This window comes from Pseudomonas sp. B21-009, from assembly GCF_024749345.1.
Classification (GTDB): Bacteria; Pseudomonadota; Gammaproteobacteria; order Pseudomonadales; family Pseudomonadaceae; genus Aquipseudomonas.
In genome coordinates this window covers 4,013,019-4,918,405 of the sequence record NZ_CP087199.1, presented here as the reverse complement: position 1 = coordinate 4,918,405, position 905,387 = coordinate 4,013,019, and the positions used below count along the sequence as shown (strand labels likewise).

Sequence of the window (905,387 nt, the reverse complement as noted above, 5' to 3'; positions counted from 1 at the left end):
TTTGCACAGCGTGGCTTCGACTTTCTGGCTGCCGCTTTCCGGCCCCTGGACTTCGACGGCGAGCAGGGTCTGGGCGGCCCAGTCCTCATCCTCGCGCAGCTCGAAGGCAAAGCGGCCATCGGTGTCGGCGGTTTCCGGCTTCTCGATCTTCAGGTCTTCGTGGCGGCCGTTCATGTACCAGAGGGTGGCTTGCAGGGTCTTGACCGACTTGTCTTCGAACTGGATATCCAGTTGGTGGCGGCCATTGGTCAGGTCCTTGATCACGCCGTTACGGCCGTTGACCATCAGCTCGTTCTTGCCTGGCTTGAGCGCGGTGCTGGCGCTCATCTGCGCAGGCTTGCCTTCGCAGCCGTTGTCGACCAGGGCGAGCATCTGTCGCCAGATGGTTTCCTGGTCGAGGCGGTACAGCGGCGAGAATTCCCAGATGAGGATCTTCGGCGGGTTGTTCTGGAAGTCTTCGCTACCCAGGTACTGGATCATCGAGCCTTCCAGGCCGCCGCCGGGGAAGGCGACGTTGAGCACGTCGGCGCCGATGTACTGCTCAAGGAAGCCCGAGAAGTTGTAGTTCTTGCCGCTGTGGCTGGTGCCGACCAGGGTGATCTGCGGGTTGCCGGAGTCGCCGAACAGGTCGTCGCTGCCGCTCTCGCCCTTGGGCTCGGTGACGAACTGGTCCATGTACTGCACCGCATAGCTGGTGCCGCACAGCTGCCCGGCGACGTTGTGCAGGGTGCCGGTCTTGCCCATGCGCCCGGACTTGTGGCTCTCGAACTCACGCTTGGGTACGTCGGCGAAGGCCGGCATCTTGTGCACGCTGTCGGCGACGATTTTTGCCGCGCGCTCGGCGCCGTACGGGGTCCAGTGCTGGTCGCCACGGAAGTAGAAGTCCTTGCCCTGGTCGGCCGCAGCCAGTTGTTCGTTGGTCAGCGGCGACAGGTCGGGCACGGTGTAGCCCATCTGGCTGAAGCGCCCGAGCATGGCCTGGTAGTTGTGCAGCGCCTTGGCGTAATTGAACGCGGCCTTTTCGGCCGGCTTGAGCATGTTGCGGTTCACCAGGCCGCGGGTCGGCTGGTAGACGATCACCAGTTCCACGCCCTTGGCCTTGAACGCATCGTGCAACTGCTGCAGGCGCCGGTAGCCGGCCGGGGTGGTGTCGAATTCGGTGCGCAGGTCTTCGCGGGTGCGGAACAGCCAGTCGCCCTGGGCTTGCACCAGGGTGGTGAAGTTCTGCTGGTAGCGGGTGGTGTAGCGGCTGGCGTCGTGGGCCTGCGGGCACAGTTGGCAGCACGGCTCGGCGGTGAAGTCCGGTGCCTGGACCTGTTCGGCCGAGGCGCCGGCGCTGATGGCCAGCAGGGCAGTGGCGAGGCCGCAAAGGCTCAGCAGCTTGGTCAGTTGTGGTTGCATAGGATTGGCTTCCTCAGTCCAGCATTTCGGTCTGGCGCTCGACCGGATCGATCAGCACGGCTTTGCCCTGGCGCACCATCAGGTCGAGAATCTCGTCCTGGCGATCGCCCAGTACTCCGGAGAAACTGATGCCGCTGGCCTTGCTCGGCGCCAGCATCGACACCCGGTACAACTCGACGCTCAGCGGCGAATCGATCGACAGCGGGCCGCTGCCGTTGGCCGCCAGCTCACCGCCGACGACGATCAGCGAGACCTTGGTGTCGAACGGGTCGAGGGCGATGTCGCGGTCGGTCTCGGACAAATCCTTGATGTGCCCGTAGACCCCGACCAGGCCGTTGGCCATGGCAACGTTCTCGTACAGGCGGATGTTGACGCTGTTGCGCACGCGAATGCCGTGGCGGCGGTTGCTGATCAGCTTGTTGCCCCAGATCAGGTTGTCACCGCTCTCGTACAGGGTGATGCCGTCGGTGTGGTTGCGGTAGATCTCGTTGTAGGCGATCAGGTTGTTGACGCTGTTACGGTCGATGACCACGCCCGAGAGCTTGTTGTCGTAGCTCTTGTTGTTGATGATCCAGCTGTCGTTGACCTCGCGTGAAACGATGATGCCGTGCTTCTTCTTGGTCCCGTACACGGTGTTGCCGGCGATGATCAATCGGTGCGAGCGGTCGTGGGGGTCGATGCCGTAGACGATGTTGTCGCGGTAGGTGCTGTCCTTGACCACGAAGTCGCTGGTTTCGTAGCAGTAGAAGCCGTACCACATGTCGCTGAACTCGGAGCCGATGATCCAGCCGGTGGGTTCCGGGCGGCCCATCTGCTTGGCCATGTTCGGTGTGTACTGAGAAATGCTCACGCCGTAGGACTTGCTCTTGGCATAGCCGAAGCTGGCCATCTTGCTGTTGACGATGTAGGTCTCGGTGCCGCCCCACGACAGCAGGAACGGGCGGAATTCCTTCGGCGAGCGGAAGGTCGCCGGGCCGTTGTCTTTCTCGCGCCAGCCAGTCACCCGGGTGTCGCTGACGAACAATTTGCCGTCGTTGACGATGAACGCGCCACCCTCCTGGGACAGGCGCAGTTCCTTGACCTTGGCGTCGATCTCGAGCACGCCTTTTTGCCCGACCACGATCGGCAGGCGCGCCAGGTACACGCCCGGCGCGGTTTCGCGCAGGTACTGGGCGGGCACCTGCTTGCTCAGCTCGGTGAAGTTCACATGGCCGTCGTCGATGAAGATCGCCTGGGGAATGCCATGCTGGCGCGCCACCCATTCGGCCATCTTGTTGTCGCCGCCGATGAACTCCTTGAGGCTGTTTTCCTGGAGCATGCGCCGCACCGAGACCTTGCCCTTGTGCGAGCGGTCGATCTTTTTCTGCACCGCTTGCGCGCTATAGCCGGACAGGTCGGGCAGGGTCGGCGCCGGGATCTGCAGCGGCTCGATCGGCGCGCTGCTGACGGTGTAGGTCTTGGCCTGCTGCAGCTCCTTGGCCACCGGCGTCGGCGCCTGGCCGTTGGCCAGGGCGATGCTGCTGGCCAGCAGCAGGGTGCCGGCCAATAAGGCGTGGAGCTTGTTCGGTTGAAGGCTCATTTGATTGCACCCCAGGCGTCAGAAGCGCCAGATCACGTCGACGAAAGCGCGGTGCATGTAGGAGTCCGCTTCCTTGCCATAGGCATCACCGGGCTTGAACACGCCGCCACGAAAGCGCACCAGTGCCGATGGCTCGTCGATCGACTGGCTCAGCGCGGCGGGCAACAGGCCCTGCTTGAAGTACTTGGTGACCACCAGGTCCATCTCCTGGCCGAGGTCTTTCTCGCCCTGGATCAGCGGCCGGTTGATGCCGTTGTCCTCGACCACGGCGTTGATGCCGCTGCTGCCGATGTTCTGGTCGCCATCGACGCGCCAGAACTTGTGGTAGATCAGGCTGGCGTCGTAGTCGTCGCGCAGTTGCCAGGAGGTGAACAGGGTCGCCGCCTGGACATTGCCCAGCTCGCCACGGAAGGCCTCGCCGAAGCGGTGTACGCGCGAGCGGGTGCCGGTGAAGTTGGAGCGGTTGCTCTCAAGGCCAGTTTGCTCGTAGTTGCCTGAACCGTCGCTACCACCGCCGCCGCTGCCGCGGGCATAAGCGGCGCCGACCTGCCAGTTGGGATCGAGGCGCAGACGGATACCGAGGTCGGTGGCCCAGGCATTGACGTCGCCGCTCTGCTTGCCGCTGGCCACTTGCTCGCCGTTGACCGTGGTGGTGTTGAGGCTGTCGCGATCGCCGCTCAGCCAGGTCAGGCTGCCCCAGTAGTTGACGCGGTTCTGGTTGCGCCAGTTATAGGCGTCGCTGTTGGCTTCCAGTCCCAGCCAGGTGAGGTCGCCGGTGCGGGTCTTGTCCAGGGCGTCGACGTTTTCGCCGGGATTTTTCAGCTTGCCGTCGTCGTGGGTGTGGTGGGCGCGCAGGCCGACCCAGTGCCCGGGCGTCCACTGCGTGGCAACGTCGCCGTAAATGTGCAGGCGGTCCTTGTCTTCCGGCGCCAGCTCGGTGAGGTCGGTACGGTACTCGCTGAAGCGCTCGGCCACGCCCAGGTTGGCGCGCAGCAGGGTGGTGTCGAAGGTCCAGTTCAGCGCTTCGATGTTGGTGTCGCGCCACATGCCGTCGTCGTTGCGCAGGCGTTGGCGGCCAAAGCGCAGTTGCTCGCCGGGGTAGGCGGTCAGGCCGCTGTAGCCGACCCAGAACTCGCGCATGGCCAGGTAGCTTTTATCGGCTTCGCGGCCATGGGCGCGGCCGCTGTCGGACTCGGCCTCATCGCCGGACTGGCGCAGGGTGTCGGTCTCGATGATGTCGCTGGCGGCCACCGCCTGGCCCATGGCAAAGGCGCTCCAGTTGCCGCGCTCGCCGTACACCCAGGGGCGCAGGTCCAGGCCCAGGCCGTTGACGTCGCCGCCGGAGCGGGTACCCAGGTCGCGGTCGTCTTCGGACTGGCCGGTGATCTTCACGTCCAGGCCGAAGTTCTTTTCAGCGGTCATTGCCGCCAGGGTCGGGCACGACCAGAGCAGGGCGAAGCCCAGGCCTACGCCTGCTTTCATCCACGGATTGAGTGTCATAGGGAGTCCTCGCCTTGTTCGGGTTGCGCTTGGGCCTGCAGGGCCAGGGCATCGGCACCCGGGCCCATGGCGCCACGGGCCTGGCGCTCTTGCTGCAGCAGGCGCTCGGCCTGGGCTTTTTGCGCGGGAGTGAGTTGCTGGTCGAGCTGGGCGGCCAGCTCGCGCGACTGATCGCTGGGGTTGGCTTGCGCCAGTTGGCTGAACACCCAGGCGTTGACCAGGTCCTGGCGAATGCCGTGGCCTTCGCTGAACAACTGGGCCAGGGCGTAGTCGGCGCTGAGCTGGCCGCCGCGGGCAGCGCTGAGCAGATGATCGACGGCCTTTTGCGGGTCAACGCTGCCCAGGTAACCGCGGCGATACAGCTGGCCCAGGTAGTAATGGGCGCTGACTTCGCCGGCGTTGGCGGCGCTGAGCAAATGAGTTTCGGCCTGCTGCGCATCGGCCGGCACGGTCTTGCCTTCGTAGTACAGGCGGCCTAGCAGCAGTTCGGCGCGCGGTTGTTCGGCGGCGCGGCCCTTGTCGATGTATTCCATCAGCTTGTCGGTGTCGCCAAGCTCCGGGAAGTCGTAGAGCAACTGCGCCAGGCTGACCCAGGAACCGGGGTTGACCGGCGCCACCTGCTCAAGCAGGGCCTGGGCGGTTTTCTCGTCAGTCTGGCCGAGGCTGCGGTCGGCCAGGACGCGGGCCACGCTGTCGACCCGGGTGGCCGGGATTGCACCGCGCTGGTAGGCGCTTTTGACTTGCTCGAGCAGCGCCGCTTGCTGCTCGGGCTGGGCGCGCTTCTGGTAGACGGTGGCCAGTTCCACGTAGCAGATGTCAGTGCTGCTCAGCGCCGCTTTGCAGATGCGCTCGACCTCGTCCAGGTGCTGGTCGTAGCTGTCCTGGGTGCGGTACAGCAGGATCTGGGCCAGGCCGGCTTCGGGGTAGCCGGCGCTGCGCCACGTGTCGATCTGCTGCTGGGCGTTGGTTCCGGGGAAGCTCTGCGGGTATTGCAGGTAGAGCATCGCCAGCGGGATCAGGGTGTTGCCCTCGCCATTGGCGAAGGCTTTTTTCAATAGGGTTTCGGCTTCCTGGCGCTCGGCTTCGCTGGCGTCCGGCTTGGCCGCCAGCAAACGGCCGAGGCGGGCCTGGGCGCGCGGCGAGATATCAGCGGCGGCGCGGTAGGTGGCTTCGGCCTCCTTGAGCTTGGCCGGGTCGCGGGTTTCCACCTGGATATCGGCGAGGCCCACCTGGGCTTCGCTGTAACCGAGGTCGGCGAGCTGGCGGTAGTTCTGTTCGGCCAGGGCGGTGTCGCCGCGCTTGAGCGCTTCATTGGCCAGGCGCTGGTCGGGCAGGCCGGCACAACCGGCCAGGCTGATGGCCAGGGCCAGGCCGAGAAGGGTGCCACTGTGGGAGCGGGCTTGCCCCGCGATCGAGCACAACGCTTTGGGGAATTGAGGGGCTTCATCGCGGGGCAAGCCCGCTCCCACAGTTGGGGTGTTGAGCATATTCATGGGCAGATCCTCTTAGAGCCCACGGGCCACGGCTTTATCGATCAGCCAGTCCAGCGACGGGCCTCGATTGCTGTCTACCGCCACCGGGCGGCCGGCCAGTTCGCTGGGCAGCGATTCGTCCGGCTTGATCTGCACGCGGATGTCCGAGGACAGGTCTTCGCTGTTCAGGCTGCTACTGCTGACGATCTGCCCGGTACGGGTCTGCTCTTCGCCAGCGACGGTGAAGTGCACGCGCGAGCCTGGTTTGACGTCGTCGAACTGGCGGTAGCTGAAGCGCGCTTCGACCGTGGGAATGGTGGTGCGCGGGACCAGCTGGAAGATCACCTGGCCCTTGCTTGCATACTGGCCGTCATCCACCAGCTGGCGGGCGACCACGCAATCGCAGGGGCTGGTCAGGGTGCCGCTCATCTGTTTGCCGAACAGCTCCTCGACCTTGGCCGGCTCCAGTTGCTGGTCATCCAGGTGGCCCTTGAGCATGTCCAGCATGCTGGTGCTGAACGAGGCCAATGGCGCGCCCTTGACTACCTGGCCGCCGCTCTCCACCAGGCCCTGCACGGTACCGTCGCGGGGCATGGTGACGTTGCTGGTCGGCACGCTGACCACCCCGGCCTGGGCATGGCTGACGAAGTACAGGCCGTATACCGACTTGGCGATAAAGCCGAAGGCGGCAACGCCAACCACGAACACGCCGAGGCTGAAGGTCACCGCCCGCAGGCGGCCGAAGGCGCTCATGCCGCCGCTGGCGTCTTTCTGTTTGCGCGCCTTGGTGAAGTTGTCGCGCTGCAGGGTACTGAGTACGTCGCCGATGGTGATCAGTTCGCCCGACAGGTGCGAGGTGATGATGTGGCGCAGGGTGGCGATGTCGCGGGGTTCGAGGTTCTGGAACTGCACGCCGGCGCGGCCGCTGGAGGGGTCGAAGGAGCGCACCTGGAACTCGATGTCCATGGCCAGGCCGAGCTTGTCGACGGTGAACTGCAAGCGCCCGCGCAGCACTTCGCCGACTTTCAACGGGTGCTTGGCATGGAAGCTCAGGCCGCCGGCGGAAAGGTCGTCGACCTTCACTTCGAGGGTTTCGCGGTTCTCCCCCAGGTAGCGCAGCTTGGCCGGGATGCGTACCCGGGCGTGCTGGCGCTGGGCTTCGGACTCATGCACGACATTGACGTTCACGGCGGTATTCATGGCGATTTGTTCCTGTTTAATCCAATCGGGTTCCGGCTCACACGACCATGAACAGCACAGCAATGAAGATGCTGGCCGCCGAGAAGGTCATGGTCCGGGAGGACCAGGTGTTGAACCATTGTTGAAAGCTGGCGAGGTCGCGCTTGAGGGCAGTGGGCTGGCGGGTCCAGGACTGCTTGTCGAGGCGGAAGAACACGTAGATCTTCATGATCGCGCCGACGATCTGGTTGTAATAAAGAATCAGCGGGTAGGCCGGGCCGATGTTGTGGCCCGAGCACAACAGCATCAGGGTCAGGATCAGCCGGGTGATGCCGATCCACAGCAGGTACACCAGCAGGAACGCCGGGCCGAACTTGAGGCTGGCGATCACCGCGACGGTCAGGCCCAGCAGGCTGGTCCACATCGACACGCGCTGGTCGAACAGCACCACGCTGGTGAACAGGCCCAGGCGGCGGATGCCCAGGCCCAGGGCGCGGGAGTTCTGCCGCAGGTTGTTGCCGTACCAGCGGTACATCAGTTTGCGGCTGGCCTTGATGAAGCTCTTTTCCGGCGGGTGCTCGACCGTGTTGATCGCCGCGTCCGGCACGTAGAAGGTGTCGTAGCCCAGGCGCATGAGGCTGAACCAGCTCGACTTGTCGTCGCCGGTGAGGAACTTGAAGCGGCCCAGGCGCCAGTGCTGCAGCGAGTCGTTCTCGACGTCGGCGATGAACTCGGGGTTGGTCACCACGGCGGCGCGGAACACCGACATGCGTCCGGTCATGGTCAGCACGCGCTTGGACAGGGCCATCGAGCACATGTTGATGTGGCGCTGGGCGAAGCGCAGCTTGTGCCACTCGCTCATGATGTAGCCGCCACGCACTTCACAGAATTCATTGGTGGTCAGGCCACCGACATTGCCGAACAGCTTGAACCAGGGCACGGTCTTGCGCACCACGCCTTCGCCGAGCACGGTGTCGCCATCGATCACCGCGACCACGGCGTTTTCATCCGGCAGGTGGCGGGAGATGGCCCGAAAGCCGTAGGCCAGGCCGTCGCGCTTGCCGGTACCGGCAATGCGCACGAAATCGAGGGTCACGCGCTGCGGCGGGTTGTATTTCTCCCACAGGCTTTTCACCAGCAGTTCGTCGGACATTTCCACCAGCGAACAGACCACAGTGGTCGGGTAGCCGCAGTCGATCGCTTCGCGGATCACCGAGCTGTAGACCTGGGCGGTGGTCAGGGCATCGATGCGAAAACTGGTGACCATCAGGTACACATGAGATGGGTCGGCGGCGCTACCGAGCTTGCGCACCTTGCGCCGCAGGTAGGGGTAGACCAGGTAGAGAAACAGCATGCCGCGGACAAAGTGCGTGGCACCCATGGAATAGCGCCAGATGCCGACGGCGCCGACCAGGAAAATGAAGTCCTTCGAGTCGGGGTCGAAAATGGAGTTGGGCAAGGCCAGGGCGATCAACATGAGCAGGCTCACGTAGAACAGCCAACCGGCGACCTGTAGCAGGCCGTGCTTGAGCCTGTGCATGTTCTGCATCCGTATCGAATGGAAGGGGCGTTGATGGCGCGCGGGGCCGGGCGGCCCCGCGCAACCTGCGGGTTACCAGCAGATACCTTCGGTACGGCTGCTCGGGCAGGAGGCCTTGCTCATGAAACCGACCAGGTCGATGACCTGCTTGCCGGCGGGCGCCTGCTGGGCCAGGGCGCGAAACTTCTCGTCGCGGTTGCCCAGGACGATGACGTCGGCGTGGTTGATCACCTGCTCGAAGTCAGCATTGAGCAGCGACGACACGTGAGGGATTTTCGACTCGATGTATTCCTTGTTGGCGCCGTTGACCCGCGCATACTCGACGTTGCTGTCGTAGATGTTCAGCTCGTAGCCCTTGCCGATCAGGCGTTCGGCAAGCTCCACCAGCGGGCTTTCGCGCAGGTCGTCGGTACCGGCCTTGAAGCTCAGGCCGAGCAGGGCGACCTTGCGCTTGTCGTGGCTTTCGATGATGTCGAAGGCGTTCTGTACCTGCGACTCGTTGCTGGTCATCAGCGAGTTGAGCAGTGGCGCCTTGACGTCCAGGCTGCCGGCGCGATAGGTCAGCGCGCGCACGTCCTTGGGCAGGCACGAACCGCCGAAGGCAAAGCCCGGGCGCATGTAGTACTGCGAAAGGTTCAGGGCCTTGTCCTGGCAGACCACATCCATCACGTCACGACCATCGACGCCGACCGCCTTGGCAATGTTGCCGATCTCGTTGGCGAAGGTAACTTTGGTGGCGTGCCAGACGTTGCAGGTGTACTTGATCATCTCGGCCACTTCGATGTCCTTGCGGATGATCGGCGCGTCGAGTTCTTCGTACAGCGATTGCAGAAGGTCGCCACTGGTCTTGTCCAGTTCGCCGATGACGGTCATGGGTGGCTGGTCGTAGTCCTTGATCGCGGTGCTTTCGCGCAGGAATTCCGGGTTGACCGCTACGCCGAAGTCGACACCGGCTTTTTTCCCCGAGCAGTCTTCGAGGATCGGGATCACCACGTTCTTCACCGTGCCCGGCAGCACGGTGCTGCGTACCACGATGGTGTGGCGGGTGGATTTTTCCCGCAGTACGAAGCCGATTTCGCGGCACACCGACTCGATGTATTCCAGGCCCAGGTCGCCGTTCTTCTTGCTTGGCGTGCCGACACAGATCATCGACAGGTCGCTGTCGCGAATTGCCGCGGCAAAATCGGTGGTGCCACGCAGGCGGCCATTGTCGATACCCTGTTGCAACAGGGCTTCGAGCCCCGGTTCGACAATCGGCGATTTGCCTTGGTTGATCAGGTCGATCTTGGTGGTGGATACATCGACGCCAATCACTTCATGGCCACGTGCCGACAGGCAGCCAGCACAGACTGCACCCACATAACCCAAACCAAAGATGCTGATACGCATCGCATTCACCTCATGTGTTTATCACGCCGGCTCAATAAATAGAGCCAGACCGGGTTGATTAACCAGCAGTTATCGGGCACACGGAGGCGTGGCAGAAAGATGTCACTTCACCGTGTGCAGGCATATAAATATCAAGTGCAAAAGTCGTTGCACTTAAAGTTGGCAGCCAAAGGCCAATAATTATGGGCGTGCCCTGTTATGCAGCCGTCTTTATTGCAGATCGGTTACCCGAAACTGCAGTGCTTGTTCTTTCAAGTGAATAAAATCCTTTGAAATCAACCACAAGGACGATTTGTAGGGGCGCGTTTCTCCTGGGTTCAACTGTGGGTCGGGTGACCGACACTCAAGTCAAAGTTGTCTGGATGCACAATGACTGTGCGCTCCAATCAATGCTGTAGGTCATCTCTCACATAACGCTCGAGAATCGTTACGGGTGGTATGAGCGATGGCTGAAGGGATAAGTTCCGGGGGCGGTTCAGGGGCCGTGAAAGATTTTTTAATATTTTATCTGATGGCCATACTTTCACTTTGATAGCACTTGTCAGTTTCGTCCCTGTATATAAAGGACCAACTCGAGGTGGGATGTTTTTATGCCAGTACCGGAAAATTTTTTTCAAAATTCGTCAAAAAATTACGAACGGTCTTATGGCGTTTTGCGATAAAGCTAGAAGGGTGGTTTTTTGGCGCCAGGATTGTGGCGTATTTATCGCGGGACAAGTCGGGCCGCATCGCCGCTCCCACACCGACGGGTAGGAGCGGCGATGCGGCGGCCCGACTTGCCCCGCGATAGCTTTTACTCGTCCGCGTGATCGCGCAGGAACACCAGGTTGTCGGCCTTCGACAGCTCGGCACTGTAGTAGTAGCCCTGCACATCGAACTGCTTGAGCTGCTCGGGATCGTTGATGCGTTCCTGGATCACGAAGCGGCTCATCATGCCGCGGGCCTTTTTGGCGTAGAAGCTGATGATCTTGTACTGGCCGTTCTTGAAGTCGCGGAACTCGGTGTTGATCACCCGCGCTTTGAGGGCATTGCGCTTGACCGCGCTGAAGTACTCGTTGCTGGCCAGGTTCAGCAGCAGGTCGTCGCCTTGCTCGGCCAGGGCCTGGTTCAGCCACTCGCTGATGCGCGTGCCCCAGAAGGCATACAGGTCCTTGCCGCGGGCGTTGGCAAGCTTGGTGCCCATCTCCAGGCGGTAAGGCTGCATCAGGTCCAGCGGGCGCAGCAGGCCGTACAGCCCGGAGAGCATGCGCAGGTGCTCCTGGGCGTAGCTGAAGTCGTCTTCGCTGAGGCTTTGCGCGTCGAGCCCGGTATACACGTCGCCCTTGAACGCCAGCAGCGCCTGCTTGGCGTTGTCCGGGGTGAAGGCCGGGGTCCAGCTGCCGAAGCGCGCGGCGTTGAGCCCGGCGAGCTTGTCGGAGAGGTGCATCAGCTCGCTGATCTGCGCCGGCGACAGCTCGCGCAACTGCACGATCAGTTCCTGGGAATCATCCAGGTACTGCGGCTGGGTGTAGCGCTGGGTTACCGGCGGGGTGTCGTAGTCGAGGGTCTTGGCGGGGGAAATCACCGTCAGCATCAGGTCGGCTCCTTTATTCGTGGCGCCGATTCTACGGGGCGGGGGCGGCGATCTCCAGCTATCAAGGCAATAGCAACAGACCATCCCGACACTTGGCGCTATAGTGCGCGGCGAGGAAAACGGAGAGCCCGATCGTGCGCATTGCCCTTGTTTTACTGGCTGGCCTGTTCAGCGTCACGGCCCAGGCCGCGCCAGCCCCGGTCGCCACTTTCGACCGCAGCCACTGGCCAGAGCAGCTCGACAGCCCGGCGCTGTTCGATGTCGCCTCGCGCGCCGAAATCCTCGGGTTTGCCCGGGTGCTGGCTGAAAGCGAAATGCTTGATCAGAACGCCCTGGCGGCGCGGCTGAACCTGCGCCAGGTCAATCTGCTGTCGATCAACACGCTGCGCCAGCGCCTGTGGCAGCGCTTATGGCGCAACTACGACCTGGCGCAGAAGAGCTGCGAGCAGGACGCCTCGTTCTGTTATGCCATCGACGACCTGGGCGATTTTCGCAAGCAGACGGCAACCTTCGAAGTCGCCGCCGACTCGTTCTACGCGAGCTGGGCCGAGCCCAGCCGGGCCTTTCACGAGCGCTACCTGGACGAGCTGCTGCGCAAGGCCGCGCTGTTCCCGCAGACCGCCAGCGAAATCGAGCGCTTCTCCGACCTTGAGCGCAATGGCGACGAGCTCAACGACCGGCTATTCATGCTGACCTTCGACGGCGGCCCATCGTTGGCGGGCGGCAGTACCGACGGCCTGGCCGAGTTCCTGCGCCGGCAACGGCTGTCGGCGACCTTTTTTGTGCTGGGCAACAGCCTGCAGAACCGGCGCGACAAGACCTCGCTTGGCGACCTGCGGGCGCTCTACCAGGGCCAGTGCGTGGGCTTGCAAGGCTGGCAGTACCGCTCCCACGGGCAGTGGCAGGGCTGGCAGGACTCGGTGCTGCGCAGCCAGGCGCGGGTGCAGGGCGACTTGCCGCAGCAGTATGTGCCGTTGTTCCGGCCGCCTTATGGCCAGCGCCGTGCCGACAGCCAGGCATTCTTCGCCGGCCAGCATTTGCAGGTGGTGTTGTGGGATATCGACGCCCAGGATCAGGGCGCGTTGAACAGCGAACAGTCGGCCCAGCGGGTGCTGACCTTGATGTTGCTGTGGCGAAAGGGGCTGATCCAGTTTCACGACGCCCAGCCCAAGGCGCAGGAGGCAGTGGCCTGGTTGCTCAAGCAAACGGCGCAGAGTGGAATTGGCTGGGAAGATTGCCGTAAATTCGGCGAAAAGCGTTGAAAATGTAAAGTTTCGCTGAGAGGCGGGAAAGAAAGATCGCAGGCATTTCACATGACTGGATTTATGACTGTAGCGGTGCTTTGCCCCTGCGCCAAGGGCTAATTGGTCGATCGAAAAATAAACTTCAAAAAAACGTAAAAACGCTTTTTCCGGTCATGGGTTTTGCGGTATTACGAAGACAGACCGCCGAACCCTGCAGCACAGGTGGCGTCCTACGGCCCATTCTTTGTTCGCAGCTCCCTACCCGTAACGACGCGGACCAGGGGAGAACCGGCGGCCACTTCGCGGCGCAGCACCGCTCAGGTATTGCGTCGTCTGGCTCCCACAAAGGTGACCGAGTATGGATGATCAAGGACGCAGCACTTCCTCCAACCAGCCAATCCTTTATGTGCTCGATACCAATGTACTGATTCACGATCCCAACGCTTTGCTCAACTTCGAGGAGCACCACGTCGCCATCCCGATGACGGTGCTGGAGGAGCTCGACAAACTCAAGACGGGCAAACATACGATTGCCGCCGAATGTCGCCAGGCCATCCGCCTGATCGACCAGACCCTGGGCGATGCCTCGCCGGCCGATGTCGAGCAGGGCGTGCCGATCCAGCGCGGCAAGAGCGGCCCCAAGGGCTTCCTGTCGATTCTCATGAGCCCGCGCAACGAGCCCAACCGCCTGCTGCCGGAGAACCTTAACGACAACATCATCATCAACCAGTTGCTCGAGCTGCGTAGCCGGCGCAAGGAACTGGACGTGGTGCTGGTGACCAAAGACATCAACATGCGCCTCAAGGCCCGCGCCTGCGGGATCGCGGCCGAGGACTACAGCACCGACCAGCTGGTGGACGACGTCTCCCTGCTGTCCAAGGGTTACCACAGCGTCACCGGCTCGTTCTGGGACCGCGTCAGCAAGGTCGAGACCCGCCAGGACCATGGCCGCACCTGGCACCGGGTGCAGATGATCGACAACCTGCCGGCCGTGCACATCAACGAGTTCATCATTGACGAGCAGGGCTTCGTCGGCTGGATCAAGGGCATCAAGGATGGCGAGCTGGTGCTGCTCGACCTGCACCAGGAGCCGCTGCTGCACCAGGAAGCCTGGGGCCTCAAGCCGCGTGACATCCACCAGAGCCTGGCGCTGTTCGCCTTGCTCGACCCGGACATTCACCTGGTCAACCTGACCGGCGCGGCCGGTTCCGGCAAGACCATCCTGGCCCTGGCCGCCGCCATCGAGCAGACCATGGTCAGCAAGCGCTACCGGCGCATCATCGCCACCCGCAGCGTGCAGGGGCTGGACCAGGAGATCGGCTTCCTGCCGGGCACTGAAGCAGAAAAAATGGAGCCCTGGCTCGGGGCAATCACCGACAACCTCGAAGCCCTGCACATGGATGACGAAAACACCCATGGCAGCGTCGAGTACATCCTTGAGCGGGTACCGCTGCAGTTCAAATCGCTGAACTACATTCGCGGTCGCAGCTTCCAGCAGAGCCTGATCCTGATCGATGAATGCCAGAACCTCACCCCGCACCAGATGAAAACCATCATCACCCGTGCCGGCGCCGGTTCCAAAGTGATCTGCCTGGGCAACCTGGCGCAGATCGACACCCCTTACCTGTCCGCCACCAGCTCCGGCCTGACCTACCTGACCGAGCGCTTCAAAGACTTCCCCAACGGCGTGCACATCACCCTGCAGGGCGTGCCGCGCTCGATTCTGGCCGAATACGCCGAATCGCACCTGTAACCCGGTACGGAGGTTGCAAAAAGCCCGCATCAGCCGATGCGGGCTTTTTTTATTGCTGGTAATTTCATTTCCAACCGCGGCCAAAAGCACCCCAGCCGGTGAAAATTACGCTCAGTATGCTGTCGTCCTTGTCGAGAATCAGAAGGTAAGGGCTCTGCCCGGTATAACCAATCACTCCCGGCCGAATCTCGGTGACTTCACCTCCACCCGCATTTTTGCGGATCTCGTCGGCTAACTCCTTGCTGAATGTTTTGCCAATGTAGGGAGCAAAGATGGGTTGCATTTTTTCGTAGTCTTTCGCGTTGATGACCATCGCGGTGCCTCCTGGCGTCAGGTAATAGTGTCTTCAAGTGTGCAGCGTTGTCAGTTTCTACCTGCCCGAGCGCCAGCGTGTAATAGATGAATAACGCACATTAAAAGACGCTGGCATTGCCCGCGCTTGTCGCTAAGGCCTGACTCGAGGGTTTACAATCGACTGTCCTGAAGCAGGAGTAACGCTGTGCTGACCCATCTCGATTCCCAAGGTCGCGCCAACATGGTCGACGTCACCGATAAAGCCGTGACGTCGCGTGAGGCGGTGGCCGAAGCGCGGGTGCGCATGCTCCCGCAAACCCTGCAGATGATCGTCGAAGGCGAACACCCCAAGGGTGACGTGTTTGCCGTGGCGCGTATTGCCGGTATCCAGGCGGCGAAGAAGACCAGCGACCTGATCCCCTTGTGCCACCCGTTGCTGCTGACCAGCGTCAAGGTCGAACTCAGCGCCGAAGGCAATGACACTGTCTATATCGTCGCCCGCTGCAAGCTGGCCGGGCAGACCGGGGTAGAAATGGAAGCGCTGACCGCTGCCAGCGTCGCGGCTCTGACCATCTATGACATGTGCAAGGCGGTCGACCGCGGCATGATCATCGACGGCGTGCGCGTGCTGGAAAAGCTCGGCGGCAAGAGCGGCCATTACCAGGCGGATGAAGTGAAATGAAAATCAAGGTGATGTATTTCGCCCGTTACCGGGAGTTTCTGGGGGTTGATGCCGAAAAGCTCGAGGGTTCGTTCGCTACCCTGGATGACGTACGCAAGGCGCTGGTTGCAAAGGGCGGCAAGCATGAGGTGCTGAGCGAGCAGAACCTGATGTGTGCGCGCAATGAAGAGCTGTGCAAGCTGGACGAGCCGCTTGAAGACGGTGACGAAGTGGCGTTCTTTCCGCCCGTGACCGGAGGCTGAGCATGAGCGTTCGAGTCCAGAGCGAGCCCTTTGATCCGGGGGCTGAAGTCAATGCGATGCACGCGGCCAACGTCGGTGTCGGCGCGGTGGTCGGTTTTGTCGGTTACGTGCGCGACTTCAATGATGGCCAGGACGTGGCGGGGATGTTCCTCGAGCATTATCCGGGTATGACCGAAAAGGCCCTCGCCAAGATCGTGGTTGAAGCCCAGCAGCGCTGGCCGTTGCTCAAGGTCGAGGTGCTGCACCGCATCGGCGGCCTGGAGCCCGGTGAGCCGATCGTTTTTGTCGGTGTTGCCAGTGCCCATCGTCAGGCCGCATTCGATGCCTGCAATTTCATCATGGACTACCTGAAAACCCGCGCGCCGTTCTGGAAGAAGGAACAGACCGGCGACGGCCCGCGCTGGGTCGAGGGCAAGCAGAGTGATGAAGAGGCTGCCGGGCGCTGGTAAATCTGATCGCGGGGCAAGCCCGCTCCTACAGGGATCAAGGTAGGAGTGGGCTTGCCCCGCGATGCTTTTGCTTGTTGAATTTTCATACCAAAAAGTCCAGTATGGAATTATAAGTACAAAATAATTCCAGGCCGACCCGCGCCTGCCCCTTTCCCTCTGTCTGGCACCACACCTCCAACAACGAGCGAGAGAGCCCCGTCATGAACAAGTTCACCCTGATCAGCGGCCTGGCCCTGAGCCTGATGGCCAGCAGCAGTCTGTTTGCCGCCGAGAAGACATTGCGCATTGGCATCGAAGCCGCGTACCCGCCGTTCGCATTCAAGACCCCTGACGGCAATATCAGCGGCTTCGACTACGACATCGGCAATGCCCTGTGCGCGCAGATGCAGGTCAAATGCCAGTGGACCGAGCAGGAGTATGACGGCCTGATCCCGTCGCTGAAGGTCAAGAAGATCGATGCGGCGCTGTCGTCGATCACCATCACCGAAGAGCGCAAGCGCTCGGTGGACTTCACCCACAAGTACTACTTCACCTCCGCGCGCCTGGCGATGAAGGAAGGCAGCCAGGTCGACGACCAGTTCGTCAGTCTCAAGGGCAAGCGCATCGGTGTGCAGCGGGCAACTACCACTGACCGTTACGTCACCGAGGTGCTGGCCCCCAAGGGTATCGAGGTGGTGCGCTACACCAGTAACGAAGAGATCTTCATGGACCTGGTTTCCGGGCGTCTGGACGGCGTTTTCGCCGACACCATTCCGCTGGAGCAGGGTTTTCTGAATACCGAGAAGGGCAAAGGCTACGCTTTCGTCGGCCCAGAGCTGAAAGACCCGAGCTATGTGGGTGAAGGCGCGGGTATCGCGGTGCGCAAGGGCAACACACAACTGGTGACCGAGCTGAACCAGGCCATCGACGCCATTCGCGCCAACGGCGAATACCAGAAGATCCAGGCCAAGTACTTCAAGTCTGATATCTACGGCGACTGATCGCCGCTTTACTCAAGGCCTGAGCGTGATCAGGCCTTGAGTTCCTTCAGGTGCTTGTACACCGTCGCCCGTCCCATCCCCAGCACATTGGCCACATAGTTGGCGGCACTCTTGCCCTTGAACGCACCCTCGGCGTGCAGGGCCAGTACCAGTTCGCGCTTATGGTCGCGGCTGAGCAGGTTGAGGCTCAGTTGACGTTGGCGCAGCCAGCTGTTGAGGAAGGTGTTGATGCGCTCCTGCCAGTCATCGCGAAACAGCGCATCGGGCTGCGGGATCAGCTTGCTCGGCGACAAGAACAGGTCGAGCGCCGCCTTGGCGTTTTCGAACAGGGAAATATTCAGGTTGATGCACAGCACCGCCAGCGGCTTGCCGGCCGGGTCGCGCAGTACGGTGCTCAGCGAGCGGATCTTCTGACCGTCCCAGTTGAGCTTTTCGTACGGTCCGATGTTGGTCTCGTCGGTACCTTCCTCGAACATGTCCTCCAGCGCCGCATCATCGCCAATCTCGCGCTTGGACAGGTTGTTGGCAATGTAGTCGATCTTCTGGCTGCGCAAATCGTGCAGCACCACTTCGGCGTGGGGGAAGAACAGGGTGGCGATGGCGTCGGCGATGGCCCGGTAGTTGTGCAGGACGGGATCGGCTTGGGGTGTGGGCATTCGGACGGGCTCCAGGCGGTGTCAGCGCCCTTGCGACAGGGCGCTGGGAGTGTGCCGCAATCGCGGCCGGGCGTCACCCTTGCAGGCGGCGCGGCGACAGCATCGCAGCGTTGAGGCCAAAGCCCTTGAGGGTGTCAGGCAAGTCTTCACCGCGCACCAGGGCGGCGCTGGCCTGGCCCATGGCCGGCGAGGTCTGGATACCATAGCCGCCTTGCGCGGCCACCCAGAACAGCCCGGGCACCTGCGGATCGAAGCCGGCCACCAGGTCGCCGTCAGCGACGAAGCTGCGCAAGCCGGCCCAGGTACGGGTCGGGCGACGAATGCTCAGGGTGGTGGCTTCTTCGATCTGGAAAATACCCATGGCGATGTCTAGCTCTTCGGCCTGCACGTCGTGGGGCTCGACCGGGTCGGCATTGGCCGGTGAGCCGAGCAGCATGCCGGCGTCAGGCTTCATGTAGAACGACTCATCGAGGCTGACCAGCATCGGCCAGGCATGGCTGTCGATGCCTTCGGGGCCGGCGAAGATGAACGCGGCGCGGCGCTTTGGCTGCAGGCCCAGGGGTTGGGCGCCGGCCAGTTCGCCGACTTTGTCGGCCCAGGCACCGGCAGCGTTGATCAGCACCGGGGCGGTGAAGGTGCCGCGGCTGGTCTGCACGTGCCAGAGGCCGTCGGCGTCGCGGCTCAGGTGTTGTACTTCGCAGTCGCTGTGCACTTCACCCTGCTGGCGACGAATGCCGCGCAGGTAACCCTGGTGCAGGGCGTCGGTGTCGATGTCGCTGGCACTCGGGTCGTACAGGGCGCCATGCACCTTGTCGCGGCGCAGCACCGGCAGGCGCGCGCAGGCTTGCTCGGCGCTGAGCAGCTCGACCTCTGGTACGCAGGCCTTGGCGCTCTGGTACTGACGCTGCAGCTCTTCAGGGTCGCCATTGAGATCGACGGTCATTTCCCCGCGCGGGCTGAGCAGCGGGTGCTCGGTAAAACCCGCTGGCGGCTGGTCGAAAAACGCCCGGCTGGCCAGGGTCAGTGCGCGCACTTGCGGGGTGCCATAGGCGGCGGTGTACAGCGCTGCCGAGCGGCCGGTGGAGTGGTAGCCCGGCTGCGACTCGCGCTCAAGCAGCAGTACCCGGCCGTGGCCGGCCAGCCAGAAGCCGGTGGAGGCACCGGCAATACCGGCGCCGATGATGATGAAATCAGCCTGTTGCATGAAAGTTTCCTCAGTCGGCGCGTTGCAGGCGGTACAGGGCATTGGCCAGGGCGATGTCTTCCAGGCCCAGGCCGATGGAGCGGAAAAAAGCGTGGCGCTGGTAGCCCGGCTTGTGCGCCGCACCACTGATCAATTGCGCCAGATCGCCGACGATCGCATCGGCTTGCCAGCCATGTTGATCGGCGGCGATGCGCATCTCGCCGGCGCTGCCCGGGGTGGTTACGCGGTAGTCGCAGTAAACGTCCATCTCGCTTAAGGTCGCTGGTGGCACTTCGTGGGCACGCACCGCATTGGTGCTGATGGAGGTGATCAGCGCGGGCTTGCTCAATTGGCGCGGGTCGAGCACCGGCGTGGCGCATGAGGTGCAGAGCATGATCACGTCGGCATCCAGCACCGCCTGCTCCAGGCTTTCGCTTAGCACCAGGCGCGGGTCGAGATTACTCAGGGCCTGACGCTGTTCGGTCGATTGCCGGCCCAGGCTTGGCGAGTACAGGCGGATGTCCTGCCATGGACGCAGGCTGCGGGCGTAATGCAGGTGGGCGCGGGCAATCGGGCCGCTGCCGATGATGGTCAGGCGCCGGGCCTCGCTGGCTGCCAGGGCATCGACGGCAACGGCGGTAGTGGCGGCGGTGCGCGCGGTAGTCAGTTCACCGGCATCGCACAGCAGCAGCGGCTGGCCGCTGTCCATGGACATCAGCAGGGTCCAGGCGGTGACCAGCGGTCCCTGCTCGCGGACGATATAGGGCGAGGTCTTGACCCCGTACACGCGCTGTTCGGCCAGCACGCCACCGTAGTTGATGAAGTCGCCTTTGCCGGCCGGGAATTCCACCAGTTGCTGGGGCGGTTGCACCGCTTGCCCGGCCGCCAGGTCACGGAACAGGTTGCGCAGGATCTGCGGAACATCCACCTGGGCGAGCAGTTGGCGAGCGTGCTGTTGATCGATGACGAGAGGCGCAGACATACGAAGCTCCAAATGAACTATTTTGTCTATTATGGACTTTTAGTTTATTTGGGCAATATGCCGAGGTGTAAAAAGCATCGCGGGGCAAGCCCGCTCCTACAGGGTGGTGTAGGAGCGGGCTTGCCCCGCGATTGGTGTTACTGCACTCAGTGATGCTTGCGCGGTACCGGCTTGAGCAACTCGGTCGGCGGCATCTCGCAGCTGATCTTGCGCCCCAGCAGTTCTTCGATGGCTGGCAGCTGGTAGGAGTCATCCTCACCGGCGAAGCTGATCGACACGCCGCTGGTGCCGGCACGACCGGTACGACCAATGCGGTGCACGTAGTCGTCCGGGTCTTCCGGCAGGGTGAAGTTGATCACGTGGCTGATGCCGTCGATGTGGATACCGCGGCCAGCCACGTCAGTGGCTACCAGCACGGTGATGCGCCCTTCGCGAAAACTCTCGAGGGTCTTGATCCGCTTGTGCTGCGGCACGTCGCCCGACAGCTGGGCGGCGTTGACGCCATCGCGCACCAGGCGCTCTTCGATGCGTCGTACTTCGTCCTTGCGGTTGGCAAAGACCATCACCCGTTCCCACTTGTTCTCGGTCACCAGGTTGTACAGCAGCTTGTACTTGTCGCTGCCGGCCACGGCATAGACGTGCTGCTCGACGGTCTCGCTGGCGACGTTCTCCGGCTCGATCTCGACGATGGCAGGGTCGGTGGTCCACTGCTTGGCCAGGTTCATCACGTCTTCGGTGAAGGTTGCCGAGAACAGCAGGGTCTGGCGCTCGCTCTTGGGCGGGGTCTGGCGGATGATCTGCCGCACCTGGGGGATGAAGCCCATGTCGAGCATGCGGTCGGCTTCGTCCAGCACCAGCACCTCGACCATGTCCAGGTGTGCTTCGCCGCGCTGGTTGAAGTCCAGCAGGCGGCCCGGGGTGGCGACCAGGATGTCGCAGTGGCGGGCTTCGAGGGCCTTGAGCTGCTTGTCGAAGTCCATGCCGCCGACGAAGGTCATGACGTTGAGGCCGGTGTATTTGGTCAGCGCCGCGGCATCCTTGGCGATCTGCACCACCAGCTCGCGGGTCGGGGCGATGATCAGCGCCCGTGGCTCGCCCATGTAGCGCTCTTTCGGCGGCGGGGTCTGCTGCAGCTGGGTGATGATCGAAATCAGGAAGGCTGCGGTCTTGCCGGTACCGGTCTGGGCCCGGCCAATGGCGTCTTTGCCACGCAGGGTGTAGCCCAGCACCTGGGCCTGGATTGGCGTGCAGTACGGGAACCCTAGGTCGTGGATCGCATGCATCAGCTCGGGCGAGAGCTTGAAGTCATGGAAACGGGTCTTGCCTTCCTGCGGTTCGACGGCGAAATCTTCGAGCTTCCAGGTGGAGGCGGCGGGCTTTGGCTTGCGCTCACGGCGCGGCTTGGCCTCGAGCGGTTTTTCGGCGCGTGCCGGGGCAGGGTCCACGGCTTCGGTCTTGAGCGGTGCCGACGGGGCAGGGGCCTGGGGTGCTGCGGGCGGCTGCTTCACGGGGGCAGCGGTTTCGGTGGCGAGTTGCTCAACCTCGCTCTTGCCGAACATCTTCTTGAGTGCTTTGAGCACGGTCATCTCATCAATTGGTTAAGGAATGTACGCCGGGCAGTGTAATGCAAGAATCGGGCGCGGCGTAGTGGATTGCACTGACAACTACAGGGAACGCTTCTTTTAGCGCAGGCGCTCGGCCAGCCAGTCGGCGATATCGCGAATTTCTTCCTGCAGCACTTCGTGCTCCATCGGGTACTCGGCCCACTTGGCGCTGACGCCCCAGTTCTTCAGGTGCTCGTAGGCGCTGCGCCCCATGGCCGGTAGCACAACCGGGTCGTACACACCGTGCAGGCACAGGGCCGGGGTGCGTTGCTGGCAGGCGCTCAGTTCGCGTGCCTCGGTGAAAGTCGGGGCATAGGTCGAAAGCGCCAGTACGCCGCCCAGGGCTTCTTGCCACTTTATATAGGCAGTGTGCAGCACCACGGCGCCGCCTTGGGAGAAGCCGGCGAGGATGATCCGCGACAGGGCCACGCCCTTGGCCTGCTCGGCCTTGATCAGTTCGATCACCTGTTCCGCCGATTCGTGCAACTGGTCTTCATCGATGGCCCGCGCCGGGCTCATGGCCTTGATGTCGTACCAGCTGGGCATTGCATAGCCGCCGTTGATGGTCACCGGACGGGTGGGTGCCTGGGGCATGACGAAGCGGGTGGTCAGCAGAACCTCCTGCAGGGCCTCGGCAACTGGCATGAAGTCGTAACGATCGGCCCCCAGGCCGTGCAACCAGATCACACAGGCGTCTGCGGTTTTTTGTGGTTCGAGAATCAGCGGGTGGGTCATGACTGCTCCGAAAGTGTGCGCGCGCTCTTGTTTGCGTGCATGAAATGAAGGCGCGTCGGGTAAATCCGGGAAAAACCTGTCGCAAGGTTGCAAGTTTTCCTATTGACGTTAACTGAAACGCTTTAGCCCTTCAGTGTGGTACGCGCTTTGCTATGAAACTCCAGATGCGAGGTTACACGTTTTGGACGGTAACACCCGTTAGCGGTCCCCAAGGCTGTCACAGAACAGCGCATTGCGCCAATTGACCCAAAAACAAGCCAACACGGGTCGGATGCGCCTCATAAGGGTGCGGTGCAATCCCGGCTCACACAACAAGAGCAAAACTGGAGGTTTGAATGAAGATGTTGAAATCCACACTGGCAGTGGTTACCGCTGCTACCGCGTTGGGTATCAGCGGTTTCGCACAGGCAGGTGCGACCCTGGACGCAGTACAGAAGAAGGGATTCGTTCAATGTGGCGTCAGTGACGGCTTGCCGGGCTTCTCGGTACCGGATGCCAAGGGCAACATCGTCGGTATCGACGCCGACGTCTGCCGCGCGGTCGCCGCTGCGGTGTTCGGCGACGCCAAGAAGGTCAAGTTCAGCCAGCTCAACGCCAAGGAGCGCTTCACCGCGCTGCAATCGGGCGAAGTCGACGTGCTGTCGCGCAATACCACCTGGACCAGCTCGCGCGACGCCGGCATGGGCCTGGTGTTCGCCGGTGTTACCTACTACGACGGCATCGGTTTTCTGGTCAACAAGAAGCTCGGCGTTTCCAGCGCCAAGGAACTGGACGGTGCAACCATCTGCATCCAGGCCGGTACCACCACCGAACTCAACGTCTCCGACTACTTCCGCGCCAACGGCCTGAAATACACCCCGATCACCTTCGACACCTCCGACGAGAGCGCCAAATCGCTGGAATCCGGCCGTTGCGACGTGCTGACCTCGGACAAATCGCAGCTCTACGCACAACGCTCCAAGCTGGCCGCCCCGGCCGATTACGTGGTGCTGCCAGAGACCATCTCCAAGGAGCCGCTGGGCCCGGTGGTGCGCAAAGGCGATGAAGAGTGGTTCAGCATCGTCAAGTGGACCCTGTTCGCCATGCTCAACGCCGAAGAGATGGGCATCAGCTCGAAAAACGTCGAAGCCGAAGCCAAGGCCACCAAGAACCCTGACGTGGCCCGCATGCTCGGCGCCGACGGCGAGTACGGCAAAGACCTGAAACTGCCGAAGGACTGGGTAGTGCAGATCGTCAAGCAGGTCGGCAACTACGGCGAAGTCTTCGAGAAAAACCTGGGCAAGGAAACCCCACTGCAAATCGACCGCGGTCTGAACGCCCTGTGGAACAACGGCGGCATCCAGTACGCGCCACCGGTGCGCTGACGGTTGCGGCCTGCGGCGGCATCCGGCCGCCGCAGGCTGTTCGGTTCCCTTCCTTGCGGGGCATTACATGCAAAATAATATCGGCGCACCCAAGGGACTATCCCTGAGCGATCCACGTGTGCGTGCGTGGCTGTTCCAGATTATCACCGTGGTCGCGGTGGTCGGTCTGGGCTGGTACCTGTTTCACAATACCCAGACCAACCTGCAACACCGCGGGATCACTTCGGGCTTCGACTTTCTCGAACGCAGTGCCGGTTTCGGCATCGCCCAGCACCTGATCCCCTATACCGAACAGGACAGTTATGCGCGGGTGTTCGTCATCGGCCTGCTCAACACCCTGCTGGTAACCTTCATCGGCATCATCCTCGCGACCCTGCTGGGCTTCATCATCGGTGTGGCACGACTGTCACCGAACTGGATGATCAGCAAGCTGGCCACTGTGTATGTCGAGACTTTCCGTAACATCCCACCGCTGCTGCAGATCCTGTTCTGGTACTTCGCGGTGTTCCTGACCCTGCCGGGACCGCGGGGTAGCATCAATCTCAACGACACCTTCTTTATCAGCAACCGGGGCCTGAACATGCCCGGTGCTGCCATGGCCGATGGATTCTGGCCATTCGTCGTCGCCGTCGCACTGGCAATCCTTGCCATTGTGGTAATGGTGCGCCTGGCCAACCGGCGCTTTGAGGCCACCGGCGAGCCGTTCCACAAATTCTGGGTCGGCCTGTTCCTGTTCTTCGGCATTCCGGCGTTGTGCGTGCTGCTGTTCGGCGCGCCGGTGCACTGGGAGATGCCGCAGCTCAAGGGCTTCAACTTCGTCGGCGGCTGGGTATTGATCCCGGAACTGCTGGCGCTGACCCTGGCACTGACCATCTATACCGCAGCGTTCATCGCCGAAATCGTGCGTTCCGGCATCCGTTCGGTGAGCTACGGCCAGACCGAGGCGGCTCGCTCCCTGGGCCTGCGCGAAGGGCCGACGCTGCGCAAGGTGATCATTCCCCAGGCGCTGCGGGTGATCATCCCGCCGCTGACCAGCCAGTACCTGAACCTGGCGAAGAACTCTTCGCTGGCGGCCGGTATCGGCTACCCGGAAATGGTCTCGCTGTTCGCCGGTACCGTGCTTAACCAGACCGGCCAGGCCATCGAGGTGATCGCCATCACCATGAGCGTCTATCTGGCCATCAGCATCAGCATTTCCCTGCTGATGAACTGGTACAACAAGCGCATTGCGCTGATCGAGCGGTGAGGACAAGCGCATGAGTACCCATGTTTTCAAACCTGATATGCCGCCACCGGTCAAAGCCGTCGGCGTAATGGCCTGGATGCGCGCCAACCTGTTCTCCAGCTGGCTCAACACCCTGCTGACGCTGTTTGCCGTGTATCTGGTGTGGCTGATCGTGCCGCCGCTGCTGCAGTGGTCGATCTTCGACGCCAACTGGGTGGGCACCACCCGCGCCGACTGCACCAAGGAGGGCGCCTGCTGGGTGTTCATCCAGCAGCGCTTCGGCCAGTTCATGTACGGTTACTACCCGAGCGAGCTGCGCTGGCGTGTCGATTTGACCGTCTGGCTGGCGGTCATCGGCGCCGCGCCGTTGTTCATCTCGCGCTTCCCGCGCAAGGCGGTTTACGGCCTGGGCTTTCTGGTGCTGTACCCGATCATCGCCTACACCCTGCTGCACGGCGGCTACCTGGGCCTGGCCACGGTACCGACCAACCAGTGGGGCGGGCTGATGCTGACCCTGGTGATCGCCACCGTGGGCATCGTCGGTGCCTTGCCGCTGGGCATCCTGCTGGCGCTGGGGCGGCGTTCGAACATGCCGGCGGTGAAGGTGGTCTGCGTGACCTTCATCGAGTTCTGGCGCGGCGTGCCGCTGATTACCGTGCTGTTCATGTCCTCGGTGATGCTACCGTTGTTCCTGCCTGAGGGCATGAGCTTCGACAAGCTGCTGCGGGCCATGATCGGGGTGATCCTGTTCCAGTCGGCGTACATCGCCGAAGTGGTACGTGGCGGCCTGCAGGCTATTCCCAAGGGCCAGTACGAAGCCGCTGCGGCGATGGGCCTGGGCTACTGGCGCTCGATGGGCCTGGTGATTCTGCCGCAAGCCCTGAAGCTGGTAATCCCCGGCATCGTCAACACCTTCATTGCCCTGTTCAAGGACACCAGCCTTGTGATCATCATCGGCCTCTTCGACCTGCTCAATAGCGTCAAGCAGGCAGCTGCCGACCCGACCTGGCTGGGCATGGCGACCGAGGGCTATGTATTTGCCGCCCTGGTTTTCTGGATTTTCTGTTTCGGTATGTCCCGCTACTCCATGCATCTGGAGCGCAAGCTGGACACAGGCCACAAGCGTTAGGAGTGTTCCCATGAGTGAAGCGATCAAACAGCCTGTGAGCCCTGAAGGCATTATTCAGATGCAGGGCGTGAACAAGTGGTACGGCCAGTTCCACGTGCTCAAGGACATCAACCTGAACGTGCGCCAGGGCGAGCGTATCGTGCTGTGCGGGCCGTCGGGCTCGGGCAAGTCGACCACCATCCGCTGCCTCAACCGTCTTGAGGAGCACCAGCAGGGGCGCATCGTCGTCGATGGCGTGGAGCTGACCAACGACCTCAAGCAGATCGAAGCGATCCGCCGCGAAGTCGGCATGGTGTTCCAGCACTTCAACCTGTTCCCGCACCTGACCATCCTGCAGAACTGCACCCTGGCGCCGATGTGGGTGCGCAAGATGCCCAAGCGCAAGGCCGAGGAAATTGCCATGCACTATCTGGAGCGGGTGCGAATTCCGGAGCAGGCCAACAAGTTTCCCGGGCAGCTATCGGGCGGCCAGCAACAACGGGTAGCGATTGCCCGGGCGCTGTGCATGAAGCCGAAGATCATGCTGTTCGACGAACCGACCTCGGCGCTCGACCCTGAGATGGTCAAGGAAGTACTCGATACCATGGTTGGCCTTGCCGAAGACGGCATGACCATGCTCTGCGTGACCCACGAAATGGGCTTTGCCCGCACCGTGGCGAACCGGGTGATCTTCATGGATAAAGGCGAGATTGTAGAGCAGGCGGCGCCGGACGACTTCTTCGACCGGCCGCAGAATGAGCGGACCAAGCTGTTCTTGAGCCAGATTCTGCACTGACCCCATCGCGGGGCAAGCCCGCTCCCACAGGTAAACCACAAAACCTGTGGGAGCGGGCTTGCCCCGCGATGCTGTTAACCCATCAGTTTTCTTCTTTGGCCGCCGGTGCCGGCGGTGGACGCAAGCCGATTTCAGCAGTCAGCTTCAATTCCTTGCCGTTACGCATCACCTGAATCGCCACTTTGTCATTGGGCTTGATCCGCGCCACCTGGTTCATCGAGCGGCGGCCATCGCCGGCCGGTTCGCCGTTGATGCTGAGGATCACGTCACCCAGCTCCAGGCCGGCCTTCTGTGCCGGGCCATCACGGAAAATCCCTGCCACGACAATGCCCGGGCGTCCCTGCATGCCGAACGACTCGGCCAGCTCCTGGCTCAGCGGCTGCACCTCGATCCCCAGCCAGCCCCGAATTACCTGGCCGTGCTCGATGATCGACTTCATCACCTCCAGAGCGAGCTTGGTCGGGATGGCAAAGCCGATGCCTTGCGAGCCGCCGGACTTGGAGAAGATCGCCGTGTTGATGCCGGTGAGGTTGCCGTTGGCGTCGACCAGCGCACCACCGGAGTTGCCCGGGTTGATTGCGGCGTCGGTCTGGATGAAGTCTTCGTAGTTGTTCAGGCCCAGCTGGTTGCGGCCGGTGGCGCTGATGATGCCCATGGTCACGGTCTGGCCGACACCGAAGGGGTTGCCGATGGCCAGGGCGACGTCGCCGATATGGATGTTGTCGGAGCGGCCGATGGTGATCGACGGCAGGTTCTTCAGGTCGATCTTCAGCACCGCGAGGTCGGTTTCCGGGTCGCTGCCGATCACCCGTGCCAGGGTTTCGCGGCCGTCCTTGAGCGCCACCACGATCTGGTCGGCACCGGAGGTCACGTGGTTGTTGGTCAGCAGGTAGCCTTCCGGGCTCATGATCACTGCCGACCCCAGGCTCGACTCCCAGCGGCGCTGCTTGGGAAGGTTGTCGCCAAAGAAGCGGCGGAACTGCGGGTCTTCGAACAGCGGGTGGGCGGTCTTGTTGACCACCTTGGTGGTGTACAGGTTGGCCACCGCGGGGGCGGCGATGCTCACGGCGTCGGCGTAGGACACCGGCCCCTGCATGATCCGCGTGGTTTGCGGGGCTTGTTGCAGGTTGACGTCCTGGCTGGGCAGGCCGACCCACTGCGGAAAGCGCTGGATGACCAACAGGGCGATCAGCACGCCGACCAGCAGCGGCCAGCCAAAGTAACGCAAAGCCTTGAACATTGAACGAATCCTGGGAGTTGGCAGAGGGCCGATGACAGCTGGGAGCGTAAACGCGCGCGATCATACTGCGCTGCGGCTTGTGCAGGAACTGTTAAATCGTCACGAAAACCAACAATGCGAGCCCCCAGGCAACTGCCGTCGGTTTCCCCAAACCCGGCGACGGCCCATAATGCCGCTCATTATACGGGGCCTTGGGCCGCGCTGAACTGCGAAATTGAGGAGTCTTTCCATGGCTGTTGCCTTGAGTACCCTGGTCGAGGAAGCTGAACGCTACCTCGGCAGCGCCAAAATCCAGGACTACTGCCCCAACGGCCTGCAGGTTGAAGGCCGCCCGCAAGTGACCCGCATCGTCAGCGGCGTGACCGCAAGCCAGGCGTTGCTCGACGCTGCAGTCGAAGCCGAAGCCGACCTGGTGCTGGTGCACCACGGCTATTTCTGGAAGGGCGAGAACCCGTGCATCACCGGCATGAAGCAGCGCCGGCTGAAAACCCTGCTGAAAAACGACCTGAGCCTGTTGTCCTACCACCTGCCGCTGGACCTGCACGCGGAAGTGGGCAACAACGTGCAGCTGGCGCGCCAGCTCGACATCACTGTCGAAGGCCCGCTGGACCCGCAGAACCCGCGCATTGTCGGATTGGTCGGCTCACTCGCCGAACCCATGTCGGCGCGCGATTTTGCCCGCAAGGTGCAGGAGGTGATGGGCCGTGAGCCGCTGTTGATCGAAGGCGAGCAGATCATCCGCCGGGTCGGCTGGTGTACCGGCGGCGGCCAGGGCTATATCGACCAGGCGATTGCTGCCGGTGTCGACCTGTACCTGAGCGGCGAAGCCTCCGAGCAGACCTTCCACAGCGCCCGCGAGAACGGCATCAGCTTCATCGCCGCCGGCCACCACGCCACCGAGCGTTACGGCGTGCAGGCGCTGGGCGATTACCTGGCCCGACGGTTTGCCCTGGAACACCTGTTCATCGACTGCCCGAACCCTATATAAAGCTAAAACGGCAGGGCATATTCTTATACTGTTTCGTTCTAGTTGGCTGCCTAAATAGAATCGGGCGCTGTGATAAAGTGGCCCGCTCGAACACGGCCCGCTGGCCGTCCATAAGATCGTATTTCCGTGAGTAGCCATGGTCGACAAACTGACGCATTTGAAACAGTTGGAGGCGGAAAGCATCCACATCATTCGTGAGGTGGCCGCCGAGTTCGATAACCCGGTGATGCTGTACTCGATTGGCAAGGACTCGGCCGTGATGCTGCACCTGGCGCGCAAGGCCTTCTTCCCGGGCAAGCTGCCGTTTCCGGTGATGCACGTCGACACCCAGTGGAAATTCCAGGAGATGTACAGCTTCCGCGACAAAATGGTCGAGGAAATGGGCCTGGAGCTGATCACCCACGTCAACCCGGACGGCGTCGCCCAGGGCATCAACCCGTTCACCCACGGCAGTGCCAAGCACACCGACATCATGAAGACCGAGGGCCTCAAGCAGGCGCTCGACAAGTACGGCTTCGATGCCGCCTTCGGTGGCGCACGCCGCGACGAAGAGAAGTCGCGGGCCAAGGAGCGGGTCTACTCGTTCCGTGACAGCAAGCACCGCTGGGACCCGAAGAACCAGCGTCCGGAGCTGTGGAACGTCTACAACGGCAAGGTCAACAAGGGCGAATCGATTCGCGTGTTCCCGCTGTCGAACTGGACCGAGCTGGACATCTGGCAGTACATCTACCTCGAAGGCATCCCGATCGTGCCGCTGTACTTCGCCGCCGAGCGTGAAGTGATCGAGAAGAACGGCACCCTGATCATGATCGACGACGCGCGCATCCTCGAGCACCTCTCGGAGGAAGAAAAGGCCCGTATCGTCAAGAAGAAGGTGCGTTTCCGTACCCTTGGCTGCTACCCGTTGACGGGCGCGGTGGAGTCGGAGGCCGAAAGCCTCACCGACATCATTCAGGAAATGCTCCTGACGCGCACTTCCGAGCGCCAGGGACGGGTCATCGACCACGATGGCGCCGGCTCCATGGAAGACAAGAAACGTCAAGGGTACTTCTAAGCTTCAAGTTACAAGCGGCAAGCTGCAAGTTAGAAGCAAGGTGCGTAGCTTCTGGGTTTTGTCGGCTGCCGCCCCATTGTGGGTGCGTGAGAGTGCTTAACAATGGACTTTGAGAAGCTTGCTGTTTGGCAGAGAAGCAAAGATTTGGCGGTAGCGATTTACACGCAGCAGAGGGTGTGCCGGGATCTTGGATTCAAGGATTAGATCACCCGGGCGGCACTTTCCGTTCCGTCGAAGGCATGGAGCGCAGAACGGCAAAAGAAAAGGTTCGCTGTCTGTGTATTGCCAAGGCGTCCTGCGGTGAGTTGCGAACGCAGATCATCATCGGGGGAGAGGTAGGCTATCTGCCAAAGCCTTTGTCGAATGAGTGGATTACAGAGACTCGTGAGCTTTCAAGAATGCTGAGCGGGTTGATCAACAAAATTTCTGACTAGTTGTATGCCGACAAGCTTGCCGCTTGAAGCTTACAGCTTGGAGCTTGAATGTAATGAGCCACCAATCTGATCTGATCAGCGAGGACATCCTCGCTTACCTGGCCCAGCACGAACGTAAAGAGCTGCTGCGCTTCCTTACCTGCGGTAACGTCGACGACGGCAAGAGCACGCTGATCGGGCGCCTGCTGCACGACTCGAAGATGATCTACGAAGACCATCTGGAAGCCATCACCCGCGACTCGAAGAAGGTCGGCACCACCGGTGACGACATCGACCTGGCGCTGCTGGTCGACGGCCTGCAGGCCGAGCGCGAGCAAGGCATCACCATCGATGTGGCCTACCGCTACTTCTCGACCGCCAAGCGTAAGTTCATCATCGCCGACACCCCGGGCCACGAGCAGTACACCCGCAACATGGCCACCGGTGCGTCGACTTGCGACCTGGCGATCATCCTGGTTGATGCCCGCTACGGTGTGCAGACCCAGACCCGCCGGCACAGCTACATTGCCTCGTTGCTGGGCATCAAGCACATCGTCGTCGCGGTCAACAAGATGGACCTCAAAGGCTTTGACGAGGGCGTGTTCGAGAGCATCAAGGCCGACTACCTGAAGTTCGCCGATGCCATCAACATGAGCCCGAGCAGCCTGCATTTCGTGCCGATGTCGGCGCTCAAGGGCGACAACGTGGTCAACCGCAGCGAGCGTTCGCCGTGGTACACGGGCCCGGCGTTGATGGAAATCCTCGAAACCGTCGAAGTCGCGGCCGACCGCAACTTCACCGACCTGCGCTTCCCGGTGCAGTACGTCAACCGGCCGAACCTGAACTTCCGCGGCTTCGCCGGTACCCTGGCCAGCGGCGTGGTGCACAAGGGCGATGAAATCGTCGTGCTGCCGTCGGGCAAGAGCAGCCGGGTCAAGTCCATCGTCACCTTCGAAGGCGAGCTGGAAAACGCCGGCCCCGGCCAGGCCGTGACCCTGACCATGGAAGACGAGATCGACATCTCCCGTGGCGACCTGCTGGTGCACGCCGACAACGTCCCGCCGGTGACCGACCAGTTCGACGCCATGCTGGTATGGATGGCTGAAGAGCCGATGCTGCCGGGCAAAAAATACGACATCAAGCGCGCCACCAGCTATGTGCCGGGCTCGATTGCCAGCATCGCCCACAAGGTCGATGTCAACACCCTGGAGCAGGGCGCCGCCAGTGCCTTGCAGCTCAACGAGATCGGCAAGGTCAAGGTCAGCCTCGATGCGCCGATCGCGCTGGACGGCTATGACAGCAACCGCACCACCGGTGCCTTTATTGTCATCGACCGCCTGACCAACGGCACCGTCGGCGCCGGCATGATCATCGCGCCACCGGTTGTGCCCCATGGCAGCGTTGGCCAGCACGGCAAACTGGCCCACGTGGACACCGCAGAACGTGCCCTGCGTTTCGGTCAGCAGCCAGCCACCGTGCTGTTCAGCGGCCTCTCGGGCGCGGGCAAGAGCACCCTGGCCTATGCCGTGGAGCGCAAGCTGTTCGACATGGGCCGTGCGGTGTATGTGCTCGATGGCCAGAACCTGCGCCACGACCTGAACAAAGGCTTGCCGCAGGACCGCGCCGGGCGCACCGAGAACTGGCGCCGTGCCGCGCACGTTGCGCGTCAGTTCAACGAAGCCGGCCTGCTGACCCTGGCCGCCTTCGTCGCCCCGGACGCCGAAGGCCGCGAACAGGCCAAGGCGCTGATCGGCAAGGAACGCCTGCTTACGGTCTACGTCCAGGCTTCGCCTCTGGCGTGCCGCGAGCGTGACCCGCAGGGCCTGTATGCCGCCGGCGGCGACAACATCCCGGGCGAGAGCTTCCCGTATGACGTACCGCTGGATGCGGACCTGGTGATCGACACCCAGAACGTCAGCCTGGAAGACGGCGTCAAGCAGGTGCTGGAGCTGCTGCGCAAGCGTGGCGCGATCTAAGCGCTGGCGCTGAACAAGAAGCCCCACTTCGGTGGGGCTTTTTGTTGGCCGAATTCACCGCATGGCAGGAGCGGGCTTGCCCCGCGAAGGGCCCTCATTCAGCCCACCTTCAGTCCAGGCCTGCCGTTGGCTACTCGCCACTCCAGGATCTGCTTCATAATTTTCTGCGGCGTTGGCTCCTGACCGCCAGCCGGGTAAAAAATCAGGTCCGAGCCCTCTGGATGTTGCGTCACTGCGATGAAGTGCTCAAGCAAGGTGTCCTGATAGAGCTCGGTGCCAGCGGCCTCGATAATGTTCTCGATCAGCAATTCGAACTCGGTTGCCGTGTAATCAGCAAAGCTGCTCTGGAGCAATATCATTGCTGATCACCATAGAGGCTGATGCATTGTTTGGGTGTCAGGATTCGCAGGTTGTCCAGGTCATATAGTGCACCGCCCTCGCTCGTTGGCACGATATGGCGCATTTCATAAGAACGGCGATTCTTGACCGTTTCTGAAAATGGCGCGCGGGGCGGATAGCCTTTCTGCATTCGGGCCAGGTTCGCTTTGGAGAATGGAGAGGTGAAAGGCGCATCGGTGCTTAAGGTCATTCAGAACAACCCCTGGTTGTTGACGGTGGGCGCCAGTGAAATGCTTCCTGGTGCGTCTTGCGCACAGGATGCAGATTTACAGGTGGGGATGTCTGTCGTGCGGGGTGGCAGTTGGAGTCAGGATTTTCTGAGCAGCGAGAAATTTGCTTCCTACAGGGCGATGCAGTGGGAAAATCGCGGGGCAAGCCCGCTCCCACATTGTAGGAGCGGGATTTGAATTCAGATGTGCTTTTCCGACACCGGAATCACCCGCTTCTCCTTCACTGCCTTGAACGAGAAGCTCGAGTAAATCTCTTTCACCCCGGGCAAGGTCTGCAGCACTTCGCGGGCAAACTCACCGAATGACTCAAGGTCGCGGGCAAGGATTTCCAGCAGGAAGTCATAACGCCCGGAGATGTTGTGGCAGGCGACGATTTCGGGGATTTCCATCAGCCGCTGCTCGAAGGCGCGGGCCATTTCCTTGCTGTGCGAGTCCATCATGATGCTGACGAAAGCGGTTACGCCAAAGCCCAGCGACTTGGGCGAGAGGATGGCCTGGTAGCCGATGATGTAGCCGGCTTCTTCCAGTAGCTTGATCCGTCGCCAGCACGGCGAGGTGGTCAGTGCGACCTGGTCGGCCAGCTCGGAAACCGTCAAGCGCGCGTTGTCTTGCAAGGCCGCGAGCAACGCTCGATCGGTGCGATCGATGGTTGTAGGCATGTTTTACCCTCCGTGGTCTGAAATCGTTGTTTTTATGTCAATAACCTTCCGCAAGGACGGCTACATTTGGAAAAAAATCAGCACCTCAGTGGCATAAGCTTATAACAAACCACTAGAGGCTGTTTGCCATGAGCGGCTCCAATAACAATTCAGGTTTTGCCACCCGCGCCATTCACCACGGTTACGATCCACTGGAACACAGTGGTGCCCTGGTGCCACCGATCTACCAGACCGCGACCTTTGCTTTTCCGACCGTGGAGTACGGCGCTGCCTGCTTCGCCGGGGAACAGGCCGGACATTTCTACAGCCGGATTTCCAACCCTACCCTGGCCTTGCTGGAACAACGCATGGCCTCGCTCGAATGCGGCGAAGCCGGCCTGGCGCTGGCCTCGGGAATGGGCGCGATTACCGCGACCCTGTGGACCCTGCTGCGCCCCGGCGACGAGGTGCTGGTGGGGCGTACCCTGTACGGTTGCACCTTTGCCTTTTTACACCATGGCATCGGCGAGTTCGGGGTCAAGGTCCGGCATGTCGACATGAGCGACCTGCAGGCTGTCGCTGCAGCGATCAACGGCAATACCCGGGTGATCTATTTCGAAACCCCGGCCAACCCCAATATGCAGATGACCGATATCGCTGCCGTGGCCGCGCTTGCGCACCAGCACGATATCAGCGTGGTGGTCGACAACACCTACTGCACGCCGTACCTGCAGCGGCCACTGGAGCTGGGCGCCGACCTGGTGGTGCATTCGGCGACCAAGTACCTCAGTGGCCATGGCGATATCACTGCCGGCCTGGTGGTGGGGCGCAAGGCGCTGGTGGACAGGATTCGCCTGGAAGGCTTGAAGGACATGACCGGTGCAGTGATGTCGCCCCATGACGCCGCCTTGCTGATGCGCGGGATGAAAACCCTGAACTTGCGCATGGAGCGCCACTGCAGCAACGCCCAGGCCATTGCCGAATACCTCGAGCAACAGCCGGAAGTTGAAATGCTCAATTACCCCGGCCTGCCCGGCTTTGCTCAATATGAGCTGGCCCAGCGGCAGATGCGTTTGCCGGGCGGCATGATCGCCTTTGAACTCAAGGGCGGCATCACTGCCGGCAGGCGTTTCATGAATGCCCTGCAGTTGTTCAGCCGTGCCGTCAGCCTTGGCGATGCCGAATCGCTGGCCCAACACCCGGCAAGCATGACCCACTCCAGCTACACCCCAGAGGAGCGTGCGCAGTACGGCATTTCCGAAGGGCTGGTACGCCTGTCGGTGGGCCTGGAGGACATCGACGACCTGCTGGCGGATATTCAACAGGCGCTCAAGGCCTGCGCCTAACCTTTCACGGACGAGGTCAATGCAATGGTGGCAATGATGAACCTTGTGCCTGGCGAAGGTGTGCCGCGGAGCCCGGGCGATCCACAGCAGGACAGCGACCCGGGGGAAACCGCCGAATGGCTGGACGCACTGGATTCGACCCTGCTGCACTGCGGCCCGGAGCGTGCGCGGTTTCTGCTGCAGCAACTGCAAACCCATGCCCGCGAGTTGGGCCTGGAGCGCGGGGCCCAGGCCTTTTCGGCCTATCGCAATAGCTTGTCGGTGGAGCAGCAGGGCGTCTATCCGGGTGATCTGGAGCTCGATGAGCGCATCACCAGCATCCTGCGCTGGAACGCCCTGGCCATGGTCATGCGGGCCAACCACGCTTATGGCGACCTCGGCGGGCACATCGCCAGTTATGCCTCGGCCGCAGAGATTTTCGAAGTCGGTTTCCAGCACTTTTTTCGCGGTGAGGCCGGTGGCGAGCAACGCAGCGCTGACCTGGTGTTCTTCCAGCCGCATTCGGCGCCGGGCATTTATGCCCGGGCCTTCCTTGAAGGACGTTTGAGCGAAGAGCAACTGGCCAGCTATCGCCAGGAAGTGGCTGGCAAGGGCCTGTGCTCCTACCCACATCCGTGGCTGATGCCGGACTTCTGGCAGTTTCCGACAGGCTCCATGGGCATCGGCCCACTCAACGCGATCTACCAGGCGCGGTTCATGCGCTACCTGCACAACCGCCAGTTGCTCGATACCAGTGCCCGGCACGTCTGGGGGGTGTTTGGCGATGGCGAGATGGACGAGCCGGAGTCGATTGCCGGCTTGACCCTGGCCGCCCGCGAGCAACTGGATAACCTGACCTTCGTGGTCAATTGCAACCTGCAGCGCCTGGACGGACCGGTGCGCGGTAATGGTCAGATCATCCAGGAACTTGAAGCGCTGTTCAGTGGCGCCGGCTGGAACGTGATCAAGGTGCTCTGGGGCTCGGAGTGGGACGCGTTGTTCGCCCGTGACACCGAGCACGTGCTGTTGCGCCAGTTGGCGGCGACCCCGGACGGGCAGTTCCAGAACCTTGGGGCCAAAGATGGCGCCTACAACCTCGAGCACTTTTTCAACCAGCAACCGGCCTTGCAAAAGCTGGTGGAGCACATGAGCTCGGCCGAGATCAATGCGTTGAAACGCGGTGGCCACGATTTTCGCAAACTGTACGCCGCCTTCGCCGCCGCCAAGGCCTGCAAGGGCCGGCCAACGGTGATTCTGGCCAAGACCAAGAAGGGCTACGGCATGAGCGCCGCCGGTGAGTCGCGAATGACCGCGCACCAGGCCAAGAAGCTCGACGTGCAGGCCTTGCTGGCCTTTCGTGATCGTTTTCATTTGCCGCTGTCGGACGCGCAGGTCGAACATTTGCAGTTCTATCGACCGGACCAAGACAGCGCAGAAATGCGCTACCTGCGCGAGCGGCGGGAAGCTCTGGGTGGGCCGCTGCCTGCTCGGCGCAGCGACGTACGCCCGGTGCCGGTGCCAGCGCTGGAAGCCATGGGCGGCTTCGCCCTGCAGGCCGACGGCAAGGAAATGTCCACCACCATGGCCGCCGTGCGCATGCTCAGCGCCTGGCTCAAGGCGCCGCAGCTGGGGCCGCGGGTGGTGCCGATAGTCGCCGACGAGGCGCGCACCTTCGGCATGGCCAGCCTGTTCCGGCAGATCGGCATCTACTCGCCCCAGGGGCAATGCTACGAGCCGGAAGACGCAGGGTCGTTGCTGTCCTACAAGGAAGCGCGCGATGGCCAGTTGCTGGAGGAAGGTATTACCGAAGCCGGGGCGATTTCTTCCTGGGTGGCGGCGGCAACGTCCTACGCGGTGCATGGCGAACCGATGCTGCCGGTGTACATCTATTACTCGATGTTCGGCTTTCAACGCGTCGGTGACCTGATCTGGGCCGCCGCCGACCAGCGCGCCCGTGGCCTGCTGCTGGGCGCCACTGCCGGGCGCACCACGTTGGGCGGAGAGGGGCTGCAGCACCAGGACGGTTCAAGCCTGGTGATGGCCTCGATGGTGCCCAACTGCCGGGCCTGGGAGCCGTGCTTTGCTGGCGAGCTGGCGGTGATCCTCGAGTACGCGGCGCGGCGCATGCTCACTGAACAGTGCGATGAATTTCATTATGTCGCGGTGATGAACGAAAACTATCCACAGCCGTCCCTGCCGGCGCAGGTGCATGAAGAGGTTTTGCGCGGCATGTACCGTTATGTCGAACAGCAGCTGCCGGCTGCCCAGGGGCGGGTGCGCCTGCTGGGCTCCGGGGCGATTCTGCGCGAGGTGATTGCTGCCAGTGAACTGCTGGCCAGCGACTGGCAGGTTGCCAGTGAAGTGTTCAGTGTCACCAGCTTCAGCGAGCTGGCGCGTGAGGCGCGGGATGTAGATCGCGCCGGCCGGTTGGGGCAGGGCAGTGCTGATCTGAGCCATGTGCAGCGCTGCCTGGACGGTGACGCGCCAGTGATTGCGGCAACCGATTACGTGCGGGCCTGGCCACAATTGATTGCTGAATATGTACAGGCACCTTATGTGACGCTTGGCACTGATGGCTTTGGCCGAAGCGATACCCGCCAGCAGTTGCGGCGTTTCTTCGAGGTCGATCGCTTCAGCATTGTTCTGGCAAGCCTGCACAGCCTGGTGCGCCAGGGTGGAGTTGAGCGGCGGGTGCTGGATGAGGCGCGGGAGAAGTATGGCCACCGGGAGGGGGAGGCGCCTTGGTATTGGTGAGGCTCATCACGGGGCAAGCCCGCTCCTGCAGGCTGCAACAGCAGCCATAATAAAAAACCCCGCCAGTTGGCGGGGTTTGCATTTTTAACGCTTGAGCCCGTAATGCTCATCGAGCATGCCCGGTGCGTTGGGCGCTTTCGGTGCGTAGTCGCGCGGCACCTCGGTGTCCTTCGGCGGGGTCAGGCGATCACGCGCAGGCTGCACGGCTTCGGAGTGCAGGGCGGCCAGCAGGCGCTGGCGGGTGAGTTCGTCCAGGGCCAGGCGGTTGGCGCCCTCGGCCAGGTGATCCTGGACGTCCTGGTAACTTTGGGTCAGCTTTTTGACCAGCGCAGCCGTACTGTTGAAGTGAGTAACCACCTCATTCTGGTAGCTGTCGAAACGTTCCTGGATATCATCCAGCTGACGCTGGGTGCTGCTCGGTGCGGCATTGGGCAGCAGGCGGGCGACCAGGAAACCAACGACGACACCCACGACGAGGGCCAGGGTCGGCAACAACCAAACTAAGAGCGAGAGTTCCACGAGTCCTTCCTCTATAAACGGCTTTGCTTTACGTTAACGGCTCGGACCTGCGCTGTATACCGCGAACGATCGCAAATATCTCAGACAGAATCATTCAGCTAGACGAGTCGACCCTTTCCGAGGTCACGGAGTTTATCCTTGCTTATCCGCGAAACCCCCGTATTCATCGATGGCCCGGTCGGCCAACTGGAAGCCTTGTACCTTGATGTTGCCGACGCCCGTGGCGTGGTGTTGCTGTGTCACCCTAACCCGGTGCAGGGCGGGACCATGACCAACAAGGTGGTGTCGATGCTGCAGCGCACCGCCCGCGATGCCGGTTACATCACCTTGCGATTCAACTACCGCGGCGTCGGTGCCAGCGCTGGCAACCATGACATGGGCAGCGGCGAAGTGGACGATGCTCAGGCGGCAGCGACCTGGCTGCGGGAGCAACATCCAAAGCTGCCCCTGACCCTGATGGGTTTTTCATTCGGCGGCTTTGTTGCGGCCAGCCTCGGCGGGCGTCTGGAAGCAAACGGTATCGAATTGAAGCACCTGTTCATGGTTGCGCCAGCGGTGATGCGCCTGCAGGATCACGACACCTTGCCACAAGGCTGCGCGCTGAGCGTGATCCAGCCGCAAACCGACGAAGTGATCGATCCGCAGATCGTCTACGCTTGGTCCGGCGCACTGCCACGCCCCCATGAGCTGCTGAAAGTGGCAGAATGCGGACACTTTTTCCATGGCAAGCTCACCGACCTCAAGGAACTGGTGCTGCCACGCCTTTCGAACTGATACAAGCCTGATAAGCGATTACCCATGACTACGCGCATCCTTACCGGTATCACCACCACGGGCACGCCTCACCTGGGCAACTACGCCGGTGCCATCCGCCCGGCGATCCTCGCCAGCCGTGAGCCGGGTGTCGACTCGTTCTATTTTCTGGCCGACTACCACGCCCTGATCAAATGCGACGACCCGCAGCGCATCCAGCGCTCGCGCCTGGAAATCGCCGCGACCTGGCTGGCCGGTGGCCTGGACCCGGAGCGAGTGACTTTCTATCGTCAGTCCGACATCCCCGAGATTCCCGAGCTGACCTGGCTGCTGACCTGCGTTGCGGCCAAGGGCCTGCTCAACCGCGCGCACGCCTACAAGGCGTCGGTGGACAAGAACGTCGAGAACGGCGAAGACCCGGATGCCGGCATCAGCATGGGCCTGTACAGCTACCCGGTACTGATGGCCGCCGACATCCTGATGTTCAACGCCAACAAGGTGCCAGTCGGCCGTGACCAGATCCAGCACGTGGAAATGGCCCGCGACATCGGCCAGCGCTTCAACCACCTGTTCGGCCAGGGCAAGGAATTCTTCGCCATGCCCGAAGCGCTGATCGAGGAGAGTGTCGCCACCCTGCCGGGCCTGGACGGGCGCAAGATGTCCAAGAGCTACGACAACACCATCCCGTTGTTCACCAGCGCCAAGGACATGAAGGATGCCATCTCGCGCATCGTCACCGACTCCCGCGCCCCGGGCGAAGCCAAGGATCCGGACAACGCGCACCTGTTCACCCTGTTCCAGGCCTTCGCCACTGCCTCCCAGGCCGATGAGTTTCGCAGCGAACTGCTCCAGGGCCTGGGCTGGGGCGAAGCCAAGCAGCGCCTGTTCCAGTTGCTCGATGGCCAGCTGAGCGAGCCGCGCGAGCGTTATCACCAGTTGATCAGCCGCCCGGCCGACCTTGAGGACATTCTCCTGGCCGGCGCGCAAAAAGCCCGCAAGGTGGCCACGCCGTTCCTTGAGGAGCTGCGCGAAGCGGTCGGCCTGCGCTCGTTCCGTAACGTCGAGCAGGCCACTGCCCAGGTCAAGAAGAAGGCGGCCAAGACCGCGCGCTTTGTCAGCTTCCGCGAAGACGACGGCAGCTTCCGCTTCCGCCTGCTGGCGGCCGATGGCGAGCAACTGCTGTTGTCGCGCAACTTCGCCGACGGCAAGACCGCAGGTGCTGTGAGCAAGCAATTGCAACAGGGCGGCGAGCTTGACGTGCGCCACGAAGGCCTGGGCTTCAGCCTGTGGCTGGAAGGTGAGTGCGTTGGCGACGGCCCGCAGTTTGCCGACGGCGCCGCCCGCGACAGCGCCATCGAAACCCTGCGCGCGGCCCTGGTGCCCCAGCAGGACTGAACGGCTTATCGGAAGTCTGATTGCCATTATCCCGGGCCGTCGCTACAGTGACGGCCCGTTTTTGTTACCTTGCTAACGAATTATGACGCCCCTAGAACGATATCAAGCAGATCTGAAACGTCCCGAATTCTTCCATGACGCGGCGCAGGAAACTGCAGTGCGTCATCTGCAGCGCCTGTACGACGATCTGATCGCGGCGCAGAACAACAAGCCGGGTGTGTTCGGCAAGTTGTTCGGCAAGAAGGACCAGGCACCGGTCAAGGGCTTGTACTTCTGGGGTGGGGTAGGCCGCGGCAAGACCTACCTGGTCGATACCTTCTTTGAAGCGCTGCCGTTCAAGCAGAAGGTGCGCACGCACTTCCACCGCTTCATGAAGCGCGTCCACGAGGAAATGAAAACCCTCAAGGGCGAGAAGAACCCGCTGACCATCATCGCCAAGCGCTTCTCCGACGAGGCCCGGGTGATCTGCTTCGACGAGTTCTTCGTCTCCGACATTACCGATGCGATGATCCTCGGCACCCTGATGGAGGAGCTGTTCAAGAACGGCGTGACCCTGGTGGCCACCTCCAACATCGTCCCTGACGGCCTGTACAAGGACGGCCTGCAGCGCGCACGCTTCCTGCCGGCGATTGCCCTGATCAAGCAGAACACCGAGATCGTCAACGTCGACAGCGGCGTCGACTATCGCCTGCGGCACCTGGAACAAGCCGAGCTGTTCCACTTCCCGCTCGACGAAGCGGCCCACGAAAGCCTGCGCAAAAGCTTCAAGGCACTGACCCCGGAATGCACCCAGGCGGTCGAGAACGATGTGCTGGTGATCGAGAACCGCGAAATCCGCGCCCTGCGTACCTGTGACGACGTGGCCTGGTTCGAATTCCGCGAACTGTGCGACGGCCCGCGCAGCCAGAACGACTACATCGAACTGGGCAAGATCTTCCATGCCGTGCTGCTCAGCGGCGTCGAGCAGATGAGCGTCGCCACCGACGACATCGCCCGACGCTTCATCAACATGGTCGACGAGTTCTATGACCGCAACGTCAAGCTGATCATCTCGGCCGAGGTTGAACTCAAGGATTTGTACACCGGTGGTCGCCTGACCTTCGAGTTCCAGCGCACCCTGAGCCGCCTGCTGGAAATGCAGTCCCACGAATTCCTGTCGCGGGCGCATAGGCCTTAAAAGCAGCGGCAAGTTTCAAGCTTCAAGCTGCAAGCAGGATCAAGAGCCAACCGCGCGCTGCTCTTGATCTCGCTCTTACTTGCCGCTTGTAGCTTATAGCTTGCCGCTGAGGAGGCCTTTCAGGCCTCCTGCATAAACTGCTGCCGATACTGATTCGGCGACAACTCTGTGTGCTGCCTGAACAACCGGGCAAAGAAACTCGCATCGTCATAACCAACTTCATAGCTGATGGTCTTGATGCTTTTGCGTGTGCCCGACAGCAAGCCCTTGGCCGTTTCGATCCGCAGCCGTTGCAGGTAGTGCAGCGGCTTGTCGCCGGTGGCGCTCTGGAAGCGGCGCATGAAGTTGCGGATGCTCATGCCGTGGTTGCGGGCCACGTCCTCGAAGCGGAACTTGTCGGCGAAATGCTCTTCGAGCCAGTGCTGGATCTGCAGGATGATCAGGTCCTGGTGCAGTTTCTGCCCGCCAAAGCCCATGCGCCCCGGGGTGTAGTTGCGCTGCACTTCGTAGAGGATGTCGCGGGCCACCGCTTGCGCGACGTTGGCCCCGCAGAAACGCTCGATCAGGTAGATGTACAGGTCGCAGGCCGAGGTGGTGCCGCCGGCGCAATAGAGGTTGTCGGCGTCGGTCAGGTGCTTGTCCTGGTTGAGGCTGACCTTGGGGAAGCGCTCTTCGAACTGGCTGAAGAAGCGCCAGTAGGTGGTCGCCTCCTTGCCGTCGAGCAACCCGGCTTCGGCCAGCCAGAACACGCCGCTGGCCTCGCCGCAGAGCACGGCGCCGCGGGCGTGTTGCTCGCGTAGCCAGGGCAATACTTGCGGGTAGCGCTGGCAGAGGGCATCGAAATCGTCCCAGAACGCCGGCAGGATGATGATGTCGGCCTGCTCCAGGCCACTGTCGACCGGCAGCATCACTTCGCTGAAGCTGCGCACAGGCTGGCCGTCAGGGCTCACCAGGCGGGTTTCGAACATCGGTTGCAGGCCCAGGCCCAACTGCTTGCTGTAGCGCAGGCTGGCGAGATGGAAGAAATCCTTGGCCTGCATCAGGGTCGATGCGAAGACATTGTCGATGGCCAGGATACTGACGCGCCGCAAGGACGCCGTGGGTTGGGTAAACATCATTTTCTTTATTCTTATAGGGTAGAGTGGTCAATCACCGGCTGGATCGTCTTATTTTTTGGCGATTGTGTCTACCCTCGGTTCCCACCTTGTTGATGGGAACCGGGATTGCGTCTCAGGGCGCGGGGTTGGGCTGGTCCTGATGGATGGCCTCGATGGCCGCCAGCAGCTCGTCGCTGAGCTTGAGGTCGGCGCTTGCCAGGTTGCTGTCCAGTTGCTCGAGGGTGGTGGCACCGATGATGTTGCTGGTCACGAACGGCTGGCGGGTGACGAAGGCCAGGGCCATTTGCGCCGGGTCCAGGCCATGGTCGCGGGCCAGCTTCACGTAGCGGCTGCAGGCAGCCACGGTTTGCGGGTTGGAGTAGCGCGAGAAGCGGCTGAACAGGGTCAGGCGGCCCGCGGCCGGGCGTGCGCCGTTTTCGTACTTGCCCGAGAGCATGCCGAAAGCCAGGGGCGAGTAGGCCAGCAGGCCGCACTGTTCGCGGATGGCGATTTCCGCCAGGCCCACTTCGAAGCTGCGGTTGAGCAGGTTGTAGGGGTTCTGGATCGACACCGCGCGGCTCCAGCCGCGGCTTTCGGCCAGCTGCAGGAACTTCATGGTGCCCCACGGGGTTTCGTTGGACAGGCCGATGTGGCGGATCTTGCCGGCCTTGACCTGCTCGTCGAGCACTTCGAGGGTTTCTTCCAGCGGGGTGAACAGGTCTTGCGGCGCATGCTGGTAACCCAGCTTGCCGAAGAAGTTGGTGCTGCGCTCTGGCCAGTGCAACTGGTAGAGGTCGATCCAGTCGGTCTGCAGGCGCTTGAGGCTGTCGTCCAGGGCGGCGACGATGTGCTGGCGGTTGTGCTTGAGCAGGCCGTCGCGGATATGGTTGATGCCGTTGCCGGGGCCGGCCACCTTGCTGGCCAGGATCCACTGGGCGCGATCGCCGCGCTGCTTGAACCAGTTACCGATCATGCGCTCGGTGGCGGCGTAGGTTTCCGGGCGGGGAGGGACGGGGTACATCTCGGCGGTATCGATGAAATTGATCCCGGCGGCCTTGGCCCGTTCGATCTGGGCGAAGGCCTGGGTCTGGTCGTTCTGCTCGCCCCAGGTCATGCTGCCAAGGCACAGGGCGCTGACGTTGAGGTCGGTTCGGCCCAGCTGGCGATAGTCCATTCGACTGCTTCCTGTCTAAAAGAAGCATAAAAGCAGGTTGAATTTTTTTTCGCAATCTGGATAATTCAGCCCCTCTCCGTGCAGCGGGAGTGATGCCCCGCTCCATAGAAGAACCCTGCCGAATATTGGACGCGCTGACCCGAGCCCCCGATAGCGTCCGTGTGCGGCTGTGTCCTTGACTTGTCAAGGTGCGCACTATCCAGTAAGATCTGCCGTCTTATTTTCGCTGGGCGGCCCCTGAGGCTATAAAGAATGAAAACTTTTACTGCTAAACCGGAAACAGTAAAGCGCGACTGGTTCGTCGTTGACGCTGCTGGCAAGACCCTGGGTCGTCTGGCCACTGAGATCGCGAGCCGTCTGCGTGGCAAGCACAAGCCAGAGTACACTCCTCACGTTGACACCGGCGACTACATCGTCGTCATCAACGCCGAGCAGGTTCGTGTCACTGGTGCCAAGACTTCGGACAAAATGTACTACTCCCACTCCGGCTTCCCGGGCGGTATCAAGGAAATCAACTTCGAGAAGTTGATCGCCAAGGCCCCAGAGCGCGTGATCGAGACCGCGGTTAAAGGCATGCTGCCTAAGAACCCACTGGGTCGCGACATGTACCGTAAGCTGAAAGTCTATGCGGGCGCTACTCACCCTCATACTGCTCAGCAGCCCCAAGAACTGAAGATTTAACGGAATAGTTCATTATGTCGGCGACTCAAAATTACGGCACTGGCCGTCGCAAGACCGCAACCGCTCGCGTTTTCCTGCGTCCAGGTACCGGTAACATCTCCATCAACAACCGTTCTCTGGACGTGTTCTTCGGTCGTGAAACCGCGCGCATGGTAGTACGCCAGCCGCTGGAACTGACCGAGACCACCGAAAAGTTCGACATCTACGTCACCGTTATCGGTGGTGGTGTCAGCGGCCAGGCCGGTGCAATCCGTCACGGTATCACCCGTGCACTGATGGACTACGACGAAACCCTGCGTGGCGCTCTGCGCAAAGCTGGCTACGTCACCCGCGACGCCCGTGAAGTCGAGCGTAAGAAAGTGGGTCTGCGTAAAGCACGTAAGCGTCCTCAGTACTCCAAGCGTTAATTTCGCTTCGGCGTTCAAAAAAAGCCCGGTTCCTGGTGGAACCGGGCTTTTTTTATGTCTTGAATAACTATGCTGTTGTTTACTGTGACAACTTGCCGCATAGACGCAAGTCAAGAGTTACAAGGGATAGCGGGGTGGCACAAGGCTAATCACCTTGTCAGAGAAGGGTCTTTTCATTACCATGCGGCAAATTTTTAGCAGTTCAGAAATTACTTAGTAGATGCCTGTTGCAACAGGCCATAAAGCTGATGGGAGAGGACTGAATGAGCAATGACGGCGTCAATGCAGGCCGGCGTCGCTTCCTCGTAGCAGCCACGTCCGTGGTGGGTGCTGCAGGAGCGGTGGGGGCTGCGGTCCCGTTCGTAGGGTCATGGTTCCCCAGTGCCAAGGCGAAAGCCGCGGGTGCACCGGTGAAGGTCAATATCGCCAAGGTAGAGCCTGGTCAGCAGATGATTGCTGAGTGGCGCGGCCAACCGGTGTTCATCGTCCGTCGTACCGAGGAGATCCTCGGTAACCTCAAGAAGATCACCGGCGACCTCTCCGACCCAGAGTCCAAGGCTTCGGTTCAACCCACTTACGTCGATCCGTCGAACCGCTCGATCAAGCCGGAAATCCTCGTGCTGGTCGGCCTGTGCACCCACCTGGGCTGCTCGCCGACCTTCCGTCCGGAAGTGGCACCTGTCGACCTGGGTCCGAAGTGGGTCGGCGGCTACTTCTGCCCGTGCCACGGCTCCCACTACGACCTGGCTGGCCGCGTCTACAAATCCCAGCCGGCGCCGCTCAATCTGCCAGTGCCGCCGCACTCTTATGAGTCGGACGACATCATTGTCGTCGGCGTCGATCAGGAGAACGCGTGATGAGTAAGTTCATGGATTGGGTTGACGCCCGCTTCCCCGCGACCAAGATGTGGGAAGACCATCTCAGCAAGTATTACGCACCGAAGAACTTCAACTTCTTCTATTTCTTCGGCTCCCTGGCCCTGCTGGTCCTGGTTAACCAGATCGTCACCGGCGTGTGGCTGACCATGAGCTTCACCCCTTCGGCCGAAGAGGCGTTCGCCTCGGTCGAATACATCATGCGTGACGTCGAATACGGCTGGATCCTGCGCTACCTGCACTCCACCGGCGCCTCGGCGTTCTTCATCGTCGTCTACCTGCACATGTTCCGCGGCCTGCTGTACGGCTCGTACCAGAAGCCTCGCGAACTGGTCTGGGTGTTCGGCATGCTGATCTACCTGGCGCTGATGGCCGAAGCGTTCATGGGCTACCTGCTGCCATGGGGCCAGATGTCCTACTGGGGTGCCCAGGTGATCATCTCGCTGTTCGGCGCCATTCCGGTGATCGGCGACGACCTGACCCAGTGGATCCGCGGTGACTACCTGATCTCCGGCATCACCCTGAACCGCTTCTTCGCCCTGCACGTGGTGGCCCTGCCGATCGTCATTCTCGGCCTGGTGGTGCTGCATATCCTGGCGCTGCACGAAGTCGGTTCGAACAACCCTGACGGTGTCGACATCAAGAAGCACAAGGACGAGAACGGCGTGCCGCTGGACGGTATCGCGTTCCACCCTTACTACACCGTGAAGGATATCGTCGGCGTCGTCGTGTTCCTCTTCGTGTTCTGCGCTATCGTGTTTTTCTTCCCGGAAATGGGCGGTTACTTCCTGGAAAAACCGAACTTCGAACAGGCCAACGCCTTCAAGACCCCTGAGCACATTGCCCCGGTCTGGTACTTCACACCGTTCTACGCGATCTTGCGCGCCGTTCCGGACAAGCTGCTCGGTGTAATTGCCATGGGCGCCGCGATCGCCGTGCTGTTCGTCCTGCCGTGGCTGGATCGCAGCCCGGTCAAGTCCATGCGCTACAAGGGCTGGATGAGCAAGGTCTGGCTGCTGGTGTTCTGCATCTCGTTCGTGATCCTCGGTGTGCTCGGCGTTCTGGCGCCCACCCCGGGCCGTACGCTGCTGTCGCAGGTATGCACCTTCCTGTATTTCGCCTACTTCCTTCTGATGCCGTTCTACACCCGGCTCGAGAAGACCAAACCGGTTCCGGAAAGGGTGACTGGCTGATGAAAAAGCTATTTGCAGTATTGATTCTGGCAGTGATGCCCGCGTTCACCTTCGCCGCCGAACACGGCCTGGAGCTGGACAAGGTCGATATCGACCTGACCGACAAGGCCGCCATGCAGGACGGCGCACGCACCTTCGCCAACTATTGCATGGGTTGCCATAGCGCCAAGTTCCAGCGTTACGAGCGCGTTGCTGACGACCTGGGCATTCCTCACGAGCTGATGCTCGAGAAGCTGGTGTTCACCGGCGCCAAGATTGGCGACCACATGAAGATCGGCATGAAGCCTGAAGATGCCAAGACCTGGTTCGGTGCCGCGCCGCCTGACCTGACCCTGGTTGCCCGGGTCCGTGGTACCGACTGGCTGTACAGCTACCTGCGTAGTTTCTATGAGGACAAGTCGCGTCCGTACGGGGTGAACAACAAGGTTTTCCCCAACGTCGGCATGCCTAACGTGCTGGTTGGCCTGCAGGGCAACCAGGTGATTGGCTGCAAGCAAGTGCAGACCGTGGTCGATGGCAAGAAGCAATACGACCCGCTGACCGGCTCGCCTTTGACTCATGAAGCATGCGACCAGCTGACCGTGGAGCCGAAATCCGGTACCCTGACGCCAGAGCAGTTCGACGAGAAGGTCAAGAACCTGGTGACCTTCCTGGCCTACTCGGCTAACCCGGTCAAACTGGAAAGCCAGCGCATCGGTACCTATGTGCTGCTGTATCTGGCCTTCTTCTTCGTATTCGCTTACCTGCTCAAGCGCGAATACTGGAAGGACGTGCACTGATCACGCAGTAGTTTCTGGTAGTTGAACGCGCCCTGGGGCGCCTCTGGAATCACAGGGGCGCTCGCAGGGCGCGTTTGCATTTGCAGCATTTATAAATTCATACGCGAGGAGGACCACTATGGGCGTGACCAACCGGTTAGCCTGCTACTCCGACCCCGCTGACCATTATTCTCATCGGGTGCGCATCGTTCTCGCCGAGAAGGGTGTCAGTGTCGAGATCATCAACGTCGATCCTGGTCGCCTTCCGCCCAAGCTGGTTGAAGTGAACCCCTATGGCAGCGTGCCAACCCTGGTCGATCGCGACCTGGCGTTGTACGAGTCGACCGTGGTGATGGAATACCTCGATGAACGTTACCCGCACCCGCCATTGTTGCCGGTGTATCCGGTGGCGCGGGCCAACAGTCGCCTGCTGATCCACCGTATCCAGCGCGACTGGTGTGCGCTGGTCGACCTGATACTCGACCCGCGCAGCAAGGAGCCGGCACGGGTACAGGCGCGCAAGGAGCTGCGCGAGAGCCTGACCGGAGTGTCGCCGTTGTTTGCCGACAAGCCTTGTTTCTTGAGTGAGGAGCAAAGTCTGGTCGATTGTTGTCTATTGCCCATACTCTGGCGTTTGCCGGTGTTGGGTATCGAACTGCCGCGGCCGGCCAAGCCGTTGCTCGACTACATGGAGCGACAGTTTGCCCGCGAAGCCTTCCAGGCAAGCCTGTCCGCTGCTGAACGTGAAATGCGCTAGGTTTTAAGGAGCTGTCGATGAACTCCAGTCGCCCCTATTTGGTACGTGCACTCTATGAGTGGATCGTGGACAACGACTGCACACCGCATATGCTGGTCAACGCCGAATACCCGGCCGTCCAGGTACCCCAGAGCTTCGCCAGTGACGGCCAGATCGTCCTCAACATCTCACCCAGTGCCGTACGTCACCTGCACATGGATAACGAGGCTGTGAGCTTCGAGGGCCGCTTTGGCGGCGTTGCTCACACCCTGTTCGTGCCTGCCGGTGCCATCCTCGGTATTTATGCCCGGGAAAACGGCCAGGGTATGGTCTTCGAACTCGAGCCGCCGCTGCTCGATGATGAAGATGAAGAAGACGACAGCGTCGAGCCGGATGACGACGGTCCGCCTGCCGGCGGCCAGCCGCCGCGGCCAAGCGGGCGTCCGAGCTTGAAGGTGGTCAAGTAACAAAAAAGGCGATCCGCATGGATCGCCTTTTTTGTGTCTGCCGGCCTGGATTACAGGTCGGTGATGGTGCGGACCTGGTCCTTGTTGACCTTGATCACCTTGCCATCGAGCTGCTTGAACTCGTAGAAGCCGGCGGCGCGGTCGTAGTGCGGCGCGTCGACTGCCTGGAATTCGCGGCCGTCGTTGAGGGTGATCTGGGTTGGGGTGGAGCAGCCGGCCAGGGTGGCGAAGGCGCCAATCAGCAAGGTTGGCAGCAGGCCGTTTTTCATGGGGACTTCCTAAGGATGGTTGGATCGCGGGGCGCTTGCCCCGCGATGGGTTTATCAGTCGATGTATTCGAACAGCTTGACGATCTTCTGCACGCCCGACACGCCCTGCACCAGGTTGGTGGCGCGCGAGGCTTCCTGCTGGGTCAGCAGGCCGAGCATGTAGACGATGCCGTTTTCGGTGATGACCTTGATGCGCGAACCGGGAATGTTGCTGTCGGTGAGCATCTGGGTCTTGATCTTGGTGGTCAGCCAGGCGTCGTTGTTGCGCGCCAGGATCGAGGAGGGCGGCAGCACCTGCAGCTCGTTATGCACCTTTTTCACCCGCTGGACCTGGCCGGCAGCCTGTTCGGCCAGGCCCTTGAGGTCGGCGCGCGGGGTTTGCCCGGCGAGCAGGACGATGCCGTTGAAGCTGCTGACGACAATGTGCGAGTTCTTGTCCAGGTCAGGGCTGGCCTTGGCGACGTTCACCGCGACTTTGGTTTCGATCAGCGAGTCATCGATCTTGCTGCCGAAGGTGCGGGTACCGCGGTCGTCCTCGATCGGCTTGTCGCGGGTGGCGGTGAGCACCGAGCTGCAACCGGTGAGGCTCAGGCACAGGGTCAGGGCCATCAGGCCGAGGCGGTTAGGGGTCATTCTTCACTCCCGAACAGTTGGCTGTCGATCAGGTCGCAGAGGCAGTGGATCGCCAGCAGGTGGACTTCCTGGATACGTGCGGTGACGTTGGCCGGTACGCGAATCTCGACGTCTTCAGGCAGCAGCAGCGAGGCCATGCCGCCGCCATCGCGCCCGGTCAGAGCTACGACAATCATTTCGCGATCATGTGCGGCCTGGATCGCCTGAATAATGTTCGCCGAGTTACCGCTGGTCGAAATCGCCAGCAGCACATCGCCGGGCTGGCCCAGGGCGCGGATCTGCTTGGAGAATATTTCGTTGTAGCTGTAGTCGTTGGCGATCGAGGTGATGGTCGAGCTGTCGGTGGTCAGGGCGATGGCCGGCAGGCTCGGGCGCTCACGCTCGAAACGGTTGAGCAGTTCGGAAGAAAAGTGCTGGGCATCGCCGGCCGAGCCGCCGTTGCCGCAGGCAAGCATCTTGCCCTCGTTGAGCAGCGCATTGACCATGACCTGACTGGCTTGCTCGATGTGTGGTGCAAGGACTTCCATCGCCTGTTGCTTGGTGTTGATGCTGGCCTGAAAAAGCTGGCGAATTCGGGATTGCATGTCCATCAGTGTGACCTTAAGTAGGGCGGCTGGCCGGGCGCGTCGGGAGTATACAAAAAAGGTCCCGGCACATGACTGTGCAGCCCGTGAAGCAAAGAGCAAAAAAGTTGTAGGGGTAATGGCGCAGGGCAGTGGCGGGTTCAGCACTCGAAGGCATTTTTCAGCCAGTCCAGCGGTGGGCCCGAATGGCCTCTGCCTTGCAAGGCGATGACATCGAAACGGCAGGGGTGGTTGGCCCAGCGTGTTTCCTTTTGCAGAAAAGACTCGGCGGCTAGCACCAGTTTGTCCTGCTTGCGCCCGTCGATACTGGCGAGCGCACCGCCAAAATCCGCGTGCAGCCGGTAGCGGACTTCGACGAATACTACTGTATCGCTGTCGAGCATGACCAGATCAAGCTCGCCGCGTTTGCATCGCCAGTTCTGCGCCAGCAGCCGCAGGCCTTGCCCTTGAAGGTATTCAAGGGCTTGCCGTTCGGCGGCCTGGCCGGCCTGTTGGCGCGAACTGTCGGGCATCAGCGTGGGGTGTCGGGCAGGCGTTTGATTTGGCCGCCGGTGAACTCGGCCCACGGCAGTTGCCGCTCGATGCGCTGGTTCTCGTTCATGCTCAGGCTGCCGGACAGGCCGTCAATGCGGTTTTCCGGCAGCGCGCGCAGCTGGCCCAGGCGTGGTGCCAGGCTGAAGGCGTCGATGCCCATGGCGTACAGGCGGCCGAGGCTGCCGGCCGCTTGTGGCCACTGACGTTCTACCTGCTGGCGCAGCGGGTTGCCGCTGTCGAGCAGCCATGGAGTATCGCAAAAGCGCACGCCGGTGAGGTCGCGGTACTGGTTGACGTCGCCGCTGGCGCTGTAAACGTGCGAGGTGGCATACACCGGTACGTCGCCAGCGTACTGGAAGTTCAGGGTCGGCTTGATCTGCTGGCCTTGCTGCGGGGTGGCGGCAAGGAAGATGAAGTCGATGTCCTGGCGGCGCGACGGCTGGGCCGATACGGCGCCGCCGACGGTGCTTTGCAGGCTCTTGGCGCGGCCTTCGCTCTGGCGCAGCTGGAACAGCTCGGCGATCTGCTGGGCCAGGGCTACCGGCTGGTCGATGTGCTGGGCGGCCAGCAGGCTGCCACCGTTGGCTTCCCAGTCCTGGCGGAAGGCCTTGAGCACGCGGTCGCCCCATTCGCCTTTCGGCACCAGGGCGACGGCGCGCACCATGCCGTCGGCGCGGGCGCGGCGCGACACTTCACGGGCTTCGTCTTCGGCGGCGAGGCCGAACTGATACAGCTGCTCCGGGCCTTTCTGGCCGGCGTCGCTGTAGTTCAGGGCGAGGGTGGTGATCGGCAATTGCGGGTAGGCGGCGAGCTTTTTCACCAGCGGTTTTTCCAGCGGGCCAACCACCAGTTGCACGCCAGAGGCCTGGGCCTGGCGGTAGAAGTCGTCCAGCGAGGTCAGTCGCGAGCTGTCGAAGACTTCGATGGTCGGCGGCTTCTCGCCGGCTTGCTGGGCCTGGAAGTGCGCGGCCATGAAACCGTCACGCAGGGCGCGGGCAACGCCGGCCAGTTGGCCTTCCTGTGGCAGCAGCAGGGCGATTTTGGTCAGCGGCTGGCTGGTCAGCTCCATCAGCTTGATCAGCGACGGTGGCAGCTGGGCGGCGGCCGGGTGATCGCCGTGCTGGGCGCGCCAGGCGTCGATGGCGGCTTGTTGCTGCTCGACGGTGCCGGCGCCTTTTACCGCCAGGGCCAGGCTGGCCCAGCCGGCCATGGTGTCGGTGCCGCTGCTGAGGTTATTGAGCTGATCGCGCGGGGTGGCGGCTACCAGGTTCCAGATCGCGTCGTTGTTGGCGTTGGCAGCATCGCCCTTGAGCAGCGGCGTCAATTGCGCGCGCTCCTGGGCGGCGGCCAGTGGCTGGCCGTTGGCTTCCAGCACTGCGGCATGCACGCTGCGGGTACGGATCTGTTGATCTTCCGGCAGCTCGTTGAGGCGCGCCAGGCTTGGGTGGCTCAAGGCGGTCAGGGCCATTTTCGGCTGGTTGCGGCTCATGGCCAGTTCTGCCGCCAGGGTGCTGGCGAAGATCTGCTGGGCCGGTTTGAGCTGCTCCAGCGGCACCTGCTCGAGGATGCGCGCGGCGCGGGCATTGTCCTTTTGCTTGTAGGCCAGGTCGGCGGCGCTCAGGCGCAACAGTGCAGCTTGCTCCGGCGTCTTGCTGGTGGTGGCCTGTTCAAGCAGTTGCTCGATGCTGGCATCCGGTGTGCGCGGCAGTTCGCCGAGGCTCGACGAGGGCGAGCTGGCGCAGGCTGCCAGCAGGGCGGCGAGGCAAAGGGCTGTGAACAGCCGCAGGCAAGCGATCATGTAAGGGTCCTGTTACTCGATCAAATTAACTGGCAATTGTACCCAAGCGCTGGCCGGGGCGCGATCTTGCTGGCGTTAATCCTTCAATATAGGTGCTGGAACGCCGCTTTGCGGCAATCCTGATTGCCCAATGTTGCCGACTCTCGGGCTACAATGGCGCTTTGATCATGACGACAGGTGTGTGCAGTGACTGATGTTCCAGGGGCTTCCCAATCCACTTCGGGCACGCTTTATGTGGTGGCCACACCGATCGGCAACCTGGATGACATGAGTGCCCGGGCACTGAAAATACTCGCTGATGTGGCGCTGATCGCCGCCGAAGACACACGCCACTCCATTCGTCTGATGCAACACTTTGGTATCAACACGCCGCTGGCTGCCTGCCACGAGCACAACGAGCGTGATGAGGGCAGTCGTTTTATCACCCGTTTGCTGGCGGGCGACAATGTCGCGCTGATTTCCGACGCCGGTACGCCGCTGATTTCCGATCCTGGCTATCACCTGGTACGCCAGGCCCGCGCCGCCGGCATCGCCGTGGTGCCGGTGCCCGGTGCCTGCGCGCTGATCGCGGCGCTGTCGGCCGCTGGCCTGCCGTCGGACCGGTTCATCTTCGAAGGCTTCCTGCCAGCCAAGGCTGTAGGACGTCGCGCGCGCCTGAGTCAGGTAAAGGAAGAGCCGCGCACGTTGATCTTCTACGAAGCACCACACCGGATTCTCGAGTGCCTGCAGGACATGGAAGAGGTATTCGGTGGCGAGCGCCCGGCGTTGCTGGCCCGCGAGCTGACCAAAACCTTCGAGACCCTCAAGGGTTTGCCGCTGGCCGAGCTGCGCGCCTTCGTCGAGGCTGACAGCAATCAGCAGCGTGGCGAGTGTGTGGTGCTGGTGGCGGGCTATACCGCGCCGGAAGATGAGCAGGCGGTCAGCAGCGAGGCAATGCGTATTCTCGACCTGCTGCTGGCGGAAATGCCGCTCAAGCGCGCCGCTGCGCTGGCGGCGGAAATCACCGGGGTGCGCAAGAACCTGCTGTACCAGGTGGCGCTGGAAAAACAGAAAGCCCACTGATGTTATAGTGCTATTATCGGTTTTATCGCTTGTTCTTGGCGCCCGCTACCGTTAACCTTTGCGGCGGAGAGTCGATTGGACAGTCGCTGCCTTCTATTGTTCCGCAATAGAGGGGGGAGGAAAGTCCGGGCTCCATAGGGCAGAGTGCCAGGTAATGCCTGGGGGGCGCGAGCCTACGGAAAGTGCCACAGAAAATAACCGCCTAAGCACTTCGGTGCCGGTAAGGGTGAAAAGGTGCGGTAAGAGCGCACCGCATGACTGGCAACAGTTCATGGCTAGGTAAACCCCACTCGGAGCAAGACCAAATAGGGTTCCATATGGCGCGGCCCGCGTTGGAACCGGGTAGGTTGCTAAAGGCGTCCAGTGATGGCCGTCGTAGAGGAATGACTGTCCTCGACAGAACCCGGCTTACAGATCGACTCTCCACCTCTTCCCCTCCTGCTTGAATCGATAGCAGATGCGTGCTGGTAATACCGAAAAAATCTTACTCTTAATAAATTACTTTAACTTCGCTCTCTATCCGTCTGAGTGGGTTTGAGTTTTTTCGTCAAAATCCCTTCCGAATTGTCCTTCTATCTTCTCTGTGCGCGCTAAATCTCCGATCTGTAAGGGATTTCCTTATAAGCGTGCCTTGACGGTGTGGTAGGCGGATTCCTATAGTGTGCGCAAGTGGCAGAAAGTGGCATGAAGTGGGTTTTCTGACACAAAAACGCTAACATTGTGGGGAATCGCAGCCGTGTTCCGCGGAGCCAACGCCATCAACCTCGACGCAAAGGGCCGTCTCGCAATGCCGAGCCGGTACCGTGACGAGCTCGATTCGCGTAGTTCCGGGCAGTTGATCGTGACCATCGATGCGGTTGATCCCTGTTTATGTGTGTACCCGCTCGATGAGTGGGAGCTGATTGAAGCCAAGTTGCGCGCCTTGCCGTCATTGCGTGAAGAGAACCGCCGCCTGCAGCGTTTGCTGATCGGCAATGCGGTGGATCTTGAGCTTGATGGCAGTGGGCGTTTCCTGGTGCCGCCGCGTTTGCGCGAGTACGCCAAGCTCGACAAGAAGGCAATGCTGGTGGGGCAACTGAACAAATTTCAGCTGTGGGACGAGGATGCCTGGAACGCGGTTTCGGCAGCCGACCTCGCAGCTATCCAACAACCGGGCGCCATGCCTGATGAACTGCGTGATTTGATCCTGTGACTATAGATAGCGGCTTTAACCACATCACCGTACTGCTTGACGAAGCCGTCGAGGCTCTCGCCGTACGCGCCGATGGCTGCTATCTGGATGGCACCTTCGGGCGCGGCGGGCATAGCCGGTTAGTCCTCAGCAAGCTCGGGCCGCAGGGCCGGCTGCTGGGTTTTGACAAGGACCCACAAGCGATTGCCACCGGGCAAGCGCTGGCGGCCGAAGACGGCCGCTTTGTCATTGTGCAGCGCAGTTTTGCCGAGCTGGGCGCCGAAGTTGCCGAGCGCGGCCTGGCCGGCAAGGTCAGCGGCATCCTGCTCGACCTGGGCGTCTCGTCGCCACAGCTGGACGACCCTGAGCGCGGCTTCAGCTTCCTCAACGACGGCCCGCTGGACATGCGCATGGACCCGACTCGCGGCGTCAGCGCTGCCGAGTTCATCGCCACTGCGCCGGAAGAAGAAATCGCCCGGGTGTTCAAGGAATACGGCGAAGAGCGCTTTGCCAAGCGCATGGCCCGTGCCGTGGTGCTGCGCCGTGAAGAAACTCCGTTTACCCGCACCGCTGACCTTGCCGAAGTGCTCAAGGTTGCCAACCCGGCCTGGGAAAAGGGCAAGAACCCGGCAACCCGTGCCTTCCAGGGCCTGCGCATTCACGTCAACAACGAACTCGGTGACCTTGAGGCCGGCCTTGAGGCTGCGCTCGAAGCGCTGGAAGTCGGCGGGCGCCTGGTGGTGATCAGCTTCCACTCGCTGGAAGACCGCATCGTCAAACTGTTCATGCGCAAGCTGGTCAAGGGTGAGGCCGACAACCTGCCGCGCAACCTGCCGGTCCAGCACAAGCACTTCGAGCCGAAGATCAAGGTCCACGGCAAGGCCCAGTTCGCTTCCGAAGCCGAGCTCAAGGCCAACCCACGTTCGCGTAGCGCGGTCATGCGCGTCGCCGAGAAACTGCGGTGAGCCGTTTGTTCGCCAAGCCTTTGCCAGGCGGAAGCTTCCTGATGCTTCTGCTGTTCATTGGCGTGCTCGTTTCTTCGGTGGCGGTGTCCTACAGCGCGCACTGGAACCGTCAGTTGCTCAACACCCTGTACGGCGAACTCAGCGAGCGCGACAAGGCCCAGGCCGAGTGGGGCCGACTGATTCTCGAGCAGAGCACCTGGACGGCCCACAGCCGTATCGAGAACCTTGCCAGCGAACAGCTGAAAATGCGTATTCCGGCCGCTGACGAAGTACGGATGGTGGCGCCATGATGAAACTTGAAGGCGCACTCTACCCATGGCGGTTCCGCGTGGTCATCGCCCTGCTGGCACTGATGGTCGGCGCGATTGCCTGGCGCATCATCGACCTGCAGGTGGTCGACCGTGACTTCCTCAAGGGCCAGGGCGATGCCCGCAGCCTGCGGCATATTCCTATCCCTGCGCACCGCGGGCTGATCACCGACCGTAATGGCGAGCCGCTGGCCGTCAGTACCCCGGTGACCACCCTGTGGGCCAACCCGAAAGAAATGCAGGCTGCCAAGGACCGCTGGCCGGCCCTGGCTGCCGCGCTCAAGCAGAATCCGCAGCAACTGGCAGCGCGCCTGGAACAGCAGGCCAGCAAGGAGTTCATCTACCTGGTCCGCGGCCTGACCCCGGAGCAGGGCCAGGTGGTGCTCGATCTTAAAGTCCCCGGTGTCTATGGCATCGAGGAATTCCGTCGTTTCTACCCGGCCGGCGATGTCGCCGCGCACATGGTCGGCTTTACCGACCTCGACGACCATGGCCGCGAAGGCGTGGAGCTGGCCTACGATGAATGGCTGGCCGGCGTGCCCGGCAAGCGACAGGTGATCAAGGACCGGCGCGGCCGGCTGATCAAGGACATCCAGGTAACCAAAAACGCCAAGGCCGGAAAGACCTTGGCGTTGTCGATCGACCTGCGCCTGCAATACCTGGCCACCCGCGAGTTGCGCAACGCCATTGCCGAACAGGAAGCCAAGGCCGGCAGCCTGGTGATCCTCGACGTCAAGACCGGCGAAGTGCTGGCCATGGTCAACCAGCCGACCTACAACCCCAACAACCGTCGCAGCATGTTCCCGGCGGCCATGCGTAACCGGGCGATCATCGACGTGTTCGAGCCAGGTTCGACGGTCAAGCCGCTGTCCATGAGCGCGGCCCTGCAGAGCGGGCGCTGGAAGCCGACCGACAAGGTCGAGGTCTACCCGGGCACCCTGCAACTGGGCCGCTACACCATTCGCGACGTATCGCGCAGCGAAGGGCCGATCCTTGACCTGACCGGCATCCTGATCAACTCCAGTAACGTCGGCATGAGCAAGATTGCCTTCGATATCGGTGGCGAATCGATCTACCGGGTCATGTCCCAGCTGGGGCTTGGCCAGTACACCGGCCTGGGCTTCCCGGGCGAACGTGTCGGCAACCTGCCCAACCACCGCGAGTGGCGCAAGGCTGAGACCGCGACCCTGTCCTACGGCTACGGCCTGTCGGTGACCGCGCTGCAACTGGTGCATGCCTACGCCGCGCTGGCCAACGACGGCAAGATGGTGCCGCTGAGCATCCTCAAGGTCGACAAGGCGCCGGAGTCTACCCAGGTCGTGCCCAAGGAAGTCGCCGAGACCATCCAGGGCATGGTCCAGCAGGTTATCGAGGCGCCGCGCGGGGTGTTCCGCGCCCAGGTGCCGTTCTACCACGTGGGTGGCAAGTCGGGCACCGCGCGTAAAGCCACTATCGGTTCCAAGGGTTACACCGAGAATTCGTACCGTTCGCTGTTCGCCGGCTTCGGGCCGATGAGCGACCCGCGCTATGCCGTGGTCGTGGTCATCGATGAGCCGAGCAAGGGCGGCTACTTCGGTGGCCTGGTATCGGCGCCGGTGTTCAGCAAAGTCATGTCCGGCACCCTGCGCCTGATGAACATTCCGCCGGACAACCTGCCGCCGGCAACACCTACGCAGCAAGTCAACGCTGCACCGGTCAAGGGAGGACGCGGTTGATGACAATGCCATTGAGCAAGCTTTTTACCCAGGCCAGCCGCGATCCGTCGATCCGCGAACTGACCCTGGACAGCCGCAACGTGCGCCCGGGCGACCTGTTCCTGGCGGTGCCGGGTACGCGCATGGATGGCCGTGAACACATTGCCGACGCGCTCAAGCGCGGTGCCGCGGCGGTCGCCTATGAAGCCGAAGGCGCCACCGTGCTGCCGATCGCCGAGGTGCCGTTGATCCCGGTCAAGGGCCTGGCCGCGCAACTGTCGGACATCGCCGGGCGTTTCTACGGCGAGCCGAGCCGCCTGCTCGACCTGGTCGGCGTCACCGGCACCAACGGCAAGACCAGCGTCACCCAGCTGGTAGCCCAGGCGCTGGACCAGCTCGGCCAGCACTGTGGCCTGATCGGCACCCTCGGGACCGGTTTCTATGGCGCCCTGCAAAGCGGTCGCCTGACCACGCCGGACCCGATCGCCGTGCAGGCAACCCTGAGTGACCTGAAAAAGGCCGGGGCCAAGGCCGTGGCCATGGAAGTCTCTTCCCATGCCCTGGACCAGGGCCGGGTCGCGGCTCTGGCATTCGATATTGCGGTGATGACCAACCTGTCCCGTGATCACCTCGACTACCACGGCAGCATGCAGGCTTACGAAGACGCCAAGGCGCGCCTGTTCGCCTGGCCGAACCTGCGTTGCCGGGTGGTCAACCTCGATGACGATTTTGGCCGGCGCCTGGCAGCCGGGCAGGGCGAGTCGCGCCTGATCAGCTACAGCCTCAAGGATCCGGCCGCGTCGCTGTACTGCCGCGAAGCGCATTTCGATGATGATGGCGTGCGCGCCGTGATCGTCACCGCCCAGGGTGAGCACGCGCTGCGCAGCCGCCTGCTCGGGCGCTTCAATCTGAGCAACATGCTCGCGGCGGTCGGCACCTTGCTGGCGCTGGATTACCCGCTGGACGAAATTCTCAAGGTCACCCCGGCGCTGGAAGGCCCGGTCGGGCGCATGCAGCGCCTGGGCGGCGGCAGCAAGCCGCTGGTGGTGGTCGATTACGCGCATACCCCCGATGCCCTGGAGCAGGTGCTGCAAGCGTTGCGCCCGCACGCCAAGGGCCAGCTGCTGTGCCTGTTCGGTTGCGGCGGCGATCGTGATCGCGGCAAGCGGCCGCTGATGGCCGAAGTTGCCGAGCGCCTGGCTGACCGCGTGCTGGTTACCGACGACAACCCGCGCACTGAAGACCCGCAGCAGATCTTCGCCGACATCCGCCCGGGTTTTGCCCAGGCCGATGCGGTCGAATTCGTTGCCGGCCGCGGTGCCGCCATCGCTCAGCTGATTGCCAGCGCCGGCGTTGACGATGTCATCGTCCTGGCCGGCAAGGGGCATGAGGACTATCAGGAAATCAACGGCGAGCGCCACGACTTCTCCGACCTGGTTGAAGCTGAGAAGGCCCTGGCCGTGTGGGAGGCTGCCCATGCTTAAGCCATTGTCCCTCAGCCAACTGACGGCGCCGCTCAACGGCCGCCTGCACGGTCAGGATGCAACCTTCAATGGCGTCAGCATCGACAGCCGTGCCATCACCGCCGGGCAGCTTTTCGTTGCCCTGGCCGGGCCGCGTTTTGACGGCCACGATTACTTGAATGACGTTGCTGGCAAAGGCGCGGTCGCCGCCCTGGTGCAGCGCGAAGTGCCGGGCAGCAGCCTGGCGCAGTTGGTGGTTGCCGATACCCGCCTGGCCCTGGGCCAGCTCGGCGCGTTGAACCGCGCCGCTTTCGACAAGCCGGTCGCCGCCATTACCGGCTCCAGCGGCAAGACCACGGTCAAGGAGATGCTTGCCAGCATCCTGCGCACCCGTGGCCCGGTGCTGGCCACCCGTGGCAACCTCAACAACGATTTTGGCGCACCGCTGACCCTGCTCGAACTGGCTCCGGAACACACCGCGGCGGTGATCGAGCTGGGCGCCTCGCGCATCGGCGAAATTGCTTACACCGTCGGCCTGACCAAGCCACAGGTCGCGTTGATCAACAATGCCGGAACTGCTCATGTCGGCGAGTTCGGCGGGCCAGAGAAGATTGTCGAAGCCAAGGGCGAGATCCTCGAAGGTCTGGGTCAGGATGGCGTGGCCGTATTGAACCTTGATGACAAGGCCTTCGCCATCTGGAAAAAGCGCGCCGGCAATCGCCCACTGCTGACCTTCGCCCTGAACAACGCCGACGCCGATTTCCACGCTGCCAACATCGCCCACGACCCGCGCGGTTGCCCGTCGTTCGACCTGCACAGCCCGCTGGGCGTGGCGCGGGTCCAGCTCAACCTGCTGGGCACCCACAACGTGGCCAACGCACTGGCGGCCGCCGCTGCCGCGCATGCCTTTGGTCTGACCCTGGACGGTATCGTCCAGGGCCTCAATGCCGTGCAACCGGTCAAGGGCCGCACTGTGGTGCAGATGACGGCCAACGGAGTGCGGGTGATTGATGACACTTACAACGCAAACCCCACCTCGATGTGCGCTGCCGTTGATATACTCGCCGGCTTTTCCGGCCGCACCGTCCTGGTGCTCGGGGATATCGGCGAATTGGGCCAGTGGGCTGAGGAAGGGCATCGGCAGGTAGGCGAGTACGCCAAAGACAAGGTTTCGGCACTCTATGCGGTGGGCACCAACATGGCCCACGCGGTAGCTGCGTTCGGCACCAATGCCCGACATTTCGCTAATCAAGCTGACCTGATCGACGCCGTTCGCGCCGCCGAACAGGCCACCAACACCACTATTTTGATCAAGGGTTCGCGCAGCGCTGCGATGGAGAACGTCGTGGCGGCTTTGTGCGGTTCCAGCGGGGAGAAACATTAATGCTGCTGCTGCTGGCTGAGTATCTGCAACAGTTCTACAAAGGCTTCGCGGTCTTTCAGTACCTGTCCCTGCGCGGGATTCTGGGTGTACTGACCGCGTTGTCGCTGGCCCTGTGGCTGGGCCCATGGATGATTCGTACCCTGCAGATTCGCCAGATCGGTCAAGCCGTTCGTAACGACGGCCCGCAATCGCACCTGTCCAAATCCGGCACCCCGACCATGGGTGGCGCACTGATCCTGTCGGCCATCGGCATCAGCACCCTGCTGTGGGCCGACCTGACCAACCGTTATGTCTGGGTGGTGCTGATCGTCACCCTGCTGTTCGGCGCTATCGGCTGGGTCGATGACTACCGCAAGGTGATCGAGAAGAACTCGCGCGGCCTGCCGAGTCGCTGGAAGTATTTCTGGCAGTCGGTGTTCGGCCTGGGCGCGGCGATCTTCCTTTACATGACCGCGCCGACCAGCGTCGAAACCACCCTGATCGTGCCGATGCTCAAGGATGTCACCATCCCGTTGGGCATTGGTTTCGTGGTGCTGACCTACTTCGTCATCGTTGGCTCGAGCAACGCGGTCAACCTCACCGACGGCCTCGATGGCCTGGCGATCATGCCGACAGTGATGGTCGGCGGCGCCCTGGGCATCTTCTGCTACCTGTCGGGTAACGTGAAATTCGCTGAATACCTGCTGATCCCTTATGTACCGGGCGCAGGCGAACTGATCGTGTTCTGTGGCGCGCTGATCGGTGCCGGCCTGGGCTTTTTGTGGTTCAACACCTATCCGGCCCAGGTGTTCATGGGCGACGTCGGTGCCCTGGCACTGGGCGCCGCACTGGGCACGATCGCGGTGATCGTGCGCCAGGAAATCGTCCTGTTCATCATGGGTGGTGTGTTCGTCATGGAGACCCTGTCGGTGGTGATCCAGGTGGCCTCCTTCAAGTTGACCGGCAAGCGCGTATTTCGCATGGCGCCGATCCACCACCACTTTGAACTCAAGGGTTGGCCCGAGCCTCGGGTGATCGTCCGCTTCTGGATTATCACCGTGATTCTGGTGCTGATCGGCCTTGCCACCCTGAAACTGAGGTAGAAACGCGTGTCCTTGATCGCTTCTGACCACTTCCGCATCGTTGTCGGCCTCGGCAAGAGCGGCATGTCCCTGGTTCGCTTCCTGGCGAACCGGGGCATTGCCTTTGCGGTTGCCGACACCCGTGACAACCCGCCGGAACTGGACACCCTGCGCCGTGATTTCCCGCAGGTGGAAGTGCGCTGTGGCGAGCTGGACGTCGAGTTTCTCTGCCGTGCCGACGAACTGTACGTCAGCCCCGGCCTGGCCCTGGCCACCCCGGCACTGCAGCAGGCCGCTGCCCGCGGCGTGAAGCTGTCGGGCGACATCGAACTGTTCGCCCGCAACGCCAAGGCGCCGATCATTGCCATCAGCGGCTCCAACGCGAAAAGCACCGTCACCACCCTGGTTGGCGAAATGGCCGCTGCGGCAGGCAAGCGTGTGGCGGTTGGCGGCAACCTCGGTACCCCGGCGCTGGATTTGCTCAGCGACGACGTCGAGCTGTACGTGATGGAGCTTTCGAGCTTTCAGCTGGAAACCACCGACCAGCTCAACGCCGAAGTGGCCACCGTACTCAACGTCAGCGAAGACCACATGGACCGCTACAGCGGCCTGCCGGCCTATCACCTGGCCAAGCACCGGATCTTCCGTGGTGCGCGCCAGGTGGTGGTCAACCGCCAGGATGCCCTGAGCCGGCCGCTGTTGTCTGAAGGCCAACCGGTATGGACCTTTGGTCTGAATGCCCCCGACTTCAAGGCCTTCGGTCTGCGCGAAGAGAGCGGCGAGAAGTACCTGGCGTTCGAATTCCAGAATCTGATGCCGGTGCGCGAGCTGAAGATTCGCGGCGCCCACAACCAGTCCAACGCCCTGGCGGCCCTGGCCCTGGGCCATGCGGTCGGTTTGCCGATGGACGCCATGCTCTCCAGCCTGCGCACCTTCGCAGGCCTTGCCCACCGTTGCCAGTGGATCCGCGAGCGTAACGGCGTGAACTGGTATGACGACTCCAAGGCGACCAACGTCGGTGCCGCCCTGGCGGCGATCGAAGGCCTGGGCGCCGATATCGACGGCAAGCTGGTGCTGGTCGCCGGCGGCGATGGCAAAGGTGCCGACTTCAGCGCCCTGCGCGCACCGGTTGCAGCCAACTGCCGCGCCGTTGTGCTGCTTGGCCGCGATGCCGAGCGCCTGGCGCAAGCCCTGGGCGACGACGTGCCGCAGATCCGGGTGAACACCCTCGATGAAGCCGTGCAGCAATGCGCCGAACTGGCCCAGCCTGGCGATGCCGTGCTGTTGTCGCCGGCCTGCGCGAGCCTGGACATGTTCAAAAACTTCGAAGAGCGTGGGCGCCTGTTCGCCCAGGCCGCAGGAGGGCTGGCATGATCTTCGGCATCATCAAGCCTTATCCATCGCCGCTGATCAGCGGTCGCGGCATCGACCTCGATTTCGCCATGCTCGCCGGTTGCCTGGCGCTGCTCGGCCTCGGCCTGGTGATGATCACCTCGGCGTCCTCGGAAGTCGCCGCGGCGCAGTCGGGCAACCCGCTGTATCACATGTTTCGCCACCTGGTGTACGTGGCCATCGGCGTCTTTGCCTGCATCGTCACCATGATGGTGCCGATCGCCACCTGGCAGAAGATGGGCTTCACCATGCTGGTCGGCGCCTTCGGCCTGCTGGTGCTGGTATTGGTGCCGGGCATCGGCCGCGAAGTGAACGGTTCGATGCGCTGGATCGGCTTCAGCTTCTTCAACGTCCAGCCCTCGGAAATCGCCAAGGTCTTCGTGGTCATTTACCTGGCCGGTTACCTGGTGCGTCGCCAGCAGGAAGTGCGCGAAAGCTGGATGGGCTTCTTCAAACCGTTCATCGTGCTGCTGCCAATGGCCGGCCTGCTGCTGATGGAGCCGGACTTCGGTGCCACGGTGGTCATGATGGGCGCGGCGGCAGCGATGCTGTTCCTTGGTGGCGTCGGTCTGTTCCGTTTCAGCTTGATGGTGGTGCTGGCGGTGGCGGCGGTGTTCATCCTGGTCCAGGCCCAGCCCTACCGGATGGCACGTTTGATCACTTTTACCGACCCCTGGTCGGATCAGTTCGGCTCCGGCTACCAGCTGACCCAGGCGCTGATCGCCTTCGGTCGTGGCGAGTGGCTGGGTGTCGGCCTGGGCAACAGCGTGCAGAAGCAGTTCTACCTGCCCGAAGCGCACACCGACTTCGTCTTCTCGGTGCTTGCCGAAGAACTGGGCGTGGTCGGCTCGCTGGTCACCGTGGCGCTGTTTGTGTTTGTCACTGTGCGCGCGCTGTACATCGGCCTGTGGGCTGAAAAAGCCAAGCAGTTCTTTGCCGCCTACATGGCTTTCGGCCTGGCCTTCCTGTGGATTGGTCAGTTCCTGATCAACATCGGCGTGAACGTCGGCCTGCTGCCGACCAAGGGCCTGACCCTGCCGTTCCTCAGTTACGGCGGTAGCTCGCTGGTGATCTGCTGCGCCTGCGTCGGCTTGCTGCTGCGGATCGAGTGGGAGAGCCGCACGCACCTGGGCAGTGAAGAACACGAATTCGATGAAAGCGATTTTGCCGAGGAGCCGAATCATGGCCGCTAACGGCAAGAACGTATTGATCATGGCCGGCGGCACCGGGGGCCACGTGTTCCCGGCGCTGGCCTGCGCCCGTGAGTTCCAGGCGCGCGGCTTCAGCGTGCACTGGCTGGGCACCCCTCGTGGTATCGAGAATGAACTGGTGCCCCAGGCAGGCCTGCAATTGCACCTGATCCAGGTCACCGGCCTGCGCGGCAAGAGCAAGCTGTCGTTGCTCAAGGCGCCGTTCACCCTGGTCAAGGCGGTGCTGCAGGCGCGGCGGATCATTCGTCAGCTCAAGCCGGTGTGCGTGGTCGGCTTCGGTGGCTACGTGACCGGCCCCGGTGGCGTAGCCGCCAAGCTCTGCGGCGTGCCGGTGGTGATTCACGAGCAGAACGCCCGCGCCGGTACCGCCAATCGGCTGCTGGTGCCCTTGGCTGGCCGAGTCTGCGAAGCTTTCCCCGACACCTTCGCGGCGTCGGACAAACTGCGCACCACCGGAAACCCGGTGCGCAGCGAACTGTTCATGGAAACCCTGCGCGAGCCCCTGGGCGCGCGCAGGCCTCGCTTGCTGGTACTCGGCGGAAGCCTGGGTGCCGAACCGCTGAACAAGCTGCTGCCCCAGGCCCTGGCCCAGGTGCCTCAGGAGATTCGTCCCGAGGTGTTCCACCAGGCTGGCAAGCAGCACGACCAGATTACCGCCGAGCGTTATCGCCAGGCGGGTGTCGAGGCTCAGGTAGAGCCGTTCATCAAGGACATGGCCCATGCCTATGGCTGGGCTGATCTGGTGGTCTGCCGCGCGGGTGCGCTGACTGTCAGCGAGCTGGCTGCGGCCGGCTTGCCCTCGATGCTGGTGCCCTTGCCCCATGCCATCGACGACCACCAGACCCACAACGCCCATTATCTGGCCCGTGAAGGCGCTGCCTTCCTGATGCCACAAGCGACAACTGGCGCAGCGCAACTCGCTGAACGCCTGAACGAGGTGCTGATGCAACCGGAAAAACTCACCACCATGGCCGCCACTGCCCGGCGCCTGGCCAAGCCCGCTGCCACCCGCACCGTGGTCGATATCTGTCTGGAGGTGGCCCATGGTTGAGAATCAAAAAGCCATGCCACAACCGGAAATGCGCCGTATCCGTCGCATCCACTTCGTCGGTATCGGCGGCGTGGGCATGTGCGGTATTGCCGAAGTGCTGCTGAACCTGGGTTACCAGGTGTCGGGCTCCGACCTCAAGACCTCGCCGGTCACCGAGCGTCTGGAATCCTTCGGTGCGCAGATCTTCATCGGTCACCGTGCCGAGAACGCCGCCAGCGCCGATGTGCTGGTGGTCTCGAGCGCCATCAACACCGCCAACCCGGAAGTCGCCACCGCCCTTGAGCGGCGCATTCCGGTGGTGCCGCGGGCCGAGATGCTCGCCGAGCTGATGCGCTACCGCCACGGCATCGCCGTTGCCGGTACCCATGGCAAGACCACCACCACCAGCCTGCTGGCCTCGGTGTTCGCCGCCGGTGGCCTGGACCCGACCTTCGTCATCGGTGGCCGCCTCAATGCAGCCGGCACCAATGCCCAGCTCGGCACCAGCCGCTACCTGATCGCCGAAGCCGATGAAAGCGACGCCAGCTTCCTGCACCTGCAGCCGCTGGTGGCGGTGGTCACCAACATCGACGCCGACCATATGGCGACCTACGAAGGCGACTTCAACAAACTGAAGAAAACCTTCGTCGAGTTCCTCCACAACCTGCCGTTCTACGGGCTGGCGGTGATGTGCCTGGACGATCCGGTGGTGCGCGAGATCCTCCCGCAGGTCAAGCGGCCGGCGGTCACCTATGGCTTCAGCGAAGAAGCCGACGTGCGCGCGATCAATGTCCGCCAGTCGGGCATGCAGACCCACTTCACCGTGCTGCGCCGCGATCGCGAGCCGCTGGACGTGTCGGTCAACATGCCGGGCAATCACAACGTGCTCAACGCCCTGGCGACCATCGCCATTGCCACCGACGAGGGCATCAGCGATGAAGCCATTGTCCAGGGCCTTTCGGGGTTCCAGGGGGTAGGGCGGCGCTTCCAGGTCTACGGCGAACTGCCGGTAGAGGGCGGCAGCGTGATGCTGGTCGACGACTACGGCCACCACCCGACCGAAGTCGCGGCGGTGATCAAGGCCGTGCGCGGTGGCTGGCCTGAGCGGCGCCTGGTGATGGTTTACCAGCCGCACCGTTACAGTCGCACCCGCGACCTCTACGACGATTTCGTCCAGGTCCTGGCCGACGCCAACGTACTGCTGCTGATGGAAGTCTACCCGGCCGGCGAAGAGCCGATCCCCGGTGCCGACAGCCGTCAGCTGTGCCACAGCATCCGCCAGCGCGGCCAGCTCGACCCGATCTACATCGAGCGCGGCATCGAGCTGGCGCCGCTGGTCAAGCCGCTGCTGCGCGCTGGCGACATCCTGCTGTGCCAAGGTGCCGGTGACATCGGTGGCCTGGCCCCGCAATTACTCAAGAGTCCGTTGTTCGCTGGTGCTGTTGCCAGTCAGGGGAAGTCGAAATGACTGATAACGCATACGCCACTTTGCACTCGACCATCGACCCGAAAGCCTTCGGCCGCGTTGCCGTGCTGTACGGCGGCAAGAGCGCCGAGCGCGAGGTTTCGCTGAAGTCCGGCGCCGCAGTCATCCAGGCGCTGACCAGCGCCGGTGTCGATGTGGTCGCCATTGACGTCGGTGACGATCTGCTGCAGCGCCTGCTGAGCGAGAAGATCGACCGCGCCTTCATCATCCTCCACGGCCGTGGCGGTGAAGACGGCAGCATGCAGGGCTTGCTGGAGTGCCTGGGCATCCCTTATACCGGCAGCGGCATCCTCGCTTCGGCACTGGCCATGGACAAGCTGCGGACCAAGCAGGTCTGGCACAGCCTGGGGATTCCGACCCCTCGTCACGCCGTGCTGAGCAGCGAAGCCGACTGTATTTCTGCAGGTGCGGAACTGGGCTTCCCTTTGATCGTCAAACCGGCCCATGAAGGTTCCAGTATCGGTATGGCGAAAGTGCAGGGTGTCGACGAATTGATCGCCGCCTGGAAGGACGCCGCTACCTACGATTCGCAAGTGTTGGTCGAACAATGGATTCATGGTCCGGAGTTCACCGTCGCGACCCTGCGTGGCCAGGTGTTGCCGCCGATTGCCCTGGGCACGCCGCACACCTTCTATGACTACGACGCCAAGTACATTGCCAACGATACCCAGTACCGCATCCCGTGCGGCCTGGACGCGGCCAAGGAACAAGAGCTGATCGACCTGACTGCCCGTGCCTGCGACGCCATCGGCATCGCCGGCTGGGGCCGCCTGGACGTGATGCAGGACGAGCAGGGGCGTTTCTGGCTGCTCGAGGTCAACACCGCACCAGGCATGACTGATCACAGCCTGGTCCCGATGGCGGCACGCGCGGCCGGCCTGGACTTCCAGCAGTTGGTGCTGGCGATCCTGGCGGCAAGCGTCCCGGCGCGAGGTTAAGCCCATGCAAGGCGCGATGTTACGTCATCAGCAACCCGCCCCCGGCCGTAACAAGCCGGTGCCGCGTGGTGCCAGCCGGATGGTGGCCAAGGAGCCACTGTCGGCGCGCCTGCCCAAGGCCAACTTCAGCGTGTTCAAGCGCCTGCTGTGGCCGGTGCTGCTGGTCGTCGCAGGTTTTGGCGCCTACGAAGGTGCCCAGCGCCTGATGCCGTACGCCGATCGGCCGATTACCAAGATCGCCGTACAGGGCGACCTCAGCTACATCAGCCAGCAGGCGGTGCAGCAGCGGATCGCCCCCTACGTAGCGGCGAGCTTCTTCACCGTCGACCTGGCGAGCATGCGCGCGGAACTGGAGCAGATGCCCTGGATCGCCCACGCCGAAGTGCGCCGGGTGTGGCCGGATGAAGTGGTGATCCGCCTGGAAGAACAGTTGCCGGTCGCGCGCTGGGGTGACGAAGCCTTGCTCAATAACCAGGGCCAGGCCTTTACCCCGCGTGAACTGGCCAACTACGAGCACCTGCCGCAGCTGTTCGGGCCGCAGCGGGCGCAGCAAAAAGTAATGCAGCAATATCAGGTCCTGAGCCAGATGTTGCGGCCGATGGGCTTTTCGATTGCCCGGCTGGAGTTGCGCGAGCGCGGCAGCTGGTTCCTGACCACCGGTGCCGGTAGCGCCGGGCCTGGTATCGAACTGCTGCTGGGACGCGATCATCTGGTGGAAAAGATGCGCCGCTTCATTGCCATTTACGACAAGACACTCAAAGAACAGATCACGAACATCGCCCGCATCGATCTGCGTTATGCCAATGGCCTGGCTGTTGGCTGGCGGGAACCGAATGCACCGACGACGGCCCAACCCGCCGTTGCGAAGAATTAGAGAGAGGCAGGACCCATGGCAAATGCGCATAGCGGCAAAATGATCGTCGGGCTGGATATCGGCACCTCCAAGGTCGTGGCACTGGTGGGCGAAGTCGCCGCCGACGGCACCCTGGAAATCGTCGGTATCGGCACCCACCCATCGCGCGGGCTGAAGAAGGGCGTGGTGGTCAATATCGAGTCCACCGTGCAGTCGATCCAGCGTGCGGTCGAAGAGGCCCAGCTGATGGCTGGCTGCCGGATCCACTCGGCGTTCGTCGGTGTGGCCGGCAATCACATCCGCAGCCTGAACTCCCACGGCATCGTCGCCATCCGCGACCGTGAAGTCAGCGCCGCCGACCTTGAGCGCGTGCTCGACGCCGCCCAGGCCGTGGCCATTCCGGCCGACCAGCGGGTCCTGCACACCCTGCCGCAGGACTACGTGATCGACAACCAGGAAGGCGTGCGCGAGCCACTGGGCATGTCCGGCGTGCGTCTGGAAGCCAAGGTCCACGTGGTCACCTGCGCCGTCAATGCCGCGCAGAACATCGAAAAGTGCGTGCGTCGCTGCGGCCTGGAAATCGACGACATCATCCTTGAGCAACTGGCCTCGGCTTACTCGGTGCTGACCGATGACGAGAAAGAGCTCGGCGTGTGCCTGGTCGACATCGGTGGCGGCACCACCGACATCGCCATCTTCACTGAAGGCGCAATCCGTCACACCGCGGTGATCCCGATTGCCGGCGACCAGGTGACCAACGACATCGCCATGGCCCTGCGTACCCCGACCCAATACGCCGAAGAGATCAAGATCCGTTACGCCTGCGCCCTGGCCAAGCTGGCCGGCGCCGGTGAAACCATCAAGGTGCCGAGCGTCGGCGACCGTCCGCCGCGCGAACTGTCGCGCCAGGCCCTGGCCGAAGTGGTCGAGCCGCGTTACGACGAGCTCTTCACCCTGATCCAGGCCGAACTGCGTCGCAGCGGCTACGAAGACCTGGTACCGGCGGGCATCGTCCTGACCGGCGGTACCTCGAAAATGGAAGGCGCGGTAGAACTTGCCGAGGAAATCTTCCACATGCCGGTACGCCTGGGCGTGCCGCACAGTGTTCGCGGCCTTAGCGATGTGGTGCGCAACCCGATTTATTCCACCGGTGTGGGCCTTTTGACCTACGGCCTGCAGAAGCAGTCCGACGGCTTGACCCTGACCGGTATCAGCAGCAGCAACAACGGCTATGGCGATGAACCGAAGGCTCCAGCGTTCGAACGCTTCAAACGCTGGGTCCAGGGCAACTTTTAAAGTTTCAAAGCAGTAGTAGTAGGCGCAAAAACTAGAGAACTGTAAGGAGAGGGAAAATGTTCGAGCTCGTAGACAACGTCCCGCAAAGTCCGGTCATCAAAGTGATCGGCGTCGGTGGCGGCGGTGGCAACGCCGTCAATCACATGGTCAAGAGCAACATCGAAGGCGTCGAATTCATCTGCGCCAACACCGATGCTCAAGCGCTGAAAAACATCGGCGCGCGCACCATCCTGCAACTGGGTACCGGCGTGACCAAGGGCCTGGGTGCCGGGGCCAATCCGGAAGTCGGCCGCCAGGCCGCGCTGGAAGACCGTGAGCGCATCGCTGAAGTGCTGCAAGGCACCAACATGGTGTTCATCACCACCGGCATGGGCGGCGGTACCGGTACCGGTGCGGCGCCAATCATCGCCGAAGTGGCCAAGGAACTAGGCATCCTCACCGTTGCCGTGGTGACCCGGCCGTTCCCGTTCGAAGGCCGCAAGCGCATGCAGATTGCCGACGAGGGCATCCGTGCACTGGCTGACAGCGTCGACTCGCTGATCACCATCCCCAACGAGAAGCTGCTGACCATCCTCGGCAAGGACGCCAGCCTGCTGTCGGCGTTCGCCAAGGCTGACGACGTACTGGCCGGTGCCGTTCGCGGTATCTCCGACATCATCAAGCGTCCGGGCATGATCAACGTCGACTTCGCCGACGTGCGTACCGTGATGAGCGAGATGGGCATGGCCATGATGGGTACCGGCTGTGCCAGCGGTCCTAACCGTGCACGTGAAGCGACCGAGGCAGCCATCCGCAACCCGCTGCTCGAAGACGTCAACCTGCAGGGCGCTCGCGGCATCCTGGTGAACATCACCGCAGGTCCTGACCTGTCGCTGGGTGAGTACTCGGACGTCGGTAGCATCATCGAGGCCTTCGCATCCGATCACGCCATGGTCAAGGTCGGTACCGTTATCGATCCGGACATGCGCGACGAGCTGCACGTTACCGTGGTTGCCACTGGCCTGGGTGCGAAAATCGAGAAGCCGGTCAAGGTTATCGACAACACCATGCAGACCGCTGCGGCGCAGACCCCGGCTCCGGCCCCTGTACGCAACGAGTCGTCGGTTAACTACCGTGACCTGGAGCGTCCGACCGTGATGCGCAACCAGGCCCACGCCGGTGCTGCGGCGGCTGCAAAACTTAATCCGCAAGACGATCTGGACTACCTGGACATCCCGGCATTCCTGCGTCGTCAGGCCGATTAATGAAATTTATCAGGGGTATAAGGGTGATTGGTGTTCAGCAAAGGCCGGGTCTGGTATTATCCTCAGCCTTTGTTGATACCAGTTCGCAATTTGCGCTGAAGCGGCCAATGCCATGATTAAACAACGCACCCTGAAGAATATTATCCGTGCCACAGGTGTCGGCCTGCACTCCGGGGAAAAGGTTTACCTGACCCTCAAACCTGCACCTGTGGATACCGGCATCGTATTTCGCCGTGCCGACCTCGACCCCGTGGTGGAAATTCCCGCCCGCGCGGCCAACGTCGGCGAGACCACCATGTCGACGACACTGGTCAACGGCGATACCAAGGTAGACACGGTTGAGCACTTGCTCTCGGCCATGGCTGGCCTGGGCATCGATAACGCCTACGTCGAGCTCTCCGCGTCCGAAGTGCCGATCATGGACGGTAGCGCTGGGCCCTTTGTATTCCTGATTCAATCTGCCGGCCTGGAAGAACAGGACGCAGCCAAGAAGTTCATCCGCATCCTGCGCGAAGTGACGGTGGAAGACGGCGACAAGCGCGCCACTTTCCTGCCATTCGACGGGTTCAAGGTGAGTTTCGAGATCGATTTCGATCACCCGGTGTTCCGCAACCGGACCCAAAGCGCCAGCGTGGACTTTTCCAGCACCTCGTTTGTGAAGGAAGTCAGCCGCGCCCGTACCTTCGGGTTCATGAGTGACATCGAGTACCTGCGCAAGCACAACCTCGCACTCGGTGGCAGTGTGGAAAACGCCATCGTGGTCGACAAGGACGGCGTGCTCAACGAAGACGGTCTTCGCTACGAAGACGAATTCGTCAAGCACAAGATCCTCGACGCCATCGGCGACCTCTACCTGCTGGGCAACAGCCTGATCGGCGAGTTCAAGGGCTACAAGTCCGGACACGCGCTGAACAACCAGCTGCTGCGCAAGCTGATCGAGGAAACAGACGCCTGGGAAGTGGTGACTTTCGAAGATGCCAGCACGGCACCGATCTCTTACATGCGTCCGGTTGCGGCAGTGTAAGTACGAACACTCTCTTCTTTAGTTTTTTTCGGCCACCTTCGGGTGGCCTTTTTTATGCCTGGTTTTTGTGTGGGAGCCGGTCTTGCCGGCGATGGGCTGCGCAGCAGCCCCATGCACGGAATATCAGCCGTCCGCCGCATCCTTGTCGCGCGCATGACTGGCCAACCGCTCCAGCGCCGCCCGCAGCTTCGGATCGCTGATGCCTTCAGCCGTCGCCTGAATACTTTCGGCCGCCCGGCTCGACAGGTCGGCGGTGTGCCCGGCCGCGCGGCTCTGGGTGGTCGGTGGCTGTACCTTGAACACAATCCGCGTCAGGCTGGCAAAGGCCTCCAGAGTCTGCAGCTGGCGTTGCAGGCGTTTTTGCTGGTAACGCAGGCGGGTGGCCCAGTGGCCGTCGGTGACGATCAACAACAGCGTGCCCTCGCGCCAGGAAGCGAGGTGGCAATGTTCGCGGGCCGCCGGCTGCAGCTGGCTGTCGAGCAGCTTCTGCAGTTGCGCCAGGCGCTGGGCCTGGCTGAACAGGGCTTTGAGCGGCCGGGCTTCGCGCAGAAGGACAGCGGGAGCGCGGGCTGGCGAGGGGCGAAAAGCCATGAAGGGACACCTGAAGTTACAGAGCTGCCATCTTAGCAGATCGCCACAGGCAGGCCCTGTTTGCGCTGCGAGGGTAAAACTTCATGTTGCAATGGCTTGAAGTTGGCGAAAAAGGCCTTATTTTAACCATGCCCCGTCAAAGCGCTGTGCCAGCATCGTGGAAATCCGCCACTTTCCTCACCATCGTTTCCGGGTAGAATGCTCGTTCGCATGCGGCCATTAGGGCTGCACGGGCGACTTACGGGGCCGCCCTCCATCCCCACGTGTGGAAGATCCTGCCGATATGTTTGCGCCTTTGTTAAAAAAACTTTTTGGAAGCAAGAACGAGCGTGAAGTCAAACGCATGCTCAAGACGGTACAGATCGTCAATGCCTTCGAAGAGCAGATGGTGGCCCTCTCGGACGAGCAGCTGCGCGCCAAGACCGCAGCGTTCAAAGAGCGCCTGGCCAAAGGCGAGACCCTCGACCAGCTGTTGCCTGAAGCCTTCGCGGTCGCCCGTGAAGCGGGCAAGCGGGTCATGGGCATGCGTCACTTCGATGTGCAGCTGATCGGCGGCATGACCTTGCACGAAGGCATGATCGCAGAAATGCGTACCGGTGAAGGCAAGACCTTGGTCGCAACCCTGGGCGTGTACCTCAATGCCTTGTCGGGCAAAGGTGTGCACGTGGTCACGGTGAACGACTACCTGGCCCGCCGCGACGCCAACTGGATGCGTCCGCTGTACGAATTCCTCGGCCTGACCGTCGGTGTCGTCACACCGTTCCAGCCGCCGGAAGAGAAGCGCATTGCCTACGCCGCCGACATCACCTACGGCACCAACAACGAATTCGGTTTCGACTACCTGCGCGACAACATGGCCTTCAGCATGGAAGAGAAATTCCAGCGCGAGCTGAATTTCGCCGTGATCGACGAAGTCGACTCCATCCTCATCGATGAAGCCCGTACCCCGCTGATCATCTCCGGCCAGGCCGAAGACAGCTCCAAGCTGTACATCGAGATCAACAAGCTGATCCCGCGCCTCAAGCAGCACATCGAGGAAGTCGAGGGCCAGGTTACCCAGGAAGGCCACTACAGCATCGACGAGAAGAGCCGTCAGGTTGAACTCAACGAAGCCGGCCACCAGTTCATCGAAGAGATGCTCACCCAGGTCGGCCTGCTGGCCGAGGGCGAGAGCCTCTACTCGGCGCACAACCTGGGCCTGCTGACCCACGTCTACGCCGGCCTGCGCGCGCACAAGCTGTTCCATCGCAACATCGAGTACATCGTCCAGGACGGCCAGATCCTGCTGATCGACGAACACACCGGGCGTACCATGCCGGGCCGTCGTCTGTCCGAAGGCCTGCACCAGGCGATCGAAGCGAAAGAGAACCTGAACATTCAGGCCGAGAGCCAGACCCTGGCCTCGACCACCTTCCAGAACTACTTCCGCCTGTACAACAAACTGTCGGGCATGACCGGTACCGCCGACACCGAAGCGTTCGAGTTCCAGTCGATCTACGGCCTCAACGTGATGGTGATCCCGCCGAACAAGCCGTTGGCCCGTAAGGACTTCAACGACCTGGTGTACCTGACCGCCGACGAGAAGTACCAGGCGATCATCGCCGACATCAAGGAAAGCATGACCCAGGGCCGTCCGGTCCTGGTGGGCACCGCGACCATCGAAACCTCCGAGCACATGTCCAACCTGCTGCAGAAGGAAGGCATCGATCACAAGGTCCTGAACGCCAAGTACCACGAAAAAGAAGCCGAGATCATTGCCCAGGCCGGTCGCCCGGGTGCGCTGACCATCGCCACCAACATGGCCGGTCGCGGTACCGACATCCTCCTGGGCGGTAACTGGGAAGTCGAAGTCGCCGCCATGGACAGCCCGACCGCCGAGCAGGTCGCGCAGATCAAGGCCGACTGGCAGAAGCGTCACCAGCAGGTGATCGAGTCCGGTGGCCTGCACGTGATTGCTTCCGAGCGTCACGAATCGCGCCGTATCGACAACCAGCTGCGTGGCCGTTCCGGTCGTCAGGGCGACCCGGGTTCGAGCCGTTTCTACCTGTCGCTGGAAGACAGCCTGATGCGTATCTTCGCCTCTGACCGGGTGAAGAACTTCATGAAGGCCCTGGGCATGCAGTCCGGTGAAGCCATCGAACACCGCATGGTCACCAACGCCATCGAAAAAGCCCAGCGCAAGGTCGAAGGCCGCAACTTCGACATTCGCAAGCAGTTGCTCGAGTTCGACGACGTCGCCAACGAACAGCGTAAAGTCATCTACCACATGCGTAACAGCCTGCTGGCAGCCGACAACATTGGCGACACCATCGCCGACTTCCGCCAGGAAGTGCTCGACGCCACTGTCGCCCAGCACATTCCGCCGCAATCGCTGCCCGAGCAGTGGGACGTGGCCGGCCTGGAAGCGGCCCTGGCCAGCGATTTCGGGGTCAAGCTGCCGATTCAGCAATGGCTCGACGAAGACGACCACCTGTACGAAGAAACCCTGCGTGCCAAGCTCATGACCGAGCTGCTGGCGGCCTACAACGAGAAGGAAGAGCAGGCCAGCGCCGAAGCCCTGCGTACCTTCGAGAAGCAGATCCTGCTGCGTGTGCTCGACGACCTGTGGAAAGACCACCTGTCGACCATGGACCATCTGCGCCACGGTATCCACCTGCGCGGCTATGCGCAGAAGAACCCGAAGCAGGAGTACAAGCGCGAGTCGTTCAACCTGTTCCAGGAGCTGCTCGATTCGATCAAGCGCGACACCATCCGCGTGCTCTCGCACGTTCAGGTGCGCCGCGAAGATCCGGTCGAGGAAGAGGCCCGTCTGCGCCGCGAAGCCGAAGAGCTGGCTGCGCGCATGCAGTTCCAGCACGCCGAGGCCCCGGGCCTTGAAGCTGAACCGCAGGAAGACGGTGCTGACGTTGCCGTGGCCGCCGCGCCTGTGCGCAACGAGCAGAAGCTGGGCCGCAACGAGCCATGCTGGTGCGGTTCGGGCAAGAAGTTCAAGCAGTGCCACGGCAAGATCGACTGATCATCACGCCGTAGTACCTCGCTGACATCTGAACACCGCGCCGCGACTGGTCCTGACCGTCGCGGCGTTGTTCCATCTCAAGCGCCGGTAATCTTGTCCCGGTGCCTTTTTTCTAGGAGCGCTTTCATGGCTGTTGGTCTTGGTCCTTTGCCAACGTTGCACCCGGTTCCAGGTTTCGAACTCGGCATCGCCTCTGCGGGCATCAAGCGCCCCGGGCGCAAGGACGTGGTGGTAATGCGCTGCGCCGAAGGCTCCAGCGTCGCCGGCGTGTTTACCCTGAACGCCTTTTGCGCCGCCCCGGTGATCCTCGCCAAACAGCGCGTACAGGGTACCGTGCGCTACCTGCTGACCAACACCGGCAACGCCAACGCCGGCACCGGCGCGCCAGGCCTGGCTGCGGCCGAGCGCACCTGCGCCAAGCTGGCCGAGCTGACTGGCGTCGACGCCAGTGCCGTGCTGCCATTTTCCACCGGCGTGATCGGCGAGCCGCTGCCGGTCGAGAAGATCGAAGGCGCCCTGCAGGCAGCCATCGATGACTTGTCGGAAAACAACTGGGCCGCTGCCGCCACCGGCATCATGACCACCGACACCCTGCCTAAAGGCGCCAGCCGCCAGTTCCAGCATGACGGCGTGACTATCACCGTCACCGGCATCAGCAAAGGCGCGGGCATGATCCGCCCGAACATGGCGACCATGCTCGGTTACATCGCCACCGACGCCAAGGTGGCCCCGGCGGTGCTCAAGGACCTGATCCTCGACGGCGCCAACAAGTCGTTCAACCGCATCACCATCGACGGCGATACCTCCACCAACGACTGCTGCATGCTGATTGCCACCGGCAAGGCCGATGTCGCCGAAGTCAGCGAAGCCAGTGGCCCGCTGTTCGAAGCGCTGAAAAAAGCCGTGTTCGAAGTGTGCATGGAAGTCGCCCAGGCCATCGTCCGCGACGGCGAAGGTGCGACCAAATTCGTCACTGTTGAAGTCAACGGCGGCGGCAACCATCAGGAGTGCCTGGACGTCGGCTATGCCGTGGCCCACTCGCCGCTGATCAAGACCGCACTGTTCGCCTCCGACCCGAACTGGGGCCGGATCCTCGCCGCGGTCGGCCGGGCCGGTGTACCGGACCTGGACGTCAGCCTGATCGACGTCTACCTGGGTGATGTGTGCATCGCCAGCCAGGGCGGGCGCAGCGCCAGCTACACCGAAGCCCAGGGCTCGGCAGTCATGGCCCGTGAAGAAATCACCATCCGTATCGAGCTGGGCCGGGGCCAGTGCAGCGAAACCATCTGGACCACCGACCTGTCCCACGAGTACGTGAAAATCAACGCTGAATACCGTACTTAACCTCATCGCCGGGCGAGCCCGCTCCTACCAAACCTGTAGGAGCGGGCTTGACCCGCGAAAAGCCCCTGATGGAGCCGAACCATGAGCTACCACCTGATCATCGGCGACAAGCTGTACTCCTCCTGGTCGCTGCGCGCCGCCCTGGCCCTTGAGCTGGCCGGTGCTACTTACGATGAAACCCTGATCAAGCTCAACCAGCCTGACACCCGCCAGCGCCTGCTCGAGCATTCGCCCACCGCCAAGGTGCCGCTGCTCAAGAGCGAGCACGGGGTGATCGCCGACTCCCTGGCGATTGCCGAATACCTGGCCGAGCGTCACCCGCAAGCCAACCTCTGGCCTACCGACGTCGCTGCCCGTGCCCAGGCCCGTTCGGCTTGCGCGCAGATGCACAGCGGCTTCTTCGCCCTGCGTGGCAACATGCCGTTCGACCTGTCTCGCGATCAAGCGCTGGAAAGCATGCCGCTGGACGTGCAGGTCGATATCGACCGCATCGTCGCGCTGTGGTCCGAATGCCGCCTGGCAGCCAAAGAGGCTGGCCCATACCTGTTCGGCAGCCTGAGCCTGGCCGATGCCTTCTTTGCCCCGATTGCCGTGCGCCTGCGCACCTACCGGGTCGAAGTGCCGGCAGAAGCGGCGGCCTATATCGAGACCATCTACCAGTGGCCAGCCTTCCAGGCCTGGCAACACGCTGGCCTGGCGGAGCGTGAAGGGTGAAACGTGTGCATGTAGCCGCCGCGGTCATCCGCGGCACCGACGGACGCATCCTGATTGCCCGCCGCGCTGACAGCCAGCACCAGGGCGGCCTGTGGGAATTTCCCGGTGGCAAGGTCGAAGACGGCGAAGCGGTCGAAGTGGCCCTGGCTCGTGAGCTTCATGAAGAGCTGGGCATCGTTGTCACTGCGGCGCGGCCGCTGATCAAGGTCAAGCACGATTACCCGGACAAACAGGTACTGCTGGATGTCTGGGACGTTAACGGCTTTAGCGGCGAACCCCATGGCGCCGAAGGCCAGCCGCTGGCCTGGGTGACTGCGCGGGAGTTGCCGGACTACGACTTCCCTGAAGCCAACCAGCCAATCGTTGCCGCCGCGCGTTTGCCGGGGCAATACCTGATTACTCCCGAGGGGCTGGAAGTCCCGCAGATGTTGCGAGGCATCCAGAAGGCCATTGCCGACGGAATCAAGCTGGTACAACTGCGTGCGCCGAACATGTACGACCCCAAATACCGCGATGTCGCGGTGGATGCGGTCGGTCTGTGCGCGGGCAAGGCGCAGTTGATGCTCAAGGGCCCGCTGGAATGGCTGGGCGACTTCCCGGCGGCCGGTTGGCACCTGACCTCTGAGCAGCTGCGCAAGTACGCCAGCAAAGGCCGGCCGTTCCCCAGGCAGCGCTGGCTGGCGGCGTCGTGTCATAACGCTGAAGAACTGGCACTGGCCGAGCAGATGGGCGTGGATTTCGTCACCCTGTCACCGGTGCAGGCGACCCAGACCCATCCGGATGCCGTGCCATTGGGCTGGGAGCAGGCGCAGCAACTGATCGAAGGCTTCAGCAAGCCTGTGTATCTGCTTGGTGGCGTGGGCGCTGCCGAGCAGGAAAAGGCCTGGCAGCATGGCGCTCAGGGTGTGGCGGGGATCCGCGCGTTCTGGCCTGAGCTCTGAATTGATCGCGGGGCAAGTCCGCTCCTACAGGATCGCCACCTATAGGAGCGGGCTTGACCCGCGATGAGGCCCTCAGGGTTTGGCCGCAGCCTGCCACAACACCTCGGCCACTCCCTGACGCCGTGCTATCAAGCGTGCCGCGACAAACAGCAAATCCGACAACCGATTGATATACGCCAGGCCCACCCCGGCCAGCGGCTCGATGCTGTTCAACTGCTGGCAGCGCCGCTCGGCACTGCGGGCCAGGCTGCGGCACACGTGGGCCTGGGCGATCAGCGCCGAACCACTGGGCAGAATGAAGTTCTCCAGCGGCCCCAGCTCTTCGTTCCAGCGGTCGATCGCCGCCTCCAGGCGCTCCACTTCAGCGCTGTTCAACGCTTGATACGCCGGCATCGCCAGTTCCCCGCCCAGATCGAACAGCCGGTGCTGACAAGGTGCGAGTACCTCAGTGAGCTCATCCAGCCGCTGTTCGGCCAACCCGGCCAGTAACAGGCCCAACTGGCTGTTGAGGCTGTCGACCTCGCCAATCGCTTCGATTCGCGGATGGTCCTTTGGCACGCGGCGGCCATCGCCCAGCCCGGTTTCACCTTTGTCGCCGGTGCGGGTGTAAATCTTCGACAAACGAAAACCCATGCTCAAGACTCCGTTTTGCTTGGGGCAAGCGGCAGGCGCAAGGTGAAGCAAGTACCCTGGCCCGGTGCCGATTGCACTTCCATCTGCCCCTTGTGATTGTTGGTGATGATGAAATACGACACCGACAGGCCCAGGCCCGTGCCCTGGCCGATTTCCTTGGTGGTGAAGAACGGCTCGAAGGTGCGTTTGCGCACCGCTTCGGGCATGCCGATGCCGTTGTCCTCGACCTGGATCTCCGCCCACGGCGGGTTGAGCCGGGTGCGCAGGGTGATGCGCCCGGGCTCACTGTCGTCGTGGCGCAGGTGAATGGCCTGGGCGGCGTTTTTCAACAGGTTGAGCAACACCTGTTCCAGTTCGTTGGCGGTGCACGGCACCGGGCCCAGGTTGGGGTCGAACTGGCGGACGATGGCCTGGCCCTTGAAGTCGAAGCCGATGGTCAGGTCAAAGTCGTTGCCGGCAATTTCCACCGCCTGGTCGATCAGTGCCGGCAAATCACAAGGCGCCAACTGGCGGTTGCTGCGCCGGCTGAAGCTGAGCATGTGGGTCACTATTTTTGCCGCGCGGGCGCCGGCCTGCTGGATGCCGTCGAGCAACTGCGGCACTTCGCGGCTTTGCAGGTAGCGGTTGACGGTCGGCAGGTCGATGCCGATCTCGTCGGCCTGTTCGAGGTTCTTGGCAAGGTCCGGCGATAGCCGCCGGCGAATGTTCTGCACGTTGTGCAGGATGGCGCCCAGCGGGTTGTTGATCTCGTGGGCCATGCCCGCTGCCAGGCCGCCGACCGAGAGCATCTTCTCCGACTGTACCATCATCTCTTCCAGCGACAGGCGCTGGGTGATGTCGTCGATGCGGATCACCACGCCGCGGCCGCCACCGCCCATCAGTGGGTAAAAGGTCAGGGCATAGTGGCGGGCGTCGTCGTCCTTGGTCCAGGTTACCCGCTCGATCTTCGCCACCCGGTGCTTCTCGACGCTCTCCTTGAGCTGCGGCAAAAACGGCTTGAGGGGTTCGAAGGCAAGGAAGATCGGCTGGTTCAGCGCCTCGTCCAGGGGCGTTCCAGAGAGCGCGCTGGCTTCCTGGTTCCACTGGGTGACATAGAGCTGCTCATCGAGGGCGATCAGCGCCGAGGGCATGGAGTCGATGATGCTGTTGAGATAGTTCTGAAAACCGGTGAGTTTTTTCTCGATCTTGCTGCGCACCTGGACTTCCAGCTCCAGTTTGCGGTTGGTGTGGCGGGTTTCTTCGGCCAGGCCCTGGGCCTGGTCGTAGGCGTCCTGGAATTCGTCGCGGGTGCGCTTGAGCTGCTGCTCGCGGGCTTCGATGCGCGAGAGCATGGTGTTGAAGGCGTCGGCCAGGCTGCCGATCTCGTCATCGTTGCCGCGCTTGGCGCGCAGGGCGTAGTTTTCTTCGCGGGTGACCTGGCGCGAGAGTTCTTCGAGCTGGTAGATCGGCTGGGTGATCAGGCGTTTGATTTGCCGGGCGATGATCATCCACAGCAGGATGCTGAACACCAGGATGCCCAGGCTCGCGGTCAGGGTGCCGGTGTAGAAGGCCATCGGCAGCTCGCTGCTGGCCACCAGCAGCAGATGGCCGGGCGGGCCGCCCGCGCGCGGCAGGCTCACCAGTTGCGTGCTGCGAAATTCGGTCAGGCGCCAGTTGTCGATGTTGCGGTAGCGCTTGGGCAACGGCAGGGCTTCGCCGTGCTGCAATTGCGCAAGCATCTTGCCGTCGCTGCCGTACAGGGCGGCGGCGCGCAGCGGGGTGTAGCTGTCGAGTTCCTTGAGCAGGGCCTTGGCGGCATCCGGCGAATCGCTGGCCTGTTGCGCCAGTTGCGGGTTGGACACCAGCCGGCCAATGGTCTGCAGGGCCTGCGGGGCCATGCTCTCCTGGGAAATCCAGTAGGCGGCGCTGATAAAAGTCAGGTTGGCCACCAGCAGGATAGTGATCAGCAGCACCAGCAGGGCGGCCAGCAACTTCTGGCCGACCGGCAGGTTCTCCAGGCGTTCGCGCAAAGTCATGTGAAAGGCGTAGTCCCGGTCTGTAGGTGAAGGGGCAGGGTAGCGCCGTGCTCAGTCGCTGGGCAATCCGCGCGTGTTCAGGTGTTCGACCAGGCGCCGGTACAGCCGTTCCAGGTGCGGCAGCTGCCGGCCGTGGCGGCTGGCGGTGCGGTAGGCATGGCCGAGCAGGTAGTGGATTTCGGTGCGCCGGCCGTGGCGAACATCCTGGTACATGGAAGAGTAGTTGGCCGCCGTGGCATGGATCACCCGTTCCACTTCATCGACCAGGCCCTCGGCCGCTTGCGGCTGGCCGCAGTATTGCAGCAGCTCGGCAAGTTCGGCGCACAGGGTCGCGACTTCGCACTGATGCGCCTGCAGGCCGCCATTGCGACAGTCATGCAAAACGGTCAGCGGGTTGATCGCACAATTGAGCGCCAGCTTGCGCCACAGGCGGGTGAGGATGTCCGGGGTCCACTGGTGGGGAATGCCGGCTTCGCTCAGGTCATCGAGCCAGTCCGGGGCGCCGGGGTTGGCCGGATCGCCCAGCCAGTTGAAGCCGTGCCCGGCGAAATTCACCTGCCAGTCCTGCTCGCGGAACGCGCCTTCGGTGCTCGAGGCGGACACGCAGCGGGCGTGGGGTACGCGGTTGGCCACCGCTTCCTGGCTGCCCAGGCCGTTCTGCAGCAGGATCAGCTCGGCATCTTTAGCCAGGCGCGGCGCCAGTTGCGCCACCGCCTGTTCGGCGTCGTAGGCCTTGCAGGCCACCAGCAAGCGGTGGATCGGCGTGTGGTCGTCGGCCAGTTGTGCGGGGATCGCCTGTAACTGCGCCTTGCCCTGTTCAACCAGGGTCAGGCCGCCTGCGGCTTCATAGGCCTGCAGCCGCGCCTTGTCGCGCAGGATCAGCCGGACCGGTTTGCCGGCGCGGGCCAGCCGGCAGGCCCAGAGGCTGCCCAGACTGCCGGCGCCGAGAATATGCCAGGTGCTGCTCATCAGCGTTTCGCAACCGTTATAATGATCCGGTATTTTAACCGTCAAACCCTGCGCGCTCCATCGCGCTCTTTCAGCAGAGCCGCGAGGGTGCCTTTATTTTTTGGAGAAAAGGTATGCCGTCGTTCGACGTGGTATCGGAACTGGACAAGCACGAAGTCACCAACGCCGTGGAAAACGCGGTCAAGGACCTGGACCGTCGCTATGACCTCAAGGGCAAGGGCAGCTTCGAGTTCAAGGAAAAGGAACTGACCGTCAACCTGACCGCCGAGGCCGAGTTCCAGCTCGAAGCGATGATCGAGATCCTCAAGCTGGCCCTGGTCAAGCGCAAGATCGACGTGCAGTGCCTGGAAGTGAAGGACGCCTTCGCTTCGGGCAAGGTCATGAAGCAGGAAGCGGTGCTCAAAGAGGGTATCGATAAAGAACTGGCGAAGAAGATCGTCGCCCACATCAAGGACGCCAAGCTCAAGGTCCAGGCCGCCATCCAGGGCGAGCAGGTGCGCGTCACCGGCAAGAAGCGCGACGACCTGCAAGAAGCGATCGCCGCCCTGCGCGCCAAAGAGTTCGGCATGCCCCTGCAGTTCAACAATTTCCGCGACTGAAGTCGCGGAGCCCGGAACCTTGGCGCCTTTTTGGCGTCCGAGGGCCGAGGTGCCGCTGAAACGTTTGCGGCAGGTCTTTTTCAGCTCTTTGCCGCTCGGCATCAGGAGAACATACGATGGATTTCAACGCTGAGGTCGACCAGCTGGTCAAGGCTTCGCAAACCTGGCTTCCGCTGATCATGGAATACGGCAGCCGCCTGTTGCTGGCGCTGCTGACCCTGGCCATCGGCTGGTGGCTGATCAACAAAGTCACTTTCCGCCTGGGCAAACTGCTGGCCCTGCGCAATGCCGACCAGGCCCTGCAAGGCTTTATCAGCAGCCTGGCCAACATCATCCTGAAGATCCTGCTGATTGTCAGCGTGGCCTCGATGATCGGCATCGAAACCACCTCCTTCGTCGCCGCCATCGGTGCCGCAGGCCTGGCTATCGGCCTGGCGCTGCAGGGCAGCCTGGCCAACTTCGCCGGTGGCGTATTGATTTTGCTGTTCCGCCCGTTCCGCATCGGTGACTGGATCGAAGCCCAGGGGGTTGCGGGTACCGTCGACAGCATCCAGATCTTCCACACCGTGCTGCGCACCGGCGACAACAAGACCGTGATCCTGCCTAATGGCAGCCTGTCCAACGGCATCATCACCAACACCAACCGCCAGCCGACGCGCAAGGTGGTGTTCGATGTGGGCGTGGACTACGACGCCGACCTGCAAAAGGCCCGCAACGTGCTGCTGGAACTGGCCCAGGACCCGCGGGTGCACCAGGACCCGGCGCCACAGGCAGTGATTTCGACCCTGGGCGACAGCTCGATCACGGTATCGCTGCGCATTTGGGTCAACACCGCCGACTACTGGGACGTGCTGTTCATGCTCAACGAGCATGCCCGTGACCGCCTCAAGGCCGAAGGCATCGACATTCCCTTTCCGCAGCGGGTGATCCGCGTGGTGCAGGAAGCGGCGGTGCAGTAACGACCGAGGCCATCGCGGGGCTTGCCCCGCGATGCTTTCAGCAGTCATTACACTTGTTCACGTCTTCGCGCTACCTGCGCCCGGTGCTTTCTGGCATATAGGCTCGCTTACTTCTGTTTGCCCGGTCTTATCATGCTTACCCCCCTGATCAACATCACGCCGTTGCGGGCGTTTTGTTTCGCCATGACCCTGGCGCTGTTCGAACTGCTCACTTACCTCGCCAGTGACGTGGTAATGCCGGCGATGCCGGTGGTGGTCGGTGACCTGAACGCCAGCCCCGAATTCATTCCCCACGCGCTGAACCTCTACCTGCTTGGCGGCGTTGTCCTGCAATGGCTGATCGGCCCGCTGGCCGACCGTTACGGGCGGCGACCGCTGCTGCTGGGTGGCTGTGCGTTCTTCTGCCTGGCCTGCATCGCTACCTTCTGGGTGCAGAGCATCGAGCTGTTCAACCTGCTGCGCCTGCTGCAGGGCATCGGCCTGGGCTTTGTCGTAACCGTCAGCTACCCGGCGCTCAACGAAGCGTTCAGCGAGGCCGACGCGGTGCGGATGATGGCCCTGCTGGCCAATATTGCCTTGCTCTCGCCGCTGCTCGGGCCATTGGTCGGCACCCTGCTGCTGGAGTGGGTGTCCTGGCGCTGGCTGTTCGTGCTGTTCGGCGCGGCGGCGGTGCTGGCCTGGTTTGCCCTGTACCGGTTCATGCCGGAAACCCTTGGCGTCGAGCGCCGCGACGGCTCACGCCTGGCGTTCCAGCCAATCCACCTGCTGCCGTTGCTGGCCGGCTACGGGCAACTGTTGGCCAACCGCCGCTTTGTCGCCGGCAGCGCTGCCCTGGGTCTGGTCGGCCTGCCGCTGATCGGCTGGATCGGCCTGTCGCCGGTGCTGTTGATCCATGACGAGGGCCTGAGCACCCTGGATTACGCCCTGTGGCAGTTGCCGGTTTTCGGTGGGCTGATCCTCGGCAACCTGATCATCAACCGCATCGCCGACCGCTACGCGCTGACTACCCTGGTACGGCGGGCGCTGTGGCCGTTCCTGATCGGTTTGCTGGGCATGATGCTCGGCACCTGGCTGCTGCCTTCGGTGCTGAGCCTGGTGGCCGGCCTGTCGGTGTACGCCCTGGGCCTGGGCATCGCCAACGCGGTGCTGTACCGCATGACGCTGTTCTCCAGCGAGCAGAGCAAGGGCCTGGTGTCGGCGATGCTGGGGATGATCACCATTGCCCTGCTGGGCCTTGGCGGGGCGTTGCTGGCGATGCTCGGCGCGGGTGCCAGCCTGGTGCACTTCGCCCTGGCGGCGGGCGCTGCGGGGATTCTTGCGCTATGGCCGCTGAGGGTCGTTCTGAGCGCTTCCAGCAACCTGCCAGAGGCTATCCCGGAGTAATCCCGGCGATAGCCTCAGCGCGGTTCAGGGGCGTTCTGCAACCTGGTGCTCGACCGGCTCTGGCTTCCCGCGCTCCTGACGCCATTGCAGGGCGATCAGGATCAGGGTCGGCACGCCGAGCAGGGCGGTGATCAGGAAGAAGTCGTGGTAGCCGAACTTCTCGACCATGACCCCTGAATAGCCGCCGATCAGCCGCGGTAACAGCAGCATGATCGAGCTGAGCAGGGCGTACTGGGTCGCCGAGAACTTCAGGTTGGTCAGGCTCGACAGGTAGGCGACAAACGCCGAGGTGGCCAGGCCCGAGCTGAAGTTGTCCAGCGAGATGGTGACGATCAGCATCTGCAGGTTGGCGCCCATGTCGGCGAGCATCAGGAACAGGATGTTGGTCGCCGCCGACGCCACGCCGCCGATGAACAGGATCGGCAAGATGCCGAAGCGCACAATCAGCAAGCCGCCGAAACCGGCACCCACCAGGGTCATGATCAGGCCGAAGATCTTGCTGACGCTGGCGATCTGGTCCTTGGTGAAGCCCTGGTCGATATAGAACACGTTGGCCATCACGCCCATCACCGTGTCGGACATCCGGTAGGTGGCGATCAACCCGAGCAGCAGCAGGGCCTGCCAGCGATAGCGGGTGATGAAGTCGTTGACCGGCGTCAGCACCGGTGCCAGGCCGCGGCGGCCCATGGACGACAGGCACAGGGCGGTGAGGGTGATATAGAGGATTGCGCGCAGGAAGGCGCGGTCTTCGAGCAGCAAGTCGAGCAGGCTCACGCCTTCGAACAGCACGCTGGCGAAATCGGTGTTGTACAGCTGGGTGAAGGTAGCCGGTACCGACACCAGCAGGATGATCAGCACGAACACCGACACCAGCTGGTGGGCCAGGCCGTAGCGCGCCGCCGACAGCTGGGTGCGCAGTGGCACCGGCGGTTCGCGCATCAGCAGGGTGGTGATCAGCGCCGGCAGCATCATCACGCCGAACAGCACGTAGGTGCCGGTCCAGGCCTTGTGCAGGTAGCTGAAGCCGGTTGAGCCGAAGCCTTCGGCGAAGAACAAGGCACCGGCGGTAGCCAGCAGCGCGGCAACCCGGTAGCCGGCCATGTAGCTGGCGGCCAGCGCGGCCTGGCGCTGGTCATCGGCGATTTCCAGGCGGTAGGCGTCGACAGCAATGTCCTGGGTGGCCGAGGCAAAGGCCACCAGCACCGCCAGGGCAATCAGCCAGGACAGGTGCTTTTGCGGGTCGCAAAAGCCCATTCCGATCAGGCCGATAACCACCAGGATTTGCGACAGCACCAGCCAGGAGCGGCGGCGCCCGAGTTTGCCGAGCAACGGCAGGCGCCATTGGTCGAGCAGCGGCGACCACACCCATTTGAAGGCATAGGCCAGGCCGATCAGGCTGGCATAGCCGATGGTTTCACGGGCCACGCCGGCCTCGCGCAGCCATACCGACAGGGTCGAAAACACCAGCATGTAAGGCAGGCCGGCGGCAAAGCCGAGCAACAACAGCACCAGTGTCGACGGGCTGGCATAGGCAGCGAGCGCAGCGCGCCAGGTTTTACGGGGCATGGGCCAACATCTGCCTCAAGTTTACGAAAACAAAGCGCGCACTCTAACCGCTGTGCTCCATCGGGCGCCAGCCATGGCGCAACATATCCACACGATTATTGTGCAAGGTGATGCCTTCTGCGCGCAGCCGGGCCCGCTGTTCATCGCCTGAAGGGGTGCCCAGGGCCAGGCTCAGGCGTCCGCCGGCGGCCAGCACCCGGTGCCAGGGCAACTGGGTATCGCTGGGCAACTGGCTGAGGGTACGCCCGACCCAGCGCGCCGCACGGCCTAAACCTGCCAGTTGCGCCAGTTCGCCGTAGCTGATCACCTTGCCCGCAGGCACCTGGCCAAGCACCAGGTAGAGTGCCATTCGTCGGGCTTCGGCGCTTTCGGTCGGATCGCCGGGAATCCCGTTCATCGCGGGATTCGCTTATTGCGCGCTGCACGCGCAGGTTTGTTCGAGCAAATAAGAATTGAACTCATCGACATGGGGCAGGTCAGTCCTTGCTCTGATGGCGGGTATCTGGATAATGCCCGACTTTTTTCGCGAACCCGAGTCCGTTGCCGCTTATGTTTCCTAGAGCCTTGTTGTGCGTTGCCCTCGCTGCTGCCTGTTCCCCCGCCCTTGCCGACACCGTGTGGATGAAAAACGGTGACAAGCTGAGCGGCAAGATCAAGGTTTTCGATGGCGGCAAACTGTTGCTCGAAACGCCTTATGGCGGCTCCATCGCCCTGGACTGGAAGCAGGTGCAGACCCTGGAAAGCGATCAGGAGTTGCTGGTCAAGCAAGACGCCTACAGCGGCGAAAAAGCCAAGTCGCTGCAGGCTGCCGAAGACGGCAAGGTCGTTCTGGCCAACGGCGAGGCCCCCAAGACTGTCGAACTGGCCAGCATCCAGCAGATCATGAAGCCAAAGCCTGTGGTCGAGGACCTGTCGTGGAAGGGCAATGTCGACCTGGCCATGGACTATAAGCGCGCCGAAACCGACAGCGACGACTACGACATCGACTTCAAGACCACCGCCCGTCACGGCCGCTGGCGCCATCAGGCCGAAGGCGAATACAACCGCGAAAGCAAGGACGAGGTCACCACCACCAACAACTGGAGCGCCGAATACGCGCTGGACCGCTTCATCACCGAGAAGTGGTTCTGGCAGGGCCGTCTGGAATACAAGCGTGACCACATCGAAGACCTCGCCCGCCAGCGCACCGTGGGTACCGGCCCGGGCTACCAGTTCTGGGATGACGAACTGGGCGCGTTCTCGCTCGGTTCGCTGGTCAACCGTACCGACTATGAATACGCCGACGGCGGCAAAGACAACTTCTACTCGCTGGCCATGAAGTGGGACTACAACCGCTACCTGATTGGCAAGCGCGTCGAGTTCTTCACCAACGGCGAAGTCGGCAAACCGCTGGGCGGCGTCGCCGAGTACGCCCTGGATGCCGAGGTCGGCCTGCGCTACAAGGTTACCGAGTGGGCCTCGCTCAACCTCAAGGCCGAGAAAGACATCATCAGCGGCACCCGCGACAGCGACCTGGACAAGACCCGCTATACCGCAGGTTTCGGTGTGGCCTGGTAAGCACGCTGGCAACACCGAGCGATAATGATTATTTTGTCGGTTAACTAGCCTGGGCGTGCGCGCATGCACGCTCGGCATTACGACGATTATCGAGCGGGGAGTCATACAGTGAGCGCTAAAGCCGCAACACAGGCACGGGAGCTGCTGCTCAAGGAATACCGCGGGGTGCTGTCGACCCATTCCAAATCGATGCCGGGCTTTCCGTTCGGATCGGTGGTGCCCTATTGCCTGGATGCCGACGGCAATCCGCTGATCCTGATCAGCCGCATTGCCCAGCACACCCACAACCTGCAAAAAGACCCCAAGTGCTCGTTGCTGGTGGGCGAGCGCGACGCCGAGGATGTCCAGGCGGTGGGCCGCCTGACCGTGCTGGCCGAGGCGCAACAGCTGGTCGAGACCGAGGCAGTCGAAGCCGCTGCCGAGCGCTATTACCGTTACTTCCCCGAATCGGCCAACTACCATAAAGCCCACGATTTCGACTTCTGGGTGCTCAAGCCGGTGCGCCATCGCTACATCGGCGGCTTCGGCGCAATCCACTGGATCGATCACCTGAACCTGGCCAACCCCTTTGCCGGCAAGGCCGAACAGAGCATGATCGAGCACATGAACAGCGATCACGCTAACGCCATCGAGCACTACGTCCAGCTCAGCGGCCTGCCCCAGGGCGCGGCGGCGCAGATGGTCGGCATCGACAGCGAGGGCATGCACCTGCGCATTGGCCAGGCCCTGCACTGGTTGCCGTTCGCAGCGTCTTGCAATACGCCGATACAAGTGCGCGAAGCCCTGGTTTTTCTGGCCCGCGCCGATCAATGGCCTCAACGGCAAGCCGCCGAGGCTTGAAATGGCGAGGGATCGCATCCATTAAAGGTCTACTGCAAGGACATCTTGCGCAGAGGAACCGTTGATGCGTGCTTTTCTATTGCTGTTTCTGATTTTTCCGGTGCTGGAGCTGTATGTGTTTTTCAAGGTCAGCACCGCGATCGGCTTCTTTCCCGCGCTGCTGCTGATCATCGCCGGCTCCGCCCTGGGCGTGCTGGTGGTGCGGGTGGCGGGCCTGGCCACCGCCCTGCGTGCCCGCGAGAGCCTGCAGCGCGGCGAGCTGCCGGCCGAGGACATGTTCCACGGCCTGATGCTGGCGCTCGGTGGCGGCCTGCTGCTGTTGCCCGGCTTCATCAGTGACGTGATCGGCCTGGTCTGCCTGCTGCCGTTCACCCGTCGCTTGCTCGGGCGCAAGATGCGCGAGCGCGCCGAGGCCCAGGCCATGCGCCAGCGCGCCTTTGGCGATGATCCGTTCATGGCGCGGCCGGGCCAGCCCGGTGGCCACCAGCCAACGGTGATCGAAGGTGAAGTGGTCGGCCGTGAAGATCCTGCTCAGCCTAACCTGCGCAATCCACGGGACTTGTAAAGGTTACCTGTGCTTTGCCAACGGCCCCTATCGGGGCCGTTTTGCTTTGTGCAGCGCCGATCGCCAAAAAATTTTCACAGCCAAGCCTTGTAATTGCTCTTGGCGACCTCATGTATGGGTCACCGCAAGGTTTCTGGTGATTTGCACCAGACATTACATGTGTGGTCCGCCCCGCGGGCTACGAGCGGCTACGCCGCAAGCATCAACCCGCCGGTGTCTACACCGGCCGATGAAAACCACAATTAGGAGAGATCGACAATGAAGCTTCGTCCTCTGCATGACCGCGTCGTTATCCGTCGCAGCGAAGAAGAATCGAAAACCGCTGGCGGTATCGTTCTGCCAGGTTCGGCCGCTGAAAAACCTAACCGTGGCGAAGTCGTCGCTGTAGGTACCGGTCGCATCCTGGACAACGGTGAAGTGCGTGCGCTGGCCGTGAAAGTGGGTGACAAGGTGGTTTTCGGCCCTTACTCGGGCAGCAACACTGTGAAAGTTGACGGCGAAGACCTGCTGGTGATGGCTGAGAACGAAATTCTCGCTGTCATCGAAGGCTGATTCCGCTGGTTTCCCGTTACTCCAAAGTATTCAAGGATTAAACGATCATGGCTGCTAAAGACGTAAAATTCGGCGACTCCGCCCGTAAGAAAATGCTCGTTGGTGTCAACGTTCTGGCTGACGCTGTAAAAGCCACCTTGGGCCCGAAAGGCCGTAACGTTGTTCTGGCCAAGAGCTTCGGCGCTCCAACCATCACCAAAGACGGTGTTTCGGTTGCCAAAGAAATCGAGCTCAAAGACGCCTTTGAAAACATGGGCGCCCAGCTGCTGAAAGACGTTGCCTCCAAGGCCAACGACGAAGCTGGTGACGGCACCACCACCGCTACCGTTCTGGCTCAGGCCATTGTTAGTGAAGGCCTGAAAGCCGTTGCTGCCGGCATGAACCCGATGGACCTCAAGCGTGGTATCGACAAAGCCACCATCGCCATCGTCAAAGAGCTGAAGTCCCTGTCCAAGCCATGCGCCGACTCCAAGGCCATCGCTCAGGTCGGCACCATCTCGGCCAACTCCGACAACTCCATCGGTGACATCATCGCCGAAGCCATGGAAAAAGTCGGTAAAGAAGGCGTGATTACCGTCGAAGAAGGCTCGGGCCTGGAAAACGAACTGTCGGTCGTAGAAGGCATGCAGTTCGACCGCGGCTACCTGTCCCCTTACTTCGTCAACAAGCCAGACACCATGGTCGCCGAGCTGGATGGCCCGCTGCTGCTGCTGGTTGACAAGAAAATCTCCAACATCCGCGAACTGCTGCCAGTTCTGGAAGCCGTTGCCAAGGCCGGCCGTCCGCTGCTGATCGTGGCTGAAGACGTCGAAGGCGAAGCGCTGGCCACCCTGGTGGTCAACAACATGCGCGGCATCGTCAAGGTTGCTGCAGTCAAGGCCCCTGGTTTCGGCGATCGCCGCAAGGCCATGCTGCAGGACATCGCCGTCCTGACCGGCGGTACCGTGATCTCCGAAGAAATCGGCCTGAGCCTGGAATCCGCTACCCTGGAGCACCTGGGTAACGCCAAGCGTGTGACCCTGTCCAAGGAAAACACCATCATCGTCGACGGCGCTGGTGTTCAAGGCGATATCGAAGCGCGCATCACCCAGATCCGCGCTCAGGTTGCCGAGACTTCCTCGGACTACGACCGTGAAAAACTGCAAGAGCGTCTGGCCAAGCTGGCTGGCGGTGTTGCCGTGATCAAGGTCGGTGCTGGCACCGAAGTCGAAATGAAAGAGAAGAAAGCCCGCGTTGAAGACGCCCTGCACGCTACCCGTGCAGCCGTCGAAGAAGGCGTGGTGCCTGGCGGTGGTGTTGCCCTGGTTCGCTCGCTGCAAGCTATCTCCGAGCTCAAAGGCGACAACGAAGACCAGAACGTCGGTATTCAGCTGCTGCGTCGCGCTGTTGAAGCGCCACTGCGTCAGATCGTTGCCAACGCCGGCGACGAGCCAAGCGTGGTTGTCGACAAGGTCAAGCAAGGTTCCGGCAACTTCGGTTACAACGCTGCTACCGGCGAGTACGGCGACATGATCGAGATGGGTATCCTCGACCCTGCCAAGGTAACCCGTTCGGCCCTGCAAGCTGCAGCTTCGATTGGCGGTCTGATGATCACCACCGAAGCCATGGTTGCTGACGCTCCAGTGGAAGCTGGTGCTGGCGGCGGCATGCCAGACATGGGCGGCATGGGTGGTATGGGTGGCATGGGCGGCATGATGTAAGCCAGCCTTACCCGCTCGATAAAAAGCCCCGCCTTGTGCGGGGCTTTTTTATGCCTGCGTTTTTACTTTGCAGGCACCAGCGCGTCCTGCTTGACCTCAACCGGCCGGCGGTACAGCACCCAGTAGTAACAGCCAAGGCTGATCAGCCAGCAAAACACCGCCGTCCATACGTTGTGCGAAAAGAAGTGCGCGCCCTGCAGCATGCGCCCCACCGAAAACAGCGTACCCAGGCCAAAGGCGAATACCAGCGCGGCCCTGGCCAGGCGCGGGCGCCGATCACGCAAAACAAAAAACAGTGCAAACAGGGTAAAACCGGTTGCCGCATGGCCGCCTGGCCAGCAGCGTCCGGGCTTGTCGGTAGCCGGGCGCGGGCTGAGCAGCTCGCTGTAGGTTTCCTTGCCACCAAACTCGCTCAGGCTCCACGGGCACTGCACCGCAGTTACTGCCTTGACCGGGGTGACAAAGCTGGTCGACAAACCCATGGCCAGCACCAGGCAACCCAGTTCCCGCCGCCAGCTGAACAGCCGCGACCAGAAGAAACTCACGGCGAAGGCGACAATCGCCAGCAAACCGAGGGCGATTACCGCCTGTTTGGCCCGGTCGTGCAGGATATCTTCGAGAAAATAGCTGTGCCGGCCGATGAACTGCCCGGCTACCGGATCGAACGCCATCTTGGCCAGGTCCATGTCCAGCGAGGTCAGTTCCAGCAGGATCAATATGATTGCGGTAATGGCGGGAATGCCAAGGGCGATCCAGAAATTCAGCGGACGGGAGTAGGCGGGTAGTGACATGGCAAGTCCAGGCAGGTCAAAGGGGAGTCCGACCGGCAATTCTCGGGCAGCCGCCATCACCTGTCCGTGAAGGCTCGGTGAAAAAAACGTTAACCTGCAATAAAGTCGCGCCGACCTAGCCTGGCGGCGCTGATGGCCTTAAGCTGCGCCTGCCAAGCAGGCAAAAGCGTCGGACCGGAGACACCCCAATGCGAATTCTACTGGTTGAAGACAACCGCGATATCCTGGCCAACCTGGCCGACTACCTGGGCCTGAAGGGCTACACGGTGGATTGTGCCCAGGATGGCCTGTCCGGCCTGCACCTGGCCGCTACCGAGCACTACGACCTGATCGTGCTCGACATCATGCTGCCCGGCATCGACGGCTACACCCTGTGCAAGCGTCTGCGCGAAGATGCCCGGCGTGATACCCCGGTGATCATGCTCACCGCCCGAGACCAGCTCGATGACCGCTTGCAGGGTTTTCGTTCTGGCGCTGACGATTACCTGCTCAAGCCGTTTGCGCTGTCGGAGCTGGCCGCGCGCATCGAGGCAGTACTGCGCCGGGCCCAGGGCGGCGGTCGCCGGACCTTGCAGATCAGCGACCTGATCTACGACCTGGACACCCTGGAAGTGACCCGCGAAGGCAAGCTGCTCAAACTCAACCCGGTGGGCCTCAAGCTGCTGGCTGTGCTGATGCAGAAGAGCCCGCACGTACTGCGCCGCGAAGTGCTCGAAGAGGCGCTGTGGGGCGATGACTGCCCGGACAGCGACAGCCTGCGCAGCCATGTTCACCAGTTGCGCCAGGTGATCGACAAACCCTTCGAAAAACCCCTGCTGCATACCGTCCACGGCGTCGGCTATCGTCTGGCCGAGGGCCGTGATGGAGTTTAGACAGAGCCTTGCCCAGCGCATCATCATTGCTTTTGCCCTGATGAGCGCACTGGTGGCCGGGGCGTTTGCCTTTGGCATCGTCGCCACCGTGCACCTGGTCGAAGAGCGGCTGATTTCCGCGGTACTGGGCGGCGATCTGCAGCGCTTGCTGCGCATGGACAGCGTCGGCGACTGGAGCCACCGGCCACGGCCGGACCAACTGTTCTATTTCAGCGGCGGGCGCGACGAATTCGAACTGCCCAAGGATTTGCGCCATCTCGAACGAGGCTTTCACGAAGTGTTTCGCGAAGACTTGTCCTACCACGCGATGGTCGAAATCGTTGATGGCCGGCGCTATGTCCTGCTCCAGGACCAGAGCGATTTCGAAGAACGCGAGCGGGTGCTGTTCGCCGTCGTGGTGGTCGGCTTCGTGTTGAGCCTGGCGCTGGCAGTGTTCCTCGGCTGGGTTCTGGCCCGCCGGGTTATGGCGCCGGTGATCCGCCTGGCGCGCCAGGTTCGTCACCGCGACCAGTTGCTCGGCCTGGCACCACCTTTGGCACCAGATTACGCCGCGGATGAAGTCGGCCAGCTGGCGGTGGCCTTCGACGACACCCTTGGGCGTCTGCGCGATGCCCTGACCCGTGAACGCCTGTTTACCAGCGACGTCAGCCACGAGCTGCGTACGCCGCTGATGGTGCTGGCCAGCTCCTGCGAGCTGTTGCTGGTCAACCCCAACATGGAGCCCCGGGCGCGCTCCCAGGTCGAACGTATCGCCCGCGCCACTGAAGAGATGCAGGAACTGGTGAAAACCTTCCTGATGCTTGCCCGTGCCCAGCGCGACGAAGGCGCAGTGGCCTCGCAGGCAACCATGAAGGAAGTCGCCGATGACCTGATTGGCGTCTGGCGCGACACCATCGAGCAGAAAGGCCTGACCTTGCTGTACGACCCCAAGGCCGCAACCTCGACCTTGTACAACGCCACCTTTCTGCAGGCAGTGATGGGCAACCTGCTGCGCAACGCCGCGCACTACACCGACCAAGGCTTTATCCGCCTGACCCTGGAGCCTGCCGGGTTTCTGGTCGAGGACAGTGGCGTGGGGATTCCCGAAGAGCAGCGCGAAGCCATGTTCCGGCCGTTCGTGCGCGGCGACGAACGGCGTGGCGAAGGCCTGGGCCTGGGTTTGTCGCTGGTGCAGCGGATCTGTGACGATCAGGGCTGGTCGGTCAGCCTTAGCGCTATGGTGCCCCATGGCTGCCGCTTCCATGTCGACCTGAGCCTGGCACCCGAGCGGCCGCTCGAGGGGTAACAGGGCATTGGCCGGTGTGAAAGTTTGTAATTTGTTGAAACCTTTCCCGTGAAAACTAACAAATTTTTCACACCAGCATGACCTGACGCCAACGCTTGCCTGCCTAAGGTGAGCGCATTGGAGTCAGGAGATGCACAATGCGTAGCCCTATCAAACTCGAGTTTTCGGAAAAGTACGACCAGCAGCACGCCCAGGAATACTTCCTCAAGCACCAGGATGGCCTGGCGCGGCGGATGTCCCACCAGCGTGACGAGCAACTGGCCCGTCGCGCCCTGGCGCTGGCTGGCGAGCCCGGGCTGGTCCTCGACCTGCCGTGCGGCGCCGGGCGTTTCTGGCCGTTGCTGGCAGAAAAACCCAACCGGGTGATCATCGGCGCCGACAACTCCGAAGCCATGCTCGAAACTGCACGCGCCTCGCAGCCGGCCCATGTGGTGGAACGGGTACGTACCTTGCAGACTTCTGCCTTCGCCATCGATTTACCGGATAACTCGGTCGACAGTATTTTTTGCATGCGGCTGATGCATCACATCGGTGAAGCCGCCCATCGCAAGACATTACTCTCGGAATTTCAACGAGTTACCCGCGACAGCGTGATCGTTTCGCTGTGGGTGGATGGCAACTTCAAAGCCTGGCGGCGCAAAAAGCTCGAGCAACGGCGTTACGCCGAAAGCGGGCAGGGCAGTTACCAGAATCGTTTTGTGTTACCAGCTGCTACGGTTGAAGAAGAATTCGAAGCCGCAGGGTTCCGCATTCAGGAACGATTGGACTTCTTGCCGTTCTATGCCATGTGGCGAGTCTATCTATTGCGTAAGGGGTGAGCGGGGCATGGGGTTTGAGCGCACAGCAGCAACGACGAACAAGGATCAGTTCGATCATTTCTGGCAGCAGCAGGGTGAATGGGTCGAGGAGCCCAATCAGCGTCGCGGCGGCGAGAGTGGTGTACAACGCCTGAGCGACGACACGGGCCATACGTTCTATGCCAAGCGTCAGATCGGCCATATCTACCGCAGCCTTTTGCACCCCTTCGGCCGGCCCACCGTGCTCCGTGAGTACGAGGCCCTGAACAGTTTCGAGCAGCTTGGCGTGCGGGTGCCGCATATCGTCTATTGCGGCGTCGAGCGCGATGCCGAGCACCAGTGGCGCGCGTTGCTGGTCAGCGAGGCGCTGGAAGGTTTCGAGGACATCGACAGCTGGTTCGCTGCCGGCGCCCGAGAGCGCTATCACCCGGCATTGCACGAGCGGGTCCTGCTGGACCTGGCGCAGAACCTGGTGCGTATGCATCGTGGTCACTGGCAGCATGGTTGCCTGTATGGCAAGCACGTGTTCGTCAAGGTCGTCGGCGAGGGCGCCGAAGCCAGGGCCGAGGTGGCATTGCTGGACCTGGAAAAATGCCGCCGGCGCATCAGTTGCCAGCGCGCTGCCGCCAATGACCTTAAACAATTGCGCCGCCATTCGTCTTTCACTGACGCAGAGTGGCAAAAACTGCTCTATTTTTACCAGATGGCGTTTGGCAGCGCTGTCAAAGGTTTAGAGTAATGAAACTAGAAATAGCTCGAGGTGTGTTCCTGCTGATGGCGCTGGGCGTGGCAACTGTCGCCGTGGCCGCGTGGGAAGAGCCACGCCCGCAAATAGTCAGCAAGGTCGACGCCGGTGCGCAATGTCCGTTGCCCCGGGTGGTCAAGCCCCAGGTCGATGCCAAACCCGATCACGATCTGCTGTTGTTGCTGTTCGGGTTGAGCCAGGGCGTACGCGCCAGCGGCTGAAACCTTGCAAGGCGTTCGGGCAAAGGCCTCGTCATCGACGAGGCCTTTTGCATTTCATACCGTTTGCGTGGCGGCTTGCGGCGCATCGGCCTTGGCCAGCAAGGTATAGATGCACGGCAGCACGAACAGGGTGAACAAGGTGCCCACCGACATGCCGGTGGCGATCACCGTGCCGATGTCGAAGCGGCTGACCGCGCCGGCGCCGGTGGCAAGGATCAGCGGCACCATGCCAAATACCATCGCCGCAGTGGTCATCAGCACCGGGCGCAGGCGGATGGCGGCGGCTTCTTCCACCGCTTCGCGGGCGCTCAGGCCTTTTTGCTGGCGCAACTGGTTGGCGAACTCGACGATCAGGATGCCGTGCTTGCTGATCAGCCCGATCAAGGTCACCAGGCCCACCTGGGTATAGATGTTCATGCTCGAGATCCCCAGGAACAGGGGAATCAACGCCCCGCAGATCGACAGCGGCACAGTCACCAGGATCACCAGCGGGTCGCGCAAGCTTTCGAATTGCGCCGCCAGTACCAGGAAGATGATCGCCAGCGCCAGGCCGAAGGTTACCCACAGGGCGCTGCCTTCCTGAACGAACTGACGCGCCGCGCCGCCATAGTCAAAGCCGTAGCCCTCCGGCGCTTCCTCACGGGCAATCGTGCGCACGGTATCCAGCGCCTCGCCCATGCTGACCATCGGGAAGCCCTGGATGATCGCCGAGTTCAGTTGCTGGAACTGGTTGAGCTGACGCGGGCGGGCGCGGTCGCTGATGCTGATCAGGGTCGACAACGCCAGCATCTGCCCCTGCTGGTTCTTCACGTAGTAGTTGTTCAGCCAGTCGGGATTGTCGCGGTAGGGCCGCTCGACCTGGGCAATGACCTTGTAGCTGCGCCCGTCGATAGTGAAGCGGTTGATCTCCGCCTCGCCCAGCAGGGTCGCCAGGGTGCCGCCCAGGGCGTCCATGGACACGCCCATCTGCGCCGCCTTGGCGCGGTCGATATCGACCACCACCTCGGGCTTGTCGAAGGCCAGGTCGATGTCGAGGAAGGCGAACTTGCCCGACGCCTGGGCACGCGCCTTGACCCGTTCGGCCACCTCCAGCAACGAGGCGTAGTCGTTGGCGGTGTTGATCACGAAGGCGAACGGCAAGCCTTCACCGGTGCCCGGTAGCGAGGGCAGGTTGAAGCCGAAGATCTGCAGGCCGCTGATGCCTTCGAGCTTGGCCTGTACCAATGGCAGCAGCTGCATCTGGGTGCGCTCGCGTTCGTTCCACGGCTTGAGCAAAAAGCCGCCGATGCCCGATTGCACGCCGTTGAAGCCGTTGATCTGGAACGACGAATAGTACTCGGGGAAGTCCTTGAAGATCTTGATGAACTCGTCGGTGTAGCTGTTCAGGTAATCGAGGTTGGTTGGCTGCGGGGCGGTGGCCATCATGAAGATGATGCCCTGGTCTTCATCGGGCGCCAGCTCGTTCTTGGTGAACATCAGAAACACCGGAATCAGGCACAGCACGATCAGCGCGAACACCAGCACCACCGGCCGGGTGTTGAGGGTGCCATGGAGGGTTTTCTGGTAGCGCAGTTTGAGCCGTTCGAAGAGTACATCCAGACGGTGGGCCAGGCCGCTGGGGTTCTGCTCGTGCCGCAACAGCAGGGCGCACATCATCGGTGACAGGGTCAGGGCGACGATCCCGGAAATCACCACGGCGCCGGCCAGGGTCAGGGCGAACTCCTTGAACAGCGCGCCGGTGAGCCCCTGCAGAAAGCCGATAGGGGCGTACACCGCCGCCAGAGTGATGGTCATCGACACCACTGGCATGGCAATTTCGCGAGCGCCTTCCAGGGCCGCGTCGTAGGGCGATTTACCTTCTTCGATATGACGGTGGATGTTTTCCACCACGACGATAGCGTCATCGACCACCAGGCCGATGGCCAGGACCATGGCCAACAAGGTGAGCAAGTTCAGCGAATAGCCCATCAACTGCATGAAAAACAGCACGCCGATCATCGACAGCGGGATGGTAATGACCGGGATCAGCACCGAGCGCAAGGCGCCGAGGAACAGGAAGACCACGACGATGACGATCAGCACCGCTTCGACCAGGGTCTTGACCACTTCGTCGATCGAGGCCTGGATGAACAGCGTGGCGTCGTAGGCGATCGAGGATTTCAGGTTCGGCGGTAGCTGGCTTTCAAGCTCGGGCATGAGCTTGCGCACCTCCTTGATCACTTCCAGCGGGTTGGCCCCGGGGGTGGCCTTGATGCCGATGTACACCGACGGCGTGCCGTCGAAGGAGCTCACGGTGTCGTAGTTCTCGGCGCCCATTTCAACCCGCGCCACGTCGCCGAGCAGCACCCGGCTGTCGCCACTGGTCTTGAGCGGGATATTGGCGAAGGCTTCGGCGCTCTTGAGCTCGGTGGTGGCGTTGATACTGGTGACGATGTACTCGCCCTTGAGCTCGCCGGCCGCCGAAAGGAAGTTGTAGCCGCGCACCGCCTGGGTCACGTCGTTGGCGCTCAGGCCGTAGCCGGCAAGCTTTACCGGGTCGATCCACAGGCGCATGGCGAACAGCTGGTTGCCGAGGATCTCGGCTTCGGCCATGCCCGGCAGGGTCGCAAGCTTGGGCTGGATGACCCGCGACAGGTAATCGGTGATCTGCGGGTTGCTCAACTCGCTGCTGTAGAAGCTTACGTACATCAGCGCCGAGGCGTCGGCGGCCTCCTTGCTCAGCACCGGATCTTCGGCGTCCTGGGGCAGCTTGTTCTTGACCTCGTTGGCCTTGGCCAGCAACTCGGTGAACAGCCGGTCGCTGTCCGAGCCGATGCGCGCATAGATCGAAATCACCGAGAAGTTCTGCCGGCTCACCGAGGTCATGTAGTCGATGCCTTCGGCGCTGGCCAGGCTTTGCTGCAGCGGCTGGGTGATGTAGCCCTGGATGGTTTCGGCGTTGGCCCCGGGGTAGGCGGTGGTCACCGTGATCAGGGCGTTTTCCATTTGCGGGTATTGGCGGATCGGCAACTTGCTCCAGGCCTGGAAGCCCAGCAGCACGATCAGCAGGCTGACCACGCTGGCCAGCACCGGGCGGCGGATGAACGGATCGGTAAAGGCCATGACGGTTCCTTGATCAGTTGCTGCGCGGCGGGCTGTCGGGGGCTTGCAGGGCTTTGTCCGGGCTGATGCTGATCGGCGCGCCCTGGGTGAGTTTCAACTGGCCGGCGGTGACTACCGTTTCGCCGGCCTTGAGCCCCTTGCTGATGATCACCAGGCCATCGCGGCGCTCGCCGGTCTCGACGAAGCGGCGTTCGGCAATCAGGGTTGGCTGGGCGTCGGCGTTGTCTGGCACTTTGCCGTCTTCAGGCTTTTTCGCCGTGGCGACATACACCGAGTTGCCATACAGGGTGTAGGTCACCGCGCTTTCCGGCACCACCACCTGTGGCTGCGGGTCGGGCAGCAAAACCTGCAGGCTGGTGAACATGCCGGGCAGCAGCTTGCCGTCGGGGTTGGCCAGGGTGGCGCGGACCTGCACGTTGCGGGTGCTGTCCTCGACCTTGGGGTTGATCGCGCTGATGCTGCCGGGGAAATGCTCTTGCGGGTAGGCGGCGACGCTGACCAGCACTTGCTGGCCAATGCTCAGCTTGGGAATCGACTGCTCGGGGACGAAGAAATCGACGTAGAGGCTGCTCAGGTCTTGCAAGGTGGCGATCACCGTGCCGCTGGCCAGGTAGTCGCCAACGTCCACCTGGCGGATGCCGATGGTGCCGCTGAAGGGCGCATTGATGCTCTTTTTTGCCAGCGCCGCCTTGAGTTGATCGACCACTGCCTTGTTGCGCTTGAACTGGGCGCTCAAGCGATCGAACTCACCCTTGGAAATCGCCTGGCTGCCGACCAGCTGGCTGCCGCGGTTGTAGTCGACCTGGGCCAGACCCAGGTCGGCGAGGGCGGTACCCAGCAATGCAGTTTCGACATCGCTGTCCAGTTGCAACAACAACTGGCCCTTGCTGACTTTCTGCCCGGACTCGAATTGCAGGGCCTTGACCGTGCCGGCGATCTCCAGGCTCAGGTCGACCCCTTGCAGCGCCTTGAGGCTGCCCACGGCCGGCAGGCGGTTCTGCCAGGCACGTTCGCTGGCCTCGGTCGCCGCCACGCTGATCGGCGGCTTGGGGGCCGAGAACATCTGGATCTGCTGATAGATGGCAAAGGCCTTGTAGCCCCCCAGGATCAGCACGAGCAGCAAGACAACACCCAACATGATCAGCATGCGGCGGCGCAGCATAGTCCAGTTCCTTGGAGACGAATTGTTGTTCGCTTGGCACGACGACGGGCGATCCTGCCCACGTGCGATGTAGCCGAATATTACTCTGTTGACCGGGCCTGGGAAGCCTGTGTTCCCGGCTATTTTCAGGCCAGGTGCAGGTGGTTGTCCCAGAGCCCGGACGGCAATTGCAGGGGCTGGCCGATCAGTTCGGGCTTGCGGCAATCGTACAGGCGGCAACGGCCTTGGCCTGAGGTCACGACAAAACCGTCGGCCACCGCGCCGACACCGGCGCAATCGGGCATCGGTGCATCAAGGCGTACCTGGGCGCTGTCCAGGTCCCAGATAAACAGCCGGTTGGCCCGTGGCGCGGTCAGGGCCACCAGGCGCAGCTCGTTGTGAATGGCGACGCTGGCGGTGTAGTGGGCCATGGACTGCAATTGCTGCTCGGGCACCGGGAAGGCTTCAAAGGCCTGGCCCGGGCGCTTGATCGCCAGCAGCTCGGCAGTCTCGTGGCTGGCGCCCATGAACTGCTGGCCGGCGACGATGGTGCCGTCGGCGGCAATCGCCAAATGGCGGACGCTGTTCATCTGCTGGCTGAGCACTTCTTTGCTCAGCAGTGTGCCGTCGCGCTGCATCAGCACCAGGCTCGGCTGCATGGCATCGAGGTTCATCTCCACCCGGCTTTCGGCTTCGGTGCGAATGCCGCCGTTGGCCACCACCAGGGTTTCGCCGTCGGGCATCCACGACACCTGGTGCGGGCCGATGCCGTGGGTCGAGATTTCGCCAGCATGGCTCAGGCGCTCGCCGTCGAAACGGTAGACACCGAGTACGCCACGGCCAGGGTCAGTGGTGTCGTTCTCGGTGGCGTAGAGCCATTCGCCGCTCTTGTGGATCACCGCATGGCCGTAGAAATGCCGGTTCGGCTGCGAGGTGATGGTCTGCAGCAAGCGGCCATCGCGCAGGTCGATCAGGTAGCTCTCGGTGCCGGGGCGGCGGGCGACGAACAGGGCAATTGGCTGTTCGGGATGGTTGATGATGTCATGGCAACGCTGGCCCACCTCGGTGGCGAACACCTGGGTGCCGTCCAGGCGGTAGCCGACGGCGTAGTGCTTGCCGTCGCCATCGTCACGCGCCGAGAGCAGCAGCGGCGTGCCGGCCTTGTTGCGAAACAGGGTCCAGCCGCCGAGGGTGAGGGCGCTGAGCACAACGCTACCGAGTTTGAGAGCCTGGCGTCGCAACATGATCAGTCACCGTCGTTGGCGTTGAAGCCCAGCTGGATGCCCAGCGCCTTGGCCAGCTCGCCTTCGTGCAGGCGGTGAACGGCGTTGAGGCTGTCGTAAATAGTGTTCAGCTGCTGGCGGCCGGCTTCGTCGTCGAGCAACTCGCCGAGGGTTTTCTGGTTGCCGGCCAGCAGCTTGGAGGCGTTGGCGTAGGCGGCGTCGATCTTGTCCGCCAAGGCTTGCTGGTCTTTGCCCAGCAGGCCGCGCAGGCCTTTGTTGTCGACCCCGACCCAGACGGTCTGGGCAGCATTGAGGCTGGCTTCCAGGCTTTTCAGCGAGGAGTGGCTGCGCCAGGCCTCGGCCTGCAGCGGCTGCGGGATACCCTTGCTCAGGCGGCCCATGGGCGCGCCGAGTTTCTTCTTCAGGGTATCCAGGGCGGTAACCTGGGCCCGCAGCAGGTCGGCGATGGCCTCGTGGGAATCGGCGTAGCGCTGGTTGGGGAACTTGGTCATCTGCGCGAGCATGCCGTCGGTGCTGTTCCAGCCTTTGAGGATTTCCTCGGCCAGGGCCTTCTGGTGCTCGCCGATGGCCACCAGCAGTGGGCAGTAGCGGGCTTTCTGTTCGGCGTTGGCGGCATCCGGCTTGCTGTCGAAGAGGATGTACTCGTAGGCCGACAGGCCGCGCACGACGACACTGGATTTGCCCAGGGTTTCGGCGTCGAGTGGCTTGTCACCGTTGACCAGTTGCTCGACCTGACGGCCGACCAGGTTCTTCTTGTCGGGCCAGAACTGCACCTGCCAGGCACGGTTGCCTTCGGCCAGCGGGCCGATCAACAAGGGCTGCAACTCGGCCCAGGCTTTTTGCGCATGGAGAAAATCGGCGCGGGCAGTGGCCAGGTCCGCCTTGCCTTCACAGAAGGCCAGGGCGCTGACGGCCAGCTGGCGGTCGGCTTCGACCCAGCGGCTGTAGGTCGGCAGGATTACCTGTTTGGCGATCGCCGCCGAGGTCACCGCTTGCGGGTCTTGCGGCGAGCAGGCGCCGAGGGCGAGGGCGGCAAGGCTGGTGAACAACAGTTTGGGACGGAACATGCCCGGCTCCTTTGCTTAAAGTGAATTCAGGAAAGCCAGCAACGCGGTGCGTTGCCCGGCGTTGAAGCTCAAGACGTACTGTTTGGCCGCTTCGGCTTCGCCACCGTGCCAGAGCACAGCTTCGAGCAGGTTGCGGGCGCGGCCATCGTGAAGAAACTGGGTGTGACCGCTGACGGTCTCGTTCAGGCCGATACCCCACAGCGGCGCGGTGCGCCAGTCCTGGCCGCTGGCGGCGAACTCGCTGCGGTTGTCGGCCAGGCCCGGGCCCATGTCATGCAGCAGCAGGTCGCTGTAGGGGCGGATCAGCTGGTTGGCCAGCTCCGGCTCGGCGGCGTCGCTGGCGGTGGTGAACTGTGGCGTGTGGCAGCCTTGGCAGCCGGCTTGGTGGAACAGGTTCTTGCCGGCCAGCACCTGGGGCGAATCGACGTCCTTGCGCACCGGCACCGCCAGGTTGCGGGTATAGAACAGCACCAGGCGCAGGATGTTGTCGCTGACTTCCTGCTCGCCGTTGGCGCCGTTGCCGTTGGCGGCGTTGAGGCAGTCGGTCTGCGCCGGGGTGCAGTCGTCCATTGGCCGCAGGCTGGTGGTCAGGCCCATGTCACCGGAAAACGCATGGACGTTCTGCTGATTGAGGTTCGGCTGCCCGGCCTTCCAGCCGAAGCGGCCGACCACGGTCTTGCCCTGGGCATCGTCCCAGACCCGGTTGGCGCGGCCGCGGATGCCATCGCCGTTGCGGTCGTCGGGGTCGGCATTAGCCAGCAGCGCCGCCTCGGGGATGGCCTCGAGCAGACCCAGGCCGATCATCGGCGGGGCGACCCGGGCCGAGAAGCGCGTATCGGGGTGCATCGGCCCGTAGCCCAGCTGGGTTATCTGCAGGCGCGGCTTGCGCAGTTCGACCTGGGTGCCGTCCTTGAAGGTGACCTGTTGCGTATCGTACTCGACCCGCACCTTGCCTTCGGGGGCGACACCCGGCACCGCCATGTCCTGCAACTGACCGCCATACACCGGCTCCGGGACGATGCCCAGTTGCTCGATAACCTTGGCGTACTGCGGCTGATCGGGGATCGACAGGCGCACCAGCATCGACACCGCGTTGGCGGCGTTGGGCCCGGGCGGGTGGCCGCGGCCGTCCTTGATGTGGCAGTTCTGGCAGGCATTGGTATTGAACAGCGGGCCCAGGCCGTCGCGGGCGGTGGTGGTCGACGGGGCGATCACCCAGGGGCTGCGGAAAAAGCTGTTGCCGACGCTGAAATCCAGGCGCCGGCTTGGCGGCAGGTTGGCCGAAGGCATTGAGTAGGCGTTCTGGTCGCGCTTGTTCACCGTCGCCTTGCCACCGGCCAGCGCTTCACCGGGCTCGGCCTGGGTGAATCGCGGGGCGTCGTCGCAACCGGCCAGAACGGCGACCAGAAGCAGGGGGCTGAGACGGGGAAGCAACGAGGACATCAATAATCCTGGGGCTTGGGCAAAAAACCGGCGTGCAAGCTTAGCAGGCTCGGGGTAATTGAATAAGAGGGATTTGCGTTTGCTCGATGAAATCTATCGCGGGGCAAGCCGGCGCCTCCAGTGGACCTGCCTGCACCAATCCTGTGGGAGCGGGCTCGACCCGCGATGATGCGCATAAAGAAGGCGACCCGAAGGTCGCCTCTATCAAGCCGCCGCTGAATCAGAACTCGTGATCAGCGGTGTCCGGTGCCAGGTTGGCGATGCCCAGTTTGCTTGCGGCCTGTTCGATCGCACCGGTCTGCTTGACCAGGGCGGCGATGGCGTCACGCACGATCTGGTTGCCGGCAGCGTTGTCGGCCGCGATCAGCTGGTCGTAGTGCTCGCCTTTGGCGGCATGGTCGACCATCACCTGAATCTTGGCTTCGGTTGCTTGCAGGTCGGCCTTGAGGGTGGTGTCGGTGGCGGCGTCGATTTTGGCCACCAGCGACGACAGGCTCGGGCCGCTCAGCTTGGTGCCGTCGGTGCGGGTGTACTCGCCCAGGTAGACGTTGCGGATGCCCTTGGCGTCATAGAAGTGCGAGTTGTGGGTGTTGTCGCTGAAGCAGTCCTGCTCGTCTTCAGGCGAATTGGCTTCCAGGGAAACCTTCATGCGCTCGCCAGCCAGTTCGCCCAGCGACAGGCTGCCCATGCCGAACAGCATCTTGCGCAGGCCGTCGGCCACTGGCTCGGCTTCGAGGGTGGCACGGTAGTTGGTGGCAACGTTCGGTGCCCAGTTGCCGACCATTTCCTCGAGGTCGTTGACCAGCAGTTGGGTCACGGCTTTGAGGTAGGCACGGCGGCGCTCGTTGTGGCCGCCGGTAGCGCCCTGACCTTCCAGGTAGTCGGAGGCAGGACGAGCGCCGGCGCCCGGGCCGGTGCCGTTGAGGTCCTGGCCCCAGAGCAGGAATTCGATGGCGTGGTAACCGGTGGCAACGTTGGCTTCGGAGCCGCCCAGCTCGTTCAGGCTGGCGAGCTTCTCCGGGGTGATGTCCTTGACGTCAACCTTGTCTTCGCCGACCTGAACCTGGGTATTGGCGATGATGTTGGCGGTCGCGCCAGGGTTGCCCAGAGCATGCTCGTAGCTCTTGTCGACGTAGTCGATCAGGCCTTCGTCCAGCGGCCAGGCGTTCACCTGGCCTTCCCAGTCGTCGATGATGGTGTTGCCGAAGCGGAACACTTCGCTCTGCAGGTATGGCACACGGGCAGCGACCCAGGCGGCCTTGGCAGCGTTCAGGGTTTCGTCGCTGGGCTTGGCAAGGAAGGCGTCGATCGCGGTTTGCAGGGTCTTGGCGGTGCTCAGCGAGTCGCTGTAGACGGCGTGGACCATGTCGGCGTAATGCTTGACCACGGCCTTGGCCGCTGCCTCGTCGACGGCGCCAGCGGCAGCAGGGGCGGTAGCCGAGGTGGTGGCCGGGGCTTGCGGTGCGGCGGCTTTGTCCTTGTCCTTGCTGTCGCCGCAACCGGCGAGAGAGATGGCAATGGCCAACAGACTGGCGGTGGCCAGAGGCATACGAATCATGGCGAATTCCTGCGTCGAGAGGTTGGACAGGCGTACCGGGGGCACGCAAAACTGCAACATAATGCGAAAGATTTGCATTTTGTGTAAAGGGGCAGTCACGTAAATATTCAAATGCGTGGGTTGACCGCTTCGAGCAATGCGTACAGGGGTTAGAGAATCGAAACCTGGTTGCGCTGGGCCTGTTTGAGGAACGCAGTCAGCTCCCGGGCCGGCAAGGGTTTGCTGTAGTGGTAGCCCTGACCTTCATGGCAACCCTGGGCGATGATGTAGGCTTCCTGTTCCGCCGTCTCGACCCCTTCGGCAATGACTTGCATGCCCAGGCTCTTGCCCAGCTGGATGATGGCGCGGACGATGGTGGCATCGTCGTCGTCATCGAGCAGGTCCTGGACGAAGCTCTTGTCGATCTTGATCTTGTCCAGCGGCAGCGACTTCAGGTAGCTGAGCGACGAGTAGCCGGTGCCGAAGTCGTCAATGGCAATCAGCGCCCCGGAGCGGCGCAGGCTCAGCAGGTGCTGGGCAGCGGTGCTGATGTCTTCCATCAGGCCGGTCTCGGTGACTTCCAGCTCCAGGCTGCGCGGCGGCAGGCGGTAGATCTGCAGCAGGTTGTTGACCACTCGCGGCAACTCGTTGTGGTGCAGTTGCACGGTCGACAGGTTGACCGCCATGCGCAGTTCGCTGAAGCCCTGATCGTGCCAGTCGCGTAGTTGCCGGCAAGCCTGGTCGAGCACCCATTCGCCGATGCTGATGATGTTGCCGTTCTGCTCGGCCAGGGGGATGAACTGGTCCGGCGGTACCATGCCCAGTTCCGGATGCTGCCAGCGCAGCAGCGCCTCGACACCGACCACGCGATGGTCGCGGTAGCTGATCTGTGGCTGGTAGACCAGGAACAGCTGGTTGCGCGGCAGCGCTTCGCGCAGGTCTTTTTCCAGCTCGCGGCGCCGGCGCATCTCGCTGTCGACACTGGCGATGTAGAACTGGTAGCGGTTGCGCGAGCGGGCCTTGGCCAGGGTCATGGTCTGCTCGGCCTTTTGCAGCAGCTTCTCGGTGCTGTCGCCGTCTTCGGGGAACAGGGTGATGCCGATGGTCGCGCGCAGGCGGATTTCCTGGTGGTCGAGGGCGAACGGCGCCTCGAGGTCATCGAGAATGCTCTGGGCCAGCTCCGCCGCTTCGTAGGGCTGCTCGATATCGGCCTGGACCAGGGCGAACTGGTCGCCGCCCAGGCGGGCCAGGGCACCGAGGCGGCCACTGTGGGCGCGCAGGCGGTCGGCCAGGGCCAGCAGCAACTGGTCGCCGGCCTGGTAGCTGAACTGCTCGTTGATGCCCTTGAAGTCGTCAAGGCCCACGCACAGTACCGCCACCCGGCGTTGCAGGCGCCCGGCGTCGACGAGGATTTTGTCCAGTTGCTGCTGCAGTTGCTGGCGGTTCGGCAGGCCGGTGAGAAAGTCGTACTGGGCCATGCGCAACAGGCTGTTCTCGGCTTCATGGCGCAGGTGGGTATTGCGCTCGATCGAGGCCAGCAACTGGTTGGCGGTATTGACCCACAGGCCCAGCTCGTTCTTTTCGTGGCCCTTGATCAGCGGCAACTGGTGCTGGCTGGGACGGTCGGGGTTGATCTGGGTGAGGTGCTCGATGATCTTCGACAGCGGCTTGGTCAGCATCCAGTGATAGACCAGGTACAGCACCAGGCCCATGGCCAGGGCGCGCAGCACGCCGGAAATGAAGATGATCACTGAACTGACCAGGAAGCCCTCGCCGTAGGAGGCGGTGTCGAGGGTGATGCTCAGGTCGCCGTAATATTCACTATAGGGGCCACGGCCGACCAGCTGGGTGGTGAAGTTGCGCTCCTGGCCGAGAATCAGGTCGGTCAGCCAGCGGCTGGAAACCTCCTGCAGCGGGCGGGATTTTTCCGCCAGCATGGTCTCGTTGGGATGGCCGATGGAGGCCATGCGCACGGACTCGTCCTGGAACAAGCCCTCCATGACCTGCATGCCCATTTCCTTGTCCAGGCTGTACACCGCCTGGGTCGAAGGGTCGCGGAACATGTCGAGGATCCGTTGGGCGTCATTGGCGACGGCCTGGCGGGTCTTGTAGGCATCAAAGACGATCTGCGCACAACTGAGAACTACACCGACGACCAACGCCGAGAGCAGTACTACCCTGAGCAACTTGACCGATAAGCTGTTCTTGAGTTCCAGCTTCAATGGGGTTTCCTTAATCCATGCGCATGGCATCATTTTGCCATCAAACTTGGCAATCCACTATCGGCCGTCAACAGGACTTCTCCAGCTCCTTGACGGTGCATTTTGCACCAGGAGCAGGTTGGCTGCCTGCCGTCACTGTATCGGTTGCCCGGCCTCGCGACTTTAATCCGTGGCAACGAGTTTCCCAACGTTTGATGTTAGCGTGCTCTGCGTGCGCGGCAAGATGCACGGCGCCTGAATAGGATGAAAAATGTTGCAGCGCAGACGCGCATAAAAAAGCCCACCGCTAGGGTGGGCTTTTCGCGCGCTCAATACCTTGTGCAAGGTATTGCTCAGCAGCTGGCTCAGGCAGTGAAGGTTTTGCCTTCGAACTGCTCGGCGACGAACTTCCAGTTGACCAGGTTCCAGAACGCCTCGACGTACTTCGGACGCACGTTACGGTAGTCGATGTAGTAGGCGTGTTCCCAGACGTCGCAGGTCAGCAGCGGGGTGTCGCCGTTGGTCAGCGGATTGCCGGCGCCGATGGTGCTGGCCAGGGCCAGGGAACCGTCGGATTTTTTCACCAGCCAGCCCCAACCGGAACCGAAGGTGCCGACCGAAGTCTTGGTGAACTCTTCCTTGAACTTGTCGAACGAACCGAACGCGGCGTTGATGGCTTCAGCCAGGGCGCCGGTTGGTTGGCCGCCGGCGTTTGGCGCCAGGCAGTTCCAGTAGAAGGTGTGGTTCCAGACCTGAGCGGCGTTGTTGAAGATACCGCCCGAGGAAGTCTTGACGATCTCTTCCAGGGTCTTGCCTTCGAACTCGGTGCCTGGCACCAGGTTGTTCAGGTTCACGACATAGGTGTTGTGGTGCTTGTCGTGGTGGTATTCCAGGGTTTCCTTGGAAATGTGCGGCTGCAGGGCGTCGTGGGCGTAAGGCAGCGGCGGCAATTCAAAAGCCATGGTGATTCTCCTAATCAGGTCTGTTGCGGTGAGCGCAAGGCCGATCACGGGCGGCCGGTGTGCGTCGGCGAGTTTGTACTCTTTGCGACGCAAGGGCTGGATCATAGCACCGGGCCCGGTGCATAACCACGCAACAAGTGTACGGGAAAGAGGTTCCAGAGCCTTTGCCGGTGCCGGACGAGCGGCGCCTCAGGTAAAGATCAGCTGCGCCGCCACGGCAAACATCATCACCGCCACCATCAGGTCGAGCAGCCGCCAGGTGCCTGGGCGCGCCAGCCACGGGGCCAGCCAGGCGGCGCCCAGGGCGAGGGTGAAAAACCACAGCAGCGAGGCGCTGGCGGCGCCGGCCACGTAAGCGCCGGGCACGGTCTGCTGGGCGCCCAGCGAGCCGATCAGCAATACCGTGTCGAGGTATACGTGGGGGTTGAGCAGGGTCACCGCCAGGGCGCTGAGCAGCACCGCCCGACGCGAACGCAAGCCCTGGCCTTCGCCCTGTTGCAGGCTTTGTTGCGAGCAGGCGCGCAGCAGCGCCTTGGCGCCGTACCAGATCAGAAACACCGCGCCACCCCAGCGCGCCACCGCCAGCAGGGTCGGGTTTTGCGCCAGCACCGTGGCCAGGCCAAACACGCCCGCGGCCACCAGGATGGCATCGCAGACCACGCACAGCGCCGCCACCGGCAGGTGATGTTCGCGGCGCAGGCTCTGTGCCAGGACAAAGGCGTTTTGCGTGCCGATCGCCATGATCAGGCCGAAGGCGACCAACAGGCCGTTCAGGTAGCTTTGCCACATAAGGGGAACTCCACAAGACACCCGCAGGGCGCGGGCGCAAATACAAAGAAGATGCTGGCCATTGTGGGGATTTCCTCTGTATAAGAAAAACAAATAAAGCTGATCTGGCATTAGGAAAAATAATGTTCGATTACAAACTGCTGTCTGCCCTCGCCGCCGTGATCGAGCAGGCCGGTTTTGAGCGCGCCGCCCAGGTGCTGGGCTTGTCGCAGTCGGCGATTTCCCAGCGCATCAAGTTGCTCGAGGCGCGCGTTGGCCAGCCCGTGCTGGTGCGCGCCAATCCGCCGAGCCCCACCGATGTCGGCCGGCGCCTGCTCAACCATGTGCAACAGGTGCGCCTGCTTGAGCGCGATCTGCAGAGCCAGGTGCCGGCGCTGGATGCAGAGGGCATGCCCGAGCGCCTGCGCATCGCCCTCAATGCCGACAGCCTGGCAACCTGGTGGGCAGGCGCTGTGGGCGAGTTCTGTGCCGATCAGCAGGTGTTGCTCGACCTGGTGGTCGAAGACCAGGAAGTCGGCCTCAAGCGCATGCGCGCCGGCGAAGTGGCAGCCTGCCTGTGCGGCAGCGAGCGGCCGGTGGCCGGCGCACGCAGCCTGTTGCTCGGCGCCATGCGTTACCGGGCACTGGCCAGCCCGGCGTTCATGGCGCGCTACTTTCCAGCCGGTTTCGCTGCCGCGCGGCTGTCGCGCACGCCGGCGCTGGTGTTCGGGCCAGATGACTTTCTTCAGCACCGTTACCTGGCTTCGTTAGGTATTCAGGACGGTTTCCTCCATCACCTGTGCCCGTCGTCCGAAGGCTTCTTGCGCATGACCGAAGCGGGCCTGGGCTGGGGCCTGGTGCCGGAACTGCAGGTGCGCGATCAGCTGGCCAGCGGGCGCCTGGTAGAAATATCCGCGGATAAACCCATCGACGTGCCCTTGTACTGGCATCATTGGCGCAATGGCGGGCAGTTGCTCGGCCAACTGACGGATCACCTGCGCCTGACGGCCGGGCAGTGGCTGGTGCCCTTGTAGGCATTGGCGGCGTCAGCAGTATCTGAAAAACCTGTTTTAGGCGGAGTGCTACATGCAAATTCTGGTCACCGGCGCGAGCGGCTTCATAGGCGGGCGCTTTGCGCGCTTTGCCCTGGAGCAGGGCTTTGACGTTCGGGTCAACGGCCGCCGCGCCGAAGGCGTCGAGCACCTGGTGCGACGCGGCGCGCAGTTCATCCCGGGTGACCTTGGCGATCCGGACCTGGCCCGACGCCTGTGCCAGGGCGTCGAGGCGGTGGTGCATTGCGCCGGTGCGGTGGGCAACTGGGGGCGGTACCAGGACTTTTACCAAGGCAACGTGGTGGTCACTGAAAACGTTGTCGAGGCTTGCCTGAAGGAGCATGTACGGCGCTTGGTGCACCTGTCTTCGCCGTCGATCTATTTCAATGGCCGCTCGCAGCTGGGCATTACTGAAGACCAGGTGCCACGGCGCTTTCATGACCATTACGGGGCCACCAAGCACCTGGCCGAACAGAAGGTCTTCGGCGCCCAGGAGTTTGGCCTCGAAGTGCTCGCCCTGCGTCCGCGCTTTGTCACCGGCGCGGGTGATGTGAGCATCTTCCCGCGCTTGCTGCAGATGCAACGCAAGCGGCGCCTGGCGATCATCGGCAATGGCCTGAACAAGGTCGACTTCACCAGCGTGCAGAACCTCAACGAAGCGCTGATCAGTGCCTTGCTCGCCGATAACGCGGCGCTTGGCCAGGCCTACAACATCAGCAACGGTCATCCCTTGCCGCTGTGGGATGTGGTCAATTATGTGATGCGGCAAATGCACCTGCCGCAAGTCACCCGCTACCGTTCCTACGGCCTGGCCTACAGCCTTGCAGCCTTGAACGAAGGCGCCTGCCTGCTCTGGCCGGGCCGCCCGCAGCCGACCCTGTCACGCTTGGGGATGCAGGTGATGAGCAAGGACTTCACCCTCGACATCAGCCGCGCCCGGCAGTTTCTTGATTACCGCCCCAGCGTCAGCCTGTGGTCGGCACTGGATGAGTTCTGCGGCTGGTGGAAAGCCCAGGACCTTGCGTCCGGCCAGCACTGAACCCGATCACGGCTTTGCGGTCGATCAGTGCGCAGATCAGGCTTTATACTAATGACCATTTGCTATCACCGTGGTTGAAGGGATCCCATGCGTAACAATGCCCCAGATGATTTCGATAATGTACCGACCTTGAGTGCCGGTAGCCGTGACGACGATGATGTTGTCCCGGTTGCCGGCGTGCGTCGTGGCGGTGCGGCGGCCGCGCATGCCCAGCCCAAGGTGGCCAGCAGCGGCCCGTTGTGGGCGTTGCTCGGCGCCTCGTTCATTGCCCTGGCGGGCCTTGGCTGGTGGAGCTTTCAGCAGATTTCGCTGATGGAACAGCAACTGGTTGCCACCCAGGAAAGCTTTGCCCGCATCAGTGAAGAAGCGGCGGGGCGCCTGCAGGCAATCAGCGGCAAGGTGGCGGCCAGCGAGAGCAGTGTCAGCACCGACAGCGAAGCCCTGAAGCTGCAGATCAGGCAGTTGCAGGCGAGCCTGACCGAGCAGGGCAAGCAACAACAGGGTGTAGCCGGGCAGACCGGTGACCTGGGTAAACGCCTGGAGCAAGTGCTGGCGCAGGCCAGCGAACAGCAAGCGGCCAATGCCAAATTGCAGGAGCAGTTGCAGGCCCAGCTCAAGCGTGTGAACGAGGAGCTGGCCGCATTGAAGACGGCCCAGGTGGATGGCGGCAAGCTTGAAGGTGAGCTCAAGAGCCTGAACGCTGATGTGGCAGCCTTGAAGAAGCAGGGCAACCCTTCAGCGGCGATTCAGCGCCTGGAGCAGGACCTGATCGTGCTCAAGAGCGAGCAGGAGAACCGCCCGGCGCCGGCGGCCAGCAGCGGTGCCTCGACGGCGGAGTTTGATGCGTTTCGTGGCCAGGTGACGCGCAATATCAATACCCTGCAAAGCCAGGTGCAGAACCTGCAACAGCAGATCAACGCCCGGCCTTGATCGGCGTTAAACAGGGCCGCTGTTGCAGCCCATCGCCGGCAAGGCCGGCTCCCACACTGGATCTGCTTGCAGCGGACTTTGTGGGAGCTGGCCTTGCCGGCGATGGGCTGCACGGCAGCCCCAAGGTTTACAGTCGCGGATAATCGATGTAACCCACTGGCCCCTTGCCATAGAAGGTCTCCGGATGCGGTTCGTTCAGTGGCGCATCCGCCGCCAGCCGCGCTGGCAGGTCCGGGTTGGCAATGAACGGAATGCCGAAGGCCACCGCATCGGCTTTACCGCTGGCCAGCGCTGTGTTGGCGCTGGCCTTGGTGAAGCGCTCGTTGACGATATACGGGCCGCCAAAGGCTTGTTTGATCAGTGCGCCGATGCTGTCGTCGGCTTCCTTCTCCCGCGAGCAGATGAAGGCGATGCCGCGCTTGCCCAGTTCGCGCGCCACATAAGTGAAAGTCTCGGCGCGGTTGGCGTCGCCCATGTCATGGGAGTCGGCGCGCGGTGCCAGGTGCACACCCACCCGTTGCGCGCCCCAGACTTCGCTCACCGCGTCAGTCACTTCCAGCAACAGCCGAGCACGGTTCTTCAGCGAACCGCCGTACTGGTCATCGCGCTGGTTGGTGCTGCTCTGCAGGAACTGGTCGATCAGGTAGCCGTTGGCCGCGTGCACTTCAACGCCATCGAAACCGGCCGCCTTGGCATTCTCGGCGCCGGTACGGTAAGCCTCGACAATGTCGGCGATTTCTGCGGTTTCCAGTGCGCGCGGGGTCGGGTAATCGGCCAGTGGACGCACCAGGCTGACATGGCCTTTGGGCTGGATGGCGCTCGGCGCGACCGGGGTTTCACCATTGAGGTAGCTGGGGTGAGAGATCCGCCCTACGTGCCACAGCTGCAGGAAAATCCGCCCGCCGGCGCCATGCACGGCCTTGGTCACGTTGGTCCAGCCGCGCACCTGGTCGTTGGACCAGATGCCCGGGGTGTCCGGGTAGCCGACGCCCATGGGCGTCACCGAGGTCGCTTCGCTGAGGATCAGGCCGGCGCTGGCGCGCTGCACGTAGTACTCGGCCATCAGTGCGTTGGGCACCCGGCCTTCATCGGCGCGGCAGCGGGTCAGTGGGGCCATGATGATGCGGTTCGGCAGCACGAGGTCGCCGAGGGTGATCGGATCAAAAAGCGTCGTCATAAATACCTCAAGGCTTATCAGTGAGTGGCAGGTGCCAGTTCGGCTTTTTTGCCGCTCTGGCTGAAGGTGATCAGGGTGACGATCAGCGCCAGTACCGCCAGCGCTGCGGCGGCCAGGGGCACGCGGGTCAGGCCCAGGCCCTGGGCGATGACGGTGCCGCCGACCCAGGCGCCAAGGGCGTTGCCCAGGTTGAAGGCGCCGATGTTCAGGGTCGAGACCAGGTTCGGCGCGGCCTTGCCGAAGGTCACCACGTTGACTTGCAGGGCAGGCACGGCGGCAAAGGCGGCGGTGGCCCAGAGGAACAGGGTGATTTCGGCCGGAATCAGCGCGACGCTGGTCCAGCTCAGCACGGTGGAGACCACCGCCATGCTGGCGAACACGCCGACCAGAGTGGCGCCCAGGCGCTTGTCGGCCAGCTTGCCGCCGACGATATTGCCCAGGGTCAGGCCGACGCCGATCAGCAGCAGGGTCCAGGTCACGCCCCGTGGCGAAACGCCGGTGACGTCGCCAAGCAGCGGCGCGACATAGGTGAACAAGGCGAACATCGAGGCTGAGAACAGTACGGTCATCGATAGCGACAGCCAGATGCCGGCGCCTTTGAGCGCAGCCAGTTCGGCGCGCATGTCGAGTTTTTCTTCGTCATGGCGAAACGGCAGGAAGCGGATCAGGCCGATCAAGGCAATCACGCCGATCACGGTTACCGCCCAGAAAGTCGAGCGCCAGCCGTATTCCTGACCCAGCGCGGTGCCCAGCGGCACGCCAAGGACGTTGGCCAGGGTCAGGCCGGTGAACATCAGGGCCACGGCCGAGGCGCGGCGGTTGGCCGGCACCAGGCTGGCCGCGACCACCGAGCCGATTCCGAAGAAGGCACCGTGGCACAGGGCGGTCACCACCCGGGCGAACATCAGCAGGTTGTAGTCGCTGGCCACCGCACACAGCAGGTTGCCGACGATGAACACGCCCATCAGCGCAATCAGCGCCGCTTTACGCGGCAGGCGCGAGGTGGCCAGGGCCATGAACGGCGCACCGATGGCCACGCCCAGGGCGTAACCGGTGACCAGCCAGCCGGCACCGGGAATCGACACACCCAGGTCTGCCGCCACGTCGGGCAGCAGACCCATGATGACGAACTCGGTGGTACCGATGGCGAAGGCGCTGAGCGCCAGGATTATCAGCGAAAGGGGCATTGCAAGGTCCTTGTCAGAGCTCTTGGCTCATCTGCTGGAGGAAGGCCTGGATGGTTTCCTCGTTGCGTTTGAAAAAATGCCACTGGCCAATCTTCTGGCTGCTGATCAGGCCCGCGCGCTGCAGGGTCGCCAGGTGGGCAGAAACGGTCGACTGCGACAGGCCGCAGCGTTGATCGATCTGCCCGGCACACACACCGTGTTCGGTGCTGTGGTGCTGGTCGGGGAACTGCGCGTCGGGGTCCTTCAGCCAGTTGAGGATTTCTCGCCGTACTGGGTGGGCCAGGGCTTTTATTATTTCGTCGAGATCGAGAGGCATGGTTGGGCTCGTGGTTGTGTAGCGGTATATCGCGATGTGGCGAAATATAAATCGGTATTTCGCGATATACAAATATGATGTGGTTCTGAGCTCAGCGTAAATCGCTATATCGGGTTATAACGATATAGATGCCGGGGTGCTAGAATCCCAGTCCATGAACTACCTCGCACACCTTCACCTCGGCGGTCAGCAGCCCGAGCAATTGCTCGGCAGCCTCTATGGCGATTTCGTCAAAGGACCGTTGCAGGGGCGCTTTGCCCCGTCGCTGGAAGCGGCGATTCGTTTGCACCGGCAGATCGACGTCTACACCGACAGCCATCCACTGGTGCTGGCGGCGCTGGCGCGTTTTCCGCGGCAGCGGCGGCGTTATGCCGGGATCATCCTCGATGTGTTTTTCGACCACTGCCTGGCCTTGCACTGGCAGGATTACGCTGAGCAGCCATTGGGTCAGTTCACCGACCGCGTGTACCAGGTCCTCGCCGCCGAGCCGGCCTTGCCTGGGCGCCTGGCGCAAATCGCGCCGTACATGGCCGCCGATGACTGGCTGGGGTCTTACCGCGAATTCGCGGTGCTCGAACAAGTGTTTCGCGGCATTGCCCGGCGCCTGTCACGGCCCGAAGGCATGGACGGTGCGATAGAGGAGGTGACGGCGCTGTACCAGCCATTGCTGAATGACTTTCGCAATTTCTACCCAGAGCTTCAGCGCTTTGCCAGGGCCAATACCTAGGCGGCCCTGGCCCGGCGTTGTGGCTGGGCAACCGGTTCGCTGCCGAACAGTGCCTGCTGGATTACCTGCTGCGCCTTGAACGCCAGGGCGGCGCGTTCTTCGCCGGCGCTGGCAATTGGCGCGAGCAGATGGATCTCGACCTCGGCGCAATCATTGGCAAACAGCCGGAACAGGTGCGAGAGCAAATCGTCATTACCGATAAACGGTGCGATCGCATCGCTCTGGCCGTTGCGCAGGTAGCGCAGGGCGACCGGCTGCAACGGGGTTTGTGTATCGATGGCACTCGCCAGCAGGCGCCCATGAAAGGTGCGCAGGCTGCGCCCGTCGGTGGTGGTGCCTTCGGGGAAAATCAACAATGCGCTGCCTTGTTGCAGGTGCTGGCTGATCTGCTGGCGCAGCAGCTGGCTGTCGTTACCACCGCGGCGGATAAATAGAGTGCCGGCCTTGAGCGCCAGCCAGCCGGCAATCGGCCAGGTGCGCACTTCGGCCTTGGACAGGAACGACAGCGGCGCAAGCATGCCCAGCAACGGGATGTCGGTCCAGGACACATGGTTGCTGACCCACAGCATCGGTTGCTGCGGCACCTGGCCCACCACCCGCACCTTGAACGGCAGGGCGTTGCTCAGCCTGCCCATGAACAGCTGCGACCAGCGCTGCCGGCGCTCGGTCGAGGCCGGTACGCGCAGGCGCTCGTAGAGGGTGAACAGCGCGGCCATGGCCAGGCCGAACAGCACCACCAGCAGCACCCGAATTACGCGCCCATAGACGCGCAGGCGCTGCATCAGACCGCCGCCTTGAAGTGCCGGGCATAGCGCGGACACAGCTCGTCGCGCTTGAGCAGAATGAACACGTCGGCGACCTGGAAGTCTTCGTCCCAGCACGGCTCGCCGCAGATCTTCGCCCCCAGGCGCATGTAGGCCTTGAGCAGCGGCGGCATCTCGGCGATGACGTTACCCGGCAGGGCCAGGCTTGGCAGCGGGTTTTTCGGTTCGGCGCGCAGGTGCTCGGTGCACAGGTAACGTTCGCGCAGGCGTTGCATGATCGCATGGGCCTGCACGCCGCCATCCTGCATGGGGATGCTGGCGCAACCCATCAGGTAGCTGTAGCGGCCCTCGTTGAGCACTTCGGCCAGTTCTGCCCAGAGCACGGCGATGGTGCCGCCGTTGCGGTAGGCCGGGTCGACGCAGGTGCGCCCCAGTTCGAGGATCGGCCCTTGCAGGTGGCCGAGGCCGTGCAGGCTGAACTCCTCTTCGCTGTAGAAGCGCCCCAGGCTGCTGGCAGCCTGATGGTCGAGCAGGCGGGTGGTGGCGACCAGGCGCCCGCTGGTCAAGTCGCGCACGCCGATGTGGCGGCAATGAATGTCGTAGTCATCCATGTCCAGGCCCAGTTCGGCGCCTTTGAGCTTGGCCTTGAATTCACCGCTGAATACGCTGAACCTCAGGGCCTGGGCTTCCTGCAGGGCTGCCGGGCCGACCAGGCGTTCGGCTTGCAGACGGCGTTCAGTGCTGTTGTCGCCAGAGCGAGCGATCCGAGTCATTGCGTGTCTCCATAAGCCAGCCATGGGGTTGCGGCCGGTCGACTTTGTTGTGCAAAGTCAGCCTAGGTAGATGCGGTGTCACCCCCGTGAACAATTGGTGATGCTTGTATGACAGCCCTCAAGGAGCGCTTCGATGGCCTGGCTGCAACGACTCAACGACCGACAGCGACACCCCCAGGCGGCCACGCTGGCCGATACCTATTCCACCTTGCTGGCACGCCTGGGCACGGTCAGCCCGTTCGAGCTGGCGGTGCTCGGCGCACGCGCCATGGCCACCCCGGGCCTGGCCTTTCTGGTGGGTTACCAGGCAGCCCTGCGGGTGCTGTGGCCGAGCGCGCCGCAGAGCCTCGGCGCCCTGTGCGCCAGCGAGCGGCGCAGCGTGCGTCCGGCCGACATGCAGGTGCGCCTGGATGACCTGCGCCTGAGCGGCAGCAAGGACTTCGTCACCGCCGGGCTGGATGCCGAATGGCTGCTGGTGGCGGCGCGCTGCGAGCCACAAGGGCAGGCGCCTGAGCTGAGCCTGGCGGTGGTTTATGCCGGCGAGCCCGGGGTGCGCCTCGAACCGCTGCCGGCCTTGCCATTGATGCCGGAGGTCGGCCATGCCCGCCTGCACCTGCAAGGGGCGTTGTGCGAACGGCTGGCGGGCGATGGTTGGGATGCCTACGTCAAACCCTTCCGCTCCTTGGAAGACCTCTACGTGCTCAGTGCCCTGTGCGCCTGGCTGTATGGCGTCGGCCAGGAATCGGGCTGGGCGCAAAACCTGCAACTGCGCCTGATCGGCTTGCTCGGCGCCTGTGCCGAAAGCACCCGCCAATGCGCGGAGGCTTCAGCCAGCCATTTATTGCTGGGCGGCCTGTTCGCGCAGTTCAACGCCATGAAGGAGGAGATCAACCAGGCGCTGCTGGCCAGCCCTGGTGAATGGGCAAGCCTGTGGCAGCGCGACCAGGGCCTGCTGGAAATCGCCAGCGCCGCCCGGGCCAAGCGTTTGGCCAAGGCCTGGGCTGCCGCCGGACTGTCATGAAACGCTGGCAGGCTGGGCAAACCCTGGCCTTGAGTACGCGGCATGAGCAACGTGGCGTGGTGGATGCTGGCGCTGTTGGCCTTGAGCAAGGCCGTGCCAGCGCAGGAGTTGTGGCCTGTACCTGACTGGACCGTTGCGCCCGCGGCCAACCGTAGCGCCTGGCAGGCGGTGGAGCGTTATGCCTTCGCCCCTCGCGATGATCAGCAGCGCCAGGGCGTACGTACCGACGCGCTGCTGGTGATCGCCAACGGGCGCATTGTCTATGAACGTTATGCCGCGCCCAGCAGCGCTGCAACCGCGCACCTGACCTGGTCGATCAGCAAGAGCGTGCTGGCGACCCTGCTCGGCGTCGCCCACGGCGAAGGCCGCTTTGACCTGCACGATCCGCTGGCGCGTTTCTACCCGCCGATGCGCGCCCATCCCCAGGTGCGCATCGAAGACCTGCTGCACTGGGCCAGCGGCCTGGACTGGCAGGAAGACTACGAGTACGCGCCGCTCAAGTCCTCGGTGGTGGCCATGCTTTACACCCGCGGGCGCGGCGACATGGCCGGCTACACCGCAGCCAGACCCGAAGCGGCCAGCGCCGGGCAGCGTTTTCTTTACTCCAGTGGCGACAGCAATGTGCTGGCGGCGGCCTTGCGCGGCATGCTCGGCGAAGCTGACTATGCGAATTATCCCTGGCACGCGTTGTTCGAGCCCCTGGGCATCAGCAGTGCGGTCTGGGAGCGTGACGCTAATAACACCCTGGTGGGTTCCTCCTACCTGTACATGAGCGCCCGCGACCTGGCCCGTATCGGCCTGTTGATGCTGCGCGAAGGCCGCTGGCAGTCGCGCCAGCTACTGTCCAGCGACTGGGTGGCGTTCAATCGCCAGCCGTTCCTGCCGGCCACCGCCCAGCCGGGTGAAGCCAACCCGGGTGGGCACTGGTGGCTCAACCAGCCGCTGCCCGGCAGCCCGCGACCCTGGCCGGATGCGCCGGCCGATACCTACGCAGCCCTCGGGCACTGGGGGCAGGCGCTGTATGTGCTGCCGGCGCAGAAGCTGGTGATCGTGCGCTACGCCGATGATCGCGATGCCAGTTACGCCCACAACGAACTGCTCAAGCGGGTACTGGCTGCGGTCGATGAGGTGCGGCCATGAAGCGCGTGTTGCTGGTGCTGGTGCTGCTGGCAGGCGCCTGGGCCTGGTATGAGCGCCAGGCACTGATGGATTTCCCTGGCATTCTCAGTGCCTACTCGGCCAAGGAGTACTGCTCGTGCCGTTATGTCATGGGTTTCGATCCGCAGTACTGTCGCAGCTACGTGCAGCAGTACCTGCCGCTCAGCCGCCTGGACGAAGACGCGCAGCAGCGGCTGATCAGCGCTGCCGGCCTGGGGGTGGAGAATCATGCGCAGTGGCTGGGCCCGCGCGAAGGCTGTCGCTTGCTGCCGTGAAGACGGCCGGGTAAGGTTGACGACCATTGTGTTACAGGATTTCACATGTTCAGTCTGCCGCGTCTTCTGCTTGCCCTGCTGGTCGTCTTGAGTCTCCCTGCCCAGGCCAACTGGCACCTGGACGGCGAATCGTCGCGCCTGTCGTTCGTCTCCAGCAAGAATGGCGACACCGCCGAGGTGCATCGCTTCCTCGTCCTGCATGGCAAGGTCGATCGCAAGGGCGCCGCCGAGCTGCTGATCGAGATGGACTCCAACAGCAGCAGCGTGCCGTTGCGTGACGAGCGCATGCGCAAGGAGCTGTTCGAGTTCAGCAAATTCCCCGAGGCCAAGGTCAACGCACAGATCGACCTGCGTCCGATCAACGACCTGGCCAATGGCGCCCAGGTCGAATTGCGCCTGCCGGTGACGGTCAGCCTGCATGGCAAGCAGCACAGCTACAGCGCCCTGTTGCTGGCGACCCGCCTGGATGAGCGGCGCTTTCAGGTGGTCACCCTGGAGCCGTTGATGCTGCGCGCCGATGATTTCGATCTGCTCCCAGGCCTTGCCACCCTGCGCAAGCTGGCCGGGCTCAAGTCCATCAGCCCGTCGGTGCCGGTGGCTGCGGTGCTGATTTTTACGGCGCGCTGATATGGCCGGACCGGTCTTTCCCTGGCGCGATGGCAATCAGTTCGAGCTATTGATCGACGGTCCCGAGTTTTTCCCGCGCATGCTTACCGCAATCGTGCGCGCCGAGCACCAGGTGGACCTAGAGCTGTACCTGGTGGAGGCGGGCGCCTGCGCCGAAACCATGGTCCAGGCCCTGGTGCAGGCCGCCGAGCGCGGTGTGCAAGTGCGTTGCCTGTTCGATGACTACGGCTCGCTGGCTTTTACCCTGAGCCTGCGCCAGCGCTTGCTGGCCGCTGGCGTCGAGCTGCGCTGGTACAACCGCCTGCGCTGGCGCCGGGGCTTGCGCAACCTGTATCGCGATCACCGCAAGCTGCTGCTGGTCGACCAGCATTGGGCGGTGGTGGGTGGCACCGGCGTTACCGACCAGTTCTGGATCCCCAACGAAGACGTCAGCGAGTGGCACGAAGTGATGGTGCAGATGCAAGGCCCGCTGGTGGCCGACTGGCAGATGCTCTTCGACCGCCAGTGGCGGGCCAACCTGCGCCGCACCGCATGGCGGCCGCCAACCCACTTCGGCCTGCCGCGTTTGCCGCCGATCCCGCTCAGTGGCGCCGGCCTGGGCCGCGTGGCCTATGCCGACGCCCGCCAGCACCGGGACATTCTGCAGTCGCTGGTGCGCGCGCTGAACAGCGGCCAGCGGCGCATCTGGCTGGCCACGCCGTACTTCTTGCCGACCTGGAAAGTGCGCCGTTCCCTGCGCTGTGCTGCTTCCCGCGGCGTCGATGTGCGTTTGCTGCTGACCGGGCCGCGTACCGATCACCCGTCGGTGCGCTATGCCGGCCATCGCTATTACCCGCGGCTGTTGCGCGCCGGGGTGAAGATCTTCGAATACCAGCCGTGCTTCCTGCACCTGAAGATGGTGCTGGTGGATGACTGGGTGAGCATCGGCTCGTGCAACTTCGACCACTGGAACCTGCGCTTCAACCTCGAAGCCAACGTCGAAGCCATCGACCCACCCCTGACCGCCGACGTGACGGCGAGCTTTGAGCGCGACTTTGCCCAGAGCCTGGCCGTGGACCTTGCCCACTGGCATGCGCGACCGTTGTGGAAGCGGGTGCAGCAACGCTTGTGGGGCTGGCTCGACCGGCTGGTGGTCAACCTGCTCGATCGGCGTAATTGATTAACAATGTGAAGGTTGCTTGACCCGCGACGTCAGGCGTACCTGCTATTTTTGCCAGTTGTTGAAGTTAACCCTCAATGCGACGCTGCTTGCTCTCATTAAATACCGGGAGACGGCAATGAGCATTGATCTGTCTGCAAAGAATATAGATCCTGCTTTTGGGCAGGGGGGGTATTACGTCAACGAAGAAAGGCCAGCCATACGATGTGTTTGTACGCTGGGCGGGAACAACGCTATCCGCGCTTGCACCTTTGAACAAATCGAGCCCTATTTCTATGTACTTGGCATCACTCCCCAAGGTGCGGTGGACCCAACCTTTGGTGTGAACGGCGAAGTGCGGGTGAACGTCCCCGGCGCTACGCTCGTGGCCGCGACTTCGATGCTCAGCGCTGTGGTCGATGGCGCAGAGGTTTTTTATGTACTGGGCGAAATCGTTGTGCCCGGAGAGATTCAGCTATTTATCTGTCGTTTCCACGCCGATGGCAGGCTTGATAGCAATTACGGTGTTGACGGGTTTGCCATGCTGAGATACCCCGAAGCATCACCCTACTCAAGGAAGTTCAAGGCTCAGCGCGTAGAGGCTCCTGTACCGGGTGCAAAAGATCTGCAGATCAATCCTATTTATCCCGGTGCATCAAGTGCGCAGGTCATTGATACTGAAGGTAGCCTGTACGCGGGGTTCCGTTCCTACTGGGGAGATATTTCCTGGATCATGAAGGTTACCGGGCAAGGTAAGCTCGACCTCAGCTTCAACGCTACCGGCATGATACGCTTCAATCTGCATGGAAGCCCGGCTTCGTTGGGCAGCCTGGTTTATTCCCCTGAGCAAAAGCGTGTTATTGCCAGCGGTTATGATGCGCGGTACGCATTTGTCGTTGCCCTTGATGACAACGGAAGCCCTGACACAAGTTTCGGTGATAGCGGTTATGCGCTGTTCGAAGGCCCCGCAGGGAGTAAATTAACCCTCAAGCATGTGGCTGAAAGTAACGACAGGCTGGTCGTTGTCGGTGACCTCAGACTAAATACCGGACCACAATTTGGCGTTGTGCTGGGGTTGGATAACAATGGACGGTTGGACAACAGTTTCAATAATGGCCAGGTTTTGGTGATCGATAGAACCGGGTTCAGTGCTGATTTTTATTATGTGTCGGTGCAAGCGAATGGTTCAATCTTTGCTGCTGGGCGTTCGCAGTTTTATGACGACGATGCAGGTTTTTATTGGGCTGGCACGGTGGTTGCGTTGCAACCTGGCGGCGCGTTCGTGCCGGGCTTTGGCGAAGAGGGATGGGAACTGTTGTACAAGATGGTTTGGACTGATGGTTTCTACCCTTCGGGTAACGATATTGTGTTAGCTGGAAGCACCAGGGGTTTTATAGCTGGATTGATCAGTCGTGTGCTGGGCCCGGTTAGGTAAGTGTTTAAGACGCGCAACAAAAAAGCGGCAGGGGAATAATCCACCTGCCGCTTTTTTGTACCAGCAAACCCTGAGGCTTACTTCACTTCCACCGCCAGGCTTTCAGCGATCTTGTGCTGCCAGATCGCAGGGCCGGTGATGTGTACCGACTCGCCGTTGCTGTCGACCGCGACGGTGACCGGCATGTCCTTGACCTCGAACTCGTAGATCGCTTCCATGCCCAGTTCGGCAAAGGCCAGGACCTTGGACTTCTTGATCGCCTGGGCCACCAGGTAGGCAGCGCCGCCGACGGCCATCAGGTACACGGCCTTGTTGTCCTTGATCGCTTCGATGGCGGTCGGGCCGCGCTCGGATTTGCCGATCATGCCCAACAGGCCGGTCTGCTCGAGGATCTGCCGGGTGAACTTGTCCATCCGCGTTGCGGTGGTCGGGCCGGCCGGGCCAACCACTTCGTCACCGACCGGATCAACCGGGCCGACGTAGTAGATGAAGCGACCCTTGAGGTCGACCGGCAGTTCTTCGCCCTTGTTGAGCATCTCGACCATGCGCTTGTGCGCAGCGTCGCGACCGGTGAGCATCTTGCCGTTGAGCAGGATGGTCTCGCCCGGCTTCCAGCTCTGCACGTCTTCCGGGGTCAGGGTGTCGAGGTTGACGCGGCGGGCCGATGGGCCGGCTTCCCAGACGATCTCCGGGTAGGCGTCCAGCGATGGCGCTTCCAGGTCGGCCGGGCCGGAACCGTCGAGCACGAAATGGGCGTGACGGGTGGCGGCGCAGTTGGGGATCATGCACACCGGCAACGAGGCGGCGTGGGTCGGGTAATCCATGATCTTGACGTCGAGCACGGTGGTCAGGCCGCCCAGGCCCTGGGCGCCGATGCCCAGCTGGTTGACCTTGTCGAACAGCTCCAGGCGGATCTCTTCGATGCGGTTCTGCGGGCCACGGGCCTTGAGCTCGTGGATGTCGATGGATTCCATCAACACTTCCTTGGCCATCACCGCGGCTTTCTCGGCGGTACCGCCGATGCCGATGCCGAGCATGCCCGGTGGGCACCAGCCGGCACCCATGGTCGGAACGGTCTTGAGTACCCAGTCGACAATCGAGTCGGACGGGTTGAGCATGGCCATCTTCGACTTGTTCTCGGAGCCGCCGCCCTTGGCCGCTACGTCCACTTCCACGGTGTTGCCCGGGACGATGGAGTAGTGGATGACCGCCGGGGTGTTGTCCTTGGTGTTCTTACGCGCGCCGGCCGGGTCGGCCAGGATGGATGCACGCAGGACGTTTTCCGGCAGGTTGTAGGCGCGGCGCACGCCTTCGTTGATCATGTCGTCCAGGCTCATGGTCGCGCCGTCCCAGCGCACATCCATACCGACGCGCACGAACACGGTAACGATACCGGTGTCCTGGCAGATCGGCCGGTGGCCGGTGGCGCACATGCGCGAGTTGATCAGGATCTGGGCGATGGAATCGCGCGCAGCCGGCGACTCTTCACGCAGATAGGCCTCATGCATGGCCTGGATGAAATCAACGGGGTGGTAGTACGAAATGAACTGCAGGGCGTCGGCAACGCTCTGAATCAGGTCGTCTTGCTTGATCACGGTCATGCAGCGCGCTCCTCTTAAAGACGGGAACATTCATTAAGGTATTCCGACGCGGACTGGCCGAGGTGTCGAAACGACCTTCAACAGGCGCCAACGCAAGGCTGTCGGCGCAAAAAAGGCGCGGCAGTATAGCGCGCATCCGCGGTTGGCACACGTACCAAAGGTCCCCACCAAGGTCGGCAGTGGCCGGGCACTGTTCTTGCCTGAATGCCTGTCAGGGCCGATATGTGCAAACATGGCAATTATTCTTCACACACCCTAAAGTGGCGGTTGGCCATGCCTTATTCCTCTGCCCTGGCCAGAGCACGGTGAGCCACCTGTGACCGAAACAGCGCTGCAGAAGCTTCTCCTCAAACGTTTTCTCATGGCGGCCGGCACCTATCTGTTGGTATTGGCGCTGGTCTGGGTTGCGCTGTTGAATGGCCATCTGCAAGCCTCCCTGGATGTCTTGTTGCTGGGCAGCGGCTTGTTGCTGATGAGCCAGTTGCTGCTCGGCTGGGTGTTTGCCAGTGGCCGCAACCTGCGCTTTGGCGATCCGAGCCTGACCGAATTCCAGGTGTTGCTGGCGATTGCCTGGCAAACCTGGCTGCTGGCCCAGCTTGACCAGGGCCGCGGTACTTTTCTGATGTTTTATCCGTTGATTCTGATGTTCGGCCTGTTTCACCTGAGGGGGCGGGTGTTCGTGCGCTGCGCGCTGCTGGTGCTGTGCAGCTTCTTCGGCCTGATTGCCTGGGAGGCCTGGCAGGTGCCGCATTTCGCCGGTTCGCTGCTGGCGTTGCAGGCCAGTGCCTTGCTGGTGGTGCTGTGCTGGTTGTGCCTGTATGCCCGCTATGTGCAGGCCGCTCGCCAGCGTATGCGCCAACGCCGCTATGCCTTGCAAGCCCATCAGGACACCTTGCGCGGCATGATGCGCCAGCTTGAAGACCTGGTGGCCACCGACGAACTGACCGGGCTGTTCAACCGTCGGCATTTTCTCAGTCTGGCCAGCCGCGAGCTTGCGCACATGCGCGCAGACAGCAGCCACGGCCTGGCGTTGATCGACCTCGATCATTTCAAGCGCATCAACGATGTCTATGGGCATGCCGCCGGCGACCAGGTGCTGCAAGCCTTCGCCTCGATCGCCAGCGATTGCCTGGGCGACACTGCGGTGCTGGCCCGTTACGGTGGCGAAGAGTTCGTGCTGTTGCTGCCCGATTGCAGCCAAGCGCAGCTGTTCAGCTGTTGTGAACGCTTGCGCAAGGCCTTTGCCCTGGCCCAGCCGCCAGCGGTCGGCTTGCGCGTCGAACCGTTAAGCCTGTCGGCCGGGCTGACCCTGTTGGCGCCTGGCGATGATCTCGACGACGCCTTGCAACGTGCCGATCAGGCCTTGTACCGGGCCAAACACTGTGGGCGCAACCGCTGCCTGGCCGCCTGGGAGGCCGTCGATGCCTGAGTTGCGGGTCGCTGAGCGACAATGGCAGGTGGCCGCGGGCAGCAACCTGCTCGATGCCCTTAATGATGCCGGGCTGGCGGTGCCCTACAGTTGCCGTGCCGGCAGTTGCCACGCCTGCCTGGTGCGCTGCCTGCAAGGCCAGCCCGCAGATGCCCGGCCCGATGCCCTGGCGGCGGACAAACGCCAGCAAGGTTGGCGCCTGGCGTGCCAATGCAGTGTCGAAGAAGATTTGCAGGTGGCCTTGTTCGACCCGCTCGCAGATGGCCTGCCGGCCGAGGTCAGCGGCCTGGACTGGCTGAGCCCCACGGTGCTGCGCCTGCGGCTTGAGCCGCAAAGGGCACTACGCTACCAGGCCGGCCAGCACCTGGTGTTGTGGAGCCCGAACGGGGTCGCCCGGCCTTATTCGCTGGCGAGCCTGCCGGGGGAGGAGGGCTTTCTCGAGTTTCACCTCGATTGCCGGCAACCCGGTGCCTTCTGCGATGCCGCCCGGCAACTGACTATCGGTGCGACGTTGCGCCTGGGCGAGTTGCGCGGCGGCGCCTTGCATTACGATCCTGACTGGCAGGAGCGCCCGTTGTGGCTGCTGGCCGCCGGCACTGGCCTGGCGCCGTTATGGGGGATTGTGCGCGAAGCCTTGCGCCAGGAACACCACGGCCCGATTCGCCTGCTGCACCTGGCCCATGACCCGCAGGAACATTACCTGGCGCCCGCACTGACGGCGCTTGCCAGCCAGCATCCGCAATTGCAGGTCGAGCTGCTGACCCCACCGCAGTTGCCCCAGGCTCTGGCGGCGTTACGCCTGCCGTCACGCCAGACCGTGACCCTGGCCTGTGGCTCGGCGGCCAGTGTCGAGCAGTTTGCCCGGCGCATGTTTCTCGCCGGCCTGCCGCGCAATCAGTTGCTTGCCGATGTGTTCACCGGTCATGCCTGATTCCAGCAGGCAAAAAAAGCCCCGCAGCACAGGCTACGGGGCTTTGTTCAGCAGGGCCTGAGCATCAGACCAGCGAATCACCGACGTGCAGGATCTTCATGCCGTTGGTACCACCGATGGTGTGGTAGCTGTCGCCTTTGGTCAGGATCGCCCAGTCACCTGGCTCGACCGCGCCGCGCTGCAGCAACTCGTCGACTGCCGCCTGGCTGACTTTCTCCGCCGGCAGGGCTGCCGGATCGAAAGCCACCGGGTACACGCCACGGAACATCGCAGCGCGAGCCAGGGTGGCGCGGTGCGGCGAGAACGCGTAGATCGGCACCGAGGAACGCAGGCGCGACATGATCAGCGGGGTGTAGCCACTTTCGGTGAGGGCGATGATCGCCTTGACGCCGGGGAAGTGGTTGGCGGTGTACATGGCCGCCAGGGCGATGCTTTCGTCGCAGCGCTCGAAGCGGGTGTGCAGACGGTGGCTGGACTTCTGGCTGGTCGGGTGCTTTTCCGCGCCCAGGCAGATGCGCGCCATGGCCTGTACTGCTTCGATCGGGTAGGCGCCGGCGGCGCTTTCGGCCGAGAGCATCACCGCATCGGTGTTGTCCAGCACGGCGTTGGCCACGTCGGACACTTCGGCGCGGGTCGGCATCGGGTTCTGGATCATCGACTCCATCATCTGGGTCGCCACGATCACCGCCTTGTTGTTGCGGCGGGCGTGCTGGATGATCTTCTTCTGGATCGCGATCAGCTCGGCATCGCCGATTTCCACGCCCAGATCGCCACGGGCCACCATGACCGCGTCACTGGCGGCGATCAGGCCGTCGAGGGTCTCGTCATCGGCGACCGCTTCGGCGCGCTCGATCTTGGCCACCAGCCAGGCGCTACCGCCGGCTTCGTCGCGCAGGCGACGGGCGTATTCCATGTCGCAGGCGTCGCGCGGGAAGGAAACGGCCAGGTAGTCCAGGTCCATTTCGGCTGCCAGCTTGATGTCGGCCTTGTCTTTTTCGGTCAGCGCCGGAGCTGTCAGGCCGCCGCCGCGACGGTTGATGCCTTTATGGTCGGACAGCGGGCCGCCGATCAGCACTTCGCAGTGCAGGGCGTCGGCGGTGGCGCTGGTTACGCGCATAACCACGCGGCCGTCGTCGAGCAGCAGTTCGTCGCCGACGCCGCAGTCCTTGACCAGGTCCGGATAGTCGATGCCGACGATATCCTGGGTGCCTTCGGTCAGCGGATGGGCGGTGGAGAAGGTGAAGCGGTCACCGACCTTGAGTTCGATACGCTTGTTGCTGAACTTGGCGATACGGATCTTCGGCCCTTGCAGGTCACCGAGCAGCGCCACGTGGCGGCCCAGGCGGGCAGCGATATCGCGGATCAGGCGCGCGCGAGCCTTGTGCTCGTCAGGCGTGCCGTGGGAGAAGTTCAGGCGAGCGACATCCAGGCCGGCGAGGATCAGTTGCTCGATCACTTCCGGCGAGTTGCTGGCGGGGCCAAGGGTGGCGACGATTTTGGTACGGCGGATGGTCATGCACAGACTCCTATAGTGAAGCGCAGCGAAAGGCTACTCCGGAAAATCGCTGTAGTCATTGTTCCTTTGCACTACCTGGCGGTTAGCGCGGGTGGCATTTGAACGGCTACAGGGCCCGAGCGCCGCTGGTGTGGGAGCGGGCTTGACCCGCGATGAGGCCAGTGCAGCCAGCCATGTCTACAGATTTTCCGCACAAAGCCGATACACTGCTCAATACAGGAGATCCCCCATGCGAGCCTTGATCGTTTTAGCCCTGGCCACCAGCGTCGTCGGTTGCACCCGCTGGTCGATGGACCATCATTTGAACAACGCCTACCGCGCCTATGACCGGGGCAACTGCGAGAAGGTCATGCTCGAGCTGTCCCAGGTCGAGCGCACCAGCCGTGCCCGACCGTTCATCCAGCCGGAAGTGTCGCTGCTGCGTGGCCAGTGCCTGGAACGGCAGAAATTGTTCGTCGATGCGGCGCAGACCTACCAGTTCATTCTTCAGCGCTACCCGCAGAGCGAGTACGCCTTCCGTGCCCGTGCCCGGCTGCAGACCCTCGAACAACTGGGCCACTACCGCAGCGGCGAAGCGGCGATTGCCCGCCCGGCAACCACCACGCCTTGGCGTTAATACTAAAGTCAGCAGGTCTGATTGTGACGCGCGGGTCAGGGTGCGCTAATCTTGTTGCTGAAATGAATGAAAAACAGCAGCCCTAGCGCGGCCCTGCTAAAAGGGTCTTCGACAGCGATCCCGACCATGTTTGACGAGCGCCGCATCGAGCGTCACCAGCTCCCTTATTTTCTCAAAGTCTTCAACCGCTTCACCGACCAGCCCATCGGCTACCTGGGAAATGTGTCCGAAGACGGCCTGATGCTGATCAGCCAGCTGCCGATGCTGGTCGGCCCGGATTTCGAGTTGCAGCTCAAAGTCCCGGGCCGCGATGGCGCAGTGCACCTGATCAACCTCACCGCCAGTTGCCTGTGGAGCCATGAAGACCAGACGCCCGGGCATTACGACTCGGGTTTCATGCTGCTGCAGGCGCCACGTGACTACGAGCAACTGGTGCGTGCCCTGCGCAACTATTTCAGCTTCCATCCGTTGAACGCTTCGGCCTGACGCTGGCCGTGACGGGCTGCTGGCCCTAGACTCTGGGCGACCTTCTGTTCAGGACGACCCCGTGAGCTCCAGCATTTTCTGGCACGACTACGAAACCACCGGTATCAACCCGCGCAACGACCGGCCCTTGCAGGTCGCCGGGGTGCGCACCGACCTTGACCTCAACGAGATCGAGGCGCCGATCAACTTCTATTGCCAGCCCAGCGCCGATATCCTGCCGCATCCCAAAGCGTGCCTGGTCACCGGCATCACTCCGCAGCAACTGGCCGCCAACGGCTTGAGCGAAGCCGAGTTCATGACTCGGGTGCATGCCGAACTGGCCCGTCCCGGCACCTGTGGCGCCGGCTACAACAGCTTGCGGTTCGACGACGAGGTCACCCGCTACAGCCTGTATCGCAACTTTTTTGATCCCTATGCCCGTGAGTGGCAGGGCGGCAACAGCCGCTGGGACTTGATCGATATCGTACGCACTGCTTATGCCCTGCGCCCGGACGGTATCGAGTGGCCGCAACAGGACGGGCGCACCAGTTTGCGCCTGGAGTTGCTCACTGCCGCCAATGGCATCGACCATGGACAGGCCCATGAAGCGTTGTCTGACGTGCGCGCCACCATTGCACTTGCGCGATTGATCCGACAGAAACAACCCAAGCTTTATGACTGGTTGTTTCAACTGCGCAGCAAGCAGAAAGTCCTCGACCAGATTCGATTATTACAACCGTTGGTGCATATTTCTGGCCGTTTCTCTGCGGCACGCAATTATCTGGGGGTGGTATTACCTCTGGCCTGGCACCCGCGCAATCGCAACGCCTTGATTGTCTGTGACCTGCACCTGGATGTTCAGCCCTTGATAGATGAGGATGCTGATTCACTGCGTCAGCGTTTATACACTCGTCGTGAGGAAATGCCTGACGGACAATTGCCGGTGCCGTTGAAATTAATCCATATCAATCGCTGCCCGGTGGTCGCCCCGTTGAGTGTATTGCGTGGCGAAGATCAGCAGCGTTTGCAACTGGATATGGCTGTTTATCAGGCGCGCGCGTCGAGTCTGATTGCCGCCGCCGGGCAATGGCAGGAGAAATTGCCGCTGGTTTATAGCGCCGAGGAGTTTGCTCCCAGCGAAGACCCGGAACAGCAGTTGTATGATGGCTTTCTTGGCGATCGTGATCGGCGTTTGTGCGAGCAAGTGCGCAGTGTCGATCCGCAGCAACTAGGGCAGGGGCAGTGGATGTTCGATGATGAACGGTTGCCGGAATTGTTGTTTCGTTATCGCGCACGCAATTTCAGCGAAACCTTGAATGCCGAGGAACGCCAGCGTTGGCAAACCTTCTGCCAGCAACGCCTGAGCGACCCGTTGATGGGCGCGCCCAATACCCTTGGGGATTTCGAGCGGGCCCTGCAGGAATGCTGGCTGGACGCCGACGCCCAGCAACAGCTGTTGCTCGGCCAGTGGCGTAACCATGTGCAGGCGCTTAAGTTGCAATTGGGAATGTAAGCAAACGTTGAAAATAAAAAACGCCAGCAAGGCTGGCGTTTTTAGCGAGTAACACAAGGTTACCAGCGGGCTTATTAACCCAGCAGGGTTGCCCAGCCTTCAACCACGTCACCACCCCATTTGGCTTTCCATTCTTTCAGGGTTTTGTGGTTGCCGCCTTTGGTTTCGATGACTTCACCGTTGTGCGGGTTTTTGTATTGCTTGACCTTGCGCGCACGTTTGGTGCCGGTGGTTTTAACCGCGCCGCGCGGGGCTTTGTTCAGTTTGGCTTCTGGATCCAGCAGCGCAATGATGTCACGCAGGGACTTCGAATATTCGCCCATCAGTGCACGCAGTTTGCCTTCGAATTCCAGCTCGGTTTGCAGCTTGTCGTCTTGCGACAGGTTCTGCAGACGCGCTTGCAGTTCTTTGATGGCTTCTTCGGTAGCGCGATATTCGTTGATCAGGGACATGAGGCGTTCCTTGGAAATGAAGGATTTTGGACAGACAGTGCGGCAATAATAATCAGACAGTACCCCCAAGTAAACATTTAAGCAGGCAATTAGCTCAATGAATGCTTAAACACCTTGAGGGATTAGGTTAAGAAAAATTTACAAACTAAGTGGTTTTTCCAATAGTTAACTTGATCGCCAGCCCGCAGCGCTACACGGCAGTGCCCTCTACCGCGCCGCCCAGGCAGGCGACAGGGCGCGTGCAATGAGTACTGCAGTTTTGCCGGGCACTCGCTAGAATGTGCGCCTTTGCGAAAGTTTCTGGAGTCCATTTCATGCGCACCTACCGGCTGGTGATTGCCTGCCCCGACCGCGTTGGCATCGTCGCCAAAGTCAGTAATTTCCTGGCGTCCTATAACGGCTGGATCAACGAAGCCAACCACCACTCCGACGAGCAGAGCGGCTGGTTCTTCATGCGCCACGAAATCCGCGCCGAAACCCTGCCGTTCGGTATCGAGGAATTTCGTGAAGCCTTCGCACCGATCGCCGAAGAGTTCTCGATGGTCTGGCGCATCACCGATACCGACCAGAAGAAGCGCGTGGTATTGATGGCCAGCCGCGAGTCCCACTGCCTGGCCGACCTGCTGCACCGCTGGCATGCCAAGGAACTGGACTGCGACATTCCCTGTGTGATTTCCAACCACAACGACCTGCGCAGCATGGTCGAGTGGCACGGCATCCCGTTCTTCCATGTGCCGGTCGATCCTCAGAACAAGCAGCCGGCCTTTGCCGAAGTCTCGCGCCTGGTCAAGGAGCACGGTGCCGACGTGGTGGTACTGGCGCGCTACATGCAGATCCTGCCGCCGCAACTGTGCCAGGAATACGCCCAGCAGGTGATCAACATCCACCACAGCTTCCTGCCTTCGTTCGTCGGCGCCAAACCGTACCACCAGGCGTCGCTGCGCGGCGTCAAGCTGATCGGCGCGACCTGCCACTACGTCACCGAAGAACTCGATGCCGGCCCGATCATCGAGCAGGACGTGGTTCGCGTCAGCCATAGCGACAGCATCGAAGACATGGTGCGTTTCGGCCGTGACGTCGAGAAAATGGTCCTGGCCCGCGGCCTGCGTTATCACCTGGAAGACCGCGTGCTGGTCCACGGCAACAAGACCGTGGTGTTCAACTAAGCCTCAGTGCCGGAGGTTGGCCAATGGCCGATCCACTCGACAAGGCTACCTCCAAGGCCCCGCCGACCCTCGGCGAGGGCTGCCTGAGCCGCTACGACCCGGATGCGCTGGACAGCGACGACGGCACCGATTTCCCCGGTGCCGCCGCACTTTGGGAGCAGCTCAAGCCGGCTAGCGACGAAGCCGCGCCTGACTGAGCCGCCAGCGCTCCAGCAGCGGCCGGCCCAACAGGCAGAGGAACACCGGGCCACCGGCGACCAGGTAGAAGTAATAGGTCACCAGCCGCCAGATCAGGATGGCCGCCGCCGCGGTCGATGTGCCCACCAAAGGCGAAAGCAATGCGGCCGAGGTCATTTCAGCCGCGCCTGCACCGCCCGGCAGCAGGCTGAATTGCCCGGCGCTGAGCGACAGCATCTGCACCAGAAAGCTCGGTATCCACTGCAGATCGACCCCAAGCCCGCGCAACGCCAGGTACAGCACGCTGTAGCGCAGCCCCCAGTGCACGCAGGTCAGGGCAAACACCAGCGCCAGGGTGCGTTTGGGTAGCCGCCAGGTTTCGCCCAGGGCGCGAAAGAAGTGCAGCAGCTTGCGCGTCCAGCGTCGGCGCCTGCGGGCGGACACCTTGAGCCTGTGCAGCAACCGGCCATTGAGGCGCAGTAGCGCGCGACGGTATCGCAGCAAGCCGAGCAGGGTGGCGAAGGCGGTGAACATCAACAGCGCGCTGCTGAGCAGCAGGCCCTCCAGGCTGCGGTTGAGACTGTGGAACAGCGCGTAGCCGGCGATCCCCAGCATGGCGCAGAAAAAGAACAGCAGATCATTGAGCTGGTCGGCAGCAAATACCGCGCTGCTGCGCGCCGGCCCGATGCGATCGCGGGCCAGCAAGGCCATCAGTGCCAGCGGCCCGCCGCTGCCGCCCGGCGTTGTACAGATGGCAAACTCGGTGGCCATGATCACCCCCAGGCTGCGCAAGCGCCCCAGCGCCGCGCCCTGGCTGCCGAGCAGCAAGCGCAGGCGCATGGCGTTGATGATCCAGCACACTACAATCATGGCGAACAGGCCCAGCAGCAGGTGCGGGGCAAAACCACGCAGGCGCGGCAACAGCTCGCTGCCTCCGAGCAGGGCTGGCACCAGCAGCGCCACGATCAGCGCCATCAGCAGCCAGAGCAGGCGGTTCACCGAGGGTGCCTGCTGGCCAGCCAGGCGGATTTGGTCATCGGCTCGCGGCCCTGGCGCAGCAAGCGCTGGACCGTTTGCAGCCAGTAGCGTCGCGAAAAGCCATGGCGCATGTCCACCGGGTGCAGGCCCAGGCGGATCACCGGCGCTTGGCGCAGGCGCGCCTCACGTACGTCGCACAACACTTTCGACAGCCCGCGGCGCCAACGGCTGCGGGCGCTCCAGACCAGGCCGGGGGCCGCGATCGGGCTGAAGTCGGGCAATTGAAAGATGTGCTGCGGGTCGCTGGTGTAACGCAGCGGGAGTTGGCGCAAGGCCTGGCGGGTGCCGTCGCTCATCAGCCAGGCCGGGGCGACAAAGCCCGCCAGGGGCCAGTCATAGCGGCGGAACAGGTCGATACCGGCTTCAAGGCGTTGCCGCGCCTGGGGCTGGTCGAGGCTGTAGAACTCGCCTTCCCAGGTATAGATGCGGCGCATGAAGTAGTCCCGCGGCGAGCACGGCGGCGGGCTGTCATCGGCATGAAAGTAGCCATGCAGGGCCATTTCGTCGCCACGCTGCAAGCGCCGGTCGAGCATCAGGCGAAATCCGGGGGCCTGCTCCAGGGCATTGCGCTTGTGAAAGTCCGGCACCACCAGCCAGGTCATGGGAATCTTGCCCAGAGCGTCGATGGCTTCGACGAAGGGTTGGTAGTCCGGCCAGGTTTCCGGCGCGACATCATGCAGCACCAGCAGCAGGCTCGGGCGATCGGCAGGCTCAGGCATGAGCGCGTACCGGCATCGGGTGGCCGAGCACCGCCCGGTAATGCTCGAGCAGGCCATTGACTACGCTGTCCCAGGCGTAGTGCTGCTCGACATGGGCGCGGGCCTGCTGGCCCATTTGCCGGGCACCGGCCTCGAACACCTCGCGCACCGTGCGGGCCATGGCCTGGCCATCGTTGGGCGTACACAGGCGCCCGCACTGGTCGTTGACGATTTCGCTGAAGGCCCCGGCGGCCACGGCAATGACCGGGATGGCGCTGGCCATGGCTTCGAGAATCACCAGGCCGAAGGTCTCCTGGTCGCCTGCGTGCAGCAGGGCATCGGCGCTGGCCAGCAGGCGGGCGACTTCAGCGGCCGGGCAGAAGTGATCGATGACGCTGACGTTGGCCGGCACCGTGGCCGGCATGTGCGAGCCCACCAGCAGCAGGTGATAGTGCTTGCCCAGACGTTTCATGCAGTCGAGCAGCACCGGCAGGTTCTTCTCCCGCGAGCCGCGTCCGGCGAACACCAGCAGGCGCGTGGTATCGGCGAGACCCAGTTGCCGGCGCAGCGACAGGTCACGGTGCTGCGGGTGGAAGGTTGCCAGGTCGACGCCCAGGCGCTGCACATGGACATTGTCGATACCCAGGCCGCGCAACTTGTCGGCCATTACCTGACTCGGCGCCAGCACCCGGTCGAAATTGCCATAGAGTTTGCTGACATAGGCTTCGACGTTGGGCGTGAACCAGTTGCCCATGCGGTTGCTCACCAGCAACGGTAGGTCGGAGTGATAGAAGCCGATCACCGGCACATCCAGCTGGCGCCGGGCATCCAGCGCCGCCCAGGCGGTCAGGTAGGGGTCGCCGACCTCGATCAGATCCGGCTGAAGATCGTGCAGGACATTGCGCCAAGGTGCCAGGCGCAGGGGGAAGCGATAGCCGTTGCCGAATGGCAGGGCCGGGGCCGGCACCTTGTAGATGCCGTTTTCGTGGCTGGCGCTGGCGCCGGGAATCAACAGGCTGTGGCGAACACCGGGGGTAAGGCCCAGGCGGCGGTGTTTGGCATCAAGATAGGTACGCACGCCGCCGCTGGCGGGCGCGTAGAACATGGTGATGTCAGCGATGTGCACGATCAGCATCCCTCCGAGATCGTCTCCAGAGTGTGTCACCAGGCGGCTTTTCGCCGCTGGAGACGCGCCCTAAGGTTGACCTCTATGAAGGATAGTTTGTTCGATTGGGTTCGGTAGCGGCTAGCGGCAAGCTACAAGCTGCAAGAAAAAGCAGAGCGCACTAGGCTCTGTTTCTTCTTGCACCTTACAACGTGTAGCTTGCCGCTCAAGCTCAAATACGGAAGCTGCCCACCAGTTGTTTCAGGCGGCTGGCTTGTTGCTCCAGGTCGGCGCAGGCGCGCAGGGTCGACTGCAGGTTCTCGACCCCTTCCTGGTTGAGCATGTTGATTTCGTTGATGTCCATGTTGATCGAATCGACCACGGCGGTTTGTTCTTCGGTGGCGGTGGCCACCGACTGGTTCATGCCGTCGATCTCGCCGATGCGCAGGGTTACGCTGCCCAGGCGCTCACCGGCCTGGTTGGCGATCTCAACGCTGTCCTGGCTGTGGCGCTGGCTTTGGCCCATGGTGTCGACCGATTCACGGGCGCCGACCTGCAGCTCTTCGATCATGTTCTGCACTTGCTGCGCCGACTCCTGGGTGCGGTGCGCCAGGTTGCGTACTTCATCGGCGACCACGGCAAAACCGCGACCGGCTTCCCCTGCGCGTGCCGCCTCGATGGCGGCGTTGAGCGCCAGCAGGTTGGTCTGCTGCGAGATGCTGGTGATCACTTCGAGGATCTGGCCGATGTTCACCGTTTTGCTGTTGAGCGTCTCGATGTGTGCGCTGGAAGTGCAGATCAGGTCCGACAGACGGTTCATCGCCTGGATGCTGCGATCGACCACCTGCTGGCCTTCTTCAGCCAGATGCCGTGCCGAGCTTGCCTGTTGCGAGGCTTGCGCGGCGTTGTGGGCGATTTCCTGGGCGGCGGCGCCCAACTGGTTGATCGCCGCGGCAACGCTGTTGGTGCGGTTGGACTGCTCGTCGGAGTTGACCATCGACGAGTTGGAGGCGCTGACTACCCGCAGGGCCACTTCGTTGACCTGCTCGGTGGCCGAAGACACTTCGCGGATCGAACCGTGGATGCGCTCGACGAAGCGGTTGAAGGCGGTGCCGAGGATGCCGAATTCGTCGTGGTTATGGATCGCCAGACGCTTGGTCAGGTCGCCCTCACCTTCGGCGATGTCCTCCATGGCCCGGGTCATGGTGTGCAGCGGTTGCATCAGTACGCGGATCAGCAGGCCGAGCAGGGCAATGATGATGACCACGGCGACCAGGGTGGCAATCACCGCCGAGGTGCGGAACTTGCTCAGCATCGAGTAGGCCTCGTCCTTGTCTACCGACAGGCCGATGTACCAGTTGGCTGAAGGCAGGCCCTTGACCGGGGCGAAGCTGAGGATCCGGGTCTTGCCGTCAAGTTCGACCTCGCTCGGCTCCTTGCTGATGCGCGGGGTGTTCTGTGGGAACAGGTCCGACAGCGACTTCATCACCAGGTTTTTATCCGGGTGCACGAGGATCTTGCCTTGATCGTTGATCAGGAAGGCGTAGCCCATGCCGCCGAAGTTCAGCGAGTTGATGATTTCGGTCAGGCCGTCCAGGGCCAGGTCGCCACCGACCACGCCGACATTGCGTGCAGCGGTCGCTACCACCGAAATGACCATCTTGCCGGTGCTGACATCAATATAAGGTTCGGTCAGGATCGGCCCGTTGGCGGCCATGCCGTCTTTATACCAGGGGCGTACGCGCGGGTCGTAGCCGTCGGGCATCTTGGTCTGTGGGCGGATGGTGAAACCGCCGTTGACGTCACCCAGGTAAATGGTCAGGAAACTTGAGACCAGCGCTTGTTGGCCGAGCAGCGTGCCGACTTTGTCAGCCTCGGGAAACGCGGCAATGTTTTGTGCAACGTTTTGTACCAGCAGAATACGACCGTCAAACAGGTTCTTGATATTGGTCGAAGTGGTTTCGCCCATTTCTTCAAGATAGTTTTCCAGATCCTCGCGAATGGCATTACGCTGCAAGAAATCGTTGTACAAGGTAAACAGGGTAAAGGCGATCATGACGATCAGCGAGGCGGCCAATAGGATCTTGTGGCTGAATCGGAGGCTTTTGTTCATAACGTGTCGGTCCGCTAAGGTCTTGTTATCCGGGTCGTTCGCACAAAGAACAGCGTGAAAGCAGTGCAGGTCCCAATTCCTTGTCGGGCTATTCCTGTCTTCCTGGTGGTCTATCGCTATTTAATATCGGCCGTTTCAAGCCAAAGCTTTAAACAGAGGGTGAAAAAACATGCCTGACTCTTCGCAATTCGTGCTCGGCGCCGACCTCGCCGGGCAGCCGGTGGCCCAGGCCATGCGCCTGGCCAACCGTCACGGCCTGGTGGCCGGGGCGACCGGTACCGGCAAGACCGTGACCCTGCAACACATGGCCGAAGCCTTCAGCGACGCTGGCGTGGCGGTGTTTGCCGCTGACGTCAAAGGCGACCTGTGCGGCCTTGGCGCGGCGGGCAACCCCCAGGGTAAGGTGGCCGAGCGCATTGCCGGCATGCCCTGGCTGAACCATCGGCCTCAGGCTTATCCGGTCAGCTTGTGGGATATTCACGGCCAGTCTGGTCATCCGCTGCGCACCACCCTCAGCGAAATGGGCCCGTTGTTGTTGGGCAATTTGCTGGAGCTGACCGACAGCCAGCAGGCGGCGTTGTATGCCGCGTTCAAGGTCGCCGACCGCGAAGGCCTGTTGCTACTCGACATCAAGGACCTCAAGGCGCTGCTGGCGCACCTGAAGGACAACCCGCAACTGCTCGGTGAAGACAGTGCGCTGATGACCACCGGCTCCAGCCAGGCCCTGTTGCGGCGCCTGGCAACCCTCGAGCAGCAGGGTGCCGAGGCGCTGTTTGGCGAGCCGGCCTTGCAACTGGAAGATATCCTGCAGCCGGATGCCGATGGTCGCGGGCGCATTCACCTGCTCGATGCCAGCCGCCTGGTGCATGAGGCGCCGAAAGTCTATGCGACCTTCCTGTTGTGGCTGTTGGCCGAACTGTTCGAGCAATTGCCCGAGCGTGGCGATGCCGACAAACCGTTGCTGGCGCTGTTCTTTGATGAGGCCCACTTGCTGTTCAATGGCACCCCCAAGGCCCTGCAGGACCGGCTGGAGCAGGTGGTGCGGCTGATCCGTTCCAAGGGCGTCGGCGTGTACTTCGTCACCCAGTCGCCGGGCGATCTGCCGGATGATGTCCTCGCGCAGTTGGGCCTGCGCGTCCAGCACGGCCTGCGGGCATTCACCGCCAAGGAGCAGAAATCCCTCAAGGCCGTGGCCGATGGTTTCCGCCCCAACCCGCAATTCGACACCTTGAGCGTGCTCACCGAGCTGGGCATCGGTGAGGCGCTGGTCGGTACCCTGCAGGAAAAGGGCACGCCGGGTATGGTCCAGCGTGTACTGATTGCCCCGCCGCAGTCGCGCATCGGGCCGCTGAGCGCCGCCGAGCGGGCGGCGCTGATTGCCGCTTCGCCCTTGGTCGGGCGTTATGACAAACCGATCGACCGTGAATCGGCCTATGAAATGCTCAATGCCCGTAAAGGCGGCGCCGCTGAGCCTGAGCAGGCGCCGGCTGCGGCTGAAGAGAGCTTGGCCGACAAAGCCGGCGAGTTCCTGCAAAGCGCAGCAGGGCAGGCGATCAAGTCGGCGGTACGCCAGGCGGCCAACCAGTTCGGGCGCCAGTTGGTACGGGGCCTGATGGGTTCGTTGCTCGGCGGCAGCAAGCGCCGCTGATTGCATCAGGCATAAAAAAGGCGCCCCTCGGGGCGCCTTTTTACTGCGGGGTGTATTAGCCGATGGCTTTGGTCGCCAGCCAGAACAAAGCTGCCGACAAGCCCACGGTAGCCGGAAGGGTCAGTACCCAGGCCAGCAGGATGGTGCGCACGGTGCCACCTTGCAGGCCGCTCTTGTTCGCCACCATGGTACCGGCCACACCCGAGGACAGTACGTGGGTGGTCGAGACCGGCAGGCTGAAGATGTTGGCCATGCCGATGGCGCAGGCTGCGGTGATCTGCGCCGACATGCCCTGGGCATAGGTCATGCCCTGCTTGCCGATCTTCTCGCCGATGGTCAGCACTACGCGTTTCCAGCCGACCATGGTACCCAGGCCCAGGGCCAGGGCGACCGCGAGAATCACCCAGAACGGTGCGTACTCGGTGGTGGCGGTGAGGTCCTTGCGCAGTTTGTCCAGGTCCGCCTTCTCGCGTGCCTGCAGGCCTGGCAGCTTGCCGACCTTCTTGGCGGTGTCGTCCAGGCAGAGCAGGTAACGACGTACTTCAATGCGTTTTTCCGGCGTCAGCGAACGGTAGTCGGCCACACCTTTGAGCGAATCGAGCAAGGCATTGATGGTCGGCTCGGTCTGCTGCGGGTTGCAACTGAACTGTTCTGGCAGGTCGCCTTCTTTGGCTTTGCCCAGGGCCAGGAATTCGCCCAGGGTCGCTTCGTTGCGCTGGTAGAACTGGTTCAGGTGCAGCGTGGCGTCGCGGGTCCGCTCGATCTGGTAGGTGGTGCTGTTGAGGTCGAGAACGAACGCCGATGGAACGATACCGATCAATACCAGCATGATCAGGCCGATACCTTTCTGACCGTCGTTGGAACCGTGCACGAAGCTCACACCCATCGCCGAAATTACCAGCACCAGGCGGTTCCAGAATGGCGGGTGCTTCTTGTCGTCGAGCTTGCGGCGCTGTTCCGGCGTCTTGTGCATCTTCGACAGTGGTCGCCACCATTTCAGGCCCAGCAGCACCAGCGCGGCGACAGCGAAACCGGCCATCGGCGACAGTACCAGCGACATGCCGATATCGATTGCCTTCTGCCAGTTGACCCCGTCACCCAGCGGAATGTCGCTGATCAGGGCGTTGGCCAGGCCCACGCCGAGGATCGAGCCGATCAGCGTGTGCGAGCTGGACGCCGGGATCCCGAAGTACCAGGTACCCAGGTTCCAGGTGATGGCGGCAGCCAATAGAGAGAAGACCATCGCCAGGCCGTGGCCGGTGTTCACGTTGATCAGCAGTTCGACCGGCAGCAGGTGAACGATGGCATACGCCACGCCGACACCGCCGAGCAGAACTCCGAGGAAGTTGAACACGCCGGAGAAGAACACGGCCAGGTGCGGCGGCATGGCTTTGGTATAGATGACTGTAGCTACCGCGTTAGCGGTGTCATGAAAGCCATTGATGAACTCGAAGGCGAGTACGAAGGTCAGAGCGAGCAGCAAGCTCACCAGTACCCAGGCATCAAGTCCGCTGAATAAATCGATCATGAAGGAATTCTGACCCGGTCATAAGGGGGCGCGATTATGCCAGAAATCCCCGGTAATCGATGCCCCTGCAACGGACCGCTCGACGACTTTTCTACCCCATTGCCCAAGCCGCTGAGTCGGCGATGCTTCGGTGATCGTCGGCTAAAATCGAAAAAAATCGAGAAAAATTAAACATTTGCATGATTTCATGCGTGTCAGAAAAAAATCAAACGGCCGTATGAAATTTGTGAAATTCCGTTACCGCATGCGTATGACGGCGCAAAAATCAGCTGCATCGTGCTCAGCTAAAAGCATCCCCGCACGCCGTGGCGCGGCGTGTTGCGATCGCCATCAGGCGTGGCTCAGGGCGCCTGGTCCTTGAGTTCTTTCTCGATTTTTTCCAGTTCCTGGGCGAAGGCCTGGTCTAGCACGCTTGCGCGTTTGCGCCATGGCTTGCGTTCCGGGTCGGGTTGCGCGGCATAAGTGGTCACTTCACCGCCATAGACGTCCTTGTAACGTTGTTCCTGGCGCTCTAGTTCGGCGCGCAGTTCATCTTTGGTCACAGTATTACCTGTATGGATATAAACCCTGGCGTTTACGCGGGCAATTGAGTGCGCGGGGCACAACATGCACACGGCTACGCGGCCAGAGCGGCATAACTGTCGCAGCAACAGTAGGTTGTGGTGGTGCAAGCGAAAGTGAACATCGAGGTGTTCACGTTAATGGCACTTGCAGCGATCCGGTTGTGTCTGCCTGGGGGCAGCAGCGGATTGGATCCGCACTATCCCCGCCCAAGGGCGTGGATACGAAGTTTTATTATAGCAAGCAGATTGTCTGACACTAGTACTCTCTATTGTTGATAAGAACAATAGAGCGGCGGTTTTGTTACCAAGTTATGAATGCGCTCAGTCCGCCGAGTATGAAATTTGAACCGGGCGCCGAGAAAAAGTTCTCTGGCCACCGACCCCGTCTTTTACGGAGGAAGGAAAAACGGCCTCGCTTCGTGGGCAAGGCCGTGCCTGGGACTTCTACGGTGGGTACCTGACCAGTCTCTCCAAGAAGCCACATGGTGGCGGGAGAAAGGTATAAGCAATTGAGGGTAGCGGTCAATTGCGATTATCGGTCGATGGTTCGATAATCGCCCCAGTGACCGTGTTGCCGAGGCTAGCCATGACAGAAGAAACCACGCCCAAAGGGCCAGGATTGAACGACAACGTGCGTAGCTCGTTTGCGTCCCTGGCGCCGCCTATCGTTGCCTCGCCGGCCAAGCGTATCCAGGCCTTTACCGGTGACCCCGATTTCATGACCTCGCTGGCCCGGGGCCTGGCGGTAGTTCAGGCGTTCCAGGAGCGCAAGCGCCACCTGACCATCGCCCAGATCAGCCACCGCACGGAAATCCCCCGCGCCGCGGTACGCCGCTGCCTGCATACGCTGATCAAGCTCGGCTACGCCACCACCGACGGGCGCACCTATTCGCTGCTGCCCAAGGTGCTGACCCTGGGCCACGCCTACTTGTCGTCGACGCCACTGGCGGTATCGGCGCAGCCTTATCTGGACCGCATGAGCGATCAACTGCACGAGGCTTGCAACATGGCCACCCTGGAGGGCGACGACATTCTCTACATCGCCCGCTCGGCTACGGTGCAGCGCCTGATTTCGGTTGACCTGTCGGTTGGCGGGCGCCTGCCGGCTTATTGCACCTCCATGGGCCGTATCCTGTTGGCGGCGCTGGATGACGCAACCCTGCACGAATACCTCGAGCACGCTGACCTGCAGGCCAAGACCAGCCGCACCATTCACGACCCGGCGGCCTTGCTCGAATGCCTGCAACTGGTTCGCCAGCAGGGCTGGTGCGTGGTCGACCAGGAGCTCGAGCAGGGCTTGCGCTCGATTGCCGTTCCGGTTTACGACGCCTCCGGCCAGGTGCTGGCGGCACTCAACGTCAGTACCCATGCCGGACGGGTCAGCCGCACCGAGCTTGAACAGCGCTTCCTGCCGATCATGCTTGCCGCCAGTCGTGACCTCAGCGCGCAATTGTTCGCCTGAACGTTCCTGTTCGATAAACGCACAGAGATGCGTTTATCGAATTGCGCCGCGCCCGCCTGCTTATTAATGTCCCTCGCAGCGGTCAGCCTGCCCTGACCGCCCATAATAATGAGCGAGAGGCAAACGCCCCATGACCGACTTCCTGTCCCTGCACGGTTTGCACCTGTCCTACGCGGGACTGCGCGGCAGCTGATCCAGTTTTTCGATCCCGTCCCTGTTCGTCCGTGCCGTTCACGCGCGCACCCGCACACGCGCGCGCTTCTTCTGGATAAAAATAATGAATAGTCCTCAAGCTGCTGTCGGAAACTGCCTTGATGTGCAGTCCTTTATCAATAGCCAACCGCTGTCGCGCTACCAATGGCGGGTGGTGATCCTGTGCTTTCTGATCGTCTTTCTCGACGGCCTCGATACGGCGGCCATGGGCTTTATCGCCCCGGCCCTGTCCCAGGACTGGGGCATTGACCGGGCCAGCCTCGGCCCGGTGATGAGCGCCGCGTTGATCGGTATGGTCTTCGGTGCGCTGGGGTCCGGGCCGCTGGCTGACCGTTTCGGGCGCAAGGTGGTGCTGGTAGGGGCAGTGCTGCTGTTCGGCGCGTTCAGCCTGGCGTCGGCCTACAGCACCAATGTTGACCAGTTGCTGGTGCTGCGTTTTCTCACCGGGCTGGGCCTGGGCGCGGGCATGCCCAATGCCACGACGCTGCTGTCCGAATACACCCCGGAGCGGCACAAGTCGCTGCTGGTGACCAGCATGTTCTGCGGCTTCAACCTGGGCATGGCCGGGGGTGGCTTCATTTCTGCCAAGCTGATCCCGGCGTTCGGCTGGCACAGCCTGCTGCTGATCGGCGGGGTTCTGCCACTGGTGCTGGCGGTGGTGCTGGTGTTCTGGCTGCCGGAGTCGGCGCGTTACCTGGTAGTGCGCAACCGCGGCACCGACAAGGTACGCAAGACCCTGGCGCCGATCGAGCCGGCCATCGTCGGCCAGGCATCGAGCTTCAGCGTGCCGGAGCAAAAGACCGTCAAAGCCCGCAACGTGTTTGCGGTGATCTTCTCCGGGACTTACAGCGTCGGCACTCTGCTCTTGTGGCTGACCTATTTCATGGGCCTGGTGATCGTCTACCTGCTGACCAGCTGGCTGCCAACCCTGATGCGCGACAGTGGCGCGAGCATGGAGCAGGCCGCCTTCATCGGTGCGCTGTTCCAGTTTGGCGGGGTGCTCAGCGCCGTGGCGGTGGGCTGGGCCATGGACCGTTACAACCCGCACAAGGTCATCGGCACCTTCTACCTGCTGGCCGGGGTGTTTGCCTACGCGGTAGGGCAGAGCCTGGGCAACATCACCCTTCTCGCGACCCTGGTGCTGATTGCCGGTATGTGCGTCAACGGTGCGCAGTCGGCGATGCCGTCGCTGGCGGCCCGCTTCTACCCGACCCAGGGGCGCGCCACCGGGGTGTCGTGGATGCTCGGTATCGGCCGTTTCGGGGCGATTCTCGGGGCGTGGATGGGCGCAACCCTGTTGGGCCTGGGCTGGAATTTCGAACAGGTGCTGACCGCGCTGGTGATCCCGGCGGCACTGGCCACCACGGCGGTGATTATCAAGGGCATGGTCAGTCACGCAGATGCGACCTGACAGCCCTCGCACGTGTTGTTAGCAAGATAACAATCGGTTCGATAATCGAACAGTTAGTCGATTATCGGATTGAACAGCCCCCCAGCCCATCTTAATCTGAACCCATGACCGGCGCCGCCCGAGGCGCCTTGAAACCGACCCCGACTCAGCATATCCAGGAGTCTGCAATGGCTGAAATCCTCTCGCTCCACGACGCCGTGAAGCAGTTCGTCAACGACGGAGACAGCGTCGCCCTCGAAGGCTTCACGCACTTGATTCCGACTGCCGCCGGGCATGAAATCATTCGTCAGGGCAAGAAAGATCTGACCCTGGTACGCATGACGCCTGACCTGATCTACGACCAGCTGATCGGCGCCGGTTGCGCCCGCAAGCTGATTTTCTCCTGGGGCGGCAACCCGGGTGTCGGTTCCCTCCATCGCCTGCGCGACGCGGTTGAAAAACACTGGCCGCACGCTATCGAGATCGAAGAACACAGCCACGCCGACCTGGCCAACGCCTACGTCGCCGGCGCCTCGGGCCTGCCCTTCGCGGTGCTGCGTGCCTACGCAGGTTCCGACCTGCCGAAGGTCAACCCACTGATCAAGAGCGTCACTTGCCCTTTCACCGGTGAAGTCCTCGCCGCCGTGCCTTCGGTACGCCCGGACGTCACCGTGATTCACGCGCAAAAGGCCGACCGCAAGGGCAACGTGCTGCTCTGGGGCATTCTCGGTGTGCAGAAGGAAGCAGCCCTGGCGGCCAAGCGCTGCATCGTCACCGTCGAGGAAATTGTCGACGACCTCCAGGCGCCGATGAACGCCTGCGTGCTGCCGACCTGGGCGCTGTCTGCGGTGTGCCTGGTACCGGGCGGCGCGCATCCGTCCTACGCCCATGGTTACTACGAGCGGGACAATCGCTTCTACCAGGCCTGGGACCCGATTGCCCGCAGCCGCGAAAGCTTCACGGCGTGGGTCGACCAGTACATTCGCGGCACCGCCGACTTCACTGAATTCAAGGCAAAACTGGCCAGCGCGGAGGCTGCACAATGAGCTACTCCACCAATGAAATGATGACCGTTGCCGCGGCCCGTCGCCTGCGCAATGGCGCCGTCTGCTTCGTCGGCATCGGCCTGCCGTCCAAGGCCGCCAACCTGGCGCGCCTGACCTCGTCGCCCGATGTCGTGCTGATTTACGAGTCCGGCCCGATCGGCGCCAAGCCAAGCGTGCTGCCGCTGTCGATCGGTGACGGCGAGCTGGCGGAAACCGCCGACACCGTGGTGCCGACCGGCGAGATCTTTCGTTACTGGCTGCAGGGCGGGCGCATCGATGTGGGCTTTCTCGGCGCGGCCCAGGTCGACCGATTCGGCAACATCAACACCACCGTGGTCGGTGACTATCACCAGCCCAAAGTTCGCCTGCCAGGTGCCGGTGGCGCGCCGGAGATCGCCGGTTCCGCCAAGCAGGTGCTGATCATCCTCAAGCAGTCGAACCGCGCCTTTGTCGACAAGCTCGACTTCATTACCTCGGTCGGCCACGGCGAAGGCGGTGATTCACGCAAGCGCCTGGGCCTGCCAGGCGAGGGGCCGGTAGGCATTATTACCGACCTGTGCATCATGGAGCCGGAAGCCGGTACTCATGAGTTCGTGGTGACCTCGATCCACCCGGGTGTGACCCGCGAGCAGATCATCGCTGCCACCGGCTGGGCCATCCGTTTTGCCGACAACGTGCAAACCACCGTCGCACCGAGCGATGTCGAGCTCAACGCCCTGCGCGACCTTGAAGCGCGCACCGCCGCCGCCCACGGCCAAGCGCCAGGAGAAGCCTGATGCGTGAGGTATTTATCTGCGATGCCATTCGCACCCCCATTGGCCGCTTTGGCGGCGCCCTGGCCAGCGTGCGCGCCGACGACCTGGCGGCAGTGCCGCTCAAGGCGTTGATCGAGCGTAACCCGCAGGTACAGTGGGATCAGCTCGACGAGGTGTTCCTCGGTTGCGCCAACCAGGCCGGTGAAGACAACCGTAACGTCGCGCGCATGGCGCTGCTGCTGGCCGGCCTGCCAGACAGCGTGCCGGGGGTAACCCTCAACCGCCTCTGCGCCTCGGGCATGGACGCGGTGGGCACGGCCTTTCGCGCCATCGCCAGCGGCGAGATGGAGCTGGCGATTGCTGGCGGCGTCGAGTCGATGTCCCGGGCGCCGTTCGTCATGGGCAAGGCCGACAACGCCTACTCGCGCAACATGAAGCTGGAAGACACCACCATCGGCTGGCGCTTCATCAACCCGCTGATGAAGGCCCAGTACGGCGTCGATGCCATGCCGCAGACCGCCGACAACGTTGCCGACGATTATCAGGTCTCGCGTGCCGACCAGGACGCCTTTGCCCTGCGCAGCCAGCAACGCACGGCTGCCGCCCAGGCTGCGGGCTTCTTTGCCGAAGAGATCGTGCCGGTGCGCATCGCCCATAAAAAGGGCGAGACGGTCGTTGAGCACGACGAGCACCCGCGCGCCGACACCACCCTCGAAGCCCTGGCCCGCCTCAAGCCAGTCAACGGCGCGGACAAGACCGTCACCGCCGGCAATGCCTCGGGGGTCAACGACGGTGCTGCGGCGCTGATCCTGGCCTCGGCTGACGCAGTGAAAAAGCATGGCCTGACCCCGCGGGCGCGGGTGCTTGGCATGGCCAGTGCCGGTGTGGCGCCGCGGGTAATGGGCATCGGCCCGGTGCCGGCGGTGCGCAAACTGACCGAGCGCCTGGGCGTGGCGGTGGCTGATTTTGATGTCATCGAACTCAACGAAGCCTTTGCCAGCCAGGGCCTGGCCGTGCTGCGCGAACTCGGCCTGGCCGACGATGCGCCGCAGGTCAATCCCAATGGCGGCGCCATTGCCCTTGGCCATCCGCTGGGTATGAGCGGCGCGCGCCTGGTCCTTACCGCTTTGCACCACCTGGAGAAATCCGGCGGACGCAAAGGCCTGGCGACCATGTGTGTCGGCGTCGGCCAGGGCCTGGCCCTGGCCATCGAGCGGGTGTAAACCAATGACCCGGCCGCGCCGCCTCCACGCAAGGCGGCGCGGCCGGCGTGATTGTTCTGTGGAACGTGAGTGTTACTGAGTGTGTCTAGACTCTCAGAACCCACCAAGAGTAAGCAGCCATGACTTCAGCCTATTACACCGGTGAGGAGCGTAGTAAACGCATCTTTGCCATTGTCGGTGCGTCCTCGGGCAACCTGGTCGAATGGTTCGACTTTTACGTCTATGCCTTCTGCGCCATCTATTTCGCCCCGGCCTTTTTCCCCTCCGACGATCCGACGGTACAGTTGCTCAACACCGCCGGGGTGTTCGCCGCCGGCTTTCTGATGCGACCGATTGGTGGCTGGCTGTTCGGCCGCGTCGCCGACCGTCATGGCCGCAAGAATTCGATGATGATCTCGGTGCTGATGATGTGCGCCGGATCGCTGGTCATCGCCTGCCTGCCCACCTATGCCTCGATCGGCGCCTGGGCGCCGGCGCTGCTGTTGCTGGCGCGGCTGTTCCAGGGCCTGTCGGTGGGCGGCGAATATGGCACTACCGCCACCTACATGAGTGAAGTGGCGCTGCGCGGCCAGCGCGGTTTTTTTGCCTCGTTCCAGTACGTGACCCTGATCGGCGGGCAGTTGCTGGCGGTGCTGGTGGTGGTGATCCTTCAGCAGTTGCTCAGTGAAGACGAACTGCGCGCCTGGGGCTGGCGCATCCCGTTTGTGGTCGGTGCGATTGCTGCGCTGATCTCGTTGTTTCTGCGCCGCTCGCTGGAAGAAACCAGCAGCGCCGAAACCCGCAACGACAAGGACGCCGGCAGCATCGCCGGGCTGTTTCGCAACCACAAGGCGGCGTTCATCACCGTGCTTGGCTACACCGCCGGCGGCTCGCTGATCTTCTACACCTTCACCACTTACATGCAGAAGTACCTGGTCAACACCGCCGGCATGAGCGCCAAGACCGCAAGCTTCATCATGACCGGCGCATTGTTTTTGTACATGTGCATGCAGCCGTTGTTCGGCATGCTCTCGGACCGTATCGGCCGGCGTAATTCGATGCTGCTGTTCGGCGCGTTGGGCACGCTGTTCACCGTGCCGATCCTGCTGGCGCTGAAAACCGTCACCAGCCCGTTCCTGGCCTTCGTGCTGATTACCCTGGCGCTGTGCATCGTCAGCTTCTACACCTCGATCAGCGGTCTGGTCAAAGCCGAAATGTTCCCGCCGCAGGTACGCGCCCTGGGCGTCGGCCTGGCGTATGCGGTGGCCAACGCGCTGTTTGGCGGCTCGGCCGAGTACGTCGCCTTGGGGCTGAAATCCATGGGCATGGAAAACACCTTTTACTGGTACGTTACGGCGATGATGGCGATTGCCTTCCTGTTCAGCCTGCGCTTGCCGAAGCAGGCTGCGTACCTGCACCACGACCATTGACCTGTTCAAGGACCTGCCAATGAACCCGCGTCCGGGCAATCAGCTGTTCGATGCCTATTTCACCGCGCAGGGGATGCGCGAGATTTTCTCTGACCGTGGCCGGGTACAGGGCATGCTTGATTTCGAAGCGGCCCTGGCCCGTGCCGAAGCAGCCACCGGGGTAATCCCCCAGGTGGCGGTGGCGGCGATCGAAACCGCCTGTCATGCCGAACGCTATGACTTTGCCGCGCTGGCCGAGGCGATTGCCGTGGCCGGCAACTCGGCGATCCCGCTGGTCAAGGCGCTGGGCAAGGTGATCGCCAGTGGCGTACCGGAGGCCGAGCGTTATGTACACCTGGGCGCCACCAGCCAGGATGCCATGGACACCGGCCTGGTGTTGCAACTGCGGGCGGCGCTGGCCTTGATCGAGGCCGACCTGGCGCAACTGACCAACGCCCTGGCGCGCCAGGCCGAGATTCACGCCGAGACGCCCCTGGCCGGGCGCACCTGGCTGCAACATGCTACGCCGGTCACCTTGGGCATGAAGATTGCCAGCTGGCTGGGCGCCTTGAATCGCCATCGCCAGCGCCTGCAGGAACTCAAGCCGCGCCTGCTGACCCTGCAGTTTGGCGGCGCCTCCGGGACCCTGGCGGCGTTGGGCGACAAGGCCTTGCCGGTGGCCGAAGCCTTGGCCGCAGATTTGCAGCTGACGCTGCCTGAACAACCCTGGCACACCCAGCGCGACCGTCTGGTGGAGTTCGCGGCGGTGCTCGGCATGATCGCCGGCAGCCTTGGCAAGCTCGGCCGTGACGTCAGCCTGCTGATGCAGACTGAAGCGGCTGAAGTGTTCGAGCCTTCGGCGCCGGGCAAGGGCGGTTCCTCGACCATGCCGCACAAGCGCAACCCGGTCGGCGCTGCGGTGCTGATCGGCGCCGCCACCCGGGTCCCGGGCCTGCTGGCCACGCTGTATGCCGCCATGCCCCAGGAGCACGAGCGCAGCCTCGGCCTGTGGCATGCCGAATGGGAAACCCTGCCGGAGATCTGCTGCCTGGTCTCCGGGGCGCTGCGCCAGGCACAGATCATCGCCGATGGCCTGGAAGTGGACGCCGAGCGCATGCGCCGCAACCTCGACCTGACCCAGGGCCTGGTGCTGGCGGAAGCGGTGAGTATCGTCCTGGCCCAGCGCCTGGGCCGTGACCATGCCCACCATCTGCTGGAAACCTGCTGCAAGCGGGCCGTGGCCGAGCAGCGCCATCTGCGCGCCGTGCTGGGCGACGAGCCGCAGGTCAGTGCCGAACTTTCGCCAGACGAGCTCGATCGTCTGCTCGACCCAGCCCACTACCTCGGCCAGGCTCGTGCCTGGGTCGAGCGGGCGCTGGCTGAACATCACCGCGTCAATGCCTGAAGGAGGCTGCAGTGGCACAGGTACAACTCGCCGATGGCGTACTCAACTATCAACTCGAAGGCCCGGAACACCTGCCGGTGCTGGTGCTGTCCAATTCTCTGGGTACCGACCTGCACATGTGGGACACCCAGGTGCCGGCTTTGACTGCGCATTTTCGCGTGCTGCGCTATGACACCCGCGGCCATGGCGGTTCGCTGGTGACCCCGGGGCCGTACAGCATCGAACAACTGGGCCAGGATGTAGTGGCGCTGCTCGATGCCTTGAAGATCGAACGCGCGCATTTTTGTGGCCTGTCGATGGGCGGGCTGATCGGCCAGTGGCTGGGGATCAACGCCGGCGAGCGGCTGAACCGCCTGATCGTGTGCAACACCGCGGCCAAGATCGGCGCGCCGGACACCTGGAACCCCCGCATCGAGCTGGTATTGCGTGATCGTCAAGACGCGATGGTCGGCCTGCGTGATGCCTCGATCGAGCGCTGGTTCACCAAAACCTATGCCGAGGGCAATCCCGACCAGGCCAAGCGGATTACCGATATGCTCGCCGCCACCTCGCCTGAAGGCTATGCGGCCAACTGCGGGGCGGTGCGCGATGCTGATTTTCGTGAGCAACTGGGCCAGATCAAGGTGCCGCTGCTGGTGATCTCCGGCAGCCACGACGCGGTGACGCCGCCGGCCGGTGGGCGTTTCATCCAGGAGAACGTGGCGGGCGCGCAGTACGCCGAATTCCACGCTGCGCACCTTTCCAACGTCGAAGTCGGTGCGCCGTTCAGCCGCCGGGTAATTGATTTTCTGCTGGGCCGAGAGGGCTGACCATGGACGAGAAACAACGTTATGACGCCGGCATGCAAGTGCGCCGCGCGGTGCTCGGCGATGCCCATGTCGACCGTAGCCTGAGCAACCTGAGCGAGTTCAACAGCGAGTTCCAGGAAATGATCACCCGCCACGCCTGGGGTGACATCTGGACCCGCCCGGGCCTGCCGCGGCATACCCGCAGCCTGATCACCATCGCCATGCTGATTGGCATGAACCGCAACGAGGAGCTGAAGTTGCACCTGCGTGCGGCGGCCAACAATGGCGTGACCCGTGAGGAGATCAAGGAAGTGCTGATGCAGAGCGCGATCTACTGCGGCATTCCGGCGGCCAATGCCACCTTCCACCTGGCCGAGTCGGTGTGGGATGAGTTGGGGGTTGAGTCCAGGGGCTGACCCTCAGGGCCTCATCGCGGGGCAAGCCCGCTCCCACAGGTTTGGTGTAAGCGCAGGGCTGCAAAGCAGCCCCGCTCAGACCGCTGCCTTCTTCTGCCGAACCGCCACCGGCCCGACATTCTCCTCGATGACCTTCTTCAGCTCCGGGCGCAACCCCAGCAAGAACCCCAGCTCCACCACCACGAACAACGGCCCGATGATCAAGCCCATCAGATCATCGACAAACGCCGGTTTGCGGCCTTCATAGTGGTGGCCGACAAACTGGATCACCCAGCCGATCACGAACAACGCCAGCCCGGCACTCAGCCAGACCAGGGTGCTTTGCACCGCCAGCGCCTGCCCGGCCCACAGGCACAAGCCCAGCAACAACGCCATCAGCAGGCCCAGGCGTTGGTCCAGGCGCAGGTAGAACCAGCCGGTAACCAGCGCCACCAGCAGTGCTGGCGAGAGCCAGACGCCCGCTAATTCGGTGCCCGGGCGTGACAGCAAAACCGTTACCGCCAGCACGATCAGCGGTATGCCGATGAAGTGGGTGGCGATGTTGCGCGGGTCGCGGTGGTAGGCGGCGTATTGACTCAGGTGTTCGACCAGGTTTTTCATTGTTGTTCCTCCTGTAGGTGACGTGAGCATGTCCTACAGATATCCACCTGTCTGTCGGCTAGCCGACAGAGTTCAGCTTCGAGGCGCTATGCGCGAAACCCTGCTGCAAGGTCACTGGTTCCAGGCATTGCCTCCCAGCTTTCAGGATAGCCTGCTGGCACTGGCCCGGCCGCGTCAGCTGGCGGCCGGGCAATACCTGTTCCAGCGCGGCGATGCGCCGTGCGGGCTGTATGCGGTGCTCGACGGGGCGATGCGCGTGGGCGCGGTGGCCACCGATGGCAAGGAGGCGCTGCTGACCCTGATCGAAGCGCCGCACTGGTTCGGCGAGATCAGCCTGTTCGACGGCCAGCCGCGCACCCACGACGCCCAGGCCGAAGGACTGACCCAGTTGCTGTGGATCCCCCAGGCGCCGCTGTTGAAGTTGCTCGATCAACAGCCCCGGCACTGGCGCGACGTGGCCTTGTTGATGAGCCATAAACTGCGCGTGGTGTTTGTTGCGCTGGAGCAGCAGAGCCTGCTGGCCGCCGCACCGAGGGTGGCCCACAGGCTGTTGCAGATCGCCGCCGGCTATGGCGAGTTGCTTGGCAGCCGGCGCGTGCTGCAACTGTCCCAGGAGCAACTGGCGCTGATGCTCTCGCTGTCGCGCCAGACCACCAACCAGATCCTCAAGTCGCTGCAGCAGGAAGGCGCCTTGCGCCTGGGCTATGGCGAGATCGAGATCCTCGACCCGGCACGCCTGCAGGCCCTGGCTAGTCCGGCTGGAACGGCGACTGACTGAGGATCACTCCGGTCTCCTCGACATACTTCTGCCATTCGCCCAGCAGCGCCTGCAGCTTCGCCGGTTGTACTGCGGCCAGGTCGTTTATTTCGCCCGGGTCGCTGGCCAGGTCGTACAACTGCCAGGTGGCCGGGCCGACCGGGCCGGGAATGTACAGCGCTTTCCAATGGCCCTGGCGAATGGCCCGGCGCCCGAACAGCTCCCAGCCGGTGACGGTGTTTTCGTCGTGCACTTGCTCGGTCTCGCCCGACAGGTAACCCAGCCAGGATTTACCGCGCAGCGGCGCCACCTCACGGCCGCGCCAGCGCTTGCCGGGGTGGCGCACACCGGCAAGATCGAGCAGGGTCGGGGTGATGTCCATCACCGTGCTGAACTGCTGGCTGATCTGACCCTGGCGTGCCAATGCCGGGTAATGCACCAGCGCCGGAACGCGAATTCCGCCTTCGCTGGTAAAAGCCTTGTACAGCCGCGACGGTGCGGTGGCCGCCTGGGCCCAGTGCGGGCCATACCAGACATAGGAATTGGCCCGGCCGATGTTGTCCAGGCTGTTGTCATAGTGCTGGTCGAGGTAGCTTGCCAGTTGCGGGCCGAACTTGGGGAAGGCTTCGAGCAGCGCACCTTCGGCGCCGTTGTCGGACATGAATAACACCAGGGTGTTGTCGAGCAGGCCCTGCTTGCGCAGGTAGTCGAGCACCCGGCCGATGTTCCAGTCCATGCGCTCGACCATCGCCGCGTACACCTCCATGGCCCGCGCCGAGCGCTGGCGTTGCTCGTCGCTGAGGCTGTGCCAGTGGTTGTCGACCGGGTGGGCCTGGGTGTCGGCGGCGATCAGGCCGAGCGTGCGCAGTTTTTCCAGGCGCTCCTGGCGCAGCACTTCGGGGCCGGCGTCGTAGCGGCCCTGGTAGCGCGCCACCACGTCGGCCGGCGCCTGCAACGGCCAGTGCGGCGCCGAGAACGGCAGGTAGGCGAAGAACGGCCGGCTCTGGTCGCGCTCCTTCAGGTACTGCAGCAGCTTGTCGCCGAAGGCGTCGGAGGAATAGAAGTCCTTGGGCAGCTCGTCGATGAAGGTCTGGTCTTCGATGTACAGCGCCGGCGTCGACTTGAGCAGGCCCGGAGTGTGTTCGTCGTAAGTCGGTTCAAAACCATAGTGGTTGGCTGCGCCCGGCAGCAGGGCGAAGGAGCGCTCGAAGCCACGGGCCTGGGGCGCCAGCTCGGCGGTCAGGCCCAGGTGCCATTTGCCGCTCATCAGGGTCTGGTATCCGGCATCGCGCAGCAGCTCCGGCAAGGCCACCACGCGGTCGTTGAGGTAGCCTTCGTAGCCCGGCTTGCCGATCAGCTCCGGGGTCAGCGCCTCGGCCATGGTGCCGATGCCGGCGATATGGTGATCGGTGCCGGTGAGCAGCATCGAGCGGGTGGGCGAGCAGGTCGGCGCGGTATGAAAGTCGGTCAGGCGCAGGCCGGCAGTGGCCAGCGCGTCGAGGTTCGGCGTGGCGATTTCGCCGCCGAAGGCGCCGATATCGGAGAAACCCAGGTCGTCGGCAACGATGACCAGAAAGTTGGGGCGTTGGCTCATGGTCGGTTCTCAGTAGGCAAGGTAGGTCAAGGGCAGGTCGCGGATCTGTTCCTGCGCCGGTGGCAGGTAGCGCGCGTCGGCGGTCAGTTCGTGCAGCAGGTCTTCGCGCAGGCGGTGGAAGGCCAGGCTTGCGCGTTGGCGCGGGTGCGCCAGGTCGATCTCGACGATGCGCTTGATCCGCCCCGGGCGCGGCTCCAGCACCACCACGCGGTCGGCGAGAAACAGCGCTTCCTCGACATCGTGGGTCACCAGCAGGGTGGTGATGCGCGCGCGCTCGCGAATCGCCAGTAGCTCGTCCTGCATCTGCTGGCGGGTCAGCGCGTCGAGGGCGCCGAAGGGTTCATCGAGCAGCAGGATGCGCGGGCTGGCCACCAGGCCGCGGGCAATCGCCACGCGTTGGGCCATGCCACCGGAAAGCTGGTGCGGGTAGGCCTGGTTGAAGTCCTCAAGGCCCACCAGGGCGATGTACTGGTTGATGCGTTGCTGGCGCTGCTCGTTGTTCAAGGGGTCGTTGACCAGGCCCAGGGCGATGTTTTGCGAAACGGTTAGCCAGGGGAACAGCCGGTGCTCCTGAAAGACGATGCCGCGTTCGCTGCCGATGCCATCGAGCGGCTTGCCATCGATCAGGATCTGCCCCTGGTAGTCGTTGTCCAGGCCGATCAGCAGGCGCAGCAGGGTGGATTTGCCGCAGCCGCTGGCGCCGACGATGGCGACGAATTCACCGTCGGCGATCTGCAGGTTGAAGTCGCGGATGGCTTCCAGCTCGCCGCCAGCAACGGCGAAGTGTTTGCCGACCTGATTGAAACTGACCAGGGCAGGGGCGATGGCGTTCATGCTCGTCTCCAGCGCGTGGCGCGCAATTCGAGGTGTTGTCCGAGGGCGCCCAGCAGGGCGCCGGTGAGGCCGACCAGGAGCATCCCGGCCATGATGATGTCCATGCGCAGCAGTTGCTGGGCGCCGATCATCAAGCTGCCGATACCGCCGCCCGAAGGCATGAAATACTCGGCGCCGATGGTGCCCAGCCAGGCGTAGATCAGGCTGATGCGCAGGCCGGCGAAAATCCCCGGCGCCGCGCCCGGCAGCACCAGCCGGCGCAAGCGCTGGGGCAGATCGAGGTGCAGTACGCGGGCGGCTTCCTCCAGCTGTGGCGAACGGCTGGCCACCGCCCGCTGGGTGGCAATGAACAGCGGGAAGAACGCCGCCAGGCCAACGAACACCCACTTGGCCAGTTCACCAAGGCCGAACCAGGCGGTCAGCAGCGGCACCCAGGCGAAGATTGCGATCTGCCGCAAGCCGGCCAGGCTGGGCCCGAGCAGGCGTTCGGCAGGCGTCGACAGCCCCAGCCACAGGCCCAGGGCGAAGCCCAGGCCACCGCCGAGCAGCAAACCGCCCAGTGCCCGGCCGACACTGATGGCCAGGGCGCCGCTGAGCGAGCCGTCAAGCAGGCCGTCCCAGGTGGTCTGCAAGACCTGCAGCGGGGCGACCAGGATCTGCGTGTCGACCCAGTCCAGCTGATTGGCCAGTTGCCACAGCACCAGCAGCGCCAACGGTAGCAGCAACGCCTGCAGGCGCTGGCCACCTTGCAAGCGCGACACCCGCAGCTCGGCGCTGGGCGGGTGCGGCCAGTGCACCAGGCGCCGGTCGAGCCAAGCCAAGCCACGGTCCATGACAAAACCCAGCAGGCCGATGACCAGGATGCAGACGAAGACGATATCGAGCATGAACAACTGCCGGGCCCAGACCATCAGGTAGCCGATGCCTTCACTGGAGGCCAGCAGCTCTACCGCCAGCAATGAAGTCCAGCCTGTGGCCAGGGCCAGGCGCACGCCGGCGAGAAAGGCCGGCAGGGCCGCCGGAAAAATCAGCCGGCTGATCAACAGGCGCGGCGGCAGGCGCAGTACCGTCGCCGCTTCGCGCAGGCGTGGCTGGGCATCGCGCACGCCGACCAGGGTGTGCAGGGTCACCGGGACGATGATCGCCTTGACCAGCACCACCAGCTTGAGCACCTCGCCGATACCGAACAGCACCATGAACAGCGGCACCCAGGCCAGGGTCGGGATCTGCGCCAGGGCATTGAAGGTCGGCAGCACCAGGCGTTCAGCGCGACGGCTGAACCCCAGCCAGGCGCCGAGCAAGGCGCCGCTGGCAACCCCCACCAGCAGGCCCAGGGCCAGGCGTTGCAGGCTGATCGCCAGGTGTGTCCACAGCTCGCCCTGGGCCAGTTCCAGGCCGCTCTGCCAGACCAGGCTCGGCGCTGGCAGTATCTGTTCGCTCATCCACTGGTTGCGACTGGCCAGCCACCACAGGGCGGCCAATGACAGCGGCAGATACCAGGCTTGCAGGCGGCGCAGGGGCAGGCCGCCGAACCGTCGCGTCCGGCCTGAGGGGCTTGCCAGTGGCAGGCTGGAAAGTGAATCTCGGGCCATGGAAAACCTCCGCACATTGGCTATTTGCTTATTCTTAAATTGAATTATTCGGTGAGTTTCAATGCGTTTAGGTGATAAGAACCTGCATTTAAAGCCGCTGCCATAACCCGTAGCCAATGCATTCGAAGCATATTTTTCTTGTGTCTGATGCATGGCACGCTGCAAGGCACGTGCTGCGGTATTTATGCTTACAGGTTATTAAAATGTAATTTATTAGTATTTATTTAATGGTTCGGGTTGTCGGTAGCGTGGGCGCACCATTACCAGGAGTCGCGTGCCATGAACCTGTCGATCAACCGTGTGTTCAACCTGTTTGCCGTTCCCGCCCTGGCCGCGGTGGTCGGCTGGCTGCCGCCGCTGGCCCTGGCTGGCGAGGTCAAGGAAATCCGCATCGCCGTGCCTGACCTGAGCGCCGGCACCCAGCATTCCGGTGGCGGTGTGACCGACGTGCTGCGCGACCAGCAACTGCTGGAAAAAGCCTTCGCCGCCGAGGGCATTCACATTCAATGGAACTACTTCAAGGGCGCCGGCCCGGTGATCAACGAGGCCTTCGCCAACGGCCAGGTCGACTTCGCCTACCTTGGCGACCTGGCGGCGATCATCGGCAAGGCCAATGGCCTCGACACCCGCCTGCTGGCCGCCACCGGGCGCGGCATCAAGCACTACCTGGGGGTGGCGCCGGGCAGCAACATCAAGACCCTGCAAGACCTCAAGGGCAAGCGCGTGGCGGTGTTCCGCGGCACCGCCACCCAGCTGTCGTTCGACGCCGCCCTGGCCAGCCAGGGCCTGAGCGAGAAGGACCTGAAGGTCATCAACCTGGATTTCAACGCGGCGATTGCCGCCCTGGCCGCCAGGCAGATCGACGCCACTTGGGGCTCGACCGGCATCAGCGCCCTCAAGCAACGCGGCCTGGCCGAGCTGCCGTTGAATACCCGCGACCTGGGCGGCGCCGGCAATGTCCAGGCGGTGCTGGTGGGCTCCGGGCGCTTTGTCGACGAGCATCCCGAACTGGTGGAAAAACTGCTGGCCGCCCAGCAGCAGGCCGTGCACTGGCTGACCCAGGACGACAACAAGGACGCTTATATCCAGCTGGTTTCGGGGCTGGCCAGCTACCCGCCGGCGATCCTCCAGCAAGACTTGCAGGATGAGCAACTGAGCAAGATCTTTCCCTCGACCCTGGATGCCGACTTCCTGAGCAAATTGCAGGCGTCAGTGGACCTGGCCGCCGAGCAGCGGCTGATCCGCAAAGGGTTCAAGGTCGATCAGTGGCTGGCACCGCAGGCTATCCGGCCAGCACCTGCACCTCTGGCTGCCGATCGAGGCTGACCAGGGTTTCGATCATTGCCCGGGCGGCGGGCGAGAGGCGGTATCCGCTGCGGCTGACGATGCCGCAGCGGGCGTTGAGGCTATCAAGGTTGGCCGGCAGGTTGCGCCAGTGCAGGCGCACCAGGCGGCCGTGGTCGATGTCCTCGGCAAAGGCTTCTTCGGTACCGATGCCAATGGCATCGGTACCCAGCACGATTTTCACCAGGGTCGGCAGGTGCTCGGTTTGCACCTGTGGGGCGAAGTCGGTCTTGCCGCTGAGGTTGGCCAGCAGCTTGCGCACCCCCGGCGGGATCAGGGTGGTGGCCAGCGGGTAGTCGAACATGTCGTTGGTCGACAGGCTGTCCTTGGCCAGCAGTGGGTGCCCCGGGCGGCAGAAGAACAGGCCGCGGCGCGGGCTCAGCGCTTGGGTCTGGAAGTTCGGGTCGGCCTCGAAGTGGCGGATATCGGCGACGAAGAATTCGATCTCTTCACGGTTTAGCGCGCGGCTGAGTTTTTCCCAGTTATCCACGTCGAAGCAGGTGCGCACCTTAGGGTGGACGGCGAGAAAGCGCGCCACCGCCTGCGGCACCAGGTGCACTGCCGGCGCCGGGCCGCAGCCAAAGCGCAGCTCGCCGGCATCGAGCTTGGTCATCTGCTGCACCTCGCTGTTGAGCTGCGCTGCGCCTTGCACCAGGCGCAGGGCGTGTTGCAGCACCACCTGGCCTTCGGGGGTGGGGCGCAAATCCTTGTTGCCGCGATCGATCAGCACGCAGCCAAACTCTTGTTCCAGGCCCTGGATGCTGCGGCTGAAAGCCGGTTGGGTGATGCCCATGGCATCGGCGGCGCGGACAAAACTGCGGTGTTCGGTGAGGGCGATGAAGTAACGCAGTTGGCGAAGATCCATATGCTTTCCCGGCATTCCAAAAATACGGCGAAGGTATTTGCCGCCGCGCAGGCTCAGGTTTTAAATGCAAGCTCTTATTCCGTCAATGAAGCATCTGCTTATTTGTTAGAGCTTATTTGCATATCAATAGAGCAGAGCTTTCATCGGCACTTAGCGCAACCTAGCCAGATGAGGGTCAAACCATGAGCAATGCCGCACGCGCCGTAGTACCTGTCACCCATACCCTGGACATCCACCCGGTGGCCGGGCGCATCGGTGCCGAGATTCGTGGCGTCCAGTTGAGCGCCGACCTTGAACCGGCCGTGATCGAGGCCATCCAGGCTGCGCTGGTGCAGCACAAGGTGGTGTTCTTCCGCGCCCAGACCCACCTTGATGACCAGGGGCAGGAAGCCTTCGCGCACCTGCTTGGCGAGCCGATCGCCCACCCGACCGTGCCGGTGCGCGAAGGCACCCGCTACCTGCTTGAGCTTGATGGTGGCGAAGGGCGCCGGGCCAATTCCTGGCACACCGACGTGACTTTCGTCGATGCCTACCCCAAGGCGTCGATCCTGCGCTCGGTGGTGGCGCCTGAATCCGGCGGCGACACCGTCTGGGCTAACACCGCCACGGCTTACCAGGACCTTTCCGCTGAGCTGCAGGCCTTGACGGACCAGCTCTGGGCGGTGCACAGCAACGAGTACGACTACGCCGCCGCCAAACCCAACGTGAGCCTTGAGCAGCTGGAAAACTACCGCAAGGTCTTCACCTCGACGGTGTACGAAACCGAGCACCCGGTGGTGCGCGTGCACCCGGTCAGCGGCGAGAAAAACCTGCTGCTGGGGCACTTCGTCAAACGCATCAAGGGCTACTCGCAGAGCGACTCGGCGCACTTGTTCAACCTGCTGCAAAGCCATGTCACCCGGTTGGAAAACACCGTACGCTGGCGCTGGCAGGCCGGTGACGTAGCGATCTGGGACAACCGCGCGACCCAGCATTACGCAGTGGACGACTATGGCACCCAGGGCCGGGTGGTGCGTCGGGTGACCTTGCAGGGCGATGTGCCGGTGGGGGTTGCCGGGCAGCGCAGCCGCACGACTCGCGGGGCTTGAAGCCATCGCGGGTCAAGTCGAGTCGTCGCACCGCCGCTCCCACAGGTGTCCCAAATACCTGTGGGAACTGGCGTAGCAGCAGATTCAGAGAATACCGATCGGATAACTGATGATCAGCCGGTTCTCGTCAAAGGCGTTGGTGCTGTAGTCCCGGCGCATGGTCGAGTTGCGCCATTTCAGCGACAGGCTCTTCAAGGTCCCGGACTGGATTACATAAGCCAGCTCCGATTCCCGCGCCCATTCCTTGCCATCGGTGATGGCGCCGGTATGCACGTTGTCGCCGCTGATGTAGCGGTTCATCAGGGTCAGCCCGGGCACGCCGAGGCCGGCGAAGTTGTAGTCGTGACGCAACTGCCAGGAGCGTTCCTGGGCGTTGTCGAAGCTTGAGTTGTAGCTGTCGTTGGCCAGGGTGCCACCACTGGTGCCATTGACCCGCATCCAGGCATCGTCGCCGCTGACTTTCTGCAGGCCGACATAGAAGGTACTGGCGCCGTACTTGGCCGAGAGCATTGCCGAGGCAGTGCGGTTGTCCAGTTTGCCTGCGCGTTCGGCGCCGTCTTCCTTGCCGATGAAGTAGCCGAGGTTGGCGCCCAGGGTCCAGTCGCCCAGCGGCTGGCTGTGCACCAGGTTGAGGTACTGCTGGTTGTAAATGTCCTTGAGCTCGGCGTTCCACAAACCGATCATCGTGCGCTTGTCGTTGAAGCTGTATTCGCCACCGGCAAAGTTGAAACGGTCGGAGGTGAAGGCCGCGCGGCCGTTCATCGACATGTCTTCCATGCTCGCATCGTTACGCGGGCTGTTGCCGCGAAACTGCCCGGCATACAGGGTCAGGCCGGCGATTTCCTGCGAGGTGAGCTGGCCGCCACGGAAGGTCTGCGGCAGCGAGCGGCCGTCGTCGGAACGCAGGATCGGCAGCACCGGCATCCATTCGCCAACCTTAAGCTCAGTGTTGGAGATCTTCGCCTTCAGCGCCACCCCCAGGCGGCCGAAGTCGTCGGCCGGGCGGCCATCATCGTGCACCGGCAGCAGGTGGGTACCCGCCGTGCCCTTGCCGCCATCGAGCTTGACCGAGTACAGGCCCAATACATCCACGCCAAAACCGACCAGGCCCTGAGTAAAGCCGGAGCGGGCGTCGAGGATGAAACTCTGGGTCCATTCCTCGCCCTTGCCCTGGGGGTTGGCCGGGTCGACGAAGTTGCGGTTGATGTAAAAGTTGCGCAGGTTGAGGCTGGCCTTGGCGTCCTCGACAAAGCCGCCTTCGGCCGCGAGGGCGGGCAGGGCGCAAGTCATGGCCAGCAAGCCGGGAAGCAGGTGTCGTGCGGGTGTGGTCATCGTCAGTTGTCTCTTGTTTTTATGTAAGCCGAAGCCATCCGCTGCGACGCTTGAGGGTCACAGGCCGGGCTACGATCTTTGGGGATACGCTTTGGAAAAGCTGCGAAGCGATGGTGCGGCGGCGGGCGGGGATGAATCAATTCGTTACGGGCGGAATTGGGCGATAATCGAACGGTAACTGTTTGGTTAATTCCTTGGCCCGGGGTTACAAAAGGCTCTTCATGCAATCCTGAGATCTATGATTTTTGTGGTTGGGTTTGCAAGCTAATCCATTTGATGTGGCGCGGCTGCCGGCCCCTTCCGCCCTTACGGCGGGTCCCTTTTGTTCTTGGCAAAAGGAACCAAAACCGCTCGCTCCAGCATACGGCCCTACGCTGCGCTCCGGGTTCCTTCGCTACGGTGCCTTCCAGGGGCATCGCGGCCTACGACTTGCTGCGCCAAGTCTACGTCTCGCGACTTCGGCTCAGGCCGAAGGGTGCTGCGCACCAGCCCCCTCCAGACACCTACGCTCAGCCTCCTGAAGTCGCGAAGTTACGAGCGGCGCCTGCACTGACGTATCTGCGAAATCAGATTCTGGCGCGGTCATACTGAAGCCAAAGCTAGGAATGACTTGCTTGGTTTTGGTTTTGGTTTTGGTTTTGGTCTTGATCTTGATCTTCATGCACGTACTTCCAGGCGCCGCGAAAAGCGACTTCAGGAGGCCGAGCGTAGGTGCCTGTAGGGGCGGTGCGCAGCACCTTCGGCGGCAGCCGAAGACGCGAGATGTAGACTTGCGAAGCAAGTCGTAGGCCGCGATGCCCCGGAAGGTGCCGTAGCGAGGGGACCCGAAGCGCAGCGTAGGGCCGTATGCAGGAGCAAGCGGTTTTGCCTACTTCTTCCCAAGAGAAAAGTAGGCCGCCGTAAAGGCGGAAGGGGCCAGCAGCAGCCCCACACTGAATGGATAAACTCGCAGCCTCAACATCCCAACCCGGGATTCTGTGAAGAGCCAAAAAAAAGCCCACCGCCAAGGGTGGGCTCTTCTACAGCACAGGGACTCAGCCTTTCGGCGTCTGGACCGCTGCCTGCTGCTGCGCCTGACCGGTCTGCTCGTACCAGCCGCCACCGAGGGCCTTGTACAGGTTGACCTCGCTGACCAGCTGCGACAGGCGATCGCTGATCAACGACTGCTGGGTGTTGAACAGCTGACGCTGGGCGTCGAGGAAGGTCAGGTTGCTGTCGATACCGATGCGGTAGCGACGCTCGGCCAGGCGGTAGTAGTCCTGGTTGGCGGCAACCAGATCACGCTGGGCCTGCAACTGCTGGTTGAAGGTCTGGCGCGCGGCGAGGCCATCGGAGACTTCCTGGAAGGCGGTCTGGATGGTTTTCTCGTATTTCGCGACGTTGATGTCCTTCTGGATCTTCGAGTAATCGAGGCTGGCGCGCAGGGCACCGGCGTTGAAGATCGGCAGGTTGATCTGCGGCTGGAACAGCCAGGTGCCCGAACCACCCTTGAACAGGCCGCCCATGTCCGGGCTCAGGGTGCCGGCATTGGCGGTCAGGCTGATGCTCGGGAAGAACGCTGCGCGGGCGGCGCCAATGTTGGCATTGGCGGCCTTGAGCAGGTGTTCGGCTTCCTGGATGTCCGGCCGGCGTTGCAGCAGGTCGGACGGCAGGCCCGCCGGCACTTCGGCCAGCAGGTCGCTGTCGAGCTTCTGCGCGGTCGGCAGGTTGGCCGGCACGCCGGTGCCGAGCAGCACGGTCAGGCTGTTGAGGTCCTGGGCAACCTGGCGCTGGAACTGCGCCAGCTTGACCCGCGCGCCCTCAACCGAGGTGCGTGCCTGGCTCAGGTCCAGAGCCGAGGCCACCCCCACTTCATTGCTACGCGCGGTCAGCTGATAGCTTTCCTCGTAGGTCTTGAGGGTGTCTTCGGTCAGCTTGAGCAGTGCCTGGTCGGCCTGCCAGGTGAAGTAGGCGTTGGCCACACTGGCCACCAGGCTGATCTGTGTCGAGCGCCGGGCTTCTTCGCTGGACAGGTAGTTCTCCAGCTGTTGCTCGGTCAGGCTGCGCACCCGGCCGAACAGGTCCAGCTCGTAGGCGCTGACCCCGAGGGTCGCCGAGTACTGGCTGGTGATGCCCGATTCGCCGGTTTGCGACATGTTTGCCGGCATCCGCTGGCGGCTGCCGCTGCCATTGGCCGAAACCGCCGGGAACAGGTCGGCACGCTGGATGCGGTATTGCGCACGGTAGGCATCGATGTTCAGCGCCGCGACCTTGAGGTCGCGGTTGTTGACCAGCGCGGTCTGGATCAACTGCTGCAGCGCCGGGTCATGGAAGAACTGACGCCAGCCCTGTTCGGCGGCGGCCACCTCGGCCGACTCGGTCGGCGAGTAGGCAGGGCCTTGCGGCCACTGCGCGGCCACCGGCGATTCCGGGGTCTGGTAGTCAGGGATCAGCGAGCAGCCGCCAAGAATGAAAGCGGTTACTGCCAGGGACAACAGGGACTTACTCATTGCCCGGCCTCATAGCGTGGAGTTTCAGGGGTGGCGTCTTCTTCGGGCTTCTTGCTACCGAACAGCGACGACACACTTACGAAGAACAATGGCACCCAGAAGATCGCCAGTACCGTGGCGGTGATCATGCCGCCGATCACCCCGGTACCGATCGCATGCTGGCTACCCGAGCCTGCACCGCTGGAAATGGCCAGCGGTACCACGCCGAGAATGAACGCCAGCGAGGTCATGATGATCGGCCGCAGACGCATCCGGCAGGCTTCGATGGCTGCGTCGATCAGGCTGCGGCCCTGCTCGTGCAGCTCTTTGGCGAATTCGACGATCAGGATCGCGTTCTTCGCCGCCAGGCCGATGGTGGTCAACAGCCCCACCTGGAAATACACGTCGTTGGACAGCCCGCGCAGGCTGGTGGCCAGCAGCGCACCGATGATCCCCAGCGGTACCACGAGCATGACCGCGATCGGGATCGACCAGCTTTCATACAGCGCTGCCAGACAGAGGAACACCATCAGCAGCGACAGGGCGTACAGTGCTGGCGCCTGGGAGCCGGACAGCCGCTCCTCGTACGACAGGCCCGTCCATGAGTAACCGATACCCGCCGGCAGTTGCGCGGCCAGGCGCTCGACCTCAAGCATGGCTTCACCGGTACTGTAGCCAGGGGCTGGTGCACCGAGGATTTCCATGGCTTCGACACCGTTGTAACGCGACAGCTTCGGTGCACCGTAGATCCACTCGCCCTTGGCGAAGGAGGAGAACGGCACCATCTCGCCGGCGGCGTTGCGCACGAACCACTTCTGCAGGTCTTCCGGGCTCATCCGTGCACCGGCTTCACCCTGGATGTAGACCTTCTTGACCCGGCCGCGGTCGATGAAGTCGTTGACGTAGCTGGCACCCAGGGCAATCGACAGGGTGTTGTTGATGTCGGCGATGGTCACGCCCAGGGCACTGGCGCGCTCGTCGTCGACGGTCAGCTGGTACTGCGGTTCATCGTTCAGGCCGTTCGGGCGCACTGCCGAGAGGATCTTGCTTTGCGCAGCCATGCCGAGGAACTGGTTACGCGCCTGCATCAGTTTTTCGTGGCCGACACCGGCACGGTCTTGCAGGAACACGTCGAAACCGGTGGCGTTACCCAGCTCCAGTACTGCAGGCGGGGCAAAGGCGAACACCATCGCGTCGCGGAAGCTGAAGAAATGCTGCTGGGCACGGTTGGCCAGGTTGAACACGTTGTTCTCGGCCGAACGTTCGCCCCATGGCTTGAGCATGATGAAGGCCATGCCCGAGCTCTGGCCGCGACCGGCGAAGTTGAAGCCGTTGACGGTGAACACCGAGGCAACGGTATCGGCTTCCTTGTCGAGCAGGTAGCTGCGCATCTCGTCGATCACCACCTGGGTGCGCTCGGCGCTGGAACCGGCCGGGGTCTGCACCTGGGCAAACAGTACGCCCTGGTCTTCTTCAGGCAGGAACGCCGTCGGAATGCGGGTGAACAGCCAGATCATGCCGACCACGATCAGCAGGTAGGCCAGCAGGTACGGGGCCTTGTGCCGCAGCATGTTGCCGACGCCGCGCTCGTAGCTGCGCACGCTGCGGTCGAAGTTGCGGTTGAACCAGCCGAAGAAGCCGCGCTTGGCAACGTGGTGCTCGCCCTTGGCAATCGGCTTGAGCATGGTCGCGCACAGTGCCGGGGTGAAGATCAGTGCCACCAGTACCGACAGGGCCATGGCCGAGACGATAGTGATCGAGAACTGTTTATAAATCACACCGGTGGAGCCGCCGAAGAAGGCCATGGGCAGCAGTACCGCCGACAGCACCAGGGCGATACCGACCAGGGCGCCCTGGATCTGGCCCATGGACTTCTTGGTCGCTTCCTTGGGTGACAGCCCTTCTTCGGACATTACCCGCTCGACGTTCTCCACCACGACGATGGCATCGTCCACCAGCAAGCCGATGGCCAGTACCATGCCGAACATGGTCAGGGTGTTGATGCTGAAATCGAACGCCGCAAGAATCCCGAACGTACCCAGCAATACCACCGGTACGGTCATGGTGGTGATGATGGTGGCGCGGAAGTTCTGCAGGAACAGGTACATCACCAGGAACACCAGCACGATCGCTTCGATCAGGGTGTGGATTACCCCGCTGATCGACTCGGTCACCACTGGCGTGGTGTCATACGGGAACACCGCCTTCATGCCTTCCGGGAAGAACGGTTCCAGGTCGGTGATGGTCTGGCGCAGGGCCTTGGCGGTATCCAGGGCGTTGGCGCCGGTGGCCAGTTTCACCGCAAGGCCAGAGGCCGGCTTGCCGTTGAACTGGGCGCTGATTGCGTAGTTTTCACCGCCCAGGCCGACCTTGGCGACATCGCTCAGGCGCACCTGGGAGCCGTCACGGTTGACCTTGAGCAGGATCTTCTCGAACTGCTCGGCGGTCTGCAGGCGGGTCTTGCCGATGATCGTGGCGTTCAGCTGGGTACCCGGCAGGGCAGGCAGGCCGCCGAGCTGGCCGGAGGACACCTGGACGTTCTGCGCGGCCACGGCGGTACGCACGTCGACCGGAGTCAGCTGATACTTGTTCAGCTTCGCCGGATCGAGCCAGATACGCATGGCGTACTGCGCACCGAATACCTGGAAGTCACCGACACCGGCGGTACGCGAGATCGGGTCCTGCATGTTGGAGACGATGTAGTTGGCCAGGTCGTCCTTGGACATGCTGCCGTCTTCGGATACCAGGCCGATCACCAGCAGGAAGTTCTTCACCGCCTTGGTCACGCGGATACCCTGTTGCTGCACTTCTTGCGGCAGCAGCGGGGTGGCCAGGTTGAGCTTGTTCTGCACCTGGACCTGGGCGGTATCGGGGTTGGTACCCTGCTCGAAGGTCGCGGTAATGGTCATGCTGCCGTCGGAGTTACTTTCCGACGACACATAACGCAGGTTGTCGATACCGTTGAGCTGCTGCTCGATCACCTGCACCACGGTGTCCTGCACGGTCTGCGCCGAAGCGCCCGGGTAGGTCACGGCGATGGCGATGGCCGGCGGCGCGATGCTCGGGTACTGGTTGATCGGCAACTTGAGGATCGACAAGGCGCCGACCAGCATGATCACCAAGGCGATCACCCAGGCAAAGATCGGGCGATCGATAAAGAATCTCGACATGGTTTACTCCCCTTTGGCCCCTGCAGTCGTTGCATTGGCCTGGGTTGGCTGGGCAGGCTTGACGTTGGTGGCTTCGCTGACCTTGACCTCGACGCCCGGCTTGACGAACTGCAGGCCTTCGGTGATCAGGCGGTCGCCCGGGTTCAGGCCTTCCTCGATCAGCCAGTCGCTACCGACGGTACGGCTGGCCTTGAGCTGACGCAGCTCGACCTTGTTGTCCTTGTTGACGATCAACGCGGTCGGCTGGCCCTTGAGGTCGCGGGTCACACCCTGTTGCGGCGCGAGGATGGCGGCGCTGTTGACCCCGGCAGCCAGGCGCGCATGTACGAACATGCCCGGCAGCAGGTTGTGCTCGGGGTTGGGGAACACGGCGCGCAGGGTCACGGAGCCGGTGGTCTGGTCGACCGAGACTTCGGAGAACTCCAGGCGACCTTCCTGGGCGTAGGTGCTGCCGTCTTCCAGGGTCAGGGTGACCTTGGCGGCGTTGTCGCCGACCTTCTGCAACTGGCCGCTTTCCAGCTCGCGGCGCAGTTTGAGCAGCTCGGCCGAGGACTGGGTGACGTCGACATAGATCGGGTCGAGCTGCTGGATAACGGCCATGGCGTCGGCCTGGCCGTTGTTGACCAGCGCGCCTTCGGTTACCGAAGAGCGGCCGATACGGCCGCTGATGGGCGCCAGGACCTTGGTGTAGCGCAGGTCGATCTGGGCACTGCGCAGCGAGGCTTCAGCCTGCAAACGTTTGGCTTGGGCGTCGTCGTATTCCTGGCGGCTGACAGCCTGTTCGTTGACCAGCTGCTTGTAACGCTCTGACAGCGAACGGGTCGATTGCAGGTTGGCCTGGGCGCTGTTCAGGGTCGCCTCGTACACCGACGGGTCGATCTGGTACAGCTGCTGGCCGTCTTTGACCTCGCTGCCTTCCTTGAACAGACGCTTGAGAATGATGCCGTTGACCTGTGGGCGAACCTCGGCGATGCGGTACGCGGTGGTACGGCCGGGGAGGTCGGATGTCAGGGTATAGGCTTGGGTTTGCAGGGTCACGACGCCGACCTGAGGAGCTTGCGCCGCAGGCGCCGCCTCTTCCTTTTTACAGCCGCTGAGCAGTGTTGCCAGGGCGACGGCGGAAACCAGAGCGGTAACAGCTGGCTTGAATTGCATGAAGATCCTCGGGTCGCAAGAGCTGAAGACGCTCAAGAATAATGGAAAGGGTGCGCTATAAAAAATGCTGTCGAGTGGATAAATAGCTTGCTAAGGAATATACTTACATTCATGGTTGTTTGTAAATACCTCGCAGGCGACGTGTTCAGCCAATGCGAGCCCCCAAATTAATACAGCCGGTAACAGCCTGCAGAGGCTGACCCGGCCCGACTCCCAGGCACCCTGCGTGCGTGCCCGGGCCTGATGAGGTTGTACTGCCATGGTCCGTCGAACCAAAGAAGAAGCCCAGGAAACCCGCGCCCAGATTCTCGAAGCTGCGGAAAAGGCCTTCTACAAGCGCGGGGTAGCGCGTACCACCCTGGCCGATATCGCCAAGGAGGCGGGTGTGACCCGCGGTGCTATCTACTGGCACTTCAACGACAAGGCCGAACTGGTGCAGGCCATGCTCGACAGCCTGCACGAGCCGCTGGACGCCCTGGCCCGGGCCAGCGAAAGCGAGGATGAACTCGACCCGCTCGGCTGCATGCGCAAGCTGCTGGTACGCTTGATGCACCAGATGGTGCTCGATCCGAAGACCCGGCGAATCAATGAAATTCTGCATCACAAATGCGAGTTCACCGATGATATGTGCGAGATCCGCCAGCAACGGCAGGCCTCGACGATCGAATGTCATGCCCATATTGCGTTGTCGCTGGGCAATGCAGTCAAGCGCGGGCAACTGCCCGCCGACGTGGACCCAGAGCGCGCAGCGCTGGCCATCTATGCCTATATAGACGGACTGATTCGCCGCTGGCTACTGCTGCCCGACAGCTTCGACCTGCTCAACCAGGCCGAGCAGTGGATCGATACCGGGCTGGATATGCTGCGCTTGAGCCCCGCCTTGCGCAAATGAGACTTTGTGAAGCTTTGTGATCATTTGTTTCCACGTCAGTTATAAGGTCTTACGGGCGGCCGCGCAATTGTCTGTCAGGCAAGGCCAGCGCCGCCGTCAGCCCCAGCAGTGAAACTGCCGCGCTGCCGAGCAGCAGGTTGCGAAAGGTCAGCAGCAATTCAGCCTGCATTGCCGCGGTCGGTTCGCCGGCCTGCAGGCTGCCAAGCAGGGCATCGCCGGCCAGGCTCAAGCCGCCCTGGGCCAGCATCGCCAGCAACAGGGTGGACATGATAGCCACGCCCATAGCCCCACCCAGTGAGCGGAACAGGTTGGTGGTACTGGTGGCCACGCCGATATCCCGCGGTTCTACCGCACTCTGGGTTGCCACCAGCGAGGTGGGGAACTGCAGGCCCGAGGCAATGCCGGTCAACAACATGAACACGCCACTGAACCAGGCTGCCTGCGGCGGGCTGAAGGCCATGCCGACGATGGCAAACGGCATCAGCAGTGCGCCGCCGAGAATCTGCGGTTTGTAGCGCCCTGTGTGCGAAGTCATGCGGCCGCCGCAATAAGCGCCGATGGGCAAGCCGATGGCCAGCGGCAGCAGGTGCAACGCGGCGCTGTCGGCGCCGGCACCGGTGATGCTCTGGTAGCGCAGCGGCATCAGCATGGTCAGCGAGATGGCCTGGAAGCTGGTAAAGAAAATCGTGCACCAGCACAGGGTGGCGATGCGATTGGCGAACAGCTTGAGCGGCAGCAGCGGTTCGGCGGTTCGCTGTTCATGCAGTACGAACAGCAGCAGGCCGATCAGCGCACAGCCGAGCAGGCTGGCCACTTGCGCAGAATCCCAGGGCTGGCCCTGGCCTATCAGGGTGATGCCCAGCAGCAGGCTGCCCAGGCCAAGAATCAGCAGCGCGGCGCCGAGGTAATCGACCTGCGCCTTGCGTGTAGGCACTTGCAGGCTGCGCAGGGCTCGGCGGGTCACCCACCAGGCGGTCAGGCCCAGCGGCAGGTTGAGCCAGAACACCCAGCGCCACGACAGGTATTCGGTGAGTATTCCGCCCAGCACCGGCCCGGCGACACTGGCCAGGGCGTACATGCTGCTGAAATAGCCCTGGTAGCGGCCGCGTTCGCGCGGCGGCACGAAGTCGCCGATGATCGCCTGGCTGACCGAGACCATGCCGCCGGCGCCGATACCCTGCAGCACCCGCGCCAGCACCAGTTGCTCCATGTTCTGCGCCAGTGCGCAGAAGATCGACGCCAGGGTAAACAGCGCAGTGCCGGTAAGAATCATCCGCCGCCGGCCATACAAGTCGCCGAGCTTGCCGTAGATCGGCACCGCTACGGTCATGGCCACCATGTAGCCGGAAATCACCCAGGCGAGCAGGCCGACGTCGTTGAATTGCGCCGAAATCGCCGGCATCGACACGGCGACGATGGTCTGGTCGAGGGCGCCGAGGAAGATCGCCAGCATCAGCGCGACGAGCACGCTGCGCAGCACCGGTTGCGGAGTGTTCAGTTGAGTCACGGGCCAGCTCGGGGGCAGGTGAAGCCCGCAGCCGTTACGCTGCGGGAACAGGTGCTGACCAGTCTACTCGATAGCTTGCTAAGCGTCTTCTTCGATTGGCTCGTAGGGCAGGCCGACGTAGTTTTCTGCCAGTGTTGTGCGACCGGCTGCGGAGCTCACGTAATACTCAAGCTCGGTTTGTTGGATACGCTGGCTGAAGGCGTCGCTGTCCGGGAATCGATGCAGCATGGAGGTCATCCACCAGGAAAACCGTTCGGCTTTCCAGATCCGCCGCAGGCAGATCTGCGAGTAGCGCTCGAGCAGATCGGTGCGCCCTTCGCCGTAGACCTTGCGCAGGATGTTGTACAAGGTGCTGACATCGCTGGCCGCCAGGTTCAGGCCCTTGGCGCCGGTTGGCGGGACGATGTGCGCGGCGTCGCCGAGCAGGAACAGCTTGCCGTACTGCATGGGTTCGACGACGAAGCTGCGCAGCGGCGCGATGCTTTTCTCGATTGACGGGCCGGTCACCAGGCGCTCGGCAAGATCCGTGGGCAGGCGCGATTTCAGTTCAGTCCAGAAGCGCTCATCGGACCAGTCCTCGACCTTTTCTTCAGCCGCCACCTGCACGTAATAGCGAGTGCGGGTCGGCGAGCGCATGCTGCACAGGGCGAAGCCGCGCTCGTGGCGGGCGTACACCAGTTCGTCGCTGACCGGCGGGGTATCGGCCAGCACGCCGAGCCAGCCGAACGGGTAGACCCGCTCGAAAATCTTCAGCGCCTCGGCGGGAATCGATTGCCGGGCGATGCCGTGGTAGCCGTCGCAGCCAGCAATGTAGTCGCAGTCCAGGCGAAGCACTTCGCCGTTTTTTTCGAAGGTCAGGTAAGGGTGCTCGGACTTCAGATCATGGGGCCGGACGTTGTCGGCTTGATAGACCGTCACGGCGCCGCAGGCCTGGCGCGCTTGCATCAGGTCACGGGTGACTTCGGTCTGGCCGTAGATCATCACCCCTTTGCCGCCGGTCAGGCCCTTGAGGTCGATGTGTTCGCGGCGCCCGTCGAAGGCCAGTTCAAAACCGCTGTGGGGCAGGCCCTCGGCGTCCATGCGCGCACCGACGCCAGCTTCGCGCAGCAATTGGACCATGCCTTGTTCCAGCACCCCGGCACGGATGCGCCCGAGCACGTAGTCGGCGCTCTGGCGCTCGACGATGACGTTGGCAATCCCGGCCTTGTGCAGCAACTGGCCGAGCAGCAGTCCGGCAGGGCCGGCACCGATAATGGCGACTTGAGTCTTCATGGTTGTTATCCCAGGCAAGCTTCAGCGCAGGGCCGAAAGCAGCTTATGATTGTTGTGCTTGCATTTTTCGCTTGGAAAGACGGGCGAAGAAGGGATAAAAACCGCAGGAAGCAGGACTTTTCACTAATCAGTGCGATTATCGGGCATTGCCCTGGAGCCAGTTGATCAATGAGCAAGGCGTCGATACCGGTATTCAAACTGTATGGCGAACAGTTGCAGTGGCCGACCCCGGACCTGCTGCACTGCGAGTCGATCCCGGCGCGCAGCCGCTTGCACGACTGGGAAATCGAGCCCCATCGGCACGCCGATCTGTGCCAACTGCTGTTCCTTTATGCCGGCCAGGCCGAGATCGAAGTCGAAGGCCAGGTGCGGCGTCTGGAGCAGGCCGCGATCCAGGTGGTACCGGCGCTGTGCGTGCACGGCTTTCGTTTTTCCAGCGATGTCGACGGCTACGTGGTGACGCTGGCGGCGCCGCTGGTCAACCTGCTGCACACGCAACTGGCCGGCGCACCAGCGGCCCTGGCCCAGGCCGGCACCTACCTGGCAGGCGACGATCGCAACTATCTCTACAGCCTGTTCAGCGCCTTGCAGCAGGAGTACCAGCGGGACCTGCCCGGGCGCGATTTGCAGTTGCGCTCATTGATCAACCTGATGGTGGTGTGGATCAGTCGTCAATGCTTGCAGCGTCATGGCCAGGGCCTGGCGGTGGCGCGCGGGCGTGAGTATCTGGAGCGCTTCAACGCGCTGGTCGAGCAGCAGTTTCGTCAGCAGCCGAGCGTCGAGGCGCTGGCCCATGAGGTGGGGATTTCGGTGGCGCACCTGAACAGCATCTGCCGCGAACTGGCCGGACAGTCGGCCTTGCAGATCATCCATCAACGCCTGTTGCTCGAAGCCAAGCGCGAGCTGATCTATACCAGCCTGAGCATCAAGCAACTGGCCGACAGCCTGGGCTTTGCCGACCCTGCGTATTTCTCGCGGTTCTTCCGCCGCCTGACCGGCAAGGCGCCCAGTGACTTTCGTCACCAGCCCGGGCAATCACCTACTTGAGTGCGCTCAGCGTCGCGGTGTGCGGCACGCAGTGCGCCAGGCTGCAACTGGCGGCGGAGTAGGGTTGATTGCGGATCTGTTCAACCCGCCAGGCGGCGGTGGCATACAAGCCGACCGCAGCGGCCATGGCACAGATAACGGCGCATTTTCTGGATTTGACGCCCATGATGCTCACCTCCTGCCAACCACCTACAGGTGCTATTCAAAGCATAGGTCAGCTTGGCCGGGTGTGCCCGTCTAGAGCAGGTCCTGGTCCCAGACAGGCTCGGCGGTAAAGCGCTCGGCGAGAAAGTCGAGCATGCTGCGCAGGGTCGCCGGCATGTGCTTGCGCGAGGTGTACACAGCGTTGAGGTTCAGCTCGCGCGGCTTGGCCCGGGGCAGCAGGCGAACCAGCTCGCCACTGCGCAGGGCGCCGGCAGCCTGGTAGGTCGGCAGCATGGCCACACCGGCGCCAGCCAGCGCCGCCCGTTGCAGGGTCATGGCTTCGTTGGCGCTGATGTTGCCTTGCACCGGTACCGACACCACCTCGCCAGCCACGTCGAAATGCCACAGGCTGCGACCGAAGTAGGAATGGGTCAGGCAGTTGTGCTGGCTGAGCTCCTGCACCTGCTGCGGCGCCGGGTGCTGGCGCAGGTAGGCGGGCGAGGCGCAGATCACCGAGCGGCATACGCTCAGGCGCCGGGCGATCAGGTTCGGGTCCAGGTCGTTGCTGGTGCGGATCGCCAGGTCGATGCGCTCATCCACCAGGTTCACCGTGCGGTCGAGCATCTGCAGGTCGATCTTTACCCCGGGATAGCGTTTGACGTAGTCGGCTACGGCGTCCATCAACTGTGCCTGGCCGAACGAGGTGCTGACGCTGATGCGCAACTCGCCGCGCGGCGCATCGTTGGGGGTACTGACCGCGGCCTGCAGGTCGCCGGCAAGCTCGAGCATCTGCCGGCAGCGCGGCAGGGTTTCCTGGCCGGCGGCGGTCAGGCTCAGGCGCCTGGTGGTGCGCTGCATCAGGCGCGCGCCGACCCAGTCCTCAAGCTCGGCCAGGTAGCGGGAAACCACCGGCCGGGAGAGTTCCAGGTGGTCGGCGGCAGCCGATTGGCTGCCCAGGTCGACCACGCTGACGAAGACCCGCATTGCTGTCAGACGATCCATGATTTGCCCGCTTTCAGAAACAAACTAATCCTAAGCATCGCATTTTTTGTGACGGATCGTGCAACTAAGCTGTTGCTCATTGCCCACTTCACAGGAATCGCCTTGATGCCTCGTTCGTTCTCCCTGCGCCGCTTGTTGCTCGCCTTTGCCACCCTTGGGGTCATGGCCCAGGCTTCGGCCGCCGAGCCGCTTAACCTGGATGTCTACAACCCGGGTAGCAATGCCCTGTTTCCGGTCAGTTCGGTGATCGTCAGCGGCAAGCATGACGCCATCCTCGTTGACGCCCAGTTCGGCAAGGCCCAGGCCGAACAGGTACTGGCCAAGCTGCAAGCGAGCGGCAAGCAACTGACCACTATCTATATCAGCCACGGTGACCCGGACTACTACTTCGGCCTGCAGACCCTGACCGACGCCTACCCCAAGGCCAAAGTCGTGGCCTCGGCGGCGACCGTCGCCCATATCAAGCAGACCATGGACGGCAAGCTGGCCTACTGGGGCCCGCAGATGGGCGCCGACAAGCCGGCGAAGCTGATCGTGCCGCAAGTGCTGCAAGGCACCGAGCTCAAGCTTGAAGGCCAGCGCCTGCAAGTGGTTGGCCTCGACGGCCCGCAACCGGACCGCAGTTTCGTGTGGATTCCATCGATCAAGGCGGTGGTCGGTGGTGTGGTGGTCGCCGAGAACCTGCACGTGTGGATGGCCGACACGCAGTCGGCGCAATCGCACAAGGACTGGCTGGCGACCCTCAAGCGTATCGAGCAGCTCAAGCCCGACACCGTGATCCCTGGCCACTACCTGGGCCAGAGCAGCCGTTCGCTCAAGGCGGTGCAGTTCACCGCGGACTATATCCGGGCCTTCGACGAAGAAACCGCCAAGGCTGGCAACGCCGCCGAACTGATCGCGGCGATGAAAAAACGTTACCCGGACCTGGGCGAAGAGAGCTCGCTGGAGCTCGGCGCCAAGGTCGCCAAGGGCGAGATGAAGTGGTAAGCGTTGTTCAATCCTGACTGGAGAATGTCCATGAGCAAGATCGCAATCATTGGGGCTACCGGCCGTGCTGGCAGCCAGTTGCTGGAAGAGGCCCTGCGCCGCGGCCACAGCGTTACCGCCATTGCCCGAGACCCGTCGAAACTGCAGGGGCGTGAGAGGGTGAAAAGCGTGGCGCTGGACGTCAGCGATGCCGCCGCCCTTGAACAGGCAGTCGCTGGCCACGACGTGGTACTGAGCGCCGCACACTTTTCCAGCATCAAGCCGCAGGCCATCATCGAGCCGGTCAAGCGCGCCGGAATCAAGCGCCTGCTGGTGGTGGGCGGGGCCGGCAGCCTGTTGCTGCCGTCGGGGCACAAGGTCATCGACAGCCCGGACTTTCCCGAGGCCTACAAGGCTGAAGCCACCGCCGGCGGCCACTACCTTGACACTCTGCGTCAGGAACAGGAACAGGAACAGGAACAGGAACTGGACTGGAGCTTCCTCTCGCCTTCGGCCGAGTTCGTCGAAGGTGCCCGCAGCGGCGCTTACAAACTGGGCAAGGATCACCTGCTGATCGGCGCCGACGGCAAGAGCTGGATCAGCTTTGCTGACTACGCCATCGCCATGCTCGATGAAGTAGAGAAACCGGCACACTCGCGCCAGCGCTTCACCGTCGGTTACTGAGGCACCTGGGCCTGCTCGCACAACCAGGCGAGCAGCTCCAGCAAAGCCGCTGAAGCCGACCCTTGCGGTCGCACCAGGTAATAGGCCTGGCCAGTGCTGACCTTGAGCGGGAACGGCATCACCAGCCGTCCGCACTTGAGGTCATCACCGATCAGCGACCAGTCGCCGATGGCCACCCCGGTGCCCTGAGAGGCCATGGACATGGCCATGTCCAGGGTTTCGAAATGCTGGCCCTTGCCCTGCCGGGGCAGGTTCGCCCCGGCGGCATCGAGCCAGGCATTCCAGTCGCGCTGGTCGCGGGTCGGGTGCAGGAGCATGTGCTGATCAAGGTCGGCGACCTGTTGCAAGGGCAGGGCGCCGCTCAGCAGTTGCGGCGCGCACACCGGCGTCAGTTGTTCATCAAAGAGCTTCTGGGTCTGCAGGCCATGGTTGGGCCGGGCGCCATAGACCACCGCCGCATCGAACACTTCCCGACGAAAATCCACCCCGTGCTGCACCGTGGTGGTCAGCTCCACCGGCACCTCCGGGCGCAGCGCCTGCCATTCCATCAGCCGTGGCAGCAGCCAGCGCATCACGCAGGTCGGGGCTTTGAGCTGCAAGGTGGTACTGCGCGCCCCGACCTGCTGCACGCCTTCCTCGATCAGGGCGAACACCTGCTGCACCCGTGGCAGCCAGTCCTGGCCTTCGCGGGTCAGGCTCAGGCCGCGGGCCTGACGCAGGAACAGCGGATAACCCAGGTGCTCTTCAAGGCCGGCAATCTGCCGGCTCACCGCACCCTGGGTGATGTGCAGCAATTGCGCGGCGCGGGTGAAGTTGCAGCACTGGGCGGTGACCAGAAAGGTGTGCAGCGCAGGCAATGGAGGCAGGCGTTTCATCAGCTTGAGCCATGACTTGGGAACATGGCTAGTATGAGCTTTTTTGCATTGTGCAGGTAGCCGTCGGGCGGTCCAATACAGGCTGTTTCCCGAACAATTACAGGCACACGATCATGGCGACTTGCGGCGAAGTACTGGTCAAACTCCTTGAAGGCTATGGCGTAGACCATGTCTTTGGAATTCCCGGCGTGCATACCGTGGAACTCTATCGCGGGCTGGCAGGCTCGAGTATCCGCCACATCACTCCGCGCCACGAGCAGGGCGCCGGTTTCATGGCTGACGGCTACGCGCGTACCCGTGGCAAGCCGGGCGTGTGCTTCATCATCACCGGCCCGGGCATGACCAACATCACCACCGCCATGGGCCAGGCCTACGCCGATTCGATCCCGATGCTGGTGATCTCCAGCGTGCAGTCGCGCGACCAGCTGGGTGGCGGGCGCGGCAAGCTGCACGAGCTGCCGGCGCAGGGCAACCTGGTGGCCGGTGTGGCGGCGTTTTCCCACACGCTGATGAGCGCCGATGACCTGCCGTCGGTATTGGCCCGGGCCTTTGCTGTGTTCGATGGCGCCCGGCCGCGCCCGGTACATATCGAGATTCCGCTGGATGTGCTGGTCGAAGACGCCGATCACCTGCTGGCCTGTACCCCGGTGCGCATCGCCCGTGCGGGCGCCGCGCCTGCGCCGGTTGCGCAAATGGCCGCCATGCTCGCTGCCGCCCGGCGGCCGCTGATTCTCGCCGGAGGTGGCGCCATTGACGCCAGCGCCGCGCTGACTCGCCTGGCTGAATACCTGCAGGCACCGGTAGCGCTGACCATCAATGCCAAGGGCGTACTGCCGGCCAGCCACCCGCTGCAGATCGGCTCGACCCAGTCGCTGGTGGCCACCCGCGCCCTGGTCGCCGAGGCCGATGTGGTGCTGGCGATCGGTACCGAGCTTGCCGAGACCGACTACGACGTGACCTTCAAGGGCGGTTTCGAGATCCCCGGTGAGCTGCTGCGCATCGACATCGACCCCGACCAGACCGTGCGCAACTACCCGCCGAAGGTCGCTTTGGTCGCCGATTCGACCATCGCCACCCAGGCCCTGCTGGTCGCCCTGGCCGAGCAACCGGCCCCGGTGCGCGGCGCCGAATGGGGCGCGGCCCGTGCCGCGCGCCTGCGTGAGGTGCTGCAAGCCGAGCGCGACCTGCCGATGCGCAGCCAGACGCGCATGCTCACAACCCTCCTCGAAACCCTGCCCGGCGCAGTGCTGGTTGGCGATTCGACACAGCCGGTGTACACCGGCAACCTGACCCTGGACATGGACCAACCGCGGCGTTGGTTCAACGCCTCGACCGGCTACGGTACCCTCGGTTACGCCCTGCCGGCAGCCATGGGCGCCTGGCTGGGTAGCGCTGAAGTGGCGGCCGAGCGCGCGCCGGTGGTGTGCCTGATCGGTGACGGTGGCTTGCAGTTCACCCTGCCGGAGCTGGCCAGTGCCCGTGAGGCGCAGGTGCCGCTGATCGTGCTGTTGTGGAACAACCAGGGCTACGAAGAGATCAAGCGCTACATGGTCAACCGCGCCATCGAACCGGTCGGTGTCGACATCTACACCCCTGACTTTATTGGCGTGGCCAAGAGCCTGGGCTGCAGCGCCGAATCGGTGGGTGACCTTGCCCAGTTGCGTGAAGCCTTGCGCCAGGCTTGCGATCGCAAAGGCCCGAGCCTGATCGAAATCGACCAGGCCACCTGGATGCAGGCGGTGCCCGCATGATCAAGCTGCCTGGCATTTATATCGAAGGCGTCTGGCAGCATGGCCCGCAAGCGCTGGCGGTAATCAACCCGAGCAACGAGCAGGTGCTGGCGGAAGTTGCCGGGGGTGACGCTGAAGCCGTCGAACGGGCAACGCTGGCTGCCCAGGCTGCGTTTGTTGAGTGGTCCACCTCCAGCGGGCCGACCCGTGCGGCGATCTTGCGGGCCATTGCCGAGGGCGTCGAAGTGCGGCGCGAGCGCCTGGTGCAGTTGCAAGCCAGCAACAACGGCAAGCCGCTGGCTGAAGCCCATATCGATGTCGATGATGTCGTCGCCACTTTCCGCTATTACGCGGAACTCGCCGATAACCTCGGGCGTGACCGCTCGGTGGCGCTGCCCAGCGAAGATTTTGTCGCCCGGGTGCGCCGTGAACCGTGCGGCGTGGTCGGCTTGATCGTGCCGTGGAACTTCCCCATGGTCACTACCGCCTGGAAGCTCGCGCCAGCCCTGGCGGCCGGCTGCTGCGTGGTGCTCAAACCGTCGGAAGTCACGCCGCTGGCCGAGCTGGAACTGGCGGCAATCATCGCCGAAGCGGGGCTACCGCACGGGGTGTTCAACCTGGTCTGTGGTACTGGCCTTGCAGTGGGCGCGCCGCTGGCGGCCGATCCGCGTGTTGCCAAGATTTCCTTCACCGGTAGCAATGCGGTGGGTGTGCAGGTCATGCAGCGCGCGGCGGAAACGGTCAAGGGCGTGAGCCTGGAGCTGGGCGGCAAGTCGCCGTTGCTGGTGCTCGAGGACGCCGACCTCGAACTGGCAGTGGAGCTGGCTTGCCTGGGTGGCTTCTTCAATGCCGGGCAGATGTGTTCGGCGACCAGCCGGGTGTTGGTGGCCGAAGCCCTGTACCCGGCGTTTATCGATGCCCTGAAGGCCCGTGCCGAATCGATTCGCGTCGGCGAGCCGTTCAGCGGCGACAGCGAAATGGGGCCGCTGGTCAACCAGGCCCAGTACCAAAGGGTGCAGGCGCATATCGCCGCAGGCCTGCAAGCAGGGGCGCAGTTGCTGTGTGGCGGCTCACGGCCGGCGCAGCTGCCTTGCGGCTATTTTGTCAGCCCGACGGTGTTCACCGAGGTGCCAGTGGACAGCTCCTTGTGGCGAGAGGAAATCTTCGGTCCGGTGCTGTGTGTGCGCTCGTTTGCCACCGAAGCCGAGGCGCTGGCGCTGGCCAACGACACCGAGTTCGGTCTGGTGGCCAGTGTACTCAGCCGTGACTTGCAGGCAGCCGAACGGGTCGCCAATGCCTTGCAGGCCGGGCTGGTGTGGATCAACGCGCCGCAGGTGATCTTTCCGCAGACGGCCTGGGGTGGCTACAAGCAGAGCAGCCTGGGACGGGAGCTGGGGCCTTGGGGCTTAAGTGCGTTTCAGGAGATCAAGCACGTAGTCAGGGCGGTGTAGACTTGACCCGCGATAGCTATCTAGAGCGCGCTGCGCAACCGAGCCAAATCCCGCACCGGCGGCGCCCCATACAAGCGGCTGTACTCGCGGCTGAACTGCGATGGGCTTTCATAGCCCACCCGATAACCCGCCACTGCCGCCTCCAGCCCGTCATTGAGCATCAGCCGCCGCGCTTCCTGCAGGCGCAACTGCTTCTGGTACTGCAACGGGCTCATGGACGTCACTGCCTTGAACCGGTGATGCAGGGTCGAAGTACTGAGGTTGACCTCGCGCGCCAGCTCGTCGATGCGCAATGGCCTATGAAAGTGCAGGTTGAGCCATTCGATGGCCTGGCACACCCGGTGGGTCTGGCTGTTGGCCATGGCAATTTCATACAGCCGGTAACCCTGCGGCCCTCGGAGCAGCCGATAGAGAATCTCGCGCTGGATCAGCGGTGCGAGGATCGGGATGTCCTTGGGTGAATCGAGCAAACGAATCAGCCGCAGCAACGCATCGAGCAACAGCGGATCGGTCCGCTCCACATACAGCCCGCGCCCCGACGGCAAGCTCGGTACGCCCAGCGGGCCGGCATCGGCCAGCAGGTTGTTGATCTGCGCCGGGTCGATGTTCAGGCGCACGCCCAGGCTGGGGTTTTCCGGGCTGGCCTCGAGCAGTACGCCGCTGATCGGTAGTGCCACCGACACCACCATGTAATGCAACGGGTCGTACATATAGCGCTCGTCGCCCAGGCACACCTCCTTGCTGCCATGGGCCAGGATGCACAGCGCAGGCTCCGCCAGGGCCGGCATGGAGCGCACGCTTTCTTCGTAGCGCACCAGAAACAGGTCTTCAACCGCCGACTCGACGCCAGCCTGGCGTGGTGCATGGCGCTGGATGAGATCGGCCAGCTCCTGGCGCTGGCGCTCCAGGGCAGGGTCGAGGATCAAGCGGTTGGGGTCGGTAGCGGACATGGGAGCGATTCCTCGGAGAACGACTGCAGGATAGGTTTGTGCAAGCCACGGCGCTAGTCGAAAGCTGCCGCCTGCTTGCCTGATCCTGCAAGGCGCGCAGGATCAGGCAAGCGCTCGACAGGAATCGCCTAACCGCCGCGCAGGCGCGTGGCCTAACCTGTGCAGCCTGGCAATTTCATCTGGCTGCACATGGAGAAACGCTCATGACCTCGGCACAATCGGTCACCCACCTTGCTTTTATCCGCGCCAGCAGCGGTCGTTCAGACGAACTGGGCGAGCGCCTGCGTGATCTGCTGGAACCCTCGCGCCAGGCCCCCGGCTGCCTGAAATTCAGCCTGCAACGCTCCCAGGCCGACGCCGACCTGTGGCTGCTCAGCGGCTTCTGGCGCGATCAGCAATCGATGAGTGGTTACTTCGCTTCACCGACCCTCGAGCTGTTCGGCGAGTTGGTACAGGCGCGGGTGGTCGACAGCCTCGACCTGCATACCTTCGGCGAACCATCTGCAGGTTAGAATGGCGGCTTTCGGCAATTGATGTGGATTCAAGGCACATGGCACGTAAAGAGTTTTCCCAGTTCGAAGCAGTATCGGCAGCCGTGCGCGGCGACGACGGCTACCACGCCGCCATCGCCGTCAAAGCCCTGGGCGCCTCCGGGGCGCCGCGCTTTCACAAGGTCTTGCTCGAGCAGACCTTCAAGACCGCATTGGCCGCTGATGAAGCAGCCTGCGCCGAACTTGAACGCCTGCAGGGCGTCGATGACGACGCCGAGCTGGTCTGGTAACTCAGCTGTTGACCTGCGGGCGGGCCATTTTGAACAGGTTGCCCAGCTCGAAGTAATCCGCCGGGCCGCCGCCACGCAGGATCGGTTGGCCCGCAGCGGTATCGTAGATACCGTCCTTGAGCAGGTGCTCGGCGATATGCACCGCCACCACTTCACCCAGCACCAGCCAGCTAGGCACCAATGCCTGGTCGGCACTTTGCAGCTGGATGATCTGGGTCACCTTGCACTCGAACGACACCGGGCTTTCTTGCACCCGCGGCACCGCAATCACCTTTGACGCGACGGGCGTCAGCCCGCTCAGGGCGAACTCGTCGACCTGCGGCGCAACCGCAGCGCAGCTCTGGTTCATGGCCTCGGCCAGCGGCAGGGTGGCCAGGTTCCAGGCGAACTCGCCGGTCTGCTCGATGTTGTTCAGGCTGTCTTTACGCCCGACGCTGGAAAAACCAATGATCGGCGGAATGTAGTTGAAGGCGTTGAAGAAGCTGTAGGGCGCAAGGTTCAGGCGACCTTCGGCGTCCTGGGAGGAAATCCAGCCAATCGGGCGGGGGCCGACGATGGCATTGAACGGATCGTGGGGCAGGCCGTGGCCTTTTGCCGGTTCGTAGTAATACATCTGCGCTGGCCCGAAGGCCTTCCCTGTGAGTAAGCCTCTAGTGTGCCAAGGCTTGGCCTTGCTGAAAATGACTAAGCCCGGCCGAAGCCGGGCTGACTGCGTCGCAGCAGGGGTTAGCTGATGCGGTGGGCCTGGGTGCGATCGAAACCGTCTTCAGCGAATTTGGCGCCGCCAGTGCGATCGAAGCCGTCCTCGGCAAATTTGGCCGCGCCGGTGCGATCGAAACCATCTTCTGCATAAGTGGCCGACTGGCTTTGCACGGCGCTGAAGTTGTGGCCGTTGGTGCGGTCGAAGCCGTCTTCGGCGAATGCGTTGGCAGCCAGTACCGAGAAGGCCAGGGTCAGGATCAGTTTGCTTTTCATGGTCGTTGCTCCGAGGTGGTGAGGGGTTGTTTGTTTCTATGGGTTTAATGCTACGCCAATTAAATTGATTAAAAAGCGCAAAAAATAGCGTATAAAAATCGAATAACTAGATGTGTTTGGCGACAGTCCCGCCTTTATCGCGCACCTGTGGGAGCGGGCTTGACCCGCGATGCAGGCAACCCGATCTCCCATGGGTGAACAATGCCCCCCCAGGATTAATCAGTCGTTAAACCGGCCAAAACACTTTTTTCATCAGCCCACTACCGATTTTTCATCGGCGCTTGCGCAGTCTCTGCCGCACCTGACACTGGAGCGCTACCCGATGAATAAACTCCCCCAGATCACCTTGGCCTTCTGGGTCATGAAGATCTGCGCCACCACCCTCGGCGAGACCGCCGGCGACCTGCTTTCAATGACATTGAACGTGGGCTACGCCATGAGCTCGCTGATCCTGATCAGCGTGTTTCTCGCCACCCTGGTCACCCAACTGTTTTCCAGGGCCTACCACCCAGTGCTGTACTGGCTGGTAATCCTTTCCACCAGCACCGCCGGCACGACCATGTCCGACTTCATGGACCGCACGCTGGGTCTGGGCTACGCCACCGGCTCGGCGATCCTGATCGGCATTCTGTTGCTGACCTTTGCCCTCTGGCGCCTTAGCGGCAATCCGCTTAACGTCAATCACATCAAGACGCGCAAGGGCGAGCTGTTTTACTGGGTGGCGATCCTGTTCTCCAACACCCTGGGCACGGCGCTGGGCGACTACCTGGCAGACGATTCGGGCCTGGGCTTTGCCGGTGGCGCCTTGCTGATCGGCAGTGCCATTGCCCTGGTGGTAGTGGCCCGGTACTGGACCCGGCTGTCCGGCGTGGTGTTGTTCTGGATCGCCTTCGTGCTGACCCGGCCCTTTGGTGCGACCCTGGGCGACTTCCTCACCAAACCCCATGAAAAGGGCGGCCTGGACTTCGGCACGGTAGGCTCATCGGCGGTATTGGGCGGTATCTTGCTGGCGATGATCGGCCTGGCCTATTACTACAACAATCGCAATCAGCGCCAGGCACTGGCCGAGTTGTCCTGAACCGGGTCATGCAAAAAAGGGGCGTCCATTGCTGGACGCCCCTTTTCATTTACAGCGCAAAGTTGGCTGTCAGTCAGTGGTGATCCGCGAATGCTTGCGGGTGTCCTTCATGAACACATACACCAGCAACGAGCAGGCGATACAGGCAGTCACATACCAGTAGTAGCCGGTCTCCATGCCGATGCTCTTGAACCACAGCGCGACGTATTCAGCGGTACCGCCGAAGATCGACACGGTCAGGGCGTACGGCAGGCCAACGCCCAGGGCGCGGATTTCGGTCGGGAACAGCTCGGCTTTGACCACGGCGTTGATCGAGGTGTAGCCGCTGACGATGATCAGCGCCGCCATGATCAGGAAGAACGCGCCCCACCAGGTTTCGATAGTGTGCAGGGTGGTCAGGATCGGGACCGTGCACAGGGTGCCGAGCACGCCGAAGGCGATCAGGATCGGGCGTCGGCCGATCTTGTCGGAGAGGCTGCCGATGACCGGCTGCAGGCACATGAACAGGAACAGGGTGGCCGCCGAAATGGTGGTCGAGTCGGAGATGCTCATGCCCACCGTGTTCACCAGGTACTTCTGCATGTAGGTGGTGTAGGTGTAGAAGGCCAGGGTGCCGCCCATGGTTAGGCCGACCACGGTAGCCAGCTCTTTCGGATGGCGCATCAGGGTGCGCATCAGGCTTTCCTTGGACTTTTCCTTCTTGGTGAAGGAGGCGGTTTCTTCCATGCCGCGACGCAGGTACAGGGCAACCACCGCGCACAGTGCGCCGATCACGAAGGGTACGCGCCAGCCCCAGGCATACAGCTGCTCGGTGGTCAGGGTCTGCTGCAGGATGATCAGCACCGCCAGGGCGATGAGCTGGCCGGAAATCAGCGTCACGTACTGGAAGCTGGAGAAGAAGCCACGGCGTTCCTTGGTGGCCATCTCGCTGAGGTAGGTGGCGGAGGTGCCGTACTCACCGCCTACCGACAGGCCTTGCATCAGGCGGGCGATGACCAGCAATACCGGTGCGGCGACGCCGATGGTTTCATAACCCGGGGTCAGGGCAATGACCAGCGAGCCTGCGCACATCAGCAGTACCGAGGCCATCAGTGCGGCCTTGCGGCCCTTGCGGTCGGCGTAGATACCCATCAGCCAGCCGCCGATCGGGCGCATCAAAAAGCCCACGGCGAAGATCGCAGCGGTGTTGAGCAACTGGGCAGTGGTGTCGCCAGCAGGGAAGAAGGCTTTGGCGAAGTACAGGGAAAACGCGGCGTAAACGTACCAGTCGTACCATTCGACCATGTTGCCGATCGAACCGCTGAAAATCGACTTGAGTCGGCTTCGGGTGGTTTTTTCCGCGGCGGGCGCAACGGCCGCCCCGGCGGGCAGGGTGGTGGAGTTATCCATCGAAGGGACCTTCATAGTTGTTTTTGTGGAGCGCGCCGAAACGCAGCCTGCCAGGGCTATAGCAGAAGCTGTGCCAGGTGCTGGAAGCCCGGTCTAGAAGGGTTGTATGGATGTGGTGAGCGGAAATCCGCCTATTCAAACGGGTGGGTCGGCGAAAATCCGCTTATGTTGATCGGCGTTTCGATCAAGCAGGGCCGAGAAAATCTTCACGCAACAGGCCGTGGCGTTGCATCTTCTCGTTGAGGGTGCGCCGCGGCAGTTGCAGCTCTTCCATGACCGCCTTGATCTCGCCCTTGTGCCGGCTCAAGGCGGCGCGCAGGCACTGGGCCTCGAAGGCCTCCTGCTGGGCGGCCAGCGACTGCCCGGCTTCGATGGGCGCCGCTGCCGGCTCGCCCAGGCCCAGGGCATGGCGTTCGGCGGCGTTGGCCAGTTCACGGACGTTGCCCGGCCAGTCGTGCCCCAGCAGCTTGCCCAGGTGCGCGCCACTGAGTAGCGGCGCACTGCGGCCAACGCGCTCGGCGGCCAGGCGGGCGAAGTGGTTGAACAGCAGCGGAATGTCTTCACGGCGCTCGCGCAACGGCGCCAGGCGCAATTCGGCGACGTTCAGGCGGTAAGCGAGGTCTTCGCGAAAGCGTCCGGCGCGGGCCTCTTCGAGCAGGTCGGGCTTGGTTGCGGCGATGATCCGCAGGTCGACGCTGATGCTCTGGTTGGCGCCCAGGCGTTCGAGCTTCTGCTCCTGCAGCACGCGCAGCAGCTTGGCCTGCTGGGCCAGCGGCATGCTTTCGATTTCGTCGAGGAACACCGTGCCGCCGTTGGCGTATTCAAGCTTGCCGATGCGCTTGCCCTGGGCGCCGGTGAAGGCGCCGCTTTCATGGCCGAACAGCTCGGCCTCGAACAGTTGCTCGGGGATTGCCGCGCAGTTGAGGGCAACGAAAGGCTTGCCGGCGCGCGGGCCGAAGTCGTGCAGGCAGCGTGCGACCTGCTCCTTGCCGCTGCCGGTTTCGCCGCGAATCAGCACATTGACCGGCAGGCTGGCGAGGTCCAGCACCTGCTTGCGCAACTGCTGCATGCCCTGGGACACACCCAGCAGGTTCGCCTCCAGGCGCACCTTGAAATCGGCCTGCTCATGCAGGCGGCGGTTCTCCAGCACCAGCTGGCGTTTTTCCAGGGCGCGGCGCAGGCTGCCGAGCAGGGCTTCGGGGCTGAAGGGTTTTTCCAGAAAGTCGTAGGCGCCGTTGCGCATGGCCTCGACCGCCATCGGCACATCGCCGTGCCCGGTGAGCAGGATCACCGGCAGGTCGGCATCGCTGGCCTGCAGCTTTCCAAGCAACTGCAGGCCGTCCATGCCGGGCATGCGCACGTCACTGAGGACCACCCCGGGGAAGTGCCCGGGCAACTGCTTGAGGCAGTCTTCGGCGCGGCTGAACAGTTGCACGTTGAAGCCCGACAGGCTCAGCCACTGCTCTACGGCGGTGCGGATGCTGGCTTCATCATCGACGACCATTACTGAGTTCAACATGCAGGTTCCGGGTCCATAGGCAGGGTCAGGCTGAAACGGGCGCCGCCGGGCTGGTTTTCAACCTGCAGGCGGCCACCGGCTTCGTGAATGATGCCATAGGAAATCGCCAGGCCCAGGCCCAATCCTTCGCCCACCGGCTTGGTGGTGAAGAACGGGTCGAAGACACTGCCCAGGTGTTCGGCGGGGATACCGCCGCCGCTGTCGAGTACGCTCAGGCGCCAGTGCTCCTGCTCGGCATCGATGCGCACCTCAAGGCGTTTGTAGCTCTTTTCGGCCATGGCATCCAGGGCGTTGCGCAGCAGGTTGATCAGCACCTGCTCAAGGCGGATCGCATCGCCGCGCACCCAGGCCGGGCGGGCCAGGTACAGGGCGACGCTGACGTCTTCGGCGCGGATCCGCGCATCGAGCAACTGCAGTGCCTGGTCGACCACGGTGGCCAGGTCCAGGCGTTCGCGCAGGCCGCTGGGGCTGTTGCGGGCGAAGGTCTTCAGGTGCCCGGTGAGCGCCGCCATGCGCGTCAGCATCTGCTCCAGCGGCTCCAGGGCCTGGCGCGCTTCGTCCAGGCGCTGGTTGTCGAGCAGCAGGCGCAGGGTTGCCAGTTGCATGCGCTGGGTGGTCAAGGGTTGGTTGATTTCGTGGGCCAGGGCCGCCGACATCTGCCCCAGCGCCGCCAGTTTGGCCGATTGCACCAGGCCTTCCTGGGCGGTGCGCAGGTCGCGGGTGCGGGCCTCGACCAGGCGTTCGAGCTCTTCGCGGCTGCGTTGGCGCAAGCGCGCCAGGCGCAGGCGCTGGCTGATGAACAACAGGGCGAACACCAGGCTTAGCCACACGGCAGCGGCGGCCAGCGCGGCGTTGCGCCCGTCATCGCTGACCTGCGGCTTGCGCAGCAGGTGCAGGGTCCAGCCTTCGGCCTCCAGCGGCAGGCTTTCCCACAGGTAATCGGTGCTGCCCTCGGGGCCCTGCACGCGCATCAGGTGGCTGTTGGCGTCGAAGCTGCTGAGGATATGGTGCTGCAATGGCACCAGCGGTTGCTTGTCGTACTGGCGGGTAGCGGCCAGTTCCGCGCGGTCGGCGCTGCTCAACGGTTGCAGTTCGCGGTAGCGCCAGCCGTCCTGGTTGGCGATGAAGATGATCCCGCGGGCGTCGCTGACCAAGAGGATATCGCTGCCCTGGCGCCATTCGCGCTCAAGCTCGGGGAACTCCAGCTTGACCACCATGGCGCCGAGAAAGCGGCTGTTTTCATCATGCACGGCACTGGACAAGAAATACCCCGGCACGCCGCTGGTCACGCCCACCGCATAGAAGCGGCCGCTACCCTGGCTGCGGGTCTGCTTGAAGTACGGGCGAAAGCCATAGTTGGAGCCGACATAGGTGCTGGGCAGGCGCCAGTTGCTGGCGGCCACGGCCAGGCCGGTGCGGTCGAGCAGCTCCAGGGTCGAGGAATTGGCCGCGCCGTTGATGCGTTCCAGTTTGCGGTTCAGGGCGTCCTGCACCGGGCCTGCGACTGGCCCGCGCAAGGCGCTGATCAGTTCCGGGTCGAGTGCCAGCACGGCGGGCAAGGCGCGGTAGCGCTCGATCAGGGTGTGCAGCGACGTGGCATACAGCCCCAGTTGCTCATTGGCCCGGCGGGCATCCTCGACCATCGACTGGCGCTTGGCATGGTGCATGGCCCAGCCTGCGGTCAGCAGGGTACCGGCAAGGATGAAGAACAGAATCAGGCCCAGACGCAGGGCGCGAAAGGAAGAAGGCATGGTGCAAGTCCCGGCAGTGGGGAAGGCCTCCTGGCCTTCCCTTGGAGCATGGCAACGTTGTTACAGCAGCTCGAAGCTCTGTTGTTGCACGGCCTGCGAATCGAGGCCGACCTGGACCCGGAACTCGCCCGGTTCCGCCGCCCATTGCAGCTGGCCGTTGTAGAACTTCAGGTCGTCGGCGTTGATGGTGAAGCGCAGGGTGCGTTCTTCGCCAGCCTTGAGCATGACTTTCTGGAAGTTCTTCAGCTCCTTGACCGGGCGGCTCATGGACGCGGTGACGTCCTGCAGGTACAGCTGCACCACGGTTTCGCCATCACGCTTGCCGGTGTTCTTGACCACGATGCTGGCTTCCAGGTCCTGGCCCTGTTTGACCGTCTTGCTCGAAAGCTTCAGGTTCGCCAGGCTGAAGTCGCTGTAGCTCAGGCCGTAGCCGAAGGGGTACAGCGGGCCGTTTGGCTCTTCGAAGTACTGCGAGGTGTAGTTGCCTGGCTTGCCTGGGGTGAACGGGCGGCCGATGCTCAGGTGGTTGTAGTACATCGGGATCTGCCCGACCGAGCGCGGGAAGGTGATCGCCAGCTTGCCCGACGGGTTGTAGTCGCCGAACAGCACGTCGGCAATGGCGTTGCCGCCTTCGGTGCCGCTGAACCAGGTTTCCAGAATCGCATCGGCCTGCTCGCGTTCCCAGGCCAGCGACAGCGGCCGACCGTTCATCAGCACCAGCACCAGCGGTTTGCCGGTGGCTTTCAGGGCCTTGATCAGCTCGCGCTGGGCGGCGGGGATTTCCAGGGTGGTGCGGCTGGACGATTCGTGGGACATGCCACGGGACTCGCCCACCACCGCCACCACCACGTCGGACTGCCTGGCAGCCTTGACCGCTTCATCGATCAGCACCGCGGCAGGGCGCGGATCGTCGATGATTTCCGGGGCATCGAAGTTGAGGAAGTTCAGGTAGTCGAGGATGGCCTTGTCGTGGGTGACGTTGGAGCCTTTGGCGTAGATCACCTTGGCCTTGTCACCGAGCGCCTGGCGCATGCCTTCGCGCACAGTGATCGATTGCTGCGGGCGGCCGGCGGCGGCCCAGCTGCCCATCATGTCGATCGGGGCATCGGCCAGCGGGCCGACCAGGGCGATGGTGCCGGCTTTTGCCAGCGGCAGGGTCTGCTGGCGGTTTTCCAGCAAGACCAGGCTGCGGCGCGCAACGTCACGGGCCTCGGCGCGGTGCAGGCGGCTGTCGGCATAGGTGTCGGCCGGGTCGTCGCTGGCCTTGCCGATGCGCCGGTAGGGGTCTTCGAACAGGCCCATGTCGTACTTGGCGCCGAGCACTTCGCGCACGGCGTTGTCGATATCGGCCTGCTGGATTTCACCGGCCTTGAGCAGGCTGGCCAGCTCTTCGCCGTACAGCGAGTCGTTCATGCTCAGGTCGATGCCGGCCTTGATCGCCAGCTTGGCGGCTTCGCGGCCATCGCGGGCTACACCGTGACGCACCAGCTCGGTGATCGCCCCGTGGTCGCTGACGGTCACGCCCTTGAAGCCCCAGTCCTTGCGCAGCAGGTCGTTCATCAACCAGGTGTTGGAGGTCGCCGGCACGCCGTTGATCGAGTTCAGCGCCACCATGACCCCGCCGGCGCCGGCATCGATGGCGGCGCGGTAGGGTGGCAGGTAGTCGTTGAACATCTTGCTCGGGCTCATGTCGACCGTGTTGTAGTCGCGCCCGCCTTCCACCGCGCCGTACAGGGCGAAGTGCTTGACCGCGGCCATCAGGCTGGTTGCCGCCGCCGGGCTCGGGCCCTGGAAGGATTCGACCATCACCTTGGAGATGCGCGAGACCAGGTAGGTGTCTTCGCCAAAGCCTTCGCTGGTGCGACCCCAGCGCGGGTCGCGGGCGATATCGACCATCGGTGCGAAGGTCATGTCGATGCCGTCGGAGGCGGCCTCGGCGGCGGACACCCGGCCAACCTTGGCGATCGCTTCCATGTCCCAGCTGGCGGCCAGGCCCAGGCTGATCGGGAAGATCGTGCGGTGGCCGTGGATCACGTCGTAGGCGAAGAACATCGGGATTTTCAGCCGGCTCTTGGCGGCGGCGTCCTGCATCGGCCGGTTTTCTGCGCGGGTGATCGAGTTGAAGGTGCCGCCGATGCGGCCGGCGGCGATTTCCTTGCGGATCATCTCGCGGGGCATTTCCGGGCCGATGCTGATCAGGCGCAACTGGCCGATCTTTTCATCCAGGGTCATCTGCTTGATCAGGTTGGCGATGAACGCCTGCTTGTCCTGCAGCGGGGCGGCAGAGGTGTCGGCAAAGGCCGATTGACTGGCCAGGCTGACAACCAGACCCAGCAAACACAGCTTGTTCATGAATTCTGTTCTCAAGGCTTGCGGCAGTATTCACGGTGATACTGCCCAGCCGAAGTTGGGGAAGCGGCTATTGTTGTAGTTTGCTGGGGCATCTTTTAGCCGATTGGGCGATCCCGATCCAGCGGCGACGACGGATTATGCCTCAAGTCCGGTGAATCACGGCGATCAAGGAGCGTAGCGACATGCAGGTAATTCAATTCAAGGGCGTACGCCTGTGGCTGCTGCTGATGCTTGGCAGCCTGCTGGCCGGTTGCGGGATCAACAACATCCCCAACTACGACGAGCAGGTAAAGGCCGCCTGGGCTCAGGTGCAGAACCAGTACCAGCGCCGCGCCGACCTGATTCCCAACCTGGTCGAAACGGTCAAAGGCTACGCCAGGCAGGAGCAGGAAACCCTGACCGCGGTCATAGAAGCCCGGGCCAAGGCGACCTCGATCCAGGTCGATGCCAGTACGCTGGACGATCCACAAAAGTTGCAACAATTTCAGCAGGCGCAGTCGCAGCTGACCGGGGCTTTGAGCCGCTTGATGGTGGTGTCCGAGCGTTACCCGGACCTCAAGTCGAACCAGAACTTCCTGGCCTTGCAGTCGCAACTGGAAGGCACCGAGAACCGCATCGCCGTGGCGCGCAAGGATTTCATCGCCGCCGTGCAGCGCTACAACACCGAGATTCGCACCTTTCCCGGGCGCCTCTGGCACAGCGTAATGTACAGCGACCTGCCGATCCGCGAGAACTTCGAGGCCACCAGCGCCGATGCCGAAAAAGCGCCTGAAGTGAAATTCTGATGCGCCTGTTCAAGCTCGCGCTGCTGCTGGCGCTGCTGATCGCCACGCCGCTGCGCGCCGAGCTCAGCTTCCCGGCGCTGAGCGGGCGGGTGGTGGACAACGCCGGCCTGCTCGACGGTGCCAGCCGCAGCCAGCTCGACAACATGCTCAAGGCCCATGAGCAGGGCACCGGCGAACAGGTCGTGGTGGTGACCCTGGCCGACCTGCAGGGGCAGAGCATCGAAGACTACGGCTACCAGCTCGGCCGTCACTGGGGCATTGGCCAGAAAGGCAAGGACAACGGCGCGCTGTTGATCGTCGCCCCCCAGGAGCGCAAGCTGCGCATCGAAGTCGGCTATGGCCTGGAAGAGCGCCTGACCGATGCGCAGTCGTCGGTGATCATCAACCGCATCATCACCCCGGCGTTTCGTCGTGGCGAGTACAGTCAGGGCATCGTCCAGGGCACGGCGGCGATACTCCAGGTGCTGGGCGGCAACCCCTTGGCCGAGCCTTCGCGGGCGCTGGGCAACGATGGCCAGGACGGTGCGCCGGCCTGGGGCATCGGTTTGTTCATCCTGCTGATCCTGGTGGTGTTCGCCCTGCAGTCGCTGGGCCTTGGCGGCAGCGGGCGCGGCGGCATGGGTGGCGGTTTCGGCGGTGGCTACGGCGGCGGTGGTTTTGGCGGCGGCGGTGGCGGCGGGGGCTTCAGCGGTGGCGGGGGCAGCTTCGGCGGCGGTGGGTCGTCGGGGGGCTGGTAAATGAACAACAACGGGTAGCGCAGCGCATGACTTTGCTCACTGAACAACAACAGCGCCAGGTCGCTGAAGCCATTGCCCGGGTCGAGCGGCATACTGATGCCGAACTGGTCACGGTGCTGGCCAGCCGCGCCGACGACTATGCCTATATCCCCTTGCTGTGGGCCAGCCTGCTGGCTCTGGTGGTGCCGGGCGTCGTCCATTACCTCAGCGGCTGGATGAGCGTGCACAGTTTGCTGATCGTGCAGTGGCTGACCTTTATTGCCTTGTGCCTGCTGTTTCGCATCCCGTCGCTGACCACCCGCCTGATTCCGCGCTCGGTGCGCCACTGGCGCGCGGCGAACCTGGCCCGCCGGCAGTTTCTCGAGCAGAACTTGCACCACACCGTGGGTGGCACCGGCATGCTGATCTTTGTCAGCGAGGCCGAGCGCTATGTCGAGATACTCGTCGATGAAGGCATCTCCCGGCACCTGGACAACAAGGTCTGGGACGCGATCGTCAAGCGCTTTACCGTACAGGTGCGCCAGGGCCAGACACTGCAGGGGTTCGTCAGTTGCATCGAGGCCTGCGGCGAGCTGCTGCGCACCCATGTGCCGCAGACTCACGAGCGCAACGAGCTGCCGAACCGCCTGGTGGTGCTCGGTTAGCCGCGGCGACATCGGTCGACAAAAGCTGTGCAGGGAAAGCGCATCCACGTAAAATTCCCGGCACTGCGCATCCCTGCGCCCCCTCCGCAACCCGAGGCAGCCTTTCCCGATGTCCGATTCCCCCACCGCCCAGGCCGCGCCGGATGCGCGTGCGCAGTTTCTGAGCCTGCTCGCCACCAGCCTGGAACAGAATGCCCTGATCAAGCTGGTGCTGGCGCGCCATGTCGGCAACGAAGAAACCCTGCAGCGCATCATCGCCAAGCCGCTGACGGTCAAGGGCCAGGCTTGCGTGTCGTTCGTCTACCGCTACAAGACCCGCGACATCACCCGCAACCTGGGCAACGATGAAGCCCTGGCGCTGGTCGATGAGCTGCTGCCGGCGTCGTTTCGCAACGCCCATCTGCTCAGCCTCAGCGACGAAGCGCAGCTGGAATTCAGCAAGAAGGGCAAGCCGATGCTCCATCGCAGCGCCGTGCAGCAGGCGCGCCAGGCGACGGCCGGGGAGCATGACCGCGAGAAAAAGCGCTACCTGGAGCTGAGCCGGCCGTTCTTGCACGACCTGGGCGTGACCGACAAGCAGCAGGCGCTGATCCCGGCGATGTCGCGCAAGTGGAAGCAGATCAACAAGTTCATCGAAGTGTTTTCCCATGCCCTGAATTCGGCGCCGCTGGCCGCCGACCAGACGCTGCGGGTGGCCGACTTCGGCTCGGGCAAGGGCTACCTGACTTTCGCCATCCACGATTACCTGCGCAATACCCTGCAGCGCGAGGCGCAGGTTACCGGCGTCGAACTGCGCGCGGACATGGTCGAGCTGTGCAACGCCGCGGCCTCGCGCCTGGAGCACCCGGGCCTGGTGTTCGAATGCGGTGACGTGCGCAGCGTGGTACCCAGCGCCATCGAGGTGATGATCGCCTTGCATGCCTGCGATATCGCCACCGATTACGCGATTCATACCGGCATTCGTTGCGGCGCGGCGATCATCATGTGCTCGCCGTGCTGCCACAAGCAGATCCGCCCGCAACTGCACAGCCCAGGCTTGCTCAAGCCGATGCTGCAGTACGGATTGCACCTGGGCCAGCAGGCCGAGATGCTCACCGACAGCTTGCGCGCCTTGTACCTGGAAGCCTGCGGTTACGAAACCAAGGTTTTCGAGTTCATTTCCCTGGAGCACACCAACAAGAACAAGATGATCCTGGCGGTCAAGCGCCAGGCACCGGTTGAGGCTTCAGCATTGTTGGAGAAGATCCAGCAGCTCAAGGAGTTTTACGGGGTCAAGGAGCATTGCCTGGAGACCTTGTTGCGCGCCGATGGCTTGATTCCTGCTTGAATCATCGCGGGGCAAGTCGAGGCGTCAGCCCAGGCCCCGCACAGGCGCAGGCTGCACCCGGGTCTTGCGCCCCAGCACCACCGTGGCAATCACCCCGGCGGCAAACAGCCAGGTAATCGGCTCGACCTGCTCGCCAAAGAACAGCGCCGAAAAGGCGATGGTGAAGAAGATCTGCAGCAGCTGGATCTGGCTTACCCGGGCAATGCCGCCCAAGGCCAGCCCGGCGTACCAGGCAAAGAAGCCGATGAACTGCGAAAACAGCGACACATAGCCGAACGCCCACCAGGCCTTGGCACTTACCGGCCCCTGGTGCTGCAGGGCCAGGTAGATCACCGGTCCGAGCAACAGCGGCGCCGACAGCACCAGCGCCCAGCAGATCACCTGCCAACCGCCCATTTCCCGCGCCAGCCGGCCGCCTTCGGCATACCCCAGGCCGCCCACGGCAATCGCCGCGAGCATCAGCAGGTCGCCGGCCTGGATCTGCCCGGCGCCCATGATCATCGCGTAGGCCAGCACCAGCGCACTGCCCAGCGCGGCGCAGGCCCAGAAGGCTTTCGATGGCCGCTCATGGGACAACCAGGCGGCGTACACCGCCACGCATAAAGGCTGCAGGCCGTTGACCAGTGCTCCGTGGGACGCCGGCACGCTTTGCATGGCCCAGGCCGAGAACACCGGAAAGCCGAGGATCACCCCCAGAGCCACCAGGCTCAGGCCCTTGATCTGCGCCCAGGTTGGCCATTTTTCCCGGCGCCAGAGCAGCAGCGCCGCAGCCGGGATCGCCGCCAGCAAGGCCCGCCCCAGGCCGTTGAGCAAGGGGTGTAGCTCCTGCACGACGATGCGCGTCATGGGCAGGGTCAGGCTGAAAATAATCACACCGAGAAGGCCAAGGGCCATCCCGGTGTTTTCGCGGCTGGACATACGGAGCGCCTGTGGCAGATAAGTGCTTTCATTGAGCCACAGGGCGGACGGATGATCTTGTTACAGTTGCTGACAAGTTCATCCGTACAGTTGCCTCAGAAGAAGCGGGTGATGCTGACCTTGGCGTTCCGGCCCTGGCTGTAGGCGTACTCGCCACTGAGCTCGGAGCGGTAGTCCTTGTTGAACAGGTTGTCCACCGTCAGGTTCACCTCGGTGCCTTTCAGGTAAGGCTGCTGCGGCTTCCAGTTGGCGAACAGGCCATGGATCTGATAGTCGTCGTTGGCATAGTGGTCGTAATAGCGATCACCCAGGGCGCTGGCCGGGCCTTCGCGGTAGTTGTCGCTCGGCAGGCGGTCGGTCTTGCGCACGAACTGCGCCTGCCAGCCGACCTTGGCGTCCCAGCTGGGGATCTTCACACCCAGGGTGGTGATCCATTTCGGTGCCGGAATGTCCTTGGCCCAGACGTCCGGCCCCCAAGGGTTGGTGTAGGCGCCTTCATGGCGGCCGGTCATCCACGAGTAGGACACCGAACCGAACAGGTAGGTCGAGTCGTAGAAGCTTTCGACCTCGAAGCCCTTGATGGTCACACCCTTGAGGTTGCGGTAGTTGGACATCAGGCCTTTACCGCAGGCGTCGGAGATGCTTTCGCCCTTGGCCAGCTGTGCTTCGCAGCCGATGCCGGTGGCCTTGAAGATCTCGTCCTTGATCTCGTTACGAAACAGCGTGGTGCGGATCTGCATGCTGTCGTCAGCGGTGAAGACGTTGGCAAAGTCGGTGACGTTACCGGCACGCAGGGCGGTGATGCGTTCCGGGTCGAGGTTGCGGCTGCTGGCGGTGCGGCTGCCGATGCCCTGGACTTCGTATTGCTCATCAAGCACCGGAGCGCGCCAGGTCTTGCTGTAGTCGGCAAAGAAGGCGGTGTTGGCGGTGGCTTTCCAGAACACTGACAGGCGTGGCGACCAACCGGTGTAGGTTTTTTCGCTGTAGTCGTGGCCATTCTCGGCAACGTTGTAGTACGGCGCCTGGTTCGGCTTGCCCTTGTTGGCAACATGGTCGTAGCGCAGCGACGGGGTGATGGTCACGTCACCGAGGGTGATGGCGTCCTGGATGAAATAGCCCTGGCTGTCGACGGTGCCGCTGGGCATGAAGTACGGCTGGTAGTGGCCGTTGTTGTACTTGGGAATCTCGTAGCTTTTGCCGGGCATCCACATCTGTGTGTCACGGTCGTGGTGGCGGATCTGAAAGCCGCTGGTGAAGGCGTGCTCCAGCGGGCCGGTGGTAAACAGGCTGGTGTTGCGCACATCGAGCATCTGGTCCTGGTATTCGGTGTCCATCTTGCGCCCGCCGGTGGACGGCTGGAAGAACGCCGTGGCATCGCGCTCGTCGGTCTGCTTGGTGTCGGACTCGGAGTATTTGACCTGCAGGTCGATCAGCGGGTTGTTCACCGGCTGGTACTTGTAGGTGGTTGACCAGGTGGTGTCGGTGGTCGTGCGATTGGCCAGGAAGCGCTTGAGGGCATCCTTGTAGCCGAACCTTTTGATGTCCGACTGGGTCGGCGGCGTCGGGTAGGCGGTGGAAGAGAACGGCGCCCAGCGCTCACTTTCCGAGCGTGACCAGGAGAAGCCCAGGCTGTGCTCGTCGGTAAAGTGCATGTTGGCCTTGAGCAGCGCGCCGTCCAGGTCCAGGGCACTGTTGGGCAGGCGCTGGGGGTTGATCGGGTAGCGGCCCTCGGGGTCGGGCAGGGTACCGGCCAGTTTCATGTCATCGCCGTCACGCTTGGTCAGGTACACCAGGGCGTCCATGCGGCCATCGTCGGTGCGACCGAACAATGCCGAGCTGTAGACCTGCTGATGGTCGTTGCTGGCATAACCATACTTGAGCATGGCGCCGCTGTTGCGACCTTCCTGGAGCAGGTCGGGGGCGTCCTTGGTGGTCATGTTGACGCTGCCGCCGAAGCCGCCGTTGCCGGTGTAGATCGAGTGCGGGCCCTTTTCTACTTCGATGTTCTTGATCAGCTCCGGCTCGATGAAGATGGTGCCTTGCTGATAGCGCTCAAAGCCGCTCTTGGTCGCGCCGTCGACGGTCATCGGCACGTCTTCGGCATCGCCCAGGCCCCAGATGTTGATGGTCTGGCCGCCGGGCTTGGCCGAACCGCCCATGTTCACCCCGGGCAGGGTCGCGAGCACGCTGGGGATGTTGCTCGGCTGATAGCGGTCGATGTCTTCCTGGGTCAGGGTCGAGCGGCCGACGGTGCTCGGGTCGACCTGCTGGCCGTTACCCACCACGCTCACCGCGCCAAGCTGGATGCTGTTGTCGGCGGTAGCATCGTTGTCTTCACGCAGGCGCACCACATAGGTGTTGCCGACCTTGACCAGGGCAAAGCGGCTGTTGTGCAGCAACTGGCTGATTGCTTCGAGCGGTTCGTAAGCACCTTGCAAGGCCGGGGCCTGGACGCTGTTGAGCAAGGATTCGTCAAACAGCAGTTGCAGCTTGGCCTGCTGCGCCAGCTGGCTCAGCGACGTCGCCAGCGGCTGCGCCGGCAGGTTCAGTTGCACCGGTGCGGCCTGGGCCTGCAGGCTCAGGGCCAGGCACGCGGCCAGCAGCGAAGGACGAACAGACAACGGCTTGAAAGGAGCAAACGCACGCAAGATAAAACCCCCCAATACGGCAACAAAGGCCAGAAAAGGCCTGCAGTGATTACGCAGACGGGAGGAAGACGCAGGGCTGCGGAAAACCCTCACATGCGAATGAAAAATATTCTCAAATTACTGTTTGCGTTCGATCCGCACCCGACCGTCGGCAAGGTTCACCGCCTTGATCGGCAGCAGCACTGGCAGCGCAGTGAGCAGGGCGTCAGGGTCGTTGACGTCGAGATTGCCCGAGACCTTGTAGCGGCCCAACGAGGGATCGGCGAGCAGCACCGGTGCCGTACGGTAAAGCGACAGTTCGTCGATCAGGCTGGCCAGTTCGCGGTTGCGAAAACTCACGTGGCCGCTGCGCCAGTCGGCGATTTCTGCAGCGCTCAGGTTGTGCACGTTGAGGCTGCCGCGGGCCAGGTCATAAACCGCTCGCTGGCCGGCGCTCAATAGCAGCGGCGGGCGATTCTCGCCGGGGGTTTCCAGCGCTACCTGGCCGTGGGCGACGCTGAGCACCAGCTCCTGCTGGCCACGGCGCAGGTCGAAACCGGTACCCACCACGCGTACCCGGGCGTTGCCGGCATCGACGAACAGCGGCCGCTCCTTGTCGGGTGCCACTTCGATGTACAGCTGGCCCTGGTCGAGGCGAATCAGCCGGCGTTCGTTGTCAAAACTCAGGCTCAGCCGGGTGCGGGCGTTGACGTCCAGCTGGCTGCCATCGGGCAGGGCCAGGTGTTGTGGGCGTTCGCTCTGCGCGGCCAGTTGTTGCTGGTGATGGCGGTTCGGCAGGCCCAGGTTGGCCGCCAGCAGCGCACACACCAGCCCGGCGGCGATGGCCAGGGCCGGGCGCCAGCGCAACGGTTGGCGGCTGGGCAGGGCGACCGGTTTGTTCAGGCTCTTGAGCGCAGCCAGGTCGTCCCAGAGCTGTTCGAACTGGGCATAGGCGCGGGCATGCTCGGGGTTTTGCAGCCACTGGGCGAAGGCCTTGCGGGCTGCGCGCGAGTTGTCGTTGCGGTTACGGGTAAACCAGCTGGCCGCCTGGGCATCGATGCTGCGCTTATCGATTTCAGGAGTGGGGGTCATTCTGGCTGCTCCATGCCGTTGTCACTGTCCAGGCGATGCTTGCAATGCAGCAGGGCCGCGGCGATGTGCTTTTCCACCATGCTTACGGAAATGCCCATGCGCGTGCTGATCTGCGCCTGCGTCAAACCTTCAAAGCGGTGCAGCATAAGGGCTTCGCGGCGGCGCGGCGAGAGTTCCGCGAGGACAAGTTTCAATTGTTCCAGGCGTTGTTGCTGCTGGGCATGCTTGAGCGGGTCGCTGGCGGTGCCGGCCGGTGTCTGTTCGCTGGCCTGGGCATCCTCGTCGAGCACGCTGTGGCGCACCTTCTGCCGACGCCAGTGATCGCTGAGCAGGTTGCGCGCCATCTGGAACAGGAACGCCCGTGGTTGCTCGACCCGCGCCCGGTCGCGATAGCCCAGCCACTGGGTGAACACGTCCTGGGTCATGTCTGCCGCATCGTTGGCATTGTCCATGCGCTTGCGCAAAAAATGCAGGATGTCGGCATAGAACCCGCGGCAGGTGTCGTGGGCAAAAGGGTCGGGTTTGGGGCGCGGCATGCAAGCTTTCCAGGACGGACCGGAGAGAAAGGTTGCGAATGGTATCGAGAATAATTGTTATTTACCATGCCTGTTTTTGTCGCCGCTCAATGCCGCTTGCGGATCGGCACCGGCACCGGCACTTGCAGCCCGGGCGCTCCCAGCGGGTGGCTGCTGGCATCGAAGAAGTGCAATTGCAGCGCGGGCATATCGGCAAAGCGCTGCACGTAGTGCTGCTTCTGGCTGATGATCGAGGCTGCGCTTAACGGCCGGATGGCGATGGCCAGGTGCGCCGGGCGCGCCTGCTTGATCGCCTCCAGCAGGTGGCGGTCGGTGCTGTCCAGGTGCTGGCCGAAAATGCACAGGCCGCCTTGATGGCCGGCCAGTTCACCGAGCGCCCAGCTTAAATAATCGGAACTGCGGATGGCCTTGAGCTTGTCGTCGCTGCTGCTTTCGTTGACGAACAGCGGCACATCACCGGGGGTGTTGACGGCAAAGCCGTCGAGTAACTGGCCGTCGCTGGCGCTGCGCTGGCGGGTGCTGCCGTCCTGCTGCTTGAGCAGGTGCAGGCCGCCGTGCAGGTACAGCAGGCGCGTGCCCGGGCCGCGAGTGCGGCGGATATCGAAGTTGCCGTCTTCGTCGAACAACTGCTGGAAACCTTCCGGCTTCTGGCTGGCGGCCCAATGGCAGATCAGGTCGTAGTTGCTGGAGTAGACGCTCTGGTAGTTGCCCAGCTCGCGGTTGATCTGTTGCAAGGTCTGGCTTGGCAGCATGCGCCAGGGGATGTGCACGCTGCGGATGGCGTGGATCAGCGCTTCCTTGATCGCGTAGTAGCGGTTCAGCGGCGCCGAGGAACTGATCGCCAGCGCGGCGTTGATCCGCACCGTGGTGTTCAGGGCACTGAGCACCGGTTCGAACAGCTCGCTGCCCAGCGACTTGAACAGCGCCTGATCGCTCAGGTTCAGGGGCTTGTGCCGCACCCGCTGGGCCTCCTCGAACAGCGAGAAGTAGCTGAACGGCCGCCACAGTGCACGGCTGGCGCCATTGCCCAGCAGCAGGCCGCTGCAGGGGTGACTGGCGTTCAGGTCTGGCCAGTGGTTGAGGCTGGCGTCGAGGTCGGCGTGGGGCATCGGGCATCTCTGTGGCAGGGCAGGCAATCGCCGGCGACTTTAGCATGCAACCGGTCTGTCATCAGCGTTGGCGACTATGCTGGATTCGCTGCGCAGCAAAGGAAGCCTGAAGATGTTCAAAACCGTTAAACATGCATGTTGCCTGGCGCTATTGCCGCTTGCGGGGTTCGCCGAGGCCGGGCCGGGCAGTGAATTGGCCAGGGCGCAGGGCATTGCCTACCCGGCGGTGATCGCCCATCGCGGCGCCTCGTATGATGCACCGGAGTCCACGGCGCCGGCCTACCGGCTGGCACGGGAGCTGGGCGCTGATTACCTGGAGCTGGACCTGCAACGCTCCAGCGACGGCGTGCTGGTTGCTGTGCATGACGATAACCTGCTGCGCACCAGCGACGTGGCCGAGCGCTTTCCCGAACGCCAGGACCAGCCGGTGAGTGCCTTCACCCTGGCCGAGCTGAAATCCCTGGACGTCGGCAGCTGGTTCAACAAGGCCTACCCCGATCGCGCCCGGGCAAGCTTCAAGGGTTTGAAAATCCAGACCCTCGATGAAGTCATGGACATCGCCGCGGCCAACCCGCAACGCCAGCCCGGCTTGTACATCGAAACCAAGGTGCCGAACCTGTTTCCCGGTATCGAAGCCGACCTGAACAAAGCCCTGCAGGCCCGTGGCTGGCTCGAGCGGCCGGGCAGGGTGGTGCTGCAGAGCTTTGACCGCAACAGCCTGGCGCTGCTGCACCAGCAAATGCCCCAGGTGCCCAAGGTGCTGTTGCTGTGGATCGGCAAGGGCAGCATCGAGCCCGCCTCGCAGCAGACCTTCGCCGAATCCGGTGAAGCCGACAAGGCCGCCTTCTATGCCCGTCAGCAACCCCGGGACAAGGCCGAGTTCGTGCGCTGGCTGGATTACGCCAAGGCCGCCGGCGCCATCGGCACCGGACCGTCGGCGGCGCTGGCCGGGGGCGGCGCGCAGAGTTACGCCGACCTGGTGCAGCCGTGGATGAACCAGCTCAGCCACGACAAGGGCCTGCTGGTGCACGTGTACACCGTCGATGAACCGGTGGATTTTCGCCAGGTGCTGGAGGCGGGTGTGGACGGCATCTTCAGCAACCGCAGCGGCCAGCTGCTGCGCTATCTGGGCCGCCCCAGTGCCCGCAGCGAGGCGCAGATCCTGCGTGCCGAGGGCTACTGAGAGGCTGGCTGGCGCCGCGCGGCTGCCGTAGACTTCGCGCCTTGCACGGACTTTCAGGACACTGCCCCGATGACTTTTTCGCTGCTGCTCGCGGTAATCGCTTCCGGTTTTATCTACGGTATTACCCCGGGCCCCGGCGTGCTGGCGGTGCTCGGCATTGGCGCCACCCGCGGGCGCCGCGCCGGCGCGGGGTTTCTTTGCGGGCACTTGCTCGGCGATGTGCTGTGGTGCAGTACCGCGTTGGTGGCGATCGTCGGTGCCCGGCAAATCGGCAGTTCGGTGTTCGACATCCTCGGTGTGATCAGCGGCCTGTACCTGTTCTGGCTGGGCATGCGCGCCTTGCGCAGCCGCCCGGGCAGTGGCGACGGCGAGCAGGGGCCGGTGCGCAAGCCGTTCTGGCATGGCGTGGTATTTGGCCTGACCAACCCCAAGGCCTACCCGGTGGCGGTGGCGACGTTCACCGCCTTGCTCTCGAGCCGCGCCGAAGCGCTGGACTGGTCGATGCTGCCAGCCTTGATCGCCCTGAGCTTTGTTGGCGGCTTGCTGGCCTACCTGATTCTGATCGGCGTGGTCGGTGCCCGTCATGTGCGCACCCTGTACACCCGCTACGAGCTGTGGATCACCCGCGCCTGCGGGGTGATGTTCATTGGCTTTGCCGTCAATGCCCTGGCCCACGCCTTGCCAGGGCTGCTGCCGCGCAACAGCTGAGGGCTGGCAGAAGGCCGCACAGGTATGTGAGAATGATATGAATTCCTATTCATGTCTGTCTTCCACGCCGGACCTTCATGACTTCGCTCTCCATGCCCTGGACCGCCGCTGCTCCGGCCCTGCAGGCGGTCGTCGACGATCTGCTGGCCAATTACAGCGACCTGCGCCGTTACCTGTGTGGCCGCCTGCGCAACCCGGATGATGCCGCCGACATTGCCCAGTCAAGCTTTGCCCAGGCTTACGCCCATGCTCTGAACGCGCCGGTGGTCAACGCCCGGGCGTTACTGTTCCAGGCCGCGCGCAATCTGTGCATCGATCAGTACCGGCGGCGCAGCAACGAGCTGGCGGCGCTGGAAGACTGGCTGGCCCGCGTCGATGTGCTGAGCCCTAGCGTCGAAGACATCATCATCGCCCGCGAGCAGTTGCAGCAATTGATCGAGCGTATCGAGCGCATGCCGCGCCTGCGCCGCGAGGTGTTCGTCCGTGTGCGTCTGCACGGCCAGCCCCATCGCCAGGTATGTGCTGAACTTGAGCTGTCGGCCAAGGCCGTAGAGCTGCACATCGCCCGGGCGGTGTTCGATTTGTCCGAGCTGAGCCTGGCGGCACGGCATGTCTGAGTCGTCGCCGGTTTCTCCACGCAAGGTGCAGCAAGCCCTGACCTACCTGGCCGCGCTGAACAGCGACGACCCGCAGCGGGTGCAGCAGACACGTGGCCAGCTGGAGCGTTGGCGCGGCAAAAGCAGTGAGCACGAACGGGCCTGGCAGGAGGCCGAACAACGCTGGCAACTGGTGCATCGGCTGACCCCGCAACTGCGCACGGCGGTAACGCCGGAGCCGGTTAATCTCAGTCGTCGGCGTCTGCTGCGCCAGGGCGGCGGCTTGCTGGTGGCGGTGGCCGGGGCCAGTTGGCTGGGCTGGTTGTGGCGGCGTGCGCCGCAGTTCGATCGCTTGCTGCAAACCGTGCATGCCGAGCCGCCGCGGCAGGAGATTCTGCCCGATGGCAGCCAATTGTTGCTGGCGGCCGAAACCAGCTTGCGCATCGAGTACAGCAACGGCTTGCGCCAGGTGCGCCTGCTGCAGGGCAATGTCTATTTCGATGTGGCGCGCGAGCGCATGCGACCGTTTCTGATCAGCACCCGCCTGGGCGAGGTAGAAGTGCTGGGCACGGCCTTCAGCGTCAGCGATCGCGGTGGCGAGATTCAGGTCGCGGTGGCTCGCGGGCGGGTCGAGGTGCGTGGCCTGCGTGAGGGCTCGCAGGTGTTGCAGGCGGGTGAGCGCATCAACCTCGACGCATACGGGCGCCTGCTCGCACGCAGGGCTGATGTGCATGCTGCAGCGAGTCTTGAGCATTGGCAGCGGGGCTGGTGGTCGTTTACCGATACGCCGCTGGCCGAGGTAATCGCCGAGGTCAACGCCTATGCCCTGCAACCGGTGACCCTCGCGGCTAGCGCCGCCCAGTTGCACCTGACCGGTAGCTTCCCCAGCAACCAGCCGGAAATGCTCCTGCAGGCGCTGCCGAAAATCCTCCCGGTGAGCCTGGTCAACCAGGGGCAGCAGCGCACCCTGCAACGGCGCTGAAAATAATTTTGAGGGGTAACGCCGAGGTGGCCCGTCTTCATCGCTGAACCCACCTCTGCAAGGACAGATCATGTCGCTTCCCCATGCCCGCCCGGCACACCCTGTGGCTTTTCCCGGCACCCTGCGTCGATTGGCGCTGGCCTGTGCCCTGGGCAGCGCCAGCCTGTTGCCGTTGAGCGCGGCCCATGCCGGCGCCCTGGCTGCCGATGCGCAGGCCTTGAGCCTGAACCTGCCGGGCCAGTCCCTGGAAGCCGCGGTGCATGCCCTGGCCCGCGAAGCCGGGGTGGCCATCGCCGCCGACAGCCAGCTGCTGGCTGGCCGTAGTGCCCCGGCCTTGCAGGGTCGGTTCACCTTGCAGCAGGCCTTGCAGCGCTTGCTGGCCAACAGTGGCCTGGTGGCCAGCGAAGAGAACGGCGTGATCATTCTGCGCAGCCTCGACAGCGATGGCGCCCTGACCCTTGGCGAGCTGAACATCAACGCCAACAGCAACGCCAACGGCATCCCCGAGGCCTACAGCGGTGGCCAGGTCGCCCGTGGCGCGCGGCTGGGCATGCTGGGCAATCGCGAGGTGATGGAGACGCCGTTCAACGTCACCGCCTACACCGCCCAGCACATGGAAAACCAGCAAAGCGGCACGGTTGGCGCGGTGCTGCGCAACGACCCGTCGATCCGCTTCAGTACCGGCGAAGGCCACGCCTACGAGAACTTCATGATTCGTGGCTACTCCCTCGATTCCACCGAGCTTGCGCTGAACGGCCTGTACGGCCTGGCCCCGGACGGCCACGTGGCGACCGAGTTTCTGGAACGTGTCGAGGTGCTCAAGGGCCCCGGCGCCTTGCTCAACGGCATGGCGCCCAACGGCGGTGTCGGCGGGGTGATCAACCTGGTGCCCAAGCGCGCCGGCGAAGCACCGTTGACGCGCCTGACCAGCAGCTACGTGTCCGACGGTTATGTCGCCAACCATATCGACCTGGGCCGACGCCTGGGCGATGAACAGCGTTTCGGCATCCGCTTCAACGGCGTCTACGGCAGCGGCGAAACCGGTGTCGACCAGCAGTCCAAGGACCGCACCCTGGCGTCGCTGGGCATGGACTATCGCGGCGATGGCTGGAAGCTCGAGCTGGACGCTTACGAAAGCCATGAAAAGCTCGAAGACGGCAGCCCGATGATGGCCGGCTTCAGCAAGCTGGGGCATGTCACCAAGGCGCCGAAACCGGACACCAACATCCTCGACGGCATCTCCGCCAAGCAAGTCAGCAAGGCCGTGGTGCTGCGCGGCGAATACGACCTCAACGACGACTGGACCGCCTACGCCAGCGTCGGCAGCGCCCGCACCCGCTACAAGGGCTTTCTCAACGGCACCCGGGTGATCGTCACCGGCGCCAACGGCGATGCCAGCGGCGAGACCTACAACCAGGCCGGCTACACTCACAGCCTGTCCACCGAAGCCGGGGTACGTGGCAACTTCGTCACCGGCCCGGTGAACCACCAGGTGGTGTTGAGCACCACTTTGCTGCACCAGGACATCGGCCGCGCCGCCACCGTCACCAGCAAGAAATACGTGACCAACATCTACCACCCGGGCAAGCCGATCATTGCCGGCGATATCGGCTCCAGCGACAAGACCGGCGACAACACCCTGTCCAGCTTCGCCGTCGCCGACACCCTGGGCTTTATCGACGACAAGGTGCTGCTGACCCTGGGCGTGCGCTCGCAACGGGTGCGGCAGAAGATGAGCAACCCGGCCTACGACGAACGCGCCCTGACCCCGGCCCTGGGCCTGGTGCTCAAGCCCTGGGACGCGCCGGTGTCGCTGTACGCCAACTACATCGAAGGCCTGACCCAGGGCGGCATGGTCACCGATCTTGCCGCTGCCAACTACGGCGAGCAGTTCGCCCCGTACAAGGCCAAGCAGATGGAGGCCGGGGTCAAGTGGGACCTGGGCGACTTCACCCACACCCTCAGCGTGTTCCAGATCGAGAAGCCGAGCATGCTTCTGGACCGCGCCAGCAACCGTTACACCGACGATGGCGAGCAGCGTAACCGTGGCGTGGAATGGAACCTGTTCGGCTCGCTGACCCCGAGTGTGCGTCTGCTCGGTGGCGTCACCTACACCCGCGCCGAACTGACCCGCACCGCTGGCGGCAGCTTTGATGGCAACACCGCCCGTGGCGTGCCGGCCTGGTCGGCCAACCTCGGCGCCGAGTGGGACACCCCCTGGATCGAGGGCCTGACCCTGACCGCGCTGGGCATCCACAGCAGCTCGCAATACCTCGATAGCGCCAACGACCTGAAGATCCCGCAATGGACCCGCTATGACCTCGGCAGTCGCTACAGCACGCGTATCCTCAGCAAGGACGTGGTACTGCGCGCAAGCCTGGAGAACGTCGAGAACCGCGCCTACTGGGCCGGAGTGTTCAACGACGGTTACGCCACGGTCAGCGAGCCGCGCACGCTGAAACTCTCCGCCAGCATCGATTTCTGAGGTGACCATGCAAATATTCAATCAATGGCGCTGCGCCCTGGCGCTGGCCCTGTGCATGAGTGGCAGCGCGATGGCCAGTAGCGGCAACCTCCTGCAACCTGGGCAAACCGTCAGCGCCAGCTTTGCCCAGGGCCAGCAACCGGTCTGGACCTTACAGCTAAAAGCCGGCGACCTGGTTCAGGGGCGGCTGCAGGGCGATGCCAGCCTGCGCCTGCTCGATGCCCAGGGCCAACCTGTACGGCTGCTCATCGATGGTCAGGACCAGCCGCGCGAGTTCATTTTCATCGCCGAGCGCGATGGCGCCTATGGCCTGCGCGCCGAGGCGCTGGCCAGCCGCGCGCAAGCCACTTATGCACTGACCCTGAAGCAAGTCATCGCGGCCAGCGAGCAGAAGCGCACGGCCGCCCCGTTGCCAAGCCCGACCCTGCGCGAGTTGCAGCAACAGCTGGCTCAGGGCGCGAGTACCGAAGCCTTCTGGCAGGCCCGTCAGCAGCAGGGCACGCCGATGGTCGAAAGCGTGGCAGACCAGCCCGGCATGGCCCTGGTGACCTTCCTCTGGCGCGGTGCGCGGGACAACGTGCGGGTGTTCGGCGCGCCCTCGGGCAATCATGATGAACTGCAACGCCTGGGCGACAGCGACGTGTGGTTTCGCAGCTATCGGCTGCCGGCGTCTGCGCGCCTGAGCTACCAGATGGCCCCGGACGTGCCGGCCTCCGATGATCGGCGGATGATCCTCGCCAGCACCCGCCGCGATCCACTCAACCCCAACGGCTTTGCCGATGGCAGCGGTGACCCGTTCCTCTCGCGCTCGCGCCTGGAGCTGCCGGCAGCACCGGAGCAACCCTGGGTTGCCGAGCGTCCCGGCATTGCTCGGGGCAGCCTGGAACGCAAGGTGTTGAGCAGTAAATTGCTCGGCAACGAGCGTGACGTTTACCTGTACCGCCCGGCGCAGTGGCAGCCGGGCGCCAAGGGCCAGGGTTTGCTGGTGCTGTTCGATGCCCACGCCTATACCCGCCAGGTGCCGACCCCGACGATTCTCGACAACCTGATCGCCGATGGCCTGATCGCGCCGACCGCGGCGCTGATCATCGCCAACCCCAGTGACCTCAGCCGCCAGCAGGAACTGCCGCCCAACCCGCAGTTCGCCCGCTTCATGGCTGAAGAACTGATGCCCTGGGCGCGCCGGCAAGGTCTTGCGGCAGCGTCAGAACGCACGGTGGTGGCCGGTTCCAGCTACGGCGGCCTGGCGTCGGCCTACCTGGGCCTCAAGCACCCGCAGCTGTTCGGCAATGTCTTGAGCATGTCCGGTTCCTACTGGTGGGGGCGCGAAGGCGAGGAGCCCGGCTGGCTCACCCGCGAATACGTCAAGGCGCCTAAGCAGCCGTTGCGCTTCTACCTACAGTCGGGCCTGTTCGAAGGACCGAAGATCCTCGACACCAACCGCCATCTGCGTGACGTGCTGCTGGCCAAGGGGTATGCGGTGGAGCAGGTCGAGTACCCGGCCGGGCATGATTACCTGCAGTGGCGGGGCAGCTTGCCGTGTGGCTTGATCAGTTTGATCGGCAACGTTGCGCAAGTGCCCGAGGCCTGTCAGCTCCGGTAATGGCTCGATCGCGGGGCAAGCCCGCTCCTACCCATCTGTAGGAGCGGGCTTGCCCCGCGATGCCGTTTCCATCCCCGGCACCGTTGCCCTGCGACTGCGATTGCGCCACAACCGATACGCCCGGATCCCCGAACGCACCGAGCCAAACAGCAAGCCGTTCTCCATCTCCCGGGCGATCCCCGAGCGCACCAGCATGCGCAAGAAGCGCCCGCGTGCCCGGGCGATACCGAAGTAGATGCCGCGGGCTGTCAGGGTATCGCGCACCTCGCGCAGGGCCGCAATACCGCTGACATCGATGGAACTGACCGCTTCGGCATCGAACAGCACCGCGCGCGGCTGCTCCTCGCGCTGCACCGCCTCGAGCAAACGCATCTTGAAGTAGTCGGCATTGAAGAACAGGATCGCATCGTCAAAGCGATACACCACCAGCCCCTGCACCGTGCGCGCATCCTGGTGGCGGCGGATGTCGACCTGGCCTTCGATGCCCGGCACCCAGCCGAGCACCGCATCGGTAGGCTGGTAGATGCTGTAGAGCAAACGCAGGATCGCCAGGGTCACAGCGATGATGATGCCTGGCAGCACACCGACGCCGAGCACGCCGACGGTAGTCAGCACGCACAGCCAGAACTCGAAGCGGCTGAGGCGGTAGATTTTTTTCAGCGACTGCACATCGATCAGCCCCCAGCCGGCCATCAGCAAAACCGCACCGAGGGCAGCCTGGGGAATCCAGGCCATGGGCGTGGTGAAGGCCAGCAGGATCAGGGCGATGACCAGGGCGGCGATAATCCCCACCAACTGGCTTTTACCGCCGACCATGTCGTTGACCGCGGTGCGCGAGTCGGCGCCGCTGATGGCAAAGCCCTGGGAAACCCCAGCGGCGATATTGGTGACCCCGAGAGCAAGGAACTCATGGTTGGCGTTGATCGCATAGCCATGGCGGGCAGCAAAGCTGCGGGCAGTCAGCATGGCGCTGCAAAAGCTCACGGTGGCGATACCCAGGGCGTCGCGCAACAGGCTTTTCATTTCTTCCAGATTGGTTTGCGGCCAGGCCAGTTCCGGCATGCCGGCCGGCACCGGGCCGAGGATCGCCACGCCAAAGCGGTCGAGGCCAAACAGCCCGACTACCAGGGTGGCCACTGCCACGGTGACCAACGCCGCCGGCAGGCGCGGGTAGCGGCGCGGCAACCAGATCAGCAAACCCAGCCCGGCAACGCCGATCACCAGGGTCAGCCAGTGGATTTCGCCCAGGCGCTGCAGCAGGTTGATCAGGCTGAGGACAAAGCCGTTACCCTCGATCTGAAAGCCCAGCACCTTGCCCAGTTGCCCGGCCAGCAGGCTCAGGCCGATACCGTTGAGGTAACCGATAAGGATCGGTCGCGAGAAGAAACTGGCAATGAACCCGGCTCGCGCCAGCCCGGCACCGATCAGCATCAGGCCAACGAGGATGGTGACAATCACCGACAACTGCGCCAGCCGCGCCGGGTCGCCCATGGCCAGTGGCGCAATGGCCCCGGCGACCATGGCGCAGGTGGCGGCATCCGGGCCGACCATCAACTGCCGCGAACTGCCGATCAGCGCATAGACCATCATCGGCAGGATGCACGCGTACAGCCCGTACTGCGGTGGCAGGCCGACGATCTGCGCATAGGCGATGGCGATGGGAATCTGGATCGCCGCCACCGACAGGCCGGCCTGCAGGTCATGACGAAACCATTCGCGGCGGTACTGCAACAGATTGGCCAGGCCAGGCAGCCAGCGGGAGAGAAACATGCACGGATCCTTTCGAGTGTTTCGCGGTGGGCTATTAAAGCGCAGCGCGCGGCGCCTGGGCAGGGCGCCAAGTCAAAAACACTGCTGTTAAGTCTGGCTCAAGCCGTGGAGAATGCCGGCCGATTACAGGGACAGTGAATGGATACCGATGGAACGCAGGATCAATTGCTGGAAAAAGCGCGCAATGTTGCTGAGCCTGGCCTGGTGCTGTAGCGCCCAGGGCCAGGGCGACATCTTTGGTAGCGGCGGCGACGTCGATGGCATGTTGACCCTTGGAGCCACGTTTTATCTGCCCTTCATGCTCACTGGCGCAACCACTTATGGACCCACCATGGCCTCTGAGGCCAGTTCCGGCAAAGATGGCAAACGCGTGATGGCGCAGGCTCGCGACGATACTGCGGCGTTCATTGCCAGCGACGGGGCTTACCGGGGTGTCTATCTGGAATCGGCGTTGAACTGGTTGCGTAGCGAAGGGCGTGCGCCAGGCGCAACGGATCGCGAGCTGGCCAAGGGAATACTGGTGCTGGCAGCAGCCGAAGCGAAGGGGATCTAGCGAAACAGCCACCAGGGCGGTGGCCAAGGCCTCAGCGGCGCTGAAACCTGAAGGAAGCTGGAGCGGGTGAAGGGAATCGAACCCTCGTTATCAGCTTGGGAAGCTGGAGTAATGCCATTATACGACACCCGCTTTCAGGGCTGACTTTGTACCAGAACTTCGTCGCGATTTGAAGCCCTATGTTGCTTAAGCGTCATCTGCCGGTGGCCAGTAGCGCGAGGTCGTGCATCTTCTGTTCGGCCTTTGGGGCCGTTGATGCAGGAGGCTGCGCTACCGGCGACCGTGTCGCTCAGATAGCCAGTGCATGATGCTCCTGGGTGTAGCTGTAACGCGGGCGCGATTCCTTCAGGGCCGGTTTGAGAAAACCCAGCAGGGCTTCGCGGGTATCGCGGCAGGCGGCCTTGTGTTCCATGTCGAGGAAGTGGCCGGTGGCGCGGATCTCGCGAAAGTGGCTGTTGCGCACGTGTTGGCCGAACTGGCGGGCATCTTCGGTGGTGGTGTATTCGTCCCACTCGCCATTCATGAACAGCACTGGAATGTCGATCACCCGCGCCGCCCGCAGGGCATTGCCCAGGTCGTGGTCGAGCACCTGGTTGATGTGAAAGTGCATCTGCGCGTATTCGTGGTTGTCCAGGCTGCTGACGTGGCGGTAGTTGAAGCGCTTGAACAGCGACGGCAGGTGCTTGCCGATGGTGTCGTTGACCAGGTTGCCGACCCGGTAACGATCGCAAGCGCTCAGGTACTGGCAGCCGCGTTCGAGGTAGTCGCGCATCGGTTCGTTGATTACCGGCGAGAACGAGCTGACCACCGCCTTTTCGATGCGCCGCGGCTTGTGCGCCAGGGCCAGCAGGGTGCAGGCGCCGCCCCAGGAGAAGGACATGACATGATCGGCGCCAAAGTGGTCGATCAGCTCCAGGAGGATCTGCCCTTCGGTTTCCTTGGTCAGCAAATGTTCGTTGCGGTTGTGCGCTTTGGACTTGCCGGCGTAGGGCTGGTCATAGAGCACCACGTTGAATTGCGGGTGCAGGTTGCGCACCGTCTGGGCAAACGAGGCCGTCGTGGCCAGCGAGCCATTGATCAGGATGATCGTCTTCTCAGCGGCATCTGCGCGATAGAACTCCGTGTAAACCCGATACTGACCTTGTATATCAAGCACAGCGATTTCTGGCCTCATGTCGTCGACTCCTGGCGCAAAAAGGGTGTTCGCACATGCAAGGATGCGCGTTCTTTATGACAGGTAGGCATACGCCTTGAAGAGAAGCTGAGGGCCCTGGTCGATCCATGTGGCACGTTGGTCGACCGGTATTGTTCTAGGAGGGCAATTCGCCGGACGCCGGGGCTTCGAGGCACTGGTCGCTGGCAAAAAGGTGTCTTGGACTACAGTCGTGACTGGCTGGTCACATGCAGACCGACGATTGGATTCAAGCAGGCACCCGGGCAACCCGCAAGTGCCGTTGGGACAATTGACGAAAATTTTCCGCCAGGCGGTCGCAGGCTCAGATTGCCCGGATTTCTTCAGGGTAGAGCGCGCGGTACTGACCGGGCTGCAGGTTGGGGTCCAGCTGCAACGGGCCCATGCGTTCGCGGTGCAGGCGCACGACCTTGTTGTCGAAGTGGCCGAACATGCGCTTGACCTGGTGGTAGCGGCCTTCGACGATGCTCAGGCGCGCGCTGCGTGGGCCGAGCAAGGTCAATTCGGCGGGCAGGGTGGTGAGGTCTTCAAAGGCGAAGTAGAAACCCTGGCGGAATTTCTCGATGTAGTGCTCGCCGATCTCCTGCTCGGTCTCGACGTAGTAAACCTTGGGCAGCTTGGTCTGCGGCTGGGTCAGGCGACGCGACCACAGGCCATCGTTGGTCAGCAGCATCAGCCCGGTGGTGTTGAAGTCCAGGCGCCCGGCGATGTGCAAATCTTCGGTGTCGGCTTGGTCGATCAACTCGATCACCGTGGGGTGCTGCGGGTCCTGGGTGGCGCTGACGCAGCCCTGGGGCTTGTGCAGCATCAGGTAGCGCAATGGGCGCCCGGCCTGCAGCAGTTGCTCGTCGACCTCGATGCGGCTGAATTCGCGCACCTCGAAGCGTGGATCGCTGACCTGCTGGCCATCCACGCGCACGCGCCGTTCGACCAGCAGCAAACGCACGTGCTGACGGCTGAAGCAGGGCAGGTTGCTGAGGAAGCGATCGAGACGCATACAAAACCAGGTGCAGGGCGCGACAGTTTAACCGGCTGGCGTCGCCTTGGCTGCCTGCAATTGCGCCTCGACCTCGGCGCAGCGCGGGCACAGGCAGGCCTGGTTGCGCAGTTCGGCGGGCAGGGCTTCGAGTACCTTGGGGTCGATGCTCACGCCGTAGCACCAGCAGGCCTGGGCGGCCGTGCGCGGGTCGGCCAGGCTGCAATCGTTGCTGGCGCCGCAGGCGGGGCAGCGGCGGCTGTCATTCATGATCGGGGCTGTTCATGGTCGGTTCGGGGTATCTCGCTGCAGACACGGTTGCGCCCACTTTGTTTGGCCCGGTACAGGGCACGGTCGGCGCGGGCGATCAGGCTGTGCAGGGTATCGTCGGCCTGCAGGTTGCTCAAGCCGATGCTGGCGGTCAGGTGGATCGGCTGCTCGGCATAGGTAAAGGCCAGGGCCTCGGTCTTGCTTCGAATCTTCTCGGCCACCGCCGCGGCGTTCTGGCTGTCGGTGTCCTTGAGCAGCACGATGAATTCCTCACCACCCCAGCGGCAGATGATATCAGCATGGCGCAGGCATTCCTCCAGCACCTGGGCGAACTGGCGCAGCACTTCGTCGCCGGCCAGGTGGCCATGGGTGTCGTTGAGCGCCTTGAAGTGGTCGAGGTCGATCAGCAGGGCGATCAGCGGCTTGGGTTCGCGCTGGGCTTCCTGTAGCGCTTGCGCGGCCAGCAGGTCGAAGCCACGGCGGTTGGGCAGGCCGGTGAGGCTGTCGAGGGTGGCCAGGGCTTCGATGTTGTCCTGATGGCGCTTGACCATGGCATTGAGCAGCGACAACACCACCAGGGTGATCATCGCGCAGATCGCCAGGTTCAGGTACAGCGACTGGCGAATGGCATCCATGGCGCCGTCTTCGCGCTTGTCGACGAACAGGTACCAGTTCAGCTCCGGCACCAGGCGCACGTTGAGGAAATGACTATGGCCATCGCTGCTGTTGTATTCATGGCTGCCGCTGACCGGTTGCGGCATTTGCCCGAACCCGTCCAGCTCGGCCAGTGGCTGGCCGGTCCTGGCACCATGGGGACCGCCATTGGAGCCGGTAAGTACGATACGCCCCTGCGGATCGACGAAGAACACCTGGCGCTGATAGCGCTGCTGGTAATCGTCGATCAGGCGGATCACCGCCTCGACCGTCAGGCCGATGCCGGCAACGCCGATGAACTTGCCGTCGTAATCGAACACCCGGTAGTTGATGAACACCGTGAGGCGGTCCTGGTTGGCCATGTCGAGGTCGACGTTGATCTCGTAGGGCGTGTTCATTTTCAGTACCCGCTGGTACCAGGCATCACGGGGTTCTTGCGGGTCGATTTTCTTCAGAACGCCCTTGGTCTGGTAATAGATACCGCTGTTGCTGGAGACGAAGAACGCCGTATAGGCGTGGTGCTGGCGCATGATTTCGTCCAGGTAACGGGTGACCTGGGCGGTGTCGCGCTCGCCGCCCAGGGCCCAGTCGCGCAAGAAGGTGTCGTGAGCCATCATCGACGAGATCAGGATCGGGCGTACCAGGTCTTTCTGGATTTCCGAATAGACCGTATCGGAGGTCAGCGGCAGCTCGGTGTTGACGATGTTGTCGCGAATCGAGCTGCGTGAGGCGAAGTAGCTGAGCAGGGAGGTCGCCAAGAAGCCGCAGGCGAGCAACAGCAGTAATGTCAGGATCAGCGAGCGCTGCGAAAACAGGGCGGAACGAGGCGGCATGACATTCCCGGTCTGTAGGCCAATGGCCTTCATTCTAGTGGTGTGGCAGAAAAATAACTTTACGATTTTTAAGGGTATCGGCCTTGTATCAATTTATTGCAGCAATGGCACCGGACCTGGTTTTGACAGTCTTATTCAATGTCGATGAACACTTGCCGATCGACGCCGACCAGCGCCGCTGGGATGGGCAGTTTCGCGGTCCGGGAGGCCGCCATGTATCGCCGACTTTTGCTGCTTGCAGTGTTGGGTTTGCTGACCACCGCCTGTGTCCCCTATGGAGGTAACGGTTACTACCGCACCGAGGTCTACACCGCCGATCGCTATGGCTATCCGGGTTACTACCGGCCGTCGTATCCCTACAGCCGCGGCTATTACCTAGCGCCGCAGCCGCGCTACTACGTGGCACCACCGCCGCGTTACTACGCGCCGCCACCGCATTACTACCGTCCGGCGCCCCACGGCTATTACCGGGAAACGCCGCATAACTACTACAAGCCTTACCCGGGGCGCGGCCATGACCGCTACCGCCAGGGATCGTCACGTCACGAGCGCAGCCGTGACGGCTGGCCGGATCGCAACTGGCGCCGCTGAGGCGCCATTCAGGCCAGGTCCGCCAAGGGGTGACGACCTTCCCACGCCTTGCTGAAATGCGCTTCAACCACCGCCGTTGGCACCTGGGCGATATCTGCCCAGTGCCAGCGCGGTTTCTGGTCCTTGTCGATCAGCCGCGCGCGCACCCCTTCGCTGAACTCAGGATGCTGGCAGCAATTGAGGCTCAGGGTGTATTCCATCTGGAACACCTGGGCCAGCGACAGGTACTTGGCACGCTGGATTTGCTCCCAGACCAGGTGCGCGGTCAGCGGGCAGCCTTCGAGCATGGTCTGCGCGGCCTTGGCCAGCAACGGGTCGGCGTGGTTGCGCAGCTGGGCGATGGCACGCCAGGCGCACACCGGGTCGGCGACATCGAGCAAGGCGTCGATCTGCTGGCGCCTGGGCAGCCACTGGGCTTCGGGCCTTTGCGCCTGGGCGCCGTGCTGCTGGGCCTTGAGCAGGCTATTGAGCTGCAGGGCGGTCTGCTCCTGCCAGTTCAATTGCAGCAGGTCGTCGAGCAACTCTTCCTGCTGGCTTTCGCCCAGCAGACGGTCGGCCAGGCCCAGGTCGAGGGCATCGCTGGCGTTGATCGGCGCGCCGGTAAGGCCGAGGAACAAGCCCAGTTTGCCGGGCAGGCGCGACAGAAACCAACTGCCGCCGACATCCGGATACAGGCCGATGCTGATCTCCGGCATGGCCAGGCGGCTGCTGGGAGTGACCACGCGTACACTGGCCCCCTGCAACAAACCCATGCCGCCACCCAGCACATGGCCGTGGCCCCAGCAGATCAGCGGCTTGGGGTAGGTATGCAGGCGGTAGTCGAAGCGGTATTCGGCGGCAAAGAACTGCGCCGCCAGGGGCGGTACCCGGCCGGGATGGTCAAGACAAGCCTGGGCCAGGCTGCGCACCTCGCCACCGGCGCAGAAGGCCTTGGCGCCTTCGCCGCGCAGCAGCACGCAGACCACATCCGGGTCATCGGCCCAGGCCTTGAGCTGTTCGTCGAGTACCTCGATCATCGGCAGCGACAAGGCATTGAGGGTTTGCGGCGTATTGAGGGTGGCGACGCCGATGCGCGCGCCGTCGACGCCGGTGAGTTCTTCGCACTGTACTGCAGCCATGGGCGACCTCTTGGTTGATCCGCACAAGTATGGCCGCTGCTAGCGATTTCGGCGGTCGCCGGTCGGATCGATTGACAAGCGCAGGCGGCTTTCCTAGTGTCGCGCCATTGTTTTACGGACCCGACCATGACTGACGACGATCGCATCAAACTTGAACCGAGCTGGAAAGAGGCCCTGCGCGCCGAATTCGACCAGCCCTACATGCACCAGTTGCGCGAGTTCCTGCGCGAAGAGCACGCTGCCGGCAAAGAGATCTACCCGCCGGGCCCGCTGATTTTCAACGCCCTCAACTCCACACCGCTGGACCAGGTCAAGGTGGTGATCCTCGGTCAGGACCCATACCACGGCCCCGGCCAGGCCCATGGCCTGTGCTTTTCGGTGCAACCGGGGGTAGCGACGCCGCCGTCGCTGGTGAACATCTACAAAGAGTTGCAGCGTGATCTGAACATCGAGATCCCCAAGCACGGCTGCCTGCAATCCTGGGCCGAGCAGGGCGTGTTGCTGCTCAACACCACCATGACCGTCGAGCGCGCCAATGCCGCGTCTCATGCCAACAAGGGCTGGCAGTTCTTCACTGATCGCATCATCGAAGTGGTCAGTGAACACCAGCCCAACAGCGTGTTCCTGCTCTGGGGCGCCCATGCCCAGAGCAAGCAGAAACTGATCGATGCCACCAAGCACCTGGTGCTCAAGTCGGTGCATCCATCGCCGTTGTCGGCCTACCGGGGCTTTCTCGGTTGCGGCCATTTCAGCCAGACCAACCGTTTCCTCGAGCAGCGCGGGTTGTCCCCGATCGACTGGCGTTTGCCGCCGGTTTAACGCCGGGTACCTAGCATTTTTGTCAGTTTCGGCCGATTTGAAATAGGCATCTAATACTTCCAGGTTTTCCACGGCAGTCAGCTACAGGCTCGCTGCCACGGTCTTCTTCGCTGGAAGGAACTGTCGCCATGGGTTCGGACGATTCTGATGCTACTGATGAACCGGTAAATCCCCGGGAGCGCTACGCCGCGCCGTTCGTTCCGGCCGCTATGGAGTTGACAGAAGATGACGTGCTGGGGCATTTGGTCCGCAGGGAAGACCAGTTACGTCCATTGGAAATCAGCATCAGGGAGATCTGGGCGGATTACAATGCCGCTCCTCCGGGCCTCGATACGACAGTCGAATTTCTCTGGCGAGGCGATGTAGTTGAAACATTTACCTTTTCTCAGCCAGTGATCCCGGATGATGTGATCCCGGTTGTCTGCAAGATGCCCTCGGAGTACATGGCGGCGCCTGGCCCCGCCCGGGTCGAGTACCGCGTTACGGTATCGGTGAACCCGTCCACTTCGCACGCAACGCACCTGTTCATCGATAAACAGGCGCCCAATGGCGACGAAGAAGGTACACCCCTGCAGTTTGACCAGGAAGTCCTGATCAGCGGCGTTACAGAGGATTATCTCAGCCGGCACGACACGGTCGATGCCCGGGTCGAGCCTTGGCCAGATATCAGGGTGGGCGACCTGCTGACCTACTACTGGGAAAAGTTGCCCGTTATCGATACGGATGAGCAACCACGCGAACTGCCCTATGCCGGTGAGTTGCACATCACCGATGTCAATGCGCCGATCATTGTGCAATACGATGCGATGCTGGTCCGAGAGAGCGGTTCAGGCCCGCATAACGCCTACTATCGCCTGGAAGATCGAACCGGTAATCGCGGGCCAACGTCCGAGGTCCAGCCAATTGAGGTAGTGCTGGATGAATTGCCGGGCGACCTGCCTGACCCTCGGGTGCCCAGGTTCGATGTCGATGGGCTGATTGACCTGGAAGATGCCCGTGCAGGTGTCGAGGTTCACATCGACGTCATCAGCGACGCACTGCAAGGCGATCAGGTTCAGGTCTACTGGCGCGGGCTGGCGCTTCGCCTCATCACCATTGCCGAGAACCAGCAATGGCCTTTGAGGGCCCCGGTCAGTTGGGCAATTCTAGCGGCGGGAGGCTTTGCTGCACCTTTTGTTGATCGGGTGCACTACACCTGGCGACGCGGTGGGGCTTCGCTCACCTCTTCGACCTTATGGGTAGACATCGACCTGACGGTGGCCGGTCCGCCTCCCGGTCCGGATCCGGTCAACCCCTTGTTGCTACCGGCTGTAGTCAAGGGCACGACAGCCGATAATGTGCTCACAGGCGCCGATGCCGGGCAGGACGCGCGCGTCGAGATCCTTCTGTATGACAACCCGCAATTCGGTCAGGTGCTGGAGTTGTTCTGGGGCAGTCATCCGCAGGCGGTGGATCGCTACGAGGTGAAGGCTGAGGATGTTGGTGGGCAATTGATCGTGCTGAGGGTTCCTTGGGCGATTATCTATAGTGTCGGCAATTCACCTGCCCTGCCGATGCAGTACACCACGTTCAATGGGGTTAACCGGCAACGGTCGCCCATAACACCCGTGCGTGTCGAGGTGCGAGTCATCGAAGGCCTGGCGCCCGCCACCTTTCCAGATGCCAAGACCAATCAATGGATACGTTGCGAAGAACAGCCATGGTTGGGCGTTCGGGTAGAGATCCCCAAAGACCCGCAACTGCAGGTGGATGACAAGCTCATCCTGCTTTGGGAGGGCGACTACAACCAATCGGGCAATAACCCGATCCCTGGAACCCAGGCACGTTTTGAGCATGTTCTGACCCGCGAAGACCTCGAGGCCGAGCATGGCTACAGGTTTACCGTATTGCCCTACGACCCGCTGATCAAGTTGGCGGCTCGAAGTGAGCCGGGTGGGGGGGGCGGTAATGTCCGTTATCGGCTGGAGAAAGGCGACGGTAGTGGTGTGGGGGAGTCGGAGTTGGCACGTGCGAGGTTGTCAGTCATCGATCTGAGTACGGGCCTGTATTGTGATCAAGAGGCGTGAGCACTGTGTTCAAGGATGTTGACTCAATACGCTGAAGTGATTGCTCAGTTGCAATAAACAAGACGACGTTTTGCTCTGAAAAAAGGTTTGGCTTTGCCCCCGCAATGCCGTTGCTTGGCAGGACGGCGGCTGGGTCGACTGAGGTGCTGATGGTGTTCCAAGCCTATTTCTATTTGCAGGAGATACCAAGATGACCAAGTTTGAAGCGACAACCAAGGCGTCAGCCGAAAAAGCCAAAACACGGGCCCCACAGTCTAGAAGTTTTAGAAACTTGTTTAATCCACCGGTGCCTATTAATACTGAGCAAAATATTCCCGGGGGACAGATTAATCTGCTGCGTACACCGAAAATCCCGGAAGGACTCGAGGTGGAAATTCCGGCTTTCACTACAGTGGGGCCGCCCGGCACAATCGATACGGTAACCGTTTATATTAACGAAAGGCCGGTTCACAGCGTTGAGTTGCCGGTCCCTCATGTGATCACATTTCCCATTCCGGTGACGCTGCAAGACCCAGTGCTTGAGTCGCACGGTGAGAAAGTTGTCTATTTTGACGTCGTCAACTCGATAAATCCCAATGATGGAGTTTCGCAGAATCTTACGGTAACAGTCGACAGGCTTGATCCCAATCTTGGTGTTTTCCCAACGGCCATCATTCTTCCGGAGGACCTGCCGGATGCCACGGTGACGCCGGAGTATCTGGAAGCGCACGACGATGAGCTGGTGTTACAGATTCCAGATTACCTTGACCCGCAAGCGGGTGACTACTGGGCGATTCTCTTTGGTGATGAGCAGTCCCAGCCGAATAAAGGCGGGCTGGTCAGCGAAAGGCCTATCAACGTAGTGCTGACAAAGGAGGAGCTGCTCCTTGCCGGGCCTGGCACCAAGCAGGTGACCTATATACTGGAAGACCGGGCCGGCAATCCGACCAAGCTGGCATACCGCCAGCAAGTGTTCGTTATCCTTGAGCCAACACCTATCGACTTGTTGGCGCCCAGGGTGGATGCTGCGCCCATTGACATTGTCGAAGCACGTGAGGGCGTGCTGATCGAGGTGGATGAGTATACCAATGCGGCGTCGGGTGACGAAGTGCGCGTTTACTGGAATGATATCTATGTGGATCGGGTCTTCCTGCCGCCCACGCCTAACTGGCCTTTACCGTTTACGGCACCGTGGGCAGTCATCTCCAGTGGCGTCGAAGGGACTGCGCATATGGCCCAGGTGCGCTATGAAGTCATCCGTAGCAAGGCCTATCCCTCCCCAGTACTGGATGTGGAAGTAGACCTGGAGCTGATTGGGCCGCCTAACCCGGGCGAACCCGATCCGGTCAACCCGACGCTGGATGTTCCGCTCCTGACCTCGTCGACGGGGGAGCTGAATCTTTTGCGCCCAGAGGATGCAGGCCAGCCTGCCGACGTCAGTTTTGCCCTTTATGATCCTGCGCAAACGGGGGAGGTTATTCGGCTTTACTACGGCCCGGAAAACCTGTTGGTGGCCACCTACACAGTGCTGAGCACAGACAATCCCGGTGACCCGATCGAGTTGCAAATCAGCTGGGACGATATTGTCACGGTCGGCAATGGAACGGACATTCCGCTGTTCTATAAAATTTTTGCCAATGCGACCACCACCAACTTCCAGTCGTCGGGCAGTCAATTGGTGGATGTCAGGGCCATTCCATTGGCAGAGGTCAACGCGCCTGAGTTGAATTTGCTCGGTACCCAAGCGGGTATCAGTTGTTCCGATTTTCCATGGCGAGGCGTTAATGCAAGGATTCTTGATGCTCAAAATCTTCAAGTGGGCGACATCGTTACTTTGTACTGGCTGGGCCTTGAAGGTTTTACAAATTCGCAGCCTGTCGAAGAAACGCGTTCATCTTTCCCACGGGAAGTGCTCAATCAAAACGAAGTTGACACCGGGGTAAATCTTACGATTCCATGGATTCCCTGCATGGAGCCGCTGCGCAGCGGTTTTGTCGAGCTGTATTGGATTCAGGAACGTGGTGGCGAGGATATTGGCCGTTCCCCAGTGAAGTCTTACTACTACTTTGGCCTACAGGGGACCGCACTTTGCCCAGGAAGGCCATAAGCTGAGTGTTTGATGATGAATGAGGCCGAGCAATGCTCGGCTTCATTTTTTTCTATATAAACGCAACACCACCTGTTGATTGCGCCTACTTTTTATGAGGAATATTCCTACATAAGATTCTGTCAGAAGTTTCTATTCTGCGCTCCGAACAAACGGGGCTTGAACTAGTTGGCTCTGTTTAATCCGGAACTGAATAGTCTCAATGCTGCGGAGTAGAATCTCATGACCAAGCCAAGCATCTTCAAACCCTCGGCGCTTTCGTGCGCCTTGCAGGCAGCCCTTGTCGCACCTTTGGTGATGGCATCGGCTCAGGCCCTGGCTATCACCAAGGTTGTCGAAAGCAACCAGACCTTTACCGCTACCTCGGGGACGCCGTCCTACAACTATCGCGTATTGGAAAATGCCACTCTGAATGTCCAGGGTGCGCGTACCGAGCACATCCAAGTGCGCAAGGGCCAACTGAACATCGAGGGTGGCACCGTCACTGCCGTCGGCTCGAACAACGCTATTGCCCTGGTGAGCAGTACCGCCCGTATCGCCAACGCACGTATCGATAGCGCCCAGGGCAACGGCCTGACGGTTGGCCGATTGCTCGATGGTTCGGCGACCGGGTCCGCGGTCCAGGTCCAGAGCAGCGAAATCAACGGTGGCCGATTCGGTGCAACCCTCAGCGCCTATAGCAATCTGTCGCTCAAAGACTCGAGCCTGACCGGTGCTACGGCTGATGGTCTGTTGATGATCGGCGGCCAGGCCCAGGCGCACAACAGCGTGATCAAGGGCGCCGAGAGCGGTGTGCGTTTGTCTCATGAATACTATGGCTCTGAAGCCAACGAGCAGGCCCCGACGTTGCTCCTGGACAACAGCAAAGTAATCGGGGGGACTGGAGCGGCCCTGGTGGTGGATTCTGCAACCACCGCCCGTATCGACGTACTCAATGGTTCGAGCCTGGAAGGCGCCAATGGCACCCTGCTTGAGCTCAAGAACGGTGGTTAGGCAGAGATGCAGATTGGCCGCAGCGACCTGGTCGGCAATATTCAGGTAGGCGATGGCAGCACTGCGCAACTGACCCTGAGCAATGCCAGCCTGGAAGGTGATGTGATTGCCGCCACTGGCGGCGCGGCGCAACTGAGCCTGAACGATCAATCGCTGTTCAAGGGGCGCCTGGAAAACGTCGACGCATTGGCGCTCAACGGCGACAGTACCTGGGCGCTGGTGGGTGACAGCCAGGTTGAACAATTGAGCCTGCAGGGCGGCCATGTGCAGTTTGGCGAGCCTGGCCAGTTCTATCGCCTGGACCTGGGAGAGTTGTCTGGCAACGGCACCTTTCATATGTCGGCTGACTTCGCCACTGGCGAAGGCGACCTGCTCAATGTCAGCGGTCAGGCCAACGGTCAGCACACCCTCGCTATCAGTGCCAGTGGTCACGACCCGGCCGCTGTCGAGCGGATCACCGTGGTCACTACCGGCGGCGGCGACGCCGAATTCAGCCTGTTGAACGGTCCTGTCGACCTGGGTGCGTTTTCCTATGACCTGACCAAGGAAGGCAACGACTGGCACCTGGACACCGAGAAGAAAGTCATCAGCCCCGGTACCCGTTCGGTCCTGGCGCTGTTCAACACTGCTCCGACCGTATGGTACGGCGAGCTGTCGTCGCTGCGCACCCGCATGGGCGAGTTGCGCTACAACGAAGGTAAAAGCGGCGCCTGGGGCCGTGCCTATGGCAGCAAGTACAACGTTGCCGAGTCGTCTGGCACCGCCTACAAGCAAACCCAGCAGGGCTTCACCCTGGGTGCCGATGCCCAGGTGGGCGACAGCCAGTGGCTGGTCGGTGTGCTGGCCGGTCATAGCAAGTCCGACCTGGACCTGAGCCGCGGTACCACCGGTACGGTCGACAGCTACTACGCCGGTGCCTACACCACCTGGCTGGACCAGGACAGCGGTTACTACTTTGACGCGGTGGCCAAGGTCAACCGCTTCGACAACAAGTCCAAGGTGGCGATGAGCGACGGCAGCCAGGCCAAGGGCAACTACAAGACCAACGGTGTGGGTGCGTCGGCCGAGTTCGGTCGTCACATCAAGCTCGATGACGGCTACTTCGTTGAACCTTTCGCCCAAGTGTCGGCAGTGAGCATCCAGGGTGCGTCCTACGACCTGGACAGCGGCCTGAAGGCTGAAGGTGACCGCACCATGTCGGTACTCGGCAAGGCCGGTGCCACGGTAGGTCGCAACTTTGATCTTGGCGAGGGGCGCTTTGCCCAGCCGTACCTGCGCGCTGCCGCGGTGCACGAGTTCGTCAAGAACAACCAGGTCAAGGTCAACGACAACGTGTTCAACAACGACTTGTCCGGCTCGCGTGCCGAGGTCGGTGCCGGTATTGCCGTGTCGCTGTCCGAGCGCCTGCAGTTGCATGCCGATATCGATTACAGCAACGGCGACAAGATCGAAAAGCCGTTCGGTGCCAACGTCGGCGTGCGTTTCACCTGGTAAGCGCGTAACTGAAAAGAGGAAGCCTTGGCTTCCTCTTTTTTTGTTTCAGTCGCAGCGTTTGTCCCAGTGCCTGAACAACGGCTCGGCCAGAAACAGCACGAACAGCAAACGCATCACCTGTAGCGCCGTGACCAGTGGCACCGACAGTTGCAGGGTTTCGGCGGTCAGGCTCATTTCGGCGATGCCGCCGGGCATCATGCCCAGGGTCAGCGAGCGCAGGTCGAGGTTGGTCATGACACTGAGCACACCCGCCGCAAGGCCGGCGATCAACATGGTCAAGGCTGTGGCAATCAAGGTGCGCCCGAGAAACGACGGTGCCCGGCGAAAGAACGCGCGGTTGAAGTGACAACCCAGACCGCTGCCGATCAGCCATTGGCCGATCTGGCTGGCGCCATCGGGCAGGGCCACCTGCAGGTTGGCACTGACACTGGCCACCGCCGCCACCAGCAACGGCCCGAACAGCCACGGGTTGGGTTGTTTCAAACGCTGCCAGCCCAGGGCCAGCAACACCCCCAGCGGGCAGATCACTACCAGCCAGCCCCAGTGCACGCTCCCGGCGTGGGTCAGCGGCACGCCATTGCCGAGCAAAAACTTGAACAGCGCCGGCACACACAGCACCACCGCCAGCACCCGCAAACTCTGCGCTGCCGCCACCTGGCTGAGCACCGCACCGTTGCGGGCGCCGAGGTTGACCATCTCCCCGGAGCCACCGGGCATGCTGGAAAAGAACGCTGTGGCGCGGTCTTCGCCAGTACGGCGCAGCAACCACACCCCGACCACACTGGAAACACTGGTGATCAGCGCCCCGCAGAAAATCAGGCCGAAGTTGCTCGCCACCTGCTCGACCACAGCCGGGGTGAAGTGCAGGCCGATCCCGATACCAATGATCCACTGCCCGCACTTGCGCCCGCCGGGGATCTCGCTCAATTGCCAGGGCGTCAGGCAACGCACGAGGATGATCGCCAGCAACGAGCCGACCATCCACGGCAGCGGCCAGCCGACCCTGCTTGCGAGGTAACCGCCGGCCAGGCCGACCAGGCCGGTGGCCCAGTACAGTTTCAAGCGGCCATCAGACATCGGCCAGGGCACGACGCTGAAGGCTGCGCTTGCGCCAGATGCGCAGCAGCGGCAAAAGCATCATGGCGATGGTCAGGCCCCACACGCTCATGCTGATCGGGCTCGACCAGAGGATGTCCAGGGCACCATTGGAAATCGACAGCGCGCGGCGCAGGTTCTGCTCCATCAGCCCGCCGAGGATGAAGCCCAACAAGATTGGCGACAGCGGGAAGTCCAGCTTGCGCAGGATGTAACCGAAGATACCGATGCCGATCATCAGGAACAGGTCGAAGGTGGTGGCATGCACCGCGTACACACCGATCGCGGTGATGATCGCGATCACCGGCACCAGCGCCCAGTTCGGCACGGCGAGGATGCGGGTGAAGATGCGGATCATCGGGATGTTGAGGATCACCAGCATGATGTTGGCGATGAACAACGACGCGATCAGGCCCCAGACGATGTCCGGTTGCTGGGCGAACAGCATCGGCCCCGGGGTGATGTTGTACAGGGTCAGGGCGCCGATCATCACGGCGGTGGTGCCCGAGCCGGGTACGCCGAGGGTCAGCATTGGCACCAGGGCGCCGCAGCAGGAGGCGCCGATGGCGGTTTCCGGTGCGGCCAGGCCGCGCTTGTCGCCCTTGCCGAAGGTGCCGCTGGCACCGGCGATGCGCTTTTCGGTCATGTAGGCCACGGCGCTGGCCAGGGTTGCGCCGGCACCGGGCAGCACGCCCATGATGAAACCGAGCAGGCCGCAGCGAATGTTGACGACGAGTACCGAGGCCGCTTCCTTGAAATTGAACAGCATGCGCCCGGTGGCTTTCACCGCTTCGTGGCCATGGTGGGTTTTTTCCAGCAGCAGGAGAATCTCGCTGATGGAGAACAGCCCCAGCACCAGCACCACGAACTGAATGCCATCGGCCAGGTGCACGCTGTCACCGGTGAAGCGGTACACGCCGCTGTTGGCGTCGATGCCGACACTGGAAAGAAACAGCCCGATCAGCGCGGCGATGAAGGTCTTCAACGGCCGGTCGCCGGCCATGCCACCCAGGCAGACAATGGCGAACACCATCAGCACGAAATACTCCGCCGGGCCGAAGGCAATCGCCCATTTCGCCAATAGCGGCGCGAACAGCACCATGCCGCAGGTAGCGATAAAGGCGCCGATGAACGAACTCCAGGCCGACAGCGACAGCGCCACCCCGGCCAGGCCCTGGCGGGCCATGGGGTAGCCGTCGAGGGTAGTCATGACCGTCGACGCTTCACCGGGGATATTGAGCAGGATCGAGCTGATCCGCCCGCCGTATTCGCACCCCAGATACACCGCTGCCAGCAAAATCAGCGCCGACTCCGGCGGCAGGCCGAGAGCGAAGGCAATCGGAATCAGCAGCGCCACGCCGTTGATCGGGCCCAGGCCCGGCAGCAGGCCGACCACGGTGCCGATCAGGGTGCCGGCGAGGGCGGTAACCAGGTTGTAGGGGCTCAGGGCGACGCCGAAGCCCTGGCCGAGATAACCAAGCGTATCCATGTCAGTTCTCCAGAACGTCGAGCAGGCCGAGGGGCAGGGGCACATCCATCACACGGTCGAACAGCCAGTACAAGGCGATGCTCATCAGGCCGATGATCACCACGCTGGGTAACCAGCGCCCGCCATACAGGCGCGCCATCGGCACGCCGATGAGGATGCTGCTGACAATGAAGCCCAGTGGCTCGAAGGTGGCGGCGAAGACCAGCAGCAAGGCGACGCAGAGGCCGATCTTGTTCAGGGTTTCGCGGTCCAGTTCGGGTTCGTCGTCCTTGTGCACGATCGGCGTGGGACGAAAGGCCAGGTACAGCAGGCCCGCGGCCATCAGGCCGAGCATCAGCAAGGGATAGGCACGTGGCCCGACCGGTTCGTAGGAAAAGGCTGCCTGGTAGGGCCAGGCCATGACGGCCAGGGCGGCGCACAGCGCCAGCAAAAACAGGGCGAAGAGACGTTGCAGGATCATTGCGGAATCCTCTTTTCGCGGGGCAAGTGGGAGCGGGCTTGCCCCGCGATGCGTTCGAAAGGGGAGAGGCTTATTGAATCAAGCCAAATTCCTTGGCCAGGGCCTTGTAGTCAGCCACCTGCTTCTTGACGTAGGTGTCCAGCTCGACACCGGTCATGGCGAAGGGGAACAGCTCGCGCTGATCGCGCAGCTTGGCGAACTCTTCGGAGGCCAGCAGCTTGTCGAACGAGGCTTTCCACCAGTCGTACTCTTCATCGGTGACTTTCGGCCCGAGGTAGAAACCGCGCACCACCGGCCAGACGATGTCGTAGCCCTGTTCCTTGGCGGTGGGGATGTCCTTCATTTCCGGCTCGTCCAGGCGGGTTTCGGCGAACACCGCAAGCAGGCGCATGTCGCCGCTCTGGATGTGCGGCATGGAGTCGGAGATGTCGGTACTGCCGACCTGAATGTGCCCGCCGAGCAGCGCCGTGGCGATTTCGCCGCCGCCTTCCAGGGCCACGTAGCGCAGGTCGCGCGGGTTGATCCCGGCGGCCTTGGCGATCAGCGCGGTCTGCATCCAGTCCTGGCTGCCGACGGTGCCGCCGGAGCCGATCACCACCTTGCTCGGGTCTTTTTTCAGCGCCGCGACCAGGTCGTCGAGGGTCTTGTAGGGCGAATCGCTTTTCACGGCAATGGCACCATAGCTGGTGCCTACCGCCGCCAGCCAGCGCACGGCGTTTTCATCGAAACGGCCGAACTTGCCCTGGGCCAGGTTCAGCAACGAACCACTGGACCAGGCCACCAGGGTGCCGGCATCGGCCGGACGCTGGGCGACCACCGCGTTATAGGCCACCGCGCCGACACCGCCGGGCATGTAGGTGACGCGCATCGGTTTGCTGAGGATCTTTTCGTTGACCAGGGCGCTTTGCACCAGTTTGCAGGTCAGGTCGAAACCGCCGCCGGGCGAAGCCGGGGCGATGCATTCAGGGCGTTTCGGTTCGCCCGCCAGAACGTTGCCGGCCAGCAGCAGGCAACCGGTGGCGAGGGCAATGCGGCGCAGTGAAAAAGTCATCGTGTCTCTCCGTGAACGTTATTGTTATCAGGGATTACCACAGCGCAAGGCTGTAACTCACCAGCAGTCGCACTTCGTCGGCATCGCGGGCGAAGTTGGAGCGGAAGGTGGCGTTGCGCAGGCGCACGGCGACGTTTTTCAGGGCGCCACTTTGCACCACGTACTTGAACTCGGTGTTGCGTTCCCACTCCTTGCCCTCGCCAACATTGGCCAGGCTGACATTATCGCCGCTGATGTAGCGGCTCATGAAGGTCAGGCCGGGGATGCCGAGCTTGCTGAAGTCGTAGTCGTAACGGGCTTGCCAGGAGCGCTCGTCGGCGCCGGCGAAGTCGTTGATCTGTACGAAGTTGACCAGGTACGGGTCGGCGCCATCGACATAGGGGAAGGCGGTGTCGCCGGACAGGTGCTGGTAGCCGGCGCTGAGCTTGTGGCCGTTCAGGCCGTAGCTGAGCATGCCGTTGAGCGCGGTGTTGTCGATGTTGCCGCCGCGGGCCTGGCCCTGGTCGTCACTGAAGGCCATGCGCAGGTCGGCGCCCAAGGTGCCCGGGCCCCACGGCTGGGAGGCGATCAGGCCGACGAAGTGCTGGCGGTAGACGTCATCGAGCTGGGCCCAGTGGTAGCTGCCGGTGATCTTGTCGGTGAACCTGTAGTCCAGGCCGGCCATGTCGAAATGGTTGCCGGCGACGGTGCCAAGAAATCGGCTGTTCTTGTTGTTGAGGGCGATGTCCTCGTTGTTGGTGCTGTCGCGGTCGCGGGCTTTTTCCAGGCGCCCGCCGGTAAAAGTCAGGTTGCTGATTTCGCCCGAGGTCAGCAGGCCGCCCTCGAAGGTCTGCGGCAGGATGCGCCCGTCGTTTGGCTGCAGGGTTGGCAGCTCCGGGATCAGCGTGCCGATCTTGAGTTCGGTCGCGGAGATCTTCACCTTGCCGGTCAGGCCGAGCTTGGAATACTCGTCGGCGGCGCGGCCATCGTCGTGGGTTGGCAGCAGGCCGGTGCCGGTGCGGTCGGGGCTTGAGTCGAGCTTGATACCGAGCATCCCCAGGGCATCCAGGCCGAAGCCTACAGTACCGTCGGTATAACCTGACTCGAAATTGAGCATGAAGCCCTGGGCCCATTCGTCACGCTTGGATTGCTGGGCGCTGGTGCCATCGCGAAAGTCGCGGTTGAAGTACATGTTGCGGGTTTCGAAGCTCGCCTTGCTGTCATCGAAGAAGGCGGCCTGGCTCAACGGGGCGACGCCGGCAAGGGCGAGGGCGCTGGCAACTGCGGTCTGGCGGGAAGGTAGACGTCGGGTAGGCGCGTACGCCTGCGGCTGCATGGACAGCATCGTGGAGTGACTCCGTTATTGTTCTTATTAGTTCGGACCTTGGGTCCGGTTTTACGGCAAGCAGAGTGAGCCGTGAGAGGATGCTAGGGCGTGAACCTTTCGCTAACCTTTCAGCAGCTTTTGATTGCGCCGAAGGCTTCACAGTTGGGCTGTCGGCTGTACACTCCGCGCCATTGAACGCGACGCAAAGGGGAGAAATCGATGCGTGTGCTGCTCGTCGAAGACCATCTGCAACTGGCCGAAAGCGTGGCCCAGGCCCTGAAAAGCACCGGCCTGACCGTGGATGTGCTGCATGATGGCGTGGCCGCCGACCTGGCCCTGGCCAGCGAGGAATACGCCGTGGCGGTACTCGATGTCGGCCTGCCGCGGATGGACGGCTTCGAGGTGCTGGCGCGCCTGCGGGCCCGCGGCAAGACCGTGCCGGTGCTGATGCTGACCGCGCGCAGCGACGTCAAGGACCGGGTTCATGGCCTGAACCTGGGCGCCGACGATTACCTGGCCAAGCCGTTCGAGCTGACCGAGCTTGAGGCGCGGGTCAAGGCCCTGCTGCGCCGTAGCGTGCTCGGCGGCGAACGCCAGCAGCGCTGCGGGCCGCTGGTTTACGACCTCGATACCCGGCGCTTCACCCTCGGCGAAGAGCTGCTGACCCTGACCTCCCGCGAGCAGGCGGTGCTCGAAGCACTGATTGCGCGGCCCGGGCGGGTGATGAGCAAGGAGCAACTGGCCGCCCAGGTGTTCGGCCTGGACGAAGAAGCCAGCGCCGATGCTATCGAAATCTACGTGCACCGCCTGCGCAAGAAGCTCGATGGCCATGCCGTGGCGATCGTCACCTTCAGGGGGCTCGGCTACCTGCTCGAGCACAAAGATGCGTAACAGCGACAGCCTGCGCGGGCGACTGCTATGGAACCTGGCAATCCTGCTGGTGGTGCTGATGCTGGCCAGCGGCCTGAGCGCTTACTGGAACGGCCGTGAAGCCGCCGACACCGCCTACGACCGTACCTTGCTGGCCTCGGCACGGACCATCGCCGCGGGCCTGTCACAACGCGACGGCACCCTCAGCGCCGATGTGCCCTACGTGGCCCTGGACACTTTCGCCTACGACAGCGCCGGGCGAATCTACTACCAGGTCAACGATATTCACCAGCGCTTGATCTCCGGCTACGAAAACCTCCCGGCGCCGCCGCCCAATACTCCGCGCACCGACGATTACCCGGCCCTGGCGCGCTTTTACAACGCCCGTTACCTGGGCCAGGACGTGCGCGTGGTCAGCCTGCTCAAGGCGGTCAGCGAGCCGAACATGAACGGCATGGCCGAAATCCGCGTGGCCGAAACCGAAGAGGCGCGGGTGCGCATGGCCCGCAGCCTGATGGCCGATACCCTGCTGCGCCTGGGCATGCTCGCCCTCGGCGCGCTGATGCTGGTGTGGTTTGCCGTCAGCGCCGCCCTGCGCCCGCTAGAGCGCTTGCGCAGCGCTGTGGAAGAACGCCAGCCCGATGACCTGCGGGCCTTGCCGGTGGTCCAGGTGCAGCGCGAGCTGAGTCCGCTGGTGCGCGCCCTGAACCACTTTACCGAGCGCTTGCGCGGCCAGTTCGAACGCCAGGCGCAGTTTATCGCCGAGGCCGCCCATGAACTGCGCACGCCGCTGGCGGCGCTAAAGGCGCGGGTCGAACTGGGCTTGCGCTCCAACGAGCCGCAAGTCTGGCGCGAAACCCTTGAGGCCGCCGCGCAAGGCACCGATCGCCTGACCCACCTGGCCAACCAGTTGCTGTCGCTGGCGCGGGTCGAGAACGGCGCCCGGGCGATTGCCGAAGGCGGCGCGCAATTGCTCGACCTCAGCCAATTGGCCCGTGAGCTGGGCATGGCCATGGCGCCGCTGGCCCATGCGCGTGGCGTCGCCCTGGCGCTGGAGACCGAGGGGCCGGTGTGGGTGCGCGGCGAGCCGACGCTGCTCAATGAGCTGCTGAGCAACCTGGTCGATAACGCCATGGCGTATACGCCCAAGGGCGGCGATGTGATTCTGCGCGTGGTTGAGCCGGGCATTCTCGAAGTCGAAGACGACGGCCCGGGGATTCCTGAAAGCGAGCGTGAAAAGGTCTTCGAGCGCTTCTACCGGCGCGGCGCCCAGGGCACTGGCCTGGGTCTGGCGATTGTCGGCGAGATCTGCCGCGCGCACCTGGCGCAGATCAGCCTGCACGACGGTGAGCGTGGCGGCTTGAAGGTGCGGGTCAGCTTCAGCGCTGACTAGCGGAACATCGCCTTGGCATTGAGCAGGTCGCTGGCCTGCAGCTCAGTGCCGGTGGGCAGGCCAAGGTGGCGGTAGGCGGGCAGGGCGGCCAGCGGTCGCTCCTTGCTGTTGCTGCTGAGTACCTGGGCGATCTGCACAATATCGACGTAGTCGACCTTGTCGGTGCCGCGATCCAGGTCCTGGATCAGCCCGGGCAGGTGCACCAGTTGCTCGGGGAACTCCCAGACGCTGAGAATCTTGTCGCCCAGTGCCGGGTGAATCTGTTCGATTACATAGTTCAGGCTGACCGGGTCGGAGAGCAGCTCGTTGTGCTCTTCGGCATACAGCAGGATCGGCAGCGCGCCAATCTGATGAACCAGGCCAGCGAGGGCTGCCTGGTCCGGCTTGAGCTGGGTGAATCGCAGGCACAGCTCATAGCTGATGCCAGCCACTTCGAGGCTTTTTGACCAAATCTCGCGCATTTTTTGCTCAACCACATCCGAGCGGGCATGGAAGATCTGCTCGATCACCAGGCCGATCGCCAGGTTGCAGCTGTAGTTGATGCCCAGGCGGGTGATGGCCGTTTGCAGGTCGGTGACCTCGGTGGCGGCGCGCAGCAAGGGGCTGTTGACCACCTTGATCAGGCGCGCCGACAACGCTGCATCGCGACCGATCACCTTGCTCAGGGTACTGACGCTGATCTCGCTGTCTTCGGCGGCTTCGCGAATGCTCAAGGCCACTTCCGGCAGGGTCGGCAGCACCAGGTCATCGTTGTCGATGGCGCTCAGCAGGTGGGCCTGGATCATCTCGGCCATCTTGTTCATGGTGATTCTCTACCGCAATTGACGAGTGCCCCGCCCGTGCAGGGCGGGCGCAGGCTCAGCGCTGGATTTCGCGATCGCGGTCCAGTTCGTAAGGAAGCGTCAGCAGCTCCAGGCGCGGACCTTCGGCGCTGCCCAGGTGCAGGTTGTCGTCGGCAACCGCGTCGGCGGTCAGCACGGCCAGCAGTTCGCAGCCCTGTTCACTGCGGGCCGCCAGTACCACTTCACCAACGGAGGAGTTGTGGGTGGGCGAGAACACTTCGGTACCGGGCTGCGGCAGGTCACCCTCGGCCAGGGCCAGGCGGTACTGGCGACGCTTGAGCTTGCCCAGGTACTGCATGCGCGCGACGATTTCCTGGCCGGTGTAGCAGCCTTTCTTGAAGCTCACGCCACCCACGGCCTGCAGGTTGATCATCTGCGGAATGAACAGCTCGCGGGTTTGCAGCATGACCTGGCCGATACCGGCGCGGATCTGTCCGAGCAGCCAGTCGTTGAGCCCGGCCTCGGCCAACTGCGCCGCCAGTTGCGCTTGCACCGCCGGGGCCTGCTCGGCAGGTACCCACAACTCGATGCGCCCAGCCGATACGGCAATGGCGACCAAGCCGTTGTGACGGGTGACCGCGTCAGTCTGCACCGGCACTTCCAGGCCCAGGGCCGGCAGCGCGGCTGCACCGTCGTGCAGGCCGAAACGCACCCAGGCAGCGCTGTCGTCGGTCAGCTTGGCCTTGGAGAACACTGCGTACTTTTTAAGGTCGGCCAGTTGCGGTTCGAGCAGTTCGCGGGTCATCGCCAGCAAGTAGCCATCGCCCTCGGAGAGGATGCGAAAGCTCGACTGCATGCGGCCCTTGACCATGCAGCGGGCGCCGAGGCTGGCGGTATGCTCGTTGAGGTAACTGATGTTGCAGGTCAGCTGGCCTTGCAGGAACTTGCCGGCGTCCGAGCCGCGGACGGCGAGAACGCCTTCGTGGGAAAGGGTGCAGAAAAAAGCGGAATCGGCCATGGTTTATCGCAAGGTGATAGGACTGGGGCCCATGATAGAGCGCTGTCGGCAAAATAGGTAGTTGAGTACAGGCCTCTGTCATTATTTGCTCACATGTCCGGACCAACGTCGCGTGTCCCTAGGGCGCTGGCTCTGTATACTGGCGGCCTATTTTTGGAGGGCTTCATGGTCGAACAAATTGAACTCAACAAGCTCTTTTGGCACAGCCGCCGTGGCATGCTCGAGCTGGACGTGTTGCTGGTTCCTTTCAGCCAGGACGTTTTTCCAACCCTGAGCCCGGAAGACCGGGAACTGTACTGGCGCTTGCTCGGCTGCGAAGACCAGGACATGTTCGGCTGGTTCATGGAGCGCAGCGAGTCCGAAGACCCGGAGCTGCAACGCATGGTTCGCATCATCCTGGACCGTGTCCAGCCCAAGTGAGCGTTTCGAATGTCGCTGGCAGGGCTCAAGGGCACTGTTGGCGGCATACCTGGCCAGCCTGCTGCTGGCCTTGCTGGCCCTGAGCCTGCTGCAGGTGCCCCTGTGGTTGCGCCTGGCGGCCATTGCCTTGTGCCTGCTGCACGGCGCCTGGATCATCCCCCGGCGCATCCTGCTGACCCACCCCAACGCCATTACCGCCCTGCGCCGCGATGCCCACGGCTGGCAGTTGTTCAGCCGCGCCCAGGGCTGGCAGGCGGTGCAACTCAAGCCCGATAGCCTGGCCTTGCCCGGATGCGTGGTATTGCGCTTTCGCCGGGCCGGGCGGCGTTTCAACGAGGGCCAGTGCATCGCCTTCGACGCGCTGGAGCCGGTGCAGCACCGGCGCCTGCGTTTGCGCCTGAAATTCAGTCGGCGTAGGTGGGCGGCTGCAGGATAGTGTCGCGGGCCTCTGTGAGCATGCCCGGGTAATCCAGGGTGTAGTGCAGGCCGCGGCTTTCCTTGCGTTGCATGGCCGAGCGGATCATCAGTTCGGCGACCTGGGCCAGGTTGCGCAATTCGATCAGGTCGCGGCTGACTTTGTAGTTGCTGTAGAACTCGACCCTATGAGGCTAAACCCAATGGATACAGGGGTTTCAGCCGATGACCGTCAACCACCGCTCCCCAAGTGGGACAAACCTGTTACAAACTGCGCTCGCCAAGCCGTACCACTATCGCCGGTCTGGTCGCTATTACCTTCGCCTTCGCCCTCAAGGAACCCTTAAGGGCTTCTTCACGCTGTCACTCAGGACTACCGACAAGGCCACCGCAATGACCATCTCCGACGACATCCTTTCGACTCTCAAGGCTTACCACTTGGACAACCCTGAGGCGTCATGGGACGAACTCCGTGAGCGCTTGATTGAGTTCGCTGAGTACAACCTGACGATGGCACACGGTGACAGCTCACTGGTCGCTTACGAGATGATCAACGATGAGCATCACTTGGCGTTGCGTAAGGCATCCGCAAAGCTGCCCCTGAGCATCAATCAGCAACGGGCAGTGAGTAAGGCACTTGAGATCCTTGAGGCCTCTCAGGAGCGTATGCGCGGACGGTCGGGAAAACTGGTCGAGATCGTGAAGGACCTCAGCGAAGAAACTTGTGGCACGTCTTTGGCCCTCTCCTTGCCTTCATCTGTAAACGCTTCTTCGGGTCTTACCTTCAAGTCTCTTTCTGCGCTCTACATGGAGGAACGCAAAGACAGCATTCAGGCCAGCACCATGCGGGACGTGAAGTCATCGTGTGAGGCTATCGGCGCGGTCCTTGGCGACTTGGACATGAAGAGCCACACACGGGAGGACATGAAGAGCCTCAGGGAAAAGCTCCTTGAGGACCGTAAGCCTTCGACAGTTAAGAAGCTGCTGACCCGGCTATCAACGGTCATGGATTGGGCTGTGAACAATGGCTATCTCGACAAGAGTTTCGATAAGGGCCTGAAGCCAACTAAAGGAGCTGACAGCTCCCGTGAGGCGCTCTCTCAGGATCAGGTAAAGGCGCTGATGGCTCACGCTAAGTCGCTTCCAGTGGACGCTTGGCAGCGCTGGGCGTTGTCCCTTGGAGTGATCACTGGGACCCGTATTGAGGAACTCAGGCAGTTGACCAAGGCTGACGTTAAGCAGGTCGGGACTGTGTGGGTCATCGACATCAATAGGAACGATGGCAAGACAGCCAAGACCAAGAATGCTCTACGTGTCGTACCGCTGACTGACGGGGCCTATGGCTTCGACCTTAAGGCGTTCCTTGAGTTTGTCAGGAAGGCCGACTCTCGGCTGTTCACCTTGGGTGCTGGTCAGTTCTCGAACCTGCTTAATGGTGCGTTACGGGATGTCTTGAGCTTGAACGCTGATCGGACCCAGACTTTCCACTCATTGCGTCACTCACTGGCCGGTGCCTTGAAGGCCGCTGAGGTGCCTGTGGGAACCGCTGAGTCCATCTTGGGTCACGCTTCAGGGTCTATCAGTTATGACCTGTACGGGGCTGGGAGTGCCGTTGAGGTGGGCCGTATGGCGGACGCTCTGGTGAAAGCTTTGAAGTTGGTAAGCTAAGGCTGCATCTATGCTGGTCGCCAACGAGCGCTTAGTATGCGGACATCATGGAACATTAACTAAGTAATGGAGCTATCAATTGAACAATGGACGTTTCTTCAGTGGCCTCGCTCTTTGTGCAGTGCTTCAAGTCTTTGCGGCTCATGCGCTGGGGCAGGAAAAACTATGGGTCACCACAGATCGTACTGATCGACACACTTGCCCATCTACAGAGTGTGGGGTCGCAGGCCGTCTTATGTTCAGGGAAGGCGTTGACATCTTAGAGCGTAAAGGTCAGTGGGTCCGTATTACTAAAACCTATTCTGCATCCTGTACTGGCGGCGTCAGCGAGTACATTAAGTCTGGAAATAAAGCCTGTACGGCCGTTAATGGCATCAAGGACGGGAAGTTTGCTGAATGGGTTCAGAGCAAAGATTTTAGCCGAGATCGCCCTAAGGACCCTTCAGAGGATGCAAGTGGAGATTACTCTCTCGTAAAAGGTTCAGACGATTATAGGATTTATAAGGACCCATTTGCTAAAGCAGCGCGGGCATTGATAGATGACGGCACTTGTACTGAAGATGACTTCAAGGAAATTGGTGGCTGGATGGCCTCAACGAATCGTGGCGAAGGTGTGTACTTCACTTATTGCGGCGGTATGAAAGTCAACAATAAGGTCTACCTTGATGTCACTTCAGGGAAGACCAGCCGTTAGGTTCGATAAGGACATGCGAGCGGTTGTGAGTCCTGACGTGTTAGCTACACGTTCGTCGAAGATTTAAAAACCCTCACCCAAAGAGGGACAGGCTAAATCATCGTTGCTTTCCTTTCAAGATGCCGCAAGGTCACCTCAAAGGTGGCCCTCTGCGGGCAAGGCGTGTACGTCCAGTGATCAACGTTACCTCTTTCAGGTAGACCAATATCCAAGACGCCACGACCACCAAGCGCAGCCCTAACGGGATCCGCGGGGCCAGCATCAGGTCCACTGTAGCGATTCTGTCTGCGCACTTCGTGTGAATAGACCGTTGATAGGTTTGGGCCTCCTATCTCTGATCGCACAGTATAAAGGGGCCTTTTAACTTAAAGATCTCTACAAGATGACTCTAAGATTAAGTTTCATTAGTTTAATTCTATAAATAATAAAACTTAAAGAGAATGCTCTTAGAGTTACCTTAAGGTCGATTCATTAAGATCTTGGGTCTACCTTCGATGTCGTGGTTGTAGAAGTGTGGCCGTAGCGGCTCGTTGGTGCTCCAGTATGACCAGATTAAAAACCCTCACAAGAACAGGGACAGACCGCTAAGCTAATCGGTCGCTCTGAATTCCTCTACGCCCGTCGCTGGGCTTTTATCAACGTCAAGTCTTTCTGAATGCTTCTTGAGCCATAGTCGATGCCCGTAGTGGGGCCTTGACGGTCGGCCTGTGGGAGCGAACTCAGGGAGCATTCAAAAGGAGTCCACTACTATGCCGGCCAACACCAATAACCAAACTGACCTGCTGCCTATCGTGATTGAGGGGCAGACCTTCAAGCCGAACGAAGATGGAATGTGGAATCTCAACGAGATCGCCAAGACTCTGAATGTTCGGGAACCGGGTCAGTGGCGTAATGCTGTTCAAGCTGCCCTGATCAAAGATGCAAATTTGCATGTCTCCCACGGTAACGGGACCCTTGCAACAGAAGAGGGCGCAATTGCATACGCCATGTGGGTTTCAACCGACTTTTACCTGATGGTCATTCGTGCGTTCATCGCCATGCGTAACAGTGCCGTCCGTGAGCTGCGCCATAAAGATGCCCTTCTGGACGCAAACATGCCCAAGGCTACGACTCTCGACATGAAGGCTCGCGGCGCGGGTCTGACATGGACCGAGGCTTGCCGTGTGGCTGGTATTCAACAGCCTCGACTTGCTCTTGAATTTCTCGCAAAGGGGCCGATGTTCGTTCACGTCTGTGACGATTTTGGTAGCCGTACTGGTCAGATCCGACCGAAGCAGCAAGGTTTCTCATCAGGCGCCTTTGTGGCGATCTCATCGGACTTCGGCAACCGTGAAGGCTGGAGGGTCAAACCCCGTGGCCTTGACTGGTTGCGTGCAAATACTGAGACCATCAACGTCGGCGTAGCTGAAGCCAAGGCCGCTCAGGCCAAAGCTAAGAAGGCCACTCAGGCATCCCGTGTGGATCGCTGGGGCCGTGCATGCAAGGAGGCACAGCTATGAGCAGTTCCTTCCTCGACCAGCTCAATGCCCTGTGCGTCACCCCCGCGTCCCGCGTGAAGTTGCTGACCCTCCGAGGCATCTGGCGTGATCGACGTGCCCGTAACAGCTTCTATTGCGAGTCATCATGCGGGGTCCATTTGGATTCCCTACTGGCCCACCTCGAAGCCAATCACCCCGGTCTGAGCGCCTTCGTTAAGTCGATCATCGGGTCACCATCGCTCCACATCGACGCGGTACTCCGTGCACGCTTAAAGGTCCCTTTAGGGAAAGCTCAACGCATCATCCATCTACTGTAACGCCGTCCGCCATCGGCACCAAGATCACACCCCGCCAAGTTACAGACCCGTGATCGCACCAACCCAAACCCAGAAGATATTGATCATGTCCTTGAGAGGTCCGTGCGGCTACTCCTTGCCATCTGGTCACGTTGCCTCTATGCGGCAGGGCCATGAATCAATGTCTCGAATTTAGGAGACACCTACCATGCAATTGAATATTCAAAACGTAACCCCCGAAACTGTTGAAGTCCAAGGCCAGAGCGTGACCCGTGCCTTCGCTGAAGGCGTGATGCTGTCTGGGCTGATCGCTGGTGCAGGTAAGAATGATGCGGCCCGTGAGGCCATCGTTAAGCAATACCTTGACGCTGGTCTGATCGCTGATGCGTTCCCCGCTGTGGTCCGAGCAGTTCGTGCTCGTGAGGCCCATGCAGCAACCGAGCGTGAGCGCCAGTTAGCTGAGTCTCGTGCCCATGCTGAGCGCGTTGCTTCCTATGTGACCCCTACGGCCCTTGAGGTCGCCCGTCGCCGTGCCAAGCGTGAGGCCCGCGAAGCTGAATACCGTGCACGTGGTGCTGCTATCCGTGCCGCTAATGGCCGGTCCTCATGGTCCTCGTGGGAATGACTCACGGGCAGCCTACCGACTCACACCTTCTTGCCTCCGGTGGCGCTGGCTCTTGTTGGCGTCCCGTTGAACCCCTTCAAGTAAACTTTCAGGAGATACTCAATCATGCCTACTCGTAAACAGAACGCTTTCAAATCCGCCGACCACCGCGAGAACACTGACCGTTACAGCGCACCGACTGCCTATGAGCAGGCCGTGTGGGGCAATGGTGGTAACCTTCAGTTCAACACCCAGGCATCCGCAAGCGCCCCATGCAGTGACGGCAGCGTCGCCGCTGAAGGTATCGTTGCGGTCCTTGACGACTTCTTTAATGGTGGCGAATGGCACCAGAACGCCGTTGATGCTATCCCGTGTGAGTTTCGACCTAAGGGCACTGAGCCGACCCCTGTGCAACTGGTCAACATGGTCGACCGCAACGTCGAGTTCGACCCACGTAAGTCGATCTACGACACCTCGACCATTACAAAGGGTGAAGCTGTTGCCGGTGACGTGATCTTTACGGAGCCCACTGATACCGCCGCGTTCTTCTCGCACCGTATGACTCTGTTAGATGCTCATGTGGTGGCAGGTTTCACCAGCAACTCCATCGGCCAAATGCTGGATAAGGCCATGCAGGACTTTGAGAAAGCGTGCGGCTCTACCATCGTGGACATTCTCCTGAAGTCCCCAAGTGTCGAGGTCAAGGAAGTCACCATTGCTGGCACTGGACCACGTGATCGTGCTGAGGATTGGATTGACCAACTAACACTGAGCATCAACCACTCAGTGGGCAACTCCCTGAGTGACTTCGTGCTGCTGATGCACATGACCGAACAGGCAATCCTTGAGCGTGCTGCCCAGCGTGCAGGCGTAGGCGATATTGAGGACCTGTTGGGCTGCCGTACCCAGTTCTATTCGGATGGCAACCGTGGCGTCTTCATGCTCCCTAAAGGCTTCGCCTCCCTGTCGTTCCGTGAAGGTAACGACGGTGATGTGTGGTCAATCCTCGCCAGCCGTAACGCCTCGGTACAGGGCTGGGACATCGAAATCACCGGTATCGCTGACGTAATGGCTCAGGCCAAGGTCAAGCTGAAGCTGGCGAACCCAGCGGACCCTACTGAGAAACTTCAGGTTGAGACCGTAGCGTTCCCGTTGATCACTTGCGTGGTCGCCAAGTCGTAACACTCGCAGCATCCATAGGGCCCTTCACGGGCCTTGTGGGCTGACCTGAGCGTCTACCCCAGCCGGTGGACTTTCAGTTGAGCCCATGTGTAATGCGTTGCTATGCCAAATGTGCAGGGCAATGATCCACATTCAATCTCACATTCCACGTAGGAGACCGCTATGGCCGCCAAGAAACCATGGTTGGCCGTCCTCAAGGCTATCGCTATGTCGAAAGCCACGTGGAAGCTGATGGGCACCGTTGCGGTTCTTTACGGTGCAACGCACGGCGAGCTGATAGCTGAAATGGTCGGGGAGGTCGTAGCGAATACGTTAGGTGCCCTTTGATAATCCGACACAAAATTCCGTGAGACCACCTGTCATAGCTAACCTGCGCGCGTACCCCCCGTAGGCCCTCGCACGCTCGTATGGGCGCACGTTAAGGACCCTTGCGGGCAGGCGATAAGGACCCCTGCGTTGGGACAAATGTGTGCCAAAGCTGTTACAAATCGAGGGCTTATGGTGCTACGCTAAGCGTTCCTAACGTGCCTCATCTGGTCGGTGTAAGGATCGTATCCTTCGCCTCTGGCAGCATCTCTGGATAGTCCAGCGTGTAGTGCAGACCCCGAGATTCCTTGCGTTCCATCGCTGACTGGATCATCAGTTCAGCTACCTGAGCAAGGTTCCTCAATTCAATCAGGTCTCTGCTTACTCGGTAGTTGCTGTAGAACTCGTCGATCTCATCGAGCAGCAGGCGCACCCGGTGTTCGGCGCGCTGCAGGCGCTTGTTGGTGCGCACGATACCGACGTAATCCCACATGAAGCGCCGCAGTTCGTCCCAGTTGTGCGCGATGATCACGTCTTCGTCCGAATCGGTCACCTGGCTGGCATCCCAGCACGGCAGCGCCCGGGGCATTGCGGTCTGGTCCAGGCGGGCGACGATGTCGTTGGCCGCTGAACGCCCGTAGACGAAACATTCGAGTAGCGAGTTGCTGGCCATGCGGTTGGCACCGTGCAAGCCGGTAAAACTGGTTTCGCCGATGGCGTACAGGCCCGGCACGTCGGTCAGGCCTTGTTCGTCGACCATCACCCCGCCGCAGGTGTAATGGGCGGCCGGTACTACCGGGATCGGCTGGCGGGTGATATCGATGCCAAAGCCCAGGCAGCGCTCGTAAACGGTGGGGAAGTGGCTTTTGACGAATTCGGCCGGCTTGTGGCTGATGTCCAGGTAGACGCAGTCCACCCCCAGGCGCTTCATTTCATGGTCGATGGCGCGGGCGACGATGTCGCGCGGGGCCAGTTCTTCGCGCGGGTCGAAGCGCGGCATGAAACGCTCGCCATTGGGCAGCTTGAGCAGGCCGCCTTCGCCGCGCAGGGCTTCGGTGATCAAAAAGCTCTTGGCCTGCGGGTGGTACAGGCAGGTCGGGTGGAACTGGTTGAACTCAAGGTTGGCCACCCGGCAACCGGCGCGCCAGGCCATGGCGATGCCATCGCCGCAGGCGCCGTCGGGGTTGCTGGTGTAGAGGTAGACCTTGGCTGCGCCGCCGGTGGCGAGCACGGTAAAGCGCGCGCCGAAGGTGTCGACTTCGCCGCTGGTGCGGTCCAGCACATACGCTCCCAGGCAGCGATCGCCGTCCAGGCCCAGGCGCCGCTCGGTGATCAGGTCGACCGCTACTCGCTGTTCCAGCAGCTCGATATTCGGCCGCAGCCGCGCTTGCGCCAGCAGGGTGGTGAAAATCGCCGCACCGGTGGCATCAGCGGCGTGGATGATGCGCCGATGGCTGTGGCCGCCTTCGCGGGTCAGGTGGAACTCGAAGCCGCTTTCTTCATCACCGGCGTGTTCGTCGCGGGTAAAGGGCACACCCTGGTCGATCAGCCACTGGATCGCTTCGCGGCTATGCTCAACGGTGAAGCGCACGGCGTCTTCGTGACACAGGCCGCCACCGGCATTGAGGGTGTCTTCGACGTGGGACTGCACCGTGTCGGTGTCGTCCAGCACCGCGGCCACGCCGCCCTGGGCCCAGAAGGTCGAGCCATTGGCGAGGTCGCCCTTGCTGAGCACGGCGACGCGCAGGTGACCGGGGAGGGTCAGGGCCAGGCTGAGGCCGGCGGCGCCGCTGCCGATCACGAGAACATCATGTTGGAATTGTTGGCTCATGTCAGGACACTAGTATCTGAAGGGGGGGATCGGCACAATAGTCAGGCGCTTATGGCATTGTGAAACTATCGTGAATCTGGACCGGCTGCCTTTATAGCAGCCCCAAGGCCCTGATTTCCAATGGCGCTTGTGCAGTCCAGGGAACCTTTTGTGGGAACTTTCCGTGATGTACGGATATCCATAGAAGGATGCCCGCACGCCACAATGCCGCGGCGACGCATGGCAGGCGCCCCTTGAAGGCACTGTTTGCGTATTCGAGACCCGATTATCGACGCAGCCGGCCGTGACCGCGCTGCGTTTTTCGTGCGAGCCGACCAAGGGCCGCAGGAAACTTGCTTGGAGGGGAGAACTTTTGCGCAAAGCCCGAGTCTATGGTTGCAAGCCTGAACGATGGCAGGTGCAACGCTCCTTCGAGTTCACTGAGGAGTGTTCATGCTAACCCAGGAAGAGGATCAGCAGCTTGTCGAGCGCGTGCAGCGTGGCGACAGGCGAGCGTTCGATCTGTTGGTGCTGAAGTATCAGCACAAGATTCTCGGGTTGATCGTGCGTTTTGTCCACGACACCCATGAAGCCCAGGATGTGGCGCAGGAAGCTTTCATCAAGGCTTACCGGGCGCTTGGTAATTTTCGCGGGGACAGCGCCTTTTATACCTGGCTGTACCGCATTGCCATCAACACGGCAAAAAACTATCTGGTGTCCCGCGGTCGGCGGCCACCAGACAGCGATGTAAGTTCCGAGGATGCGGAATTTTACGACGGCGATCATGGCCTCAAGGATCTGGAGTCCCCCGAGCGCGCGTTGTTGCGAGATGAGATCGAAGGCACCGTCCATCGGACCATCCAGCAACTGCCAGAAGATTTGCGTACGGCGTTAACTTTACGTGAATTCGATGGTCTGAGTTACGAGGACATTGCGAGCGTCATGCAGTGTCCGGTGGGTACCGTGCGCTCTCGAATCTTCCGCGCTCGGGAGGCCATAGACAAAGCCCTGCAGCCGTTGTTGCAGGAAACCTGAGACAGCGGCGACAGCCAAGAGAGGAACCGCCATGAGTCGTGAAGCTTTGCAGGAATCGCTGTCCGCGGTGATGGATAACGAAGCGGACGAACTGGAATTACGACGGGTGTTGAATGCCGTCGATGATCCCGAAACCCGTGCCACCTGGTCGCGTTACCAGGTAGCCCGTGCAGCCATGCACAAAGAGCTGGTACTGCCACAGCTGGATATCGCCTCGGCCGTATCCGCAGCCCTGGCCGATGAAGCCGCTCCGGCCAAGGTCTCCCGTGGACCCTGGCGCAGCCTGGGCCGCCTGGCCGTTGCCGCTTCGGTGACTGTCGCGGTACTGGCCGGTGTACGCCTGTACAACCAGGACGAAATCAGCGGTGCCCAGCTGGCTGCCCAACAACCGGCGCAGCAAGGCCTGAGCTTGCCACAAGCACAGGGCCCGGCCGTATTGGCAGGCTATAGTGAAAGTGCAGAACAGCCAGGCCCGATGGCCAATGGCGTGCTGCAGGGGCAAACCGGCTGGCACGACCAGCGTCTGCCTGGCTACCTGCGTCAGCATGCTCAGGAAGCAGCCCTCAAGGGTACCGAGAGCGCTCTGCCGTATGCACGTGCAGCCAGCCTGGAAAATCGCTAAGTAAGGAGGATCATGCGCGCGCTACCTCTCATACCGCTGCTGCTGGGTGGCTGGTTGACGCTACCGGCCCTTGCCGCCAACTCCTCTGCGCAGGCAGGTGACTGGCTCAAGCGTCTGGCCCAGGCCGAGCAACAGCAGAGTTATCAGGGTACTTTCGTTTACGAGCGTAACGGTAGCTTCTCCACCCACGACATCTGGCATCGCGTCCAGAGCGGCAAAGTCAGCGAGCGGCTGTTGCAGCTCGATGGCTCGGCCCAGGAAGTCGTGCGTGTCGACGGGCAGACCCAGTGCGTAAGCGGGGCCCTGGTACCGGGAGTGGCCAACACGCCGGAGTCTGCGGCGCGAGTGCTTGATCCTCTGAAACTGATGAGCTGGTACGACCTCGGGGTCGCCGGCAAATCGCGGGTGGCCGACCGTGAAGCGGTAATCGTCACCCTTACCCCGCGTGATCAACACCGCTATGCCTTCGAGCTGCACCTGGATAAAGAGACCGGGCTGCCGCTCAAGTCGTTGATGCTCGACGACGGTGGGCGATTGCTCGAGCGTTTCCAGTTCACTCGCCTGAATACCGCCGTTGCACCAAGCGATGAACAGCTCAAGGCCAGTGGCATCTGCAAGCCGGTTGCCCAACTGACCGCGCAGGCTGCACAACCTGTCACCGGCTGGCGATCGGACTGGTTGCCACCTGGATTCGAGCTGATCACCAGCTCCGTACGCAAGGATCCGCAAAGCAAGAATGCCGTCAGCAGCCTGATGTACGACGACGGCCTGGCGCGCTTTTCGGTGTTCGTCGAAGCCCTCGACAAAGGCTCGGCCGCCGATATCCGCACGCAGCTGGGCCCGACGGTTGCCGTCTCGCGGCGCCTGACCACGCCCCAGGGCGAAATGATGGTGACTGTGGTGGGCGAGATCCCTATCGGCACCGCCGAACGCATTGCGCTGTCCATGCGCGCCCAGGATGCCCAGGCTAAAAAATGAGGCGCAGGCAATGAGGCTGACAGGTCGAGGATTGCTTGGCTGACATGATTGGCAAGCTTTGCAGTTTGCAAAAACTCCAGAATTTTTCTATAGGTCAGTCCTTTCGGGGGCTGGCCTTTCCTGCTTCTGCAGGTCCCTACTGCTAACCACGCTCGTTGTGACGGGAGCCGTATGTCAATACCACGCTTGAAAACCTACCTATCGATGGTCGCCGCCGTGTTCATGCTCGGTCAGGTGCTCACCGCCCAGGCCGAAGCCCTGCCGGACTTCACCACCCTGGTCGAGCAGGCCTCGCCTGCGGTGGTGAACATCAGTACCAAGCAGAAACTGCCGGACCGCAAGTACGCCGCCGGGCAGATGCCTGATCTTGAAGGCCTGCCGCCGATGTTCCGCGAATTCTTCGAGCGCAACATGCCGCAGACGCCGCGTTCGCCGCGCGGTGACCGCCAGCGTGAAGCGCAATCGCTGGGTTCGGGCTTCATCATCTCCAGCGACGGTTACGTGCTGACCAACAACCATGTGGTCGCCGACGCCGATGAGATCATCGTCCGCCTGTCGGACCGCAGCGAGCTGCAGGCCAAGCTGGTCGGCACCGACCCGCGCACCGACGTGGCCCTGCTCAAGGTCGAAGGCAAGGACCTGCCGACCGTCAAGCTGGGTGACTCCGAGAAGCTCAAGGTCGGTGAGTGGGTGCTGGCCATCGGTTCGCCGTTCGGCTTCGACCATTCGGTGACCAAAGGTATCGTCAGTGCCAAGGGCCGCACCCTGCCCAACGACACCTACGTGCCATTCATCCAGACCGACGTGGCGATCAACCCGGGTAACTCCGGTGGCCCGCTGTTCAACATGAACGGCGAAGTGGTGGGTATCAACTCGCAGATCTTCACCCGCTCCGGTGGCTTCATGGGCCTGTCGTTCGCCATCCCGATCGATGTCGCGCTGGATGTTTCCAATCAGCTGAAGAAAGACGGCAAGGTCAGCCGCGGCTGGCTGGGCGTGGTGATTCAGGAGGTCAACAAGGACCTGGCTGAGTCCTTCGGTCTCGACAAGCCGGCCGGTGCCCTGGTCGCCCAGGTGCTGGAAGATGGCCCGGCCGCCAAGGGTGGCCTGCAGGTCGGTGACGTGATCCTGAGCATGAACGGTCAGCCGATCGTCATGTCTGCCGACCTGCCGCACCTGGTCGGTGGCCTCAAGGATGGCGCCAAGGCCAAGCTCGACATCATCCGCAATGGCAAACGCCAGTCGCTGGACATCACCATCGGCGCACTGCCGGATGAAGATGCCGACATCACCACCAACGCCAATGGCGGCGTCGAGCGCAGCAGCAACCGCCTGGGTGTGTCGGTGGCCGACCTGACCGCCGAGCAGAAGAAGTCCCTCGAACTCAAGGGCGGCGTGGTCATCAAGGAAGTCCAGGACGGTCCGGCAGCGCTGATCGGCCTGCGTCCGGGCGACGTCATCAGTCATCTGAACAACCAGGCGATCCTTTCGGCCAAGCAGTTCACCGAAATCGCCAAAGAGCTGCCGAAGAACCGGTCGGTGTCGATGCGCGTCCTGCGTCAGGGCCGCGCCAGCTTCATCACCTTCAAACTGGCTGAATAAGCCGGCTTGAGCAGAAAAGGGCAGCCTCGGCTGCCCTTTTTTCTGGGCGCCGCGCAGGTTTCCCGGGGCATGCACCGATTTCCCACAATCGCGGTACCCACAGTTCACGTGACGCCAACGTCAAGCTTCAGGTACAATTCCCGGCTATTTTTCGGTGGGCGTCCGGCCCGCAGCCTTTTTGAGTGTTGACCCGTGAGTGATTTGAGTCATATCCGCAATTTCTCCATCATCGCCCACATTGACCATGGCAAGTCGACCCTGGCCGACCGCTTCATTCAGATGTGCGGTGGCCTGACTGCGCGTGAAATGGAGGCCCAGGTACTCGATTCCATGGACCTGGAGCGTGAACGCGGTATCACCATCAAAGCCCACAGCGTCACCCTGCACTACAAGGCGCAGGACGGCAAAACCTATCAGCTGAACTTCATCGACACCCCCGGCCACGTTGACTTCACCTACGAAGTCAGCCGCTCGCTGGCGGCCTGTGAAGGTGCCTTGCTGGTGGTCGACGCCGGCCAGGGTGTAGAAGCCCAGTCGGTCGCCAACTGCTACACCGCCATCGAGCAGGGCCTTGAGGTCATGCCGGTACTGAACAAGATGGACCTGCCCCAGGCCGACCCGGACAAGGTCAAGGACGAGATCGAGAAGATCATCGGTATCGACGCCACCGACGCCGTGGCCTGCAGCGCCAAGAGCGGCATGGGCGTCGACGAGGTGCTCGAGCGCCTGGTGCACACCATCCCGGCGCCTACCGGTGACATCGAGGCGCCGCTGCAGGCGCTGATCATCGACTCCTGGTTCGACAACTACCTGGGCGTTGTCTCCCTGGTGCGTGTCCGTCACGGCCGGGTGAAGAAGGGCGACAAGATCCTGGTCAAGTCCACCGGCAAGGTCCACCTGGTCGACAGCGTCGGTGTGTTCACCCCCAAGCACACCCAGACCGCCGATCTCAAGGCCGGCGAAGTAGGCTTCATCATCGCCAGCATCAAGGACATTCACGGCGCGCCGGTGGGTGACACCCTGACCCTGAGCACGACCCCCGAGGTCGAGGTGCTGCCAGGCTTCAAACGTATTCAACCGCAGGTGTATGCCGGTCTGTTCCCGGTCAGTTCCGATGATTTCGAAGATTTTCGTGATGCATTGCAGAAACTGACCCTGAACGACTCGTCGCTGCAGTACCTGCCGGAAAGCTCCGACGCCCTGGGCTTCGGCTTCCGTTGCGGCTTCCTCGGCATGCTGCACATGGAGATCATCCAGGAGCGCCTGGAGCGCGAGTACGACCTGGACCTGATCACCACCGCGCCGAGCGTAATCTTCGAGGTCAAGCTCAAGACCGGCGAAACCATCTACGTCGACAACCCGTCGAAGCTGCCGGATGTGTCCTCGGTCGAAGACTTCCGTGAGCCGATCGTTTCGGCCACCATCCTGGTGCCGCAGGAGCACCTGGGCAACGTCATTACCCTGTGCATCGAGAAGCGTGGCGTACAGCGCGACATGCAGTTCCTCGGCTCGCAGGTGCAAGTACGCTACGACCTGCCGATGAACGAAGTGGTACTGGACTTCTTCGACCGCCTGAAGTCCACCAGCCGCGGCTACGCCTCGCTGGACTATCATTTCGACCGCTACCAGTCGGCTAACCTGGTCAAGCTCGATGTACTGATCAACGGTGACAAGGTCGACGCCCTGGCGCTGATCGTGCACCGCGACAATGCGCACTACAAGGGCCGCGCATTGACCGAGAAGATGAAGGAACTGATTCCTCGGCAGATGTTCGATGTGGCAATCCAGGCCGCCATTGGCGGACAGATTGTTGCGCGTACGACTGTCAAGGCGCTCAGAAAGAACGTACTGGCCAAATGCTACGGTGGTGACGTTAGCCGTAAGCGCAAGCTGTTGGAGAAGCAGAAGGCCGGTAAGAAACGCATGAAACAGGTCGGTAACGTGGAAATCCCACAAGAAGCCTTCCTCGCCGTGCTCAGGTTGGATAGTTAGGTCCTATGTCGCTAAATTTCCCGCTGTTGCTTGTCATCGCCGTCGCCGTCTGCGGTCTGTTGGCCCTGGTCGACCTGCTGTTCCTGGCCCCGCGCCGGCGTTCGGCGATCGCCAACTATCAGGGCAGCGTCAGCCAGCCAGAAATGGCAGTGGTCGAGCGCCTGAACAAGGAACCGTTGCTGGTCGAGTACGGTAAATCGTTCTTCCCGGTGCTGTTCATTGTCCTGGTGCTGCGCTCGTTCCTGATCGAGCCGTTCCAGATCCCTTCGGGGTCGATGAAGCCGACCCTGGAAGTGGGCGACTTCATCCTGGTGAACAAGTTCTCTTACGGGATCCGCCTGCCGGTGATCGACAAGAAGGTCATCGAGGTGGGTGATCCGCAGCGCGGTGATGTCATGGTGTTCCGCTACCCGAGCGACCCGAACGTCAACTACATCAAGCGTGTGGTTGGCCTGCCGGGCGATCAGATTCGCTACACCAGCGACAAGAAGCTGTTCGTCAACGGTCAGGCGATCGCCGAGCAGCTGGTCGGCACCGAGCCGGGTACCCTGGGCAGCGCCGAGCTGTACAAGGAAAAGCTCGGTGAAGCCGAGCACCTGATCCGCAAGGAAATGAGCCGCTACCGCATGCCGCCTGACCAGCAATGGACAGTCCCGGCCGGCCATTACTTCATGATGGGCGACAACCGCGACAACTCCAACGACAGCCGTTACTGGGATGACCCCAACATTCCCAAGGAACTGCACGGCATGGTCCCGGACCAGAACATCGTCGGCAAGGCCTTCGCGGTCTGGATGAGCTGGCCAGAGCCTAAACTGAGCCACTTCCCGAACCTGTCGCGGGTCGGCCTGATCAAGTAACACTACAACGGCGCTGTCCTGGGACAGCGCCGAATGCGTTTCTGGCATAGGCTGTGTTCAGGTAAGCCTGGATGCAACCGATCACCCCGGCCAGCGAGCATGAGCCAAACAGTCTTTCAGGATGTTGATTTGAACAATGCGTTAAATCCGACGGTAGCCCCGATGGCGGCGTACCGAGTTGCAAAGTGTGAGCCTCACGCCCAGGCGTGCGGGCTGAATTTCGGCCACGAACTGCGCGTGGGTACACTGTGAGCGTTTCCTTGAGCCGCCTCGAGCGCCAGCTCGGCTACACCTTCAAGAACCAGGAGCTGATGCTGCTGGCCCTGACGCACCGCAGTTTTGCCGGGCGCAACAACGAACGCCTCGAGTTCCTCGGCGATGCGATCCTCAACTTCGTCGCCGGTGAAGCGCTGTTCGAGCGCTTCCCCCAGGCCCGCGAAGGCCAGCTGTCGCGCCTGCGTGCGCGGCTGGTCAAGGGCGAGACCCTGGCGGTACTGGCCCGGGGCTTTGACCTGGGCGAATACCTGCGCCTGGGTTCGGGCGAGCTGAAAAGCGGCGGTTTTCGCCGCGAGTCGATCCTGGCCGATGCCCTGGAGGCGCTGATTGGCGCCATCTATCTGGATTCGGACATGCAGACCGCTCGCGAGCGGGTACTGGCATGGCTGGCGGGTGAATTCGAAAGCCTGACCCTGGTCGATACCAACAAGGACCCGAAAACCCGTCTGCAGGAATTCCTGCAGTCGCGGGCCTGCGAACTGCCGCGCTACGAAGTGGTGGATATTCAAGGTGAACCCCATTGCCGGACGTTTTTCGTCGAATGCGAAGTGACCCTTTTGACTGAAAAAAGCCGAGGGCAAGGCGTCAGCCGGCGTATCGCCGAGCAAGTCGCGGCCGCCGCAGCACTGATCGCCCTGGGCGTGGAGAATGGCAATGACTGATACCAACACTACCCGCTGCGGCTATGTCGCCATTGTCGGCCGCCCGAACGTCGGCAAGTCGACCCTGCTCAACCACATCCTCGGGCAAAAGCTCGCAATCACCTCGCGCAAGCCGCAGACCACCCGCCACAACATGCTCGGGATCAAGACCGAAGGTGATGTGCAGGCGATCTACGTCGATACCCCGGGCATGCACAAGAGCAACGAAAAGGCGCTCAACCGTTACATGAACAAGACCGCTTCGGCCGCCCTCAAGGACGTCGACGTGGTGATCTTCGTGGTTGACCGCACCAAGTGGACCGACGAAGACCAATTGGTGCTCGAGCGCGTGCAGTACGTGCAGGGCCCGGTGATCCTGGCGATCAACAAGACCGACCGGATCGAAGAGAAAGCCGACCTGATCCCGCACCTGCAATGGCTGCAGGAGCAACTGCCGAACGCCGAAATCGTGCCGATCTCGGCCCAGCAGGGGCACAACCTCGAAGCACTGGAAGGGCTGATCGCCAAACACCTGCCGGAAAACGAGCACTTCTTCCCGGAAGACCAGATCACCGACCGCAGCAGCCGCTTCCTGGCCGCGGAACTGGTGCGCGAGAAGATCATGCGCCAGCTCGGCGCCGAGCTGCCGTACCAGATCACCGTCGAGATCGAAGAGTTCAAGCAGCAGGGCAAGATCCTGCACATCCATGCGCTGATCCTGGTCGAGCGTGACGGCCAGAAGAAGATCATCATTGGTGACAAGGGCGAGCGGATCAAACGCATCGGCTCCGAGGCGCGCAAGGACATGGAAGTGCTGTTCGACGCCAAGGTCATGCTCAACCTCTGGGTCAAGGTCAAGGGTGGCTGGTCCGACGACGAGCGTGCCCTGCGCTCGCTGGGCTACGGCGACCTCTGATCGCTCCAGGCCCGGTAGCGTCCGCCGCCGGGTCGAACCTTTTCTGAAGCGCCGCTCATGGAACTGCCAGTTGGCCAACCGGCCTACGTGCTGCACAGCCGGGCCTACCGTGAAACCAGCGCGCTGGTGGATTTCCTCACCCCGCAAGGACGCCTGCGCGCGGTCATGCGCCGTGCCCGTGGCAAAGGCGGCAGCCAGGTGCGGCCGTTCGTCCCGCTTGAAGTCGAGTTTCGCGGCCGCGGCGAGCTGAAGAACGTCGGCCGTCTGGACAGCGTCGGTGTCGCTGCCTGGCTGCACGGCGATGCGCTGTTCAGCGGGCTGTACCTCAACGAGCTGCTGATTCGCCTGCTGCCGGCTGAAGACCCGCATCCGGTGGTATTCGAGCACTATGCGGCGACCTTGCAGGCGCTGGCCGCCGGTCGCCCGCTGGAGCCGCTGCTGAGGGCGTTCGAGTGGCGCCTGCTGGACGAACTGGGTTATGCCTTCGCTCTCGATCACGACGTCAACGGCGATCCGCTGGTGGTCGATGGCCTGTACCGCTTGCAGGTCGATGCCGGGCTCGAGCGCGTCTACCTGTTGCAGCCGGGGCTGTTCAACGGTGCCGAGCTATTGGCCATGGCTGAAGCCGCCTGGGAAATCCCCGGTGCTCTGGGCGCCGCCAAGCGCCTGATGCGCCAGGCCCTGGCCGTACACCTGGGCGGTCGGCCGCTGGTCAGTCGCGAACTGTTTCGCAAGCGCTGAACAACGTCGTATGCTGTGGGGCTCAATCTTCAGGAGAGCCTCTTCGTGACTCAAAGCAACCGCATGCTGCTCGGCGTGAACATCGACCACGTGGCGACCCTGCGCCAGGCGCGTGGTACCCGCTACCCGGACCCGGTCAAAGCCGCGCTGGACGCTGAAGAGGCCGGTGCCGATGGCATTACCGTGCACTTGCGCGAAGACCGCCGGCACATCCAGGAGCGTGACGTGCTGCTGCTCAAGGATGTGTTGCAGACGCGCATGAACTTTGAAATGGGCGTCACCGAAGAAATGATGGTGTTTGCCGAGCGCATTCGCCCGGCGCACATCTGCCTGGTTCCGGAAACCCGTCAGGAGCTGACCACCGAAGGCGGCCTGGACGTCGCCGGCCAGGAAGCACGGATCAAGGCTGCGGTCGAGCGCCTGTCGCGTCTGGGCGCGGAAGTGTCCTTGTTCATCGATGCTGACGAGCGCCAGATCGAAGCCTCGCGCCGTGTCGGTGCGCCGGCCATCGAGCTGCACACCGGCCGTTATGCCGATGCGCAAACCCCGAGCGAAGTGGCTGAAGAGCTCAAGCGCGTGGCCGACGGCGTAGCCTTTGGGCTCGGCCAGGGCCTGATCGTCAATGCCGGTCACGGCCTGCATTACCACAACGTTGAAGCGGTGGCGGCGATCAAGGGCATCAACGAACTGAACATCGGCCATGCGCTGGTGGCCCATGCGCTGTTCGTTGGCTTCAAGTCGGCGGTGGCGCAGATGAAGGCGCTGATTCTGGCGGCCAGCCGGCACTGAGATTGTCCGGGGCTGCTTTGCAGCCCATCGCCGGCAAGGCCAGCTCCCACAAAGTAAGCAACCCTGTGGGAGCCGGCCCGATCAGCCAACCTGATCGGCAAACACCAGGCTAAACCGCGTCACCCCCTGCAGCTCGCTCTGCACCTCAACCCGCCCGCCATGCACCTGCATGATCGAGCGCACGATTGCCAGCCCCAGCCCGGTACCGCCTTCCAGGCGCGAGCGCCCCGAGCCCACGCGGTAAAAGCGCTCGAACAGGTGCGGCAAATGCATCGCGGCAATACCGGGACCGCGATTTTCCACTGATACCCACACCGAGCCGTCGCGGCGTTCAATCGCGATGTTGATCGGCTGGCCCTCATCGCCATGGCGAATCGCATTGCTGAGCAGATTCGACAGCGCCCGCTGCACCATCAAGCGATCCCCCATCACCGTGCCCCAGCCCTGTACGCGCAGGGCAATACCTTTTTGCTCGGCGTTGCATTCGAACAGCTCGCAAACCCGCTGCACCTCGTCGGCCAGCACCACCGGCTTGAGCGGCACCTGCGCCTGCGGCTGGCTGACCTGGGCGAGGAACAGCATGTCGTTGATGATGCGATTCAACCGGGTCAGCTCTTCGATGCTGTTTTCCAGCGCTTCACGGTATTGCTCGTTGGAGCGCTCGCGGGTCAGGGTGACCTGGGCCTTGCCCATCAGGTTGCCGATGGGCGTGCGCAGTTCATGGGCAAGGTCGTCGGAAAACTGCGACAACCGCTGCACGCCGTCGTCCAGGCGGTCGAGCATGATGTTGATACCACCCGCCAGGTCGCCCAGTTCTTGCGGCAGGCCGGTTTCCGGCAGGCGGTGGCTGAGGGTTTGCGCCGAGACCTGTTCGGCCACCCGGCGAAAACGGCGCAATGGCAGCAGCCCGCGCTGGACCAGCTTCCAGGCGCCCAGGCCGATCAGCACCAGCAGCAGCGGCAAGGCCCATAGGGTCGAGCCCAGGTAGGCCTGGAGCAGGGCATGGTCGTCGGCACGATTGACCGTCAGCAGCACCCGCACCAGGGTGCCGTCCTGCAGGCGCATAAGCCGCGAGGCGGTGAGCAGGTGTTCGCCGTCCTGGTCGCGCCAGGGGCTGAAAGCCAGGTGCGGGCCGCTTTCGATCTGCAGCAAGGCGTTGGCTTCCAGGGCCGGGCCCAGAGTGAGCAGGGCTGAGTGACGGCCGGTCAGGGCAATGACGCTCAGGCTCAGGTTGTCGTGGCCCATGACCACATCCAGCAACGGGTGCACCGGCGTGCCCAGGTCGGCGGCCTTGAGGTCAATCGTCAGGCTGTGTTCGATCTGCGCCATCTTGTTGGCCAGGTGCTTGCGTGCACGGCTGTCCAGCTCATGGTCGAGGGCAAATACCGCAAGGCATGCGAGCAGCAGCACCAGCGCCGCGCCCATCAGGCTGACGCTCAGGCCCAGGCGCAGCGACAGGCGCGCAGGTTTCATTCGCGGGCCTCAAGTACGTAGCCGACGCCGCGCAGGGTGTGGATCAGCTTGTTGTCGAAAGGATCGTCGATTTTCGCCCGCAGGCGGCGGATCGACACTTCCACCACGTTGGTGTCGCAATCGAAATTCATATCCCAGACCAGCGAAATGATCTGTGTGCGCGACAGTACCTCGCCGCTCTGGCGCATCAGCAGGTGCAGCAGGGCGAACTCCTTGGCGGTCAGGTCGATGCGCTGGCCGCTGCGGTAGGCGCGGTGGCGGCTGGGGTCCAGCTCCAGGTCGGCGACCTTGAGGGTATTCGGTTGCAGGGCCTGGTCGTTGCGCCGCAACAGGCTGCGGATGCGCGCTAGCAGTTCGGGGAACTCGAAGGGCTTGAGCAGGTAATCGTCGGCGCCCAGGTCCAGGCCCTTGACCCGATCGGCCAGGCGGCCGTGGGCGGTGAGCATCATGATCCGCGTGCTGGACTCGGCGCGCAGGCGCTGCAGCACGGTCCAGCCATCGAGCTCGGGCAGGTTGACGTCGAGAATCACCAGGTCATAGGCCTGCTGGCGCGCCAGGTGCAGGCCGTCGGCGCCAGTGTGGGCGCAATCGACGATGTAGCCGTTTTCGCGCAGGCCCTGTTGCAGGTATTCGGCGGTGCGCAGTTCGTCCTCGACAATCAGTAGACGCATGGGATGACTCGTTGGCAGTGAAAGGCGCTGATTCTCAACCCTGTAGTAACTGTAAGGTCAAGCGCTGGAGTGCATTGAGCGGCGGATACTAAGCCATCCGCGCCTGCGGTTTGCCTGGATTACAGATTTGTAATACTTGAGTCATCCTGGCGATAAACCCCGATTACTAGAGTGCGGGCTCCGATCACGGCGCAGGAGTCCGCCATGTTTTGCACCCTGGAGCGGCCAGGCACAGGCCCTGGCCGACTATTGCTGGCCCTGTTGTTGCTGGCCTTGCCGTCGCTGGCCCTGGCGCAGGAGCCCGTATTAACGCTGGAATCGGCGCTGCAGACGGCCCGTGACAACAACCCCGAGCTGGCTGCGGCGCGTTGGGGCATCGACATTGCCGAAGGCGAGCGGCGCCAGGCCGGTGTACTGCCCAACCCGCAACTGAGCTGGGAAGTGGAAGACACCCGCAAAGGCTCGCAGACCACCACCGTTGGCGTCAGCCAGCTGTTCGAGCTGGGCGGCAAACGGGGGGCGCGCCTGAACGTTGCCGGCCGCGATGCCGAGCTGGCGGCGCTGGAACTGGAGCGCCAGCGCAACGTGCTGCGGGCCGAGGTTATTGCTGCCTTCCAGGCCGCTGCCCAAGCCCAGGAAGGCTTGCAACTGGCCGAGCAGTCGTTGCGCCTGAGCGAGCGTGCGCTGCAAGTGGTGCAAGGCCGGGTCAGGGCCGGCAGCGCCTCGCCGGTCGAGGCTACCCGCGCCCAGGTGCAACTGTCAGAAGTGCGCCTGGAGCAGGGCCGCGCCGAGCAGGCGCTGACCGTTGCCTACCAGCAACTGGCCGCCGTCACTGGCGCTGCCAGGGTGCAGTTCAGCCGCGTTGACGGCGGCCTGCAGGCGAACAACGACATCCCCAGCCGCACACTGCTGCTCGATCGTCTGGAGCAGACGGCCGACTTGCGCCTTGCCCGCCTGCAGATCGACCAGCGCGAAGCCGCCCTGGGCCTGGCCCGCAGCCAGCGTATTCCCGACCTGACGGTCAGCGTCGGCAGCCAGTACAGCGAAACCGACCGCGAGCGCATCAATGTGGTCGGGCTTTCGGTGCCGATTCCTTTGTTCGATCGCAATCAGGGCAATGTGCTGGCCGCTGCCCGGCGCGCCGACCAGGCCCGTGACCAGCGTAATGGCGCCGAACTGCGCCTGCGCAGCGAAGTGGTCCGGGCCCTGGCGCAGTGGAGCACGGCGGCCAGCGAGGTGCAGACCTTCGACCGCTCGATCCTGCCTTCGGCGCAGCAGGCGCTGGATGCCGCCACCCGCGGCTTCGAACGCGGCAAGTTTGCCTTCCTCGATGTACTCGACGCCCAACGCACCCTGGTGGCTGCGCGCCTGCAATACCTGCAGGCCCAGGCCCAGAGCAGCGAGGCACGGGTGCGCCTGGAACGGATCTTTGGCGACCTGAGCCTCGCCAGTCGCTGATCGCGACCATCACCCGACACTTTGCTGAGGAACCTGCATGAACAACAAGTCCATCACGCTGCTGGTCGCGGCCCTGCTGCTCGGCCTGGGCCTGGGCGTGCTGCTGGCGCGCCAGGGCGGCCCGGTTGCCGCCGCCCCTGCCGCCGCCCACGCCCATGCCGAAGGCGATCATGAAGAAGAGGAACATGGCCAAGCGGAACAAGCCGAAGAAGGTCATGAAGAGGAGGGCGCGCTGACCCTAAGCCAGGAGCAGATAGATCTCGCCGGTATCGAGCTGGCCGCCGTTGCCCCGCGCCAACTGCAGCGCAGCCTGGCACTGCCCGGCGAGATCCGTTTCGACGAAGACCGCACCGCGCACCTGGTGCCGCGCGCAGCCGGGGTGGTCGAGTCGGTCGCCGTGGTGCTCGGCCAGCAGGTCAAGGCCGGCGATCTGTTGGCGGTGATCGCCAGCCCGCAGATCTCCGAGCAGCGCAGTGAACTGGCCGCCAGCCAGCGCCGCCTGGAACTGGCGCGCAGCAGCTACCAACGCGAGAAGGACCTGTGGCAAGAGGGCATTTCCGCCGAGCAGGATTACCAGCAGGCCCGCCAGGCCCTGCAAGAGGCAGAAATCGCCCAGGCCAATGCCCGGCAGAAGATCAGCGCCCTGAGCGGCAGTGTGGTGCTGGCCGGCGGCAACCGCTACGAGTTGCGCGCACCCTTTGCCGGGCAAATCGTCGAGAAGCACTTGGTGCCGGGCGAGGTGGTCAACGAAACCAGCGCCGCCTTCACCCTTTCGGACCTGTCGCGGGTCTGGGCGACTTTCGGCGTGGCGCCCCGTGACCTGCCCAAGGTGCGCGCCGGCATGCCGGTGACCATCGTTGCCAGCGAGCTGGGCCAGCAGGTGAGTGGCACGGTTACTCATGTCGGCAGCCTGCTCGGTGAACAGACCCGTACCGCCGCCGTGCGCGTCACCCTCGACAACCCGCAAGGGGCCTGGCGCCCCGGCTTGTTTGTCGCCGTGCAGGTGCCCACCGAGCAGTATGCCGCCGCCCTCAGCGTACCGGACCAAGCCCTGCAGACCCTGGAAGAAAAGCCCACGGTGTTTGTGCGCACTGCCGAAGGCTTTATCGCCCAGGCGGTTGAGCCGGGCGCCAGTGCCAACGGTTTCGTCGAGATCCGCAAGGGCCTGCAAGCCGGCCAGCAGGTGGCGGCGCAGGGCAGCTTCATCCTCAAGTCGGAGCTGGGCAAGGCCAGCGCCGAACACGCCCACTGACCGGGAAGCTCACATGTTCGAACGCCTCATACAATTTGCCATCGAACAGCGCCTGATGGTGCTGCTGGCGGTGCTGCTGATGGCTGGGCTTGGGGTTGCCAGCTACCAGAAGCTGCCGATCGACGCCGTGCCGGACATCACCAACGTCCAGGTGCAGATCAACACCCAGGCGGCGGGCTTTTCGCCGCTGGAAACCGAGCAACGCATTACCTTCGCCATCGAAACCGCTATGGCCGGCTTGCCGGGGCTGGAACAGACCCGTTCGCTGTCGCGTTCGGGCCTGTCGCAGGTGACGGTGATTTTCGAAGAAGGCACCGACCTGTTCTTTGCCCGGCAACTGGTCAACGAGCGCCTGCAGCAGGCACGTGAACAATTGCCCGAAGGCGTTGAAGCGGCCATGGGGCCGATCTCCACCGGCCTTGGCGAGATTTTCCTGTGGACCGTCGAAGCCGCTGACGATGCGCGCAAGGCCGATGGCAGCCCGTACACGCCGACCGACCTGCGCGAGATCCAGGACTGGATCATCAAGCCGCAACTGCGCAACGTGCGCGGGGTGGCGGAGATCAACACCATCGGCGGTTTCGCCAAGGAATACCAGATTGCCCCGGACCCAAAACGGCTGGCGTCCTACAAGCTGACCCTGAGCGATTTGCTCACCGCCCTTGAACGCAACAACGCCAACGTCGGCGCCGGCTATATCGAACGCCGCGGCGAGCAGTTGTTGATTCGCGCACCGGGGCAGCTGTCCGGCATCGATGACATTGCCAATATCGTCCTGGCCAACGTCGACGGCACGCCGATCCGCGTGCGCAACGTCGCCGAAGTCGGTATCGGCCGTGAGCTGCGCAGCGGCGCGGCAACCGAGAACGGCCGCGAAGTGGTGCTCGGCACGGTGTTCATGCTGATCGGCGAGAACAGCCGCACGGTGTCCCAGGCGGTGGCGCAAAAGCTGGTGGAGATCAACCGCTCGCTGCCGCAAGGGGTGAGTGCGGTCACCGTCTACGACCGCACCAACCTGGTCGACAAGGCCATCGCCACGGTGAAGAAGAACCTCATCGAAGGCGCGATTCTGGTCATCGTTATCCTCTTTCTGTTCCTCGGCAATATCCGCGCGGCGCTGATCACCGCCATGGTCATCCCGCTGTCGATGCTGTTCACCTTCACCGGCATGTTCAGCAACAAGGTCAGTGCCAACCTGATGAGCCTGGGCGCGCTGGACTTCGGCATCATCGTCGATGGCGCCGTGGTGATCGTTGAAAACGCGATCAGGCGACTGGCTCATGCCCAGCAGCATCACGGCCGCCTGCTGACCCGTTCCGAACGCCTGCACGAAGTCTTCAATGCCGCCCGCGAAGCGCGCCGGCCGCTGATTTTCGGCCAGCTGATCATCATGGTGGTGTACCTGCCGATCTTTGCCCTGAGCGGGGTCGAGGGCAAGATGTTCCACCCGATGGCCTTTACCGTGGTCATCGCCTTGCTCGGCGCCATGCTGCTGTCGGTGACCTTCGTGCCGGCGGCCATCGCCCTGTTCGTCACCGGCAAGGTCAAGGAAGACGAGAACCTGCTGATGCGCAGCGCCAAGCGTGGTTATGCGCCGCTGCTCAAATGGGTCATGAGCCATCGCCCGCTGGCGTTCTCCCTCGCCGCGATTACCGTGCTGCTTTCGGGTGTGCTGGCCAGCCGCATGGGCAGCGAGTTCGTGCCGAGCCTGAGCGAGGGCGACTTTGCCCTGCAGGCCCTGCGTGTGCCCGGCACCAGCCTGAGCCAGTCGGTGCAGTTGCAGCAGCGCCTGGAGCAAAGCGTGCTCAGCCAGGTGCCGGAGGTAGAGCGGGTGTTCGCCCGCACCGGTACCGCTGAAATCGCCTCGGACCCGATGCCGCCGAACATTTCCGACAGTTACGTGATGCTCAAGCCACAAGAGCAATGGCCCGATCCGGGCAAGAGCCGCGAGCAACTGATCGCCGATATCCAGCGTGCCAGCGCGCGGGTGCCGGGCAGCAACTATGAACTGTCGCAGCCGATCCAGTTGCGCTTCAACGAGCTGATTTCCGGGGTGCGCAGTGATGTCGCGGTGAAGGTGTTTGGCGACGACATGGCGGTGCTCAACAGCACTGCGGCGAAGATCGCCAGTACCTTGCAGGCAGTGCCGGGCGCCTCGGAAGTGAAGGTCGAGCAGACCTCGGGGCTGCCGGTGCTGACTATCGACGTCGACCGCGACAAAGCCGCGCGCTATGGGCTCAACGTCGGCGATGTGCAGGACACCATCGCCGTGGCCGTTGGCGGTCGCCAGGCCGGGACCTTGTATGAAGGCGATCGGCGTTTCGACATGGTGGTGCGTTTGTCCGACACCCTGCGTACCGATATCGACGGCCTTTCGCAGTTGCTGATACCGGTGCCGGCCAGCAGTGGCAGTGGCGGCCAGATCGGCTTTATCACCCTTGGCGATGTCGCCAGCCTTGAGCTGGTGCAGGGCCCCAACCAGGTCAGCCGTGAAGATGGCAAGCGCCTGGTGGTGGTCAGCGCCAACGTGCGCGGTCGCGATATCGGCTCGTTCGTCGACGAGGCGGCGGCGCGCATCGACAGCCAGGTGAGCATTCCGGCCGGTTACTGGACTCGCTGGGGCGGTCAGTTCGAGCAGTTGCAGTCTGCGGCGCAGCGCCTGCAGGTAGTGGTGCCAGTGGCGTTGCTGCTGGTGTTCGGTCTGTTGTTCATGATGTTCAACAACCTCAAGGACGGGCTGCTGGTGTTCACCGGCATTCCGTTTGCCCTGACCGGCGGGGTGGTTGCCCTGTGGCTGCGGGATATCCCCCTGTCGATCTCGGCGGGCGTGGGCTTTATTGCCCTGTCTGGGGTCGCGGTGCTCAACGGCCTGGTGATGATTGCCTTTATCCGCGGCCTGCGCGAGCAAGGTCGTTCGCTGCACCAGGCGATCGACGAAGGCGCACTGACGCGTTTGCGCCCGGTGCTGATGACTGCCCTGGTGGCATCCCTGGGCTTTATCCCCATGGCCCTGGCCACCGGCACCGGTGCCGAAGTGCAGCGACCGCTGGCCACTGTGGTGATCGGCGGCATTCTCTCGTCGACGGCGCTGACCCTGCTGGTACTGCCGGCGTTGTATTACTGGGCGCACCGCAAGGATGAAGAGCAGGAGGTCGCATCCGAGGTGACGAAACTGTAATTCGCCGCTCATCTTCGGGTTATTCAGCTCTTGTCAGGATACCCATGGCGCCCGCATTGCGGGCGCCTTGCGTATCTCTGCCAATAATCAGGAGTTGAAGATGGGGAACAAATCCACAGCCTGTTTTACCGGCGCCCTGGCCCTGGCCAGTTGTGCGACCGCCAATGCCGTCAGCCAGCCCGCAGGCGGAGGCTTTGTCGAAGACAGCAGCCTGACGGTGCTCAGCCGTAACTTCTATTTCAACCGCGACTACCGTAACGGTGAGCAATCGCCTACCGGCAAGGCCGGTTACGCCGAAGCCTGGGCCCAGGCCTTTATCGCCCGCTTCGAGTCAGGTTACACCGAGGGCACGGTCGGCTTTGGCCTGGATGCCCATGCCATGCTCGCCCTCAAGCTCGACAGCGGCGATGGCCGCAGCGGCGGGCGCAGTTCGTTCGACATGCTGCCGGTGGACCGCAATGGCGATACCGCCAGCAACTTCAGCAAGCTCGGTGGCGCGATCAAGGCGCGCTTGTTCGACACCGAGCTCAAGTTCGGCGACGTGTTCCCGACCACCCCGGTGGTGCATTTCGGCGACTCGCGGCTGTTGCCGGAAAGCTTCACCGGCTGGACCCTGGAGAACACCAGCCTGGCCGGCCTGAAAGTGCAGGGCGGGCGCCTGCATGCCATGAGCCAGCCGCTGTCGAGCAACAACCGCGACGGTTTCGTGACTTTCTACGCCGGCCCCGTGGATTCGCCCTGGCTGGGCTATTTCGGCGGCGATTACCAGGCCACCGACAACCTCAGCCTGAGCCTCTACAGCAGCCGTCTGAAGGACGCCTGGGACCAGTACTACGCCGGAGTCAGCTACAAGTACCCGATCACCCGCGACCTCACCGGCTTCACCAGCTTCAACTACTACAAGGCCAAGGATGAGGGCCAGCAACTGCTCGGCACGTTCGACAACGACATCTGGAGCGCCCGCGTCGGCGTCAGCTACGGCGCCCACACCTTGGCCTTGTCGCACCAGCGCAACCAGGGTGACAACGATTTTGACTACCTGCGCCAGTCCGACTCGATCTACCTCGACAACTCGATCCAGTACAGCGACTTCAACTCGCCGAAAGAGCGCTCGTGGATGCTCCGTTACGACCTCGACATGGCCGCCTATGGCGTGCCGGGCCTGTCGTTCATGAGCCGCTACGGGCGCGGCAGCGGCATTGATTACTCCGATGCCAACGGCGTGTACATGCGCCGCGATGCCGAGGGCAACCCGCTGACCGGGCAGAAGCGCTGGGAGCGCGATATCGAGGCGAAGTATGTGGTGCAGTCCGGCAGCCTCAAGGACCTGTCGCTGCGCGTGCGCCAGGCCACGACCCGGGCCACGGCATTCGAATCGGACCTCGATGAGGTGCGTCTGATTGTCGAGTATCCGCTGAGCGTGCTGTAAGGCGAATCTTGCAGCACTGTAATGTCCGCCTCACCTTGGCGTTAGCTTGCCCCCCGTAAGATTGAACTGTCCTGAAATTCAATCACGAGGTGAGCAACATGAGCCTGAACAAGTATGTGCTGATGGCCGTATTGGCCCTGGGCAGTAGCGCGGCACTGGCCGAAGGCGGGGCGGAGCGTTCCAGGCAGTTCTGGGAAAACTTCCGCCTCAGCCAGGAGCAGATTCACGGCAAGAAGGACCAGGCCGTGGCCGAGTCCGAGCGTGAGAGCAAACAGAAGCAGGTCGCCAAAGAGTAGCTCCGTTCACCTTGGAAGCTCCCCAGCTCCTTTGGAAAAGGTGAATCTTCGGCGCCCGTTACGGGCGCCTGTTTTATTTGCGTGCCACCAGTACGGCGCGGCGCGGCGCTGGCAGGCCTTCGATGGTGCGGCTGTGGTCGTCGGGGTCGAGGAAGTCGCTGAGCGACTGGTAGCGCATCCACTCGGTGCTGCGTTGTTCTTCGATGCTGGTGGTGCTGACATCGACGCAGCGCACATCGCTGAAACCGGCGCGGCGCAACCAGCGCTCCAGGGCCGGTACCGACGGCAGGAACCAGACGTTGCGCATTTGCGCGTAGCGGTCTTCCGGCACCAGCACCTGGTTTTCGTCACCTTCGATCACCAGGGTTTCCAGCACCAGTTCACCGCCCTTGACCAGGCAGTCCTTGAGCGCCAGCAGGTGCTCGATGGGCGAGCGGCGATGGTAGAACACGCCCATGGAGAACACTGTGTCGAAGCCTTCGAGGTTGGCCGGCAGGTCCTCCAGGGCGAAGGGCAGGTGCCAGGCCGGCAGCTGCGGCAGGTAGCGCTGCACCGCCTGGAACTGGCAGAAGAACAGCCAGTTGGGGTCGACGCCGATGACGCTTTCGGCTCCGGCGCCGAGCATGCGCCACTGGTAGTAACCATTACCGCAACCGACATCCAGCACACGCTTGCCCTTGAGGTCCAGGTGCGGGGCGACGCGCGACCACTTCCAGTCCGAGCGCCATTCGGTGTCGACGTGCACGCCGAACAGGTCGAACGGCCCCTTGCGCCACGGCGACAGGCCCATCAGCGCCTGCTGCATGCGCGCGCGGGTGTCGTCGTCGCAGTCGCAATCGAGGTTGAGGCCGTTCTGCAGATCGATGCGCGTGGGTTCCAGCACTGGCAAGGCATCCAGCGCCGCTTGCCAGCGTTCCAGGTCGCCATGACCTTTTTCCATCTTGGCGTCGAGTTGCGCTTGCAGGCCTTGCGCCCATTGCGCCAGGGGGGTGCCCGCCAAGCGGCGGACCAGGGGGGACAGATCAATCATGGCAGGGCAATCAACGAGGCAAAGTTAAGGCATTGGAACCAGGGCACAACCTTGGAGAAACCAGCCGCCAGCAGGCGCTGGCGGTGTTCTTCGAGGCTGTCGGGCTTCATCACGTTCTCGATGGCGCTGCGCTTCTGGGCAATTTCCAGTTCGCTGTAGCCATTGGCGCGCTTGAAGGCCACGTGCAGGTCAGTGAGCAGCGCGTGTTCATCAGCGTCTTCGAAGCGCAGCTTCTCCGAAAGGATCAGCGCACCGCCCGGCAGCAGCGCCTGGCGAATACGTGTGAGCAGCTCCAGGCGTTGTTCGGGGGCAATGAACTGCAGGGTGAAGTTCATCGCCACCACCGAGGCCGGCTGGAACTCGAGGGCAAGGATGTCGCCTTCGATCACCTCGACCGGCAACAGCTCCTGGAACATCGAGTCCTGGGCATTGAGGTACTGCCGGCAGCGCTCGACCATGGCCGCCGAATTGTCGATGGCAATCACCCTGCAACCATCGCTGCGCACATGCCGGCGCAGCGCCTGGGTCACCGCGCCGAGCGAGCTGCCCAGGTCATACAGGGCCGTGCTGGGCTGGGCAAACTGGGCGGCGAGCACGCCGAGGTTCTCGACAATGGTCGGGTAACCGGGCACCGAACGCTTGATCATGTCCGGGAACACCCGCACCACGTCTTCGTTGAAGGCGAAGTCGGGCACCTGGCCAAGGGGCTGGGCGAAAAGGTGGTCGGGTTCTTTGCTCACGGGGGCAATCCAGGCGTTGGGCGGTAAAAGGCCGGCATTTTAGCCAAACTGGCGCCAGGATGCATGGCCCGCTGACCAGCGCAGCCTACTTGACCGTGATTGCGCAGTCGAAGGTCTGCACCGGGCGCACTTCCGGGGCCCAGGGTTGCTGGTAGACCAACAGCAGATGGCCTTCACCGGCGGCCTGGGCCTGGAAACGCCACACCGATTGCCCGGCGCTACCGACGATGCCGGCATCTTCCGGGTGGCTGTAGACCTCGGGGCCGAGGCTACGCAGGATGCCTGCGGCCGGGTTCTGCACCAGCCAGCGATAGCCGGTGCTGGGGTTGCTCGGTAGGGTCAGGGTGAGGTTCTGGCCGTTTTGCAGTTGCAGCGGGCAGTCGGCCTGGTTGTCCAGTTCGACGTTGTGCACAGGTTTTTGTGCGCAGGCAGCTAGCAGGGCAAGGCCCAGGGGAACGAGCAGGCGGGCGGCAGTCATGATGGCTCCGGATAGGCGACGATAGCGCAGCATAACCGAAGATGATCGCGGGGCAAGCCTACTCCACAGCAGGAGCGGGCCGGCCCCGCGAAGGGCTTAGAACAACACCTTCGCTACATCACTGAAGCGCTTGGCGAAGTGCACGCTCAAACCCTCCTTGAGGTAATCCGGCAATTCTTCGAAATCACCGCGGTTGGCTTCCGGCAGGATCAGCTCGAAGATTTTCTGCCGCCGCGCCGCAATCACCTTCTCGCGCACCCCGCCAATCGGCAGGACCTTGCCGGTCAGGGTCAGCTCGCCGGTCATGGCCACGCCTTTCTTCGGCGCCTGGTCGCGCGCCAGCGACAGCAGCGCGCTGGCCATGGTCACCCCGGCGCTGGGGCCGTCCTTGGGCGTGGCGCCTTCGGGTACGTGCAGATGAATGAAGGCCTCGTTGAAGAAGCTCGGATCACCGCCATATTGCTTGAGGTTGGCGCTGACGTAGCTGTAGGCAATTTCAGCGGACTCTTTCATCACCTCACCCAACTGGCCGGTGAGCTTGAAACCACGATTGAGGGTGTGGATGCGCGTCGCCTCGATCGGCAGGGTGGCGCCGCCCATGCTGGTCCAGGCAAGGCCGGTGATCACGCCTTTGCCGGTCAGCACCTGTTCGCTGCGAAACACCGGCATGCCCAGTGACGTTTCGAGGTCCTTGGGGCCGATCTTGATCTTTTTCTCAGGATCTTCGAGCAGTTGCACCACGGCCTTGCGCACCAGCTTGCCCAGCTGTTTTTCCAGCTGGCGTACCCCGGCTTCGCGGGCATAACCCTCGATCACCGTGCGCAAGGCGCTGTCGCTGATGCTCAGGCTGGTCTTGGCCACCCCGGCCTTTTGCAACTGCTTGGGCCACAGGTGGCGCTTGGCGATGGCCAGTTTTTCTTCAGTGATATAGCCGGACAGGCGGATCACTTCCATGCGGTCGAGCAACGGCCCGGGGATCGAGTCGAGGGTGTTGGCGGTGCACACGAACAGCACCTTGGACAGGTCCAGGCGCAGGTCCAGGTAATGGTCGAGGAAGTCGACGTTCTGCTCCGGGTCGAGGGTTTCCAGCAGCGCCGAGGCCGGGTCGCCCTGGTAGCTCTGGCCCATCTTGTCGATCTCGTCGAGCATGATCACCGGGTTCATCACCTCGACGTCTTTTAGCGCCTGCACCAGTTTGCCCGGCTGGGCGCCGATGTAGGTGCGGCGATGGCCCTTGATCTCGGCCTCGTCGCGCATACCGCCGACGCTGAAACGGTAGAACGGTCGGCCCAGGGATTCGGCAATCGACTTGCCGATGCTGGTCTTGCCAACCCCCGGCGGGCCGACCAAGAGCACGATTGAGCCGCTGATCTCGCCCTTGTAGGCACCCACGGCGAGGAACTCGAGGATGCGTTCCTTGATGTCATCGAGGCCGGCGTGATGCTGGTCGAGCACCTTGCGCGCGTGCTTGAGGTCGAGCTTGTCCTTGCCGTAGACACCCCAGGGCAGGGCGGTGGCCCAGTCCAGGTAGTTGCGGGTGACAGCGTACTCGGGCGAGCCGGTCTCGAGGATCGACAGCTTGCCCAGCTCCTCGTCGATGCGCTTTTGTGCGGCGGCGGGCAGGGTCTTGCCTTGCAGGCGCTGCTCGAATTGTTCGAGGTCGGCGCTGCGGTCGTCTTTGGTCAGGCCCAGCTCCTGCTGAATGACCTTGAGCTGCTCCTTGAGGAAAAACTCGCGCTGGTGCTCGCCGATCTGCCGGTTGACCTCGGCGGAGATCTCGTTCTGCAGGTGCGCGACTTCGACCTCTTTACGCAGCATCGGCAGGACTTTTTCCATGCGCTTGAGCATCGGTACGCAGTCGAGCACTTCCTGCAGCTGATTGCCGGTGGCCGAGGTCAGCGCCGCGGCAAAGTCGGTCAGCGGCGACGGATCGTTGGGACTGAAGCGGTTGAGGTAGTTCTTCAGCTCTTCGCTGTACAGCGGGTTGAGCGGCAGCAGCTCCTTGATCGCGTTGATCAGGGCCATGCCGTAGGCCTTGACCTCGTCGGTCGGCTCGCTGGGTTGATGCGGGTACTCGACCTCGACCAGGTAAGGCGGGCGATGGTGCTTGAGCCAGGTACGGATGCGCACCCGGGTCAGGCCCTGGGCGACGAACTGCAGCTTGCCGTTCTCGCGGCTGGCGTGGTGAACCTTGACCAGGGTGCCGTACAGCGGCAGGGCCGAGGTGTCGAAATGACGGTGGTCTTCCGGCGGCGTGTCCATGAAGAACAGAGCCAGGGAGTGGTGCGGGGTCTTGGCGACCAGGTCCAGGGTTTCGGCCCAGGGTTCTTCGTTGACGATCACCGGCAATACTTGCGCGGGGAAGAACGGGCGGTTGTGGATCGGGATGATATAGACCTTGTCCGGCAGCTGTTGGCCCGGCAAAGCAAGGTTATGGCCGCTGTTTTCGGCGGCTTCGAGATGCTCGACTTCGGCGTTTTCCTCGGGACGTTCCGGTAGATCCTGCTGATCGCTCATGGCGCACCTGCTCAATGACTATGGTGCTTAGATGGGGCGGGTGGAGCAAAGATTCAAGCTTCAAGCTACAAGCCGCACGTGAGGAGCGCGGTGCTTGCAGCTTGAAGCTTGTAGCTGGCAGCTAAGGCCTACTCAGCCAGTTTGTAAGCGATTACGTAATCGCCCATCTTGGTACCCAGCGAGCCGTGACCACCGGCGGTCACCAGCACGTACTGCTTGCCGTCCTTACCGGTGTAGGTCATCGGCGTGGCCTGGCCACCGGCCGGCAGGCGCGATTTCCACAGCTCTTTGCCGGTGTTGCTGTCATAGGCACGCAGGTACTGGTCCAGGGTGCCGCTGAGGAAGCCCAGGCCGCCGGCGGTGACGATCGAGCCGCCCATGCTTGGCACGCCAATCGGCAGGCCGATCGGGATCGGCGAGCTGTCGCGGCTGGTGCCGTTCTTATGCTTCCACACCACCTGGTTGGTGGTCAGGTCGATACCGGCCACGTAACCCCAGGCTGGCGCCTGGCACGGTACGCCCAGTGGCGACATGAACGGGTGCATGATCACCGCATAGGGTGCGCCGGTGTTCGGCTGCACACCGCTGGTTTCGCTCTCGCGCTTGCTGCCGGCGGCGACTTCGGCGCGCGGTACCATCTTCGAAACGAAGGCCATGTAGTTGGGGCTGGTGAACAGCAACTGGCGAACCGGGTCGACCGAGACGCTGCCCCAGTTGAACACGCCGACGTTGCCCGGGTAGACCAGGCTGCCCTGTACCGACGGCGGGGTGTACTGGCCTTCGTAGCGCAGTTCGCGGAACTGGATGCGGCAAAGCATCTGGTCGAACGGGCTGGCGCCCCACATGGCCTGTTCGGTCAGGTCCGGGCCGAGCAGGTTGAGGTCCGAACGGGCCTGGGTCGGCGCGGTATGATCGCCTTCGACCGCACCTTGCGGTACAGGGATTTCGCGGATCGGCACGATCGGCGTACCGTCGCGACGGTCGAGCACGTACAGGCTGCCTTGCTTGGTCGGGGCGATCAGCGCAGGTTTGATGCCGTCTGCGGTCTTCAGGTCGAGCAGGGTTGGCTGGCTGCCGACGTCCATGTCCCACAGGTCGTGGTGGGTGAACTGGTAGTTCCAGCGGACTTTGCCGTTGGCAAGGTCCAGCGCAACGATACCGGCGCTGTACTTCTCGGCGCCCGGGGTGCGATCAGCGCCCCACTGGTCGGGGGTCTGGTTGCCCAGCGGGAGGAAGACCATGCCCAGTTTCTCGTCGACACTGGCCAGCGACCACATGTTCGCCGAGTTGCGGCTGTAGGTCTTGCCCGGCGCCAATGGTGCGGTGTCGTCCGGGTTGTTGCTGTCCCAGTTCCATACCAGGCGGCCATCGTGCACGTCGTAGGCGCGGATCACCCCGGACGGCTCGTTGGTCGACTCGTTGTCGGTGACATGGCCGCCGATGATCACCAGTTCGCGGGTGATCGCCGCAGGCGAGGTGGAGTAGTAACCGCCGGCGGTGAACGGGCCGATGCCGGTGGTCAGGTCGATCACGCCCTGGTTGCCGAAACCTTCACAGACCTTGCCGGTGTCGGCGTTGAGGGCGATCAGACGGGCGTCGGCGGTCGGCAGGTAGAGGCGACGCGGGCAGGCGACGGCAACGGCCTGGCCGGCATCGCTGATTTTCGGCGCCGGGCTGCCGTCAACGTTGACGTAGTTGTTTTCGTCGTAATACGACACACCACGGCAGGTCATGTGGGCGAAGCCCTTGAAGCCCACCGGGCTCTTGATCTGCGGGTCGAAACGCCAGATTTCGGCACCGGTGTCCGGGTCCAGGGCCAGCACCTTGCTGTGGGCGGTGCAGGCGTACAGCTTGCCGTTGACCTTCAGCGGGGTGTTCTGGTTGGTCAGCTCGACCGGGTCGTTGTCGGTCGGCAGGTCGCCAGTGCGGATGCGCCAGGCTTCCTGCAGCTTGTGCACGTTCTGCGGGGTGATCTGGCGCAGCGGCGAGTAGCGGTCGCCGAATTCGGTACGGCCGTAGGCCTGCCACTCGCCATCCGGCATCTGTGGCGCAGTGCTGCTCATCTCGGCGCTTTCACGGCCCAGCTCGCCCTTGATTTCACCCGGGTGGGTGAACTGGCTGGCCACTGCAGTAGCGCCCGACAGCACTACGGCCAGGCTCAGCAGGCCGCTGTTGACCTTGGACGGGTTGCCCAGCAGCGGGCGGCGTGCCCACGGCAGCAGCAACACCACACCCAGGGCGAACCAGAGGGCCAGGCGCGGCACCAGCTGCCACCAGTCCAGGCCGACTTCCCACAAGGCCCACAGCGTGCTACCGAGCAGCACCAGGCCATACAGGCCCAGGGCGTTGCGGCGCAGGGCCAGCAAGAGGATGCCGGACAGGGCAAAGCCGATGCCGGCGATCAGGTAATACAGCGAACCGCCCAGCTGGCTCAGTTTGATACCGCCAGCCAGCAGGGCCAGGCCCATCAGCAACAACAGCACACCGATCAGTCGCGGCAGCCAGCGGGTTCTACTCAAGGCACCATCAGTGCTCATCGTGTGTTCTCCGTTAGGTGAAAAGGGTGGTTAGAAACTGCTCTGGATCTTGATCCCGCCGATCAGCGCGTCATCGACCTGGCTCACGCCACCGGGGTGGCGGATGTACTGCAGGTTCGGGCGCACGGTCAGCCAGTCGGCCAGGTGGATGCCGTAGTACAGCTCGGCGCTGTATTCGGTGTCCTGGATCGGACGGAACAGGGAGTCGTTGAAGTCGCTGACGTCGCGGGCCTGGTTGATGGCCTGGGCGTTCTTGCGGTAGGCAGGGTTGACGTGCACGCGTGCCAGGGCGAAACCGATGTCGTCCTTGGCGCGGGCATCGAAGGGCCCCTTGTACACCACACCTGCCTGAACATAGTTGTCGATGGCATTGGTCTTCTTGTCGTGCAGCGTGGCGTTGGCGAATACGCTCAAACCACGCGAATGGTCAGATGCCAGCGACGTCACCTGTTGCTGGGCACCGAGCCAGAAGCCGTGCTTGCTCGAACTGCTGCGGTAAGCCTGGCCGCTCAGTGCTGCCGGTTGATCGTTGCTGTCCTTGTAGACATCGCTTGCCTTGGCATTACTGTAGTAGTAACCGGCGCGATATTCCCCTTTCAGGCCATTGACCGCCGGGCTCCACACCAGTTCGACCGGAATCACCGCGCCCTGGGTGCCGCTGCCGCTGAGCTTGAAGCCGTTGCCGCGATCGAGGTTGGAAGGGTTCTGCTCGTAGGCGCCGATTTGTGCGTACAGCTCGGGAGTCAGGTTGTACTTGACCCGCAGGGCCCACTGGCTGACCGGCCAGTTGTACCAGATGTCGCCGACCCAGTTGCCCACCTGCGAGCCGCAGAACGCCAGGTTCTGGAAGTCGCACGGGAAGCTGTTGAAGTCCTCGCCCTGGCCGAAGCGGCCGAATTTCACATCCAGCGCGCCGTCGAAGTATTTCTGCTTGATCCACATCTGCGTCAGCCGCCAGGTCTGGCCGCGGCCCCAGACTTCCTGGGCCGAGGTAAAGCCACCGACGCGTGGGTCGTTGATGCGGTCATTGCTGATGTTGTTGCCGTGACGCTCGGTGACCGTCAGCTGGAACTCGGCATCATGCCAGCCAAGGATCTTCTGCAGGTCCAGGTGGGTGCCGAGGGCGAACTGGTCGCTGTAGCGCGCGGTCTTGTCGTTGTCATGGCCGCCGTGCAGGTTGGCGCCCATCTCGCCGGTATAACCGAGGGTGAAGTCGTAGCCGCGTTCAGCCAGCTCCGTGCGGGTGCCGCCCCAATCGCCAAGCATCCATGGCGAGTCACTGGCGAACATCGCCGCGGCCTGGGCGCAAGGCGCGAGGCTGGCGATGGCCAGACCCGAAAGCAGTGTCCGGGTGGCGGGGGAAAAGCGGAAACGATCGTTCTGAGGCATGAGATAGCGCTATCTTTTGATTATTGAAAAAACGGCAAGGCCACCGAGTTCCGAGGATCATCGGCGATAAAGCTGCAGGGAAATAGACTGAAGCGGTTCAGCTTGCGGCGGGGAGGATATAGCTGAACTTGTAAGAAAAAAAGTCAATTCAGCAAGAGGCACCGTTGCCGGATTGGTAACAGTGCGGTTGAGGCAGGCGACTCTTATCCGCTGTGGGAGCCAGCAAGGCCGGCGCCCACAGGGGGCTATTGCTTTAGAAGGTGGTACGCAAGCCGACTTCGACACTGCGCCCTGGTGCCGGGGCGATGTCACGCAGGATCGAACTTGAGTAGCGCACGGTCTGGTCGGTCAGGTTCTCGCCCCGGACGAAGGCCAGCCACTGGCTCTGGCCGATATCGAAGCGGTAGCCGACGCTGGCGCCGAGGGTGGTGTAGCCGTCGGTGCTGGTCTCGTTGGCCGGTTTCTTGTGCTGGGCGCTGGCGTGCTGCACGTCCACCCGCGCCTGCCAGCGATCCAGTTCCCACAACAGGCCGCTGTTCAGGCGCAGCGGGGCGATGCGTGGCAGGTCTTCGCCAGTGTCGAGGTTCTTGGCCCGGGTATAGTCGCCGGACAGCTCCAGGGCAAAGCTGCCATAACGGTTCTGCGCCAGTTGCCAGCGGTCCTGGGCCTCGATGCCGTAGAAGCGCGCGCGAACCCCGTGGTAGAGGTATTCGGGTACATCGCCGCCGTGGTCATGATCATGGTCGTGATCGTGGTCTTCATCGCCGTGATCATGGTCGTGGTCGTGGCCTTCGCGCAGGTTGCCGCTGGCCAGCAGGCCGATGTAATTGCGAAAGTGGCTGTAGAACACACCGACGCTGCCCTTGTGCGTGCCGTTGTCGAAGCGCAGGGCCAGGTCGCTGGAGATGGCTTTTTCCTTGCTCAGGTTCGGGTCACCGACCTCGTAGGTGCCGGTGGCGACGTGGGCGCCGTTGGCGTACAGCTCGTAGAAGGTCGGAGCACGCTCGGTGTAGCCCAGGGTCGCGGCCAGGGACCACACCGGGGTCAGCTCGTAGACCGCGCCGGAGGACAGGCTGGCGGCGGTGAAACTGCTTGAACGATCAGCCTCGGCAAAACGTTCGCTGCCCTTGCTGTCGGGTTCGACCCGGGTGTGCTCCAGGCGCCCGCCGAGGCTCAGGTTCAGGCGTTCGGTGGCTTGCCACTGCTCGAGCATGAACAGCGCCAGGCTGTTGGTGTCGGTGTGCGGCACGAAGGCTTCTTCGCCGAGGGCGGAGAACTCGTTGCGGCTGACCTGGGCGCCAATCACCCCTTCGACCGGCCCCAGTGGCTGATGCCGCGCCTCGACCCGCGCCTCGTAGCCTTTGTTCTTGAAGGTGGTGTGCACCTCGCCGCTTTCCAGCTCGCGGTGCTGGTAGTCGGTATAGCCAAGGTCGACCTTCACCGAGCTGAACGGGCCGTCGAGGTCGCGCAACTCCGAGGCGAAGCCGTAATGATCCTGCTGCATGTCCAGGCGCACGCCCGGTTCGGCCACCGAGCCGTAGTTGGAGTCATAACGGCTGTAGGAAAGGCCGGCATAGCCGTGGTCCCAATGGTAGGAACCGCCAACGGCACCGCCGTCCTGGCGACCGTCGCTGTTTTCCAGGCGATGCTTGCTGCCCGGTTCGTCGGCGTCGCGCACTTTCGAGCTGCGGGCGTAGCCTGGGATGCGCAGGTCATTGAACTGGCGGCTGTTGGCGTCCAGGTGCAGGGCGAAGCGGCCATCACCAGCCTCCAGTTTGCCGGCGCTGCTGCGGGTGGTGTCGGCGCCGCCATAGCGCAACTCGCCGGCGCCGTGAATGCCGTCGATGGGCGAAGTCGGAATGCGGTTGTCGAAGCTGTTGACCACCCCGCCGATGGCGTTGCCGCCGTAGAGCAGGGCAGCCGGGCCGCGGACGATTTCGATACGCTCGACGGTGGCCGGGTCCAGCGGCACGGCGTGGTCATAGGACAGCGACGAGGCATCCAGGGCGCCAACGCCGTTGCGCAGGATGCGGATCCGGTCGCCGTCCAGGCCGCGGATCACCGGGCGGCTGGCACCGGGGCCGAACCAGGTCGAGGCGACGCCGGGCTGGTTGTTGAGGGTCTGGCCGAGGCTGCCTTTTTGTTGCAGGGCCAGGTCGTCGCCATCGAGCACAGTGTTGGGCGCAGCCAGCTCGCTGTTGCCCAGCGGGTTGGCGGTGATCACCTGGGGTTGCAGTTCGACAGCCTGGCTCACGGGGGACGCGAGCCAGAGCGCAGCGGCAAGGGGAGAGAGGCGCAGGGGTAAGTGACGCATGGAGGGAAGGGGTCCTTGGCAGTGTTATAGTGTTGATACAATATAACATTACCATTAAAGATAAAACGCTCAAGCGCTGGCTAGAGCCTTTGCCCACACTAGAATGTCTGTTAGCAGCACCTGGGATGCGAAAAGTCTGAAGACTTGCAGCCGTGCCTCGGCTAAGGTGCGCACCTTTCGTTGGCTGGAGCACAGGCATGACCGCCGCTAATCAAAACCCGCTGCATGGCGTGACCCTGGAGCAGATCCTTACCGCGCTGGTCGCGAAGTACCAATGGGACGGCCTGGCTGAGCGCATTGATATCCGCTGCTTCAAGAGCGACCCGAGCATCAAGTCGAGCCTGACCTTCTTGCGCAAGACCCCCTGGGCCCGCGAGAAAGTCGAGCGCCTGTACCTGAAAATGCAGCGCGGCCGCTGAGCCGGTGAGCCGGCGCAGGCAGTTGATTGCCCTGGCTGCGTGCCTGGGCTGGAGCGCGCTGGCAATCCAGATGTACCTGCTGTTGCTGGCACGCTGGCAGGAGCAGGCGAGCCTGCTGGGCGGCCTGGTGACCTTGTTCAGTTTTTTCACCGTGCTCAGCAACACCCTGGTCGCGGTGGTGCTGAGCCACGCGGCATTCGGCCGCGAGTCGGCGCTGCGACGGTTCTTCCTCGCGCCCTGGGTCAGTTCCGGGATTGCCGCGAGCATTATCCTCGTGGGCCTGGCCTATAGCCTGTTGCTGCGGCACCTGTGGCACCCGCAAGGTTGGCAATGGCTGGCGGACGAGCTGCTGCACGATGTCATGCCGCTGCTGTTCGTGGTCTATTGGTGGTGCTGTGTGGAGAAGGGCAGCCTGCGTTTCAGGCATTTGCTGGCCTGGCTGCTGTATCCGCTGGGGTATTTTGCCTACGCACTGCTGCGCGGGCATGTGATAGGTGTCTATCCCTATCCGTTCATCGATGTGGCCGAACTGGGCTATGGCCAGGTGCTGCTCAATGCGCTGGCGATTCTCGCCGGGTTTGTCGCCATCAGTCTGCTGTTGCTCGGCCTCGATCATTGGCAGGGCGGGCGCCTGGCCAAGGCCAGGACGCAACCCTGAGGCAGCCGTTCAGTCGTCGTGCGGGTCGAGCTGCCAGTACGAGGCGGCTTTGATCAGGTCTTCCTTGACGCCCTTGTCATCGATCAGCAGGCGCTTGGCCTTACGCATCAGCGATTTTTCCAAGGCTACCCAGGTATACAACTGACCGCTTGGCAAGGACAGATCCTTCACCACTTCAAGCAGATCCTGCTGCTGGCGCAGAACCCAGATCACTTCGACCTGCGCGGCGCTGGCCAGTGCTTGTTGTTCCTGGGCATTCTCGATCTCGATCACTGCCAGCACCTTGCGGCCGGCCGGCAGTTCTTCCAGGCGCCGGGCGATGGCCGGGATCGCGGTTTCGTCACCGACCAGCAGGTAGCTGTCGAAGATATCCGGGACCACCAGCGAGGCCCGTGGCCCGGCCATGTTGAGCACTTGGCCGACTTGCGCCTGGGCCGCCCAGGTCGAAGCAGGGCCGTCGCCGTGCAGGACAAAGTCGATGTCCATCTCGCCGCTGGCCAGGTCGATGCGCCGCGGCGTGTACTCGCGCATGGTCGGGCGCAGGCCGTCGCGGCTGAAGTCGAGGTTGTCGAGCACGGCCTGTTCTTCTGCCGAGCAGGCGAACATCAGTTTGACGTGATCGTCGCTGCCAACGCTGGTAAAGCCCTGCAGTTCTGGCCCGCCGAGGGTGATGCGGCGCATGCGCGGGGTCAGCTCGGTGACCCGCAGCACGTTCAGGCGGCGGTGCTTGATCTCGTGGTTGACGCGGTGAATGGTGGCGTTTTCGCTAACAGTCATTCGGTTTGCTCCGTTGAGGTCGCAATGGGCCCTGCGACGATGGCTTTGGCGGTGTCGTTGAGCAGGGTGCGGACCCGCTCGATTTCTGCCGGGTTCCAGCGCCCGCTGTGCATCTGCAGGGCATGGCGCAGGTTGTGGACCGCTTCGTGGATCTCGGCCGGGCGGTCGTGGCCGCGCAGCGAACGCTTGCTGACTTCAATGCGCATGCGCACCCCGTCCAGGGCGATGGCCTGGTCGGCCAGGGATTTCTCCCCGGCTGCGGTAATGCCGTAGAGGCGCTTGCTGCCCTGGGTCTGGCCGCTGATCAGCTCGGCTTCTTCGAGAAAATTCAAGGTCGGGTAGATCACCCCGGGGCTGGGGCTGTAGCTGCCATCGAAGAGGCTTTCGATCTGGCGGATCAGGTCGTAGCCGTGGCAGGGCTGCTCGGCCAGCATCGACAACAACAGCAGTTTCAGGTCGCCTGGGGCAAACACGCGGGGGCCGCGATCGCCGCGTTCACGGCCGTGACGGCGTTCGAAGCCGTCATGTCGGTCGCCATGCTCGCGGTGGGGATGATGGTCACGCATGGGAATCTCCGTTTGCGTTAGATGTATCTTCAGATATTACTCAAGATATATCTTAAAGCAAGCGCGAGAATAAGAATATTTCTCATAATCGACGTAGGACGTGCTGAATTCGTGTAGGAATGCTTAAGGTTTTTCCTACAAGTGCCTCAGATTGGCTTGATCTACACCCACGGAAATCACCCCTAAGATTCGCCACGTTTTCTTCACCTGTGAGTATTTCACCGTGGCGCGTTCATTTTTTTTCATCAGCCTGCTCTGGGGGCTGTCGTTTTTTGCCCAGGCCAATTTCTCCGTTACCCAAATCGCTCGCGAGCACACGGTACGGCACGAGCTGGAAGCCAACCTCGATCGTCTGGTCGAGCGTGCACACGAGTTGATCGGCGTGCCGTACCGCTGGGGCGGCATGTCGGTCAAGGGCGGGTTTGATTGCAGCGGCCTGCTGGTCTACCTGTTCCGTCACGAGGCCGATATCAGGATTCCGCGTACCACCGCGGCGATGCTCAAGTCCGGTGCCCGGACCATCAAGCAGAGCCAGTTAAAACGTGGCGACGCGGTGTTCTTCAACCGTAATGGCCAGGGCCGGATCGGCCACGTCGGCCTGTACATCGGCGAAGGGCGTTTCATCCACGCCCCACGGACCGGCAAGAACATTCGTATTGACTCGCTGAGCAACAGTTACTGGGCCAAAAGCTACACGACCGCCAAGCGCTTCCACTAACGCTGGACCATCCGTGGCGGCTTGCACAGGGTGTGGCTGCCTGGTTCCAGGTAGGGCATCAGGATTGGCGCCATGCCCTTGAGCACCTGCACCGGCAAGGCCGAGGTAAAGCGGAAGGATTCCGCCGCACGGCCAGGTACGAAGGCGGTGAGGGTGCCGAAGTGGTTTTCGCCGAGGTAGAACACGAAAGTCGCGGTGCGGTTCAGCGAGCGTGAGCCGATCAGCCGCCCGCCGGCACCGAAGCTTTCGATGCGGTTATCGCCGGTACCGGTCTTGCCGCCCATCACCAGCGGGGTGCCGTCGGCCAGTTTGAAGCTGCCCGACACCCGCCGCGCAGTACCGGCGTCGACCACTTGCGAGAGGGCGCCGCGCAGGGCCCGGGCAACTTCCACCGAGAGCACCCGCTGGCCGAGGTCGGGGTCGCTGGTCAGGCGGGTTTCATACGGGGTGTCGGCGGCGAAGTGCAGGGTGTCGATGCGCAGCACCGGCAGGCGTACGCCATCGTTCTGGATGATCCCGATCAGCTCGGCCAGGGCTGCCGGACGGTCGCCGGAGCTGCCGATGGCGGTGGCCAGCGACGGCACCAGGTGGTCGAACGGGTAGCCGACACGTTTCCAGCGTTGATGAATATCGAGGAAGGCTTCGATTTCCACCAGGGTGCGGATACGGCTGTCGCGTGCGCCCTTGTGCCGGCTCTTGAACAGCCAGCCATAGACTTCCTGACGCTCGAAGTGACCGGCCTCAGCCGCCTCCTGGAAGGTGGCGCTGGGGTGCTGGAGCAGGTAGCCAAGCAGCCACAGGTCCAGTGGATGGACCTTGGCGATAAAGCCCTGGTCGGGCAGGTCGTAGGCGCCCGGGCGGTAGGCTTCGTACAGCTCTTGCAGGCGTTTCTCGGTGACGGTGTTCTGCTTGGTCGCCGGGGTCTTGTTCTCGACCCGGTCCTTTTTCAGGTGCGCCTGGACGAACGCGTTGAAAGTCGCCTGGTCAGCCTCGGGAAACAGGTAGCGGTGCACTGCGGCCAGGCGGATCGGGGTGACCCGCAGGCTGTCGAGGAAGGTATCCAGGCGCTGCTGCGACGTCTTGCGCTGGTACTTCTTCCAGAACCTGCGCATGTAATCGGTGCCTTCCTTGTCGGCAAAGCGTGCCAGGTACTCCTGGCGGCGCGGCTCGGCATCGTCCTTGAGCAGGCTGGCGCTGTTGCCCGGCTGCTGGTAGGTGCTGTAGCGCACCAGGTCGCGCATCAGGCGAATGAACGGCAGGTTGATCGACTCGCGCAAGGCGTCTTTGAGGGTAGGGATACGGCCGTTGTCTTCCTTGCGAAAGTTGTTGAACACATGCAGGCCGCCGCCAGTGAAGAAGGCTTCGCCGGGGCTGGCGGAGTACTTGCGCTCAAGGGCGGCGTTGAGCATGGCGCTGAGGTCGCGGTCCTTGTTCTGGATCAGGTAGTCGATGGCCCAGCGGGTAATGAAGTCCAGTTCCGCCACCGGGACTTTTTTCAGCTCCGCAGCCGGGGTGTTGGCGTACTTGTCGTGCAGTTCGCCGATGATTTCCAGGTAGCTGGTCAGCACCCGCAGCTTGGCGGTCGAGCCCAGCTCGAGCTTGCTGCCTTCGTTGATGTCGAACGGCTGGTCGGTGCTGTCGGTCTGCACCCGCACCCTTGAGCCGTCGGCGGTGCGTTCGAGCAGGGTGAAGCTATAGCGCACCTGGGTGGTACTGGTCGGGGTCAGCAGGCGTTCGCCGAACAGGCCCATTTTTTCCGCAAAGGCCGGGTCGGCGAGGTCCTTGAGGTACTGGCTGACCTGGCCCTGCAAATCCGACTGCAGGGTGCTGGTGGCCGACAGGTCGAGACGGTCGAGGTCGTACAGTGGCCGGCCGAGGGCCGAAGACAGCCGGCTGCGGGCAACGCTGATGCCTTTGTTGGTGACGATTGGCTGAATGGTCGGCTGGGCCACCCAGTCGCGGTAGATGGCCTTGCTGGCCAGGGCGGCGTCCGCCAGCGGCTTGTCGATGATGTTGCTGGCCGCGAGGATGCGGATGTGGCTGTCGGTCAGCAACGCCAGTTCCGCCCGGCCCTTGGACAAAAAGTGCGAGGGCCGGCGTTGAGCGATCATCAGCGACAGCACCTGGCGCAGGGCCAGGCCACGGGCGGCGAGGCTGGCCGGGTCGGTGTCGGTGGACGACAGGGCCTGGTTGACCTGGGCGAAGTCGGCGCCGTACCAGACCCGCAAGCCTTCGGCCATGCCATGTACTTCACCATGCCCGGGAACCGCCGACAGCGGCACGCTATTGAGGTAATCACGGACGATGCGCTGGCGGGCTTCCAGGGTCTGCGGGCCATCCTGATAAGCGCGCACGCTGGCGGAAATCATCTGGCGAATCTTCTCGCTGCCCGAGGCGGTCAGGCCGTCGGGCGAATGCCGGTATTTTTCCAGCTGGGTCGCCAGGGTACTGCCGCCTGCCGACTGGCCGGGCAGGGCCAGGTACTTGGCCACCTGGGTGTAGGCCGCTTTGGCGAAGCGCGGCCAGTCCACGGCGGGGTTGTTCAGTGGGTCGTCGGGGTCGAGCAGGTCGCGGTTCTCGATGAACAGCAGGCTGTGGACGATGACCGGCGGGATCGAGGCGAAGTCGGGGTACAGGTGCTGCGGGTAATGAAACTGGTACAGGGCGTCGCCCTTGCAGTCGGTAATCGACAGGCCTGCCTGAATCTTCTCGGCATAAGGCACGAAAAAGCCATGATCGACGTAGTCCATCAATGCGGGCGAAAAACGCGTCTGTTCATTGATGACGTAGTCCCGCTTGAGCAGGCGCGGCAGGAACTCCCCCAGCGAGCTGTAGCCCAGGCGCTTGTCGAACGGGCCGTCGCCAGGGTAGCGAATGGCATCGCTGGGGCCGGGTTGCATGGAATAACTGAGGGTCGCGGCGAACTGGCTGAATTCTCGCGCCTGCAGGCGCGAAGTGCGCATTTCTTCGGAGGCGGCATAGCCCAGGGCGATCAGGGCAAGCAGCAGTACCAACCAGAACAGCCGCCACCAGAGGCGGCGCTGGCGTGGGCTTTTCGGCGATGGCGAAGGTTCGAGGTGTTCAGAGGGAGCTTCCGTACTGTTCGGTTCCGATTGCCACAATGCGCCCATAGTCTTCAGCCCGGCTACGTATTTTCGTCTTGCTTGCCTGAAGCTTAGACGGTGGCCGGGTTTGGTGAAAAATTTGTAGTCAGTTGCCGGGCATTTCCTAAAAACGTGTCAGAAATGCGCCTTTGGTGGAGCTTGAATTGCCCCGTTTTGGTGCTATGTTAGCCGCCCTGTTTCCTGCAGAGGCTCTAGCACGGGGAATGCCCCTCCGTAGAAGCGGTTTTTGCCGAGAGTTCTCGCCAAATATCGCGCTTTATACAGTGAAATGCCCTGCAGGGGCCTTTCTATACTGCTCGCCCCTTTCGCTCTGCCGGTTTTGCACACCCGGCAGACGGGTCCGCTCACAAGGTGGTGCCCGGCGAGGCAGCGCATCCAGCCTATCGGCGGTGCCAGGCCTGCACGAATGGTCATATCCAATAACAAAATGAGGTTGTATTTCTATGCCAGTCGGCAACCACCCTTCTCATGGTGAGACCGCCCAGGGCGGCCCACTCAAGCGAGAACTCGGCGAACGCCACATTCGCCTGATGGCGCTGGGCGCCTGTATCGGTGTCGGCCTGTTCCTCGGTTCGGCCAAGGCCATCGAAATGGCCGGTCCGGCCATCATGCTGTCGTACATCATTGGCGGTCTGGCGATCCTGGTGATCATGCGCGCCCTTGGCGAGATGGCCGTGCACAACCCGGTAGCCGGCTCGTTCAGCCGCTACGCCCAAGACTACCTCGGCCCGCTGGCGGGTTTTCTCACCGGCTGGAACTACTGGTTCCTGTGGCTGGTGACCTGCGTGGCGGAAATCACCGCGGTGGCCATCTATATGGGCATCTGGTTCCCGGAAGTGCCGCGCTGGATCTGGGCCCTGGCGGCTCTGGGCAGCATGGGCGCGATCAACCTGATCGCGGTCAAGGCCTTCGGTGAGTTCGAGTTCTGGTTCGCCCTGATCAAGATCGTCACCATCATCGCCATGGTCCTGGGCGGCGTCGGCATCATCGCCTTCGGTTTCGGCAACGATGGCGTGGCCATGGGCATCTCCAACCTCTGGAGCAACGGCGGCTTCATGCCCAATGGCGTGACCGGCGTGCTGATGTCGCTGCAGATGGTGATGTTCGCCTACCTGGGCGTCGAGATGATCGGCCTGACCGCCGGTGAAGCGCGCAACCCGCAAAAGACCATTCCCCAGGCCATCGGCTCGGTGTTCTGGCGCATCCTGCTGTTCTACGTCGGCGCCCTGTTCGTGATCCTGTCGATCTACCCGTGGAACGAAATCGGCAGCCAGGGCAGCCCGTTCGTGATGACCTTCGAGCGGCTGGGCATCAAGACTGCTGCCGGTATCATCAACTTCGTGGTGATCACTGCCGCGCTGTCGTCGTGCAACGGCGGCATCTTCAGCACCGGGCGCATGCTCTACAGCCTGGCGCAGAACGGCCAGGCGCCGGCCACCTTTGCCCGCACCTCGAGCAACGGCGTACCGCGCAATGCCTTGCTGCTGTCGATCGCAGCCTTGCTGCTGGGCGTGCTGGCCAACTATCTGGTGCCGGAGAAAGTCTTCGTCTGGGTAACCGCCATTGCCACCTTCGGCGCGATCTGGACCTGGGTGATGATCCTCCTGGCCCAGCTGAAGTTCCGCGCCGGCCTGAGCAACGCCGAGCGCGCTGCCTTGAAGTACCGCATGTGGCTGTGGCCGCTGAGCTCCTACCTGGCGCTGGCGTTCCTGATCCTGGTGGTCGGCCTGATGGCCTACTTCGAGGAAACCCGCGTAGCCCTGTACATCGGCCCGGCGTTCCTGGTGATGCTGACCGTGCTGTACTACGTGTTCAAGCTGTCGCCAAACAGCGTGGAACAGCGCGCGGCAAGTTCGGCGTCCTGATCCTCGCGTAAATAAAAAAGCCCGTATCCTTGGATACGGGCTTTTTTTTGGCTCACTGTCCCGGGTTGGGATGTTGAGGCTGCGAGTTTATCCATTCAGTGTGGGGCTGCTGCTGGCCCCTTCCGCCTTTACGGCGGCCTACTTTTCTCTTGGGAAAAGGTAGGCAAAACCGCTTGCTCCTGCATACGGCCCTACGCTGCGCTTCGGGTTCCCTCGCTACGGCACCTTCCGGGGCATCGCGGCCTACGACTTGCTTCGCAAGTCTACATCTCGCGTCTTCGGCTGCCGCCGAAGGTGCTGCGCACCGCCCCTCCAGGCACCTACGCTCGGCCTCCTGAAGTCGCTTTTCGCGGCGCCTGGAAGTACGTGCATGAACATCAAGATCAAGATCAAGACCAAACAAGTTGGTGCTCGTTTTATCAGCGGGCTCGTCCCGCTCCTGCGTCAGCATGGCTTCGCCAACATCTGCTTTCGCAGATACGTCAGTGCAGGCGCCGCCCGTAACTTCGCGACTTCAGTAGGCTGAGCGTAGGTGTCTGGAGGGGGCTGGTGCGTAGCACCCTTCGGCCTAAGCCGAAGTCGCGAGATGTAGACTTGCGTAGCAAGTCGTAGGCCGCGATGCCCCTGGAAGGCACCGTAGCGAAGGAACCCGGAGCGCAGCGTAGGGCCGTATGCTGGAGCGAGCGGTTTTGGTTCCTTTTGCCAAGAACAAAAGGGACCCGCCGTAAGGGCGGAAGGGGCCGACAGCGGCGCCACACCGAATGGATAAGCCCGCAACCCAACCCAAGAATCATAGCCCCCCGGGATTCCGTGAAGAACCTTTTTTTTACCTGCGCGAATCAGGTAGCAACCGCCCGCATCGGCTGGGTCAGGCGCTTGTTGAAGTCCAGCCAGGCGCCGAGCAGGGCCATGATCGCGACGCCCACCAGGGCGGTGAATACCTGCATGGCAAAGGCATCGCCGGCCATGGCATTGATCATGTCCGCCAGCGGCGCCAGCAGCACCCCCAGGCAGAATACTTCAAGCGAATAGCGGCCCATGCGCCCGGTTTGCTGCGCCGGCCAGTTCTGCGTCCAGCCGCTGCCGGGCAGCAGCTTGGCGGTGACGTAGGCCAGGGCCAGGAAGTGCAGCAAGCGCACCGGCGACAGGTCGGTCTTGCTGATCGGGTACAGCAGGTTGTTGAGGCTGGCCGGCATCCACGCATCGTGAATCTCTGGCCAGCGCCAGGACAGGGTAATGAGGCCGGCTGTCAGCGAATAGGCGGCAGCTGCCAGGAACAGTGGCTGGCGGCGCAACGGTCGGGTTTGTGCTGGCCGCGCCTGCTGCCCGTACAACGCCGCGGCGCCGCCCAGCACGAACAGGAACTGCCAGGTGACCGGGTTGAAGTACCACACGCCATCGGAAAAATTCGCCAGGTTCCAGCCCATGCCGGGGGCCGCCAGGTACACCGCCATCGATACACCGACCACCGTCAGGGTGTTGCGCATCAGCAGCCCCAGCCCCAGCGCCAGGCCGGCCAGTAGCACGATGTACAGCGGCAGCGGGTCCATCAGGTTGGGTTTGAAGCGCAACAGCAGCTCGTCGGTCAGGGCTTGCTGAGGGTTGGTGACGAAGTGGGTAAGACCCATTTCCTGGACCAGGTCGCGAGTTTCTACATGGCTGTTGGCAAAGAACACGATGCCCATCAGCATCGCCAGCAGGAAGATATGCACCACATACAGCACCCAGGTGCGGCGCAGGATTTTCACGCAGGCGATCAGATAACCGTCGCGCTGCAGCACCTTGCCGTAGGCCAGCACTGCAGCGTAGCCGGCAAGGAAGACGAAAACCTCGGCGGCATCGCTGAAGCCGATGTTACGCAGGGTGATCTGGCCTAAAGGGTTGTGGGGGACGTGATCCCAGAAAATGAAGATCAACGCCAGGCCTCGAAAGAAATCGATGCGCGGGTCGCGTCCGTTAAGCATGGCAGCGGGCTCTTGAACAGTGGGTTTAATAGTGACAGGCAGACGCCGGCAAAAACACGCGCCGCACGTCGGGCGGGGGGCAGGGTGGCGGTATTGGCAGCGAATTGCAAAAGTTGCGTATTACCGGATGTCTCGATTGTCCCTTGAGCAACAGACCGTTGGTCGTAAATCGTCCGTTCCTGTCATTAGTATCAGTAGACGAACCGCCAATGGCGTGGCCTGCTGAGCCCAGGCGCAACGGTCAGCGAGGCGTGACAGGCAATGGCCAGCATATGGAAAGGATTTTCCACCTACAGCGTGATTGGCATCGCCAATACTCTGGTTCATTGGCAGCTGTTTTTCGTCCTGCGGGTCGAGTTCGACCTGAGCCAGGCCCTGAGCAACCTGCTGGCGTTTTGTGTTGCAGCGAGCCTTTCCTACTACGTCAATGCACTCTACACCTTTGCCGTGCCGCCCTCGATCGGCCGCTACCTGCTGTTCATGTTGTGTCTGGGCACGGTCAGCCTGGCGGTGGGCTGGCTGGGCGACCACTGGCGGCTGCACGGGATGATCACGGTGGTGATCTTTTCCCTGATCAGCCTGACCTGCGGCTTCCTGCTGGCCAAGTGGCTGGTGTTTCATGGGGCCGAGTCATGAACGTCTCGCTGATTGTGCCGGTGTTCAACGAAGAACAGGCACTCAGACTGTTTTACCAGGCTGTGCGTCAGGAACCCTCGTTGCAGGCACACTGCGTTGAAATCGTCTTCATCAACGACGGCAGCAGTGACCGCAGCGCTGAGGTCGCCCGTTCACTGGCGCTGGCGGACAGGGACGTGGTGCTGATCAACTTCTCGCGCAACTTCGGCAAGGAACCGGCATTGTTTGCCGGCCTGGAGTACGCCAGCGGTGACGCCGTGGTGCCCATGGACGTTGACCTGCAAGACCCGGTAGCGGTGGTTGCGCAGTTGATCGACGCGTGGCGCGACGGTGCCGACGTGGTCCTGGCCAAGCGCCGGGATCGCTCCAGCGATGGTTACCTGAAGCGTCGCAGCGCCTCGCTGTTCTATCGCCTGCTCAACCGCATCGCCTACACCCACATTGAAGAAAACGTCGGCGATTTCCGCTTGATGGACCGCAAGGTGGTGGACGTGATCAAGACCCTCCCCGAGCAGCAGTTGTTCATGAAAGGGGTGCTGTCGTGGGCGGGGTTCAACGTCGCCATCGTCGAATACGACCGCGCGCCGCGGGCGGTGGGGCGCAGCAAGTTCAACGCCTGGCGGCTGTGGAACCTGGCGCTGGACGGTATAACCTCGTTCAGCACCTGGCCTTTGCGCCTGTGGAGTTACGTCGGCGCCTGCATCTCGTTGTTGGCCTTGCTGTACGCCGGCTATCTGGTAGTGGACAAGCTCCTGTTCGGCAATGAGGTCCCCGGATATCCGTCATTGATGACAGCGATACTGTTTCTGGGCGGGGTGCAACTGATCGGTATCGGCATATTGGGGGAGTACATCGGCCGTATCTACATGGAGGCCAAGCATCGACCCCGGTATGTGGTCAAAGAGATCGTCAGGGCCAATGGCACGAGCTATCGAAAGGGGGCCAAGCGTGTTGGCGAGTGAACGGGTGTTAAGCCCCCAACAGGTGCTGTTGTTTTTTATTGTTCTGTCCCTGGCTTACGTGTTTCCCATTGTTCATGCCGACTACGCCTATGTGGATGACAACTGGCGGGCGTTGCTGCAGGCCCAGGACGCCTGGCGCAATCAAGGCAGAATTCTGCTCGAGTGGCTGTACAAGGTACTGACCTTCAGCCAGGCAACGATCAATATCTTCCCGATGCCCTTGGTGATCAGCATTGTTGCCCTGGCCATGGCCATGGCGCGCCTGACGTTGTGGCTGTTTCCTCGCCCCGGGATTACCAGCTGCCTGGTGATCCTGCCAGTGCTATGCAATCCGTTTTTCCTCGGCAATCTGACCTATCAATACGACGGTCCGGGGATGGTGCTGGCGCTGGTCGCGGTGATCTATGCAATAACCTGCCGGGTTGAACATCGCACTATTCGCACGCTGCTGGCGGCCCTGTTGATTGCCGTAACGCTGAGCCTATATCAACTGAGCATCAGCCTGTTTATTGGCTTGTGCATTGTCGAGTTCATCCGCGGGGTAAGAGACAAGGTTGCGCTCCAGGCAGTGCTGGTGATGCTTGTGGAGCGGCTTGTGCAACTGGTAGTCGGTGGCCTCATGTATTTTCTTACCGCCTACCCACTGGCTGTCGATACCCGCGGCAGCCACCTGCCCGTTGATCAGCAGTGGCTCGGTGTGGTGTGGCAGAAGTTGTGCGTTTCAATGCAGATGCTGGGCTTGCTGATGGCCTCTGCGGGCAATGTGCTGACGCTTGCCCTGCTATTGGGGGCAGGTGCCGGTTTTGTATTGCTCATGGGAAACATTCGCCAGATGCACGGGCGGGCGTCCGCCAGGTTTGGCGTTGCGCTGCTGTACCTGCTCAGCCCGGTGGCCCTGGTCTGGAGTGTGCCGGGCATGATGCTGTTTCTTGCCGAGCCCAACCTTGAGGCTCGAAACTTCATCGGCTTTTCGCCAGTGCTGGTTTTACTGTTGTTGTTCAGTCACGAGTTGCTGGGGCGGGTCTGGCCGGGATTGCGCTGGCTGTTGATCTTGCCAACGCTGTTCATGTTTGCCTTCAGCTATGCCTATGGCCAGGTGATCATCGCCAAGAAAGAACTTGAATCAGCCATGGCGCACTACATTGCCAATGACCTGGTATCACGCAGTGAGCTGCGCGACGTAAACAGGTACACCTACCTGAGGGCACCCGGTGACGGTAACTGGTTGCCCAGAGGACATGGCGCCATCACCCACATGCCGCTACTGAGATACATCCTCAGCGGCTCCAATTCGGTGTTGCATGCGCAGTTTTTTCCCCGGCTGGGGATCAATAATGTCATTGGCGGTGAACGCTCGGACTTTGAGCGGTTGGTGGCGGCAGGGGGCGTGGGCGCGCCGCTGGTGGACAACCGGTTCTATTCGATCTACGTCACCGGTGAGCAGGGCTTCATTGTCATGAAGCCCATCCTGGAAGATGAAAACTACAATCACAACTGGCCCCGCGTCCCCTAGCGTTACCGATTTTCAGGCCGCCACCACCTCTTGCGGCTCGAAGCTGTCCGCCCGCGCCATCTGCCACATCCGCGAATAGAACTCGCCGTTGACCTCGCCGTTGAGCAATTCACCCGGCTTGAGGAACACATGCATCTGCGAGAACAGCTTGATCTCGGTGGCCGAGATGCGCCGCACCAGGTGCTTGGCTTGCAGTTGCGAGGGGTGATCGAGGCCGGCGGCGGCGAGCATTTCAGCCAGGGCCTTGAGGGTGTTGTGGTGAAAATTGTGCACCCGCTGGGCCTTGTCGGGCACCACCAGGGCGCGCTGGCGCAGCGGGTCCTGGGTGGCAACGCCGGTCGGGCACTTGTTGGTGTGGCAGCTTTGCGACTGGATGCAGCCGATGGCGAACATGAAGCCGCGCGCCGAGTTGGCCCAGTCGGCGCCGATGGCCAGGACGCTGGCGATGTCGAAGGCGCTGACGATCTTGCCGCTGGCGCCGAGCTTGATCTTGTCGCGCAGGTTCAGGCCCACCAGGGTGTTGTGCACGAACAGCAGGCCTTCGCGCAGTGGCACGCCGATATGGTCGGTAAACTCCACTGGCGCCGCGCCGGTGCCGCCTTCCTTGCCGTCGACGACGATGAAGTCAGGCAGGATGCCGGTTTCCAGCATGGCCTTGGCGATGCCCATGAACTCCCAGGGGTGGCCGAGGCAGAACTTGAAGCCCACCGGTTTGCCACCTGACAGTTCACGCAATTGGGCGATGAACTGCATCATCTCGATCGGGGTAGAGAACGCGCTGTGGCGTGACGGCGAGATGCAGTCTTCACCCATCATCACCCCGCGGGTTTCGGCGATTTCGCGGGTGACCTTGTGCTTGGGCAGGATGCCGCCGTGGCCGGGTTTGGCGCCCTGGCTCATCTTGATTTCGATCATCCGCACTTGCGGGTTGCGCGCCTGCTCGGCAAAGCGCTCGGGGTCAAAGCGCCCGTTCGAGGTGCGGCAGCCAAAGTAGCCGCTGCCCAGTTCCCAGGTCAGGTCGCCACCGTGCTCGCGGTGGTAGGGGCTGATGCTGCCTTCACCGGTGTCGTGGGCGAAGTTGCCCAGCTTGGCGCCCTGGTTCAGGGCACGGATGGCGTTGGCGCTGAGTGAGCCGAAGCTCATCGCCGAGATATTGAACACCGACGCCGAGTAGGGCTGCGTGCACTGCGGGCCGCCGACGATTACCCGAAAGCTCGACGGGTCGCTGAGCGGCGCCGGGCGCATGGAGTGGCCGATGAACTCGAAACCGGACTGGTACACGTCGATCAGGGTGCCGAAAGGCTTGTCCGAAGCTTCGTTCTTGGCCCGCGCATACACCAGCGAGCGCTGCGCCCGGGAAAACGGCAGGGCATCGCTGTCGGCTTCAAGTAAGTACTGGCGGATTTCCGGGCGAATGCCTTCGACCAGGTAGCGGATATTGCCCAGGATCGGGTAGTTGCGGCGCACCGCGTGACGGCTTTGCAGCAGGTCGCCAAGGCCGATCAGGCTGAGCACGGCGGTGACCAGGGTGAACGGCCACAGCCATTCGTGGTGGAGGAAGGGCAGGCTGACCAGGGTGAACAACACACAGGCAGCGAAGAAGGCGTAGCGGCTGAGAAGTGACAGGCTCATACGGTTTCCTTGCGATGGCACGGTCAGGCTCAGGGCCTGGACAAACCCCGACCTTAGCCCGGTTGGGGTTTCCAGCGCCAGCCCGCAGCGCGCAAGGGCTGCAAGCTTCATCTTGGAATCGAAAATCATTTGTATTTGCGAGCAATTGATATGTTATATAGTATCAGATCTTGTTCGTTAATTTTCCCAAGAGGCTTGGCCATGAAACCCGGCATTCACCCCGACTATCGCCCCGTGCTGTTCCACGACACTGCCGCCGATGTGTACTTCCTGATCGGCTCGACCGTCGACACTGACCGCAGCCACACCCATAGCGACGGCAAAACCTACCCCTACGTGGCCCTGGATGTTTCCAGCGCTTCGCATCCGATCTATACCGGGCAGCAGCGCAAGACCACGGTCGAAGGCCGGGTGGCCGGTTTCAACAAGCGCTTTGCCGGGTTCGCCGCGCCGCAGGTCAAGTGACCAGAGCAGCATCGCGGATCAGGCGCTCGCGCCATTCGCCATGCGCCGCCAATTCATCTTCTGCATTGAACTGGAGCTTGCCGGCAATCAGCATCGCCACCGGCACACCATCGCGATAAAGCAGGCGATTGCCGCTGACTGCAGGCACCTTGCTGCCCGGCAGCAGGGTGCCAACCAGGTTCAGCGGGTCGCTGGCGCTGATCGCCACCAGGCTGCCATCGAGCGGGCGCCGGCGCACTTCGCGCAGCAGTGCCACGGCCTCAGGCAGGGCGAACTGCTCGCCGGCCAGGCCGCTGATAAAGCGCCCGCCACGGATTTCGCCGCGGGCTTCCAGGCGGTGGTAGCAGCGCAGCAGCTCGCGCCAGCTGGGCAGCCAGTCGGCCTCGCGATCCAGCAAGCGCCAGCACATCACGCCATAGCGGCGCAGCAAGGTGCGGGCGATGTGTTCAAGGTCCTCGTCACGCTTGGCAGTGGGTTTGCGCAACAGCGCCCAGCGCCCGGCGTCTTCCATACCGCCGAACAATGGCCCGCGACCGCGGCGATGGCTACGGCCCTGGCGTTTGCTCGCCGGGGTAATCAGTGCACGCAGGCCGGCAAAGCTGTCGGCGCTGATCAAACCGGCGGCCACCATCTCTTGCAAGGCGTTTTCCAGTTCGCTGGGCAGCAGGTGGGCGTCGTGCACCAGCTCATCGAAGAACAATGCGCCGTGTTCGCTCAACACCGTGTGTACGCGTTGGGCACGCAGGCCCAGTTCGCTGCTGTCCAGCGCCGGGCTCAGGGCCCGCCACAAGCCCAGGCGGGGGCGTGGCAACAGCACCAGCGGCGTGCTGCGCAGGGTGCTCGCCGCGGCGCTCGGGGCCAGGCGCGCCCAGGCATATTTGCCGGCGCGGCAGGCTTCGTCGAGCCAGCGCGGGCTGTAGTCCTTGAGCCGGGTGGGCAGCAGGTCGCTTTCCCAGGCCGCTGCCGCTGCCGGGTAACCTTCGAACTGATCGAGCACGGCGCTCAGCGCGGCCTGGCCTTGCAGGCGCGAGCCGGGTGCCAGGTGCTGCCAGTCGAACAGAAAGCGGGTGAAGTCCTGCAGGCTGACCGGTTCGATTTCCCGGCGCAGGCGCTTGATGGTGTAGCGATGAATCCGCGCCAGCAGGTGCCGTTCGCACCATTGCAGCGCCTGCTGGCCCGGTTGCTGGTTCGGTTGCTGATTTGCTTGAAAGTAGTAGCCGCGCATCACGTAGCCTTCGCCTTCCAGGCGGGCCAGGGCCTGCTCGATGGCGCTGACCGGCAGTTGCAGCGGCGCGGCAATCTGCTCGGTCGTCAGCGGGCCGAAGCCGCTCAGGCGTGCGCGCAGCAGCTCGACCAATGCGGCTTCGGCGTCCATGGCCTGATCAAAGCCGGGCAGGGCTCTGACGTCGGGTGTCAGGGGCGCGTTTGGGTACAGGGCGCGCAGCAGCATCAGGCGTTCGCGGGCCAGCCACAATGCTTGGCCACCGCTCAGTTGCAGGCGGCAGGCGCGGCCTTCATTGCCCAGCGCCGCCAGCCACTCTTGCCAGCCGTCATTGGCCTCGGCTTCGGCCTGGCTGATGCAGGCCAGGCTCATCAGAGCCTCATGCATTTCATCGCTGCGGGTGGGCGTCGGCCAAGCCTCGCTTTGTACGGCGGCGATGGCCTGCGGGTCGAGCGCGCCGAGGTCATCGCTGCTTTGCGCCTCGTTCCAGCGGCGATTGAGTACGGCCTGGGTGCGTCGTTCTTCTAGCGGCGCATCATCCAGGAAGGTATAGGGCCGGGCGTTGAGAATGGCCGAGGCCAGCGGCGAAGGCGCGGGCAGGTCACGGGCAATCAGCGTGATCTGGCCGTGTTCGATACGCCGCAGCAGCGCCAGCCAGCCTTCGCTGTCCATGGCTTCGTGCAGGCAGTCGTCGAGGGTCTGCTCGACCAGTGGGTGATCGGGAATCTGCCGCTCGCCGGCGAGGTTTTCCAGGCAGGCGATCTGGTCGGGGAACACTGCGGCTATCAGGTCTTCGCTTTTCATCCGCTGGATTTGCGGCGCCACCTTGCGCCCGCCGACAAAGCGCGGCAGGGCCAGCGCGGTGCCGGCATTCCAGCGCCAGCGTACGCCGAACAGCGGCGCATCGAGCAGGGCCTGGATCAGCACCGCCTCGGCGCTGTTGCTGTGCAGGTAACGCCAGACTTCTTCGAGGGCAAAGCTGTGGCTGGCCGACAGCGACAGGACAATCGCATCTTCGCTGGCCGCCGCCTGCAGCTCGAAGTTGAAGGTACGGCAGAAGCGCTTGCGCAGGGCCAGGCCCCAGGCGCGGTTGATGCGGCTGCCGAACGGTGAGTGGATGATCAGCTGGGTGCCGCCGGACTCGTCGAAAAAACGCTCCATCACCAGGGTTTGCTGCGAGGGCAGGGCGCCGAGCACCTGGCGAGTATGGGCCAGGTATTCAAGCAACTGCTCGGCGCTGTCCAGGCCCAGGCTCAGCTCGGTCGTCAGCCAGTCGAGCAGCGGTTGCAACTGGCCGTCGGCAGCGCCCAGGCGCTGGTCGATCTCGCCTTGCAAGCGTGCCACGCCTGCCGACAACTCGTCACTGCGCCCCGGCGCTTCACCGAGCCAGAACGGGATGCTCGGCGGCAGGCCCTTGGCGTCCTCGACCCGCACCCGGCCGCTTTCCACGCGCAGGATGCGGTAAGAGGCGTTGCCCAGCTGGAAGATATCGCCAGCGATGCTTTCCACCGCGAAGTCTTCGTTGACCGTGCCGATGTTCAGGCTCTGCGGTTCGAGCACCACGCTGTAGTCGGCGTTATCGGGGATGGTGCCGCCGCTGGTCAGCGCCGTCAGTTGCGCGCCACGGCGCCCGCGCAGGGTACCGTTGACCGCATCTCGGTGCAGATAGGCGCTGCGGATACCCTGGCGACCATTGAAGCCTTCGCCGAGCATGCGCAGCAGCGCCTGGTAGTGGCCTTGATCCAGCTCGGCGTAGGGCATGGCCCGGCGCAGGCAGTCGAACAGCGCCTGTTCATGCCATTCCTGGCTGCTGACTTCGGCGACGATCTGTTGCGCCAAAACGTCCAGCGGTGCCTGCGGCACCTGCAGGCGATCGAGCTCGCCGCGCCGTACGCAATCGAGCAACGCTGCGCATTCGATCAGGTCATCGCGCGACAGCGGGAACAGCCGGCCCTTGGGCGTGCCTTCGACCTGGTGCCCGGAGCGCCCGACTCTTTGCAAAAACGCGGCAATCGAGCCGGGCGAGCCGATCTGGCAGACCAGCTCGACCTCACCGATATCAATGCCCAGCTCCAGCGAGGCGGTGGCCACCAGGACCTGCAGCTCACCACGCTTGAGCCGTTGCTCGGCGTCCAGGCGGTACTCCTTGGCCATGCTGCCGTGGTGCGCGGCCACGGCGTCGCGGCCCAGGCGTTCACTCAAATGGCGGGTCAGGCGCTCAGCCAGGCGCCGGGTGTTGACGAACACCAGGGTGGTGCGGTGCTCGCGGGCCAAGGCCGCCAGGCGATCGTAGACCAGGCCCCAGACATCCGTGGCCATCACCGCGCCAAGCGGCACCGGCGGCACTTCCAGGCCCAGGTCGCGGGGGCGGGCATGGCCGATATCGACAATCGCGCACTCGCGCCCCTGGCCCACCAGAAACTGCGCCACGCGCTCGACCGGGCGTTGCGTGGCCGACAGGCCGATGCGCCGCAGTGACCGCCCGCACAGCGCTTCAAGGCGTTCCAGGCTCAGGGCCAGATGGCTGCCGCGCTTGTTGCCGGCCAGGGCGTGGATTTCGTCGACGATTACCGTGTGCACGCTGGCCAGGCCCTGGCGCCCGGAGGCCGAGCCGAGCAACACATACAGCGATTCGGGGGTGGTCACCAGAATATGCGGCGCCTGGCGGCGCATGGCTGTGCGTTCTTTTTGCGGGGTATCGCCGCTGCGCACCGCCGTGCGGATTTCCAGCGGCGCCAGGCCTTGCTCGGCCAGTACCGCGTTGATCCCGGCCAGCGGCGCCTGCAGGTTGATCTGGATATCGTTGGACAGCGCCTTGAGTGGCGAGACGTAGACCACCTGGGTCTGGTCCGGCAACTGGCCGGCGGCCAGGCCCTGCACGAACAGCTCGTCGAGGATGGCCAGGAAGGCAGTGAGGGTTTTGCCCGAGCCGGTAGGCGCTGCCACCAACAACGATTGCCCGCTGCCGATCAACGGCCAGGCTCGGGCCTGGGCGGCGGTGACCGTCGGGAACTGGCGCTCGAACCAGGTGCGGACCGCGGGGTGGAAGGCGTCCAGTTCCGGGTGCTTGCAGGCGGGTAGGTTCATGGCCTGTTTATGCGGCCAATGGCGCGGGCTTGCAAGGGGCGTTCGTCAAACCGGCCCAGGATTGAAAGGCACCTGCCAACATGTGATCCTTGCGCGCTTTCCTGTTCACGAGCGTCCCATGAGCAAAACCATCCGCATCGCCGCCGCCCTCCTGCTTGACCCGCAAGGCCGTACCCTGCTGGTGCGCAAGCGCGGTACCCAGGCGTTCATGCAGCCTGGCGGCAAGATCGAGACCGACGAGCAGCCGGTCAGCGCCCTGGCCCGAGAGCTGTTCGAGGAGCTGGGCCTGGCGATCGAGGCGCAGGACGCCGAGTACCTGGGGCAGTTCAGTGCCCCGGCCGCCAACGAGCCGGGTTTTGTCGTCCAGGCCGAGATTTTCAAGGTGCACACCGCCATGCCGGTCGAGCCCGCTGCGGAAATCGAAGAAGTGGTGTGGGTCTCGGCACGCAAGCAACTGACCCTCGAGCTGGCTCCGCTCACACGGGACTTGATTCTGCCGCTGTACCGGCAGTTAACTACAGCACCTGCCTGATCTCACTTGCAAAGGAATGCCGATGATCCCCACCCATGAATGGCTGCTGTTTATCGGCGCCGCGCTGCTGATGGTGCTCACCCCCGGGCCGAACATGATCTACCTGATTTCCCGTTCGATCTGCCAGGGCCGCATGGCCGGGGTGACGTCGCTGCTGGGGGTGGTCGGCGGTTTTCTGGTGCACATGACGGCCGCTGCCATTGGCCTGACCGCCTTGTTCATGGCCGTGCCGCTGGCCTACGACCTGCTCAAATGGGCCGGTGCCGGTTACCTGCTGTGGCTGGCCTGGCAGGCGGTCAAGCCGGGTGCCCGTTCGCCGTTCGAGCCTCGCGAGCTGGCGCCGGACTCACCGCGCAAACTGGTGTTGATGGGTTTTCTGACCAGCGTGCTCAACCCCAAGGTGGCGGTGTTCTACCTCTCGGTGCTGCCGCAGTTCGTCTCGCCGGAAAACGGCTCGGTGCTGCTCCAGAGCCTGGCCCTGGGCCTGACCCAGATCGCCGTAAGCTTTTCGGTCAACCTGCTGATCGCATTGTTCGCCGCCGGCATCGCCGGTTGGTTTGTGCGCTACCCGCTGTGGCTGATGCTGCAGCGCTACGTGATGGGTTTCGTCCTGGCCGGCCTGGCGTTGCGCCTGGTGCAGGAGCAACGCCGGGCGGTGTAAGGCTCAGCGTACCGCGCTGACGCCATCGAGGGTCGAGAACGAGGTGTCCTTGGCGGTCAGCAGAAAATCGCGCATGTACGGCGCATCGAGCATGTCGCTGCGCACCGCCGCGTAGAGTGTGGCGAACAGGCCTTTCTCGCCCAGGCGCTTGGCCTTCACGTAGCCGCGCGAACTGTACTCGTGCAAGGCCCAGTGTGGCATGCCGCAGACCCCGCGGCCGCTGGCCACCAGTTGCATCATCATCACCGTCAATTCGGCCGTGCGCACCTGCGCGGGCTCGACGTCGGCCGGCTCCAGGAAGCGGGTGAAGATATCCAGGCGGTCACGCTCTACCGGGTAGGTGATCAGGGTTTCCGTGGCCAGGTCTTCCGGCACCATGTACGGCTTGTGCGCCAACGGGTGCTGGTTGGCCACGGCGAGCATGGCTTCGTAGGTAAACAGCGGCACGTAGGTGATGCCGCTGAGCTCCAGCGGGTCGGAGGTCACCACCAGGTCGAGGTCGCCGCGGGCCAGCGCCGGCAGCGGGGCGAAGGCAAAGCCCGAGGCCAGGTCCAGTTCGACCTCCGGCCAGGCATCGCGGAACTGGTCGATGGTCGGCATCAGCCACTGGAAGCAACTATGGCACTCGATGGCCATGTGCAGGCGCCCGGCAGTGCCGCCGGCCAGGCGGGCGATGTCACGCTCGGCGCCGCGCAACAATGGCAGGGTGGCATCGGCCAGCTGCAGCAGGCGCAGGCCGGCGCTGGTAAAACGCAGCGGCTTGGTCTTGCGCATGAACAGCGGCATGCCCAGGCGCTCCTCGAGCTCCTTGAACTGATGGGACAGTGCCGACTGGGTCAGGTGCAGGCGTTCAGCGGCCTCGACCAGGCTGTCGGCTTCGCGCAAGGCGTGCAGGGTTTTCAGGTGGCGAATTTCCAGCACCGAGGGGCTCCATGAGTAAACTTTGAGATGAACACGAATTTATTGAGTTTGTCTCATGTTGGTCTGACTGTCGACAATAGCGTCATCTTTTACAGGGAGGACGTTTTCTCATGGCACTGGCCCACAACCTTGGTTTCCCGCGCATCGGCGCTGACCGCGAACTGAAAAAAGCACAAGAAGCCTACTGGAAAGGCGATCTCGATCAGGCCGGCCTTGAAGCCGTTGGCCGCGAACTGCGTGCCCGTCACTGGCAGGTGCAGAAAGACGCCGGGATCGAGCTGCTGCCGGTTGGCGACTTTGCCTGGTACGACCAGGTGCTGACTCACTCGCTGACCTTCGGTGCAATTCCCGAGCGCTTCGCCCAGGTTACCGGTGATAACGGCCTGCCGACCCTCGATACCCTGTTCGCCATGGCCCGTGGCGCCAGCAACTGCTGCGGTGCCAGCCACGGCCAGACGCAATATGCGCAAGAGCTGACCAAGTGGTTCGACACCAACTACCACTACCTGGTCCCGGAATTCAGTGCTGACCAGCGCTTTTTGCTCAGTTGGGAGCAACTGTTCGAAGAAGTCGCCGAAGCCCAGGCCCTCGGCCACGCGGTGAAACCGGTGCTGATCGGCCCGCTGACCTACCTGTGGCTGGGCAAGGCCAAGGGCGGCGAGTTCGACAAGCTCGACCTGCTTGAGCGCCTGCTGCCAGTGTACGGTGAAATCCTCAGCCGCCTGTCGCGCCAGGGTGTGGAGTGGGTGCAGATCGACGAGCCGATCCTTGGCCTGGACCTGCCGCAGGAATGGAAGAACGCCTTCGAACGTGCCTACCACATCCTCCAGTACTCGCCCCTGAAGAAACTGGTCGCCACCTACTTCAGTGGCCTGGAAGACAACCTCGGCCTGGCCGTCGGCCTGCCGGTGGATGGCCTGCACATCGACCTGGTGCGCGCCCCGGAACAACTGCCGGCCGTGCTCGATCGCCTGCCAACCTACAAGGTACTGTCGCTGGGCGTGGTCAACGGCCGCAACGTCTGGCGCTGCGACCTGGACAAGGCCCTGGAGCAGCTGCAACAAGCCCAGCAGCGCTTCGGTGCCAACCTCTGGGTCGCCGGTTCCTGCTCGTTGCTGCACAGTCCCGTGGACCTCTCCCGTGAAGACAAGCTCGATGCCGAGCTGAAAAGCTGGCTGGCCTTCGCCGTGCAAAAGTGTGAAGAGATCGCCGTGCTGGCCAAGGCCCTGGATACCCCGCACCTGCCAGCAGTACAAAACGCCCTGAGCCACAGCCGCGCGGTACAGAAAAGCCGTGCCGAGTCGCCACGCATTCACAAGCCGCAGGTCCAGGCGCGCCTGGCCGCCGTCACCGCTGCCGACAGCCGGCGTCAGTCGGCCTTCGCCCAGCGTATCGAAGCCCAGCGTCAGCGCCTGCAACTGCCGGCATTCCCGACCACCACCATCGGTTCTTTCCCGCAGACCTCGGCGATCCGCCTGGCGCGTCAGGCCTTTAAGCAGGGCAAGCTCTCGGCCAACGATTACACCGATGCCATGCACAGCGAGATTCGCCATGCCGTGCAGGTCCAGGAGCGCCTGGGCCTGGACGTGCTGGTGCACGGTGAAGCCGAGCGCAATGACATGGTCGAGTACTTTGCCGAGCAACTGGACGGCTATGCCTTCACCCGCTTTGGCTGGGTGCAGAGCTACGGCTCGCGTTGCGTAAAGCCTGCGATCATCTACGGCGACCTCAGCCGTCCGCAGGCCATGACCGTGGCCTGGATCGAATACGCCCAGCGCCTGACCAGCAAGGTCATGAAGGGCATGCTGACGGGCCCGGTGACCATGCTGATGTGGTCGTTCCCGCGCGAAGACGTGTCGCGCAAGGTCCAGGCCGAGCAACTGGCGCTGGCCATTCGTGACGAAGTGCAGGACCTGGAAGCCGCCGGCATCAAGATCGTGCAGATCGACGAAGCCGCGTTCCGTGAAGGCTTGCCGCTGCGCCGGGCGCAATGGCAGCAATACCTGGGTTGGGCGGTGGAAGCCTTCCGCCTGTGCTCAAGCGGCGTGCGCGATGAAACCCAGATCCACACCCACATGTGCTACAGCGAGTTCAACGATGTGATCGAAGCGATCGCGGCCATGGACGCCGACGTCATCACCATCGAGACTTCACGTTCGGACATGGAGTTGCTGGAGGCCTTCGAAGCTTTCGACTACCCCAACGACATCGGCCCGGGCGTCTACGACATCCACTCACCGCGGGTGCCGGACACGGCCGAGATGGTCAAATTGATGAGAAAGGCGGTCAAGCGCATCCCGGCTGAACGCCTGTGGGTCAACCCGGACTGCGGCCTGAAGACCCGTGCCTGGCCGGAGACTGAAGCTGCGTTAATCAATATGGTCGCGGCAGCGCGACAACTGCGCAGCGAACTGGCATGAAACCAGCAACGGCGAGCCTCTTGGCTCGCCGTCGCGACTAGCCACTACAGATTTGCGAAATAGCGGGTTGCTGTGTCTGGGCGAATCACGCCACGCCAGATCTCTTCTGGCGTGCTCCCGGCGCTTGCCTGGGCCTGCTGCCACTCAGGCCCCTTTTTGCGGTCCACGGCCCGTTTGAGATGGGCGGCATTGAAGTTCTCGAACGGTGTATCCAGGCCACGGTAGTGGAAGTGGGCGTACCACAGCACAGGCTCGCCGGCTGACTGCAGGTCGCGAATCTCGTACTCCTGCAGGTAGTCGCGGGCTTTGAGCATCTGGCGTTCCCCCAGTTTGCGAATGCCGATCTGTTGCAGACCATCCAGGTAGGCAAGATGGCCTTCATTGGGACGAGGGCTGACCTTGATCTGTTCGATGCGCAGTTGGACGCCTTCCTGGCGCAATCCTGCCGCCTGGGTGCGCAGCGCTGTCGTATCCGCCGCGTTGCCGCCTATCGCTTCGATTCGGGTCGCGCAGTTTTGCAGCTCGTTGGCCTTGGCGATCATCATGTCTTCAAGGTCTGCCGGCAGGGTGTCGGGTTTGATGTAGCCGCGTACCCGTCGACGGAAGCTGTCCAGATCCTCAATCAACTGGGTTGCCGTCTGCTTGAGGTCGCGCAGTTCATGCGGTCGTGCCGGCGTTGCCGGCGCCTGTGGCCGCCACCGTTCACCCACAGATTCAAAGCGCCTGACGACACTACCTTCAGCACTATGCACGGTAATCAGTTCGGGAGCATTGCCGCTGGCCGGAGTGTAATCGCCAATGTAGTAGTGGTTGTCCTCTGCCTGGAACAGGCGCGGACTGCTGTTTTGTCCACGGTTAGGGCGTAGGCCGGGCAAACGCTGGACCGCCTTGTCGCTCTGCAGGATCAACTTGTCGAGATTGTCGTACAGCTTCCCCAGGTAGTGCTCGTCAAACAGTTCCGGAAAGCTGGCGTTGGTGCTTTGCAGTTCAAGTTTGTATTGGCGGTAGATACGCTGGGCTTCGGTCTGTATCGCACGGCGTTGAACCGCACTGTTGGGGACTGCTTGCAACTCCGACAAGGTCGCCTGGATCAGGTGCACTTCGTCTTCGATGGTTCGTAATCGCCCTGTATAGAAATCTGCGATGACAGAAGTATTGGCGTACTTTTGTGCCAGGACTATCAGGTGCGGGGTGTTATGGAAGGTGAAGAATGAGTCATTGAAGTTTCTATCCAGCCGACTGTACGAAGTTTTCAGGAGCTCATGGCCTGCTACATCTTGCAGGTACCGTGCGGTACCTTCAAAGCGTGCCGCCAAGTGTGAGAGTTTTTCTTTGAACTGGCTATTGGCCTCATCCAGTCGTGTGAAGAAAAGGGCGGGGTTGTCATCAAGGCTTTCAACGGTCCTGATGCGTTCGACAAACTCGGACTTGATGTCTGCCAGCTGTTTTTTGAAGTCGGCCGCGCGGCTTCTTACTTGAGGTTGAGCTGGAGCAGTTACCCGTTGGAACCAGGTGTCGAGTTCCTTCTTTTGCTCAAGCATCTGTTGCTTGTACTCCACGACCTTCAGCGATTTGCTTCGCAGTTGCCGCAACAGGGGAGCCTGATCGACAAGATCATTCAGCCCCCTTAGCCTTGCGCGAATGAGCAGTGATTCATGTAGGTTTCGCAACGCCGCCTTTCTGGCCAGGTCGATCACGTTCAGGGTTCGATCACACGCAACTCTGGCAAGACGCACCTTTTGTGTCAGGGCCTTTTGCCTCTCTGCCCTGAGACTGATTTTTTGCAACTCGTCCCACGCGTTATAGGCTTTTTCTGCCCCAGTTACGTCTGCCCGGCAGTTTGCTTTCATTGTTTCAAGCAAAGCCTGTTGGGCTTCTGGGGCGGCTCTCTCGTACGCATCGAACGCAGTGTTGGTACGTTGCAATGCGGTTTGAAGCTGAACTTCATTCTCCAGGCATTCAGTAGTCAGCCTCAGCTGGAGCCGATAGTGACGGTCTACCCAGATTCGTGGCAGCCGCTCACGAACAGCCGCTGGCCAATACGGGTCCAACTGATCGGCCAGATGTCCAAGTACCTGCCCGCCGCCTGCACCGCCGCCGCGCAGGTGCACGCCATACAGCGCGAAATGGGTGTCCCACTGGCCGTTTTCATTCAGCGCGATATTTTTCCGCCAGGTCTTGAACTGTGTGCCACGCAGACGCCAGGTGTGTTCCGTCTCCAGCCATTGCACCTGGCAGGGGCGGTCGCCCACCAGGATGAAGTCGCCTTTGGCGTGCTGGTAGATGCCTTTGTACCTGCCGTGGCGCCCCGGCTCGATCCCGGCCAGCGACAACGGCGTCTGGTATTCGTAACCTTCAAAGCGCGACAGGCGTTGGGCGCTGCCGGGCGCAAAGCCCGCCGCCGGGCCTGCTTGCAACAGTTGCAACTGACGCTGGCGGGTCAGCTGACGGGCGCTCAGGGCCTTGAGGGGCAGGCCGGGCGCGAGGTCGATGGCAGCATCGACGAAAGCCAGCAGCACTTGTTGCAGCGCCTCCAGCGCCTTGTACACCTCATCCTGGCGCAATGCGCTGACCAGTCGGGCACTGGCTTCAAAGAAGTCGTAGACGGCGACGACGGTCCCGATTACCGGAATGAAGCCCAGCGCCATCTTGATGTAGTTAAAGATCATGCCGCTTTGGTAGGCGAAGTTTTCCAGCCACAGGTCGCGGTTCGAGCGCGAGGTGGCGCGATGGGCTTCGAGAATGCGGCCACCCTGGGCGTCGAGTAGGTGCTGGGCCAGTGAGGTGGTCGAGGGCCATGTCGTGCCCAGGCCAATAATGCCGTCGAAGCGATGTTCGATGGCCTGGCGCATCCGCGATCGGTGTGCGTCCGGGTTGCCCAGCAAGGCGCGCCCGGCCAGGTAGTCGATTTCGCCGCTCTGCTTGCTCAGGTCATACAAGCCGGAACGGGCCGCTTCCAGGCTGCTGTACTGGCGTACCAGGCGGGTGGGATGCTCGGGTCGGTAGAGTACGGTGATGCCGCTGTTCTGATCGCTGATGAAGGTGACCCCGGACAGCGTAGTGCCGTAGCTGTCGGTGTCTTCGCCGCCTGCGGTCAGCCGGGCAGAAATCAGTTCAATATCATGGCCGTCGGCTTGGTAGGCCGCTTTGCTGTCGGCGTCGATGGCGATATTGAAGATCGTCTGGCCCCTGTCGTCCAGCTCGCCCTTGGCCCTGGCGTGGGCGCTATGCATGATGAGCATCTGGCGGAAAGGTTCACCCAGGCATTGACGCCGATAGGCCCGGGAAAAAGCGCCTTCGTGAGTGCCCCGATACGCCTCGGTGATCTTGTTTTCGTATTGCTGGGCCAGGTCAAGGTCGGTGGCCAGGCCGCTCAGGTAGGTTTTGTCGATGCTGTCCTTGAGCTGTTGAACAAGCGCCTGATTCGATGTGTTGAGCTTCAGCTTGAGAAAGCTCAGACGCTCTTCCATGGCCTCGTCGATGTTGTCCAGCAACAAGGCATCCAGCGTCAGGTCGACCCATTTGTTGCTGGCCTTGAGCGTCGGCTTGGTGGCAATGCCCTGGGGGCTGGTGCTGTCAACCACAATGGGCACCCACGAGGTGCTCTCTGGCAGGTAGAGGGTGATGGGGCTGTCGTCGTAGCCAGGGAAGTCCTGCTTCAGGCGTTGGCTGATGAGCTGGCGGCAGAACAGTTCGCGGTGGGGCAGGTCGCGGGCGACCAGGGCCTGGGCCCGGTGCATCGCCGCGATGAAGCCGAGGGTGCCGGCCTTGAGCATCGCGCGATCGCTGGCCGACAACTTGTCCAGCCAGTTCAGGGGAGCGCCCGTCAACGTGGCACTGGTTTCCTGTTCCTGGATCAGGTTGAACGCGTACTCGCGCGCGGCGTGGCGGGGGACCTGCAGGCGCCGGGCCAGTGCTTCTTTCACCGCCGCGGGCGCCTCCTCGGTGGTCAGCGCAGTCTTGGCCTGGCTTAAATGGTGGGCCAGAACCACGGCCAGGACATCGCCGGTCACCGGGCTCAGGCTCAGTGACTGCTCGCTCTGATCGTTGATGGCGAAGCAGCGGGTCAGTTCCGCTTGGTTGGCGCAGCGTAGCAGCCCGCCGGCTTCACCCGGCCAGTACAGCAGCAGGCTCTGCGGGTTGTCACCGTCCTGCAGGGTCACGACCAGGCAATCATTGAGGGTGGTGCTGGTAGAGATTTGGACGCCATTGTCCATCGACGTTGTGTTGAGCACTGGATGCGCCGCGACAATACTGGAGCCCAGGCGCGGGAAGGTGTCGGGTTGATCGAGAAGGCTTTCGAGCCACCTCAACTCTTCGTTATCGATTTGCCCCAGCAGGTTCTGAAAGCGCGCGTGGGCGCGCAAGCCGTGGTAATGCGCCTGGAGCAGCGCAGCATTGGCGGCGGGGGATTGCTCCTGGTGCCAGGTGTCGGCCTTCAGTTGCTGCTCAATGGCCTGTTCCGCTTGTTGGCAGGCATCGCCAAGAGTTTGCTGATGATCCTTGAGCGCTTGCAGATCGGTTTCGGCAATGCTGGCCATCAGTGCCCGCTGGGTGTTGATCTGTTGCAGGCGGATGGAATAAGGGATGTCGAGGTTCAAGCTGCCAAAGTCGTAGAGCGAACGCTGCGAGGCGTCTTCGCTGTCGGTGGATTCAAGGGCAGGCGGCAGGCTGAAGATGCTTGAACTGCGCTGCTGAGTATCGACCCAGTGGACCATCGACAGCGCAAGTTCGCCAAACTGGCGGATATCTTCGCCGGGCTTGAAGTCCAGCGCGCTCAAACGCTCATTGAGCAGGCTGTTGAACAGCGGGCTGAAACCGCCCGAAAGGCTGTCGTGGCTTTCATAGCTGACGCTGGAGGCCGTGGCGCCAATGGCCGCCTCCAGGTCCGCCTGGGACGCGTGGGTACTGAAGCCGCTGCCGGGGCGATACAGCATCAGCTGTGGTTCGTCTTCGGTTTTGAACAGCAGCGCTCCTGGCATTGCCTGTCCGTCTATCGCGACGGTCTGGATCTCGATACCTTGCTGGCTTTGCCATTCAGGGTTGTCGAGCACCTCTTGGACCGCGCGCTGCTGTTGCCTATCGAATTTGCCGGTTGCCAGCGCCACATCCCAGCAGGCCTTGAAAATATCCAGGTACTGGTTCTGGGCATGGGTACGGCGGCTGACGGCGGTATCTGCGGCCCGCGCTTGCCAGTAGCGATCCCACTGGCGTCGGACCGCTGCGGGAAGGTCCAGTTGCGCAAGCCTGGCGAGCAGTTGTGTAGGTGTCAGGCGCAAGGTCGGATGATCGGGGCCCTGAGCGGTCACCTGGGCGTGCTGGTCAAGATCAGCGGGCGGCTGGGGATACTGGCGCGTGTGTAGCGCCAGGGCGACCAGGCTGACATCGCTGTCGTGTGCATCGGAGATACGGAATCGCAGGGCAGTGCTCAGTGGATCGATACCCAGCTGTTCGCGTACTACGTCCTGTAGTGTCTGGTAAACGCCGGGTGCTTGTGCAAGCAAGGTGGTGAAAGTATCGCGATGGTCTTTCCAGCGTTTGCTGGCATCTGCCAGCAACGCAGTGTCGTGGTTTATGACTGAAATGAAATCCACAGAAGAGTGAGGGGCGGGGACTTCTGGCAAATCGCTCATGGCGGTATCCCAAACGTGAAGTTATGGCCGGAAATGGCGTTCACATTGGGCGCGAGGCGTTGCCGCTAGATGCGGTACATAGGTACTGCGGATAACCGTCGGGCGACATTCATCAAACTGTCACGCAACTGTGGCAGCGCGCTTGAACGAATTTCATCAGACTCGCGCTCTACTGGGGATTTGCATTCTGGTGTTTCGCTCATGCGGGCTTTGGTTTTTTTTCTGGCGCTGATGTGCGCTATTCCTTCTTTTGCAGCGTCGCGTTGCGACGTCAACGTGCCCACTGAACGGGTCGAGCTGGCGCAGGTCAGCCTGGCTTACCAGAGCATCGGGCGTGATTCGGACCCGGTCTTGCTGCTGGTCATGGGCCTGGGCGGGCAACTGATCCACTGGCCCGATGAAGTGGTGGTGGCCCTGTGTCAGCAGGGCTTTCGGGTGATCCGCTACGATAACCGCGATGTCGGCCTGTCCAGCTGGAACCAGGCGCCAGACGACGCCAACCTGACCTTCGAAGTACTGCGCTACAAGCTGGGTTTGCCGGTGGCCGCGCCTTACACCCTGAGCGACATGGCCGAAGACGGCCTGGGGTTGATGGATGCCCTGCAGGTCGAGCGCTTTCATGTCCTGGGCGTGAGCATGGGCGGCATGATCGCCCAGCATCTGGCGGCGCTGGCACCGCAGCGGGTCGAGAGCCTGACCCTGATCATGTCCAGTTCCGGTGCCCAGGGCCTGCCGGCACCAAGCCCGGCGCTGGTGCAGTTGCTGGCCAGGCGCGGTGCGCCGAATCGCGAGGTGGCGCTTGAACAGCAGGCCGACTTGCTGGCCGCCTTAGGCAGCCCCGAGGTCAAGGATGATCGTCAGGCGCTGCTTGAGCAGGCAGCGATAGCCTACGACCGCGCCTTCAACCCCGAAGGGGTCAAGCGCCAGATCATGGCGATCCTCGCCGAACAGAGCCGGGTTGAGCTGCTCAACAACCTGCGCCTGCCGACCCTGGTGGTGCATGGCACCGCCGACCCGCTGCTGCCGGTGATGCATGGCGTACACCTGGCCGCGCACATCAAGGGCAGCCAGCTACGCCTGATTCCAGGCCTGGCGCATCGCTTTCAGGAGCAGTTCAAAGGGCCGTTGCTGGGTGCGGTGTTGCCGTATCTGAACACGCAGCGCCTGGCCGATACCCATGTGGCGGTGTATTGAGACTGCTGCTGCCCTTAACAGGTCAATGCAACCTGACCCAGACACTCACCAGCACCGTCGCCACCACCAGCCAGGCCAGGGTCGCCAGGGCCAGCGAAGTTTCCAGGCGCAGGCGCTCGACCAGCAGGTACAGCGTCGCCAGGTAAACGAAGTAGGGGATGATCGACCACGCACTGAACAGGATGGTGGTCTTCAGGTCCTCCAGTGAACGCCCCTTGCCGACGATGTAGTGGGCGATCAGGGCGAAGGTCGGGAACAACGGCACCAGGCCGGCTATGTAGTAGTTGCGGGTCTTGGCCAGGGCGGCAAGGATCACCACCACGGCCGCACCCAGGCAGGCTTTGAGGATCAGGTCCACGTTTTGTTCCGTTTCTGCGGCCGGTCAGCCCAGGCCATACTTTTTCACTTTGTCGAACAGCGTGGTCTTGGCCATGCCCAGCTCCTGGCTGGCCTGGCTGAGGTTGCCGCCGGTACGTTGCAGGGCATCGCCGAGCAGGTTGCGCTCGAAGGCCTCGACCGCTTCGGCAAAGCCCAGGCCCTGGTTGGCGCTGGCACCGGCCTTTTTGAATGCCGGCAAACCCAGGGCATAGCGCTCGGCGACGTTGCGCAGTTCGCGCACGTTGCCTGGCCAGTCGTGGGCCATGAGCCGCGACAGGGTCTGGCTGTCCAGTTGCGGGACTTCCCGGTCGAAGCGCAATGACGACTGCTGCAGGAAGTGTTCGAACAACTGCAGGATGTCTTCGCGGCGTTCGCGCAGCGGCGGCAGTTCCAGGGTCACCACGTTCAGGCGGTAATACAGGTCGCTGCGAAACTGCCCGCTCTGGCCCAGGGCGTCGAGGTCGGACTTGGTCGCGGCGATCACCCGGCAATCGACGGCGATGCTCTGGTTCGAGCCCAGGCGTTCCAGGGTGCGCTCCTGCAGCACGCGCAGCAGCTTGATCTGCAGGTTCAGCGGCATGCTTTCGACTTCGTCGAGGAACAGCGTGCCACCGTTGGCGTGCTCGATCTTGCCGATCCGGCGCTTGCCGGCGCCGGTAAAGGCGTTGGCTTCGTGGCCGAAAATCTCGCTTTCGAACAGGTTCTCCGGCAGGCCGCCGCAGTTCAGGGCCACGAACGGCGCGCCCTGGCGGCGGCTGAAATCATGCAGGCAACGGGCGACCAGTTCCTTGCCGGTGCCGGTCTCGCCCTCGATCAACACGTTGGCCGAGGTATCGGCGACGTTGGCGATCAGTTCACGCAGGTTCTGCATGGCCGGCGAGCGGCCGATGATTCGCCCTTCAAGGGTACTCTGCCCGGCCAGTTGCCGGCGCAGGGCAAACACTTCGCGGGACAGCCCGCGCTGCTCCAGGGCACGGCGCACCACTTCGACCAGGCGCTCCGGGGCGAAGGGTTTTTCCATGAAGTCGTAGGCGCCGTTGCGCATGGCGCCGACCGCCATGTCGATATCGCCGTGGCCGGTGATCAGCACCACCGGCAGGCTGCGGTCGCGGGCCTTGAGGCGGCTGAGCAGTTCCAGGCCATCGATGCCGGGCAGGCGGATGTCGCTGACAACGATGCCGGCAAAGTCATCGCCGATGCGCTGCAGGGCCTCTTCGGCGCTGCCAACGCCTTCGCAGGCAATGTCTTCCAGGGCCAGCGCCTGCTGGCAGCCGAGCAGCACATGCGGGTCGTCTTCGACGATCAGGACAGTTAGGGGCGCTTGGTTCATAGGGACTCGGCTGATTCTGTGGGGGCATTGACCAGCGGCAGGCCGAGCACGAACGCAGTACCGCCGCTGGCGGGGTGTTCGACGCTGAGGCTGCCCTTGGCGGCGGCGGCGAGGCTGGCAGACAGGGTCAGGCCCAGGCCCAGGCCGTGCTCTCCCGGTTTGGTGGTGAAAAACGGTTCGAACAGGTGCTTGCGTGCTTCGTCATCGATACCGTGACCGTTGTCGCGTACGCGCAGGCGGTACTTGTCGCCCTGCAGCTCGCCTTCCAGCCACAGCTGCGGCATCGGTTGCGCGGCCATGGCATCGAGGGCGTTGCCGATCAGGTTGACCAGAATCTGCTCCAGGCGGGTCTGGTCAATGGCCAGCTTCTGGTCTTCGTAGTTGCTGTGCAACTGCAGGTGACAGCCGGCGATGCGGTTGCCCAGCACTTGCAGGCTGGCCTCGACGGCCTTGCCTAGCGAGGCCTTGCCGCTGTCTTCGCCACGGCGGGCGAAGGAGCGCAGGCTGGCGGTGATGCGGCCCATGCGGTCAATCAGGTCGTTCATGGTGCGCAGGTTGGTGCTGACGGTTTCCAGCGCGCCGCGTTCGAGGAAGCGCACGCTGTTGCCCGACAAAGTGCGCAGGGCCGCCAGCGGCTGGTTCAGTTCGTGGGCGATGCTGGTCGACATCTGGCCGATGGCGGCCAGCTTGCCGGCCTGGACCAACTCGTCCTGGGCGTGGCGCAGGGTCTGCTCGGCATGCCGGCGTTCGCGGATCTGGCCCTTGAGGCGTTCATTGCTGGCGCGCAGGTCGGCGGTGCGTTCGGCGATCTTGCGCTCCAGCTGGCTGTTGGCTTCTTCCAGCGCTTCACGGGCGGCCAGGCGCGTGGCGATCACCTTGCGCCGTTCGTTCCAGGCAATCAGCAGGATCGCCAGCAGGGCAAAGGCGACGCCGACCAGGATGCCCTGGACCATGGATTCGCGGCGCAGATCCTGCAGCGGCGTGAGCAGGGTGAAGTGCCAGGGGGTGTCGCTCAGGCGCCGGGTTTGCGCCAGGTACGCCACTTCGCGGCGGCCATCGCCGAGTTCGGCATTGGCCGGGAAGCTCAGCTTCTCGACGCCGTCGGCGATTTTCTCCCGCGACAGCGGCTCCAGTTCATTCAGCGGCCACCAGTAGTACTGCAGGCTGCGCGCCAGGCGTTCCTTGATTTCCGGGGTCAGCGGGCGCACCGACTTGAGCCGCCGTGCCGGGTCGCTGGAAAGGATGATGATGCCGTTCTCGTCGCTGACGAACGCCTCCAGGCGAGCCCGTTGCCAGCGCTCTTCCATGGCCTCAAGGCGCACCTTGATCACCGCCACGCCGATGATCTTGCCGTGTTCTTCCAGGCCGTGGGCGAGGAAATAACCCGGCTCCCCGGTGGTGCTGCCGATGCCATAAAAGCGCCCCGGCTGGCCGCGCACGGCGTCCTGGAAATAGGCGCGGAACGACAGGTCTTCGCCGAGGAAGCTATCGACATCGCGCCAGTTGCTGGTGGCCTGGACCCGGCCGCTGGTGTCGAGGACGAAGATCGCCCGGCTGCGACTGCGGCGGTTCAGGCCTTCAAGGTATTCGTTGACCGCCTGGCGGTGTTCGCCATCGGCTTCGGTGAGCAGGCTGGAAACGCTGTTTTCAAGCTCCAGCAGGCTTGGCAGGTAGGTGTACTTGCTGATCTCGCTCTCGACCGCGCGCGCGTGCAGCTCGAGCTGGCGCTCGCCGTTTTCGCTCAAGGTGCGGATGCCGTTGTGTTCGCTGATCATGAAGCCGGCCACGCCCAGGCCGATCATCAGCAGGATGATCAGTGGCGGTAACAGCAGCTGGCGAATCAGACGGGGTTTCACGGCAAGGGCAGGCTTGGCAGGGCGAAAGAGCGTAGGGTCGCATTTCATCACAGTAGCCTTGGTACGGCCAGCACGCTCTGCCGGCGTACACCGGACAGAGCGTGATGATCACCTCAGTGTTGCAGGATCTTGCTGAGGAAGTGCTGGGTACGCTCATCGCGCACGCTCTGGTCACCAAAGAACTCTTCCTTGGTGCAGTCTTCGATGATGTTGCCCTTGTCCATGAAGATCACCCGGTTGGCGACCTTGCGGGCAAAGCCCATTTCATGGGTCACGCACATCATGGTCATGCCTTCGTTGGCCAGCTGGACCATGACGTCGAGTACTTCGCTGACCATTTCCGGGTCCAGTGCCGAGGTCGGTTCGTCGAACAGCATGACGATCGGGTCCATGGCCAGGGCGCGGGCAATCGCCACGCGCTGTTGCTGACCACCGGAGAGCTGGCCCGGGTGCTTGTGGGCATGCGCCGAGAGGCCGACCCGCTCAAGCAGTTGCAGGCCCTTCTTGGTGGCTTCTTCCTTGCTGCGGCCGAGCACCTTGATCTGCGCGATGGTCAGGTTTTCGGTGATGGTCAGGTGCGGGAACAGCTCGAAGTGCTGGAACACCATGCCGACCCGCGAACGCAGCTTGGGCAGGTTGGTCTTGGGGTCGGCGATCGAGGTGCCGTCGACCACGATGTCACCCTTCTGGAAGGGTTCCAGGGCGTTGACGCACTTGATCAGGGTCGATTTGCCCGAGCCCGACGGACCGCAGACGACAACCACCTCGCCTTTCTTGACCTCGGTGTTGCAGTCGGTCAGAACCTGGAAGTCCCCGTACCACTTGTTGACGTTCTTGATGGAGATCATACGGTTATCCTTTTCTGCAGACGCTTGACCAGGAAGGAAGCGGAGAAGCTGATGACGAAGTACACGGCGCCGGCAAACACCAGGAACTCGTTGGAGCGTCCGATGATGTCGCCACTGGCCCGTGCCGAGTTGAGGAAGTCGACCAGGCCGACGGTGTAGACCAGCGAGGTGTCCTGGAACAGGATGATGCTCTGCTGCAGCAGCAGCGGGGTCATCTTGCGAAACGCCTGGGGCAGGATGATCAAGCGCATGGTCTGGCCGTAGGTCATGCCCAGGGCCTGGGCGGCGCCCATCTGGCCCTTGGCGATCGACTGCACGCCGGCGCGGACGATTTCACAGAAATACGCCGCCTCGAACATCATGAACGCCACGACGCAGGAGGTGAACGCCCCGATCGGGGTGTCTTCGCCAGTGATCCAGCGCAGCACGAACGGTACCGCCAGGTAGAACCAGGTGATCACCAGCAGCAGCGGGATGGAGCGAAAGTAGTTGACGTAGGCGCCGGCCACGTTCGACAGCAGCTTGTTCGACGACAGGCGCATCAGGGCCAGGATGGTGCCCAGTACGATACCACCGACAACGCCCATGACCATCAGCTGCAGGGTCATGAGCATGCCGTTCCACAGGCCCGGCAGGGCAGGAATGATTCCACTGAAGTCCATTATTTACCCCCCACGGAGATCAGGCCGGGCACGGCGACTTTCTTCTCGACCAGGCGCATCAGCAACATCAGGCCCATGTTCAGGGTGAAGTAGATCAGGGTCGCCAGGGTGAAGGCTTCAAACAGGTTGGCCGAGAACTCGGCGGTCTGTTTGGTTTGCGCCAGCAGCTCCATCAGGCCGATCAGCGAGGCCACCGAGGAGTTCTTGAACACGTTCAGAAATTCCGAGGTCAGCGGCGGAATGATGATCCGGTAGGCTTGCGGCAGCAGCACGTTCCAGTACACCTGCGGCAGGCTGAAGCCCATGGCGCGGGCGGCGGCTTCCTGGCCGCGGGGCAGCGCCTGAATGCCGGTACGCACCTGCTCGCAAACACGCGCGGCAGTGAACAGGCCCAGGCAGACGATCACGCTGATCAACGCCGAGGTGGTCGGGTTGAGGTCCTGCTTGTACCACTCCTGCAGGTTCTCTGGCAGCAGGTCGGGCACCAGGAAGTACCAGATGAACAGCTGCACCAGCAGCGGTACGTTACGAAAGAGTTCCACGTAGGCGGTGGCAATGCCCGACACCAGACGGTTTGGCACGGTACGCATGACGCCGAGTATCGAACCCAGCAGCAAGGCAATGATCCAGGCGGCGATGGCAATGGCGATGGTCCAGCCCAGGCCGGTGATGTACCAGTCCAGATAGGTTTCGCTGCCCACGCCAGTGGACTTGAAGAATACGCCCCAGTCCCAGTTGTAATTCATCGGGATCTCCCCTCAGATCAGTTTTTCACGGGCACCTTCGAGCATCCGGGGGTGCGCGAGGCACCCTCGGATGAAAGGTTAGACACTAACTAGCTGGGGATCAGGACTTCTTTTCGTCTGCAGCTTTGTCGGTTGGTTCGGCGATCAGCTTCTTGAGTTCGTCGCTCATCGGGAACTGCAGGTTCAGGCCTTTAGGTGGCACTGGCTGGTTGAACCACTTGTCGTAGATCTTGTTGATCTCGCCCGACTTGTAGAGGGCGACGATGGCATCGTCGACGGCTTTCTTGAACGCAGGATCGTCCTTGCGGACCATGCAGCCGTAGATTTCATAGGACTGCGGGGTGCCGACAATTGCCCAGCCCTTCGGGTTCTTGGCCTTGGCCATTTCACCGGCGAGCAGTGCGTCGTCCATCATGAAAGCCACGGCACGGCCGGATTCAAGCATCTGGAACGACTCGCCATGATCTTTGGCCGAGATGACGTTCATCTTCATCTGCTTGTCGGCGTTCATGGCCTTGAGGATGCGCTCGGAAGTGGTACCGGCGGTGGTAACCACGTTCTTGCCGGCCAGGTCCGCGAAGTCTTTGTACTTGGCGTTTTCCGGCTTGCCGTCTTCTGCTTTGGTCAGCAGGCGGGTGCCCACCTCGAAGATACCGACCGAGAAGTCGACCTGCTGCTGGCGCTCGACGTTGTTGGTGGTCGAGCCGCACTCGACGTCAACGGTGCCGTTCTGGACCAGCGGGATACGGGTCTGGGAGGTGACGAGGTTGTATTTGACCTTCAGGTCCGGCTTGTTCAGGTCCTTTTTCAGGGCCTCGACGATTGCCAGCTGGATGTCATGGGAATAACCGACGGGTTTGCCCGAAGCGTCGGCGATGTAGGAGAACGGAATGGAAGCGTCGCGGTGCCCCAGGGTAATGGTGCCCGACTCGTTGATCTTTTTCAGGGTGCCGGTCAGTTCGGCAGCGAAGGCTGGCGCGCTGATCAAAGCGGCCGCAACAGCGGCGCCCAACAGATGGGGAACGATACGCATCAAAATTTCCTCGACGTTGTTTTTTTTATGGAGCCGTTGGCCGGCTCTTTCGTTCAGCGAACACTGCAGTGAAGCGTTTTGCGCATTCGGGTACTGAGTGTAGAGCATGACTCGTGCCAAGCCCTGATTTCGATCATAACGCCATGAAAAATCGGGGGATTAATCTTTTTTGACGGTTTGCGGAAGGTAGGATTCGTCCGGATGGCCGAATGAGGTGGTGTTTAGTGTTCGGAAATCCGAATGGATGAGTTCATCGCGAGGCTTTGCCCCGCGATGATGTTCAGCGATCAGGCCGCCTGAACCCGCGCGCGGTTCAGTTCCAGGCGCTGCAGGTAATCCTGCAACGCCTGCTGTTCGGCGGCGGTAGTGAACAGCCCCAGCTTGCTCCGGCGCCAGAGGATGTCGTCGGCATTCACCGCCCATTCCTCGCTGCACAGGTAATCCACCTCGCGGGTGAACAAGCCGCCGCCAATCGCTTCACCCAGGTCTTGCGGGCCCTGTACGCCTTCGAGCAGGCGCCAGACGCGGCTACCGTAGGTGCGTGCCCAGCGCTTGGCAATCTCCACCGGCAACCAGCCACAGCGGGCCAGGATGGCATCCACCAGCGCCTGCGGGGTGCTCATGTCTTCACCGCCCGGCAGGGGAGCGGTGGCGGTCCAGCTGCCGCGCATCTGGGTGAAGAACGGCGCCAGTTCGCTCATGGCCGACTCGGCCAGTTTGCGGTAGGTGGTCAGCTTGCCGCCGAACACCGACAGCAGCGGTGCTTCGCCGGTGCTGGCCGACAGCGCCAGGGTGTAGTCGCGGGTGACGGCCGACGGGTTGTCGGATTCGTCGTTGCACAGTGGGCGAACACCGGCATAAGTGTGGAGGATATCGGCGCGGCTGAGCTGGTGGTTGAAGTGCTCGTTGACCACTTTCAGCAGGTAATCGGTCTCGCCCTCGGTGATAGCTACCTTGGCCGGGTCGCCGGTGTACTCGCGGTCGGTGGTGCCGATCAGGGTGAAGCGTTCCAGGTACGGAATGGCGAAGACGATGCGCTGGTCTTCGTTCTGCAGAATGTAGGCATGTTCGCCGTCGTACAGTTTTGGCACGATCAGGTGGCTGCCCTGGATCAGGCGGATGCCGTACGGCGCATCGAGCTTGAGGTCGTCCTGGATGAACCTGGCCACCCACGGGCCCGCGGCATTGACCAGGGCGCGGGCCTTGATCGACTGCTGGCTGCCGTCGGCGTTTTCCAGTTGCACGTTCCACACCCCATCGACCCGGCGGGCGCTGATGCAGCGCGTGCGGGTCCGGATGTCGGCGCCTTTTTCGCGGGCGGCCATGGCGTTGAGCACCACCAGGCGGGCGTCATCGACGGCGCAGTCGGCATATTCGAAGCCACGGGTAATCGCCGGTTTGAGCGGGTTGCCCGGGCCAAAACGCAGGCTGCGCGACGCACCGAGCTGCTTGCGCTTGCCCAGGTTGTCGTAGAGGAACAGGCCGGCGCGGATCATCCAGGCCGGGCGCAGGTGTGGGCGGTGCGGCAGCACGAAGCGCATCGGCTTGACGATGTGCGGCGCCTTGGCCAACAGCACTTCGCGCTCGGCCAGAGCCTCACGCACCAGGCGGAATTCGTAATGCTCGAGGTAGCGCAGGCCGCCGTGGATCAGCTTGCTGCTGGCCGAGGAGGTATGGCTGGCCAGGTCGTCCTTTTCGCAAAGGAACACCGAAAGACCGCGTCCGGCTGCATCGGCGGCAATCCCCACACCGTTGATGCCACCGCCGATTACAGCGAGGTCATAGATTTCGGCAAGGGCGGGCGATGGCAAGCTGGATTGGGACACGGGTGGCCTCCTGAAGGTCTTTCCGACATCGAATCTGAACATTAATGTTCACTTTCGAAAATACTAGCGCAACAGAATGCGGCTCGCCAGTCACTTCCCATAGAAAATACTGATCAGATGACAAATAAATGAAAAATAACGAACATTCGAGCTGCCACCGTTGCGGTGGCAGCGTGCGCCGGCTCAGACCACTTCGAGGCGGATCTTGTACTGGTTGAGCAATTGGCTGAGGGCGGGGACCGGCGCCTGGTCGGTCACCAGGCAGTCGATCAGGCTGATCGAGCCCAGGCGCACCATGGCATTACGGCCGAACTTGCTCGAGTCGGCGGCCAGGATCACCTGGCGGGCATTGGCGATGATCGCCTGGGAGACACGCACTTCCTGGTAGTCGAAATCCAGCAGGCTGCCGTCCTCGTCGATGCCGCTGATACCGACCAGGGCGAAATCGACCTTGAACTGGTTGATGAAGTCGACACTGGCCTGACCGACCACGCCGCCGTCACGGCGCACGTTGCCGCCGGCCAGCAACACTTCGAAATCGTCCTTGGCACTGAGGATCGACGCCACGTGCAGGTTGTTGGTGATGATTTTCAGGTGGTTGTGGTTGAGCAGGGCGCGGGCGATGGATTCGGTAGTGGTACCGATATTGATGAACAGCGAAGCGTGGTCGGGAATCTGCGCGGCAATCGCTTCGGCGATGCGCTGCTTTTCATCGCGCATCTGGTCGGCGCGCATGGCATAGGCGGTGTTTTCGATACTGGAATCGTAGGCCGCGCCCCCGTGGTAGCGGCGCAGCAGGTTGACCTCCGCCAGCTGGTTGATATCACGGCGGATGGTTTGCGGGGTGACGACGAACAGCTGCGCCATTTCTTCGATACTGACATAACCGCGTTCGCGGACCAGTTCGAGGATTTGTTGTTGGCGAGGGGGCAGATTCATGGGCGGTCCTTTGGGGCAGCCGGGCAAATTGCGCCATGAAAACAGCTCAAGCTACAAGCTGCAAGCCACAAGATGATTCGCGTCTTACGCACTTGCAGCTTGTAGCTTACAGCTTGCGTCTACTGCTTACTCTTCGTGCGGTTCCCAGTCGCGGGTGCGATCCACGGCCTTCAGCCAGCCGGCATACAGTTTCTCTTTGGCCGCTTCGTCCAGTTGCGGAGTGAACTCGCGCTCGATGATGGCCTTGCCGCGCAGTTCATCCAGGCCGCTCCAGAAACCGCAGGCCAGGCCCGCCAGGTAGGCGGCGCCGAGGGCGGTGGTTTCGCGCATTTGCGGGCGCTCGACACAAGTGCCGAGGATGTCGGCCTGGAACTGCATGAGGAAATTGTTGGCGACAGCGCCGCCGTCAACCCGCAGTTCGCTCAGGCGCTGGCCGCAATCCTGCTGCATGGCGTCGAGCACGTCGCGGGTCTGGTAGGCGATCGACTCCAGCGCCGCGCGGATGATGTGATCGACCTTGACCCCGCGGGTCAGGCCGAACAGCGCGCCGCGGGCGTACGGGTCCCAGTACGGAGCGCCGAGACCGGTGAAGGCCGGCACCAGGTATACGCCGTTGCTGTCCTTGACCTTGCTGGCGAAGTACTCGGTGTCGTGGGCATCGTTGACGATCTTCAGTTCGTCACGCAGCCACTGCACGGTGGAGCCGCCGTTGAACACCGCGCCTTCCAGGGCGTAGGCCACTTCGCCGCGCGGGCCGCAGGCGATGGTGGTGAGCAGGCCGTGGGAGGAGGTCACTGCCTTGTCGCCGGTGTTCATCAGCAGGAAACAGCCGGTGCCGTAGGTGTTCTTGGCCTGGCCGGGCTCCACGCACATCTGGCCGAACAGCGCGGCCTGCTGGTCGCCAGCGATACCGGCAATGGCGATACCGCTCTTGGTGCGGCCGTAGACTTCCGAGGAACTGCGCACCTCGGGCAGCATCTGCCGAGGGATGTTCAGCACCTCGAGCATCTTCTCGTCCCACTCCAGGGTGTGGATGTTGAAGAGCATGGTGCGCGAGGCGTTGGTGTAGTCAGTGACATGCACTTTGCCGCCGGAGAATTTCCAGATCAGCCAGCTGTCGACGGTGCCGAACAGCAGGTCGCCACGCTCGGCGCGCTCGCGGGCGCCTTCAACGTTGTCGAGAATCCACTTGAGCTTGGTGCCGGAGAAGTAGGGGTCGGTGACCAGGCCGGTGGTTTCGCGGATGTAGTCCTGCAGGCCGTCGCGCTTGAGCTGCTCGCAGATCTCGGTGCTGCGCCGGCATTGCCAGACGATGGCGTTGTACACCGGGCGGCCGGTCTCCTTGTCCCAGACCACGGTGGTTTCACGCTGGTTGGTGATACCGATGGCGGCGACCTGGTCATGGCTCAGGCCAGCCTGGGCCAGGGCTTCGACCATGGTCGCGCTCTGGGTGGCGAAGATTTCCATCGGGTCGTGCTCGACCCAGCCGGCTTGAGGGTAATGTTGTGCGAATTCGCGCTGCGAGGTGCCAACCACGTTGGCGTCACGGTCGAAAATGATGGCCCGCGAACTGGTCGTGCCCTGGTCCAGGGCAATGATGTAGTTCTTGTTCTGGGTGTCTGTCATGTCGTTGGCCTTGCACTAAATGGGGTAGAGATCAGGGCGCGGCGAGCCTGGCTCGCCACCGCAGGCATCAGGATGCCTGGGTCTTGCCCTGAGGGTTGGCGTCGGTCTGGGCGTTTTCGCTCTCGGCAACCGGCAGGTTGCGGGCGATCACGCCGCGGTACAGGGCGGCCCCAAGGCTCGCTCCTATGATCGGCGCAAAAATCGGAATCAGGAAATAGGGAATATCACGACCGCCAGTAAAGGCGACTTCGCCCCAGCCGGCGAGGAAAGTCATCAGCTTGGGCCCGAAGTCCCGCGCCGGGTTCATCGCAAAGCCGGTCAGCGGGCCCATGGCGCTGCCGATCACGGCAATCAGCAGGCCAATCAGCAGGGGTGCCATGGCGCCACGCGGCAAGCCGTTGTTGTCGTCGGTCAGGGCTATGATCACCGCCATCAGTACGGCGGTGATGATCACTTCGACCAGGAAGGCCTGGCTGGTGGACAGCGCCGGGTGCGGGTAGGTGGAAAACACCGAGGCCAGCTCAAGGCTGGCCTGGCTGCCGCGGATCATTGCGTGGGCCTGTTCGAAATCGAAGAACAGGTTGCTGTACAGCGTGTAAACCAACGCCGCTCCACAGAAGGCGCCGGCGATCTGGGCAACGATGTAGAACGGTAGTTTGTGCTTCTCGAAACCGGCGAACAGGCACAGGGCGATGCTCACGGCCGGGTTCAGGTGCGCGCCGGACACCCCGGCGGTGAGGTAAATCGCCATGCTCACGCCGACGCCCCAGATGATGCTGATTTCCCACAGGCCGAAGCTGGCACCCGCAACCTTGAGCGCAGCAACGCAGCCGGTGCCGAAAAAGATCAGCAGCGCGGTGCCGAGAAATTCGGCCATGCACTGGCTTGAAAGTGTTGGTTGTCGCAGAGCAGTCGTCATTCGTTACCTCGGTTCTTGTTGTTGTGAGGCGCAGTGAGCGCTCGACAAAAACCCGACAGAAATCCCCATTTCGGTCGGGCGGCGGCAGGAAATGCACCTTATCGGGGCATAGCTATATTCAGAATCGAAAAAATATAGACAAGAAACGCTTATGTCAAAGGTCGAAAGTGAACCACCGTTCACAATCTGACTATTGGTGGCGCTGATGGGCGTTGGTTGCGCCTGGGCTTTTGCCCTAAAGTAACCGGCGAAATGGCATTCACCCTTCTGCTTGGAGTCCTGCATGACCCCCGCCCTGGATCTGCTGAAAAAGGTTCGCGCCGAACACCACATCCACAGTTACGAACATGACCCCAAGGCTGCGTCCTACGGCCTGGAGGCGGCGGAAAAGCTCAACCTAGAGCCTGCGCGGGTGTTCAAGACCTTGCTCGCCTGCAGCGAAAAGGGTGAGTTGCTGGTAGCGGTAGTGCCGGTAGTCGGTAGTCTGGATCTGAAAGGCCTGGCCCATGCGGCCGGGGTGAAGAAGTGCGAGATGGCCGATCCGGCGGCGGCGCAACGTTCGACCGGTTACCTGTTGGGCGGGATCAGCCCCTTGGGGCAGAAAAAGCGCCTGCGCACTTTTATTGATGAAACCGCTCAAACCTTTGAAACAATTTTCGTCAGCGCTGGCCGCCGTGGCCTGGAAGTCGAGCTAGCTGCGGCAGTGCTGGCCGAGCATACCCAGGGTAAATTCGCCGCCATTGGCCGCGACTGACATCTGTATGCTCAAAATCGCTTGATTCTGTCTCTGTCGGCCGAGGCTGTCTGGCGGGCATGCTCTGCGGCCCGCCACTCTGAGATTCACCTCATGCCGCTTGAATTCCATCAGGTCGATGCCTTCAGCGACCGTCCTTTCGCTGGCAACCCGGCCATGGTCTATCGCCTCGACAGCTGGCTCGCCGATGAGCTGATGCAGCAGATTGCCGCCGAACACAACCTGGCCGAGACCGCGTTCGTCGTCCCCCATGCCGAAGGCTGGCAGATCCGCTGGTTTACCCCGAGCACCGAAGTGCCGCTGTGTGGCCATGCAACCCTGGCCAGCGCTCATGTGCTGTGGGAGGTCTATAAAGAGCCGGGTGAGCGCTTGTTGTTCCAGAGCAAGTCCGGTCCGCTGAGCGTCAGCCGTGACGGTCCGCGCCTGCAACTGGATTTCCCCCGGGTCGAGCCACAGCCGTTGAATGAAGCGGTAGCGGTGGCCGAAGCACTGGGCTGCCCGGTGCTGGAAGTGTGGAAAACCAGTGAGCTGCTGGTTCGGGTCGAATCCGAGCAGGTGTTGCGTGCCTGTACCCCGGACATGACGGCACTGGCGCAATTGCCGGGGCTGGGGGTGATCGTTACCGCGCCGGGTATCGAACACGATTTTGTTTCGCGCTACTTTGCGCCGGGTATCGGCATTCCTGAAGATCCGGTGACCGGCTCTACCCATTGCAGCCTGATCCCATACTGGGCGCAGCGCCTGGGCAAGAATCAACTGCGGGCGTTTCAGTGTTCGAGTCGCGGCGGCGAATTGTTCTGCCGGCTGGAGGGGGAGCGGGTGAAGATTGGTGGGTATGCCAGGCGTGTGGCCAGCGGGGTTTTGACGCTGGACTGACAAGGCCTACACCCGCAGGGTAGAACGCAGACCTTGTGGGGGCCGGCTTTGCCGGCGATGGGCTGCAAAGCAGCCCCGCTGTCAGACCGCCGAGCTATACCGACGAACGCCGTTCTCCGGCACCGGCAACTGCGCTGCGACACTGCCAGGCACGGCAAACACCACCAGGTGATCCGCCGCCACTTCGATCCCCACTTCGCTGCCGACCTGATGGTCATTGTGGCTCGGGAAAATCGCTTCCAGCTGGCTGCCGGTCGGCAGTTGCAGGCGGTAGAGGGTCGAGGCGCCGAGGAAACTCTTGCCGACGATCAGCGCTTTGAGCTCGCTGTCCGGTGCATGAATGATGTCGTCCGGACGCAGCAGCACATCCACGGCGCTGCCGGGCGTCAGGGTATAGGCGCGGTTGCCGCGTAGCTCGCCGAGCTCGGTGCGTACCGACTCCGGGCTGGTCAGCTGGCCACGAATGAAATAGCCCTGGCCGATGAAGCTGGCTACGAACGGTGTCAGTGGTTCGTGGTAGAGGTTGTAGGGGGTATCCCACTGCTCCAGACGACCTTCCTTGAACACCCCGACGTGATCGCTGACGGCAAAGGCTTCTTCCTGGTCGTGGGTGACCAGGATTGCGCTGGTGCCGCGGCTTTTGAGGATGTCGCGCACCTCGTGGCTCAGGCGTCGGCGCAGCTCGACATCGAGGTTGGAGAACGGCTCGTCGAGCAGCAGCAGTTGTGGCTCGGGCGCCAGTGCGCGGGCCAGGGCCACGCGTTGCTGCTGGCCACCGGAAAGCTCGTGCGGGTAGCGTTTGCCCAGGCCGCCGAGCTTGACCAGCTCGAGCATCTCGTCGACCACCTGGCGCTGCTGCGGGTGCTTGCCGATGCCGAAGGCGATGTTCTCGGCCACAGTCAGGTGCGGGAACAGCGCGTAGTCCTGGAACACCATGCCAATCCGGCGTTTCTCCGGTGCCAGGGTGACCCCGGCTTTGGAGATGACTTCGCCACCCAGCTGGATTTCGCCCTCGTGCACCGGCTCGAAACCGGCGATGGCGCGCAGGGTGGTGGTCTTGCCGCAGCCGGAGGAGCCCAGCAGACAACCGATGTCGCCGGCGTTCAGGTGCAGGTTGAGGTTCTGGACGATGCGCTGCTCGCCATAGCCACAGGCGAGCTCGCGCAGGTTAAGCAGTAAAGGTTGACTCATGCGTGGTGATAGGCCGGTTCAACAAGAAATTCGAGAAGCGCCTTCTGTGCATGCAAGCGGTTTTCGGCCTGGTCCCAGGCGACCGAACGGGGGTCGTCGAGCAGGTCCAGGCTGATTTCCTCGCCGCGATGGGCGGGCAGGCAGTGCATGAACAGGGCATCGGGTGCTGCCAGGTCGAGCAGTTCGCGGGTTACCTGGTAAGGCGCGAACAAGGCCAGGCGCCGTGCAGTTTCCTCTTCCTGACCCATGGAAGTCCAGACATCGGTGCTCACCAGGTGGGCGCCCTGCAGGGCTTCTTTGGGTTCACGGAAGATTTGCACGCGGTCACCGGCCTGGGCCAGGAACTGCGGATTGGGCTCGAATTCGGCCGGGCAGGCGATGCGCAGCTGGAAGTCGAACTGGATGGCCGCTTCTATATAGCTGTTGCACATGTTGTTGCCGTCGCCGATCCAGGCCACGGTCTTGCCCTGGATGGCGCCGCGGTGCTCGAGGAAGGTCTGCATGTCGGCCAGCAGCTGGCACGGGTGCAGATCGTCGGACAGGCCGTTGATCACCGGTACGCGCGAATTGGCGGCGAATTCGGTCAGGGTGCTGTGGGCAAAGGTGCGGATCATCACCGCATCGAGCATGCGCGACATGACGATGGCGCAATCGCCGATCGGCTCGCCGCGGCCCAGCTGGGTGTCCCGTGGCGAGAGGAAGATGGCCTGGCCGCCGAGCTGGATCATGCCGGCTTCGAACGACAGGCGGGTGCGGGTTGAGGACTTCTCGAAGATCATCCCCAGCACGCGATTTTTCAGCGGTTCGAACAGTACGCCGCGGTTACGCAGGTCCTTCAGCTCGATACCTCGACGGATCACACTGAGCAGTTCTTCGGGTGTGAAATCCATCAGGGAGAGAAAGTGCCTAGCGCTCATGTTTGACTACCTTTTTGCAACAGACCGCAGATCAGCCATACCGGTTTTTTTTAACAACGGAAGTGACCTGCGGCGAAAGCCGCACGGGGCGACGAATTAGGGGAAGACGCAATACTATAATTAAATGTCGCGTCATACCAAGAGGGGGTTTCGTCGCCGATGTTTCAGGCAGTGTCGTAACCCATTGGGCTGAAGCTTTTTTTATACGCTGCACAAGGGTTTTACACTGCCTGCCAGCGCCTTGGCAAACCCGGTAGCGGGCCTGCGCTGAATCGCCTTGCCTGATGGACGAAGATTCACGCGACGAACCTCACTGGCCGCAAGCTCGGGTCAGGCTCATAGTCGGTTGATCCCAGACACCCGAGCAAGAGGTGGCCATGAACAAGACCCAGCATCACCGTGCCTGTCATCTGTGCGAAGCCATCTGCGGCTTGACCCTGGAAATCACCCACGAGCCCGGCGCCCCGCTGCGTATCAGCTCGATCAAGGGCGACCCCGAAGACAGTTTCAGTCGCGGCCACATCTGCCCCAAGGCGGTGGCCCTGCAGGATATCCAGAACGATCCTGACCGACTGCGCGCGCCGCACAAGCGTGTCGGTGACAGCTGGCAAGCCATTAGCTGGGAGGAGGCCTTTGCACTGGCTGCGCAAAAGCTCTGGGCCATCCAGCAGGCCCATGGGCAGAACGCCGTGGCGGTCTACCAGGGCAACCCCAGCGTGCACAACTACGGGTTGATGACCCACAGCAACTACTTCCTCGGCCTGCTCAAGACCCGCAATCGTTTCTCCGCCACCTCGGTGGACCAGCTGCCGCACCACCTGACCAGCTACCTGATGTACGGCCACGGCTTGTTGTTGCCGATCCCTGACATCGACCACACCGAGTTCATGCTGATCCTGGGCGGCAACCCGCTGGCCTCCAACGGCAGCATCATGACCGTGCCGGACGTCGAGAAACGCCTTAAGGCGATCCAGGCCCGTGGCGGCAAGTTGGTGGTGGTCGACCCGCGCCGCAGCGAGACTGCGGCGATGGCCGACCAGCATGTGTTCATTCGCCCCGGCACTGACGCGCCGCTGCTCTGTGGCCTGCTCAACACCCTGTTTGGCGAAGGCCTGACTCGCCCCTCGGCCTTGCCGGTGGATGGCCTGGACAGGGTACAAGCGGCCATTGCGCCGTTCACCGCCGAGGCCATGAGCGCCCTATGCGGTGTCGACGCCACGGTGATACGCCAGTTGGCGCGGGATTTCGCCAGCGCCGACAAGGCCGTCTGCTACGGGCGCATGGGCGTCTCGACCCAGGCCTTCGGCACCTTGTGCCACTGGCTGGTGCAGTTGCTCAACCTGGTCAGCGGCAACCTCGACCGTGTCGGTGGCGCGCTGTGTACCGAGCCTGCGGTGGATCTGGTGGCGAGTACTTCAGGCGGGCATTTCAATGCCTGGCAGAGCCGGGTCTCGGGGCTGCCCGAGTATGGCGGCGAATTGCCGGTGGCGGCCCTGGCCGAAGAGATGCTGGTTGAAGGCCAGGGGCAGGTTCGCGCGCTGGTGACGGTGGCGGGCAACCCGGTGTTGTCCACGCCCAATGGCCGCCAGCTTGAACGCGCCCTGGACGGTCTTGAGTTCATGCTCAGCATCGACCTGTACATCAACGAGACCACCCGTTACGCCGACCTGATCCTGCCGTCCACCTCGGCATTGGAGAACGATCACTACGACACCACCTTCAACCTGTTTGCGGTGCGCAATGTCAGCCGCTTCAATCGGGCCATCCTGCCCAAGCCCGAAGGTGCCTTGCATGACTGGGAAATCTTCGTCGGCCTGGCCAAGGCCTTTGCCGCCCTTAGCGACAAGCCTTTGAAACCGACCCTGCCGCCGGCACAAATGATCGATATCGGCCTGCGCCAGGGCCGCTATGGCGAGGCCTCGGCGTTCAAGCTGTCGCTTGAGACCCTCGACCAGCACCCCCATGGCATCGACCTGGGCCCGCTGCAGCCCAACCTTGCTGCACGCCTGAAGACGGCTAACCAACGGATTCAGGCCGCACCCCAGGAGATCCTCGGCGACCTGCAGCGCTTTGCCGGGCAGCCGCCGCTGGCGGCGGGTCAACTGCTGCTGATCGGGCGCCGCCATGTGCGCAGCAATAATTCATGGATGCACAACTATCATCGCCTGGTGAAAGGCAAACCCCGTCATCAGTTGTTGATGCACCCGGACGACCTGGCGGGTCGCCAGTTGCAGGATGGCCAGCGTGTGCGCGTCAGCTCGCGGGTCGGCGAAATCGAGGTCGAAGTGCAGGCCAGCAGCGACATGATGCCGGGGGTGGTCAGCCTGCCGCATGGCTTTGGCCATGCCCGTGCGGGGGTGCGCATGGAAATCGCCCAGGGCCAGCCCGGCGCCAGCGCCAACGACCTCACCGATGAGCGCCAGCTCGATGCGGTGTCGGGTAATGCGGCGCTTAATGGCGTGCCAGTGCAGGTGGTTGCGGCCTGATATCGGCAAGGCCGAGCGTCCTGCTCGGCTTTCCGATACAATGCGTCACCGTGCCGACAACCAGGTCGGAAAGTTCAGCCGCGAGGTGCTTCATGGATATCATCGAAACAATCAAAGAGCAGATTGCCAACAACACCATTCTGCTTTACATGAAAGGCTCGCCGAATGCCCCGCAGTGCGGTTTTTCGGCCAAGGCGGCGCAAGCCGTGATGGGTTGCGGCGAGAAATTCGCTTACGTGGATATCCTGCAGAATCCGGAAATCCGCGCCAACCTGCCAAAATACGCCAACTGGCCGACCTTCCCACAGCTGTGGGTTGCCGGCGAGCTGGTCGGCGGTTCCGACATCATGGCTGAGATGTTTGCCAACGGCGAACTGCAGACCCTGATCAAAGACGCTGCAGCCAAGGCTGAGGCGGCCAAGGCCTGACCCCAGGTTTGGTCAAAAAAAGCCCCGCAGTGCGGGGCTTTTTTGTGCCTGTAGGGCAGGGCAGCGAACTTACTCGCCCATCTGCGACTGCAGGTAGTTCTCCAGGGAGACCTTGTCGATCAGGCTCAGCTGGGTTTCCAGCCAATCGATGTGCTCTTCCTCGGCTTCGAGGATGTCTTCGAGCAGCTCACGGCTGCCGAAGTCGCCGACGGTCTCACAGTGGGCGATGGCGGCCTTGAGGTCGACCAGGCCTTTTTGCTCGATCTTCAGGTCGCACTCGAGCATTTCCTTGGTGTGTTCACCAATCAGCAACTTGCCCAGGTCCTGGACGTTGGGGATGCCTTCGAGGAACAGAATACGCTTGATCAGTTTGTCAGCGTGTTTCATCTCTTCGATGGATTCTTTGTACTCGTGCTTGCCGAGTTTCTCCAGACCCCAGTCTTCGTACATGCGCGCATGCAGGAAGTATTGGTTGATTGCGACCAGCTCGTTTCCGAGGATCTTGTTGAGATGCTGGATGACGCTAACGTCGCCTTTCATGATGGGGTCCTGCCCTGTAAGTGTGTCTATAAAGGCAAGTCTGAGCCCCGCAACTTCTACTGTCAAACCTAAGTTATTGAATAATAAATGAAAATTAATCGGAATAAGAATGTTTGTGTTCCGCGTTAAACCCCTAACTACTTGAATTACAGGCATAAAAAAACCGGACACTGGGTCCGGTTCTTGGAATTCGTTGAATTATGCTGCAGTAAATTCTACAGGATAGGGCAGGGCAGCCTGGCTGACCTGAAGCTCGGTGAGGGTTTCGCGCACCACCTGCTTGGCCAGGCAGGCACATTTGCCACACTGGCTGGCCACGTTGGTGGCGCTTCTGACTTCCTTGTAGCTGCAGCATCCTTCATAGATCGCATCGCGGATCTGTCCGTCGGTCACACCAACACAAAGACACACATACATAGGGCTGACCATCGCTGGTTAAGGCTCAATGCGAAGAAGCTTAATGTTAATGAGAATGCTTGTCAAAACTCTTTCTGTAATGGGCGGACTAGAGCGACCGACGGCAGATTGTCGAGCGTTCGGACTGAAATTCGGCGAGCGGCGCCGGGCGGTGTATGATGGTCGGCCATTTCGCTGCCGGGCCAGTGCATGCTGGCCTGTGCAAGATGATTCCACCCCATCAGGAGATATCGCATGAGCGTACTCGTTGGCAAAAATGCCCCGGACTTCACCGTTCCAGCTGTTCTGGGCAACGGCGAAATCGTCGACAGCTTCAACCTGGCTTCGGCCATCAAGGGCAAGTACGGCCTGGTGTTCTTCTACCCGCTGGACTTCACCTTCGTCTGCCCGTCCGAGCTGATCGCCCTGGACCACCGCATGGCCGAATTCAAGGCGCGTAACGTTGAAGTGATCGCCGTGTCGATCGACTCGCACTTCACCCACAACGCCTGGCGCAACACCCCGATCAATGCCGGCGGCATCGGTCAGGTCCAGTACATCATGGCTGCCGACATGAAGCACGACATCGCCAAGGCCTACGACGTAGAGTCCGAAGGCGGCGTAGCTTTCCGTGGCGCGTTCCTGATCGACGACAAGGGCGTTGTCCGCTCGCAGATCGTCAACGACCTGCCACTGGGCCGTAACATGGACGAACTGCTGCGTCTGGTCGACGCCCTGCAATTCCACGAAGAGCACGGCGAAGTCTGCCCTGCCAACTGGAAAAAAGGCGACAAGGGCATGACCGCTTCGCCAGAAGGCGTTGCTGCTTACCTGAGCGAGAACGCTGGCAAGCTGTAATTTGCCAGGCAAAAAAAACCGGCCTTGATGGCCGGTTTTTTTATGCGCGGTGCACAGGCTTCAGTCGTTGAAGTCCTGCCAGCCGCCCATTTCTTTCCAGCGGTTGACGATGCCGCAGAACAGCTCGGCAGTCTTCTCGGTGTCGTAACGCGCCGAGTGCGCCTCACGGCCATCGAAGTCGATGTCGGCGCTCTGGCAGGCCCGCGCCAGCACGGTCTGGCCATAGGCAAGGCCGGCCAGGGTGGCGGTGTCGAAGCTTGAGAACGGATGAAACGGGTTGCGCTTCATGTCGTGGCGGGCCACGGCGGCATTGAGGAAGCCCAGGTCGAAGCTGCTGTTGTGGCCGACCAGGATCGCCCGTTTGCAGCCATTGGCCTTGAGCGCCTTGCGCACGCCACGGAAGATGTCCGTCAGTGCCGACTCTTCGCTGACGGCCATGCGCAGCGGGTGATCGAGCTTGATCCCGGTGAACTCCAGAGCCGCTTGCTCGATGTTGGCGCCTTCGAACGGCTCGACGCGGAAGAAATAGGTGTGTTCCGGGAACAGGAAGCCCTTTTCGTCCATGCCGATGGTGACTGCGGCGATTTCCAGCAGGGCGTCGGTGGCGCTGTTGAAACCGCCGGTCTCGACGTCGACCACTACCGGCAGGTAACCGCGAAAGCGTTCAGCCATCGGGTGGCGCGGACCGCCGCCATGACCTTCCTGGTCGTCTTCGTACTGATCTTCGCTCACGCAGTTTCCTCCAGCAGGCGCCAGCGCAGTTGCTCACCGGCGCGCAGCGGGATAACGGTCTGCTCGCCGAACGGCAAGCTGCTTGGGGCGGTCCAGCTGTCGCGGACCAGGGTAATCGTATCGGTGTTGGCCGGTAGGCCATAGAAGCTTGGGCCGTGCAGGCTGGCGAAGCCTTCGAGCTTGTCCAGCGCGTTACGCTGCTCGAATGCCTCGGCGTACAGCTCGATCGCGGCATAGGCGGTGTAGCAGCCGGCACAGCCACAGGCGGCTTCCTTGGCGTGCTGGGCATGTGGCGCCGAGTCGGTACCGAGGAAGAACTTGCTGCTGCCGCTGGTGGCGGCGTCCAGCAAAGCCACCTGGTGGGTGTTGCGCTTGAGGATCGGCAGGCAATAGAAGTGCGGACGAATGCCGCCCACCAGCATGTGGTTGCGGTTGTACAGCAGGTGCTGGGCAGTGATGGTCGCGCCGACGTTGGCCGGGGCCTCGTTGACGAACTGCACGGCTTCGCTGGTGGTGATGTGTTCGAACACCACCTTGAGGGTCGGGAAGCGCTCGACCACACGGCGCAGGTGCTCGTCGATGAACAGCTTCTCGCGGTCGAACACGTCGATCTCGGGGCGCGTTACTTCACCGTGCACCAGCAGTGGCATGCCGACCTCGGCCATGGCTTCGAGCACCGGGAAGATCTTGTCGACACTGGTGACGCCGGAATCGGAGTTGGTCGTCGCGCCGGCTGGATACATCTTGGCGGCATGGACAAAACCGGTGGCCTTGGCCGCGCGGATTTCCTCGGGCTGGGTGCGGTCGGTGAGGTACAGCACCATCAGCGGCTCGAAACGGCTGCCGGCAGGGCGTGCGGCAAGGATGCGCTCACGGTAGGCACCGGCTTGGGCGGCGTTGCGCACCGGTGGTACCAGGTTGGGCATGATGATTGCGCGGGCAAAGGTGCGCGCAACGTCACCGACGGTATGCGGCAATACAGCGCCATCACGAAGATGGATGTGCCAGTCGTCGGGACGCAGGAGGGTCAGGCGGTCGGACATTGGGGATTCCAGGCGGGTCGAACTCAAGGTGAATGCTACCGGAAAAGCCGGTTACGAGCACTCGCTATCAAGTTTTGCCGCGACCGACCGATAGCGTGCAGGTATACCGTGAAAATCTGTGGAGCCGCCCGTGCGCCAGCGTTATCTAGCCCTGCTCAGTGTGTTTGCCAGCATGCCCGCCATGGCACTCACTTTCCAGACCCGTCTGGAGAACGTCGAGTGGAAGGTCGAAGGCGATCAGTTCGAATGTCGGCTGGTTCAACCCATTGCCGATTTCGGCAGCGGCGAGTTCGTTCGCCGGGCTGGCGAGCAGCCAACTTTCCAGCTGCGCTCAAGCAGTAACGTCCTCGGTGCCGGTTCCGCCACCCTGCTGGCGGCGGCCGCGCCGTGGCAGCCCGGACGTGGCGATATCAACCTGGGCGCGGTGCGCATGGCCCGCAGCGGCGTGCTTTTTACCAGTTCCCAGGGCCAGGCCAGCCGCTTGATCAACGGCCTGCTCGATGGCCGCAGCACCGTGGTGCGCAACTACGCCGGTGAAGCCGGGCGGACCATGGAAGTGCGGGTGTTGCCGGTCAAGTTCAGCAAGGCCTACGGCGACTATCAGGCCTGCGCGGCAAAACTTTTGCCGATGAATTATGACCAGGTGCGTCAGGCGCGGGTCGGCTTCCCGGGCGGCGGCATTGACCTGGATGCCGATGCCCGGGCACGCCTGGACGTGATCCTCGACTTCCTCAAGGCCGACCCCACTGTTAACCATATCGAACTCGACGGCCACTCCGACAACAGCGGCAACCGCCTGACCAACCGCGACCTGTCGCGGCGCCGGGCACTGGCGGTGATGGAGTACCTCAAGGCCCACGGTATTCCCGAAGAGCAGATCACCGTGCGCTTCCATGGCGAGCGTTATCCGTTGGCGCGCAACAACAGCGCAGCCAACCGCGCGCGCAACCGACGGGTGAATATTCAGCTTGATCGGGTTACGCCTGTCGAAAAACCGCTGGAAAAGCCCGTTGAACCTGCAGCCAAACCACCGGCCGCACCTGCTACCGCAGCCAGTACCGCGAAGCCCGTCGCCACGTCCTGAGGTGCGACCGTCCGTCGCGCTCTCGACAGTTCCTGTCGCTTTGTCGTCACAAGCTGTCGCCCCACTGTAAATTTTGTCGCAAGGCCGGTAGAATCGACGGCTTTCCGTACAACCCCGTGGAGTGATGGCATGGCGGACGTAAAAAAGGTCGTACTGGCGTATTCCGGCGGCCTTGATACTTCGGTGATTCTCAAGTGGCTGCAGGATACCTACAACTGTGAAGTGGTGACCTTCACCGCTGACCTTGGACAAGGCGAAGAGGTCGAACCGGCCCGCGCCAAGGCCCAGGCCATGGGCGTCAAGGAAATCTACATCGATGACCTGCGCGAAGAGTTCGTACGCGACTTCGTGTTCCCGATGTTCCGCGCCAACACCGTCTACGAGGGCGAGTACCTGCTGGGTACTTCCATCGCTCGTCCGCTGATCGCCAAGCGCCTGATCGAAATCGCCAACGAAACCGGCGCCGATGCCATTTCCCATGGTGCCACCGGCAAAGGCAACGACCAGGTCCGTTTCGAGCTGGGCGCCTACGCCCTCAAGCCAGGCGTCAAGGTCATCGCGCCATGGCGTGAATGGGACCTGCTGTCCCGTGAAAAACTGATGGACTACGCCGAGAAGCACGGCATCCCGATCGAACGTCACGGCAAGAAGAAGTCGCCGTACTCGATGGACGCCAACCTGCTGCACATCTCGTATGAAGGCGGCGTGCTGGAAGATACCTGGACCGAGCACGAAGAAGACATGTGGCGCTGGACCAAGTCGCCAGAAACCGCTCCGGACGTTCCGACCTACCTGGAACTGACCTACCGCAACGGCGACATCGTTGCTCTGGACGGCGTTGAAATGTCGCCGGCCACGGTGCTGGCCACCCTCAACCGCATCGGCGGCGAGAACGGTATCGGTCGTCTGGACATCGTCGAAAACCGTTACGTCGGCATGAAGTCCCGCGGCTGCTACGAAACCCCGGGCGGCACCATCATGCTGCGCGCCCACCGGGCGATCGAGTCGATCACCCTGGACCGCGAAGTCGCTCACCTCAAAGATGAGCTGATGGTCAAGTACGCCAGCCTGATCTATACCGGCTACTGGTGGAGCCCTGAGCGTCTGATGCTGCAACAGATGATCGACGCTTCGCAGGTCAACGTGAACGGTGTCGTGCGCCTGAAGCTGTACAAAGGCAACGTCATCGTCACCGGCCGCAAGTCCGACGATTCGCTGTTCGACGCCAACATCGCCACCTTCGAAGAAGATGGTGGCGCCTACAACCAGGCCGACGCAGCGGGCTTCATCAAGCTCAATGCCCTGCGCATGCGTATTGCTGCGAACAAGGGCCGCAAGCTGGTCTGAGGCTTGTTGTGCAGAAGAACCCCGGCCTGTGCCGGGGTTTTTTTTGCCTGAACATTAGTGTGCCGGACCATTCAACGGCCGCGTCAGCAACACGGTTTGCCTGCCGCTATCGAGGTTGCACAAAATCCATTTGCTGTCCGGTGCGGGCGGGGATTTGAGTGCGTGCAAGGCGAAGTAGCTTATCAAGTCGGCCGCTGCCGGGCCGCGCAGCGCAATCGTGACGGTAGTGCATCCGCTATTAATGGCGGGTGCATTCGCTGTTTCGATTGCTTTCGGAGTTTCTATGGGGCGGTCGGCTGGAGTATCAACCGGACTGGAAGTAACAAGGGCGGGGGCTGGAGACTCAAGAGTAGTTTTTGCATCGGCAGTGTCAGGTGCTGGAATAACGCCTGGTGTCGGTTCGTTCAACTCAGGTGAGTAAAGCGATTTGTAGTTGAAGTTAAGGGTCAGGAAAAACAATACCGTGAGGAAGAACGGAAAGCCCACCAGGAACCAGGTATAAATACCCTGGCTGTCTTCACCCAGAAATGGCAGCGAGGCTAGCGCCGAGGCTTCGATGATGCCGGCGAAAATCGCAATGATCGTCAAAGGGCTTTTCGGCTCGATTTTGCTCATCCAGGATTCCCATGTGCCCACCGGGGCAAGTTCGCAGTGACTGCGAGGTTTACATGGGCTGCGCCATGCCAGGCAGCATGCTGTGTTTCTCGGTTGGGTAATGTGTCCAATACGGACATGTAACGATTATACACAAATTGCAATATGGTTTTATCAAACAAGTCTATAGGGCATTTCCTTCAGGTAATAAGGCTGGGTTTTATAGGTTATTTTATTCTCTGGTGCTACCGTGATAGAGAAAGTTTTGTACGGCCTTTACACGGTCTGCAATTACCAGCGAGGTGTTGATTCCTTAAAGAATTATTGGTATTTCCCGCTTGTAGGATAATTCTTTAATGGTTGTAGGTTGTGTCCTTGTGTGCATTTGCTTGTTAATGGCGCAATACAATATGTCGTGTAACTAGGCTATTGTGCTGGCTCAAAAAATAGAACAGCGAACAATTGGATTTTGCCCATGAATAAAGTCCTGATCGTGGATGATCATCCGGTCATTCGCCTGGCTGTACGCATGTTGATGGAGCGGCATGGTTATGAAGTCATTGCCGAGACGGATAACGGCGTGGACGCATTGCAGCTGGCACGCGAGCATGGTCCGGATATCGTTATCCTGGACATCGGCATCCCCAAACTTGACGGCCTTGAGGTGATCGCCCGGCTGACCGCCAACAATGCCAGCATCAAAGTGCTGGTATTGACCTCGCAGGCGCCCGGGCATTTTTCCATGCGCTGCATGCAGGCAGGGGCTGCGGGCTATGTCTGCAAGCAGCAGGACCTGACCGAGTTGCTTAGCGCTATCAAGGCAGTGCTTTCCGGGTATAGCTACTTCCCCAACCAGGCGCTGCATTCGGTTCGCTCTAACCTGGGCGGCGCCAGCGAGGCGGACATGGTCGAGCGTTTGTCAGGCCGGGAGATGATGGTGCTGCAGCAACTGGCCCGCGGAAAAACCAACAAGGAGATTGCCGATGGCATGTTCCTCAGCAACAAGACGGTGAGTACCTACAAAACGCGATTATTGCTCAAACTCAATGCTCGCTCGTTGGTTGACCTGATCGAACTGGCCCAGCGCAACGGGCTTGTTTGAAATGCCCAGAAACAACAAAGCCTCCATCAAGGAGGCTTTTGTGATCTGTCGGTATCGATCCTTCAGAGGTCGAAGTCGTAATCGGCCAGCTGTTTTTGCAAGCGACGTTCTTCCAGCAGGTTGTCGATGGTGCGGCGTTTGCTCAGGTTGGTTTTTGCCACTTCAACCGGGACCTCGTCGTCTGCGTCTTCAGTGACGATGTCATCATCTACAACCAGGTCTTCTTTATCGGTGCTCATAAGTCACTCCAAGCCAAGAGGGCCATTGGCGCACCTTATAGCGAGAAATTTTGACCGGGTAAAAAAGATTTTTTCAATCGACCAAGCTGTCTTTTCACTATCGGCTCAATCGTCCGAAGTTTTCTGCTTGTACTCGCACAAATCTTCGATCCGGCAACTACCGCAACGGGGTTTGCGCGCCTGGCACACATAGCGCCCGTGCAGGATCAACCAATGGTGGGCGTCAAGCAGGTACGGCTTGGGCACGAACTTCATCAAGGCCTTTTCAACTTCCAGAACGGTCTTGCCCGGGGCAATGCCGGTGCGGTTGCTGACCCGGAAAATATGCGTATCAACGGCCATGGCCAGTTGCCGAAAGGCGGTGTTGAGCACCACGTTGGCGGTCTTGCGGCCAACCCCGGGTAGTGCTTCAAGCGCTTCGCGGGTTTCTGGTACCTGGCTGCCATGTTGCTCCATCAGCAGGCGACAGGTTTCGATGACGTTTTTCGCCTTGCTGTTGTACAGGCCGATGGTCTTGATGTACTCCGACAGGCCGTCAACACCCAGGGCATGGATGGCTTGCGGGGTATTGGCGACCGGGTACAGTTTGGCCGTGGCCTTGTTCACGCTGACGTCGGTAGCCTGTGCCGAGAGGATGACCGCAATCAGCAGTTCGAAAGGATTGGTGTAGGCCAGCTCGGTTTTCGGCTCGGGGTTGTCTTCATGCAACCTGCGAAAAATTTCCAGGCGTTTGGCGGCATTCATGGGGTCAAAGCGTTCCTTGACGACGGGAAAGGGCTCGCCGTTGGCAAACCCGGTTATACAGGGCGAGTATCAGGCCCAGAAGGATCAAGGCGCCGGGCAACATGCCGGCCAGGCGCAGGTTGGCAAACTCACTGAGCAGCTGGCGCGTGAACCCCGCGGCCATGCACAGCGCAGCAAATGCTGCCAGTGTGGTAGCTGCGGTACGCCAGCGGGCATCGTTACCCAGGGCCAGCTCGAACAGCAGGCATTGTACGGCGATCAACGCCGGATAGCGGCCCAGCTCCAGTGCCAGCGGCAGGGCCCAGGCGCGCAAGCCTAGCTCAAGGCAGGTGACCAGCAGGGCGGCCATCAGCACGCTTGCGAACAGGCGGGCGTCAGCGTCCAGCTGTTTGCGCAGGGGGGGCATGCACAGACGGTGCAGGCCAACGGCCAGCAGGCTTAGCAGCGCCATGGTGCTGGCCTGCAGCAATGTCTGGGTGGCGCCCAGCACGGGCGCCAGGCTTATTGCGGCGAGCCATTGTCTATTCATCCGCACCTGCGCTTAGCAACTGTTGGCGATGCTCGTCGAAATAGCGCAGGGCATCGTGGGTGGCTTGAATGACGGCGCGGGAGGTGACGGTGGCACCGGCCAACTGATCAAACTGGCCGTTGTCACGCTTGAGCGCCCAGGCTGAATCAGGCGTTTTTTGCCGGCTGTTGCCGACAAAGCCTTGCAGCCAGGTGTTGCCGGGTTCCACCAGCTTGCCGCCCAGGCCTGGCGTCTCCTGTTGTTGCAGCACCTTGACGCCGATCAGGCGCCCCCCCTCATCAATGGCAATCAGCAGGTCCAGCGGGCCGCCGTAACCCTGGCTCTGGCTGTGCAGCACAACGGCGCTCGGCTGGCCTTTCAAGGTTGCCAGATAGCCTGCGAGCAGCCGGCTGTGGTCCAGGTTGGTGGCGCCCAGAGTCAGGGGCTGTTGCAGCGGTTGGTTGTCGTAGGCCTGCTGCGCCAGAACGCTCAGCCAGCGTTGGGCCTTGAGCTGCTGCTCGGCGGCAGTGATGCGCGCGGTGGTGAACTGTTGCCAAAGCACCGTGCCACCCACGGCCAGCACGGCAAGGCTCAGTAGCAGCGCGGTGGTGCGAATCGACGAGGTGCTCATGATGTTTGCCCGCGTTCTGCCCAGCGCTCCAGGGACGGAACACAAAGATTCATCAGCAGGACCGCGAAGGCGGCGCCGTCGGGGTAACTGCCCCAGGTTCTGATCAGGTAGATGAGCAAGCCCGCGCCGACGCCAAACAGCAGCTTGGCCTTCGGGCTTTTCGCTCCTGAAACCGGCTCGGTGACAATGAAGAACGCCACCAGCATGGTTGAACCGGACAGCAGGTGCAGCAACGGCGAGCCGTTTGAGTCCGAGCCCGAGCCGTTCCAGCACAGCAGGCTGGCCACGAACAGGCTGGCCAGCAGGCCGAGCGGCGCATGCCAACTGATGACCTTGCGTTGCACCAGAAGCAAGCCGCCGAGCAAAAAGGCCAGGTTGACGAATTCGCTGCCGCGACCGCCAAGGTGGCCGAAGCCCGGATGACTGGCGAACAATTCATCGATGGTCAGGCTGCGGTTGTTGCGCAGGCCGTCAAGTACCGTGGCTTGCGCCCAGGCGTCGGGCTGGTTGCCCAAATCAAGGCCGAACACTTGCTGCAGCGTGTCGGTCAGGCCCAGCACCTGGGTGACCGGCCACTGGGTCATGTGCTGCGGGAACGACAGCAACACCAGCGCATAGCCGAGCATCGCCGGGTTGAACAGGTTCTTGCCGACGCCGCCGTACAGTTGCTTGCCCAGGGCAATGGCACTGCTGGCGGCAATTGCTGGCAGCCACCAGGGCGCGTAGGCGGGCAGTGCCGCTGTCAGCAGCACCGCAGTCACCAGGGCGCTGCCGTCGTTCAGCGCCGGCAGGCCTGGCCGTTGTTGCAGTCGCAGCAGCGCCGCTTCAGTCGCCAGCGCCGCAACGGCGCACAGCAGCAGGTTCAGCAGCAGCCCCCAGCCATGCAGCCACAGCAGGGTCAGCAACCCGGGTGCGCTGGCCAGCAGCACCATGGCCATGGTGCTGCGCAGGCGCTCGCTGCTATCAGCCGTGGCCATTGGCGGCCGCCGGTTGCAGTGCTTGCAGGCGAGCCTGGGCCTGTTGCGCTTCGTGCTCAAGTTCAGCCAATTGTGCTTGCTGGGCCTGGTTCGGCGCCTCGCCAAAGGCGCTTCGGGCCTTGCTCAGTTGCGCCCGGCTCATGGCGGCGGCGATTTTTGCCTGCTTCAGCGCTGCATCGGCGGCCGCGGCTTTCTGCGCCTTGACCCGTTCGATGGCGGCCTTGATCGGGTCGTCGACAGTGGCGCCCGGCGTGGTGATTGTGGCAGTGGCCGCACGCTGGCTGCGGGCCAGGCGTTCGGCCTGCTTGCGGGCTTCTTCGCGCTGCAGGCGGTTGTTGCGCTGCTCGAAGCGCCGCCGCGCCTGGTTACGCTTGTGGCTGCGGGCCTCGAGGGTCTGGGTGTCTTCGGCCAGGCCGCCGACAATCGGCACGATGTTGCTGTGGGCGGTCAATGGCAGCAGGTCGATGCAGTCCACCGGGCACGGTGCCACGCACAGGTCGCAGCCGGTGCATTCGGCGCTGATCACGGTGTGCATCAGCTTGGCCGCACCGATGATGGCGTCCACCGGGCAGGCCTGGATGCATTTGGTGCAGCCGATACATTCGGCTTCACGGATATAGGCGACTTGCGCCGGTGCACGGCCGCGCTCGTGGTCGAGCTCAATCACCGGCACGTGCAACAGCTTGGCCAAGGCTGCGATGGTTTCGCCGCCTCCGGGTGGGCATTTGTTGATCGCTTCGCCCGCCGCCAGGCCTTCGGCGTAAGGCCGGCAACCAGGATGGTCACATTTGCCGCATTGGGTCTGCGGCAACAGGGCGTCGATGCGTTGAATCAAGCTCATGGGTTGAATAGTCCGTTGAATCCGAGAAACGCCATGGCCATGATCCCGGCGCCGATCAGCTCGATCGGCAGGCCGCGAAAGGCCAGGGGGATGTCATCGTGGTCGCTGCGCTGGCGCAGGTCGCTGAACAGGCCCAGGGCCAGCCAGAACCCCAGGCCACCGCCCAGGCTCCAGCTCAGGGTTTGCAAAATCCCATAGCTGCCTTCACTGGCTTGCAGGCTCAAGCCTAGCAGCGCCAGGTTACCCACCATCAGGGGCAACAAACCGTCGAAGGGCAGGGTTGGCAGCAGGCGTGTCAGCACTGCGAGCAGCGGCTTGATCGGTAACACGCACAGCGCCAGGAACACGAACAGGCGCAGGTATTCAAGCTGCAGGGGCAGCAACGCCAGGTGATAAATCAGTTGCCCAAGCCCGACCGCCACTACCAGCGACACCAGGGTCGCCAGGCCCAACGCATGCACCTGGCGCCGATCCGGATCGGTGTCGCTGCGCAGCAAGGGGTCGATGGCCAGCCCCTGGTGCAGGACCAGGTTATTGATCAGCGCGGCGCTGACCAGGGCCAGGAAGAATTCGCTCATGAGGGGGCCGAATGCTGAGGCTGTCCGCCATTATCCGGCAATGACGCGAAGATGAGAACGCCCCGGCCGCAATCGGCCGGGGCGTGAGCCTTACTTGATGCGCTGGCCCGGCTTGGCGCCGCTGTCAGGGCTGAGCAGGTAAATTTCTTCACCGCCGGGGCCTGCGGCCATGACCATGCCTTCGGAGATGCCGAAACGCATTTTGCGCGGCTTGAGGTTGGCGATCATCATGGTCAGGCGACCTTCGAGCTTGGCCGGGTCCGGGTACGCCGACTTGATGCCGGAGAACACGTTGCGTTGCTCGTCACCGATGTCCAGGGTCAGGCGCAGCAGCTTGTCGGCGCCCTCGACGGCTTCGGCCTTGAGGATCAGGGCCACCCGAAGGTCGACCGCGGCGAAGGTGTCGAAGTCGATCTCGGCCGACAGCGGATCCTTGGCCAGTTCGCCATTGCCGGTGACAACGCTGGTCTGGCTGGCGGCCAGGTCTTCCTTGGAAGCGGCGGTCATGGCTTCGACCTTGGCCGGGTCGATGCGGCTCATCAGCGCCTTGAACGGGTTGAGCTGATGGTTGCTCAGGCGGGTCTGGTGATCGGCCCAGGTCAGTGGCGCGACATTGAGGAACGCCTCGGCGTCGGCGGCCAGCACCGGCAGCACCGGCTTGAGGAAGATTACCAGCTGGCGGAACAGGTTAATGCCCTGGGCGCAGATCGCCTGGACTTCGTCCTGCTTGCCTTCCTGCTTGGCCAGCGACCACGGCGCCTTGTCGGCGATCCAGGCGTTGGCGCGGTCGGCCAGGGCCATGATTTCGCGCATGGCACGGGCAAAGTCGCGGCCTTCGTAGGCTTCGGCAATACCCGGGGCGGCAGCGAGGAAGGCCTCGGTCAGTTCCGGTGCGGCGTCGCCGGCCACCATGACGCCGTCGTTACCCTTGTGGATGAAGCCTGCACAGCGGCTGGCGATGTTGACTACTTTGCCAACCAGGTCGGAGTTGACCTTCTGGATGAAGTCTTCAAGGTTCAGGTCGAGGTCGTCGACGCCGCGGCCCAGTTTGGAGGCGTAGTAGTAACGCAGGTATTCCGGCGCCAGGTGATCAAGGTAGGTGCGGGCCTTGATGAAGGTGCCGCGCGACTTGGACATCTTCGAACCGTTGACGGTCAGGTAGCCGTGCACGTTGATGCCGGTCGGCTTGCGGTAGCCGGCGCCTTCGAGCATGGCTGGCCAGAACAGGGCGTGGAAGTTGACGATGTCCTTGCCGATGAAGTGGTACAGCTCGGCTTTCGAATCCTTGTTCCAGAACGCGTCGAAGTCCAGCTCCGGGCGGCGGGCGCACAGGTTCTTGAAGCTGGCCATGTAGCCGATCGGGGCGTCCAGCCAGACGTAGAAGTACTTGCCCGGCTCGTCGGGAATCTCGAAGCCGAAGTACGGCGCATCACGGGAGATGTCCCATTCCTGCAGGCCGGCATCCAGCCATTCGGCGATCTTGTTGGCCACCGCGTCCTGCAGGGTACCGCTGCGGGTCCACTGCTGGAGCATGGCCTGGAAGTCTGGCAGCTTGAAGAAGAAGTGTTGCGAATCCTTGAGCACCGGGGTGGCGCCGGAAATCGCCGACTTGGGGTTCTTCAGCTCGGTTGGTGCGTAGGTGGCGCCGCATTTTTCGCAGTTGTCGCCGTACTGGTCTTCAGCCGCGCACTTGGGGCAGGTGCCCTTGATGAAGCGGTCGGCCAGGAACATTTTTTTGTCCGGGTCGAAATACTGGGTGATCGAGCGGGTAGCGATGTGCCCGGCGTCACGCAGCTTGAGGTAGATCTGGCTCGACAGTTCGCGGTTTTCTTCGGCGTGGGTCGAGTGGAAGTTGTCGAAGTCGACCAGAAAGTCGGCGAAATCCCCGCTGTGCTCGGCCTGGACGGCGGCAATCAGTTGCTCGGGGGTGATGCCTTCTTTCTCGGCGCGCAGCATGATGGCCGAGCCGTGGGCGTCGTCAGCGCAGACATAAATGCACTGGTTGCCGCGAAGCTTCTGGAAGCGCACCCACATGTCTGTCTGGATGTACTCGAGCATATGGCCAAGGTGAATGGAACCATTGGCATAGGGCAGGGCGCTGGTGACGAGAATCTGACGTGGCTCGGACATGGGGGCTCGGCTACTTTTTTCGGCTACTTGAGATGAAACGGTGATCGGCCACTATAAAACGCCGGGAAATATATTTCACCCCATGGACGTATCTGAAGAGGGATGACGGGTTAGCATAGTGGTCTGTTTTGCTCAGTCTTTATCACGGGAGTCTCCATGAGTGCCGTCACTCGCGCAGCCGTCGAAGCCGTTCTTCGCCAGTACACCGACCCATACCTGAACCAGGACCCGGTCAGCGCCGGCTGTGTCCAGGCCATTGATATCCAGGGCGATCGCGTCAGCGTGCAGCTGCAACTGGGCTATGCCGCCGGCCTGTTCAAAAATGGCTGGGCGCAGGTGCTGCAAACGGCTGTCGAAGGTCTCGACGGGGTTACCTCGGCGCGGGTCGAAATCAACTGCGTGATCGCCGCACACAAGGCCCAGGCGCAGATCCCGGGCCTGGCCAACGTCAAGAACATCATCGCCGTGGCCTCCGGCAAGGGCGGTGTCGGCAAATCGACCACCGCCGCCAACCTGGCCCTGGCCCTGGCTCGCGAAGGCGCGCGGGTAGGCATTCTCGATGCCGACATCTATGGCCCGAGCCAGGGCGTGATGTTCGGTATCGCCGAAGGCACCCGCCCGCAGATTCGCGAGCAAAAGTGGTTCGTGCCGCTCAAGGCCCACGGTGTCGAGGTCATGTCCATGGCTTTCCTGACCGACGACAACACGCCGATGGTCTGGCGCGGTCCGATGGTCTCCGGGGCCTTGCTGCAACTGGTGACCCAGACCGCCTGGGACGATCTCGACTATCTGGTGATCGACATGCCGCCTGGCACCGGCGACATCCAGCTGACCCTGGCGCAGAAAGTCCCGGTGGCCGGCTCGGTGATCGTTACCACCCCGCAAGACCTGGCGCTGCTTGACGCCAAGAAGGGCGTGGAGATGTTCCGCAAGGTCAATATCCCGGTGCTGGGCGTGGTCGAGAACATGGCCGTGCACATCTGTTCGAACTGCGGCCATGCCGAGCATCTGTTCGGTGAGGGCGGTGGCGAGAAGCTGGCGGCGCAGTACGGTGTCGAACTGCTGGCCTCGTTGCCGCTGTCGATGCTGATCCGCGAACAGGCCGACAGCGGCAAGCCGACGGCGATTGCCGAGCCGGAAAGCCAGATCGCCATGGTCTACCAGGAGCTGGCCCGTCAGGTCGGTGCACGGATCGTGTTGCAGGAAGCGGCGGCGCCGGCGATGCCGAATATCACTATCAGCGAGGACTGAGGTGATTTTCGCGGGGCAAGCCCGCTCCTACCGTAGGAGCGGGCTTGCCCCGCGATGAGGTCAAAATCCAGGGCATAAAAAAAGCCCCGCCTGTTAAGGGCGGGGCTTTCTTCAAGCTGTAAAGCGGAAGTTAGATAACTTCTACTTCTTCAGCCTGCATGCCTTTCTGACCGCGGGTAGCGATGAAAGAGACCGCTTGGCCTTCTTTCAGGCTTTTGAAGCCGTCAGCTTTGATGGCTTTGAAGTGTACGAACAGGTCGTCACCGGATTGTGGGGTGATGAAGCCGAAGCCTTTTTCATCGTTGAACCACTTAACGGTACCGGTTTGGCGATTGGACATGGTCTGTCTCCTTGGACAAAGTTAACTACGACTCAGGAAACGCCCTGGCCGAGACTGAGTGCAAAGAGGCAGAAAATTCATGAAGATGGGTTGATCGAAATCTTGCATCAGGTAGATATTCTCAGTGACACGTGCAGCACAGTGGCGTCACCTTAACCCTTTTTCCAGAACGTGCCAATGGTCTTGTGACGCTTTCTCATAATTCATGACTGACGGTGCCTCGCGCTCCCGTGCAGGCCCCGTGGTACGGGGATCCGACGGTTGATGCTGCATGGAACTTTGAACCCGGCGCCGGGCCCGGTAAGATGCGCCACAGAATTTTTTCACCACGCAATTTCAGGACACCCCGCCATGAGCATCAAATCGGACAAGTGGATTCGCCGCATGGCGCAGGAACACGGCATGATCGAGCCGTTCGTCGAGCGCCAGGTGCGCGGTGAGAGCGACAACCGGCTGATCTCCTTCGGCGTCTCCAGCTACGGCTACGACGTGCGCTGCGCCGACGAATTCAAGGTGTTCACCAACATCAACTCGGCGACCGTCGATCCGAAAAACTTCGACGCCGGCAGCTTTGTCGACGTCAAGAGCGACGTCTGCATCATCCCGCCGAACTCCTTCGCCCTGGCCCGCACCGTCGAATACTTCCGTATCCCGCGCAACGTGCTGACCATCTGCCTGGGCAAGAGCACCTACGCCCGCTGCGGCATCATCGTCAACGTCACCCCGCTTGAACCCGAGTGGGAAGGTCACGTGACCCTGGAGTTCTCCAACACCACCACGCTGCCGGCGAAAATCTACGCCAACGAAGGCGTGGCGCAGATGCTCTTCCTCGAATCCGACGAAGAATGCGAAGTGTCCTATAAGGATCGGGGCGGTAAATACCAGGGCCAGCGCGGCGTTACCCTGCCACGCACCTGAGGCGACAAGGCGAGGGAATTCCTTGCCTGCGGCGTACTCCAATGAGTTGAACTGTTCCGCCCGGCAACACGCCAGGCGGACGTCAACCAGGAGCCGCCCATGAAACTCGACCCGACCATCAGTGCCAAGCTGGCCGTGCTGCAGCCCAACAGCGTTGGGATGTTGGCCTGGTCGCTGCTGGCCCATCCGCACCCGCACATCCTCCACGCAGGCGGCGTGCCCGGTCAGCCTGATCCAGACACGCCTAACCCTGCACAGCCGGGTGATACCCCACCGATGGAGCCGGGTGAGCCCACTCTGCCTGACGAGCCGCCACCGGCCCCCGTCGCCTGACCGCTACTTGAGGTTGCCGCTGAGAAACTGACGCAGGCGTTCGCTTTTTGGATTGCCCAGTACCTCGTCCGGCGGCCCTTGCTCCTCCACCAACCCCTGGTGGAGGAACATCACCTGGCTCGCCACCTTGCGTGCGAAGGCCATTTCGTGGGTCACCATGATCATGGTCCGGCCCTCTTCGGCCAGGCCCTGAATCACCCGCAACACTTCGCCGACCAGCTCCGGGTCCAGTGCCGAAGTCGGCTCGTCGAACAGCATGACTTCCGGCTCCATGGCCAGTGCCCGGGCGATAGCCACCCGTTGCTGCTGGCCGCCGGAGAGAAATGCCGGGTATTGATCGGCCACCCGCGGTGCCAGGCCGACTTTGTCCAGGTAGCGCCGGGCGCGCTCCTCGGCCTCGTGCTTGCTCACGCCCAGCACCCGTCGCGGCGCCATGGCGATGTTGTCCAGCACGCTCAGGTGGCTCCACAGGTTGAAGTGCTGGAACACCATGGCCAGGCGCGTGCGCAGGCGCTGCAGCTCGTCCGGATCGGTGACGTGCAGGCCATGATGGTCCTGGGTCATGTGCACCGGCTTGCCATCGAGGGTCATGCTGCCTTCGTTGGGTTGCTCGAGGAAGTTGATGCAGCGCAGGAAGGTACTCTTGCCCGAGCCGCTGGCGCCGATCAGGCAGATCACGTCGCCGGTCCTGGCCTTGAGCGATACGCCCTTGAGCACATGGTGCTCGCCGTAGCGTTTGTGCAGGTCTTCGATGGTCAGTTTGTACATGCGCAGGCTCTAAAGGTAAGGGGTCAAGGCGACAGCAGGTAGCCGCTGCGGTAGGCCTGGTTGCCGGCCACATGGGCGATGACCATGCCGGCGGTGGCCATGCGCCGCAGCGAGCGGGCATAGAGCAGGCCGGGCTGGGTATTGCGCACCGGGGTGACCCGGTCGCTGAGCGGGTCGATAACTTCGGCGATCAGTTGGTCGGCCTGCAGGTACTGGCCCGGCTTGGCGTGGAACACCAACAGGCCGCCCAGCGGCGTTGCCACCGGTTCCACCCCGGCCAGCGGCGTTGCCGGGTAACTCAGGGCGGGCAGGGCGGCAGGCTCGCCTTCGATGGCGCCAAAACGCGTCAGGTACTCGAGAATCGCCGTGCAGTCCTGTTCCGCCAACGGATGGCTGACATCGCCCTGACCACGCAATTCGACGGTCACCGAAAAGCTGCCCTGGGGGATCGGGAACTGCTTGGCAAAGCGCTGCTGCAATTGCCACCAGACCAGGGTGAAACATTCATCGAAGGACTGCCCGCCCGAGTCGGTGGCCAGCAGGCTGGCCTGGGCGCCCAGGTAGCGCGACAGCGGTTCGACTTGCGGCCAGGCTTCGGGCGTGGTGTACAAGTGCGCCACGGCTTCGAAGTCGCAGTGCAGGTCGAGCACCATCTCGGCGTCACAGGCCAGGCGTTGCAGGGTCAGGCGCTGGGATTGCAGCGGGGTGTGGGCGGCATGGGCATCCAGGGCGCGGCGCAGGCTTTCGCGGATCAGGGCAATGTTGTGCTGCGGGTCCTGGGTCAGGTGATCGGCAATCTGGTCGCCGATCTGGTCGCTCAAGTCAACGAAGTGGCGGTTGAAGTTCTCGCCGCTTTGCAGCTCGTAACGGCCCAGCGGCACATCCATCAGTACCTGTTCCAGGCCTACCGGGTTGGCGATCGGCACCAGCACGATTTCGCGGCGCAGCAGGCCCTGGGCCTCAAGTTCGGTCAGGCGTTGCTTGAGGTGCCAGGCCACCAGCATGCCGGGCAGTTCATCGGCATGCAGCGAGGCCTGGATGTAGATTTTGCCGGCGCCGCGGGGGCCGAAGTGAAAGCTGTGGATCTGGCGGGCAATGCCTGGAACCGGCGCCAGAATGTCATGAGTCGAGTGATGCATATCAGTCCTAGTGTGTCGGTCCTAGAAAAGCCAGCCAGCGACGTTCGGCGATGCGAAACAGCCCTACCAGGGCGAAGGTCACGCACAGGTAGATCAGCGCGGCGATGCCGAACGACTGAAAGGTCAGAAATGTGGCCGAGTTGGCGTCGCGGGCGACCTTGAGGATGTCCGGCACGGTGGCGGTGAAGGCCACCGTGGTGGAGTGCAGCATCAGGATCACTTCGTTGCTGTAGTAGGGCAGCGAGCGGCGCAGCGCCGACGGCATGATGATATAAGCATAAAGTTTCCAGCCGCGCAGGCCATAGGCCTTGGCGGCCTCGACTTCACCATGGTTCATGCTGCGGATCGCCCCGGCGAAAATCTCCGTGGTGTAGGCGCAGGTGTTGAGGGCAAAGGCGAGGATGGTGCAGTTCATCGCATCGCGAAAAAAGCTGTCGAGCAGCGGCTGCGCGCGCACCGCTTCCAGGCTGTAGATCCCGGTGTAGCAGATCAGCAACTGGATATACAGCGGCGTGCCGCGGAACAGGTAGGTATAGAACTGCACGGGCCAGCGAACCCAGAAGCGCGGCGAAACCCGCGCAATCGACAACGGGATCGAAACCACGAAGCCAATCGCCAGGGCTGCGGTGAGCAACCACAGGGTCATGGCCAGGCCGGTGATGTGGGTGCCGTCGGTGTAGAGGAAGGCACGCCAGTATTCCTGCAAGAGCTCGATCATCGGATGGCCTCCCGGGTGCCGACGTTGTAGCGCCGTTCCAGCCAGCGCAGGGCGACGTTGGAGGCGCTGGTGATCAACAGGTAGATGAACGCCGCGACCACCAGGAAGTAGAACAGCTGGTAGCTGCTCTTGCCGGCGTCCTGGGCGGCCTTGACCAGGTCGGCCAGGCCGATGATCGACACCAGAGCAGTGGCCTTGAGCATCACCATCCAGTTGTTGCCGATGCCGGGCAGGGCGAAGCGCATCATTTGCGGAAAGACCACGAAGCGAAAGCGTTGCAGGCGCTTGAGGCCGTAAGCAGTGGCCGCTTCGACCTGGCCGCGCGGCACGGCGAGAATTGCGCCGCGAAAGGTTTCGGTGAAATAGGCGCCGTAGATGAAGCCCAGGGTGATGACCCCGGCGGCGAATGGGTCGATCTCGATGTATTCCCACTCCATGGCGTCGGTGAGGCTGGTCAGCCAGGTTTGCAGGCTGTAGAAAATCAGCAGCATCAGCACCAGGTCAGGCACGCCGCGAATCAGCGTGGTGTAGGCCTGGGCGATCAGGCGTAGCGGGCGCAGCGGCGAGAGCTTGGCACTGGCGCCGAGCAGGCCCAGGCCAACGCTGACCAGCAGCGACATGAAGGACAGTTTGAGGGTCATCCAGGTGCCCTGCAGCAGCAAGGGGCCGAAGCCCTTCAAGCTGAATGCCGAGAGCCCCAGGAACTGCAGCAGGTCTTCGAACATGAAGCGAACCTATGCCAGTGGACGCGATCATGCGGGAACCGGCGTTTGCCGGTTCCCGCAGTGGTTATTTGCCGCTGTAGAGGTTCAGGTCACCGAAGTGCTTTTTCTGGATCGTGGCGTAGGTGCCGTCGTCGTGTAACGTTTTGATACCTTTGTCCAGGAGTGCCTTGAGCTCAGTGTTACCTTTTTTGATACCGACTGCGGTCTTGGACGGCAGCAATTCGCTGTCGACCGGCTCACTGACTTCATAGTCGGCGCCTTGTGGCGACTTGAGAAAGCCCAGTTCGGCCTGGAGCATGTCCTGGATCGAGGCATCCAGGCGTCCGGAGGTCAGGTCGGAATAGACCTGGTCCTGGTTCTGGTAGGCCTGGGTCTTGACCCCGGCCTTGTCCAGCACGGCCTTGGCGTAGGCTTCCTGGATGGTGCCTTGCTCGTAGCCGACAGTCTTGCCCTTGAGCGAGGCCGGGTCGGCGGTCAGGCCTGCACCTTTCTTGAACACCAGGCCGGTAGGGCCGGAGAACAGCTCGCTGGAGAAGTCGATGACTTTTTCCCGTGCCGGGGTAACGGTCATCGACGAGATCACTCCGTCGAACTTGTTGGCCTTGAGCCCCGGAATCATGCCGTCAAAGTCACTTTCCACCCACTTGCACTTGACCTTGAGCTCAGCACAGATGGCATTGCCCAGGTCGATGTCGAAGCCCACCAGGGAACCGTCGGCGGCTTTCGATTCGAACGGTGCATAAGACGGATCGACGCCGAAGCGCAGCTCCTTGTATTCCTTGGCCAGGGTGTTCCCCGCAGCCAGACACAACGCGAGTGCGGAAAGCGTCAGCCATGCTTTTTTCATTGTGTGTCCTTGGATTCGCAAAGTGTTGGGGTGGCAAAGGGCCGTTACCGGTCGATGCCAGACAACACAGTGATAGCAAGTTTCACACCATATTCCAGGCCAGCCCCACATTCAGTGGGAACTGGCCTTGCCTGCGAGGGGCCGCAGCGCGGCCCTGAACAGCCTCAGTATCGCGCATCCACCGGCTTGCCGCCGTTGGGCCAGTCCTTGACCTTGTCCGGGAAGTCCGGCCGTGGCTGTTGCGAGAACCAGGCCGCGACGTCCACTGCCTCCTGGTCACTCAAGCCGCCCTGGCCCAGGGGGAATTTCTCGTGAAAGCCGATCGGCATGTTGCGTTTGACGAACGCTGCGGCGGTATAGGTGCGGGCCATGCCGGCGCCGATGTTGAACGACTGATCGCCCCACAGCGGCGGGTACACCAGGCTGCCGTCTTCTCGGGCCAGGCCCTCGCCATTGCTGCCATGGCACACCGCGCACTGCTCGGCATACACCTGCTTGCCGTTGTCCAGGTCTGGCTTGATCGCCGTGTCGATCTTGCCGACCCCGCGCCCGGCCACCTTGTCGCCCGGCTGGGTGTTCATCTTCATCCAGTCGAAATAGGCCACCATCGCCTGCATGTCCGCCGATTGCGGCGGTATCGGCTTGCCGTTCATCGAACGCCGGAAGCAGCCGTTGATGCGCTCTTCAAGGGTGACTTCCTTGCCCGCCCGCGGAGCGTAGCTGGGGAAGAACGCCGAGACGCCGACAAACGGCGAGCCGTCGGCCACGGTGCCGGCGTTGAGGTGACAGCTGGTGCAGTTCAGCGCGTTGCCGACGTTGTCCGGCAACAGCTCGCGGGTTTGCAGGTGCAAGCGCATGCCGCGGATCACCTGGTCGGCGTTGGCTGCGGCGAGCAGGTTGGCCAGGCGCGGGGTTTCAAAGGCGCTGGAGTCGGTGGTCTGCGGATTGAGCTGGTCACGCAGGGTTTTCACCTGCTTGGCAGTGATCGGCGAGCTGTTGTTGCCCCAGCGACCGCGCACGAAGGTGAGGATCTCGGCGATCTCTTGATCGGCCAGGCGGGCGAAGCCGGGCATGGTGTAAACCCGTGAATGGGTGGCGGTTTGCGCGGTTTCCCAGCCGGTGAGGGTGATGTGCAGCAGCGAGGTCGGGTTGGTCGAGGCGATGCTCGGGTTGCCGGCCAGTGGCGGGAACAGGCCCGGGACCCCACGCCCGTCCGGGCGGTGGCAATCACTGCAGAACTGGGTGTAGCCCAGGCCGCCGCGGCTGCTGAACAGGTCATCCGGGGCGACGGCTGCGGCCAGCGGGATATCCGGCATCGGCAGGTCATCCTTGCCCGGCGGCAGCGATTTCAGGTAGCTGGCGATGGCCACCAGGTCGCCGTCGCTGAAGTGCTGGGTACTGTGATGAATGACGTCGGCCATGTTGCCCGACACCGTGGCGAAGCGGTTCTGCCCGGTCTTGAGCAATTGCACGGTGTCTTGCACGGTCCACAGGTTGCGCAGGCTCAGGGCCTGCCAGTGCTCTACGGTTTCACCGGCAAGGAAGTGCTTGCCGCTGCGGCCGGCGTCGCTCATGGCCTTTTCCTGGAAGGCGATGCCGCGTGGGGTATGGCAGGCACCACAATGGCCCAGGCCCTGCACCAGGTAGGCGCCCCGATTGAGCACTTCGTCCTTGGCGGGATCGGGCTCGAAGGGCTCGCTGTCGACGAAGGCGAAGTTCCACAGCGACAGGCCCCAGCGCATGTTGAACGGCCAGCTCATGTCCGCTTCCTGGTTGGACTGGCTGATTGGCGTCACGCCCTGCATCAGGTAGGCGTACAGGGCGCGCATGTCCGCTTCGCTCATTTTCGCGTAGGACGGGTAGGGCATTGCCGGGTACAGGTTGGTGCCGTCCGGGGTCACGCCTTCGCGCATGGCCTTGTCGAACTGCTCGAAGCTGTAGCGGCCGATGCCAGTGTCCGGGTCGGGGGTGATGTTGCTTGAGTAGATGGTGCCCATCGGTGTTTTCAGTTGCAGGCCACCGGCCATTTCCGGTGCTTGCGGTGCGGTGTGGCAAGCAATGCAGTCGCCGAGCTGGGCGATGTATTTGCCTCGGGCAAGCAGTTCGCTGTCGGCCGCCGCTGCCGGGGGCGGCTCGCTGGCGAATACGGAGAACGAGAACACGGTCGTGGCCACCAGGGCCAGACGGGAGAAGGCAGATGCCATTGCATTATTCCTTTAGTCACCTGGCCTGGGGTGGTCCCCTGGGCGCAGGGCTGCAATCGTTTTTATGGTTCATCAGGCAGAGGCGGGTAACGAAACCTGCCTCAGTTTCGTTGTAAGGGATTTGTCGGCGGGGGCTGTTGATATGGATCAGCGCAGCCGGCATTGCACCGGCTGCGCGTGCGGATTGCGCGGTTTTACCTGCCCGGTACCAGGGTCAGGCGCTTGTTGCCGTAGGCGCGGTCGAAGTTTTGTGGTTGCAGCGGCAGGCTCATGTAGCGGCCCTTGAACCAGGCATCCAGGCCATCGGCAAAGTGCGGGCTGGCCGGGTTGCCGGACTGGCCGCTACTGCTTTGCAGTTGCAGCGGTTCAATCTGGCCGAAGTCCACCACCATGCGCAGCGACGGTGCCAGTTGTGCGTTGAAGTCCTTGCCCCAGGCGTAGGGCGCAAGGTTCAGGGTGCTGTGGTCGCCGCCCGTGGCCAGCGCGCCGCGACTGACCGCGTCACCCAGGCCATGAAAAGTCGGCGCCGGCCAGCGGTACTGGTGCAGTTTGCCCCATTGCCAGGCGCGCTGATTATTGCCCAGTTGCGCTTCGCCGGCAGTGATTGCTGCTGCCAGGCTGCGGGCGAGAATGGCCGGTTTGTCTTCTTTTTGCGCGGTGTTCTGATCGTCCCAGAACGGGCTGTCTTCGCGGCCGAGCAAGTGGTCGGCCTGGGCCGAGTACGACAGCCGGGCGTTACCGACAAAAGCCTGCCAGCTCGGGCTGGACTCAGGGCCGAGCTCGTCGAGGAAGGTCAGCTTGGCGCTTTCCTGCAGGAACAGTTGGTACAGGGCGGCATCTGCCGAGGTGGTGCTCAGTCGGCCGTCGAAGGCCATCAAGCGGGTGTAGGCTTCGCGTGCCTTGGTCCGTTGCTCGGCAGGCAGGGCGTCGATTGCCTGCTTCAGCGGTTGGGCCATGCCGGGGGCTTGGAACATTTTCTTCAGCTTGTCGGCAAACAGCGTGGTCTGGTCGCTTTGCATCAGCATCAGGCTGCGGCTGTCGTGCTTGCCGTTGCCGGCCAGTTGCGCCAGGCGCTCGGCACGCTCGGGGTAGTACCAGCTGTTGGACAGCTGCATGCCATAGCCTTTGGGCACGCTGCGCTGGTTGGCATTGCCGATCCAGCCTTGGGGCGGGTCCTGGTCGTAGGGGTGGAGCATCGGGTCGGCGTAGCCGTCCCAGTCGTAGCGACCGTCCCAGCCCGGCGACGGCAGCAGGCCCTGGCCCTCGCGGCGGTTGGGGAAGCGCCCGCTGACCTGCCAGCCGATATTGCTGGCGTCGGCAAACACGAAGTTCAGCGCCGCAGCGCCAATCTCGCGGGTGTTGTCGAAGGCGCGCTCGACATTCTGCGCCCGCGACAGGTTGAAGAACGCATCCAGGCTCTGGTCGCCCTTGAGCTCGGGCATGCGCAGGGCCAGGCCCAGGCTGGCGTTCTGCGGCTGGCCGAGCAGGGTGCCGTGGCGGGTGTCGTACAGGGTTTCACGCAGCGGGCGCTGGCCCTTGATGAAGAAGGTTTCGTTGCGGGCCTGGGCTGGCAGCCATTTACCGTCGGCCTGGTACATCAGGCGGCTGCCTTCCTTGCGCAGTTTTTCCAGGAACAGGTCCTGGTTGTCGGCCATCACCGCGCTGGCGCTCCAGGCCAGCTTGCCGTTGTAGCCTGAAAGCACCAGCGGCAGGCCGGCGATGGATACGCCAGCGGCCTGGTACTTGGGCGAACGGATCTGCACCGGGCTCATCGCCCAGGCACCAAGGGTATCGCTGGCCATCAGGCTCTTGCCGCTGCGGCTGCGCTGCGGGGCAATCGCCCAGTTGCTCGAGCCGGCGCTGCCGAGCAGGTTGAGTGCGGCCAGTTGCTCGCTGACTGCGGTCAACGGTGCCAGGCCCGCGAGCTGGGTGTTCAGGTTCAGGCCTTTGAGCTTGTCGGTTTCGCTCAGCGCCAGCGGTTCGTCAGGGTAGCTTGGCAGCAGCCAGGCCAGTTTGTCGGTACCGACTTTTTGCGCCAGGCCCAGGGCTGCGAGTTCTTCCTGCAGGTTGACCGACTGGCTGAAGTTGTACAGGCAGAAGATCAGCGCCGAGTCCTCGGGCTTCCAGTATTCCGGACGGTAGCCGCTTTGCGCCAATGGTGCCGGCAGCTTGTCGCGGTAGCGGAACATATAAGCGTTGACGCCACGGGCATACACCTCGAAGAAACGCTTGAGGCGTGGCGAGGCATCGGCATACAGCTGGTTGGCGCTGGCCTTGAGGTTGGCCGCGCGCATCAGGCGGTCGACTTCCAGCACGTCGGCACCGGCCATTTCCGCCAGCCGGCCTTGAGCCAGCAGGCGCATGCCGACCATCTGCCCGATGCGGTCACCGGCGTGGATATAGCCCAGGGCGAACAGCGCGTCGTGGAAGTTGCTCGATTCAATCAGCGGCATGCCCAGGGCGTTGCGGCGCACCGACACATTCTGTGCCAGGCCTTTGAGCGGTTGCACGCCCGTGGCAGGCAGCACGCTGTCGCGCTGGCCGGCCATCTGGCAGCCACCCAGGCTGAGCAGCCCGAGCATCGCAGCGGCTACGCCGAACCGGGGGGTAAAAGGGGGAAGGGCTGGCGCGGCCATGATCAGGCTCCTGCAGGGCGTGGCGGTAAAAGGCGCTACGTTAGTGAGCGCGATCACACCATGCAAGCGGGGCGCAGCCTTTATTTTCACCAGCTGACCAGGCGTCGGGCCGGCAGGGGAGCTAGCGGTCGCGCCGGCGTACTGCGCAAGCGCCGACCACTAGCAAAAGGCCGCGATCAGGCGCCGTGGCACTTCTTGAACTTCTTGCTGCTGCCGCATGGGCACGGATCGTTGCGGCCGACGTCCTTCAGGGCGTTGCGCACCGGCTCCTGGTGGCCGTGGTTGCAGTGCGGGCCGTGTACATGGCCATGGTCATGGTCGTGATGATCATGATCGTGGTTGCAGTCAGGGCCATGGACATGGGGTTGCTGGGTCATCTTGGGTTACTCCGGAATAAGATCGCCGGGAATTATCTCACCACTGCGCGACAAGTGCAGGTCGCGGGCGAAGAATAATCCGCTGCTCATCTCACCTTCCAGGCGATAGCGCAGTGGGCCTTCGCTACCTTTGAGCAGTTTGGCCAGGGGTTTGACCTGCTGCCAGAGGTTGGTGCGCACCGGGATCTTGAAGATGCGCCGCGCGTGCGGGCCGACACTGCGCCACAGGCTGGCCTCGCCTTCGGTCAACGGCAGGTCGTTGATCAGCACCTTGTAGCCCAGGTAACGGATGAACAGGCGGCTGTCGTTGGGGTTGTCGACCTGGACATGCAGTACGAATTCCTGCTGCAGCAGGCGCATCTTCAGCGGTTCAACCTTGAGCAGATGCACCTGTGGGTCCTGGTAGTCGCTGTCCAGCCAGCTGGCGCAGCCCGCCAGTTGCAGGAGCAGAACGCTGATCAGCAGCAGGCGGGCCATCAGCTCAGCTACCCAGGTAACTGGAGCAGCACTTCTTGAACTTCTGCCCGCTTTCGCATGGGCAGGGATCGTTGCGCGTGACCTTGAGGCCGACGGTCGGGTCAATGAAGTACCAGCGGCCGTGGTTCTGCACAAAGGCCGAGCGTTCGCGATGGCAATGCTCGCCATCGCTGTCGTGCCAGCGAGCGGTAAAGGTGACAAAGGCATGTTCGGGCTTGCCGCCGAACACCTCGGCGCCTTCGACTTCAAGGCCCAGCCAGGTGCTCTGCTGGCTCCAGTTGCGGATCGCCTCGCGGTCGAGCCCGGCTTGCTGCGCTGGCAGGGTGGTGGTCACCAGATAGTCGACCAGCCCCAGCACGTAGGCGCTGTAGCGCGAACGCATCAGGGTCTGCGCGTCGGGGGCGGGGAGCCCAGCGTGATAATGCCCGCAGCAGGTATCGAGCAGATCGCCGCTACCGCAAGGACAAACCGAGACACTCATTGCTTCACCACCAGTACTTGCCAAAATTTTCCGGGTTGGCCCAGAACTTGGCGTTGAGCCAGTCCGGGACCTGTTTGTATTCACGTAGATCATAGGTGAACAGGTTCAAAACCTGCGCATCGCGCTGGAATTTTTCACTGGCTTGCAGGGCCAGGGCGAAGAAGTCGGTTTCTTGCCAATCGCAGGCGCTCAGGTCGGCCAGCACCGCCACGCGGCTGGCATTGAGGTTGCGGATGCCGCCGAGCAATTGCAGGCCATCGCGTTTGCTCAGGTGCTCGAGGCAATCGACCAGCAGCGCCAGGTCGAAGCGTTGCGCCGCAAGCTCGGCCGGCAGAGCGCCGGGGTTGGCCACGGCGATTTGCGCCTGCGGGTGCGCCTGGGCGAAAGCCTCCAGAGCCGGAAAGCGCTCACCTATCAATAGCAGGCGTTGTGGCGCATAGCGATCAAGCAGGGCGGCCAGGGCCTGTTGCGGGGTGCGCTGGGAAAAACCGTCCATCATCGGGAATCCTCGGTCAGATGGGGCAAGACTAACGGTCTGGCGCCACTTGGCATAGTGCCGCGGCGCCGCATCATGGCCTATTGCTGGCGGATATCAATGAGGCGGTCTTTACTCCCAGAGCATCGGTTTTGCACCGATTCCCCCTAGGAGATGCAACAAAATGAGCATAGTACGCACAGCATTACCTCTGGTTCTGCTAACCAGCGTGTTGACTGGTTGTGCAGGTTTGCAAAAAACCGACTGGCCGAAGTGTGCTGCCGTCGGGGGCGTAGGCGGCGCAGCCCTGGGCGCTATCGAGAGCTCCAGCTGGGCAGGCTGGGGCGCGCTGCTTGGCGCGGGCATGGCCGCCGGTTACTGCTGGGCCCACGGCGATGGCGACGAAGACGGCGATGGCGTGCCGGACAGCCGCGACAAGTGCCCGGGCACGCCACGTGGCGTGCAGGTCGATGCCAACGGATGCCCGCCGGAGCCTGTCGCCGTGGTCGAAGAAGTCGCCGTGGTCAAGGAAGAGGTCATTGTCATTCGCGATGTTCACTTCGAGTTCGATTCGGCCAAGCTGACCGCAACCGACAAGGAGCGCCTCAATACCATTGCCACGCGCCTGAAAAACGAAGCGGCGAGCGCGCGCTTGAGTGTCACTGGCCACACCGACAGCAAAGGCTCCGATGCCTATAACCAGCAACTCTCGGAGCGCCGCGCGCATTCGGTCACCGAATACCTGATCGAGAGCGGCGTGCCACGTGCCAGCTTCGTCTCGGTGCGCGGTGCCGGTGAGACCCAGCCGGTTGCCGACAACGCCACTGCCGATGGCCGGGCGCAGAACCGTCGTACGGAAATTCGCATCGAGCGCTGAAGCGCCAGCGGCCTGCGGCTTGAGAAGTACCGCAGGCCGGTCTTTACTCCTGTGTGACCGGTAGAGGCCGGTGACACAGGAGCAATTCTCATGAGTGTTCTCTTCAAGGCCACACTGCCGGTCCTTCTGGCCGCAAGCCTGCTCTCCGGTTGTGCGACCCACAGCGATGGCAGCGCCCCACTCAATCAAAGGACCTGGCCTATCTGCAGCCTGCTTGGCGGTCTGGTCGGTGGCGGTCTGGGTGCCATCGAAAGTTCCGCCTGGGCAGCCGGTGCCGGTGCTGCCGGCGCGATTGCCGGCGGCCTGATCTGTTATGCCCAGGACGGTGACGAGGATGAAGACGGCGTGTTCGACCGTCGCGACCTATGCCCCGACACGCCGGCCAACACCCCGGTCAGCCATACCGGTTGCCCGCTGCCGCAATACCCGGCGAGCCAGAAAGCGCCGGAGCCTGCACCGACCTCGGAAGTGATTACCCTCAGCGACCAGGGCGCGGTGATGTTCGCCTTTGACTCGGCGCAGTTGACCAGCGCGGCCCAACAGCAGTTGCAGGCGCTGACCAGCAAGCTCAATGGCGCCAATGTAACCAGCGTCAAAGTCGTCGGCCATACCGACAGCCAGGGCTCGGACGCCTATAACCAGGCGCTGTCCGAACGGCGAGCCAGCAGTGTTGCCGAGTACCTGATCAGCCAGGGCCTGTCGCCCGCCAAGGTCACCAGCCAGGGCCAGGGTGAAAGCCAGCCGGTTGCCGATAACGACACTGATGCCGGGCGGGCGCAGAACCGCAGGGTGGAACTGCACCTTAATTGATCGGGCCACTGACACAAGGACTGGCACAAGGAGCGTGTCAGCCGTTACTGTTGCAGGCGATGCCAGCACCCCTGGCATCGCCACCGAAAAATAACAACGGGGGGCGCCTATGCAAGGGTTACTGGGGCTGGCCAAGGCCCTGACCGTGGTGTTCTGGTGGGTGGTACTGGTCAATCTGCTGATACCGCTGGAGCACCCCTTCCACCTGCTGATCAATGCCGCCGGTGCCGCCCTGCTTGGCCTGCACTTGCTGGAAGTATTGATGTTCAATGGTTGCCTGCGTGAGCGCAGCCATCGTTGGTTCGATCGCTTGCAGATCCTGCTGGTCGGTATTTTTCATGTTCTTTCAATTCCGGCACCCCGCAAGGAAGCTGCTAATGCGTAAATTGATCATTCTGGCTGCATTGTTCAGCCCTCTGGCCCTGGCCGACGCCATCAGCGTGGCGGCCCATTCGGTGCTGCGCCTGCCAAACAAGGCCAGCGTCGTGCATTTGCAGCGCCTGGAGGTTGCTGATTCCGCCACCCTGGTGCTGCCCGCCAGCCTGGTCGATCTCAGGGTCGATGAGTTGCACCTGGGCCAGGAGGCGCGAATTGCCATCGTGCCGGCCGAAACCACCCTGCAGCTTGAAGTGCAACGGGCCAGCTTCGGCGAGGGCAGCCAGATCGTTGCCCATGGTGCCCCGGGCACTTACGAAAAAGCGGCAAAGGCCGGGCGCAACCTGGAACTGCAACTGCATGAACTCAAAGCCTCGACCCTGGCCATTGATGCCCGTGGCGGCGCCGGTGCGCCGGGTTATGTCGGCCTTGATGGCGCCAATGGCAAGCCGGGGGGCTGCACCTGGGGCCAGGCCAGCCGCGGCGCCAATGGCGACAACGGTGGCAATGGCCATGACGGCGCGCCGGGTGGCCGGGTGCGGCTGGTGTTACCGGCAGGTTTTCCTGCTGAGCGCATCGTGGTCCAGCTTGATGGCGGTGCGCCAGGCGTGGCGGGTGCAGCCGGCAAGCCGGGGGCCGGTGGCGCAAGCAAGGGCTGCCTGGTGTACAGTACTGCGGGTGGTGCGGCAGGCAAACCTGGGGCTGCGGGTCAGCCGGGAGCGGCGGGTGCAGTTGGAGAGTTGATCTTGCAGCGCCTGTAAAAGTACGCGCCGGCCCCTGTTGGAGCCGGCTTTGCCGGCGACGGGCTGCAAAGCAGCCCCTTGACCTGGTTCACCACAGCACCCCACCCGACAACACCACCGCAATCCCCAGCACCAGGTTGAGCCCGACCATCCGCCGAATCCTCGCCATCACCGCCGCGCCCGCCGGCCAGTCCTCAGCCTGCACCGCCTGGCGCAGTTCCGGGTACAGCAACGACTGGACACGAAAGAACACGGCAAACATCGCAATCGCACCGCCGATCATCACCTGGACATGCCGTGGCGTGGTCTCGAAGCTGGCAAAACGGGTGTTGACCATGAACATGCCGCTGATCGCCAGCACCGCGATTGCGATCCATACCCAGCCAAAAAAACGCTGAAACACTTCTACCCACAGGCGTAGGCGAGCGGGGCCTTCCAGGGCTGCAACCGCCGCCGGGCGCAGGATCAGCCAGGCAAAGAACATCCCCCCGACCCACACCAGGGCGGCCAGAACATGCAGGCTGTAAGATAGGGCAAAGACGGGCATGGGGATCTCCATTCGGCGCAAAGGGCAATAGCGGGGTATGATAGCGACCCAATCGAAACACTGAAAATTTATCCAGCCCTTCGGGCGCCCGACACCATGATCAGCAACGAACTCAAAACCACGATTCAGGGCGCCTATTCGCGTTTTCTCGAAGCCAAGAGCCTTAAGCCGCGCTACGGCCAGCGTCTGATGATTGCCGAAGTGGCCAAGGTGCTTGGCGATATCGACTGTGACGACGAAGGCCGGCGCGTCGGTGAACCAGCGGTGGTCGCGGTCGAGGCCGGCACCGGTACTGGCAAGACAGTGGCCTATAGCCTGGCCTCGATTCCGGCGGCCAAGGCGGCCGGCAAGCGCCTGGTGATCGCCACCGCCACGGTTGCCCTGCAGGAGCAGATCGTCTTCAAGGACCTGCCCGACCTGATGCGCAACAGCGGCCTCAATTTCAGCTTCGCCCTGGCCAAGGGCCGTGGCCGCTACTTGTGCCTGTCGAAACTCGACGTGCTGCTGCAGGAAGGCCAGGCGCAATCGGCCACCGCCCAGCTGTTCGAGGAAGAAGGCTTCCGGATCGAGGTCGACGAGGCCAGCCAGAAGCTGTTTACCAGCATGATCGAGAAGCTCGCCGGCAACCGCTGGGATGGCGATCGTGACAGCTGGCCCCAGGCTCTGGAAGACCAGGACTGGGCGCGCCTGACCACCGACCACAGCCAGTGCACCGGGCGCCATTGCCCGAACTTCGGCCAGTGCACCTTCTACAAGGCCCGCGAAGGCATGGGCAAGGTCGATGTAATCGTCACCAACCACGACATGGTTCTCGCCGACCTGGCCCTGGGCGGCGGCGCCGTGCTGCCGGACCCGCGCGACACCATTTATGTATTCGACGAAGGCCACCACCTGCCCGACAAGGCCATCGGCCATTTCGCCCATTACACCCGCTTGCGCTCGACTGCCGACTGGCTCGAGCAAACCGCCAAGAACCTGACCAAGCTGCTGGCCCAGCATCCGCTGCCGGGCGACCTGGGCAAATTTATCGAGCAGGTGCCGGAGCTGGCCCGCGAGATCAAGGCCCAGCAGCAGTTCATGTTCAGCGCCTGCGAGCAGGTTGCCGATTTCCGCCCGGGCGAAGACATGGAAGGCCGTGAGCGGCCCCGTCATCGTTTCGAAGGCGGCGTGGTGCCTGAGCACATGCGCGAGATGGGCATCGAGCTGAAAAAGGGCTTTTCGCGCCTCAGCGACCTGTTCACCCGCCTGACCGAGCTGCTCAAGGAAGGCATGGATGGCGAGGTCAATATCGGCATCGCCAGCCATCAGGCCGAGGAGTGGTACCCGCTGTTCGGCAGCCTGCTGATGCGCGCCCAGGGCAACTGGGAGTTGTGGACCGCCTTCACCGCCGAAGACCCGGAAGACAGCCCGCCCATGGCCCGCTGGCTGACCCTGGCCGAAAGCGGCGCGTTGTTCGATATCGAGGTCAATGCCAGCCCGATCCTTGCCGCCGAAATGCTTCGGCGCAACCTGTGGAACGTCGCCCACGGCGCCCTGGTGACCTCGGCGACCCTGACGGCACTGGGCAAGTTCGATCGTTTTCGCATGCGTGCCGGGCTGCCCAAGACCGCCGTTACCAGTGTTGTGCCGAGCCCCTTCCACCACGTTGACGCCGGCGTGCTGCGGGTGCCAGACCTGCGTGCCGACCCGCGCGATGCCGCCGCCCACACCGCGGCGATCATCCGCGACCTGCCGGAGCTGGTGGAAGGTTCGCGCGGTTCGCTGGTGCTGTTTTCCTCGCGCAAGCAGATGCAGGACGTGTTCGATGGCCTGGACCGCGACTGGCGCAAGCAGGTGTTCATCCAGGGCAACCTGTCCAAGCAGGAAACCCTCAACAAGCACAAGGCGCGGGTCGATGGCGGTGATTCCAGCGTGCTGTTCGGCCTCGCCAGCTTCGCCGAAGGCGTCGACCTGCCGGGCGCTTATTGCGAGCACGTGGTGATCGCCAAGATTCCTTTCGCCGTGCCGGATGACCCGGTCGAAGCCGCCCTGGCCGAATGGATCGAGGCCCGTGGCGGCAACCCGTTCATGGAGATCGCCGTGCCGGACGCCTCGTTGCGGCTGATCCAGGCCTGCGGGCGGCTGCTGCGCACCGAAGAGGACCGCGGCACCATCACCCTGCTTGACCGGCGGGTGGTCACCCAGCGCTACGGCAAGGCTATTCTCAATGCGTTGCCACCGTTTCGCCGGGAAATTTCCTGAAAACCCGGAGCGCAATGCTCCGGGCGTTGTCTATCACTCAGTTCAAGGCCCCATGGGCCCTCAAGGAGAGCTCCAGCCCTATGATTCGCCGTACCTTGCCTGCCGTATTCGCACTGTTGTTCAGCACGCCGTTGCTGGCTGGGCAACAGACGCTGTTCAGCTTCGTTCGCCCGGCCGCCGTGGTCAATGTGCTGACCGAAGATGCCAGCCTGCCGCAGTACAACGCAGAGCAGACGGCCGAGGGCGAGGTGCTGCGCCGCGTGGTGTTCAACCCGGTGGCGCAGCCCAAGCTGCGCCTGACTCCGCAGGCCGGGGCCTGGGACTGGTCCAGCGCCACGGCCCTGACCTTGCGTCTGCAAAGTGCCATGGACTGGGCACTGACCGTCGATGTCACGGTGCTAAGCAGCGACGGCAAGACCCTCACCAGCCGCATCGACCTGCCGGCGGGCCCGGCGCAAACCGTCTATGTGCCGCTCAAGGCCAGTTCGCCGCTGAGCCAGGGCATGCGCGCCGGGCCGCCGATGCCCTGGGTGCACGAGGGCCAGCGGGTACTGCTGACCAGCAGCGCTGGCGAGGTCGATCTCAAGCAGGTGGTGTCGGTGACCTTGTCGATGAACAAGCCCAACGTCGCCCAGAGCATCCTCATCGAGCGCGTCGGCACCCAGGATGACGAGCAACTGCAAAAGGCCGTGTACACCGGCCTGATCGACGGCTATGGCCAGTCGACCCGCGGTCGCTGGCCGGAAAAGATCGTCAGCGATGACCAGCTCAAGGCCGCCGCCGGCCGCGAACAGCAGCAGCTCAAAGGCTGGCTGGGCGAACGCAGCAAGCTCAAGCTCGACAAGTTCGGTGGCATCAGCGAAGGCCCGGCGTTCGAGGCCAAGGGCTTCTTTCGCACCGAGAAACGCGAAGGTCGCTGGTACCTGGTGACCCCCGAAGGCCATCCGTTCTATTCCCTGGGCGTCAACACCGTGGCAGCCGACGGTGGCCGTACCTATGTAGCAGGGCGCGAGAGCATGTTCAGCGCACTGCCGCAAGCAGGTGAGGCGCTGGCGCAGTTCTACGGTGAAGGCAACAACAACGACGGCAATGGCTCGGCCCGTGGTCGCAACTTCAACCAGGGGCGCTGGTTCGACTTCTATGCCGCCAACATCGAGCGCAGCCATGGCACGCCGTGCACGCCTGTGGCAGCCAGCGACAAGGCGCCGGCGCTGGAATGCCCGCCTGCGGGCCTGGACAAGCAGCGCTGGCAGGGCCACACCCTCGACCGCCTGCAAGCCTGGGGCTTCAATACCCTGGGCAACTGGAGCGAGCCGACGCTTGGCCAGGCCAACCGCATGCCGTACACCTTGCCGCTGTCGATCGTTGGTGACTACACCAGCATCAGCACCGGCATGGACTGGTGGGGCGGCATGCCTGACCCGTTCGACCCGCGCTTTGCCATGGCCACCGAGCGTGCGGTGGCGATTGCCGCCCGCGATCACCGCGACGACCCCTGGCTGATCGGCTACTTTGCCGACAACGAGCTGGCCTGGGCCGCCCCCGGTGACGATCCCAAGGCCCGCTACGCCCTGGCCTACGGCACCTTGCGCCTGACCACCGATGTACCGGCCAAGCGTGCCTTCCTCAAGCAGTTGCGCGACAAGTACCGCAACCAGGCCGGCCTGTCCAAGGCCTGGGGCATCGATCTGCCCGCTTGGGAGCTGATGGAAGACCCAGGGTTCGAACCGCCGCTGCCAAGCCCTGAGCACCCGGAAATCGAGGCCGACTTCAAATACTTCCAGAAGGTCTTCGCCGAAACCTATTTCAAGACCATTTCCGACTCGCTGAAGTGGCATGCGCCCAATCATCTGTTGCTTGGCGGCCGTTATGCCGTGAGCACCCCGGAAGCAGTCGGCGCCTGTGCCGAGTACTGCGACGTCATCAGCTTCAATTTCTACACGCCCAAACCGCAGGACGGCTACGACTTCAACCAGCTCAAGGCGCTGGACAAGCCGGTGCTGGTCTCCGAGTTCCAGTTCGGCTCCCGCGACCGCGGCCCGTTCTGGTCGGGGCCGATGGAGGTGGCCAAGGAAGAGGGCAGGGCGCCGGCCTATGCCAGCTTCGTCAAGGCTGCCCTGGATGAGCCGTCAATCGTCGGTGTGCACTGGTTCCAGTACCTCGACCAACCTGCCAGCGGGCGCCTGCTCGATGGCGAGAACGGCCATTTCGGCCTGGTCGGCATTACCGATGTACCGTTCCAGGGCTTTGTCGACGGCGTGCGCAAGAGCAATCTGCAAACCCAGGAACAGTTCGGTAAAACCCTGGTGACCCCGGAAAAAGCACCGAAGACTCCCTGACACCTGCTGCCGGGCATGCACCGCCCGGCTTCTGTCTGTTCCCAAATCGTGCGCAGGCTGAAACAATGCACAGCCATTTGATAAGCCGGTTTCGCGGGAGTTGCTGGGTGCAGATTCAGGGTCATTACGAGCTTAAGTTTGAAGCGGTACGTGAAGCCTTTGCGGCGCTGTTCGACGATCCTCAGGAGCGTGGCGCGGCGCTGTGCATCCAGGTTGGCGGCGAAACCGTCATCGACCTCTGGGCCGGCAGCGCCGATAAAGACGGCGCCGAGGCCTGGCACAGCGATACCATTGCCAACCTGTTCTCCTGCACCAAGATGTTCACCGCCGTGACCGCCCTGCAGCTGGTCGGCGAAGGCAAGCTGGCCCTGGATGCGCCGGTGGCGCGGTACTGGCCGGAGTTCGCCCAGACCGACAAGCAATCGATCACCTTGCGGCAACTGCTCAGCCATCGCGCCGGTGTGCCGGCCCTGCGTGAGCTGATGCCGGCCGAAGCCCTCTACGACTGGCACGCCATGGTCCAGGCACTGGCTGGCGAATCACCGTGGTGGACCCCGGGTACGGCCCACGGCTATGCGGCCATTACCTTTGGCTGGTTGATCGGCGAACTGATTCGCCGTGCCGATGGCCGCCAGCCAGGCGAATCGATCGTTGCCCGCACGGCCAGGCCGCTGGGCCTGGACTTTCATATCGGCCTTGGCGAAGAAGACTTCCCCCGCGTTGCGCATATCGCCCGCAGCAAAGGCAACATGGGCGACGAGGCGGCCCAGCGCCTGCTCCAGGTCACCCTGCGCGAGCCGCAAGCCCTGTCGACCCGGGCCTTTACCAACCCGCCGGGGATGCTTACCAGCGTCAACAAACCCGAGTGGCGGCGCATGCAGCAACCGGCGGCCAACGGCCACGGCAACGCCCGCAGCCTCGCCGGTTTCTACGCAGGCCTGCTCGATGGCAGTTTGCTGGAGTCGGAGCTGCTCGATGAGCTGACCCGCGAGCACAGCCTTGGCCAGGATCGGACCTTGTTGACCTCGACCCGTTTCGGTCTTGGCTGCATGCTTGACCAGCCGAGCGTCGCCAACGCGACCTTTGGTCTGGGCGCGCGCGCCTTCGGTCACCCGGGGGCGGGCGGTTCGGTGGGCTTTGCCGATCCGGAACACGATGTTTCCTTTGGTTTTGTTACCAATACCCTGGGCCCTTACGTGCTCATGGACCCTCGGGCGCAGAAGCTGGTGCGGGTATTGGCCAGCTGCCTTTGATCGGTTAACCCCCATGGGGCCTGAACCCTTTGGCTATTCTGAATTCCAAAGCCCTGCATTGCTGGGCCAAATTTCTTTCATTTTCATGGTGTATCGCTGATGTCTTCGCATAAATCCTTAGCTCTCGCCCTGTGCCTGGCCGTGACCGGCTGCGCGCAGCATCCTCAAAAAGACGGGGCCGCAGATGCCGGCTTCAACTGGTGGCCGTTTGGCTCGGACCAGGTCGTCGACAAGGAAGTTAAGGAAGTGGTCACCGAAAAAGTCGCCAAGGCCGACGCCAAGTCGGAAAGCGCCAGCCGCTGGTGGTGGCCGTTTGGTGACGACGCCAAGGGCAAGACCGCTGCCGTACCGAAAATCGACCACAAGGCCACCCAGGCCTGGCTCGACAGCTACGAGCCAAAGCTGCGCGAAGCGATCAAGGACAGCAAGTTCGAAGTCGAGCGCCGTGAAGACGTATTGGTCGTGACCGTGCCGGTCGACAGCTCCTACAACCCGGATCGCCCAGCGATGCTGCTGCCGGTCACCCTCGGCCCGATCACTCGCGTAGCCAAAGCCGTCGAGGCCGACAAGCAGACTGCCGTGCTGGTCCTGGGGCATGCCGACACCAGCGGTGTTGCCGCCGCCAACACCAAACTCAGCCAGGAGCGCGCCGGTTCCGTGGCGGCGATCTTCCGCCTCAGCGGCCTGGAGCGTGATCGCCTGATGCTGCGCGGCATGGGCTCGCAAATGCCGCGTGCCGCCAACGACAGCGTTGAAGGCCGCGCCTTGAACCGTCGCGTTGAACTGGTACTGACCCCGCAGAACACCATGGTTGCCTTGCTGGCCAAGTACAAGCAGCCAACCCCGAGCCCGGCTGAACTGGTTGCCGTACAGGATGCCAAGGCTCCGGCCAAGGCTGCAGCGAAACCGGCTGCCAAGCCTGCAGCCAAGGCGCCAGCGAAAAAGGCCACTGTGGCCAAGAAAGCCGCGCCGGCCAAGGCCGCTGCCAAGAAGCCTGCCGCCAAGCCTGCGGCGAAGAAGGCGGCGGCACCGGCGGCGAAAAAAGTCGCCGCCAACACCAGCCCTGCGAAGACTAACTGATCGTCAAGGAACGCAGTAATGACCCAGTCCCTGGCCGATATGCGCCGCGATTACACCCGCGATGGCCTGACCGAAGCCCAGGCTCCGGCGCAGCCGTTCGCGTTGTTTCGTCAATGGTTCGATGATGCCCTGAACACCGAGCAGCCACCGGTGGAAGCCAACGCCATGACCCTGGCGACGGTGGATAGCGAAGGCCGCCCGCATTGCCGGATTGTCCTGCTCAAGGGCCTGGACGAGGAGGGTTTTACCTTCTTCACCAACTACGACAGCGCCAAGGGCCAGCAACTGCTGGCCAACCCGTTCGCGGCCATGACCTTCTTCTGGCCGGCGCTGGAGCGTCAGGTGCGTATTGAGGGCCGGGTGGTCAAGGTCAGCCCGCAAGAATCGGACGAGTATTACCAGGTGCGCCCGCTGGGCAGCCGCCTGGGCGCCTGGGCCTCACCGCAGAGCCGGGTGATCGCCAACCGCGCCGAGCTCGAGGGCCTGGTCAAGGCCACCGAACAGCGCTTTAGCGACAACCAGCCACACTGCCCGGAGCACTGGGGTGGCTACCGCCTGCTACCCGAGCGCATCGAGTTCTGGCAGGGCCGCGCCAGCCGCCTGCACGACCGCCTCAACTATCGCTTGCAGCAAGGTAACTGGCTGCGTGAGCGCCTCGCGCCTTAATCGGCCTGGTAACCGGCGGCCTCGCGTTCCAGCCAGGCCGCCAGTTCACTGCGTTTGACCTTTTGCGCCTTGGCGCTGTCCAGACGTTGTAGCATGAAGGCTTTCTTGCCTTCGTCCTGGCCTGCCAGCGACAAGGCCAGGTCACGGTCCATCCAGCGCTTGATGCGAACGTAGATCCACCAGTGGAAGTACAAGCCTGCCACGGTGGTTATGACGACGATGAAGTAATCCATGTCTATCCTTGCGCTAGAAGTTTCTACAGGCTGCCCCGATAGCAACAGGCTGTACGGAAGCTGAATGGAAGCAATTTTACCCCGCATGTGTCGTGACAGTCGTCAATGCGCGGAGTCTAATGAGCATCTGTCTTACGGAGATCATCCAATGCGTAAATCTGTTCTGCTGGTGGCAAGCTTCACCACAATGTCGCTGCTGCTTGGTGGTTGTGCCTCGAGCCTGACCGGCGATTCGTACTCCCGTGATGAAGCGCGCCGTGTGCAGACCGTGCGCATGGGCACCATCGAGTCCCTGCGGCCGGTAAAAATCGAAGGGACCAAGACCCCGATCGGCGGCGGCGCCGGTGCCATCGTCGGCGGCGTCGCCGGCAGTGCGGTAGGTGGTGGCCGCGGCAGTATCGTTGCCGCCGTGATCGGCGCCGTGGCCGGTGGCCTGGCAGGCTCCGCCGCCGAAGAAGGCCTGACCCGCACCCAGGGCGTGGAAATCACCGTGCGTGAAGATGACGGCAGCATGCGCGCCTACGTGCAGGCCGTGCAGCAGAACGAGATCTTCCGCGTCGGCGAGCGTGTGCGGATCATGACCGTCGACGGCACCAGCCGCGTCACTCACTGAGTTTTGCACCACCCATTAAAAACCCCGACTCGGCAAAGCCGGTCGGGGTTTTTTATTGCCTTGAGACTCAGGCCGTGACGGGCTTGCGACTCGACAGCGCGGTGATGCCATAGCCGATCAGCGCGGCCAGAATGGAGCCGGTGAGAATGCCCATGCGGTCCATGCCGGCGTATTCGCTGCTACCCGGCACGAAGGCCAGGGAGCCGACAAACAGGCTCATGGTAAAGCCGATGCCGCAGAGAATCGCCACACCCAGCACCTGGCCCCAGTTGGCACCCGCCGGCAAGGCGGCCATGCCTGCCTTGATCATCACCCAGGCGAAGCCGAACACGCCGAGGGTCTTGCCCACCAGCAAACCTACGGCAATGCCCATCGGCACGTGATGGGTGAAGCTTTCGAGGCTGACCCCGGCCAGTGACACACCGGCGTTGGCGAAGGCGAACAGCGGCAGGATGCCATAGGCAACCCAGGGGTGCAGGGCATGCTCCAGGCTCAGCAGCGGCGAAGGCTCGGCGTTCTTGGTGCGCAGCGGAATGCACAGCGCCAGGGTGACACCGGCCAGGGTGGCGTGCACACCGCTCTTGAGCACGCAGACCCAGAGGATCAGGCCGACCACCATGTACGGGCCAAGCTTGACCACGCCCATGCGGTTCATCGCGATCAGTACCAGCAGGCAAGCTGCCGCCAGGCCCAGCGACAGGCTCGACAGGGTACCCGAGTAGAACAGGGCGATAACGATGATCGCCCCCAGGTCGTCGATGATCGCCAGGGTCATCAGGAACAGCTTGAGCGAAACCGGTACGCGCTTGCCGAGCAAGGCCAGCACGCCGAGGGCGAAGGCGATGTCGGTGGCCATGGGGATTGCCCAGCCAGCCACGGCAGCCGGGTTGTCCTTGTTGAGGAACCAGTAGATCAGCGCCGGTACCACCATGCCGCCGATAGCGGCTGCGCCGGGCAAGACGATCTGCGAAGGCTTGGACAGATGCCCGTCGACCACCTCGCGCTTGACCTCCAGGCCAATCAGCAGAAAGAACAGGGCCATCAGCCCGTCGTTGATCCACAACAACAGGGGCTTGGCGATTTTCAGCGCGCCAATCTGGGCGACTACGGGAACATCCAGCAAGCCGTTGTACAGGTACGACAAGGGCGAGTTGTTGATGATCAAGGCCAGGGCAGCTGCAGCAATCAGTAATAGACCGCTGGCAGCTTCCAACTGAAAGAAACGAGTGAAAGTGCTACGCAGGGGCAAGGGCGCTCTCCATCCTGAAGGTTCTGATAGGGGCACACCCTACCCTGTGGTGATATTCTTTAAAACAAAAACTATATTCTTTTTTGTTATAAGCTGTAACCAACTCACGCCATGCAGCCTAGCAGTTGCAGTCGATAATTCACCGTGGCTGTATCTGTAGCAATTATCAGAATTTTCCTAACATGTTCTGCTGAACTTCGAACTTTTTGCCCGAGAATCGACCATGACCGATCACCGCCAGTGGGCCCGTGAAGCCATCCGCATCATCGAAGCGGACTTCCAGCGCAGCGCCGATACCCACCTGATCCCGCTGCCGCTGCCTGGCTTTCCTCAGGTCGAGCTGTATTTCAAGGATGAGTCGAGCCACCCCACCGGCAGCCTCAAGCACCGGCTCGCGCGTTCGTTGTTTCTTTATGCCCTGTGTAACGGCTGGTTGCGTCCGGGCGCGCCGGTGATCGAGGCGTCGAGCGGCTCGACGGCGATTTCCGAAGCCTACTTTGCGCGCTTGCTTGGGTTGCCCTTCATTGCCGTGGTACCGGCCAGTACCTCGCAGGAAAAGATCGCCCAGATCGCCTTCTATGGTGGCCAGAGCCACCTGGTGCAGGATCCGACGCAGATCTACGCCGAGTCCGAGCGTCTGGCCCGGGAAAGCGGCGGACACTTCATGGACCAGTTCACCTATGCCGAGCGCGCTACCGACTGGCGGGCGAACAACAACATCGCCGAGTCGATCTTTGCCCAGATGCGCTTCGAGCAATTCCCCGAACCGAGCTGGCTGATTTCCAGCCCCGGTACCGGTGGCACTACCGCGACCCTGGGTCGTTACGTGCGTTATCGCCAGCACGCCACCCGGGTGTTGTGCGCCGATGCCGAGCGCTCGGTATTTTTCGACTGCTACAAGACCGGTGACCGCTCGCTGCGCCTGGACTGTGGTTCGCGCATCGAAGGCATCGGCCGACCGCGGGTCGAGGCGTCGTTCCTGGCGCAGGTGATCGACGCCATGGTCAAGGTGCCGGACGCCCTGTCACTGGCGGCCATGCATTACCTGGCCCAGCGCCTGGGGCGGCGGGTCGGCGGCTCCAGCGGCACCAACCTGATCGGCGCCCTGGCGGCGGCGCAACACATGCGCGCGGCGGGGGAGGCCGGCTCGATCGTGGCGATCCTCTGCGACGGCGGCGATCGCTACGCCACTACCTACTATGACCAGGACTGGTTGAGCGGGCAGGGGTATCAGCTGGAGGGGATGATCGCGGCGGTGACGGCGTGTGTCGAGCGCGGTGAAGCGCTGCCGGAGTCGGTGTTGCGCGAGGGTGTTTGAAGGCGGGGCTGATTTACAGCCCATCGCCGGCAACGCCGGCGATGGCTTTATTGCGATATGAATCAGGCCTGCTGGCCCAGCATGCTGCGCGCCACCGCTTCAGCAATGCGAATCCCGTCGACACCTGCCGAAAGGATCCCGCCGGCATAACCAGCACCTTCACCCGCCGGGAACAGGCCCTTGAGGTTCAGGCTCTGCATGCTGGCATCACGGGTGATGCGCAGCGGCGATGAGGTGCGGGTTTCGATCCCGGTCAACACCGCGTCTGGCAGGTTGTAGCCCTTGATCTGCCGATCGAAGGCTGGCAATGCTTCGCGAATGGCTTCGATGGCAAAATCCGGCAGGCTTGGCGCCAGGTCGCCGAGGTTCACCCCCGGTTTGTAGGACGGCTCGACACTGCCGATGGCGGTGGACGGCCGCCCGGCAACGAAGTCACCGACCAGCTGCGCAGGTGCCTGGTAGTTGCTGCCGCCCAGCACGTAAGCGTGGGCTTCGAGTTTTTCCTGCAGCTCGATACCGGCCAGCGGGCCACCCGGGTAGTCCTGCTCGGGGGTAATGCCGACAACAATACCGGAGTTGGCATTGCGCTCGTTACGCGAGTACTGGCTCATGCCGTTGGTGACTACCCGGCCCGGCTCGCTGGTAGCGGCAACCACGGTGCCGCCCGGGCACATGCAGAAGCTGTAGACCGAACGGCCGTTCTTGGCGTGGTACACCAGCTTGTAATCGGCTGCACCGAGTTTCGGGTGGCCGGCATACTTGCCCAGGCGCGCCTGGTCAATCAGCGATTGCGGGTGCTCGATCCGAAAACCGATGGAGAACGGCTTGGCTTCCATGAACACGCCACGGGCGTGCAGCATGCGGAAGGTGTCACGGGCACTGTGGCCCAGGGCCAGGACGACGTGGCGCGAGTGCAGCTGTTCGCCACTTTCCAGGACTACGCCATTGAGCTGGCCGTCGTCCATCAACAGGTCGGTGACCTTCTGTTCGAAGCGTACTTCGCCGCCCAGCGCCTGAATTTCCTGACGCATGTTTTCGACCATGCCGGTCAGGCGGAAGGTACCGATGTGCGGCTTGCTGACGTAGAGGATCTCGTCCGGTGCACCGGCTCTGACGAACTCGTGCAATACCTTGCGGCCGTGGTGCTGCGGGTCCTTGATCTGGCTGTACAGCTTGCCGTCGGAGAAGGTCCCGGCGCCGCCTTCGCCGAACTGCACGTTCGACTCGGGATTGAGCACGCTTTTGCGCCACAGGCCCCAGGTGTCCTTGGTGCGCTGGCGAACTTCCTTGCCGCGCTCGAGGATGATCGGCTTGAAGCCCATCTGCGCCAGCAGCAGGCCGGCGAAAATCCCGCACGGGCCGAAGCCGACCACAATGGGCCGCTCCTGCAGGTCGGCAGGTGCCTGGCCAACCACTTTGTAGCTGACATCGGGGGCGACGTTGACGTTGTGATCGTCGGCGAACTTTTGCAGCAGTTCGGCTTCGTTGCTCGCCTGCAGGTCGATGGTATAGATGAACAGCAGCTCGCTGTTCTTCTTGCGCGCATCGTAGCTGCGCTTGAACAGGGTGAAGTCCAGCAGTTGCTCGTCGCTGATCCCAAGGCGTTGCACGATGGCCTCGCGCAGGGCTTCATCAGGATGATCCAGCGGCAGCTTCAGTTCGGTGATTCGTAACATGGCAGGGTCCAGTATCCCGGCCATGAACGGCCGGCGGCTTTACACAAACCGCCAAGTATAAGCTGTTCGCCGCCTTTGCAGGCAGGTTAAACGCAGGCGCCGATGATCAGTCGTTGCGTGAGCCACCGTAGTAGGCGCAGCCGCGCAGGGTCTGGCCGTCCACCCGTAGCTCGGCGATCAGATGCTGGACACTGCCGGTGGCGCTGTCGACGCAGCGTTGCGGAGCGACCCAGAGCTCGACTTTCTGGCCGTTGGCCTCGGTGTTGAGGCTGAAGCGCCCGTCGGGCAGCTGTTCTTCCAGGAAAGGGACCGCCAGTGTTGGCTGGCCGAGGCGTTCGAGGACCATGCCCTTGCCGCCGGCCTTGAGGTTCCAGTCCGGCTCGTGGCCACTGGCGCGCAGGGTCAGGCGCTTGAAGTTGGGGTCGCTGCAGGCGCTGCTGGAGTGTTCGATGCGGTACAGGCGTTGTACGTTCAACTGGCCGTCGTTGCCGGCCTTTGCGCTGGCCGACAAGGTACCGCGCACGTCGGCGAACAGGGTGCCGGGGGTGGCCGCCAGCGCGCTGGCTTCCTGCAGCAGGCCGGTGTTGCCGCTGTCGGTCACGGCAAAGCGGCGGGTCTCTTCACAGGGCTTGAACAGCAGTTGTCCGCCCTGGGCCGTCAGTTCGCCCTGCATGCGGGTCTGGCCGGCGGTAGAGGCGGCTTGCGGCTTTTCAGCCAGCATCTGGCAGCCGGCGAACAGCGGCAACAAGGCGACAAGCAACAGCGAAGGGGCGGCACGCATCAAGCAAACTCCAGCATCTCGAGCAAAAGGTGCCGCCACGTTACGCAGGCTGGTCGCCGATCACAAGGCCTTAGCCCACCTGGTAGGTCTGGCCGGTTTGCAAACCTTCGACGCTCTTGGCATAGGCCAGTGCCACGTCGGCGGCCGGAACGGGTTTGAAACCGCGAAAATATGGCGCATAGGCCGGCATGGCTTCGACCAGTACAGTGGGGCTGATGGTGTTGACCCGCAGGCCACGGGGCAATTCGATGGCGGCAGCTTTGACGAACGCATCGAGGGCGCCGTTAACCAGCGCGGCCGAGGCCCCGGTGCGAATCGGGTCGCGGTTGAGGATGCCGCTGGTAAAGGTGAACGAGCCGCCATCATTGATGAACTCGCGGCCGATCAGCAGCAGGTTGACCTGGCCCATGAGCTTGTCGTTCAGGCCCAGGGCGAAGTGCTCTGCGTTCATTTCATCGAGGGCGGCGAAGGTGACATTGCCGGCGGCGCAGACCAGGGCATCGAAGCGGCCGGTTTGCTCGAACAGGCGCCGGATCGAGGCGCTGTCGCTGATGTCCACCTGATAGTCGCCGCTGCTGCGGCCGATGCGCAGCACTTCATGACGTTGCTCCAGCTCTTTGGCAACCGCCGAACCGATGGTACCGCTGGCGCCGATCAACAAGATTTTCATTGAGCCATTCCTCGTAGGGTGTGTAGACAAGGCTCAAGTCTAGGGTGGATTTTTCTGTAGATAAGCGTGCTAATAGGCAACCTTTGGTTTTCATCTGGAAACAATCCATGAGCGACCTCGATGACCTGGCGGCCTTTGCCGTGCTGATGGATGCCGGCAGCTTTACCTTGGCCGCGCAACAACTGGGCTGGAGCAAGGGGCAGTTGTCCAAGCGCATCAGTGCTCTTGAGGCCAGCCATTCGGTGAAGTTGCTGCACCGCACTACCCGGCGGCTGAGCCTGACTGCGGCTGGCGCCATGTTGCTGCCCCAGGCGCAGGCACTGGTGCGGCAAATGGAAGGGGCGCGGCAAACCCTGGCCATGCTCAAGGACGAACTGGCGGGACCGGTGCGTATCACCGTGCCGGTGTCGTTGGGCGAGACGTTTTTTGAAGGATTACTGCTTGAGTTCGCCGCTCGCTACCCGGACCTGCAAGTGGAGCTTGAGCTCAATAACGGCTATCGCGACTTGTTGGGCGACGGCTTTGACCTGGCGATTCGCACCGATGTCCAGGATGACGCGCGACTGGTTGCCCGCCCGGTGCTGGCCATGCAGGAGCTGACCTGCGCCAGCCCGGCCTACTTGCAGCGCTATGGCGAACCGATGGTGCCGGGCGAACTGAGCAGCCATCGCTGCCTGCTCAACAGCCATTACAGCGGCCGTGAAGAGTGGTTGTATCACCAGCAGCACGAACTGTTGCGGGTGCAGGTGGCGGGCAGCTTTGCCAGCAATCATTACAGTTTGCTGAAGAAGGCGGCGCTGCTGGGCGCCGGGGTCGCCCGTCTGCCGTCGTACATGCTCCATGCAGAACTGGCTGACGGCCGCTTGCAGTGGTTGCTGCGCGACTATCAGACGCGCAGCGTGCCGTTGTTCCTGGTGCACCCCTATCAAGGCGGGATGCCGCAGCGGGTCCAGGTGCTGGCCGATTACCTGCTGGCCTGGTTCAGGCGCAGCAGCCAGGCCTTGCGGACCCTGTAGGGGTTACATCTTGTCGTCGTGCATTTCGTTTTTCATCATCTTGTCGTTCTTTTCCATCTTCTTTTCCATCTTCATGTCGTTGCTCATGTCCATCTTCTTGTCGTCGGCCATTTTCTTGTCCATTTTCATGTCTTTCTCCATGCTTGCTTCCTTGCTCATTTTCATGTCGTCGGCGGCGTGGACAACAGGCAGGAAGGCCAGGCTCGAGCCCAGGGAGAGGATAAGTGCGGCGGCGCTGAGGGACTTGTTCATGATGAGGCTCCAGTAGTAAGGGGAGGTTAGAGCCAGCGCTTCTGGCCCACCTGCAGCACTAGAGTCCGGTGCCCTGGAGGCGTTACAGCAGGCAAGAAAAAAGGCCCGAAGGCCTTTTTTCATTTGTGGCATATAGCGTCTGGCATCAACCGCCCAGGTAGGCGTCGCGGACTTTCGGGTCGGTCAGCAGCGCTTCACCGGTGCCTTCCATCACCACCCGGCCGTTTTCCAGCACATAGGCACGGTCGGCGACTTTCAGCGCCTGGTTGGCGTTCTGTTCGACCAGGAACACCGTCACGCCATCACGACGCAGTTGCTCGATGATGTCGAAGATCTGCTGGATGATGATCGGTGCCAGGCCCAGCGATGGCTCGTCGAGTAGCAGCAGCTTGGGTTTGCTCATCAGCGCCCGGCCGATGGCGAGCATCTGCTGCTCGCCGCCGGACATGGTGCCGCCACGCTGGCTGAAGCGCTCCTTCAGGCGCGGGAACAGTTGCAGGACCTTGTCCATCTGCTCCTGGTAATCGCCCTTGTCGGTGAAGAAACCGCCCATGGCCAGGTTTTCTTCCACGGTCAGGCGGGCGAACACGCGGCGGCCTTCAGGGACCACAGCGATGCTCTTGCGCATGATGTGCGAGGACGGCTGGCCGACCAGCTCTTCACCCAGGTAGCGGATGCTGCCGCTGCTCGCTTGCGGCGAGCCGCAGAGGGTCATCAGCAGGGTCGATTTGCCGGCACCGTTGGCACCGATCAGGGTGACGATCTCGCCCTGGCGGATCTCGACGTTGACGCTGTGCAGTGCCTGGATCTTGCCGTAGAAGGTGGAAACGTTTTCGAACTGCAGCATTTACGCTTCCCCCAGGTAGGCTTTGATCACTTCAGGGTTGTCGCGGATCTGTTCCGGCGTACCGTCGGCCAGGGGCGTGCCCTGGTTGATCACCACGATGTGGTCGGAGATGCTCATGACCAGTTTCATGTCGTGCTCGATCAGCAGCACGGTGACGTTGTGCTCTTCACGCAGCACGCTGATCAGCGCCTTGAGGTCTTCGGTCTCTTTCGGGTTGAGGCCGGCCGCCGGTTCGTCGAGCATGATGATCCGTGGACGGGTCATCATGCAGCGGGCGATTTCCAGGCGCCGTTGCTGGCCGTAGGCAAGTGTACCGGCAGGGCGGTTGGCGAACTCGAGCAGGTCGACCTTCTCCAGCCAGTACCGTGCGTACTCTTTTGCTTCGAGCTCGCTGCGGCGAAAGGACGGGGTCTTGAGCAGGCCGGCGAAGAAGTTGGTGTTCAGGTGCCGGTGCTGGGCGATCAGCAGGTTTTCCAGGGCGGTCATCTCTTTGAACAGACGCACGTTCTGGAAAGTCCGCACCACACCCTTGCGGGCGATCTGATGGCCGGCCAGGCCCTGGATTGGCTGGCCGTCGAGCAGGATGCTGCCGGCGCTCGGCTTGTAGAAACCGGTCAGGCAATTGAACACCGTGGTCTTGCCGGCGCCGTTCGGGCCGATCAACGCCACTACCTGTTTTTCCTTGACGGTCAGGGCCACGCCGTTGACCGCCAACAAGCCGCCGAAGCGCATGCTCAGGCCGCTGACTTGCAGAATTTCGCGGCTCATCGACGCAGCTCCATATGTGGACGTTGCATAGGCAGCAGGCCTTGCGGACGCCAGATCATCATCAACACCATCAGCGCACCGAACATCAACATGCGGTATTCGCTGAATTCACGCATCAGCTCAGGCAGCAGGATCATCACGATGGCCGCAAGGATCACGCCCAGTTGCGAGCCCATGCCGCCGAGCACGACGATGGCGAGGATGATGGCCGATTCGATGAAGGTGAACGACTCCGGTGTCACCAGACCCTGGCGTGCGGCGAAGAAGCTGCCGGCGAAACCGGCGAAGCAGGCACCCAGGGTGAACGCCGAGAGCTTGATGATGGTCGGGTTCAGGCCCAGTGCGCGGCAGGCGATTTCGTCTTCACGCAGGGCTTCCCAGGCGCGACCGATCGGCATGCGCAGCAGGCGGTTGATCACGAACAGCGCCAGCAACGCCAGCAGCAGCGCCACCAGGTAGAGGAAGATCACCTTGTTGATCGAGTTGTACTGCAGGCCGAAGAACTCGTGGAAGGTCTGCATGCCCTCGGCGGCCTTGCGTTCGAAGGTCAGGCCGAAGAAGGTTGGTTTCTCGATGTTGCTGATCCCGTTGGGGCCGCCGGTAAGACCGGTGAGGTTTCGCAGGAACAGGCGGATGATTTCACCGAAACCCAGGGTCACGATGGCCAGGTAGTCGCCGCGCAGACGCAATACCGGGAAGCCGAGCAGGAAGCCGAAGGTCGCCGCCATCAGGCCGGCAATCGGCAGGCAGATCCAGAAGCTCAGGCCGTAGTAGTGCGACAGCAGGGCGTAGCTGTAGGCGCCGACGGCATAGAAGCCGACGTAACCCAGGTCGAGCAGGCCAGCCAGGCCGACCACGATGTTCAGGCCAAGGCCCAGCAACACGTAGATCAGGATCAGGGTGGCGATGTCGACCGCGCCGCGTGAGCCGAAGAACGGCCACACCAGTGCAACCATGATCAGGCCGATGATGATCCAGCGCTGGGTCTTGGGCAGGGTCAGGAAGTTGCTCATGGCCGGCGAGATCAACTTACGGCCCGAACGGCGGCTGGTTGCCGCGCTCCATTGCTTGTCGAACAGCACGCGCAAGAACATCAGCACCGAACACACGGCGATGACCGTGAGGGTGAAAGGCCCTTGGCTGTGAACGATCAGGTTGATGCCGTCGATGCTGAGTTTCAGGCCCAGCACCGGAAAGGCGACAGCCCAGACCAGCAAGGCGCTGAAGAACGCCTGTTTAAGATTTTTGTTCATACTTTTTCAACCTCCGGACGGCCGAGGATGCCGGTCGGACGGAACAACAGCACCAGAACCAACAGGCCGAATGCCACGACGTCCTTGTACTGGTCACCGAAGATATCGGCGCCAAAGGCTTCAGCCACCCCCAGCACCAGCCCGCCGAGCATGGCGCCCGGAATGCTGCCGATGCCGCCCAGCACAGCCGCGGTAAAGGCCTTCAGGCCCACCAGGAAACCGGCGTTGGGGTTGATCACCCCGTACTGCATGCTCAGCAGCACGGCCGCCACGGCCGCCAGGGCGGCACCGATGACGAAGGTCAGGGCGATGATGTTGTTGGTGTTGATGCCAAGCAGGTTGGCCATCTTGATGTCTTCGGCACAGGCCCGGCAGGCCCGGCCCAGACGCGAGCGGGAGATGAACAGGGTCAAACCGGTCATGGCCACCAGGGTGACTACGAAAACCAGGATCTGCATGTAGGAGATCAGCACTTCCTCTGCGCCGCCCGGGCCGAAGGAGATACTCCCAGGGATCAGGTTGGGGATGGACTTGTCCTTGGAGTCCTGGGATAGCAATACGGTGTTTTGCAGGAAAATCGACATACCGATGGCAGAAATCAGCGGGATCAACCGGTTGCTGTTACGCAACGGACGGTAGGCGACCCGTTCGATACTGTAGCCATAGGCACTGGTAACGAAGATCGTGGCGACGAAGGCGACGGTCATCAATATCGGCAGTGAATCGATCCCCATCATGGCCAGGCCCGCAAGGGCGATGAAGGCCACGTAGGAACCGATCATGTACACCTCGCCATGGGCGAAGTTGATCATTCCAATGATGCCGTAAACCATTGTGTAGCCAATGGCTATCAAGGCATAGGTGCTGCCAATGGTCAGACCATTAACCAGCTGTTGGAAGAAGTGATAGATCTCAGGCATTACAGCGCTCCTAAAAACCTGATACGCATTTCACTGGTGGGGATGCCCCCGGCCTGGTCTTGTGGTCTTGGCCACTTCGGCACAGGCAACTGCCAGCGAACCGCTGGTGACGGTTTTAAGATTTTCAGGTGAACCTGCTCCCGGATCGCGGGAATCAGGCCCATGAACCTCGTAAAACAAAGCCCACTGCTCGCACAGTGGGCTTGTAGTCATATAGTCAGACGGGATTACTGAGGGGAAACTTCGGTTTTAGGTTTGCCGAAATGCCATTCGTAGACCACGAATTTGAAGTCTTTCAGGTCGCCTTTGGCGTCGTACGACAGGTCGCCGGTCGGGGTCTTGAAGGTGCCGGCATGGATGGCTGCAGCCACTTTGTCGGTGTCTTCGGACTTGGCCGCCTTGATGCCTTCGGCGATCAGCTCGACAGCCGAGTAGGCCGGGAACACGAACGGGCCGCTTGGGTCTTTGCCGTCAGCCTTGATGGCATCGGCGATGGCCTTGTTCGCAGGGTCGGCGTCGAAGGATTTCGGCAGGGTCACCAGCAGGCCTTCGGAAGCGCCTTGGGCGATCTGCGAGATGGAGTCGTTACCGACACCTTCAGGGCCCATGAACTTGGCGTTCAGGCCTTTCTCTTTGGCTTGACGCAGGATCAGGCCCAGCTCCGGGTGGTAGCCGCCGTAGTAGACGAAGTCGACATTGGCTTGCTTGAGCTTCTGGATGATCGAGGAGAAGTCCTTGTCGCCGGCGTTCAGGCCTTCGAACACGGCAACCTTGACACCTTTGCCTTCGAGGGTGGTTTTGACCGCGCTGGCGATGCCTTCACCGTACTGCTGCTTGTCGTGCAGTACCGCAACCACTTTCGGTTTCACATGGTCGGCGATGTAGTTGCCAGCCGCAGGGCCCTGGGCGCTGTCCAGGCCGATGGTGCGGAAGATCAGCTTGTAGCCGCGGGAGGTGATTTCCGGGCTGGTGGCAGCCGGGGTGATCATGATCACGCCTTCGTCTTCGTAGATGTCGGACGCAGGCTGGGTGGAGCTGGAGCACAGGTGGCCGACCACGTATTTGACGCCGTCGTTGACCACTTTGTTGGCGACTGCCACGGCCTGTTTAGGGTCGCAAGCGTCATCGTATTCTTTGGCTTCAAGCATCTTGCCGTCGACGCCGCCCTTGGCGTTGATGTCCTTGATGGCCTGTTTTGCACCGATGAACTGCATGTCGCCGTACTGAGTGACCGGGCCGGTTTTCGGGCCGGCGATGCCGATCTTGATGGTATCGGCTGCAAACGAATGGCTGGCAACCCCGGCCAGAACCATTGCGGCAAACAGTTTGGAAATCTGCTTAGTAGCCTTACTCATAGTGCTCCACTCATTCTGTTGTAATTTTTATAGTCCTGGCGGCCAGAGCTTGAGGACCGGATCAGGTTCCATGAGAGGCCACGCCTCGTCACGGACCCGGATAACCCCCGGAACGGCCCTGGCAACTGTACCGGTACAGTGTAGAGCGCTGCTTTGTCGCTTGAAAAGCAGGCCCGCCGGGGCAAAAACCAGGGGTGTCGCCTAATCGACAGAAAGTTATAGAAAAACGCCGTTGTTTTGCCAGTTTCTCTGGTCAAACCCGGGCATTTACCACCTTGTCGATCAATTACTTATTTTGAAACTGGGTTTTTCTGCAAAAATACCGACCTTTATCGCGGTCGAATTATTTCTGGTAGGAACCCATGACAGATCAACCAAGCACCCTCTATGCCAAATTGCTCGGCGAGACAGCAATAATCGAGTGGAAAGCGCTGGAGCGTTTTTGGGCCAAGGGTGACCTGATTTGGGTCGAGCCGACCCTGGACCTGATCGATGTTGCACAGGCAATGGCCGAAAACCGTAGCGAAAGCGTCGCTGCATGGCGTAATGCTGGCACTGTCGGAGCGGTCACTGCAGAGCAGGCACTAGACCTTCAGAGCCGCGATCCAGAGATCTGGGCTGTGGTGGTCTCGCCGTTTATTGTGATTCAGGAAAAGACCAACGGCTGATCACGCGCCAAAATGGTGCGTGAAAATGCACAGCGGGATGGTTTTGGTGCGCGGGACTGTTCAGCCGGGGTGGCTGTTGGTAACAGTTGGGTGTGCCAAGGCAGTGCGGTAACAGTCTGATCGCGGGGCAAGCCTGCTCCTACCGATGTAGGAGCGGGCTTGCCCCGCGTTGCTTTCAATCAGTAATCCACTTTGCCGGTATGGCTGTTCAACGAGATCACCCGGGTCTTGCCGATGCGGTGACGGTAGATCTCACGCAGGTATTTCACCGCTTTCTTCACGCATTCGCGTGACAGCCGGATGTCATTGATCGAGACGAACTTGCTCTTGTCGTTGATCAGCTCGCGGTATTTCTTCTCATACATCGGTTTGATCGCGTACCAGTTGGTATCGAGGATCTTCGCCGGGTTCTCGAACTCGTTGAGCAGGTCATCGATGCGGTCTTCATCGAAGGCATCGCTGGTGATGAACTCAAGGATGGCATTGTCCAGGGTATCGTCGAAGCGGTACGGGTTACGCGCAAAACAGCGCTTGATAAAGGCCACGATCAGGGTCAGGAAGTCGTCCGACAGGCACGGGCTCTTGGCGATCAGGGTGGTCAGCGACAGGTTCGCCGAGGCACCGATCACCAGCGCATAGCGCTTGAGCGTGGTGTTGGGGAACAGGCTGTTGAGGTGAGTCTTGAGCCGGTTCAGGTCCATGTACGACAGCTTGTAGTCCTTGGGCAGCGACACGATCGACACCACCGACGAGCAGTTCTTGAAAAAATGCAGGTCGTGCAGCGCCGCCGCGTCGTAGCCGGAGGCCTGGTATTGCTCAAGGGCGGCGCGGTAGCGGCGGGATTCAATCGGCAGCAGGCTGATGCCTTCGATCGCCTGGGTCACCTTGTTGAAGTGCGGCAGGTCGATGGAGCGGAAGAACAGGTCGTCGATGTTCAGCCGCGGCTGCTCTTTCTCGAACACCTTGAATTTGTCCGAGCTGGGCGAGGGCTGTTCCGGCACTACCGATTCGGCGTAGGCGATGGCCACGGGGCCTGCCAGGCTCATGAACAGGTCGTTGGCATCCAGGCGGATGGTTTCGCCGATGTCGATGCCGGCACGACGGAAGTAGTTCTGGTCGTAGTCGGTGGTCACTGCCTGGGCGGTGAGGATGTTGAAGATCTGCTGGGAGATGTACTGGTTGGCGTGCTTCTCCATGGCGTTGACGTCGATGTTCTGGATGTTGCCGTCATCGTTCTCTTCGGCGTAGCGCATGATGTCGTTGGAAATCAGCATCATCGCGTTCCAGGGGCGGATGCGGCCCATGACGCTGGCCTCGCTGCTGTCTTCATTGTCGAAGTTGTACGAGAAATCCCATTCCTCGGACAGGTACTTGCACAACAACCGGCCGGCGTTGATGTGCAGGGCTTCGGACATTTCGCTGCGATGATCGGAGATGTTCGGCAGCACGCAGATACCGCTGGTGAAGATCGGCTCGAAGACGAACGAATGACCGCTCTTGCCGTCGTTTTCGTCGGCCGGCTTGGTGTCGAACGTCTTGTTCATGTACGAATATTGCTGGGCCAGGCCGAACTCCGAAGCCATGCCCGAGCCGGTACCGCCACCGGCGCTGAAGATGTAGAAATACAGGCGTGACTGGTTGGCCTTGATCCCGCAGGAGTCAATCAGGTACGAGTGGATCAGCTTCCAGTCGGCGCTGGAGAAGCGGTGGGTTTCCTTGTTGAGGATGATCTTGGCCAGGTACTGGCCGAGGATCGGCGCGTTACCGGCGCCACCGGCATGGACTTCCGACAGGTCCATGATTTTCATCTTGCTGTAGTCGCGGATAAAACCGCTCTTCTCACCCTTGCGCGAAAAACGGATGCGCCCGGCGATGTCCTTGTCGAGGTCGCCGAGCATCACCAGCGGCTCTACCAGGAACACCGGCTTGGTGCCCTTGTTCTGCACCAGGCGCAGGTTGTTGCGAATCCAGCGCGCCGGGCTGTAGTTCGGTTCGCTGCCGGCGCGGTCTTCGTTGTTGAATTCGTTGAGGTAGAAGGTCCTGGCGTTGTATACAAGTTCTGCGACATCCAGGGCGATGTTCGAGCCACAACGGCCCAGGCCAATCAGGCACACCGAGGGGAACTGCTGGTCCAGGCGCAGTTGGGTGTCGTCTTCGACATGCACGCTGGGCGGGAACACCAGGTCACGCAGGCCATCGAGGTTGTCGAGGATGCGCTGGATATCGGTTTCGGTGAAGTACAGGTACTGCTGCGGGTTGAGCGCCCGCGGGCTGTAGTAGCTCGAGCCGGGAGTGCTGTACGCGGGAGTGGGTGATGTCAGCTCGGAAACCGCGTTGGCAGAAGTAGTCTTGGAGGTCATTTTGCGCCATTTGCCTGGGGGTGGGTGGCTGTTCTAGTAGGTAGCATAGAGCCATCACTGGGTGAGGTTCGCGACTGTATCAGTGCGCATTTGGCGTGGGCGATAGGGGTTAACCCGATGCCTGTGTAGGAGTTTTCCTTTCCACGCCTGCAAACTGAATCGTCCGATCAGTCAACTTCTTTAATCTGTCTGGAGCTGTACATGAGCACTGCACGTCCTTCGTTGGGGTTTGCCGGTATCGGGCTGATGGGCTTGCCCATGTGTCGGCGGTTGCTGGCCGCGGGTTATCCGCTGACGGTGTGGAACCGCTCGGCGGACAAATGCGCCGAACTGGTCAAGGCCGGTGCCCGCCAGGTGGCGACTCCGGCCGAGCTGTGCCAGCACGCCGAGGTGCTGATGCTGTGCCTGGCCGACACGGCGGTGGTGCGCGAGGTGGTGTTTGGTGAGCAGGGCATTGCTGGCGCAGGCAAGGCCGGCCAGTTGCTGGTGGATTTCTCCAGCCTCGAGCCGACCGCTACCCGTGAGATGGCCAGCGAACTGGCGGCGAAAACCGGCATGCACTGGCTCGACACCCCGGTCTCCGGCGGCACTCCAGGCGCCGAAGCCGGCACTTTGGCGATCATGGTCGGTGGTGAGGCGGCCGACCTTGAGCGCGTGCGCCCGCTGTTGTTGGCCCTTGGTCAACGCGTGACCCACATGGGGCCGGTCGGGGCAGGGCAGGTAACCAAGGCCTGCAACCAGATGATCGTTGCCTGCAATGCGCTGGTGATTGCCGAGGTGGTGGCGCTGGCCGAGCAATCAGGCGTCGACGCCAGCCTGATCGCCGAGGCCCTGGCGGGTGGTTTCGCCGATTCAAGGCCGCTGCAGATCCTGGCCCCGCAAATGGCCGCCAGTCGCTTCGAGCCGGTGAGGTGGCACGTGCGCACCTTGCTCAAGGATCTGGATAGCGCGGTGAAATTTTCCCGCGAACAGGGTTCGTCGACCCCGGTCAGCGGCCTGGCCGCCCAATTGATGCGCTTGCATGGTAGTCAGGGCTATCTGCAAAAAGATCCGGCGACACTGATTGATCTGTACCGGCGTAAGGATTGATGCTGCTCAGCGCCTGTTCATGGCGCTGGTTGAGTTCGCCCAGGATCGGCCGCAGTTCATCCAGCGGCACGGGCCGGCTGAGCAGGTAGCCCTGGAGGTAATCGCAGCCTTGCTGGGCGAGGAACTGGTACTGCTCGGTGGTTTCAACGCCTTCGGTGATCACCTGCAGGTGCAGGGTGTGGGCCATGACGATGATGGCCTGGACGATTTCCATGTCCTGGCGGCAACGCGGTACATCCTGAATGAAAGAGCGATCGATCTTCAGGGTGTCCAGCGGCAAGCGCTTGAGGTAGGCCAGTGACGAGTAGCCGGTGCCAAAGTCATCGATCGACAGCGACACGCCCTGGGCGCGGATGCGCTTGAGCAGGGCGATGGTGTTGTGGATGTTGCCCATCAGCGCGTTTTCGGTGACTTCCAGCTCCAGCTGGCGCGCCGGAATGCCGGCCTGACGCAGGGCATCTTCGACTTCCTGGGCCAGTTCTTCGCGGGCCAGGGTCAACGCCGAGCAGTTGACGGTTACCTTGAGCCCGTCGTAACCGTGGCGGTTGAGCTGGGCCAGGTCTTCGCAGGCATGGCGCAACACCCATAGGTCGAGTTCGGCGATCAGGCCGTTGGCTTCGGCAATGCCGATGAAGCGGTCCGGGCTGAGCAGCCCGTGCTGTGGATGTTGCCAGCGCACCAGGGCCTCGAGCTTGGCCACCTGGCCGCTGTGAAGGTCGAAAATCGGTTGGTAGTGGATGCGCAGGCCACGTTCTTCGAGCAGGGCTATGCGCAGTTCTTCTTCCAGTTGCAGCTCGAGGGTGGCGCGGGTTTTCAGGTTGCTGTTGAAGAAGTTCAGGTTGTTGCGCCCGCAACCCTTGGATTGATACAGGGCCAGGTCGGCGTTTTTCAACAGCTCGTCACAACTGCGGCCATCATCGGGGAACACGCTGATACCGATGCTGGTGGTCATGACCATGCGCCGACCGGCCAGGTCGATCGGCTCCTTCATCTTCTGCATGATGCGCTGGGCCAGGTGCCGGGCCTCATCGCGGCTGTGCAGGGCGGTGAGGATGCAGAACTCGTCGCCACCGAAACGGGCGACCACATCCTGGCTACGGGTGGCGGTCTTGATGTGCGCGGCAATCACCTTGAGCAACTCGTCGCCAGCATCATGGCCGAGGCTGTCGTTGATGCGCTTGAAGTGATCGATGTCGAGGAACATCACCGCCAGCATGCCGTCATTGGCGGTTTGCTCGGCCAGGCGCTCGGCGAACACCTGGTTGAAGCCGCGGCGGTTGACCAGGTTGGTCAGGGCGTCGTAGTGGGCGGCCTGCTGCAAGGACACCCGGGCCTGGTCGAGCTGGCTGAGCAGCACGTTGACCCGGCGCAGGTCGTGCTCCTTGCTTTGCAGCTTCTTGTCCGAGAGCGCGGCGCTGATGCTGCTGGCGCTGATCAACAGGGTAATGAAGGCGATGGTCAGGCTCAGTTGCAGGCTGTTGTCGCTGACCGGCAGCGACAGCGCGGTGTCCGCGGGTAGTACCAGGGTCAAGGCGGCCATGCCCAGCAGATGGGTCGCGACAATGCCGCCGGCCATCAGCAGGCTGGCGCCGTACTTCATCAGTTGAAAGAGGGTGCCGCTGCCATTGCGCAAATAACGGGCGAACAGCAGCGCCGCGAGGCTGGTGGCGATGGCGGCAGCGACCGAGGCGGCGAACAGGTCGGGGCGATAGAACTGCTGGGCGCTGGAGCGCATGGCGGCCATGCCGGTGTAGTGCATGGCAATGATCCCCAGGCCGAAGCACACCGCCGCTTGCAGGTAGTGGCGCGGCAGCAGTTGCTGGCGGCTCAGGGTATTCATGGCCATCCAGCCGGCCAGCAGCATGATCAGCAGCGAGACCCCGGTCAGGGCCACGTCGTAGTGAACCTCCAGCGGCGTTTGCAGAGCCAGCATGCTGATGAAGTGCATGGCCCAGATGCCGCCAGCCAGACAGCAGGCGCCGAGCAAGCGCCATTGCCGCTGGGCCGCGGGTTGCTCGACGTGGCTCAGGCGCTCGGCCATGTCGAGGGTGGCGAAGCTACCGGCACAGGCGATCAGAAAGGCAAGCAGCACCAGGTAGGGGTTGTGCCTGCAATCGAGAAGGATCTGTCCGGTTGCCGGAAGTTCGGCGAGCATTTGCAGCCCCAGCCACTCCATAGCATGCCTCTTTTTCGAGTTTGCACTCGTCCCCCTATAGCCCGCTTGGAGACCGTTGTGCAGGAGTATAGGAACTCAGCATTAGTCCATCCTGAATAATGGCATATTGATTCCTACGATTTGGTCATTGAACCAATAGCGCCAGGTTCTAAAACTGCAAATGGTTACAATTACCCGGTATCAGTCCGGTCAATGGTGGCAGACAGATCGGCAAGTGCCCTCTAGATTCAGTTCGGCGTGCTGGAAAGCCCCGAACAATAATAACGAGGGACTGATCGATGCAGAGCTCCACTCAAGCGGCCAACGCCTGGCGAATCCTGTTCCTGCTGTTTCTGGCCAACCTGTTCAACTTCTTCGACCGCACCATTCCCGCCATCATCATCGAGCCGATCCGCCTGGAATGGCACCTGAGCGACTTTCAGATCGGCTTGATCGGTACCGCCTTCACCCTGGTCTATGCCATTGCCGGCCTGCCGCTGGGGCGCCTGGCCGATAACGGTTCACGCAGCAAACTGATGGGGTGGGGGCTGATGGCCTGGAGCGGGTTGACCGCGGTCAATGGCATGGTCGGCAGCTTCTGGAGCTTTTTGCTGGTGCGCATGGGCGTAGGCATCGGTGAGGCCAGCTATGCGCCAGCCGCCAACTCACTGATCGGCGACCTGTTCCCCGCCGAAAAACGCGCGCGGGCCATGGGCATTTTTATGCTCGGCCTGCCGTTGGGCCTGTTGCTGGCGTTCTTCACCATCGGTGCGATGGTGCAGGCCTTTGACAGCTGGCGGGCGCCGTTCTTTATCGCCGCAGTGCCCGGGTTGTTGCTGGCGCTGTTCATGTTCATGATCCGCGAGCCGGCGCGCGGCGCGGCGGAGTCGGTGGCGATCTCCCAGGCGCCCGTGGACCGGCCGTTGCGCCGGGTTCTGAGTGTGCCGACCTTCTGCTGGCTGGTGCTTGCGGGCCTTACCTTCAACTTCGCCACCTACGCCTGCAACTCGTTCATGGTGCCGATGCTGCAGCGTTACTTTTTGCTCTCGCTGCAGCAGGCCGCGGTGGCCACCGGGGTCATTGTCGGCCTGACCGGGCTGGTTGGCCTGACCCTTGGCGGCTGGATTGCCGACAAGGTACACCAGCGCTTTGCCAACGGGCGCTTGTTGTTCGGTGCCCTGAGCATGCTGATCGCCACCCTGGCCACCGCCTGGGCACTGCATGCCGGGCGGATCGAGATCGGCGTGTTCGTGGCGGTGTTCGGTGTCGGCTGGTTGTTTGCCTACAACTTCTATACCTGTGTCTACACCGCGATTCAGGATGTGGTGCAGCCGCGTCTGCGGGCCACGGCCATGGCGCTGTTCTTTGCCGGGCTTTACCTGCTCGGTGGCGGCCTGGGGCCTGTGGTGGTGGGGGCGCTTTCGGACCATTTTGCCGTGGCGGCCATGCAGGCAGCGGGGGCGGTGCAGATGAGCGAGGCATTCAAGGCTGAAGGCCTGCACGGGGCGATGTACCTGATACCGGTGGCGTTGATGTTGACGCTGGTGTTTCTGCTGCTGGCCTCGCGGTGCTTCAGCCGGGATGCGCAGAGGATGCGCGAGGGGATGGTGGCTGACAGCGAGGAGGCAGCGGGCAAGCTTGCACAAGCGTGAGGGGCCTCATCGCCAGCAAGGCTGGCTCCCACAGGGTTCGATCTCTGCCAAAAGATCCTGTGGGAGCTGGCTTTGCCAGCGATGAATACGACGCGGTTTATCCGGCGACCAGCACCCGAATCGCTTCCAGGCGCAGCGCCGCTTTATCAAGCATCGCCAGGCCTTGTTCACGCTGCTTGCGCAGGGCGTCGATTTCGCTGTCGCGAACGGTCGGGTTGACCGCTTGCAGGGCGATCAGGCGCGCCAGCTCTTCATCGGTTTGCGCCGCCAGCCGGCGTTGGGCTTCGGCGACACGTTCGGCATGGCGCGGCATGATCTTGGCTTCGCCGTCGTTGATCCGCGGCGCCAGCACGTCGCGCTGGGCCTGGATGAACTTGTTGGCGCTGGCCTTGGGCACGCTTTCGAGCTGGTCGTTGAGGGTCTCGAAGGACACCCGCGAAGCCAGGTCGTTGCCGTTGGCGTCGAGCAGGCAGCGCAGCGCGGCCGGCGGCAAGTACCGGCCCAACTGCAGGGCTCGCGGAGCCACCACTTCACTGACGTACAGCAGCTCCAGCAGCACGGTGCCGGGCTTGAGCGCCTTGTTCTTGATCAGCGCCACCGAAGTGTTGCCCATCGAACCGGACAGCACCAGGTCCATGCCGCCCTGGACCATCGGGTGCTCCCAGGTGATGAACTGCATGTCTTCACGCGACAGCGCCTGGTTGCGGTCGTAGGTGATGGTCACGCCTTCGTCGTCGCCCAGCGGGAAGCTGGCGTCGAGCATTTTTTCGCTCGGCTTGAGGATCAGGGCGTTTTCCGAGTGGTCTTCACTGTCGATGCCAAACGCGTCGAACAGGGTTTCCATGTAGATCGGCAGGGCGAACTGGTCATCCTGCTCAAGGATCGCCTCGACCAGCTCCTGGCCTTCACCGGCGCCACCGGAGTTGAGCTCCAGCAAACGGTCGCGACCGCTATGCAGCTCGGCTTCGAGGCGCTCGCGTTCGGCACGGGCCTCGTCGACCAGCGCTTGCCACTCATCGTCATCGCCGCTTTCGAGCAGCGGCAGCAGGCGCGGGCCAAACTGGTGCTGCAGGGCGTTGCCGGTCGGGCAGGTGTTGAGGAAGGCGTTCAGGGCCTGGTTGTACCACTGGAACAGGCGCTCTTGCGGGCTGTTCTGCAGGTGCGGCACGTGCAGCTCGATGGTGTGCTTCTGGCCGATGCGGTCCAGGCGGCCGATACGCTGCTCGAGCAGGTCCGGGTGGGCTGGCAGGTCGAACAGCACCAGGTGGTGGGCGAACTGGAAGTTGCGGCCTTCACTGCCGATTTCCGAGCAGATCAGCACCTGGGCGCCGAATTCTTCGTCGGCGAAGTAGGCCGCAGCGCGGTCGCGCTCAAGAATGCTCATGCCTTCATGGAACACCGTCGCGGGGATACCGGAACGCACGCGCAGGGCGTCTTCCAGGTCCATGGCGGTTTCGGCGTGGGCGCAGATCACCAGGACCTTGACCCGCTTGAGCATCTTCAGGGTGTCGATCAGCCAGTCGACCCGAGGGTCGAAGCGCCACCAGCGCTCTTCTTCGCTGCCTTCGCTCTGGGACTGGAAAGCAACCTCAGGGTACAGCTCGGCGTGCTCGCCCAGCGGCAGCTCCATGTACTGGTCGGGGTTGGGCAGCGGGTAGGGGTGCAGGTTGCGCTCAGGGAAACCCTGGACCGCCGCGCGGGTGTTACGGAACAGCACGCGGCCGGTGCCGTGGCGGTCGAGCAACTCGCGAATCAGGCGGGCGCTGGCCTGGGTATCGCCATCGTTGACCGCAGCCAGCAGGGCTTCGCCTTCGGCACCGAGGAAACCCTCGATGGTGGCGTGGGCCTTGGGCGGCAGGCGGCCTTCGTCGAGCAGCTCCTGGACCGCTTCGGCTACCGGGCGATAGTGCTCGCTTTCGGCGCGGAACGCGGCCAGGTCGTGGAATCGGTTCGGGTCGAGCAGGCGCAGGCGCGCGAAGTGGCTGTCCTGGCCCAGTTGCTCCGGGGTCGCGGTGAGCAGCAGCACGCCGGGGATGACCTCGGCCAGTTGCTCGACCAGGGCGTACTCGGGGCTGACCTGGTCTTCATGCCAGACCAGGTGGTGCGCCTCGTCGACCACCAGCAGGTCCCAGCCGGCGGCAAACAGCGCGTCCTGGGCCTTTTCGTCTTCAGTCAGCCATTCCAGGGCAACCAGCGCCAGTTGGGCATCCTCGAAGGGGTTGCTGGCGTCGCTTTCGATAAAGCGCTCGGCATCGAACAGCGCAACCTGCAGGTTGAAGCGCCGGCGCATTTCCACCAGCCACTGGTGCTGCAGGTTCTCCGGGACCAGGATCAGCACACGGCTGGCGCGGCCCGAGAGCAACTGGCGATGGATCACCAGGCCGGCTTCGATGGTCTTGCCCAGGCCTACTTCGTCGGCCAGCAGAACCCGCGGGGCGATACGGTCGGCCACTTCACGGGCGATATGCAACTGGTGGGCAATCGGTTGCGCGCGGGTGCCGCCCAGGCCCCAGAGCGACGACTGCAACTGACGGCTGGTGTGCTCGAGGGTGTTGTAGCGCAACGAGAACCACGGCAGCGGGTCGATCTGCCCGGCGAACAGGCGGTCACTGGCCAGGCGGAACTGGATGAAGTTCGACAGCTGGGTTTCCGGCAGGGTGCGCGCCTGGTTCTGCGCGTCCAGGCCGTGATAGACCAGCAGGCCGTCGACATCCTCGACCTCGCGCACGGTCAGCTTCCACCCTTCGAAATGGGTGATCTGGTCGCCAGGCGAGAAGCGCACCCGGGTCAGGGGCGCATTGCGCAGGGAGTACTGGCGGGTGTCGCCAGTGGCCGGGTAGAGCACGGTCAACAAGCGGCCGTCCTGTGCCAGAACGGTCCCCAGACCTAGCTCGGCTTCGCTGTCGCTGATCCAGCGTTGCCCCGGTTGATACTGCTGCGCCATACTGCCTGACTCCCGCCATGAAAAAGCCGACTATCTTAACGGATAGCTCTGTGCAGACCAAAGAGTCTAGCAACTTCATCGACGAAAACCGCTGTCGCCATTGAGGGCCCGATACAGCCATGCCGATCTCCAACCCGTGGTTCATCCGAACGCTGGCCGTGGCGGGCGTGCTTCTGCTGGCTGCCTGTGACAACAAAGGTTTCGAAATTCTGGCGCCGATTCCCGCTGCGCAACTCGAGGCCCTGGGCGTGCAATCGCCGCTGCAGAGCGTGCATTACCACGACCGCGAGGGCGAAGGTTTGCTGGTGCTCAGCCGCAATGACGACCAGGTCAGCGATGAAGAGACCGATCAGGACGTCGATCGCGTGGTGCTCACGGCAACGCTGTATGAGCGCCAGGGCGATGACAGCTTCAAGCCGCGCTGGAAGATCGAGAACGAGACCACCTGCTCCGGGCTCGACCTGGATGTCGGCTTTTATACCGACGTCAGCGGCGTCAGTGACCTCGACAACAACGGCCTGGCCGAGCTGACGGTCGCCAGCCACGCCTTTTGTGGCGGCGGCGTCGACCCCCATGAACTGCGTGTCGAGTTGCGTGAGGGCCAGGCCAGCTATGCTATCAATGGCCAGTCGCTGATCGCTATCGAGGGCGAGCAGCCATATGGCGGTGAGCGCGAAGACAGCCCGTCGCTCAAGGATGCACCACAAGTGTTGCGCGATCACGTGAACGACGTCTGGAACAAAGTGCTCAAACGGCCGTGGAGCGAAGCCCAGCCCGCCCCGACGGACGAGGACGAAGAACAGTAGGCGGCAACTGTGAAGCGCCCCGCACATTTTGCCGGCACTGGCTCAAGGCCCGTGGCCATCAGCCGACACACTGGCGACAGGAGATCATCCCATGCTGCCGCCCCTCATCCCGCTCAGTGCTGCACCCGTGACACAACAACTGGACCCGGTAAAGCCGACGCCAGACATCAAACCCGTGGTCCCGGCGCAACCGAGCTCCAGCGACAGTACCATTGACCTCAAGCAGCGTGACCCGGAGCAGGCCGCGATCCTCTTGCGCGAAGAGCAGCGCCGCCAGCAGCGCCGACGCCCGTCGAGCCAGGACGAAGAGCTGTACCAGGCGTTGCCCGGCGATGAAGTCAACGCCGACAACACCGTGCCGGTGGCACCCTTGATGGGTGAGCAGCCGCGCCAGGGGCTGCTGGTGGACATCGAAGTCTGAAGATACAAGCGCCACTGGTCAGCGCCGGCTGCAGCCTTCATGATTGCAGCACTGCAGTCAGCTTTCCGAGCCCGCCATGAGCCAAGAAAACAACCTGATCGACCTCGGTGCCGAACGTGCACGCCGGGTCCACGACCTCAATGAAAAGCGTCTGAACGAAGTTCGTCAGGCGTTCGAGCAGGCCATGCCGCTGGGCAAGGCCAAGAAGAAAAAGCCCAAGGGCAAACCCAAGAAGCGTTGAAAACTTGATGCAGGTCAAGCCTGCACCCGCCTTGCGCGCCCGGTTCCGGGCGCTATTGACCTCGGTCAATTTCCTCCCCTGAGCCATTCGCTACCTTAAGCCCATCGGACAGGTTCAGGCGAATGGAGGCCGACATGTTCTTCGATAATGTGGTTATCGCTGGAGTGATTACGGTCGGTCTGATGCTGATGTTCTTCGTCGGATTCGGAATATTCATCTGGAAAGACTCGAACAAGCGCAAAGAGCGCTGATCCTTTCCAGTCACGAGCACGCAAGGCATTTAGGGCGACTTCGGTCGCCCATTTTTTTGTCTGGTAAAAAAACCTTTCAGCACCTCTGGACCATTAATAGTTAGCTAGCTAATAATTAAGCCCTGAACTTCTCGCTTCATCCTGACTATCTTTACTACACCGTCGTTCAAGGTGCGTCCCGTGCCCATCACGTTGCAGGCCCTGCTGGCGCCAAACAAAACCGCTGTGCAATTTGCCCTCAAAACCCTGCTTGGTGGCGGCCTGGCCTTGTGGCTGGCGCTGCGCTGGGGGCTTGAGCAGCCGGCCTGGGCACTGATGACCGCGTTCATCGTTGCCCAGCCGCTGTCTGGGATGGTGGTGCAGAAGGGCCTGGCGCGCCTGCTCGGCACCCTGGTCGGCACGGTCATGTCGGTGCTGTTCATTGGCGCCTTCGCCCAGACCCCGTGGCTGTTCCTGTTCGCCCTGGCCTTGTGGCTGGCGCTGTGCACCGCCTGCTCGACCTTGCTGCGCAGTGCCTGGGCTTATTCGTTCGTGCTGGCCGGTTACACCGTGGCAATCATCGCTTTGCCGGCCATCAACCATCCGCTGCTGGTGTTCGACCAGGCGGTGGCGCGCTGTACCGAAATCTGCCTGGGGATTGTCTGCGCCACGGCCACCAGCGCCTTGCTCTGGCCGATGCGCGTCGAGCAACAGCTGAGCGGGCAGGCGCGCCAGGCCTGGCAAAGCGGGCTGCAGGCCGCCAGCGCCGCCTTGAGTGGTGAAGAACAGGGGCGCAAGGGCCTGCTGGAGATTCTCGGGCGCATCGTGGCGGTGGATTCCCAGCGTGAACATGCCTGGTTCGAAGGCAGCCTCGGCCGTCAGCGCGCCCGGGCGATTCGCGGGCTGAGCCAGAAACTGCTGGTGCTGCTGCGCATTTCCCGTTCGGTGCGCCGGCAATGGCGGCAACTGGATGAACAGCAGGCGCAGCACCTGGCGCCGTGGCTGGAAGAGGTTCAGGCGCTGCTGGCCAGCCCCGACCAGGCCAGCCTGTTGCTGTTGCGCCAGCGCGTCTGGGATGCAGCCCACGATGAGCAAATCAGCTCCGCCGAGCATTACTGCCTGGCGCGCCTGACCTTGCTGCTGGACAACGCCATGGCTGCGACCCTGGCCCTGCGTGGGGTAGAGGAGGGCAAGCCGGCCGTCGATGTACCCGACAGCCTGGCGGTTCACCGCGATGTATCGCTGGCGCTGCTGTTCGGCTCGCGCAGCGCCCTGGCGTTCCTGGCCATGGCCAGCTTCTGGTTGGCCACTGCCTGGCAGGCTGCCCCCGGTGGCCTGGTGCTGACCTGCGTGGTCTGCAGCTTGTTCGCCAGCCGCGAGAATGGCGCGCAGATCGGCATGAGTTTTTTGCGCGGGATACTGTTGGCGATACCGGTGGCGTTCGTGGTCGGGCAGATCCTCCTGCCGGAGCTCAGCGGTTTTGCCATGCTCTGCCTGGCCATGGGCGTGCCGCTGTTCTTTGGCGCCCTGGGCATGGCCAATCCGCGTATTGGCGCCACCGCTACTTCTTATTGCCTGCACTTTATCGTGCTGGTGGCGCCGCTCAATGTCATGAGTTTCGATGTCGCCAACTTCTTCAACAGCGCCCAGGCCATGCTCATGGGTGTCGGCGCCGCAGTGCTGGCGTTCAAGTTGCTGGTGCTGCGCAACCCGGCCTGGCATGGCAAACGCCTGCGCGCTGCCACCCAAAGCGACCTGGTGCGCCTGACCCGCCGCGACCTGCGCGGCGCCGACAGCTGGTTTGGTGGACGCATGGCCGATCGCCTGTTGCAACTGGCCCGGCACTACGGCGCCTTGCCCGAACAGGAGCGCGGGCGTTGGGACGATGGCCTGCACGGCCTGGATATCGGCGACGAGCTACTGCACCTGCGCATGTGCCTGGCAGTCGCCCAGGCGCCGGTGGCCGCCGCCGAGCGCCAGTACCTGCAACAACTTGAATCAGTATTGGCCAGCGGCCCGGCCCCGGGGCGTGGCCAGCGCCTGGATGCGGCCAGCGAGCAGTTCATCGACGCACTGCAGAGCGTGCCTTCGAGTGACCCGCTGCGCCTGGCCATCGGTGCTGTGCTGCAATTGCAGAAGAGCTGGGGCAAGTGGTGCCGTCGACAGGAGGAAATCCATGTGCTTGCGTGAATGGGCGCTGGGCGGTGTGTTGCTCAGTCCGTTTCTGCTGTATGTGTTGTTGGCCTTGCTGCTGACCGGGGTGTTGCGCCTGTTGTTGCGCTACACGCCGTTGGGGCGCTGGGTCTGGCATGAGGCGTTGTTCGACTGCGCGCTGTTCGTTTGTATTCTGACCCTGGTGACCCACGTGCTGGGGCCGTTATAAGGAGTGTGACCATGCGTGCTGCTGTACGTATCGCAGTAACCCTGTGCCTGGTGGCGGTGGCGATTTTTGCCGGCTGGAAGCTCTGGCAGTACTACATGCTCACGCCCTGGACCCGTGATGCGAAGATTCGCGCTGACGTGGTGATCGTTGCCCCGGACGTATCTGGCTGGGTACGTGAGCTGAAGGTGCGTGACAACCAGCAGGTCAAGGCCGGCGAGTTGCTCATGTCGATCGACCGTGACCGCTTCGAGGCCGCCCTGGACAAAGCCAACGCTGTGGCCGAAACCCGCCAGCAACAACTGCGCCTGCGCGAACACGAAGCCTCGCGCCGTGCCGCCCTCGGCCCTCAGGCGATCAGCGCGGAACTGCGCGAAAATGCCCAGATCAACGCCGCCGTTGCCCGTGGCGAATTGCGCGAAGCGTTGGCCGAGGTCAAGGTCGCGGCCATCAACCTGGCGCGCAGCCAGGTCAAGGCGCCGCGCAGCGGGCATATCACCAACCTGCGCCTGGCCGAAGGCAACTACGTCAATGCCGGGCAGGCGGTGATGGCCCTGGTGGACGACTCGACCTTCTACGTCCAGGCCTACTTCGAAGAGACCAAGCTGCCACGCATCCGCGTCGGAGACCCGGTCAAGGTCTGGCTGATGAGCGCTGGCGAGCCGATGCAGGGGCATGTCGAGAGCATCAGCCGCGGCATCACCGACCGCAACGCCAACCCCGACAGCCAGTTGCTCGCCGAAGTTGAACCGACCTTCAACTGGGTGCGCCTGGCCCAGCGCATTCCGGTGCGGATCAAGCTTGATCAGGTGCCTGAAGGGGTCAACCTCAGCGCCGGCATGACCGCCAGTGTGCAGGTGCGCGAGGACCAAGTGCAGCGCTGAGCGCTTAAAGAAACATGCCGCCGGAGACTTCCAGACGCTGGCCAGCGATAAAGTCATTGACCTCGGTGGTGTCGCGTACCACGCCGCCGAAATCGGTTTCGATCGCCCCCGATGCCGGTGTCATTGCTCTACGCCGGGCAACTACACCTACCGCAACGGGTGCGGGCTTTCATGGACTGGCTGGCGCAGTTGCTTCAGGCACCACTCGATCAAGCGGCAAGCGAAAGGTAAACAGCGTACCGGCTTCGGCGCTCGACACCACCTCCATGCGCCCGCCGTGGGCCAGGGCAATCTGGTTGGCGATATACAGGCCCAGGCCCAGGCCGGGTTGCGGCGCATCATCGCGTGGCCGTGAAAAGGGCTGGAACAACTGCGCCATCACCTGGGGTGCAATCGGTTCACCGAGGTTGTGCACACCGAGGACGAACACCCGCTCGCGGATATCGGCCATGACATTTACCGGGCTGTCGGCGGCGCCGTGGGTGAGGGCGTTGGCAATCAGGTTGGACAGCAATTGGGTGACCCGTTCACGGTCGCATTGGATGTCGCCGAGATCGCCGATGTTCAGCCGAATCAAGCGCTGCGGATGCACCCGTTGCAGCTCCGAAGCCACGTGGCTGAGGGCGTCGGCCAGATCCGGGCAGGGTTGGACGTTGATCATGATGCCGTTGCCCAGGCGGCCACGGGCAAAATCCAGGACATCGCGGACCAGCTGGTTGGCGCGCCGGCCACAGGTCAGGATGTGCTGGGCGATGGCGCGGCTTTTTTCGTCCTGCAGGCGCTGGCTGAGCAGTTCGGCACCGGCGGTGATGGCGAACAGCGGATTGCGCAGGTCGTGGCCGAGCACGGCGATGAACTGTTCACGCAAGTCGGCGATGGCGCGTTCTTCTTCCAGGGCCTGTTCGGTTTGCTGGGCGTTCTCTTCGCTTTCGATCTGGATCGACAGCAGGCGGGCGAAGGACTCCATCATCGGCTGGATGGCGCTGCCTTTGAGATTGGCCGGCAATGGGTCGAGGGCGCAGATGGTGCCGAAGAAGCTGCCGTCGGTGCGAAACACCGGCACCGAAATATAGCTTTCGAACTTGTAGATACGCGGGGTGTGGTGGTTGCAGTACAGCTCGTCTTCGCTGGCCTTGTCGATCACGATGGTCTGGTGGCTGGCGCGGATCTCGTGACACAGTGTGGTGATCAGGTCGAGTTCGCCGCCGACCTCCAGGCCAAAGCCCAGCGAGTCGAGCACCGCGCAGGCCGTCCAGCTGCTGTCGGTGACCCGGGCGACAGCGGCGAAACGCAAGCCGGTGGTCTCGCAGATCACTTGCAGGATGGCCGGTACTGCGTTGATTCGGCTGATCGTGGCGATATCGGAAGTGACGGCGGTGCTCATGAATCATCCACGTTCGCTGACTACTGGAAGGCGTTGAGAAAGATAAGTCTAGCGAGCAACTGCCGCTTGGGTAAAAAAATCCTTTACCGAATGCGATGAATTTCCATTAACCTTGGTCCCCGAGTTGCCCGCCAGAGCGCAACCCCTATCGCCCAGCGTGCCAATCCCCTTTTTCAAGTGAGGTTTGACATGCACATCACATCCCAGGACATCTGCGCCGCTGCTGACCAGCTCAAGGGCTTTGTCGGCTTTCATCGCAAGCTTGGCAAGCACATCGTGCGTTTCAGCGAAGACTCGTTCGGCATGGACGTGGCTGACGACAGCATCACCCCGAGCAACGAATTCGTCTGGCAGGCCGCCGAGGCCGAGGTCATGACCTTGAGCCGAGCCTTGATCGAGATTCTTCTGGCGCAGAACGTCGATGAACGGTTGAATGTGACCGAGCCGCTGCGGGTTTACCTGCGCCGCAAGGATTTGCCGGAGATCGCCGCGCAGCGACGGCTGCGGGCCTGAGCGGCCACATCGCCGGCGTTGCCGGCGGTGCTTTTCAACTATGCGCCGCCCAGACCGGCGGGGTGCGCCCGCGCCAGGGCAACGCCTGCTCCAGTTGCCCGGCCAGGCTCAGCAGCAGGCGCTCCCCCGCAGCCCCGGCGGTAAACTGCATACCCACCGGCAAGCCGCTGGCTGCATCCTGATACAGCGGCAGCGACATCGACGGCGTACCGCAGATGTTGGCCAGGGCGGTGAAAGGCGAGTGGTTGAACACCCGATGCATCCAGCCCAACCCGTCGAGCTGTTCCTGGCCGGCGTTGTAGGCGCCGATCACCGGCGGCAACTGGCTCATGGTCGGGCTCAGCAGCAGGTCAAAACGCTTGAAGAACCCGCCCAGTTGCCGGCTGACCTGATTGCGCTGGTCCATCGCCGCCAGCAGGTCGGTAGCCGGCAGCGCCTGGCCGTAACGGTTAAGCGCCAAGGTTGCCGGTTCCAGCCAGTCAGCATCGAGCGGGCGACCCGTCTGGGCACTCAATGCGTCCAGCCAGGCTGCGGTATTGCTGGCCCAGAAGCGCGCGTTCATCTCGACAAAAGCATCCCACGACAGGCCGATGTCCAGGTCTACCTGCTCGCACCGGTGGCCAAGACCTTCAAGGGTGCGGACCAGGCCCTGTAGCGCCTCGAGCATCAGCGGATCGCTGCGCTGGCCATTGAGCGGATGCAACTGCACGGCAATTTTCAACGGCCCAGGCGCTTGCTTGAGCGCACTCAGGTAACTGCCCTGTGCTGGCGCCACCTGGAACGGGTCACCGGGTTCTGCCCCGGCCATGCAATCGAGCAGCAGGGCGCTGTCACGCACCGAACGGCTGAGCACCCCCTGTACCGCCAGGCCGTTCCAGGCCTCGTCCAGGAACGGCCCCATGGAAATCAACCCGCGGCTGGGCTTCAAGCCAAACAAGCCGCAGGCTGCAGCCGGCACCCGGATCGAACCGCCGCCATCGGTGGCATGGGCCACCGGCACCATGGCGCTGGCTACCGCTGCTGCCGAACCGCCACTGGAGCCACCGGCGCTGCGGTTCAGGTCCCAGGGGTTGCGGGTCGGGCCGCACAGGCGCGATTCGGTGGTGGTGCTGATCGCCAGTTCCGGGACGGTAGTGCGCCCCAGGGTGAGCAATCCTGCGCGGCGAAACCGCTGCATCAGGAACGAGTCGGCACTGCTGCCGGTGCCCTGGGCCAGGCGGCTGCCGAACTCATGAGCACGGCCCTGCATGCTGATCGCCAGGTCCTTGATCAGAAACGGCACGCCATACAACGGACCTTCAGCAGCGCTTGGCAGAGGTTCGTCGTGCCAATGTTCAGCCAGCGCATTGAGCCGGGGTTCGACGTTGGCGATGGCCTGTTGCGCCGCCGCCTGCACTTCAACGGCACTGACTTGCCTTCGAGCAATCAGCTCGGCCAGGCCGATGGCATCGAATTGCACATATTCACTCACCTTCATTGCGCACTCCCGGGGCAATTGACGATAAAATACCGATGGGTATCGAGCGATACTCGAGAGTATAGAGTGATACTGATTAGTATCGTCGTCAACCGGAGTCTGCCCATGCGTTCGCAACGAATCGCCCGTTTGCCCCCGCGCGAGCGGGTCCTGGATGCCGCCCACGAGCTGTTTTTCAACGAGGGCATCAGCCGTGTCACCGTCGATGCCATTGCTGCCAAGGCAGAAACCACCAAGATGACCGTTTACCGGCATTTTGAATCCAAGGACGTGCTGGTAGTGGAGTGGTTGCGTCTGTTGATGGCCGAATACGATGAGCTATGGGCGCGCCTGGCCGAACAGTTCAACGGCCAGCCGACGCGACAGATCCTCGGATTTGCCGAATTTCTGGTCCAGGAACCGCTGCTGTCTTCGCACCGTGGTTGCGCCTATACCAACACCCTGGCGGAGTTGCCGGTGTGTGACAGCCCGGCGCGCGAGTTGATCGAGGCGCACAAGCGTCGTCAGGCGGCGCGCCTGGTGCGCTTGTGCGAAGAGGCAGGGATGGTCGAACCGCAGCAGGCAGCGTTCGAGCTGACGCTGCTGCTTGAGGGGGTACAGATCGTTGCGCAGAACAAGGGCTTCGACCAGGTCGGGCCGAACCTGCTCAAGCTGGTGCGGGCGCGATTGGGGTTACCTGCGGCCTAGGAGACGCTGGCGCGGTTGTTGTCGGCAGATTGCAGCAGCGCCTCGAAAGCCAGTTTGTCGATCGGTTTGCTCAGGTAGTAGCCCTGCACCTCGTGGCATTGCTCCTTGCCCAGGGCCTTGAGTTGCTGCTCGGTCTCCACCCCTTCGGCGGTCACGGTCAGGCCCATGGCCTTGCCCAGGTTGATGATCGCCTGCACCACGGCGCGGTCGTTGCCATCGCTGCTGAGCCCGGCGATGAAGCGCTTGTCGATCTTGATGCTGTCGAACGGGTAGGTACGCAGGTAGCCCAGCGACGAGTAACCGGTGCCGAAGTCATCCATGTTCAGGCGCACGCCCAGTTCCTTGAGTGCATTCATGGTGCCCAGCGCACCTTCGATATCGTTGAGCATCACGTTCTCGGTGATCTCCAGTTCCAGGCGCTGGGCCGGGAAGCCGGTCTCGACCAGAATCTGGTGAACATCCCTGACCACGTCGCTGCGCGAGAACTGCGCAGGCGAAAGGTTGACCGAAACCAGCAGGCCGGCCGGCCAGTTGCGCGCGGTTTCGCAGGCTTCGCGTAGCACCCAGCGGCCCAGGGGCACGATCAGGTCGGTCTGCTCGGCCAGGGGGATGAAGGTGTCCGGGCCTAATAGACCCTCGACTGGATGCTGCCAGCGCACCAAGGCCTCGACCGAGACGATCTCGAGGGTCTCGAGGCGGTAGCGGGGCTGGTAGTGAAGGATGAACTCGTTGTTTTTCAGCGCCTTGCGCAAGTCGTTTTCCAATTGGCGGCGGTACTGGATCTGCTCGTTCATCTCTGGCGAGAAGTAACGCCAGGTGTTCTTGCCCTCGGCCTTGGCCTGGTACAGGGCGATGTCGGCGCAGCGGATCAGCTCGCCGGCATCGAAGCCCTGCAGGCGCGTTTGCGCCACACCGAGGCTGGCGCCGATGTGCAGGGCCTGTTCTTCGAAGTAGATCGGCTGGTGCAGGCTGTCGATCAAGCGCGCGCAAAAGCGGTCGATTTCGTTGCGGCTGTCCATGCCGTTCATCACCAGCACGAACTCGTCGCCACCCAGCCGCGCCACCAGGTCGCCGTCACGGGTCGATTCGCGCAGGCGCGCGGCTACCTCAAGCAGCACGGCGTCGCCGGCAGCGTGGCCGAGGGAATCGTTGATCGGCTTGAAGCTGTCCAGGTCAAGCAACAGCAAGGTCAATGGAGTGGCGTCCTGGCCCTTGAGCAATGCCTGATCAAGAAAGCGTGAGAGCTTGTTGCGGTTGGCCAGGCCCGTCAGCGCGTCGTGCATCGACAGGTGCTGGATGCGCGCATGGGCCGCCACCTCATCGGTAATGTCGCTGGCGGTGCCGCGATAGCCGACCAGCTTGCCATCGAACACGATCGAGCGCGCCGAGACCCGGCAGAAGCGCACCTGGCCGGTATGGTCGCGGTAGGCGCAGCGCAGGTTGGCGACCTGCTGCGAGTCGGAATCGGCCTGGTTGTCGAGCCACTGGATCAGCGGCGTGGTCTCGCAACTGAGCAATTGATTGAGCGGCTGGCCCAGCCAGTCTTCACTCTGAAAACCGGTCACGGCGACGAAGCGCTGGGACAGGTAGCTGAGGCGGTGATGGCGGTCGGTTTCCCAGATCCAGTCCGAGGCCGCCTCGGCCACGGCGCGAAAGCGTTGCTCGCTGGCTTCCAACGCCAGGTTGCTGGCTTGCAGGCGGCGCAGGTTGGCATCGATTTGCCGTGAAGTGCGCAGGGCATAGCGGAAGAAGTACACCATCAGCAGGCCCAGCACCAGCATGGCGCCAAGCAGCGGCGGCAACACGGCCCAGAGCAGTTGGTCGCCAGGGCGCGGGGTGATCCAGTCGAGCCGGTAGCCGGTGTCGCCGAGCATCAGGCTGGGCTGGTCCGCCAGCGGCGCGTCGGCTTTTTCGATGTGCATGCCGGCAAGGCCGACACCGGTGCCCAGGCGGGTGAGTTTTTCCGGGGTCAGCTGATCGACGAAGAGCATGACCGAGGTGGTTTGCGGGTCGATGCTCAGCACCTCGTCGTCCGGGCGAATGGCGGCGGCAACCAGCACGGCGGGCCAGCCGTTGAACAACACATGCTCGGTGATCTGCTGGCGCTCGGCTGCAACTTTGCGCGCCTTGGCGATAATCGGGCCCAACGGGTTCTCTATATAGGTGCTCGCTGGCGCCTTGCTCAACTGGCCTTTGAACAGGGCGTATTTGGTGGTTTGGTCATCGACGACGAACACCCCTTCGTAGCCGCTGGCGGTGTACAGCGAATCGCCGACGTTCTTCTCGTCATAGGCCCAATGCAGGTCGGGGCTGGCATTGAGGTGCTCGTAAGCGGCGTTCCATACCGCGTAGCTGGAGAGAAACTGGCGCGACGACTCCAGGCGCTGGTCCAGGGCTTTATGGGCGTAGAAACTGCTTTTTTCCCGCTCGTTGGCATTGAGCGTGGTGGCGATGTTGAACAATGCCCCCAGGGCGATCAGGCAGGCCAGGGCGAACAACGCGGCAATCGCGGCAATAAGCTTGCGCGTCTGCAGGCTGGGGCGTTGGCTGGCTGGCGGAACATCGGCAATCCTGTCCATACGCGAGCTGTTCCTTAATGAAGCAGCATCCCTGCGGCCGTACCGCAAGGACGAACATTCAGTCAGGATAGGCCAGCTTCAGCGCGCTGAGGTCCGAATGGGCGAAATTGACCTGGTTACGCCCGGCTTTCTTCGCGCAGTACAGGGCTTTGTCGGCCTCGTTGAGCCAGGCTTCAGGGTCGGGCAGGGCCGCGCTGCAACTGGCCAGGCCGATACTGAGGCTGATGCGCAGCTCCGGCAGTTGCGGGTTGCGGTAGCTGCCAACCCGCTCGCGCAGGCGTTCCATGGCCTGACTGGCGTGTTCCATGCGGGTATCCGGCAGAATCACGCAGAACTCGTCACCGCCGTAGCGTCCGGCCAGGTCATCTTCGCGCAGGGTGCGTTTGAGCTCGTTGCTCAACTGGTGCAGGACGCAATCGCCGACCACATGGCCGTAGGTGTCGTTGATGGCCTTGAAATGGTCAATATCGATGATCGCGATCACCGCCTCGCGGCCTTGCTGCTGGCAGATCTGGAACTTGAGCTGCAGCAGGTCCTTCCACGAGCCGTGATTGAGCAGGCCGGTGAGGCTGTCGGTACGGCTCAGGGCGCTTAGCCGGCGCTTGTGCTCAGACAGCTTCATCGCCAGGCGGTAGCAGACCCAGCCAACGGCCATGGGATACAGGGTCAGCATCGGCAGGCAGGCATAGACCTGCAGGGTGCTGGCATGCAATTGCAGCCCGGGGCCGAACAGGGCCATCGACAGCAGCATGCCCAGGCCCTGGATCAGCAGGCCCTTGATGAACAGGCGCTGGCCACCGGCAGCGAAGTTGTTCATGGCCATCATCGCCAGGATGGTCACGCTGGGCAGGGGATTGAACTGCAGGGTGGCGGTCCAGAACCCGCCCATCAGCGAGTCCAGTTGCAGGTTGCGGTACTCGGCGTGATACGGAACCTTGGCGCGCAAGGCAATCTGATAAGCCAGGTGCGGCCACACCAGGCCGTTGAACAGCAGCAGGCCCCATACCCAGGCGGGCACCGGCAGGCTGGAAATCCCGGCCATAACGCTGAGCATGCCGATCCCCAGGCCGATGATGCGCGGCAGGTAGATCCGCTGTACAAATGAAAGTCCCTTGCCGTTTTTCTTTTCCATCATGGATGCTGGTCTGTTCCGGGGCGCCGTTTATCGCATAAATGCTGTCAATATTGTTGAACAATCGCAGGCTGTTGAAAAATGGCCTTACAAGCCATTTCACGGTTGATGCAATCACTGTGGGGTACCATGAAACTTACCTTCATCCTTGGAGTGTTTCTGCTCATGGCCCCGCTGACTCCCCAGGCCGGTGAACCGGCGCAACGCCAGGATGGGCGTTATCGCAACCAGGCGCAATTGCCCCAGGACGGGGTGATGAAAAAACTGCGTATCGGCCTCAAGTACCTGTTCCTGAAAAAGCCCGCCGATACCCGCCCCAGTGTCAGCATCGCCGTGCAGCCACTGAGCCGCCAGCAGTTGCTCGAGGCCCCGGACCACAGCGTCTGGCGCCTGGGGCATTCCACGGTATTGCTGAAACTGCGCGAGCGCTTCTTCATTACCGACCCGGTGTTCGCCGAGCGCGCCTCGCCGGTGCAATGGGCCGGGCCCCTGCGCTTTCACCCGCCACCGCTGAAACTCGAGGAGTTGCCGCCGTTGACCGCGGTGATCCTCTCCCATGACCACTTTGACCACCTCGACGAGCAGGCCATACGCCAACTGGCCGTTAGCGCCGAGCACTTTATTGCGCCTTTGGGGGTGGGCGATATTCTGATCGGCTGGGGCGTACCGGCGGCCAAGGTCAGGCAGCTGGATTGGTGGCAGGAAACCAGCGTCGAAGGTGTGCGATTTGTCGCCACCCCGGCGCAGCATTTTTCTGGCCGCGGCCTGTTCGACAGCAACAGCACCCTGTGGGCCTCCTGGGTGATGATCGATGACCCGCTGAAAGTGTTCTTCAGTGGCGATACCGGCTATTTCGACGGCTTCAAGGAAATCGGCAGGCAGTACGGTCCCTTCGACCTGACCCTGATCGAAACCGGCGCCTACAACGTCAATTGGCCTGATGTACACATGCAGCCCGAGCAAAGCCTGCAGGCGCACCTCGACCTGCGCGGGCGCTGGCTGTTGCCGATTCATAACAGCACCTTCGACCTCTCCACCCACAGCTGGCATGAACCCTTCGACCGTATCCTGGCCCTGGCCAACGCGGCGCAGGTACCTTTGAGCACGCCGCAGATCGGCGAGCGGGTCAGTATCGAGCAGCCACACAGCGGGCCGGCCTGGTGGCAGCCCAAGCCACAACGGGAGTTACGCAAGGGCGGTGAGCGGGCGCTGGCGGCGCGCGAGCCCTAGGGCTCCTTGTCTGCCGACGGTTGTTTGTGCTGCTCACGGCGGGGCAGGGCGGAGGGTGGCTTGCCGCTATCGCTGCGCACTTGGGCGTGGCTGATCAGGGCGAATATAAAGCTGCCGCCTATGATGTTGCCGATCAGCGTCGGTGCTGCGAAGTCCAGCCAGAAGGCCGCCCAGCTTACCTCTCCGGCCCAGACCAGGTAGGAAACTTCCACCGAGCCTACAACAATATGGGTGAAATCACCCAGGGCCATCAGGTAGGTGATCATCAGGATGATCCATACCTTGGCAGTCTCCATCGACGGGATCATCCACACCATGGTGGCGATCATCCAGCCCGAGATGATGCCCTTGGCGAACATCTGGTTCAGGTCGTTCTCCATCACCTTGCGGCCAACGTCGAGAAAGGCGAAGTCGGTCTTGCTGTCGAAGATCGGCAGGTTGAGCATCACGTAAGACACCAGGATGGTGCCGGCCAGGTTACCGACCAGCACCACCGACCATAAACGCAGCAAGCGGCCGAAGTTGCGCACGGTCGGTTCGGTCATTACCGGCAACACCGCCGTCAGGGTGTTTTCGGTAAACAGTTGCTGGCGGGCGAGGATCACCGCGAGAAACCCGGCCGAGTAGCCGAGGCTGGCAATCACCTGGCTGCTGTCGCCTTGCGGCAGGCGCGAATAGAACAGCCCCATGGCCATCAGCGACAGGCCCATGGTCAGGCCGGCAGCCAGCGCCGACCAGAACAGTGCGGCAATGGTGCGCTCCAGTTCCTGGTCACCCTGATAACGAATGATCTCGTGTAGCACCGCCGCGCGGGGCGGCTGGTTGTGGCTGACTTCCTGCTCTTCGTCTGCAGACAGGCCCGGGGTCTTGCCGCTTTGCGCTTCACTCATGGCGGTGGCTCATCTTGTAGGGTGCCTTATCTACAGATCAACGCGGCTTTGAATAGTTGCTTTAAAGGATGGTAGCTGCAAGCTGCAAGCTACAAGCTTCAAGTTGAGCGCGGTGCCTCTGCTTTTACTTGCAGCTTGAAGCTTGCTGCTTATAGCCAAAACGCCCCCGCTGAAACAAAGTTGAAATAAGTCCTTGACGCCCCCCGCAGATCTCTCTATAATTCGCCCCACTTCCGGCGCAGTTGGAACTGAAAACTCCTTGAGTTTCAAAGAGTTAGCGGTTCCAGGGTGATCCGGAAGAGCTTCGGTCGAAAGATCGGCAGCGGTGAAAAAGGCAGTTGACAGCGGTTTGAAACGCTGTAGAATTCGCCTCCCGCTACGAGAGATCGCAGCGAGTCAAGTGTTTGAAGTGAAACGAAAAACTTCAAAATAAACGCTTGACAGGATCTGAGGAAGGCGTAGAATGCGCGCCTCGGTTGAGACGAAAAGCTCTTAACCAACCGCTCTTTAACAACTGAATCAAGCAATTCGTGTGGGTGCTTGTGAGCTCAGACTGATAGTCAAAAAGATTATCAGCATCACAAGTGGCTACACGAAAATCGAAAGATTTGAAAGTAAGTCATTTGAGATTGCTGAGCCAAGTTTAGGGTTTTCTCAAAACCCAAGCAGTATTGAACTGAAGAGTTTGATCATGGCTCAGATTGAACGCTGGCGGCAGGCCTAACACATGCAAGTCGAGCGGATGAGAAGAGCTTGCTCTTCGATTCAGCGGCGGACGGGTGAGTAATACCTAGGAATCTGCCTGGTAGTGGGGGACAACGTTTCGAAAGGAACGCTAATACCGCATACGTCCTACGGGAGAAAGCAGGGGACCTTCGGGCCTTGCGCTATCAGATGAGCCTAGGTCGGATTAGCTAGTTGGTGAGGTAATGGCTCACCAAGGCGACGATCCGTAACTGGTCTGAGAGGATGATCAGTCACACTGGAACTGAGACACGGTCCAGACTCCTACGGGAGGCAGCAGTGGGGAATATTGGACAATGGGCGAAAGCCTGATCCAGCCATGCCGCGTGTGTGAAGAAGGTCTTCGGATTGTAAAGCACTTTAAGTTGGGAGGAAGGGTACTTACCTAATACGTGAGTATTTTGACGTTACCGACAGAATAAGCACCGGCTAACTCTGTGCCAGCAGCCGCGGTAATACAGAGGGTGCAAGCGTTAATCGGAATTACTGGGCGTAAAGCGCGCGTAGGTGGTTTGTTAAGTTGGATGTGAAATCCCCGGGCTCAACCTGGGAACTGCATCCAAAACTGGCAAGCTAGAGTAGGGCAGAGGGTGGTGGAATTTCCTGTGTAGCGGTGAAATGCGTAGATATAGGAAGGAACACCAGTGGCGAAGGCGACCACCTGGGCTCATACTGACACTGAGGTGCGAAAGCGTGGGGAGCAAACAGGATTAGATACCCTGGTAGTCCACGCCGTAAACGATGTCAACTAGCCGTTGGAATCCTTGAGATTTTAGTGGCGCAGCTAACGCATTAAGTTGACCGCCTGGGGAGTACGGCCGCAAGGTTAAAACTCAAATGAATTGACGGGGGCCCGCACAAGCGGTGGAGCATGTGGTTTAATTCGAAGCAACGCGAAGAACCTTACCAGGCCTTGACATGCAGAGAACTTTCCAGAGATGGATTGGTGCCTTCGGGAACTCTGACACAGGTGCTGCATGGCTGTCGTCAGCTCGTGTCGTGAGATGTTGGGTTAAGTCCCGTAACGAGCGCAACCCTTGTCCTTAGTTACCAGCACGTTATGGTGGGCACTCTAAGGAGACTGCCGGTGACAAACCGGAGGAAGGTGGGGATGACGTCAAGTCATCATGGCCCTTACGGCCTGGGCTACACACGTGCTACAATGGTCGGTACAGAGGGTTGCCAAGCCGCGAGGTGGAGCTAATCTCACAAAACCGATCGTAGTCCGGATCGCAGTCTGCAACTCGACTGCGTGAAGTCGGAATCGCTAGTAATCGCGAATCAGAATGTCGCGGTGAATACGTTCCCGGGCCTTGTACACACCGCCCGTCACACCATGGGAGTGGGTTGCACCAGAAGTAGCTAGTCTAACCTTCGGGAGGACGGTTACCACGGTGTGATTCATGACTGGGGTGAAGTCGTAACAAGGTAGCCGTAGGGGAACCTGCGGCTGGATCACCTCCTTAATCGACAGACATCAGCTGTCTTATGAGCTCCCACACGAATTGCTTGATTCATTGAAGAAGACGATAGAAGCAGCTTTAAGCTCCAAGCTGATAGCTCCAAGCTAACAGTTACGCGCTCGAAATTGGGTCTGTAGCTCAGTTGGTTAGAGCGCACCCCTGATAAGGGTGAGGTCGGCAGTTCGAATCTGCCCAGACCCACCAATTTTGTTATGGGGCCATAGCTCAGCTGGGAGAGCGCCTGCCTTGCACGCAGGAGGTCAGCGGTTCGATCCCGCTTGGCTCCACCATTAATACTGCTTCGTAAAGCTTAGAAATGAGCATTCGCATCGAATGTTGATTTCTGAACTTTTTCAGAATCGTTCTTTAAAAATTTGGGTATGTGATAGAAAGATAGACTGGACAGCACTTTCACTGGTGTGTGTTCAGGCTAAGGTAAAATTTGTGAGTAATTACAAGTTTTCGGCGAATGTTGTCTTCACAGTATAACCAGATTGCTTGGGGTTATATGGTCAAGTGAAGAAGCGCATACGGTGGATGCCTTGGCAGTCAGAGGCGATGAAAGACGTGGTAGCCTGCGATAAGCTTCGGGGAGTCGGCAAACAGACTTTGATCCGGAGATCTCTGAATGGGGGAACCCACTCAGCATAAGCTGAGTATCTTGTACTGAATACATAGGTGCAAGAGGCGAACCAGGGGAACTGAAACATCTAAGTACCCTGAGGAAAAGAAATCAACCGAGATTCCCTTAGTAGTGGCGAGCGAACGGGGACTAGCCCTTAAGTGGCTTTGAGATTAGCGGAACGCTCTGGAAAGTGCGGCCATAGTGGGTGATAGCCCTGTACGCGAAAATCTCTTAGTCATGAAATCGAGTAGGACGGAGCACGAGAAACTTTGTCTGAATATGGGGGGACCATCCTCCAAGGCTAAATACTACTGACTGACCGATAGTGAACCAGTACCGTGAGGGAAAGGCGAAAAGAACCCCGGAGAGGGGAGTGAAATAGATCCTGAAACCGTATGCGTACAAGCAGTGGGAGCCTACTTGTTAGGTGACTGCGTACCTTTTGTATAATGGGTCAGCGACTTATATTCAGTGGCGAGCTTAACCGAATAGGGGAGGCGTAGCGAAAGCGAGTCTTAATAGGGCGTTTAGTCGCTGGGTATAGACCCGAAACCGGGCGATCTATCCATGGGCAGGTTGAAGGTTAGGTAACACTGACTGGAGGACCGAACCGACTACCGTTGAAAAGTTAGCGGATGACCTGTGGATCGGAGTGAAAGGCTAATCAAGCTCGGAGATAGCTGGTTCTCCTCGAAAGCTATTTAGGTAGCGCCTCATGTATCACTGTAGGGGGTAGAGCACTGTTTCGGCTAGGGGGTCATCCCGACTTACCAAACCGATGCAAACTCCGAATACCTACAAGTGCCGAGCATGGGAGACACACGGCGGGTGCTAACGTCCGTCGTGAAAAGGGAAACAACCCAGACCGTCAGCTAAGGTCCCAAAGTTATGGTTAAGTGGGAAACGATGTGGGAAGGCTTAGACAGCTAGGAGGTTGGCTTAGAAGCAGCCACCCTTTAAAGAAAGCGTAATAGCTCACTAGTCGAGTCGGCCTGCGCGGAAGATGTAACGGGGCTCAAACCATACACCGAAGCTACGGGTATCACTTAGGTGATGCGGTAGAGGAGCGTTCTGTAAGCCTGTGAAGGTGAGTTGAGAAGCTTGCTGGAGGTATCAGAAGTGCGAATGCTGACATGAGTAACGACAATGGGAGTGAAAAACTCCCACGCCGAAAGACCAAGGTTTCCTGCGCAACGTTAATCGACGCAGGGTTAGTCGGTCCCTAAGGCGAGGCTGAAAAGCGTAGTCGATGGAAAACAGGTTAATATTCCTGTACTTCTGGTTATTGCGATGGAGGGACGGAGAAGGCTAGGCCAGCTTGGCGTTGGTTGTCCAAGTTTAAGGTGGTAGGCTGAGATCTTAGGTAAATCCGGGATCTTAAGGCCGAGAGCTGATGACGAGTTGCCATTAGGCGACGAAGTGGTTGATGCCATGCTTCCAAGAAAAGCTTCTAAGCTTCAGATAACCAGGAACCGTACCCCAAACCGACACAGGTGGTTGGGTAGAGAATACCAAGGCGCTTGAGAGAACTCGGGTGAAGGAACTAGGCAAAATGGCACCGTAACTTCGGGAGAAGGTGCGCCGGTGAGGGTGAAGGACTTGCTCCGTAAGCCCATGCCGGTCGAAGATACCAGGCCGCTGCGACTGTTTATTAAAAACACAGCACTCTGCAAACACGAAAGTGGACGTATAGGGTGTGACGCCTGCCCGGTGCCGGAAGGTTAATTGATGGGGTTAGCTAACGCGAAGCTCTTGATCGAAGCCCCGGTAAACGGCGGCCGTAACTATAACGGTCCTAAGGTAGCGAAATTCCTTGTCGGGTAAGTTCCGACCTGCACGAATGGCGTAACGATGGCGGCGCTGTCTCCACCCGAGACTCAGTGAAATTGAAATCGCTGTGAAGATGCAGTGTATCCGCGGCTAGACGGAAAGACCCCGTGAACCTTTACTATAGCTTTGCACTGGACTTTGAATTTGCTTGTGTAGGATAGGTGGGAGGCTTTGAAGCGTGGACGCCAGTTCGCGTGGAGCCATCCTTGAAATACCACCCTGGCAACTTTGAGGTTCTAACTCAGGTCCGTTATCCGGATCGAGGACAGTGTATGGTGGGTAGTTTGACTGGGGCGGTCTCCTCCTAAAGAGTAACGGAGGAGTACGAAGGTGCGCTCAGACCGGTCGGAAATCGGTCGTAGAGTATAAAGGCAAAAGCGCGCTTGACTGCGAGACAGACACGTCGAGCAGGTACGAAAGTAGGTCTTAGTGATCCGGTGGTTCTGTATGGAAGGGCCATCGCTCAACGGATAAAAGGTACTCCGGGGATAACAGGCTGATACCGCCCAAGAGTTCATATCGACGGCGGTGTTTGGCACCTCGATGTCGGCTCATCACATCCTGGGGCTGAAGCCGGTCCCAAGGGTATGGCTGTTCGCCATTTAAAGTGGTACGCGAGCTGGGTTTAGAACGTCGTGAGACAGTTCGGTCCCTATCTGCCGTGGACGTTTGAGATTTGAGAGGGGCTGCTCCTAGTACGAGAGGACCGGAGTGGACGAACCTCTGGTGTTCCGGTTGTCACGCCAGTGGCATTGCCGGGTAGCTATGTTCGGAAGAGATAACCGCTGAAAGCATCTAAGCGGGAAACTTGCCTCAAGATGAGATCTCACTGGAGCCTTGAGCTCCCTGAAGGGCCGTCGAAGACTACGACGTTGATAGGTTGGGTGTGTAAGCGCTGTGAGGCGTTGAGCTAACCAATACTAATTGCCCGTGAGGCTTGACCATATAACACCCAAGCAATTTGCGTCGAAGACCAGATTGCGGTGTTGTGAAGACTGCACAGCCGAAGATTTGTAACTCACAAACATCACATACCCGATTCGCTGGAGTGTCTAACAAGACCTTCTGGCAACAGAATTTCTTGACGACCATAGAGCATTGGAACCACCTGATCCCATCCCGAACTCAGCAGTGAAACGATGCATCGCCGATGGTAGTGTGGGGTTTCCCCATGTGAGAGTAGGTCATCGTCAAGATTAAATTCCGAAACCCCTATCTGCGCATGCAGGTAGGGGTTTTGTCTTTCTGGCGATTCAACTGCTAGTCGCGATCCCTGTGGGCGCCGGCCTTGCCGGCGATGCAGGCAACGCCTGATTAGCTGGAAACACCTGCTAGCATGATTGCCCTTTCCCCAACCCAAGACCATTCCCGCCCCAGCTTCAGACCCGCCTGACTGTCTTATCTAACCGAGTGTCCGCTTAACTGGCGTCCCTCCATAACGATAAGAAGGCCAACGCCCATGTCTGCAAATGCTGCCCCGATCAGTCTCTCTCGCGCCTGCCATCTGGTTACAGGAGCTGGCGTATGACCCTGCCCAAGCTCGCCATAGGAACCCTGGGCGGTACCCTGAGCATGCTCCAGTCAGCGGCAGGCGAAGGTGTCACGCCGGGCCTCGACAGCTTGCAGATGCTCGCCGACGCGCCCGGGCTTGCAGATCTTGCGCACATCTCGGCGAAAACCCTGCAGCTGTTACCCAGTGCCTCGTTGTCGTTCATTCAACTGATCGATGTCCTGTACTGGGCTAAATCCCAGGTGGAAGAGGGCGCCCACGCCGTGGTGCTGAGCCAGGGCACTGACACCCTGGAGGAGGTAGCGTACTTTCTCGAACTGCTCTGGCCCTTCGATGCGCCCCTGATCCTCACCGGTGCCATGCGTGCCGCCAGCGAGCCCGGCGCTGACGGCCCTGCCAATCTGCTGGCAGCGGTGCGGGTGGCGCTGGATGCGCAGAGCCGCGGTCGTGGTGCGTTGGTAGTGATCAATGATCAGATCCATGCCGCGGCCCATGTGCGTAAAACCGAGAGCATGGCCATGGCCGCTTTCAGCTCACCGCACTTCGGCTGCGAAGGCCTGCTGATAGAGGGGCGTGTCTGTTACCTGAAACCCGCCCGGCCGCGTCAGCCGTTACCCGAACCCTGGCGCCTGGATCAACGTGTGGTGCTGCTGGAGGCTTATTTTGCCGCCGATACCCTGCTGCTCGAGCAAGTCGCCGGGCTTGGGTATGAAGGGCTGGTGATCGCCGGGTTCGGCGCCGGGCATGTGTCGGCAGCCTGGGCCAAGTGCTTGGGTTACATCACCACCCGGATGCCGGTGATTATTGCCTCGCGAACCGGTTCGGGGCCTACGGCAAATCACACCTACGGCTTCGACGGCGGCGAAATGGACCTGCAACGCAAAGGCGCACTGATGGCGGGTTTCTTGTGTCCGCGTAAATGCCGGGTACTGCTGTGGGTGCTGATCGGCTGCGGGATGGATGACGAGCTGGAGCACTGGCTGGCCGGGTATCGTCAGCCGCGATGAGGGGAAGGTCACGTGGGGCCGCGTGTCGGCCCCACGTGTCCTCGCAGGGGCGCTTAGACGAAGCGCTGAGGTGCTACGCCGCGCGGCAGGCGGCTGCTGCCAGGCAGGGCGCTCAGGCGTGCACGCCAGTTGGCCTTGAAGCAGAACGTGCTCGGGGCAGGGCTGGCCTTGGCCATGCGTTGTTTACGCAGCTCTGCCAGGGACGGGGTGGATTTCTTGGCCGACGCAGGCGACTCCGTCTTGACCAGGGACCGCTGACACGATTTGCAGGAAACCTGGTCAGGGGTGGAGGTGCTGGTGAGGTTAATACCGGCGCGACCGCAAGCGACTGCATCGCCGCTGGTTGAGTAGTGCATTACCAAGCTGTACATCTCCAAACATATGAACAAAAGCCCCCTATTTTCGCACAGGTTGGCGGCGGATGCGGCGCCATCGTCAACGCGATGCTGGAGGCTTGAGTCAGAAGGTTGAAGAACGGCGTTGTTTACAGGGGAGAAATGGTACCGAGTGCGCCAATCGCAATGGCCAGCGCCAGAAAACCCACGACGAAGATTGCAAGCTTACCCATGGAGCGCTCCAGAAGAAGGTTTTGCGGTGCAGCGCCAGGCTGCAGTCGCGAAATGCGCCCGGTAGAGCGGGGCGCAGGACTATTTTCGCTCTGGCGCTGTTACCGAAACAGATTCAGATGGCGCGGCAAAATGCGGATCAGATGGGTTGCAACGCGACGAACTGATAAAGGTGTTGGCGGATAGCTGCTCGCCGAACCGGCAGATGCTTAGGGGTAAACCGGCAGCGTACGGCCAAGCTGCGTTGCTTAGTCGAGGTCGTACTGGCGCGTTTCGCAAAGGCGTGAGCAGGCGAATAAAAAAGGCCGCCTCGCGGCAGCCTTTGTTGTCGAACATGAACGTGGAAATCAATCCCAGCTCAACGCCCCACCCGTCTGGTACTCGATAACCCGAGTCTCGAAGAAGTTCTTCTCTTTCTTCAAGTCCATGATCTCGCTCATCCATGGGAACGGGTTGGTGGTACCTGGGTACTCTTCCTTCAGGCCGATCTGCGACAGGCGACGGTTGGCGATGAACTTGAGGTAGTCCTCCATCATCGCTGCGTTCATGCCCAGCACGCCGCGCGGCATGGTGTCGCGGGCGTATTCGATTTCCAGCTGGGTGCCCTGCAGGATCATCTGCGAGGCTTCTTCCTTCATTTCGGCATCCCACAGGTGCGGGTTTTCGATCTTGATCTGGTTGATCACGTCGATACCGAAGTTCAGGTGCATGGACTCGTCACGCAGGATGTACTGGAACTGTTCGGCAACGCCAGTCATCTTGTTGCGACGACCCATGGACAGGATCTGGGTGAAGCCGCAGTAGAAGAAGATGCCTTCCAATACGCAGTAGTAGGCGATCAGGTTGCGCAGCAGCTCTTTGTCGGTCTCGACGGTGCCGGTGTTGAACTCAGGGTCGGAGATCGCGCGGGTGTAGCTCAGGCCCCAGGCGGCTTTTTTTGCGACCGACGGGATCTCGTGGTACATGTTGAAGATCTCGCCTTCATCCATGCCCAGCGACTCGATGCAGTACTGGTAGGCGTGGGTATGGATCGCCTCTTCGAAGGCCTGGCGCAGGATGTACTGGCGGCACTCGGGGTTGGTGATCAGGCGGTACACGGCCAGGGCCAGGTTGTTGGCAACCAGGGAGTCGGCGGTGGAGAAGAAGCCCAGGTTGCGCATGACGATGCGACGCTCGTCGTCGGTCAGGCCTTCCGGGTTTTTCCACAGGGCGATGTCCGCGGTCATGTTGACCTCTTGCGGCATCCAGTGGTTGGCGCAGCCGTCCAGGTACTTCTGCCAGGCCCAGTCGTATTTGAACGGTACCAGCTGGTTGAGGTCGGCGCGGCAGTTGATCATGCGCTTTTCGTCAACCGCGACGCGGGCAGCAGAACCTTCCAGCTCAGCCAGGCCTTCGGCGATGTCGAGTTTGTCCAGGGCCGCCTTGGCGCGTTTGACCGCTTCGGAGTCGTCGGCAGTCACGGCGCGCGCTTCCAGGGCAGCCACACCGCCAGCGTTATCGAGCTTGTCGATGCCTGCGGCAGCAGCTTGAGTGGCGGTAGTGCCTTTGGCGGCTTCTTCGCCTTCGTCTTTATCGAATTCGTCCCAGCTCAGCATGGTGGGTCTCCTGCTTGAGGGCCATATCAGTATGGCCGGTGGATCTTGGTTGCGGTGCTTGCGGTTGGGTACTGCGGTGCACGCAAAAACTTGGAATGCTTCCCCGGGCTGAGGCCCTCGGGGGAGGTCGGGGTGGCCCCGACCTTGTTGTTCGGCGCTTTGGAAAGGGGGCGGCAGGGCCGGCCCTTTCGCGGGTCAAGCCCGCTCCTACAGGGAGCGGGCCTTCAGGCGCTTATTGGCAGGCTTCGCAATCCGGCTCGTCGATCGCGCAGGCCTTTGGTACCGGAGCAGGGCCGGCTGGCGCTGCTTGTACCGGGGCGCTGTCGCCACCGCTGGAGACGGCGTTGAGCTTGCCGGTGTTGATGGTCGACTTCTCGGTGCTGGTCGCGGCCAGGGCACGGAGGTAGTAGGTGGTTTTCAGACCACGGTACCAGGCCATGCGGTAGGTCACGTCGAGCTTCTTGCCCGAAGCGCCGGCGATGTACAGGTTCAGCGACTGGGCCTGGTCGATCCACTTCTGGCGACGGGAGGCGGCATCGACGATCCACTTGGTTTCCACTTCGAAGGCGGTCGCGTAGAGGTCTTTGAGCTCTTGCGGAATGCGCTCGATCTGCTGCACCGAACCGTCGTAGTACTTCAGGTCGTTGATCATGACCGAGTCCCACAGGCCGCGGGCCTTGAGGTCGCGAACCAGGTACGGGTTGATCACGGTGAATTCGCCCGAGAGGTTCGATTTCACGTACAGGTTCTGGTAGGTCGGCTCGATGGACTGCGATACGCCGGTGATGTTGGCGATGGTCGCGGTCGGCGCGATGGCCATGATGTTCGAGTTACGAATACCTTTTTGTACGCGGGCACGCACCGGCGCCCAGTCCAGGGTTTCGTTCAGGTCGACGTCGATGTACTTCTGGCCACGGGCTTCGATCAGGATCTGTTGCGAATCCAGCGGCAGGATGCCTTTGGACCACAGCGAACCCTGGAAGGTCTCGTAGGCGCCACGCTCGTCGGCCAGGTCACAGGACGCCTGGATGGCGAAGTAGCTGACCGCTTCCATCGACTTGTCGGCGAACTCGACGGCAGCGTCGGAGCCGTAAGGGATGTGCTGCAGGTACAGCGCGTCCTGGAAGCCCATGATGCCCAGGCCGACCGGACGGTGCTTGAAGTTCGAGTTACGCGCTTGCGGCACCGAGTAGTAGTTGATGTCGATCACGTTGTCGAGCATGCGCACGGCGGTGTTGACGGTGCGTTGCAGCTTGGTGGTGTCCAGCTTGCCATCGACAATGTGGTTCGGCAGGTTGATCGAGCCCAGGTTGCAGACCGCGATCTCGTCCTTGTTGGTGTTCAGGGTGATCTCGGTGCACAGGTTCGAGCTGTGGACCACGCCCACGTGCTGCTGCGGGCTGCGCAGGTTGCACGGGTCCTTGAAGGTCAGCCATGGGTGGCCGGTCTCGAACAGCATCGAGAGCATCTTGCGCCACAGGTCTTTGGCCTGGATGGTCTTGAACACCTTGATCTTGTTGTACTCGGTCAGGGCTTCGTAGTACTCGTAGCGCTCTTCGAAGGCCTTGCCGGTCAGGTCGTGCAGATCTGGCACTTCCGATGGCGAGAACAGGGTCCACTTGCCGTCATCGAAGACGCGCTTCATGAACAGGTCAGGGATCCAGTTGGCGGTGTTCATGTCGTGGGTACGACGACGGTCATCACCGGTGTTCTTGCGCAGCTCGATGAATTCTTCGATGTCCAGGTGCCAGGTTTCCAGGTAGGCACAGACAGCGCCCTTGCGCTTGCCACCCTGGTTAACGGCGACGGCGGTGTCGTTGACCACTTTCAGGAACGGCACGACGCCCTGGGATTTACCGTTGGTGCCCTTGATGTAGGAGCCCAGTGCACGCACAGGGGTCCAGTCGTTGCCCAGGCCACCGGCGAATTTCGACAGCATGGCGTTGTCGTGGATCGCGTGGTAGATGCCCGACAGGTCGTCCGGCACGGTGGTCAGGTAGCAGCTCGACAGCTGCGGGCGCAGGGTACCGGCGTTGAACAGGGTCGGGGTCGAGGCCATGTAGTCGAAGGACGACAACAGGTTGTAGAACTCGATGGCACGGGCTTCTTTGTCTTTCTCTTCCAGCGCCAGGCCCATGGCCACGCGCATGAAGAACACCTGAGGCAGCTCGAAGCGCACGCCATCCTTGTGGATGAAGTAGCGGTCGTACAGGGTCTGCAGGCCCAGGTAGGTGAACTGCTGGTCGCGCTCGTGGTTGATCGCCTTGCCCAGTTTTTCCAGGTCGAAGTCGGCCAGGGCAGGGTTGAGCAGTTCGAACTCGACACCCTTGGCGATGTAGGCAGGCAGGGCCTTGGCGTACAGTTCGGCCATTTCGTGGTGGGTGGCGCTCTCGGCGACTTCGAGGAAGCCCAGGCCTTCGGCGCGCAGGGTGTCCATCAGCAGGCGGGCGGTCACGAACGAGTAGTTCGGCTCGCGCTCGACCAGGGTACGGGCGGTCATCACCAGGGCGGTGTTGACGTCGGTGAGGGCCACGCCGTCGTAGAGGTTCTTCAAGGTTTCGCGCTGGATCAGGTCGCCATCGACTTCGGCCAGGCCTTCGCAGGCTTCGCTGATGATGGTGTTCAGGCGGTTCATGTCCAGTGGCGCCAGGCTGCCGTCGGCGCGGGTGATGCGGATGCTTGGGTGCGGCTGCACGCCGGCGTCTTCGGCGTGGCCACGGGTGGCACGCTCCTTGGCACGCTGGTCGCGGTAGATCACGTAGTCACGGGCGACTTTCTGTTCGCCGGCACGCATCAGGGCCAGTTCGACCTGGTCCTGGATTTCTTCGATGTGGATGGTGCCGCCCGAAGGCATGCGACGCTTGAAGGTCGCGGTGACTTGTTCGGTCAGGCGGGCAACGGTGTCGTGGATGCGCGACGAGGCGGCGGCGGTGCCGCCTTCAACTGCGAGGAACGCTTTGGTGATGGCCACGGTGATCTTGTCATCGGTGTAGGCGACGACAGTGCCGTTACGCTTGATCACGCGCAGTTGGCCCGGAGCGGTGGCAGCCAGATCCTGGTTCGAATCAGCGGCCTGCGGCGCCAAAGCCTGCGGGTTCTCGCGAGTTGTGTCGGTTTGCATGGGTGTCTCCACGTTCTCTAAGTATGTTTAGGCGCTTTGTGAGCGCCAACCGTTCCGTCCGAAAGCCCAACAACCGACCTTGAGGGCGCGCAGGAACGAGCGTTCCGGCATGCCGCACAGGTCGGGCATACTCACTTCGGGACAGTTCAGGAATTAGGGCAAATGCTTGCCGCTCCCTGGCCGAAGTCAAAGGTCTTGAATCTACGACTCAAAACTGTTGCTGTCGGGTGTGCCGATGGCTTGCAACACCCGTACCCGAAACAACACCCTCCAAGGGTTTGCAACGGAAGCCTGCGCAGGAGCGGTTTGGCTGCTGATCTCTTCTAAAGTTCCAGCAAAAAATCTAGCCGTTGAGGGCTTGAGTTCTCTGCTTGACTTGTGCTTGGGATTTTCAGGAAACCCCAAGATGTAGTGTTTTGTTTCGCTTGGGATACAAGATAATGCGGTCTTGGGGGTAATGCAAGGTCGCGGTCTGTGGATAACTTGTGCGTATTTTGTGAGTGATTTCACTCAACCCCTTGTAGGCCGCGTCTTAGCGCGCAATGACCGCCCGTCACCGATTTTTTCGCGGGGCAAAGGGTCGCAGGCGGATTTTGCGGGCGCGAACCCTATCACAAAAAATCGGCTTGTCCGAGCGCCTTGCCCACTGGTTTTTTACTGCGGGTAACGGCGGTTGGCAGGCGCCGGTACCCGACGTAGTATCCGGGGCCAATGTTGCCTTTTGGTGATCTGGGCACTCTTTATAACAACAAGCTGTTGAGGTGAGCCGTGGAGCAGAGCAGTCGGGTATTGATCGTCGAGGATGACCAGCGGCTGGCTGACCTGACCCGTGAATACCTGCAGGCCAATGGCTTTGTCGTGGACGTGGAGGGCGATGGCGCCCGGGCGGCGGCGCGGATCATCGCCGAGCAGCCCGACCTGGTGATCCTCGACCTGATGCTGCCTGGCGAGGACGGCCTGAGTATCTGCCGCAAGGTGCGCAAGCAGTACCCCGGGCCGATCCTGATGCTCACCGCGCGCAGCGACGACCTCGACCAGGTCCAGGGCCTGGACCTGGGCGCCGACGACTACGTGTGCAAGCCGGTGCGCCCGCGCTTGCTGCTGGCGCGTATCAACGCCCTGCTGCGGCGCAGCGAGGCTGCGGCCGAGCCGCAAGTACCGCAAGCTTTGCAGTTTGGCCCGTTGCGGGTCGATAACACCTTGCGCGAGGCCTGGCTGTACGACAGCGGCATCGAACTGACCAGCGCCGAGTTTGACCTTTTATGGCTGCTGGTAAGCAACGCCGGGCGCATCTTGTCGCGCGAGGAGATCTTCACCTCCCTGCGCGGCGTCGGCTATGACGGCCAGGACCGCTCCATTGATGTGCGTATTTCGCGCATCCGCCCGAAAATAGGCGACGACCCGGAGCATCCACGGATGATCAAGACCATCCGCAGCAAAGGCTACCTGTTCGTTCGTGAAGCGGCCCAAGCTATGGGCCAGGTGCCATGAACTCGATCTTTTTGCGCATCTATGGCGGCATGCTTGCCGCCCTGGTGCTGGTGGCGGTGCTTGGCGTGCTCAGCTTGCACCTGCTCAACGAGGTGCGCGCCGGCCAGTACCGCGAACGCCTGGCCCACGGCACCTTTACCCTGATGGCTGACAACCTGGCGCCGCTGGATGCTGTCGAGCGCAAGCGCGCGCTGTTGATCTGGGAGCGCCTGCTGGGGATTCCCCTGGAGTTGCAGGCGCTGAGCAGTACTGCGCTGGACGGTAGCCAGCGCAGCGGCTTGCAGCGTGGGCAGGTACTGGTCGAGAAGACCGGCCCGCACGCGGCCAAGGTGCTGCGCCAGGTCGGTGATCAGGATTTGCTGCTGGTCGGTGAGGTGCAGCAGATCAGCGAGCAACTGGCCCGCGCCACTATTTATCTGCTCGCCGATGAACTGGTGCGCTACCCGGTGGCCGAGCAGCCCCAGCGCCTGGCCGCCCTCAAGCAGAGCAAGGGTTTTGGCTTCGACCTGCGCCTGCAGCGGGTCAATCAGACCGACATGGACGAAGACCAGCGCCGGCGCATCGATGAAGGCGACACGGTGATGGCCCTGGGCAAGGACGGTGACTCGATCCGCGTGTTCGCCGGCCTGGTCGGCACGCCCTGGGTACTGGAAATCGGCCCGCTGTACCAGATGAACCCCTATCCGCCGCAGTTGCTGGTACTGATTGCGGTGCTGGGCCTGTGCCTGATCGGCCTGATCGTCTACCTGTTGGTGCGCCAGCTGGAGCGGCGCCTGTCGGGGCTTGAGGCCGCGGCAACGCTGATCGCCCAGGGCAGCCTGGAAACCCGCGTGGCGGCCGACGACGCCGACTCGGTCGGGCGCCTGGCCGCAGCGTTCAATGGCATGGCCGAACACCTGCAGCGCTCGCTGACCATCCAGCGCGAGCTGGTGCGGGCGGTGTCTCACGAGCTGCGCACGCCGGTTGCGCGCTTGCGCTTTGGCCTGGAGATGATCGCCAGCGCCAGTAATGACCAGGCCCGGGACAAGTACCTGACCGGCATGGACGGCGATATCCAGGACCTCGACAAGCTGGTCGATGAGATGCTCACCTACGCGCGCCTGGAGCAGGGCGCGCCGGCCCTGCATTTCCAGCGCGTCGACCTGGATGCCTTGCTCGACCAGGTGATCGCCGAGCTGGCGCCGCTGCGCCGCGAGGTGCGGGTGCTGCGCGGTCCCTGCCAGGGCGGCGAAAAGGGTCCGGACGGGCAGGGGCCGTGGGTCGAGGCCGAGCCGCGCTACCTGCACCGGGCGCTGCAGAACCTGGTCAGCAATGCCATGCGCCACGCCGAATCACAGGTCAGCCTCAGCTATCAGCTGGGCCTGCAACGGTGCCGGATCGATGTCGAGGACGATGGCCCCGGCGTGCCGGAAAGCGTCTGGGAGCGCATCTTCACCCCCTTTACCCGCCTCGACGACAGCCGCACGCGTGCCTCTGGCGGGCATGGCCTGGGCTTGTCTATCGTGCGGCGGATCATTTACTGGCATGGCGGGCGGGCGTCTGTGGGGCGCAGCGAGCGCCTGGGCGGCGCCTGCTTCAGCCTCAACTGGCCGCGCAACCAGGACGGCGCATGAGTTCGCCGATCGCCCTGCAGGCGTTGCTCGACGAAACCCGCTTCGATGCCTTGCTGCTGGCATTGTATGGCCGCGAACTGATGCCAGCGCAGCGGCCGGTGCTGGTCTCGCAGTGGTCCAAGTACTATTTCGCGCTGCTCTGGCGGACGTTGCGCGAGGGTGCAAGCCTGGCGGCTTTCAGCCAGACATCGCTGTTGCTGGATGAGCGCGGCTTGCCGCTTGCGCTGATCGCCGACGGCGCCCCCTGCCAGGACTTGCTGGCTGAGCATCTGCAACCGCTGGTTGCGCGCCTGGCCGAGCGGGGCGCGCTGGCAACGGCGGTGTTGTGGGGCAATGCCGGTGATTGCCTGGATCAACTGCTGCAAGGCAGTGGCGACAGCTCAGGCTTGCAGGTGCTGCTGTCAACGCCCGGCAGCCCTTTGTATGCCGCCGTCAGCCAGGATGCTCGAGGACGGCGTCGGCGCCGCACCTGCTGCCTGAGTTACAAGGTCGACTGGGTCGGGCATTGCGAGCATTGCCCGTTGCTGCCCTGAAACTCAGACGCTGATCAGGCTCAACAGCTGGTCATCCTGCAGGCAGAACTGCCCCTCGAGCTCCCGGCCGTGGTGCCAGTGCGCCGACAGGTCGGTCAGCAGGCGCAGGCGCGCATAGCCGTCTGCGGACCACTCCAGCACTTGGGCATGCTCGAAATAGAAGCGCTGCTTGACGATCGGGTAGAGCGCCTTGAACAGGCTTTCTTTCAGCGAGAAGGTCAGGGTCACGGTCAGGCCTACCTGGCCGGGGTCCATACGCTGCAGTTCGGCGTCGGTAAGAATCTCCCGGGCCAGGCGTTCGGCGCGCTCGTCGCTGAGCAGGCATTCCTGGTCCAGGCCCAGGCCCTGGCAATCGCTGCTGCGCGCCACCACGGCGGCGGCCCAGCCTTTGCCGTGGGTGATCGAGCCGCAGATGCCGGCCGGCCAGATCGGCGCGCGGTCTTCATCGGTGCCGGGGACATAGTCGCGGCCATCGAGCTGCATCAAGGCGGCGCGGGCACACACCCGGCCGGCCAGGTACTCGGCCTGGCGCTTGGCCACCGAGCGTTGCAGGCTGGCGGTTTGCTCGATACCGGCGCGAGCGAAGTCGTCGCTGGCAAGCAGGGCGGGGTCGAACGGGCAACTGACCAGTATCGCGCCGGGGACCGGACGCGGCAGGGGCCAGTGGTGCAGGAGCGGGGCGCAGCAGGAGGGCAGTCGGTTCATGGCCGGTATTGTGCCGTGGCTGCTGCCAACGTGTCACGGTGTAGGAGCGGGCTTGCCCCGCGCTAGCGGCGTGTCTGTCACACCGCTAGCGCGGGGCAAGCCCGCTCCTACCGGGGGTCAACCTTTAGTGAAGATCTTCTTGAAGAACGCCTGCAAGTCCGCCCACGAGCTTTCATCCGCCGCCTTGTTGTAGCCAATATCCGGCCCGCCATGCTCGCCATGGCTGAGGCGGTCGGCATCGGGGTTGGTAAAGCCGTGCTTGGCCCCGGGAATGCTGACGAACTCATAGGTCGCCCCGGCTGCGTGCATTTCTTCCTTGAATTTCTCCACCTGCTCCGCGGTCACCATGCTGTCGCTGGCGCCATGCTCTACCAGCACTTTGGCCTTGACGCTGCCCGCTGTCGCCGGCGTGTTGGTGACCAGCGCACCATGGAAGCTGGCCACCCCGGCCAGCGCTTCACCACGGCGCGCGGCGTCGAGCACCACCTTGCCGCCGAAACAGTAGCCGATGGCGGCGATCTGCTCTTTATCGGTCTGTGGCTGAAGCTTGAGCAGTTCAACCCCGGCATCGAAGCGCTCGGCTGCCGCGCTCGGGTCTTTCAGCGCGGCAGCCATGAACGCCTGGGCATCGGCCGGGTGCTCGGTGTGCTTGCCGTCGCCATACATGTCGATGGCCAAGGCGCTGTAGCCAAGCCCGGCAAGGTCGCGGGCGCGGCGCTTGGCATAGTCGTTGAGCCCCCACCATTCATGCACCACCACCACGCCCGGGCGTTTGCCCTCGGCGGCGTCGTCGTAGGCGTAATAGCCGACCAGGCGCTTGCCATCGGCATCCTGGTAGGGAATCTCACGGGTTTGCACCGCCGCCTGGGCCAGGCTGGCGGCACCGATCAGGGCCAGAGCGAGCAGACAACGCATGGTCGTACTCCTTGATTGCAGTCGGTTTTGCTCTCAGTGCAGCTGTTCAGCCGAGGTTCAGCCAGGGTTCAGCGGCGGTTCAGGAGGGCTTGCTTACTCTAGCTTCCACACCAACACAGTGCATCACCTGGAGTACCACACGATGAAAAAGCTCAACACCCTGCTGCTCACCGTTGCTTTCCTTGGCGCCAGCGCCGCCGCCCAGGCCGCTGACACCACCTTCGCCGGCGTCACTTATGGTCAGACCAGCGACAAGATGAAAAAGTCCGGCCTGTTGACCCGCAACACCGATCACCTGAACACCGACGGCATCATCAGCAAGGACAGCACCTACGGCATCCGCGTCGGCCAGATGAACGACCAGGGCCGCTACTACCTGACTTATGACAACGTCTCCAACGACCACAGCGGCCTGAAAGTACGCCAGGAAAACCTCCTGGGCAGCTACGACATGTTCTACCCGCTGGGCAACACCACCAAGCTGTTCGGTGGCGCCAGCGCCGGCCTGACCAAGATGAGCATGGAATCCTCCGGCTACAGCCGCGACACCGACACCGGTTACGCCATCGGCCTGCAAGCCGGCGTGCTGCAGCAAGTCAGCGACAATGCCTCGGTGGAACTGGGCTACCGTTACCTGCGCAGCAACGCCAGCACCGAGTTGTCCGAGCATGACGGTCCGAAAGTCGGCAGCCTGCGCCTGAACAGCAGCGCCCAGACCTACCTGTCGGCCAACTACGCGTTCTAAGTCGCCTGGCGATGTCCGAACCGGCCTGCATGCGCACGGCCGGTTCGCTGTTATTCTGCATTCGTCTACAAAATTGACTGGCCAATGAAGGCCGGCACGGGTCTGGAGGAGCGTATGAAACTGCTGGTGGTCGAGGATGAGGCACTCTTGCGTCATCACTTGTACAGCCGCTTGACGGAAAGCGGGCATGTGGTCGAAGCGGTGGCCGATGCCGAGGAGGCCCTGTACCAGGCCGAGCAGTTCAACCATGACCTGGCGGTGATCGACCTGGGCCTGCCGGGCATGAGCGGGCTCGACCTGATCCGCCAATTGCGTTCCCAGGGCAAGAGTTTCCCGATCCTGATCCTCACCGCCCGTGGCAACTGGCAGGACAAGGTCGAAGGCCTGGCCGCCGGCGCCGACGACTATGTGGTCAAACCCTTTCAGTTCGAAGAACTCGAAGCCCGTCTCAACGCTTTGCTGCGCCGCTCCAGCGGCTTTACCCAGTCGACCATCGCTGCCGGTCCCCTGGTGCTCGACCTTAATCGCAAACAGGCAACCCTCGACGAACAACCCCTGGCGCTGACCGCCTATGAATACCGCATCCTCGAGTACCTGATGCGGCATCACCAGCAGGTGGTGGCCAAGGACCGCCTGATGGAGCAGCTGTACCCGGACGATGACGAGCGCGACCCGAATGTCATAGAGGTGCTGGTCGGCCGCCTGCGGCGCAAGCTTGAGGGCAGCAACGGCTTCAAGCCGATCGATACCGTGCGCGGCCTGGGTTATCTGTTCACCGAGCGTTGCCGATGATCCGTTCGTTACGACTGCGCTTGATGCTGGCGGCTGCGGTGCTGGCGCTGCTGTTCATGCTCGGCTTGCTGCCGGCCTTGCAGAAGGCCTTCAGCCTGGCCTTGCAGGAATCGATCGAGCAGCGCCTGGCTTCGGACGTCACTACCTTGATTTCCGCCGCGCGCATCGAGAAAGGCAACCTGCAGATGCCGGTGCTGTTGCCCGACGAGAAATTCAACCTGCCCGACAGCCGCCTGCTCGGCTACATCTACGACCGCCAGGGCAACCTGGTGTGGCGCTCACGGGCCACGGCGGATGAGAACATCAACTACACCCCGCGCTACGACGGGCGCGGCAACGAATTTGCGCGGATTCGCCAGGACAACGGCGAGGAGTTCTTCGTCTACGACGTCGAGGTCAAGCTGCTTGGCGGCAAGACCGCCGCCTTCAGCATCGTCGCCCTGCAACCGGTGCGTGAATACCAGCACACCCTCGACGGGCTGCGCGAAAAACTCTACCTGGGCTTTGGCGCGGCGTTGCTGGCGTTGCTGGTGCTGCTCTGGGCCGGCCTGACCTGGGGCCTGCGTTCGCTGCGGCAGATGAGCCGCGAGCTTGATGATGTCGAATCCGGTGCCCGCGAAGGCCTGAGCGGTGAGCACCCGCGGGAGTTGCTGCGCCTGACCGACTCGCTCAACCGCCTGCTGCGCAGCGAACGCGAGCAGCGCCGGCGCTATCGGGATTCGCTCGGCGACCTGGCCCACAGCCTGAAAACCCCGTTGACCGTGCTCCAGGGCGTCAGTGAGAGCATGGCCCAGCGCCGCGAAGACCGTGAGCAGGCGCGGGTGCTGCAAAGCCAGATCGAGCGCATGAGCCAGCAGATCGACTACCAGTTGCAGCGCGCCAGCCTGCGCAAGAGCGGCCTGGTGCGCCACCAGGTGCAGTTGCGACCATTGCTCGACAGCCTGTGCAGCACCCTGGCCAAGGTCTACCGCGACAAACATGTGCACATCAGCGTGGACGTGCCGGCCAACGCCATGGTGCCCATGGAGCAGGGCGCCTTGCTCGAGCTGCTCGGCAACCTGCTGGAGAACGCCTACCGCCTGTGCCTGGGCCAGGTTCGCATCAGCCTGCAGGCCAATGAGGCACAGGTGGTGCTGTGCATCGAGGACGATGGCCCAGGCGTGCCGCCCGACCAGCGCGAACGCATCCTCCAGCGTGGCGAGCGCCTCGACCGGCAGAACCCGGGGCAGGGCATTGGCCTGGCGGTGGTCAAGGACATCATCGAAAGCTACGACGCCACCCTGACCCTCGATGACTCGCCGCTGGGCGGTGCGGCCTTTCGCATCCGTTTTGAGCTGGAGCGAAATACCTAGGCGGATTACCGCCATCATTGTCACAAACCTTTGCATGGCGTGCGGAAATCCGCCAACCCCAGCCCCTCGACCTGCAACCTCTTTGTGCATCGCAGCCCCGTAAAACCGGGGCTTGCACCGTTAAAGCGCATTTTGGCATCGGGCTTGCTATGGACTCATCAGAGTTCTGCCAGGCAGCTCGACACAACAAATCCCTCCAGTGCAGGAGGGTTCGCGCTTTAGGTACCCCGCATCCTGGGACGGATGAGCCGGTACCCTTGAGGAATTAGCCATGACGACGCGTCAGCCACTGTACAAATCGCTGTATATCCAGGTGTTAGTAGCGATCACCATCGGTATCCTGCTGGGCCATTACTACCCTGAAACCGGCGTGGCCCTGAAGCCACTGGGTGACGGGTTCGTCAAACTGATCAAAATGGTCATCGCCCCGATCATCTTCTGTACCGTGGTCAGCGGCATCGCCGGCATGCAGAACATGAAATCGGTCGGCAAGACCGGTGGCTACGCGCTGCTCTACTTCGAAATTGTCTCGACCATCGCCCTGATCATCGGCCTGGTGGTGGTCAACGTGGTCAAGCCTGGCGCCGGCATGCACATCGATGTCAGCACCCTCAACGCCAGCAGCGTGGCCGCTTACGCCGCCGCCGGCGCGCAGCAGACCACCGTCGGCTTCCTGCTCAACATCATCCCCAACACCGTGGTCGGCGCCTTCGCCAACGGCGACATCCTGCAAGTGCTGATGTTCTCGGTGATCTTCGGCTTCGCCCTGCATCGCCTGGGTGCCTATGGCAAGCCGCTGTTGGACCTGATCGACCGCTTCGCCCATGTCATGTTCAACATCATCAACATGATCATGAAGCTGGCGCCGGTCGGTGCCTTCGGTGCCATGGCCTTCACCATCGGCCAGTACGGCGTCGGTTCGCTGGTGCAACTGGGCCAGCTGATGATCTGCTTCTACGTCACCTGCGTGCTGTTCATCCTGGTGGTGCTCGGCGGTATCGCCCGCGCCCACGGTTTCAGCATCCTCAAGCTGATCCGCTACATCCGTGAAGAGCTGATGATCGTCCTCGGTACCTCCTCCTCGGAGTCGGCGCTGCCACGCATGCTGACCAAGATGGAGCGCTTGGGCGCGAAGAAATCCGTGGTTGGCCTGGTGATCCCGACCGGCTACTCGTTCAACCTCGACGGTACCTCGATCTACCTGACCATGGCCGCGGTGTTCATCGCCCAGGCCACCGATACCACCATGGACATCACCCACCAGATCACCCTGCTGCTGGTGCTGCTGGTTGCTTCCAAAGGTGCTGCCGGCGTTACCGGTAGTGGCTTCATCGTCCTCGCCGCAACCCTGTCGGCCGTTGGCCACCTGCCGGTTGCAGGCCTGGCGCTGATCCTTGGCATCGACCGCTTTATGTCCGAAGCCCGCGCCCTGACCAACCTGATCGGCAACGCTGTGGCCACCGTGGTCGTGGCCAAATGGGTCAAGGAACTGGACGAAGACAAGCTGCACGCCGAGCTGGCGTCCGGCGGCTCGCCGCTGACCGACACCCGCCCGATGGATGACCTCGGTGTGGCTGAAGGCCCTGCTCGCTAACCGGCAGGCTGCGTAGCGCAAAAAGCCCATCTTCGGATGGGCTTTTTTGTGTCTGCGGGGGCTTGCCCCGCGATGCTTTTACTCCACCCGGGTCTCGCCGCTATACACCAGGGTATGGCGACAGCGCCGGCACAGGTAGCGCCGCCCCTGGCGCACCAGGCTGTGGCGTTGCGCCGAGAACGGGAAGTCGCTGCCGGCGCACGGGCAACGGTAGATGTAGCGGGTGACCGTGCGGCGCTTGACCGCGTAGTTGTGGCAGCGGTGTGGCGGCAGCTCGTACACGCCGCGCATGATCAGCTGCCATTCCTCGCCATGGGGCTGGATACGCTCGCCAAACAGTTGGTGGGCCACCAGGTGGGCGACCTCGTGGGGTACGGTCTGCTTGAGGAAGTCTTCGCTGTTTTCGCGGTACAGCTGCAGGTTGAAGCGCAGCAGGTTCTCGTGCAGGTGCGCGACGCCGGCCTTCTGGCCGCGCAGCTTGAAGCTGACTTCGGGGCGCGGGAAGGGCCGTTTGAAAAAGGTTTCGGCTTGCTGGTAACAGGTTTCGACGCGGGATTTGAGCAGTTCGGGCATATCGGGGAACACTCCTGGCCGACAATTATGCCGCAACCGCGGCGGCGCTGCCGAGCCACCTGTCAGCGCACAGTATCAGGCCGCCTTGCGGCGGCCTGATGGTGAGTGCACCTATGTTGCTGTTTCTAATAATGCAGGTCAGTTGGTGTAGACGGGCCCCACGCCCAGTCCCCAGACAATCACGGTGAAGGCCATGATGGCGACCAGCACCACCAGCCCTACCGCCAGTACCGAACTCGAGAACAGAAAGCCCTCATCGGAAGGAATGTTCATGAAGGTCGGCAAGCCGACATACAGCAGGTACACCGTGTAGCACACCGCTGCGGTGCCGACGATCATGCCCAGCCACAGGTGCGGGTACAGCGCCGCCAGGCCGCCGACGAACAGGGGCGTCGCGGTGTAGGTGGCAAAGGCGATGCAGCGCGCCAGGCTTGGGTTGGCATCGTAGGTGCGGGCCATCCAGTGGATGAACGCGCCCATCACCGCCACGCCGCCGAGCATGGCCAGGTAGGACATGATGGTCATCCACAGCGCGCTTTCCTGGGTCAGCATGACCGGTGCGCGATCGCCGATGACCCAGCCGACCTGGGTGGTGCCGATAAACGCCGAAACCGCCGGGATCGCGGCGAGGATCAGCGTGTGGGTCAGGTACATGTGGCTTATGCTTTCTTCTTCACCGCGTATTTCTTTCCATTCCTGATCGGGATGGGTAAATAGCCCAACAACGTGATGGATCATGCCGGTCACTCCTTTCGTTGTTGCCATCGCCCCCCAGCGGAGCGCTTGCGGCCCCAAGTCTGGGCCAGAGGTTGGAGGTCACCTTTGTGTGGCCTTATGTCGCAGTATAGGAAGGCGTTCGCCGCATAAAGCCAGCTTTTTAGAGCAAATCGCGCTGTCAGGGCCGTGCTTAAGCACGATGCAGTCTTTATCGGATTGGCCTACGCCCACTGGCGGTTTAAGGGTAAAATGCTCGGCTTTTGTCACACCTCGCGGATTCCAAGCGCTATGGGCACCCTTTCGGTCAACCAGAACAAACTGCAAAAACGCCTGCGTCGTCTCGCCGGCGAAGCCATCACCGACTTCAACATGATCGAAGACGGTGACAAGGTCATGGTCTGCCTGTCCGGCGGCAAAGACAGCTACACCATGCTCGATGTTCTGCTGCACCTGCAGAAAGTGGCGCCGATCAAGTTCGACATCGTCGCGGTGAACATGGACCAGAAGCAGCCGGGCTTTCCCGAGCACGTGCTGCCGGCCTACCTCGAGGCGCTCGGTGTCGAGTACCACATCGTCGAGAAAGACACCTACTCGGTGGTCAAGGAACTGATCCCGGAGGGCAAGACCACCTGCTCGCTGTGCTCGCGCCTGCGCCGTGGCACCCTGTACACCTTCGCCGACGAAATCGGCGCGACCAAGATGGCCCTGGGGCATCACCGCGACGACATCGTCGAGACCTTCTTCCTCAACATGTTCTTCAACGGCACCCTCAAGGCCATGCCGCCCAAGCTGCGTGCCGACGACGGGCGCAACGTGGTAATCCGCCCGCTGGCCTACTGCAGCGAGAAGGACATCCAGGCCTACTCGGACATGAAGGAATTCCCGATCATCCCGTGCAACCTCTGCGGCTCGCAGGAAAACCTGCAGCGCCAGGTGGTCAAGGACATGCTGGTGGAGTGGGAGCGCAAGACCCCGGGGCGTACCGAGAACATCTTCCGTGGCCTGCAGAACGTGGTGCCGTCGCAGTTGGCTGACCGCAACCTGTTCGACTTCACCAGCCTGAAGATCGACGAGACCGCCACCCCGCGCTTTGTCGACGTGCTGAACATCTGACGGCCATGCGCGATTACCAATGGCTGCATGAGTACTGCCTGAACCGCTTCGGCTCGGCCGCCGCCCTCGAAGCGCACCTGCCCCAGGCGAAAAGCCCCGCGCAGTTGCGTGAGATCGGCGCCGACCGCTACCTGTCGACCCTGGCCCTGCGGGTGTTTCGCGCCGGCTTGAAGCACAGCCTGGTGGACGCCAAGTGGCCGGCCTTCGAGCAGGTGTTTTTCGGCTTCGACCCGCAAAAGGTCGTGCTGATGGGTGCCGAGCACCTGGAGCGGCTGATGCAGGACACGCGCATCATCCGCCACCTGGGCAAGCTCAAGAGCGTGCCGCGCAATGCGCAGATGATCCTCGACATCGAGAAGCAGCACGGCAGCTTTGGCGCGTTCATTGCCGACTGGCCGGTGACCGACATCGTCGGTCTGTGGAAGTACCTGGCCAAGCATGGCAACCAGCTGGGCGGGCTGTCGGCGCCGCGTTTCTTGCGCATGTGCGGCAAGGACACCTTCATCCCCACCAATGACATGGCCGCGGCGCTGATCGCCCAGGACATCATCGACAAGCCGCCGACCAGCCAGCGCGACCTGGCCCTGGTGCAGGAAGCCTTCAACCAGTGGCATGCGCAGAGCGGGCGGCCGCTGTGCCAGCTGTCGGTGATGCTGGCGCACACCGTCAATCACTGAGATCGGTGGTGCCATCATCGCTGGCAAGCCAGCTCCCACAAAACCCTGTGGGAGCTGGCTTGCCAGCGATGGATTCAACTCTTAGTTCGAACCTTCTCCGGCCAACCGCCGCTCATACTGAAAGCGCCAGCGCACATACAGCAAGGCACTGACGAACAGCGCCAGGCTGATCGCCACTTCCAGCCAGCCGAACAGCGCCCGCGCCGGGTCGAACGCGGCGAGCACGCCCTTGATGAAGTACAGGTTGACCACAAAGCAGGTCCAGGCATGGGCGCGGGCGTTGCCCAGCAGCATGCCCGGCAGCAGCAGGGCCAGCGGCACCAGCTCGATCGCCAGGATCACCCCGACCCGCGCACCATGAAGGTCGGCGAACAGCAGGTTGTTCAGGGTCAGCAGGGCGACCAGGCCGAAAAAGCTTGCCAGGCTCAGCGCCCGGGTCAGGCGCAGGCGCGGCGCCAGCCATTCGAGCGACGGCAATACCTTGGGCTTTTTAGCCACGGCCGTTCTCCAGCAGTTTGGCGGTAGACGCCAGACGCTGGCCCAGGGCGCGGCACAGGGCGATTTCGTCGGCATCCAGGTCGCGCTTGCCGTCGGCGCCGGCATGGTGGCTGGCGCCGTAAGGGGTGCCGCCGCCACGGGTTTCCAGCAGCGCCGACTCGCTGTAGGGCAGGCCCATGATCAGCATGCCGTGGTGCATCAGTGGTAGCAGCATCGACAGCAAGGTCGATTCCTGGCCGCCGTGCAGGCTGGCGGTGGAGGTAAACGCCGCCGCTGGTTTGCCGACCAGGCCGCCGCTCAGCCACAGGCTGCTGGTGCCGTCGATGAAGTACTTGAGCGGTGCGGCCATGTTGCCAAAGCGCGTCGGGCTGCCCAGGGCCAGGCCCGAGCAGTGGCGCAGGTCGTCGAGGCTGGCATACAGGGCGCCGGTGTCGGGGATGTCCGGGGCGACGGCTTCGCACTCGGTGGAAATCGCCGGTACCGTGCGGATACGTGCCTCAAGGCCGGCCATCTCGACGCCGCGGGCAATCTGCCGGGCCATCTCGCTGGTCGAGCCGTGGCGGCTGTAGAACAGGATCAGGATATATGGCGCGCTCACGGCAGGATCTCCAGCACCTTCTCCGGTGGCCGGCCGATTGCGGCTTTATTGCCGGCAATCAGGATCGGCCGCTCGATCAGCTTCGGGTGCTGGACCATGGCCTCGATCAACTGCGCCTCGCTGAGGCTGGCATCGGCCAGGTTGAGCGTCTTGTATTCGTCTTCACCGCTGCGCAGCAGCTGGCGGGCACTGATGCCAAGCTTGCCGAGCAGGGCCTTGAGCTCGCCGGCGGTCGGCGGGGTTTCCAGGTAGCGCACCACGGTCGGGGCCAGGCCGCGGGCTTCGAGCAGCTCCAGGGCGCCACGGGATTTGGAGCAGCGCGGATTGTGATAGAGGGTCAGGTCAGTCATGTTCGGGTCGCATCCAGCAGGGTGTGGCGGCTATTCTAACCGCAGCGACTTCGCATTTTGCTTGAATCTTCGAGAAGGATTGACCCATGACAAGGCGTTTGGCAGCAGCACTGGCCATCACCGCGAGCCTGTTGCTTGGCGGTTGCGGTGCAGATTACGGCCTGGACCAGCACGGCCAGGCAGTGAAAGCCGAGCAGATTGAAGGGCACTGGCTGGTGCTCAACTACTGGGCGGAATGGTGCGGCCCGTGCCGTATCGAAATTCCCGAACTCAACGCCGCGGCCAAGCAATGGCAGGGGCAGGGCGTGCAGGTAGTGGGGGTGAACTTCGACGGCCTGCAGGGTGAAGACCTGAAAAAGGCCAGCGAAGCCCTGGGAATCGGCTTCACCGTACTGGCCAGCGACCCGGCCGAGCGTTACCAATTGCCGCGCAGCGAAGCCTTGCCGGTGACCTACATCATCGATGACAAGGGCAAGGTGCGTGAGCAGTTGCTGGGCGAGCAGACGCTGGAGGGCCTGAACCAGAAGATCAAGGCGCTGAAAGGCGCCTGACGGCTCAAGCTACAAGCTACAAGCTGCAAGATAGAGCCAGAGCGCGTACAGTCTGCTCTTACTTGCGGCTTGAAGCTTGTGGCTTGCCGCTTAAGTCACCCCTCCTCAGGCCAGAAACGCAGCGGCTTGCCCTCGGCGGGCCAGAAGCGCACCTGCTCAATCGGCGAGATATCCCAGCGCTGCACGGTTTCCAGCGCTTGCAGGAAGCGTCTTTCCTGCTCCATCAGCGCCGGCGCACACAGCTTGCGGGTGCTGCCGACCTTGCCGAAGCTCAGCTTGTCGCCGTCCAGCTGGTACGGCGCGAACCAGTGGTTGCAGCCGCCGTTGCCATAGGCGCGGCCGTCGGCGGCGAGGGTCAGGGTCAGGTGGCTGTAGTCCATCAGCGGACGCTCGCCAATCCATTCCAGCAGGTAGCTGCGTTCCTGTTCCAGCTTCATCGGCTCGGCGGCGCAACCCAGCAGGGCAGTGCCGATCAGGGCTGAGAGCAACAGCGTTTTCACTGGGCCGTCTCCTTGCATTTCGGGCACAGGTGTTTGTCGCCGCGGCTGATCCAGCCAAGCTCGGCGATGCGTGCGCTGGCGGCCGGTTGCTGGGCTTTTTTACCCAGTTTGGCGTCGACCGCAAATTCGAAGCTCAGGTTGGCCTGGCAGCTGTCGCAGTTGACCTCCCAGGTGTGGATCGCCAGTTCGCCGAACACCGGGCCGCTGGCTACCGCGACCCATTGGCCGGTCGGGTTGATCAAGTGGCGCACCGACTCCACGGTCAGGCGCATGGACAAGTCCTTGCTGCCTTTGAGGGTCACCAGCAGAACGTCGTTCTTCTGGATCGAGCCGCCGTTGCCGGTCACTTGATAGCGGCCTGGCACCAGGGCGCGGCACTCGATCAGGGTGTGTTGCGGGTTAAACAGGGTGTAGCGGAAATCGTGTTCGACCATGGGTCCTCCAAATCTGCCGCGTATCCTAGCATCAACCCTCGACCAAGTTCTGCGGATTGCCTGCCGCCCAGCGGCTTATGTTGTCCAAGGTGGTGGCGGCAATGGCCGCCAGCGCTTCACGGGTGAGGAAGGCCTGGTGGGCGGTGACGATCACATTGGGAAAGGTCAGCAGCCGCGCCAGCACGTCGTCCTGCAAGGGCAGGTCGGAGCGGTCTTCGAAGAACAGCTGGGCTTCCTCTTCATAGACATCCAGGCCCAGGTAGCCGAGCTGGCCGCTTTTCAGCGCCTCGATCAGCGCCGGCGTGTCGACCAGGGCGCCGCGGCCGGTATTGATCAGCATGGCCCCGGGTTGCAGGTCGGCCAGGCTCTGGGCGTTGATCAAGTGGCGGGTGTCGTCGGTCAGCGGGCAGTGCAGGCTGATGACCTGGGCCTGGCGCAGCAACTCCGGCAGGCTCAGGTAGCGTGCACCGAGCGCCAGCAGGTCGGGGTTGGGGTAGGGGTCGTAGGCCAGCAACTGGCAACCGAAACCGGCCATGATCCGCGCAAAGGCCGCGCCGATCTGCCCGGTACCGACCACGCCGACGGTCTTGCCGTGCAGGTCGAAGCCGGTCAGGCCGTGCAAGGTGAAGTCGCCTTCGCGGGTGCGGTTGTAGGCCCGGTGCAGGCGCCGGTTGAGCGCCAGGATCAGCGCCACCGCATGCTCGGCCACGGCATGTGGCGAGTAGGCCGGCACCCGTACCACGGCCAGGCCCAGGCGTTTGGCGGCGGCCAGGTCGACGTGGTTGTAGCCGGCCGAGCGCAGGGCGATCAGGCGCGTGCCAGCGGCCGCCAGGCGTTCCAGTACCGCAGCGCCAAGGTCGTCATTGATGAAGGCGCAGACCACTTCGTGGCCGGCCGCCAGCGGCGCGGTGTCTTCGGTAAGGCGCGCCGGTTGAAAGTGCAGCTCAATCTCTGGCGCCGGTGCCGCGCTGGTGAAGCTGTCCTGGTCGTAGGTCTGGCTGCTGAAAAACAATACGCGCATGGGATGTTCCTGAAGGCTTTGCCGGAAAGTTTAACCAAGGGGCAAGGATCGGGCCTTGCCCCAGGTCAGCCAGGGTTCAGGCGCTCATGCGCGCCTGGGCAGTCAGCCGGGTGATGGCCCGGTCCAGTTCGTCCAGCGCTTGCGGCGCCTGTGGGTCATCCTGCTTGAGCAAGGTTTCACTGCGTTGGCAGGCGGCGCGCAGTTGCGGCACCCCGCAGTAGCGCGAGGCGCCATTGAGCCGGTGCACGCGCTCGATCATGCCATTGCGGTCGGCTGCCTCGCGGGCGACACGAATCGCTTCGCGGTCGGACTCCAGCGACGCCAGCAGCATCGCCAGCATGTCGGCGGCCAGGTCCGGCTTGCCGGCAGCCAGGCGCAGGCCCTCCTCGGGGTCGAGCACCTTCAGTTCGCTGCTGTCCGGCGTGCGCTCCAGCGGGCGTTCCGGGCGCGGCGCACCGAGGGCCATGCCGGTCCATTTGAGCACCACCTGGGCCAGTTGGCGCTCGCTGATCGGTTTGGTCAGGTAGTCGTCCATGCCGCTGTGCAGCAGGGCGCGTTTTTCGTTGGCCATGGCGTGGGCGGTCAGCGCCACGATTGGCAGCGCCGGGCCGCTCTGGCTGGTTTCCCACTGGCGGATCTGCTCGGTGCATTCGCGCCCGTCCATGCCGGGCATCTGCACGTCCATCAGCACCAGGTCGAAGCGCTCGTCCTGCACCGCCTGAACCGCCGCATAGCCGCTGTCGACCGCCAGCACTTCGGCACCCAGGTCTTCGAGCAGGGTTTGCACCAGCAGCAGGTTGGCCGGGTTGTCGTCGACGCACAGCACCTTCGGCAACGGCTGGTCGGACACCGGCTTGCTCTCGCTGCCCGGGCGCCGCGGCTGGACCATCTCGACCAGGGCCCGGCGCAATTTGCGCGTGCAGGCAGGCTTGGCCTGCAACTGGCCGTGAGCATTGGGCAGGTAAGGGTGGTACAGCGCCTGTTCGGTGGTCGGGCACAGCACCAGGGCCTGGCAGGCGAGGTTTTCCAGTTGCTGGATGTATTGGCCGAGGCGCTCCGGCGAGAGGCTGTCGAGGTTGACCCCAAGCACCGCCAGCTCGAAGGGTTGCCCGGCCAGGCTGGCGGCTTCGACCGCGTGCAGCAGTTGTTCGACCGTGGTGTACAGGCTGACGCTCAGGCCACAGTCTTCCAGTTGATGCTCCAGGGCCTGGCGCGCCAGCTCGTGGCTGTCGACAATTGCTACGCGGCGGCCCACCAGCGGTTGCGTTGGCAGGTCTTCGGCGTCGTCGCGGGCCTTGGGCAGGCTCAGGCTGATCCAGAACTGCGAGCCTTCGCCGGGCGTACTGTCGACGCCGATCTCACCGCCCATCTGTTCGATCAGGCGCTTGGAAATCACCAGGCCCAGGCCTGTGCCACCGGGTTGGCGCGACAGCGAGTTGTCGGCCTGGCTGAAGGCCTGGAACAGTGCCCGCACATCCTGGCTGGACAAGCCGATGCCGGTGTCCTGAACGCTGATGCGCAACTGCACGCTGTCTTCGCGCTCGTCCTCGAGCATGGCCCGGGCGACGATGGTGCCCTCGCGGGTGAACTTGATGGCGTTGCTGACCAGGTTGGTAAGGATCTGCTTGAGCCGCAGCGGGTCGCCAACCAGCGACAGCGGTGTATCGCGGTACACCAGGCTGACCAGCTCCAGCTGTTTGGCGTGGGCCGCCGGGGCGAGGATGGTCAGGGTGTCCTGGATCAGGTCGCGCAGGTTGAACGGAATGCTGTCGAGCACCAGCTTGCCGGCCTCGATCTTGGAGAAATCGAGGATCTCGTTGATGATGCCCAAGAGGCTGCCGGCGGACTTTTCGATGGTGCCCAGGTAGTCGAGCTGGCGCGGGGTCAGTTCGCTTTTTTGCAGTAAATGGGTGAAACCAAGAATGCCGTTCAGCGGCGTACGGATTTCATGGCTCATGTTGGCGAGGAACTCGGACTTGATCCGGCTGGCCTCCAGGGCCTCCTTGCGCGCCATGTCCAGCTCGATGTTCTGGATCTCGATGGTTTCCAGGTTCTGGCGCACATCTTCGGTGGCCTGGTCGATGCTGTGCTGCAGCTCTTCGTGGGCGTTGTGCAGGGTTTCGGCCATACGGTTGATCCCCGCAGCCAGTTCATCAAGCTCGTAACTGCCCATTGCCGGCAAGCGTTCTTCGAGGTTGCCGTCTTTCAACTGGGTGACTGCGTATTTGATCTGGCCGATCGGGCCGTTGATCGTGCGGCTCATGCGCAGGGCCAGCAGGGCGGTGGCGGCCAGGCCGAGGAAAATCAGCAGCAGGCTGGTAAACAGGCTGCGGTAGCCGCGCAGCAGGGTGCCGTCGTGGGACAGCTCGATTTCCACCCAGCCGAGCAGGCGATCGGCTTCGCCGGGAATCAGCTCGCCGGCCAGGTCGCGGTGGCGGCCGAACACCGGCAGCAAGTAACGGGTGGCGTCATTGCCGGTGCGCTGCAGCAACTGCGTGCCGCCACCGGTGGGTGCCTGGTTGAGCATGCTCGGGCCGGCGTGGGCCAGGGCGTTGCGGTCGGGGCCGAGAAAAGCCACGGCACGCACATCGGACTGCTCCAGGGCCTGGGCGGCAATGCGCTCCAGCTGCGCCGGGTCGTGCCGCGCCAGGGCCGGTGCCACCAGCGGGGCCAGTTGCTCGGCAATCATCTTGCCGCGTTGCAGCAGTTGGGTCTGCAGCTCACTCTGCTGCAACCAGGTGAAGTAGCCGCCCAGCACCAGCGCCATCAGGCCGGCTGGCAACAAGGCGAGCAACAGCACGCGGCTTCTGATCCCCAATCTATTCAGCACGCCACTCTCCTGTGCCCGGTAAGCGCTGTAAGCCTCCGCCAGCTCCTGCTGACGGACCAAGTCGGAAAAGTACCGCGCCTACTCGCGTAATGCACTCATTTGTATCTGCTTTTGTCGATTGCCAAGGATAACCGGGGCTTTGGTCGAGCTGCGGTTGCCTGTGCACGGGGAATGCCGAATAATCGCGTGATTGAGAATTGCTAGCATCGGCCAATGACTCCTGTATCTATTAGCACCTCCAACATCCTTGCCATCGAGGACGATCCGGTCCTGGGTGCCTACCTGCGCGAAGAGTTGCAGCGCGGCGGCTTCAAGGTCACCTGGTGCCAGAATGGCAAGGAGGGCCTGCAGGTCGCGCAGAGCAGCCGCTTTGATGTGGTGCTGATGGATATCCTGCTGCCCGGCCTCAACGGCCTGGATGTACTGGCGCAGTTGCGCAAAAGCAGCTCGACGCCGGTGATCCTGATGTCGGCGCTGGGCGCCGAGGCCGACCGCATCAGCGGTTTCAAGCGTGGCGCCGATGACTACCTGCCCAAGCCCTTCAGTATGGTCGAGCTGCAGGTTCGCATCGAAGCGATCCTGCGCCGGGTAGCGCTGGAGCGGCGCCACCAGCAACCGGCTGCGATGCTGGCCGGTGAACTGCGCTTCGACGAAGAGGCCAGCGATGTCTGTTATGGCGAGCAGTGGGCGGGGCTGACCCTCAGCGAGTACCGCCTGCTCGACACCCTGCAGCGCAGCGATGAAGAGGTGCTGAGCAAGGCCTTCCTTTATCAGCAGGTGTTGCAGCGCGGCTATGCACGCCACGATCGCAGCCTGGACATGCACGTCAGCCAGATCCGCCGCAAGCTCAAGGCCATCGGCTACCTGGAGCGCGAGGTGCGCACGGTGTGGGGCAAGGGCTACGTGCTCAGTAGCGTCGAGGTGCATTGAGGTGCCCAATCGTCATTCCGTGTTCTGGAAACTGGCGATCCTGCTGGTGGGCTTCTGCCTGCTGATGATCGGCTTGAGCTGGACCTGGGGCCGGCACATGGACACCCAGAACGCCTTCCTTTCCGAACAGGCCAAAAGCATCCTGCAGGGTTATGCCAGCGATGCCGAGCAGGCCTGGCTGCAAGGCGGGCAGGCCGGTATCGACGCCTGGCTGGCGGCGGTGGGTGAAAAGGAAAGCGGCTGGGTCGGGGTGATCGGCCCGAACCTGCAGTCGTTGAGCAGCACGCCGCTCAACGAGGCTGAAAGCCGGCGCCTGACCTTTCTGCGCGGCATCGACTGGCCAGTAAGCCCGCGCGCGATCGGCATGCCGTGGATGCGCCTGCCGTTCCCGCAACAGCCACATTTGGGCACCTTGGTCATGGAGCTGCCGCAGCGCCTGGCGCCGGGGCAGTACCGGGTGCTGTGGCGGGTGGTGACCAACGGCATCATCCCCGGGCTGTTTACCTTGCTGCTATGCGTCGGCCTCTACCGCATGCTGGTTGTGCCGCTGATCCAGTTGCGCGAGCAGGCCAATGCCTGGCGTGCCGACCAGCTCTCGGCCCGGGTCGCCAGCAGCACCACCAGCCGCCAGGACGAGTTGGGCGAACTGGGCCGTGCCTTCGATGACATGGCCGAACGCCTGCAGGGCACGGTGGCCTTGCAACAGCAGCTGTTGCGCGACCTTTCCCACGAGCTGCGCACGCCCTTGAGCCGCTTGCGCGTGGCCTGCGACAGCGAGGCGGATGCCAATCAGCTACGCGTACGCCTGGGGCGCGAAATCGACTGCATGCAGCATCTGGTCGAAGATGCCTTGCAACTGGCCTGGCTCGACACTGAGCGGGCGCCCTTGAGCAAAGAGCCGATCCAGGTCCAGGCCCTGTGGGAAATGCTCGCTGAAGACGCCTGCTACGAAAGCGCCTGGCCGGCCGCGCAACTGCGCTGCGGGCTGGATGCCTCGTGCTGGGTGCAAGGCAACCTCAACAGCCTGGCCCAGGCCCTGGAGAACATCCTGCGCAATGCCATTCGGCATTCCTCGGCCACGGGGGTGATCCGTCTGGACGGGCGACGCCAGGGCGATACCTGGCTGATCTGGCTGGAAGACCAGGGTGGTGGCGTCGCCGAAAGCGAGCTGGAGCGCATTTTCGCACCCTTTACCCGCCTGGACGGATCGCGCCCCGGCGATGGCGGCTTCGGGCTGGGCCTGAGCATTGCCCGCAATGCCGTGGTCCGCCAGGGCGGGCGCTTGTGGGCGCAGAACACCGGGCAGGGCTTGCGCCTGAACATGCAGCTGCCAGCAGTGTGATCTCCTTTGGGAGCGGCGGTGCGGCGACCCGACTTGACCCCCGATAGGGCCGCAACAGGCTCCGCAATCCCAGCTTATAGCTCGCAGCTATAACCCCAACACATTGCGTGATATGGGCAAATCCCGTTTGCCGGTATGATAGGCGCCCCCGCAGTCTGGATTGCGAATACGCCATGACCTTGCAGTACCCAACCATCGCCGATTGCGTCGGCAACACGCCTCTGGTCCGCCTGCAGCGCATTGCCGGCGAAACCAGCAATACCCTCCTGCTCAAGCTTGAAGGCAACAACCCGGCAGGCTCGGTCAAGGACCGGCCGGCGCTGTCGATGATCACCCGCGCCGAGCTGCGTGGGCAGATCAAGCCGGGCGATACCCTGATCGAAGCGACCTCGGGCAACACCGGCATCGCTCTGGCCATGGCGGCGGCGATCAAGGGTTACAAGATGATCCTGATCATGCCCGACAATTCCAGCGCCGAGCGCAAGGCGGCGATGACCGCCTATGGCGCCGAGCTGATCCTGGTCAGCAAGGAAGAGGGCATGGAAGGCGCCCGCGACCTGGCCGACCGCCTGCAGGCTGAAGGCCGTGGCCTGGTGCTCGACCAGTTCGGCAATGGCGACAACCCTGAAGCCCACTACGTGAGCACCGGCCCGGAAATCTGGCGCCAGACCCAGGGCAGCATTACCCACTTCGTCAGCTCCATGGGCACCACCGGCACCATCATGGGCTGCTCGCGCTACCTCAAGGAGCAGAACCCGGCGGTGCAGATCGTCGGCCTGCAGCCGATGGAAGGCTCGGCCATCCCCGGCATCCGTCGCTGGCCGCAGGAATACCTGCCGAAGATCTACCAGTCCGAGCGCGTTGATCGCGTGGTCGACATGGCCCAGAGCGAAGCCGAAGAAACCACCCGCCGCCTGGCCCGTGAAGAGGGCATTTTTTGTGGCGTGTCCTCCGGTGGTGCAGTGGCAGCCATGCTGCGCCTGTCCCGCGAGCTGGAAAACGCCGTGATGGTGGCGATCATTTGCGACCGTGGCGACCGTTACCTGTCGACCGGCATTTTCGATTCAGTGAACTGATGTCCAAGAACAAACGTAACAGCGGCCTGCGCTTTCAGCCGGCCGGTGGCACCCGCGCGCCACAGATCCCCACCGGCAAAAAGCAGCGCCTGAGCATCGAGCGCCTGGCCGGTGACGGCCGGGGCATCGCCTTTCTCGACGGTCGTACCTGGTTCGTCAGTGGCGCGCTGGCCGAGGAAGAGGTCGAAGCGCGGGTGCTCAACACCCACGGCAAGGTGGTCGAGGCGCGCCTTGAGCGGGTGTTCAGTGCCAGCCCGGCGCGCCGCGAGGCCCCGTGCAAGCACTTCGACCGCTGTGGCGGCTGCAACCTGCAGCACTTGCCCCATGCCGAGCAACTGGCGCTCAAGCAACGCCTGCTGGCCGAGCAGTTGCAGCGGGTTGCCGGCGTGCAGCCCGAGCATTGGGCCGCGCCGCTGAGCGGTCCGGAATTCGGCTACCGGCGCCGGGCGCGGGTTGCGGTGCGTTGGGACAACAAGGCAAAACAGCTTGAAGTCGGTTTTCGCGCCGAAGCCAGCCAGGACATCGTCGCCATCGACGACTGCCCGGTGCTGGTACAACCCTTGCAGTCGATCATGCGTCACCTGCCTACGCTGTTGCGCAGCCTGAGCAAGCCGCAAGTGGTGGGTCACGTCGAACTGTTCAGCGGTACCGCGCTGGCGCTGCTGTTGCGCCACACCGGGCCATTGGCTGAGGGCGACCTGGCGCGCCTGCAGGCGTTCTGCGCCGAGGCCGGTGCGCAGCTGTGGCTGCAAGGCGAGGGTGAACCTTTGCCGCTGGACGCCGGTCAGAGCCTCGGTTTCCGCCTTGAACCGTGGAACCTGGAGCTTGCGTACCGGCCGGGCGATTTCGTCCAGGTCAACGCCCAGGTCAACACCGCGATGATCGAGCAGGCCCTGGCCTGGTTGGCGCCGCAGGCCGATGAGCGCGTGCTCGACCTGTTCTGCGGCCTGGGCAACTTTGCCTTGCCGCTGGCCCGGCAGGCCAAGGAAGTGGTGGCGGTGGAGGGGGTGCAGGCGATGGTCGAGCGGGCCGCCGCCAATGCCCGTAGCAACAATTTGCATAACACGCAGTTTTTTCAGGCCGATTTATCGCAGCCTTTGGCGGCGTCGGGCTGGGCCGCAGGAGGCTTTTCTGCGGTACTCTTGGACCCACCGCGTGATGGTGCATTTGAGGTTGTGCGAAAAATCGCAGACCTCGGCGCGAAACGTCTTGTTTATGTATCGTGCAATCCGGCGACCCTGGCCCGCGACACCGTTGAACTGGTCAGGCAGGGTTACCGGTTAAAAAGTGCCGGGATTCTCGACATGTTTCCTCAGACGGCGCATGTCGAAGCCATGGCGTTATTCGAAGCGGGTTAGCCAGGCTGACGCGTTCGGCGCTGCACCTTGGGTCCGGCAGGGGCAGCACCAGTGATTTCAAGCGCATCGCGAATGCGCTGTAGGGAAAGGTAAACAAAGATGGTACAGGTGAGAGTGCACCAGCCGGTCAACACCGACGGCAGTATCAATCTCGAAGCATGGCTGGATCATGTGGTGAGCGTCGACCTGGCGCTGGACCGGGAGGCCCTCAAGGCCGCTTGCGAGTTCGCCCAGGACATCGAAAAAAAGGGCAACCCGGCCAAGCATTCCTGGGCCGATGGTACGTCGAGTTTCCAGGCCGGCCTGGAAATCGCTGAAATCCTGGCCGACCTCAAGCTCGACCAGGACTCGCTGGTCGCCGCGGTCATCTACCGCGCCGTGCGCGAAGGCAAGGTGACCCTGGCTGAAGTCGGCCAGCGTTTTGGTCCGGTGGTCTCCAAACTGATCGACGGCGTGCTGCGCATGGCTGCCATCAGTGCCAGTCTCAGCCCGCGCCAGTCGCTGGTGCTGGGCTCGCAGGCGCAGGTCGAGAACCTGCGCAAGATGCTCGTGGCAATGGTCGACGACGTGCGCGTGGCGTTGATCAAGCTGGCCGAGCGGACCTGCGCGATTCGCGCGGTCAAAGGCGCCGACGACGAGAAACGCAATCGCGTCGCCCGCGAAGTCTTCGATATCTACGCACCGCTGGCCCACCGACTGGGCATCGGTCATATCAAGTGGGAGCTGGAAGACCTGTCCTTCCGCTACCTCGAACCCGATCAGTACAAGCAGATCGCCAAGCTTTTGCACGAGCGCCGGCTGGACCGCGAGCGCTTCATCAGCGACGTGATGAACCAGCTGCAGAACGAACTGCTGGCCACCGGCGTCAACGCCGACATCAGCGGCCGGGCCAAGCACATCTATTCGATCTGGCGCAAAATGCAGCGCAAGGGCCTGGAATTCAGCCAGATCTACGACGTGCGCGCAGTGCGCGTGCTGGTCCCGGAAATGCGCGACTGTTACACCGCGCTGGGTATCGTCCACACCCTCTGGCGGCACATTCCTAAAGAGTTCGACGACTACATCGCCAACCCCAAGGAAAACGGCTACCGCTCGTTGCACACCGCGGTGATCGGCCCTGAGGGCAAGGTCCTCGAGGTGCAGATCCGCACCCATGCCATGCACGAAGAGGCCGAGCTCGGCGTCTGCGCGCACTGGCGCTACAAGGGCACCGACGTCAAACCCAGCTCCAACCACTACGAGGAGAAAATCTCCTGGTTGCGCCAGGTGCTGGAGTGGCATGAGGAGCTGGGCGACATCGGAGGCCTGGCCGAACAGCTGCGCGTTGATATCGAACCGGACCGGGTCTACGTATTCACCCCCGATGGCCACGCCATCGACCTGCCCAAGGGCGCCACGCCGCTGGATTTTGCCTACCGGGTGCACACCGAGATCGGCCACAACTGCCGCGGGGCGAAGATCAACGGCCGCATCGTGCCGCTCAACTACAGCCTGCAGACCGGCGAGCAGGTCGAGATCATCACCAGCAAGCACGGCAACCCCAGCCGCGACTGGCTGAACTCGAACCTGGGCTACGTCACCACCTCGCGGGCGCGGGCGAAGATCGTCCACTGGTTCAAGCTGCAGGCCCGCGACCAGAACGTCGCCGCCGGCAAGACCCTGCTCGAGCGCGAACTCAACCGCCTGGGCCTGCCGCAGGTCGACTTCGAACGCCTGGCGGAAAAAGCCAACCTGCGTACCGCCGAGGACATGTTCGCTTCGCTGGGCGCCGGGGACCTGCGCCTGGCGCACCTGGTCAACGCCGCGCAGCAACTGGTCGAGCCCGAGCGCAGCGATCATGTCGAGCTGGTGCCGCGCAAGGCCACCGGCTACAAGCCGGGCAAGCGTGGCGACATCCAGATCCAGGGCGTCGGCAACCTGCTCACGCAAATGGCCGGTTGCTGCCAGCCGCTGCCGGGCGATGCGATTGTTGGCTACATCACCCAGGGCCGTGGCGTGACCATCCACCGTCAGGACTGCGCCTCGGTGCTGCAACTGGCCGGGCGCGAGCCGGAGCGGATCATCCAGGTCAGCTGGGGGCCGGTGCCGGTACAGACCTACCCGGTGGATATCATCATCCGTGCCTACGACCGTCCGGGCTTGCTGCGTGACGTTTCCCAGGTCCTGCTCAACGAGCGGATCAACGTGCTGGCGGTCAACACCCGCTCGAACAAGGAAGACAACACCGCACTGATGTCGCTGACCATCGAGATTCCTGGCCTGGATGCCCTCGGGCGCCTGCTGGGGCGGATTTCGCAACTGCCGAACATCATCGAGACGCGGCGTAACCGTACGCCGTAAGACTGCTATCGCGGGCCAGGCCCGCTCCTGCAGGCATCCTCTGTGGGAGCGGGCTTGACCCGCGATAAGGAACCCAAGATGTATACCCTAGACGACCTGCTCCACCTCATGGCCCGCCTGCGCGACCCGCAGCATGGCTGCCCGTGGGACCTCAAGCAGACCTACGCGACCATCGTCCCCTACACCCTCGAAGAAGCCTACGAAGTGGCCGACGCCATCGAGCGCAGCGACTTCGAGCACTTGCAGGGCGAACTCGGTGACCTGCTGTTCCAGGTGGTCTACTACAGCCAGCTGGCACGCGAAGAAGGCCGTTTCGAGTTCGATGGCGTGGTCGACAGCATCACCCGCAAGCTGATCCGCCGCCATCCGCACGTATTCCCAAGCGGTGAACTCTACGCTGCCCTCGACACACCCAAGCTCGACGAAGCCCAGGTCAAGCAGCGTTGGGAACAGATCAAGGCCCAGGAGCGCGCCGAGAAGGGCGAGCCCGAGCAGTTGTCGTTGCTCGACGACGTGCCGGCCGCGTTGCCGGCCTTGTCGCGGGCGGCCAAACTGCAAAAGCGTGCCGCCCAGGTCGGTTTCGACTGGCCACACGCCTTGCCGGTGCTCGACAAGGTTCGCGAAGAACTCGACGAAGTGCTGCAGGCCATGGCCGACGACGACAGCGTGGCCCTGGCCGACGAGCTTGGCGATTTGCTGTTCGCGGCGGTCAACCTGGCCCGGCACCTGAAGGTCGACCCGGAAAACGCCCTGCGCGGGGCGAACAAAAAGTTTGAGCGACGTTTCCGTTTTATCGAACAGGCATTGCGCGACATAGGCCGTCCGATTGAAGATTGCACCCTCGAAGACATGGATGCGCTCTGGGGCGAAGCCAAACGTCAGGAAAAGAACCTGCCCAGCTGCGGCTGAGCTGTTGCATAAGTGAGTGAACGATGAGCCTTTCCCTTCGCGACCAATTGCTCAAGGCCGGTCTGGTCAACCAGAAACAGGTCAAGCAGGTCAGTAAAGATCAGAAGAAACAAAAGCGCCTGGAGCACAAAGGCCAGGTCGAGGTCGACGATACCCAGCAGCGGCTGGCCAAGGAAGCCATGGCGGAAAAAGCCAAGCGCGACCAGGAGCTCAACCGCCAGCAGCAGGAGAAGGCCGAGCAGAAGGCCCGCGCCGCCCAGGTCAAGCAATTGATCGAAGTCTCGCGCCTGCCCAAGCTGACCACCGAGGACTACTACAACTTCGTCGACGACAAGAAGGTCAAGCGTCTGTCGGTCAACGCCCTGATGCGCAGCAAGCTGAGCAGCGGTTCGCTGGCCATCGTGGCCCATGGCGGTGGTTACGAAGTGATCCCCCGTGAAGCGGCGCTGAAGATCCAGGAGCGCGACCCGCAGCGCATTGTCCTGCTCAACACCCAGGTTGAAGAGCCGGATGCCGACGATCCGTACGCGGCCTACGTGATCCCTGACGATCTGATGTGGTAAAGACGACAAACCCCGCTTCGGTGGGGTTTGTTTTTTCTGGAGGGGGTTATTGCTGTTGCCGTCTGTTCTCGAGGTATTCCAGCTCGATGCGGTAGCTGTGGGCCTCATGCTCGTTGTGGAACATGCCGACCAGCTCACCCTGCTGATGCACATCCCAGATGCGCACGCCTGCAGCCAGGCCTTCGTGAGACATTTTGCTTTCGTCGCGCTCAGTTACTTTGACAGTCATCTGCAAACTCCACTTTCAGTTAACTGCGGCACCGTGTCGCAGGTCTCTTTTATAGAATTTGTTAGCAGGCTAAGTAAATAAACGGCGCATGAAACATCTTTCATGTCCCTGTGGGGGCTGGCTTGCCCCGCGATGCGATGTGACGGGTAGCCTGCGATCGCGGGGTAAGCCCGCTCCTACCAAGGGTGTAAAAAGAAACCCCGCACGTGGCGGGGTTTCGGGTATTACCAGCAGTCAGGCAATCAGTTGCCCTTGACTGTCTTGCCGTCGACCGTGCCGTCCTGCAGGACGATCACGTACTCCTTGCCGTCGGTCTCGACCTGGCGCAGTTGCACCAGCAGGTAATCCCAGTCCTTGGCGAACCACAGCTCGGTGATGCGCTTGCTCTGGCTCGGGTCGCGCACGCGCTCGACCTTGATGGCATCGACCTGGCCGGTCTTGGTGGTGACTTTCTCGCTGCCCAGGACGCGGAAGTCGTAGGTGTCGATCTCGTCGCCATCGACCACCTGGTAGCTCACGCTCTTCTTGCCGGCTGCCACGTCATGCTGCAGGGCCAGTTGATAGGTGGACTTGTCGAGCACACCGCGGTTGAGCGGCAGGTTGATCGCGTCGCCGCGGTCGGTGCCGGTGATCTTCTTGCTGCTCCAGTCGAAATCCAGATCGACCTTCTTGGCCTTGCCCAGGCCGCCACGTTCGAAGTGGTAGGTCTGGGGCAGCAGGGTGTCCTTGTCCAGCTTCAGGGTACTTTGCTCAGTCAGGCTGGCGATCATCATCGACGCCTTGAAGTTGAGGTCCCAGGTACCGTTGGCGTTCATTTTCAGGCTGCGCTCGGCAGTGCCGCTCATGGGCAGTTGCTTCCAGTCGGCGGTGTAGCTGGCCGAGAATGGCTTCAGATCGGCTGCCTGCAACGGCAGCGCGAGCACGGCGAGAGCGAAGAGCAGGGCACGACGCATAATTTCTCCTAGGGTCGAATCAAGTGGCCGCTGGCCGCCAGAGGCTGGCCATCCAGTAGAGCACCGTGCTCGCCCAGGCGCAAACGGCCCTCGGCAAACCAGCGCACCGCCAGCGGATAGATCAGGTGTTCCTGGCTGTGAACCCGCTGTGCCAGACGTTCTGGCGTGTCATCCAACTCTACCGGTATCACTGCCTGTACGACCAGCGGTCCGCCATCGAGTTCCTCGGTGACGAAGTGCACGCTGCAGCCATGCTCGGCATCGCCGGCTTCCAGCGCTCGTTGATGAGTGTGCAGGCCCTTGTACTTGGGCAGCAGGGACGGGTGGATGTTCAGCAGGCGGCCCTGGTAGTGACGGACAAAGCCGGCACTGAGGATGCGCATGAAACCGGCCAGCACCACCAGTTGCGGGCGGTAGCCATCGATCAGTTCGACCAGTGCCGCGTCGAATGCCTCGCGGCCGTCGAAGGCCTTGTGGTCGAGCACGGCGGTGGCGATACCGGCGTCTTTGGCGCGCTGCAGGCCATAGGCGTCGGCGCGGTTGGAGATGACCGCGCAGATCCGCACCGGGCTGTCGCCGGTGCGGGTGCTGTCGATCAATGCTTGCAGGTTGCTGCCGGTGCCGGACAACAGCACCACGACATCACAGGTCTTGCTCGGCATCAGTGTGCCTTGACGTTCTTCAGCTCAACCTGGGCAGCGCCTTCGGCGGCGATGCCGATCTGGCCGATGACCCATGGCTGCTCGCCGGCTTCACGCAGGACCTTCAGGGCGATCTCGACCTGGTCCTGGGCGACGCAGATGACCATGCCGACGCCGCAGTTCAATACGCGGTGCATTTCGTGCTCGTCGACGTTGCCTTGCTGTTGCAGCCAGTCGAACACCGCCGGGCGATTCCAGCTGGCCACGTCAACCACAGCCTGGGCGCCTTTTGGCAGGACGCGCGGGATGTTGTCGAGCAGGCCGCCACCGGTGATGTGGGCCATGGCCTTGACCGCGCCGGTGTCCTTGATCAGCTTGAGCAGCGGCTTTACGTAGATGCGCGTCGGGGCCATCAGCAGTTCGGTCAGCGGCTTGCCGTCGAGCTGGACGGTTTCGATGTCGGCACCGGAAACTTCGATGATCTTGCGGATCAGCGAGTAGCCGTTGGAGTGCGGGCCGGACGATGGCAGGGCGATCAGCGCGTCGCCAGTGGCAACCTTGGAGCCGTCGATGATTTCGGCTTTTTCTACCACGCCAACGCAGAAGCCGGCCAGGTCGTAGTCTTCGCCTTCGTACATGCCTGGCATTTCAGCGGTTTCACCGCCGACCAGGGAGCAACCAGCCAGTTCGCAGCCAGCGCCGATACCGGTGACCACGGTAGCGGCAACGTCGACATTGAGTTTGCCGGTGGCGTAGTAGTCGAGGAAGAACAGCGGCTCGGCACCGCAGACCACCAGGTCGTTGACGCACATGGCGACCAGGTCCTGGCCGATGCTGTCGTGCTTGTTCAGGTTCAGTGCCAGGCGCAGCTTGGTGCCGACGCCGTCGGTGCCGGAGACCAGAACCGGCTGCTTGTAGCCGGCCGGGATCTCGCAGAGGGCGCCAAAACCGCCCAGGCCGCCCATGACTTCCGGGCGCGCCGTGCGCTTGGCAACGCCTTTGATGCGTTCGACCAATGCTTCACCGGCGTCGATGTCTACACCGGCGTCCTTGTAGCTCAGGGAGGGTTGCTTGCTCATGATCCAGGCCTTTAGGGGGGAGGGATTCAGGGGAATCGACCGTGACCTGCCAGGCAAGGCGGAGGGAATCCGGCTGCCTGACCGTCGCCGGTCTGCGAAGGCGCGCGATTTTATCAGGGTTGCCCGGTAGCGGCCATCCTCAGGCCGACGGGCAGGGCCTTAAATGTTGCGAAAAATACGCTTTAACAGTGCGCGACTGGTTGCCACGGCGCAGGCTGTATAAGGTATAGCAAAGGCGATGGGCGCAATTTGCCGCCAGCGGTTGAATGTTTTACCGGGTGCTGCGGTCTGAGCTGCGTCCGTTTTTGTCGCCCACGCTTCTTTATTACCTGGACAGGAATCCTCCATGCGTTTGCGTAATTACCTGGCCGCCGGCTGTCTGGCCCTGTTCGGCCTCTCGGCTCAGGCCGAAACCCTCTCCGGCCTTTATCAGGTCCGCGAACCGGTCACCGGCCAGGGCGCCGAAGCCCGTACCCAGGCCACCGAAAAAGCCCTCGAAACCCTGGTGTTGCGCCTGACCGGCGACGCCAAGGCTGTGCAAAGCCCGGGCCTGGCTGCGCTGCGCAAAGACCCGCAACAAATCATCAGCCAGTTCGGCTTCGAGGCCGGCCCGCCGGAAACCGTGCTGGTCGACTTCGACCCGGGCAGCACCGAGCGCGCCTTGCGTCAGGCGGGCCTGGCCCTGTGGGGCAATAACCGGCCAGCGATCCTCGGCTGGTGGTTGAACGACAGCGTCGAAGGTTCGAACCTGGTCGGCGACGGCCAGGGCAGCGCCGAACCGCTGCGTCGCGCCGCCCAGCACCGCGGCCTGCCGCTGCGCTTGCCGCTGGCCGATCTGCAGGAGCAACTGGTGGCAACCGGCAAGAATCTTGAAGGCACCGACCCGGCGCCGCTGCGCGAGGCTTCCGAGCGCTACGGCGCCGATGCCTTGCTGGCGGTGCACGCCAGCGAAGCCGATGGCAAATGGCAGGGCAAGTGGCGCCTGTGGCTGGGCGAGCAGCGCGAGCAGGGCACTGCCGAGGGCGCTGATCAGGCGGCCCTGGCCGATGCCGTGATGCTCGCCGTCAGCAACCGCCTGGCGCCGCGTTTCGTCGCCCGTCCAGGGGCCAGCAGCGAAATGCAGGTGCAGGTCCAGGGCATGACCCTGGAACGTTATGCCGAACTGGGCCGGGTGCTCGAGCCTTACGGCGCGCGGCTCAAGGTGGTGCAGGGCGATACCCTGACCTACCAGGTCACCGGCAACAGCGATCAGTTGCGCGCGCAACTGGGCCTGGCCAAGTTGCAGGAGCTGCCGGCCGATGCGCCCGCGGCACCTGCAGCCGTCGATCCGGCCAACCCCGGGGCAACCCAGGCCGCCGCCCCGCAACCCTTCAACGGGCTGCGTTTTCGTTGGTAAACCCTGACCTGGCCGGGAGCCGTTCATGACTGATACACGTCGCTGGGTATGGGTAGGTGGGGCGCTGCTGTGCGCGGCCTTGCTGTATTGGCTGCACCCGATTCTTTCGCCGTTTCTGGTCGGCATCTTGCTGGCCTACCTGGCCGATCCGCTGGTCGACCGTCTGGAGCGCGCCGGCCTGTCGCGCACCTGGGGCGTGGTGGTGGTGTTTGCCCTGTTCACCCTGCTGCTGACCTTGTTGCTGCTGGTGTTGGTGCCGATGCTGGCCAAACAGCTGGTGCGCCTGTATGAGCTGGCACCGCAGATGCTCGACTGGCTGCAGCACCAGGCCCTGCCCTGGGTGCAGACGCGCCTGGGCCTGGCCGACGGCTTCTGGAAGTTCGACAAGATCAAGGCCGCCATCAGCGAGCACATGGGCCAGACCACTGACATCGTCGGGGTCATCCTGTCCCAGGCCACGGCTTCGGGCCTGGCCCTGATCGGCTGGCTGGCCAACCTGGTGCTGATCCCGGTGGTGAGCTTCTACCTGCTGCGCGACTGGGACCTGATGATGGCCAAGATCCGCAGCCTGCTGCCGCGCCAGCGCGAGGAACGGGTGGTGGCCCTGGCTGGTGAGTGTCACGAAGTGCTGGGCGCCTTCGTCCGTGGCCAACTGCTGGTGATGCTGGCCCTGGGTATCATCTATGCCTCGGGGCTGATGCTGGTGGGCCTGGAGCTGGGCTTGCTGATCGGCCTGCTGGCGGGCCTGGCGGCGATCGTGCCGTACATGGGCTTCATTATTGGTATCGGCGCGGCGATGATTGCCGGGCTGTTCCAGTTCGGCGGCGACCCTTATCCTTTGCTCGGCATCGCAGCCGTATTCATGGTCGGCCAGGCGCTCGAAGGCATGGTGCTGACACCGCTGCTGGTGGGCGATCGCATTGGCCTGCACCCGGTGGCGGTGATCTTCGCGATCCTGGCCGGTGGCGAGATGTTCGGTTTTACCGGGGTGTTGCTGGCCTTGCCGGTGGCGGCGGTGATCATGGTGCTGCTGCGCCATGTGCATGACCTGTATAAAGAGTCGGATATCTACGCGGGCGAAATCGACCCGGATCTCTAGCTTGATAGCACCTGGCTTGCATTGGCCTTTGCCCGCTAATGCAAGCCTTTGATTTTACTTGTGGTCTGCGCAGATTGTGCGAGGGGCTCCACGGGTATAAACTTTGCAGACTTTTCACAAAAGGCCCCTTGCGGTTCCCCGGAACTGCCCAGCCAGCATGAAACCGATCCAGTTGCCCCTGGGTGTGCGTCTGCGTGATGACGCCACCTTCATCAACTACTATCCGGGTGCCAACGCCGCCGCTTTGGGCTACGTCGAGCGACTCTGCGAAGCCGACGCCGGCTGGACCGAAAGCCTGATCTACCTGTGGGGCAAACAGGGCGTGGGCCGCACCCACCTGCTGCAGGCCGCCTGCCTGCGCTTCGAGCAACTGGGTGAACCGGCGGTGTACCTGCCCCTGGCGCAATTGCTCGATCGCGGCGTCGAATTGCTCGACAACCTCGAACAGTATGAACTGGTCTGCCTCGACGACCTGCATGTCATTGCCGGCAAGCCGGAGTGGGAAGAGGCCATGTTCCACCTCTTCAATCGCCTGCGCGACAGTGGTCGGCGCCTGTTGCTGGCTGCCTCCAGCTCGCCCCGCGAACTGCCGATCAAGCTCGCCGACCTCAAGTCGCGCCTGACCCTGGCGCTGATCTTCCAGATGCGTGCGCTGTCGGACGAAGACAAGCTGCGCGCCCTGCAATTGCGTGCTTCGCGCCGCGGCCTGCACCTGACCGACGAGGTCGGGCACTTCATCCTCACCCGTGGCACCCGTAGCATGAGCGCACTGTTCGACCTGCTCGAGCGCCTCGACCAGGCCTCTTTGCAGGCTCAACGCAAGCTCACCATCCCGTTCTTGAAAGAAACTTTGGGCTGGTAAGGCAGGGGCTAGAGCCTCGGCACATAAAAGTCACATTTTTTTCGATTGAATTTGCAAATCGATGCGATAGAAGGCATAGTCTCGACTTCTTTAAATTCCAGACACGGTCGTGCCCATGCTAAATCGCTTCGCACCCCTCGTGCCCCTCGCACTCGTGACCCTGCTTTTTGGCTGCGCGACCACCGGTCCCGTATCGCAGCAGCAGGTTCAGCAGCAACCGGTTTCCGCTCAGGTTTCGACCAAGTCCTCCGTCCAGGCGACGTTCGAGGAAGAGCTGGCCACCGAAGAAGAGCTGCAAGATTTCTCCAGCAGCAAGCCTTACCAGCTGCCAGCCCTGGCCGACAACATTCTCGAGCGCGGCATGTCGCTGATCGGTACCCGCTACCGTTTCGGTGGTACCTCCGAGAACACCGGCTTTGATTGCAGCGGCTTCATCGGTTACCTGTTCCGCGAAGAAGCCGGCCTCAACCTGCCGCGCTCTACCCGCGAAATGATCAACGTCAAGGCCCCACTGGTTGCTCGCAACAACCTCAAGCCAGGCGACCTGCTGTTCTTCAGCACCAATGGTCGCGGCCGCGTCAGCCACGCCGGTATCTACCTCGGCGACGATCAGTTCATCCACTCCAGCAGCCGCCGCAGCGGTGGCGTGCGCATCGACAAGCTCGGTGATCGCTACTGGAGCAAGACCTTCATCGAAGCCAAGCGTGCACTGGCCATGGCTCCGGCCGCGACCACGCTCTCGCGCAACTGATCCTTCGACAGGTTTGACCACGGCGACGTAGCTGAAAAGCTCGTCGCCGTGCGTGTTTACAGAAAGCGTCTAATCTAAATTCTCAACTCTTTTCGGCTCTTGGCCGAAGCGGCTTCAGACAGGATGTTCTGACCATGGCGATGATGGCGCGCTTCGCTCTACTTTCCCTCGCAGCACTGCTCGGTGCCTGCTCAAGTCATGCCCCGGCCCCGCGTAAAGTGGTCGAGCCGGCAGTCATGGCCCCGCAAGTGTATTTCTCCCCGGTTGCCGAAGACGTGCTGTTCCGCGCCCTCGGCCTGGTCGGCACGCCGTACCGTTGGGGCGGCAACACCCCGGATTCGGGTTTCGACTGCAGCGGCCTGATTGGCTACGTCTATCGTGATGCTGCGGGCATCTCATTGCCGCGTTCGACCCGGGAGATGATCGGCATCCGCGCACCGAGCATCGAGCGCAACGACCTGCAGTCCGGCGACCTGGTGTTCTTTGCCACCAATGGTGGCTCGCAGGTCAGCCATGCCGGTATCTATGTCGGCGAAGGGCGCTTCGTCCATGCCCCGGCCACCGGCGGAACGGTGCGCCTGGACTACCTGTCCAACAGCTATTGGCAAAAGACCTACCTGAACGCCAAGCGGGTGCTGCAGCCAGCGCACCTGGCGCGCAACCCCTGACCTGTGCGAGGTAGACGATGACCGCCCAGACGCTCTACCTCGACGACCCCCTCTACCACTACCTGCAAAGCGTGTCGCTGCGCGAGACGCCGTTGCTCGCCCGTTTGCGTGAAGAAACCCAGGCCCTGGCCGAAGCACGCTGGCAGGTGGCACCGGAGCAAGGCCAGTTGCTGGCGCTGCTGGTGCGCCTGATCGGTGCCGAGCGGGTGATCGAGGTGGGTACTTTCACCGGCTACAGCGCTTTGTGCATGGCTCAGGCCATGGCGCACGGGCAGTTGCTCTGTTGCGACCTTGAAGGCAGCTACAACGCCGTGGCCTGGCGCTACTGGCAGGAGGCTGGAGTCGCCGAGCGCATCGAGCTACGCCTGGCACCGGCGTTGCAGACCCTGGCGACACTACCATCAGCGCGCTACGACCTGATCTTCATCGATGCCGACAAGGCCAACTACCCGCACTATCTGGAAGAGGCCCTGCGACTGCTGCGAGTGGGCGGGCTGGTACTGTTCGACAACACCTTGTGGAGCGGGCGGGTGCTTGAGCAAAACCCGCACAGCGAAGACACCCGCGCCATTCAGGCCTTGAACCGCACGCTCAAGGACGACCCACGGGTGGACCTGTCGATGCTGCCGATTGGCGATGGCTTGACCCTCTGCCGCAAACGCTAAGCTCCCCCGGCTTACCGGGCCTTGCTCACCCGCCAGATCGTGTTCCCGACATCATCGGCTACCAGCAAGCCGCCGCGCTGATCGTTGATCACCCCGACCGGCCGGCCCATGGCCTTGCCTTCATCATTGAGAAACCCGCTGAGCACGTCGATCGGCTTGCCCGCAGGTTTGCCGGCAGTGCTGAAGGGTACGAAGATCACCTTGTAGCCGCTGTGCGGCTTGCGGTTCCACGAGCCATGCTGGCCAATGAACGCGCCTTGCTCGAACGGTGCCGGCAGCACCCCTGCTTCGGCGAAGGTCAGGCCCAGCGACGCCGTGTGCGGCCCCACCGCATAGTCCGGGGCAATGGCGCTGGCCACCAGGTTCGGATCAGACGGGTTGACCCGCTGATCGATGTGCTGGCCGTAATAGCTGTAGGGCCAGCCATAGAAGCCGCCATCCTTGACCGAGGTAATGTAGTCGGGCACCAGGTCGCTGCCGATCTCGTCACGCTCGTTGACTGCGGTCCACAGCTGTCCGGTGTGCGGCTCCCAGGCCAGGCCGTTGGGGTTGCGCAGGCCCGAGGCGAAGATCCGCGTCTGGCCGCTGGCCGGGTCGACTTCCCAGATCGCCGCGCGGCCTTTTTCCTGGTCCATGCCGTTCTCGCCGACATTGCTATTGGAGCCGACGGTGACGTAGAGCTTCTTGCCGTCACGGCTGGCGATCACGTTCTTGGTCCAGTGATGGTTCAGCGTGCCGCCCGGTAGTTCGGCCACGGCTGTACCCGGGCCCTTGATCGAAGTCGCGCCGGGTTCATAGTGAAAGCGCAGCAGGCGATCGGTGTCGGCAACGTAGAAGTCATTGCCGACCAGGGCCATGCCGAACGGTGAATTGAGGTTCTCGATAAACGTCGTGCGGGTTTCCGCCACGCCGTCGTGGTCGCTGTCGCGCAGCAGGCTGATGCGGTTGGCGCTGGGCACGCCGGCGCCGGCGCGGTCCATGACCTTGCCCATCACCCAGCCGCGAATACCCTTGCCGTCATCGGGCTTGGGCGGGGCATTGGTTTCGGCTACCAGGATGTCGCCGTTGGGCAGGGCATAGAGCCAGCGCGGGTGGTCCAGGCCTGCGGCGAAGGCCGCCACCTGGGTGCCGGGCGCGGCCTTGGGCGTCATGCCCTGGGGCCAGCCAATGGCGGGGGCGATGTTGACGGTGGGGATCAGGGTCTTGTTCGGTTCGGGCAATTGCGGCGACGGGCCGACCCCGTCGCTGACCTCAAGGCGGGCGTTCTCGCCGCAGCCGCTTAACCCCGCAGTCACTGCCAGCAGCAGTGCAATCGGCTTGATACCCATGTCGTTTCCCTCGCAATGATGGCCGCTATTGCCAGTAGAGGCACGCCAGGCGTGGGAGGTTCCCCGGGTCAGGCCTGCTTGAGCAACAGGGCGATGCCGGGGTGATACTGGCCGGCTTCGTTGTGCAGCTTGCGGTAGGCGTAGGGAAAGTACCAGGCGATGGCGCAGGCGTTATGCTTTTGCAGGTCGTCGACCAGGTCCTGCAGCTCTTCGGGGCTGGCGTGCTGGCCGGCTTTCCAGGGGCTGGCGAACAGCGCAGCGACTTTAAGCTGGCTGGGCGCGGCAATTTGCCGAGCAGCCTGGACGGTTTCGCCCAGGGCGTTATTCAGGTCGAGCTTGGCGATGCGTGGCCAGCGCTGGCTGGCCTGCAGGTAGGCGGCCTCTTCGCGGTTGGCGATGTACAGGTCGCAGCGGCCTTCGCGATCGCCGTCATCGCGCTGCTTCTTGCTCTGGTGCTGCTGCAGGGTCACCAGCTCGGCCTGCCAGGCGGCGGCCGAGAGCAGCCCGAGGTTGGCCTGGGCGCCGTGCCAATAGGGCGCCTCACCGTCACCGAGGGTCTGGTTGAAGCGGTCGATGCAATCGACCCAGCGTTCCAGGGCCGGGCGCAGGAACTCCAGGCGCGCATTATTGATGATCAGGCCTTGCATGCTGCTCTCCCTTATAGTTGTGATCGAGTACAGCCGAGGTATGGCTATTTGATATCACTGAAGTCAGTGTTGCACAAGATGACAAAGGCGCCATTGATCCAGGCCAGTGCAGCGCCTTTCATTGACGCTCCGGGTGCAACCCTCTAACCTTCGCGACTTGTTTCAGGTGCTCTGCAGGCGATGGCCTGGCAGGGTGAAACAGGGAAGCCGGTGGGCGCGTAAAACGCGCGAATCCGGCGCTGCCCCCGCAACGGTAGGTGAGTCAAGGCTGTGCAGGGCCACTGGGCATTCATGCCCGGGAAGGCGCGTAGCCCCGGGTGTCGATGGCCCCGCTCACAAGCCCGGAGACCGGCCTGTAACAGCCAACGGCATCACGGAGGGTGATGCGCGGTTCCTCCGGCCTGTGCCGCAGCCCTGCGCGTTTTCCGTCTGCCATATCCATTCATCTGTCACGCCCGTTCCTTCGATACGCTGAGCAGCCGTCGGCTGCTGCGTTCGTTGCAGATCGGCCGACAGTGGTTTGCGGAGAACCTCATGACTGAATCCACCGAGCGCGACGAACGCCACCTGGCGCGCATGCAGCGCAAAAAGGCCGTGATCGACGAGCGCATCGCCAACTCGCCCAACGAATGCGGCTTGCTGCTGGTACTTACCGGCAACGGCAAGGGCAAGAGCAGTTCGGCCTTCGGCATGCTCGCCCGGGCCATGGGCCACGGCATGCAGTGCGGCGTGGTGCAGTTCATCAAGGGCCGCAACAGCACTGGCGAAGAGCTGTTCTTCCGGCGCTTTCCCGAGCAGGTGCGCTACCACGTGATGGGCGAGGGCTTTACCTGGGAAACCCAGGACCGCCAGCGCGACATCGCCGCCGCCGAAGCTGCCTGGGCAGTGTCGCGGCAGATGCTCCAGGACCCGTCGATCGCCTTCGTGGTGCTTGATGAACTGAACATCGCCCTCAAGCACGGCTACCTCGACCTCGACCAGGTGCTCAGCGACCTGCAGGCGCGCCCGCCGATGCAGCACGTGATCGTCACCGGTCGCGCGGCCAAAGACGAAATGATCGAACTGGCCGACACCGTCACCGAAATGGGCATGATCAAGCACGCCTTCCAGGCCGGCATCCGCGCCCAGAAGGGCGTCGAACTATGAGTGATGCGCGCCATTGCCCGGCGGTATTGATCGCCGCACCGGCCTCCGGCCAGGGCAAGACCACGGTGACCGCCGCACTGGCGCGCCTGCATCGCAACCAGGGGCGCAAGGTTCGCGTATTCAAGTGCGGCCCGGACTTTCTTGACCCGATGATCCTCGAGCGCGCCAGTGGTGCGCCGGTGTATCAGCTCGACCTGTGGATGGTCGGCGAGCAGGAAAGCCGCCGGCTATTGTGGGAGGCGGCGGGCGAGGCCGACCTGATCCTCATCGAAGGGGTCATGGGCCTGTTCGACGGCACGCCATCGAGCGCCGACCTGGCCCGGCATTTTGGCGTGCCGGTGCTGGCGGTGATCGATGGCACCGCCATGGCCCAGACCTTCGGCGCCCTGGCCCTGGGCCTGGCGCGCTATCAGCCGGACCTGCCGTTTGCCGGGGTGTTGGCCAACCGTGTCGGTACCCTGCGCCATGCCCAGTTGCTTGAAGGCAGCCTGACCGAGGGGTTGCGCTGGTACGGTGGGCTGTCGCGAGAAACCGGCATCGAATTGCCGAGCCGTCACCTGGGGCTGGTGCAAGCCAGTGAACTGAACGACCTTGATGCGCGGCTGGATGCTGCCGCAGCGGCCCTGGGCGCCAGTTGCGATGCGGCGTTGCCGCCAGCGGTGCGCTTTGCCGCGCCGACCGAGTTTGCCATCGAGCCGTTGCTGCAAGGTGTGCGTATTGCCGTTGCCCGCGACGAAGCCTTTGCCTTTACCTATGGCGCCAACCTCGATCTGCTGCGGGCCATGGGCGCGCAGCTGGCGTTTTTCTCGCCGCTGCATGACACAAGCTTGCCGCCAGCCGACAGCTTGTATCTGCCTGGCGGTTACCCCGAATTGCATCACCAGGCGCTGGCGGCCAACACACCGATGCTCGAGGCTATCCGCGCCCATCACCACGCCGGCAAGCCGTTGCTCGCCGAATGCGGCGGCATGCTCTACCTGCTTGATGCGCTCACCGATGTTGCCGGCGAGCGTGCCGAACTGCTCGGCCTGCTGGCAGGCGAGGCAGTGATGCAAAAGCGCCTGGCCGCCTTGGCCCTGCAGGCCGTAGAACTGCCTGAAGGCACCTTGCGCGGGCACACCTATCATCATTCGCTGACCCATACCGAGCTTGAGCCGGTTGCCCGCGGCCAGAGCCCCAACGGTGGTCGTGGTGCCGAGGCGGTGTACCGCCAGGGGCGCTTGACCGCCTCCTACGTGCATTTCTATTTTGCTTCCAACCCCCAGGCGTCGGCGGCGCTGCTGTGTCCATGACTGAACATGCTTTTACCGAGGCCGAACGTGCGGCGGTCTACCGCGCCATCGGCGAGCGTCGCGACATGCGTCACTTCAGTGGCGGCGAAGTCGCCCCCGAGTTGCTCGCGCGCCTGCTTGAGGCCGCGCACCAGGCGCCCAGCGTCGGGCTGATGCAGCCCTGGCGTTTCATCCGTATCACCCAGCGCGAACTGCGCCAGCGGATCCAGGCCCTGGTGGAAGAGGAGCGTCTGCGTACAGCGCAGGCGCTCGGCGAGCGCTCCGATGACTTCATGAAACTCAAGGTCGAAGGCATCAACGACTGCGCCGAGCTGCTGGTGGCGGCGCTGATGGATGGGCGCGAAGCGCACATTTTCGGCCGCCGGACCTTGCCGGAGATGGACCTGGCGTCGTTGTCCTGTGCGATCCAGAACTTGTGGCTGGCGGCCCGCGCCGAAGGTCTGGGCATGGGCTGGGTGTCGCTGTTCGAGCCCCGGGCCCTGGCCGAGTTGCTCGGCATGCCGGCCGGTGCCAAGCCGTTGGCAATCCTCTGCCTGGGCCCGGTTCACGAATTTTACCCGGCGCCGATGCTGGTGCTTGAAGGCTGGACCACAGCGCGGCCGCTGCACGACATGCTGTTTGAAAACCAGTGGGGGGAGTCTTGATGAGCGTGGCGTTGCTGACAGTGGCCGGGGTGGCGCTGGATGCGCTGCTGGGCGAGCCCAAGCGCCGGCATCCGCTGGTAGCCTTCGGGCGCCTGGCCGGGCGCCTGGAACAGCGCTTGAATGCCGGCGGCCGTGGCTGGCGCAGCCACGGCGTCAGCGCCTGGTTCCTGGCGGTGGTGCCGCTGACCTTCATCGCCATGCTGTTGTCCTGGCTGCCGTACATTGGCTGGCTGATTGAAGTTTTGGCGCTGTACTGCGCCCTCGGCCTGCGCAGCCTTGGCGAGCACGTAACGCCGGTGGCCGAAGCCCTGCGCCAGGGCGACCTGGAAAAAGCCCGCCAGCGCGTCGGTTATCTGGTCAGCCGCGAAACCCGCGAGCTGGACGAAACCGCCGTGGCCCGCGCCGCCACCGAGTCGGTGCTGGAGAACGGCAGCGATGCGGTGTTCGCCGCGCTGTTCTGGTTTGTCGTTGCCGGCGTACCGGGGGTGGTGCTCTATCGCCTGAGCAACACCCTCGACGCCATGTGGGGCTATCGTAATGAACGCTTCGAGCGTTTTGGCTGGGCTGCGGCGAAGATCGACGATGTGCTCAACTATATTCCGGCACGCTTGGTGGCGCTGACTTACGCGCTGCTGGGCAAGACCCGCCTGGCCCTGAGCTGCTGGCGGCGCCAGGCGCCGTTGTGGGACAGCCCCAATGCCGGGCCGGTGATGGCGGCCGGGGCCGGAGCCCTGGGCGTCGAGCTGGGCGGGCCGGCGGTGTATCACGGCGAGTTGCACGAGCGCCCGCAACTGGGCGAAGGCCCGCAGGCCGATGCCGACGCCATCGAACGCGGTTGGCGCCTGGTTTGCCAGGGCGTGTGGTTGTGGTTGCTGCTGTTGTGCCTGGGGGCTGAATTCTATGCTTGAACACGGTGGTCGCCTGCAACGCGCAGTGCAGCAATACGGCATCGCCCGCGAAGACTGGCTGGACCTGTCCAGCGGCATCGCCCCGTGGTCTTATTCCATCCCTGAGATTCCGCTGCGGGCCTGGGCGCGCTTGCCCGAAACCGAAGACGGCCTCGAGCAGGCGGCCCGTGATTACTATCAGGTCGAGCAACTGTTGCCAGTGGCCGGCTCCCAGGCGGCGATCCAGGCTTTGCCACGCCTGCGTCGCCCCGGCACGGTCGGGGTGCTGTCGCCGTGCTACGCCGAACACGCCGAAGGCTGGCGCCGCGCTGGGCACCGGGTGCGCGAGTTGCCGCTGGACCAGGTCGATTATTACCTCGACAGCCTCGACGTGCTGGTGGTGGTCAACCCCAACAACCCCACCGGGCAGCTGATTGCTGCCGAGCAACTGCTGGAATGGCATGGTCGCCTGGCCCGCCGTGGCGGCTGGCTGCTGGTTGATGAAGCGTTCATGGACAACACCCCGCAACACAGCATTGGCGCCCATGCCGAGCGCAGCGGGTTGATCGTGCTGCGCTCGTTCGGCAAGTTCTTCGGCTTGGCCGGCGTACGCCTGGGCTTTGTTCTGGCCGAGCGCCAGTTGTTGCAACTGCTCGCCGAACAGCTCGGGCCCTGGACCATCAGCGGCCCGACGCGGATCCTCGGCCAGGCCTGCCTGCTCGACGGCGCCGCCCATCAGCAGCAGATCATCCGCTGCGCCGCTGCCAGCCAGCGCCTGGCCGAGGTGCTCAGTGCGGCAGGTTTCGCCCCCAGCGGCAGCTGCGACCTGTTCCAGTACCTGGTCACCGAGCAGGCGCCGCGCCTGCATGAATTCATGGCCCGGCGCGGCATCCTCCTGCGCCTGTTCAGCCAGCCGCCGAGCCTGCGTTTCGGCCTGCCGGCCAGTGAACCGGACTTTCAGCGCCTGGCCCAGGCCTTCAGCGATTACCGCAAGGAACAAGCATGACCACCCTGATGGTGCAGGGCACCACCTCCGATGCCGGCAAAAGCACCCTGGTGACTGCGCTGTGCCGCTGGCTGTTGCGCCAGGGCATTGCCGTGGTGCCGTTCAAACCGCAGAACATGGCGCTCAACAGTGCCGTGACCGCCGAGGGCGGCGAGATCGGCCGCGCCCAGGCGGTGCAGGCGCAGGCCGCGGGCCTGGCGCCCCACACCGACATGAACCCGGTGCTGCTCAAGCCCAACAGCGACACCGGCGCCCAGGTGATCGTCCATGGCCGCGCGGTCACCAGCATGAACGCCGTGGCTTATCACGACTACAAGGCCATCGCCATGCAGGCCGTGCTGGCTTCGCACCAGCGCCTGAGCGCGGCCTATCCGGTGGTGATGGTCGAAGGCGCTGGCTCACCGGCTGAAATCAACCTGCGTGCCGGCGACATTGCCAACATGGGCTTTGCCGAGGCAGTCGACTGCCCGGTGATCCTGATTGCCGACATCAATCGGGGCGGGGTGTTTGCACACCTGGTCGGCACTTTGGAGCTGCTCTCGCCGAGTGAGCAGGCACGGGTCAAGGGCTTTGTCATCAACCGTTTTCGTGGCGATATCGCCTTGCTCCAGCCGGGCCTGGACTGGCTTGAAGAACGTACCGGCAAGCCAGTGCTGGGCGTGCTGCCCTATGTGCTGGACCTGCACCTGGAAGCCGAAGACGGTATCGACCAGCGCCAGGGCCTCAAGGCCGGGCGCCAGCTCAAGGTGATCGTGCCGGTGCTGCCGCGCATCAGCAACCACACCGATTTCGACCCGCTGCGCCTGCACCCGCAGGTCGATCTGCAGTTTATCGGCCCCGGTCAGCCGATTCCGCCCGCTGACCTGATCATTTTGCCTGGCTCCAAGAGCGTGCGCGGCGACCTGGCGCAATTGCGTGAGCGTGGTTGGGACCAGGCGATCAGTCGCCACCTGCGTTACGGCGGCAAGGTCCTGGGCATTTGCGGCGGGCTGCAGATGCTCGGCCAGCGGGTGGAAGACCCCTTGGGCCTGGAAGGCCCAGCGGGGGCCAGCGATGGCCTCGGTCTGCTGGATTTTGTCACCGTGCTCGAAGCCGAAAAGCAGCTGCGCAATGTCGCCGGCACCCTGCAGCTGGAGCAGGCGGTCATCAGCGGCTACGAGATTCATGCCGGGGTAACCCAGGGGCCGGCGCTGGAACGCCCGGCGGTGTTGCTCGACGGCGGCCAGGCCGATGGCGCCATCAGCGCCGACGGGCAGATCCTCGCCACCTACCTGCATGGCCTGTTCGAGGCGCCGCATTGCTGCGCCGCGCTGTTGCGCTGGGCCGGGCTGCAGGAGGTCGAGCAGATCGACTACCACGCCCTGCGCGAACGCGACATCGAGCGCCTGGCCGACCTGGTCGAGCAGCACCTGGACACCGCGCGCCTGCGCCAACTCTGCGGACAGAACTGAAATGCTCAACCTGATCCTTGGCGGCGCCCGTTCGGGCAAGAGCCGCCTGGCCGAACAACTGGCGGTGCAGAGCGGCCTGGCGGTCACCTACATCGCCACCAGCGAACCGCTCGACGGCGAGATGAATGCACGGGTGCAGTTGCACCGCGAGCGGCGTCCGGCCGAGTGGGCATTGATCGAAGAGCCGCTGGAGTTGGCGCGGGTGCTGCGTGCCACTGCCAGTGCCGAGCGCTGCCTGCTGGTCGATTGCCTGACTTTGTGGCTGACCAACCTGCTGATGCTCGACAACCCTGAGCGCCTGGCGGCCGAACGCACGGCGCTGCTCGAGTGCCTGGCAGCGTTGCCGGGCGAAATCATACTGGTCAGCAACGAAACCGGCCTGGGCGTAGTGCCCATGGGCGAGCTGACCCGCCGTTATGTCGATGAAGCAGGCGCGCTGCACCAGGCCATTGCCGAGCGCTGCCAGCGCGTGGTGCTGACTGTCGCCGGCTTGCCGCTTACCCTGAAAGGACCTGCACTATGAGTCAAACCTGGTGGCGTGAAGCCTGTCGAGCTGTCGACCCGATTGTTCGCGAACAGGCCCTGGCGCGGCAACAGCAACTGACCAAGCCGGCAGGCTCGCTGGGTCGCCTGGAGCAGCTGGCAGTGCAACTGGCCGGCTTGCAAGGCCAGCTCAAGCCGAGCGTCGAGCAGGTGTGGATCGCGATTTTTGCCGGCGATCACGGTGTGGTCGCCGAAGGCATCTCGGCTTACCCGCAGGCGGTGACCGGGCAGATGCTGCTCAATTTCGTCAGCGGCGGCGCTGCGATCAGCGTGCTGGCGCGGCAGCTGAATGCTCAACTGGAAGTGATCGACCTGGGTACCATCGACCTGGCCCTGGAGCTGCCGGGCGTGCGCCACCTGCGCGTCGGCCCGGGCACGGCCAACTTCGCCCAGGTACCGGCGATGACCTACGAACAAGGCCTGCAGGCTCTGCAAGGCGGGCGCGAGAGTGCCCTGCGCGCAGCCGCCAGCGGCGCCCGGTTGTTTATCGGCGGCGAGATGGGTATCGGCAACACCACCGCCGCCAGCGCCCTGGCCTGCGCCGTGCTCGGCTGCCCGGCCAGCGAGCTCAGTGGTCCGGGTACCGGCCTGGACGCCGCCGGTGTGCGGCACAAGGCCGAGGTCATCGAGCGCGCCTTGCTGCAGCATGCCAATCTTGGCGACGACCCGCTGCAGCGGCTGTTGTGTTTTGGTGGTTTCGAGATCGCCGCGCTGGTCGGCGCCTACCTGGGTTGCGCCCAGGCTGGTGTTGCGGTGCTGGTGGATGGGTTTATCTGCACCGTTGCCGCGCTGGTGGCGACGCGTATCAATCCGGGTTGCCGCGACTGGCTGCTGTTCGGTCATCGCGGCGCCGAGCCCGGTCATCGCCGGGTGCTCGCCGAACTCGACGCCGAGCCGCTGCTGGAGCTGGGCCTGCGCCTGGGCGAGGGCAGTGGTGCGGCACTGGCGGTGCCGCTGTTGCGCCTGGCCTGTGACCTGCACCGGCAGATGGCGACCTTCGCCGAAGCTGCGGTAGCGGACCGCCCGGCATGATCATCGACCTGCTGCGCCACGGAGAAACCGAACTGGGCGGCGGCCTGCGCGGTAGCCTCGACGATGCCCTGACTGACAAGGGCTGGGCGCAGATGCGCGCGGCGGTGAGTGATGCCGGCCCTTGGGATGCATTGGTCAGCTCGCCATTGCAGCGCTGCGCACGCTTTGCCCAGGAGCTGGGCGCGCAGTTGAACCTGCCGCTGCAGCTGGCGCCGGGGCTGCAAGAGCTGCATTTCGGTGAGTGGGAAGGGCGCAGCGCGGCAGCGCTGATGCTCACCCATGAAGCCGAGCTCGGCCGGTTCTGGGCTGACCCATATGCCTACACACCGCCAGGTGGCGAGCCGGTGGCGGATTTCTCCGTACGGGTGTTGCAGGCCATCAGCACCTTGCACCAGGCCCATGCCGGCCAGCAGTTGCTGCTGGTCACCCACGGCGGCGTCATGCGCCTGTTGCTAGCCCGCGCCCGTGGCCTGCCGCGTGAACAGCTGCTGCAGGTCGAAGTGGCCCATGGCGCCTTGTGCCGCCTGGAACTGCTGGCCGACGGCAGCCTGCGCGAGGTGTGCTGAGATGCTGGGGTTCTGGATCGCCCTGCAGTTTCTCAGCAGCTTGCCGGTGCGCCTGCCGGGCATGCCGGCGCCGGAACAAATGGGCCGCTCATTGCTGTTTTACCCGCTGGTAGGGCTGTTGTTCGGGGTGGTGCTCTGGGGGTTGAACGCGCTGCTGGCCGGTAGCCCGGTGCTGTTGCACGCCGCCTTGCTGCTCAGCGCCTGGGTGCTGCTCAGCGGCGCCTTGCACCTGGACGGCCTGGCCGACAGCGCCGATGCCTGGCTCGGCGGTTTCGGCGACCGCGAACGTACCTTGCTGATCATGAAAGACCCGCGCAGCGGGCCGATTGCCGTGGTCACCCTGGTACTGGTGCTGTTGCTCAAGTTCTGCGCCTTACTGGCGTTGATCGAGCGCGGTGACGGGCTGCTGCTGGTGCTCGCACCGCTGATCGGCCGCGCGGCGTTACTGGGCTTGTTCCTGTGCACGCCCTATGTGCGCAGCGGCGGGCTCGGCCAGGCGCTTGCCGATCATTTGCCGCGTCGGGCGGGCCAGCTGGTGATGCTCGTCAGTGCGTTGGCCTGTGTGCTGCTGGCAGGGTTCAAGGGCCTGTGGGTGCTGCTGGTTGCCGCCATCGTCTTCGCCTGGCTGCGCCACGTGATGGTGCGCCGTCTGGGTGGCACCACCGGTGATACCGCCGGGGCCCTGCTCGAGCTGCTGGAGCTGGCGGTATTGATCGCTTTGGTGCTGTGAGCGGCGAATAAAAGCTTGCAGTTGCCAAAATGCGGGTATATACACGCATTATGTTGACCAGCGAATGCATCTGCACCCACCTGCGTCGCGCCGCCCGTGGGGTGAGCCGACACTACGACGAGGCCCTCGAAGGCTTCGGGATCAATGTCGCGCAGTTTTCCCTGTTGCGTCATTTACGCCGCCTGGATCAACCGAGTATTTCCACCCTGGCCGAGGCCATGGGCCTGGACCGCAGCACCTTGGGGCGCAACCTGCGGGTACTGGAAGCCGAGGGCCTGGTGGCCCTGGCCGAAGGGCAGGACCTGCGCAACCGTATCGTGTTGCTGACCGAGCAGGGCCGGGCACGCCTGCAAGCGGCGGAGCCGGCCTGGGAGCAAGCGCAAAGCGGCTTGATCGAGACCCTCGGCGAAGGTCAGCGTGACGAACTGGTGCGCCTGCTGGAGCTGTTGGCCTGAGCTTTTTACGAGTATAAGCGGGTATATACCCGCATAACCTTGCGGCACTGGAGACAACAAAAATGACATCAGTATGGCGAACCAGTGGGTGGATTCTGCTTGGCGCGGCGCTGATCCTGGCCTTGTCGCTGGGCGTGCGGCACGGCTTTGGCCTGTTCCTGGCGCCGATGAGCGCCGACTTTGGCTGGGGCCGCGGCGTGTTTGCCTTTGCCATTGCCTTGCAGAACCTGATCTGGGGCCTGGCCCAGCCGTTTGCCGGAGCCCTGGCCGATCGCCTCGGTGCCGCCAAGGTGGTGATGGTCGGCGGTATTCTTTATGCCGCCGGCCTTGTGCTGATGGGCATGTCCGACTCGGCCCTGACCCTGTCGCTGAGTGCCGGTTTGTTGATCGGTATCGGCCTGTCGGGCACCTCGTTTTCGGTGATCCTCGGCGTGGTTGGCCGTGCCGTGCCGCCAGAAAAACGCAGCATGGCCATGGGCATTGCCAGCGCCGCCGGCTCCTTCGGCCAGTTCGCCATGCTGCCGGGTACGCTCGGCCTGATCGGCTGGCTGGGCTGGTCGGCGGCCTTGCTGGTGCTGGGTTTGCTGGTGGCCTTTATCGTGCCGCTGGTAGGGCTGCTGCGTGATCGTCCGCTGCCCAGCCAGGGCAATGACCAGACCCTCGGCCAGGCCCTGCGCGAAGCCTGCTCGCACTCCGGTTTCTGGCTGCTGGCCCTGGGCTTTTTCGTCTGTGGCTTCCAGGTGGTGTTCATCGGCGTGCACCTGCCGGCCTACCTGGTCGACCAGCACCTGCCGGCGACCATCGGCACCACAGTGCTGGCGCTGGTCGGGCTGTTCAATATCGTCGGCACCTACACCGCCGGCTGGCTGGGTGGGCGCATGTCCAAGCCGCGGCTGCTGACCGCGCTGTACCTGCTGCGCGCGGTGGTCATCGTGTTGTTCCTGTGGGCGCCAATCAGCCAGTTCAGCGCCTACCTGTTCGGCATTGCCATGGGCCTGCTGTGGCTGTCGACCGTACCCTTGACCAACGGCACCGTGGCCACCCTGTTTGGTGTGCGCAATTTGTCGATGCTCGGCGGTATCGTCTTCCTGTTCCACCAGTTAGGGGCATTTCTGGGCGGCTGGCTGGGCGGGGTGGTGTATGACCGCACCGGCAACTACGATTTGGTCTGGCAGATTTCCATCCTCCTCAGCCTGCTCGCCGCAGCGCTGAACTGGCCAGTGCGCGAACGCCCGGTAGCGCGCTTGCAGGCGCAGGCAGCATGAAGCGGGTCGCCATTGGCAGCGTGCTCGGCCTCGCCGCGCTATTGCTGCTGGCGCTGGCCTGGTGGGGCTGGCATGAGGGCGGCCTGGCGTTGATGCAGTTGGGCATGGGCGTGTGCTAGGAGTACTCTGAATACTTCGGGAACGTTCGAGGGAGAGAGACGATGCGCGCACGCTGGATGTTGGTTCCGTTGTTGACCTTGGCCGCTGCGGCCAATGCCCTGGCCGCCGATTGCCCGGCGCTGCTCAAGGGCTCGTTGCCGGAGCTGCGCGGCAAGGAGCAGATCGACCTGTGCCAGCGTTTTGCAGGCAAGCCACTGGTGGTGGTCAATACCGCCAGCTATTGCGGCTTTGCCCCGCAGTTCGAAGGGCTTGAAAGCGTCTACAAGGAGTACCACGAACAGGGCCTGGAAATGCTCGGGGTGCCGTCCAACGACTTCAAGCAGGAAGACGCCGATGCCGAGAAGACCGCCAAGGTCTGCTACGCCAACTATGGCGTGACCTTCACTATGACCCAGGCCCGGCCCGTGCGTGGCGACGATGCCACGCCGCTGTTCAAGGAACTGGCCGCGCAGAGCAGTGCGCCGAAGTGGAATTTCTACAAGTACGTGGTTGATCGCCAGGGCAAGGTTGTGGCCAATTTCACCAGCCTGACCAAGCCGGATGACCCGGCGTTCAAGGCGGCGATTGAAAAGGCCATTGCTTCCCGGCCCTGAGCTGCGTCAGTGGCTCGGATGCACGGTCCAGGCCACCAGCTTGAGCACGATCGGGCGCACCACCAGCACACAGGCAAAGGCTACTGGCATGGCCAGTTGATAGGCTTTGAGCACGTTGCCCAGGTACTGCTCGTTGATGCCTGCGTTGGCGGCGGTAATCACGAAGCACATTAACAGGGCCATGATTGCCGACATGTAGAAGGCAAACACGTAGGGGGTGGCGCGAACGCCGAGTTTGCGCCGGCTGCGGGCGCTGGTCTGGGAGGTCATGCTGACTCCTTCTGGTGGGTGAGGGGGCAGCCTAGCAAGGCGGTGTCGGGCTGCGGTAGACGAGCTGGACTTAGGTCTTTATAAAGAAGATCTTACGAATGCCTGGATGCCGTCATGAACCTGCTCGGTTCGATCAAGAGTTTCATCAAGGTGGTCGAGGCCGGCAGCATCGCCGGTGGCGCTCGCAGCCTGGGCTTGAGCGCCGCCGCGGTGAGCCAGAATATCGCCCGCCTGGAAGCCCACCTGCAGGTGCGCCTGCTGGCGCGTACCACGCGCAGTATGGTGCTGACGCCCAGTGGCAGCCTGTATTACGACAAGGTCAAGCACATCGAGCGCGACCTCGAGCAGGCCCAGCAGGCGGTCACCGCCCCGGATTGCGAGCCCAAGGGGCGCTTGTGCATCGCTTCGTCGTCGGCCTTTGGCCGCCATGTACTGGCGCCGCTGATTCCGGCCTTCAGTGCACGCTACCCGCAGCTTTCAATTGAATTGGTTACGAATGATCGGCGGGTCAACCACGCCCAGGAAGGCGTTGATGTCAGTATCCGCATCCAGCCACAACTCGAAGACGGCCTGCTGGCCCGGCACATTGCCCGGGTGCCGTTCATTTGCTGCGCTTCCCCGGGCTATCTGGCGGCGGCCGGTTGGCCACAATCGCCCGAGCAGCTCAAGGAGCACCGCTGCCTGGTGTTCCGCTACCCGGTGGACGGGCGCTTTTTGCGCTGGGGCTTTATCCGCGAGGGGCTGCGTTTTGATGCCGAGTTCGACAAGGTGCTGATCAGCGATGACATCGACGTACTGACGCAGATGGCGGTGCGCGATGGCGGTATCGCTCGCCTGGCCGAGTTCGTCGCCCGCCCTTTGCTCGAGCGCGGCCAACTGGTGGCGTTGTTCGAGTATTCGCAGCCGGCACGGGCCTACGCCCAGACCGAACCGATGGATATCTACCTGTGCGTGGCCGACCGTTTCGCCTTGAGCCCCAAGGTGCGGGCGTTCATGGAGTACCTCCAGCTGGAAGTCGGGCACGCCTGGCCGATTGCTCAGGCATAAAAAAACCGCCGATGACGGCGGTTTTTCGTTGCGGCGCTGTTATCAGAAGCGATAGGTCAGCGACGCGCCAATACCGTGAGCGCTGTTTTCGTACTTGGCGTTGTACGAACCCTTGGTCGGGCTGGCCAGGTTGACCTTGGTGTCTTCTTCCCACAGGTAGGAGTACGCCACGTCGATGGTCATGTCGTCGGTTGGGCTGTAGCCGGCGCCCAGGCTGAAGATCTTGCGATCGCCAGTCGGGATGCGTGGCGAACGGTCGTGGTTGTTGGTCGGCGACTGGTCGACGGTGAAGCCGGTACGCAGTACCCACTCCTTGTTCAGCTTGTAGGACGCGCCGATGGCGTGGGCCCAGGTGTCGTGCCAGTTCTGCTCTTCGCTGATGGTGCCGAACTGGCCGGCCAGCGGGGCAGGAACCTTGTTGGTGACGGTGATGGCTTCCAGGCGGCTCCAGCGGGTCCAGGTGCTACCAGCATAGATAGTCCACTGGTCATCCAGCTCGTGGGTAACCGAGAAGTCGACCGATTCAGGGGTCTTGATCTTCAGTTCAGCGTCGAACTTGCTGCCGCTGAACGGGCCGATCAGGGCGTTGTTGATCTTGGTGTTGCCTTCGAGCTTGTAGTCGACCATCGAGTGGTAGGTCAGGCCCAGGCGGGTCTTGTCGGTGGCCTGGACCAGCACGCCGATGTTGTAGCCGACGGCAGTGTCGTCACCCTTGATTTTCACTTCGCCATCGTTGAAACCCGGGGTGCGCGGGTTGAGGGTGTTGGCGCTGAGCTCACCCTTGATCTTGTTGATGGTCGGGCCGAAACCGATCGACACCTTGTCGTTGAAGGCGTAGCTGATGGTTGGCTGGAAGGTGACCACTTCAACGTGGCTTTTCTTGCCCCAGTAACGGCTGGCGGCAGTGCTCTCGTAATCGGTGACCAGGCCGAACGGCGCGTAGACACCGAAACCGACGGTCCAGTGATCATCCAGAGGCTTGACGTAGTAGCCCATGGGCACGCCGACGAACGGCACCATGTCGCCGTCGGTGGTGCCACCTGGGCGCCCGCCGCCGGAAATATCGGACTTGGCGATGACGGCTGCGCCGCCAACGGTGATCTGCTCGCGTTTCAGGCGCGACATACCGGCAGGGTTGCCGAATACGGTGCTGGCATCATCGGCAGAAGAAGAACGACCCGCGAAACCTGTGCCCATGCCACTGACGCTTTGTTCGTTGAGGGCAAAGCCACTGGCGAACAGTTGAGTCGAGGCGAGAGTGACGGCGAGGCTGAGAGAGGTTTTGAGCATTACTTTTTTCATTATTAGAACTCCTTGGGATCTCCGGGGCGAAAATTACCATCAGTTCGCCCGCAGCGCTATAGGCTGTATCGCAGGAGATAGGGCGGTTTTGTAGGACAATCCGACCAAAATGGCGGGAATTTTCCGATTATGGAAAGCAGTGACTCTCAGCAGGCCTGAAGAGTCACAGGGGCGATGCAGGTTTGCCAGGCGCAGGTGAAATCGCGCAGGCGCCCCTGAGGCTGGAAGGTTTGTCGCCAGATACGTGCAAGCCCGAGCAGATCGTCGGCGGCGGGCAGTTCGGGGGCTTGTTCTTCGATCAGCATCCAGGCGATGGCGGTGGCATAGCGCAGGTTTACGGTCAGTTCCAGGTGCGGGCCGCTGAGGAAGGCATGCTGGCTGGCAAGGCCACGGACCAGGCTGGCGAGATCCGGGTCGCGGGCCAGGAACTGGTCCCAGAGGCTTTGGTGGCGCAGTTCGCCAATGCGGTACAGGCCGTGGCCGCGGCGGTCGTGCAATGCTGAGCCGAGTGCTGACTGGCTGGCGGCGACGCCGAGCAGCAGGGCTTCGGCGCTGGCGCAGTGGCGACCCAGGTAGATCAGGGTCGGACGAATGACAAACTGGCTCAACTCGCTCGCGGCGATACCCATGATGCCCTCGAACTTGAAATTGGCCGGCGGACGCTGGAGCTTGGCAGCTGGAGAGTCGGTCAGGCCCGCCGGAAGCGGCCTTTGCCGCTTGAGTTGAAGTGTAGTGTCATATTCGCGCTGTAAAGGCCTGTTTTTAAAACATTTGCGGCTTTTAGTTATAAATCATATGCCGTGCGGCAATTAGTGATTGCTGGGCGCCAGGCATAAAAAAGCCCCGCCAGAGGGCGGGGCTTGAGCGTTTGCAGCGTCGTGCGGATCAGGCCACCAGGGCCTGACGGGTGCGCTCGATAACGGCCTGCAGCGGCTCGGCTTCGGAGTATTGCTCCGGGTACAGGCGCTCGCTGTGCCGGGCAATGCCGTGCTCGTTGACCAGGGTGAAGCTGAAGCCGCCTTTGCGCGACGCCAGGATCAAGCAGTTCAGAGGGGCAAATGCCTGGGAAAGGGTGCGAATGGCAGCCTGAGTATGAGAAGAGTGATTCATAGTTATTAGATGTTCCTGCAATAGACACGGTTTCGATCCGTGCACATATAAAACGTTCCAGTAACGCGAGCATTTAAGCCGGTGCGAAGAACCTGACTGGAACAGGGCAGCCAGTTTTGGGCGCATTTATCATGTGGCGCTGGGGCTGACTGGTAGGTACGTCAGAGGACAGGCAACAGCCAGGGTCGGGTTCAATGCCGCTGGGTGAAGATCCTGATCAATCTGCAGGTTGGTTCGGTCAGAGTAAGAAGTGATTTACCTGGGGAACCATCGAGTGGGCCGGTCCTGGTTTCAACAGGCCTGTCCGATGTGAGGGGGCAGGGCACTGTAAGGACTGCTTTGGCCAGAATTGACTTTCAGCTTGGTACTAACGGCGGCAAGACTACCGCAGTTTTTCGTTGCTGGCAAGCTTTTTGGCTTTTCGTCTGGCGAGCCGATCAGTATGTCGCGTTCCAGGCTGTCTGTGAAGGGCTAATTCGCCGGCTTTGCAGTGCAACAAGGCAGGGAACGTGCCAATTTCGTGCAGGGAAATGCCTTGCTAAAGGGCGGTTGTGCACACTTGGGGCAGCCTTTGTTACAGCGCTGCAACAAGGCGGCAAGTGGCCGCCAATGACTTGGCCGTTGCCTTAAGTCAATGAAAAAAAACACTTATTTTAGCTGGTGAAAAAATCGACAGTTTGACTGAAAGCCCCATTCCATAGGGGTTTGCGGGGAGGTTTAGGGGGTTGTCCACCGAGTTATCCACAGCTTCTGTGGATTGTCCCGAGCGCTTGCTCTAGGACGGGCGTGCCAGCTTTTTGGCCGGTGTCCGACAATCCTTCGACAGTCTTCCGTCAGGGACAAAATACCCGTCCTGACGTCAAGAAAAAAACACTGAAATATTTTGAAAAAAGTGCAGAAAAGCACCGGGCCATTGTCAGAAAAATGGAGTAGAGTGGCGCGCCTCTCGAGTTGCCTCCGCTGTTTTTTATGAAGTTTCGCTGCAAAAACCTCGTTGCCCCCACTGCCCAGTCGCCTCTGCCCGAGCCCAAGCGCTTCTCCTTGAAAGTGGCCTTGTGGTTGCTCGACAGCCCGCGCCTGGGTGACAACCCCAACGTCAAGCACTTTGCCGGGCGCTTGCTCAAGCAGCCAGCGCGCCAGGGCGTGGTGGTGGCCCAGAGCCGCCTGGGGCAGATGCTCTGCCGTGATTGCGGCAATGCCCGCGACCGCCGGATCGGCCACGAACTGCTGCGCCAGGCGGCGCGCGCCGGTGATCGCCGGGCCCAGCTCGAGTACGGCCGGCTGTGCGCCTTGGGGCAACTGAACGAACCCGCCCAGGGCCGCTACTGGCTCGAACAGGCCGCTGCCCAGGGTTCGCAGGAGGCCTTGCGCCTGCTCAGGCAATTGCCTGAAGCCTGAATGCGGCGCGTGCGCCCAAGGCTGATAAGCTGAGCCGTTGATCGTTGGCCGAGGGAGATCGGGGTGGCTATGGCAGTGGATCTGACCAGCATTGTGCTGGGTATTGTGGTGGCAGCTGTGCCGTCGCTGGCGCTGGTGCTGCAGGTGCAACGGCGCCTGAGTGCGCGCCAGGCCGACGCGGCCTTGCTTGAGGAGCGCCTGAGCAGTGTGCAGCTGGCTCAGGAAGGCTTGCTCGCCCAGCTCGATGCCAGCCGCGACGAAATCAGCGACCTGAGCCAGGCCAATGCGGCCAAGCAGGCGACGCTGGCCGCTCAGGCCCGTGAGCTTGAATTGCTCCAGATCGATCGCGACGAAGCGCGCGATGCCGCCCATGCCTGGCAGCTCGAACGCGCCAGCCGCGAAGCCGAATTGCGTCGCCTGGACGCCCAGAGCGCAGCCCTGAGCGCCGAGCTGCGCGAACAGCAGGAAAGCCATCAGCAACGCCTCGACGACCTGCAAGGCTCGCGTGACGAGCTGCGGGCGCAGTTCGCCGAAATGGCCACGAAGATTTTCGATGAGCGCGAACAGCGCTTCGCCCAGACCAGCCAGCAGCACCTGGGGCAGTTGCTCGACCCGCTCAAGGAGCGCATCCAGGCCTTTGAAAAGCGCGTCGAAGACAGCTATCAGCAAGAGGCCCGCGAGCGCTTCTCGCTGGCCAAGGAGCTTGAGCGCCTGCAGCAGCTCAACCTGCGCCTGAGCGATGAGGCCACCAACCTGACCCAGGCGCTCAAGGGCCAGAAGACCCAGGGCAACTGGGGCGAGCTGATTCTGGAGCGGGTGCTGGAGCACGCCGGGCTTGAGAAGGGCCGCGAGTACCAGACCCAGGTCAGCCTCAAGAGCGCCGACGGCGAGCGCTTTCAGCCCGACGTGCTGATCATGCTGCCGGGCGACAAACAGGTGGTGGTCGACTCCAAGGTCAGCCTCACCGCCTACCAGCAGTACGTTGGCGCCGACGACAGCGAGATTGCCCAGGCCGCGCTCAAGCAACACGTGCTGTCGCTGCGCAACCATGTCAAAGGCTTGTCCGGCAAGGACTACAACCGCCTCGAAGGCCTGCACAGCCTGGATTTCGTCCTGCTCTTCGTGCCTATCGAGGCGGCGTTTTCGGCCGCCTTGCAGGCAGAGCCGAACCTGTTCCAGGAAGCCTTCGACCGCCAGATCGTGATCGTCAGCCCGACCACCTTGCTGGCCACCTTGCGGGTTATCGACAGCCTCTGGAAGCAGGAGCGCCAGAGCCAGAACGCCCGGGAGATCGCCGAGCGTGCCGGTTGGCTGTACGACAAGTTCGTGCTGTTCATCCAGGACCTGGACGAGCTTGGCAGCCGCCTGCAGCAGGTCGACAAAGCCTATAGCGCGGCGCGCAACAAGCTCTGCGAAGGGCGCGGCAACCTGATCAGCCGCAGCGAACAGCTCAAGCTGCTCGGTGCCCGGGCCAGCAAGAGCCTGCCGGCCGACCTGCTCGAGCGCGCCATGAGCGAAGGCGACCCGCTGGCTGCCAGCGCCCTTACTGGACCAGGCTCAGATGCCGATTGAGCAGGGCGCGCAAGGCCGCCGGCTTGACCGGCTTGGCCAGGTAGTCGAGCCCTGCGGCATGCACCTGGGCGACCATCTCGCTGCGCCCGTCGGCGCTGATCACCACGCCGGGGACCGGCTCGCCCAGGCGTGTGCGTAACCAGGCCATCAGCTCGGTGCCGACCTCGCCGTCGTCCAGGTGGTAGTCCACCAGCGCCAGGTGCGGGCGCAGGCCGCTTGCCAGCAAGGCTTCACACTCGGCGCGGTTGCGCGCGATGGATACCTGGCAGCCCCAGCGGCTGAGCAGGCTGTTCATGCCGATGAGGATGCTGTCTTCGTTGTCGATGCACAGCACCTGCAGGCCTGCCAATGGCTGCCCGGCCTGTTCGGCAGGGCTGGCCACCGGGGCCGCCGGCGCCGTGGCCAGCGGCACGCTGACGCGGAACACGCTGCCCTTGCCCGGCCACGACTGCACCTCAAGCGGATGGCCAAGCACCTTGCACAGGCCATCGGCGATCGCCAGGCCCAGGCCCAGGCCTTTTTCCGCGCGGGTCTGGTGGCTGTCCAGGCGTTTGAATTCCTCGAAGATCACCTGCAGCTTGTCGTCGGCGATACCGCTGCCACGGTCCCAGACCTCCAGCCACAAGCGTCCCTGTTGGCGGCGCACGCCGAGCAGAATCGGGCTCTTGCCATAGCGGAAGGCGTTGGTGAGGAAGTTCTGCAGAATCCGGCGCAGCAGTTTCATGTCGCTCTGCACCCGCAGGCGGCTGCCGCGCAGGCGGAAATCCAGGCCTTGCTGCTGGGCCAGAACCTTGAATTCAGCGCCGAGGGTGTCGAACAGTTCGTTGAGGGCGAAGGGTTTGACGTCCGGGGTGATCTTGCCGTTTTCCAGGCGCGAGATGTCCAGCAGGTCGCTGATCAGCTCTTCGGCCGAACGCAGCGAGCTGTCCATGTGCTGGACCAGTTGCTGGGCATCGGCCGACAAGCCATCGCCCTGATGCGACAGCGCCGCCGAGAACAGCCGCGCGGCGTTCAGCGGCTGCATCAGGTCGTGGCTGACCGCTGCGAGGAAGCGGGTCTTGGACTGGTTGGCGGCCTCGGCGTGGCTCTTGGCTTCGCTCAGTGCCTGGTTCAGTTGCGACAGCTCGTGGGTGCGTTCGGCGACCCGTTGCTCAAGGCTTTCGTTGGCGCCCTTGAGCGCCTGTTCGGCTTCGCGGAACGGGGTGATGTCGGTAAAGCTCATGACAAAGCCGCCGCCGGGCATCGGGTTGCCGATCAGCTCGATCACCCGGCCGTTGGGGAACAAGCGCTCGGAGGTATGCGCACGGCCCTGGCGCATCCAGTGCAGGCGCCTGGCCACGTGCACCTGGGCCTCGCCCGGGCCGCACAGGCCGCGCTCGGCGTTGTAGCGGATAATGTCGGCAATCGGCCGGCCGACGCTGATCAGCCCGTCGGGGTAGTTGAACAGCTCCAGGTAGCGGCGGTTCCAGGCCACCAGGCGCAGCGACTGGTCGACCACGCTGATGCCCTGGCTGATGTTCTCGATTGCCCCTTGCAGCAGGGCGCGGTTGAACTGCAGCACTTCCGAGGCTTCGTCGGCGATGCGCACCACGTCCTCAAGCTGCATGTCGCGGCCTTCGATCGCGGCCTTGACCACTGCGCGGGTCGAGGAGGTGCCGAGCACGCCAGCGAGCAGGCGCTCGGTGTGTTCGATCCATTCGCCGTCGGCATTCTGGTTGGGGTTGAAACCCTTGCCCTGGCGATAGGCAAAACGGATGAAACTCTGCCGCGCGCGCTCTTCACCCACAAAGCGCGCAGCCAGGTGCAACAGGTCGTCGATCTGCACCGCCAGCAGCGAACGGCTGCTAGGGCGGGCGCTGGTCTGCTGGCCGATGAATCGTCCGGCCTGCCAGTGCTCGGACACCCGCGTACGCGAGAGGATCGACACCCAGGCGAACAGGGTGAAGTTACCCGCCAGCGACAGCACCACGCCTTGGGTCAGCGGCGTGATCGGCAGGTTCAGCGGGTTGCCATGCAGCCAGGCCAGGCCCGGGAACAGCTCCAGCGACCAGCCCAGGCTATGGGCGGCAATCGGCAGCACCAGGGTGTAGAACCACAGAAACACCCCGGCGGCCAGGCCGGCGAACACCCCGCGGCGGTTGGCCTGCTTCCAGTACAGGGCGCCAAGCATGGCCGGGGTCAGCTGGGTCACGGCGGCAAACGCCACCTGGCCGATGGTCGCAAGGCTTGCGGTAGAGCCGAGCAGGCGGTAGCTGACATAGGCCAGCAAAAGGATGACGACGATGGTCACCCGGCGTACCGAGAGCATCCAGTGGCGGAAGGCTTCGAACGGGCGCTCGGCGTTGTTGCGCCGCAGCAGCCAGGGCAGCAGCATGTCGTTGGAAACCATGGTCGACAGCGCCACGGCCTCGACAATGACCATGCCGGTGGCCGCCGACGCGCCGCCGATAAAGGCCAGCAGCGCCAGCGCCGGATGCGCCTCGGCCAGCGGCAGGCTGATCACGAAGGAGTCGGGCAGCACCGAGTCGGGCAGCAGCATCTGTCCGGCCAGAGCGATTGGTACCACGAACAGCGCGGCGAGGATCAGGTACATCGGGAACACCCAGCGCGCCAGGCGCAGGTCCTGGGGTTCGATGTTCTCCACCACGGTGACGTGGAACTGGCGCGGCAGGCAGATGATCGCCATCATCGCCACGCCGGTCTGCACGATCATCGACGGCCAGTTGATGGTCTCGTTCCAGAAGCCTTCCAGGCGTGGCGCCAGTTGCGCCTTGCTGAACAGGTCTTCGAAACCGTTGAACAGGCCGAAGGTGACGAAGGCGCCGACGGCGAGGAACGCCAGCAGCTTGACCAGCGATTCGAAGGCAATCGCCAGGACCATGCCGCGGTGGTGTTCGGTGACGTCCAGGCTACGGGTACCGAAGACAATCGAAAACAGTGCCAGCACCAGCGACACCACCAGCGCGGTGTCCTGCACACGGCTGCCAGTTGCATCGGCGCCTGCGCCGATCAGCAGGTTGACGCCAAGCACGATGCCCTTGAGCTGCAAGGCGATGTACGGCAGCACGCCGATCAGGCAGATCAGCGCCACCACCACCGCCAGGCTCTGGGATTTACCGTAGCGGGCGGCGATGAAGTCGGCGATCGAGGTGATGTTTTCCTGTTTGCTGATCAGCACCATCTTTTGCAGCACCCAGGGCGCGAACAGCAGCAGTAGCACAGGGCCCAGGTAGATCGGCAGGAACGCCCAGAGTTGTTCGGCGGCCTGGCCGACGGCGCCGAAGAAGGTCCAGCTGGTGCAGTACACCGCCAGCGACAGGCTGTACACCCAGGCACGCAGGCGCGGCGGCAGCGGTGTGCTGCGGCGGTCGCCGTAAAAGGCGATGGCGAACATGATGGCCATATAGGCCAGGGCGACCACGGCGATCAGCCCACTGGACAGCGACATGACAACTCCGAAACAAAAGGGTGATTCAGCCTGACAGCGAACCTCGATCAATCAGTCTGGCACGCCGCAAAGGCTTCGTCAGCGCCGACGATGGTCGCAGTGGCAGAGCGTCGCAGGGCCTTAGCCGGGCAAGGCCAGGTCAAGCAGGCTGTAGAGCTGTTCCAGGGTCGGCGGGGCTTCGGCGAACAAGGTGCGGTAGACGGTCGGTGCGACCAGCAGATCCAGCAGGCGTTCGATGTCTGGCAGGGCCTCGCCGCGCGCCTGGGCGCGGTCGAGGATGACCTTCAGTTGCCCGCGCAGGATGTTGGTGCAGTAACCCGGGCAGGCGCTGCTGAGCACGTCGCGCATCAGGTTGCGGCCTGGTTCGGAGGTGATTTCGTCGAGGTACTGTTCGGTCCAGGCGCGCAGGTCGGTACGCAGCTCGCCGGTGTCCAGCGGCGCCACGTCAGGCAGCACGCGTTCGACGGCGACATCGGCGAGCAGGGCGGCCAATTCGCCCCAGCGCCTATAGATAGTTGAAGGGGTGACGCCGGCGCGAGCGGCAATTTGCGGCACGGTCAGGCTCGCGCGGTCCTGCTCCTTGAGCAGTTCGCGTACCGCCGCATGTACCGATGCCTGCACACGGGCGCTGCGCCCACCCGTGCGGATACCTTCTTTAATCGCCATCGGTCGACCTTAACACAAAGGGTTTGCGTTAAGGAATGAAGGCGAGCAGACTGCGCAAAAGCTAAATAATTGCTTTAGCGGAGTGCTGATCATGTTCATGTTGTTCAAAGCCCCGGCCTCACGGCGTTTTCGTCTGATGTTCCTGGCACTTGCCTTGCTCGGCTTTCTCGCCGCCTCGAGCACCCCGACGCCTTTGTATCACCTGTACCAGCAAGCCTGGCAGTTCTCGGCGGTAACCCTGACGCTGATTTTTGCGGTGTATGCCGTCAGCTTGCTGGCGGCGCTGCTGACAGTCGGTTCGCTGTCGGACTACCTGGGGCGGCGGCCACTGATCTTCACTGCATTGGTGCTGGAAAGCGTCTCCATGCTGTTGTTCCTGCAGGCCGACAGTGTCGGCTGGTTGATTGCTGCGCGCATTCTGCAAGGCTTCGCCACCGGCATGGCTACCAGCGTGCTGGGCGCTGCGTTGCTGGATATCGATCGCGAGCAGGGGCCGTTGGTCAACAGCCTGACGCCCTTGCTCGGCATGGCCAGCGGCGCCCTGGGTACCAGCCTGCTGGTGGAATTTGCGCCGTGGCCGCTGCGTTTGGCCTATTGGCTGTTGCTCGGCTTGTTCGTCACGCTGGCGTTGCTGGTGTGGCATCTGCCCGAGAGCGTCAGCCGCCAGCCCGGCGCCCTGGCCTCCTTGCGTCCGGCCCTGCATGTACCGCCCCAGGCGCGGGCTGCAGTGCTGCGTATGCTGCCGGTGAACGTCGCCAGTTGGGCGCTGGGTGGGTTCTTCCTGTCGCTGGCGCCATCACTGGCGCGCGAGGCCACCGGGGCAACCTCGAATTTGGTGGGCGGCGGCCTGGTGGCGGCGTTGACGGTGACCGGCGCCGTGGCCATCTACCACCTGCGGCTGCGTCCGGCCGGGCAGATCCTGCGCCTGGGCACAGGGGTGTTGCCGGTCGGGATGCTGTTGATCCTGCTGGCGTTGCATCGCGGTGAGCTGGGGCTGTTTTTCCTCGCCACTGTAGTCACCGGCATCGGCTTTGGCGCCAGCTTCCTTGGAGCGTTGCGTAGCATCATGCCGCTGGCCGAGGCCCACGAACGCGCCGGGCTGATGGCGACGTTCTATGTGCTGAGCTACCTGGCGTTCTGCGTGCCGGCCATGCTGGCCGGGTGGATGGTGCGCAGCTTCGGCCTGGTGCCGACCGGCGAGGTGTATGCCTTGGCAGTGATCATTTTGTGCGCCGTGGCGGCGGTTCTGAGTTTGCCGCTGCGGGCTTTGTCCCGCGGCTGACGGTATTGGCCTCATCGCCGGCAACGCCGGCTCCCACAATAGATCTGCTTGTACCGGACCCTGTGGGAGCTGGCCTTGCCAGCGATCGAGCGCGTAGCGGTCGCAATCCCCTCAGCGCCGAGCTCCCAGGTAATAGAACAGCGCCGCCAGCAACACCGAAAGAACCAGAAGGTAAAAGGTCGCCACCGGCACCAGGTGCGCCAGGGCAAAGCCGCAGATCACCGGGCCCAGCGCCGCGCCGAGGTTGGACAGGTTTTGCGCGCCGTAATACACGCCGCGCAGATGTTCCGGGGCGATGCTGTCGATGAACATGTACTCGGCGGGGATGACGATGATCTCGCCAAGGGTGAACACCAGCATCGCCAGGCACCAGGCCAGCAGCGTTTGCGCCAGCGAGAAGCCCAGCAGGCCAACCAGAAACAGCGCCATGCCGGCCATCAGCCAGGGCATCAACTGGCGGCTGCTGATGCGCCGGCCAATCACGTACTGCAGGGCAATTACCGTGACCGCGTTGGTGGCCACCAGGTAGCTGATGTAGCGCGCCGCCTCGCTGGCGCTGCTGGTCACCACCAGGTACTGCGACAGGTAGGCGGTGAACTGGCCGAACACCACCGCGCTCAAGGCGCCACCGAGGGTGAAGCAGATCAGCCGGCGATCTTTGACCAGTTGCCCGCCAACGCTAAAGAAACCGGCCTGTTCGCCGCCTTCGACCCGCGCCCGCGCCGCTCGCTCGCCCCAGCGCTGGTAGCTCAGGCACATGGCCAGGCCCAGCAGCGCCGAGAGCAGGAACGGCAGGTGATCGTCCAGCAGCACCAGCGCCACGCCGACAAAGGGCCCGACCGCGTAGGCGACGTTGCTCAGGGTGTACTTGATCGAGAACACCTCGCTGCGTTCTTCCAGCGGCAGCAGTGCACAGAAGCCGGCTTTGGCGGCGATGTCCACCACCGCCAGGGCCAGGTTGATCAGCACCAGGCAGGTGAAGAACAGGCTCAGTTCGCGGCTGACCACCGCACCGACAAAGGCCAAAGTAAAGGTCAGGGTCGCGGCGATGATCACCGTGTAGCTGCGCAGGGTGTCGATCAGGTAGCCGCCATACAGGCTCAGCAACGAGGCGACTATCAGCGCACCGCCGATCATCAGGCCGATGCCGCTGATATCCAGGGCGAAGTTCTGCGCCAGGTAGACCACCAGGTAGGGCAGGGTGATTGCACGGGCGAGGGTGAGGATGAAGGTAGTTGCCAGCAGCAGGCGTACCTGCGCCGAGTAACCTTTGATAGCGGTGAGCATTGAGTGACCACGTCCTTGTTGTTATCGCTGCCGAGCATACGCCGCGGGCAGTGAAATCTGTATATCTGTAAAACCGATAACAGATAGAGAAAATACCCGTTATATAGATATATTTTTCCGGCCTAAGATGGATACAACCTCACCGGAGGACAGGAGAATTCATCATGTCTTGCAGCCAAACCCGCACCTCGCCGTTACGCCCGCTGAGCCAGCTTGCGCACCCGCGTGAAGTGATCCGTCAGTTCACCCCCAACTGGTTCGCCGCGACCATGGGCACCGGCGTGCTCGCCCTGGCCCTGGCACAGGTCGATGTACCCGGCCTGCGTGGCCTGGCCGAATCGCTGTGGTTGTTGACCATCGGCCTGTTCGTGCTGTTTACCCTGCTGTACACCGCGCGTTGGGTCATGTTCTTCGACGAAGCGCGGCGGATTTTCGCTCATTCCACCGTATCGATGTTCTTCGGCACCATCCCCATGGGCCTGGCGACCATCCTCAACGGCTGCCTGGTGTTCGGCATCAATCGCTGGGGCGAAGGGATCCTGCCGTGGGTCGAAGCGCTGTGGTGGTTCGACGTCGGCCTGGCGCTGCTGTGCGGGGTGGCCATTCCCTACCTGATGTTCACCCGCCAGGAACACAGCATCGACCAGATGACCGCGGTGTGGTTGCTGCCGGTGGTGGCCGCGGAAGTCGCCGCTGCCAGCGGCGGCCTGCTGGCGCCGCACCTGGTGGATGCCCATGCGCAGTTCCAGGTGCTGATCACCAGCTACGTGCTGTGGGCGGTGTCGTTGCCGGTGGCGTTCAGCATCCTCACCATCCTCATGCTGCGCATGGCCCTGCACAAATTGCCGCATGCCAACATGGCCGCATCGAGCTGGCTGGCCTTGGGGCCGATCGGTACCGGTGCGCTGGGCATGCTGCTGCTGGGCGCCGATGCCCCGACGATTTTCGCTGCCAACGGCCTCGGCAGCCTGGGTGAAATCGCCCGTGGCCTGGGCCTGATCGCCGGTATCGTGCTGTGGGGCGCCGGGCTCTGGTGGTTGCTGACCGCCGTGCTGATCACCCTGCGCTACATCCGCCATGGCATGCCGTTCAACCTCGGCTGGTGGGGCTTTACCTTCCCGCTCGGGGTGTACACCCTGGCCACCCTGAAGCTGGCGGCCTGGCTGGGCCTCGGTTTCTTCCAGCACATGGGCATGCTACTGGTGCTGGCGCTGGCGGCAATGTGGTTGCTGGTCACGGCCCTGACCCTGCGTGGCGCCTGGCGCGGTGAGCTGTTTGTATCGCCGTGCATTGCCGGGCTGAACAAGTAGATTGCATTTACCTGAGTGTTTGTGGCTTTGTGCGGCCTGCGCGTATCCAATAACAAAGCCCCACTCAGGTACACGGACGATGAGTCAATCTTCACAATTCAGCCTGCTTGGCAAACGGCGCTTCTTGCCGTTCTTCGTCACCCAGTCGCTGGGTGCGTTCAATGACAACCTGTTCAAGCAGTCGGTCATCCTGCTGTTTCTCTACAAGATCGCCAGCCCCCATGGCCAGGACACTGCCATCTGGGTCAATGCCTGTGCCTTGATGTTCATCCTGCCGTTCTTCCTGTTCTCGGCGCTGGCCGGGCAGTTTGGCGAGAAGTACGCCAAGGACGCTTTGATCCGCGTGATCAAGCTGGCCGAGATCGCCATCATGGCGGTCGGCGCCATCGGCATCTTGAACCAGATTCCGGGGCTGATGCTCCTGGCGTTGTTCGGCATGGGCACCCACTCGGCGCTGTTTGGCCCGGTGAAGTACTCGATCATGCCCCAGGCCTTGCGCGAAGAAGAGCTGGTCGGCGGCAATGGCCTGGTGGAAATGGGCACCTTCCTGGCCATCCTGGCCGGCACCATTTGTGCCGGGGTGCTGATGTCCAGCGCCCATTACGGCGTCTGGGCGTCGTCGGCAGTGCTGCTGGTGGCGGTGCTCGGCTACCTGTCCAGCCGCGCCATCCCGCGCGCCGCTGCGTCCACGCCGGCGCTGAAAATCAACTGGAACATCGCCAGCCAGACGATCGCCACCTTGCGCATGGGCCTCAAGCAGACGCCAGCGGTGTCGCGCTCGATTGTCGGCAACTCGTGGTTCTGGTTCGTCGGTGCGGTGTACCTGACGCAAATTCCCGGTTACGCCCAGCAATGGCTGCATGGCGACGAGACCGTGGTGACCCTGATCCTGACCCTGTTCTCGGTGGGCATCGCCGTCGGCTCGCTGCTGTGCGAGCGCATGAGCGGGCACAAGGTGGAAATCGGCCTGGTGCCGTTCGGCTCCTTTGGCCTGAGCCTGTTCGGCCTGCTCTGGTGGTGGCACTCCGGCGAGATCCAGCCGGCGGCCGCGCCGTATGACTGGCTGGCGGTGCTGGGTATTGGCCAGGCCTGGTGGGTGCTGGGGTCGATTCTCGGCCTGGGCGTGTTCGGCGGCTTCTATATCGTGCCGCTGTATGCGCTGATCCAGTCGCGCACCCCCGAGGATCAACGCTCGCGGGTGATTGCCGCCAACAACATCCTCAACGCGCTGTTCATGGTGGTCTCGGCGGTCTTCAGCGTGGTGCTGCTGAGTGTCCTCAAGCTGAGCATCCCGCAGTTGTTCCTGGTGGTGTCGCTGCTCAATATTGCGGTGAACTTCTACATCTTCCGCATCGTGCCTGAATTCACCATGCGCTTCATGATCTGGCTGCTCAGCCATTCCATGTACCGCGTCGAGCACCGCGACCTGCAGCAGATTCCGGACCAGGGCGCAGCGCTGCTGGTGTGCAACCATGTGTCGTTCGTCGATGCGTTGCTGATCGGTGGCGCGGTGCGCCGGCCGATCCGCTTCGTCATGTACTACAAGATCTACCGCTTGCCGGTGCTCAACTTCATTTTCCGCACCGCCGGGGCGATCCCGATTGCCGGGCGCAATGAAGATGCCGAGACCTACGAGCGGGCCTTCAAGCAGATTGCCGCGTACCTGGCCGATGGCGAGCTGGTGTGTATCTTCCCTGAAGGCAAGCTGACCAGTGACGGTGAAATCGACGAGTTCAAGGGCGGCCTGCGGCGGATCATCGAGCAGACGCCGGTGCCGGTGATCCCGATGGCATTGCAGGGCTTGTGGGGGAGTTTCTTCAGCCGCGATCCGGCCAAGGGCTTCTTTCGCCGCTTGTGGTCGCGGGTGACCCTGGTGGCCGGTTCTGCCGTCCCGGTGGAAGCGGCAGAGCCGGCGCTGCTGCGTGAGCGGGTCAGCGCCTTGCGCGGCGACTCACGCTGACAGGGCAGGGCGGGGTCAGCTGGCGCTGACCTTGAGCCCGACCAGGCCACAGATGATCAGCGCCACGCTGACCAGGCGCACCAGGGCCATGGATTCGCCGAACAGGATGATCCCGGCGATCACCGTGCCGACGGCGCCGACCCCGGTCCAGATGGCATAGGCGGTGCCCAGCGGCAATTCCTTCATGGCCAGGCCCAGCAGGCCGAGGCTGATGACCATGGCGCCGACGGTGAGTACGGTGGGTAGCGGGCGGGAAAAGCCGTCGGTGTATTTCAGGCCGACGGCCCAGCCGACTTCGAACAGGCCGGCGAAAAACAGGATGATCCAGGACATGCAGAGTCTCCATCAAGTGATGGGGCCGTCCCCGGAATGGTCACGCGGTGCGTCGTGAGGCCGTCCTCACAGGGGGCATAAGCTATCAGCTGCAAGCGACAAGCTGCAAGCAAAGGCAGCGCGGGTGGCTGTTGCTCTTTCTTGCAGCTTGAAGCTTGAAGCGTGCAGCTTAAAGTCAGATCCCCTGTGGGATCTCTTCCCCGCCCAACGCCTCGAACAGCGCCGGCAGGAACTCGCCAAAGGTCAGCATCATCAGGGTGAAGCTGGCATCGAGCTGGCCCAGGGCCTCGTCGCCGCCGTCTTCTTCGGCCTGGTCCTGCAGCAGCTCTTCAAAGCGCAGGCGCTTGATGACCATCTTGTCGTCGAGCACGAACGACAGTTTGTCCTGCCAGGCCAGCGACAGTTGTGTGACCACCTTGCCGGTGCCCAGGTGCAGCTGGATCTCGTCGCTGGTCAAATCCTGGCGCTTGCAGCGGACGATGCCGCCGTCTTCGTGGGTGTCGCGCAGTTCGCACTCGTCCAGTACATAGAAGTCCGGCGCCGCTTGCTGGGTCTTGACCCAGTCGGTCATGGTCGCGCTCGGGGCGATCTTGACGGTCACCGGGCGCACCGGCAGCGAGCCGATCACTTCACGCAGGGTCGACAGCAGGTCTTCGGCACGCTTGGCGCTGGCCGAGTTGACCAGGATCAGGCCTTGCTTGGGGGCGATGGCGGCGAAGATCATCGAGCGGCGGATAAAGGCACGCGGCAGGAAGGCCTGGATGATCTCGTCCTTGATCTGGTCACGCTCCTTCTTATAGACCTTGCGCATCTGCTCGGCTTCGATCTCGTCGATCTTCTCTTTAACCGCATCGCGCACGACGCTGCCGGGCAAAATGCGTTCTTCTTTACGCGCGGCGATCAGCAGGAAGTCACCGCTGACATGCACCAGGGGCGCGTCTTCACCTTTGCCGAACGGGGCGACGAAGCCGTACGTGGTCAACTCCTGGCTGGCGCAGGGGCGAGCCGGCTTGCTGGCCAGAGCGGTTTCCAGTGCCTCGGGGTCGAACGGGATGTCCTGGGTCAGGCGGTAGGTCAGCAGGTTTTTGAACCACATGGGGTGAATCTCTCCTCAACACATAAGGAGGGCATTAAACTCCGAGCGGGCGCTTCAGGCCAAGCACCGCTAAGTCTTTGGAACGCCTGAAAAATTTTTTTAAAAAAGTGCTTGCCAGAGTGTTCGGTGCTCCGTAGAATGCGCGCCACACCGAGACGAAGGGTGATTAGCTCAGCTGGGAGAGCATCTGCCTTACAAGCAGAGGGTCGGCGGTTCGATCCCGTCATCACCCACCACTTCTCAGTGTATCGCGCAGCGGTAGTTCAGTCGGTTAGAATACCGGCCTGTCACGCCGGGGGTCGCGGGTTCGAGTCCCGTCCGCTGCGCCATATTTAGCTTCAGGGCCCACTGAACACCCTGAAGCCACAAAGAAAGCGACCTTAGGGTCGCTTTTTTTGTTTCTGGAATTCGTCCAGAATCCACCAGTACGCTGGGACGCTACTGTTTTTCTCCGTGCCAGCCCCACTTCTGAGCAAGAGATCACACATGCAGGATGCAAGCACCTCCCCGGCGCCAATGCTGGGTATCGACCTGGGTACCACCAACAGCCTGGTGGCGGTCTGGCAGGACGGCCGGGCACAACTGATCCCCAACGCCCTGGGCGACGTGCTCACGCCTTCAGTGGTCAGCCTCGACGAAGACGGCAGCATCCTGGTTGGCAAGGCCGCGCGTTCACGCCTGACCACCCATCCGCAACGCACGGCTGCTGCCTTCAAGCGTTTCATGGGCAGCGAAAAAAAGATCAGCCTCGGTGAGCAGGCCTTCAGCCCGGAAGAGCTCTCGGCGCTGGTGCTCGGTGCGCTCAAGGCCGATGCCGAAGCCTTCCTCGGCTGCCCGATCAGCGAAGCGGTGATTTCCGTACCGGCCTATTTCAGCGACGAGCAGCGCAAGCGCACCAGCTTTGCCGCCGAGCTTGCCGGGCTGAAAGTCCAGCGCCTGATCAACGAACCGACCGCCGCGGCCATGGCCTACGGCCTGCACGAGCAGAAGTTCGAACGCACGCTGATTTTCGACCTCGGTGGCGGTACCTTCGACGTCACGGTGCTGGAATACGCGCTGCCGTTGATCGAGGTGCATGCCTCGACCGGCGACAACTTCCTCGGTGGCGAAGACTTTACCGGCGCTTTGCTTCAGGCCTGCCTGCAAGACTGGCAGCTCAAGCCGACGATGCTCGCGCCCCAGGCCCTGGCCAGCCTTGCCGACGCCATCGAGCAGCTCAAGTGCAAGCTGGGCGAAGGCGAGCAGCACCTGAGCTGGAACGGTGATGGCGTCAGCCGCCAGTGGCTGCTGGATGAAGCCCGCGCGCAGAAGATCTGGGCGCCGTTGCTGGCGCGGATTCGCGCGCCGATCGAGCAGGCCCTGCGCGATGCGCGGCTGCGTGCCAGTGACCTCGACAGCCTGGTGCTGGTCGGCGGCGCCACGCGCATGCCGGTGGTCCAGCAGATGGTCTCGACCCTGTTTGGCCGCCTGCCTTACCGCCACCTCGACCCGGACACCATCGTTGCCCTCGGCGCTGCCACCCAGGCGGCATGCAAGGCGCGCGATTCGGCGATCGAAGAGCTGATCCTCACCGATGTCTGCCCCTACACCCTGGGAATTGCGGCAATGGATGGCGACTACCAGACCGAGATCTTTGCGCCGATCATCGACCGCAATACGGTGATCCCGACCTCACGGATCAAGCCGTTCTACAGCACCCATGTTGAGCAAAAAGCCATCAGCATCCGTGTCTACCAAGGTGAACGGCCGTGGGTCGAAGACAACATCTTTGTCGACGCCTTCACGATCCCGCTGACCCCCAACGGCAAGATCCAGCGCCTGGACGTGCGCTTCAGCTATGACATCAACGGCCTGCTGGAAGTCGATGTGACCTTGCCGCAGACGCGCGAGCAATTCAGCCACGTGATCGATCGCAGCCCCACCGGGCTTGACGACGAGGCGCGCCAGGCCAGCCATGAGCGCCTGGCCGGGCTGAAGATCCACCCGCGCGACGCCTTGCCCAACCGCACCTTGCTGGCCCGCCTGGAGCGGGCTTGGGCGCAGAGCCTGGGGCCTGAGCGCGATGCGATCGGCGACTGGCTCAAAGAGTTCAGCGCGATCCTGGCCGGCCAGGAGTCGAGCGAGATCACCGGGGCCCGCCAGCGCCTGATCGAGGCGCTGGACGACATGCGTTACTGACCGTTGAGCCGCCGCAAGGCGGCCTGCAGGCCACCCTCCAAGGTGTCCTGCGGCTGATTGCCGGGCGGCACGCCGTAGCGGTTGGGCAGCGGTTCGCCCGGCAGCAGCAACAGCACCAGCGGCAAGAACTGCAGGAACGGGATCAGCATCACGAAGATGATCATCATCGGGATGCCCCGGCCAATGTCGTGCAGGCGGCGCAGGGTGGCGCTGCCAAGCACACCGACGAACAGCAGGCCGAAGAATATCTGCTCGATCGCGCTGCCGGCCATCAAGGTCAGGATCGGCCCGAGAAGGACACTCACGGCCACCTGCACACCATAACCCTTGCGGCCCAGGCGGCTGCCCAGTTTCCACAGGTGCGAGGCCGGTACCGGCTGGCTGCCGGAATTTTCCAGCAGCAGGCGTTCGGACCACGACAGCAAGGCGGTGAGCGCTGCGCGAATGCCGGCGTCCATGCCCGGGTAATCCTTGCCGCGCTGCAGCTCTTTGAGCACTTTGGCCCGCGGCACCCCGGCGCGGCCGTAGCGGGCCAGGTCCTTGAGGCTGTCGAGCATGCTGTAGAACAGCGTGCTGTTGATCAGTTCGTCTTCTTCCAGCACCTTGCGTGGCGGGCGCACCGGCTCGCCCTTGATCAGGCCGTTGCGAAACGGCTCGAACCAGTCATCCGGGCAGGTCAAGGTAGAGATGCGTCGCAGCAGGCTGCCATGCTGTTCGGCGTTCAGGGTCGGGTCGTGATAGAGGACGGCGCATAGCACCATCATGCCCAGCACGTCTTCATCAAAGGCGCGCGGGTCGTTCTCAAGGCAGGCGTAGAGTTTCAGGTTGCTGGGCAGCTTGGCGCTGTCCAGGGCTTGTTGCACCGTCGACAGGCGCTGGCCGATAAAGCACTGCAGCGGATCGTTGTCATCCAGCCAGCCGAGCAGGCCATCGACATTGCCTTGCTGGCTTTGCAGGCGCAGCAACAGTTGCTGCAGGCGGGCGAACGGATGCTCCGCCGGGTAGGGCAGGCTGGCCAGCAACTGCGCTGGCACCATCGCCAGCCAACGTTCGGGCTGTTCGACCAGGGCGAGCATGAACAGGTTCTGCCGGTGCCAGGTCCACAGGCCGTCGTCGGCAGGCGGGCGCGGCAGTTCGATGCCGGCTTCGGTGAGGTCGGACAACAGCTGCAGGGCAAAAGGCGTCGGCATCAGGTTGGCCGGCTTGATCAGCGCGGTCAGCTTTGGCAGGGTCGCGGCCGGGTAGCTGCGCATGCGCCGCAGCCAGTCGCGGGCGACCGTCTGGCATGGGCCTTCCAGCAGCACCTCGGGCAGTTGCGGCTGCGCCGCCGGGCTGTTGATGAAGGCGGTCAGGGCCAGGGCCAGCGGTGACTGCTCGAGCCAGCGCAACTGCTGTTCGGCCTGGTACTTGAAGCCTTCGATAATCAGCTGGTCGAGCGGATCGTCGCCCAGCGGCTCGGCCATGATCTGTCGCAGCAGGCCGCTGTCACCGCGGTGCAGGGCCCAGGCGTGGCGGTACAGGCGCTGCAGCTGGCGATCCAGTTGGTCGTCGAGCAGCCAGGCCAGCAGCGGTAGTTCGTCCTTGCCGTCCAGGCGCCACTTGATGAACTCGCCGGCGATACCTTCCTGCTCGTCACGGGCGGCGTCGAACCAGCGCGTCAGGGTTTCCGGGCGCTGCGACGGGCTGCCCCAGATCTGTGCCGGATCGTTGAGGTCTTGCGGCCATTCATACACCGGCTCCAGGCGGTCGAGGGCCTGGATCAACAGCGCCAAGCGCTGCGGTTGATGCTTGGCGCACAGGTTGAGCAGCCAGCGTGCGGCTTCCGGATGCTGGTGCTCGCGCCACAGGCGGGTCCAGCACTGGCGGGCGAGTTCTTCCTGGCCGGTGTCGCTGGCCTGGCAGGCGAGCAGGTACAGCAGGTCGATATCGTCCGGTGCCTGGCGTTGCTGTTCGGCGATCAGGGCAAAAAAGCTGCTGCTGCCGATGCCGGCCTGGCACAGCTTGACCAGCAGGCGCTGGATATAGGCCGGGTCATCCGGGAACGGCTGGCAGGTGTGCAGGCTGACGAAGCTTTCGAACTCGAACAGCGGCCGGGTGTGGTAGAGGAAATCCAGGTTCCGGGCATACCACAGGGTTTCGACTTGCACTGGCATCGACCAGTGCTTCATCAAGCTGGTGTCGAACGGGTCCGGTTCGCTGATGCGCTCGAGGAATTCGTCAGCCTGGCGCGGATCTTCCAGGCGCAGCACTTCGTTTTCCCAGCCCAGGTGCCGGGCCATCAGTTGCACGCAGGCGTGCGACAACGGCCCGGTTTCCATCAGCCGGTACAGCAAGTGCCAGCTGACCTGCTCCTGGTCACCCAGGGTCAGGCCGCTGAAACCATCGATGAAGGCCTGCCAGGCCGGGGGATCGAAGCGGCGGGCAGGGTCGCCGAGCAACTTGGAAAAGTCGTTCATGGTCTGTTCGATCAGGGCATTGCGCACCGGCGCCGAATCGTCGTGCTGTGCATCCTCAGCGGCCTCATCCGGCTCGTCGCGGGCCAGGCGCAGGGCGTGCTCGTAAGCCTCGCGCAAGGCCTGGAAACCCTGCGGGTCGGTTTCCGGGTGGTGCTGGGGCAGCAGTGCGCGGTAGGCGCCGCGGATGACATCGGGATCGTTGGTCGGCTCGATGCCCAGGTGAATCCAGCAACTCATGACCAGCCTCCTTGCAGGGTGTCAGGGCGTTCCGGCAGGTTCAGCGGCAGGTCCCAGGGGATGCTGGCGAAAAAGCCCAGGGCGTCGTGGCTCAGGTTCATCATGATGCAGCGGTTCCAGTGTTCGCTGCCCTGGCGTTCCAGGCATTGCGCCAGTTCTTCGTCGCTGGCGCTGGAGCAGTTCCACAGCGCCTTGCCGAACAGGTAGCCGGCCAGGTAGCGGTCCCAGCCGTTGTAGTAGTGGCGGGCGCGCACGGCCAGGCGGCCTTGCAGATAGTGGCTTTCATGAATGCTCAGGTAGCCTTTGCGCAACCCGGCACGCAGCAGGTAGCCCATGCGTCCCAGGTCCCAGGCGCGCACGCCACCCTGGCCGCAGTCGCCGAGGGTGCGCCGGGCGAATTCGTACTGGATGCGCTGGCGCGGGGTCAGCGCTTCGAGCACCTGCGGCCATTCGCTGGGCAGGCAGCGGGCGGCTTGCCAATAGGCGTCCTTGAGCTCCAGGGCATGGCCGGTGTCGGCCATGCTGAGCATGTTCAGCAGCTCCTGGCGATTGTGGATGCCCCACCACTTCTTGAGGTCGGTCTCGTCTTCGTCGTAAGTCTCGAAGTAGGTCGCGGCGGTGTAGCTGGCGCCGTTGAGGGCGGCCATGGGGGCGGAAAGGGCGTACAGCCAGTGCTGCTCGATTTCTTCCATGAAAAAGCTCCGGGGCCGGTAGGAAAATGTGCGGGTGCCGGCCGTAATGGCGCGGATTGTAGAGAGCCGCGCGGTGCGCGGCAAACTGACTTAAGCGTGGACCAGCATGGCGCGCTCTTCTTCGCGCAGGGTCAGCACTTCGAAACCTTCGGCGGTGACGGCGATGGTGTGCTCCCATTGCGCGGACAGGCTGCGGTCGCGGGTGATCACCGTCCAGCCGTCCTTGAGCGTGCGCACCCCGCGCCCGCCCTGGTTGATCATCGGTTCGATGGTAAACACCATCCCCGGCTTGAGCTGCAGGCCGCTGCCCTTGTGCCCGTAATGCAGAACCTCGGGCGCCTCGTGCATCTGCCGGCCGATGCCGTGGCCGCAGTATTCGCGCACCACGTTGTAGCCCGCTGCCTCGGCATGGCGCTGGATGGCGTGGCCGATATCGCCCAGGGTCGCGCCCGGACGCACCTGGCGAATGCCTTGCCAGAGCGCGGCATAGGTGGTGTCGACCAGTCGCTGGGCGGCTGCATCGATCTGCCCCAGGCAGTACATCTTCGACGAGTCGGCAATGTAGCCGCCTTGTTCCAGGGTAATGTCGACGTTGACGATCGAGCCGGCCTTGAGCACCTCATCGGCATGCGGCACGCCGTGGCACACCACATGGTCGACCGAGGTATTGAGCGAATAGGCAAAACCGTACTGGCCCTTGCTCGCCGGGCGCGCCTTGAGCACATCGACGATAAAGGCCTCGGCCCGGTCGTTGATCTGCAGAGTGCTGACCCCGGGAGCAATGAAGCTGTCGAGGTGGGCGAACACCTGGCTGAGCAATTGCCCGGCATTGCGCATCAGGGCCAGTTGTTCGGCGTTTTTCAAAACCACTTGGTTCATGGGAGGAGGTTTTTCATCTCTCGGAATGTCTGCCCATGATAAGGCCTGGCCCGCTGGCTGTGCCATCCGATGGTGCAGGCCGGCCCAATGCGGTGCGGCCGGGCAGGCGCCCTGAACGCCTGAACCGCGCCGCACAAGGCGCTGCCAATTGTGGCGCGACCCTTGCTACAGCCTGAGCATCCGGCAATCAACGCAGATTGCCCCGTTCACGACAAAGGCGCCGTGTTGCCCCCGCTTGTTCATTCAGGCCGGGGCAGCAGGGCGCCTTTTTGTTTGCGCAATCAGGAGGTAGGCCGATGAGCAGCACCAGCGTGCGCAGCGTGTGCCCGTATTGTGGCGTCGGTTGTGGCATCGTCATGAACGTCGAAGGCGGGCGGGTGACCAAGATCAGTGGCGACAAACAGCACCCCAGCAACTTTGGCCGCCTGTGCACCAAGGGCCTCACCGCCCATCAACCGTTGAGTGCGTCCGGGCGCATGACGCATGCCTATGTGCGCGAGCAGCGCCAGCGCGACCCGGTGCAGAGCGGCATCGACACTGCTATTGAACAGGCGGCCCGGCGCCTGCGGGCCATTATTGACGAGTATGGCCCGGACGCCCTGGGCTTTTATGTCTCCGGGCAGATGTCGCTGGAGGCCCAGTACCTGATCAACAAACTGGCCAAGGGCTTTGTCCGCAGCCGCCATGTCGAGTCCAACTCGCGCCTGTGCATGGCCAGCGCCAGCAGCGGCTACAAGCTGTCGCTGGGCGCCGACGGGCCGCCCGGCAGCTACCAGGATTTCGACCGCGCCGAGGTGTTCCTGGTGATCGGCGCGAACATGGCCGATTGTCACCCGATCCTGTTTTTGCGCCTGCTCGACCGGCTCAAGGCCGGGGCCCGGTTGATCGTCGTTGACCCGCGGCGCAGCGCCACCGCCGACAAGGCCGATTTGTTCCTGCAGATCAAACCGGGCAGCGACCTGGCGCTGCTCAACGGCCTGCTCTACCTGCTGCTGGAAAACGGCCAGTGCGACGCCGAGTTCATCCAGCGCTACACCGAAGGCTGGGAGGACATGCCGGCCTTTTTGCAGGACTACACACCTGAGCGAGTTGCCGCCCTCACCGGGCTGAGCGAGGCCGATATCCGCCAGGCCGCCAAGTGGATCGGCCAGGCCCCGGAGTGGATGAGTTGCTGGACCATGGGCCTGAACCAGAGCATCCATGGCACCTGGCACAGCAACGCCCTGTGCAACCTGCACCTGGCCACTGGTGCTATCTGTCGGCCGGGCAGCGGGCCGTTCTCGCTGACCGGCCAGCCCAACGCCATGGGCGGGCGAGAAATGGGCTATATGGGCCCGGGCTTGCCGGGGCAACGTTCGGCATTGGTCGATAGCGATCGCGCCTTTGTCGAGCAACTGTGGCAGATTCCCGCTGGCAGCCTGCGCAGCGAAGCCGGTGACGGCACGGTGGCGCTGTTCGAAAACCTCGCCGCCGGGCAGGTCAAGGCCTGCTGGATCATCTGCAGCAACCCGGTGGCCAGCGTCGCCAATCGCCAGCAGGTGATCGAGGCGTTGCAGGCGGCTGAGCTGGTGATCACCCAGGACGCCTTTCTCGACACCGAGACCAACCGTTACGCCGATATCCTCTTGCCCGCCGCGCTGTGGGCCGAAGGCGAGGGGGTGATGGTCAATTCCGAGCGCAACCTGACCCTGATGAACCAGGCCGTCGAGGCGCCGGGCGAGAGCCTGCCCGACTGGCAGATCATCGCCCGAATCGCTTGCGCCATGGGTTATGCCGAGGCCTTCAGTTACGCCAATGCCGAAGCGGTGTTCGACGAGCTGCGCCAGGCCTGGAACCCGGCCACCGGTTACGATGTGCGCGGCGTCAGCTACGCCGGTTTGCGTGAGGCGCCGCGGCAGTGGCCGTGTGAGCCTGGGCGCAACAATGACCGCAGCCCGTTGCGCTATCGCAACGACGGCGTCAGCCAGGCCCTGCGCCACGACGGCCAAGGCGAAGTACCGGCCATTGCCTTCCCCACTCGCAGCGGCAAGGCACGCTTTTTCGCCCGGCCCTGGCTGCCCGCCGCCGAGCTGCCGGACGCCGAATTTCCGCTGGTGCTCAACACTGGCCGGGTCCAGCACCAGTGGCACACCCTGACCAAGACCGGCAAGGTGGCGGCGCTGAACAAGCTCGACCCCGGGCCGTTCGTAGAGATTCACCCGGACGATGCCGAGCGCCTGGGCATCGCTGACAAGGATCAGGTGCAGATCCGCTCCCGACGCGGGCAGGCGCTGCTGCCGGCACGGATTACCGCTCGGGTGCTGCCGGGCAACTGCTTTGCGCCGTTTCACTGGAACGATGTTTATGGCGAGAACCTGGCGATCAATGCCGTCACCAGCGACGCGGTCGATCCGCTGTCGCTGCAACCGGCCTTCAAGTACTGCGCGGTGGCCCTGAGCCGGGTTGCCGGCGAGCGCATCAACGCCACCCAGATCGATCATCAAGCCATTACCGTGCAGGACCAGCACCTGCTGCTCTGGGCTTCGCAGACCGGCAACAGTCAGGCCCTGGCCGAGCAGTGCGCCGCACGCCTGCGCCAGGTCGGCTTGCCGGTGCAGTTGAGCTGCATGCAAGACCTGGCCCTGGAGCAACTGGACCGCCCCGCCAGCCTGCTGCTGATCGCCAGTACCTTCGGCGACGGCGATGCGCCGGACAGCGGCGCGGCGTTCTGGCGCGGCCTGCATGGCGAGCATGCCCAACGCTGCGTCGGCGTGCCTTATGCGGTACTGGCCCTGGGGGATTCCAGCTACGAGCAGTTCTGCGGCTTTGGTCGCAAGCTCGATCAGCGCCTGGCCGAACTGGGCGCCAAGCGCTTGCTGGAACGGGTCGATTGCGAGGGCGATTTGCATGAATCGACGGGGCAATGGCTGCAGGCACTGCTGGGCAAACTGGGCCACGGCGAACTGCTGCTCGAAGCGCCAACGCCAACGGCCAGCGGTTTCAGCAAGACCCGGCCGTTGCCAGCCACCCTGGTCGGCAACCGCCTGCTTAACGGCCCTGGCGCGGTCAAGGAAACCCGGCAACTGGTGTTCGATCTGGGCGACAGCGGGTTCACCTATCACGCCGGCGACGCCTTGAGTGTATGGCCGCGCAACTGTCCGGCGCTGGTCGATGAGCTACTGACCGCCACCCGCTTCGATGGCGGGCACTGCGTCAGCCTCAAGGGCCAGGCCGACATGCCCTTGGCCGAAGCATTGCTTGAGCACCTGGAGATCGCCCGCATTACCCCGCAGTTGCTTGAGGCTTTCGCCCCGGGTGATGCGCAACTGCGCGCATTGCTTGAGCCGCACAACAAGGCTGCGCTCAAGGACTGGCTGTGGGGCAAGCAACTGATCGACCTGGTGCATGCGTGCAAGCCCCAACTGAGCCTGCAGGCTTGGCTCGACCTGCTCAAACCCATGCAGCCGCGGCTGTACTCGATCAGCTCAAGCCAGAAGCTGCATCCGGATCAAGTGCACCTGACGGTTTCCACTGTCCGTTACGGCCAGCGCAAGGGCGTGTGCTCGACCTACCTGGCCGACCGCAGCGAGCCTGGCCGGGTCGAGATATTCGCGCAGCCGACCACACACTTTCGCCTGCCCGGCGACAGCACGGCGCCGGTGATCATGGTCGGCCCCGGCACCGGTGTGGCGCCGTTTCGCGCGTTCCTGCAGGAACGTCAGGCCGAAGGGGCCCGCGGTCGCAACTGGCTGCTGTTCGGCGAGCAGCAGGCGGCCACCGATTTCTACTACCGCGACGAGTTGCTGGCCTGGCAGCGCGACGGTCACCTGACCCGCCTGGACACCGCCTTCTCCCGCGACCAGGCGCAGAAGATCTACGTGCAGCAGCGCATGCTTGAGCAGGGTGCCGAGCTGTGGCGCTGGCTGGAGGAGGGCGCGCACTTCTATATCTGTGGCGATGCCGGGCGCATGGCCCGCGATGTTGATACGGCGCTCAAGCAACTGGTGCAGCAGCACGGTGGCATGAGTGTGGAACGGGCCGAGGCTTATGTCGGCGAACTGAATCGCGCCAAGCGTTACCTGCGTGACGTGTACTGAAGTGCCCCATAAGGGGGAGCGCTGCACCAGCCTGGGTCGATAACGGCGCCAGTGGATCGCGCACAAGCCCCGGCTTCAAAGGCTTTGGCAGTTGGCACGCTCCCTGCTTTTACAGATTTACAACGTCCTCGCGGGTCAATGGCGATTCGCAACCGGGACTACAAAAACGACCAGGCAAAGGCGCCTGGAGCTTCGGCTCCAGGCGCCTTTTTTGTTTTTCGGGGTTGGCCCCAGCAGCAAAGCCAGCGTGAATGGCCTTGAGTGAGGATCGGGTATGAATGGGTTTACCAGCATCGAAGCGCGGCAACAGCTGATCATCGTCGGCAACGGCATGGTCGGTCATCACTGCGTCGAGCAACTGATCGAACGCGGTGCCCTGGGCCGTTTCCAGGTGCGGGTGTTCGGTGAAGAGCACCAGCGCGCCTACGACCGCGTGCACCTGTCGGAGTACTTCAGTGGCAGCGATGCCGAAACCCTGGCCCTGGGCGAGGCAGGCTTGTACGCCGGGCACGGCATTGACTTGCACCTGGGCGAGCCGGTGCTGGAGATCGACCGCGAACGCTGCGAGGTGGTCACCTGCGCCGGGCGCTACCCTTACGATCAACTGGTGCTGGCCACCGGCTCCTATCCGTTCGTGCCGCCCATTGAAGGCTCGCAAGGGGCGGCGCGGCTGGTCTATCGCACCCTTGATGATCTCGATGCGATCCGCACCGCGGCCGCCAGCGCTCGCCGTGGGGTGGTGGTCGGTGGCGGCCTGCTCGGCCTGGAAGCGGCCAATGCCTTGAAGTCGCTGGGCCTGGAAGCCCATGTGGTGGAGTTCGCCCCGCGCCTGATGCCGGTGCAACTGGATGGCGAGGGCGGCGCGGCCTTGCGGGCGCAGATCGAAGCCCTGGGGGTTGGCGTGCACCTGTCGCGGGCGACCCAGGCCATCGTTGCCGGTGAAGACTATCGCTACCGGATGAACTTCGAGGGCGGCGAGTTCCTTGAAACCGACCTTGTCGTGTTCTCCGCCGGTATCCGCCCGCAGGATGCCCTGGGCCGCAGCAGTGGCCTGGAAATCGCCCAACGCGGCGGTGTGGTGATCGACAGCGCCTGCCGCAGCAGCGACCCCCGGATCTTCGCCATCGGCGAATGCGCGTCGTGGAACGGCAGCGTGTTCGGCCTGGTGGCGCCGGGCTACAGCATGGCGCGTACAGTGGCGGCGACGCTGGCCGGTGAAGACGCGGGCAGTTTTACCGGGGCCGACATGTCGACCAAGCTCAAACTGCTCGGTGTCGATGTCGGCTCCATTGGTGATGCCCACGGCGTGACCCCGGGTGCGCGCAGCTATCGCTTTATCGACGAAGCGGCATCGGCCTACCGCCGGCTGGTGGTCGATGGCAGTGGCAAACGGGTGATCGGCGCGGTGCTGGTTGGCGACAACAGCTATTACGACACCCTGCTGCAATACGTGCAGAACGGCATTGCCCTGCCCGCCGATCCGGCCGCGCTGATCCTGCCGCAGTCGGTCGGCGCGCCGGCACTGGGCGCTGATGCCTTGCCCGCCAGCGCGACTATCTGCTCCTGCCATAACGTCAGCAAGGGCGCGATCTGCGCCGCCATAGACAGCGGTTGCGGCGAGCTTGGCCAGCTCAAGCAGCAGACCAAGGCCTGCACCGGTTGTGGTGGTTGTGCGGCGCTGCTCAAGCAGGTCTTCGAGCATGAACTGATCGCCCGCGGCGTCAGCGTCGACAAGAGCCTGTGCGAACACTTCGCCTACACCCGCCAGGAGCTCTACGCGCTGGTGCGGGTCGAAGGCATTGTCAGTTTCGACGAGATGCTCGCCAAGCATGGACGCGGGCACGTCGGCTGCGATATCTGCAAACCCACGGTCGGCTCGATCCTCGCCTCGTGCTGGAACCAGCCGATCATGGAGCCGTCGCTGGTGCCACTGCAGGACACCAACGACACCTTCATGGCCAATATGCAGAAGAACGGCACCTACTCGGTGGTGCCGCGGATTCCCGGCGGCGAGATCACCCCCGAGAAGCTGATCGTCATCGGCGAAGTGGCGAAAAAGTACGACCTCTACACCAAGATCACCGGCGGCCAGCGCATCGACCTGTTCGGCGCCCAACTGCACGAATTGCCCGAGATCTGGGCCGAGCTGATTGGCGCAGGCTTCGAGACCGGCCATGCCTACGGCAAGTCGACGCGTACGGTGAAATCCTGCGTCGGCAGCACCTGGTGCCGTTATGGCGTGCAGGACAGCGTGCAGATGGCCCTGACCCTGGAAGACCGCTACAAGGGCCTGCGCTCGCCGCACAAGCTCAAGTTCGCGGTGTCCGGCTGCACCCGTGAATGCGCCGAGGCGCAGAGCAAGGACATCGGCGTGATCGCCACCGAGAAGGGCTGGAACCTGTACATCTGCGGCAACGGCGGCATGCGCCCGCGCCATGCCGAACTGTTCGCCACCGACCTGGACGACGCCAGCCTGATCCGCACCATCGACCGCGTGCTGATGTTCTACATCCGCACCGCCGACAAGCTGCAGCGCACCTCGGTGTGGCGCGAGAGCCTGGAGGGCGGGCTGGACTACCTCAAGCAGGTGATCCTCGACGACAGCCTGGGCCTTGGCGCAGAGCTCGAAGCGCAGATGCAGCTGGTGGTCGAGCGCTACGAGTGCGAGTGGGCCAACGCCCTGAAAGACCCTGAAAAGCTCAAGCGCTTTCGCACCTTCGTCAATGACCAGCGCCCCGACCCGGGTGTGCACTTTGTCCGCGAACGCGGCCAGCGCCGGCCCATCGGCGTCGGCGAACTTCATTTGATCCCGACCACCGAGGAGGTGCTTTGATGAGCCCGTCCAATGCAGCAGTAAGTGTTCAAGCGCAACCCTGGCAGAGGGTTTGCAGCCGTGCCGACCTGGTCGCCCAGTCGGGGGTGGTGGTGTGGTTCGAGGGGCGCCAGGTGGCGCTGTTCTACCTGCCCGGGCAGGCCACGCCGGTGTTCGCCGTCGACAACCATGACCCCAAGTCCGGTGCCAATGTGATTGGTCGTGGATTGGTGGGCGAGCTCAAGGGCGAGCTGGTGGTGGCGGCGCCGTTGTACAAGCAGCATTTTTGTTTGCGCGATGGGCGCTGCCTGGAGGATCCGCAGCAGGCGTTGCAGGTGTGGCCGGTGCGCATCACTGGCGAGCAGGTGGAATTGGGCCGCTGTTGATGGCCTCATCGCGGGTCAAGTCGGGTCGCCGCACCGCCGCTCCCACAGGTAGCGTAGGCCTTTAGAGGCGCGAGCTGATCCATTGGCGATGCTGCTCACACTTCACCTTTGCGCCTTGTCGGCGAATGGACCGGCGATGCACGAGAAGCGAAAGCAAAAAAGCGCTTTGCTTCTAGATGTACGTAATCGCAGGCGCCACCTATCGTCCCTTGCAGAAGGCCGAGTGGAACCCTTGCGTAGTGGGGCGACGGCCATGGATGGCCGGCGAGCGCCGCAGGGCCAGGGACGGCCCTTCGGCGCGCCCCCACGGGAGCAAGGGTGGAAGGAGGGAACCCGGAGCGCAGCGCAGGGCCGATGAAGGGACAGGGCGTTTTTGGTTACTTTTGCCGCCAAGCAAAAGTGACCCGCCGTAAGGGCGGAAGGCGCCGGCAGCGCCTCATCATCAAATGGATCAGCTCAAACACAGCCTGGCTGCCCCAATACTTGCAAGCTGCTTAAGACAGTTGCTCCCACAATAGGCCTGCATGCACCGGACCTGTAGGAGCGGGCCTTGCCCCGCGATCGAGCGCGAAGCGGTCGCAGTCCGGGCCGAGCCCCGATAAACTCCCCGGATGAACCTCGACACCCGGATCAAATTCCGCCACCTGCTGTGCTTTCTCGAAATCGCCCGCCAGGGCAGTTTCGCCAAGGCCGCCGATGCCATGGCGATCAGTCAGCCAGCGATCTCCAAGACCCTCAAGGAGCTTGAAGCGCTGCTTGAAACGCGGCTGTTCGAGCGCAGCAAGCAGGGCGTCGAGCTGACCCCGGCCGGGGTGCGTTTCATGCGCTACGCCGGCCCCAGCGTGCAGGCCTTGCGCGAAGGCGTCAGCACCTTGCGCGGTGAAGAGCATGCGCCGCCGCAGGTGCGGGTCGGCGTGCTGTCGACCGTCGAAAGCCTGCTGATGCCCGAAGTGCTGTGCCGTCTGCACCAGCGCCATGAGGCGCTGGTGGTCAGCGTCGCCACCGGCCCCAGCGCGCACCTGCTGGGGCAGTTGCACGTCGGTGAGCTGGACCTGGTGATCGGGCGCATGACCGACAGCCCGCAGATCCAGGGGCTGATGTTCGAGCACCTGTACAGCGAGTCGATGTCGCTGGTGGTGCGTCCTGGCCATCCTTTGCTTGGCCGCCAGCCGCTCGAGCGCAGCCAGGTCGGGCGCTACCCGCTGGTGTTGCCGCTGGCCGGCACGACCATCCGCAAGCACGCCGACAGCCTGTTCGTGCAGTGCGCCATCGAGCAACCCGCGCAGCGCCTGGAAACCCTGTCGCCGGCCCTCAGCCGTCGTTATGTACAGGGCAGCGATGCGGTCTGGGTGGCGCCACGCGATGCGGTGCGCGTCGACCTCAGCCGGGGTGAATTGTGCGAGCTGGACCTGGGCGTCAGCGAGCCGGGCGGCTCGGTCGGCATCTGCAGCAATGCCGCCTTGCCGCTGGCCTTGCCGGCACAGTGGCTGTGCGAGGTTTTGCGCGAAGTGGCGGCGCAGTACCGCGACGGCGGATATCCCTGAGCATCGATACAAACTGCTACAAAACCTCATCGGCGGATTTGCCCAACCGCCCGGTCCCGTCAATACTGGCCACTGGCTGCAGCCGAGGATGAAGAAGGTTTAATCTGGCTGAACTTATCCGGGTTTTCTTGCTCTCATGCCGGTAGCCATTGGTCGTGGCCGCCTGATAAGCTCGCGGCTTTACTCGATTGCCCTATTGGCGCATGAACAAGGAAATAGCATGAAACAGCATCGGTTGGCGGCTGCGGTTGCCCTGGTTAGCTTGGTACTGGCGGGTTGCGATTCGCAGACCAGCGTCGAGCTGAAGACTCCGGCACAGAAAGCCTCCTACGGTATTGGCCTGAACATGGGCAAAAGCCTGGCTCAGGAAGGCATGGACGACCTTGATTCGAAAGCTGTTGCTCAAGGTATCGAAGACGCCGTTGGCAAGAAAGAACAGAAGATCAAGGACGAAGAGCTGGTTGAAGCCTTCTCGGCCTTGCAGAAGCGCGCTGAAGAGCGCCTGGTGAAAATGAGCGAAGAGTCGGCTGCCGCCGGCAAGAAATTCCTCGAAGAAAACGGCAAGAAGGCTGGCGTGGTCACCACCGCTTCGGGCCTGCAGTACGAAGTCATCAAGAAGGCCGACGGCGCCCAGCCAAAGCCGACTGACGTGGTTACCGTCCACTACGAAGGCAAGCTGATCGACGGCAAGGTCTTCGACAGCTCCGTCGAGCGTGGCAGCCCGATCGACCTGCCGGTCAGCGGCGTGATCCCGGGTTGGGTCGAAGGCCTGCAACTGATGCACGTCGGCGAGAAGTACAAGCTGTACATTCCGTCCGACCTTGCTTACGGCGCGCAGAGCCCGAGCCCGACCATTCCGGCCAACTCGGTGCTGGTGTTCGATCTGGAACTGATCGCCATCAAGGACCCGGCCAAGGCTGAAGAGCCTGCCGATCCAGCTGCCGAGTAAGGCCAGCTGATACCTGCAACGCCCCGTCTCGACGGGGCGTTGTCGTTTCTGGGTTTTACCGAACCCATAGGGCCATGCACGGTCTTAGTCACTGCAACTGTTGATGAATCAGGGCGCAGCGGGCAAAACGTTTGCGCAATTGAAACAGGTGTGTAAAAAACGCCCGATTTAACCCGGACCCTTGCCGGGCGGGCGCCTTGAGCCTGAAACTGAGCTCTGTTCACAAGGTTATCCACAATTATTGTGGATAACCTTCCTTGGCACTGGCCCTGGAGGCCGTATGAAAGCACCGTGGAATTTCGCCCGATTTCTGCCCCTGGCCGAGCGCCTGCTCAGCCGCGGGCGTTTGCCGGCGTTGATTTTTGCCGTGGCGCGCAAAGGTCCGCGGCTGGGCAAACTGCGCGAGGACGTGCGCCTGATGCAGGCGCTGTGCCTGGCCTGGTGGCGCGGCGAGTATCGGGCAATCAGCCCCAAGGCACTGATCACCGTGGTGGCGGGGCTGCTGTATTTTGTCAGCCCGCTGGATGCAATCCCCGACTGGCTGCTGGGCGTCGGCATGCTTGACGACATCGCCGTGCTGGCCTGGGTGATGAAGGCGGTGTCTGATGAACTGGCCGCGTTCAGCGCTTGGCGCAACCGCCAGGCACCGGAAAAACTGCGGGTGGTCGAACGCCTGCCCGACACCCCCGAAGCCCTGCGCCTGGAACAGGAAAAAAGCTGATCACATCACGACCCTGCACACCCTTGTTGGCTGGTAATATAATTGGCATAAGGATTATGCCTACCGATTACATATCGTAATCCTACAAGGGGGTTGTAATGGGTATTCAGGTCATCAGCCGGGACGGTCAACCCGAGTACGCGGTTGTTCCCTGGGAGCAGTACCAGGCACTGCTTAAAGCTGCCGGGCAAGGCGAATCACTTGCCGGCGCAAACACAGCTTCAAGCGCCACCGACAGCGCCAGCTTGCCGAATTTCAGCGAGCTGGCGCGTTTGCGTGAGGGCAAGGGCCTGGCGCCGGAGCAACTGGCGCGCAGCGTCGGTATCAGCCCGGTGTACCTGGCGCTGATCGAAAGCGGTGAACGCCAGCCGGATGCCGCGATTCGCCGCAGCCTGGCCTGGGAGCTGGGTGTGGCTGGCTGGAGCGAGCCGTCGTGAGCGTGCGCATCAGCCGCCAGCACTGGGAAGGCCTGCTCGGCGAGCTGGATGTCGCCCGCCGCCAGCGCCACCTGCTGACCTACCGGGCCTTGCTCGAGCGTCTGCAATTGCCCAGCCCGGCCATGCAAACGCTGACCGCGGCGCTGGAGCACCTGGCTGCGCTCGACGCCCGCGCCGAGCAGCCGCTGCGCAGCTCGCTGGTGATCAGCCAGGGCGCCAGCCGCTTGCCGCGCACCGGGTTCTTCGAATGCGTCGAGCGCCTGGGGCGCTTTTCCGGCCCGTCCGATGGCATGGCCGCAGCCTCCTGGCACGCCTCGGAAGTGGTGCGGGTGTTCGAGTACAGCTACCCTGAACACGAAGAAGCCTGAGCGCCAGGGGCGGTATCGATCAGGTACAGGCTGTGCCCAGGCACATCCTTGGCCTGGTGCTTGGCCTGTGAGGCCAACTCCGCCAGTTGCCCGGCATCGAGCCCGGCACAGGCTTGCGGGTGCAACTGCACCACGCCGATCGACAACGACAGCAGGGCAAATTCCTGGCGCCGGCCCTGGCGGTCGGTGGCGATGAAGCACCCGGCCTGCAGGTGCTCGGCCCGGTAGAAGCGCCGGCACTGTTTGTGAAAGTCCTCCAGCAACAACTGCAAGCGTTGTTGCCAATCATCTGAGCCGAGCACCAGCATGAAATCGTCGCCGCCGATATGGCCGACGAAATCGCGGCTGGGGTCGACCCGTTCGCCCAGGCACTGGGCCAGGCACAGCAATACCTCATCGCCACGGGCATACCCGTAGATATCGTTGAACGGCTTGAAGCTGTCGATATCGACGTAGCAGATCGCCGCTGCGCGTTGCTGTTGCAGCAGGCGAGTCAGGCACTGCTGGATCGGTACGTTGCCCGGCAGCAGGGTCAGCGGGTTGGCATAGCGGGCCTGTTGGATCTTCTGCTCGGTGATCAGCTTGAGCACGTCGATCACCCGCCCCAGGCCCAGGTAGCGGCCGTTGTGGGTGATGATGAAATCTTCCTCGATGCGCTGGCGGGCGCGGCTGGTGAGGAGGCGGCTGACCTGTTGCAGCGATTGGCCCAGATCCACGGCGAGAAAGTCATCGCTCATCAAGCGGCTGATCGGCTTGCGCGCGAACAGGTCGGTGGCAAACGGCTTGAGCAGCGCGTCGGAGAGCGAATGGCGATGAACGATGCCGCACGGCTGCCCATGCGCGTCGAGCACCGCCAGGGAATTGAGGTTGGCCTGGCTGCGAAACAGTTCCAGCACCTGCGGGGTGGGCGCCTCGCGGTTCACCGCCGGTTGTTCGATCAGTAGCGCGGCGAGGTTGCCGCTGTCTTCATTGAGGCTCTGCAGCGCCTGTACCGGCTGCCCGAGCATGCTTTGCACATCGCGCGCCGCCTGTTCCTGCGGGCGGCCCAGCAGGTAGCCCTGGACCAGGTCGACGCCCATCTCGGTGAGCACCTTGAGCTCTTCGGCCAGCTCGATGCCTTCGGCGATCACCTGGGCCCGCGAGGCCCGGGCGATCTGCAGGATCGAGCCGACGAACTCGCGCTTGACCGCATCCAGGTGAATCCCGTCGATGAAGTGGCGGTCGATCTTGACGTAGTCCGGGCGCAGCTCCGACCACAGGCGCAGGCTCGAATAACCGGCCCCCAGATCATCCAGGGCGATGGAAAAGCCCATGTCGCGGTAGTGGTGCAGGGCGTTGAACAGCAGCTGGAAGTCGTCGGTGGGGGTCTGTTCGGTGAGTTCGATCACCACCCGGCTGGGCGGCACGCCCAGCTCGTGGAGCATCTTCAGGGTGCGCCCGGACTGGTACTGCGGTTCGAGCAGGGACTCGGGCGAGACGTTGAGGAACAGCTTGCCTTCAAGGTTCTGCTGGCTGAAGCGCCGGCAGGCGCTCTCGCGGCAGGCCACTTCCAGCTCGGTCAGGCGCCCAGCCTGGCGGGCCACGGCAAACAGGTTGATCGGCGAATGCAGCGGGCTGTTGGACGGGCCGCGGCTCAGTGCTTCGTAGCCGAGGATGCGCCGCTCGGAAAGGCAGACAATGGGTTGGAACAGGCTGTGCAAGCCGCTTTGAGCCAGGATGGTGCTCAACGCGCTGAGCTGTTCGTTGATGGTCATGGCAGGCCTACCTAGAAAAAAGGGACTGAGCACCCGCGGCGCTCAGTCCCTTATTTCACGACAGTCTGATGACTATTTGATGACGCAATGAAGCGCGGTCACATTATTTTGCCATCACCGTTTTACGGGTTGTTGCGCGCCACCTGCGAATTCAGCCCCAGGTAGTCCAGCAGGATCAACCCGGACTCCTTCAGGTAGGCGTCGTCTTCGGGCTTGGTATCGTCCGGCTCGACCGGCAGGGCGTCTTCGTCTTCCTTCTTCAGTTCCTTGAGCGGTTCTTCGCCCTTGGCCTTGCGTCGGGTGTTTTCCAGCGCCAGTTGCTTGCTTTCGATATCGGCGTGCTGGGCACGGCGTTCGGCCTCGTTGAGGCTGACGGTCTTCTCGTTCATCAGCTTCTGGGTCAGGGCCAGGCGGTCGCGGATGTAGACGAACTCCGGGTCCTTGGCCGTACGGCTGTCGTGACGGGCCTTGAGCTGGGCCAGGAACGGCTTGAACGGGTCGACCGCAGGCTTGATCGCCGGGCGGATAGTGTCCCATGGCATGGCTTCGGGCAGGGCGCTTTCGCCGATTTCCTTGGTGTCGATGATCGACGGGTAGTCGATGTCCGGCAGCACGCCCTGGTGCTGGGTACTCTGCCCGGATACCCGGTAGAACTTGGCCAGGGTCAGCTTCAGCTCGCCATGGTTGAGCGGCTGGATGGTTTGCACCGTGCCTTTGCCGAAGGTCTGCCCGCCGAGGATCAGCGCGCGGTGATAGTCCTGCATGGCGCCGGCGAAAATCTCCGAAGCCGAGGCCGACAGGCGGTTGACCACCAGTGCCAGCGGGCCTTTGTAGAAGGCGCCGCTGTTTTCGTCTTCAAGCACGTCGACGCGGCCGTCGCTGTTGCGCACCAGCACCGTCGGGCCCTTGTCGATGAACAGGCTGGTCAGCTCGGTGGCTTCCTGCAGCGAGCCGCCGCCGTTGTTGCGCAGGTCGATGACCACGCCGTCGACTTTTTCCTTCTGCAGTTCGGTCAGCAGTTTTTTAACGTCGCGGGTGGTGCTCTTGTACTCCGGATCGCCGGCGCGGAAGGCCTTGAAGTCGAGGTAGAAGGCCGGAATCTCGATGATTCCGAGCTTGTAGTCACGGCCGTCCTGCTTGAGCTTGAGCACCGACTTTTTCGCCGCCTGCTCTTCGAGTTTCACCGCTTCACGGGTGATCGGCACGATCTTGGTGGTCTGGTCGTTAGGGGCGTTGCTGGCCGGGATGATTTCCAGGCGCACCACCGAACCTTTCGGCCCGCGGATCAGCTTGACCACTTCGTCCAGGCGCCAGCCGATCACGTCGACCATTTCCTTGTTGCCCTGGGCCACGCCGATGATCTTGTCGGCCGGAGCTACCAATTTGGTTTTGGCCGCAGGGCCGGCCGGCACCAGGCGCACGATCTTGACCTGGTCGTTGTCGCTTTGCAGTACGGCGCCGATACCTTCGAGCGACAGGCTCATGTTGATATCGAAGTTTTCTGCATTGTCGGGCGACAGGTAGTTGGTGTGCGGGTCGTAGGACTGGGCGAAGGTGTTGATATAGGCCTGGAAGATGTCTTCGGCGCGGGTCTGGTCCAGGCGCGTGAGCTGGTTCTTGTAGCGCTTGGTCAGCAGTTCCTGGATTGCCTTGGGTTCTTTGCCGGCAATCTTCAGGCGCAGCACTTCATCCTTGACGCGTTTGCGCCAGAGGTCGTCGAGCTCGGCCTGGTTCTTCATCCACGGGGCGTCCTTGCGATCGATCAGCAAGGTCTCATGGGTGGTGAAGTCGAAGTTGTCGACGCCCTTGCTCAGCTCGGCGAGGGCGAAGTCCAGGCGCGATTTGACCCGGTCCAGGTAGCGCTTGTAGATGGTGAAGCCGGGGTCGAGATTGCCGCTTTTGAGGAAATCGTCGAACTGGGTCTTCCACTTGTCGAACTCGGCGATGTCGCTGGCAGTGAAGTAGCTGCGCGCAGGATCAAGGAGTTTGAGGTAGCTGTCGTAGATGATCACCGAGCGCGCATCGTTGAGCGGCGGCTTGCTGTAGTGGTGGCGCTTGAGCAGCTCGACCACGTTCAGGCTGGCGACCACTTCATCGCGGTCGGGCTGGAGCTTATCCCAGCTGTTGGCGGCCCATGCACTGCCCGCCAATGGCAGACTGCCCAGACCGATCAACAGGGCGAGGGTGGTGCTTGGCAGAAAATGCTTCATGCTGATTCGACGTAGGGACAATTGATCACGCATATTAGGCCGTCTTTGAATTCGCCGGTTCCATGAAAACCGGACGCATAATGCAAAAAGCCCGGGGCTACAGCTCCCGGGCTCAGTCATGACTCAACTATGGAGGCACTGTGAAGGCATTGCAAGGCGTTGACGGACATGTGGAGTGGGTTGCGACGACAAGTCCAACTTGCGATATCGGTCAAGTACGAATTCGCGTGGCCGCCGCCGGCCTCAATCGCGCCGACCTGCTCCAGCGTGCCGGGCTCTACCCGCCACCACCGGGGGCCAGCGAATTTCTCGGCCTGGAGTGCTCGGGGGTGATCAGCGAAGTGGGCGCCGGTTCTTCCTGGCAGGTCGGCGATCGGGTCTGTGCCTTGCTCGCCGGTGGCGGCATGGCCGAGGAAGTGGTGGTCGATGGCCGCCACGTACTGCCGGTGCCCGAGGGCTTGAGCCTGCAGGAAGCGGCGGCAATCCCCGAGGTGTATGCCACGGCCTGGCTCAATGTGTTCCAGCTGGCCGCGCTCAAGCCCGGTGAGAAAGTCTTGCTGCATGCCGGGGCGAGCGGCGTCGGCTCGGCGGCGATCCAGCTGTGCAAGGCCTTTGGCAGCCCGTGCTGGGTCAGCGTCGGCTCGGCCGAGCGCCTGGCCTACTGCGAAAGCCTGGGGGCCAGCGGCGGTGTGGTGCGCGGTGAGGATCTCGAGGCGCTGAATGACTTTGCCCCGTTCAATGTGATCCTCGACCCGGTCGGCGCCAACTATGCCGAGCTCAACCTCAAGCTGCTGGCCCGTGACGGGCGCTGGGTGATCATCGGCTTGATGGGCGGGCGCAAAGCCGAGCTGGACCTGGCGCAACTGCTGGGCAAGCGCATACAGGTCCTGGGTTCGACCTTGCGCACCCGCGATGACCAGTTCAAGGCGGACTTGCTCAGCGACCTCGGTCAGCAGGTGTGGCCGCTGTTCAGCGAAGGCCGGCTCAAGCCGCAACTGGCCAGGGCCTTCCCGATCAAGGATGCCGAGGCGGCGTTTGCCGAGCTTGCCAGCAATCAGGTGTCGGGCAAGCTGGTGTTGGTGATCGACGAGAGTCTGGTGTAGTCCGCCAATCGCTGGCAAGCCAGCTCCCACAGGTCAGGTGTATGCAGTACCTGTGGGAGCTGGCTTGCCAGCGATGCTTTTCATTTCCAGGTATGAATCGGCCACCTGTTCTTCTCGGCCTGCTCGCGCAACACCGGATCCGGATTGACCACATGCGGGAAATCCACCTTCAGCAGCAACGGCAAATCGTTGCGTGAATCCGAGTAGAAACTCGCGCCCTCAAGGTTCTCTCCCTGTTCATCCAGCCATTCCAGCAAGCGGGTGATCTTGCCTTCGCGGTAGGTCAGCACGCCCTTGGTCTTGCCGTTGTAAACACCGCGCTCAACCTCCAGCTCAATGCCGAGAATCTCATCGATGCCCAGACGTTCGGCAATCGGCTTGACCAGGTGAGTGCCGGAGGCCGAAATCACCAGGATCCGGTCGCCGGCCTTGCGGTGGGCGGCGATGGTCTTGGTGGCGTCGCTGAAGATGATCGGTTCGATGAAATCTTCCACCCAGGGCGCTACAAGGTGCTCGACTTCTGCCGGGGTGCGGCCGATCAAAGGTTCCAGGCTGAAGGCCATGTAGTCTTCCATGCGCAGCTTGCCATGGCTGTAGGCGTCCATCAGTTCGTTGTTGGTGCGCATGAAAGACGCTGGATCGACCCAGCCCAGACGGCCCATCTGCTCGCTCCAGAGCGTGGCGCAGTCACCGTGGATCAGGGTTTCATCCAGATCGAAAATCGCGAGTGCCATATTCAGAAAAACTCCTGTGCAACCCTCAGGCGACTTCGCAGAGGGCGGTGGGATCGATCGACAAGGATACCCGCTGGCCGTCCGGGTGCAGGTCGGCGGACGAGCGGTTGAGCACATCGACCAGCAATTCTACCCCGCGCGCTTCAACCCGGTAGCGGATCACGTTGCCCAGCAGGCTGTGGCTGCGTACCAGCCCCTCCCGCTCGCCGTCCAGGCTCAGGGCGATGGCTTCCGGGCGAATTGCCAGGCGGCTGTTCACCGGGCGCTGCAGCAGGCGGCTGGCGCTGTCGGCGTCGAGCAGGTTGTAGTTGCCGATAAAGCCTGCGGCGAACACGTCCACCGGCGCGGTATAGAGGGTTTCGGCATCGCCGCTCTGGACGATGCGGCCCTGGTTCATGAGGAAGATGCGATCGGACATGGTCAGCGCTTCTTCCTGGTCGTGGGTGACGAAGATGGTGGTCAGGCCCAGCTCGCGCTGGATCGCGCGGATCTGCTCGCGCAGGTGCTTGCGAATCCGCGCATCCAGCGCCGACAGCGGCTCGTCGAGCAGCAGCAGGCGCGGGCGGGTGACCAGCGAGCGGGCCAGGGCTACGCGCTGGCACTGGCCGCCGGACAACTGGTGCGGGTAGCGCCGGGCAAAGTCCTGAAGCTCGACCAGTTGCAGTACCTCGCGGACCCGCGCCTGGCTATCGTCGCTGTTGACCTTCTGCATGCGCAGGCCGAAGGCGACGTTCTGTTCGACGGTCATGTTGGGGAACAGCGCATAGCTCTGGAACACCATGCCGATCCCGCGTTTTTGCGGGCTGAGCGGCACCAGGTCGGTGCCATCGAGCAAGATGCGCCCGCTGTCCACCGCGGTCAGCCCGGCGATGCAGCGTAGCAGGGTGGACTTGCCGCAGCCGGACGGGCCGAGCAGGGTAACGAATTCGCCGCGTTCGATCTGGCAGTTGATGTCGTTGAACACCGGGCTGCCGGCATAGCTTTTTTGCAGGTTCTGTACGCTGACAAAGCTCATATCAGGACTTGTCCTTGTTCAGGCGGTTGGCTGCCCAGGTCAGCGCCAGCACGAAGAGGAAATAGGAAACCACCAGGGCACTGTTGAAGTGGCCGCTGCTGTTGCGCATGTTGTTGAGGTACACCTGCAGGGTCTCGTAGCGGGTGCCGACCAGCAGGTTGGCGAACACGAACTCGCCGAACAGGAACGAGAACGACAGCAGCAAGGCCACCATCAGGCCCTTGCGCAGGTTTGGCAGCACCACCAGGAACGCCGCCTGGAAGGTGCTGGCGCCCAGCAACTGGGCGGCGTCCATCAGGTCGCGCAGGTTGATCGCCTGCAGGTTGTTGGTGATTGCCCGGTACATGAACGGCAGGGCCACGGTGAAGTAGCAACCGATGAGGATCCACGGCGTGCCGACCATGGCCATCGGCCCCGAGCCGTAGAGCTGCAGCAGGCCCACCGACGACACCACCGGCGGCACCGCGAAGGGCAGCAGGATGAGGATGTTCATCAGCGCATCGAGGCGCGGGAAGTGGTAATGCACCACGAACAGCAGCGGCAATATCAACAGCACCGACAACAGCAGGGCGCCGACACACACCAGCAGCGACTGGCCGAAGGCGGCGAGAAAGCGCGGGTCGCTCCACAGCGCCAGGTACCACTTGAAGGTCAGGCCGCTGGGCAGCAGGCTCGCCGACCAGCTGGTGGCCAGCGAGTAGAGCAGGGTGCCGGCCAGCGGCAGCAAGAGGATGATGAACAGCAAGTAGACCACCAGGCGGTGGTACAGCGACGAGGTGCCCGGTTCAGCGCGCGACATGGTAGCTCCGCTTCAATAGCCATTGATGGACGAAGGTCACCAGGGTCATCAGCCCGACCAGGATGACCGCCAGGGCGCTGGCCAGGTTCGGGTCCAGCGAGATGTCGCCGGCCACCAGCGTGGCGATGCGGATCGGCAGCACGTTGAAGTTGCCGGTGGTCAGCGCATAGACCGTGGCATAGGCGCCCAGGGCGTTGGCCAGGAGGATCACGAAGGTGCCCAGCAGCGCCGGCGTCAGCACCGGCAGGCCGATGTGCCGCCAGTATTGCCAGGCGCCGGCGCCGAGCAGCTCGGCGGACTCGCGCCAGTCTTCGCGCAGGGCGTCGAAGGCCGGGTAGAGCAGCAGCACGCCGAGGGGGATCTGGAAATAGGTGTAGAGGATGATCAGCCCGGTCTTGGAGTAGAGGTTGAAGTCTTCGATGATCCCGGCCTGCTTCAGCAGCATGGTCAGCGCGCCGTTGAAGCCGAGCAGGATGATGAAGGCGAAGGCCAGCGGCACCCCGGAGAAGTTGCTGGTCATGTTGGCGAAGGCGTTGACGAAATCGCGCAGGCGCGAGTCGACCCGGCGCAACGAGTAGCTGCCGAGGATGGCGATGAGGATGCCGAACAGGCTCGACCAGAAGCTGATCTCCAGGCTGTGCTGGATCGCCTGGCGGTAGAACCTGGAAGTGAATATCTTGCTGAAATTGTCCAGGCCCCAGCTTGATTCCACCTGCACGCTGTGGAGCATGACCCAGGCCAGCGGGGCGATCTGGAAGATGATGAAAAACACCGCGAAAGGCACCAGGCAGAGCAGGGCCAGCCATTTGCCGCGCTTGATCGAATTCACTTGAGCAGCTCCCGGCACACCGGCTTGTCGTGGGGCACGCCGAGCAACTCGCAAATGGTGCCACACAGTTCGGTCTGCAGCGGCTTGGCCGCCGGGTCGAGGCTGAACGCCTGGCCAAAGACGAACAGCGGCACTTCGCGCTCTTCGGCCAGCAGGCCGTTGTGCGAGCGGTCGTTGTTCATGCCGTGGTCGGCAGTCACCACTACCTGATAGCCCTCTTCGAGCCAGGTGCGCAGGTAATCGGCCAGAAGGATATCGGCGCTGCGCGCGCTGTTGCGGTACTGGCTGCTGTCCAGGCCGTGGCGGTGGCCGGCGTCGTCGATGTTCATCGGGTGCACCAGGAGAAAATTCGGTGCATGACGGCGGCGCAGGTACTCGGCGTCGGCGAACAGGTGCGAATCGGGGTAGTGGTCGGCGTAATAGAACAGCCCGTGCTGGATCGGCAGCTTGGGGGCGTGGGTGTGGCGGTCGCGCAGCGGGTCGAAGGGCGAGCGGTTGTACAGCTCGCTCATCCAGTGATAGGCCGCCGCGGCCGTGCCCAGGCCGGCCTCGCGGGCGTAGTGGAACACGCTGCGCTGGTTGGACAGGCGGTTGACGTTGTTGTGGACGATGCCGCTGTCGATCGGCGCGACCCCGGTGAGGATGCATTCGTACAGCGGCCGTGACAACGACGGCAGCTCGCATTCGACCCGGTAAAGCGCTGCACGGTCGGCCTCGACATAGGCATGCAGATGGCCCATAGCGTGGTGCGCGACCTGATGGTTGAGGCCATCGAGCAGGACCAGGATGACGTTGTGGCTCATAGGAACTCCGCAATTGTGCTGACCTCATCGCTGGCAAGCCAGCTCCCACAGACGTTGTGGGAGCTGGCTTGCCAGCGATTGGGGGTAACAGGTATTGCCTGACACCCCCTGAAGGTTCACTCCATCTCGATGATCACTTGCTCCTGCCACTTCTGCGGCAGGGCCTTGGAGGTCGCTTCCCAGGCTTCGGCATTCTTGATCGGCTGCGCGGCGCTGTACTGCTCGTTGGGCAGCAGTTTGGCCTGTACCTCAGCCGGCAGTTTCAGGTGCTCGGCACGGATCGGCCGGGCATGCCCCTTGGCCAGGTTGATCTGCCCGGCATCGCTGAAGATGTACTCGCGGGTCAGCTTGGCGGCGTTGGGGTTTTTTGCGTATTTGTTGATGATGGTGGTGTAACCGGACATCACCGAACCGTCAGACGGGATCAGCACCTCGAAGCGTTTCGGGTCGATCTGCTGGCGGTAGCTCAGGCCGTTGAAGTCCCAGACCACACCGACTTCGATCTCGCCCTTCTCCAGGGTCTGGATGGTCGGGTTGGCCAGCGACAGGCGTTTTTGCTGGGCCAGCTTGGTGAACAGCTGCAGGCCTGGTTCGATGTTGCTCTCGTCGCCTTTATAGGCGATGGCAGCGGCCAGAACACCGTTGGCAGCCTGGGCGGCGGTGCCGACGTCACCGATGGCGACCTTGTACTTGCCCTTTTCCAGGTCATGCCAGGTTTTCGGAATGTCTGCCTCCTTCACCAGTTGCTTGTTGATGATGAAGGCAATGGTGCCGGTATAGGCCAGGGCCCAGTGGCCGTCTTTGTCCTTGGCCCAGTCCGGGACCTGCTCCCAGGTGCTTGGCTTGTACGGCTGGGTCACGCCCTTGGCCACCGCGATCGGGCCGAAGGCGGCGCCGACGTCACCGATGTCGGCGCTGGCGTTGTCTTTTTCGGCGTCGAACTTGGCCACTTCCTGGGCCGAGCTCATGTCGGTGTCCATGTGCTTGAGGCCGTATTTTGTCGCCAGGTCGTCCCAGGTGCCTTTCCAGTTGGCCCAGGCATCGGGCATGCCCACGCTGTTGACTACGCCTTCCTTGCGGGCGGCGTCCTCGAGGGCCTTGAGGTCAGTGTCGGCGGCCATGGCCGCTGTGCACATCGCGATACTCGAGCCTAACAGTGACGCCAGAAAAAGCTTTTTCATCCGAAGCTCCTTGATGGGTGCCGTACAAAACGCAAAAGGTGTTGTTGGACGTTGTTGCGGTTCGGTTGGTCTAGGTCAGCAATACCTGAGCCAAGGTAGGCCTGCTGCATGACAATTTGATGTCCAGGCATTGCCTCGGCCGGGCTTTTGCCCCTGGAAATCAAGCGTAGACCACCCTCACTGTCATCTGGCATTCATCTGCAGTGCCTAGGCTTGCACTATTCTCATAGCCCTACGGCGCCAGATTGGGGCGCTACCGGGGCTGGACTAGTCCAGATAGGTAACCTTTGATGCAGCCACTGCCACCGCGAGCAGTAACAGCCATCTGTCATGCCCTGCAGGAGCAGATTGAGCATGGCCTCCTGTCGCCCGGCTGCAAGCTACCGGCCGAGCGCAAGCTCAGCGAGGTGTTCGACACCACGCGCATCACCTTGCGTGAGGCGCTGGTGCAACTGGAGGCGCGGGGTTTGATTTACCGCGAGGAACGCCGCGGCTGGTTCGTCGCGCCCGAGCGCCTGACCTACGACCTGATCGAGCGCAGCCACTTTCATGCCATGGTCCGCGAGCAGGGCCGCGAGGCGCGTACCGAGTTGTTGTCGGCGCGCCTGCAGCCAGCAGCGGCAGCGGTGTGTGCGCGGCTGCAACTGGCGCCGCTGTCGAGCGTGATCCAGATCTGCCGGTTACGCCGGATCGATGGCCGGGCGGTGCTGTATGCCGAGCACTACCTGAACCCCGAATACTTTCCGGGCATTCTTGATCATGACCTGAGCCGCTCGCTGACCGAGCTGTATGCCGGCCACTACGGCATCGAGTACGGACGGGTGCGCTTCGAGATCCTGCCGACCGCCTTGCCGGTAGCGGCAGCGCTGGCGCTTAAAGTGTCGGCCGGTAGCCCCGGCCTGCACATTACCCGGGTCAACAGCGACCAGCACGGGCGGCTGATCGACTGTGACCTTGAGTACTGGCGCCATGACGCGATCCGCATCAAGGCCCAAGCCGGTTAGGACTTGGGCGGGCTTTCGCTGAACGGTGTGCTGGCGTCGGCGGTGATCACCTGCACGCTCAGGCGCGGGGTGGCCAGGTCCAGGCCGGATTCGTCGAGCTGGCGTTTGAGCGCCAGGTTGAAGGCCCGTGACACTTCCCACTGCTTGATCGGCGCGGTCTTGAAGCGCGCACGCAGGATCGCCGAGCCCGACTCGAAGCTCTCCACCCCTTGCAGCTCCAGCGGCGACCAGATGTTGCGGCGCATCAGCGGGTCGTTGCGCATCTTCTGCCCGACATCGCGGATCAGGGTGATTGCCTGGTCGATGTTCATGCTGTGCGGGATGGCCACGCGAAAGATCGCGTAGCCGAACTCGCGGGAGTAGTTCTTGATGCTCTTGATCTCGCTGAACGGGATGGTGTGGACGATGCCGTCGATATCGCGCAGGCGCACGGTACGGATGGTCAGGCCCTCGACCGTGCCCAGGTGGCCGCCGACATCGACGTAATCATCGATGGCCAGGGAGTCTTCGATGATGATGAACAGCCCGGTGATCAGGTCGGCGACCAGCGATTGCGCGCCAAAACCGATGGCCAGGCCGATGACACCGGCACCGGCCAGCAGCGGGGTGACGTTCATGCCCATGTTGGCCAGGGCGACGATCACCGCAATGATGAAGATCGTCACGAACAGCACGTTGCGGATCAGCGGCATCATGGTTTGCGCACGGGCGTTGGCCAGGCCTTTGCGCGAGCGGGTGAGGGCGTGGTGCACGGCGGTGTCGGCGAGAATCCACACCAGCCAGGCGGCGATCAGGGTGCCGGCCAGGCCGAACAGGCGCACCGCCACCTCATGGCCTTCGCCCTCGGTGAAGGTGATCAGCGAAAAGCCCCAGACGCGCAAGCCAAGTTCGATGAACACCAGCCAGATGCCCAGGTGCACCAGGGTGTAGCCAAAGCTGCGCAAGCGCTCCGAGTACACCGCCTGGCGGCGGTTGGCCCGTTGCGGCTTGAGCCCGTGGCGACGGACCAGGCCGTTGATGACCATGCACAAGATCAGCAGCACCGTGCACATCAGTGACTGGCGCAGGGCAGTGCTGGTGTCACCGGCGGAAATGAACGTGGCAAACAGCGAAATCGCCACCAGCACCAGCGCCGGCAGGTACCAGAAGGTGCCAAGGATTTCGATGGTGTCGCTCAAGGCCCGGCGGGTCAGCCGTCGTGACAGCGGCTGGTTGCGGATCAGGTGGGCGATGGGCCGGCGAAAGCGCAGGATGAACAATCCGGTCGACAGCCCGGCGAGGATGTTGGCCAGGGTCGCCAGGGTGTGCGAGAGGTGATCGCCCAGGGCGCTGGCCATGCGCGGGTCGTTCATGGCCTCGCCGAAGGCGGCGAAGCTGCCGATCAGCCACAGCGGACGGAACGCCTGGTGGCGCAGGATGTGCAGGGCGCGGTGGCGGTGCGGGCCGTCAAGCAGGGAGAAGGCGATGACGCAGATTGCCGAGAAGCAGGTACCGACCACCAGCGCGTAGGCCAGGACCATGGCCATCGACTTGCCCAGTGACGAGGGCAGGGCAAAGCTCAGGTACACGGTGATCACCAGCGCCACCAGCCAGGGCCCGAGCTTGCGCAAGGCGAAGCGCACCAGGTCCCAGGTGCGCGGGTGTTGCGGCAGTTCTTCGGTCAGGCCGAAGCGCAGCCGGACCTGGTGGCCGACCCAGTTCAGGGCGTAGGCCAGCAGGCTCCACAGGGCGATGATCGCGGCAAAGCCAAAGAGGATCGGTGGCCATTCGTGCCAGGGCACCAGGCGGGCGTCGAGCTCGATCTGCGCCAGCTCCAGCTCGCGGGTCCAGCGGTTGAACGGGCTGGCCTCACCGCTGAACTGTTTTTCCAGCTCGCCGAAGGTCGTGCCGATAAGGCCCAGTACGCCTTGTTCGGCGCTGGGTTGCGCCTGTTTGGTGCTGTCGCGCAGCTTTTTCAGGTCGGCCAGCAGCTTGGCCCGCTGCTGGTCGTTTTCCAGGCTCTTGATGACTTCGTCCAGTGACTGGCCCAGGGGTTCGCTAGCTTCGGGCTGGGCCTTGCTGCCGCCACCGAGCAGGCCCGGCAGGCCGGCGGCGTGCGCGGGCGCAACGAAGAGCAAGGGCAGGAGCAGGAGAAAAAACGCGGAAAAAGACAGGCACCGGACAATCAACCTCAAAACGATCAATCGCCCGAGTGTAGTGTATTTGTCAGTTGAGTTTCTCGAGGATCTTCCAGCACATGATGCCGATCATGCCCAGGGTGCCGACCCACATCATCAACACGCCGATATTGCGATCGCGCAGGTTGAAGCCTACGGTCAGCAGGATCAGGCCGGCGATGACCGGAAGGAACAGAGAGGCAAAGGCTGACATGCGGCAAGGTCCTTACTTGAGAGTTATGGCTCAAGCATAGCGGGATTCGCCGGCGAGGGGTTGATCGGGGTCAGGCTGGCGGGCCTCATCGCGGGTCGACTTGACCCGCGATGCTTTCATCAAGGCAAATCGCGACTGCGATAGAACGCCGTCAGCACTTTCACCAGGTGCGCCAGGTCCTGGCTGCCGCACAGCTCGCGGATCGAGTGCATGGCGAAGGTCGGCAGGCCGATGTCGACAGTGCGCACGCCCAGGTGGCTGGCGGTGATCGGGCCGATGGTCGAGCCGCAACCCATGTCGCTGCGCACCACGAAGCTTTGCACCGGTACTTCCTCGGCCATGCACAGGTGGCGGAAGAAGCCGGCGGTTTCGCTGTTGGTGGCGTAGCGCTGGTTGTTGTTGACCTTGATCACCGGGCCGGCATTGAGCTTGGGCCCGTGATTGCCGTCGTGCTTCTCGGCATAGTTGGGGTGCACGCCGTGGGCGTTGTCGGCCGAGACCAGCAGCGAGCGCTGGATCGCGCGGACGAAGTCGTCGCCGTCGGGCAGCAGGCGGCGCAGGGTCTGTTCGAGCATCGGCCCGTCGGCGCCACAGGCCGAGCAGGAGCCGACTTCTTCGTGGTCGTTGCACACCAGCACGCAGGTTTCATCGCTGTCGGCGTTGAGCAGCGCCTGCAGGCCGGCATAGCACGACAGCAGGTTGTCCAGGCGTGCGCCGGCGATGAACTCGCCATGCAGGCCAATCAGGGCGGCGCTCTGGGTGTCGTAGAAGCTCAGTTCGTAGTCCAGCACCACATCGGCGTTCAGGCCGTGCTCGCGGGCCAGCTGGTCGGTAAGCAGGGCACGAAAATCGACGCGCTCGTCACCAGCCACCTGGGCCAGGATCGGCGGCAGCTCGGTCTGCGGGTTGATCGCCCAGCCTTCGTTGGCGGTGCGATTGAGGTGGATAGCCAGGTTCGGGATCACTGCGATCGGCAGCTTGAAATCGACCAGCTGGCTTTCGACCTTGCCGTCACGGCGGAAGGTTACCCGCCCGGCCAGCGACAGGTCACGGTCGAACCACGGCGCCAGCAGGGCGCCACCGTAGACTTCCACGCCCAGTTGCCAGAAGCCCTGGCGCTGCAGTTCGGGCTGCGGCTTGACCCGCAGGCACGGGCTGTCGGTGTGGGCGCCGACCAGGCGGATGCCGTCGAGCAGCGGCGAGTGACGGCCGAGCTTGAAGGCGATGATCGAGGAATCGTTGCGGGTCAGGTAGTAGCGACCGCCGGCCACGGTGGCCCAGCTGTCGCGCTCGTCCAGGCGCTGGTAACCGGCGGCATCGAGGCGCTGGGCCAGGGCGGCGGTGGCATGGAACGGCGTAGGGGAGGCCTTGAGGAAGTCGATCAGGCCTTGATTCAGTGCATCGCGCATAGGTCACTCCAGACAGCAGTGGCGGCATTTTAGCGGGTGAGCTGCAAGCTGCAAGCTGCAAGAGGCGGCGTAACTCAATGCAGGGTGACTGCTTGAAGCTTGAAGCTTGAAGCTTGCCGCTGGCGCCGTCAAAACGGCGCCGGACACTCGAAGCGCAACCGCTCCCCGGACACCGGGTGGGTAAAGCTCAGCATGCTTGCATGCAGGCACAGCCGCTCATGGGCTGCCAGCGCCTCGGGGCAGGCATACAGGCGATCACCCAGCAACGGATGACCGATCGACAGCATGTGCACGCGCAACTGGTGCGAGCGCCCGGTGATCGGCGTCAGCTCGACCCGGCAATGATCGCCACAGCGCTCGACGATGCGCCAGAAGGTCAGGGCATGCTTGCCCTGCTCATGGTCGACCACGTGCCGTGGCTTGGTCGGTGGGTCGTAGCGCAGCGGCAGGTCGATGCTGCCGCTGTCGAGCTGCGGCTGGCCCCAGCACAGTGCGGTGTAGGCCTTCTCGGTTTCGCGGTCGTGGAACTGCCGGGACAGTTCGCGATGACTGTCGGCGTCGCGGGCCAGGAGGATGATCCCCGAAGTTTCCCAGTCCAGGCGGTGGACGATCAGGGCATCAGGGTAGCCGTTTTCCTGCAGGCGGGTGATCAGGCAATCCTTGTTGTCTTCGGCCCGGCCCGGCACGGACAGCAGCAGGGTCGGTTTGTTGACCACCAGGATGGCGTCATCTTCATGCAGGATGTGTACGTTGGACAGCGGCATTGCGTGTTCCAAAATAGCTGTGGGAGCGGGCTTGACCCGCGACGCGATATGACTGGCAGATCGCAATCGCGGGTCAAGCCCGCTCCCACAGGGTGCCCGAAAACGCTATCAGCGATCGGGCAGGGTGATGTTGAGTTCGAGGATCGAGCAGCTGCCCTGGTTCTCCAGAGCGACCTGCACATCATCGGAGCCGATGTTGACGTACTTGCGGATCACTTCCACCAGTTCCTTCTGCAGGGCTGGCAGGTAGTCCGGAGTACTGCGCTGACCGCGCTCGTGCGCCACGATGATCTGTAGACGCTCTTTCGCGACCGAGGCGGTGCTTACTTTTTTGCTGGCACGAAAGAAGTCAAAAAGGTTCATTGGTTAGTTGCCTCCAAACAGGCGCTCGAAGAATCCCTTCTTCTTCACATCAAGGAACCGATGTTCCACGTTTTTGCCCAGCAGGCGGTCAACGGTATCGCTATAGGCCTGGCCAGCATCGCTCTGGTCGTCAAGGATGACCGGTACGCCCTGGTTGGATGCCTTGAGCACCGCCTGGGATTCAGGGATCACGCCCAGCAGGGCCACCGAGAGGATTTCCTTGACGTCTTCGACGCCGAGCATTTCGCCCTGGCTGACGCGCTCCGGGTGGTAGCGGGTGATCAGCAGGTGTTCCTTGATCGGGTCTTCGTTGCGTTCGGCGCGGCGCGATTTGCTCGCCAGCAGGCCCAGCATACGGTCCGAGTCACGTACCGAGGAGACTTCCGGGTTGGTCACGACGATCGCTTCGTCAGCGAAGTACATGGCCAGGTGGGCGCCTTTCTCGATACCGGCCGGCGAGTCGCAGACCACGTATTCGAAGTCCTCTTTGAGCTGCATCAGGACTTTTTCCACGCCTTCCTGGGTCAGCGCGTCCTTGTCGCGGGTCTGGCTGGCGGCCAGCACGTAGAGGTTCTCAAGGCGCTTGTCCTTGATCAGCGCTTGCTGCAGGTTGGCTTCGCCGTTGACGACGTTGACGAAGTCGTACACCACGCGGCGTTCGCAGCCCATGATCAGGTCGAGGTTACGCAGGCCGACGTCGAAGTCGACGATGACAGTCTTGTGGCCGCGCAGTGCGAGGCCGGTACCAATAGCGGCGCTGGTGGTGGTCTTACCCACACCACCCTTGCCGGATGTAACCACGAGAATCTTGGCCAAGGTGTTTCACCCCTAAAGAAAAGGACGTCGAGTCCCAAAAAATACAAAAAACGGCAACATCGAAAAAAGTTGCGCAGAAAATGGCGGCAAGTATCCGTTAAAGACGGGTGATGTTCAACACGTCACCGGACAGGCTGACCTGTACCCCGGCCCCCCACAGCGGATCGCGGCGCAGGTCTTCGGAGACCTTGTATTGCCCGGCGATCGAGACCATCTCGGCGGTCAGCTGCTGGCAGAAGATCCGCGCCCGGGTATTGCCCTTGATCCCGGCCAGTGCCCGCCCACGCATTGCACCGTACACATGGATGTTGCCATCGGCGAGAAGTTCCGCGCCCGGGCTGACCGACGACACTACTACCAGATCGCCACCCTGAGCGTAGATCTGCTGGCCGCCGCGTACCGGGGTGGTGATGATCTTGGTCGGGCGGATGGCCGGCTCCGGCGGCGCCACGGGGGCGGGCGCAGGCTCGGGCTTCTTCACTTCCGGCTCCGGCTCCAGCGGCCGCTCACGGGCACCGGAGGGCGGCAGCACCGGCAGGTCGATGGCGATCGCCGCGGCAATGTCTTCGATACGGCTGGCGCGGATGGCCAGGGTGCGCAGGCCGTGATGGCGGCAGACGCGCATCAGCCCGGGCAAGTCGACCGCGCCTTCGCCGGCCGGGAGCTTGTCCAGGGCCAGTACCAGCGGGGTATTGCTGAAGAAATTCGGCGCCTGGGCGACCTTGGCCGCCAACTGCCGGTCGAGGCCTTCGAGGTTGTTCCTGGCGAGCTCGAGCACGGTAATGGCGAGCATGCTGCCCTTGAGCTGGAACACGGGGTCTTGGTCTGGCGTTTGGGTTTGGCTCATGGTCTGCATTAGGGCGGCTTGTTACGAAAAAGTGCCCAGACTTATAACGAGAACACCGGTTGGCCGCAACCCGTGCCGAACCGTTGTAGAATGCCCGGCCCTTGTCTTTCCGGAATCTTTAATGGATCGCCCGCGTTTTCGTCGTTACTTTCTGCACCCGCGCTTCTGGCCGCTGTGGCTGGGCCTGGGCCTGCTGTGGCTGATCGTGCAGCTGCCGTACCGGGCCTTGCTGGTGATCGGCCGTGCCCTGGGGGCGCTGATGTACCTGGTGGCCGGCGAACGCCGCTACATCGCGGCGCGCAACCTGGAACTGTGTTTCCCCGAGCTACCGTCCGTCGAACGGCAGCGCCTGCTCAAGGAAAATTTCGCTTCCACCGGCATCGCCTTCTTCGAAATGGCCATGAGCTGGTGGTGGCCAAAGGCCCGGTTGGCGCGCCTGGCGCACATCGAAGGGCTCGAGCACCTGCAGGCCGCCCAGCGTGATGGCCAGGGTGCCATCCTCATGGCCCTGCACTTCACCACCCTGGAGATCGGCGCCGCGCTGCTGGGGCAGGAACACACCATCGACGGCATGTACCGCGAGCACGGCAACCCGGTGTTCGACTTCATCCAGCGCCGTGGCCGCGAGCGGCACAACCTCGATTCGCTGGCGGTAGAGCGCGAGGACGTGCGCGGCATGCTCAAGCTGCTGCGCGCCGGCCGTGCCATCTGGTACGCACCCGACCAGGACTACGGCGCCAAGCAGAGCCTGTTCGTGCCGCTGTTCGGCATCGAAGCGGCGACCGTCACCGCCACCACCAAGTTCGCCCGCCTGGGCAAGGCACGGGTGATCCCCTTCACCCAGCAGCGCCTGGCCGATGGCAGCGGTTACCGGCTGGTGATTCATCCGCCGCTTGCGGACTTCCCTGGTGAGACCGAAGAGGCCGACTGCCTGCGCATCAACCAGTGGATCGAAACGGCGCTGCGCGAATGCCCGGAGCAGTACCTGTGGGCGCATCGGCGCTTCAAGTCGCGTCCGCCGGGGGCGCCGAAGCTCTACGAAAAACGGCGTTGAGGCAATCGCGGGTCAAGCCCGCTCCCACAACTATCTGTGGGAGCGGGCTTGACCCGCGATGAATTCACCAAAAATCCAGGAAGGTAAAATGGCTGAACCGATCACCGGCTTGATCCTCTCTGGCGGCGGCGCCCGCGCCGCCTACCAGGTCGGTGTGCTGGCCGGCATTGCCGATCTGCTGCCGCCCGGTGCCGCCAACCCCTTCCCGGTGATCGTCGGCACCTCGGCCGGCGCCATCAATGCCGTGACCCTGGCCAGCGGCGCCACTCATTTTGCTGACGCGATCCGCCGCCTGACCAGTTTCTGGCAGGGCTTTCGCAGCCATCAGGTGCTGCGCAGCGACTGGCCCGGGGTGATCCGCCAGGCCAGCCGCTTCGTCGGCCACAGCCTGCTTGGTCTCGGCGCGCCGGTTCCGGTGGCGTTGCTCGACAGCTCGCCGTTGCGCACACTGCTCAGCCAGCACCTGGACCTCAACGGCATCGGCCACGCCATCGAGCAGCAGCACCTGCGCGCGGTGGCGGTGACGGCCTTTGGCTACGAGTCCGGCCAGGCGGTGACCTTCTACCAGGGCAAGGGCGCCATCGACCCCTGGCTGCGCCACCGGCGTATCGGCCTGCCGACCCGCCTGAGCGTCGAGCACCTGCTGGCCAGCTCGGCGATCCCCTTGCTGTTCGCTCCGGTCAAGCTCGGTGAGGAATTCTTCGGTGATGGCGCGGTGCGCCAGTCGGCGCCGATCAGCCCGGCCCTGCACCTGGGCGCCAGCCGGGTACTGGTGGTCGGGGTCAGCGGCAACCCGCAGCGGCCCCATGAAGGCGAAATGCGCCAGCGCATCTTCAGCGGCCAGCAGCCGAGCCTGGCACAGATCGGCGGGCACATGCTCAACAGCACCTTCATTGACAGCCTGGAAGACGATATCGAGCTGCTGCAGCGGCTCAACCACCTTAGCCACCTGATGCCCGAGCACCTGGAACGCCGGCGCCTGGGCCTGGCGCCGGTCGAGGTACTGGTGGTTGCGCCCAGCCAGCCGCTGGACGAGATCGCCGCCCGCCACCGACGTGAGTTGCCGGCGGCGCTGCGGCTGTTTTTGCGTGGCCCGGGGGCGACCAAAACCAGCGGCGCCGGGGTGCTCAGCTACCTGCTGTTCGAAGCCGGCTATTGCAGCGAGCTGATCGAACTCGGGCGCCGCGACGCCCTGGCCAAGCGCCGCGAGCTGTGCTGCTTTCTTGGCCTGCCGGCGCCCAGCTGAGGGCGCTTACTCGGCGATCTGCAGCTTGCGCGCCTCGGTGTAGACGTAGCGCACCTTTTCGTACTCGAACGGCGAGTTGAGCTGGCCATAGCGGAAGCTGGTGGTGTAGCGCTTGTCGACGGCGCGCAGTACCCAGACTTCCGGATGGTTGCTGCTGACTTCGGCGACGTTGAGGAAGTTGATCCAGTTCTCGGCGCCATAGTCCACCGCCAGGCCACCGGTATCGCGCAGGTTCGACGGGCCGATGATCGGCAGCATCAGGTATGGGCCTTCCGGCACGCCGTAGAAGCCCAGGGTCTGGCCGAAATCCTCGCTCTGGTGCGGCAGGCCCATTTTGCTTGCCGGGTCCCACAGGCCGGCGACGCCGATGGTGGTGTTGAGCAGCAGGCGCGCGGTGATTTCCATCGAGCGCTTGCCCTTGAGCTGCAGCAGGCTGTTGAGCAGGTTCGGCACATCGCCGACATTACTGAAGAAGTTGCTCACGCCGCTGCGCACAAAGTGCGGGGTGATGTAGCGGTAGCCGTTGACCACCGGCAGGAACACCCATTGGTCGAAGCGGTAGTTGAAGTGGTAGATGCGCCGGTTCATCGATTCCAGCGGGTCGTAGACGTTCAGCGCCGCCAGGGTCGAGCGTTCGAATTCGCGCTGGTCCAGGCCGGGGTTGAACTTGAGTGCCTTGAGCGGTTCGGTGAAGCCATCGGCATCGACCGGATCGGCTTCGATGACGCTGGCGCGCGGTGCGGTTTCTTCAGCCGCCTGGGCCAGGCCGCAGGCCAGCAGCGCGCTAATGATCAGTAGGCGTTTAACCACGGAAGAACTCCAGCATGGCGTCGCTGTTGACGCGATAATTGAGGTTGCCGCAATGGCCGCCGTGGGGGTACAGGGTCAGGCGATCGCCGAAGGCGCTGCGCAGGAAGCCCAGGTCGCCAGGGCCGAGGATGACGTCGTCGGCGTTGTGCATCACGGCGATTTTCGGGCTCTGTTGCAGGTAGTCCTTGAGCGCGTAGAGGCTGACCTGGTCGACCAGTTGCAACAGGCTGCCGCCGTCGGTGCGGGCACGCCACATGGGGATCACCTGCTCGGTCAGGTAGCAGTCGAAGTCGCATTGCAACGCGCGCTTGAAGAACGGCGTGAGGCTGCTGCCTTCGGTGATCGGGTACTTGGGCGGGATGATCAGGCCGCGGCGGTTGATCAGGTCGGAGGTAAAGGCGATATCGGCCGCCGAGAAGCGGAACGAGGTGCCGATGACCATTGCCATCTGCTCGTTGGACAGGTGCTGGCGTGACTGCTGGAAGTCGTACAGCAGCGCATCGTTGAGGTCGATGTAGCCCTTCTGCTGGAAGTAGCGGGTTAGCTTGTTGAGCACCAGCTCATAGAAGGTGGTGCTGTTGTTGACGCCCTTGACCTCAGTCTGCACCAGCTTGTCGAGGTTGCTGATCGAGGTGTAGAGGTTGACCGGCGGGTTGAGCAGCAGCACGCGCTTGAAGTTGAAGCTGCGCCGGGTTTCATCCAGGTGGCTGACAAACGCCGCATCCAGGGCGCCGAGGCTGTAGCCGCTGAGGTAGTACTCGCTGACCGGCAGGCGCGGGTGCTGAGCGCGCACGCCCTGCATCACCCGGTAAAGGTCTTCGGCGTCTTCCTTGGTCACCCCGGGGGTGGCGTAGCGCGAGGCGGCGGTGATGAAGTCGAAGCTGGTCGGTGATGACAACTGCACCACGTGGTAGCCAGCCTTGTAGTAGAGCTTTTTCAGGTACTCGTTGATGCTGCTGGAGTAGGGCGCGCCGGTGCCGGCAATCAGGAAAATCAGCGGCGCCTCGTGGTCCTGGCGGGCCAGGCGATACTTGAGCTTTTTCACCGGCCAGAAATTGTCGGGCAGGGTGAAGGCCCGCTCCGGGCGCATGTTCAGGCTGTAGTCGGACTGGGTGATGTCGTCGTCGCTAGGCAGCTCCGGGCGTAGCTCCGGCGGCGTCGTGGCGATGGTCGCCTCGAACGGGTTGGTCAACGGATAGCCGTAACTGGCCGCGTCGATGGTTTGTGCCCAAGCGCACGCACTCGAGATAAAGCCACCCAACAGGGCAGCGAGGCGCAGAGAACGAAGCATGACGGATCCCCAAAAATGCAGCAGCAAAGTGCGTTACGCAGGCTAGGACCATGGTGGCCCCGGCAAAGTTGCCTGGCGCTCCGGCATTTATCGTCCCAGATGTTGCCGCCGTCCAATGAGGATTCGCAACAATTGGTTCCATTTATCTACAGGACAAAGTAGCTGAGGCTGGCGCTTTTGCCTTGCATAGACGCCCCGGACGATTATGCTGGGCGCCGATTTTCATGTTTCTGGAGTGTCGCATGTCCCGCCGTTTACCGCTGATCGCATTGCTGGTGTTTCTGCCCTTGTGGCTGGCGGCAAGCTATGGGCTGCGTTATGTGCTGATGGAAGATGCCCACTGGGTGGCGACCTGCGCCGACCAGGCACAACTGTGGGGCTGCCAGGCGCGTTCGCTGATGGGGTTGATGATTCACTTCAGGATCGTGGCCTGGTCGGCCCTGGGCCTGGCACTGCTGGCCATGCTGGTGCCAGGGCGCGCGGGTTGGCGCCTGGCGGTTGCGGCACTGGTGTGCGGCATTCCGGCGTTGGTGTTGTACACCGCGAGCATTGCCGTGTTTGCAGTGGTGCTGGCGGGGTTGCGCTTGGTGCGGCGCTCCAGCTGACATTGCGGCGCTGCCATCGCTGGCAAGCCAGCTCCCACAGGGATCTTGTGGGAGCTGGCTTGCCAGCGATGGGGTGCGAAGCAGCCCCGGTTACTGCTGAACCCGAACCCGCAAGCTACGCCACAACGCCGCCACCATCAGCACGCTCACCCCGGCCCAGACCAGCGCCTGCTGGTTGCTCAGCCCTTCACGGTACAACTGCGGGGCGATGCCGGCGCCGATGATCAACGCCAGCAAGGCCGCTTCGCCCCGGCGTGCCGCCACCGGCCGCAGCAGGTACACCACTGCCGGCAACAGCAAGGCGGGGCTGGGGAAGCTGCGATAACGCGGGTCGAACACCAGCGCCAGCATGCTCACCGCCGCGGCAAAACCCGCCGCCAGCAACCACCAGCCGCCACGCGCTTGGAGCCAGGCGAAGGCCCGCTGGCGCCAGCCCTGGCGTTGCGACAAGGCCAGCGCAGCATGGGCGAGCACCAGCAGGTTCAGGCCCACCAGCACAATCGCCCAGACCCACTCGCCGACAAAGCGGCTGTTGATGCGCAACTGTTCGCCCCACAGGCCCAGGCTGGCCGCAGCCAGGGCCGCCAGCAGTGGCAACAGCAAAGCGCTGCGAGTGCCGCGTAGGCGCCCGGCCAGCAGCAGGGTGGCGATGAACAGTACGACACCTGCGCCCAGCCACTGCGGCCAGAACGCCAGGTTGCTCACCGGCCCTTCAAGGATGCCCTTGTCCTGGCGGTCGGCGTCATACAGGCCCCAGTAGCCGCCCACGGCGCCTTCGCTGGCACGCTTCCACGGCTGGTCGAAAGCTTCGATCAGGTTGTACTGCCAGCCGTGCTGTTCGGCCATGGCGACGAAGCCGCGAATGAAGCGTGCCTCGTTGACCCGGCTGGGCAGGGCGGTTTCGCGCTGGCGGCCTTCGCTCGGCCAGCCGGTTTCGCCAATGACGATCTCCTTGGGCGCGAAGCGGTTGCCGAACACCTGGCGAATCTCGCCGACGTGCACCAGGGCATCGTCGATGCTCTTCGGGTCATCTTCCCAGTAGGGCAGCAGGTGGATGGTCAGGAAGTCCACCGCCGGAGCGATCTCGGGGTGTTGCAGCCAGAACTCCCAGACATCGGCGTAGGTCACCGGCACGCTGACCTGGCTTTTCACCTGGTTGATCAGCGCCGCCAGTTGCGGGCCGGTGACTTCCTTGCGCAGCAGGGTTTCGTTGCCGACGATCACCGCCTTGACCACATCCGGGTTGGCATTGGCCGAGGCGATAAGGGCCTTGACCTCTTTTTGCGAATCCACCGGGTTGGCGTTGATCCAGGCGCCGAGCATCACCTTCAGGCCATGCTTGCGGGCGAGGTCGGGAATGGCCTCAAGGCCGGTCATCGAGTAGGTGCGGATGCATTCGAAACGCTCGGCAAGCAAGGCCAGGTCAGCGTCCATGCGCGCCGGGCGCAGCTGGAATGGCTGGTCGAACGGCGACTGGTCCTTGTCGAACGGGGTGTAGGAGGCGCACTGCAGCTTGTGCGACGCGCTGGCCGCATCCGGCAGCACCACCGGCTTGCCCAGGCCGTACCACAGCCCTCCGAGGGCGAACAGGCCCAGCAGGCAGGCGAACAGGTAGGGTAATAGCGGGAAGCGCGCAGTCGAGGACATGGAACAGACCGTGTGGAAACAAAGCCGTCAATAGTACCCGCAAATGGCGCCGGCCAAAGCCTTGGGCTACAAAGATCGTCAGGGTGGGTGTTGCTTGATGTAACGATTTCAATGGCTGGCGATGTGATGTCGTTTCTCGTTGTCCCGAGGTCGCTACCAGAGCAGGTCAGCGACCATGCGCGGTTGATGATGCAGCTTCCGTGACGTGACGAGGGGATGCTTGGATGAAAATGCGACGACTCCTGGGGGTGGGCACCGCCCTGGTACTGGCCATTGGCGCGGGGCAAGCGCTGGCCAAGGAAGTGAGCATCGGCTATGTCGATGGCTGGTCCGACAGTGTGGCGACCACCAACGTCGCCGCCGAAGTCATCAGGCAGAAGCTCGGCTATGACGTCAAACTGCAGGCCGTGGCCACCGGCATCATGTGGCAGGGGGTGGCCACCGGCAAGCTCGACGCCATGCTCTCGGCCTGGTTGCCGGTAACCCATGGCGAATACTGGACCAAGAACAAGGACAACGTGGTCGACTACGGCCCCAACTTCAAGGATGCCAAGATCGGCCTGATCGTCCCCGAATACGTCAAGGCCAGCTCGGTGGCCGACCTCAAGACCGATGACAGCTTCAAAAAGAAAATCGTCGGCATCGACGCAGGCTCCGGGGTCATGCTCAAGACCGACCAGGCCATCAAGGACTACGACCTCACCGGCTACAAACTGCAGGCAAGCTCTGGCGCGGCGATGACCGCAGAGCTTGGCCGCGCCTATGCCAAGCAGCAATCGATCGCGGTGACCGGCTGGGTGCCGCACTGGATGTTCGCCAAGTGGAAGCTCAAGTTCCTCGAAGACCCCAAAGGCGTGTATGGCGCCGCCGAAACCGTCAACAGCATCGGCAGCAAGGAACTGGACAGCAAGGCGCCGGAAGTGGCGGCGTTCCTGAAGAAATTCCAATGGCAGTCCAAGGATGAAATCGGCGAGGTCATGTTGGCCATTCAAGAGGGCGCAAAACCTGAAGCCGCAGCCAAGGACTGGGTGGCCAAGCACCCGGAACGCGTAGCCGAGTGGACCGGCAAATAATGGCTTAAAGCCTCTATCTGGCACCTTCCAGGGCCGCACCCGCGAAACGCCGGTGCGGCCCTTGTCGTTTCAGGCTGTTACCGAATCGGTAAAAGAGTTTTGCATCTAAGACTAAGGTCGTCTGGAGTGCGTTCGAAGGCAGCATAAAGTGGAGTGGGTACTACCTAATCTGTGCTGCGAGGACAAAAACAATGAACGACAGCATTTACCTCTCGATACAAAACAGCCCGCGGTTCAAGGAGCTGGTTTCAAAACGCGAACGTTTCGCCTGGATTCTCTCGGCGATCATGCTCGGTCTCTACGCCGCCTTCATCCTGTTGATTGCCTATGGCCCGCATATTCTCGGTGCCAAGCTCAGCCCTGACTCGTCGATCACCTGGGGTATTCCCCTTGGTGTCGGTCTGATCATCTCGGCTTTCATCCTCACGGCCATCTACGTGCGTCGCGCCAATGGCGAGTTCGACGAGATGAACAAGGCGATCCTCAAGGAGGCTCAGCAATGATCCGGCGTCTACTGGCAACCCTGGCCTTCGGCGTTTTTGCACCCGCCGTCTGGGCCGCTGACGCCCTCACCGGCGCGGTGCAGAAACAACCCTTGAACGTCTCGGCGATCGTCATGTTCGTCGCCTTCGTCGGTGCCACCCTGTGCATCACCTACTGGGCGTCCAAGCGCAACAAGTCCGCCTCCGACTACTATGCCGCCGGCGGGCGCATCACCGGTTTCCAGAACGGCCTGGCGATTGCCGGCGACTATATGTCGGCCGCATCCTTCCTGGGTATTTCCGCCCTGGTGTTCACCTCCGGTTACGACGGCCTGATCTACTCGATCGGCTTCCTGGTCGGCTGGCCGATCATCCTCTTCCTGATCGCCGAGCGCCTGCGCAACCTGGGTAAATACACCTTTGCCGACGTCGCCTCGTATCGCCTGGGGCAGAAGGAAATCCGCACCCTGTCGGCCTCCGGCTCGTTGGTGGTAGTGGCCTTCTACCTGATCGCGCAGATGGTCGGTGCCGGCACGCTGATCCAGCTGCTGTTCGGCCTGGACTACCATGTTGCGGTGATCCTGGTCGGCATTCTGATGTGCATGTACGTGCTGTTCGGCGGCATGCTCGCGACCACTTGGGTACAGATCATCAAGGCCGTGCTGTTGCTCTCCGGTGCCAGCTTCATGGCGCTGATGGTGATGAAGCACGTCAACTTCGACTTCAACGCGCTGTTCTCCGAAGCGATCAAGGTTCACCCCAAAGGTGAAGCGATCATGAGCCCGGGCGGGCTGGTCAAAGATCCGATCTCGGCGTTCTCGCTGGGCCTGGCGCTGATGTTCGGTACCGCTGGCCTGCCGCACATCCTGATGCGCTTCTTCACTGTCAGCGACGCCAAGGAAGCGCGTAAGAGCGTGCTGTATGCCACCGGTTTCATCGGCTACTTCTACATCCTGACCTTCATCATCGGCTTTGGCGCGATCCTGCTGGTCAGCACCAACCCTGAGTTCAAGGACGCTGCCGGCGCCCTGATCGGCGGCAACAACATGGCGGCGGTGCACCTGGCCGATGCCGTGGGTGGCAGCGTGTTCCTCGGCTTCATCTCGGCAGTGGCCTTCGCCACCATCCTGGCGGTGGTTGCCGGCCTGACCCTGGCCGGTGCCTCGGCGGTGTCCCACGACCTGTATGCCAGCGTGATCAAGAAGGGCAAAGCCAACGAGAAGGATGAGATCCGCGTCTCGAAGATCACCACCGTCGCCCTTGGCGTGTTGGCGATCGGCCTGGGCATCCTGTTTGAAAGCCAGAACATCGCCTTCATGGTCGGCCTGGCGTTCTCCATCGCTGCCAGCTGTAACTTCCCGGTACTGCTGCTGTCGATGTACTGGAAGAAACTGACCACCCGTGGCGCCATGATCGGTGGCTGGATGGGCCTGATCAGTGCCGTGGCGCTGATGATCCTCGGCCCGACCATCTGGGTGCAGATCCTCGGCCACGAGAAGGCGATCTACCCGTACGAGTACCCGGCGCTGTTCTCGATGATCATTGCCTTTGCCGGTATCTGGTTCTTCTCGATCACCGACAAGTCCAAGGCCGCCGATGACGAACGCGCGCTGTTCTTCCCGCAGTTCGTACGCTCGCAGACTGGCCTGGGTGCCAGCGGTGCGGTGTCTCACTAAGTAAGCAAAAAGGCAGCCTTTGACTGCCTTTTTTTAGCTGCAAGCTCCAAGCCACAAGCCGCAAGTTGAAGCCGTACGCGTACTGCTTTGACTTGCGGCTTGCTGCTTATGGCTTGCAGCTTTTCTATATCTTGCCGAGCAACAACAGGATCAGCAGGATGATCAGCACCGTACCGATGATGCCGGATGGCCCATAGCCCCAACTTCTGGAGTGCGGAAAGACGGGTAAGCCACCGATCAACAGCAGAATCAGGATGATGATAAGTATGGTGCCCATGGCAGTTTCCTTGTTTGGCTTGAGAAGTAGGCGTTACGCTGCAATCCATCTCTTCGGTCATGTGTTTCATGCCCGCCTGTTAATTCCGACTGCCGCCAGTGGCTAAAAGTTTTATCCCATCTTTATTAGTCACGTTCACCGCTGTTTGCCCCGGCTATTCAGCATCCTGATACTGAGTGGGTGGCGGCCTTGGCTTCGCTACACTGGCCTGAACTTTCCAGAACAGTACAAGGCAGCTGCTATGCAAAAGCGCATGATGATTACCGGTGCCGGCTCGGGGCTTGGGCGCGAAATTGCCTTGCGCTGGGCGCGCGAGGGCTGGCAACTGGCCCTGGCCGATGTCAACGAGGCCGGCCTCAAGCAAACCCTGGCGCTGGTACGCGAGGCCGGCGCCGACGGTTTCGTGCAGCGCTGCGATGTGCGCGACTACAGTCAGCTCACCGCCCTGGCCCAGGCCTGCGAAGAAAAGTTCGGCGGCATCGATGTGATCGTCAACAACGCCGGGGTGGCCTCGGGCGGGTTTTTCGCCGAGCTGTCGCTGGAGGACTGGGACTGGCAGATCGCAATCAACCTGATGGGCGTGGTCAAGGGCTGCAAGGCTTTCCTGCCACTGCTCGAGCGCAGCAAGGGCAGGATCATCAACATCGCCTCGATGGCCGCCCTGATGCAAGGCCCGGCGATGAGCAACTACAACGTCGCCAAGGCCGGGGTGCTGGCCTTGTCGGAAAGCTTGCTGATCGAGCTGCGCCAGCAGGAGGTCGCGGTGCACGTGGTGTGCCCGTCGTTCTTCCAGACCAACCTGCTCGACTCGTTCCGTGGCCCGACCCCGGCGATGAAAGCCCAGGTCGGCAAGCTGCTGGAAAGCTCGCCGATCAGCGCCGCCGATATCGCCGACTACATCCACCAGCAAGTGGCCGCCGGCGAATTCCTGATCCTGCCTCATGAGCAGGGCCGCGAAGCCTGGAAGCTCAAGCAGCGCAACCCGCAGATGCTCTACGACGAGATGGCCAGCATGGCCGAGAAAATGCGCGCCAAGGCGCGGCCGTCCCAGGCTTGAGCGTCGCCATCAGGTATTCTTGGCCATCCTTTGAACAGCCTTGAGTACCTGGTGTGATCAATTACCTGTGGTTTTTCCTCGCGGCGATCTTCGAGATCGGCGGTTGCTATGCCTTCTACATGTGGCTGCGCCTGGGCAAGAGCGCCTGGTGGATTGCCCCGGCCTTGCTCAGCCTGACCCTGTTCGCGCTGATCCTCACCCGGGTCGAAGCGGCGTATGCCGGGCGCGCCTATGCCGCCTATGGCGGTATCTACATCGTCACTTCGCTGTTGTGGCTGGCGCTGGTCGAGCGGGCGCGGCCGCTGGGCACTGACTGGATCGGCGCGTTGTTGTGCGTGCTGGGGGCCAGCATCATCGTCCTCGGGCCACGTTTGCAGAGTGCCTGAAGGGTCGAAAACTCAAGAAATCTGTAGGCAAAATCGCCCAGCTAAGTGGGATGGGTCTAATTCGCCGTCGGAGCATTGAAGGCGTCCGGCACCCCGTGCAGTCTCCGAATTCCCTGATTTGTGGAGGATCGGAGCATGTTGGTAATAGGCCGCGAAATAGGCGAAATCATCGCCATCGACGATGACATCAAGATCAAGGTGTTGTCGGTGGACGGCAACACCGTGCGCTTCGGCATCAGCGCGCCGCGGCACATCGAGGTGCACCGGGCGGAGATCTACAAGCGTATCGTCGAGCAACTGGCCAAGCAGGCCGGTTGAATCAGTCGAGCAGTTCCTTGGGCACGTCGTGCTTGGCCAGCAGCTGGCATTGCTGGCTTTCAAGGTCGAACAGAATGAACGCCTGTTTTTTTGCCAGCGCCTGGCGCACCCGCAGCACGCGGGTTTCCAGCGGGGTGTCGTCACCGTTGTCGGTGCCGTCGCGGGTGACGAAATCCTCGATCAAGCGGGTGAGGGTTTCGGCTTCCAGTTGGTCGTAGGGAATCAGCATGAACAGGACAGGTCTGGCGAAAAGGTAGCGCCATGCTACGCCAAACCTGTCCTGGCTGTGTAGGCGCTAGTTTTTGTTGCTGACCAGGCTGTCGACGGCCGGCACCCGGGTATCGCTTTCCATCTGTGCATCGTGCTCAAGCTGGTGGCTGAAACTTTCCAGCGAACTGCCAGTGGCTTGCGAGTCGCTGGCAAACACCGGCGGGCTGAGCAGGTAGGCGGTCAGCAGGCGGCTCAGCGCCGCCAGGCTGTCGATGTGCGTGCGTTCGTAGCCATGGGTGGCGTCGCAACCGAAGGCCAGCAGGGCGGTGCGAATATCGTGACCGGCGGTGATCGCCGAATGCGCGTCGCTGAAGTAGTAGCGAAACACATCGCGGCGAGCCGGCAGTTCGTGTTCGCGGGCAAGTTTGAGCAAGTGGCGCGTCAGGTGATAGTCATAGGGGCCGGCCGAATCCTGCATGGCGACGCTGACCGCGTGTTCGCTTGAGTGTTGCCCGGGCGCGACCGGGGCAATATCGATGCCGACGAACTCGCTGACGTCCCAGGGCAGGGCGGCAGCGGCGCCGGAGCCGGTCTCTTCGGTGATGGTGAACAGCGGGTGACAGTCGATCAACGGCTGTGCGCCGCTTTCAACAATGGCCTTGAGCGACGCCAGCAGCGCCGCGACACCGGCTTTGTCATCCAGGTGGCGGGCGCTGATATGGCCGCTTTCGGTGAACTCGGGCAGTGGGTCGAAGGCGACGAAGTCACCGATGCCGATGCCCAGCGACTCGCAATCGGCGCGGGTGGTGCAGTAGGCATCCAGGCGCAACTCAATGTGCTCCCAACTGACCGGCATCTGATCGATGGCGGTGTTGAACGCGTGGCCGCTGGCCATCAGCGGCAACACGCTGCCGCGCAGCACGCCGCTGTCGGTGAACACGCTGACGCGGCTGCCTTCGGCAAAGCGGCTGGACCAGCAGCCCACCGCCGCCAGCGACAGCCGGCCGTTGTCCTGGATCGCCCGCACGCTGGCGCCGATGGTGTCCAGATGGGCGGACACCGCCCGGTCGGGCGAGCTCTTGCGGCCCTTGAGGGTAGCGCGGATGGTGCCGCGACGGGTCAGTTCGAAGGGGATGCCGAGCTCCTCGAGGCGCTCGGCGACATAGCGCACAATGGTGTCGGTAAAGCCGGTGGGGCTGGGAATGGCGAGCATTTCCAGCAGGACTTTCTGCAAGTACGTGAGGTCCGGTTCGGGAAGCTGTTGGGGCATGCGAACTCCTGTGCTCATGGCGCGGGTCGACTGTGGGGGAACAACAGGTCGACGAAGCGCTCGGCAGTCGGTTGCGGTTCATGGTTGGCCAGGCCGACGCGTTCATTGGCTTCGATGAACACGTAGTCGGGCTGGTCGGCGGCCTTGACCATCAGGTCCAGGCCCACCACCGGGATGTCCAGGGCGCGGGCGGCGCGGATGGCAGCGTCGACCAGCACCGGGTGCAGGCGCTCGGTGACGTCCTCCAGGCAGCCGCCGGTGTGCAGGTTGGCGGTGCCGCGCACAGCCAGGCGCTGGCCGGCAGGCAGTACGCTGTCGTAATCGACCCCGGCAGCGTGCAGGGTGCGCTGGGTTTCGTGGTCCAGGGGGATGCGGCTTTCACCGCCCGTTGCCGCCTGACGCCGACGGCTCTGGGCTTCGATCAGGGCGCCGACGGCGTGCTGGCCGTCGCCGACAATCTGCGCCGGGTGGCGGATGGCGGCGGCGACCACGTCGAAACCGATGACCACGATGCGCAGGTCAAGGCCGGCATGAAAGCTTTCCAGCAGCACGCGGCTGTCGAAGCGCCGGGCGCTTTCTACCGCTGCACTGATTTCATCGAGGGTGCTCAGGTTTACCGCCACGCCGTTGCCTTGCTCACCGTCCAGCGGCTTGACCACCACCGCGCCATGGTCTTCGAGGAAGGCCAGGTTGTCATCGGCATTGCCGGCCAGTTGCTGCGCCGGCACCTGCAAGCCTGCGGCGCTCAGTACCTTGTGGGTCAGACTTTTGTCCTGGCACAGGGTCATGCTCACCGCCGTGGTCAGGTCGCTCAGCGACTCGCGGCAACGTACCCGCCGACCACCATGGATAAGGGTGAACAGGCCGCCATCGGCATCGTCGACCTGCACCTCGATACCGCGCCGGTACGCCTCCTCGACGATGATCCGCGCATAGGGGTTGAGCCCGGTTTCAGGGCCTGGGCCGAGGAACAGCGGCTGGTTGATGCCGTTCTTGCGCTTGACCGCGAAGGTCGGCAGGTTGCGAAATCCCAGCTTGGCGTACAGGCGCTTGGCCTGGCGGTTGTCGTGCAGCACCGAGAGGTCGAGGCAGGTCAGGCCGCGGCTCATGAAGTGCTCGATCAAATGCCGCACCAGCACTTCGCCGACACCCGGGCGGGTGCACTGTGGGTCCACCGCCAGGCACCAGAGGCTGCTGCCGTGTTCCGGGTCGGCAAAGGCCTTGTGATGATTCAGGCCCATGACGCTGCCGATGATCGCGCCGCTGTCTTCGTCTTCGGCCAGCCAGTACACCGGCCCGCCCTGATGGCGCGGGGTCAGCAACTCGGGGTCGATCGGCAGCATGCCGCGGGCCTGGTACAGGGCGTTGATCGCCTGCCAGTCGCTGTCGCTCTGCGCCCGGCGGATACGAAAACCGCGAAACACCCGTTGCGCCGGGCGGTAGTCGCTGAACCACAGGCGCAGGGTGTCGGACGGGTCGAGGAACAATTGCTGCGGGGCCTGGGCCAGCACCTGCTGCGGCGCCGCCACGTACAGGGCAATGTCGCGCTCGCCGGGGCGTTCGTCGAGCAGGGCGCTGGCCAGGCTGGCCGGGTCGGGGTAGGTGTGGCCGATCAGCAGCCGCCCCCAGCCGCAGTGCAGCGAACGCGGCTGGTCGTGGGGCTGGCTGCCATCGCCGGCCAGTTGCGCCTGCAGTCGCTCATAGGACGGCACCTGGCCGCGCAGCAGGCGCTGGCCGTAAGGTGAGGCATGGGCTTTCATCGATCAGATTCCTTGTTCGCTGAGCCACAGGTTCAAGGCAGCCAGTTGCCAGAGCTTGGAGCCGCGCAGCGGCGTCAGCTGGCCGTGGGGATCGCTGAGCAGGCGGTCGAGGGCGGCGGGGTTGAACAGGCCGCGGTCCTGGCTGGGGTCAAGCAGCAACTCACGCACCCAGTCCAGGGTTGCGCCCTGCAGGTGCTTGAGTCCCGGTACCGGGAAGTAGCCCTTCTTGCGGTCGATGACTTCACTGGGGATGACCAGCCGCGCCGCTTCCTTGAGCACCTGCTTGCCGCCATCGGGCAGCTTGAAGCGCGCCGGGATGCGCGCCGAGAGCTCGACCAGGCGATAGTCGAGGAACGGCGTGCGCGCTTCCAGGCCCCAGGCCATGGTCATGTTGTCGACCCGTTTGACCGGGTCGTCGACCAGCATCACCGTGCTGTCCAGGCGCAGGGCTTTATCCACCGCATCGCTGGCGCCGGGCTGGGCGAAGTGCTGGCGGACAAAGTCGCCGGCGACGTCGTGATCGAGCAGCCAAGGCGCTTGCACGGTGGCGGCATAGTCGTCGTAGCTGCGGTCGAAGAACGCCTCGCGGTAGGCCGCGAACGGATCGCGCGCGCCGTCCACCTGCGGGTACCAGTGGTAACCGGCGAACAACTCGTCGGCGCCCTGGCCGCTTTGCACCACCTTGCAGTGCCTGGCCACTTCCCGCGACAGCAGGTAGAAGGCAATGCAGTCATGGCTGACCATCGGCTCGCTCATGGCGCGAAAGGCCGCGGGCAACTGCTCGATGATCTCCCGCTCATCGATGCGCAATTGATGATGGCGGGTACCGTAGTGGCGGGCGATCAGGTCGGAGTACTGGAACTCGTCGCCGCGCTCGCCGCCGGCATCCTCGAAGCCGATGGAGAAGGTCGACAGGTCATCGACACCGACCTCGCGCAGCAGGCCGACGAGCAGGCTCGAGTCGACACCGCCGGACAGCAACACACCGACATCCACCGCAGCGCGTTGACGAATCGCCACCGCCTCGCGGGTACTGTCGAGGACGCGGTCGCGCCAGTCTTCCAGGCTCAGGTCCTGTTCATCGGTGCGCGGACCGTAGTGCAGGTGCCACCAGACTTGCTGCTCGCAGCGGCCCTGGGCATCGATGCGCATCCAGCTGGCCGGTGGCAGTTTCTCGATATTGGCCAGCAGGGTGCGTGGCGCTGGCACCACGGCGTGGAAGTTCAGGTAGTGGTTGAGCGCCACTGGGTCGAGCACCGGGTTGATGTCGCCGCCCTTGAGCAGCGCCGGCAGGCTTGAAGCGAAGCGCAGGCGTTCGCCGGTGCGCGACAGGTACAGCGGCTTGACCCCGAGGCGGTCGCGGGCGAGGAACAGCTGCTGGCTGTCACGTTCCCAGATCGCCAGGGCGAACATGCCGTTCAGGCGCGGCAGCAAGTCGGCGCCCCAGGCGTGATAGCCCTTGAGCAGCACCTCGGTGTCGCCATCCGAGTAGAAGGCATAGCCGAGGCTTTCCAGCTCGCTGCGCAGCTCGGGGAAGTTGTAGATGGCGCCGTTGAAGGCCAGCGACAGGCCCAACGGGTTATCGACCATGGGCTGCGCCGAGCCGTCGGACAGGTCCATGATTTTCAGCCGGCGATGGCCCAGGGCAATCGGCCCCTGGCTATGGAAACCCCAGGCGTCAGGGCCGCGAGGTGCCAGGTGATGGGTGATCCGCTCGACCGCGGCGAGGTCCGCCGGGCGTGGTGGGTGGGCAACAGGGGTGAAACGAAACTCTCCAGCTAATCCGCACATAAGTCCTTACCGGTTTTGCCGTTGGGGAAGGTGCCCGAAACCCGGGCACATGGAAACTGACCGGTGCGGATAGCGAGAGTTTTAGATCAATCGGTTATAAGCGGTAGCTGCAAGCGACAAGCTTCAAGCTGCAAGAGCACGCCGGGTCAATCAGCTTTTAGTGTGTGGCTTGGCGCTTGTCGCTGCTTTTTTACTCCTGATCAATTCACGCAACATGAAGCGATTCGGGTGGCAGGCTTCGGCTACGGCGCGGGGCACCGGCAGCGGTGCGTTGTCGGCCCAGGCGGCGATCATTTCGCCCGCCAGTGGCGCGGTGATCAGCCCCCGCGAGCCATGGCCGCTGTTAATGAACAGGCCTTCGAGCCAGGGGCAGGGGGTGGCGGGAATTTGCCGGGCATCGCGGGCCAGCACGGCGTAGTCGTGGTTGAACTGCGCCTGTTCGGCCAGCGGGCCGACAATCGGCAGGTAGTCGGGGCTGGTGCAGCGAAACGCGGCGCGGCCCTGCAGCGTATGCGGGTCGAGACTGTGGGCGCCCAGGCGCTGGGCCAGGTCGCTGGAGATCGCCTCAAGCAGGCCAAGGTTGCCGACGTGCTCGCCGGGGGTGGGCGTGAGGTCGGTGCTGTGAAAGTCGAAGCTGGCGCCGAGGGTGTGCTCGCCATTGCGCGGCGGCGCGACATAGCCGTCGGCGCACACCACCGTGGTCAATGCCTGGCTTTGCGCTGTCACGGGCAAGCGGGTGACCTGCCCGCGAATGCGCTTGAGCGGCAGCCCGGCGCAAGGCTCGAAGTTGTGGATTTCGGCGGCGGTCGCCAACACCACCAGCGGCGCGCTGGCCAGCAGTTTGTCGCTTTCCCAGGCTTGCCAGAGGCCGTCGACCTTACGCAGTTGCAGTACCTGATGATGGGTCAGCAGGGTGATGTTCGGGTGCTGCAGTTGCGCCTGGCACAGCGCCGGCGGATGCACCCAGCCGCCTTCAGGGTAGAACAGCCCGCCGCTGTCCAGGGCAACCCCGGCCAGTTGTTCAGCCTGCTCACGGTCCAGGCGTTGCAGCAATTGCGGGTTGAAAGCTGCGGCCAGTTGCTGCTGGCGCTGGTCTTCCTTGGCGTCGAAGGCCAGCTGCAGCACCCCGCAGCCATCCCAGTCCTGGCCGCGCTGCAGGCGTTCGAGCAGCCGCCGGGTGTAGCCGAAACCGCTGAGGATCAGGCGCGACAACGCCGTGCCGTGTGCAGACAGCTTCAGGTACAGCACCCCTTGCGGGTTGCCCGAAGCTTCTGCTGCTGGCGTCGCATGGCGCTCCAGCACCTTTACCTGCCAGCCGCGGGCGGCCAGGCTGGCGGCGCTGGCGCACCCGGCAAGGCCAGCGCCGATCACCAGCGCCTGGCGTGGGCCGCGCAGGGCAGGCGGCCGGGCAAACCACGGCGCGCTGGCGGCCGGTTGCGGCTGCTCGGCCGGCCAGCCATTGAAGGCGCCGCGCAGCACTTCCCATTTCTTGCCGATGCCGGGAATGCGCTTCATGCTAAAGCCCACGGCGATCAGGCCGCGGCGCACCCAGCCGGTGCTGGTGAAGGTGCCGAGGGTGGTGCCGGGCGCTGACAGCCGGCCGATCTCGGCGAACAGCTCCGGGGTCCACATTTCCGGGTTTTTGGCCGGGGCAAAGCCGTCGAGGAACCAGGCATCCACCTGGGCATCGAGCTGCGGCAGTTGCTCCAGCACGTCGCCGATCATCAGGGTCAGGCGCACCCGGCCCTGCTCGAACTCAAACGGCTGGAAGCCTTCGTGCACTGCCACGTACTGGCTCAGCAACTGGCTGCTCAACGGCGCCAGCTGCGGCCACAGGGCCAGGGCGCGGCTGAGGTCGGCGCGGGTCAGGGGGTATTTTTCGACGCTGATGAAGTGCAGCCGCGCATCAGCCGGGGCGCACTCGGCAAACAGCTGCCAGGCGCAGAAGAAGTTCAGGCCGGTGCCGAAGCCGGTTTCGCCGATCACCAGGCACTGGCCCGGCTGCATTGCGCTGAAACGCTGGCGCAGGTCGTTCTGGTCGATGAACACGTGACGGGTTTCCTCCAGGCTCTGCTCCTTGGAGAAATAGATGTCGTCGTATTGGCGCGAGTGCGGTCGGCCCTGGTCGTCCCAGTCGATCTGGGCGTATTGGGTTACTTCGGTCATGTTCGGCTCAGCATTGGCAAGAGGGCCATTTTAGCTGATCGGCGCCAGGCTGTTTGACCTGTGGCAGGCTTTGTTTTGTGCCGACAAAGGTTTCGACAATCCGCTAGTCTTGCTTATCCAAGTAGGGAGCCTGGTATGTTCGAATCCGCTGAAATTGGTCACGCCATCGACAAAGACACCTATGACGCCGAGGTCCCGGCGCTGCGTGAAGCGTTGCTGGAGGCGCAGTTCGAGCTCAAGCAGCAGGCGCGTTTCCCGGTGATCGTACTGATCAACGGCATCGAAGGTGCCGGCAAGGGCGAGACGGTCAAGCTGCTCAACGAATGGATGGACCCGCGCCTGATCGAGGTGCGCACCTTCGACCAGCAAACCGACGAAGAACTCGCCCGTCCACCGGCCTGGCGCTACTGGCGGGCACTGCCGGCCAAGGGGCGGATGGGCGTATTTTTTGGCAACTGGTACAGCCAGATGCTCCAGGGCCGCGTGCATGGCCAGTTCAAGGATGCCGTGCTCGACCAGGCCATCCGCGGCGCCGAGCGCCTCGAAGAAATGCTCTGCGATGAAGGCGCGCTGATCTTCAAGTTCTGGTTTCACCTGTCCAAGAAGCAGATGAAAGCCCGCCTCAAGGCGCTCAAGGACGACCCGCTGCACAGCTGGCGGATCAGCCCGCTGGACTGGCAGCAGTCCGAAACCTACGACCGTTTCGTGCGCTTTGGCGAGCGGGTGCTGCGCCAGACCAGCCGCGACTACGCGCCCTGGCATGTGATCGAGGGCGTCGATCCGCATTACCGCAGCCTGGCTGTGGGCAAGATTCTGCTCGAAGGGCTGCAGGCCGCGCTCAAGTCCGATCACGGGCCGATCCACCAGGCCAACATCGCGCCGCTGGGTGAAAGCATCGATCAGCGCAGCCTGCTCGGCAGCCTCGACCTGAGCCTGCGCCTGGACAAGGACGACTACCAGGAACAACTGATTACCGAACAGGCGCGCCTGGCCGGCCTGCTGCGTGACAAGCGCATGCGCCGCCACGCCCTGATTGCCGTGTTCGAAGGCAACGATGCGGCGGGCAAGGGCGGTGCCATTCGCCGGGTGGCGGCAGCCCTCGACCCGCGCCAGTACCGCATCGTGCCGATCGCCGCGCCCACCGAAGAAGAGCGCGCGCAGCCGTACCTGTGGCGCTTTTGGCGGCACATTCCGGCGCGTGGCAAGTTCACCGTGTTCGACCGTTCCTGGTATGGCCGGGTACTGGTCGAGCGGATCGAAGGCTTTTGCAGCCAGGCCGACTGGATGCGCGCCTATGGCGAGATCAACGACTTCGAAGAACAACTGAGCAATGCTGGCGTGGTGGTGGTGAAGTTCTGGCTGTCGATTGACGAACAGACCCAGCTCGAACGCTTCCAGGAGCGCGAGCAGATCCCGTTCAAGCGCTTCAAGATCACCGAGGAAGACTGGCGCAACCGCGAGAAGTGGGGGCAGTACGCGGAGGCTGTGGGCGACATGGTCGACCGCACCAGCAGCGAGATCGCGCCCTGGACCCTGGTCGAGGCCAATGACAAGCGCTGGGCGCGGGTCAAGGTGTTGCGCACCATCAACCAGGCGCTGGAGGCGGCGTTCAAGAAGCATAAAAAATGATAGCGGGGCTGCGAATAGCGGCCCCAGCAGGAACTCAGGGAATGAAGTACTGAATTCTTTTCCGCATTCTTGCCTGTCTCGCCACCAACCCAGCCCGTAGAATCCAGTTTCCCCCCACCAAAGGGCTTTCGAGGCTGGTTATGCATATTTCTTCCGGACGCTGGGTCTACGGTCTGTCCTTGTCGCTGCTGACCGCCGTGCTCTGGGGCATCCTGCCGATCAAGCTCAAACAGGTGCTGCAGGTGATGGACCCGATCACCGTGACCTGGTTTCGCCTGCTGGTGTCCGGCGGCCTGTTGCTGGCCTGGCTGGCGGCAAGCAAGCGCCTGCCCTCGTTCAATGGCCTCGGGCGCAAGGGCTGGGGCCTGGTGTTGCTGGCTACCTGCGGGCTGGTGGGCAACTATGTGCTGTACCTGGTCGGGCTCAAGCTGCTCAGCCCCGGCACCGCCCAGCTGGTGGTGCAGATGGGCCCGGTGCTGTTGCTGGTGGCCAGCGTGTTCCTGTTCAAGGAACGCTTCAGCCTGGGGCAGGGCATGGGCCTGGTGATCCTGCTGCTGGGCTTTGGCCTGTTCTTCAATCAACGCCTGGATGAGCTGCTCACCTCCCTGAGCGTCTACACCACCGGCGTGCTGACCATCCTCCTGGCGACCTCTATCTGGGTGTTCTATGCCCTGAGCCAGAAGCAGCTGCTGACGGTATGGAACTCGATGCAGGTGATGATGGTGATCTACCTGTTTTGCGCAGCCTTGCTGACCCCTTGGGTGCATCCGTTGGAGGCGCTGCAATTGAGCCCGCTGCAAGGCTGGCTGCTGCTTGCCTGCTGTTTGAACACCCTGGTGGCCTACGGCGCGTTTGCCGAAGCCCTGGCGCACTGGGAAGCCTCCAAGGTCAGTGCGACCCTGGCGGTGACGCCGCTGATCACCTTTGTGGCGGTGGCCCTGGCAGCCTGGTTCTGGCCCGACTTTGTCCACGCCGAGCAGATCAACACCCTGGGCTACATCGGTGCGCTGGTGGTGGTGCTGGGCTCGGCGCTGACCGCCCTGGGCCCGTCGATCATGGCCGGCTGGCGGGCCAGGCGCGTTCGCCTGGCCCGGTGATTCAGCCCTTGGCGCCCGGTTCGAGCATTTTTTCCGGGCGCACCCACTGGTCGAACTGCTCGTTGCTCAGGTAACCCAGGCTCAGCGCCGCCTCGCGCAGGGTGGTGCCTTCGCTGTAGGCCTTCTTGGCGATTTCTGCCGCCTTGTCGTAGCCAATGTGCGGGTTGAGCGCGGTCACCAGCATCAGCCCGCGCTCCAGGTGCGCGGCCATCTGTTCGGGATCCGGTTCGATCCCGGCAATGCAGTGCTGCTGGAAGTTGCTGCAACCGTCGGCCAGCAGTTCGATGGACTGCAGCAGGTTGTGGATGATCACTGGCTTGAACACGTTCAACTGCAAGTGCCCCTGGCTTGCCGCAAAGCCGATCGCGGTGTCGTTGCCCAGCACCTGGCAGGCCAGCATCGACAGGGCCTCGCACTGGGTCGGGTTGACCTTGCCGGGCATGATCGAGCTGCCCGGTTCGTTGGCCGGCAGGCGTACTTCGGCAATCCCGCCGCGCGGCCCGGAGCCGAGCAGGCGCAGGTCGTTGGCCAGTTTCATCAGGGCCACGGCGAGGGTTTTCAGGCCGCCGGCGAGGGTGGTCAGCGGTTCATGCCCGGCCAGGGCGGCGAACTTGTTCGGTGCGGTAACAAACGGCAGGCCGGAAAGCGCGGCGAGCTCGGCGGCGATGGCTTCGGCAAAGCCGTGCGGGGCGTTCAGCCCGGTGCCGACGGCGGTGCCGCCCTGGGCCAGCTCGCACACCGCCGGCAAGGCCGAACGGATCGCCCGCTGGGCGTAGTCGAGCTGGGCGACATAGGCCGAGAGTTCCTGGCCGAAGGTGATCGGTGTGGCGTCCATCATATGGGTGCGACCGGTTTTCACCAGGTGCTGGTGGCGCGCCGAGAGTTCCGCCAGCCCCGACGACAGTTCGGTGATCGCCGGCAGCAGCTTGTGTTGGACTGCCTGGGCGGCGGCAATGTGCATGGCGGTGGGGAAGCAGTCGTTGGAACTTTGCGAGCGGTTGACGTGATCGTTGGGGTGTACTGGCGTTTTACCGCCACGGCCATTGCCGGCCAGTTCGTTGGCACGACCGGCGATCACTTCGTTGACGTTCATGTTGCTCTGGGTGCCACTGCCGGTCTGCCAGACGACGAGCGGAAACTGGTCGTCCAGTTGCCCGTCGAGCACTTCGTCGGCGGCTTGTTCGATCAGCCGGGCAATGTCCGCCGCAAGGTCTCCGTTGCGGTTGTTGACCCGTGCCGCGGCTTTCTTGATCAGTGCCAGGGCATGCAACACCGCCAGCGGCATGCGTTCCTTGCCGATGGCAAAGTTGATCAGCGAGCGTTGCGTCTGGGCACCCCAGTAGGCCTGGTCAGGAACTTCGACCTGCCCCAGGCTGTCAGTTTCGATACGGCTCATGCTGCGCTCACTCCCTTGTGGTCTGAATTCGCAGTTTAGGTCCTTATTTGGCGTAGCGGTTCCATCGCGCGTCGACCCACTTGAGCACTGTGCCACTGTCGGCGCAGAATGCTCTACTCTGGGGTACTACCTCCTCTGTCTATTGAAGGAATTCCGATGACCCGTCTTCGCGCCCTCTGCACTGCTGTAGCGCTGGTCTGCGCCAGCGGCCAGGTGCTTGCAGATACCGCCAGCCACAACGCCAGTGCTGAAAAATTCCTCATGATGGCGCATGCCGACAAGCTCGGTACTCCGGTCTACATGCAGGTGCAGCAGATGTTTGCCCAGCGTTTCGAACAGACCAAGGCCCCAGCCTCGAAGAAATCCGTGCTCGACAGCTACCAGGCCAAGGCCAACGCCGCCCTGGACCAGGCCATCGGCTGGAACAAGCTCAAGCCGGACATGGTCAAGCTCTACACCACCACCTTCACTGAAAGCGAACTGAAAGACCTAGTCGCCTTCTACCAGTCGCCTCTGGGCAAGAAAGTCCTCGAGAAGATGCCGCAGGTGACCCAGCAATCGGCGCAGCTGACCCAGCAGAAACTGGAAAGCGCGGTACCGGTGGTCAACAAGCTGCTGGCTGACATGACCAAGGAACTCGACCCGAACTCCGGCAAGGCCGCCGCGCCAGCCAAGAAGTAAGCAGCGGAGCCCGACATGACCATGCAGCAAAAGATCGAGCACCGCCTGCAAGCGCTGGCACCCACGCACTTGCAGGTGCTCGATGAAAGCCACATGCACAGCCGTGGGCAGCAGACCCATTACAAGGCGGTGCTGGTGAGCGAGCAGTTCGAGGGGCTGAACAGCGTCAAGCGCCACCAGAAGGTGTATGCCACCCTCGGTGAGCTGATGAGCGAGTTTCACGCCCTGGCGCTGCACACCTACACGCCGCAGGAATGGCAGAAAATCGGTGTCGCCCCGGCGTCACCGACCTGCGCCGGTGGCAGCAAGCACTGATTTCCTCGTCAGGTTTTTGCTAGAATGATCAACGCGCCGCTTGTCGGCGCGTTTTTATTTGGCATCCGGTCCGCCCTTTGCGAGGGTGACCACCTGGAGAAGTTACTGCATGTCCCAAGCTATCGTCGTTGCGGCGCTGTACAAATTCGTCACCCTGAAAGATTACCTCGAGCTGCGCGAGCCGCTGCTCGAGAGCATGATGGCCAATGGCATCAAGGGCACCTTGTTGCTGGCCGAGGAAGGTGTCAACGGCACCGTCTCCGGTACCCGTGAAGGCATCGACGGCCTGCTGGCCTGGCTGCGCAGCGATGCGCGCCTGGTGGATATCGACCACAAAGAGTCCTACTGCGACGAACAGCCGTTCTACCGCACCAAGGTCAAGCTCAAGAAAGAGATCGTCACCCTTGGCGTGGCGGGCGTTGACCCGAACTACAAGGTCGGTACCTACGTCGAGCCCCAGGACTGGAACGCGCTGATCAGCGACCCTGAAGTGCTGCTGATCGACACCCGCAACGACTACGAAGTGGCGATCGGCACCTTCGAAGGCGCGATCGACCCCAAGACCACCACCTTCCGCGAGTTCCCCGAGTACATCAAGGCCAACTTCGACCCGGCCAAGCACAAGAAAGTGGCGATGTTCTGCACCGGCGGCATTCGTTGCGAAAAAGCCTCCAGCTATATGCTCGGTGAGGGTTTCGAAGAGGTCTATCATCTTAAGGGCGGGATCCTCAAATACCTCGAAGAGGTGCCACAGGATCAAAGCCGCTGGCAGGGCGACTGCTTCGTGTTCGACAACCGGGTCACCGTGCGTCACGACCTGACCGAGGGCGATTACGACCAGTGCCATGCCTGCCGCACCCCGATCAGCGTGGAAGACCGTGCGTCCGAGCACTACTCGCCAGGCATCAGCTGCCCGCATTGCTGGGACAGCCTGAGCGAAAAGACCCGGCGCAGCGCCATTGACCGGCAGAAGCAGATCGAACTGGCCAAGGCGCGCAATCAGCCTCACCCGATCGGTCACAACTACCGCAAAGCTGCCGAGGCCTGATTGATGTCCGCACGCCTGCTGTATGTGATGGACCCGATGTGCTCATGGTGCTGGGGCTTTGCCCCGGTCGCCGAGGCCCTGATCGCCCAGGCACAGGCGGCGGGCGTGCCGACCCGGGTGGTGCTCGGCGGCCTGCGTTCCGGCAGCCGTGCGCTGGATGCCTCGACCCGCGGCTACATCCTTGATCACTGGCAGGCGGTACACGACGCCACCGGGCAGGATTTTCAATTCGAAGGCGCACTGCCTGACGGTTTTGTCTACGACACCGAGCCTGCCTGTCGGGCCCTGGTCACCGCCCGTAGCCTTGACCCGCAATACGTGGGTGCCTTGCTCAAGCTGATCCAGCAGGCCTTCTACCAGCGCGGCGAAGACGTCACTCGTGCGCCCTTGCTGGTAGAACTGGCCGAGCAGGCCGGTTACCAGCGCGCCGCCTTTGCCGAAGCCTTTACCAGCGCCGAACAGCGCGCGGCCACGGCGGCGGACTTCACCTGGGTCCAGGACCTGGGCATTGCCGGTTTCCCGACCCTGCTGGCCGAACGCAATGGCCAGCTGGCCTTGCTGACCAATGGCTATCAAGCCCTCGAATCGCTTGAGCCGCTGCTCGGCCGCTGGCTGCAGCAGGCCGCCTGTGCTTGACCTGCCGGGTTCACCCGACCCGGTACCAGGGCCAGGCCCTGTGCATGCTGATCGCTTGAGCTGGGCAGAAATCCGCCGCCTGGCCCTGCGCCATAAAAAAGCCCTGTGGATCGCCAACGGCGTGGCCGTGCTGGCGGCGTTGTGCAGTGTGCCGATCCCCTTGCTGCTGCCGTTGCTGGTCGACGAAGTGCTGCTCGGCCATGGCGATGCCGCGCTCAAATGGATGAACCAGTTCCTGCCCGGCAACTGGCAGGTTGCTGGTGGCTACATCGGCCTGATGCTGGTATTCACCCTGACCCTGCGCTGCGCCGCCCTGGCCTTCAACGTGGTGCAGGCCAAGCTGTTCGCCGGCCTTGCCAAAGACATCGTCTACCGCTTGCGCATTCGCCTGATCGAGCGCCTCAAGCGCATTTCCCTGAGTGAATACGAAAGCCTGGGCAGCGGTACCGTGACCACCCACCTGGTCACCGACCTGGACACCCTCGACAAGTTCGTCGGCGAAACCCTCAGCCGCTTCCTGGTGGCCATGCTGACCCTCACCGGCACCGCCGCCATCCTCATGTGGATGCACTGGAAGCTGGCGCTGCTGATCCTGCTGTTCAACCCCTTGGTGATCTTCGCCACGGTGCAGTTGGGCAAGCGGGTCAAGCACCTGAAGAAGCTCGAGAACGACAGCACCTCGCGCTTCACCCAGGCGCTGACCGAGACCCTCGACGCGATCCAGGAAATCCGTGCCAGCAACCGCCAGGGCTATTTCCTCGGCCGCCTTGGCCTGCGCGCCCAGGAGGTACGCAACTACGCCGTCGCCTCGCAGTGGAAAAGCGACGCGAGCGGGCGTGCCAGCGGCTTGCTGTTCCAGTTCGGCATCGATATTTTCCGCGCTGCGGCGATGCTCACGGTGCTGTTCTCCGACCTCTCGATCGGGCAGATGCTGGCGGTGTTCAGCTACCTGTGGTTCATGATCGGCCCGGTCGAGCAACTGCTCAACCTGCAATACGCCTACTACGCCGCTGGCGGCGCCCTGAGCCGGCTCAACGAGCTGCTGGCGCGGGCCGACGAGCCGCAATACCCCGGTGGCATCGACCCGTTCAAGGGCCGCGACACTGTCGGCATCGAGGTGCAGGGCCTGCGCTTTGCCTACAACGACGAGCCGGTGCTCGACCAGCTCAACCTGTCGATTGCCCCCGGCGAAAAGGTCGCCATCGTCGGCGCCAGTGGCGGTGGCAAGAGCACCCTGGTGCAACTGCTGCTGGGCCTGTACAGCGCCCAGGCCGGGACCATCCGCTTTGGTGGCTCGACCCTGCAGGAAATCGGCCTGGAAACCCTGCGCGAGCATGTTGCGGTGGTACTCCAGCACCCGTCACTGTTCAACGACACGGTGCGCGCCAACCTGACCATGGGCCGCGACTGCAGCGATGATGCCTGCTGGCAGGCGCTGAACATCGCCCAGCTCGACGCTACCATCGCCGCCTTGCCGCAAGGCCTGGACAGCGTGGTTGGTCGCTCCGGGGTGCGTTTGTCCGGTGGCCAGCGTCAGCGCCTGGCCATTGCGCGGATGGTGCTGGCCGAGCCCAAGGTGGTGATTCTCGACGAGGCCACCTCGGCCCTGGATGCGGCCACCGAATACAACCTGCACCAGGCCCTGACCCGTTTTCTCAGCGCCCGCACCACGCTGATCATTGCCCACCGCCTGTCGGCGGTGAAGCAGGCCGACCGGGTGCTGGTGTTTGACGGCGGCCATGTCGCCGAGGACGGCGATCACCAGCAATTGATCGCCGAAGGTGGCTTGTACGCCAAGCTGTACGGCCATTTGCAACAGAGTTAGGGCAAATTGGTTAGCAAGTGAGAAAAGCTCTGCAGGATTAATGGCAAATAGCCTAGGCTGTGCTTTGGTAGGTGGGATTCATCCGGCTCTGTTGCAAGGGACCTCATGAAGCGAAAACGGACTCTCGAAGCGCCAAAGTTGTTGGGCATTATCTGGCCATTTGTTGCTGTGGTGCTGTTTCAGGCCTTGCTCGGGAGCATCAGCCTGTACGCGCTGTCGGCAGTGCGTGGTTATGTGGCGGGCGAGAGCCTGTGGTCCAAGGGCCAGAAAGACGCCATCTATTACCTCAATCAATACGCTGACAGCCGCGACGAGGCGGTCTTCAAGAAGTATCGCAAGGCCATCGCCGTGCCCCAGGGCGGCCATGACCTGCGCGTAGCCCTCGATTTGCCGAACCCGGATATCGACGCCGCGCGCCGTGGCATCCTCCAGGGCGGCAACCATCCCGACGACGTTTCCAGCGTGATCTGGCTGTACCTGAACTTTCATCAGGTCAGCTATATGCAAAAGGCCATCGAGCTGTGGGCGGTCGGTGACGGATTTCTGCGCCAGCTGGATGAAGTGGCCGAGCAGATGCACAGCGGCTTTCGCACAGGCCAGGCCGACGCCCGCAGCGTTGCCGGCTGGAAGGCACAGATTGCCGCGATCAACGATGCCGTGACCCCGGCCGCGCGGGCGTTCAGCGATGCCCTGGGCGAAGGCTCGCGGATGTTGCTGCGGGTGCTGCTGGTCACTAACCTCGCTACTGCATTGTTTCTGATTGCCCTGGCCTGGATGCGCTCGAGCAAGCTGCTGGCCCAGCGCCAGGCTTTTGCCAATGCCCTTGAGGTGGAGAAGGAGCGGGCGCAGATCACTCTCGAATCGATCGGCGATGGCGTGATCACCACCGATGTCGAAGGCTGCATCGCCTACATGAACCCAGCCGCCGAGCAGTTGACCCACTGGCATGCCGCCCAGGCCCAGGGCCTGCCGCTGGCGGCGCTGTTCAGCCTGCTCGACGAGAACGCCGAAAAAGACAGCCTGACCCTGGTCGAGCGCGTGCTTGAAGGTGGCCTCAAGGGTGGCAGCGAACACACCAAGCTGATCCAGCGCCTGGACGGCAGCACCGTGTCAGTGACGCTGGTGGGCGCGCCGATCATGGCCGAAGGCAAGGTCAGCGGTATTGTCCTGGTTCTGCACGACATGACCCAGGAACGCCAGTACATCGCCAACCTGTCCTGGCAGGCGACTCACGACGCCCTGACTGGCCTGGCCAACCGTCGCGAGTTCGAATATCGCCTGGAGCTGGCGCTCAACGCCATGGCGCGCAAGCCGGCACGGCATTCGCTGATGTTCCTCGACCTGGACCAGTTCAAGCTGGTCAACGATACCTGCGGCCATGCCGCGGGCGATGAACTGCTGCGCCATATCTGCGCGGTGCTCCAGGCCGGCCTGCGCGAAGGCGACACCCTGGCGCGGCTGGGCGGCGACGAGTTCGGCATCCTCCTCGAAAACTGCCCACAGGAGCAGGCCGAGCGCATTGCTGAGAGCCTGCGACAGGCCGTGCAGAGCCTGCATTTCGTCTGGAAAGGGCGACCGTTCATGACCACCGTGAGCCTGGGCCTGGTGCATATCGCCCAGGGCCCGACCACCCTCGAAGCTTCGCTGCGGGCCGCCGACATGGCCTGCTACATGGCCAAGGAGAAGGGCCGCAACCGCGTACAGGTGTACCACGCCGACGACAGCGAGCTGTCCATGCGCTTTGGCGAGATGGCCTGGATCCAGCGCCTGCACGTGGCCCTGGAAGAAAACCGCTTCTGCCTCTATGCCCAGGAAATTGCCGCCCTCGGCCCCCATGAAGGCGCCGGGCATATCGAGATTCTGCTGCGCCTGCATGACGAGAGCGGGCGCATTATTCTGCCCGACAGCTTCATCCCCGCCGCCGAGCGCTATGGCCTGATGACTGCGCTGGACCGCTGGGTGGTGCGCAGTGTGTTCAAGGTCATCCGCCAGTGCCTGGACGAGCAGCGCGAAGGCCCGTTGGCCATGTGCGCGATCAACCTGTCGGGCAGCAGTATTGGTGACGACAAATTCCTTGAATACCTGCAAAGGTTGTTCAGCGAGTTCGCCATTCCGCCGCACATGATTTGTTTCGAAATAACCGAAACCAGCGCCATCGCCAACCTTGGCAGCGCCATACGCTTTATCAACGAGCTCAAGGGCCTAGGTTGCCGGTTCTCGCTGGATGACTTTTGCGCCGGTATGTCGTCGTTCGCTTATTTGAAGCATTTGCCTGTAGACTTTCTGAAAATCGACGGAAGTTTTGTCAAGGACATGCTCGATGACCCGATCAACCGGGCCATGGTCGAGGTGATCAATCACATCGGTCACGTGATGGGCAAACGCACCATTGCCGAGTTTGTCGAAACCCCGTTGATCGAGCAGGCCCTGCAGGAAATTGGCGTCGACTACGCCCAGGGATACCTGATCGAGCGGCCACAGGTGTTCACCTGTGACAGCTTGCAGCGCAAACGGATTGCTGCAAGGCCCCTGTTGTTCAAGGCGCCGGGGACCTTTCGCTGAGATCCACCGATAATCACAAGGAACAAGGAGCTGACAGTGATTGACGCGTTCATACGTACTGGTCCATTGATGGACCCCAGCAGTTACCCGCTTTGGGCCCAGCAGTTGATCAAGGACTGCAGCGAGAGCAAGCGTCGGGTGGTGGAGCACGAGCTTTATCAACGCATGCGCGATGGCCGCCTCAGTGGCCGGACCATGCGCCAGTACCTGATTGGTGGCTGGCCGGTGGTCGAGCAGTTCTCCCTTTACATGGCCAAGAACCTCACCAAGACCCAGTACGCCCGCCACCCTGGTGAAGACATGGCGCGGCGCTGGCTGATGCGCAACATCCGTGTCGAACTCAACCACGCCGATTACTGGCGGTTCTGGGCCCAGGCCCATGGCGTCAGTCTCGAAGAGCTGCAGGCGCAGGAAGTTCCCAGCGAACTCAATGCCCTCAGCGACTGGTGCTGGCACACCTGTGCGACCGATGCGCTGGTAGTGGCGATTGCCGCCACCAACTACGCCATCGAAGGCGCAACCGGCGAGTGGTCGGCGGTGGTGTGCTCAACCGGTGTCTATGCCCAGGGCTTCCCGGAGGAAGGCCGTAAACGCGCCATGAAATGGCTGAAGATGCACGCCCAGTACGATGACGCGCACCCGTGGGAGGCTTTGGAGATCGTCTGCACCCTGGCCGGCAACAACCCGTCGGTGGCGCTGCAAACCGAACTGCGCCGGGCCGTCTGCAAGAGCTACGACTATATGTTCCTGTTCCTTGAACGCTGCATGCAACAAGAACAGGAACAGCGCCAGCAGCCCGCCCGGGCCCGGGCGGAGCTGGCCGAGGGCTGAGCTTACTGGGCGTTGAACGCCTGGCCGTTGATGCCGGTGCTGTCCGGGCCCATCAGGTACAGGTAAACCGGCATGATCTGCTCTGGCAGCGGATTGTTTTCCGGTGTTTCTGCAGGGTAGGCCTGGGCGCGCATGCTGGTGCGGGTGGCGCCCGGGTTGACACTGTTGGCCCGCACCGGCGCCACCCCTTCAAGCTCGTCGGCGAGGGTCTGCATCAGACCCTCGGTGGCGAACTTCGACACTCCATAGGCACCCCAGTAGGCCCGGCCTTTGCGCCCGACGCTGCTGGAGGTGAAGATCACCGAGGCATCGGCCGACAGCTTGAGCAGCGGCAGCAGGGTGCTGGTGAGCATGAACATGGCATTGACGTTGATCTGCATCACGCGCATGAAGTTGTCGCCCGAGAGCTGCTCCAGCGGCGTGCGCGGGCCGATGATCGAGGCGTTGTGCAACAGGCCGTCGATATGCCCGAACTCGGCTTCGATCATCGCCGCCAGTTCGTCGTACTGGTGCGGCAGGGCGGTTTCCAGGTTGAACGGGATGACCGCAGGTTTGGGGTGGCCGGCCGCTTCGATCTCGTCGTAGACCTGGCTCAGGTTGGCTTCGGTCTTGCCCAGCAGCAAGACGGTGGCGCCATGGGCGGCATAGCTCTTGGCCGCGGCCGCACCGATGCCGCGACCGGCACCGGTGACCAGGATGGTCCGGCCCTTGAGCAGGTCGGGGCGGGCAGAGTAATCGAACATGGGGTTACCTCCTGGAAATGGGTGTGACTTCATCGCGGGGCTGTGGGAGCGGGCTTGCCCCGCGATGCGTGTCTGAAATCAGCAGCCGCAAAGCGCGTTGTCGAGCACCTTGCGCAGCTCCAGCGGATGGTCGACCACCACATCCGCACCCCAGTTGTTGGGGTTGTCATCTGGATGAATATAGCCGTAGCGCACCGCAGCAGTACGGGTGCCGGCATCGCGGCCCGACTCGATGTCGCGCAGGTCGTCGCCGACGAACAGCACGCTGGCCGGGTCCAGGTTGAGGGTCTTGCAGGCGAGGATCAGCGGCTCGGGGTCTGGCTTGCTGTTCTTCACGTGGTCCGGGCAGATCAACAGCGCCGAACGCTCGCTCAGACCCAGTCGCTGCATGATTGGCTCGGCGAAGCGCACCGGCTTGTTGGTGACCACGCCCCAGATCAGCTTGCCTTTCTCGATGTCGGCCAGCAGTTCGGCCATGCCGTCGTAGAGCTTGCTGTGCACCGCGCAACCTTGCTGGTAACGCTCGAGGAATTCCAGGCGCAAGGCCTCGAAGCCTTCGTCCTCAGGGTCGAGGTTGAAGGTCACCGAGACCATGGCCTTGGCACCGCCCGAGACCACGTCGCGAATTTTCTGGTCTTCGATTGCCGGCAGGCCGCGCTCGGCGAGCATGGCCTGGCAGATGGCGATGAAGTCCGGCGCCGTGTCGAGCAGGGTGCCGTCCATGTCGAAAAGTACCGCTCGCAAACGCATGCTTATTCCTCGCGCAGGGTCTGGATCATGTAGTTGACGTCAACGTCGTTGGCCAGCTTGTAATGCTTGGTCAGCGGGTTGTAGGTCAGGCCGGTGATGTCCTTGACGGTCAGGCCGGCGTCGCGGCTCCAGGCGCCGAGCTCGGACGGGCGGATGAATTTCTTGAAGTCATGGGTGCCGCGCGGCAGCAGCTTCATGATGTATTCGGCGCCGATGATGGCGAACAGGTAGGCCTTGGGGTTGCGGTTGATGGTCGAGAGGAACACCTGGCCACCGGGCTTGACCATACGGAAGCACGCGCGAATCACTGAGGAAGGGTCTGGCACGTGCTCGAGCATTTCAAGGCAGGTGACCACGTCGAACTGCTCGGGCATCTCTTCGGCCAGGGCCTCGGCGGTGATCTGCCGGTACTCGACGTTGACCCCGGACTCGAGCTGATGCAGCTGGGCCACGGCCAGCGGCGCCTCACCCATGTCGATACCGGTCACAGTGGCGCCGCGCAGGGCCATCGCTTCGCTGAGGATGCCGCCGCCACAGCCGATGTCGAGGACCTTCTTGCCGGCCAGCTTGACCCGCTCGTCGATCCAGTTGACCCGCAGCGGGTTGATGTCGTGCAGTGGCTTGAACTCGCTTTCGCGGTCCCACCAGCGGTGGGCCAGGGCTTCGAACTTGGCGATTTCGGCGTGGTCGACGTTGCTCATGGAACAGTCCTCTGAAACTTGGATAATTTGCTTTTGCCCGCCAGCACTGGCTGCCGGACGTTTATTCGTTGCGCGCGCCGATCCGCTGGCCCCAGGCACAGGCGGTGGCGTGCAGGGCCTGTTCGTCCAGGCGGGTCAGGCGCCGGTCGTCAAGCAGTGGCTTGCCGGCGACCCAGACATGCTTCACGCAGTCCCGGCCGCTGGTGTAGATCAATTGCGACACCGGGTCATACAGCGGTTGCTGGGCCAGGCCGGAAAGGTCGAACGCGACCAGGTCGGCGGCCTTGCCCACTTCCAGCGAACCGGTGATCGCCTCCAGGCCCAGTGCCCGGGCGCCGTTGAGGGTGGCCATGCGCAACGCCCGGTGGGCATCCAGGGCGCTGGCCGAGCCGGCCACGGCCTTGGCCAGCAGCGCCGCGGTACGGGTTTCGCCGAGCAGGTCGAGGTCATTGTTGCTGGCCGCCCCGTCGGTACCGACGGCGACGTTGACGCCGGCCTGCCACAAGCGCTCGACCGGGCAGAAACCGCTGGCCAGCTTGAGGTTGGACTCCGGGCAGTGCACCACACTGGTGTTGCTTTCTACCAGCAGGGCCAGATCCTCGTCGCTGACCTGGGTCATGTGAACCGCCTGCAGGCGCGGCCCGAGCAGGCCCAGGCGAGCCAGCCGGGCCAGCGGGCGCTCGCCGCGGGTGTGCAGCGATTGCTCGACCTCCAGGGCGGTTTCATGGATATGCATGTGGATCGGCGCGTCGAGCTCTTCGGCGATGACGCGGATCTTTTCCAGGTTGGCGTCGCTGACCGTGTACGGCGCGTGCGGGCCCAGGGCCACGGTGATGCGCGGGTGGTGGCGCAGGTCGCCGAACAGCTCGATGCCCAGCTGCAGGGCTTCTTCGGTGCTGCGCGCACCAGGGATCGGAAAATCCATCAGGGGCACGGCGATTTGCGCGCGGATGCCGCTGTGGTGCACGCGCTCGCTGGCTACCTTGGGGTAGAAGTACATGTCGCTGAAGCAGGTGATGCCGCCTTTTACCTGCTCGGCGATGGCAAGGTCGGTGCCGTCGCGGACGAAATCTTCGTCGACCCAGCGCTCTTCGGCCGGCCAGATCTGCTCCTGCAGCCAGGTCATCAACGGCAGGTCGTCGGCCAGGCCGCGAAACAGGGTCATCGCCGCATGACCGTGGGCGTTGACCAGCCCCGGGCTGAGCAGGCAGCCCGGCAGCTCGCGGGTTTGCGCCGCGATGAACGCCTGGGCCTGGCTGCGCGGGCCGATGAACACGATCTGCCCGTCGCGCACGCCCAGGGCATGGTCCTGCAAAACCACCCCGGCAGGCTCGACCGGCACCAGCCAGGCAGGCAGGAGCAGCAGGTCGAGCGGCAAAGCGGGTTTGGGCATGTCAGGTTTCCCTGGGCGATAGAAGGTGAGGGCGAAGTATACCCGAGCGTCCGCGCCAGGGGCTCGCTATAATCGTCCGCTTTTGATGTCCGAATGATGGGGTGAGGCATGCGCGATCGACTAATGGCAGCAGAGAAGGTGAAAGCCATCGATTGGCGGGATGGCACCCTCTATCTGCTCGACCAGCGCGCGTTGCCGTCGGCGCAGGTCTGGCTGGCCTGCAAGGACGCCGCCGCAGTGGCCGAGGCTATCCGCACAATGGTGGTGCGCGGCGCCCCGGCCATTGGCATCAGCGCCGCCTACGGCCTAGCCATGGCGATTGCCCAGCGCCTGGCCGCCGGCGGTGACTGGGAAATGGCCCTGGAAGAGGATTTCGAGCTGCTGGTGCACGCGCGGCCGACCGCCGCCAACCTGTTCTGGGCCCTGAACCGCATGCGTGAGCGCCTGCTGCGGCTCAAGGATGGCGATGACGTGCAGGCCATCATGGCGGCTGAGGCCGTGGCCATTCATGAAAGCGACCGTGAAGCCAACCTGACCATGGCCCAGCTGGGCGTCGACCTGATCCGCAAGCACCAGGGCAACGAACAGGCCATTCTCACCCATGGCAACACCGGGGCCCTGGCCACCGGCGGCTTCGGTACCGCCCTCGGGGTGGTGCGCGGCGCTTACCTGGAAGGCATGATCGAGCGCGTCTATGTCGATGAAACCCGCCCGTGGCTGCAGGGCTCGCGCCTGAGCGCCTGGGAGCTGGCCGGCGAGGGTATCCCGGCTACCATCACTGCCGACTCGGCGGCTGCCCACCTGATGAAAACCAAGGGCATCACCTGGGTGATCGTCGGCGCCGAGCGCATTACTGCCAATGGCGATGTGGCGAGCAAGATCGGCACCTACCAGTTGGCGGTCAATGCCATGCACCACGGCGTGCGTTTCATGGTCGTGGCGCCGAGTTCGAGCATCGACATGAACCTTGAAAGCGGCGACGACATCCTCCTTGAAGAGCGCAGCCCCAGTGAGTTGCTCGAGCTTGGGGGGCAGTCGCTGGGCGCCGATTTCGAGGCTTTCAACCCGGTGTTCGACGTGACTCCGGCCGACCTGGTCGACGTAATCATCACCGAGAAGGGCATCGTCGAGCGCCCGGACACGGTGAAGATGGCGCAACTGATGTGTCGCAAGCGTTTGCATTGAGTCTTTGCCGTCGTCTGCGGCCTGTTGGAGCGGCTAACGGGCGTTATCGACGAGCAGTAGGGTAGTAGTGCCGCAGGCTACTCCCACCCTCTGGGCGATTGTGGTAACATCCGACGGTTTCCAAGGCCGCCCTGCGGGGCTGTCTTTACTGCGCAGATCCATGGCATAACTCGTTGATTTGTCGTAAGTCGTTGCAAGGAGTCACTTTGCAGCGGCGAGCTTCGTTCGTCCCATATGGATGTGACGAGGTTTCACCAGAAAAAGGAATCAGGCTTCTCATGGGCGAACTGGCCAAAGAAATCCTCCCGGTCAATATCGAAGACGAGCTGAGACAGTCCTACCTCGACTACGCGATGAGCGTCATTGTCGGGCGTGCACTGCCCGATGCGCGTGATGGCTTGAAGCCCGTGCATCGCCGCGTTCTGTATGCGATGAGCGAACTGGGTAACGACTGGAACAAACCGTACAAGAAATCCGCCCGTGTGGTCGGTGACGTGATCGGTAAGTACCACCCGCATGGTGATACCGCCGTTTACGACACCATCGTACGTATGGCCCAGCCGTTCTCGCTGCGTTACCTGCTGGTCGACGGCCAGGGTAACTTCGGTTCGGTCGACGGCGACAATGCCGCCGCCATGCGATACACCGAAGTGCGCATGACCAAGCTGGCCCACGAGCTGCTGGCCGACCTGCATAAAGAGACGGTCGACTGGGTACCCAACTACGACGGTACCGAGCAGATCCCGGCGGTCATGCCGACCAAGATCCCCAACCTGCTGGTCAACGGTTCCAGCGGTATCGCCGTGGGCATGGCGACCAACATTCCGCCACACAACCTCGGTGAAGTCATCGACGGTTGCCTGGCGCTGATCGACAACGCCGACATCACTGTCGACGAACTGATGCAGTTCATCCCCGGCCCGGACTTCCCGACCGCGGCGATCATCAACGGTCGCCAGGGCATCATCGAGGCCTATCGCACCGGCCGTGGCCGTATCTACATGCGCGCCCGCTCGATGGTCGAAGACATCGACAAGGTCGGTGGCCGCCAGCAGATCGTCGTCACCGAGCTGCCGTACCAGCTGAACAAGGCGCGTCTGATCGAGAAGATCGCCGAGCTGGTCAAGGAGAAGAAGCTCGAAGGTATTACCGAGCTGCGCGACGAGTCCGACAAGGACGGTATGCGTATCGTCATCGAGCTGCGTCGTGGCGAAGTGCCTGAGGTGATCCTCAACAATCTCTACGCCCAGACCCAGCTGCAGAGCGTCTTCGGCATCAACGTGGTAGCGCTGATCGACGGCCGTCCACGGGTGCTGAACCTCAAGGAGCTGCTCGAGGCCTTCGTTCGCCACCGCCGCGAAGTGGTTACCCGCCGTACCGTGTTCGAACTGCGCAAGGCGCGTGAGCGCGGGCACATCCTTGAAGGCCAGGCGGTTGCCCTGTCCAACATCGATCCGGTGATCGCCCTGATCAAGGCTTCGCCAACGCCTTCCGAGGCCAAGGAAGCGCTGATCAGCACGCCGTGGGAATCCAGTGCCGTGCAGGTCATGGTCGAGCGCGCCGGCGCCGACTCCTGCCGTCCGGAGAACCTTGATCCGCAGTTCGGTCTGCGCGATGGCAAGTACTTCCTGTCGCCGGAACAGGCCCAGGCCATTCTCGACCTGCGCCTGCACCGTCTGACCGGCCTTGAGCACGAGAAGCTGCTGGCCGAGTACCAGGAGATCCTCAACCAGATCGGCGAGCTGATCCGCATCCTCAACAGCGCCGAGCGCCTGATGGAAGTGATCCGTGAAGAGCTGGAGCTGATCCGCGCCGAGTACGGCGACGTGCGCCGTACCGAGATCCTCGATGCGCGTCTGGACCTGACCCTGGGTGACATGATTCCGGAAGAAGACCGGGTCGTGACCATCTCCCATGGCGGCTACGCCAAGACCCAGCCACTGGCCGCCTACCAGGCCCAGCGTCGCGGTGGTAAAGGCAAGTCGGCTACCGGCGTCAAGGACGAGGACTACATCTCGCACCTGCTGGTCGCCAACAGCCACACCACTCTGCTGCTGTTCTCCAGCAAGGGCAAGGTGTACTGGCTCAAGACCTATGAAATCCCCGAAGCCTCCCGTGCCGCGCGCGGTCGGCCGCTGGTCAACCTGCTGCCGCTGGACGAGGGCGAGTACATTTCGACCATGCTGCCGGTCGAGGAATACACCGAAGGTCACTTCATCTTCATGGCCACCGCCAACGGCACCGTGAAGAAGACCCCGCTGGAATCCTTCAGCCGCCAGCGCAGTGTCGGCCTGATCGCCCTGGAGCTGGACGAAGGCGACGTACTGATTTCCGCGGCCATCACCGATGGCGAGCGTGAGGTCATGCTGTTCTCCGACGCCGGCAAGGTGACCCGCTTCAAGGAATCCGACGTTCGCGCCATGGGCCGTACTGCCCGCGGTGTACGCGGCATGCGTCTGGCAGAAGGGCAGAAGCTGATCTCGATGATCATCCCGGAAGAAGGCAGCCAGATCCTTACCGCCTCCGAGCGCGGCTACGGCAAACGTACTGCCATTAGCGAGTTCCCGGAGTACAAGCGTGGCGGTCAGGGCGTAATCGCCATGGTCAGCAACGAGCGTAACGGCCGTCTGGTCGGGGCTGTGCAGGTGCTCGACGGCGAAGAAATCATGCTGATTTCCGACCAGGGCACCCTGGTCCGTACCCGTGTCGGTGAAGTCTCCAGCCTGGGCCGTAATACCCAGGGTGTGACCCTCATCAAACTGGCCAGCGACGAGACCCTGGTGGGTCTGGAACGGGTCCAGGAGCCATCCGAAGAGGAAGGTGACGAGGACTTCGACGCCGACGTGGATGGCACCGAAGTGGACGCCGATGCGGCTCCACAGGCCGCTGCCGACGAAGAGGCACAGCCGGAATAACCTATTAGTAGCGCAATCCTGGTGGGGGAGGTCGCGGCAGTCGGGCACGGCTCGCTGCCCGACCGGCTCCTGCGGACATCAAGAGCAGAGCGAGAGTGGATGTGAGCAAACGAGCCTTTAACTTCTGCGCAGGCCCTGCTGCGCTCCCTGACGCTGTACTGCAGCGCGCCCAGGCTGAAATGCTGAACTGGCGTGGCAAAGGCCTGTCGGTGATGGAGATGAGTCACCGTAGCGACGACTACGTGGCCATTGCCGAGAAGGCCGAGCAGGATCTGCGCGACCTGATGTCCATTCCTTCCAATTACAAGGTGCTGTTCCTGCAGGGCGGTGCGAGCCAGCAGTTCGCCGAGATTCCGCTCAACCTGCTGCCTGAAGACGGCACCGCCGACTATATCGAAACCGGTATCTGGTCGAAAAAAGCCATCGAAGAAGCCCGCCGCTACGGCAACATCAACGTTGCTGCCAGTGCCAAGGCCTACGACTACCTGGCCATCCCGGGCCAGAACGAATGGAACCTGAGCAGCAACGCCGCCTACGTGCACTACGCCTCGAACGAGACCATCGGTGGTCTGGAGTTCGACTGGGTGCCGCAGACCGGTGACGTGCCGCTGGTGGTCGACATGTCCTCGGACATTCTCTCGCGTCCGATCGACGTCTCCAACTTCGGCCTGATCTACGCTGGCGCCCAGAAGAACATCGGCCCGAGCGGCCTGGTGGTGGTGATTGTCCGTGAAGACCTGCTCGGCCGCGCCCGCAGCAGTTGCCCGACCATGCTCGACTATAAGGTCGCGGCCGACAACGGCTCGATGTACAACACCCCGGCAACCTATTCCTGGTACCTGTCGGGGCTGGTCTTCGAGTGGCTGAAAGAGCAGGGCGGCGTCGAGGCCATGGAGCAGCGCAACCGGGCCAAGAAAGACCGCCTGTACGGCTTCATCGACAACAGCGACTTCTACACCAACCCGATCAGCGTCAACGCCCGTTCGTGGATGAACGTGCCGTTCCGCCTGGCCGACGAGCGCCTGGACAAGGCTTTCCTCGCCGGTGCCGACGCCCGTGGCCTGCTCAACCTCAAGGGGCACCGTTCGGTCGGCGGCATGCGTGCCTCGATCTACAACGCCCTGGGCCTGGACGCCGTCGAAGCGCTGGTTGGCTACATGGCTGAATTCGAGAAGGAGCACGGCTGATGTCGGAGCAGGAACTCAAGGCGCTGCGGGTGCGCATTGACAGCCTCGACGAGAAGATCCTCGAGCTGATCAGTGACCGTGCTCGCTGCGCGCAGGAAGTGGCGCGGGTCAAAACCGCGACCCTGGCCGAAGGCGAGACGCCGGTGTTCTACCGTCCCGAGCGCGAGGCGCAGGTGCTCAAGCGCGTCATGCAGCGCAACCAGGGGCCACTGGGCAACGAAGAGATGGCGCGGTTGTTCCGCGAAATCATGTCTTCGTGCCTGGCCCTGGAGCAACCGCTGAAGGTCGCCTACCTCGGCCCTGAGGGGACCTTCACCCAGGCCGCGGCGATGAAGCATTTCGGCCATGCGGTGATCAGCAAGCCGATGGCAGCCATCGACGAAGTGTTCCGCGAAGTGGCGGCCGGCGCCGTCAACTTCGGCGTGGTGCCGGTGGAGAACTCCACCGAGGGTGCGGTCAATCACACCCTCGACAGCTTCCTCGAGCACGACATGGTGATCTGCGGTGAAGTCGAGCTGCGTATTCACCACCATCTGCTGGTGGGTGAGAACACCAAGACCGACAGCATCAGCCGCATCTACTCCCACGCCCAGTCGCTGGCCCAGTGCCGCAAGTGGCTGGATGCCCATTACCCGAATGTCGAGCGCGTGGCGGTGTCGAGCAACGCCGAAGCGGCCAAGCGGGTCAAGGGTGAGTGGAACTCGGCGGCCATTGCCGGCGACATGGCGGCTGGCCTGTACGGCCTTACGCGCCTGGCCGAGAAGATCGAAGACCGGCCGGACAACTCCACGCGCTTTCTGATGATCGGTAACCAGGAAGTGCCGCCGACCGGCGACGACAAGACCTCGATCATCGTCTCCATGAGCAACAAGCCGGGTGCCTTGCATGAGCTGTTGGTGCCGTTCCACGAGAATGGTATTGACCTCACTCGTATCGAGACCCGTCCGTCGCGCAGCGGCAAATGGACCTACGTGTTCTTCATCGATTTCGTCGGCCACCACCGCGATCCGCTGATCAAGGCCGTGCTCGAGCAGATCAGTCAGGAAGCCGTGGCCCTGAAGGTGCTGGGTTCCTACCCGAAAGCGGTACTCTGAGGTATGAATGGCGTGCATGCAGTTTTGAACAGGGTCCAGCTCCGTGGTTGAAGTCGTGGTAAACAAGCCTGGGCCGATCATCGGCCGGCTGGTGGTGGTCGGGTTGGGCCTGATTGGCGGGTCTTTCGCCAAGGGCTTGCGTGAAAGCGGTCTGTGCCGCGAAGTGGTCGGTGTCGACCTCGATCCGCAGTCGCGCAAGCTGGCGGTGGAGCTGGGCGTGGTCGACCGCTGCGAAGAAGACCTCGCTGCCGCGTGCGTCGGCGCAGATGTCATTCAGCTGGCCGTGCCGATCCTGGCCATGGAAAAGCTCCTCGCGCGCCTGGCTCAACTGGATCTCGGCCAGGCGGTGCTGACCGACGTCGGCAGTGCCAAGGGTAATGTCGTGCGCGCCGCCTGCGAGGCCCTCGGTGCGCGATTGCCGCGTTTTGTACCCGGGCATCCGATTGCCGGCTCCGAGCAGAGCGGGGTGGAGGCTTCCAATGCTTCGCTGTTCCGCCGTCACAAAGTCATTCTCACGCCGCTGGCTGAAACCGAGCCGGCTGCGCTGGCGCTGGTCGATCAGCTCTGGCGTGCGCTTGAGGCCGATGTCGAGCACATGCAGGTCGAGCGTCACGACGAAGTCCTGGCCGCGACCAGCCACTTGCCACACCTGCTGGCCTTCGGCCTGGTCGATTCCCTGGCCAAGCGCAATGAAAACCTCGATATCTTCCGTTACGCTGCCGGAGGTTTCCGCGATTTCACGAGAATCGCCGGAAGCGACCCGGTCATGTGGCACGACATCTTTCTCGCCAATCGCGAGGCTGTCCTGCGCACGCTGGATACATTTCGCAGCGACCTCGACGCCTTGCGCGACGCGGTCGATGCAGGGGATGGGCATCAACTGCTGGGCGTCTTCACGCGCGCCCGTGTTGCCCGCGAGCATTTCAGTAAAATCCTGGCCCGCCGGGCCTATGTGGACGCTATGAACTCCAACGACCTGATTTTCCTGGCAAATCCTGGTGGCCGCGTGTCTGGCCGTATTCGTGTACCAGGTGACAAATCGATTTCCCATCGCTCGATCATGCTCGGCTCCCTGGCCGAAGGCACCACCGAAGTGGAAGGTTTCCTCGAGGGCGAAGACGCCCTGGCAACCTTGCAGGCCTTCCGCGACATGGGTGTGGTCATCGAAGGCCCGCACCATGGCCGTGTGACTATCCATGGTGTCGGCCTCAATGGCCTGAAACCGCCACCGGGCCCGATCTACCTGGGTAACTCCGGTACCTCCATGCGTCTGCTCTCCGGCCTGCTGGCGGCGCAGCCGTTCGACACCGTGCTGACCGGTGATGCCTCGCTGTCCAAGCGGCCGATGAATCGCGTGGCCAACCCGCTGCGGGAAATGGGCGCGGTGATCGAAACTGCCGCCGAAGGTCGTCCGCCGATGACCATCCGTGGTGGCCACACCCTCAAGGCCCTGACCTACACGCTGCCGATGGCCAGTGCCCAGGTCAAATCCTGCCTGCTGCTAGCCGGCCTGTACGCCCAAGGCAAGACCACGGTTACCGAGCCTGCGCCAACCCGCGACCACACCGAGCGCATGCTCCGTGGCTTTGGCTACAGCGTTGACGTTGAGGGTCCTACGGCTTCGCTGGAATCTGGCGGCAAGCTGACGGCAACTCATATCGAGGTCCCGGCGGATATTTCCTCGGCGGCGTTCTTCCTGGTGGCTGCATCGATTGCCGAAGGCTCCGAACTGCTGCTCGAGCACGTCGGCATCAACCCGACCCGTACCGGCGTCATCGATATCCTGCGCCTGATGGGCGGCGACATCACCCTGGAAAACCAGCGTGAAGTCGGCGGTGAGCCAGTGGCTGACCTGCGCGTGCGCGGGGCTAAACTCAAAGGTATCGAGATCCCCGAGCACCTGGTGCCGCTGGCCATCGACGAGTTCCCGGTGCTGTTCGTCGCTGCGGCCTGCGCCGAAGGCCGTACCGTGCTGCGCGGTGCCGAAGAGCTGCGGGTCAAGGAATCCGATCGCATCCAGGTCATGGCCGACGGCCTGCTGGCCCTGGGCGTAAAGTGCGAGCCAACCCCGGACGGCATTATCATCGACGGCGGCGTGATCGGCGGCGGCGAAGTGCACGGTCATGGCGACCATCGCATCTCCATGGCCTTCAGTGTGGCCTCGTTGCGCGCCACCGCGCCGATCCGCATCCATGATTGTGCCAACGTCGCGACCTCGTTCCCGAACTTCCTCGCCCTGTGCGCCGAAGTCGGCATCCGTGTGGCAGAAGAGGGCAAGTCGTGAATTCCAACGCACCGGTCATCACCATTGACGGGCCAAGCGGCTCGGGCAAGGGCACCGTCGCCGGCCTGCTGGCCCGCGAGCTGGGCTGGAAGCTGCTGGATTCCGGCGCGCTGTACCGCTTGCTGGCCTTCAATGCCAACAACCACGGTGTCGACCTGACCAACGAAGAATTGCTCAAGGCCCTGGCCGCACATCTGGATGTGCAGTTCATCGCCGCCGAGCCGGGCAAGCTGCAGCAGATCATTCTTGAAGGTGAGGATGTCAGCAATGTCATCCGTACCGAAACCGTGGGTGCCGGTGCTTCCATGGTCGCCTCGCTGCCGGCGGTGCGTGAAGCCTTGCTGCAGCGCCAGCGGGCGTTCCAGGAAGCGCCGGGGCTGATTGCCGACGGCCGCGACATGGGCACCGTGGTGTTCCCGAATGCGCCGCTCAAGGTTTTTCTGACCGCCAGCGCCGAGGAACGTGCCCGCCGTCGTTACTTGCAGTTGAAGGGCAAGGGTGAAGATGTTAGTCTGTCGAGTCTGCTAGATGAGATTCGTGCGCGTGATGAGCGCGACACCCAGCGCGCAGTGGCCCCGCTCAAGCCGGCGGCCGATGCGATCCAGCTGGATTCCACGGAGTTGTCCATCGAGCAGGTGTTGCAACGCATCAGGAGTGAGATCGCCCTGCGCGATATCGCCTGATGACCAGGAGAGCAGGCAGGGGCACCAGTCAACGTCCTGTCGGCTTTCCTTTATATGAACGAAACCCACATTGTCTGGAATGTGGCTGATGGGCGTATGTCCCGCCCTAATCTACAGGAATTAAAATGAGCGAAAGCTTTGCAGAACTCTTTGAAGAAAGCCTGAAAACCCTCAATCTTCAGCCGGGTGCGATCATCACCGGTATCGTTGTCGACATCGACGGCGACTGGGTTACCGTACACGCTGGCCTGAAGTCCGAGGGCGTCATCCCGCTCGAGCAGTTCTACAACGAAGCTGGCGAGCTGACCATCAAGGTCGGTGACGAAGTTCACGTTGCGCTGGACGCGGTCGAAGACGGCTTTGGCGAAACCAAACTGTCCCGTGAAAAAGCCAAGCGCGCCGAGTGCTGGATTGTTCTGGAAGCAGCTTTCGCCGCCGAAGAAGTGGTCAAGGGCGTTATCAACGGTAAGGTTAAAGGCGGCTTCACTGTCGACGTTAACGGTATCCGTGCGTTCCTGCCTGGTTCCCTGGTTGATGTCCGCCCAGTGCGCGACACCACCCACCTGGAAGGCAAAGAGCTGGAATTCAAGGTCATCAAACTGGACCAGAAGCGCAACAACGTTGTCGTTTCCCGTCGCAGCGTCCTGGAAGCCGAGAACAGCGCCGAGCGCGAAGCTCTGCTGGAATCCCTGCAGGAAGGCCAGCAAGTCAAAGGTATCGTCAAGAACCTCACCGACTACGGCGCATTCGTTGACCTGGGCGGCGTTGATGGCCTGCTGCACATCACCGACATGGCTTGGAAACGTATCAAGCACCCATCGGAAATCGTCAACGTTGGCGACGAGATCGATGTCAAGGTTCTGAAGTACGATCGCGAGCGCAATCGTGTATCCCTGGGTCTGAAGCAACTGGGTGAAGACCCATGGGTTGCTATCAAGGCTCGTTACCCAGAAAGCACCCGCGTCATGGCGCGTGTTACCAACCTGACCGACTACGGCTGCTTCGCAGAGCTGGAAGAAGGCGTGGAAGGCCTGGTACACGTTTCCGAAATGGACTGGACCAACAAGAACATCCATCCTTCGAAAGTCGTACAAGTCGGCGACGAAGTGGAAGTCATGGTTCTGGACATCGACGAAGAGCGTCGTCGTATCTCCCTGGGCATCAAACAGTGCAAGTCCAACCCATGGGAAGACTTCTCTGGCCAGTTCAACAAGGGCGACAAGATCTCCGGCACCATCAAGTCGATCACCGATTTCGGTATCTTCATTGGTCTGGACGGCGGCATCGACGGCCTGGTTCACCTGTCGGACATCTCCTGGAACGAAGTCGGCGAAGAAGCCGTACGTCGCTTCAAGAAGGGCGACGAGCTGGACACCGTCATCCTGTCGGTTGACCCAGAGCGCGAGCGCATCTCCCTGGGTATCAAGCAACTGGAAAGCGATCCGTTCTCCGAGTACGTTGCTAGCAACGACAAGGGTGCAATCGTCAAGGGTGTTGTAAAAGAAGTTGACGCCAAAGGCGCCATCATCACCCTGGCCGACGACATCGAAGCCACTCTGAAAGCTTCCGAAATCAGCCGTGACCGTGTTGAAGACGCGCGTAACGTCCTGAAGGAAGGCGAAGAGATCGAAGCGAAGATCATCAGCGTTGACCGCAAATCGCGCGTCATCCAGCTGTCGATCAAGTCGAAAGACGACGCTGAAGAGAAAGAAGCTATCCAGAGCCTGAAAGAATCCGCTCCGGAAGCTGCTGCTGACACCACCATGGCTGCGCTGCTGCGTCAGGCAATGGCCAAACAGAACTAAGTTCTGCTGGTGTTAAAAAAGGGCGACTTCGGTCGCCCTTTTTTATGCCTGCGATTCTTGCTTGCGGCTGAAACCCTTACGCCAGTGAGCTTCGGCGTAATCAGTGGCAAACAGCTATCATCCATTACGCCAAGGCGTACTTCTTCAAAATCCGATTAAGTCAAGAACCGCCCTGTTCAAATCCCTCAGGTCATGCTAAAAACAACGGAGCAATGATCTAGCTGCTTGATAAAGAAGGGAAAAATATGACGAAGTCGGAGCTGATCGAACGTATTGTCACCCATCAAGGGCTGCTCTCATCCAAGGATGTCGAGCTGGCCATCAAGACCATGCTTGAGCAAATGTCCCAGTGCCTGGCCACTGGCGATCGCATCGAAATCCGCGGCTTTGGCAGCTTCTCCCTGCACTATCGTGCCCCCCGCGTAGGTCGCAACCCAAAAACCGGTCAGTCCGTCAGCCTGGATGGCAAGTTTGTGCCACACTTCAAGCCAGGCAAGGAGCTGCGGGATCGGGTGAATGAGGAAGAGTCCCAAGAACACTAATCGGATAAAAGGAAGCCTCCGTGCGGAACTTCAAGCGGTTGATTTTGGTCGTATTTCTTTTGCTGCTAGCAGCGATGGTGCTGATTTTTGTGCTGGATAATCAGCAGCCGGCGTCATTGCATTTCATGGCCTGGACACTGCCTTCCCTGCCGTTGGCTGTATTTGTACTCATCGCATTGCTGGTTGGTCTGGCTGTGGGCCCCTTGTTGGTGCTGGCCGGCCGATTGCTTGGCAAAGAAGGGCGGGGGCGAGCTAAAGTTTGATTTTCGTAGCCTGCTTGGCGATTGCCAATGGCAAGGGCGTGGCTGTTATAGATGTAAAAACGCTCAACGATAAGAGCGCAGCGAAACCTGATAAGGACTGAATTATAAATGCGCAACACCCCCGAGAGTAACCGGTTAGATCCAGAGTTGGACGTGCTTGAGTTACTTGGAAGCCTTTGGGCGAAAAAACTGATTATCTTGTCAGTCATGTTCCTCGCCGTCCTGGCCGCTGTGATTTATCTGTTCATCGCCAAGCCTGTTTATGAAGCCCGGGTTTTTGTCATTCCGCCGACCCAGAATGGTATCGCCGATTTCAACTACGGTCGTACTGCCGAGGCTGAGCTGAAACCGTACACGGTCAAGGATGTGTACGAAGTTTTTTTACGTGACCTTCAAGCGGAATCGTTACGTCGCAGTTTTTTCGAAGAGTTTTATCTGCCATCGCTCAGTGAGTCGGAGCGTGCGGGTTCGCAAACTCGACTTTACGAAAAATTTTCTCGTGAGTTGGTGATTTCACCCAGTGGAAAAGACTCCCCTGATCGCTATTCCTTGACAGTGCAAGGCGAGGATCCACAGCGTGTGGTCGCCTGGGCCAAGACTTACGTTATGCGCGCCGGTGATTCGGCTCGTGAAGAGATGATAAAGAACGTCACCCGCGAAGCAGAAGTTCGCGCGAGGAATCTGGCTCAACAGATTGATCGTTTGCGCGAAGGTGGGCAGAAGGTGCGCGAGGACCTTATTGTTCAGTTGCGCGAGGCGCTGAATGTTGCGCGTGCAATTGGTTTGAAAGAGCCGCCGATTATCAGTGGGAATTTGTCTACCGAAGTGTCTGCGGGTATGGATGGACACTTGAGCTACATGCGTGGTACCAAGGCGCTGGAGGCGGAGATTCAGAACCTCGAGCAGCGCAGGTCTGACGATCCGTTCATTACACGTTTGCGTGACCTGCAGGCCCGGTATGCATTCTATATGAGTGTTGAAGTCAACCCTGAGAGTGTAGCGGTTTTTCGCATCGACGGTCCTATAGAACAGCCTGACGCCCCGATCAAGCCAAGAAAATCTGTGGTGCTGGCCATGGCTGCGCTGGCTGGATTGCTCCTGGGTGTAGGCTATGTCCTGTTGGCAGCAGCGATGCGCCGGCGGCCGGTTCGACCGCAATAATTAAAGTGCTCGGTCATGACTCCAAAAGCGGCGGCGCCGCTTTTGGTGTTTCCGGGGCAGGCTCTGTTTTATCGTGAGGCCCGCTTTGCTATCGTGCAGCAAGGCGGCCTGAAAGCGAATTTTCGAGGGTGTAGCATGATTCCGTTCAACAAACCACCTTACACCGGTGCGGAAGATCAGTACGTTATTGCGGCGATGCGCAGCGATAAAATGTCCGGAGATGGCGAGTTTAGTCAACGCTGCCAACAGTGGTTTGAGACAAGCTTTGCTTGCTTGCGCACGTTGTTAACGCCGTCCTGTACCCAGGCGCTCGAAATGGCAGCACTGCTTCTGGATATTGGCCCTGGCGATGAAGTCATCATGCCAAGCTATACCTTTGTCAGTACCGCCAACGCCTTTGTTTTGCGCGGTGCCAAAATTGTCTTTGTTGATGTTCGGGCTGACACCATGAATATCGACGAAACCTTGGTTGAACAGGCGATTACCGAACGAACAAAAGCGATCGTTCCTGTGCACTATGCCGGTGTTGCCTGCGAAATGGACACGTTGATGGCCATTGCCGAGAAGTACGGCCTGTTCGTTGTCGAAGATGCGGCTCAAGGCATGATGTCGACCTACAAAGGACGGCCGCTGGGCACCATTGGGCATTTGGCGGCTTACAGCTTTCACGAGACCAAGAACTATACCAGCGGTGGTGAGGGGGGCTTGCTGCTGATTAATGACGAGCGCTTTGTTTTGCGTGCAGAAGTCATTCGTGAGAAAGGTACGAACCGCTCGCAGTTCTTTCGTGGGCAGGTCGACAAGTACACGTGGCGTGACATTGGCTCAAGTTTCTTGCCGGGTGAGTTGCAGGCTGCTTACCTCTATGCACAGTTGGAAAAATCGAAAGAGATCAATGCCCGTCGACTGCAAATCTGGGATATGTATCACCAGGCCTTTGCGGCTTCGGAATTGCATGGGCTGGTTCAGCGTCCCCAGGTTCCGGAGGGCTGCGAGCACAATGGCCATATGTACTACCTGAAACTCCAGTCGCTCGAACAGCGTGCGAAGTTCATCAGCCATATGCGTCAGCGCGAAATCTTGACGCCATTCCACTATATCCCTCTGCATGCCAGCCCTGCAGGCCAGCAGTTCGGCAGGTTTGTCGGTGACGACGTAGTAACGACTCGTGACAGTGAACGACTGGTTCGCCTTCCGGTCTGGTTCAACATGACGGATGCCATGGTGGCTACCGTCATTGATGCAGCGCTCGAGGGGCTGAGTTCAATTCAATGAGTGCTGTCCGTTCAGCCCTGTTCACGGGTGGCGCCCATGCATCGAAAGTGCTCATGGGCTTCATCCTTCTTAAGGTCATGGCTGTTTATCTTGGTCCGGAGGGCGTGGGTAAGCTCGGGCACCTGATGAGTGTTGTCAGTGTGCTGACGATTCTTTCCGGAGGCGGCATCATCAATGCGTTGGTCAAGTACTGTTCTGAGTACCACCAGACGCCCAGGAAACTGCTGCGTTTCATTTCGGCTGCGGTCACCTATGCCCTGTTATTCTCCCTGTTGGTTTGTATTGCGGGGATAGTGCTTTCACGGCCGCTTTCACTGTTTGTATTTGGTGTCGATGACTATCAGTCGATCATCATTCTGCTGGCCATTGCCCAGTTGGCACTGGCGTTTGCAAATGTTGTTTTCGGTGTCACCAATGGCTTGCGTGTAACCCACGTTTTCGCCTACAGCCAGATTCTTGGCAACGTCCTGGCGGTCCCTTTGTTATGGTTCTGTATCTCCCGTTATCTGGAGTATGGGGCCGGGGTTTCCATCGTTCTGGCTTCATCCTTGTGCGCGCTACCAGCACTGTACTTTTACCGTCGCTCACCTTTTTGGGGGCGGATTCGCCTATTCAAGATTGATGGGCTGTCGTTCCGGCAATTGTTTGCCTATACCACAATGCTGGTGGTCAGCACGCTGGCATTCCCGCTGGTAGAAATCACTGTGCGCAGCATGTTGATTTCCCAGGTGGGCTATCACGATGCGGGGATCTGGCAGGCGGCGATTCGCTTTTCTGCGGCGTACCTGGGTTTCTTTACCATGTTCCTGGCCTTCTATTTTGTGCCACGGATTTCCCCTGAACAGAACAGTACTGTCGTGGTGAAGATGACACTCCGGCACCTGTATCTGGTTCAGGCTATTTTTGTTCTTGGTGCGGGGACGCTGTACCTGGGGCGAACGTTCTTCATAAAGCTTATTTTTTCCGAAGAGTTTAGCCCGCTGGCCGACCTGATTGTTTATCAGTTGCTGGGGGACTTTTTCAAAATATCGGCCTATGTCATCGGTTTTATCGCCGTGGCGAAGGCGGCAACGAAGTTATATATTATTGCCGAGGTGCTCCAGGGCGGTTTGTTTTTGTTGGGTGCCTGGCTGATGAGTCGCGCTCAGGTGGGCGTTGAAAGTGTTATGCAAGCATACGTTGTTACTTATATCCTGTACTTCGTTATTTGCTTGATCGGTTTGCGGGTTTATATGAGGAAGCAGCGTTGAGTCTCAAGGAAACCGGTGCGTCCGAGCGGGCGCAGCAAGCGCTCAGTGCCAGGGTCATTCACTTGTCTACCAATGATTTTGGTGGTGCCGGCAGTGCGGCTTTGCGCTTTCACGCGTCCTTGCTGGCAGCCGGGCACGACTCGCAATTGTTTGTGGCTGAATCCCGATCGTCCCATACCGTGCCGGCGGTAACGCGGGTGGTGAGCGAACTGTTCAAGGTCCGTATCAAGGCGTTTGCCAGGAAGCACTTGCCATCAAAAGTGTTCTCCAGGGTGCGGGCCCACTTTGCCGCTCGCGAGCGATTTTCGGCAAAAAGAAAGTACCTGTTCTTTTCTGTCGGCGAGTCCGCGGTTCAAGGCATCAATCCCGAGCTGGTTCAGCGTATTACCTCGGCAGATGTGCTCTTTGTGCACTGGGTTGCGGGCTTTGCCAACAGCTTCGATGTCCTGCAGATCCAGAGAAAAACTGGTTGCAAGGTGTATTACACCTCAATGGACATGGCGCACCTGACCGGTGGCTGCCACTACTACTGGCAGTGCACGGGTTTCCAGGTCGATTGCTCTGATTGTCCGGCGCTCGATCAGCGCCAGAAAAATTATGCGGCTTATCAGTTGCGCGCCAAGTCGGTGAATATTCTGCAGATGAAGGCGACATTATTGTCGGGTAGCCAGCGCATTCATGAGGCCGGAAAGCGCTCTGCCATTCAATATGCTGACCATCAGCTGTTGTCGCTGCCGCTGGACGCCGACCTGTTCAAGCCAGAACTGGCGCAGCGTGCTCCGGAGCGTTCGGTGCAGTTCCGGATGCTTACCAATGCCAATGATGCTGACGACCCGCGCAAGGGTTTTGAATACCTCTCCCAAGTGCTCGTCTGTCTGGAGCAGCAGTTGCTCGCGGGGGAGGAGATTGGTCTCCTGTGCCTGGCGCCGGATCGCTTCTCTCATCTGGGTCTTGAGCGTGTTAAAGTGATCCAATTCGACTACTGTCAAGGCGATGCCGCGTTGGCGGCGCTTTATCGTAAGGCTGATCTGTTTGTCAGTACGTCAATCGAAGATGCTGGCCCTATGATGGTAGGGGAAGCGCTAATGTGTGGCGTACCCGTAGTGGCATTTGATGTCGGCATCGCCACGGAGCTCGTGGAAGAAGGTCGCAATGGTTTTATCGTCGACCGGCTTGATGTCCGGCAAATGGCAGCACGTATCCTCAGTGTTTACCGGGCGCAAGCGCCTGATCTCGAGCAACCCGGCGTCATTCACGAGCGCGCAGCGCGTGTGTTCAGCCATCTGCACTGGGCTGACAGGGTTTCTGATTTGATTTCGGCTGAAATATAGAACTGGATAATTGAAATGAAAAAGAAAGCTTTAATTACTGGCGTTACCGGGCAAGACGGTTCTTATCTCGCCGAATTGCTGCTGGAAAAAGGTTACGAAGTTCACGGAATCAAGCGCCGGGCTTCTTCATTCAATACCCAGCGTGTGGACCATATCTATCAGGATCCACATGTTGCCAATCAAAATTTCGTTTTGCACTACGGTGATCTTTCCGACGCTTCCAACTTGACCCGCATCATCAAGGAAGTTCAGCCTGATGAGGTCTACAACCTGGGCGCCCAGTCTCATGTTGCGGTAAGTTTTGAGTCGCCTGAGTACACCGCGGATGTCGATGCCTTGGGTACCCTGCGGATTCTCGAAGCCATTCGCTTGCTCGGCCTGGAAAAGAAAACCCGCTTCTATCAGGCGTCGACCTCTGAGCTGTATGGCCTCGTCCAAGAGACGCCGCAGCGTGAAACCACGCCGTTCTATCCGCGCTCGCCCTATGCGGTGGCGAAGATGTATGCCTACTGGATCACGGTCAACTACCGTGAAGCCTACGGTATGTATGCCTGTAACGGTATTCTCTTCAACCACGAGTCGCCGCGTCGCGGCGAGACTTTCGTGACCCGCAAGATTACCCGTGCCTTGGCCAATATCAGTCAGGGGCTGGAAGATTGCCTGTACCTGGGCAACATGGACGCGCTGCGTGACTGGGGGCATGCCAAGGACTACGTTCGCATGCAGTGGATGATGCTGCAGCAGGAAGTTGCTGATGACTTCGTCATTGCTACGGGTGTGCAGTACTCGGTTCGCCAGTTCGTCGAGTGGTCAGCAGCGGAGTTGGGTGTCTCGTTGCGCTTCGAAGGCACGGGTGTTGATGAGGTTGCGATCGTTTCCGCCATCGAAGGTGACAAGGCGCCAGCGCTGAAGGTTGGCGATGTCATTGTGCGTGTCGACCCGCGCTACTTCCGTCCTGCGGAAGTAGAAACTTTGCTGGGCGATCCAGCCAAGGCAAAAGAGAAGCTGGGCTGGGTGCCGGAAATTACCGTTCAGGAAATGTGTGCGGAAATGGTCAGCGAAGATCTCAAGGTGGCCCAGCGCCACGCGCTGCTCAAGTCCCATGGTCATGACGTGCATGTAGCGGTGGAGCGTTAATCGTGAGCAAAGAAACGGTTTTCGTTGCCGGTGACCGCGGTATGGTCGGCTCGGCATTGATGCGTGCATTGAAGCAGCAGGGCTACACCAACATCGTTACGCGAACCCGGGAAGAGCTCGACCTGCTGGATCAGCGCCAGGTCAGTGCGTTCTTTGCCGAGCAGCAGATCGATCAGGTTTACCTGGCAGCGGCCAAGGTCGGGGGTATTCATGCCAACAATGAATACCCAGCTCAGTTCATTTATGAAAACCTGATGATTGAGGCCAACATCATTCAGGGCGCGTACGCCAGCGGCGTAAAAAAGCTGCTGTTTCTCGGGTCTTCGTGTATCTATCCAAAGTTCGCTGAGCAACCAATTGAAGAGCGAGCGTTGTTGACTGGCGTGCTGGAGCCTACCAACGAGCCTTACGCCATCGCCAAGATTGCCGGTATCAAGCTGTGTGAAAGTTACAACCGCCAGTATGGGGTGGATTACCGCAGTGTCATGCCGACCAACCTGTACGGTCCTCATGACAACTATCATCCGCAAAACAGCCATGTGATTCCGGCGCTGATTCGTCGTTTTCATGAAGCCAAGGTGCGGGGTGACCAGGAGGTGGTCATCTGGGGCAGCGGCACACCGATGCGCGAGTTTCTGCACGTAGATGATATGGCGGCGGCCTGCCTGCATGTCATGAACATGGAGTCGCAGGTGTATCAGCAGCATACCCAGCCGACCTTGTCACACATTAACGTGGGGACAGGCGTCGACTGCACTATTCGTGAGCTGGCTGAAACCATTTGTCGAGTGACCGGTTATCAGGGGCGTCTTGGCTTTGATGCCAGCAAGCCTGATGGCACGCCAAGAAAGCTGCTGGACGTCTCTCGTTTGAAGAACCTCGGCTGGCAGGCCTCTATCAGTCTCGAAGATGGCCTGGTCGATGCCTATCAGTGGTTTGTCGATCACGAAAGTTCGGCCAGACGCTAATGGCCGGCTATCTGCAGGCGGATGCATTCCGCACAGTCGTCATGCATACGCCTCTGATAGCGATTGACCTGCTCGTGTTGAATGAGCACGGGCAAGTGCTTCTGGGAGAGCGTTTGAATCGTCCCGCCCAGGGATACTGGTTTACCCCCGGGGGGCGGGTGCGCAAGAACGAGTCACTGGAACAGGCGTTTCGCCGCATCAGTCACTCCGAGCTCGGGGTGCAACTGTTAATGGCGAGCGCGACGTTTCGCGGTGTGTACGAACACTTCTACCGCGATAGTTACTTTTCGGCAGATGAGCACGATTCGGGCACTCACTATGTGGTACTCGCCTATACCCTGTTACTGGCAGATTCGGCACTTGAAAGCCTGCCACGTGAACAGCATGCTGAATATCGCTGGGTCGACGTGCGCACAACTTCGTTGCGCGTGCATCAGCATGTCTTGGACTATTTCGATCAGGGCTGAGGGTTAAGCGAAGCGGGCAGTTGCTCTGTTTCACATGGTCGCTCGGGGTTCTGTCTAGGGTTGCGTCGTATGCTTTTCTACTATCTGCCTTTCATGGTTTCGGCGCTACTCTCGTTGCTGGGTGGCAAGCGCAAGCTTTGCTACTGGGGCTTGGCCGCCTTGCTGATTGCCATGTGTGCCTTCCAGGCGCCCGGGGTATCGGACGATCACGGGAACTACCTTGATTATTATGCAGGTATTGTTTCTGGTGAATTTGGGCCGTTTTTTGTCGAGCCAACTTTTTTCGTTCTGGCTAAGCTGTCTTCGCTACTGACGGGTTCAGCGATACTGCTGTTTGTTTTTTACGCGGTTTTGGGCGTCGGTAGCAAATTTTATGTGATGGAGCGGGCAACACCGTATCGTTGGTTGAGTGTTGCAATTTACCTGTCTTACTTCTTCTTGCTGCAGGACTTCACGCAGATTCGTATCGGTGTGGCCACCGGCTTGGTAATGTGTTCAGCTTACCTGGTGTTTAACGGGCAGTGGTCGAAAAGTCTGGCGGTCTTGTGTGGGGCCGTGTTGTTTCATTATTCGGCCATTCTGTTTCTGCCCTTTATGTTGCTCCGCGCAGCCGGGGTGCGTACGGTATTTTATATCTATTTGTGTTGCTGCGCGCTGTTTGCACTCTACTTGCTGGACATCAGTGTGCTTAAAGGGTTTTTACAGCTCTTGTCGCTGCTGGAGAACCCTAGGCTCGACTTTTATATTAATAATATTCTTAGTGGTCAGGGTGGTTCGATAAACTTTTTTCGGGCGATATTTCATTTTGCGCTGTTATCGCCGTTGGTCTTTATGTTTGCTCGTATACAGCGCCAACAGCCCTTTATTGCTTACTCGGTGATCCTCCATCTAAGTGGCTTGCTGATCTTGCTGGCGTTGCACGATGCCCAGGTTGTGGCCTACCGGATATCGGATATTTTCAATCATTTCATGGTATTCTCGCTGCTTGCGTACGCCATTCTGTTTGGTCGCGTTGTCGGCGCTGCAGGGATGCTCGCAGTATCAACATTCCAAATCATCTATGTGTTGCAAGTCCTAGGCTTTGTGCAACCGTATACTTCGGTCCTGGGTGGCTTATGATTTTACCTATTGTGATGGCTGGCGGCTCCGGGTCGCGTTTGTGGCCAATGTCCCGTGAGCTCAACCCGAAGCAATTCCTGTCATTGGCAGATGAGCACACCATGCTCCAGGTGACGGTCGAGCGCTTGTCCGGTCTTACCGATCTGAAGCCGCAAATCATCTGCAACGAAGCCCATCGTTTCGTTGCCGCGGAACAGATGCGCCAGTTGGGTTTCGATGATTGCGAGCTACTTCTCGAGCCTGTGGCGCGCAACACCGCCGCCGCTATTACGCTTGCTGCCCTGAAGGCCGTACAGGACGGTCAGGATCCGCTCCTGTTGGTACTGGCGGCAGATCATTTGATCAGTGATGCCGAAGTTTTCCAGCAGTGCGTTCGCAGCGCATTGCCGCTGGCTCAGGCAGGCAAGCTAGTCACCTTCGGCATCCAGCCGCTGTCTCCGGAAACCGGCTACGGCTATATCGAACAGGGGCCGGCCGTGGGTTCTGGGTATGCGATTGCACGGTTTGTCGAAAAGCCTGACCTGGCCACCGCCCAACGCTATCTGGCCAGCAAGAAGTTCCTGTGGAACAGCGGTATGTTTCTGTTCAAGGCAAGCCGTCTGCTTGACGAGGTCAAGGCTTTTGCTCCGCAGATCCATGCTTGTTGCGCCGAAGCCCTGGAGCAAAGTTCCCGTGATCTGCATTTCACCCGCGTCGGTGCCGAGGCCTTTGCACGCTGCCCGAGCGACTCCATCGACTACGCCGTCATGGAAAAGACTGCCGATGCGGTAGTAGTGCCAATGAATGCCGGCTGGAACGATATCGGTTCCTGGTCCGCCTTGTGGGATGTTGGCCAGAAGGATGAAAGTGGCAACGTCGTCAGCGGCGATGTCATGGCTGATGAAGTGGAGCACAGCTACATCAAGTCGACCAGCCGCCTGGTGGCTGCCGTAGGGGTCCGCGACCTGATCATCGTTGAGACCAAGGATGCTCTGCTGGTAGCGCACAAGGACAAGGTCCAGGGGGTCAAGAAAATCGTTGAGAACCTCAAGGCCCAGCAGCGCCAGGAGTTTCATTGCAACAGCGAAGTGTATCGCCCGTGGGGTAGCTACGAGGCCATAGACCAGGGGCATCGCTACCAGGTCAAGCGCATCACTGTAAAGCCGGGCGCCAAGCTGTCGGTGCAGATGCATCATCACCGTGCCGAGCACTGGATCGTGGTCAGCGGTACGGCGAAGGTCACCAATGGCAAGGAAACCTATCTGGTGACCGAAAACCAGTCGACCTATATTCCTATCGGTCAGGTGCATGCCCTGGAGAACCCAGGAAAAGTGCCCCTCGAGCTGATCGAGGTGCAATCGGGTTCTTATCTGGGTGAAGACGACATTGTTCGTTTCGAAGATATCTACGGGCGGGCGTAAGCGAGGGGTTGCGGTTGAAAGTCTTAGTTGCGAGTTGTGTTTTTCCGCCCGAGCCGGTGGTGAGTGCCAGAACCAGTGCTGATGTCGCCCAGTACCTGCATGCCCAAGGACATGAGGTGCTGGTGGCATGTCCGACACCAACCCGCAACGTCGCCGCCGAAGGGCTGGATGAGAAGATCGCCGGTTTGAACATGCCGTTTCCGGTGTCACGCCTGTTTGCCTTTTCTTCGAAAAAATCCAGCTTCGTCTCACGATTTCTGGAGAACATCTCTTTCGGGTTGTCAGTATTTTTCTTCATCTTGCGTCAGCGCAAGGTTGATGTGATCTACGCCAACGTGTGGCCGTTGTTTTCCCTCGGCCTGCTGCTGATGGCGGCCAGGCTCAAGGGCATCAAGGTGGTCGCCAGTGTCCAGGACCTGTATCCGGAGTCCTTGGCCGTGCAAAAGCGTATCGAGGAAACCGGTGGCATTTATCGCGGCCTTCTCAAGCTTGATACGCTCATCGCGCGTAACTGCGATCACTTGGTGGTGATTTCCGATGGATTCCATCGTGCTTATACCGAGACGCGAAAAATCGATCCGTCGAAGGTGACGCTTGTCCGAAACTGGGTTCAAGGCAGTCAGATTCAGGCCTTACCCAAGGAGCAGGCGCGAGAGGAGCTTGAGAAGGTGATGGGCTTGCGCCTGGCGCCTGAGCAGTTTCTTTTCGTGTATGGCGGCAATATGGGCGTCGCTTCCGGCCTGGATGAGTTCATGGGTTATCTGGATGGCGTCGATCCACGGGCAGTGTTCCTGTTTGCAGGTGACGGATCGCTGGTGCCGGAGCTCAAGCGGTTGCTACAGGCCCGCGGTCTGGAGTCCCGTTGCCACTTCCTTTCGCCTTGGCCGTTCGAACTGACTCCGGCAGTGTTCGGTGCCGCAGATGCTTTGTTGCTGCCAACCGCCGCAGGTCAGGAGTTCGCCTCAGTGCCTTCCAAGCTGATCACCTATATGCTGGCTGGCCGGCCCATTCTGTTGCTGGCCGATGAGCGCAGCGAGTCGGCAATCGAGCTGGGCAAATCGGATGCGGGCCATACCATTGGCGTGCGTACCAATGCGGCAGTGCTGGAGGGGATGAACTATTTGCTCAATGCCTCATCTGAGCGTCTGGCCGCAATGGGAAGCAACGGTCGTGAATACGCCCAGGAGTTTTACTCGGCTGAGCGAGCAGTGCCCAAACTGAAGGCAATTGTTGAGGATGTCTATGAAGCTTGAACGGGTTAGCTTGGTTGACAGTGCTCAGGTCCAGGCATTTGCCGACTTGCATGTTCAGGCGTTTCCAGGCTTTTTTCTCAGTCAGTTGGGGCCGAAGTTCCTGGCCTTGCTCTACACCCATTACCTGCAGTCCGAACAGTGCGCCTGCATCCTTGCCTCTGATGATTCGGCAGGCCGGGCGCCCAAGGGGTTGGCGGTTGCCATTCGCCAGCCATCGCTGTTCTACAAGGACCTGTTTGCCAAGCATTGGCTGGCATTTGCCTTGCGCGCCTTGCCGAGCCTGCTGAAGAACCCGTTGTTCGTCGCCAAAAAATTATGGGCGGCGGTGTTTTATCGAGGCGATCAGGTCGAGAGTCTCGATGCCGAGAATGCGGTGCTGCTGAGCACCATTTCGGTGTCGCCGCAGGCGCAGGGGCAGGGTGTGGGCAGGCAACTGCTGCAAGAAGTAGAGGCGTGGGCTGCCGAATCCGGCGCCGCTTTTGTGTACCTGACAACTGATCGCGATGCCAATGTCGAGGTCAACGGTTTTTATCAACGCAATGGTTATGTGCTGGAGTCCACGCTGAAGAAAAGTGGCAATCGCATCATGAACCGTTACATCAAACGCTTGCGGTGAACCTATGCAGAATACTCCGTTCCTGCCCTTCGCTCTTCCTGAACTGGGTGAAGAGGAAATCAATGAAGTTGTCGACACCCTGCGTTCCGGCTGGGTGACCACCGGGCCAAAAGCCAAGCAATTCGAAGCGGACTTTTCCAGTTTTCTTGGTGGTGATGTTGAAAGCATTGCCGTGAACTCGGCAACCGCCGGGCTGCACCTGGCGCTGGAAGCCATTGGTATCGGCCCAGGCGATGAAGTCATTCTGCCGTCCTATACCTTCACGGCAACTGCCGAGGTTGTCCGGTATCTGGGCGGCACGCCGGTTATCGTGGATGTGCTGGAAGAGACCTTCAATATCGATCCGGCGGCGATCGAGGCGGCGATTACCGACAAGACCCGTGCGATCATGCCTGTGCACTTCGCCGGACTGAGCTGTGACATGGATGCGATTTTGCAGATTGCCCGTCGCCATGGCCTGAAGGTGGTGGAAGATGCTGCGCATGCACTGCCAACCACCTGGAAAGGCAGCAAAATCGGTACCCTCGAGTCCGATATCACAGTGTTCAGTTTCTACGCCAACAAAACCATGACCACCGGTGAAGGCGGCATGCTGGTGACCCGCAATGCGGAACTGGCCAAGCGCTGCCGGATCATGCGCCTGCACGGTATCAGTCGCGATGCCTTCGATCGTTATGTGTCGAAGACGCCGGCCTGGTTCTACGAAATTGTCGCTCCCGGTTTCAAATACAACATGAGCGACGTCGCCGCCGCCATGGGCATTCACCAGTTGCGTCGTCTTGAAGGCTTCCAACTCAAGCGTCAGGCCATGGCCGAGCGTTATCTTGAGGCGCTGAGCGATTTGCCATTGGTGTTGCCGCCAGTGGCCGCTGCTGGCGACATGCATGCATGGCATCTGTTCCCGCTGCGTCTGCGCGCAGAGGCAAATATCAAGCGCGACGACTTCATCATCAAGATGGCCGAACTGGGCATTGGTTGCTCGGTGCATTTCATTCCGCTGCACCTGCAACCCTACTGGCGTGAAAGCTGTGCCCTGAGTCCCGAGCAGTTCCCGGTAGCCCAGAGCCTGTTCGAGCAGGAGGTTTCGATCCCGCTCTACACCAAGATGACCGAAGCCGACCAGGAACGTGTGATTGCGGCGGTGCGATCGGTGTTGGCCAATGCTTAAGCGGCTCTTTGACATTGTCTGTGCTGCGCTGGGTCTCCTGGTACTGTCGCCGTTGCTGTTGGCGATTTTTCTGTGGGTCAAGCTGGATTCGCCCGGGCCGGTATTCTTTCGACAGGAGCGTGTCGGACGTTTCGGTAATCTGTTCAGGATTCATAAGTTCCGGACCATGAAGCTACACGCGGAAAGTGCCGGGCGCCTGACCATCGGCGAAGATTCGCGCATCACCCGTTCGGGCCGTTTTTTGCGCCGCACCAAGATCGATGAGCTGCCGCAGCTCATCGACGTGTTGCTGGGGGACATGAGCCTGGTCGGACCGCGCCCGGAAGTACCAGAATTCATGAACTGCTATGAAGAATCGGTGCGCCGCAAAGTGCTCTCGGTGCGCCCAGGGATCACTGATCGGGCATCCATCGAGATGGTTGATGAAAGTTTGATCCTGGGCCAGTACCCGGATCCTCGGCAGGCCTATATTGATGTAATTCTGCCAATCAAGCAGAAGTACTATCTGGAATATGTCGAGCAACATGGTGTGGTGACCGATATCAAGATCATTTTTGCCACACTTGCAAAGATCGTTTCTCGATGAGGTAGCCGTTACCCTGGTAAATCACAGGGTGGTGATGAATTGTTGCCACCGCTGGAGCGCCGGGAACGGGGTGTATGAACATGGAATGCTGCAGCAATGGCAGTGTCGGCTCAGGCGTAGTGGAGTTTGAAGATGGTGAAATACGATAGGCTACGGCTCTGGCTGGTTTCATTGCCGCGCCGTTACAAACGGTTGATTCAAGTCGCGGCAGACGTGGTACTGGTCTGGATTGCGCTGTGGATGGCGTTTGTCGTTCGCCTGGGTATTGAAGAAGCCATCAACCCTTTCACCACGCACCTGTGGATATTTGTTACCGCGCCGTTGATTGCCATTCCGCTGTTTATCCGTTTCGGCATGTACCGTGCGGTGATGCGCTACTTCGGCAACGATGCGCTGGTGACCATTATCAAGGCGGTGAGCCTGTCCTCGCTGATACTGGGCGTAGCGGTTTACTGGTACAGCAACCATCAAGTCGTGATCCCCCGTTCGATCGTGTTCAACTATTGGTGGCTGAGTCTGATCATGGTTGGAGGCTTGCGCCTGGCCATGCGTCAGTATTTTCTCGGTGACTGGTTCGCGGGCATTCAGAATGTACCTTTTACCAACCGTGACGATGGTTTGCCCAAGGTAGCCATCTACGGTGCCGGGGCTGCGGGCAACCAGCTTGTGGCCGCGTTGCGCATGGGCAAGGTGATGCGTCCGGTTGCATTCATCGATGATGACGCCAGCATCACTGACCGGACGATTTCCGGTCTGCAGGTTTTCAAGTCCAAGCATATCCAGCGCATGGTCGATATGACTGGCGCCCAGGAGATTCTCCTGGCCATTCCGTCTGCCACGCGCGCGCGCCGGCGGGAGATACTCAGTTACCTGGAAGGCTTCCCGCTGCATGTGCGTAGTGTGCCCGGCTTCATGGATCTGGCCAGTGGCCGGGTCAAGGTCGATGATATCCAGGAAGTGGATATCGCCGACCTGCTGGGCCGCGACGCGGTTCCGGCACAGGATGACCTGATCGAACGTTGCATCAAGGGGCAGTCGGTAATGGTGACCGGGGCCGGTGGTTCGATCGGTTCGGAGCTGTGCCGGCAGATCCTCAAGTCGCAACCTACTACCTTGCTGTTGTTCGAGCACAGTGAGTTCAACCTCTACACCATTCTCAGCGAGCTGGAGCAGACCATCAGCAGGTCTTCGTTGCCGGTAAGGGTCTTGCCTATTCTTGGCTCCATCCGTAATCAGGCGCAGTTGCTGGATGTCATGAAGACCTGGAGTGTCGATACGGTGTATCACGCTGCAGCCTACAAGCATGTTCCCATGGTTGAGCACAATATCGCCGAAGGCGTGTTGAACAACGTCATCGGCACGCTCAATACGGCGCAAAGCGCATTGCAGGCCGGAGTTGCCAACTTTGTCCTTATCTCCACGGACAAGGCGGTTCGTCCCACCAATATCATGGGCAGTACCAAGCGTCTGGCGGAAATGACCCTGCAGGCGCTCAGCCAGGAGCTCGCGCCGGTTCTGTTTGGTGACTCGGACAAAGTCTCCCAGGTCAACAAGACGCGTTTTACCATGGTGCGGTTCGGCAACGTGCTGGGCTCGTCAGGCTCGGTGATTCCGTTGTTCCACAAGCAGATCAAGGCGGGCGGGCCACTGACGGTCACCCACCCGAAGATCACTCGCTACTTCATGACCATCCCCGAGGCGGCCCAGTTGGTTATCCAGGCCGGCTCCATGGGGCAGGGTGGGGATGTGTTCGTGTTGGACATGGGCGAGCCGGTCCGCATTGCCGAACTTGCGGAAAAAATGATCCACCTTTCCGGGCTAAGCGTGCGTTCTGAAAAGAATCCGCACGGCGATATTGCTATTGAGTTCACCGGGCTGCGTCCAGGCGAGAAACTCTATGAAGAATTGCTGATCGGTGACAACGTCGTTGCTACCCGACATCCGATGATCATGAGCGCTGCCGAAGATCATCTGCCTTGGGAGACGCTCAAGGAGCGTCTGCACCGGCTACTGGCGGCGGTTGCCGGTGATGACTACGGGCGGGTTCGCCAGTTGCTGCGTGAAACCGTTAGTGGCTATACGCCGGACGGTGAAATTGTCGACTGGATCTATCAGCAGCGCCGCCTGGATCCGTGATCTGTACCATTAAATTGTGAGCCGCGCGCTGCCTTGTCTTCATCTGGGAGTGTTGATAGGGTGGTTCTTCGTGAAGCGTATAAAACGGTGAGGCGTTAATGGCATTCCTTACACCTGCTGAACTGGCGTCAAAAGGGTTCAAGAAACTGGGTTCCAACGTACTGATCAGTGACAAGGCCTCTATTTACAACTGCGACCAGATCGAGATCGGCGATAACTCCCGAATTGACGATTTCTGTGTCGTCTCCGGTAAGGTGTCGATCGGTCGCAATGTGCATATCGCCGTTTTCTGCAATGTTGCCGGGGGCGAGCCAGGTATCACCCTGGAAGATTTTTCCGGCCTGGCCTATGGCTGTCATGTATTTGCCCAGTCCGATGACTATTCCGGCAAGACCATGACCAATCCCACGGTCCCCGCGCAGTTCAAGGGCGAAACCAAGGCCGCGGTCCGACTTGGTCGTCACGTGATCATCGGCACCTCCTCGATCGTAGTGCCCGGAGTCAACGTCGAGGATGGCTGTTCTGTCGGGGCGATGACCCTGGTGACCAAATCCACTGAAGCCTGGGGTATCTATTTCGGAATCCCGGCCAAGCGAATCAAGAATCGCAACAAGGGCCTGCTCGAGTTGGAAACGCAGTACCTGTCGACACCCTGAGTCAAAACACGCCGCCCTGGCGCGCCAGGATATTGTCGATCAATTGTGCTGGAATACCTTGCCTGCCGTTCGTCTGTTTCTGACGGGCAAACCCGAAAAAGTGCCTATTTTGCTGGGCTTTGCGACCTTTTGGTCGGGAACTTTTCCTACAAAGATTGGCCAGAGAGTGGTTTGCCTTTGCATAAACTGTCACAATGCGCGCCTTTCTCGTCTGATGACAGGGAAGTTTCTCCGGGATCGAGTCAATGGGGCAGGGAGCGCTGCTTACCAGGATTTTGGTGACACCTCGCTTGTCGTTGGAGCCATTGTTACTCGACCAGGCAGGCATGTGCGTGACCAGCATTTCCCGTATACCCCCCGTAAGCCAAAGTAGCGATATCGATTTTTTTGCCGTGGTTCAAAGCCTCTGGAAGCAGAAATTTCTGATCGTTGCTGTCACTCTGGCAGTTGGGGCGGCGGCGGGAGCCTATGCCTTCCTCACCACTCCCGAGTATCAGGTCAGCACCACGCTGCGCCCTGCTGCGCTCAACGATCTGGACGCCTTGAACCGCTCTGGTGTTTACTCGCTGCCGCGTGAGCAGGCGCTCACCCGCGTCGGCGCCGCGCTTGATTCCTACGATGTGCGCCTGGGTTACTTCCGCGCCAATCCTCAGCTTTTCGCTCCTTTGCGCATGCCTGGCCAGACCGACGAACAAGCTTTCGAAGAGTTCAACCGCAATTCCATCAAGCTGGTGCAGCCGGACCCCAAAAAGAAGGTTGACCTGCTCAGCGCCTACATTGGCATGGAGTTGCGCTATCCAAAGAATGTCGACGGTGACGAGATCCTCAACGGCTTCGTTAAATACGCCATTGAAAGCGAGCGCCAGCAAGTGGCCTCGGACTTGTCGGTCATTATCAAGAACCGCTTGAATGAACTGGATGGCAAGCTCGACGCAGCCCGTGCTGGATATGAAGCAGGCAAGGAGTCACAAATTGCCACGCTGCTGGAGAAGGACAATCTCACGCGCGCGCAACTGCAAGATGAACTTCGGGCACTGCGCGTTCAGCTCAAGGCGCGCCGTGCCGACCGAATCGCCCAGCTGGATGAAGCCATCAGCATCGCCCGTTCGCTGGGCTTGAAGAAGCCGTCTACCCCTTCGGCCATGGCCAGCGAAAGCGAGTCTGGTGGCAATGTGATCCGTACTGAGGTCAATAACCAGCAGATCCCGCTGTACTTCATGGGTACCGATGCCCTGGAGGCCGAGCGCAAGGCCCTCCGTCAGCGAACGTCCGATGACTTCACCGACCCGCGGGTGGCGCAGATCGGCAAAGAACTCATGCTGCTGAAGAACAATCGCCGGATCGAATCATTGAAACAGCGTGAGAACGAAGATGTGTTCTTGCAGAACATCGAACCGTTGCGTTCTGAAATGGCCCGCTTGAAAAAGCTCGATATCGATGTGATGCGCTTGAATCTGGTCACCATTGACCAGTACGCGCTGGAGCCACTCAAACCTGTCTGGCCGAAAAAGTCGCTGATGATTCTAGCGGGCCTGGCCGTGGGGGGGATGTTGGGGGTGTTGCTGGCGATCATTCGTTACTTTGTCGTCTTGCGGATGACGAAGGTGGCAAAGGGCGGCGAGCCATTGGGCAATCCCCAGTAAGTCAACACAGGTTCGCAGCCCTCGTACGGGCTGCGGGCAGATCCGCTACCTGGCTCCGTGAAAGGGGCATGGTTACTTCTCAAGTTAATGTTCACGGCAGACGGCTTTCTTGAAGGGCCGCGGCCAGCATTATTCAGCTCATCAAGACCAACTGGTCAGATTTTACATAGGGACGCGTTACATGTTCACTAACAAGACCATTCTCATCACCGGTGGTACCGGCTCCTTCGGCAACACGTTCGTGCCGATGACACTGGCCAAGTACAACCCCAAGAAGATCATCATCTTCTCGCGTGATGAAATGAAGCAGTGGGACATGGCGAAGAAATTCGAAGGTGATTCCCGCGTGCGCTTCTTCATTGGTGACGTGCGTGACAAGGATCGTCTGTACCGGGCGCTGGATGGCGTCGATTACGTGGTGCACGCGGCGGCAACGAAGATTGTTCCGACTGCGGAGTACAACCCGTTCGAATGCATCAAGACCAACATCAATGGTGCAATGAACCTGATCGACGCCTGCATCGACAAGGGCGTGAAGCGGGTCGTGGCGTTGTCCACCGACAAGGCCAGCAGCCCGGTTAACCTGTACGGCGCCACTAAACTGGCTTCCGACAAGCTGTTTGTTGCCGGTAACTCCTACGCTGGCGGCCATGACACGCGCATGTCGGTGGTCCGTTACGGCAACGTGATGGGCTCGCGTGGTTCGGTCATCCCGTTCTTCATGTCGATCAAGGACAAGGGGGAGTTGCCGATCACCGATGAGCGTATGACGCGCTTCATGATCTCCCTGGAAGAGGGCGTGGAACTGGTCTGGCATGCTTTCGAAGATATGGAAGGCGGCGAAATCTATGTGAAGAAGATCCCGTCCATGAAGGTGACCGACCTGGCACGGGTTGTCGCTCCCGAGGCTCGGCAGAAAGTCGTCGGTATCCGCCCGGGCGAGAAACTGCATGAACAGATGATCAGTGCTGAAGACGCTTATTACACCTACGAGTATGCCGAGCACTTCAAGATCCTGCCGGTCATCAATGACTGGGCCAACTGCGAGAAGCGCATCAAGGACGGCAAGAAAGTGCCGGAAGGTTTCGTCTACGCCAGTGACAACAACACGGAGTGGATGAGTGATGCCGATCTGCAAGAGTGGATCACCATCAACAAAGAAAAAATCGGGAGCATCTGAGCCATGATCCCTTATGGTCGCCAGGACATCAGCCAGGCTGATATCGACGCTGTCGTCAGCGTCCTGCAGTCCGACTTTCTCACTCAGGGCCCAATGGTGCCGGAGTTCGAGCAGCGGGTTGCACAGCATGTAGGCGCGCGTCACGCACTTGCGCTCAATAGTGCAACGTCGGCATTGCATGTTGCCTGCCTGGCCCTGGGGCTGGGGCCTGGTGATCGTTTGTGGACTACCCCGGTTACTTTTGTCGCATCGGCAAACTGCGCCTTGTACTGTGGGGCGCAGGTCGATTTCGTGGACATCGACCCACGCACCTATAACCTCTGCCCACAAGCCCTGGCGCGCAAGTTGGAGCTGGCGGAGCAAGCGGGGACGCTGCCCAAGGTTGTGGTCCCGGTGCATCTTTGTGGTCAGCCCTGCGACATGCAGGCGATCCATGCGTTGGCCGTGCGATACGGATTCAAAGTCATCGAAGATGCCTCGCATGCCATTGGTGGCCAATACCAGGGCGAGTTCATCGGTAACGGCAAGTACAGTGACATTACTGTGTTCAGCTTCCATCCGGTGAAGATCATCACCACCGCCGAAGGCGGTATGGCGGTCACCAACGACGACGCATTGGCACAAAAGATGGCCTTGCTGCGCAGCCATGGCATCACCCGCGACCCGCAACAGATGACCCATGAAGCTGATGGGCCCTGGTACTACCAGCAGATCGATCTGGGTTTCAACTACCGCATGACCGAACTGCAGGCGGCCTTGGGTGTGAGCCAGATGCAGCGCCTCGATCAGTTCATCGCTCGCCGGCATGAACTGGCGGCGCGCTACAATGAACAGCTGGCAGCATTACCGCTGACCCTGCCGTGGCAGCATCCAGACAGTTATTCCGGATTGCACCTGTATGTGATTCGCCTGCAACTGGACAAGATCGACAAGACCCATCGCCAGGTTTTCGAGTCGTTGCGTGAGCAGGGTATCGGAGTCAATCTTCACTACATTCCGGTACATACCCAGCCTTACTACACCGCCATGGGGTTTGCCCGCGGCGATTTCCCTGAAGCTGAAGCCTATTACCGGGACGCCATCAGCATCCCGATGTTCCAGACCATGAGCGAGTCTCAGCAGGACGTGGTCGTCGCTGCACTGACCAAGGCCTTGCAGGCATGAAACTGGCGGTCATTCCCGCCCGTGGCGGCAGCAAGCGTATTGCGCGCAAGAACATCAAGATGTTCTGCGGCAAGCCGATGATCGCCTGGTCGATCGAGGCCGCCCTCAATAGCGGTGTTTTTGACCGGGTGATCGTCTCGACCGACGATCTGGAGATCGCCGAGGTGGCCCGCCAGTCCGGGGCACAGGTGCCATTTATCCGTCCCGCGCAACTGGCTGACGATCACAGCGGCACAGTGCCGGTGATTCAGCATGCCATTGAGTGGTTCGAACAGGACGGGCAGCAGATCGATTACCTGTGCTGCCTTTACGCAACGGCACCCTTTGTAAGGCCCGAGGATTTGCAGGCAGGGCTCGACGCCTTGATCCGTGAACAATGCGATTTTGCCTTTGCCGTTACCCGCTATGCATTTCCTGTCCAGCGGGCAGTACGGATCAACACCCAGGGCCGGATTGAAATGATCTATCCGGAGCAATTCAATACCCGCTCGCAAGATCTACAGGAAACCTTTCATGACGCTGGCCAGTTCTATTGGGGGCGTACGCAGGCCTGGCGGTTGGGCAAGCCCGTGTTTGGGCCCGGCTCGGTACCGGTAGTGCTGCCAGGCCACAGGGTCCAGGATATCGACACGCTTGAAGATTGGGTTCGGGCTGAATGGATGTTCCGGGAAATGAACCGGTAAACCTTGATCCGGCTCAGGAGTCGCGAAAGGGCTTTCAGGGTAAGTTGCCAGGGGTGTTGTGATGCTGCGTAAGATCATTGAGGTAGGCGGGTGGATCGATTGAAAGTTGTGTTCCGTGCAGACGCCTCCGTCGAGATTGGCATCGGGCATGTCATGCGCTGCCTGACCCTGGCCGATGAGCTGACCGCACAGGGCGCGCACTGTCACTTCATTTGCCGGGCGCATACCGGGAATCTGATCGAGCAGATCAGGTCCCGCGGCTATCAGGTTCATCCGCTGCAAGTGGTGACCGGCATTGCCGGCAATCCGGGGGCGGACCGCGGAATCTACGGTTATTGGCTGGGGGCCAGCCAGGCAGAGGATGCGGCTGCGTGTGCTGCGCTGCTTGAAAGCATCAGGCCGGACTGGCTGGTTGTTGATCATTACGCTCTGGACCAGCAATGGGAGGGCAGTATTGCGGGGTTGTCCCGCAAGTTGATGGTCATAGACGACCTAGCCGATCGAGCCCATCAGTGCGACCTGTTGCTTGATCAGTCGTTGGGACGTTCGCCTCAGGATTATTGCCGATGGGTGCCTGCGCACTGCAGGTTACTGTGCGGTGTACAGCATGCATTGCTGCGACCGGATTTTTCCGCGTTGCGGGGCGATAGCCTGCAGCGCCGGGCGGCATTTGCCCTCAGGAACGTGTTGATCACCATGGGTGGCGTCGATAAGGACAACGTCACGGGACGCATTTTATCGGTCCTGGAAACGCTTTCCCTGGCCACTATCTCCCGGGTAACCGTAGTGATGGGGGCTACCGCGCCCTGGCTCGAACAGGTTCGTGCCCAAGCCCGGACCCTGCCATTCAGCACCGAGGTCAAGACCAATGTCAGCAACATGGCAGAGCTGATGGCTGCCTCTGACCTTGCTATCGGTGCGGCCGGTGCAACCTCATGGGAGCGTTGCTGCCTGGGTTTGCCGACGCTGATGGTTGTGCTGGCGGAAAACCAGGTATTTGCCGCCCGACAACTGGCAGCTACCGGCGCCGTGCTGACGCTGGCGCTGGATGAGACTTTGGGCCGCGACCTTGCCCGGTATCTGGAACAGGCGAGTGGGGATCCGTCCATGTTGGAACAAATGAGCCAGCAGGCACGAAAGATTGTCGACGGCTCCGGCTGCCGGGTCGTCGCGCAGGTTATGGCTGAATCGGAAAAGGATTGAACACGTGCAGGCATTTGGAAAACTGCGAAATATCGAGGCTGACGAAGTCGGCCTGATGCTTGAGTGGCGAAACGCACCCGCCGTGCGGGCCAACATGTACACCCGGCATGTAATCAGCGAGCAGGAACACCTGGCATGGTGGCAACGCTTGCAGCAGCGCCAGGACCAGCAGTACTTCATGTACGAGTGGCAGGGGGGGGCTGCAGGGATTGTCGGCTTCACCGACATCGACACCCACAGCGCCAATGCCAGCTGGGCGTTCTATGCCGCCCCGGATGCCGCCAAGGGCACTGGCAGCCGTATGGAGTTTCTCGCGCTGGAGCATGCGTTCAACGTGCTGCAGCTGAACAAGCTCAATTGCGAGGTGCTGGCATTCAACAGTGCCGTCATCAAGCTTCACCAGAAGTTCGCCTTCCAGGTGGAAGGTATTTTTCGCGAGCAGCACCGTGTGGACGACGCGTACGTCGATGTATACAGGCTGGCGCTGCTGTCCCGTGAGTGGGATATGCACCGTGATGTCATGCAAGAAAAACTGAATAAATTAATTCGAGGCCAATGATGAATCCGATGATATCCATTGCAGGGCGGGCAATTGGTGCCGCGCATGCGCCTTACATCATTGCCGAGCTGTCTGCCAACCATAATGGCAAGCTCGAAACAGCAATGAGGATCATCGAGGAAGCGAAGAAAGCCGGCGCCGATGCGGTCAAGCTGCAAACCTACACCGCAGATACCATCACGCTGAACAGCGATGCTGAAGAGTTCCGCATTCACGGGGGGCTGTGGGATGGCCGTACCCTGTACGACCTCTATCTGGAGGCGCAGATGCCCTGGGAGTGGCACCAGCCGTTGTTCGAGCATGCCCGCAAACTGGGTATCACCATTTTCAGTTCGCCCTTTGACTTTACTGCCGTCGACTTGCTGGAAAGCCTGAATGCCCCGGCTTACAAGATTGCCTCCTTCGAGGCAATCGACCTGCCATTGATCAAATATGTGGCTGGCACTGGCAAACCCATGATCATTTCTACCGGCATGGCCGATGCCGAAGAGATCAGCGAAGCGATCGAGGCCGCGCGTGAGGGCGGCTGCAAGGAGCTGGCAATTCTTCATTGTGTCAGCGGCTATCCGGCGCCGGCTGCGGAATACAACTTGCGCACCATTCCCGACATGGTTCGCCGTTTTGGTTTGGTCACCGGGCTTTCCGATCACACCCTGGACAACACCACTGCGATTGCCGCCGTTACCTTGGGCGCTTCGATCGTCGAGAAGCATTTCACCCTGGATCGCAAGGGTGGAGGACCGGACGACAGTTTCTCGCTGGAGCCACTGGAGCTCAAGGCGCTGTGTCAGGACAGCAAAACCGCGTGGGCGGCACTGGGTGACGTCAACTACGCGCGCAAATCCAGCGAGCAGGGCAATGTGCAGTTCCGTCGCTCGCTCTACTTCGTCAAGTCACTGGCCGCAGGTGATGTGGTTACCGCCGATGCGATCCGCAGCGTCCGTCCAGGGCGTGGTGTTGCGCCGAAATACTTCGATGACGTTGTTGGTAAATACGTGAAGGCGGCAGTAGAGGCCAATACCCCCGTGGACTTCGCAAATATAGAAGGCCTGTGATTGACGCAGTCAACGCTGGGTTCAAACCCGTGGACCAAGGAGATAGAAATGGTTGGGAACAAGTTGAAAAAAATCGTGGGACGGGTTTTCCCACTGCGCAGTCTATCGCGCTTAAAGGCTTCTGCTGACCTATGAACATTCTAATGGTAGAGAATAGGTACAAAACCTATTTCTGGGATGCGCTGGCGCAGCAGTTTATTGCTGATGGACACACTGTCCGCTGGGTTGTGCAGAATCCGCTATTCACCCCGATCCATGGCCAAGCCACGGTGATCGCGTTCCCGCGGGGCAGCAACCTCACCCCATTAGCAAACGATGAAGTCTGTACCCGTACATGCAAGTCGGATCGTTTGCTCAACTATTTTGGCGGCCAACCAACCCATTACAACTATTACAAGTCCGCCATCTGGCAGGCGCTGGATCAGGCCAAGCCCGACTTGGTCATTGGGGAGGCTACGCTTTTTCATGAGTTGTTGGCGGTAGAATGGTGCAAGCAGCATCAGGTACCATTTTTCCACCCGTCCATGCCAGGCTATCCGGGCGGGCGTTACAGCATCTATGCAGGGGATAGCAAAGAGGCGATCGGTGTGTCGACGGATTGCCCGACCGATGAAGACTGTTTTGCACTTGCTGAAGCCATACGCAAGCGGGAGAAAGTCCCGGATTACATGCGTCCCTCGTTGCCTTCGGACCCAGGGCGAGTGTTTCCGATCCATGGATCCTGGCCCAATCGGCTGACACTGATAAAAAGTTACCTGAGTGGGGAGCGCTTCAATACGCCGTCGCCGCTGAAAAAGTGGCGATTGGACAAGGCGGTCAAAACCCGCCTGGCTCGTTGGGCCCAGATAAGTAGCGGGCGATTCCATCTGCAAGCTGAACAACACTACCTGCTTTACCCCATGCAGATGCAACCGGAGTCCAATCTGGACTTGTGGGGGCAGGCGTTCCGCAATCAGGCTGATTTAATCGGCGCCTTGGCCCAGGCGATACCGGATAACTGGAAGCTGCTGGTCAAGTTGAACCCCAAGACCAAGTACGAACTGGATGACGCGTTGCTTGAGCAAGTCATGCGCAGGGACAACATTGTTCCAGTACCTTACGAAGTGGCGATGGGGGAATTGCTTGAGCACGTAACGATGATCTGCACCGTTACCGGCACCATTGCCGTGGAAGCGGTTCTTTCGCGCAAGCCACTGGTTCAATTCGGTCCCGGCATTCTCTCTGGTGAGCCTGGATATGTTCAACTGCAAAACGTTGAATGCATTTCGCAGGTGATCAGAGACGTCGAGTCTGGAGCATTCCCTCTTGCAGATGACGCCGCCCGAACGCACTTGGTCAAAAAATTGTTCACCTCGACGTTCACCGGTTTGGTTTCTGACCCTGCATCATTGCCAAGCGTTCTTGATCCGAGCAACGTCCAGACCATTGCGCGTAACTTGCTGCAAGTGGCGGAGCGATGCGAATGAAACAGGTATGTGCATCGCTATTGGGCCTGTGTTTACCTGCCAGTGGGCTGAAAAACCTGATATTGCGCGCATTGGGTTGGCAAATTGGATCAGGCTGCCGGATCGGATTTTCCTGGATTCGCGCTGATTCGATTGTGCTTGGTGAACGCGTTTCTATTGGCCATGGTAATTACATCGTTTGTAAAAGCCTGGTGATGCGCCCGGCTTCATACATCCAATACTTTAATCAGGTCAAAGGCGACATCTGGGTGTTTCTGCTGGCCAATGCCGCTCTTGGAAACTTCAACAAAGTGTACCGGGGACGCCGTGGTGTGACCTGGGGGCGAGCTGTTTTCAGGCTGGGGATCTACTCGAAAATCACCTCGCGGCATACGGTCGACTGCACGCGAAGTGTTCGCTTTGGCGATTACTCGATTTTGGCGGGGTCTGCCAGTCAGATCTGGACTCATGGCTACATGCATGCGCCTGAAGGGCTTGATCGATTCCGCGTGGATGGCAGTGTACGGGTCGGTAACAACGTGTATATCGGTTCGATGTCGGTGATTAATGCTGCGGTCAGCATCAGCAACGGAGTGACTGTAGGTGCTGCATCTTGTGTTTCCAAGTCCTTGCCAAAACCCGGTCTGTATGTGGCACAGCCTTTGCGCTGGATTGCCCTGGACTATGAGCAAGCTCAGACTCGCCATTCCAAAGTGCAGGTCAAAGGACTGGTAGAGCGGGTCTATCACAAGAAACCGGGGATTTAGTCTTGCTCAGACATGCCAAGCACCTGTTTGCCCAGGCAAGCATTTTTGCGCTGTCGAAATCAGCGGTCTTGCTCGCGCCGTTTTTTGCCGCCTGGAGCTTGAGTACAGGCGAGTACGGCGCTGTCGAATGGTGGCTTTCGGTCTCGATGGTAGTCGGGCCTGTGCTCGCGCTGGGTATGCACGGGGTGATCGCGTATGGGACCTTGGGCGGATCCTTGACGCAACACCTCAGTAGCGCTACCGCTTATGTCCTTGTGGCTAGCACGGTGGTCATTGTAGTGAGTTGTTCAGTGTTTTATCTGGCTTCGCAGCAATGGCTAATTTTTGCCACCGTTATTGGTCTGCAAAGTGCCATTGTAGTGTTGCAGTTGGCTATTTCGGCCCGAATGAAAGCATTGGGCAAAGGTGCTGTGGCGTCGTTGTTCGAAAGCACAGTGTACCTTACCCTGTTAGTGGGCCTGGCAGCCCACTGGCTGGGGATGGACTTCCTGAATGTTTACGTCAAGATCATGACCCTGTGCGGTGGGGTGATGGGGGGAGTTCTGCTCTGGATTTCACCACGGCCTCAGCGCGATGCGTTGAATGTGCGGGCGATGAAAGGTGCACTCCTGCAGAGTTACAAGTTTCTGATTGGTGGCGTCCTAATGGCCGCGTTTATGGGGGGGCCAAGAATTTTGCTTGGACTGCTCGACGACGAAACCGCTGTGGCTACGTTCTCGATCGTGTTCCGTTGGCTATCCATCGCGATTGTCGTTCACCAGTTCATCAATACTGTATTTTTCAAGCGCGTTTACGGCGGTGCGGTGAAGTACAGAAGCGCGGCGATCATGGCCAGTGTGACACTGGTTGGGCTCGCTGCGTTGATAATTGCAATGGCGCTTGTGTTTATCCCCGGGGAGCAATTGGGATTGCCTTGGCCATTGTTCGAGGACCGCTGGCTGATCGCAACTATGGCATTGGTGATGGTGTTCTGGGCCGCTAGCGCAAGTCTGGAGGGTGTCCTCGGAAGCGCAGCCCGCCCAGGCCTGCAAACGCTTAGTGTGGCCATGGGAGGCACTACCTTTTTGGCATTCACAGGTATTGGTGTCTGTCTCGGAGTCACTGACTTCAAGTGGCTGGTTTCGCTCGCTTGGATTATCGGATTTTTATCGATCGTGTTAATGCAGTTACGCTGGGTAATGAAATTGGGGCTGTTCGCCTTCACCCGAGGAAATGCATTAAAAGTGGGGTCGCGATGACACCATTGTTCATAAGGCTCGCGGTGTTTCCGCCTTATCGGATTTTCCTGTGGGGCGGTTTGTGCTGTGTGTTGATCTGGTTGTGTGCCCCTATTGATTACTCGTACGAGGCAGGACCATCGTCGCTTTTTATCCTGCTCTCATATGTGTATCTGTTTCTCCTGACGTTGTTTTTTGCGTGCGGGCAGATGCGGGCGCGGGTACTGACTTTTGAATGCGAGGCAGGTTCGATTAGCCGCCTGGTCTGGCTTATCTATGGCCTCGGAAGTATCGGCTTGCTGTTGCGTGTTATTGAGCGGATCTTTATGCGGGCCGGTGGAAACCTAAGTTCAGATTTCATGGAGAACCGTGAGCTGATTGCCTCTGGAGGTTCAGGCAGTCTTGCCTTGTTAGGTGGGGTGTTATCGTCATTCTTTCTGTTCTTGCCCATCTTTATCTGCATGATGCGCGTGGCTGGTGCTCGCCGTTGGTATCATTTTCCGATGTTGTTTTGCTGCCTATTATTCGCCGTGTTCGACATGGTGATTCAGGGCTCGCGAAGCATTTTGGTGGTATTTATGGCGACTTCGTTAATGTCAGCATTGATGACGGGATATGTCCGCTTGTCTCTCAGGAATCTGGTTCTCGGGGTAGTGGTGGCGATCGCCTTTATTTGGTTGGGTGGCATGGTTTTCTGGATCCGGACCCAGCAAATGGGCATGGATCCGGTGGCATCAATGGAGCTTTCCGGGTATGCGCGATTCGCTCCGGCCAGCGCGCAAGTGGTGGACTACCTCGGACAAAACGATAGTTCGGGGCTCGCTGGTCTGGTCTATGCGCTGACCCATTTTTCCCAGTACATCACCCATGGGTTATATGAGTTTTTCTATCTCACCTCATTGGTTGATGGCGCAAGTACTTATGGGCTGCACAGTTTTTATATTCCCGCCAAGATTGTCATGGCCGCTCTCGGCAAAGGTGATATTGAGGATGTGTTAAGCGCTGGAGTTATCCGCCCCGGTGTTTACACGACACTCTTCGGGCCTGTGGTATATGATTTTGGCATCTGGGGCGGTGCGTTGGCCTGTGTGGTTTTTGCGTCCGTGCTCGGCCTGGTCGCCAGGGCCCTGCGGTATCGGCGTCTGGCCTGGTTGCCGATGTACCTGATTTTTTGTTCGTTCTTGCCGTTCTTTCTGGTCGTCAATCTGTTTGTCAGTGGTATCGGGCAGTACGCAATGATTGCCGCGGTGCTCCTGGGATTGATACTCCGCGTGTTCTATTCAACGTTGTTCAAAGCGTCTGACACGGTGTAACAGGCAGTCGCGGCAATACATTGATTTTTTGAAAATTTGCGATGGTGATGTAGTGAATATCAGGGTAGCGGTTGTTCATGATTGGCTGGTGACATTCGCGGGTGCAGAGAAGGTGTTGGCTGAAATTATCAGTCTCTGGCCTCAGGCAGATCTGTTCTCTGTGGTGGATTTCTTTTCTGACGCCGAGCGTAAGAAGATCGGTGGCAAAGTTGCCACGACGACCTTCATCCAGCGTCTTCCACAGGCCCGCAAGCGCTATCAACTGTACTTGCCGTTGATGCCACTGGCGATTGAACAACTGGACCTGTCGGGTTATGACCTGATCATCAGCAGCAGCCACGCGGTGGCCAAAGGGGTGATGACCGGCCCTGACCAGTTGCACATCTGTTATTGCCACTCACCGATCCGCTACGCCTGGGACCTGCAGAACCAGTACCTGATCGAGTCCAACAAGAGTGAAGGGCTCAAGGGCTGGCTGGCCCGTTACCTGCTGTTCAAAATTCGCAACTGGGACGCGCGCACGGCCAACAACGTCGAGCATTTCGTCTCCAACAGCAATTACATCGGCCGTCGCATCGGCAAGGTCTACAAACGTGAGGCGACCACCATCTACCCGGGGGTGGATGTTCAGGACTTTGCTTTCACGCCTGACAAGGAAGACTTCTACCTGACCGCTTCGCGCATGGTCCCCTATAAAAAAATGGACCTGATTGTCAGGGCCTTCAGTGCCATGCCCGACAAGAAACTGGTGGTGATCGGCGACGGGCCGCAGTTCGATAAAGTCACGCAGGCTGCCGGACCGAATGTGCAGGTGCTGGGGTATCAGCCTTTCGAGGTCCTGCGTGACCATATGCAGCGGTGTCGGGCATTTGTGTTCGCTGCCGAGGAGGACTTTGGCATCACCCCGGTCGAAGCCCAGGCTTGCGGCACGCCGGTCATTGCCTTCGGTAAGGGCGGTGCCCTCGAAACCGTCGTCGAGGGGAAAACCGGGATGTTTTTCTATGAGCAGACCGAGGCTGCGATTCGTGCCGCCATCAGCCAGTTTGAAAGCGCTGGGGATTTTGATCCGGCAAGCATTCGTGCGCATGCCGAACAATTTGCTCCCGAGATTTTTCGAGAGAGGTTCAAGCGTTTTGTCGATGACAAGTGCCAGACGTTTTTCGCTGGCTGGCGACACCATCAATAACGTGTGATGAAAGCTGGTGCTGTCGGGAGCAGACCAGCAGCCAGTCAACTTCGGGTTGGCTGCATCGATGGCGATCATGGGCAAAGAACCCAGGCGCCATAGGGCAATAACAAGCAACATTTTTATAGGACTTCCGGGGCGCGGCCAAGAGGCCGTCAGGCTCCGGAATGGGGGAGGATGTGTAGGGTATGGAACTGATCAATCGTTATCAGCCCACGTTTTCAGAGCGCTATCCGGTACCGTTCGTTGTAGCGTTGCTGGATATGTTGATTGTTATTGTGGCCTCCTTGCTTGCCCACGATTATCGATTTGCAACGTTTGACATGGCAGGCCGCTACAACACCACGACACTGCTGATCGCGGCGGTTGTTGTCCTGTGTATCACCTTTGGCGGCGGCTATGGATCGCAACGTGGCGTATCCATCTGGCGACAACTGGGCATTCTTCTGGCGTGCTGGTGTCTTGCTGCGGGAATCTTGTTGTCGCTGTCATTCTTCTTGAAAGTGTCGGGTAATTACTCGCGGATATGGTTTTCTTCGACCTTGATTCTGGGCGCAGTATTCAGCCTGTCGTTTCGCGTGATCGTTTATCTGGTCTTGCGCCAGCTGCGATCTTCGGGGATGAACCTGAAGTCTGTTTTGCTGGTAGACACCGGTGGCGAAACGGCACGGCGCTTGAACCGTACACGCAAGTTGAACGAGTTTGGCTTCAAGGTGGCGACGTCCTTCAACTATCGGGCAGACGAAAGCTGGTTGGCCGAGCTGGTCGAACAAGTTGAAAGGCATGGGGCTCATGAAGTCTGGCTGTGCTTGCCGCTTAGCGAGGGCGGCGGTATTCAGGCGGTAATGTACGCCTTGAGGCATCACACGGTGGCAGTACGCTTCATTCCGGAGTGGGGCGATATCCGCTTGCTCAATCATCGGGTCAGCTACATTGCCGGGCTGTATTCGCTGGACTTGAGCTGCAGTCCGATCGACGGGCCGGCGCAGATCGTCAAGCGCCTGGAAGATCTGGTGGTCGGCGGCCTGATCAGTCTGATGATCCTGCCGGTATGTGCCGTCATCGGCATTGTGGTCAAGCTCAGCTCGCCTGGCCCGATGTTGTTCAAGCAGTACCGCACTGGGATCAATGGGGTGCGCTTCAAGGTGTACAAGTTCCGTTCGATGGTCGTCCACGATGACAAGGACGTAACCCAGGCGACGCGCAACGATATGCGTGTGACCAAAGTGGGCGCGTTCTTGCGGCGCACCAGCCTTGACGAACTGCCACAGTTCTTCAATGTCCTTCAGGGGCGCATGTCTCTGGTCGGGCCACGTCCTCATGCACTGGTACATAACGAGTATTACAAGGACCTGGTCGAGTCTTATATGCAGCGGCACAAAGTCAAGCCGGGTATCACCGGTTGGGCTCAGGTCAGCGGTTTTCGTGGTGAAACCGACACCCTCGAGAAGATGCAGAAGCGGGTGGAGCATGATCTCTGGTACATCGATAACTGGTCGCTGTGGCTGGACCTGAAGATCATTGCCAGCACCGTGTTCAAGGGGTTCATCAACAAAAATGCGTTCTAGAAGGCGGTTTGATGTGAGTGTTGACCATGGGTAGCTACTGGAATGATGACAGTCGTTGGCGGTACCTGACAGGCTGGGTGTTGGCACTGGGCTTGTTCGTGCTGATCAGTGGCAAGGTATGGTTGACCTCAGGGAGCGCGCGTAACAGTCAGGTGTATTTCTTCTTGCTGTTGCCAGCCCTGATCTACCTGGTGGCCGTTGTCGCGACCAGAAGGGCCCGGCTGCCAGGTGTGTGTTATTGGGTGTGGGCGAGTTACCTGGTCTGGGTGGCGCTTTCCGGACTGTGGTCATCGGGCAGTGAAGTGGATGCCCTCGCGTTAGCCAAGCGCGGCCTATTTATAGCGTTGTTCATGGTCGCGGTACATATGCTTGTCGATAGTTCGCCTCAGGTGTTTCGCAGGGTGTTATCTGGTGCAGTGATCGTGGTTGCACTCGGTGCCTTGGCGACCCTGTACTTTCAGTTTTACTGGCTTGATCGCTCCTTTCACTACCGTGCTTTTCGGCTGGATCGACTGGGGATCGGTGAATTTGCCAATTACCGTTATCCTGTGGCCGCCGGGATGTTCCATGGTGCCATCGCCAGTTGGGCGTTTGCCCTCGCTGTTGATAGAACGGCATCGCTACGCAAGGCCGTTGTCTGGATGCTGGTGTTTATGGTGCTTGCGGCCTATGTGCTATTAACCTACGCACGAGGTGCGTGGATTGCGCTGGCGGCAAGTTGCTTGTTGGCAATCCTCCTCCAGCGCTCAAGGCTAGGGTGGTGGCTGTTTAGCGTGGGCCTGGCTGTCGGGCTGGTGGCTGCTCTTATCTGGAAAGATCACTTGCTAAACGAGCTTCTGACGCGCCGGCTTTCTGGTCGTAGCCCCATCTGGGAGTATTTTTTCTCGAGCATGTCAGGCTCATGGATCGCAGGCCATGGGCTCGGTACGCCCTTTGCTTACCATTGGCCGGACGGCAAGACAGTCTCACCCCATGCCCACAGCCTTTATCTACAGCAGGTGTATGACAGCGGGTTGGTTGCAGTGGGGCTTTTATTGGCGGGACTCGGCTGCGTTATGAAAAAAGCCTGGAAAATGCGCCATGATCCATTGGTATGTCTGGCGTTGCCAGCGTTGTGCTATGCGCTGATTGTCATGCTTACAGACGTAGAAAGGATCTACACGCGGCCAGGGGATTACTGGACTATTGTCTGGCTGCCATTGGCGGTACTGCTTGCCGTTACCCAGCGGGGCAGAGGGCTTGAACGTTGCGCCAAGAACGACTGAAGTCAACGTGACTGTCGATATTGTTGGTATAAAAAAGTCGCCCGCTGGCGACTTTTTTATACGCATGTACCGAACTACTTAAACTTCGCTGAAATGCAGTACTTGACCGCCTTTATCGCTTACAAACTTGCCGACTGTATTATTGGCGTGATGGAGTACCGTGCCTTCACCGGCAACCCGCACTGACGTCCCCTTGGTGTTGCCTTCACTGCAATGTTCCATCCAGACGGTGCGTACACCTTGAGCTCCGAAGTTCATCGGATGCGTCCCCAGACTTTCCTCGCAGTGCACGCCATACCACCAGGAGATGCCTTGGCTACCGGCACCGGCACCGCTGTCGACGATATTAGGGCCAAACGATTTGCGAATGTCACAGCCCATGATGACGGCCAGCCCGCTATCATTCATCGATAAACCGCTTTGGCTGTTACGCGTGGAGCCGTATGTATCTACATCGCCGGCGTACCTAACCTTGGTATTGATAACGATGTGCTTGGGTTGGGTATCACCGCTTTTACGTGAGACCAAACCATGGTCGCGGCTACGATAGATTTCGCAGCCATCGAGAACAACATAGCCGCCTTCGTTGGCGATACCTGAACCCGGGGAATACCAGAATGCGCAGTTCTTGAAGACTGCCTTGGACACCAGGCCAGAGGCATTCAGTACCCATGGCAGGACACCGAGGAACAGTATGTTTTCGAAATAGGCTTCACCGCCTTGTACGCGCATTGTGGTAGTGCCGGGCTGGCGATACACAATGCTGAGGATATCCTTGAGTGCGTCGACGTTAGTTGCAAGTTTTTTGCTGACATAGAGCGTGCGTTCTTTCTGATCAAAGAACCAGCCTTCCTCGCCAGCCTGTTCCAGGTCGGCGAACTCGCGCAGCGGCTTTGGCCGGGAGTATTCGTCCAGCACATTCGATACAGTAACGGCCCGTGGATCGGAGCCGGCCGGAATCAACGCGCGGTAAAACTTGCCGCCCTGGGCCCAGTCGAGCGCTTTGGGCTCAGGCCCCGGCGCGCGGATGACGGTCAGCTTGCTCAGGTCAAACGGGCCTTGGTTTGGATTGCTGGCGCCAATGAAACTGCGAGCACTGGCACCCGAGCCGTTGTCGATGCGGATCTGGAAAGGATCATGCGCGCCGGCTGCCAGCGACTCGGCATCGGCCGACGGCAGCATGGAAATCTTGTCCATGATCTTGGCCGCGTCTTTACTTACTGTAACGGTTCCATCGGCATTCAGGGCCAGCAAGTCAAACGGCAGCCAGTCCATGCCGGTTGGTGTTTTAAGTGCATTCGACGAACCCGAAACAATAACTTTCGTGGCGATCCCTGCCAGGGCAACCACGCCCAGGCCAACAATAAATTCCCTTCTACGCATTTGACTCCCCCTCACAAAGTGCGCGGGAGTTTACTACATCTGTTGTAGTGGGGCGCGTTTGCACAAGCGTTTGTGCTACAGCTACGCTCGAATACTGTTGAGACTTGTTTGGTAAAACAATCCGCTGTGGACACATTTGCGCCGACTCTCATGCCGGTCTAGGTTTCGGTAGCAGCCAAGGAAATGCTGCTCTGCAAATTCATAGCCAAGGAGTTTCCCCATGCGCAACACCGTCCTGTCGTACCTCTTTCTGCCACTGTTTACTGCCGTCTCGCTTTCGGCAATGGCGGCGCAACCACAAGTCGAGCCGACGGCCGCCATGGTCACTTTGCCGGTTGCCAAGCTCGACTTGAACCAGGCCGATGCCACAACCCTGCAAACCACCCTGACCGGCATTGGCAAAACCAAAGCCGAAGCCATCGTCGCCTACCGTGATGAGCACGGCGCCTTCACCTCGGTGGATGAACTGCTCGAAATCAAGGGTATTGGCAAGGCACTGCTGGATCGCAATCGGGACAAGCTCACGGTCAATTGATCACCCACAGGGAAGGAGCCGGTCATTGACCGGCTTTTTCTTGGCTGTGCGATGCCTTTGGTCGGCTCGGGTTGATAAAATATTATGATCATAATATTTTTATCTGGCGCACTTGTTCCTCTCTTTCGTCGAGCCTTTGGAGATCACTGTCATGTCGAATTCTTCATTAACCACTACGGCACTGGTCACCGGTGCATCGTCAGGAATCGGTGCTGTCTACGCCGAGCGCCTGGCTGCACGCGGGCACGACCTGCTTCTGGTCGCACGGGACGGCCAACGCCTGCAGGCGCTCGCGAATGAGTTGCAGGCTCGTCATGGCGTAAGTGTCGAAGTGCTGACTGCGGACCTTGTCGAAGCCGCCGACCTTGCCCGGGTCGAGAAGCGTCTGCGTGACGACCACCGCATTGCGGTAGTGGTCAACAATGCTGGCATCGCCCTGCATGGCACCCTGGCGGAGGTTACCGCGCAACAGATCGATGCAGTGGTCGCACTCAACATCGTCGCTGTCACCCGCCTGGCCTCTGCTGCTGCGACACAGTTCGCCAACGCCGGCCGGGGGACCCTCATCAACATCGCTTCAGTCGTGGCCCTGGCGCCGGAAATGTTCAACGCCGTCTATAGCGCGAGCAAGGCCTATGTCCTGAGCCTGACCCAGACGCTGAGCGGTGAGTTGAAAGACAAGGGGATACAGGTTCAGGCTGTACTGCCCGGGGTGACCCGTACGGAAATCTTCGAGCGTTCAGGCCTTGACGTGAACCAGATCGACCCGCAGATGGTGATGGAAGTAGGGGAGATGGTTGACGCGGCACTGAGCGGGCTGGACCAGAACGAGCTGGTAACCATTCCTTCATTGCCGCAAGCGGCGGATTGGCAGGCGTACATCAAGGCGCGGGATGCGCTGGGGCCGAATCTTTCGCGCAGTTCGGCGGCGGCGCGCTACAAGTAACGCCGTGCGTTGCCGGGCCGTGCAGAAGGCTCAGCGATCCTGCGCATCCTTGGCATCCATCTCGGCATTGCGCTCATGCACACGTTTGAGCTGCTCCTCGGTCAAGGGCAGCTTTTTCGCGGTATCGCGCAGCAACATCAGGCCACCGACGATGGAGCCGATTGCGAGCACCAGAATCAACCAGGCATACCAGGGCATGTAATTCTCCTTTTAAACAGCAAATCACACTGCTTCACTAAATTGGAGCCAAAGCATCATTCATTGGTTCAATTATAGGGGCAGGGGTGGGCCGCGGCCATTTCGCGATCATCGGCCCCCCACGGGCCGCCGCTTCGTTTACAATGCGCGCCGTTCAAGACTTGCCAAGAGACCCGCCCATGTCCGCCTGCCAGACGCCCATCATCGTCGCCCTGGATTTCCCTACCCGTGACGCCGCCCTGAAGCTGGCCGATCAGCTCGATCCCGCCCTGTGCCGGGTCAAGGTCGGCAAGGAGCTGTTCACCAGCAGCGCATCGGGCATTGTCGAAACCCTGGTCGAGAAGGGCTTCGAAGTGTTCCTCGACCTGAAGTTCCACGATATCCCCAACACCACCGCCATGGCCGTCAAGGCCGCCGCGGAGATGGGCGTGTGGATGGTCAACGTGCACTGCTCCGGTGGTCTGCGCATGATGTCGGCCTGCCGTGAGGTGCTGGCCCAGCGCAGCGGCCCGCAGCCGCTGCTGATCGGCGTGACGGTGCTGACCAGCATGGAGCGCGAAGACCTGGCCGGTATTGGCCTGGACATCGAGCCGCAGGAGCAGGTGCTACGTCTGGCGGCCCTGGCCGAGAAGGCCGGCATGGACGGCCTGGTGTGCTCTGCGCTGGAAGCGCCGGCGCTGAAGGCTGCGCACCCGTCACTGCAACTGGTGACCCCGGGCATTCGTCCGGCCGGCAGCGCCCAGGACGACCAGCGCCGCATCCTGACCCCGCGCCAGGCCCTGGATGCCGGCTCCGACTACCTGGTGATCGGTCGCCCGATCAGCCAGGCCGCCGACCCTGCCCAGGCGCTGGCAGCAGTGGTCGCCGAGATCAGGGCTTAAGCACCAGCTTGCCGAAATTTTCCCCGCTGAACAGCTTCAACAGTGTCTCGGGGAAGGTTTCCAGGCCTTCGACCACATCCTCCTTGCTCTTCACCTTGCCGGTTGCCAGCCAGCCGGCGATCTCCTGTGCCGCCTTACCGTAGTTGGCGGCATGGTCCATGACCACGAAACCTTCCATGCGTGCACGGTTGACCAACAGTGACAGGTAGTTGGCCGGGCCCTTGACCGCCTGCTTGTTGTTGTACTGGCTGATGGCGCCACAGATGATCACTCGCGCCTTGAAGTTCAGACGGCTGAGCACGGCATCGAGAATCTCGCCGCCGACGTTGTCGAAAAACACATCGACGCCTTTCGGGCATTCGCGCTTGAGGCCTTCCAGGACGTCCTCTGCTTTGTAGTCGATGACCCCGTCAAAACCCAGTTCATCTTTAAGGTACTGGCACTTTTCGCTGCCGCCGGCGATACCCACTACACGACAGCCCTTGAGCCTGGCGATCTGCCCGGCAATGCTGCCGACCGCGCCCGCAGCACCGGAAATTACCACGGTATCGCCTTCTTTCGGGGTGCCGACGTCGAGCAGGGCGAAGTAGGCGGTCATGCCGGTCATGCCCAGCGCGGACAGGTAGCGCGGCAGCGGCGCCAGTTTCGGATCGATCTTGTAGAAGCCCTGGGGCTCGCCGACAAAATAGTCCTGGATACCCAGGGCGCCGTTGACGTGATCGCCGACGGCGTAGCCCGGGTGTTTCGAGGCAATCACCTCGCCGACGCCCAGGGCGCGCATCACCTGGCCCAGGGCCACTGGCGGGATATACGACTTGCCTTCGTTCATCCAGCCGCGCATGGCCGGGTCCAGGGATAGATACAGGTTTTTTACCAGGATCTGGCCTTCGCCAGGTTCGGCCACCGGCACCTGTTCGTAGCTGAAGTCGTCGCGGGTCACGGCGCCGGTCGGGCGTTTGGCGAGCAGGAAGCGGCGGTTGGTCTGGGCAGTCATGGCAAGGCTCTCGATTGAAGGGCAATGCTTGTTGATAGACCTTGTTTGGCCAGGCGGCAAGGTTTACCCGCCTGGCGAATGCACGGTAATCCACTGCGCTGATTGATACTGGGGAAGACAATCACCCAGGCCGATAGTGCACCAACCGGCGCCCTGATGATGCTGCCCAATGGCGCGGATCGCTGCCTAGACTCCTGATCACTGACCTCACTTTGTTGCAGGAGCTAGCGATGAGCATGCGTTTTTCTGGCCAGGTTGCCCTGGTCACCGGTGGTGCTGCGGGGATTGGCCGGGCGACGGCGCTGGCGTTTGCCGCCGAGGGCTTGAAAGTGGTGGTGGCCGACCTTGATGCCGTAGGTGGCGAAGGCACGGTCGAGCTGATCCGCAACAGCGGCGGCGAGGCGCTGTTCGTCAGTTGCAACGTCACCCGCGAGGCCGATGTGCGGCAGTTGATGGGGCGCACGGTCGAGGCTTACGGGCGCCTGGACTACGCCTTTAACAACGCCGGCATCGAGATCGAGCAGGGCCGCCTGGCCGAAGGCAGCGAGGCCGAGTTCGACGCGATCATGGGCGTCAACGTCAAGGGTGTGTGGTTGTGCATGAAGTACCAGTTGCCGTTGATGCTCGCCCAGGGCGGCGGCGCCATCGTCAATACGGCATCGGTGGCCGGCCTTGGCGCCGCGCCGAAGATGAGCATCTACAGCGCTTCCAAGCATGCGGTGATCGGCCTGAGCAAATCGGCGGCCATCGAGTACGCCAAGAAGAAGATTCGCGTCAACGCCGTGTGCCCGGCGGTGATCGACACCGACATGTTCCGCCGCGCCTATGAGGCCGACCCGCGCAAGGCCGAGTTCGCCGCTGCCATGCACCCGGTCGGGCGCATCGGCAAGGTCGAGGAGATCGCCAGTGCGGTGCTTTACCTGTGCAGCGATGGTGCGGCGTTTACAACGGGCCAGGCCCTGGCAGTCGATGGCGGCGCCACGGCTATTTGACGCCTGCCAGCGCAGGCAGAGCGAGCGCCTTGTGGCTGCGTGCCAGGGCCAGGCCCACCAGCAGGCAGCCAACCACTAACACCAGGCCGAACACCAGCAGGGCATTACCCGGGCCGAGGCGATCGACCAGCAGCCCGGTAAGGATGACTGGCAGGCTGAAGCCCATGTAGGCCAACAGGAAGAAGCCTGCGCTGGCGCGGGTTTTTTCCTCGCCCGCCAGGGTGTTCACCGCTGACAGCCCGCCCAGGTAAATAAAGCCATAACAGGCACTGCTGGCGGCGATGGTGCCCGGCAGCACTGCCGCCAGCGCGCCGCTGTCGGCGCCCCAGGCCAGCAGCGCGTAGCTGCAGGGCAAGATCACCAGGCCAATGGCCGTGGCCCGCACCGGCGCCAGGCGCTTGGCCAGGGGCTGGAACAACAACCCGCAACTGATCACGCAAAAGGTCGAGAACCCCGACCAGTTGGCCAGGCCATGCTGTTTGAGGATCGACGGCAGCAAGGCAATCACCAGGCCGACACAGGCCCAGGCCAGCAGAATTGCCAAACCGTAGGGCAGGCTGCCGGCCGGGTAGCAGGGCAGGCGCATCAGCGCGGCAGGTGGGGCCAGGCGCCGGTCGGGCAATTGCCATACCGCCAGCATCGCCAGGCAGGCCAGCGCCAGGTGCAGATAGAAGCTGCCCGGGGTCAGGCTTGGGCCATTGAGCAGGAACAGGCTGGTCAGCGCCGCGCCGAGGCCAAAGCCCAGCGAAGTGCTGGCGGTGACCCAGGTGGCGGCATGGCGGTTGTCGCCGCCGTGCATCAGTTCGCCCATGTAGGCAGTGCCGGTGGCCGACGCCAGCGCAGTGCCGATGCCCAGCAGCAGGCGCGCCAGGCCCAGGGTCTTTAGCCCCGGCGCCAAGAGCATGAGCAAGGTGGCAAGCATCGACAGGGCCAGGGCGATGAGGATCAGCGGCCGCCGCCCGACCCGGTCGGCCAGGCCACCGAGCAACAGCAGTACCGGGATTACCCCCAGCACATACCCGCAGAAGGCCATGGCCGTGGCCCCGGCGCCCTCACCGGAAAGCTCGGCGTAAGCGGTGTACAGCGGTGCCTGCAGGTTGACCGCAAAGGTGATCAGGCACAGGGCGAAGGCCAGGAGGGCGGGGTGGCGCGGGGTGGGCATGGTTCGGCTCCTTGTCGATGGGCCGACTATCCGGTGATCGCCTGGGCGTCACAAGGCACACTGGCGAGGGTTTTGTGGTTAACTGTTCGGACAAAATCAGCGAACACTTTGCCATGCACCTGAGCCTCGATCGCCACTCCTCCCGCCCGCTCGTGCAGCAACTGAGCGAGCAATTGCAGGCCTGGATCGAACACCAGCGCCTGCGCCCGGGTAGCCGCTTGCCGTCGATTCGCCAACTGGCCCGCGAGCAGGGTGTCAGCCAGTCCTGCGTGATCGAAGCCTACGACCGGTTGGTGGCGGCGGGCTGGCTGCAGGCGCGCCATGGCGCCGGATTCTTCGTCGCCGAACAGCGCCTGCAGGCGCCGCTGGTTGATCAGCCGATCCATGACGAGGCCTTCGACAGCCGCTGGCAGCAGTTCACCGATGACCCCGGCGAGTTGCTCAAGCTCTGCTGTGGCTGGGTACCTTCCAGCTGGCGCGCTACCGAAGCCATTGCCCAGGCGCTGCGCCAGGTCAGCCGCGGCGCGGTCGAGGACTTGATCGACTATTGCCCGCCACTGGGGCTGGCCAGCCTGCGTACCCAGCTGCACAAGGGCCTGGGGCAGATCGGCATCGACGCCGCGCCCGAGCAGATCCTCACCACCCAGGGCGCCAGCCATGCCCTCGATTTGCTGGTGCGCACGTTGCTCAAGCCCGGCGACAAGGTGCTGGTGGAAAGCCCGGGCTACTACAACCTCTACAGCCTGTTGCGCCAGCATCACGTCGACATGCTCGAAGTGCCGCGTACCCCGCAGGGGCCTGATCTGCAGGTGCTCGAGGCGCTGCTCAAGCAGCACCGGCCACGTTGCCTGTACATCAACAGCCTGTACCAGAACCCCACCGGCAGCAGCCTGTCGCCCAAGGTCGCCTATCGCTTGCTGGAGCTGGCACGCGAACATGACCTGCTGATCATCGAGGACGACATCTACGCGGACTTTCAGGACGGTGCGGTGACGCGTCTGGCAACCCTGGACGCTGAACAGCGGGTGATTTACCTGGCGAGCTTTTCCAAGACCCTGAGCAGTTCGCTGCGGGTTGGCTACCTGGTGGCCAGGGCGGAACTGGTTGCGCGCCTGGCGGAATTGAAAATGGTCAGTGGCCTGGGGACTTCGCGGTTTACCGAGCAGGTGGTGGCGCAAATGCTCGGCAACGGCAGCTACCGCAAAAGCACGGCGCGTCTGCGCCTGCGCCTGGCCCAGCACATGGCCAAGGCGCTGGGCCAACTGGAGGCCTATGGCTGGGAGGTATTTACCGAGCCCTATGGCGGCATGTTTGTCTGGGCGCGCTGCCCGGGACGCAGTTTTGCCGAGCTCAGCCGCGAGGCCCAGGCCTGTTCGGTGCTGTTGGCGCCGGGCAGTGCCTTTGCCCCCCAGGGCGCTGCCTGTGACTGGCTGCGGATTAATGTCGCCTATGCCCAGGACCAGCGCGCGCAGGCGTTCTTTCAGCGCGCCGGACGACCTCGGCAGTCCTGAAAACGACGCAACTGTAGCTTTTTGCCATTATTCCGACGCCGGGATCTTGTGCCGCTGGCCGTGCCATTGCCACTCTTGAGGCTTGATGCATTTGCGGGCAGCAGGGGGGGAGTGCGATGAGTTCGGCCAAGCGTGGTTTTTTCGCCAACCTGGGCATGGCCCGCAAACTCGGGCTGGGCTTTGCCCTGGTGCTACTGCTGACGGCGGTGGTGGCGGCAGCGGGGGTTGCCGCCCTGCACGGCGTCGGACAGCGCTTCGATGGCTTGAAGCAGATGGCGGCGCTCAATACCGCGCTGCTTGATACCCGCTTGCAGGAACAGGCATTCGCCCTGCGCTCCGATCCCAAGTCGGTAGACGCGGTGCACCAGCGCCTCGACGCCCTGCAAGAGCAAGCCCGGACGCTGGTGCAACTGAGCGGCGTCGAACAGGCGCTGAACGACTACCGCCAGGCCTTTGACCAGTTCGTCGAACTGACCCAGGCCAAGGAGCTGGCGCTGGACATGGCCAGCTGGTCGGTCTCAAGCGTGGCCAACAACCTGGATGTGCTGCAGTCCGGGCTCGCCGACGACGGCACCTATACCCTGAAGGACACCCAGGGCCAGCAGGGCGCCGAGTTCGTCGAGCAAGCCGGGCAGGTGGCACAAGTCGCACGGCTGATGCTGCAGGCCATGGACGAAGCGCACGTGCGTCTTGAGCAGAATCGCAAGGGCGCCGACGATGCCCGCCAGGGCCGCATCGAACAGACCGAGCAGGCAGCAGCACTGGTCGAGCAATTGAAAACCGCGGTGACCGACGCTGGCTATCAGACCGTGCTCGGCGAGGTCAGCACGCACATCGCCAGTTTCACTGAAAAACTTGCTGAATACACCGACCTGCTTGGCCGTGAGCAGCAGCTCAAGCAGCAATTGCAAGCGCGTGCCGAACAGGTCACCCGCCAGGTCGACCAGGCCCGGATCGCTGAAGACCAGGCCATGCAAGGCGAGCTGCAGCGCAATGCCGTGCTGATCCTTGGCGCTGCGCTGATGGCGCTGCTGGTCGGGGTGCTGGCGGCCTGGTTGATCACCCGTGCGGTGGTCGGGCCGCTGCGCCAGGTGATGGGCCGCGCCCAGCAGATAGCCGCCGGTGACCTGCGTGGTGAAATCAGTATCGATCGGCGTGATGAGGTCGGTCAGCTGATGCTGGCCATGCAGCAGATGGGCTCGGGCTTGAGCGCCATCGTCAGTGGCCTGCAAAACGGTATCGAGCAATTGGCGAGCAATGCTCAGTCGCTGTCGGCGGTTACCGAGCAAACCAATCGCGAGGTCAACAGCCAAAAGGATGAGACCGAGCAGGTAGCTACCGCCATGCAGCAGATGACCGCTACCGTGCATGATGTTGCGCGCAACGCCGAAGAGGCTGCCCTGGCGGCGCAAACGGCGGACGACAAGGTCGAGAGCGGTCAGCAGGTGGTGCGCCAGAGCATGCAGCGCATCGAGCAACTGGCGAGCTCTGCTGAATCAGCCAGCCAGAGCATCGACAACCTCAGCAGCGAAGTGCAGAACATCGGCCAGGTGCTGGAAGTGATCAAGAGCGTCGCCGAGCAGACCAACCTGCTGGCGCTCAACGCCGCCATCGAGGCCGCGCGGGCCGGCGAGCAGGGCCGCGGTTTTGCCGTGGTCGCCGACGAGGTGCGGGCACTGGCCCGGCGTACCCAGCAATCGACCGAGGAGATCGAGCGCCTGGTCAGCAGCTTGCGCAGCGGTGCCCAGGCCTCGGTGGCGCAGATCCAGGGCAGTGCCGAGCTGGTCAAGCTGGCCGTCAGCGATGCCCTGCACACCGAAAGCGCCCTGGGCAGCATTGCCGCGGCAGTGTCATTGATCCAGCAGATGAACCAGCAGATTGCCGCAGCGGCGCAGCAGCAAAGCTCGGTAGCCGAGGAGATCAACCGCAGCGTCACCCAGATCCGCAGCAGCGCCGATCAGTCGGCGCTGGCCATGCAGGGCAATGCCAGCTCAAGTATCGAGCTGGCGCAGTTGGGCAATGACTTGAAGGGGATGGTCGGGCATTTTCGCCTGTAGGAGCGGCGTCCCTACGACTATTTACGCCAGTTGAGAATCATCAAGGTCAGCACCCCGGCGACGATCCCCCAGAATGCCGAACCGATCGAGAACAGGGTAAAGCCAGAGGCGGTGACCATGAAGGTGATCAGCGCCGCCTCGCGCTCCCTGGCCTCGTTCATCGCCACGGTCAGGCCATTCATGATCGAGCCGAACAATGCCAGGGCGGCAATCGACAGCACCAGCTCCTTGGGCAGGGCGGCGAACAGCGCCGCCAGGGTGGCGCCGAAGACCCCGGCGATGCCGTAGAAAATCCCGCACCAGACGGCCGCGGTGTAGCGTTTGCTGGGGTCTTCATGGGCATGCGGGCCAGTGCAGATCGCTGCACTGATGGCGGCCAGGTTGACGCCGTGGGAGCCGAACGGTGCCAGCAGCAATGAAGCCAGGCCGGTCACCGTGATCAACGGCGAGGCCGGCACCTGGTAGCCGTCGGCGCGCAGCACGGCGACACCGGGCATGTTCTGCGAGGTCATGGCCACCACGAACAGCGGAATGCCGATGCTGATGGTCGCCGCCAGAGAGAAACTCGGCGTGGTCCACACCGGGGTGGCCACTTCCAGGCTGAAACCGCTGAAATCCAGCAGGCCCATGGCCCCGGACAGCACCGTGCCGACCACCAACGCTGCCAATACCGAGTAGCGCGGCGAAACGCGCTTGATCAACAGGTAGCTGAAGAACATGCCCAGCACCAGCGCGGTCCGATGCTGGGCGGCAATGAAAATCTCGCTGCCGATCTTGAACAGGATCCCGGCCAGCAATGCCGAGGCCAGCGAGGCCGGAATGCGTTTGACCAGGCGCTCGAAACTGCCGGTCATGCCGCAGATCACCACCAGCACCGCGCAGGTGACATAGGCACCGATCGCTTCGCCGTAGCTGACCCCGCCCAGGCTGGTGATCAGCAGTGCCGCGCCGGGGGTCGACCAGGCGACAGTGATCGGGGTGCGATAGCGCAGCGACAGGCCGATACTGCACACCGCCATGCCGATCGACAGCGCCCAGATCCACGACGAGATCTGCCCCGTGGTCAAGCCGGCAGCCTGGCCGGCCTGGAACATCAGCACCAGGGAGCTGGTATAACCGGTGAGCATGGCGATGAAGCCGGCCACCACCGCAGACGGCGAGGAGTCGGCCAAAGGGCGCAATTGCGCAGACGTGGCGTCGGGCATGGGGGCATTCCTTGTTCTGGATGTAAGCAGTTTTTTCAGACTACCGTGCGTACTGTTGATCTTTGCCATACAGCAGGCATTGCAATTAGCCGTACAGTCGCCAACTATGGGCGCGGGTTCGATTCAGCATTACGAAGAGGGGGAGCGATGTACAAGGTTTACGGCGACTACCAGTCGGGCAACTGCTACAAGATCAAGCTCATGTTGCACCTGCTCGACCTGCCTTATGAATGGCATTCGGTGGATATCCTCAAGGGCGAGACGGAAACCCCTGAGTTCCTGACCATGAACCCCAATGGCAAGGTGCCGGTGCTGGAACTCGAGGATGGCACCTACCTGTGGGAGTCCAACGCGATTCTCAACTTCCTCGCCGATGGTAGCGAGTTCCTGCCCACCGAACCGCGCTTGCGCACCCAGGTGCTGCAATGGCAGTTCTTCGAGCAGTACAGCCATGAGCCGTACATCGCCGTGGCACGCTTCATCCAGTTTTACCTGGGGCTGCCGCAAGAGCGGCTGGAGGAGTACAAGACCCTGCACAAAGGCGGCTACAAGGCCCTGCGGGTGATGGAGAAGCAACTGCAGCTAACGCCTTACCTGGTGGGTGATCGCTATTCGATCGCCGACGTCGCGCTGTACGCCTACACCCATGTCGCCCACCAGGGCGGCTTTGACCTCGACGGCTACCCTGGCATCCAGGCATGGCTGGAGCGTGTGGCCAGCCATCCCCGTCATGTGACCATGCTCGGTTAAGCGATCAGGCGGCAAAACGCTTGTTGAGGTAGTCGATGATCACCTTGGATTCATACATCCAGGTGGTCTTGCCGTCTTCCTCGATACGCAGGCACGGCACCTTGATCTTGCCGCCTTCGGCAAGCAGGGCCTGGCGATCCTGTTGGTTGTTCTTGGCATCGCGCAGTGCCACCGGCACGTTCAGGCGGTGCAGGGTGCGGCGGGTTTTCACGCAGAACGGGCAGGCATGAAACTGGTACAGGCTCAGGCCCTTGGCCTGTTGCTCGACCAGGGCCTGGGCGGCCGGGTCGCGTTTGAGCTTGGCCGGGCGGCTGATCCAGTCACCGAACACAATCAACTGGCCGAGGCCCACACGCAGTGCTTTGACGATCATGGCAACTCCAAAGGATAAAAAAAGCCGACCACGAAAGGTCGGCTTGCAGTCTGGCCCGATTACTTGATCAGGCTGAGAAACTCGCTGCGGGTCGCGGCGTTTTCGCGGAATTCGCCGAGCATCACCGAAGTGATCATGGTCGAGTTCTGTTTTTCCACCCCGCGCATCATCATGCACATGTGCTTGGCCTCGATGACCACGGCAACGCCCAGGGCGCCGGTGACCTGCTGGATCGCTTCGGCGACCTGGCGGCTGAGGTTTTCCTGGATCTGCAGGCGGCGTGCGTACATGTCGACGATCCGCGCCACCTTCGACAGGCCCAGGACCTTGCCGTCAGGGATGTAGGCCACGTGGGCCTTGCCGATGAACGGCAGCATGTGGTGTTCGCACAGCGAGTACAGCTCGATGTCCTTGACCAGGACCATTTCGCTGTTATCGGAGCTGAACAGGGCGCCGTTAGTCACTTCTTCCAGGGTTTGCTCATAACCGCGGCAAAGGTACTGCATGGCCTTCGCAGCCCGCTTGGGCGTGTCGAGCAGGCCCTCGCGGGAGACATCCTCGCCAAGCTGGCCAAGGATCGCGGTGTAGTTCTGTTCCAGGGACATGGATCTACCTGTGGGATTTATCGCAAACGCGAAGGGTACGGCGGCGACGGCGGCGCTGCAAGTACGGCGTTACTCGTCACGGCCTTCGAGCATGGTTCGCTTGAGCATGACATACACCGCGCCAGTACCGCCATGGCGGGCCTGACATGAGGTAAAACCGAGCACTTGCGGGTGCTGGCGCAGCCAGGTGTTGACGTGGCTCTTGATCATCGGTCGTTTGCCATCCAGGCGCACTGCCTTGCCGTGGGTGACGCGCACGCAGCGCACTTCGAAGCGGGTGGCTTCGGCAAGGAAGGCCCACAGGGTTTCCCGGGCCTTTTCGACGGTCATGCCGTGCAGGTCGAGGCTGCCTTCGAAGCCGATCTGGCCGAGCTTGAGCTTGCGCATCTGGCTTTCCTGGACGCCGTCACGGCTCCAGTGCAGATCGTCTTCGGGGCCGACATCAATCACAAACTGGTCCGACAGGCCATCGACCACGGTCTGGTCGCTACGGACCGTCGCGGCCTGGCGCAGGCTTGCCAGTTTCTTGCGGTCGGCCTTGGGTTTGCCGACTTCGGCGCGATCATGGGTGATCGGCTTGACGCCGCGCATCTCGCTTTTGAACAGGGAAAAATCGTCGTCTTGCATGTAAGCCTCCGCCAGGGCGGCGTAGTTTACGCGACTCCCCCAAAGCGTGCAGTCAATCGTGTTTTTTCATCAGGTGCGGTGACAGGTTGAGCTCGCGGCTGCGGCGCAGGCGCAAGCGGCTGCGGCGCCAGAACCACACACCCAGGTACAGCAGCAACAGGCCAAGGCCCAGCAGGACGCTGGCGCCGGCCGGGTTGGCGTTGAGCTCGCCCAGAGCAGCGGGGTGGCCCAGCAGGCTGGCGGCGCCGGCCATGGCCAGGAGCACGCCGGCGGTTGCCAGCAACGCCGAAAACGCCGCCGCCAGGCGCATGCCCCAGTTACGGGGCGTGCGTGGGCGCAAGCGTTTGGCATCAAAACCATCGGATATTTTCATTCCGATTTCCTCTATGGATATCCGGCGTTGGACCGAAAAGCCTTGAGGTGGTTCCGCCCGGCTGCCGGGCGGTCGCTCAGATCAGGCTGGTGGTTGGTGCCACGCAGGCAAAGTTGTCGGCCATGATCGCCATCTCGCTCTGCTGGATCTGCGCGGCTGCAATCACGCCGTCCTTGAACGGCAGGTCGCGGGTGGCGCAGGCATCCTCGATCAGGGTGCAGCGGTAGCCGTAGTCTTTGGCCCGGCGCACGGTGGTACTGACGCTGGAGTGGCTCATGAAGCCGCAGACGATCAGGTCCAGGTGCCCGTACTTTTGCAGGGTCTCGTGCAGGGTGGTGTTCTTGAAGGCATTGGGCATGCGCTTTTCGATGATCACTTCATCGCCCACAGGCTCCAGGCCCGGGATGAATTCGCCGCGTGGGCCCTGCGGGTCGAACATGCCGCCGACGGTACCCAGGTGACGCACGTGGATGATCGGGCGCCCGGCCTTGCGGGCCGCCTCGAGCATTTTAGCGATGTTGGCCACGGCCGCGTCCATGCCCGACAGCGCCAGGGGACCGCTGAGGTACTCCTTTTGCGCATCGATAATCACCAGGCTGGCGTTGTTCAGCTTGGCCGGCGGATAGCCGCGGCCGCTGAGGTGGAACATCGTCGTTGGAACAGACATCAAGGGCTCCTTTGGATAGGGCTTTTACCCTATTGTCCCCTGCCTGAGCAGTTATGTGAATCGCTTCGCGTACAAGCAGCGTCGTTAGTGGCCTGCAGCCACCCTGGCGATATCCTTACAGGGTGTTTTTGCCGATCATTTCTTTTGCCGGGCTGTTAGAATCGCAGGTCGTCTTTCAAGGAGTCTGTTGTGATCACTTCTCGCTTGCGCACCCTGCGCGATCATATCCGTTGGGCCGTCAGCCGTTTCCACGAGCATGGCCTGTTTTTCGGTCATGGTGCCGACAACGCCTGGGATGAAGCGCGGCTGCTGGTGCTGGGCTCGGTGCACCTGCCTTGGGAAGTCGCCGATGCCTACCTGGACTGCCAGCTGGAAGACGACGAGCTGGTCAACCTGCAGCGCATGCTCAAGCGCCGCATCGAAGACCGCGTGCCGACCGCCTACCTGCTGGGCGAGGCGTGGTTCTGCGGCTTGTCGTTCATCGTCGACGAGCGCGTGCTGATCCCGCGCTCACCGATCGGCGAACTGATCGAAAAACGCTTCGAGCCGTGGCTGGCCAGCGAACCTGCGCGCATCCTTGACCTGTGCACCGGCTCCGGCTGCATCGGCATCGTCAGCGCCGAAGTGTTCCCCGAGGCTGAAGTGGTGCTGGCCGACCTGTCGTTCGAGGCACTGGAAGTCGCCAACCAGAACATCGAGCGCCATGGCCTGGAAGAGCGCGTCTATACCGTGCAGGGCGACGGTTTTGCCGGCCTGCCGGGTCAGCGTTTCGACCTGATTCTGTCCAACCCGCCGTACGTCGATGCCGAAGACTTTGCCGACATGCCCGAGGAATATCACCACGAGCCGGAGCTGGGCCTGGCCTGCGGTAACGACGGCCTGGACCTGGTGCGACGGATGCTGGCTGAAGCGGCCGATCACCTGACCGACAAAGGGTTGCTGATTGTCGAGGTGGGCAACAGCCAGGTGCATGTCGAGGCGTTGTACCCGGAGGTAGATTTCGCCTGGCTGGAATTCGAGCGCGGCGGCCACGGGGTGTTCATGCTCACGGCTGAGCAGTGCCGCCAGCACCAGGGGCTGTTTGCCTCGAAGGTGTAAGCACCAAGCCCGCTCCTGTAGGAGCGGGCTTGGCCCGCGATAGATTCAGCGGTGAGTCGCGATCCAGATCAACAGCCCCGCCTGAAACACCGCAAAGGCCACCAGGCAAGTGATGGTAAAGCGCAGCCCGCTGTCTTCGCGGCGGTACTTGCTGACCCGCTCGTCACGCTCGCGCAGTTGCGCCTCTTTTTCCTGCAAGGTCTGCTCGGCCTGTTGCAGCATCTGCGCGGCATCGAGGATCTCGACCCGCTGCACCTTGTCAGTGTTCCAGCCGCCCTTGAGCTCGCCAACCTGGACATCGACGAAGCGCCCCTTCAGGTGCTGGGCATCGGCGTACTCGACCTCCAAGCCATGGCTGCGCAGCACATGGTCGCGGCGCAGGCGAGTGTCTTCGTTGAGCGCATCCTTGCTTGGCAGGGCCGCACCTTCGACCCGGTAGTGCGGCCACTTGCGCTGCGCCCACTGCACCGCCTGGTTGAGCAGAAAGCGCCCCAGGCCGCGGTTCAGCGGCTCGATCTGCAAGCCGGTGTCGGGCGTGAAGGTCACATGCTTTTCTTCATGGTCGACCCACACATCGAGGTGGTTCTGTTCCTTGCGCACTTTTTGCGCCGGCAGCTGGATGGCCATGCGCAGCAGGCTGGTCTGCTTGCTGTGGCGTTCGGCATAACCGTACTGGACAAAGCGCAGCGGCCGCGCACCGCTGTTGCGGTCGGTCGGCAACGGCGCCAGGCGCAGCATCTGGAAATGTTCGGGGGTAACATCGGCCCAGGGCAGGGGGGCAACTTCCGCTGCTGCCTGCTCGGCAGTCGTCTCGGCGGTGTCCTGGGGGGCGGCTTCGGTCATCACGGCAATCCTCATGTGCGCAGCGGGCTGGTCGCATTGACGATGCCAGCACCGCTTTATCGGCAGGATTGGCCTGGACTGGAGGCGTAATTTCTGCGAATTGGCCTCAGCTGGCGGGCAACCGCTGAATGAAGTCGACAACGCGCTGGCCAAGTTCGGCCGCTTGCGGCAGTTGCGGGTCAAGGTAGCTGTCGCGTTGCTGGCTCATTTCTTCGGGGGCGATGCGCAGCATGTGGTTCATGCCCTTGATCAACGCCAGTTCGGCATCCGGCTTGGCCGCCTTGAGGATCTCGGCGTTATCGACACCGACCTGGAAGTCATGGGTGCCCTGGATGATCAATGCCGGTACCTTGACCTTGGCGAAGGCCTCGGCCGGGTCCTGGCGGAACAGCGAAATCAGGTAGGGCTGCACGCTCGGGCGCAGGACGTCCTGCAGTGGCAGCGGCACGCGGGAAGAAGTCTTGCCGTTTTTCAAGCGGTCAAGGATGTCATGGGCACTGGCCATGTAGCGCCCGGGGATGCGGTCAAACATCTGCGCGCGCAGCGCCTTGTCGATCGGCCAGCCGCTGCCGGCAATGCTGATCACCGCGCTGGCGCCGCTGTGCTCGGCGGCAAGGCTGGCGATCAGCGCACCTTCGCTGTGGCCGAGCAGGACCAGGCGGCCGAAGCGTGGGTCGGCCTTGATTTTCTGGCTCCAGGCCACCGCGTCGGCAACATAGCGTTCCACCGTCAGGTCACGCTCATCCGGCGTAGCAGCCAGGCTGGCGGCGACGCCTCGCTTGTCGTAGCGCACGCTGGCGATATTGTTTTTCGCCAGGGTCAGGGCCAGTTGCTTGAGGTTGTCGGTATTGCCGCCGTAGGGGTTGTTGCCGTCGCGATCGGTCGGCCCGGAGCCAGCAATGATCAGCACCACCGGTGGCGGCTGCTCGGTGCGCGGCAACAGCAGGCTGCCGTGCAGCACGCCGCTGCCGGTATCGAGGCTGAGCGGGCGCTGGAACACGACGGGGGCAGCAGCCTGGACCAGACCACTGAACAGCAGGGCGATTACTGCAACAATACGCAACATCATCAGGCCACTATCGAGAGAGTGCGGTTTGGACCGGGGCCAGCGCAGAAGGTTCGCCGTCAGGGATGAACTGAATGGTTAGCCTGCGTATACTGGCGGCCTTGTTCAAATCTGGCTGATTCGCGGAGCGTCCTGCATGTCCGGCAATACCTACGGCAAGCTGTTCACTGTCACCACCGCTGGCGAAAGCCATGGTCCGGCGTTGGTCGCCATTGTCGATGGCTGCCCGCCGGGCCTGGAAATTTCCCTGGCCGACCTGCAGCACGACCTCGATCGGCGCAAGCCCGGCACCAGCCGCCACACCACCCAGCGCCAGGAAGCCGACGAAGTCGAAATCCTCTCGGGTGTGTTCGAAGGCCGCACCACCGGTTGCTCGATCGGCTTGCTGATTCGCAACACCGACCAGAAGTCCAAGGACTACTCGGCGATCAAGGACCTGTTCCGCCCGGCCCACGCCGACTACACCTACCACCACAAGTACGGTGAGCGCGACTACCGCGGCGGTGGCCGCAGCTCGGCGCGCGAGACCGCCATGCGCGTGGCCGCCGGCGCCATCGCCAAGAAGTACCTGGCCAGCCAGGGTATTCGCATACGCGGCTACATGAGCCAGCTCGGTCCGATCGAAATCCCTTTCAAGACCTGGGATTCGGTGGAGCAGAACGCCTTCTTCAGCCCCGACCCGGACAAGGTCCCGGAGCTTGAGGCCTACATGGACCAGCTGCGCCGTGACCAGGATTCGGTCGGGGCAAAGATCACCGTGGTCGCCGAAGGGGTCATGCCGGGCCTGGGCGAGCCGATCTTCGATCGCCTGGACGCCGAGCTTGCCCATGCGCTGATGAGCATCAACGCAGTCAAAGGCGTGGAGATCGGCGCAGGTTTTGCCAGCGTCGCCCAGCGCGGCACCGAACACCGTGACGAGCTGACCCCAGAGGGTTTTCTCAGCAACAACGCCGGCGGCATTCTTGGCGGTATTTCCTCCGGCCAGCCGATCGTTGCCCACCTGGCCCTCAAGCCGACGTCGAGCATCACCACCCCGGGCCGCTCCATCGACGTCGATGGCAACCCGGTCGAGGTCATCACCAAGGGCCGTCACGACCCGTGCGTGGGTATCCGCGCCACGCCGATCGCCGAAGCGATGATGGCCATCGTGCTGATGGACCACCTGCTGCGCCATCGCGGGCAGAACGCCGAGGTACGCGTGAACACCCCGGTACTGGGCCAGCTGTAATGCCGGCCTCGGCCAATCGCGCTGCGGCTCGCTGAGCCGTGGCGGCGATTCCCTACTGGCGGCTGTCCAGCTTCTACCTGTTCTACTTCGCCTTGCTTGGTTCGACCGCGCCGTTTCTGGCGTTGTATTTCGATCATCTGGGTTTTTCCAGCGCGCGCATCGGCGAGCTGGTCGCCATTCCCATGCTGATGCGTTGCGTGGCCCCCAACCTGTGGGGCTGGCTGGGTGACCGCAGTGGCCAGCGCCTGCTGATCGTGCGCCTGGGGGCGTTGTCGACCCTGGCGACCTTTTCGCTGATCTTCTTCGCCAAGAGCTACGCCTGGCTGGCGCTGGTAATGGCCCTGCATGCGTTCTTCTGGCATGCGGTATTGCCGCAGTTTGAAGTCATCACCCTGGCCCATCTGCAGGGGCAGACCGCGCGTTACAGCCAGATCCGCCTGTGGGGGTCGATCGGCTTCATCCTCACCGTAGTCGGGCTTGGCCGCTTGTTCGACTGGCTGAGCCTGGACATCTACCCGCTGGCGCTGGTGATTATCATGGCCGGTATCGTCCTGGCCAGCCTCTGGGTGCCCAATGCCCAGCCGCCGGGGCAGAATGAGCGGGCCAGCGGCGGCGGCTTTCTCAAGCAACTGTCCAGCCCCGGGGTTGCCGCGTTTTACCTGTGCGTGGCGCTGATGCAACTGAGCCACGGCCCGTACTACACCTTTCTGACTCTGCACCTTGAGCACCTGGGCTACAGCCGCGGCACCATCGGCATGCTCTGGGCGCTGGGGGTGGTGGCCGAGGTGCTGATGTTCCTGGCCATGAGCTGGATTCTGGCGCGGGTATCGCTGCGCCGGGTGCTGCTGGCCAGCTTTGCCCTGGCGGCAGTGCGTTGGGCGTTGCTCGGCAATTTTGCCGAACATTTGGGTGTACTGTTGCTCGCCCAGCTCTTGCATGCGGCCACCTTTGGCAGTTTTCACGCGGCCGCCATCGCCTTCGTGCAACGCAGCTTCGCGGCCCGCCAGCAAGGTCAGGGGCAGGCGTTATATGCCGCACTGGCCGGCACTGGCGGCGCCTTGGGCGCCCTGTATTCGGGTTACAGCTGGAACCTGCTGGGGCCGGCTACCACCTTTAGTATTGCCAGCATCGCAGCCCTGGCTGCAGCCGTTATCATTGCGCTTCGAATGAAAGAGGATAGTTGCCCCGATGAGCAGCCTTAGCGTGTATCACCAGTCCACCCCGGACACCCCAAACAAGGTACTGACTCACCTGGAGGACATCGCCGCGACCCTGCAAGAGCAGGGCGTGCGTTTTGCCCGTTGGCAGGCTGGCGCGCCGATTCAGGCGGGCGCCAGCGACCAGCAACTGATCGGCGCTTATCAAGCCAGTATCGATGCGCTAAAAGCCGAGACCGGTTACGCCCGTGTCGAGGTAAGCCGCGAAGCGGATACCAGCCTGCGCGATGAGCACACCTGTGGCGAAGAGCGACTGCACTTTTTTGCCGCCGGGCGCGGGCTGGTCAGCCTGCGGATCGAGGACTACATCTATGCGGTGTTGTGCGAGAAGGGCGATTTGATCGGCGTGCCGGCAGGGGTTCGGCACTGGTTCGACATGGGCGAGGAGCCGCGGTTCGTGGCGATCCGGGTGTTCAACCGGCCGGAAGGTGGGCTTGTACGGTTTACTGGCGATTCGATTGCCAAGATGTTCCCGCGGCTTGACGACTGATAAACGCCATCACGGGGCAAGCCCGCTCCTACAGGTAGGAGCGGGCTTGCCCCCGCGAAGTTACCGATAAGTCGGCAAGGCAAACCGCTGCTGGCTTTGCAGCATCGAAATCACCGGCAACTCACTGGCCTGCTCGGCCAGGTCGCGGCGAATCGCACTGATCGCCCACGACAGTTGTTCGGCGCTATGCAGCTGGGCATAAGAAATCGAGCGCTTGGTCTGGGTACCGTCGGCTGCCCGCAGGGTCAGCAGAATTCCGCCATCGGGGCGCGCCTGGGTGGTGACATCGTAGGCGGAGAATACCGAGGCGAATTTTTCCTGGATGAGGTCCATATCAGCTCCTGACTGTTAGTGGCAGACATGGAGTGACAGGTGCAGCGACTGTGCCAGCTTTTTGATTTTAGAAAATCTTTATAAATCAATAGCTTAGAATTTAGCTGGGCAAGGTGTGCCGTGCATTCTGCATGGTCGTGCATTTTGCACAGTGCATTTTGCAGTATCGTCTTGGCCAATAGATTTCTTCTGTCATGGCCATGACTTATCCAGCGTTGACCCGCCGCGCTCCCTGCTCAAGACTTGGGCCTTTCCGATAGCCAGGAGGTTCCCCATGTCTGACCAACGCAGGCCAACGCCGATGAACGACGACGAGGCGGCAGCGTTTGCCGAAGAGGTCTTCGACCGGGCGCGCAAGGGCGACGCGGTGATACTCGGGCGCTTGCTGGAAAACGGCTTGCCAGTGAACCTGCGCAATGGCAATGGCGACACCTTGCTGATGCTTGCCAGCTACCACGGGCACCTGGATGCCGTGGCGGTACTGCTCGAGCACGGCGCCGACCCGCAGATCGCCAATGACAAGGGCCAGTTGCCGATTGCCGGCGCGGCCTTCAAGGGTAACCTGGAGATGGTCCAGTTGCTGGTGGACAAGGGCGCCGAGGTCGATGGCGCGTCCGCCGATGGACGCACCGCGCTGATGATGGCGGCGATGTTCAACCGCACGGTGATTGTCGACTACCTGCTGGCCCAGGGCGCCAACCCGCGCCATCGCGACGCCCGTGGCACCGATGCCCTGGGCGCGGCGCAAACCATGGGCGCGCCCGAGACCACCGAGCAGTTGCTCAAGCTGCTCGGCTAACCCCACGGGGCCTTTTGCGGCTATCCTTGGCGACTTTTTTCAGCGTCGCAGGGCCCCTTCATGAAACTCCAACTGGCCGAACTCATCGGCAAAATCAGCGCTGGCTGCATGGGCGAGGACGAAGTCGCGCGTATCGCCGACGAAGCCGCCCAGGCCTATGCCGACCCGCAGGCGTTTCTCGCCGCCAACCCGGACATCAACTACGACGACAGTTTCCCGATCCCGCTGGGTGAGTGGATTGTCGTCGGCAGCCTGCCCGACACCGTGTTGTTCCAGGCCGATAACTATCAGGATCTGTTCCAGCAGATCACCGACTCTTTCGACAAGAGCGTGCCGTTCAACCTCAAGCCCAAGCAACTGGCCAAAGTCGAGGCGCTGACCGCGCTTAACCGCATCCAGGTGCAGATGGGGGCGATGAACAAGGAAGCCGGCGGCTATGTGCTGATGAACTTCAGCCAGTTGCTCGATGACGAGCTGCAGATGGTGCTGGTCGGCAACGACGACCTGCCAAGGGTGCTGGAGCTGTGTGCCGAAGTCGGCATCGCCGCAGCGCCGGCCCTGGAAGCACTGCGGGTGGCCGTGCACGTTTAACCGAGGGCGGTATCGAGGAACATCATCACCGCAAAACCGCCCATCAGGCCCAGAGTTGCCGAGGTCTGGTGGCCGTTGCGGTGGGTTTCCGGAATTACTTCGTGGGACACCACGAAAATCATCGCCCCGGCTGCCAGGCCCATGCTCACCGGGTAGGCAATGGCAAAGCCGGTGGAAATACCCAGGCCGATCACTGCGCCAATGGGCTCCATCAAACCAGAACCGATGGCCACCAGCGCCGCCTTGAAGGTCGAGAGACCGGTGGCGCGCAGTGCCAGCGCCACGGCCAAACCTTCGGGAATGTCCTGGATGGCGATGGCGCTGGTCAGCGGCAGGCCGACATTCAGGTCACCGTTGGCAAAGCTGACGCCGATGGCCATGCCCTCGGGCAGGTTGTGCAGGGTGATGGCCAAGACGAACAGCCACACCCGGTTGATCCGCTCCGCCTGTGGGCCGCAGGGGCCGGTACTTTCGTGCTCGTGCGGGGTGAAGCGGTCAAGGCCGAGCATCAGCAAGACCCCCAGACCCATGCCGACCACTACCGTCAGTGCCGCGTACGGGCCGTTGCCGGTGATCTCCCGCGCGGCGTCGAGGCCCTGCAGAATCAGTGAGAAGGAGCTGGCGGCGAGCATCATTCCGGCGGCAAAGCCGAGCATCACGTCCTGGGTGCGCGCGCTGACCTCGCGCAGCACCACTGCCATGACTGCGCCAAGGGCGGTGGCGGCAAATCCGGCGAGGCCGCCGAGCATGGCCATGTGCAGGTTTTGCTGGTGGTCGCCATGCACAGCATTCCACGCGCTGGCGATCAGCAGGCCGAGCACCGCCAGCAAGCTCAGGCCCAAGCCTGCGCTGAGCCACGGGCTGCTTTGTGCCTGTTGCATCCAGGCGTTCCATAAGGGGACGGGAGCGGGGCTGCTGTGACTGTGGGCGGGTGGCATAGGAACCTCTCTGGCGCAATTCAATCAATCGAGTGTAACCAGCGCTGCCTGGGCGCGGCGAACGATTCGCCTCTATGGGCCTGATAGCCAGCTATCCTGAGGGCAGACGCGACCAAGGGAGCAATACCATGGGTTCTACCTTCAATAGCCTGGTTGGGCTGATCATCCTCGCCCTGGACATCTGGGCGATCATCAATGTGATCAAAAGCGGTGCCAGCGGGGGCGCCAAGATTCTCTGGATCCTGCTGATTCTGCTGCTGCCGGTGCTGGGCCTGATTATCTGGGCGATAGCCGGGCCGCGGGGCAATGTGCGGCTGTAGCCCGAGATAATCTTCAGATCAGCCAGGTCCCCTCCAGTTCCAACAGGATCTGCTTGCGCTCGATCCCGCCGGCAAAGCCGGTGAGGGTGCCATTGCTGCCGATCACCCGGTGACAGGGGATGATGATGGCAATCGGGTTGGCGCCATTGGCGGTGCCCACTGCCCGTACCGACCTGGGGTTGCCGATGGCCTGGGCAAGTTCGCCGTAGCTGCAGGTGGTGCCGTAGGGAATGCGCTGCAGGGCCTGCCAAACCTCGCACTGGAACGGTGTGCCGCGGGGCGCCACACGCACCTCGAAGGTCTCGCGCTTGCGCGCGAAATACTCGTCCAGTTGGCGCGCCACGTCGTCCAGCTGGTTGCTGGCCGGCAGCCAGTCCGCGGCCAGCTCCCAGGGCTGGGCGGCGTCCATGTGCAGCAGGCGCAGGCCCTGTTCATCGCCTGCCAGCAGCAGCGGGCCTAGCGGGCTTGGTAGGTAGCGAAAAAACATGGGGTAATGATCTCCCTGCGGATAACCCTGATTCTATTACGAAATTTTCACAAACGATTGCCGACAATTTGCGCGCGCAATTATCCGTTCGCCGAATGACCGTGCAACGCGCTCGCGTTTAGGGCACATTTGCCGATTCGTTTTACCGCCTTCCTCGAACCTGAACCCTAGGATCTTCCAATTCATGGCTAACACGGACGCCTTGAGTCAACAGCGGGCTGCGTCGCGCCCGTTGCAACCGACGCTGAAATCGCATCTGGCCTACACCCTGCTGTGCGGGCTGGTGATCATGCTGATGCTCAGCCTGGTCCGCCTCGCGTTGCTGGTCTACAACAGCGACATGATCGGCGACACGCCGACCTCGACCGTAGCCGAGGGTTTCCTCAATGGCCTGCGGTTCGACCTGCGGGTTGTGGTGTACCTGAGCATCCCGCTGCTGCTGGCGATCCTCAGTGCCCGCGCCATGGCTGCCCGCGGCCTGTTCCGGGCCTGGCTGACCATCGCCTCGAGCATCGTCATGTTCCTCGGTCTGATGGAGATGGACTTCTATCGCGAGTTCCATCAGCGCCTCAACGGCCTGGTGTTCCAGTACGTCAAGGAAGACCCGAAAACCGTGCTGAGCATGCTCTGGTACGGTTTCCCGGTGGTGCGCTACCTGCTGGCCTGGGCTTTTGGCACCTGGCTGCTGAGCCTGTTGTTCAAGGGCATCGACCGCCTGACCCGGCCTGCTGGCGGGTATGAAAGCCAGGTAGCCGGCACGCGCAGCGTTGCGCCCTGGTACGTGCGCGGCGTGGTGTTCTTCATGGTCTTGCTGGTAGCGGTCATCGCCGCTCGCGGTACCCTGCGCCAGGGCCCGCCGATGCGTTGGGGTGATGCCTTCACCACCGACTCGAACTTCGTCAACCAGCTGGGCCTGAACGGCACCCTGACCCTGATCGACGCGGCCAAGAGCCGTTTCGGCGAAGACCGCGCCAACATCTGGAAGTCGACCATCGAGCAAGGTCTGGCGACCCAGACCGTGCGCGACATGCTGCTGACCGCCAACGACAAGCTGGTCGATGCCGACAGCGCCGCCGTGCGCCGTGACTTCACCCCGCCGGCGGACAACACCCTGCCAATCAAGAACGTCGTGGTGATCCTCATGGAGAGCTTCGCCGGTCATTCGGTTGGCGCCCTGGGCAGCCCGAACAACATCACCCCGTACTTCGACAAACTGGCGAAAGAGGGCCTGCTGTTCGACCGCTTCTTCTCCAACGGCACCCATACCCACCAGGGCATGTTCGCCACCATGGCCTGCTACCCGAACCTGCCGGGCTTCGAATACCTGATGCAAACCCCGGAAGGTGGCCACAAGCTGTCCGGCCTGCCGGCGCTGCTCAGTGCTCGTGACTACGATGACGTCTACGTCTACAACGGTGACTTTGCCTGGGACAACCAGTCCGGTTTCTTCGGCAACCAGGGCATGACCACCTTCATCGGCCGTAACGACTTCGTCAATCCGGTGTTCTCCGACCCGACCTGGGGTGTGTCCGACCAGGACATGTTCGACCGTGGTAACGAAGAGCTGGCCAAGCACGATGGCAAGAAGCCGATCTACGCGCTGCTGCAGACCCTGTCCAACCACACGCCGTATGCGCTGCCCAAGGATCTGCCGGTCGAGAAGGTTACCGGCCAGGGCCGCCTGGACGAGCACCTGACTGCCATGCGCTACTCCGACTGGGCCCTGGGCCAGTTCTTCGAGAAAGCGCGCAAGGAGCCTTACTTCAAGGAAACCCTGTTCGTCATTGTCGGCGACCATGGCTTCGGCAACCACCAGCAGGTCACCGAGCTCGACCTCGGGCGCTTCAACGTGCCGCTGCTGCTGATCGCCCCGGGTATCCAGGAGAAGTTCGGTGCGGTCAACCACACCGTGGGTACCCAGATCGACATCGTGCCGACCATCATGGGCCGCCTGGGCGGCGAAACCCGTCACCAGTGCTGGGGCCGTGACCTGCTCAACCTGCCAGCCGGTGACCAGGGCTTCGGCATGATCAAGCCATCGGGCAGCGAGCAGATCGTCGGGCTGGTCAAGGGCGACCGGATCCTGATCGAGTCCAAGGACATGTCGCCACGCATGTACCGCTACGAGCTGGGCGCCAACTTCAAGGCCGAGCTGATCGAAGCCCCGGACCAGACCGAGCTGACCCACAAGCTTGAATCGTTCATCCAGACCGCGACCAAGAGCCTGCTGGATAACACCGCGGGTGTAGTGCACGGCACCCCGGAATAACGACGTTGCGGGTGCTGTAAACAGGACCCCGGCTCGCCGGGGTCTTGGCTTTCTGGGCCATGGATGCTCAAATCGCGCGCTTGAGGAAGCGGGGGCTGCAACGGCGCCCATCAAAAAAGGATTTTTGCGTGCGCGTGTTCGTATTGTTTGCCGGCCTGTGCCATTCACTGTTGGCGCTGGCCGATGTTGCACCGGCGGATTACCAGACGCCCCCCGGCTGGCGTACCGAATGCATGGGCCGGGTGCAGTTCGATGTGCCCAAGGACATTGCCTGGCACACTTCCAGTGGCTACTGGCAGTACTACAATTTCGAGCTCCCCGACCCCACGATCACCCCAGGTGAGCAGCAGATTGCCTACGGCGACGGCTTGACTCCCAAACAACGCTATCTGGTTGACATCGAGGTCAGCCCGTTGACCACTCGCGAACTCTTCGAGCAGATCCGCTATTCCCAAACCCTCAACGTTGAGCCTGCGCAACAGCGGGTTGTCAAGGCAGAGATAAAGGCGCTGGATGCCGTCATCAGCGCAACCCGTAGTGACGACTCGGGCTATAGGGCACTGCTGGACCAAAGTATCGAGCTGGATGAAAAGCTCGAGCGTATCGGCTATGTACATTCTCAACTGATCTTGCTTGACGATCTGATTCGGCAATTTACTGCCGAAGGTCGGTCGGTGGCGAAGGCGCAGGCCGAGCGCGATGCCTTCTTCAAAGAACAGGCACAGTGGCCGACCGATGTAGAGTTCGAGCATGAGCGTTCTATCGAGCTGGGGCTGCCGGATGCGTTTGCCAATTGGTATGAAGGCAAACTGGTAGCCTATCTGTGGCGCAACCAACGCATCTATCGTTTCAACTTCCATAGCGGCGCCACCACGGCAACCGCATCCGCTGCGCTGGCATTACTGGAGCCCAGGGCACGCGCTGTGCTGGCTGCGTTCCGTACCCGCAAGCAATACGAAACTCCCCAGGAAAACGGCTTCTGTGTGCCATATGGCTTCATTGCCGACGATGGCGCACCGCGGCATGCCATCACCCTGGGCTTCACGCCGGCAGACAACCCCAAGCTGCTGCACCGCCTGAGCATGAGCAACGATGATGAAAAAGCCGTCGACATGGTCCCGATGCTGCTGGATCGACTGATTGCCAACCCGTTTCCGCTGCAGATCAGCGTCGATAAGTTCGGGCCCTCAAGCGTGCGGATCGGCGCCGCCAAGGGCAGGTTCGGCGGTGCACGCTTTCGCGTCTATGAGCCTGACAGTTTGAAGCCGGCGGCCACAGAAACGTTCAGGCTGGTCGCCGGCGCCTTGGGCTCCGGCTACCAGCCCACTGTGGTGCTGGGAGTGACCGATGAACACTCCGAGCCGCCGCTGCAGTTCGAGCCCTCCAGGGACGATTTTCTACGCACACTGCAAAGCGTACGTGCGTTGCCAGGCGGCCATCGCTTCGCGGTGCAAGACGACTGAACGACCACCACTGTGCTGAGGTCAACGGAAGGTAAGCCCGATTCACCCTGAACATCTGTACAGAGGAGAGTCCAATGAAAGCATGGGTCATTACCTTTGTTGACCAGAAGGGCGAGCGTACCTCGCTGCCGCTCAGCGCAGAGCTGGAACCGAGTATCGAAGAGGCGGCGCGGCTGATTCGCTCCCATCTGTTTCCGGTCCTGGGCGAGCTGGACCTCAATGATTTCCAGGACCGCGAAACCTCGCCAACGGCCAAATGGCTGAAGGAGCAGAACGGGGTGGAGATCACTGCCATCACTGAAGGGCCTTGAACCCGCATGCCGGCTGGCACGCTGGGCAATCAGGCGCTACGCTGCAGACAAGGTCGGGCGATTTTTTCTGATTGTCCGGGCTTGCCGATCCACGTCACGCAACAGCTCGAATTGCCCCCGCACGGCTTGTGTGGCGGGCAGGTGCGTTTTGCACTGAAAGTCTATCCATCGGTAATGAGGAGGACGATTCATGAGCAGCCAATACGAGGACATCAGCAGCACGGTCTTGCGTCGGATGAAAGAAGGGGGGTTCAACTTCGCGCAGATTCATCCCATCGAGTTTTATGCGGTCTTTCCGGACGAGGCACGGGCGCGGCGAGCGGCAGGTAAGTTTCGCGGCGAATCACTCAGTGCCCAGGTCCACGAGCGCGATGATGGCGCCTGGCACCTGGAGCTGAGCAAGGTGATGTTTGCAACCTATGGCGGAATCGGCGAATTCGAACAGGATTTCGAGGCGGTGATCGCCCCGCTGGGTGGAGAAATAGAAGGCTGGGGCGTCAAGCAGGAGCGGCAATTGGCCTGACTGACGAACAAGCGCGGCGCTTCGCAATGAAGCGCTGCCGTCAAAGCAACCGGGGCGGTTGCACAGATCTGGTGCGACCGTTCTTCGCTTAAATCACAACGTATTGAATAACAAGGAATTATGCCGCTGGCACGAGGCTTGCGATGGCTCGGGTGCACGGGTGACAAGGAGTTCGGCATGATCCGCACCTTTTATGACGAAATGTACGCCGCTGACGGCCAGGTCCGTCCGCACTACCGGGAATTCGCCCGCTGGCTGGCCGAAACCCCGCCAGAGCTGCTGGCCCAGCGTCGACGTGAAGCCGACCTGCTGTTCCACCGCGCCGGCATCACCTTCACCCTCTATGGCGACGAGCAGGGCACCGAGCGCCTGATTCCCTTCGATACCATCCCGCGCAGCATCCCGGCCAGTGAATGGCGGGTGGTCGAACGGGGCTGCATTCAGCGGGTCAAGGCGCTGAACCTGTTTCTAGCCGACCTGTACCACGACCAGCGCATCATTCGCGCCGGGATCATTCCGGCCGAGCAGGTGCTGGCCAACGAGCAGTACCAACTGGCGATGCAGGGCCTGGACCTGCACCGCGACATCTATTCGCACATTTCCGGGGTCGACCTGGTGCGCGACAGTGATGGCAGTTACTACGTGCTCGAAGACAACCTGCGCACCCCCAGCGGCGTCAGCTACATGCTTGAAGACCGCAAGATGATGATGCGCCTGTTCCCCGAGCTGTTCGCAGCCCAGCGCATCGCGCCGATCGATCATTACCCCAACCTGTTGCTCGATACCCTCAAGAGCTCAAGCCCGCTGGACAACCCCAGCGTGGTGGTGTTGACGCCCGGGCGTTTCAACAGCGCCTTCTTCGAGCATGCCTTCCTCGCCCGCGAGATGGGCGTCGAGCTGGTCGAGGGCGCCGACCTGTTCGTGCGTGACGAGCGGGTATTCATGCGCACCACCGACGGCCCCAAGGCGGTCGATGTAATCTACCGGCGCCTGGACGATGCCTTCCTCGACCCGCTGGCCTTCAACCCCGATTCGATGCTCGGTGTGCCCGGGCTGCTGGCGGCTTATCGCTGCGGCAACGTGGTGCTGGCCAATGCCATTGGCACCGGTGTGGCCGACGACAAGTCGATTTACCCCTATGTCACCGACATGATCCGCTTCTACCTCGACGAGGAGCCGATCCTCAAGAACGTGCCGACCTGGCAGTGCCGCAAGCCTGAAGAACTGTCCCACGTGCTGGCGCACCTGCCGGAGCTAGTGGTCAAGGAAACCCAGGGTTCCGGCGGCTACGGCATGCTGGTGGGGCCGGCGGCCAGCCGTGCCGAGATTGAGGCGTTCGCCGCCCGGATCAAGGCCCGGCCAGCGGCCTATATCGCCCAGCCGACCCTGTCGCTGTCGACCTGCCCGACCTTTGTCGAAAACGGCATCGCCCCGCGGCATATCGACCTGCGCCCGTTCGTGCTGTCCGGGCGCGAGACCCGGGTGGTGCCAGGCGGCCTGACCCGGGTCGCGCTGCGCGAGGGCTCGCTGGTGGTCAACTCGTCCCAGGGCGGCGGCACCAAGGACACCTGGGTGGTCGAGGATTAAGTCATGCTGAGTAGAACTGCCTCTGATTTGTACTGGATGTCGCGTTACCTGGAGCGGGCGGAAAACCTCGCGCGGATGCTCGATGTCAGTTATTCGCTGTCGCTGATGCCGCAAGACGGGCGCGGCGACGGCCTGGATGAAATGGCCATGCCGCTGCTGATCACCGGTACCCTCGACGACTACCTCGAGCGCCATGGCCAGTTGCATGCCGAACGCCTGCTGCACTTCTTCGCCCTCGACCCGGAAAACCCGGCGAGCATTTACAGTTGCCTGGGTGCCGCGCGGGCCAGTGCCCATGCGGTACGTGGGCGGATCACCGCCGACATGTGGGAAAACATCAACGCCACCTGGCTGGAAATTCGTGGCATCGCCGAGCAAGGCCTGGGCCGCTATGGCATGAGCCGTTTCTGTGAGTGGATCAAGGAACGCTCGCACCTGTTTCGTGGTGCCACTTACGGCACCATCATGCGCAACGACGCCTTTCGCTTCATTCGCCTGGGCACCTTCATCGAGCGCGCCGACAACACCCTGCGCTTGCTCGATGCCCGCTACGAGATGCTTGGCGACGAGGCCGAGGCGGTCAGCGACAGCTCGGCGCGCGGTTACTACCAATGGAGCGCCTTGCTGCGCGCGCTGTCGTCATTCGAGGCTTACACCGAAATCTACCGTGATGCACCGGCCGCTCGCCATGTTGCCGAGTTGCTGCTGTTGCGCGCCGACGTGCCGCGCTCGCTGCGTGCCTGCACCGAGGAAATCGACCTGATCCTCGCCAGCCTGCCCGGCGGCAACGGCCGCCCGGCCCAGCGCCTGGCCGCCGAGGTGGACGCGCGCCTGCGCTACACCTCGATCGATGAAATCCTTGCCGAAGGGCTGCACCCCTGGCTGACCCATTACATCCCGCTGGTGCGTGAACTGGGCAACGCCATTCACAGCGCCTACCTGGAGGCCGTATGAGACTGACCATTAGCCACGAAACCGCCTACCACTACGAAGACCAGGTGCGTGCCAGCATCCAGTACCTGCGTCTGACTCCGCACGACAGCGAGCGTCAACAGGTGCTCAGTTGGCAACTGGACCTGCCGCGGCCGGTGCGCGCGCAACTGGACCCGTTCGGCAACATCCTGCATGTGCTGAGCCTGGAAGAGCCACATTCGGACCTGGTCATCGGCGCCCGTGGCCTGGTCGATATTGATGAAAGCCGCGAGGCCGAGCACGAGTTGCAATCGCCGCTGCCGTTCCTGCGCTTCACCCGCCTGACCGAAGCTGACGAAGCCTTGCGTGCCTTCGCCAGCCAGCAATGCCGCAAGCGCCGTGACCGCTCGACGTTGATCGAACTGATGAATGCCCTGAACCAGCGCATGGCCTACAGGCCCGGCAGCACCGCCGTGGATACCAGCGCCGCCCAGGCGTTTGCCGGCGGCGCCGGGGTATGTCAGGACCACACCCATGCCTTCCTGGCCTGCGCGCGCAGCCTGGGCATCCCGGCGCGCTATGTGTCCGGTTACCTGTTCGACAGCGACAGCCAGCAGATGGCCAGCCACGCCTGGGCCGAAGCCTGGCTGGAGGATGCCTGGTACAGCTTCGATGTCACCAACCAACTGGCCCGGCCTGAACGCCACCTGAAACTGGCGGTGGGCCTGGACTACCTGGATGCCTGCCCGGTGCGCGGCATGCGCCGCGGTGGTGGTTTCGAGCAGATGCACGCCAAGGTGCTGGTGACCCCGACCCTCAACGCCCAGCAGCAGTGAGCCTCAGGGTTTGCGCGTGGCCATGTGGGCCAGATACGCCAGCAGCGCATCCAGCTCGCTATCGCTGATGACCGCTGCGGCAAACCCGGGCATTTTTGCCTGGGGCCACTGGCGCAGGCTTTGCGGGTCGCGGATATAGCGCCGGAGGAAAACGGCCTGGAAGTACTCGGTCGGGTTGTGCGGCAGGTTCAGGTCCGGGCCGAACTGGGCGTCCCCGGCGCCGTTGAGGCGATGGCAGGCCAGGCAGTTCTTCTGGAACACGGCAAAGCCCTGGTTGACCGGGTTGTCGGCGCTAATGCCTGGCGCCGGGCGCATGGCCGGGAAGCGTTCGGCCACTGCCGCCAGGCGGCGAATGCTGGCGACCTGGAAAGGCCATTGCTCAGGGCTGATGCGCCCGGCTTGCGGGTCGGTCCAGACCAGGTAAAACGGCCCGGCACCGGGCTTGCCCTTGGCCAGTGCCGGCCATGGTCTGGCCGGGTCTTCAATGGCCAGCCAGGCCCGCGCAGGGCCGTCCTTGAGCAAAGGCGCGGCGGGCATCTCGGCGGCGAAACCGTCCAGAGCAATGGCTTGCAGGTGATCATCGGCCTGCACTCCCTGTAGGAGCACAGCCAGTGGTAACGCGCGGTAATGCATGGTTCGCTTGTAGGAAACGTCGTTGTCAATCTGGATATCCTGCGCCAGCGGATGCGCCAACAACTCGGCGCTCTGCCAGTGGCGGCTGCCGTTGCCCAGGTCGAGGGTCAACTGCGCCGCCTGCAGGGGCAGGCACAGCAGGGCGAGCAACAAGCTGAAACAGTGGCGCATGGGCAGTCTCCAACCATCAGGGTCGGCAGATTACCTGCACACAACCGGCTTGTGCCAGGCACAAACCGCGGGAAGAGGGCATGCCGCTCAGCCGAACAGGCGTGAAAGGTTCGGCAGGATCAACAGCAGCGTAGTGGCGAAGAGAATGAGCCCGGCTTGACGTACTTTGTGTTGTTTGAACATGGCTGACCGCCTTTTTGTTGTTATTCCTGAGTGCCCAGAGGCTTCCTTGTCGTCGATCTGGCGAACATCATTTAACGTGGTGAAACATTAAGTCGCGAACCGTTGCTAATGGGTATACAGCTAACCTTAGGGTCAACGTCACCCGTGTTTTAGAACGCTTTAATCTGTACTTATTGCGCTTCAGATGTTTTTCGCTATGAGGCCTTTGGCCATCCACCAGCATTCCCCTTGCTAGACGCCTGCGCCACATCGGCAAGTGGATCCCAACCTCATGACCGTTCGTCCGAGCATCATACTTGCCTGCGCGCCTTATTCGGGGCAGGCTTTACGGGGCAATCCCGCCTTTGTCGTTCAGGACTATCTCTATGTCGCTACGCATCTGCATCCTGGAAACCGACGTCCTGCGACCGGAGCTGGTCGAGCAGTATCAGGGCTACGGACGGATGTTCGAGCAGCTGTTTACCCGCCAGCCAATCGCCGCCGAGTTTCGCGTCTACAACGTGTTGAACGACGAATACCCCGATGATGACCAAGTGTTCGATGCCTACCTGGTTACAGGCAGCAAGGCCGACTCGTTCGGTGATGATCCGTGGATTCACAAGCTCAAGGCGTTCCTGCTGGAGCGCTATCAGCGTGGCGACAAACTGCTTGGCGTGTGTTTTGGTCATCAACTGCTGGCGCTGCTGCTGGGCGGCAAGAGCGAGCGCGCGCACCAAGGCTGGGGGGTGGGTACCCACCGCTATGTGATGAACGCCAAGGCGCCGTGGATGAGCCCACAGGTCGAAGAGCTGACCTTGCTGATCAGCCATCAGGACCAGGTCACCCGCCTGCCGGAGAACGCCACGGTGATTGCCTCCAGCGACTTCTGCCCGAACGCCGCTTATCACATCGGCGACCAGGTGCTGTGCTTTCAGGGCCACCCGGAGTTCATCCACGACTATTCGCGGGCGCTGCTCGAGCTGCGCCAGGACAGCCTCGGCCAGGAGGTCTACCGCAAGGGCATCGACAGCCTGGCGCAGCAGCACCAGGGCAGCACGGTGGCTGAATGGATGATGCGCTTCGTCGCGCACAAGCCCCAGGGCAGTTCGGCCTGAGGCCTGCCGTTACAGCCAGCCGGAGCGCTTGAAGCTGGCGTACAGCGCCGTGCAGCCCACGGCGATCCCGCCCAGCACGGCAAAGTAGCCGTAGTGCCAGCTCAGCTCCGGCATGTTCTGAAAGTTCATCCCGTAGATCCCCGCCACGGCGGTGGGGAAGGCCAGGATCGCCGCCCAGGCGGCGAACTTGCGCTGCACGATGCTCTGGCGTGACGACTCCAGCAGCATGCCGATTTCGATGGTCTGGCTGGCGATGTCGCGAATCCCCGCCAGGTCCTCCATCTGCCGGGTGACGTGGATCTGCACGTCACGAAAGTACGGGCGCATGTTCTTGTCGATGAACGGGAAGGTCAGGCGCTGCAGTTCTTCGCTGACCTCGACCATCGGCGCCACATAGCGGCGCAGGCGCAGGATGTCGCGGCGCAGGCTGTGGATGCGCTGGATGTCTTCTTCCTTGAGCGAGCCGCTGAGCACGCTGCGCTCAAGCTCCTCGATCTCGCCATGAATGGCTTCGCTGACCGGCTGGTAGTTCTCGGTGACGAAGTCGAGCAGGGCGTAGAGCACGAAGTCTTCGCCGTGCTCGAGCAGCAGCGGCCGGGCCTCGCAGCGCTGGCGCACCAGGGCGTAGGATTTCGAGTGGCCGTTGCGGGCGGTGATGATGTAGCCGTTGCCAGCAAAGATATGGGTTTCGATGAACTCCAGCTTGCCTTCATGGCGCACTGGCGAATAAGTGACGATGAACAGCGCATCGCCGAAGGTCTCGAGCTTGGGCCGGCTGTGCTTTTCCAGCGCGTCCTCGATGGCCAGCTCATGTAGGTTGAACTGGCGTTGCAGGTTGGCCAGTTCCTGGGCGTTGGGCTCTTCCAGGCCGATCCAGACAAAATGCCCGGGTTTGCTTGCCCACTGGCTGCCTTCATCGAGGCTGATATTGGTGACTTTTCTGCCGGCGCTGTACACCGCCGCCGCAACGACTCGACCCATGGTTGTCCGCTTCTTCTGTTAACCGTGCCAGTAGCTTGGTATGACCGGCACGATTCGGCAACCGTTCACGCCTGGGGCAGTTCACTTTCCATGCGATCGATGCAGTGTTGCATCTGCAGGCGGCACTGTTCGGCCAGGGCCGGCACATCCTGCTGGGTCAGGCCACTGGTGGCGATCGGCGCCAGCGAACGGATGATGACCTTGCTGCGCCGCCAGCCGTTGAGCTTCAGGCGGCTGGCATAGCGGCTGACGCACACCGGCACGATCGGCACACCGGCTTCCACGGCCATGTGGAAGGCACCCTTTTTGAAGGTGATCAGATGCTCGCCGGCATTGCGCGTGCCTTCGGGGAACACCCAGATCGAGGTGTCGTCTTCGCTCAGGGTGCGAGTGGTGGTCTGCATGGCCCGGCGCGCCTGGTAGGCATTGCCGCGATCGACCAGGACGTTGCCGCCCAGCCAGAACAACTGGCCGAACAGCGGGATCCATTTCAGGCTCTTCTTGCCGATGCACACGGTGCGCGGCGGCACCACATGGCCGAGCACGAACAAGTCGTAGTTGGACTGGTGGTTGGCGATGATCACGCAGCCCGGCGGCTGGTCGAACAGCGGGCCGACCTCGGCCTTGATCTCAAGGCGCATCAGCCAGGTGGCGGGCAGACCGTAAAGGCGTGCACAAATTCGGCTGTTGTCCGGGTTGAACGGTCGGCACAGGCCGACCAGCACACCAAGAACACCGGCCAGGAGAAAATGCAGCCCCAACAGGAACATGCGGATAATAAAAAGCATTCGTACGACTCACACCAGGCAAACGCGGCGCAGTGTACGGGTGTGCACTTCTATCGGCAAACGCTCATTGGGCGGGACAGGCCTGATTACACAATTAGTTGCAATCAGGCCTTGGTAGGGGGTCAGCCGAGGTGTTCCTGGTCGCGGATGATCGCGTCGTCGAGCAGCTCCAGCAGAGCTTTGCGCACCTTGAGCTTGGTGTGCTTGTGGGCGTTCATGTTGATCTTCTTCAACTGCCGGGCGGCAGTCAGCGCAGCTTCCTGAAGTTGCTCGACCGGCACGACCTTGTCGAGGAAACCGGCGTCGACGGCGCTGACCGGGTCGAACATCTCGGCATTGATCACCGAGCGGTGGAATGCTGCACGGCGCAGTCGATCGCGGGCCAGTTCAATACCGGCGTGGTGCATGGTCATGCCGATCTGCACTTCATTAAGGCCAATGCTGAACGGGCCTTCGACACCGATGCGGTAGTCGGCCGAGAGCAGCAGGAAAGCGCCCTTGGCCACCGCGTGGCCCGGGCAGGCGACGATGATCGGGAACGGGTGCGAAAGCATGCGCCGGGCCAGGGTCGAGCCTGCGGTGACCAGGCTGACGGCTTCTTTAGGGCCTGCGGTCATGACTTTGAGGTCATAGCCGCCGGACAGAATGCCGGGCTGGCCGGTGATGATTACCACCGCGCGGTCCTGCACGGCCTGGTCGAGGGCGGCATTGAAGGCCTTGATGACGTCAGGCGAGATGGCGTTGACCTTGCCGTTGTTCAGGGTCAGGGTGGCAATGCCGTCTTCGAGGTGGTAGGTAATCAGCTCACTCATGACAGAGTTCCTTAAAGGGGAGTGGGGCAGACGTTACTCAGGCAAGTGCCCGAGGTAAAGCGCTGTGACTGACTGACCGGTCAGCTTGACGGCCCGTTCGCTCGTGCTGACGGGAGTAGGTGAATCGGCGCTGTCAAAGCACGCCAGAGAATGGCGGCTTTGCCCTGTGTACCGTGGTTTTTTGCTTGAATGGCTTAAGCGCATGAATATTCTGAAAAAAACCTTTGCCATCAGAACCTCTTTCGACTACATTAGCGCGCCTCGACAGGCTGAACTGCTTGAAGAGAAACGGTGAAGTGTCCGAGTGGCTGAAGGAGCACGCCTGGAAAGTGTGTATACAGGAAACTGTATCAAGGGTTCGAATCCCTTCTTCACCGCCATATCTAGAAAAGCCCCCGACCTGAACAAGGTCGGGGGCTTTTTGTTTTGCCCATGAAAAAGGATGTTTCAGATGCTCAAAGAATGTTTTACCAAGGCGCAGATCCTCGCCGCCGAACAATTGCTGACCTTGGTCAGCCCGTCGGCGGCAATGGCCAGCCAGCATGTCCAGGCCCTGCGCGAGGTCGAGCTGGATGAAGACGACATCGAGGAATTCGAGGACGATCCGCAGCAACTGATGTACATCGTCAAGGACGTGGCAGACTGGGAGTCGGTGTTCTTTGTCGACTGGAAAGACACCGAGTCTTTTGTGCAGAGCGTGCAGCAGTTGGCCGAGGCACGGGATGCCGACGTTACGTTCGGCGTCGAGGACGCGGAAGATGAAGACTTCCTCGAAGGCACCACGGTGCCCGAACTGATGGTCACCGCCCACGACGAACTGCACAAGCAGGGCCTGGTGCTGTGGAACTGGTCTACCGACGGTGACTGCTACAGCGGTTTCATTACCACCAGGGACGTGGCGACGCAGCTGGTGGCGTTGGGTGAGGTGTTGGAAGTGGAAATTCGCGAGGGTAGCGAGCCGTTCTGACGGCGGTGTCTTCATCGCGGGTCAAGTCGACCCGCGATGAGCCCCTCAGAAGCTCACAGACGCCGAAACCCGTGCGGTGCGCGGCGCCCCCTGAAACAGATAACCATCCCCCAGGTACTCCCCGGCATCGCGCCAGTAGCGTTTGTCGAAGACGTTATCCACCATCAGCCGCAGCACCGTGTCGTAACCACCAATCCTGGTGCTGTAACGGCTGCCCAGGTCAAACACCGCATAGCTGCCGACCTCAACCGTTCCAGCCTGATTGGCGTACTTGCTGGCGCTGTAGCGCGCACCGCCGAGCAGGGCCAGGCCCGGGATCGGCAGGCTGTAGTCGGCCTGCACCGCAGCGCGCAAGTTCGGTACGTTGAGCGCCTGATGGTCTTCGTAGTCAGCTGTGCCGCTGTTTTTGACCCGCGCGCGAATTGCCGCAGCACTGGCGTTGATCTGCAGGTTGGAGGTCAGCCAGCCGCTGGCGCCCAGTTCCAGGCCGATGTTTTTTTGCTGGCCTTGCTGCACATAGGTGAAACCACCGGCACCGTCAGGTTGTGAATACTGATAGGCCTGGCGCAGCTGGAACAGCGCGGCGCTCAGGCTCAGGCGTTGCCAGTCGCGCTTGATGCCGACTTCCAGTTGATGGGACAGGGTCGGCGCAAGAATCTCGGCACCGTTACTAGCGAACCACGGCGCAGTACCGCCGGAAGACAGGCCCTTGCTATAGCTGGTGTACAGGGCGATGTCCGGGCGCGGCTTGTAGATCAGCGCGGCATTGGGCAACAGTTGATAGTCGCGGGTGTGGCGGCCTGAGTTGCCATCTTCGCCGAAGGTTTTTTCATCCAGGCGCACCAGGCGTGCGCCCAGCACGGTCTGCCAGTGCTCATTGAAACTGATGCGGTCGCTGGCGAATATTCCGTATTGGCGGCTGTCGAGTCTGCGGGTGCTGTGGCCAGGGTTTTTTTCAGACGGCTCCAGCGCCGGCGTTTGTTGATAGATGTTGCCGCTGCCGATCCACTCGTTGAAATAGGGGCGCTGATCGAGGGTTCGACGCTGAGCGCTGCTACCGATGGTCAGCTCGTGGCCAACGCCCAGGCTGTCGAAGCGGCCATTGAGCGCCACTTGAGCCTCATCGGTGCGTCGGGTGTCGTCGGGGCTGCGGTAGTCATAAATGTCATAGTCGCCTGCCTCGCTGAAGTAGGCGCCTTCACTCGACCCCCAGGCAAACGAACTGTAGTCATCGATCACCACCTTGCTGCGCGAGGCGCTGACGCTGCCCGTCCAGTTGTCACTGAAGCGATATTCGAAGCGCCCGCCAAGGTTCAGCGAGTCGATGCTCACCGGGTTGGCCCAGTGCTGATAGGCCAGGCGGTCATGCGGGTCGATGCCGTGGGGCAGGCTGTTGCCGCCGAGCAACTGGTAGCCCGGCACCGAACGCTGCTCGCGCTGCTGGTATTCGGCATCCAGCTGCAGCACGGCGTCGGGGTTGATCTGCCAGTCGAAGGCCAGCGAGGCGAAGTCGCGCTTGCCGTCGGCGTGGTCGACGTAGCTGCGGATGTCCTCATGCGCCAGGTTGGCGCGCAGGCCGAACTGACGCTCGCTGCCGAACCAGCCGCCGAGGTCGGTGGCCAGGTAGCGCTCGCCTTGTTCGTTGCTTGAAACCGTCACCGAGCGCACATCCTCCGGGCGCTTGGTCACGTAGTTGATCAGGCCACCGGGTTCCGACACGCCGCTTTGCAACCCCGACAGGCCCTTGAGCAACTCGACCTGTTGCTTGTTCTCCAGCGCCACGTTCTGCTCGCCGGCGATGGTCTGGCCGTTGATCTTGTAGCTGCTGGCGGCGTTGAGCTCGAAGCCGCGCACGTTGAAGTTTTCGTAGTATCCGATCGGCGCATAGCTTTCACCCACCGAGGCATCGCTTTGCAGCACTTCACTGAGCTTGCGCACCTGGCGGTCGGCCAGCAGTTGCTCGTTGAACACTGCAATCGAGGCCGGGGTATCGAGCAGTGGCGCCGGCTGGAAACCGCCGACCGCGGCTTCGCGGGCCTGGTACCCCTCGCTATAGACCTGCGACACCTGCAGCGGGGCCAGGGTGATGCTGTCCTCGGCCAGGCTGTGTGTAGCCGGCAGGGCCAGGCTCAGGCCGAGCAGGCGCAAGGGCAGGCGAGGGCGAGGCAGGGTCATGCAGGAGCTCCTTGAAAACGAACGCGAACGCGCCGTTATCGATCGGCTGCTGTCCGGCAGGGCGTATTTGCCCGATAGGCGATGAGGGGCGCGAGCCCGGGTGGCGAAAGCCTGCCGGGTATTGCGCCGGGCAGGCGGGGGCGCAATCTTAGCAGGGGCGACCGGTTGGCGGCGCCCCTGTTTTCAATCGATTGTCATGACCATGAACGTACGAGGGCTGTGCGGATTCAGCCGTTCGCTGCCGCCTGGCTGTGGCGTCGCCAATTGCCGTCGATTTTCGACCAGGTCTTCTTGTCGGTGATGGCCATCAGCTTGCGACCATCCTTGAAGGTCGCCAGGAAGGTCACTTCTTCTTCCTTGCCGCCTAGCCAAAGGCCGGCGATCAGGCCGACCGGGCCGGCCACCAGGGCGCCGGCAACGCCCCAGCCCAGCGCACTGCTCAGGCTGCGGCTGGATTCCTGATTGGCGACGATCAGATCGGTAATGCGGGTCAGGGCGATTTTCTCGCCAGGTGAGGGGCTGCGGGCGGTCTTGAGTGTGAGCGATCCATTGCGGTACTCGCCTTCACCTTGCAAGAAATCGCCGGATTGAACCGTGAGTCTTGTCATAGTGGCATCCAGGTTGAAAGGGCTGTTGACCAATCCCTACTCAGCGCCCGGGCCCGTCACAAGTCAATGGCCAGCCGACGGAGGGTCACCCGCTAGTTGTCACAAAAAAGTAAAGGCTCAGAATCACCGGGCTATAACGGCATGTCGCATTCTTATAATTAAACTTCGATTATGCAACTAAAACTGTCGGGTCAGTTTTCGTCTAGGGCCGGGGTTTTTGTCAGTCTCGATATATCGTCGTTTGCGCAAATGTATACGCATTGGCTAAATCAAGGGTTTGCGCGTGTAGGACAATAAACAATTAGTCTTATTGAAAATTGACGTCAAAAAAAGCTGGACAGTTCAATTCCACCTGTGTCAGTTTTTCCCCGCCTCATTCAGGCGAGTGATAGGACGATCTCGCCGCAGGAGCGTCCTATCGGACAACAACTGCTTTTTTGTAAACAAGGAAGTGTCTGTATGTCGAAAGTCAAAGAAAGCGCTATTGTTTCAGCTGGCTCTGTATTGCAACCGCACGGTGCAAGTTCCGCTTACAGCCTGATCAATAGTTTCGGCCATCAATATGATCGCGGCGGCAGTGCGACAGTCAATGGCAAACCTTCGTTCTCGGTCGACCAGGCCGCTACCCAGTTGCTGCGCGACGGCGCTGCCTGGAAAGACCTGAACAAGGACGGCACCATCAGCCTGACCTATACCTTCCTGACCAAGGCACCTTCTGACTTCTACGGTCAGGGGCTGGGCTCGTTCAGCGCCTTTTCCGCGCAGCAGAAAGCCCAGGCCAAACTGTCCATGCAGTCGTGGGCGGACGTGGCCAAGGTCACCTTCAAGGAAGGCGCCTCGGGCGGCGACGGTCACATGACCTTCGGCAACTACAGCGATGGCAGCACCGGCGGCGCGGCATTCGCCTACCTGCCGTTCGACGGTCCGGGCTCGCACAAGGGCGAATCCTGGTACCTGATCAACAATCAGTACCAGGCCAACGTCAACCCGGAAAACGGCAACTACGGCCGTCAGACCCTGACCCACGAAATCGGCCACGTCCTGGGCCTGTCCCACCCCGGCGACTACAACGCCGGCGAAGGCTACCCGACCTATGCCGATGCTACCTACGGCCAGGACACCCGTGGCTACAGCGTCATGAGTTACTGGGGCGAGAGCAACACCAGCCAGAACTTCACCAAGGGCGGTGTGCAGGTGTACTCCTCGGCACCGCTGATGGATGACATCGCCGCCATCCAGAAGCTCTATGGCGCCAACTACGCGACCCGCTCCGGCGACACCGTGTATGGCTTCAACTCCACCGCTGATCGCGACTTCTACTCGGCCACCTCGGCCTCGTCGAAAATCGTCTTCTCGGTGTGGGACGGTGGCGGCAACGACACCCTGGACTTCTCCGGTTTTACCCAGAACCAGAAGATCAACCTCAATGACGCGTCGTTCTCCGACGTCGGCGGCATGATCGGCAATATTTCCATTGCCAAGGGTGCCATTGTCGAGAACGCCATCGGCGGCTCGGGCAACGACCTGCTGATCGGCAACGCCGTGGCCAACGAGCTCAAGGGTGGTGCCGGCAACGACATCATCTACGGCGGCGGCGGTGCCGACAAACTCTGGGGTGGTGCCGGTTCCGACACCTTCATCTTCGCTGCCAGCAGCGATTCGACCCCGAGCAATCCCGACCGCATCATGGATTTCGTCAGCGGTCAGGACAAAATCGATCTGTCGGCAATGTCGGCCTTTGCTGTCAACAAGCTGCCGCTGCAGTTCGTTGATGCCTTCACCGGCCATGCCGGCGAAGCGGTGCTGAGCTTCGATCAGGCAAGCAACCTCGGTAGCCTGTCGATCGACTTCACCGGCAACAGCCTGTCTGATTTCCTGGTGACCACTGTAGGTCAGGCGGTCGCCACGGATATCGTGGTCTGATAGCAAACTGAAAGGGCGGCGCCGATGCGCCGCCTTTTCCGAGGCGGACAGATAATGGCTTTGAAGCGAATGATCGCGCTCGGCGCGATTCCCCTGATGTTGATGACCGAGGTCGGTATGGCAAGCAGCCTGCTACTCCCCACGCCCGCGCAACTGGCCGGTGACTGGATGCTTTACCCCGAAAACGATCGAGCCGCGGGTTGTGAAATGCACCTGGATGCAGCGCAAACCTTGCGCGGCGATCTCGAATGCGTAGCAGGGCTGATTGGGCAGCGCCCCAGCGGCTGGCTGCCGACCACTGATACGCTGGCTTTGCTTGATGGCAGCGGTAGCGCGATGGTGCACTTTAACCGTTATAAGCCAGGTATCTTCAAATGGACTTCCATATCCGGAAAGATACTCTTGCTGGAACGTAAGAATAAAGAATAAAGCCTTGTAGGCGATTGCCGATTTTTCAGGGATAGAAAGGCGGACAATGAACAAGCCGACTCATAAAGCCGGGGCACCCCTGTGGGCAGCACTGGCCGATCACAAGTCCACGCTATTGAGTGTGGGTTGTTTTACCGCGTTGATTAACCTGCTTATGTTGGTGCCCTCGATTTATATGCTGCAAGTGTATGATCGGGTACTGTCTTCGCAAAACGAAACAACCCTGTGGATGTTGACGTTGATGGTAGTCGGCTTCTTCGTATTTATCGGCGCGCTGGAAGCGATCCGCAGTTTTATTGTTATCCGGGTTGGCAACCAGCTGGAGCAGGGCTTTAACCTCCACGTCTACCGTGCAGCCTTTGAGCGCAACTTGCGCCAGGGTGACGGGCAGGCCGGGCAAGCACTTAACGACCTCACGCAAGTGAGGCAATTTGTCACCGGTCCTGCACTGTTTGCCTTCTTTGATGCACCCTGGTTTCCGATTTATCTGGCAGTGATTTTCCTCTTCAACGTCTGGCTGGGTGTCATGGCCTGTGCCGGGGCGCTGCTGCTGATTGCCCTGGCGGTGCTCAACGAACGCCTGACTCACAAGCCGCTGGTTGAGGCCAGCGGTTTCCAGCAGCAGTCCACGCACCTGGCCAGCAGCCAGTTGCACAATGCCGAGAGCATCCAGGCCATGGGCATGCTTGGCGCCTTGCGCCAGCGCTGGTTTGCCTTGCATTCGCGCTTTTTGAACCTGCAAAACCAGGCCAGCGATACCTCGGCGGTGATCACCGCGGTGAGCAAGTCGCTGCGCCTGTGCCTGCAGTCCCTGGTGCTAGGGCTGGGCGCCCTGCTGGTGATCGAGGGGCAGATGACCCCGGGGATGATGATCGCCGGTTCCATCCTCATGGGCCGGGTGCTCAGCCCGATCGATCAGCTGATTGCCGTGTGGAAGCAGTGGAGTGGCGCGCACATGGCCTATCAGCGCCTGGATGGCCTGCTGCGCGCGTTTCCCGAGCCGCCGGCGCCGATGGCCTTGCCAGCGCCAAGCGGGCGCCTGGGCTTCGAACAGGTCAGCGCCGGGCCGCCTGGCAAGCGCGTGGCCACCTTGCAGCAGATCAGTTTCAACCTGGGTGCCGGCGAAGTACTTGGCGTGCTCGGCACCTCCGGCTCGGGCAAGTCGACCCTGGCCAAGGTGCTGGTCGGCGTCTGGCCGACCCTGGCCGGTACCGTGCGCCTGGACGGCGCCGACCTGCACCGCTGGGACCGCGAGGCCCTCGGCCCGCATATCGGCTACCTGCCGCAGAACATCGAACTGCTGCGCGGCAGCATTGCCGAGAACATTGCCCGCTTTGCCGAGCTCGACGGCCTCAAGGTGGTCGAAGCCGCGCGCCAGGCCGGCGTGCACGAACTGATTCTGCGCCTGCCGCAAGGCTATGACACACGCCTGGGCGAAGACGGCGGCGACCTGTCAGGCGGGCAGAAGCAACGCATCGCCCTGGCCCGGGCCCTGTACGGCGGGCCGAGCCTGATCGTGCTCGATGAACCCAATTCCAACCTCGACACCAGCGGCGAAGCGGCGCTGGCCACTGCCATCGCCCAGATGAAAGCCCAGGGCCGCACCGTAGTGCTGGTTACGCACCGCTCGGCCGCCCTGGCCCAGGCGGATAAACTGCTGGTGCTCAGCGAGGGCCGGATGCAGGCCTTTGGCCCGACCCATGAAGTCATGCAGGCCCTGAGCCGCGCCCAGGAACAGGCCCAGCGCCAACCTGCGAATGCCGCATTGGCAACCGGAGGTGGCGCATGAGCCAGGTCGATAAAAGCCGCAGTGCCCGATTTTACGTGCGCCTGGGCTGGCTGCTGACCCTGGTCGGCTTTGGTGGTTTTATCACGTGGGCAACTCTGGCGCCGCTCGATCAAGGCATTGCCGTGCAGGGCACCGTGGTGGTCTCGGGCAAGCGCAAGGCGGTGCAATCCCTGGCCGGTGGCGTGGTCAGCCGCATCCTGGTCAGCGAAGGCCAGTTGGTAAAACAGGGTCAGCCGTTGTTTCGCCTCGACCAGACCCAGGTCCAGGCCGATGTGCAATCGCTGCAGGCCCAGTACCGTTTGGCCTGGGCCAGCCTGGCGCGCTGGCAGAGCGAGCGCGACAACCTCGGCGCAATCATCTTTCCACCGCAGCTTGCCAGCAACCCCGACCCGCAGCTGAGCCTGGTGCTCGAGAGCCAGCGCCAGCTGTTCAGCAGCCGCCGTGATGCCCAGGCCCGCGAGCAGGCCGGGCTGACCGCCAGTATCGACGGCGCCGTGGCTCAGTTGGCCGGCATGCGCCGCGCCCGTGGCGACCTGCAGGCCCAGGCCGATTCGCTGCGTGAGCAGTTGGAGAACCTCAAGCCGCTGGCAATTCAGGGCTACATTCCGCGCAACCGCTTGCTCGAGTATCAGCGCCAGTTGTCCCAGGTCCAGCGCGACCTGGCGCAAAACAGCGGCGACAGCGCGCGGCTGGAGCAGGGCATTGTCGAGTCGCGGCTGAACCTGCAGCAGCGGCGCGAGGAATATCAGAAAGAGGTGCGCAGCCAGTTGGCCGAAGCGCAACTGAAAAGCCTGACCCTTGAGCAGCAACTGACCTCGGCCGGTTTCGACCTGCAGCACAGCGAGATCCTCGCCCCGGCCGACGGCATTGCGGTCAACCTTGGCGTGCATACCGAGGGCGCGGTGGTGCGCGCCGGCGAAACCTTGCTGGAGGTGGTGCCCCAGGGCACCGCCCTGGAAGTGGAAGGGCGCCTGCCGGTCAACCTTGTGGATAAAGTCGCGATGCAGCTGCCTGTGGATATCCTCTTCACCGCCTTCAACCAGAGCAGCACACCGCGGGTGTCGGGCGAGGTGGCGCTGATTTCCGCCGACCAGTTGCTCGATGACAAGACCGGCCAGCCGTATTACGTGCTGCGCAGCACCGTCAGCGAGCAGGCCCTGGCGCGCCTTGACGGGCTGGTGATCAAGCCGGGCATGCCGGCCGAATTGTTCGTGCGTACCGGCGAGCGCTCGATGCTCAATTACCTGTTCAAACCCCTGCTCGACCGGGCAGGCACCGCGTTGACCGAACAATAAGGAAGCCCGTGGATGAAAAGCTTGATGACCGGGCTGCTGGCGGCGTTCGCCCTGACAACAGGGGCGGGCGCGCAGGCCATGGGGCCGTTTCAGGTGTATGAACAGGCGCTGCGCAAGGACCCGGTGTTCCTCGGCGCGCTCAAGGCCCGCGACGCCGGGCAGGAAAACCGCACCATTGGCCGCGCCGGTTTGCTGCCAAACCTGTCGTACAACTACAACAAGGGTCGCAACGATTCCAAGGCCCGTTACCTGGGCGATTCGCGGCGCGAAGATGAAGACCGCCACTACAACAGCTACGGCTCGACCTTCATCCTTCAGCAGCCGTTGCTCGACTACGAGGCCTACGCCAGTTACCGCAAGGGCGTGGCCCAGGCGCTGTTTGCCGACGAGGAGTTTCGCGGCAAGAGCCAGGAACTGCTGGTGCGGGTGATGACCAGCTATACCCAGGCGCTGTTCGCCGACGACCAGATCAGCATCAGTGTCGCCAGCAAGCAGGCCTATCAACAGCAGTTCCAGCAGAACCAGCAACTGTTCCAGCAGGGCGAGGGCACCCGTACCGACATCCTCGAAGCCCAGGCCCGCTATGAGCTGGCCGACGCCGAGGAGATCCAGGCCCGTAACGACCAGGACGCCGCCCTGCGCGAGCTGGGGGCGCTGATTGGCGAGCCTTCGGCGCGCATCGACGAGCTGGCGCCGCTCAACGACGGCTTTGCCCTGCTGGCGCTGCAGCCTGCGACCTACGAGGCCTGGCATGAGCTGGCCCTGGCCAACAACCCGCAACTGGCGTCCCAGCGCCAGGCCCTGGAAGTGGCCGGATTCGAGGTGGAGCGCAACCGGGCCGGGCACCTGCCCAAGGTCACGGCTTACGCGACTTCTCGGCAAATGCAGTCCGACAGTGGCAACACCTATAACCAGCGCTATGACACCAACACCATCGGCATCGAAGTCAGCCTGCCGTTGTTTGCCGGGGGCGGGGTGTCGGCGGCCACCCGTCAGGCCAGCCGCAACCTGGAGCAGGCCGAATATGAACTGGACGGCAACACCCGTACCACCCTGATCGAGCTGCGCCGCCAGTACAACGCCTGCCAGTCCGGCGTCAGCCGCCTGCGTGCCTATCAGCGCGCGCTGACTTCGGCCGAGGCGCTGGTGCAATCGACCCGCCAGAGTGTGCTGGGTGGCGAGCGGGTCAACCTCGATGTGCTCAATGCCGAGCAGCAACTGGCGACCACCCGCCGCGACCTGGCCCAGGCCCGCTACGACTATTTGCTGGCCTGGATCAAGCTGCACTACTACGCCGGGACCCTGCGCGAGGAGCACCTGGCGAGGGTCGATGAAGCCTTTGTGCGCCGTTAGGCGATACCCGGGCGCACGGCGCGCTGGCGCTCAGCCAGGCCCCAGACCAGCAGGGCCAGGGCGCCGATGCTCAGGCCGGCGATGACGATGCCGTCCCAGCCATAGCGCTGGAACAGCTGCGTGCCGAGCAGCGAGCCGAGGGCGCCGCCGATGAAGTAGCAGGTGATGTAGCCGGCATTCAGGCGGTTGCGCGCTTCCGGACGCAGGACAATCACCGCGTTCTGGTTGCTCACGTGCACCAGTTGCACCGCCAGGTCGAGCAACAGCACGCCAACCAGCAATGCCGTCAGCGACGACTGCGCAAAGGCCAGCGGTACCCACGAAAGCAGCAGTACCAGCAAGCCCACCGTGGTGCCCAGCGGGCCTTTGCCGCGGTCGGCCAGGCGCCCGGCCCAGTTGGCCGACAGGGCCCCGGCGGCACCGGCCAGGCCAAACAGGCCGATCACTGCGTCGGAATAGTGGTAAGGCTCGGCCGACAGCAGAAAGGCCAGCGGCGTCCAGAACAAGGCGAACAGGCTGAACGACAACAGCCCCAGCAGCGAGCGCAAGCGCAGGATCGGCTCGTCGACGAACAGGCGGAACACCGAGCCGAGCAGCGCCGGATAACTGAGCCCAGCGTGCTGGTGACGCTCGGGCAGGGCGCGGAACAGGGCGATCGCCGACAGCCCCATCAACCCTGCCGCCAGCAGGTAGATGCTGCGCCAGCTACCCAGTTCAGCCATGAAGCCGGCAGCCGTGCGCGCCAGCAGGATGCCCAGCAGCAGCCCGCTCATCAGCGTGCCGACCACCCGCCCGCGTTGCGCCGGATCACTCAGGCCCGCCGCCATCGGCACCAGCACTTGGGCGACCACCGAAAACAGGCCGGTGAGGGTGGTGCCGATCAGCAGCCATATCAGGCTTGGCGAAAAGGCGCTGATCAGCAGGCCCAGGGTGCTGATGGCAATCATGCTGACGATCAGTTTGCGTTGTTCGAACAGGTCGCCCAGCGGTGCCAGCAGCAACAGGCCGGCGCCGTAGCTCAGTTGCGCGGCCATGACGATGGCCCCGGCGCTGGCGGTGGTCAGGCCGAAATGCTCGGCGATGCTGTGCAGCAAGGGTTGTGCGTAGTAGTTGCTGGCGACCGCGAGGCCTGTGGCAGTGGCCATCAGCAAAATCAGGCCGCGGCTCAGGGGGTGGGTGGCAGAGGTCATGGACCGTCTCTAATCAGTGGCAGTTGGAGGTGACAGTATGGGAAATGCGCTAGCATGACGCCAATGTATCGTTTTCATTCTATCCATCTTGAAAATAGATCGATCCATGAATCTCAAGCAGATTGAATATGCCTTGGCGGTAGTCGACACCGGCAGCTTCACCCGCGCCGCCGAGCGCTGCCATGTGGTGCAGTCGGCCTTGAGCCATCAGATTGCCAGGTTGGAAGATACCCTCGGCGTCAGCCTGTTCGAGCGTAGCTCGCGGCGCGTGCGCCTGACGCCTGCGGGGGAAGCTTTTGTGCAAAGCGCGCGGCCAGCACTGGAGGCGACCCGAAGGATTGCCGAGGATGTTGCCGCCGCCTGCGGTGAAGTGCGCGGGCAATTGTCGATCGGCGAGATCACCTCGCTGACCGAGCTGGACCTGGTCGATCTGCTGGCTGATTTTCATGCCCAACATCCACGGGTGGACATCCGCTGGCTGATGGCCAAGAGCGAGTTGCTGATCGCCGACGTGCGCGAGCGACGCCTGGACGTGGGTTTTATCGGAATCTGGCCGGGCGAGCGGCTGGAAGGCGTCGAGTACCGCCTGCTGGCCGAAGAAGAATTGGTGGCGGTGATGGCTGTCGAGCACCCTTTGGCAGGCAAGACTCGCTTGTCCCTGGCCGATCTTGAAGCCCAGCCGCTGGTGGATTTTCCCGCCGGTAGCGGCGCGCGCCGGCAAACTGACGAAGCCTTTGCTGCCGCCGGAGTGCGCCATCGGGTGCAGTTCGAAATGACCAACATCCGCCTGGTGGAGAAATTCGCCAAGCGCGGCCTGGCGATCGGCCTGGTGCCGGCGCGAATTGCCAACGGCTTCAATGGCGTGGCGTCGGTAGCGGTTGAGGATGCGCCGGTGCGTCACGTTTATGCGATCTGGTCGACGCACCCGACCCCGGCCGCCAGGGCCTTTGTCCAGTTGATTGAACAGCGCCTGGCCGACAGGGACGGTCATTGACTGGCCTCAGGCCGCGAAGCCGCCATCGATGCTCAGGCTTGCGCCAGTGATGTACGCCGCCTCCGGGCCGGCCAGGTAGGCGACGAAGCTGGCGATCTCATCGACGTGGCCGTAGCGACCCACCGCCATCAAGCCCATCAGGCTTTCAGCGAACTCGCCCTGGGCCGGGTTCATGTCGGTGTCCACCGGCCCCGGCTGGACGTTGTTGATGGTGATGCCCAGGGGGCCGAGGTCACGGGCCAGACCGCGGGTCAGGCCGACCAGCGCCGACTTGCTCATGGCATAGGGGCCGCCACCGGCGAAGGGCATGCGCTCGGCATTGGTGCTGCCGATGTTGATGATCCGCCCGCCCTGGCCCATGTGCCGGGCAGCGGCCTGGGTGGCGACGAAAACGCTGCGCACATTCACCGCCAGGGTACGGTCGAAGTCTTCCAGGCTGAAATCCGCCAGTGGCCCGACGGCCAGTACCCCGGCGTTGTTGACCAGGATATCCAGGCCACCGAAGGCCTCGACGGTGCTTGCCACAGCTTGCTGCACGGCGCTGGCATCGGCGCTGTCGGCCTTGATTGCCAGGGCCTTGCCGCCGGCGGCGATGATGCTCTGCTGCAAGGCATCGGCCTGGGCCGTGGCATTGGCGTAGGTGAAGGCGACACTGGCGCCTTCGGCGGCCAGGCGTTTGACGATGGCAGCGCCGATACCGCGCGAGCCACCCTGGATCAGGGCTACTTTACCGTTGAGGCTGAATTGGGTCGACATGCTGTGCTCCCGAAAGAACAAGGCCGGATGCCTTGGATGGTGCTCAGTATCGGCCGCTGATTACCCTGCCGGTAGCCAGTAATCGCTATAGTCTGTGTAAACCAGAAGTATGGAATCGCCGCGATGGAGTCGTTCAGCAGTATCGAGTGTTTTGTCCGCAGCGCCGAGGTCGGCAGCTTTGCCGAAGCCGCGCGGCGCCTGAGCCTGACCCCGGCGGCAGTGGGCAAGAACGTCGCCCGCCTGGAGGCACGCCTGGGTGTGCGCTTGTTCCAGCGCAGTACTCGGCGCCTGACCCTGACCGAGGCCGGCCAGCGTTTTCTCGGTGAGGTAGCGGCGAGTTTCCAGACCATCCAGTACGCCGTGGCTAACCTTGCCAGTGCCGAAGGGCAGCCGGCCGGCACCCTGAAAGTGAGCATGGGCACGGTGTTCGGCCGTCTGTACATTGTGCCGCTGCTGGCTGAGTTCCTGCGGCGCTACCCGGCCATCAGCCCTGATTGGCATTTTGATAACCGCCAGGTCGACCTGATTGGCCAGGGTTTCGATGCGGCCATTGGCGGCGGCTTCGATCTGCCGCAAGGCGTGGTGGCGCGCAAGCTGACTCCGGCGCACCGGATTCTGGTAGCGGCGCCGGCCTACCTGCAGCAGCATCCGCCGATCACCCAGCCTGGCGACTTGCACGCACTCGATGGCATCCTCATCCGTTCGCCGCAAACCGGGCGTGTGCGCTCCTGGCCGCTGACCAGCCGCGAGCGGGAACAAAGTCCGTTGAGCCTGCGCCTGCGCATGACCATGAGCGATTCGGAAGCCGCCTGCGCGGCAGCGGAGCAGGGCCTGGGCGTAGCGCTGGTGAGCATGCCATTTGCCGTGCCATACCTGCAGGCCGGGCGGCTGCTGCGAGTGTTGCCGGACTGGTATGTGGACGACGGCAACATCTCGCTGTACTACGCCGAACACAAACTGTTGCCGGGCAAGACCCGGGCCTTTGTCGATTTTATCATCGAGCAGTTTGCCAGCCAGGGGTTGGCGCAGCGCTTTGATGCTTTGGGATCTTTGTGAAGGCGCAGCCTTCCTGATCACAGAACCTTGAGGATGAAGTAACGCTGGGGCACGCCGCCGAGCACCAGGCTGACCTCATCCTCTTCGACCTTGCCGAGCAGGCCCTGACCCAGTGGCGAGCGCGGGGTGATCACCGTGACCAGGTGCTCGCCCTGGCCAATCTTCAGGCCCGCGCCTTCGGGGCCGAGGAATAACTGCTGGCAACTGCCGTTCTCGGCCTCGAGGGTCACCAGGTTGCTGACCTGGATGCCGCGTTGCGGGTCATAGTCGCGCAGCAGCAACTGCTGGTACGCCGCCCGCGCCTGGCGGATCTCTTCCATGCGCCGGGCTTGCCCGGTGGCCAGGTACGAAGCCTCAAGGCCCAGGGTGTCGTACTTGTTCTCGGCGATGTTCTCTTCGGCGGTGGCCGCTTCATAGGCGGTTTGCGCCGCGCGCTGGGCGACGTCCAGGTCGAAGGTCAGGGTATCGATGATGCGTTGCAACAGGTCGGCTTTGTTCATGGTGTCAGTTGCAAAATTCCAGGACATGGGCGCGACTTTTTTCCGTGGGCAGGTTGCGGTTTTGCTGCAGCCAGAACTGGCACTTGGGGTTGGACAGGTTGCGCATGCTGCCTTGTGCCTGTTCTTCGGCCTGCTGTACCTGCTGGTTGCGCAGGATCTGCTGGTACTGCTCGAACATCTGCTGTTGCGGGTCTGCCGCCGGCGGGGGCGCCGGGGCGATGGCAGGCGGCGCAAGCACCTGGCCGATCGGCGGCACCGTCGCAGGAAGCAGGCGCCCGGCCAGCCACAGGCTCAGGGCGATGGCCACGGCGCCAAGCCACAGGCCCAGGGCAACGCACAGGATCAGTTGCAGCGGCTTGAGGGTGATCTTCAGTTCGCGAGGGCGGGGCATGATGGCCTCCTGGCCAGGACACGGGTGGCCATTGTCGCATGGTGCAGCAGGTTTTTTACCTGCCACGCTTTTGTCTGCGATGATTTACCCGGACAATCGGCGCTTTTTCCAAGGGGCCCGCGATGAAAGCGCACTGGGACATCTTTTGTTGTGTCGTCGACAACTACGGTGACATCGGCGTGACCTGGCGCCTGGCCCGGCAATTGGTGGCCGAGCAGGGCCAGGCGGTGCGCCTGTGGGTGGATGACCTGAAGGCGTTCGTGCGTATTTGTCCCGCGGCCCGGGCCGATGCCGCCCAGCAATGGCAACAGGGCGTTGATGTGCGCCAATGGCCTGGCGAGTGGCAGGACACGGCGGTAGCGCAGGTGGTGATTGGCGCGTTCGCTTGTCAGTTGCCGCCCGCTTATGTGCAGGCGATGCACGATCAGCCACGTGCGCCATTGTGGCTGAACCTGGATTATCTCAGCGCCGAAGACTGGGTCGAAGGCTGCCATGGTTTGCCGTCGCCCCAGGCCAATGGCTTGCGCAAGGTGTTTTTCTTTCCGGGCTTCACCCGCAAAACCGGCGGCTTGCTGCGTGAGGCGAACCTGTTGGCACAACGCGACGTGCTGCAGCAGGACCCTGCCGCACGCACCGCGTTTCTGCAGCGCCTGGGCGTGACGCCAGCGGCAAACGCCCGCCTGATTTCGCTGTTCGCCTACGAAAACCCCGGCGTGGCCAGCTGGCTCGAGGCCCTGGCTGGCGACAGCCGCGCCAATCATCTACTGGTGCCTGAAGGCCGGGTGCTGGGCGATGTTCAGGCCTGGCTCGGCGAGCCGCTGTGCGTCGGCAGTGTTGCCCGGCGCGGCGCACTGACCGTGCAGATCCTGCCGTTCGTCAGCCAGGACGATTACGACCGGCTGCTGTGGAGCTGCGATTTCAATGCAGTGCGCGGTGAAGACTCTTTCGTTCGTGCGCAATGGGCGGCACGGCCGCTGCTTTGGCATATTTATGTGCAGGAAGAGTATGCCCACTGGGAAAAACTCGAAGCGTTTCTGGATCTGTACATCCAGGGCCTGAGCGCTGCGGCAGGCGACGCGCTGGTGCAATTGTGGCGCGCCTGGAACATGGACTGCGACATGGGCCAAGCCTGGCAGCAGGTGCTGCTGCACTGGGACGAACTCGACCAGCACGCCCGCCGCTGGAGCGCCGCGCAGGCCGCTCAGCCGGACCTTGCCACGGCGCTGGTACAGTTTTACCGAAATTGGCTATGATATGCGGCCTCGATTTTTGTAAATCCATCCAAATTCGGATATATCGCAATGAAAACTGGTAAAGAACTGAAACCCGGTACCGTGATCCGTATCGACAACGATCCATGGCTGGTTCAGAAGGCTGAGTTCACCAAGTCGGGCCGTAACAGCGCGATCATGAAAACCAAGCTGAAGAACCTGCTGACCGGCTACAAGACTGAAACCGTCTACTCGGCCGACGACAAGCTGGACGACGTAATCCTGGATCGCAAAGAAGCGACCCTGTCGTTCATCAACGGCGACACTTACACCTTCATGGACACCACTGACTACACCATGTACGAGCTGAACGCCGAAGACATCGAGGCCGTTCTGCCGTTCATCGAAGAAGGCATGGAAGACGTCTGCGAAGCCGTGTTCTTCGAAGAGCGCCTGGTTTCGGTTGACCTGCCAACCACCATCGTGCGTCAGGTTGACTACACCGAAGGTTCCGCTCGCGGCGACACTTCGGGCAAGGTCATGAAGCCTGCCAAGCTGAAGAACGGCACCGAGCTGAGCGTTGCTGACTTCATCGAAATCGGCGACTGGATCGAGATCGACACTCGCGAAGGCGGCTCCTACAAGGGCCGTGCCAAGGTCTAAGCCTGGCATTCCTGCGCAATCGAAAAACCCGGCCTTGGCCGGGTTTTTTTATGCCTGGGGTTTTATCACTCAGACAGTCACATGCAGGCGTACATCGACATTGCCACGGGTGGCATTGGAGTACGGACAAACCTTGTGGGCGGCTTCGACCATCGCTTGTGCCTCAGCCTGGTCCAGGCCCGGCAGGTTGATGTTCAGGTCGATATCCAGACCGAAGCCACCCGGGATCTGGCCGATGCCGACCTTGGCAGTGATCGAGCTGTCAGCAGGCAGGGCCTTTTTCTGCTGGCCGGCGACAAACTTCAGGGCGCCGATAAAGCAGGCCGAATAGCCGGCGGCAAACAGCTGTTCGGGGTTGGTGCCGTCACCACCGGCGCCGCCCAGTTCCTTGGGGGTGCTCAGCTGGACTTCCAGCTTGCCGTCGCTGGAGCTCGATTTACCGTCGCGGCCACCGGTGGATGTGGCTTGGGCAATGTACAGCGGAGTGACTTTTTGCATGATGAGCCTCGCTTGTGAGTGGCGCCGCGGCGCTGAGTGGGTACGGAAATTAAATTAGCGCGCAATTATTTAGTGCGCAAGATAATTTTTTGGCTGACCTACGAACGGTCATCTACCAGCATAGCCCTCAGAGGCTTTTTTGCAGGTTGGCGCGCAGTTCCAGCAAGTCGGCCTGCAGCTTTTGCAGGCGTTGGAGGTTCTCGCCACTGGCGGCGAGGATGCAGTGCGGCACATCCTTGGCCCGGGCTTGCAAGGCGCGGCCCTGGTCGCTCAACTGCACCAGCACGACCCGTTCATCTTCACGGCTGCGGGTACGCTTGAGCAGGCCTTCGGCTTCCAGGCGCTTGAGCAAGGGAGTGAGCGAGCCTGGATCGGTGAGCAGGCGCTGGCTTATCTCGCCGACGGTCAGGCCGTCCTGTTCCCACAGCACCAACATCGCCAGGTATTGTGGGTACGTGAGCCCAAGCTTGTGCAGCAGCGGCTTGTAGACCTTGGTCATCAGCAGCGAAGTCGAATGCAGAGCAAAGCACACCTGGTTATCCAGGCGCAGTTCGTCGCAGGGAGCGGGCGCTTTCGGGTCGGCGTTCATGCACATCCTTTCATGGGTTGAGTCCTTTAAATTTAGCACGCAAGTCATTAGCGCACTTACTGCCAGCGCAGCTCGCTTTGCAGCGCCAGGTCCCATGGCGGGATCGGGCTGAAGCGGCTCTTGAGGAATTCGAGCAGCAAACGGCTGCGAGAGTTCGTTTCATGTTCAAGGCGCAGGGCATAGATGCCACTGCTTTCGGCGCCGGGCAATCCGTTGTCACAGAATAGCGGCAGCAATTCGCCGCGCAGCAGGTACTCGCTGATCAGCCAGGTGGGCAGGTGGGCGATGCCCAGGCCGGCGAGGGCGCCGAACAGCAGGGTTTCGGCATTGTTGGCACTCATGCGCATGCGCGTCGGGCGGTACAGGCGCATCTGCCCCTCGACCGCGAAGCGCCAGGCGAAGGGCGGGGCCAGGCCGTCCCAGTCCAGGCCATCGTGTTCAGGCAGTTCAACCGGGCTGGCGGGAATGCCGCGCTGGGCCAGATAGCCGGGGCTGGCGCAGGCAATGCGCACCATATAGGCCAGCGGCGTGGCCACCAGGCGAGTGTCGGCTAGCGGGCCGGCGCGCAGTACCAGGTCGACTTCGCCCAGGTGCGCGCCGTGCAGGTCGACGAAGCTGTCGATCAGGCGCAGTTGTACGTCCAGGCCGGGATAGGCGACGAGGAAATCGGCGATGGCCGGGGCCAGGTGGCGGCGGCCGAAGGCGGCCGGGGCGTCGATGCGAATCAGGCCTTCCGGGGCATTGCTCAGCGACACCGCTTCAGCCCGGGCCAGGCGCAGTTCTTCGACAATTCGCCGGGCGCGCTCGGCAAAGGCATTGCCCGCCGGCGTAGGCCTTACCGCATGGGTACTGCGCACGAACAGGCGGCTGCCGACTGCGCTTTCCAGGCTGTCGATACGCCGTGCCACCGCCGAAGGCGTCAACGGATGACGCCTGGCAGTAGCGGAGAAGCTGCCGGTTTCCAGCACATCGAGAAACAGGCTGAGTTGTTCGGTCAGGGCGTCGGGGTTCATGGCGGCAGATCTGCTTTTGCGTAAATGGCACAGCCATTGTGCGTTGCTGTGCGTTTCCCCGCTAGCGCCAGCTCGGTAGCATGCAGCGCTTGGCACTTAAGAGAGACAGCAATGATCGAGTGGGCGATATACATAGCGCTAGGCGCGGCACTGGGCACCGTAGGCGGGTTGTTCGGCATTGGTGGCGGGCTGATCGCGATTCCGGCGTTGGGGGTGCTGTTCGGCCTCGACCAGCAACTGGCCCAGGGCACGGCGTTGGTGATGGTGGTACCCAACGTGCTGTTGGCACTGTGGCGGTATCACCAGCGCAATCGCATTGAGCTCAGGCATGCGCTGCCGCTGGCGGCGAGCAGCTTTGTGTTTGCCTGGCTGGGCTCGATCTGGGCGGTGGGCGTCGATGCCCAGGCGATGCGCTTTGGCTTCGTGCTGTTTCTGGTGGCGCTGGCGGCCTGGAACCTGGCGCGGATGTTCATGCGCACGGCGCAACCGTTTAGCGAGCTGCGCCAACCCTGGCCGTGGCTGGGCGTGCTGGGCAGCGGCGCCGGGGTGCTGGGCGGCTTGTTCGGGGTCGGCGGGGCGGTGGTGGCAACGCCGGTGCTGACCAGCGTGTTCGGCACCACCCAGGTGGTTGCCCAGGGTTTGTCGCTGGCGTTGGCGGCCCCGAGTACGGCCGTTACTTTGCTGACTTATGGTCTGCATCAACACGTGCAGTGGAGCATGGGCATCCCGCTGGCGATCGGTGGCCTGCTGAGCATCAGTTGGGGTGTGAAACTGGCTCACGCCTTGCCGGAAAAAGTCCTGCGTTCGCTGTTCTGCGGCTTTCTGGTGCTGTGCGCGGTAATGCTCGCGTTCAAGATCTGAAGCCCTCGATGATGTAGTCGGCCAGGCAGTCTGTCATTTCCGACTGCGTGGTGCGATTGCGCAGCAGCATGATGCTGGCGGTGGGCAGTGGGGGCAGGCCTTCGGCCTCGCCGATGATCTGCAAGTCGCTGGTGATCAGGCTCTGCAATTGCGCGGTGACCGCCAGGCCGGCGCTGACCACGGCCATGATCGCCGCGGTGCTGGCGCTGGTGTAGGCGATCCGGTACTCCTTCTCGATGGCATCCAGGGCGTTGCAGGCCCAGGTCCGGCAGTAACAATCGCAGTTGAACATCGCCAGCGGCAGCGGGTTGTGCTCATGCGGGCAGAAGCCCTGGGCCTGCACCCAGACTGCGCGCTCGCGGCGCAGCAACTGGCCGATTTCGTTGCCAGGCTCGCGAGTGACGATGGTCAGGTCCAGATCCTGGCGTTGCATCAGCTGCCGCGAACTTTCGCAGTGCACCTCGACTTGCACCAACGGATAGGCCTGGGCAAAACTTGAGAGGATGCCTGGCAAAAAGCGCATGGCGTAGTCGTCCGGGGTGCCGATGCGCACCACCCCGACCATGTGCGGCATGCGCAGGGTATTGAACACCTCGCCGTGCAACTTGAGGATCCGCCGGGCATAGCCCAGCAGCACCTGGCCCTCGGCGGTCAGGCGCACCTGGCGGCCATCGCGCTCGAACAACTGGCGCTGGATGATGTCCTCCTCCAGGCGTTTCATCTGCATGCTCACCGCCGACTGGGTACGGTTGACCACTTCGCCGGCACGGGTGAAGCCGCCGTGTTCGGCGATGGCGACAAAGGTGCGCAGTACGTCGGAATCGATACTCTGGTACTGGGACAAGGCATCAATCTCCTAGATGTATTACATAAGAAACATTCGTTGGATTGATCTTATGCCCGAGCTGACACTGTCGTCATCCCAACAGGAGGGTAAGACGATGAAAGGTCAGAAGTCGCTTGTTCTGCAGTACTCAACGTCCCGGCACAGCTGGTTTTACTACCTCGGCCAAGGCTTCAGTCAGCAACTGATGCGCTGGCGCCAACTGCATCGCGAACGTCGTGAACTGGCGCGCCTGAGTGACGCGGCGCTGGACGATATCGGCTTGAGCCGCGCCGATATCCTGCGCGAGGTGGAGCGCCCGTTCTGGGATGATCCGCTGAAAAAATGAGTCGCATCATGGCGGTGCCACGACTAGTGTAAGTGGGCTTGTTCACAAGGAGCCGGGCATGCCCACCACACAGTCGCTTTCCCTGGCCCAGGCGCGCCGACTGGCGTTGTCGGCTCAAGGCTTCAACAATCGGCAGGCGAGCCCGTCGCTCGGTGCCGCGCAACTGAACCGGATGATCGAACGCCTGGGTGTGGTGCAGATCGATTCGGTCAATGCCCTGGTGCGTTCGCACTACCTTCCGCTGTTTTCCCGCCTCGGCAGTTATCCACAGGCGCTGCTCGATCAGCTGGCCTGGGGGCGCAACCGTCAACGCAAACTCTTCGAATACTGGGGGCATGAGGCCTCGCTGTTGCCGCTGCAGCTGTATCCACTGCTGCGCTGGCGCATGGAGCGTGCGCGCCAGGGGCAGGGGATCTATCAACAGCTGGCGCGTTTTGGCCGCGAGCAGCAAGCGACCATTGCCCGGGTGCTGGCGGCGGTGACCGAGCACGGCGCCCTCGGCGCTGGCAGCCTGTCGACCCGCCAGGAGCGCGCCGGGCCCTGGTGGGACTGGAGCGCGGAGAAGCACGCGCTGGAATGGCTGTTTGCCGCAGGGTTGGTCAATGTCGCCGGCAGGCGCGGGTTCGAGCGCTTGTATGATTTGCCCGAGCGGGTACTGCCGGCTGCATTGCTTGAGCAACCACCACTGCCGGAGGCCGACGCTCAGCGTGGGCTTTTATTGCATGCCGCACAGGCGCTGGGCGTGGCCACCGAGAAGGACCTGCGCGACTACTTTCGCCTGGCCCCCGGCGACAGCCGCGCACGCCTGGCCGAACTGGTCGAGGAGGGGCAATTGCAAGCCTGTGCGGTACAGGGCTGGACGCAAGCGGCGTATTGCCTGGAGGCGCCAAAGGTGCCGCGCAAAGTGAGCAGCAGCGCCTTGCTTTCACCCTTTGACTCGCTGGTCTGGGCGCGTGAGCGCACCGAGCGGCTGTTTGACTTTCGTTACCGCCTGGAGATCTACACGCCGGCGCCCAAGCGCGTGTACGGCTATTACGTGTTGCCGTTTTTGCACAACGAACGCATTGCCGCGCGGGTCGACCTGCGCGCCGAGCGTGCCAATGACTGCCTGGCAATCCACGCGGTGCACGAAGAGCAGCCGGGGCTGGATGACGCGGGCATGCAGGCTCTGGCCGACAACCTGCAGCGCATGGCCCGCTGGCTGGGCCTGGCCGAGGTGCAGTTGCACTGCCCGCGCGCCAGCGCCGCACGCTTGCGCGTGGCGCTGGCCGCTGGCCGCGTTAGCGACGCACCTGCTTGAGGGTTTCGGCGATCAGGAACGCCAGCTCCAGCGACTGATCGGCATTCATTCGCGGGTCGCAATGGGTGTGGTAGCGGTCGCAGAGGGCGTCTTCGGTGATGGGGCGTGCGCCGCCAATGCATTCGGTGACGTTCTGCCCGGTCATCTCGATATGGATACCACCGGCATGGCTGCCTTCGGCCTGGTGCACCTGGAAGAACTGCTTGACCTCGCTGAGGATCTGGGCGAAATCGCGGGTCTTGTAGCCGCTGCTGGCCTTGATGGTGTTGCCGTGCATCGGGTCGGAACTCCACAGCACCTGGCGGCCTTCGCGCTCGACGCTGCGAATCAGCGCCGGCAGGTGTTCGCCGACCTTGTCGGCGCCCATGCGCACGATCAGGTTGAGGCGGCCGGGGTCGTTGCTGGGGTTGAGCACGTCGATCAGGCGGATCAGCTCTTCGGTGTTCATGCTTGGCCCGACCTTGACCCCGATCGGGTTGTTCACCCCGCGCAGGAACTCGACGTGGGCGCCATCGAGCTGACGGGTGCGATCGCCGATCCAGAGCATGTGCGCCGAGCAGTCATAGTAGTCGTTGGTCAGGCTGTCGCGGCGTACAAAGGCCTCTTCGTAGTTCAGCAGCAGCGCTTCGTGGGCGGTGAAGAAGCTGGTTTCCCGCAGCTGTGGCGAGCTGTCCAGGCCGCAGGCGCGCATGAATGCCAGGGTTTCGTCGATGCGGTCGGCCAGCTGGCTGTATTTTTCTGCCAGCGCCGAGTTGGCGATGAAGTCCAGGTTCCACTTGTGCACCTGATGCAGGTCGGCGAAGCCGCCCTGGGCAAAGGCGCGCAACAGGTTGAGGCTGGCGGTGGACTGGTGGTAGGCCTGCAGCAGGCGCTCCGGATCGGGGATCCGGCTTTCTTCGTCGAAACCGATGCCGTTGACGATGTCGCCACGGTAGGCCGGCAGGGTGACGCCGCCAATGGTCTCGTCGCCCGCCGAGCGCGGCTTGGCGAATTGCCCGGCCATGCGCCCGATCTTGACCACCGGGCAGCCGGCGGCGAAGGTCATGACAATGGCCATTTGCAACAGGACCTTGAAGGTGTCGCGAATCTTGGCTGCGGAAAACTCGGCGAAGCTTTCGGCGCAATCACCGCCCTGGAGCAGGAAGGCCCGGCCCTGGGTGACTTCGGCAAACTGGCGGCGCAGCTCCCGCGCTTCACCGGCGAACACCAGCGGCGGATAGCTGGCCAGGGTCTGCTCGACCTTGAGCAGATGGGCAGCATCGGGGTAGCTTGGTTGCTGCTGGATCGGCAGGGCGCGCCAGCTGTCAGGACTCCAGGGGTGGTTCATTGCGGGCTCGATCTGTTCGGAAAGGGGCTGTCTGCCATGTTAACAGGTGGCGCATGCCTTGTTGCACTGGCGCTATTGACAGACAATGGCGGTTTTTGCGCGATACGGCGGCGTCTGCCGGGAGACAGCATGACAGTGGAACGGGTAGAGCGACTGCTGGCCCAGGTGCAGGACCAGTACGGCACCATCAGCGTGCTGGAAGTCGACGACTATCGCTTTCTCGAATTTGGCGAGGCGATCGAGCAGAGTTGCGTGTTCACCGCCGACCCGAGCTGGCTGGAGTACGACTACACCCGTGCCATGCTGATCGGCGCGCTGGCTCACGCCGAGCCCGAGAGCGCGTTGTTCCTGGGGCTCGGTGCCGGCACCCTGACCCAGGCCTGCCTGAAGTTCCTGCCGCTGGAAGACGTCGAAGCCATCGAGTTGCGCCCGGATGTACCGCGCCTGGCCATCGAGTACATGGGCCTGGATGACGACCCGCGCCTGTACATTCGTATCGGCGATGCCATGGAGCTGCTGGAGACGGCCGAATCCGCCGACCTGATATTCGTCGACCTCTACACCGACCACGGCCCGGGGGTCGCGCACCTGGCCTGGAGTTTTCTGGAAAACTGCCAGAAACGCCTGAACCCTGGTGGCTGGCTGGTGATCAACCAGTGGGCCAGCGACGACGGCAAGCCGTTGGGTGCGGCGCTGCTGCGCGGCCTTTATCATCGGCATTACTGGGAATTGCCGGTCAAGGAGGGCAATGTGATCCTCATGGTCCCGGCTGACCTCGACCAGCAGCTCGATCTGCCGGGCCTGACCGCGCGGGCCGAGGCGCTGGCACCGCAACTGGGCTACTCGTTGCAACCGCTGATCGGTGCGATTCGCCCGGCGTCCTGAGGCGCGTCACTGTGTCACTGGCGGAAAATCGATTCAGCCGCCAGTGTCGTCCACTTTCCGGGCCCGCCGTTACGTGGCCTGGCGCTGGCGTGTTTCATGAAAAAAATCTCCCGTGAATGGCGAATTCAGGTATAGTACGCGCCGGTCTTTCACCGGACCTCGTTTAAGGTGTGCAATTCCCCGAAGCCAGCTTCGGCTGCGCGTCCGCACTGCGGACTCTCCTTGACGTTCCTTTTTTTCTTCAATCGTTTTCGCAAATCCCCGCCGACAAAGCTGCCAGGGTGACCTTCGGGTCTTACAAGGCATGTGCAGCTTTGGAGCATGGGTCTTTGCGGATGCACTTAGAGGCAGACCCATGACCCAGGAAACCGGCGGCTTCGCCGCTCTCGAACTTCATCCGAGCATTGTTGCTGCAGTGCTGGCTACCGGCTACGAAGAGCCGTCCGCCATTCAGCAGCAATCGATCCCGATTATTCTCGCTGGTCACGACATGATCGGTCAGGCGCAGACCGGCACCGGTAAAACCGCTGCCTTCGCTCTGCCAATCCTGCACCGCATCGACCCGAGCAAGCGCGAGCCGCAAGCCCTGATCCTGGCGCCAACCCGTGAGTTGGCGCTGCAAGTAGCCACCGCTTTTGAAACCTACGCCAAGCAAATGCCGGGCGTAACCGTGGTGGCCGTATACGGTGGTGCCCCGATGGGCCCACAACTGAAAGCTATCCGTAACGGCGCGCAAATCGTCGTTGCTACCCCGGGCCGTCTCTGCGACCACCTGCGTCGCGACGAGAAAGTCCTGGCAACCGTCAACCACCTGGTGCTCGACGAAGCCGACGAAATGCTCAAGCTGGGCTTCATGGATGACCTCGAAGTGATCTTCAAGGCCATGCCGGAAAGCCGTCAGACCGTACTGTTCTCGGCCACCCTGCCTGCATCCATCCGTGCCATCGCCGAGCGCCACCTGCGCGAGCCGAAGCACGTCAAGATCCAGAGCAAGACCCAGACCGTAACCGCTATCGAACAAGCCCACCTGATGGTCCACGCCGACCAGAAGGTTTCTGCTGTCCTGCGTTTGCTGGAAGTGGAAGAGTTCGACGCGCTGATCGCCTTCGTGCGTACCAAGCAAGCCACCCTGGACCTGGCCAGCGCCCTCGAAGCCAAAGGCTACAAAGCCGCTGCGCTGAACGGTGACATTGCCCAGAACCAGCGTGAGCGCGTCATCGACTCGCTCAAAGATGGCCGCCTGGACATCGTCGTCGCTACCGACGTCGCTGCCCGTGGTCTGGACGTACCGCGCATCACTCACGTGTTCAACGTCGACATGCCGTACGACCCGGAGTCCTACGTTCACCGTATCGGCCGTACCGGCCGTGCCGGTCGCGAAGGCCGTGCGCTGCTGCTGGTTACCCCGCGCGAGCGTCGCATGCTGCAGGTGATCGAGCGTGTTACCGGTCAGAAGGTTGCTGAAGTTCGCCTGCCGAACGCCCAGGCCGTTCTCGATGCGCGCATCAAGAAGCTGACCAACAGCCTGGCGCCGCTGGTTGCTGACGCTGAGTCGACCCACGGTGATCTGCTTGATCGCCTGACCGCCGACATCGGTTGCAGCCCGCGTGCCCTGGCCGCTGCCCTGCTGCGCAAGGCTACCAACGGTCAGGCCCTGACCCTGGAAGCGGTCGAGAAAGAGCAGCCGCTGGTTCCGACCTACACCCCGCGTGAGCGCACTGGCGATCGTCCAGAGCGTGGCGAGCGTGAGCGTCGTGCACCCATGCCGCTGGGCGAAGGTCGTGCGCGTTGCCGTACCGCGCTGGGCGCGCGTGACGGTATCGCCGCCAAGAACCTGCTGGGCGCGATCCTCAACGAAGGCGGCCTGGCCCGCGAAGCGATCGGCCGCATCCAGGTGCGCGACAGCTTCAGCCTGGTCGAGCTGCCGGAGGAAGGTCTGGAGCGTCTGCTGACCAAGCTCAAGGACACTCGTGTTGCCGGCAAGCAGCTGAAGCTGCGCCGCTACCGCGAAGACTGATCCGCGAGCGATAAAAAAATCCCCGACTGGTTCGGGGATTTTTTTTGCCTGTACGAGGTGATGTGTTGGCTTGACCCGCGATCGGCCGCAATCCAGCGACAGGATCAATCGAACCGGTAAATATCCATCCCCAGCGCCCCCAGCGTAAACCCCTGATGGGCAATCCCGAATCGCCCGCCCGCACCCCGGGCGAAATACAGCGGCAACAGGTGCTCATCACTGGGATGATTGCGCACGGCAAACGGCGCCTGCTGGCGGTAGTCGTGCAAGGCGGGGGTGTCATCGGCTACCAGCTTGTCGATTATCCAGTCGCGAAACGCCAGGGCCCAGGGCTCGACGCTTTCGGGTCCAGCCTGCCAGTCGAGCTCGCGCAGGTTGTGGGTAATGCTCCCCGAGCCAATCAGCAGGATGTTGTCCGCGCGCAATTGCGCCAGCGCCTTGCCCACCTGCTCCTGCAACTGCGGGCCCATCTGACTTGGTAGAGACACCTGTACTACGGGGATGTCGGCTGCCGGGTACATCAACGACAGCGGCACCCACACGCCATGATCAAACGGGCGCTTGGGGTCGAGGCGCGCGGCTAGCCCGGCATCGCCCAACAGGCCTATCAAGCGCTCGGCCAGTGCCGGCTCGCCAGGAGCGGGGTACTGAACGGCATACAGGGCGGCAGGAAAGCCACCGAAGTCATGCCAGGTTTCTGGTTGCGGGTGGCTGCTGACCCACAGCTCGCGGCTCTCCCAGTGCGCCGAGACCACCACGATGGCTTTGGGTCGCGGTAGCTCTGCGGCCAGGCGCGTCAGGGCCGGGCCGCTGGCACCGGGCTCGAGGGCGAGCATGGGCGAGCCGTGAGAAATAAACAGGCTGGGCAGCATGGAAAGGGTCCTGGCGGTTAAGATGGGCCCATCTTCCAGCAGATCATTGATCTGATTCCAATATAAGTTTTCGCATAATCTGATCGAATAATTCGAGGTATGCCATGCAGGCAGAGTTCTGGCACAAGCGTTGGGCAGATAACCAGATCGGCTTTCACCAGCGCCAGGTCAACGGCGACCTGCAACAGTACTGGCCCAGCCTGGGCCTGGCGCCCGGCAGCCAGGTGCTGGTGCCGTTGTGTGGCAAAAGCCTCGACCTGGCCTGGCTGGCCGGGCAGGGCCATCAGGTGCTCGGCATCGAGCTGTCCCAGCGGGCGGTGGAGGATTTCTTCAACGAACAGCGGTTGACGCCCGAAGTCGGCCAGCGGGGCGCGTTCAAGACCTATCGCAGTGGCAACCTGCAGCTGTGGTGTGGTGATTTCTTCGCCCTGAGCGCCGAGGATATCGCCGACTGCACCGCGCTGTATGACCGGGCCGCAGTGATTGCCTTGCCGCCTGCGTTGCGCCAGCGCTATGCCGCGCTGCTCAGTGGCTATCTGGGGTCCGGGTGTCGGGGGCTGTTGATCACCATGGATTACGACCAGGCCCTGCTGCCGGGCCCGCCCTTTGCCGTGGTTGATGCCCAGGTGCGGCAACTGTTCGCTGACTGGCAGCCGCATGAGCTTGAGGCGCGGGATATTCTCGCCGAGAGCCCGAAGTTCGTTCAGGCCGGGGTGCCGATGCTATTTGAGCGGGTGTACCGCCTGCAGCGCTGAAATGCAAAAGGGCGACCGAAGTCGCCCTTTTTTATTGCTGCTACCGATCAGCCGCGACGGCGCAGGGCTTCGATGCGCTCTTCCAGCGGCGGGTGGCTCATCAGCAGGCCGGCCAGGCCCTGCTTGAGGCCGCCGTTGATGCCGAAGGCGTTGAGGGTGTCGGGCATGTGCACCGGCACACCTTGTTCCGAGCGCAGGCGCTGCAGGGCGCCGATCATCGCGTTGGTGCCGGCCAGGCGGGCGCCGGCTTCGTCGGCGCGGAACTCGCGTTTGCGCGAGAACCACATGACGATGATGCTGGCCAGGATGCCCAGTACCAGTTCGGCGACGATGGTCGCGATGTAGTAGGCGATACCCTGGCCTTCTTCGTTCTTGAAGATCACCTTGTCGACGAAGTTGCCGATGATGCGGGCAAAGAACATCACGAAGGTGTTGACCACGCCTTGCACCAGGGCAAGGGTGACCATGTCGCCGTTGGCCACGTGGCCGATCTCGTGAGCCAGTACGGCGCGCACTTCATCGGGCGAGAAGCGCTCGAGCAGGCCCTGGCTGACCGCTACCAAGGCGTCGTTGCGGTTCCAGCCGGTGGCGAAGGCGTTGGCCTCGTAGGCCGGAAAGATACCCACTTCGGGCATCTTGATGCCGGCTTCGCGGGACAGTTCCTCGACGGTCTGCAGCAGCCATTGTTCGTGGCGGGTGCGCGGTTGGCTGATGATCTGGGTGCCAGTGCTCATCTTCGCCATCCATTTGGAGATGAACAGCGAGATCAGCGAGCCGGCAAAACCGAACACCGCGCAGAAAATCAGCAGCTGGTCGAGTTTGAGGTCAACCCCGTTGGCCGCCATGAACCCGTTGAAGCCAAACAGGCTCAGGGTAATGCTGGCAATCAGCACAACCGCGAGGTTGGTGGCCACAAACAGTAAGATGCGCATCATGGTTGTTACGTTCTCCTGACGGATAAAAGTGTCACGTATGCGGGGTATATAAGGTGCGCGCTGCAGTGATTCAACCGGGCGACTATTTCAAACTGTGTACTTGCCTTTATTACAGACGAATTCCAGCAACCCGCACGCCAGAGCGGCGGGTGATGTAAGGGCTGAATGCTGGGTCTGAAAGGTCTGCGCCGAGGGCGGCGCAGACGTTTCCATATGCGCAGTAGGTTACTGCTGATATGTCTTCAGGAAGTTTCCGATCCGGCCAATGGCCTGCTCGAGGTCGTCTACCCGTGGCAGGGTCACGACGCGGAAGTGATCCGGCCACGGCCAGTTGAAGGCAGTGCCCTGGACGATCAGCAGCTTTTCCGACAGCAGCAGGTCGAGGACGAACTTCTCGTCGTTGTGGATCGGGCAGACTTTCGGGTCGATGCGCGGGAACGCATACAGCGCGCCCATCGGCTTGACGCAGCTGACCCCGGGGATGCTGTTGAGCAGCTCCCAGGTACGGTTGCGCTGCTCGAGCAGGCGGCCTTGTGGCAGTACCAGGTCGTTGATGCTCTGGTAGCCGCCCAGGGCGGTCTGGATCGCGTGCTGGCTCGGCACGTTGGCACACAGGCGCATGTTGGCCAGCATGTCGATGCCTTCGATGTAGCTCATGGCGTGATGCTTGGGTCCGGAGATGGCCAGCCAGCCGGAGCGGAAGCCCGCCACCCGGTAGGACTTGGACAGGCCGTTGAAGGTCAGGCAAAGCAGGTCCGGGGCCAGCGAGGCAGTGCTGATGTGCACGGCTTCGTCATAGAGGATCTTGTCGTAGATCTCGTCGGAGAACACCACCAGGTTGTGCTGGCGGGCCAGCTCGAGCATGCCCAGCAGCAACTCGCGCGAGTACACCGCGCCGGTCGGGTTGTTCGGGTTGATGATCACCAGCGCCTTGGTGTTGGAGGTGATCTTGGCCTTGATGTCGTCCAGGTCTGGGAACCAGTCGGCCTGCTCGTCGCACAGGTAGTGCACCGGGTTACCGCCAGCCAGGCTCACTGCGGCGGTCCACAGCGGGTAGTCCGGGGCCGGAATCAGCACTTCGTCGCCATTGTTGAGCAGCGCCTGCATCGACATCACGATCAGCTCGGAGACGCCGTTGCCCAGGTAGATGTCTTCGATACCGACACCTTCTACCTGTTTTTGCTGGTAGTACTGCATCACCGCCTTGCGTGCGCTGAACAGGCCCTTGGAGTCGCTGTAGCCCTGGGCGGTCGGCAGGTTGCGGATCACATCCTGGAGGATCTCGTCCGGCGCCTCGAAACCAAAGGGCGCCGGGTTGCCGATGTTCAGCTTGAGGATGCGATGGCCTTCCTCTTCCAGGCGTTTGGCGTGCTTGAGCACCGGGCCGCGAATGTCATAGCAGACATTGGCGAGCTTGTTCGATTTGCTGACCTGCATGATGTGATCCCGATTAGAAAAGATCGCCGCGCATTGCGCTGTGAAAACGTTTGAAATGCGTATGACGCGGGTGCCAGACTGATGTCTGATGAGGCGCAATAATATACGTGCCGCCCGCCCTGTGGAAAAGCCATGGCGCGGGGTTTTTGGACAGATGAGGCCTGATGATGGAAAAACTCGCGAAAACCCTTGAAGAATGGCGCGCCATGCTCGACCCCGAGCAGTACAACGTGTGCCGCCTGAAGGGCACCGAGCGGCCGTTCAGCGGCAAATACAACGCCACCAAGACCGACGGCGTCTACCATTGCATCTGCTGCAACGAGCCGCTGTTCGATTCGAGCAGCAAATTTGATTCCGGGTGCGGCTGGCCTAGCTTCTATGAGCCGATTGCCGACAGCGCGATGATCGAGATTCGCGATACCTCCCACGGCATGATTCGTACCGAAGTCACCTGCGCCAAGTGCGACGCCCACCTGGGCCACGTATTTCCCGACGGTCCGCCGCCGACCGGGCTACGCTACTGCATCAACTCGGTCTGCCTGGACCTGGTGCCACGCTGACAAAGGAGCAAGGTCATGGCCGACGCAATGCTGAAGATTCCCTGCATTACCCTGACCGGTGAGCAAAAAGCCCTGGCCGATTACCCGGCCAAGGCAGTGCTGGTGGTCAACACCGCCAGCCAGTGCGGATTTACCCCGCAATACAAGGGCCTGGAGCAGCTCTGGCAACGTTACCGCGAGCAGGGGCTGGTGGTGCTGGGCTTTCCCTGCAACCAGTTCGGCAAGCAGGAGCCGGGCGATGCGAGCGAGATTGCGCAGTTCTGCGAGCTCAAGTTTGGGGTCAGCTTCCCGTTGTTTCGCAAAATCGAAGTCAACGGCGCCGGAGCCCATCCGCTGTTTATCGAGCTGAAAAAGCGCGCCCCGGGGCTGTTCGGCTCCGAAGGCATCAAGTGGAACTTCACCAAGTTCCTGCTCGATCCGGCCACCGGCAAGGTCACCCGCTATGCTCCGAGCACCAAGCCGGACGCCTTGGCCGGTTCGATCGAGAAACTGCTCAGGTAGCCGTCAACGGCACCCAGTGATCGATCAGCGCCAGCAATTCCTCGCGGCGAAACGGCTTGGCCAGGTAGTCGCTCATCCCCGCGGCCCGGCAGCGCTCGCGCTCTTCGGGCATGGCGTTGGCGGTCAGGGCGACGATCGGCAGGTCTGGCCAGCGCCCGCTCTGGCGGATCCGCCGACTGGCTTCATAGCCGTCCATCACCGGCATGTTGCAGTCCATCAGCACCAGGTCGAAGGGTGACTGCTCCAGCTGTTCGAGGGCGTCGGCGCCATGGGCGGCGACGCTGACCTCACAGCCGAGCTTGGCCAGCATACCCTTGGCCACCAACTGGTTCACCGGGTTGTCCTCGACCAGCAGGATGCGTGCACGGCGTTCGCTGTGCGAGGCGCCGCCAAGTGGTGACTGGTTGATGTGGTCGGCGCCGTGCAGGGTGCGCCGCAGTGTCTGATACAGGGCGTTGCGGGCCAGCGGTCGGGCCTGCTGCTGCAAGGGCGCCAGGTGCGCGGCCTGTTCGCCGGGCAGGAAATTGCCATAGGCGGTAACCAGCAGGATTGGCGCACTGATCTGCGGACGCAAACTGAACAGGCAATCCAGGTCGTCGGTGATCAGCAGGTCCGGGGTCGCGTCCTTGAGTTGCTCTGGCGTGTCGTAGCGCTGGTAGTCCAGGCCCCAGCCGGGCAGCAGTGTCTGCAGCAGTTCGGCCAGGCCGCTGCTGGCATTGCTGATGGCCGCAACGCTGCCATGCAAAGGTTGCGCGGGCACCGCCGCGGTATGGCTGGGCAATGGCAGCTCGGCGCTGAACTGGCTGCCAAAGCCGGCTTCAGAACTGATGCTCAGGCGCCCTTGCATGGCTTCGCAGAGGTTATTGGTCAGCGCCAGGCCCAGGCCGGTACCGCCGTATTGGCGGGTGATACCGGCGCCGGCCTGGGTGAAGGGCTGAAAGATCCGTACCTGGGCTTCGCTGGGGATGCCGATGCCGGTGTCGCAGACATCCAGGCGAACGCCGCCGGCGTAGCTGCAAAGGCGTACATCGACACGACCAAAGCGAGTGAACTTCAAGGCGTTGGACAGCAGGTTGCTGACAATCTGCCGTACCCGTGTCGGGTCGCCAAGCACCATCGAGGGAAACTGCGGGTCGATCAGGCAGGTCAGCTCGACACTGGGCGCGGCGTTCTGCGACAGCAGGTTGGCGGTGTCTTCGACCAGCGCGCCGAGGTCGAAGGGAATGCGTTCAAGCTCCAGTTGCCCGGCATCGAACTTGGACAGGTCGAGAATATCGTTGAGCAGCTCGACCAGAACCTTGCCCGAGTCGTGGGCAATCGACAGCTGCTGGCGCTGCTCGGCATTGAGCGGGCTGTCCAGTGACAGCGCGATCATCCCCAGCAGGCCATTGAGCGGGGTGCGAATCTCGTGGCTCATGTTGGCCAGAAAGGCCGCGCGTGCCTGGGCCATGTCCAGGGCGCGGCGCCGGGCGTCTTCGAGTTCTTCGTTGGACTGGCTGAGGCGAGTGTTGCTGGCCTTGAGCTCGTTGGTGCGCGCCGAGACGATGTTCTCCAGCTCGTTGAGGTAGTCGGTCAGGCGGTTTTCGGCGTTGCGCCGCTGCTGGATCTCGGTGGCCATGCTGACGAACTGCTGGTTGGCGACCTTGACCAGCACGCCGATTTCGTCCTGCTCGTGGCCGGGTGGAAACGCCAGTTTGGACTGCGCCGGGTTGCGCGAATCACTGTTGCTCAGGGCGCTGATCACCCGCACCAGCGGCTGGGTCAGCATGATGTAGAACAGGCCGAGAAGAATCCCGGTCAGGACCAGGCTGCGCACAAAGCCATTGAGCAGGGTGACTTCGGCGCGCTTGAGAAAGCGGCTGCCAAAGGCAAAGGTATCGACGTCCAGGTACAGGGTGCCGAGGTATTCGTCGGGCATATGGCTGAGAAACAGCTGGTCGCGAAACTGGCGCGATTCGCCGAAGAGGAAATCGCTGATCAGCCGGTAGCTGCTTTCCTGGCGTGGGCGCTGAACATCGGCGAGGACGGTGTCGTTGTTGTCGATCAGCCAGGCGCGGGTGATCGCCGGCGATTGCAGCAGGCCGCGGGTCAGTTCCTGGGCCAGTTCGGCATCGATGTTATAGGCGATGCGCGAAGCCGGGTTATGGCTGATTTGCAGCAGCGCCTGCATCTCGCGGTTGATGGAGGCGTCTTCACTGGCATAATCGATACCGATCTGGATGAGACTGAGCAATGTACCCAGGATGAAGCCGACCAGGACCGTCAGCCGGGCTTGCTTGTAGGACAGGCGATTGGTGAACTTGATATCCATGAGTCCCGAGCCAGTTTCACGTTCCGTGCGCTGCGCAAGCATAGCCGATCAGTCCCGGCTGCTGGCACGCCCTGTCACACATTCAGCTGTGCTTTTGTCCTTGCATCTGTCTTGAGGAATTCTTGTGGACTCACGTTTGAATGCTTTTCTGGAGCGCGCCGAAACCGTACTTGCGCGCCTTGAGCCCCTGTTGCCGGCGCCACGCCCGAGCATCGACTGGTCGCAATGCCTGGCTGCGCGCTGGCAGCGCGATGGCCGTAGCGGCTACCTGCTGCCGCTGCAGGTCAGCCTCGACATGCGCCTGTCCGACCTGATCGGCGTCGATCAGCAGCGCGAGCAACTGGGGCGCAACACCCGCCAGTTTCTCGATGGCATGCCGGCCAACCACGCATTGCTGTGGGGCTCGCGCGGTACCGGCAAGTCGTCGCTGGTGCGCGCACTGCTGGCCGAGCATGCCGAAGCCGGCCTGCGCCTGATCGAAATCGAGCGCGATCACCTGGCCGACCTGCCGCGGGTGGTCGAGCAACTGCAGAAACTGCCGCAACGCTTCGTGTTGTTTTGCGATGACCTCTCGTTCGAAGCCGGGGAGGGCGACTACCGGGTGCTCAAGAGCGTACTCGATGGCTCGCTCGAACAGGCGCCGGATAACGTGCTGCTGTATGCCACCTCCAATCGCCGCCACCTGGTGCCGGAAAAACAGAGCGACAACGAAAACTGGAAGATGGTCGACGGCGAGCTGCATCCCAACGAAGCGGTGGAGGACAAAATTGCCCTGTCTGACCGCTTCGGCCTGTGGCTGTCGTTCTACCCCTTCAACCAGGAGCATTTCCTCAACGTGGTCGAGCACTGGATCACCCAGCTGGCGCAGAGCGCTGGCCTGGCCTGGCGCCGCGACGAGGAACTGGACATTCTCGCCGTGCGCTGGGCAACCGGTCGCGGCAACCGTAACGGCCGTTGTGCCTACCAGTTCGCCCGTTACTGGGTGGGACTGAAACTGTTGGAGCAACAATCATGATCGACCTCAACGCTACCGGCGCCGGCCTCGAAGGCTACGGTCTGCTGGCGGCACAACTGGAAGCCCTGCTGGCCGATGAGCGTGACTTCATCGCCAACGCCGCGCAGTTTTCGGCGTTTCTCTACAGTCAGGTCGAAGACCTGAACTGGGCCGGCTTCTACCTCAACCGCAATGAGCAACTGGTGCTGGGGCCGTTCCAGGGGCAGGTGGCCTGCGTGCGTATCCCGTTCGGGCGTGGTGTGTGCGGCGCGGCTGCGGCCAGCCGGGAAACCCAGCGGGTGGAAGATGTGCACGCGTTTGCCGGGCACATTGCCTGCGACAGTGCATCGAACAGCGAGCTGGTGATTCCGCTGGTAAAGGATGGCCGGTTGATTGGCGTGCTGGACCTCGACAGCCCCAAGCTTGCACGTTTCAGTGAAGTGGATCAGGCGGGGCTGGAGCGTTTGGCGGGGATTTTCCTGCGACTGACCGATTGCTGACGAGCGCTTTGCACTCGATCGCTGGCAAGGCCAGCTCTCACAGGTCTTGTATGTAGCGAACCTTGTGGGAGCCGGCCTTGCCGGCGATTGGGTCAATTAGAACTCAGTCGTAGATGACCTTTTTCTTCCAGTCTTCGGTGGTATCGGTCTTCAGGCCTTCGGTCAGGGCGTTGGTTTCGTCCTCGGCCGGTTCCAGCTGGCTCAACACCTGGGCATTGGCGCGGGCCAGCAGCTTCTCCATGTATTCCAGTTGTTCGCGGTAAATCACCGGGTCAGGCTGCTTGCGCAGGTATTGCACGCCACGCTCGAAGGCCAGGCGCGCGTGCCCCGGCTGGTTCTGTTGCAGCGCCTGCTGGCCGAGGTTGTTGAAGAACTCGATGTGCAGCAGCACCAGGATGTGGCGAATTTCCTTGACCCAGTACTTGGCCTCGTTGGTCGGCAGGAAGCCTTCCTGGGCGGCGCGGGTGATCTGGTTGTGCATGCCTTCCAGCAAAAAACGCACATCCTTGGCCCGGGCTTCGGTCTGGATCGGCATCGGCGGGTTGTTCACCGGCAGTGCTTCACCTTTGGCAATCAGCCCTTCGAGTTCGGCGATCCGTGCGCGGATATCGCGGCTGTGCTTGTCCAGGGCCAACTGGCGCTGGTTGAGGTTGAGTTCCAGGCGGGTCAACAGCAACTTGAGGGCCGGGGTCATCAACTGGCCAGGAAAGGTTTCGGTGATTTCGCCACAACGGCGCAAACGTTCGGCCAGCTCGATCTTCAGCCGGGCACGCTCGAGCTTGTTGTTCTCGACCACGTTGTTCAGGTAGCCGATCACGATCAATAACGCGATCCCCGCTACTATAAGCAGGGTGATCAGAAGTGGTGTCACCGTTAACGCCTCATACAGGATGATTTACTGTTTGAGTGTAGTGGCTAAGCTTTTAGCCGGATAGAGCTGTTTGGCGGTTGCCCGGGGGTGATTGATGGCCTTTTGCTGGTAGATCGCCGTGGCTGCTGGGCCGAAGGCAGGTAGGGCGTCAGAAAATAATCGTCAAGCCTCAGGCGCGCGTTGCCCTGGCGCAAGGCTGCAAAGCGCCGGGAAGTCATTGATTTAAATAAATTTATACAGAGGGGTTGACGGCTTATCAAAGCATCCCTAGAATGCGCGCCACTTGCAGCGTAAAGCACACAGCGGAACGCGGCAGGGAGTGAATGTTGTAGCGTGTCCCCTTCGTCTAGTGGCCTAGGACACCGCCCTTTCACGGCGGTAACAGGGGTTCGAGTCCCCTAGGGGACGCCAATGCGGGAATAGCTCAGTTGGTAGAGCACGACCTTGCCAAGGTCGGGGTCGCGAGTTCGAGTCTCGTTTCCCGCTCCAGTTTACAAAGGCTTTGCTTAACGGCAGGGCTTGTAAAAACCCAGCGTCAGATCTTTATGGTTTGAGTTGGTAACTGAAGCATGCATTGCATGTTTCGGGCGTCGTCCCCTTCGTCTAGTGGCCTAGGACACCGCCCTTTCACGGCGGTAACAGGGGTTCGAGTCCCCTAGGGGACGCCATTTTTGCGGGAATAGCTCAGTTGGTAGAGCACGACCTTGCCAAGGTCGGGGTCGCGAGTTCGAGTCTCGTTTCCCGCTCCAAATATGGTGCTCCAGCGTTTGATAACGCTGTAGTGATGGAACAAGGGCGTCAGTGCTTGTTCTTGCCGGTCCAGCCGGTCGCTACAAATTTGCGGGAATAGCTCAGTTGGTAGAGCACGACCTTGCCAAGGTCGGGGTCGCGAGTTCGAGTCTCGTTTCCCGCTCCAAATAAAGAAACGCCGTTCGTTTGAACGGCGTTTTTTTTCGTCTCGATTTTATCCGCTGTCTGCGTGCGGCAGGGCTGTTGTCAGCCCTGCGCAGCTTCATCGCTTAATGCTTGCTGTCGTCGTCCGACATGCTCAGCAGCTGTTTTTCCTGGTTCCAGTCGAAGGGTTCATCATTCTGCTCGGCCTCGAAGCGGCGCTCTTCCAGTTCCTGGTACATGTCCAGTTCGTTCTCCGGCATGAAGTGCAGGCAGTCGCCGCCAAAGAACCACAGCAGGTCGCGCGGTACCAGGTGCGCGACCTGTGGATAACGCTGGATGACCTGGCACATCAGGTCCTGGCCAAGATAGGTGCTTTCCGGGTCGACGGGCAGTTGCAGCATCAGATCGTCGAAGCGCTCCAGAAACAACGCGTGGCTTTCTTCCGGCACCTGCTCGGCTTCGCCCAGGGCAACCAGGATGGTGCGCAGGTGGGTGAGCAGGGCGAGATGGTATTCCAGGCGATCGGTAGCCATGCAGGCAGTCCTCTTGAGCAAAAACGGGCGCGGGAGTATACGGCTCCCGGCGCCCGATGTCCCGGCCCTTAGCGAATCTTGCCGTCGGCCGGTAGAAGTTGCTCTTTGTCGAAGGCATCGACATCGATCACCCGCCGGCGTGCCGACTCAGCGGCATGCAGGCTTTGCGCCTCACTGGCTTGCAGCACGCCAGCGTGCAGCGCCGCGTCGATAATCGACTCGCCTGGCGCAGGGTCAACCTGGCCACTCTTGACGGCCTGGTGCAGTTTTTTACGCAGCGGCGCGCCGGCGCTGAGTAAATCGCAGGCCTGTTGCAGGGCGGCAACCGGGTCGCCGTCCGCTTGCGGCCGATAACAACCGGCAAGCAGTTCCTCCAGCGCCGGGTCACCCTTGGCGCGGCCGATCAGTTCGGCAATCTCCGCGTCCAGTTCGTCGCTTGGCCCGGTATGCCGGCGGCCGAAGGGGAACACCACCAGGCGCAGGGCGCAACCGAGCAAGCGGTTGGGGAAGTTGTCGAGCAAGCGGTCCAGGGCTTTTTCGGCTTGGCCAAGGCTCTCCTCCAGGGCCCAACGCAGCAGCGGTTGCAGGTACTCGGGCGAATTCAGGTCGTGGTAACGCTTGAGCGCCGCCGAGCTGAGGTACAAATGACTGAGCACATCGCCCAGGCGCGCCGACAAACGCTCGCGACGCTTGAGGTCGCCGCCCAGGAGCATCATGCACAGGTCGGCGAGCAAGGCGAACGCCGCCGCCTGGCGATTGAGGGCGCGGAAGTAACCTTGGCTTAACGCGTCGCCCGGGACTTTCTCGAAATGGCCCAGGCCCAGGCCGAGCACCAGGGTACTGGCAGCGTTACCGACGGCAAAACCAATATGCTGCATCAGCAGGTGATCGAACTCCTTGAGCGCCTGGTCGTGGTCTTCGCGACCGGCCAGGGCCATTTCCTTGAGTACGAACGGATGGCAGCGAATCGCCCCCTGGCCGAAGATCATCAGGTTGCGCGAGAGGATGTTGGCGCCCTCGACGGTGATGAAGATCGGCGCGCCTTGCCAGTTGCGTCCCAGGTAGTTGTTCGGGCCCATGATGATGCCCTTGCCGCCGTGCACGTCCATGGCGTGCTGGATGCATTCGCGCCCGCGCTCGGTGAGGTGGTACTTGAGAATCGCCGACAGCACCGAGGGTTTTTCGCCCAGGTCCACGGCCTTGGCGGTGAGCAGTCGCGCACTGTCCATCAGGAAGGCGTTGCCGCCAATGCGCGCGAGGGATTCCTGGATACCTTCGAAGGCCGCCAGCGGCACGTTGAACTGCTCACGGATCTGCGCGTACTGGCCGGTCACCAGGCTGGTGTACTTGGCTGCACCAGTGCCCACGGCTGGCAAGGAAATCGAGCGGCCCACCGACAGGCAGTTCATCAGCATCATCCAGCCCTTGCCGAGCATGTCCTGGCCGCCGATGAGAAAGGCCAGCGGCACGAACACATCCTTGCCGCTGTTGGGGCCGTTCATGAACGCCGCGCCCAGGGGCAGGTGACGCTTGCCGATTTCGACGCCGGGGGTGTCGGTGGGAATCAGCGCGAGACTAATGCCCAGTTCTTCTTTATCACCCAGCAGGTGTTCGGGGTCGTAGGCCTTGAAGGCAAGGCCAAGCAGGGTCGCGACCGGTCCGAGGGTGATGTAGCGCTTTTCCCAATTCAGGCGCAGGCCGATGACTTCCTCGCCTTGCCACTGGCCTTTGCAGATGATCCCGGTGTCGGGCATGGCGCCAGCATCGGAGCCGGCCAGCGGGCCGGTGAGGGCGAAGCAGGGGATTTCGTCGCCGCGGGCCAGGCGCGGCAGGTAGTGATTGCGCTGCTCGTCGGTGCCGTAGTGCAGCAGCAGTTCGGCCGGGCCGAGGGAGTTGGGCACCATCACGGTGGAAGCAAGGTCGCCGCTGCGGGTCGCCAGCTTCATTGCCACCTGCGAGTGGGCGTAGGCCGAAAAGCCCTTGCCGCCGTACTCCTTGGGAATGATCAGGGCGAAGAAGCCGTGGCTCTTGATGTGCTCCCAGGCCGCGGGAGGCAAATCCAGGTCCTGGCCAATTTGCCAGTCGCTGACCATGGCGCAGAGTTCTTCGGTGGGGCCGTCGATAAAGGCTTGTTCTTCTTCAGTGAGTTCGGCCTTGGAGTAGCCGAGCAGGGTGTTCCAGTCCGGTCGGCCGCTGAACAGCTCGCCGTCCCACCACACGGTGCCGGCGTCGATGGCTTCGCGTTCGGTCTGCGACATTGGCGGCAAGGTGCGCTGGAACCAGCCGAACAGGGGCGCGGTGAGCACTTTGCGGCGCAGGTCGGGGAGCAGCAGGGGCGCGGCGACGGCGGCCAGTAGCAGCCAGAAAATCGTCAGCAGCCAGCCTGGGGCGTGGCTGAAAATGCCCATCGCCAGCAGGTACAGGGCAACGATGCCCAACGCCGGCAAGGCGGCGATGCGACGGTGGGCCAGGTAAGCCACGCCGATCACCAGGACCACTAACCACAACAGCAACATAGGAATTCCTCCGTGAAACATCGGGGCATTTCGCCATCCATCGAAGCTTAGACCGCATCGGCTAAACGGCTTGTCTGAACAGTGACAGGACATGACCTCAGGAGTTCGCCTGCACGCCAAACGATTGCCAGCGCGAGCGCCTGGAGTAGACTGGGCGACCAGCCAAATCATCAGGGAAACGACATGCTCAAGATCTGGGGCAGGAAGAATTCGTCGAATGTCAGGAAAGCACTGTGGTGCGCCGCAGAGCTTGGTCTGGAGTATGAGTCGATCGATGCCGGTGGCGCCTTCGGCCTGGTCAACGAGCCGCAGTACCGGGCGCTGAACCCCAACGGCCTGGTGCCGATGATCGAGGACGACGGCCTGGTGCTGTGGGAGTCCAATGCCATTGTGCGCTACCTGTCGGCGCAGTACGGCTGCGAGTCGGGCTGGTATGAGCAGGACGCACGCAAGCGTGCCGAGGCCGACAAGTGGATGGACTGGGTTACTTCCTCCCTGGCCACGCCGTTCCGGCCGTTGTTCTGGGGCATCCTGCGCACGCCTGCCGATCAGCAGGACTGGGTGGCAATCAATGCCGCACACAAGACCTGCGCGCAGTTGCTGTCGATTGCCGACCAGGCCCTGGCGCACCAGCCGTATTTGTCTGGCGACAAGCTGGGCATGGGCGATATCCCCCTGGGCTGCTTTGCCTACGCCTGGTTCGAGATGCCCATCGAGCGCCCCGAGATGCGCCACCTGCGCGCCTGGTATGAGCGCCTGCAAGAGCGTCCGGCCTATCAGGCGGCGGTGATGACGGCGCTGACCTGATTGACGGTTACCGGGAAAGTGCGGTCAAGCTGATAGTTAATATCGATACACATGACTGTACTTGTCTGGTCTGCACAAGCACCATGCTCCTATTCACTGCGGCTGGCCTCGCCCGGCCGCGTCTAGAACCTTCCACACTGGTACGCGACCCGCTATGAGTTCTGCTCTGTCCATAAGGCAGCTAACCAAAACCTACGGCAACGGTTTCCAGGCCCTCAAGGGCATTGACCTGGATGTCGCCGAAGGTGACTTCTTTGCCTTGCTCGGCCCCAACGGCGCCGGCAAATCCACCACCATCGGCATCCTCTCGACCCTGGTCAACAAGACCAGCGGCAGCGTCAACATCTTTGGCCACGACCTCGATCGCCAGCCCGCCGCGCTCAAGCGCTGCATCGGCGTGGTGCCGCAGGAGTTCAACTTCAACCAGTTTGAAAAGACCTTCGACATTGTCGTCACCCAGGCCGGTTACTACGGTATCCCGGCCAAGGTCGCCAAGGAGCGGGCCGAGCAGTACCTGACCCAGTTGGGCCTGTGGGACAAGCGCGATGTGCCGTCGCGCTCGCTGTCGGGCGGCATGAAACGCCGCCTGATGATCGCCCGCGCGCTGATCCACGAGCCGCGCCTGCTGATCCTCGACGAGCCGACCGCGGGTGTGGATATCGAGCTGCGCCGGTCGATGTGGAGCTTTTTGACCGAGCTCAACCAGAAAGGCATCACCATCATCCTCACCACCCATTACCTGGAAGAGGCTGAGCAGTTGTGCCGTCACATCGGCATCATCGACCACGGCACCATCGTCGAGAACACCAGCATGCGCGCCTTGCTGAGCAAGCTGCATGTCGAGACCTTCCTGCTCGACCTCAAGCAGGACCTGCCCCAGGCGCCAAACCTGGTCGGCTATCCGTGCCGCTTGATCACCCCGCACACCCTGGAAGTGCAAGTTGACAAGGAAGTGGGCATTACTGCGCTGTTCGGCCAGCTGGCGCTGCAGAACATCGAGGTGCAGAGCCTGCGCAACAAGACCAATCGTCTCGAGGAGCTGTTCGTGTCCCTGGTTGAGAAAAACCTGGCAAAGGTGGCGGTATGAGTTCGGAACTGAGCGCCAACCTGGTCGCCCTCAATACCATCGTTTACCGCGAAGTACGCCGTTTTACCCGGATCTGGCCGCAGACCCTGCTGCCCCCGGCGATCACCATGGTTTTGTACTTCGTGATTTTCGGTAACCTGATCGGCCGGCAGATCGGCGACATGGGCGGCTTCACCTACATGGAGTACATCGTCCCGGGGCTGATCATGATGTCGGTGATCACCAACTCCTACGGCAACGTGGTCTCGAGCTTCTTCGGCAGCAAGTTCCAGCGTTCGATCGAGGAACTGATGGTGTCGCCGGTGTCGCCGCATACCATCCTCGTCGGCTACACCCTGGGCGGCGTGTTGCGCGGCTTGGCGGTAGGGGTGATCGTCACCTTGCTGTCGCTGTTCTTCACCGACCTGCAGGTTCATCACCTGGGCGTGACCATTGTCGTGGTGCTGCTGACGGCGACAATCTTCTCGTTGCTGGGCTTCATCAACGCCGTGTTCGCCCGCAACTTCGATGACATCTCGATCATCCCGACCTTCGTGTTGACGCCGCTGACCTACCTGGGCGGGGTGTTCTACTCGATTACCCTGTTGCCGCCGTTCTGGCAGACCGTGTCGATGGCCAACCCGGTATTGCACATGGTCAACTCGTTCCGCTACGGCATTCTCGGCGTGTCGGACATCCGCATCGGCGTCGCCATCAGCTTCATGCTGGTCGCCACGGCAGTGCTGTATATCGGCTGCGCGCGGTTACTGGTCAGTGGGCGAGGAATGCGCACCTGATTGTTTGACCTTGCGCCGGCGCCACTGCCTGCCGACCCACCAGCGCCAGTAGAGCATGGTCAGGCAGTAGGCGAGGGCGCCGAGCAGCACGCCACACACCACTGAGCCGAGCAGGAACGGCTGCCACAGGGTCGACAGCTGGTCGGTGATCCACTCGAAGGTCAGTTCTTCAGGCAGGGTGCGTGGTGGGATCTGCATCAGCCAGGCGCCCATCTGGTAGGTGCAGAAGAACACCGGCGGCATGGTGATCGGGTTGGTCAGCCACACCAGGCTGACCGCGATCGGCATGTTGCCGCGGACCATGATCGCCAGGCTTGCGGCCAGCAGCATTTGCATCGGAATCGGAATGAAAGCGGCGAACAGGCCGACAGCCATGGCGCGCGCAACCGAATGCCGGTTGAGGTGCCAGAGGTTGGGGTCGTGCAACAGCCGGCCGAGAAAGCGTAAGGATTTGTGTTCCCTGATGCTGGTCGGATCGGGCATGTAGCGTTTGAAGAGACGACGCGGCATGTGGGGTCTCGGCAATCTGAAGGGTGCCAGTATGCACGGATTCTAAAAGTGCCTTATTCAGACTTTGTGACAATTATTTAGCGAGCGGTTGCCGTCACTGATCTAAGCCTCAGGGGGTGGTTTACTTCTGGAGCTTCACGCTTATGCGCACAGGGATGTTGGCGCTTGCACTCGGGCTGCTCAGCCTCGGGTTCCTGCCGGCTTTGCCGCCCGTCTGGATACTTGTCCTGCTGGCAATTGCCGGGCTTTGCTGCCTGCCTACGCGGCTGTGGCCCGCCGGGCTGTTTCTGCTGGGCTTGAGCTGGGCCTGCGTCTCGGCGCAATGGGCGTTGGATGAGCGCCTGGCGGCGCAGTTCGATGGCCGTACCCTGTGGATAGAGGGCCGGGTTACTGGTTTGCCGGAGCAGGGTGCGCGCTCGGTGAGGTTCGAGTTGAGCGATGCCGAGTCGCGCCGGGGGCAATTGCCAAGGCGCATGCAGCTCAGCTGGTTCGGCGGCCCGGCGGTCAATAGCGGTGAATACTGGCGTTTGGCAGTCAGCCTCAAGCGCCCCGCAGGCTTGCTCAATCCTCACGGCCCGGACCAGGAGGCCAACCTGTTGGCCCGGCGCATCGGCGCCACCGGCAGCGTCAAGGCCGGCGAGCGGCTGCTGCCGGCAACGGCGGCCTGGCGGGATGATCTGCGCCAGCGCTTGCTCAGCGTTGATGCCCAGGGCCGGGAGGCGGCGCTGGTGGCCTTGATACTCGGCGATGGCGGCGCTTTGGCGCGCCAGGACTGGCAAGCGCTGCAGGCCACCGGCACGGTGCACTTGCTGGTGATTTCCGGCCAGCATATTGGCCTGTTGGCCGGGCTGGTATACGCCTTGATTGCCGGGCTGGCGCGCCTGGGCTGGTGGCCGCAACGGCTACCCTGGCTGCCTTGGGCCTGCGCGCTGGCCTTTGCCGCAGCACTGGCCTATGGCTTGCTGGCCGGGTTTCAGGTGCCGGTGCAGCGCGCCTGCATGATGTTGGCCATGGTGCTGCTCTGGCGCCTGCGCTTTCGTCACCTGGGTGTCGGGCTGCCGTTGTTGCTGGCGCTCGATGCAGTGCTGCTGTGGGAACCATTGGCCAGCTTGCAGCCGGGCTTCTGGCTGTCGTTCATGGCCGTGGCCATTCTGATCTTCACCTTCAGCGGCCGCCTTGGCGCCTGGAACTCCTGGCTGGCCTGGAGTCGCGCCCAGTGGTTGATCGCCATCGGCTTGCTGCCGGTGCTGCTGGCGCAAGGTTTGCCGGTGAGCCTGACGGCGCCGCTGATCAATCTGCTGGCAGTGCCGTGGATCAGCCTTGCGGTGTTGCCAATGGCGTTGCTCGGCACCGTGTTGCTGCCGGTGCCGCTTCTGGGGGAAGGCTTGCTGTGGCTTGCCGGTGGCCTGCTCGACGGCTTGTTTCGCTTGCTGGCGCATGTGGCGGTTTGGCAACCGGCCTGGATCCCAGAACCATTGCCGTTCTGGGCCTGGTTGCTGGTGTGCCTGGGGGCATTGCTGCTGTTGTTGCCGCGCGGCATACCGATGCGGGTGCTGGGCTGGCCATTGTTGCTGTTGGCGGTGTTTGCGCCCCGAGAGCGCGTGCCGCAGGGGCAGGTAGAGGTCTGGCAGCTGGATGTCGGCCAGGGGCTGGCCTTTGTGCTGCGCACCCGGCACCACGCCATGTTGTATGACGCCGGCCCGGCCATGGGCGATTTCGATCTGGGCGAGCGGGTAGTGCTTCCCAGCTTGCGCAAGCTGGGGGTAAGCAAGCTCGACCTGATGTTGCTCAGCCACGCCGACGCCGATCACGCCGGGGGCGCCCGCGCCGTGCAGCGCGGTTTGCCGGTGCTGCGGGTGCAGGCTGGTGAGGCTGCGGCCTTGCCTGAAGTGCTGCAAGCGCAGCCGTGCAGCAGCGGCGAACGCTGGCAGTGGGACGGGGTGAGTTTTTCACTGTGGCAGTGGCAGGATGCTGGCGACAGCAACCAGGATTCCTGTGTGCTGCTGGTCGAGGCAAATGGCGAAAAACTGCTGCTCACCGGCGATCTCGATGCCCGCGGCGAACGGGCCTGGGCGCGGGACTGGCAGGCGACCACAGTCGACTGGTTGCAATCGCCCCATCACGGCAGTCGCAGCTCCTCCAGCGAGGCCTTGTTAAAGGCTACTACCCCGCGCGGCGTGCTGATTTCGCGCGGGCGCTACAACGCCTTCGGGCATCCGCACCCGGAGGTCATGGCGCGCTATCGGACGCATGGTATTCAGTCCTATGACAATGTCGACCACGGTGCCTTGCGCCTGCGCCTGGGTGTGTTCGGCGAGCCTGAGGGGTTGCGTGCCCAGCGGCGTTTCTGGCGTGAACCGAGATGACGACCTTCGGCAGATGAGCCCCCTGGGGTCCTATGGTAAAGTGGCGGACTTTTTCGAGGGGATGCTTACTGTGTGGGAATTGGTCAAGTCCGGTGGCTGGATGATGCTGCCGATCATTCTGAGTTCCATCGCTGCCATGGCGATCGTCGCCGAGCGTCTCTGGACCTTGCGCGCCAGCCGGGTCACGCCACCGCACCTGCTGGGCCAGGTGTGGATGTGGATCAAGGACAAACAGCTCACCAGTGACAAGCTCAAGGCCCTGCGCGCCGATTCGCCGCTGGGCGAGATCCTTGCCGCAGGCCTGGCCAACTCGCGCCATGGCCGCGAAATCATGAAGGAATGCATCGAAGAGGCCGCAGCGCGTGTCATTCACGAGCTGGAGCGCTACATCAACGCCCTGGGCACCATCGCCGCCATGGCGCCGCTGCTGGGCTTGCTCGGCACCGTGCTGGGCATGATCGACATCTTCAGCGCCTTCATGGGTACCGGCATGACCACCAATGCCGCAGTGCTCGCCGGCGGTATCTCCAAGGCACTGATCACCACCGCGGCCGGCCTGATGGTCGGTATTCCGTCGGTGTTCTTCCACCGTTTCCTGCAGCGTCGTATCGACGAGCTGGTGGTCGGTATGGAGCAGGAAGCGATCAAGCTGGTCGAAGTGGTGCAGGGCGACCGTGATGTCGACCTGGCCGAGGGCAAGGCGTGAAATTCCGGCGCAAGCCACGGGAGACCGTGGACATCAACCTGGCCTCGCTGATCGACGTGGTGTTCATCCTGCTGCTGTTTTTCGTGGTCACCACCACCTTCACTCGCGAAACCCAGTTGCGTGTCGAGCTGCCGGAGTCGGTCAGCGGCGCGCCGGCACCGGATTCGGAGCTCAAGCAACTGGACATCACCATCAGCGCCGACGGCGTCTATTCGGTGAACAACCACCTGTTGCCCAAGAGCGACCTGGCGACCCTCATTGAAGCCCTGCAGCAGGAATCCGCAGGGGACACCAAACTGCCGTTGTCGATCAGCGCCGACGGCAAGACCCCGCACCAGGCGGTGGTGACTGCCATGGATGCGGCCGGCAAGCTCGGTTTCAGCCAGTTGCGCATGACCACGGTCGAGGCGGCTCAGGGGACGCCCTGATGGCCTTTGCCGATCGTCTGCTCGATGCCTGGTACGCCGGGCATCCGGCCCTGGCGCTGCTGCGTCCGCTCGAAGCCCTCTATCGTCGCGTGGTGCTGGGCAAGCGCGCGCGCTTTCTCAGTGGCGAGAGCCCCAGCTACCGCGCGCCGGTGCCGGTCATCGTGGTGGGCAACATCACCGTCGGCGGCACCGGCAAGACACCGATGATCCTCTGGTTGATCGAGCATTGCCGCCAGCAGGGCCTGCGTGTCGGCGTGGTCAGCCGTGGCTATGGCGCCAGGCCGCCACAGTTGCCGTGGCGCGTGCGTGCCGAGCAAAGCGCGGCTGAGGCGGGTGATGAACCTTTGCTGATCGTCCAGCGCAGCGGCGTGCCGCTGATGATCGACCCGGACCGTTCGCGTGCGGTTCAGGCATTGCTGGCCAGCGAGCCGTTGGACCTGATCCTGTGTGACGACGGCATGCAACATTACCGCCTGGCCCGCGACCTGGAGCTGGTGTTGATCGATGCCGCCCGTGGCCTGGGTAACCGCCGCTGCCTGCCGGCCGGCCCCCTGCGCGAGCCGGTGGAACGCCTGCAGGACGTCGACGCGGTGCTTTACAACGGCGCCACGACCGACCGCGAAAACGGTTTTGCCTTTGCCCTGCAACCTACTGCACTGGTCAACCTGCGCAGTGGCGAGCGCCGTGGCCTCGACTTCTTTGAGCCAGGTCAGGCCGTGCACGCGGTGGCCGGCATTGGCAACCCGCAACGTTTCTTCAATACCTTGCAGGGGCTAAACTGGCGACCTGTGCCACACCCTTTTGCCGATCATGCCCAATACAGCGCCCAGGCCCTGAGCTTCAGCCCTGCGCTGCCCCTGGTCATGACCGAGAAGGACGCGGTCAAATGCCGCGCCTTCGCTGCCGACGACTGGTGGTACCTTGCGGTCGATGCTGTGCCTTCGCCGGCCTTCAAGGCCTGGTTCGACACACAGCTTGCACGCTTGCTGCCCGGGTCGCGGCCCTCCTGATTCGTTTCTTTTTCCGGCCACTGGCCTGAGGAATTTCCATGGACACCAAACTGCTCGATATCCTTGCCTGCCCGATCTGCAAGGGCCCGCTCAAGCTCAGCGCCGACAAGACCGAGCTGATCAGCAAGGGCGCGGGTCTGGCCTATCCGATCCGCGACGGTATCCCGGTGATGCTCGAAAGCGAAGCCCGTACCCTGACCGATGACGAGCGTCTGGACAAATGAGCCTGGCCTTTACCGTTGTGATTCCGGCGCGGCTGCGTTCCACGCGCTTGCCCGGCAAGCCGTTGCTGCCGATTGCCGGCAAGCCGATGATCCAGCACGTCTGGGAACAGGCTCGCAAAAGCAGCGCCAACCGTGTGGTAATCGCCACCGACGACGCGGGTATCTTCAAGGCCTGCGAGGCCTTTGGCGCTGAAGTGCTGATGACCCGCGAAGACCATGACTCCGGTACCGACCGCCTGGCTGAAGTCGCCGCCAAGCTGGGCCTGGCTGCCGATGCCATCGTGGTCAACGTGCAGGGTGACGAGCCGCTGATTCCGCCGGTGATCATCGATCAGGTGGCGGCCAACCTGGCGGCCCATCCCGAGGCCGGCATCGCCACCCTGGCCGAGCCGATCAGTGACGTCGAAGCGCTGTTCAATCCCAATGCGGTCAAGGTGGTCAGCGATTGCAATGGCCTGGCCCTGACGTTCAGCCGCGCACCGTTGCCCTGGGCGCGGGATGCCTTTGCCCAGAACCGTGAGCAGATGCCGCAAGGCGTGCCGTACCGTCGCCACATCGGCATGTACGCCTATCGCGCCGGCTTCTTGCAGGACTTCGTCGCCTGGGGCCCGTGCTGGCTGGAGAAGGCCGAATCGCTGGAGCAACTGCGGGCGCTCTGGCATGGCGTGCGTATTCACGTCGCCGATGCCATCGATGCGCCGCCCGTGGGCGTCGATACCCCTGAAGACCTGGAGCGCGTACGGCGCTTGCTGGAGGCCTGATGCGGGTTCTGTTCGTGTGCCTGGGCAATATCTGCCGCTCGCCTACCGCCGAAGGCGTGCTGCGTCAGCAATTGCGCGCCGAAGGCCTGGCCGAACTGGTCGAAGTGGCGTCGGCTGGCACTGGCGACTGGCATGTCGGCAAGCAGCCTGATGCGCGCACCTGCCGCACCGCGCGCATTCGTGGCTATGACTTATCGCAGCAGCGTGCGCAGCAAATCAAGGCCGCGCACTTCAATGACTACGACCTGATCCTGGCTATGGACAAGAGCAATCTTGGCCATCTGCAGGCCATGCGCCCGGCCACGGCCAAAGCCGAGCTGGACCTGTTCCTGCGCCGCTATGACGGCGCGCTGGATGAGGTGCCGGATCCTTACTACGGCGCCGAGGAGGATTTCGAACAGGTCCTCGACCTGATCGAAATCGCCTGCAGCCGTTTGGTCACCGAACTCAAGGGTCGTCTATGAGCGGGCAGTGGCAGCAACAAGTTTCGCTCAAGCCATTTAACACCTTCGGTATCGACGTTAAGGCCCAGTTTTTCACTGAAGCCCACAACGACGAAGAGGCTCGTCAGGCCTTGGCCCAGGCGGCTGATCAGGGAGTACCGGTGCTGGTGGTGGGAGGCGGTAGCAACTTGTTGCTGACTGCCGATATCCAGGCGCTGGTGCTGCGCATGGCCAGCCGTGGCCTGCGCATCTTGTCTGACGATGGTGAGCGGGTGGTGGTCGAGGCCGAAGCTGGCGAACCCTGGCACCCGTTTGTGCAATGGAGTCTGGCCCAAGGCCTGGCCGGGCTTGAGAACCTCAGCCTGATCCCGGGCACTGTCGGCGCCGCGCCGATGCAGAACATTGGCGCCTATGGCGTCGAGATCAAGGACGTTTTCGCCGGGCTCACCGCGCTGGATCGCCAGACGGGTGAGCTGCGCGACTTCAGCCTGGAAGAGTGCGCCTTCGCCTACCGCGACAGCCTGTTCAAGCGCAATCCTGGACGCTGGTTGATCCTGCGGGTGCGCTTTGCCTTGAGCCGACTCATGCATGCCCACCTGGACTACGGTCCGGTGCGCCAGCGCCTGAACGAGCAAGGCATCAGCCAGCCGACTGCGCAAAATGTCAGTGATGCGATTTGCAGCATCCGCCGGGAAAAACTGCCTGACCCGGTCGAGCTGGGCAATGCCGGAAGTTTCTTCAAGAACCCGGTGGTGGCAGCTGTGCTGGCCGACAAGATCCGTGTGCAGTATCCGGGGCTGGTGGCTTATCCACAGGCTGATGGCCAGTTCAAGCTGGCTGCCGGCTGGCTGATCGAACAGGCGGGCTGGAAGGGCCATCGCGAAGGCGATGCCGGGGTGCACCGATTGCAGTCGCTGGTGCTGGTCAACTATGGCCAGGCCACCGGTGTGCAGTTGCATCAGCTGGCGCAGAAGATCCAGGCCGATATCCTCGAGCGTTTCGGGGTTGAGCTGGAGATGGAGCCAAACCTTTATTAACCGCTCCCAACGGCAATAAAAAAGCCCCGCCAGTTACCTGGCGGGGCTTTTTTTCAGCCTGGAAGATCAGACGAGCGGTTTGTGCTCTTCTTTCTCTTCAACCACTTCTTCAGCCGGTGCAGCAGGCGCCTCTTCAGCGACTACAGCAGCGCTGGCTTCGGCGGCGGCCACTGCAGCAGCGGCTGCGGCAGCTTCGGCTTCACGCTTGCGACGGCGTACTTCACGTGGGTCGTTCGGTGCGCGACCGTTGCTGGTCAGAGCACTGGCAGGAGCTTCAACCGCTGGCTCTTCAACCGCTGCAGGCTCGGCAACTACTGGCGCAGGCGCTTCGACCACTTCAGCAACGACTACCGGCTCGGCCACTACAGGTGCCTGGACTTCAGGCGCTGGCTCGACCGCGGCAACCGGCTCCACCACTTCAGCCGGAGCAGCAACAGGGGCTTCGATAACCGGCGCGATGCTGGTTTCTACGGCTTCTGCTGCTTCGACCGGGGCAGTGAAGGGCTGTTCGACAACCGGCGCGGCAGCGACTTCAGCGACCTGGGCAATTTCTACCACTTCGGTTGCTTCAGTTGCTTGAACCACTTCGGCGACTTCAGCCGCTTCAACTACTGGCTGAGTTGCTTCGACGACGGTTTCGCTGGCAGCGACTTCAACAACCGCCTGCTCTTCGACAGTAGCAGTGGCGCGTTCAGCCTGCTGGTTGGCTTCGGCTTCGGCAGCGGCGCTGATGTTGCTGGTGGCAACAGCGGCGGTCACGGCCAGGCCTGCGGCCAGTTCAGCACCCAGTTCGCTGGCTTGAGGCTGCTCGTCGCTGCCGTCTTCCGAACCTTCTACCAGGTTACCGTTGGCATCGCGTTGACGCTCACGACGGTTGCTGCGACGACGCTGGCCACGGGAGCGGCGGCGAGGGCGTTCGCCTTCGGTACCTTCCTGGTTGTCATCCTGCAGCAGCTCTTCGTTCGGCAGTTGCTCTTCAGCAGCGTCGGCAGCCTGTTCGGCCGGGCGCGGCTGGCGTTCTTCACGCGGTGGGCGCGGGGCGCGCTCTTCGCGTGGGGCACGCTCTTCACGCGGTGCACGTTCTTCGCGCGGTGCGCGCTCTTCACGTGGGGCGCGTTCTTCGCGTGGAGCACGTTCTTCACGAGGCTGGCGCTCTTCACGCGGGGCGCGCTCAGGGCGTTCTTCACGGACCGCCGGGGTAGCGGCGTCCAGCGGCTCGCGCAGTTCGCGGACCGGACGCTCTTCACGGGATCGGCGCTCTTCACGTGGGGCGCGAGCTTGACGCTCTTCGCGCGGCTGACGTGGTGCACGTTCTTCGCGGGCCGGTGCTTCTTCGCGGGCTTCGCGAGGCTGGCGCTCTTCACGCGGGGCGCGCTCGGCACGCTCTTCACGCGGCTTGCGGTCTTCGTCGCGACGGCCGTTGCGGTTGCGGCTCTGCTGGCGACCGTTGCGGCGCTCTTCGTTGCGCTGCGGGCGTTCGGTGGCGGGCTTCTCGGCAACCACAGGGGCGGCGGCAGGCTCGTCCTTGCCGGCGAACAGGCTGACCAGCGACTTCACCAGGCCTTTGAACAGGCTTGGCTCAGGAGCGTGGACTGGAGCAGCCACTGGCGCGGCAGCTTCGGCAGGTACTGGGGCGTTGGCGCGGGCCGGAGCGGTCTTGACCGCAGCTTCCTGGCGCACCAGGGTGCGGGTAGCGGCAGTCGGCTGGACTTCTTCGGTCTCGGCGGCGGCGATTTCGTAGCTGGACTGGCTGCTCAGGGCTTCCGGGCTGTCGTCGCGCAGGCGCTGAACTTCGAAATGCGGGGTTTCCAGGTGGTCGTTCGGCAGGATGACGATACGCGCCCGGGTGCGCAGCTCGATCTTGGTGATCGAATTGCGTTTCTCGTTGAGCAGGAAGGCGGCAACCGGAATCGGCACTTGCGCGCGGACTTCGGCGGTGCGGTCTTTCAGGGCTTCTTCTTCGATCAGGCGCAGGATGGCCAGCGACAGCGATTCGACGTCACGGATGATGCCGGTGCCGCTGCAGCGTGGGCAGACGATGCCGCTGCTTTCGCCCAGCGAAGGACGCAGGCGCTGACGGGACATTTCCAGCAGGCCGAAGCGCGAGATGCGCCCAACCTGTACGCGGGCACGGTCGGCTTCCAGGCATTCGCGGACTTTTTCTTCCACGGCGCGCTGGTTCTTGGCCGGGGTCATGTCGATGAAGTCGATCACGATCAGGCCGCCGATATCACGCAGGCGCAGCTGGCGGGCGATTTCTTCAGCCGCTTCCAGGTTGGTCTGCAGGGCGGTTTCCTCGATGTCGCTGCCTTTGGTGGCGCGCGCCGAGTTGATGTCGATGGAGACCAGGGCTTCGGTCGGGTCGATAACGATCGAGCCGCCGGACGGCAGGTCGACGACGCGCTGGAAGGCGGTCTCGATCTGGCTTTCGATCTGGAAGCGGTTGAACAGCGGCACGCTGTCTTCATACAGCTTGATCTTGCTGGCGTACTGCGGCATGACCTGGCGGATGAAGGTCAGGGCTTCTTCCTGGGCGTCGATGCTGTCGATCAGTACTTCGCCGATGTCCTGACGCAGGTAGTCACGGATGGCGCGGATGATGACGTTGCTTTCCTGGTAGATCAGGAATGGCGCGGCGCGGTCCTGGGAAGCTTCCTTGATCGCGGTCCACAGCTGCAGCAGGTAGTCGAGGTCCCACTGCATTTCTTCGCTGCTGCGGCCAAGGCCGGCAGTGCGCACGATCAGGCCCATGTCGGCAGGGGCGACCAGGCCGTTGAGGGCTTCGCGCAGTTCGTTGCGCTCTTCGCCTTCGATACGACGGGAGATGCCGCCGGCACGCGGGTTGTTCGGCATCAGCACCAGGTAGCGACCGGCCAGGCTGATGAAGGTGGTCAGGGCGGCGCCCTTGTTGCCGCGCTCTTCTTTCTCGACCTGGACGATGACTTCCTGGCCTTCGCTGAGCACTTCCTTGATATTCACCCGGCCTTCGGGCGACTTCTTGAAGTATTCGCGGGAGATTTCCTTCAGCGGCAGGAAGCCGTGACGCTCGGAGCCGAAGTCGACGAAAGCGGCTTCCAGGCTAGGTTCGATCCGGGTGATCCGGCCTTTGTAGATGTTGGCCTTCTTCTGCTCACGCGCGCCGGACTCGATGTCCAGGTCGTAGAGACGTTGGCCGTCCACCAGAGCTACACGCAACTCTTCGGGTTGAGTCGCGTTAATCAGCATTCTTTTCATGTAATACCGTCGGTTTCCGGGCTGCCGGAAACGGCGTTCGGCACACACGACTTCTCACGGTCGGTGTCAGGTGCGCAAGGGGTGGCGGGCCACCCCCGTGTCCAGCAACTTTCGAGTCCGACTGGTCACCCAGTACTGCCGAAGTCGCGACGACGCGTCCTGCTTGCTGTGGTGTCAAATGCACTCAGTCAGGAGGAGGAATCAGCCTTCGGCCGTGGACGCCCGTGGGGCATCTTGATCAAGACCGGGTCCGGTCGCCTGGCCAATAGGCCGGTGGACTGGACGCAGTACTACACGGTCCGACGGTTGTGCATCTCCACCCTACACGTATCCCTGATAATTCGGGTGCTGCCGCGCGCTGAATCCGCAACGGGTTGCATTTTCGCCAGCTCCATACGGGAGCCCGCGCCTTTTATGTCCAAGGCTGGTATTTCCGAAGCCGTCGCCATGACTGCGTGAAATTGACGGCACTGACAGAGTGGCAGCGAAAAAAACGTGGGGGAGGGTGAAATACCGCTCTTGTAGTTTTTTATCGGTCTTCTCTGCACGGCGCTGGTGGCGATTCCAGGCATTTCTGTAAACTGGCGAAAGCCCCGTCGGACGGCCTCGCGTCCTCGAGAATTGCGTCGGTCAGGGCCGGCTGAAAGCCGTGAGTCCGCTGGCCAGCCGCTTTTGGCGGCGTTCGCGACTATAGCAGCAATCATTAAGTGCTTCAAATCCATAAAAAATTGTTATGATTGGCAAATGACGACTACTGCCCCTCCGACCTCCGGCGTCCAGCTGATCGAGGTCGCGCCGGAACTTGCCGGCCAACGAATCGATAATTTCCTCGTAACGAAGCTCAAGGGTGTTCCCAAGACCTTGATTTACCGCATTTTGCGTAAAGGCGAAGTGCGCGTGAACAAGGGCCGGATCAAGCCCGAGTACAAGCTGCAGGCGGGCGACATCGTGCGCGTGCCGCCCGTTCGTCTGCCCGAGCGCGACGAGCCGGTACCGGTGGCCCAGGGCTTGCTTCAGCGTCTTGAGGCGGCGATTGTCTATGAAGACAAGGCGCTGATTGTGCTCAACAAACCGGCCGGCATTGCCGTGCACGGTGGCAGCGGCCTGAATTTCGGCGTGATCGAAGCCTTTCGTCAGATGCGCCCGGACGCCAAGGAGCTGGAGCTGGTCCATCGCCTGGACCGCGACACCTCGGGCCTGTTGATGATCGCCAAGAAACGCAGCATGTTGCGCCATTTGCACGCTGCCCTGCGCGGCGACGGTGTCGACAAGCGCTACATGGCCCTGGTCCGCGGTCATTGGGCCACCGCCAAGAAGCAGGTCAATGCGCCGTTGCTCAAGAGCAACCTGCGCTCCGGCGAGCGCATGGTCGAGGTCAACGACGAAGGCAAGGAAGCGCTGACGATCTTCCGCGTGCTGCGCCGTTTTGGCGAATTTGCCACCATTGTCGAGGCGCGGCCGATCACCGGTCGTACCCACCAGATCCGCGTGCATGCCCTGCATGCCGGGCATTGCATTGCTGGCGACAGCAAGTATGGCGATGAAAATTTCACCCGTGAGATCCGCGACCTGGGCGGCAAGCGCCTGTTTCTGCATGCTTATGCCCTGACCGTGCCGCTTCCCGATGGTGGCGAGCTCAAGCTCGAAGCGCCGGTAGACGAAATGTGGGCCAAGACCGTGGAGCGCCTGGGTGCAGCGTAATTACGACCTGCTGGTCTTCGACTGGGACGGCACCCTCGCCGACTCCATTGGCCGTATCGTCGAGGCCATGCACCTGGCCGCCGGTCGCGCCGGCTATGCCATCTGCGCGGATGACGCGGTCAAAGGTATCATTGGCCTGGCGTTGCCCGAGGCCATCAGCGTGTTGTATCCGCAGCTGGATGCCGAGCAGATCGCGCAGTTTCGCCAGCACTATGCCGACGTCTACATGGCCCTGGATGACCAGCCTTCGCCGCTGTTCGAGGGGGTGGTTGAGTCGCTGGAGGCCTTTCGGGCCGAGGGCTATCGCCTGGCGGTAGCCACCGGCAAGGCCCGGCGCGGGCTCGACCGGGTCTTGCGCGCCAACGGTTGGGAAGATTACTTCGATATCACCCGTGCAGCCGACGAAAGCCGCGGCAAGCCGCACCCGCAGATGCTTGAGGAGATTCTTGCCCATTGCCAGGTCGAACCGCAGCGTGCATTGATGGTCGGAGATTCTTCCTTCGACTTGTTGATGGCCAGCAATGCCGGCATGCATTCGGTGGCGGTGGGTTACGGCGCCATGTCGCTCGAGGCCTTGAGTGCCTTTGGGCCACAGGTGTGTATCGATCATTTTTCACAGTTGCAGGCCTGGCTTCGCTGCACGCCTGCAGCAGTACATTCCAGGGTAGGTGAGCATGGCTGACGAGTGGAAGGCGCCCAGCGCCGAAAGTAACGACAGCAACGAAGAACAGAAAAGCTGGAAGCTGCTGGAGAAAACCCTTCTGGCCGGTGTTCAGGAGCAGCGTCGGGCGCGGCGCTGGGGGATCTTTTTCAAGCTGCTGACCTTTGTTTACCTGTTCGGCATTTTTGCCCTGTTCACGCCTTTGATGAACATGGACAAGGCGGCCTCGCGCAGCGTCAGCCATACCGCGCTGGTCGAGGTGCGCGGCATGATCGCCGACCAGGAGCCGGCCAGTGCCGACAATATCGTCAGCGGCCTGCGCGAAGCGTTCAAGGACCCGAAAACCAAGGCGGTGATCCTGCGTATCAACAGCCCGGGCGGCAGTCCGGTGCAGTCAGGTTACATCTACGATGAAATCCGCCGCCTGCGTGCCGAATACCCGACGATCAAGCTGTATGCGGTGATCAGCGATCTCGGCGCTTCCGGCGCTTACTATATCGCCAGTGCCGCTGATCAGATCTACGCCGACAAGGCCAGCCTGGTGGGCTCCATCGGTGTAACGGCGGCCGGTTACGGTTTTGTCGGCACCATGGAAAAGCTCGGCGTCGAGCGTCGTACCTATACCGCGGGTGAGCACAAGGCCTTCCTTGATCCGTTCCAGCCGCAAAAGCCTGAAGAGACGGCGTTCTGGCAGGGCGTGCTGGAAACCACCCACAAGCAGTTCATTGCCAGTGTCAAGCAGGGTCGTGGCGAGCGCCTCAAGGACAAGGAGCACCCTGAGCTGTTCAGTGGTCTGATCTGGTCGGGCGAGCAAGCCCTCTCCCTGGGCCTGGTGGATGGCCTGGGCAGCGCCGGTTACGTGGCGCGCGAGGTGGTGGGGGAGAAGGAGCTGGTTGACTTTACCGTCGAGGAGTCGCCGTTCGATCGCTTCTCCAAGCGCCTGGGGGCCAGTGTGGCCGAGCACTTGGCGATGTGGATGGGCTTTCAGGGGCCATCGCTGCGTTGATTGCCTGATGCATTGAAAAAGCCGACCATCGAGGTCGGCTTTTTTGTGCGCGTCAGGGCAGGCTGACGCCTTCGGCCTGCAGCATGTCTACCAGGCGGATCAGTGGCAGGCCGATCAGGCTGGTGGCATCCACGCCGTGGGTGCTCTGGAACAGGCTGACGCCCAGGCCTTCGGCCTTGAAGCTGCCGGCGCAGTCGTAGGGCTGTTCGGCGCGCAGGTAGCGCTCAATGCGTGGCAGGTCCAGTTCGCGCATGTTTACCGTGAACGGCACGCAGTCGACCTGGCAGTGGCCGGTGGCGCTGTTGAGCAGCGCCAGGCCGGTGAGAAAGGTCACATGGTTGCCGCTGGCTGCCAGCAGTTGCTCGCAGGCGCGCTCGAAGGTGTGCGGCTTGCCGAGGATCTGCTCGCCGAGCACCGCGACCTGGTCGGAGCCGATGATCAGGTGCCCGGGATGGCTGCCGGCCAGGGCCTGGGCTTTCTCCCGGGCCAGGCGCTTGACCAGCTCAAGGGCGGGCTCTTCGTCCAGCCGATGTTCGTCGATATCCGGCGATGCCCAACTGAAGGGCAGGCGCAGACGCTCGAGCAGTTCGCGTCGGTAGGGTGAGCTGGAAGCCAGTAATAAAGGCAGCATGATAGACTCCTGAACAGGTGAAACGATTCTAACATGCTGAACGGAGCCGAATTTCCTTTGACAGGGGCGGGGGTCATCCCTAGAATGCTGCGCCTATGTTGAATGACCCGATTCCACCTCACGTTGACCCGCGCAAATTGGCCGATCGTGGCGTTTCCCTCGAAGGAACACTGCAGCTCGCCGATTTGGAGAGACTCTGCGACCCGCTTTCCGACACTGTCGGTACGGTGCAGGCTAAATTCGATTTTGAGCGCGACGAGCAGAAGGCTGTGGTTATCCACACCGACCTGCGCGTCGAGGTCAAGATGGTTTGCCAGCGTTGTCTTGAGCTGGTCACCCTGCCGATCCACAGCGAATGTACTTACGCCGTGGTGAAGGAGGGTGCGAATACCCAGTCGTTGCCGAAAGGTTATGACGTGCTGGAACTGGGCGAAGATCCTTTGGATCTGCAGGCCTTGGTCGAGGAAGAGCTTCTGCTCGCCTTGCCTATCGTGCCTGCTCATCATCCGGAAGAATGCCAGCAGCCGGCGGGCGCCGATGAGCCCGAACCGAGCAAGGACGAGGTAACACGGTCCAACCCGTTCAGTGTATTGGCGCAGTTAAAGCGTGACCCAAACGTTTAGGAGTTAATCAATTATGGCTGTTCAGCAGAACAAAAAATCCCGCTCTGCCCGTGACATGCGCCGTTCGCACGACGCCCTCTCGGAAAACGCTCTGTCCGTAGAGAAAACCACTGGTGAAGTGCACCTGCGTCACCACGTATCGCCAGAAGGCGTATACCGTGGTCGTAAAGTGATCGACAAGGGCGCTGACGAGTAATCCTTGTCCGCTCAGATCATCGCGATTGACGCAATGGGCGGGGACTTCGGTCCCCGCAGCATTGTTCAGGCGAGTATTGCTTGCCTGTCGGCTACCCCCTCGCTGCACCTGACCCTTGTCGGTCAACCCTCCCTCCTTGAAGATCTGATCGCTGGCCAGTCGGCAGCGGATCGCGCGCGCCTGCAGATCGTGGCCGCCAGCGAAGTGATCGGCATGGACGAGCGGCCGTCACAGGCGCTGCGCAGCAAGCCCGATTCGTCCATGCGCGTGGCCCTCGAATTATTGCGTGATGGCAAGGTTCAAGCCTGCGTCAGTGCCGGCAACACCGGTGCGCTGATGGCCCTTTCGCGCTATGTGCTGAAAACCCTGCCCGGTATCGATCGCCCGGCCATGGTTGCCGCCATTCCCACCCAGACCGGCTATTGCCAGCTGCTCGACCTGGGCGCCAATGTCGACTGCAGTGCAGAAAACCTCTATCAGTTTGCCGTGATGGGCTCGGTGGCCGCCCAGGCCTTGGGTATCTCGCGCCCGCGCGTAGCCTTGCTCAATGTTGGCACTGAAGACATCAAGGGCAACCAGCAGGTCAAGCTTGCGGCCAGTCTGCTGCAGAACGCCCGCGGCCTGAACTACATCGGTTTCGTCGAAGGTGACGGCTTGTACCGTGGCGAGGCGGATGTGGTGGTGTGCGACGGTTTTGTCGGCAATATCCTGCTCAAGTCCAGCGAGGGCCTGGCGACCATGATCGGCTCGCGCATCGAGGCGTTGTTCAAGGGCGGGCTCGGCGCGCGCCTGGCCGGCGCCGTGGCCATGCCCCTGCTGCGCCGCCTGCAGGCTGACCTGGCGCCGGCGCGACATAATGGCGCAAGCTTTCTCGGCCTGCAGGGCATTGTCATCAAGAGCCATGGCTCTGCCGGGGTGCAGGGCTTGCAGAGCGCCATCCAGCGCGCTTTGATCGAGATCCAGGAGAACCTGCCGCAACGTTTGCACGGGCGCCTGGAAGACCTGTTGCTTTAGGCATATGCCTCAGGAAGTGGTTAAATGTGACCGCTTGGTCCTCGCTACCATCCAACTCTTCAGTTTCTTGTGCTCAGCCTGGTGCTGGGCGCTTAATTTCCGACGACAAGATCACTAGGGGCTTGTTCAATGTCTGCATCCCTCGCATTCGTCTTTCCCGGTCAAGGTTCGCAGTCCCTCGGCATGCTCGCCGAGCTGGGCGACCAGTATCCGCTGGTCATTGATACCTTCCGTGAGGCCTCCGAGGCTCTGGGCTATGACCTCTGGGCGCTGACCCAGAACGGTCCGGAAGAGCAACTCAACCAAACCGACAAAACCCAGCCGGCCATCCTTACCGCCTCGATCGCCTTGTGGCGCCTGTGGCTGGCTGAGGGCGGCGCGCGTCCGGCGTTCGTTTCCGGTCACAGCCTGGGTGAGTACAGCGCCCTGGTCGCCGCCGGCAGCCTGAGCCTGGGTGACGCCGTTAAACTGGTCAAGCGCCGCGGCGAGCTCATGCAAGAGGCCGTACCGGCCGGGCAGGGCGCCATGGCGGCAATCCTGGGTCTGGACGACGCCGTTGTCGTGGGTATCTGCGCAGAAGCAGCCCAGGGCGAAGTGGTCAGTGCGGTGAACTTCAACTCGCCAGGTCAGGTAGTCATCGCCGGTGCCAAGGCCGCCGTTGAGCGTGCCATGGAAGCCTGTAAGGCTGCTGGCGCCAAGCGTGCACTGCCACTGCCGGTCAGCGTGCCGTCGCACTGTGAGCTGATGCGCCCGGCAGCCGAGCGCTTTGCCGAGTCGGTCAATGCCATCGACTGGCAGGCCCCGCAAATCCCGCTGGTGCAAAACGTCAGCGCTGCCGTTGCTGCGGACCTCGACACCCTCAAGCGCGATCTGCTGGAGCAGCTGTACAAGCCAGTGCGTTGGGTCGAGTGCGTGCAGACCCTGGCCGCCAATGGTGCGGTCAACCTGGTCGAATGCGGTCCGGGCAAGGTTCTGGCCGGTCTGAACAAGCGTTGCGCCGATGGCGTGACCACCTACAACCTCAATACCCCAGATGCTGTCGCCGCCACTCGTGCGGCGCTGGCCTGATTTAGGAGAAACTTGCATGAGCCTGCAAGGTAAAGTTGCCCTGGTTACCGGCGCCAGCCGTGGTATCGGCCAGGCTATCGCCCTGGAGCTGGGCCGTCTGGGCGCTACCGTGATCGGTACCGCCACCTCCGCTTCGGGCGCCGAGCGTATCGCCGCGACCCTCAAGGAGCACGGCATCACCGGCACTGGCCTTGAGCTGAACGTGACCAGCGATGAGTCGGTCACCGCTACCCTGGCCAAGATCCAGGAGCAGTTCGGTGCGCCGACCATTCTGGTCAACAACGCCGGCATCACCCGCGACAACCTCATGCTGCGCATGAAGGACGACGAGTGGTTCGACGTCATCGACACCAACCTGAACAGCCTCTACCGTCTGTCCAAGGGCGTGCTGCGCGGCATGACCAAGGCGCGCTGGGGTCGTATCATCAGCATCGGCTCGGTGGTCGGTGCCATGGGTAACGTCGGCCAGGTCAACTACGCTGCCGCCAAGGCCGGCCTGGAAGGCTTCAGCCGCGCCCTGGCGCGTGAAGTCGGCTCCCGCGCGATCACCGTCAACTCGGTGACCCCGGGCTTCATCGACACCGACATGACTCGCGAGCTGCCTGAAGCTCAGCGTGAAGCGCTGCAGACCCAGATCCCCCTGGGGCGTCTGGGCCAGGCTCAGGAGATTGCCAATGTGGTGGCTTTCCTGGCCTCCGAAGGTGCAGGTTATGTCACCGGCGCGACCATTCCGGTCAACGGCGGCATGTACATGTAAAATTGAATGTGACGGATTGCATCAAAAAAATGTCATACGAGCTGTCTAAAATCCGTTATAAAGCTGCAACCAGATTCTAGTCGGTTGGCAGGTGTGGTCTTGCAAGGCGTGTTGCGCTTGAAAAGCAGACGTCTTTCTATACACTTACACACCGGCCAGCTGCCTGACATATGTCCATTAGGAGTGAAAACAAGGTATGAGCACCATCGAAGAACGCGTCAAGAAAATCGTCGCCGAGCAACTGGGCGTTAAAGAAGAAGAAGTAGTGAACACTGCTTCCTTCGTCGAAGATCTGGGTGCCGATTCCCTTGACACCGTTGAGCTGGTGATGGCTCTGGAAGAGGAATTCGAGACCGAAATCCCTGACGAAGAAGCCGAGAAGATCACTACTGTTCAAGCTGCTATCGACTACGTCACCAGCCACCAGGCCTAAGACGTTGTAGTCGTCGCTTCTTGTCATGGAAAAACCGCACTGCCTTCGCCGGCGTGCGGTTTTTTCTTTACAAGAGATGTAGTCAATTGAATAAGGAGAGTGCTGTGTCGCGTAGACGCGTCGTGGTCACCGGTATGGGTATGCTGTCGCCACTGGGTACGGATGTGCCGAGCAGTTGGCAGGGCATTCTGGCTGGCCGCAGTGGCATAGGTCTGATCGAGCATACTGACCTGTCTGCCTACTCCACCCGTTTTGGCGGCTCGGTAAAGGGCTTTGAAGTCGAGCAGTACCTGTCGGTCAAGGAAGCCCGCAAGCTCGATCTGTTCATTCAGTACGGCCTGGCAGCCGGTTTTCAGGCAGTGCGTAACGCCGGCCTGGAAGTGACCGATGCCAACCGCGAGCGCATTGGCGTGGCCATGGGCTCGGGTATCGGTGGCCTGACCAACATCGAAGAAACCAGCCGGACCTTGCATGACCAGGGCCCGCGGCGTATTTCGCCGTTCTTCGTGCCGGGTTCGATCATCAACATGATTTCCGGTTTCCTGTCGATCCACCTGGGTGTACAGGGGCCTAACTACGCTATTTCCACCGCCTGCACCACCGGTACCCACTGTATCGGCATGGCTGCGCGCAACATCGCCTTCGGTGAAGCCGACGTGATGATCGCCGGCGGTGCGGAAATGGCCGCCTGTGGCCTGGGCATGGGTGGTTTCGGTGCGTCGCGGGCGCTGTCGACCCGCAACGACGACCCGACCCGCGCCAGCCGTCCGTGGGACAAGGGCCGTGATGGCTTCGTCCTCGCCGACGGTGCCGGTGCGCTGGTACTCGAAGAACTCGAGCACGCCAAGGCCCGCGGCGCGACCATCTATGCCGAGCTGGTAGGCTTTGGCATGAGTGGCGATGCCTACCACATGACCTCGCCGCCAGAAGATGGCAGCGGTGCCGCGCGCTGCATGGCCAACGCCCTGCGCGATGCCGGCCTGAACCCCGGCGAAGTCGATTACATCAACGCCCACGGCACCTCGACGCCGGCCGGCGACCTGGCAGAAAGCTCGGCGATCAAGTCGGTGTTTGGCGATCACGCCTACAAGCTGGCCGTCAGCTCGACCAAGTCGATGACCGGGCACCTGCTTGGCGCTGCCGGTGCCGTCGAGGCGATCTTCAGCGTGCTGTCGATCAACAGCCAGGTGGCGCCACCGACCATCAACCTGGACGAGCCGAGCGAAGGTTGCGACCTCGACTTCGTGCCGCACCAGGCGCGCAACATGCCGATCGAGGTGGTGCTGTCCAACTCCTTCGGTTTTGGTGGCACCAACGGCTCGCTGGTGTTCCGCCGGTTCGCCGGCTGATGCACAGCTGGGTCGATGGCCTGCCGGCAGATGCACTAACCCTGCAAAGCCGGGGGCTGGCCTATGGCGATGGTCTGTTCGAGACCATCGCCGTGCGCGCAGGTCGGCCATCGTTGCTCGAGTACCACCTCGAGCGCCTGGCGCTGGGTTGCCAGCGCCTGGCGATCAGCGCCGATCACGGCCTGATTCGCGACGAGCTATGCCGTTATGCCAGCTTGCTGGGTGACGGCGTGCTCAAGCTCATTGTTACCCGCGGCGACAGCCAGCGCGGCTACGCGCCGGCCGCTGGCGTGGCGCCACGACGAATTCTCCAGGGCAATCCCTTGCCCACCTATCCCGCAGGGCATGCCGAACAGGGCGTTCGCTTGTTCGATTGCCAGACCCGTCTGGCCGAGCAACCCTTGCTGGCAGGCTTGAAACACCTCAATCGCCTCGAGCAGGTGCTGGCCCGTGCCGAGTGGCAGGATGCCGCGCACGCCGAAGGTTTGATGCGCGATGTTTCCGGGCGCATCATCGAGGGGGTGTACAGCAACCTGTTCCTGGTGCGCGACGGCCAACTGCAGACTGCCGACCTGAGCCGCTGCGGCGTGGCCGGGGTCATGCGCGCAGCCTTGCTCGATCACGCCAGGGACGCCGCAATCGCTGTGCAGATTACCGACCTGAGCCTGCAGGACCTGCAGCAAGCTGACGAAGTGTTTGTCTGCAACAGCGTCTACGGCATCTGGCCGGTACAGGCTTTTACATCGCTGAACTGGCCGCCGGGGCCGCTCACCCGTAAACTGCAGGCCATTGCCCGTACGCTACTGGATGCCTGATTTGTGAGACGTAAATTCTTGGTGCTGCTGGAGATCGGCTTGATCCTGGCCGGCCTGACGCTGGGCTATTCGGCCTGGAAGGTAAAATCGGCGCTGGAGCAGACCCTGCACGTGACCCAGGAGCAGTTGCTCGACGTGCCCACCGGTACCACCCCCAACCGCATGTTCTACCGCATGCAGAACGACGGGGTGCTGGAAGACGCCTTCTGGCTACGCCTGTACTGGCGCTTCAACATGGCTGGTGTGCCGCTGCATACCGGCGAGTACCGCATGACCCCGGGCATGACCGTGCGCGAGCTGTTCGAGGTCTGGCGTCGCGGTGATGTGGTGCAGTACACCCTGACGCTGGTCGAGGGCTGGAACTTCCGCCAGGTGCGTGCGGCGCTGGCCAGGCACGAGAAGATCAAGAAAACCATCGACGGCCTGAGTGATGCCGAGGTCATGGACAAGCTCGGCCATCCGGGGGTGTTCCCTGAAGGTCGGTTCTTCCCCGATACCTATCGCTTCGTGCGTGGCATGAGCGATGTCGAGTTCCTCCAGCAGGCCTACGCGCGCCTGGAAGAAGTGCTGGCCAAGGAATGGGCTGAGCGCTCCAGCGATGTGCCGTATCGCGATCCGTACCAGGCGCTGATCATGGCGTCGCTGGTCGAGAAGGAAACCGGCGTACCGCAAGAGCGCGGGCAAATTGCCGGGGTGTTCGTGCGGCGCATGCGCATCGGCATGCTGCTGCAGACCGACCCGACGGTGATCTACGGCATGGGCGAACGCTACAACGGCAAGATCACCCGCGCCGACCTGCGCGAGCCGACGCCGTATAACACCTACACCAACGCCGGCCTGCCGCCGACGCCGATTGCCATGGTTGGCCGCGAAGCCATTCATGCCGCGTTGAACCCGACGCCGGGCAGCAGCCTGTATTTCGTGGCGCGTGGCGATGGCAGCCATGTGTTCTCCGATGACCTCGATGCGCACAATTCGGCCGTGCGCGAGTACCAGATCAAGCGCCGTGCCGACTACCGTTCGAGCCCGGCCCCGGTTACCGAACCTGAACCCGAGGCCCAGCCGCCGGCGCCGCAATCGCCGGATGTCAGCCCTGAGCCGGCGACCGAGCAAGCGGCGCCGGCCAGCGACGCGGCCTCCCCGCAATGACCCACTGTAAGGACTGCCTGTGAGCGGCTTGTTTATCACCCTGGAAGGCCCTGAAGGAAGCGGCAAAAGCACCAATCGCGAGTACCTCGCCGAGCACCTGCGCGGCGCCGGCCTGGATGTCGTGCTGACCCGCGAGCCGGGCGGCACGCCGCTGGCCGAGCGAATCCGCGAACTGCTGCTGGCCCCCAGTGACGAGAAGATGGATGCCGACACCGAGCTGCTGCTGGTGTTTGCCGCCCGTGCCCAGCACCTGGCCGAAGTCATTCGCCCGGCCCTGGCCCGTGGCGCGGTGGTGTTGTGCGACCGTTTTACCGATGCCACCTACGCCTATCAGGGCGGCGGGCGCGGCCTGTCGCTGGAGCGCATCGCCACCCTGGAGAATTTCGTCCAGGGCGATCTGCGCCCGGACCTGACCCTGGTGTTCGATCTGCCGGTGGCGATCGGTCTGTCGCGCGCTGCCGCCCGCGGCCGCCTGGACCGTTTCGAACAGGAAGGCCAGGCCTTCTTCGAAGCCGTGCGCCAGGCCTACCTGGCTCGCGCCCAGGCTTCGCCGCAGCAATACCGGCTGATCGATGCCGCTTTGCCGCTGGCTCAGGTACAGCAGGCGCTGGACGCCTTGCTGCCGCAGATTCTGGAGCGTTGCCGTGGCTGAGGCCTTTCCCTGGCAGCAGGCGCTGTGGCAGCAACTGGCCGGGCGCACCCAGCATGCCCATGCCTATCTGCTGCACGGTCCGCAAGGCATTGGCAAGCGGGCCCTGGCCGAGCGCCTGATGGCCTTGCTGCTGTGCCAGCGTGCGCAAGGGCTGCAGGCGTGTGGGCAGTGCAAGTCATGCCAGTTGCTCGCAGCCGGCAGCCACCCGGACAACTACGTGCTGGAGCCGGAAGAGGCCGACAAGCCGATCAAGGTCGACCAGGTCCGCGAGCTGGTGTCTTTCGTGGTGCAGACTGCGCAGTTGGGTGGGCGCAAAGTAATCTTGATCGAGCCGGTCGAGGCGATGAACGTCAACGCCGCCAACGCCTTGCTCAAAAGCCTTGAAGAGCCCTCGGGCAATACTGTTCTGCTGCTGGTCAGTCATCAGCCCAGCCGCCTGTTGCCAACCATCAAGAGCCGCTGCCAGCAGCAGGCCTGCCCGCTGCCGAGCCGCGAGCAAAGCCTGGCCTGGCTCGAACAGGCCTTGCCCGACTGCGACGAGCAGGAGCGCCTGGAGTTGCTCAGCCTGGCCGCCGGCTCGCCGTTGGCGGCCGTCAGTCTGCAGGCCCAGGGTGTGCGCGAGCAGCGCGCGCTGGTGGTCGATGGGGTGAAGAAGCTGCTCAAGCAGCAGCAATCGCCTAGCCAGCTGGCCGACGCCTGGAATGCCATTCCCTTGCTGCAACTGTTCGACTGGTTCTGCGACTGGTCCAGCCTGGTCCTGCGTTATCAGTTGACCCAGGACGAGGAGGGTTTAGGCTTGAGCGATATGCGCAAGGTGGTCCAGTACCTGGCGCAGAAGAGCAGCCAGGCCAGGGTCCTGGAGATCCAGGACTGGATTCTGGCCCAGCGCCAGAAGGTCCTGGGCAAGGCCAACCTCAATCGGGTGCTGTTGCTCGAGGCGCTGCTGGCGTCCTGGGCGATGTTGCCGGGCCAGCGTTGAGCTGCGCCGTTCCTTCATTTCTTTTCAGCGTTGTCATGCACCCATGCTTGTAGATTCCCATTGCCACCTCGACCGTCTTGACCTCACCGCCCACCAGGGCTCCCTGGATGCGGCCCTGGACGCTGCCCGCGCGCGCGGCGTCGGCCACTTCCTGTGCATCGGCATCAGCGCCGACAACGCCCAGGCGGTCAAGGACCTCAGCGAGCGTTACAGTGATGTCGACTGCTCGGTGGGCATCCACCCGCTCGACCTCACCCCCGATGGCGCACCGCCGCTGGACTGGCTGCTCAAGGAGCTGGAGCACCCGCATGTGGTGGCGATTGGCGAGACCGGCCTGGACTATCACTATGAGCCGCAAGCGGCTCAGGTGCAGCAGGACTCGTTCCGCCTGCACCTGGAGGCGGCCAGGGTAACCGGCAAGCCGGTGATCATCCATACCCGCGCGGCGCGCGCCGACACCCTGGCCTTGCTGCGTGAAGCGGACCTCAAGCAGGCCGGCGTTCTGCATTGCTTCACTGAAGACTGGGAGATGGCCAGGGCGGCGCTGGACCTGGGCTACTACATTTCGCTGTCGGGCATCGTCACCTTCCGCAATGCCGATGCGTTGCGCGATGTGGCCCGCCAGGTGCCTGCCGATCGGCTGCTGGTCGAGACCGACTCGCCGTACCTGGCGCCGATCCCCTACCGCGGCAAGGCCAACTTGCCAGAGTACGTGCGTGAAGTGGCGGAGTTCGTGGCGATGGTGCGCGGTGAAAGTTATGAGCAACTGGCTGAACAGACCACGGCCAACTTCAAGCGCCTGTTTCCGTTGGCGCGGGTGGCCTGAGCCTGCGGGCGGTAAAAACCGCAGGCAAAAAAAACCCGGGTTCTGGGGGGTGAATCCGGGTTAAGACCATTAGGAGTAAAACAAAGGCACGCGGTCCCTGAGCACCTTTATCGGCGCGCCACATGGGGGGATGCGCTGCGCCAACACCTGAAGTATTGGCCAGGATTGACGCGCCGCCAGCCACAGCTGATCGTTTTTTAAACAGATTTGGAATACGCCTGCCGCTGCTGAGCACTCATCGCTCTGCGATCTCGCGCACAATGGCCAGAGTTTCGTCGATTATCTGCCTGGGTGTGTAGAAGTGCGGGGAAAATCGCACCCCGGGGCCGCGCGGAATGCAGATCACCTGTTCTTGCTTGAGGCGCTGAAAAACCTGGGCGTTCTCGACGCCCTCAATGCTGAAGGACACGATCCCTGAGCGACGCGCAGGCTCCTGCGGGCTGTGTACGCGAACCCCAGGGATCGCTGCCAGGCCTTCGTTGAGCCAGTGCACCCGCTCCAGCAGCGCTGTGGCCACCTGATCCATGCCCACTTCTTCGAGCAGCGCCAGGCTTGCCTCCAGCGCCGCTGCACCGAGCATGTTCGGGCTGCCGCATTCAAAGCGCCGGGCGCTGTGGGCCGGCTGCCATTCGCTGCGGCTGTAGTCGCCCATGTGTTCGAGCATGTGCCAGCCGTACTCGCTGAGCTTGAGCAGCGGGCGTACCTCGGCGCGGCAATAGAACACCCCGAGGCCTTCCGGGCCGAGCATCCATTTGTGCCCATCGGCCATGGCAAAGTCGCACTGATAGGCCTGGACGTCGAAGGGCAGGGCGCCCAATTGCTGGATGGCGTCGATGCAGAACAACACCTCACGCTCACGACAGCCTTGGCCCAGACGCACCAGGTCAAGGCGCAGGCCGCTGGCAAACTGCACGGCGCTGATTGCCAGCAGGCGCACCTTGGGGCCGCAGGCCGCGAGCAAGGCCGCCTCCGGGTCACTGCCCTTGAGGCTTACCTGGATGACGCTGACGCCTTTGTCGGCCAGGGCTTCCCAGACAATCCGGTTGGAGGGGAATTCTTCGTCGCTGATGACAATCTGGTCGCCGGCCTGCCAGTCGATACCGAAGGCGACGAAAGACAGCGCTTCGGAGGTGTTCTTGACCAATGCGATATCATCCGTCGACGGTGCATTCGTCAGGCGCATCAGGCGTTCACGTAAACGCTGCTCCATGGCCATCCAGTCCGGATAGTCCCTTGCACCGAGCAAAACGTTCTCGCTGGCGAAGCGCGAAACCGCCTGGCTGGCGCGTTTGGGCCAGGGTGCGACCGCGGCATGGTTCAGATAACGAAGCCCCGGGGCCTGTTCAAACTCATCAAGAAACATAGACATGGTTGGATGATCCGTGCATTTTGGCGCAAGTTAGGCATAATAACCGGCTTCGATTTTGATCCAGTCCTTCTTATGCAGAAAGAACCTCGTAAGGTCCGTGAGTTTCGTCGCCGAGAGCAAGAAATTCTCGATACCGCGCTCAAGCTGTTTCTCGAACAGGGTGAAGACAGTGTCACCGTCGAGATGATCGCTGATGCCGTCGGTATCGGCAAAGGCACGATCTACAAGCATTTCAAATCCAAGGCGGAGATCTACCTGCGCCTGATGCTCGACTACGAGCGCGATTTGAACGAACTGCTGCACTCTGCCGACGTCGACCGCGACAAGGAAGCCCTGTCGCGCGCCTACTTCGAATTCCGCATGCGTGATCCGCAGCGCTACCGCCTGTTCGACCGTCTCGAAGAGAAGGTGGTCAAGGGTAACCAGGTGCCGGAGATGGTCGAGGAGCTGCACAAGATCCGCGCCTCCAACTTCGACCGCCTGACCCTGCTGATCAAGGGCCGCATCAGCGAAGGCAAGCTTGAGGACGTACCGCCGTACTTCCACTACTGCGCCGCCTGGGCCCTGGTGCATGGGGCCGTGGCGCTCTATCACTCGCCGTTCTGGAGCAATGTCCTGGAAGACCAGGAAGGCTTTTTCCAGTTCCTCATGGACATCGGCGTGCGCATGGGTAACAAGCGCAAGCGCGACCCGGATACCGCCGGTAGCTGAGACATTCAGCCAAACCATGGCGCTACTGGGATTGGGTGGCGAGGAATATACTCAGGTATGAGGCTTGCAAAAACCTGATTTTTGAGTCAGGTTTTGCAGGCCCGATTCACCCATGCCGGAGTCACCCATGATCGTCGACCGCCAAGGCAGGCGTTTTCGCAATTTGCGTGTCAGCCTCACGGCTGCCTGCAACTACGCCTGTACCTATTGTGTGCCCGACGGCAAGCGTCTGGTCGCGGCCCAGGACGAGCTCTCGGCCGAGGCCATGGCCCGCGGCGTGGCTTATCTGGTCGAGGCCGCCGGTATCGAGCGGGTGCGCGTCACTGGCGGCGAGCCGCTGGTCAGCCCCAAGCTGGAAACCTTCCTCAGCTCCATTGCCAATTTGGGCCTGGATGAAATCAGCCTGACCACCAACGGCCAGTTGCTGGCGCGCAAGCTGCCGTTGCTGCGCGCAGCGGGTATCCGTCGCCTCAACGTTTCCCTCGACACCCTTGATCCGGATGCTTTCCGGCGCATTGCCCGTGGCGGCGACCTGGCCACTGTGCTCGACGGCATGAGCCAGGCCAGCGCCGCCGGCATGCAGATCAAGGTCAACATGGTGCCGTTGCGCGGGCAGAACTTCGACCAGGTGCTGCCACTGCTGGAGTACTGCCTGGCCCACGGCTACGAGCTGCGCTTCATCGAGTTGATGCGCATGGGGCACCTGGCGCGCGACAGCAATGCCTTTTTGCAGCAGTTCGTCAGCCTTGAGCACCTGCTGCAATTGATCGGCGAGCAGTACGAGTACCTGCAGGCCAACGCGCCGGTGGATGCCACCGCCTTGCGCTACCAGATCCCGGGCCAGGGTTATTTTGGCGTGATCGCCAATGAGAGCGTGCCGTTCTGCCGTACCTGTTCGCGTTTGCGCCTGTCCTCCACCGGCTGGCTGCACGGTTGCCTGTCGTCGAGCAACCGTCACTATATCGGCGACCTGCTCGACAAACCGCGCCACCAGGCCTTGCCGGCGTTACAGGGCTTACTGGTCAAAGCCCTTGGCGACAAGCAACCGGTGGCGTTTTCGGGCGGCGCGACGGTGATGAAAATCATCGGCGGCTAAGACTGGCGCAAAAGCTGCATCTGCCAGCTGTTCGCCGGTTTTCCGTCACCGGCCACTGGAGGATAGATGCGTAGCCTGGTTTTGCTGCTGGCGCTGACGGCGCTGGGCGGCTGCATGAATGTCAGCGATATGGGCGAGGGTGCCCGTTATCACATGAGCGATGCCGGTCTGCTCGATCACAGCGACACCCGTCGTTCGCTGTCGGTGCGCCTGCAGCCTGATTCATTCATTTACATTGGCCAGGGTGCTTTCGTGCCATCAGGCAAAGGCCCGTACCCGCGGCCCAACGTCGTGGCTGAAGAAGCCTTCAAGGGCTTTGTCGAGTACTTCCCGTTGGTTCGCCGTGCCCCGGCGCCGCTGGGCCTTGAGCAAGCACTGATCGAAGCGCGCGAAGTCGGCGCCCATTACTTGCTGTACACCCGTTTTGCCCGCACCGACGATCGCATCGGCAACGGCGATGAGTGGTATGACGAGCAGGCGGTGGACCGCCTGGGTATCGATACTGGCGTGGTGCAGCTGATGCTGATCGAAACCAGTACCCGTTACCTGATCGACACCGCGCGGATCAAAAGCCGCGGCGGTTTGCTGACGTTCCACGACAACAAGCCGGAAGATTTGCTCCGCCCGCCACTCGAGGATTACGCTCGCAGTCTGTTGGGCATGAGTCGTTAAGGAGAGGGTGATGCAAGACACCGGCAAGGCCAATGATCTGCTGGCGCAGATTCCCAAGGCAGAAAAGGGCCTGCCGCCCGTGCACCTGTGGAACCCGGATTTTTGCGGCGACATCGACATGCGCATCGCCCGTGACGGCACCTGGTACTACCTGGGTACGCCGATCGGGCGCAAGCCGATGGTGCGGCTGTTCTCGACCATCATCCGCCGCGACGGTGACGACTACTTCCTGGTGACGCCAGTGGAGAAGGTCGGCATCAAGGTCGATGACGCGCCCTTTGTTGCGGTCGCCCTGGAGGTGCAGGGCGAGGGTGAGCAGCAATTGTTACGCTTTACCAGCAATGTCGACGACCAGGTCGAGGCCGGCCCCGAGCATCCGCTGCGCTTTGAAATTGACGCGCAGACCCAGGAACCTTCGCCGTACGTGCACATGCGTAGCAACCTCGAAGCGTTGATCCATCGCAATGTCTTCTACCAGTTGGTCGAACTGGCGGTGCCCAGGCAGATCGATGGCCAGCAGTGGCTGGGCGTCTGGAGTGGTGGCTGTTTCTACCCCATCGGCCGGACCTGATCGTCCGCCCGGTTTTCCCTGAGGGGTGACCGGGCTTCGCTGGCCGGGTGTGCGATTTAATCTGCCAGAAACGAAAAAACCTCCAGTGCTCAGGGCAACTGGAGGTTTTTCAGGTGTTTGGCTCCGCGACCAGGACTCGAACCTGGGACCCAATGATTAACAGTCATTTGCTCTACCGACTGAGCTATCGCGGAATCTGTGGCGTATCTTACTGATTGCTAAGGGGAAGTCAAGCCTCCCCTATGCAATTGAGTAAATTACAGGACCTCGACGATCGCCTTGGTCACCACATGGATGTTGCTTTGGTTCAGCGAGGCGACGCAGATGCGACCGGTATCCAGAGCATAGATACCGAACTCGTTCTTCAGGCGCGCGACCTGCTCAACGGTCAGGCCCGAGTAGGAGAACATGCCGCACTGGCGACCGACGAAGCTGAAGTCCTGCTTGGCACCGTACTCGGCCAGCAGCTCGACCATCTGCTTGCGCATGCCGTGGATGCGCTGGCGCATCTCGGCCAGCTCGTCTTCCCACATCTTGCGCAGCTCTGGGCTGTTGAGCACGGTGGCGACGATGGTCGCGCCGTGGGTCGGCGGGTTGGAGTAGTTGGTGCGGATCACGCGCTTGACTTGCGACAGCACGCGGGTGGCCTCTTCCTTGGACTCGGTGACGATCGACAGGGCGCCAACGCGCTCGCCGTACAGCGAGAAGGATTTGGAGAACGAGCTGGAGACGAAGAAGTCCAGGCCCGACTCGGCGAACAGGCGTACCGCGGCGGCGTCTTCAGTGATGCCGGCGCCAAAGCCCTGGTAGGCCATGTCAAGGAACGGCACGTGGCCTTTGGTCTTGACCACTTCGAGGACGTTTTTCCAGTCTTCTGGCGTCAGGTCGACACCGGTCGGGTTGTGGCAGCAGGCGTGCAGCACAATGATCGAGCCGGACGGCAGGGCGTTGAGGTCTTCGAGCATGCCGCTGCGGTTGACGTCGTGGGTGGCGGCGTCGTAGTAGCGGTAGTTCTGGACCGGGAAGCCAGCGGTTTCGAACAGTGCGCGGTGGTTTTCCCAGCTCGGGTCGCTGATGGCGACGACGGCGTTCGGCGACAGCTGCTTGAGGAAGTCGGCACCGATCTTCAGGGCGCCGGTACCGCCGACGGCCTGGGTGGTGATTACGCGACCGGCGCTCAGCAGTGGCGACTCGGCACCGAACAGCAGCTTCTGTACGGCCTGGTCGTAAGCGACGATACCGTCGATCGGCAGGTAACCGCGGGAAGCGTGCTGGGCAGCGCGCTGGGTTTCGGCTTCGATCACTGCACGCAGCAGTGGGATACGCCCTTCTTCGTTGCAGTAAACACCTACACCCAGGTTGACCTTGTTGCTACGGGTATCGGCGTTGAAAGCTTCGTTGAGGCCCAGAATGGGATCGCGTGGTGCCAGCTCGACAGCGGAAAACAGGCTCATTATTACCTTGGCTCTGAATGGAGAGTGGAAGAGGTCGCACGCTCCAGTCGCTTGCACTAGAGCGGTGCACAAACGGGGAGTCAGTATAGTGATACCGCTCGGTCACGGCGACAGTCTGTCGCAGCTTTTCCTGCTGTTTGACCGAATATTTTTCGACCGTTAGTCGATTTCACCGGTCCATACTCAGAAATGCCCGGGTTACTCAGTTGAAACTGGCGCAAGGGGCCCTTAATTCGGTATAACTACTGTCTATAAATACAGTTGCCCGCGCCAGCGATGAAACCATCGCGATCACACAGAGGTTTGTCATGTCCGAGTTCCAGCTCGTCACCCGTTTCCAGCCGGCCGGCGACCAGCCCGAGGCCATTCGCCTGATGGTCGAAGGAATCGAGGCGGGCCTTGCGCACCAGACCCTGCTCGGGGTGACCGGCTCAGGCAAGACCTTCAGCATTGCCAACGTGATCGCCCAGGTGCAGCGCCCGACATTGGTGCTGGCGCCGAACAAGACCCTGGCGGCGCAGCTGTATGGCGAGTTCAAGTCATTCTTCCCGAACAACGCCGTCGAGTACTTCGTTTCCTACTACGACTACTACCAGCCCGAAGCCTACGTGCCGTCCTCGGACACCTTTATCGAGAAGGACGCCTCGATCAACGACCATATCGAGCAGATGCGCCTGTCGGCGACCAAGGCGCTGCTGGAGCGCCGTGATGCGATCATCGTCACCACGGTGTCCTGCATCTATGGCCTGGGCAGCCCGGAAACCTATCTGAAGATGGTCCTGCACGTGGACCGTGGCGACAAGCTCGACCAGCGTGCGCTGCTGCGCCGCCTGGCCGACCTGCAGTACACCCGCAACGAAATGGACTTTGCCCGCGCCACCTTCCGCGTGCGCGGTGATGTGATCGATATCTTCCCGGCCGAATCGGACCTGGAAGCCATCCGCATCGAGCTGTTCGACGACGAGGTCGAGAACATCGCCGCCTTCGATCCGCTGACCGGCGAGGTGATCCGCAAGCTGCCGCGTTTCACCTTCTATCCCAAGAGCCATTACGTGACCCCGCGCGAGACCCTGCTCGAGGCCGTGGACGGCATCAAGGAGGAACTGGCCCAGCGCCTTGAGTACCTGCACAAGGCCAACAAGCTGGTCGAGGCCCAGCGCCTGGAGCAGCGCACCCGCTTTGACCTGGAGATGATCCTCGAACTGGGTTACTGCAACGGCATCGAAAACTACTCGCGCTACCTCTCCGGGCGCCCGGCCGGGGCAGCGCCACCGACTCTTTACGACTATCTGCCGGACGATGCCCTGCTGGTAATTGACGAATCCCACGTCAGCGTTCCGCAAGTCGGCGCCATGTACAAGGGCGACCGCTCGCGCAAGGAAACCCTGGTCGAGTACGGCTTTCGCCTGCCCTCGGCGCTGGACAACCGGCCGATGCGCTTTGACGAGTGGGAAAACGTCAGCCCGCAGACCATCTTCGTTTCTGCGACCCCCGGCAACTACGAGGCCGAACATGCTGGCCGGGTGGTCGAGCAGGTAGTACGCCCAACCGGCCTGGTCGATCCGCAGGTCGAAGTGCGCCCGGCCACCACCCAGGTCGACGACCTGCTCTCGGAGATCCGCAAGCGCGTGGCCGTGGAGGAGCGCGTGCTGGTCACCACCCTGACCAAACGCATGGCCGAGGACCTCACCGACTACCTGGCCGACCACGATGTGCGCGTGCGCTACCTGCACTCGGACATCGATACAGTGGAGCGGGTCGAGATCATCCGCGACCTGCGCCTGGGTACCTTCGATGTGCTGGTGGGCATCAACCTGCTGCGTGAAGGCCTGGATATGCCGGAGGTATCGCTGGTGGCGATTCTCGATGCCGACAAGGAAGGTTTCCTGCGTTCCGAGCGCTCGCTGATCCAGACCATCGGCCGCGCGGCGCGTAACCTCAATGGCCGGGCGATCCTCTATGCCGACAACATGACCGGCTCCATGCAGCGGGCGATTGGCGAGACCGAGCGGCGCCGCGACAAGCAGATCGCCTTCAACGCCGCCAACGGCATCGTGCCCAAGGGCGTGGTCAAGGACATCACCGACATCATGGAAGGCGCCAACGTGCCCGGCTCGCGCAGCAAGAAGCGCAAGGGCATGGCCAAGGCGGCAGAGGAGAGCGCCCGTTACGAAGCCGAACTGCGCTCACCGGGCGAGATCGCCAAGCGCATCAAGCAGCTGGAAGAAAAAATGTACCAGCTGGCGCGGGACCTGGAGTTCGAAGCGGCGGCGCAGTTGCGCGACGAGATTACCGCGCTGCGCGAGCGGATGATCACCACCTGAGGGCCCTATCGCTGGCTTGCCAGCGATGGCCTGCAAAGCAGGCCCTAAACGGGTCAGTGCGCTTCCCCAGCCTTCAACCCCTGCGGCAATTTGCGCGTCATCACCACCGCCAGCATGCTGATCGCCAAGCCGATGCCGACAAAGTGAAAGGCATCGTTATAGGCCATGATCATCGCCTGCTGGTGGGTGATTTCACTCAGCTTGCCCAGCGCCGCCGCATCGCTGCCCAGTCGCTCTGCCAGTTGCGCCAGACGCTCCGCGACTTGCGGGTTGCTCGGCACGATCGACTCGCGCAGGTAATCGAAATACACCTTGGTACGTGCATCCAGCAAGGTCGCCAGCAAGGCGATGCCGATGGCGCCACCCAGGTTGCGCAAGATGTTGAACAGGCTCGAGGCCGAGCCGGCGTCCTGTGGCTGGATGTACGCGGTGGCAATCAGCGAGATGGTCACCATGATCATCGGTTGGCCGAGGGCGCGGATGATCTGGATATGGTTGAACTGCTCGCCGGCAAAGTCCGGGTTGAGCACCCCGGAGCCGAAACTGGCCAGGCCGAACAGGCCGAAACCCAGGGTGCAGAGGATCTTCGGTGAAATCACCTTCATCAGCTGCGGCACCAGCGGAATCAGGAACAGCTGCGGAATGCCCATCCACATGATCACTTCACCGATCTGCAGGGCGTTGTAGTTCTGGATCTGCGCCAGGTACAGCGGCAGCAGGTAGATCGAACCGTACAAACCCACGCCCATGCCCAGGCTGGCAATGCTCGACAGGCCGAAGTTGCGGTTGCCAAGGATGCGCAGGTTGATCAGCGGGTTGGGTTTGGAAAACTGCAGGATCACGAAGGTGATCAGGCTGAGCAGGGCGATGCTGCCCAGGGTGACGATCAGGCTCGACTCCAGCCAGTCCTTGCGGTGGCCTTCCTCAAGAAACACCTGCAGGCAGCCAAGGCCGACGCCGAGCGTGACGATACCGGCATAGTCAGTGCTTTTCAGCAGTTCCCAATGGGCTTCTTTCTTCTCCAGGCCGTACAGCAAGCCGCCGATCATGATCAGCCCCGGCGGGATGTTGATGTAGAAGATGTACTCCCAGCCCCAGTTCTCGGTCAGCCAGCCACCCAGGGTCGGGCCGATCGAGGGGGCGAAGGTGGCGGTCATGGCGAACATGGCCATGCCCTTGGCCCGGTGGTGTTCGGGCAGCTTGATCAGGGTCAGGGTGAAGGCCAGGGGGATCAGTGCGCCGCCGGTAAAGCCCTGCATGGCGCGGAAGACGATCATGCTCTCCAGGTTCCAGGCCATGGAGCACAGCAGCGATGAGGCCAGAAAGCCCAGCGACACCCACACCGCCAGGCGCCGCGCCGACAGCAGCTGCACCAGCCAGGCGGTGAGCGGGATCATGATGATCTCGGCCACCAGGTAGGAGGTGGAAATCCACGAGCCTTCCTCCAGGGTTGCCGACAGCGCGCCCTGGATGTCCTTGAGCGAGGAATTGGTGATCTGGATGTCCAGCACCGCCATGAAGGCGCCGAGCATCACGCTCATTACCGCGATCCAGTCGCGCCGGCTGGGTTCGCCGGCGGGACGGATCAACTGGTCACCGGCCATGGTCGGCGTTGTCGCGGATATCAACGGTGGCGGTTACCGACATGCCCGGGCGGATCTTGCCGTGCAGCGGGTTGTTGGCGGCGAAGGTCAGTTTTACCGGAATGCGCTGCACCACCTTGGTGAAGTTGCCGGTGGCGTTGTCGGGCGGCAGCAGGCTGAACTGCGCGCCGGAGGCGGCGAACAGGCTGTCGACCCGCGCTTCGATCGGGGTGTCCGGGTAGCTGTCGAACAGCAGTTCAGCCTTTTGCCCGGGCTGCATGTGGCCGATCTGGGTTTCTTTGAAGTTGGCCTGAATCCAGATGTCTTCATCGGGGACGATCGACAGCAGGTAGGCGCCGGCCTGGACCACCTGGCCATTGCGCGCGGCGCGCTGGCCGATGATGCCGCTGATCGGCGCGTGGATTTCGCTGCGGGTCAGGTTCAGCTCGGCCTGGGCCAGGTCGGCGCGGGCGTTGACGATCTGCGCATCGAGGCGCTTGATCTCGGCGGCCAGGGCGTTGACCTGCTGGCGCTGGCCTTGCAGGTCGGCCTGGGCCTTGCTCACCTGGGAGCGGGCGACGTGGTTTTCGGCTGACAGTGTGGTGACCCGTTCTTCCGAGACAAAGCCCGGTTTGCGCAGGGCCTCGGCGCGGTTCAGGTCCAGTTGCGCACGGCCGAGGGTGGCCTGGTTGGCGGCAACCTGCGCTTTTCCTGCGGCAATCAGGCTGGCTTGCTGGGTGAGCCGGCTTTCGGCCTGCAGGCGTTCGGCTTCGCGGGTATCGAGGGCGGCGCGGGCGCGTTCAACGGCCAGGCGAAAATCTTCGGGCTCAAGGCGCACCAGCAGGTCGCCCTTGGCCACGTGCTGGTTGTCCTGTACCAGCACTTGATCGATGCGCGCGCTCAGCTGGCTGGAAACCCGGGTTATTTCGCCCTGCACGTAGGCGTTGTCGGTGCTTTCATAGAAGCGTCCCTTGAAGTACCAGTGGGCCAGGAAGGCGAGGGCAATCAGCAGGACAAGGGCAAGAAAAATCAGCAGGCGACGCTTGAGTTGGGCAGGCATGGGTACGATCGTTGTAAAAATGTAAGCAAATTTAACAGCGTTTGCAGCCGTGCTTACAAGTGCCGATCGCGCCCATTGCTGGAGCCCGGTGCCCGCTCCCTGTTAACATCCAGCCTTTGTTTCATCTCTAGTTCGAGACTGTCCATGACCACCGTTCGCACGCGTATCGCGCCTTCGCCTACTGGCGATCCCCACGTCGGCACCGCTTACATCGCCCTGTTCAACTACTGCTTTGCCAAGCAGCACGGCGGCGAGTTCATCCTGCGTATCGAAGATACCGACCAGCTGCGCTCGACCCGCGAGTCGGAACAGCAAATCTTCGACGCCCTGCGCTGGCTCGGCATCGAGTGGAGCGAAGGTCCGGATGTCGGCGGCCCGCATGGCCCTTACCGGCAGAGCGAGCGGGGCGATATCTACAAGCAGTACGCCCAGCAACTGGTCGACCTTGGCCACGCCTTCCCGTGCTTCTGCACCGCCGAAGAGCTCGACCAGATGCGTGCCGAGCAGATGGCCCGCGGCGAAACCCCGCGCTACGACGGTCGCGCCTTGCTGCTGTCGGCTGAAGAAGTGCAGCGCCGCCTGGCCGCTGGCGAGCCGCACGTGATCCGCATGAAGGTGCCGAGCGAAGGCGTCTGCGTGGTCCCGGACATGCTCCGTGGCGACGTCGAAATCCCGTGGGACCGCATGGACATGCAGGTGCTGATGAAGACCGACGGCCTGCCGACCTACTTCCTGGCCAACGTCGTCGATGACCACCTGATGGGCATCACCCACGTGCTGCGCGGTGAAGAATGGCTGCCGTCGGCGCCCAAGCTGATCAAGCTGTACGAGTACTTCGGCTGGGAACAACCGACCCTGTGCTACATGCCGCTGCTGCGTAACCCGGACAAGAGCAAGCTGTCCAAGCGCAAGAACCCGACCTCGGTGACCTTCTACGAGCGCATGGGCTTCATGCCCGAAGCCATGCTCAACTACCTGGGCCGCATGGGCTGGTCGATGCCGGACGAGCGCGAGAAATTCTCCCTGGCCGAGATGGTCGAGCACTTCGACCTGTCGCGGGTGTCCCTCGGCGGGCCGATCTTCGACATCGAGAAGCTGTCGTGGCTCAATGGCCAGTGGCTGCGCGAACTGCCGGTAGAGGAATTCGCTGCGCGCCTGCAGAAATGGGCGTTCAACAGCGACTACATGATGCAGATCGCGCCGCACGTGCAGGGCAGGGTAGAGACCTTCAGCCAGGTCGTGCCGCTGGGCGGCTTCTTCTTTGAAGGTGCGCTCAAGCTCGACGCCAAGCTGTTCGAAAGCAAAAAGCTCTCGGCCGACCAGGTACGCCAGGTGATCCAGCTGATCCTGTGGAAGCTCGAAAGCCTGCGCCAGTGGGAAAAAGAGCGGATCACCGCTTGCATCCAGGCGGTGGTCGAAGCCCTGGAGCTGAAGCTGCGTGATGCCATGCCGCTGATGTTTGCCGCCATCACCGGCCAGGCCAGCTCGGTTTCGGTGCTCGATGCCATGGAAATCCTCGGCCCGGACCTGACCCGCTACCGCCTGCGCCAGGCTCTGGACCTGCTCGGTGGTGTGTCGAAGAAAGAAAACAAAGAGTGGGAAAAGCTCCTGGGCACCATCGCCTGATTGCCTGACCTTGGTAAAACTTCGCGGGGCAAGCCCGCTCCTACCTGTTCAGTAGGCGCGGGCTTGCCCCGCGAAGAAGCCCGCAAACCCCTGTAAAACCGGGGTGTTTCATCCGCTCGGGCGGTAAGTGTTTGTTATCTCGGAAATTTTTTTTGAATTTTGTTGAAAATATATTTGACAGGTTCGCCATCCGATCTTAATATGCGCCCCGTCCACAGCGATGAACGAAAACGAAACGCGAAGCACCCAGCCAAGCGATTCAAGTTCAAAGCGACATTGTGGGGCTATAGCTCAGCTGGGAGAGCGCCTGCATGGCATGCAGGAGGTCAGCGGTTCGATCCCGCTTAGCTCCACCAAATTCCGATTCGCAGTCAGCTAGACTGACTGCGGAATCAACCGGGTTCCAGCGACCGGGTTGGTAAGGTAAGAAGGTTCGTCCCCTTCGTCTAGTGGCCTAGGACACCGCCCTTTCACGGCGGTAACAGGGGTTCGAGTCCCCTAGGGGACGCCAGTTTTACACAAGCGACATCGAAAGAAGTCGCTGGGCCGCGAGGCTAGAAATCTGGGGCTATAGCTCAGCTGGGAGAGCGCCTGCATGGCATGCAGGAGGTCAGCGGTTCGATCCCGCTTAGCTCCACCAATTTTGCCAGGATTCGTGAAAACGGATCTGCACGAAGGTTACAAGTCCCCTTCGTCTAGTGGCCTAGGACACCGCCCTTTCACGGCGGTAACAGGGGTTCGAGTCCCCTAGGGGACGCCATTTTACCCACTTTGTGGGATTTCAAGGCTCATTCGATTATTGAATGAGCCTTTTGTTTTTGTCTTGAAAAAACTTCTCCTCACGCCTTTCTTGCCTGACGCGACCAGCGGCAGCAATTTCTGCTTGCGAAAAAATATGATAAGAATAATATTCTAATCATAATATTTTGGAGGCGAGCATGAACGACAAAAAGGCCAAGACCCGCGAACGGATTCTCGATGCTGCCTGCAGTGCGCTGATCCAGCATGGCCCCGCCGAGCCGAGCGTCAACCAGGTGATGGGCGCCGCCGGCCTGACCGTCGGTGGCTTCTACGCCCATTTCGACAGCAAGGACGCGTTGATGCTCGAAGCCTTTCGCCAGTTGCTGGGCGAGCGTCGGGCGCTGCTCGCCGAAGTCGACCCGAACATGAGCGGCGAGGAGCGCCGGGCTCTGGTTGCCGCCTTCTACCTGTCGCGCAAGCACCGCGACGCCACCGAGCGTGCCTGCCCGCTGCCCACCTCGCTGGGCGAAATGGCGCGCCTTCCGGAAGCCTTCCGCGAAGTGCTGGCCGAACACATTGAACTGATGATGGCCAACCTCGCCGACAGCCCGGAAGAGGCCGACAAGGTGCTCGCCGACATGGCCCTGATGATTGGTGGCCTGGCCCTGGCCCGGGCCCTGGGCACTGACGAGCTGTCTGACCGCATCCTGCGCGCCGCCAAGTCGGCGGTTGTCTGAACTACGCGATATCCACCGGAGTGAAGCGATGAATACCTTGAGCTGGATTCGTAGCGTTAACGGCACCCTCGGGCATCTGGCGCCGGAACATATCGCGCGCAAGATGCGCCGTGCCTTCATGACCCCGCGCAACCGGCCGCCGCGAGACTGGGAGTTGCCGCTGCTGGCCCGCGCCGAGCGCATCACCTTGCGTTTCGGCCTCTCGGCACTGCGCTGGGGCCAGGGCCCGACCGTGCTGCTGATGCACGGCTGGGAAGGGCGCCCGACCCAGTTCGCCCACCTGATCGACAGCCTGGTCGACGCCGGTTACACCGCCGTGGCCCTGGAAGGCCCGGCCCATGGCCGCTCGCCGGGCAACGAAGCTAACGTGGTGCTGTTCGCCCGTGCCTTGCTGGAAGCCGCCGCCGAACTGCCGCCGCTCAAGGCCGTGGTTGGCCATTCCATGGGCGGCGCCAGCATGCTCCTGGCGTTGCAGTGGGGGCTGCGCGCCGAAGTGGCGGTGAGCATCGCCGCGCCGGCGCAGTTGCTTGGCGTGATCCGCGGTTTCGCTCGTCACCTGGGCATGCCGGCGCGGGCGCGGGCGGCGTTCATTCGCCAGATTGAGCGCGATGTCGGCGTGCAGATTTCCCGCCTGGATGTCAGCGGCTACCAACTGGAGCTGCCCGGCTTGATCGTGCATGCCGAGGACGACCAGTTGGTACCGGTAGACGAGTCCGACGCCATCCACCGCGCCTGGTTCGACAGCCGCCTGCTGCGCCTGCCCGACGGTGGTCACCTGCGGGTGCTGGCTGACCCACAAGTGCGCGAAGGGGTGCTGGCGCTGCTGCAGCGCAGCAGTTCACCGGCCCGGCAATCGGCCTGAGCATCCGGTACACTCTGCCCGTTAACCACGGATCTGGAGCGGGCATGAGTTGGGACCTGGCAACACCGTTCATCATCGACCTGCGGGTCGCTGCCGACGACATCGACGGCCTCGGCCACGCCAACAACGCGGTCTACGTCACCTGGCTCGAGCGCTGCGCCTGGCGCCACTCCCAGCGCCTGGGGCTGGACCTGGCCGAATACCGGCGCCTGGACCGGGCCATGGCGGTGGTCCGCCACGAAATCGACTACCTGGCCGCTGCCTACGAAGACGACGAGCTGCAACTGGCAACCTGGATCGTCGACTGGGACCAGCGGCTGAAAATGACCCGGCGCTTCCAGCTGGTCCGCCCCAGCGACGGCACCACTTTGCTGCGTGCGCAAACCACCTTCGTCTGCATCGAGTTATCCACAGGGCGACCCAAGCGCATGCCGGCCGAGTTTATCGACGGCTATGGCCCGGCGCTGATGGCCGGAGCGCTGTAAGCCGCGGATTTTGCTAGACTGCCGGCCTTTTCCAGCCGAGATGCAACCCATGCAAATTGCCCTGGCCCCGATGGAGGGGCTGGTCGACGACATCCTTCGCGACGTACTGACCCAGGTGGGCGGCATCGACTGGTGTGTCACCGAGTTCATTCGGGTCTGCGACCGCCTGCTGCCGGCGGCGACCTTCGAAAAGCTCGCGCCGGAGCTGAGCCAGGGTGCCCGCACTGCTGCCGGGGTGCCGTTGCGGGTGCAATTGCTCGGTTCCGACCCGGTGTGCCTGGCCGAAAACGCGGTGCTGGCCTGTGAACTGGGCGCGCCGGTGATCGACCTCAACTTTGGCTGTCCGGCCAAGACCGTCAACAAGTCGCGGGGCGGGGCGGTGCTGCTCAAGGAGCCGGAACTGCTGCACGCGATCTTGTGTGAAGTGCGTCGCGCGGTGCCTGCGCATATCCCGGTCACGGCCAAGATGCGCCTGGGTTTCGACAGCCCCGACGGCGCCCTGGACTGCGCCCGGGCCCTGGCCGAAGGCGGCGCCGAGCAGTTGGTGGTGCACGCGCGGACCAAAGTTGACGGCTACAAGCCGCCGGCCCATTGGGAGTGGGTGGCGCGGGTGCAAGAGGTGGTCAAGGTGCCGGTGTATGCCAACGGCGAGGTCTGGACCCTGGAAGACTGGCGGCGCTGCCGCGAAGTCAGTGGCGTTGAAGACATCATGCTGGGGCGTGGCCTGGTTTCGCGCCCGGACCTGGCCCGGCAGATTGCCGCCGAACGTGATGGCGTCGAGTTCGTGCCCATGGACTGGCAGAGCTTGCTGCCGCTGATCCAGGACTTCTGGGGCCAGGCCCGCGCGCAGATGACCCCGCGCCAGGCGCCGGGACGTCTCAAGCAATGGGTGGCGATGCTGACCCGCACCTACCCCGAAGCGGTGGCGCTGTTCACCGAATTGCGCCGGGAAACTGACTGCGATCGGGTCGGGCAGTTGATCGGTGTACCGGTCAGCGAGGCGGCCTGAAAAAATTTTTGCAGGGTTGCTTGAAAAGCAGGCGAGGGTCCTTATCTAGGGAGTACGCGATGCCGAAGTCGGGTCGCGCTACTACACAACCTCGCTGATTTTCAGGAGATGCATCATGACTACTGCTTTTTCTCTGGCTCCACTGTTCCGTCATTCCGTGGGTTTCGACCGTTTCAATGACCTGTTCGAATCTGCGGCGCGTAACGAGGCGGGTAGCAGCTACCCTCCCTACAACGTTGAAAAACATGGCGATGACCATTATCGAATCGTCGTTGCTGCGGCCGGTTTCCAGGAGCAGGATCTGGACCTGCAGGTGGAAAAAGGCGTCTTGACCGTGACTGGCGGCAAGCGTGACAGCAACGCTGAAAGCGTTACCTATCTGCATCAGGGCATCGCCCAACGGGCGTTCAAGTTGTCGTTCCGGCTGGCTGACCATATCGAGGTCAAGGCGGCTGGTCTGGCTAACGGGCTGCTGAGCATTGATCTGCTGAGGATTGTGCCGGAAGAGGCCAAGGCCAAGCGGATTCCTATCAATGGTGAGAGCAAGCCTGCTCTGAATTGATTGTTTGATGTGAATGAGGGCACCTTCGGGTGCCCTTTTTGTCTTTGGTGATTATCCATTGGCGAGGGTGCTGCCGAGGCACCTTTCCGCCCTTACGGCGGCTTACTTTTTTCAGTCGAAAAAAAGTAAGCAAAAATTCTCGCCCCACCAGTGGGCCCTGCGCTGCGCTTCGGGTTCCCTCGCTCCGGTGTCGCTACGGGGCATTGCGAACTACGAGTTGCAAGCAACTCTACGTTTCGCAACTTCGGCTACGCCGAAGGTGCTGCGCACTTGCCCCTTCGCAACACCTGCACTCGGCCCTTCTGGTTGACGGGGCCAGGTGGATCAAGATCAAAAGCAGATCAAGAGCACGATTTGAGTTGCTTTTGTGGGAGCGGGCTTGACCCGCGATGCGATGTGGCAGGCAGGACGCGATTGCAGGGCAAGTCGAGTCGTCGACCCGCGTACCCTACGATTTGATAACCAACCCTGCTCGAGTGCCAGCGGCAATTACTGTATCCGCAGCAACTGAAATCCATTCTTCGCCATTTACGGCAGGTGACTGCGCAAGCCAATGATCAGCCAGTTGGTACCCAAGGCTGTACCCCAGCCAACGCGGGAAATCGCTGTTAGTGCCAAAGAACCATGCAGCGTGATCATAATCACGCCTTGCCAGCTGGCTGTTGTCTGGAGGCGCTGCAAGGAGGTCCGGCAAGCCAATGGCGCGCTCCCAGGGCTCTGGCTCGCTGCCAAGCAGGTAGCTTACAAAACGCCCCGCCAGGCCTTCGCTTACCAGCGCTTCACCTAAGGTGTGACCATATCCCGGTCCGGCCATGCGCAGGCAGTGATGCGCTTCGTGGATGATCTGGCGCAGCAAAGTGCCGTTGTTCAGGCTGGCAGCAAAATTGCGATTCTGCGGGTCGACCGTCAGAGAAAACAGGTTGTGGCGAAAGGCATATCCCACAAGACCGACTTCGGGAATGACCTGGCCCGGCAGAGCTTGAACCAGAATGTCCAGAGCGGGGGCGGGTAATAGACGCTCGATGGCGTTTTTGGCCTCGACAGCTTGTTCGGTTATCGCTGATTGCCAGTTGCTCAGGTCACCACTTGCCTGGAGCCAATGCAGCGTCCAGTTGGCTGAGCCTGCTGGATTCATTTCTCCCCCTCGGATGTACCGGTCAATCAATGGTCCGCCGGCGCTTCAAGCAACATCGCCCGAAACTCCCCCAGCGGCAACGGCCGGCTATGCAGGTAGCCCTGGTACAAGTGGCAGCCCAGCCGCTCAAGAAACTCCAGTTGCTCCGACAGCTCGACCCCTTCGGCAATCACCGCCAGGTCCAGGCTGCGGGCCATGGCGACGATGGCGCGGACGATTTCGGCGTCGTTAGGGTCGATCGGGGCGTCGCGGACGAAGGACTGGTCGATCTTCAGGGCATCCACCGGCAGGCGCTTGAGGTAGGTCAGCGAGGAGTAGCCGGTGCCGAAATCATCCATGGCAAAACTCACGCCAAAGGCCTTGAGCTCGCGCATTTTGCTGATGGTGTCTTCGAGGTTCTGGATGACGATGCCTTCGGTGATTTCCAGCTTGAGGATCTTGTGCGGCAGGCGGTAGTCGTCAAGGCTGCGCATTACCCGTTCGACGAAGTCGTTCTGGCGGAACTGGCGCGGGCTGATGTTCACGCACAGGCTGAAGTCGTCGGGGTCGATCAGGCCGTCGCGCAGCATACCGGCGCAGGCGTCGCAGGCTTCGTCGAGGATCCAGCTGCCAACTTCGAGGATCAGCCCGCTTTCTTCCAGTACCTGAATGAACTGCGCCGGCGGCTGCTGGCCCAGTTGCGGGTGGTGCCAGCGCAACAGCACTTCGGCGCCGACGATGCGGTTGTCGCGGGCGTCGACCTGGGGCTGGAAGTGCAGGGCCAGTTCGCCGCGGGCCAGGGCCAGGCGCAGGTCGTTTTCCATGCGCAGGCGTTCGCTGGCAGCCTTTTGCATGGTGGTGTGGAACATTTGCGTGGTGTTGCGCCCGGAGTCCTTGGCCCGGTACAGGGCGATGTCCGCACGCTTGAGCAGGTCGGCCGGGGTCGAGCCGTGGTCGGGGATCAGCGCCACGCCGATGCTCGGCGTCACCTGCAGGCGCTGGCCGTCCAGCGACATTGGCTCGGCCAGCAGTTCGCGCAGGGTGTCGGCCAGTTCGCGGACTTTTTCCGTGACTTCCTCGCGGCTGCCTTCAAGGCCGCTGAGCAGCACCACGAACTCGTCACCGCCCAGGCGCGCGACGGTGTCTTCCAGGCGCACGCTGGCTTCCAGGCGCGCGGTGATGATCTTCAGCACCGTGTCGCCGACCGGATGGCCGAGCGAATCGTTGATGTGCTTGAAGTGGTCGAGGTCGAGAAACAGCAGGGCGCCACGCAGGTTGTGGCGCTTGAGCAGGGCGATCTGCTGGCTCAGGCGGTCCATCAACAGGGCGCGGTTGGGCAGGTTGGTCAGCGGGTCGTGGTAGGCCAGGTGGCGGATCTGCGCCTGGGCATTCTTCAACTGGCTGACGTCGCGGGCGGTGAGCAGCAGGCACTCGGTTTCGTTGAGGTTGATCGGCTCGATCGAAACCTCGACGGTGAGGATGTCGCCACGCTTGTTGCGCCCGAGCATTTCCCGGTGATGCACGCGGCCTTTGTCGTGGAATTCGTTGAGCAGCGCGGCGCGCTGTTTGTCGTCAGCCCAGATGCCGATGTCGTGCACAGTCTGGCCGATCACTTCAGCGGCGCTGTAGCCAGTCAGGCGGCAGAAACCGTCGTTGACCTCCAGGTAGCGGCCGCTGTCGCGTTCGGTGATGGTGATGGCGTCGGGGCTTGAATGGAAGGCCTTGGCGAATTTCTCTTCGCTGGCCTTGAGCGCCGCTTCGGCGCGCTGCTGCTGGGTGATGTCGCGCAGGGTGGTGACGCTGCAGGGCTGGTTGTCGACCTTGATCAGGCGGCTGGAAATCACGCAGGTCAGCGGCTGCCCGTCCTTGTGGTTGACCACCACGGCGACGTTGTTCAAGGCCTGGTCGCGGATCACCCGTTCGATGCGCCGGGCGCGTTCGGCCGACTCGGCCCACAGGCCGATCTGTTCGGCGGTGTTGCCCAGTACCTGTTCGGCGTTCCAGCCAAACACCTGGGTAAAGGCCGGGTTGATCTCGATGAACTGGCCGCTGTCCTGGCGGGTCACGCAGATCGGGTCGGGGCTGGCCTGGAACAGGCTGGCGAACTTTTCTTCGGAACTGGTCAGGCGCTGCTCGCGCTCCACTTGTTCGGTGATGTCCAGCAAGGTGCCGGCCATGCGCAGCGGGTTGCCCTGTTCATCGCGGTACAGGCGCGCGCGGCTTTCAATGAAGCGCGAGCTGCCGTCTTCCATCTGGATGCGGTAGGTGATCTGGTAATTGCCGGCCGGACCTTCGCGCAGGCTGCGGTAGGCCTGGCGCATGCTGCTGCGTTCCATTTCCGGCACGCCTTCGAAAAACGACTCGAAGGATTCGTGAAACGGCACCGGCTCAAGGCCGTGCAGTTCGGCGGCGCGGGCCGAGCCATAGAGCATGCCGCTGGGGATGTGCCAGTCCCAGGTGCCCAGTTGTGCCGAGTCCAGGGCCAGGTCCAGGCGCTCCTGGCTGTCCTTGAGCGCTTGTTCGGCGCGTTTGCGCTCGCTGGTGTCGACGAAGGTGCTGAGCAGGTAGGCGGTGCCTTCCAGGTCGATGTTCTGAGTACAGAGCAGGCCGTCGTGGACTTCGCCGCTGCTGCCGCGAAACTGCACCTCGAGGGTCACCGGGCCGCTGGTGCCGCTGGTCGCCGCCAGCACCTGCAGGCGCTGCTGTGGATGCACCCACAGGCCAAGTTCGAGGGTGCTTTTGTTGATGATCTGGTGGCCCGGCCAGCCGAGGATGTTTTCAAAGTGCTGGTTGACCTCGTAGATCATGCCGTCAGCGCGGCGGGTCAGGAGGATGACATTGGGGCTCAGGTGGAAGAGCGTGGCAAAGCGCTTTTCCGAGTTGATCAGCGCCGCTTCCCGTTCACGCTGGCGGGTAATTTCGCGAATCACCCCGACCATCTGTCGCCGGCCGTTGCGGTCCTTGGTCATGCTGCCGTTGATTTCCAGCCAGTGCAGGCTGCCGTCGGGCCAGCGGATGCGATGGCGCAGGGCTTGCTCGACCGGCTCGCCGTTGACCACCGCATGAAAGGCCTGCAGGGCGCGGGCGCGGTCTTCCATGGGCACCAGTTCCAGGTAGTCCAGGTCATTGGGCAGCGGCTGGTGCGGGTCAAAGCCGAACAGCGCCTGGGTGCCGCGCGACCAGCTGATCTGCCCGGTCTCGACATCCCAGAACCAGGCACCCAGGCGCGCACCGTTAAGCGCCGCCAACAGTTGCGGGGCGTTTTCCCAGGTTTGCTCCGATTCCTGGGGGTCCGCTGCATGAATTCGGGGCATGCGCGGAAAACGGTTTGCTGATTTGGGCATCGATACCAGACCTTTGGCAGATAACGCGTCCTTGAGCGGGCAGGTGTGCCCGGGTACTACCTCAGTGGTTCAAGGGGCTTGCATGGCTGTCGAGCAATGCCATAAAGGCCCTGGCGGCATTCGATAACGTTCGTTCGGTGTGCAGAATGTAGCCTAGCTGGCGCGACAGCTGTATGCCCGGCAAGGCGATGGGCGCAACCTGCTCGTCGAGCATAGTACGCGGCAGCACGCTCCATGCCAGGCCGATGGAGACCATCATCTTGATGGTTTCCAGGTAGTTGGTGCTCATGGCGATGTTCGGCGTCAGGCCCTGGGCTTCGAACAGGCGCTGGACGATATGATGTGTGAAAGTGTTACCACCGGGGAACACCGCCGGATGGTGGGCAATGTCGGCCAGGCTGACCGCGCCTTTGCGTGCCAGCGGGTGCTCTGGGGCGGCGACGAAGTCCAGCGGATCGTCCCATACCGGCACGGCACGCACCAGGTGGTGCGGCTCCGGGGCCAGGGTGATGACGGCGATCTCTGCGCGGCCATGGAGGATTTCTTCGTAGGCAACTTCCGAATCGAGAAACTGGATATCCAGCGCCACCGCCGGGTACTGGCGGGTAAAGGCTCGCAGCAGCGGCGGCAGGCGGTGCAGGCCGATGTGATGGCTGGTGGCCAGGGTCAGGCGCCCGCTGACCTCCCCGGTGAGGTTGGTCAGGGCCCGGCGGGTGTCGTCCAGCACATTGAGGATCTGGTAGGCGCGCGGCAGCAGGGCACGCCCGGCCTCGGTCAGGTTGACCTCGCGGCCGAGGCGGTCGAACAGGCGCACATCCAGTTGCTGCTCAAGGCCGGCGATGCGTTTGCTGATTGCCGGCTGGGTCAGGTGCAGGCGCTCGCCGGCCCCGGAGAAGCTGCCGGTCTCGGCAATCGCGATAAAGGCATTGAGGTTGGCCAGGTCCACTACTCAGATTCCTTTTGGTTATCCAAAGCATAAAAATTATGAATTTGAGTTATTCAATCTACCGGCATAGCATCGTCCGTACAAGCCAAGGGGTTATTGGCATAGAAAGACGCTGATGAGGAACAGTCTGATGGCCGGCAAAACGCTTTACGACAAGCTCTGGGATTCGCATTTGGTCAAGCAGCGCGACGATGGTTCGGCGCTGATCTACATCGACCGTCACATCATCCACGAAGTGACGTCGCCGCAAGCCTTCGAAGGCCTGCGCCTGGCCAATCGCAAACCCTGGCGCATCGATGCCAACATCGCCACGCCTGATCACAACGTGCCGACCACCCCGGAGCGCAAGGGCGGTATCGATGCCATTGTCGACCAGGTCTCGCGTTTGCAGGTTCAGACCCTCGATGAAAACTGCGACGAGTATGGCATCGTCGAATTCAAGATGAATGACGTGCGTCAGGGCATCGTCCACGTCATCGGCCCGGAGCAGGGTGCGACCTTGCCGGGCATGACCGTGGTCTGCGGCGACTCGCACACCTCGACCCACGGTGCCTTCGGCGCCCTGGCCCATGGTATCGGTACGTCCGAGGTCGAGCACGTACTCGCCACCCAGTGCCTGGTGGCCAAAAAGATGAAGAACATGCTGGTGCGCGTCGAAGGCACATTGCCGTTCGGCGTCACCGCCAAGGACATCGTCCTCGCCGTGATCGGCAAGATTGGCACCGCCGGCGGCAACGGCCATGCCATGGAATTCGCCGGCAGTGCGATTCGCGAGTTGTCGGTCGAAGGGCGCATGACCATCTGCAACATGTCCATCGAAGCCGGCGCCCGGGTAGGTCTGGTGGCCACCGATGAAAAAACCGTCGAGTACGTCAAGGGCCGCCCCTATGCACCCAAGGGCGAGCAGTGGGCGCAAGCGGTCGAAGCCTGGAAAGACCTGGTCTCCGACGCCGATGCGGTGTTTGACACGGTGATCGAGCTGGACGCTGCGCAGATCAAGCCGCAGGTCAGCTGGGGCACCTCGCCGGAGATGGTCCTGGCCGTCGACCAGCGCGTACCGGACCCGGCTGCCGAGGCCGATCTGGTCAAGCGTGGCTCGATCGAGCGGGCGTTGAAGTACATGGGCTTGAATGCCAACCAGGCGATCACCGACATCCAGCTCGACCGGGTGTTTATCGGCTCTTGCACCAACTCGCGCATCGAAGACCTGCGCGCCGCCGCCGAGATCGCCAAGGGCCGCAAGGTGGCCGCGACCATCAAGCAGGCGATCGTGGTGCCGGGCTCGGGCCTGGTCAAGGCCCAGGCCGAGAAAGAAGGCCTGGACAAGATTTTCCTCGAAGCGGGCTTTGAGTGGCGTGAACCGGGTTGCTCGATGTGCCTGGCGATGAACCCCGACCGCCTGGAGAGTGGCGAGCATTGCGCCTCGACCTCCAACCGCAACTTTGAAGGGCGTCAGGGCGCCGGTGGCCGTACCCACCTGGTGAGCCCGGCCATGGCCGCCGCCGCCGCCGTTACCGGCCGTTTTGTCGATGTACGCGAGTTGATCCAAGGGAGCGCAGCATGAAAGCCTTTACCCAGCACACCGGCCTTGTCGCGCCATTGGACCGTGCCAACGTCGACACCGACCAGATCATTCCCAAGCAGTTCCTGAAGTCGATCAAGCGCACCGGCTTTGGCCCCAACCTGTTCGATGAATGGCGTTACCTGGATGTCGGCCAGCCGTACCAGGACAACAGCAAGCGCCCGCAGAACCCGGATTTCGTGCTCAACCACGCGCGTTATCAAGGTGCCAGCGTGTTGCTCGCCCGCGAGAACTTCGGTTGTGGCTCAAGCCGTGAACATGCGCCGTGGGCGCTGGAAGAGTACGGCTTTCGCAGCATCATCGCGCCGAGCTATGCCGACATCTTCTTCAACAACAGCTTCAAGAACGGCTTGCTGCCGATCATCCTCAGCGATGAGGAAGTCGACGAGCTGTTCAAGCAGGTTGAAGCCGATCCGGGTTACCAGTTGAGCATCGACTTGCAGGCTCAGACCGTGACCCGCCCGGACGGCAAGGTGCTGACCTTCGAGATCGATGCATTTCGCAAGCACTGCCTGCTCAACGGCCTGGATGACATCGGCCTGACCTTGCAGGATGGCGATGCGATTGCCGCCTTTGAAGCCAAGCACCGGGCCAGCCAGCCCTGGTTGTTTCGTGACGTCTGACTAATACGGTGAACCGGCTGACGCCATCGCCGGCAAGGCCGGCTCCCACAGATGCTGTGAGCACCACAGCCTGTGTGGGAGCTGGCGTTGCCAGCGATGAGGTCAAGGAGATCGCAATGACCAGCACCACCCATAAGGACGTCGTCCAGCGCCAGTTCGGCGAACAGGCCAGTGCCTACCTGAGCAGCGCCGTGCATGCCCAGGGCAGCGAGTTCGCCCTGCTACAGGCCGAGCTTGCCGGCCAGGGCCGGGCACGCCTGCTGGACCTTGGCTGTGGCGCCGGCCATGTGAGTTTCCACGTTGCCCCGCTGGTGCGTGAAGTAGTGGCCTACGACCTGTCGCAGCAGATGCTGGATGTGGTCGCCGCCGCTGCCAGCGAACGTGGCTTCGAGAACATCGTCACCGAACGCGGCGCCGCCGAGCGCCTGCCGTTCGCTGACGCATCGTTCGATTTCGTCTTCAGCCGCTATTCGGCGCACCACTGGAGCGACCTGGGCCTGGCGCTGCGGGAAGTGAAACGGGTGCTCAAGCCCGGCGGCGTGGCAGCCTTCATCGACGTCATGTCGCCGGGCAGCCCGTTGCTCGACACTTACCTGCAGAGCGTCGAGGTGCTGCGCGACACCAGCCATGTACGCGATTATTCGGCCAGCGAATGGCTGCAGCAGGTCAGCGAAGCCGGCCTGTTCACCCGCAGCCACAGCCGCCAGCGCCTGCGCCTGGAGTACAGCTCGTGGGTCGAGCGCATGCGCACCCCTGAAGTGATGCGTGGCGCCATCCGCCAATTGCAGCAGGCGATGGGCGAAGAAGTACGGCAGTATTACCAGATTGAAGCCGACGGCTCGTTCAGCACCGATGTCGTGGTGCTCTGGGCCGAACGCTAGGTTTTTTCCGGCAGGCCAACAGGGCGTGCCGCTTGAATTGAATAGAGGAAAGCATGAGCAAGCAGATTCTGATTCTTCCAGGTGATGGCATCGGTCCGGAAATCATGGCCGAGGCGGTCAAGGTGCTGGAACTGGCCAACGACAAGTTCCAGCTCGGTTTCAGCCTGGAGCACGACGTCATCGGCGGCGCCGCCATCGACAAGCACGGCGTGCCGCTGGCCGACCAGACCCTGGAGCGCGCACGCAAGGCCGATGCCGTGCTGCTCGGCGCCGTTGGCGGGCCGAAGTGGGACAAGATCGAGCGCGACATTCGCCCTGAACGCGGCCTGCTGAAAATCCGCTCGCAACTGGGCCTGTTCGCCAACCTGCGTCCGGCGATTCTCTACCCGCAACTGGCCGACGCTTCGTCGCTCAAGCCAGAAATCGTCGCCGGCCTGGACATCCTCATCGTTCGCGAGCTGACCGGCGGCATCTATTTCGGCGCACCCCGCGGCACCCGCGAGCTGGAAGGCGGCGAGCGCCAGTCCTACGACACCCTGCCATACAGCGAGAGCGAAATCCGCCGTATCGCCCGGGTCGGTTTCGACATGGCCCGCGTGCGCGGTAAAAAACTCTGCTCGGTCGACAAGGCTAACGTCCTGGCCTCCAGCCAGCTGTGGCGCGAGATCGTCGAGGAAGTCGCCAAGGACTACCCGGACGTCGAACTCAGCCACATGTACGTCGACAACGCCGCCATGCAACTGGTGCGTGCGCCCAAGCAGTTCGACGTGATGGTCACCGACAACATGTTCGGCGACATCCTGTCGGATGAGGCTTCCATGCTCACCGGCTCCATTGGCATGCTGCCATCAGCGTCGCTGGATGCCGACAACAAGGGCATGTACGAGCCTTGCCACGGCTCGGCACCGGACATCGCCGGCCAGGGCATCGCCAACCCGCTGGCGACCATCTTGTCGGTGTCGATGATGCTGCGTTACAGCTTCAACCAGCAGGCGGCAGCCGAGGCCATTGAAAAGGCCGTCAGCCTGGTATTGGATCAGGGGCTGCGTACCGGCGACATCTGGTCGGACGGTTGCAGCAAGGTAGGTACGCAGGAAATGGGCGACGCAGTAGTCGCAGCGCTGCGGAATCTGTAATCTCTCGGGCCCGCTGCTGTTTTTCCTAGTGAAGCAGCGGCCCACTTTTTAGCAAAGGTGTAGTTGCGATGAAACGTGTAGGTCTGATCGGTTGGCGCGGTATGGTCGGTTCCGTGCTCATGCAGCGGATGCTGGAAGAGCAGGATTTTGATCTTATCGAGCCGGTGTTCTTCACCACCTCCAACGTCGGTGGCCAGGGTCCGGCAGTGGGCAAGGATATTGCTCCGCTCAAGGACGCTTACAGCATTGAAGAGCTCAAGACCCTCGATGTGATCCTGACCTGTCAGGGCGGCGACTACACCAACGAAGTCTTCCCCAAGCTGCGCGAAGCCGGCTGGCAGGGCTACTGGATCGACGCCGCCTCAAGCCTGCGCATGCAGGATGATGCGGTCATCGTTCTCGACCCGGTCAACCGCAAGGTCATCGACCAGCAGCTCGACGCCGGTACCAAGAACTACATCGGCGGCAACTGCACTGTCAGCCTGATGCTGATGGGCCTGGGCGGCCTGTTCGAAGCCGGCCTGGTCGAGTGGATGAGCGCCATGACCTACCAGGCAGCCTCCGGCGCCGGTGCGCAGAACATGCGCGAGCTGATTCGCCAGATGGGCGCGACCCACGCCGCGGTCGCCGATGACCTGGCCAACCCGGCCAGCGCCATCCTCGACATCGACCGCAAGGTTGCCGAGGCCATGCGCAGCGACGCCTACCCGACCGAGAACTTCGGCGTGCCGCTGGCCGGCAGCCTGATCCCGTGGATCGACAAAGAGCTGCCTAACGGCCAGAGCCGTGAAGAGTGGAAGGCCCAGGCCGAGACCAACAAGATCCTCGGCCGCTTCAAGAGCCCGATCCCGGTCGACGGCATCTGCGTGCGCATCGGCGCCATGCGTTGCCACAGCCAGGCACTGACCATCAAGCTGAACAAGGACGTGCCGATTGCCGACATCGAAGGCATGATCAGCCAGCACAACCCTTGGGTGAAGCTGGTGCCGAACCAGCGTGAAATCAGCATGCAGGAGCTCAGCCCGACCAACGTCACCGGTACCCTGAACATCCCGGTGGGGCGCCTGCGCAAGCTGAACATGGGTTCTCAGTACCTGGGCGCCTTCACCGTTGGTGACCAGCTGCTGTGGGGCGCGGCCGAGCCGCTGCGGCGCATGCTGCGCATCCTCCTGGAGCGTTGATCGCCAGGCGGTGTTGAACCCAAGCCCGTGCTGGAAACAGCACGGGCTTTTTTGTGGGTGGTCCACGCTGGGGGAGCGGGGTTGACCCGCGATTCAGGTGTTCCGCGCATGAGAATCCAAGTAAAGTGCCGCTCCCGCCGTTTCAGCAGAGGATTTTTCCATGAGCCAGCCTATTGATATCGCCGTTATCGGTGCCACCGGTACTGTCGGTGAAACCCTCGTGCAGATCCTCGACGAGTGCGATTTCCCGGTCGGCACCCTGCACCTGCTGGCCAGCAACGAATCGGCGGGCAGCGGGGTGATGTTTCGCAGCAAGAGCCTGCGCGTGCGCGAGGTCGACAGCTTCGACTTCAGCAAGGTCAAGCTGGCCCTCTTCGCCGCCGGCCCGGCAGTGACCCGCAGCTTCGCGCCACGGGCCCAGGCGGCCGGTTGCGCAGTCATCGACCTGTCCGGCGGCTTGCCGGCCGAGCAGGCGCCAGCGGTGGTGCCGGAAGCCAACCCGGCAGTGCTCGACAGCCTCAAGGCGCCGCAGCAACTGAGCAGCCCAAGCGCCGCAGCGATTGCCCTGGCGGTAACCCTGGCGCCCCTTAAGGGCTTGCTGGAACTTGAGCGCATTAATGTCACCGCGTGCCTGGCGGTCTCGGCCCAGGGGCGCGAGGCGGTCAACGAGCTGGCCCGGCAGACCGCCGAGCTGCTCAACGCCCGCCCGCTGGAGCCGCGCTTCTTCGACCGGCAGATGGCCTTCAACCTGTTGGCCCAGGTCGGTGCCAGCGATGCTGACGGCCATGGCGCCCTTGAACGCCGCCTGGTCAGTGAGTTGCGCGAAGTGCTCGGCTTGCCTTCACTGAAGATTTCGGTGACCTGCGTTCAAGTCCCGGTGTTTTTCGGCGATAGCTACAGTGTGTCCGTGCAAAGCCGCACGCCGGTCGACCTGGCGGCGGTCAACGCCGCACTGGAAGCCGCTGACAGCATCGAACTGGTGGAGGAGGGTGATTATCCGACGCCGGTGGGTGACGCAGTGGGCCAGGACGTGGTCTATGTTGGACGGGTACGGGGTGGAATCGACGAGGTTGAGCAGCTCAACCTCTGGCTGACCACCGACAATGTGCGCAAAGGTGCGGCCCTGAACGCGGTCCAGCTGGCGCAATTGTTGATAAAAGGCCTTGTGTAAAAGATACTTGCCGACAATTTGCTCCACTTGTTCTCGCTTGCCGGGGAAGGTTCATTCAAAGGAAGAGGTCATGCTTCGAATTCGCAAACTGGTCTTAGCAATAGCCGCGGCGTCGGCGCTGTCGTCCGGTATGGCGCATGCCCTCGGGTTGGGCGAGCTGACCTTGAAGTCAGCGCAGAACCAGCCCCTGGATGCCGAGATCGAACTGCTCGATGTCCGCGACCTGACCGCGGCCGAAGTAGCGCCGAGCCTGGCGCCGGCCGAAGAGTTCGCCAAGGCCGGTGTCGAGCGCCAGGCGTTTCTCAATGACCTGACCTTCACCACGGTGATCAACCCCAACGGCAAGAGCGTGTTGCGGGTGACCTCGAGCCAGCCGCTGCCGGCGCCGATGGTCAAGTTCCTGGTCCAGGTCATGTGGCCGAGCGGTCGCCTGCTGCGCGACTACAGCGTGCTGGTCGACCCGGCCAAGTTCAACGCTCCGGCCGGGCAACCGGCGCCGGCCGGCGTTGCGCCTGCGGTAACCGCGGCCAACTACACCACCGTGCGTCGCGACACCCTGTGGGAAATCGCCTCGAAAGCCCGTCAGGGCGGGTCGGTGCAGCAGACCATGCTGGCCATTCAGGCGCTGAACCCGGATGCCTTCATCAACGGCAACATCAACCTGCTGAAAACCGGCCAGGTCTTGCGCCTGCCCGATCAACAGCAGATCACCAGTATTCCCCAGGCCCAGGCCGTTACCGAAGTGGCCGAGCAGTACGCTGCCTGGCGCGAAGGCCGGCGCCTGGGCCCGCGCGCACGCCAGCTGGACGCCACCCGGCGCAGCGGCACCGAGGCGGCGCCGGCACGCATCGCCAACCAGGACAACCTCAAGCTGGTTGCCCCCGGCAGCAAGGGCGCTGCGGACGGCAAAGGTCTCAACGACAAGCTGGCTGTGGCCCAGGAAAGCCTGGACACCAGCCGTCGTGACAACGAAGAACTGAAAAGTCGCATGGCCGACCTGCAGAGCCAGCTGGACAAACTGCAGCGCCTGATCGCGCTGAAGAACGACCAACTGGCCAAGCTTGAAGCCCAGGGCGCCGCTGGCGCGCCGGCGCCTGAAGCTGCCGCGGCCCAGCCGCCGGCCATTGCCGCCGAGTTGCAGCCGGCTCCTGCCGAACCGGTGGTCACCCCGGCACCGGCTGCGGTCGATACCGCACCGGTTGATCCGGCGCAGCCTGCTGCCGACCAGGCACCGGCCGACTCGAACAAGATGCTCGACGATCTGCTCGGCAACCCGTTGTTGCTGGCGCTGATCGCCGGTTCCGCGTTGTTGGTGCTGTTGCTTCTGCTGCTGTTGCTGGCACGCAAGCGCAAGGCCGACCAGGAAGCGGAAAAACACCTGCGCATGGCCCGCGCCCTGGCCGAAGAGGGCGAGCGCGCCCCAGACCTGGACCTGCCGCCAAGCAGCTTTGAAGGCCTGGATATCGCGCCGCCGAGCGTGACCCTGGCACCGGCAGTGGTCGCGGCATCTGCCGCCGCCGCCACAGCCGCCGCCTTGCCTGCCGAAGAGCCGGCGCCTGTGGTGGCGGAGCCAGCGCCGAGCAAGCCGGTGCAAGGCCCGATTGCCGCGCCATTGGTTGCTCCGGCGGCCAGCCCGGCAGCCCCGACCGGCGACGCTGTGCTCGACGAAGCAGAGTTGAGCATTGCCCGTGGTCGCCTCAATCACGCCGCCGAACTGCTCGAGCCTGCGGTTACCGCAGCCCCTGAGCGCAGCGACCTGCGCCTGAAGCTGATGGAAGTCTATGCCCGCCAGGGCGATCGCGATGCCTTTGTCGGCCACGAGCGGCAGTTGATTGCCACCGGCCAGAACCATGCCGATGTCGAAGCCCTGAAAAACCGCTTCCCGGCCATGCTCGCCGTCGCGGCGGCGGGCGTCAGCGCGGCGGCGCTGGCGGCCGAACTGGATGCCCAGTATGTCCAGGAGCTGCTGCAGGACGAGGCGCCAGCCGAACCGCTGGCAGAAGCCGAACCAGCCGTCGAGCCAGCCGTTGAGCCAGAAGCAGGGGCCGAGCCTGAACCTGAACCTGAACCTGTGGTTGAAGAATCGCTGGCCGAGCCTGAGCCTGTTCCTGAAGACGACCTGGACAGTGCCTTCGACCTGAGCCTGGATGACGACCTGCAAGGCCTGGAGCTGGACGCGCCGCCACTGCTCGACGAGCCCTCGCTGGCTGTTGAAGCGCCACAAGCCGAAGCAGTCGCGAGCGAAGCCAGCCCGGCGCAACCGGACTTCGACGCCTTGCTCGCAGAGCATCTTGCCGAGCCTGAGCAGGCCCTGGACGACCTCGCCGATTTCGACCTCGACGTCGCTGGCGACGAGCCGGCGCTGGCGCCGAGCAGCGAGACCGTCGATATCGCCGCAGAGCTGGCGGCGTTCGATGAAACCATGCCCGAGTTCGATCCGCTGAGCGAGCTGGACCTGCCGGAAGACTTCGACCTGTCGCTGTCGCTGGAGGACTCGCAGGCGGATAAAAACTTTGCCTCGGAGCTCGATGACGTCAACGCCGAACTCGACAAGCTGTCGCAAAGCCTGGAGCAGCCGTCGATCGAGCCGCACCTCGGCGACGACCTCGACGATGATTTCGACTACCTCGGCGGCGCCGACGAAGTGGCCACCAAGCTCGACCTGGCCCGGGCCTATATCGACATGGGCGACCATGACGGCGCCCGCGACATTCTCGACGAAGTGCGCAAGGACGGCAGCGATGCCCAGCGCCAGGAAGCCGACGAGCTGCTCTCGCGCCTGGTCTGAGTTCACCCTGTGTAAAACCAACGGCAGCCCAAGTGGCTGCCGTTGTCGTTATAATTGCCGCCATCTGCTAAACCGACAGGCTGTATCCCCTTGGAAATCATTGATAACGCGGCTGCCGAAGTGGCCGCCGAAGGCTTCTTTCGTATCGCCCTGGGCGTTGAGTACAAAGGTTCGCGCTACCGCGGCTGGCAGCGCCAGGCCAATGGCGTGGCAAGCGTGCAGCAAACCCTCGAAGAAGCCTTGTCGCGGGTGGCCGATTCGCCGGTCACCCTGCACTGTGCCGGGCGCACCGATGCCGGCGTGCATGCCTGCGGCCAAGTGGTGCATTTCGACACCCAGGCGGTGCGCAGCATGAAGGGCTGGACCATGGGCGCCAACATCAACCTGCCGCACGACATCAGCGTGTCCTGGGCCAAGCAGATGCCGGCGCACTTCCATGCGCGCTTCAAGGCCATTGCCCGGCGTTACCGCTACGTGATCTACAACGACCAGATCCGCCCGGCGCACCTGGGCGAAGAGGTGACCTGGAACCACCGGCCGCTGGACGCCGAGCGCATGGCCCTGGCCGCCGAGTACCTGGTCGGCACCCACGATTTCAGTGCCTTTCGCGCCGGCCAGTGCCAGGCCAAGTCGCCGGTCAAGAACCTCCATCACCTGCGTGTTAGCCGCCACGGCCAGATGATCGTCCTCGACATCCGCGCCAGCGCCTTCCTGCACCACATGGTGCGCAACATTGCCGGCGTGCTGATGACCATCGGCGCTGGCGAGCGCCCGCCGGAGTGGGCCCTGGAAGTGCTGCAAAGCCGCGAGCGGCGCGCCGGCGGGGTGACCGCGCATCCATATGGGCTGTACCTGGTGCAGGTCGAGTACCACGACGAGTTCGAACTGCCCGAGCGTTACATCGGCCCACACTTCATTACCGGCTACGAGGCATTGACGGGCTGACGGCCCGCAAGCCATTTGCTAACATCCGGGACTTTCCGCTTTCTGCTGAGGTTCACAGGTCATGAGCGCCGTTCGCAGCAAAATCTGCGGCATTACCCGCATCGAGGATGCGCTGGCCGCAGCCGAGGCGGGCGCCGATGCCATCGGCCTGGTGTTCTATGCCAAGAGCCCGCGGGCGGTCGATGTGCAGCAGGCGCGGGCGATCATCGCCGTCTTGCCGCCGTTTGTCACCACCGTCGGCCTGTTCGTCAACGCCAGCCGTTGCGAGCTGACAGACATCCTCGAAGCGGTGCCGCTCGACCTGCTGCAGTTCCATGGCGATGAAACCCCGGCCGATTGCGCAGGTCACAACCGTCCATGGATCAAGGCCTTGCGGGTGCGCCCGGGCGACGACCTGGAGGCCAGCTGCAAGCGCTACAGCGGTGCCAGCGGCATTCTTCTCGATACCTACGTGGCCGGCGTGCCCGGCGGTACCGGCGAGGCGTTCGACTGGTCGCTGGTGCCTGCGCAACTGAGCAAGCCAATCATCCTCGCCGGCGGCCTGTCGCCGGATAACGTCGCCCAGGCCATTGCGCAGGTGCGGCCTTATGCGGTGGATGTCAGCGGCGGCGTGGAGCAGGCCAAGGGCATCAAGGACCCGGCGCGGATCGAGGCGTTTATCCGCGCGGTCAAGCAGGCGTGAAAGCGCTGCGTGCTGCGGATGTGACGGCTGGCCGCGCGCCATCGTCCATAGCTTTCGCAGCCCGGTGCTGCCGGATCGCGCCCATGGGCCGGTCGAAATTAGCGGGTGACGCCACGGGCGTCGCCCTTACAGGTTGACGAGGGTGCGGTATCGGGGTGGCTCGCTGCAGGCGGGCGCCGGAGCCGCATCCTCATCGCGTCATACACGAATTGAGCTCAAGGGCATACGCGCGAGCCGGCAGCCATAGCCTGCCGGTCGCCGCTACTGGAGAAAGAAAGCATGAGCAACTGGTTAGTAGACAAACTGATCCCTTCGATCATGCGTTCCGAGGTGAAGAAGAGTTCGGTCCCTGAAGGCCTGTGGCACAAGTGCCCGTCCTGCGAGGCCGTGCTGTATCGTCCGGAGCTGGAAAAGACCCTGGATGTCTGCCCTAAGTGCAACCATCACATGCGTATCGGCGCCCGCGCCCGTATCGACATCTTCCTCGATGCCGAAGGCCGCGCCGAGCTGGGCGCTGACCTGGAACCGGTCGACCGCCTGAAGTTTCGCGATGGCAAGAAGTACAAGGACCGCCTGACTGCTGCCCAGAAGCAGACCGGCGAGAAAGACGCACTGATCTCCATGAGCGGTACCCTGCTGGGCATGCCGATCGTGGTCAGCGCCTTCGAATTCTCCTTCATGGGTGGTTCGATGGGCGCCATCGTCGGCGAGCGTTTCGTCCGTGCCGCCAACTACGCCCTGGAAAACCGCTGCCCGATGGTCTGCTTCTCGGCCTCCGGTGGTGCGCGCATGCAGGAGGCGCTGATCTCGCTGATGCAGATGGCCAAGACCTCCGCAGTACTGGCACGCCTGCGCGAAGAAGGCATCCCGTTCATCTCGGTGCTGACCGATCCGGTCTACGGCGGCGTTTCTGCCAGCCTGGCGATGCTTGGTGATGTCATCGTCGGTGAGCCCAAGGCGCTGATCGGCTTTGCCGGCCCGCGGGTGATCGAGCAGACCGTACGCGAGAAGCTGCCAGAAGGCTTCCAGCGCAGCGAGTTCCTCCTGGAGCACGGCGCCATCGACATGATCATCCCGCGTCAGGAGCTGCGTCAGCGCCTGGGCAACCTGCTGGCCCAGATGATGGGCCTGCCGACGCCCACGTTCGTCGCCCCGGTGATCGAGCCGATCGTCGTGCCGCCGGCGCCTGCCACCGTATGACCCAACGTACCCTTGGCGACTGGCTCGCCTACCTCGAGCAGTTGCATCCGTCGGCCATCGACATGGGCCTGGAGCGTTCGCAACAGGTCGCTGCGCGGCTCGGGCTGGGCCAGCCGGCGCCACGGGTAATCACCGTGACCGGCACCAACGGCAAGGGTTCGACCTGCGCCTTCGTTGCCGCGTTGCTGCGCGCCCAGGGCCTCAAGGTCGGCGTCTACAGCTCGCCGCACCTGCTGCGCTACAACGAGCGGGTGCAGATCAACGGCGCTGAAGCCGGCGATGAGCAGCTGTGCGAAGCCTTCGCCGCGGTTGAAGCGGCCCGCGGCGACATCTCCCTGACCTACTTCGAAGCCGGTACCCTGGCGGCGTTCTGGCTGTTCAAGCAGGCGGCGCTCGACGCCGTGGTGCTCGAAGTCGGCCTGGGCGGACGCCTGGATACCGTCAACATCGTCGATGCCGACCTGGCGCTGGTCACCAGCATCGGCGTTGACCATGTCGACTACCTGGGCGACACCCGTGAGTTGGTGGCCTTCGAGAAGGCCGGGATCTTCCGCCAGGGCAAGCCGGCCCTGTGTGGTGACCTCAATCCGCCGCAGCCGTTGCTGGACAAGGCCCGTGCCCTGAACAGCCCGCTGTTTTTGCGCGGTCGCGATTTCGACCTGGCCAGCACTGACCAGTACTGGCAGTGGCGTGGGGTCAATGCCCGTGGCGAGGTGGTCGAGCTGCAGGATTTGCCGCTGCTCGACCTGCCGATGGAAAACGCCGCGTTGGCATTGCAGGCCTACCTGTTGCTCGACCTGCCGTGGGATGCCGGGCAGATTGCCGAGGCCCTGCGCAGCACGCGCATGGTCGGTCGCCTTGATCGCCGGGCCTTTACCTGGCAAGGCAAACCTTTGACTATCCTTATGGATGTCGGGCACAACCCGCATGCTGCCGAGTACCTGGCTCAGCGCCTGGCCACCCGACCGCCGCAGGGCAAGCGCCTGGCGGTGTTCGGTTTGCTCGCCGACAAGGACCTCGACGGCGTGCTCAAGCCGCTGCAGCACCAGGTTCAGGCCTGGGCCGTGGCGCCGCTGGACACCGCCCGTAGCCGGCCGGCTGGCGAGTTGCAGGCGGCGCTGACGAACCTTGGCGCTGCGGTGCAGTCTTACCCCAGCGTCGCCGCCGCCCTGGACGGGCAGTGCGCGCAGGCAACGGCGGATGACGAAATCCTGCTGTTCGGATCATTTTTCTGTGTCGGCGAAGCCCTGCAGTGGCTCGACCGGCAGGCCACGGAGGACGGGGCAAATGGCATTGCTGGATAAAGTGGTCAAGCAACGCATGGTCGGGGCGCTGGTGCTGGTGGCGCTGGCGGTGATCTTCCTGCCGATGCTGTTCTCGCGCGAAGACGAAATGCGCCAGGTGCGCGTCGAAGCCCCCGAGGCACCGGCCACGCCGACCCTGCCGCAAGTGAAGGTAGAGCCGGTGCAGGTCCCCGAGCCGCAGGTATTACCCGAAGAGCCGCTGGTCGTCGAGCAGGCCACAGCACCGGTGCAGGCGCCAAGCACGCCGATTGCCCCGGCGCCCGCCGCCACGCCGTTGCCGACACCGGCCCCGGCCGCACCGGCTGTCGCGGCAAAACCGGCGACGCCGGCGCCCGCCAAGGTAGAAGCCAAGCCGGCAGCCACCGTCGCCGCTGCGACCAAGCCTGCTGCGGGCAAGATCGACGCCAATGGCCTGCCGGTCAGCTGGTCGATTCAGATGGCCAGCCTGGCCAACCGCGCCAGCGCCGACAACCTGCAGAAAACCCTGCGCAGCCAGGGCTACAACGCTTATATCCGTTCGGCCGAAGGCATGAACCGGGTGTATGTCGGACCGTTGATCGAGCGCGCCGAGGCCGAGCGCCTGCGCGATGTGATCAACCGCCAGCAGAAGCTCAAGGGCTTTGTCGTGCGCTTCCAGCCCGAGCGCAGTTGAACCCTTGCCGCCCGGCCCGTACCGGGCGGTAAATCACTGCTTACCGACAGCTCGTTGCTCTGGTAAAATGCGCCGCCTTATCCGTTTGCAGGCAACACTGTGGCATTTACCTGGGTCGACTGGGCGATTCTCGCGATCATCGCCATTTCTTCGCTGATCAGTCTCAAGCGCGGCTTTGTCAAAGAGGCCTTGTCGCTGCTTACCTGGATCATCGCCGGTGCCGTGGCCTGGATGTTCGGTGGCTCGCTGTCGCAGTACCTGGAAGCTTATATCCAGACGCCTTCGGCCCGGGTCATCGCCGGATGCGCCATTCTTTTCGTCGCCACCCTGCTGGTGGGGGCCATGATCAACTTTCTCATCGGCGAGCTGATTCGCGTCACCGGGCTGTCCGGGACCGATCGCTTCCTGGGCATGGCCTTCGGCGCCGCCCGCGGGGCCTTGCTGGTGGTCGTGGCGGTCGGGCTGTTGAGCCTGGGGCCGGTACAACAGGATCAGTGGTGGCAGGAGTCTCGCCTCCTGCCACAATTTCTATTGGTGGCTGACTGGTCGAAAAACCTCATTCTGGGGTTCACCAGTCAGTGGCTAGCCAGCGGGATCAGCGCACCGGCTGATCTCCCGTTCCAGGAACAGCTGCTGGGGCCCAAAACGCCTTGAGCGCTTTTCAATCCAGTTTCATTAAGTAGGGGTTGCGTCGCATGTGTGGCATCGTCGGTATCGTCGGTAAGTCGAACGTCAATCAGGCGCTGTATGACGCGCTAACCGTCCTCCAGCACCGCGGCCAGGACGCTGCCGGTATTGTGACCAGCCATGATGGCCGGTTATTCCTGCGCAAGGACAACGGCCTGGTCCGTGACGTATTCCAGCAGCGCCATATGCAGCGCCTGGTCGGTCACATGGGTATCGGCCACGTGCGCTACCCGACCGCGGGCAGCTCGACCTCGGCCGAGGCCCAGCCGTTCTATGTCAACTCGCCCTACGGCATCACCCTGGCGCACAACGGCAACCTGACCAACGTCGAACAGCTGGCCAAGGAGATCTACGAGTCCGACCTGCGCCACGTCAACACCAGCTCTGACTCGGAAGTGCTGCTCAACGTCTTCGCCCATGAGTTGGCGGTGCGTGGCAAGCTGCAACCGACCGAAGAAGACGTGTTCGCCGCAGTCACCGACGTGCACAACCGTTGCGTTGGCGGTTACGCGGTGGTGGCGATGATCACCGGCTACGGCATCGTCGGTTTCCGCGATCCCAACGGCATCCGCCCGATCGTCTTCGGCCAGCGTCACACCGACGAAGGCGTCGAGTACATGATCGCTTCCGAAAGCGTTTCTCTGGACGTGCTGGGCTTCACCCTGATCCGTGACCTGGCGCCGGGCGAAGCGGTGTACATCACTGAAGAGGGCAAGCTGCACACCCGTCAGTGCGCGACCAACCCGCAACTGTCGCCGTGCATCTTCGAACACGTCTACCTGGCCCGCCCTGACTCGATCATCGACGGCGTCTCGGTGTACAAGGCGCGCCTGCGCATGGGCGAGAAGCTGGCCGAGAAGATCCAGCGCGAGCGCCCTGACCACGACATCGACGTGGTCATCCCGATTCCCGACACCAGCCGCACCGCAGCGCTGGAGCTGGCCAACCACCTGGGCGTCAAGTTCCGCGAAGGCTTCGTCAAGAACCGCTACATCGGCCGTACCTTCATCATGCCCGGCCAGGCCGCGCGCAAGAAATCGGTACGCCAGAAACTCAACGCCATCGAGCTGGAGTTCCGCGGCAAGAACGTGATGCTGGTCGACGACTCGATCGTGCGCGGCACCACCTGCAAGCAGATCATCCAGATGGCCCGCGAAGCCGGCGCGAAAAACGTCTACTTCTGCTCGGCCGCCCCGGCGGTGCGCTTCCCTAACGTCTACGGCATCGACATGCCGAGTGCCCACGAGCTGATCGCGCACAACCGCAGCACCCAGGATGTCGCCGAGCTGATCGGCGCCGACTGGCTGGTCTACCAGGACCTGCCGGACCTGATCGAAGCGGTCGGCGGTGGCAAGATCAAGATCGAGCATTTCGATTGCGCGGTGTTCGACGGCAAGTACGTCACCGGCGACATCGACGAAGCCTACCTGGACAAGATCGAGCAGGCGCGCAACGACGCCTCCAAGGTCAAGAACCAGGCGGTCAGCGCGATCATCGACCTCTACAACAACTAAGTTAGGAGCAGCGGCATGACACAGGAATGGGATGCCGGGCGCCTGGACAGCGACCTCGAAGGGGTCGCTTTCGACACGCTGGCGGTACGCGCCGGCCAGCATCGCACGCCGGAAGGTGAGCACAGCGATCCGCTGTTCTTCACCTCCAGCTACGTGTTCCGTACGGCGGCCGATGCCGCCGCGCGGTTCGCCGGCGAGGTTCCAGGCAACGTCTATTCACGCTACACCAACCCCACCGTACGCGCGTTCGAAGAGCGCATCGCCGCCCTCGAAGGCGCCGAGCAGGCGGTTGCCACCTCCACCGGCATGTCGGCGATTCTCTCGACCGTCATGGCCCTGTGCAGCGCTGGCGACCATGTGCTGGTGTCGCAGAGCGTCTTCGGTTCGACCATCAGCCTGTTCGAGAAGTACTTCAAGCGCTTCGGCGTGCAGGTCGACTACGTGCCGCTGACCGACCTGGCCGGCTGGGACCAGGCGATCAAGGCCAACACCAAGCTGCTGTTCGTCGAGTCACCGTCCAACCCGTTGGCGGAGCTTGTGGATATTGCTGCCCTGGCTGAAATCGCCCATGCCAAGGGCGCGCAGCTGGTGGTCGACAACTGCTTCAGCACCCCGGCCTTGCAGCAGCCGCTGAAGCTGGGCGCCGACATCGTCGTGCATTCGGCGACCAAGTTCATCGACGGCCAGGGCCGTTGTATGGGCGGCGTGGTTGCCGGGCGCAGCGAGCAGATGAAAGAAGTGGTGGGCTTTCTGCGCACCGCCGGGCCGTCCCTGAGCCCGTTCAACGCCTGGATCTTCCTCAAGGGCCTTGAGACCCTCAACCTGCGCATGCGCGCCCACTGCGCCAATGCCCAGGCGCTGGCCGAATGGCTGGAGCAGCAGGACGGCATCGACAAGGTCCACTACGCGGGCCTGCACAGCCATCCGCAGCACGAGCTGGCCAAGCAGCAGATGAGCGGCTTCGGTGCAGTGGTGAGCTTTGAGGTCAAGGGCGGCAAAGAGGGCGCCTGGCGCTTCATCGATGCCACCCGGCTGATTTCGATCACCGCCAACCTGGGTGACAGCAAGACCACCATCACCCACCCGGGCACCACCTCCCACGGCCGCCTGTCGCCGCAGGAGCGTGAGGCCGCCGGCATTCGCGACAGCCTGATCCGGGTTGCCGTGGGGCTGGAAGACGTCGCTGACCTCAAGGCCGACCTGGCCCGCGGGCTGGCGGCACTGTGATCGACTGGTCGGTGGGCGACAGCAGCCATAACGGCCGCGTCGCCCTGGTCACCGGCGCGGCGCGGGGCATCGGCCTGGGCATTGCCGCCTGGCTGATCAGCGAAGGCTGGCAGGTGGTGCTCACCGACCTCGACCGGGCCCGTGGCGCGAAAGTGGCCAAGGTGCTGGGTGATAACGCCTGGTTCGTCGGCATGGATGTCGCCGACGAAGCCCAGGTAATGACCGGCGTGGCCGAAGTGCTGGGCCAGTTTGGCCGGCTCGACGCCCTGGTATGCAACGCGGCGATTGCCGACCCGCACAACACCACCCTCGAAAGCCTGAGCCTGGCCCACTGGAACCGGGTGCTGGCGGTCAACCTGGGCGGCCCGATGCTGCTGGCCAAGCACTGTGCGCCGTATCTGCGCGCCCATTGCGGGGCGATCGTCAACCTGGCGTCAACGCGCGCCGGGCAATCGGAGCCCGACACCGAGGCCTATGCCGCGAGCAAGGGCGGGCTGCTGGCCCTGACCCATGCCCTGGCCATGAGCCTGGGCCCGGAGATTCGCGTCAACGCCGTCAGCCCCGGCTGGATCGACGCCCGTGATCCAGCCCAGCGCCGTGCCGAACCCCTGACCGAAGCCGACCATGCTCAGCATCCGGCGGGCAGGGTAGGGACGGTAGAAGACGTGGCGGCGATGGTGGCCTGGTTGCTGTCGCGCAACGCCGGCTTCGTCACCGGCCAGGAATTCGTGGTCGACGGCGGCATGACCAAGAAGATGATTTATCGGTAGCCGCAAGCGGCAAGCTTCAAGCCGCAAGATGTCCGCGTTGTGCTTTTGATTTTGCTTTTTCTTGTAGCTTGCAGCTTGAAGCTTGAAGCTGTTTTTTTCACCTCCGTGAAAAAAACTTCAATCAGGCTATTGACTTAGGTTCGATACCTGCGTAAATTTCGCCACCTCAGCGAAGCACACGGGTGATTAGCTCAGCCGGGAGAGCATCTGCCTTACAAGCAGAGGGTCGGCGGTTCGATCCCGTCATCACCCACCACTTCCTGAGATGTTCCTGACCCGACACTTTCGCAAGAAGGTGTTACCAGAGAGGAACCGGACGCAAGTCCATATGCGCAGCGGTAGTTCAGTCGGTTAGAATACCGGCCTGTCACGCCGGGGGTCGCGGGTTCGAGTCCCGTCCGCTGCGCCACTTTTCTCCAGATCGGTTTAACGACCGGTTTGAGGTTCCAGGGCCAAACAGCCTTGTAGCCAGATCCCAGTTTCAAGCGGGCGCAAGCCTGTACGATACGCAGCGGTAGTTCAGTCGGTTAGAATACCGGCCTGTCACGCCGGGGGTCGCGGGTTCGAGTCCCGTCCGCTGCGCCATCTTCGCTTCGAGGCCCTTGAACTCCTCGAAGCAACAAAGAGAGCGACCTGAGGTTGCTTTTTTTGTGCCCGGGATTTGCAGCCTTTGCGCAGCCCGGGTGAGCACGACACGCAGCGGTAGTTCAGTCGGTTAGAATACCGGCCTGTCACGCCGGGGGTCGCGGGTTCGAGTCCCGTCCGCTGCGCCATATTGCAGTACCAGAGAAAGCGACCTTCGGGTCGCTTTTTTTGTGCCGAAATTTTGGCACCGTGGTGCGGCCATCGCCGGCAAGGCCGGCTCCCATTCTGTGGGAGCGGGCTTGCCCCGCGATGCTTTTCAGGCCTGCTTGGTCTGCATCCAGTCCGCACAAGCGGTATGCTAGCGCCTCAAGTCTTCCACTGAGGTTCAGGATGAACAATCTTCAAGACTCGATCGCGGTCATCACCGGTGCCGGACGCGGCCTGGGTGCCGCGTTGGCCATCTCCCTGGCCGACGCTGGTTGTAAGGTGGTGCTCTGTGGCCGCAACGAAGCAGCCCTGGCCCAAGTCGCTGCCACGATCGAAACCCGCACCGCTCAACTGCCATTGACTGTCCAGGTCGATCTCGCCGACAGCACCAGCGTTACCCAGGCAACGCAGGCCATCAGCCAGCGCTTCCCCACTATCGATCTGCTGATCAACAACGGCGCCATGTGGCTGGAGCACAACGAGGAAGGTTATTCCCCTGAAGACATCCACGGCGTGATCAACGCTGCGGTCACCGGTACCTTTCTCTTCACCCAGGGCTTGCTGGCCTCTCTGCGCCGCTCTCAGCGCCCGGACATCGTCACCATAGGCTCGATCAGCGCGCTGCCCAATGCCGCCTTGCACAGCGTCTCAGTGCCGTTCTACGCCGCCAAGCAGGCCCAGCGTGCGCTGGCAGAGGGGTTGCGTCAGCAACTGGCCGGTACGCCGATCCGTTCGCTGTGCGTGCACCCGCCGTACCTGGACGACATCTGCCCGACGCAACCGGCCTGGGAGGCCGCCGCCCAACGCCAGAAAGGTGAGCGCGGCACCAACCGTGACGTGGTCGAGGCCGTGCTGTTTGCCGTGACCCGGCCGCGGCATGTGAGCCTGTCGTCGATCGTTATCGACAGCGACGACGGCGGCCTGTTCGGCTGACTTACCGGTTACACCCGAAAGCGCGCCACCAGCTGTTGCAGTTCACTGCCCAGGCGCGCCAGTTCCACCGACGAAGCCGCCGTCTGCTGAGACGCGGTGGACGACTGTTCGGCAACGTCGCGCACGCTGAGCACACTGCGGTTGATCGATTCGGCGACGCTGCTCTGCTGTTCGGCGGCGGTGGCGATCTGCAGGTTCATGGTCTGGATGCCGGTCACGGTCTGGGTGATGGCCTGCAGCTCGATACCGACCTGGTTGGCCAATTCCACAGTACCGCCGACCTGTTGCTGGTTGGCTTGCATCATTTCGGCGGCTTTCTGCGCGCCTTGTTGCAACGACAGAATCAGCGTCTCGATCTGCGCTGTTGATTGCTGTGTGCGCTGGGCCAGCCCGCGCACTTCATCGGCGACCACGGCAAAGCCGCGCCCGGCCTCACCCGCGCGCGCCGCCTCGATGGCGGCGTTGAGAGCCAGCAGGTTGGTCTGTTCGGCAATGGCGTTGATCACCGTCATCACGGTGCCGATGCGCTCGCTTTCTTCCGACAATTGGCTGACCGCACTGGCGCAATTGCCGATGTCGTCGGCCAGCTGGCCGATCTGGCTCAGGGCCTGCTGCACTACGCGGTTGCCCTGTTTGGCCTGGCTGTCGGCCTGGTGCGTGGCTTCGCTGGCTTCTTCGGCGTTACGCGCGACTTCCTGGACGGTGGCAACCATCTCGCTCATTGCCGTGGCCACCTGGTCGGTTTCGACCTTCTGGCTGGTGATGCCGGCGCTGGTCTGTTCAGTGATGGTCGACAGCTCCTCGGCGGCGGTCGACAGCTGGCGGGTGACATGCCCGGCCTGGCCAAGCATCTCGCGCAGGTTCTCGCCGCTTTGCGCCAGCGCCTGCAACAGCTGGCCGAATTCGTCGCGGCGTGGTTCGCTGGCAGTGTTGGTCAGGTCGCCTTGGCCAATGCGCCGGGCAGTTTCCACCGCCTGGCGCAGCGGCTGGGTGACCTGGCGGATGATCAGCGCACTGATCAGCACGCCCAGCACCAGGGCTGCGAACAGCAAGCCCAGCATCAGGCTGCGGCTGTCGCTGGATTCCTCGGTGCTCTTCTGGTTCTGCAGGGTGATCAACTGGTTGATTGCCTCCAGGCCCTGATGCACGGTCTGCAGCAACTGGTCATGCAGCTTGCTCTGCAGCAGGGTGCCGCCGCTGGCCGCCTTGAGTTGTTCGAACTGTTGCAGGTACTGCTTGAGATCATCGCCAGTGGCCTGGAGCAGGCGCTGCGAGTCGGCATCGGGCAGGGCGCCGAGGTTTTCCTCGACCAGGCGGCTGGCCTCCTGGTGGGCCTGTACCAGCTGGCTGGCGAAGCTGCCTTCGCGGCGTTGCTCGAAACTCAGCTGGGCGGCGCGCATTTCATTGAGGTTGTCGAGGATGTAGTTGACCGACACCAGGCGATCGGCGCGCTGGGTCAGGGTGTTCAAGCTGTTGATGGCGGTAATGGCGAGTAGCACCATCAGTACCAGAATGGGCGCAAAGCCAAGCAGCAACTTGATTTTCACAGATAGGTTTTTCACCGAGATAACTCCTGTCGACCGGTAGGCGGTGATGGCTAGTTGCCAGCGTAGTCGTAGAATGGGCAGGGCAAAAGTCGGATGGGTCCGATCTGTTCGTAGGGCTTGAGCGAAGGATTTGTGGGTTTATCGACCAATGGTCAAACCCCGGCATCAGGGGCGATCACTGGCCCCTTGTATGAATTTTCTGCGGTGATTGCCCGCCTGTGGTTTCAGCATTCCGTCGATGTGTTGCACAATAGGCGCCGACCGTTTCCTCAGGATTTGCAATGTCAAAGTCAACCGTCTGCGGTGCGCTCGGGCTGGCCCTTGTGCTGGCGGGTGTTTCCGGCTGTTCTTCGAAGAAAGCTGCCATTTACGAACACGAGAATTTCGACGACTCGGGTACCTTCTCGCGCAGCTTTGCGGTGAGTGAAGCCGGTACCTGCGAAGCGGCGCGCCGTGCCTTGCTCAGCCAGGGCTATATCATCACCAGCAGCGACGCTGGCCAGGTCAATGGCAACAAGAGCTTCCAGCAGACTGGCGATTCGCACCTGCAGATCAGCTTCAACGTGGTCTGTGCCCGCGACAGCGGCGACGAGCAGCGCTCGACCATGTTCGCCAACGCCCTGCAGGACCGCTATGCGCTGAAAAAATCCAACACCTCGGCCAGCCTCGGCGTTGGCGTGCTGGGTTCGGTGTCGATGCCGATCGGCTCCAGTGACGATTCGATGGTCAAGGTTGCCAGCGAGACCGTGACCTCGGCCAAGTTCTACGAGCGTTACTTCGCCCTGGTGGAAAGTTTCCTGCCCAAGGAAACCAAGAAGAAGGCTGAGGCAAAGCCTGCAGCCAAGCCAGCGGTGGAGCTGGGTGTGCCCGAGACCGCGCCGGCAGCACCAGCGGCCGCCCTGGCTCCGGCTCCGGTTGAAGCACCAGCGGCTGGCGTACCGGTCAGCGAACCGTCGCCGGCGCCGGCGGCCGAAGTGCCGGCCGCGCCGGTGGTGGATGACCGCAGTGGCTCGCAGCCGGTGCCGCCGCCCGCCGAAGCTGCGCCGATCAGCGTCCAGGACAGCAGCACACCGGCAGCCGTAGAGCCGACCCCGACCATCGCCCCGGTAGCACCGGCCAGCAGCGAGCAGGCGCCGCTGTAAATTCGCCCGTCTCTGCTACGTTGTTTTGATAAGCGTCATTGTCATTTTTCTTTCATCGCGGCACTTTAGGCTCGTTGATGAATCAATGACATGAATGAGAAACAACGGAGCAGACGATGGACGACTATCAAGAAGAACTACTCGAATACCGCGCCATTGAGCTCGACCCGGTCGAGCCGGCCGAAGACGCTACCGAGCTGTAATCAGCCGGTACGCCGCTGGCTGCGGCGAAACTCGCCCGGGGTGATGCCGTTCCAGCGCTTGAACGCGCGCTGAAAAGCCTCCGCCGAGGCAAACCCGAGCAAGTAGGCAATCTCGCCAAAGGCCAGTTCCGTGTCACGGATATAGGTCATGGCCAGATCGCGCCGGGTATCGTTGAGGATGGCGCGAAACTGCGTGCCTTCCTCGGCCAGCTTGCGCCGCAGGGTCCAGGTCGGCAATTGCAGATGCCTGGCCACTTCCTCCAGATCCGGTTCCCGTCCGCCATTCAATAGCGGCCCCAGCAGGTGGGCGATGCGCTCGCCCAGGCTGCGAATCCGCGTGCGCTGTTCAAGCTCTGCCTCACACAGCTGCAGCAGGTGCTGCCAGGTGCTCGGACAGTGCGCCGGGTTGCGCAGGGCCAGGTTGGCGCGGCTCAGGCGCAGTTGATTGGTGGCGGCGCCAAACTGCACCGGGTTGCAGCTCAAGGCCTGGTAGTGGGCGGCGTAGGCGGGCGCCTCGAACTCGATCTCGACCCGTTCGGCCAGCAGCATCGTACCCGCCAGGCTCGACAGCTGCGCCAGCCAGCCGGCCAGCAGCGAATCGACCACAAAGCGGTTATAGGCGTTGTACGGGCTGATCGAATAGAACCGTAGCCAGGCGCCGCTGCTGTCTTCATGAAAGCTTGAGTGCCCGCGGTAGTTGGCCGCGTACAGTGGCTCGAAGCGCAACAAGGTGCGCGCCGCTTCGCCCACGGTGGGTGCTTGTGCCGCAGTGACGCCGGCCAGGCCGGCCTGGCCCAGGCGGCTGATGTGGCCCATGTGCAGGCCCAGGGCCGGGTCGCCGGTCAGTTCGATGGCGGCATGGCCCAGGTGCATATAGCGCGGGATCGACAGGCGCGCGCCGGCTTCGGCCAGGCGCGCTGGCTCCAGGCCGTAGCGGGCGAGCAGGGCCGTAGGATCGATGCCGCGTTGCTGCAGGGTTTCGCTCAGCGGCTGGATAAAACCGACCGACAGGTCGCCCAGGCGCACGCGGGGACGGTTCATGCCCTACAACCAGAGGTTCAGCAGGCGCGCACCGGGGCTGGACGTGCCGCCCAGGTTCACCCCGTTGAGCTGGGCAAAGCCCTGGCCATCGGCGGCCAGGTCCCAGAAGCGCCCGCGCAGGAACACACTCATGCTGTTGACCCTGGCGGCGTTGGCGTTCAGGGTCAGGCGTTGCCAGGCTTCGTGTTCGCTCACCTCACCGGGCTTTAGCGCCAGCGACGAGGCCAGGGGTTGATGCCGGTTGCCGCGCCACGGCGCGTTCCAGCTGTCATGGCCGCTGAGAAACACCGGGTTGGCGACGATCTGGGCAAACTGGTTGGCCAGTTGCTGCTGGTTGCTCGGGTACCAGCTGTCGCTGCCGATCAACACGCCCAGGCGCCCGGCCGGGGTTTGCAGCACCTGTGGCGGTTGATCGGTGCCGCTGCTGATAAAGCGCCGCACTTCACTGTCCGGGTGCTGCTGGCGTTGCGGCTGGCCGAGCACCGAGCCGTCGCTGGCGAACACCAGGCTTGCGTTGTACAGGGCGCCGGAGCCGATGCGCAGGGTGCCGCGCTCGACGTAAGGTTCAGGCAGGACGATGGAGCCGGCCACCAGGGTCACGCCGAACTCCTTGGCCAGGCCGCCGAACAGCTGCTGATAATCCTCGGCCATTTGCCCGGCTTTCATCCGCAGGTGGGCGTCGGCACGGCGGTCGTCACCCTCGGCGCCGAGCAGGGCCAGGCCGTAGCGCAGCGGGTTGCTCAGTTCCAGCCATTGCAGGGCTTCGCGGCGTTGGGTGACCTGGTACAGCTCGCTCTTCTCGCCTCGGGCCCACAGCCAGGTGCCGATGTGTTCGGGCAGGATGACGATGGTTTTGGCGTTGACCAGGCCCTGGGCGCGGGCGTGTTCAAGGTAGGCGGCCAGCTTGCGGTGCAGGCGCTGCAGGCTCTGGTAGTCACCGGGGAACAGTTGCGGCTCGACGCCCAGCAGGTTGCCGTGATCGGCCGGCACGCCTTCGCTCAGGGCCAGCTCGATGCGCAGGTCCGACAGGTAGTGCCCGGCCGGGCGCTGCTCGGTCCAAAAGCCGTAGCCACTGAGGACGGCAATGACAACCAGCGCCAGGGCGCTCAACAGAAGTTTTCGCATGAAACGGGACAGCGCCGAAAAGGGATTCGGCCCCTAGGGTAGACCCCGAGTGCAGCAGGATCAATAACTTGTCACTTTCGGTCATTGAGCCGCGCCCGCTGGCTCTTTAATGTCGGCCTCAGATAACTGACGGGCCCCGCCAGCCTTGGCGAGGCGCCCGCATTCCGTGATTACGCCTGTTGTGGAGTTCACTATGGCCGCCGCTCAATACCCGCATTTGCTCGCCCCGCTGGACCTGGGTTTCACCACCTTGCGCAACCGCACCCTGATGGGCTCGATGCACACCGGCCTTGAAGAAAAGCCCGGCGGTTTCGAGCGCATGGCGGCCTATTTTGCCGAGCGTGCCCGTGGCGGCGTCGGCCTGATGGTGACCGGCGGCATCGGCCCGAACGTGGAGGGCGGGGTGTACTCCGGCGCCGCCAAGCTGAGCACGCCGGAAGAAGCCGATAAACACCGCATCGTCACCAAAGCGGTGCATGAAGCCGGTGGCAAGATCTGCATGCAGATCCTTCACGCCGGGCGCTATGCCTATAGCCCCAAATCGGTAGCGCCGAGCGCGATCCAGGCGCCGATCAACCCGTTCAAGCCGCGTGAGCTGGACGAAGAGGGCATCGAGAAGCAGATCCAGGACTTCGTCACCTGCTCGCTGCTGGCGCAAAGCGCCGAGTACGACGGCGTCGAGATCATGGGGTCGGAAGGCTACTTCATCAACCAGTTCCTCGCCGCCCACACCAACCAGCGTACCGATCGCTGGGGTGGCAGCTACGAGAACCGCATGCGCCTGGCGGTGGAGATCGTGCGCCGGGTGCGCGAAGCGGTAGGGCCGAACTTCATCATCATCTTCCGCCTGTCGATGCTCGACCTGGTTGAGGGCGGCAGCAGCTGGGAAGAGATCGTGCAGCTGGCCAAGGCCGTGGAGCAGGCCGGCGCGACCCTCATCAACACCGGTATCGGCTGGCACGAAGCGCGGATCCCGACCATCGCCACCAAGGTGCCGCGTGCGGCATTCACCAAGGTCACCGCCAAGCTGCGCGGCGCGGTGCAGATCCCGCTGATTACTACCAACCGCATCAACACCCCGGAAGTCGCCGAGCAGATCCTTGCCGAGGGCGATGCCGACATGGTCTCGATGGCGCGGCCGTTCCTGGCTGACCCGGAGTTCGTCAACAAGGCCGCCGCCGGGCGTGGCGACGAGATCAACACCTGCATCGGCTGCAACCAGGCCTGCCTGGACCACACCTTCGGCGGCAAGCTGACCAGCTGCCTGGTCAACCCGCGCGCCTGCCACGAAACCGAGCTCAATTACCTGCCGGTAACCCAGGTCAAGCGTATCGCCGTTGTCGGCGCCGGCCCAGCCGGCCTGGCGGCTGCCACCGTGGCGGCCGAGCGCGGCCATGAAGTGACCCTGTTCGATTCGGCCAGCGAGATCGGCGGCCAGTTCAACGTGGCCAAGCGCGTGCCGGGCAAAGAGGAGTTCTATGAAACCCTGCGCTACTTCAAGCGCAAGCTGCAGACCACCGGTGTCGAGCTGTGCCTGAACACCCGCGTCGATGCCGAGCAACTGGCGGCGGGCGGCTTTGACGAGATCATCCTCGCCACCGGTATCGCCCCGCGCCTGCCGGCCATCCCTGGCATCGAGCACGCCAAGGTGTTGAGCTACCTGGACGTGCTGCTGCAGCGCAAGCCGGTAGGGCAGAAGGTCGCGGTGATCGGCGCCGGCGGTATCGGCTTTGACGTCTGCGAGTACCTGGTGCACCAGGGCGTGGCCACCAGCCAGGATCGTGAAGCGTTCTGGAAGGAGTGGGGCATCGATACCCGGCTTGAAGCCCGCGGCGGCGTGGCCGGGATCAAGGCCGAGCCGCATGCGCCGGCGCGCCAGGTGTTCCTCCTGCAACGGAAAAAAACCAAAGTCGGCGACGGCCTGGGCAAGACCACCGGCTGGATTCACCGTACGGGCTTGAAGAACAAGCAGGTGCAGATGCTTAACAGCGTCGAATACCTGAACATCGACGATGCCGGCCTGCACATCCGTATCGCCGAGGGCGAGCCGCAGGTGCTGCCTGTGGATAACATCGTCATCTGCGCCGGCCAGGATCCGCTGCGCGAACTGCAGGACGGCTTGCTCGCCGCCGGGCAGTCGGTGCACCTGATCGGTGGCGCCGATGTCGCTGCCGAACTGGACGCCAAGCGCGCCATCAACCAGGGCTCGCGCCTGGCCGCCGAGCTCTGACCGGCGCAGCGCGGCGGGCCGCCCGGCCCGTCGCGCTGTTACACTGCGCTGCCCTGGCAGCCCTGTTGTGCCCCGCCCATGATTGGCAATTTCGACGACCTTCCGCTCGCCCCCCTGCAACCCTTGCCGCTGAACTGGCTACGCCCTCATGGTGTGGAGCTCGCGGTGTTGCGCCTGGACCTGATCGACCCGCTGATCAGTGGCAACAAGTGGTTCAAGCTGCTCGAACACCTGCGAAACGCCCAGGCCCAAGGGGCGCCCGGGGTGATCAGCCTTGGCGGCGCCCATTCCAATCACCTGCATGCCCTGGCGGCGGCGGGCAAGCGCTTCGGCTTTGCTACCGCCGGGCTGTTGCGTGGCCATGCCCAGGACACCCCGACCGTGCGCGACCTGCAAGCTTTTGGCATGCAGCTGCACTGGTTGGGGTATGGCGGTTATCGCGAGCGTCATCAACCGGGGTTCTGGCAGCCGTGGCAGGCGCTTTATCTGGGGTGGCAGTGTGTCGCTGAAGGCGGTGGCGGGGCGTTGGGTGCCAAGGGCTGTGCGTTGATCGTCGAGCAGGCGCAAGCGCAGTTGGCGGCGCTGGGGTGGGCGGATTACCACGGCTGGTGGCTGGCGGCCGGCACCGGCACCACCCTGGCCGGGTTGGTGTTGGCCGAGGCGGGCCGGCGTGAGGTGCATGGCGCCCTGGCCGTACCGCTGGACCACGGCGTGCCCGAGTCTGTCGAAACACTGGTTGGCAAGGCAGGTTACAGGCTGCATGAGGCCTGCCGTGGCGGCTTTGCCAAGGTCGATGACGAGTTGGTGGCGTTTATGGCCGACTGCGAATCTGAAACGGGCATGCCGCTGGAGCCGCTGTACACCGCCAAGGCCTTGCTGGCGCTGCGCCGGGAAGTCGAAGCGGGGGCTTTTGCCGCCGACACCCGGCTGATCTTTTTGCACAGCGGCGGCCTGCAGGGCCGCCGCGGGTTCGCCTAGTTATTGCGTGGCAACATGCGCAGCAAGGTGTTGTCGCGCTGCACATAGTGATGGAACAGGCCGGCAACAGCATGCAGGCCGATCAACCAGTAGCCCCAGGTGCCGATGCGCTCGTGCCAGCCCTTGATGAACTTGGCCAGGTCCGGGTCCGGGGCTATAAGCGCCGGCAGCTCGAAGCCATAGAACGGGATCGGCTTGTTGGCAGCGCTGAGCAGCAGCCAGCCGGCCAGCGGCAGGCCGATCATCATCAGGTACAGGGCCAGGTGCATCAGGTGCGCCAGGCCGGTCTGCCAGGCCGGCGGCGCCGGAATGATCGGCGGGGTCGGGCGGCCCAGGCGCAGGGCCAGGCGCAGCCAGACCAGCACGAATACTGTCAGGCCGAGCATGAAGTGCAGGTCTTTCATCAGCGCGCGCTCGGCGCTGTCCTTGGGGAACATGCCGCGCAGTTCGATAAAGGCGTAGACCGCCGCCAGCAGCACCAGCATCAGCCAGTGCAGGGCAATCGACAGACCGCCATAGCGGGCCTGGTTTTGGCTCAACGTCATGGGTATTCCTCATCATCAGGTCGAAGTCCGCGCTCTTGTGGCGCAGTCAGCTAACTGTAACCGCTTGCCAGCCGATTACCCGGCCATTGCAGCAGAAATTGGTCACGCAGGCCTTGATCTGTCGCTAGAATCCGGCGCTTGTGCCCCATTTCTACAAGGCTTGTACTTCATGCTGATGGCATCGCTGATATTCCTCCTGACCATTACCCTGGTGATCTGGCAGCCCCGCGGCCTGGGCGTTGGCTGGAGTGCCACGGGCGGGGCGCTGCTGGCGTTGCTCTGCGGGGTGGTGCAGTGGAGCGATATTCCGGTGGTCTGGCAGATCATCTGGAACGCCACCGGCACCTTCATTGCCCTGATTATCATCAGCCTGTTGCTCGATGCTGCTGGCTTTTTTGCCTGGGCGGCACTGCACGTGGCGCGTTGGGGGCGCGGCAGTGGCCAGCGGCTGTTCTGCTTCATCGTACTGCTGGGGGCACTGGTGTCGGCGTTGTTTGCCAACGACGGCGCGGCGCTGATCCTCACCCCGATCGTGGTGGCCATGCTCCTGGCCCTGCGCTTCAGCCCGGCGGCGACCCTGGCTTTTGTCATGGCCGCAGGTTTTATTGCCGATACCGCGAGCTTGCCGCTGGTGGTGTCGAACCTGGTCAACATCGTCTCTGCGGACTTCTTCGGTATTGGTTTCAACCGTTATGCGTCGGTGATGGTGCCGGTCAACCTGGTTGCCGTGGCGGCAACCCTGGCGGTGCTGTTGTGGTACTTCCGCCGTGATATCCCGGCAGACTACGACCCGCTGCAACTGGATGCGCCGCGCAGCGTGGTGCAAGACCCGGCGACGTTTGTTGCCGGCTGGCTGGTGCTGGCGATCCTGCTGCTCGGCTGTTTTGCCCTTGAGCCGCTGGGCATCCCCATCAGCGCGATTTCGGCGGTGTGTGCACTGGTGTTGCTGCTGGTGGCGGCACGCGGGCACAGGATTTCCACGCGCAAGGTGCTCAAAGAAGCGCCCTGGCACATCGTGGTGTTCTCCTTAGGGATGTACCTGGTGGTCTATGGCCTGCGCAACGCCGGGCTGACCGATTACCTGGCCGGTTGGCTCAACGCATTCGCCAGCGGCGGGGTGTGGGGTGCGGCGCTGGGTACCGGGCTGCTGACCGCGGTGCTGTCGTCGATCATGAACAACCTGCCGACGGTGCTGATCGGCGCCTTGTCGATCGATGCCAGTGCCGCCACCGGGGTGGTCAAGGAAGCGATGATCTACGCCAACGTGATCGGCAGTGACCTGGGGCCGAAAATTACCCCGATCGGCAGCCTGGCGACCCTGTTGTGGTTGCATGTGCTGGAGCGCAAGGGGGTGAAGATTGGCTGGGGGTATTACTTCAAGGTCGGGATTGTGCTGACGCTGCCGGTGTTGCTGCTGACGCTGGTGGCGCTGGCGTTGCGCTTGACGGTGGTTTAGGGCTGGCCTGATCGCGGGGCAAGTCGAGGCGTCGCACCGCCGCTCCCACAAAACCATTTACCCGGGAAGATTGGGCCAAAGGTCAGAGACCAGGAACAAGCGCTCGGCTTCCTCCCACTCGCCACGCTCGCCCTCGACCAGCCTTACCAGCAATTGCGCCGGAGCCAGCGGGTCCAGGGCCTGCAGCCAGGTTTCGAAGCGCTGCACCGACCAGCAGTCTTGCGCCGGATAACAGGCCGGCGCCAGCCAGGCATGGCGCGGTAGCGGCTGCCAGCGACCCGCCGCGCTTTGCCCCCGCAATGACGCCCAGTCGCGCTGATGCAACCAGAGCCCGCGCAAATGCTGCGGGTTGGCCCCACGCGGCGCTTGCGCCTGCCCCGGCCAGGGGTAGAGCAGGTAACCGCCCAGCCACAATTGCGCACTGAACTGCTCGATCTCCAGCGCCGCCAGCGCTTCGCGGCTTTCCGCGCGCGCCGAAATCGGCAGTTGATGCTCGGCCAGGTGCGCAAGCTTGCGGTCCAGGCGGTCATGGCAACCCGGCCCCAGCCACTGCGCCGGGTTCTCTCCCGTGCCGTTCTGCGGCCCCAGGTACAGCTTGATCGCCAGCTCCAGGTGGTGCACACCGTCGCTGTCGCGCAGCAACAGGTCCAGCTCGCCGAGGGTGTGCCCGCCATTGCGGATCGGCAGGTTGGCAGCCAACAGGGTCACGCCGGGGGCATGCTGGAGGACGAACTGCCATAGACGTTCGTAGTACAAACCCAGGCGCCGGGTGCTGGCCTGGGCCAGCCAGTGCAGCAGGGCCTGGCTGTCGCGGTCTTGTGCCAGCAGCCACTGGCGCAGTTGTTCAGGCTCGGCTACCCAGCGGCTGGCCGCCAGCGGGTGGCGCTGCGGCCACGGCGTGTCGCACAGCATCGGCGGCGCCAGGATCACCCAGGCCAGGTCGCGCACCTGGGGCTGGCGCAACTGGCGGGGCAGGTCGGTCAGGCTGGGAAACGGGTTCATTCTGCGAGCATAGTCGCTCAGCCTGCGCGCTTGCTGAATTTCTCCGGCGTTTGCCGCTGCCCGGCGCTTTCGCCCATAATCGAACTCTTTGGCGAGCATCGCCTCTTTACCCGCCGCAGAGCCCTGGAGCCCCATGGAGCAATTTCGCAATATCGGTATCATCGGACGTCTGGGCAGCTCCCAGGTGCTCGATACCATTCGCCGACTGAAAAAATTCCTGCTGGCGCGGCATCTGCACGTGATCCTCGAGGACACCATCGCCGAAGTCCTGCCCGGCCACGGCCTGCAAACCTCGACCCGCAAGCTGCTGGGCGAGGTCTGCGACCTGGTGATCGTCGTCGGTGGCGACGGCAGCCTGCTCGGCGCCGCCCGCGCCCTGGCCCGGCACAACATTCCGGTACTGGGCATCAACCGAGGCAGCCTGGGCTTTCTGACCGACATCCGCCCCGATGAGCTGGAGGTCAAAGTCGCCGAGGTGCTCGACGGCCACTACCTGGTGGAAAACCGCTTCCTGCTGCAGGCCGAAGTGCGCCGGCACGCCGAAGCCATCGGCCAGGGCGACGCCCTCAACGATGTGGTGCTGCACCCGGGCAAGTCGACGCGAATGATCGAGTTCGAGATCTACATCGATGGCCAGTTCGTCTGCAGCCAGAAGGCCGACGGCCTGATCGTCGCCACGCCGACCGGCTCGACCGCCTACGCGCTGTCGGCGGGCGGGCCGATCATGCACCCCAAGCTCGACGCCATCGTCATCGTGCCGATGTACCCGCACACGCTGTCGGGGCGGCCGATCGTGGTTGACGGCAACAGTGAGCTGAAGATCGTCGTGTCCAAGGACCTGCAGATCTACCCGCAGATTTCCTGCGACGGCCAGAACCATTTCACCTGCGCGCCTGGCGATACCATCACGGTCAACAAGAAGCCGCAGAAGCTGCGCCTGATCCATCCGCTGGATCACAATTACTACGAGGTATGCCGGACCAAGCTCGGCTGGGGCAGCCGCCTGGGTGGTGGAGGCGAGTGATGCTCGATCCCGCTCGCAGTTTCGACCTGATCGGTGACGTGCACGGCTGTGCACATACCCTCGAACGCCTGCTCGACGCCCTCGGCTACAAGCGCCAGGGTGGCGTCTGGCGGCATCCGTCGCGCCAGGCCGTGTTCCTTGGCGACATCATCGACCGTGGCCCGCGGATTCGCGAAGCGCTGCACATCGTCCATGACATGGTCGAGGCCGGCCAGGCCCACTGCATCATGGGCAACCACGAGTACAACGCCCTGGGCTGGAACACCCCGGCGTTGCCCGAGAGCGGCAAGCACTACGTGCGCGAGCACACCCCGCGCCACGGCCGGCTGATCTACGAAACCTTGACCCAGTTCGAACAGCATCCAGGCGACTGGCATGACTTTCTCGAGTGGTTCTACGAACTGCCGTTGTTCATCGACGCCGGGCGTTTTCGCGTTGTCCATGCCTGCTGGGATGCGCGGCTGATCGACCCGTTGCGCCAGCAGTACCCGGACGGGCGCATCGACGAGCATTTCATCCAGGCTTCGGCAGTGCCTGAGAGCTTTGCCGCCACAGTCTGCAACCGCCTGTTGCGCGGCACCGACATGCGCCTACCGGACGGTTTGACCCTGACTGGCGGCGACGGCCTGACCCGGGCGTTTTTCCGCACCAAGTTCTGGGAAGAAGACCCGCAGACCTACGGCGATATCGTCTTCCAGCCCGATGCGTTGCCCGAGCAGGTGGCCAGTGCGCCGCTCAGCCACAGCCAGAAAAACGCCTTGCTGCGCTACAGCGAGGACGAGCCGATGCTGTTCGTCGGCCATTACTGGCGCAGCGGCAAACCGGCGCCGATCCGCGCCAACCTGGCCTGCCTGGACTACAGTGCGGTGCTGTACGGCAAACTGGTCGCTTACCGCCTGGATGCTGAAACCCGTATCGACCCGCGCAAGTTCGTCTGGGTTGATGTCGACCGGCCGGAGGCCAGCCAATGACTGCAGTGGTGGTATTACGCATGCCGTTGAGTACCGATCTCAGCGGCTTTGTCGGCCTGTTGCGGCGCCTGCAGGTGCCGCACCGGGTCAGCGAGGAGGGCGGTGACCAGGTGTTGTGGGTGGCCGAGAACCTCGCCGAAGACGTACGCCAGCTTTACCAGCGTTTCCCCGAGGGCAATGCCGAGTTCGAACTGCCGGCCGATGCCGCCCTGGCGCCGCCGGCGCGTCCGAGCATCGGCGAGCAGTTGCGCGCCAGCAAGGCCACGGCGGCGATCCTCTTGCTGTGCCTGATCGTCGCCGGCCTCACCGGCCTTGGCGACAACTTCGCGACCTTGAGCTGGCTGACCTTCCTCGATTTTCGCGTGCAGGGTGACTACCTGTACTTCACCCCCTTGGCCGCCAGCCTCGCCGATGGCCAGTGGTGGCGCCTGTTCACGCCGATGCTGGTGCATTTCGGCATCCTCCACCTGGCCATGAACGGCCTCTGGTACTGGGAACTGGGCCGGCGCATCGAACTGCGCCAGGGGCCATGGAACCTGCTCGGCCTGACCTTGCTGTTCAGCCTGGTGTCCAACGCGGCGCAGTACCTGTTTGGCGGCCCGAGCCTGTTCGGCGGCTTGTCGGGGGTGCTCTACGGTTTGCTCGGGCACGTCTGGCTGTACCAGTGGCTGGCGCCCAACCCGGTGTATCGCATGCCGCGCGGCGTGCTGGTGATGATGCTGGTGTGGCTGCTGCTGTGCCTGTCCGGTTTGATCAGCCTGCTCGGCTTCGGCCAGATCGCCAACGCCGCCCATGTCGGCGGGCTGTTGGTCGGTTGCCTCAGCGGGCTCTTGGGCGGGGCGCTGGCCCGGCGTAAACTGACCGCTTGATTTTGGGAGACCTTATGTCCACTTTTGCGCAAATGATTGAAAACATCACCCCGGAAATCTACCAGAGCCTGAAACTGGCGGTAGAGCTGGGCAAATGGGCAGACGGGCGCAAGCTCACCACCGAGCAGAAAGAGCTGTCGCTGCAGGCGGTGATCGCCTGGGAGCTGCAGAACCTGCCGGAAGAACAGCGTACCGGCTACATGGGCCCGCAGGAATGCGCCTCGAAGTCGGCACCGGTGCCGAACATCCTGTTCAAGTCGGATGCGATCCATTGATCGAACTCGGCCGCGGCTCCATCAGTAAAATGTCGGCGCGTCTCGATGCGCCGGTGGTGCAGTACGCTTTTCGTCTGGGCGAGCAGGAAGTGCCGTTCAACCCCTTGATCGGCAAGACCCTGCGCCTGGAATACCTCGGTGCCATCCATTGCAGCCACTGCGGGCGCAAGACCAAGACCAGCTTCAGCCAGGGTTATTGCTACCCGTGCATGACCAAGCTTGCGCAGTGCGACGTGTGCATCATGGCTCCGGAAAAATGCCACTACGATCAGGGCACCTGCCGCGAACCTTCGTGGGGCGAGCAGTTCTGCATGACCGATCATGTGGTGTACCTGGCCAACTCCTCAGGCATCAAGGTCGGCATTACCCGGGCGACCCAGTTGCCCACCCGCTGGCTAGACCAGGGCGCCAGCCAGGCGCTGCCGATCGTGCGCGTTGCCACCCGCCAGCAGTCGGGGCTGGTCGAAGACCTGTTCCGCAGCCAGGTGGCCGACCGCACCAACTGGCGCGCCTTGCTCAAGGGCGATGCCGAGGCGGTCGACCTGCTTGCCGTGCGCCAGCAACTGTTCGACAGCTGCACCGAGGGCCTGACTGCCCTGCAGGCACGATTCGGCCTACAGGCCGTGCAGCCGTTGAATGATGGTGAAGTGCTGGAAATCCGCTACCCGGTCGAGGCCTACCCAAGCAAGATCGTCAGCTTTAACCTGGACAAGAACCCCGTGGCTGAAGGCACGCTGCTGGGCATCAAGGGCCAGTACCTGATCTTCGACACCGGCGTGATCAATATTCGCAAATACACGGCGTACCAGCTCGCCGTGCATCAGTAAAAAAGGACCGCCACATGCGTACCGAACAGCCGCAAGTGATCTACCTCAAGGACTATCAGGCCCCCGAATACCTGATCGACGAGACCCACCTGACCTTCGAACTGTTCGAGGACCACAGCCTGGTCCACGCGCAGCTGGTCATGCGCCGCAATCCGGCCCGTGGTGCCGGCCTGCCGCCGCTGGTGCTCGACGGCCAGCAGTTGGAGCTGCTCAGCGTCGCCCTGGACGACCAGGCCCTGGCCGCCGGCGACTACCAGCTCGATGACAGCCACCTGACCGTACAGCCCAAGGCTGCGACCTTCACCCTCGACACCAGCGTGAAGATCCACCCCGAGCGCAACACCGCCCTCGAAGGCCTGTACAAGTCCGGCAGCATGTTCTGCACCCAGTGCGAGGCCGAGGGTTTTCGCAAGATCACCTACTACCTCGACCGCCCGGACGTGATGAGCAAGTTCACCACCACGGTGATCGCCGAGCAGCATCGCTATCCGGTGCTGCTGTCCAACGGCAACCCGGTCGGTACTGGCCCGCAGGAAGATGGCCGGCACTGGGCGACCTGGGAAGACCCGTTCATGAAACCGGCCTACCTGTTCGCCCTGGTCGCCGGTGACCTGTGGTGCGTCGAAGACAAATTCACCCGCCAGTCGGGCCGTGACGTGACCCTGCGCATTTATGTCGAGCCGGAAAACATCGACAAGTGCCAGCACGCCATGACCAGCCTGAAGAAGTCCATGCGCTGGGACGAGGAAGTCTATGGCCGCGAGTACGACCTGGACATCTTCATGATCGTCGCGGTCAACGACTTCAACATGGGCGCCATGGAAAACAAGGGCCTGAACATCTTCAACTCCAGCTGCGTGCTGGCCCGCGCCGAAACCGCCACCGACGCTGCGCACCAGCGGGTCGAGGCGGTGGTCGCCCACGAATACTTCCACAACTGGTCGGGCAACCGCGTGACCTGCCGCGACTGGTTCCAGCTGTCGCTCAAGGAAGGCTTCACGGTGTTCCGTGACTCGGAGTTCAGCGCCGACATGAACTCGCGCACGGTCAAGCGCATCGAGGACGTCGCCTACCTGCGCACCCACCAGTTCGCCGAAGACGCCGGGCCCATGGCCCACGCCGTGCGTCCCGACAGCTTCATCGAGATCTCCAACTTCTACACCCTGACCGTGTACGAGAAGGGCTCGGAAGTGGTGCGCATGGTCCGCACCCTGCTGGGCGCCGAGGGTTTCCGTAAAGGCAGCGACCTGTACTTCGAGCGTCATGACGGCCAGGCCGTGACCTGCGATGACTTCATCAAGGCCATGGAAGACGCCAACGGCGTCGACCTGACCCAGTTCAAGCGTTGGTACAGCCAGGCCGGCACGCCGCGCCTGGCAGTCAGCGAGGCTTACGACAGCGCCACGCAGACTTACAGCCTGACGTTCCGCCAGAGCTGCCCGGCCACCCCGGACAAGGTCGAGAAAAAACCATTCGTGATCCCGGTGGAACTGGGCCTGCTCGATGCCCAGGGCAACGACATTGCCCTGCGCCTGCAAGGTGAAGCGGCAGCAGACGGCACCTCGCGGGTGTTGTCGGTCACCGAAGCCGAGCAGACCTTCACCTTCGAGGGCATCGCTGCCAAGCCGCTACCCTCCTTGCTGCGTGGCTTCAGTGCCCCGGTCAAGCTGAGCTTTCCGTATGACCGTGACCAGCTGATGTTCCTCATGCAGCACGACAGCGATGGTTTCAATCGCTGGGAAGCCGGCCAGCAACTGTCGGTACAGGTGCTGCAGGAACTGATCGCCCAGCACCAGCAGGGCGCCAAGCTAATGCTGGATCAGCGCCTGGTGACCGCGTTGGGTACGGTGCTGGCCAACGAGCAACTGGACCAGGCCATGGTCGCCGAGATGCTCTCGCTGCCCAGCGAAGCCTACCTCACCGAAATCAGCGAAGTGGCTGACGTCGATGCCATCCACGCCGCCCGCGAGTTCGCCCGCAAGCAGATCGCCGAGCAGCTGTTCGATGCCCTCAACGCACGCTACCAGGCCAATCGCGCGCTATCGCGTGGCACCGAGTACGTTGCCGAAGCCGAGCACTTTGCCCGTCGCAGCCTGCAGAACATCGTGCTCTCGTACCTGATGCTCAGCGCCCGGCCCGAAGTGCTGGCTGCAACCCTGGAGCAGTTTGACGCCTGTGACAACATGACCGAGCGCCTCACCGCCCTGGCCGTGCTGGTCAACTCGCCGTTCGAGACGCAGCGGGCCAAGGCCCTGGAAAGCTTTGCCGAGCACTTCAAGGACAACCCGCTGGTCATGGACCAATGGTTCAGCGTACAGGCGGCCAGCACCCTGCCGGGCGGCCTGGCGCGGGTCAAGGCGCTGATGCAGCACCCGGCCTTCACCATGAAGAACCCGAACAAGGTCCGCGCCCTGATCGGTGCCTTCGCCGGGCAGAACCTGGTCAACTTCCATGCCGGCGATGGTTCGGGCTATCGCTTCCTGGCGGACCTGGTGATCGAACTCAACGCCCTCAACCCGCAGATCGCTTCGCGGCAACTGGCGCCGCTGACCCGCTGGCGCAAATACGACAGCGCCCGTCAGGCGTTGATGAAAGGCGAGCTGGAGCGGATTCTGGCTAGTGGTTCGCTGTCCAGCGATGTGTATGAAGTCGTGAGCAAAAGTCTGGCCTGATGGCCTCATCGCGGGTCAAGCCCGCTCCCACATTTAGTGTGGGAGCGGGCTTGACCCGCGATTGCTTCCCCGCAAATCCTGCGCTTAACAAAAGATAACGTCCCGTTCGTTGTCAGCCCTTTGCAAACCCCGATAGGATGGCTCTCAGCTATTGCGGGGCTCTGGAACACGGTTTTTGCAGTACCTGCATATAGATTGACCCAAATAACAATAAACGGGGGATAGATCTATGACTGAGCCTGTCATGGCGGGTCTCGGCGCTGCTGCGCGTAAAGCCGGCAATCGCCCTTGGGCATTGGCCGCCAGCGGCTTGCTGGTCTTGGCAATCGGGCTGTGGGCCAATACGGCCGAAGCCGCAGCCGCGCAAACCGATGACTACTCCACCCAATCGTCCAAGGCGGTAAAAAGCTTGCTGCTGGACGTCACCAAGGCCGGCGCACGCCTGGTCGCCGTGGGTGATCGCGGCCATATCCTGTTTTCCGATGACCAGGGCAAGTCCTGGACCCAGGCCAAGGTGCCGACCCGGCAACTGCTCACCGCCGTCTATTTTGTCGACGACCAGCACGGCTGGGCGGTCGGCCACGATGCGCAGATCCTCGCCAGCACCGACGGCGGCGCTACCTGGAGCAAACAATTCGAAGACCTGGCGCGTGAAGCGCCGCTGCTCGATGTCTGGTTCAAGGACACCCAGCACGGCATCGCCGTGGGCGCCTATGGCGCATTGCTGGAAACCACCGACGGTGGCAAGCACTGGAACGATGTCGGCGATCGGCTGCATAACGATGACCAGTTCCACCTCAACGGCATCGCCGCGGTAAAAGACGCCGGCCTGTTCATCGTTGGCGAGCAGGGCAGCATGTTCCGCTCCAGCGACGACGGCCAGACCTGGGAAAAGCTCGAAGGCCCTTATGAAGGCTCGCTGTTCGGCGTCACCGGCACCGCCCAGCCACGCACCTTGCTGGCCTACGGCTTGCGCGGCAACCTCTACCGTTCCAGCGATTTTGGCGACACCTGGCAACAGATCAAATTGAAAGCCGCGCGCGGCAACCTCGAATTTGGTCTGGCAAGCGCTACGCTTCTCGATGATGGCAGCCTGGTACTCGTGGGCAATGGCGGCAGCGTGCTGCGCAGCAGCGACGACGGTCAGAGCTTCAGCGTGTTCAACCGGGCCGATCGCATTGCCCTGGCCGGCGTCAGCGGGCTGAATGAAGGGCGCCTGGTGCTGGTGGGCCAGGGTGGCGTGCACCTGGCTTCGGCCCAGGGCGCCGAAGGAGTGCAGCCATGACCCGTCAGGAGCAGTTCAACATGAACCAGCAGCAACACCATCAGGACAAGGCGACCTTGCTTGAGCGCCTGATCTTCAATAACCGCCCGGTGGTGATCCTCATCTGCCTGCTGGTCAGCGTGTTCCTGTTCTGGCAGGCCACGCAGATTCGTCCGTCCACCAGCTTCGAAAAAATGATCCCGCTCGAGCATCCGTTCATCGAGAAGATGCTCGAACACCGCAACGACCTGGCCAACCTCGGCAACACCGTGCGCATCTCGGTGGAGGCCACCGACGGCGACATCTTCAGCAAGGACTACATGGAAACCCTGCGTCAGGTACATGACGAGGTGTTCTACATTCCCGGCGTCGACCGCTCGGGGCTGAAGTCGCTGTGGAGCCCCAGCGTGCGCTGGACCGAAGTGACCGAAGAGGGCTTCGCCGGCGGCGAGGTGATCCCGCAGACCTACGACGGTTCGGCCGACAGCCTCGACCAGTTGCGCAACAACGTGCTCAAGTCCGGGCAGGTCGGGCGCCTGGTGGCCAACAACTTCAAGTCGAGCATCATCGACATCCCGCTGCTGGAGTCCTACCCCGACCCGCAGGACCAGGGCAGGCTGATCAAGCTCGACTACCAGCAATTCTCCCATCAGCTCGAAGAGAAGATCCGCGACAAGTTCCAGGCCCAGAACCCCAACGTGAAGGTGCACATCGTCGGCTTCGCCAAGAAGGTCGGTGACCTGATCGACGGCCTGATGATGGTGGCGATGTTCTTCGGCATCGCCCTGGTGATCACCTGGGTGCTGCTGTACTGGTTCACCTGGTGTATCCGCAGCACCATCGCCGTGCTGATCACCACCCTGGTGGCGGTGGTCTGGCAATTGGGCCTGATGCATGCGGTGGGCTTCGGTCTTGACCCGTACTCGATGCTGGTGCCGTTCCTGATCTTCGCCATCGGCATCTCCCACGGGGTGCAAAAGATCAACGGCATCGCCTTGCAGTCCAGTGATGCCGACAACGCCCTGACCGCGGCCCGGCGCACCTTCCGCCAGCTGTTCCTGCCGGGGATGATCGCCATCCTGGCCGACGCCGTGGGCTTCATCACCCTGTTGATCATCGACATCGGCGTGATCCGCGAGCTGGCCATCGGTGCCTCGATCGGTGTGGCGGTAATCGTCTTTACCAACCTGATCCTGCTGCCGGTCGCCATCTCTTATGTCGGCATCAGCAAGAAGGCCATCGAGCGCAGCAAGAAGGACGCCACCCGCGAGCATCCGTTCTGGCGCCTGCTGTCGAATTTTGCCAGCGCCAAGGTCGCGCCGGTGTCCATCGTCCTGGCCTTGCTGGCCTTCGGTGGCGGCCTCTGGTACAGCCAGAACCTGAAGATCGGCGACCTCGACCAGGGCGCGCCGGAGCTGCGTCCGGACTCGCGCTACAACCAGGACAACGCCTTCATCATCAACAACTACTCGACCAGCTCCGACGTGCTGGTGGTCATGGTCAAGACCCCGACCGAAGGCTGCTCGGTGCACTCGACCATGGCGCCGATCGACGAGCTGATGTGGAAGATGGAGAACACCCCGGGGGTGCAATCGGCGATCTCCCTGGTGACCGTGTCCAAGCAGATGATCAAGGGCATGAACGAGGGCAACCTGAAATGGGAAAGCCTGTCGCGCAACCCGGACGTGCTCAACAGCTCCATCTCCCGAGCCGACGGCCTGTACAACGCCGACTGCTCGCTGGCGCCGGTGCTGATCTTCCTCAACGACCACAAGGCCGAGACCCTCGACCGCGCGGTCAAGGCGGTGCAGGAATTTGCCGACACCCACAACAAGGAAGGCCTGGAGTTCCTCCTGGCGGCGGGTAACGCCGGTATCGAGGCGGCCACCAACGAGGTGATCAAGTCGGCCGAGCTGACCATCCTGATCCTGGTGTACATCTGCGTGGCGGTGATGTGCATGATCACCTTCCGCTCGTTTGCCGCAACCTTGTGCATTGTCCTGCCGCTGGTGCTGACCTCGGTGCTGGGCAACGCCCTGATGGCCTTCATGGGCATCGGCGTCAAGGTCGCGACCCTGCCGGTGGTGGCGCTCGGTGTGGGTATCGGCGTGGACTACGGCATCTACATCTACAGCCGCCTGGAAAGCTTCCTGCGTGCCGGGCTGCCGCTGCAGGAAGCCTACTACCAGACCCTCAAGTCCACCGGCAAGGCGGTGCTGTTCACCGGCCTGTGCCTGGCCATCGGCGTGTGCACCTGGATCTTCTCGGCGATCAAGTTCCAGGCCGACATGGGCCTGATGCTGACCTTCATGCTGCTGTGGAACATGTTCGGCGCGTTGTGGCTGCTGCCGGCACTGGCGCGGTTCCTGATCAAGCCGGAAAAAATGGCGGGCAAGCAGGGCGGTTCGATTTTCGCCCATTGATTGCTGGTGATAATCGCGGGTCAAGTCGAGTCGTCGCACCGCCGCACCCACAGTGGGAGCGGCGGTGCGACGACTCGACTTGACCCGCGATGCTTTCAGGTATCATGGGCTTTTCCCGCCAGTGATACCCCTGCAATGACAACCCTCTCCCAAGCCCTCGAATCCTGCGACATGCTCCTGATCGACGGCCTGCACGCTTTTGACTTCACCTTCGACGAAACCGGCCTGCATATCGCGCTGATGGACGGCCGCGTTCGTAAACAATGGTCGTTCACCCCGGAGCAGATCGGCGCCGCCCGGCTCGAAGGTACCGACTGGCTGATCACGGCCGACACCGGCGAGCATCGGCTAGTCTGTATGAGTGCCTTTAGTGCCCGCGAAGAGGATGACGATGACGCGCCTGCTGAAGAACCTGCTGATCGCCAGTAGCATGAGCCTGATGTTCACCGCCCAGGCCCATGAGCTGCTGGTCGGCAGCTACACCGCAGGCAGCAGCGAGGGCATCTACCGTTATCGCTTCAACAGCGACAGCGGCCAGATCGACCCCACGCCGCTGCAGGTGCTCAACAGTGAAAACCCGTCCTGGCTGACCCTCTCGGTCGACAAGCGCCTGCTGTTCGCGGTCAACGAGAATGGCGCCGGCAACGGTCAGGTCAGCAGTTTTGCCATCGGCAAGGACGGCAGCCTCAAGGCCCTGAACCAGGTGCCCAGCCTGGGCGACGAGCCGACCCATTCCAGCCTCAGCCATGACCAGCGCTACCTGTTCGTCGCCAACTACGGCGTGTTGCCCGCCCCGGGCGGCAGCCTCAGTGTGTTGCCGGTAGACCGCAACGGCCACTTGCAGGCCTCGGTGCAGCAAGACCGGCACAAGCCCAGCGGCGTCAATCCGGAGCGCCAGACCGGGCCGCACGTGCATTCGGTGGTGTCCTCGGACGACGGCAAGTACGTGTTCGCCAGTGATCTGGGCGCCGACAAGGTGTTTGTCTACCGCTACGACGGTGCCAGCCCCACCCAGCCCCTGAGTGCGCTCGAGCCGGTCAGCCTGCCGCCGGGCAGCGGGCCGCGGCACCTGCTGTTCGACCGCGACGGCAAGCATGCCTACCTGACCCTGGAAATGAGCGCGCAAGTGGTGGCGTTCGAGTACCAGGACGGCAAGCTGCTGGAACTGCAGCGCCTGCCCTTGACCGACCAGGGTGATGCCTCGGCCCGCGCGGCGGGGGCCTTGCACCTGTCGGCTGACGGGCGCTTTCTGTATGTCAGCAACCGCGGTACGGCCAACGAGCTGCTGGTGTTTGCCGTCGATGACAAGACCGGCAAGCTGATGCAGGTGCAGCGGCGCAGTGTCGAAGGTGATCATCCACGGGAATTCACCCTCGACCCGAGCGGCAAGTTCCTGCTGGTGGCCAATCAGAAGAGTAACCAGATCGTGGTGATCCGCCGTGATCCGCGCAGTGGCTTGCTCGGTGAAACCGTGCAGAAACTGGCCCAGGATGCGCCTTCGGACCTGAAGTTCGTCAACTGACTATCAATTGCGCTGATGTTTGCTACTGCTGCAATGAATTTCTGTGCGCCGCGCTCGCGGCGTAAGTTTGAACCACGGCCCCAGACGGCCACTTCAAACCACAGACTTCGAGGGTCAGCGCCATGAACTTCAACCTTTTCCCGGTCATCGCCGCTTCCGCCATTTCTGCTTCGGTGGTCCTGCCGGCCAACGCCCACGTCGAGCTCAGCGAGCGCAAATCGTCGACCCAGAGCTACACCCAGAAGTACCTGCAACAAAGCGCCAACTTCTACGCTGCGCTGGACCACAAGCCTAGCGCGCCATGATCGCCTTGAACAGCGCCGACTCCAGCCAACCCTGCAGCCACGCCCGCAAGTGCGGGTAGGGCGTCTGGGCAAACCATTCAGGCTCGACCCCGGCGAACTGGCGCATCAATGGCAGTAACGCCGCATCCGCCAGGCTTGGATGGTCAGCGAACAGGTAGCCCTGGTGCGCCAGTCGCTCATTCAGCTCGGCCAGCCAGGGTTCAGCCTGTGCCCGGTACTCCTCACGCGAGTGCTGTGGGTAGCGTTCAGCGTACTTGTACAGATTGACCTGCACCTTGAACTGGCGATCATTGCGCTCGATCAGCGCCTCGGCGGCCTGCGCCGCCTGCGGGTCGGCCGCCAGTTGCCAGTCTTGCGGATCATGCCGGGCGAGGGCCCAGCGCATGATCTCCAGGCTTTCCTCCAGCACCAGGCTACCTGCACTCAACACCGGTACCGTGCCCTTGGGCGACAGTGCCAGAAGCTCGGAAGGTTTGGCCTTGAGGCTGACTTCGCGAATTTCTACCGGACACTCGGCATAGCGCAGCGCCAGGCGCGCACGCATGGCCCACGGGCAGCGGCGGAACGAGTAGAGGATCATCCGCTGACCTCCACCGTGCTCAGGCCATTGCCCTGGCGACGCACCTGGATCTGCACCGGGATACGCTCGTGCATTTCCTGTACGTGGGAGATCACCGCGACCTTGCGGCCCTGGGCCTGCAGGCCGTCGAGGGCGTCCATGGCCAGTTGCAGCGACTCCGGATCAAGGCTGCCGAAGCCTTCGTCGATGAACAGCGACTCGATGCGCAACGTGCTTGAGGCCATCGATGCCAGGCCCAGGGCCAGGGCCAGCGAGACCAGGAAGGTTTCACCGCCCGACAGCGAATGCACCGAGCGCAGCTCGTCGCCCATTTCCGTGTCCAGCACCAGCAAACCGAGCAGGCTGCCACCGCGCTTGAGCTGGTAGCGCCGGGCCAGCTGACGCAATTGGGCGTTGGCGTGGTGCACCAGCAGGTCGAGGTTGTAGCCCTGGGCGATCTTGCGGAAGGTGTCGCCGGTGGCCGAGCCGATCAGGGCGTTGAGCCGCGCCCAGCGCTGCCATTCGCCGTAGGCGCTGGCGATCCGTTCGGCCAGGGCCTGGTGCGCCAGTTGCCGGCGCTGGTCTTCAGCCTGGGCGGCACGCAGTTCGGCGCAGGTTTGTTCGCTGGCCGCCAGCTGTAGCTGCAGGCTGTCGATTACCTGCTCCAGGGCTTCGCGGGTGAGCTCGGCGTTGCCCTGGGCCTGATGCTGGTCCAGGCGCTGCTGGCGCTCCTGCAGCAGGGTGCGGGCCTGTTCGATGGCTTTTTCGGCGTCCTGCAGACCCTGACGCAGCTGCGCCACGGCGTTGTCGTCCAGTGCCAACAATTGCTCCAGGCCACTGTCGTCCAGCTCCGGGTGGCCCTGGCGCCATTGTTCGATCTGCGCGCGAACCTCGTTGTGTTCCTGTTCCAGGTTGCTCAGGCGTTCGTCTTTGGCCTTGAGCTCGGCGGCCAGTTCGATCAGTTGCGCCTGGGTTTGCTGCAGTTGTTGCAACGCCTGGGTTTCAGCCTGGCGTGCGTGCTCCACGGCCTGTTCCAGATGCTGCTGCCAGTGTTCGGCGCTGGCCTGTTCGCCGAGCAGGGCGGTGAGGCTGTCGCGGCTACTTTGATGCTGGTGTTCCAGCTCAGTGCACTGCTGTTGCAGCTCTTCGTGTTTTTGTACCCGCGCCTGTTGCTGCAACTGGGCTTTGTCCTGGCTCTGCTGGCGCTCGGCATGTTCCTGCTGTTCGTCCTTTTGCCGTTGCAAAAGGTCCAGGCGCAGGGCCAGTTGCTGGTCCAGGCGCATGAAGGCGGCGGCCGGCTCCTGGCGCAGGTCGTTGAGGATGTCAGCGGGCAACAGGCTGGCGAAGCTGCCCAGTTCCTGTTCCAGGCGTTCTTCGTCACTGGCCAGCGCTGTTTGCTGCTGGCTCAGGTGCTGGCTGGCCTGTTGGCTGGCTTCTTGGGCTGCCTGCAGCTGCTGTTGCAGGCGGCTGGCGTCCTTTTGCAGGGTCAGCAGGGCGTTCTGGCGCTGCTCGTCACGACCGATGTCGTGGTTCAGGTTGCGTGCCTGCAAGTCCAGCCAGGTGCTGCGCTGGCTTGCGTCCTGAGCGGCCAGCGACGGGTACAGCGGGTGCGCCTGGAGGCTGGGCAGCAGCGCCTGTTGCTGGCTGCCCAGTTGCTCCTGCTGGTGCAGGTACTCCTTGATCTGGCCGTTGACCCCGCCCAGTTGCGTGCGCAGTTCATCGAGCTGCTTCTTCAGCCCGTCGACCACCTGCTGGGCATTGGCTTCTTCGTTCTGGTCGTGGCGGCCGAGGCTTTGCAGCAGGGCTTCGGGCTGATGGTAAGGGTGTTCCTGGCTACCGCAGACCGGACAGGGCTGGTCGTCCTGCAATTGCGCGCGCAGTTCTTCGACGCTCTGGCTGCGGGCCAGGCGCTGGCGTTCGAGCAACTGGCGAGTAACGTTCAGCGCCTGTTCGGCGGCGGTCAGCTGGTTTTTGCCATTGAGGCCTTCGCCGATCAGCTGTTCGCGTTGTTGCAGGGCAGCTTGCTGGCGTTCGCGCAGGGCTTGCAGGCGCTGTTCGAGCTCTTGCTGGTTGCTCCACAGCCGGCTCAGTTCTTCGACCTGGCGTTGCTGCTGGCGGTTTTTCTGCAACAGCTCGCCAAGCAGGCCGATCTGTTCGGCCAGTGCCTCGGGTTCGGCCTCGGCTTCGCGGTAGAGCAGGGCCAGGGCGGCGCATTGCGTTTCAAGCTGGGCGTGGGCCTCGCTGGCGCGTTGCTGCAGGCCCGGCAGTTCGGCACGGCCCTGGTTGAGGCGGTTGCCCAGTTGCATCAGTTGCTGCAGGCGGTGGCGATAGGCATTCCAGGCTTCGCTCAAGCCAGCCAGCGCCACGCTTTGCTCAAGCTGCTCGCCGATCTGCTGCAAGCGTTGTTCGCTCAGGCGTTGCTGCTCATTGAGGCTCAGCAGCTGTTGCTGGCCTTCGGCACTGGCCTGTTCGGCCTGCTGCTTGAGCGCTGTGCTGTTGGTCAGCTCCTGCTGCAAACGGGTCAGGGTGTTTTGTTCGGCAAAGGCCTGGCGTAGCGCAGGTGCGCTGTCGCTTTGTTGCGCCAGGGCCAGGCCCAGGGCTTCGCGGGCCTTGGCCTGTTCGTCCTGCAGCTGCTGCTGACGGCTATGCAACTGCTCATGTTGCTGGCGCTGCGCGGCGATACTCGCGGCCAGCGGGCTGAGCTGGGCATTGAGCGCCTGCTGGCGGGCGAACTGGTGACGCTGCGGCGCCAGCTGTTCCAGGCGCGCAAGCTTCAGCCGCTCACCGTGCAGGCTGTCGTGGTGGTGTTGGGCGCTGTGCAGTTGCGCGCTGGCGGCCTGCACTTGCTCTTGCAGTTGCAGCAGCTCGCTGAGCCAGCTGCGTTGCTGTTCGAGCAGGCGCAGTTGCGCCTGTTCGGCCTTGAACCCGTCGAGCGCTTGGGTGTAGCGCAGGTCCAGTTCGGCGCGAGCCTCGGCGGCCATGGGCAGCACACCGCTGGCCTGGTCCTGCAGGGCTTTGTGCGCCTCTTCGGCTTCTTTGCTCTTGCTGTAGGCGCGGCGCCCCAACTGGCTGTAGATCGCCGTGTTGGTGAGCTTTTCCAGCAGCTCGCTGCGCTCTTTGTCATCGGCCTTGAGGAAGGCGCTGAACTCGCTCTGGGCGAGCATCACGGCACGGGTGAACTGCTCGAAATTAAGTCCCAGGCGCGACTCGATCAGTTGCTTGTATTCGGCCTTGCTCTGGTTGCTCAGCAGTTGCTCGCTGTCCAGGTCATGCAGGCTCTGGCGGCTGCCTTGCAGCTTGCCGTTGGCCTTGTCGCGGGCGCGGTTGGTTTCCCAGCGGGCGCGGTAGCGACGACTGTCGATGCCGACGAAATCCACCTCGGCAAAGCCGCTGCCCGAACCCCGACGCAGCAGGGTGCGCGGGTCGCTGGTAAGGATGTCGCTGTCGACTTCCGGCACTTTGGTTTCGCGGCCGATGTTGCTCAGCCGCGGCACCGCGCCGAACAGCGCCAGGCACAGGGCGTCGAGCAGGGTGCTCTTGCCGGCGCCGGTAGGTCCGGTAATGGCGAACAGGCCGGCGCTGGCCAGCGGCTCGGCGCTGAAGTCGATCTCGATCGGGCCTTCCAGAGAGGCCAGGTTCTTCAGGCGGATGGCGAGGATCTTCATGGCTGTTCTTGCTCCTGCTGGACGTCCTGCAGCAACAGGGCAAAGTCGGCCAGGGTCTGTTCATCGACGGCGTTGCCGTAGGCCTGCTCCCAGGCGCGGCTGAACAGCTCGTGCGGGGTCAGTTGGCCGAGTTCCAGCAGGTCGGCGCTGCTGTCCTCTGCGCTACGGCCGTTGCCGGCATACTCGGCGGCGATGCGCACCAGGCGCACGGCCTTGCCGTGCAGGGCGCCTTCAAGTTGCGCGCGCAAGTCGGGCAGGGGTTCGTCCAGGCGTACGCGGACCTCCAGCCAGGGTTGGCGCTGTGGGTCGTCGAGCAGGTCGACCACCGGCAGCTCGGCCAGTTGCTCCAGCACCTCGGCCAGCGGCGCCGGGCCCAGGCGTTGCAGGTGCACGGCGCGCGGCACCAGGCGCGATTCGACGCTGGCCAGCTTGGCGCCGTCCAGTTCGATTTCCAGGACCTGGTGCTGATAGCCGATTTCCGAGAACGACAGCGGGATCGGCGAGCCGCTGTAGCGGATGCGCTCTTCGCGGTTGACCTTCTGCGGTTTGTGCAGGTGGCCGAGGGCGACGTAGCTGATCTCCGGGGCGAACAGCCGCGCCGGCAAGGCTTCGGCGTTGCCGATGATCAGGCTGCGTTCGGAGTCTTCCGAGATCGAGCCGCCGGCCATGTGTGCATGGCTCACGGCAATCAGCGCCTGGCCGTTTTTGCGTCGTTGCAGGGCGGCGGCGATGAGTTTTTCGTGGACCTGGGCGATGCCGCGCAGGTAGTCATCGCCCAGGTGCGCACCGGTGACTTCTGCCGGGCGCAAAAACGGCAGCGCCAGGCACCAGGCGGCGACCTTGCCTTTGGCGTTGGTCAGTGGGATCAGCAGGCGCTCGCTGTCCAGCTCGCCTTCATCCAGCCACTGCACACGGCCCAGGGCGTGGGTGCGCAGGCTGCGCATCAGCGGCGCCGGCAACTCGATGCGCGAACCGGAGTCATGGTTGCCGGCGATCATCACGATGGTCAGTTTGGGCTGCTGTTCGTGGGCCTGGACGATGAAGTCGTAGAGCCGTTCCTGGGCTTTGACCGGCGGGTTGACGGTGTCGAAGATATCGCCGGCAATCAGCAGGGCATCGGGCTGGCGCAGCTTGAGCTGGCCGAGCAGCCACTCGAGAAAGCAGGCGTGTTCGAAGTCGCGTTCCTGGCCATGCAGGGTTTGACCCAGGTGCCAGTCGGAGGTGTGAAACAGACGCATGAAGGGTTCCGCAGTGTGCCGGCGTGGCGCCCGGGGCGTCACGCCTTGAGGTTATTTGGGGTACAGCGGCGGCAAGCTGCCGTTCTCGCTTTGTGCAGGCTGGACCTGCTCGGCGGCCGGGATGGTACCGATAGCCCGCCATAATTCTTCGCCTTGCCAATACTGCCCGCTTTCGCTGTACAAGGCGCCGTTGAGGCCATCGAGGGCATCGGACAGCGGCACGAAACGCGCGGCCATCTCGGCCAGGGTTTCCGGTTGCTGGCGCGCCCAGGCATCCAGGGCCTGGCGCGTCGCTTGAGGGTCGTTGGCCTGGCACGCGCGCTTGAGGTCATCTAGCAGGGTGCGCGGGCTCGGCCCGCTTTGCGCCGCGCGCAGCACCGCCGGTTGCGAGCGCGCCCGCCACCACAGGGCGAAGCCCAGCAGGGTGGTCAGGGCCAGCACCAGGGTACTCAGTTGCCAGGGCCAGAGCAGGTAGGTGTGCACCGTGACCGGGTCGACGCTGGCCGGCTTGTCGGCGCTCAGCGCCGGGTTGTCCTCGATCTGCAGGCTGCGCGCCGGCAGATTGCTGCGCTCCAGATGATCTTCGCGGGTGTTCCACCAGACCACTTCCTGGCTCGGCAGTTCCAGCCTGCCGGCGTGGGTCGGTACCAGCGCTTCGCGCTCTTCACGCACCCCGAGCAGGCCGCGGTCATTGACCTGGTTGCGCAGTTGCGGCTGGTCCGGGTAGCGACGCAGGCCGCTCACTTCGGTGCCGGGCAGTGGTGGCAACTGGGCGCTGGACAAACCCTCGGCCTGGAGGATCACGGTGCGGGTCAGCGAGTCGCCGATTTGCGTCTGTTGCTGGGCCGGGTCCGGGCTCCAGTGTTCTTCCAGGGTCAGGCTGTTGGCCGGCAGCCACGGTGTATCGGCTGGGTAATCGGCCGGGATCGGGTCGACCGTCAACACCAGCGGCGTCGAGCTGACCTGCACCTGCTTGCCGGCGCGCGGGGTGTTGAGTTCCTGCTCGGCGTCGTTCTGCGCGGCGGTGGCGCTGAAAGTCAGGGCCGGGATTTTCAGGTCGCCGCTTTGCTGCGGGTAAATTGCATAGCGCATCTCGATCACGCCGTGGCGCACACCGTCGATGACTTTTTCGAAGGTTCGCGACTCACCCAGCGGCTCGACCCTGGCGTTGTCCAGCTGTAGCGGGCTGAGGCTGCTGTCGTCGTACAGCGGCACCGAGTGATAGATGCTCAGGGTCAGCACCGCCTGGGCCTGGACGTAAACCTCGGGCTGGTCGAGGCTGGCGTCGATGAACACCGGGCCGTGGTTTTCGCTGCTGACCTCGTTGGCCTGGATCTGCAGGCTGATCGGCTGGCTGCGCACCTCGCCCAGCTGCAGGGTGGGAATTTCCACGCTGCCGCTCTGGCGTGGCAACAGGGTGATGATCCAGCGGGTGTTGGCGCTGTTTTCGTCGAGGCTGTTGAGGCTGTTGACCTGGCGGGTGCCACGCACTTCGAAGCTGGCAGCGAGCGGCGTCAGGTCGGGCTTGCCGAATTGGGTGACATCCTGGGTCTCGAGGGTCAGCTCAAGGGTTTCGCCGGCATTCAGGCGGGTGCGGTCGACACTGGCGAGCAGCGCCGCCGCCTGCACCTGCAGGGCGATAAAGAGGCTGAAGACCAGGACGCAGACGCGACTCATCGATGGGTTTCCTGATGTTGTTGCTGTTCATACCAGAATTTACGCCGCAACAGCTCGGCCGGGTTGTCCGGAATCTGTCGCAGCCATTGTTCCAGGGCCTGGCGCTGTTCGGCATCAAGGCTGCTGTCGGTCGGGCGCTGGGGCGGGCGGGTGGTGTCTTCGTCGTCCGCGCCGCTGGCCTGGTTTTGTGCCTGCTCGTTGGCGTTGTCTGCAGGTTTGCCCGCTTCATCGGCCTCTTGCGGTGGTTTTGCTGCGGCCTGGTCCTGGGCGTTCTGCGAGCTGCTGGCAGCGTCGCTGCTGCTATTGGGGTCGCTTTGCTGGTTGTCTTCGGGCGGCTGCTCAGGCGTCTGTTCGTCCTGGCGTTGTTGCAGCAATTGCTCGACCAGGGCCTTGTTGGCCAGCGCCGGTTGCAGTTCCGGCTGGCGCTCCAGGGCCTGTTCGTAGGCATCCACTGCGGCTTCCAGTTCACCGCTGCGGGCCAGGGCGTTGCCGCGATTGTAATGGTCGGCGGCGCGGTTGCCCTGGGCGAACTGGCGCGCGGCGCCGTTGTAGTCGCCGGCCTCATACAAGGCCAGGCCTTTCCATTGCGGGTCTTCGAAGTGTCGCGCAGCTTCGGCCGGGCGCTGCTGCTCAAGCAGGCGCTGGCCTTGCTGGTCGGGGCGCAGCCACAGGTCGTTGAACTCGAAGGCGTAGCTTGGTTGCGGCAGGGCCAGCAGCAACGGCAGGCAGAACAGCCAGCCACGGCGGCCGGCGCAGGCGGCCAGCAGCAACAGTGGCAGCAACAGCCAATAGCCCTGGTCGGCCCAGCTGTCGAGCTGCACGGTCTGGCCATCGTCTCGCAGGCTGCGCGGGTTGTCGAACAGGCGCAGGCCGCGCAGGTCGAGGTCGTCGATGCGGGCGCTGCGATAACGCCCGCCAGTACTGGTGACAAAGGCTTTGAGGCTGGCGCTGTCGAGGCGCGGCAAGAGGATGCCGCCCTGATCGTCCTTGAGGAACTCGCCGTTGGCCTGCCTGACCGGCGCCCCCTCGGCGCTGCCGACGCCCAGCATCAACAGGCTCGGGCCCTGGCGGCCCAGCGCCTGGACGATGCCCTGGCGCTCCTGGGCATCGAGCGATGAGCCGATCAACAGCAGCCGGCCCTGGCCGATGCCTGCCTGGGCGAGCAGGGCCAGGCCCTTGCGCACGGCAAGATCCGCGCGCTGGCCGGCTTGCGGCATGATCGCCGGGTCCAGGGCTTCGAGCAGGTTGCGGCTGGTGGCCAGGTCGTCGGACAGCGGCACCAGGGTGTGCGCGCTGCCGGCGTAGACGATGATCGCGGTCTGGCTGTCGCGGCGGTGCTCGAGCAGGTCGAGGATCTTGCGTCGGGCCTGTTCCAGGCGGTTTGGCGCGGCGTCGTCGGCAAGCATCTGCGGGGTCAGCTCAAGCAGCACCACCAGCGGGTCGGCCGGGCGCTGGCGGGTGTCCTCCAGGCGCTGCCAGCTTGGGCCCACCAGGGCCAGCACGGTGATCAGCCAGGCCAGGCCCAACGCGATCCACGGCAGTTTGCTGTCGCGACCGTTGCCGCCACCGAGCAGCACGGCATGGAAGGCCGCGGGCAGGATCATCTGCCAGCGCCCGGCGCGTTTTTGCCGATGCCAGAGCTTGCACAGCAACCAGGCCAGCAGCGGCAGGACGACCAGCCACAGCGGGCGTAGCCATTGCGGCCACAGTTCGTTCATCGCCGCCTCCTCAAGCGCAGCCGTTGCAGGCGCTGGCGCCATTCCGGGTGCGGCTGCAAAAAGCGTGGGCGGCGCAGCAGGCGCTGCAACAGGTTGTCGGGCCATTGCTGTTCGACCACCAGCAGCACGCTGAGCACCAACGCCAGGGCCAGCGGCCAGCTGTACAGCGGCTCGGCGGTGCGCGCCTGGGTCGGCTGCTGGGCCACAGGCTCCAGGCGGTCGAGGGCGTCGCCGATGGCTTGCAGCTCTTCGCCGTCGTGGGCGCGGAAGTAGCTGCCGCCGGTCAGTTCGGCGATTTCCTTGAGCGAGGCTTCGTCCAGGTCCAGGCTCGGGTTGATGCCCAGCAAGCCGGCGGTGCCGGTCTGCTCCGGGTCGGCACCAATGCCGATGGTGTAGATGCGCACGTTTTCCTGGGCGGCCAGGCGCGCGGCGGTCAGCGGGTGGATCTGCCCGCCGTTGTTGGCGCCGTCGGTGACCAGCACCAGCACCCGGCTCTGCGCCGGGCGCTGACGCAGGCGCTTGAGCGCCAGGCCGATGGCATCGCCAATGGCAGTGTTCTTGCCGGCGATGCCGATCTGCGCTTCGTCGAGGAAGGTGCGTACGGTGCGCCGGTCGAAAGTCAGCGGTGCCTGCAGGTAGGCCTGGCTGCCGAACAGGATCAGGCCGACGCGATCGCCCTGGCGCTCTTCGAGAAAGTCGCCGAGCAGGGCCTTGACCAGGGTCAGGCGGCTGACGTCGTCGCCTTGCCACTGCATGTCGGGAAAGTCCATGGAGCCGGAAACATCCACCGCCACCAGCAGGTCGCGGCCACTGGCGGCCACCGGCAGCGGTTCGCCCAGCCACTGCGGGCGGGCGGCGGCAAACAGCAGCAACAGCCAGACCAGCACGAATGGCGCTTGCTGGCGCCAGGTCGGCAGGTTCAGGCGCGCGCGGCGCCCGGCCAGGCCTTCGAGTTCATCGAGGAAACTGACCTTGAGCACCGGCTCGCCGCTGTCGGCGGCCGGCAGCAGCAGACGCGCCAGCCAGGGCAGCGGCAGCAGCACGAAGATCCACGGCCAGGCCAGTTCAAACATGTTTGCGGATCCAGGTTTCGACCGACTGGTTGAGGCCGTTGATGGCTTTGTCGTCGAGTTTGCATTCGGGCTTGTAGGCGCCTTCGACCAGTACCATCCAGCGGGTCAGGCCGGCGGCCGGGCAGCGGTTATCAAGAAACGCCAGCCATTGGCGGCCGTTGAGGGTATGGCTGTGGCTGCCCGGGTAATGGTTGCGGCACAGGCGCTTGAGCAGTGCGTTGATCTGCTGCAGCCAGGCCCCGGCCGGGGCACCGTCGTAGGGTTTGGGCAGGCGCGCGAGTTCGGCCAGGGCCTCGATGCGTATCGGGTCCAGAGGCAGTTCGGCGCGCACGATGGGCTTTTTACCCGGGCGCCAATGGCGCAGGCGCCACAGGCCCCAAGCCAGTAGCGGCAGCAGCAACAGCAGCGCCCACCAGCCCGGCGCCAGCGGCCACCAGCCGATTGGCGCCGGGGCCAGCAGCGGCTGCAATTGATCGAGCGGGTTCACGAGGTTTTCCCCGGTCGTTGCGCGTTAAGGTACTCGCGCAGTTGCTCGATCATCTCGCTCTGGGTGCTCAGCGGCATCAGCACCACCCGCAGCTTTTGCGCCAGCAGCTCCCAGCGTTCGATGCGCGCCTCGCTTTGCTGGCGGTAGCTCTTGCGCAGGGTCGGGTCGAGGGTGTCGAGCTCCAGTTGCGCACCGTGCTGGGCAAAGCGCAGCAGGCCGGCGGCCGGCAGGGCATGGTCGAGCGGGTCGGACAGCGGCAACAGCAGCAGGTCGCAATGACGCGAAAGCAGGCTCAATTGCTGCTCGACCGCAGGCGTCAGCGCCCGCTCGTCGCAGATGATGATTGCCAGGCTGCCCGGGCGCAGCACTTCGCGGGCGCGGCGCAGGGCGATACCGAGGCTGTCGGCCTGGGGCACGGCTTCGGTGTGCAGCGACTGGTTGACCCGTGCCAGGCGGTTGAGCAACTGCAACAGGCTCTGCTTGCTGCGCCGTGGCTTGATTTCGTAGTGCTCGTTGTCGCCGAACACCAGGCCGCCAATGCGGTCGTTGTGGCCCAGCGCAGCCCAGCCGATCAGGGCGGCGGCCTGGGCGGCGAGCACCGACTTGAACATCAGCCCGGAACCGAAGAACAGACGCTGGCTTTGTTCGACGAGGATGAAGATCGGCCGCTCACGCTCCTCATGAAACAGCTTGGTATGCGGCTCCTGGGTACGCGCGGTCACCCGCCAGTCGATGTTGCGCACATCGTCGCCGGCCTGGTACACCCGCACCTGGTCGAAGTCGACCCCGCGTCCGCGCAATTTCGAGTGGTGCAGGCCGACCAGCGGGCTGCGCTGGCCGGGCCGGGAGAACAACTGCACTTCGCGCACGCGATGGCGCATCTCGATCAGCTCGGCGAGGCTGATGCGGATTCCGGGCGCGGCCAGCAGGCGATTGGGCATGGGTTCAGGCGACGGCGACGACGTCGAGGATGCGCTGGATCACCCGGTCCTGGTCAATCCCGGCGGCCTCGGCCTCGAAGGAAAGAATGATGCGGTGGCGCAGTACGTCGAACAGCACCGCCTGGATGTCTTCAGGGCTGACGAAGTCGCGTCCGGCCAGCCAGGCATGAGCCCGCGCGCAGCGGTCGAGGGCAATCGAGCCGCGCGGGCTGGCGCCGTAGGCGATCCAGTCGGCCAGCTCGAGGTCGAACTTGGCCGGGGTGCGGGTGGCCATCACCAGTTGCACCAGGTATTCCTCTACCGCGTCGGCCATGTACAGGCCGAGGATTTCCTTGCGCGCGGCAAAGATCGCCTGCTGGCTGACCCGTCGTTCCGGCTTGGTCTCGCCGTTGAGCGCCTCGCCCCGGGCCTGCTGGAGGATGCGCCGTTCGACGGCGGCATCGGGAAAACCAATCTTGACGTGCATGAGGAAGCGGTCGAGCTGGGCTTCGGGCAGCGGGTAGGTGCCTTCCTGCTCGATCGGGTTCTGCGTGGCCATCACCAGGAACAGCGGCGACAGCTCGTAGGTACTGCGCCCGACACTGACCTGGCGTTCGGCCATGGCCTCGAGCAGCGCCGACTGAACCTTGGCCGGGGCGCGGTTGATTTCGTCGGCCAATACCAGGTTGTGGAAGATCGGCCCCTGCTGGAACACGAAGCTGCCGGTTTCCGGGCGATAGATCTCGGTGCCGGTGATGTCGGCCGGGAGCAGGTCGGGGGTGAACTGGATACGATGGAACTCGGCTTCGACGCCTTCGGCCAGTTCCTTGATGGCCTTGGTCTTGGCCAGGCCCGGGGCGCCTTCGACCAGCATGTGGCCGTCGGCGAGGAGCACGATGAGCAAGCGCTCGACGAGTTTTTCCTGGCCCAGGATCTGGGTTGAAAGAAAGGTGCGCAGCGCGATCAGCGCCTCACGGTGTTCCATCGTTGACGGTTCCTGGAAAAAAGCCAGGGCGTGCGGCGTAAAAGCGCCCGGGCGGGGGCTGATACTTTAATCCATCCGGGGGCTTGCGACTAACGGCAGCAGGGAAAATTGTTCAAATCGTGAAGTCGGGGTTGCTGTGCAGCCCATCGTCGGCAACGCCAACTCCCACAGGGATCGCGCTGACCCTGTGGGAGCCGGGGTGTCAGTTCTTGAAGCTGGAATGCTTGCGGCCCTGGTCACACAGGGCAAACACCACCACGAACACCGCCGCCACCACCAGAATCAGCGCCACGCCGTCGGTGGAGTGGGTCGCCGAGTTGGCCACCAGCGCCAGGCCGCCCAGCGGTGCCAGGCCGCCGGCCACGGCGGTGCCGATCTCGCGCCCGGTGCCAAAGCCCGAAGAGCGGGTCTGGGTCGGGAACTGGCGGCTGAGGAACGAGCCCTGCGGGGCAAACATCATCGGTGCGAGGATGCCGGTACCGATGGCAATCGCCAGGTAGATCATCATCGGCTCGCCGGTGTTGAGCAGGCTCAGGAACGGGTAGGCGAACAGCACCGAGAACAGCCCGCCAAGCATCAGCACGGTCTTGCTGCTCCATTTGTCGCACAGCCAGCCGAAGAACGGCACGGCGATAATCGCCACCAGGCTGGCGATGGTCACCGACAGCGAGGTGACATGGGCTTCGACGCCTTTGTACTGGGTCAGGTAGGCCAGCGAGAAGGTCTTGAAGATGTAGCTCAGGGCGTTGTAGCCGATGGCCACGAAGAACACCACGGCCAGGCCCTTGAGGTCGTTGCGAAACAGCAGCTTGAGCGGCGAAATCTGGTCCTTGGCCGGGGTTTTGTCGAGCTCTTTGAAGTCCGGGGTTTCCGGGATGCTTTTACGCACCCACAGGCCGACGCCGACCAGCACGATGCTGCAGATGAACGGGATGCGCCAGCCGCCGGCGAGCAGGAACTCGTTGCCGTTCATGGTCAGCAGGTAGACGGTCAGCGACGACAGCAGCAGGCCCAGGTTCAGGCCCAGCGCCGGCCAGGCGCCCTGGCTGCCGCGCTTGCCTTCGCTGGCGTGTTCATAAGAGGTCACCGCCGCGCCAGACAACTCGGCACCGGCACCCAGGCCCTGAATGATGCGTACCAGCACGAGGATGATCGGCGCCCAGATACCGATCGAGGCGTAGCTGGGGATCAGGCCGATCAGGGTAGTGCACACGCCCATCATGCAGAAGGTGATGACCAGTACCTGCTTGCGCCCGAAGCGGTCGCCCAGGTAGCCGAACAGCACGCCGCCGAAGGGGCGGGCGATAAAGCCGATGGCGAAGGTGGAGAACGCCAGCAGCGACGCCACCGCCGGGTTGCTCGGGTCGAAGAAGATCTTCGAGAAGACGATCGCCGCCATGGTCGCGTACAGGTAGAAGTCGTACCACTCCAGCATCGAGCCGAAGATGGTCGCGGCGGCGACCTTGCGCAGGCGTTTGCGTTTTTGTTCCGGGGTTTCGCTCGCGGCCGCAGCCGCCTCATGTACCGACATGTGGGGTGTTCCTTTTTTGTCTTTGTAGTTAGGTGTGCAGCAGGATTCAGCGGGCCTTGAAGATCCTTTCGGCGATCATCTGGCCGATCGGGATGGCCGAGGTGGCCGCCGGTGACGGCGCGTTGCAGACGTGCACCATGCGCGGCGTCTCGGCGAACAGGAAGTCGTGCACCAGGGTGCCGTCGCGCATCACCGCCTGGGCGCGGATGCCGGCCTCATAGGGCAGCAGGTCTTCGACATTCAGCGACGGGCAGTACTTGCGGCATTGCTCCAGATAGCCGCCTTTGAACAGCGAGTTCTTCATCTCGGCGGTGCCGGAACCAAGGTTGTTCCAGATGGTTTTCCAGAACCCCGGAAAACGCGCGTATTCGGCAACGTCGCGCCAGTTCACCGAGAACTTGCGGTAGTTTTCCCGGCCCAGCCCCAGTACCGCGTTCGGCCCGACGGTAACGCTGCCGTCGATCATCCGCGTCAGGTGCACGCCAAGAAACGGCAGCTCCGGGTCGGGGATCGGGTAGATCAGGTGGTTGACGATGTCGTTCTTGGCCGCAGGCAGGCGGAAGTATTCGCCGCGGAAGGGGATGATCTGGTGGTCGATCTTGACCCCGGCCATGGTTGCCAGGCGGTCCGATTGCAGGCCGGCACAGGCCACCAGCTGGCGGGCGCTCCAGACCTTGTCGTCGCTGCTGATGGTGACCTTGTCGGCGGTTTCGACAATAGCGCGCACGGTGGTTTGCAGCTGCACTTCGCCACCGAATCGCTGGATGACCCGGGCCATGGCTTCGCAGACCTGCTGGTAGTCGACAATGCCGGTGGCATCGAGGAACAGGCCGCCGAGGCCGACGATATTCGGCTCGCGGCGTTGCAGTTCCTTGGCATCCAGCTGTTCGACCTTCAGGCCGTTCTGCTGCGAGCGCTCGTACAGGGCACGCATGCGCTCGACTTCCAGCGGCGTCGAGGCCACCAGCAACTTGCCGCAGACTTCGAACTTGATCTGGTGCTCGCTGCAGAACGCTTTGGTGGCCTGGGCGCCGCGCTTGCACAGGTCGGCCTTGAGGCTGCCCGGCGCGTAATAGATGCCTGCGTGAATCACGCCGCTGTTATGCCCGGTCTGGTGCTTGGCCAGGCTGCTTTCCTTTTCCAGGATCAGCAAGGAGGCGCCCGGTTGGCGTTCCAGCAGCGCCATGGCGGTGGCGAGGCCGACGATGCCGCCGCCGATGATGCAGTAGTCGTAGATCATGCAGGTGTCACCTTGGCTTGTTCTTATCAGAGAGTCTGCTTATCAGGTTGTCAGACTAAGTAGGTCAAACAAAAGGGCGCCATGCCGCAGCGCCCGTTCTATAGGGTGTTCAGTCGATACTCGGCAGGTCCAGTTTCAGGCGTTTGGCCGAGGCCCGCAGGTGCGCTTCGGCGCAGGCTGCGGCGCCAAGCCGGTCGCCATCGGCGATGGCCTGGTACAGCGCCTGGTGCTCGCGATGGGCATCGGCCGAACCGCCGACCGAATGCGCCGCCGAGTTTTCCCAGGCGGTGCGACGGGCTGCGGCCAGCTGGCCACGCAGAAAATCATGGAAAGCGACGAAATAATCGTTCTTGCTGGCCTCGGCGATGGCCCGGTGGAACTCCACGTCGGCAGCGGCGGCCACGGCAAACTCGCTGCGCTTGTCGAGCATCTCCTGCAGGGCCTTGCCCATGCGCGCCAGGTCAGCGGCGTCGCGGCGCTGGGCGGCTACCGAGGCGGCCTGGGTCTCGATCCACAGGCGCACTTCGAACATCTGCACCAGGTCCGGGCTGCGGCCTTGCGCAGCAGGGAAGCGGAAGACCGTGCCGGTCGGGGTTTGCGAAATGTACGAACCCAGGCCGCGGCGAGCGATCAGCACCCCGTCCGCCTTGAGCTGGGCCACTGCCTCGCGTACCACCGAGCGGCTGACGTTCAATTGCTCGGCCAGTTGCTGTTCGGTGGGCAGGCGCGATTCGGCCGCCAGGCGACCGGAATCGATTTCTGCGCGGATGGCGCCGACAACCCGTTCGACCAGGGTGTCGGGGCGCTGAAGCTCAAGCATGAGGGGTGGCTCATTAATCAGGTTGTCAGACAATGCCTTTTGCAGCGGTTCCTTGTCAAGAAACCGCGTGGGCGATTACAGCTCGCTGACGTAGGTGCCGGTGCCCTTGAGGATGTTCTGCAGGGTTTCTTCGACTTCGGCGAGGTCGGTGCCGTCGGCGGTAAGCAGGATTTCCAGTTGGTCGTCACCGCCGAGGGCATCGGCATCCAGCGGTGACACTTCGATCAGCAGCCTCGCGGCGCTGAAAGTAACTTTCAGGCCTTCGACGGGGGCGTAATGCTCGTCCAGGGTGATGTCCACCCGGTCTTCGTCCGGGTAGCGAGTCATGATGAACATCTGGCCCTTGTCGCTGTGGCAGCACAGGGTGGCCATGTTGTCTTCTTCATCATCGCAGGGGGTGGCGAAGAGCAGGGCGGTCTTGAATTGCATGAGCGGCTCGATCAATAAGTTGAAACACGATTCTGCCAGTCTTCGGCCTGGCAATAAATCTACGAGTGTTGAGCTGCGATTTTACTGGCAGGGGTGATAAGCGTTGCAGGCTGTGGAGTCTGCCGATTTCAAGCTGTTTTTCTGGAGCACAATTCGGAGTAGCCGCTTGGCAAAGCATGGGCATCGACGAAATGCCGAGTCTGGTACTCAAGCACTTTGCTCATTAGGCCACTGACATCCTCGGTAAGCCCCCAGGTCACCGCAACCTTGTCGTAACGGTTAACTTTTTCAGCCGTGCGAATTGCCAGCGAGTCCGCTGTCGTTGCCAAACAACGCCATTGATTGACAAATGACTTCATGAACGCTGCTTTTTCCGGTGTCAGTACAGGAAATCTGCGCAGCCTGTCCACCAGGTACAACAGGCGACGTTTTCGCACCGGAGCAAGCCTGGGGTGCTGAAGGCGCTGCTCGAGAGACTCGGCCATTGCATCACTGAAGTACCAGAGCGCCACGGCAAAGCGCGTCGCTGCGTCTTGGTCAAGGTGATCCAGAGGGGCCTTGCTTACCTCGACGACGACTTTATCAAAAACGCTATGCAAGTTATCCGACAGCCTGGCATCGGATGGCGTGGCGCACAGCCCGAGGAAGCGCTCCAGAGTATCCTGCGGGCACACTGGCTTAGCTGTCATCGCCGATGTTTTTTGCTTCATCGAGAATCAACCTCAAGTAACTGCTCACCGTACCTTTATCGCAAGGGTAGTAGTCGATGGCTTGTGTCGCGATCCTATCAAATTCGTCGAGTTTGATCTTCCCGGCCTGGATCAGTGTGGAAATATCCTCATGGTCGCGGTCGGTAAAGCGGCCCAGCTTGGAAATGGCCAGATCTATGGGGTGGGCTATGAATACCTGCAATGGCGACAGCTCCTGGCCAGGCAAGGCAATTGCCCGCTCCTCAAAGTCCTGGTGCAGAGGGCACAGCGCATTGTTGAATGCTTGGTCAAAGACCACCGAAAAATCTTCTCCGTCAACTTCGAAGTCTTCGGGTGCCTGATAAACAGCTTTGACTTCTGCGATCAGAAGATGTTCGGCTGCCATCAGTTCGGCATCAACGTCAGCACTCCCTCGGGCGTTCGTCAGGATGTGCAATGCACAGCCACCAAATACATAGATCTTCAACGCTCCGGGCTGTTTGCCTTGCAGCATGGGTAAGGCGCGCTCAAACAGGCTGACGATGGCTTTGGAGAGTGGAGTGTCGAGATACAGCATGATCTTCTTGCTCCTGGCAGCGGGCTTTGCGAATCCTACCCTGCATGACCTGTCAGGAGTGGGTATCTCGCCCTTCCATAAACAAGTTGAAACACGATTCTGCCAGTCTTCGGCCTGTGGATAAACGTACGGTTGCACCTCAATGACCGAATATGTCGCAGCACCGCAAGCAGGGGCGGGCGGGCACTCGTTAAGCTGCGCTGTCGATGGACACCCGTAAAGACACAGCCGCGCTGGCAGTCGTTTTTGCAGATGCCCATCCGTGGAGCGGGAAGATGTGACTTGCGGGTCACCTTGAGCGCCTGTTTCTATGGTTTTACCGTCCTCCTGCTACGGGTTGGCTATCGTTGATCCGTAAACGGCGGACGCGCGCGACGCTTCACTCAATAATAAAGCCCAAGCGGAGTACCACAGATGGCGTTTTTCACCGCAGCCAGCAAAGCCGACTTCCAGCATCAACTGCAAGCGGCCCTGGCGCAGCACATCAGCGAACAGGCACTGCCACAAGTGGCGCTGTTCGCCGAGCAGTTCTTCGGCATCATCTCTCTGGACGAACTCACCCAGCGCCGTATGTCGGACCTGGCCGGTTGCACCCTCTCTGCCTGGCGCATCATCGAGCGTTTCGATCACTCCCAGCCTCAGGTTCGCGTCTACAACCCCGATTACGAGCGTCATGGCTGGCAGTCGACCCACACCGCGGTCGAAGTCCTGCACCATGACCTGCCGTTTCTGGTCGACTCGGTACGCACCGAGCTCAACCGCCGCGGCTACAGCATCCACACCCTGCAGACCACCGTACTGAGCGTGCGTCGCGGGCCGAAAGGCGAGCTGCTGGAAATCCTGCCCAAGGGCACCCAGGGCGAAGGCGTGCTGCAAGAATCGCTGATGTACCTGGAGATCGACCGCTGCGCCAATACTGCCGAACTCAACCTGCTGACCCGCGAGCTTGAGCAGGTGCTGGCTGAAGTGCGTGTCGCCGTCGCCGATTTCGAGCCGATGAAAGCCAAGCTGCGCGAGGTCGTGGCGCTGGTTGAACAAACCGCCTACGCCCCGGCACAAAATGAAAAGGCCGAGGTCAAGGCGTTCCTCGAGTGGCTGCTGGGCAACCACTTCACCTTCCTCGGCTACGAAGAGTTCGTTGTCCATGGCGACGCTCAGGGCGGCCAGCTGCAATACGACGAGCAGTCGTTCCTCGGCCTGACCCGCATGCTGCGCGTCGGTCTCACCGCCGAAGACCTGCGCATCGAAGACTACGCCGTCAACTACCTGCAAGAGCCGCTGCTGCTGTCCTTCGCCAAGGCCGCGCACCCAAGCCGCGTGCACCGTCCGGCCTACCCGGACTACGTGTCGATCCGCCAGCTGGATGCCGACGGCAAGGTCATCAAGGAATGCCGCTTCATGGGCCTGTACACCTCCTCGGTGTACGGCGAGAGCGTGCGCGCGATCCCCTACATCCGTGGCAAGGTCGCCGAAGTCGAGCGCCGCTCGCACTTCGACCCCAAGGCCCACCTGGGCAAGGAGCTGGCGCAGGTCCTGGAAGTGCTGCCGCGCGACGACCTGTTCCAGACCCCGGTCGACGAGCTGTTCAGCACCGTCATGTCGATCGTGCAGATCCAGGAGCGCAACAAGATCCGCGTGTTCCTGCGCAAGGACCCGTACGGCCGCTTCTGCTACTGCCTGGCCTACGTGCCGCGTGATATCTACTCCACCGAAGTGCGGCAGAAGATCCAGCAGGTGCTGATGGAGCGCCTCAAGGCCAGCGACTGCGAGTTCTGGACCTTCTTCTCCGAGTCGGTGCTGGCCCGTGTGCAGCTGATTCTGCGCGTCGACCCGAAAAACCGCATCGACATCGACCCGCAGCAACTGGAAAACGAAGTGATCCAGGCCTGCCGTTCGTGGCAGGACGACTACGCCAGCCTGACCGTCGAAAGCTTCGGCGAAGCCCAGGGCACCAACGTCCTGGCCGATTTCCCGAAAGGCTTCCCGGCCGGTTACCGCGAGCGTTTCGCCGCCCATTCGGCGGTGGTCGACATGCAGCACCTGCTGACCCTGTCCGAGCGCAAGCCGCTGGTCATGAGCTTCTACCAGCCGCTGACCCAGGCCGGCAAACAGCAGCTGCACTGCAAGCTGTACCACGCCGATACGCCGCTGGCGCTTTCAGATGTGCTGCCGATCCTGGAAAACCTCGGCCTGCGCGTGCTCGGCGAGTTCCCCTACCGCCTGCGCCATGCCAATGGCCGCGAATACTGGATTCATGATTTTGCCTTCACCGCCGCCGAAGGCCTGAACCTCGACATCCAGCAGCTCAACGACACCCTGCAGGATGCATTCGTGCACATCGTCAATGGCGATGCCGAGAACGACGCCTTCAACCGCCTGGTGCTGACCGCCGGCCTGCCATGGCGCGATGTGGCGCTGCTGCGTGCTTATGCCCGCTACCTCAAGCAGATCCGCCTGGGCTTCGACCTCGGTTACATCGCCAGCACCCTGAACAACCACACCGACATCGCCCGCGAGCTGACCCGGTTGTTCAAGACCCGCTTCTACCTGGCGCGCAAGCTCACCAGCGAAGACCTCGACGACAAGCAGCAACGTCTGGAACAGGCGATCCTCACCGCCCTGGACGACGTTCAGGTGCTCAACGAAGACCGCATCCTGCGTCGCTACCTGGACCTGATCAAGGCCACCCTGCGCACCAACTTCTACCAGACCGATGCCCAGGGCCATAACAAGTCGTACTTCAGCTTCAAGTTCAACCCCAAGCTGATCCCCGAGCTGCCCAAGCCGGTGCCGAAGTTCGAGATCTTCGTCTACTCGCCACGGGTCGAGGGTGTGCACCTGCGCTTTGGCAACGTCGCCCGCGGCGGCCTGCGCTGGTCGGACCGTGAAGAAGACTTCCGCACCGAAGTGCTGGGCCTGGTAAAAGCCCAGCAGGTGAAGAACTCGGTGATCGTGCCGGTCGGCGCCAAGGGTGGTTTCCTGCCGCGTCGCCTGCCGCTGGGCGGCAGCCGCGACGATATCCAGGCCGAAGGCATCGCCTGCTACCGGATCTTCATTTCCGGCCTGCTGGACATCACCGACAACCTCAAGGACGGCGCCCTGGTGCCGCCGGCCAACGTCGTCCGGCATGACGACGATGACCCGTACCTGGTGGTGGCTGCCGACAAAGGCACCGCGACCTTCTCCGATATCGCCAACGGCATTGCCATCGACTACGGCTTCTGGCTCGGCGATGCGTTCGCCTCCGGTGGCTCGGCCGGTTACGACCACAAGAAAATGGGCATTACCGCCCGTGGCGCCTGGGTTGGCGTGCAGCGTCACTTCCGCGAGCGCGGCATCAACGTCCAGGAAGACCCGATCACCGTGGTCGGCGTCGGCGACATGGCCGGTGACGTGTTCGGCAACGGCCTGCTGATGTCCGACAAGCTGCAACTGGTGGCGGCGTTCAACCACCTGCACATCTTCATCGACCCGAACCCGGAGCCGGCCAGCAGCTTCGCCGAGCGCCAGCGCCTGTTCGACCTGCCGCGTTCGGCCTGGAGCGACTACGACACCAGCATCATGTCCGAAGGCGGCGGGATCTTCCCGCGCAGTGCGAAAAGCATCGCGATCACCGCGCAGATGAAAGAGCGCTTCGCCATCGAAGCCGACAAGCTGACCCCGACCGAGCTGCTCAACGCACTGCTCAAGGCGCCGGTCGACCTGCTGTGGAACGGCGGTATCGGCACCTACGTCAAGTCCAGTGAGGAAAGCCACGCTGACGTCGGCGACAAGGCCAACGACGCCCTGCGCGTGGACGGCAACGAGCTGCGCTGCAAGGTGGTGGGCGAGGGCGGCAACCTCGGCATGACCCAGCTGGGCCGGGTCGAGTTCGGCTTGAACGGCGGCGCCACCAACACCGACTTCATCGACAACGCCGGTGGCGTGGACTGCTCCGACCACGAGGTCAACATCAAGATCCTGCTCAACGAAGTGGTGCAGGCTGGCGACATGACCGAGAAGCAGCGCAACCAGCTGCTGGGCAGCATGACCGACGAAGTGGCCGGCCTGGTGCTGGGCAACAACTACAAGCAGACCCAGGCGTTGTCGCTGGCTGCGCGTCGGGCCAAGGAGCGCATCGCTGAATACAAGCGCCTGATGGCCGACCTTGAAGGCCGTGGCAAGCTGGACCGCGCCATCGAGTTCCTGCCGACCGAAGAGCAACTGGCCGAGCGCCTGGCCGCCGGCCAGGGCCTGACCCGTGCCGAGCTGTCGGTGCTGATCTCGTACAGCAAGATCGACCTCAAGGAGCAGCTGCTCAAGTCGCTGGTGCCGGACGATGACTACCTGACCCGCGACATGGAAACCGCGTTCCCGCCGTCGCTGGTGAGCAAGTTCGCCGAAGCCATGCGCCGCCACCGCCTGAAACGCGAGATCGTCAGCACCCAGATCGCCAACGATCTGGTCAACAACATGGGCATCACCTTCGTTCAGCGCCTGAAAGAGTCCACCGGCATGAGCCCGGCGAACGTCGCTGGCGCCTACGTGATCGTGCGCGACATCTTCCACCTGCCGCACTGGTTCCGTCAGATCGAGGCGCTGGACTACCAGGTCCCGGCTGAAATCCAGTTGACCCTGATGGACGAGCTGATGCGTCTGGGCCGCCGTGCGACCCGCTGGTTCCTGCGCAGCCGTCGTAACGAGCAGGATGCCGGGCGTGACGTGGCGCACTTCGGGCCGAAGATCGCTGCTTTGGGGCTCAAGCTTGACGAACTGCTGGAAGGGCCGACCCGCGAGCGCTGGATGACCCGTTACCAGGGCTTTGTCGAAGCCGGCGTGCCGGAGCTGCTGGCACGCATGGTGGCCGGCACTACGCACCTGTACACCCTGTTGCCGATCATCGAGGCTTCCGACGTCACCGGCCAGGACCCGGCCGAAGTGGCCAAGGCCTTCTTCGCCGTTGGCAGCGCCCTGGACCTTACCTGGTACCTGCAGGAAATCAGCAACCTGCCGGTGGAAAACAACTGGCAGGCCCTGGCCCGTGAAGCCTTCCGCGATGATATCGACCTGCAGCAACGGGCGATCACCATCTCGGTGCTGCAGATGATCGACGCACCCGAGGACATGGACGCCCGCGTGGCCCTGTGGCTGGATCAGCACCGGGTCATGGTCGAGCGCTGGCGCGCCATGCTCGACGAGCTGCGTGCCGCTACCGGCACCGACTACGCCATGTACGCGGTGGCCAACCGCGAACTGGTGGACCTGGCCCTGAGTGGCCAGGCAACGGTGATGCCGTCTTAAGCGTGAGCTGAAATGAAAAAGCCCCGGCATTTGCCGGGGCTTTTTTTGTGCCTGTCCCGGCCTCATCGCGGGTCAAGCCCGCTCCCACAGGGTGGATCGTGCTGTACCTGTGGGAGCGGGCTTGACCCGCGATGAGGCCGGAGAATTTTATTTGAACCTTCGCTCTACACCTTTCTCGACCAGAATCTTCGCCGCAATCTCTTCCACGGAGAAATGCGTGGAGTTGATGTGCGCAATGTTCTCGCGGCGGAACAGGTTCTCCACTTCACGTACCTCGAACTCGCACTGGGCAAAGCTTGCGTAGCGGCTGTTGGGCTTGCGCTCGTGGCGGATGGCGGTCAGGCGGTCGGGGTCGATGGTCAGGCCGAACAGCTTGTGCTGGTGGTTTTTCAGGGCCTGGGGCAGTTGCAGGCGCTCCATGTCATCTTCGGTCAGCGGGTAGTTGGCCGCGCGGATGCCGAATTGCATGGCCATGTACAGGCAGGTCGGGGTCTTGCCGCAGCGCGACACGCCCACCAGGATCAGGTCGGCCTTGTCGTAATAATGGGTGCGCGCGCCGTCGTCGTTGTCGAGAGCGAAGTTGACCGCCTCGATGCGTTCCATATAGTTGGAATTGCCGCCGATCGAGTGGGATTTGCCCACCGAATAGGACGAATGGGCGGTCAGTTCCTGTTCCAGCGGGGCCAGGAAGGTCGAGAAGATGTCGATCATGAAGCCGTTGGAGGTGGCGAGGACCTCGCGGATATCCTGATTGACGATGGTGTCGAAGATGATCGGACGGACACCGTCTTTCTCAGCGGCGCTATTGATTTGTTGTACCATCACCCGCGCTTTTTCTACGCTGTCGATGTACGGACGCGTGAATTTATTGAACGCAATGGTATCGAACTGCGCTAGAAGACTCTGTCCCAGCGTCTCGGCGGTAATGCCGGTGCCATCGGAGATAAAGAAAGCAGATCGTTTCATTTGCGCCTTGGGCCTTAAGCTGGTGACGAATCTTGGATATGATAGGTTCGGTTTACCGAACACTGCGTTCGGCATTCTCACTTATTTTCCAGGTCCAGGCCACAAGCGCCCGGCCAAGCCAGAGCTGGCAGGCGGGCGACCTGAGCTTTTCCAACACAGTTAGTGGAGAGATCACCTTGGTAGAGTACGTAGTTTCCCTCGATAAGCTCGGCGTCCATGATGTAGAGCATGTGGGGGGCAAGAACGCATCCCTCGGCGAGATGATCAGTAACCTCGCGGGCGCCGGTGTCTCGGTCCCCGGCGGCTTTGCCACTACGGCTCAGGCGTATCGTGACTTTCTCGAGCAGAGCGGCCTGAACGCCCAGATCCACGCTGCCCTCGACGCGCTGGACGTTGACGACGTCAACGCCCTGGCCAAGACCGGTGCGCAGATCCGCCAGTGGATCATGGAGGCCGAGTTCCCCGAGCGCCTGAACGCCGAAATCCGCACTGCCTTCGCCGAAATGTCCCAGGGCAACCCGAACATGGCCGTGGCCGTGCGCTCCTCGGCCACTGCCGAAGACCTGCCGGACGCCTCGTTCGCCGGCCAGCAGGAAACCTTCCTGAACATCCGCGGCGTCGACAACGTCATCCGCGCCGCCAAGGAAGTGTTCGCCTCGCTGTTCAACGACCGCGCCATTTCCTACCGCGTGCACCAGGGCTTCGACCACAAGCTGGTGGCCCTGTCGGCCGGCGTGCAGCGCATGGTCCGCTCGGAAACCGGCACTGCCGGCGTAATGTTCACCCTCGACACCGAGTCGGGCTTTCGTGACGTGGTGTTCATCACCGGCGCCTACGGCCTGGGTGAAACCGTCGTTCAGGGTGCAGTCAACCCCGACGAATTCTACGTGCACAAAGGCACCCTGGAGGCCGGCCGCCCGGCGATCCTGCGCCGCAACCTGGGCAGCAAGGCGATCAAGATGGTCTATGGCGAAGAAGCCAAGGCCGGTCGTTCGGTCAAGACCGTCGATGTCGACAAGGTCGACCGCACCCGTTTCTGCCTGAGCGACGCCGAAGTCAGCGAGCTGGCCAAGCAGGCGATGATCATCGAGAAGCACTACAAGTGCCCGATGGACATCGAATGGGCCAAGGACGGTGACGACGGCAAGCTGTACATCGTTCAGGCCCGCCCTGAAACCGTGAAAAGCCGCGCCCAGGCCAACGTCATGGAGCGTTACCTGCTCAAAGAGACCGGCACCGTGCTGGTCGAAGGCCGCGCCATCGGCCAGCGCATCGGCGCCGGCAAGGTACGGATCATCAAGGACGTCTCGGAGATGGACAAGGTCCAGCCCGGCGACGTACTGGTTTCGGACATGACCGACCCGGACTGGGAGCCGGTGATGAAGCGCGCCAGCGCCATCGTCACCAACCGTGGCGGGCGTACCTGCCACGCGGCGATCATTGCCCGTGAACTGGGTATTCCGGCGGTGGTTGGTTGCGGCAACGCCACCCAGCTGCTCAAGGACGGCCAGGGCGTGACCGTGTCGTGTGCCGAAGGCGATACCGGTTTCATCTTCGAAGGCGAGCTGGGCTTTGACGTGCGCAAGAACTCCGTCGACGCCATGCCGGAGCTGCCGTTCAAGATCATGATGAACGTCGGCAACCCGGACCGCGCCTTTGACTTTGCCCAGCTGCCCAACGCCGGTGTCGGCCTGGCGCGCCTGGAATTCATCATCAACCGCATGATCGGCGTGCACCCCAAGGCGCTGCTCAACTACGCAGGCCTGCCTGCCGAGCTCAAAGAGAGCGTCGACAAGCGCATTGCCGGCTACAACGACCCGGTCGGCTTCTACGTCGAGAAACTGGTCGAGGGCATCAGCACCCTGGCGGCGGCGTTCTGGCCGAAGAAGGTCATCGTGCGCCTGTCGGACTTCAAGTCCAACGAATACGCCAACCTGATCGGCGGCAAGCTCTACGAGCCGGAAGAAGAAAACCCGATGCTGGGTTTCCGCGGTGCGTCGCGCTACATCAGCGAAACCTTCCGTGACTGCTTCGAGCTCGAGTGCCGTGCCCTCAAGCGCGTGCGCAACGAGATGGGCCTGACCAACGTCGAGATCATGGTGCCGTTCGTGCGCACCCTGGGCGAGGCCAGCCAGGTTGTCGATCTGCTCGCCGAAAACGGCCTGGCCCGCGGTGACAACGGCCTGCGCGTGATCATGATGTGCGAACTGCCGTCCAACGCCATCCTCGCCGAAGAGTTCCTCGAGTATTTCGATGGTTTCTCCATCGGCTCCAACGACCTGACTCAGCTAACCCTGGGCCTGGACCGCGACTCGGGGATCATTGCGCACCTGTTCGACGAGCGTAACCCTGCTGTCAAGAAGCTGCTGGCCAATGCCATCCAGGCCTGTAACAAGGCTGGCAAGTACATCGGTATCTGCGGCCAGGGCCCATCCGACCACCCGGACCTGGCCAAATGGCTGATGGAACAGGGCATCGAAAGCGTCTCGCTGAACCCGGACTCGGTCCTCGAGACCTGGTTCTTCCTGGCTGAAGGCCAGGCCGCGAACTGATGCGCTGAACCGGAGCCTTCACCTGGCGGTTACGCCGGTGAGGGTTCCGACCGTATTCCAGGGCGTGTTCCAGTGATGGATCTCGCCCTTTTTTGTGCAAGAACCCTATGCAAAGCAGCAGTACCCTTTTTCCCGTGGCCTTGCTCAGTGCCGAGCGCCGTGGCGACCTGAGCGAGGACGTGTACCGGATCAAAGCCGGTAACAGCCCGGATCGCAGCGTCGAGCTGGCGCTCACCCGCCTGGGCATGGCCGATCAAGCCGAGGTGCGTGGCACCCCGGTCATTCTGCTGCACGGCAGCTTTTCCAACCGGCGCTTCTGGTATTCGCCCCGGGGCATTGGCCTGGGCGCCTACCTGGCGCGCGCCGGTTTCGATGTGTGGATCCCGGAGATGCGCGGCCACGGCCTGTCGCCGCGCAACCATGGCTATCGCAACAACCGCGTGGCTGACTATGCCCGTTACGACCTGCCGGTAATTGCCGCGTTCGTCTGCGAGCAGGCCGGAAGGCCTGCGCACTGGATCGGTCACTCGCTGGGCGGTACCACCCTGGCGGCGGCCCTCGGTGGCCAGTACCTGGGCGCCGAGCAGGTGGCCAGCGTGGCGTTCTTCGGTACCCAGGTCAGCCGAACCTACTGGCCACTGAAGCTGCCGCCGGTGGAGTGGGGCGGGCGCCTGCTGCTCAAGCGCTTTGCGCAAATTTCCGGCTCGCGGCTCAAGCGCGGCCCGGAAGACGAGCCGATTGGCCTGGCGCTGGAAAGCATGCGCTGGTTCGGTCTGTTTGGCCGCTTTGGCGACAAGGATCGCGACTGGTGGGCGGGGCTGGCCGAAGTTGATGTGCCAGTGCTGGCGGTGGCCGGCGCGGGTGATCACCAGGACCCGGTGTGGGCCTGTCGCAAGCTGTTCGAGCAACTGGGCAGCGAGCACAAGCAGTTTGTCCGCCTAGGCCGTGAGGAGGGCTTCGACAACTTTGGTCATGTCGACATGCTGGTCAGCAAGCCGGCGCAGGCGCAGGTCTGGCCGTTGGTTGAGCGTTGGTTGCAGGATCCGCTGGCGGCGTTGCTGCCGGAGGCGGCGCAGGCCGTTTCGCCGGCGAGCTGATGCCGTTAAGATATGACGATTGTGAAGGTTTTGGTCGTTTTTTGGTTTTTCAGCGAACATCTGTTCGCTGATTCCTTGCCCAAGGTGACCGCAACGGCAGTGACGTGTAGCCTTGGGCCTAAAGCCGCATCGCCGGGCCTCGTTCACTGAGTGAAACTGCGACATTCATCGTCTCGATAATCGACAGGAGTTTCCCATGCATTACATCACCCCCGATCTGTGCGACGCCTACCCGGAACTGGTGCAGGTGCTGGAGCCGATGTTCAGCAACTTCGGCGGCCGCGACTCCTTCGGGGGTGAGATCGTCACCATCAAGTGCTTCGAGGACAACTCGCGGGTAAAAGAGCAGGTCGAGCTCGATGGCACCGGCAAGGTCCTGGTGGTCGATGGCGGTGGTTCGCTGCGCCATGCCCTGCTCGGCGACATGCTCGCCGAAAAGGCGGCGAAGAATCACTGGCAAGGCCTGGTGATCTACGGATGCGTGCGTGATGTCGATGTCCTGGCGCAGACCGACGTCGGCGTCCAGGCCCTGGCCAGCCACCCGCTCAAATCGGTACGCCGCGGTGTTGGCGAACTCAACATCCCCGTGACCTTTGCCGGCGTGACCTTCCGTCCGGGCGAATACATCTACGCCGACAACAATGGCGTGATCGTCTCGCCAAGCCCGTTGAAAATGCCTGAGTAAAGCTCTGAAACCGGTCAGTGGGGTAGGGATGTTCGAGGAAGAAAACGCGCAATGGGGGCTGGTGCATGCCCTGGTGCTGGATGGAAAAGGCGGTGCCCGTGCGATCGCCCGAACTGAACTGGACGCCCTTGCGTTGCAGCCCCAGGAAAGCCTGTGGCTGCACTGGGACCGCAGCCACCCGCAGACCCGCACCTGGTTGCGCCACGACAGCGGCCTGAACGAGTTTGCCTGCGACCTGTTGCTGGAAGAAAACACCCGTCCACGCCTGCTGCCCCTGCCGGATGCGCAGATGCTGCTGTTTTTGCGCGGGGTCAACTTAAACCCCGGCGCTGAACCTGAAGACATGGTCTCGGTGCGCATCTTCGCCGAGGCCCAGCGGGTGATCTCGCTGCGCCTGCGGCCGTTGCGCGCCAGTGACGAGCTGCTCCAGCAACTGGCCGAAAATCGAGGGCCGAAGACCGCCTCCGAGTTGCTGCTGAGCATGGCCCAACTGCTGACCGAAAAGGTCCAGGCGCTGATCAGCGACCTCTCGGAAGTGGTTGACGGCGAAGAAGAGCAGCTTGAAGCCGACAAGCGCTATGCCCCGGATCAGGGCAGCCTGCAGCAGATCCGCCGGCGTGCGGCGGGGCTGCGGCGCTTTCTCAACCCGCAGCGGGAAATCTACGCACAACTGGCGCGCAACAAGTGGAGCTGGTTCGCCGCCGACGATGCCGACTACTGGAACGAGCTCAACAACAGCCTGACCCGCTACCTCGAAGAGCTGGATCTCACCCGTGAGCGCGCCGCCCTGGTGCTCGAGAGCGAGGACCGGCGCCGCAGCGAGCGGATGAACCGGACCATGTACCGCTTCGGTATCATCACCTGCATCTTCCTGCCCATGAGTTTCGTCACCGGGCTTCTGGGCATCAACGTCGGCGGCATTCCCGGCTCCGACAGCCCCTACGGCTTTCTGTTCGCCAGCCTGCTGGTACTGGCCCTGGCGTTGGGGCAATGGTGGCTGTTCCGCCGCCTGCGCTGGGTGTGAAGATGAAATCTGTGAACATGCAGTCACAAACTGCCTGGGCGGTTCATGTGACCCGTTGTCTGGCGACCTCGTCTTTGACAGATATTGCGCGAGGTGCCTATGCACGATCCGTTTGAAGAATCCCTGCGAGACCTGCTCAAGGCATCGCCGTCCGGTCAGGACCGCGACGACGACGCCTGCCTGGGCCGGGTCCTGAAAACCGCCAACCGCCAGGTTGGCGCGGGCGATCTGTTCAGCCTGCTGGGCCGCTGGAGCCAGGCGCTGATGATTGCCGTGAACAATGGCTCGGCGCATGTCGCGCCGGTGCGCCGTAACGCTACCGCCCGTAAAGCTGATAAGGCCGATTGAATATGGAACTTGATCTCTGGACCCAGAGCCTGGTCACCGCGATGACAGCGCTGTGGACCAAAGTGGCGAACTTCATCCCCAACCTGTTCGGCGCCCTGGTTGTGGTGCTGCTCGGTTTCGTCGTGGCCAAGCTGCTCGACACCCTGTTGTCCAAATTGCTGGCCAAGCTCGGCCTGGATCGCCTGATGGGCGGCACCGGCCTGACCAAGATGCTCAGCCGGGTCGGCATCCAGGTGCCGATCTCGACCCTGATCGGCAAGATCGTCTACTGGTTCGTGCTGCTGATTTTCCTGGTTTCGGCCGCTGAATCCCTGGGCCTTGAGCGCGTCTCGGCGACCCTTGACATGCTCGCCCTGTACCTGCCGAAGGTATTCGGTGCGGCGCTGGTGCTGCTGGCCGGTGTGTTGCTGGCACAACTGGTCAATGGCCTGGTACGCGGCGCCGCTGAAGGCATCGGCCTGGAATATGCCGCAGGCGTCGGGCGTATTGCCCAGGGCCTGGTGATTATCATCAGCATCTCGGTGGCAATCAGCCAGCTTGAGGTCAAGACCGACCTGCTCAACCATGTGATCGTCATCGGTTTGATTACCGTTGGTCTGGCCGTAGCGCTGGCCATGGGCCTGGGCAGCCGGGAAATCGCCGGGCAGATCCTGGCCGGAATTTACGTGCGTGAACTGTATCAAGTGGGCCAACAAGTGCGGATTGGCGAGGTCGAAGGGCAGATCGAAGAGATCGGCACGGTCAAGACGACCCTGCTGACCGATGATGGCGAACTAGTGTCGTTGTCCAACCGGATTCTGCTTGAGCAGCGAGTCAATAGCCGCTAACCGGGCAAATCCTGCTAATGTATGCCGCCGCAAAAATGCCCCAGGCAGGGGTATGCGGCGACATTGACCTGACTGTCGGCCAGATCCGTTTTGAATAAAGTTCACTCGCTGCCCATGCGTTACGACCCCCGCGAGCTCACTGATGAGGAGTTGGTGGCGCGTTCGCATGAGGAGCTGTTTCATGTTACTCGCGCGTATGAGGAGCTCATGCGCCGCTACCAACGGACCCTTTTTAACGTCTGTGCACGTTATTTAGGGAACGATCGGGATGCTGACGATGTCTGTCAGGAGGTGATGCTCAAGGTGCTCTATGGGCTGAAGAACTTCGAGGGCAAATCGAAGTTCAAGACATGGCTCTACAGCATCACCTACAACGAATGCATCACCCAGTACCGCAAGGAGCGGCGCAAACGTCGACTGATGGATGCCTTGAGTCTTGATCCACTCGAGGAGGCCTCGGAAGAGAAGGCGCCAAAACCGGAAGAGAAAGGCGGGCTGGACAAATGGCTAGTGCATGTCAATCCGATTGACCGCGAGATTCTGGTGCTTCGATTTGTCGCAGAACTGGAATTTCAGGAAATCGCCGATATCATGCACATGGGCCTGAGCGCAACGAAAATGCGGTACAAGCGTGCGCTTGACAAGCTACGTGAGAAATTTGCGGGCCTTGCTGAAACTTAGTAGCGCGCAAATATCTCTAACGTACCGGCAAGTTCTGCTAGACTTGCCGTCGAGTTGTCCCCCGGATGTTGGTGGGACTGCTTAACTATCACCAGATGGGGATTTAACGGATGAAATTGAAAAACACCTTGGGCTTGGCCATTGGTTCTCTTGTAGCCGCAACTTCCTTCGGCGCTCTGGCACAAGGCCAAGGCGCAGTCGAAATTGAAGGCAACGTCACCAAGCAGTACTACGACAGCGAACGTAACTTCAAGAACGACGGCACCAATCCTGGTGTTCGCCTCGGTTACTTCCTGACCGACGACCTGTCCCTGGACCTGGGCTACAACGAGACTCACAACGCTCGTGGCGAAGTCTTCAACAAAGACATCAAAGGTTCCAAGGCCAAGCTGGACGCTACCTACCACTTCGGTACCGTCGGCGACGCTCTGCGTCCTTACGTTTCGGCTGGTTTCGCTCACGAAAGCCTGGGTCAAGCTACCCGTAACGGCCGTGACCACTCCACCTTCGCCAACGTTGGCGCTGGCGCCAAGTGGTACATCACCGACATGTTCTTCGCCCGTGCTGGCGTTGAAGCCATGTACAACATCGACAACGGCAACACCGAGTGGGGTCCGACCGTTGGTCTGGGTCTGAACTTCGGTGGTAGCGGTGGCAAGGTTGAAGCCGCTCCTGCTCCAGTCGCTGAAGTCTGCTCCGACAGCGACAACGATGGCGTCTGCGACAACGTCGACAAGTGCCCTGACACCCCAGCCAACGTTACCGTTGACGCTGATGGCTGCCCAGCTGTTGCTGAAGTCGTCCGTGTTGAGCTGGACGTCAAGTTCGACTTCGACAAGTCGGTCGTCAAGCCAAACAGCTACGGCGACATCAAGAACCTGGCTGACTTCATGAAGCAGTACCCACAGACCACCACCACTGTTGAAGGTCACACTGACTCCGTCGGTCCTGACGCTTACAACCAGAAACTGTCTGAGCGTCGTGCAAACGCCGTTAAGCAAGTTCTGACCAACCAGTACGGTGTTGAGTCGAACCGCGTTGAGTCGGTTGGCTACGGTGAAACCCGTCCGGTTGCTGACAACGCCACCGACGCTGGTCGCGCTGTTAACCGTCGCGTAGAAGCACAAGTAGAAGCCCAAGCCAAGTAATTGGTCCAGGCGCTACTGAAAAGCCCGGCCTAGGCCGGGCTTTTCTTTGCCTGCGATTCAGGCTGTCAGTTGCTGCAGCACTGCGCTGTGCGCTGCTGCCACCTCGCCGATCACCACAATCGCCGGGCTGCACAGCTTGAAGCGGGCGGCGTCCTGGCACAGCTGCGCCAGCGTGCTGCGTTGCTCGCGCTGCTGAGGCAGCGAGGCATTCTCGATCATGGCCACCGGCGTCTGCGCCGCCAGGCCACCTGCCAGCAAGCCCTGCTGCACCTCCTCCAGCTTGCTCACGCCCATGTACACCACCAGGGTGGTACCGCACTGGGCCAGCGCCTGCCAGTTCAACGGGCTGTCGTCCTGAGTGTGGGCGGTGACCAGGGTCACCCCACGGCTGACGCCGCGCAAGGTCAGCGAGATACCGCATTGGGTTGCGCCGGCCAGGCCTGCGGTGATGCCATTGACCAGCTCGGTTTCGACGCCATGAGCCTGCAACCAGGCCGCCTCTTCGCCGCCGCGACCAAATATGCACGGGTCACCGCCCTTGAGCCGTGCCACGCAGCGGCCCTGACGGGCATAGCGCAGCATCAGGCGCTGAATGAAGGCTTGCGGCGTGGAGCGGCATCCGCCGCGCTTACCCACGGCAACCACCCGCGCCTGCGGGCAGTGTTGAAGAATGTGCGGGTTGACCAGGTCGTCGATCAGCACCACTTCGGCGTCCCCCAGGGCGCGTACCGCCTTGAGGGTCAGCAGCTCCGGATCACCGGGGCCTGCACCAATCAGCCAGACTTTCGCATGCATCGGGTTTTCCTCATCGGCATAGGGGCTGTCAGCCTTTTAGCAGGCTGATCAGCAGGATCAGGTTAAGCAGCAGGGACAGCAGCGCCAGGGTGCGCCAGACTTTCAGCGGCTCGCGCTCAAGCAGCGGCCGCGGGCGCACGCTGAGCGCCTGGCGGTCGCCCTGTTCAAGCAGCAACAGCCATTGCTCGGCGGTTTCAAAGCGTTGCCGTGGGTCGGCGAGCAGTGCCTGAGCGAGGTTGTGCTCGAGCCATTCGGGCAGGTCCGGGCGATAGCGGGCAGCGCTGATCGCCTGGGTGAAGCGCGGGCGCTGGAAGGCTTCGATTTCGCCATAGGGGTAATGTCCGGTGAGCAAGTAGTACAGCGTTACCGCCACGCTGTAGAGGTCCTGTTGCGGGCTGGGCGGCTCGGCGTCGAAGGCTTCCGGCGCAATAAACGAGGGCGTGCCTGGCAGCTCATGGGCGCGGTCCTCGGAAAGCCCCGGGCAGAACGCCAGGCCGAAATCCAGCAGGCGCAGCTGGCCGTCATCGCCCAGGAGCAGGTTCTCGGGCTTTATGTCGCGATGGAGGATGTTGCGTCGGTGCAGCGCGCCTACCGCCTGCAACAGTTGCCGGGCCAGCGCCTGCCATTGCGCCAACGGCAGGGGGCCGCTGGCGGCGAACCGTTGCGCCAGGGTTTGCCCGGAGTACTCGCGCATCAGGTAATACAGGTGCTGGCGCTGGCTGGCCGGGTGCACTTCGGGGAAGTAGCGCCCGGCTACACGGCGCAGGAACCACTCTTCAAGCAGCAGGCCTTGCTGCGCGCCGGGTTCATCTTTGCGTTCGGCCGGCAGGGTTTTCAGCAGCCATGCCTGTTGCTGCGGGTCGCGCACGCGATACAGCAAGGATTGGCGGCTGTGGCCAAGCGCCCGCTCGACCTGCCAGCCGTCGATGGTCTGCCCGCTGCGCAAGGCGGGCGGCAGGGGCCATTGCTGCAATTGCGCCAGGGAATCACCGAGGTTGCTCGCACCCAGTTGTTCGACCCGCACCAGCAGGGCGCTGGCATTGTCCTGGCTGCCGCTGTAGTGAGCCGAGCTGACCAGGGTCTGGGCGGCGTCCTGCAGGTCGATCTGCTCGCGCAGCACCGCGCGAATCTGCGCTTCGCTGAGGCTGGCCCAGACGCCGTCGCTGAGCAGTACGAAACACTCACCGGCCTGCAGCTCGCCCTCCAGGTAGTCGACCTGCAGGTGCTGGTCCAGGCCCAGGGCGCGCTTGAGCACGTGCTGCATGCCGGGTTGGTCCCAGACGTGGTCTTCGCTGATGCGCTGCAGTTGCCCGGCGGCCCAGCGGTAGATCCGGCAGTCACCGACATGCGCCAGGGTAAAACGCCGACCACGCAGCACCAGTGCGCTCAGCGTGGTCAGCAGCGGCTGGCCGCCGCCATTGGCACGCAGCCAGCGGTTCTGCGCCAGTAGCAGGCGGTCCAGGGCCTGGGCCACGCCCCAAGTGGCCGGCGTGGCGTAATAGTCAAGGGCCAGCGCCTGCAGGCTGGCCCGCGCCGCCAGGCCGCCATCGGCGCACTGGCTGACGCCGTCGGCGAGGGCGAACAGGTAGCCTTTGCTGGCGGCCAGTTCCGGGTTGGGGGTGACCAGGCGCAGGGCGTCCTGGTTTTCCTCCCGGGGGCCGCTGGCGCTGGCCTGGGCAAAGCTCAGTTGCAGGCTCATGTTGTCATCCTCAAACCCGCGCCGCAGTCACCGCTGCCGAGCCCCAGGTGGTGCGCCAGCGCTGCTTGACGCCGTGCAGGCCGAACCAGGCAAGAATGCCCAGGCTGGCGAACAGCCACAGGCCCAGCTGATAGTCGCCGCTGTGCTGTTTGATCGCCCCCAGGCCCGCAGCGAGCAGGAAGCCGCCGATGCCGCCGGCCATGCCGATCAGCCCGGTCATCACGCCGATTTCCTGGCGAAAGCGTTGCGGCACCAGTTGGAACACCGCGCCGTTGCCGGCACCCAGGCCGAGCATGGCGCTGACGAACAGGGCCAGGGCAGCCACTGCGCTGGGCAGGTTGAAGCCGACGGCGGCAATGCAGATGGCGGCAACGCTGTACATCGCCAGCAGGGTGCGGATGCCGCCGAAGCGATCGGCCAGGGCGCCGCCCAACGGGCGCATCAGGCTGCCGGCAAAGACGCAGGCGGCGGTGTAGTAGCCAGCGGTCACCGGGCTCAGGTCGTACTGGTCGTTGAAGTAGCCGGGCAGGGCACTGGCCAGGCCGATAAAGCCACCGAAAGTGACGCTGTAGAAGAACATGAACCACCAGCTGTCGCGATCGCCCAGGGCCTTGAGGTAGTCGGCCGCAGCTTTCGGTTTGGGCCGTTCGGGGGCGTTGCGCGCCAGCAGGCTGAACAGCACCAGGGTCAGCAGCAGCGGGATCACGGCAAAACCGAACACGTTGTTCCAGCCAAAGCCTGCGGCCAGGGCCGGGGCCAGCAGGGCGGCGAACACCGTGCCGGAGTTGCCGGCACCGGCGATGCCCATGGCCTTGCCCTGGTGCTGCGCCGGGTACCACTGCGAGGCCAGCGGCAGCGATACGGCAAACGAGGCGCCGGCAACGCCGAGGAACACCCCGAGCAACAAGGCTTGCTCATAACTGTGAATGCCCAGGCGCCAGGCGCAGAACAGTGCGACGATGACAATCACCTGGCCGATCAGCCCGGCGGTCTTGGGTGACAGGCGGTCCACCAGCAGGCCCATGACAAAGCGCAGGATCGCCCCGGCCAGGATCGGCGTGGCCACCATCAGCCCGCGCTGCTGGGTGGTCAGTTGCAAGTCGGCGGCAATCTGCACCGCCAGCGGGCCGAGCAGGTACCAGACCATAAAACTCAGGTCGAAATACAAAAAGGCGGCGAACAGGGTGGGGACATGCCCGGACTTCCAGAAACTCGTATTCATCGAACACCTCGTTGAACAGGGACGGAAACGAAAAAGACGTCGCCACCCGACCCGCTGGCGCGAGTGGGGGTGCGACGTCTTTGTCGTGAAGGGGGCAACCGCCGTTGGCTACCTGTGCTGTGGTGATAGCAAGAGCCGGGCCAGAGTGCTTCAGCCGAGCAGGTCGCTCATGGCAATGATCTGCTCGGCCACTTGGATCAGCTTCTGCTGCTTGCTCATGGCCTGGCGGCGCATCAGGGTGTAGGCCTGTTCTTCGTTGCAGTCCTTCATTTTCATCAACAGGCCCTTGGCCAGTTCGATGCGCTTGCGCTCCGCCAGTTGCTGGTCGCGGGCCTGCAGTTGGGCCTTGAGCGCCTGGTCGCTTTCAAAGCGGGCCATGGCCACATCGAGGATCGGCTGCAAGCGCGTAGCCTGGATGCCTTCGACAATGTAGGCGCTGACCCCGGCCTGGATCGCCTGGCGCATCACCCCGGGGTCGTGCTCGTCGGTGAACATGACGATCGGTCGCGGCCGGTCACGGCTGACCAGCACCACTTGCTCCATGACATCACGGCCCGGTGACTCGGTATCGATCAGCACCACGTCCGGATGCACCGTTTCGACGCGTGCCGGCAGGTCGATGGTCAGGCCCGACTCTTCGATCACCTCGAAGCCGGCCTGGACCAGCGCAGCCTTGAGGCGGCCGACTTTTTTCGCGGTGTCGTCGATTAGCAGGATTCGCAGCATGAGAGCGTCTCCGTTCAGCGTCGGGCGAGGGCGGCGTGCGGCTCGGCCAGCGCGTGCAGACGAAAGCTGCGGGCATAGCCGTGCGGGTCGCTGCCGTCCCAGCGGCTGCCATCGATCAGCTGGCTGCTACGCATGTCGGAACCTGCGCAGGGCACGCCGACCGCCGTGGCGGCGTCGCGGTACAGCGCCAGTTGCTGCACCTGGCGGGCTACGGCGAGGTAATCGGGGTCTTCGCGCAGCAGGCCCCAGCGGCGGAATTGGGTCATGAACCACAGGCCATCGGACAGGTACGGCAGGTTGGCCCGGCCCTGGTCATACAGGCGCAAGGCGTGGCGATCCTGCCACTGGTTGCCCAGGCCGTCCTGGTAGTGGCCGAGCAGGCGCGGCTCGATGCTCGACAGCGGCGCATCCAGGTAGGCCTTGCTGCTGAGCAGTTGCGCGGTGCTGCGGCGGTTTTCGCGGCTCTGCTCGATAAAGCGGCTGGCGGCCAGCACCGCCATCACCAGGGCCCGCGCACTGTTCGGATACTGTTCGACAAAGGCCCGGGTGCAACCCAGGACTTTTTCCGGGTGATCCGGCCAGATTGATTGGCTGGTGGCCAGGGTGAAGCCCTGGCCCTGTTCGATGGCGCCCGCCGACCAAGGTTCGCCGACGCAAAATCCGTCGATGCGTCCGGCTTGCAGGTGTGCGAGCATCTGGCCTGGCGGCACCACCACGCTGTTGACGTCATGCAAGGGGTGGATGCCCTGGCTGGCCAGCCAGTAATACAGCCACATGGCATGGGTGCCGGTAGGAAAAGTCTGTGCAAAGGTCAGTTTTGTCCTGCTTTGGTGCACGAAGCGCTCCAATGCCTCGGGACTGGTCACGCCCTGACGTTGCAGCGCAGCGGACAGATTGATGCCCTGGCCGTTCTGGTTCAGGCCCATCAGCACCGCCATGTCGGCGGCCGGACTACCGCCGATGCCCAGTTGCAGCGCGTAGATCAGGCCGTACAGGCTATGCGCGGCATCCAGCTCGCCGCTGGCCAGCTTGTCGCGCAGGCCGGCCCAGGAGCTCTGGCGCTGCAAATTCAGGGTCAGGCCGTAGGTTTGGGCGAAACCCTGGGTCGCGGCCACCACCACCGAGGCACAATCGCTCAGGGCCATGAAACCGAGGTTCAGGCAGGGCTTTTCCGGGGCATCGCTGCCGTTGACCCAGGCCAGCGAGGTTGCGGGAATAGGGTTGGTCACGTCATTGCGCCTGTGTCGAAGGTCAGGCCGTACCGCTCGCGTGGCAGGCGTTTGATCAGGGTGCAAGCAACGCATATGCCAAGGCGGCCCTGTCCCCCGGGCGACGCCACCGCTATAATCGCCCCCTCACTCACGTCGAGCTAAACCCGCCCATGTATACCCTGGCCCGCCAGCTGCTGTTCAAGCTCTCCCCGGAGACCTCCCATGACCTGTCCCTGGACCTGATCGGCGCCGGTGGCCGTCTGGGCCTCAACGGCTTGCTGACCAAGGCGCCGGCTTCCTTGCCGGTCACTGTCATGGGCCTGAACTTCGCCAACCCGGTCGGGCTGGCGGCGGGTCTGGACAAGAACGGCGCGGCCATCGACGGTTTTGCCCAGCTCGGTTTCGGTTTTGTCGAGATCGGCACCGTCACCCCGCGTCCACAGCCGGGCAACCCCAAGCCGCGCCTGTTCCGCCTGCCGGAAGCCGAAGCGATCATCAACCGCATGGGCTTCAACAACCTGGGTGTCGACAACCTGCTCAACCGTGTGCGCGCCGCCAAATACAGCGGCATCCTCGGCATCAATATCGGCAAGAACTTCGACACTCCGGTCGAGCGCGCGGTCGACGATTACCTGATCTGCCTCGACAAGGTCTACGACCAGGCCAGCTACATCACCGTCAACGTAAGCTCGCCGAACACCCCGGGCCTGCGCAGCCTGCAGTTCGGCGATTCGCTCAAGCAACTGCTCGACGCCCTGGCCGAGCGCCGCTCGCAACTGGTGACCGAACGCGGCAAGCATGTGCCGCTGGCGATCAAGATCGCCCCGGACATGAGCGACGAAGAAACCGCGCTGGTCGCCGCAGCCCTGGTCGAGTCGGGTATGGACGCGGTGATCGCCACCAACACCACCCTTGGCCGCGAAGGCGTCGAAGGCCTGCAGCATGGTGACGAAGCAGGCGGCCTGTCGGGCGCGCCGGTGCTGGAAAAAAGCACCCATATCGTCAAGGTGCTGGCTGGCGAGCTGGGTGGCAAGTTGCCGATCATTGCTGCGGGCGGGATTACCGAAGGCAAGCATGCGGCGCAGAAGATTGCTGCCGGTGCCAGCCTGGTACAGATCTACTCGGGGTTCATCTACAAGGGCCCGGCCCTGATTCGCGAGGCAGTGGACGCCATCGCCGCCATGGGGCGCTGAACCCGCAGGCATAAAAAAGGGCCCCTCAAGGGGCCCCTGGGCCTCAGCCCGCCGCCCGGATAGGGCGCGCATGGTAATCGGATTCAGTTCCTCGTTCAGCCAACGGCGTGAAGTTCGTTGAGTCTATGGATACCCGCAGTGCCGGTCATACCGTCCCAGTTGTCGCCGCGTCCTTCGCGCCAGCCATTGATCCATGCCTGGCGTACAGACGGTAGAGTAAAGGGGCAAAGCTCGCGGGATTTGCCGGTGACCCCATATTGGTAGCCACGTGAAAAAGCTCGTTCCAACGGATCACGCTTAAGTCTTCTCATAGGGTGTTGCCCTCACTTGTTGACTGTAATGTCCCGTCGACCTCTAGAAGGTCGGGCAGAATCGTTCTGCCGGTTTGCGCTCGCTGCCGGCGTCGCGAGCGGAAGTGTTGCCCCGTTGCGGTGACAACCTGAGACCAGTTCTAACCAATGCAGGACACAGTGTGAATGATCGTTTTGTCATAAGGACGTAACCTTTCATAGGGTCACAGGATAAGTAAATAAATGCGTCTGATTAGGATCTGGCGCAAAGCCCGCTATGATCAGGGTTTGACCTGCTGCAAAGTCATCTGGCCATCGCTGTGTGATAATTTGTAACAACAGCGGCAAAACGACGAAGGGTCATTTTCCCCGGTTCTTTGCCTGAATTTTTCGTTCTGCCCGGCAATCAAAGACTTTTCAGCCCTTGGCAAAAGTCGGATTGGCGGGCGGCCCGGCGCGAGATAAAGCGCCACTCGAACGCTGTGGAAAGGCGTTCGATTAAACATCGGAAGGGCGATGCGCTTGCCTCTCCACTTTATTGCTCAAGGCTCTGGATACCCCATGTCGGACCGTTTCGAACTTTACCTCACCTGTCCCAAAGGCCTTGAAGGCCTGCTTGCCGAAGAAGCCCGCGGCCTCGGCCTTGAAGAAGTGCGCGAGCACACTTCGGCGATCCGCGGCACGGCCGACATGGAAACCGCCTACCGGCTGTGCCTGTGGTCGCGCCTGGGCAACCGCGTACTGCTGGTGCTCAAGCGCTTCAATATGAAGAACGCCGACGACCTCTACGACGGCGTCAACGAAGTCGAGTGGCAGGATCACCTGGAGGCCAGCGGCTCGCTGGCGGTGGAATTCAGCGGCCACGGCTCGGGTATCGACAACACCCACTTCGGCGCCTTGAAGGTCAAGGATGCAATTGTCGACAAGCTGCGTACCAGCAGCGGCGAGCGCCCGTCGGTCGACAAGCTCAACCCGGACCTGCGCGTGCACCTGCGCCTGGAGCGTGGCGAGGCGATCCTGTCCCTGGACCTGTCCGGCCACAGCCTGCACCAGCGCGGCTACCGCCTGCAGCAAGGTGCGGCGCCGCTCAAGGAAAACCTCGCGGCCGCGGTGTTGATCCGCGCTGGCTGGCCACGCATCGCTGCCGAAGGCGGCGCCCTGGCCGACCCGATGTGTGGTGTGGGGACCTTTCTGGTCGAAGCCGCAATGATCGCCGCCGATATCGCACCGAACCTGCGCCGCGAGCGTTGGGGCTTCAGCGCCTGGCTCGGCCACGTGCCGGCCCTCTGGCGCAAACTCCATGATGAGGCGCTGGCCCGTGCCGAAGCCGGCCTGGCCCGCCCGCCGCTGTGGATTCGCGGCTATGAGGCCGACCCGCGGCTGATCCAGCCGGGCCGCAACAACGTTGAGCGCGCCGGCCTGAGTGACTGGGTGAAGATCTACCAGGGCGAAGTCGGCAGCTTCGAGCCGCGCCCGGACCAGAACCAGAAAGGCCTGGTGATCTGCAACCCGCCGTACGGCGAGCGCCTGGGCGACGAAGCGAGCCTGCTGTACCTCTACCAGAACCTCGGCGAGCGCCTGCGTCAGGCCTGCCTGAACTGGGAAGCGGCGGTGTTCACCGGCGCCCCGGACCTGGGCAAGCGCATGGGCATCCGCAGCCACAAGCAATATGCCTTCTGGAACGGCGCCTTGCCGTGCAAGCTGCTGCTGATCAAGGTTCAGCCTGATCAGTTCGTCACCGGCGAGCGCCGTCAGCCCGAGCGCAATGGCGAAGCAGCCGAACCGCGTACCCCGGCCGCCGTGGCCAGTGAGCCGGCACGCCTGAGCGAGGGCGGGCAGATGTTCGCCAACCGCCTGCAGAAGAACCTCAAGCAACTGGGCAAGTGGGCCAAGCGCGAGAACGTCAGCTGCTACCGCCTGTACGATGCCGACATGCCCGAGTACGCCCTGGCCATCGACCTGTACCAGGACTGGGTGCACGTGCAGGAATACGCCGCGCCGCGCTCGATCGACCCGGAAAAGGCCCAGGCGCGTCTGTTCGACGCCCTGGCAGCGATCCCTCAGGCCCTGGGCATCGACCAGAGCCGCGTGGTGGTCAAGCGTCGCGAGCGTCAGAGCGGTACCCGCCAGTACGAGCGCCAGAGCGCCCAGGGGCAGTTCCTCGAAGTGCAGGAAGGCGGCGTCAAGCTGCTGGTCAACCTCACCGATTACCTCGACACCGGGCTGTTCCTCGACCACCGCCCGATGCGCCTGCGCATTCAGCGCGAGGCTGCCGGCAAGCGCTTCCTCAACCTGTTCTGCTACACCGCCACCGCCAGTGTGCATGCGGCCAAGGGTGGCGCGCGCAGCACCACCAGTGTTGACCTGTCCAAGACTTATCTGGACTGGGCGCGGCGCAACCTGTCGCTCAATGGCTTCTCGGACAAGAATCGCCTGGAGCAGGGCGATGTCATGGCCTGGCTGCAAGCCTGTCGCGAGGAATACGAGCTGATCTTCATCGATCCGCCGACCTTCTCCAACTCCAAGCGTATGGAAGGCGTGTTCGACGTGCAGCGCGATCATGTCGAGTTGCTTGACCTGGCCGTGGCGCGCCTGGCGCCGGGCGGTGTGCTGTACTTCTCGAACAACTTCCGCAAGTTCCAGCTCGACGAAAACCTGGCTGAGCGCTATGCGGTGGAAGAGATCAGTGCCCAGACCCTGGACCCGGACTTTGCCCGTAACAGCAAGATTCACCGGGCCTGGAAAATTCAGGCGCGCTGATTGGCTGATTGTCGCGGGTGATGATTGCTACGTTAATGGCTAATGGCTATAACTCAATCAGAGCCCGCGATCCGCTGGACGCTGGCGTTTTGAGTGCTTTCTATGTCGATGCACGCCGCTCGTCCGAAGATGCTCGGCTTTGTCAGCGAGGAAGTGTCCGCCTGGCTGGTGGCCGGCGTGGCATTTGTCGCCGGCGGCCTGTTGACTGCGCTGCTGGCGCTGGCCACCCATGACCTGTACCGCCAGCAGTTGCGTCAACGCTTCGAACTGCTCGCCAGTGAGCGTTACAGCCGTATCGAAGAGCGTTTCGAGGACCAGGTGCAGCGTCTCGATGGCCTGCGCCGCTTCTTCGTGTTCTCCGAAAGCGTCACTCTCGCCGAGTTCAACGGCTACGCCAAGCCCCTGTTGTACCGGACCCAGGCCTACGCCTGGGCGCCGCGGGTGGCGGGCGATGAGCGTCAAGCGTTTGAGCGCAGCGCCGCGCAACTCCTCGGCAAGCCCTTTGCCATCCACGAGCTGAATGACACCGGCAGCCTGCAGGTAGCGGCTGAGCGTGCGCTCTATTACCCACTGTTGTACACCCAGGCCTCCAGCCACCAGGTCCAGCCCCTGGGCCTGGACATGCTCTCCCAGCCGCTGCGCCAGGCGGCCCTCGACCGTGCCCGCCAGCCCGGCAGCATGGCGGTGTCGGCACCCTTGAACCTGACCCATGTCGACCCGGCCTTCGCCCGCGGGGTATTGATGGTGGCGCCCGTTTTTGCCCCGGGCAGCGCCGCCGCCCCACCAGATGGCTACGTACTGGCGGTGATCAGCCTGCAGCAGCTGATGGCCGAGGGGCTGCCCAACCCGAGCGAGGATAACCTGGTGGTGCGCATTCTTGACCTGTCCGGGCAGGGCCAGCATGAGGTGTTGTTCCAATCCGGCAACCAGGGGGCCGACACCGATCTGACCGCCACCCATCTGTTGCGCCTGGCCGATCACGACTATCAACTGGATATCCAGCCCAGCCTTGCCTTCATGGACGCCAATCGCTCCTCGGCGGTCGTTGCCGTGGTGCTGCTTGGCGGCCTGCTCAGCCTGTTGCTCAGCGCCTTGCTGTTCAGCCTGTTCGGCCAGCGCCAGCGTGCCCTGACCCTGGTCGAGCAGCGCACCGCCGAGTTGCGCGTCAGCGAACAGTCGCTGCGCGATACCCACAACCAGCTGCGCAGCGTGCTCGATGCCGCCACCCAGGTGGCGATCATTGCCACCAGCCTGCGCGGGGTGATCAGTACCTTTAACGCTGGCGCCGAACGCATGCTCGGCTACCACAGCGCTGAAGTCATCGGCCGCCTGACCCTGGAAGAGCTGGTCTCGCCAGAGGAGCTGCAGGCCCGGGCCCGCGCCTTGAGCCAGCGTTATGGGCGCGAGGTCAGCCCGGCCCAGGCGATGTTCGCCGAGACCGTCCAGGAGGGTGAGAGCGAGCCTGGTGAGTGGACCCTGTTGCGCAAGGATGGCAGCCACCTGCTGGCTAACATGATGGTCAGCGCGGTGCTCGATGAGCACGGCCTGTGGGTCGGCCACCTGGCCATCTGCATCGACGTTACCGAGCGCAAGCGCGTGCACGAGGCCCTGGCGGCCCGTGACCGGCTGCTGGAAAAGCTCAGCGCCGAGGTGCCCGGCGGCATTTACCAGTTTCGCCTCGACCCCGACGGCAGCTCGTGCTTCAGCTATGCCAGCGAGGGCTTGCGCGATATCTACGAGATCGAGCCGCAGCGCCTGCGCGAGGACGCCACGGCCGTGTTCGAGCGTATCCACCCCGATGACCTGGAACGGGTGCGCGCCTCGATCCGCTATTCCGCTGATCACCTCACGCCCTGGCGCGAAGAGTACCGGGTGCTGCTGCCGGTGGCCGGGATGCGCTGGATCCGCGGCGAAGCCACGCCGGAGCCGGCCGAGCAGGGGGGGACTCTGTGGCACGGCTACCTGACTGATATCTCCGATCTGAAGCGCGTCGAGGAGGAGCTGCGGGCGTTGTCGGTAACCGACTCACTGACCGGCATTCACAACCGCCGCTACTTTCAGGAGCGGCTCAAGGCCGAGCTTGAGCGGGCCCAGCGCGACAGCCAGGACCTGGCGGTGATCATGCTCGATATCGACCACTTCAAGCGCATCAACGACTTGTACGGCCATGCCGTGGGCGATCATGTGCTGCGCAGCCTGTGCCAGCGCATCAATCACCGCCTGCGCCGTACCGATGTGTTCTGCCGCCTGGGTGGCGAGGAATTCATGGTGTTGTGCCCGGGCAGCAATGCCGAGCAGGCCTACAGCCTGGCCATGGAGCTCTGGCAGGGCCTGCGCAGCGTGCCGGTGGACGGGGTGGGGATGGTCACGGCGAGTTTCGGCGTGGCCGGCTGGCGCCCGGGGGAGGGCGCCGATGCCTTGCTGCTACGCGCCGACTCGGGGGTCTACGCGGCCAAGCAGGCTGGCCGCGACCGGGTCGAGGGCGAACTGCCCTGAGTCAGGCTCAGGGCTGAACGGCGGCGGTGCTGTTGACCAGTTTCGGCTGGCGGTACAGGTCGAGCAGGACCTGGTCGAGCACGGCCGAAGCCCCCCAGGGTTTGGGGTCGTTGAGGATCGCCGCGACCGCCCAGGTGTTGCCGTTGCTGTCGCGGCTGAAGCCGGCGATGGCGCGCACGGTGTTCAGGGTACCGGTCTTGATGTGCGCCTCACCGGTCATGGCGGTGCGCTTGAGGCGCTTGCGCATGGTGCCGTCCATGCCCACCAGCGGCATCGAGCTGATGAACTCGGCAGCGTACGGGCTGTTCCAGGCCGCTTGCAGCAGGGCGGCCATTTCCCGGGTGCTGACCCGTTCGGCGCGGGACAGGCCCGAGCCGTTTTCCATGATCAGGTGCGGCGCGGTGATGCCCTTTTTCGCCAGCCACTGGCGCACCACGCGTTGGGCGGCGCGGGCGTCGTCGCCGTCGGCGTCGGTACGGAACTGCGCGCCCAGGCTCAGGAACAGCTGCTGGGCCATGGTGTTGTTACTGTATTTGTTAATGTCGCGGATGATCTCCACCAGGTCCGGGGAGTAGGCGCGGGCCAGCAGACGCGCGCTTTTCGGCACGTTGTCGACCCGGTCACGGCCCTGGATGCTACCCCCCAGTTCGTTCCAGATGGCGCGCACGGCGCCGGCGGCGTAGGTCGGGTGATCGAGCAGCGACAGGTAGGTCTGCGAGTTGCAGCCATCGCCCAGCTGGCCGCTGACCACGACGCTGACGCCGTCAGCTTGCACCACCGGGTTGTAGCGCACGTCGCCGCTGCACTGCTTGGTGTTGACCGCCTTGACCTGGTTGTCGATGCGGATGTTGGCAATCGGCGGCTCGACCGACACCAGCACCTTGCCCCCATCGTTGCGGGCGACGAAGCGCAGCGCCTTGAGGTTGATCAGCAGCGAGTCGGGCTTGACCAGGAAGGGTTTGTTTTCGTCGCCACCATCATCGTTGAACTGCGGCAGTTGTGGCTGGATGAAGTGGCTGCGGTCGAGCACCAGGTCACCGCTGATGGTCTGTACGCCATTGGCGCGCAGGTCGCGCATCAGCAGCCAGAGCTTTTCCATGTTCAGCTTCGGGTCGCCGCCGCCCTTGAGGTACAGGTTGCCCTGCAGCACGCCGTTGCGCAGCGGGCCGTCGCTGTAGAACTCGGTTTTCCACTGGTGGGTGGGGCCGAGCATTTCCAGGGCGGCGTAGGTGGTGACCAGCTTCATGGTCGAGGCCGGGTTGACCGAGACATCGGCATTGAACACGGTCGGTGTGCCCGGGCCGTTGAGCGGCAGCATGACCAGCGACAGGGCCGAGTCCTGCAATTTGTTGGTTTTCAGCGCCTGCTGCACTTTTGGCGAAAGCGTGGTGTTGACCGCGGCGGCGTGGCTGGAAAGCGCCAGGGGCATCAGCAGGCCGGCAAGCAGAAGAGGGCGAAGAGATCTGATCATGTGCGATAAAACCCTGCGAGCGAGGGGTGAAAAAAACGGAGCGAAAAAAGGTGAAGGCCCCGATACGGAAAAATATAGCGCGCATTATGCCCCAAGCAGAACGCCCATGGGCCTGTGAATACAGGATCAAACAACAGCTTATCGGCTTTTATTCCGGCAATCGCGCGGTGAAACTGGTAAAGTGCCGCGCGTTAATACTCAAGAGGATTGTTTCATGGCCACTAACCGTTCCCGCCGTCTGCGCAAAAAACTCTGCGTGGATGAATTCCAGGAGCTGGGTTTTGAGCTGAACCTGGATTTCAAGGAAGATCTGTCCGACGAAGCCATTGACGCCTTCCTCGATGCATTCCTGGCTGACGCCATGGATGCCAATGGTCTGGACTATGTTGGCGGCGACGACTTCGGTCTGGTCTGCAAGGCCACCCGTGGTTCGGTCACTGAAGAGCAGCGCGCTGCTGTTGAAGCCTGGCTCAAGGGCCGCAGCGAACTGACCAAGATTGAAGTCAGCCCGTTGCTGGACGCCTGGTATCCGGAAAAATCGGTCAACCCGGCTTCCTGATCCTGCTGAAACGGCGGCCCCAGTGGCCGCCGTTTTCGTTTCTGCTCCCCCGCCGCCTGTTCAGGTGGTGCCGCTGGAACAGCGCTGCTCCGGCAAGTGTTCGTGCAAATACCCCTGTAATGCCTGCTCAAGCACCGAGAGGATGTGCAGGATCTGCCGTTGCCGACGCTCCAGCATGGCCGGCGCCAGGTTGGCCTGGCAATCGGCCTCGAGCTGTTCGCAGGCGTGGATCAGGCCGTTGGCCTGAATGATCCGCGCCGGGCCGAGAATCTTGTGCGCCTGGCTCATCATTTGCGCTACATCGCGGCCAGGGTCGAGCGCCTTGAGTTGGGCGCCGTCGCGCTTGAAGCTGCGCAGCAGTTCTTCAAGCAACTGGCGCAGGTCGTTGATGCTGTTGCCGACCACAGGCTCCAGCCCTTGCAGATCGAACGGCAACTGCGCAGGCGGCGCCGGCCGGGCGCTCATCAGTGGCGCCCGGGCCAGGCGCTGGCCCAAGGCGTTGAGGCTGATAGGCTTGAGCAAACAATCATCCATGCCGACCTGGCGACAACGTTCGCGCACTTCCGGCTGGGCATTGGCGGTGTAGCCGAGAATGGTGCAGGGTGACCATTGGTACTGTCGCTCGTGGTCGCGCAACGCCTGGGTGAACTGGTAGCCGTTCATTTGCGGCATGTTGCAGTCGACGATTACCACATCGAAGTGCGCCTGACGCCAGGCGTTGAGGCCGCTGAAACCATTGTCGGCACTGGCGTGTTCGAGCCCGAGAAAGTTCAACTGCTGGGCGATCAGCAGCAGGTTTGCCGGATGGTCATCGATCACCAGGATCCGCAGCGCTGGCAGCACCGCACAGGGCACCGCTACGGGGGCGTCCGGCTTGGCCGTTTCAGCCAGCAGGGTCAGGGGCATGCTGATGCACGCACGGGTGCCCTGGCCGAACACGCTGTGCAAGCTCAGGTTGCCGCCCATCGACTGGCACAGGTCGCGGCTGATGGCCAGGCCCAGGCCGGTGCCGCTGCGGGCCAGGTTGCTGTCCGGATCGGCCTGGGCGAAGGGCAGGAACAGGCGCTGCTGGTCTTGCGGGCGAATGCCGATGCCGCTGTCCTCGACCGTTATCTTCAGGGTCGGGTGATCCGCTTGCGGGCCGGGCTCCAGAACCAGGTGCACGGTGACCTGCCCCTGTTCGGTGAACTTGATCGCATTGCTGACCAGGTTGGAAAGAATCTGCTTGAACCGCAGCGGGTCGAGCAATACTTCGCAGCGTGCTTGCGCGGCGATGTCCAGGTTCAAGCGCAGGTCTTTCTGGCGGGCCACGCCATCGAACACGCGCCCGACCGACTCGACCAGCCCGGCCAGGTTAACGGGCTCTGGTGCCAGGCTCAGGTGGCCGGACTCGATACGGGCCATGTCGAGAATGTCGCCGATCAAGGCCAGCAGTTCTCTCGCCGAGTTGTAGGCCACTTCGATGGCCGGTCGGTCGATATGCCCCTGGTCGCCCCGTTTGAGGGTCAGTTCGAGCATGCCGATGATGGCGTTCATCGGCGTGCGGATTTCGTGGCTGATGGTCGCCAGGAACACGCTTTTGGCGCGATTGGCATCGTCGGCGCGTTGCTTGGCCAGGCGCAGGTCCTGGATCAGCTGGCGGCGCTCGCTGATGTCGATCCAGCCGCCAATGATGCCCTGTACTTCGCCAAGCGAGTCGCGGTAAGGCAGGATCCAGTGATAGATGGTCAGTTCCCGTTCCCTGAGCAGCAGGGGCCGGTCAACGATCAGCGGAATGCCTTCGCGCATGACCTTCTGGTAATCGGCCTGGATCTGGCTGGCATAGCAGCTGTCGCCCAGGGTGCTGTCCTGGATGCGCTTGCCGAGGACGTCCTCAAGGCGCGCCTGCACCGCTTCCAGGTAACTGTCGTTGCAGCTTTGCAGCAACCCGGCACGATCGCGAACGTACATCGGGTGGGGGGTACCGTTGAGCAGTGCGCGCATGAACTCGAGCTGGTCGTTGAGGGCGCGCTCGGCGGCCTCGCGCTGCTTGATCTGGCGGCGCATCCAGGCGTTCCAGGCCAGCGACAGCAGCAACAGCAGGCTGGTACCCAGTACAACCTGGAGGATCAGGCGCTGGTACTTCTGCCAATAGGCGTCGGTTTCGGTACTGTAGCCACGCCAGCGGCTGTTGATGATGCCCAGCTCTTCCGGGGCGATGCTCAGCAACGCCTTGTCGAGGATTGACGCCAGCTCCTGGGCGCCTCGCGCCGTGGCCATGGCGAAGGTCGCAGGCTCGGCGCCGACCGAGGCGCGGATCGTCAGGTCGCGCTGGGAGGCCAGGCTGAAGTTGGCGTTGATCAGCGCGGTGATGGCCGCATCGACATGCCCGCTGGCCAGCAGCGAGGTTGAGAAGAAGGTGCTTTCCGTTTCGATCAGCTGGATGCCGGGAAAACGCTGGCGCAAGTCTTCGAACAGCGGGCTGTCGCGGGTCAGGGCCAGGCGCCGGCCGTTCATCTGCTCCAGCGAGTCCGGCTGGTCGCTGCCTTTGCGTGTCAGTAGGACGTAGGAGTTTTCCAGGTAGGGGCGGCTGATCGCCAGGGTGCCCGCGCGCCGCGGGCTGGGGGAAATTGCCGCAATGACATCGGCCTGGTCATGGTTGAGGCGGTCGATCATGTCACTGATGCCGCTGGCCCGTTGTACCTCGAAACGCAACCCGGTGCGCAGGCGGATCAGCTCCAGCAGATCGGCGGCGATGCCGCGAAAATTGCCGGCGCTGTCAAAAAAAGTCAGCGGCGCGGCGGTTTCGTTGACCACCACGCGCACCACCGGGTGGCCGCTGAGCCAGCGCTCTTCGCGTTGCGACAGCTGCAGCTTGCGGTCGGTGAGCAGCACGTCGCTGCCGGCGCTCCAGCGTTTGAAGATGCTTTCGCGGGTGCTGCTGGAGACGCTGTCGAGGGTGGCGTTGATCAGTTCCAGCAAAGGCTGGTTGCTGCGCTGCACGGCAAAGCTGAAACCGACCGGTTCGTGCTTGCCGAAATTGGCCATCTTGATGTTCTGCAAATGGCCCTGGTTGATCAGGTAATGGGTCGAGATGGTGTCACCGAGAAACACATCGGCCTGATCGAAGGCCACGGCGTTGAGGGCGTTCTGGTAGGAGGGGTAGGACTGGATGGTGGCGTCCGGGTAACTGGCCAGTACCTCGTCCATCGGCAGGTAGTGATAGACCATGCTCAGGCGCAGGCCGGCCAGGCCCATGTCGAGCGGGCGCGCCTCGTTCTCGCGGGTGACCAGCACCGGCTGGTCGACCGCGTAGGGCTTGGACAGGGCAATGCCGGGAGTTGCCGCCTCGTAGCCGTTGGTGCTGCCCAGCAGGTCGATCTGCCCTTGGGCCAGGGCCTTGAGCGCATCCTGGCGGGTGGCGAAGCGCTTTACCTGGATGGGCAGGTCCAGGGCTGAGCCAATCAACCCGGCGAAATCGGCGGTCAGGCCTTCGTAGTCACGGCCGCTGGCGGTCATGTCGAACGGCGGGTAGTCCGGCGCTGAAGTACCCAGCACCAGCTGGCCCTTGCCCTTGATCCACAGGCGCTGGGCCGGGGTCAGCGACAGTTGCATGGCAATCGGCCCGGCCCGGCTGAACAGGGTGAACGGGCTGGCGGCGACTTCGTCTGCCTGCGTGACATGGCTCAGGCAGGCCAATACGCCGCACAACAACAGGGTCAGGCGCTGCCTAAGCATGAGTGGTCTCACACCAGTGCATTGCGTTTGGCCATTTCAATCAGTTCGACCAGCGAGCTGGCCTTGAGCTTTTGCATCAGCCGTTTCTTGTAGGTGCTGACAGTTTTGTTGCTGAGAAACATGCCCTGGGCAATTTCCTTGTTGCTTCGGCCTTGGGCAAATAGTTGCAGCACCATTAACTCGCGGTCATTGACCTGTTTGAAAAGGTCCAGTTCCGAGGCGCAATCTTCGTGTTTGCGTGGCGGATTGATCGCTTGGCTGGGGAAGTAGTTATAACCGGAAAGCACCGCTTTTATCGCACTGAGCAGTTCACTGAGATCTTCCTGTTTGCACACATAGCCGGCAGCACCGGAGTGCATGCAGCGAATGGCAAAGAGTGCCGGCGATTGTGCGGTCAATATCAGGATTTTCAGCGGGATGCCCATGGCGTGAAAGCGTGAGAGCACTTCCAGGCCATCGAGCCGGGGGATGCTGATGTCGAGGATGATCAGGTCCGGCAGGCATTCGCGGACCATTTGCATGGCGTCTACGCCGTTGTCCGATTCGCCGACGACGCGATAGCCCTCATTCTCCAGAAGCATGCGCACCGCCAGGCGGATGACCGGGTGATCGTCGACGATGAATACAGAGTACATGGTGAAGTTTCCATAAAGGTGCCAGAGGGAGAAACGGCACCTTAGCGCAGATAGAACAGGTCGCACATGAACTCAAGGGGAGTTAAATGATATATAGGAAAAGTCCTACTAGTTTTGAAATGTAGGATTACAGGGGTTTCTGTATGGTGGCAGTGTCAATAGTGTTGATAGTAAGTTGATGTTGCGAAGGATAAGGTAAGTTTATTGTTGTTTGCAGTGTGTAGGTGGTTTCTCACGTCTTATCGGCGAAATCGCACTGCCCGAATGCCGGGCAGTACGCTGTGGTCGCGATCAGGTCGGGCTTGAGCGGCCGGTCATTTCGCGGGCCATTTCGCTGGCATAGCTGTCGGTCATCCCGGCGATGAAGTCGATCATGCGCAGGAACGAGCTGTGCAGCGAGGCGTCAGGGTCGGGTGCGTTCTTGCCGAGCAGGTCGAGGATGCGCCGGCTTTTGAACGACGGCGTGCGTCCGCCATGTTGCTCAAGGGCCGCCCCACAGAACGAGTTGAGCAAAATCTCCAGGGTGGTGTAGGCGCCAATTTCGTGCAGGGTCTTGCGTTTATCCTGGAAGATTTTCTTGCGCGCAATGTCCTTGGCCTGCAGCACGCAACGTTTGGCCGGGCCGTGCATGTGTTCGACCAGATCGCCGCCTAGGGTGCCGGCCAGCAGGGCGTCCTGTTGCTCGACAAAGGCGCGTGCGGCGGCGTTGGTCAGATGTTCGATGGCCTTGCCACGCAGGATCGCCAGCTTGCGTCGGCGCGAATCGTCGGGGCCCAGCTGGCGATAGGTTTCCGGCAGGTCGTCGCCCACCAGGCTGAGCAACAGCGACTCGACCTCGGCATAGTCGAGCAGGTCCATTTCCAGGCCGTCCTCGAGGTCGATCAGCGCATAGCAGATGTCATCGGCGGCCTCCATCAGGTACACCAGCGGATGACGCGCCCAGCGTTGCTCTTCAAGCTGCGGCAGACCGAGCTTGCGGGCGATCTGTTCAAGCAGCACCAGTTCGCTCTGGTAACAGCCGAACTTGTGCTTCTTGTAGCCCAGGGCGTCGGCATGGCGGGCGGTCCAGGGGTACTTTAGGTAGGTGCCGAGGGTGGCATAGGTCAGCCGGGTGCCGCCGTCGAACTGGTGGTATTCGAGCTGGGTAAGCACGCGAAAGCCCTGGGCGTTGCCTTCGAAGTTGAGGAAGTCGGCGCGTTCGGCCTCGCTCATGGCGTCGAGCCAGCCACGCCCGGCGGCCTGCTGGAACCAGTGGCGGATGGCGTCTTCGCCGGAGTGGCCGAACGGCGGGTTGCCGATGTCATGGGCCAGGCAGGCGGACTGCACGACCATGCCCAGGTCGCTGGGTTCGCACCATTGCGGCAGGCTGGCGCGCAGGGTTTCGCCGACGCGCATGCCCAATGAGCGGCCGACGCAGCTGACTTCCAGGGAGTGGGTCAGGCGGGTGTGGATGTGGTCGTTGCTGGACACCGGATGAACCTGGGTTTTGCGCCCCAGGCGGCGGAAGGCGCCGGAGAAGATGATCCGGTCGTGGTCTTTGTGGAACGGGCTGCGGCCGAGTTCTTCGGGGCTGTGCAGGGGTTTGCCGAGGCGTTCGCGGGTGAGCAGGGTGTGCCAATCCAAGGCCATTTCTCCGGTGCGGGGGGCAGGGGGGTAGCTTCGGGGTTTGGCGCTGGGGGTGCAAGTGGCTTGGTGGGCTTATCCGTTTGGGGTGGGGGATCTGCGGGCCCCTTCCGCCCTTACGGCGGCTTACTTTTTTCAGTCGAAAAAAAAGTAAGCAAAAATTCTCGCCCCACCAGTGGGCCCTGCGCTGCGCTTCGGGTTCCCTCGCTCCGGTGTCGCTACGGGGCATTGCGAACTTCGAGTTGCAAGCAACTCTACGTTTCGCAACTTCGGCTAACGCCGAAGGTGCTGCGCACTCGCCCCTTCGCAACACCTGCACTCGGCCCTTCTGGTTAACGGGGCCAGTGGATCAAGATCAAAAGCAGATCAAGATCAAGATCAAGATCAAGATCAAGATCAAGATCAAGATCAAGGTCGCAATGCGCTTCGCTCTTGCTTTTTAACGCTTGCTACCAGCCCCTTGCATGGCCAGTTTCAACAATGGAATCAAGCTGGTGCCCAGGCGCACCAGGCGGCTGACGCTGCCGCTGCGGGCGCCTTTGCCGGTCAGGAAACCCAGCAGGACCACGGCGCCAATACCCCACAGCGGCGCGTGCTTGATGCCCAGGCCGCCTTGCAGCGAATCGCCCATGGCGCGCAAGCGGGTCAGGGGGTTGAGCAGTTGCCCGGATTCGTGGCGAATTTCCTGGCGGTGCATCTCCAGGCGCAGGCGTACCAGGGCCTTGCGCAATTCGCGGCGGTTGGTGGTTTGCGGCAGTTCTGGCAGGCTCATGGCAACAGGCGCTCCCGGTCCTTGGCAAGTTCTTCGAGGGTCGAGCTGAACGGCGACGATTCATCGAACACCGCTGCCTTCAGGCGCAGGCCGCAAAACACTGCGGCAAGCCCGTAAAACACGCACAGGCCGATGATGCCGGCCAGGCGGTAGCTGTCCCAGAGCATCACCAGCACCAGGCCGGAGAGGGCGGTCAACAGCAGCAGGGCAAACACCAGGGCCAGCCCGGCGAACAGCAGCAGGCTCAGGGTTCGGGCTTTCTGCTCCTGCAGTTCGATGCCGAACAATTCGACATGCCCATGCAACAGGCCCAGTACTGCCGCGCCCAGGCGCTTGCTGGAGGGGCCGGCACCGGCCAGTGGTTCGCTTTCCATGCTCGGTCCTCAGCGGCGAGTGGCCAACAGGCCGATCAGAAACCCTACGCCGGCGGCAATGCCGATCGACTGCCAGGGGTTGCTCTGCACGTAGTCTTCGGTGGCGCTCAGGGCCGCCTGGCCGCGCTCGCGGACCGAGTCCTGGGTCAGTTGCAGGGTTTCCCGGGCGCGCAGCAGGCTGTCGTGGATCTGCTCGCGCAGGTCGTCGGCCTGATCGCCGGCCAGGGTTGCAGTGTGTTCCAGCAGCTTCTCGGTATCGCGTACCAGGGCCTGGAAGTCAGCCATCAATATGTCTTGAGCAGTCTTTGCCGATTTGCTGGCCATGGGGCTCTCCCTAACAGTGTGTGTGGCTATTTCGAGTCGTGGGCGCGGGCGAAGGTTCAAGTGCAATTGGCTGGTACAGCTTTTGCTTTGCCTTGGTGCGCCAGGACCGGTGCCCGCGCCGATTGTGGGCGCGGGCCCTTACCGGACCTGTAAACCTTAACCCAATCCACGACAAACCCAAGGAAAAACTCCCGTATCACCCGGATCGGCCAGGGAGGTGGCCGTCACAACGATCCAGGCTGGTGCGCCAAGGAGTACTTCTGGGCTGTCTTGGTGCTTTTTTTTGCAGGCCTGCCGACTCCATGGAAAATTTGCAAAGCGCGGTGGACACCCTGGTCCACGGTTCCAACACGCTGTTCATCCTGCTGGGGGCGGTGATGGTCCTGGCCATGCACGCAGGCTTCGCCTTCCTCGAGGTGGGCACGGTGCGGCACAAGAACCAGGTCAACGCCTTGTCGAAGATTCTCAGCGACTTTGCCGTCTCGACCCTGGCGTACTTTTTTGTCGGCTACTGGATTTCCTATGGCGTGAGTTTTCTCCAGCCGGCCCAGGTATTGAGCCAGGAGCATGGCTATAGCCTGGTGAAGTTCTTCTTCCTGTTGACCTTTGCCGCAGCCATTCCGGCGATTATCTCCGGTGGCATTGCCGAGCGGGCGCGCTTTGCCCCGCAATTGTGCGCCACGGTGCTGATCGTTGCCTTCGTCTATCCGTTTTTCGAAGGTATCGTCTGGAATGGCAACTTCGGCCTGCAAGCCTGGCTGACGGCACGCTTTGGCGCAGGCTTTCATGACTTTGCCGGCTCCGTGGTGGTGCATGCCATGGGCGGCTGGCTGGCGCTGGCGGCGGTATTGTTGCTGGGGCCGCGCAACGGCCGCTATCGCGACGGCAAGCTGGTGGCCTTTGCGCCGTCGAATATTCCGTTTCTTGCCCTGGGATCGTGGATTCTGATTGTCGGCTGGTTCGGCTTCAACGTCATGAGCGCGCAAACCCTGCAAGGGGTTAGTGGCCTGGTGGCGGTCAATTCCTTGATGGCCATGGTCGGCGGTACTGTCGCCGCCTTGCTGGTCGGGCGTAACGACCCGGGCTTCCTGCACAACGGCCCGCTGGCCGGGCTGGTGGCGGTGTGCGCAGGTTCTGACCTGATGCACCCGGTGGGGGCGCTGGCCACCGGGGCGATTGCCGGGGCCTTGTTTGTCTGGTGTTTTATTGCCGCGCAGAACACCTGGAAGATCGACGACGTACTGGGCGTGTGGCCGCTGCATGGTTTGTGCGGGGTATGGGGCGGGATCGCCTGTGGAGTCTTCGGTCAGAGCGCGCTGGGTGGTTTGGGTGGGGTGAGCCTGGCCAGCCAGCTGATCGGCAGCCTGGCCGGGGTGCTGGTGGCGTTGCTCGGTGGCTTTGCCGTATATGGCAGCATCAAGTTGCTGCACGGCTTGCGCCTGAGTCAGGAGCAGGAGTACTACGGCGCCGACCTGTCGATTCACAAGATCGGCGCCACCAGTCAGGACTGAACGGCTCAGCGCCCGGCGAGCAAGCGCGCCTCGCAGGCTTCTACCGCGCTCAATGGGCCGCTGACCAATACGGCATCGCCGGCGTGCAGGCAGGTGCCGGTGTCGACATTCAGCTCCTCGCCCTGGCGCTGTACCGCCTGCAACTCAACGCCCAGTTGCTCCAGGCCCAGCTCGCTCAAGGGACGGCCGCAGGCGTAGGCTTCGGCGCCGAGGTTGACTGCGTGCATCATCGCCTTGGGCAGGCCCTCGCTGTCGACCGGGCTGGTCTGGGCGCCATGGTAGAAGGCATGCAGCAAGCGGTAGCGGGTTTTGCGCACTTCATCGACACGCTGCTGCACCTGCTCTTGCGGCAGGCCGAGCATGACCAGGGCGTGGGAGGCCAGCATCAGGCTGGATTCAAGCAGCTCCGGGACCACCGCGGTGGCGCCGGCGGCGCGCAGTTCTTCACGCTGGCTGTCATCACGGGTTCGCACCAGGATCTGCACCTGGGCGTGCCGCTCGCGGGCGGCTTTCAACACGCTCAGGGCAATGTCGGTCTTGTCCACGGCAATCACCAGCAGGCGCGCGCGTTCAAGGCCGATGGCGGTGAGCAGTTCGCCGCGCCGCGAGTCGCCGTAATGCACGCAGTTTTCCCCGGCGGCAGCTTCCTGAACGCGCACTGGGTCGTCATCCAGGGCAATGAAGGCGATGTTCTCGCGCCGCAGGAATCGCCCGATCGATTGGCCGACGCGGCCGTAGCCGCAGATCAGCACGTGGCCATTCATTGCCGCGCTTTGCGCTTCGATCTCTTCCAGGTGGATCTCCTGGTTGGGCTTGCGGTGCAGGCGGGCGGCGATGCTCGGCGCTGCGCGCAGCAGTAGCGGGGTGACCAGCATCGAGCAGAAGGTCGCGGCCAGTAGCAGGTTGCCCAGCTCTTCTGGCAGCAGGCGGGTCTGTTGCATCTGCGCCATCAGGGCGAAACAGAACTCGCCACCCTGGGCCAGGGCCAGGCCGCTGCGCCAGGCGGTCTCGGCATCACTGCCGCGCAAGCGCACCAGGGCGGCCACCACCACACCTTTGATCAGCAGCAGGGCGAGGGTCAGGGCAAGCAGTTGCCAGCCGTGGCTGGCGAACAACTGCAGGTCGATGAGCATGCCGATACTGACGAAGAACAGCCCGAGCAAAATGTCGCGGAACGGGCGGATATCGGCTTCGATCTGATGGCGATAATTGCTTTCACCCAGCAACATGCCAGCGAGAAACGCGCCCAGGGCCGGGGACAACCCCAGCAGGTGGGTCAGCCAGGCGGTCAACAGCACGATCACTAGCGCCAGCAAGACGAACAGCTCAGCTGAGTGCGAGCTGGCCACCTCATGGAACAGCCGCGGCAGCAGCCAGCGGCTGGCCAGCAGCAGGCCGAAGAAGAGGATCACGGTCTTGCCCAGGGTCAGCGGCAAAGCCCAGTACCAGGCCTGGCCGCCTTGACCGGCAATCACCGGGACCAGGGTCAGCAGCAGCACCGCCACCACGTCCTGGAACAGCAGCACGCCGATGGCATTCTGGCCATGGCTGCTGAAGATTTCGCCAAGGCTGGTCAGCTCCTTGCTGACGATCGCCGTCGACGACAGCGCCAGGCCTGCGCCGAGCATCAGGGCGACGTTGGGTTGCATGCCGAGCAGCACCAGCAGGCCGGCGAGGAGGATGCTGGTGCAGATCACCTGCAGGCTGCCGAGGCCAAACACCACCTTGCGCAAGGCGAGCATTTTCGACAGGGAAAATTCCAGTCCCAGGGAAAACAGCAAAAACACCACACCCATTTCAGCCAGGTCCGGCAGCTCTTCGCTTTCGTTGACCCAGTCCAGGGCGGTAGGGCCGACGAACAGGCCGACACACAAATAGCCAAGTACCGGTGGCAACTTCAGGCGCCGGAAGAACGCGATGACGACCAGCGATGAGGCCAGGATGATCAACAGGTTGGCAAACACAAAACACTCCCTTGCGAAAACAGCGGAAAAACCATTAAGTCTGAACGACTTACGCGATTTGGCCGTTGATGTACATCAGCACTTCATTGCCGTTGGCCGGCTTCAGGGGCGGCGCTCGACTGGCCCCGATTGCAGACCTAGAATAATGATCCGTTCCTACAGATGCTGGTACCCATAAATGCCTCCTGAATGCCAATTGTTCGGCACCTTGGGCTGTCACCTGTGCGAAGTGGCCGAGGCGCTGCTGATGCCGTTTGTCGAGCATGGCCTGATGGTCGAACTGGTCGATATCGCCGAGCACGAGGGGATGATCGACACCTATGGCTTGCGCATTCCGGTGCTGCGTAGATGTGATACCGGTGCAGAGTTGAACTGGCCGTTTGACCCTGAACAGGTGGTGACCTTCTTGCAGTAAAGCAGGGGGCGCGGGGAGCGGCTTCCTGTCGTGCGTTGATTCAAGGGTGCGAGGACAATCCCTGGCGAATACACAATGCCAAGGAATGGTCCCATGCAGCTGTCCGCACATTTTTCCCTCGCCGAGATGATTACCTCGGAGACTGCCGCTCGTCGTGGTATCGACAATAACCCCGAAGCGCAGGTCATCAGTAACCTGCAACGACTGTGCACTGTACTTGAAGAGGTTCGCAGCCTGGTCGGCCGGCCGATTAGAGTCAGCAGCGGCTACCGTTCGCAGGCCCTCAACAAGGCAATCGGTGGCTCGCCCAGGAGTGCGCATACCCTCGGCCTGGCGGTGGATATCAAGGTGACCGGGCTGGCGCCGAGCGAACTGGCCAGGCGAATCAAGGACAGTGAGGTGATGTTCGATCAGTTGATCCTCGAATACGACCAGTGGGTGCACTTTGGCCTCAGCACGCAAGTGCCACGCCGTCAGGTGCTGACCATTCGCCGCGGTAGTGGCTACCTGCCGGGTCTGGTCTGACAGCTGTCGTCTGATTGACGCAGGCGACTTCTCTGAATATGCTGTATATAAATACAGTAAAGGGATGGCGCTTGCGTCGAGGGTCCGGATCAATGGTCAATGTCGAACAACTGAAATACTCCGTCAATCGCATGGCTGTCGAGGTCGTGAGTGAAGCGGTGCTCGAGTTGCGCCTTGACGGCCTGGTGCTGGAAGGCAAGACGCCGTTCAATAAAGTGCATTTCAATACCTGCTTCGCCGAGATCGAGGCGCTGTTCCAGCGCGCGGGTTACCACCGGCCGCTGGATGTGGTCGGTTACCAGGGGTTGTTGTACGCCCTTTACGACCCCGGCCGCTGGGAGGCGGTCGAGGTGCTGCGCTGGCTCAAGGAGTTCACCGAGGCTGCAGCCACCGAAGCTGGCTGAGCGGGCGGGCATGGGCGATAATGCCCGGTCCTTTCGTCCTGAGTGTTCCCATGGCCACGCCTCCCTTCGATCCGGCACAGCATCAAGCCAGTACTGTCTGCCTGCCGCCCGGCAACTGGGCGACGGTGGTCGATTGCCTGAGCGAGCACTTCAAGGCCATCGGTCGCGAGCAGTGGCTCGATCGTATCGCCCGCGGCCGGGTGCTCGATGCCCAGGGTGCGCCGATCAATGCCGCGCTTGCCTACCGTCCGGGCCTGCGCATTCACTACTTTCGTGAAGTGCCGAACGAAAAACCGATCCCGGTCGAAGAGGCCATCCTGCACATCGATGAGCACCTGGTGGTTGCCGACAAGCCGCATTTCCTGCCAGTCACCCCGACCGGCGAATATGTCGAGCAGACCTTGCTGCGCCGGCTGATCCGCCGCCTGGACAATCCCCACCTGGTGCCCTTGCACCGCATCGACCGGCACACCGCCGGGCTGGTGCTGTTCTCGGCCAACCCGCAGAGCCGTTCGGCCTATCAGTCGCTGTTTCCCAACCGGCAGATCGACAAGCGCTACCAGGCCATCGCCCGCGCCTTGCCCGCGCGTGAGTTTCCACTGGTGCACAAAAGTCGCCTGGTCAATGGCGAGCCGTTCTTCCGCATGCAGGAAGTGGAAGGGGTGAGCAACAGCGAAACCCTCGCCCAGGTGCTGGAGAAGAATGGCGAGCTGTGGCGCTACGGGCTGTCGCCGGTGACCGGCAAGACGCACCAGCTGCGCGTGCACATGACCGCCCTGGGCGCGAGCATTTGCAACGATCCGTTCTATCCGGACATCGTTCAGGGGCCGGACGACTACAGCAAGCCGCTGAAACTGCTGGCGCACAGCCTGCGTTTCAATGACCCGTTGAGCGGTGCAGAGCGATACTTTGAAAGCCGGCTGACGCTCGACTGGTAAGGCGGGGAGCCGCGCACCGCCAATGGCGATGCGCGGCCGGGCTTAGCGGTTGAAGCGTTCCACCAGCGAGTACTGGCTGGTGGCGGTGCGGGTCAGTTCTTCGCTGAGCAGCGCCGAGTGCTGGGCCTGTTCCGAGGTCTGGTCGGCCAGTTGGGCGATGGTACTGATGTTGCGGCTGATCTCGTCGGCCACCGCAGTCTGCTCTTCAGTGGCAGCAGCAATTTGCGTGGCCATGTCGGTGATGTTGGCTACCGCTTCGCTGATGCCGACCAATGCCTGGTCGGCTTCCATTACCCGTGCAACGCCTTCTTCAGCCTGGCGATGACCGCTTTCCATGGTCTGCACGGCGCTGTTGGCAGTCTGTTGCAGTTTGGCGATCAGGCCGTGGATCTGCCCGGTGGATTCGGCGGTGCGTTGCGCCAGCTGGCGCACTTCGTCGGCCACTACGGCAAAGCCGCGGCCCATCTCACCGGCCCGGGCCGCTTCGATGGCGGCGTTCAGGGCCAGCAGGTTGGTCTGGTCGGCAATGCCCTTGATCACATCGACCACGCCACCGATTTCGTCGCTGTCGCGAGCCAGCTGAGTCACGGTCAGGCCGGTCTCGCCGACGGCAGCCGACAGGCGCTGGATGGCTTCGCGGGTTTCCCCGGCGATGTCACGGCCGCGCCCGGTCAGGCGATTGGCTTCCTGAGTGGCATCGGCCGTGCGCTGGACGTGGTTGGCCACTTCCTGGGTGGTGGCGGCCATCTGGTTGACGGCGGCGGCAACCTGTTCGGTTTCCACGCGCTGGCGTTCCAGGCCCGAGGAGCTGTTGTGGGCCAGGGTGTCGGACTGGCGCGCCTGCTCGTTGAGGTGCTCGGCGGTATCCTGCAGGCGGGTCAGGCAGGTTTTCATCCGCGCATCCTGGCTGAGCATGGCCATTTCCAGGCGCGCCTGCACGCCGCGGCTGTCGGTGTACATCTGCGCGATCAGCGGGTCGGAAGTGGCTTGTTCGGCCAGGCGCAGCAGGCGCTTGAGGCCGCGTTGCTGCCAGCTCAGGCCAAGCAGGCCGAGCGGCACCGAAAGGCCGGCGGCCAGGGCAAAGCCCCAGGAATGGCCTAGCCAGTTGCCGATCAGGAAGCCGATCTGGCTGATGAGGATGAACGGCAGCCAGTCCTGCACCACGGGCAGCCACTTGTCGCGGCGCGGAATGGCCGGCTTGCCCTGGTTGATGCGCTGGTACAGCGCTTCGGCGCGGCGTACCTGTTCGGCGGTGGGCTTGACCCGCACCGATTCGAAGCCCACCACCTGGTTGCTCTCGAACACCGGCGTAACATAGGCGTTGACCCAGTAATGGTCACCCGACTTGCAGCGGTTCTTGACGATGCCCATCCATGGCAGGCCTTGCTTGAGCGTGGTCCACATATGCGCAAACACAGCAGGCGGCACATCCGGGTGGCGGACCAGGTTGTGCGGTGCGCGCATCAGCTCCTCGCGGGAGAAGCCGCTGATTTCGACGAAGGCGTCGTTGCAGTAAGTGATCACGCCCTTGGCATCAGTGGTCGAAATCAACCGTTGCTGAGCTGGGAAAGTCCGTTCGCGCTGGGTAATCGGCTGGTTGTTACGCATTAGCTGTTCAATCCGCAAGGCTTTCGAGAGGTATCGGCACGCCGGGGGTTTTGTTGAATGAATATTTGCAGGGCTTGATTTCGATCAATGAGTCCTGATCTGACCTGCGCTAAGTCACTCGTGCAAAGTTCAACAAATTAGCTGCATTCTTTCATGTTTTTGACACAAAAGTCAGCTAATGACCGCAAGTTCACAACGGCGCCAGCATCGGGTAACTGAAACCGGCGAAATGCGCCAGGTTCAGGCCGAAATGGCAGAGTACTGCGGCGAAAATACCGCCATAACGGTACGCCAGGCCGTAGCCGACACCGGCAAGCCCAGCCAGCAGCATCCATTGCCAGCCGCCACCAAGATGGGCCAGGCCGAACAGGCTGGCGGCCAGCAGCAGGGCCAGGGTCTGGTTTTTCAGCAGGCGTTGCAGGCCGCCCTGGATGTAGCCGCGAAACAGCAACTCTTCGGTCAGGCACACCAGCAGCAGGTTGTTCATGGCCCAGATCCACGCCTGTTCAGGCCACTTCGGCGCCCAGGCGATCATTGCCAGCAACCAGGCGCCGCCCAGGCAGACCGCGATGACCAATGGCAAGGTCCAGGCCAGGCTCGCCAGTGGGCGCTTGTTCTTCAGAGCCAGCACCCAAGGGCACGCCAGCAGCAGCCAGAAGCCGATCAGCGGCTTGTCGAGGTTCAGGTACATGGAGAAGGGCAGGGCTTCGCTGCTAAAACGCACCTTGTCGATGACCTTGGCGCCGCTGAAACCGGGCAGCATGTGCAGGGCCAGGGCAAAGGCCAGGAGCACGAACAGGGCATGGCCGACCAGCTTTTGCCAGAGGCTCGCGCGGCGTACCAGCAAGCCTGCACACAGCAGGGCAATCAGGGTGGGCAGGGCCAGCAGGCCGAGGTTGCCCTTGAGCAGGGCGAAGAGGTAACCGAGGCCGAGCAGCGCCAGGCCGATCCATTGCGGGGCAAGCATGAGACATCCTTTGAATAGCAAAACGTGAAACCTTCGACTGCGCTTTTACAATCGAGGACACGCCACTCGGCCATCCATTGGCCATTACTGCTTATCGTACGTGGTCTGCTCCATCAGGCAAAGGCCCGGTCACAGGGACCGGGCCGTTACTTCAGGCTGCGATCAATTGCCGCAGTACATAGTGAAGAATCCCGCCGGCCTTGAAGTACTCCACTTCATTGAGGGTATCGATGCGGCACAGCACTTCGATCTGCTCCTGGCGACCGTCCTCGCGGGTGATCTTCAGGTTCAGGGTCATGTGCGGCTGCACCTGTGCATGGCTCAGGCCAAGAATGTCGATGCGCTCGCGGCCGTCCAGGGCCAGGCTCTTGCGGTTCTGCCCGGACTTGAACTGCAACGGCAACACGCCCATGCCCACCAGGTTGGAGCGGTGGATGCGTTCGAAGCTCTCCGCCAGCACTGCCTTGACCCCCAGCAGGTTGGTGCCCTTGGCGGCCCAGTCGCGGCTGGAGCCGGTGCCGTATTCCTGGCCGGCAATCACCACCAGTGGCGTGCGATCGGCCTGGTAGCGCATGGCCGCGTCGTAGATCGCCATCTTCTCGCCGCTGGGCACATAGAGAGTATTGCCGCCTTCTTCACCGCCGAGCATCTCGTTGCGAATGCGGATATTGGCGAAGGTGCCGCGCATCATCACTTCATGGTTGCCCCGGCGTGAGCCGTAGGAGTTGAAGTCGCGCGGCTCGACGCCTTTCTCCCGCAGGTAACGTCCGGCCGGGCTGTCGGCCTTGATGTTGCCGGCCGGGGAAATGTGGTCGGTGGTCACCGAATCGCCCAGCAGGGCCAGGACCCTGGCGCCGTGAATATCCTCGATGACCGGCAGCGGCCCGGTAATGTCGTCAAAGAACGGCGGATGCTGGATGTAGGTGGAATCGTCCTGCCAGACATAGGTGGCCGCCTGCGGTACTTCGATGGCTTGCCATTGGGCGTCGCCGGCAAACACCTCGGCGTACTCCTTGTGGAACATCGCGGTATCGACGCTGGCCACGGCGTCGGCAATTTCTTTCTGGCTGGGCCAGATGTCGCGCAGGTACACCGGCTGGCCATCCTTGCCGACGCCCAGCGGTTCGCGGCTGATATCCACGCGCACGCTGCCGGCCAGGGCATAGGCGACCACCAGCGGTGGCGAGGCCAGCCAGTTGGTTTTCACCAGCGGGTGCACGCGGCCCTCGAAGTTGCGGTTGCCCGAGAGCACCGAGGCGACGGTGAGGTCGGCGCTGGTGATGGCTTTTTCGATGGCGTCGTCCAGCGGGCCGGAGTTGCCGATGCAGGTGGTGCAGCCATAGCCCACCAGGTCGAAGCCCAAGGCGTCGAGGTATTGGGTCAGGCCGGCGGCCTTGTAGTAGTCGGTAACCACCTTGGAGCCGGGGGCCAGCGAGCTCTTGACCCAGGGCTTGCGCTGCAGGCCTTTTTCCACTGCCTTTTTCGCCACCAGCCCGGCTGCCATCATCACGCTGGGGTTGGAGGTGTTGGTGCAGGAGGTGATCGCCGCGATCACCACCGCGCCGTTTCTGAGCAGGTGTTGCTGGCCCTGGTATTCATAGCTGACTTCACCGGCCTGGTCGGCATTGCCCACCGCCACGCCGCCACCGCCTTCGCTTTCAAGGCGACCTTCTTCCTTGCTCGAGGGCTTGAGTTGCAGGCCGATGAAGTCATCGAAGGCCTGGCTGACATTGCCCAGGGCGACACGGTCTTGCGGGCGCTTGGGCCCGGCCAGGCTCGCTTCGACTTCGTTCATGTCCAGGGCCAGGGCGTCGGTGAACACCGGCTCCTGGCCGGGTAGGCGCCACAGGCCCTGGGCTTTGCAGTAAGCCTCGACCAGTTTCACCGTGGCTTCAGGACGGCCCGACAGGCGCAGGTAATCGAGGGTGATCTGGTCGACCGGGAAGAAGCCGCAAGTGGCGCCATACTCCGGTGCCATATTGGCGATGGTGGCGCGGTCAGCCAGGGGCAGGTCGGCCAGGCCGTCGCCGTAGAACTCGACGAATTTGCCGACCACGCCCTTTTTACGCAGCATCTGCGTGACGGTCAGCACCAGGTCGGTGGCGGTGATGCCTTCGCGCAGCTTGCCGGTCAGCTTGAAACCGATCACTTCCGGGATCAGCATCGACACCGGCTGGCCGAGCATTGCAGCCTCCGCCTCGATACCGCCGACGCCCCAGCCGAGCACGCCCAGGCCGTTGATCATGGTGGTGTGCGAGTCGGTGCCGACCAGGGTGTCGGGGAAGGCGTAGGTGCGCCCGTCTTCTTCACGGGTCCAGACGGTGCGCCCCAGGTACTCGAGGTTGACCTGGTGGCAGATACCGGTGCCCGGCGGCACCACGCTGAAGTTGTCGAAAGCATTCTGGCCCCAGCGCAGGAAGGCGTAGCGTTCGCCGTTGCGCTGCATTTCGATGTCGACGTTCTGGGCAAAGGCCTGCTGGCTGGCGTAGCGGTCGACCATCACCGAGTGATCGATGACCAGGTCCACCGGCGATAACGGGTTGATCCGCTGCGGGTCGCCGCCGGCCTTGGCCATGGCCGCGCGCATGGCGGCGAGGTCGACCACCGCCGGTACGCCGGTAAAGTCCTGCATCAGCACCCGCGCCGGGCGGTACTGGATTTCGCGGTCGGAACGCCGCTCCTTGAGCCAGTTGGCCAGCGCCGAAAGGTCGCCGCTGGTGACGGTCTTGCCGTCTTCCCAGCGCAGCAGGTTTTCCAGCAGCACTTTCAGCGACATCGGCAGGCGCTGCAGGTCGCCGAGGCTGTGGGCGGCGTCGGGCAGGCTGTAATAGTGGTAGAGACGATCATCGACCGTCAGGGTCTTGAGGGTTTTCAGGCTATCGAGCGAGGGCATTACCAACTCCTTCTGCGCCGGTGATCGGCAATCTTCCCTGCTGTCGCCGGTTCACCGCCTCTGTGACAGTCCGCACGGCACGGACCTGGCTGAACGGTCAGGGTAGCCCTGTTTGGCGGACCTGACCATGTACTGGACCGGCCGGAAGTGTCGCAGGTTCCGATCTTCCTTTATCATTCGCCGATTTACCGGCGCTGCGTATTGCGCCCGGTCAGGGTTGGCGGTAATGGCCGTCAGCCGTCCTGGAGTGAAGATGAATACCCTGTTTATGCATTGCCGGCCCGGTTTCGAGAGCGAAGTCTGTGCCGAAATCGCCGAGCACGCCGCGCGCCTGAATGTCGCCGGCTATGCCAAGGCCAAGCCGCAGAGCGCCTGCGCCGAGTTCATCTGCAACGACGCCGAAGGTGCCGAGCAACTGATGCGCGAGCTGCGTTTTGCCCAGCTGATCTTCCCCCGGCAATGGGCCCGCGGCGCGTTCATCGAGCTGCCGGAAACCGACCGCATCAGCGTTCTGCTCGAGGCCCTGGCCGATTACCCGCAGTGTGGCAGCCTGTGGCTGGAGGTGATGGACACCAACGATGGCAAAGAGCTGTCGACCTTCTGTCGCAAGTTCGAAGTGCCGTTGCGCAAGGCCCTGAGCAAGGCCGGGCGCCTGGTTGAGGATGCGCACAAACCACGATTGCTGCTGACCTTCGTCAGCGGCCGGCGGGTGTTTGTCGGCCTGGCGGCGGCGGATAACTCGGCGATGTGGCCGATGGGTATTCCGCGCCTGAAGTTCCCCCGCGAAGCGCCGAGCCGTTCAACCCTCAAGCTGGAAGAGGCCTGGCACCACTTCATCCCTCGCGATCAGTGGGATGCGCGCCTGTCCGATGACATGACCGGGGTTGACCTGGGCGCTGCGCCGGGCGGCTGGACTTACCAACTGGTCAAGCGCGGCATGCTGGTGACCGCCATCGACAACGGGCCGATGGCTGAGAGCCTGATGGACACCGGCCTGGTCCAGCACCTGATGGCCGACGGCTTTACCTACAAGCCTAGGCAGACCGTGGACTGGATGGTCTGTGACATCGTCGAGAAGCCGGCGCGCAGTGCCGCCTTGCTGGAAACCTGGCTCGGCGAGGGCTTGTGCCGCGAGGCGGTGGTCAACCTCAAGCTGCCGATGAAGCAGCGTTACGCCGAAGTGCGGCGCCTGCTCGAGCGCATCGAAGAGGGCTTCAAGGCGCGCAAGGTCAAGGTCTCGATTGGCTGCAAGCAGCTGTATCACGACCGTGAGGAAGTGACCTGCCACCTGCGGCGCCTGGATCTGAAACCGCGCTGAGGCTGTGGGAGCGGCTTGAGCGACAATAGCTGATTGTTTCCGGAGTTCTACATGACTGACTTCACCCCAGATGCCATCCTCGACGCCACCGGCCTGAACTGCCCGGAGCCGGTGATGATGCTGCACCAGTACATTCGCGACCTGGCCCCCGGCGGCCTGCTCAAGGTGATCGCCACCGATCCCTCGACCCGTCGCGATATCCCCAAGTTCTGCGTGTTCCTCGACCATGAGCTGGTCCAGCAGCAGGAAGAGGCGGGCACTTACCTGTACTGGATCCGCAAGAAGCTCGGTTAACGCTTTTCAGCGCGGCGAATGTGCTTGGCGCTGCTGCGCGCCAAGCGAATCGCCAGCATCAGCGCCGCGCAGGTAAGGCCGGCAATCAGGCCTTCCCACAGGCCGTTAGGGCCGCTTGCGGGGCCGAACAGGTCGGTCAGGCCGAGCACGTAACCCACCGGCAAGCCGATGCCCCAGTAGGCGAACAGGGTCAGGATCATGGTCACCCGGGTGTCCTGGTAACCGCGCAGGGCGCCGGCGGCAATCACCTGGATGGCGTCGGAGAACTGATACAGCGCGGCATACACGATCAGCATCGCGGCAATCTGGATCACCGCCGTGTCCGGGGTGTAGATCGAGGCGATGGGCTCGCGCATCAGCAGGATCAGGCTGGCCGAGAAGCAGGCAAACACCAGCGCCGCACCCAGGCCCACCAGGGCGGCGAAGCGCGCCTGGCGCGGTAGCCCGGCGCCGATCGCCTGGCCAACCCGCACGGTCACCGCCATCCCCAGCGAATACGGAATCATGAACAGCAGCGAGCTGATGTTCAGGGCAATCTGGTGCCCGGCCACCACGGTCGGGCCGAGGCTGCCGATCAGCAGGGCAATCACTGCGAAGATGCTCGACTCGGCGAATACCGCGATGCCGATCGGCAGGCCGACGCCGACCAGGCGCTTGATCACCGGCCATTGCGGCTTGTCCAGGCGCACCAGCACGCGCTGGCGGGCATAGGCCGGGGCCCAGTGGGTCCAGGCGGCCATGCTCAAGGCCATGAACCACATGACGATGCCGCTGGCCCAGCCGCAACCGACGCCGCCCAGGGCCGGCATGCCGAAGTGGCCGTAAATCAGTACATAGTTCAGTGGAATGTTCAGCAGCAGCCCGGACAAGCCGATGACCATGCTCGGCCGGGTCCGGCCCAGGGCATCGCTGTAGCAGCGCAACACGTAATAAAGGGCGACACCGGGGAAGCCGAAGGCAATGCCCTGCAAATAGCCCATGCTCGGCGCCACCAGTTGCGGGTCGACTTTCATCACCTGCAAGATCGGTTCGGCGCTGAGCAGCAGGCCACTGGCGATCAGGCCGACGCACAGTGCCAGCCACAATGCCTGGCGCACCAGCGGGCCGATCTCGGCATGCTGGCCGGCGCCATAGCGCTGGGCAACCTTGGGCGTGGTCGCCAGCAGGATGCCGGTCATCAGCAGGTACACCGGAATCCAGATCGAGTTACCCAGCGCCACGGCTGCCAGGTCGCGGGGGCTGACCCGGCCGGCCATCACCGCATCGACAAAACCCATGGCGGTGGTCGCCAACTGGGCAATGATGATTGGCGTGGCCAGCATCAGCAGGCCGCGCAGCTCGCTGCGGATCCGCGTCGGGCGCGACAGGGCGGGGGTTTGGGTCTCGGCGGTCATCGGTGTCACAAGGCAGGCGTCCACAGGAAAGATGGGCAAAGCCGGCTAGTCTACGCCTTGACGCGGCAGTCAGGAACCTCGCCTGCCTGTGGATCGCCCCACCCGTATCGGCCTACACTGCGCACCCCGATAGGAGAGCGCCATGCTGATTGTTGCTGACGAGAATATCCCGCTGCTCGATGCCTTCTTTGCCGGTTTTGGCGAAATCCGCCGCTACCCCGGGCGGGCGATCGATGCCGCCTGCGTCAAGGATGCCGATGTGCTGCTGGTGCGTTCAGTGACCAAGGTCGACCGCACTTTGCTCGAAGGCAGCCAGGTGAAGTTTGTCGGCACCTGCACCATCGGCACCGATCACCTGGCCCTGGATTATTTCGCCGAGGCTGGTATTCACTGGTCCAGCGCGCCAGGCTGCAACGCCCGCGGGGTGGTCGACTATGTGCTCGGCAGCCTGCTGACCCTGGCCGAGCTCGACGGCGCCAGCTTGCCTGCGCGCACCTATGGGGTGGTCGGCGCCGGGGAAGTCGGTGGGCGTCTGGTCGAGGTGCTGCGCGGCCTTGGCTGGCAGGTGCTGGTGTGCGACCCGCCGCGCCAGGCGCGCGAGGGTGGCGATTATGTGAGCCTGGAGCAGATCATCGAGCAGTGCGACGTCATTAGCCTGCACACCCCGCTGACCCGTAGCGGCGAGCTGCCGACCTGGCACCTGCTGGGCCAGGCGCAACTGGCCCGCCTGCGCCCCGGCGCCTGGCTGATCAATGCCAGCCGCGGCCCGGTGGTCGACAATCAGGCTTTACGCCAGTTGCTGCGCGAGCGCGACGATATCCAGGCGGTGCTCGACGTCTGGGAGGGCGAGCCCCAGGTCGACCTGGCCCTGGCCGACCTCTGCGTGATCGCCACCCCGCATATTGCCGGCTACAGCCTGGACGGCAAGCAGCGCGGCACCGCGCAGATCTACCAGGCGTTTTGCGCCTGGCGTGGCGAACCTGCCGAGGTGCAACTGAGCGACCTGCTGCCACAGCCGTGGCTGGCCGAAATCGCCTTGCAGGCCGAGACCGATCCGGCCTGGGCCCTCGCGACCCTGTGCCGTGCGGTGTACGACCCGCGCCGTGACGATGCCGATTTTCGCCGCAGCTTGAGCTGCGACCCGGCGCAGCAGAAGGCCGCCTTCGACAACCTGCGCAAGCACTACCCGCCGCGCCGTGAAATCGAAGGCCTGGCCGTGCGCCTGCACGGTGAAGCGCCGCAACTGGCACAGCTGGTCCGCGCCCTGGGCGGCGTGCTGGTGTAAATAGCGGGCAATAAAAACCCGGCGCGTGCGCCGGGTTGAAGAATTCGGGTGGGTCAGTCTTTCTTGGCGAGTTCTACCCGGCTTTTTTCCAGCTTCTCGCAGGCCTGCTGGATCATCTCCTCGGTGATGGTGATCTCATTGCCATCCTTGTCGATGATCGTGCCGCCTACCGATGCCTGCGGGTTAGGCGCGGGTATTTCCTGGGTGTTGCCTTGATGTTGCAAGCTCATTTCCTGTCTCCTCATCAGGTTGCAAGCTCAGACTAGAATCGCCTCGTGACCGGCCTGTGACAGCTCCTTCGGTTATCACTGTGCGACGTGTCCAGTCCATCAGAAAGCCGAGTAAACCTCCAGTAGTACTTTAGACCGAAACGGTCTAGCCGGCTGTGGCCTGGGTCTTATATGCCCAGGTTCTGGTTCCGACGCCCAATCATTGCCCGCAGTTCCTTGGCGCTCGATCAACGGTCCGGTGTAGGCTGCTGTAAATAGCGGACAAACGGCGTACTCCATGCTCAACCGGTTTTCTTCACGCCAGCGCCAGGCCATGCGCCTGGGTTGGCGTTTCATCCGTCCTTACCGCAAGCAGGCGCTGCTGGCCTTGCTGGCACTCATCGTTACCGCAGCGATTACCCTGTCCATGGGCCAGGGTATTCGCCTGCTGGTGGACCAGGGCTTCATGACCCAGTCGCCGCACCTGCTCAACCAGTCCATCGGCCTGTTCCTGCTGTTGGTGCTGGCCCTGGCGATCGGTACCTTCAGCCGCTTCTATCTGGTGTCGTGGATTGGCGAACGCTGTGTGGCCGATATCCGCCAGCAGGTGTTCGATCATCTGATCTACCTGCACCCGGGTTTTTTCGAAAGTAACCGCAGTTCGGAGATCCAGTCGCGGCTGACCGCCGACACAACCTTGTTGCAATCGGTGATCGGCTCGTCGCTGTCGCTGTTCCTGCGCAACGCGCTGATGGTGCTGGGCGGCATCGTCCTGCTGTTTGTCACCAACCCCAAGCTCACCAGCATCGTGGTGCTGGCCTTGCCGCTGGTGCTGGCACCGATCCTGATTTTCGGCCGCCGGGTGCGCAACCTGTCGCGGCAGAGCCAGGACCGGGTCGCCGACGTCGGCAGCTATGTGGCCGAGACCCTCGGCCAGATCAAGACCGTGCAGGCCTACAACCACCAGTCCAGCGACCAGCAGCGCTTCGGCGCCACGGTCGAGGCGGCCTTTGAGGTGGCGCGCAAACGCATCCTCCAGCGCGCCTGGCTGATCACCCTGGTGATCGTGCTGGTGCTCGGGGCGGTCGGGGTAATGCTCTGGGTCGGTGGCATGGACGTGATCGCCGGGCGTATTTCCGGCGGTGAGCTGGCCGCCTTCGTGTTCTACAGCCTGATCGTCGGCAGCGCCTTCGGCACCCTCAGCGAAGTGATTGGCGAGCTGCAGCGCGCTGCCGGTGCCGGCGAGCGGATTGCCGAGCTGCTGGCAGCGCGCAGCGAGATAGTCGCGCCTGCTGACCTGCAGCGCTCGGCGCCGCGGGTCAGTGGCCGGGTCGAGTTGCAGGACGTGCATTTTGCCTACCCATCACGGCCAACACCGCCGGCCATCGATGACCTGAAGCTTACCGTCGAGCCCGGCGAAACCCTGGCCCTGGTCGGGCCGTCAGGGGCGGGCAAGTCGACCCTGTTCGACCTGTTACTGCGTTTTTACGACCCGCAGCAAGGGCGCATCCTGCTTGATGGTCAGGACATCAGTTGCCTCGATCCGCAGGACCTGCGCCGCCACTTCGCCCTGGTAGCGCAGAATCCGGCGCTGTTCTTTGGCACGGTAGAGGACAACATCCGCTACGGGCGCGCCGATGCCACGGCCGAACAGGTCGAGGCTGCTGCCCGCAGTGCCCATGCCCATGAGTTCATCTTGCAGTTGCCCAAGGGCTATCAGACTCACTTGGGTGACGCCGGCCTTGGCCTCTCGGGCGGTCAACGCCAGCGCCTGGCGATTGCCCGGGCCTTGCTGGTGGATGCACCGATCCTGCTGCTGGACGAAGCCACCAGCGCCCTCGACGCGCAGAGCGAGCATTTGATCCAGCAGGCGCTGCCGACCCTGATGAGCGGGCGCACCACCCTGGTGATCGCCCATCGCCTGGCCACGGTGCAGCATGCCGACCGCATTGCGGTGATTGATCAGGGCCGGCTGGTGGCCATCGGCACGCATCGCCAGTTGATTGCCCAGAGCCCCTTGTATGCACGGCTGGCGGCGTTGCAATTCAATAACGTGACGGAAATGTGACAGCGTCCTACAGACTGTCACATTTCTGTAGCAATCCCTTGAGACTATCTGTTCCAGCTGTTGCGTAATGCTCGAACCTGGCTGCTATCGATCGATGGCAGCTTTTTTTTGGCCTGCCGTCAGTGGCCAGTGAACGAGGACAGGGACGTCTTTGCCTGGTTGGCGCCGAGTGGCGCCGCTCCCTTATTCCTTGTTCCGGGACTTCTTTCGATGTTGCGTAAATCCCTCAGAGTGCAAATTCTCGCCCTGCTCGGCGGCAGCCTGGCGGCGATCCTGCTGATCGCCCTGGTGTGCTTTCAGTTGCTGTCCTCCAGCGTGCGCGGCTACGGCCAGCTGATCGACGGGCCATTGCAGGCGTCGCAGTTGATCGATGAAGCCAACCTGCAGTTCAAGGTTCAGGTCCAGGAGTGGAAGAACGTGCTGCTGCGCGGCAAGCAGCCCGCTGAGCTGGACAAGTACTGGCAGCAGTTCCTGGCCCGTGAGCAGCAGGTGCAGGGCATCCTTGACCAGTTGATCGCCCGCAGCGAGCAGCCGCTCAAGGGCCGTGCCGAGCAACTCAAGGCCAGCCACCGACAGTTGGGTCAGGCTTACGCACAGGGGCGTCAGGCGTTTCTGGCGGCGGGCGCTGATCCTGTTGTAGGCGATCAGGCAGTCAAAGGTGTTGACCGCGCTGCCAGCGAGCAAATGAGTGAGTTGGTCAGCCAGTTGCGCAGCGATGCCCAGGCGCGTGCCCAGACCATCAACCAGTCGGCAGAGCGTACGGTCTGGCTGGGGCTGCTGGTGATGTTCGGCTCGGCGTTGCTGGTCGGGCTGTTCAGTCTGTGGCTGGTCAACCGCAGCCTGATCGAGCCGATCCGTGGCTTGATCGATTATGTCGCGCAGTTGAGCCAGGGGCGCTTCGCCGCGCGGGTCGCCAGCGATCGCCAGGATGAGCTGGGGCGGCTGGCGGTGGCGGCCAATACTCTGCGCGACTTTCTTGCCGACACCTTCAGCCGCCTGCAGCGCAATGCCGGTGAGCTGGAAAGCGCCAGCGGCGAGCTGCGCGGCATTGCCGGCAACATGGCCCGCGGCACCGACGACCAGTTCCAGCGTACCGACCAGGTCGCTACGGCCATGCATGAAATGTCGGCGACCGCCCAGGAAGTCGCCCGCCATGCCGCCGACGCCGCGCGCGCCGCCGATGAAGCCGACCACAGCGCCCAGGCCGGCGAGCAGGTGATGCAGGCAACCATTGCCACCATTGCCGGGGTCAACCAGGAAATTGCCGACACAGCCAAGGTGATTCGCCATCTGGAAGCCGACAGCGACCGTATCGGCAAGGTGCTGGAAGTGATCCGCGCGATTGCCGAGCAGACCAACCTGCTGGCGCTCAACGCCGCCATCGAGGCGGCACGGGCCGGTGAGGCCGGACGCGGCTTTGCCGTGGTCGCCGATGAGGTGCGCAGCCTGGCCCAGCGTACGGCCGCGTCGATTGCCGAGATCAACCAGATCATCAGCGCCGTGCAGTCCGGCGCCGTGGCGGCGGTAAAAGCCATCGAGAGCGGCCAGCAGCGCAGCGAGGAGGGCGCCGAGCAGGTGCAGCAGGCCGGGCAGATGCTGCAGCGCATCACCGTTGCCGTCGAGGCTATCCGCGACATGAACCGGCAGATCGCCACGGCGGCGGAAGAACAGACCAGTGTTGCCGAGGACATCTCGCGCAACCTGGTGGAAATTACCCGGATTGCCACCACCAACCAGCAGGCGGTGCAGCAGACCGAGCAGGCCGGGCAGCACTTGCACGGCTTGTCCGGGCAGTTGGGGGAGGTCACTGCGCGCCTGAGTGCTTGAGCAAAAGCGGGGGAAATCCGCCACATCCAGCGGTAAAGGCCCGGCAATGTGGCGGATTGTCGCCAGCTAAACCGTTAAAGTTGGGGTGCGACGACACGTCCTAGCTATTAGCCGTTGGTCTTGTAAAAGTTGGCCCGCTTCCTGCTTTAAGGCGACCCACCCTGACAGCGGCGGCCATGCCCCGCGTCTGGCGTGACGACCGTTCCCGATCCATCGAACAACCCCAGCCGCCATCCAGTGCGCGGGTGTCCGGGCCGATTGCCCGAGCACCAGCTACGCTAAGCCTTGGACTGCGCGAGCAACAACAAGAATCCGGGCGTGCACTACGGGACCTGCGGTCATTGCCAATTACTTCACTTCAATTGGATTGAACTATGAAAAAAATCCTGCTGACGCTCCTGTGCCTGAGTGTCATCGGTTGCTCCAAGCCCAGTGAGCCCGAGAAAACCGTAGACGTGCTGCTGATCGGTGGCGGCATCATGAGTGCAAGCCTGGGTACCTACCTCAATGAGCTGGAGCCCGGTTGGTCGATCGACATCTACGAGCGCCTGGACAAGGTCGCCGAAGAAAGCTCCAACGCCTGGAACAACGCCGGTACCGGTCACTCCGCGTTCTGCGAGCTGAACTACACCAGCGAAGGTGCCGACGGCAAGATCGACATCAGCAAGGCCGTTGGCGTCAACGAGCAGTTCGAGATCTCCAAGCAGTTCTGGGCCTACCAGGTCGAGCAGAAAGTGCTGAGCAACCCGACCTCGTTCATCAACAACGTGCCGCACATGAGCTTCGTCTGGGGCGACAAGAACGTCGAGTTCCTCAAGAAGCGTCATGAAGCCCTGCAGCACAGCTCGCTGTTCCGTGGCATGGAGTACTCCGAAGACCACGAGCAGATCAAGAAGTGGGTACCGATCGTGATGGAAGGCCGCGCTGCCGACCAGAAGATCGCCGCCACCCGCATGCCGATCGGCACCGACGTCAACTTCGGCGAGATCACCCGCCAGCTGTTCGCCTCGCTGACCAAGCACGACAACGTCAAGCTGCACGTCCAGCACGAAGTCCGTGACATCGTCCGTAACGCCGACAACACCTGGACCGTGGTCGTTGCTGACCTGGCCAACAAGGGCGTCGAGAGCAGCATCAAGGCCAAGTTCGTCTTCATCGGTGCCGGTGGTGGCGCGCTGAAGCTGCTGCAGAAATCGGGCATCCCTGAAGCTGACGGCTATGCCGGCTTCCCGGTCGGTGGCCAGTTCCTGATGACCGACAACCAGGACATCGTTGCCCGTCACAAAGCCAAGCTGTACGGCAAGGCTTCGGTGGGTGCGCCGCCAATGTCGGTTCCGCACCTGGACACCCGCGTGATCGACGGCAAGGAAGTGCTGCTGTTCGGCCCGTTCGCCACCTTCTCGACCAAGTTCCTGAAGAACGGCTCGCTGCTGGACATGTTCGCTGCGCTGACCACCCACAACATCATGCCGATGACCCACGCCGGTATCGACAACATCGACCTGAGCACCTACCTGATGGGTCAGTTGATGCTGAGCTTCGATGACCGCATGGCGGCCCTGCGCGAGTACTTCCCGAACGCCAAGAACGAAGACTGGAAACTGCTGCAGGCCGGTCAACGCGTCCAGGTGATCAAGAAGGACCCTGAGCACGGCGGCATCCTGCAGTTCGGTACTGAAGTCGTTGCTGCCCAGGATGGCACCATCGCCGCACTGCTGGGTGCCTCGCCAGGTGCTTCGACCGCTGCGCCGATCATGCTGAGCGTGCTGGAAAAGACCTTCAAGGATCGCATCAAGACTCCTGAGTGGCAGGCCAAGCTGAAGGAAATCGTGCCGACCTACGGCCAGAAGCTCAACAACAACCTTGAGCTGACCAACAAGACCCGTGAGTGGAGCAGTTCGCGTCTGAACCTGCTGTACGTTCCGGTGCTGCCGGAAGAAGCGGCTGCGGTACAGGCTGAGCCTGCGCTGTAAGCTTTCGCTTTGCCAGAAACAAACAAGCCCCTGTTCAGGGGCTTGTTTGTTTCTGGCCTGGCAAAAATATCGCCGGCTACTCGGTTGCGGATCAGTGGCGTTTCTTGCGATGACTGTCCGCCAGGTTGTTACCCAACGCACCACCAGCCGCGCCGCCCAGGCCTGCGCCAATTGCCGAGCCGGTGCTGCCACCGAGCTTGCCGCCGACCAGCGAGCCACCGGCCGAACCCAGGCCGCCACCAATGGCCGCCTTGGTCTTGTTGCCTTTTTTCGCGCCCATGGCACTGCCTGCCGCGCCGCCGACGCCGGCACCAATGGCCGCACCGGTGCTGCCGCCAAGCTTCTGCCCGACCACGTTACCCAGAACACCACCCAGGCCACCGCCTACAGCGGTCTGGCCATCACCGGCCATGGCGCCTTGTGCGCACAAAAGGCCCAGGGTCAGGGCGGCAAGAGTCTTATGCATGTGAATCAACCTTAATGTTCAAAAAGGCGCGCATTCTGCTGGCAGCGTCGCCGCCGCGCAATGCTGGCCACTGCAGCTCGTCTGCCAGGCACGAAAAAGCCCGCGCGAGGGCGGGCTTTTTGCTGAGTAAAGTGGTCGGAGAGACAGGATTCGAACCTGCGGCCTTCTCGTCCCGAACGAGACGCGCTACCTGGCTGCGCTACACTCCGATGGAGAAAATATTACTCAAAATCTTCTCCTCGACAAGCCCCCAGAGGCGGCCTGTCGATCAGCTCACAGGTCCTTGACGGTGCGGACCTGGTCCTTGTTGATGCGGGTGCGCTTGCCGTCCAGTTGTTCGAATTCGTAGAAGCCCGAGTCTTCGTCGTATTGCGGAGTATCGACCGCCTGGATTTCGCGGCCGTCGTTCAGGGTAATGACGGTCGGCGAAGCGCAGCCAGCCAGAGTGCCAAGGCCCAGGGCGAGCAGGAAAGCGGGAAGAGTCCGTTGAATCATTGTGTTTCTCCAGTAAAGGATGGTGCGTAATGTTTCTTGAGACGCATGGCGCCTGCGCAAGTTCCATGCAGATTTCAGCATAGCGGCAATCTAGCATTATTGACCGGCAACAATGCCTGGGCCGTTGGCGGGCGCGAGGCAGGCAGGGCTGTGATATAACACCGCTCATTCGTTCCTATCAATGGATTCAAGGTCCCATGAAAGCCAAGGCAGATGTACCTTTCGTGCCGCTGAACATTGCCGTCCTGACGGTCAGCGATACCCGCACCCTGGAAACCGACACCTCCGGCCAGGTGTTCGTCGACCGCCTGAGCGAGGCCGGCCACGCTCTGGCGGCGCGGGTGCTGCTCAAGGACGATCTGTACAAGATTCGCGCCCAGGTCGCCACCTGGATCGCCGATGAGCAGGTGCAGGTGGTGCTGATCACCGGCGGTACCGGCTTTACCGGGCGCGATAGCACCCCGGAAGCCGTGGCCTGCCTGCTGGACAAGCAGGTCGATGGCTTTGGCGAGCTGTTCCGGCATATCTCCCTGGCCGATATCGGTACCTCCACCGTGCAGTCCCGGGCCCTGGCCGGGCTGGCCAATGGCACCCTGGTGTGCTGCCTGCCGGGCTCGACCAACGCCGTGCGTACCGGCTGGGACGGCATCCTTGCTGAGCAGCTCGACGCCCGTCATCGCCCGTGCAACTTCGTCACCCACCTCAAGCAGGCCGCGCCCTGCGAAAGCCGTGGTTGAGGCGCCCATGCACACTCAACTGATGCCGGTCGAAGAAGCCCTGGCAAAACTGCTGGCGCTGGCCGAAGCCGCGCCTATCACCGCTACCGAGCAGGTCGCCCTGGCCGACGCCGAGGGCCGCGTGCTGGCACATGAGCTGGTCTCGAGCCTCGACCTGCCGCCCTGGCCCAACAGCGCCATGGACGGCTACGCGCTGCGCCTGGCCGACTGGACGGGCGAGCCCTTGACGGTCAGCCAGCGGGTATTCGCCGGGCATTCACCCGAGCCGTTGCAGCCGGGTACCTGTGCGCGGATCTTTACCGGGGCGCCGGTGCCAGTGGGGGCGGATTGCGTTGAGATGCAGGAAAACGCCGACGTCCTGGACGATCAGCGCGTGCGCTTTACCGAGGCGCTGCGCGTCGGTCAGAACATTCGCCCGCAAGGGCAGGAAACCCGCGCTGGCGAGGCGGTTTTGGCCGCGGGTACGCGCCTGGGGCCGATCGAATTGGGCCTGGCGGCTTCCTTGGGGTGCGCCGAGCTGAGCGTCGTGCGGCGGGTCAAGGTCGCTGTGCTGTCGACCGGCGACGAACTGGTCGAGCCCGGCTTGCCCCTGGGGCCCGGGCAGATCTACAACAGCAACCGGCGGCTGCTCGGCAGCTGGCTGCAACGCCTGGGCTGTGAAGTGATCGACGCTGGCATTCTGGCCGATGACCTGGAGAAAACCCGCAACTGCCTGGCTGCCCTGCAGGGCGTCGACCTGATTCTTTCCACTGGCGGTGTTTCGGTGGGCGAGGCCGATTACCTGGGCATCGCCCTGCGTGAAGAGGGCGAACTGTCGCTGTGGAAGCTGGCAATCAAGCCGGGCAAGCCGCTGACCTTCGGTCATTACAAGGGCGTGCCGGTCATTGGCTTGCCGGGTAACCCGGCTTCGACCCTGGTGACCTTCGGCCTGCTGACCCGGCCCTACCTGTTGCGCCGCCAGGGCGTTACCGAGGTCACGCCGCTGCAGTTCGCGGTGCCGGCCGGGTTCGACTGGCCCAAGGCTGGCACTCGCCGCGAATACCTGCGCGGGCGGCTGGAGCAGGGCAGCGCATTGATCTACAAGAACCAGAGTTCGGGCGTGCTGCGCAGCGCCGCCTGGGCCGAGGGCCTGGTCGAAGTCCGTGAGGGCCAGACCCCGGGCAAGGGCGATATCGTGCAGTTCATTCCCTTGAGCGAGCTACTTGGTTGAACGGCTGAGCAGGGTGTCGCCCACCAGGGTGGCACCGCTCGGCGCGCGCAGGCTGGGGCGCGCATGCACGCTTTCCAGCTGGGCAGCGGCGATGCTCCAGTCGTGGCGGCTGCAGACAAACTCCCGCGCCGCTTGCGACAGCTGGCGCAGGCGCCAGGGCTGATTGAGCAGTTGGTTAATCATCAGCGCCAGCTGGTCGCCGTCGTCACTGGCCAGGTAGTGCTCGCCATGGGTCACCTGCAGGCCTGACACGCCCTTGGCCGTGGTTACCACCGGCAGCCCGGCGGCCATGGCTTCCAGTATCTTGATCTTCGAGCCGCCGCCATAACGTAGCGGCGCAAAGAAGATCGCCGAGTTGCGTTGCAGCTCGCGCAGGTCAGGCAGGTAGCCAATCCATTCGATTCGCGGGTCGCTCCAGCGCAGTTTCCAGCTGGGCGGCAAGGCGTGGCCAACCACGGCCAGGCGTACTGCGGGGTTGCTCAGCCAGACTTGCGGCAGAATGTCTTCCAGCGCCCATTCGATGGCTTCAAGGTTGGCGCCGTATTCGAAATTGCCGACGAACAGCAGGCGCTGGCTGCACAGCGACGGCTGGATATCCTGGTAATGCGCGCAATCCACGCCATTGATCACCACCGACACCGCAGCGCCGGTCGCCTGGCTGATGTGTTCGGCGTCGGTGGGGCTGACCGCTACCACTTCATGGGCCTGGCTGAGCACGCGGTTTTCCCAGCGCCGGTAACGCCAGCGATCAAAGGCATTGAACGGTCGCAGCCACAGTGGCAAGCGGTCGTGGCAAGCGGCGCCATTGACCGATTCGATGTTGTGCTCGCTGAGCACGAATGGCAGCCCGCGAGCCTGCAGGGCCTTTTCGAACGGCTGGAAGCTGTAGCTGTGCTCGATCTGGATGACATCCCAGGGCTCTTCCAGCAATTGCTCGAAGCAGTGGCGCAGGTGCGGCGCCAGGCCATTGATGCTGGCGCGCATCGGATAGCTGGGGTAGATCGCCGCCAGCAGGTTCAGGGGGCTGTGGAAGGGGCGCCTGGGTAGCACGATCAGGCGTTCGAGCAAAGGTTCCAAGGCCTGTCGGGCCGCGTCGCTGGGCGGGATTTTCGATTGCACCAGCAGGGTGATGCGGTGACCCCGCTGCGCCAGGCTGCGCAGCAGGTGGTATTGCCGGGTTTTACCGCCGCTGGTGGTGGGCCAGGGCAGGTAGGGTAGTGTCCAGAGTACGCGCATGACCCCTTTCCTCTGTGTTCAGGCGGGTAACGGCATGCAGATAAAAATGGACGCGCCGGGGGAATCAGCTTGCGGCTGGCTCCGGGGCGCGTCCATAGATATCAGTAAAGCGCACGATGTCATCCTCGCCCAGGTATTCGCCACTTTGTACTTCAATCATTACCAGATCGATCACCCCCGGGTTGGTCAGGCGGTGTACCCGGCCGGGTTTGATGAAGGTCGATTCGTTGGTATCGAGCAGAAATTCCTCTTCACCATTGGTCACACAGGCCATGCCGCTGACCACGATCCAGTGCTCGCTGCGGTGATGATGCATCTGCAGCGACAGCGAAGCCTCGGGGCGGACCATGATGCGCTTGATCTTGAACCGCGGGCCTTCCTCGAGCACCGTGTAGGTGCCCCACGGGCGGTTGACCGTGCGGTGCAGGCGGAACGCGTCGTGGCCCTGGCGCTTGAGCTGCTGGGCAATCACCTTGACCTCCTGGCTGCGCGCGGCATCGGCAATCAGCAGGGCATCGGGGGTGTCGATGATAATCAGGTTGTCCAGGCCCACCGCGCCGACCAGGCGCCGTGGCGAGTCGATATAGCAATTGTGCACATCGTGCAGCACGGTTTCGCCGGTGCAGCGATTGCCCTGATGATCACCGGCCTTGAGCTCACGCACCGCCTCCCAGCTGCCGATATCGCTCCAGCCCAGCTGGCTGGGCAGTACCGCGACCTGTTGCGAGGTCTCCATCACGGCATAGTCGATGGAAATGTCCGGCACCAGGGCGAAGCTGTCCGGGTCCAGTTCCACCTGGCACTCGCGGGCGCCTTCCTTGCACGGGCTCAGGGCCAGGCAGTGATTGACCGCCGCCAGCAGTTGCGGGGCGTGCTGTTCCAGTTCATGCAGGATGGCGTCGACACGCATGCAGAACATCCCGGCATTCCACAGGTGCTGGCCGCCATCGAGGTACTGCTGGGCGGTGTCGGCGTCGGGCTTTTCGACAAAGCGGGCAACCCTGAAGCCGTGGGCATCCAGGGCCTGGCCTTTTTCGATGTAGCCAAAACCGGTTTCAGCACGGGTCGGCAGCAGGCCGAAGGTGGTCAGCCAGCCCTGGGCAGCCAGCAAGCGGGCCTGGCTGACGGCCTGGTCGAAGGCGCTGAGGTCGTTGATCAGGTGATCGGCTGGCAGTACCAGCAGTTGCGCATCCTCACCGTACAGCCGGGCGCAGTGCAGGGCGGCAGCGGCAATGGCGGCGGCGGTGTTGCGGCCAAAGGGTTCGAGGATGTAGTCCAGGGCCAGGTTGGCGGTGTTCAGTGGGCGGAATTCGTCCTGGGTGCGGAAAAACACCTCGCGGTTGGTCACGGTCAAAACCCGCTCAACGTCCGCCAGCCCGCTGGCGCGGGCGAAGGTCTTCTGCAGCAGGCTCTGGCCGTCAGGCAGGCGCATGAATGGCTTGGGCATGGTTTCGCGCGATACCGGCCACAGGCGGGTGCCGGCGCCGCCAGCGATGATGCAAGGAATCAGAACACTCATCTCACAGCCTCGAGTCAGGGGCACTGCCTGGGCAGTGCAGCAAAAGTAAACAGAGCAACCTGGCAGGCTTTTGCGCAATGAGTCAATAAACTGACTTTTACCACTGGCATCGTCCATGAGGGCCAAATATTTGTCGAATGATGCCCCTCGGCGACGAAGCTTTCAATGATATTTGTGTGAATGGCATGCGAAACTCTGCTGAAACGTTACCTGCAATGCAGTAAAGGGACGCCGGAAACGGTCGAGATACTCGACGCTCAATTCATCGGGGAACGCACACATGGCGCAGCAAAAGGCATTGATGATCCTGCATGGCAAGCAGGCCATGAACGAAGAGGTGCGTGCTGCGGTGACCGGCATGCGTGCGCGCGGCTGGCAACTGGACGTGCGCCTGACCTGGGAGGGGGGCGACGCCCAGCGCCTGGTCGAAGAAGCGCTGGCCGCCGGCTACCCGCACTTGGTGGCTGCGGGTGGCGATGGCACCCTGCGCGATGTCGCCGAGGCCATGGTGCGTGCCGACGCTGACGCCAGCCTGGTGTTGCTGGCGCTGGGCACCGCCAACGATTTTGCCAAGGCTGCCGGCGTGCCGCTGGAGCCGGCGCAGGCGCTGATGCTGCTGGAAGTACCGGCCTGGGCCATTGACCTGGGCGAGGTGGGTGGGCAGGTATTCCTGAACATGGCCACCGGTGGCTTCGGCAGCCAGGTTACCGCCAATACCTCCGAAGACCTGAAAAAGGTATTGGGTGCGGCGGCCTATCTGTTCACCGGCCTGTCGCGCTTCAGCGAGCTGCGCGCGGCGTCGGTCGAACTGCACGGCCCGGATTTCCAGTGGCAGGGTGAGTTGCTGGCGCTGGGCATCGGCAACGGGCGGCAGGCCGGCGGCGGGCATGCGCTGTGCCCCCAGGCGCAGGTTGATGATGGCTTGCTCGACATCAGCATCCTGCCGGCACCCCAGGAAGTGGTCGGCACCTTGCGCGGCCTGCTCAGCGATGGCCTGGGGCTGGACAGCATGTTTGTCCGTGCGCGCTTGCCATGGGTCGAGATCAGAAGCTCGCAAGGCCTGGACATCAACCTCGATGGTGAGCCCCTGCAGGGCGACAACCTGCGTTTTGAAGTGCTGCCTGCGGCCTTGCGCGTGCACCTGCCGGTCGACTCGCCGCTGCTCAGTCGTCGAGGCTGATGATTTGCTCGCGCACGGCAAACAGCACCAGGCCGGCGACGTCGTAGATCTGCAGGCGTTTCATGATCTGCGAGCGGTGGGTTTCCACGGTCTTGATGCTCAAGCCCAGGCCCTGGGCGATTTCCCGGGTCGACTTGCCGCGTACGATCAGGCGCAGGATTTCCAGTTGGCGGGCGGTGAGGTTGTGCTTTTCCGCTGTCTCCGGCTTGCCCGACTGGGCGCGCAGCAGGGCCTGGTTGATTACCGTGTGGGCAATCGCCGGGCTCAGGTAGCGCTCGTTGCCGCGCAGTGCTGCCAGTGCCTGCTCAAGCTCGGTGGCGGTGGTGTCTTTGAGCAGGTAGCCATGGGCGCCGCTTTCCAGGGCCTGCATGATCAGCTCCGGGTCGGTGTGCATGGAGAGGATCAGCACCTTGCTGCGACAGCCCAGGGCGCGCAGGCGGGTCAGGGCATCCAGGCCGCTGGTGCAGCGCATGGAGATATCCAGCAGGACGATGTCCGGGTCCAGTTGCATGACCAGTTCGGGCACCTGGCTGCCGTCGTTGGCTTCGCCGATCACGGCATAGCCGGGAATGTCGGACACCAGCGCGCGCACACCTGCGCGAATCAGTGAATGGTCATCGACCAACAGCAATGTACAGGTCATGGGACGTTACTTGTCTTGGCGCGTTCGAGGGTGCGCGCAGGCCAGGGGAACAGGGCGTCGATCTGGGTGCCCAGGCCGGGCTGGCTGTTGACCGACAGTGTGCCATTGAGCAGGCCGACGCGCTCGAGCATTCCGGCCATGCCGCGCTGGCCTTCATCGGCTGGGCTGCTGGCCGGCGAAAAGCCCAGGCCGTCATCGCTGATCGACAACGCCAGGCCTTCGGGCTGGCGCTGAATGCGCACCACCAGGTTCTTTGCCTTGGCGTGACGCAGGATGTTGGTCACCGCCTCTTGGGTAATGCGAAAGGCGGCGATGGCCATATCTTCCGGAAGGCCGCCCAGGCGCTGGCGGCATTCCAGGCTCCAGTGCACCTCGGTGTTTTCCAGGGCGCGCAGCAGGTGCGCGCGCAGGCTGGCTTCCAGGCCCAGGCTGGACAGTTGTCTTGGGTTGAGGATGGCCGAAACATCGCGCACGCTGGCCAGGGTGTCGTCCAGGGTGCTGCGCAAGGTTTTGCAGTGCTCCTGCAGCTCGCTCGGAGCGCGGCGCGCGAGCCAGTCGGCCTGGAGTTTGGCGGCGGTCAGCAACTGGCCGATATCGTCGTGCAGTTCGCGGCTCAGGCGCTGGCGTTCGCTTTCCTGCACTTTGAGCAGGCGGTCGGCCAGTTCCGCCGGGCGCAGGGCAATCGAGCGCGCCCACTGGCGCAGTTGCCAGGCAATGCTCGACAGGGCAACCAGTTGCAGGGCCAGGGCGATGCCTGGCAGTGGTTGCTCAAGCAGGTACAAGGCCAGGTTGACGGCAACCGAAGCCAGGCACAGCAGGGCGGTTGCCCAGCGCAACAGAGAGGCTCCGGGGTGCCAGCGCTTGAGTGTCTTGAGGCTTGAGAACATAGAAATTGAAGCCACTGAAATATCGCTGTTGAAAGCCTTGCAAAGGTCGAACTAGAGGCGTTTGTCGAATTGCCTTCAATAACGTTTAAATGCCGGCGCCGGGGTAACCGCGATGAAAGTCTGCACGCGGTGTCTGGGGAGATCCGGGTAAGGTGCATGTGTCCATCAGCGCGCATGGTATCACTTCAAATACAATTGGTCGCGAACTCTGATAACTGACTGAATAGCCAGATTTTACGGGCTGGTACGACGGTTCCGATTGTCTTCGAATCTAGCATTTTGCCATCAGTTTGCGGGGCTGGGATTTTGCCCGAAATCAATTAAACGAAATGTTTGTTGCAGATAATTAGAGAGACCTGGAAATACACTAAGTTGGGTCTTAGTGTGCACTCGTCACAGGCTTGGTTAATCTCGCCGGGGCAGTATTGTTATGTCCCTTAGTTGCCCCTGGTTGGCGAAGAAAGTGCAGTGGCGTTCGCGCTGGTGGGCGCAGCCATTGAAGGGGCGGGGTGTTCGCAAGTGTGCCGGGTTTCGATGCAAGAGTCGCAGGCCAGAGCCTCCTGCGGGCTCAGGGCGGTGGCCAGGGTGTCGAGCAACTGCACCTGTTCCTCGGTATCCAGGCTCAGGCGGCCGGTGTGCGGATCGATCAACTCCAGCTGCCAGGCCAGCAGGGTCAGGCAGCTTTCCAGGGCTTGCAGGGCTTCACCTTGCAATGCCGGTTGCGCCTGCGCGGGTTCCAGCAGTGCCTGCAGATGCTGGCTGTAGCTCGCGACCTCGACCAGGCCAAGGGCCTGTGCGCGTTCTACCAGGGTGGCCAAGGTATCGTTGAGGCAGTGACAGGCATCCGGATCGTTGTCGATCAGTTGCAGGTGCAGCAGGCATTCCTCTGCCTTGGTCAGCAGCACCTGGGCGTCGATCAGGAAATCCTGCAGGGCGCTGTTGTGCAGTGCGTCGTTAGCCATCATTTGGCTCCAGCGCGTAAGGCTGGAGCAGGGGCTGGCCACCATGAGGCGATCGCTGACAAAAGCCTGACTCCGTTCATGCAATGAGAATGGCGTCACATTAATGGCTAATGGATATTGCGAACATCAGGTCTCACCCGATTGTCACTAGGGGATTCCCTGATGCGGTGTTTTCGATACGACCCTTTGCGGGTGTTTGCGACAGCGGAGAGGTGAGCGCAGTAAAGCATGATGGTAAAATGACATCAATGGGCTGCGGAGCATTTTCTTCACAGGGTCAAGCTCTGCGGCAAACGGCCGATACAGGGCCATTGGGATCATTTTCGACACACCTTGGGGGCTCTTCGATGGCTGGCATTCTCGACACGGTAGACCAAAGAACGCAGCTGGTGGGCGAGAACCGCCTGGAAATCCTGATGTTCCGCCTGGCTGGCCGGCAACTGTTCGCGATCAACGTGTTCAAGGTCCAGGAAGTGCTGCAGATGCCCAAGCTGACCCTGATGCCGCAGCGTCATGCGTACGTCTGCGGCGTGGTCAACCTGCGCGGCCAGACCCTGCCGGTGATCGACCTGTCCCAGGCCATCGGCATGCGCCCGCTGGAGCCCGGCCCGGGCAGCACCATCATCGTCACCGAATACAACCGCTCGGTGCAGGCCTTCCTGGTCGGCGGCGTCGACCGCATCGTCAACATGAACTGGGAAGCCATCATGCCGCCGCCGACCAGCGCCGGTCGCCAGCACTACCTGACGGCGATCAGCAAGGTCGACGAGCAACTGGTGGAAATCATCGACGTCGAGAAGGTTCTGGCGGAAATCGTCCCGTACAGCGCCAAGGTCTCGCGCGACAAACTCGAAGACCCGGTGCTGGCTCGTGCCCGAGGCCGCGAAGTGCTACTGGTCGACGACTCTACCGTGGCCCTGGCGCAGTTGCGCGACACCTTGTCGCAACTGGGAGTGAAAATGCATGTGGCCAGCGATGGCCTCAAGGCGCTGCGCATGCTCAAGGGCTGGGCCGATGCCGGCGAGGATGTCTGCGAGAAGCTGCTGATGGTCTTCACCGATGCCGAAATGCCGGAAATGGACGGCTACCGCCTGACCACTGAAATCCGCAACGACCCGCGCCTGCGTTCGTTGTACGTGGTGCTGCACACGTCGCTGTCGGGCAGCTTCAACGAATCGATGGTGAAGAAGGTCGGCTGCGACAACTTCCTTTCCAAGTTCCAGCCCGACAAGCTGGTCGATGTCGTGCGCCAGCGGCTGATGCTGGATGAAGCCACGGCCTGAGTCGGTATAAGCTAGGGCTTTAACCGACACAAGGCAGGTCATGATGCGCCTCAGTGCGTTGTACCGATACCCGCTCAAATCAGCGCGCGGTGAGGCGCTGCAGACTTCCTCGCTGGACCTTCTGGGGTTGAGCGGGGACCGCCGCTGGCTGCTCGTGGAGCGCGCCAACGGACGCTTCCTGACCCAGCGCATGTACCCGCAGATGACCCAGCTGGCCGCGCTGCACAACGCCGATGGCAGCCTCACCCTTGAGGCGCCGGGCCATCCCACGCTGCACGTGGCCGTGCCCGAGCCCGAAAACGACCTGCGCGGTATCACTATCTGGCGCGACACCTTTCGCGTACCCGATGCCGGCGATGCGGCCGCGCAGTGGCTTAGTGCATTCATCGGCAAGGACGTGCGCCTGGTTTACGTGCCCGATCAACGTGCACGCTTCCTGCCCAGTGGGTATGGCCTGAACAGCGACCGTGTGGCGTTCGCCGATGGTTTTCCCTTGCTGCTGATTGGCCAGGCATCGCTGGATGACCTGGTAGCGAAGGTCGGGCGGCCGCTGCAGATGCTGCGCTTTCGTCCCAACCTGGTGGTGGAGGGCAGTGCTGCCTTTGCCGAGGATGGCTGGAAGCGCATCCGTATCGGCGAGGTCGAATTCCGGGTGCTCAAGCCCTGCGAGCGCTGCATCATGACCACCATCGACCCGCAGACCGGCGAACGCAGCCCGGACCGTGAGCCACTGGCGACTTTGCAAACCTACCGGCAGAAGGAAGGCGATGTGCTGTTTGGCCAGAACCTGGTGGCCGATGGGGTAGGAAGGCTTGAGGTGGGGATGGCAGTGACGGTGCTGGAGTAGTTCGGCTGTGGACTTCCATCGCGGGGCAAGTCGAGGCGTCGCCCCGCGATGGCATCAATCACTGATCGTCAAAATACCGCTCATGCCAGTCCACCAGCGGCTGCGGCGAATTGAGCTTTTGCCCGTAGATCACCGAATACGACAGCACGTTCTGCACGTACTGGCGTGTCTCGTCGAACGGGATCGACTCGACCCAAACGTCAAAGCTCAGGTGGTCGGCGCCCCGTAGCCACTGGCGTACCCGGCCTGGCCCGGCGTTGTAGGCGGCCGAGGCGAGCACGCGGTTGCCGTTGAACTGGCTGTGCACCTGGCTCAGGTAGGCAGCGCCCAGCTGGATGTTCTTGTCCGGGTTGAACACCTGCGCCGGCGAGGCCAGCGGGATGCTGAACTTGCGCGCGGTCTCTTTGGCGGTGGCCGGCATCAGTTGCATCAGGCCACTGGCGCCAACGCTTGAGCGGGCATCGTCCATGAACGCGCTTTCCTGGCGGGTGATGGCAAACACCCAGCTCGAATGCAGGCCGCGCACCTTGGCCTCGCGCACCAGGGTGTCGCGGTGGGCCATCGGGAAGCGGATGTCCAGGTCGTCCCAGTACTTGGCCTGGCTGATGGTGCGAATGGCCGGGAAGTACCAGCGCATGTCATAGGCCAGCTTGGCCTGGGCGACCATCTCGTCACGGTTGAAGTGCCGGCTGACGTGATACCACTCGCGGCGACCGTCGACGATCTGCCCGCGGGCATGGAACTCCAGTGCACGTTTGACCCCAGGGGTGTTGCGAACCTTGTTGATGAGCTGCTGGCTGAGTACCAGCGGCTTGTTGTTCAACTGGTAGGGGGTTTGCGCGCGGTCGGCGGCGAGGAAGCCGTAGAAGTCGCGCTCACGGGCCACGGTTTTGTACAGCAGCGGGATCTGCGGGTTCTTCGGCTGCGCCAGCTCCAGGCTGCGCGCCTGCCAGTAGCGCCAGCGGTTGCTGCTGGCCAGGTCCTGGGGCAGGCGCTTGGTCAGCTCGTAGGCATCTTCCCAGCGGCCCAGGCGCAGCAGCAGGCGCAGGCGCCATTCGGTGACGGTGTTGTCACGCAGCTCCGGGTCGTAGCGGGTCATCAGGTCCAGCGCCCGCGGGTCGTAGCGGCGGGCCAGGGTCAGGCCGATTTCGCGGGCGATGGCGACCTTTTCGTCGCGGGAGAAATGCATGCGGTTGGCGTAGTCATCGAGCAGGCTCATGGCCCGCTCCGGGTCCTGGCGGGCCAGGCGGCGCAGGCCGAGGCTGACCACGTCGGACATCGCCTCGTTGACCGGAGTGAAGCGCCCGGGCTGGTTGAGCAACTCGGGCTTTTGCGCCACGTCGATCAGCAGGCGGCCTTGCGGTGCCAGGGTGTTGAGGCTCTTGACCAGGGTGTTGGCCAGCGCGTAGTTGCGGGTTTGGGCCGCCAGCTTGGCGCGCTCCCAGCGCTTTTGCTCGGTCAACTGGCCTTCGGCGGCCCAGCGCTCGAACAGGGCATCGCAGGCAGCCGGTTGCGACTTGCCGACCAGCCAGAGTTTCTCGGCGCTGGCAAAGCCTTCGGCGCGCTGGCCGTGGCTGAGCTGGTACTGGCCGTTGAGGCAGTCCAGCTCGGTGAAATTGAGCTTTGGATCGTAGTACTTGGTGAAGGTCGCCCAGTCGCCGCGCTCGGCCAGCCAGCGCAACCAGCGCAGCTTCATCCAGTTGGCCTGGGGCAGGTCGCCGTGGGCGGCGAGGAATTTCTCGATTTCGTCGTTGCTGGCAGTTTTAAGCCGGGCGGTGAGTTCGTCGTAGGCCAGGTAAGGCGTCAACGGATAATCGCGCAGGGCATCGGCGTAACGCAGGTACGGGCCCTTGTCGCCCTTGGCCAGGGCGCGTTTGGCTTCATCGTAGTATTGACGTTGCTGGGTGATGTCGGTGGCCTGGGCAACACCCACTGCCGAGGCAGTGAGAAGCAGGCTGGATACGAGGCAGAACAGGCGGCTGCGCATGAGACTTCCGGGCAGTTTGACCATGAAAAGTGACGGCGAAGCCAGCACTGTTGGAGTTGCATTGCCTTAGCTTAGCCGGTTGCAACAGGCGGATGAAAGCATTGTGCTTGTATCTGGTTGTAAAGAAGCGGCCCGTCGTCGGAAGGTACAGTAGGACGCGCTGCTTAATGTGAAGCCGGCCCAAGTCGGGTAGAATGCGCGCCCGGTTTTTGGAGAAGATCATGACCCTGCTCAAATTAAGCGATGTGTCCCTTGCGTTCGGCGCCACGCCGTTGTTGGACAAGGTGTCCTGGCAGATCGCCCGTGGTGAGCGGGTGTGCATCATCGGCCGCAACGGCACTGGCAAGTCGAGCATGCTGCGCCTGGTCAAGGGCGATCAGAAGCCTGATGAAGGCGACGTCTGGCGTGCCCCGGGCCTGAAGATCGGCGAGCTGCCGCAAGAGTTGCCGGTGGCTGACGGCCGTACCGTGTTCGACGTGGTAGCCGAAGGTCTCGATGGCGTCGGCGCCTTGCTGGCCGAATACCACCACCTGAGCCAGAACATCCATAGCGATGCCGACCTGGAAAAGCTCATGCATGTCCAGCACGACCTCGAGTCGCGCGATGGCTGGCGCCTGCAGCAACTGGTCGACAGCACCCTGAGCCGCCTGCAATTGCCGGCCGACAAGACCCTGGCCGAGCTCTCCGGTGGCTGGCGCCGCCGCGTGCTGCTGGCCCAGGCGCTGGTGTCCGAGCCTGACCTGCTGCTGCTCGACGAACCGACCAACCACCTGGACATCGGCGCCATTGCCTGGCTTGAAGATGCCCTCAGTGGTTTCGGCGGCGCCGTGCTGTTCATCACCCACGACCGTTCCTTCCTGCAGAACCTGGCCACGCGCATCCTCGAGCTGGACCGCGGCGGCCTGATCGACTGGAACGGCGACTACGCAAGCTTCCTGGTGCACAAGGAAGCGGCGCTGGCGGCCGAAGAAACCGCCAACGCCCTGTTCGACAAGAAGCTGGCCCAGGAAGAAGTGTGGATCCGCCAGGGCATCAAGGCCCGGCGCACCCGCAACGAAGGTCGCGTACGCGCCCTCAAGGCCCTGCGCGTTGAGCGCAGCGAACGCCGCGAGCGCCAGGGCAAGGCCAACATCATGCTTGATGTCGCGGAGAAATCCGGCAAGCAGGTGATGGTCCTGGAAAACGTCAGCTTCAGCCACCCCAATGGCCCGCAGCTGGTCAAGGACTTCTCCATGGTCCTGCAGCGCGAAGACCGCATCGGCCTGCTCGGCGCCAACGGCACCGGCAAGACTACGCTGCTCAAGCTGATGCTCGGCGATCTTGAGCCCACCAGCGGCAAGGTCGAGTCTGGCACCCGTCTGGAAGTGGCCTATTTCGACCAGTTGCGCCATCAGCTGGACCTGGAAAAGACCGTGATCGACAACCTCGCCGAAGGTCGCGATTTCATCGACATCGACGGCCAGAGCCGTCACGTGCTGAGCTACCTGGGCGACTTCCTGTTCAGCCCGCAGCGTGCCCGCACGCCGGTCAAGGCCTTGTCCGGTGGTGAGCGTGCGCGCCTGCTGCTGGCCAAATTGTTCAGCAAACCGGCCAACCTGCTGGTGCTCGACGAACCGACCAACGACCTCGACGTCGAGACCCTCGAGCTGCTCGAAGAAGTGCTGTCGGCGTTCAAGGGCACCGTGCTGATGGTCAGCCACGACCGGGCCTTCCTCGACAACGTGGTCACCAGCACCCTGGTGTTCGAAGGCGAGGGCAAAGTGCGCGAGTACGTCGGCGGTTACCAGGACTGGATCCGCCAGGGCGGTTCGCCGAAGCTGCTCGGCGTCACCGAAAGCAAGTCGGGCAAGTCCGAACTCAACACGGCAGTGGTCGAGGCCGTGGCACCTGCGCCGGTAGCAGCACCAGCAGCGGTTGACGCGCCGAAGAAAAAGCTTAGCTACAAGCTGCAGCGCGAGCTCGAAGCCCTGCCGGGCCAGATCGACGCACTGGAGCAGAAGATGGCTGCGGTGCAGGAAGAAATTGCTGCCCCGGCCTTCTACCAGCGCCCGATCGAGCAGACCAGCGCCGTACTGGCGAGCCTGGAGAAGATGCAGGGCGAACTGGACGTGCTGGTCGAGCGCTGGGCTGAGCTCGACAGCTGAGGGGCTGGGCCCGGCGCTTGAAAGTGCGCCGGGTCCGCCAGAGGTTTACTCGGCTTTTTTCTGCAGGCGTACCGCTAGCACATCGCAGGGTGCGCCATGCAGCACGTCATTGGCGGTCGAGCCCAGCAGCAGGGCCAGGCCGTGGCGGCCATGGCTGCCGACCACGATCAGGTCGCATTTCTGCTCCTTGGCCAACTGGTGGATTTCCTGGCGCGGCTGGCCGTAGGTCAGGTGCGAATCGCCGCGGTTGATGTCGGGGTACTTGTTGTACAGGCGCTCCATGCGCTCCTTGGCCTGGTCGAACTGCTGCTGTTGCAGCTGCGACAGGTCCATTGGCACGTCGCCGCCAAAGGCCATGGCCATGGGTTCGACGATATGCACCAGGGAAACCTTGGCGCGGGTAGGTTCAGCCAGCTTCATGGCGCGCTTGATGACCGGGTCGCATTCTTCGGTCAGGTCGACGGCAACCAGTATGTGTTCGTAGGGCATGAGAAGCTCTCCTGACAGTCGCGATAGTTAAAGTATGGTCGGTTTCAGGCTGATCGCTTCGAACCACGGCTAACCAGCTCATTTGCAAAGCTTTATGGGAACAACAGATATGACGGTCTGGGTAGTGGTGTCAATCCTTGCGCTGATTCTCAGCCCTTTGGCCTGGTTGCGTCCTTCACGCAAGCAGAGCGGCCAGATGGCCTTGCGCATGGAAGCCCGGCGCATGGGCCTGGCCATGCAACTGGCGCCCCAGGAGTGGCCGCACTGGCTGCCCAAAGAGCCGCCAAGCCCCTGTGCCCAGTACCTGCGACCGCGGCGCCCGGGCCGCAGCGACAGCTGGAGCTATTGGCAGACCACCCCTGGGGTATGGCTCAACCAGTGGCGCGAGCCGTGCACCGATGCCGTGCATGCCGGTCAATTGGCACGCTTGCCAGAAAGCGTCTACAAGGTCGAGGCGGGTCCGCAGATGGTTGCCCTGTACTGGGGGGAGCGCGGTGAAACGGCTGTATTGCAGGATATTGCCGAGGTCCTCAAGGCGCTGGCCTGATCATCATCAATAAAAAGCCCGATTCACAGATCGGGCGGACAGGCCAGGCAGGCCGGCTTAAGGTTCAATCTCTCCCAGTGTAGCCATCTCGCGGCTATCTGCTGCAAATCCCAACTTTTTCCGTGTTGATCAATAGTAACGGCGTGTAAGCCGTTGAACACTATTGCGCCAGTGAATGGCTCAGCATCACCGCCACGGCGGTTTACCCGCGCTCAGCAGAAAATGACCGGAAAGTCGCGTTTTGCCGCTGCTTTTGGGTATTTGACAACGGCGATCTTTTCGTTGAATGTGTGCATACCCAAATCAAACGGGCGTATGAATTGAGCGTTTGTATTGTCAGACGGCTCTTACAGAATCCCGACTATCGCGCTGGCGGGTGTGCCTGGCGCAAGGGTTCGGCAACAACGGCCATTGGCCGGCCGGGCCTTTCACCAGCGATCGGCGTGTACAGTTCAGCTTCCATATCGTGGAGATCAGTTGATGATTTACGAAGGTAAAGCCATCACGGTTAAGGCTCTTGAAAGCGGCATCGTCGAACTGAAGTTCGACCTCAAGGGTGAGTCCGTCAACAAGTTCAACCGTCTTACCCTGAACGAATTGCGTCAGGCCGTAGACACCATCAAAGCCGACGCATCGATCAAGGGCGTGATTGTCAGCAGTGGCAAGGACGTGTTCATCGTCGGCGCGGACATCACCGAGTTTGTCGACAACTTCAAGCTGCCCGAGGCCGAGCTGGTCGCCGGCAACCTGGAAGCCAACCGGATTTTCAGCGATTTCGAAGACCTGGCCGTGCCGACCGTTGCCGCGATCAATGGCATCGCCCTGGGCGGCGGCCTGGAAATGTGCCTGGCGGCGGACTACCGCGTCATGGCCAGCAGCGCCAAGATCGGCCTGCCGGAAGTCAAACTGGGCATCTACCCGGGCTTCGGCGGTACCGTGCGCCTGCCGCGCATCATCGGTGCCGACAACGCCATCGAGTGGATTGCCGCCGGCAAGGAAAACCGTGCTGAAGACGCGCTGAAGGTCGGCGCCGTCGATGCCGTGGTGGTTCCCGAGCTGCTGCAGGCTGCGGCCCTGGACCTGATCAAGCGCGCCATCAGCGGCGAGCTCGACCACAAGGCCAAGCGCCAGCCGAAACTGGAAAAACTCAAGCTCAACGCCATCGAGCAGATGATGTCGTTCGAAACCGCCAAGGGTTTCGTCGCCGGTCAAGCTGGCCCGAACTACCCGGCGCCGGTCGAAGCGATCAAGAGCATCCAGAAGGCCGCCAACTTCGGTCGTGACAAGGCCCTGGAAGTCGAAGCCGCAGGTTTCGTCAAACTGGCCAAGACCTCGGTTGCCGAGAGCCTGATCGGCCTGTTCCTCAACGACCAGGAGCTCAAGCGCAAAGCCAAGGCCCACGACGAAATCGCTCACGACGTGAAGCAGGCCGCCGTACTCGGCGCCGGCATCATGGGCGGCGGCATCGCCTACCAGTCGGCGGTCAAGGGCACCCCGATCCTGATGAAGGACATCAACGAAGCCGCCATCCAGCTGGGCTTGAACGAAGCCTCCAAGCTGCTCGGCAAGCGCGTTGAAAAAGGCCGCCTGACCCCGGCGAAAATGGCCGAAGCGCTGAACGCGATTCGCCCGACCCTGTCCTACGGCGACTTCGGCAACGTCGACATCGTCGTCGAAGCCGTGGTCGAAAACCCCAAGGTCAAGCAGGCCGTACTGGCTGAAGTGGAAGGCCAGGTCAAGGAAGACGCGATCCTTGCGTCCAACACCTCGACCATCTCCATCAACCTGCTGGCCAAGGCCCTCAAGCGTCCGGAAAACTTCGTCGGCATGCACTTCTTCAACCCGGTGCACATGATGCCGCTGGTCGAAGTCATCCGTGGCGAGAAGTCCAGCGAAGTGGCCGTTGCCACCACCGTGGCCTACGCCAAGAAGATGGGCAAGAACCCGATCGTGGTCAACGACTGCCCGGGCTTCTTGGTCAACCGCGTCCTGTTCCCGTACTTTGGCGGCTTCGCCAAGCTGGTCAGCGCCGGTGTCGACTTCGTGCGCATCGACAAGATCATGGAAAAATTCGGCTGGCCGATGGGCCCGGCCTACCTGATGGACGTGGTCGGCATCGACACCGGCCACCACGGCCGTGACGTCATGGCCGAGGGCTTCCCGGACCGCATGAAGGACGACCGTCGTTCGGCCGTCGATGTGCTCTACGAAGCCAAGCGCCTGGGCCAGAAGAACGGCAAGGGCTTCTACGCCTACGAGACCGACAAGCGCGGCAAGCCGAAGAAGGTCGCTGACGCGGCAGTCCTCGAAGTGCTCAAGCCGATCGTCTACGAGCAGCGTGAAGTCAGCGACGAAGACATCATCAACTGGATGATGATCCCGCTGTGCCTGGAAACCGTTCGCTGCCTGGAAGACGGCATCGTCGACACCGCGGCCGAGGCCGACATGGGCCTGGTCTACGGTATCGGTTTCCCTCCCTTCCGTGGCGGCGCGCTGCGTTACATCGACTCGATCGGTGTAGCCGAATTCGTTGCCCTGGCCGACAAATACGCCGATCTGGGTCCGCTGTATCACCCCACCGCGAAGCTGCGTGAAATGGCCAAGAACGGCCAGAGCTTCTTCGGTTAAGCGCCCAACGATATAGAGCGAGAGTGAATATATGAGCCTGAATCCAAGAGACGTGGTGATTGTCGACTTCGGTCGCACCCCGATGGGCCGCTCCAAGGGTGGCATGCATCGCAATACCCGCGCCGAAGACATGTCCGCGCACCTGATCAGCAAGGTGCTGGAGCGCAACACCAAGGTCGATCCGAGCGAAGTCGAAGACGTCATCTGGGGCTGCGTCAACCAGACCCTGGAGCAGGGCTGGAACATCGCCCGCATGGCCTCCCTGATGACCCAGATCCCGCACACCGCTGCCGGCCAGACCGTCAGCCGCCTGTGCGGCTCCTCGATGAGCGCGCTGCACACCGCCGCCCAGGCGATCATGACTGGCAACGGTGATGTCTTCGTCGTCGGTGGTGTCGAGCACATGGGCCACGTCAGCATGATGCACGGCGTCGACCCGAACCCGCACATGTCGCTGTACGCCGCCAAGGCCTCGGGCATGATGGGCCTGACCGCCGAAATGCTCGGCAAGATGCACGGCATCAGCCGTGAGCAGCAGGACCTGTTCGGCCTGCGTTCGCACCAGCTCGCCCACAAGGCGACGGTCGAAGGCAAGTTCAAGGATGAGATCATCCCGATGCAGGGCTACGACGAGAACGGCTTCCTCAAGGTCTTCGACTACGACGAAACCATTCGCCCGGACACCACCCTGGAAAGCCTGGCGGCCCTCAAGCCGGCTTTCAACCCCAAAGGTGGTACCGTGACTGCCGGTACTTCGTCGCAGATCACCGACGGTGCCTCGTGCATGATCGTCATGTCGGCCCAGCGTGCCCAGGACCTCGGTATCCAGCCTCTGGCGGTGATCCGTTCCATGGCCGTGGCCGGTGTCGACCCGGCAATCATGGGCTACGGTCCGGTTCCGGCAACCCAGAAAGCGCTCAAGCGCGCGGGCCTGTCGATCGCCGATATCGACTTCTTCGAGCTCAACGAAGCCTTCGCCGCACAGGCCCTGCCAGTGCTGAAGGATCTGAAAGTGCTCGACAAGATGGATGAGAAGGTTAACCTGCACGGCGGCGCCATCGCCCTGGGCCATCCTTTCGGTTGCTCCGGTGCGCGGATTTCCGGCACTCTGCTCAACGTCATGAAGCAGAATGGCGGGACCTTCGGCGTTTCGACCATGTGCGTCGGCCTGGGCCAAGGCATCACCACCGTCTTCGAACGCGTTTAACGCTTCGCTGGACGGAAACCGGGGCCTGGTGCCCCGGTTTTTGTTTTTGCAGCAAATTTTTTTTAAGAGGGTGAGCAACATGCAGATACAACCAGGCGTATACCGGCATTACAAGGGGCCTGAGTATCGTGTGTTCGGCACCGCGCGCCATTCCGAAACCGAGGAGTGGGTGGTGTTCTACCAGGCCCTGTACGGCGAATTCGGCCTGTGGGTGCGACCGCTTTCGATGTTTCTGGAGTCGGTCGAGGTTGACGGCGAGCAAGTGCCGCGCTTTGCTTTGGTCAAGGCTGAAACCGAGCTGTTTTCCCGCTCCGATGCCGAGGGTGGCTAAAGCCCCGCGCTTGACCTCACTCTGTTGCCACTATATATAGCGGTGCCGCGTCAGGTACCTGCCGTGTTTTTATTTTCAGTATTCAGGAATTTTCCGATCCATGGGCAAATCGCTGGTCATTGTGGAATCCCCGGCTAAGGCCAAGACCATCAACAAGTACCTGGGCAGCCAGTACGTGGTGAAGTCGAGTATCGGCCATATCCGAGACCTGCCCACCAGCGGTTCGGCCAGCGCCAGCAAGGAGCCTGCCGCCAAGCGCGGCAAGGCCGCCGCGGGCGAAGCGCCGGCCCTGTCGCCGAAAGAGAAGGCGCGCAAGCAGCTGGTTGCGCGCATGGGCGTCGACCCTGACCACGGCTGGAAGGCCAAGTACGAGATTCTCCCGGGCAAGGAGAAGGTCATCGACGAGCTGCGTCGCCTGGCCAAGGATGCCGACACCATCTATCTCGCAACCGACTTGGATCGCGAGGGGGAAGCCATCGCTTGGCACCTGCGCGAAGCCATCGGTGGGGACGACAGCCGCTACAAGCGCGTGGTGTTCAACGAAATCACCAAGAAAGCCATCCAGGAGGCGTTCTCGCAGCCTGGCGAGCTGGATATCGACCGGGTCAACGCCCAGCAGGCGCGGCGCTTCCTCGACCGCGTGGTGGGCTACATGGTTTCGCCACTGCTGTGGGCCAAGATCGCCCGCGGCCTGTCTGCCGGCCGGGTGCAATCGGTGGCGGTGAAACTGGTGGTCGAGCGTGAGCGCGAAATCCGCGCCTTCATCCCTGAAGAATACTGGGAAGTGCACGCCGACCTGGGTACCGCCAAGGACGCCAAGGTGCGTTTCGAAGTGGCCCGCGAGAACGGCGAAGCCTTCAAGCCGCTGAACGAAGCCCAGGCCATGGCAGCGCTTGCGCAGCTCAAGTCGTCCAGCTACACCGTGGCCAAGCGTGAAGACCGCCCGACCAGCAGCAAGCCGTCGGCGCCGTTCATCACCTCGACCCTGCAGCAGGCCGCGAGCAACCGCTTGGGCTTCGGCGTGAAGAAAACCATGATGATGGCCCAGCGTCTGTACGAAGCCGGCTACATCACCTACATGCGTACCGACTCGACCAACCTTTCGGTCGATGCGGTGGAAATGGCCCGCAGCTACATCGAAAGCGAGTTCGGCAAGAAGTACCTGCCCGAAGCGCCGATCGTCTACGGCAGCAAAGAGGGTGCCCAGGAGGCGCACGAAGCGATTCGTCCGTCCGACGTCAACACCCATCCGACCAAGCTCAGCGGCATGGAGCGTGACGCCGAGCGTCTGTACGAGCTGATCTGGCGCCAGTTCCTGGCCTGCCAGATGCCGCCTGCGCAGTACCTGTCGACCACCGTCAGCGTCACCGCCGGCAACTTCGAACTGCGCGCCAAGGGCCGTATCCTCAAGTTCGACGGCTACACCCGGGTACTGCCGCAGCAGAGCAAGCCGGGCGATGACGATGTGCTGCCGGAAATGAACCAGGGCGAAGTGCTCAAGCTGATCCAGCTCGACCCGAGCCAGCACTTCACCAAGCCGCCGGCGCGCTACTCCGAAGCCAGCCTGGTCAAGGAGATGGAAAAACGCGGCATCGGTCGTCCTTCGACCTACGCGGCGATCATCTCGACCATCCAGGATCGCGGTTACGTGACCCTGCACAACCGCCGCTTCTACTCCGAGAAGATGGGCGACATCGTCACCGAGCGCCTGTCCGAGAGCTTCTCCAACCTCATGGACTACGGCTTTACCGCCGGCATGGAAGAGAACCTCGATGATGTGGCCCAGGGCGAGCGCGACTGGAAAAACGTGCTCGACGAGTTCTACGGCGACTTCAGCAACAAGCTCAAGCTGGCCGAGGACGGCGAGAAGGGCATGCGTGCCAACCAGCCGACCCTGACCAACATTGCCTGCAAGGAATGTGGCCGGCCAATGATGATCCGCACCGCCTCCACCGGCGTGTTCCTCGGCTGCTCGGGCTACAGCCTGCCACCGAAAGAGCGCTGCAAGGCCACCGTCAACCTGGTCCCTGGCGATGAGATCGCCGCCGATGACGAGGGTGAATCGGAGTCGCGCGTGCTGCTCAACAAGCACCGCTGCCCGATCTGCTCGACTGCCATGGATGCCTACCTGCTCGATGAGAAGCGCAAGCTGCACATCTGCGGTAACAACCCGGATTGCACCGGCTACGAAATCGAAGAAGGCAACTACCGCATCAAGGGCTACGAAGGGCCGAGCCTTGAGTGCGACAAGTGCGGCAGCGAGATGCAGCTCAAGACCGGCCGTTTCGGCAAGTTCTTCGGTTGCACCAACGCCGAATGCAAGAACACCCGCAAGCTGCTCAAGAGCGGCGAGGCGGCGCCGCCGAAGATGGACGCGGTGAAGATGCCGGAGCTCAAGTGCGAGAAGGTCAACGACACCTACGTGCTGCGTGACGGCGCTTCGGGGTTGTTCCTGGCTGCCAGCCAGTTCCCGAAAAACCGCGAGACCCGCGCACCGCTGGTGATCGAAATCATCCCGCACAAGGACGAGATCGATCCGAAGTACCACTTCCTCTGCGAAGCGCCGAAGAAGGACCCGGACGGTCGCCCGGCAGTCATTCGCTACAGCCGCAAGACCAAGGAGCAGTACGTGCAGACCGAGGTTGACGGCAAGCCGACTGGCTGGCGTGCGTTCTACGACGGCAATGCCTGGAAGGTCGAAGACAAGCGCTGATCGCCAGGTCAGGTAAAAATCGCGGGGCAAGCCCGCTCCTACAGTCTGTAGGAGCGGGCTTGCCCCGCGATGCTTTTCAGGCCTGCACTAGTGTAGATTGATAGACCGCCTTGCAGCCTTTCGGAGGGCACCCAGATGGCCCAGGAACTCTACACCCGCACCAACCAGAAGATTTACTTCGCAGGCCTGGCCCTCGAAGCCCTTGGCAAGGCGCAGGAGAGCCGGGCCATGAACGCCCAGGCGCTGATCCAGGCCGAGCGCGAATCGGCGCTGTTCCACCTGTACGGCGCGTTGCTGGGCTTGTGTCACGAGATTGCCGGGTTCTATCGTTTGCCCCAGGCCGGCGCACCCCGCGCCGAGCTGCTGCTGACCCGTGAAGTGCTTGAGGCCATTGCCATTCCAGAGATGGCCGAACTGGTCGAACTGGCTGAACAGCGCGAAACCTGGCTGGCGCAACTGCTTGACGCTTATGCCGATTTGTTCCGACCGCCGGTCGCGAAAAAAGCAGCAAAAACCGACGTCACCCAGTCGCTGATCCAGGCGGTGAGCCTCGACGAACCCGAGGCGCCAGCGCTGTCGCGCGATGAGCTGGAAAGCTGGCGGCAAAATCTCAAGCGCCTTACGGTTCGTTTTCGCGAGGGTTTGAGTGAGTGCTGATTGGGGCAACGGCTGGTACAATGCCGGCCTTTCGTGGAGAACAGCCCCTTATGCCAACGTCCTTTCTAGAAATTGTCGAGTTGCCTGATGGCCGGATCGAGCTGCGCCGTGCCGAGGACGAGGGTTCGTTGGTAACCCTGGATTTCTCCGAGGACGCCAAAGCCTTTTTGCAGGGTCAACACGTCGAAGTGGCCAAGGCCATGCTCAGTGTTGGCGTGCAGATGGCTGGCAAGCTGGTGGAAGGTGAGATCGAGCGCGACGACGGGCCGCGGGTTCTGCACTGATCGCCTGCATGGCTTCCTCGTCCTGAGGAAGCCTGGCGAAATCAACATTTGAAACAGACCTGAATATCAGCCGAGGCGGATGTTCAGGCTTTGTGCGTCTCCTGCACGGGCGGCATTGCTCAGTTGCTGACGGGCGCTGCTGCTGACGGTATTGAGCCAGCTAACCACAGTGTGGCTGCGGCCCAGGCGCAGGGCTTCGCAGGCCAGTTGCAAAGCGCTCTGGTTGCCGCGCGGTTGCAGCAGCAGGATGCGCTCGCGGTTCAGCCCGGCCTCGCGCAGCCAGGCCTGGGTCAGGCTGGCGGGCGGAGCGATCAGGGTCAGCCAGCGGGCGTCATGTTCTTCGCTCAACTCGCTCAGTTCACGCAGCATCGGTGCCAGCAGGCTCTGGCAGCTACCCAGTGCGCCACGCAAGGACAGCTCGCTGAAAACCTGGGCCGCGCCGGGGTGGGGTGCAGGCCTGGTGTTTTTCAGTCCGGGCAGTACCGGCTGGGCCAGGAATGCTTCGAACAGTGGCAATTGTGCTTGCAGCGGTACGTTCTGTGACGCAGGGGGGAACTGCATGATGCCTCCTTTACCGGCGTATGACGCCGACACTCAAGCCCTCGATCACCAGTTCCTGGTCTTTCAGGTTGACTTCGATAGGGGCGAATTCGGGGTTCTCGGCAATCAGCCAGACCTTGCTGCCTTCGCGCTTGAAGCGCTTGACCGTGACTTCATCGCCGATGCGGGCGACGACGATCTGGCCGTTACGGGCTTCGCGGCAGGTGTGTACCGCCAGCAGGTCGCCGTCGACGATGCCGACATCCTTCATGCTCATGCCGTGAACGCGCAGCAGGTAGTCGGCACGCGGATGGAAGAACCCCGGGTTGATGTTGCAGGACTCCTCGATGTGTTGCTGGGCGAGGATCGGCGCACCGGCTGCTACCCGGCCGATGATCGGCAGGCCGCTGTCGTCGGGCTTGGCTTCGAAGCCCGGGATGCGAATGCCCCGTGACGCCCCGGGGGTCATTTCGATCGCACCCTTGCGGGCCAGGGCCTTGAGGTGCTCCTCGGCGGCGTTGGGCGATTTGAAGCCCAGCTCCTGGGCGATCTCTGCGCGGGTCGGCGGGAAGCCGTTGTCTTCCAGGCAGCGTTTGATAAAAGCCAGAATCTCAGCTTGGCGTGGCGTCAGTTTTAGCATGTCGATCGCTCTGTCTTTTTATACAGTGACTGGGATTATATACAGTGGGTGGCAAGCTGCAAGCGCCAAGCTTGAAGAAACGGCACAGGGGCGTTCTTGCAGCTTGCAGCTTGTGGCTTGCAGCTATGGTTTAATACGTGACCATATGGCCGCAAAACGGCTGCGCGGACTTGACAAATCACCACTTTGAAACGTATGTTTCAAACAAGTGTTTGTCAGGCGGAGAAGTCATGGCCCAGTCGGAAACCGTAGAACGCATTCTCGATGCTGCCGAGCAGCTGTTCGCGGAAAAAGGTTTTGCCGAAACCTCATTACGGCTGATCACCAGCAAGGCCGGCGTCAACCTGGCGGCGGTGAACTACCATTTCGGTTCGAAGAAGGCCCTGATCCAGGCGGTTTTCTCGCGTTTCCTCGGGCCGTTCTGCGCAAGCCTTGAGCGCGAGCTGGAGCGTCGCCAGGCCCGCCCCGAGCAGAAGCCCACCCTTGAAGAGCTGCTGGAGATGCTGGTCGAACAGGCCCTGGTGGTACAGCCACGCAGCGGCAACGACCTGTCGATCTTCATGCGCCTGCTGGGCCTGGCCTTCAGCCAGAGCCAGGGTCACCTGCGCCGCTACCTTGAAGACATGTACGGCAAGGTATTCCGCCGCTACATGCTGCTGGTCAACGAAGCCGCGCCGCGCATTCCGCCAATCGAGCTGTTCTGGCGCGTGCACTTCATGCTCGGCGCTGCGGCGTTCAGCATGTCCGGGATCAAGGCCCTGCGCGCGATTGCCGAAACCGATTTCGGCATCAATACCTCGATCGAGCAGGTCATGCGCCTGATGGTGCCGTTCCTGGCCGCCGGCATGCGCGCCGACAGCGGCGTCACCGACGAGGCCATGGCTGCCGCGCAGCTGCGCCCGCGCAGCAAGTCCTCCGGCGCTCCGGTCGCCGCCAAGGCCTGATGCTACGGCTGGGCGCGGCGGGCCGCATCGGCTAAGCTAGCGCCCCATGGCCAGTCTCGATTTCCTGCATATTTCCCTCGCTGATCAATGCCTCTATGGGTTCGCCCAGGGGCAGTTGCGCCTGCGCCTCGAGATCTCCACCGCGCGCAATGGCGCGGGCGAGCTCAATGGTTCAGGTTGCACGCCGCGAGGGCGCCACCAGGTGCGTGCCAAGATCGGCGCCGGCCTGCCGCAAGGCGCGGTGCTGCGCGGGCGGCGCTGGACTGGCGAGACCTGGTCGGCCGAGCTGCATGAACAATTTCCCGGTCGCGACTGGATCCTTACGCGCATTCTCTGGCTCAGCGGTTGCGAGCCGGGCGTCAATCGCCTGGGGTCGGTCGACACCTTTCGTCGTTACATCTACCTGCATGGCACGCCCGATAGCGAACCTATGGGTGTGCCGTTGTCCCATGGCTGCGTGCGCTTGCGTAACGCCGACCTGCTGAGCCTGTTCGACCAGGTGCCGGTGCATTGCCCGGTGCAGATCGACGAAGCCGCGTGCCCCCAATGGGCTCACATCAGCGTCAACTGAAGGATCAATTATGAGTGCCAGCCTGCAAGGCTCCCTGATGGTCGACATCGCCGGTACCTGGCTGACCGCCGAGGACCGCCAGCTTTTGCGCCAGCCCGAAGTGGCCGGCCTGATCATCTTTGCCCGCAACATTGAAAGCCCGCGCCAGGTGCGTGAGCTGTGTGCCTCGATTCGCGCCATTCGCCCGGAACTGATCCTGGCGGTGGACCAGGAGGGCGGTCGGGTCCAGCGCCTGCGCCAGGGCTTTGTGCGCCTGCCGGCGATGCGCGCGATTGCCGACAACGACAACGCCGACTATCTGGCCGAACAGTGCGGTTGGCTGATGGCCACCGAGGTGCTGGCGGTGGGCCTGGACCTGAGCTTTGCGCCGGTGCTGGACCTCGATCACCAGCGCAGCGCGGTGGTCGGCAGCCGTGCCTTTGAAGGCGATCCACAGCGCGCCACGTTGCTTGCCGGTGCTTTTATCCGCGGCATGAACGCTGCGGGCATGGCCGCTTGCGGCAAGCATTTCCCCGGTCATGGCTGGGCCGAGGCCGATTCCCATGTGGCGATCCCTACCGACGAGCGCAGCCTGGAGCAGATCCGCGCAGCCGACCTGGTGCCGTTCACCCGCTTGAGCGGACAAATGGCGGCAGTAATGCCGGCCCATGTGATCTACCCGCAGGTCGACAACCAGCCGGCCGGTTTCTCCCGCCGCTGGTTGCAGGACATCCTGCGTGGCGAGCTGGGTTTCAACGGGGTGATCTTCAGTGATGACCTGTCCATGGCTGGCGCCCACGTGGTCGGCGATGCGGCCAGCCGCATCGAAGCGGCGCTGAGTGCCGGCTGCGACATGGGCCTGGTGTGCAATGACCGTGCGGCGGCGGAACTTGCCCTGAGCGCGGCCCAGCGCCTGAAGGTCAAGCCTTCGCCGCGGATTGCGCAGATGCGCGGGCAGGGCTTTGCCCGTACCGACTACCGTCAGCAGCCGCGTTGGCTGGAGGCGCTGGGGGCGCTGAAGGAAGCGCAACTGGTCGATTGATGGCAATCGCGGGTCAAGTCGGGTCGCCGTACCGCCGCTCCCACAGGGTGGGAGCGGGCTTGACCCGCGATGAATTCAACCGGATCTTGTGCCGTGCCGCTTCCCCGGCAACGGCGCAAACAACGCATCGATATCCTCCGCCGCCAAACGCCAGTCCCCCGCCTGACGCCCATCCAGCACACCCGCCGCCAACGCCGATTTCTCCAGTTGCAACTGCTGGATCTTTTCTTCCACCGTGCCCCGGGTAATCAGCTTGTAGACGAACACCGGCTTCTCCTGGCCGATGCGATAGGCACGGTCGGTGGCCTGGTTTTCCGCGGCCGGGTTCCACCACGGATCGTAGTGGATCACGGTGTCGGCCGCGGTCAGGTTCAAGCCCACACCACCGGCCTTGAGGCTGATCAGGAAGATCTGCAATTGCCCGCTCTGGAAGTCCTGCACCGGCGAGCGGCGATCGCGGGTCTCGCCGGTCAGCAGGGCATAGGCGATACCGCGGTGCTGCAGTTCGGCCTCGATCAGCCGCAGCATGCTGGTGAACTGCGAGAACAGCAGGACGCGTCGCCCTTCGGCCAGCAGTTCTTCGAGCATTTCCATCAGGCTGGTGAGTTTGCCGGAGTGGGCGCCGCGCGCGGTCGAGGCTTCGCTGTTGATCAGGCGTAAATCGCAGCACACCTGGCGCAACTTGAGCAGCGCTTCGAGAATGATGATCTGGCTGCGCGCCACGCCCTTGCGGGTGATTTCGGCGCGCACTTTCTGGTCCATGGCCAGGCGCATGGTTTCGTACACGTCACGCTGGGCATCGCTGAGCTCGACCCAGTGGATCATTTCGGTCTTGGCCGGCAGTTCGGTGGCCACCTGCTCCTTGGTGCGCCTGAGCAGGAAGGGCTTGATCCGCGCATTCAGGTACTGCAGGCGTTCATCGTTGCCCTGGCGCTCGATCGGCACGCGGTAGTCGCGGTTGAAGGCCTTGGCATCGCCCAGCCAGCCAGGCAGCAGGAAGTGAAACAGCGACCACAGCTCGCCCAGGTGGTTTTCCAGCGGCGTGCCGCTCAGGCACAGGCGCTGGCGTGCTTCGAGCTGGCGCGCGGCCTGGGCCGCCTTGCTGTTCGGGCTCTTGATGTACTGCGCTTCGTCGAGGATCAGCACATCCAGCGTCAGGCCCTTGAAGTGCTCCAGGTCCTTGGGTAGCAGGGCATAGGTGGTCAGCAGCAGGTCGTAGTTTTGCAGCGTGTCGAAATGCTTGCGCCGGCCAATGCCCTGCAGGGCCAGCACGCGCAAGCCTGGGGCGAAGCGCGCGGCTTCGTCCTGCCAGTTGGGGATCAGGCTGGTGGGCATCACCACCAGCGCCGGGCGGGTCAGGCGTCCGGCGTTCTTTTCGCAGAGCAGGTGGGCGAGGGTCTGCAAGGTTTTGCCCAGGCCCATGTCGTCGGCGAGGATGCCGCCAACCTGCAGCTCGCGCAGGGCCTGCATCCAGCTCAGGCCTTCGAGCTGATAGGGGCGCAGGGTGGCGTTCAGGCCATCCGGGGTTTGTGCCGGCTGCAAGCGAATATCGCGCAGCCGTTCGCCCAGGCTGCGCACCTGTTCGCCACCTTGCCAGCTCAACGGCAGGTCTTCCAGGTCGTTGAGGCGGGTGGCGTCCAGCGTTGGCAGGCGCACGCTGGTTTCGCCGGGTTCGCGCAGGTAAAAGTCACCCAGGGTGGCCAGCACCGGCTTGAGGCGGCCGTAGGGCAAGGCCACTTGCAGATTGCGCCGCGCTTCACCGGCGGGGGCGGGGATCTGCACCAGCAACTGCTCGTCGTCGCGACGCTTGTGCAGTTGCGCCGGGTTAAGCAGCTCCGGGTGGCTGCGTAGCACATTGAGCAGAATCGGCAACAGGCTCAGGCGCTGGCCATTGACCTCGATACCCAGCTCCAGGTCGAACCAGTCGCGGCCGCTGGCTTCGTCGATGTGCGCATACCAGTCGTCAACCTCGGCGAGGTTGAAGGCGAAGTCCTCGGTGTACTCGATCTCCCAGCCTTGCTCGCGCAGGCTGGGCAGATCGTTGAGCATGAAACGCAGCCAGGCCGCTTCGGAAGCCAGCTCCAGCAGGTCGCCGGCACTCTCCGGCAAGGCTTTGCTTTGCCGGGTGGCGACCTTGAAGCCCAGGCGTTGAAGGGTTTGGCGGATCTGACTTTCGGCTTCGGCGTGGCGCTGTATGCGCTGGCTGCTGACGTCCAGGCGGCCGGCTTCCTTGCCTTGCCTGCCGCTGGCACGAATGCCGTCATAGTTGAACGACAGCGCCGCCCGGTGCTGGTGCTGGCGCTGCATCCGGCCGGTTTGTGGCACGTAGGCGCTGAACTCGTGGCTGCCCAGGATCAGGTGAGGTGTGGGGGCAAGACCATCGTTAGGCATCGGGTTACTGCTCCATCATCTCCGCAGGCGCAGCGGGGGCGCTGACTGGGCGGTGGGTAGTAACTTTCAGCAGCACGGCCAGGTGTCCGCCATCGAGGAAGGTCAACTCGCCATTTTTCATGTTGCTGTTGCTCTGCTTGAATGCTTCGCTCTGCAGCACGCTGCCGTTGCCGTCGAACTGGTTGACCCAGAAGTTGGCTTCTGCGGCGATGAAGCGCTCTTCCTTGATGCTCAGGTTGCCGGCGATGGGGAACTGGCCGAAGTGTTCTTCGCCGTCGCTGATCGCCACCGTGCCTGCGTCCTGTTTCCAGGCCTTGTGCAGCAGCACGGTGTACTGCGGGTCGGCGGCAAGCTTGGCCGCTTCGTCATTGAGCGCCGGTTGGCGCAGGTCACCTTCCTGGATGGGCTGGGCGCCGTTGCGCCAGTCTTCCGGAGCCGACTTGATGGTGATCGCCGGCACGGCGTTTTGCCGTACCAGGATCATTTCGACCTGAAAAGTGCCATCGGCAAAGGCTGCCGGGGCGATCAGCGCCAGCAGCAGGGTCAGGCTACGCATTACACGCATGGAACTTCCTTCACGCAGATTGTGGGGTCAGGCGCTCGAACAGCGCCTCAAGGTTGTTGAAGCGTTCTTCCGGACGCTCCATCGGCACCAGGAACTTGAACTGGGTGGCGCCTTCGAACTTGTAGCGTTTTGGCTGGCTCTGGATCAGCTTGATCAGCACCAGCGGATCGACCGGGGTTTCCGATTCGAACTCGATCTTGCCGCCATTGGGCCCGGCATCGACTTTCTTGATGCCGAGTTTTTCCGCCTGCAGCTTGAGCAGGGTCAGGCGCACCAGGTTCTTGGTCGGCTCCGGCAGCAGGCCGAAGCGGTCGATCATCTCCACTTGCAGGTCCTTGAGGCCGTCTTCATCCACCGCCGAGGCGATGCGCTTATAGAGGATCAGCCGCGCATGGACATCCGGCAGATAGTCCTCGGGAATCAGCGCCGGCAGGCGCAGGTTGATTTCCGGGCCGCCGCCCAGCGGCTGGTCGAGGTTCGGCTGGGCGCCCTTGCGGATGGCCTTGACCGCGCGCTCGAGCATTTCCATGTACAGGGTGAAGCCGACTGCCTGGATCTGCCCGCTCTGGCCTTCGCCGAGCAGCTCGCCGGCGCCGCGGATTTCCAGGTCGTTGGTAGCCAGGACGAAACCTGCGCCCAGGTCCTGGGTGTTGGCGATGGCTTCCAGGCGCTTCTCGGCGTCCGGAGTGATCTGCTGGCGCGGCGGGGTGAGCAGGTAGGCGTAGGCCTGGTGGTGGCTGCGCCCGACCCGGCCGCGCAACTGGTGCAACTGGGCCAGGCCGAACTTGTCGGCGCGCTCGATGATGATGGTGTTGGCGCTCGGCACGTCGATGCCGGTCTCGATGATGGTCGAGGCGATCAGCACGTTGAAGCGCTTGTGGTAGAAGTCGCTCATCACCTGTTCGAGTTCGCGTTCGCGCATCTGCCCGTGGCCGATGCCGATGCGGGCCTCCGGCACCAGTTCGGCGAGGTCGGCGGCGCATTTTTCGATGCTCTTCACATCGTTGTGCAGGTAGTACACCTGGCCACCGCGCAGCAGTTCACGCAGCAACGCCTCTTTGACCGTGCTCTTGTTCTGCTCCATGACGAAGGTGCGTACCGACAGCCGGCGTGCCGGCGGCGTGGCGATGATCGACAGGTCGCGCATGCCGGCTACGGCCATGTTCAGGGTGCGCGGGATTGGCGTGGCGGTCAGGGTGAGGATGTCCACCTCGCTGCGCAGGGCCTTGAGCTGTTCTTTCTGGCGCACACCGAAGCGGTGTTCTTCGTCGATGATCACCAGGCCCAGGTCTTTGATCTTGACGTCGTCCTGCAACAGCTTGTGGGTGCCAATGACGATGTCGATCTTGCCTTCGGCCAGGTCCGCCACCGCGGCAGCGACTTCCTTGGGCGACTTGAAGCGGCTCATCACTTCAACCGTTACCGGCCAGTCGGCAAAGCGGTCGCGAAAACTGTTGTAGTGCTGCTGGGCGAGCAGGGTGGTGGGCACCAGGATCGCCACCTGGCGACCGCCATGCACGGCAATGAACGCCGCGCGCATGGCCACCTCGGTCTTGCCGAAGCCGACGTCGCCGCACACCAGGCGGTCCATCGGCTTGGCCGCGAGCATGTCCTCGCGCACCGCCTCGATAGCGCTCTGCTGGTCGGGGGTTTCCTCGAAGGGGAAGCCTGCGCTGAAGGTGGCGTAGTCCACCGACGGGTCGGCGAAGGCATAGCCTTTGCGCGCGGCGCGGCGGGCATAGATGTCGAGCAGTTCGGCGGCGACGTCGCGCACCTGTTCGGCAGCCTTGCGCTTGGCTTTCTGCCAGGCTTCGGAGCCGAGCCGGTGCAGCGGCGCCAGGGCGTCGTCGCTGCCGGTGTAGCGGGCGATCAGGTGCAGGTTGGCTACCGGCACATAGAGCTTGGCGCCCTCGGCGTATTCGAGGGTGAGGAACTCGGCGGCCTGGTTGTCGATTTCCAGGGTCGCCAGGCCCAGGTAGCGGCCCACGCCATGGTCGATATGCACCACCGGCGCGCCTTCGCGCAGCTCGGTGAGGTTTTTGATCACCGCATCGTTGTTGGCGTCGCTGCGCTTGTCGCGGCGCCGGCGCTGCATCACCCGCTGGCCGAACAGCGGGCTCTCGGCGACCAGGGCAATGGCCGGGTCGTCCAGCAGCAGGCCTTCGTCCAGCGGGGCGATGGTGATCGCCAGGCGCGCCTTGCCAGCGACGAAAGCGCTCCAGCTGTCGACGGTCTGCGGGCGCAGCTTCAGGCGTTCGAGCAGTTCCAGCAATACTTCGCGGCGCCCCGCCGATTCGGCGGTGAACAGCACGCGGCCAGGGAACGTCTCGAGAAACCCCGACAGCGCCGCCAATGGCTGGTTGGCCTTGGCTTCGATGGCAAGGTTGGGCAGGACCTGGGCCGGGAAGCGTTCGCGGCCGACCCCGCTGTCGAGGTCATCCTGGCTGACCACCACCCGCGGCCAGCTTTTGAGCCGGGCAAAGCAGTCTTCCACCGGCATGAACAGCTCGGCCGGCGGCAGCAGCGGGCGCGCCGGGTCGATGCGACGCTCCTCATAACGGTTGCGCACATCGCTCCAGAAGTGTTCGGCGGCCTGCTCGACACCGGGCAGGGAGAACACCTGGGTGTCCTGGGGCAGGTAGTCGAACAGGGTCGAGGTGTCGTCGAAGAACAGCGGCAGGTAGTACTCGATGCCGGCCGGGGTGATGCCGCTGGAAAGGTCCTGGAAGATCGGGCAGCGGCGAAAATCAACGTCGAAGCGCTCGCGAAAGCGCGCCTTGAAACGCGTCACCGCATCTTTTTGCAGCGGGAACTCGCGGGCCGGCAGCAGCCGCACCGACTCGACCTTGTCGATCGAGCGCTGGGTTTCCGGGTCGAAGGTGCGCAAGGTCTCGATTTCGTCATCGAACAGGTCGATGCGGTACGGCAGCTTGCTGCCCATCGGGAACAGGTCGATCAAGGCGCCGCGCACGGCAAATTCGCCGTGCTCGTAGACCGTGTCGACACAGCGGTAGCCGCTGGCTTCAAGGCGCGTGCGCATCTGCTCGACATCGAGCTTCTGGCCGATGTCCAGCACCAGGCTGCTGCCGAGCAAGAAGCGCGTCGGCGCCAGGCGGTGCAGGGCGGTGGTGATCGGCACCACGAGAATGCCGTGATCGAGCTCCGGCAGCCGGTACAGGCTGGAGATGCGTTGGGAGATGATGTCCTGGTGCGGCGAGAACAGGTCGTAGGGCAGGGTTTCCCAGTCGGGGAACGGCAGCACCGGCAGCTCGGGCGCAAAAAAGCGCAGCTCCTGCTCGAGGCGGTCAGCGCTCTGGCTGTCGGCGGTCAGCAGCAGGGTGAAGCGTTTGGCGGCGCTGGCCGCTTCGGCAATGGCCAGGCTCAGGGCGGCGCCCGGCAGGTTGCCCCAGGTTTGTTTGCCGGCAGTGGCCGGCAGGTGCGGTAGACGCAGAACAGGCACGGGAGGTCGAGCTCCAAGCGTTGCGACAAAGACGCCAATTGTACCGGGCGCAGGCCCGCGCTGTCAGGTTTGTGCAGGCTAAAAGCATGTAGTGCGATGCTGGCGACAGGCGCTCATTGCCCGATGGGCTGCGGGGCGTCATAATGTAGCCCCTTTTTTCTGTCCCTACATGTGGAAGGTTCCCGTGACTCAGAAGCCCGACCAGTGTCTTGGTGAGTGGATTGATCGTGAAGCGCTTGCAGAAGCGATGATCCCGCTTATCGGTCAGCTCTACCGCAATAACAATGTGGTGAGCTCGATCTATGGCCGTAGCCTGATCAACCGCTCGGTGATCTCGATCCTCAAAGCACACCGCTTTGCCCGTCATCGCCAGACCGACGAAACCGAACTGTCTGTACACGAGACATTCCCGCTGCTCAAAGCCATGAGCGAGCTGAAACTGGGCGCCGCCTCGGTCGACCTGGGCAAGCTGGCCAACAAGTTCAAGCAAGAAGGCAACGGCCGTACTGCCGAGCAGTTCGTGCGTGAAGAAATGGCTGACGTGGTTGGCCAGCAAAACGCTTCGGCACGCAAAGGCACCGACGTCGTGTTGTACGGCTTCGGTCGTATCGGCCGCCTGCTGGCGCGCATCCTGATCGAGAAAACCGGTGGTGGCGACGGCCTGCGTCTGCGCGCCATCGTCGTGCGCAAAGGCGCCGAGAACGATCTGGTCAAGCGTGCCAGCCTGCTGCGTCGTGACTCGGTGCACGGCCCGTTCGATGGCACCATCACCATCGACGAAGCCAACAACACCATCACCGCCAACGGCAACCTGATCCAGGTTATCTACGCCAAGAACCCGAGTGAAGTCGACTACACCCAGTACGGCATCGAGAATGCCCTGATCGTCGACAACACCGGTGTATGGCGCGACGCCGACGGCCTGGGCCAGCACCTGGCCTGCCCGGGCGCGGCCCGCGTGATCCTCACCGCACCTGGCAAGGGCGCGCTGAAGAACATCGTGCACGGCATCAACCATGGCGAAATCAGCGCTGATGACAAGATCATCTCCGCGGCTTCCTGCACCACCAACGCCATCGTTCCTGTGCTCAAAGCGGTCAACGACAAGTTCGGTATCGTCAACGGCCACGTTGAAACCGTTCACTCGTTCACCAACGACCAGAACCTGATCGACAACTTCCACAAGGGCAGCCGTCGTGGCCGCGCCGCGCCGCTGAACATGGTTATCACCGAGACCGGTGCTGCCACTGCAGCCGCCAAGGCACTGCCAGTGCTCAAGGGCAAGCTGACCGGCAATGCGATCCGCGTACCAACGCCGAACGTGTCGATGGCCATCCTCAACCTGAACCTGGAAAAAGCCACCAATCGCGAAGAGATCAACGAGTACCTGCGCCAGATGGCCATGCACTCGGACCTGCACAAGCAGATCGACTACGTGAGCTCCCAGGAAGTGGTCTCCACCGACTTCGTCGGTTCGCGCCACGCCGGTGTGGTCGATGCCGAAGCCACCATCTGCAACGATAACCGTGTTGTCCTGTACGTCTGGTACGACAACGAATTCGGTTACAGCTGCCAGGTAGTGCGCGTGATGGAAGACATGGCTGGCGTCAATCCGCCTGCTTTCCCACGCTAAGCTTGGCTTGATCGTGAAAGACGGGAACCTCAGGGTTCCCGTTTTTTTTGCCTGAATTTTCCCTGGAGGCTGGATGCGCAAGGCAGTGTTGATCGGTGCGATGCTGGGCCTGGCCGGGTGCGGGCAGGGCAACACCCTGGAGCGCATCAGTGGCCCGACCATGGGCAGCAGCTACACCGTGCAGTATGTGCGTACGCCCCAGGGGCCGGCACCGGAGCTGGTCAAGCGCGAGGTCGAGCGGATTCTGGAGGGTGTCGACAGGCGTTTTTCCACCTACCGTAGTGATTCTTTGACCGAAGCTTTCAACAGGCTGCCGGCCAATAGCTGTCAGTCGATGCCGGCCGATGTACTGCAATTGGTGCGGGTCGGCGAGCAACTGGCGCAGCTAAGTGACGGCGCTTTTGACCTGACCGTGGAGCCCTTGCTCGACCTGTGGGGCTTTGGCCCGCAGTCGCGGATGGAAAAAGTACCGGATGCCCAGGCCCTGGCTGCCACTCGCCAGCGGGTCGGGCATGGGCATTTGCGCATAGTTGGCGAGCAGCTGTGCAAGGATGCGCCGGTGGAAGTGGACTTCAACAGCATCGCCGCCGGGCATGCGGTAGACCTGCTGGTGGAGCGGCTAAAAGCCCTGGGGGTCGCGAATTTGCTGGTCGAGGCGACAGGTGAACTCAAGGCGATCGGGCGCAAGGCCGACGGCAGCCCGTGGAAAGTGGCGCTGGAACTGCCCCGCGCTGACCGCCAGATAGCCCAGCAAGTGCTGGACGTGGACGGGTTTGGTGTATCGACCTCCGGTGACTATCGCAATTATTTCGAGGAGAATGGCCAGCGCTATTCACACACCTTCGATGCGCGCCAGGGAAAACCCGTGAAACACGAGCTGGCCTCGGTGACGGTGTTTGACCGCTCGACGCTGATGGCTGATGGTTATTCGACCTTGCTGCTGATTCTCGGGCCTGAGCGCGGCTGGGAGTTTGCCCTTCGGCACGGGATTGGCGCAGTGTTCGTGACCCGGGTTGCCGATGGTTTCGTCTCCCGCAGCACGCCGGCGTTTGCCCAGGTGCTGGTGAACTGACAATGAATACATGTAGTGCAGAGAAAAATAGCCTACGACGCGACCAAGGGTTAATGTGCGCGGCGTTCAAGCTTGATTAGACTGCACCCGAATTTTTGCATGGCGCCGCTGGCGACATGAGGTAGCCCCGCCCGCCGATGTGGCGCGTGGGCCTGTTCTGAAGGAGTACGCATGGCTGTCTACAACTACGACGTAGTGGTGCTGGGTTCCGGCCCCGCAGGAGAAGGGGCGGCAATGAATGCTGCCAAAGCAGGACGCAAGGTGGCGATGGTCGATAGCCGTCGCCAGGTCGGCGGCAACTGCACCCACCTGGGTACCATTCCGTCCAAGGCCCTGCGTCACTCGGTGCGCCAGATCATGCAGTTCAACACCAACCCGATGTTCCGGGCCATTGGTGAGCCGCGCTGGTTCTCGTTCCCCGACGTGCTGAAAAGCGCCGAGAAGGTGATCTCCAAGCAGGTGGCCTCGCGCACCGGCTACTACGCCCGCAACCGCGTCGACGTGTTCTTCGGCACCGGCAGCTTCGCCGACGAGCAGACCATCGAAGTGGTCTGCGCCAACGGCGTGGTCGAGAAGCTGGTGGCCAAGCACATCATCATCGCCACCGGTTCGCGCCCGTATCGCCCGGCCGATATCGATTTCCACCACCCGCGAATCTACGATAGCGACACCATCCTCAGCCTCGGCCACACCCCGCGCAAACTGATCGTCTACGGCGCCGGCGTGATCGGCTGCGAGTACGCCTCGATCTTCAGCGGCCTGGGTGTGCTGGTAGAGCTGGTAGACAACCGCGGCCAGTTGCTGAGCTTCCTCGACTCGGAAATCTCCCAGGCGTTGAGCTACCACTTCAGCAACAACAACATCACCGTGCGCCACAACGAAGAGTACGAGCGTGTCGAAGGCCTGGACAACGGGGTGATCCTGCACCTGAAATCCGGCAAGAAGATCAAGGCCGATGCCTTGCTCTGGTGCAACGGCCGTACCGGCAACACCGACAAGCTGGGCCTGGAAAACATCGGCATCAAGGTCAATAGCCGTGGCCAGATCGAAGTCGATGAAAACTACCGCACCCACGTGGCGAACATTTACGGTGCCGGTGACGTGATCGGCTGGCCGAGCCTGGCCAGTGCCGCCCACGACCAGGGCCGCTCGGCTGCCGGCAGTATCGTCGACAATGGCAGCTGGCGCTTCGTCAACGATGTGCCGACCGGCATCTACACCATTCCTGAGATCAGCTCGATCGGCAAGAACGAGCAGGAGCTGACCCAGGCCAAGGTGCCTTATGAAGTGGGCAAGGCCTTCTTCAAGAGCATGGCCCGGGCGCAGATTGCCGGTGAGCCACAAGGCATGCTGAAGATCCTGTTCCACCGCGAAACCCTGGAAATCCTCGGCGTGCACTGCTTCGGCTACCAGGCCTCGGAGATCGTTCACATTGGTCAGGCGATCATGGACCAGCCGGGTGAGCGCAATACCCTGAAGTACTTCGTCAACACCACCTTCAACTACCCGACCATGGCCGAAGCCTATCGGGTAGCGGCTTACGACGGCCTCAACCGGCTTTTTTGAGCGGCTCCGGCCGGTGGCCTGAGCCGGCCGGGGAGACCGATTTCAGCGATTCTCGAGGGTGGCGCTGGCCAAACCGGGAAAGTCTGTAATCAGGCTGTCTACGCCGAAGTCGGCGAGCCTGCGCATCAGCGCCGGCTCGTTGACTGTCCACACCGAGACGTGCAAACCCTGGCGCTGGGCCTTGATCAGGCGCTCGGGGGTGCACAGTGTCCAGTTCAACGCCAGCAAGTTGCAGCCGTAGTTCTGGGCGACCTTCAGCGGGTCGAGCCAGGCGTACTCGGCCACCAGTCCTCTGGAAATATCCGGAGTCAGCTCCAGCGCTGCGCCCAGCACTTCCCGTGAGCTTGAGGTGATGGTGATCTTGTCGAGCAGGCCGAACTGCTGGGCCATTTCGCGGATCGCCAGCACGGTGGTGGCGGCGCGGGTGCGCGAGGCGCTCTTGACCTCAAGCTGCCAGTGCTCGAAATCGCACTTTTCAAACAGCTCCTCAAGTCGCGGGATCGGGCAGGGCGAGACCCAGCCCGGGCCACCCTTGCGCGCGTCGTAGGTGGCAAGGTCGGCGGCGCTGTGTTCAACCACCTTGCCGCGCCGGCCGGTGGTGCGCTTGAGGCTGGGGTCGTGAATCACCATCAGCTGGTTGTCAGCCGACAGGTGCAGGTCGAGCTCGCAGCGGCGCACGCCATGCTTGAGGCACTGCTGGAAGCTGGTGAGGGTGTTTTCGGGGGCTTCGCCCTTGGCGCCGCGGTGGCCGTAAATCGTGGTCACGTCTGTTCCTTCAACAAATAAGTGAAACTCAGGAGGCGCTTGGGTCGTTCTGCTCCAGGGCCTGGCGTCGTTGTTGCGCTTGGCGTTGCAGGATGTAGCGGGCCAGCAGCTGGCGCTGGGCGTCGGTGGTGTCGACGAACTCGGTGCCGATCTCGTACTGGCCGTCGGCCTGGCGGTCGCAATGGGTGACCTTGGCGCGCAGCAGCAGGCCCAGGGCCTGGGGCATCAGCACCATCTTCACGGCCACGCGCTCGCCGGCCGCCAGCGGCTCGGCGCGGTTGAACTCGATGCCGCCCTCGGACAGCACTACCGCCTGCGGCGCGCTCAATTGCCCGAGCAGGGTCTGCGCAACCACGGCACTGAGCAGATCGATGCGTTTGTTCTGGGCCTTGAGAAAGGCCGCCAGGGTGCGGTCCTTGTCACTGAGCTGGCGCAGCAGGTGCTGGGACTCGAACTCGCTCAGGTGCAGTTCACTGAGCAGGTTGAACAGCGGTGAAGTATCTTGCAACAAGTCTGTGCCAAGCGCTTCGGCGGCGCTCAACGGGCTAATTTCCAGTGCGATCCGATCCTCGATACGGTAGTATTCGCGGCGATCTTCTTCATCTAATGTCGACATGGCGAACCCATGGTAGCGGCGGTGGTCTGAGTGTAAAGCTGCTAATCAAGCCCCGCCACAAGGACGTTCCTCTTTCATCCGAACAAGCCCCGACATGTTCAGACCTCTCTTCGTATTCATCGGCACGCGTTATACCCGTGCCAAGCGTCGCAACCACTTCGTCTCGTTCATTTCCCTGACCTCGATGATCGGCCTCGCCCTGGGCGTTGTCGTGATGATCGTGGTGTTGTCGGTCATGAATGGCTTCGATCACGAGATGCGCACCCGGGTGTTGGGCATGGTGCCCCACGCCACACTGGAAACCGGCCAGCCGATCAACGACTGGCCCGCCCTTGCCAGTCAAGTAAAGCAGAACCCGCAGGTTCTGGCGGTGGCGCCCTTCACCCAGATGCAGGGCCTGCTGACCCATGACGGCAAGGTGCAGAAGGTGCTGCTCAACGGCATCGACCCGGCCCAGGAGCGCAAGGTCTCGATCATCGACGACTTTATCCGCGAGGGTAAGCTCGATGACCTGGCCCCTGGCGGCTTCGGCATCATGATCGGCGACAAGGCGGCGGCCAAGCTGGGCGTCGGCATCGGCGACAAGCTGACCTTCGTCGCCCCCGAGGTCACCGTCACTCCGGCCGGCATGTTCCCACGCATGAAGCGCTTTACCGTGGTCGGCATCTTCCATGTAGGCGCCGGTGAAATCGACGGCTACCTGGGCCTGACCAACCTGTCGGACCTGTCGCGCCTGCACCGTTGGAAAGCCGACCAGGTGCAGGGCCTGCGCCTGAAGTTCGACGACCTGTTCCAGGCCCCCCGGGTTGCCTGGGACATCGCCCAGAAGCTGGGCGAGCAGGAGTTCTACGCCCGCGACTGGACCCGTAGCCACGGCAACCTGTACCAGGCGATCCGCATGGAAAAAGCTATGATCGGCCTGCTGTTGCTGCTGATTGTCGCGGTGGCCGCGTTCAACATCATTTCCACCCTGGTAATGGTGGTCAACGACAAGAAGGGCGACATCGCCATCTTGCGCACCCTGGGCTCGACGCCGGGGCAGATCATGGCCATCTTCATGGTCCAGGGCACGGTGATCGGCGTGGTCGGCACCCTGATCGGCGCGCTGGTGGGCATTTTCGCCGCGCTCAATGTCAGCGCCGCGATTGCCGGCATCGAGACCCTGATCGGGCACAAGTTCCTCAATGCCGACGTCTACTTCATCGACTACCTGCCATCGCAGATCATGGCCGAGGACGTGTGGATGGTCTGCGGCGCGGCATTGGTCCTGAGTTTCCTCGCCACCTTGTATCCGGCCTGGCGTGCGGCACGCACCCAGCCTGCGGAGGCGCTACGTTATGAGTGAGTTGGGCATGAGTGATAAAGCAGTGCTGAGTTGCCGCAACCTGGGCAAGTCCTACGAGGAAGGCCCGGAGAAAGTCCAGGTGTTGTCCGGCCTGCAGCTGGAGCTGCACCCGGGCGAGCGGGTGGCGATCGTCGGTAGCTCCGGTTCAGGCAAGAGTACTTTGCTCAACCTGCTCGGCGGCCTCGATACCCCGACCGAAGGCAGCGTCTGGCTGGCCGGCGAAGAGCTCTCGGCATTGGGCGAACGCGCCCGTGGCCTGCTGCGCAACCGCGCCCTGGGCTTCGTCTACCAGTTCCACCACCTGCTGCCGGAGTTCACGGCGCTGGAGAACGTGTGCATGCCGCTGCTGATCGGTCGCACCGCCATCCCCGAAGCCCGCGAGCGCGCCGAAGCGCTGCTCAAGCGCGTCGGCCTGGGCCATCGCCTGAGCCACAAGCCGGCCGAACTGTCCGGTGGCGAACGCCAGCGCGTGGCCATCGCCCGGGCGCTGGTCAACCGTCCGGGGCTGGTGATGCTCGACGAGCCTACCGGCAACCTCGACCATCACACCGCCCAGGGTATCCAGGACTTGATGCAGGAGCTCAGCAGCTCTTCGCAGACGGCCTTCCTGGTGGTGACCCACGATCTCAATCTGGCGCGCCAGATGGACCGCGTACTGCGCCTGGAAGACGGGCACCTGGTACCGATCTGATTGCCCGCGCAACGTGCCCGCCGCTGTCAGGCGGGCACCTGGTTCCTTTTCTTTACCCGGGTGCTTTCGTTCATGTTCAGACCCTTGTCTATTTTCATCGGCGCGCGCTACACCCGCGCCAAGCGCCGCAACCATTTCATCTCGTTCATTTCCATGACCTCGATGATCGGCCTGTCCCTGGGCGTGCTGGCGATGATCGTGGTGCTGTCGGTGATGAACGGCTTCCAGCGCGAAATGAGCTCGCGCATCCTCGGCATGGTGCCGCACGCCAGCGTGCTCGGTGCCCAGCCGCTGGACGACTGGCGGCCGGTGGCGGCGCAAGCCTTGAAAAACCCTGAAGTGATCGCCGCCGCACCACTGACCGAGATGGAAGGCATGCTCTCTTACAAGGGCTCGATGCAGCCGATCCAGGTCAGCGGCATCGACCCGGCCGAGGAGGGCAAGGTCTCGATCGTCGCCCAGCATATCGTCCAGGGCAGCCTTGAAGACCTCAAGCCGGGTGAGTTCGGCGTGGTCATCGGTGAAATCACCGCGCGCCGCTTTCGCCTCAATGTTGGCGACAAGCTGACCCTGATCGTGCCCGAAGTCAGCAGCGCGCCGGGTGGCATCACCCCGCGCATGCAGCGCCTGAACGTGGTCGGGGTATTCAAGGTCGGCGCCGAGCTCGACGGCTCGCTGGGCCTGATGCACATGGCCGACGCCGCGCAGATGCAACGCTGGGCGCCGAACCAGGTGCAGGGCGTGCGCCTCAAGGTCAAGGACCTGTACGCGGCGCCGCAGGTGTCCAAGGCGATTACCGCAAGCCTTGGCGAGCAGTACCGCGCCGATGACTGGACCCACACCCAGGGCAGCCTGTTCAGCGCCATGAAGATGGAAAAGACCATGATCGGCCTGTTGCTGCTGCTGATCATCGCCGTGGCGGCGTTCAACATCATTGCCACGCTGATCATGGTGGTCAACGACAAGGGCGCCGACATCGCCATCCTGCGCACCATCGGCGCAACGCCGGCGCAGATCATGGGCACCTTCATGGTTCAGGGCAGCCTGATCGGTATCGTCGGTACCTTGATCGGCGGCGTGCTGGGGGTGATTGCCGCGCTCAACGTCAGCCAGATCGTCGGCTGGCTGGAGCGGGTCAGCGGCCAGCACATCTTCACCTCGGACGTGTACTTCATCAGTACCTTGCCGTCGGAACTGCAATGGGGCGACGTGGCGCTGATCTGTAGCGCCGGCCTGATCATGAGCTTCCTGGCCACCCTGTACCCGGCCTGGCGGGCTTCGCAGGTAGAGCCGGCGTACGCCTTGCGTTACGAGTGATGGCTGATCGCGGGGCAAGCCCGCTCCTACACCGGCTGTAGGAGCGGGCTTGCCCCGCGATGGTATTCACACCGTCGGCAAGTCGATCACGAACCGCGTCCAGCCCTCAGCCGACTCCCCACGAATACGCCCGCCGTGCGCCTGTACGATCGAGCGGGTAATCGCCAGCCCCAACCCCGCATGCTCACTGCTGCCTTCGCGCCGCGCCGGGTCTGCCCGGTAGAAGCGGTCGAACAGTTTCGGCAGCAACGCCGGGTCAATCGGCTCACCGCGGTTGGCCACCTGCAGCCTTACTCCGTCTTGGTGTCGCTCGATGGTCACACGTATCTCGCCGCCGGCCGGGGTAAAGCGCAGGGCGTTGTCGAGCAAATTGGACAGCGCCCGGCGCAGCATATGCCGGTCGCCGGCAAGCGGCGCTTGGCCCTCACGGCTCAGGCTTACCTCGGCATCTTCAGCCAGCGGCGCGTAGTATTCGAGCAAGGCATCGGCCTCGTCTTCAAGTGCCAGTTGCTGGCGGCTGGGCATCAGCAAACCGTGGTCGGCCTTGGCCAGGTAGAGCATGTCGTTGACCAGTTGCGCCATCCATTGCAGCTCTTCGAGGTTACTGTGCAGCGCCTCGCGGTATTCATCCAGGCTGCGCGGCCGGGTCAGGGTTACCTGGGTGTGGGTCAGCAGGTTGGACAGCGGCGTGCGCAGCTCGTGGGCAATGTCGGCAGAGAACGCCGAGAGGCGCTGAAAGGCATCGTCCAGGCGTTCGAGCATGGCGTTGACGGTCTGCGCCAGTTCCGCCAGTTCCACCGGCATTTGCCCTTCGGGCAGGCGTGTGGTCAATGAGCGTGCCGACACCCCGGAGGCCACTTCGCCCATCTGCCGCAGTGGCCGCAGCCCGCTGCGCGCGGCCCAGGCGCCGAGCAACGCGGTCGCCAGCGCCGAAAGGCCGACAGTCAGCCAGATCAGCTGCTGCATGCGCTGGAGGAAATGCTGATGGTGGGTGATGTCGAGAAACAGCGTCAGCTGCGCGTCGCCACCGTTGAGGTTGACACACAGGCTGCGAAAGTCGACGCCGCTGCTGTGCAGGGTGCTCAGGCCGAGCACTTGCGGCGACTCGGGCAGGCCGGCCTGGCTGTCGAACCAGATGCGCCCGTCCCGGCCGCGAATGCGCACGGCAAGGTCGGCCTGGTGGCTGAGTTCGGTTTGCAGGGCAGGCAGGCGCGGGGCGAGGCTGGCCGGGTCGTCCACGCCTTCGAGCATCTGGCGCAGCAGTGACAGGCGGCTGTTGAGCAGTTGCTGGTCGAGCTCGATGAAGTGGGTGGCGCTGGCGCGGCTAAAAAGGATACCGGCAGTCAGCGACACCACTGCCGTGCAGGCGGCAAACAGCAGTGCCAGGCGACTACCGAGGGACAGGCGGCGCATCAGGCGCTGCGCTCTTCAAGCACATAACCCATGCCGCGCACGGTATGGATCAGCTTGTTGTCGTGGGCATCGTCGATCTTCAGGCGCAGGCGGCGGATCGCCACTTCAATGACGTTGGTGTCGCTGTCAAAGTTCATGTCCCACACCTGCGAGGCGATCAGCGATTTGGGCAGCACTTCGCCCTGGCGGCGCAGCAGCAGTTCGAGCAGGGCGAACTCCTTGGCGGTCAAGTCGATGCGCTGGCCTGTGCGTTCGACCCGGCGGCGGATCAGGTCCAGGCGCAGGTCGGCCAGGCCCAGGCTGGTTTCCTGTGCCGGGCTGCAGCCACGGCGCAGCAGGCTGCGCACCCGTGCCAGCAGTTCAGAGAAGGCGAACGGCTTGACCAGGTAATCGTCGGCGCCCAGTTCCAGGCCGTGCACGCGGTCTTCGACGGCGTCGCGGGCGGTGAGGAACAGCACCGGGATTTCCAGGCCGGCGGCGCGCACCGCCTGAAGGATCTGCCAGCCATCGCGGCCCGGCAGCATGACGTCGAGGATCAGCAAGTCATAGTCGCCGGTCAGGGCCAGGTGCTGGCCGGTATTGCCGTCGCTGGCAAGCTCGGTGGCAAAGCCCGCTTCACTGAGGCCCTGGCACAAGTACTGGCCGGTCTTGGTCTGGTCTTCGACGATCAACAGTTTCATCGGCTGGCTCTTTTACGTGGATTGCCGCAGGGTTATACCGCGGCGGGCGTGGCGGGTGGCCAAGCTGACAAAGTTGTAATGTTTTTGTCAGGTGACTGCCAGCGGCGATTTTCTACAGTGAAGCCTGAACCGTCGCAACCCTGGAGTGGGCTTGAAATGAAACACCTTTTTATCATTGGCGCACTGGCGCTGTTCAGCCTTCCAGCCTTGGCGTCGCCCGCGCATTCCTACACCTTCGGCCAGCCTGCGCCTGCGAGCAAGGCCACCCGCAGCGTCGAGGTGGTGATGGGCGACATGTATTACGCGCCGCGCAGCCTTGAGGTCAAGGCCGGGGAGACTGTGCGCTTCGTGCTGGTCAACAAGGGCGCGGTAGTCCATGAGTTCAGCCTCGGCGATGCTGTGATGCACGCCAGGCACCAGAAAGAAATGCTCGCCATGCAGGGCCAGATGGACCATTCGGCCATGGGCCACGGCAACATGAATCACGCCAGCATGCAGCATGACGATCCGAATACGGTGATGGTCGAACCTGGCAAAAGCGCCGAGCTGACCTGGACCTTCAGCCAGTCGGCGCCAATCGAGTTCGCCTGCAACGTGCCCGGTCATTATCAAGCGGGCATGGTCGGCAAGCTGACCATCGGCCAATAACAGCCGATTGCCCAAAGCATGGCCTAAAACCGATAAACTAGGCGCATTTGCTCCTACAGGTTTTAGCCATGCATCCTGCCGCCGAACATTCTCCGCTGGGTAAATCCAGCGAATACGTTTCCACCTACACACCCTCGCTGCTGTTCCCGATCCCGCGGGCGGCAAAATGGGCCGAGCTGGGCGTCAGCGCCCAGACCCTGCCATGGCAGGGCGTCGATTTCTGGAACTGCTTCGAGCTGTCCTGGCTGCTGCCATCGGGCAAGCCGGTGGTGGCCATCGGTGAGTTCGCCATCCCGGCCGACTCGCCGAACATCATCGAGTCGAAGTCGTTCAAGCTGTACCTCAACTCGCTGAACCAGACCGTGTTCGAATCGCCCGCTGCCCTGCAGGCATGCCTGGTCAAGGACCTCTCGGCTGCCGCCGGCAAGCCGGTGGGCGTGCAGGTCCGCAGCCTGGCCGAGGTCGAAGGGCAGGGCGTGGTCGGCTTGCCGGGCGTGTGCATCGATGAGCTGGATGTCAGCATCAGCAACTACGAGCAACCGCAGCCGGAGTTGCTGCGTTGCGACAGCGCCAACATTGTTGAAGAAACCCTGCACAGCCATTTGCTCAAGTCCAACTGCCCGGTCACCGGCCAGCCGGACTGGGGTAGCGTCACCGTGCACTACCGTGGCGCGGCGCTGGATCACGCCAGCCTGCTGACCTACCTGATCAGCTTCCGCCAGCATGCCGACTTTCATGAGCAGTGCGTCGAGCGCATCTACCTTGACCTCAAGCGCCTGCTCAACCCCGAGCACCTGACGGTTTATGCCCGTTACGTGCGCCGCGGCGGCCTGGACATCAACCCGTACCGCAGTACTTCACAGGTGACCCTTCAGAACCTGCGACTGGTTCGCCAGTAACGAAAAGCCCCGTTCGATGACGGGGCTTTTTTATTCCGGCGGGCTTAGATGCCCATGCTTTGCAGGCTCTGAACGATATTGCGCAAGGTGGCGGTCAGGCCCGGGTGCTCGACTTCAAAGCGCTCCACGGCGAGGTTGACGCCATCGACCAGGTTGTTGTCCTTGGTCGCGGCTTCCAGCTTGATCTCGGCCTCGATCTTCTCCATCAGCTCATGCAGGTGTTGGCGCTCTTCTTCTGAAAGCGGCGGGTTCTGCTCCAGTTGCTCGCGCAGCTCAGTGAGTTGCTTTTGCAGTTCTTGGGCAGGCATGGGTGTTCTCCCTCTATGAATAGGCACAGTCATGGACCCCGTTAGCGGGTGAAAGGTCCATGCCCTGTCTACTAGAGTAATCCACCGGCCAGCGCTTTGCATGACCCTGATCAAAGGTGCTGTTTCAGGGTTTTTCACCTTTGCGCCGGCGCTGGCCGATGTCTGCCAGGCAGTCGGCCAGGGCTTCGAGGTGGTCGATCACCGAGTGCACGCCCAGGGCAAACAACTGCAAGGTGGCCTGGCCACGCTGGCGTTCCTGCTCCTTGGGGCCAAGGGCTTGCCACTGGCTGCTGGGCCCGCAGGCGGCCAGGCCGATGGTCCACAACCCGGCGTTGAGGCCCGACTGCAGCAGGCGTGGTTCGCCACTGACCAGCACGCAACCGTCGAGTTTGCCCGCCCTGAGGCTCATCAGTGCCTGCCAGCAGGCATCCGGTGCCGGCCAGGGGGTCTTGCAGGCCGGGAAGGCATTGAGCCAGGCCGGCAAGGGGCTGGCCATTTGTTTGCCGTCTGCAGCCGGCAGCTCATCGAGCCAGGCACAGGGAACCTTTTGCTGATACAGCCAGTCAAGGGTGGGCAGCGCGCCCGGAGTGGGGCAGGGTGCCTGGGCATCAGAGCCCGGGTTCACTTCGACAAGGCAGCCGCGCAAGCCGAACAGCAGGGCAGTAATGGCGGGGGAGTCTGGCATGGCAACGTCCCTGAAATACTTTGCAGGCTACGCTTGGGTTGTTACTTTTTGGTGACGCTGCCGATACACAGTTGTTCACATTTTTGCGACGTTGTTTATGCCAAGCTGCTTAACGGCAGCAGAGCCTTTATACTTGCTTCATTTTTTGGCGTAGGACGCGCGGCGTCTGCCTAGTTCGAGGAGTAACACTATGCGTAGGATCGGCCTGATCGATCGGATGACCCGGGCTTGTGTCTGTGCCGGCCTACTGTTGGCGCCTGTCGTCGCGGCCCAGGCGGCCACTGAAGAAGATCCCTGGGAAAGCATCAACCGGCCGATCTTCCGCTTCAACGACACGCTCGACACCTACGCGCTCAAGCCGCTGGCACAGGGGTACCAGGCGGTCACCCCGCAGTTCCTCGAAGACGGCATCCACAACATGTTCCGCAACCTGGGCGACGTCACCAACCTGGCCAACAACGTGCTGCAGCTCAAGCCGCACGCCGCCGGGGTTGATACTGCGCGGCTGATCGTCAACACCACCTTCGGTATTGGCGGGTTCTTCGATGTCGGCACCAAGATGGGCCTGCAGCGCAATGACGAAGACTTTGGCCAGACCCTCGGCTACTGGGGCGTGAGCAGCGGCCCGTACGTAATGCTGCCGTTGCTCGGCCCGAGCACCGTGCGCGATGCCATCGGCAAGTACCCGGACACCTACACCGAACCCTACCGCTACATCGACCACGTGCCGACCCGCAACACCGCCGCCGCCGTCGATGTGGTCGACACCCGCGCGAGCCTGCTGTCGGCTGAAAAGCTGATCAATGGCGACAAATACATCTTCATTCGCAATGCATACCTGCAAAATCGCGAATTCAAGGTCAAGGATGGCGCCGTCGTCGACGACTTCTGATCCGAGCGGGTAAACAAAAGGCGACCTTCAGGTCGCCTTTTTTGTGTCTGCAATTATTTCATGCTGAGGATGCGCAGCCCGAGTTTCTGCTTGCCGTCTTGCTGGTCGGCAATCCACACCACCTCTGTGCTCGCTTCCAGGCCCTTGAGTGCCGGATGGTCGGAGTCGATACGCACCTCGAGTTGATCGCCAACCGTGAACGGCTGCGGCACCTGGACCTGCATGCCACTGCTGGAGAGGTCGAGGCAGACGGCGGCGATAACCTGCCCCTGGTGGATCAGGCTTATATCTGCTTCCACCCGCATGCGAATGAAATCGCGCTTCTCGCTGTAGTCCATGGGCCCTGAGCTCATCTCGGCATCCTTTCATTGCGTTGCGGTTGGAGGGGTTTTTATAACTCCCGGTGCTTTCGGCTGTAAAGAGCATCGGCGACCATCGGTGTGCCCTTGAAACGCCCGGCGGATGGGAGTACCGTCTGCGCCTTACAAGGCACCTCTGCTATTTGCCGGACAGGTTTTGATGTCCTACAACTCATAGAAGAGTAGCTCGAAGTGAATCCAGTACGTGGGCCGATGCTCACCTACGCCCAACCTATTCCTGGCGCCGTTTGCCCACATGCAGAAAACCAGTGCAACGCTGCTGATAATCGATGACGACGACGTCGTACGTGCGAGTCTTGCCGCCTACCTGGAAGACAGCGGTTTCAGCGTCCTGCAGGCAGCCAATGGCCAGCAGGGCCTGCAGGTCTTCGAACAGGAACATCCTGATCTGGTGATCTGCGATCTGCGCATGCCGCAAATGGGCGGCCTGGAGCTGATTCGCCAGGTAACCGAGCGCGCGCCGGAACTGCCGGTGATCGTGGTATCGGGCGCCGGGGTGATGAACGACGCCGTCGAGGCCCTGCGCCTGGGCGCGGCCGACTACCTGATCAAGCCCCTCGAAGACCTCGCAGTGCTGGAACACTCGGTACGCCGGGCCCTGGACCGCGCGCGTCTGGTGCTGGAAAACCAGCGCTACCGGGAAAAGCTCGAAACCGCCAACCGCGAGCTTGAGGCCAGCCTGCACCTGCTGCAGGAAGACCAGACCGCCGGGCGTCAGGTGCAGATGAACATGCTGCCGGAAAGCCCCTGGGTGGCCGACGACCTGTCGTTCGAGCACCAGATCATTCCGTCGCTGTACCTGTCGGGCGACTTTGCCGACTATTTCCGTGTCGATGACCGGCGAATTGCCTTTTACCTGGCAGACGTTTCCGGGCATGGCGCGTCTTCGGCCTTCGTCACCGTGCTGCTGAAGTTCATGACCACGCGCCTGCTGTTCGAATTCAAGCGCGGCGGCAACTTGCGTGACTTCAAGCCGTCTGAAGTGCTCGGGCACATCAACCGCGGCCTGATCAACTGCAAGCTGGGCAAGCATGTGACCATGGTCGGCGGCGTGATCGACGAAGACACCGGTATCATGACCTACAGCATCGGTGGTCACCTGCCGTTGCCAGTGCTGTACACCCCGGGCCAGAGCCGTTATCTGGAGGGCCGCGGATTGCCGGTCGGCTTGTTCGAGGAGGCTACCTACCAGGACCACGTCCTGGAGTTGCCGCCGCAGTTCAGCCTGACCCTGCTGTCTGATGGCATTCTGGACCTTTTGCCCGGTGACACACTCAAAGATAAAGAGGCGGCCCTGCCTGAAATCATCAAGGCCGCAGGCGGTAGTCTGGATGGGCTGCGCCAACGATTCGGATTAGCTACGCTTGGGGAGATGCCGGATGATATCGCCCTATTGGTGTTGAGCAGGAACCTTCAATGAGTACGGGTAGAATCCAGTTCGCCGAGCAGAATGGCACCTTCGTGCTGAAGTTTGTCGGTGAAGTGCGCCTGACCTTGTGTTCGGCGCTGGATGCGACGATTGAAAAGATCTTCACGGCGCTGAATTTCTCGGCGATCGTCATCGATCTGACAGAAACCCACAGCATCGACAGCACCACCCTGGGCTTGCTGGCCAAGCTCTCGATCCTGTCGCGGCAAAAGGTCGGGCTGTTGCCCACGGTGGTCACCACCCACGCCGACATCACCCGCCTGTTGCAGTCGATGGGTTTCGACCAGGTGTTCAACATCGTTGACCGGCCGATCCCGTGCCCGGAATGCCTGACCGACCTGCCGTCGCAGGATCAGAACGAAGACGTGGTGCGCTCCAAGGTGCTTGAGGCGCACAAGATCCTCATGGGCCTGAACGATTCCAACCGCGAAGCCTTCCACGACCTGGTCAACGCTCTCGAGCGCACCTGATCGTCGACCGGGCGCCGTTCTGGCGCCGGTCAAAAATCACTTAACAGTCAGCTTCGCGCGGTGGAAACTCGGTCGCCGCGCTGCCATCGGCGTTGAGCTGGAAAATCCGCGCCGGCTGCCCCTGTTCATTGAAAAACACCTGGCCCAGGCCCGCGCTGTTCCACAGCCGCTCGCCGGCCTTGCTGTGCGCGGGTGTGCGCGGCATCACCTGCATTTGCCGGCGCTTGGTAAACCAGTTGAGCGGTGAGCGTGGCGAGTACAGCCAGCGGTTGAGGCGATCGAAGGTGTCCAGCAGACGCTTGGGGAACTGGTTCTTGATGCCGCTGCTGGTGATCTGCCACAGGTGCGGGGCGCGCTGGCGGTGGCGGATCAGCACCTCATAGACGAACGAGTAGTGCACGTCACCGGAGAGAATCACGTAGTGCCCCGGTGTGCGCGAGTGGCGGAAGATGTTCAGGATCACTTGCGCCGCGCCGCGATGGGCCATCCAGTTCTCGGCATCGACCAATAGCGGATAACCCAGCCAGCTGAATACCCGCTGCACGCTCTCGATCAGCTTGACGCCGAAGATCGGCGCCGGCGAGACGATGATCGCCGAAGGATGGTCGAGCAGCGCCTGTTGCAGCTCGCTTAAGGCTTCCCAGTCGAGCAGGCCCGAGGGTTTGTTGAAGTTGCTTTCACTGCGCCAGCGCCGGGTGCGGGTATCGAGCACCAGCAGCGCCGGGCTGCTGGGCAGGACGAACTGCCAGCCCTGAAAGCGCAGCACCTCGTTGATCAGCGCATCCTGCAGCGGCGTGTCGAGGTAGTCATCGGCGTCGGCACTGTGGCTGAAGGCCTGGCAATGCTCCAGCAGCCGGGTAAAGGCATCCGGGTTGTTACCCCAGCCCTGGCACAGCATATAGCCGAGCAGGGCGTTGCCGATGATGCGCTTGGAGAACGGGTGGCCGTAGGCGGTTTCTTCCCATTGCGCCGACAGGTTCCAGTCATCGGTGATGTCGTGGTCATCGAAAATCATCAGGCTCGGCAAATGTGCCAATACCCGCGCCACCCCGCCAAGGCCGCTGGCAAAGCCGTCGATCAGTTGCTGTTCCTGGCGGTAGCGGGCCTGGCGCTCGGCATTGAGGCCGGGTGGCATCTGCACGTCGATCAGGCCCCAGGGCAGCGGGGACCAGACCAGCAGGTACATGGCCATGACTTCGGCGAAGGTCACCAGGTGGTTGTCGGCGTTGCTGCTGGTGAAGATCGGCTTGCGCGTGCCGCCGAAAAAGCGCTCGCGCAGGGTTTCGTTGCTCTCCAGTGCCGGCAGCAGGTCGGCGCGGTGGTAATAGCTGGCCGGGTGCTGGTAGAGCGCGGCGCTGTCATCGACCACCGCGCCTTGCAGGTGCTCGCCAAACAGCCCCAGGCGCTCGATCAGCGCATGTATGGCGCGCAGCATGGGCCCGGCGACATCGTCGGCATACACCTGGTCACCGCTCATCATCAGCAGGGCCGGGCGCTGCAATGGCGTGGGGTGTTCCAGCAACAGGCGATCGGCGCACAGCAGGCCGTCGGCCGCCGGGTGGTGGGGTTTGCGGCAGGAGCCGTGGAGCAGGTGCTCCAGGTGTGAACGCAGGACGAAATTCGGCCGTTGCGCGCCCGGGTAAAGCAGGTGTGGTGCGTAGTCGGCGATGCCCTGGTTGTTGAAGATCAGGTCGTAGTCGATCTGCTCATCGCACGGCAGCGGGCTGTCGAGGCGGATGTCGAGCAGGTGGACAAACGCCTGACGGCCAATCGGCACAACCTTGCAGTGGATGTCGGCGCAAACGCCTGCGCAGCTCAGTTGCAGTTCAGCTTGCAGCGGCTCGCAGGCTACCAGCCAGAACACGATGCGCGTGGGTTCGAGGCGGCGCAGCAAGGGGCCGGCCAGTACCAAGGGCAAAGAAGATGCATCGGTTATCGACAACGGAGAAGGCGCCACAAGATTGGGAGGTCAGGTTGATCCGGGATGCCTGCTATGCATGCAGTACCTGTGGGAGCTGGCTTGCCAGCGATTGCAGACGACGCGAACCGAGTGATGCTCCGCGCAATCTACCTCACTGGCAAACCCAGATTTGTATCAGGCCTTTGCCGCCAACAACGCCTCAAGCTTCTCCTGATCCCGGGCAAACTGGCGAATCCCCTCGGCCAGTTTCTCGGTGGCCATGGCATCTTCGTTCGACGCCCAGCGGAACTGGCTCTCCGTCAACTGCTGGCGCGCCTCGCCGGTTTTGCCAGGCTTGAGGATGCGCGGCAGCTCGCCCTGATCATCGCTCAACTGCTGCAGCAGCTCGGGGCTGATGGTCAGGCGGTCACAGCCGGCCAGTTGCTCGATCTGGCCGATATTGCGAAAGCTCGCGCCCATGACCACGGTCTTGTAGTCATTGGTCTTGTAGTAATCGTAGATGCGCGTCACCGACTGCACGCCCGGGTCTTCGGCGCCGACATACTCCTTGCCGGTGGACTTCTTGTACCAGTCGTAGATGCGCCCCACGAACGGCGAAATCAAGAACACCCCGGCGTCTGCGCAAGCCTGGGCCTGGGCGAAGGAGAACAGCAGGGTCAGGTTGGTCTGGATGCCTTCCTTTTCCAGAACCTCGGCGGCGCGGATGCCTTCCCAGGTCGAGGCCAGTTTGATCAGCACCCGGTCACGGCCGATACCGGCCTGGTCGTACAGCTCGATCAACTGCCGGGCCTTGGCCAGCAGCGCCGGTTGGTCGAAGGACAGGCGGGCGTCGACCTCAGTGGAGATACGCCCCGGAATCACCTTGAGAATGCCGGCGCCAACCGCCACGGCAAAGGCGTCACAGGCGAGGCCGACATCGCCCTTGCTGTGCGCGACCGATTGCTGGAGCAGCTCGGCATAGCCAGGCATGGCCGCGGCCTTGAGCAGCAGCGAAGGGTTGGTGGTGGCATCGACCGGTTTCAAGCGGCTGATGGCATCAATATCACCGGTGTCGGCAACCACAGTGGTGAACTGCTTGAGTTGTTCCAGCTTGGAAGTCATGGGCGTGCTCTGTCCTGTGCAATGGATCGACATTACCCGAGCGCTGCCAGCCGCTCAAGGGCTGGCTGGCAGGCGGGGCGAAGGGGATAAGCCTTCGAGTGCCAAAGCGCGCACAGGTTCCGGGGTTAACGCCCCTGCAGCAGCTCGCCGGCCTGGTCGAGCAGGGCCAGCGGGTCCTTGCTCTTGTGGATATCCACCGACAGCAACTGGCGAAACTTGCGCGCCCCCGGGAAGCCCTGGCCAAGGCCGAGAATATGCCGGGTGATGTGATGCATAGCGCCGCCGCAGGCCAGGTGCGCAGCAATATAAGGGCGCAATTTGGCCAGCGCTTCGCTGCGGCTGATCACCGGCGCGCTGCTGCCGAACAACTGCTGGTCAACTTCGGCCAACAGATACGGATTGTGATAAGCCTCGCGCCCGAGCATCACCCCGTCGAAAACCTTCAAGTGCTCCTGGCATTCCGCCAGGGTCTTGATCCCGCCGTTGAGCACCAGCTCAAGGTCCGGGAAGTCGGCCTTCAACTGCGCGGCGACGTCATACCGCAGCGGCGGAATCTCACGGTTCTCCTTCGGCGACAAGCCTTCAAGAATCGCAATACGCGCATGCACGGTAAAACTGCGGCAACCGGCATCACGCACCTGACCGACGAAATCACACAGCTCGGCGTAGCTATCGCGGCCATTGATACCGATGCGGTGCTTGACCGTCACCGGAATCTGCACCGCATCCTGCATCGCCTTCACGCAATCGCCGACCAGCGCCGGATGGCCCATCAGGCAGGCGCCGATCATATTGTTCTGCACCCGATCGCTCGGGCAGCCGACGTTGAGGTTGACCTCGTCATAGCCTGCGGCCTCGGCCAGCTTGGCGCAGGCGGCCAGATCAGCCGGCACACTGCCGCCCAACTGCAGCGCCAGCGGATGCTCGGCCTCGCTATGACGCAGGAAACGCTCGGCATCACCGTGCAGCAAGGCGCCGGTGGTGACCATTTCGGTGTAGAGCAGGGCGTTGCTGGACAGCAGGCGCAGGAAGAACCGGCAGTGGCGGTCAGTCCAGTCCATCATAGGCGCAACGCTGAAGCGGCGGGACGGCTCAGGGCGCGGGTTTACTGGGGTTGAGGCGGATTTTAGGGGCATTTCATCCAACGCGTTTTGTACCAATTTTCGGGGGTTTTTGGGCGTTTATCCCAAGTGGTTGGTACAATGTACCAATCCAAAACCGACGTGTACCAATTTCCCATGGCAACGATCAGAGCACGCAAAAGGGCCGATGGCACATCCAGCTACACCGTCCAGATCCGCATCAATCGCGACAAGGAGCTAGTTTACCAAGAGAGCCAGACATTCGCCCGCAAGCAGGCTGCCCAAGCGTGGGCAAAGCGACGAGAGACAGAGCTAGCTGAACCTGGTGCGATCGAGCGGGCAAACCGAAGGGGTCACACCGTTCGAGAGATGATTGACCGGTACCTGGTCGAAGGCGCCAAGGTCCGGCCGCTTGGGAAAACCAAGAAGGCAACCTTGCTTGCCATTGCCGCCAGCCACTTCGGCGAGGTAGTGGATTCTGCTATCAACAGCCAACTCTTGGTCGACTACGCTTTGTGGCGCATGAGTCCTGAAGGTGGCGCTGTACAGCCGCAGACGGCTGGCAATGATCTCGCGCACCTCGGGTCAGTGCTATCAGTGGCGCGGCCCGCTTGGGGATATGAGGTGGAACCCCATGCCATGAGTGACGCCCGTACCGTGTTAAAGAAGCTTGGGTACAACATGAAAAGCCGTGAGCGTGATCGTCGACCGGCAATGAATGAGCTGGACAAGCTGCTGGAGCACTTCTTCGAAATGCAGAAGCGTCGACCTTCGTCCATCAACATGCCTAAGGTTCTTGCCTTCGCCCTGTTCTCGACGCGCCGTCAGGAGGAGATCACCCGAATCCGCTGGGCTGATTTGGATGAAGAGCGGCAGGCTGTGAAAGTTCGGGATATGAAGAACCCAGGGCAGAAGATCGGTAACGATGTCTGGTGCCATTTGCCGGATGAGGCCTGGGCGATTGTTCAAAGCATGCCTCGGGAATGTGACGAGATATTCCCATACAACAGTGATTCAATTTCGGCAGCCTGGACCAGGGCGTGTCAGTTCCTTGCCATCGAGGATCTGCATTTCCACGACCTGCGGCATGAAGGGGTTAGTCGTTTGTTCGAAATGGACTGGGATATTCCACGGGTGTCGAGTGTTTCTGGTCACAGGGACTGGAACTCATTGCGTCGTTATACGCATTTACGAGGGCGAGGTGATAACTACAAAGACTGGGCGTGGTTAGAGCAAATAAAAAGGCGCCCGTAGAATTGGGCGCCCGGATCAAGGCGTAAGTCAGCTGGCTTTCTTGTATCCGTTGAGCTGGGCGCATTCCTTTAATGCGGCTTCTCGTTGTTGGTCCAGGTAGAGTGCCAAGTCGGCGATATGAATCCCTTTGGCGCTCTTCTGGCTGGACTCAAGTCGAGTTATGGGAAGTTTGATCTGGCCAGCTAGAACCTTACGCTCCAACATTTTCACAGTTAGATGCGTGAAGTAATCATTGCACACGTGCTCCAGAGGGATGACAGCAAGCCCGTTGTATTGCGCCATTAGTACGAAGGACGTATTCATGTCATGCGACGCTCCCGCGTGTCGAGGGCCAGGGGCTCGGGGTGTCTCCCGGGTTCTTGCTGATCAGGGTTCATGCCACGTCTCCTTGCTGGATGGCCGGGCTGGGGCTGGGGCTGGGGCGCAGTTCTGCATGGATACGGCTGGCTAGGCGCAGGAGGCCTTGGCACTCAGCGTAAGCACGTTTGCACCACAGCTCAGTGCCTTGCAGTTTTTGCCATGTGTTGCGGGCAAGGCGCAGGGTTTCAGCTGCGCTTGTTAGGTGCTCGTAGTCGACCTTTGTCACGGCAAGCCCGGAGTAGGACATGATTCTGGCTTCAAGCTCTTCGATGTGAGCCAGCCGTTGACTTGTAACCAGAAGGTGCGCTCGCTGTTCTTTGAGGCGCTCCTGGGCGATGGCGTCAATGTCAGCATTCAAGTCAGTGATCTGCTTGGTATGGTCGGCTTCCCGTTGAGCAAGCCCTGCGGCAAAGCCGCTTTCTTTTGCTCGCCGACGGGCCGTGCTGAACAAGAATGGCAGGGCCACCAGCGTGAAGAGCCAGAGGGTGGCCAGGGCAAGGATGATTTGCTGTGGTTGCAAGTGCTGTGCTCCAGAATGTGCCCGCCGCCGTTGTGAGCCGTGGTGAGAGCGGCAGGGCAAATATGCCCCTGTAGGCCGGGGCCGCCTTGTTAGCCTGCTGAATGCGCTTGTGCATCCAGATAAGCAGCGAGTTCGTGCAGATAAACCACGTACTCGGCGCGTACGGAGTGATCCGGCTTAATCAACTTGAGCTGGATGCGTCCTTTATTGATCAGCTTGCGCAGATGCTGATCCGTCTTGATGTGCGGGAAGTAGTGCTCCCGAACTTCACGTAGAGTCGGACATGGAGTTGTCCACTGCCGGCGCAGTTGGGCTAGCGTTTCACTCATACCTTCTCCCCGTTCCCCTCGGGATGGGGCCGCAGCTTGTCCCGCAGTAATTCCGCCAAGTGCTCTTTGTTGGTGCCTATCGCTGCCGCGCAGAGCTCACCGCGTCCGTTCGTGACCACGGCGCCGAGCGGGTATTCAGCAGAGGTCGTAGGGGCGATGTACGCGATCTGGTCTTCTAGGAGTGCGGTGCTGATATGGTCGAGTGCCTCCATCAGGGCGATAGCCTGTTTGGTCCGGCCAGCCGTGGTACGGCCGTTGGCAACATCCTCGATGAAGTCGCGCAGGTGCAGGTGGTTAGCCCGGTCGCCGCGGGGGAGTGTTAGAGATCCCGAAAGATCACCAAACTTCACTTTAACGTGCGCCTGGTCTTTGCTCAGCTCGACATCAATGTCGGCGTCGAGCTGAATCGTAGGGAGATAAAGCGGGCAGATTGCGGTACCACCAGTAATGAGGACTTGGTGTAGCAGATCTTGTTTCGCAAAAGGGATGACGAATGCGCTCATGCCGCGTTACCCCCGAGCTGTTGGGCGGTAACGTCCTGTACAGCTTGTGCGTTGCCTTTCTGCGTAGCAATGATCAGTCGACCGGTGCGTCGCTGGATGGCGTCAACTAGTGAGCGACTGCTGCAGGCTGTGGGGTGTAGAAAGACTTGGCATTGACCTTTGTGCTGTGCGTTTCGCATGTCTCGTTCTCCGTGGTGAGAGGGAAGCGAGACAAATAAAACGCATTGTTGTTTTTATGTCAACACGTTTAGTTGTTTGCGGCGATCATCGCTACAACAAAAAGTGTGATCATGATGCCGATTATGAGACGCAGCTTCGGCTTTCTAGGGCTGCTGGGTGAGGTTTTGGACTCACCGCTTAGAGGGGCTTGCCGTTCTGAGCGGGGGTCATAGAGGTGAGCGACGATAACCGGAACAGGACCTGAATCGTATTCGAGGACTTTTTTGACGCTAGCTTCTTGTGACGCGCCTTCGTCCATTATTGGTGCCAAGTACTCTGCATAGTCTTCAGGGACGTGGCCAATGCATTCTCCGTGTTCCGTCATGACAGCAATGGCAAAGCGGCTGTGTCGATTTTCTCTGTCTCGCTTGAGGATCACGGTTGAGCCAGGTCGAATCTCGATATCAATGATCTCGCTGCGACCATCATGACGGGTGCCAGCGACCATGAAGTCTGTGGTTGCAAGAGGTCTATTTAGCTTCTTGATTTCGCGAGTCTTTTGTTTCAAGTGCTCGTCAGCTTCTCGCTTCAACTGCTGCGCCTGAATTTCGGCCTGCCTGCGAGCCGATACCGCAAGCTTTCGCTCTGATTGCGGTAGCACGGCTTCGATGGACTTAGCGATCTCTTTTCGTTCAGCTTCAGTGACGATTTGGTCTTCTAACGCGCGAGATAGCACTTCTGACAAGAATTGGACTGCGGGAATGTCCGCTTGGCTATTCTGCGAAAGCCAGGCTTGAATCGCATGAATCTCTTCATTGGCGATCTTGCCATCTGCCGTGATCGACTGGCAGATGTTCAAAAGCTCAAGGCCAGCATCTGTCTCAAGCTGCTTCTTGGAAAGTGAAATGCGTCGTTTTGGGGCTTCCATGCTTGCTCCGGTTCTAGAGGGCGCCGCCATGCCAGACGATCCTACCGATGATCTGAAGGTGATCGATGTCGGCTTCGCTGATCGGCTGGTCGGGGAAACTTCTTTTGTCCTCGTTGTCGCTACGGATAATCCAGCCGCCCGTTATGCCTTGAATCAGGCGCTTAATAATCAATTCTCCCCCGTGACGTCGGATGAGGTAGATGCGCCCGTCGCGTGGCTCGATTTGGCTTTCGTCTAGCAACACTACATCGCCGTCGCTGATCGTGGGCTCCATGCTGTGGCCTTGAGCGTATATGACGTGCAGGTTCTTCTCTCTAAGCGCCATTCGGCTCAGCCAGGCGCGCTTGAAGACAAGTCCGCCTTTTACTTCGACATGATCATTGAGGCGGCCGTTGCCTGCTGCGCCGAGGGCATCGTATTGCGGAATCAACGCGTAGTCCTCTTTGGAGGGACCGTTAAGGTCGTACTCTTGAGGGCTTTGACTCTCGGTATCGCCTTCTATCAGTCCCATCAGTGAGACGCCTAAGGCATTAGCCAGGAGCCGCAGGTCAGTGATGTTCGGTTCTCGAAGATCGCGCTCGTAATTACCGATACGCGCCTGACCTTTCTCCCACCCGCACTTATCAGCTAAGGCGCCTTGGGAGAGTTGTTTTTGTCGCCGTAAGCGGGCGATGCGCTGTCCGAGAGATTCCATTCGCAAAAATTATCACGCTCTGTTTACAACGGCTCAAACTAAACGTGTTGTGAAAACAACGAAACGTTGTTATTTTAATGTCCATTGGTCATTTGGAGTTTCACATGAACCGAATATCGCAGCTTCGCACGGAGGGGAGGATTTCACAGGTCGCCCTGGCTGAAGCGCTTGGTTGGTCGCAGGGGCGAATCAGTAACTATGAATCAGGCCGGCGAGTTCCGGGGCTGTCGGATAGCAGGGCTATCGTGGTAGCGCTCAACTCGTTGGGAGTGGTCTGCAGCTTGGATGATGTGTTTCCGCCTGATGGAGGCGCTGCAGCCGCATAAGGAGCGCCGAGCTGGGGGCTCTCACCACAAGAAGTTCCCCAGCTCAGCAAAGTCGGCGCATGGCGCCGACGCAATCCGCCGTCCGGTCCTTCTCACCACAAGTCATACCGGACGACTCAATCGAAGCACCGTGCCGCACAGCACGTTTAGCACAGCACATCGGTCGTGGTCGTAGGATAGGGTGAACCTGTTCCTGTGGCTACACCGTAAACGGGGGTTTTACGGTTATGAGTCGCACAGATCTATTGCCGGGCGCAGGCCCGGTCCTTTCTTTGCGGCAGGCGCTTTATCGCGCCGGTCGCGATTTTCCGGGTGGTATCACCCGCCTTGCCTACGAAATGGTGCTCGACAACGATGCACTGCAAAAGAAGCTCAAGCTTGACGAAGAGCGCCGTTGGCTGACGCCTGATGAGCTGGAAGAGGTTATCGGGTTGACAGCTGACCCTCGTTTGCTGGATGCATTGGTGCGCCCAGCTGGTGCCGTTTGGTATCGCCCTGTACCGGTCCCAGCAACTCA

General features: G+C 62.6%; 814 protein-coding genes, 21 tRNA genes, 3 rRNA genes, 1 other RNA gene, 11 pseudogenes and 1 riboswitch (2 of these 851 cut by a window edge). Of the genes and pseudogenes, 492 read left to right on the top strand and 358 right to left on the bottom strand.

What is annotated here, in order from left to right; genetic code table 11:
* From LOY34_RS22660 to yaaA, 8 genes are all read right to left on the bottom strand, one after another.
* On the bottom strand, positions 1-1,401 hold the 5' portion of the coding sequence (locus LOY34_RS22660; RefSeq protein ID WP_195884983.1) for an alginate O-acetyltransferase. It extends 9 nt beyond the left edge of the window; the window shows 1,401 of its 1,410 coding nt (coding positions 1-1,401); its start codon is at positions 1,399-1,401; its stop codon lies beyond the left edge, outside the window.
* Positions 1,402-1,414: 13 nt separating this feature from the next.
* Positions 1,415-2,980: a mannuronan 5-epimerase AlgG gene (algG, locus tag LOY34_RS22655; protein WP_195884982.1), complete on the bottom strand. Its 1,566-nt coding sequence runs from the start codon at positions 2,978-2,980 to the stop codon at positions 1,415-1,417.
* An 18-nt stretch (positions 2,981-2,998) separates the two neighbouring features.
* On the bottom strand, positions 2,999-4,480 hold the full coding sequence (locus LOY34_RS22650) for an alginate export family protein (protein ID WP_195884981.1): 1,482 nt from the start codon (positions 4,478-4,480) through the stop codon (positions 2,999-3,001).
* Positions 4,477-5,973: an alginate biosynthesis TPR repeat lipoprotein AlgK gene (gene algK, locus LOY34_RS22645; protein ID WP_230090895.1), complete on the bottom strand. Its 1,497-nt coding sequence runs from the start codon at positions 5,971-5,973 to the stop codon at positions 4,477-4,479. The genes LOY34_RS22650 and algK overlap by 4 nt, the downstream gene beginning before the upstream one ends.
* 12 nt (positions 5,974-5,985) lie before the next feature.
* Positions 5,986-7,152 (bottom strand): alginate biosynthesis protein Alg44, encoded by a 1,167-nt coding sequence (locus LOY34_RS22640; protein ID WP_093379721.1) that lies wholly within the window; start codon positions 7,150-7,152, stop codon positions 5,986-5,988.
* Between the two features lie 37 nt (positions 7,153-7,189).
* A complete protein-coding gene (gene alg8, locus LOY34_RS22635) occupies positions 7,190-8,680 on the bottom strand; it encodes a glycosyltransferase family 2 protein (RefSeq protein WP_195884980.1) in 1,491 nt (496 codons plus the stop codon).
* 63 nt (positions 8,681-8,743) lie between these two features.
* Entirely contained in the window at positions 8,744-10,060 is a 1,317-nt protein-coding gene (locus LOY34_RS22630; protein WP_195884979.1) for a nucleotide sugar dehydrogenase, read from the bottom strand.
* Positions 10,061-10,853: 793 nt separating this feature from the next.
* Complete coding sequence (yaaA, locus tag LOY34_RS22625; protein WP_045197242.1) at positions 10,854-11,633, bottom strand: peroxide stress protein YaaA; 780 nt, start codon at positions 11,631-11,633, stop codon at positions 10,854-10,856.
* 134 nt (positions 11,634-11,767) lie between these two features.
* Between yaaA and LOY34_RS22620 the strand changes: the two genes are divergently transcribed.
* Both LOY34_RS22620 and LOY34_RS22615 read left to right on the top strand, forming a co-directional pair.
* Positions 11,768-12,895, top strand: a complete 1,128-nt coding sequence (locus LOY34_RS22620) for a polysaccharide deacetylase family protein (protein WP_195884978.1) — start codon at positions 11,768-11,770, stop codon at positions 12,893-12,895.
* A 340-nt stretch (positions 12,896-13,235) separates the two neighbouring features.
* Positions 13,236-14,630, top strand: a complete 1,395-nt coding sequence (locus tag LOY34_RS22615; protein ID WP_045197246.1) for a PhoH family protein — start codon at positions 13,236-13,238, stop codon at positions 14,628-14,630.
* A 64-nt stretch (positions 14,631-14,694) separates the two neighbouring features.
* Here the strand turns inward: LOY34_RS22615 and LOY34_RS22610 are convergent, their stop codons facing one another.
* A complete protein-coding gene (locus LOY34_RS22610) occupies positions 14,695-14,943 on the bottom strand; it encodes a hypothetical protein (protein ID WP_195884977.1) in 249 nt (82 codons plus the stop codon).
* 186 nt (positions 14,944-15,129) lie between these two features.
* Here LOY34_RS22610 and moaC point away from each other — a divergent pair, with 186 nt between their 5' ends.
* The 4 genes from moaC (at position 15,130) to LOY34_RS22590 (ending at position 17,277) form a co-directional block, all read left to right on the top strand.
* Positions 15,130-15,606: a cyclic pyranopterin monophosphate synthase MoaC gene (moaC, locus tag LOY34_RS22605; RefSeq protein WP_010220726.1), complete on the top strand. Its 477-nt coding sequence runs from the start codon at positions 15,130-15,132 to the stop codon at positions 15,604-15,606.
* The gene (gene moaD / locus LOY34_RS22600; RefSeq protein ID WP_195884976.1) at positions 15,603-15,848 is read left to right on the top strand and encodes a molybdopterin converting factor subunit 1; all 246 of its coding nucleotides are present in this window, start codon (positions 15,603-15,605) and stop codon (positions 15,846-15,848) included. Before moaC ends, moaD begins: the two co-directional genes overlap by 4 nt.
* 2 nt (positions 15,849-15,850) lie before the next feature.
* Positions 15,851-16,297: a molybdopterin synthase catalytic subunit MoaE gene (moaE, locus tag LOY34_RS22595; RefSeq protein WP_195884975.1), complete on the top strand. Its 447-nt coding sequence runs from the start codon at positions 15,851-15,853 to the stop codon at positions 16,295-16,297.
* Between the two features lie 200 nt (positions 16,298-16,497).
* The gene (locus LOY34_RS22590; protein WP_045197257.1) at positions 16,498-17,277 is read left to right on the top strand and encodes an ABC transporter substrate-binding protein; all 780 of its coding nucleotides are present in this window, start codon (positions 16,498-16,500) and stop codon (positions 17,275-17,277) included.
* 29 nt (positions 17,278-17,306) lie between these two features.
* Here LOY34_RS22590 and LOY34_RS22585 read toward each other — a convergent pair whose 3' ends face one another.
* The 5 genes from LOY34_RS22585 to LOY34_RS22565 all read right to left on the bottom strand — a co-directional run bounded on the left by LOY34_RS22585 (position 17,307) and on the right by LOY34_RS22565 (position 22,437).
* The gene (locus LOY34_RS22585) at positions 17,307-17,933 is read right to left on the bottom strand and encodes a transcriptional regulator (RefSeq protein ID WP_045197259.1); all 627 of its coding nucleotides are present in this window, start codon (positions 17,931-17,933) and stop codon (positions 17,307-17,309) included.
* A 73-nt stretch (positions 17,934-18,006) separates the two neighbouring features.
* On the bottom strand, positions 18,007-19,137 hold the full coding sequence (locus LOY34_RS22580) for an FAD-binding oxidoreductase (RefSeq protein WP_195884974.1): 1,131 nt from the start codon (positions 19,135-19,137) through the stop codon (positions 18,007-18,009).
* Positions 19,138-19,147: 10 nt separating this feature from the next.
* Entirely contained in the window at positions 19,148-20,098 is a 951-nt protein-coding gene (locus LOY34_RS22575) for an ornithine cyclodeaminase family protein (RefSeq protein WP_195884973.1), read from the bottom strand.
* Positions 20,099-20,244: 146 nt separating this feature from the next.
* Complete coding sequence (gene rhlB, locus LOY34_RS22570; protein ID WP_408980895.1) at positions 20,245-21,678, bottom strand: ATP-dependent RNA helicase RhlB; 1,434 nt, start codon at positions 21,676-21,678, stop codon at positions 20,245-20,247.
* A gap of 102 nt (positions 21,679-21,780) precedes the next feature.
* Positions 21,781-22,437, bottom strand: a complete 657-nt coding sequence (locus LOY34_RS22565) for an alpha/beta hydrolase (protein WP_045197265.1) — start codon at positions 22,435-22,437, stop codon at positions 21,781-21,783.
* 335 nt (positions 22,438-22,772) lie between these two features.
* Between LOY34_RS22565 and LOY34_RS22560 the strand changes: the two genes are divergently transcribed.
* The 4 genes from LOY34_RS22560 (at position 22,773) to LOY34_RS22545 (ending at position 26,930) form a co-directional block, all read left to right on the top strand.
* The gene (locus LOY34_RS22560; protein ID WP_038998832.1) at positions 22,773-23,801 is read left to right on the top strand and encodes an amino acid ABC transporter substrate-binding protein; all 1,029 of its coding nucleotides are present in this window, start codon (positions 22,773-22,775) and stop codon (positions 23,799-23,801) included.
* A 67-nt stretch (positions 23,802-23,868) separates the two neighbouring features.
* Positions 23,869-25,047 carry an amino acid ABC transporter permease gene (locus LOY34_RS22555; protein WP_045197267.1) on the top strand — a complete coding sequence of 393 codons (1,179 nt, stop codon included), beginning with the start codon at positions 23,869-23,871 and terminating at the stop codon, positions 25,045-25,047.
* A gap of 10 nt (positions 25,048-25,057) precedes the next feature.
* Positions 25,058-26,155 carry an amino acid ABC transporter permease gene (locus LOY34_RS22550; RefSeq protein ID WP_045197269.1) on the top strand — a complete coding sequence of 366 codons (1,098 nt, stop codon included), beginning with the start codon at positions 25,058-25,060 and terminating at the stop codon, positions 26,153-26,155.
* Positions 26,156-26,165: 10 nt separating this feature from the next.
* Positions 26,166-26,930, top strand: coding sequence for an amino acid ABC transporter ATP-binding protein (locus tag LOY34_RS22545; RefSeq protein WP_010220739.1), 765 nt, complete (start codon positions 26,166-26,168; stop codon positions 26,928-26,930).
* An 82-nt stretch (positions 26,931-27,012) separates the two neighbouring features.
* Here the strand turns inward: LOY34_RS22545 and algW are convergent, their stop codons facing one another.
* Positions 27,013-28,170 (bottom strand): Do family serine endopeptidase AlgW, encoded by a 1,158-nt coding sequence (algW, locus tag LOY34_RS22540; protein ID WP_010220741.1) that lies wholly within the window; start codon positions 28,168-28,170, stop codon positions 27,013-27,015.
* A gap of 229 nt (positions 28,171-28,399) precedes the next feature.
* Here algW and LOY34_RS22535 point away from each other — a divergent pair, with 229 nt between their 5' ends.
* The 4 genes from LOY34_RS22535 (at position 28,400) to cysN (ending at position 32,601) form a co-directional block, all read left to right on the top strand.
* Entirely contained in the window at positions 28,400-29,158 is a 759-nt protein-coding gene (locus LOY34_RS22535; protein ID WP_045197274.1) for a Nif3-like dinuclear metal center hexameric protein, read from the top strand.
* Positions 29,159-29,294: 136 nt separating this feature from the next.
* The gene (gene cysD, locus LOY34_RS22530; protein WP_038998836.1) at positions 29,295-30,212 is read left to right on the top strand and encodes a sulfate adenylyltransferase subunit CysD; all 918 of its coding nucleotides are present in this window, start codon (positions 29,295-29,297) and stop codon (positions 30,210-30,212) included.
* Positions 30,213-30,337: 125 nt separating this feature from the next.
* On the top strand, positions 30,338-30,646 hold the full coding sequence (locus LOY34_RS22525; protein ID WP_408980894.1) for a four helix bundle protein: 309 nt from the start codon (positions 30,338-30,340) through the stop codon (positions 30,644-30,646).
* 53 nt (positions 30,647-30,699) lie between these two features.
* Positions 30,700-32,601, top strand: a complete 1,902-nt coding sequence (gene cysN / locus LOY34_RS22520; RefSeq protein WP_093379781.1) for a sulfate adenylyltransferase subunit CysN — start codon at positions 30,700-30,702, stop codon at positions 32,599-32,601.
* Positions 32,602-32,699: 98 nt separating this feature from the next.
* On the opposite strand, the gene LOY34_RS22515 is transcribed toward cysN, so the two are convergent.
* From LOY34_RS22515 to LOY34_RS22505, 3 genes are all read right to left on the bottom strand, one after another.
* Positions 32,700-32,960, bottom strand: coding sequence for a bacteriocin immunity protein (locus LOY34_RS22515; RefSeq protein ID WP_045197278.1), 261 nt, complete (start codon positions 32,958-32,960; stop codon positions 32,700-32,702).
* A complete protein-coding gene (locus LOY34_RS22510; protein ID WP_156160195.1) occupies positions 32,957-33,190 on the bottom strand; it encodes an HNH endonuclease in 234 nt (77 codons plus the stop codon). Before LOY34_RS22510 ends, LOY34_RS22515 begins: the two co-directional genes overlap by 4 nt.
* 219 nt (positions 33,191-33,409) lie before the next feature.
* The gene (locus tag LOY34_RS22505) at positions 33,410-33,889 is read right to left on the bottom strand and encodes an Lrp/AsnC family transcriptional regulator (protein ID WP_045197280.1); all 480 of its coding nucleotides are present in this window, start codon (positions 33,887-33,889) and stop codon (positions 33,410-33,412) included.
* Positions 33,890-34,017: 128 nt separating this feature from the next.
* Here LOY34_RS22505 and LOY34_RS22500 point away from each other — a divergent pair, with 128 nt between their 5' ends.
* Together LOY34_RS22500 and mdeB are read left to right on the top strand one after the other, a co-directional pair.
* The gene (locus tag LOY34_RS22500) at positions 34,018-35,214 is read left to right on the top strand and encodes a methionine gamma-lyase (protein WP_195884971.1); all 1,197 of its coding nucleotides are present in this window, start codon (positions 34,018-34,020) and stop codon (positions 35,212-35,214) included.
* 36 nt (positions 35,215-35,250) lie between these two features.
* Positions 35,251-37,947, top strand: coding sequence for an alpha-ketoglutarate dehydrogenase (mdeB, locus tag LOY34_RS22495; protein ID WP_195884970.1), 2,697 nt, complete (start codon positions 35,251-35,253; stop codon positions 37,945-37,947).
* An 84-nt stretch (positions 37,948-38,031) separates the two neighbouring features.
* Here the strand turns inward: mdeB and LOY34_RS22490 are convergent, their stop codons facing one another.
* Positions 38,032-38,466 carry a YhcB family protein gene (locus LOY34_RS22490; RefSeq protein ID WP_038998843.1) on the bottom strand — a complete coding sequence of 145 codons (435 nt, stop codon included), beginning with the start codon at positions 38,464-38,466 and terminating at the stop codon, positions 38,032-38,034.
* Between the two features lie 138 nt (positions 38,467-38,604).
* Here LOY34_RS22490 and LOY34_RS22485 point away from each other — a divergent pair, with 138 nt between their 5' ends.
* The 3 genes from LOY34_RS22485 (at position 38,605) to zapE (ending at position 41,791) form a co-directional block, all read left to right on the top strand.
* Positions 38,605-39,240: an alpha/beta hydrolase gene (locus LOY34_RS22485; RefSeq protein ID WP_195884969.1), complete on the top strand. Its 636-nt coding sequence runs from the start codon at positions 38,605-38,607 to the stop codon at positions 39,238-39,240.
* A 24-nt stretch (positions 39,241-39,264) separates the two neighbouring features.
* On the top strand, positions 39,265-40,614 hold the full coding sequence (locus tag LOY34_RS22480) for a tryptophan--tRNA ligase (RefSeq protein ID WP_045197286.1): 1,350 nt from the start codon (positions 39,265-39,267) through the stop codon (positions 40,612-40,614).
* A gap of 82 nt (positions 40,615-40,696) precedes the next feature.
* Complete coding sequence (zapE, locus tag LOY34_RS22475) at positions 40,697-41,791, top strand: cell division protein ZapE (protein ID WP_195884968.1); 1,095 nt, start codon at positions 40,697-40,699, stop codon at positions 41,789-41,791.
* Positions 41,792-41,910: 119 nt separating this feature from the next.
* Here zapE and LOY34_RS22470 read toward each other — a convergent pair whose 3' ends face one another.
* Together LOY34_RS22470 and LOY34_RS22465 are read right to left on the bottom strand one after the other, a co-directional pair.
* Positions 41,911-42,831, bottom strand: coding sequence for a GlxA family transcriptional regulator (locus LOY34_RS22470; RefSeq protein ID WP_177329159.1), 921 nt, complete (start codon positions 42,829-42,831; stop codon positions 41,911-41,913).
* A 190-nt stretch (positions 42,832-43,021) separates the two neighbouring features.
* Positions 43,022-44,062: an NADP(H)-dependent aldo-keto reductase gene (locus LOY34_RS22465; protein WP_195884967.1), complete on the bottom strand. Its 1,041-nt coding sequence runs from the start codon at positions 44,060-44,062 to the stop codon at positions 43,022-43,024.
* 252 nt (positions 44,063-44,314) lie between these two features.
* Here LOY34_RS22465 and rplM point away from each other — a divergent pair, with 252 nt between their 5' ends.
* The 7 genes from rplM (at position 44,315) to LOY34_RS22430 (ending at position 49,179) form a co-directional block, all read left to right on the top strand.
* Positions 44,315-44,743 (top strand): 50S ribosomal protein L13, encoded by a 429-nt coding sequence (gene rplM / locus LOY34_RS22460; RefSeq protein WP_010220758.1) that lies wholly within the window; start codon positions 44,315-44,317, stop codon positions 44,741-44,743.
* A 14-nt stretch (positions 44,744-44,757) separates the two neighbouring features.
* Entirely contained in the window at positions 44,758-45,150 is a 393-nt protein-coding gene (gene rpsI, locus LOY34_RS22455; RefSeq protein ID WP_038998850.1) for a 30S ribosomal protein S9, read from the top strand.
* A 263-nt stretch (positions 45,151-45,413) separates the two neighbouring features.
* Positions 45,414-46,007, top strand: coding sequence for a ubiquinol-cytochrome c reductase iron-sulfur subunit (gene petA / locus LOY34_RS22450; protein WP_010220763.1), 594 nt, complete (start codon positions 45,414-45,416; stop codon positions 46,005-46,007).
* Positions 46,007-47,218, top strand: a complete 1,212-nt coding sequence (locus tag LOY34_RS22445) for a cytochrome bc complex cytochrome b subunit (RefSeq protein ID WP_045197292.1) — start codon at positions 46,007-46,009, stop codon at positions 47,216-47,218. The genes petA and LOY34_RS22445 overlap by 1 nt, the downstream gene beginning before the upstream one ends.
* Positions 47,218-47,997 (top strand): cytochrome c1, encoded by a 780-nt coding sequence (locus LOY34_RS22440; protein ID WP_010220765.1) that lies wholly within the window; start codon positions 47,218-47,220, stop codon positions 47,995-47,997. The genes LOY34_RS22445 and LOY34_RS22440 overlap by 1 nt, the downstream gene beginning before the upstream one ends.
* 118 nt (positions 47,998-48,115) lie before the next feature.
* Positions 48,116-48,733 carry a glutathione S-transferase N-terminal domain-containing protein gene (locus tag LOY34_RS22435; RefSeq protein WP_010220766.1) on the top strand — a complete coding sequence of 206 codons (618 nt, stop codon included), beginning with the start codon at positions 48,116-48,118 and terminating at the stop codon, positions 48,731-48,733.
* 17 nt (positions 48,734-48,750) lie between these two features.
* Positions 48,751-49,179, top strand: a complete 429-nt coding sequence (locus LOY34_RS22430; RefSeq protein ID WP_045197293.1) for a ClpXP protease specificity-enhancing factor — start codon at positions 48,751-48,753, stop codon at positions 49,177-49,179.
* A gap of 50 nt (positions 49,180-49,229) precedes the next feature.
* On the opposite strand, the gene LOY34_RS22425 is transcribed toward LOY34_RS22430, so the two are convergent.
* The 5 genes from LOY34_RS22425 to LOY34_RS22405 form a co-directional block, all read right to left on the bottom strand.
* Positions 49,230-49,448 carry a YgdI/YgdR family lipoprotein gene (locus LOY34_RS22425; RefSeq protein ID WP_045197295.1) on the bottom strand — a complete coding sequence of 73 codons (219 nt, stop codon included), beginning with the start codon at positions 49,446-49,448 and terminating at the stop codon, positions 49,230-49,232.
* Positions 49,449-49,502: 54 nt separating this feature from the next.
* On the bottom strand, positions 49,503-50,081 hold the full coding sequence (locus LOY34_RS22420) for a BON domain-containing protein (protein ID WP_045197297.1): 579 nt from the start codon (positions 50,079-50,081) through the stop codon (positions 49,503-49,505).
* Positions 50,078-50,671, bottom strand: a complete 594-nt coding sequence (locus LOY34_RS22415; RefSeq protein ID WP_026001179.1) for a phosphoheptose isomerase — start codon at positions 50,669-50,671, stop codon at positions 50,078-50,080. The genes LOY34_RS22420 and LOY34_RS22415 overlap by 4 nt, the downstream gene beginning before the upstream one ends.
* 134 nt (positions 50,672-50,805) lie before the next feature.
* Complete coding sequence (locus LOY34_RS22410; RefSeq protein ID WP_045197304.1) at positions 50,806-51,177, bottom strand: YraN family protein; 372 nt, start codon at positions 51,175-51,177, stop codon at positions 50,806-50,808.
* Complete coding sequence (locus LOY34_RS22405) at positions 51,177-52,997, bottom strand: penicillin-binding protein activator (RefSeq protein WP_258664037.1); 1,821 nt, start codon at positions 52,995-52,997, stop codon at positions 51,177-51,179. Before LOY34_RS22405 ends, LOY34_RS22410 begins: the two co-directional genes overlap by 1 nt.
* A gap of 186 nt (positions 52,998-53,183) precedes the next feature.
* Here LOY34_RS22405 and rsmI point away from each other — a divergent pair, with 186 nt between their 5' ends.
* The 18 genes from rsmI (at position 53,184) to lpxC (ending at position 72,579) form a co-directional block, all read left to right on the top strand.
* Positions 53,184-54,059 (top strand): 16S rRNA (cytidine(1402)-2'-O)-methyltransferase, encoded by an 876-nt coding sequence (rsmI, locus tag LOY34_RS22400; protein ID WP_195884965.1) that lies wholly within the window; start codon positions 53,184-53,186, stop codon positions 54,057-54,059.
* 67 nt (positions 54,060-54,126) lie between these two features.
* An RNA gene (gene rnpB / locus LOY34_RS22395) (RNase P RNA component class A) lies at positions 54,127-54,486 on the top strand.
* Positions 54,487-54,795: 309 nt separating this feature from the next.
* The gene (gene mraZ, locus LOY34_RS22390; protein WP_010220775.1) at positions 54,796-55,251 is read left to right on the top strand and encodes a division/cell wall cluster transcriptional repressor MraZ; all 456 of its coding nucleotides are present in this window, start codon (positions 54,796-54,798) and stop codon (positions 55,249-55,251) included.
* Positions 55,248-56,195, top strand: a complete 948-nt coding sequence (rsmH, locus tag LOY34_RS22385) for a 16S rRNA (cytosine(1402)-N(4))-methyltransferase RsmH (RefSeq protein WP_371128635.1) — start codon at positions 55,248-55,250, stop codon at positions 56,193-56,195. The genes mraZ and rsmH overlap by 4 nt, the downstream gene beginning before the upstream one ends.
* Positions 56,192-56,485, top strand: coding sequence for a cell division protein FtsL (gene ftsL / locus LOY34_RS22380; protein WP_045197313.1), 294 nt, complete (start codon positions 56,192-56,194; stop codon positions 56,483-56,485). Before rsmH ends, ftsL begins: the two co-directional genes overlap by 4 nt.
* Positions 56,485-58,218 carry a penicillin-binding protein 2 gene (locus LOY34_RS22375; RefSeq protein ID WP_176794319.1) on the top strand — a complete coding sequence of 578 codons (1,734 nt, stop codon included), beginning with the start codon at positions 56,485-56,487 and terminating at the stop codon, positions 58,216-58,218. The genes ftsL and LOY34_RS22375 overlap by 1 nt, the downstream gene beginning before the upstream one ends.
* Entirely contained in the window at positions 58,218-59,681 is a 1,464-nt protein-coding gene (locus LOY34_RS22370) for a UDP-N-acetylmuramoyl-L-alanyl-D-glutamate--2,6-diaminopimelate ligase (protein ID WP_195884964.1), read from the top strand. The genes LOY34_RS22375 and LOY34_RS22370 overlap by 1 nt, the downstream gene beginning before the upstream one ends.
* The gene (murF, locus tag LOY34_RS22365) at positions 59,674-61,044 is read left to right on the top strand and encodes a UDP-N-acetylmuramoyl-tripeptide--D-alanyl-D-alanine ligase (RefSeq protein WP_093379818.1); all 1,371 of its coding nucleotides are present in this window, start codon (positions 59,674-59,676) and stop codon (positions 61,042-61,044) included. Before LOY34_RS22370 ends, murF begins: the two co-directional genes overlap by 8 nt.
* Complete coding sequence (gene mraY, locus LOY34_RS22360; RefSeq protein WP_036996790.1) at positions 61,044-62,126, top strand: phospho-N-acetylmuramoyl-pentapeptide-transferase; 1,083 nt, start codon at positions 61,044-61,046, stop codon at positions 62,124-62,126. The genes murF and mraY overlap by 1 nt, the downstream gene beginning before the upstream one ends.
* Positions 62,127-62,132: 6 nt before the next feature.
* Complete coding sequence (gene murD / locus LOY34_RS22355; protein ID WP_045197331.1) at positions 62,133-63,479, top strand: UDP-N-acetylmuramoyl-L-alanine--D-glutamate ligase; 1,347 nt, start codon at positions 62,133-62,135, stop codon at positions 63,477-63,479.
* Positions 63,476-64,690, top strand: a complete 1,215-nt coding sequence (gene ftsW, locus LOY34_RS22350; RefSeq protein ID WP_045197333.1) for a putative lipid II flippase FtsW — start codon at positions 63,476-63,478, stop codon at positions 64,688-64,690. The genes murD and ftsW overlap by 4 nt, the downstream gene beginning before the upstream one ends.
* Entirely contained in the window at positions 64,680-65,759 is a 1,080-nt protein-coding gene (gene murG, locus LOY34_RS22345; RefSeq protein WP_093379822.1) for an undecaprenyldiphospho-muramoylpentapeptide beta-N-acetylglucosaminyltransferase, read from the top strand. Before ftsW ends, murG begins: the two co-directional genes overlap by 11 nt.
* Complete coding sequence (murC, locus tag LOY34_RS22340; RefSeq protein WP_045197336.1) at positions 65,752-67,206, top strand: UDP-N-acetylmuramate--L-alanine ligase; 1,455 nt, start codon at positions 65,752-65,754, stop codon at positions 67,204-67,206. Before murG ends, murC begins: the two co-directional genes overlap by 8 nt.
* Positions 67,203-68,162 (top strand): D-alanine--D-alanine ligase, encoded by a 960-nt coding sequence (locus LOY34_RS22335; protein WP_195884962.1) that lies wholly within the window; start codon positions 67,203-67,205, stop codon positions 68,160-68,162. Before murC ends, LOY34_RS22335 begins: the two co-directional genes overlap by 4 nt.
* Before the next feature lie 4 nt (positions 68,163-68,166).
* Positions 68,167-69,036, top strand: a complete 870-nt coding sequence (locus LOY34_RS22330) for a cell division protein FtsQ/DivIB (protein ID WP_038998876.1) — start codon at positions 68,167-68,169, stop codon at positions 69,034-69,036.
* A gap of 15 nt (positions 69,037-69,051) precedes the next feature.
* On the top strand, positions 69,052-70,311 hold the full coding sequence (gene ftsA, locus LOY34_RS22325) for a cell division protein FtsA (protein WP_010220793.1): 1,260 nt from the start codon (positions 69,052-69,054) through the stop codon (positions 70,309-70,311).
* Positions 70,312-70,367: 56 nt separating this feature from the next.
* A complete protein-coding gene (ftsZ, locus tag LOY34_RS22320) occupies positions 70,368-71,555 on the top strand; it encodes a cell division protein FtsZ (protein WP_045197340.1) in 1,188 nt (395 codons plus the stop codon).
* A gap of 112 nt (positions 71,556-71,667) precedes the next feature.
* The gene (gene lpxC / locus LOY34_RS22315; RefSeq protein ID WP_028943297.1) at positions 71,668-72,579 is read left to right on the top strand and encodes a UDP-3-O-acyl-N-acetylglucosamine deacetylase; all 912 of its coding nucleotides are present in this window, start codon (positions 71,668-71,670) and stop codon (positions 72,577-72,579) included.
* A 123-nt stretch (positions 72,580-72,702) separates the two neighbouring features.
* On the opposite strand, the gene LOY34_RS22310 is transcribed toward lpxC, so the two are convergent.
* The gene (locus LOY34_RS22310) at positions 72,703-73,170 is read right to left on the bottom strand and encodes a DUF721 domain-containing protein (RefSeq protein WP_195884961.1); all 468 of its coding nucleotides are present in this window, start codon (positions 73,168-73,170) and stop codon (positions 72,703-72,705) included.
* 283 nt (positions 73,171-73,453) lie between these two features.
* On the opposite strand from LOY34_RS22310, the gene secA reads away from it, so the two are divergent.
* The 4 genes from secA to LOY34_RS22290 all read left to right on the top strand — a co-directional run bounded on the left by secA (position 73,454) and on the right by LOY34_RS22290 (position 79,185).
* Positions 73,454-76,186: a preprotein translocase subunit SecA gene (secA, locus tag LOY34_RS22305; RefSeq protein WP_195884960.1), complete on the top strand. Its 2,733-nt coding sequence runs from the start codon at positions 73,454-73,456 to the stop codon at positions 76,184-76,186.
* 126 nt (positions 76,187-76,312) lie between these two features.
* Positions 76,313-77,530, top strand: coding sequence for a bifunctional glutamate N-acetyltransferase/amino-acid acetyltransferase ArgJ (gene argJ, locus LOY34_RS22300; protein ID WP_045197349.1), 1,218 nt, complete (start codon positions 76,313-76,315; stop codon positions 77,528-77,530).
* A gap of 81 nt (positions 77,531-77,611) precedes the next feature.
* Positions 77,612-78,244 (top strand): glutathione S-transferase, encoded by a 633-nt coding sequence (locus LOY34_RS22295; RefSeq protein ID WP_195884959.1) that lies wholly within the window; start codon positions 77,612-77,614, stop codon positions 78,242-78,244.
* Positions 78,241-79,185: a Nudix family hydrolase gene (locus LOY34_RS22290; RefSeq protein ID WP_195884958.1), complete on the top strand. Its 945-nt coding sequence runs from the start codon at positions 78,241-78,243 to the stop codon at positions 79,183-79,185. Before LOY34_RS22295 ends, LOY34_RS22290 begins: the two co-directional genes overlap by 4 nt.
* A 72-nt stretch (positions 79,186-79,257) precedes the next feature.
* On the opposite strand, the gene LOY34_RS22285 is transcribed toward LOY34_RS22290, so the two are convergent.
* From LOY34_RS22285 to LOY34_RS22275, 3 genes are read right to left on the bottom strand one after another with little or no spacing between them, the layout of a single operon-like run.
* Positions 79,258-79,818, bottom strand: a complete 561-nt coding sequence (locus tag LOY34_RS22285) for a cob(I)yrinic acid a,c-diamide adenosyltransferase (protein ID WP_093379841.1) — start codon at positions 79,816-79,818, stop codon at positions 79,258-79,260.
* 2 nt (positions 79,819-79,820) lie between these two features.
* A complete protein-coding gene (locus tag LOY34_RS22280; RefSeq protein ID WP_195884957.1) occupies positions 79,821-81,833 on the bottom strand; it encodes an ATP-binding protein in 2,013 nt (670 codons plus the stop codon).
* Between the two features lie 51 nt (positions 81,834-81,884).
* Positions 81,885-82,802 (bottom strand): putative 2-dehydropantoate 2-reductase, encoded by a 918-nt coding sequence (locus LOY34_RS22275; RefSeq protein WP_195884956.1) that lies wholly within the window; start codon positions 82,800-82,802, stop codon positions 81,885-81,887.
* Positions 82,803-82,915: 113 nt separating this feature from the next.
* Here LOY34_RS22275 and LOY34_RS22270 point away from each other — a divergent pair, with 113 nt between their 5' ends.
* From LOY34_RS22270 to LOY34_RS22260, 3 genes are all read left to right on the top strand, one after another.
* Positions 82,916-83,401: a YajQ family cyclic di-GMP-binding protein gene (locus tag LOY34_RS22270; protein WP_045197363.1), complete on the top strand. Its 486-nt coding sequence runs from the start codon at positions 82,916-82,918 to the stop codon at positions 83,399-83,401.
* 116 nt (positions 83,402-83,517) lie between these two features.
* Positions 83,518-84,360: a mechanosensitive ion channel family protein gene (locus LOY34_RS22265; protein WP_045197365.1), complete on the top strand. Its 843-nt coding sequence runs from the start codon at positions 83,518-83,520 to the stop codon at positions 84,358-84,360.
* A gap of 132 nt (positions 84,361-84,492) precedes the next feature.
* Positions 84,493-85,743, top strand: coding sequence for an MFS transporter (locus tag LOY34_RS22260; protein ID WP_195884955.1), 1,251 nt, complete (start codon positions 84,493-84,495; stop codon positions 85,741-85,743).
* A gap of 24 nt (positions 85,744-85,767) precedes the next feature.
* Here the strand turns inward: LOY34_RS22260 and LOY34_RS22255 are convergent, their stop codons facing one another.
* Both LOY34_RS22255 and LOY34_RS22250 read right to left on the bottom strand, forming a co-directional pair.
* Positions 85,768-87,309, bottom strand: a complete 1,542-nt coding sequence (locus LOY34_RS22255) for an AmpG family muropeptide MFS transporter (protein WP_045197368.1) — start codon at positions 87,307-87,309, stop codon at positions 85,768-85,770.
* Between the two features lie 43 nt (positions 87,310-87,352).
* Positions 87,353-87,706, bottom strand: coding sequence for an MGMT family protein (locus LOY34_RS22250; RefSeq protein WP_195884954.1), 354 nt, complete (start codon positions 87,704-87,706; stop codon positions 87,353-87,355).
* Between the two features lie 152 nt (positions 87,707-87,858).
* Here LOY34_RS22250 and LOY34_RS22245 point away from each other — a divergent pair, with 152 nt between their 5' ends.
* The 5 genes from LOY34_RS22245 (at position 87,859) to groL (ending at position 92,523) form a co-directional block, all read left to right on the top strand.
* The gene (locus LOY34_RS22245; protein WP_045197889.1) at positions 87,859-88,866 is read left to right on the top strand and encodes a DUF481 domain-containing protein; all 1,008 of its coding nucleotides are present in this window, start codon (positions 87,859-87,861) and stop codon (positions 88,864-88,866) included.
* A gap of 108 nt (positions 88,867-88,974) precedes the next feature.
* The gene (locus LOY34_RS22240) at positions 88,975-89,706 is read left to right on the top strand and encodes a HugZ family protein (protein ID WP_195884953.1); all 732 of its coding nucleotides are present in this window, start codon (positions 88,975-88,977) and stop codon (positions 89,704-89,706) included.
* Between the two features lie 64 nt (positions 89,707-89,770).
* Positions 89,771-90,271, top strand: coding sequence for an FxsA family protein (locus tag LOY34_RS22235; RefSeq protein ID WP_045197374.1), 501 nt, complete (start codon positions 89,771-89,773; stop codon positions 90,269-90,271).
* A 258-nt stretch (positions 90,272-90,529) separates the two neighbouring features.
* Positions 90,530-90,823 carry a co-chaperone GroES gene (locus LOY34_RS22230; protein ID WP_003260750.1) on the top strand — a complete coding sequence of 98 codons (294 nt, stop codon included), beginning with the start codon at positions 90,530-90,532 and terminating at the stop codon, positions 90,821-90,823.
* 47 nt (positions 90,824-90,870) lie between these two features.
* On the top strand, positions 90,871-92,523 hold the full coding sequence (groL, locus tag LOY34_RS22225; RefSeq protein WP_045197377.1) for a chaperonin GroEL: 1,653 nt from the start codon (positions 90,871-90,873) through the stop codon (positions 92,521-92,523).
* 62 nt (positions 92,524-92,585) lie between these two features.
* Here groL and LOY34_RS22220 read toward each other — a convergent pair whose 3' ends face one another.
* Positions 92,586-93,314 carry a phosphatase PAP2 family protein gene (locus tag LOY34_RS22220; protein ID WP_045197379.1) on the bottom strand — a complete coding sequence of 243 codons (729 nt, stop codon included), beginning with the start codon at positions 93,312-93,314 and terminating at the stop codon, positions 92,586-92,588.
* Between the two features lie 188 nt (positions 93,315-93,502).
* Between LOY34_RS22220 and colR the strand changes: the two genes are divergently transcribed.
* The 5 genes from colR (at position 93,503) to LOY34_RS22195 (ending at position 97,234) form a co-directional block, all read left to right on the top strand.
* On the top strand, positions 93,503-94,186 hold the full coding sequence (gene colR / locus LOY34_RS22215; RefSeq protein ID WP_045197381.1) for a two-component system response regulator ColR: 684 nt from the start codon (positions 93,503-93,505) through the stop codon (positions 94,184-94,186).
* Entirely contained in the window at positions 94,176-95,471 is a 1,296-nt protein-coding gene (locus tag LOY34_RS22210) for a HAMP domain-containing sensor histidine kinase (protein ID WP_045197383.1), read from the top strand. The genes colR and LOY34_RS22210 overlap by 11 nt, the downstream gene beginning before the upstream one ends.
* A 137-nt stretch (positions 95,472-95,608) precedes the next feature.
* Positions 95,609-96,289, top strand: coding sequence for a class I SAM-dependent methyltransferase (locus tag LOY34_RS22205; RefSeq protein WP_045197385.1), 681 nt, complete (start codon positions 95,609-95,611; stop codon positions 96,287-96,289).
* A 7-nt stretch (positions 96,290-96,296) separates the two neighbouring features.
* Positions 96,297-97,007, top strand: a complete 711-nt coding sequence (locus LOY34_RS22200; protein WP_045197386.1) for a lipopolysaccharide kinase InaA family protein — start codon at positions 96,297-96,299, stop codon at positions 97,005-97,007.
* On the top strand, positions 97,007-97,234 hold the full coding sequence (locus tag LOY34_RS22195) for a hypothetical protein (RefSeq protein WP_045197388.1): 228 nt from the start codon (positions 97,007-97,009) through the stop codon (positions 97,232-97,234). The genes LOY34_RS22200 and LOY34_RS22195 overlap by 1 nt, the downstream gene beginning before the upstream one ends.
* Positions 97,235-97,288: 54 nt before the next feature.
* On the opposite strand, the gene LOY34_RS22190 is transcribed toward LOY34_RS22195, so the two are convergent.
* The 9 genes from LOY34_RS22190 to LOY34_RS22150 all read right to left on the bottom strand — a co-directional run bounded on the left by LOY34_RS22190 (position 97,289) and on the right by LOY34_RS22150 (position 110,720).
* Complete coding sequence (locus LOY34_RS22190) at positions 97,289-100,336, bottom strand: multidrug efflux RND transporter permease subunit (RefSeq protein ID WP_093379860.1); 3,048 nt, start codon at positions 100,334-100,336, stop codon at positions 97,289-97,291.
* A 13-nt stretch (positions 100,337-100,349) separates the two neighbouring features.
* A complete protein-coding gene (locus LOY34_RS22185) occupies positions 100,350-101,498 on the bottom strand; it encodes an efflux RND transporter periplasmic adaptor subunit (protein ID WP_045197392.1) in 1,149 nt (382 codons plus the stop codon).
* Between the two features lie 125 nt (positions 101,499-101,623).
* Positions 101,624-102,721: a DUF1513 domain-containing protein gene (locus LOY34_RS22180; RefSeq protein ID WP_045197394.1), complete on the bottom strand. Its 1,098-nt coding sequence runs from the start codon at positions 102,719-102,721 to the stop codon at positions 101,624-101,626.
* Positions 102,722-102,723: 2 nt separating this feature from the next.
* Complete coding sequence (locus tag LOY34_RS22175) at positions 102,724-103,788, bottom strand: imelysin family protein (RefSeq protein ID WP_045197396.1); 1,065 nt, start codon at positions 103,786-103,788, stop codon at positions 102,724-102,726.
* A gap of 15 nt (positions 103,789-103,803) precedes the next feature.
* Entirely contained in the window at positions 103,804-105,231 is a 1,428-nt protein-coding gene (locus LOY34_RS22170; protein ID WP_045197399.1) for a di-heme oxidoredictase family protein, read from the bottom strand.
* Positions 105,232-105,451: 220 nt separating this feature from the next.
* Positions 105,452-106,789, bottom strand: a complete 1,338-nt coding sequence (locus LOY34_RS22165) for an imelysin family protein (protein ID WP_093387302.1) — start codon at positions 106,787-106,789, stop codon at positions 105,452-105,454.
* Between the two features lie 149 nt (positions 106,790-106,938).
* The gene (locus tag LOY34_RS22160; protein ID WP_404944436.1) at positions 106,939-109,020 is read right to left on the bottom strand and encodes a putative bifunctional diguanylate cyclase/phosphodiesterase; all 2,082 of its coding nucleotides are present in this window, start codon (positions 109,018-109,020) and stop codon (positions 106,939-106,941) included.
* Between the two features lie 314 nt (positions 109,021-109,334).
* The gene (locus LOY34_RS22155) at positions 109,335-109,931 is read right to left on the bottom strand and encodes a superoxide dismutase (protein WP_045197403.1); all 597 of its coding nucleotides are present in this window, start codon (positions 109,929-109,931) and stop codon (positions 109,335-109,337) included.
* Positions 109,932-110,120: 189 nt separating this feature from the next.
* The gene (locus LOY34_RS22150; RefSeq protein WP_045197405.1) at positions 110,121-110,720 is read right to left on the bottom strand and encodes a LysE/ArgO family amino acid transporter; all 600 of its coding nucleotides are present in this window, start codon (positions 110,718-110,720) and stop codon (positions 110,121-110,123) included.
* 122 nt (positions 110,721-110,842) lie between these two features.
* Here LOY34_RS22150 and LOY34_RS22145 point away from each other — a divergent pair, with 122 nt between their 5' ends.
* The 3 genes from LOY34_RS22145 to LOY34_RS22135 all read left to right on the top strand — a co-directional run bounded on the left by LOY34_RS22145 (position 110,843) and on the right by LOY34_RS22135 (position 113,720).
* Positions 110,843-111,733, top strand: coding sequence for a LysR family transcriptional regulator ArgP (locus LOY34_RS22145; protein ID WP_045197407.1), 891 nt, complete (start codon positions 110,843-110,845; stop codon positions 111,731-111,733).
* Between the two features lie 52 nt (positions 111,734-111,785).
* Positions 111,786-112,790, top strand: a complete 1,005-nt coding sequence (locus LOY34_RS22140) for an NAD(P)-dependent oxidoreductase (RefSeq protein WP_045197409.1) — start codon at positions 111,786-111,788, stop codon at positions 112,788-112,790.
* 87 nt (positions 112,791-112,877) lie between these two features.
* Complete coding sequence (locus LOY34_RS22135; protein ID WP_045197411.1) at positions 112,878-113,720, top strand: hypothetical protein; 843 nt, start codon at positions 112,878-112,880, stop codon at positions 113,718-113,720.
* A 127-nt stretch (positions 113,721-113,847) separates the two neighbouring features.
* Here the strand turns inward: LOY34_RS22135 and LOY34_RS22130 are convergent, their stop codons facing one another.
* From LOY34_RS22130 to LOY34_RS22120, 3 genes are read right to left on the bottom strand one after another with little or no spacing between them, the layout of a single operon-like run.
* Positions 113,848-114,897 (bottom strand): alkene reductase, encoded by a 1,050-nt coding sequence (locus LOY34_RS22130; RefSeq protein ID WP_195884951.1) that lies wholly within the window; start codon positions 114,895-114,897, stop codon positions 113,848-113,850.
* Between the two features lie 17 nt (positions 114,898-114,914).
* On the bottom strand, positions 114,915-116,084 hold the full coding sequence (locus tag LOY34_RS22125) for an MFS transporter (RefSeq protein WP_093379882.1): 1,170 nt from the start codon (positions 116,082-116,084) through the stop codon (positions 114,915-114,917).
* Between the two features lie 13 nt (positions 116,085-116,097).
* Positions 116,098-116,400 carry a helix-turn-helix transcriptional regulator gene (locus LOY34_RS22120; protein WP_038998919.1) on the bottom strand — a complete coding sequence of 101 codons (303 nt, stop codon included), beginning with the start codon at positions 116,398-116,400 and terminating at the stop codon, positions 116,098-116,100.
* A 154-nt stretch (positions 116,401-116,554) separates the two neighbouring features.
* On the opposite strand from LOY34_RS22120, the gene LOY34_RS22115 reads away from it, so the two are divergent.
* Complete coding sequence (locus LOY34_RS22115; RefSeq protein ID WP_093379886.1) at positions 116,555-117,127, top strand: ACP phosphodiesterase; 573 nt, start codon at positions 116,555-116,557, stop codon at positions 117,125-117,127.
* Here the strand turns inward: LOY34_RS22115 and LOY34_RS22110 are convergent.
* Together LOY34_RS22110 and olsB are read right to left on the bottom strand one after the other, a co-directional pair.
* Positions 117,124-117,909 (bottom strand): 1-acyl-sn-glycerol-3-phosphate acyltransferase, encoded by a 786-nt coding sequence (locus LOY34_RS22110; RefSeq protein WP_195884950.1) that lies wholly within the window; start codon positions 117,907-117,909, stop codon positions 117,124-117,126. The two genes, LOY34_RS22115 and LOY34_RS22110, sit on opposite strands and share 4 nt — an antisense overlap.
* Positions 117,909-118,664 (bottom strand): L-ornithine N(alpha)-acyltransferase, encoded by a 756-nt coding sequence (olsB, locus tag LOY34_RS22105; RefSeq protein ID WP_093379894.1) that lies wholly within the window; start codon positions 118,662-118,664, stop codon positions 117,909-117,911. Before olsB ends, LOY34_RS22110 begins: the two co-directional genes overlap by 1 nt.
* A gap of 133 nt (positions 118,665-118,797) precedes the next feature.
* Here olsB and LOY34_RS22100 point away from each other — a divergent pair, with 133 nt between their 5' ends.
* From LOY34_RS22100 to LOY34_RS22075, 6 genes are all read left to right on the top strand, one after another.
* Positions 118,798-119,685, top strand: coding sequence for an acyl-CoA dehydrogenase (locus LOY34_RS22100; protein ID WP_195884949.1), 888 nt, complete (start codon positions 118,798-118,800; stop codon positions 119,683-119,685).
* Positions 119,686-119,748: 63 nt separating this feature from the next.
* Positions 119,749-120,825 carry a serine hydrolase domain-containing protein gene (locus LOY34_RS22095; protein ID WP_408980918.1) on the top strand — a complete coding sequence of 359 codons (1,077 nt, stop codon included), beginning with the start codon at positions 119,749-119,751 and terminating at the stop codon, positions 120,823-120,825.
* Positions 120,822-121,118, top strand: a complete 297-nt coding sequence (locus tag LOY34_RS22090) for a hypothetical protein (protein ID WP_045197425.1) — start codon at positions 120,822-120,824, stop codon at positions 121,116-121,118. Before LOY34_RS22095 ends, LOY34_RS22090 begins: the two co-directional genes overlap by 4 nt.
* A gap of 45 nt (positions 121,119-121,163) precedes the next feature.
* Positions 121,164-121,745 (top strand): YceI family protein, encoded by a 582-nt coding sequence (locus LOY34_RS22085; protein ID WP_045197427.1) that lies wholly within the window; start codon positions 121,164-121,166, stop codon positions 121,743-121,745.
* A gap of 1 nt (position 121,746) precedes the next feature.
* Positions 121,747-122,904, top strand: coding sequence for a phosphatidylserine/phosphatidylglycerophosphate/cardiolipin synthase family protein (locus LOY34_RS22080; RefSeq protein WP_258664036.1), 1,158 nt, complete (start codon positions 121,747-121,749; stop codon positions 122,902-122,904).
* 118 nt (positions 122,905-123,022) lie between these two features.
* A complete protein-coding gene (locus LOY34_RS22075) occupies positions 123,023-124,318 on the top strand; it encodes a hypothetical protein (RefSeq protein WP_195884946.1) in 1,296 nt (431 codons plus the stop codon).
* Between the two features lie 77 nt (positions 124,319-124,395).
* On the opposite strand, the gene LOY34_RS22070 is transcribed toward LOY34_RS22075, so the two are convergent.
* Positions 124,396-125,919 (bottom strand): fumarate hydratase, encoded by a 1,524-nt coding sequence (locus LOY34_RS22070; protein ID WP_045197431.1) that lies wholly within the window; start codon positions 125,917-125,919, stop codon positions 124,396-124,398.
* A 316-nt stretch (positions 125,920-126,235) separates the two neighbouring features.
* Here LOY34_RS22070 and LOY34_RS22065 point away from each other — a divergent pair, with 316 nt between their 5' ends.
* Both LOY34_RS22065 and LOY34_RS22060 read left to right on the top strand, forming a co-directional pair.
* A complete protein-coding gene (locus LOY34_RS22065) occupies positions 126,236-127,348 on the top strand; it encodes a diguanylate cyclase (RefSeq protein ID WP_045197434.1) in 1,113 nt (370 codons plus the stop codon).
* The gene (locus LOY34_RS22060) at positions 127,341-128,279 is read left to right on the top strand and encodes an iron-sulfur-binding ferredoxin reductase (RefSeq protein WP_195884945.1); all 939 of its coding nucleotides are present in this window, start codon (positions 127,341-127,343) and stop codon (positions 128,277-128,279) included. The genes LOY34_RS22065 and LOY34_RS22060 overlap by 8 nt, the downstream gene beginning before the upstream one ends.
* Positions 128,280-128,343: 64 nt before the next feature.
* Here LOY34_RS22060 and pyk read toward each other — a convergent pair whose 3' ends face one another.
* Complete coding sequence (gene pyk / locus LOY34_RS22055) at positions 128,344-129,795, bottom strand: pyruvate kinase (RefSeq protein WP_045197438.1); 1,452 nt, start codon at positions 129,793-129,795, stop codon at positions 128,344-128,346.
* Positions 129,796-130,024: 229 nt separating this feature from the next.
* Between pyk and LOY34_RS22050 the strand changes: the two genes are divergently transcribed.
* The 3 genes from LOY34_RS22050 to sbcB all read left to right on the top strand — a co-directional run bounded on the left by LOY34_RS22050 (position 130,025) and on the right by sbcB (position 132,389).
* Positions 130,025-130,411 (top strand): tol-pal system YbgF family protein, encoded by a 387-nt coding sequence (locus tag LOY34_RS22050; protein WP_045197440.1) that lies wholly within the window; start codon positions 130,025-130,027, stop codon positions 130,409-130,411.
* Between the two features lie 126 nt (positions 130,412-130,537).
* Positions 130,538-130,897 carry a PilZ domain-containing protein gene (locus LOY34_RS22045; RefSeq protein WP_045197442.1) on the top strand — a complete coding sequence of 120 codons (360 nt, stop codon included), beginning with the start codon at positions 130,538-130,540 and terminating at the stop codon, positions 130,895-130,897.
* Between the two features lie 61 nt (positions 130,898-130,958).
* Positions 130,959-132,389 carry an exodeoxyribonuclease I gene (sbcB, locus tag LOY34_RS22040; RefSeq protein WP_195884944.1) on the top strand — a complete coding sequence of 477 codons (1,431 nt, stop codon included), beginning with the start codon at positions 130,959-130,961 and terminating at the stop codon, positions 132,387-132,389.
* 74 nt (positions 132,390-132,463) lie between these two features.
* Here the strand turns inward: sbcB and mvaT are convergent, their stop codons facing one another.
* A complete protein-coding gene (gene mvaT / locus LOY34_RS22035) occupies positions 132,464-132,841 on the bottom strand; it encodes a histone-like nucleoid-structuring protein MvaT (RefSeq protein ID WP_045197447.1) in 378 nt (125 codons plus the stop codon).
* A gap of 314 nt (positions 132,842-133,155) precedes the next feature.
* Here mvaT and purU point away from each other — a divergent pair, with 314 nt between their 5' ends.
* On the top strand, positions 133,156-134,007 hold the full coding sequence (gene purU, locus LOY34_RS22030) for a formyltetrahydrofolate deformylase (RefSeq protein WP_045197450.1): 852 nt from the start codon (positions 133,156-133,158) through the stop codon (positions 134,005-134,007).
* 23 nt (positions 134,008-134,030) lie between these two features.
* Positions 134,031-134,204, top strand: coding sequence for a hypothetical protein (locus LOY34_RS22025; RefSeq protein WP_195884943.1), 174 nt, complete (start codon positions 134,031-134,033; stop codon positions 134,202-134,204).
* Here the strand turns inward: LOY34_RS22025 and LOY34_RS22020 are convergent.
* From LOY34_RS22020 to LOY34_RS27615, 5 genes and pseudogenes are all read right to left on the bottom strand, one after another.
* A complete protein-coding gene (locus tag LOY34_RS22020) occupies positions 134,179-135,183 on the bottom strand; it encodes a lysylphosphatidylglycerol synthase transmembrane domain-containing protein (RefSeq protein ID WP_195884942.1) in 1,005 nt (334 codons plus the stop codon). The two genes, LOY34_RS22025 and LOY34_RS22020, sit on opposite strands and share 26 nt — an antisense overlap.
* Positions 135,180-135,941 carry a polysaccharide deacetylase family protein gene (locus tag LOY34_RS22015; RefSeq protein ID WP_258664035.1) on the bottom strand — a complete coding sequence of 254 codons (762 nt, stop codon included), beginning with the start codon at positions 135,939-135,941 and terminating at the stop codon, positions 135,180-135,182. The genes LOY34_RS22020 and LOY34_RS22015 overlap by 4 nt, the downstream gene beginning before the upstream one ends.
* Positions 135,934-137,055 (bottom strand): glycosyltransferase family 1 protein, encoded by a 1,122-nt coding sequence (locus tag LOY34_RS22010; RefSeq protein WP_195884940.1) that lies wholly within the window; start codon positions 137,053-137,055, stop codon positions 135,934-135,936. Before LOY34_RS22010 ends, LOY34_RS22015 begins: the two co-directional genes overlap by 8 nt.
* Before the next feature lie 202 nt (positions 137,056-137,257).
* Positions 137,258-137,854, bottom strand: a pseudogene (locus tag LOY34_RS27620) (methyl-accepting chemotaxis protein); the annotation flags it as partial.
* A 261-nt stretch (positions 137,855-138,115) separates the two neighbouring features.
* Positions 138,116-138,994, bottom strand: a pseudogene (locus LOY34_RS27615) (cache domain-containing protein); the annotation flags it as partial.
* A 313-nt stretch (positions 138,995-139,307) separates the two neighbouring features.
* Between LOY34_RS27615 and LOY34_RS22000 the strand changes: the two are divergent.
* The gene (locus tag LOY34_RS22000) at positions 139,308-140,786 is read left to right on the top strand and encodes a helicase HerA-like domain-containing protein (protein WP_195884939.1); all 1,479 of its coding nucleotides are present in this window, start codon (positions 139,308-139,310) and stop codon (positions 140,784-140,786) included.
* Between the two features lie 55 nt (positions 140,787-140,841).
* On the opposite strand, the gene LOY34_RS21995 is transcribed toward LOY34_RS22000, so the two are convergent.
* Together LOY34_RS21995 and LOY34_RS21990 are read right to left on the bottom strand one after the other, a co-directional pair.
* Positions 140,842-142,314 carry an inorganic phosphate transporter gene (locus LOY34_RS21995; protein WP_045197461.1) on the bottom strand — a complete coding sequence of 491 codons (1,473 nt, stop codon included), beginning with the start codon at positions 142,312-142,314 and terminating at the stop codon, positions 140,842-140,844.
* Positions 142,315-142,655: 341 nt separating this feature from the next.
* Entirely contained in the window at positions 142,656-142,856 is a 201-nt protein-coding gene (locus LOY34_RS21990) for a hypothetical protein (RefSeq protein ID WP_010220873.1), read from the bottom strand.
* Between the two features lie 607 nt (positions 142,857-143,463).
* Here LOY34_RS21990 and pcaR point away from each other — a divergent pair.
* From pcaR to pcaC, 9 genes are all read left to right on the top strand, one after another.
* A complete protein-coding gene (gene pcaR / locus LOY34_RS21985) occupies positions 143,464-144,339 on the top strand; it encodes a pca regulon transcriptional regulator PcaR (RefSeq protein WP_195884938.1) in 876 nt (291 codons plus the stop codon).
* A 277-nt stretch (positions 144,340-144,616) separates the two neighbouring features.
* Complete coding sequence (locus LOY34_RS21980; RefSeq protein WP_093379926.1) at positions 144,617-145,963, top strand: MFS transporter; 1,347 nt, start codon at positions 144,617-144,619, stop codon at positions 145,961-145,963.
* Between the two features lie 167 nt (positions 145,964-146,130).
* The gene (locus LOY34_RS21975) at positions 146,131-146,988 is read left to right on the top strand and encodes a CoA transferase subunit A (RefSeq protein WP_045197469.1); all 858 of its coding nucleotides are present in this window, start codon (positions 146,131-146,133) and stop codon (positions 146,986-146,988) included.
* Complete coding sequence (locus LOY34_RS21970; RefSeq protein WP_045197471.1) at positions 146,985-147,764, top strand: CoA-transferase subunit beta; 780 nt, start codon at positions 146,985-146,987, stop codon at positions 147,762-147,764. Before LOY34_RS21975 ends, LOY34_RS21970 begins: the two co-directional genes overlap by 4 nt.
* Positions 147,761-148,966, top strand: a complete 1,206-nt coding sequence (gene pcaF / locus LOY34_RS21965) for a 3-oxoadipyl-CoA thiolase (RefSeq protein ID WP_195885921.1) — start codon at positions 147,761-147,763, stop codon at positions 148,964-148,966. The genes LOY34_RS21970 and pcaF overlap by 4 nt, the downstream gene beginning before the upstream one ends.
* Before the next feature lie 119 nt (positions 148,967-149,085).
* Complete coding sequence (locus tag LOY34_RS21960) at positions 149,086-150,375, top strand: MFS family transporter (RefSeq protein WP_045197475.1); 1,290 nt, start codon at positions 149,086-149,088, stop codon at positions 150,373-150,375.
* Between the two features lie 19 nt (positions 150,376-150,394).
* A complete protein-coding gene (locus LOY34_RS21955; protein WP_045197477.1) occupies positions 150,395-151,759 on the top strand; it encodes a 3-carboxy-cis,cis-muconate cycloisomerase in 1,365 nt (454 codons plus the stop codon).
* 11 nt (positions 151,760-151,770) lie between these two features.
* Positions 151,771-152,568, top strand: coding sequence for a 3-oxoadipate enol-lactonase (pcaD, locus tag LOY34_RS21950; RefSeq protein WP_195884937.1), 798 nt, complete (start codon positions 151,771-151,773; stop codon positions 152,566-152,568).
* Positions 152,569-152,570: 2 nt separating this feature from the next.
* The gene (pcaC, locus tag LOY34_RS21945; protein WP_045197482.1) at positions 152,571-152,963 is read left to right on the top strand and encodes a 4-carboxymuconolactone decarboxylase; all 393 of its coding nucleotides are present in this window, start codon (positions 152,571-152,573) and stop codon (positions 152,961-152,963) included.
* 75 nt (positions 152,964-153,038) lie between these two features.
* On the opposite strand, the gene LOY34_RS21940 is transcribed toward pcaC, so the two are convergent.
* Positions 153,039-153,563 (bottom strand): DUF962 domain-containing protein, encoded by a 525-nt coding sequence (locus LOY34_RS21940; protein WP_093379932.1) that lies wholly within the window; start codon positions 153,561-153,563, stop codon positions 153,039-153,041.
* Between the two features lie 88 nt (positions 153,564-153,651).
* Here LOY34_RS21940 and LOY34_RS21935 point away from each other — a divergent pair, with 88 nt between their 5' ends.
* Positions 153,652-154,341 carry a Crp/Fnr family transcriptional regulator gene (locus tag LOY34_RS21935; protein ID WP_045197486.1) on the top strand — a complete coding sequence of 230 codons (690 nt, stop codon included), beginning with the start codon at positions 153,652-153,654 and terminating at the stop codon, positions 154,339-154,341.
* Here the strand turns inward: LOY34_RS21935 and LOY34_RS21930 are convergent.
* From LOY34_RS21930 to LOY34_RS21920, 3 genes are read right to left on the bottom strand one after another with little or no spacing between them, the layout of a single operon-like run.
* On the bottom strand, positions 154,313-155,914 hold the full coding sequence (locus tag LOY34_RS21930) for an arylsulfatase (RefSeq protein ID WP_195884936.1): 1,602 nt from the start codon (positions 155,912-155,914) through the stop codon (positions 154,313-154,315). The genes LOY34_RS21935 and LOY34_RS21930 overlap by 29 nt on opposite strands.
* Positions 155,915-155,923: 9 nt before the next feature.
* Positions 155,924-156,748, bottom strand: a complete 825-nt coding sequence (locus LOY34_RS21925; RefSeq protein ID WP_195884935.1) for an ABC transporter ATP-binding protein — start codon at positions 156,746-156,748, stop codon at positions 155,924-155,926.
* Entirely contained in the window at positions 156,745-158,340 is a 1,596-nt protein-coding gene (locus tag LOY34_RS21920; protein WP_258664034.1) for an ABC transporter permease, read from the bottom strand. The genes LOY34_RS21925 and LOY34_RS21920 overlap by 4 nt, the downstream gene beginning before the upstream one ends.
* Positions 158,341-158,619: 279 nt before the next feature.
* On the opposite strand from LOY34_RS21920, the gene LOY34_RS21915 reads away from it, so the two are divergent.
* Positions 158,620-159,666: an ABC transporter substrate-binding protein gene (locus tag LOY34_RS21915; RefSeq protein ID WP_195884933.1), complete on the top strand. Its 1,047-nt coding sequence runs from the start codon at positions 158,620-158,622 to the stop codon at positions 159,664-159,666.
* Here LOY34_RS21915 and LOY34_RS21910 read toward each other — a convergent pair.
* Positions 159,623-160,549 carry a LysR family transcriptional regulator gene (locus tag LOY34_RS21910; RefSeq protein WP_258664033.1) on the bottom strand — a complete coding sequence of 309 codons (927 nt, stop codon included), beginning with the start codon at positions 160,547-160,549 and terminating at the stop codon, positions 159,623-159,625. The genes LOY34_RS21915 and LOY34_RS21910 overlap by 44 nt on opposite strands.
* Before the next feature lie 182 nt (positions 160,550-160,731).
* Between LOY34_RS21910 and LOY34_RS21905 the strand changes: the two genes are divergently transcribed.
* Positions 160,732-161,637 (top strand): TauD/TfdA family dioxygenase, encoded by a 906-nt coding sequence (locus tag LOY34_RS21905; RefSeq protein WP_195884932.1) that lies wholly within the window; start codon positions 160,732-160,734, stop codon positions 161,635-161,637.
* An 84-nt stretch (positions 161,638-161,721) separates the two neighbouring features.
* On the opposite strand, the gene LOY34_RS21900 is transcribed toward LOY34_RS21905, so the two are convergent.
* The 5 genes from LOY34_RS21900 to LOY34_RS21880 form a co-directional block, all read right to left on the bottom strand.
* Entirely contained in the window at positions 161,722-162,969 is a 1,248-nt protein-coding gene (locus tag LOY34_RS21900) for an OprD family porin (protein ID WP_408980893.1), read from the bottom strand.
* A 463-nt stretch (positions 162,970-163,432) separates the two neighbouring features.
* Positions 163,433-163,630, bottom strand: a complete 198-nt coding sequence (locus LOY34_RS21895) for a hypothetical protein (protein WP_258664032.1) — start codon at positions 163,628-163,630, stop codon at positions 163,433-163,435.
* A gap of 373 nt (positions 163,631-164,003) precedes the next feature.
* Positions 164,004-165,458, bottom strand: a complete 1,455-nt coding sequence (locus tag LOY34_RS21890; protein ID WP_045197503.1) for an AdeC/AdeK/OprM family multidrug efflux complex outer membrane factor — start codon at positions 165,456-165,458, stop codon at positions 164,004-164,006.
* Positions 165,455-168,607 carry an efflux RND transporter permease subunit gene (locus tag LOY34_RS21885; RefSeq protein WP_045197505.1) on the bottom strand — a complete coding sequence of 1,051 codons (3,153 nt, stop codon included), beginning with the start codon at positions 168,605-168,607 and terminating at the stop codon, positions 165,455-165,457. Before LOY34_RS21885 ends, LOY34_RS21890 begins: the two co-directional genes overlap by 4 nt.
* A gap of 3 nt (positions 168,608-168,610) precedes the next feature.
* Positions 168,611-169,762, bottom strand: coding sequence for an efflux RND transporter periplasmic adaptor subunit (locus LOY34_RS21880; protein WP_195884930.1), 1,152 nt, complete (start codon positions 169,760-169,762; stop codon positions 168,611-168,613).
* A gap of 259 nt (positions 169,763-170,021) precedes the next feature.
* Between LOY34_RS21880 and LOY34_RS21875 the strand changes: the two genes are divergently transcribed.
* The gene (locus tag LOY34_RS21875; protein WP_045197509.1) at positions 170,022-170,654 is read left to right on the top strand and encodes a TetR family transcriptional regulator; all 633 of its coding nucleotides are present in this window, start codon (positions 170,022-170,024) and stop codon (positions 170,652-170,654) included.
* A 49-nt stretch (positions 170,655-170,703) separates the two neighbouring features.
* On the opposite strand, the gene LOY34_RS21870 is transcribed toward LOY34_RS21875, so the two are convergent.
* A complete protein-coding gene (locus LOY34_RS21870) occupies positions 170,704-172,161 on the bottom strand; it encodes an MDR family MFS transporter (RefSeq protein WP_401289188.1) in 1,458 nt (485 codons plus the stop codon).
* A gap of 78 nt (positions 172,162-172,239) precedes the next feature.
* The gene (gene pobA, locus LOY34_RS21865) at positions 172,240-173,433 is read right to left on the bottom strand and encodes a 4-hydroxybenzoate 3-monooxygenase (protein ID WP_093379954.1); all 1,194 of its coding nucleotides are present in this window, start codon (positions 173,431-173,433) and stop codon (positions 172,240-172,242) included.
* Between the two features lie 168 nt (positions 173,434-173,601).
* Here pobA and LOY34_RS21860 point away from each other — a divergent pair, with 168 nt between their 5' ends.
* Positions 173,602-174,480: a helix-turn-helix domain-containing protein gene (locus LOY34_RS21860; RefSeq protein WP_195884929.1), complete on the top strand. Its 879-nt coding sequence runs from the start codon at positions 173,602-173,604 to the stop codon at positions 174,478-174,480.
* On the opposite strand, the gene LOY34_RS21855 is transcribed toward LOY34_RS21860, so the two are convergent.
* The gene (locus tag LOY34_RS21855; protein ID WP_184959330.1) at positions 174,473-174,646 is read right to left on the bottom strand and encodes a hypothetical protein; all 174 of its coding nucleotides are present in this window, start codon (positions 174,644-174,646) and stop codon (positions 174,473-174,475) included. The genes LOY34_RS21860 and LOY34_RS21855 overlap by 8 nt on opposite strands.
* 71 nt (positions 174,647-174,717) lie before the next feature.
* A complete protein-coding gene (locus tag LOY34_RS21850) occupies positions 174,718-175,626 on the bottom strand; it encodes a LysR family transcriptional regulator (protein WP_195884928.1) in 909 nt (302 codons plus the stop codon).
* A 105-nt stretch (positions 175,627-175,731) separates the two neighbouring features.
* Here LOY34_RS21850 and LOY34_RS21845 point away from each other — a divergent pair, with 105 nt between their 5' ends.
* Positions 175,732-176,613, top strand: a complete 882-nt coding sequence (locus LOY34_RS21845) for an MBL fold metallo-hydrolase (protein ID WP_195884927.1) — start codon at positions 175,732-175,734, stop codon at positions 176,611-176,613.
* Positions 176,614-176,643: 30 nt separating this feature from the next.
* The gene (locus tag LOY34_RS21840) at positions 176,644-177,276 is read left to right on the top strand and encodes an NAD(P)-dependent oxidoreductase (RefSeq protein ID WP_258664031.1); all 633 of its coding nucleotides are present in this window, start codon (positions 176,644-176,646) and stop codon (positions 177,274-177,276) included.
* Here the strand turns inward: LOY34_RS21840 and LOY34_RS21835 are convergent.
* Positions 177,270-178,151, bottom strand: coding sequence for a LysR substrate-binding domain-containing protein (locus LOY34_RS21835; protein WP_195884925.1), 882 nt, complete (start codon positions 178,149-178,151; stop codon positions 177,270-177,272). The two genes, LOY34_RS21840 and LOY34_RS21835, sit on opposite strands and share 7 nt — an antisense overlap.
* A gap of 113 nt (positions 178,152-178,264) precedes the next feature.
* On the opposite strand from LOY34_RS21835, the gene LOY34_RS21830 reads away from it, so the two are divergent.
* On the top strand, positions 178,265-179,902 hold the full coding sequence (locus tag LOY34_RS21830; RefSeq protein ID WP_195884924.1) for a 5-guanidino-2-oxopentanoate decarboxylase: 1,638 nt from the start codon (positions 178,265-178,267) through the stop codon (positions 179,900-179,902).
* Entirely contained in the window at positions 179,899-181,332 is a 1,434-nt protein-coding gene (locus LOY34_RS21825; RefSeq protein WP_258664030.1) for an aldehyde dehydrogenase family protein, read from the top strand. The genes LOY34_RS21830 and LOY34_RS21825 overlap by 4 nt, the downstream gene beginning before the upstream one ends.
* A gap of 20 nt (positions 181,333-181,352) precedes the next feature.
* Here the strand turns inward: LOY34_RS21825 and LOY34_RS21820 are convergent, their stop codons facing one another.
* Positions 181,353-182,282, bottom strand: coding sequence for an AraC family transcriptional regulator (locus LOY34_RS21820; RefSeq protein WP_195884922.1), 930 nt, complete (start codon positions 182,280-182,282; stop codon positions 181,353-181,355).
* A gap of 203 nt (positions 182,283-182,485) precedes the next feature.
* Between LOY34_RS21820 and LOY34_RS21815 the strand changes: the two genes are divergently transcribed.
* Positions 182,486-182,794 (top strand): antibiotic biosynthesis monooxygenase family protein, encoded by a 309-nt coding sequence (locus tag LOY34_RS21815; RefSeq protein ID WP_045197535.1) that lies wholly within the window; start codon positions 182,486-182,488, stop codon positions 182,792-182,794.
* Positions 182,795-182,832: 38 nt separating this feature from the next.
* Positions 182,833-183,063, top strand: coding sequence for a hypothetical protein (locus LOY34_RS21810; protein ID WP_195884921.1), 231 nt, complete (start codon positions 182,833-182,835; stop codon positions 183,061-183,063).
* A 1-nt stretch (position 183,064) separates the two neighbouring features.
* Here the strand turns inward: LOY34_RS21810 and LOY34_RS21805 are convergent, their stop codons facing one another.
* Both LOY34_RS21805 and LOY34_RS21800 read right to left on the bottom strand, forming a co-directional pair.
* Positions 183,065-183,676 (bottom strand): flavin reductase family protein, encoded by a 612-nt coding sequence (locus tag LOY34_RS21805; protein WP_195884920.1) that lies wholly within the window; start codon positions 183,674-183,676, stop codon positions 183,065-183,067.
* Between the two features lie 116 nt (positions 183,677-183,792).
* Positions 183,793-184,038 (bottom strand): annotated as a pseudogene (locus LOY34_RS21800) (hypothetical protein); the annotation flags it as partial.
* Positions 184,039-184,360: 322 nt separating this feature from the next.
* Between LOY34_RS21800 and LOY34_RS21795 the strand changes: the two are divergent.
* On the top strand, positions 184,361-185,116 hold the full coding sequence (locus LOY34_RS21795; RefSeq protein WP_195884919.1) for a hypothetical protein: 756 nt from the start codon (positions 184,361-184,363) through the stop codon (positions 185,114-185,116).
* Between the two features lie 69 nt (positions 185,117-185,185).
* Here the strand turns inward: LOY34_RS21795 and LOY34_RS21790 are convergent, their stop codons facing one another.
* The 4 genes from LOY34_RS21790 to bglX all read right to left on the bottom strand — a co-directional run bounded on the left by LOY34_RS21790 (position 185,186) and on the right by bglX (position 192,127).
* Positions 185,186-186,505, bottom strand: a complete 1,320-nt coding sequence (locus LOY34_RS21790; RefSeq protein WP_045197546.1) for an MFS transporter — start codon at positions 186,503-186,505, stop codon at positions 185,186-185,188.
* A gap of 184 nt (positions 186,506-186,689) precedes the next feature.
* On the bottom strand, positions 186,690-188,024 hold the full coding sequence (locus LOY34_RS21785; protein ID WP_195884918.1) for a sigma-54 dependent transcriptional regulator: 1,335 nt from the start codon (positions 188,022-188,024) through the stop codon (positions 186,690-186,692).
* The gene (locus LOY34_RS21780) at positions 188,018-189,775 is read right to left on the bottom strand and encodes an ATP-binding protein (RefSeq protein ID WP_093379981.1); all 1,758 of its coding nucleotides are present in this window, start codon (positions 189,773-189,775) and stop codon (positions 188,018-188,020) included. Before LOY34_RS21780 ends, LOY34_RS21785 begins: the two co-directional genes overlap by 7 nt.
* 60 nt (positions 189,776-189,835) lie before the next feature.
* A complete protein-coding gene (gene bglX / locus LOY34_RS21775; RefSeq protein WP_195884917.1) occupies positions 189,836-192,127 on the bottom strand; it encodes a beta-glucosidase BglX in 2,292 nt (763 codons plus the stop codon).
* 182 nt (positions 192,128-192,309) lie between these two features.
* Between bglX and LOY34_RS21770 the strand changes: the two genes are divergently transcribed.
* The 4 genes from LOY34_RS21770 (at position 192,310) to LOY34_RS21755 (ending at position 195,620) form a co-directional block, all read left to right on the top strand.
* Positions 192,310-192,912, top strand: a complete 603-nt coding sequence (locus LOY34_RS21770) for a LemA family protein (RefSeq protein WP_045197554.1) — start codon at positions 192,310-192,312, stop codon at positions 192,910-192,912.
* Entirely contained in the window at positions 192,912-193,649 is a 738-nt protein-coding gene (locus LOY34_RS21765; RefSeq protein ID WP_093379987.1) for a YgcG family protein, read from the top strand. The genes LOY34_RS21770 and LOY34_RS21765 overlap by 1 nt, the downstream gene beginning before the upstream one ends.
* 26 nt (positions 193,650-193,675) lie before the next feature.
* The gene (locus tag LOY34_RS21760) at positions 193,676-194,293 is read left to right on the top strand and encodes a TPM domain-containing protein (RefSeq protein WP_045197558.1); all 618 of its coding nucleotides are present in this window, start codon (positions 193,676-193,678) and stop codon (positions 194,291-194,293) included.
* A gap of 109 nt (positions 194,294-194,402) precedes the next feature.
* The gene (locus tag LOY34_RS21755) at positions 194,403-195,620 is read left to right on the top strand and encodes an SAM-dependent methyltransferase (protein WP_258664029.1); all 1,218 of its coding nucleotides are present in this window, start codon (positions 194,403-194,405) and stop codon (positions 195,618-195,620) included.
* A 24-nt stretch (positions 195,621-195,644) separates the two neighbouring features.
* On the opposite strand, the gene LOY34_RS21750 is transcribed toward LOY34_RS21755, so the two are convergent.
* The 5 genes from LOY34_RS21750 to LOY34_RS21730 form a co-directional block, all read right to left on the bottom strand.
* A complete protein-coding gene (locus LOY34_RS21750; RefSeq protein ID WP_045197562.1) occupies positions 195,645-196,538 on the bottom strand; it encodes a DMT family transporter in 894 nt (297 codons plus the stop codon).
* Positions 196,539-196,633: 95 nt separating this feature from the next.
* Positions 196,634-199,189 (bottom strand): TonB-dependent hemoglobin/transferrin/lactoferrin family receptor, encoded by a 2,556-nt coding sequence (locus LOY34_RS21745; protein ID WP_408980917.1) that lies wholly within the window; start codon positions 199,187-199,189, stop codon positions 196,634-196,636.
* A 114-nt stretch (positions 199,190-199,303) separates the two neighbouring features.
* Positions 199,304-200,257 carry a FecR domain-containing protein gene (locus LOY34_RS21740; RefSeq protein ID WP_195884914.1) on the bottom strand — a complete coding sequence of 318 codons (954 nt, stop codon included), beginning with the start codon at positions 200,255-200,257 and terminating at the stop codon, positions 199,304-199,306.
* Entirely contained in the window at positions 200,254-200,793 is a 540-nt protein-coding gene (locus tag LOY34_RS21735; protein WP_093379999.1) for an RNA polymerase sigma factor, read from the bottom strand. The genes LOY34_RS21740 and LOY34_RS21735 overlap by 4 nt, the downstream gene beginning before the upstream one ends.
* 86 nt (positions 200,794-200,879) lie before the next feature.
* On the bottom strand, positions 200,880-201,902 hold the full coding sequence (locus LOY34_RS21730; RefSeq protein WP_195884913.1) for a DUF4917 family protein: 1,023 nt from the start codon (positions 201,900-201,902) through the stop codon (positions 200,880-200,882).
* 112 nt (positions 201,903-202,014) lie between these two features.
* On the opposite strand from LOY34_RS21730, the gene LOY34_RS21725 reads away from it, so the two are divergent.
* The 6 genes from LOY34_RS21725 to fes all read left to right on the top strand — a co-directional run bounded on the left by LOY34_RS21725 (position 202,015) and on the right by fes (position 209,459).
* Entirely contained in the window at positions 202,015-203,085 is a 1,071-nt protein-coding gene (locus tag LOY34_RS21725; RefSeq protein WP_195884912.1) for a glycerophosphodiester phosphodiesterase, read from the top strand.
* 69 nt (positions 203,086-203,154) lie between these two features.
* The gene (locus LOY34_RS21720) at positions 203,155-203,793 is read left to right on the top strand and encodes a LysE family translocator (protein ID WP_045197570.1); all 639 of its coding nucleotides are present in this window, start codon (positions 203,155-203,157) and stop codon (positions 203,791-203,793) included.
* Between the two features lie 77 nt (positions 203,794-203,870).
* Entirely contained in the window at positions 203,871-204,410 is a 540-nt protein-coding gene (locus tag LOY34_RS21715; RefSeq protein ID WP_195884911.1) for an RNA polymerase sigma factor, read from the top strand.
* Positions 204,403-205,371, top strand: a complete 969-nt coding sequence (locus LOY34_RS21710; protein WP_195884910.1) for a FecR domain-containing protein — start codon at positions 204,403-204,405, stop codon at positions 205,369-205,371. The genes LOY34_RS21715 and LOY34_RS21710 overlap by 8 nt, the downstream gene beginning before the upstream one ends.
* A gap of 70 nt (positions 205,372-205,441) precedes the next feature.
* Entirely contained in the window at positions 205,442-207,856 is a 2,415-nt protein-coding gene (locus LOY34_RS21705) for a TonB-dependent receptor (protein ID WP_195884909.1), read from the top strand.
* 7 nt (positions 207,857-207,863) lie between these two features.
* Positions 207,864-209,459 (top strand): enterochelin esterase, encoded by a 1,596-nt coding sequence (gene fes, locus LOY34_RS21700; protein WP_230090894.1) that lies wholly within the window; start codon positions 207,864-207,866, stop codon positions 209,457-209,459.
* Between the two features lie 27 nt (positions 209,460-209,486).
* Here the strand turns inward: fes and LOY34_RS21695 are convergent, their stop codons facing one another.
* Positions 209,487-211,229, bottom strand: coding sequence for a SulP family inorganic anion transporter (locus LOY34_RS21695; protein WP_045197579.1), 1,743 nt, complete (start codon positions 211,227-211,229; stop codon positions 209,487-209,489).
* A gap of 148 nt (positions 211,230-211,377) precedes the next feature.
* Between LOY34_RS21695 and LOY34_RS21690 the strand changes: the two genes are divergently transcribed.
* Positions 211,378-211,782 carry a DUF2388 domain-containing protein gene (locus LOY34_RS21690; protein ID WP_258664028.1) on the top strand — a complete coding sequence of 135 codons (405 nt, stop codon included), beginning with the start codon at positions 211,378-211,380 and terminating at the stop codon, positions 211,780-211,782.
* 58 nt (positions 211,783-211,840) lie between these two features.
* Here the strand turns inward: LOY34_RS21690 and LOY34_RS21685 are convergent.
* The 5 genes from LOY34_RS21685 to LOY34_RS21665 form a co-directional block, all read right to left on the bottom strand.
* Positions 211,841-211,914, bottom strand: a tRNA-Gly gene (locus LOY34_RS21685).
* 157 nt (positions 211,915-212,071) lie between these two features.
* Positions 212,072-212,956 carry an alpha/beta fold hydrolase gene (locus LOY34_RS21680; protein ID WP_045197581.1) on the bottom strand — a complete coding sequence of 295 codons (885 nt, stop codon included), beginning with the start codon at positions 212,954-212,956 and terminating at the stop codon, positions 212,072-212,074.
* Positions 212,957-213,278: 322 nt separating this feature from the next.
* On the bottom strand, positions 213,279-213,971 hold the full coding sequence (locus tag LOY34_RS21675; protein WP_195884907.1) for a pseudouridine synthase: 693 nt from the start codon (positions 213,969-213,971) through the stop codon (positions 213,279-213,281).
* 27 nt (positions 213,972-213,998) lie between these two features.
* Entirely contained in the window at positions 213,999-214,220 is a 222-nt protein-coding gene (locus LOY34_RS21670; RefSeq protein WP_045197585.1) for a cysteine-rich CWC family protein, read from the bottom strand.
* Positions 214,217-215,707: a sensor domain-containing diguanylate cyclase gene (locus tag LOY34_RS21665; protein ID WP_195884906.1), complete on the bottom strand. Its 1,491-nt coding sequence runs from the start codon at positions 215,705-215,707 to the stop codon at positions 214,217-214,219. Before LOY34_RS21665 ends, LOY34_RS21670 begins: the two co-directional genes overlap by 4 nt.
* A 213-nt stretch (positions 215,708-215,920) precedes the next feature.
* On the opposite strand from LOY34_RS21665, the gene LOY34_RS21660 reads away from it, so the two are divergent.
* On the top strand, positions 215,921-216,298 hold the full coding sequence (locus LOY34_RS21660) for a hypothetical protein (RefSeq protein WP_195884905.1): 378 nt from the start codon (positions 215,921-215,923) through the stop codon (positions 216,296-216,298).
* An 8-nt stretch (positions 216,299-216,306) separates the two neighbouring features.
* On the opposite strand, the gene LOY34_RS21655 is transcribed toward LOY34_RS21660, so the two are convergent.
* Entirely contained in the window at positions 216,307-217,416 is a 1,110-nt protein-coding gene (locus LOY34_RS21655; RefSeq protein WP_195884904.1) for an enoyl-CoA hydratase/isomerase family protein, read from the bottom strand.
* Positions 217,417-217,542: 126 nt separating this feature from the next.
* Here LOY34_RS21655 and ung point away from each other — a divergent pair, with 126 nt between their 5' ends.
* From ung to LOY34_RS21635, 5 genes are all read left to right on the top strand, one after another.
* Positions 217,543-218,235: a uracil-DNA glycosylase gene (gene ung, locus LOY34_RS21650; protein WP_195884903.1), complete on the top strand. Its 693-nt coding sequence runs from the start codon at positions 217,543-217,545 to the stop codon at positions 218,233-218,235.
* A 128-nt stretch (positions 218,236-218,363) separates the two neighbouring features.
* On the top strand, positions 218,364-220,301 hold the full coding sequence (locus LOY34_RS21645) for a hypothetical protein (protein WP_195884902.1): 1,938 nt from the start codon (positions 218,364-218,366) through the stop codon (positions 220,299-220,301).
* A 190-nt stretch (positions 220,302-220,491) separates the two neighbouring features.
* Positions 220,492-222,387, top strand: coding sequence for a hypothetical protein (locus LOY34_RS21640; protein ID WP_195884901.1), 1,896 nt, complete (start codon positions 220,492-220,494; stop codon positions 222,385-222,387).
* Positions 222,388-222,609: 222 nt separating this feature from the next.
* Entirely contained in the window at positions 222,610-223,380 is a 771-nt protein-coding gene (locus tag LOY34_RS27610; protein WP_408980892.1) for a hypothetical protein, read from the top strand.
* Positions 223,381-223,386: 6 nt separating this feature from the next.
* Positions 223,387-224,874: an autotransporter outer membrane beta-barrel domain-containing protein gene (locus tag LOY34_RS21635; RefSeq protein WP_408980891.1), complete on the top strand. Its 1,488-nt coding sequence runs from the start codon at positions 223,387-223,389 to the stop codon at positions 224,872-224,874.
* Positions 224,875-224,919: 45 nt separating this feature from the next.
* On the opposite strand, the gene LOY34_RS21630 is transcribed toward LOY34_RS21635, so the two are convergent.
* The 5 genes from LOY34_RS21630 to LOY34_RS21610 form a co-directional block, all read right to left on the bottom strand.
* A complete protein-coding gene (locus tag LOY34_RS21630; RefSeq protein ID WP_093380044.1) occupies positions 224,920-225,951 on the bottom strand; it encodes an AbrB family transcriptional regulator in 1,032 nt (343 codons plus the stop codon).
* Entirely contained in the window at positions 225,944-227,458 is a 1,515-nt protein-coding gene (locus LOY34_RS21625; RefSeq protein WP_195884899.1) for a tripartite tricarboxylate transporter permease, read from the bottom strand. The genes LOY34_RS21630 and LOY34_RS21625 overlap by 8 nt, the downstream gene beginning before the upstream one ends.
* Position 227,459: 1 nt before the next feature.
* Complete coding sequence (locus LOY34_RS21620) at positions 227,460-227,918, bottom strand: tripartite tricarboxylate transporter TctB family protein (protein ID WP_045197606.1); 459 nt, start codon at positions 227,916-227,918, stop codon at positions 227,460-227,462.
* A gap of 70 nt (positions 227,919-227,988) precedes the next feature.
* Positions 227,989-228,969, bottom strand: a complete 981-nt coding sequence (locus LOY34_RS21615) for a tripartite tricarboxylate transporter substrate binding protein (protein WP_045197609.1) — start codon at positions 228,967-228,969, stop codon at positions 227,989-227,991.
* 34 nt (positions 228,970-229,003) lie between these two features.
* A complete protein-coding gene (locus LOY34_RS21610) occupies positions 229,004-230,293 on the bottom strand; it encodes an OprD family porin (RefSeq protein WP_258664027.1) in 1,290 nt (429 codons plus the stop codon).
* 201 nt (positions 230,294-230,494) lie between these two features.
* On the opposite strand from LOY34_RS21610, the gene LOY34_RS21605 reads away from it, so the two are divergent.
* Both LOY34_RS21605 and LOY34_RS21600 read left to right on the top strand, forming a co-directional pair.
* A complete protein-coding gene (locus LOY34_RS21605) occupies positions 230,495-231,166 on the top strand; it encodes a response regulator (RefSeq protein ID WP_045197613.1) in 672 nt (223 codons plus the stop codon).
* Positions 231,159-232,538 (top strand): sensor histidine kinase, encoded by a 1,380-nt coding sequence (locus LOY34_RS21600; protein WP_045197615.1) that lies wholly within the window; start codon positions 231,159-231,161, stop codon positions 232,536-232,538. The genes LOY34_RS21605 and LOY34_RS21600 overlap by 8 nt, the downstream gene beginning before the upstream one ends.
* On the opposite strand, the gene LOY34_RS21595 is transcribed toward LOY34_RS21600, so the two are convergent.
* Together LOY34_RS21595 and LOY34_RS21590 are read right to left on the bottom strand one after the other, a co-directional pair.
* Positions 232,535-233,341, bottom strand: a complete 807-nt coding sequence (locus LOY34_RS21595) for an HDOD domain-containing protein (protein WP_045197617.1) — start codon at positions 233,339-233,341, stop codon at positions 232,535-232,537. The two genes, LOY34_RS21600 and LOY34_RS21595, sit on opposite strands and share 4 nt — an antisense overlap.
* Positions 233,342-233,396: 55 nt before the next feature.
* A complete protein-coding gene (locus tag LOY34_RS21590) occupies positions 233,397-234,338 on the bottom strand; it encodes a folate-binding protein YgfZ (protein ID WP_195884897.1) in 942 nt (313 codons plus the stop codon).
* Positions 234,339-234,503: 165 nt separating this feature from the next.
* On the opposite strand from LOY34_RS21590, the gene LOY34_RS21585 reads away from it, so the two are divergent.
* Positions 234,504-234,758: a succinate dehydrogenase assembly factor 2 gene (locus tag LOY34_RS21585; protein WP_045185642.1), complete on the top strand. Its 255-nt coding sequence runs from the start codon at positions 234,504-234,506 to the stop codon at positions 234,756-234,758.
* A complete protein-coding gene (locus tag LOY34_RS21580) occupies positions 234,742-235,194 on the top strand; it encodes a protein YgfX (RefSeq protein WP_195884896.1) in 453 nt (150 codons plus the stop codon). The genes LOY34_RS21585 and LOY34_RS21580 overlap by 17 nt, the downstream gene beginning before the upstream one ends.
* Here the strand turns inward: LOY34_RS21580 and LOY34_RS21575 are convergent.
* A pseudogene (locus LOY34_RS21575) lies at positions 235,163-235,354 on the bottom strand (L-aspartate oxidase); the annotation flags it as partial. The gene LOY34_RS21580 and the pseudogene LOY34_RS21575 sit on opposite strands and share 32 nt — an antisense overlap.
* A gap of 43 nt (positions 235,355-235,397) precedes the next feature.
* Between LOY34_RS21575 and LOY34_RS21570 the strand changes: the two are divergent.
* The 7 genes from LOY34_RS21570 (at position 235,398) to LOY34_RS21540 (ending at position 241,421) form a co-directional block, all read left to right on the top strand.
* Entirely contained in the window at positions 235,398-236,840 is a 1,443-nt protein-coding gene (locus LOY34_RS21570) for a tyrosine-type recombinase/integrase (protein ID WP_258664026.1), read from the top strand.
* A 79-nt stretch (positions 236,841-236,919) separates the two neighbouring features.
* Positions 236,920-237,534 (top strand): hypothetical protein, encoded by a 615-nt coding sequence (locus LOY34_RS21565; RefSeq protein ID WP_046784947.1) that lies wholly within the window; start codon positions 236,920-236,922, stop codon positions 237,532-237,534.
* 749 nt (positions 237,535-238,283) lie between these two features.
* On the top strand, positions 238,284-239,033 hold the full coding sequence (locus tag LOY34_RS21560; RefSeq protein WP_258664025.1) for a hypothetical protein: 750 nt from the start codon (positions 238,284-238,286) through the stop codon (positions 239,031-239,033).
* On the top strand, positions 239,030-239,329 hold the full coding sequence (locus tag LOY34_RS21555; protein WP_020301032.1) for a hypothetical protein: 300 nt from the start codon (positions 239,030-239,032) through the stop codon (positions 239,327-239,329). Before LOY34_RS21560 ends, LOY34_RS21555 begins: the two co-directional genes overlap by 4 nt.
* 187 nt (positions 239,330-239,516) lie before the next feature.
* The gene (locus LOY34_RS21550) at positions 239,517-239,933 is read left to right on the top strand and encodes a hypothetical protein (RefSeq protein WP_258664024.1); all 417 of its coding nucleotides are present in this window, start codon (positions 239,517-239,519) and stop codon (positions 239,931-239,933) included.
* 105 nt (positions 239,934-240,038) lie between these two features.
* Positions 240,039-241,094 (top strand): hypothetical protein, encoded by a 1,056-nt coding sequence (locus LOY34_RS21545; RefSeq protein WP_258664023.1) that lies wholly within the window; start codon positions 240,039-240,041, stop codon positions 241,092-241,094.
* A 162-nt stretch (positions 241,095-241,256) separates the two neighbouring features.
* A complete protein-coding gene (locus tag LOY34_RS21540; protein WP_157774110.1) occupies positions 241,257-241,421 on the top strand; it encodes a hypothetical protein in 165 nt (54 codons plus the stop codon).
* 202 nt (positions 241,422-241,623) lie between these two features.
* On the opposite strand, the gene nadB is transcribed toward LOY34_RS21540, so the two are convergent.
* Positions 241,624-243,231 carry an L-aspartate oxidase gene (gene nadB, locus LOY34_RS21535; protein ID WP_258664021.1) on the bottom strand — a complete coding sequence of 536 codons (1,608 nt, stop codon included), beginning with the start codon at positions 243,229-243,231 and terminating at the stop codon, positions 241,624-241,626.
* Between the two features lie 432 nt (positions 243,232-243,663).
* Here nadB and rpoE point away from each other — a divergent pair, with 432 nt between their 5' ends.
* The 10 genes from rpoE to pdxJ all read left to right on the top strand — a co-directional run bounded on the left by rpoE (position 243,664) and on the right by pdxJ (position 253,662).
* Positions 243,664-244,245, top strand: coding sequence for an RNA polymerase sigma factor RpoE (gene rpoE, locus LOY34_RS21530; RefSeq protein ID WP_010220971.1), 582 nt, complete (start codon positions 243,664-243,666; stop codon positions 244,243-244,245).
* Between the two features lie 31 nt (positions 244,246-244,276).
* On the top strand, positions 244,277-244,867 hold the full coding sequence (locus LOY34_RS21525) for an RseA family anti-sigma factor (protein WP_038999040.1): 591 nt from the start codon (positions 244,277-244,279) through the stop codon (positions 244,865-244,867).
* A 12-nt stretch (positions 244,868-244,879) separates the two neighbouring features.
* On the top strand, positions 244,880-245,845 hold the full coding sequence (locus tag LOY34_RS21520) for a MucB/RseB C-terminal domain-containing protein (RefSeq protein ID WP_195884895.1): 966 nt from the start codon (positions 244,880-244,882) through the stop codon (positions 245,843-245,845).
* Positions 245,846-246,049: 204 nt separating this feature from the next.
* Positions 246,050-247,447: a DegQ family serine endoprotease gene (locus LOY34_RS21515; RefSeq protein WP_176794323.1), complete on the top strand. Its 1,398-nt coding sequence runs from the start codon at positions 246,050-246,052 to the stop codon at positions 247,445-247,447.
* Positions 247,448-247,639: 192 nt separating this feature from the next.
* Positions 247,640-249,439 carry a translation elongation factor 4 gene (lepA, locus tag LOY34_RS21510; RefSeq protein WP_045197631.1) on the top strand — a complete coding sequence of 600 codons (1,800 nt, stop codon included), beginning with the start codon at positions 247,640-247,642 and terminating at the stop codon, positions 249,437-249,439.
* 5 nt (positions 249,440-249,444) lie between these two features.
* Positions 249,445-250,299, top strand: coding sequence for a signal peptidase I (lepB, locus tag LOY34_RS21505; protein ID WP_045197633.1), 855 nt, complete (start codon positions 249,445-249,447; stop codon positions 250,297-250,299).
* 248 nt (positions 250,300-250,547) lie between these two features.
* The gene (gene rnc / locus LOY34_RS21500; protein ID WP_010220977.1) at positions 250,548-251,237 is read left to right on the top strand and encodes a ribonuclease III; all 690 of its coding nucleotides are present in this window, start codon (positions 250,548-250,550) and stop codon (positions 251,235-251,237) included.
* The gene (gene era / locus LOY34_RS21495) at positions 251,230-252,132 is read left to right on the top strand and encodes a GTPase Era (RefSeq protein WP_045197636.1); all 903 of its coding nucleotides are present in this window, start codon (positions 251,230-251,232) and stop codon (positions 252,130-252,132) included. Before rnc ends, era begins: the two co-directional genes overlap by 8 nt.
* A gap of 57 nt (positions 252,133-252,189) precedes the next feature.
* Positions 252,190-252,873: a DNA repair protein RecO gene (recO, locus tag LOY34_RS21490; protein ID WP_195884894.1), complete on the top strand. Its 684-nt coding sequence runs from the start codon at positions 252,190-252,192 to the stop codon at positions 252,871-252,873.
* 63 nt (positions 252,874-252,936) lie between these two features.
* Entirely contained in the window at positions 252,937-253,662 is a 726-nt protein-coding gene (gene pdxJ / locus LOY34_RS21485) for a pyridoxine 5'-phosphate synthase (protein ID WP_401289442.1), read from the top strand.
* 81 nt (positions 253,663-253,743) lie between these two features.
* Here the strand turns inward: pdxJ and LOY34_RS21480 are convergent, their stop codons facing one another.
* Positions 253,744-255,135 carry a heavy metal sensor histidine kinase gene (locus LOY34_RS21480; protein WP_195884893.1) on the bottom strand — a complete coding sequence of 464 codons (1,392 nt, stop codon included), beginning with the start codon at positions 255,133-255,135 and terminating at the stop codon, positions 253,744-253,746.
* The gene (locus LOY34_RS21475) at positions 255,132-255,806 is read right to left on the bottom strand and encodes a heavy metal response regulator transcription factor (RefSeq protein WP_045197646.1); all 675 of its coding nucleotides are present in this window, start codon (positions 255,804-255,806) and stop codon (positions 255,132-255,134) included. The genes LOY34_RS21480 and LOY34_RS21475 overlap by 4 nt, the downstream gene beginning before the upstream one ends.
* 204 nt (positions 255,807-256,010) lie before the next feature.
* On the opposite strand from LOY34_RS21475, the gene LOY34_RS21470 reads away from it, so the two are divergent.
* The 5 genes from LOY34_RS21470 (at position 256,011) to LOY34_RS21450 (ending at position 263,419) form a co-directional block, all read left to right on the top strand.
* On the top strand, positions 256,011-257,264 hold the full coding sequence (locus LOY34_RS21470) for a TolC family protein (RefSeq protein ID WP_195884892.1): 1,254 nt from the start codon (positions 256,011-256,013) through the stop codon (positions 257,262-257,264).
* Positions 257,265-257,301: 37 nt separating this feature from the next.
* On the top strand, positions 257,302-258,516 hold the full coding sequence (locus tag LOY34_RS21465) for an efflux RND transporter periplasmic adaptor subunit (RefSeq protein ID WP_045197651.1): 1,215 nt from the start codon (positions 257,302-257,304) through the stop codon (positions 258,514-258,516).
* Between the two features lie 13 nt (positions 258,517-258,529).
* Complete coding sequence (locus LOY34_RS21460; RefSeq protein ID WP_195884891.1) at positions 258,530-261,694, top strand: CusA/CzcA family heavy metal efflux RND transporter; 3,165 nt, start codon at positions 258,530-258,532, stop codon at positions 261,692-261,694.
* Between the two features lie 100 nt (positions 261,695-261,794).
* Positions 261,795-263,123 carry an OprD family porin gene (locus LOY34_RS21455; RefSeq protein WP_093380064.1) on the top strand — a complete coding sequence of 443 codons (1,329 nt, stop codon included), beginning with the start codon at positions 261,795-261,797 and terminating at the stop codon, positions 263,121-263,123.
* Between the two features lie 98 nt (positions 263,124-263,221).
* A complete protein-coding gene (locus tag LOY34_RS21450) occupies positions 263,222-263,419 on the top strand; it encodes a hypothetical protein (RefSeq protein WP_045197655.1) in 198 nt (65 codons plus the stop codon).
* 73 nt (positions 263,420-263,492) lie between these two features.
* Here the strand turns inward: LOY34_RS21450 and cmoB are convergent, their stop codons facing one another.
* The 7 genes from cmoB to LOY34_RS21415 all read right to left on the bottom strand — a co-directional run bounded on the left by cmoB (position 263,493) and on the right by LOY34_RS21415 (position 274,424).
* Positions 263,493-264,449 (bottom strand): tRNA 5-methoxyuridine(34)/uridine 5-oxyacetic acid(34) synthase CmoB, encoded by a 957-nt coding sequence (cmoB, locus tag LOY34_RS21445; RefSeq protein ID WP_195884890.1) that lies wholly within the window; start codon positions 264,447-264,449, stop codon positions 263,493-263,495.
* Positions 264,446-265,189 carry a carboxy-S-adenosyl-L-methionine synthase CmoA gene (cmoA, locus tag LOY34_RS21440; protein ID WP_258664013.1) on the bottom strand — a complete coding sequence of 248 codons (744 nt, stop codon included), beginning with the start codon at positions 265,187-265,189 and terminating at the stop codon, positions 264,446-264,448. The genes cmoB and cmoA overlap by 4 nt, the downstream gene beginning before the upstream one ends.
* 85 nt (positions 265,190-265,274) lie before the next feature.
* Entirely contained in the window at positions 265,275-265,667 is a 393-nt protein-coding gene (locus LOY34_RS21435) for a protease inhibitor I42 family protein (protein WP_123564641.1), read from the bottom strand.
* A 96-nt stretch (positions 265,668-265,763) separates the two neighbouring features.
* Entirely contained in the window at positions 265,764-268,184 is a 2,421-nt protein-coding gene (lon, locus tag LOY34_RS21430) for an endopeptidase La (RefSeq protein WP_045197662.1), read from the bottom strand.
* 128 nt (positions 268,185-268,312) lie between these two features.
* Positions 268,313-270,721, bottom strand: a complete 2,409-nt coding sequence (locus tag LOY34_RS21425; RefSeq protein WP_195884888.1) for a glucose/quinate/shikimate family membrane-bound PQQ-dependent dehydrogenase — start codon at positions 270,719-270,721, stop codon at positions 268,313-268,315.
* 30 nt (positions 270,722-270,751) lie between these two features.
* Positions 270,752-272,110 (bottom strand): carbohydrate porin, encoded by a 1,359-nt coding sequence (locus tag LOY34_RS21420; RefSeq protein WP_045197666.1) that lies wholly within the window; start codon positions 272,108-272,110, stop codon positions 270,752-270,754.
* 253 nt (positions 272,111-272,363) lie between these two features.
* On the bottom strand, positions 272,364-274,424 hold the full coding sequence (locus LOY34_RS21415; protein ID WP_258664011.1) for a TonB-dependent receptor: 2,061 nt from the start codon (positions 274,422-274,424) through the stop codon (positions 272,364-272,366).
* A 197-nt stretch (positions 274,425-274,621) separates the two neighbouring features.
* Between LOY34_RS21415 and LOY34_RS21410 the strand changes: the two genes are divergently transcribed.
* Together LOY34_RS21410 and LOY34_RS21405 are read left to right on the top strand one after the other, a co-directional pair.
* Positions 274,622-274,843 carry a VF530 family DNA-binding protein gene (locus LOY34_RS21410; protein WP_045197670.1) on the top strand — a complete coding sequence of 74 codons (222 nt, stop codon included), beginning with the start codon at positions 274,622-274,624 and terminating at the stop codon, positions 274,841-274,843.
* Positions 274,844-274,847: 4 nt separating this feature from the next.
* Positions 274,848-275,501: a Pr6Pr family membrane protein gene (locus LOY34_RS21405; RefSeq protein WP_045197672.1), complete on the top strand. Its 654-nt coding sequence runs from the start codon at positions 274,848-274,850 to the stop codon at positions 275,499-275,501.
* Positions 275,502-275,510: 9 nt separating this feature from the next.
* On the opposite strand, the gene LOY34_RS21400 is transcribed toward LOY34_RS21405, so the two are convergent.
* Together LOY34_RS21400 and LOY34_RS21395 are read right to left on the bottom strand one after the other, a co-directional pair.
* Positions 275,511-276,278 (bottom strand): siderophore-interacting protein, encoded by a 768-nt coding sequence (locus tag LOY34_RS21400; RefSeq protein WP_195884886.1) that lies wholly within the window; start codon positions 276,276-276,278, stop codon positions 275,511-275,513.
* Positions 276,275-276,844 carry a PadR family transcriptional regulator gene (locus LOY34_RS21395; RefSeq protein ID WP_195884885.1) on the bottom strand — a complete coding sequence of 190 codons (570 nt, stop codon included), beginning with the start codon at positions 276,842-276,844 and terminating at the stop codon, positions 276,275-276,277. The genes LOY34_RS21400 and LOY34_RS21395 overlap by 4 nt, the downstream gene beginning before the upstream one ends.
* 223 nt (positions 276,845-277,067) lie before the next feature.
* On the opposite strand from LOY34_RS21395, the gene LOY34_RS21390 reads away from it, so the two are divergent.
* Positions 277,068-277,562, top strand: a complete 495-nt coding sequence (locus LOY34_RS21390) for a C40 family peptidase (RefSeq protein WP_123564633.1) — start codon at positions 277,068-277,070, stop codon at positions 277,560-277,562.
* Here the strand turns inward: LOY34_RS21390 and LOY34_RS21385 are convergent.
* Positions 277,559-280,693, bottom strand: a complete 3,135-nt coding sequence (locus LOY34_RS21385; protein ID WP_195884884.1) for a transglycosylase domain-containing protein — start codon at positions 280,691-280,693, stop codon at positions 277,559-277,561. The two genes, LOY34_RS21390 and LOY34_RS21385, sit on opposite strands and share 4 nt — an antisense overlap.
* Before the next feature lie 437 nt (positions 280,694-281,130).
* Between LOY34_RS21385 and LOY34_RS21380 the strand changes: the two genes are divergently transcribed.
* Positions 281,131-282,552: an amino acid permease gene (locus LOY34_RS21380; RefSeq protein WP_045197680.1), complete on the top strand. Its 1,422-nt coding sequence runs from the start codon at positions 281,131-281,133 to the stop codon at positions 282,550-282,552.
* Positions 282,553-282,922: 370 nt separating this feature from the next.
* The gene (locus LOY34_RS21375) at positions 282,923-283,078 is read left to right on the top strand and encodes a hypothetical protein (protein WP_195884883.1); all 156 of its coding nucleotides are present in this window, start codon (positions 282,923-282,925) and stop codon (positions 283,076-283,078) included.
* 313 nt (positions 283,079-283,391) lie between these two features.
* On the opposite strand, the gene LOY34_RS21370 is transcribed toward LOY34_RS21375, so the two are convergent.
* Positions 283,392-284,516, bottom strand: a complete 1,125-nt coding sequence (locus LOY34_RS21370; protein ID WP_258664006.1) for an OpgC family protein — start codon at positions 284,514-284,516, stop codon at positions 283,392-283,394.
* Between the two features lie 261 nt (positions 284,517-284,777).
* On the opposite strand from LOY34_RS21370, the gene LOY34_RS21365 reads away from it, so the two are divergent.
* Genes LOY34_RS21365 through LOY34_RS21355 form a run of 3 tightly spaced genes read left to right on the top strand, consistent with a single transcriptional unit; the run spans position 284,778 to position 287,627 of the window.
* A complete protein-coding gene (locus LOY34_RS21365; protein ID WP_123564629.1) occupies positions 284,778-285,152 on the top strand; it encodes a GtrA family protein in 375 nt (124 codons plus the stop codon).
* Entirely contained in the window at positions 285,149-286,114 is a 966-nt protein-coding gene (locus tag LOY34_RS21360; RefSeq protein ID WP_195884881.1) for a glycosyltransferase family 2 protein, read from the top strand. Before LOY34_RS21365 ends, LOY34_RS21360 begins: the two co-directional genes overlap by 4 nt.
* Positions 286,101-287,627, top strand: a complete 1,527-nt coding sequence (locus LOY34_RS21355; RefSeq protein ID WP_230090893.1) for a glucosyltransferase domain-containing protein — start codon at positions 286,101-286,103, stop codon at positions 287,625-287,627. The genes LOY34_RS21360 and LOY34_RS21355 overlap by 14 nt, the downstream gene beginning before the upstream one ends.
* A 12-nt stretch (positions 287,628-287,639) precedes the next feature.
* On the opposite strand, the gene LOY34_RS21350 is transcribed toward LOY34_RS21355, so the two are convergent.
* Positions 287,640-289,259 (bottom strand): FMN-binding glutamate synthase family protein, encoded by a 1,620-nt coding sequence (locus tag LOY34_RS21350; RefSeq protein WP_195884880.1) that lies wholly within the window; start codon positions 289,257-289,259, stop codon positions 287,640-287,642.
* Positions 289,260-289,460: 201 nt separating this feature from the next.
* On the opposite strand from LOY34_RS21350, the gene LOY34_RS21345 reads away from it, so the two are divergent.
* A complete protein-coding gene (locus tag LOY34_RS21345) occupies positions 289,461-289,724 on the top strand; it encodes a type B 50S ribosomal protein L31 (RefSeq protein WP_045197685.1) in 264 nt (87 codons plus the stop codon).
* On the opposite strand, the gene LOY34_RS21340 is transcribed toward LOY34_RS21345, so the two are convergent.
* Entirely contained in the window at positions 289,717-294,033 is a 4,317-nt protein-coding gene (locus tag LOY34_RS21340) for a DEAD/DEAH box helicase (RefSeq protein ID WP_195884879.1), read from the bottom strand. The two genes, LOY34_RS21345 and LOY34_RS21340, sit on opposite strands and share 8 nt — an antisense overlap.
* Before the next feature lie 118 nt (positions 294,034-294,151).
* On the opposite strand from LOY34_RS21340, the gene LOY34_RS21335 reads away from it, so the two are divergent.
* Together LOY34_RS21335 and LOY34_RS21330 are read left to right on the top strand one after the other, a co-directional pair.
* A complete protein-coding gene (locus LOY34_RS21335; RefSeq protein ID WP_195884878.1) occupies positions 294,152-294,565 on the top strand; it encodes an NUDIX domain-containing protein in 414 nt (137 codons plus the stop codon).
* A 22-nt stretch (positions 294,566-294,587) separates the two neighbouring features.
* Positions 294,588-295,226, top strand: a complete 639-nt coding sequence (locus tag LOY34_RS21330) for a LysE family translocator (protein WP_045197690.1) — start codon at positions 294,588-294,590, stop codon at positions 295,224-295,226.
* Between the two features lie 3 nt (positions 295,227-295,229).
* On the opposite strand, the gene metR is transcribed toward LOY34_RS21330, so the two are convergent.
* Positions 295,230-296,147, bottom strand: coding sequence for a transcriptional regulator MetR (metR, locus tag LOY34_RS21325; protein ID WP_045197692.1), 918 nt, complete (start codon positions 296,145-296,147; stop codon positions 295,230-295,232).
* A gap of 110 nt (positions 296,148-296,257) precedes the next feature.
* On the opposite strand from metR, the gene metE reads away from it, so the two are divergent.
* Positions 296,258-298,567, top strand: a complete 2,310-nt coding sequence (gene metE / locus LOY34_RS21320; RefSeq protein ID WP_195884877.1) for a 5-methyltetrahydropteroyltriglutamate--homocysteine S-methyltransferase — start codon at positions 296,258-296,260, stop codon at positions 298,565-298,567.
* Between the two features lie 44 nt (positions 298,568-298,611).
* Here metE and LOY34_RS21315 read toward each other — a convergent pair whose 3' ends face one another.
* On the bottom strand, positions 298,612-303,348 hold the full coding sequence (locus LOY34_RS21315) for a hypothetical protein (protein WP_258664001.1): 4,737 nt from the start codon (positions 303,346-303,348) through the stop codon (positions 298,612-298,614).
* 135 nt (positions 303,349-303,483) lie between these two features.
* A pseudogene (locus LOY34_RS27605) lies at positions 303,484-304,200 on the bottom strand (dermonecrotic toxin domain-containing protein); the annotation flags it as partial.
* A 201-nt stretch (positions 304,201-304,401) separates the two neighbouring features.
* Here LOY34_RS27605 and LOY34_RS21305 point away from each other — a divergent pair.
* Entirely contained in the window at positions 304,402-305,394 is a 993-nt protein-coding gene (locus tag LOY34_RS21305; RefSeq protein ID WP_045197698.1) for an alpha/beta fold hydrolase, read from the top strand.
* Between the two features lie 22 nt (positions 305,395-305,416).
* On the opposite strand, the gene LOY34_RS21300 is transcribed toward LOY34_RS21305, so the two are convergent.
* The 11 genes from LOY34_RS21300 to LOY34_RS21250 form a co-directional block, all read right to left on the bottom strand.
* Positions 305,417-305,743, bottom strand: a complete 327-nt coding sequence (locus LOY34_RS21300) for a GlpM family protein (RefSeq protein ID WP_195885917.1) — start codon at positions 305,741-305,743, stop codon at positions 305,417-305,419.
* Between the two features lie 33 nt (positions 305,744-305,776).
* Positions 305,777-307,102: a sigma-54 dependent transcriptional regulator gene (locus LOY34_RS21295; protein ID WP_093380107.1), complete on the bottom strand. Its 1,326-nt coding sequence runs from the start codon at positions 307,100-307,102 to the stop codon at positions 305,777-305,779.
* Positions 307,099-309,006, bottom strand: a complete 1,908-nt coding sequence (locus LOY34_RS21290) for an ATP-binding protein (RefSeq protein ID WP_093380110.1) — start codon at positions 309,004-309,006, stop codon at positions 307,099-307,101. Before LOY34_RS21290 ends, LOY34_RS21295 begins: the two co-directional genes overlap by 4 nt.
* A gap of 65 nt (positions 309,007-309,071) precedes the next feature.
* Entirely contained in the window at positions 309,072-309,806 is a 735-nt protein-coding gene (locus tag LOY34_RS21285) for an amino acid ABC transporter ATP-binding protein (RefSeq protein WP_045197706.1), read from the bottom strand.
* Positions 309,803-310,471, bottom strand: coding sequence for an amino acid ABC transporter permease (locus LOY34_RS21280; RefSeq protein WP_176794325.1), 669 nt, complete (start codon positions 310,469-310,471; stop codon positions 309,803-309,805). Before LOY34_RS21280 ends, LOY34_RS21285 begins: the two co-directional genes overlap by 4 nt.
* Complete coding sequence (locus LOY34_RS21275) at positions 310,468-311,214, bottom strand: amino acid ABC transporter permease (protein WP_045197710.1); 747 nt, start codon at positions 311,212-311,214, stop codon at positions 310,468-310,470. The genes LOY34_RS21280 and LOY34_RS21275 overlap by 4 nt, the downstream gene beginning before the upstream one ends.
* A 100-nt stretch (positions 311,215-311,314) precedes the next feature.
* Entirely contained in the window at positions 311,315-312,247 is a 933-nt protein-coding gene (locus tag LOY34_RS21270) for a glutamate/aspartate ABC transporter substrate-binding protein (RefSeq protein WP_045197712.1), read from the bottom strand.
* Positions 312,248-312,534: 287 nt separating this feature from the next.
* The gene (gene glpD / locus LOY34_RS21265) at positions 312,535-314,073 is read right to left on the bottom strand and encodes a glycerol-3-phosphate dehydrogenase (protein WP_195884874.1); all 1,539 of its coding nucleotides are present in this window, start codon (positions 314,071-314,073) and stop codon (positions 312,535-312,537) included.
* Between the two features lie 183 nt (positions 314,074-314,256).
* Complete coding sequence (locus LOY34_RS21260) at positions 314,257-315,012, bottom strand: DeoR/GlpR family transcriptional regulator (RefSeq protein ID WP_045197716.1); 756 nt, start codon at positions 315,010-315,012, stop codon at positions 314,257-314,259.
* Between the two features lie 126 nt (positions 315,013-315,138).
* Entirely contained in the window at positions 315,139-316,638 is a 1,500-nt protein-coding gene (gene glpK, locus LOY34_RS21255) for a glycerol kinase GlpK (protein WP_195884873.1), read from the bottom strand.
* Between the two features lie 67 nt (positions 316,639-316,705).
* Positions 316,706-317,557, bottom strand: a complete 852-nt coding sequence (locus tag LOY34_RS21250; protein WP_258663998.1) for an MIP/aquaporin family protein — start codon at positions 317,555-317,557, stop codon at positions 316,706-316,708.
* Between the two features lie 283 nt (positions 317,558-317,840).
* Between LOY34_RS21250 and ybaK the strand changes: the two genes are divergently transcribed.
* On the top strand, positions 317,841-318,311 hold the full coding sequence (gene ybaK / locus LOY34_RS21245; protein WP_093380125.1) for a Cys-tRNA(Pro) deacylase: 471 nt from the start codon (positions 317,841-317,843) through the stop codon (positions 318,309-318,311).
* A gap of 93 nt (positions 318,312-318,404) precedes the next feature.
* On the top strand, positions 318,405-319,187 hold the full coding sequence (locus LOY34_RS21240; protein ID WP_195884872.1) for a PhzF family phenazine biosynthesis protein: 783 nt from the start codon (positions 318,405-318,407) through the stop codon (positions 319,185-319,187).
* Positions 319,188-319,268: 81 nt separating this feature from the next.
* Here LOY34_RS21240 and LOY34_RS21235 read toward each other — a convergent pair whose 3' ends face one another.
* Positions 319,269-320,378 carry an ABC transporter ATP-binding protein gene (locus LOY34_RS21235; protein WP_258663996.1) on the bottom strand — a complete coding sequence of 370 codons (1,110 nt, stop codon included), beginning with the start codon at positions 320,376-320,378 and terminating at the stop codon, positions 319,269-319,271.
* Positions 320,375-321,295, bottom strand: a complete 921-nt coding sequence (argF, locus tag LOY34_RS21230; protein ID WP_045197728.1) for an ornithine carbamoyltransferase — start codon at positions 321,293-321,295, stop codon at positions 320,375-320,377. Before argF ends, LOY34_RS21235 begins: the two co-directional genes overlap by 4 nt.
* 377 nt (positions 321,296-321,672) lie before the next feature.
* On the opposite strand from argF, the gene LOY34_RS21225 reads away from it, so the two are divergent.
* Together LOY34_RS21225 and grxD are read left to right on the top strand one after the other, a co-directional pair.
* The gene (locus LOY34_RS21225; protein ID WP_258663994.1) at positions 321,673-323,781 is read left to right on the top strand and encodes a molybdopterin oxidoreductase family protein; all 2,109 of its coding nucleotides are present in this window, start codon (positions 321,673-321,675) and stop codon (positions 323,779-323,781) included.
* 92 nt (positions 323,782-323,873) lie between these two features.
* Positions 323,874-324,209, top strand: a complete 336-nt coding sequence (grxD, locus tag LOY34_RS21220) for a Grx4 family monothiol glutaredoxin (RefSeq protein ID WP_045197731.1) — start codon at positions 323,874-323,876, stop codon at positions 324,207-324,209.
* Positions 324,210-324,278: 69 nt separating this feature from the next.
* Here grxD and bfr read toward each other — a convergent pair whose 3' ends face one another.
* Together bfr and LOY34_RS21210 are read right to left on the bottom strand one after the other, a co-directional pair.
* Positions 324,279-324,749, bottom strand: coding sequence for a bacterioferritin (gene bfr, locus LOY34_RS21215; protein ID WP_045197734.1), 471 nt, complete (start codon positions 324,747-324,749; stop codon positions 324,279-324,281).
* 198 nt (positions 324,750-324,947) lie between these two features.
* Entirely contained in the window at positions 324,948-325,166 is a 219-nt protein-coding gene (locus tag LOY34_RS21210; RefSeq protein ID WP_010221037.1) for a bacterioferritin-associated ferredoxin, read from the bottom strand.
* 234 nt (positions 325,167-325,400) lie between these two features.
* Between LOY34_RS21210 and LOY34_RS21205 the strand changes: the two genes are divergently transcribed.
* Positions 325,401-326,003 carry a peroxiredoxin gene (locus LOY34_RS21205; protein WP_010221038.1) on the top strand — a complete coding sequence of 201 codons (603 nt, stop codon included), beginning with the start codon at positions 325,401-325,403 and terminating at the stop codon, positions 326,001-326,003.
* Between the two features lie 60 nt (positions 326,004-326,063).
* Here LOY34_RS21205 and rnt read toward each other — a convergent pair whose 3' ends face one another.
* Positions 326,064-326,675 carry a ribonuclease T gene (gene rnt, locus LOY34_RS21200; protein ID WP_267954172.1) on the bottom strand — a complete coding sequence of 204 codons (612 nt, stop codon included), beginning with the start codon at positions 326,673-326,675 and terminating at the stop codon, positions 326,064-326,066.
* Positions 326,676-326,731: 56 nt separating this feature from the next.
* Positions 326,732-327,778 carry a dihydroorotase gene (gene pyrC / locus LOY34_RS21195; protein WP_093380133.1) on the bottom strand — a complete coding sequence of 349 codons (1,047 nt, stop codon included), beginning with the start codon at positions 327,776-327,778 and terminating at the stop codon, positions 326,732-326,734.
* Positions 327,779-327,908: 130 nt separating this feature from the next.
* On the opposite strand from pyrC, the gene LOY34_RS21190 reads away from it, so the two are divergent.
* Together LOY34_RS21190 and LOY34_RS21185 are read left to right on the top strand one after the other, a co-directional pair.
* Entirely contained in the window at positions 327,909-328,862 is a 954-nt protein-coding gene (locus LOY34_RS21190) for an OmpA family protein (protein ID WP_258663992.1), read from the top strand.
* A gap of 129 nt (positions 328,863-328,991) precedes the next feature.
* On the top strand, positions 328,992-330,209 hold the full coding sequence (locus LOY34_RS21185) for an argininosuccinate synthase (RefSeq protein WP_038999115.1): 1,218 nt from the start codon (positions 328,992-328,994) through the stop codon (positions 330,207-330,209).
* 54 nt (positions 330,210-330,263) lie between these two features.
* On the opposite strand, the gene LOY34_RS21180 is transcribed toward LOY34_RS21185, so the two are convergent.
* Positions 330,264-330,824: a hypothetical protein gene (locus LOY34_RS21180; protein ID WP_230090892.1), complete on the bottom strand. Its 561-nt coding sequence runs from the start codon at positions 330,822-330,824 to the stop codon at positions 330,264-330,266.
* A gap of 454 nt (positions 330,825-331,278) precedes the next feature.
* Here LOY34_RS21180 and LOY34_RS21175 point away from each other — a divergent pair, with 454 nt between their 5' ends.
* Positions 331,279-331,905: a response regulator transcription factor gene (locus LOY34_RS21175; RefSeq protein WP_045197743.1), complete on the top strand. Its 627-nt coding sequence runs from the start codon at positions 331,279-331,281 to the stop codon at positions 331,903-331,905.
* 62 nt (positions 331,906-331,967) lie between these two features.
* Here the strand turns inward: LOY34_RS21175 and LOY34_RS21170 are convergent, their stop codons facing one another.
* The 8 genes and pseudogenes from LOY34_RS21170 to metG all read right to left on the bottom strand — a co-directional run bounded on the left by LOY34_RS21170 (position 331,968) and on the right by metG (position 338,553).
* Positions 331,968-332,144 carry a PA3496 family putative envelope integrity protein gene (locus LOY34_RS21170; RefSeq protein WP_045197746.1) on the bottom strand — a complete coding sequence of 59 codons (177 nt, stop codon included), beginning with the start codon at positions 332,142-332,144 and terminating at the stop codon, positions 331,968-331,970.
* Between the two features lie 105 nt (positions 332,145-332,249).
* Entirely contained in the window at positions 332,250-332,888 is a 639-nt protein-coding gene (nth, locus tag LOY34_RS21165) for an endonuclease III (protein WP_045197747.1), read from the bottom strand.
* 4 nt (positions 332,889-332,892) lie between these two features.
* The gene (locus LOY34_RS21160) at positions 332,893-333,417 is read right to left on the bottom strand and encodes an Rnf-Nqr domain containing protein (protein WP_258663990.1); all 525 of its coding nucleotides are present in this window, start codon (positions 333,415-333,417) and stop codon (positions 332,893-332,895) included.
* On the bottom strand, positions 333,410-334,027 hold the full coding sequence (locus LOY34_RS21155; RefSeq protein WP_045197751.1) for an RnfABCDGE type electron transport complex subunit G: 618 nt from the start codon (positions 334,025-334,027) through the stop codon (positions 333,410-333,412). Before LOY34_RS21155 ends, LOY34_RS21160 begins: the two co-directional genes overlap by 8 nt.
* Positions 334,024-335,004 carry an RnfABCDGE type electron transport complex subunit D gene (locus LOY34_RS21150; RefSeq protein WP_093380146.1) on the bottom strand — a complete coding sequence of 327 codons (981 nt, stop codon included), beginning with the start codon at positions 335,002-335,004 and terminating at the stop codon, positions 334,024-334,026. Before LOY34_RS21150 ends, LOY34_RS21155 begins: the two co-directional genes overlap by 4 nt.
* Positions 335,005-335,008: 4 nt before the next feature.
* Positions 335,009-335,845, bottom strand: a pseudogene (gene rsxB / locus LOY34_RS21145) (electron transport complex subunit RsxB); the annotation flags it as partial.
* On the bottom strand, positions 335,842-336,423 hold the full coding sequence (locus LOY34_RS21140) for an electron transport complex protein RnfA (RefSeq protein ID WP_195884867.1): 582 nt from the start codon (positions 336,421-336,423) through the stop codon (positions 335,842-335,844). The gene LOY34_RS21140 and the pseudogene rsxB, both read right to left, overlap by 4 nt.
* Before the next feature lie 90 nt (positions 336,424-336,513).
* Complete coding sequence (gene metG, locus LOY34_RS21135) at positions 336,514-338,553, bottom strand: methionine--tRNA ligase (RefSeq protein WP_045197760.1); 2,040 nt, start codon at positions 338,551-338,553, stop codon at positions 336,514-336,516.
* 156 nt (positions 338,554-338,709) lie between these two features.
* Between metG and apbC the strand changes: the two genes are divergently transcribed.
* Positions 338,710-339,804: an iron-sulfur cluster carrier protein ApbC gene (gene apbC / locus LOY34_RS21130; protein WP_045197762.1), complete on the top strand. Its 1,095-nt coding sequence runs from the start codon at positions 338,710-338,712 to the stop codon at positions 339,802-339,804.
* 130 nt (positions 339,805-339,934) lie between these two features.
* Here the strand turns inward: apbC and LOY34_RS21125 are convergent, their stop codons facing one another.
* A complete protein-coding gene (locus LOY34_RS21125) occupies positions 339,935-340,144 on the bottom strand; it encodes a cold-shock protein (protein WP_010221054.1) in 210 nt (69 codons plus the stop codon).
* 351 nt (positions 340,145-340,495) lie between these two features.
* On the opposite strand from LOY34_RS21125, the gene dcd reads away from it, so the two are divergent.
* Positions 340,496-341,062, top strand: a complete 567-nt coding sequence (gene dcd / locus LOY34_RS21120; RefSeq protein ID WP_028943496.1) for a dCTP deaminase — start codon at positions 340,496-340,498, stop codon at positions 341,060-341,062.
* A gap of 99 nt (positions 341,063-341,161) precedes the next feature.
* Positions 341,162-341,395, top strand: a complete 234-nt coding sequence (locus tag LOY34_RS21115; RefSeq protein WP_123564594.1) for a hypothetical protein — start codon at positions 341,162-341,164, stop codon at positions 341,393-341,395.
* A gap of 3 nt (positions 341,396-341,398) precedes the next feature.
* Here the strand turns inward: LOY34_RS21115 and LOY34_RS21110 are convergent, their stop codons facing one another.
* From LOY34_RS21110 to LOY34_RS21060, 11 genes are all read right to left on the bottom strand, one after another.
* Positions 341,399-342,163, bottom strand: coding sequence for an ABC transporter ATP-binding protein (locus LOY34_RS21110; protein WP_045197766.1), 765 nt, complete (start codon positions 342,161-342,163; stop codon positions 341,399-341,401).
* Positions 342,164-342,186: 23 nt separating this feature from the next.
* Positions 342,187-343,302, bottom strand: coding sequence for a succinylglutamate desuccinylase/aspartoacylase family protein (locus tag LOY34_RS21105; protein ID WP_195884866.1), 1,116 nt, complete (start codon positions 343,300-343,302; stop codon positions 342,187-342,189).
* A 7-nt stretch (positions 343,303-343,309) separates the two neighbouring features.
* Positions 343,310-344,020 (bottom strand): ABC transporter permease, encoded by a 711-nt coding sequence (locus LOY34_RS21100; RefSeq protein WP_038999132.1) that lies wholly within the window; start codon positions 344,018-344,020, stop codon positions 343,310-343,312.
* Complete coding sequence (locus tag LOY34_RS21095; protein ID WP_093380154.1) at positions 344,017-344,745, bottom strand: ABC transporter permease; 729 nt, start codon at positions 344,743-344,745, stop codon at positions 344,017-344,019. The genes LOY34_RS21100 and LOY34_RS21095 overlap by 4 nt, the downstream gene beginning before the upstream one ends.
* 64 nt (positions 344,746-344,809) lie before the next feature.
* Positions 344,810-345,592 (bottom strand): transporter substrate-binding domain-containing protein, encoded by a 783-nt coding sequence (locus LOY34_RS21090; protein WP_258663987.1) that lies wholly within the window; start codon positions 345,590-345,592, stop codon positions 344,810-344,812.
* Positions 345,593-345,756: 164 nt separating this feature from the next.
* Complete coding sequence (locus LOY34_RS21085) at positions 345,757-347,796, bottom strand: c-type cytochrome (protein ID WP_195884865.1); 2,040 nt, start codon at positions 347,794-347,796, stop codon at positions 345,757-345,759.
* Between the two features lie 194 nt (positions 347,797-347,990).
* The gene (locus LOY34_RS21080) at positions 347,991-350,432 is read right to left on the bottom strand and encodes a penicillin acylase family protein (RefSeq protein WP_195884864.1); all 2,442 of its coding nucleotides are present in this window, start codon (positions 350,430-350,432) and stop codon (positions 347,991-347,993) included.
* Positions 350,433-350,608: 176 nt separating this feature from the next.
* Positions 350,609-350,809, bottom strand: coding sequence for an SEC-C metal-binding domain-containing protein (locus LOY34_RS21075; RefSeq protein WP_010221064.1), 201 nt, complete (start codon positions 350,807-350,809; stop codon positions 350,609-350,611).
* A 6-nt stretch (positions 350,810-350,815) separates the two neighbouring features.
* Positions 350,816-351,286, bottom strand: a complete 471-nt coding sequence (locus LOY34_RS21070; RefSeq protein ID WP_093380165.1) for an LEA type 2 family protein — start codon at positions 351,284-351,286, stop codon at positions 350,816-350,818.
* A gap of 4 nt (positions 351,287-351,290) precedes the next feature.
* The gene (locus tag LOY34_RS21065) at positions 351,291-351,767 is read right to left on the bottom strand and encodes a YchJ family protein (protein ID WP_093380168.1); all 477 of its coding nucleotides are present in this window, start codon (positions 351,765-351,767) and stop codon (positions 351,291-351,293) included.
* 4 nt (positions 351,768-351,771) lie between these two features.
* Positions 351,772-352,266, bottom strand: a complete 495-nt coding sequence (locus LOY34_RS21060) for a DUF6231 family protein (protein ID WP_093380171.1) — start codon at positions 352,264-352,266, stop codon at positions 351,772-351,774.
* 160 nt (positions 352,267-352,426) lie between these two features.
* On the opposite strand from LOY34_RS21060, the gene LOY34_RS21055 reads away from it, so the two are divergent.
* From LOY34_RS21055 to LOY34_RS21040, 4 genes are all read left to right on the top strand, one after another.
* Positions 352,427-353,119, top strand: a complete 693-nt coding sequence (locus LOY34_RS21055; protein ID WP_258663984.1) for an OmpA family protein — start codon at positions 352,427-352,429, stop codon at positions 353,117-353,119.
* Between the two features lie 90 nt (positions 353,120-353,209).
* Positions 353,210-353,929, top strand: coding sequence for an OmpA family protein (locus LOY34_RS21050; protein ID WP_093380174.1), 720 nt, complete (start codon positions 353,210-353,212; stop codon positions 353,927-353,929).
* A gap of 109 nt (positions 353,930-354,038) precedes the next feature.
* Entirely contained in the window at positions 354,039-354,314 is a 276-nt protein-coding gene (locus LOY34_RS21045; protein ID WP_045197789.1) for a DUF1145 domain-containing protein, read from the top strand.
* Positions 354,307-355,065, top strand: coding sequence for a collagen-like protein (locus LOY34_RS21040; RefSeq protein WP_195884863.1), 759 nt, complete (start codon positions 354,307-354,309; stop codon positions 355,063-355,065). The genes LOY34_RS21045 and LOY34_RS21040 overlap by 8 nt, the downstream gene beginning before the upstream one ends.
* A 70-nt stretch (positions 355,066-355,135) precedes the next feature.
* Here LOY34_RS21040 and LOY34_RS21035 read toward each other — a convergent pair whose 3' ends face one another.
* Positions 355,136-355,594, bottom strand: coding sequence for a CopD family protein (locus LOY34_RS21035; protein WP_045197792.1), 459 nt, complete (start codon positions 355,592-355,594; stop codon positions 355,136-355,138).
* Positions 355,595-355,690: 96 nt separating this feature from the next.
* Here LOY34_RS21035 and dinG point away from each other — a divergent pair, with 96 nt between their 5' ends.
* The 5 genes from dinG to pdxH all read left to right on the top strand — a co-directional run bounded on the left by dinG (position 355,691) and on the right by pdxH (position 363,173).
* Entirely contained in the window at positions 355,691-357,835 is a 2,145-nt protein-coding gene (gene dinG / locus LOY34_RS21030; RefSeq protein ID WP_045197794.1) for an ATP-dependent DNA helicase DinG, read from the top strand.
* A gap of 80 nt (positions 357,836-357,915) precedes the next feature.
* On the top strand, positions 357,916-360,174 hold the full coding sequence (locus tag LOY34_RS21025; RefSeq protein ID WP_195884862.1) for a beta-galactosidase: 2,259 nt from the start codon (positions 357,916-357,918) through the stop codon (positions 360,172-360,174).
* 107 nt (positions 360,175-360,281) lie between these two features.
* The gene (locus LOY34_RS21020) at positions 360,282-361,427 is read left to right on the top strand and encodes a serine hydrolase domain-containing protein (protein WP_258663981.1); all 1,146 of its coding nucleotides are present in this window, start codon (positions 360,282-360,284) and stop codon (positions 361,425-361,427) included.
* A gap of 99 nt (positions 361,428-361,526) precedes the next feature.
* Positions 361,527-362,507 (top strand): OmpA family protein, encoded by a 981-nt coding sequence (locus LOY34_RS21015; RefSeq protein WP_045197802.1) that lies wholly within the window; start codon positions 361,527-361,529, stop codon positions 362,505-362,507.
* 18 nt (positions 362,508-362,525) lie between these two features.
* Entirely contained in the window at positions 362,526-363,173 is a 648-nt protein-coding gene (pdxH, locus tag LOY34_RS21010) for a pyridoxamine 5'-phosphate oxidase (RefSeq protein WP_045197804.1), read from the top strand.
* Here pdxH and LOY34_RS21005 read toward each other — a convergent pair.
* A complete protein-coding gene (locus LOY34_RS21005) occupies positions 363,170-363,406 on the bottom strand; it encodes a hypothetical protein (RefSeq protein ID WP_038999159.1) in 237 nt (78 codons plus the stop codon). The genes pdxH and LOY34_RS21005 overlap by 4 nt on opposite strands.
* Positions 363,407-363,554: 148 nt before the next feature.
* Between LOY34_RS21005 and LOY34_RS21000 the strand changes: the two genes are divergently transcribed.
* Entirely contained in the window at positions 363,555-364,019 is a 465-nt protein-coding gene (locus LOY34_RS21000) for a glycine zipper 2TM domain-containing protein (protein ID WP_010221079.1), read from the top strand.
* A 67-nt stretch (positions 364,020-364,086) separates the two neighbouring features.
* Here the strand turns inward: LOY34_RS21000 and nhaA are convergent, their stop codons facing one another.
* Positions 364,087-365,268 carry a Na+/H+ antiporter NhaA gene (gene nhaA, locus LOY34_RS20995; RefSeq protein WP_093380192.1) on the bottom strand — a complete coding sequence of 394 codons (1,182 nt, stop codon included), beginning with the start codon at positions 365,266-365,268 and terminating at the stop codon, positions 364,087-364,089.
* Between the two features lie 223 nt (positions 365,269-365,491).
* Between nhaA and LOY34_RS20990 the strand changes: the two genes are divergently transcribed.
* Complete coding sequence (locus LOY34_RS20990) at positions 365,492-366,586, top strand: PLP-dependent cysteine synthase family protein (protein WP_195884860.1); 1,095 nt, start codon at positions 365,492-365,494, stop codon at positions 366,584-366,586.
* Positions 366,587-366,648: 62 nt separating this feature from the next.
* On the opposite strand, the gene LOY34_RS20985 is transcribed toward LOY34_RS20990, so the two are convergent.
* The 3 genes from LOY34_RS20985 to LOY34_RS20975 form a co-directional block, all read right to left on the bottom strand.
* Positions 366,649-368,262, bottom strand: coding sequence for an NAD(P)/FAD-dependent oxidoreductase (locus tag LOY34_RS20985; RefSeq protein ID WP_195884859.1), 1,614 nt, complete (start codon positions 368,260-368,262; stop codon positions 366,649-366,651).
* A gap of 106 nt (positions 368,263-368,368) precedes the next feature.
* The gene (locus LOY34_RS20980) at positions 368,369-369,043 is read right to left on the bottom strand and encodes a COG3650 family protein (RefSeq protein WP_045197813.1); all 675 of its coding nucleotides are present in this window, start codon (positions 369,041-369,043) and stop codon (positions 368,369-368,371) included.
* A 70-nt stretch (positions 369,044-369,113) separates the two neighbouring features.
* Positions 369,114-369,713, bottom strand: a complete 600-nt coding sequence (locus LOY34_RS20975; protein ID WP_045197815.1) for a short chain dehydrogenase — start codon at positions 369,711-369,713, stop codon at positions 369,114-369,116.
* 107 nt (positions 369,714-369,820) lie between these two features.
* On the opposite strand from LOY34_RS20975, the gene LOY34_RS20970 reads away from it, so the two are divergent.
* Positions 369,821-370,729, top strand: a complete 909-nt coding sequence (locus tag LOY34_RS20970) for a LysR family transcriptional regulator (protein WP_093380195.1) — start codon at positions 369,821-369,823, stop codon at positions 370,727-370,729.
* A 3-nt stretch (positions 370,730-370,732) separates the two neighbouring features.
* Here the strand turns inward: LOY34_RS20970 and LOY34_RS20965 are convergent, their stop codons facing one another.
* The 6 genes from LOY34_RS20965 to LOY34_RS20940 form a co-directional block, all read right to left on the bottom strand.
* A complete protein-coding gene (locus LOY34_RS20965; protein ID WP_195884858.1) occupies positions 370,733-370,981 on the bottom strand; it encodes a hypothetical protein in 249 nt (82 codons plus the stop codon).
* Between the two features lie 145 nt (positions 370,982-371,126).
* Positions 371,127-371,828: an ABC transporter ATP-binding protein gene (locus LOY34_RS20960; RefSeq protein WP_045197821.1), complete on the bottom strand. Its 702-nt coding sequence runs from the start codon at positions 371,826-371,828 to the stop codon at positions 371,127-371,129.
* Entirely contained in the window at positions 371,829-372,596 is a 768-nt protein-coding gene (livG, locus tag LOY34_RS20955) for a high-affinity branched-chain amino acid ABC transporter ATP-binding protein LivG (protein ID WP_045197823.1), read from the bottom strand.
* A complete protein-coding gene (locus LOY34_RS20950; RefSeq protein ID WP_045197825.1) occupies positions 372,593-373,849 on the bottom strand; it encodes a high-affinity branched-chain amino acid ABC transporter permease LivM in 1,257 nt (418 codons plus the stop codon). The genes livG and LOY34_RS20950 overlap by 4 nt, the downstream gene beginning before the upstream one ends.
* Entirely contained in the window at positions 373,846-374,769 is a 924-nt protein-coding gene (gene livH / locus LOY34_RS20945) for a high-affinity branched-chain amino acid ABC transporter permease LivH (RefSeq protein ID WP_028943524.1), read from the bottom strand. The genes LOY34_RS20950 and livH overlap by 4 nt, the downstream gene beginning before the upstream one ends.
* A gap of 227 nt (positions 374,770-374,996) precedes the next feature.
* Positions 374,997-376,124 carry a branched-chain amino acid ABC transporter substrate-binding protein gene (locus tag LOY34_RS20940; protein ID WP_045197827.1) on the bottom strand — a complete coding sequence of 376 codons (1,128 nt, stop codon included), beginning with the start codon at positions 376,122-376,124 and terminating at the stop codon, positions 374,997-374,999.
* Positions 376,125-376,486: 362 nt separating this feature from the next.
* Here LOY34_RS20940 and LOY34_RS20935 point away from each other — a divergent pair, with 362 nt between their 5' ends.
* Positions 376,487-376,792 (top strand): DUF2288 domain-containing protein, encoded by a 306-nt coding sequence (locus tag LOY34_RS20935; protein WP_045197829.1) that lies wholly within the window; start codon positions 376,487-376,489, stop codon positions 376,790-376,792.
* Positions 376,793-376,971: 179 nt separating this feature from the next.
* On the opposite strand, the gene LOY34_RS20930 is transcribed toward LOY34_RS20935, so the two are convergent.
* Positions 376,972-379,152: a hypothetical protein gene (locus LOY34_RS20930; RefSeq protein ID WP_195884857.1), complete on the bottom strand. Its 2,181-nt coding sequence runs from the start codon at positions 379,150-379,152 to the stop codon at positions 376,972-376,974.
* 201 nt (positions 379,153-379,353) lie between these two features.
* Between LOY34_RS20930 and LOY34_RS20925 the strand changes: the two genes are divergently transcribed.
* A complete protein-coding gene (locus tag LOY34_RS20925; protein WP_195884856.1) occupies positions 379,354-380,241 on the top strand; it encodes an NAD(P)-dependent oxidoreductase in 888 nt (295 codons plus the stop codon).
* On the opposite strand, the gene LOY34_RS20920 is transcribed toward LOY34_RS20925, so the two are convergent.
* On the bottom strand, positions 380,141-382,417 hold the full coding sequence (locus LOY34_RS20920) for a bifunctional diguanylate cyclase/phosphodiesterase (protein ID WP_258663977.1): 2,277 nt from the start codon (positions 382,415-382,417) through the stop codon (positions 380,141-380,143). The genes LOY34_RS20925 and LOY34_RS20920 overlap by 101 nt on opposite strands.
* Before the next feature lie 278 nt (positions 382,418-382,695).
* Here LOY34_RS20920 and LOY34_RS20915 point away from each other — a divergent pair, with 278 nt between their 5' ends.
* Positions 382,696-384,048: an MFS transporter gene (locus LOY34_RS20915; protein ID WP_045197838.1), complete on the top strand. Its 1,353-nt coding sequence runs from the start codon at positions 382,696-382,698 to the stop codon at positions 384,046-384,048.
* Positions 384,049-384,145: 97 nt separating this feature from the next.
* Here LOY34_RS20915 and rapA read toward each other — a convergent pair whose 3' ends face one another.
* A complete protein-coding gene (gene rapA / locus LOY34_RS20910) occupies positions 384,146-386,992 on the bottom strand; it encodes an RNA polymerase-associated protein RapA (RefSeq protein ID WP_258663975.1) in 2,847 nt (948 codons plus the stop codon).
* A 119-nt stretch (positions 386,993-387,111) separates the two neighbouring features.
* On the opposite strand from rapA, the gene LOY34_RS20905 reads away from it, so the two are divergent.
* The 7 genes from LOY34_RS20905 (at position 387,112) to LOY34_RS20880 (ending at position 391,954) form a co-directional block, all read left to right on the top strand.
* On the top strand, positions 387,112-387,798 hold the full coding sequence (locus LOY34_RS20905) for a M949_RS01915 family surface polysaccharide biosynthesis protein (RefSeq protein WP_195884853.1): 687 nt from the start codon (positions 387,112-387,114) through the stop codon (positions 387,796-387,798).
* 91 nt (positions 387,799-387,889) lie between these two features.
* Positions 387,890-388,219, top strand: coding sequence for a hypothetical protein (locus tag LOY34_RS20900; protein ID WP_045197844.1), 330 nt, complete (start codon positions 387,890-387,892; stop codon positions 388,217-388,219).
* A 76-nt stretch (positions 388,220-388,295) separates the two neighbouring features.
* On the top strand, positions 388,296-388,460 hold the full coding sequence (locus tag LOY34_RS20895; protein WP_093380215.1) for a hypothetical protein: 165 nt from the start codon (positions 388,296-388,298) through the stop codon (positions 388,458-388,460).
* Between the two features lie 134 nt (positions 388,461-388,594).
* Positions 388,595-388,711, top strand: a complete 117-nt coding sequence (ccoM, locus tag LOY34_RS27375) for a cytochrome c oxidase subunit CcoM (protein ID WP_010221102.1) — start codon at positions 388,595-388,597, stop codon at positions 388,709-388,711.
* Positions 388,712-388,891: 180 nt separating this feature from the next.
* On the top strand, positions 388,892-390,880 hold the full coding sequence (locus LOY34_RS20890; protein ID WP_195884852.1) for an FUSC family protein: 1,989 nt from the start codon (positions 388,892-388,894) through the stop codon (positions 390,878-390,880).
* Positions 390,867-391,073 carry a DUF1656 domain-containing protein gene (locus tag LOY34_RS20885; protein ID WP_195884851.1) on the top strand — a complete coding sequence of 69 codons (207 nt, stop codon included), beginning with the start codon at positions 390,867-390,869 and terminating at the stop codon, positions 391,071-391,073. The genes LOY34_RS20890 and LOY34_RS20885 overlap by 14 nt, the downstream gene beginning before the upstream one ends.
* Before the next feature lie 11 nt (positions 391,074-391,084).
* Positions 391,085-391,954, top strand: coding sequence for an HlyD family secretion protein (locus LOY34_RS20880; protein WP_258663972.1), 870 nt, complete (start codon positions 391,085-391,087; stop codon positions 391,952-391,954).
* Between the two features lie 4 nt (positions 391,955-391,958).
* On the opposite strand, the pseudogene LOY34_RS27600 reads toward LOY34_RS20880, so the two are convergent.
* Positions 391,959-392,069, bottom strand: a pseudogene (locus LOY34_RS27600) (short-chain dehydrogenase); the annotation flags it as partial.
* A gap of 54 nt (positions 392,070-392,123) precedes the next feature.
* Positions 392,124-393,338 (bottom strand): ATP-binding protein, encoded by a 1,215-nt coding sequence (locus LOY34_RS20870; protein ID WP_045197854.1) that lies wholly within the window; start codon positions 393,336-393,338, stop codon positions 392,124-392,126.
* A gap of 189 nt (positions 393,339-393,527) precedes the next feature.
* Between LOY34_RS20870 and LOY34_RS20865 the strand changes: the two genes are divergently transcribed.
* Positions 393,528-393,851 (top strand): DUF2025 family protein, encoded by a 324-nt coding sequence (locus tag LOY34_RS20865; protein WP_045197857.1) that lies wholly within the window; start codon positions 393,528-393,530, stop codon positions 393,849-393,851.
* Positions 393,852-393,885: 34 nt separating this feature from the next.
* Here LOY34_RS20865 and LOY34_RS20860 read toward each other — a convergent pair whose 3' ends face one another.
* Entirely contained in the window at positions 393,886-395,328 is a 1,443-nt protein-coding gene (locus tag LOY34_RS20860) for an amidase (RefSeq protein WP_258663970.1), read from the bottom strand.
* Between the two features lie 105 nt (positions 395,329-395,433).
* Between LOY34_RS20860 and LOY34_RS20855 the strand changes: the two genes are divergently transcribed.
* Positions 395,434-396,015, top strand: a complete 582-nt coding sequence (locus tag LOY34_RS20855) for a TetR/AcrR family transcriptional regulator (RefSeq protein ID WP_195884848.1) — start codon at positions 395,434-395,436, stop codon at positions 396,013-396,015.
* On the opposite strand, the gene LOY34_RS20850 is transcribed toward LOY34_RS20855, so the two are convergent.
* Both LOY34_RS20850 and LOY34_RS20845 read right to left on the bottom strand, forming a co-directional pair.
* Positions 396,012-398,594 carry an EAL domain-containing protein gene (locus LOY34_RS20850; RefSeq protein ID WP_045197863.1) on the bottom strand — a complete coding sequence of 861 codons (2,583 nt, stop codon included), beginning with the start codon at positions 398,592-398,594 and terminating at the stop codon, positions 396,012-396,014. The two genes, LOY34_RS20855 and LOY34_RS20850, sit on opposite strands and share 4 nt — an antisense overlap.
* A gap of 58 nt (positions 398,595-398,652) precedes the next feature.
* Positions 398,653-399,726, bottom strand: a complete 1,074-nt coding sequence (locus tag LOY34_RS20845) for a diguanylate cyclase (RefSeq protein WP_195885916.1) — start codon at positions 399,724-399,726, stop codon at positions 398,653-398,655.
* Positions 399,727-399,855: 129 nt separating this feature from the next.
* Here LOY34_RS20845 and LOY34_RS20840 point away from each other — a divergent pair, with 129 nt between their 5' ends.
* Positions 399,856-400,956, top strand: a complete 1,101-nt coding sequence (locus LOY34_RS20840; RefSeq protein ID WP_258663967.1) for an MBL fold metallo-hydrolase — start codon at positions 399,856-399,858, stop codon at positions 400,954-400,956.
* On the opposite strand, the gene LOY34_RS20835 is transcribed toward LOY34_RS20840, so the two are convergent.
* The gene (locus LOY34_RS20835) at positions 400,953-401,846 is read right to left on the bottom strand and encodes a formate/nitrite transporter family protein (protein ID WP_258663965.1); all 894 of its coding nucleotides are present in this window, start codon (positions 401,844-401,846) and stop codon (positions 400,953-400,955) included. The two genes, LOY34_RS20840 and LOY34_RS20835, sit on opposite strands and share 4 nt — an antisense overlap.
* A 673-nt stretch (positions 401,847-402,519) precedes the next feature.
* On the opposite strand from LOY34_RS20835, the gene LOY34_RS20830 reads away from it, so the two are divergent.
* The 6 genes from LOY34_RS20830 (at position 402,520) to LOY34_RS20805 (ending at position 409,025) form a co-directional block, all read left to right on the top strand.
* Positions 402,520-404,056, top strand: a 16S ribosomal RNA gene (locus tag LOY34_RS20830).
* A 124-nt stretch (positions 404,057-404,180) separates the two neighbouring features.
* Positions 404,181-404,257 (top strand) — tRNA-Ile (locus LOY34_RS20825).
* A gap of 10 nt (positions 404,258-404,267) precedes the next feature.
* Positions 404,268-404,343: transfer RNA gene (locus LOY34_RS20820), tRNA-Ala, on the top strand.
* Between the two features lie 220 nt (positions 404,344-404,563).
* Positions 404,564-407,453, top strand: a 23S ribosomal RNA gene (locus LOY34_RS20815).
* A 135-nt stretch (positions 407,454-407,588) separates the two neighbouring features.
* Positions 407,589-407,704: ribosomal RNA gene (gene rrf / locus LOY34_RS20810) — 5S ribosomal RNA — on the top strand.
* The 16S, 23S and 5S rRNA genes sit together here with 2 tRNA genes alongside, the layout of an rRNA operon.
* A gap of 328 nt (positions 407,705-408,032) precedes the next feature.
* Positions 408,033-409,025: an asparaginase gene (locus LOY34_RS20805; protein WP_195884847.1), complete on the top strand. Its 993-nt coding sequence runs from the start codon at positions 408,033-408,035 to the stop codon at positions 409,023-409,025.
* 53 nt (positions 409,026-409,078) lie between these two features.
* Here the strand turns inward: LOY34_RS20805 and LOY34_RS20800 are convergent, their stop codons facing one another.
* The 3 genes from LOY34_RS20800 to LOY34_RS20790 form a co-directional block, all read right to left on the bottom strand.
* Positions 409,079-409,381: a hypothetical protein gene (locus tag LOY34_RS20800; protein ID WP_195884846.1), complete on the bottom strand. Its 303-nt coding sequence runs from the start codon at positions 409,379-409,381 to the stop codon at positions 409,079-409,081.
* 557 nt (positions 409,382-409,938) lie between these two features.
* Positions 409,939-411,186 (bottom strand): ribonucleotide-diphosphate reductase subunit beta, encoded by a 1,248-nt coding sequence (locus LOY34_RS20795; RefSeq protein ID WP_045195614.1) that lies wholly within the window; start codon positions 411,184-411,186, stop codon positions 409,939-409,941.
* A gap of 232 nt (positions 411,187-411,418) precedes the next feature.
* Positions 411,419-414,307 carry a ribonucleoside-diphosphate reductase subunit alpha gene (locus tag LOY34_RS20790; protein ID WP_045195612.1) on the bottom strand — a complete coding sequence of 963 codons (2,889 nt, stop codon included), beginning with the start codon at positions 414,305-414,307 and terminating at the stop codon, positions 411,419-411,421.
* Between the two features lie 768 nt (positions 414,308-415,075).
* Between LOY34_RS20790 and LOY34_RS20785 the strand changes: the two genes are divergently transcribed.
* From LOY34_RS20785 to fhuF, 3 genes are read left to right on the top strand one after another with little or no spacing between them, the layout of a single operon-like run.
* Positions 415,076-415,798, top strand: a complete 723-nt coding sequence (locus LOY34_RS20785) for a response regulator transcription factor (protein ID WP_195884845.1) — start codon at positions 415,076-415,078, stop codon at positions 415,796-415,798.
* A complete protein-coding gene (locus LOY34_RS20780) occupies positions 415,795-417,411 on the top strand; it encodes an ATP-binding protein (protein WP_045195608.1) in 1,617 nt (538 codons plus the stop codon). Before LOY34_RS20785 ends, LOY34_RS20780 begins: the two co-directional genes overlap by 4 nt.
* A complete protein-coding gene (fhuF, locus tag LOY34_RS20775) occupies positions 417,408-417,944 on the top strand; it encodes a siderophore-iron reductase FhuF (protein WP_195884844.1) in 537 nt (178 codons plus the stop codon). The genes LOY34_RS20780 and fhuF overlap by 4 nt, the downstream gene beginning before the upstream one ends.
* A 3-nt stretch (positions 417,945-417,947) precedes the next feature.
* Here the strand turns inward: fhuF and LOY34_RS20770 are convergent, their stop codons facing one another.
* Both LOY34_RS20770 and LOY34_RS20765 read right to left on the bottom strand, forming a co-directional pair.
* Positions 417,948-418,649 carry a 4'-phosphopantetheinyl transferase gene (locus LOY34_RS20770; protein ID WP_258663963.1) on the bottom strand — a complete coding sequence of 234 codons (702 nt, stop codon included), beginning with the start codon at positions 418,647-418,649 and terminating at the stop codon, positions 417,948-417,950.
* A gap of 117 nt (positions 418,650-418,766) precedes the next feature.
* A complete protein-coding gene (locus LOY34_RS20765; RefSeq protein WP_045195604.1) occupies positions 418,767-419,564 on the bottom strand; it encodes a dienelactone hydrolase family protein in 798 nt (265 codons plus the stop codon).
* 142 nt (positions 419,565-419,706) lie between these two features.
* Here LOY34_RS20765 and LOY34_RS20760 point away from each other — a divergent pair, with 142 nt between their 5' ends.
* The 4 genes from LOY34_RS20760 to LOY34_RS20745 all read left to right on the top strand — a co-directional run bounded on the left by LOY34_RS20760 (position 419,707) and on the right by LOY34_RS20745 (position 424,047).
* Entirely contained in the window at positions 419,707-420,309 is a 603-nt protein-coding gene (locus LOY34_RS20760; RefSeq protein ID WP_045195603.1) for an outer membrane protein, read from the top strand.
* 114 nt (positions 420,310-420,423) lie between these two features.
* Entirely contained in the window at positions 420,424-421,101 is a 678-nt protein-coding gene (locus tag LOY34_RS20755; protein WP_045195602.1) for a response regulator, read from the top strand.
* Complete coding sequence (locus LOY34_RS20750; protein WP_093380262.1) at positions 421,098-422,453, top strand: ATP-binding protein; 1,356 nt, start codon at positions 421,098-421,100, stop codon at positions 422,451-422,453. The genes LOY34_RS20755 and LOY34_RS20750 overlap by 4 nt, the downstream gene beginning before the upstream one ends.
* 271 nt (positions 422,454-422,724) lie before the next feature.
* Positions 422,725-424,047: a dicarboxylate/amino acid:cation symporter gene (locus tag LOY34_RS20745; protein WP_045195599.1), complete on the top strand. Its 1,323-nt coding sequence runs from the start codon at positions 422,725-422,727 to the stop codon at positions 424,045-424,047.
* 78 nt (positions 424,048-424,125) lie between these two features.
* Here the strand turns inward: LOY34_RS20745 and LOY34_RS20740 are convergent, their stop codons facing one another.
* Together LOY34_RS20740 and LOY34_RS20735 are read right to left on the bottom strand one after the other, a co-directional pair.
* Positions 424,126-424,620, bottom strand: a complete 495-nt coding sequence (locus tag LOY34_RS20740; RefSeq protein WP_045195598.1) for a SprT family zinc-dependent metalloprotease — start codon at positions 424,618-424,620, stop codon at positions 424,126-424,128.
* Between the two features lie 138 nt (positions 424,621-424,758).
* Positions 424,759-425,358 (bottom strand): Yip1 family protein, encoded by a 600-nt coding sequence (locus LOY34_RS20735; protein WP_093380265.1) that lies wholly within the window; start codon positions 425,356-425,358, stop codon positions 424,759-424,761.
* Positions 425,359-425,625: 267 nt separating this feature from the next.
* Here LOY34_RS20735 and ttcA point away from each other — a divergent pair, with 267 nt between their 5' ends.
* Both ttcA and LOY34_RS20725 read left to right on the top strand, forming a co-directional pair.
* Entirely contained in the window at positions 425,626-426,450 is an 825-nt protein-coding gene (gene ttcA / locus LOY34_RS20730) for a tRNA 2-thiocytidine(32) synthetase TtcA (RefSeq protein WP_038993896.1), read from the top strand.
* Positions 426,451-426,455: 5 nt separating this feature from the next.
* Complete coding sequence (locus tag LOY34_RS20725) at positions 426,456-427,127, top strand: DNA-3-methyladenine glycosylase I (RefSeq protein ID WP_093380267.1); 672 nt, start codon at positions 426,456-426,458, stop codon at positions 427,125-427,127.
* A gap of 81 nt (positions 427,128-427,208) precedes the next feature.
* Here the strand turns inward: LOY34_RS20725 and LOY34_RS20720 are convergent, their stop codons facing one another.
* Genes LOY34_RS20720 through arsC form a run of 3 tightly spaced genes read right to left on the bottom strand, consistent with a single transcriptional unit; the run spans position 427,209 to position 428,573 of the window.
* Complete coding sequence (locus LOY34_RS20720; protein ID WP_045195592.1) at positions 427,209-427,625, bottom strand: DUF2069 domain-containing protein; 417 nt, start codon at positions 427,623-427,625, stop codon at positions 427,209-427,211.
* The gene (gene wrbA / locus LOY34_RS20715; RefSeq protein WP_093380271.1) at positions 427,618-428,223 is read right to left on the bottom strand and encodes an NAD(P)H:quinone oxidoreductase; all 606 of its coding nucleotides are present in this window, start codon (positions 428,221-428,223) and stop codon (positions 427,618-427,620) included. Before wrbA ends, LOY34_RS20720 begins: the two co-directional genes overlap by 8 nt.
* Entirely contained in the window at positions 428,220-428,573 is a 354-nt protein-coding gene (gene arsC, locus LOY34_RS20710; RefSeq protein WP_195884842.1) for an arsenate reductase (glutaredoxin), read from the bottom strand. Before arsC ends, wrbA begins: the two co-directional genes overlap by 4 nt.
* Positions 428,574-428,659: 86 nt before the next feature.
* Between arsC and LOY34_RS20705 the strand changes: the two genes are divergently transcribed.
* On the top strand, positions 428,660-429,124 hold the full coding sequence (locus LOY34_RS20705; protein WP_093380276.1) for a TlpA disulfide reductase family protein: 465 nt from the start codon (positions 428,660-428,662) through the stop codon (positions 429,122-429,124).
* Between the two features lie 95 nt (positions 429,125-429,219).
* On the opposite strand, the gene LOY34_RS20700 is transcribed toward LOY34_RS20705, so the two are convergent.
* The 4 genes from LOY34_RS20700 to LOY34_RS20685 all read right to left on the bottom strand — a co-directional run bounded on the left by LOY34_RS20700 (position 429,220) and on the right by LOY34_RS20685 (position 433,909).
* Positions 429,220-429,624, bottom strand: a complete 405-nt coding sequence (locus LOY34_RS20700; RefSeq protein ID WP_371128638.1) for an META domain-containing protein — start codon at positions 429,622-429,624, stop codon at positions 429,220-429,222.
* Positions 429,621-430,058, bottom strand: a complete 438-nt coding sequence (locus LOY34_RS20695; RefSeq protein WP_195884841.1) for a hypothetical protein — start codon at positions 430,056-430,058, stop codon at positions 429,621-429,623. The genes LOY34_RS20700 and LOY34_RS20695 overlap by 4 nt, the downstream gene beginning before the upstream one ends.
* A gap of 31 nt (positions 430,059-430,089) precedes the next feature.
* Positions 430,090-431,079 carry a 2-hydroxyacid dehydrogenase gene (locus LOY34_RS20690; protein WP_195884840.1) on the bottom strand — a complete coding sequence of 330 codons (990 nt, stop codon included), beginning with the start codon at positions 431,077-431,079 and terminating at the stop codon, positions 430,090-430,092.
* 76 nt (positions 431,080-431,155) lie between these two features.
* On the bottom strand, positions 431,156-433,909 hold the full coding sequence (locus tag LOY34_RS20685; protein WP_045195580.1) for a response regulator: 2,754 nt from the start codon (positions 433,907-433,909) through the stop codon (positions 431,156-431,158).
* A gap of 213 nt (positions 433,910-434,122) precedes the next feature.
* Between LOY34_RS20685 and LOY34_RS20680 the strand changes: the two genes are divergently transcribed.
* The 7 genes from LOY34_RS20680 to LOY34_RS20650 all read left to right on the top strand — a co-directional run bounded on the left by LOY34_RS20680 (position 434,123) and on the right by LOY34_RS20650 (position 442,427).
* Positions 434,123-434,839 carry a response regulator transcription factor gene (locus LOY34_RS20680; protein ID WP_195884839.1) on the top strand — a complete coding sequence of 239 codons (717 nt, stop codon included), beginning with the start codon at positions 434,123-434,125 and terminating at the stop codon, positions 434,837-434,839.
* A 1-nt stretch (position 434,840) separates the two neighbouring features.
* On the top strand, positions 434,841-436,181 hold the full coding sequence (locus tag LOY34_RS20675; protein WP_195884838.1) for a sensor histidine kinase: 1,341 nt from the start codon (positions 434,841-434,843) through the stop codon (positions 436,179-436,181).
* Positions 436,182-436,354: 173 nt separating this feature from the next.
* Positions 436,355-437,257: a cysteine synthase CysM gene (gene cysM / locus LOY34_RS20670; protein WP_045195576.1), complete on the top strand. Its 903-nt coding sequence runs from the start codon at positions 436,355-436,357 to the stop codon at positions 437,255-437,257.
* Complete coding sequence (gene rlmD / locus LOY34_RS20665) at positions 437,257-438,615, top strand: 23S rRNA (uracil(1939)-C(5))-methyltransferase RlmD (protein ID WP_045195575.1); 1,359 nt, start codon at positions 437,257-437,259, stop codon at positions 438,613-438,615. The genes cysM and rlmD overlap by 1 nt, the downstream gene beginning before the upstream one ends.
* Before the next feature lie 99 nt (positions 438,616-438,714).
* Positions 438,715-440,955, top strand: a complete 2,241-nt coding sequence (gene relA / locus LOY34_RS20660; RefSeq protein WP_045195574.1) for a GTP diphosphokinase — start codon at positions 438,715-438,717, stop codon at positions 440,953-440,955.
* Between the two features lie 78 nt (positions 440,956-441,033).
* The gene (gene mazG, locus LOY34_RS20655; protein ID WP_093380294.1) at positions 441,034-441,864 is read left to right on the top strand and encodes a nucleoside triphosphate pyrophosphohydrolase; all 831 of its coding nucleotides are present in this window, start codon (positions 441,034-441,036) and stop codon (positions 441,862-441,864) included.
* A gap of 23 nt (positions 441,865-441,887) precedes the next feature.
* Entirely contained in the window at positions 441,888-442,427 is a 540-nt protein-coding gene (locus LOY34_RS20650; RefSeq protein WP_045195569.1) for a DUF2058 domain-containing protein, read from the top strand.
* A 46-nt stretch (positions 442,428-442,473) separates the two neighbouring features.
* On the opposite strand, the gene LOY34_RS20645 is transcribed toward LOY34_RS20650, so the two are convergent.
* The 4 genes from LOY34_RS20645 to purM form a co-directional block, all read right to left on the bottom strand.
* Positions 442,474-442,656 (bottom strand): hypothetical protein, encoded by a 183-nt coding sequence (locus tag LOY34_RS20645; protein WP_038993913.1) that lies wholly within the window; start codon positions 442,654-442,656, stop codon positions 442,474-442,476.
* A gap of 242 nt (positions 442,657-442,898) precedes the next feature.
* Complete coding sequence (locus LOY34_RS20640; RefSeq protein ID WP_195884837.1) at positions 442,899-443,609, bottom strand: DUF3108 domain-containing protein; 711 nt, start codon at positions 443,607-443,609, stop codon at positions 442,899-442,901.
* An 8-nt stretch (positions 443,610-443,617) separates the two neighbouring features.
* Entirely contained in the window at positions 443,618-444,271 is a 654-nt protein-coding gene (gene purN, locus LOY34_RS20635; protein WP_093380297.1) for a phosphoribosylglycinamide formyltransferase, read from the bottom strand.
* A complete protein-coding gene (gene purM / locus LOY34_RS20630; protein ID WP_195884836.1) occupies positions 444,271-445,329 on the bottom strand; it encodes a phosphoribosylformylglycinamidine cyclo-ligase in 1,059 nt (352 codons plus the stop codon). Before purM ends, purN begins: the two co-directional genes overlap by 1 nt.
* A gap of 346 nt (positions 445,330-445,675) precedes the next feature.
* Here purM and LOY34_RS20625 point away from each other — a divergent pair, with 346 nt between their 5' ends.
* The 6 genes from LOY34_RS20625 (at position 445,676) to LOY34_RS20600 (ending at position 450,770) form a co-directional block, all read left to right on the top strand.
* Positions 445,676-446,725 carry a DUF2066 domain-containing protein gene (locus tag LOY34_RS20625; RefSeq protein ID WP_093380302.1) on the top strand — a complete coding sequence of 350 codons (1,050 nt, stop codon included), beginning with the start codon at positions 445,676-445,678 and terminating at the stop codon, positions 446,723-446,725.
* Between the two features lie 25 nt (positions 446,726-446,750).
* On the top strand, positions 446,751-447,824 hold the full coding sequence (locus LOY34_RS20620) for an AI-2E family transporter (RefSeq protein ID WP_045195560.1): 1,074 nt from the start codon (positions 446,751-446,753) through the stop codon (positions 447,822-447,824).
* Positions 447,825-447,981: 157 nt separating this feature from the next.
* Positions 447,982-448,686: a DnaA regulatory inactivator Hda gene (gene hda / locus LOY34_RS20615; protein WP_010220358.1), complete on the top strand. Its 705-nt coding sequence runs from the start codon at positions 447,982-447,984 to the stop codon at positions 448,684-448,686.
* 115 nt (positions 448,687-448,801) lie between these two features.
* The gene (locus tag LOY34_RS20610; protein ID WP_045195558.1) at positions 448,802-449,437 is read left to right on the top strand and encodes a C40 family peptidase; all 636 of its coding nucleotides are present in this window, start codon (positions 448,802-448,804) and stop codon (positions 449,435-449,437) included.
* A gap of 134 nt (positions 449,438-449,571) precedes the next feature.
* Positions 449,572-450,105 carry a C40 family peptidase gene (locus tag LOY34_RS20605; RefSeq protein WP_093380304.1) on the top strand — a complete coding sequence of 178 codons (534 nt, stop codon included), beginning with the start codon at positions 449,572-449,574 and terminating at the stop codon, positions 450,103-450,105.
* Between the two features lie 17 nt (positions 450,106-450,122).
* Positions 450,123-450,770 carry an O-methyltransferase gene (locus LOY34_RS20600; RefSeq protein WP_093380307.1) on the top strand — a complete coding sequence of 216 codons (648 nt, stop codon included), beginning with the start codon at positions 450,123-450,125 and terminating at the stop codon, positions 450,768-450,770.
* A gap of 11 nt (positions 450,771-450,781) precedes the next feature.
* Here the strand turns inward: LOY34_RS20600 and LOY34_RS20595 are convergent, their stop codons facing one another.
* Positions 450,782-452,098 (bottom strand): sorbosone dehydrogenase family protein, encoded by a 1,317-nt coding sequence (locus LOY34_RS20595; protein WP_045195552.1) that lies wholly within the window; start codon positions 452,096-452,098, stop codon positions 450,782-450,784.
* A 68-nt stretch (positions 452,099-452,166) separates the two neighbouring features.
* Entirely contained in the window at positions 452,167-452,745 is a 579-nt protein-coding gene (locus LOY34_RS20590; RefSeq protein ID WP_045195550.1) for a hypothetical protein, read from the bottom strand.
* Between the two features lie 147 nt (positions 452,746-452,892).
* Positions 452,893-453,117: riboswitch (cobalamin riboswitch) on the top strand.
* A 162-nt stretch (positions 453,118-453,279) separates the two neighbouring features.
* Here LOY34_RS20590 and cobO point away from each other — a divergent pair.
* The 14 genes from cobO (at position 453,280) to LOY34_RS20520 (ending at position 464,475) form a co-directional block, all read left to right on the top strand.
* Positions 453,280-453,891, top strand: a complete 612-nt coding sequence (gene cobO / locus LOY34_RS20585; RefSeq protein ID WP_010220352.1) for a cob(I)yrinic acid a,c-diamide adenosyltransferase — start codon at positions 453,280-453,282, stop codon at positions 453,889-453,891.
* Positions 453,888-455,183 carry a cobyrinate a,c-diamide synthase gene (locus LOY34_RS20580; protein WP_045195546.1) on the top strand — a complete coding sequence of 432 codons (1,296 nt, stop codon included), beginning with the start codon at positions 453,888-453,890 and terminating at the stop codon, positions 455,181-455,183. Before cobO ends, LOY34_RS20580 begins: the two co-directional genes overlap by 4 nt.
* Positions 455,174-455,827 carry a 5,6-dimethylbenzimidazole synthase gene (gene bluB, locus LOY34_RS20575; protein WP_176794226.1) on the top strand — a complete coding sequence of 218 codons (654 nt, stop codon included), beginning with the start codon at positions 455,174-455,176 and terminating at the stop codon, positions 455,825-455,827. The genes LOY34_RS20580 and bluB overlap by 10 nt, the downstream gene beginning before the upstream one ends.
* A complete protein-coding gene (gene cbiB, locus LOY34_RS20570) occupies positions 455,827-456,735 on the top strand; it encodes an adenosylcobinamide-phosphate synthase CbiB (RefSeq protein ID WP_045195541.1) in 909 nt (302 codons plus the stop codon). Before bluB ends, cbiB begins: the two co-directional genes overlap by 1 nt.
* On the top strand, positions 456,728-457,720 hold the full coding sequence (cobD, locus tag LOY34_RS20565; RefSeq protein ID WP_093380313.1) for a threonine-phosphate decarboxylase CobD: 993 nt from the start codon (positions 456,728-456,730) through the stop codon (positions 457,718-457,720). The genes cbiB and cobD overlap by 8 nt, the downstream gene beginning before the upstream one ends.
* Complete coding sequence (locus LOY34_RS20560; protein ID WP_195884835.1) at positions 457,717-459,171, top strand: cobyric acid synthase; 1,455 nt, start codon at positions 457,717-457,719, stop codon at positions 459,169-459,171. The genes cobD and LOY34_RS20560 overlap by 4 nt, the downstream gene beginning before the upstream one ends.
* A 1-nt stretch (position 459,172) precedes the next feature.
* The gene (gene cobU / locus LOY34_RS20555) at positions 459,173-459,694 is read left to right on the top strand and encodes a bifunctional adenosylcobinamide kinase/adenosylcobinamide-phosphate guanylyltransferase (RefSeq protein ID WP_045195536.1); all 522 of its coding nucleotides are present in this window, start codon (positions 459,173-459,175) and stop codon (positions 459,692-459,694) included.
* Positions 459,691-460,746, top strand: coding sequence for a nicotinate-nucleotide--dimethylbenzimidazole phosphoribosyltransferase (gene cobT / locus LOY34_RS20550; RefSeq protein WP_258663957.1), 1,056 nt, complete (start codon positions 459,691-459,693; stop codon positions 460,744-460,746). The genes cobU and cobT overlap by 4 nt, the downstream gene beginning before the upstream one ends.
* The gene (gene cobC, locus LOY34_RS20545; RefSeq protein WP_195884833.1) at positions 460,743-461,312 is read left to right on the top strand and encodes an alpha-ribazole phosphatase family protein; all 570 of its coding nucleotides are present in this window, start codon (positions 460,743-460,745) and stop codon (positions 461,310-461,312) included. The genes cobT and cobC overlap by 4 nt, the downstream gene beginning before the upstream one ends.
* 1 nt (position 461,313) lies before the next feature.
* On the top strand, positions 461,314-462,042 hold the full coding sequence (locus LOY34_RS20540) for an adenosylcobinamide-GDP ribazoletransferase (protein WP_195884832.1): 729 nt from the start codon (positions 461,314-461,316) through the stop codon (positions 462,040-462,042).
* A 50-nt stretch (positions 462,043-462,092) separates the two neighbouring features.
* Positions 462,093-462,497, top strand: a complete 405-nt coding sequence (locus tag LOY34_RS20535; RefSeq protein WP_045195528.1) for a MarR family winged helix-turn-helix transcriptional regulator — start codon at positions 462,093-462,095, stop codon at positions 462,495-462,497.
* Positions 462,498-462,559: 62 nt separating this feature from the next.
* Positions 462,560-463,762: an MFS transporter gene (locus tag LOY34_RS20530; RefSeq protein ID WP_045195526.1), complete on the top strand. Its 1,203-nt coding sequence runs from the start codon at positions 462,560-462,562 to the stop codon at positions 463,760-463,762.
* Positions 463,759-463,881: a hypothetical protein gene (locus tag LOY34_RS20525; RefSeq protein ID WP_256326709.1), complete on the top strand. Its 123-nt coding sequence runs from the start codon at positions 463,759-463,761 to the stop codon at positions 463,879-463,881. The genes LOY34_RS20530 and LOY34_RS20525 overlap by 4 nt, the downstream gene beginning before the upstream one ends.
* Before the next feature lie 42 nt (positions 463,882-463,923).
* Complete coding sequence (locus LOY34_RS20520; protein ID WP_093380328.1) at positions 463,924-464,475, top strand: glutathione peroxidase; 552 nt, start codon at positions 463,924-463,926, stop codon at positions 464,473-464,475.
* Positions 464,476-464,481: 6 nt separating this feature from the next.
* On the opposite strand, the gene LOY34_RS20515 is transcribed toward LOY34_RS20520, so the two are convergent.
* Positions 464,482-464,745 (bottom strand): DUF2798 domain-containing protein, encoded by a 264-nt coding sequence (locus LOY34_RS20515; protein ID WP_195884831.1) that lies wholly within the window; start codon positions 464,743-464,745, stop codon positions 464,482-464,484.
* 114 nt (positions 464,746-464,859) lie between these two features.
* Between LOY34_RS20515 and LOY34_RS20510 the strand changes: the two genes are divergently transcribed.
* Positions 464,860-465,792, top strand: a complete 933-nt coding sequence (locus tag LOY34_RS20510; protein ID WP_195884830.1) for a LysR family transcriptional regulator — start codon at positions 464,860-464,862, stop codon at positions 465,790-465,792.
* Positions 465,793-465,834: 42 nt separating this feature from the next.
* Here the strand turns inward: LOY34_RS20510 and LOY34_RS20505 are convergent, their stop codons facing one another.
* From LOY34_RS20505 to LOY34_RS20495, 3 genes are all read right to left on the bottom strand, one after another.
* Positions 465,835-467,094 carry an OmpP1/FadL family transporter gene (locus LOY34_RS20505; protein ID WP_045195518.1) on the bottom strand — a complete coding sequence of 420 codons (1,260 nt, stop codon included), beginning with the start codon at positions 467,092-467,094 and terminating at the stop codon, positions 465,835-465,837.
* Between the two features lie 146 nt (positions 467,095-467,240).
* On the bottom strand, positions 467,241-467,723 hold the full coding sequence (locus LOY34_RS20500) for a hypothetical protein (RefSeq protein ID WP_045195516.1): 483 nt from the start codon (positions 467,721-467,723) through the stop codon (positions 467,241-467,243).
* A 256-nt stretch (positions 467,724-467,979) separates the two neighbouring features.
* Complete coding sequence (locus tag LOY34_RS20495; protein ID WP_195884829.1) at positions 467,980-468,204, bottom strand: hypothetical protein; 225 nt, start codon at positions 468,202-468,204, stop codon at positions 467,980-467,982.
* A gap of 969 nt (positions 468,205-469,173) precedes the next feature.
* On the opposite strand from LOY34_RS20495, the gene LOY34_RS20490 reads away from it, so the two are divergent.
* Together LOY34_RS20490 and rmuC are read left to right on the top strand one after the other, a co-directional pair.
* Positions 469,174-469,602: a tetratricopeptide repeat protein gene (locus tag LOY34_RS20490; protein ID WP_195884828.1), complete on the top strand. Its 429-nt coding sequence runs from the start codon at positions 469,174-469,176 to the stop codon at positions 469,600-469,602.
* A 183-nt stretch (positions 469,603-469,785) separates the two neighbouring features.
* Complete coding sequence (gene rmuC / locus LOY34_RS20485) at positions 469,786-471,174, top strand: DNA recombination protein RmuC (RefSeq protein ID WP_176794326.1); 1,389 nt, start codon at positions 469,786-469,788, stop codon at positions 471,172-471,174.
* On the opposite strand, the gene LOY34_RS20480 is transcribed toward rmuC, so the two are convergent.
* Positions 471,146-474,622, bottom strand: a complete 3,477-nt coding sequence (locus LOY34_RS20480; RefSeq protein ID WP_258663954.1) for a PAS domain-containing hybrid sensor histidine kinase/response regulator — start codon at positions 474,620-474,622, stop codon at positions 471,146-471,148. The genes rmuC and LOY34_RS20480 overlap by 29 nt on opposite strands.
* A gap of 120 nt (positions 474,623-474,742) precedes the next feature.
* The gene (locus LOY34_RS20475; protein WP_195884827.1) at positions 474,743-475,288 is read right to left on the bottom strand and encodes a TetR/AcrR family transcriptional regulator; all 546 of its coding nucleotides are present in this window, start codon (positions 475,286-475,288) and stop codon (positions 474,743-474,745) included.
* A gap of 91 nt (positions 475,289-475,379) precedes the next feature.
* On the opposite strand from LOY34_RS20475, the gene LOY34_RS20470 reads away from it, so the two are divergent.
* Positions 475,380-476,570: an MFS transporter gene (locus tag LOY34_RS20470; RefSeq protein ID WP_195884826.1), complete on the top strand. Its 1,191-nt coding sequence runs from the start codon at positions 475,380-475,382 to the stop codon at positions 476,568-476,570.
* A gap of 111 nt (positions 476,571-476,681) precedes the next feature.
* On the opposite strand, the gene LOY34_RS20465 is transcribed toward LOY34_RS20470, so the two are convergent.
* The gene (locus tag LOY34_RS20465; protein ID WP_195884825.1) at positions 476,682-477,857 is read right to left on the bottom strand and encodes an MFS transporter; all 1,176 of its coding nucleotides are present in this window, start codon (positions 477,855-477,857) and stop codon (positions 476,682-476,684) included.
* Positions 477,858-478,021: 164 nt separating this feature from the next.
* On the opposite strand from LOY34_RS20465, the gene LOY34_RS20460 reads away from it, so the two are divergent.
* Together LOY34_RS20460 and LOY34_RS20455 are read left to right on the top strand one after the other, a co-directional pair.
* On the top strand, positions 478,022-479,167 hold the full coding sequence (locus LOY34_RS20460; RefSeq protein WP_258663951.1) for a TDT family transporter: 1,146 nt from the start codon (positions 478,022-478,024) through the stop codon (positions 479,165-479,167).
* A gap of 79 nt (positions 479,168-479,246) precedes the next feature.
* Positions 479,247-481,127: an MFS transporter gene (locus tag LOY34_RS20455; RefSeq protein ID WP_195884823.1), complete on the top strand. Its 1,881-nt coding sequence runs from the start codon at positions 479,247-479,249 to the stop codon at positions 481,125-481,127.
* Positions 481,128-481,142: 15 nt separating this feature from the next.
* Here LOY34_RS20455 and sugE read toward each other — a convergent pair whose 3' ends face one another.
* Positions 481,143-481,460, bottom strand: coding sequence for a quaternary ammonium compound efflux SMR transporter SugE (gene sugE, locus LOY34_RS20450; protein ID WP_038993957.1), 318 nt, complete (start codon positions 481,458-481,460; stop codon positions 481,143-481,145).
* A gap of 175 nt (positions 481,461-481,635) precedes the next feature.
* The gene (gene rdgC / locus LOY34_RS20445) at positions 481,636-482,556 is read right to left on the bottom strand and encodes a recombination-associated protein RdgC (protein ID WP_045195499.1); all 921 of its coding nucleotides are present in this window, start codon (positions 482,554-482,556) and stop codon (positions 481,636-481,638) included.
* A gap of 160 nt (positions 482,557-482,716) precedes the next feature.
* Here rdgC and LOY34_RS20440 point away from each other — a divergent pair.
* From LOY34_RS20440 to LOY34_RS20430, 3 genes are all read left to right on the top strand, one after another.
* Positions 482,717-482,792: transfer RNA gene (locus LOY34_RS20440), tRNA-Val, on the top strand.
* Positions 482,793-482,808: 16 nt separating this feature from the next.
* Positions 482,809-482,885: transfer RNA gene (locus tag LOY34_RS20435), tRNA-Asp, on the top strand.
* A 157-nt stretch (positions 482,886-483,042) separates the two neighbouring features.
* Positions 483,043-484,734 carry a molecular chaperone HscC gene (locus LOY34_RS20430; protein WP_258663949.1) on the top strand — a complete coding sequence of 564 codons (1,692 nt, stop codon included), beginning with the start codon at positions 483,043-483,045 and terminating at the stop codon, positions 484,732-484,734.
* On the opposite strand, the gene LOY34_RS20425 is transcribed toward LOY34_RS20430, so the two are convergent.
* The 3 genes from LOY34_RS20425 to map all read right to left on the bottom strand — a co-directional run bounded on the left by LOY34_RS20425 (position 484,728) and on the right by map (position 488,998).
* Positions 484,728-487,427: a DUF805 domain-containing protein gene (locus tag LOY34_RS20425; RefSeq protein ID WP_258663948.1), complete on the bottom strand. Its 2,700-nt coding sequence runs from the start codon at positions 487,425-487,427 to the stop codon at positions 484,728-484,730. The genes LOY34_RS20430 and LOY34_RS20425 overlap by 7 nt on opposite strands.
* Entirely contained in the window at positions 487,424-488,119 is a 696-nt protein-coding gene (locus tag LOY34_RS20420; RefSeq protein WP_093380348.1) for a DUF1266 domain-containing protein, read from the bottom strand. Before LOY34_RS20420 ends, LOY34_RS20425 begins: the two co-directional genes overlap by 4 nt.
* 90 nt (positions 488,120-488,209) lie before the next feature.
* Complete coding sequence (gene map, locus LOY34_RS20415) at positions 488,210-488,998, bottom strand: type I methionyl aminopeptidase (protein WP_045195491.1); 789 nt, start codon at positions 488,996-488,998, stop codon at positions 488,210-488,212.
* Positions 488,999-489,294: 296 nt separating this feature from the next.
* Between map and LOY34_RS20410 the strand changes: the two genes are divergently transcribed.
* The 8 genes from LOY34_RS20410 to LOY34_RS20375 all read left to right on the top strand — a co-directional run bounded on the left by LOY34_RS20410 (position 489,295) and on the right by LOY34_RS20375 (position 500,291).
* Positions 489,295-493,074, top strand: a complete 3,780-nt coding sequence (locus LOY34_RS20410; RefSeq protein WP_258663946.1) for a bifunctional nitrate reductase/sulfite reductase flavoprotein subunit alpha — start codon at positions 489,295-489,297, stop codon at positions 493,072-493,074.
* Between the two features lie 274 nt (positions 493,075-493,348).
* Positions 493,349-495,907, top strand: a complete 2,559-nt coding sequence (gene nirB / locus LOY34_RS20405) for a nitrite reductase large subunit NirB (RefSeq protein ID WP_195884820.1) — start codon at positions 493,349-493,351, stop codon at positions 495,905-495,907.
* Positions 495,907-496,272, top strand: a complete 366-nt coding sequence (gene nirD, locus LOY34_RS20400; protein WP_195884819.1) for a nitrite reductase small subunit NirD — start codon at positions 495,907-495,909, stop codon at positions 496,270-496,272. The genes nirB and nirD overlap by 1 nt, the downstream gene beginning before the upstream one ends.
* Positions 496,273-496,883: 611 nt before the next feature.
* Positions 496,884-497,816: a pca operon transcription factor PcaQ gene (gene pcaQ, locus LOY34_RS20395; RefSeq protein ID WP_123567148.1), complete on the top strand. Its 933-nt coding sequence runs from the start codon at positions 496,884-496,886 to the stop codon at positions 497,814-497,816.
* Positions 497,817-498,036: 220 nt separating this feature from the next.
* Positions 498,037-498,765, top strand: coding sequence for an FKBP-type peptidyl-prolyl cis-trans isomerase (locus LOY34_RS20390; protein WP_045195483.1), 729 nt, complete (start codon positions 498,037-498,039; stop codon positions 498,763-498,765).
* A 280-nt stretch (positions 498,766-499,045) separates the two neighbouring features.
* On the top strand, positions 499,046-499,486 hold the full coding sequence (locus tag LOY34_RS20385; RefSeq protein WP_045195481.1) for a YkvA family protein: 441 nt from the start codon (positions 499,046-499,048) through the stop codon (positions 499,484-499,486).
* 98 nt (positions 499,487-499,584) lie between these two features.
* Positions 499,585-499,923, top strand: coding sequence for a helix-turn-helix transcriptional regulator (locus LOY34_RS20380; protein WP_195884818.1), 339 nt, complete (start codon positions 499,585-499,587; stop codon positions 499,921-499,923).
* Complete coding sequence (locus tag LOY34_RS20375) at positions 499,920-500,291, top strand: hypothetical protein (RefSeq protein WP_010224211.1); 372 nt, start codon at positions 499,920-499,922, stop codon at positions 500,289-500,291. Before LOY34_RS20380 ends, LOY34_RS20375 begins: the two co-directional genes overlap by 4 nt.
* Here LOY34_RS20375 and LOY34_RS20370 read toward each other — a convergent pair.
* Together LOY34_RS20370 and LOY34_RS20365 are read right to left on the bottom strand one after the other, a co-directional pair.
* Entirely contained in the window at positions 500,267-502,045 is a 1,779-nt protein-coding gene (locus LOY34_RS20370; RefSeq protein ID WP_045195476.1) for a bifunctional diguanylate cyclase/phosphodiesterase, read from the bottom strand. The two genes, LOY34_RS20375 and LOY34_RS20370, sit on opposite strands and share 25 nt — an antisense overlap.
* A gap of 122 nt (positions 502,046-502,167) precedes the next feature.
* Positions 502,168-504,255 carry a carboxy terminal-processing peptidase gene (locus LOY34_RS20365; protein WP_176794227.1) on the bottom strand — a complete coding sequence of 696 codons (2,088 nt, stop codon included), beginning with the start codon at positions 504,253-504,255 and terminating at the stop codon, positions 502,168-502,170.
* 140 nt (positions 504,256-504,395) lie between these two features.
* On the opposite strand from LOY34_RS20365, the gene LOY34_RS20360 reads away from it, so the two are divergent.
* Positions 504,396-505,358 (top strand): zinc-binding dehydrogenase, encoded by a 963-nt coding sequence (locus LOY34_RS20360; protein ID WP_195884817.1) that lies wholly within the window; start codon positions 504,396-504,398, stop codon positions 505,356-505,358.
* Between the two features lie 80 nt (positions 505,359-505,438).
* Here LOY34_RS20360 and LOY34_RS20355 read toward each other — a convergent pair whose 3' ends face one another.
* The 6 genes from LOY34_RS20355 to LOY34_RS20330 form a co-directional block, all read right to left on the bottom strand.
* A complete protein-coding gene (locus LOY34_RS20355; protein WP_195884816.1) occupies positions 505,439-506,092 on the bottom strand; it encodes an HAD family phosphatase in 654 nt (217 codons plus the stop codon).
* Between the two features lie 25 nt (positions 506,093-506,117).
* Complete coding sequence (locus LOY34_RS20350; protein ID WP_093380365.1) at positions 506,118-507,107, bottom strand: ABC transporter ATP-binding protein; 990 nt, start codon at positions 507,105-507,107, stop codon at positions 506,118-506,120.
* A 1-nt stretch (position 507,108) separates the two neighbouring features.
* Positions 507,109-507,906, bottom strand: coding sequence for an ABC transporter permease (locus LOY34_RS20345; RefSeq protein ID WP_093380368.1), 798 nt, complete (start codon positions 507,904-507,906; stop codon positions 507,109-507,111).
* Positions 507,893-508,726: an ABC transporter permease subunit gene (locus LOY34_RS20340; RefSeq protein ID WP_258665147.1), complete on the bottom strand. Its 834-nt coding sequence runs from the start codon at positions 508,724-508,726 to the stop codon at positions 507,893-507,895. The genes LOY34_RS20345 and LOY34_RS20340 overlap by 14 nt, the downstream gene beginning before the upstream one ends.
* A gap of 5 nt (positions 508,727-508,731) precedes the next feature.
* A complete protein-coding gene (locus tag LOY34_RS20335; RefSeq protein ID WP_195884815.1) occupies positions 508,732-509,538 on the bottom strand; it encodes an alkaline phosphatase family protein in 807 nt (268 codons plus the stop codon).
* 116 nt (positions 509,539-509,654) lie between these two features.
* Positions 509,655-510,719: an ABC transporter substrate-binding protein gene (locus LOY34_RS20330; protein ID WP_093380373.1), complete on the bottom strand. Its 1,065-nt coding sequence runs from the start codon at positions 510,717-510,719 to the stop codon at positions 509,655-509,657.
* Positions 510,720-511,009: 290 nt separating this feature from the next.
* Between LOY34_RS20330 and phnR the strand changes: the two genes are divergently transcribed.
* Positions 511,010-511,723, top strand: coding sequence for a phosphonate utilization transcriptional regulator PhnR (gene phnR / locus LOY34_RS20325; RefSeq protein ID WP_093380376.1), 714 nt, complete (start codon positions 511,010-511,012; stop codon positions 511,721-511,723).
* Here phnR and LOY34_RS20320 read toward each other — a convergent pair.
* The 7 genes from LOY34_RS20320 to minC all read right to left on the bottom strand — a co-directional run bounded on the left by LOY34_RS20320 (position 511,720) and on the right by minC (position 518,292).
* Positions 511,720-513,876, bottom strand: coding sequence for a mechanosensitive ion channel family protein (locus LOY34_RS20320; protein ID WP_258665144.1), 2,157 nt, complete (start codon positions 513,874-513,876; stop codon positions 511,720-511,722). The two genes, phnR and LOY34_RS20320, sit on opposite strands and share 4 nt — an antisense overlap.
* A 52-nt stretch (positions 513,877-513,928) precedes the next feature.
* Positions 513,929-514,093, bottom strand: a complete 165-nt coding sequence (locus LOY34_RS20315) for a hypothetical protein (protein ID WP_176794228.1) — start codon at positions 514,091-514,093, stop codon at positions 513,929-513,931.
* A 119-nt stretch (positions 514,094-514,212) separates the two neighbouring features.
* A complete protein-coding gene (locus LOY34_RS20310) occupies positions 514,213-515,502 on the bottom strand; it encodes a M18 family aminopeptidase (protein WP_045195457.1) in 1,290 nt (429 codons plus the stop codon).
* 128 nt (positions 515,503-515,630) lie between these two features.
* Complete coding sequence (locus LOY34_RS20305; RefSeq protein WP_045195455.1) at positions 515,631-516,266, bottom strand: RluA family pseudouridine synthase; 636 nt, start codon at positions 516,264-516,266, stop codon at positions 515,631-515,633.
* Positions 516,267-516,374: 108 nt separating this feature from the next.
* Positions 516,375-516,629, bottom strand: coding sequence for a cell division topological specificity factor MinE (gene minE, locus LOY34_RS20300; protein WP_010224188.1), 255 nt, complete (start codon positions 516,627-516,629; stop codon positions 516,375-516,377).
* Positions 516,630-516,632: 3 nt separating this feature from the next.
* Positions 516,633-517,445 (bottom strand): septum site-determining protein MinD, encoded by an 813-nt coding sequence (gene minD, locus LOY34_RS20295; protein WP_045195453.1) that lies wholly within the window; start codon positions 517,443-517,445, stop codon positions 516,633-516,635.
* Between the two features lie 97 nt (positions 517,446-517,542).
* The gene (minC, locus tag LOY34_RS20290; protein ID WP_093387360.1) at positions 517,543-518,292 is read right to left on the bottom strand and encodes a septum site-determining protein MinC; all 750 of its coding nucleotides are present in this window, start codon (positions 518,290-518,292) and stop codon (positions 517,543-517,545) included.
* 121 nt (positions 518,293-518,413) lie between these two features.
* On the opposite strand from minC, the gene LOY34_RS20285 reads away from it, so the two are divergent.
* Positions 518,414-519,346 carry a lipid A biosynthesis lauroyl acyltransferase gene (locus tag LOY34_RS20285; RefSeq protein WP_045195451.1) on the top strand — a complete coding sequence of 311 codons (933 nt, stop codon included), beginning with the start codon at positions 518,414-518,416 and terminating at the stop codon, positions 519,344-519,346.
* Between the two features lie 88 nt (positions 519,347-519,434).
* Positions 519,435-520,592 (top strand): patatin-like phospholipase family protein, encoded by a 1,158-nt coding sequence (locus LOY34_RS20280; RefSeq protein WP_195884814.1) that lies wholly within the window; start codon positions 519,435-519,437, stop codon positions 520,590-520,592.
* A 6-nt stretch (positions 520,593-520,598) separates the two neighbouring features.
* Here LOY34_RS20280 and LOY34_RS20275 read toward each other — a convergent pair whose 3' ends face one another.
* Both LOY34_RS20275 and LOY34_RS20270 read right to left on the bottom strand, forming a co-directional pair.
* The gene (locus LOY34_RS20275) at positions 520,599-521,402 is read right to left on the bottom strand and encodes a VacJ family lipoprotein (protein ID WP_045195448.1); all 804 of its coding nucleotides are present in this window, start codon (positions 521,400-521,402) and stop codon (positions 520,599-520,601) included.
* The gene (locus LOY34_RS20270) at positions 521,395-522,693 is read right to left on the bottom strand and encodes a hypothetical protein (RefSeq protein ID WP_045195447.1); all 1,299 of its coding nucleotides are present in this window, start codon (positions 522,691-522,693) and stop codon (positions 521,395-521,397) included. The genes LOY34_RS20275 and LOY34_RS20270 overlap by 8 nt, the downstream gene beginning before the upstream one ends.
* A 242-nt stretch (positions 522,694-522,935) precedes the next feature.
* Here LOY34_RS20270 and LOY34_RS20265 point away from each other — a divergent pair, with 242 nt between their 5' ends.
* Positions 522,936-523,298, top strand: coding sequence for a hypothetical protein (locus LOY34_RS20265; RefSeq protein WP_045195445.1), 363 nt, complete (start codon positions 522,936-522,938; stop codon positions 523,296-523,298).
* Between the two features lie 90 nt (positions 523,299-523,388).
* On the opposite strand, the gene LOY34_RS20260 is transcribed toward LOY34_RS20265, so the two are convergent.
* Positions 523,389-524,945, bottom strand: a complete 1,557-nt coding sequence (locus tag LOY34_RS20260; protein ID WP_195884813.1) for a beta (1-6) glucans synthase — start codon at positions 524,943-524,945, stop codon at positions 523,389-523,391.
* A 224-nt stretch (positions 524,946-525,169) separates the two neighbouring features.
* On the opposite strand from LOY34_RS20260, the gene LOY34_RS20255 reads away from it, so the two are divergent.
* From LOY34_RS20255 to LOY34_RS20245, 3 genes are all read left to right on the top strand, one after another.
* Positions 525,170-526,018: a glycine betaine ABC transporter substrate-binding protein gene (locus tag LOY34_RS20255; RefSeq protein WP_195884812.1), complete on the top strand. Its 849-nt coding sequence runs from the start codon at positions 525,170-525,172 to the stop codon at positions 526,016-526,018.
* Positions 526,019-526,209: 191 nt separating this feature from the next.
* On the top strand, positions 526,210-526,521 hold the full coding sequence (locus LOY34_RS20250) for a DUF485 domain-containing protein (RefSeq protein WP_038994010.1): 312 nt from the start codon (positions 526,210-526,212) through the stop codon (positions 526,519-526,521).
* The gene (locus LOY34_RS20245; RefSeq protein ID WP_258663937.1) at positions 526,518-528,176 is read left to right on the top strand and encodes a cation acetate symporter; all 1,659 of its coding nucleotides are present in this window, start codon (positions 526,518-526,520) and stop codon (positions 528,174-528,176) included. The genes LOY34_RS20250 and LOY34_RS20245 overlap by 4 nt, the downstream gene beginning before the upstream one ends.
* A gap of 124 nt (positions 528,177-528,300) precedes the next feature.
* On the opposite strand, the gene LOY34_RS20240 is transcribed toward LOY34_RS20245, so the two are convergent.
* Entirely contained in the window at positions 528,301-528,453 is a 153-nt protein-coding gene (locus LOY34_RS20240; protein ID WP_010224169.1) for a DUF3309 family protein, read from the bottom strand.
* A 241-nt stretch (positions 528,454-528,694) separates the two neighbouring features.
* On the opposite strand from LOY34_RS20240, the gene LOY34_RS20235 reads away from it, so the two are divergent.
* The 3 genes from LOY34_RS20235 (at position 528,695) to csrA (ending at position 530,214) form a co-directional block, all read left to right on the top strand.
* A complete protein-coding gene (locus LOY34_RS20235) occupies positions 528,695-529,510 on the top strand; it encodes an SDR family oxidoreductase (RefSeq protein ID WP_195884810.1) in 816 nt (271 codons plus the stop codon).
* Positions 529,511-529,563: 53 nt separating this feature from the next.
* Positions 529,564-529,896, top strand: coding sequence for a YnfA family protein (locus tag LOY34_RS20230; protein WP_045195432.1), 333 nt, complete (start codon positions 529,564-529,566; stop codon positions 529,894-529,896).
* A gap of 135 nt (positions 529,897-530,031) precedes the next feature.
* Entirely contained in the window at positions 530,032-530,214 is a 183-nt protein-coding gene (gene csrA, locus LOY34_RS20225) for a carbon storage regulator CsrA (RefSeq protein ID WP_045195430.1), read from the top strand.
* Position 530,215: 1 nt separating this feature from the next.
* Here the strand turns inward: csrA and LOY34_RS20220 are convergent, their stop codons facing one another.
* From LOY34_RS20220 to mnmC, 5 genes are all read right to left on the bottom strand, one after another.
* Positions 530,216-530,443, bottom strand: coding sequence for a YheU family protein (locus LOY34_RS20220; RefSeq protein ID WP_045195429.1), 228 nt, complete (start codon positions 530,441-530,443; stop codon positions 530,216-530,218).
* A gap of 66 nt (positions 530,444-530,509) precedes the next feature.
* Positions 530,510-531,694, bottom strand: coding sequence for an osmoprotectant NAGGN system M42 family peptidase (locus tag LOY34_RS20215; protein WP_195884809.1), 1,185 nt, complete (start codon positions 531,692-531,694; stop codon positions 530,510-530,512).
* A 14-nt stretch (positions 531,695-531,708) separates the two neighbouring features.
* Positions 531,709-533,454 carry an N-acetylglutaminylglutamine synthetase gene (gene ngg, locus LOY34_RS20210; RefSeq protein ID WP_045195425.1) on the bottom strand — a complete coding sequence of 582 codons (1,746 nt, stop codon included), beginning with the start codon at positions 533,452-533,454 and terminating at the stop codon, positions 531,709-531,711.
* Positions 533,455-533,457: 3 nt separating this feature from the next.
* Positions 533,458-535,245 carry an N-acetylglutaminylglutamine amidotransferase gene (locus LOY34_RS20205; RefSeq protein ID WP_195884808.1) on the bottom strand — a complete coding sequence of 596 codons (1,788 nt, stop codon included), beginning with the start codon at positions 535,243-535,245 and terminating at the stop codon, positions 533,458-533,460.
* A gap of 150 nt (positions 535,246-535,395) precedes the next feature.
* Positions 535,396-537,411: a bifunctional tRNA (5-methylaminomethyl-2-thiouridine)(34)-methyltransferase MnmD/FAD-dependent 5-carboxymethylaminomethyl-2-thiouridine(34) oxidoreductase MnmC gene (gene mnmC, locus LOY34_RS20200; RefSeq protein WP_195884807.1), complete on the bottom strand. Its 2,016-nt coding sequence runs from the start codon at positions 537,409-537,411 to the stop codon at positions 535,396-535,398.
* Positions 537,412-537,546: 135 nt separating this feature from the next.
* Between mnmC and pap the strand changes: the two genes are divergently transcribed.
* Together pap and LOY34_RS20190 are read left to right on the top strand one after the other, a co-directional pair.
* Positions 537,547-539,040 (top strand): polyphosphate:AMP phosphotransferase, encoded by a 1,494-nt coding sequence (gene pap, locus LOY34_RS20195; protein ID WP_195884806.1) that lies wholly within the window; start codon positions 537,547-537,549, stop codon positions 539,038-539,040.
* A gap of 140 nt (positions 539,041-539,180) precedes the next feature.
* Entirely contained in the window at positions 539,181-540,137 is a 957-nt protein-coding gene (locus LOY34_RS20190) for a DMT family transporter (RefSeq protein WP_093380397.1), read from the top strand.
* Position 540,138: 1 nt separating this feature from the next.
* Here the strand turns inward: LOY34_RS20190 and LOY34_RS20185 are convergent, their stop codons facing one another.
* Entirely contained in the window at positions 540,139-541,533 is a 1,395-nt protein-coding gene (locus LOY34_RS20185) for a class II fumarate hydratase (RefSeq protein WP_045195415.1), read from the bottom strand.
* Between the two features lie 156 nt (positions 541,534-541,689).
* Between LOY34_RS20185 and LOY34_RS20180 the strand changes: the two genes are divergently transcribed.
* The 7 genes from LOY34_RS20180 to LOY34_RS20150 all read left to right on the top strand — a co-directional run bounded on the left by LOY34_RS20180 (position 541,690) and on the right by LOY34_RS20150 (position 549,431).
* Entirely contained in the window at positions 541,690-542,214 is a 525-nt protein-coding gene (locus tag LOY34_RS20180) for a DUF2059 domain-containing protein (RefSeq protein WP_195884805.1), read from the top strand.
* Between the two features lie 15 nt (positions 542,215-542,229).
* Complete coding sequence (locus tag LOY34_RS20175) at positions 542,230-542,529, top strand: BolA family transcriptional regulator (RefSeq protein WP_045195412.1); 300 nt, start codon at positions 542,230-542,232, stop codon at positions 542,527-542,529.
* A gap of 109 nt (positions 542,530-542,638) precedes the next feature.
* Positions 542,639-543,577, top strand: coding sequence for a rhodanese-related sulfurtransferase (locus tag LOY34_RS20170; RefSeq protein ID WP_195884804.1), 939 nt, complete (start codon positions 542,639-542,641; stop codon positions 543,575-543,577).
* A gap of 3 nt (positions 543,578-543,580) precedes the next feature.
* Complete coding sequence (locus LOY34_RS20165) at positions 543,581-544,213, top strand: DsbA family protein (RefSeq protein WP_045195409.1); 633 nt, start codon at positions 543,581-543,583, stop codon at positions 544,211-544,213.
* Positions 544,206-546,038 carry an ABC transporter ATP-binding protein gene (locus tag LOY34_RS20160; RefSeq protein ID WP_093380404.1) on the top strand — a complete coding sequence of 611 codons (1,833 nt, stop codon included), beginning with the start codon at positions 544,206-544,208 and terminating at the stop codon, positions 546,036-546,038. The genes LOY34_RS20165 and LOY34_RS20160 overlap by 8 nt, the downstream gene beginning before the upstream one ends.
* Positions 546,039-546,143: 105 nt before the next feature.
* Positions 546,144-548,600: an EAL domain-containing protein gene (locus LOY34_RS20155; RefSeq protein WP_195884803.1), complete on the top strand. Its 2,457-nt coding sequence runs from the start codon at positions 546,144-546,146 to the stop codon at positions 548,598-548,600.
* A 36-nt stretch (positions 548,601-548,636) separates the two neighbouring features.
* Positions 548,637-549,431 carry a TenA family transcriptional regulator gene (locus tag LOY34_RS20150; protein WP_123567173.1) on the top strand — a complete coding sequence of 265 codons (795 nt, stop codon included), beginning with the start codon at positions 548,637-548,639 and terminating at the stop codon, positions 549,429-549,431.
* A gap of 2 nt (positions 549,432-549,433) precedes the next feature.
* Here the strand turns inward: LOY34_RS20150 and LOY34_RS20145 are convergent, their stop codons facing one another.
* The 4 genes from LOY34_RS20145 to LOY34_RS20130 all read right to left on the bottom strand — a co-directional run bounded on the left by LOY34_RS20145 (position 549,434) and on the right by LOY34_RS20130 (position 553,018).
* Positions 549,434-550,174 (bottom strand): YciK family oxidoreductase, encoded by a 741-nt coding sequence (locus tag LOY34_RS20145; RefSeq protein WP_045195402.1) that lies wholly within the window; start codon positions 550,172-550,174, stop codon positions 549,434-549,436.
* 78 nt (positions 550,175-550,252) lie between these two features.
* Positions 550,253-550,924, bottom strand: a complete 672-nt coding sequence (mupP, locus tag LOY34_RS20140; protein WP_045195400.1) for an N-acetylmuramic acid 6-phosphate phosphatase MupP — start codon at positions 550,922-550,924, stop codon at positions 550,253-550,255.
* Positions 550,925-550,926: 2 nt separating this feature from the next.
* Positions 550,927-551,625: a bifunctional 2-polyprenyl-6-hydroxyphenol methylase/3-demethylubiquinol 3-O-methyltransferase UbiG gene (gene ubiG / locus LOY34_RS20135; protein WP_045195398.1), complete on the bottom strand. Its 699-nt coding sequence runs from the start codon at positions 551,623-551,625 to the stop codon at positions 550,927-550,929.
* 61 nt (positions 551,626-551,686) lie between these two features.
* On the bottom strand, positions 551,687-553,018 hold the full coding sequence (locus tag LOY34_RS20130; protein ID WP_093380411.1) for a TRZ/ATZ family hydrolase: 1,332 nt from the start codon (positions 553,016-553,018) through the stop codon (positions 551,687-551,689).
* Positions 553,019-553,126: 108 nt separating this feature from the next.
* On the opposite strand from LOY34_RS20130, the gene mtnA reads away from it, so the two are divergent.
* The 24 genes from mtnA (at position 553,127) to LOY34_RS20010 (ending at position 581,499) form a co-directional block, all read left to right on the top strand.
* Complete coding sequence (gene mtnA, locus LOY34_RS20125) at positions 553,127-554,203, top strand: S-methyl-5-thioribose-1-phosphate isomerase (protein WP_258663932.1); 1,077 nt, start codon at positions 553,127-553,129, stop codon at positions 554,201-554,203.
* Positions 554,204-554,481: 278 nt separating this feature from the next.
* Positions 554,482-557,118, top strand: a complete 2,637-nt coding sequence (gene gyrA, locus LOY34_RS20120) for a DNA gyrase subunit A (protein WP_045195391.1) — start codon at positions 554,482-554,484, stop codon at positions 557,116-557,118.
* A 101-nt stretch (positions 557,119-557,219) separates the two neighbouring features.
* Complete coding sequence (gene serC / locus LOY34_RS20115) at positions 557,220-558,305, top strand: 3-phosphoserine/phosphohydroxythreonine transaminase (RefSeq protein ID WP_195884802.1); 1,086 nt, start codon at positions 557,220-557,222, stop codon at positions 558,303-558,305.
* Positions 558,305-559,399 (top strand): prephenate dehydratase, encoded by a 1,095-nt coding sequence (gene pheA / locus LOY34_RS20110; protein ID WP_093380418.1) that lies wholly within the window; start codon positions 558,305-558,307, stop codon positions 559,397-559,399. Before serC ends, pheA begins: the two co-directional genes overlap by 1 nt.
* 76 nt (positions 559,400-559,475) lie before the next feature.
* Positions 559,476-561,683, top strand: a complete 2,208-nt coding sequence (locus LOY34_RS20105) for a bifunctional prephenate dehydrogenase/3-phosphoshikimate 1-carboxyvinyltransferase (protein ID WP_230090974.1) — start codon at positions 559,476-559,478, stop codon at positions 561,681-561,683.
* Positions 561,680-562,366 (top strand): (d)CMP kinase, encoded by a 687-nt coding sequence (cmk, locus tag LOY34_RS20100; protein WP_195884800.1) that lies wholly within the window; start codon positions 561,680-561,682, stop codon positions 562,364-562,366. The genes LOY34_RS20105 and cmk overlap by 4 nt, the downstream gene beginning before the upstream one ends.
* A gap of 125 nt (positions 562,367-562,491) precedes the next feature.
* Positions 562,492-564,171, top strand: a complete 1,680-nt coding sequence (rpsA, locus tag LOY34_RS20095) for a 30S ribosomal protein S1 (protein WP_045195383.1) — start codon at positions 562,492-562,494, stop codon at positions 564,169-564,171.
* Positions 564,172-564,416: 245 nt separating this feature from the next.
* Positions 564,417-564,713 (top strand): integration host factor subunit beta, encoded by a 297-nt coding sequence (gene ihfB / locus LOY34_RS20090; protein WP_045195381.1) that lies wholly within the window; start codon positions 564,417-564,419, stop codon positions 564,711-564,713.
* Positions 564,714-564,733: 20 nt separating this feature from the next.
* Positions 564,734-564,976, top strand: coding sequence for a lipopolysaccharide assembly protein LapA domain-containing protein (locus tag LOY34_RS20085; RefSeq protein WP_045195379.1), 243 nt, complete (start codon positions 564,734-564,736; stop codon positions 564,974-564,976).
* 108 nt (positions 564,977-565,084) lie between these two features.
* A complete protein-coding gene (locus LOY34_RS20080; protein ID WP_195884799.1) occupies positions 565,085-566,137 on the top strand; it encodes an LPS O-antigen chain length determinant protein WzzB in 1,053 nt (350 codons plus the stop codon).
* A gap of 135 nt (positions 566,138-566,272) precedes the next feature.
* A complete protein-coding gene (gene rffA / locus LOY34_RS20075) occupies positions 566,273-567,412 on the top strand; it encodes a dTDP-4-amino-4,6-dideoxygalactose transaminase (protein ID WP_045195376.1) in 1,140 nt (379 codons plus the stop codon).
* A complete protein-coding gene (locus LOY34_RS20070; RefSeq protein WP_195884798.1) occupies positions 567,409-568,662 on the top strand; it encodes an O-antigen translocase in 1,254 nt (417 codons plus the stop codon). The genes rffA and LOY34_RS20070 overlap by 4 nt, the downstream gene beginning before the upstream one ends.
* The gene (locus tag LOY34_RS20065) at positions 568,659-569,993 is read left to right on the top strand and encodes a glycosyltransferase (RefSeq protein WP_195884797.1); all 1,335 of its coding nucleotides are present in this window, start codon (positions 568,659-568,661) and stop codon (positions 569,991-569,993) included. The genes LOY34_RS20070 and LOY34_RS20065 overlap by 4 nt, the downstream gene beginning before the upstream one ends.
* A gap of 15 nt (positions 569,994-570,008) precedes the next feature.
* Positions 570,009-571,130, top strand: a complete 1,122-nt coding sequence (gene gmd / locus LOY34_RS20060; protein WP_045195372.1) for a GDP-mannose 4,6-dehydratase — start codon at positions 570,009-570,011, stop codon at positions 571,128-571,130.
* A gap of 2 nt (positions 571,131-571,132) precedes the next feature.
* A complete protein-coding gene (locus LOY34_RS20055) occupies positions 571,133-572,098 on the top strand; it encodes a GDP-L-fucose synthase (RefSeq protein WP_093380434.1) in 966 nt (321 codons plus the stop codon).
* Positions 572,098-572,565 carry a GDP-mannose mannosyl hydrolase gene (locus LOY34_RS20050; RefSeq protein ID WP_045195367.1) on the top strand — a complete coding sequence of 156 codons (468 nt, stop codon included), beginning with the start codon at positions 572,098-572,100 and terminating at the stop codon, positions 572,563-572,565. The genes LOY34_RS20055 and LOY34_RS20050 overlap by 1 nt, the downstream gene beginning before the upstream one ends.
* A 69-nt stretch (positions 572,566-572,634) precedes the next feature.
* Positions 572,635-573,684, top strand: coding sequence for an EpsG family protein (locus LOY34_RS20045; protein WP_045195365.1), 1,050 nt, complete (start codon positions 572,635-572,637; stop codon positions 573,682-573,684).
* Positions 573,681-575,084, top strand: a complete 1,404-nt coding sequence (locus tag LOY34_RS20040) for a mannose-1-phosphate guanylyltransferase/mannose-6-phosphate isomerase (RefSeq protein WP_045195362.1) — start codon at positions 573,681-573,683, stop codon at positions 575,082-575,084. Before LOY34_RS20045 ends, LOY34_RS20040 begins: the two co-directional genes overlap by 4 nt.
* Before the next feature lie 59 nt (positions 575,085-575,143).
* The gene (locus LOY34_RS20035; protein ID WP_195884795.1) at positions 575,144-576,337 is read left to right on the top strand and encodes a glycosyltransferase family 4 protein; all 1,194 of its coding nucleotides are present in this window, start codon (positions 575,144-575,146) and stop codon (positions 576,335-576,337) included.
* Between the two features lie 10 nt (positions 576,338-576,347).
* Positions 576,348-576,953 carry an N-acetyltransferase gene (locus LOY34_RS20030; RefSeq protein WP_258663928.1) on the top strand — a complete coding sequence of 202 codons (606 nt, stop codon included), beginning with the start codon at positions 576,348-576,350 and terminating at the stop codon, positions 576,951-576,953.
* Between the two features lie 4 nt (positions 576,954-576,957).
* Complete coding sequence (locus LOY34_RS20025; protein ID WP_045195356.1) at positions 576,958-578,121, top strand: DegT/DnrJ/EryC1/StrS aminotransferase family protein; 1,164 nt, start codon at positions 576,958-576,960, stop codon at positions 578,119-578,121.
* Complete coding sequence (locus LOY34_RS20020) at positions 578,114-578,707, top strand: sugar transferase (protein ID WP_045195354.1); 594 nt, start codon at positions 578,114-578,116, stop codon at positions 578,705-578,707. Before LOY34_RS20025 ends, LOY34_RS20020 begins: the two co-directional genes overlap by 8 nt.
* Positions 578,708-578,839: 132 nt before the next feature.
* Complete coding sequence (locus tag LOY34_RS20015; protein WP_045195352.1) at positions 578,840-580,843, top strand: nucleoside-diphosphate sugar epimerase/dehydratase; 2,004 nt, start codon at positions 578,840-578,842, stop codon at positions 580,841-580,843.
* A gap of 98 nt (positions 580,844-580,941) precedes the next feature.
* On the top strand, positions 580,942-581,499 hold the full coding sequence (locus tag LOY34_RS20010; protein WP_093380442.1) for an O-acetyltransferase: 558 nt from the start codon (positions 580,942-580,944) through the stop codon (positions 581,497-581,499).
* A gap of 1 nt (position 581,500) precedes the next feature.
* Here LOY34_RS20010 and LOY34_RS20005 read toward each other — a convergent pair whose 3' ends face one another.
* Positions 581,501-581,842, bottom strand: a complete 342-nt coding sequence (locus LOY34_RS20005) for a hypothetical protein (protein WP_195886046.1) — start codon at positions 581,840-581,842, stop codon at positions 581,501-581,503.
* Between LOY34_RS20005 and LOY34_RS20000 the strand changes: the two genes are divergently transcribed.
* The 14 genes from LOY34_RS20000 (at position 581,832) to LOY34_RS19935 (ending at position 597,747) form a co-directional block, all read left to right on the top strand.
* A complete protein-coding gene (locus LOY34_RS20000) occupies positions 581,832-583,142 on the top strand; it encodes a Wzz/FepE/Etk N-terminal domain-containing protein (protein WP_230090891.1) in 1,311 nt (436 codons plus the stop codon). The two genes, LOY34_RS20005 and LOY34_RS20000, sit on opposite strands and share 11 nt — an antisense overlap.
* 181 nt (positions 583,143-583,323) lie before the next feature.
* Positions 583,324-584,322, top strand: a complete 999-nt coding sequence (pseB, locus tag LOY34_RS19995) for a UDP-N-acetylglucosamine 4,6-dehydratase (inverting) (RefSeq protein WP_045195347.1) — start codon at positions 583,324-583,326, stop codon at positions 584,320-584,322.
* A 3-nt stretch (positions 584,323-584,325) separates the two neighbouring features.
* Complete coding sequence (gene pseC / locus LOY34_RS19990; RefSeq protein ID WP_195884792.1) at positions 584,326-585,486, top strand: UDP-4-amino-4,6-dideoxy-N-acetyl-beta-L-altrosamine transaminase; 1,161 nt, start codon at positions 584,326-584,328, stop codon at positions 585,484-585,486.
* Entirely contained in the window at positions 585,483-586,169 is a 687-nt protein-coding gene (pseF, locus tag LOY34_RS19985; RefSeq protein WP_045195343.1) for a pseudaminic acid cytidylyltransferase, read from the top strand. The genes pseC and pseF overlap by 4 nt, the downstream gene beginning before the upstream one ends.
* A gap of 90 nt (positions 586,170-586,259) precedes the next feature.
* A complete protein-coding gene (gene pseG, locus LOY34_RS19980; RefSeq protein ID WP_230090890.1) occupies positions 586,260-587,372 on the top strand; it encodes a UDP-2,4-diacetamido-2,4,6-trideoxy-beta-L-altropyranose hydrolase in 1,113 nt (370 codons plus the stop codon).
* Between the two features lie 4 nt (positions 587,373-587,376).
* Entirely contained in the window at positions 587,377-587,931 is a 555-nt protein-coding gene (gene pseH / locus LOY34_RS19975; RefSeq protein ID WP_230090889.1) for a UDP-4-amino-4,6-dideoxy-N-acetyl-beta-L-altrosamine N-acetyltransferase, read from the top strand.
* Positions 587,928-588,986 (top strand): pseudaminic acid synthase, encoded by a 1,059-nt coding sequence (gene pseI, locus LOY34_RS19970; protein WP_052676496.1) that lies wholly within the window; start codon positions 587,928-587,930, stop codon positions 588,984-588,986. The genes pseH and pseI overlap by 4 nt, the downstream gene beginning before the upstream one ends.
* 131 nt (positions 588,987-589,117) lie before the next feature.
* Positions 589,118-590,452 (top strand): hypothetical protein, encoded by a 1,335-nt coding sequence (locus tag LOY34_RS19965; RefSeq protein ID WP_156160179.1) that lies wholly within the window; start codon positions 589,118-589,120, stop codon positions 590,450-590,452.
* On the top strand, positions 590,449-591,198 hold the full coding sequence (locus tag LOY34_RS19960) for a hypothetical protein (protein WP_143013266.1): 750 nt from the start codon (positions 590,449-590,451) through the stop codon (positions 591,196-591,198). Before LOY34_RS19965 ends, LOY34_RS19960 begins: the two co-directional genes overlap by 4 nt.
* A gap of 2 nt (positions 591,199-591,200) precedes the next feature.
* Entirely contained in the window at positions 591,201-592,436 is a 1,236-nt protein-coding gene (locus LOY34_RS19955) for a hypothetical protein (RefSeq protein ID WP_195884790.1), read from the top strand.
* Positions 592,433-593,728 carry a hypothetical protein gene (locus LOY34_RS19950; protein WP_195884789.1) on the top strand — a complete coding sequence of 432 codons (1,296 nt, stop codon included), beginning with the start codon at positions 592,433-592,435 and terminating at the stop codon, positions 593,726-593,728. The genes LOY34_RS19955 and LOY34_RS19950 overlap by 4 nt, the downstream gene beginning before the upstream one ends.
* A gap of 58 nt (positions 593,729-593,786) precedes the next feature.
* A complete protein-coding gene (locus LOY34_RS19945; protein ID WP_195886040.1) occupies positions 593,787-594,914 on the top strand; it encodes a glycosyltransferase family 4 protein in 1,128 nt (375 codons plus the stop codon).
* Between the two features lie 194 nt (positions 594,915-595,108).
* On the top strand, positions 595,109-596,482 hold the full coding sequence (locus LOY34_RS19940) for an undecaprenyl-phosphate glucose phosphotransferase (protein ID WP_082075420.1): 1,374 nt from the start codon (positions 595,109-595,111) through the stop codon (positions 596,480-596,482).
* Positions 596,483-596,508: 26 nt separating this feature from the next.
* The gene (locus LOY34_RS19935) at positions 596,509-597,747 is read left to right on the top strand and encodes an O-antigen ligase (protein ID WP_143013267.1); all 1,239 of its coding nucleotides are present in this window, start codon (positions 596,509-596,511) and stop codon (positions 597,745-597,747) included.
* Between the two features lie 78 nt (positions 597,748-597,825).
* Here the strand turns inward: LOY34_RS19935 and LOY34_RS19930 are convergent, their stop codons facing one another.
* The gene (locus LOY34_RS19930) at positions 597,826-599,130 is read right to left on the bottom strand and encodes a right-handed parallel beta-helix repeat-containing protein (RefSeq protein WP_195884788.1); all 1,305 of its coding nucleotides are present in this window, start codon (positions 599,128-599,130) and stop codon (positions 597,826-597,828) included.
* 220 nt (positions 599,131-599,350) lie between these two features.
* Here LOY34_RS19930 and LOY34_RS19925 point away from each other — a divergent pair, with 220 nt between their 5' ends.
* Positions 599,351-599,665: a helix-hairpin-helix domain-containing protein gene (locus LOY34_RS19925; RefSeq protein WP_045195325.1), complete on the top strand. Its 315-nt coding sequence runs from the start codon at positions 599,351-599,353 to the stop codon at positions 599,663-599,665.
* 151 nt (positions 599,666-599,816) lie between these two features.
* Positions 599,817-600,611: an SDR family oxidoreductase gene (locus LOY34_RS19920; RefSeq protein WP_093380462.1), complete on the top strand. Its 795-nt coding sequence runs from the start codon at positions 599,817-599,819 to the stop codon at positions 600,609-600,611.
* A 30-nt stretch (positions 600,612-600,641) separates the two neighbouring features.
* Here the strand turns inward: LOY34_RS19920 and LOY34_RS19915 are convergent, their stop codons facing one another.
* On the bottom strand, positions 600,642-600,809 hold the full coding sequence (locus LOY34_RS19915; protein WP_010224101.1) for a DUF2897 family protein: 168 nt from the start codon (positions 600,807-600,809) through the stop codon (positions 600,642-600,644).
* A gap of 179 nt (positions 600,810-600,988) precedes the next feature.
* Between LOY34_RS19915 and pyrF the strand changes: the two genes are divergently transcribed.
* Positions 600,989-601,690 carry an orotidine-5'-phosphate decarboxylase gene (gene pyrF, locus LOY34_RS19910; protein WP_038994059.1) on the top strand — a complete coding sequence of 234 codons (702 nt, stop codon included), beginning with the start codon at positions 600,989-600,991 and terminating at the stop codon, positions 601,688-601,690.
* On the opposite strand, the gene LOY34_RS19905 is transcribed toward pyrF, so the two are convergent.
* A complete protein-coding gene (locus LOY34_RS19905; RefSeq protein ID WP_195884787.1) occupies positions 601,680-602,684 on the bottom strand; it encodes an NADP-dependent oxidoreductase in 1,005 nt (334 codons plus the stop codon). The genes pyrF and LOY34_RS19905 overlap by 11 nt on opposite strands.
* 230 nt (positions 602,685-602,914) lie before the next feature.
* Between LOY34_RS19905 and LOY34_RS19900 the strand changes: the two genes are divergently transcribed.
* The gene (locus LOY34_RS19900) at positions 602,915-603,676 is read left to right on the top strand and encodes an SDR family oxidoreductase (RefSeq protein WP_045195319.1); all 762 of its coding nucleotides are present in this window, start codon (positions 602,915-602,917) and stop codon (positions 603,674-603,676) included.
* Here the strand turns inward: LOY34_RS19900 and LOY34_RS19895 are convergent.
* Positions 603,669-604,838, bottom strand: coding sequence for an MFS transporter (locus LOY34_RS19895; RefSeq protein WP_195884786.1), 1,170 nt, complete (start codon positions 604,836-604,838; stop codon positions 603,669-603,671). The two genes, LOY34_RS19900 and LOY34_RS19895, sit on opposite strands and share 8 nt — an antisense overlap.
* Positions 604,839-604,951: 113 nt before the next feature.
* Here LOY34_RS19895 and LOY34_RS19890 point away from each other — a divergent pair, with 113 nt between their 5' ends.
* The 3 genes and pseudogenes from LOY34_RS19890 (at position 604,952) to LOY34_RS27590 (ending at position 608,406) form a co-directional block, all read left to right on the top strand.
* Entirely contained in the window at positions 604,952-606,349 is a 1,398-nt protein-coding gene (locus LOY34_RS19890) for a PLP-dependent aminotransferase family protein (RefSeq protein WP_195886039.1), read from the top strand.
* Positions 606,350-606,465: 116 nt separating this feature from the next.
* Positions 606,466-607,545: pseudogene (locus LOY34_RS27595) on the top strand (HAMP domain-containing protein); the annotation flags it as partial.
* Positions 607,525-608,406, top strand: a complete 882-nt coding sequence (locus LOY34_RS27590) for a methyl-accepting chemotaxis protein (RefSeq protein ID WP_408980601.1) — start codon at positions 607,525-607,527, stop codon at positions 608,404-608,406. The pseudogene LOY34_RS27595 and the gene LOY34_RS27590, both read left to right, overlap by 21 nt.
* Positions 608,407-608,423: 17 nt before the next feature.
* Here the strand turns inward: LOY34_RS27590 and LOY34_RS19880 are convergent, their stop codons facing one another.
* Positions 608,424-609,611, bottom strand: coding sequence for a benzoate/H(+) symporter BenE family transporter (locus tag LOY34_RS19880; protein ID WP_045195313.1), 1,188 nt, complete (start codon positions 609,609-609,611; stop codon positions 608,424-608,426).
* 147 nt (positions 609,612-609,758) lie between these two features.
* Between LOY34_RS19880 and LOY34_RS19875 the strand changes: the two genes are divergently transcribed.
* Positions 609,759-610,361 (top strand): glutathione S-transferase family protein, encoded by a 603-nt coding sequence (locus tag LOY34_RS19875; RefSeq protein WP_045195312.1) that lies wholly within the window; start codon positions 609,759-609,761, stop codon positions 610,359-610,361.
* A 4-nt stretch (positions 610,362-610,365) separates the two neighbouring features.
* Here LOY34_RS19875 and LOY34_RS19870 read toward each other — a convergent pair whose 3' ends face one another.
* The 5 genes from LOY34_RS19870 to LOY34_RS19850 form a co-directional block, all read right to left on the bottom strand.
* Entirely contained in the window at positions 610,366-610,734 is a 369-nt protein-coding gene (locus LOY34_RS19870; protein ID WP_045195311.1) for a glutathione S-transferase N-terminal domain-containing protein, read from the bottom strand.
* Positions 610,735-610,793: 59 nt separating this feature from the next.
* A complete protein-coding gene (gene folE / locus LOY34_RS19865) occupies positions 610,794-611,339 on the bottom strand; it encodes a GTP cyclohydrolase I FolE (RefSeq protein WP_045195310.1) in 546 nt (181 codons plus the stop codon).
* 69 nt (positions 611,340-611,408) lie between these two features.
* Complete coding sequence (locus LOY34_RS19860) at positions 611,409-611,966, bottom strand: Smr/MutS family protein (RefSeq protein WP_038994072.1); 558 nt, start codon at positions 611,964-611,966, stop codon at positions 611,409-611,411.
* Between the two features lie 52 nt (positions 611,967-612,018).
* The gene (locus LOY34_RS19855; RefSeq protein WP_045195308.1) at positions 612,019-612,339 is read right to left on the bottom strand and encodes a hypothetical protein; all 321 of its coding nucleotides are present in this window, start codon (positions 612,337-612,339) and stop codon (positions 612,019-612,021) included.
* Between the two features lie 76 nt (positions 612,340-612,415).
* Positions 612,416-613,006 carry a cysteine hydrolase family protein gene (locus LOY34_RS19850; RefSeq protein WP_045195307.1) on the bottom strand — a complete coding sequence of 197 codons (591 nt, stop codon included), beginning with the start codon at positions 613,004-613,006 and terminating at the stop codon, positions 612,416-612,418.
* 189 nt (positions 613,007-613,195) lie between these two features.
* Between LOY34_RS19850 and prmB the strand changes: the two genes are divergently transcribed.
* The gene (prmB, locus tag LOY34_RS19845) at positions 613,196-614,104 is read left to right on the top strand and encodes a 50S ribosomal protein L3 N(5)-glutamine methyltransferase (RefSeq protein WP_045195306.1); all 909 of its coding nucleotides are present in this window, start codon (positions 613,196-613,198) and stop codon (positions 614,102-614,104) included.
* A 45-nt stretch (positions 614,105-614,149) separates the two neighbouring features.
* Here the strand turns inward: prmB and LOY34_RS19840 are convergent, their stop codons facing one another.
* Positions 614,150-614,947, bottom strand: a complete 798-nt coding sequence (locus tag LOY34_RS19840; protein WP_045195305.1) for a hypothetical protein — start codon at positions 614,945-614,947, stop codon at positions 614,150-614,152.
* A gap of 106 nt (positions 614,948-615,053) precedes the next feature.
* Positions 615,054-616,016, bottom strand: coding sequence for an alpha/beta hydrolase (locus tag LOY34_RS19835; RefSeq protein WP_045195303.1), 963 nt, complete (start codon positions 616,014-616,016; stop codon positions 615,054-615,056).
* A 133-nt stretch (positions 616,017-616,149) separates the two neighbouring features.
* Between LOY34_RS19835 and aroC the strand changes: the two genes are divergently transcribed.
* Genes aroC through LOY34_RS19820 form a run of 3 tightly spaced genes read left to right on the top strand, consistent with a single transcriptional unit; the run spans position 616,150 to position 618,948 of the window.
* Positions 616,150-617,241 (top strand): chorismate synthase, encoded by a 1,092-nt coding sequence (gene aroC, locus LOY34_RS19830; protein WP_045195301.1) that lies wholly within the window; start codon positions 616,150-616,152, stop codon positions 617,239-617,241.
* A 38-nt stretch (positions 617,242-617,279) separates the two neighbouring features.
* Positions 617,280-618,443: an MFS transporter gene (locus LOY34_RS19825; RefSeq protein ID WP_045195299.1), complete on the top strand. Its 1,164-nt coding sequence runs from the start codon at positions 617,280-617,282 to the stop codon at positions 618,441-618,443.
* Positions 618,430-618,948, top strand: a complete 519-nt coding sequence (locus LOY34_RS19820) for an acireductone dioxygenase (protein WP_195884783.1) — start codon at positions 618,430-618,432, stop codon at positions 618,946-618,948. The genes LOY34_RS19825 and LOY34_RS19820 overlap by 14 nt, the downstream gene beginning before the upstream one ends.
* A gap of 60 nt (positions 618,949-619,008) precedes the next feature.
* Here the strand turns inward: LOY34_RS19820 and LOY34_RS19815 are convergent, their stop codons facing one another.
* Positions 619,009-619,281 carry a DUF3509 domain-containing protein gene (locus LOY34_RS19815; protein ID WP_045195296.1) on the bottom strand — a complete coding sequence of 91 codons (273 nt, stop codon included), beginning with the start codon at positions 619,279-619,281 and terminating at the stop codon, positions 619,009-619,011.
* Between the two features lie 274 nt (positions 619,282-619,555).
* Between LOY34_RS19815 and LOY34_RS19810 the strand changes: the two genes are divergently transcribed.
* On the top strand, positions 619,556-620,080 hold the full coding sequence (locus LOY34_RS19810; RefSeq protein WP_045195295.1) for an ankyrin repeat domain-containing protein: 525 nt from the start codon (positions 619,556-619,558) through the stop codon (positions 620,078-620,080).
* Between the two features lie 60 nt (positions 620,081-620,140).
* Complete coding sequence (locus LOY34_RS19805) at positions 620,141-620,671, top strand: hypothetical protein (RefSeq protein WP_195884782.1); 531 nt, start codon at positions 620,141-620,143, stop codon at positions 620,669-620,671.
* On the opposite strand, the gene LOY34_RS19800 is transcribed toward LOY34_RS19805, so the two are convergent.
* Positions 620,668-621,609, bottom strand: a complete 942-nt coding sequence (locus LOY34_RS19800; protein WP_258663921.1) for a ZIP family metal transporter — start codon at positions 621,607-621,609, stop codon at positions 620,668-620,670. The two genes, LOY34_RS19805 and LOY34_RS19800, sit on opposite strands and share 4 nt — an antisense overlap.
* Before the next feature lie 128 nt (positions 621,610-621,737).
* Here LOY34_RS19800 and LOY34_RS19795 point away from each other — a divergent pair, with 128 nt between their 5' ends.
* Positions 621,738-621,929 carry a PLDc N-terminal domain-containing protein gene (locus LOY34_RS19795; RefSeq protein ID WP_045195289.1) on the top strand — a complete coding sequence of 64 codons (192 nt, stop codon included), beginning with the start codon at positions 621,738-621,740 and terminating at the stop codon, positions 621,927-621,929.
* Between the two features lie 13 nt (positions 621,930-621,942).
* Here LOY34_RS19795 and LOY34_RS19790 read toward each other — a convergent pair whose 3' ends face one another.
* A complete protein-coding gene (locus LOY34_RS19790) occupies positions 621,943-622,416 on the bottom strand; it encodes a methylated-DNA--[protein]-cysteine S-methyltransferase (protein ID WP_045195287.1) in 474 nt (157 codons plus the stop codon).
* 184 nt (positions 622,417-622,600) lie between these two features.
* On the opposite strand from LOY34_RS19790, the gene LOY34_RS19785 reads away from it, so the two are divergent.
* The 7 genes from LOY34_RS19785 (at position 622,601) to LOY34_RS19755 (ending at position 630,317) form a co-directional block, all read left to right on the top strand.
* Positions 622,601-624,685 carry an LTA synthase family protein gene (locus LOY34_RS19785; protein WP_045195285.1) on the top strand — a complete coding sequence of 695 codons (2,085 nt, stop codon included), beginning with the start codon at positions 622,601-622,603 and terminating at the stop codon, positions 624,683-624,685.
* Positions 624,686-624,744: 59 nt separating this feature from the next.
* Complete coding sequence (locus tag LOY34_RS19780; protein WP_258663920.1) at positions 624,745-626,148, top strand: T6SS immunity protein Tli4 family protein; 1,404 nt, start codon at positions 624,745-624,747, stop codon at positions 626,146-626,148.
* A 74-nt stretch (positions 626,149-626,222) separates the two neighbouring features.
* Positions 626,223-626,459 (top strand): hypothetical protein, encoded by a 237-nt coding sequence (locus tag LOY34_RS19775; RefSeq protein ID WP_045195283.1) that lies wholly within the window; start codon positions 626,223-626,225, stop codon positions 626,457-626,459.
* Between the two features lie 190 nt (positions 626,460-626,649).
* The gene (locus LOY34_RS19770) at positions 626,650-626,982 is read left to right on the top strand and encodes a ribonuclease E inhibitor RraB (RefSeq protein ID WP_010226349.1); all 333 of its coding nucleotides are present in this window, start codon (positions 626,650-626,652) and stop codon (positions 626,980-626,982) included.
* 177 nt (positions 626,983-627,159) lie between these two features.
* Entirely contained in the window at positions 627,160-628,569 is a 1,410-nt protein-coding gene (locus LOY34_RS19765) for a circularly permuted type 2 ATP-grasp protein (protein ID WP_093380500.1), read from the top strand.
* A gap of 3 nt (positions 628,570-628,572) precedes the next feature.
* On the top strand, positions 628,573-629,523 hold the full coding sequence (locus LOY34_RS19760; RefSeq protein ID WP_045195278.1) for an alpha-E domain-containing protein: 951 nt from the start codon (positions 628,573-628,575) through the stop codon (positions 629,521-629,523).
* The gene (locus tag LOY34_RS19755; RefSeq protein WP_045195277.1) at positions 629,520-630,317 is read left to right on the top strand and encodes a transglutaminase family protein; all 798 of its coding nucleotides are present in this window, start codon (positions 629,520-629,522) and stop codon (positions 630,315-630,317) included. Before LOY34_RS19760 ends, LOY34_RS19755 begins: the two co-directional genes overlap by 4 nt.
* A 3-nt stretch (positions 630,318-630,320) precedes the next feature.
* Here the strand turns inward: LOY34_RS19755 and LOY34_RS19750 are convergent, their stop codons facing one another.
* Complete coding sequence (locus tag LOY34_RS19750; RefSeq protein WP_258663918.1) at positions 630,321-631,121, bottom strand: cytochrome c; 801 nt, start codon at positions 631,119-631,121, stop codon at positions 630,321-630,323.
* Between the two features lie 548 nt (positions 631,122-631,669).
* Between LOY34_RS19750 and LOY34_RS19745 the strand changes: the two genes are divergently transcribed.
* Positions 631,670-632,398, top strand: a complete 729-nt coding sequence (locus LOY34_RS19745) for an amidotransferase (protein WP_093380506.1) — start codon at positions 631,670-631,672, stop codon at positions 632,396-632,398.
* Between the two features lie 9 nt (positions 632,399-632,407).
* Here the strand turns inward: LOY34_RS19745 and LOY34_RS19740 are convergent, their stop codons facing one another.
* The 3 genes from LOY34_RS19740 to LOY34_RS19730 form a co-directional block, all read right to left on the bottom strand.
* Positions 632,408-633,379 carry a magnesium and cobalt transport protein CorA gene (locus LOY34_RS19740; protein ID WP_045195270.1) on the bottom strand — a complete coding sequence of 324 codons (972 nt, stop codon included), beginning with the start codon at positions 633,377-633,379 and terminating at the stop codon, positions 632,408-632,410.
* A gap of 65 nt (positions 633,380-633,444) precedes the next feature.
* Complete coding sequence (locus LOY34_RS19735; RefSeq protein ID WP_195884777.1) at positions 633,445-634,167, bottom strand: 1-acyl-sn-glycerol-3-phosphate acyltransferase; 723 nt, start codon at positions 634,165-634,167, stop codon at positions 633,445-633,447.
* 122 nt (positions 634,168-634,289) lie between these two features.
* Positions 634,290-634,979 carry a crotonase/enoyl-CoA hydratase family protein gene (locus LOY34_RS19730; protein WP_045195264.1) on the bottom strand — a complete coding sequence of 230 codons (690 nt, stop codon included), beginning with the start codon at positions 634,977-634,979 and terminating at the stop codon, positions 634,290-634,292.
* Between the two features lie 85 nt (positions 634,980-635,064).
* Here LOY34_RS19730 and LOY34_RS19725 point away from each other — a divergent pair, with 85 nt between their 5' ends.
* The 3 genes from LOY34_RS19725 (at position 635,065) to LOY34_RS19715 (ending at position 635,946) form a co-directional block, all read left to right on the top strand.
* The gene (locus LOY34_RS19725; protein ID WP_258663916.1) at positions 635,065-635,274 is read left to right on the top strand and encodes a hypothetical protein; all 210 of its coding nucleotides are present in this window, start codon (positions 635,065-635,067) and stop codon (positions 635,272-635,274) included.
* Positions 635,270-635,359: transfer RNA gene (locus LOY34_RS19720), tRNA-Ser, on the top strand. The genes LOY34_RS19725 and LOY34_RS19720 overlap by 5 nt, the downstream gene beginning before the upstream one ends.
* 71 nt (positions 635,360-635,430) lie before the next feature.
* Positions 635,431-635,946 (top strand): hypothetical protein, encoded by a 516-nt coding sequence (locus tag LOY34_RS19715; RefSeq protein ID WP_195884776.1) that lies wholly within the window; start codon positions 635,431-635,433, stop codon positions 635,944-635,946.
* Positions 635,947-635,991: 45 nt separating this feature from the next.
* Here LOY34_RS19715 and LOY34_RS19710 read toward each other — a convergent pair whose 3' ends face one another.
* Both LOY34_RS19710 and LOY34_RS19705 read right to left on the bottom strand, forming a co-directional pair.
* Positions 635,992-638,121 (bottom strand): TonB-dependent siderophore receptor, encoded by a 2,130-nt coding sequence (locus LOY34_RS19710; protein ID WP_195884775.1) that lies wholly within the window; start codon positions 638,119-638,121, stop codon positions 635,992-635,994.
* A 227-nt stretch (positions 638,122-638,348) separates the two neighbouring features.
* Positions 638,349-638,729 carry a hypothetical protein gene (locus tag LOY34_RS19705; protein ID WP_045195746.1) on the bottom strand — a complete coding sequence of 127 codons (381 nt, stop codon included), beginning with the start codon at positions 638,727-638,729 and terminating at the stop codon, positions 638,349-638,351.
* Between the two features lie 459 nt (positions 638,730-639,188).
* Here LOY34_RS19705 and LOY34_RS19700 point away from each other — a divergent pair, with 459 nt between their 5' ends.
* Genes LOY34_RS19700 through LOY34_RS19680 form a run of 5 tightly spaced genes read left to right on the top strand, consistent with a single transcriptional unit; the run spans position 639,189 to position 645,518 of the window.
* Positions 639,189-640,652, top strand: a complete 1,464-nt coding sequence (locus tag LOY34_RS19700) for a serralysin family metalloprotease (RefSeq protein ID WP_195884774.1) — start codon at positions 639,189-639,191, stop codon at positions 640,650-640,652.
* A 54-nt stretch (positions 640,653-640,706) separates the two neighbouring features.
* Entirely contained in the window at positions 640,707-641,081 is a 375-nt protein-coding gene (locus tag LOY34_RS19695; protein WP_258665138.1) for a protease inhibitor Inh/omp19 family protein, read from the top strand.
* A gap of 46 nt (positions 641,082-641,127) precedes the next feature.
* On the top strand, positions 641,128-642,870 hold the full coding sequence (locus LOY34_RS19690) for a type I secretion system permease/ATPase (RefSeq protein ID WP_093380513.1): 1,743 nt from the start codon (positions 641,128-641,130) through the stop codon (positions 642,868-642,870).
* Positions 642,867-644,165 carry an HlyD family type I secretion periplasmic adaptor subunit gene (locus LOY34_RS19685; RefSeq protein WP_195884773.1) on the top strand — a complete coding sequence of 433 codons (1,299 nt, stop codon included), beginning with the start codon at positions 642,867-642,869 and terminating at the stop codon, positions 644,163-644,165. Before LOY34_RS19690 ends, LOY34_RS19685 begins: the two co-directional genes overlap by 4 nt.
* Before the next feature lie 12 nt (positions 644,166-644,177).
* On the top strand, positions 644,178-645,518 hold the full coding sequence (locus LOY34_RS19680) for a TolC family outer membrane protein (protein WP_230090887.1): 1,341 nt from the start codon (positions 644,178-644,180) through the stop codon (positions 645,516-645,518).
* Here LOY34_RS19680 and LOY34_RS19675 read toward each other — a convergent pair.
* Positions 645,515-646,708 carry an MFS transporter gene (locus tag LOY34_RS19675; protein ID WP_195884772.1) on the bottom strand — a complete coding sequence of 398 codons (1,194 nt, stop codon included), beginning with the start codon at positions 646,706-646,708 and terminating at the stop codon, positions 645,515-645,517. The two genes, LOY34_RS19680 and LOY34_RS19675, sit on opposite strands and share 4 nt — an antisense overlap.
* A gap of 106 nt (positions 646,709-646,814) precedes the next feature.
* Between LOY34_RS19675 and LOY34_RS19670 the strand changes: the two genes are divergently transcribed.
* Positions 646,815-647,702 (top strand): LysR family transcriptional regulator, encoded by an 888-nt coding sequence (locus tag LOY34_RS19670; RefSeq protein WP_258663913.1) that lies wholly within the window; start codon positions 646,815-646,817, stop codon positions 647,700-647,702.
* 6 nt (positions 647,703-647,708) lie between these two features.
* Here LOY34_RS19670 and LOY34_RS19665 read toward each other — a convergent pair whose 3' ends face one another.
* A complete protein-coding gene (locus LOY34_RS19665; protein ID WP_195884770.1) occupies positions 647,709-648,458 on the bottom strand; it encodes a 3-oxoacyl-ACP reductase family protein in 750 nt (249 codons plus the stop codon).
* A 123-nt stretch (positions 648,459-648,581) separates the two neighbouring features.
* Between LOY34_RS19665 and LOY34_RS19660 the strand changes: the two genes are divergently transcribed.
* Positions 648,582-649,514 (top strand): LysR family transcriptional regulator, encoded by a 933-nt coding sequence (locus tag LOY34_RS19660; RefSeq protein ID WP_093380520.1) that lies wholly within the window; start codon positions 648,582-648,584, stop codon positions 649,512-649,514.
* Positions 649,515-649,531: 17 nt separating this feature from the next.
* Here LOY34_RS19660 and LOY34_RS19655 read toward each other — a convergent pair whose 3' ends face one another.
* Together LOY34_RS19655 and LOY34_RS19650 are read right to left on the bottom strand one after the other, a co-directional pair.
* Positions 649,532-650,014: a transcription elongation factor GreAB gene (locus LOY34_RS19655; protein ID WP_123567219.1), complete on the bottom strand. Its 483-nt coding sequence runs from the start codon at positions 650,012-650,014 to the stop codon at positions 649,532-649,534.
* A 4-nt stretch (positions 650,015-650,018) separates the two neighbouring features.
* The gene (locus LOY34_RS19650) at positions 650,019-650,405 is read right to left on the bottom strand and encodes a hypothetical protein (RefSeq protein ID WP_195884769.1); all 387 of its coding nucleotides are present in this window, start codon (positions 650,403-650,405) and stop codon (positions 650,019-650,021) included.
* Positions 650,406-650,527: 122 nt separating this feature from the next.
* On the opposite strand from LOY34_RS19650, the gene earP reads away from it, so the two are divergent.
* Both earP and LOY34_RS19640 read left to right on the top strand, forming a co-directional pair.
* Complete coding sequence (gene earP, locus LOY34_RS19645; protein WP_195884768.1) at positions 650,528-651,658, top strand: elongation factor P maturation arginine rhamnosyltransferase EarP; 1,131 nt, start codon at positions 650,528-650,530, stop codon at positions 651,656-651,658.
* Between the two features lie 48 nt (positions 651,659-651,706).
* Complete coding sequence (locus LOY34_RS19640) at positions 651,707-652,279, top strand: elongation factor P (protein WP_038994110.1); 573 nt, start codon at positions 651,707-651,709, stop codon at positions 652,277-652,279.
* Positions 652,280-652,348: 69 nt separating this feature from the next.
* On the opposite strand, the gene LOY34_RS19635 is transcribed toward LOY34_RS19640, so the two are convergent.
* The 3 genes from LOY34_RS19635 to LOY34_RS19625 all read right to left on the bottom strand — a co-directional run bounded on the left by LOY34_RS19635 (position 652,349) and on the right by LOY34_RS19625 (position 654,379).
* Complete coding sequence (locus LOY34_RS19635) at positions 652,349-652,777, bottom strand: organic hydroperoxide resistance protein (RefSeq protein ID WP_195884767.1); 429 nt, start codon at positions 652,775-652,777, stop codon at positions 652,349-652,351.
* A gap of 127 nt (positions 652,778-652,904) precedes the next feature.
* Positions 652,905-653,366 carry a MarR family winged helix-turn-helix transcriptional regulator gene (locus tag LOY34_RS19630; protein ID WP_093380528.1) on the bottom strand — a complete coding sequence of 154 codons (462 nt, stop codon included), beginning with the start codon at positions 653,364-653,366 and terminating at the stop codon, positions 652,905-652,907.
* A gap of 56 nt (positions 653,367-653,422) precedes the next feature.
* On the bottom strand, positions 653,423-654,379 hold the full coding sequence (locus LOY34_RS19625) for a LysR family transcriptional regulator (RefSeq protein ID WP_195884766.1): 957 nt from the start codon (positions 654,377-654,379) through the stop codon (positions 653,423-653,425).
* A 111-nt stretch (positions 654,380-654,490) separates the two neighbouring features.
* Between LOY34_RS19625 and LOY34_RS19620 the strand changes: the two genes are divergently transcribed.
* Positions 654,491-655,240: a sulfite exporter TauE/SafE family protein gene (locus LOY34_RS19620; RefSeq protein WP_195884765.1), complete on the top strand. Its 750-nt coding sequence runs from the start codon at positions 654,491-654,493 to the stop codon at positions 655,238-655,240.
* Here the strand turns inward: LOY34_RS19620 and LOY34_RS19615 are convergent.
* The gene (locus tag LOY34_RS19615; protein WP_093380535.1) at positions 655,230-656,084 is read right to left on the bottom strand and encodes a LysR family transcriptional regulator; all 855 of its coding nucleotides are present in this window, start codon (positions 656,082-656,084) and stop codon (positions 655,230-655,232) included. The genes LOY34_RS19620 and LOY34_RS19615 overlap by 11 nt on opposite strands.
* 97 nt (positions 656,085-656,181) lie before the next feature.
* On the opposite strand from LOY34_RS19615, the gene LOY34_RS19610 reads away from it, so the two are divergent.
* Positions 656,182-656,412 (top strand): DUF1127 domain-containing protein, encoded by a 231-nt coding sequence (locus LOY34_RS19610; protein WP_309475818.1) that lies wholly within the window; start codon positions 656,182-656,184, stop codon positions 656,410-656,412.
* Positions 656,413-656,470: 58 nt separating this feature from the next.
* Positions 656,471-657,712: a winged helix-turn-helix domain-containing protein gene (locus LOY34_RS19605; protein ID WP_195884763.1), complete on the top strand. Its 1,242-nt coding sequence runs from the start codon at positions 656,471-656,473 to the stop codon at positions 657,710-657,712.
* Here the strand turns inward: LOY34_RS19605 and LOY34_RS19600 are convergent.
* On the bottom strand, positions 657,693-659,039 hold the full coding sequence (locus LOY34_RS19600; protein ID WP_093380541.1) for a class II 3-deoxy-7-phosphoheptulonate synthase: 1,347 nt from the start codon (positions 659,037-659,039) through the stop codon (positions 657,693-657,695). The two genes, LOY34_RS19605 and LOY34_RS19600, sit on opposite strands and share 20 nt — an antisense overlap.
* 129 nt (positions 659,040-659,168) lie before the next feature.
* Between LOY34_RS19600 and LOY34_RS19595 the strand changes: the two genes are divergently transcribed.
* Positions 659,169-659,924, top strand: coding sequence for a spermidine synthase (locus LOY34_RS19595; RefSeq protein ID WP_045195222.1), 756 nt, complete (start codon positions 659,169-659,171; stop codon positions 659,922-659,924).
* 321 nt (positions 659,925-660,245) lie between these two features.
* Positions 660,246-661,941, top strand: a pseudogene (locus LOY34_RS19590) (DEAD/DEAH box helicase).
* 104 nt (positions 661,942-662,045) lie between these two features.
* Here the strand turns inward: LOY34_RS19590 and LOY34_RS19585 are convergent.
* Positions 662,046-662,813 (bottom strand): class III extradiol ring-cleavage dioxygenase, encoded by a 768-nt coding sequence (locus tag LOY34_RS19585; RefSeq protein WP_195884762.1) that lies wholly within the window; start codon positions 662,811-662,813, stop codon positions 662,046-662,048.
* A 104-nt stretch (positions 662,814-662,917) separates the two neighbouring features.
* Here LOY34_RS19585 and LOY34_RS19580 point away from each other — a divergent pair, with 104 nt between their 5' ends.
* On the top strand, positions 662,918-663,568 hold the full coding sequence (locus LOY34_RS19580; RefSeq protein WP_195884761.1) for a thiopurine S-methyltransferase: 651 nt from the start codon (positions 662,918-662,920) through the stop codon (positions 663,566-663,568).
* 47 nt (positions 663,569-663,615) lie between these two features.
* Here LOY34_RS19580 and htpX read toward each other — a convergent pair whose 3' ends face one another.
* Both htpX and LOY34_RS19570 read right to left on the bottom strand, forming a co-directional pair.
* Positions 663,616-664,503, bottom strand: a complete 888-nt coding sequence (gene htpX, locus LOY34_RS19575; protein ID WP_045195215.1) for a protease HtpX — start codon at positions 664,501-664,503, stop codon at positions 663,616-663,618.
* Between the two features lie 225 nt (positions 664,504-664,728).
* On the bottom strand, positions 664,729-665,940 hold the full coding sequence (locus LOY34_RS19570) for a pyridoxal phosphate-dependent aminotransferase (RefSeq protein ID WP_123567230.1): 1,212 nt from the start codon (positions 665,938-665,940) through the stop codon (positions 664,729-664,731).
* A gap of 167 nt (positions 665,941-666,107) precedes the next feature.
* Here LOY34_RS19570 and msrB point away from each other — a divergent pair, with 167 nt between their 5' ends.
* Positions 666,108-666,500: a peptide-methionine (R)-S-oxide reductase MsrB gene (gene msrB / locus LOY34_RS19565; protein WP_195886036.1), complete on the top strand. Its 393-nt coding sequence runs from the start codon at positions 666,108-666,110 to the stop codon at positions 666,498-666,500.
* Between the two features lie 15 nt (positions 666,501-666,515).
* The gene (locus LOY34_RS19560; protein WP_045195209.1) at positions 666,516-667,001 is read left to right on the top strand and encodes a glutathione peroxidase; all 486 of its coding nucleotides are present in this window, start codon (positions 666,516-666,518) and stop codon (positions 666,999-667,001) included.
* Here LOY34_RS19560 and LOY34_RS19555 read toward each other — a convergent pair.
* Positions 666,994-669,354 (bottom strand): response regulator, encoded by a 2,361-nt coding sequence (locus LOY34_RS19555; protein WP_195884760.1) that lies wholly within the window; start codon positions 669,352-669,354, stop codon positions 666,994-666,996. The two genes, LOY34_RS19560 and LOY34_RS19555, sit on opposite strands and share 8 nt — an antisense overlap.
* An 82-nt stretch (positions 669,355-669,436) precedes the next feature.
* Here LOY34_RS19555 and LOY34_RS19550 point away from each other — a divergent pair, with 82 nt between their 5' ends.
* The gene (locus LOY34_RS19550; RefSeq protein WP_258663908.1) at positions 669,437-670,327 is read left to right on the top strand and encodes an ATP-binding protein; all 891 of its coding nucleotides are present in this window, start codon (positions 669,437-669,439) and stop codon (positions 670,325-670,327) included.
* Positions 670,324-670,806 (top strand): GAF domain-containing protein, encoded by a 483-nt coding sequence (locus LOY34_RS19545; protein ID WP_195884758.1) that lies wholly within the window; start codon positions 670,324-670,326, stop codon positions 670,804-670,806. Before LOY34_RS19550 ends, LOY34_RS19545 begins: the two co-directional genes overlap by 4 nt.
* Before the next feature lie 103 nt (positions 670,807-670,909).
* Here the strand turns inward: LOY34_RS19545 and LOY34_RS19540 are convergent, their stop codons facing one another.
* Entirely contained in the window at positions 670,910-671,677 is a 768-nt protein-coding gene (locus LOY34_RS19540; RefSeq protein ID WP_045195204.1) for a hypothetical protein, read from the bottom strand.
* Positions 671,678-672,012: 335 nt separating this feature from the next.
* On the opposite strand from LOY34_RS19540, the gene LOY34_RS19535 reads away from it, so the two are divergent.
* The 5 genes from LOY34_RS19535 to LOY34_RS19515 all read left to right on the top strand — a co-directional run bounded on the left by LOY34_RS19535 (position 672,013) and on the right by LOY34_RS19515 (position 672,593).
* A tRNA-Glu gene (locus LOY34_RS19535) sits at positions 672,013-672,088 on the top strand.
* Between the two features lie 2 nt (positions 672,089-672,090).
* Positions 672,091-672,166 (top strand) — tRNA-Gly (locus LOY34_RS19530).
* 103 nt (positions 672,167-672,269) lie between these two features.
* A tRNA-Glu gene (locus LOY34_RS19525) sits at positions 672,270-672,345 on the top strand.
* Positions 672,346-672,350: 5 nt separating this feature from the next.
* Positions 672,351-672,426 (top strand) — tRNA-Gly (locus LOY34_RS19520).
* A gap of 91 nt (positions 672,427-672,517) precedes the next feature.
* Positions 672,518-672,593 (top strand) — tRNA-Gly (locus LOY34_RS19515).
* Between the two features lie 103 nt (positions 672,594-672,696).
* On the opposite strand, the gene LOY34_RS19510 is transcribed toward LOY34_RS19515, so the two are convergent.
* Positions 672,697-673,104, bottom strand: coding sequence for a PA2817 family protein (locus LOY34_RS19510; protein ID WP_045195203.1), 408 nt, complete (start codon positions 673,102-673,104; stop codon positions 672,697-672,699).
* A 68-nt stretch (positions 673,105-673,172) separates the two neighbouring features.
* On the bottom strand, positions 673,173-675,620 hold the full coding sequence (locus LOY34_RS19505) for an acyl-CoA dehydrogenase (RefSeq protein WP_195884757.1): 2,448 nt from the start codon (positions 675,618-675,620) through the stop codon (positions 673,173-673,175).
* A 183-nt stretch (positions 675,621-675,803) separates the two neighbouring features.
* Here LOY34_RS19505 and LOY34_RS19500 point away from each other — a divergent pair, with 183 nt between their 5' ends.
* From LOY34_RS19500 to LOY34_RS19490, 3 genes are all read left to right on the top strand, one after another.
* Positions 675,804-676,427, top strand: a complete 624-nt coding sequence (locus LOY34_RS19500) for a glutathione S-transferase family protein (protein WP_123567236.1) — start codon at positions 675,804-675,806, stop codon at positions 676,425-676,427.
* A gap of 154 nt (positions 676,428-676,581) precedes the next feature.
* Complete coding sequence (locus LOY34_RS19495) at positions 676,582-677,514, top strand: ABC transporter ATP-binding protein (protein WP_045195197.1); 933 nt, start codon at positions 676,582-676,584, stop codon at positions 677,512-677,514.
* Positions 677,511-678,290, top strand: a complete 780-nt coding sequence (locus LOY34_RS19490; protein WP_045195195.1) for an ABC transporter permease — start codon at positions 677,511-677,513, stop codon at positions 678,288-678,290. The genes LOY34_RS19495 and LOY34_RS19490 overlap by 4 nt, the downstream gene beginning before the upstream one ends.
* Here LOY34_RS19490 and LOY34_RS19485 read toward each other — a convergent pair.
* Positions 678,258-678,800: a DUF2062 domain-containing protein gene (locus LOY34_RS19485; protein ID WP_045195193.1), complete on the bottom strand. Its 543-nt coding sequence runs from the start codon at positions 678,798-678,800 to the stop codon at positions 678,258-678,260. The two genes, LOY34_RS19490 and LOY34_RS19485, sit on opposite strands and share 33 nt — an antisense overlap.
* Before the next feature lie 143 nt (positions 678,801-678,943).
* Here LOY34_RS19485 and LOY34_RS19480 point away from each other — a divergent pair, with 143 nt between their 5' ends.
* The 8 genes from LOY34_RS19480 to murB all read left to right on the top strand — a co-directional run bounded on the left by LOY34_RS19480 (position 678,944) and on the right by murB (position 685,775).
* Positions 678,944-681,166, top strand: a complete 2,223-nt coding sequence (locus LOY34_RS19480; RefSeq protein ID WP_195884756.1) for a DNA internalization-related competence protein ComEC/Rec2 — start codon at positions 678,944-678,946, stop codon at positions 681,164-681,166.
* Positions 681,167-681,236: 70 nt separating this feature from the next.
* Complete coding sequence (locus LOY34_RS19475) at positions 681,237-681,872, top strand: MotA/TolQ/ExbB proton channel family protein (RefSeq protein ID WP_176794233.1); 636 nt, start codon at positions 681,237-681,239, stop codon at positions 681,870-681,872.
* On the top strand, positions 681,869-682,300 hold the full coding sequence (locus LOY34_RS19470) for a biopolymer transporter ExbD (protein ID WP_045195189.1): 432 nt from the start codon (positions 681,869-681,871) through the stop codon (positions 682,298-682,300). Before LOY34_RS19475 ends, LOY34_RS19470 begins: the two co-directional genes overlap by 4 nt.
* Complete coding sequence (gene lpxK, locus LOY34_RS19465; RefSeq protein WP_258663905.1) at positions 682,300-683,310, top strand: tetraacyldisaccharide 4'-kinase; 1,011 nt, start codon at positions 682,300-682,302, stop codon at positions 683,308-683,310. The genes LOY34_RS19470 and lpxK overlap by 1 nt, the downstream gene beginning before the upstream one ends.
* A gap of 38 nt (positions 683,311-683,348) precedes the next feature.
* Positions 683,349-683,534, top strand: a complete 186-nt coding sequence (locus tag LOY34_RS19460; protein ID WP_038994143.1) for a Trm112 family protein — start codon at positions 683,349-683,351, stop codon at positions 683,532-683,534.
* Entirely contained in the window at positions 683,531-684,295 is a 765-nt protein-coding gene (gene kdsB, locus LOY34_RS19455; RefSeq protein WP_195884755.1) for a 3-deoxy-manno-octulosonate cytidylyltransferase, read from the top strand. The genes LOY34_RS19460 and kdsB overlap by 4 nt, the downstream gene beginning before the upstream one ends.
* The gene (locus tag LOY34_RS19450) at positions 684,295-684,759 is read left to right on the top strand and encodes a low molecular weight protein-tyrosine-phosphatase (RefSeq protein WP_195884754.1); all 465 of its coding nucleotides are present in this window, start codon (positions 684,295-684,297) and stop codon (positions 684,757-684,759) included. Before kdsB ends, LOY34_RS19450 begins: the two co-directional genes overlap by 1 nt.
* Positions 684,756-685,775, top strand: a complete 1,020-nt coding sequence (murB, locus tag LOY34_RS19445; protein ID WP_195884753.1) for a UDP-N-acetylmuramate dehydrogenase — start codon at positions 684,756-684,758, stop codon at positions 685,773-685,775. Before LOY34_RS19450 ends, murB begins: the two co-directional genes overlap by 4 nt.
* A gap of 66 nt (positions 685,776-685,841) precedes the next feature.
* Here the strand turns inward: murB and rne are convergent, their stop codons facing one another.
* Positions 685,842-689,009 carry a ribonuclease E gene (rne, locus tag LOY34_RS19440; protein WP_258663903.1) on the bottom strand — a complete coding sequence of 1,056 codons (3,168 nt, stop codon included), beginning with the start codon at positions 689,007-689,009 and terminating at the stop codon, positions 685,842-685,844.
* Between the two features lie 744 nt (positions 689,010-689,753).
* On the opposite strand from rne, the gene rluC reads away from it, so the two are divergent.
* Genes rluC through LOY34_RS19425 form a run of 3 tightly spaced genes read left to right on the top strand, consistent with a single transcriptional unit; the run spans position 689,754 to position 692,377 of the window.
* The gene (gene rluC, locus LOY34_RS19435) at positions 689,754-690,710 is read left to right on the top strand and encodes a 23S rRNA pseudouridine(955/2504/2580) synthase RluC (protein ID WP_195884751.1); all 957 of its coding nucleotides are present in this window, start codon (positions 689,754-689,756) and stop codon (positions 690,708-690,710) included.
* Positions 690,700-691,392 carry an HAD family hydrolase gene (locus LOY34_RS19430; RefSeq protein ID WP_195884750.1) on the top strand — a complete coding sequence of 231 codons (693 nt, stop codon included), beginning with the start codon at positions 690,700-690,702 and terminating at the stop codon, positions 691,390-691,392. Before rluC ends, LOY34_RS19430 begins: the two co-directional genes overlap by 11 nt.
* Positions 691,385-692,377, top strand: a complete 993-nt coding sequence (locus LOY34_RS19425) for a S49 family peptidase (protein ID WP_195884749.1) — start codon at positions 691,385-691,387, stop codon at positions 692,375-692,377. The genes LOY34_RS19430 and LOY34_RS19425 overlap by 8 nt, the downstream gene beginning before the upstream one ends.
* Before the next feature lie 52 nt (positions 692,378-692,429).
* Here the strand turns inward: LOY34_RS19425 and LOY34_RS19420 are convergent, their stop codons facing one another.
* Positions 692,430-693,008 carry a nucleoside triphosphate pyrophosphatase gene (locus tag LOY34_RS19420; RefSeq protein WP_213603585.1) on the bottom strand — a complete coding sequence of 193 codons (579 nt, stop codon included), beginning with the start codon at positions 693,006-693,008 and terminating at the stop codon, positions 692,430-692,432.
* 95 nt (positions 693,009-693,103) lie between these two features.
* On the opposite strand from LOY34_RS19420, the gene LOY34_RS19415 reads away from it, so the two are divergent.
* The 12 genes from LOY34_RS19415 (at position 693,104) to LOY34_RS19360 (ending at position 702,869) form a co-directional block, all read left to right on the top strand.
* Positions 693,104-693,631, top strand: a complete 528-nt coding sequence (locus LOY34_RS19415) for a YceD family protein (RefSeq protein WP_045195168.1) — start codon at positions 693,104-693,106, stop codon at positions 693,629-693,631.
* A gap of 13 nt (positions 693,632-693,644) precedes the next feature.
* Positions 693,645-693,827: a 50S ribosomal protein L32 gene (gene rpmF / locus LOY34_RS19410; protein ID WP_010223221.1), complete on the top strand. Its 183-nt coding sequence runs from the start codon at positions 693,645-693,647 to the stop codon at positions 693,825-693,827.
* A 3-nt stretch (positions 693,828-693,830) separates the two neighbouring features.
* A complete protein-coding gene (gene plsX, locus LOY34_RS19405; protein WP_082075402.1) occupies positions 693,831-694,841 on the top strand; it encodes a phosphate acyltransferase PlsX in 1,011 nt (336 codons plus the stop codon).
* 129 nt (positions 694,842-694,970) lie between these two features.
* Complete coding sequence (fabD, locus tag LOY34_RS19400) at positions 694,971-695,909, top strand: ACP S-malonyltransferase (RefSeq protein WP_195884747.1); 939 nt, start codon at positions 694,971-694,973, stop codon at positions 695,907-695,909.
* A gap of 16 nt (positions 695,910-695,925) precedes the next feature.
* Complete coding sequence (fabG, locus tag LOY34_RS19395; protein ID WP_038994156.1) at positions 695,926-696,666, top strand: 3-oxoacyl-ACP reductase FabG; 741 nt, start codon at positions 695,926-695,928, stop codon at positions 696,664-696,666.
* A gap of 196 nt (positions 696,667-696,862) precedes the next feature.
* Positions 696,863-697,099 (top strand): acyl carrier protein, encoded by a 237-nt coding sequence (gene acpP / locus LOY34_RS19390; protein ID WP_003175607.1) that lies wholly within the window; start codon positions 696,863-696,865, stop codon positions 697,097-697,099.
* Positions 697,100-697,203: 104 nt separating this feature from the next.
* The gene (gene fabF, locus LOY34_RS19385) at positions 697,204-698,448 is read left to right on the top strand and encodes a beta-ketoacyl-ACP synthase II (RefSeq protein ID WP_045195160.1); all 1,245 of its coding nucleotides are present in this window, start codon (positions 697,204-697,206) and stop codon (positions 698,446-698,448) included.
* Complete coding sequence (gene pabC / locus LOY34_RS19380) at positions 698,448-699,263, top strand: aminodeoxychorismate lyase (RefSeq protein ID WP_093380584.1); 816 nt, start codon at positions 698,448-698,450, stop codon at positions 699,261-699,263. Before fabF ends, pabC begins: the two co-directional genes overlap by 1 nt.
* 3 nt (positions 699,264-699,266) lie before the next feature.
* A complete protein-coding gene (mltG, locus tag LOY34_RS19375) occupies positions 699,267-700,412 on the top strand; it encodes an endolytic transglycosylase MltG (RefSeq protein WP_195884746.1) in 1,146 nt (381 codons plus the stop codon).
* Between the two features lie 19 nt (positions 700,413-700,431).
* On the top strand, positions 700,432-701,064 hold the full coding sequence (tmk, locus tag LOY34_RS19370) for a dTMP kinase (protein ID WP_195884745.1): 633 nt from the start codon (positions 700,432-700,434) through the stop codon (positions 701,062-701,064).
* Entirely contained in the window at positions 701,057-702,043 is a 987-nt protein-coding gene (locus LOY34_RS19365) for a DNA polymerase III subunit delta' (protein ID WP_195884744.1), read from the top strand. The genes tmk and LOY34_RS19365 overlap by 8 nt, the downstream gene beginning before the upstream one ends.
* Positions 702,044-702,086: 43 nt before the next feature.
* Positions 702,087-702,869, top strand: coding sequence for a TatD family hydrolase (locus LOY34_RS19360; protein WP_195884743.1), 783 nt, complete (start codon positions 702,087-702,089; stop codon positions 702,867-702,869).
* Positions 702,870-703,104: 235 nt separating this feature from the next.
* On the opposite strand, the gene LOY34_RS19355 is transcribed toward LOY34_RS19360, so the two are convergent.
* The gene (locus LOY34_RS19355) at positions 703,105-704,238 is read right to left on the bottom strand and encodes an aminotransferase class V-fold PLP-dependent enzyme (RefSeq protein ID WP_195884742.1); all 1,134 of its coding nucleotides are present in this window, start codon (positions 704,236-704,238) and stop codon (positions 703,105-703,107) included.
* Between the two features lie 72 nt (positions 704,239-704,310).
* On the opposite strand from LOY34_RS19355, the gene LOY34_RS19350 reads away from it, so the two are divergent.
* The 4 genes from LOY34_RS19350 to LOY34_RS19335 all read left to right on the top strand — a co-directional run bounded on the left by LOY34_RS19350 (position 704,311) and on the right by LOY34_RS19335 (position 707,288).
* Positions 704,311-704,949 (top strand): TetR/AcrR family transcriptional regulator, encoded by a 639-nt coding sequence (locus LOY34_RS19350; RefSeq protein ID WP_045195146.1) that lies wholly within the window; start codon positions 704,311-704,313, stop codon positions 704,947-704,949.
* Positions 704,950-705,076: 127 nt separating this feature from the next.
* The gene (locus LOY34_RS19345; protein WP_045195144.1) at positions 705,077-706,045 is read left to right on the top strand and encodes a GTP 3',8-cyclase MoaA; all 969 of its coding nucleotides are present in this window, start codon (positions 705,077-705,079) and stop codon (positions 706,043-706,045) included.
* Positions 706,046-706,111: 66 nt separating this feature from the next.
* A complete protein-coding gene (locus LOY34_RS19340; RefSeq protein ID WP_045195142.1) occupies positions 706,112-706,717 on the top strand; it encodes a DUF4823 domain-containing protein in 606 nt (201 codons plus the stop codon).
* 10 nt (positions 706,718-706,727) lie between these two features.
* Positions 706,728-707,288: a DUF1285 domain-containing protein gene (locus LOY34_RS19335; protein WP_195884740.1), complete on the top strand. Its 561-nt coding sequence runs from the start codon at positions 706,728-706,730 to the stop codon at positions 707,286-707,288.
* 118 nt (positions 707,289-707,406) lie between these two features.
* Here LOY34_RS19335 and LOY34_RS19330 read toward each other — a convergent pair.
* Both LOY34_RS19330 and LOY34_RS19325 read right to left on the bottom strand, forming a co-directional pair.
* A tRNA-Asn gene (locus tag LOY34_RS19330) sits at positions 707,407-707,482 on the bottom strand.
* Between the two features lie 63 nt (positions 707,483-707,545).
* Positions 707,546-708,742 (bottom strand): amino acid aminotransferase, encoded by a 1,197-nt coding sequence (locus LOY34_RS19325; RefSeq protein ID WP_195884739.1) that lies wholly within the window; start codon positions 708,740-708,742, stop codon positions 707,546-707,548.
* 308 nt (positions 708,743-709,050) lie between these two features.
* Between LOY34_RS19325 and uvrB the strand changes: the two genes are divergently transcribed.
* On the top strand, positions 709,051-711,066 hold the full coding sequence (gene uvrB, locus LOY34_RS19320) for an excinuclease ABC subunit UvrB (RefSeq protein WP_045195137.1): 2,016 nt from the start codon (positions 709,051-709,053) through the stop codon (positions 711,064-711,066).
* A gap of 53 nt (positions 711,067-711,119) precedes the next feature.
* Here uvrB and LOY34_RS19315 read toward each other — a convergent pair whose 3' ends face one another.
* Together LOY34_RS19315 and LOY34_RS19310 are read right to left on the bottom strand one after the other, a co-directional pair.
* A complete protein-coding gene (locus LOY34_RS19315) occupies positions 711,120-712,670 on the bottom strand; it encodes an MDR family MFS transporter (protein WP_045195135.1) in 1,551 nt (516 codons plus the stop codon).
* Positions 712,660-713,709: an HlyD family secretion protein gene (locus LOY34_RS19310; RefSeq protein WP_045195134.1), complete on the bottom strand. Its 1,050-nt coding sequence runs from the start codon at positions 713,707-713,709 to the stop codon at positions 712,660-712,662. The genes LOY34_RS19315 and LOY34_RS19310 overlap by 11 nt, the downstream gene beginning before the upstream one ends.
* 144 nt (positions 713,710-713,853) lie before the next feature.
* Between LOY34_RS19310 and gltX the strand changes: the two genes are divergently transcribed.
* The 10 genes from gltX to LOY34_RS19260 all read left to right on the top strand — a co-directional run bounded on the left by gltX (position 713,854) and on the right by LOY34_RS19260 (position 719,731).
* Positions 713,854-715,335: a glutamate--tRNA ligase gene (gltX, locus tag LOY34_RS19305; RefSeq protein ID WP_045195132.1), complete on the top strand. Its 1,482-nt coding sequence runs from the start codon at positions 713,854-713,856 to the stop codon at positions 715,333-715,335.
* Positions 715,336-715,615: 280 nt separating this feature from the next.
* Positions 715,616-715,691: transfer RNA gene (locus LOY34_RS19300), tRNA-Ala, on the top strand.
* A gap of 79 nt (positions 715,692-715,770) precedes the next feature.
* A tRNA-Glu gene (locus tag LOY34_RS19295) sits at positions 715,771-715,846 on the top strand.
* Between the two features lie 53 nt (positions 715,847-715,899).
* A tRNA-Ala gene (locus LOY34_RS19290) sits at positions 715,900-715,975 on the top strand.
* A gap of 44 nt (positions 715,976-716,019) precedes the next feature.
* A tRNA-Glu gene (locus LOY34_RS19285) sits at positions 716,020-716,095 on the top strand.
* A 178-nt stretch (positions 716,096-716,273) separates the two neighbouring features.
* Positions 716,274-716,813, top strand: coding sequence for a TetR/AcrR family transcriptional regulator (locus LOY34_RS19280; protein WP_045195130.1), 540 nt, complete (start codon positions 716,274-716,276; stop codon positions 716,811-716,813).
* 28 nt (positions 716,814-716,841) lie between these two features.
* Complete coding sequence (locus LOY34_RS19275) at positions 716,842-717,675, top strand: alpha/beta fold hydrolase (protein ID WP_123567284.1); 834 nt, start codon at positions 716,842-716,844, stop codon at positions 717,673-717,675.
* A 44-nt stretch (positions 717,676-717,719) separates the two neighbouring features.
* Positions 717,720-718,160 (top strand): thioesterase family protein, encoded by a 441-nt coding sequence (locus LOY34_RS19270; protein WP_045195126.1) that lies wholly within the window; start codon positions 717,720-717,722, stop codon positions 718,158-718,160.
* Positions 718,161-718,209: 49 nt separating this feature from the next.
* Positions 718,210-719,169, top strand: a complete 960-nt coding sequence (locus LOY34_RS19265; protein WP_123567285.1) for a tRNA-dihydrouridine synthase — start codon at positions 718,210-718,212, stop codon at positions 719,167-719,169.
* Positions 719,170-719,284: 115 nt separating this feature from the next.
* Entirely contained in the window at positions 719,285-719,731 is a 447-nt protein-coding gene (locus tag LOY34_RS19260; protein ID WP_100782040.1) for an Hsp20 family protein, read from the top strand.
* A gap of 448 nt (positions 719,732-720,179) precedes the next feature.
* Here the strand turns inward: LOY34_RS19260 and LOY34_RS19255 are convergent, their stop codons facing one another.
* The 3 genes from LOY34_RS19255 to LOY34_RS19245 form a co-directional block, all read right to left on the bottom strand.
* Positions 720,180-720,866, bottom strand: a complete 687-nt coding sequence (locus tag LOY34_RS19255; protein WP_195884738.1) for a DUF2268 domain-containing putative Zn-dependent protease — start codon at positions 720,864-720,866, stop codon at positions 720,180-720,182.
* Positions 720,867-720,892: 26 nt separating this feature from the next.
* Complete coding sequence (locus LOY34_RS19250; protein WP_195884737.1) at positions 720,893-724,189, bottom strand: PAS domain S-box protein; 3,297 nt, start codon at positions 724,187-724,189, stop codon at positions 720,893-720,895.
* Positions 724,190-724,250: 61 nt separating this feature from the next.
* A complete protein-coding gene (locus LOY34_RS19245) occupies positions 724,251-725,135 on the bottom strand; it encodes a LysR family transcriptional regulator (protein WP_093380610.1) in 885 nt (294 codons plus the stop codon).
* Between the two features lie 130 nt (positions 725,136-725,265).
* Between LOY34_RS19245 and leuC the strand changes: the two genes are divergently transcribed.
* From leuC to LOY34_RS19140, 21 genes are all read left to right on the top strand, one after another.
* Positions 725,266-726,699, top strand: a complete 1,434-nt coding sequence (gene leuC, locus LOY34_RS19240; RefSeq protein ID WP_045195116.1) for a 3-isopropylmalate dehydratase large subunit — start codon at positions 725,266-725,268, stop codon at positions 726,697-726,699.
* Entirely contained in the window at positions 726,696-727,340 is a 645-nt protein-coding gene (leuD, locus tag LOY34_RS19235; RefSeq protein WP_195884736.1) for a 3-isopropylmalate dehydratase small subunit, read from the top strand. Before leuC ends, leuD begins: the two co-directional genes overlap by 4 nt.
* Before the next feature lie 116 nt (positions 727,341-727,456).
* Entirely contained in the window at positions 727,457-728,221 is a 765-nt protein-coding gene (locus tag LOY34_RS19230; RefSeq protein WP_123567286.1) for a class I SAM-dependent methyltransferase, read from the top strand.
* Between the two features lie 53 nt (positions 728,222-728,274).
* Positions 728,275-729,357 carry a 3-isopropylmalate dehydrogenase gene (gene leuB / locus LOY34_RS19225; protein ID WP_045195110.1) on the top strand — a complete coding sequence of 361 codons (1,083 nt, stop codon included), beginning with the start codon at positions 728,275-728,277 and terminating at the stop codon, positions 729,355-729,357.
* Between the two features lie 68 nt (positions 729,358-729,425).
* Complete coding sequence (gene asd / locus LOY34_RS19220) at positions 729,426-730,538, top strand: aspartate-semialdehyde dehydrogenase (protein ID WP_045195108.1); 1,113 nt, start codon at positions 729,426-729,428, stop codon at positions 730,536-730,538.
* A gap of 160 nt (positions 730,539-730,698) precedes the next feature.
* Positions 730,699-731,709, top strand: coding sequence for an aspartate-semialdehyde dehydrogenase (locus tag LOY34_RS19215; protein ID WP_195884735.1), 1,011 nt, complete (start codon positions 730,699-730,701; stop codon positions 731,707-731,709).
* Between the two features lie 70 nt (positions 731,710-731,779).
* Entirely contained in the window at positions 731,780-734,497 is a 2,718-nt protein-coding gene (locus LOY34_RS19210) for a FimV/HubP family polar landmark protein (protein WP_258663896.1), read from the top strand.
* 120 nt (positions 734,498-734,617) lie between these two features.
* Entirely contained in the window at positions 734,618-735,442 is an 825-nt protein-coding gene (gene truA, locus LOY34_RS19205; protein ID WP_230090973.1) for a tRNA pseudouridine(38-40) synthase TruA, read from the top strand.
* 61 nt (positions 735,443-735,503) lie between these two features.
* Positions 735,504-736,124: a phosphoribosylanthranilate isomerase gene (locus tag LOY34_RS19200; RefSeq protein WP_195884732.1), complete on the top strand. Its 621-nt coding sequence runs from the start codon at positions 735,504-735,506 to the stop codon at positions 736,122-736,124.
* Between the two features lie 279 nt (positions 736,125-736,403).
* Complete coding sequence (gene accD, locus LOY34_RS19195; RefSeq protein ID WP_045195100.1) at positions 736,404-737,324, top strand: acetyl-CoA carboxylase, carboxyltransferase subunit beta; 921 nt, start codon at positions 736,404-736,406, stop codon at positions 737,322-737,324.
* Entirely contained in the window at positions 737,321-738,628 is a 1,308-nt protein-coding gene (gene folC, locus LOY34_RS19190; protein ID WP_195884731.1) for a bifunctional tetrahydrofolate synthase/dihydrofolate synthase, read from the top strand. The genes accD and folC overlap by 4 nt, the downstream gene beginning before the upstream one ends.
* Positions 738,612-739,280 (top strand): SPOR domain-containing protein, encoded by a 669-nt coding sequence (locus tag LOY34_RS19185; protein WP_195884730.1) that lies wholly within the window; start codon positions 738,612-738,614, stop codon positions 739,278-739,280. The genes folC and LOY34_RS19185 overlap by 17 nt, the downstream gene beginning before the upstream one ends.
* Positions 739,281-739,379: 99 nt before the next feature.
* Positions 739,380-739,934: a CvpA family protein gene (locus LOY34_RS19180; protein WP_045195095.1), complete on the top strand. Its 555-nt coding sequence runs from the start codon at positions 739,380-739,382 to the stop codon at positions 739,932-739,934.
* Between the two features lie 41 nt (positions 739,935-739,975).
* Complete coding sequence (gene purF, locus LOY34_RS19175) at positions 739,976-741,481, top strand: amidophosphoribosyltransferase (RefSeq protein WP_010223267.1); 1,506 nt, start codon at positions 739,976-739,978, stop codon at positions 741,479-741,481.
* Positions 741,482-741,496: 15 nt separating this feature from the next.
* Positions 741,497-742,708 (top strand): O-succinylhomoserine sulfhydrylase, encoded by a 1,212-nt coding sequence (locus LOY34_RS19170; protein WP_093380622.1) that lies wholly within the window; start codon positions 741,497-741,499, stop codon positions 742,706-742,708.
* Positions 742,709-742,719: 11 nt separating this feature from the next.
* The gene (locus LOY34_RS19165) at positions 742,720-743,478 is read left to right on the top strand and encodes an SDR family oxidoreductase (RefSeq protein WP_174242333.1); all 759 of its coding nucleotides are present in this window, start codon (positions 742,720-742,722) and stop codon (positions 743,476-743,478) included.
* Positions 743,479-743,658: 180 nt separating this feature from the next.
* Positions 743,659-743,734 (top strand) — tRNA-Val (locus LOY34_RS19160).
* A gap of 76 nt (positions 743,735-743,810) precedes the next feature.
* A tRNA-Asp gene (locus LOY34_RS19155) sits at positions 743,811-743,887 on the top strand.
* A gap of 99 nt (positions 743,888-743,986) precedes the next feature.
* Positions 743,987-744,063, top strand: a tRNA-Asp gene (locus tag LOY34_RS19150).
* A 111-nt stretch (positions 744,064-744,174) separates the two neighbouring features.
* A tRNA-Asp gene (locus LOY34_RS19145) sits at positions 744,175-744,251 on the top strand.
* 202 nt (positions 744,252-744,453) lie between these two features.
* Positions 744,454-745,203, top strand: coding sequence for an SDR family oxidoreductase (locus LOY34_RS19140; protein ID WP_195884729.1), 750 nt, complete (start codon positions 744,454-744,456; stop codon positions 745,201-745,203).
* Positions 745,204-745,211: 8 nt separating this feature from the next.
* Here the strand turns inward: LOY34_RS19140 and LOY34_RS19135 are convergent, their stop codons facing one another.
* Positions 745,212-746,765, bottom strand: a complete 1,554-nt coding sequence (locus LOY34_RS19135) for a methyl-accepting chemotaxis protein (RefSeq protein ID WP_258663892.1) — start codon at positions 746,763-746,765, stop codon at positions 745,212-745,214.
* A 266-nt stretch (positions 746,766-747,031) separates the two neighbouring features.
* Between LOY34_RS19135 and LOY34_RS19130 the strand changes: the two genes are divergently transcribed.
* Positions 747,032-747,892: a DUF2242 domain-containing protein gene (locus tag LOY34_RS19130; RefSeq protein WP_195884728.1), complete on the top strand. Its 861-nt coding sequence runs from the start codon at positions 747,032-747,034 to the stop codon at positions 747,890-747,892.
* Between the two features lie 203 nt (positions 747,893-748,095).
* Here the strand turns inward: LOY34_RS19130 and LOY34_RS19125 are convergent, their stop codons facing one another.
* Together LOY34_RS19125 and LOY34_RS19120 are read right to left on the bottom strand one after the other, a co-directional pair.
* A complete protein-coding gene (locus LOY34_RS19125; protein WP_045195083.1) occupies positions 748,096-749,136 on the bottom strand; it encodes an AraC family transcriptional regulator in 1,041 nt (346 codons plus the stop codon).
* Positions 749,137-749,139: 3 nt separating this feature from the next.
* Entirely contained in the window at positions 749,140-750,261 is a 1,122-nt protein-coding gene (locus LOY34_RS19120; RefSeq protein ID WP_195884726.1) for a carbon-nitrogen hydrolase family protein, read from the bottom strand.
* A 193-nt stretch (positions 750,262-750,454) separates the two neighbouring features.
* Between LOY34_RS19120 and LOY34_RS19115 the strand changes: the two genes are divergently transcribed.
* Together LOY34_RS19115 and LOY34_RS19110 are read left to right on the top strand one after the other, a co-directional pair.
* Entirely contained in the window at positions 750,455-752,491 is a 2,037-nt protein-coding gene (locus tag LOY34_RS19115; protein ID WP_195884725.1) for an NADPH-dependent 2,4-dienoyl-CoA reductase, read from the top strand.
* A gap of 78 nt (positions 752,492-752,569) precedes the next feature.
* Positions 752,570-753,469, top strand: a complete 900-nt coding sequence (locus LOY34_RS19110) for a 1-aminocyclopropane-1-carboxylate deaminase/D-cysteine desulfhydrase (protein WP_258663889.1) — start codon at positions 752,570-752,572, stop codon at positions 753,467-753,469.
* On the opposite strand, the gene LOY34_RS19105 is transcribed toward LOY34_RS19110, so the two are convergent.
* A complete protein-coding gene (locus tag LOY34_RS19105) occupies positions 753,466-754,014 on the bottom strand; it encodes a cytochrome b (RefSeq protein WP_195884723.1) in 549 nt (182 codons plus the stop codon). The two genes, LOY34_RS19110 and LOY34_RS19105, sit on opposite strands and share 4 nt — an antisense overlap.
* A 169-nt stretch (positions 754,015-754,183) precedes the next feature.
* Between LOY34_RS19105 and LOY34_RS19100 the strand changes: the two genes are divergently transcribed.
* Positions 754,184-755,470 (top strand): arsenic transporter, encoded by a 1,287-nt coding sequence (locus LOY34_RS19100; protein WP_195884722.1) that lies wholly within the window; start codon positions 754,184-754,186, stop codon positions 755,468-755,470.
* Between the two features lie 57 nt (positions 755,471-755,527).
* Here LOY34_RS19100 and LOY34_RS19095 read toward each other — a convergent pair whose 3' ends face one another.
* The gene (locus LOY34_RS19095; protein ID WP_195884721.1) at positions 755,528-756,472 is read right to left on the bottom strand and encodes a DUF1853 family protein; all 945 of its coding nucleotides are present in this window, start codon (positions 756,470-756,472) and stop codon (positions 755,528-755,530) included.
* A gap of 133 nt (positions 756,473-756,605) precedes the next feature.
* Between LOY34_RS19095 and LOY34_RS19090 the strand changes: the two genes are divergently transcribed.
* The 11 genes from LOY34_RS19090 to LOY34_RS19040 all read left to right on the top strand — a co-directional run bounded on the left by LOY34_RS19090 (position 756,606) and on the right by LOY34_RS19040 (position 768,624).
* A complete protein-coding gene (locus tag LOY34_RS19090; protein WP_045195070.1) occupies positions 756,606-757,496 on the top strand; it encodes an NAD(+) kinase in 891 nt (296 codons plus the stop codon).
* Complete coding sequence (locus tag LOY34_RS19085) at positions 757,496-758,467, top strand: metallophosphoesterase (protein ID WP_093380644.1); 972 nt, start codon at positions 757,496-757,498, stop codon at positions 758,465-758,467. The genes LOY34_RS19090 and LOY34_RS19085 overlap by 1 nt, the downstream gene beginning before the upstream one ends.
* Positions 758,464-759,336 (top strand): rhomboid family intramembrane serine protease, encoded by an 873-nt coding sequence (locus tag LOY34_RS19080; RefSeq protein WP_195884720.1) that lies wholly within the window; start codon positions 758,464-758,466, stop codon positions 759,334-759,336. The genes LOY34_RS19085 and LOY34_RS19080 overlap by 4 nt, the downstream gene beginning before the upstream one ends.
* Before the next feature lie 14 nt (positions 759,337-759,350).
* Positions 759,351-759,611 carry a YeaC family protein gene (locus LOY34_RS19075; protein ID WP_045195064.1) on the top strand — a complete coding sequence of 87 codons (261 nt, stop codon included), beginning with the start codon at positions 759,351-759,353 and terminating at the stop codon, positions 759,609-759,611.
* Positions 759,608-760,438, top strand: coding sequence for a DUF2797 domain-containing protein (locus LOY34_RS19070; protein WP_195884719.1), 831 nt, complete (start codon positions 759,608-759,610; stop codon positions 760,436-760,438). Before LOY34_RS19075 ends, LOY34_RS19070 begins: the two co-directional genes overlap by 4 nt.
* A gap of 14 nt (positions 760,439-760,452) precedes the next feature.
* Positions 760,453-763,110, top strand: coding sequence for an aminopeptidase N (gene pepN / locus LOY34_RS19065; protein WP_195884718.1), 2,658 nt, complete (start codon positions 760,453-760,455; stop codon positions 763,108-763,110).
* A 229-nt stretch (positions 763,111-763,339) separates the two neighbouring features.
* Positions 763,340-764,395 carry a YCF48-related protein gene (locus tag LOY34_RS19060; protein WP_093380649.1) on the top strand — a complete coding sequence of 352 codons (1,056 nt, stop codon included), beginning with the start codon at positions 763,340-763,342 and terminating at the stop codon, positions 764,393-764,395.
* Between the two features lie 20 nt (positions 764,396-764,415).
* A complete protein-coding gene (locus tag LOY34_RS19055; RefSeq protein WP_195886034.1) occupies positions 764,416-766,797 on the top strand; it encodes an RND family transporter in 2,382 nt (793 codons plus the stop codon).
* Positions 766,798-766,932: 135 nt separating this feature from the next.
* On the top strand, positions 766,933-767,226 hold the full coding sequence (locus LOY34_RS19050; protein WP_195884717.1) for a DUF5629 family protein: 294 nt from the start codon (positions 766,933-766,935) through the stop codon (positions 767,224-767,226).
* Position 767,227: 1 nt separating this feature from the next.
* Positions 767,228-768,319: a lactonase family protein gene (locus LOY34_RS19045; RefSeq protein WP_195886033.1), complete on the top strand. Its 1,092-nt coding sequence runs from the start codon at positions 767,228-767,230 to the stop codon at positions 768,317-768,319.
* A gap of 122 nt (positions 768,320-768,441) precedes the next feature.
* Positions 768,442-768,624, top strand: coding sequence for a hypothetical protein (locus LOY34_RS19040; protein ID WP_093380655.1), 183 nt, complete (start codon positions 768,442-768,444; stop codon positions 768,622-768,624).
* Here LOY34_RS19040 and LOY34_RS19035 read toward each other — a convergent pair.
* The 15 genes from LOY34_RS19035 to LOY34_RS18965 all read right to left on the bottom strand — a co-directional run bounded on the left by LOY34_RS19035 (position 768,611) and on the right by LOY34_RS18965 (position 786,232).
* Entirely contained in the window at positions 768,611-769,204 is a 594-nt protein-coding gene (locus tag LOY34_RS19035) for a glutathione S-transferase (protein ID WP_195884716.1), read from the bottom strand. The genes LOY34_RS19040 and LOY34_RS19035 overlap by 14 nt on opposite strands.
* Positions 769,201-772,848 (bottom strand): AAA family ATPase, encoded by a 3,648-nt coding sequence (locus tag LOY34_RS19030; protein WP_258663884.1) that lies wholly within the window; start codon positions 772,846-772,848, stop codon positions 769,201-769,203. Before LOY34_RS19030 ends, LOY34_RS19035 begins: the two co-directional genes overlap by 4 nt.
* Positions 772,845-774,086 (bottom strand): exonuclease SbcCD subunit D C-terminal domain-containing protein, encoded by a 1,242-nt coding sequence (locus LOY34_RS19025; protein ID WP_195884714.1) that lies wholly within the window; start codon positions 774,084-774,086, stop codon positions 772,845-772,847. Before LOY34_RS19025 ends, LOY34_RS19030 begins: the two co-directional genes overlap by 4 nt.
* A gap of 51 nt (positions 774,087-774,137) precedes the next feature.
* Positions 774,138-775,763 carry a BatD family protein gene (locus LOY34_RS19020; RefSeq protein WP_195884713.1) on the bottom strand — a complete coding sequence of 542 codons (1,626 nt, stop codon included), beginning with the start codon at positions 775,761-775,763 and terminating at the stop codon, positions 774,138-774,140.
* Positions 775,760-777,481 carry a tetratricopeptide repeat protein gene (locus LOY34_RS19015; RefSeq protein WP_195884712.1) on the bottom strand — a complete coding sequence of 574 codons (1,722 nt, stop codon included), beginning with the start codon at positions 777,479-777,481 and terminating at the stop codon, positions 775,760-775,762. The genes LOY34_RS19020 and LOY34_RS19015 overlap by 4 nt, the downstream gene beginning before the upstream one ends.
* A complete protein-coding gene (locus LOY34_RS19010) occupies positions 777,478-778,554 on the bottom strand; it encodes a VWA domain-containing protein (RefSeq protein WP_045195041.1) in 1,077 nt (358 codons plus the stop codon). The genes LOY34_RS19015 and LOY34_RS19010 overlap by 4 nt, the downstream gene beginning before the upstream one ends.
* Entirely contained in the window at positions 778,547-779,041 is a 495-nt protein-coding gene (locus tag LOY34_RS19005) for a DUF4381 domain-containing protein (RefSeq protein ID WP_195884711.1), read from the bottom strand. The genes LOY34_RS19010 and LOY34_RS19005 overlap by 8 nt, the downstream gene beginning before the upstream one ends.
* Complete coding sequence (locus LOY34_RS19000) at positions 779,038-779,982, bottom strand: DUF58 domain-containing protein (protein WP_045195038.1); 945 nt, start codon at positions 779,980-779,982, stop codon at positions 779,038-779,040. The genes LOY34_RS19005 and LOY34_RS19000 overlap by 4 nt, the downstream gene beginning before the upstream one ends.
* A 4-nt stretch (positions 779,983-779,986) precedes the next feature.
* On the bottom strand, positions 779,987-780,946 hold the full coding sequence (locus LOY34_RS18995; RefSeq protein WP_038994235.1) for a MoxR family ATPase: 960 nt from the start codon (positions 780,944-780,946) through the stop codon (positions 779,987-779,989).
* Positions 780,947-781,148: 202 nt separating this feature from the next.
* Complete coding sequence (locus LOY34_RS18990) at positions 781,149-782,477, bottom strand: MFS transporter (RefSeq protein WP_195884710.1); 1,329 nt, start codon at positions 782,475-782,477, stop codon at positions 781,149-781,151.
* A 46-nt stretch (positions 782,478-782,523) separates the two neighbouring features.
* A complete protein-coding gene (gene lhgO, locus LOY34_RS18985; protein WP_195884709.1) occupies positions 782,524-783,717 on the bottom strand; it encodes an L-2-hydroxyglutarate oxidase in 1,194 nt (397 codons plus the stop codon).
* A gap of 109 nt (positions 783,718-783,826) precedes the next feature.
* Positions 783,827-784,537 carry a FadR/GntR family transcriptional regulator gene (locus LOY34_RS18980; RefSeq protein ID WP_045195031.1) on the bottom strand — a complete coding sequence of 237 codons (711 nt, stop codon included), beginning with the start codon at positions 784,535-784,537 and terminating at the stop codon, positions 783,827-783,829.
* 75 nt (positions 784,538-784,612) lie between these two features.
* On the bottom strand, positions 784,613-784,966 hold the full coding sequence (locus LOY34_RS18975; protein ID WP_195884708.1) for a hypothetical protein: 354 nt from the start codon (positions 784,964-784,966) through the stop codon (positions 784,613-784,615).
* 128 nt (positions 784,967-785,094) lie between these two features.
* Entirely contained in the window at positions 785,095-785,676 is a 582-nt protein-coding gene (locus tag LOY34_RS18970) for a hypothetical protein (RefSeq protein WP_230090885.1), read from the bottom strand.
* A complete protein-coding gene (locus LOY34_RS18965) occupies positions 785,645-786,232 on the bottom strand; it encodes a DUF6036 family nucleotidyltransferase (RefSeq protein WP_195884707.1) in 588 nt (195 codons plus the stop codon). Before LOY34_RS18965 ends, LOY34_RS18970 begins: the two co-directional genes overlap by 32 nt.
* Positions 786,233-786,646: 414 nt before the next feature.
* Between LOY34_RS18965 and LOY34_RS18960 the strand changes: the two genes are divergently transcribed.
* The gene (locus LOY34_RS18960) at positions 786,647-791,512 is read left to right on the top strand and encodes an NAD-glutamate dehydrogenase (RefSeq protein WP_045195028.1); all 4,866 of its coding nucleotides are present in this window, start codon (positions 786,647-786,649) and stop codon (positions 791,510-791,512) included.
* A gap of 147 nt (positions 791,513-791,659) precedes the next feature.
* Here the strand turns inward: LOY34_RS18960 and LOY34_RS18955 are convergent, their stop codons facing one another.
* Positions 791,660-792,478, bottom strand: coding sequence for a pyruvate, water dikinase regulatory protein (locus LOY34_RS18955; protein WP_195884706.1), 819 nt, complete (start codon positions 792,476-792,478; stop codon positions 791,660-791,662).
* A 176-nt stretch (positions 792,479-792,654) separates the two neighbouring features.
* On the opposite strand from LOY34_RS18955, the gene ppsA reads away from it, so the two are divergent.
* The 8 genes from ppsA (at position 792,655) to LOY34_RS18915 (ending at position 800,840) form a co-directional block, all read left to right on the top strand.
* Positions 792,655-795,030: a phosphoenolpyruvate synthase gene (gene ppsA, locus LOY34_RS18950; RefSeq protein ID WP_195884705.1), complete on the top strand. Its 2,376-nt coding sequence runs from the start codon at positions 792,655-792,657 to the stop codon at positions 795,028-795,030.
* 107 nt (positions 795,031-795,137) lie between these two features.
* The gene (locus LOY34_RS18945) at positions 795,138-796,127 is read left to right on the top strand and encodes an alpha/beta fold hydrolase (RefSeq protein ID WP_093380685.1); all 990 of its coding nucleotides are present in this window, start codon (positions 795,138-795,140) and stop codon (positions 796,125-796,127) included.
* A 196-nt stretch (positions 796,128-796,323) separates the two neighbouring features.
* Complete coding sequence (rraA, locus tag LOY34_RS18940) at positions 796,324-796,812, top strand: ribonuclease E activity regulator RraA (RefSeq protein WP_038994247.1); 489 nt, start codon at positions 796,324-796,326, stop codon at positions 796,810-796,812.
* A 28-nt stretch (positions 796,813-796,840) separates the two neighbouring features.
* Positions 796,841-797,836 carry a zinc transporter ZntB gene (locus LOY34_RS18935; RefSeq protein ID WP_045195019.1) on the top strand — a complete coding sequence of 332 codons (996 nt, stop codon included), beginning with the start codon at positions 796,841-796,843 and terminating at the stop codon, positions 797,834-797,836.
* A 93-nt stretch (positions 797,837-797,929) separates the two neighbouring features.
* Positions 797,930-798,184, top strand: coding sequence for a CrfX protein (locus tag LOY34_RS18930; RefSeq protein WP_371128640.1), 255 nt, complete (start codon positions 797,930-797,932; stop codon positions 798,182-798,184).
* A gap of 2 nt (positions 798,185-798,186) precedes the next feature.
* Positions 798,187-799,011 carry a mechanosensitive ion channel family protein gene (locus LOY34_RS18925; RefSeq protein ID WP_038994250.1) on the top strand — a complete coding sequence of 275 codons (825 nt, stop codon included), beginning with the start codon at positions 798,187-798,189 and terminating at the stop codon, positions 799,009-799,011.
* 114 nt (positions 799,012-799,125) lie between these two features.
* Positions 799,126-799,692: an RNA polymerase sigma factor SigX gene (gene sigX, locus LOY34_RS18920; RefSeq protein WP_036990388.1), complete on the top strand. Its 567-nt coding sequence runs from the start codon at positions 799,126-799,128 to the stop codon at positions 799,690-799,692.
* A 110-nt stretch (positions 799,693-799,802) separates the two neighbouring features.
* Positions 799,803-800,840 carry an OmpA family protein gene (locus tag LOY34_RS18915; protein WP_045195013.1) on the top strand — a complete coding sequence of 346 codons (1,038 nt, stop codon included), beginning with the start codon at positions 799,803-799,805 and terminating at the stop codon, positions 800,838-800,840.
* Between the two features lie 57 nt (positions 800,841-800,897).
* Here LOY34_RS18915 and cobA read toward each other — a convergent pair whose 3' ends face one another.
* The 5 genes from cobA to LOY34_RS18890 form a co-directional block, all read right to left on the bottom strand.
* Positions 800,898-801,635 carry a uroporphyrinogen-III C-methyltransferase gene (cobA, locus tag LOY34_RS18910; protein ID WP_195884704.1) on the bottom strand — a complete coding sequence of 246 codons (738 nt, stop codon included), beginning with the start codon at positions 801,633-801,635 and terminating at the stop codon, positions 800,898-800,900.
* A gap of 28 nt (positions 801,636-801,663) precedes the next feature.
* Positions 801,664-803,334, bottom strand: coding sequence for a bifunctional protein-serine/threonine kinase/phosphatase (locus LOY34_RS18905; RefSeq protein ID WP_093380688.1), 1,671 nt, complete (start codon positions 803,332-803,334; stop codon positions 801,664-801,666).
* 10 nt (positions 803,335-803,344) lie between these two features.
* Positions 803,345-804,556: a NarK/NasA family nitrate transporter gene (locus tag LOY34_RS18900; protein ID WP_195884702.1), complete on the bottom strand. Its 1,212-nt coding sequence runs from the start codon at positions 804,554-804,556 to the stop codon at positions 803,345-803,347.
* 150 nt (positions 804,557-804,706) lie between these two features.
* Entirely contained in the window at positions 804,707-805,282 is a 576-nt protein-coding gene (locus tag LOY34_RS18895; protein WP_010223325.1) for an ANTAR domain-containing response regulator, read from the bottom strand.
* 14 nt (positions 805,283-805,296) lie between these two features.
* Positions 805,297-806,511 (bottom strand): CmpA/NrtA family ABC transporter substrate-binding protein, encoded by a 1,215-nt coding sequence (locus tag LOY34_RS18890; protein ID WP_258663880.1) that lies wholly within the window; start codon positions 806,509-806,511, stop codon positions 805,297-805,299.
* Positions 806,512-806,663: 152 nt separating this feature from the next.
* Here LOY34_RS18890 and LOY34_RS18885 point away from each other — a divergent pair, with 152 nt between their 5' ends.
* Positions 806,664-807,686, top strand: coding sequence for a quinone-dependent dihydroorotate dehydrogenase (locus tag LOY34_RS18885; protein ID WP_045195001.1), 1,023 nt, complete (start codon positions 806,664-806,666; stop codon positions 807,684-807,686).
* 95 nt (positions 807,687-807,781) lie between these two features.
* Here LOY34_RS18885 and rmf read toward each other — a convergent pair whose 3' ends face one another.
* On the bottom strand, positions 807,782-807,997 hold the full coding sequence (gene rmf, locus LOY34_RS18880; protein ID WP_010223328.1) for a ribosome modulation factor: 216 nt from the start codon (positions 807,995-807,997) through the stop codon (positions 807,782-807,784).
* A 540-nt stretch (positions 807,998-808,537) separates the two neighbouring features.
* Here rmf and rlmKL point away from each other — a divergent pair.
* Both rlmKL and LOY34_RS18870 read left to right on the top strand, forming a co-directional pair.
* On the top strand, positions 808,538-810,736 hold the full coding sequence (gene rlmKL, locus LOY34_RS18875) for a bifunctional 23S rRNA (guanine(2069)-N(7))-methyltransferase RlmK/23S rRNA (guanine(2445)-N(2))-methyltransferase RlmL (protein WP_093380696.1): 2,199 nt from the start codon (positions 808,538-808,540) through the stop codon (positions 810,734-810,736).
* 102 nt (positions 810,737-810,838) lie between these two features.
* Positions 810,839-813,232 carry a diguanylate cyclase gene (locus LOY34_RS18870; RefSeq protein WP_258663879.1) on the top strand — a complete coding sequence of 798 codons (2,394 nt, stop codon included), beginning with the start codon at positions 810,839-810,841 and terminating at the stop codon, positions 813,230-813,232.
* 7 nt (positions 813,233-813,239) lie between these two features.
* Here LOY34_RS18870 and dacB read toward each other — a convergent pair whose 3' ends face one another.
* On the bottom strand, positions 813,240-814,703 hold the full coding sequence (gene dacB / locus LOY34_RS18865; protein ID WP_045194994.1) for a D-alanyl-D-alanine carboxypeptidase/D-alanyl-D-alanine-endopeptidase: 1,464 nt from the start codon (positions 814,701-814,703) through the stop codon (positions 813,240-813,242).
* A 214-nt stretch (positions 814,704-814,917) separates the two neighbouring features.
* On the opposite strand from dacB, the gene LOY34_RS18860 reads away from it, so the two are divergent.
* A complete protein-coding gene (locus LOY34_RS18860; protein WP_195884699.1) occupies positions 814,918-815,262 on the top strand; it encodes a YggL family protein in 345 nt (114 codons plus the stop codon).
* Positions 815,263-815,322: 60 nt separating this feature from the next.
* On the opposite strand, the gene LOY34_RS18855 is transcribed toward LOY34_RS18860, so the two are convergent.
* From LOY34_RS18855 to LOY34_RS18830, 6 genes are all read right to left on the bottom strand, one after another.
* Positions 815,323-818,979: a transporter substrate-binding domain-containing protein gene (locus LOY34_RS18855; RefSeq protein WP_258663877.1), complete on the bottom strand. Its 3,657-nt coding sequence runs from the start codon at positions 818,977-818,979 to the stop codon at positions 815,323-815,325.
* Between the two features lie 8 nt (positions 818,980-818,987).
* Complete coding sequence (locus tag LOY34_RS18850; protein ID WP_045194987.1) at positions 818,988-819,614, bottom strand: response regulator transcription factor; 627 nt, start codon at positions 819,612-819,614, stop codon at positions 818,988-818,990.
* Positions 819,615-819,905: 291 nt separating this feature from the next.
* Positions 819,906-821,237: a deoxyguanosinetriphosphate triphosphohydrolase gene (locus LOY34_RS18845; RefSeq protein ID WP_045195736.1), complete on the bottom strand. Its 1,332-nt coding sequence runs from the start codon at positions 821,235-821,237 to the stop codon at positions 819,906-819,908.
* Positions 821,238-821,676: 439 nt separating this feature from the next.
* A complete protein-coding gene (locus LOY34_RS18840; protein WP_045194984.1) occupies positions 821,677-822,009 on the bottom strand; it encodes a hypothetical protein in 333 nt (110 codons plus the stop codon).
* Positions 822,006-822,383, bottom strand: coding sequence for a phage holin family protein (locus LOY34_RS18835; RefSeq protein WP_045194982.1), 378 nt, complete (start codon positions 822,381-822,383; stop codon positions 822,006-822,008). The genes LOY34_RS18840 and LOY34_RS18835 overlap by 4 nt, the downstream gene beginning before the upstream one ends.
* Before the next feature lie 9 nt (positions 822,384-822,392).
* Positions 822,393-822,707, bottom strand: coding sequence for a YqjD family protein (locus LOY34_RS18830; protein ID WP_045194981.1), 315 nt, complete (start codon positions 822,705-822,707; stop codon positions 822,393-822,395).
* A gap of 302 nt (positions 822,708-823,009) precedes the next feature.
* On the opposite strand from LOY34_RS18830, the gene LOY34_RS18825 reads away from it, so the two are divergent.
* Positions 823,010-824,218, top strand: coding sequence for an ammonium transporter (locus LOY34_RS18825; RefSeq protein ID WP_195884697.1), 1,209 nt, complete (start codon positions 823,010-823,012; stop codon positions 824,216-824,218).
* A gap of 5 nt (positions 824,219-824,223) precedes the next feature.
* Here LOY34_RS18825 and LOY34_RS18820 read toward each other — a convergent pair whose 3' ends face one another.
* On the bottom strand, positions 824,224-826,182 hold the full coding sequence (locus tag LOY34_RS18820; protein WP_195884696.1) for a monovalent cation:proton antiporter family protein: 1,959 nt from the start codon (positions 826,180-826,182) through the stop codon (positions 824,224-824,226).
* Between the two features lie 178 nt (positions 826,183-826,360).
* Between LOY34_RS18820 and LOY34_RS18815 the strand changes: the two genes are divergently transcribed.
* The 4 genes from LOY34_RS18815 (at position 826,361) to LOY34_RS18800 (ending at position 828,464) form a co-directional block, all read left to right on the top strand.
* Positions 826,361-826,597 (top strand): glutaredoxin family protein, encoded by a 237-nt coding sequence (locus LOY34_RS18815; RefSeq protein WP_093380717.1) that lies wholly within the window; start codon positions 826,361-826,363, stop codon positions 826,595-826,597.
* Positions 826,598-826,690: 93 nt separating this feature from the next.
* Complete coding sequence (locus tag LOY34_RS18810) at positions 826,691-827,122, top strand: D-Ala-D-Ala carboxypeptidase family metallohydrolase (protein ID WP_258663874.1); 432 nt, start codon at positions 826,691-826,693, stop codon at positions 827,120-827,122.
* A gap of 92 nt (positions 827,123-827,214) precedes the next feature.
* On the top strand, positions 827,215-827,526 hold the full coding sequence (locus LOY34_RS18805) for a hypothetical protein (protein ID WP_045194969.1): 312 nt from the start codon (positions 827,215-827,217) through the stop codon (positions 827,524-827,526).
* Positions 827,527-827,576: 50 nt separating this feature from the next.
* Positions 827,577-828,464, top strand: a complete 888-nt coding sequence (locus LOY34_RS18800; protein ID WP_195884694.1) for a pseudouridine synthase — start codon at positions 827,577-827,579, stop codon at positions 828,462-828,464.
* A gap of 42 nt (positions 828,465-828,506) precedes the next feature.
* Here the strand turns inward: LOY34_RS18800 and LOY34_RS18795 are convergent, their stop codons facing one another.
* The 3 genes from LOY34_RS18795 to acnA form a co-directional block, all read right to left on the bottom strand.
* A complete protein-coding gene (locus tag LOY34_RS18795) occupies positions 828,507-830,072 on the bottom strand; it encodes a PAS domain-containing methyl-accepting chemotaxis protein (protein ID WP_045194965.1) in 1,566 nt (521 codons plus the stop codon).
* Between the two features lie 190 nt (positions 830,073-830,262).
* Positions 830,263-831,039: a CPBP family intramembrane glutamic endopeptidase gene (locus LOY34_RS18790; RefSeq protein ID WP_195884693.1), complete on the bottom strand. Its 777-nt coding sequence runs from the start codon at positions 831,037-831,039 to the stop codon at positions 830,263-830,265.
* 151 nt (positions 831,040-831,190) lie between these two features.
* Positions 831,191-833,932, bottom strand: coding sequence for an aconitate hydratase AcnA (gene acnA, locus LOY34_RS18785; RefSeq protein WP_195884692.1), 2,742 nt, complete (start codon positions 833,930-833,932; stop codon positions 831,191-831,193).
* A gap of 253 nt (positions 833,933-834,185) precedes the next feature.
* Between acnA and rlmM the strand changes: the two genes are divergently transcribed.
* Together rlmM and tusA are read left to right on the top strand one after the other, a co-directional pair.
* Positions 834,186-835,250, top strand: coding sequence for a 23S rRNA (cytidine(2498)-2'-O)-methyltransferase RlmM (gene rlmM, locus LOY34_RS18780; protein ID WP_045194959.1), 1,065 nt, complete (start codon positions 834,186-834,188; stop codon positions 835,248-835,250).
* Between the two features lie 51 nt (positions 835,251-835,301).
* Complete coding sequence (gene tusA, locus LOY34_RS18775; protein ID WP_045194957.1) at positions 835,302-835,544, top strand: sulfurtransferase TusA; 243 nt, start codon at positions 835,302-835,304, stop codon at positions 835,542-835,544.
* Here the strand turns inward: tusA and LOY34_RS18770 are convergent.
* Complete coding sequence (locus LOY34_RS18770) at positions 835,541-836,938, bottom strand: MATE family efflux transporter (protein WP_045194955.1); 1,398 nt, start codon at positions 836,936-836,938, stop codon at positions 835,541-835,543. The two genes, tusA and LOY34_RS18770, sit on opposite strands and share 4 nt — an antisense overlap.
* 142 nt (positions 836,939-837,080) lie before the next feature.
* Here LOY34_RS18770 and pdxB point away from each other — a divergent pair, with 142 nt between their 5' ends.
* Entirely contained in the window at positions 837,081-838,223 is a 1,143-nt protein-coding gene (gene pdxB / locus LOY34_RS18765) for a 4-phosphoerythronate dehydrogenase PdxB (protein WP_195884691.1), read from the top strand.
* A 53-nt stretch (positions 838,224-838,276) separates the two neighbouring features.
* On the opposite strand, the gene LOY34_RS18760 is transcribed toward pdxB, so the two are convergent.
* Entirely contained in the window at positions 838,277-838,453 is a 177-nt protein-coding gene (locus tag LOY34_RS18760; protein WP_195884690.1) for a PA1571 family protein, read from the bottom strand.
* Positions 838,454-838,730: 277 nt separating this feature from the next.
* Here LOY34_RS18760 and LOY34_RS18755 point away from each other — a divergent pair, with 277 nt between their 5' ends.
* From LOY34_RS18755 to mqo, 4 genes and pseudogenes are all read left to right on the top strand, one after another.
* Positions 838,731-840,500: an ABC transporter transmembrane domain-containing protein gene (locus LOY34_RS18755; RefSeq protein WP_258663870.1), complete on the top strand. Its 1,770-nt coding sequence runs from the start codon at positions 838,731-838,733 to the stop codon at positions 840,498-840,500.
* 210 nt (positions 840,501-840,710) lie between these two features.
* A pseudogene (locus LOY34_RS27585) lies at positions 840,711-841,394 on the top strand (methyl-accepting chemotaxis protein); the annotation flags it as partial.
* Between the two features lie 165 nt (positions 841,395-841,559).
* On the top strand, positions 841,560-842,327 hold the full coding sequence (locus tag LOY34_RS27580) for a methyl-accepting chemotaxis protein (RefSeq protein ID WP_408980599.1): 768 nt from the start codon (positions 841,560-841,562) through the stop codon (positions 842,325-842,327).
* Positions 842,328-842,701: 374 nt separating this feature from the next.
* On the top strand, positions 842,702-844,300 hold the full coding sequence (gene mqo, locus LOY34_RS18745; RefSeq protein ID WP_045194946.1) for a malate dehydrogenase (quinone): 1,599 nt from the start codon (positions 842,702-842,704) through the stop codon (positions 844,298-844,300).
* 91 nt (positions 844,301-844,391) lie between these two features.
* Here the strand turns inward: mqo and LOY34_RS18740 are convergent, their stop codons facing one another.
* The 3 genes from LOY34_RS18740 to LOY34_RS18730 all read right to left on the bottom strand — a co-directional run bounded on the left by LOY34_RS18740 (position 844,392) and on the right by LOY34_RS18730 (position 845,261).
* Positions 844,392-844,766 carry a bacteriocin gene (locus LOY34_RS18740; RefSeq protein ID WP_258663869.1) on the bottom strand — a complete coding sequence of 125 codons (375 nt, stop codon included), beginning with the start codon at positions 844,764-844,766 and terminating at the stop codon, positions 844,392-844,394.
* Between the two features lie 132 nt (positions 844,767-844,898).
* Positions 844,899-844,975: transfer RNA gene (locus LOY34_RS18735), tRNA-Pro, on the bottom strand.
* Positions 844,976-845,039: 64 nt separating this feature from the next.
* Entirely contained in the window at positions 845,040-845,261 is a 222-nt protein-coding gene (locus LOY34_RS18730; RefSeq protein WP_010223359.1) for a YgdI/YgdR family lipoprotein, read from the bottom strand.
* Between the two features lie 197 nt (positions 845,262-845,458).
* Between LOY34_RS18730 and moaB the strand changes: the two genes are divergently transcribed.
* Both moaB and glp read left to right on the top strand, forming a co-directional pair.
* Positions 845,459-845,998, top strand: coding sequence for a molybdenum cofactor biosynthesis protein B (moaB, locus tag LOY34_RS18725; RefSeq protein WP_045194944.1), 540 nt, complete (start codon positions 845,459-845,461; stop codon positions 845,996-845,998).
* 7 nt (positions 845,999-846,005) lie between these two features.
* A complete protein-coding gene (gene glp / locus LOY34_RS18720; protein WP_195884688.1) occupies positions 846,006-847,208 on the top strand; it encodes a gephyrin-like molybdotransferase Glp in 1,203 nt (400 codons plus the stop codon).
* Here the strand turns inward: glp and LOY34_RS18715 are convergent.
* Both LOY34_RS18715 and LOY34_RS18710 read right to left on the bottom strand, forming a co-directional pair.
* The gene (locus LOY34_RS18715) at positions 847,197-848,444 is read right to left on the bottom strand and encodes a glycosyltransferase family 4 protein (protein ID WP_045194940.1); all 1,248 of its coding nucleotides are present in this window, start codon (positions 848,442-848,444) and stop codon (positions 847,197-847,199) included. The two genes, glp and LOY34_RS18715, sit on opposite strands and share 12 nt — an antisense overlap.
* 64 nt (positions 848,445-848,508) lie before the next feature.
* Positions 848,509-849,963, bottom strand: coding sequence for a mannose-1-phosphate guanylyltransferase/mannose-6-phosphate isomerase (locus LOY34_RS18710; protein ID WP_195884687.1), 1,455 nt, complete (start codon positions 849,961-849,963; stop codon positions 848,509-848,511).
* Between the two features lie 280 nt (positions 849,964-850,243).
* Between LOY34_RS18710 and yegS the strand changes: the two genes are divergently transcribed.
* Entirely contained in the window at positions 850,244-851,143 is a 900-nt protein-coding gene (yegS, locus tag LOY34_RS18705) for a lipid kinase YegS (RefSeq protein ID WP_195884686.1), read from the top strand.
* Here yegS and LOY34_RS18700 read toward each other — a convergent pair.
* The 3 genes from LOY34_RS18700 to LOY34_RS18690 form a co-directional block, all read right to left on the bottom strand.
* Positions 851,127-851,786, bottom strand: a complete 660-nt coding sequence (locus tag LOY34_RS18700; RefSeq protein ID WP_045194934.1) for a response regulator transcription factor — start codon at positions 851,784-851,786, stop codon at positions 851,127-851,129. The genes yegS and LOY34_RS18700 overlap by 17 nt on opposite strands.
* The gene (locus LOY34_RS18695; protein ID WP_371128641.1) at positions 851,783-852,622 is read right to left on the bottom strand and encodes a sensor histidine kinase; all 840 of its coding nucleotides are present in this window, start codon (positions 852,620-852,622) and stop codon (positions 851,783-851,785) included. The genes LOY34_RS18700 and LOY34_RS18695 overlap by 4 nt, the downstream gene beginning before the upstream one ends.
* A 488-nt stretch (positions 852,623-853,110) precedes the next feature.
* On the bottom strand, positions 853,111-853,635 hold the full coding sequence (locus tag LOY34_RS18690) for a histidine kinase (protein WP_082075399.1): 525 nt from the start codon (positions 853,633-853,635) through the stop codon (positions 853,111-853,113).
* A 347-nt stretch (positions 853,636-853,982) separates the two neighbouring features.
* On the opposite strand from LOY34_RS18690, the gene LOY34_RS18685 reads away from it, so the two are divergent.
* Together LOY34_RS18685 and LOY34_RS18680 are read left to right on the top strand one after the other, a co-directional pair.
* Positions 853,983-854,918 carry a chemotaxis protein CheV gene (locus LOY34_RS18685; protein WP_038994319.1) on the top strand — a complete coding sequence of 312 codons (936 nt, stop codon included), beginning with the start codon at positions 853,983-853,985 and terminating at the stop codon, positions 854,916-854,918.
* Positions 854,919-854,958: 40 nt separating this feature from the next.
* The gene (locus tag LOY34_RS18680) at positions 854,959-855,765 is read left to right on the top strand and encodes an MOSC domain-containing protein (protein WP_082075398.1); all 807 of its coding nucleotides are present in this window, start codon (positions 854,959-854,961) and stop codon (positions 855,763-855,765) included.
* A gap of 58 nt (positions 855,766-855,823) precedes the next feature.
* Here LOY34_RS18680 and LOY34_RS18675 read toward each other — a convergent pair whose 3' ends face one another.
* A complete protein-coding gene (locus LOY34_RS18675; protein WP_123565445.1) occupies positions 855,824-857,752 on the bottom strand; it encodes a transglycosylase SLT domain-containing protein in 1,929 nt (642 codons plus the stop codon).
* A gap of 221 nt (positions 857,753-857,973) precedes the next feature.
* Here LOY34_RS18675 and LOY34_RS18670 point away from each other — a divergent pair, with 221 nt between their 5' ends.
* Positions 857,974-859,896 carry an ATP-binding cassette domain-containing protein gene (locus LOY34_RS18670; protein WP_045194920.1) on the top strand — a complete coding sequence of 641 codons (1,923 nt, stop codon included), beginning with the start codon at positions 857,974-857,976 and terminating at the stop codon, positions 859,894-859,896.
* 45 nt (positions 859,897-859,941) lie between these two features.
* Here the strand turns inward: LOY34_RS18670 and LOY34_RS18665 are convergent, their stop codons facing one another.
* Positions 859,942-860,385: a universal stress protein gene (locus LOY34_RS18665; protein ID WP_045194918.1), complete on the bottom strand. Its 444-nt coding sequence runs from the start codon at positions 860,383-860,385 to the stop codon at positions 859,942-859,944.
* 109 nt (positions 860,386-860,494) lie between these two features.
* Here LOY34_RS18665 and LOY34_RS18660 point away from each other — a divergent pair, with 109 nt between their 5' ends.
* The 7 genes from LOY34_RS18660 (at position 860,495) to LOY34_RS18630 (ending at position 868,752) form a co-directional block, all read left to right on the top strand.
* Positions 860,495-860,932, top strand: coding sequence for a hypothetical protein (locus LOY34_RS18660; RefSeq protein WP_045194916.1), 438 nt, complete (start codon positions 860,495-860,497; stop codon positions 860,930-860,932).
* A 480-nt stretch (positions 860,933-861,412) separates the two neighbouring features.
* Positions 861,413-863,560, top strand: a complete 2,148-nt coding sequence (fadB, locus tag LOY34_RS18655; protein WP_045194915.1) for a fatty acid oxidation complex subunit alpha FadB — start codon at positions 861,413-861,415, stop codon at positions 863,558-863,560.
* Between the two features lie 31 nt (positions 863,561-863,591).
* The gene (gene fadA, locus LOY34_RS18650; protein ID WP_045194913.1) at positions 863,592-864,767 is read left to right on the top strand and encodes an acetyl-CoA C-acyltransferase FadA; all 1,176 of its coding nucleotides are present in this window, start codon (positions 863,592-863,594) and stop codon (positions 864,765-864,767) included.
* A gap of 79 nt (positions 864,768-864,846) precedes the next feature.
* Complete coding sequence (locus tag LOY34_RS18645; RefSeq protein ID WP_045194911.1) at positions 864,847-865,098, top strand: DUF1653 domain-containing protein; 252 nt, start codon at positions 864,847-864,849, stop codon at positions 865,096-865,098.
* Positions 865,099-865,198: 100 nt separating this feature from the next.
* Positions 865,199-867,811 carry a type I DNA topoisomerase gene (topA, locus tag LOY34_RS18640; RefSeq protein WP_010226976.1) on the top strand — a complete coding sequence of 871 codons (2,613 nt, stop codon included), beginning with the start codon at positions 865,199-865,201 and terminating at the stop codon, positions 867,809-867,811.
* A gap of 135 nt (positions 867,812-867,946) precedes the next feature.
* Positions 867,947-868,468: a DUF6586 family protein gene (locus LOY34_RS18635; protein ID WP_195884685.1), complete on the top strand. Its 522-nt coding sequence runs from the start codon at positions 867,947-867,949 to the stop codon at positions 868,466-868,468.
* Positions 868,469-868,518: 50 nt separating this feature from the next.
* Positions 868,519-868,752, top strand: coding sequence for a hypothetical protein (locus LOY34_RS18630; protein ID WP_045194907.1), 234 nt, complete (start codon positions 868,519-868,521; stop codon positions 868,750-868,752).
* Positions 868,753-868,818: 66 nt separating this feature from the next.
* Here LOY34_RS18630 and sulA read toward each other — a convergent pair whose 3' ends face one another.
* Positions 868,819-869,313: an SOS-induced cell division inhibitor SulA gene (sulA, locus tag LOY34_RS18625; RefSeq protein ID WP_045194905.1), complete on the bottom strand. Its 495-nt coding sequence runs from the start codon at positions 869,311-869,313 to the stop codon at positions 868,819-868,821.
* Positions 869,314-869,323: 10 nt separating this feature from the next.
* Complete coding sequence (lexA, locus tag LOY34_RS18620) at positions 869,324-869,932, bottom strand: transcriptional repressor LexA (RefSeq protein ID WP_045194902.1); 609 nt, start codon at positions 869,930-869,932, stop codon at positions 869,324-869,326.
* A 230-nt stretch (positions 869,933-870,162) separates the two neighbouring features.
* On the opposite strand from lexA, the gene LOY34_RS18615 reads away from it, so the two are divergent.
* The 3 genes from LOY34_RS18615 to nagZ are packed head-to-tail and all read left to right on the top strand — an operon-like array spanning position 870,163 to position 872,468.
* The gene (locus tag LOY34_RS18615; protein WP_195884684.1) at positions 870,163-870,876 is read left to right on the top strand and encodes a TetR/AcrR family transcriptional regulator; all 714 of its coding nucleotides are present in this window, start codon (positions 870,163-870,165) and stop codon (positions 870,874-870,876) included.
* Between the two features lie 46 nt (positions 870,877-870,922).
* A complete protein-coding gene (locus tag LOY34_RS18610; RefSeq protein ID WP_045194898.1) occupies positions 870,923-871,447 on the top strand; it encodes a L,D-transpeptidase in 525 nt (174 codons plus the stop codon).
* A gap of 22 nt (positions 871,448-871,469) precedes the next feature.
* Complete coding sequence (gene nagZ / locus LOY34_RS18605) at positions 871,470-872,468, top strand: beta-N-acetylhexosaminidase (protein WP_176794328.1); 999 nt, start codon at positions 871,470-871,472, stop codon at positions 872,466-872,468.
* A gap of 75 nt (positions 872,469-872,543) precedes the next feature.
* Here the strand turns inward: nagZ and LOY34_RS18600 are convergent, their stop codons facing one another.
* The 3 genes from LOY34_RS18600 to mfd are packed head-to-tail and all read right to left on the bottom strand — an operon-like array spanning position 872,544 to position 878,884.
* Positions 872,544-874,859 (bottom strand): DEAD/DEAH box helicase, encoded by a 2,316-nt coding sequence (locus LOY34_RS18600; protein WP_258663864.1) that lies wholly within the window; start codon positions 874,857-874,859, stop codon positions 872,544-872,546.
* A gap of 4 nt (positions 874,860-874,863) precedes the next feature.
* Entirely contained in the window at positions 874,864-875,424 is a 561-nt protein-coding gene (locus tag LOY34_RS18595) for a CsiV family protein (protein ID WP_195884682.1), read from the bottom strand.
* Positions 875,425-875,434: 10 nt separating this feature from the next.
* Positions 875,435-878,884: a transcription-repair coupling factor gene (mfd, locus tag LOY34_RS18590; RefSeq protein ID WP_045194889.1), complete on the bottom strand. Its 3,450-nt coding sequence runs from the start codon at positions 878,882-878,884 to the stop codon at positions 875,435-875,437.
* Positions 878,885-879,053: 169 nt separating this feature from the next.
* Between mfd and LOY34_RS18585 the strand changes: the two genes are divergently transcribed.
* The 3 genes from LOY34_RS18585 to sthA all read left to right on the top strand — a co-directional run bounded on the left by LOY34_RS18585 (position 879,054) and on the right by sthA (position 883,155).
* A complete protein-coding gene (locus tag LOY34_RS18585) occupies positions 879,054-880,517 on the top strand; it encodes a glyceraldehyde-3-phosphate dehydrogenase (RefSeq protein ID WP_045194887.1) in 1,464 nt (487 codons plus the stop codon).
* 73 nt (positions 880,518-880,590) lie between these two features.
* The gene (locus tag LOY34_RS18580) at positions 880,591-881,589 is read left to right on the top strand and encodes an FAD:protein FMN transferase (RefSeq protein ID WP_195884681.1); all 999 of its coding nucleotides are present in this window, start codon (positions 880,591-880,593) and stop codon (positions 881,587-881,589) included.
* A 171-nt stretch (positions 881,590-881,760) separates the two neighbouring features.
* The gene (sthA, locus tag LOY34_RS18575) at positions 881,761-883,155 is read left to right on the top strand and encodes a Si-specific NAD(P)(+) transhydrogenase (protein ID WP_038994353.1); all 1,395 of its coding nucleotides are present in this window, start codon (positions 881,761-881,763) and stop codon (positions 883,153-883,155) included.
* A 42-nt stretch (positions 883,156-883,197) separates the two neighbouring features.
* On the opposite strand, the gene LOY34_RS18570 is transcribed toward sthA, so the two are convergent.
* Both LOY34_RS18570 and LOY34_RS18565 read right to left on the bottom strand, forming a co-directional pair.
* The gene (locus LOY34_RS18570; RefSeq protein ID WP_045194882.1) at positions 883,198-883,920 is read right to left on the bottom strand and encodes a glycerophosphodiester phosphodiesterase; all 723 of its coding nucleotides are present in this window, start codon (positions 883,918-883,920) and stop codon (positions 883,198-883,200) included.
* Positions 883,921-883,948: 28 nt separating this feature from the next.
* A complete protein-coding gene (locus LOY34_RS18565) occupies positions 883,949-884,536 on the bottom strand; it encodes a PilZ domain-containing protein (protein WP_045194879.1) in 588 nt (195 codons plus the stop codon).
* 94 nt (positions 884,537-884,630) lie between these two features.
* On the opposite strand from LOY34_RS18565, the gene LOY34_RS18560 reads away from it, so the two are divergent.
* The 3 genes from LOY34_RS18560 (at position 884,631) to LOY34_RS18550 (ending at position 887,889) form a co-directional block, all read left to right on the top strand.
* Complete coding sequence (locus LOY34_RS18560) at positions 884,631-885,881, top strand: lipoprotein-releasing ABC transporter permease subunit (RefSeq protein WP_045194878.1); 1,251 nt, start codon at positions 884,631-884,633, stop codon at positions 885,879-885,881.
* Between the two features lie 7 nt (positions 885,882-885,888).
* Positions 885,889-886,572 (top strand): lipoprotein-releasing ABC transporter ATP-binding protein LolD, encoded by a 684-nt coding sequence (gene lolD, locus LOY34_RS18555; RefSeq protein ID WP_176794235.1) that lies wholly within the window; start codon positions 885,889-885,891, stop codon positions 886,570-886,572.
* Positions 886,573-886,644: 72 nt separating this feature from the next.
* On the top strand, positions 886,645-887,889 hold the full coding sequence (locus LOY34_RS18550) for a lipoprotein-releasing ABC transporter permease subunit (protein ID WP_038999248.1): 1,245 nt from the start codon (positions 886,645-886,647) through the stop codon (positions 887,887-887,889).
* A 66-nt stretch (positions 887,890-887,955) separates the two neighbouring features.
* Here the strand turns inward: LOY34_RS18550 and LOY34_RS18545 are convergent, their stop codons facing one another.
* On the bottom strand, positions 887,956-889,305 hold the full coding sequence (locus tag LOY34_RS18545; protein WP_195886031.1) for a heavy metal sensor histidine kinase: 1,350 nt from the start codon (positions 889,303-889,305) through the stop codon (positions 887,956-887,958).
* Positions 889,302-889,982: a heavy metal response regulator transcription factor gene (locus LOY34_RS18540; protein ID WP_195884680.1), complete on the bottom strand. Its 681-nt coding sequence runs from the start codon at positions 889,980-889,982 to the stop codon at positions 889,302-889,304. Before LOY34_RS18540 ends, LOY34_RS18545 begins: the two co-directional genes overlap by 4 nt.
* 156 nt (positions 889,983-890,138) lie before the next feature.
* Here LOY34_RS18540 and LOY34_RS18535 point away from each other — a divergent pair, with 156 nt between their 5' ends.
* On the top strand, positions 890,139-890,630 hold the full coding sequence (locus LOY34_RS18535; protein ID WP_195884679.1) for a plastocyanin/azurin family copper-binding protein: 492 nt from the start codon (positions 890,139-890,141) through the stop codon (positions 890,628-890,630).
* A 68-nt stretch (positions 890,631-890,698) separates the two neighbouring features.
* Complete coding sequence (queF, locus tag LOY34_RS18530; RefSeq protein ID WP_195884678.1) at positions 890,699-891,529, top strand: NADPH-dependent 7-cyano-7-deazaguanine reductase QueF; 831 nt, start codon at positions 890,699-890,701, stop codon at positions 891,527-891,529.
* Between the two features lie 44 nt (positions 891,530-891,573).
* On the opposite strand, the gene LOY34_RS18525 is transcribed toward queF, so the two are convergent.
* Positions 891,574-891,837: a DUF4404 family protein gene (locus LOY34_RS18525; RefSeq protein WP_045194866.1), complete on the bottom strand. Its 264-nt coding sequence runs from the start codon at positions 891,835-891,837 to the stop codon at positions 891,574-891,576.
* 124 nt (positions 891,838-891,961) lie between these two features.
* A complete protein-coding gene (locus tag LOY34_RS18520) occupies positions 891,962-892,522 on the bottom strand; it encodes a hypothetical protein (protein ID WP_045194865.1) in 561 nt (186 codons plus the stop codon).
* Between the two features lie 190 nt (positions 892,523-892,712).
* On the opposite strand from LOY34_RS18520, the gene LOY34_RS18515 reads away from it, so the two are divergent.
* Complete coding sequence (locus tag LOY34_RS18515; RefSeq protein ID WP_045194864.1) at positions 892,713-893,414, top strand: VacJ family lipoprotein; 702 nt, start codon at positions 892,713-892,715, stop codon at positions 893,412-893,414.
* A gap of 53 nt (positions 893,415-893,467) precedes the next feature.
* Here LOY34_RS18515 and LOY34_RS18510 read toward each other — a convergent pair whose 3' ends face one another.
* Positions 893,468-893,767, bottom strand: a complete 300-nt coding sequence (locus LOY34_RS18510) for a PilZ domain-containing protein (RefSeq protein WP_195884677.1) — start codon at positions 893,765-893,767, stop codon at positions 893,468-893,470.
* A 262-nt stretch (positions 893,768-894,029) separates the two neighbouring features.
* Here LOY34_RS18510 and rssB point away from each other — a divergent pair, with 262 nt between their 5' ends.
* Together rssB and rssC are read left to right on the top strand one after the other, a co-directional pair.
* Positions 894,030-895,214, top strand: a complete 1,185-nt coding sequence (gene rssB, locus LOY34_RS18505; RefSeq protein WP_045194857.1) for a two-component system response regulator RssB — start codon at positions 894,030-894,032, stop codon at positions 895,212-895,214.
* Entirely contained in the window at positions 895,211-895,693 is a 483-nt protein-coding gene (rssC, locus tag LOY34_RS18500; RefSeq protein WP_038994382.1) for an anti-sigma factor antagonist RssC, read from the top strand. Before rssB ends, rssC begins: the two co-directional genes overlap by 4 nt.
* Positions 895,694-895,733: 40 nt before the next feature.
* Here the strand turns inward: rssC and LOY34_RS18495 are convergent, their stop codons facing one another.
* The 3 genes from LOY34_RS18495 to dusA form a co-directional block, all read right to left on the bottom strand.
* On the bottom strand, positions 895,734-897,629 hold the full coding sequence (locus tag LOY34_RS18495) for an alkaline phosphatase D family protein (RefSeq protein WP_195886030.1): 1,896 nt from the start codon (positions 897,627-897,629) through the stop codon (positions 895,734-895,736).
* A gap of 159 nt (positions 897,630-897,788) precedes the next feature.
* Positions 897,789-898,715, bottom strand: coding sequence for a transaldolase (gene tal, locus LOY34_RS18490; protein ID WP_093380795.1), 927 nt, complete (start codon positions 898,713-898,715; stop codon positions 897,789-897,791).
* A gap of 125 nt (positions 898,716-898,840) precedes the next feature.
* The gene (dusA, locus tag LOY34_RS18485) at positions 898,841-899,851 is read right to left on the bottom strand and encodes a tRNA dihydrouridine(20/20a) synthase DusA (RefSeq protein WP_123565413.1); all 1,011 of its coding nucleotides are present in this window, start codon (positions 899,849-899,851) and stop codon (positions 898,841-898,843) included.
* A gap of 66 nt (positions 899,852-899,917) precedes the next feature.
* Here dusA and LOY34_RS18480 point away from each other — a divergent pair.
* Positions 899,918-901,077: pseudogene (locus LOY34_RS18480) on the top strand (tyrosine-type recombinase/integrase).
* Between the two features lies 1 nt (position 901,078).
* On the opposite strand, the gene LOY34_RS18475 reads toward LOY34_RS18480, so the two are convergent.
* The 6 genes from LOY34_RS18475 to LOY34_RS18450 all read right to left on the bottom strand — a co-directional run bounded on the left by LOY34_RS18475 (position 901,079) and on the right by LOY34_RS18450 (position 904,544).
* Complete coding sequence (locus tag LOY34_RS18475) at positions 901,079-901,354, bottom strand: pyocin activator PrtN family protein (protein WP_258663860.1); 276 nt, start codon at positions 901,352-901,354, stop codon at positions 901,079-901,081.
* 70 nt (positions 901,355-901,424) lie between these two features.
* Positions 901,425-901,931 (bottom strand): hypothetical protein, encoded by a 507-nt coding sequence (locus LOY34_RS18470; protein WP_258663859.1) that lies wholly within the window; start codon positions 901,929-901,931, stop codon positions 901,425-901,427.
* Between the two features lie 89 nt (positions 901,932-902,020).
* Positions 902,021-902,260, bottom strand: a complete 240-nt coding sequence (locus tag LOY34_RS18465) for a pyocin activator PrtN family protein (RefSeq protein ID WP_258663858.1) — start codon at positions 902,258-902,260, stop codon at positions 902,021-902,023.
* On the bottom strand, positions 902,257-902,763 hold the full coding sequence (locus LOY34_RS18460; protein WP_258663857.1) for a hypothetical protein: 507 nt from the start codon (positions 902,761-902,763) through the stop codon (positions 902,257-902,259). The genes LOY34_RS18465 and LOY34_RS18460 overlap by 4 nt, the downstream gene beginning before the upstream one ends.
* A gap of 247 nt (positions 902,764-903,010) precedes the next feature.
* Positions 903,011-903,850, bottom strand: a complete 840-nt coding sequence (locus LOY34_RS18455; protein ID WP_258663856.1) for an HIRAN domain-containing protein — start codon at positions 903,848-903,850, stop codon at positions 903,011-903,013.
* Between the two features lie 13 nt (positions 903,851-903,863).
* Positions 903,864-904,544, bottom strand: coding sequence for a LexA family transcriptional regulator (locus tag LOY34_RS18450; RefSeq protein WP_258663854.1), 681 nt, complete (start codon positions 904,542-904,544; stop codon positions 903,864-903,866).
* A 77-nt stretch (positions 904,545-904,621) separates the two neighbouring features.
* Here LOY34_RS18450 and LOY34_RS18445 point away from each other — a divergent pair, with 77 nt between their 5' ends.
* Positions 904,622-904,870, top strand: a complete 249-nt coding sequence (locus LOY34_RS18445) for a helix-turn-helix transcriptional regulator (protein WP_408980890.1) — start codon at positions 904,622-904,624, stop codon at positions 904,868-904,870.
* Between the two features lie 227 nt (positions 904,871-905,097).
* A protein-coding gene (locus LOY34_RS18440) for a phage regulatory CII family protein (RefSeq protein WP_258594311.1) crosses the window boundary here: on the top strand, positions 905,098-905,387 show its 5' portion. Its footprint extends 199 nt past the window's final position; the window shows 290 of its 489 coding nt (coding positions 1-290); the start codon lies at positions 905,098-905,100; its stop codon lies off the right edge, out of view.

What these genes read in the sequence shown, in the direction of transcription:
- LOY34_RS21655 (WP_195884904.1), bottom strand. Translation starts at nt 217,416, where the DNA reads ATGGCTGCAGTACAGTGCGAAGAACTCACCGGCGTCGACGGCGCGCGC.
- LOY34_RS18465 (WP_258663858.1), bottom strand. Translation starts at nt 902,260, where the DNA reads ATGAGTGAAACGCTAGCCCAACTGCGCCGGCAGTGGACAACTCCATGT.
- LOY34_RS19120 (WP_195884726.1), bottom strand. Translation starts at nt 750,261, where the DNA reads ATGCGAAAACTTCTGTTGAGCGCCCTGGCGCTGGTTGTCATTGCCGTC.
- LOY34_RS20805 (WP_195884847.1), top strand. Translation starts at nt 408,033, where the DNA reads ATGACCCTGCCCAAGCTCGCCATAGGAACCCTGGGCGGTACCCTGAGC.
- LOY34_RS21560 (WP_258664025.1), top strand. Translation starts at nt 238,284, where the DNA reads ATGCCGGCCAACACCAATAACCAAACTGACCTGCTGCCTATCGTGATT.
- LOY34_RS20330 (WP_093380373.1), bottom strand. Translation starts at nt 510,719, where the DNA reads ATGAAAAAGCTTTTTCTGGCGTCACTGTTAGGCTCGAGTATCGCGATG.
- LOY34_RS20070 (WP_195884798.1), top strand. Translation starts at nt 567,409, where the DNA reads ATGAGTGCTGTCCGTTCAGCCCTGTTCACGGGTGGCGCCCATGCATCG.
- pdxJ (WP_401289442.1), top strand. Translation starts at nt 252,937, where the DNA reads ATGCTGCTCGGCGTGAACATCGACCACGTGGCGACCCTGCGCCAGGCG.
- LOY34_RS20735 (WP_093380265.1), bottom strand. Translation starts at nt 425,358, where the DNA reads ATGATCCATCACGTTGTTGGGCTATTTACCCATCCCGATCAGGAATGG.
- LOY34_RS22310 (WP_195884961.1), bottom strand. Translation starts at nt 73,170, where the DNA reads ATGGCTTTTCGCCCCTCGCCAGCCCGCGCTCCCGCTGTCCTTCTGCGC.
- LOY34_RS21785 (WP_195884918.1), bottom strand. Translation starts at nt 188,024, where the DNA reads ATGTTGAACTCAGTAATGGTCGTCGATGATGAAGCCAGCATCCGCACC.
- LOY34_RS20525 (WP_256326709.1), top strand. Translation starts at nt 463,759, where the DNA reads ATGAAGCGGGTCGCCATTGGCAGCGTGCTCGGCCTCGCCGCGCTATTG.
- LOY34_RS21545 (WP_258664023.1), top strand. Translation starts at nt 240,039, where the DNA reads ATGCCTACTCGTAAACAGAACGCTTTCAAATCCGCCGACCACCGCGAG.
- LOY34_RS18870 (WP_258663879.1), top strand. Translation starts at nt 810,839, where the DNA reads ATGTCGATGCACGCCGCTCGTCCGAAGATGCTCGGCTTTGTCAGCGAG.
- LOY34_RS18715 (WP_045194940.1), bottom strand. Translation starts at nt 848,444, where the DNA reads ATGCGCGTACTCTGGACACTACCCTACCTGCCCTGGCCCACCACCAGC.
- LOY34_RS22075 (WP_195884946.1), top strand. Translation starts at nt 123,023, where the DNA reads ATGAGCATTGATCTGTCTGCAAAGAATATAGATCCTGCTTTTGGGCAG.
- LOY34_RS20050 (WP_045195367.1), top strand. Translation starts at nt 572,098, where the DNA reads ATGGCCGGCTATCTGCAGGCGGATGCATTCCGCACAGTCGTCATGCAT.
- tal (WP_093380795.1), bottom strand. Translation starts at nt 898,715, where the DNA reads ATGACTTCCAAGCTGGAACAACTCAAGCAGTTCACCACTGTGGTTGCC.
- LOY34_RS21425 (WP_195884888.1), bottom strand. Translation starts at nt 270,721, where the DNA reads ATGAGCACTGATGGTGCCTTGAGTAGAACCCGCTGGCTGCCGCGACTG.
- LOY34_RS19505 (WP_195884757.1), bottom strand. Translation starts at nt 675,620, where the DNA reads ATGTTGCTGTTGTGGTTAGTGGTCCTGGTGATCGGCGTGGCTTACCTG.
- LOY34_RS20505 (WP_045195518.1), bottom strand. Translation starts at nt 467,094, where the DNA reads ATGAAAAAAGTAATGCTCAAAACCTCTCTCAGCCTCGCCGTCACTCTC.
- LOY34_RS19790 (WP_045195287.1), bottom strand. Translation starts at nt 622,416, where the DNA reads ATGTTTTTTCGCTACCTACCAAGCCCGCTAGGCCCGCTGCTGCTGGCA.
- LOY34_RS21305 (WP_045197698.1), top strand. Translation starts at nt 304,402, where the DNA reads ATGCGGGCTTTGGTTTTTTTTCTGGCGCTGATGTGCGCTATTCCTTCT.
- fabG (WP_038994156.1), top strand. Translation starts at nt 695,926, where the DNA reads ATGAGCCTGCAAGGTAAAGTTGCCCTGGTTACCGGCGCCAGCCGTGGT.
- cysN (WP_093379781.1), top strand. Translation starts at nt 30,700, where the DNA reads ATGAGCCACCAATCTGATCTGATCAGCGAGGACATCCTCGCTTACCTG.
- LOY34_RS21645 (WP_195884902.1), top strand. Translation starts at nt 218,364, where the DNA reads ATGGGTTCGGACGATTCTGATGCTACTGATGAACCGGTAAATCCCCGG.
- fadA (WP_045194913.1), top strand. Translation starts at nt 863,592, where the DNA reads ATGAGCCTGAATCCAAGAGACGTGGTGATTGTCGACTTCGGTCGCACC.
- LOY34_RS19795 (WP_045195289.1), top strand. Translation starts at nt 621,738, where the DNA reads ATGGGTTCTACCTTCAATAGCCTGGTTGGGCTGATCATCCTCGCCCTG.
- LOY34_RS21185 (WP_038999115.1), top strand. Translation starts at nt 328,992, where the DNA reads ATGGCGGACGTAAAAAAGGTCGTACTGGCGTATTCCGGCGGCCTTGAT.
- LOY34_RS19715 (WP_195884776.1), top strand. Translation starts at nt 635,431, where the DNA reads ATGCTCAAAGAATGTTTTACCAAGGCGCAGATCCTCGCCGCCGAACAA.
- pabC (WP_093380584.1), top strand. Translation starts at nt 698,448, where the DNA reads ATGCACAGCTGGGTCGATGGCCTGCCGGCAGATGCACTAACCCTGCAA.
- LOY34_RS19685 (WP_195884773.1), top strand. Translation starts at nt 642,867, where the DNA reads ATGAGCCAGGTCGATAAAAGCCGCAGTGCCCGATTTTACGTGCGCCTG.
- rdgC (WP_045195499.1), bottom strand. Translation starts at nt 482,556, where the DNA reads ATGTGGTTCAAAAACCTGCTGACCTACCGCCTGACCCAGGACATCCCG.
- pyrC (WP_093380133.1), bottom strand. Translation starts at nt 327,778, where the DNA reads ATGTCCGACCGCCTGACCCTCCTGCGTCCCGACGACTGGCACATCCAT.
- LOY34_RS21025 (WP_195884862.1), top strand. Translation starts at nt 357,916, where the DNA reads ATGATTCGCCGTACCTTGCCTGCCGTATTCGCACTGTTGTTCAGCACG.
- pcaC (WP_045197482.1), top strand. Translation starts at nt 152,571, where the DNA reads ATGGACGAGAAACAACGTTATGACGCCGGCATGCAAGTGCGCCGCGCG.
- rlmD (WP_045195575.1), top strand. Translation starts at nt 437,257, where the DNA reads ATGTCCAAGAACAAACGTAACAGCGGCCTGCGCTTTCAGCCGGCCGGT.
- LOY34_RS18740 (WP_258663869.1), bottom strand. Translation starts at nt 844,766, where the DNA reads ATGCATAAGACTCTTGCCGCCCTGACCCTGGGCCTTTTGTGCGCACAA.
- LOY34_RS18630 (WP_045194907.1), top strand. Translation starts at nt 868,519, where the DNA reads ATGCCAACGTCCTTTCTAGAAATTGTCGAGTTGCCTGATGGCCGGATC.
- lon (WP_045197662.1), bottom strand. Translation starts at nt 268,184, where the DNA reads ATGAGCGATCAGCAGGATCTACCGGAACGTCCCGAGGAAAACGCCGAA.
- mnmC (WP_195884807.1), bottom strand. Translation starts at nt 537,411, where the DNA reads ATGACCGAAGTAACCCAATACGCCCAGATCGACTGGGACGACCAGGGC.
- LOY34_RS20370 (WP_045195476.1), bottom strand. Translation starts at nt 502,045, where the DNA reads ATGACCATCAACGAACAGCTCAGCGCGTTGAGCACCATCCTGGCTCAA.
- LOY34_RS21250 (WP_258663998.1), bottom strand. Translation starts at nt 317,557, where the DNA reads ATGACGACTGCTCTGCGACAACCAACACTTTCAAGCCAGTGCATGGCC.
- LOY34_RS20255 (WP_195884812.1), top strand. Translation starts at nt 525,170, where the DNA reads ATGAAAATGCGACGACTCCTGGGGGTGGGCACCGCCCTGGTACTGGCC.
- murF (WP_093379818.1), top strand. Translation starts at nt 59,674, where the DNA reads ATGCTTAAGCCATTGTCCCTCAGCCAACTGACGGCGCCGCTCAACGGC.
- sthA (WP_038994353.1), top strand. Translation starts at nt 881,761, where the DNA reads ATGGCTGTCTACAACTACGACGTAGTGGTGCTGGGTTCCGGCCCCGCA.
- ubiG (WP_045195398.1), bottom strand. Translation starts at nt 551,625, where the DNA reads ATGAGCAACGTCGACCACGCCGAAATCGCCAAGTTCGAAGCCCTGGCC.
- LOY34_RS20980 (WP_045197813.1), bottom strand. Translation starts at nt 369,043, where the DNA reads ATGCGTGCCGCCCCTTCGCTGTTGCTTGTCGCCTTGTTGCCGCTGTTC.
- mvaT (WP_045197447.1), bottom strand. Translation starts at nt 132,841, where the DNA reads ATGTCCCTGATCAACGAATATCGCGCTACCGAAGAAGCCATCAAAGAA.
- LOY34_RS20305 (WP_045195455.1), bottom strand. Translation starts at nt 516,266, where the DNA reads ATGCCGCTGTCCAACGTACACATCCTGCATGAAGATGACGCCATCCTG.
- LOY34_RS19770 (WP_010226349.1), top strand. Translation starts at nt 626,650, where the DNA reads ATGAGCAGCCAATACGAGGACATCAGCAGCACGGTCTTGCGTCGGATG.
- cobO (WP_010220352.1), top strand. Translation starts at nt 453,280, where the DNA reads ATGACTGAATCCACCGAGCGCGACGAACGCCACCTGGCGCGCATGCAG.
- LOY34_RS22415 (WP_026001179.1), bottom strand. Translation starts at nt 50,671, where the DNA reads ATGGACATGCAATCCCGAATTCGCCAGCTTTTTCAGGCCAGCATCAAC.
- LOY34_RS19625 (WP_195884766.1), bottom strand. Translation starts at nt 654,379, where the DNA reads ATGAACCCCGACGCCCTGACCGAACAACTCAGCCTGTTTCTCGATGTG.
- LOY34_RS18830 (WP_045194981.1), bottom strand. Translation starts at nt 822,707, where the DNA reads ATGGCCAGCAAATCGGCAAAGACTGCTCAAGACATATTGATGGCTGAC.
- LOY34_RS19675 (WP_195884772.1), bottom strand. Translation starts at nt 646,708, where the DNA reads ATGACCTCTGCCACCCACCCCCTGAGCCGCGGCCTGATTTTGCTGATG.
- LOY34_RS22060 (WP_195884945.1), top strand. Translation starts at nt 127,341, where the DNA reads ATGCCTGAGTTGCGGGTCGCTGAGCGACAATGGCAGGTGGCCGCGGGC.
- LOY34_RS20845 (WP_195885916.1), bottom strand. Translation starts at nt 399,726, where the DNA reads ATGGAAAAGAAAAACGGCAAGGGACTTTCATTTGTACAGCGGATCTAC.
- ttcA (WP_038993896.1), top strand. Translation starts at nt 425,626, where the DNA reads ATGGGCACCCTTTCGGTCAACCAGAACAAACTGCAAAAACGCCTGCGT.
- LOY34_RS21555 (WP_020301032.1), top strand. Translation starts at nt 239,030, where the DNA reads ATGAGCAGTTCCTTCCTCGACCAGCTCAATGCCCTGTGCGTCACCCCC.
- purU (WP_045197450.1), top strand. Translation starts at nt 133,156, where the DNA reads ATGCGCACCTACCGGCTGGTGATTGCCTGCCCCGACCGCGTTGGCATC.
- LOY34_RS21920 (WP_258664034.1), bottom strand. Translation starts at nt 158,340, where the DNA reads ATGGCCCGAGATTCACTTTCCAGCCTGCCACTGGCAAGCCCCTCAGGC.
- LOY34_RS22170 (WP_045197399.1), bottom strand. Translation starts at nt 105,231, where the DNA reads ATGTCCTCGTTGCTTCCCCGTCTCAGCCCCCTGCTTCTGGTCGCCGTT.
- rssB (WP_045194857.1), top strand. Translation starts at nt 894,030, where the DNA reads ATGCAGAAAACCAGTGCAACGCTGCTGATAATCGATGACGACGACGTC.
- LOY34_RS22220 (WP_045197379.1), bottom strand. Translation starts at nt 93,314, where the DNA reads ATGTCACTACCCGCCTACTCCCGTCCGCTGAATTTCTGGATCGCCCTT.
- LOY34_RS19170 (WP_093380622.1), top strand. Translation starts at nt 741,497, where the DNA reads ATGACACAGGAATGGGATGCCGGGCGCCTGGACAGCGACCTCGAAGGG.
- LOY34_RS21415 (WP_258664011.1), bottom strand. Translation starts at nt 274,424, where the DNA reads ATGCGTCACTTACCCCTGCGCCTCTCTCCCCTTGCCGCTGCGCTCTGG.
- LOY34_RS22135 (WP_045197411.1), top strand. Translation starts at nt 112,878, where the DNA reads ATGCGTAACAATGCCCCAGATGATTTCGATAATGTACCGACCTTGAGT.
- LOY34_RS20950 (WP_045197825.1), bottom strand. Translation starts at nt 373,849, where the DNA reads ATGAACAAAAATCTTAAACAGGCGTTCTTCAGCGCCTTGCTGGTCTGG.
- LOY34_RS21610 (WP_258664027.1), bottom strand. Translation starts at nt 230,293, where the DNA reads ATGCTGTCCATGCAGCCGCAGGCGTACGCGCCTACCCGACGTCTACCT.
- LOY34_RS22265 (WP_045197365.1), top strand. Translation starts at nt 83,518, where the DNA reads ATGGATTTCAACGCTGAGGTCGACCAGCTGGTCAAGGCTTCGCAAACC.
- LOY34_RS20855 (WP_195884848.1), top strand. Translation starts at nt 395,434, where the DNA reads ATGCGTTCGCAACGAATCGCCCGTTTGCCCCCGCGCGAGCGGGTCCTG.
- LOY34_RS22150 (WP_045197405.1), bottom strand. Translation starts at nt 110,720, where the DNA reads ATGTGGCAAAGCTACCTGAACGGCCTGTTGGTCGCCTTCGGCCTGATC.
- LOY34_RS19085 (WP_093380644.1), top strand. Translation starts at nt 757,496, where the DNA reads ATGCTCGATCCCGCTCGCAGTTTCGACCTGATCGGTGACGTGCACGGC.
- LOY34_RS21375 (WP_195884883.1), top strand. Translation starts at nt 282,923, where the DNA reads ATGAACATCAAGATCAAGATCAAGACCAAACAAGTTGGTGCTCGTTTT.
- LOY34_RS20265 (WP_045195445.1), top strand. Translation starts at nt 522,936, where the DNA reads ATGTCCCGCCGTTTACCGCTGATCGCATTGCTGGTGTTTCTGCCCTTG.
- LOY34_RS20915 (WP_045197838.1), top strand. Translation starts at nt 382,696, where the DNA reads ATGCAGAGCTCCACTCAAGCGGCCAACGCCTGGCGAATCCTGTTCCTG.
- LOY34_RS21885 (WP_045197505.1), bottom strand. Translation starts at nt 168,607, where the DNA reads ATGTCGAGATTCTTTATCGATCGCCCGATCTTTGCCTGGGTGATCGCC.
- LOY34_RS21840 (WP_258664031.1), top strand. Translation starts at nt 176,644, where the DNA reads ATGAGCAAGATCGCAATCATTGGGGCTACCGGCCGTGCTGGCAGCCAG.
- LOY34_RS22295 (WP_195884959.1), top strand. Translation starts at nt 77,612, where the DNA reads ATGAGCTACCACCTGATCATCGGCGACAAGCTGTACTCCTCCTGGTCG.
- LOY34_RS19870 (WP_045195311.1), bottom strand. Translation starts at nt 610,734, where the DNA reads ATGATCGTCAAAGCACTGCGTGTGGGCCTCGGCCAGTTGATTGTGTTC.
- LOY34_RS20260 (WP_195884813.1), bottom strand. Translation starts at nt 524,945, where the DNA reads ATGTCCTCGACTGCGCGCTTCCCGCTATTACCCTACCTGTTCGCCTGC.
- LOY34_RS20610 (WP_045195558.1), top strand. Translation starts at nt 448,802, where the DNA reads ATGCTAAATCGCTTCGCACCCCTCGTGCCCCTCGCACTCGTGACCCTG.
- LOY34_RS20040 (WP_045195362.1), top strand. Translation starts at nt 573,681, where the DNA reads ATGATTTTACCTATTGTGATGGCTGGCGGCTCCGGGTCGCGTTTGTGG.
- LOY34_RS20760 (WP_045195603.1), top strand. Translation starts at nt 419,707, where the DNA reads ATGAAAAAGCTCAACACCCTGCTGCTCACCGTTGCTTTCCTTGGCGCC.
- LOY34_RS19555 (WP_195884760.1), bottom strand. Translation starts at nt 669,354, where the DNA reads ATGCTTGCGCAGCGCACGGAACGTGAAACTGGCTCGGGACTCATGGAT.
- LOY34_RS20790 (WP_045195612.1), bottom strand. Translation starts at nt 414,307, where the DNA reads ATGCAAACCGACACAACTCGCGAGAACCCGCAGGCTTTGGCGCCGCAG.
- LOY34_RS21730 (WP_195884913.1), bottom strand. Translation starts at nt 201,902, where the DNA reads ATGCCCCACGCCGACCTCGACGCCAGCCTCAACCACTGGCCAGACCTG.
- LOY34_RS18860 (WP_195884699.1), top strand. Translation starts at nt 814,918, where the DNA reads ATGGCCACTAACCGTTCCCGCCGTCTGCGCAAAAAACTCTGCGTGGAT.
- LOY34_RS20520 (WP_093380328.1), top strand. Translation starts at nt 463,924, where the DNA reads ATGCGCGCACGCTGGATGTTGGTTCCGTTGTTGACCTTGGCCGCTGCG.
- LOY34_RS20410 (WP_258663946.1), top strand. Translation starts at nt 489,295, where the DNA reads ATGAGCAGCACCAGCGTGCGCAGCGTGTGCCCGTATTGTGGCGTCGGT.
- pcaQ (WP_123567148.1), top strand. Translation starts at nt 496,884, where the DNA reads ATGAACCTCGACACCCGGATCAAATTCCGCCACCTGCTGTGCTTTCTC.
- LOY34_RS21050 (WP_093380174.1), top strand. Translation starts at nt 353,210, where the DNA reads ATGAGTGTTCTCTTCAAGGCCACACTGCCGGTCCTTCTGGCCGCAAGC.
- LOY34_RS22435 (WP_010220766.1), top strand. Translation starts at nt 48,116, where the DNA reads ATGGGCGTGACCAACCGGTTAGCCTGCTACTCCGACCCCGCTGACCAT.
- LOY34_RS19785 (WP_045195285.1), top strand. Translation starts at nt 622,601, where the DNA reads ATGGCTAACACGGACGCCTTGAGTCAACAGCGGGCTGCGTCGCGCCCG.
- LOY34_RS21935 (WP_045197486.1), top strand. Translation starts at nt 153,652, where the DNA reads ATGCGCGAAACCCTGCTGCAAGGTCACTGGTTCCAGGCATTGCCTCCC.
- fabD (WP_195884747.1), top strand. Translation starts at nt 694,971, where the DNA reads ATGTCTGCATCCCTCGCATTCGTCTTTCCCGGTCAAGGTTCGCAGTCC.
- LOY34_RS21780 (WP_093379981.1), bottom strand. Translation starts at nt 189,775, where the DNA reads ATGCCTTCTTCCTTTCGCGCCCTGCGTCTGGGCCTGATTCTGTTCTTC.
- LOY34_RS21100 (WP_038999132.1), bottom strand. Translation starts at nt 344,020, where the DNA reads ATGATCGAGCTCTTGCAGGAATACTGGCGTGCCTTCCTCTACACCGAC.
- LOY34_RS21995 (WP_045197461.1), bottom strand. Translation starts at nt 142,314, where the DNA reads ATGATCGATTTATTCAGCGGACTTGATGCCTGGGTACTGGTGAGCTTG.
- LOY34_RS21600 (WP_045197615.1), top strand. Translation starts at nt 231,159, where the DNA reads ATGCGTAACAGCGACAGCCTGCGCGGGCGACTGCTATGGAACCTGGCA.
- LOY34_RS20625 (WP_093380302.1), top strand. Translation starts at nt 445,676, where the DNA reads ATGCGTTTGCGTAATTACCTGGCCGCCGGCTGTCTGGCCCTGTTCGGC.
- htpX (WP_045195215.1), bottom strand. Translation starts at nt 664,503, where the DNA reads ATGATGCGCATCTTACTGTTTGTGGCCACCAACCTCGCGGTTGTGCTG.
- asd (WP_045195108.1), top strand. Translation starts at nt 729,426, where the DNA reads ATGAAACGTGTAGGTCTGATCGGTTGGCGCGGTATGGTCGGTTCCGTG.
- LOY34_RS20510 (WP_195884830.1), top strand. Translation starts at nt 464,860, where the DNA reads ATGAACCTGCTCGGTTCGATCAAGAGTTTCATCAAGGTGGTCGAGGCC.
- LOY34_RS20985 (WP_195884859.1), bottom strand. Translation starts at nt 368,262, where the DNA reads ATGTTACGAATCACCGAACTGAAGCTGCCGCTGGATCATCCTGATGAA.
- moaD (WP_195884976.1), top strand. Translation starts at nt 15,603, where the DNA reads ATGAAAATCAAGGTGATGTATTTCGCCCGTTACCGGGAGTTTCTGGGG.
- LOY34_RS19035 (WP_195884716.1), bottom strand. Translation starts at nt 769,204, where the DNA reads ATGATCCTCTACTCGTTCCGCCGCTGCCCGTGGGCCATGCGTGCGCGC.
- LOY34_RS20480 (WP_258663954.1), bottom strand. Translation starts at nt 474,622, where the DNA reads ATGTCGCTGTCCAGTGGGCTGATCGCCGTGGTCGCCCTGGCCTATATG.
- LOY34_RS19325 (WP_195884739.1), bottom strand. Translation starts at nt 708,742, where the DNA reads ATGAGCCTGTTTTCCGCTGTCGAGCTGGCACCACGCGATCCCATTCTG.
- mazG (WP_093380294.1), top strand. Translation starts at nt 441,034, where the DNA reads ATGTATACCCTAGACGACCTGCTCCACCTCATGGCCCGCCTGCGCGAC.
- rlmKL (WP_093380696.1), top strand. Translation starts at nt 808,538, where the DNA reads ATGTCGGACCGTTTCGAACTTTACCTCACCTGTCCCAAAGGCCTTGAA.
- ybaK (WP_093380125.1), top strand. Translation starts at nt 317,841, where the DNA reads ATGACCCCCGCCCTGGATCTGCTGAAAAAGGTTCGCGCCGAACACCAC.
- LOY34_RS19700 (WP_195884774.1), top strand. Translation starts at nt 639,189, where the DNA reads ATGTCGAAAGTCAAAGAAAGCGCTATTGTTTCAGCTGGCTCTGTATTG.
- rnt (WP_267954172.1), bottom strand. Translation starts at nt 326,675, where the DNA reads ATGGCTGAACGCTTTCGCGGTTACCTGCCGGTAGTGGTCGACGTCGAG.
- LOY34_RS19350 (WP_045195146.1), top strand. Translation starts at nt 704,311, where the DNA reads ATGCAGAAAGAACCTCGTAAGGTCCGTGAGTTTCGTCGCCGAGAGCAA.
- LOY34_RS20205 (WP_195884808.1), bottom strand. Translation starts at nt 535,245, where the DNA reads ATGTGCGGATTAGCTGGAGAGTTTCGTTTCACCCCTGTTGCCCACCCA.
- bfr (WP_045197734.1), bottom strand. Translation starts at nt 324,749, where the DNA reads ATGAAAGGCGACGTTAGCGTCATCCAGCATCTCAACAAGATCCTCGGA.
- argJ (WP_045197349.1), top strand. Translation starts at nt 76,313, where the DNA reads ATGGCTGTTGGTCTTGGTCCTTTGCCAACGTTGCACCCGGTTCCAGGT.
- LOY34_RS21585 (WP_045185642.1), top strand. Translation starts at nt 234,504, where the DNA reads ATGGTCGAACAAATTGAACTCAACAAGCTCTTTTGGCACAGCCGCCGT.
- LOY34_RS19805 (WP_195884782.1), top strand. Translation starts at nt 620,141, where the DNA reads ATGAAACTCCAACTGGCCGAACTCATCGGCAAAATCAGCGCTGGCTGC.
- LOY34_RS20345 (WP_093380368.1), bottom strand. Translation starts at nt 507,906, where the DNA reads ATGTCGCGCGCTGAACCGGGCACCTCGTCGCTGTACCACCGCCTGGTG.
- cobT (WP_258663957.1), top strand. Translation starts at nt 459,691, where the DNA reads ATGAGTCAAACCTGGTGGCGTGAAGCCTGTCGAGCTGTCGACCCGATT.
- LOY34_RS21975 (WP_045197469.1), top strand. Translation starts at nt 146,131, where the DNA reads ATGGCTGAAATCCTCTCGCTCCACGACGCCGTGAAGCAGTTCGTCAAC.
- LOY34_RS22205 (WP_045197385.1), top strand. Translation starts at nt 95,609, where the DNA reads ATGCGTAGCCCTATCAAACTCGAGTTTTCGGAAAAGTACGACCAGCAG.
- LOY34_RS19860 (WP_038994072.1), bottom strand. Translation starts at nt 611,966, where the DNA reads ATGCAAGACGACGATTTTTCCCTGTTCAAAAGCGAGATGCGCGGCGTC.
- mdeB (WP_195884970.1), top strand. Translation starts at nt 35,251, where the DNA reads ATGAACCTTGTGCCTGGCGAAGGTGTGCCGCGGAGCCCGGGCGATCCA.
- LOY34_RS20285 (WP_045195451.1), top strand. Translation starts at nt 518,414, where the DNA reads ATGGATCGCCCGCGTTTTCGTCGTTACTTTCTGCACCCGCGCTTCTGG.
- LOY34_RS20390 (WP_045195483.1), top strand. Translation starts at nt 498,037, where the DNA reads ATGAAACAGCATCGGTTGGCGGCTGCGGTTGCCCTGGTTAGCTTGGTA.
- LOY34_RS22640 (WP_093379721.1), bottom strand. Translation starts at nt 7,152, where the DNA reads ATGAATACCGCCGTGAACGTCAATGTCGTGCATGAGTCCGAAGCCCAG.
- LOY34_RS18670 (WP_045194920.1), top strand. Translation starts at nt 857,974, where the DNA reads ATGACCCTGCTCAAATTAAGCGATGTGTCCCTTGCGTTCGGCGCCACG.
- LOY34_RS22535 (WP_045197274.1), top strand. Translation starts at nt 28,400, where the DNA reads ATGGCTGTTGCCTTGAGTACCCTGGTCGAGGAAGCTGAACGCTACCTC.
- LOY34_RS20250 (WP_038994010.1), top strand. Translation starts at nt 526,210, where the DNA reads ATGAACGACAGCATTTACCTCTCGATACAAAACAGCCCGCGGTTCAAG.
- LOY34_RS21525 (WP_038999040.1), top strand. Translation starts at nt 244,277, where the DNA reads ATGAGTCGTGAAGCTTTGCAGGAATCGCTGTCCGCGGTGATGGATAAC.
- leuB (WP_045195110.1), top strand. Translation starts at nt 728,275, where the DNA reads ATGAGCAAGCAGATTCTGATTCTTCCAGGTGATGGCATCGGTCCGGAA.
- LOY34_RS19655 (WP_123567219.1), bottom strand. Translation starts at nt 650,014, where the DNA reads ATGAACAAAGCCGACCTGTTGCAACGCATCATCGATACCCTGACCTTC.
- LOY34_RS20650 (WP_045195569.1), top strand. Translation starts at nt 441,888, where the DNA reads ATGAGCCTTTCCCTTCGCGACCAATTGCTCAAGGCCGGTCTGGTCAAC.
- LOY34_RS21115 (WP_123564594.1), top strand. Translation starts at nt 341,162, where the DNA reads ATGAAACTCGACCCGACCATCAGTGCCAAGCTGGCCGTGCTGCAGCCC.
- LOY34_RS19230 (WP_123567286.1), top strand. Translation starts at nt 727,457, where the DNA reads ATGACCAGCACCACCCATAAGGACGTCGTCCAGCGCCAGTTCGGCGAA.
- LOY34_RS22630 (WP_195884979.1), bottom strand. Translation starts at nt 10,060, where the DNA reads ATGCGTATCAGCATCTTTGGTTTGGGTTATGTGGGTGCAGTCTGTGCT.
- LOY34_RS20740 (WP_045195598.1), bottom strand. Translation starts at nt 424,620, where the DNA reads ATGCCCGAACTGCTCAAATCCCGCGTCGAAACCTGTTACCAGCAAGCC.
- LOY34_RS19045 (WP_195886033.1), top strand. Translation starts at nt 767,228, where the DNA reads ATGAGCCTGATGTTCACCGCCCAGGCCCATGAGCTGCTGGTCGGCAGC.
- LOY34_RS22245 (WP_045197889.1), top strand. Translation starts at nt 87,859, where the DNA reads ATGTTTCCTAGAGCCTTGTTGTGCGTTGCCCTCGCTGCTGCCTGTTCC.
- yaaA (WP_045197242.1), bottom strand. Translation starts at nt 11,633, where the DNA reads ATGCTGACGGTGATTTCCCCCGCCAAGACCCTCGACTACGACACCCCG.
- LOY34_RS22285 (WP_093379841.1), bottom strand. Translation starts at nt 79,818, where the DNA reads ATGGGTTTTCGTTTGTCGAAGATTTACACCCGCACCGGCGACAAAGGT.
- LOY34_RS19480 (WP_195884756.1), top strand. Translation starts at nt 678,944, where the DNA reads ATGCGCACAGGGATGTTGGCGCTTGCACTCGGGCTGCTCAGCCTCGGG.
- LOY34_RS20175 (WP_045195412.1), top strand. Translation starts at nt 542,230, where the DNA reads ATGACCATGCAGCAAAAGATCGAGCACCGCCTGCAAGCGCTGGCACCC.
- LOY34_RS20745 (WP_045195599.1), top strand. Translation starts at nt 422,725, where the DNA reads ATGACGACGCGTCAGCCACTGTACAAATCGCTGTATATCCAGGTGTTA.
- LOY34_RS20240 (WP_010224169.1), bottom strand. Translation starts at nt 528,453, where the DNA reads ATGGGCACCATACTTATCATCATCCTGATTCTGCTGTTGATCGGTGGC.
- LOY34_RS22080 (WP_258664036.1), top strand. Translation starts at nt 121,747, where the DNA reads ATGGCCGGACCGGTCTTTCCCTGGCGCGATGGCAATCAGTTCGAGCTA.
- minE (WP_010224188.1), bottom strand. Translation starts at nt 516,629, where the DNA reads ATGAACCTTTTTGACTTCTTTCGTGCCAGCAAAAAAGTAAGCACCGCC.
- relA (WP_045195574.1), top strand. Translation starts at nt 438,715, where the DNA reads ATGGTACAGGTGAGAGTGCACCAGCCGGTCAACACCGACGGCAGTATC.
- LOY34_RS18685 (WP_038994319.1), top strand. Translation starts at nt 853,983, where the DNA reads ATGGCTGGCATTCTCGACACGGTAGACCAAAGAACGCAGCTGGTGGGC.
- rluC (WP_195884751.1), top strand. Translation starts at nt 689,754, where the DNA reads ATGACGACTACTGCCCCTCCGACCTCCGGCGTCCAGCTGATCGAGGTC.
- pseI (WP_052676496.1), top strand. Translation starts at nt 587,928, where the DNA reads ATGATGAATCCGATGATATCCATTGCAGGGCGGGCAATTGGTGCCGCG.
- LOY34_RS18850 (WP_045194987.1), bottom strand. Translation starts at nt 819,614, where the DNA reads ATGTACTCTGTATTCATCGTCGACGATCACCCGGTCATCCGCCTGGCG.
- sulA (WP_045194905.1), bottom strand. Translation starts at nt 869,313, where the DNA reads ATGCAGTTCCCCCCTGCGTCACAGAACGTACCGCTGCAAGCACAATTG.
- fadB (WP_045194915.1), top strand. Translation starts at nt 861,413, where the DNA reads ATGATTTACGAAGGTAAAGCCATCACGGTTAAGGCTCTTGAAAGCGGC.
- LOY34_RS19105 (WP_195884723.1), bottom strand. Translation starts at nt 754,014, where the DNA reads ATGACGTTGAGCCAAAACCAGGCCCGCTATGGCGGTCTGTCGATTGCC.
- LOY34_RS22085 (WP_045197427.1), top strand. Translation starts at nt 121,164, where the DNA reads ATGTTCAGTCTGCCGCGTCTTCTGCTTGCCCTGCTGGTCGTCTTGAGT.
- livH (WP_028943524.1), bottom strand. Translation starts at nt 374,769, where the DNA reads ATGCCTGAGATCTATCACTTCTTCCAACAGCTGGTTAATGGTCTGACC.
- LOY34_RS21040 (WP_195884863.1), top strand. Translation starts at nt 354,307, where the DNA reads ATGCGTAAATTGATCATTCTGGCTGCATTGTTCAGCCCTCTGGCCCTG.
- LOY34_RS21035 (WP_045197792.1), bottom strand. Translation starts at nt 355,594, where the DNA reads ATGCCCGTCTTTGCCCTATCTTACAGCCTGCATGTTCTGGCCGCCCTG.
- LOY34_RS22330 (WP_038998876.1), top strand. Translation starts at nt 68,167, where the DNA reads ATGCAAGGCGCGATGTTACGTCATCAGCAACCCGCCCCCGGCCGTAAC.
- LOY34_RS18805 (WP_045194969.1), top strand. Translation starts at nt 827,215, where the DNA reads ATGGTCAATGTCGAACAACTGAAATACTCCGTCAATCGCATGGCTGTC.
- LOY34_RS20015 (WP_045195352.1), top strand. Translation starts at nt 578,840, where the DNA reads ATGGTGAAATACGATAGGCTACGGCTCTGGCTGGTTTCATTGCCGCGC.
- LOY34_RS18760 (WP_195884690.1), bottom strand. Translation starts at nt 838,453, where the DNA reads ATGAGCTTGCAACATCAAGGCAACACCCAGGAAATACCCGCGCCTAAC.
- gyrA (WP_045195391.1), top strand. Translation starts at nt 554,482, where the DNA reads ATGGGCGAACTGGCCAAAGAAATCCTCCCGGTCAATATCGAAGACGAG.
- LOY34_RS22260 (WP_195884955.1), top strand. Translation starts at nt 84,493, where the DNA reads ATGCTTACCCCCCTGATCAACATCACGCCGTTGCGGGCGTTTTGTTTC.
- LOY34_RS22335 (WP_195884962.1), top strand. Translation starts at nt 67,203, where the DNA reads ATGACTGATAACGCATACGCCACTTTGCACTCGACCATCGACCCGAAA.
- livG (WP_045197823.1), bottom strand. Translation starts at nt 372,596, where the DNA reads ATGAGCCGCGAAATTCTGCAAGTCAGCGGCCTGAGCATGCGCTTCGGC.
- LOY34_RS22470 (WP_177329159.1), bottom strand. Translation starts at nt 42,831, where the DNA reads ATGCAGGCCAAGGATTTCTTCCATCTCGCCAGCCTGCGCTACAGCAAG.
- purN (WP_093380297.1), bottom strand. Translation starts at nt 444,271, where the DNA reads ATGCCGAGCAAGACCTGTGATGTCGTGGTGCTGTTGTCCGGCACCGGC.
- fes (WP_230090894.1), top strand. Translation starts at nt 207,864, where the DNA reads ATGCAAATATTCAATCAATGGCGCTGCGCCCTGGCGCTGGCCCTGTGC.
- lepB (WP_045197633.1), top strand. Translation starts at nt 249,445, where the DNA reads ATGTCGCTAAATTTCCCGCTGTTGCTTGTCATCGCCGTCGCCGTCTGC.
- LOY34_RS21725 (WP_195884912.1), top strand. Translation starts at nt 202,015, where the DNA reads ATGTTCAAAACCGTTAAACATGCATGTTGCCTGGCGCTATTGCCGCTT.
- LOY34_RS20595 (WP_045195552.1), bottom strand. Translation starts at nt 452,098, where the DNA reads ATGGGTATCAAGCCGATTGCACTGCTGCTGGCAGTGACTGCGGGGTTA.
- LOY34_RS19490 (WP_045195195.1), top strand. Translation starts at nt 677,511, where the DNA reads ATGAGTTCGGAACTGAGCGCCAACCTGGTCGCCCTCAATACCATCGTT.
- LOY34_RS20605 (WP_093380304.1), top strand. Translation starts at nt 449,572, where the DNA reads ATGGCGATGATGGCGCGCTTCGCTCTACTTTCCCTCGCAGCACTGCTC.
- LOY34_RS22250 (WP_195884954.1), bottom strand. Translation starts at nt 87,706, where the DNA reads ATGAACGGGATTCCCGGCGATCCGACCGAAAGCGCCGAAGCCCGACGA.
- LOY34_RS19210 (WP_258663896.1), top strand. Translation starts at nt 731,780, where the DNA reads ATGCTTCGAATTCGCAAACTGGTCTTAGCAATAGCCGCGGCGTCGGCG.
- LOY34_RS20425 (WP_258663948.1), bottom strand. Translation starts at nt 487,427, where the DNA reads ATGAGTTGCTGGATTCACCTGGGCATCGAGCCGACCAACGATCCCGAT.
- pyk (WP_045197438.1), bottom strand. Translation starts at nt 129,795, where the DNA reads ATGACCATCCGCCGTACCAAAATCGTCGCCACCCTTGGCCCCGCCAGC.
- LOY34_RS19335 (WP_195884740.1), top strand. Translation starts at nt 706,728, where the DNA reads ATGCAAGACACCGGCAAGGCCAATGATCTGCTGGCGCAGATTCCCAAG.
- LOY34_RS21825 (WP_258664030.1), top strand. Translation starts at nt 179,899, where the DNA reads ATGATCAAGCTGCCTGGCATTTATATCGAAGGCGTCTGGCAGCATGGC.
- grxD (WP_045197731.1), top strand. Translation starts at nt 323,874, where the DNA reads ATGGATATCATCGAAACAATCAAAGAGCAGATTGCCAACAACACCATT.
- purF (WP_010223267.1), top strand. Translation starts at nt 739,976, where the DNA reads ATGTGTGGCATCGTCGGTATCGTCGGTAAGTCGAACGTCAATCAGGCG.
- LOY34_RS21260 (WP_045197716.1), bottom strand. Translation starts at nt 315,012, where the DNA reads ATGAATCTGCCCCCTCGCCAACAACAAATCCTCGAACTGGTCCGCGAA.
- LOY34_RS18615 (WP_195884684.1), top strand. Translation starts at nt 870,163, where the DNA reads ATGGCCCAGTCGGAAACCGTAGAACGCATTCTCGATGCTGCCGAGCAG.
- LOY34_RS20990 (WP_195884860.1), top strand. Translation starts at nt 365,492, where the DNA reads ATGACCGATCACCGCCAGTGGGCCCGTGAAGCCATCCGCATCATCGAA.
- LOY34_RS19500 (WP_123567236.1), top strand. Translation starts at nt 675,804, where the DNA reads ATGCTCAAGATCTGGGGCAGGAAGAATTCGTCGAATGTCAGGAAAGCA.
- LOY34_RS19660 (WP_093380520.1), top strand. Translation starts at nt 648,582, where the DNA reads ATGGAGTCGTTCAGCAGTATCGAGTGTTTTGTCCGCAGCGCCGAGGTC.
- LOY34_RS19880 (WP_045195313.1), bottom strand. Translation starts at nt 609,611, where the DNA reads ATGCCCGACGCCACGTCTGCGCAATTGCGCCCTTTGGCCGACTCCTCG.
- LOY34_RS22425 (WP_045197295.1), bottom strand. Translation starts at nt 49,448, where the DNA reads ATGAAAAACGGCCTGCTGCCAACCTTGCTGATTGGCGCCTTCGCCACC.
- purM (WP_195884836.1), bottom strand. Translation starts at nt 445,329, where the DNA reads ATGAGCAAGCAACCCTCCCTGAGCTACAAGGACGCCGGTGTAGACATC.
- LOY34_RS19730 (WP_045195264.1), bottom strand. Translation starts at nt 634,979, where the DNA reads ATGAGTGAGCTGATTACCTACCACCTCGAAGACGGCATTGCCACCCTG.
- LOY34_RS20960 (WP_045197821.1), bottom strand. Translation starts at nt 371,828, where the DNA reads ATGCTGCAGTTCGAAAACGTTTCCACCTTCTACGGCAAGATCCAGGCA.
- LOY34_RS19270 (WP_045195126.1), top strand. Translation starts at nt 717,720, where the DNA reads ATGAGTTGGGACCTGGCAACACCGTTCATCATCGACCTGCGGGTCGCT.
- LOY34_RS22280 (WP_195884957.1), bottom strand. Translation starts at nt 81,833, where the DNA reads ATGACTTTGCGCGAACGCCTGGAGAACCTGCCGGTCGGCCAGAAGTTG.
- acpP (WP_003175607.1), top strand. Translation starts at nt 696,863, where the DNA reads ATGAGCACCATCGAAGAACGCGTCAAGAAAATCGTCGCCGAGCAACTG.
- LOY34_RS21595 (WP_045197617.1), bottom strand. Translation starts at nt 233,341, where the DNA reads ATGAACAAGATGGCCGAGATGATCCAGGCCCACCTGCTGAGCGCCATC.
- LOY34_RS21060 (WP_093380171.1), bottom strand. Translation starts at nt 352,266, where the DNA reads ATGATGGACGGTTTTTCCCAGCGCACCCCGCAACAGGCCCTGGCCGCC.
- LOY34_RS19875 (WP_045195312.1), top strand. Translation starts at nt 609,759, where the DNA reads ATGTACAAGGTTTACGGCGACTACCAGTCGGGCAACTGCTACAAGATC.
- murB (WP_195884753.1), top strand. Translation starts at nt 684,756, where the DNA reads ATGAGCGGGCAGTGGCAGCAACAAGTTTCGCTCAAGCCATTTAACACC.
- LOY34_RS20895 (WP_093380215.1), top strand. Translation starts at nt 388,296, where the DNA reads ATGAGCCAAGAAAACAACCTGATCGACCTCGGTGCCGAACGTGCACGC.
- LOY34_RS21960 (WP_045197475.1), top strand. Translation starts at nt 149,086, where the DNA reads ATGACTTCAGCCTATTACACCGGTGAGGAGCGTAGTAAACGCATCTTT.
- LOY34_RS21615 (WP_045197609.1), bottom strand. Translation starts at nt 228,969, where the DNA reads ATGACTTTTTCACTGCGCCGCATTGCCCTCGCCACCGGTTGCCTGCTG.
- LOY34_RS19950 (WP_195884789.1), top strand. Translation starts at nt 592,433, where the DNA reads ATGACACCATTGTTCATAAGGCTCGCGGTGTTTCCGCCTTATCGGATT.
- nth (WP_045197747.1), bottom strand. Translation starts at nt 332,888, where the DNA reads ATGAATGCCGCCAAACGCCTGGAAATTTTTCGCAGGTTGCATGAAGAC.
- LOY34_RS20005 (WP_195886046.1), bottom strand. Translation starts at nt 581,842, where the DNA reads ATGCTGGTCACGCACATGCCTGCCTGGTCGAGTAACAATGGCTCCAAC.
- rraA (WP_038994247.1), top strand. Translation starts at nt 796,324, where the DNA reads ATGCATTACATCACCCCCGATCTGTGCGACGCCTACCCGGAACTGGTG.
- LOY34_RS19265 (WP_123567285.1), top strand. Translation starts at nt 718,210, where the DNA reads ATGCAAATTGCCCTGGCCCCGATGGAGGGGCTGGTCGACGACATCCTT.
- LOY34_RS18475 (WP_258663860.1), bottom strand. Translation starts at nt 901,354, where the DNA reads ATGAATACGTCCTTCGTACTAATGGCGCAATACAACGGGCTTGCTGTC.
- LOY34_RS21890 (WP_045197503.1), bottom strand. Translation starts at nt 165,458, where the DNA reads ATGAGTAAGTCCCTGTTGTCCCTGGCAGTAACCGCTTTCATTCTTGGC.
- LOY34_RS20490 (WP_195884828.1), top strand. Translation starts at nt 469,174, where the DNA reads ATGAAGTTTCGCTGCAAAAACCTCGTTGCCCCCACTGCCCAGTCGCCT.
- LOY34_RS20755 (WP_045195602.1), top strand. Translation starts at nt 420,424, where the DNA reads ATGAAACTGCTGGTGGTCGAGGATGAGGCACTCTTGCGTCATCACTTG.
- LOY34_RS18675 (WP_123565445.1), bottom strand. Translation starts at nt 857,752, where the DNA reads ATGCGCAGCCGCCTGTTCTGCCTCGTATCCAGCCTGCTTCTCACTGCC.
- pdxH (WP_045197804.1), top strand. Translation starts at nt 362,526, where the DNA reads ATGACCCAGTCCCTGGCCGATATGCGCCGCGATTACACCCGCGATGGC.
- LOY34_RS21830 (WP_195884924.1), top strand. Translation starts at nt 178,265, where the DNA reads ATGGCGACTTGCGGCGAAGTACTGGTCAAACTCCTTGAAGGCTATGGC.
- LOY34_RS21755 (WP_258664029.1), top strand. Translation starts at nt 194,403, where the DNA reads ATGTCCGATTCCCCCACCGCCCAGGCCGCGCCGGATGCGCGTGCGCAG.
- LOY34_RS21345 (WP_045197685.1), top strand. Translation starts at nt 289,461, where the DNA reads ATGAAACCCGGCATTCACCCCGACTATCGCCCCGTGCTGTTCCACGAC.
- ngg (WP_045195425.1), bottom strand. Translation starts at nt 533,454, where the DNA reads ATGAAAGCCCATGCCTCACCTTACGGCCAGCGCCTGCTGCGCGGCCAG.
- LOY34_RS19665 (WP_195884770.1), bottom strand. Translation starts at nt 648,458, where the DNA reads ATGTCGACCCAATTCAGCCTCAACGGTAAAGTAGCCCTGATCCAGGGT.
- LOY34_RS21110 (WP_045197766.1), bottom strand. Translation starts at nt 342,163, where the DNA reads ATGTACAAACTGACCATCGAAGACCTGCACAAACGCTACGGCGAGCAC.
- algK (WP_230090895.1), bottom strand. Translation starts at nt 5,973, where the DNA reads ATGAATATGCTCAACACCCCAACTGTGGGAGCGGGCTTGCCCCGCGAT.
- LOY34_RS20155 (WP_195884803.1), top strand. Translation starts at nt 546,144, where the DNA reads ATGAAGCGAAAACGGACTCTCGAAGCGCCAAAGTTGTTGGGCATTATC.
- accD (WP_045195100.1), top strand. Translation starts at nt 736,404, where the DNA reads ATGAGCAACTGGTTAGTAGACAAACTGATCCCTTCGATCATGCGTTCC.
- LOY34_RS20460 (WP_258663951.1), top strand. Translation starts at nt 478,022, where the DNA reads ATGTCTTGCAGCCAAACCCGCACCTCGCCGTTACGCCCGCTGAGCCAG.
- petA (WP_010220763.1), top strand. Translation starts at nt 45,414, where the DNA reads ATGAGCAATGACGGCGTCAATGCAGGCCGGCGTCGCTTCCTCGTAGCA.
- LOY34_RS22440 (WP_010220765.1), top strand. Translation starts at nt 47,218, where the DNA reads ATGAAAAAGCTATTTGCAGTATTGATTCTGGCAGTGATGCCCGCGTTC.
- LOY34_RS20310 (WP_045195457.1), bottom strand. Translation starts at nt 515,502, where the DNA reads ATGCGCGATGCACTGAATCAAGGCCTGATCGACTTCCTCAAGGCCTCC.
- LOY34_RS18755 (WP_258663870.1), top strand. Translation starts at nt 838,731, where the DNA reads ATGCTCAACCGGTTTTCTTCACGCCAGCGCCAGGCCATGCGCCTGGGT.
- LOY34_RS20130 (WP_093380411.1), bottom strand. Translation starts at nt 553,018, where the DNA reads ATGCCCAAACCCGCTTTGCCGCTCGACCTGCTGCTCCTGCCTGCCTGG.
- LOY34_RS19060 (WP_093380649.1), top strand. Translation starts at nt 763,340, where the DNA reads ATGACTGAGCCTGTCATGGCGGGTCTCGGCGCTGCTGCGCGTAAAGCC.
- LOY34_RS22585 (WP_045197259.1), bottom strand. Translation starts at nt 17,933, where the DNA reads ATGCCCACACCCCAAGCCGATCCCGTCCTGCACAACTACCGGGCCATC.
- LOY34_RS20380 (WP_195884818.1), top strand. Translation starts at nt 499,585, where the DNA reads ATGGGTATTCAGGTCATCAGCCGGGACGGTCAACCCGAGTACGCGGTT.
- LOY34_RS20690 (WP_195884840.1), bottom strand. Translation starts at nt 431,079, where the DNA reads ATGCGCGTATTGTTTTTCAGCAGCCAGACCTACGACCAGGACAGCTTC.
- LOY34_RS19775 (WP_045195283.1), top strand. Translation starts at nt 626,223, where the DNA reads ATGAAAGCATGGGTCATTACCTTTGTTGACCAGAAGGGCGAGCGTACC.
- LOY34_RS18975 (WP_195884708.1), bottom strand. Translation starts at nt 784,966, where the DNA reads ATGCAATTCAAGACCGCCCTGCTCTTCGCCACCCCCTGCGATGATGAA.
- cmoB (WP_195884890.1), bottom strand. Translation starts at nt 264,449, where the DNA reads ATGATTGATCTGTCCCCCCTGGTCCGCCGCTTGGCGGGCACCCCCCTG.
- LOY34_RS19560 (WP_045195209.1), top strand. Translation starts at nt 666,516, where the DNA reads ATGGCCGACGCAATGCTGAAGATTCCCTGCATTACCCTGACCGGTGAG.
- LOY34_RS19800 (WP_258663921.1), bottom strand. Translation starts at nt 621,609, where the DNA reads ATGCCACCCGCCCACAGTCACAGCAGCCCCGCTCCCGTCCCCTTATGG.
- csrA (WP_045195430.1), top strand. Translation starts at nt 530,032, where the DNA reads ATGTTGGTAATAGGCCGCGAAATAGGCGAAATCATCGCCATCGACGAT.
- mraY (WP_036996790.1), top strand. Translation starts at nt 61,044, where the DNA reads ATGCTGCTGCTGCTGGCTGAGTATCTGCAACAGTTCTACAAAGGCTTC.
- metE (WP_195884877.1), top strand. Translation starts at nt 296,258, where the DNA reads ATGGCACTGGCCCACAACCTTGGTTTCCCGCGCATCGGCGCTGACCGC.
- LOY34_RS19915 (WP_010224101.1), bottom strand. Translation starts at nt 600,809, where the DNA reads ATGCCCTGGTATGCCTGGTTGATTCTGGTGCTCGCAATCGGCTCCATC.
- gltX (WP_045195132.1), top strand. Translation starts at nt 713,854, where the DNA reads ATGACCACCGTTCGCACGCGTATCGCGCCTTCGCCTACTGGCGATCCC.
- LOY34_RS19635 (WP_195884767.1), bottom strand. Translation starts at nt 652,777, where the DNA reads ATGCAAAAAGTCACTCCGCTGTACATTGCCCAAGCCACATCCACCGGT.
- colR (WP_045197381.1), top strand. Translation starts at nt 93,503, where the DNA reads ATGCGAATTCTACTGGTTGAAGACAACCGCGATATCCTGGCCAACCTG.
- LOY34_RS18810 (WP_258663874.1), top strand. Translation starts at nt 826,691, where the DNA reads ATGCAGCTGTCCGCACATTTTTCCCTCGCCGAGATGATTACCTCGGAG.
- LOY34_RS18935 (WP_045195019.1), top strand. Translation starts at nt 796,841, where the DNA reads ATGTTCGAGGAAGAAAACGCGCAATGGGGGCTGGTGCATGCCCTGGTG.
- LOY34_RS21570 (WP_258664026.1), top strand. Translation starts at nt 235,398, where the DNA reads ATGACCGTCAACCACCGCTCCCCAAGTGGGACAAACCTGTTACAAACT.
- murG (WP_093379822.1), top strand. Translation starts at nt 64,680, where the DNA reads ATGGCCGCTAACGGCAAGAACGTATTGATCATGGCCGGCGGCACCGGG.
- LOY34_RS21420 (WP_045197666.1), bottom strand. Translation starts at nt 272,110, where the DNA reads ATGCCTCAGAACGATCGTTTCCGCTTTTCCCCCGCCACCCGGACACTG.
- LOY34_RS22190 (WP_093379860.1), bottom strand. Translation starts at nt 100,336, where the DNA reads ATGGCCTTTACCGATCCGTTCATCCGCCGCCCGGTGCTGGCCAGCGTG.
- LOY34_RS22550 (WP_045197269.1), top strand. Translation starts at nt 25,058, where the DNA reads ATGAGTACCCATGTTTTCAAACCTGATATGCCGCCACCGGTCAAAGCC.
- LOY34_RS21675 (WP_195884907.1), bottom strand. Translation starts at nt 213,971, where the DNA reads ATGCGTCTCGATCGCTTCCTCAGCAACCTGCCCTGCTTCAGCCGTCAG.
- pdxB (WP_195884691.1), top strand. Translation starts at nt 837,081, where the DNA reads ATGCTGATTGTTGCTGACGAGAATATCCCGCTGCTCGATGCCTTCTTT.
- LOY34_RS19630 (WP_093380528.1), bottom strand. Translation starts at nt 653,366, where the DNA reads ATGAACGCCGACCCGAAAGCGCCCGCTCCCTGCGACGAACTGCGCCTG.
- LOY34_RS19935 (WP_143013267.1), top strand. Translation starts at nt 596,509, where the DNA reads ATGGGTAGCTACTGGAATGATGACAGTCGTTGGCGGTACCTGACAGGC.
- LOY34_RS19115 (WP_195884725.1), top strand. Translation starts at nt 750,455, where the DNA reads ATGGCCGCCGCTCAATACCCGCATTTGCTCGCCCCGCTGGACCTGGGT.
- topA (WP_010226976.1), top strand. Translation starts at nt 865,199, where the DNA reads ATGGGCAAATCGCTGGTCATTGTGGAATCCCCGGCTAAGGCCAAGACC.
- LOY34_RS22195 (WP_045197388.1), top strand. Translation starts at nt 97,007, where the DNA reads ATGAAACTAGAAATAGCTCGAGGTGTGTTCCTGCTGATGGCGCTGGGC.
- LOY34_RS20975 (WP_045197815.1), bottom strand. Translation starts at nt 369,713, where the DNA reads ATGAAAATCTTGTTGATCGGCGCCAGCGGTACCATCGGTTCGGCGGTT.
- LOY34_RS20850 (WP_045197863.1), bottom strand. Translation starts at nt 398,594, where the DNA reads ATGGACAGGATTGCCGATGTTCCGCCAGCCAGCCAACGCCCCAGCCTG.
- LOY34_RS19680 (WP_230090887.1), top strand. Translation starts at nt 644,178, where the DNA reads ATGAAAAGCTTGATGACCGGGCTGCTGGCGGCGTTCGCCCTGACAACA.
- LOY34_RS20365 (WP_176794227.1), bottom strand. Translation starts at nt 504,255, where the DNA reads ATGAAGCATTTTCTGCCAAGCACCACCCTCGCCCTGTTGATCGGTCTG.
- LOY34_RS19050 (WP_195884717.1), top strand. Translation starts at nt 766,933, where the DNA reads ATGACAACCCTCTCCCAAGCCCTCGAATCCTGCGACATGCTCCTGATC.
- cobA (WP_195884704.1), bottom strand. Translation starts at nt 801,635, where the DNA reads ATGCATGCGAAAGTCTGGCTGATTGGTGCAGGCCCCGGTGATCCGGAG.
- LOY34_RS21895 (WP_258664032.1), bottom strand. Translation starts at nt 163,630, where the DNA reads ATGAAGATCAAGATCAAGACCAAAACCAAAACCAAAACCAAAACCAAG.
- pheA (WP_093380418.1), top strand. Translation starts at nt 558,305, where the DNA reads ATGTCGGAGCAGGAACTCAAGGCGCTGCGGGTGCGCATTGACAGCCTC.
- LOY34_RS21140 (WP_195884867.1), bottom strand. Translation starts at nt 336,423, where the DNA reads ATGAGCGAATTCTTCCTGGCCCTGGTCAGCGCCGCGCTGATCAATAAC.
- LOY34_RS21080 (WP_195884864.1), bottom strand. Translation starts at nt 350,432, where the DNA reads ATGGCCGCGCCAGCCCTTCCCCCTTTTACCCCCCGGTTCGGCGTAGCC.
- LOY34_RS20620 (WP_045195560.1), top strand. Translation starts at nt 446,751, where the DNA reads ATGACTGATACACGTCGCTGGGTATGGGTAGGTGGGGCGCTGCTGTGC.
- LOY34_RS20385 (WP_045195481.1), top strand. Translation starts at nt 499,046, where the DNA reads ATGAAAGCACCGTGGAATTTCGCCCGATTTCTGCCCCTGGCCGAGCGC.
- LOY34_RS22110 (WP_195884950.1), bottom strand. Translation starts at nt 117,909, where the DNA reads ATGCAGCGCCTGCGCGTCTATGGGCGCGTAATTCGGGTGCTGCTGGTG.
- LOY34_RS21455 (WP_093380064.1), top strand. Translation starts at nt 261,795, where the DNA reads ATGGGGAACAAATCCACAGCCTGTTTTACCGGCGCCCTGGCCCTGGCC.
- LOY34_RS20215 (WP_195884809.1), bottom strand. Translation starts at nt 531,694, where the DNA reads ATGCCCCAACAGCTTCCCGAACCGGACCTCACGTACTTGCAGAAAGTC.
- LOY34_RS19580 (WP_195884761.1), top strand. Translation starts at nt 662,918, where the DNA reads ATGCAGGCAGAGTTCTGGCACAAGCGTTGGGCAGATAACCAGATCGGC.
- LOY34_RS19965 (WP_156160179.1), top strand. Translation starts at nt 589,118, where the DNA reads ATGAACATTCTAATGGTAGAGAATAGGTACAAAACCTATTTCTGGGAT.
- LOY34_RS19200 (WP_195884732.1), top strand. Translation starts at nt 735,504, where the DNA reads ATGAGCGCCGTTCGCAGCAAAATCTGCGGCATTACCCGCATCGAGGAT.
- LOY34_RS20580 (WP_045195546.1), top strand. Translation starts at nt 453,888, where the DNA reads ATGAGTGATGCGCGCCATTGCCCGGCGGTATTGATCGCCGCACCGGCC.
- LOY34_RS20540 (WP_195884832.1), top strand. Translation starts at nt 461,314, where the DNA reads ATGCTGGGGTTCTGGATCGCCCTGCAGTTTCTCAGCAGCTTGCCGGTG.
- LOY34_RS19255 (WP_195884738.1), bottom strand. Translation starts at nt 720,866, where the DNA reads ATGAATCCAGCAGGCTCAGCCAACTGGACGCTGCATTGGCTCCAGGCA.
- LOY34_RS18795 (WP_045194965.1), bottom strand. Translation starts at nt 830,072, where the DNA reads ATGCGTAACAACCAGCCGATTACCCAGCGCGAACGGACTTTCCCAGCT.
- LOY34_RS19495 (WP_045195197.1), top strand. Translation starts at nt 676,582, where the DNA reads ATGAGTTCTGCTCTGTCCATAAGGCAGCTAACCAAAACCTACGGCAAC.
- uvrB (WP_045195137.1), top strand. Translation starts at nt 709,051, where the DNA reads ATGTCCGAGTTCCAGCTCGTCACCCGTTTCCAGCCGGCCGGCGACCAG.
- LOY34_RS22375 (WP_176794319.1), top strand. Translation starts at nt 56,485, where the DNA reads ATGAAACTTGAAGGCGCACTCTACCCATGGCGGTTCCGCGTGGTCATC.
- LOY34_RS20645 (WP_038993913.1), bottom strand. Translation starts at nt 442,656, where the DNA reads ATGACTGTCAAAGTAACTGAGCGCGACGAAAGCAAAATGTCTCACGAA.
- LOY34_RS18580 (WP_195884681.1), top strand. Translation starts at nt 880,591, where the DNA reads ATGCGCAAGGCAGTGTTGATCGGTGCGATGCTGGGCCTGGCCGGGTGC.
- LOY34_RS18925 (WP_038994250.1), top strand. Translation starts at nt 798,187, where the DNA reads ATGGAACTTGATCTCTGGACCCAGAGCCTGGTCACCGCGATGACAGCG.
- LOY34_RS20905 (WP_195884853.1), top strand. Translation starts at nt 387,112, where the DNA reads ATGCCGATCTCCAACCCGTGGTTCATCCGAACGCTGGCCGTGGCGGGC.
- LOY34_RS18520 (WP_045194865.1), bottom strand. Translation starts at nt 892,522, where the DNA reads ATGCCAGACTCCCCCGCCATTACTGCCCTGCTGTTCGGCTTGCGCGGC.
- pobA (WP_093379954.1), bottom strand. Translation starts at nt 173,433, where the DNA reads ATGAAGACTCAAGTCGCCATTATCGGTGCCGGCCCTGCCGGACTGCTG.
- LOY34_RS18945 (WP_093380685.1), top strand. Translation starts at nt 795,138, where the DNA reads ATGCAAAGCAGCAGTACCCTTTTTCCCGTGGCCTTGCTCAGTGCCGAG.
- LOY34_RS21175 (WP_045197743.1), top strand. Translation starts at nt 331,279, where the DNA reads ATGAATAAAGTCCTGATCGTGGATGATCATCCGGTCATTCGCCTGGCT.
- LOY34_RS18790 (WP_195884693.1), bottom strand. Translation starts at nt 831,039, where the DNA reads ATGCTTGCCCCGCAATGGATCGGCCTGGCGCTGCTCGGCCTCGGTTAC.
- LOY34_RS18585 (WP_045194887.1), top strand. Translation starts at nt 879,054, where the DNA reads ATGTGGAAGGTTCCCGTGACTCAGAAGCCCGACCAGTGTCTTGGTGAG.
- rapA (WP_258663975.1), bottom strand. Translation starts at nt 386,992, where the DNA reads ATGGCGCAGCAGTATCAACCGGGGCAACGCTGGATCAGCGACAGCGAA.
- LOY34_RS18995 (WP_038994235.1), bottom strand. Translation starts at nt 780,946, where the DNA reads ATGGAACACCGTGAGGCGCTGATCGCGCTGCGCACCTTTCTTTCAACC.
- LOY34_RS22155 (WP_045197403.1), bottom strand. Translation starts at nt 109,931, where the DNA reads ATGGCTTTTGAATTGCCGCCGCTGCCTTACGCCCACGACGCCCTGCAG.
- pap (WP_195884806.1), top strand. Translation starts at nt 537,547, where the DNA reads ATGTTCGAATCCGCTGAAATTGGTCACGCCATCGACAAAGACACCTAT.
- LOY34_RS20025 (WP_045195356.1), top strand. Translation starts at nt 576,958, where the DNA reads ATGCAGAATACTCCGTTCCTGCCCTTCGCTCTTCCTGAACTGGGTGAA.
- LOY34_RS18895 (WP_010223325.1), bottom strand. Translation starts at nt 805,282, where the DNA reads ATGCTGCGAATCCTGCTAATCGACGACACCGCGAAAAAAGTCGGCCGC.
- LOY34_RS20080 (WP_195884799.1), top strand. Translation starts at nt 565,085, where the DNA reads ATGCGCAACACCCCCGAGAGTAACCGGTTAGATCCAGAGTTGGACGTG.
- LOY34_RS21155 (WP_045197751.1), bottom strand. Translation starts at nt 334,027, where the DNA reads ATGAGCACCTCGTCGATTCGCACCACCGCGCTGCTACTGAGCCTTGCC.
- LOY34_RS21690 (WP_258664028.1), top strand. Translation starts at nt 211,378, where the DNA reads ATGGAACGCAGGATCAATTGCTGGAAAAAGCGCGCAATGTTGCTGAGC.
- LOY34_RS22275 (WP_195884956.1), bottom strand. Translation starts at nt 82,802, where the DNA reads ATGAGCAGCACCTGGCATATTCTCGGCGCCGGCAGTCTGGGCAGCCTC.
- LOY34_RS20765 (WP_045195604.1), bottom strand. Translation starts at nt 419,564, where the DNA reads ATGCGTTGTCTGCTCGCTCTGGCCCTGATCGGTGCCGCCAGCCTGGCC.
- LOY34_RS19275 (WP_123567284.1), top strand. Translation starts at nt 716,842, where the DNA reads ATGAATACCTTGAGCTGGATTCGTAGCGTTAACGGCACCCTCGGGCAT.
- LOY34_RS20180 (WP_195884805.1), top strand. Translation starts at nt 541,690, where the DNA reads ATGACCCGTCTTCGCGCCCTCTGCACTGCTGTAGCGCTGGTCTGCGCC.
- LOY34_RS21665 (WP_195884906.1), bottom strand. Translation starts at nt 215,707, where the DNA reads ATGCCGCCTCGTTCCGCCCTGTTTTCGCAGCGCTCGCTGATCCTGACA.
- LOY34_RS21435 (WP_123564641.1), bottom strand. Translation starts at nt 265,667, where the DNA reads ATGACTGCCGCCCGCCTGCTCGTTCCCCTGGGCCTTGCCCTGCTAGCT.
- LOY34_RS18680 (WP_082075398.1), top strand. Translation starts at nt 854,959, where the DNA reads ATGATGCGCCTCAGTGCGTTGTACCGATACCCGCTCAAATCAGCGCGC.
- LOY34_RS21400 (WP_195884886.1), bottom strand. Translation starts at nt 276,278, where the DNA reads ATGACTGTTAGCGAAAACGCCACCATTCACCGCGTCAACCACGAGATC.
- gmd (WP_045195372.1), top strand. Translation starts at nt 570,009, where the DNA reads ATGAAAAAGAAAGCTTTAATTACTGGCGTTACCGGGCAAGACGGTTCT.
- LOY34_RS22235 (WP_045197374.1), top strand. Translation starts at nt 89,771, where the DNA reads ATGCGTGCTTTTCTATTGCTGTTTCTGATTTTTCCGGTGCTGGAGCTG.
- LOY34_RS22180 (WP_045197394.1), bottom strand. Translation starts at nt 102,721, where the DNA reads ATGTTGCGACGCCAGGCTCTCAAACTCGGTAGCGTTGTGCTCAGCGCC.
- rne (WP_258663903.1), bottom strand. Translation starts at nt 689,009, where the DNA reads ATGAAAAGAATGCTGATTAACGCGACTCAACCCGAAGAGTTGCGTGTA.
- LOY34_RS22120 (WP_038998919.1), bottom strand. Translation starts at nt 116,400, where the DNA reads ATGCCTCTCGATCTCGACGAAATAATAAAAGCCCTGGCCCACCCAGTA.
- LOY34_RS21045 (WP_045197789.1), top strand. Translation starts at nt 354,039, where the DNA reads ATGCAAGGGTTACTGGGGCTGGCCAAGGCCCTGACCGTGGTGTTCTGG.
- cysD (WP_038998836.1), top strand. Translation starts at nt 29,295, where the DNA reads ATGGTCGACAAACTGACGCATTTGAAACAGTTGGAGGCGGAAAGCATC.
- LOY34_RS21765 (WP_093379987.1), top strand. Translation starts at nt 192,912, where the DNA reads ATGCGCCTGTTCAAGCTCGCGCTGCTGCTGGCGCTGCTGATCGCCACG.
- LOY34_RS19690 (WP_093380513.1), top strand. Translation starts at nt 641,128, where the DNA reads ATGAACAAGCCGACTCATAAAGCCGGGGCACCCCTGTGGGCAGCACTG.
- LOY34_RS21875 (WP_045197509.1), top strand. Translation starts at nt 170,022, where the DNA reads ATGGTCCGTCGAACCAAAGAAGAAGCCCAGGAAACCCGCGCCCAGATT.
- LOY34_RS21480 (WP_195884893.1), bottom strand. Translation starts at nt 255,135, where the DNA reads ATGAAACCTGCGCGCCTGTCGCTGCGCCTGGGCCTGAGCGTCAGCCTG.
- LOY34_RS21180 (WP_230090892.1), bottom strand. Translation starts at nt 330,824, where the DNA reads ATGAGCAAAATCGAGCCGAAAAGCCCTTTGACGATCATTGCGATTTTC.
- LOY34_RS21750 (WP_045197562.1), bottom strand. Translation starts at nt 196,538, where the DNA reads ATGTCCAGCCGCGAAAACACCGGGATGGCCCTTGGCCTTCTCGGTGTG.
- nirD (WP_195884819.1), top strand. Translation starts at nt 495,907, where the DNA reads ATGAGCCCGTCCAATGCAGCAGTAAGTGTTCAAGCGCAACCCTGGCAG.
- LOY34_RS21715 (WP_195884911.1), top strand. Translation starts at nt 203,871, where the DNA reads ATGACTTCGCTCTCCATGCCCTGGACCGCCGCTGCTCCGGCCCTGCAG.
- LOY34_RS21055 (WP_258663984.1), top strand. Translation starts at nt 352,427, where the DNA reads ATGAGCATAGTACGCACAGCATTACCTCTGGTTCTGCTAACCAGCGTG.
- LOY34_RS22130 (WP_195884951.1), bottom strand. Translation starts at nt 114,897, where the DNA reads ATGACGACGCTTTTTGATCCGATCACCCTCGGCGACCTCGTGCTGCCG.
- metG (WP_045197760.1), bottom strand. Translation starts at nt 338,553, where the DNA reads ATGTCCGAGCCACGTCAGATTCTCGTCACCAGCGCCCTGCCCTATGCC.
- mtnA (WP_258663932.1), top strand. Translation starts at nt 553,127, where the DNA reads ATGCGCGATCGACTAATGGCAGCAGAGAAGGTGAAAGCCATCGATTGG.
- LOY34_RS20335 (WP_195884815.1), bottom strand. Translation starts at nt 509,538, where the DNA reads ATGAGCCACAACGTCATCCTGGTCCTGCTCGATGGCCTCAACCATCAG.
- LOY34_RS21720 (WP_045197570.1), top strand. Translation starts at nt 203,155, where the DNA reads ATGACTTTTTCGCTGCTGCTCGCGGTAATCGCTTCCGGTTTTATCTAC.
- LOY34_RS19695 (WP_258665138.1), top strand. Translation starts at nt 640,707, where the DNA reads ATGGCTTTGAAGCGAATGATCGCGCTCGGCGCGATTCCCCTGATGTTG.
- LOY34_RS22410 (WP_045197304.1), bottom strand. Translation starts at nt 51,177, where the DNA reads ATGCCCGACAGTTCGCGCCAACAGGCCGGCCAGGCCGCCGAACGGCAA.
- LOY34_RS21740 (WP_195884914.1), bottom strand. Translation starts at nt 200,257, where the DNA reads ATGACCCCCACTCCTGAAATCGATAAGCGCAGCATCGATGCCCAGGCG.
- LOY34_RS20010 (WP_093380442.1), top strand. Translation starts at nt 580,942, where the DNA reads ATGGCATTCCTTACACCTGCTGAACTGGCGTCAAAAGGGTTCAAGAAA.
- LOY34_RS20470 (WP_195884826.1), top strand. Translation starts at nt 475,380, where the DNA reads ATGTTCATGTTGTTCAAAGCCCCGGCCTCACGGCGTTTTCGTCTGATG.
- dacB (WP_045194994.1), bottom strand. Translation starts at nt 814,703, where the DNA reads ATGATCAGATCTCTTCGCCCTCTTCTGCTTGCCGGCCTGCTGATGCCC.
- acnA (WP_195884692.1), bottom strand. Translation starts at nt 833,932, where the DNA reads ATGCCCTCGCTCGATAGCCTGAAAACCCTCAAGACCCTGACGGTCGAT.
- bglX (WP_195884917.1), bottom strand. Translation starts at nt 192,127, where the DNA reads ATGAACAAGCTGTGTTTGCTGGGTCTGGTTGTCAGCCTGGCCAGTCAA.
- LOY34_RS21670 (WP_045197585.1), bottom strand. Translation starts at nt 214,220, where the DNA reads ATGAATGACAGCCGCCGCTGCCCCGCCTGCGGCGCCAGCAACGATTGC.
- LOY34_RS20475 (WP_195884827.1), bottom strand. Translation starts at nt 475,288, where the DNA reads ATGGCGATTAAAGAAGGTATCCGCACGGGTGGGCGCAGCGCCCGTGTG.
- LOY34_RS20235 (WP_195884810.1), top strand. Translation starts at nt 528,695, where the DNA reads ATGCAAAAGCGCATGATGATTACCGGTGCCGGCTCGGGGCTTGGGCGC.
- LOY34_RS21625 (WP_195884899.1), bottom strand. Translation starts at nt 227,458, where the DNA reads ATGGATACGCTTGGTTATCTCGGCCAGGGCTTCGGCGTCGCCCTGAGC.
- LOY34_RS19055 (WP_195886034.1), top strand. Translation starts at nt 764,416, where the DNA reads ATGAACCAGCAGCAACACCATCAGGACAAGGCGACCTTGCTTGAGCGC.
- sugE (WP_038993957.1), bottom strand. Translation starts at nt 481,460, where the DNA reads ATGTCCTGGATCATCCTGTTTTTCGCCGGCCTGTTCGAAGTCGGCTGG.
- LOY34_RS20795 (WP_045195614.1), bottom strand. Translation starts at nt 411,186, where the DNA reads ATGCTGAGCTGGGACGAATTCGATAAAGACGAAGGCGAAGAAGCCGCC.
- LOY34_RS20770 (WP_258663963.1), bottom strand. Translation starts at nt 418,649, where the DNA reads ATGAACCGACTGCCCTCCTGCTGCGCCCCGCTCCTGCACCACTGGCCC.
- LOY34_RS22210 (WP_045197383.1), top strand. Translation starts at nt 94,176, where the DNA reads ATGGAGTTTAGACAGAGCCTTGCCCAGCGCATCATCATTGCTTTTGCC.
- LOY34_RS19355 (WP_195884742.1), bottom strand. Translation starts at nt 704,238, where the DNA reads ATGTCTATGTTTCTTGATGAGTTTGAACAGGCCCCGGGGCTTCGTTAT.
- LOY34_RS19310 (WP_045195134.1), bottom strand. Translation starts at nt 713,709, where the DNA reads ATGCCTGCCCAACTCAAGCGTCGCCTGCTGATTTTTCTTGCCCTTGTC.
- LOY34_RS21210 (WP_010221037.1), bottom strand. Translation starts at nt 325,166, where the DNA reads ATGTATGTGTGTCTTTGTGTTGGTGTGACCGACGGACAGATCCGCGAT.
- LOY34_RS22160 (WP_404944436.1), bottom strand. Translation starts at nt 109,020, where the DNA reads ATGCCATGCGCATGGATTAAGGAAACCCCATTGAAGCTGGAACTCAAG.
- pepN (WP_195884718.1), top strand. Translation starts at nt 760,453, where the DNA reads ATGCGTACCGAACAGCCGCAAGTGATCTACCTCAAGGACTATCAGGCC.
- LOY34_RS21000 (WP_010221079.1), top strand. Translation starts at nt 363,555, where the DNA reads ATGCGTAAATCTGTTCTGCTGGTGGCAAGCTTCACCACAATGTCGCTG.
- LOY34_RS19960 (WP_143013266.1), top strand. Translation starts at nt 590,449, where the DNA reads ATGAAACAGGTATGTGCATCGCTATTGGGCCTGTGTTTACCTGCCAGT.
- LOY34_RS21240 (WP_195884872.1), top strand. Translation starts at nt 318,405, where the DNA reads ATGCCGCTTGAATTCCATCAGGTCGATGCCTTCAGCGACCGTCCTTTC.
- LOY34_RS21235 (WP_258663996.1), bottom strand. Translation starts at nt 320,378, where the DNA reads ATGAGTCAACCTTTACTGCTTAACCTGCGCGAGCTCGCCTGTGGCTAT.
- LOY34_RS20640 (WP_195884837.1), bottom strand. Translation starts at nt 443,609, where the DNA reads ATGCGTCGTGCCCTGCTCTTCGCTCTCGCCGTGCTCGCGCTGCCGTTG.
- dcd (WP_028943496.1), top strand. Translation starts at nt 340,496, where the DNA reads ATGAGCATCAAATCGGACAAGTGGATTCGCCGCATGGCGCAGGAACAC.
- LOY34_RS20935 (WP_045197829.1), top strand. Translation starts at nt 376,487, where the DNA reads ATGACAGATCAACCAAGCACCCTCTATGCCAAATTGCTCGGCGAGACA.
- pseC (WP_195884792.1), top strand. Translation starts at nt 584,326, where the DNA reads ATGATCCCTTATGGTCGCCAGGACATCAGCCAGGCTGATATCGACGCT.
- LOY34_RS19415 (WP_045195168.1), top strand. Translation starts at nt 693,104, where the DNA reads ATGTTGAATGACCCGATTCCACCTCACGTTGACCCGCGCAAATTGGCC.
- LOY34_RS19750 (WP_258663918.1), bottom strand. Translation starts at nt 631,121, where the DNA reads ATGCGCCACTGTTTCAGCTTGTTGCTCGCCCTGCTGTGCCTGCCCCTG.
- LOY34_RS21925 (WP_195884935.1), bottom strand. Translation starts at nt 156,748, where the DNA reads ATGAACGCCATCGCCCCTGCCCTGGTCAGTTTCAATCAGGTCGGCAAA.
- LOY34_RS21365 (WP_123564629.1), top strand. Translation starts at nt 284,778, where the DNA reads ATGGCCAGCATATGGAAAGGATTTTCCACCTACAGCGTGATTGGCATC.
- LOY34_RS21065 (WP_093380168.1), bottom strand. Translation starts at nt 351,767, where the DNA reads ATGAGTGTCTCGGTTTGTCCTTGCGGTAGCGGCGATCTGCTCGATACC.
- LOY34_RS18815 (WP_093380717.1), top strand. Translation starts at nt 826,361, where the DNA reads ATGCCTCCTGAATGCCAATTGTTCGGCACCTTGGGCTGTCACCTGTGC.
- LOY34_RS18955 (WP_195884706.1), bottom strand. Translation starts at nt 792,478, where the DNA reads ATGAAACGATCTGCTTTCTTTATCTCCGATGGCACCGGCATTACCGCC.
- LOY34_RS19030 (WP_258663884.1), bottom strand. Translation starts at nt 772,848, where the DNA reads ATGAAGATCCTCGCCATCCGCCTGAAGAACCTGGCCTCTCTGGAAGGC.
- LOY34_RS22230 (WP_003260750.1), top strand. Translation starts at nt 90,530, where the DNA reads ATGAAGCTTCGTCCTCTGCATGACCGCGTCGTTATCCGTCGCAGCGAA.
- pcaR (WP_195884938.1), top strand. Translation starts at nt 143,464, where the DNA reads ATGACAGAAGAAACCACGCCCAAAGGGCCAGGATTGAACGACAACGTG.
- LOY34_RS19650 (WP_195884769.1), bottom strand. Translation starts at nt 650,405, where the DNA reads ATGCCCCGCCCTCGCGAACTGAAGATCACCCTCAAGCCGCTGCAACTG.
- LOY34_RS19315 (WP_045195135.1), bottom strand. Translation starts at nt 712,670, where the DNA reads ATGGCCGGTGACCAGTTGATCCGTCCCGCCGGCGAACCCAGCCGGCGC.
- LOY34_RS19360 (WP_195884743.1), top strand. Translation starts at nt 702,087, where the DNA reads ATGCTTGTAGATTCCCATTGCCACCTCGACCGTCTTGACCTCACCGCC.
- LOY34_RS19250 (WP_195884737.1), bottom strand. Translation starts at nt 724,189, where the DNA reads ATGCCCAAATCAGCAAACCGTTTTCCGCGCATGCCCCGAATTCATGCA.
- rpsI (WP_038998850.1), top strand. Translation starts at nt 44,758, where the DNA reads ATGTCGGCGACTCAAAATTACGGCACTGGCCGTCGCAAGACCGCAACC.
- LOY34_RS20355 (WP_195884816.1), bottom strand. Translation starts at nt 506,092, where the DNA reads ATGGCACTCGCGATTTTCGATCTGGATGAAACCCTGATCCACGGTGAC.
- LOY34_RS21855 (WP_184959330.1), bottom strand. Translation starts at nt 174,646, where the DNA reads ATGGGCGTCAAATCCAGAAAATGCGCCGTTATCTGTGCCATGGCCGCT.
- LOY34_RS22575 (WP_195884973.1), bottom strand. Translation starts at nt 20,098, where the DNA reads ATGTCTGCGCCTCTCGTCATCGATCAACAGCACGCTCGCCAACTGCTC.
- LOY34_RS18445 (WP_408980890.1), top strand. Translation starts at nt 904,622, where the DNA reads ATGTCCATTGGTCATTTGGAGTTTCACATGAACCGAATATCGCAGCTT.
- LOY34_RS18960 (WP_045195028.1), top strand. Translation starts at nt 786,647, where the DNA reads ATGGCGTTTTTCACCGCAGCCAGCAAAGCCGACTTCCAGCATCAACTG.
- secA (WP_195884960.1), top strand. Translation starts at nt 73,454, where the DNA reads ATGTTTGCGCCTTTGTTAAAAAAACTTTTTGGAAGCAAGAACGAGCGT.
- LOY34_RS18840 (WP_045194984.1), bottom strand. Translation starts at nt 822,009, where the DNA reads ATGAGCCTGCCAGAACTGCCGCAAACCACCAACCGCCGCGAATTGCGC.
- LOY34_RS19510 (WP_045195203.1), bottom strand. Translation starts at nt 673,104, where the DNA reads ATGGCTACCGATCGCCTGGAATACCATCTCGCCCTGCTCACCCACCTG.
- LOY34_RS18460 (WP_258663857.1), bottom strand. Translation starts at nt 902,763, where the DNA reads ATGAGCGCATTCGTCATCCCTTTTGCGAAACAAGATCTGCTACACCAA.
- LOY34_RS21635 (WP_408980891.1), top strand. Translation starts at nt 223,387, where the DNA reads ATGCAGATTGGCCGCAGCGACCTGGTCGGCAATATTCAGGTAGGCGAT.
- nadB (WP_258664021.1), bottom strand. Translation starts at nt 243,231, where the DNA reads ATGAGCCAACAATTCCAACATGATGTTCTCGTGATCGGCAGCGGCGCC.
- LOY34_RS22045 (WP_045197442.1), top strand. Translation starts at nt 130,538, where the DNA reads ATGTTTGACGAGCGCCGCATCGAGCGTCACCAGCTCCCTTATTTTCTC.
- LOY34_RS20045 (WP_045195365.1), top strand. Translation starts at nt 572,635, where the DNA reads ATGCTTTTCTACTATCTGCCTTTCATGGTTTCGGCGCTACTCTCGTTG.
- ftsA (WP_010220793.1), top strand. Translation starts at nt 69,052, where the DNA reads ATGGCAAATGCGCATAGCGGCAAAATGATCGTCGGGCTGGATATCGGC.
- LOY34_RS19345 (WP_045195144.1), top strand. Translation starts at nt 705,077, where the DNA reads ATGATCGTCGACCGCCAAGGCAGGCGTTTTCGCAATTTGCGTGTCAGC.
- LOY34_RS21970 (WP_045197471.1), top strand. Translation starts at nt 146,985, where the DNA reads ATGAGCTACTCCACCAATGAAATGATGACCGTTGCCGCGGCCCGTCGC.
- LOY34_RS19670 (WP_258663913.1), top strand. Translation starts at nt 646,815, where the DNA reads ATGAATCTCAAGCAGATTGAATATGCCTTGGCGGTAGTCGACACCGGC.
- LOY34_RS18560 (WP_045194878.1), top strand. Translation starts at nt 884,631, where the DNA reads ATGTTCAGACCTCTCTTCGTATTCATCGGCACGCGTTATACCCGTGCC.
- LOY34_RS18450 (WP_258663854.1), bottom strand. Translation starts at nt 904,544, where the DNA reads ATGGAATCTCTCGGACAGCGCATCGCCCGCTTACGGCGACAAAAACAA.
- LOY34_RS21540 (WP_157774110.1), top strand. Translation starts at nt 241,257, where the DNA reads ATGGCCGCCAAGAAACCATGGTTGGCCGTCCTCAAGGCTATCGCTATG.
- LOY34_RS19595 (WP_045195222.1), top strand. Translation starts at nt 659,169, where the DNA reads ATGACAGTGGAACGGGTAGAGCGACTGCTGGCCCAGGTGCAGGACCAG.
- LOY34_RS19640 (WP_038994110.1), top strand. Translation starts at nt 651,707, where the DNA reads ATGAAAACTGGTAAAGAACTGAAACCCGGTACCGTGATCCGTATCGAC.
- LOY34_RS19755 (WP_045195277.1), top strand. Translation starts at nt 629,520, where the DNA reads ATGAGACTGACCATTAGCCACGAAACCGCCTACCACTACGAAGACCAG.
- zapE (WP_195884968.1), top strand. Translation starts at nt 40,697, where the DNA reads ATGACGCCCCTAGAACGATATCAAGCAGATCTGAAACGTCCCGAATTC.
- algW (WP_010220741.1), bottom strand. Translation starts at nt 28,170, where the DNA reads ATGTTCAAGGCTTTGCGTTACTTTGGCTGGCCGCTGCTGGTCGGCGTG.
- LOY34_RS21385 (WP_195884884.1), bottom strand. Translation starts at nt 280,693, where the DNA reads ATGGGCGCATTGTGGCAATCGGAACCGAACAGTACGGAAGCTCCCTCT.
- LOY34_RS21075 (WP_010221064.1), bottom strand. Translation starts at nt 350,809, where the DNA reads ATGACCCAGCAACCCCATGTCCATGGCCCTGACTGCAACCACGATCAT.
- folC (WP_195884731.1), top strand. Translation starts at nt 737,321, where the DNA reads ATGACCCAACGTACCCTTGGCGACTGGCTCGCCTACCTCGAGCAGTTG.
- LOY34_RS20695 (WP_195884841.1), bottom strand. Translation starts at nt 430,058, where the DNA reads ATGGTCGAACACGATTTCCGCTACACCCTGTTTAACCCGCAACACACC.
- LOY34_RS21095 (WP_093380154.1), bottom strand. Translation starts at nt 344,745, where the DNA reads ATGTTCGAAGACCTGCTGCAGTTCCTGGGGCTCTCGGCATTCAGCTTG.
- LOY34_RS19140 (WP_195884729.1), top strand. Translation starts at nt 744,454, where the DNA reads ATGAACAATCTTCAAGACTCGATCGCGGTCATCACCGGTGCCGGACGC.
- LOY34_RS22480 (WP_045197286.1), top strand. Translation starts at nt 39,265, where the DNA reads ATGACTACGCGCATCCTTACCGGTATCACCACCACGGGCACGCCTCAC.
- LOY34_RS19040 (WP_093380655.1), top strand. Translation starts at nt 768,442, where the DNA reads ATGAACTTCAACCTTTTCCCGGTCATCGCCGCTTCCGCCATTTCTGCT.
- rssC (WP_038994382.1), top strand. Translation starts at nt 895,211, where the DNA reads ATGAGTACGGGTAGAATCCAGTTCGCCGAGCAGAATGGCACCTTCGTG.
- LOY34_RS20145 (WP_045195402.1), bottom strand. Translation starts at nt 550,174, where the DNA reads ATGTTCGATTACTCTGCCCGCCCCGACCTGCTCAAGGGCCGGACCATC.
- LOY34_RS22165 (WP_093387302.1), bottom strand. Translation starts at nt 106,789, where the DNA reads ATGATTCGTATGCCTCTGGCCACCGCCAGTCTGTTGGCCATTGCCATC.
- LOY34_RS18965 (WP_195884707.1), bottom strand. Translation starts at nt 786,232, where the DNA reads ATGCTGTATCTCGACACTCCACTCTCCAAAGCCATCGTCAGCCTGTTT.
- leuC (WP_045195116.1), top strand. Translation starts at nt 725,266, where the DNA reads ATGGCCGGCAAAACGCTTTACGACAAGCTCTGGGATTCGCATTTGGTC.
- LOY34_RS21905 (WP_195884932.1), top strand. Translation starts at nt 160,732, where the DNA reads ATGAGCAATGCCGCACGCGCCGTAGTACCTGTCACCCATACCCTGGAC.
- LOY34_RS19460 (WP_038994143.1), top strand. Translation starts at nt 683,349, where the DNA reads ATGGACACCAAACTGCTCGATATCCTTGCCTGCCCGATCTGCAAGGGC.
- LOY34_RS19260 (WP_100782040.1), top strand. Translation starts at nt 719,285, where the DNA reads ATGACTACTGCTTTTTCTCTGGCTCCACTGTTCCGTCATTCCGTGGGT.
- rffA (WP_045195376.1), top strand. Translation starts at nt 566,273, where the DNA reads ATGATTCCGTTCAACAAACCACCTTACACCGGTGCGGAAGATCAGTAC.
- cobU (WP_045195536.1), top strand. Translation starts at nt 459,173, where the DNA reads ATGCTCAACCTGATCCTTGGCGGCGCCCGTTCGGGCAAGAGCCGCCTG.
- LOY34_RS21270 (WP_045197712.1), bottom strand. Translation starts at nt 312,247, where the DNA reads ATGCGTATCGTTCCCCATCTGTTGGGCGCCGCTGTTGCGGCCGCTTTG.
- ihfB (WP_045195381.1), top strand. Translation starts at nt 564,417, where the DNA reads ATGACGAAGTCGGAGCTGATCGAACGTATTGTCACCCATCAAGGGCTG.
- LOY34_RS21015 (WP_045197802.1), top strand. Translation starts at nt 361,527, where the DNA reads ATGTCTTCGCATAAATCCTTAGCTCTCGCCCTGTGCCTGGCCGTGACC.
- LOY34_RS20600 (WP_093380307.1), top strand. Translation starts at nt 450,123, where the DNA reads ATGACCGCCCAGACGCTCTACCTCGACGACCCCCTCTACCACTACCTG.
- LOY34_RS19920 (WP_093380462.1), top strand. Translation starts at nt 599,817, where the DNA reads ATGTCGAATTCTTCATTAACCACTACGGCACTGGTCACCGGTGCATCG.
- LOY34_RS20590 (WP_045195550.1), bottom strand. Translation starts at nt 452,745, where the DNA reads ATGCAAGGCCTGATCATCAATAATGCGCGCCTGGAGTTCCTGCGCCCG.
- LOY34_RS21850 (WP_195884928.1), bottom strand. Translation starts at nt 175,626, where the DNA reads ATGGATCGTCTGACAGCAATGCGGGTCTTCGTCAGCGTGGTCGACCTG.
- hda (WP_010220358.1), top strand. Translation starts at nt 447,982, where the DNA reads ATGAAACCGATCCAGTTGCCCCTGGGTGTGCGTCTGCGTGATGACGCC.
- LOY34_RS21845 (WP_195884927.1), top strand. Translation starts at nt 175,732, where the DNA reads ATGCCTCGTTCGTTCTCCCTGCGCCGCTTGTTGCTCGCCTTTGCCACC.
- LOY34_RS19020 (WP_195884713.1), bottom strand. Translation starts at nt 775,763, where the DNA reads ATGAGTCGCGTCTGCGTCCTGGTCTTCAGCCTCTTTATCGCCCTGCAG.
- LOY34_RS20280 (WP_195884814.1), top strand. Translation starts at nt 519,435, where the DNA reads ATGGCTGAACCGATCACCGGCTTGATCCTCTCTGGCGGCGGCGCCCGC.
- LOY34_RS19600 (WP_093380541.1), bottom strand. Translation starts at nt 659,039, where the DNA reads ATGAACCACCCCTGGAGTCCTGACAGCTGGCGCGCCCTGCCGATCCAG.
- LOY34_RS21880 (WP_195884930.1), bottom strand. Translation starts at nt 169,762, where the DNA reads ATGCAATTCAAGCCAGCTGTTACCGCTCTGGTTTCCGCCGTCGCCCTG.
- LOY34_RS20870 (WP_045197854.1), bottom strand. Translation starts at nt 393,338, where the DNA reads ATGAGCACCGCCGTCACTTCCGATATCGCCACGATCAGCCGAATCAAC.
- rpmF (WP_010223221.1), top strand. Translation starts at nt 693,645, where the DNA reads ATGGCTGTTCAGCAGAACAAAAAATCCCGCTCTGCCCGTGACATGCGC.
- LOY34_RS21410 (WP_045197670.1), top strand. Translation starts at nt 274,622, where the DNA reads ATGACCGCCGCTAATCAAAACCCGCTGCATGGCGTGACCCTGGAGCAG.
- earP (WP_195884768.1), top strand. Translation starts at nt 650,528, where the DNA reads ATGAAAGCGCACTGGGACATCTTTTGTTGTGTCGTCGACAACTACGGT.
- LOY34_RS21735 (WP_093379999.1), bottom strand. Translation starts at nt 200,793, where the DNA reads ATGCCGCGCCCCAAACCCGACCCTTTTGCCCACGACACCTGCCGCGGG.
- murC (WP_045197336.1), top strand. Translation starts at nt 65,752, where the DNA reads ATGGTTGAGAATCAAAAAGCCATGCCACAACCGGAAATGCGCCGTATC.
- ftsZ (WP_045197340.1), top strand. Translation starts at nt 70,368, where the DNA reads ATGTTCGAGCTCGTAGACAACGTCCCGCAAAGTCCGGTCATCAAAGTG.
- LOY34_RS21605 (WP_045197613.1), top strand. Translation starts at nt 230,495, where the DNA reads ATGCGTGTGCTGCTCGTCGAAGACCATCTGCAACTGGCCGAAAGCGTG.
- lolD (WP_176794235.1), top strand. Translation starts at nt 885,889, where the DNA reads ATGAGTGATAAAGCAGTGCTGAGTTGCCGCAACCTGGGCAAGTCCTAC.
- LOY34_RS22465 (WP_195884967.1), bottom strand. Translation starts at nt 44,062, where the DNA reads ATGGACTATCGCCAGCTGGGCCGAACCGACCTCAACGTCAGCGCCCTG.
- lpxC (WP_028943297.1), top strand. Translation starts at nt 71,668, where the DNA reads ATGATTAAACAACGCACCCTGAAGAATATTATCCGTGCCACAGGTGTC.
- LOY34_RS21515 (WP_176794323.1), top strand. Translation starts at nt 246,050, where the DNA reads ATGGTCGCCGCCGTGTTCATGCTCGGTCAGGTGCTCACCGCCCAGGCC.
- LOY34_RS21550 (WP_258664024.1), top strand. Translation starts at nt 239,517, where the DNA reads ATGCAATTGAATATTCAAAACGTAACCCCCGAAACTGTTGAAGTCCAA.
- LOY34_RS20245 (WP_258663937.1), top strand. Translation starts at nt 526,518, where the DNA reads ATGATCCGGCGTCTACTGGCAACCCTGGCCTTCGGCGTTTTTGCACCC.
- era (WP_045197636.1), top strand. Translation starts at nt 251,230, where the DNA reads ATGACTGATACCAACACTACCCGCTGCGGCTATGTCGCCATTGTCGGC.
- LOY34_RS20315 (WP_176794228.1), bottom strand. Translation starts at nt 514,093, where the DNA reads ATGTCAGCCTTTGCCTCTCTGTTCCTTCCGGTCATCGCCGGCCTGATC.
- LOY34_RS21910 (WP_258664033.1), bottom strand. Translation starts at nt 160,549, where the DNA reads ATGGATCTTCGCCAACTGCGTTACTTCATCGCCCTCACCGAACACCGC.
- LOY34_RS19280 (WP_045195130.1), top strand. Translation starts at nt 716,274, where the DNA reads ATGAACGACAAAAAGGCCAAGACCCGCGAACGGATTCTCGATGCTGCC.
- LOY34_RS18970 (WP_230090885.1), bottom strand. Translation starts at nt 785,676, where the DNA reads ATGAAGCAAAAAACATCGGCGATGACAGCTAAGCCAGTGTGCCCGCAG.
- LOY34_RS22090 (WP_045197425.1), top strand. Translation starts at nt 120,822, where the DNA reads ATGAAGCGCGTGTTGCTGGTGCTGGTGCTGCTGGCAGGCGCCTGGGCC.
- LOY34_RS20190 (WP_093380397.1), top strand. Translation starts at nt 539,181, where the DNA reads ATGCATATTTCTTCCGGACGCTGGGTCTACGGTCTGTCCTTGTCGCTG.
- LOY34_RS21640 (WP_195884901.1), top strand. Translation starts at nt 220,492, where the DNA reads ATGACCAAGTTTGAAGCGACAACCAAGGCGTCAGCCGAAAAAGCCAAA.
- LOY34_RS20165 (WP_045195409.1), top strand. Translation starts at nt 543,581, where the DNA reads ATGTCCGCACGCCTGCTGTATGTGATGGACCCGATGTGCTCATGGTGC.
- LOY34_RS21350 (WP_195884880.1), bottom strand. Translation starts at nt 289,259, where the DNA reads ATGAGCCTGTCACTTCTCAGCCGCTACGCCTTCTTCGCTGCCTGTGTG.
- LOY34_RS19010 (WP_045195041.1), bottom strand. Translation starts at nt 778,554, where the DNA reads ATGTTTGAACTGGCCTGGCCGTGGATCTTCGTGCTGCTGCCGCTGCCC.
- leuD (WP_195884736.1), top strand. Translation starts at nt 726,696, where the DNA reads ATGAAAGCCTTTACCCAGCACACCGGCCTTGTCGCGCCATTGGACCGT.
- LOY34_RS18665 (WP_045194918.1), bottom strand. Translation starts at nt 860,385, where the DNA reads ATGCCCTACGAACACATACTGGTTGCCGTCGACCTGACCGAAGAATGC.
- fhuF (WP_195884844.1), top strand. Translation starts at nt 417,408, where the DNA reads ATGAGTTCGCCGATCGCCCTGCAGGCGTTGCTCGACGAAACCCGCTTC.
- LOY34_RS22185 (WP_045197392.1), bottom strand. Translation starts at nt 101,498, where the DNA reads ATGCTGCGCCGCCGCATGCTGATCATGTTGGGTGTTGTCTTGCTGCTC.
- LOY34_RS18980 (WP_045195031.1), bottom strand. Translation starts at nt 784,537, where the DNA reads ATGCTTGAGCTTCAGCGCCCCGACACCCTGGTCGAACGGGTTGTCGGC.
- LOY34_RS18885 (WP_045195001.1), top strand. Translation starts at nt 806,664, where the DNA reads ATGTATACCCTGGCCCGCCAGCTGCTGTTCAAGCTCTCCCCGGAGACC.
- LOY34_RS27590 (WP_408980601.1), top strand. Translation starts at nt 607,525, where the DNA reads ATGCTGGCCATGCAGCAGATGGGCTCGGGCTTGAGCGCCATCGTCAGT.
- LOY34_RS21340 (WP_195884879.1), bottom strand. Translation starts at nt 294,033, where the DNA reads ATGAACCTACCCGCCTGCAAGCACCCGGAACTGGACGCCTTCCACCCC.
- LOY34_RS20495 (WP_195884829.1), bottom strand. Translation starts at nt 468,204, where the DNA reads ATGAATCACTCTTCTCATACTCAGGCTGCCATTCGCACCCTTTCCCAG.
- pseF (WP_045195343.1), top strand. Translation starts at nt 585,483, where the DNA reads ATGAAACTGGCGGTCATTCCCGCCCGTGGCGGCAGCAAGCGTATTGCG.
- LOY34_RS22145 (WP_045197407.1), top strand. Translation starts at nt 110,843, where the DNA reads ATGTTCGATTACAAACTGCTGTCTGCCCTCGCCGCCGTGATCGAGCAG.
- LOY34_RS21125 (WP_010221054.1), bottom strand. Translation starts at nt 340,144, where the DNA reads ATGTCCAATCGCCAAACCGGTACCGTTAAGTGGTTCAACGATGAAAAA.
- rpsA (WP_045195383.1), top strand. Translation starts at nt 562,492, where the DNA reads ATGAGCGAAAGCTTTGCAGAACTCTTTGAAGAAAGCCTGAAAACCCTC.
- LOY34_RS22115 (WP_093379886.1), top strand. Translation starts at nt 116,555, where the DNA reads ATGAACTACCTCGCACACCTTCACCTCGGCGGTCAGCAGCCCGAGCAA.
- LOY34_RS27580 (WP_408980599.1), top strand. Translation starts at nt 841,560, where the DNA reads ATGGCCCGCGGCACCGACGACCAGTTCCAGCGTACCGACCAGGTCGCT.
- LOY34_RS18550 (WP_038999248.1), top strand. Translation starts at nt 886,645, where the DNA reads ATGTTCAGACCCTTGTCTATTTTCATCGGCGCGCGCTACACCCGCGCC.
- LOY34_RS27610 (WP_408980892.1), top strand. Translation starts at nt 222,610, where the DNA reads ATGACCAAGCCAAGCATCTTCAAACCCTCGGCGCTTTCGTGCGCCTTG.
- LOY34_RS19850 (WP_045195307.1), bottom strand. Translation starts at nt 613,006, where the DNA reads ATGTCTGTTCCAACGACGATGTTCCACCTCAGCGGCCGCGGCTATCCG.
- LOY34_RS19760 (WP_045195278.1), top strand. Translation starts at nt 628,573, where the DNA reads ATGCTGAGTAGAACTGCCTCTGATTTGTACTGGATGTCGCGTTACCTG.
- LOY34_RS22000 (WP_195884939.1), top strand. Translation starts at nt 139,308, where the DNA reads ATGCCTGACTCTTCGCAATTCGTGCTCGGCGCCGACCTCGCCGGGCAG.
- LOY34_RS21150 (WP_093380146.1), bottom strand. Translation starts at nt 335,004, where the DNA reads ATGGCCACGGCTGATAGCAGCGAGCGCCTGCGCAGCACCATGGCCATG.
- LOY34_RS19425 (WP_195884749.1), top strand. Translation starts at nt 691,385, where the DNA reads ATGGCTGACGAGTGGAAGGCGCCCAGCGCCGAAAGTAACGACAGCAAC.
- LOY34_RS18770 (WP_045194955.1), bottom strand. Translation starts at nt 836,938, where the DNA reads ATGACCGCCGAGACCCAAACCCCCGCCCTGTCGCGCCCGACGCGGATC.
- map (WP_045195491.1), bottom strand. Translation starts at nt 488,998, where the DNA reads ATGAACCAAGTGGTTTTGAAAAACGCCGAACAACTGGCCCTGATGCGC.
- LOY34_RS21900 (WP_408980893.1), bottom strand. Translation starts at nt 162,969, where the DNA reads ATGACCACACCCGCACGACACCTGCTTCCCGGCTTGCTGGCCATGACT.
- LOY34_RS19820 (WP_195884783.1), top strand. Translation starts at nt 618,430, where the DNA reads ATGAGCAGCCTTAGCGTGTATCACCAGTCCACCCCGGACACCCCAAAC.
- LOY34_RS19075 (WP_045195064.1), top strand. Translation starts at nt 759,351, where the DNA reads ATGTCCACTTTTGCGCAAATGATTGAAAACATCACCCCGGAAATCTAC.
- LOY34_RS18540 (WP_195884680.1), bottom strand. Translation starts at nt 889,982, where the DNA reads ATGAAACTGTTGATCGTCGAAGACCAGACCAAGACCGGCCAGTACTTG.
- LOY34_RS19095 (WP_195884721.1), bottom strand. Translation starts at nt 756,472, where the DNA reads ATGAACCCGTTTCCCAGCCTGACCGACCTGCCCCGCCAGTTGCGCCAG.
- LOY34_RS19420 (WP_213603585.1), bottom strand. Translation starts at nt 693,008, where the DNA reads ATGCTGCCTTTATTACTGGCTTCCAGCTCACCCTACCGACGCGAACTG.
- pseB (WP_045195347.1), top strand. Translation starts at nt 583,324, where the DNA reads ATGTTCACTAACAAGACCATTCTCATCACCGGTGGTACCGGCTCCTTC.
- moaE (WP_195884975.1), top strand. Translation starts at nt 15,851, where the DNA reads ATGAGCGTTCGAGTCCAGAGCGAGCCCTTTGATCCGGGGGCTGAAGTC.
- LOY34_RS20800 (WP_195884846.1), bottom strand. Translation starts at nt 409,381, where the DNA reads ATGCACTACTCAACCAGCGGCGATGCAGTCGCTTGCGGTCGCGCCGGT.
- LOY34_RS22070 (WP_045197431.1), bottom strand. Translation starts at nt 125,919, where the DNA reads ATGACCGTGATCAAGCAAGACGACCTGATTCAGAGCGTTGCCGACGCC.
- LOY34_RS19930 (WP_195884788.1), bottom strand. Translation starts at nt 599,130, where the DNA reads ATGCGTAGAAGGGAATTTATTGTTGGCCTGGGCGTGGTTGCCCTGGCA.
- LOY34_RS20705 (WP_093380276.1), top strand. Translation starts at nt 428,660, where the DNA reads ATGACAAGGCGTTTGGCAGCAGCACTGGCCATCACCGCGAGCCTGTTG.
- mupP (WP_045195400.1), bottom strand. Translation starts at nt 550,924, where the DNA reads ATGCGTTTGCGAGCGGTACTTTTCGACATGGACGGCACCCTGCTCGAC.
- LOY34_RS21225 (WP_258663994.1), top strand. Translation starts at nt 321,673, where the DNA reads ATGAACAAGACCCAGCATCACCGTGCCTGTCATCTGTGCGAAGCCATC.
- ftsW (WP_045197333.1), top strand. Translation starts at nt 63,476, where the DNA reads ATGATCTTCGGCATCATCAAGCCTTATCCATCGCCGCTGATCAGCGGT.
- LOY34_RS19855 (WP_045195308.1), bottom strand. Translation starts at nt 612,339, where the DNA reads ATGAAAATATCCGATGGTTTTGATGCCAAACGCTTGCGCCCACGCACG.
- LOY34_RS22590 (WP_045197257.1), top strand. Translation starts at nt 16,498, where the DNA reads ATGAACAAGTTCACCCTGATCAGCGGCCTGGCCCTGAGCCTGATGGCC.
- mqo (WP_045194946.1), top strand. Translation starts at nt 842,702, where the DNA reads ATGAAAAAAATCCTGCTGACGCTCCTGTGCCTGAGTGTCATCGGTTGC.
- LOY34_RS21795 (WP_195884919.1), top strand. Translation starts at nt 184,361, where the DNA reads ATGAATAAACTCCCCCAGATCACCTTGGCCTTCTGGGTCATGAAGATC.
- phnR (WP_093380376.1), top strand. Translation starts at nt 511,010, where the DNA reads ATGCAGCCACTGCCACCGCGAGCAGTAACAGCCATCTGTCATGCCCTG.
- LOY34_RS21710 (WP_195884910.1), top strand. Translation starts at nt 204,403, where the DNA reads ATGTCTGAGTCGTCGCCGGTTTCTCCACGCAAGGTGCAGCAAGCCCTG.
- alg8 (WP_195884980.1), bottom strand. Translation starts at nt 8,680, where the DNA reads ATGCAGAACATGCACAGGCTCAAGCACGGCCTGCTACAGGTCGCCGGT.
- ung (WP_195884903.1), top strand. Translation starts at nt 217,543, where the DNA reads ATGACTGACGACGATCGCATCAAACTTGAACCGAGCTGGAAAGAGGCC.
- recO (WP_195884894.1), top strand. Translation starts at nt 252,190, where the DNA reads ATGGAACTGCCAGTTGGCCAACCGGCCTACGTGCTGCACAGCCGGGCC.
- LOY34_RS19185 (WP_195884730.1), top strand. Translation starts at nt 738,612, where the DNA reads ATGGCATTGCTGGATAAAGTGGTCAAGCAACGCATGGTCGGGGCGCTG.
- LOY34_RS21370 (WP_258664006.1), bottom strand. Translation starts at nt 284,516, where the DNA reads ATGCTTAACGGACGCGACCCGCGCATCGATTTCTTTCGAGGCCTGGCG.
- LOY34_RS21790 (WP_045197546.1), bottom strand. Translation starts at nt 186,505, where the DNA reads ATGGATAACTCCACCACCCTGCCCGCCGGGGCGGCCGTTGCGCCCGCC.
- LOY34_RS20880 (WP_258663972.1), top strand. Translation starts at nt 391,085, where the DNA reads ATGCGTGCTGCTGTACGTATCGCAGTAACCCTGTGCCTGGTGGCGGTG.
- LOY34_RS21520 (WP_195884895.1), top strand. Translation starts at nt 244,880, where the DNA reads ATGCGCGCGCTACCTCTCATACCGCTGCTGCTGGGTGGCTGGTTGACG.
- LOY34_RS18700 (WP_045194934.1), bottom strand. Translation starts at nt 851,786, where the DNA reads ATGACCTGTACATTGCTGTTGGTCGATGACCATTCACTGATTCGCGCA.
- nirB (WP_195884820.1), top strand. Translation starts at nt 493,349, where the DNA reads ATGAATGGGTTTACCAGCATCGAAGCGCGGCAACAGCTGATCATCGTC.
- sigX (WP_036990388.1), top strand. Translation starts at nt 799,126, where the DNA reads ATGCGTTACGACCCCCGCGAGCTCACTGATGAGGAGTTGGTGGCGCGT.
- LOY34_RS22430 (WP_045197293.1), top strand. Translation starts at nt 48,751, where the DNA reads ATGAACTCCAGTCGCCCCTATTTGGTACGTGCACTCTATGAGTGGATC.
- LOY34_RS18610 (WP_045194898.1), top strand. Translation starts at nt 870,923, where the DNA reads ATGGCCAGTCTCGATTTCCTGCATATTTCCCTCGCTGATCAATGCCTC.
- LOY34_RS18525 (WP_045194866.1), bottom strand. Translation starts at nt 891,837, where the DNA reads ATGCCTGCCCAAGAACTGCAAAAGCAACTCACTGAGCTGCGCGAGCAA.
- LOY34_RS21465 (WP_045197651.1), top strand. Translation starts at nt 257,302, where the DNA reads ATGAACAACAAGTCCATCACGCTGCTGGTCGCGGCCCTGCTGCTCGGC.
- LOY34_RS19570 (WP_123567230.1), bottom strand. Translation starts at nt 665,940, where the DNA reads ATGCAGGTCAGCAAATCGAACAAGCTCGCCAATGTCTGCTATGACATT.
- LOY34_RS18635 (WP_195884685.1), top strand. Translation starts at nt 867,947, where the DNA reads ATGGCCCAGGAACTCTACACCCGCACCAACCAGAAGATTTACTTCGCA.
- LOY34_RS20535 (WP_045195528.1), top strand. Translation starts at nt 462,093, where the DNA reads ATGTTGACCAGCGAATGCATCTGCACCCACCTGCGTCGCGCCGCCCGT.
- LOY34_RS21760 (WP_045197558.1), top strand. Translation starts at nt 193,676, where the DNA reads ATGACTTTGCTCACTGAACAACAACAGCGCCAGGTCGCTGAAGCCATT.
- LOY34_RS20560 (WP_195884835.1), top strand. Translation starts at nt 457,717, where the DNA reads ATGACCACCCTGATGGTGCAGGGCACCACCTCCGATGCCGGCAAAAGC.
- LOY34_RS20680 (WP_195884839.1), top strand. Translation starts at nt 434,123, where the DNA reads ATGACTCCTGTATCTATTAGCACCTCCAACATCCTTGCCATCGAGGAC.
- LOY34_RS18915 (WP_045195013.1), top strand. Translation starts at nt 799,803, where the DNA reads ATGAAATTGAAAAACACCTTGGGCTTGGCCATTGGTTCTCTTGTAGCC.
- LOY34_RS20860 (WP_258663970.1), bottom strand. Translation starts at nt 395,328, where the DNA reads ATGAAGGTGAGTGAATATGTGCAATTCGATGCCATCGGCCTGGCCGAG.
- LOY34_RS21660 (WP_195884905.1), top strand. Translation starts at nt 215,921, where the DNA reads ATGTATCGCCGACTTTTGCTGCTTGCAGTGTTGGGTTTGCTGACCACC.
- LOY34_RS20220 (WP_045195429.1), bottom strand. Translation starts at nt 530,443, where the DNA reads ATGCTGATTCCCTACGACCAACTGGAAGCCGAAACCCTCACCCGCTTG.
- LOY34_RS22565 (WP_045197265.1), bottom strand. Translation starts at nt 22,437, where the DNA reads ATGACCCACCCGCTGATTCTCGAACCACAAAAAACCGCAGACGCCTGT.
- LOY34_RS22270 (WP_045197363.1), top strand. Translation starts at nt 82,916, where the DNA reads ATGCCGTCGTTCGACGTGGTATCGGAACTGGACAAGCACGAAGTCACC.
- LOY34_RS18905 (WP_093380688.1), bottom strand. Translation starts at nt 803,334, where the DNA reads ATGAGCCTGCAACTGAGCTTTGCCCAGGCCAGCGCCAGCGGCCCCCGG.
- LOY34_RS21460 (WP_195884891.1), top strand. Translation starts at nt 258,530, where the DNA reads ATGTTCGAACGCCTCATACAATTTGCCATCGAACAGCGCCTGATGGTG.
- cobC (WP_195884833.1), top strand. Translation starts at nt 460,743, where the DNA reads ATGATCATCGACCTGCTGCGCCACGGAGAAACCGAACTGGGCGGCGGC.
- minC (WP_093387360.1), bottom strand. Translation starts at nt 518,292, where the DNA reads ATGAGCCAAACCCAAACGCCAGACCAAGACCCCGTGTTCCAGCTCAAG.
- rpoE (WP_010220971.1), top strand. Translation starts at nt 243,664, where the DNA reads ATGCTAACCCAGGAAGAGGATCAGCAGCTTGTCGAGCGCGTGCAGCGT.
- LOY34_RS19620 (WP_195884765.1), top strand. Translation starts at nt 654,491, where the DNA reads ATGATCGAGTGGGCGATATACATAGCGCTAGGCGCGGCACTGGGCACC.
- LOY34_RS21450 (WP_045197655.1), top strand. Translation starts at nt 263,222, where the DNA reads ATGAGCCTGAACAAGTATGTGCTGATGGCCGTATTGGCCCTGGGCAGT.
- LOY34_RS22615 (WP_045197246.1), top strand. Translation starts at nt 13,236, where the DNA reads ATGGATGATCAAGGACGCAGCACTTCCTCCAACCAGCCAATCCTTTAT.
- LOY34_RS20965 (WP_195884858.1), bottom strand. Translation starts at nt 370,981, where the DNA reads ATGAACAAGTCCCTCAGCGCCGCCGCACTTATCCTCTCCCTGGGCTCG.
- LOY34_RS19000 (WP_045195038.1), bottom strand. Translation starts at nt 779,982, where the DNA reads ATGCCCAATCGCCTGCTGGCCGCGCCCGGAATCCGCATCAGCCTCGCC.
- LOY34_RS18825 (WP_195884697.1), top strand. Translation starts at nt 823,010, where the DNA reads ATGGAAAATTTGCAAAGCGCGGTGGACACCCTGGTCCACGGTTCCAAC.
- LOY34_RS22545 (WP_010220739.1), top strand. Translation starts at nt 26,166, where the DNA reads ATGAGTGAAGCGATCAAACAGCCTGTGAGCCCTGAAGGCATTATTCAG.
- LOY34_RS18600 (WP_258663864.1), bottom strand. Translation starts at nt 874,859, where the DNA reads ATGCCTAACGATGGTCTTGCCCCCACACCTCACCTGATCCTGGGCAGC.
- LOY34_RS22405 (WP_258664037.1), bottom strand. Translation starts at nt 52,997, where the DNA reads ATGATCGCTTGCCTGCGGCTGTTCACAGCCCTTTGCCTCGCCGCCCTG.
- LOY34_RS20930 (WP_195884857.1), bottom strand. Translation starts at nt 379,152, where the DNA reads ATGACCTCCAAGACTACTTCTGCCAACGCGGTTTCCGAGCTGACATCA.
- LOY34_RS21380 (WP_045197680.1), top strand. Translation starts at nt 281,131, where the DNA reads ATGCCAGTCGGCAACCACCCTTCTCATGGTGAGACCGCCCAGGGCGGC.
- LOY34_RS18565 (WP_045194879.1), bottom strand. Translation starts at nt 884,536, where the DNA reads ATGTCGACATTAGATGAAGAAGATCGCCGCGAATACTACCGTATCGAG.
- LOY34_RS20170 (WP_195884804.1), top strand. Translation starts at nt 542,639, where the DNA reads ATGTCCCAAGCTATCGTCGTTGCGGCGCTGTACAAATTCGTCACCCTG.
- LOY34_RS22370 (WP_195884964.1), top strand. Translation starts at nt 58,218, where the DNA reads ATGACAATGCCATTGAGCAAGCTTTTTACCCAGGCCAGCCGCGATCCG.
- LOY34_RS20465 (WP_195884825.1), bottom strand. Translation starts at nt 477,857, where the DNA reads ATGCTCACCGCTATCAAAGGTTACTCGGCGCAGGTACGCCTGCTGCTG.
- LOY34_RS19840 (WP_045195305.1), bottom strand. Translation starts at nt 614,947, where the DNA reads ATGACCGAAGCCGCCCCCCAGGACACCGCCGAGACGACTGCCGAGCAG.
- LOY34_RS18455 (WP_258663856.1), bottom strand. Translation starts at nt 903,850, where the DNA reads ATGGAAGCCCCAAAACGACGCATTTCACTTTCCAAGAAGCAGCTTGAG.
- moaB (WP_045194944.1), top strand. Translation starts at nt 845,459, where the DNA reads ATGAAAGCCAAGGCAGATGTACCTTTCGTGCCGCTGAACATTGCCGTC.
- LOY34_RS20185 (WP_045195415.1), bottom strand. Translation starts at nt 541,533, where the DNA reads ATGAGCCGTATCGAAACTGACAGCCTGGGGCAGGTCGAAGTTCCTGAC.
- LOY34_RS19610 (WP_309475818.1), top strand. Translation starts at nt 656,182, where the DNA reads ATGAAAGGTCAGAAGTCGCTTGTTCTGCAGTACTCAACGTCCCGGCAC.
- LOY34_RS20900 (WP_045197844.1), top strand. Translation starts at nt 387,890, where the DNA reads ATGCTGCCGCCCCTCATCCCGCTCAGTGCTGCACCCGTGACACAACAA.
- LOY34_RS19130 (WP_195884728.1), top strand. Translation starts at nt 747,032, where the DNA reads ATGTCAAAGTCAACCGTCTGCGGTGCGCTCGGGCTGGCCCTTGTGCTG.
- LOY34_RS20530 (WP_045195526.1), top strand. Translation starts at nt 462,560, where the DNA reads ATGACATCAGTATGGCGAACCAGTGGGTGGATTCTGCTTGGCGCGGCG.
- LOY34_RS19740 (WP_045195270.1), bottom strand. Translation starts at nt 633,379, where the DNA reads ATGGGTCGAGTCGTTGCGGCGGCGGTGTACAGCGCCGGCAGAAAAGTC.
- LOY34_RS20455 (WP_195884823.1), top strand. Translation starts at nt 479,247, where the DNA reads ATGAGTCAATCTTCACAATTCAGCCTGCTTGGCAAACGGCGCTTCTTG.
- LOY34_RS19925 (WP_045195325.1), top strand. Translation starts at nt 599,351, where the DNA reads ATGCGCAACACCGTCCTGTCGTACCTCTTTCTGCCACTGTTTACTGCC.
- LOY34_RS21160 (WP_258663990.1), bottom strand. Translation starts at nt 333,417, where the DNA reads ATGAATAGACAATGGCTCGCCGCAATAAGCCTGGCGCCCGTGCTGGGC.
- LOY34_RS19765 (WP_093380500.1), top strand. Translation starts at nt 627,160, where the DNA reads ATGATCCGCACCTTTTATGACGAAATGTACGCCGCTGACGGCCAGGTC.
- aroC (WP_045195301.1), top strand. Translation starts at nt 616,150, where the DNA reads ATGTCCGGCAATACCTACGGCAAGCTGTTCACTGTCACCACCGCTGGC.
- LOY34_RS22445 (WP_045197292.1), top strand. Translation starts at nt 46,007, where the DNA reads ATGAGTAAGTTCATGGATTGGGTTGACGCCCGCTTCCCCGCGACCAAG.
- LOY34_RS20970 (WP_093380195.1), top strand. Translation starts at nt 369,821, where the DNA reads ATGAGCGACCTCGATGACCTGGCGGCCTTTGCCGTGCTGATGGATGCC.
- LOY34_RS21105 (WP_195884866.1), bottom strand. Translation starts at nt 343,302, where the DNA reads ATGCATCACTCGACTCATGACATTCTGGCGCCGGTTCCAGGCATTGCC.
- LOY34_RS18835 (WP_045194982.1), bottom strand. Translation starts at nt 822,383, where the DNA reads ATGGAAAGCGAACCACTGGCCGGTGCCGGCCCCTCCAGCAAGCGCCTG.
- LOY34_RS22580 (WP_195884974.1), bottom strand. Translation starts at nt 19,137, where the DNA reads ATGCAACAGGCTGATTTCATCATCATCGGCGCCGGTATTGCCGGTGCC.
- LOY34_RS20840 (WP_258663967.1), top strand. Translation starts at nt 399,856, where the DNA reads ATGAAACTTACCTTCATCCTTGGAGTGTTTCTGCTCATGGCCCCGCTG.
- LOY34_RS19835 (WP_045195303.1), bottom strand. Translation starts at nt 616,016, where the DNA reads ATGATGTTGCGTATTGTTGCAGTAATCGCCCTGCTGTTCAGTGGTCTG.
- LOY34_RS21630 (WP_093380044.1), bottom strand. Translation starts at nt 225,951, where the DNA reads ATGTCTGATGGCCGCTTGAAACTGTACTGGGCCACCGGCCTGGTCGGC.
- LOY34_RS21170 (WP_045197746.1), bottom strand. Translation starts at nt 332,144, where the DNA reads ATGAGCACCGATAAAGAAGACCTGGTTGTAGATGATGACATCGTCACT.
- LOY34_RS19585 (WP_195884762.1), bottom strand. Translation starts at nt 662,813, where the DNA reads ATGCTGCCCAGCCTGTTTATTTCTCACGGCTCGCCCATGCTCGCCCTC.
- groL (WP_045197377.1), top strand. Translation starts at nt 90,871, where the DNA reads ATGGCTGCTAAAGACGTAAAATTCGGCGACTCCGCCCGTAAGAAAATG.
- LOY34_RS20885 (WP_195884851.1), top strand. Translation starts at nt 390,867, where the DNA reads ATGTGCTTGCGTGAATGGGCGCTGGGCGGTGTGTTGCTCAGTCCGTTT.
- LOY34_RS19705 (WP_045195746.1), bottom strand. Translation starts at nt 638,729, where the DNA reads ATGACAAGACTCACGGTTCAATCCGGCGATTTCTTGCAAGGTGAAGGC.
- LOY34_RS19895 (WP_195884786.1), bottom strand. Translation starts at nt 604,838, where the DNA reads ATGCCCACCCCGCGCCACCCCGCCCTCCTGGCCTTCGCCCTGTGCCTG.
- LOY34_RS19110 (WP_258663889.1), top strand. Translation starts at nt 752,570, where the DNA reads ATGATTGGCAATTTCGACGACCTTCCGCTCGCCCCCCTGCAACCCTTG.
- LOY34_RS20020 (WP_045195354.1), top strand. Translation starts at nt 578,114, where the DNA reads ATGCTTAAGCGGCTCTTTGACATTGTCTGTGCTGCGCTGGGTCTCCTG.
- LOY34_RS20430 (WP_258663949.1), top strand. Translation starts at nt 483,043, where the DNA reads ATGCAGGATGCAAGCACCTCCCCGGCGCCAATGCTGGGTATCGACCTG.
- LOY34_RS19100 (WP_195884722.1), top strand. Translation starts at nt 754,184, where the DNA reads ATGCTGATGGCATCGCTGATATTCCTCCTGACCATTACCCTGGTGATC.
- LOY34_RS18535 (WP_195884679.1), top strand. Translation starts at nt 890,139, where the DNA reads ATGAAACACCTTTTTATCATTGGCGCACTGGCGCTGTTCAGCCTTCCA.
- LOY34_RS19215 (WP_195884735.1), top strand. Translation starts at nt 730,699, where the DNA reads ATGAGCCAGCCTATTGATATCGCCGTTATCGGTGCCACCGGTACTGTC.
- LOY34_RS22050 (WP_045197440.1), top strand. Translation starts at nt 130,025, where the DNA reads ATGCGAGCCTTGATCGTTTTAGCCCTGGCCACCAGCGTCGTCGGTTGC.
- LOY34_RS20350 (WP_093380365.1), bottom strand. Translation starts at nt 507,107, where the DNA reads ATGAGCTTTGTCAGCGTACAGAACCTGCAAAAAAGCTATGCCGGCAGC.
- LOY34_RS21090 (WP_258663987.1), bottom strand. Translation starts at nt 345,592, where the DNA reads ATGAAAAAAGCATGGCTGACGCTTTCCGCACTCGCGTTGTGTCTGGCT.
- LOY34_RS21205 (WP_010221038.1), top strand. Translation starts at nt 325,401, where the DNA reads ATGAGCGTACTCGTTGGCAAAAATGCCCCGGACTTCACCGTTCCAGCT.
- LOY34_RS18730 (WP_010223359.1), bottom strand. Translation starts at nt 845,261, where the DNA reads ATGATTCAACGGACTCTTCCCGCTTTCCTGCTCGCCCTGGGCCTTGGC.
- LOY34_RS19735 (WP_195884777.1), bottom strand. Translation starts at nt 634,167, where the DNA reads ATGCTTTTTATTATCCGCATGTTCCTGTTGGGGCTGCATTTTCTCCTG.
- LOY34_RS18660 (WP_045194916.1), top strand. Translation starts at nt 860,495, where the DNA reads ATGACGGTCTGGGTAGTGGTGTCAATCCTTGCGCTGATTCTCAGCCCT.
- LOY34_RS21335 (WP_195884878.1), top strand. Translation starts at nt 294,152, where the DNA reads ATGAGCAAAACCATCCGCATCGCCGCCGCCCTCCTGCTTGACCCGCAA.
- LOY34_RS22010 (WP_195884940.1), bottom strand. Translation starts at nt 137,055, where the DNA reads ATGCTGATCGTGCACATCGCTGACATCACCATGTTCTACGCGCCCGCC.
- LOY34_RS22500 (WP_195884971.1), top strand. Translation starts at nt 34,018, where the DNA reads ATGAGCGGCTCCAATAACAATTCAGGTTTTGCCACCCGCGCCATTCAC.
- LOY34_RS22015 (WP_258664035.1), bottom strand. Translation starts at nt 135,941, where the DNA reads ATGCCTGAGCCTGCCGATCGCCCGAGCCTGCTGCTGGTGCTGCATGAT.
- LOY34_RS19340 (WP_045195142.1), top strand. Translation starts at nt 706,112, where the DNA reads ATGCGTAGCCTGGTTTTGCTGCTGGCGCTGACGGCGCTGGGCGGCTGC.
- folE (WP_045195310.1), bottom strand. Translation starts at nt 611,339, where the DNA reads ATGTCCCTGGAACAGAACTACACCGCGATCCTTGGCCAGCTTGGCGAG.
- LOY34_RS21475 (WP_045197646.1), bottom strand. Translation starts at nt 255,806, where the DNA reads ATGCGTCTACTGATTGTCGAGGACGAACTGCGCACCGCCGAATACCTG.
- LOY34_RS22510 (WP_156160195.1), bottom strand. Translation starts at nt 33,190, where the DNA reads ATGACCTTAAGCACCGATGCGCCTTTCACCTCTCCATTCTCCAAAGCG.
- LOY34_RS18595 (WP_195884682.1), bottom strand. Translation starts at nt 875,424, where the DNA reads ATGCGTGTAATGCGTAGCCTGACCCTGCTGCTGGCGCTGATCGCCCCG.
- LOY34_RS21940 (WP_093379932.1), bottom strand. Translation starts at nt 153,563, where the DNA reads ATGAAAAACCTGGTCGAACACCTGAGTCAATACGCCGCCTACCACCGC.
- LOY34_RS21810 (WP_195884921.1), top strand. Translation starts at nt 182,833, where the DNA reads ATGGCACGTAAAGAGTTTTCCCAGTTCGAAGCAGTATCGGCAGCCGTG.
- rmf (WP_010223328.1), bottom strand. Translation starts at nt 807,997, where the DNA reads ATGAGAAGACTTAAGCGTGATCCGTTGGAACGAGCTTTTTCACGTGGC.
- LOY34_RS19080 (WP_195884720.1), top strand. Translation starts at nt 758,464, where the DNA reads ATGACTGCAGTGGTGGTATTACGCATGCCGTTGAGTACCGATCTCAGC.
- cbiB (WP_045195541.1), top strand. Translation starts at nt 455,827, where the DNA reads ATGAGCGTGGCGTTGCTGACAGTGGCCGGGGTGGCGCTGGATGCGCTG.
- LOY34_RS19890 (WP_195886039.1), top strand. Translation starts at nt 604,952, where the DNA reads ATGCACCTGAGCCTCGATCGCCACTCCTCCCGCCCGCTCGTGCAGCAA.
- LOY34_RS22610 (WP_195884977.1), bottom strand. Translation starts at nt 14,943, where the DNA reads ATGGTCATCAACGCGAAAGACTACGAAAAAATGCAACCCATCTTTGCT.
- LOY34_RS19125 (WP_045195083.1), bottom strand. Translation starts at nt 749,136, where the DNA reads ATGAACCGTCCCCGCGTGCGCCTGGGCGACCTGTCGGTCGGTTTTATC.
- cysM (WP_045195576.1), top strand. Translation starts at nt 436,355, where the DNA reads ATGACCTTGCAGTACCCAACCATCGCCGATTGCGTCGGCAACACGCCT.
- LOY34_RS21695 (WP_045197579.1), bottom strand. Translation starts at nt 211,229, where the DNA reads ATGTTTCTCTCCCGCTGGCTGCCTGGCCTGGCCAATCTGTTGCAGTAC.
- LOY34_RS18710 (WP_195884687.1), bottom strand. Translation starts at nt 849,963, where the DNA reads ATGAGTGTTCTGATTCCTTGCATCATCGCTGGCGGCGCCGGCACCCGC.
- LOY34_RS21275 (WP_045197710.1), bottom strand. Translation starts at nt 311,214, where the DNA reads ATGAATTACAACTGGGACTGGGGCGTATTCTTCAAGTCCACTGGCGTG.
- LOY34_RS22555 (WP_045197267.1), top strand. Translation starts at nt 23,869, where the DNA reads ATGCAAAATAATATCGGCGCACCCAAGGGACTATCCCTGAGCGATCCA.
- LOY34_RS20270 (WP_045195447.1), bottom strand. Translation starts at nt 522,693, where the DNA reads ATGCTTCGTTCTCTGCGCCTCGCTGCCCTGTTGGGTGGCTTTATCTCG.
- LOY34_RS21705 (WP_195884909.1), top strand. Translation starts at nt 205,442, where the DNA reads ATGTCGCTTCCCCATGCCCGCCCGGCACACCCTGTGGCTTTTCCCGGC.
- LOY34_RS22125 (WP_093379882.1), bottom strand. Translation starts at nt 116,084, where the DNA reads ATGCCCCTTTCGCTGATAATCCTGGCGCTCAGCGCCTTCGCCATCGGT.
- LOY34_RS20920 (WP_258663977.1), bottom strand. Translation starts at nt 382,417, where the DNA reads ATGGAGTGGCTGGGGCTGCAAATGCTCGCCGAACTTCCGGCAACCGGA.
- LOY34_RS21590 (WP_195884897.1), bottom strand. Translation starts at nt 234,338, where the DNA reads ATGGCCGATTCCGCTTTTTTCTGCACCCTTTCCCACGAAGGCGTTCTC.
- lhgO (WP_195884709.1), bottom strand. Translation starts at nt 783,717, where the DNA reads ATGATCTACGACTACTGCATCATCGGCGGCGGCATCGTCGGCCTCGCC.
- LOY34_RS20500 (WP_045195516.1), bottom strand. Translation starts at nt 467,723, where the DNA reads ATGGGTATCGCCGCGAGCGAGTTGAGCCAGTTTGTCATTCGTCCGACC.
- dinG (WP_045197794.1), top strand. Translation starts at nt 355,691, where the DNA reads ATGATCAGCAACGAACTCAAAACCACGATTCAGGGCGCCTATTCGCGT.
- LOY34_RS22095 (WP_408980918.1), top strand. Translation starts at nt 119,749, where the DNA reads ATGCTGGCGCTGTTGGCCTTGAGCAAGGCCGTGCCAGCGCAGGAGTTG.
- arsC (WP_195884842.1), bottom strand. Translation starts at nt 428,573, where the DNA reads ATGACTGACCTGACCCTCTATCACAATCCGCGCTGCTCCAAATCCCGT.
- LOY34_RS19780 (WP_258663920.1), top strand. Translation starts at nt 624,745, where the DNA reads ATGGATGCTCAAATCGCGCGCTTGAGGAAGCGGGGGCTGCAACGGCGC.
- LOY34_RS22100 (WP_195884949.1), top strand. Translation starts at nt 118,798, where the DNA reads ATGGCCTGGCTGCAACGACTCAACGACCGACAGCGACACCCCCAGGCG.
- LOY34_RS22650 (WP_195884981.1), bottom strand. Translation starts at nt 4,480, where the DNA reads ATGACACTCAATCCGTGGATGAAAGCAGGCGTAGGCCTGGGCTTCGCC.
- LOY34_RS19905 (WP_195884787.1), bottom strand. Translation starts at nt 602,684, where the DNA reads ATGACTGCCCAGACCAACCGCCGCTTCCTGCTCGCCAAACGCCCGACC.
- LOY34_RS19450 (WP_195884754.1), top strand. Translation starts at nt 684,295, where the DNA reads ATGCGGGTTCTGTTCGTGTGCCTGGGCAATATCTGCCGCTCGCCTACC.
- LOY34_RS20750 (WP_093380262.1), top strand. Translation starts at nt 421,098, where the DNA reads ATGATCCGTTCGTTACGACTGCGCTTGATGCTGGCGGCTGCGGTGCTG.
- LOY34_RS18800 (WP_195884694.1), top strand. Translation starts at nt 827,577, where the DNA reads ATGGCCACGCCTCCCTTCGATCCGGCACAGCATCAAGCCAGTACTGTC.
- LOY34_RS21955 (WP_045197477.1), top strand. Translation starts at nt 150,395, where the DNA reads ATGAACCCGCGTCCGGGCAATCAGCTGTTCGATGCCTATTTCACCGCG.
- LOY34_RS22420 (WP_045197297.1), bottom strand. Translation starts at nt 50,081, where the DNA reads ATGACCCCTAACCGCCTCGGCCTGATGGCCCTGACCCTGTGCCTGAGC.
- lpxK (WP_258663905.1), top strand. Translation starts at nt 682,300, where the DNA reads ATGGCCTTTGCCGATCGTCTGCTCGATGCCTGGTACGCCGGGCATCCG.
- LOY34_RS19090 (WP_045195070.1), top strand. Translation starts at nt 756,606, where the DNA reads ATGGAGCAATTTCGCAATATCGGTATCATCGGACGTCTGGGCAGCTCC.
- dusA (WP_123565413.1), bottom strand. Translation starts at nt 899,851, where the DNA reads ATGCCCCTAAAATCCGCCTCAACCCCAGTAAACCCGCGCCCTGAGCCG.
- olsB (WP_093379894.1), bottom strand. Translation starts at nt 118,664, where the DNA reads ATGACTCGGATCGCTCGCTCTGGCGACAACAGCACTGAACGCCGTCTG.
- LOY34_RS22025 (WP_195884943.1), top strand. Translation starts at nt 134,031, where the DNA reads ATGGCCGATCCACTCGACAAGGCTACCTCCAAGGCCCCGCCGACCCTC.
- LOY34_RS19485 (WP_045195193.1), bottom strand. Translation starts at nt 678,800, where the DNA reads ATGCCGCGTCGTCTCTTCAAACGCTACATGCCCGATCCGACCAGCATC.
- LOY34_RS21005 (WP_038999159.1), bottom strand. Translation starts at nt 363,406, where the DNA reads ATGGATTACTTCATCGTCGTCATAACCACCGTGGCAGGCTTGTACTTC.
- LOY34_RS22200 (WP_045197386.1), top strand. Translation starts at nt 96,297, where the DNA reads ATGGGGTTTGAGCGCACAGCAGCAACGACGAACAAGGATCAGTTCGAT.
- LOY34_RS22175 (WP_045197396.1), bottom strand. Translation starts at nt 103,788, where the DNA reads ATGTTCCGTCCCAAACTGTTGTTCACCAGCCTTGCCGCCCTCGCCCTC.
- LOY34_RS18900 (WP_195884702.1), bottom strand. Translation starts at nt 804,556, where the DNA reads ATGAATACGAGTTTCTGGAAGTCCGGGCATGTCCCCACCCTGTTCGCC.
- LOY34_RS18990 (WP_195884710.1), bottom strand. Translation starts at nt 782,477, where the DNA reads ATGTCGGTACATGAGGCGGCTGCGGCCGCGAGCGAAACCCCGGAACAA.
- LOY34_RS21930 (WP_195884936.1), bottom strand. Translation starts at nt 155,914, where the DNA reads ATGAGCCAACGCCCCAACTTTCTGGTCATCGTTGCCGACGACCTGGGT.
- LOY34_RS21395 (WP_195884885.1), bottom strand. Translation starts at nt 276,844, where the DNA reads ATGCGTGACCATCATCCCCACCGCGAGCATGGCGACCGACATGACGGC.
- LOY34_RS20515 (WP_195884831.1), bottom strand. Translation starts at nt 464,745, where the DNA reads ATGACCTCCCAGACCAGCGCCCGCAGCCGGCGCAAACTCGGCGTTCGC.
- LOY34_RS18645 (WP_045194911.1), top strand. Translation starts at nt 864,847, where the DNA reads ATGCAGATACAACCAGGCGTATACCGGCATTACAAGGGGCCTGAGTAT.
- LOY34_RS22255 (WP_045197368.1), bottom strand. Translation starts at nt 87,309, where the DNA reads ATGCCCCGTAAAACCTGGCGCGCTGCGCTCGCTGCCTATGCCAGCCCG.
- LOY34_RS22505 (WP_045197280.1), bottom strand. Translation starts at nt 33,889, where the DNA reads ATGCCTACAACCATCGATCGCACCGATCGAGCGTTGCTCGCGGCCTTG.
- LOY34_RS18510 (WP_195884677.1), bottom strand. Translation starts at nt 893,767, where the DNA reads ATGAGCTCAGGGCCCATGGACTACAGCGAGAAGCGCGATTTCATTCGC.
- LOY34_RS19810 (WP_045195295.1), top strand. Translation starts at nt 619,556, where the DNA reads ATGTCTGACCAACGCAGGCCAACGCCGATGAACGACGACGAGGCGGCA.
- LOY34_RS20780 (WP_045195608.1), top strand. Translation starts at nt 415,795, where the DNA reads ATGAACTCGATCTTTTTGCGCATCTATGGCGGCATGCTTGCCGCCCTG.
- rplM (WP_010220758.1), top strand. Translation starts at nt 44,315, where the DNA reads ATGAAAACTTTTACTGCTAAACCGGAAACAGTAAAGCGCGACTGGTTC.
- LOY34_RS19900 (WP_045195319.1), top strand. Translation starts at nt 602,915, where the DNA reads ATGAGCATGCGTTTTTCTGGCCAGGTTGCCCTGGTCACCGGTGGTGCT.
- LOY34_RS21620 (WP_045197606.1), bottom strand. Translation starts at nt 227,918, where the DNA reads ATGATCCTGCAACGTCTCTTCGCCCTGTTTTTGCTGGCGCTGTGCGCC.
- LOY34_RS21815 (WP_045197535.1), top strand. Translation starts at nt 182,486, where the DNA reads ATGACCTCGGCACAATCGGTCACCCACCTTGCTTTTATCCGCGCCAGC.
- LOY34_RS22560 (WP_038998832.1), top strand. Translation starts at nt 22,773, where the DNA reads ATGAAGATGTTGAAATCCACACTGGCAGTGGTTACCGCTGCTACCGCG.
- LOY34_RS19710 (WP_195884775.1), bottom strand. Translation starts at nt 638,121, where the DNA reads ATGACCCTGCCTCGCCCTCGCCTGCCCTTGCGCCTGCTCGGCCTGAGC.
- LOY34_RS21470 (WP_195884892.1), top strand. Translation starts at nt 256,011, where the DNA reads ATGTTTTGCACCCTGGAGCGGCCAGGCACAGGCCCTGGCCGACTATTG.
- LOY34_RS19545 (WP_195884758.1), top strand. Translation starts at nt 670,324, where the DNA reads ATGATCGACCTCAACGCTACCGGCGCCGGCCTCGAAGGCTACGGTCTG.
- LOY34_RS21835 (WP_195884925.1), bottom strand. Translation starts at nt 178,151, where the DNA reads ATGAAACGCCTGCCTCCATTGCCTGCGCTGCACACCTTTCTGGTCACC.
- LOY34_RS19015 (WP_195884712.1), bottom strand. Translation starts at nt 777,481, where the DNA reads ATGAACGAACTGTGGCCGCAATGGCTACGCCCGCTGTGGCTGGTCGTC.
- LOY34_RS20925 (WP_195884856.1), top strand. Translation starts at nt 379,354, where the DNA reads ATGAGCACTGCACGTCCTTCGTTGGGGTTTGCCGGTATCGGGCTGATG.
- LOY34_RS22515 (WP_045197278.1), bottom strand. Translation starts at nt 32,960, where the DNA reads ATGATATTGCTCCAGAGCAGCTTTGCTGATTACACGGCAACCGAGTTC.
- pyrF (WP_038994059.1), top strand. Translation starts at nt 600,989, where the DNA reads ATGTCCGCCTGCCAGACGCCCATCATCGTCGCCCTGGATTTCCCTACC.
- LOY34_RS20865 (WP_045197857.1), top strand. Translation starts at nt 393,528, where the DNA reads ATGCACATCACATCCCAGGACATCTGCGCCGCTGCTGACCAGCTCAAG.
- ccoM (WP_010221102.1), top strand. Translation starts at nt 388,595, where the DNA reads ATGTTCTTCGATAATGTGGTTATCGCTGGAGTGATTACGGTCGGTCTG.
- glp (WP_195884688.1), top strand. Translation starts at nt 846,006, where the DNA reads ATGCACACTCAACTGATGCCGGTCGAAGAAGCCCTGGCAAAACTGCTG.
- glpK (WP_195884873.1), bottom strand. Translation starts at nt 316,638, where the DNA reads ATGACAGACACCCAGAACAAGAACTACATCATTGCCCTGGACCAGGGC.
- cobD (WP_093380313.1), top strand. Translation starts at nt 456,728, where the DNA reads ATGCTTGAACACGGTGGTCGCCTGCAACGCGCAGTGCAGCAATACGGC.
- algG (WP_195884982.1), bottom strand. Translation starts at nt 2,980, where the DNA reads ATGAGCCTTCAACCGAACAAGCTCCACGCCTTATTGGCCGGCACCCTG.
- LOY34_RS18855 (WP_258663877.1), bottom strand. Translation starts at nt 818,979, where the DNA reads ATGCTTAGGCAGCGCCTGACCCTGTTGTTGTGCGGCGTATTGGCCTGC.
- LOY34_RS19815 (WP_045195296.1), bottom strand. Translation starts at nt 619,281, where the DNA reads ATGGACCTCATCCAGGAAAAATTCGCCTCGGTATTCTCCGCCTACGAT.
- LOY34_RS21330 (WP_045197690.1), top strand. Translation starts at nt 294,588, where the DNA reads ATGATCCCCACCCATGAATGGCTGCTGTTTATCGGCGCCGCGCTGCTG.
- LOY34_RS18690 (WP_082075399.1), bottom strand. Translation starts at nt 853,635, where the DNA reads ATGGCTAACGACGCACTGCACAACAGCGCCCTGCAGGATTTCCTGATC.
- LOY34_RS22140 (WP_045197409.1), top strand. Translation starts at nt 111,786, where the DNA reads ATGCAAATTCTGGTCACCGGCGCGAGCGGCTTCATAGGCGGGCGCTTT.
- kdsB (WP_195884755.1), top strand. Translation starts at nt 683,531, where the DNA reads ATGAGCCTGGCCTTTACCGTTGTGATTCCGGCGCGGCTGCGTTCCACG.
- argF (WP_045197728.1), bottom strand. Translation starts at nt 321,295, where the DNA reads ATGAGCGCTAGGCACTTTCTCTCCCTGATGGATTTCACACCCGAAGAA.
- LOY34_RS21770 (WP_045197554.1), top strand. Translation starts at nt 192,310, where the DNA reads ATGCAGGTAATTCAATTCAAGGGCGTACGCCTGTGGCTGCTGCTGATG.
- LOY34_RS21860 (WP_195884929.1), top strand. Translation starts at nt 173,602, where the DNA reads ATGAGCAAGGCGTCGATACCGGTATTCAAACTGTATGGCGAACAGTTG.
- LOY34_RS20940 (WP_045197827.1), bottom strand. Translation starts at nt 376,124, where the DNA reads ATGAGTAAGGCTACTAAGCAGATTTCCAAACTGTTTGCCGCAATGGTT.
- LOY34_RS21360 (WP_195884881.1), top strand. Translation starts at nt 285,149, where the DNA reads ATGAACGTCTCGCTGATTGTGCCGGTGTTCAACGAAGAACAGGCACTC.
- LOY34_RS19025 (WP_195884714.1), bottom strand. Translation starts at nt 774,086, where the DNA reads ATGCGTCTGTTTCACACCTCCGACTGGCACCTGGGTCAAACCCTGCAT.
- LOY34_RS20725 (WP_093380267.1), top strand. Translation starts at nt 426,456, where the DNA reads ATGCGCGATTACCAATGGCTGCATGAGTACTGCCTGAACCGCTTCGGC.
- rlmM (WP_045194959.1), top strand. Translation starts at nt 834,186, where the DNA reads ATGAATACCCTGTTTATGCATTGCCGGCCCGGTTTCGAGAGCGAAGTC.
- LOY34_RS21070 (WP_093380165.1), bottom strand. Translation starts at nt 351,286, where the DNA reads ATGGCCCGCCTGCTGCTGATCAGCGTTCTGCTCCTGCAACTGGCGGGC.
- yegS (WP_195884686.1), top strand. Translation starts at nt 850,244, where the DNA reads ATGGCGCAGCAAAAGGCATTGATGATCCTGCATGGCAAGCAGGCCATG.
- LOY34_RS21295 (WP_093380107.1), bottom strand. Translation starts at nt 307,102, where the DNA reads ATGAACCAAGCGCCCCTAACTGTCCTGATCGTCGAAGACGACCCGCAT.
- LOY34_RS21285 (WP_045197706.1), bottom strand. Translation starts at nt 309,806, where the DNA reads ATGATCTCCATCAAGAACGTCAACAAGTGGTACGGGGACTTCCAGGTT.
- lexA (WP_045194902.1), bottom strand. Translation starts at nt 869,932, where the DNA reads ATGCTAAAACTGACGCCACGCCAAGCTGAGATTCTGGCTTTTATCAAA.
- tusA (WP_045194957.1), top strand. Translation starts at nt 835,302, where the DNA reads ATGACTGACTTCACCCCAGATGCCATCCTCGACGCCACCGGCCTGAAC.
- LOY34_RS21915 (WP_195884933.1), top strand. Translation starts at nt 158,620, where the DNA reads ATGAACCTGTCGATCAACCGTGTGTTCAACCTGTTTGCCGTTCCCGCC.
- LOY34_RS18515 (WP_045194864.1), top strand. Translation starts at nt 892,713, where the DNA reads ATGCGTAGGATCGGCCTGATCGATCGGATGACCCGGGCTTGTGTCTGT.
- LOY34_RS20420 (WP_093380348.1), bottom strand. Translation starts at nt 488,119, where the DNA reads ATGGAAGAAATCGAGCAGCACTGGCTGTACGCCCTTTCCGCCCCCATG.
- LOY34_RS21680 (WP_045197581.1), bottom strand. Translation starts at nt 212,956, where the DNA reads ATGAGGCCAGAAATCGCTGTGCTTGATATACAAGGTCAGTATCGGGTT.
- LOY34_RS19605 (WP_195884763.1), top strand. Translation starts at nt 656,471, where the DNA reads ATGCCCACCACACAGTCGCTTTCCCTGGCCCAGGCGCGCCGACTGGCG.
- apbC (WP_045197762.1), top strand. Translation starts at nt 338,710, where the DNA reads ATGAGTGCCGTCACTCGCGCAGCCGTCGAAGCCGTTCTTCGCCAGTAC.
- LOY34_RS21980 (WP_093379926.1), top strand. Translation starts at nt 144,617, where the DNA reads ATGAATAGTCCTCAAGCTGCTGTCGGAAACTGCCTTGATGTGCAGTCC.
- LOY34_RS21805 (WP_195884920.1), bottom strand. Translation starts at nt 183,676, where the DNA reads ATGTATTACTACGAACCGGCAAAAGGCCACGGCCTGCCCCACGATCCG.
- LOY34_RS21820 (WP_195884922.1), bottom strand. Translation starts at nt 182,282, where the DNA reads ATGTCCGCTACCGACCCCAACCGCTTGATCCTCGACCCTGCCCTGGAG.
- LOY34_RS21085 (WP_195884865.1), bottom strand. Translation starts at nt 347,796, where the DNA reads ATGGCATCTGCCTTCTCCCGTCTGGCCCTGGTGGCCACGACCGTGTTC.
- LOY34_RS19745 (WP_093380506.1), top strand. Translation starts at nt 631,670, where the DNA reads ATGTCGCTACGCATCTGCATCCTGGAAACCGACGTCCTGCGACCGGAG.
- msrB (WP_195886036.1), top strand. Translation starts at nt 666,108, where the DNA reads ATGGAAAAACTCGCGAAAACCCTTGAAGAATGGCGCGCCATGCTCGAC.
- LOY34_RS21290 (WP_093380110.1), bottom strand. Translation starts at nt 309,006, where the DNA reads ATGAAATGCGACCCTACGCTCTTTCGCCCTGCCAAGCCTGCCCTTGCC.
- LOY34_RS20835 (WP_258663965.1), bottom strand. Translation starts at nt 401,846, where the DNA reads ATGAGTGAAGCGCAAAGCGGCAAGACCCCGGGCCTGTCTGCAGACGAA.
- queF (WP_195884678.1), top strand. Translation starts at nt 890,699, where the DNA reads ATGCATCCTGCCGCCGAACATTCTCCGCTGGGTAAATCCAGCGAATAC.